Consider the following 650,985-nt stretch of genomic DNA (forward strand, 5'->3'; position numbering starts at 1 on the left):
CGATACCTCCAGCACAACCTACATATAATTCACCTTCGGTTTCAGAATCGAGGTTCAGCAGAATATCGCCTTTTACCCAGTTTGCACGAATGCCGTTGGCTCCGTCCATTCCGGTTTCCTCGGTAGCGGTGATCAATACTTCGATTGGTCCGTGAGGAATGTCTTTAGACAAGAGGATACCCATTCCGGCAGCAACACCGATACCGTTATCTGCGCCCAGGGTAGTCCCGTCCGCGGTTACCCATTCCCCGTCAATATACGCTTCGATCGGATCTTTGGTGAAATCGTGTTGTTTGTCCTCGTTTTTCTGGGGTACCATATCCAAGTGACCTTGAAGGATTACCCCTTTGCGGTTTTCCATGCCTGGAGTAGCGGGTTTGCTTAATAATATGTTGTGCGCTTCGTCCATTTCAGCGTGAATGCCGTTCTCTTTTGCCCAATTCATCACGGCTTCTCTCGCTTTTTCCTCGTGGTTAGAAGGACGCGGAACTTGAGTCAGTTTATAAAAGTTTTCCCAGATGGCCTTGGGCTCTAACGTACAGATACATTTACTCATAACGTTTTGTTTTTTAGTTTTATGGTTTAAGATTTCAACTCCCCTCTCGTGAAGACCGGAAGTTGGAAATCCGAATTATTTCTATCGAGGGCAAGTTATAAAAAAAATATATAAGTTGCGATTTTAAATGCAACTTATATATTTTTTTGTTTCGAGGTAACTTGAATCGATGCTTGAAATTACTTATTTCAAGTGTTGATTCAAATAATCCACGAACTTCGTGTACAGGTGCAGTCGGGTTGCGCCACCGTAAATGCTGTGATTTCGGTTCGTGTAGATCTGCATATCGAATTGTTTGTTCGCCTGCACGAGGGCTTCCGCCAGCTCGTAAGTGTTCTGCACGTGCACGTTGTCGTCGGCAGTCCCGTGGCATAACAACAAGTTGCCTTTCAAATTTTTTACCCAGTTGATGGGGGAGTTGTCGTTATAACCGGACGGGTTGTCCTGCGGGCGGCGCATGAAGCGTTCCGTGTAGATTGAATCATAGAAACCCCAGTGTGTCACGGGAGCCACCGCGATGGCGGTTGAGAACACGTCGTTTCCTTTCATCAGGCATAGGGACGACATGAATCCACCGAAACTCCAGCCCCAGATACCGACTTTTTGGGAGTCGATGTATGATTGGTCGGCAAGCCATTTGGCGGCCGCGATCATGTCGTCGCTCTCGATTTTCCCGAGTTGCATATACGTGCACTTGCGGAATTCCTCTCCGCGGGCGGCAGTCCCCCGGGGATCGATACAAGCCACGATATATCCTTCCTGCGCCAGGTATTGAGCCCAATCCATGCTCCATGAATTTTGTACTTGTTGTGAATTAGGACCGCTATATTGGGTAATTAATAAAGGATAGGCTTTCGTGGCGTCAAAATTGACCGGCTTCATGATCCACGCGTTCAACATGGTCTTGCCGTCGGCTGCTGGAATTTGAATATATTCTCTTTTTGCCACGGCATACTTTCCGAGCATTTCTTTCAAGGCTGCATTATCTTCCAGCGTGCGAACGGCTTTCCCGGTTGCGTTGTACAGGGTATACAGGGGAGGCATATCCGCGTTGGAAACTGTGTTCACGAAATATTTGAACGATTTGCTGAATTCAGCTTCGTTCCATCCTTTGGTGGGGGTTAATTTCTTTTTCTTGCCTTTCAAGTCGATGGAATAAACGTACTTTTCAAGAGGAGATTCCTCGTGAGAGGAGTAATAATATAATTTCTTAACTGGGTCATAACCGTAGAAATCGGCTACATCATAGTTGCCGGAAGTGATCGGTTGTACCTCTTTGCCGCCCATCGTGTAAAGATAAAGGTGTGAATAACCGTTTTTCTCGCTACTCATGATAAAATATTTCCCGTCTTCCGTGAAAACCAAGTTGTCCAGGTTTTCTTCGGCTATATAATATTTATTCTCTTCCCGGTAAAGGACGGTAGTACTCCCCACGCGGGCGTTGGCAAGCAGAATTTCCAAACGGTTTTGGAAACGATTCAGTTTCATGATTGCCAATCTCTTGGGATCCTGTGTCCATTTGATTCTGGGAATATAAATATCGGTTTCTTCCCCGATATTCATGGGTGTGGTAACCCGGTCTTTGATGTCATACACGTGAACGCTCACGACTGAATTCTTTTCCCCGGCTTTCGGATACTTGTAGGAATAGTTGGAGGGGTAAGTGGCGTTTTCTTTTAACGCGGGATATTGCCCTTGGAACATATTCATATGGTATATTTTCACGTCCGATTCGTTGAATTTAATGAATGCCAAAGCCGAACCATCGGGAGCCCACTCGAAGGCTTTGTTGAAGCCGAATTCCTCTTCGTACACCCAGTCGGGAGCCCCGTTGATGATCTCGTTGAACTTCCCGTCGAACGTGATTTGAATCTCGGAACCGAAACGCAAGTCGGAAATGAAAATATTATTATCCCGCACGAACGCTATTTTTGTCCCCACGGGCGAGAAGGTTGCCAAGCGCTGGCTGCCTCCCTCCGAAAGCGGCTTCAATTCTTTGTTCTTGAAATCGAAAACGTAATAATCTGCCGTGAAAGAACGACGATAAATCGGGCGGATATTCGTGTAAATCAAAATATGGCTTTCATCCGGGCTGAACTCGTAATTTTGAATCATCTTCACGTTACTGTACTTCGGGTCGTTCAAGTCCAGTATGGTACTGACGGCTTTTCCCGTTTTATAACTGTACATGACAAGTTTTTTTCCCCGCTCTTCCAACACGGTATAATGTTCCCCGTCATTCAGCGAGCGGAGTCCCATGATGCCATTTGTCCTGAAAGTATAGTTCAGGCAAAAATCATTTAGAGTAAACTTTTTGCCCTGGTTTTGTGCACTTCCGGGGAGGGCGAACCCCACGATAAACATACATACGATAAGTTTGAAAAACATCCTCATGGCGATTATTTTTAATTTTAACCCCACAAAGATATAAAAAATGGGGAAGATAGAGAACGTATCTTCCCCTGAAAATACGGCAGTCTTTATTTTTCAGGCGGTTTGATTCGGGTCGACCTACCTTCAATTCGGGGTAATCCCAAGGTAATCCTGCCTCTACTTACATGCGAGTAAGTTTTAACGTACTTGCAGCATCGCTGGTCAATGGTGTTGCAAGTGCCTTGTAACTGTTTTGTAACTGTTGAGAGGTAGTTTCTCCTTGGGATTACCATGGGATAACTGTCGTTTTGTGCTCTATGGACAAAGCGGGATCATGGTCAAAAGCACGCGCCCGTTTTGGGAGATTGCATGAGATGATACGTTTGAACCGGAAAAGTTAGTGTTGCAACTCTCGTTTAGTTGTGCTATCTTTGCAGGCTCAAAATCATGATTAGATGAAATATACCCTTTTAGCAACAGACAAGAATAGCGATGCACGGTGCGGTGTGTTGACCACGGATCATGGGAATATCGAAACTCCGATTTTTATGCCCGTGGGCACGGTGGGAACCGTGAAAGCGGTGCACGCGAGGGAATTGAAGGAAGATATTAAAGCCCAGATCATCTTGGGAAACACCTATCACTTGTATTTGCGTCCCGGCACGGGTATCTTGGAAGCCGCGGGAGGGTTACATAAGTTCAATTCGTGGGATCGTCCTATTCTTACGGATAGCGGTGGATTCCAGGTTTTTTCGTTAGGAGATTGTCGCAAGATCACGGAAGAGGGGGTAGTGTTTCGTTCTCACATAGACGGATCAAAACATCTGTTTACCCCAGAAAATGTGATGGATATACAACGGAAAATCGGGGCGGACATCGTGATGGCATTTGATGAGTGTCCCCCGGGACAAAGCGATTACGGGTACGCGAAGAAATCGCTGGAACTTACTCAACGTTGGTTGGAAAGATGCGTGAAGCAATTTGACGCCACGGAACCGCTATACGGTTATCATCAATCGCTTTTTCCCATCGTGCAGGGATGCGTGTATAAAGATTTGCGGGAACGGGCGGCAGAGCACGCCGTGGCCTTGAATCGTGAAGGGTACGCTATCGGGGGACTGGCTGTCGGCGAGGAAGCGGAAACAATGTACGAGATGATTCAAGTGGTCAATCGGATTTTACCACAAGATAAGCCTCGTTACCTGATGGGGGTCGGAACCCCGGAGAATATACTGGAAGCGATTTCCTTGGGCGTCGATATGTTCGATTGCGTGATGCCGACCCGCAACGGGAGAAACGGGATGTTGTTCACGACAGAGGGCGTAATCAATATAAAGAATAAGAAATGGGAGAGTGATTTTAGCACTATCGATCCCGCTGGATTGAGCTTCGCGGATACCGATTACTCGAAAGCTTATTTACGACATTTAATAAAAGCGGATGAAATTTTAGGCTTGCAAATTTGCTCGATCCATAATTTGTCGTTTTATTTGTGGTTAGTGCGGGAAGCACGCCAACATATATTGGCAGGGGATTTTGCGGAGTGGAAAACAAGGACAATTAAAAAAGTTACAAGAAGATTATAGTGCCGCGAGGTACCTGGTAAAAATGAAAAAAATAGACCTCTATATTATCCGGAAATTCTTGGGTACCTTCTTTTTTTCGATGGTACTGATTCTGAGTATTGTGATCGTTTTCGACCTTTCGGAACGCTTGGAGAAATTCCTCGAGAAGCAAGCCCCGGTGCAGGCGATTATTTTCGATTATTACGTGAATTTCGTGCCGTATTTCGCTAATATGTTTTCTGCCTTGTTCACGTTTATCTCCGTGATTTTCTTTACTTCCAAGATGGCTTATAATAGCGAAATTATTGCAATCTTGAGTACCGGAATCAGTTTCCGGCGTATGGTGCGCCCGTACATGATTGCTGCTGGGGTCATTGCTTGTTTGTCTCTTTTGTTGAGCGCGTTTATTATTCCGAACGCGAATAAGAAGCGAATAGATTTTTCTGAAAAATATATATGGAAAGCGTATAATTTCAAGGAGAATAATGTTCACCAACAGGTGGCTCCCGGCGAATATATCTACATGAGTGGTTTTAATATTTACCGCAAGCGGGGGGATAATTTTACCTATGAGGTGTTCAAGGATGACACGCTTGTCAGTAAATTGTCAGCCGAGTCGATCACGTGGAACGAGGAAAAAAAGAAATGGACGCTGGATAAGTGGGTCGCTCGTGAATTTGACGGGATAAACGAAACTTATACTGTCGGGAAAGAGAGTATAGATACCGTCTTGAATTTTAAGGTAGAAGAGTTTACCGAAGACCCGAAAAAGATCAAAGAACGTTTGACGTTACCGGAACTGGACGAATATATCGCCCGGCAAAAATTGCGGGGGAGTAGTAACGTGGTGGAATACCAGATCGAGAAGTACAAGATGTTCTCGGGGGCTTTTTCCACTTTTATTCTGACATTAATTGGCGTGAGCATTGCCTCCCGGAAAATACGCGGGGGGATGGGATTCCACTTGGGATTGGGTTTGTTAATCAGTTTTTCATACATTTTATTCATGCAATTTTCGACGGTTTTTGCAACCAATGGAAACATGAATCCGTTATTAGCGGTATGGATACCGAATATCCTGTTCTCTGTGGTGGCGTTTTTTGTTTACAGGGCGGCACCGAAGTAATTGAAAGTTGAAAATGAAAAATTGCAAATGAGCATCGGCTCGTGTGATGGATATAAAATCAAAAATTAAAATTGGTAATTAGAACATGAGTAGGGAAACTAAAAGACCTAGGATTACTAGACCGATCGAGAATCGTGATGAGAATCGTCGGAGCAACACACAAAATTTCGGAAACCGTGAGGGTGGAGAAAGAGAATTCAAAAGACCTAACCGTTTCAATACGGATCGCTCTGATCGGGAGCAAGGATATGGATTTATCCGTGATTTGAACCAAGAAAGGGAGAGAGAACAATCCGGGGATTCGGACAACGGGAATCGTTATCGTCGGGAGACGGATGGAAACCGGGAAAGAGGAACACGTGAAGGCAATCGTTTTGAAAACCGGGATAATAATAGCCGGGGACCGAGAAGATCGTTTGACAGAGATAACCGGGATAACCGGGACAATCGAGATAGTCGATACAACCGGGATAGCCGGGATAATCGATACAATCGGGATCGGAATAGCCAGGATAACCGGGACAATGGTAATCGGGATCATCGCAACTATCGCGATCGTGATAATCGTGACAACCGGGATAACAGGGAATATCGCAATAACCGGGATTCAGACCGGGGAGAACGTCGGGAAAGACGTCCCCAGGAGGGTAACCGGGATAACCGTTTTCAAGACAGGAATCGTAACGAGTACCGGAGAGATGATCGCCGGGAAAGGGAGAATCGGGAAGATCGTGGCGATCGCCGGGAAAGATTTATCGAACGCCCGAGAAGATCATTTGATGGTGACGGGGGGGCGAAAAGCGTGTACAGTAAGAAAAAGCAAATAGAATTCCGAAAGAAAAATGAAGGTCAGGAGACGGAATTACGTTTGAATCGTTTTATTGCCAAGGGGGGAATTTGTTCCAGGCGTGATGCCGACGTGTTGATTACTTCCGGGCGAGTAAAAGTGAATGGTGAAGTTGTGCAGCAAGTGGGAGTAAAAGTAAAACGAACGGATAAAGTCGAGGTGGACGAACAGATGATCGTGCCGGAACGTAAAGTATATATCGTGCTGAATAAACCGAAAGATTACGTGACCACGGTGGAAGATCCGCTGGAGCGAAAAACCGTGATGTCCTTGATCGAAGGGGCTTGCAAAGAGCGGGTTTATCCGGTCGGGCGTTTGGATCGTCAGACCACGGGCGTATTGCTTTTCACGAATGATGGCGATTTAGCCAAAAAATTGACGCACCCGAAGTATAACCAAAAAAAGATTTATCATGTATTCTTGGATAAGGTGGTAAAATCCGGTGATTTGGAGGCGATACGGAAAGGTATCGATCTGGAAGACGGGTTCGTGCAGGCTGACGATGTTCAAGTTGCAGCCGATGACCGGACTCAAGTCGGAATCGAGATCCATTCGGGGAGAAACCGCATCGTTCGTAGGATATTCGAGCACTTGGGATACCAGATTCTTCGATTGGATCGGGTATTCTTTGCCGGGATAACAAAGAAAAATTTGCCGAGAGGACGTTGGCGATTTTTAACCCAGGACGAGATAAATGTATTAAAAGCGTACTGAAAAAATTTTTATTTTTAATATATAACTATTACCTTTGCGGGTGTCCACCTTTAAGGAGTGGTTATCCGCGAAGGTTTTTTATTTATATTAATAATGATATGGTTGCATTTATCGCTAACGGTCTGTACCGAATGAGGACATTACATTCATTTTCATACACGCCTAGATGGATTGTATTCTTGATAGACGTGGCGCTTTGCATAATGGCTGTAAGTGTCGCTTACCTGATTTGGGTCAACTTCCAAATTGACCGGATGAGGTTCGGTTTCGTTTTAAACGGGGCTCTCGTTATCGTGGGGGTTCGTATGATTAGTTTCGTGTTGGGGCGTACTTATTCCGGCATAGTGCGTTTCACGGGAACGGAAGATGCTTTACGCATCTATTACGTCTTGACGGCAGGGGAGGTCGCTCTTTTCCTGGGAGACGGTATTTATTTTCTGTTGTTCGGGGAAGCTTATATTCCCTTGTCTGTACTTCTTACCGAGTACGTGGGTCTAACGAGCGTGATGATCATGAGTCGCATGATCGTGAAAAAAGTTTTCTCCCAGTACATAGGAGCTGAACGCACGAAAAAGAACGTTATTATTTGTGGCAGCGACGAGTACGGGATCATGGCAAAACATGCCATGGATAACGTGGAAGACGCCACGTATAATATATTGGCTTTTATCGACGTGAACAACCGTAAAGCGGGGAAAGTTCTTGAAGGGGTCAAGATTTATAAAATGTCGGCGTTGCCGGGATTGTTGAAGCGTTACCGGGTAGATAAAGTGGTGATCGCTAAAAAACAGATCTCAGTTGATAAAAAGCGTGAGATCGTTGAAATCTGCTTGGCAGCTAATGTCGTTGTGCTCGAAGTTCCTCGTTTCGAGAGTTGGATTAACGGGGAATTAAGTATGCGTCACATTAAAAATATAAAGATCGAGGATTTGCTCGAGCGTGACGTGATCCATATGGACGAGATGAATTTGCGCAAACAGTTGTTGAATAAAGTCGTGTTGGTGACGGGGGCTGCCGGTTCTATCGGTAGCGAGATCGTGCGTCAGTTGACACACTTTAATCCCTCGATGATCGTGTTGTTCGATCAAGCAGAGTCTGCGCTTTATGATATAGAGTTGGAACTGAAGGAGGAATGCGGTTTCACGGATTACAAGATCGAGATTGGCGATGTACGCGATCAGGGACGGGTAGAAGGAATATTCCGGACGTACAAGCCTAATATTGTTTACCACGCGGCGGCTTACAAGCACGTGCCGATGATGGAAAAGCATCCGATAGAAGGTGTGAAAACCAATATCCTGGGTACGAAGAACGTCGCTGATTGTGCTGTCAAGTACGATTGCCAACGTTTCGTGATGATCTCTACCGACAAGGCGGTAAACCCGACCAATGTCATGGGGGCAAGCAAACGTATTGCCGAGATTTATACACAGTCATTGAATCGAATCGCGAATACTCGTTTTATCACGACACGTTTCGGAAACGTTTTAGGTTCCAATGGTTCTGTTATTCCCCGTTTCAAGAAGCAAATCGAGGCGGGAGGTCCGGTTACGGTAACACATCCCGAGATCACCCGATTCTTTATGACAATCCCGGAGGCTTGCCAACTGGTATTGCAAGCCGGGGCTTTGGGTAGCGGGGGAGAGATATTCGTGTTCGACATGGGTAAGAGTGTCAAGATCGTTGATCTGGCACGTAAGATGATAAAGCTTTCCGGTTACGAGATCGGAAAAGATATTCATATCGTGTTTACCGGCTTGCGTCCGGGAGAAAAGTTGTACGAGGAAGTTCTCAACGTGAAAGAAACAACTTTACCCACTGTGCACGAGCGAATTAAGATAGCTAAAGTGCGTGAATATAATTATAGTGAAGTGGTCGATTCAATCAAAGCTCTTGATGTAGCTTTGCAAACAAGAGATAACTTTGCCGTGGTAAAACAGATGAAATGTATCGTTCCTGAATTCAAATCCAAAAACTCCACTTACGAGTCCATTGATTTCCAAATGGAGGAAGAGGGGGTAGAGCATCATATGCAAGAGGTGCTGGATAAGATTCAGGTAACTGAAAATTTAGAAGTGAGAGAATAATGGAGCAGACGAATTGGTATGCCATATATACCGCCTTTCGGGCGGAAAAACGTGTAAAGGAGCGACTTGACCAAGCTGGAATAATGAATTATATCCCCTTGCGTGTCGTGAAGCTGGTACTCGGAGGGCAGGAAAAGCAAGTGGAAGTTCCTCTTTTTAGCGGTTGTGTATTCGTTCGGGTTACACGTTCCGAATTTTCAAAAGTTCTGTGTATAGCGGGTGTAATATCTTTTTTGTGGGAGGGTGAAATCCCTGTGGTATATTCCGACCAGCAAGTGGAATCTTTACGTCTTTTGAATGATCGAGCCGTTGATATTGATATGGTTGAAGACAATATTCGGGGCTATTCTCCCGTGCGTGTTGTTCGAGGTGAGCTTTCTGGGCTTGAAGGTGAGTTGATTGATGACCAAGAGGTATGTCGAATTTTGGTATGGGTGCCTCGGATGGGGAACGTGATTGCTGTTATATCTAAGGATAGTGTGGTTTCTTTGTAAATATTCTTTTCCCGCAGAAGAACTACTGAAGAACTACCGAAGAACTACTGTAATAATCTCTCTCTGTCGTTTGTGCTTCGTTTGTGCTCTTGTGTGTCTATATTAAAGATTATAGCAACATAGGAGCAACACGGTTCCGACACTGTCAGTAGAGTATGTTTTCTTTGGGACTTCGGTGGGATTACAGTGGGTCTTCAGTAGGAATAGGGGGGGTAATCGTGAGATTTGAAATAATCACTGTGTATAATAATTTCGGATATTTCTTGCACTTTCATTTGTAGACTAAAGAAATATAATATCTTTTCTCTTTTGTTTCGAAAGTTAATAAGAAAGAGATACAGAAAACATTATTTTAGAGAGTGCCTTAATTGTATGTTCTGAGAAAAATAAGAATAATTATTATTTACTTTAGTTTGGCTAGGAATATAGGGGAATATCAATGATTTTATGCTTTTCTGTGCAATTTGTGGTATTATGTGTTTTGTTATTTAAAGTATGTGGGGAACTTTTTACTGTTCTTGCGTATGATGTTTTGGTGGAAATGTTTGTTTTAACTGTTAATTTTTATATCTTTGAAAATTTATTTTGTGTCTCATTCACAATTGTACTTATTTGATAATTTGCTGATTGGGGCATTTTGTTTTAATAGATGCTAATTATTGGGAGAAATTAATTATTATATGTGATGGAAAATGAAGATAAATTGAAAGGCCTTGATCCTTTAACTATGTTTGAAAGAGTGTGGAATGGTAAAAAAAAGCTTTTGCTTATTTTGTGTATAGGGTTGATTGTCGGATTGCTTATTTCTTGGAGTATTCCTACGGCTTATTCGACTATAGTAAAGATAGTACCAGATAAATCAACTATTGAAAACAGTAATTTTATTTCAGATGTGATCAAAAGTAAACCTTTTTTGCTAAAATTCTGGGATTTGAAGGTTGCTAAATTAGATAGTGATTCTATAATATTGTTACGTGATTATATGTTGAAGGAGCAGAAATTTCCTTGGTGGAAAGGAATTATGGATATACCTTCAAAAATACAAAAATGGAGGCATGGTGAGCCTGTTTATATTGATACCATAAATTTATTTCGTCTTGCTCCGGAGCAAATGGCTTTTGTTTCAAGAATGAGTAAAAATATTAAAGTACAGATGGATAAACGTAACGGAGTCATGAATCTGTTTGTTGTAATGCAAGATCCGATGATTTCAGCTGTAGTGGCAGATGAAATATTTAAAGATATGCAAGAATTAGTACGTGAAAAAAAGACATATAAAGCAAATATGGATGTCCAATTTTACGAAAAATTACTTTTAAAAGCTCGTTCAAATTATGAAGTTAAACAACGGGAGTTAGAGGAATATATATCTTCTCAAGGAAAAAAGAATTCGGTGATTTCGTCTTTGGAGCAAGCTTTTTTAAAGCAAGAGTTTGAATCTATGTACAAGCCGTATGTTACAATGATGGAGGAAGTGGATAAGGCGAAAATGAAAGTGCAGGAAGAATCTCCAACATTTGCTGTTATTGAGCCAGCTTCGGTTCCTTCTTATCCTAGTGAACCTCGAACTTTATTGATTGTTTTGGGGTGTATATTTTTCTTTGGTTTCTGTGGTGTAATCGGTTTGTTGATCAAAGGGATGTTTAAATGAAAAACGTTATCTCTTTTAATGGATTATACAATATATTTTTCGTCTTAGGTTTTTATGTTTTTACCTATGCTACAAATATATATATAGTGTTTTCATGTGCTGTCCTATTTTGTGTTTTTTTAGCTTCCGCAGAAAAATACAGGAAAATGTTATATATGTATTTATTTATGACAATTTTATTGGTTGTTTTTTATCTTATTATTCATGATGGTGGGGCTGCTTATCGTATATTTAAGACATTAACGTTAGTATGGATTACACTTTTTATTCCAATGATTGATAATTTGAAAATTAATAAGGTTCTTCACTATTTTCTTCTCGGAAACGCAGGATTGGTATATCTAGATGTGTTCTTATATAATGTGTTGGGATTTTCTTTGACAACAGGTGTGGAAACATACGGATTTATGCGCTTTTCTGGAGTTATTGAAGATTCTAATTTCTTTTCTTATATGTTGTTTTGCTATATTTATTATTTAAAAATGACAACAGGAAAGTATAATTTCTTTTTAATTGGAGCGGTATTGCTTTCTTTTTCGCTTTCTTTGATTGTGGTCATGTTTTGTATATTTATTCTTTTTCAAATAAAAAGTCTGTGGGCTTTGTCTGAAGTCAATACAAAAATATTAGGTGGCATTTGCGTTCTTGCTATTTTTTTGATATATTATGGGCTATTATTTGTATTAACAACAGTTCGAAATATTGATACTTCAAATGATTATATGGCAGAAAAGCTTGTGTCTTTGTCCTTGCGTTTTGAAAGTCAATTAGAGGCTTTTGATGCATTGGCTTTTGATCATGATTACTGGTGGGGTATTGGAGCTGGCAAGACGCGTGAGATTACAGCAAAAGGGATGAATCTTCATAATTCTTTTCTACAAGTATTGTTGGAGATGGGGATATGTTGTTTGTTGATCGTTTTTGCTTTTAGTGTCTTTTGTTATCATTATCTAGATAAATGTTTTGTGTTGTTGTTTATAGCTCTATTTTTATTGGGGAATGTTTTAGAAGTATTTTATTTCCCCTTATTGTCTTTTATTCTATTTTTGTCAGCGGTTTATAAAAATGAAAGTAAAGATAAGTGTTTATCGGAGACATAAAGAATACTGTAAATTTGTATAGATGAATATTAGTTTAATACTTTGTACCAGAAATCGTAGAGATATATTAATTCATAACTTGAGAATCTTTGCAGATCAGTTATATGAAGATGATGAAGTTATTGTTGTTGATAGTAGTGATGAACTTAAAAAGATAGAGAGAGAAGATATTCCTGAACTTAAGTCAATAATTCGTTATTTTCATACTCGACCCGGATTACCTTTACAGAGGAATTATGGGATTGAAAGGGCTACATGTGATTTGGTTATGTTTTTGGATGACGATATTTATCTTTACTCTGGTGCTTTGGAACAAGTAAGAATTTTTTTTGGACAGTACAGGAATATTGAGGCTGTAACTGGAGCATTATCTGAGAAAATATTGCCTTCCAAGGTTGCAAGAACGTTTCAATATGTGTTTGGAAAATTATTTTTTACATCCTATTTTGGGAAGACTTCATTGACTCCTGGAGGACTGCCTGTTTTGGCATTGGATACGTTTAAGACGCATCCAGCAAGATTTTTAAGAGGAGGTTTTTCTGTATATAGAAGAACTGTTTTTGATTGTATACGTTATGATGAGTATTTTAAGGATTATGCTTATTTAGAAGATACAGAATTTTCTATACAATTTAACAAGCATTTTAAAGCCTACTTTTTGGATCAGTTTAAAGGATTTCATGCACATGAGTCAACAAGGAGTAAAGACCAGAGTAATTATCGTAAACAATATGTGATGAATTATGTGTATATTTACCAGAAACATCAATTAGGTTCGATTTTTAAACTGAAATGGGTTTTGTTTGGGTTACTTATCGTTAATGGTGTAAAGAGCTTGCTAGAAAAAAATTCTTCTTTTTTTAAAGGTACTTTACTTGGAATAAAACAAATACGTCTAAAGTAGTTTGAAGTATGGATAGAATATCTATAATTATTCCTGTTTACAATTTAGCGTCTTACATACGACGTTGTTTGGATTCGGTAATTAATCAAACTTATAAAGAGTTAGAGATTATTGTTGTAAACGATGGCAGTAAAGATAATTCATTAGAAATATTGCAGGAATATGCTTCAAGAGATGCAAGGATAAAAGTTATAGATAAAGAGAATGGGGGGGTAACTTCTTGCCGAAGAGTTGGGGTTGAATTTGCTCAGGCTGAGTATATTTTTTTTCTGGATGGAGATGATTGGTTGGAAAATGAAACATTGGAATATTTATACACATGTGCTGAGAATAAGAAGGCTGATATTGTTTTAGGTAATTTTTTTTATAGTAGTGATGTGAAAAATATGCCTATTCAATCTGATAGTTTCGATACAATTTCATCTCCAGAGTTTATTTATCAGTTAGCATATGGTAAACAATTTTGGGGACTGTGCATGAGGCTAATAAAGACTTCTATTTGTAAAAAGATGATTATTCCGGAAAGGTTAAGTATGGCAGAAGATATGGTTGGAATGTTGCAATTAGCCTTCTATGCTCGAACTGTTACTAAAAGTGATTACTATGGCTATCATTATTATCAACGACACGGAGCGGCGACGAAATCTCCAACATTAAAGCATGCTGAAGATGCTTTATTGGCTGCAAAATATATTACTGATTTTTTTAAGGAACGTGGTTGTTTTGAAAAATACTTTACTGAAATAGCTTGGATTAATTTACGTTGTTTATTAACTTCATGCAATCAAGGAGGGATTTCACGAAATGATCCTTTGGTTGTGCAAGTGTATAAGCAATATTATCGGAAAAAGTATTTGGCTATTTTTACAAAGCCGCATCGTTTGATTTTATTTGGATTTAAAAATGGAATTAATTTATATAAATTGTTGTTTTTATTTAGAACGTGGAAATATACTATTATGAGGCGGTAAAAGACGGTGAAAATGATATTTCGTTACTTGTCTGAGTATAAAAATTACAACGATCGTGATTATTTCTAATGGAAAGAAGATTTGAAGTATTGATAAATCGAATTAATTGCTATGAAATTTTCAATAATAGTTCCTGTATATAATGTAAAGGAATGTATAGAAAACTGCTTGAACTCAGTGGTAGCTCAATTGTATGATAATATAGAATGTATTATAGTTGATGATTGTTCTCCAGATGATTCAATGGTTGTTGTAGCCTCATTTCTCTCTAAGTATAAAGGAAATATTACTTTCAAAATTGTAACTCACGAGAAAAATAAAGGTCTTTCTGCTGCCCGAAACTCGGGAGTGAAGGTTGCAACAGGGGATTATTTATTTTTTTTAGATAGTGATGATGAATTGTCTTTAAATGCAATGGAGTTGTTCGCTAGCAATTTAAAAAAATATGGGGATGCTGATTTTTTGATTGGTAATTTTGAGATTTTGGGCGCATTGAATTATAGCCCTTTACGGACAGAGGCTCTTTTAGATTCTAATGATAAAATATTAGAAGCATATATTCTTGGTAAGTGGTATGTGATGGCGTGGGGTAAACTAATTAATCGTAATTTTTTCTTTCAGAAAAATTTGTGGTTTAAAGATAATTTGTTACATGAGGATGAGTTATTTTCTTTTCGTCTTGCCATGTTTGCTTCTAGGATGGTCTCTATAAAGGAGAATGTATATAGATATGTTATTCGAAATAATTCTATCACAACAAATAGAAAGGAGAAGAATTATTGGGATTATCTGTGGATTATTTCTGAGAATATAAGTTTAGTGTATGAGCAAATACCTGTTTCTTTTTATAAATCTTTTTATTCTTATTTTGTTTCTGTGTTATATACTCATTCTTTTTTTATATTGAACGAAAATAAGTTGAGTGTTGATAATAAAAAGGATATGATGCGAGAAGTAAGGAGATTACTTGTTATTATACATAGAATGAGGAAAGGGTGTTCGATAAAAGTTCGATTGAAATGCCATATGTTACATGTCCCTTATAAGATTATATTAATGGAAATGAAAATACATTATTGGATGCGGAAATTATGTAAGTATTGATTGTACATGAGGGATTCTATATATTTTGATAGATGATAAGTATATTATATGATGATTTTATTTAAGTTTTAAGGATGATGATAATATGATACTAGTAAGCGTATTGATGCCCACGTATAATCATGAAGTTTTTATAGCAGAGGCAATAGATAGTTTTCTTGCGCAACAAGTTTGTTTTGATATTGAGTTATTAATTGGAGATGATTGTTCGTCTGATACAACTTCTTTAATTGCTAGAACCTATGCGGAAAATTATCCTGATAAAATTCATTTTTTTCAGTATGCGGAGAATAAAGGATTAATGTTGAATTATAAATACTTATTAGGACAGGCTAAAGGGAAATATATCGCTATACTAGAAAGTGATGATGTGTGGATAGATCATTCTAAACTTCAAAAGCAAGTGGATAAAATAGAACACTCGAATAATTGTGGTCTAGTATTTTCAAATTGGGTTACTATTGATTATAGTTCTAATGAGATTGCATATTCAAAAACACCGGGGAAGAGTGTAAATTATTCGAATTTATTGAGAGAAAATATGGTCGCGGCGGTTACTGCATTGTTTTCGAGGAAAATGTTTGATTTGTATTGCAATATAGATGAATATATTTCATTGGGTTTTAAAACTTTTGATTATCCTGTTTGGTTATCAATAAGTGCTCATGCTAATGTGGTTTATTTGGATGATTATACAGCAGGTTATCGACACTTGACGACTTCGATCAGTAACAATAGTAACTATCAACGAGCTTTAGGATTTAATCAGAGTATTGATTCTATTGTTCAATATATTGTTAATAAGTATGGTCGGGGTGGATTGTCGCAACGAGAACTTCAGAATTCCAAGGTATTTCGTTATGTGATACTTGCTTTACAGTTTGGGAAGTTTTTTCAAGCAATAAAAATGATTGGGAGATTGCATATTGTTGACTTGAGGACTTTTGTTATAAAATTTTTCCCATGGATTTGGATTTGTAAAAATAAGAAAATCGTTGGGACAAGACGATAATTTTTTAGTTATGAATCTTTATTTTACCTTTGTGTTTCATGATAAAAACTATGTTAGTTACAGCTTCAATTGTTACATATAGAAATAAGAAAGAGGTATTAGATGCAGCCGTTAACAGTTTTCTTAATACGGATATGGATATTCGATTGTATATTGTAGATAACTCTCCTAATGATACAATTCGTACATGGTATACTGATCCTCGGATAATATATATATATAATAAGAAGAATATAGGATTTGGTGCTGCTCATAATATAATTATGCGTGATGTTTCTAAACTTGGTAAATATCACCTAGTATTAAATCCAGATATTCGCTTTAAGAAAGAAACAATTGAGGCTATATATCAATTTATGGAGAAAAATCCTAATATTGGGAATTGTATGCCTCGGATTATATATCCTAATGGTGATTTGCAGTATTTGTGTAAGTTGTTACCAACACCTGTCGACTGGATTATTCGAATGTTTATTCCTTCTAAAAAGTTAAGGGCTAAAATCGATTATTGGTTTGAGATGCGTTTTACGGGGTATGATAAAATCATGGATGTACCATATTTATCTGGTTGTTTCATGTTTTTAAGAACAGAGGTAATAAAGGAGATTGGCGTGTTTGATGAAGGTATTTTTATGTATGGAGAAGATACGGATTTAAATCGTCGTATTTTTCAAAAATATCGAACAGTTTATTTTCCGGAACGGACTATTATCCATGATTTTGAAAAGGGATCTCATAAAAATTTGCGTTTATTCTGGATTCATGTGAAGGCTGCTGTCTATTATTTGAATAAGTGGGGGTGGTTTTGGGATTCAGAAAGAAAAAGAATAAATCGTCAAATAAAAGAACAATATAAAAGTTGAGATGGATATGACGGAAAAGGATTGGTTTAGATAATTTGAATTGAAAAGATATGGTTCAAAATCTAAGGAAAGTTTCAGTATATTTATTTGGACTACGTTTATTGCGTACAGCAATGTCCGTGGTAACCGTAGCATTATCTGCCAAGTATTTTGGTGTTGGAATAGAGAGGGATGTTTGGTTGTTAGTGGTAGCGTTTATAACGACAATCAATTTAGCAGTGTGGGGACCCATTAATGAAACTTTTAGGACTAGATTTATATTTCTTCGAGAACAAGAAGGTGAAAATGAGGCTTTACGTAAAACGTCATCTTTACTTTCTTTTATGGTATTGGTAACAATATTAGTTTCTGGTTTAATTATGCTTTTTCCTAATTTCTTGATGCATATTATTGCTCCTTCTGTGTCAGACGAGAATAGCCATCTGTTTGTTAAAATGTTATATTTGTTGGTTCCGACTTTTCTTATTAATCAGTTGGTCGTTATTGGAACAAGTATTTTAAATGCATACGAGTCTTTCTATGTACCAGAGATTGTAAATTTTTTTTCAGGAATTCTTCATATCCTTTGTTTGTTATTACTCGCTCCTATAATTGGAATTGATTCGTTGGTTATTTCCATGTATTTGAGTCTCTCGTTGCTTTTATTGGTGCTCATTTTGTATATTCATAAGAAGAATATAAAGATGGGGTATTTGCCTTTGTTTTTTTCGTGGAAAGCTGTGAAACCATTTATTATTTTTTCGATCCCTTTTTTCATCCCTTATTTTGTTTCGCAGTGTAATGCTGTGGTAGAAAAAAGTATATCTAATTTAATGGGAATTGGGATTGTTTCGACAATTGACTATGCTCGTCGTTTTACAGAAGTATTGTTAGGTGTCTTTCTTGGGGTATTGAGTTCTGTGTTAGTTCCTACTTTATCAAAGCATTATTCTGACCACGATGAAGTTGGTTTTCTAGGTGTATTTAAACAATATGTACAGGTTGTTTTTTTGTTCCTTTCAATAACTCTTCCTTTATTAATAGGAGCTGCTTTGCCAATTGATACATTTTTTTATTTTCGAGGCGAAATAACAATGGATACAGTACTAGATATGGCACTATTAACACAATTGTATGGTGTCTCTTTTATAAGTGTTGCTCTTTATCTTTTTTTCGGTCTTTCTTTATTGTCTCAAAATCAAGGAAAGAAGTATGCGATATATGGAGCTTTGGCACAGGTGATCATGATCGTATTTGATGTTTTGTTTTATAAAGAGTTAGGAATTTATACTTTTGTTATAGCACTTTTTATTTCTCACACAATAGTAGCTATTATTATGTATTATTGTTTACGATTGACGAATAAAAAACATATGACAAAGTATATATTTCGTTATTTGTTTTTGTTGTTGTTGCTTATTGTTGTACAAATCGTGATCAATTACTATGTGGGCGGCATACATATACTTTTACAAATATTGCTTCAAGGAATTTGTTTGTTGATAACATTGCCTTTATTGGGATGGTTGTTCGGATTTAATCTAAAGCATTATATTACCATGATTAAAATGAAAATAGGATGAAAAGTATCGTCTTTTTGCTTCCATGTTCAGCTACTGTGCCGGTTGGTGGATTTAAAGTCGTTTATGAGTATGCTAATCGTTTGGCTGAGGATGGTTTGCTAGTTCATATAGTTTATGCAGCGCAGTTATTTCCAGAAGAATTTCCATTTGTGTATAGGTGTCGTCGTTGGCATTATTATTGGCATCTAAAACGGACGAAAGAGTATTTACCCAAAGAGTGGTTTGTGTTGGATGAACGAATTCAACAGAAATGGGTGTATTCTCTTGAGCAAAAGAATATACCAATAGTAGATTATTATATTGCAACTTCATGGGAAACTGCAGAGTATCTGATGAATTATCAGGGAATTGCTGACGATCATAGATTCTATTTTATCCAACATTATGAAGAATGGAGTTGTCGTGATGAAAGACGCTTGATCGCAACATGGAAGGCTCCTCTACATAAAATAGTAATTGCTCCTTGGTTGGAGAGGATTGCTCATAAAATGGGGGAGTTTGCTGATGTTGTTGAAAATGGATTTGATTTTAAAAGTTTTCAAATAAGTAAAGAAATTCAGAATCGTCAATATGATCGAATTATAATGTTATATCATGAATTAACATGGAAAGGTACGCAAGATGCTTTTAAGGCATTAGATATTGTGAAGCAGAAATATCCTTGTTTGACAGTAAATTTGTTTGGAGTTTTTCCTAAACCTGCAAATCTTCCAAACTGGTATATATATTATCAGATGCCTGATAAGGAAACTCTCAATCGAATTTATAATGAGGCAGCAATATATGTCGGAGCAAGCCATTCTGAAGGGTGGGGATTAACCGTAGGTGAAGCCATGCAATGCGGGTGCGCTGTTGTTTGTACTGATAATGGCGGATATGCGGTATTAGCACATCATGAAGAAACAGCGTTAGTTAGCCCTGTGAAAGATGTAGATTCTTTGGCGGTGAATGTGATTAGATTAATTGAAGATCAAGAATTACGTTTTAGACTAGCTGTATCAGGAAATCATTACGTGCAAAAATTCACATGGGAAAGTGCATATGATAAATTTAAAAATGTATTGATGCTACATTAAAGGGATAGAAGATATATTAGTAGTTGTGGGTGTTTATTTTTAATTGAATCTGAGTAAATGTTATAGTATTGTTAAAAATGAAAAAACTCATGTTGTTGACGCAACCTTTATCATATCTTCGCATCTTGAAAGTAAAAAGCAACACACACAACACACTATTATTAATTATATGAATACAAATCAAACATTTAAGGTCTACACGACGTAAACAAGCTTTGGAAAACGAGGAGGCGTTTTTCGAGTAAAATGAATGACGCATGAAGGAGATTGTTTAGGGTCCACAAAATGGACAAAGTAAGATTTTATGCCGTTTAAATAGATCGAAGAATGAAAAGAATATTGATAATTGGAGGAAGTAGTTTTATTGCAGGGCAGTTTATCCGGAATTACCAGTCGGAAGATTCTATAACTTGTTATAGCCGACGTCCTACAGGATACGATAAGGAAATCGTGGTAAAGGCGTTTTGGGATATGCCTGTGGAATCGTTCGTGGGGTTTGATGCGGTAATTAATTTCGCCGCTATCGTACACCGTCCGGAAGAGAAAAACCAAGAACTCTATGATGAGGTAAATTATCGAATGGCTTGTGTGTTAGCTCAGAAGGCTCGCCAAGCAGGTGTTCGTCAATTTATTCAAATGAGTACGATAGCCGTGTTCGGTACCGCTAGTCGTATTTCGTCAACGACGCCGGAGATGCCGAAGACTTATTACGGTAGTTCCAAGTTGAAAGCTGATAAGGAGTTGTTGGCAATGAGCAGTCACGAGTTCAAGACGGTGATCATTCGCCCCCCGATGGCTTATGGTGGGGGTATGGCTCCCGGAAATATGATGCGGTTGATCCGTTTGGTGAATCGTCATATACCGCTCCCGTTCGGATCAGCACGGAATAGCCGTGATTTTATTAACGTGAAGAATTTGATCGAGTTTATTCATTTGACCGTAGAGAAAGAAGTTGAAGGTGTTTTTTACCCGACGGATAAAGAACCTTATTCCACACGTAATGTTATTGAGGTGATCTCGAAACAATTGGGAGTACATACGATTAATCTGCCTTCGCCTTCACTGTTCTTGAAAATGGTTGAGAAGGTGCGTCCAGAGCTTTACCAGAAGTTGTGGGGGGATGTGGTGATAGATCGTCAATTAGCTTTAAATTCTATCGGTTATGAACCCCGGTACACGTTGGAAGAGGGGATTCGTGAGATGGTTGAATCGTTCAGGCAGAGAAAATGATAGATTGGATTTTCGGGTTTGTTCTCCTTCTACTTTTTGTGATGGAGAACATTTATTTTAAGATAGCGGAGAAATATAAGATAATAGATGTTCCTAACGAGAGGAGTTCACATCATACAATTACCCTGCGAGGAGGCGGGGTGATTTTTTATTTTGGTGTGCTTGTCTATGGTTTGATATTCGGTTTTTTCGCCCCGTGGTTCTTGTGTGGTTTGACGTTGGTGGCGGTGGTAAGTTTCTTGGATGATATGCATCCGCTTTCGGCTAAGTTGCGTTTGCTGGTGCAGGCTTTGGCGTTGTTGTTTCTGATGGTGCAATTGGGAATACATGAAGTTTCGTGGGGATATGTGATTGTTGCTTTGTTTGTCTGTTTGGCGATCCTGAATATATATAATTTCATGGATGGTATTAACGGGATTACCGGGGGATATAGCCTGGTCGTGTTGCTTGCCTTGTGGGCGATAAATACATGGGTAGTGCAGATTGCTCCCGCGGGATTTATTCCAGTGATTATATTATCTTTATTGGTATTTAATTTTTATAATTTCAGAATTCATGCCCGGTGTTTTTCAGGGGACGTGGGTGCTGTTTCGATTGCTTTTATACTTCTTTTTTTGTTGGGAACTTTTATCGTGCGCACAGGGGAGATTTCTGCTTTAATTCTGTTCGGCGTGTACGGGATTGATGGGGTGTTGACGATTATTCACCGCTTGATGTTGAAAGAGAATATAGGGCAACCGCATCGCAAGCACTTGTACCAGCTATTGGCTAACGAGGGAAAGGTGCCCCATCTTTCGGTTTCGCTTATTTACATGGCGGTGCAAGCATTGGTAAGTGCCGGGTATCTGCTAGTGGCGGTTTATCTTCCGTCGTACACTCTTTTATATGCTATAGCGAGTGTCATTTTACTCGTGACGATCTATCTTCCGTTGCGTCGTAAGTATTATGCACTATGGACAGGAAAGTAGGATTATAAAAATATATTTGTATCTTTGTGCCGGATCCGGCTAGTAGGTTTGCGATTTGCCCCGTGAGGAGGGCGGTTTGGTTGTGAACTGAAAGGATGGTTGCGTAAAAACATTCAAAAAAAGTAATATGAGATTTTTAATATTGATCGTACTAATACTTGGTGTGTCGGGAGCGACTTTTGCACAAATGACAGATGCCCAAGTGATAGAGGCTGTAAAGGAGGCGCAAGCCCAAGGAAAAAGTCAAGACGAGATTGTGGTCATGTTGGCTGAAAAAGGTGTGACCAAAGAACAGGTTTTGCGAATTAAAGAGAATTACGAGAAGGGTTCAACTGCCCAAACTGGTTTGTCGCAAGGAAGTAGGGAGCGGCTAGAAACCATTTCAGTTGGTAACCGGGATGTCGTACTGGTCACGGAAGGTGACAAGACAGGGGTATTCGGTAGGAATTTGTTTAGCAACAAAAACCTTACGTTCGAGCCGAATTTGAATATTCCGACACCGGATAATTACAAGCTAGGTCCCGGAGATGAGGTAATTATTGATATTTGGGGAAACTCGGAAACTACGATTCGCCAAGTAATTTCCCCGGAAGGGAATATTAATGTGTCGGGGATAGGACCGGTTTATTTGAACGGCAGACAAATCCGGGAAGCGTCATCTTATTTGAAAAATGTATTCGGTCGGATTTATTCGGATTTGATTTCCGATGAGCCGAAGACGTTTTTGAAGCTCTCTTTAGGGCAGATCCGGAGTATCAGCGTGAATATCATGGGTGAAGTGGTGATGCCGGGAACTTACACGTTGCCTTCTTTGGCGACTGTATTTCACGCTTTGTATTCTGCTGGCGGGGTGAGTAATGTAGGAACATTACGGGACGTGATATTATACCGGAATGGAAAAGCGTTAAAACATATTGACGTGTACGAGTATGTAATGAAAGGGGACGACAGCATTGATATTACTTTGCAAGACGGTGATTTAATCAATATCGGGACATTCCAAAAAATAGTGACTATCTCGGGAAATGTGAAACGTCCGATGCGTTATGAGTTGAAGAATGACGAGAGTTTGGAGCAGTTGTTGGAGTATGCGGGTGGTTTTTCAAGTAACGCGTATAAAAAAAATTTGAATATCAGTCGTAAGGGAGATACAGAATATAGGATGTTTACGGTTTTTAGTGACGAGTATCCTTCTTTTATCATGGAAAATGGAGATGCCGTGCGGGTGGATGCGATATTGGATAAATATGAAAATAAGGTTACAATTAGCGGTGCTGTATTCCGTCCTGGAGATTATGCGATTAACCCCATGATAAAAACTTTGGGAGATTTGCTCGCGATAGCCGAGGGACCGAGGGAGGATGCTTTCTTAAACCGAGCCATATTGTACCGGGAAAAGGAGGATTTGACACGGGAGGCTTTGGCGATAGATTTAGGTAAATTTGTAAGCGGAGGAGCAGAAGATATTCCTTTGCGGAAAAATGACGTGTTGTATGTCCCCTCGAAGACTGCATTGCGGGAAGGATACGTGATTGAGATTCGGGGAGAGGTGAAGAATCCGAAACAGTATGATTTTGTAGAAAACATGACATTAGAGGATGCTGTCATTCAAGCTGGTGGGTTGCTGGAATCGGCTTCCGAGGTGAGGGTGGATGTGTCCAGGAGAATAAAATCACCAAAGAGTACAACCGAGGCGCCCGAGGAAGCCGAGTTGTTTACTTTTGCGTTGAAAGACGGGTTAGTCGTGGATGGAATCAAGAACTTCGTGCTGGAGCCTTTTGACGAGATTTACGTGCGTCGGTCTCCGGGATATCGGGAACAGCAGAATGTGCGGGTAGAGGGGGAAATCCTTTACCCGGGGACTTATGCCAAAATGTCTATAAATGACCGGCTTTCAGATTTAGTGAAGCGTGCCGGGGGGATAACATCCAAAGCTTATATGAAAGGAGCCCGTTTGGAACGGCAGATGAATCAAGATGAATTAATGAGAGTGGCGTCAGCCGAGAAATTGACAAAATTTACGGAGGGTGATTCCATATCAATGGAAAGTTTGGATTTAGCACGAACTTATTTTGTTGGTATTGATTTAGAGAAAGCTCTTGCTAATCCAGGCGGGGAAGATGACTTGGTTCTTCGAGAAGGAGACGTGTTGCATGTGTCTAATTTTGTTAATACCGTGAAAATCAGTGGGGCTGTGATGTACCCTAATGCGGTTACTTACAAGAATAAAATGAAGTTGAGGGATTATATAGATAATGCCGGGGGGTATAGCATGAATGCAAAGAAGCGCAGGGCTTACGTGATTTATCCCAATGGAACATTGGCTGTGCGTCGGGGAGGACGAAATCCAAAGATTGAACCGGGATGTGAGATTATTGTGCCCATGAAGTTGGAGAGAAAGAACCGGTTGGGATTGCCGGAAATATTGAGTCTGACTTCTTCTACGACATCCATTGCCGCAATGGTTACATCAATTCTTAATAGCACGAAGTAGTTATGGGACAGGAAATGAAAGAACAGATGAATCAGATGCCGCAAGAGGAGGAAATTGATTTGGTTGAAGTGATCCGGAAATTATGGAAAAACCGGAAATTGATTATTCGGGTCACGGTTGTTTTTATGGTGATCGGCGTGTTGGTTGCTCTCTTCAGTCCGAAGGAATATTCAGCCGGATGTACGATGGTGCCTCAAACAGGTGATAAGAAAGCTAGCGGGGGATTGAGCGGATTGGCTTCCATGGTAGGTATTAATTTAGGATCTATGGGAGGTGGAGAGGTTTTAGCCCCGGCAATTTATCCCAAGATATTGTCCAGTATCCCGTTCAAGAAAGAATTGATGGCAACGTCGTTGAAGTTTGAGGAATACGAGCAACCGATCACATTGTTTGATTATTACACGAAAGACGAGTATAAAAAATTCAGCCTTTTCGGTACGATAGCCAAATACACGATTGGTTTGCCGGGAGTGATTATCGGAGCGATTCGGGGGAAAGACACGACTACCGTGGTGCTGGACCAAGAGTCAGCAATACAGTCGCTTTCTCAGGATGAAAAAGAGGTTTCCGAGAAGTTGAACCAGATTATCTCGTTGAACGTGAACGATAAGGACGGGTACGTGCAATTGACGGCTTCTTTACCGGAACCGTTAGCTGTAGCTCAGTTGGCACAACAAGCACAGAAGTTATTGCAACAGTATATTACGCGTTTTAAAATCGAGAAAGTTCAGTCAAATCTGGATTTCGTGCAAAAACAATATGATAAAGCGAAGGAGCGTTATGAGATAAAACAGGAGGAGTTGGCTAAGTTCCGGGATTCCAATAAGGGGTTTGTTTCTGCAGTGGCTAAAACTCGGGAGGAGATGTTAACGAACGAGTATAATCTAGCCTATAATGTTTACTCTGAATTAGCCAAACAATTGGAACAAGCTGAAATTGCCGTGAACGAGACGACCCCGATATTGACGGTTGTCGAGCCCGTGGTGGTACCCGTGGAGCGTTCCAAGCCCAAGAGAGGGTTGATATGTGTACTCTTTACGTTTTTAGGTGGTTTCGCTGGGATTGGTATCGTATTGGGATTGCCATTTTTGGCTAACACGTTTGGAAATGATAAATTGAAGAAGTGGATTAAAGAATAGACAAGTCCTAATAAAGATAGAATAGGGTGAGTAAGAGTTCTAAAGTGCTTTTACTCACCTTTTATTTTGTTTACTAATAGTTCGTTTCGGGTGGTGGCATTTATTTTTTGATTTTTTTCTTGCAAGAGTTTAATCCTTTTCCGGTCCGGTGGTGTAATTAAGACGTGTATTAAAAGTAAAATGTAAAATTAAAATTTAGAAACATGAAGAATTTAATCTACATCGGTCTGGCGCTGTTGTGTCTGGCGTGTGCTACTGACCCCCAGAAGGAAATGGAAAAGAAACTCCTTGGTGAATGGTGCAATCCTTACACGTATCAGTCCACGGGTGAATTGAAGGGTTTTCGCTTTAAGAAGGGGGGCGTTTGCGAGAGTATAAACATTCCGACTTTGGATTTGAAAACTTGGGAGATTCAAGAGGGGTATTTGATCATTAAAGGCGAGAGTATCGAGGAAGATGGAACGAGAGAAGAATATCTGACTAAAGAGAAGATCGATCAATTGAATGCGGACAGTTTGTCTTTGCTAGTGACTGCCGGTCCTCCCCGTATTGCATTCTTGTACTTGAATACTAAAGTAATTAAAGACCGAGTAACCCCTGAAAAGTAAGAATTATGTGCCGTTTATCATATATCGTTATTCTAAGTTTTATTCATGTGTTTTTAGTTTCTTTTTCCTGTTATTCCCAGAGGAAGGAGTTAGATGAGGAAGCTTATCAGAAGTGGCGGCGGGTGGATAGTTATAAATTGTCTCCCGACGGAAAGTGGGTTTTGTACAGGTATATGTATTTCGATAATGATGCGGCAAACGAGGTTACTCGGAATATTTATTATTTCTATGAAGTGAAAACCGGGAGAACGAGTACTTTGGAGTGTTCGGATACTCCCGAGTTTTTTGCTGGCGGGGAGTGGATTGCTTACGATAAGCCGACGGGTGACGATGTGATTCGTGTGGCTCGTTGTTTGCGGAATAGTAAAGAGATTCCATTACGGGAAGGTATGGAACTTAATCCGGAAATTCCTCTTGTTGCTTACCAAACGAACGATACGTTGGTCGTGAAAGGTCTTGAAGCGAAGGATAGTTTGATGCTGACGGGTGTGGGGACTTATTATTTGTATGATAAGGATTGGAAAATTGTTTATTTAAAACGAGAAGCCGATAGTCATGTGATTTATTTCGGCTCTCGGAATAAGGCGGGTAAGTACGAGTGTATTTATCGGGATAATACGAAACGGTTGGATCATTTTTACTTTAACGAGTGGGGACTAGATGGGGGATTTTCTTTTGATGGGAAAGAAGGAGAGAAGGGATATTACACGTTTTCGTTGAAGACGAAGCTTGTTGAAGAATTGCTCAATAACGATAAGATCGGAGAGATGAATATCGATACGCGGTCAGTGCGTCAATTGGGAACTTCGAAACGTGTTATGTTCGAGAAGCGAAAGAAAGCGCAAGCTGCAAAGCCCAAGGGCAAGAAAGATGAGAGTTTTACTCTTGAACTTTGGAGTTGGAATGATCCCGTAATTCCTTCGCAACAAGCGATCAGTGGGTACCGTCCCCAAAAGTTGACTCCCGAGAAATTTATGTCAGACGCAACGAATGGCAAATGTTTCCAACTTTGTGAAGCGGGACACCCGGAGTTATATATGGCAGAAACGGATCAACCTACTTATGCTTACGAGAAGGATGAAACGCCTTATTTGGATAAGCGGGACTGGTTGCATGACGCTCGTTTTGATCTTTACCTTATAAATTTGGCCACCGCAGAACATCGTTTGGTGGCGGAGGCTTTGACTCGGCGGGTGTATTGGAGTCCGAACGGGGATTATTTACTTTACTATGATAATAACAAACGTTCGTGGGTGATATTGGAACCGGGAACTTTTACCCGTAGGGTACTTGCGGATGAGATTCCATATCCTTTGTATGATGAATTATACGATCGTCCGAATCCAGCACCTTCTTACGGTATTGCGGGATGGAGTACGGATGGTAAACAATTGATCGTTTATGATCGTTTTGATATTTGGGTGGTGGATTTGTCGGGTGCCACGGATACGTATTGCTGGACAAAGGAAGAAGGGCGTAAGCGTAATACGATATTTCGGCTGTTCAATATCGATTGGGATATTGTACGTGTTGATATGAAGGGGGAGTGTCGTGTTATGTCGACGGACTGGACAACAAAAAATACAGGTGTTTGGACGTTATCTCCGTCCGGAAAATTGACCCCGCAGATTGAGGGGGCTTTTATGCTGACGATCTCTCAACAATCCACGGATGGGAAAACATTATTATGCACGAGGCAGAATTACCAAGAGGATCGAGATTTATGGATTGCTGATGCCTCGTTCCGGAAGATGCGGAAGATCACAAACGTGAATCCGCAACGTGCAGATTACAAGTGGGGGACCATGCAGCAGGTAGAATGGACGAATTATGCCGGGAAAACCAATCAAGGGTTGCTTTATTTGCCGGATGATTACGATAAAAATAAGAGTTACCCGACTATCGTAACTTTTTATGAAACCCATACACCAGAGATGCACATTCATCCCGTGCCCGGCTTGAGTCACGCGATGATTGATATCCCAACATATGTCAGCAAGGGGTATATCGTGTTTCAGCCGGATGTTTATTTTGAAATCGGTAACCCGGGTAAGAGTTCTTATGATGCCGTGGTGAGCGGGACGAAAGCTCTGATTGATAGAGGAATTATCGATCCGAAACGAGTTGGGTTGCAGGGGCATAGTTGGTCGGGATTCCAGGCTGCGTACCTAGTGACGAGAACAAATATGTTTACTTGCGTGAATATCGGGGCTGCTTTGATTAATTTGACATCTGTTTATACTGGAATTCGAGAGGAGAGCGGTATCCCCTGTATGTTGATGTATGAGGATTGGCAGTGTCGCATGGGGACGACTCTTTGGGAGAATTTGGATGGATATATTGAAAATTCTCCATTGTTGTTTGCCGACCGGATACATACCCCAGCATTAATTTTTCATTGCGATAAGGACGGAGCGGTGTCTTATTATGATGGCAGGAATCTTTTTCTTGCCTTGCGGCGTTTGCAACGTCCGGCATGGATGTTGAATTATGTCGGGGAAGGGCATTTTTTGGGTGCTCGTCCGGCACAGAAGGATTGGACGATACGGTTGGAACAATTCTTTAACCATTATCTCAAGGAAGAACCAATGCCCCGGTGGATGAAAGAAGGAATTAATATTCACGAACGGGGGTACGATCAAAAATATGATTTTTAATGAATACATTTATGACAATATCGTTGGTGTCCATGCCATAAGGCATGGATTTTTTTGTGATTATGATCCGGGATTCTTGTGATTGGAGAGGTCTTTGGGTAAAAAGAGATTATTTTATTTCAAATTCTTTGGTTTAGTTTGAAGAAACTTATTAAAGTTATAACTTTGAAAGTCCTAATTTAATATGAGGCGGATAGCATAAATATAAAAGTAGATTATGAAGAATTTTGCAATATTCGGAGTTGCCGGGTATATCGCTCCCAGGCATCTGCGTGCGATTAAAGATACCGAAAATCGTTTGGTAGCGGCGTATGATAAGTTTGATAGTGTGGGAATCATGGATAGTTATTTCCCGGATTGCTCGTTTTTCACGGAGATGGAGTTGTTCGACCGCCATTGTTCCAAGTTGAAAAAGACGACGAGCCGGGTAGACATGGTGGCTATTTGCACTCCGAATTATTTGCATGATGCGCATATTCGTTACGGTTTGCGATTAGGAGCAGACGTGATTTGCGAGAAGCCTCTGGTGTTGAACCCGTGGAATATTGATGCATTGGAAGAGGTGGAACGGGAGACTGGGCATAAGGGATACACGATTTTGCAGTTGCGTTTGCATGATTCGATCAAGGCGCTGAAAAAAAAGATTGACGAGGGACCTAAAGATAAAGTGTACGACGTGGACTTGACGTATATTACGTCCCGGGGAAATTGGTATTACACGAGTTGGAAAGGTGACGAGCGTAAGAGTGGAGGGGTGGCTACGAATATCGGGGTGCATTTCTACGATATGTTGTCATGGATATTCGGTCCGGTGAAGGAAAATATCGTGCATGTGATGAGTCATGATCGAGTAGCGGGTTTTCTCGGGTTGGAAAAAGCCCGTGTGCGGTATTTTCTGAGTATAAATGCCGATAATTTACCGGAGAATGCCGTGGAGGGCGAGAAACGGACGTTCCGTTCAATTCAGATAGAGGGTGAAGAATTCGAGTTTAGCCAAGGATTCACGGAATTGCACACGGAGAGCTATCGCCACATTTTGGCGGGTGAGGGTTTTCGTATAGAGGAAGCCCGGAATTGTATTGGTATCGTGCATGACATCCGGCACGCTACGCCAATAGGGTTGAAGGGGGATTATCATCCGTTGGCGAAATTGCCTTTGGCAAAACATCCGTTCGGGTGGAACCGTTGATAATTTAGTGATTTAGAGATTGACGATTTAGTGATTAAAAATGACGATGAAAGTAATAGATAATGAATTATTGGATGAAGTGTCCCGGCAGGCGAGGGAGAGTGAGCGTTTACGCATGAATTACAATTTTCATGATTCACTGGATGCGAAGGCGCAACGCTTGCTTAATGCTTTGGAGCCGGGAACTGAATTGCCCGTGCATAGGCATTGTATGACAGCCGAAACCTATATCGTGTTGAGGGGTAGAATCCGAGTGTTTTTCTATGATGACGACAAGCGGGTAACAGAGGAGGTAGAACTCGACCCGTCGGAAGGAAATTACGGTATTCATATTCCAGCCGGGCAATGGCACACGTTGGAAGTTGTGGAGAAAGATACCGTGATTTTTGAAGTGAAAGACGGACCTTATATGCCAATCGAGCCAAAAGACCGGTTAGATTGACGGATTTTGAATTGATGATTTTAGATGCGTATTTATGTACAATAAATTGATAAACAAAGAGGCGAAGTTGGCACTGATCGGTTTGGGATACGTGGGGTTGCCGATTGCTTTGGAATTTGCGAAAAAAATTTCCGTGATAGGTTTTGATATAAGTGAGGAGCGTTTGGCGAAGATGCGGAATCATATAGACCCTAGCGGAGAATTGGAAGCGGAAGCTTTTGAAGGTAGCGATATCGAGTTCACGGCTTCGGTGGATGTGTTGAGGGAGGCTTCGTTTTTTATCGTGGCGGTTCCGACACCGATAGATCGTTTTAATCAACCGGATCTGACTCCTTTATTGGCGGCTTCCCGTACCGTGGGAAAAGCTTTGAAAAAAGGAGATTACGTGGTATATGAATCTACCGTGTATCCCGGATGTACGGAGGAGGATTGTGTACCCGTGTTGGAAGAGGTTTCCGGGTTGCGGGCGGGTGTGGATTTCAAGATAGGATATTCTCCGGAGCGAATTAATCCCGGGGATAAGGTACACACGTTGGCAAACACGGTGAAGATTGTTTCTGGCTGTGATGCCGAAACATTGGAAACGGTGGCAAAGGTATACGAGTTGGTGGTGAAGCCGGGTGTACATCGTGCCCCCAACATCAAAGTGGCAGAGGCGGGAAAGATTATCGAGAATACGCAACGGGACGTGAATATAGCTTTAATGAACGAATTGTCCATTATTTGCAGCCGTATTGGTATCAACACGTATGATGTGTTGGAAGCTGCGGGAACAAAATGGAATTTTTTGAAGTTCTATCCCGGTTTGGTTGGGGGGCATTGTATCGGTGTCGATCCGTATTATTTGGTACATAAAGCGAAAGAATTGAAGTATCATCCGCAGATGATTAATGCCGGGCGGTTCGTGAACGATTCTATGGGCGGGTATATCGCCAAGAAAATTGTGAAACGAATGATTGCCATGGGTAAGAATATTTTGGGCGCAAGGGTGCTGGTAATGGGAATCACGTTTAAGGAAAATGTGTCGGATATCCGGAATTCGAAGGTGGTAGATATTGTGAACGAGTTGAAAGATTTCGGGGTAGACGTGGATGTTACTGACCCGCATGCGGATCCGGAAGAGGTGATTCGGGAATATGGATTCCCGTTAATCGAGCAACCGAGAGCTAATTATGATGCGGTTATTGTAGCCGTTTCCCACATGGAGTATCTCGACTTGGACGAGATGTATTTTCAGGGACTGACATACGAGCATGCGGTGCTTGGAGATGTAAAAGGTATTTATAGGGGAAAAATTCATCAATTGAAATACTGGAGCCTATAAATAAAATGATAACTTCGCGTCATAAATAGAAGATATGAAAGGAATTGTATTAGCCGGTGGATCCGGGACCAGGTTATATCCAATTACCAAAGGCGTATCGAAGCAATTATTGCCGATATATGACAAGCCAATGGTGTATTATCCTATTTCAGTGTTAATGCTGGCAGGAATCAGGGATATTTTAATTATTTCTACACCCCAGGATTTATCGGGATTTAAGCGTTTATTAGGTGATGGCTCCGATTATGGGGTGCATTTTACTTATGCCGAACAACCCAGCCCGGATGGGTTGGCACAAGCATTTATCATCGGCGAGGAATTCGTCGGGAATGATTCGGTGTGTTTGGTGTTAGGGGATAATATTTTTTACGGGCAACATTTCACGGGAATGTTGTTGGATGCCGTGAAACACGCGGAAGTTGAAAATAAAGCTACCGTATTCGGTTACTGGGTGAATGACCCGGAGCGGTACGGGGTTGCCGAGTTTGATAAAGACGGGAATGTGTTGAGTATCGTGGAAAAGCCGAAAGAGCCGAAGTCCAATTACGCAGTGGTGGGGTTGTATTTTTACCCGAATGAGGTGATACAAGTGGCAAAGAATATTAAACCGTCTGCCCGCGGAGAGTTGGAAATTACTTCCGTGAACCAGTTTTTTTTGGAAAAAGGGGATTTGAAAGTACAGTTATTGGGGCGTGGCTTTGCGTGGTTGGATACAGGTACTCACGATTCATTGGCTGAGGCATCTACTTTTGTCGAGGTAATCGAGAAACGCCAAGGATTGAAAATTGCCTGCCTGGAAGAAATTGCTTATCGCAAAGGATGGATTGAAGTAGAGCAGTTAAAGGAGTTAGCCCAACCTATGATCAAAAATCAATACGGACAATATTTGTTGAAACTACTCCAGTAGTTTCAACAAGTTTTTGGTTGCGTGTGTCGTATTATTAAAAATAAATTGTTATAGCTAATGAAGAATATTTTAATAACCGGCGGTGCCGGGTTTATTGGTTCGCATCTGGTCAGACTAATGGTGAATAAATATCCGGAATACCGTATCGTGAATTTGGATAAGTTGACTTACGCGGGAAATCTTGCGAATTTGAAAGATGTGGAAAACAAGCCGAACTATGTATTTGTAAAAGCAGATATTTGTGATTTCGAGCGGATACGTGAGATTTTTTCAGAGTACCAGATTGACGGAGTAATACATTTGGCGGCAGAGAGCCATGTGGATCGTTCGATCCGAGATCCATTTTCTTTTGCACAGACGAATGTGATGGGGACTTTGAGTTTGCTGCAAGCGGCTAGATTAGCATGGGACGGGAACTTTGACGACAAATTATTTTATCATGTATCGACAGATGAGGTATACGGTTCATTGCAATCGGATGGCGGTTTCTTCTTGGAGACGACGAAATATGATCCCCATTCCCCGTACTCGGCATCGAAAGCATCTTCCGACCATTTCGTGCGGGCTTTTCATGACACATACGGGATGCCCGTGAAGATTTCCAATTGTTCGAACAATTACGGGACTTATCAATTCCCGGAGAAATTGATACCTTTATTTATTAATAATATACGTCATAATAAACCACTTCCGGTGTACGGGAAAGGTGAGAACGTGCGGGATTGGTTGTTCGTGGAAGATCATGCTCGTGCTATTGATTTGATATTCCACAAGGGGAAAGTCGGAGATACGTATAATATTGGAGGTTTCAACGAGTGGAAGAATATTGATTTGATCAAGGTAATGATTAAAGTAACGGATCGTCTTTTGGGACGTCCGGAAGGCTCTTCCGAGAAACTGATTACTTACGTGACTGATCGTGCCGGACATGATTTGCGTTATGCCATAGACTCCACAAAACTGCATAAAGAATTGGGATGGGAACCCTCTTTGCAGTTCGAGGAAGGTATTGAAAAAACTGTGAAATGGTATCTGGATAACCAAGATTGGCTGGATAACGTAACTAGTGGTGAGTATATGAATTATTACAAGGAAATGTATAACCAGTAGAGGAAAATTATAATGAGGGTAGTAAAAACGGAAATAGAGGGGGCGGTTATTATTGAACCGCAAGTGTTTGGAGATGAACGCGGGTATTTTTTCGAGAGTTATTCCGCAAAATGGTTTGACGAGAACGTGAGTGAAGTTCATTTCGTGCAGGATAATGAATCGAAATCCAAATACGGGGTATTGAGAGGATTGCATTATCAATTGCCTCCTTACACGCAGGCAAAGTTGGTAAGGGTCGTGAAAGGTAAAGTCTTGGATGTGGCTGTGGATATGCGAAAAGATTCTCCCACCCTTGGAAAACACGTGGCAGTGGAATTGAGCGAAGAGAACAAGCGGATGTATTTCATTCCGAAAGGATTTGCACACGGTTTCGTGGTGCTGAGTGATGAAGTGATATTTCAATATAAATGTGACGAGTTTTACGCCCCTGGGCATGAAGCGGCTGTACGCTATGATGATCCGGTATTAGGTATTGATTGGAAAATTCCAACAGAGGATATTATTTTATCCGAAAAGGATAAGAAGCATCCGGGATTTAAGGATGCAGTATTGTTGTAAAAGAGGATAGAATGAAGAATTTTTTATTTGGACCGAAGGGATTAGCGACAAAGATCGTTCATATGCGTTATCTTAGTCGTTGGATTGTCATGGGAGGCGATGTCATGTTGTCAACTGGAGTGACGGTTTTTGCCTATTGGTTCGTACGTTTCGTGAGAGAAGAACCTATAATCTGGTCTGTTGTTGGCTGGCTGGCTGTTTTTTCTGCAATAATCAGTGCATTGTCGTTTGCCGTATTGCATTCGCACCGTATGGTAATGCGTTTTACGACCTTGCGGGAGACGTGGCGTCTGGGAGTAGCCATGTTGTTGAAGGTTATTGTATTGTATCCTTTGGTACATGAGATATACCCTGAGATTTCCGGTTGGCGTTTGATTTTTGGTGGAATACTGGATATGATGACCACAACAGTGGCATTAGTTTCTGTCCGCGTGTTACTGGTAACCGTGTACGATTATTTGAAAGTACGAGTAAACGGGGGACAAAAGAGGGTGTTGATTTATGGAATGGATGATTGTAGTGCCTCTTTGAGTAATGCCGTATCCAATAGTTTTTTGCCTTCTTATAAGGTAACCGGGTATCTGACTATTGGGAAACGATACAAGCATTACCGGTTGTCGGGAGAATACGTTTATTTCGTGATGGGAGAGGATTCTTTTACTCGTTTGGTGAAGCGTTTGAGAATAGATGGGATTGTGTTTCCTAATTATCAAAAAGCGCAGGAAGAACAAAAACGATTAGTTAGTTATTGCCAAAAGTTGGGGTTGGAAATGTTGGTTTTGCCGTCAGTGGAAGAAGTAAATGACGGTCAATTACCTCGTCCTCAAATGAAAGAGATTCGTTTGGAGGAATTATTGGGTCGTGACGAGATTAAAATCAGCATGAAGGAGATCGGTGAAGGATTAGACGGTAAGGTTGTGATGGTAACAGGTGCTGCCGGGTCAATCGGAAGTGAGTTATGTCGTCAATTGACACGTTTCAATATAAAGCAGTTGGTCTTTTTTGATTCGGCAGAAACACCGATGCATAATATCCAATTGGAATTCACGGATAAATTTCCTAAGGTGCATTTTGTGCCTGTGATCGGTGACGTGAGGTCACGGGAGCGGGTGGATTTCGTGTTCCGGAATTATCATCCTCAGGTTGTATTTCATGCGGCGGCATATAAACACGTGCCTTTGATGGAATTGAATCCTTGTGAGGCGGTGCGGGTCAACGTGTACGGAACGATGAACGTGGCAGACCATGCCGTTCGTTATGGTGTGGAGCAGTTTGTTATGGTTTCAACGGACAAAGCCGTGAATCCCACGAACGTGATGGGGGCTTCCAAGCGTTTGGCTGAGATTTACGTGCAAAGCCTGAGCGTCGCTATTCGTGATGGAGTGCACGAAGGGGTTACTCGTTTTATCACGACAAGATTTGGCAATGTGTTGGGGTCTAACGGATCGGTTATCCCGAGATTTCGTGAGCAGATTCGTAACGGGGGACCTGTAACCGTGACTCATCCGGATATTATTCGTTATTTCATGACAATTCCCGAGGCTTGCCGATTGGTGATGGAAGCGGGAATCATGGGGAAAGGTGGAGAAATATATATATTCGAGATGGGGCGTCCAGTCAAGATTGCCGATATGGCGAGAAAAATGATTGAGTTGTCAGGCTTTGATCCGGATAAGGATATTTCTATTATCTACACGGGGTTAAGACCGGGGGAGAAATTGTACGAGGAATTACTAAGTAACAAGGAAAATACTTTACCAACAGCACATAACAAAATTCGAGTAGCTAAAGTACGGGAGTATAATTATTCGGAAGTTGTCAAGGAACTTAATAAACTGAATGAATTGGCTGCTTTGGTGAATATTCCGGAAATGGTGAAGATGATGAAGAATATTGTACCGGAGTTCATTAGTAAAAATTCGGAATTCGAGATGTTTGATAAAAAATAAAATCTAAAATAGGAAGGGGTATGGCTAATATATTAGTAACAGGAGCGAACGGGCAACTGGGAACTGAATTAAGGAATAGAAGTTTTTCGTTGTTGGATGACGTGTTTTACACGGACGTGGAGGAGTTGGATATCACGAGTGAGAAAGCGGTGTCCTCATTTATTGAAACACATGAAATAGACACGATCATTAACTGTGCGGCATATACTGCGGTAGATCAGGCTGAAGAAGATGAAGCACGTGCTGCCAAAGTGAACCGGGATGCCGTGGCTAATTTGGCAAATGCCGCGATGAAGTATGATTGCTTGTTTCTGCATATTTCAACAGATTACGTGTTTGACGGGACGGCAGAACAACCCTATATAGAGAAGAGTGCAACTAATCCGCAAACTGTGTACGGGCGGACGAAATTGGAGGGAGAAGAGGCGATAAAAAAATCGGGATGTATGTATATTATTATTCGTACGGCATGGTTATATTCCGCTTATGGTCACAATTTCGTGAAAACAATAGCCCGTTTGGCAAATGAACGGGATGAGATAAACGTGGTGAATGACCAGTGGGGTACACCGACATATGCAGGTGATCTGGCGGAGGCGATTATCAAGATTATGGAGAATGAAGACTTGCCCGAATGGGAAGGAATCTACCATTTCACGAATGAAGGGGTATGTACTTGGTATGATTTTGCAAAAGAGATTGTTGCTATTACCGGGGCAGATTGTAAAGTAAATCCGGTAACTACTGATGAATATCCGGTTAAAGCAAAACGACCTGCGTACTCTGTTCTTGATAAAACAAAGATTAAAAATACTTTTGAATTGGAAATCCGGGATTGGAGAGATGCATTAAAAAGTTGCATGGCAACTTTTTAACGCGTACCTTTGCGGGCGTTTTTAGAAAAAGATAAATAATGATTACAGTTTCGGATTTAGAGATTCAATTTGGGAAAAGGACATTGTTCCGGGATGTGAATTTGAAGTTTACTCCAGGGAATTGTTATGGGGTGATAGGTGCTAACGGTGCCGGGAAATCTACTTTTTTGAGGATTTTAAGCGGGGATTTAGACCCGACTCGGGGTTCCGTGATGTTCGGACCCGGAGAACGATTGTCTGTGTTGAAACAAGATCACTTCGCTTATGACGAGAGTACGGTATTGGATACCGTGTTGCAAGGGCATTCCGCCTTGTGGAAAGTGATGCAAGAGAAGAATGCTATTTACATGAAAGAAGATTTCTCCGATGCGGATGGCATTCGGGCGGCAGAGTTGGAAGAACAATTTGCGGCGATGGATGGTTGGAATGCGGAGAGCGATGCTGCCAATTTGTTGAGTGGGTTGGGGATCAAAGAGAATTTGCATTATTCGTTAATGAAAGATATAAGCGGTAAGCAAAAAGTGCGGGTGTTGTTGGCACAAGCATTGTTTGGTAAGCCGGATAATTTGTTATTAGACGAGCCCACGAACGACTTGGACTTGGAGACGGTGATGTGGTTGGAGAATTATTTGGCAAATTACGAGAATACCGTGTTGGTCGTATCGCATGACCGCCACTTCCTGGATGCTGTTTGTACTCATTCCGTGGATATCGATTTTGGTAAAATTCAGATGTTTGCGGGAAACTATAGTTTCTGGTATGAGTCGAGTCAGTTAGCATTGCGTCAGGCTCAGGCTAAGAACAAGAAAGCTGAAGAGAAAAGGAAAGAGTTGCAGGAATTTATATCCCGTTTCAGTGCTAATGTGGCTAAATCAAAGCAGACAACTAGCCGTAAGAAAATGTTGGAGAAACTGAATGTAGAGGAAATATTACCTTCAACACGTAAATACCCGGGAATTATTTTTACCCCGGAACGGGAAGTGGGTGACCGAATTTTGGATGTGCGGAATTTAAGTAAGACCGTGGAGGGACAGGTTTTGTTCAAGGATGTCGAATTTACCGTGGAGAAGGGAGATAAGATTGCCTTCTTGTCTAGAGATCCTAGAGCTATGACCGCCTTGCTAGAGATCATAACAGGTAATGATAAGCCGGATTCGGGCAGTTTCACGTGGGGAGTGACAATCACGAATGCTTATTTACCATTGGATAATTCCGCATATTTCCAGACGGATATGACACTAGTGGAATGGCTGGGACAATATTCCGCGGACACGAGCGAAACTTTCTTGAGAGGTTTTCTCGGGAAGATGCTTTTCTCGGGTGAAGATATATACAAAAGAGTCAAGGTTTTATCCGGAGGAGAGAAAATGCGTTGTATGATAGCTAAAATGATGTTGACAAACGCTAATGTTCTAGTTCTGGACTCTCCCGCGAATCATTTGGATTTGGAATCTATACAGGCATTTAACAATACTTTGGTGGCGTTCAAAGGGGTTGTTTTGATGAACTCTCATGACCACGAGATCATACAAACGGTGTGTAACCGAATCATAGAATTGACACCCACGGGTATGATAGATAAGCGAATGGAGTTTGATGATTATATCACCAACGAAAAGATCAAGGAACAACTGAATCAAATGTATTGATTTTATAAATCAATTTTTTATAAATACCCGAAAGTGATATAGTGTAGTATTGCTTTCGGGTATTTTATTTGCATTTTGTGATATAGCACTTTGTTATTTCAATAGATTCCGTACTCTGGTTTTTAATTCTCGTGGATTAAAAGGCTTTAGTAAAAAGTCAGAAGCTCCAGCTTCCAGTAATTCGATTCGGTTAGTGCTACTCTCCAAACAGGATAGAATAATCACGGGAATAAAGTTGAACCTCGAACTAGCTTTCAGATGTTTCAAAAATGTTTTGCCATCCATTTCCGGCATATTAATATCCGATATAATCAAGTCCGGAACATTCCCGGCATACATCCATGCCAAAGCCTCAATTGGGTTGCCTTCCGAATGTACTTCGTAATCTTTAGATAACTGTATCATGACAACCTTTGTGATCTCGGGTTTATTATCGACAATCAAAATACTTTTATTCATAACGGACGCTCTCCTTCTCTTTATGCTTGCAAATATATAATATTGCTACGATGTAGCGTTTTTTTTTGTGAATTATAGTTTGTACATTTGTAGCTGTAATTACGTGCGTTATTAAATAATACGATGTGTATGAAGATAAATCCAGCTGAATATAAAATACTTGTAGTGGATGATGTTCAGTCAAATGTTTTGTTGTTAAAAGCATTGCTTGGACGTGAGGGGTTTAATATCATTTACGCCATGAATGGGACAGAAGCGTTGGAAAAGGTGAAAGACGAGTCCCCGGATTTGATCCTGTTGGATGTCATGATGCCTGATATGGACGGTTTTGAAGTGGCTGGACGTTTGAAAGTGGAGCCGCCACAAGCGGAGATTCCTATTATATTTTTAACAGCTTTGAATGATTCTGCCAGTGTTGTGAAGGGATTTCAACTCGGGGCGAATGATTTTATTTCTAAACCCTTTCGCCGGGAAGAATTATTGATACGTGTGGAACATCAACTCTCTTTGGTAGATGCTCGTCGTATTATTTTGCGCCAGACGGAAGAACTGCGAAAGACTATTGCCGGGCGGGATAAACTTTATTCGGTTATCGCTCATGATTTGCGTTCGCCTATGGCATCGATCAAGATGTTGTGTAATACTATTATGATGAGCATTGAGCCGGGATCAGTTCCCGCGGATGTTTTTGAGATGTTGGAAATGGCGAATAAGACTTCGGAGGAAGTATTCTCGTTGCTGGATAACCTGTTGAAATGGACCAAGAGCCAGTTGGGCAAATTGTCGAATGTGCCTCAACCGGTGGATCTCGTGGGGCTTGTCGAGGGGGTGATTGAGGTGTTTAATCCAATAGCGGAGAGTAAGTCAATCAATTTGGCATTGGAGCATAGCGTGAATAATGTTGAGGTTGTGGTGGATATAGAGATGATTAAGTCTGTCGTGCGTAATTTGATTTCTAATGCGATAAAATTCAGTAATAAAGATACGATAATCACGACTCATGTTGAGGTCAGGGTAGGGGAGGGCAACGTGGACAAAGAAGTGGTAGTGACAGTTTCCGATAAGGGATGCGGTATAAAAGAGGAGGATCAGCCTAAGTTGTTGAATGAGGCGACTCATTTCACGACTTTCGGAACGAATAGTGAAGAGGGTTCTGGTTTGGGATTACTGTTGTGTAAAGACTTCGTGGGGAAGAATCACGGTCGACTTTGGTTTACTTCCCAGTATGGAGTCGGTTCTAATTTCAGTTTTTCTCTTCCCATAAAGTGATTTTACCATAGGTAAAATCAGTTGCAGGTTGTTGTGTAACGACAAATTGTTTGAATTATACTTTAAAAATAAAACGGGCGATCAATCGATCGCCCGTTTCTATTTTAGTTAAATTCTTTTAGAATCTTCTCTACTTCTCCGGGTGTTACCCGTCCGTATACTTTTTCTCCGATTAGTACAACTGGAGCGAGCCCGCAAGCACCCACGCAACGTAAACTGGTAAGAGAGAATTTCCCGTCAGGGGTAGTTTCTCCAACGTTGATTTTCAAAACTCGTTTGAATTCATCCAGCACTTTCTCTGCGCCGCGTACATAACAAGCGGTACCCATGCACACGGAAATCGGGTGTTCCCCTTTCGGGGTCATGGTGAAGAAAGAATAGAAGGTTACAACCCCGTACACTTTTGAAACGGGTATATTTAGTTGACGAGCAATTACTTCCTGTACTTCTCTCGGAAGGTAGCCAACTAATTCTTGTGCTTTGTGCAGGACGTTGATTAACTCTCCCTCTTGGTTCCCGAACTCTTCACACAGTTTTACCAGCTGGTCAACTTTGCACTTTGCTAATGATATTTGTGTCATAATGATATTCCGAATAATTATTGTTCAATAATCTCTTTTCCTCTGTTGAAATAGCACGTGTGCAATAAATGATGTGCTCTCTCGCTCATGGGTTTACCCAAGAATTCCTCGTACAACGAAACGATGTAAGGATTCTCGTGCGATTTCCTGAAACTTTTCTCCGCGTCTTCCGTGTAAAGAGCTTTCGCGCGGGCTTTTATGCGAGCGGAATCTCCGTGATGGAACGGTTGACCGCCGCCACCGATACATCCGCCGGGACAAGCCATAACCTCGATAGCGTGGTATTTGCAGGTTCCTGCACGAAGTTCATTCATGAGTTTGCGGGCGGTTCCCAAGCTATGGGCAACGGCTACTTTCAACTCGAAACCGTCCACGTCGATAGTCGCTTCTTTCAAATTCTCGATACCTCGAACTCCCTCGAAGTCTACGTTTTCCAGCGTTTTTCCTGTCTGAATCTCGTAAGCGGTACGCAAAGCTGCTTCCATCACACCTCCCGATGCTCCGAAGATTACTGCGGCGCCCGTAGATTCTCCTAATGGTGCGTCGAAGTCCTCATCGGGCAATTGCATGAAGTTGATGTTCGTTTCTTTAATCAAGGCAGCTAATTCGCGGGTGGAAATAGAGTAATTTACATCCGGGTCGCCGTTTGTTTTGAATTCGTCACGTTCGCTTTCAAATTTCTTAGCTAAACAAGGCATCACGGATACCACGATCAAATCTTCACGTTTGATACCCATTTTTTCTGCCCAGTAAGTTTTGGCAATCGCCCCGAACATTTGTTGCGGTGAACGTGCGCTTGACGGTCTGTCCAGTAAATCGGGGAATTGTTTCTCGAAGAAGTTCACCCAACCCGGGCAGCATGACGTGATAATAGGTAATTTCACCTCCTTGTCGCCATTCAGGAATGCATTCAGACGTCCCAGTAATTCGGTACCTTCCTCCATGATGGTTAAGTCGGCAGCGAAATCGGTATCGAATACTTTAGCGAAGCCTAATTGACGTAAAGCGGCAACCATTTTCCCGGTTACAGATGTCCCTGCCGGTAAACCGAACTCTTCGCCTAAAGCGGCACGCACGGCTGGTGCTGTCTGAACGATCACGGTCTTGCTTGGGTTTGCCAAATCGTTAATCAATCGATTCGTGTGTGATAATTCTGTCAATGCGCCCACTGGGCATACGGCAACGCACTGTCCGCAGAATGTACATTCGGAGTCAATCAACGCTTCGTCGAAAGCGGGCATTACTACGGATGAGAATCCGCGATTTACGGCACCCAGTGCACCGACAGTTTGTACGTCGTTACACATCATCTCGCAACGGCGGCAGTAAATACATTTGGAGGCATCCCTGCGGATAGAGGGGGATAAATCTACTTTGAATTCTGATTTCTCTCCGGCGAAAGGAATTTCCCGGATACCTAGTTTGATTGCGGTGTCTTGTAATTCGCAATTTCCGGATTTGGCACATACCAAACAATCTGATGGGTGGTCGGATAACATCAATTCCAACACGACCCGACGTGCGTTCAACACGCGCATAGTATTGGTACGTACCACCATATTATTCTCGCACCGGGTGGCGCAAGAGGGAGCCAGGTTCTTTCTGCCTTCCACCTCAACCACGCAGATACGGCAGGATGCCGGGGCGTTTTTGATGCATAAATCTTTCAGGTTCATGTAGCAAAGGGTGGGTATGTCGATACCCAGTTCCCGGGCTGCTTCAAGAATCGTGGTTCCCTTGGGAACGCTGATTTCTCGGTTATCTATTTTTAGTGTTATATTATTTTCCATCTTTAAAATCTCCTTGGCTTAGCAGGTTGCCTAAGCAATTTTCAATTTTCAATTCTCAATTATCTCGTGCTAACCGCTTTGAACTTACATTTCTCCATACAAGCGCCACACTTGATACATTTTGCGGTATTGATGAAATGTGGTTCTTTTCGTTCTCCCACGATAGCGTCCACCGGACAGTTGCGTGCGCACAAGCCACAGCCGATACACAGTTCCGGATCGATGTGGTACATCAATAATGCCTTACATTTCCCTGCCGGGCATTTTTTGTCCTTAATGTGAGCTAGATATTCGTCATAGAAGTTATCAATAGTCGACAGTACCGGGTTCGGGGAAGTTTGTCCCAATCCGCAAAGCGCTGTATCCTTGATTACGCGGCTGAGGTTTCGCAGCGTGTCGAGGTCTTCCATGGTTCCTTTTCCTTGAGTGATTTTGTCCAGAATCTCGTGCAAGCGTTTGTTTCCAACACGGCAAGGCGTACATTTACCGCAAGATTCTTCCACGGTAAATTCCAGGTAGAATTTAGCCACGGATACCATACAGTCGTCCTCGTCCATAACGATCATACCACCTGATCCCATCATAGAACCGGATGCCAACAAGTTATCGAAGTCGATAGGCACATCGAGGTGTTTCTCTGTCAAGCAACCGCCTGAAGGACCTCCTGTTTGTACTGCTTTGAATTTTTTGTCATTCTTGATACCGCCACCGATCTCGTAAATAACTTCCCGTAAAGTCGTTCCCATGGGTACTTCGATAAGTCCCACGTTGTTGATCTTTCCGGCGAGAGCGAATACTTTTGTTCCCTTGGAGCGTTCCGTTCCGATTTTGTTGAACCAGTTGGCTCCCTTCATGATGATAGCCGGGATATTTGCCAATGTTTCCACGTTGTTCACGTTGGTCGGGCGATTCAGGTAACCTGATTCTGCCGGGAAAGGCGGTTTCATGGTCGGTTCCCCGCGGTGTCCTTCCATGGAATGGATCAATGCGGTTTCCTCTCCACACACGAAAGCTCCCGCCCCGTAGCGTAGTTCGATGTCAAAAGTGAAATCGGTACCGAAAATATTTTGTCCTAACAAGCCATATTCTTTTGCTTGTTGGATCGCGATTTTCAAACGTTGGATAGCAAGCGGGTATTCTGCACGGATATACACCAAACCTTTGGTAGCCCCGATACTGTAACCGCAGATTGCCATTGCTTCTATCACGGAATGAGGGTCACCCTCCATGATAGAACGGTCCATGAATGCCCCTGGGTCGCCCTCGTCGGCATTACAAACCACGTATTTTTGGTCAGCTTGGTATTTGCTGGCAAATTCCCATTTCAATCCGGTAGGGAAACCGCCGCCTCCACGACCGCGTAAACCGGATAATTTGATTTCCTGGATCACCTCTTCCGGTTTCAGTTCGGTGATACATTTTGCCAGGGCGGAATACCCGTCACGAGCGATATATTCCTCGATATTCTCGGGATTGATAAATCCGCAATTGCGTAAGGCGATACGAAGTTGTTTCTTGTAGAATCCCATGTGCTTGGAATCGCTCACGGCTTCTTTTTTCTCCGGGTCTTTGTATAATAATCTCTCTACTTTTCTTCCTTTGATAACGTGTTCATTCACGATCTCTTCGGCATCCTCGGGCTTTACCTGCACGTAGAAGGTGTTGTCTGGCATGATTTTCACGATCGGTCCTTTCTCGCAAAAACCGAAACAACCGGTCGCGATGACTTGAACTTCGTCCTCCAGGTTTTTCTCTCTTAAACTTTCTTCCAGCCGGGTAATGATCTGTTGGCTGGCAGATGCTCTACATCCCGTTCCACCACAAACGAGGACATGCATTTTATAACTCATAGATATTCGGGTTTTGATTAGTTGTTCTATCTGTCTTTGATTGTATCAAAATTTACCGGAATGATGTCAGCCACCAGTTCGTCATTCTTTAAATATTTTTGAATGATTTCTTCCGCTCTTTCGGTGGTAACGTGCCCGAAAACGATGGGGTCTTTTCCCGGTTTGGTAATTTCAACTGTTGGTTCCGCATAGCAATACCCCATACATCCCGTTTGGGTAACGACAGCAACGATACCGTTTTTCTCCAGGTTCTCGATAAAATAATTCATGGTTTCTTTACTTCCCGCGGCGATACCGCAAGTTGCCATGGCTACTTTAATTTGAACCAAGCTCTCCACTTGTTCGCTTTTTTCACGAAGATCGATCTTCGTCTGTACGTTTTCCTTAATGCGTTTAAGGTCTGCAAGTGATTTGATTTTTTCCATTTTAAATGATTAAGGTTATTTTGTCTTATGTTGTTTGTGTTATTTCTTTTATATTTTCCCGTATCATTTGGCGCAATGCCATAACGATTTCGGGATCGTTAACGGGTACTCCCTCCATGATTTCTTTTACTTCTTCCGTGTCAAACGTGTAACATCCTTTCTCCGTGATATGCCGGTAAATAAATTCAATATCGGGGTTTGCCGAAACAAGAATCACGATAGAACCTGCCACGTCGCCCAGTGGCGGACGATCCCAATGTGTGAGGGAAAACTTGGCTTCCAGTGTCGTACCTACTCCTTGCTTTGATTCTATTTGTAATGTTCCTCCCGTTGCTTCAGCATTCTGTTTCAACAGGGGGATTCCGAGTCCCACTTTCCGTACAGTTCTGCTCGTGAAAAACGGGTCGGTTACTTTTGCCAGCGTGGCTTCATCCATCCCGCACCCGTTGTCACGGATGGTGAAGGTGAGGGAATCCGTGCTCGGATCCTCTTGCAAGTCGATTTCAACACGAGAGGCTTTGGCTCGTATAGAGTTTTGGGCTATATCTAAGATATGGTCCGATAACGTTTGCATTCCACGCTTGTTAAGTTTGACTTCGTTTTTTTCTCTTTCATGAGGTATTAAAGAAAAATATCTCGATTCAAATGTAATGAAATTCTTGAAATGAACAAGTGTTTGAGGGGGAAATTGCCTATAATATAGATTGTTTCTAATGAAAGATTTGTTTACCCAATCTTCCGGACCGCTCAACCCTTGAGTTACCGATACTCTACCTCAAGAACCAGCCATGAACCAATCATAAACGAATCATAAACGTAGATTGGCGTCTATGCTACGTTTATGGTTGGTTCATGGTTGGTTTATGTGGTAGCCTAGGGGGCAGGGAGTGGTGGAGCTATGGTTTTTATTTACAAATTTATTCCTCAAATTCTATTTTCCCCGTGAGTGGTGAAAATAGTGGAATTTTAGGTTTGTTTTTTAATAAGTCCTTCACGTCGTCCAACGATAATTTGGGTACAGGTTCCGGTCCGGCAACTCGTCCGATGCGTCCTTGCAGGCAATATTGTTTGTAGGAGTTGGGAAGTTTGTTCAAGAGAAAGTCATCCAGTGTTTTTTGAGTTTCGATACTGGATTGTAAAGACCGTTTTTGTATTCTAAAGAGCATGTCATGCGACACGAACGTGCGGAAGACCGTGAGGGTTTTATCGAAAATTCCGAGAGCGATACCGTCTTTCAGGCAACAGGTAAAGCTATTGTCTTCTTTCTTTTTTTCTGATAGGGAAAAAGATATGTTATCTTTAATGAAGTAATCGATAACATCCATGCCCGGTGTGCATAGATTGTTGGGAATCAAATAGCGGTTGCGGTAGCGGCTGAAAAAATGCCCGGTAAACCGGCTGAAAGCCCATTCTTCGGTATCCAGATCGTAGAAAGGGAAAATGATCCCTGTACCTCTGGATGTCGCATAAGGAGAGTAAAAGTAGGTTTCGGGTGTTTCTCGAGTTTTTTTGCTGTGGCACGTGATCGTGACACGCCATTTGTTGTGTGTGGCAGGCGACCTCCATTCATGTTGGAAGGTCACGGGGTATTTTTTAGCAAAGAGGAAGTCTCGTCGGTGGATTTGGCATATTTTTTCTTTGTAATTTTCAAGAGCTGCCAAGTCCCGCCGAGTTTCTTTGATGATCTCTTCTGCTGTCATGTTTTCGATGAACATAATTTCCGATCTTTAAGGTTTTAAGTTTAAGATGGCATTCCGAATGGAATCAAATGATAAATTGGGTAGTGAAAGTATGGTATATATTTTCCCGATGTCTTCCACGTAATGCGCATCGGAAGAACGAATAAACGGGTTGCCGGACAAATAAGCATTTTGTTGGAGAAATTCTTCCGGTGTGATACGGAAGCTGAGTTCCAGAGCCTCGAATCGCAGATCCTTGGGTACGAATCCCAGTTGGGAGAGGATGCTGAACCTGGATTTGTCTATGTGAGCCGGGATGAAGATGCCTTCCATGGAATGTACTACCCGCTCTATGGTAGTGAGATCGACATCTAAAGCGGAGATCAACAGACGTTCCTCCTCGTAAGTGATTTGTTCCTCGGCATTGACTACTACCTGGTAGCCGAATTTGTCGGGGGTGTTTTTTATATTCGGTAGGTGATGGTCTAAATAAGTTTGAAATTCGGCAAGCCTTTCCAACGTGGGGAAGTAGGCAAGGGCGTGTACTTCTTCGATGGAATTGATTTCCGTACCGCAAAGTACCCGGAGTCCTTGTCGTTCTCCCAGTTCTTGAATGACCGGGGCTTGCCGGGTAGAATTGTGGTCGGATATTCCGATGAGGGAAATGCCTTTCCGTAAAGCCATACCAATGATGTTCGCGGGGCTCATTTCCAGATCCCCGCAAGGCGAGAGTACGGTGTGAATATGCAGATCGGCACGTATTTCCATCCCGGTCGCGATTAGGGGTGTAACAATTTGTAAAGTTGTCCCGTGATCTCAAACGCTTGCAACGGCGTGGAAAGAATCGGGATTTGCTCGTTGTTGCTTTCCTCTAGGGTGTCTTCCTCGGGAAGATGTCCTTTCACGAGGATGATGGCGGCAACCTCTTTCAACGAAGCGATAGCCATTACGTTTTTATGTGTCTGAAGGGTAATCCACACGTCGCCTTCTTGGGCATGTCCCATCACGTCGCTCAATAGGTCGGACGTGTAACCTCCTTTGATTTCTCTTTGCAATCCTTCTTTGCCCGAGCAAACGGTAAGATTTAAGCTTGAAATAATGTCTTGTACTGTCATGGTATTTTGTTTGTTTGGGTTCGTGATTTATTGTTTTTTACTCTTTGAATCGTTTGAGTCCCCACGTCTTTTCCGACAATTCGAGGGATTCGTCGGGTGTCATGAGGTCTTCCCTGCAAAGTATTTTTTGCATAAAGACGCATCGGTTCAGTTTTGCCTTGCCTTGCACGACATCACGGGCAAGGGTATGGCATGAGGGCGCCCCGCAAGCCCCGCAGTCTATTTGTGGAAGTACTCCCATGATGCGGTTTAGTTTTTGCATCTTTTCCATGGCAATGAGCATATTTTCGTCCAGTTGCTCGATGGAACGAGGGGGAATTTCTCCTGTTAGTTGTCCTTCCTTGAAAAGGTAGGATTCGTATTGTTGAATGTCATCCTGAGTGGTACAGTTTATTTTTTCGCTGGTTTCCATGCGTTTGCGCAGGCGTTCGATCGTTAAGAAACGATTGTTGACAGCTAAAGCACCTCCCGCGCAAGAGTGGTCACAGGCACGTAATTCCAGAAAGTCGATGTCCGTTAATTCGTCATTTTCCAATTTTTCCAGGATGTCGATCACGTTGTGGATCTCGTCAATGGCAAGGCAACGCCCTTCAAATTTGGATGCTTCTCCTTCCGTCAGAGCCCAGGCAATGGATTCCGGGGAAAGGTAGGTTTGTTCGGAAACGGGAGTGACGGGTTGATCCCGGTGTTGCGTGAGTCCCATCTGTATCTTGTTGTATATGAAATCGAGGTTGATTACCCCGTCGAGATTGGATTTATCGTCACCCACGGGACTTTTTACGGCGGCAATTTTTGCAGCACATGGGGTCACGTAGAAGATACCTACCTCTTCGGGATCTATGCCTTGGTCAAGGTATTTCCTTCTGGCAAATATGGCAGCCAAATCCATAGCTTGTTTGAGTGGAATAATGTGGTCGATAAGCGACGGGAAACGCACTTGTATCAAGCGTACTACCGCGGGACAGAATGCTGATATAAACGGTCTGTCGTGCGAGTTTTTCTGCATATAATTTCGCATGGCTTTTGTCAGAATGCCTGATGCTTGAGCGACCTCGATAACTTGCGTGAATCCCATCGAGTGAAGTTCCGCGAATATTTGCTGTTCCGTGATCTCTTCGGAAAATTGTCCGAACAACACGGTAGGGAGGAGAATAATCCGATGCTTGAAATTGAATATTTGGTTGAAATCGTCTTGCTCCACGTAAATCGCATGCCTGGGGCAGGACTTGAGGCACATGCCGCAGTCGACACAAGCATTCTTGTTTATTGTCGCCAGGCCGTCTTGAATGCGTATCGCTTGCGTTGGGCACAAGCTCATGCAATGCGTGCATCCAATACAGGCGGTTGGTGCTACTTTTAAGGCGTGGTAAAACGGTTCCATGTATTAATTTTAGATTTAATGATTTAAGATTTATGATTTCCACCACGATCTAACGTTTTTCTAATCGTAAATCGTAATTCATAAATCGTAAGTAAATTTGTTTTCAATTGAAATAAGTGGTCATAGTTACTTTCGTTCCCTCGTTTATTTTTGATTCAATGCTTAATTCGTCACAATTCTTTTGAATGTTTGGGAGTCCCATTCCCGCACCGAATCCCATTTCCCGGACTTCCGGGGAAGCCGTGGAATAACCTTCTTGCATGGCTAATTCGATGTCCGGGATACCGGGTCCCCGGTCGTTGATAACGACGGTGATCACGCTCGGATCGATGTTTACCTGCATGGTCCCCTCGTACGCGTGGGCGACGACGTTGACTTCTGCCTCGTAGAGTGCTACCACGATACGTTTTAATACTGATGGGTTAACATTCAGTTGTTTGAGTATTTTTTTTACTTCGCTTGAAGCGGAGCCGGCTCGGGAAAAGTTTCCTCCTTCAATGTTGTAGCTGAATTCCATGTTAGTTATTTTAATAAATGGGTTCTAGCCCAGCCTTGTACAGTTCTCCGCATACTTTGAACATGCTTTGTTTGCACTGTAGAATGGCGATGTTACACTCTTTGGCTAATTCTATCATGTCGGGGGAGGCTTGTTTTCCTCGAACGAATAGAACAAAACAAATGTCAGACATTTCTGCCGTCCGGATGACTTGCAGATTGGCGAGTCCCGTGATAAGTAGCATCTCGCTGGTATCTAGTCGGAGTACATCACTCATCAAATCGGCAGCAAACGCGTGACGGATAACTTTATCGAGGTGACCGTCTTCGTGAATTATCCGGGCATTAAGTAGCACAGCAACTTCTTTTAGAGTCATAGATTTGTAGTTTTTTGGTTGCTCCTAAATTAATTAAAATAATTCGGATTCTCAAACAAGAGCATCCGAATTATTAGAATATTGCGGAATATGCGGTTTAGATCGTGAAACTCACGGAGAATATCATGTCCGCGAACACGGATTGTTTTTTCGTTTCGTACCCGAACCGGAAACCTAGGTTCATCGGGAACGGGAGGCGGAAGAAATGAGTATCGACGGTTGCTTCTATACCATACGAGTAAAAAGTTTTGTTGTAATATTGGTTTTTCTCTTTTCCGACATCAAAGAATGCTGCTGCCACGATACGTTTCATGTACAGGATGGGACCGACGTGGGCATCTGGGTAACAAATCGGCATCCGGTATGTCGTGTGTAAAGTCGAGAGGTCATACCCGTGTAAGGATATTCCGCGGGGAGATTGAATTTGGTTCCCGTAATAATTTTTGTCTTTTCTCGATTTATCCTGATGCCCAGCATAGAGCGAGAAGGAGTGGTGGGGGGCGAATCCCGGAAAATAAAGACGTCCTTCAATCCAGGTTGAATTCCCGTAATCGAGATTTTCAAAAGGCGTGTGTTCGTAGCCGATTTCCAGCCGTTGTCCCCAGCGGGGATTGATATCCCGGTCGCTCATTCGGGTTTGATTGTTGAGAATGAGTCCGTAGCGCATGACTTGAAGCAGGACATTGTCCGGTTTGTCGATCAAACCGAGATACGAATGATTGGAGGGAATGGCTTGCCAACGGCGATTAACTAATAAATAGGCATCTTTAAGATTGAAATTATGAATAGATTGTAATTCGTATCTTACGTAAGGCGCGATACTGCGATTATAATTTTTTCTGGAAAGATTGAATGGAAATTGTAGGGTAGCGGTTCCTTTGGTATATTGTGATTTGTAAACCACGTGTAGCGTGTCTTTCTGTTGTGCTTGTTGATCGATGCGGAGAAAGGTTTGGGAGATGTCGTCGTTACGTCCGCTTTTGAATTCCAAATCCAGTATAGGCCAAAAAACTTTGTAGGAGGCTTTCACTTGCCAATTGCCGTGTTTGTAACCTTTGCCCCGTACGTATCCGGCTGTCAGGAAAAGGGTGCTGAGTTTATTTTGGGAGCTAACGGCTAGCCCGAAATCAATGTCCGTGTCGTCAACGTCCGGGAATATGGGTCCCCAGCTGTGGAAATTGAAAAGATGTAAGGTCTTGTTATATTTCCGACTGGCGTAAGTCGTGTCCGTGTTTAGGGCAAAGTGCCAGTCCTCTTGCTTTGTTACGCTATCGGCAATGGTAAATTGCTTCTCGTCGATAGGATTGTTTTCAAGTTGGTTGACAGCGATTTTAGCCGGTTTGTACCCGTCGGCAGTGTAGAATGAAAAGAAAAGTGAATCTTTGCCCGGGGATAATTGGGGATAGCGTAATCCGAATTTCGCATTCAATGTATTGTGTCCGAAATGATTGGGGCGGTCTTGGCGATAGAATGAATTGTTTGCGTCAAAAGCTCCCCGGTAGATCATTTGATTGCCTGTGGCAACGGGGTTATCTATTTCATAGGATGTGCTTGCGGTCAGGGGAGTACGCTTCCCGGTTTGGATATTAACAGATTCGATGTGTTTTCCGATGGTATTGACAACTACCGTGATGATGTTGCCTTTCCCGTCGTAAGAGGGATGCACGAATAATTCGGTACCTGTTCCCTTCAACCGGAAAAGTTCTTTTTCAAAACGGGAATCCATAATCACGAGGGAGGCTTGATTTTCTTTATCGACTTCGACGAATCCCCAGTTGTTTTCTACCGTGAAAGGTGCATATCGATTCTGGTGGGCGGGATAACGACGATATTTTTTATGGAGCAGATCGTAAGTTGCGATCACCATTTTTCCGCCTTGTTGCCAACGAGGGTGTGATTTGTATTCCGACCATGCCAGAGTATGGCTATTAAATGCAAATTTGTAATCGTACATGATGCCCGTGCGGGTGATGATTTCATCCCCGTTCGGTTTGAGAAATACAAATGCGCCTTCTTGTGCCAGCCCTTCTTTATAGGCGATGATTTCGCCTGCCGAAGTGGGCGTGGGGTAATGGTAATTCGAGTATAGGGCATTGCGTGTGGGAATCGTATCGAATAAATGATTTACTTGATCGGCTTCCTGTTTCCAGATTTGTTGCAATTCGCTAAAGTTATCCCGGTAAAGGGTGCGTTTGGCGTCGCAATAGGTATTTGCTTTTTTCACGCTATCCGGGTTGATAAACAAGGATTGGAAATGTTGGGTATTCCATAAGGAGTCCCGTTTTTCGTTTAGCGTGAGTTTCAAGCTACGGGCAAAAGGGGTGATCCCGTAAGGACGTTTACCTACACGAGTCAAGGCATTTTGCCAGATTGCGGTACCGTAATGCATTCGGCTGTTGCCGACCATGTAGTACCCGAGCGGGTAGCGGTTCGGCACGAAATCTTTGTACGATCCCAATACGGCTTTATAGTAGGTATAGATACCTTTCTCCGTGATTTGGGCTTTCATCTCGTTGAGGAATTCAGGCGAACGTCCCCGTTGACCTTGCCCGACAGAGGTTTCGAAAACCGTGGCATCTCCTTCCAGAAACCACATAGGGATGTAAACCCCGATGACAGCCATCGTGATCTGTTCCCCAAAGATGTAATATAATACTTTCGTGAATCCTTGATTGACTTTGTCATATTGCACGATGTGGCGAAATTCATGAATGCAGAGGTGTTCCAACCAACTGCCATCGACGTCTTGTGGCGGAGCCGTGTATAATTCGCTTTTCTTGGGTGCCCACCCGGCGTTCCCGTTAGAAATGCCCCCGTTTGCCCGAACGATCATGGACATTTTTTTCGCTTTAATCCCCAGTGTATTGGCATGGGCATAAAGTTTAGCGTAAATATTGGCAAGATATTGAGCGTTTTGTTCAAAGAAATCGGGGTAGATGATTTGAAAATTGTCTGTTTTTATTTGCCTCCAACGAGTGCTGCAAGGGTCTTGTCCCAAGTCTACGAATTGGGCTTTTGCCGGGAGGATAAATAGAAATATAGTTATGGTGCTGATAAGGGAAATTCGGATACTTTTAAGGGTGTTGTGGTATTTCATAAGTATGTGCTTGTAGTTATTTGCATCTAAAATTCTCTGCTAAAATATATTTTTTTTTGATATGATACTCCACGAAGAACAATTATCTTTGCTGTTGAATTATACTACCGGTTACAGACCATCCGATCAGTATAGGTGGAATGTGTTGATAACTTGAAATTTGAATGGTGATGGAAAAAGAGAGAATACTGGAATTAAGAAGAGAATTGGAGCGTTATAACTACTTGTATTATGTGAAGAATGCACCCGTGATATCGGATTTCGAGTTTGACAAGTTGATGCATGAGTTGGAAGACTTGGAGGCGAAACATCCTGAGATGGCTGATCCTAATTCACCGACCAAACGGGTAGGGAATGACACGAACAATGAATTCGTGCAGGTAGCACACAAGTACGGGATGATGTCGTTGGCAAACACGTACAGCGAGCAAGAGATACGGGATTTTGACGAGCGTGTGCGCAAAGGAATCGGGGGGGATGACGTGGAGTACGTTTGCGAATTGAAATACGACGGGACATCCATTAGTTTGCGCTACGAGGAAGGTGACTTGCAGGTTGCTGTTACCCGCGGGGACGGGGTGAAGGGAGATGACGTGACGGCAAACGTGCGGACGATCCGGACGGTGCCTCTGAAGATGCAGGGGGACGATTATCCGTCGGAATTCGAGATGCGGGGAGAAATATTGATGCCTTTTGCCGTGTTCAATCGCCTGAACGAAGAACGTTTGGAAGCGGGTGAGGCTTTGTTCGCCAATCCCCGGAATGCGGCAGCCGGAACGTTGAAATTGCAAAATTCGTCTATCGTGGCAAAAAGACAGCTCGATTGTTACTTGTATTACGTTCCGGGTGAGATCACCTTGACTCCCACGCATTACGGGAATCTTATGAAAGCCCGGGAATGGGGATTCAACGTGCCTCCTTATATGGAATTGTGCCGGAATCTGGACGAGATTCTTGATTTTATACATAAATGGGATATTGAGCGCAAGAATCTGCCGGTGCCGATAGACGGCATCGTGATAAAGGTGAACAGTATCAAACAGCAAATGCAATTGGGCTACACGGCGAAATCGCCTCGTTGGGCGGTGGCTTACAAGTTTAAGGCGGAACGGGTGGAAACCCGTCTGTTGAGCGTGGATTACCAGGTGGGGCGTACTGGGTCTATTACCCCGGTGGCAAACCTGGAACCGGTGCATATTGCTGGAACTACGGTAAAGAGGGCTTCGTTGCATAATGAAGATATTATCCGGGAATTGGATTTGCACGCGCATGATATGGTGTACGTGGAGAAGGGGGGAGAGATTATTCCTAAGATTGTCGGGGTGGATGTGGAAAAAAGATTACCGGATGCGCCCGTGATAGAATTTATCACCCGTTGCCCGGAATGTGGTACGGAATTGATTCGAAACGAAGGGGAGGCAAATCATTATTGCCCGAACGAGGATCATTGCCCGCCACAGATAGCCGGGAAATTGGAGCATTTCGTGAGCCGGAAAGCCATGGATATCGAGGGGATGGGAAGCGAGACGATAGACCTGTTGTTGACAAAAGGTTTTATTAGGGATATCGCGGATATTTATACTTTACCTGCCAAACGGTCAGAATTGATCGGGTTGGAAAAGATTCTGTATCCGGAAAGTTACGTGATGACGAGTATCCCGCTGGCGAAGGTGATTTACGCTTTCGAGATCGGGATGAAAAATATATCGGTAAAGAACGCTGAGGTGTTGGCAGAACATTTCGGGGGGCTTCTGCGATTGGCTTCCGCGACAAAGGAGGAATTGCTGGCGTTGGTCGAGTTGCAATTTTCGGGCGACAGGGAAAAGAGTATCAACAAGATGTTGGAATATTTCCGAATACCTTTCAATGAGCCGTTGGATCGCTTGAAGCAAGCGGGGGATACGGATATGATCCCGTTGGAGATCGTGATTTATGCACTGGATATTCCTGGGATAGATTTCCATAAGTCTGAATTGCTGTCCATTAAGTTTGATTATATATACCGGCTTTACACGGCAACCGTGGATGAGGTTGCGGAAACTGACGAATTGTCACGTGAGGATGCTGAACGTGTTTATCGTTTTTTGCGGGATAAAGATAAATTTATCCGTAAAATCAACACGTTGAGCGTGTATCGCTTGCAGGAAAAATCGGTGGATAATTTGATTGCCGGAATTGAAAAATCAAAACAGCAGAATCTACCGGAATTTGTTAATGCTCTTGGAATTAGGTATATCGGGGAAACGGCTTCCCGCAATTTAGCCCGCCATTTTAAAGATATACGGGTGTTGATGGATGCCACTTTCGAGCAGCTCACGGAAGTGGAGGATATCGGTGATCAAATGGCGGGTAGCGTGATTCGTTATTTCGAGAAAAGCGAGAACCGTGAAATGATGGAACGCTTTTTGCAATACGGTATAAGCGGGACGATACAAGAAGAGGAGGGAGAATCAGATCAATTGGCGGGCATGACGTTCGTGATTACCGGAACTCTCTCTCTGCCGCGGGAACATTACAAGGCAATTATTTTGAAGGCGGGCGGAAAAGTCAGCGATTCCGTTTCAAGCAAGACCACGTATCTGCTTGCCGGAGAGAATGCCGGGAGCAAAATGCAAAAAGCACAGAAGTTAAATGTAACTATTTTGAACGAAAAAGAGTTTAACACATTGATGGGTTCATAAGAATGAAGCTATCTTGGAAGATTGGATGATAAATAGTATCTTTACGATACGGAAAAATGTAAATAGTGAGGACCGTGAAAGGCGGTATAAGAATATGGGAAAAGAAGATACAAGACGACTAAAACAGATCATGACTTCGGCTGGCGAAGAAGCGAAGCGGCTGGGTAATTCCAAGATTTACCCGGAGCATTTGTTTCTGGGCATCCTGAAGTTGAGAAGTGGAAGGGCGATTGATATATTGATGTCTTTAGGGTTGGATTTCTACGAGGTAAAGGATAAAATAGAGCAACGCCTGGATGGTAAACGTTATAAGGCAGACAAGGTGAACGAGTTGGATTTCACGTTGGCAGCCAATAGCGTATTGAAGCGTGTTTCCGAGGAAGCGTGGGATTTGGGAGATGACGAGTTGGATTCGGAGCACGTGATGCTGGCTATTTTAAGAAATCAAGCCGGGTTTGTGACGAAGTTATTTAAAACAATGAATATAGACTACGATATTTTTAAAGAGGCAGTCTTGAAAGAAAAAATGCGGATGCAATCCGAGTTTAATGACGAGGGGGATGACCCGGAAGACGGGGATGATGACAGTTCCATGTACAATCCTTATCGTCAAGGTAGTCCAGTGTCGTCGAAATCCGATACCCCGGTGTTGGATAATTTCGGTATCGACATCACGAAAGCTGCAGAAGAAGGAACGCTCGATCCTATCGTGGGACGTGACCGGGAGATCGAACGGTTGGCTCAGATATTGAGCCGCCGGAAGAAGAACAATCCGGTGTTGATCGGTGATCCGGGTGTCGGTAAATCGGCTATTGCCGAGGGATTGGCATTGCGGATCGTGCAGAAGAAAGTTTCCCGCGTGTTGTTTGACAAACGTGTCATTTCTTTGGATATTGCTTCTATCGTGGCAGGTACGAAATACCGTGGACAATTCGAGGAGAGAATGAAGGCGATTCTCGCCGAGTTGGCGAAGAACCGGAATATCATTTTGTTCATCGACGAGATCCACACGATCGTGGGTGCCGGAGGTTCCGGAGGTAGCCTGGATGCTGCCAATATGTTGAAACCGGCGTTGGCTCGCGGAGAGATTCAGTGTATCGGTGCGACAACTTTGGACGAGTATCGCCAGAATATTGAAAAAGACGGAGCTTTGGAGCGTCGTTTCCAGAAAGTGCTGGTGGAACCGACTTCTGTCGAGGAAACCGTGGAAATCTTGAATAATATCAAATCCCGTTACGAGGATCATCATAACGTGCGGTATACGGATGAGGCTATTAAGGCTTGCGTGAAATTGACCTTACGTTATATTTCCGACCGGGCTTTGCCTGATAAGGCGATCGACGCGTTGGATGAGGCGGGTTCTAGAGTACATATTTCTAATATAAACGTACCTCCGATCATCGAGAGATTGGAAAAGGACGTAGAAGAGATAAAAGAGAAAAAGAAAGACGCCGTGAAGCAACAAAACTTCGAGGTTGCGGCTGCTTTTCGGGATAAAGAACGTCAGCTGTTGAAGCAGCTCGAGGAGGAGAAAGTGAATTGGGAACGTGATCTGGAAGAGAACCGGGTTACCGTGACCGAAGAACATATCGCCGAGGTGGTTGCCATGATGACGGGAGTCCCGGTACAGCGTATTGCCAAAACAGAAGGAATGAAGTTGTTGCAGATGCACGACGAATTGAGCGAGAGCGTTGTCGGGCAGAAAGAGGCAATCGAGAAAATCGTGAAAGCCATACACCGGAATCGTGCCGGGTTGAAAGACCCGAATCGTCCGATTGGTTCCTTTATATTCCTGGGACCCACGGGTGTGGGTAAAACCCAGCTGGCAAAAGTGTTGGCTCGTTATTTGTTTGACACCGAGGATGCGTTGATCCGGATAGACATGAGCGAGTACATGGAGAAATTTGCCGTGTCCCGGTTAGTTGGGGCGCCTCCGGGATACGTGGGATACGAGGAAGGCGGTCAGTTGACGGAAAAAGTACGGCGGAAACCGTATTCCGTGGTATTGTTGGACGAGATCGAGAAGGCTCACCCGGATGTATTCAATATTTTGTTGCAGATGTTGGATGACGGTCAATTGACGGATAGTTTGGGAAGGAAGATTGATTTCAAGAACACGATTGTTATCATGACCTCCAATATCGGAAGCCGGCAATTGAAAGATTTCGGGCGTGGAATAGGCTTCGGTTCGCAGGATATGACAGATAATAACGATTACGCGAAGGGTATCGTGCAGAAAGCTTTGAAAAATGCTTTCTCTCCGGAATTCTTGAATCGTATCGATGATATTATCATGTTCAATTCTTTGTCAAAAGAGGATATCTACAAGATTATCGATATCGAGTTGAAGGGATTGTTTAGGCGAGTGAATGATTTGGGGTTGGTGATTTCTATCTCGAAAGAGGCGAAAGACTTTATCATCGAGAAAGGGTATGATCCGCAATACGGGGCTCGTCCGTTGAAACGCGCTATTCAGAAATACCTGGAAGACGAATTGGCGGAGGTTATTATCAAAGGAGTGGCGGAAGGCACGGAGCTTGATGTTGACTACAATAAAACCGATGATAAGATTGTAATAAAAGAAAAGAAATAGATTTGCAAGGAATATGACAAAATAGACAAAAGGGATTGTATTTACAGTCCCTTTTTTTTGATTTATTTTAATATAGATGGTTAAATCTAAAAAAAGATTATATGATGGATAAATAAATGAGGAGTTTTGTTATTTTAGCCCTCCAAATAAGCTTAATCATAAAATGAAAAATAGTGAGGAGATCATATTATTATTTATGAAGAATGAACGGCAAGGTTTCCGTTTGTTGTATGCTTCATTTTATGATCCGTTAATTTTGTTTGGCACCCAACTATTGGGAGATGCCGAGGAAGCTGCGGATATTGTCCAAGAGTGTTTTGTTGATTTTTGGGCTAATAGGCGTTTTAATGGTTTGCGCGGAAGTTTGGAGCATTACCTTTATTCTGCTGTTAAGCACGGATGTTTGAATTATTTGCGGAACACGAGGCGGAGGGAAGATAAACATGATTGGATTCGGGAGAAGTTGTATGATGAGGAGCAGGCGATTGATCCGGAATTAGTGGAAAAGTTGTATCGTACGATAGAGGCTTTGCCAGAGGAGCGTAGGCGTATATTACATATGGTGTGTATGGAAGGTATGAAATATCAAGATGTGGCAAATCAATTGAATATTAGTATTAATACTGTAAAGACTCAAATGGGAAGGGCTTTACAATTTCTGCGCAAAGAGTTGAAAGATGATGAATATCTGACTTTGTTATTTTTTCTTGAAAAAAAATAGAATCGGTTGTCACCCGAAATTGATAGTTAGGTTCCTTTTGTAAAAAGGAATTAATATGAATGATAAAATCAGTGAAATAATAGCAGCTTATTTATCTGGTGAAATTTTGCCGGAGGGTAAACGGCAAGAGGTGGAAGCTTGGTTGCGAGATCACGAGGGAGAGAAGGAGATTGACGCACTCCGGGGATTGTTCCAAAGTGCACGGTTGGTGAAACAGACTCCCGGAATTCGTGGAGAGGCAGTCATGCAAAAGATAGAGGCAAATGTGAAATCCAGACGTGTTGGGAAGAAATTGTCAATTCGGTGGAAGTATTCGATTGCGGCAACAGTAGCCATTTTGTTGTGTTGTGTGTTACTATACAAATGGCTGGGGTCGAATCAAGAAAATCAAGTTATTCCCCGGGATTTGCAACAAGGCGTGAATGGGTATAGGGCTCATTTGAGATTAAGCACGGGTGAAGTGCTGGAACTTAATAAGTATGACGGAAAGTTTATTCGAGAGGATAGCGTGCAAATAGAGAACGTGAATTCAACTTTGATGTATAAGTCAATGGATTCTGTTGCACCCGTGAGGATGGAGTACAATACATTGGTAATCCCCCGGGGGACGGAATATAATGTTGTATTGGCTGATGGAACGAAGGTTTTTCTGAATGCTGGTTCGGAAATTAGTTATCCGGTGGTTTTCGCTGGAGATAAGCGAGAAGTCAAGCTACAAGGAGAGGCTTATTTTGAAGTTCGGAAAGATGAACGGCGTCCTTTTGTTGTACAAGCCGGTGATGTACGGATTCAAGTTTTGGGAACCTCTTTTAACGTGACTGCCTATCCGGAACGAGAAAGAATAGAAACGACTTTGGAAGAGGGAAAAATTCAATTGACGAATGGAAAAGCATTGGTGGAGGTTACCCCGGGAAAACAGGCAATTTATAATAAAGATGAAGGCGTGTTTGAGATTAAATCTGTTGATACAAAGTTGTATACCGCATGGAAGGATGGATATTATAAGTTTGACCAGATGTCGTTGGAAGAAATTATGGAAACGTTATCCTTGTGGTATGACCTGGTTGTTTTTTACCAGAACCAGCATGTTAAATCCTTGGAGTTTACAGGGCGTTTGAGGCGGTATGATAAGGTGGAGAATTTGTTCGAGAAGATTGAACAGACTGGTCTGGTGGAGTTTGAAGTAAATGGAAAGAATGTAATTATAAAGGAAAAATGAAAGTTGGGGATTCCCCAATCCCCAACTTTAGATAAAGTACAACAAATGTGTGTTAAGTAGTTGTTGTACATGTATAATCTTAAAAAACAAAAGTATGCAAAAAAGTCGAATTCGAATAAGGGCTTTGTACAAGATTCCTGTTCGGAAAATGTTAATCTTTATGAAATTGTTTTGTCTTTTTCAGTTTGTTTTTTTCATCTCGGTGCAGGCTAATGTTTATTCGCAGCAAGCGATGATTAATTTGGAGATGGAGAATGTTTCTTTGAAGACTATTTTTACTGAACTCGGTCAACAATCCGGTTGTGATTTTCTGTATAATAATCAGATGATACAACAAAAAGGTAAGGTGAGTTTGAAGGTTGAAAACAAATCTTTGGATGAAGTGTTGAAGGAGTGGTTGCCTTCATTAGGCTTGACTTTTTCTTATGATGACAATGTGGTAATTATCCGGGCGGCAGTGGAAGATGAGAGGAGAAAAACGTACATCATCAAGGGGCAGGTTGTTGACGAGAAGAATGTGCCTATGCCCGGGGTTACCGTGATGTTGGATAGTACTCAGGTGGGAACGGCAACGGATACAGCAGGGTATTTTGTATTGCCGTTACCCAAAGAAAAAGGTTATCTCGTGTTTTCTTTTATTGGCTTTAAGACTCAAAAAGTAGCTTATTCGGCTGATAAATTGTTGGTTGTGAAGATGCAGGAGGATGTATCCGGATTGGATGAGGTGCAGGTGGTTGCTTACGGTTCCCAAAAGAAACGTACGGTGATTAGTGCTATATCTTCCGTGAAGGGGGATGATTTGAAGGAATTGCCGACGCATAGTTTGGAGAATTTGTTGCAAGGTCACATGGCGGGAGTCGAGGTAAGTAATATTTCCGGTTCTCCTGGTGGTGGCGGTTCGATCGTTGCTATTCGCGGTTACAATTCGTTGTTCGTGGATGGAGAGGGATCAGACCGGGGATACGGTACTCCTTTGTATGTGGTTGACGGTATACCGATGCAATCTTTTACTTCGGCAGTTACGGGGGCGAATACTTTGTCTGATTTGGACCCTTCTATGATTGAGTCTATTGAAGTGTTGAAGGATGCGGCTTCCGCTGCGATTTACGGTTCTCGTGCCGGTAACGGAGTGATTTTGATTACCACGAAGAAGGGACGTGCCGGGAAAGCCCAGTTTAATGCGAATGTATCGTATTCCGCCTCTTGGTTGCCTAAAGCACCGGTGCAGTACGGGGGGAGTTACGAGAGAACGTATCATTTGAATGCTTTGCGCAATACGGTGTTGCCTTATAAGGCATCCGATGGAAAGTGGAAGATGCCGACTTCTTATGAAGAGGTTGTGAATCTTCGCAAACCGAATGGTCCGATGTACGATTGGTTTTGGGGGACTGCATATACTCGTCAGGATGCCATTGTTTTGCAAGATAGTTTGAATGCTTTTTATAATAATTCAACTCATTGGTATCGGTTGAATTATCAAACGGCAAACGTGATTAATGCTAATGTCCAGGCTTCCGGTGGTAACGATAATGTACGTTATATCGTGGGTGCCGGTTATTATGATGAGGAAGGTATTGTTATAAATACAGGATTCACGCGTTTTAACGTGATTTCTAATTTGACGGCATTCCCGACAAAGCGCTTGCGTATGGATACTCAATTGGGACTTACTTACAGTGACCGTAGCCGGGGAAGTAATGCCGGGCACGGAGCCACGAAGATTGAATCCGTGAGTGCTGATCCGAAAAAGACGTCGACTTTATTGCCTGGAGGAGGTGCTTTCGGGGAAAGTATGGCTGAGAAGTTGAATGAGGTTTCAGAGAAAAACCAAAGTTATTCTTTGCGTTATAATATGGTTTTTGATTACGAATTGATTCGTAATTTGCATTTGAAGGTATCTGCTGGGGTCGACTATAATCAACAGAATCAGAATACCTTTAAGCCATCTGTTTTGGATCAATACACGAATTTTTCGACTTCACAAGGGACAATTTCGAGGGATTTGTCTTTATTGAATGAGAATTTGCTGACTTATTCCTTTAGTTATTTGAATAAGCATAATTTTAATGTTATGCTTGGGTTATCGTTCCAAAAAGATCAGTCTTTCAATAATAAGGGAACCGGGAAAAACGGTCCGAATGATAAAGTACATTACGTGGGAACCGGATGGGGAGGCAATTATGGGTTGAATAATACGGGTACAGAGGAGAATCCTTTCTACGAGTCCGCATTTGAGTATGAATCTTCTTTTTCGGAGGAGCGAATGAATAGTTATTTCGGGCGTTTGACATATAATTTCAAGGAGAAATATATGTTCGAGGCGACGATTCGCCGGGATGGGTCTTCCGTGTTCGGGGAGGATGTACGTTGGGCGACTTTTCCGGCTTTTGCAATCGGTTGGGTATTTTCGGATGAGGCTTTTATGCAACCGTTTTATTGGTTGAGTTTTGGAAAGATTCGGGGTAGCTGGGGTACTTCCGGGCAAAAGTTCGGGCAACGTTATTTGTCACAAGGTCTGTTGATGGCAAATGGAACGTTCCATGGTTCTGCCGGTATAGTTCCTGATATTCGAGGAGGTGTTATTAACAAGAGATTGAGCTGGGAAGAAACGGATCAATATGATTTAGGTTTGGATTTGAGTTTCTTTGATTATCGTTTACGTTTGGTGGTTGATTATTATTATCGTTATACGACAGGTCAATTGAACCAGATCGAGTTGCCGGGTAATATTTATTACCATGGTTTTCAGTGGCAAAATGGGATGGCTGTTTCGAATCAAGGTATAGAGTTGGAATTGGAAGCGGATATTTTGAGAAACACGGCAGTAAAATGGAGAATGAAGTATAATCTTTCCCGTAATTGGAATCGTTTTGAAAAGAGTGCGGATGGCTTTGATTTTCAACAACAAGTGATAGGTAAGCCTTTGCACCAGTTGAAAGTGTATAAAACGGATGGTTTTTATAATTCGTTTGATGAAGTGCCTGTTTATTATAACGCGCAAAGAGAGGCTCAACCGTTATACGGGAATGCCATGCATGCTGTGTTTACGCCGGGTAGCCGACGGATTCTCGATTTGAATGGAGATGGAAGGATCGAGCAGGATGTAGATATGTATTATGCAGCTAGTCCTCTACCTATGGCTCATGGCGGTTGGATAAACGAGTTACGCTGGAAAAACTTCGATTTGAATATATTTTTCAATTATTCCTTGGGGCGTCACGTGTTGAAACTTTATGACGATGTGGCGTTAAATCCTTCCTCGTCGGGAAGACCCTTGTTTGTTGATATGAATGACGTGAATATTTGGAATGGGACGGATTCTAAAAAAGCGGATTTTCCTAAAGCTCAATACTATTACGAGCCGAATCAATATAACGGATTGTATGATTGTGATATAGAGAATATAAGTTTTATACGTTTGAAGCAATTGACATTAGGTTATAATCTGCACCAGAATATTGCGAAGAAAATCGGTATATCCGGGGCGCGTGTTTTTGTCACGGGAGAGAATTTGTTCACTTTGACCAATTATTCGGGGCTGGATCCGGAACTGATAGATCCCACGAGTGGGAAAGATAATTTGAATTCTTACCCGTTACCCCGGAAATTCACGGTTGGATTGACAGTTAATTTTTAAAATGTAGCCCAATGAAAAAATTATTAATATTATTATTGTTTGTTCCATTACTTTCATGTAATGACTGGTTGACGGTTGAGCCGGAGGATTCGGTGACTTTCGTTAATTATTTCAAGAACGAGAGTGAAGTCGAAGCGATGTATAATGGAATCTTGAGTTCCATGAAGTCGATTTGTATGGGAACTCAGCCCTATTTTTATATCTCGATTGATGCGGATAATCTCGGGGGGTATTACGAGGGATACCGCGAGTTGGATCCGTTCACTTATTTGGATGACGAGAGTATGACGTTGGATATAGAGTGGGGGGGATTTTATAACGTGATCTACCTGGCGAACGTGATGCTTGAAAATGAATACCGTTTTGAGAATATTTCAAAAGAGCGTAAGGAGTTTTGGTTGGGGCAGGCTCATTTTGCCAAAGCTCTTACTTATTTTCGGATAGCTCAAATTTGGGGAGATGCTCCTATTACCCAAAGTTCGGAATCCATTGAACCAGAGGGTAAGAAACCGGTGTTAGAGGTTTTGAACGAGGCGTTGAGAGAGGCGAAATTGGCATTGACGCTTCCTACTCATGATAAGTTGATTGATGCTAAAGGTAGTAAGATTACTTCCAAGCAATACGCGAGCCTTGGAACGGTAAACACGTTATTGGCGAATATTTATGCTTGGTTAGGAGGTTTGACTCATGAAAGAGAGTATTGGGAAGAAGCGGAACAGCATGCGTCGGAAGTGATCGACGGTAAATGCGGCGTGTACGAGTTGGAGAGCATGGATGGTTTGATTTCAAACGTATTCGGTATGAATCGGAATAGCGTGGAGACGATTTTTTGTATTGATAACGATCCTTTGGATATTGATCGCAAATGGTGGAACGAATTAAAAGCTGAGTTGCCGGGACAGATGTTGATGAGTTATCCTTACACGACGCTTGACGAAGCGGAAATTGCTAATATCGTGAATGATAGCTGGGATGAATACGTTAAGATTACCGTGGAGACGGTGAAAAGCATTTATCCGGAAGAAGAGGATGCCCGTCGGAGAGAATTCTGGTACCAGTTGGGTGAATTGACTTATCCCGTGTTTGAGTACGACGAGGAGACTTGGGATATGATCGAGGTGGGACGTGAGGTTACCCCTTATGCGCATTTAGCCAAGTGGAGAGACGTGATAATCCAGACGAGTGAAGAGGTGACGTCGTGGGCTGGTGAAGTCGTTATTGCGACGGATGGCGATTGGGTCATTTGGCGATTGGCTGATTTGATCTTGTTGAGAGCAGAGTGTCGCGTGAATTTGGAGATGGCAACGGCTGTAAATGATTTAAATATGGTTCGATATCGTGCGGAATTGGGAGATTACTCGGGTCCGAAGGATAAAGAGTCTTTGCGGCGTGAAATTTTTGATGAACGAAGACGCGAGCTTTTCGGTGAAGGACAATATTATTTCGATATTGTTCGTAACGGTTATTGGCAAGAGTTGTTGTATGGTAATTTCAAGACTCTTACAGATCAAGATGTGAAAAATGGAGCGTTGTATGCGCCGGTTGGCGTGGGTGCGTTTACTAAAAATACGTTGATGACTCAAAATACTTATTGGCAATGGCAAAAATAATATATTTATTAAAAGGGATTGCATTGATCGCGTTGTTGGGATCATGCACGAAGTGGAATTATCATGAAGGAGAATTGGCGAATGGTGTTCATGATTGTTCTATGTGGGAATATTTGCACACGCAATCATATGATTGGGATTCTACCATTATCATGATTGAACATGCCGGCTTGAGGGATTTGTTTGAAGGAAAAGGAGAGTACAAACAGATCACGTTCTTAGGAGTGACGAATCACAGTATTCGTTTGTATATGATAGAAAAAGGGTATGAAAGAGTGACGGATATGCCGGTCGATTTTTGCCAAACGATATTGAAAAAGTTAATTATACCTCAACGTGTTATGCTTGCAGATGTGCCCCGGGGAAAAAGGAATGAGAGCACGGGAGAAGAAACCGGTGGTATGGAGTATCGAACGCTGGGGGGACGCTTGTTCATGTGGACTTATCAACAACCTTTCGAGGGAGTACCGGATATGGGCGAGATTTCTTTACACTTTTTCGCTCGCGGGGGAACGGCGGTTAATAGGATTTATTCGACAGATATACAAACGAATAATGGCGTCGTTCAGGCTTTGGGGTATAGTTTCCAGTTTAAGTACATTTAAAATGAATAGAAATGATAAGAGGACTATTATATTTTGTCATGTTGTTTATGACATTGATATTCGCTAGATGTAGTGATGTTGCTGTTGGTTTTTTGTTCACGGATGATGCATCTTATGCGCAGGATACGTTGTATATTACTCGTTTCTCTAATCTTGGTGAGGCGGATGTAGATGTGAGTGCTCCATGGACGACGTCCCAGATTGAACAGCTTTTAGGTACGGAACCATTGAGTTATTCACTTGTGGGCGTAAAAAGTCCTAACGGGCAGGAAGCAGCGGAGGATTTTGCTAAATACCTGACGGTTATTGGTGGTGGACGGATGTATGTGGATGCAAGGGTCGATTCGCCAGAGGGATGTTATACGGTTTCTTTGAAAGTTGAAAATGAGGGGCATTCGGCAATTCTGACAGATATATTTACGTTTGTGTTGGAATAGTTAAAAAAATAGGAGAAAGCAAGGTGTTCTTCTTTCTCCTATTAAAAATTTAATTGCAATGAGATATATAAAATTTAGTTTGGTGATCCTGTTTTTGGGATTGCTTGGGAAGGTTTCTGCTCAAATTACTTTTTTCGAGGGAACATTTGAGGAGGCGGTAGAGAAAGCGAAAAAGGAAAAGAAAGAGCTTTTTGTCGATTTTTATGCAGATTGGTGTCAGCCGTGTAAATTGATGGCTAGTCAGGTTTTTACTTTGCCGGAAGTGGGGGAGTATTTTAATAAGAACTTTTTAAGTTTGAAGATAAATGTGGAGGCTTTAGAAAATAAGACTATCGTGCAGAAGTATAAAGTAAATGTGCTTCCCACGCTGTTGTTTATAAATGGGAAAGGTGAAGTTGTCCGCGCGATTAATGGGACCATAAATTCGGAGGCTTTGTTGCACGAGGCAAAAGTGGTATGCGGTGAGGCTTTGAGTTTTGAAAAGTTGTACGAGAAAATAAGGAAAGAGAAAAAGAATCTGGACCTGTGCCAAGAGTTGCTTTTGCAGGCTCCTGCATTTATTGGCACCCAAGAAGGATATAACCGGGAGAAATGGATTGTGCGTATAGAGTCTCTTTTTGATGACTACGTGAAGAACAAAAAGTTGGAGAACATGGCAAACGAGGAAGATTTTTCTTTGTTGGTGATGTTTCATCCGAAGAAAGCGAAAAATGATTTTATTTTTGACGGTTTGGTAACGAATTACGAGAAATATATAGAAAAGATAGGTAAGAGTGGGGTAGATAATTATATTATAGCGTTGTTTAATAATTATATTATTTCTCTTTGCCGGGATGGAAGGTCGGAGTATAAGCAAGAGTTAGAACGGTTAAATGGAGATTTGAATGCTGTTTACGGGGATATCCCGTTTGGGAAATTATCAGCGTTTGAGGCGATTAATTTATTATCAGACGGGTATTATAATTTATACCGGAAAAATATGGATGTCTTTTTCGAGAAAATGAATCGATATTTTGAAGGGGCGGGCACTGCTTTAACTGTAAATAATTACACGATGCCTGTCGAAGATTTGTTTACACTTTATCAAGGGCGCTTACCTGAAAGTGCTTATCCGCAAGTAATTCCATGGTTGGAAAGGGCGTTAACCTTTTCTTCGATAACCCCGCAGTTGAAAACCCGGGTATTGTGTATTTTGGGTGATTGTTATAAAGAAATTAAAAGTCAGTCAAAAGCAAAGCAATGTTTTAATCAAGCGTTTATCGTGAGTGCCGAAATTGATAATGAACAGATGAGATTACAATTGCAGAAGATGATTCAAAGTAGATTAAATTCATTATGAAGATTGTATTTTGGTGGTGCATAGTGTGTTGATTTCGTTTTTCTGTAGAAGAAGCGAGAGTAGAGGTTGCCCGGTTTCGGAGTCTTTCGATTCGGGCGACATTCTTTTATTCGTTTTTTAAATATTTGCGTAAATATTTAATCCCGCGGCTTTTTTGTACTTTTACCGTGTTAACACTGATTCCGAGTGTATTGGCGATCTCTTTTCCTGATAGTCCGGTTATGCTTAATTCAATAATTTTTCTTTGCATGGGGGGAAGTTGGGTAATACGAGTGTACAATAAAGTGTATACATCGGAGCATATTACTTTTTGAAGAAAATCATTTAAATTTTTTTCTTCGTCTCTTATCTGGCGTAATATTTTCTCTCGATATTTCTTATTTCTAATGAAAATCAGTGAATTTCTTCGTGTCGATTTATACAAGTAACCTAATAATTCCAGGGAAGTTGGAAAGCGTGTTTCCGCGTACCATATGTTTATGAATAGTTCTTGGATAATATCTCTTGCATCTTCTTGATTATTAATGATATTTTCTGCATAAACACATAGGTTTTTGTAACAGATGGCATAAAGTTGCTTCCAACTTTTCTCTTCCCTGTTATTTATCCCTTCCAAAATTGAATCGAGTTGTTCCATCACAAGTTTGCGTCTAAATGTATTGCACCCGAAAATGGAAATACCATTCTTGTGCATAATAAATTTAGAAATAATGTTTTGGGGAAGAGTGGCTTATTTAGAGTATTTGCGAGTTCAGGATAGGTGTAGTTTGCAACTTTTGGGGGAGTCGTTCTGTCAAACGGAACATTCTTTGTTTTTTTGATTTGAATTTGAGGAATGTTTATTTTTATTGTTTTGCAGGGGGTATTCGGGTATAAAATCACGGTCGGGAAATATTTCCCGACCGTGATGGAATAAATTATTTAGATCTTATTTCTTGATTGCTTTTTGTAAAGCGTGTACTAACGGTTCCACGCTTAGTGGACTACCTGTGGCTTGAATCATCCATTCGTTCGGGGTCAAACGCCCTAAGCGATAGATACGGTCTACTTCTTGAGCAAAGTTTTTGCCGTTAAGATAGTCTTCCAGTTGGAACTCGATAATTTGTCCGAAGGCGTAGGCAGACAGGTACAGCGGGTAGCTGATCATGTGTGAATAGACCGCTAATACGGTTTCATCTTGCTTGCCAAACACGGGGGCATAATACTTGTTCCAGATTTCTTTTGAAAGGGCTATTGTGGCTTCCTTGAGCTGTTCTGCCGTGGCGTCGGGATGGGTGTACATCCATTCCCAAACGGAGATATCGAGCATGGAAACTCCCATGATTTCGTACAGGCTCCAAAATTTGTCGAGAATATCCATTTTCTCCTTCTCGGGGTCATTGTTCTCGATGCCAAGTAATTGTAAATCACGTTTTTGGAATACGAAAGCGAGGGCTTCCGTGAAAGCTGTGTTGGGGACTCCTGCCATCATGAAATTATCCACGTTATACATGGAGATCGTTTGCTCCACGTTGTGTCCGAATTCGTGTACGGCGATATTGTAGCCCTTGTAGTTCATGCCTTCGGCGGGGATACGTGTGCGGAGATGAGATTGTTGTCCTTTCATGGAGGCTCCCCACGCGTGACCGGAGCCACGGGCGGCATCTACCGCTATTTTGTCACAGATCTCGTTTGCCCGTTCCGGGGTGAAGCCCAAGTGTATTAATAGAGAGGGGAGTCCTGTCTTGAATGCTTCGGCGTTAGGATAAAGTTTTTGGAGTTGGGCATCCAATTGGGCTTCATCCAGATTGCTACGGGGTTTAAAACCGTCGTACCATATATCGTAGGCTTCCAATTTCCGCCCCAAGCGCTTGGAGATGATTTTACCGACTTCCTTTAGTTCCGGGGAAGAGAGAAATTGCGTGAACAGTTTTTTCACGTCTTCCACGGATACCTCCATTTCGCCGGAGAATTTTCGTTCGATAAAATTCTTTCCGGTATAGGGATCGATAGCCTTCATGGCATGGAAGTTATTCAGCATTCGTTGGTATCGTTCCGTGGCTTCTGGGGTGCCCGTGACTGTCATCCCGTTTTGAGTAAGGGTATTCGAGTAAGGATTCCAGTCATAATCGCCGGAATTAATGACTTGCGTCGGGATTTCCTGGGAAATGATGCGTTTCATGACTTCGTAAACCGTGCGCTGTCTGTCAAGTCCTTCTTTGCCTTTATTGTAATTTGCTTTGATTTCATCCCGTAAGTTCCAGTGAGTAAGTAGTATTTTGTCTTCCGGGAATAGTTTTTGCCCTTTGGCATTGAGGACGTGCCCCATGTATATATTATAACTGGAAATATACACGTCGGCATCGCTTTCCGCTTTTGTGCCAGCTTGAAGTAATTCTGGTGGCACCCGTTGCGTGAACACGTCGCCTAGGCGGGCGTACGCCCAAGCGGAGCGGTCTGCACCTAGTTTTTCTTTATCTTGTAATGAAACTTCCGGGAAGTTAAGGGCAATGATAAAACCGATTTTGTTATTGTAGAAATCATTGATTAGGTGTGCTCCCGGACTGTATGCGCCGAACATAGGGTCAATATCATGGAGCGCTCCGTTGTCTTCGTGCAGGTTCAATTGCAATTGAAGGGAAATCTCGTTGAAATGTCCCCAGAGTGCTTCAAAGTAATGGCTTACTTTTTGGAACACTTGTTCTTTTTCAGCTGGGGTGGTGATAAAGTTGTTTATACAAAATTCCTGAAATTCGGCATCCGTGCCGTCTTGTGTCTGCCAGAGATGTGCTACTTGCCGTACCCCGGCTTCTATCATTGTTTTATTTGTTCCGCCTTTGGCTTGAATCGTGTTAATCGTGGTTTGTATAGTTTTCTCCGGTATTTCGGCTTTCGCGATAAGTCCGGTAAATAAGCATACCAATAATAAAGAGTGTTTCATGATCTTGAGTTTATGAACTTTATAAACTACAAGAGGCTGTCGTGAACAGCCTCTTGCCTGGTTTATTGATTTAGTAGTTGGAAATATACAATATCTTCCCATCCGTTCCCCCGGCGTAGCCAATTCTTACGATACCCGGTTTGCACGAAACCCAGTTTCTCGAATAGCTTTCGGCTTCCGATGTTGCCGCTCGGCACACTACTGTATATCTGGTTCAATCCTAAGGTTTCAAAACAGTAGTCAATCATCAGGCGGATGGCGGAAGTGGCGTATCCCTGTTTCTGGTTTTCACTGTCGTGGATCATGATACCGATACCGGCACGCTGGTGGTAGGGATCAAAATCATAAAGATCGACCAGCCCCACGCGGGTCTGCGGTTCGATGCGTTCAATCATCAGGCGCAATTGTTTCGTGGTATAAATATCCAGATGGCACGTCTCAATATATTTTTTTAAAGTAAATATGGAGAATGGGGTAAGCGTGTCGCTGACTTCCCACAAGTCCATATCGTTTTCCCATTTGTACAAGTATTCCAAGTCCTCCGGTTCGAGAGCTCTCAAGCGAATTGTGTCATCCTTTACCATAGTCGTTGTGTTATAATTTATCGTGTATAGTTTATTTTGTCGCTTCCAAATATAGCAATTTCCCGCATTGGTTGTTGTTAAATCAAGGAATAAATTAAAAAATATTACCTTTGTCAGGTTAAGAAATAAGAATTGTAATAGTTCGTAGTTCATGTATAATTTATTAACTATCGTGGGAGCGACCGCAACAGGAAAAACAGCCTTGGCTGTTCGGTTAGCGGCGGAATTGGGTGGAGAAGTTATATCGGCGGATTCGCGGCAGATATACCGGGGAATGGATATCGGGACAGGAAAGGATTTGGGTGAGTATGTTTACGAGGGGCATCCGGTACCTTATCATTTGATTGATATCGTGGATGCGGGGTTCCGTTTTAATCTTTTCATGTACCAGCAGGAGTTCCTGAAGGTGTGGAATGATTGCAAGGGGCGAGGCGTGTTTCCCGTGTTGTGCGGGGGAAGCGGATTGTACGTGGAGTCGATATTGAAAGCGTACCGCATGACTCCCGTTCCCGAGAATCCGGAATTGCGAGCCCGTTTGTCCGGGAAATCTTTATCGGAGTTGTCGGAAATACTGGCAACCTATCGCAGTTTGCACAATACGACGGATACCGACACGGCCAAGCGGGCGATTCGTGCCATCGAGATCGCGGAGTATTACCGGGAGCATGAACCCGTGAAGGGCGAGTTTCCGGAAATACGGTCGCTTATTGTCGGGGTGCTATTTGATCGGGAGAGTCGCCGCCAGCGCATCACGGAGCGATTGCACGCCCGTTTGCAATCCGGCATGCTGGAGGAGGTGAAAGGATTGTTGGACAGCGGTATCCCGCCAGAGAATTTAATATATTATGGATTGGAATACAAGTATCTGACCCTTTGTCTCACGGGGAAACTGAGTTATAACGATATGGTGGGGCAATTGAATATTGCTATCCATCAATTCGCGAAACGTCAAATGACGTGGTTCCGCAAAATGGAACGTGACGGGTTTGATATAAAGTGGCTTGACGGTAATATGCCGCTCGACGAGAAGGTCGGGCAAGTAAAGTTGTGGTTGGAACAAGAAGGATAGAAAAAAGCAAAGCTTTCCGGCTTTGCTTTTTTTTATCCTTCATGATGATGTCCGCCGCATCCGCAATGGTGGTCGTGGTGGTAGTCATCTTCTTCTTCGTAGTCGTCCTCTTCCTCGGGACGGAGTAATACTTTAAGGTGCAGGATGGTATCTTCCAGCAGAAAACTTTTGTCTTCGTCTTTGTTCGTTTCCAAACGTTTAATAGCAGTAAGGAGTTTTTCCTCTGGAATTTTGCCGCCCAGGTTTTCAATGACGGTAGAGGCTTCAAGTGCGGTGATGAAATCTTCGTTTATTAACATATCCACGAATACGTCGAGGTATTCGGAAAAGTCGATAGCCGATTCCCAACAGATACGCAGAAGGTTAGCTTTTCCTGTGTCGCTTGTCGCATTGATAAGTTTATCCATCAAAATGGTTTTGAAGTTGGAATCTTTCACGTCCGAAAGTAACGCCGTGAGGTTTGTGATGACCGCCGTGTCCTGGCTTTGTTGTAAAATATCCAATAATTCCGCCGCGATAGAGATATCGCCTTCTTGTTTGATTTGCTCAATGGCACTTTTCACGACTTCCATGTCGTTACTTGCCAATTGTTTGAGTATATCTTGTTTGTTTTCCATATCGTCCTTATATAAAAAGTGTATCCGATACTTCCGAGTATCGGATACAAATATAAGGATCATTTACGGGATTTCTTCGCTCTGGGATGGAAATTTGTGATCGTATCCCGGGTGAAGTTGTTGTCCAGATGTGTGTAGATTTCTGTCGTTAATATGGATTCATGTCCCAGCATATCTTGTACCGTGCGAATGTCTGCCCCTCCGTTCACTAGGTGGGAAGCAAACGAGTGACGGAATGTGTGGGGAGAAACTACTTTTTGCAATCCGGCACGGCGAGCCGTTTCCTTGATGATATTGAAGATCATCACGCGGGAAAGGGCTTTCCCCATTTTATTCAAGAACAGGATGTCCTCGTGCCCTCTGGCTTTTTTCATTTTGTCCCGGTCTTTTTTCAGGTAGCAACGAATCTCGTCTTTCGCTCTTGCTCCCAGCGGAACAATCCGTTCCTTGTTGCCTTTTCCCTCGATTTTGATATATCCAGTGCGGAAATTAATCTGTGATAGTTTCAGGTTCACGAGTTCCGATACGCGCAGACCACAGGAATAAAGTGTTTCCAGGATCGCTTTGTTGCGTTGTCCCTCTTGTTTATTCATATCAACGGAGTCGATCATCGTTTCGATTTCCTCAACGCTTAATACACTTGGAAGTGAACGTCCGATTTTAGGGGCATCCAGAGAAGAAGCGGGATTTTGCCCGACGGCTCCGTCGTATAGTAGGTATTTGAAGAAAGATTTGATACTCGAAATACCCCGTGCTTGCGTGCGGGGAGTTACTCCGGTGTTCTTCAATTCCATGAGATACTCGTTTAACACATTATATGACACCTCTTTCGGGTCTAATGGAGGAGTCAATTTTTCACAATAAGCAGCCAGCTTCCTAATGTCGTTTAGATAGGCCTCTACCGAATTTGGAGATAGCGATTTTTCTAAGACTAAGTAAGTCCGAAAACTATCTATCGTTTCGTTCCAAGTCATGTTTAACCGTGTTACAATATAAATAATACAAATTCTAATTCACCACTTTCACCTATATAAAGAGAGCTATATAAGTTTTCGCCAGCTAAAGATAGGAGTTTTTTTTGTGACTTGTAACACTTTTCTCAAGTTTAACGTAAAAAAAATCCGTGAAGGCTTTTGTAATAAAAATTTAATTGCCAAAATACGGCTTCCGTAATCCCGGTTCGTCGTTTTTTTTGTTAATTTTGCAAAAGAATAAAAACAAACGTTATGAAGGTATTGATTTTAAATGGACCGAATCTTAATTTGCTGGGAATTAGAGAAAAAACTATATACGGAGAAACTTCTTTTGAAGACTATCTCGCGGGGTTAAGAGAGTTTTATAAAATGGTTGAAATCGATTATTACCAGTCTAATGTGGAGGGTGAGTTGATTAATAAGATTCACGAGGTCGGGCTCACGTATGATGGGATTATCTTGAACGCAGGGGCTTATACCCACACGTCTATTGCCATTGCGGATGCGATTGCCGCAGTTTCCAGCCCCGTGATAGAGGTACATATCTCGAATACTGCAAAACGGGAGCCCTTTCGTCACGTGTCTTACCTGACGGCTGTATGCCAGGGAGTCATTGCCGGATTCGGGTTGAAATCTTACGAGTTGGCGTTGCAAGCTTTAATAAACGAATGATTTTATAGGTATGAAGAAGACAAAGATTGTGGCTACCATATCGGACAAAAGATGTGATGTAGAGTTTTTGGAGAGTTTATATCGTGCGGGCATGAATGTCGTGCGATTGAACACTGCCCATCAGGACATGGAGCAGGCATTGAAGGTGGTGGAAAATGTTCGGAAAGTTTCGGATAAAATAGCCATTCTGATCGATACAAAGGGTCCGGAAGTGAGAACCATGATGATGGACGAGCCCATGCATGTAGATAAGGGCGAAACGGTCTACCTGACGGGTGATCCCGAGTTGAAGATGGAGGGTAAGTTGATTCATGTGTCTTATCCGTATTTTGCGGAAGACATTAAGGTGGGGGATAAGGTGTTGGTGGATGACGGCGACGTGGAATTGATCGTTGTCGAGAAGTGCGACCACTACCTGGAAATGATGGTGACGAACGAGGCGGTCATAAAGAATCGCAAGAGCGTGAACGTGCCGGGAGCTTCGTTGAAGTTGAAATCTTTGAGTGACAAAGACCGGGCGTTTATTGATTTTGCCGTGGACAATCATTTGGATTTCATCGCGCATTCTTTCGTGCGTAACAAAGAGGACGTGATGGCAATACAGGCTATATTGGACGCTAAGGGTAGTAAAATCAAGGTGATAGCCAAGATCGAGAATCAGGAGGGTGTGGATAATATAGATGAGATATTGGATTATGCCTACGGGGTCATGGTTGCCCGCGGGGATTTGGGTATCGAGATCGAGGCGGAGAAGATACCGAAGATTCAGCGTTACATTGTGAAAAAATGTATCGAGAGCAAGAAGCCCGTGATTATTGCCACGCAAATGTTGCATACGATGATCGAACACCCAAGACCCACCCGGGCGGAGATTAGTGATATAGCCAATGCCATTTACATGGGTACGGACGCTATCATGTTGAGTGGCGAAACGGCTTACGGGGCTTATCCCGAGGAAGCGGTGACAGTGATGCGGGAAGTGGCGGAAGAGAACGAGGGAACCGTGCCGCCGGATGCGGGAAAAAACCTGGTGCGTATTAATAATGAAATAACTGCCGCTTTGGCTCGTTCTGCCGTGAAGACGGCTTTGATGCTGCCGATCAAGGCGATCGTGGTTGACACTTTATCCGGTCGTACGGCACGTTACCTGTCAGCTTTCAGGAGTAACTTGCCCGTCTATGCCCGTTGCTATAACGAGCGGGTGATGCGGGAGTTGGCTTTATCATTCGGTATATACCCATATTACACGGAGAAGCCAATGTCGCGAGACGAGTTCATGAATGATCTTCCGGAAATGTTAATGAAGAATGGTATCAAAGCTGATGATTATGTTGTGGTTGTCGGCGGTAGCTTCGGACATGGGAAAGGGGCTTCATTTATCGAGGTTTGCAAGATCGGAGAGATAAAATAAAAAAGAAAAGCCGGCGTTTAAGCCGGCTTTTCTTTTTTATTTCTTCTCTTTCAATATATCTCTGATTTCAGTTAATAGGACTTCTTCCTTTGAGGGGGCAGGTGGTGCCGCTGGGGCTTCTTCTTTCTTGGTTCTCAGTTTATTCATAAACTTGATGGCGATAAAGATGGAGAAAGCGATAATTAAAAAGTCGATCGTGGTCTGCAAAAAATTCCCATAGTTAATGGTAACAGCCTCGATCATTTTTCCAGTAGCTTCATCTGCGTGAGCTTGTTTCAATACAACGTGCAGGTTTGAAAAATTCATACCGCCGATCAACATCCCGATAGGAGGCATGATAATATCGCTAACAAGGGAAGATACAATTTTCCCGAATGCACCACCGATAATGATACCGACAGCCATATCCACCACGTTCCCTTTTAGGGCAAATGCTTTAAATTCGTCTAAGAGTTTCATGTTGCGAAATTTTATTTGTTATGTAATTTAGTGTTTGAACGGTTAAACGTTTAAAATGTTGTAAAACTACATGAATTATTTTTATCCCGTGAAAAATAAAGGGGTAAATTTATATTATTATTGTAATTTTGTGAGGGCAAAAATGGATATAATGGAAGAGAAAAATAGGGAAAGGCAAATATACAAGGTCACTATCGTCGGTTCGATAGCGAATTTCGGGTTGTTGGTTTTCAAGTTCGTGGCGGGGATACTCGGGAAAAGTAGTGCCATGATTGCTGATGCCGTGCATTCGCTTTCCGATTTTATCACGGATATTATCGTGCTAGTATTTGTCCGGGTGTCCGCCAAACCGAAGGATGCCGGGCATGATTACGGGCACGGGAAGTACGAGACACTTGCCACCGCGATCATCGGTCTGGTGTTGTTGATGGTAGGCACCGGGATTTTTTGGAACGGGTTGAATAAGATTATTGCCGTTTCGAGAGGCGAGGCGATCGGGAGTCCTGATATGATCGCATTGGTAGCGGCGGTCGTTTCGATCGTGGTAAAAGAGGTTCTTTATCGTTACACCACGCTCGTGGGACGCCGGGTGCAGAGTCAAGCCGTGGTTGCTAACGCCTGGCATCACCGCTCGGATGCTTTTTCATCGATCGGTACGGCTTTAGGTATTGCCGGGGCGATTTTTCTGGGGAAAGACTGGCATATTCTCGACCCGATAGCGGCGGTCATCGTGAGTATTTTCATCGTGAAAGTATCCATCCAACTGTTGATCCCTTGTATGAACGACCTGTTGGAACGTTCCCTGCCGGAGGAAATAGAGAAAGAGATTATTGCAATTATAAATGAAGATCCGCAAGTGAAAGACCCTCATAACCTGCGTACTCGCCGTATCGGCAACGATTTTGCGATTGAGGTGCATATCCGCGTGCAACCGGATATGACGGTACGGGAAGCGCACGTGGTGGCGACGGATATCGAGGATCGCTTGAGGAAAAAATACGGGTCACGTACTCACGTGGCTGTGCATGTGGAACCTGTGAAAAATTGAGAGATAAGAATGAGAAGAATCGTGTGGTGGTGTGCCGCGGTGTGTTGCGTGGCGGTATTGTTCGGGGCCTGTAAGGAAGAGGTTAAAAATAATCGCCCTTTCGTGTATTTCAAGAATTACCAGCGGACGTTTAATGATCTGAATGATCGGCATCTGTCCTCTGCCAAGCGTTTGGGAATAACACCCTTGACCTCGTCGGAGGAGTTGAAGAAAGCCGACCGGACGTTGAAAGAGATTAAAACTTGCAGCCTTTTCAAGGTGGATAAGCTTACCCATTCCGAACCTTATTTAGTCCCGGAGGCTTGTGATCTGCTGGGAACGATAGCCCGTAATTTCAAGGATTCGTTGTATCAAAAGGGGCTGCCCTCCCATAGTATTATTGTTACCAGCGTGTTGCGTACTGGGTCGAGCGTGAAGAACTTGCGGAAAAAGAATATCAACGCGAGTGCCAATTCCGCCCATGTCTATGGAACCACTTTTGACGTGGCATACGCCCGCTTCGAGAAAGACGGGCGAAAGGATGCTCCCGTGGAGAAACTGAAAAGCGTTTTGGCTGACGTGTTGCAGGACTTGCGTTTGCAGAAGAAATGTTACGTCCGCTACGAGTACAAGCAAGGGTGCTTCCATATTACGGTACGGTAGAGCGGGATATTTCTAATCCGTTTCATGCTGTATTCGCTCGAAAATTGTTTATCTTTGCAAACCCGAATTTTGGGGAGTAAGAACGTGTTATATAATAGATTGATAATAAAAATACAAATATAGACTATGGGTTTACAGTGTGGAATAGTCGGTTTGCCAAATGTGGGGAAGTCGACACTATTTAATTGTTTGAGTAATGCCAAGGCTCAATCAGCCAATTTCCCTTTCTGTACGATCGAGCCGAACGTGGGAGTCATCACGGTGCCGGACGAGCGATTGAATAAATTGGTGGAGCTGGTGCAACCTCAGAATGTGGTACCCGCCGTGGTGGAGATCGTGGACATCGCCGGGTTGGTGAAGGGTGCCAGCAAGGGCGAGGGATTGGGTAACAAGTTCTTGTCCAACATCCGGGAAACGGACGCGATTATTCACGTGTTGCGTTGTTTTGACGATGACAACATCGTGCACGTGGATGGTAAAGTAGACCCGATCCGGGATAAAGAAACGATTGATACCGAATTACAGTTGAAAGACTTGGAAACCGTGGAAAATCGCTTGGCTAAAGAGGAAAAGAAAGCTCAAACCGGGGGGGACGCTAAAGCCAAACGCCTGGTGGAAGTTTTGCATCTTTATAAAGATGCCCTGGTACAGGGAAAATCCGCCCGTTCCGTGCAGTTGAACGATTTGCAACAGGAAGTCGCGAAAGAGTTGATGCTGTTGACCAACAAGCCGATTCTTTACGTGTGCAACGTGGACGAGGCTTCCGTGGTGAAGGGTAATAAATACGTGGATATGGTTCGCGAGGCGGTAAAAGACGAGGGTGCGGAGGTGCTGGTGATCGGTGCCGCTATCGAGGCGGATATTGCCGAGCTGGAAACTTACGAGGAAAAACAGCTTTTCCTGGAGGACTTGGGGTTGGAGGAAGCCGGGGTGAATAAATTAATTCGTACTGCATACAAATTGTTGAACCTAAGGACTTATTTTACGGCAGGTCCGAAAGAAGTGCGGGCGTGGACGTTCAAGAACGGCATGAAAGCACCCCAGACAGCCGGAATTATCCATACCGATTTCGAGAAAGGCTTTATCCGTGCCGAGGTAATTAAATACGACGATTTCGTTGCTCTCGGTTCCGAGGCTAAATGCAAGGAAGCCGGGAAAATGTCCGTAGAGGGAAAAGATTACGTGGTGCAGGACGGCGACATGATGAACTTCCGGTTCAACGTTTGATACATCGGTTTTATTAAATATATGGAAGGGGGAGAACGAACTTCCCCTTTTATTTTTTCCGGTTATATTCGTCGGAACATGGCAATACTCGGCGAATAAATAAGGGAGATCCCGATGAGATAAGGAAGAGAACGGGGGGAGATAAGGGATCAACTTCGGTGCAAAGTCGTTTCAACTTCGGTGCAAAGACCTTCGCGAGCGATGTTGTATTGACTTTGTACCGGGAGTGATTCAAAGTTGTTCCCTTTCTTCGGCTTGTTCTCTCCCTTATTTCAGCTTGATTTCTCCCTGTCGGGGATATTTCGGAATACGGATCATATTAAGCCTCTTCCATTTCCCTGTTCGCGACGTAGCCTCGCCACTTCTCGATCAACTGTTGCATATCTTGCGGGACTTCCGAGTCGAAGTCCATCCATTCGCCCGTGGCGGGATGCTCGAAGCCTAGGGTTTTGGCGTGCAGGGCTTGACGGGGACAGATGGCGAAACAGTTTTGCACGAACTGTTTGTATTTCGTGAATGTCGTTCCCTTCAATATCTCGTTGCCGCCGTACTCGGGGTCGTTGAACAAAGGGTGCTTGATTGACTTGAAATGTGCCCGTATCTGGTGGGTGCGTCCGGTTTCCAGCACGCATTCCACGACGTTGACGTAACCGAGGCGTTCCAATACGCGGTAGTGGGTGACGGCGTGTTTGCCGTAGTCGCTGCCTTCGGGGAATACTCCCATGATCTTGCGGTTGGAGATGCTTCTGCCGATATTGCCGATAACGGTTCCGGTTTCTTCTTCCAGGTTACCCCAACAGACGGCGACGTACTTCCGGCTCGATGTCTTGTGGAAGAATTGCGATGCCAATTTGGTTTTCGCTTCTTCCGTTTTAGCGATGACGAGCAAACCGGAGGTATCCTTGTCTATCCGGTGTACCAGTCCCGGTCGGGGATCATTCTCTTTGAACAGCGGGTTGCCTTTCAAGTGCCACGCGAGGGCGTTCACCAGCGTGCCCGTGTAATGCCCGTAGGAGGGGTGCACCACCATGCCCGGTTCCTTGTTGATTACCATGAGGCAGTCGTCCTCGTACACGATGCGGAGAGGTATGTCCTCCGGGATTACCCGTATTTCCCGTTTCGGGTGGGGCAACATCAAGGTCACGAGGTCTTTGGGCTTCACCCGGTAGTTCGATTTCACGGGCTTGCCGTTCACTTGTATGCATTGGGCTTCTGCCGCCTCTTGTATCTTGGTGCGCGACACGTTCGGCAGGCGGTCTACCAGAAAGCGGTCTATACGCAACAAGTTCTGTCCGGGGTCGACTTCCAGGCGGAAATGCTCGTAGCTTTCCTGCTCCTGTTCCGTTTCGTCCTCGTTTAATTCTTCTAGCTCTTCTAATTCTTCTTCTATCATGGTAATTGCTCCTCGATGGACAGGGAATCCAGTGCCGTTATTTTTTGTGCGTCTTTCGTGAGGTGGAGTATAATATCGCTTCCCATCTTCATGGTCATGTTTTCCTCCGCCTCGGGTGTTTGTCGGTATATGACTGCCGTCATGCGGTCGGCTTCTGTTCGTACCGTGTTGTCGGGGATGATTTCGCCTATATTCAGGAAAGCGTACAGTGTGATGTTCCGGGCTTCCGCGAGCGTCTTGCCGAGCAGGTTGGGGATAGCTACCTGATCGTTGGACGTGTTGCCGTTACCCAGCACGATATCCACGGTTTCCCCTTTCTGGAGGACGGTATCGGGTTGCAGTACGTTGCCTTTATATTTGAAGTCCAATACGAGATTCTTGTAATTTGACGGGGCGTATTCTATCCTCCCGATGTTCAGCCCGAGACTGCGCAACCGTTGCAACGATTGTCGGAAAGCCGTGTTACGCAGGTTGGGGAATATCACTTTTTCCGGGGTGTTGGCGTTGATCGTCAATTGTATCGCCCGGTTGTTCTTCACGCGGGCGTTGGGGGCGGGGAATTGTTCCACGACGGTACCCGGCTTCGCGTTGTTGTCGTAAATGGAATCGACGACGACGATTTGTAATTTCTTTTCTTTGGCAAAAGGGGCAGCCTCTGCCGGGGTAAGTCCCCGTAATTCCGGCACGGCGATATAATAGCCGTGGTTCGTGTATTTATCCAGTTGCCTTAATACGATATACCCGATTACGAATAGCAGGATGACTGCCACGACCAGGTTGACGAGTAACACGATGATATGTCCTTTTTTAAAGAAACCCATGTAGTTTATAAAGTTTTTAAATTGTCTTCATCTTGCAAAAATAAGAGAGATTTTTCAATTATCACTACTATTTTACTATTTTTGCTCTGAAAATAAGTAATCAGATGATGGTAAGAGTTGCATTTTTACTCCTGTTGTTTTGCGTGTCAGGACATATCAACGCGCAAGAAGTCAAGATAGAGAAGTCGAAAGAATTGGTCGTGATCGGTGGAAAATCCTTTTATCTCCACACGGTGCAACTCAAGCAGACGCTTTTTTCTATTTGTAAGGCATATGGGGTGTCGGTCGATGAGGTGAAGGCTTTGAATGGGAAGCAGGACAATGCGCTCTCCGTGGGCGAGGTGTTGCAAATTCCTCACGTCGAGCCTTTCAAGCGGGTGGACGACAAATATTACTATCACCGGATGCGTCCGAAAGAAACACTCTATTCGCTTTCCCGAAAGTTTGATATCAAGCTGAAACGGATATTGAAGGAGAACCCGGAGTACGACGTGAGCCGTCCGATTGCCGAGGGGGCGGTGGTACGCTTGCCGTTGCGCCAGATAGACCGGGGTGTATTGGAGGCTGAATTGCGCTGGCTTGACCGCCAAGAGCAAGAAGCAGCACGCCGGGAAAAGGAGGAGGCAACCCACGTGGCTTTTTACCCGCCTGTCCGGGATTCCCTCGACGGGATGATCCAGCAGGTGGTAGGGGATACCACGTTCGTGATTCCCGAGGTGGCGTTCGAACGGCATCACGTGAAAGTGGCTCTTTTGTTGCCCCTGTCCGTGAAAGATAATAAATTACCATTTTCCGCCGAGGAGATTCCGGTGGATACGCTGGGCGTAAATATTCGTGACGAGAGATGGCGTTTGAGCGAGAAGTCCGCGCCGTTCCTCCAATTTTACGGGGGGGTGCTGATGGCGGCAGACAGCTTGAAACGGCTGGGTTACACGATCGACCTTCACGTGTATGACACGGAACGTGATGTGGCGGCAACACAAGCCGTGATCGGGGAGTTGAATCAATTGTCGCCCGATCTGATTATTGGTCCCGTTTATGCGAATACCTATAAACTGGTAGCCGAGCAATTGCAGAATAGGGTGATTCCCATGATTTACCCGCTTTCGTCGAGAGCGGGAGAGTTGGCTCGTTTCCCGAATTTCGTGCAAATGAATATATGTAACTCTTCATTGGTTGAGGAAATGGCAGGTTGGGTGTCGGCTAATAGAGGGGAAGCCCACTTGATAAATATTATCCCGGACGGCAACGCTCGTTCCGGGGAAGAAAGCCGTTTGCCGGCATTGATTCGTGCCCGCTTGCAAGGGGGGATTGCCGAGCCGATGGTGGATTACCGGTGGCGTTCCCAGATGCGCGTCGATTCGGTACGCAAGGTGTTACGCCCCGGGGTGGAGAATATTATCATTTTCCCGACGCTTGACGAGGCGGCGGCAAGTCGTACGTTGCCCGTGCTTTCGGCATTGGCAGATCATTTTAAGATCACGGTGATCGGTTTCCCGGAGTGGCTGAAGTTTACTTCCATTGACGAGGAAATGTTCTACAAGCTAAACGTGAAGATCATGGCGAACAGCTACGTGGATTACCAGGGGGAAACGGCAACGTCTTTTTCGGCAAAACACAGGGAATACTTCTATTCGGAACCGAACAATATTGCTAACCGTGCTTTCGATATGGCATTGTATTTTATCCCGCTCGTGGAGAAAGAACGGACAAACACGTTGAACTCCTTGCGCAACTCTGATGCCGAGGGTATGTTTACCCGCTTCCGCTTCCGTCCGATGGGAAACTTCGGCGGCTTGGAAAACCGGGGATTGTACCTGATTCATTATGATTCCAAATACAACATTATCGAAACACCGCTAAAAAGATAGACTTGTTGATCTTATCGATTCGTGATACGATCGATTTTAGATTTATGATTTTTTGATTGAAGATTGAAGGATTCAGAGATTCTGTTTATTTCAATTTTTATAGCGGCATTCTTTTTGATAAGAATAAAGAAGTTTGAAATTGCTAAATTGACCCTGTTATGTCAGAATCTATTACCTACACGAATATACAGAAAAAATACAGAGCGTTATTAAAATCATGTAAGAATCTGGTGTCCGCCGAGGATGTGCGGTTGGTGCGCAAGGCTTTCGACACGGCGATGAATGGTGGCGGAGATGCAAAGCCCGTGACGGAAGAGGAGCTTATCCGTTTGATGGACATCGGGATGATTATCACCTCCGAGATCGGGTTGGGGCGTACCTCGATCATCTGCCTCGTTTTGCGGCGGGTGGTGGAATCCGGCACGTTGAAAATCGAGCGGGTGAAGGCGGTGTTTGGTGACAAGGTGGCACAAATCTTGTCCGGTTTGCATGACATCAGCCGTATTAATGCTACCCATCGGGTTGTCGATTCTGATAATTTCCGAAAATTATTATTAAGTTTTGCCGAGGACGTGCGTGTGCAGTTGATCTTCCTCGCGGAGAAGTTGTACGACCTGCGCCATGCCGACAACCTGCGTCCCGAGCAACAGCGGGAGCTGGCGCGGGAAACGAGTTTTATCTACATCCCGTTCGCCCATCGCTTGGGGTTGTACAATATCAAGTCGGAGATGGAAGACCGGGCATTGCGTTATAGTGAGCCGGAGGTATACCGGGAAATATCCATGAAACTGGAAGGTAGCCGGGAAGCCCGTGAGAAATATATCAACGAGTTTATCGCCCCGATCGTGGAGGAATTCAACAACCGGGGAATCAAGTTCAAGGTGAAATGGCGGACGAAGACCATCGCTTCCATCCTCAACAAGATGCGAAAGAAGCAAGTGGAGTTCGAGGAAATATACGATATTTTTGCCGTGCGCTTTATACTGGAGAGTTCGGGAGCGGAGGAAAAGGCGGATTGTTGGAGGGCGTACTCCATCGTGGCGGACAAATACACGCCGAACCCGCAGCGGTTGCGCGACTGGATTTCCGTGCCGAAGTCCAACGGGTACGAGTCGCTCCAGACCACCGTGCTGGGACTGAACAATCGTTGGGTGGAAGTGCAGATTCGCACGGAGCGCATGGATGAGGTGGCGGAGAAAGGCTTTGCTGCCCACTGGAAATATAAGGGTGGAACTGCCGACAAGGCGATCGAGGAATGGCTGACCGAGTTGCGCGAGATACTGGAGAGTTCCGATGTCGGTGCAGTCGATATGCTCGACGACATCAAGATCAATTTGCAGGACAAAGAGGTACACGTGTTTACCCCGGCGGGGGATTTGAAGACGTTGCCCGCGGGGGCAACCTTGCTTGATTTCGCTTACGCTATCCACACGGCAGTAGGTTCCCGTTGCGTGGGGGGGAAGGTCAACCAGCGCAACGAAACGTTGCGCTACGTGCTGAAGAACGGCGACCAAGTGGCTATTCTCACCTCCAACAACCAACAGCCGAGTGCCGATTGGCTCAATATCGCCATCACTTCCAAGGCACGCAACAAGATCCGGCAGTTTCTCACCGAGCATTCCCGCGCGCAGGCGACGCTGGGAAAAGAGATGCTGGCACGCCGTTTCAAGAATTGGAAACTGGAGTTGACAGACGAGGTGATCCATCGTTTGCAGCAACACTATAAATACAAGTTTGCCATCGACCTCTATCAAGCAATAGCCGAGGAAAAGCTTGATATGGCGGAGATTAAGGAGTTTATCACCCGCCCGAAGGAGGAAGAACGGACCGTCACTCCCCCTCGGGAGGAAGTGCAGGTGATGTCTTCCCGCCCGATCAGCGAGGACGTGTTGTTGATTGACCGGAACGTGGATAATGTGGTCTACAAGTTTGCCCGTTGCTGCAATCCCGTTTTCGGTGACGATATTATCGGTTTCGTTTCCATCGGCGAAGGCATCAAAATTCACCGGACACAGTGTAAGAACGTGATCGACCTGCAACGCCGCTATCCTTACCGTATCGTGCAGGCGGCATGGACGAATGCCGGGGCTACGTCCTACCAGACCGTGTTGAGTATCGTCGGTCGGGAGGACGCGGGGATGGTGACGAAGATCACTGAGGTCATCTCGAAAGACCCGAAGATCACACTCCGCGGCTTGTCCATCAATTCCAGCGAGGGATTGTTTGACGGTCAGATTACTGTGCTGGTCAGTGACACGGAACACCTCTCGCAATTGATCTCTCGTTTGAAAAGGATACAGGGCGTCATCCGGGTGTATCGTCAGGATTCAGTGAAAGAGTGAACAACCATAGGTCTATCGATTCTCTACCTCAAGTACAAATCATGAATGAATCATAAACGTAGCATAGACGTAAATTTGTGTTTATGCTACGTTTATGATTCGTTCATACAGGGTTTTTGCGGTTAGGTAACGATGATGCAATGATTGTTCTGTCGTTTTACTTTTTCATCCCTATTTTCTCCAACCATTTCAATACCCCGTCTTTTGAATTTGCTACGTGGTCTCGGGCAATGGCGTAGCCGTCGAGCACGTTAGCGCCTTTTTCCAGTTCCCGGATAGTTTTAATCGCATCAGAGAAACGGCTACCGCCGTGCGTGCAGAACGGGATGATGGTTTTGCCTCTGAAATCGTACTCGTCGAAGAACGAATAGAGCGGCATCGGCATGTCGTACCACCAGTTGGGGAACCCGACGAACACCACATCGTAATCCTTCAGATTCTCGATATGCGTAGCCAGCTTCGGACGGGCGTTATTGTCGATTTCCATTTTTGAAGTATCAATCAGAGCTTTATGCGAACCGGGATAGGTGTGGACGGTCTTTATTTCGAAAAGGTCGCTTCCCGTGGCTTCACTGATAATGGTAGCAACATATTGAGTGTTTCCCATTATCTTTCCGTTGGAAAGGATGCGGCTTGCGCCCGACGAAGCATCCACACCGTCTGTTTCGGGAACGGAAAAGTAAACGACCAGTGACTTCCCTTTGGTTCTGTTCGCGATTGTTTGGATAGGTTGATCCGATACGCCCTGCACCGTATTTGTTCCTTTCGATATGTTTTCACGTCCTGCCGCCCAACAATAGATTGTTATCGTACAAGCGATGATTGCCAGTATTCCTGCTGTTATAATTTCTTTTTTCATGTTCGATCATTTTTATTGGTTATCGTATTCTTCATCCGTTACGGGTTCTAGCCACACGGCACCGCCTTTCGACTGCTGCGAGCCTATGGCGATGTGTGTAAACTCGCTATCGGGGGCGGCTCCATGCCAATGTATCACGTTCGGGGCGATCTTCACGACATCGCCGGGACGCAGCACTTGTACAGGCTTGCCTTTTTCCTGATAGCGTCCTTCACCGGATGTGCAGAGCAGAATCTGCCCACCCGGATGTGAATGCCAACTGTTGCGTACACCCGGTGCGAAGGTCACGTTGCCTACTGTACAATCCATTGAGTCGGCTTTCGTGACGAACATTTCAAGCCACGCCTCGCCCGTGAAATTCGGGGTGTCAGGGAGTTTGTTCCCTTTCGGGAAAATATCTTTGACAGCACAATTAGCTATGCCGGTTGTTGCGATGGCAAGTACCTGGTCGAGTTGCTCTTCCGTCATGCCGAGGTTTTGGCAGATGGCTATGTGTCCACGCAACATCGGTTCAACGCTTTCGCCCAATGCGGCGATGACCGATACCGTGGCTAATTCCCGTTCGGAATAGGTCAGCACGTCGCGCTCGAAGAGGTCGGCGAAAAGATGTTCTTTGAGAAAACGCTCGATGGCAGGGGCGAACTTGGCATACCCGGCTTTGGGCGCATCGGCCGGAATGCCGGAGATTTTTGCCAGTATGTCGCGGCCTCGTTCGTAACGGGTGCGGTTGTCTTCGACGGGAGAGGCGTCCCTGCCCACGGTGTCTTCAATGCCCTGTGCTTTTCGTTCGTCCAGAACAGCGATGAAGGTTTGCAAGGCACGGAGACTGCGAGGGAAACCGCAATAGGCGTACGCGTGTATCAGGAGTTCGCGGATTTCGTTCACGGTTAACCCGTGGTCCAATCCTGCGGCAAGGGCGGGTTTCAGGTTCTCCAAGTCGCCTTTGCCCGTGCAGGAGGTGATTTTCACGATGTGTTGCTGACGCATGGTCAGTCCGTTATCCGACGAGGCGGGTTGTGCCATTGTATTCATTGCTGTCATAAGGCAGATGCAAATAATTACATATATTTTTCTCATATCTAGCGTCATTATAGTTTCTTATCGAAAAATTCCGTCAGCTTTTTAACCGCCATATCTACGTACTCCGGCACGTAGTAGGTCTTGATATGCGTGGCGCCAGGAATAAGGAACAGTTCTTTGTCCTGTGTGCCCGTGGCACGGCTGTAACACAGTTCCGTCATGTAGAACGTGTCCGCAATGCTGCCGGCTATCATCAATAATGGCTGGTTGATGAGATACATGTCCGCTGCGGCATCGAAGGCGAAGAGGTCCACGAGGCTGCTCTTGGTGTAGCGGAACGTTGAATTGGGATGGGCGTGGCTTTGCAGATAATACTCGTAGCCATCTCGATAGAGGTCGAACGGTAATGCAGCCGCTTGTTCGGGTGTCACGCCGCTCATGTCGCCCACGTATTCGATCTCTCCGCCTTCGGCTTCCTTCTGGCGGGCGGCACAAGCATCGGCAAGCCGCTCCTGCACCGTGTTGATCTGCGAGTCAAGGAACCCGTTACGGCGCACCAGTCCCGTGTTGAACATGCTCAAGGTCGCAACCGCCTTGAACCGTTTGTCGGTCTGTGCGGCTTTCAGCGTGTAGCCGCCGCCACCGCAGATACCGAGTATGCCCACCCGTCGCGAATCGACGCCCGGATATTGCAGCAGGATGTCGGCGGCACGGCGGATATCCTCGATTCGATTGGCCGGTTTGTCCGTGTTGCGCGGCTCTCCCTCGCTGGCACCCTGGTAGGCAGCGTCGAATGCCAGACAAATATAGCCCTGTTCTGCCATGCGCTGGCTGTAAAGTCCGGCCACTTGTTCTTTCACGCCGCCATTGGGATGCGCTACCACGAGGGCGGGATAGCTTTTCGACGGATCGTATCCCGCGGGCGTATAGACGTTGGCAGCGATCTTCAACCCGTTCAATGTGTAAGTGATGGGATGGATATTTACTTTGCCTGCCACATTTTCCATGAGTGCGTCGGCATAGACCAATCCCCACGGGTTGTTGTTATGGCTCTTTACAGCAGGTGCTTCTACAAATGCCAGACTTTGCGCATAAGTTGTTCCACGAAGTGTGGCAGACATGCAAATTGCGATAATAAGTGCTTTCTTCATTGTCTTATCTGTTTAATGGTTTACATACATTCTTTTAATAACTCAAAAATTTCATTTTTAGTTCATTGTTTTATAATTATGCCGTAGGGCGGATTTATGCCCGACTTGCAGCTTGTTTTGTACTGCTGCAAAACCGTGTGCAGTAATTCAACAGTAATTCGATGTGTGAAACAATAATGGTGCTGCTGTGTCGGTCGATGGAATGGTGCAATTCCTTGTCGATCTCCTTCAGGCAGTCGGAGATGGTCTGTTGCTCACGTTCAGTTAAAGCTCCATGACAACAGCAACGGGTGGGATAATCATTGATATGTTGTTCCAGAGGCGTGTCGCAAAGCAGGTCGGGATGGAAAATTACACCCGTATAGCCTTTTGCATTGCGATGGAATGCGGCGGGTATCTCGAATATCTCTCCCGGGTTGACTAATCGCAGGGAAGTTTGTACTCCACTTCCATCCGGTCGGCAAATCAGCGCGTAAAAATTGCATGGCATACGCAAGTCCTCGCTTAGTTTGTTGCCGGACAGATTGGCAAGACTGACCAACGGGTGCAGAGTTTCTTGTCCCGTGAGTTTGTTGAACAGGTCTACCGTAATGACATTATTCGTATTTATCTTGTTCCGATTCATATTCTTTTGATTGATGATGCAAAATTATTCCGGTTCTACAAGGAAACAGCTATCCAAATTACTGATTGGAGTATAACTTTTACTGATTACGAAAGATTGTCGGGGAAATATGTTATTTTTGTATTCAACAAAAGATAAATAGTTATGGATAAGATCGTAAATATAAAAACTGTTGGAGAGTACAATGAACATTGGGGAGTTGAAAACCGACATCCTTTGGTCAATGTATTCGAAGGTTCGCAAATTACGCGTCCCATACCGAATTGCCGGAAAAACTTTGACCTGTATGTGATCTTTTTGAAAGATGTAAAGTGTGCAGACTATCTAAAATACGGGCGCAAAGAATACGATTATCAAGAAAACACGCTCGTGTTCGTATCACCGGGGCAGGTATTCGGTTATCCAGCGGATGGGTCCACTTATCAGGCGAAAGGTTGGTGCCTCTATTTCAGTCCAGAATTGTTACGTGGAACACAGCTCGGCCGGCATATCAAGGACTACACGTTCTTTTCGTACGATGTCTGTGAGGCTCTTCACCTCTCGCTGCAAGAACGCGAAACTATTATTGACTGTTTGAAGAAAATAGACGACGAGATAAATAATGGTATGGATAAACATAGTAATATGATCATCGCGTCTGCCATAGAATTGTTTCTGAACTATTGTACCCGTTTCTATGATCGCCAGTTCATCACCCGCAAGAAAGCTAACAAGGATATATTGGCTCGTTTTGAAGAGTTGCTTGATGGATATTTCGCATCAGATAAGCCACAATCGTACGGAACGCCATCCGTGGCCTATTGTGCAGAACAACTGCATCTGTCTGCCAATTATTTTGGTGACTTGATAAAAAAAGAAACGGGCAAGTCGGCACAGGAGTATGTGCAACAGAAAATCATGGATACAGCGAAAGATATGCTGGCTAATTTGGAAAAGAGCGTCAGCGAAATCGCATACGCCTTGGGGTATCAATATCCTCAGTATTTCAGCCGGGCATTCAAGAAAGTGGTGGGATGTACACCGAATGAATACCGTATGGCTGAATAGATAAAGGAAAAAGCACGATGCGGTTTCGGAAAGTATTTTATTATATTTGTAAATTCTAATGATGTACAGGGCACGATAAATTTATGTCAGAACGGGAAGAAATAGAATGGTTGCGGGAGTTGAAAGCTGGGAATGACGGTGCGTATAAGGTGCTGTTCGGGAAGTTCTATGCCCCGCTTTGCGCTTTTGCGTCGGGATTTGTGAATGACACGGCGGTGGCAGAGGATATTGTGCAGGAGATTTTCTTTAAGCTGTACACGGACAAGCCGACGTTCGAGGCGGTGGTTGCCTTGAAATCTTACCTTTACCTGGTGACGAAAAACCATTGTCTGAATTATCTGAAACACGTTCGTATCGAGCAAGAATACATATCCTCGATGGACGAGAAGGAACAGACAACTTTCTTTTTCAATCAGATCGTGGAACAGGAGTTACTGATGTTGTTGACGGAGGCGATAGAAGATTTACCGGAACAGACGGGAAAAGTGTTTCAACTGGTGATGGAGGGATTTGATAATGCGGAGATCGCGGAAAAATTGAATCTTTCGATTGACTCGGTAAAATCTCATAAAAAACGTGGTAAACAATTTCTAAAGAATAGGTTAGGTGATATTACGGCTATCCTTTTGATACTATCCAATTGTTAAAATAACAAGAAAATGACATTCCGGTGACACTTTTTTGTCCCTCGGTTGTTTTTTGATCGTAAACAAATAAGAAATGAAAGAGGCATTTGAAATAGCACGGTTGATCCAACAAAGTCTGCGAGGCGAGTTGTCCGAACGGGAGGAAAAGGTACTTTCCGACTGGCGGCAGGCGTCGGTTGATAATGAAACAGCTTTTCGAAAAATGACCTCCGGTAATTTCTACGCCGAGGGAATGGAACGGCTGGAAGCGTTTGATTCCCATGTCGCTTACGGGCGCTTTCTGCAACGGAAGTACCAGCAACGTCGCATGAGGAGATTGTTATTTCGCGTGGCTCGTGTGGCGGCGGTTGTTCTGCCACTCACGATAGCGATGATACTCTATTTCGGTTCGGGTACGGGAAGCATTGAATCGCCGGGTTACGCCGACGCCACGGCTATCCTGCCGGGAACGAGCAAGGCGGTATTGACGACGGGTGACGGGAACACGATTCTGTTGTGGCACGAGATCACTGACAGCACGATCATCGCGGACGGGACTCAGATCACCACTTCTGCCTCGGGGCTGACTTATGCCGGGATTTCCGGCAACAGAGCCCTCGTGTACAACAAGCTCGAGATACCGCGGGGCGGGGAGTTCTGCCTGACGTTGTCGGACGGGACGAAGGTGTGGCTGAACTCGGCTACTTCCATCCAGTACCCTGTGGCTTTCGGGACGAAAGAGCGGCGGGTGTTTGTGCAGGGTGAAGCCTATTTCGAGGTAGCGAAGGATGTGAAGAAACCTTTTGTAGTGCAGTTCATGAGCTCAGCGGTCACGGTGCTGGGAACGTCATTTAACGTGAGGGCTTACCCCGACGAGGGACACTCGTTAACGACCCTTGCCGAGGGTTCAGTGTGCATCACAAGGGGCGACAACACGATCAGCATGAAGCCGGGAGAGCAGGTGGAAACGGACGCTTTGTCGGGCAACATGGTGAAGCGGGTAGTGGAAGTCCGGGATTTCACCAGTTGGAAGGACGGGCGGTTCGTGTTCGTCCGGCGACCGCTGGAGGAAATTATGCGGACGTTGGAACGATGGTACGATATCCGGGTGATATTCAAGGACGAGGGGGCGAAACGGATTTCTCTATCGGGTGACTTGCGACGATACGATAACTTCTCCCGGGTGGTGGAAATGTTGCAGATGACGGGGGACGTGCACTTTGAAGTGAAAGGAAATGATATCTATATAACTACTGAGTAGTTTCCTCGATGGCGCCACGGGGAAACGGGAGTGTGAACCATTAAAAATTAATAATTTACATTATGAAGAAGAACCAAAATAAGTCTCTTCCGGGAGGTTTATGGTTATTAAAAAACCAACTGACGATGAAATTGACGGTTGTCATCCTCTTCTTGTCATCGTTCGCTGTTACGGCACAGAACGTGACAATCAAGATGAAGAACAGCACGTTCACGGAGATAGCCAAAGAGATACAGAAACAAACGAGCCTGACTTTCCTGTACAATGACACGAAAGTGAGCGGCATCGTGAATTTGAACCCTGACTTCACGAACACGGACGTGAAGACGGTACTGGAATATTGCTTGAAGGGCAGCGGGCTGACCTTCTCGATCGTGGATAACACCGTGGTCATTTCCCCCGTGCGGGAAACACCGCGAACGGAAAGAAACAACCTGAGGGTTTCCGGCAGGGTGACTGACGAAAAAGGGATTCCCCTTCCCGGCGTGAATATATTGATTAAAGGTACTACGGTCGGTTTCGTGTCCGATGTGGATGGGAAGTTTTTGGCATTGTGCAGCAAAGGAGATACTCTGCTCTTCACGATGATCGGTTTCGAGTCCCAAATGAAAGCGGTAAGCGACGATACCCCGATCACGCTGCAAATGAAAGAATCGACCGAAACGTTGGACGAAGTAGTCGTAGTATCGACGGGATACTCCCGCCTGCCGAAAGAGCGTGCCACGGGATCGTTCGGCGTGGTGACCGCCAAGGAACTTGAAAAACGTCCCAGCCCGAATATCCTAAACCGTCTCGAAGGCGTAGTCCCCGGCGTGTACGTGGATATCAAGAATTCGGATATGACGTTCTTGTATGGGTCGAATCGTACAGACGGACAACTGGAAGAACAGAGTAATATTTCGATGAATATCCGGGGGAAAAGTAGCTTCACGGATGCTATGGCTCGCCCCTTGCTTGTGATTGACGGGTTCCCGACAGATATGGAAATGAAAAGCCTGAACCCGAATGACGTGGAGTCTATCACTTTCTTGAAAGATGCGGCAGCCGCTTCAATCTGGGGAGCCCGTGCGGCGAACGGGGTGATCGTGATCGAAACGAAGAAAGGAAAGAAGAACGGCAGACCGGGTACCGCCGTGAGCTTCGGGATGAATATCATGACTTCCGGCTCTCCTCGTTTCAGCTCGTTGCCCGTGATGAACTCGGCAGAGATGATCGACTACGAGCGGGAGATGGTGGACAAGGGCTATATCACCCGTCCTGTAAGTTCGGCATGGAGTGCGGGATACGCTATTTCGGATGCGGCGAAGATCCTGCTGGACGCTAAAGAAGGGGTGATTAGCCAAGCGGATGCGGATGCGAAACTGGATAAGCTGGCAAGCCGCGAGTCATATCGTGACGTGAAGAAGTATTTGTTGCAACCGGCTTTCTCGCAACAATATAACTTGTCTTTCAGCGGGGCTTCCGAGCAGATGTCTTATTTCTTGTCGGCTTCTTACGCGAATGAACAATCGAACACGAAAGGTGAGCAGGGTGATCGTTTCACGTTGACCTCCAACTTGAATTTCAAGATCATGAACTGGGCGACATTGACCACGGGTTTAAGGGCTTCGTTGATCAATATCAAGAACAACGGGCTGGGGCTTTCGGCGATGCAGGCTTCGTTGGGGATATTGCCTTTGATGCCGTATAACCAACTCGTGGATGATGATGGCAACCGGGTGGATTATTACCGCTATGAAGAGAATTTCGTGAACGAGAAAGAGGGGCAGGGATACAAGAATTGGAAATATAATTATCTGGACGAACTCGACAACATGGACAATACACGGAAGGAGCAAGCTATTTCACTGACGATGGGATTGAATATCCCGGTTCCGGGCGTAAAGGGGCTGGCGTTAGACGGATCGTTCATGTACGAGAAAACGAACGGGAAAACCAGAAACCTGGAGAACGAGGATACTTACGCTTCACGGGACAGGTATAACTACGCTACGCGATATAACGAGAGCACGGGCGAGTTGACTCACGGTCTTCCCGACGGGGGATTGCTGAACCTAGCCCACACGGATGCACGGAATTATAGTTTGCGCGGACAATTAAATTACAATAACACGATTGCCGAGATTCATCAGGTATCCGCGTTGGCGGGAATGGAGTTCCGCGAAACAAGGGTGTGGCAGAGCAGTGCGTGGTATTACGGTTACAACGAACAGACTTTGCTGTCGGCTTCGCAGATACCCAATCCCTACACGAATATATGGGGATGGACTTCCTACCTGAACGAGGGCTCCCCGGAACAAGATTTGCAACGCCGTTTCCTGTCGTATTACGGGAACGTGTCGTACACGCTGATGAACAAATACGTACTGACGGGTAGTGTGCGGTACGACGACTACAATAACTTCGGTGTCGACCGGAAGTACCGGGCTACCCCCATGTGGTCGACCGGATTGGCATGGCATATCGGCAGGGAGAATTTTATCCTTGACAACGCAGGCTGGTTGAACAAGTTGACTTTCCGTGCCACTTACGGGTATAACGGGAATATCGACCAGAACCAGTATCCTTTTACCCAAATTTCACTGACGACGGGTAATGACGGGTACACGCAGTTGCCTTCTTCCAGCATCAACTTCGCCGCCAACCCTTCCGTGCGCTGGGAAAAGACGGGTGTATTGAACTTTGGGTTGGACTTTGCCGTGCTGAACAACAGGCTTTCCGGTTCTGTCGAATTGTATCGTAAGTACTCCCGCGATCTGTTCGCGGATTACGTGATTAACCCGATATTCGGGGCGAATGCCTCGTCTTCATACACGCTTTCCCGCAATGCGGCGAAGGTGAATGGTAAAGGTCTGGACGTGGCATTGAACGGAACTATCGTGCAGAAAGGTGATTTCAGGTACGAGGCAAGCCTCACTTACTCGTATAACACGAACGAGGTAAAATCCTCTCCATACGAGATGACGCCCTCTTTCTATGCGAGCGGTGGCGGTAGCGGTCGTATGCTGGAAGGGTATAACATGAGTAACTTCTGGGCTTACCGTTGGGCGGGTCTGGACGAGAACGGGGATTCGCAAGTGTACAACGCGGACGGCGAGATTGTTAAGTCGACAGAGAACGTGACGAACGACGACCTCGTGTACGTGGGAACCTTGACCCCAAAGTATTTCGGAGGCTTCTTCAATACATTCTCGTACAAAGGATTGTCGCTTTATGTTGGTATAACCTATAAACTAGGGTATATCTTCCAGAAACCGACGATCGCCCAGCAGGCGGGAGGAAGAAACACGTATTACGAGATCAACGAGGATATGGCAAAACGGTGGCGTGAAGCGGGCGACGAGGCAACGACAGACGTGCCCCGTATCGGGACGAACACGAACAGTTTCGTGCGCTACCGCGGTGCAGATATACATATCGAGAAAGGCGATCATATTCGGTTGAGGGAGGTTTCGTTGACTTATAGCATCCCGTCCAAGTGGTTGAATAAACTTATGATTAACAGCGGGTCTATCGGTTTCAGTGCGAACAACCTCGGGTTGATCTGGAAAAAGAACAATGCGGGCATTGATCCTGACTTTATCCCGAACAGCCGCAACCTGACGATGTCGCCCACGCCTTCTTATAATTTCTCGTTAAACCTTAACTTCTAAAGAACGATCGATATGAACAAAAATATATTATTGAGTATGGTTGCCGGGATTTCCTGTTCGCTTGCCGCCTGTTCGGATTGGGTGGATATCAAGACGAAAGGGAAACTGATCCCGGAGGAAACGGTGAACTACCGTTACCTGATGAACAACACGGAGAATTTTAAATACACGCTCGCATACCAGGATATGGCTTCCGACGATATTTACATGTACGACGAGTCACAACAGAATGCCGTCTATGAAACGGATAAGTTTATCCCTATATACACGTGGGCTGACGAGATCTACACCCAATCGGAAAACGATTCAGAGATGAATGCCGTTTATCAGGTGATCTATAACTGCAACGTGGTGATCGACGAGGTAATGGGTAGTAAAAACGGGACACAGGCGGAAAAGTTATCCATCCGTGCCGAGGCACTCGTGCATCGTGCCGATGCTTACCTGTCGCTGGTGAACGTGTACGGCAAGCCCTACCGTGCCGCTACCGCCACCACCGATCAAGGTGTGCCTTTATTGACGACTCCCTGCGTGGAGGGTTCCCTGCCCCGTGCTTCCGTGGAAAGAGTGTACGAGCAGATTATCCAAGATCTGAACGATGCGTTCGAGTATCTGCCGGATGTACCGCAATATAATTTCTATCCGAGTAAATGTGCTGTTTACGCTTTGAAAGCGAGGGCTTATCTCTTGATGGGGAATTACACGGATGCGAAGACGAATGCCGAGGAAGCGTTGAAATTGCAGAGCGGACTCGAAGACCTGAATCTTTACGCGGGTGATGCGGTGGCATACCCGGAAAACCTGAAGGACAAGGAAGTAATTCTTGCTAAGATGCCGAGGACGACTTTCTCGCTGAGTTCTTATAGTGCCGTAGACCTCGTGTTGAGCGATGATTTGTTGAACCTGTTCGATCAAGATCACGACCTGCGCTACCTGTATTTTACCCGACCGATGACCGAGTTGGGCGTGACGTACACGGGACGGGTGTATCATAAGAATCACCTGTATTCCAATACCTACCCGAAATACGAATCCCGCAGCATGGGACCCTCCGTGCCGGAGATGATGCTCATCGAGGCGGAGTGTTGGGCTCGCGAGGGAGAAACGACCGAGGCAATGAATATCCTCAACACGTTGCGGGAAAACCGTTTCTTGGCAGGGGAAGATTACACGCTGAGTGCTTCCACGGCTAAAGAAGCATTGGGACACGTGCTGGCTGAACGCCGGCGGGAGCTCATGTGCCACGGGATACGCTGGATGGATCAACGACGCCTGACGAACGATGCGGACTTCCCGACACAAACCGTCACCCGTGTGTTTAAAGGTACCACCTATACTTTACAACCCGGGGCCATGCGCTACACTTTCCCGATGGGCGAGTTATACCTGGAAGAAAACCCGGAGATCGGGCAGATAGAATAAAAAGAGTCCATAAAGTCTATAAAGTCCATAAAGTCCGTAAGGTCACGGGAATCTTTCGGGCAAAGTTCAAATGGCAGCTTCGGCTGCCGTGGACAAAGCGCCCGCTAGGGTCAAAGACTTTATAGACCTTATAGACTTTACGGACTTTATAGACTAAATTATAAATCGTATTTGTATGAAAAAAATCACATTGTTAGGAAGCATCATCGTGCTTCTGTTCATCTCGTGCACCCTCGGGGCGCAAAACCGCCGACCGTTCCACGTTATCCCGCTGGTTCCGGTCGTGGGGCAGGAAGTAAAATTCACGTATGACAACTCGCTTACCTCGCTTGCCGGCGAGGAAACGATTCACGGAACGGTATATTATTGGCAGGACTTGCATTGGGAGGCGGAGGACTTGCCCCTAGTGAAGAACGACACGGCGTGGGAAGCCTCCGTCACGGTGCCCGACCGCTGCGCACTGGTGGTATGCAAGTTTTACGCCGGCGACAAGCGGGACTCGGGCGGACGGGCGACGTATGCCACGATGACTTTCGACCGGGACGGGCGGAACCTGCCCACGTCTTACATGGCATGGGGAATGTTGCGCAACAAGACACTGGAATCCCTGCCGGGTTATTGCGAGGAAGAAGCCTATATCGACGACGAGGTGATGCGTTTCTGGCTCAACCAGCAACTGATGAAAGACCCCGGTGCCCGGCAATACGTGTTCTACTACGCCGCCAAGTTGCTGGACAAGATGGTGCCGGGAGAGAAACACGAGCAAATGCTAGCGGACGTGGACTTTGTGCTCAGCCTGCCGGACGCGGACGAGGAAACGTTGCTCAAAGCCCGGGATGTCGCCCGGAATATCGTGAAAGACACGGCGAAAACTTCCGAGGTGGAACGCCATATCTTGAATAAATACCCGGACGGGATTCTTGCCCGTGACCAGGAGATCTGGCGGGTGTTCCGTGTTAGCGATCCGGATGCCAAGGGCGTGGAACTCGAAGCCTTCCTGAAGCGCTTCCCCGTGGAGAAATTCCGTGACGTGGAGACGGAAACGAGCGGAATGTATCTCGGCAAGATATTCCAGTCGGCAGTCTACCAGCCGATCATATCGAAGAACGATTACAGCCTCCTGTACAAGTATATCCATGACGTCCCCCACGGCTTGCTGCTCACCTTCTACTGGCACATGGTGCAAGTACCCTTGAGCACGAATCAACGGAGGCCGGAGCAGGTATTGCCTTTTGCCACGTTGATCTACAACGAGATCATGACCCGTCCCCGTGCCGGTTCCGACCGCGTGTACTCCGACCGGGAATGGAAGCAACAATTGCTCGCGAGGGGAAAAGACATGATCCTCGCCCACGCTTCCGTGCTGGCGGCAACCGGGGCGCCGGAGGAGGCTCTGAACTTGATGGAGGAGATCAAGGACATCTACGCCTACAAATCCGCCGTGTACAACGATCTTTACACGCGCCTGTTGGAAACGAACGGCTACGAGTCACTGGTCATCCCGACCATCATCGCCGGGGTACGAGAGGATGCCGTGACCCCCGAGATGCTCGATCGCCTGCGCTGGGATTACTTGAAAACACACGGGAACGACAAGGGATTCGATGCCTATATCAATTCCTTGAAGTCGGCGGAGAAACAGCAGGAAATGCAGGCTCACTTGAAAGAGTCGATGATCAAGGAAAAGATCACCCTCTACGCGATGGAAGACCTCGACGGCAAGAAAGTGGATTTGTCAAAGATGAAAGGCAAAATCATCGTGCTCGACTTCTGGGCGACGTGGTGTGCCCCCTGCAAAGCATCACTCCCGGGAATGCAGATGGCGGTCAACAAATACCGGAACGACCCCGACGTGGCTTTCTACTTCATCGCCACGATGGAAACGAAACCCGATTTCCGGCAAAAGATACGGGAATTCCTTGTCGAGAAAAATTACTCGCTCGACGTCCTTGTCGATAACGTCAACCCCGAAACAGGCAGTCAGTCCGCCGTCTACGATGCGTATTGCAAGGCGTTCAAGTTCTCCGGTATCCCGCACAAGATGATCATCGACGGCAACGGCAACCTGCGCTGGAGCGTGGGCGGCTACATGGGCAGCCCCTCGGCTCTCGCGGAGGAAGTAAGCTACGTCATCGAGATGTTAAAGGCGGAAACAAACATCTCGAGGAAATAATTTTATGTTCTCCCGGGATCATCCCACGGGTATCCCGTGGTTCTCCCGGGAGTAAATTTCCCCGGACGCACACTTGGTTTTGTGGTAGTCCCTTTTACAATTCACGCAACCACGCTCCCAGGATCTCCAGTGCTTCTGCCGAGAATACATCCTCTAGGTCAGGGATTTCTTCCCGAGTCCCGGTGACGCAGCGTTGGAACATATGGTTCAAGCCGGGCAATTCCACGATCTTGTACCGTCGGTTGCCGCCACGGTCAAGGAGTTGCCGGATCGACGACAGATTCTCGGCGGAGGGTACCATAATATCCCGGTCACCATTGAGTGCGAGTACGGGGCAGGTAATCCTCGGGATATAGTCGGCGGGATTGTATCGTATCATTTCGCGATACCATTGACCTCGGGCTTGATAGAGATAACGGCTAAAGAATGACTCATCCCTGCCGTGGGTGAAATTTAGCGCCTCGAGAGTCGCCGAATCCTGTCGGGAAAGCCACTCGTCAAAGACGGCACGTACGGGCTCATCGAGGGATTGGTCGAGAGGCACGGCGTGCACGGCACGGAAAAGCGTGACGAATAAATCCATGAAAGCATTAACCTTTTCCGGCGTGATTCCCGGTGTTGTTTCGAGTATTGCCCTGTTTTGTAATTCCAGTATTTGCAGACTATCCACGCCGACTCCCGCGAGGGACACCACGAATGCCAAGCCGGGGTATTCCGCTCCCAGCATAAACGCCACCTGTCCGCCCTCGCTGTGCCCGATCACGCCGACACGGGAAGGGGCTGTCACGGGAAGGGTCTTTAAATAATCGATACCCGCTCTTGCATCACGGGCGAAATCCCTCGTGGTAGCCATTTCGTACGTGCCATTCGTGGCGCCGGTGCCCCGGTCGTCAGTCCGCAGGACAATATAACCCAGCCTCGTCAGCTTGTCGGCGATACGGGCGAAAGGCTTGTGCCCGGCGAACGTGCCATCCCGGTCTTGTTTCCCCGTGCCGGACACGATGATTGCCGCCGGGAAAGGACCTTTACCCGGCGGGATGGTGACCGTGCCCGCTACCCGGATGGAATCACAAGAGGTGTAGACCACTTCTTCTGACCTGTAAGGGTAAGGCAGACGGGGATTTTGCGGGTAATAGTGCGGTTGCAGGCTATCGACCCTTCCCATTCGCAGGCGCGACGTTTGGTTATATCGCGTAAGGGTTGCCGTGACGGAGTCCCCGTCCGACGTGAATGTTCCCTCGAAACGGATGTTTTCACCGGTACAGCTCGCTGATATGCCTCCCGGGGTGAGGACGAGCGAATCGGCTTCAACCCGGTTGATCCAAGCCTCCGGGAGCGAGAAGAATAAATGTGGTTGCCCTTCCGGCGTGGTGGTCAATTCAATGAGCACCCGTTTGCTGCCTTGTTGTCCCTGCCAGAGTTGTTTCTCTTGTGCTTGGGCGAACAAGGGAAATAAAATAATGAATGTAGTAATTTTAAGATAAAACATATTAATGTGGTTTTAGTTTTATCTCAAAACATCCAAGCGGCGAAAAAGTGTCACGGAAATTTAGAATTTAGTTACCTGTTCAAAATTAGTAAGTTTTCTTTAGCGTGATTACCGTCACCTCCGGCCATGCCCCGAAGCGGAGGGGCATAAGCCCGATATAGCCCAGTCCCACGTTGACGTACAGTCCTTGCTTGCCCTCCGTGTACAGCCCGCTCCATTCGGGGTAGAGGAGGGCGGACGGGGAGAGGCGACCGAGGGCGAATTGCATGGCGTGGGTGTGACCGGAGAGGGTGAGGTCAACATCCGTGGCGAGCACTTCCCGATGCCAATGCGTGGGCGTGTGGCTCAGCAACAGCTTGAAGGTGGTCTTTGCCGTGCCGAGCATTGCCAACTTGAGATCGCTGTAACGGGGAAGCATCCTTCCCCCGTCGTCGCCGACGCCGAGCAAGGCTATGCTATCCGTGCTGCGGTGCAGTTTCACGTGCCTGTTGTCCAGCAGGTGCCAGCCCATGGCTGCTTGCCGTTTCTTCAGTTCTTTCAGATTTTCCCAGCGGTTTTTTTCATTTTCCCAATGATGGTAAGGACTGTAATCATGGTTCCCGAGGACGGAGTAAACACCGTCGGGAGCCTTGAAGCCCGCGAGGATGTCCTGCACGGAGTCGAGTTCTGTCGCCATATTATTCACGAGGTCGCCGGTGAACACGATGAGGTCGGCTTGTTGGGCGTTTACAAGATCGACCGCCTTTTGCAGCGACTTCCTGTCCCCGTGCCAGCTCCCGGCGTGGATGTCCGAGATTTGTGCCACCCGGTAGCCGTCGAAAGCCGCCGGAAGATTCGGGGATGCGAACACGACCTGTTTCACCTCGAACTGTTTCCGCCCGAAGAACGTGCCGTAAAGAATTGCCAGCATCGTGGCGGCTCCCGCTACCACGCCCAACCATGCGAAGGGATGGGAATGCAGCTTCAGCAGCCGCCTCACGGGCAGGTCTGCCAGCGAGCAAAGGGAAAATACCAACTTGGGTAGCACCACCGCCAGATAGGCAATGACGAATATCCCGATAAACGCTTGCCCGCCATGCCCTCCCCGCGAGAAGAGCGGTATCCACAACAGTCCGAGCAACAGTACCGCTGAGGGCACGAACCAGAGTTCCCGGCTGCGCCCGCTTGCCACGTGTTTCTTGATGTATAACTTGTAAATATAAATGTCCGGCAGTACCAGCAAAAGAATAAAATAAACCGATAGTTTTTCAATCATACTCGTTCATGAGATTTATAAGTGACCTCCCAAAGTTATCATTTCTTTTCACTACGTTTCCCGGTGTAAGTTTTTTTACTTTTCTTTTAGTTATCTTATCGCCATAAGGTTCATTCTTGGAAAAAAAGTTATAAATTTGCAGAAAGGAATGGTTTTTTGTTGTATAAGGGTATAGGTGCTCACGTGAATAAAGAGAAAGTAAAATTGATGGAGCAAAGGCAATTTTTAGAAGGGGTAAGCCGGAAGGACGATAAAGCGTGGGAAGAACTGTATCGTTATTTCTATGCGCCATTGTGCAGCTACTCGGCGAAGATCATCGGGGATGTCGATGCGGCAGAGGATATCGTGCAGGGATGCCTCGTGCGGCTGTGGCGTTCCAGCTTCATTTTTACCGATATCAAGGCGATCACTACTTATTTGTACCGGGCGGTGTATAACGGTTCCCTTAATTTCATACGAAATAAACAGGCTTCAGAGCATATCCACAAGACGTGGTTCGATAACTTGCAGGTGCAAGAAGAGGATGCCATACATGCTGCGCTAGAGGAAGAAGCTATTACACGCTTCTACGCGGTTATAGCGGAGTTGCCCGATCAACAACGGGAGATATTGTTGGGCAGCCTGCGCGGTGATAAAGTGAAGGAGATCGCCGAGCGGCTGGAGGTGTCGGAGAACACCGTGAAGACTCAAAAGAAGCGGGCTTACCAGTTCGTGCGGGAACAATTGGGCGAGGGATTGGCGGTTGTCGTGTCCTTGTTGTTCGTGTGAAAATAATTAATTGTAATATTCTTGTAATTTTTTTTTGATTCTTGTCACCCGTTTTCGAGGTCGGCGTGTTTGTTTGTGTATTTTAAATAATGATGCATGAAATGGGATGATATACACGACAGGTCGAAAGCAATTGTCCGGCAAGCTATCGGGCAGGTACTTGACGGGGATGACACGGAACGTGAGGACGGTACGGGGGATATCGTGGAGCATTTGCGGGATTCCGATTATTTGGCGGGGGAGTTGAAAAGACGGGAACGTTATGATTACCGGCGGGCTTTCCGGGATCTGAAACGGGGTGAACGACGGCGGAGAGGCATCCGGGTGTTGTTGGCGGCGTGCGGTGCGGCATGTATCCTTGTTGCCACTTGTCTGCTGGTGTTCATGCAGGGTGGCGGCAATCACGGGCTGGCGAAGTTGACGACGGATAACACAATTCAGGCAAGAGGGATGAAAGCGGTACTCGTGAAAGCGAATGGGGACGAATTGGTGTTAGATAAACGCAGGCTACGGTTGAACGAGGACAATGGGGCGGTACTGGCGGCAGATTCCTCGGGTTTGCAATATGACGTGGTCGATAGCCTGATAGAGGATTCTCTGGTATACAACACGTTGACCGTACCCCGGGGGGGAGTGTATCAATTAACGTTGGCGGACGGCACAAGAGTGTGGATGAACTCTGGTTCAAAATTAGTTTACCCTGTGGTTTTTACTGGAAACACTCGGGAAGTGATGTTGACCGGGGAGGCTTACTTTGACGTGCGGGAGGATGTGAAGAAGCCTTTCACTGTGGTGACGGGATTGGGAAAGATAAAGGTACTTGGTACCCGGTTTAACGTTAAGTTTTATCCGGAGGAGGCTTCCGTCGTGACGACACTCGTGCACGGGAGCGTGAGTTTTAGCAATAATGTGGTGCCGGAAACAAGATTGTCACCGGGTTACCAATTGAAGTATGACAAGGGATGCGATACCGTCAGGCTACAGAAAGTAAATGTCAATTATTACGTGGGTTGGCGGGACAACCAGTTGGCATTCCAAAGCGAAACGTTGGAAAATATTATGCGGATACTTGCCCGTTGGTATGACGTGGAGGTGGTGTTCGAGGACGGGGAGCTGAAGCAACTTGAGTTCTCGGGGAATTTAGACCGGTACGAGGATATCGGCAAGTTTTTCAAGTTATTTGAATTAGGCGCAGACGTGGAGTTCGCGATAGATGATAAAGTGATACACGTGCGAAAGAAAAAGTGAGGTAAAATGTTCTTTGCAGGATAGAAGAAAAATAGAGGAAACGAACCTAGCTACCAACTTGAATCGCATCCTCTACTAATTACATAGTTATTAATCAAATAAAAATGTAACATGTGCTACAAATTTATGGAAAAAAAGCGATTGGATTGCCATGAGCATCCAAGTAAATGGAAAAAAACTTTATTAATTATGAAATTGACCAGTGTTTTAACCTTGTTGCTGACGATCACTGCTTCGGCATCGGTGTTTTCACAACAAGAAATGGTGACGTTAAACGTGAAGTCTGCCACGTTAAGCAACGTGTTAATGTTGATCAAAGACCAGACGGGGGTGAAGATTCTTTACAACGAGAGTGCGTTGAAAAACGTGTCGTGTAAGGATGTCGCCCTGGAAAACGTGGCGGTGGAGGAAGCGTTGAAACGGGTGTTGCAGCATACCGGGTTCGGGTATTCCGTGGTAGACGGGGTTTTTGTGATCAAGGAGATGGCGGAAGAGGAAGAGAAGGAGAAACGGTTCCAGATTTCCGGTATGGTGATGGACGAGTACAAGACCCCGCTCCCGGGAGTGACCGTCCTCGTGAAGGAAGGGAAGATCGTGTTGGGGACGGCGACCTCATCGGACGGGAAGTACAAGTTGACGATTCCCGGTGCGCTGAAAAAGTTCTCCGTGTCTTTTTCCTTCGTGGGGATGGAAACGAAGGTGGTGGAATATAGCGGGAAGGACACGATCAATGTGGTACTGAAGGAAGATGCGAAGAGCATGGACGAGGTGGTGGTGACGGGTTACCAGACATTGCAAAAACGTTCGCAAGCGGGGTCGATCAGCACGGTGAAGGCGAAAGACCTGTTGCTGAACGGCACGCAGACGCTGGAACAGGCGTTACAGGGAAAGGTGCCGGGAATGATGGTGATGAACCGGAGCGGGTTGACGGGAACCCGGCAGCGCGTGAGGGTACGGGGTACTTCTACCTTGCTGGGAAATGCCGAGCCGGTATGGGTGGTGGATGGCATTATCCAAGAGGATCCCCTGCCGTTTTCGTCGAATGATTTTAATAACTTGAACCAGGATAACATGGATATGATCCGCAATTTCGTGGGAGGGGCTATATCGTGGCTGAACCCGAATGATATTGAAACGATCACCGTGTTGAAGGACGCCGTGTCGACAGCTATTTATGGGGTAAAGGCTGCCAACGGCGTGATCGTGATTACCACGAAGAAAGGACAGGCGGGACGCATGGCGGTGAGTTACACGGGTAATATGTCGGTTACGCCGCGCATGACGTACAAGAAGCTGGAGTTGATGAATTCACAGCAGCGGGTGGAGGTGTCGCGGGAGGCTTACGAGAAAGGGTTGGTGCTTGCCGATGCCGGGAATTACGAGATCGGTTATACCGCTTTGGCTTTGGCTTACAAGAAGCAATTGATTTCACTGGATGAATTTACAAGGGAGGCAAAGCAACTGGAAAAGAATAACACGGATTATTTCGATATCCTGTTTCGGAACGCTTTCAGCCACAATCACACGGTGAGCATCTCGGGCGGCACGGAGAAGGGGACTTACCGCGCTTCCGTTGGTATAAATAACACGAACAACACGGCGAAGGGGAATGATCAGCAGCAATACATGGCTAGTATTTCTGCCGGGACGATGATGTGGGATTGCCTGTCGGTGAATTTTTCGCTGGGAGCCAGTTACGCGGAAACCAACGCTTTCGTGGGGGCGAACCCGTATACTTATGCCAGCGAAACAAACCGGGCTATCAGGTGTTATAACGAGGATGGGAGTTTTTCCTTCTACAAGCACGAGGGGGACGGGTATTTGTTTAACATTGTGAATGAGCTCGAGCAAAGTGGAAACGAGAATACATTATCCTCTTTTAATTCCGGCTTGAGTTTGCGGTGGACGATCGTGGACGGTTTGAATTATAATTTTTCCATGGGATATAGTGTTTCCAATTCCACGGGAAATTCGTGGTACACGGAGCAATCCTATTATATAGCCAAGTTGCGGGGTTATAATTTTGAGGAGTACGCCGAGGGAACGGATAAGTATAAAGAATCATGGTTGCCCCACGGCGGGGAGTTGAATACCTCGCAGACGAAGAACGTGAGCTGGACGATAAGAAACCAGATCGATTTCACGAGGGTGTTCAACCAGGTTCACTCGGTGAGTGCTTCCGTCGGACAGGAGGCGAGAAGCGTACAACAAACGGGTTTCGAGAAAAAGGAGTACGGGTATTTGCACGATCGCGGGAAATTGTTCGTGAATATTCCTGTTACCATAAATGGAAATTCTAGTAGTTTGATTAGAAATGCACCTAGAGTGACGGATTCGGAAGAGAATTATATGTCATTCTACGGTACATTGAGTTATATGTATGATAACCGTTACGCGGTGAATGCCAGCGTGAGAATGGATGCATCGAATCGGTTCGGGCAGAACAAGAGTACGCGTTACCTGCCGGTTTGGTCGGTCGGAGGCAGATGGAACCTGGGTAGCGAGCATTTCCTTGCGGGACAGAGTCTGTTGAGTGATATGGTGTTCCGCCTGTCTTACGGTTGGCAGGGGAACGTGGTGACGGGGGTAAGCCCGGATTTAATTGCCAAGATCGACGTGTCGGATTCGGATGGCTATATATTGAAGATAGAGAATCTGCCGGCTCCTGATTTGAAATGGGAGAAGGTGCAGAACTTGACTTTCGGTGTTGATTTTAGCCTGTTTAACCACAAGATTCACGGGAATTTCGACTATTACTGGAAGAAGACGAAGGATATGATTATCAACCGGGCGGTGCCTTACGTGAATGGAGTGGATTCGCGTCCTATTAACGGGGGCGAGATGACCAACAAAGGATGGGATTTGGGTGTTAGCTTTATCCCGGTGAGGACGAAGGATTTGGTGGTATCGTTAGGTCTGACTACCGGAAAGGTGTATAACGAGGTGAAATCCACGATCGATCCCACGGGAGATTGGAAGGATGCTGCGGGTGGGAATTTGAGCCAGAAGGGATACCCGGTTTCCAGTTTTTGGGCATTCCGTTTCGAGGGGTTGGACGCCACGCACGGGGGACCGTTGTTTGATTTGGAAGGGGCGGAACTAGAAGATGCTTCAAAGGATGCCACGCTGTACATGGATTACGCCGGTAAGATGGAACCGGATTTCACGGCAGGGTTGTCATTGGGTATTACTTACAAGACGTTTACTTTGTCCACGAGCCTATACTTGAGTTTGGGCAATAAACAGTTTTTAGCCCCCATCATGAGTTCCACGTATGACGGTATCCCGAGTGAATACGAGAATATGTCGAAAGAGTGGTTGAAGCGGTGGCGCAAACCGGGGGACGAGAAGAAAACGAACGTGCCCTCGTTGCCGGACAAAGTGGAGAGTGCCAAGGTAATCACGATAGGGAGCAAGAAGTATTATCCTTACGAGATGTATGGTTATTCAACAGCACGGGTGGTGGATGCCTGGTTCTTGAAATGTAACAATATAGCTCTTTCTTACACGGTCCCAGGCAATAAGTTACCGGGTATATTACAGAATTTGAGTGTCAATTGCTCTGTTTCGAACCCTTTCGAGATCGTGAGCAAGGATTTCATGGGACGCGATCCGGAGGTAGCTTTGGGAAATCAGCCCTTGTCAACGATAGTTTCTTTGGGTGTTAGTGTAAGTTTCTAAATAAAAAATGATAGGTATGAAAATAAATATACTATTGATGCTAGGATTGGTGACGCTTGCCCTATTTGGGTGCGAGAGCTTTTTGGAAGAGAAGAGCCAGGATGAAGTACGTCCTTCCACGGTGACGGATATGGAAAAGATATTGCTGGGAGAGGCTTATTTCTCGAAGGCGGAAGGATTTATGTTTAATTACGGCACGGATATTTTTTCCGATAATATGACCAGTAATGCCGTTATAGATAATAAAGATCTCAAAAAGAGGCAGATTGCCCCTCGCTTCCGTTGGGAAAGGGATATGTTCGACGAGTCTTGCGGTTACGAGGATTTGAGTTTCTGGAAGGTTCCTTACGCTCGTATAAAAGGGTGTAACCTGGTGATTGAGTACGCTCCTAAAATGAAGGGGGACGAGAAGAAACGAAATCATTTGATCGGGGAAGCTCACGTGTTGAGAGGGTATTACTATATGTTTCTTGTAAATTGTTTCGGGTGGTCTTACAATTACGGCGATCCGACGGCGAATCTGGGTGTTCCCTTGAAGCTGGTTTCCGGGGTGACGGATGAGTTCTTTACCCGCAATACGGTGGCGGAAGTGTACGGGCAGATCGAGAAAGATTTGTTGCTCGGGGCACAGTTGATGGAGGAGAATGCGATGGAGCTTTATCTCAATCGTTTGAATGCGACAGCAGCCAATGCTCTGTTGATGCGGATGTACCTGTACATGGAGGATTGGGATAACGTGGTGAAGTATGCCAATAAGGTGTTGGCAGTAAGACCGGGTTTGCTGAACTTGTCGGAACAGCCCGTGAGCCAGTATTCTTCATACTCGGTTTACACGGATGTCCGTTCGGACGAGATCCTGTGGGGAATGCCTTGGGATGCCGAGAATAGTTACATAACATGGGGAAATATAGACCCGTATTCCCCGTCTGACGAGTTGATAGCCATGTTTCAGCAGGATTTAAACGGGGCGGTAGACGTTCGCGGGGATTGGAAGAATAATATGACGGCTTATTTGAAGGGCGGAGATGTGAACATCAAGACGGGAGGATATCGCTCCATGTGCACGTGGGTGGACAAGGGACGTGTGAGTACTCCCTTTAATGGTGGTATCCGGACGGGAGAGGTGTATGTTAGCCGTGCCGAGGCATATTGCCGGAAATACTTGGCATCTGGGAACGTGTCTGACGCAGAGAAGGCATTGGAGGATTTGAACGAGTTGCGATACAATCGTTTTTACGAGGGGTATGTTGATAAAGAGTTGTCCGAATTCGCTACAGCCGGTGAGCTGCTGGATTTCTGCCAGCGGGAACGCCGCAGGGAGTTGTGCGGGGAGGGAAATCATCGCTGGTTCGACCTGAAGCGCATGGGAATGCCGGAAATCAAGCATATTTTCGTGGACAATGCGACAGGTGAAGGACAGGTGTACACGTTGAGTAAGGAAGATAAGCGTTATTTGCTGCCGATACCTCGCAAGGAGATCGACAGGTGTCCTACCTTGAAACAGAATCAATATTAATTAATAAAGGCATATTATGAAACTGAAGTATATATTTTTAGGGTTAGTATGGTTGTTTTTTATGGGGTGCTACGACGAGGATGATATTACGGTGGATGACGGGCAGGAGTATACCTATACGCTGGCGTCCGGGCATGATTACGATGAGATTTTGCACGAGTGGCACGCGAAGTACGGGTTCTATCCGTTGTATATTTTCACGGAGCGGGATATTTATTGGAATAATACGATGTGGGATAATCCCAACCTGGATGTTTGGAAGGGGTTTTGTCTAGGACGACCGGGAAATGCGGATTACGTGGGCGAGCAAGTCGATCTGATCGATAAGGCGTTCATGGCGATCTACCCGGATAAGTTGCTGGAACTTTTCCCGTTGAAAATGTTGTTGTGTACGGATTTGTATAAAACGAAGTATGCGGTAACTTATGACCCGGTGGCGGGGAAGTGGCTTCCCGGTTACGATTCGACTGCGGTATGGGCATACCGAGGATATGACTTTATCGCAATCAACGGGGCAAATGAATCGATCGTGGAGATGACGGGGGATGATAAACGCTCCATGCAAGTGGCGGTGAACGAGATCTTCTTGGAATATCTCGGGCTGCAAGGCGTGTTTACCGTGCCGGAGGAATTTTTTGAGGTGTCGGATTACGTGTATAGCTGGATCCGGGGGGATGATTTGTTCAAAGCGGGCTATCTCTCGGCTGAAGCGTTGAAAAGTGGAGATGAGGCGGCATCCAAGAAAAATGACCTTGCCACGTATATAAAATTGGCGGCACATAATATGGCTAGCTTGAAAAGCGTTCCGGACAGAAGTCAGGATTCTGATGTCCAGCCTTCTTGGATAGGAGCTTTGAACCGGGAAGAGCGAGATGTGAACGGGTTGTGCGAGAAGAAGTACGAGATCGTGATACGTTATTTGAAAAGTTTAGGAATCGACACGGGTAAATTGCAGTATCCGGTTTTGGATTAAATAAATGATTTTTGTTTGAATATAGTGTTATCCTGGAAGACAACGTTCTGACAGGATAACATTTAGAGAGTGTTGTATGTAAATTTTCAGGTATGTTGGAAGATACTATCATAAAAGTAGAACATTTATCGCATCGTTATGATGTCCAGTGGGCGGTGCGTGATGTGAATTTCGAGATTGTTCAAAAAGGTATATACGGCTTGCTGGGAGCCAATGGAGCCGGGAAGTCTACCATCATGAATATTATATGCGGGGTGATAAAACCCACGGAAGGTGTCGTGTTGGTGAAGGGAACGGACATAACGGGAGATCCCATGGGAGTAAAGTGCCATATTGGTTTTTTACCACAGAAACCACCCTTGTATGATGAATTAACGGTGGAGGAGTATTTGACGCATGCCGCCGAATTGAGATGCGTGCCCGATAAAGAGGTGAAAGGGGCGGTATCCGATGTCATGGAATTATGCGCGATATCCCATTTCCGGAAACGGTTGATCAAGAATCTTTCGGGGGGATATCAACAGCGTGTGGGGATAGCACAGGCGATTATCCACAAGCCGGATATTGTTATTTTCGATGAACCCACGAATGGTTTAGACCCGAACCAGATATTGGATATACGTCGGTTGATCAAGGGGATCGCCGAGGAGCATACGGTGATTCTTTCCACCCATATATTGTCGGAAGTGCAGGCTGTTTGCGACTATATTTTCATGATTGATGCGGGGCAGGTCGTGTTCTCCGGCAGCGTGAACGATTTTGATAATTATATTATGCCCAGCACGATATACGTGGATTTTGCGGGAGAGGTTCCCGGGGAAGAATTGAAGAATATACCGGGGATACTGCAGGTAGAGCACGTGGAAAAGAATGGCTACCGGCTGGGCTTTTCCGACGCCAACGAGGTGATGGAACACTTGGTGGAAGAAGCTGCCGCCAAGGGTTGGCATATGTGTGAGATGAGGTTGGAGAAGATTTCTTTGGATCATGTTTTTGCCGAGTTGTCTAAAAAGAAACGTTAGTCAAAATAAAAGAAGAAAATTATGGGTATTATATATAAAATAGCGCGGGCGGAATTGCGGATGCTTTTCTTTTCACCGATAGCGTGGCTTCTGTTGTTGTGTTTTACCGTGCAGGCGGGGATGCAGTATATTTATATGTTCGATTATCTCATGTATTCCATGAAGGAGTACGGGGGGATATGGGATGCCACGAAATCCCTTTTCTTGCAGCAGAATGGTATATGGTGTTACGTGCAGGGTTTCCTGTATTTTTATATTCCTTTGTTGACGATGGGAATCGTGAGTAAAGAGTTTAACAGTGGTGCCATACGGCTGTTGTATTCATCTCCTATCAGCAGCACGCAGATTATACTGGGGAAGTATCTCGCCTTGGTGTTTTACGGGATGGTTATGATGGGGGTGTTGATGCTGTATGCTTTTATCGGCTGGGGGGCTATTGAAAACTTCGAGAGCGGTTTGGTGTGGGGCGGTCTGCTGGGGTTGTTCCTGTTGACGTGTACTTACCTCGCTGTCGGTTTATTCGTGTCGAGCTTGACTTCTTACCAGATTATCGCGGCTGTCGGCACGTTTATGGTACTGATGTTATTGAGTATGATCGGCAAATTCGGGCAACAATATGATTTTATCCGGGAGATCACGTATTGGTTGTCGATTAACGGGCGTGCCGATACGTTTTTGAGCGGGATGTTGTGCAGCGAGGATTTACTTTATTTCCCGGTCGTGAGTGCTACTTTTCTGGCTTTGGCTGTCATCCGGTTGAATGCTATCCGGCAGAAACAACGTTTTGCGGTTACTTTGGGTAAGAATGCGATCGTGTTGGGAATTGTTGCGGTCGTGGCATATGGGTCATCACAACCGGCATTGACGGTGTATCACGATACAACGAGTACAAAAGAAAATACATTAACACCGGCGAGCCAAGAGATTGTGAAAGAAGTGAAAGGGGGAATGACGATTACTGCTTACGTGAATGTTTTGGATCAGGATTATTGGCAATACCGGTATCCCGGTTTTATTATGGAGAATATACGTTATTTCCGTAATTATACCCGCTTTAAGCCGGATGTAAAGTTGAAAACGGTTTATTATTACGCGGAGCCGGATGAGGATAAAAGGAGGGAGGACAAGGATGGTGCGATTACCCGGGCGAAAGCGATCCGGATTTGCGAGCAGTATGACCTGGATAGCAACCGCCTGAAGACGAAAGAGGATATAGATCAAATGGTTGACCTGTCAGAGGAAGGATACACGTTTATCCGTCAGATTGTTCGGGACAACGGGCAAAAAGACTGGTTGCGAGTTTATAATGAAGGTGTTTCCCGGCAACCGACAGAGGCAGAGATCACGGTGGCTTTCAAGCGAATGATTATGTCGTTACCTAAGATCGGATTTGTGACAGGGCATTTGGAACGAGGGATGTATGACAAGACCCCGTATGGTTACCAGATTGTAGCCAGTAACAAGAAAGTACAGTTGTCCGTTTGGAACCAAGGGTTTGACGTGGAGGAGATTTCTTTGGACGGGGAAGTGCCGAAAGATATTGATCTGATGATTATTGCCGACCCGAGGGATGCGTTTTCCGAAGCAGAGGAATCCGTGTTACAGGCTTATTTGGAGCGGGGAGGAAATTTGTTCTTTCTAGGTGAACCGCGACGAAGGGAAACCTTGAACCCGATGTTACGGAAGTTCTTCGGTGTGGAATTGACACCTATGTTGGCGCAGAATGATATTCGCAATAAAGCTTTGCCGGCTAATGTACTTTTTTGCCTGCCGACAAGGGAGGCTAAAAAGGAAATGTACCATTTGAGTCGTTCGAATCTGTTGATGCCTACCGTTGCCGGTGTGGAGCAAGTAGAGGACAAGGGGTATGATCTGTTCCCGATAGCACAGACCGACACGATCACTCCTTGCTGGACAGAATTGGAAACCACCGATTTCGTGGACGATACGATTCGCTTTAATCCATCCGTCGGGGAGGTTTCAAAAGTGTTTGCAACAGTTGTCGGGTTGACAAGAACGATTGCTGGAAAAGAACAGAGAATAATTATATCGGGAGATACGGATGTGTTTACCAATAACGAGTTTGCTGCCAGAAGAGGGGTGTCTGCTAACAACGCGTACCTGCTATTGGGAGGTTGTTACTGGATGTCTTATAACAAAGCCCCGATAGACGTTCGCCGCCCGAGAGCAACGGATAAAAGAGTATGTTTATCTGCCGGGGGATACTCGGTGATTCGCTGGAGTATCCGTTGGGGTATTCCCGTGCTCGTGGTGTTGGGGGGTATTTTCGTGTGGGTGAGAAGAAAAAGCAGGTAAATTAGTTTAATTTTAAGGTGTTATGGAAGATTGTATTGTAAAAGTCGAACATGTATCTCATCGTTATTCCGTGCAATGGGCTGTTAATGATGTTAGTTTCGAGATATCTCGTAATGGGATATATGGAATGTTAGGTTCCAATGGAGCCGGTAAGTCTACTTTGATGAATATATTATGCGGGGTGTTGCGTCAGACGAAAGGAGAAGTGTTTATTAATGGGGTGAACACGCGCGAACATCCGATAGAGGCTAAAAAGCATATCGGGTTTATGCCCCAGCAACCGCCCTTGTATAATGATATGACGGTAGAGGAGTATTTGTCTTATACGGCTGATTTGCGGCATATCCCGCAAAGAGAAGTGAAGGAAGCCGTGGAGCGGGTATTGACCTTGTGTGATATTACCCGTTTCCGGAATCGGTTGATTAAGAACCTTTCCGGGGGATACCAGCAACGCGTGAGTATTGCCCAAGCCCTTGTTCATAAGCCGGCTTTAGTCATCTTTGATGAGCCGACGAATGGATTGGACCCCAATCAAATACTCGAGATTAGAAATTTAATCAAGAATATCGCCAAAGATTGCACGGTGATTCTTTCTACCCATATATTGAAGGAGATACAAGCTGTTTGCGATCATATCTTGATGATAGGACAGGGAAAGTTGGTTTTCGCGGGGACTATCGAAGAATTTGATAATTATATTGAACCTGATACACTTTTGGTTACCTTAAGGAATACTCCTTCCGTGAGCGAATTGTTGGAAATCGAGGGAGTAAAAGAGGTGGAAGAGATAGGAAATGCCTCTTTCAGGGTTTATTTTACTCATGCCCAAGAGGTGATGGATAGGTTGATCGCACGAAGTGCTGCTCAACATTGGGCGATGACCGAGATCCGGTTGGAGAAGAGTTCTCTGGAAAGAATCTTTGTCGAATTATCCCAAAGTGTTCAATAAATAAAGATGTCAATTATGAAAATGATATGGAAAATAGCGAAGAAAGAATTGCAGTTGTTATTCTATTCGCCTGTCGCGTGGTTCTTGTTGGTTGTATTCACGATCCAAGCGGGGATGGTATTCGTGGGGAATTACCACAATTATATGAAAACTAACGAGTTCGGTAACGGAGTCCAGTTTATGGTTTCTTTTTCTCTGTTCGTGAGAGCGTTGTGGGGACAAGTTTCTGCCTACCTGTACTTTTATATTCCCTTGTTGACGATGGGATTGGTCAGCAAGGAATTGAGTAGCGGGTCAATCAAATTACTGTATTCTTCTCCCGTGTCCAACACGCAGATCATCTTGGGGAAATTCTTCTCGATGGTGGGGTTTGCGTTCGTGATGTGTTTGATGTTAAGTGCTTACGTGTTCGTGGCGTGGGGTACGGTGCAGGATTTCGAGTGGGCGGTGGTTTTGACCGGCTTGTTCGGGCTTTTTTTGTTGACTTGTACTTATGCAGCCGTGGGGATCTTTGTTTCCAGTTTGACTTCTTATCAGTTTGTGGCGGCTGTCGGAACGTTTATCGTGTTGATGTTTTTAAGTTTGATCGGTGGATGGTGGCAGGAATATGATTTCGTTCGTGATGTCACGTATTGGTTGAGCATCAACGGGCGGGTCAACACGTTTATCATGGGAATGGTATGTAGCGAAGACGTATTGTATTTTCCTTTGGTGACGGCTTTATTCCTTGCCTTGACAATCATTCGTTTGAATGCCGTGCGGCAAAAGATCAAGTTCTCGGTAACTCTGGGGAGGAATATTGTTGTCATTCTGATAGCTTGTTTGTTGGGATATTTTTCTTCCCGTCCGAAATTGATGGCTTATTATGATACTTCTTCTACCAAATGGAATACGTTGACGGAAGAGAGCCAGCGTATCGTGGAGGAATTGGACGGCGATCTGTCTATCACGGCTTACGTCAACGTGTTGGATCCGAATTATTATTCCTATGCCTTCCCTCGTTTTATTCAACGGAATCGGCGGGTTTTTGAACGTTACGAACGTTTTAAGCCGGAAACCAAATTGAAAGTCATTTATTATTACGATACCATCACGGAAGTTGACGGGGGCGGTTTTTTGTTCAAGGAGAACGAGGGGAAAAGTCTATGGGAAATGGCAAAAAAAGTATGTGAAGATAGTGATATGGATAGTACCCGTTTGAAAACTCCCGGGGAGATTCGGAAAATGATAGATTTGACCGGGGAACGAACTTTTGTTTGGCAGATAGAACGGGAGAACGGGCGAAAGACTTGGTTACGCACGTTTGATGACCCCATGGATATATTTCCTCACGAGTCGGAAGTCAGTGCTGCCTTAAAACGGGTTGCATCCTCGTTGCCCAAGATCGGGTTCGTGAGCGGGTATGGAATGCGTTCCATTTATGATTCTTCCCCCCGGGGGTATAATCGGCACTTTAGTGTAAAATACGCTCGCTTGGGAGTGATCAATCAAGGGTTTGACGTGGAGGAAGTAGATTTACACCGGGAAGTTCCCGCGGATATTCATATTTTGACCCTGGCTGATGTCCGGGAACCTTTCTCGGAAGAAGAATTGTGTTCATTGAGAAATTACGTGGAGCGAGGGGGGAATTTATTTATTTTGGCGGAACCCCGGCGCCGCGAGGTGATGAATCCGTTTTTGAAGGATTTGTTTGGTGTTGAATTGACGGAAGGCGTGTTGGTTCAATACAGGGAACCGGAACAACGTCCGGAAGAATTATATTGTTTGATGACCGAGGAAGCGGCAACGTTGAGTTACCGTTACGGTACATTGTCTTATGCCCGACTGCCGACAACGACCGGAATCGAGATGGTTGAGCAAAAGGGATTCACGATGATTCCGATATTGAAGACAGACACCTTGGCAAGGGAGTTGGAGAAAAGAGAAAATCGGTCATATCGCGTGTGGAACGAGTTGGAGTCATTAAACTATGAAGACGAGCCGTTAAAGTACAATCCGGCAGCGGGAGAGGTCGCTAAAGAGTATTATCCGGCTGTCGCCTTATCCCGTAAGTCGGGTGAGCGGGAACAACGGGTGATTATTATGGGAGATGCCGATTGTATCAGTAATGGGGATGTAGATCGCACGGGAGGTGTTGTATTGTTACTTGGCGCGTATCATTACCTTTCCGATAATGAAATGCCCGTGGATACGAGAAGGTCAATGACAACAGATACGGTTGTCTATATTAATAAAACGAGTTTTAAAGTATTGAAAACAGGTTTGATGTTTATTTATCCCTTGTTCTTCCTGGGAATGGGACTCTTTTTCTGGATTAGACGGAGAGGAAGATAAGGGTTTGTGAATTAATGAAATAAAAAATGAATGTTATGAGATTGATGTTTTTATTTATCATATGTTTTGTGTCATCAGTTAGTTTCGGGCAGGAAGAATTTAAAATTTCCGGAGCACTGAAAGGTTGTGCGGATGGGAATGTGTTTCTTCTGAAACCCACGGGAAACGAGTGGGATACTTTGGCGGTTTCGGAAATGAAAAATGGGATTTTTGAGTTGCGAGGAAAGCAAGAGGGTATCAGCATGGTTAGTTTGGTCATCACGGGGGAAGGAGAGAAAAGGTTTATGCTTGAAAAAGGGCAGTTTGCGGTTCATGGAGAGAAAGGAAACATAAATGTCGAAGGAGGGGACGCTCAGAAGTTGTATAATCGTTTTGAGGAAATCTCTTCGGTAATGACTCAAAAGGAAGAGGCATTGACGAAAAAATATTATGTAGCCAAAGAAGATAAAAATGAAAAGATGATGGAGCAACTTCTCGATGAGCTTGACCAGTTGCTCTCGGTATGGCATATGGAAGAGAATGAACTGATCGAGGATCACCCGGATTCTTACGTGTCGGCTTTTGTGGTTTATTCGGCGATGCGTATGATGAATTTTGAGAATTTTATGCTTGTGTCGTTGAAAAAGCATTTGAATTACGAGTTATTGCGGGAGAAATTCATGCTGCTGGGTGAACAAGGGAAAAAAACAGAATACGGAAAGATCGTTGCTGATTACGTGGCGGAACAGGAACGGGTGGCGATAGGTGCATCAGCCCCGGATTTCGAGATAACGACGCCGGAGGGCGAGCGGGTATCTCTTTATAGTTTGAAGGGGAAAGTTAAATTGATTGATTTTTGGGCTTCCTGGTGTGGTCCTTGTCGGCGGGAAAATCCTAATGTGGTGAAAATTTATAATAGATTTCAGGGTAAAGGATTAGAAATCTTGGGAATATCCCTGGATTCCGACAAGGATGAATGGGTGGAAGCGATTCGGAAGGATGGATTGATCTGGAAGCACGGTTCAGACTTGAAAGGTTGGGAATCGCCTGTCGCACAATTGTATAAAGTGAGAAGTGTGCCTAGTACGATATTGTTGGATAGTAATCATCGTATTGTTGCCAAGAATTTGCGAGGGGAAGAATTGGAAAAGAAAATAGAAGAGTTGTTAGATAATAATGATTAATAACGGGCAGGTGGTGAATGTTATTTGCCTTAGAAATATGTGAATGGACTTATGGAAAATATACCTTTTTTAGGAACGGCTATCGTTAGTATTACGCTGGCACTTGTCTTTTACTCGATCGGGACATGGGCTGAACGGGTGGAGCGGGAATTGAAATTATGGCATATTATTTTGTTTTTATTGGGCTTGACGGCGGATACCTTTGGAACAGCCGTGATGTCTGAAATCGCGGGTGAGATCGGTAACGATAATTTATTGCACGCTATAACGGGGTTGCTGGCAATAATACTGATGGCGGTTCACGCGGGATGGGCGATCTTTACCTATTGGAAGGGAAGTCAGCAGGCAAAACAGAATTTCAGTAAGTTTAGTGTTTTTGTTTGGGCTTTTTGGCTAATACCTTATGTTTTGGGGATCGTGTTGGGAATGTCCCATTAATCAATTATCGCAGTAATCCCGAGGTAATCCCAAAGTAATACTACCTCTTGATAGTTATAGTTCACGTGTAACGCTCTTACTTCACTGCAAATAATCGGTGAAATAAGGGTGTTATAACTGGCTTGCAACTGTTGAGAGGTGGTATTACTTTGGAATAACCTTAGGATAACATTGGAATGAAGGTGCGATTTTTATAAAAAATCCTTATATTTGTGGCATTAACATAGTAGATTTTTATTTTCTTTGTATCTATAAAATCTGTTGTGTCGTGAATGAAAAAGTTGGATATGGGGAACAGGATGAAAAGTTGCTGGAATTGTTTCGTACGGTTCCGGAGAGGGCTTTTCGTCAGTTGTTCGATACCTATTATATGCCGCTTTGCGTATATACGGTGCAGTTGACGGATTCTTTTGATATGGCGGAGGACGTGGTTCAAGAGGTGTTAGCGTATTTTTGGGAGAAGAAATATTATAACCGGGTGAACGGGAGTTTGCGGGGGTACTTGTTTTACGCTGTTCGCAACGCCGCTTTGTTGGCGTTGAAAAAAAATAAAATGGTTTCCATGGAGGAATTGTCCGGGATGAAAATCGATATTCCCGATGAGTTTCCGGATCGGGAGGAGTTGTATGAACGGGAAAGACAATTGATGGCTGATCTTGAAAAATTGCCTCAACAGGAGGTGTTGGCTGTAAAAGCTGTAATCCTTGAAAGTAAAAAATACAAGGAGGCGGCCGATGAACTTCAAATATCTGTAAATACTTTAAAGACACATCTTTCCAGAGCTTTAAGTAAATTGAGGAAGAACCATAATCTGATGATTTTTTTCTATTAGGTGATTTTTTTAATCTTTTTGTCACCCATTTTTGATTTTCCGCACTCTTCAGTATAAAAGAGAATATAATGGCTAAAAATAATAAAGAGATTCGGGAAACTTATTTTGAATACTATCGGACGAAACGTTCGAGGGAATTCATGGACCAGTACGATAGCTGGAAGTCGTGGCAGGGAGTGAAAGAGAAGGCTAAACGGTATCGGGTTCGTAAGATGAGGAGAATCGCTGCCGTGGCGGCAGCGGTAGCGGTCTTCGTTTGTTTTACCGTGTATTTCCATATTGCTTATGTTTTCAAGGAGGTTGAGCCGGTCGTGGTTGCCTCTTCTTATTCGTTCCCGGAGATGAAGAGCAAGAAAGCGATTCTCGTGTTTGATGACGGGGTGCAGGTTGATTTGTCGAAACAAACCGGAAGGTTGGATGACGAGGGGAATATGACCGAAATTAATAATGTCGATCGTCAGTTAGTGTATAAACCAGCAGAAACAGCCCCGGCAGAAATAAAATACAATACCTTGTCCGTACCCCGTGGAGGAGAATATCAACTGGTGTTGTCGGATGGGACGAAAGTGTGGGTGAATGCCGAGAGTTCTTTGCGTTACCCGGAAACGTTCGGTGACACGAGAGAGTTGATGTTGACCGGAGAGGCTTATTTTGAGGTGGCTAAAGATCCTGCCCGTCCTTTTATCGTGCACGTGGGGGATAATTCTGTCGAGGTGCTGGGGACTCATTTTAATGTTTCTTCTTACGAGAAGGATAAAGTGTACACCACGTTGGCAGAGGGGAAAGTAAAAGTGAGCCATGATGGGCAAAGCGTTGTCTTGAACCCTAACGAACAGGCAATTATAGAACCGGGCGTGTCCGGAATAGAAATCCGGGAAGTGGATGCTTTCTTGTACACGTCTTGGATAAACGGACGCTATGAATTCCGGGATACGGAACTCGAGAGCATTATTGCCCAATTATCCCGTTGGTATGATGTTGATATTCGTTTCGCGGCTGAGGAGTTGAAACACAGGCGTTTTGCCGGAGTGGTTTATCGAGATGAGGAGTTGGGATTTGCAATCAAGGTGATCGAGCGTGTGGCTAATGTGCGTTTCAAACGTGATGGAGATGTGATTTATATAAATTACCCCAAATGATAAAAAAAACATAGCAGAAAGGGTGGAGCCTTCTTGCTATGCTGATAATTAAAAAACCTAATAAATAGGTATTATTTAACATTTTAATCAATTACAAAGTTATGAGAAAAAAACGACTAAACGAAATTTTTCGTTGGCGAAGTTTCGTGACGAGGTATTTTATTGCCTGTGTGTTGATAGGTTGGGTCGGTGCCGGCACAAATGCGAGTGCCCAGACGGACAAGAAAATTAGCATAAGCGTAAAAGATGTGCTGGTTCGAGAGGCTTTAGCAACATTGCAAAAGAGTGCCGAGATTAATTTTGTCTACAATGAAGAGTTGATTAGCAAGACTCAGAAAGTGACGCTTGAGTATAAAGAGGTTGCGCTTACGGAGGTCTTGGATGGGTTGTGCAAGCAATTAAAATTGCGTTACGAGATTCAGAAGAATTTGATTTTATTGTTGCCTTTAAATAAAGAAGGGCAAGAGGAGCAAACGAAATTCGAAATTGTTGGAACGGTAACGGATGAGGCTAACTTGCCACTTCCTGGGGTAACGGTTTTAGTGAAAAGCGGGGGTGTGACCTTGGGTTCCGTGACTTCTACTGATGGAAAATATAAAATAACTGTTCCGGGAAGTTTAAAGAAGTTCTCGTTGTCTTTTTCTTTCGTGGGGATGGAAACCGTTTCCGTGCCGTATAGCGGGAAAAACACGATAGACGTGGTGATGAAAGAGGATTTGAAAGAGATGGAAGAAGTTGTGGTGACCGGTTATCAGGTGATTAAGGAGAAAATGAATACTGGGGCTGTTTCTGCTGTGGATATGAGTTCTTTGGTATTGGACGGAACCCGTACCTTGGAAGCCGAGTTGCAGGGGAAAGTGCCGGGAATGATGGTTATCAATCGTAGCGGTTTGACGGGAACCCGTCAGAGAGTGCGTGTACGGGGAACTTCAACTTTGTTGGGAAATGCCGAGCCCGTGTGGGTGGTGGATGGTATTATCCAAGAGGATCCGCTACCGTTCAGTACGAATGATTTTAACAATCTGGATCCGAGCAACACGGATATGATCAATGATTTCGTGGGAGGTGCCATTTCTTGGTTGAACCCGAAAGATATCGAATCGATCACGGTGTTAAAGGATGCTATGTCAACGGCAATTTACGGTACGAAGGCGGCTAACGGTGTGATCGTAATCACGACGAAGAAAGGTAAGGTGGGACGTATGTCGGTAGGTTATTCCGGCGGTGTATCGTATTCTCCGAGAATGACGTATAAAAAAATGGAATTGATGAATTCGCAACAACGTGTGGATGTTTCCCGCGAGGCTTACGAAACGAATATTCCTCTTTCCGGGAACCAAGATATCGGTTACACGGGATTGGCGAAAGCTTACCGGAACCGCCAGATTTCTTTGGAGGAGTTCACCGCTCAGGCGAAACAATTGGAAATGAATAACACGGATTGGTTTAAGGTATTTTTTCGGAATGCTTTCAGTCATAATCATTCGGTGAATATTTCAGGTGGTAACGAACAGGCTACTTATTACGCGTCTTTTGGGATGAGTGATAACAACAATACCGCTAAAGGAAACGGACAAGTGCAGTACACGGGTAATTTGAGTATTTCCGCCCGTTTGTGGGAGAAAATCACCTTGAGTACTTCGTTTTCCGGTAGTGTGGCAGAAACGAAAGCTTTCGTGGGAACCGTGAACCCGTATAGTTATGCTACTACAACCAACCGCGCAATTGCAAGGTACACTCCAGAAGGAGAGCCATTTTATTATACGCACAAGGATAACGGGTATTTGTTTAATTTGGAGAATGAGTTGAAAAATAGTGGAAACGAGAATACCACTTCTTCTTTGAATGGGACTTTGAGTTTGCGTTGGCAGATATTGGAAGCGTTGTCCTTCACTACGACGGGGGCATACAGCTCCTCGAATGTGAACGGGGAAACGTGGTATTCGGAACAGACGAATTATATCGCCAATTTGAGAGGATATAATTTCGAAGAGTATTACGCGGGGGATGATAAGTACGCTACGTCGAATTTGCCTCATGGCGGAGAATGGAGTTTTTCCAACAACCACGCAATTAGCTGGACCTGGCGTAATCAGTTGGATTTCGTGAAAGTATTCAATGGCGTGCATTCGTTTACCGCCGCTTTGGGACACGAGATGCGCAGTTCTAGGGGAAAAGGTACTTCTCAAACGGTTTACGGGTATATGCCGGATAGAGGTAAGGTGATCGTGAATCTTCCTCCTTTCCGTGAAGGTAAGGCTGATCTCGGTGTAAATCCTTATTATCGGAGTACTCCGCATATTAGTGATACCAAATCGAATGTGTTGTCATGGTATTTGACTTTGGGGTATATGTTCAATGATCGTTATGCCTTCAACATGAGTGTGCGGGGGGACGGTTCCAACCGTTTCGGACAGGATAAGAGCGCCCGTTTCCAACCCGTTTGGGCGTTGGGATTCCGTTGGAACATGGAGATGGAGCCTTGGATGCAAAACCAGAATATCGTGCGCGGATTGAATTTCCAGTTTTCTTACGGTTATCAGGGGAACGTGGTGGAAAACGTGAGCCCTTATCTGATCGCGTCGATCGGGGTGGATCCCTGGACATACGATTACTCGTTGACTGTAGAGGACCTTCCGGCACCGGAACTGAAATGGGAAAAGACACAAAATATCAACTACGCGATCAGCGGTAGTTTGTTCGACAACAAAATTTCGTTCTCTTTCAACGGGTATTACAAGAAGACTACCGATATGGTGGTGGATTGGCTGGTGCCGTACGAGAACGGGGTACTTACCCGACCGATTAATGGCGGGAAGATGTCGAATTCCGGTTATGATGTCAGCTTCGGGTTTACTCCGGTGAAAGGAAAGGATTTTATTGTGTCCATGGGTTTGAATATGGGCAAAGTGTTTAATAAAGTGGAATCGACGATCGAACCTACCGGTAGTTGGCAGGAGGCTTCCAGCGGTAATTTGCCTAAAGAGGGGTATCCCGTATCCAGTTTCTGGGCATTCCGTTTCACGGGATTGAATCCCGAACACGGGGGACCGATGTTCGATTTGACAGGTTCGGAATCGGCAGAGGCCAAGTCGGATGCCACGCTTTACATGGAACATGCCGGGAAGATGGAACCGGATCTTACTTGCGGATTGTCTTTCTCCATTCGTTACAAAACGTTGTCGTTGTCCAGCGGTTTGTATTTGAGCGTGGGTAACCAGACTTATTTAGCCCCGTTAGGAAAGATGACTCAAAGTATCCCGAGCGAGTACGAGAATATGTCGAACGAGTGGGTGAAACGTTGGCGCAAGCCGGGTGACGAGAAAATCACCAATGTGCCTGCCTTGCCAAACATGATTACCAATGCCCGGACGATTGATTTGTTAGGAACGGCAACGAATCCTTACGATATGTATGCCAAATCAACGGTGCGCGTGGTGGATGCCTGGTATTTGCGTTGCAATAATATTTCGCTCTCGTATACTTTGCCGGAGAGATTGTTGCCGGGTACGCTGCAAAATATCGGATTTTCGTTCTCGATCGGGAATCCTTTCCAGATCCGGAGCAAGGATTTCAAAGGGCGCGACCCGGAGGTGGCTTTGGGTAGCCAGCCTTTGTCAAGGAATATGTCGTTGGGAGTTAGTGTAAGTTTTTAATCATAAAAGGACAAGAATATGAAATCAAGATTGTTGATATTGTTTGTAGCGCTGGGCTTTATCCAATGTAGCGATTTTTTGGAGGAACAAAGCCAGAGTGAGATTCGTCCTTCTACCGTGTCGGATATGGAGAAGATACTGGAATCGACGGCTTATCCGACAGCCGAAATGGGTACTTTGCTTGGCCGTAAGACGGAGATTTTCACGGATAACGTGAAGAGCAATATAGTTACGGATGGTGCTTATAAGAGTATGAAAGACAAGGAACTTTGGCGTTTCCGTTGGGATCCCATGATGTTCAATACGGGCGGCGGGGGACTGGACGTTTCGTTTTGGCAGTTGCCTTATGAAGGGATCAAAGGATGCCACTTGATCATGGAGTATATTGACGGTATGGTCGGGAACGAGGTGAGAAAGGCTCACATGAAGGGAGAGGTGTATGCCTTGCGGGCATACTACTATTACATGTTGGTGAATTTCTTCGGTTTGCCATACAATTACGGGGATCCGTCGAAGAATCCCGGGGTGCCCTTGAAGTTGACGTTGGGCGTTACGGACGAGCAATTCAAGCGGAATTCGGTAAAAGAGTGTTATGACCAAATTGTCAAGGATTTGAAAACGGGAACCGAATTGATGAAAGCCAATCAGGAGCAAAGTTCGAAATTGATAGCGCGTTTGAACTATGTTGCCGGATATGCTTTATTGTCGCGTGTTTATCTTCAAATGAATGATTGGGACCGGACGATCGCTTATGCCGATTCGGTATTGGAAGTACGCCCCGAATTGCTGGATTTCTATAATACGTCGACTTCCATGACGGGAGTATATCACGAGAATACGCCCGTTGAAGCCTTATGGGCAATACATGAGAAATCCATTGATGATTTTGATATTGTGAAAGCGCATGGGCCATCGACAGAACTGACAGATCTCTATGTCCTTTATGATCTTGATCCTAATGCAACTGATTATAGATATTCTCATAATACATTAGGTTTTTTCAGACGGAGTTGGATGAATCCTGAGTTTGGATACTTGGAAGTCATAAAAGGGCAGTTGTCACAATATACCAACAATGGAGGGATTCGGACTGCCGAGGTGTATTTAAACCGCGCAGAGGCCTATATCCGGAAATATATGGAATCCGGGAACCGGGAAGAGGCGCAAACCGCATTGGATAATTTGAACACGTTGCGTCGTAATCGGTTCAATCGTAGTATTGTGGACAAGACGTTGGATGCTTTTGCAAATGCGGATGAGTTGCTCGATTTCTGTTTGCGGGAGAGACGCCGTGAATTGTGCTACGAAGCGAACACCCGTTGGTTCGATCTGCGCCGGTTGGGTATGCCCCGGATTGTACATCGTTTTTTGGATAATGACAACGGGTACGTGACGGAATACGTGTTGGAGAAAGAGGATTCCCGTTACGTGTTGCCTATACCGGAAGCGGTGAGCGAGCGCAACCCGAATTTGAAAGGAAATGAGTTGTAATATGAACTTTATAAATGTAGTATATATGAAATTCAGATATTTGTTTTCTATCGTGTTGGCGGCGGCATTATTCGCCGGATGCTACGATGAGGATGAGATCGTGCCCACGGAAGGGGAGGAACAGATGTACGTGTTGCCTCAAGGGAACCACGATTATGACAAGGATATTGTGAAGTGGTATGAGGATTACGGATTTTATACCATTTACGATTACAATATCGGAGATTTGTATTGGGCGAATACCGGTTGGGACGAATTGGTGGCTCCTAATATCGGGGGACGTTACGTGGCAAAACAGGCAGATCCGGCATACGTGGGTCCCGTGTTGAAATTATTCAAGGAGTTCTTTTTGGATTATTACTCGGATGAGCGGTTGAAAAAGTATATGCCCTTGAAAGTATTCTTGTGTTCCGAGTTATGGGAATGGAAAACCGGTTGGGCTGCCAGAGAGGATTCTACCCGGCTATGGATGCATAGCGGGTATGACAACATCGCCATCAATGGCGCCAGCGTGGAGATCGACACGATCGGCGAGGCAATGAAGACTGAGTTTATGCGAGATATGAACTGGTATTTTATAAATAAGTTGATCAATGCGGGGGAGGTGGTTGCTCCGGAAAGTTTCAAAAAAGTCAGTTCTTATGTTGCGAGTACTTATAATAATCAATGGTTTCCTCCTGTGAATGATTTTACAGCTGGGCAAGTTTTTGGAGCTACACAAAGTCTTTTTAGAGATGGGTATTTGAATATACAAACCGTGAAATCAGACTTAAGTAAAGAGCAGTGCCAATTGAATGATTTTTATTACTATGTGGAAATGGTGATGTCTTATTCCTTGGCAGAACTGGAACAAGAGGAGGCGTATTGGGATCAGAAAGGGCGAGGTTATAACGGGACCGATATCGATTTCCGGGGAATCTTGTACGAGAAACGCGCTTTCACGAAAGTGCGTCAGAAATATGATATTCTCGTGAACTATATCCAGGATGAGTTGGGAATTAATTTGGACCGGATCCGTTTTCCCGAGCGTTTCGTGACCGGGGAGGAAGAGGAATAAATTTGAGGTTAGTTTAAATTTTTAGTGATTGTTTTTGTGATGCATCGCCTGTCTTTTGACGGGACGGGCGATGCTTTTAGGCGGTATTGTATGTAAAAATTAATGAATCAGTATGGAAGATATTATAGTACGAGTGGAACATTTGTCGCATCGGTATAGCATCCAGTGGGCGGTAAGAGATGTCAGCTTTGAGATTCCCCTGCACGGTATTTACGGGTTGTTGGGGGCTAACGGAGCGGGAAAGTCGACGGTGATGAATATTATGTGCGGGGTGTTGAAACAGACCGACGGGGATGTGATCATAGCGGGGGTGAACACGAAGCGGGATACGATTGCCGCGAAAAAACATATCGGCTTTTTGCCGCAGAAGCCACCTTTGTATCAAGATTTGACGGTTGAGGAGTATTTGACTCACGCTGCGGATTTGCGTTGGGTGGCTCCCCGGGAGATAAAAAAAGCGGTAGAGGAGGTGATGGAACGTTGTGCTATCACTCATTTCCGTAAACGGTTGTTAAAGAATTTGTCCGGTGGATACCAACAACGTGTGGGCATTGCGCAAGCTATCGTGCATAAACCGGATTTAGTGGTATTCGACGAGCCGACCAACGGTTTGGACCCGAACCAGATCGTGGAAATTCGTCATTTGATCAAAAGTATTGCAGAAGAACGCACGGTGATTCTCTCCACGCACATTTTGCCCGAGGTGCAGGCAACCTGTGACCATATTTTGATGATGGACCACGGGAAGATGGTCTTTTCAGGAACTGTGGATGAGTTTGATAATTACATTGTGCCGAACACGATATATGTTCATTTCGCAAATGCTCCTTCAGCAGAGGTGTTGGGACGGGTGGAAGGAGTAACCGGAGTGGAGGATTTAGGCGGACAGCAATTCCGCGTACGATTCACGGATGCCCCGGAGGTGATCGGGCGTCTGGTGGATTTGAGCACCGAGCATCATTGGAGGATGCAGGAAATCCGTCAGGAGAAGAACTCCTTGGATACGATATTTGCTAAATTGACGGAGGAAGGGAAGAGAAATTAATGCATAAAAATTAAAGAGATTTGTTATGAGAGCCATATATAAAATAGCGAAGACGGAATTGCAGATGCTTTTTTATTCGCCTATCGCTTGGTTGTTATTGTTGTGTTTTGTTTTCCAGACGGTGTTTTTCTACACGGGAATGCTTGAAAGGTTCGTGCTTGATATGGAAAATACCGGCAGGACGTACTGGTGTTCCAAGCTCCTGTTCATTGTGGGGCATGGCGGCGGAACGGGGTTATGGCCGAGCGTGGTGAATATCCTGTATTTGTATATCCCGTTGTTGACGATGGGGGTTATTAGTAAAGAGTTGAGCAGCGGTTCCATCAAGTTGTTGTACTCGTCGCCGATCAGTAATGTCCATATCGTGCTGGGAAAATTCCTGGCGATGGTGGCGTACGCGTTTTTGTTGACGTTAGTTTTGTTCGTGTACGTGGTGTTCGCTTGGTGTGCGATCGATAATTTCGAGTGGGCTTGGGTGTTGACCGGCTTGCTGGGGATCTTCCTGTTGGCTTGCACTTACATGGCGGTAGGTATTTTCGTTTCCAGTTTGACTTCTTACCAGGTGATTTCAGCCGTGGGTACGTTTATCGTGCTGATGTTGTTGGGCATGGTGAGCGGCTGGGGACAGCAATATGATTTCGTGCGGGAAATCACCTACTGGTTAGGGATGAACGGCCGTGTTTCCACCTTCATCGACGGTATGCTTTGCAGCGAGGATTTGATTTATTTCCCGACGGTGATTGCCTTGTTCCTGATGTTGACGATTATCCGTCTGCACGCTATCCGCCAGAAACAGAAATTCACGATCACGCTTTACAAGAATCTCCTGGTGATTGCCGCCGTTTGCGCAATCGCATACGTGTCTTCCCGTCCGGCATTCCTGGCCTACGCGGATACGACTTCCACGAAACAGAATACGTTGACTCCCGTGTCGCAGGAGATTGTCGATAAATTGGAGGGCGGCCTGACGATTACTTCTTACGTGAATATCCTCGACCAGCGGTATGGCAATTATGCTTATCCGAACTTTATCATGCATAACCGGGAAGCTTCCAAGCAATTTACCCGCTTTAAACCGGAAACGAAATTGAAGGTAGTGTATTATTACGCGGACCCGAACGAGGGAATGCCGGGGCGTCCTTCCGCTTGGCAGCAGGCACGGCGGTTGTGCGAAGTGTACGAGATAGACAGTACGATGTTGTTGTCGAGAGCGGAGGTGGATAAGATGGCGGACTTGGCATCGCAAGGCTACCGGTTCATACGCGAGGCTGTGCGGGAGAACGGGCAGAGAGAGTGGTTGTACGATTTCACGGGCAGAGGCTTGTTAGCGGAAGGAGCGACTTCCGTGGCTTTGAGGCGTATGGTGACGAAGGTCCCCAAGATCGGTTTTGTGAAAGGCCACCGGGAGAGAAAGATGTACGGGGATGTCCCGTATGATATGGGTTATTTGTTTGGCAGCAGATGGAACGAGGGCTCCATGATCAATCAAGGATTCGATGTAGAGGAGGTGACGTTGGACCGAGCTATTTCGGATGATATCGTTTTGTTGTGGATCGCGGATATGCGTACTGAGTTGACCCCGGAAGAGGAGTCTGTGTTGGAAAAATATATCGAGCGGGGAGGAAACTTAGTGTTTATGGGAGAACCCAGCCACCGGGAGGCTCAAAATAAGGTGTTGAATAAATTCTTCGGGTTGGAGTTGACTCCTCTGGTAGTGAGTCCTGACGTGCGCTTTAAAGGGACTTTGACCGCTAATGTTTTGGCTGCTGTTCCGACGCAACGGGCTAAAGAACTGCTACCTTTCATCAAGAATTCTTACCGGATCGCTCACGAGAATAGTGCGGGAGTCGAAGAAGTGGAAAATAAAGGGTTCAAGGTGGAAGCATTCGTGACGACCGACACGACCGGTCCGGCATGGACGGAATTGGAAACCACGGATTTCGTGGACGACACGGTGAAGTTCAATCCGGCGGCGGGGGAGATATCCAAAGTGTTCAATACCGTGGTGGGATTGACTCGCCAAGTGGGAAACCGGGAACAGCGAATCATGGTGACGGGGGATGCCGATTGTTTGTCAAACAATGAATTCGTGATTACCCGGGGAGTTTCGGCAGCCAATGTTAATCTGTTAACGGGCTGCGTGCATTGGATGTCATACGGCGAGTTGCCGTTGAATATGCAACGTCCGGGAACGTCGGATAATTCGGTGTCAATCTCTATGGCTTGGTACAGGGTATTCAAAGCCGGATTTAAATTCGGCATACCGATTTTGTTGTTGGGAATCGCCGTATTTATTTGGTTCCGCCGGAGAGGAAGATAAGCGAGTGTTGGAAAATTTGTATGGTAAAAAAGAAATAGAAGATATTTTATGGAAGAAGCTATCGTAAAAGTAGAACATTTGTCACATCGTTACAGTGTGCAATGGGCTGTCAAGGATATAAGTTTCACGATTCCCAAAAAAGGCATATACGGTTTGTTAGGCTCCAACGGGGCGGGAAAATCAACCGTGATGAATATCATGTGCGGGGTGTTGAAACAGACGGAAGGGGATGTTTTTATTCACGGGTCGGACACGCGCAAGGATCCCTTGGAGGCGAAGAAGCATATCGGGTTCCTGCCCCAGCAGGCTCCGCTTTACACGGATATGAACGTGAAGGAGTATCTGACCCATTCGGCTTATTTGCGCCGGATGCCTGATAACGAGATTAAAACGGCGGTGGACGAGGTAATGGAGCGTTGTTCGCTCACGCATTTCCGTGACCGTTTGATCAAGAATCTTTCCGGGGGATACCAGCAACGGGTGGGGATCGCCCAGGCTATCGTGCACAAGCCCGATCTGGTGGTGTTCGACGAGCCGACGAACGGGTTGGACCCGACGCAGATCTTGGATATTCGCCACCTGATACAGGATATCGCGAAGGAACGGACGGTGATTCTCTCCACGCATATATTGACGGAGGTGCACGCCATGTGCGATTACCTGTTGATGATCGAGCAGGGGAAACTCGTGTTCTCCGGAACGGTAGACCAGTTCGATAATTATATCGTGCCGAGTACTATTTTCCTGCAATTGTCGGATGCCCCGGCTCCCGAGGTGTTGATGCAGGTGGAAGGCGTAACGGGTGTCGAGGAACTGGGAGGACAACGTTTCCGCATTTCGTTCGAGGATGCGGAAGGCGTGTTGGAACGTTTGGTGGAAGCCAGTTCCCGCAATCATTGGCGGTTGATGGAAATTCGTCCGGAGAAGAGTTCGCTGGATGATATTTTTGCGGTGTTGTCGAAACAAGCACACTGATGTGTAATTAAGATATGTGACCATAAAAATTGAGATTATGAAATTGATATATAGAATAGCGAAGGCTGAATTGCGGATGCTTTTTTGTTCACCGGTGGCGTGGTTCCTGTTGGTAATATTTACATTGCAGACAGCCTTGTTCTTCACGGGAAGATACGAGTGGTTCATGAAAGGTAATGAATACGGGAGCGGAAGAACGATGATGACTTCCATGGCATTATTCGCGAACGGGATCTGGGGCATCGTGCAGAATTACTTGTATTATTATATCCCGTTGTTGACGATGGGGTTGGTTAGCCGGGAATTGAGTAGCGGGTCCATCAAATTGTTGTACTCGTCGCCGATCCGTAATTCGCAAATTATTCTGGGTAAGTTCCTCTCGATGGTAATGTACGCCGCTATCATGTGTGGCATATTGTTGCTTTACGTGGTGTATGCCGCTTTCACGGTGGAGAATTTCGAGTTGCCGGTCGTGTTGGTCGGTTTGTTGGGCTTGTTCCTGTTGACTTGTACATACGTGGCGGTTGGGCTTTTCGTGTCCAGTTTGACTTCTTACCAGTTCGTGGCGGCAATTGGGACGTTTATTATCCTGATGTTGTTAAGCATGGTAGGCGGCTGGTGGCAAGAATATGACATTATCCGCGACGTGACTTACTGGTTGAGTATCAACGGGCGTGCCTCCACGTTTATCATGGGTATGCTTTGCTCGGAGGACGTGTTGTATTTCCCGATCGTGACGGCATTGTTCTTGTTCCTGACGGTGATCCGTTTGAATGCGGTACGCCAGAAAGTGCGTTGGCAGATTTCGTTCGGCAGATATGTGGCTGTCATATTGATTGCCTGTACGTTGGGATATTTCTCTTCCCGTCCGAAATTGATGGGGTATTATGATGCCTCTTCCACGAAATGGAACACGTTGACCCCGCATAGCCAGGAGATTGTGTCCAAGCTGGACGGCGGTTTGACGATCACGGCTTACGTGAATATATTGGGACCGAATTATGCTATGTTCTCGTTCCCTGATTTTATTCAACGGAATAGGGAACAGTTTAAATTGTACGAGCGGTTTAAACCGGAGATGAAATTGAAGGTGGTGTATTATTATGACACGATCACGCTGGCAGACGGTGCCGCCGGGGAGAATTTTGCCGCCCGTTTGGCAAGCAGGAATGAAACCGTGCATAAAGCGGCTAAAAAGATGTGCGAATTGTTTCAGTTGGATACCGTTCATCGGGTGTTAAGTCCGGAAAAAGTTCGGAAATTGACGGATTTGGAAGGAGAGAGAACGTTTGTTTGGGAGTTGGTACGTGAAAACGGTGAAAGAACCTGGTTGCGCACGTATGACGACCCGATGAATCCTTTCCCCGGCGAGGCGGAAATGTCGGCAGCCATGAAACGGATGACCTTGGATGTGCCGAAAGTGGGTTTTGTAGAGGGATATGGCATGCGTTCCCTTTATGATACAAGACCTCGCGGTTATCACTTCTTCGCGTACAAGAAAGATTTCCGTCAATCCTTGATAAACCAAGGGTTCGAGACGACGGAAGTTAATTTGGAAAAGGGCATTCCGGAAGACGTGAATATTTTGACAATAGCAGATATGCGCGAACCTTTTACCGAAAAAGAGGAACAGGTTTTGGCAGACTATATTGCCCGCGGAGGTAACTTGTATATATTGGGAGAGCCGAGAAGGCGTGAAGTGATGAACCCGCTTTTGAATAAATATTTCGGGGTGGAATTGTTGGAAGGAACTTTGGTACAGTACCGTTTGGAGTGGTTACAACCGGATATTTTGAATTGTATGATTACTCCCATGGCAAGAGAGTTGAGTTACTATTTCGGGTTGGCTAGCGGTGTGATGTTGCCGACTGCAGCCGGTTTGGAGCAAGTGGCAGACCGCGGGTTCAAGGTGATCCCTGTGCTGGTGAGCGATACACTGAATATCCAGAAAAGTGAACAACGTTCATATGCCGTGTGGAACGAGATGGGTTCATTGGATTACGTGGAAGAGCGGTTGACCATTGATCCCTCGAAGGGTGAGGTTGCCAAAGATTATTGCACCGGTATGGCGTTGATTCGTATGGTGAATGGTAAGGAACAGCGTATCACGATTTTGGGAGATGCCGACTGTATCTCTAACGGGGAGATCACGGAAGGACGTTCCCAGACGAATTTCATCATGGACTTGGGTACTTTCCATTGGTTGAGTAATAACGAATTGCCCGTGGATGTGAGAAGACCGGGTACAAAGGATAATCGGGTAGATATTGGAAGAGCCGGATACTACGTGATGAACTGGGGATTCAAATGGATTATCCCGTTGTTGCTTGCCGGTGCCGGAATCGTGTTGTGGATTCGGAGAAGATCCAAGTAAATGAAGTGATTTATGATTGTCTATTAGGGCTATGAGTTTTAAGATAGATAAACAGACTTTGACGGACTTGGCGGTGTTTGGGATGGGGAAAAGTCAGTCCGTGTACGAAATATTTAACCGGACACATACGCGGGGAGGAGCTCGTTTACTGGAAGAGATGTTCCAGTATCCGCTTTCCGATCTGGAGGCCATCGAGAGCCGGAGTAAGTCTATCGCTTATTATTTGAATAGCGGGATGGCGTTTCCTTTTCGCGGGGCGATATTCGATGCCATGGAGTTTTACCTGAACAATACGGATACTCGTACGCAGTTGATGGCACAGGATAATACACTGGGACGTAAGGTAAAAAACATGATGGGTTCCGACACGGACTACACGTGGATTCATAACGGGATCATGGGGTGTCTGGAGATGTTGAACACGTTGGCGGATTTCTTTCAGTCCGGCACGGAGGCTACCGACCCGAGCGTGAAGAAGGCGAACGAGGAGTTGAAGAAATTGCTTGATAACGAGAAATGGAACTGGTATCGCCAAGAGAAGGGGAAAAAGAAGGTGAGTTACGAGCAGGCGGTGAAGTATGACCGGGTTTTCCGGTTTGAAGAACGGGATAAATTGTTCAAAATGATGTATAATATCTTCCTGATGGACGTGTACATCACGGTTGGGGAGGTTTCTAAAGAGCGGGGATTCGTGTTTGCCAAGGCTTTGCCGCCGGAAGAGAACGTGTTGAAACTGACGGGGGTATTCCACCCCTTCCTGAAAAAGCCGATTGGTAACACGATTCATGTTGACGGTCGGAGTAACGTGATTTTTCTCACGGGTGCTAACATGGCAGGGAAATCCACGTTCATGAAATCATTCACGATTGCCCTGTTCCTGGCACACGTGGGATTCCCCGTACCGGCGGAAGCGATGGAGTTTTCCGTGCGCAACGGGATGTTTACGACCATCAACTTGCCGGACAACCTGAGCATGGGATACAGCCACTTCTATGCCGAGGTGTTGCGGGTGAAGAAAGTGGCTCAACAGTTGTGCCAGACGAAGAACTTGGTGATCGTGTTCGACGAGTTGTTCCGGGGTACGAACGTGAAAGATGCTTATGATGCGACCCTCGCTGTGGCGGAGGCTTTTGCGGAAATTCCGGATTGTCTTTTCATGATCTCGACCCATATTATAGAGGTGGGGCAGGTCTTGAAAGAGCGCAGTAAGAATATCCGTTTCGTGTACCTGCCGACACGCATGGAGGGAAGCACGCCCGTGTATACTTACCGGTTGACAGAGGGAATCACGAATGACCGCCATGGTATGATTATCATTAATAACGAGAAAATTATAGAGATTATTAACGGGGAAGGAGGAGCGCAATGAGTTTTGAAACCGACAAGCAGACATTAGAGGATTTGAATATATTGGGTAAATATAAAAATAACTCGATATACAGTATTTTTTCACACACGGTTACGCGGGGAGGCGAGCGTTTGCTGGAAAAGATGTTTCTTAACCCGTTGACGGATGCCGGGGAAATCAATCGCCGCACGTCGGTTTTCAAGTATTGGAAAGACCATGATATAGCGTTCCCGGGCGAAACGAAGGAATGTGATGTCGTGGAACAATACCTCTCGGGAGCCAGTGGCAAACATTGGATGTTCAATTTATTTGTCCTGGGAAAGGCGAAAGTACTGGAATTCATCGGGAATAAAAGCGTATTGGAGCAATGGCACGAGCAAGTGCTCACGACGATCTTCTTTCTGCAAAAGACACGGAAATATTTATCGGAAATCGTGAAAACCATCGGGAATAACCCGATGGAGGAGTGCGTAAAGCGGGGAATCGCTTTGTTGGAAGAGAAAGCTTTTCGCCAGATATTGGATTTCCAAGGTGAAAAATTGACTTTGGGCGAGATGTTCAAGTTTGATAAAATTCTGCGATGTGATTTAAACAAGAAATTGTTGGAGCATATCGGTCTTTTTCACGAGATAGATGTGAATACGGTCGTGGGACGTGTTGCCCGGGAACGGGATTTCTGTTTCCCCGTGGCATCCGGGGATAGCCCCGTGTCGATGGGGATCCGGGGATTGTTCCATCCGGCTCTTCCGGGAGCTGTGTCCAATGATTTGGAGATTACGCGGGACAAGAATATTTTCTTCCTCACGGGAGCTAATATGGCGGGTAAATCCACGTTGATGAAGTCGTTCGGGATTGCCGTGTACATGGCTCACATGGGTTTCCCGGTGGCAGCGAAAAGCATGGAGTTCTCCATCCAGGACGGTTTGTACACGTCGATTAACGTGCCGGATAATATCAATATGGGATATAGCCATTTTTACGCCGAGGTGCTTCGGGTGAAAAAGGTTGCCGTGGAAGTAAGCCTGTCCAAACGGCTGGTCGTGATCTTCGACGAGTTGTTCAAGGGAACGAACGTGAAGGATGCTTTCGACGCCACGTTGGCAGTAACAACGGCTTTATCTAAAAGACGGGCTTGCTCGTTCATGATCTCGACCCATATCATAGAGGTAGGGCAGGAACTCGGCAAGGCGTGCGACAACGTGACATTCGCTTATTTGCCCACGGTGATGAAAGATAAGGTGCCGACTTACACGTACAAGTTGGAGAAGGGCATCACGAGTGATAAACATGGTATGATTATTATTAATAACGAACGTATTGTAGAAATTATTCGCTCCCGGGCGATATAAATAATATTGATTATGAGTTTTTTATGTGATGTTTATTCACGTTTGAAAAACGTGAAGCGGGGGATGTTCGTGTTTTTCGGGAGCGCGAGTGTATTGTTCGCCATGCCGGGCGGGAGTTATGCCCAGTCGGGAAAAACATGGTCCTTGCGGGCATGTATCGAACATGCGCGGGAACACAATATCCAAGTGGCGTATTCCCGGGTAGCGTTGGAAAATACCCGTGTGGAATTGACCCGAGGCAGGGCACAACGCTTGCCTTCGTTGGATTTTTCAAGTACTCAAGGTTGGAGCCACCAGAAAAAAGCCGGTACAAACGGGGATTTGAAATCGTCGGGCGCTTACACGGGTAATTATTCTTTGAACGGGAACATGGTGCTTTACCAGGGAGGAAAACTCTCTCGTTCCGTGCAACAGCAGGAGTTGGAGGAGAAAGCCATGATGCAAGAGATGATGGTCGCTCAAAACGATATAGAGATAGCCGTGACGAAGGCTTATTTGCAGGTATTGTACGCAAATGAAATGTTAAAGACCGATCGCCAAACGTTGGAAAGTTCGGAAGCGCAACTTGCCCGCACGAGAGAATTTCAGAAAGCCGGATCGGTGAGCATGAGCGATTTGGCTCAGATGGAAGCCCAATACAGCAGTGACCGTTACCGGATGGTGCAAGCGGAAAATGATTTGGCTCTTTCCAAGTTGCAATTAAAACAGTTGCTGGAGTTGGAACCGGAGGAAAATTTCGAAGTGTTCTTTCCTGAATTGGATGAAAAAGATGTATTGGTGGTGGTGCCCCGATTGGAAGATGTTTACCGGGAAGCGTTGCAATTGATGCCGGAGATGAAAAGCAGCCAGATGAGCGTGGAGTCGTCGGTATTGGGAGAGAAAATTGCGAAAGGGGATTATTTGCCCAGCGTTTCGCTTTCGGCTTCCGTTTCTACCGGGCATGATTCCAAGGGAAGCGGTTCTTATTTCTCGCAAATGGACGACCGATTGGCAGAGAACGTGGGGGTGAATATCAGTATCCCGATATCGAACCGGAAGCAGGCCCGTTTGAATGTTTCACGGGCTAAACTTCAGACGGAACAAGCACGTTTGGATGAGCGGAATACCCGGAAAGAGCTTTTGCAGACGGTGGAATCGTTGCATCAGGATGTGGTGGCAGCGCAAAGTCGATACTCCGCGGCGGTGCAACAGGTGAAATTTGCTGCCGAGAGTTATCGCCAGGTACAAGCGGAGTTTGAGGCGGGTATGAAAAGTGCGGTGGATTTGCTGGTGGAAAAGAACAATTACCTTTCCGCCCTGCAGGAACAGATTCAAGCGAAATACCAGGCTGTGCTTGCTTTTAAATTGTTGAATTTTTATAGGAATGAACCGATTAATATCTAAGTTGATTTAATGTCATTGAAGATGAAAAAAGTAATTGTAGCAATAATCATAGTGGTGGGAGTGTTCCTGGCCTTTTTCGCTTTCCGCCCGAAAGAAAAAGAAGTCGTGAAATATGATTCTTTTGAGGTGAAGAAAGGGGATATCCGCAACACGATCACGGCAACGGGAACGATAGAACCGATCACGCAAGTGGAGGTGGGAACCCAGGTATCCGGGACGATTGCCCATATTTACGTGGATTATAACACGGAAGTGAAGAAAGGACAATTGATTGCCGAGTTGGACAAGACAGTATTGGAATCGGAATACGAGTCGCAATTATCGGCTTTTTATTCTAATCAGAACGAGTACGATTACCAGAAAAAGAATCACGAGCGGGTGGCAGGATTGCACGCCAAGAATCTGGTGAGCGACTCGGATTTCGAAACCTCCGAGTACCAGTACGAGAAAGCTCGTCGGGCGTTGGACCGCTCCCGTTCGGATTTGTTGAAAGCGAAAACGAACTTGAATTATTGCATGATTTATTCTCCGATTGACGGGGTGGTTATTTCCCGTGCGGTGGATGAGGGACAGACTGTGGCGGCAACGTTTAATACTCCTAAATTATTTGTTATCGCGAATGATTTGCGGAAGATGCGCGTGATTGCCGATGTGGACGAGGCAGACATCGGTCAGGTGAAGGAAGGACAGAAGGTGATATTCAGGGTGGATGCTTTCCCGGACGAATATTTCGAGGGGGCAGTGACCCAAGTGCGGTTGGAGCCTATCGTGACGTCGAACGTGGTTACTTACGAGGTGGTGATCGATGCCCCTAATCCTGATTTGAAATTGAAACCGGGGTTGACTGCCAGCATCACGGTGTTGATACACGAGAAAACGGATGTTTTGATGATTCCCTTGCGTGCTTTACGTTTCCAACCCGAGGACGAGCATGGACAACCGCTAAAACCCGAGAGTGGAAAGACGGCTCCCGGAATGAAATCGGTTTGGGTACAGACTGCCGGGAACTTAATGAATAAAAACGTGCGGTTAGGCATATCAGACGGTATCTACACGGAGGTCACGGAAGGTTTACAGGCGGGAGAACGAGTAATCACGGGAATACAAGTACCTATGTCTGCATCCGGCATGAAACAAATGAAACCCGGTGGCAATCCCTTGATGCCCAACATGACCGGAATGCGTCCTCACTAGTATCATTTATAGATCAAGATTATGAGTGGACAAGTGAAAGATATAATCAGGATAGAGAATCTTTGCCGGGATTTCGTGGTTGGCTCGGAAACCGTGCACGCGTTGCGAGGGGTTTCTTTCTCGATTCAACCGGGAGAGTTCGTGACGATCATGGGGACGAGTGGTTCCGGTAAGTCGACTTTGTTGAACGTGTTGGGATGTTTGGATATTCCCACGTCGGGGGAGTATTACTTGGACGGAATGCCTGTTCGGGAGATGGGGAAAAATGACAGGGCCTCCTACCGGAATTTGAAAATAGGTTTTATTTTCCAATCCTATAACTTGTTGCCCAAAACAACAGCGTTGGAAAACGTGGAATTGCCCTTGTTGTACAACCCGTCGGTTTCCAAGCGGGCAAGAAAGGAAAAAGCGTTGAACGCTTTGAAAGCGGTAGGGTTGGAGAACCGGGTCAATCATCGTTCCAACCAGATGTCCGGGGGACAACAACAGCGTGTGGCAATTGCCCGTGCCATGGTGAATGACCCCGTTATCTTGTTGGCCGATGAGGCGACGGGGAACTTGGATACACGTACCTCTTACGAGATATTGGCATTGTTCCAACGGTTGCACGCCGAGGGACGGACCATTATATTTGTGACACATAACCCGGAAATAGCGGAGTTCAGTAGTCGTAACATATTACTCCGTGACGGGCGGGTAGTTGAAGATAAGATAAATTCGCGAATCGGTTCCGCCCGGCAAGTGCTGGAATCTTTACCGAAAGAAAGTAATTAATTTACGATTTATGAAATCCGAAATCATAAATCTAAAATCATAAATGGATAGATGAATTACGGGAATTTGATAGTAATAGCCCTTCGGGCTTTGAGTAATAATAAATTGCGAGGGTTCCTGACAATGTTGGGTATCATTATCGGGGTGAGTTCGGTCATCTCTATGCTTGCCATTGGCGAGGGATCGAAGTACACGATAGAGAAACAGATCGAGGAACTGGGGGCAAACATGGTGGTAGTTAATCCCACGAATGCTATGGTGGGGGGAATCCGTCAAAACGGGGTACTTGTCCAGACGTTAAAGTTGGAGGATTACCAGGCGATCGTGTCGGAAGTTCCTTACATGGAGAGTTGTTCGCCTTACGTGTCGAAATCGGGACAAGCTATTTACGGTCCGAATAACTCGCCGACCACGGTGTATGGGATTAACGAGGATTACATGGATATCCGTCGCTTGACAGTGAACAGGGGTGAGATGTTCAGTGATCAGGACATGAAAAATGCCGCTAAAGTATGTGTGGTGGGGCAGACGATCGTGGATAATCTTTTTAAGAACGGGGAAGATCCTCTCGGGCAGGTGATTCGTTTTGACAAGGTGCCTTTCCGTATCGTGGGAGTGTTGGCTCCCAAGGGGTATAACTCCATGGGACGTGACCAGGATGATATCATTCTGGCTCCTTTCACGACAATCCAGAAAAGATTGTTGGCAATCCCTTACATGCACGGCATTTATGTTTCCGTGGTGGACGAGAAGTACACGGGCAAGATGATGCAGGAGATCACGGGGGTGTTGCGGCAGACGCATCGTATCCCGGCGGGAGGGGAGGATGATTTCACGGTTCGTTCCCTTGAGGAGATGAGTAAGGTGTTGACGATGGCAACCAAGGTGTTGACTATTCTTTTGGCTTGTATCGGCGGAATCTCCTTGCTTGTCGGTGGCATCGGAATCATGAATATCATGTACGTTTCGGTCACCGAGCGCACGAGGGAAATTGGTTTACGAATGTCTATCGGTGCCAAGGGACGGCATATCCTGTTCCAGTTCCTGATAGAATCAATTATTATTAGTGTATCCGGGGGTGTTATCGGTGTGGGGCTAGGGATAGGTGTTTCATTGATGCTTAGCTCTTTGCTGGGGTGGCCGGTATCCGTGTTGCTGTACTCGGTAATAATTTCGTTCCTCGTTTGTACTTTCACGGGTGTTTTCTTCGGGTGGTATCCCGCTCGTAAAGCTTCTCGGTTGAACCCGATAGACGCTATTCGTTACGAGTGATGATTAACAACAACACTAAGATGAGAGAGGCTGTTTCGTAAGAAGCAGCCTTTTTTGTTTTGAGCAACTAACTGATAATTAGTGATAAATATGTATTAGAGAGGCGTACGTGGAATACATAAACAAAACCCAGTGTAAACCGTTGGAAATAAGGGAGAAAACAGGGATTAACTTTGGTGCATTTTCGCTACAACTTCGGTACAAAGACCTTCGGGAGCGTCCGAGAAAGATTTATGATTCAAATATAATTTGAGTATGTGGCATATTTACCCCCTTTTTTCACTGGGAATTCACGGGGATTAGGGCAGTACTTCTGATTTGTAAGTCGGTACTTTTTTGTCGTTGAAGTGTTATAAAAAAACAAGGCTCGTGAAATAGATGCCGGATCAAAGTTATGAATTAAAATCGTATGTATGGAAAATCCAATTGTAAAAGTTGAACATTTGTATCATCGTTACACGACACAGTGGGCGATCGAGGACATCAGTTTAGAGATCAACGGCTCCGGAGTCGTGGGTTTGCTGGGCTCGAACGGGGCGGGGAAATCGACGACGATGAACATCATTTGCGGGGTGTTGAAACAGACCCAGGGAAAAGTATTTATTAACGGGATCGATACGCTGAAGCATCCGGTGGCAGCCCGGAAATATATCGGTTTTTTACCACAGAAACCACCTCTCTACCCGGATTTGACGGTGGATGAGTACCTTCGTTTTTGCGCGGAGATCCACTGGATGGATCGCAAAAAGATCAAGACGGCTATCGGGGATGCGGAAGAACGTTGCGGGATTACACACATGAAAGACCGTTTGTTACGTAATCTTTCGGGTGGTTACCAGCAGCGTGTGGGTATCGCGCAGGCTATCCTGCACGATCCGAAATTTGTGGTGTTGGACGAGCCGACGAATGGGTTAGACCCGAATCAGATACTGGAGGTGCGCCAGTTGATCCGGGATATAGCCGAGGAGCGTACCGTGATGCTCTCGACGCATATTTTGTCGGAGGTGCAGGCTACTTGTTCCACGATCAAGATGATTGAACACGGGCGGGTGGTTTTCTCCGGCAGCGTGGAGGAATTTGACAATTATATCGAACCGAACACGCTTTACGCCATGTTCGATTTGCCCCCGTTGCCGGATGAATTGATGACGATTCCCGGCATCAGGAGGGCGGAGAGCGAGGGTAGCCACGGTGTCCGTTTGATGTATGACGGCGACCGGGATACGATTAAGCTGGTCATCCGTGAAAGCGTGGCTCGGGGATGGGAGATGACGGAGATCAGAGTCGAGAAAAGCTCTATGGAAGCCGTGTTCGCGAAATTGTCTGGAAAATAATCATTTAAAATGGAGGAAAAATTATGAGAGCAATATACAGGATAGCCCGTTTGGAGTTGTCAAATCTTTTTTACTCGCCGGTAGCGTGGCTTCTACTCGTTCTTTCCGTGTTCATGACAGGCATGGGATTTGCCGATATGATGGAGATGCTGGCAAGGCGGCAAGAGCTAGGAAGCCGGGGATTGGCCGCGATATCCAGGGTGATATTTTATTCTCCTTTCGGGGGATTGTGGTCTAAAGTGAGCCAGTTTCTATATTTGTTGATGCCTTTGTTGACCATGGGATTGATTAGCCAGGAATTTAACCGGGGATCGATTAAGTTGCTTTTCTCCGCCCCGATCACGGGCAGGCATATCGTGCTTGGGAAATACCTGGGAATCATGTTGTACGGCTTGTTAATGATGGCGTTCATGTTGGTTTACGTGCTGATAGCCGGGTGCCTCGTGGAGTCGTTCGATTGGTCGGCAGTGTTGACGGGATTGCTGGGGCTGTATTTTCTGTTCGGGCTTTACGCTGCCATCGGGCTTTTCATGTCGACGTTGACGACTTATCCGATCGTGGCGGCAATAGGAATGTTTGCTTTGTTGACCTTGTTGAATCTGGTTTCCGGTATTTGGCAGGAATTCGCTTTCGTGCGGGAAATCACGTATTGGTTGTCGCTTGGCGGTAGGGCGAATGCATTTATAAGAGGGTTGATTTGTAGTGAGGATATTTTGTATTTCGTGCTCATGAGCGTGATGTTTTTGTGTTTCGCGATATTGAAATTGCAATTGTGTCGGGAAAGTTGTTCTTTTACCGGGAAAGCCGCCCGTTATCTCGGGGTATTTCTCGTGGCAGTGTTCTTGGGGTATCTGACTTCCCGCCCGACCATGAAATGGTATCATGATTCCACGCGCACGAAGAGCAATACTTTGACACGAGCCAGTCAGGATATAGTGGCACAATTGGATGGAGGGTTGAAAATTACAACTTACGTGAATCTCTTCGGGAGTATTCATAGCATCACGACGAAAGGGATCAATAATGATATCGCCCGTTACGAGCGGTACATCCGTTTCAAACCGGATACGAAACTCGATTATGTCTTTTATTATTACGCGGACACGACGACGGAGGGTTTTAAAAAACGGTACCCGGAGAAAACCCTGTACGAGGCAGCCAAAGACGCGGCTAAATTACAAGGTACCCGGTTGGGAAAATATCTTTCTCCCGAAGAACTGGCACGGGAAGAAGTGGCTAAAAATATTGATTTGAGTGATGAGGGTTACCGTTTCGTGGCTTTGATTGAACGGGATAACGGGCAGAAGACTTTTCTGCGGGTGTATGCTGATATGAACCGTCTTCCGAGTGAAACGGAGATTTCCGCGGCATTAAAACGAATCGCGATGAAGTTGCCCCAAGTGGGATTCTTGTCGGATCATGGTGCCCGCTCGATCATCGGGGATAAGAATCGGGATTATTCTTACATGGTTGCCGAGAAAATGTACCGGAAGTCGTTGTTGAATCAGGGATTTGACGTGACCGACGTGAACTTAAAACGTAACCCGGGGGTATTGGACAGCTTGGATGTACTTGTCGTGGCTGAGCCGTTGGAACCTTTCACGCGTGAGGAGTTGGAAATACTATATCGTTACGTGGAAAGCGGAAAAAATCTGGTGATTGCCGGGAAACCGAAGACTTATTCCCACTTGATGCCTTTGATGGAATATTTAGGGTTGAGTTTTGAACCGGGCATCTTGGTTCAAAGGCAAATTGACGAGTATCCCGCCCATTTGTTCCTTTGTCGGGCGACGAAAGAGGCTCAGGATATATCCCGTCTATGGAGAAGTTTGTACGTGAACACGAACACGGGGCGTCGTCCCGCATCTTTGGTTATGCCGGGTGCTTTGGCTATCGGGCAGAAAGCTGAGAAAGGTTTTCGTGTAATACCTTTGTTTCAAGGACGGGATTCAGCCAGTTGGAATGAACTGGAAACGATCGATTTCGTGAACGACACGGCACGCCTGAACCCGAAAGCGGGAGAACGTGCAGGAGTGAAAACCACGATGGTCGGGTTGGAACGGGAACAAGCCGGAAAACAGCAACGGATTATCGTGCTCGGGGATGCCGATTGTTTCAGCATGGGTGAGTTGTCCACAACCCGCCGGGGAATATCGTCGGCGAACGGGGATTTGATTATGTCGATGTTCGACTGGTTGTCTTACGAGGAATTGCCGGTAGACACCACCCGTCTCGATCCGATAGACAATAAATTGAACCTAAGTATGGATGCCGGGGGTACCTTGCAAATCGTGCTGAAATGGATATTGCCGGCATTGCTTCTTTTGCTGGGGATACTGGTGCTGATCCGAAGGAAAGGGAAATAGATTAAAATACAGTTCATTAATCTGTACAGTCCGTAAGGTTTATAAAGTTGGAATATTTATAAACTTTACGGATTGTAATTTTATCCGTTTTGCTTTCCAAAATATTTTTTATAGGTTTGTCTTGTTAAATTTAGTTGTATGAGTGAGAGTCCGGTTGGTGTGATAAACGGAATAAACGGGAAAAGAGATGAGGCATTCAAGTATTTGTACGATACTTATTATGCGTCGTTGTGTCGTTATGCCAAGCGTTTCGTGGGTGAGTTTATGGATGAAGAGGATGTCGTGCAGGAAATATTCGTGAAACTGTGGGAGCGGGAGGGGAGTTTCGAGAATATGAGGGCGCTTTCGGCTTATCTTTACCGTTCGGTGCATAATGCTTGCCTCGTGTTTATCCGGGATCAGAAGGAAATCCGGGAAGAGGAATTGATCAGGAAGTTGGGTGAGATTATGGAGTTTGATTCTCCGGATAACGAACAATTATTGATAGAGGAAGAATATTACCGACAGATATTTGTTGTGTTAAATTCTTTGCCGGAAGAGCGCCGGGTTATCGTGGAGATGACTATGGAGGGAATGAAAAATGAAGATATAGCTCGACAAATCCATGTTTCTGTCAACACTGTAAAAACATTGAAAAAGAAGGCTTACGTTTATTTGCGGGAGCAATTATCTCGGGATGCATGGAGTTTCCTGTTTACTTTTCTGTAATTTTTTTATTCAAAAGTATCACCCTGTTTTGTAAAATCGTGTTTCAATAGTAGAAACCATTATTTAATATGAAAGATTTTTACAAAATAGCGGTCTTGTTTCGTAAGTTTAGAACCCATTCGATTTCAGAGGAAGAGGTGGAGGAATTGCGTGTCTGGTTACAAGACAGGAAGAATCGGAAGTTATTCAACCGGTTGATGAAAGGTGACCGGGAGGTGCAGGTGATGCGTGAATTAAGAAAATATAATACAAGTAAGGCTTTCTGTCGGTTTGTAGGACAAGTACACCCGAAAAAACGAAATATCGGGTATTACGGGCAAATTGCGGCAGCAATTGTCTTGCCTCTGATCGCGGGTGTGTTGATTTTGTGGTGGGCGAATAGGAACGTGAGAGAAGAAGTACTTCCTTTGACACAGTCCATGCCGACGATACCTGCTCCGGGGGTAAAGAAAGCTGTGTTGACTTTGGAGAACGGGATGAAAATGGCGTTGGGAAATGGTATGGAAGAAGAGATCGTGTCGGAAGAGGGGGCTCGTTTGAAGATCGATTCCACTGGATTGGTTTATAAGATGGGTGCCGGCAAAGATACTTCGAAGATAAATAAGCTGTTTGTTCCCCGCAGGGGAGAATATAACCTGACATTGTCCGACGGAACCCGGGTATTCTTAAATTCGGATTCACGGCTGATTTATCCTGTTGCTTTCGGAAAAGATAAGCGGGAAGTGATTTTGCAAGGGGAAGGATATTTTGATGTGGCGAAGGATTCTTCTCGTCCTTTTCTCGTGAAGACAGATGATTTGTCCGTGCGGGTACTGGGTACGGCTTTTAACTTGAAATGTTACCCGGGAGATTCCCGGGTCGAGGCGACTTTGGTGCGGGGAAGTGTAAAAGTGCTTGAAGGAAATATCGAAATGTTGTTAAGCCCGGGAGAGCAAGCCCGTTTTGACCGAGAATCCGGGGAAATGGATAAGTTGCAAGTGAATACGGCATTATATACTTCGTGGAAAGATGGTTTATTTATTTTTGAACGGGAACGACTGGAAGATATTTTGACCGTTTTGTCCCGATGGTATGATGTGGCTGTATTTTATCAACGTACGGACGTGAAAGATGAGTTGTTTACAGGGGATTTAAAGAAATATGGTGGTATTGAAGAGCATTTGAAGATGTTGGAGATGACCACGAATGTAAAATTTGAAATTCATGAAAATACAATTATAGTAAAATAAAAGAAGATTGGCGTTCCCGCACCAATCCTCTTAATCATTCGAAAATGTAATATTAACATTTAAGCAAAACAAATGTATGAAAAAAAAATGGAATGAACGAATTCCCTGGCGAGGAATTCAGTTTAAAAAAATTGTACAGATTATGAAATGGAGTTTTGTACTGTTATTAATGAGTTGTATGCACCTTTCTGCCGCGGTTTATGCTCAACAGGAGAGAATGGATATATCCGTGAAAGACATATCCGTGGAACAGTTGATCAAAACTATTAAAGCGAAGGTGAATGTGGATTTCCTGTATAATATAAAGGAAATCGAACGTAATGGAACGGTGAGTGTCGAAATGAAAAATGCTACGGTAGAGGAAGTTTTACAAATGGCTTTCAAGGGAAAATCTCTGGCGTATGATTTGGTTAACGGGGTGTTTGTCATTCGCCCGTTACAAGTTATCGCTCAAGATTCCGTGAAAAAAATGTACGACGTGAAGGGGAAGGTTTTGGATAATAAAAAGCAGCCTTTGCCCGGTGTCACAATTCGCTTGGATGGAACGACAGTGGGGACGGCGGCTGATAACGAGGGTAAATTTGTGTTACGGATTCCCCAAACATCCGGACATTTAATATTTACTTTCGTGGGATTTAAACAAAAGAAGGTGGCTTTTAAAGTGGGTGAACCGTTAACGGTGATATTGGAGGAAGATGTGACAGACTTGGATGAGGTGGTCGTGCGTGCTTATGGAACACAAAATAAACGAGAGATGGTGAGTGCTATTTCTCGAGTGACTGCCGAAGAGATGAAAGAGTTGCCTTCGGCTAGTGTTATAAGTATGTTGCAAGGACGGTTGGCCGGAGTGAATATTGTTAATCAATCCGGGGCTCCGGGCAGTGCGGCAGTGGTGGCTATTCGGGGATATAACTCACTATTTGTGGATTCGAAAGGATATGATGCGGCAGGGAATAGTGGCCAACCACTTTACGTGGTGGACGGAATCCCTATGCACTCGTTTATTTCACCGGTGACAGGAACCAATACATTGGCTGATTTGGATCCTTCGACCATCGAATCGGTGGAGGTATTGAAAGATGCTGCAGCGGCATCAATTTATGGTTCGAGGGCGAGTAATGGGGTGATTTTGATTACCACGAAGAAAGGACGCTCCGGGACCTCGTCATTTTCAGCCAATGCTTCTTATACGCTCTCGCAGTTAATGGAGTACCCGTTGCAAACGGGTGGACGTATGGAACGTTGGAATCAGTTGATGTGGAGAAGAAATTTTCAACAACCGAATTATTATACATCCGAACAATTTTATCCTAATTCTTACAAGGAGGCATTTGGAACAGGAGGAGTTTACGATTATTTTTGGCAAAATGGAAGCCGCTATCAGGCATATATGATTGTTTCTTTACAGGATAGTTTGAATCCGTTTTATAACAATTCCACGAATTGGTGGAAATATACGTTTCGTACAGCGAAAGTGACTAACGTAAACATTCAATCCACGGGAGGAACAGAAAAATTTCAATACATGGTGGGTGCCGGTTATTATGATGAAACAGGTATCATGATTAACAGTAAATATTCACGCGTGAACCTGATATCCAACATGACTTCGCGTCCTACCAAACAATTCCAGATAGATACTCGGGTTTACTTGGCTTACATGGACAGGAGTGTGAACACGGGTGGAATGAGCAACGGCCGTTACGAGGGCGCAACGGTTGATCCTACCGGTCAGAGTACCTTGGATGCCGCCACGGGGATTGTTGGTGACGAGTGGTTGAAATTGATAAATGGGACTGTAGTACGGAGTGATGATTACCGAGCCATGGCAAACGTGGTCTTGACGTACTATATTCTTAACGGATTACAACTTTCCGCTTCCGGGAATGTGGATTACTCGCAGGCAAATTTAAATAAATTTGAACCGAGTTATTTGAATCCTAACGTGAACGAGAATAAGTCTTCCGGAGAAATTAGTCGGAATGTTTCCTTGAATACGGAAGAGTTGTTGACTTATAAAAGGTCGTTTAAGGATGTTCATAATGTGGATATTCTTTTGGGATTTTCAGCAAATAAGACGCAGGTGTTTGGAATCGGAGGATTTGGTAAACGGGGGGCTAGTGACGATATTTACTATTATGATCCCTCGAGAAATCCCTCGATTTATGATTATGGCACTGCGTCTTATCCGAACATTCAATCCACTACTTCTTATGCTTCTTCGTTTACAGAGAAAACGTTAATCAGTTTATTTACTCGATTCGGGTATAATTACAAGCAACGCTACTTGATGGAGTTTGCATTCCGTCGGGATGGTTCTTCTACGTTTGGGGAGAATAACCGTTGGGCAAACTTTCCCTCCATCGCGTTGGGATGGGCCTTCTCGGAGGAAAAATTAATTAAGGATTATTTGGGACATTGGTTAAATTGGGGAAAAATCCGGGGGAGTTATGGAACTTCCGGTCAGATATTCGGTTACGAATACCTCGCTTATGGTTTGTTAAGCGGTTATAATCATACATTCCTCGGAAATTCCGGTATGACGGTTTCTACTCCGGTTAGTCCTAATTTGACGTGGGAAAAATCCGAACAATATGATCTCGGGTTGGATTTGGATATGTTTGATTATCGTTTGAACTTAAAACTGGATTATTATTATAAGTTATCGAAATCATTGATCTATAATGTCCCCATGCCGGGTGATATGTACGTGTATCAATATCATATCGAAAATGCCATGGAAATTTCTAATGAGGGATTGGAGTTGGAATTGAGTTATGACGTGTTGCGGGAGAGTGCCGTGAAATGGCGGACAAAATTCAATGTTTCCAAGAATTGGAACCGTTTCGAAAAGTCATATGACGGACAAGATAAAGCTGGATTGGTGATCGGTCGTCCATTGTATCAGATTTACGTGTATGATGATAGTGGATTTTATAATTCGGAAGACGAGGTGCCTACTTATTACAAAACCGATGGAAGTGAATGCTATCTTGAAGGTACTTCTACAGCCCAAAATTATAGTGGACTTATTGGAATGCAAAAGATTCGGGATTTAAACAATGACGGCTATATTTCTTCTGATAAAGATATGTATCCCGCGGCTTCCCCGCTTCCGCAAGCATACGGGGGGTGGGTAAATGAGGTGACTTGGAAGAATTTTAGTTTGAATGTTTTGTTCAACTATTCTATAGGTCGTCACATGATTAACATGAAAAAAGGATCAGTGAAGGCATCCGGTCCCATTTTTGCAGACTTGAAGGATTACAAATTTTGGAACGGTTCCACGGAGAATGCCAATTACGTGCGTGTAGGTACTGAATACCGTGCGCAAGTACGTTCTAACTTGGAAAAAGTTCATTCTGTGAGTTTGAAACAATTGACGTTAGGGTATGATTTGCCGCAAAATATCTTGAAAAAAACTTTCTTCAAAGAGATACGTTTCTTTGCCACGGGCGAGAATTTGTTTTACCTGAGTAATTACTCCGGTGAGAATCCCGAAACGGTAAACGTTTACACCGGATTAGACGAAGGAAAATCCTATCCGCTGCCTCGTAAATGGACCTTAGGTTTAACGCTTAAATTTTAATGCAATATGAGAAAAATCATACATGGAATTATCGTTTTTTTAGTACTTTCGATAAGCGGATGCTCGGACATGATCGATTTGACTCCGGAGAGCGACGTGACGTTTCAAAGTTATTTTAATTCGGTAAAAGATGCTGAATCGCTATTGAACACGCTGGAAGATCGGCTCCGGTCAAGTTCAACGGGCTCCAGTACGTACCAAAAATATATAGGGTGGATTGCCGATAATGTGTCGAGCACGTATTCCCCTTACGTGAATCTTTCCCCGTTGTTAGGGGGACTTAATTGGTCGCTTTCTTACGAGACGCTTAGCTCGGCTGATGATATTATTGATAATGCCCATCGTTTTCCGGCAACTGTGGACATGAAGCCTTTTTTATTGCAAGCTTATTTTGCAAAAGGGTATACTTATTTTAATTTAGCGAGGATGTGGGGAGAGGTGCCTATTCGGAGGGATAACAATGATTACAGCGCATTGGGTAAAAATTCCGTGCCGGATGTGTTAGAAGAGGCAACGAAATATGCTTTAAAAGCACTTGATTTGCCGAATTATGAGGATTTAAAGGACGGTAACGGTAATGCTCGTACTTCTAAGCAATATGCCGGAAAGGGAGCTGCAGCTGCTTTATTGGCACATATCTACGCTTGGCGGGCAGAAATCGAGCAGAAACCGGAATACTGGGCTGAAGCCGAGAAGTATTGTACGATGATCATCGACGGTAAGGCGGGAATGTATACTATGGCGAAAGATCCGGAAACGCTTTGCCAGAATGAAATGTATCGAGATGGGGCAGAGACCATTTGGGAACTTTATCGAAATACTACGGAATATTATAGCGTAACGTATGCTTATTGTGATCAGTTATACGTGGGATTTCCCGTGTTGACAGATGCGTATTACAAGCCTGGTAATTCATATTCTTACTATAACGTGGAGATTTATAAAGAAACCGTGAAAGAGATGTTTCGTCCGGAAGATCGTCGTCGGGATGCTTATTTCTGGGGGGTGGATGCCGATTCGTTGTTTATTGTCCGTAATCGAGGAACACAAGAGTCTTTTGCCGTTGCAGCCAAGTATAGTGAGAATGGGAACGAGTACACGAAATATAACAATTTGACTCAACGTCCGGAGACGTTAGAACAATTGTTGGCGTTAGGCGATACTATCGAGGGACGTTTTGGTAATAATACGCAACAGTCGGCTTATGTGATAAAGCATCGTTATCCGTTCTATGTAAAATCCGAGTATAGCTCAACGGCTTATTTGAGGTGTTTTGATAATAATAAGGTTATCTGGCGCTTGGCGGATATATACTTGTTACGTGCCGAATGTCGTGTCCGTCAAGATGCACATTCATCTGGGGCAATTGCTGATTTGAATGAGATTCGAGAACGTGCTTACGGGTGTAAAGATTTCAATTATCCTTGTGCGGACGACGTGGCGAAAGGGTTGGATGTCGATTTGCGATTAGCCATTTTCCGAGAACGGGAAAAAGAATTGATGTTTGAGGATCATCGTTATTACGATGTGGTACGTAACGGATGGGGGCGTAATGGAGAGCGGGATTACGTGCGTATGGAATTATCCGAGGCTGTGAGTCGCTTGACCGACCAAGATATTCTTGACGGCGCTCTTTACTTGAAGGTCGGAACGCGTGCATTTGAAAACAATGATTTAATGAGACAAAACGTTTACTGGAACAGACAAAACCAATAATTATGAAATTAAGAATATTGAAACCTGTTTTACCGATCAGCTTCGTTCTTTTATTATTGAGCGTCGGTTGTACGAAAAACAATTATATCGATACGGGCGTAAGCAATGGACGTCATGATTGCAGCTTGCTGGAGTATATGGAAAAACATTCCTACGATTGGGACTCAACGGTTTTGATGGTGCGTTACGCCGGGTTGGAATCCTTGTTTCAAGATAACAATCTGGATGGGAAACACTATGAGAATATTACATTCTTCGGAATTACCAATCACTCCATCCGCCGTTACCTGTACGAGCAAGGCTTGGAGCGGGTTGCGGATCTCAAAGCCGCAATGTGTCGGGAAATTCTTTTGCGATGCATGATAGAGGGGAAATATTACCGGGAGGATTTTGTTGCCGGAAAAGAGTCTTCCGATATGGCTCTTGTCGGTGAAGGCGGTGCCACGTATGTTACTCTTGGTGAAAGTAAAATTTGGATATACAAGTACGCCGATCATTATATGGGTATTCCCGAGATGGGAGCTGTGAAAATTGGGGGAACAATACTTGATTCCGGGAAAACTTTTACGGTAGCTTCGGCTGATATAGAACCGAACAATTGTGTGGTTCATGCTTTAGAGTATGGGATAACGATTGACGATCTGTTGAAGTCGGGAGAAAGTTTAAGATGATAACACTAAAATGTTTACGTTATGCGATTGAAATATATTATTTTATTGGTGACTTTATTGGGATGTTCTTTCTGCGGGTGTCGAGATATTAAAGAAGGCTTTCTGCAAGTTGACAAAGCTAGTTATACTCCGGACACGTTAGTTGTCCGTAAAACGTTGGATCCGGTTTTGGATGCTGTCCGTATTCAAAATGGTGCACCATGGGTGTCAATTAAAATGGAAGGCTATTTGGGAACGGAACCGATAGACTTTTCTATTGAGTCTGTGACGTCTGTCGGAAACGAAGCGGGAGCCGCCGAATTTATGAAAAAGTTGACGATTCGGGGTGCTGGAGCTTTAGTTTACCCGCAGGGAACGGATGTGCCTGCGGGGCGTTACGTGGTGTCGGTGCGGTTGACGAATTCCGGGTATAGTCGGGTTGTTGAAAATGCATACACTTTTATTGTCAAAGATTAAGTAACGAACTTGAGATAGCGGCAAATAAGACCGGGGATAAAACTCCCTGCGACACGAAAAGTTTTATCCCCGGTCTTTTTGATTGGAAATGTAATAAAGGATGAAAAAATGAACGTAGTGTGCTTATCATTATCGGGATTATTTGTTTTGGCGGCTCTTGTCGTGCAGGCTCAGGGTGTAGAGTTTCACACCGAGAACGTGAAAGAAGTGATAGCAAATGCCCCCAAAGAGGGAAAACCCGTGTTGATTTATTTCAAAGCGGCAGGTTACGACACGTGTGAGAAAATTGATCGAGAGGTGTTTGCTGATAAGCGGGCGGGAGATTGTTTTAATGATAAGGTAGTTTGTTGTACGGTAGACGTGAAGGCGGATCCTTCATTGACTCCGCTTTACGAGGTACGGGTAGTCCCGACAGTGGTAATGTTGGACGATAAAGGGAAAATGGTTTACCGTATGGACGGGCAGGTGAGTCCGGCTTACCTTGTACATTTGGGAAATGCCTTGACGGGGCGTGTACCTTCGCTAAAGATGTTGTATGAGGATCTCCAGCGAGATAAATCAAATTTGGAAACTATTCGAAGATTATTGCTTAACGCATTGAACTTTTTAGGTTATTTACCGGTTGATTCCCGTACCGTTTGGGAGAAACGATTGATGAAAGTGTATGACAATTACCGGAAGGTAAAATCTTTGGATGAGATGGTAAATAAAGAAGATTACACGTTGTTGACTGCTTACGAACGTCCGCAAAAAGATAGCGAAGCATTTGACTTTATCGTGAAACATTACGATAGATTCAAGGCTGTGGTGGATGAGAACGGTTTGATATCTTATCTTGTTAACACGAACAATGGGTTAATCATGAATCTTGCCCGGGCTGGCGATGGCGGTTACACGAAATGTTTGGAACGGATCAATGGGGATATGGCTGGGGTGTACAAATTTTTGAAGGGACCGGGAGATCCTTACCGTTTGATGAGATTAGAGGCGAGTGCCTTGTACGCTTTGTATGGGAAAAAGGACCAGAATGCTTATGTTTCTTTGGAAAACGAGTATTTTACGGCTCTTGGCGAGACTTTGGATGCGAATACTTTGTTACGTGGTATTCAAGAATTGTATGTTGCAAGTAAGGGTAAGATGACACCTGAAGCGGCTGCAATCTGTTATGCTTGGGTGGACGTGGCAGAACAGGCTGGTGTGCCTGCTAATACCCGTTTACAATTGACATTGGTGCGGGCGGATTGTTGCGAGAGTAACGGGGATAAGGTGAAAGCTAAGTTTTTTTTGAATGAAGCGTATTTGCAAGCTATGCAAGTTGGGGACCAACAAATGCAACAGTACGTGCAGAAAAAGATTGAGGGATTGGAGAGGTGATTTTCTAAAAGGCTGGAATGAATTTCTTGTGCGTGGAGAAATTAGTTCCAGTCTTTTAGTTTTTATTTTTGTTGCTATTGAAAAAGTGTTGCTATTGAAAAAGTAGACACGGGAAGGTGGAAAAAGTGTAGAATTGAAAGGGTTGTTTCTATGGAAAAGTGTATATTTGTAGTGCTAAATATTTTAGAAAAGTGTAGAAACAATGCTGTACAGAAAGATCCGATCATATATATATGACCACCTCAGGTCTAATGAGGACAAGATTCTCCTTATTGAAGGAGCGCGGCAGATAGGCAAGTCTTACATTATAAGAGATGTAGGGACAGAACTCTATGGCAACTATGTGGAGATTAACTTCGTGGAAGACGATGCGGGCGACAAGATATTCAAGAATGTTCGCACAACGGAAGAGTTTTACCTGAACTTAAGTATGGTCGCGGGATCCAAGCTGGACAGATATGAAAACACATTGGTCTTTATTGATGAAATTCAGCATTATCCACAATTTTTGACGATGCTCAAGTTCTTGAGGCAAGAACACCGGTATCAGTTTATCTGCAGCGGAAGCCTGTTGGGAATTGCATTGAAAAAGACTGTTTCGGTTCCTGTCGGAAGTATTATTCCCAGAAAAATGTACCAGCTTGACTTTGAAGAATTCCTGATTGCAAATGATTTTGGCGAGGATGCGATTAAGCATCTAAGGAAATCCTTTGAGCAGAAACTGTCTTTGGCCCCGGAGGTTCACGATAAAGTGCTAAGTCTTTTCAAAAGATACCTTCTCGTGGGAGGTATGCCGGATGCGGTCAATGAATATTTAAACAGTCATAATATTGTCAAAGTGAGGGAAGTTCAGGAGGCTATCAGAGAATTGTATGGTGTCGATGCTTCCCGTTACGAAGAGGACGCTGCCAAGAAACTGTATATCCGCCGTATTTATGATATGATTCCTTCTCAGATGGAGAACAAGAAGAAGCGGATTGTGGCAAAAGATATATTGGACAGGAAAGGCGATAGATTCAGCAATTACGTGGAGGAGTTTGAGTACCTGATCAATTCAGGTATTACGATACCATCTCATGCAATCAGTAATCCGAAATATCCCTTGGCAGAATCCCAGCAGAAAAATTTGTTGAAGCTGTACATGAACGATGTAGGTATGCTTACTTCCCAGTTGTATCATTACAATATCCAGCCAATACTTAACGACATTGCCAGCATTAACCTTGGCTCTGTCTATGAAAGCGCTGTTGCCCAGGAACTGAAAGCACATTACGAGAAATTGTTCTACTACGACAATAAGCAGAAAGGGAAGGTAGACTTTCTTGTTGATGATAGCAGCATCATGAGCGTCCTGCCTATTGAGGTTAAATCCGGAAAGGATTATACCGTTCATAGTGCATTGGACAACCTGATGGCAATTCAGGACTACCATATTGTTTCATCTATTGTTCTCTCAAACGAAAGGGGAATAAAGACAAAAGGAAATATCCTTTATCTCCCGATTTACTATGTTATGTTCCTGGAGAACAAGATGCCAGAAAAAGAAAACCTGTACTTTTAAGTTTAAAAATTCGACACCGTCCAAAATTTTGTGTAACTGAAAACACACCCTCGGGTCCATAAAGTCGTAAGGTCGGAATATTACAAATATTGCAGATTATTATATTGATAATTAGTAATTTATGTAATAATTGACCTTAAGGACTTTTAGAACCGAAGGTTCGACTTTATGGACATTATGGACCAGGAGGTGTTGATTATTCGTTGTTTTTTTCACGCTTTTTTCGGGGAGATTTAGATGAGAATAGGCTGAGGACGGGCTACACCTCCAGTACAACATTTATACAATAACAGAGTGACACTTGAGGAAATGATTGTTGTTCAAATGTCGGTGCAAAGATGCTTGATTCGCGTGGCTCGTCCTTTTCCTTTCCCGGGCCTTTTCCGGGGAAATTATTTTTATTGTATAAATAAAATTTTATCTTTGTGTTGTTCTACTAGCGGTAAATAGGGTGAAAATTGGATGACAGAGTCAGAGAAAAGAAAGCGATTTGAGTCCGTGTATCTTGATTATTTTCAAGCTATACATGATTTTTGTAACTCTTTTTTGAAGGATGGAGAGTTGGCTCGGGATGTTGCTCAGGATGTGTTCTTTGCTCTTTGGAATAATTTTGATCCTGCTTATTCGGAAAAGGAGATTTTGTCTTTTCTTTACACGACGGGGCGGAATAAATGCTTTGACCAGTTGCGTCTTCAAAAGGTGGTGGAAAGTAAAATCAAGGATTTGAAAGATACGATCTATTCTGACACCTTCTTTTTAGATGAAGTTACCCGGAGAGAGACTTATCGGATCGTGCGGGAGTCGATCAATAAATTGCCGGAACGTTCGCACCAGATAGCCTTGCTTGCCCTTCAAGGATATTCGACTCAGGAGATAGCCGATGAACTGGAAGTTTCGATCAATACCGTGAAAACGTTGAAAAAAAATGCGTACTCGAAGTTAAGGGAAATTATTAATAATCAGTATGTAATTTTGATCTTGCTAAAATATTTCATTTGATTTCCGTTGTGCCGTTCACCCGTTTTTTTGACTTCTTCGTATGATAGATGATTTAAACGAAAAGATCACGATGAAGCAAAAAATTTACGAACGATTGGATTTAGGCAAACAATTTGCCAAGCGTCTGACAGAACGGGATGCGGTGCACGATGGACTTGATCAGCAATTGGAGGAAGATCCGGATTTGAAGGAGCTTTACCATGATATTGCGGCAAATCTTCATACTGTAGATTGGAAGCCGACAGGCAGGCAGGAATGGTTGGATTTCCAAAAGAAGTATCTTTTCCGAAGACAACGCCGTCGTAATTTGATTCTTCGATATGCTGCGGTCGCCTGTGTCCTCGTGTCGGCAGTGGTCGTCTGGTCCTTGTATTTCTCCCGTCAGGAGGAGCCTGCCGTGGTAATGTCTGCCGCGGGTAATCTTCCGACGCTTTCCGTGAACGATCAGGTTTTTGCATTGGATTCGGGGGGAATCAAACGACTCTTGCAACAAAAACACGTTGTTATGCAACAAACTGATAAAGAATTGGCTTATTTGACAGATTGTGGCTCTTCCGTTGTTTCGGAATGGCATACGATACGGGTTCCCCGACAAGCCGAATTTACCCTCGTGCTTATGGATGGCAGCCGTGTGCGTTTGAATACCGGGACGACTCTTCATTACCCGGTTCCCTTTACGGGAGATACCCGGGAAGTTCGGGTGGAGGGAGAAGCCTTTTTCGAAGTTGCTCCGGATAAAGATAAACCTTTTATCGTTCATTTCGAGGATAATAGTGTTACTGTTTTGGGAACGGAGTTTAATATCTCTTGTTACAAGGAACAACCAAGCCATACCACGTTGGTAAAAGGTTCCGTGCGCTTGAGTAATTCTCTTGATGCTGTGGTTCTTCTTCCCGGACAGGAAGGGATTATTTCGTCTTCCCGGGAAAATATTACCGTTCGGGAAGCGGATATAAATGTCGTGACGGCATGGCTTAACAATCGTTTCTATTTTAAAGAACTTCCTTTATCCGAGATCATGAAGGCTTTGGGGGAATGGTATGATGTCGGTGTGTTGTTTGATAACAAGAGTACCGGGGATATGCTCTTTTCTATCGAAACGAAACGTTATGAAGATATTGATAGTGTGTTGACGATTCTCGAGAGTACGAAAAAAGTAAAATTCACGAGGAAAGATAATATGATACAGGTAAAAAGTAATTTATAAAAAACGGAAAGTCCGTTAAACTTTCCGTTCGCAATCCTTCTCGCCGTACGAGAAAAATTTGTTTTTAAATTTATTACAATTCAAAATTATGAAAAAAAATCGATTTATTCAGTTCTTGCATTTACTTTTTTGCTTGCTCGTTCTGCCCGGCATAACGACAATAGCACAAATGCAAGAACAACGATTCGACTTGAGAATGCAAAACGCGGGATTGAGTCAGGTCATTGAAAAGTTGAGGGAAATAAGTAATCAGACATTTGCTTATCAGCTCGATGATGTAAAGCCTTATACCGGAATTAGTTTCGACTTGAAGCAAAAAACCGTTCCGGAGATATTGGACGAATGTTTAAAGAAAACGGATTTGTCTTGGCAGCGTGTGGATCAAACTATTATTATTTTCAAGCGTTCCTCTTCTCCGGAAGTACGTTCTATTGTTATCAAAGGTTTTATCCGGGATAAGAAGGAAGAAACGATGCCGGGGGTGACGGTTAAGTTGGTCGGAGCTTCCGTGGGAACGGCTTCGGATGTCAACGGTTGGTTTCTCATTAAATTACCCGTTTTGAAAGGAAAGTTGGAATTTTCTTTCGTGGGGTATAAGACACGGACTTTGGATTTCACGGAAGAAACTGCGAAAGATACTTTGCTGGTCGTGCTGGAAGAAGAGGTTTCGGCGTTGGATGAGGTCGTGGTGACCGGAGTATTCACGAAAGCCAAAGAAAGTTACACTGGGGCTGCTACGACGATCACGGCAGCTGACTTGAAACGGGTGGGAAACCGGAATATATTGAGTTCTATCCGGAATTTTGACCCGAGTTTCAATATCGTGGATAACCCGACAATGGGTTCCGACCCGAATAGCCTGCCGGATATCACGATCCGCGGTAATTCGAGTATGACGTCTAATGTCAAAGATTTACAGTCGGAGTCACAAAACACACAATCGGCGAATATGCCGTTGTTCATCATGGACGGGTTCGAGATCACGCTGGAACGGATGATGGATCTTGATGATAATCAAGTGGAGAGTATCACGTTGCTGAAGGATGCGAGTGCGACTGCCATGTACGGGACCCGGGGGGCTAACGGGGTCGTGGTAATCACGACAAAGCAACCGGAAGCCGGTAGATTACAGTTGACGTATAAAGGCGGTCTGGCAATAGAGGCACCGGATTTGACTTCGTATAATTTGTTGAGTGCCAAAGAAAAGTTGATATACGAGAAAGCGGCGGGACTTTACCTGTATAATTCGGGTCCCGGGGTTAACCAGCATAACTTGGAAGCACTTTATAATTCCCGAATGCTTGCTGCCGAGCGGGGGGTGAACACCTATTGGTTGAAATACCCAGTACGCACGGGCGTGGGACATAACCACAGTTTGCGTCTGGAAGGGGGACGTGAGGAAATTCGTTATGCCGTGGGATTGTCGTACAAGAATATTGCCGGGGCGATGAAGGGTTCGGAGAGAAATACTTTGAACGGCAATGTTTTTCTTTCCTATAAATTGAAAAATCTGACCTTCCAGAACGATTTGCAGGTAGCGTCGAATAAATCTCAAAACTCTCCCTACGGAACGTTTTCGCAGTATGCTAAGCTCAATTCCTACTGGAAGCCTTATGATGATGAGGGTAATCTATTGATGATCTTGGATGAGCGAATTTATTCCAACGAGGCGTACGGGGATTCTTACAGCAATACGGTGTACAATCCCTTGTACAATGCTTATCTACCAAGTATTGACGAGAGTAAATACACGCAGATTACCAACAATTTTGCCGTAGAATGGAGTGTTTTGCCGGAACTGGTGCTACGGGGTAAGTTCAGCGTGACATCTAAAAATTCACGTTCGGACAAATACAAGCCGGCGAGCCACACGGATTTCTTGAAATACACAGGCGACGACTATGGGCGGCGCGGTTCTTATGAAATGGGTCTTGGCGAGAGTTTTAAATATGAAGCGGATTTCACGCTGAATTACAACAAGACTTTTCAAGGTGTACACCAGGTATACGTGGGTTTAGGCTATAATTTTGCGGAGGAAAAGTCAGAAAATTATTCATTTTTTGGCGAAGGGATTCCGGATGATTATTCAGACTTTATCGGGCTTGCCGCTTCTTATAAAAAAGACGGCTCACCCTATGGTGACGAGGGTATTTCCCGGCGAGCGGGTGGTATAGCGAACGTTAATTATACTTATGATCGTCGTTATTTTATTGATATATCCGGCAAACTAGAGGGGTCTTCTAAATTCGGTGCGGACAATCGTTACGCTCCTTTCTGGTCGGTCGGTGCTGGTTGGAATATTCATCAGGAGCATTTTCTGAAAGACAATATGCTGTTGAACACGGCACGTCTGCGCGTGTCTTACGGTACGTCGGGTGCGCAAAATTTCTCTCCCTATCAGGCGATGCGGACTTTTAAATATTTTAGCGAGCAGAACTACAACGGTAACGCGGGGGCATATCTGTTAGGTATCGGTAACCCGGATTTGGGATGGCAGAAGACGGGACAGTTGAATATCGGTATGGAATTGGGCGTGTTTGACAATCGTTTGAAAGTGAACGTGGACTGGTATAATAAATTGACGGACGATATGTTGGCAGACATCACGTTGCCGTTGGCGGGCGGTTTCGGCAGCTACAAGGCGAATATTGGTAAAGTGCAGAATCGGGGTGTGGAAGTATCGTTGAATGCTTACCTGATTCGCGATAGCGAAAGTAACCTTTTCTGGTCTGTCGGGGGAACGATTCTTTACAACAAGAACAAAATCAAAAAGATTTCCAATTCCTTGGAGTTCCTGAATGAAGAATTGTTGGCAAGCGACGGTGCTAATCCCAGCTTCCTGTTCAAGGAAGGGCAATCCATGAATACAATTTTTGCCGTACGTTCTTTAGGCATCGACCCGGCGAACGGTAAGGAAATTTACTTGAAAGCGGATGGACATACCCAGACTTATGAATGGGATGTGAAAGATAAAGTAGCTTGCGGTGTGACAGACCCGAAAGTATGGGGTAATTTCAACACCATGTTCCGGTTCCGGGGATGGACGCTGAATGCCGTTTTCAGTTATCGTTGCGGAGGGCAGATGTATAACTCGACTTTGGCAAACAAGGTGGAAAATATCCACCCGATTAACAATGCCGACAAACGTGTGCTTTATAGCCGATGGAAAAATCCAGGAGATCATGCTAAATTCAAAAGTGTGACCGATCTTTCAAGTACGCAGGCAACAAGCCGTTTCGTGGCAGACGAGAATACACTGGAATGCGGTAGTATTTCTTTGGGATACGAATGGAGTTCCGAGTGGCTGAAGAGAAACCTTTCCATATCCTACCTGTCATTGACCGGATATGGCGAAGATATTTTCCGAGTATCGAGTATCAAACAGGAACGTGGTACCAGTTACCCTTTCGCACGGAAATTTTCATTCTCTCTATCAGTCAGATTTTAACCGTTAAAATGAATATAATATGAAAGTAACGAGAACAAGATATTTTGACTGGCTGTTAGTTGCCATGCTCGCGTTGGCTTGCAGTTGCAGCGATTGGCTGGATGTGAATCCCCGCACGGAGATGAAAGAAGAGGATATGTACCAGAGTGAGAAGGGATTCAAAAATGTGATGAATGGTATTTATATACAATTGGCTGCCAAAGAATTGTACGGGAAGAATACAAGTTATTATTTCCCGGATTTACTGGCGGGTTATTGGTACAAGACTTCCAATACGACGGAAACTTATATCGCTTCCTTTAATTATAGTGAAAGTAATGTGGAAAGCGTGATTCAGACGATTTGGAGTAAATATTATACCGTAGTGGCGCATATCAACGATTTGTTGGAGAATCTGGAGAAGACCGACGTGCAATTCTCTTACGGAAACAAGGAGTTGTTGCTGGGTGAGGCTTACGGTCTGCGTGCCTTTATCCACTTGGAGTTACTTCGTCTGTTTGGTCCGGTACCGGCAGGGGCGACGGATGACATGGTGGCTATTCCTTACGTGACGGAGATCACTCGTGAACCGTCGAAATTGGTATCCGTGAGTTACGGGAAGGTAAAGGAGAATATTCTGAAGGATCTGGAACAGGCAGAGAAATACCTGCAAGAGGATCCGTTCGCTCTCGGGAATATGTTCGATTTCAATAATCCGGGTAGCAACGGCATAAAGTATACCCCGGACGACGATTGGCATTACTATCGTCAGACACATTTTAACCGGTATGCAGTAGATGCGCTGCGAGCCCGTTTTTATCATTGGATTGGCGATGGTGGGCAGGCTGCAATTTACGCTAAAAAAGTGGTAGAGGTTGAAAATACGGACGGAACGAACAAGTTTGAACTGGCGACGGAAGCTAACAGTTACACGATAAGCACGGGAAAGAATCTGGTGATGCAGTGTGAGCATATTTTCGCATTGAATTGTTCAAGTCTGCAAAAAATCATCAACGGGGTAATGATGTCTTCTTCCACTGCAAAACCGAAATTGTATTTGACCAACTCGTGGGTGGCAAACGTGTACGAGAAATCGGAAACGGATATTCGTTGCCGGAGCGGTCGCTATTTCGAAGTGGACGGGACGAATGCCTATTATCTGAAATATTACAAGAGCGGGGTTATCGAGCCTATTAATATGGTTCCGTTGGTACGTCTTGCCGAGATGTATTTGATTTTAGTGGAAGATTTGCCTTTGGATGAAGCTAAGGGGTATTTCGAAACTTACCGGCAAGCGCGCGGGATGGATGTCAGCATAAATATTAATAGTGAAACCACAAGAAAAAGCCAGGTGGAGAAGGAGTACCGGAAGGAATTCTGGGGAGAGGGACAGATGTTTTATTATTATAAGTTGCATAATATTACCAGTTGGAGTATTCCGCAGAGCGTGACAATCCCGATGAACGGGTTCGTGGTACCGAAGCCGCAGGGACAAACGGCATTTGAATAATTGAAAATTGATTTTGGATATGAAGAAGATATTAAAATATATAGTTCCGGTAGTAGTTTTGCTGGCAACAGCTTGTTCGCGGCATGACGCTTTGATGTACGAGAGCGATCCCCGAGTGTGTTTTTATAGAGGGGATGACGGATACGGGCAACAAGACAGTATCCTGCATAGTTTCTTTTTAGTATCGGACACGCAGGACAGAGATACAGTGTGGGTGGAACTTGCGTTGATGGGTTTCCCCGCGGATGAGCCTCGTGCGGTGAATATCGTGCAGACAAATAAGGATGCGGCGGATGCAGCTGTAGCCGGTACACATTATGTGGCATTGGATGATCCGGAAGTGGTGAACCAGATTGTTATTGGAGCCGGGCAAGCTGTTACTAAAATTCCAATTATTCTGTTGCGTGATATATCCCTGAAAACAGAGAAGAAACGGTTGGAATTGACTATAGAGGAGAATGCGTATTTTAAACCGGGAATCGATGCCGACCTGAATTTTATGATACAGACTACAGAATTGGCGGAAAAACCGGGTAACTGGGATGATAAAGCCAGTTGGAAAAGCTATTTTGGAGAGTGGAGTTCCCAGAAAATGTGGTTTATCGTGAATTACTTGGGATTAACAGAGTTTGAGGAAACATATGACACCGGGTACAAGACTTACCTGAAGTTGAAGGCTCATTCGAAATTGAACGAGTACAACGCTTCGCATGACGAACCGCTTTGTAATAACCCGAACAAACATCACGAGGAAGGAGAGGTTTGTAAAGATTGTGTAGTATTCCCTTAATTAAAAACGATTGATGATGAAAAAGAATATATGGATAGGGTGCATGCTGGCATGGATTATTATTGCCGGGTGTATTGACGACAGAGGTAATTATGACTATCGGTCGACAGATGAAATTTGGCCAGTAAAGATTTCCGGGTTGAAAGCAATGGACTGCCAGGTGGGAGATCAATTAAATTTGACTCCGACAATAACCGGAACGGAAAATATGGAGAACTTGAAATACACGTGGTTCCTTTATTCCTCCGGGGTTGCCATGAGCAAAGAGGATACGCTGGGACACGGGAAGGAACTGAATTGGAAAATTTCCCGAGAAGCCGGGAGTTATAGTTTGATGTTCGAGGTAAGGGATACCGTGAGGGATCTGTTTACCAAAAAGTCGGTATCTTTGAAAGTCAGTACATTTCTTTCTACCGGTTGGTTTGTGATGGAAACTGACGGGACGGGAACCGATGTGGATATGATTACGCCGGAAGGCACGACAACCGAGAATTTATTGTCAACATATAATAGCAGTGGACGGATGGAAGGTGCACCCCGAAAAATGCTTTATAAACAAGATCATAGGCATGAAGTGGAAAATTTCGACGGTACGGTAGAGGTGGTGAAAAAAGATGCTTTTATCCTGACCTCTGAAAAGGATATTCGGGTTTATGATGCCCAGAATATGGCATTGCTGAAAAGGCGGGAGGACTGTTTCTACGAGATGCCGACTCCGGTGAATCCTTTGAATCGTTTCGTGAACAGCATAACGGACGATCATTTGAATAATAATGGACAGTATTATATGTTGCCTGCCGGAAACGTGGGCAAGTTCGGTTATCCGTTAGTAGGACCCGACGGAACGAATAATTATAATGTACATGCGGATGGCGTCAGTGTCTCGCAGCGTGCTTTTCTTTGGGATAAGACGAGTCGTTCTTTCCTGTATGCCACGACGGGGTCTCAGATGGTATTTTTGAATGAGGCGGGTAGTAACGTGACTAATTTCGGTCCTGTTTCTAAAACAGACAAGGAGTTAGTCCACATGATGTTCCGGGCAAGCGAGATGGTAAATTATGTTAGCAAGCAAAAGGCTTATGCCTTGTGGAAGGACGGAAGTGGAAAATATACTATCGTGGATTTGTATTTTGACAAAGCTACATATCCTATTGTGGGAGAATATTCCCTGCCGCAAGGAAATCTTCTTTCTACTGCCGATATTATGGTCACACACCAGAATGCGCCTAAGCTTTTCTTTGCTGCAAACGGTAACGAGTTGTGGGAACATAATATCAGTTCGAACACCGATCTTTCTATACGGGAAAGGAAAGTGTATACCTTCCCGGGAGGGGAAAGGATCGCTTGTATCCGGCATCTTTATATTACGAATAAGTATGTGGATGAACAGATGGATCGGTTGGTGGTGTTGACGAATAGTGCCGATGGGTGGAAGTTGTATGGATTCGAGTTTATCGGTGGCGGTAGTGAATTCGATATGACTGTTACTCCGGAGGAGGCAATGATCGGGAAAGGTGTAGGTGAAGCCGGGTACGTGATGAGAATGGATAATGATCGTGCATTTTGATCGAAAGGCGGACATGAAAAAGATTTCAATAATTATTTTTTTGCTTGCGACGGTTAGTTACTGTTGGGGGCAGAAACTCCCTTCCGTGGCCGGATGGAAAGACGGGAGCCATTATCTGGAACAGGTAAGGGAGGGAAAGAATAGTGTTTTGTATGCCGTGGATGTGAAGACAGGGGCGAGAACTCCTTTCACGTCGGCAAAAAAGAAAGCATTGGCTGCGGTAAAGGTATCGGATGGGGAGGTGGTTTACACCGCCCCGGACGGTAGCCAAAAACAATTGACCCGTACTCCGGCAGAGGAAAAGAATCCCATGCTTTCGCCAGACGGGAAATGGGTTGCTTTTACCCGTGATAATGATTTGTACGCTATAGATATCGCTTCCGGGCGTGAAGTCCGTTACACGGAAGACGGTTCGGAAGTCATTAAGAATGGGTACGCTTCTTGGGTTTACTACGAGGAAATTTTAGGACGATCAAGCGAGTACCGTAGTTTTTGGTGGTCGCCGGACAGCCGTTACCTTGCCTTCTTTCGTGCTGATGATTCCCGGGTCCCGGTTTATCCGTTGTATAACGTGAAAGGGCAGCATGGGGAACTGGAGATCAATCGCTACCCGCGGGCGGGAGATCCTAATCCGGAAGTGAGGGTCGGAATCGTATCTGTCGAGGGCGGAGAAGTTGTATGGGCTGATTTCAATTCGGAAACAGACCAGTATTTCGGGACTCCTTTTTGGCGTTCGGATGGGAGCGGGTTGTTGGTGCAGTGGATGCCCCGGGAACAGAATAACCTGAAGTTGTATAACGTGAACCCGGTAACCGGAGACAAGAGTGAGATTTATAATGAAGAGCAGCCGACATGGGTGAATTGGATAACAAGTTTGCACTGGGTCAAGGATGGGTTCATGATGATCCGGGACTTTGACGGGTGGGAACAGATTTACCTGCACAATTCGGATGGTTCATTAAGGCAAAAATTGACATCAGGTCGAAAATGGAACACGAAAATTGTTCGTATTGATGAGAAGAATCGGCAAGTGTATTTTACCTCGAAGGGAGAGATTTCGACACGGAATGATTTCTACTGTGTTGGGTTTGACGGAAAAAGACAGCGGAGATTGACATTTGGGGAATACAATCATAGAAATATTCGTTTGTCACCGGACAACCGTTATTTCCTGACGCAGTATGATAATTCGTCCACGCCGACATGCTTGGGGGTGGTGAACGTGAAAAACGGGAAGGTAAAGGTATTGGGAGATTTGAAGGATGCGGATTTTGATTCGACGAAAATGGAAAAGAAGGAAATGCTGTGGTTGACGACGGCGGAAGGATTTAAAATTCCGGCTATCGTGCGTTGGCCTCGTAACATGGAAAAAGGGAAGCGTTATCCTGTGGATATTCACGTTTATGGTGGTCCTAACCATGGTTCCGTGAGTGATTATTGGTCTTTGTCTGATTCCGGGTGGGATGAGGATTGTATCCGGGTGGTTATGGATCATCGAGGTTCCGGGCATTGCGGGAAGGCTGGTATGAATTATATGCACAGGAATTTGGGCAAGTGGGAAATGGAGGACTATATCGCCTGGGTAAAATTATTGCGAACTTATCCGAACGTGGATAGCACCCGTGTTATGATTAGCGGGGGAAGTTATGGCGGTTACATGACGGCATTGGCATTAACTTACGGGGCTGAATATTTTCAATATGGCTATGCCAAATTCGGTGTGATGGATTGGATGCTTTACGATTCGCATTACACGGAACGTTATATGGATTTACCCAAAGATAACCCGGAAGGTTACAAGGCGGCTTCCGTTTTTACCTATCTCGATCGTTACCAGTCGTGTGGACCGGCTATGCTACGCATCGTGCATGGCATGATGGACGACAACGTGCATATGCAGAATAGTATGCAATTGGTGGATGCTCTACAACAGATGAATCGGAAGTTCGAGTTGATGCTTTTCCCCGGAGAACGTCACGGGTGGATGAAGAAAATGAAATTTACATTGGAAGATTTGAAAGATTTTAAAAACAGATATTTGAAAAGGAAATGAAAAGACTGATTTTATTCACGTTATTGGTGGCTGCCGTGTTGACGAATGCGGTGGCTCAAAACCGGAGTATAAATTTTGAGGAAACGAAAGAGTGGAAGAAAATTGTCAAGAAGGCAAAAAAAGAGAAAAAGTTGATCTTCGTGGATTGCTACACGTCCTGGTGCGGTCCCTGCAAGATGTTGGCGAAAAGTGTGTTCACGAATGATGAGGTGGCAGACTTTTTCAACAAGAATTTCGTGAATGCCAAATATGATATGGAAAAAGATGCGGAGGGAGTGGTACTTAGAAAACAGTTCGGGGTACAAGCTTTCCCGACCTTAGTGTTTGTTGATCCTTCTTCGGGTGAAGCTATTCACCGTATGGTTGGTGCGGGTTCGCCGAATTGGTTGATTACCGGTGCTAGGCTTGCCCTGGAACCGGATAATAATCTCAGCAGTATGGTGAAACGATATGCTGCCGGGGAAAGGGATATTGAGCTTTTAAAAAATTATATGTCAGCCTTGTATTCTGCTTATATGCGGGATGAAGCCGCTCGTATCGCTTGTGAATATCTGGATTCTTTGTCTGTGGATAGTTTGTCTACGCCGGAAAATTGGTATTTGATTAATCGCTACGTGAGCGATCCATTATGCCCTTTGTTAAAACGGGTTATGTCTGAACGGGAAAAATTTTATACCGTTATCGGAAGAAAAGACGTGGATAATAAATTGGAGAAAGCGATTTATTCTGCTGTCAAAGAACTGACAGATTGGAAACCGGGAAAGAAAAATCTGTTTGATGAGAAACGTAACCGGGAGTTGACAGACTATTTAATGAGTATTGATTTCATGGTAGCTCCTACCGGTTTGGCTGCTTTGTACATGGCTGCTTATGTGCGGGAGAAAGATTTTCGCGGAATGCTCGACAAAATGGATGAGGCGTTAAGCTATAATTTATTTCGTAACAATGCCGGGCAAGAATATTTCCGGGATAATATCAGAAAATTGATTTATAGTGGTGACAAAGCTTTGATGGAGGAAGGTATTCAGCGCATCGATCGTTTTTGGTTTCAAGCCACGAAGGCTATGGACAAAGCGAATCTGATGAGAACAAAAGCTCTGTTGCAAACCAAAATAGGAGATATTTCCGGTGCGGAGATGTCTAATAAGGAAGCGGAGAAATATATAGCAGAAGCACGGAATAAATAATCACGTGTTAGAAAGAAAAATCACATACCTTCTCGCTACATGGCGAGAAGGTATATTTTGTTTAACCTATTTACATATAAGTGAATAAAGAGGTATTCTCATATTCTTGTTATCGTCGAATACCGTAAAAAGGATGGTAGTGGAAAGTTCAGTACGGAGAATAGAGTATAAATTATTTTATTTTTATGTGGTTTTTAATGAAGAAATCTTTACCTTTGCTTTGTCAATTCGAGAAAAATAAAAAAGTGTATAGCACAGAAGAAGGAATTAGCCTCCGGAAGTGTTTATACACTTTTTTTATTAAATCCGAGTTGACGTTCTAGTTTAATAACCGGAGGCTTTTTTGGAAAAACGTTTTTTTTATGAGATAGTTACATGTAAATGTAATGTTTTTTGAATTCTAATTTGTCTATGAAGGTGAGAGTACCGTGACGGGAAATCACCTTTTTTTAGGTTTCTTCGCTATTTAACGAAAATTTAAATCAGTTGCACTTTGTTTCACTAGGGAATAGCGTTATATTTGTTAACGAAAATAGTGCGTGTTTTCAGCCACTTTATTTTTTTATTCACATGATTAAAACTATTACACAGATGAGAAAAACAGTATTGATTATTTTTAGTTGCTTTCTCACCTTGTTGTTTGTTCCAAAAATCTACGGACAAACGCAGGATAAGTTGTTGGGATTGCTCAAAGAGGAATTGGCACAACAGATGAAGGAACTTAAAGGGGAAGAATTTCCCCCGTATCACATGAATTACCGGGTGATTGACGTGACCACGTCGGTCGTGTCCGCTTCTTTTGGGGCATTAATGAATAGCCAACAGTATCGCACCCGGACTTTGGTTCCGCAAATACGTTTGGGGGATAAACAACTGGATAATTTCAAGTTCAACCAAATGGGAGCGGCAACGCCGTCGGTAGCCAGATTACCTCTGGATGAGGATAATAACGAGGATGCTATTCGTCAGGCGATCTGGAACGAAACGAACAACCGTTACAAGTTTGCCGTGGATATGTATCAGAAGACAAAAGCGCAAACTACCGTGAACGTGGAAGAAGAGGATAAGGCTCCTTATTTCTCGGATGTTCCCGTGGAAAAATATTATGAGGCTCCGCTTCCGGTGGAGCAGACGAAGATAGATTTGGACAAGTGGGCTGCACGGATGAAAGAAATTTCTGCCGTGTTCAAGAATCAACCCGGAATTATGCAAGGAGATGCCATGGTTATTTACACTGTGGAAAGACGTTATTTCGTGGATAACGAGGGTACAGAGGTTGTTCAGAATCTGCCGTACGCCCGAATTATGGTGTTCGGGGAAACCAAGGCTGACGATGGTATGGAATTGCCGTTGAATCTTTCCTATTTTGCATACAACCCGGAAGATTTGCCTTCTAACGACAAGATCATTGCCGATGCGAAAGAGATGGTAAAAACATTGGAGGCTTTACGTGTAGCACCCATGGTAGACCCGTACACGGGTCCGGCTTTGTTGTCCGGTCCTGCCAGCGGCGTATTCTTTCACGAGATTTTTGGTCACCGCGTGGAAGGACAACGTATGAAAAGCGAGAGTGACGGTCAGACTTTCAAGAAGATGGTGGGCGAGTTCGTGTTGCCGGCTGATATGCACGTGTATGACGATCCGACGATTCGCGAGTATGCCGGGGAGGATTTGAACGGTTTCTATAAATACGACGATCAAGGCGTGAAGGCTGAACGCGTGGATGTGGTTGTGAATGGTAAGTTGAACGAGTTCCTGATGACCCGTACGCCGATTGACGGACAGCCTCGCTCTAACGGTCACGCGCGTGCTACCGGAGGATTTGATCCCGTATCCCGGCAGTCCAATTTGGTGATCGAAACCTCTAACCCGAAGACTCCTCAGGAATTACGGCAGTTGTTGATCGAGGAAGTGAAAAAACAAGGTAAGGAATACGGTTATTTCTTCAAAGAAGTGACGAGCGGATTCACGTTTACCGGAAAAGGTGGAACAAATTCATTCAACGTTACCCCGTTGGAAGTATATAAAGTGTTTGCTGACGGACGTCCCGACCAATTGGTACGCGGGGTGGATTTGATCGGAACTCCTCTTTCCATGTTCTCGAATATTATCTTTGCCGGTAATGATGCCCGCGTGTTCACGGGTATGTGTGGTGCCGAATCCGGTTCTATTCCGGTGACTGCCATCTCTCCGACAATTCTGGTGAATAAGGTGGAAACACAACGGAAGGCTAAATCTCAGGATATATTGCCGATTCTCTCGGCTCCGGGATTGGACGGGAAGAAAAATTAAAAGATAAAAGTTTAGAGTGAATGAAACTCCTCCGTCAGCTGCGCTGCCACCTCTTCTATAAACAGAGGAGGAGTTGGAAATGTTTCTCGAAGACGAGAGGGTAACTTGACTCTCCCTCTGTTTATAGAGGGAGTACCCGAAGGGGGAGGGAGTTTTTTTAAGATAAAATCATTAAATCTAATATCAATAAGATGAAATATATATTATCGTTACTATTGTTTTTCCTGCTACTCGGTCCGGTTGTTGCGCAAAGCGAACAGGATCAAGTAATTTTTAAGGCTATGCAGGATGAGTTACAGAGGAACAAGGAGAACTTGGCGTTGCCGGGGATGGATAAACCGTTTTATTTATCCTTTTCTTTGGGAAGGTATCGTCAATTCGAGGTATCCGGAGTTTTGGGTGCTATCACGAGTTCGCTGGAATTGCCCTGGCGGGGTATCGCTTCTTCTCAGTTATTGTTGGGAGATTACGATCACACGAGCGATTCCCGTTATGTTGGTCAATTTTTGAAAGTGGGAATGCCTGCCGAGGCGGATTACGATATGATTCGCCAGAATTTCTGGTTGGTGACAGATGCAGCCTATAAGTGGGCATTGCAGGAGTCTGCTGCTAAGGAAGCCGCGTTGAAGGCTAATCCGCAGACCCCGGAAGAGGCTGCTTTGCCGGATCTGGTGAAGGCTGAACCGATCACGAAGATTGTGGAGGGGAAACCTTATACTATTAATATGGAAGAGTGGGAGCGCGTGATTCGTGAGGTTTCTGCGATCTTCAAAAATTACAAGGATATTTACAATTCATCGGTGGGAATCAGTGGGTTGGATATGGAAGTGTACAAGCAGACCAGCGAGGGCGTGACCATGAAACAACCGGTTTCTTACGTTAATTTTTACGCCCAGGGATACGTGAATACAGCCGAGGGCGTGAAGATCGGGGATGTTTATTCCGTGTTGGTGGCTCGCCCGCAGGATATGCCTTCCCTGGAAGATTTGAAGAAGGGGGTCACGGCTTTTGCCGAGAATCTGATGAAGTTGAAGGATGCTCCCGAGGTGGAAGAGTTCTATTCCGGTCCGGTGCTTTTTGAAGATGGAGCCAGTTCCAGTATTTTCGTGAACAACTTGTTGAATCAAGGCGGTTTGTTTGCTTACCGGAAGGCTGATAACGGCAGAGGTGCGGGAGCCAGAACCTTGGACGGACGTATCGGGAGAAAGATTATGGACAATCGTTTGACGGTAAAGAATTACAGTACTTTGGATAAATATAACGGAGTACCTTTGTTGGGGGCTTACGAGATCGATGCCGAGGGTGTAGTTCCCGCGAAAGAAATGACCCTGGTAGACAAGGGTATTCTGCGTCAAATGCTAAATGGACGGGTGCCTTCATTGAAAACTCCTCACTCCACCGGAAGTTCCCGCTTCGTGATGACCGGAAGTGACATCGTTTACGCTACGGCTCCGGGAACGATTCATATTGAAGTGGATAAGGGTACGAAACAGGATAAAATGAAGAAAGCCTTGATTAAGGCTGCCAAAGACGAGGGGTTGGATTACGCCTATATCGTGCGTAGTATTGCCGGAACGGCTTCCAAGATATACAAAGTGGACGTGAAGGACGGTAGCGAAACACAAGTACGTTTCGGGGATGTGTCTGCGATTAATCTGGCGAAAATCAAGCGTGTATTGGATATTTCCAGCAAAGAGAATGTTTCTAATTATATTCTGAACCGTCAGGTGTTGTCTTCGTTGATTTATCCGGCTTCCATCTTAATCGAGGACGTGGAAATCAACAAGTCAGAACCGAAGAAAGAGAAAGAACCGGTACTGAAGTTCCCGTTGCAGAGGTAAGAACGCCTTTGGCGGGTTGCAAGTTGCAGGTTTACTTGTAAGTAAGCTTGGATTCTGAAAGCTAAAAACTAGAAGTTATAATATATACTTAACTTTTAGTTTTTAGCTTTTTTCATGAGAAGAAGAAAATTACTTTCAGTATCTTCCGCGATAAGGATGGTGTGGTGTTTATCGTTCTCCGAAAGTGGATTTACAAACTTATTGTGTATTTTTGTTCGGGTAAAACGAGGGATTATGAAAGAGAAAATAAACAAAACCAATGCGGTAAGATTGTTGGATAAGACTAAAATTACCTATGAACTGATTCCTTACGAGGTGGATGAACACGACTTGGCTGCGGCACACGTGGCTGCGCAGTTAGGGGAGAATATCGAGCAAGTATTTAAGACTCTTGTCTTACACGGTGACCGGAATGGTTATTTCGTGTGCGTGATTCCTGGGAATCATGAAGTCGATTTGAAGTTGGCGGCAAAGGCGTCGGGAAACAAGAAAGCTGATCTGATCCCGATGAAAGAATTGCTTCCTGTCACGGGATATATCCGGGGCGGTTGTTCGCCTGTCGGGATGAAAAAAGTCTTTCCGACGTTTATTCACGATTCGTGCCTGCAATTTGAATATATATTTATCAGTGCGGGAGTGAGGGGCTTGCAGATTCGCTTGAATCCGGGAGATCTGATAAAATATGTCGGGGCAACAGTTTGTCCGTTGAGTAACGAGAATTTATAAGGGGGATGTGTGAACATCCCCCTTTACTCGCGTATAGCGTTCTTCCTTTCAGCGGACGACTCGCGTGCGCTATCTTAAAATATCATGAATTTTATTCACCCTAGTTATGAAAAAGCAATACACATCACATGGAAAAGAACTGCCTGCACGAGCTTCTAAGCAAAGATAGAATTTTTTTTGACATTTGTATCTTTTGAAGGAGTGTTTTTTTGAAAATTCTTTTTATTCCCGTTTTGTTTTATTTGGTCTGCTTTTTGCATTATTCGGGGAAAAACGTGTTAGATATGAGAAAAAAGGTTGCATTATTTTGGATGATTGCATTTCTTGCTAGTTGTGATTTGATAGAGTATCACCCTTATGACGTGCGTTTGTCGGGAGAATTACACATTAACGAGAAAAACATCCCGTTGATCGAAGAAAAATGTGAGGATAAGGATACCATCCGGTTTGTACTCATGGGAGATAGCCAACGATGGTACGATGAAACGGAAGCTTTCGTGAAGCATATGAACAAGAGAAATGATGTGGATTTCGTGATTCACGGGGGAGATGTTTCGGATTTCGGACTAACCAAAGAATTCCTGTGGGTACGGGATATTATGGGTAAATTGCGTATACCTTACGTGACGTTGTTGGGTAACCACGATATATTAGGAAATGGGATGGATGTATTCTTGGACGTGTTCGGGGATGAGAATTTCTCGTTCCGTGCAGGTAAGAATCTTTTCCTTTGCGTGAACACAAACGCTCTGGAGTTTGATTACTCCCACCCGGTGCCCGATTTTTCATTCGTTTATTCGGAATTGCAGGACACCGTCGGGCTTACCCGAACGATTCCGGTGATGCACGTGCCACCCGGTGATGTCGAGTTTAATAATAACGTGGGAAGGGTATTTCACACGATGTTATGTTCATTTCCCGGCATGGAGTTCTGCTTGCACGCGCATAGCCACTGTTTGCGCCACGAGGAGCATTTCGACGATGGAATTCCTTATATAGGTTGTAGTTGTATGAAAGATAAAAACTATCTGTTATTCACCTTAACACCGGAGGGTTACGAGTATGAAGTGGTCTATTATTAAAACGGGATTTGTGGCTCTGTTGCTTTTTGTAGGCACGGGAGTTATGGGTGACGAGAGAGAGGATCAGCAGGAGCTTCGTGCTGAACGGCATAAAAGAAAATTGGAACGTTACCAGTCAAATTGGAATAAATTGATACCGAAATATCAAAATCTGCAATTTGCCGGATCGATAGGTCTGCTTTCGGCGGGAATCGGTTGGGATTACGGTAAACAACGGCAATGGGAATCGGAGATCATGTTCGGGTTTGTCCCGGAGTTCTCGTCCAATAAAACGAAAGTGACGTTTACGGTGAAACAGAATTACGTGCCGTGGGAGGTTTCGCTCGGGAAGAATTGGGTACTGGAACCGCTTGAAACCGGATTGTTCATGAATACCGTGTTGGCAGATGATTTTTGGGTGAAGGAACCGGAAAAATACCCGAGTAGTTATTATAAATTTTCCACCCGCATCCGTTTCCACGTTTTTCTGGGACAACGTATCGCTTTCGATGCAGGAAAACATTTCCCGTTTCGCCGGATCACGGCGTATTACGAGTTGAGCACGTGCGATTTGTATTTACTCTCCAAGTTCACGAATAAATACGTGAAAATGGGGGATATTTTAAGCCTGTCGTTTGGGCTGAAATTTCATATTTTTTAACGTATAAATTTCTAGCTATTTATTATCGCCGGTAAGCGGAGAAGAAGTGAACAATTGTTATATTTGTGAAGTAACTAATTTAAATACAAATGAAGAGAATATTTGTTTTGCTTCTTTTCTCTTGGATTGCCACGAATGTCTCGGCGCAAGAAATTGCGGGACAGTGGACGGGGACTTTAAAACTCCCGGCAACGGATTTGAAATTGGTTTTTAACGTGATACATTCCGGGGGAAAGTGCCGGGCGACGTTTGACAGTCCGAATCAAGGGGCAAAGAATATTCCAATTGAAACGACTTGTTATGAAAATGGGGAATTGATATTTCATATGCCTCAGATCAGAGCAGAATATTTAGGTCGACTGAATGAACAAGGTGGCGTCGAGGGAATCTTCCGGCAAAGCGGACAAGAGTTCCCGATGGCATTGAAACGGGTCGTGTATATTCCTGTTCCGGGTGAATATGATTTCGATGGGCAATGGATGGGGACGGTGGAAATACAGGGAGTAAAATTGCGGGTGGTATTCCATGTTTCCAGGATAGGGAACGAGTACGCGTCGGCAATGGATAGCCCGGATCAGGGGGCAAAAGGGACTCCGGTACGAGTGACTCGTGTGAATGGTCATGAGATCGTGATGGAAATTCCTGCAATTTCTTTTATTTACCGGGGTGAAGCAGATCGTGAAGGAAGGATTACGGGAAAATTGGCTCAGTTCGGAGTGGAATACACGCTGAATCTGGAACGTCAGAATGAAATCGTGAAATTAGATCGTCCGCAGGAACCGAAAGCTCCTTTCCCGTATAGAATTGAGGAAGTCGTGTTTGAAAATGAAGCCGATTCAGTGATGTTAGCAGGTACCTTGACTTTACCGGAAGGGAAAGATAATTTCCCGGTGGCAGTGATGATCACGGGAAGCGGTCCGCAGAACAGGGATGAGGAGATGATGGGGCATAAGCCGTTTTGGATTATTGCTGATTATTTGGCACGTCGGGGAATAGGTGTTTTGCGTTTTGATGATCGGGGTGTGGGAAAATCGACAGGTGTATTTGATAAAGCCACTTCCTTGGATTTCGCCCGAGATGCGGCATCTGCCGTGCGTTACTTGAAGGAAAAACGGAAATTCCGCGAAATCGGATTGATTGGACATAGTGAAGGGGGAATGATAGCCCCTTTGGTAGCGAGTGAATCGAAAGACGTGAAATTCATTGTCTTGTTGGCGGGAACGGGTATCCGAGGGGATCAAGTTTTGTTGACACAGCAAACGGCTATTAATCGGGAAACGGGGATTGCGGATACCGTGGTTCAAGAGATAGAACGTTGGCATCGAGGTATATACGATATAATACTTGCTTCCTCGTCCGTGGATGAGGTGAGAGATTCCGTGTCGACTTATTTTCGGAATTTACTGGAAGCGGCACCCCCGGGAGCCATAGGGGGAATAAAGTCAGAAGATATTATCCGTGCAAGGGTTGACCAATTACTAAACCCGTGGATGTATTTTTTTATGCGTTACGATCCGGTACTGGCATTGAAGAAGGTAAAATGTCCCGTGTTGGCATTGAATGGTGATAAGGATTTACAGGTTTTGCCAGAAATAAATTTGAATGGAATCAGGCGGGGATTGGTAGCCGCGAAGAACCGGAACGTGACAATCAAAGTGTTGCCGGGATTGAATCACTTGTTTCAGGAATGTGAATCCGGAAATCCTGCCTTGTATGGAAGTATATCCCAGACGTTTTCTCCCGTTGTGTTGAAAGAAATCGGGGATTGGATTGAAAATCTGAAGATAAAGAAATGAAAGGATACCGTTACTCCATAATCTTCTTGTGCTTTCTCGCGTTGGCGATCGACACGTCGGCTCAACGCAAGAAGGTTGGATTGGTATTGAGTGGCGGAGGAGCGAAAGGAGTGGCGCATATTGGGGTGTTGCAGGTGTTGGAAAAAGCGGGAATCCCCGTGGACGTGATCGTGGGAACTAGTATGGGCTCTATCGTCGGGGGACTGTATGCCATCGGTTATACTGCCGACCAACTGGATAGCCTCGTGCGGGCGCAGGACTGGATGTTTCTTTTGAGCGATAAGGTAAACCGTTATGACCTGCCCTTCGGGGAGAAGGAGTTTGACGCAAAATACGTGTTATCTTTCCCGTTCGAGCGGGGAAGGCGCCGTCCCACGGGATTTATCCGGGGGCAGAACGTGTACAATCTTTTCACGGATCTTACCATCGGGTATCACGATTCGTTGGATTTTCTGAAATTGCCTATCCCCTTTGCCTGCGTGGCGGCAGACGTGCTCAACCGGCAGGAGGTTGTGATGAAGGAGGGGAACCTGGTACGGGCAATGCGGGCGAGTATGGCAATACCGGGTGCGTTTACCCCGGTGATTGCGGGCGATCGGGTGCTGGTAGACGGGGGCGTGCTGAATAATTTTCCGACAGACGTGGCACGTGCCCTGGGTGCGGAGATCGTGATCGGGGTGGATGTGCAGGCGGATTTGATGGCGGAAGATAAGCTGGAATCCGTTTCCGGCGTGATACCACAGATTATCAATTTGCTCTGTATGAACAAGCACGAGGAGAACGTAAAACTTGCCGATCTGGTGATACGCCCGAACGTGAAAGGATATTCGGCGGCTAGTTTTAGTGCCCGGTCGATAGATTCTTTATTGGCAAGGGGAAAGGTGGCAGCTTTGCGGGATTGGGGGGAGATCATGCGTGTGAAAGCCTTGATCGGCGGTCAGCAGGAGCAGGTTGCCGTACCGTCGTCTGTGGACTTACCGGGGGAGTTCGCGATCCGGGAGATACACATCGAGGGACTTACCGCTAAGGAAGAAGGATGGGTTCGCCGGAAGATGCGGATGCGGGAGAATAGCGTGGTAACGCTCGACGATATTCATCGGGAGATAGCCATGTTGTACGGGACAAAGGCTTTTGCAGCCGTGAGCTACCGCCTGTTGGGCGAATCTCCCTACGAGTTGGAACTGGAATTGCGGGCACAACCAATGAGCGCGGTAAATATCGGATTTCGCTTTGACTCGGAAGAGATGGCGGCAATCCTTCTGAATACGACTTTGAACAATCGGGCGTTGAGGGGGTCACGGCTTGACCTGACGGGGCGATTGAGCAAAAATCCTTACGCTAAGGTGGAGTATTCGCTGGAAAATACTTTCCTGCGGCGTTTCAACCTGGCGTACATGTTTCGCTATAATGATGTGAATTATTATTACCAGGGAAAGAAGGCGAACAACGTGACGTATCGTTACCACATGGGAGAACTCGGGTTGTCGAGCCTTTATTTCCGTAATTTTAAGTTTCAGGTAGGTCTGCGTTACGAGTATTTCGATTACAATTCCCTGCTTTTCTCGAACGCGGAGGAGATCATCGACGTGCGTCCGGAAGGTTTTTTCAGTTATTACGGGCAGGCTCAACTGGATACCTACGATCGTCGTTTTTACCCGAATCGGGGTGTTGCTTTCCAGGCTTCCTGTTCGATTTATACGGATGACTTGGGAACCTACAAAGGGGGAGCTCCTTTCTCGGCGTTGGCGGTGAACTTTGCCCCGGTAGTTTCTATTTCCGATCGCTTGAAGTTATTGCCCGCGGTGTACGGTCGCGTGCTGATCGGGAACAATGCGGCATATTCTTATCTGAACTGTATGGGCGGAGCGGTTTTCGGGCGTTATGCGACACAGCAATTGCCGTTTCTAGGAATCAATCACGTGGAGGTCTTCGATAATTCCCTGCTTGTCGGGCGGGTTGAGTTCCGTCAGCGAGCGGGAAGAAAGCATTATCTTTCTTTTGTCGGGAATTACGCTTTACAAGATGGCAATTTCTTTGATCTTTTTGGACGGAAAGGCATCTGGGGCGGAGGCGTCGGTTATTCCCGAGATTTTATTTTTGGACCAATTGATTTGATGTTCAGCCTTTCAGATTGGAGCAAAAAACTTGAATGTTATTTTAACCTGGGATTTTATTTCTAGGGCAATTTGATTAGGGTAAACCTGTCTTCAATTCGGGGTAATCCCAAAGTAATACTACCTGTACTTGCTTGCAAATAAGTTTTAACGTGCTTACAGCGCCGCTGGCTAATTGTGCTGTAAATGCGGTGTAAGTGCTTTGTAGCGGTCATGAGGTAGTTTTACTTTGGGATTACTATGGGATTGCCGTGAATTTCGAGAAATAAAAATTAATGCTCATAAAATTTGCGATAAACAAAAATGATGTATATTTGCAGCGCAATAAACGATTGTTTTTTTCGAAAATTATCGTTTATCGAAACAGTTTTCGTGCATTATTATGTCACTGTTTAAGTGAAGTGCGTGGAACACATGGCAATAAATCGGGACCGGTAATAGGGTTAGTGCGCGAAGCGTATTCGGACGGGTCATGATGGTGTATTGCCTAAGTGGCGGTAGAATCGTTAATAAACAGGGAGAATCGGCAATTACATGATTGAGGAGAAGAAATTAAACTGGTATGTCGCTTACACGCGGGTGAATCAGGAATTATTGATCCAAAAAAAACTGGATGAATTGGGGATCGAAAATTTTCTGCCGCAGGAAGAGCAAGTACGGGAAACACCTCTTGGTCGCAAAACGATTCGAGTACTTTTGATTCATGGGATGATTTTTATCCGTACGGATAAGGCAACGAGTTTTTCTTTGATTAACGACTATTCATTGAATATTATTTATTTGAAAGATATAGAAGGACGCCATTCTTTAGTTGTTCCCGATAAACAAATGCAGGATTTCATGTTTTTGCTGGATTTCTCGCCTAATGGCATAGAGGTATTGAATAAAAACCTTAAACGAGGCGATCGGGTACGGGTTATGAAGGGACCCCTGCAAGGCTTGGAAGGAGAGTTGGTGCGTCTGAAGGGGCACAAACGAGTGGTGATTCGTTTAGACGGCGTGGCATCGATAGCCACTTCCTATATTCCGGGCTCTTTCCTGGAAAGAATAGTGTAAAACAAAATAATGGATAAAGGTTTATTTCACGAATTGTACAAGCAATTGTACAATCTCGACATCCGGTCGTATCCCCCGGAAATGTTGTCTGGTTTATTGCACGGTTATTTGACCGTGTATTCCATGGTACGGGTGTACCCGTGGTTGGAGAGTGATTTCGGTAACCCGTATGATGTCCACGAGCGGGCGAAGGAAATTGCCCGGCTATATTCGGAGCAATTGGCGAACGAGGATTTACCCGTCGATTCCCGGGCGGGTTACGCGGCGGACATGATGGATGTTTACCAGTTATATTCAGACTTGAGTTACTTGAACAATGGGTTGGATGCGGCGTACCGTATTCTTACAGCCAGGGGGAGTGACAAAATCGTGTTGCCTTGTCGGACACCGAATGTTTGTCGGTTGCTATGCAATTGCTACTATTTCGCGAATGACAAGATGTGCGGGGAATTGGCGGGGAGGTTGGTCACGGAGGCTTTGGGATATATCCGTGGGGGCGACCAAGAGGTTTTATTATCGTGGTGGGATGCTTTCTGCCTGTATGGTGATGTTGTCGGAGCGATGATGTTACCCGGGGAAGATAATAAATGGCAGGAGAAAGAACGGGCTTGTTTGCGGGTTAGCGTGGGATGGGAGGAGGATAAGAGAATTGAACGTTTCCGGCAGATGGGGCTGGATACGGATTTCTGTTTGGTTGCAGAAGTTTTTAAAGTTTTGGCAAAGAGGGTATTTGATGAATTGAATAGATTATACAGATAAAAATATATTTCATATTTTTATCTGTATAATCTCGATGTCTTTAAAAACAAATGTCAAAATTAGCTATTGTGGATATTTGAAAATATTAGTATTTAAATAGTCATACGTTTATTATATGAAATTTCTTTTTGATATGGATGGCACAGTTACTTCTTGTGAAACTTTGCCCGTGATCTCGTCCCATTTTAAAATGGAAAATGAGATTGATAAATTAACACAAGAAACAGTGCAGGGAAATATTCCGTTTATTGAAAGTTTTATTAAAAGAGTCAATATATTGGGAGAGTTGCCTGTAGATGAAGTGTTAGATTTACTTGAAAAAGTACCACTTTATCCCTTGATAAGTAAATTTATATTTGATCATAAAAAGGATTGTGTCATAGTTACAGGGAACTTAAAGTGCTGGTGTAGTTCTTTAGCTTCAAAAATTGGGTGTACTGCTTACTACTCGGAGGCAGAGGTTGAAGATAATAAAGTAGTAAAACTTAAATCGATATTAAGGAAAGAGCAAATTGTAGATCAATATAAAGCTTTAGGGGAAACGGTTGTATTTATAGGAGATGGGAATAATGACTTGGAAGCGATGAGGCATGCAAATATTTCTATTGCGACAGGGCTTACTCACAACCCAGCAAAAAGTCTCTATGCTATCGCTGATTATATAATTTTTAATGAGAAAGCTTTATGTCGGCAATTAAATCAGTTGTTATAAGTTGTGCTGGAATTGGATCTCGACTTGGTCTTGGTTTAACGAAAGCTTTAGTCAAAATTAATGGAAGATCATTGATTTCATGGCAATTAGAGTTATTCAAGGATGTAGAAGATGTACGTATCGTCGTTGGTTTTCAAGCGAATGAGATTATTGAAGAAGTTTTAAAGTATCGTAAGGATGTGATATTCATTTTTAATCATCACTATTTCGAGACGAAAACGGGTGCTAGTTTTTATTTAGGAGCTCGGCATGCAAATGAATATATCCTTGAATGGGATGGGGATCTTTTAGTCCATCCTGATGATGTGAAAAAAATTCTTAATACAGAAGGAGAATTTGTGTGCTACGCTGATATTACATCTGAAGATGCAGTATTTGTTAAGACTGATGAAGATGGTAATGTACTCCAATTTTCAAGAGACGAAGGTGATTACGAATGGACAGGTCCTGCGTGCATAAAAAAGGAAAACCTTTTTTACTGCACGCAAAATGTGTATAACTTGTTCGAACCTTATCTTCCTATGAAAGGGATGAACGTTCGAGCTTATGATATAGACACGTACAATGATTATTTGCGTGTATCTGAAATCGTAAAAGATTGGAAAATATGATAGGTATTATAGGCGGGAATGGGGTAGCGGCAACTAATAGGCTGCAGGTGTTGATAGAGAATATGATTGTAGAGAAAGGGGCTTTTAGAGATGCTCATCATCCTGAGATGTTGATATATCAAGCTACTCAAGCTCCTTCTAGAAGTATGTACCTTGAGGATAGGGGACCGAGTTTTCTTGAATATTATATTAAAGCTGGGTTGAAAATGAAAGATTTCGGATGTACGGAATTATGTATGTGCTGTAATACTGCTCACTTTTTTATTGAAGAACTGCAGCAAGAAATAGGTTTACCTTTTGTTAATATAATAGAATTAGTAGCCAAAGAAGTAAAAAAGCAAGGGTTAAAAAAAGTTGGAATTATGTGTAGTGATGGATGTAGGCGGCATAAACTATATAATAAATATTTTGCGCTATATACGGCAAAAACAGAAATACTTTATCCTCCTTTGTTACAATATTTAGTCACTCGTGGAATTTGTAATGCTAAAAATAGTTATCGTCGTATTTCTTCGCCTATTGATGAACAACCTATGAATTGCTTTGATAAAGTTATTGAAGAATTAAAGGGGGAAGGGTGTGATGGAGTTATTGCTGGTTGTACGGATATTAATAATGTTTATCATTATATAAGGCAAGATATCGCTTATATTGATAGTCTGCAAGTTTTAGCATCTTATATCGTTGAGAAAAATGAATTTTGGTCAGGAAATATTGTTGAATGATATCAAAGTTCTTCAAATGGATATATTAGAAGCAATACATGAATTCTGTATTGCCAACAATATAAAATATTCTCTTGCTTGCGGCACAATGCTTGGTGCGATGCGTCATAAGGGATATATTCCATGGGATGATGATATAGACATTTGTATTTTAAGGGAAGATTATAACAAACTGATAAATTTATTCCCTCAGGTTTATAAAGGAAGATATAAGATCGCATCACTTGAGAGAGAAAAAAAATGGACTTTTCCTTTTGCAAAAGCATATGATGATAAAACGGTATTGATAGAGAATAGCGATATTAAATTTAACCTTGGGATTAATATTGATATTTTTCCAATAGATGATGTACCGGATAACGGGAAAAAATGGATAAAATATGATAAAGTGCGACGAATTCTTCAGTTATTGAATTCTTTGAAATATGTACATTTTTCGGAGAAAAGATCATTCGTGAAAAATCTAACTTTGGGTATTTCTAAATTACTTTTGTTGCCTATCTCTAAAAGATGTTTTTGCATGTTTCTTTCAAATTATGCTCAAAAATTTAATGGGAAGCAATATAAATTTGTCTTTGAAAATGTTCAGGGAATCTTTCAAAAAAAAAGATTCAAAAAATCGATTTTTGAACAAGTAATTAATATCCCCTTTGAGGACAGAGAGTTTATGGGATTCTCTAATTATGAAGAGTATCTTTCGAATGCTTATGGGGATTGGCGTAAACTTCCACCCGTAGAGAAACGCATTACACACCATGATTTTAAAGCTTATTGGAAGTAAATGTCATCTAATATAATTAGAAATTTCTCGTGGGTATTTGGAGCGCAGATACTAGTACTTTTCATAAGTGTAACACGTGCAATAATCTTGCCAAAAATTCTGTCTGTTGATGGTTTCGGGTACTGGGAAATATATTGGTTTTATTCGTGTTATGCTGCATTGTTCTGTTTCGGCTACAATGACGGGATATACTTGAAATATGGAGGATACGAATATGCTCAACTTCCTATAATACAAATACGCTCTGCCAATAGATTTTTATTGAATATTCTTGGTATCATATCTCTTGTCGGGGGTATTTGTTGCTGGTTTTTGGGATCTAAAAGTGATGAAACGTTTTCTTTTATTTTTGTAATACTCAATATACCGATTGTTTGCTTTACCGGTATCCTTATTTATATATTTCAGATAACCAACCAATTTAAGAAATACAGTTTTTTTTCGACAATTGACAAGATATTGGTTATACTTGTTATAATGACCATAATAATTGTTGGTAAAGTTAATTATAAATACATTGTTTTGGCTGATTTTATTGGCAGAGTGTTGGTCATTTTATTAATGGTCAGCAGAGCAAAAGAGTTGATATGGGGCGAAACTTTAAATCATAGACAATCTTTTCGTTTTCTTGTAGAGACTGTAAGTGTAGGCATAAAGCTTATGATAGCAAATCTTATGGGGATGCTTTTAGTCGGAGCGGGTAAAATCATTGTTCAACTTTTTGGTGACATTCGAAAATTTGCAGTTTATTCATTCGGAGTCTCCATAACAGGATTGATATTGACAGCTGTGACTGCAATCAGTCTTGTTTTGTATCCTTCGCTCAAACGAATTTCAAAAGAACGGTATCCGACTTTATTTAGTCAAATCAATTCATTTACGCAATTGTTCGGTGTGACAGCATTACTCGTTTATTTCCCGTGTGTTCTTTTCATCGAGTGGTTTTATCCGAAGTATATAGATATAATACCTTTTTTGAATATATTTTTCCTGATAGTGTATACGAATATTAAAATATCGGTTCTGACAAATATATTCTTTAATGTACTTAGGCGTGAAAAAGACATGCTTCGTGCGAATTTCATGTGTATTGGGATATTCATCATCATAAGTGTAGTTACGTTTAATATTAATAAGGAAATTTGGGTCATTGCCTTATGTACTTTTGTTGCACTCTTGTTTCGTGCATATTATTCAGAAATGTTCCTTTCTGCAAAATTGGGTGTAATAGGACGAAAAAACTTCGTATTGGAGATAACGTATTTGATCGTATTCTTGTTGTCAACTTCATTTATGTCATTCAATATGGCTTTATGTACCATGATAGCGGTATTTGTAATTTGGAATATAATGAATTTTAATGTAAATCACCAATTGCTAGTTAAATTGAAAAGCCTTGTAAAATGAAGATAGTCGTGATTTGTGGGTCTTACATGCCTGATTATTCGGCAGTGGGGATATGCGCTAAAAATATTGTAGATGAATTTGTAAAACAGGGGTATGATGTTACTGTCATTGCAGAGCGGACTGCTTCCCCTATTATGGAAACGCATGCAGAAGAGATCAGGCATATTACGACACCTTTGTTAGAACTGTATTTTAGCAAACATAGATTTGTTCGTTTGTTGTATCGTATGATCAGATATTTGCAAGCAATATTTTCTTTTGAAAACATAAAAAAAGATATCGTTGTATCCTATATTAAAGAACTTAAAGATACGAATAATGTAAAAAAAATTGATTTGATTGTTCCCTTGTGTTTTCCATTTGAAGCACTTCTTGCAGCAAATAGATTTGCGGTAGGTGCTAAAACGAGGGTCACGCCGGTAATATTTGATAATTTCATAAATAATGATAGGCTTCATAGGTTAAAATGGAATAGAGTTGTAAAAACTAAAATACATTTAAAATCATTAAAAAAGATTCTTGCAGAATCAGCTAAAGTATTTGTTATTCATTCCCAGTTACAATTTTTTAAACATGAGTTTAAAGAAGAAACACATAAACTCATGTTTATAGAACATCCGCTTCTTTTACCTCCGGACAGAGAACAGAAAACTTCAACAACAGTTTTTTATGCAGGTTCTTTTTTAAAGAGATATGTTCCTTCCGGGGGAATGGCAAAAATACTTGAAAGTGTGATTCCTCAAATACAGAATCATTTTGAATTTTGTGTTATGGGAAATGACTTGACGCCTATAAGAATGTTGGAATCAAAATTTCCGGATAAAATTTTTAATAATGGAAGAGTGCCTTTTAAAGAAGTAATGGAAAAGATGGCAAATGCCGGATTCTTGATTTCTGTTGCAGAATTAGAAGGTATTCAAATTTCGAGTAAAATTTTCACTTATATTTCTACGGGAAAGCCGATTATCCATTTTTATTATGTAAATAATGATATCAATTTGCATATTTTAGAAAAATATCCACTCTTGTGTGCTATTAATTTGAAAGAAGAGGATAAAAATAAATTGAAGGATAAATTGGTGGCCTTTTTAAAGGCTAAGCATGAAATTATGGATTTTGATAAAATCCAAACTTTATTTTCAGAGGCAAGTCCTAAGTTTGTAGTTGATAATATCATTTCTTGTTTGTGATGGTTATTGAAGCAGCAAAAACAAAATTATTTTGGCAAAGTATCTTTGCTGCTGTAATTTTTGTTTTAGCCTATTGGGGGATTAATTACATGAGTGATTGGGAGGGATACGAGCATTTTTTTTATTATCCTGAAAAATCCAGAGATGTATTGTATGCTTTCCTTTCTGAAATATTTAAGGATAAGGGATATTCATTTACAGACTTATATAAATTCCACATATTGCTTATTTCGTTTTCTTATATATGTCTTTTCAAGTCGCTTAAAATTAATCCAATACTTATAGTTCTTGTATCTCTTGCATTTAATTATGTTGCCATCGGTAATCAGATAAGATATTATTTGGCTTTTCCTTTGACATTATATGCTTTTTTAAGGTGGGTAAAAAAAGAATATATATTTGCTATTATTTTGCTTATTATTTCAGTGCTGGAACACAAATCTGCCATTATTTTGTTCTCGGTGTTGGCAATATTTAGAAAGTATTTGTATAAATGTTCATTTCAAAAGCAATTCTTATTAATATTATTGGCTAACGTTATTATATTTTTTTTGTTCGATTATAGTAGTTCCTTTGATGAGAAGTATGATGATTATAAAAAAATCAGTCAGATATCCTCTTTGACAGGTGGTGTTTTTAATGTAATGCCTTATTTACTATCAATATATTCTTGTGTAAAAATCAATAATATGTTTCGAAAAGGTGATTTAGAATTAACAAGAAGCCCTAATTATATATTTTTATATACATGCTCGATAGCTCCAACTGTTTTCTTGTTTTCAGGATTATATATTCAAATTTTGGCAAATAGGTTTATAATTGCAATGTTTCCCATTTGGATTGCTTTTTTTATTTATTCTTTTCGTAACTCTACTCTAAAGAAAACAAGAAAAACGATTTCCATGATGGCTTGGATTTCCATGATCGTATTGATGTTTTGGAAATTCTGTCTGAATCCATTACTAGGAATAGTTGATTATTTTGTTGAAATGTATTTAATGTTATCATCTTATCAGATATGAAGTTGATATTTAAGTGTTAAATAGTTATAAATGATATATTTTTCGAGGGTCTCAATTAAATACCAGAGAAGAAAATAGTAATGGATAAGTTTATCATTGTTAATGCTACGGCTTTAGATCAGAGCGGAGCTCTCAGCATCGTGAAGCAGTTCGTTGAAAATATACCTGAAAATGCTATTAATTGGCTTATTTTTGTTTCAGATAGGATTTTATTGGAGGGTGACAGATTGAATGTCAGAATTGAACCAATAGCCAAAGTCAAACCAATGCATAAAAGATTTTGGTGGGATGTAGTGGGGTTAAATAAATGGTTAAAACAAAAAGGGATAGAACCGATCGCTTGCGTTTCTTTACAGAACACAGGATTTCATGTTTACAAGAAACATATTCCTCATTTCATTTATTATCACCAATCAATTCCTTTTTTCCCTTATTCGTGGAATCCGTTAAAAGCGGAACAGCGTAGTTTGTGGTTTTATAAACATATATATCCTATTTTCGTGAAACTTTTCCTCAAAAAGGATACGAAAATATTTGTGCAGCTTGATTTTATAAAAGAAGGGTTTGCAAAGAAATTTCATCATCCTATAAATAATATTGAAATTTTCTTTCCTTCCGTCGTAAAGCCTAAGACTGATTTAAGTATTGCTTTATCTGATAACTGTTTGAATCTGTTTTATCCTGCGACATCCTTTTTCTATAAAAATCATAAAGTGGTCAGGGAAGCGGCAAGTAAGTTAGAAATGAACGTAAAGTTTTATTTTACATTGCCTAAAGACGGAAGTTTTGGGTGCATAGAATGTATCGGAACAATTCCTTATGAGCAAGTCTGTTCCATGTACAGGGCGTGCGATGCTCTTGTTTTTCCGAGTTATATAGAAACATTTGGCTTGCCGTTGATTGAAGCGGCTATGACGGGACTTCCAATACTTGTTTCTGACTTACCTTATGCCAGAGAGGTGTTGGATGGCTATGAAGGTGCTGTATTTGTGAAATATAATAATTCCGATGCATGGACTAAAGCTATAGGGAATTTAAAAAAAGGGAAGAGATTCAGACCTCTTGATGTGTCCCAAAGACCTAGTTGGAGGGAGTTATTTGAATCGATCTTATCAACAATATAAATTATAATTTTTTATGTCAGTATTTAAGGATAAGGTCCTACTGATTACAGGTGGGACCGGGTCGTTTGGTAATGCCGTGCTCAGGCGTTTCCTTGATTCAGATATTAAAGAAATTCGCATTTTTTCGCGCGATGAGAAAAAGCAAGACGATATGCGTCACAAGCTACAAAGTACGAAAGTAAAATATTTTATAGGGGATGTTCGTGATAAGCAGTCGGTTGACATTGCGATGCACGGGGTTGACTATGTGTTTTCTGCTGCCGCTCTAAAGCAAGTGCCTTCGTGTGAGTTTTTCCCAATGGAAGCGACACGTACTAACGTGGAAGGTACTAATAATGTGCTTATCAGTGCTATTGAGCATTGTGTTAAGAATGTTGTGGTGCTCTCTACCGATAAGGCTGCTTATCCTATTAATGCGATGGGAATTTCTAAAGCATTAATGGAGAAAGTTGCTATTGCAAAAGGGCGAGAACTTGGTGAAAATGCCGCTACAACAATATGCTGTACGCGATACGGTAATGTAATGGCAAGTCGAGGTTCTGTGATACCTTTATGGGTAGATCAAATGATGAGTGGTGAGCCTATTACTATTACCGATCCGGAAATGACTCGTTTCATGATGACACTTGACGATGCGGTAGATTTAGTAATCTATGCTTTTACACATGGGCACAATGGCGATCTCTTTGTGCAGAAAGCTCCAGCTGCAACCCTTGCAATCCTTGCTCAAGCCCTCAAAGAACTTTATATAAAGGTTGATCCTAAATGTGGCGAAACGGAAATCAAGGTTATTGGAACTCGTCATGGAGAAAAGTTATACGAAACGCTCGTTACCCGAGAGGAAATGGCCAAAGCGATTGATATGGGTAACTATTATCGTATTCCTTGTGATACTCGCGATCTTAACTATGATAAATATTTTACTCAAGGAGAGGGATCTCTGACTTCGGTTGAAGAATATCATAGTCACAACACGATACGTCTTGATGTGGAAGGAATGAAAGAACAACTGATGCGCCTGCGTTTCATTCAGGCGGATCTTGGCATGATAGAGTCTGAAAAATCAAAAGAAATCCGTAGCGAATAATTATGAAATTTCTCGTACTTGGGTGTAACGGTATGGCCGGGCACCAAATATCATTATATCTTCAAGAACAAGGTCATGATGTTACGGGCTTTGCACTTGAGAAGTCAAAATTACTCAATAAAAGTATTGCTGGTGATGCAACTGATTTTCCTTTGTTAAAGAAATTCATACAGGAAGGTAAATATGACACAGTCATTAATTGCATAGGAATTCTTAATCAGTTTGCAGAGCGGAATCATGCTTTGGCAACTTTACTTAATAGCTATCTCCCGCATTTTGTTGCGATGGTTGCTAATGAAGTTGGGACACATGTAATTCACATGAGTACGGATTGTGTGTTTTCTGGAGTTAGAGGACAATACACAGAAGAGGATTTCCCTGATGGCGTCACGTTCTATGATAGAAGCAAAGCGCTAGGAGAACTTGTTGATGACCAAAATATTACATTACGCAACTCTATTGTTGGTCCCGATATTAATCAACTAGGAATTGGTCTTTTGAATTGGTTTATGCTACAGAATGGCGAAATTAATGGTTATACCGGTGCTTTGTGGACGGGGCAAACTACTCTCCAATTGGCGAAGACGATGGAAGTTGCGGCAAAGGAACGAGCAACAGGCTTATATAATACGGTACCAGATTGCCTTATATCTAAATATGACCTTCTTGGTCTGTTCAATAAATATTTTCGAGGGAATAGATTGACAATTCATCCTGTAACGGGGGTGAATGCAGACAAGTCCCTCAAACGTACACGTTTTGGTTTTAGTTATCGAATTCCAGATTACGAAAAAATGGTAGCAGAGGCTGCCGAGTGGATTTTTGCACATAAATATCTCTATCCCCATTATAATTTATAACATGAAGAAAATAAAGTTAATGACGATTTTGGGTACTCGTCCTGAAATCATCAAAATGTCGGAAATCATTAAGAAGTCTGACCAATATTTTGACCATGTTTTAGTCCATACGGGGCAAAACTATGATTATACTCTTAATGAAGTTTTCTTCAAAGAGTTGGGACTTCGCCAACCGGATTATTATCTTGGTGTGGTTGGTGAAAATTTAGGGCAAACAATGGGTAATGTTATAGCTAAGGCTTATGAGTTGATGGCAGAGGTAAAGCCAGATGCAGTGATAGTTCTTGGTGATACAAACTCTTGTCTTAGTGTAATTGCTGCTAAGCGCCTTAAAATTCCAGTTTTTCACATGGAAGCAGGGAATCGTTGTAAAGATGAAAATTTGCCAGAGGAAGTTATACGCCGTATCGTGGATGTTACAAGCGATGTCAACCTTTGCTACTCGGAGCAAGCTCGTCGGTATATTCTTGATAGTGGTGTAAAATCGGAATATACCTATGTGGTTGGTTCTCCGATGGCAGAAGTATTCAAGATTCATCAAAATTCTGTTGTAGGAAGTAACATCTTGAATGAACTTGGACTTGGAAAAAGAAAGTACATTCTTCTATCTGCTCACCGCGAGGAAAATATTGATATTGAATCAAATTTTAATTCCTTGATGGAGGCAGTGAATAGTATGGCTCTTTGTTATGATATGCCTGTGTTATATTCATGTCATCCTCGTTCTGAAAAGTATATAGCAACTCGTGGCTTTGAGTTTGATAAACGTATCATCAAGCATAAACCTCTTGGGTTCTTTGATTATAATAAATTACAACAAAACGCTTTCTGCGTGGTAAGTGATAGCGGAACACTTCCAGAAGAGGCTGCTTATCTGCATTTTCCGGCAGTTTCGATACGGACTTCAACTGAACGTCCGGAGGCTATGGACAGTGGGGTATTTGTAATTGGTTCAATCTCCTCAGAGGTTGTTATACAAGCTGTACAGATGGCTGTAGATATGCATGAAAATGGCTACCTTCCATCGCCGGTAAAAGCATATACCGATGATAATGTTTCTGATAAGGTTGTTCGCCTTATATTGTCTTATACGAGTATAATTAATAAAATGATTTGGCGAAAATCATGAAACTGTTAATCGTAACACCTCATTTCTACCCTGAGAATTTCAAGGTTAACGATATGGCTTTTGAACTTCAACGAAGAGGGCACGATGTTAGTGTCATGACTGCAATTCCTGATTATCCCGAAGGAAGATTTTACAAAGGCTATGGTATATTTAAAAGGGGTAGGGAAATTTTGCATGGAGTAAAAGTACATCGTTCTTTGATAATCTCGCGTCATTCTGGTACTTCTATTTGGCTGGCTTTGAATTATATTTCATATACTTTTTTTGCTTCTTTTAAAAGTTTGTGGTTTGGCTTGACTCGAAAATATGATGCTATTATTGTTCATGAACCTTCACCTGTATTAGTTGGAGTTCCCGCTGTAATCGTGAAGAAGCTCCAAAGAATTCCTATTCATTTTTGGGTTCTTGATTTGTGGCCGGAAAGTCTTTCAGCTGCTGCTGGTATTAAAAATAAATATATTCTTGTTCTATTTGAAAAACTGACCAAGTGGATTTACAATAATAGTACAACCCTTTTGATAGGCTCCAAAGGATATGAGAGTTCTATACGTGAGAAGGGGGATTTTAAAGATAAGATTGAATTTTTTCCCAATTGGGTTGAAGGTTCTTTAGGATCCCCTAAGGTTGTGGAGGTACCTCGATTGCCTAAGGGGTTTAATATCGTAATTGCGGGTAATATGGGGGATGCACAGGATTTACCTCATCTAATGACTGCAGTTTGTTTGCTAAAAGGTTCTAATATTAATTTTAATTTTATAGGTGACGGGAGAAGACGGGAGTTTGTTGAACAGAATATTAAAGATAATGGATTGGAACAAAATGTATTTTGTTATGGTCGTTATCCGCTCGAAGCTATGCCAAGTTTCTTTAATCAGGCTGATTTATTATTTTTTGCATTGAAAGACTCGCCTGTTTTTACCTTGACAGTACCATCAAGACTTCAGGCATATATGTCTTCGGGGAAGCCTATTGTTGCGATGATAAATGGCGAGGGTGCTGATGTCATCAAGGATGCAGATTGTGGTTGGAGTGTTCCTGCGGGACAATCCGAACAGTTGGCTGAGCTTTTAAAGATATTGTCTGGCATGGATAAAAATGAACTTGAAAAGAAGGGGGAGAACGGTAAGAGTTACAGTCAAAAATATTATGATTTTAAGTGCTGTATAGATCATCTAGAACAAATCTTAGGCGTGAAATAATGAAATCGATAATAATTACAGGTATCCATGGTTTTGTTGGCTCTAATCTTGTTAGAGCGCTGAAAGATTCGTATATTATATATGGTCTTGATATTGTAAGTCCAGATAAGGAAGGTGTTGTAAGGACTTTTTCATGGTATGAATTGGATAATTGCAATATACCAAAAGTTGATGTTATCATTCATCTTGCCGGAAAGGCTCATGATACGAAGAATGAAACTATGACTCAAGTTTATTTCGATATAAACACGGGGTTGACGCAGAGGGTATTCGATTATTTTTTGTGCTCGTCGGCACGAAAATTTGTGTTCTTTAGTTCTGTGAAAGCGGTGGCGGATTTTGTACTCGGGGATAAGTTGACGGAGGAGGTGATTCCAACCCCGATAGGTCCTTACGGCGAGAGTAAAATAGCGGCAGAGAATTATATACAAGAAGCGTTTGACGGTTACCGCTCGAGTGCCGTGGACGTCAATAAGCGAGTTTACATTTTACGCCCTTGCATGATTCATGGACCGGGGAATAAGGGGAACTTGAATTTGTTGTATAGTGTAGTGAAGAAAGGGTTGCCGTGGCCATTGGGGGATTTCGAAAACAGGAGGTCGTTCACGTCGGTGGACAATCTTTGTTACGTGGTGAACGGGCTGATCGAGAAGGATGTTCCGTCGGGGATATATCACATGGCGGATGACGAGCCCCTCTCAACCAACGAATTGGTCAGAGAGATGTGCGAGGTGATGGGGAAGAAACCGCATATTTGGCGAATGAACAAGGAATTGATGAAGGAGTGTGCGGGCTTGGGAACGCTCTTGCGTTTACCGTTGAACCTAGAACGATTGAGGAAATTGACAGAGAATTACGTGGTGTCTAACGAGAAGATCAAGCGGGCGTTGGGAATTGAACGAATGCCGGTGACAGCGGTGGAAGGACTTAGGAAAACGATAAAATCATTTACTAATTTAATGATTTAAAGATTTACGATTAGGAGAGATTCATGGATTATGTTTTAAACTTTTAGTTTTCATGTTGTATTATTTGTTCGTGTTTGTGGTGTTGTTTGCCTTGGAATTAGTTTATTTCCGGGTGGCGGATCGGTTTAATATTATTGATCGACCTAACGAGAGAAGTTCGCATATGAGGATTACTTTGCGGGGAGGGGGAATTGTATTTTACACGGGGGCATTGGTTTATTTTGTGGCGAGTGGTTTCGTGTACCCGTGGTTTATGTTGGGATTGACTTTGATTGCGGGGGTGAGTTTCATGGATGACGTACGTTCGGTATCTTCTAAATTAAGGCTGGGAATCCATTTTTTTGCGATGTTGTTGATGTTTTACCAATGGGGAATGTTGGAATTGTCCTGGTGGTATTTGCTTGTTGTTTTGGTGGTTTGCACGGGAATTATAAATGCTTATAATTTTATGGATGGCATAAATGGAATCACGGGAGGGTATAGCTTGGTAGTACTTTGCGGGTTGGCTTACGTGAATTCATGGATTGCGCCGTTTGTTGAAAGTGGTATGATCTACACGATGATTGTAAGTGTGGTTGTGTTTGATTTTTTTAATTTCCGACGGAAGGCAAAATGTTTTGCTGGAGATGTTGGGTCTGTCGGAATTGCCTTTGTTATCTTGTTTCTGCTTGGAAAATTAATATTGACGACAGGAGATTTTAGCTATATCATATTTTTGGCGGTGTATGGGGTGGATAGTGTGTTGACGATAGTGCATCGGTTGATGTTGCACGAGAATATTGGGTTACCTCACCGAAAGCATATGTATCAATTAATGGCGAACGAGCTAAAGTTGCCACATTTGGTGGTTTCTATGTTGTATATGTTGGTTCAGGGAGTAATTATAGTGATATATTTGGCTCTGCCGGAATTGCATTACATTAGTTTTATGGGAAGTTTGGTGGTGCTTGGTGGGGGATATGTGTGGTTTATAAAAAAGTATTTTTATTTGCATTTAAGAATTGGAAACTAGAGGGTATTTATAGTTTTAAATTGGCTGTTTCGTAATCAGATGGGGTGAAAATTGATGATATGCCTCGGGCGGAGTGTGCCCGGGGCCTTTTTATTTTAATAATTTCTAATATTTATGCTATGAAAAATTTGTTGGAAACAAGGTTTTTTGCTTTGTTGGCTGAAGGTTCAAGTGAGAGTTTTGAAGACGAGAGTTTTGAAGTTGCCATTCGGGAGTTCGCGGGGGAGTTGCGAGAGGTGAGCGAGGCGGAAGATGAGCTCATGGTCAGGGAAAGAATGCTGACGGGAGCTCGGGTGGGGTTGGAATTCTGGTTGGAGCGTGTTGAGAGGGACGGCGCTTTTGGAAAAAAATGGGGAGGGGGCTTGTTGTTATATCCGGGTGGCGTTGAAGCTGGTGGAGGCGGAGTGCCGTTGGTCACGTGAGCGGGGGGATTGCCGGAGAACGGATGACAGTAAGAAAGCGGTCCGGGTGATGATCCGGTGGAAGTCGACGAAGTACAAGATGATGATCATGGAGTTGATCGAGGGACTGGTACTGGTGGATGAGTTGTATTCGCCTGCCGGGGATGCGTTGGGGGAGAAGGAGCTGGTGGCGATGGTGAAAGAGGTGTTCGGGGAGGATATATCGAATTATCAGCAATTGCGGGAGCAGTTTTTTGATCGCAAGCGGGAGTTGACGCCTTTTTTGAAGCGGATGATTGCCGCTATCTTGAAGGAGGCGGATGACAGGTGCGGGTGGAGGAGGAAGAATTAGGGATTCTGTGATTTGGTGATTGCCGATTGGGTGATTCCGTTAAGGGATGACTCAATCGGTAATTTTTATTTTTGGAAGTAGGTTGATAAAGTTTCTGCAATATTTTCGGATATATCCGAAAATTGTTACATTTGTGCAAAATCTTTGGATATGAACGAAAAATTCAACCTACTTCGGAAGTATAATTTTGGGGGGATAAACCTTAGGAATAACGAGTAAAAAAGAGGATAGAGCAAGTTATTTGGAATTAAAGCGGGCTGGATTCGATGTTTATGTCGGAGCCTTGCGTAATAAGGAGGTGGATTTTGTTACCAAAAAAGCGGATAGAATCATCTATTGGCAATGTACCTATATGCTGACGGATGAAGCTACTATAGAAAGGGAGTATTCCGCTTTTAAAGGAATTGACGATAATTTTGAAAAGATAGTGGTTTCTTTAGATGATATTGTAATGCCTTTACGAGATGGCATTAAACATGTTCAAGCATGGAATCTATATGCTTTACTTCGAAAAGAAGAATAGTAGAAGGTTTGAAATGAAAAATAGGTATATGTAGATAGGTCGGGGCTCTATGATTTGGTGATTGCCGATTGGGTGATTCTGTTAGGGGGATGACTCAATTGGCAATTTTTATTTTTGGAATGGGGTTGATGGATAGATGTTTGCAAGGAAATGTTATGAATTAATAATTACGTGTAGTAGGCAGGTTGTGGGGATGCGCTAATATTGCATTCGCAAGTCGAGGTGATTTGTGATAATCATTTAAAAGAAAAAATTATGGCAAGAGTAAGTAGTGTTTTTAGGCTTAAAGGACGAGTCGGGAATATCGTCTTTTGCGAACGGGGCGGGAAGCTTTACATGAGGGCTTTGCCCTCGGTGGTACGTAACCCGAAAACGGCAAAACAGGAAGCGGTGCGCTCGAAATTCAGGGTGGCAGTGGAGTTTTACCAAAGGGTGAAGGAATCGCCTATCGGGAGAATCTGGAACGAGTCGGCGAAGGGAATCGCGGTTAACGGGTATGCTTTGCATATGAAGTTGAACGTGAAGGCTTTCAAAGAGGACGGGAAAATCAGGGATTTTTCGCAGATTCATTTTACGGCAGGGAAGAGGCAGTGCGTGTATGATTTGGTGGGGAAAATGGATGAGGAGGGGCAGGTGGTGTTGTGCTGGGATGGAGATTCGGATGAGGAAGAACCCGAGATGGATGACCGGTTGGGGGTGATTGTGATTTACGGGAATCGGGAGTTTATGCCGATGGTCGTGGAGGGAGTGGAAGCCCGGAGGTGTGATGGAGGTGCAAGTTTTCGTGTTGACCGGGAGGCGGGCGTAAAAGTGCATTTATATTGTTTTTTCGTGTCGGATAAGGGTATGGAGTATTCAAATTCTCAATATATCTGTTTATGAGTGGGGTGAGTCCGATAAAGAACGTGGCGGATGCCGTGAGCGGGGTGGTGGAGCGATTGACTTTGCCTGCCCGGGAAAAGAAGCAACTGGAGGCGGATTTGTTACGATTGTTGCTGGAAAGAGAGCAGGAGTTGATACAGGCACAGGTTGCGTTGTTGCAGGAGGAGGGGAAAGGGAATTGGTTGCAACGGTCGTGGCGACCTTTGGTGATGCTGACGTTTGCCGCGGTGATTTTGATGGGTACGTTCACGAATATATCGATTCTCTCGGATACTTCCCGTTTTTGGGATTTACTGGAGATCGGGCTGGGTGGATACGTGGTCGGGAGAAGCGGGGAGAAAATCTTGACAACCCTCGCGAAGAGCCGACGCTGACACGATTCGGTGATGATTTACGATTTTAAATTACGATTTATGATTTTAGATTATGGCGTTTTTAATTCTCAGTTTTCAATTGTCAACCATCGGTTGGAGGGAGATGGGGTGGTTCATGTGGATTGCGGGAAGAATACACAAGTGATTGCCGGACCGGATATGATTATTCTGCATTACACTGCCGGTTCGAGTGTTATGTCATCGGTTCGTTATCTGGCAAGACCGGATGTGGCGGCTTCGGCTCATCTCGTGATCGGGAGGGCGGGAGAAGTGGTTCAGTTGGTACCGTTTAATATTGTGGCTTGGCATGCTGGGAAAAGCCGATACGCGGGACGGAGCGGTTTGAACCATTGTTCGCTGGGGATAGAGTTGGATAATTTAGGACAACTTCGGCAGGAAGGAGGAAAGTTTGTCGCGGAGTGCGGGGTTGTGGTGCCTTTCGATGAGGTGTATGTTGATGAGGCGGGATCGGGAAAAACGTATTGGCATAGGTACACTGAAGTACAGGAAAGAGTGCTTGCCGAGGTGTGCGGGGTATTGACTGATAGTTATTCAATTCAGGAGATCGTGGGGCATTCGGATGTGACAGAGAGAAAGGTAGATCCCGGACCTGCATTGCAGTTGCCGGACTGGGTGAGATATTATTGATTTTGTGATTGCCGATTGGGTGATTTACAAATAGAAAACGAGTGTTTATTTTTATATTTATTCATTTTTAAATTTTATTGTTATGGCAAAATTTAATTCTTATTTATTAGGTAGGGTAACGAAGTCTGTTGGTAACGTGACGATGTGTTACATGAACAAGCAGAATGTCGCCAGGGCGAAGATTTTCGCGAGAAAGGATAATCCGAGTCCGGAGGTGTTGGTGCAACGGGCGAAGATGAAGGCGTTGATTGAACTATCACGCTGGCTGTTGCCCGTGGTTCAGAAAGGATTCCGGGGAATAGGGAACGGTACGACTTCTAACGCGTTTGTTTCATTGAACATGGGATGCGTGAGCGTTGGGGAGGATTATGCGGTGACGGTGGATTATACCCGTCTGCTTGTGGCTACCGGAATCAGGAATACGCCGAAGGTTTCCGTAACCTACGATTCGGACACGAATAAGTATTTTTTTGAGCAAGAGTCCGAGAAAGCGGAAGAGGGGTATGCTGCCAGCGATGACTTGGTGTATGCCGTGTTGTATGAAACGGAAGCACAAAGGTCTAGATTAGTAGCTTTACGTGTCCGAGGTGAAAGTGGGAGTACGAGTTATCCGTTGCCCGAGAATTGGTCGGAGGAGAACGTGAAAGCCTATTGTTTCGCGATGAAGAAAAACGGGAAGGTCTGTTCGAATAGCGTGAGTCTGACAGTAGGGTAACAAGGGGAGAGGCTGTGTTCAACACAGCCTCGAGTCCATAAGGTCTAAATGTCCGTAAAGTCGTAAGGTCGCATATGTTATAAAATTGTAGAACTGAATTTTGTTTAAGTGATTGTATTTTAAATTGTTGTAATTTTAACAATAAAAAAGTGGGGGAAAGTGGTTTAAAGTGGGAAATTATTTAATAACTTTACATCACTAAATTGGATAAAGAATATGTTGTCGTTTATAGGAGATTATACATGCAAGTTGGATAGCAAGGGACGCTTGGTGGTACCGGCTGTTTTTCGTAAGGAAATGCAGGCTGTACAGGAGGGTTCTTTCGTGTTGCAGCGAAATATTTTCGAGGCATGTATAGATGTTTATCCTAAGGGCGAATGGTTGAGGCTGGCGGAAGAGTTGCGGGCTAAATTGAGCCCGTTTAACCAGGAACATATGCGTTTCCGAAGAGGTTTTTTCCATGGCGCTTTGGAGGTGGAGCTGGATGCTAACGGGCGTATTCTGATTCCCCGTAAAATGCTTGAGCAAGTGGCGATTGAGGGCGATGAGATCGTTTTGGTCGGGTTGGATTCGAAGATCGAGATTTGGGATAAAATAAAGTATGAAGAGGGTGCGTTGAGTACGGAGGAATTTGTACTTTTGACGGATAAATTGAATTTTGGAAATTTAGGATTGTGATGAATATGGAATCTTTGTATCATGTGCCGGTATTGTTGAAAGAATCTGTTTCCGGGTTGAATATTGACCCGGAGGGGGTGTATCTCGATTTGACTTTCGGGGGCGGAGGTCATTCGCGGGAGATTCTGAAACGTTTGGAGGGCGGTTGCCTGATAGGGTTTGATCAAGATTCGGATGCGTTAGCGAACGTGCCGGATGATAGCCGTTTTATTTTCGTGAACCATAATTTCCGTTACTTGCGGAATTTTTTGCGGTATTGCGGGTATGATAAGGCGGATGGTATTCTTGCAGATTTGGGCGTGTCGTCACACGAGTTTGATGAGGCTGACCGGGGATTTTCGTTTCGGTTTGACGCGGAACTGGATATGCGGATGAACAGGAAAGGACGGTTGAAGGCAACTGACGTGTTGAATACATATAGCGAGGAGGAGTTGATCCGGGTGTTTCGGGAGTATGGCGAGGTGGAGAATGCCCGCGGTTTGGTGGGGTTGATTCTGAAGGCTCGGGCGGAGAAGCCGATTGAACGTTCGGAGGAGTTTTTGCAAGTGATAGCGCCCCGGGTGCCGAAGCAGAAGGAGAAAAAATATTTGGCACAGGTGTATCAAGCGTTGCGTATCGAGGTGAACGGGGAATTGGATGTATTGAAAGAAATGTTGCAACAGGCGGAACTGGCATTGCGTCCCGGGGGACGTTTGGTGGTGATTACCTATCACTCGCTGGAAGACCGGATCGTGAAAAATTTCCTGAAGAGCGGGAATTTCGAGGGAAAAGTGGAAAAAGATTTTTACGGACACGTGAAACGGAATTTTGAGTTGGTGAACCGGAAGGTGATTGTTCCGTCGGAGGAGGAGGTAGAACGTAACCCGAGAGCTAGAAGTGCCAAATTGAGAATAGCGGAAAGGATGTGATATGAAGTGGTTCAAGAAAAAGAAAGTGAAGGATTTTGTATCTCCCTCCCAGGAGCAGAAGGAGGTATTGGCAGAGTCCATGAAGGAGGTGTTGGACGGGCGTCTGCTCGCCGATACGGTGTTGCGCCGGAATATGGGGTTTATTCTTTTCTTGACGTTATTGGGAATCTTGTATATCGCGAATGGATATAACACGGAGAAGTTGTACATGAAGAAGGTGGCGTTGGAGAAGGAGTTGGGCAATTTGCGTTTCGAGTCGGTAACGACGGCTTCTGAATTAATGCGGATCAGCGTGCCTTCGGAGGTGGAGAGACGCGTGAAGGAAGCGGGTTTGGATTTGGTACAGAGTAAAGAACCTCCGGTAAAGATAGAGAAATAGGTATGGCATCTTCAATGAAACATGAGTTGGCGGGACGTCTGGGGCTTGTTTACCTGGTGGTGATCGGGATTGCGGTGTTGATCGTGATACAGGCTTTGTATGTTCAGGTGTGGAAGGGGGATGAATTGAGAAGACAAGCTCAGAATGTTTCCAAAAAAGATTTTGTGATAGCTCCCGTTCGGGGAAATATATATGCCGATGACGGGCGTATTCTTGCCAGTTCCGTGCCGTATTATTCGCTCCGGTTTGATTGTGTGGCGGTGGCGGATACGCTGTTTAGGCGAAAGGTGGATAGCCTGGCAATTTGCCTGTCAAAGTTTTTCGGGGATGCTTCGGCAGCGGTGTACAGGCAGAAGTTATGGAAAGGAAAATTCGGGGCGAAACCTAATCGTTACCTGTTGATTAACAAGAAGAAAATTTCTTATACCGAACTTATGGCGGTTAAGAAATTTCCTATTTTTCGGGAGAGGGGTACCCGAAGCGGTTTGATTCTTGAGCAAGAGAACGTGAGATTGCAGCCGCATCGTGATCTGGCATTCCGGACGATAGGGTATTTGAATGAAGCGGCGGATGGCAGTTTCGAAGGACGTGTGGGAATAGAAGGTGCTTTCGAGAAACAATTGCGGGGTGTGCCGGGAAGGAGTTTTCGGCAGATGATGTCCGGTAGATGGATTTCTATGACGGAGGAAGAGCCAGTGGATGGAAATGACGTGGTGACAACGATTAATGTAGATTGTCAAGATATTGTGCAGGGAGCGTTGACTCGCCAGTTGGAATATTACAGGGCGGATGCCGGTACTGCTATTTTGATGGAAGTGAAGACGGGAGATATTAAGGCGATAGCGAACGTGTCGAAAACGTCGTCGGGTTATCGTGAGGTGTTGAATAACGCGATTATGGATGCGGCGGAACCGGGATCGGTGATTAAGGCTGCCACGATGGTGGCTCTGCTTGAAGACGGGTACGTGCATCCGGCGGATACGATCGATTTAGGGGATGGCATATATACGCATGATGGGGTGACTTTGCGGGAGTCCAAGAGACCGGTAGGGAAAGTGACGGTGCAATCTATTTTCGAGCGTTCGCTGAATGGTATTACGGAATTGGTGTACGAACATTATCGCAAACAGCCGGAAAAATTTGTAAACCGATTGTATGCCATGGGGTTGAATCGGAAAGTGGGGATTGATATCGTGGGAGAGGCGGAACCGTACATCAAGTATCCCACGGATAAGTCGTGGAGCGGAACTTCCTTACGATGGATGAGTTTCGGGTATGAGTTAAAGGTGACTCCGTTGCAAGTGTTGGCATTTTATAACGCCTTGGCAAATGATGGAAAGCGGATGAAGCCCCGTATTGTAAAAGAGATTCGTGACGGGAGCCAGGTGATAGAACGTTTGGAACCGGAGGTGGTAACTAATAATATATGCAGCAAGCAGACTTTGGAGTACATGAAGCAAATGATGGAAGGGGTTGTGGAGAATGGTACGGCGAAGAATTTGAGAAATGCGGCTTGCAAGATCGCGGGAAAGACGGGTACCGCGAAAATAGCGGCAGGTAAGAAAGGATATAAGGTAGAACCTAAATATAGAGCCAGTTTCGTGGGGTATTTTCCCGCGGATAAGCCTTTGTACACGTGTATTGTGGTGGTGGATAACCCGTCGACTTCGGTAGGGTATTACGGGAATGTCGTGTCGGGAAATGTATTTCGGGAGATAGCCGATAAGATTTATTCGATGGCATCGTTGATGCGGCATGATGATGCTGAGGTGAAATTTGATAAGATATTGCCAATCAGTCAGAACGGGATGAAACAAGATTTTCTGACCATATATGATAATTTGGGCATAGATGTGACTGACGAGGCGGGGAATGCCGAATGGGTGATAACTTCCCGGGATAAGGAAGGGAAAGAGTTTGAACTGAAAGCACGAAACGTGGATTTCTCCGTGATACCGAACGTGAAAGGAATGGGGTTGAGGGATGCGCTGTATTTGTTGGAAAATAGCGGGTTGAAGGTTGGTGTAAGCGGGAGCGGGACGGTGAGTAAGCAGTCGTTGGAACCGGGGCAGAGGGTGAGAAAGGGAAGTTATATAGGGATAGTACTGGATTGAAGATTATTTGATATATAGAGTAATGAAATTAAAAGATTTGTTAGAGGGAGTAGCTTGCGAGATCGTGCAAGGAGAGCCGGAAGCAGAAGTTTCGGCGATTCACTTTGATTCCCGGAAAGTGGGCAAGGGGGACGTTTTTGTTGCCCAAAGAGGGGTGAGTGTTGACGGACACGCTTTTATCGGTAAGGCAATTGCCGGGGGTGCGATAGCCGTGGTTTGTGAGGAGGTGCCGGAAAATTTGCCGGAGGGAATTGTCGTGGTGAAAACGGCGAATTCCTCGGAAGCGTTAGGATGGATGGCATCAGCCTATTACGGGCATCCGTCACGGAAGATGAAATTGGTGGGAGTAACGGGAACAAACGGGAAAACGACAACAGCGACGTTGTTGTACGAGGCAGCGCGTTTGTTGGGTAAGCGAGCCGGATTATTGTCAACGGTTTGTAACTACGTGGGGGATGAAAAAGTGCACGCGACACATACGACTCCGGATGCTTTGGAAATCAATTCTCTGATGAAACGGATGGTGGATGAAGGGTGCGAGTATTGTTTTATGGAGGTGAGTTCGCACGCCGCAGACCAACGCCGTATCAGCGGATTGGATTTTGACGGGGCGATCTTTTCAAATATTACGCACGACCATCTGGATTATCACAAGACATTTCGGGCATATATAGAGGCGAAGAAAGGTTTTTTCGACCGTTTGTCGCCGAAGGCTTTTGCTCTGACGAATACGGACGATAAGAATGGTATGGTGATGTTGCAGAACACGAAAGCGCGTAAATATACCTATTCGTGCAAGCGGATGGCGGATTTTAATTGCAAAACGCTGGAACGTCACCTGGACAGTATGCTGTTATTGCTAGACGGGAGCGAGGTGTGGACGAAGTTCACGGGCGATTTTAATGCTTATAATTTATTGGCAGTGTATTCGGCTGCACGGTTGTTAGGTTTCGATAAAGAGGAATTGTTGCCCGTGATGAGTATGTTGGTTCCGGTGTCGGGACGTTTTGAAACTATCTTGTCCCGTGAAGGGGTGATGGCAGTTGTGGATTATGCTCACACGCCGGATGCCTTGGAAAATGTGTTGTCGACGATAGGAGGTTTGAAGAAGGATGGGACTGTTATTACGGTGGTTGGAGCCGGGGGTGACCGTGACCGGACGAAACGTCCGGAGATGGCGGAGGTGGCTTGTCGGTTGAGCGACCGGGTGGTATTGACATCGGATAACCCGCGAAGCGAGGAACCTGCGGCAATTATAGAGGATATGCGTGCGGGCGTACCGGAAGATGCCCGGGACCGGGTGTTGGCGATAGCCGACCGGAAGGAAGCGATTCGCACGGCATTGATGCTGGCAAAACCGGGTGACATTGTTTTGGTTGCCGGGAAAGGGCACGAGGATTATCAGGAAATAAAAGGTGTGAAACATCATTTTGATGACAAAGAGGTTATAAAGGAAATATTTAAGTTGTAATACTATGTTTTACCACATATTTGATTATTTAGAGCAGTTTGATTTCCCGGGAGCCGGGATGTTCCAGTATATCACGTTCCGGTCGGCTTGTGCCGTCATTTTATCTTTGTTGATTGCTACCGTGGTCGGGAAGCGAATTATCCGAATCCTGCAAAAGCAACAGGTGGGAGAAGAGATTCGTGATCTTGGTTTGGAAGGACAAATGCAGAAAAAGGGAACTCCGACGATGGGGGGAATTATTATTCTGTTGGCAATATTGATTCCAGTGATCTTGTTTGCCCGGTTGGATAACGTGTATATTCAATTGATGCTTGTGGCAACGGTGTGGTTGGGATTGATCGGTTTTCTGGATGATTATATCAAGGTATTCCGGAAACATAAAGAGGGGTTGAAAGGACGTTTCAAAGTGATCGGACAGGTCGGTTTAGGACTGATCGTGGGGGTGACTTTGTACGTGAGTGACGATGTGGTGATTCGTGAGAAAGCGATGTTGTCTGAAGTGGGCGTGGTGACGAACACCGTGGACGAAGGCTTTTCGACGGAAAATAGCAAAACGGTATTGACAAAAGATGTTAAGTCGACCAGAACAACGATTCCTTTTTTCAAGAATAATGAATTTGATTATGCCTGGTTTGGCGCGTTTTTCGGGAAATATGCAGAACCTATCGGATGGTTGGTATTTATTTTGATTACGATATTTATCGTGACCGCGGTATCGAACGGGGCTAACTTGACAGACGGGCTTGACGGCTTGGCGACAGGGACTTCGGCGATTGTCGGTGCAACGCTGGGTATTCTGGCGTACGTTTCGGGTAATATGGTGTATGCCGATTATCTGAATATCATGTATATCCCGCATTCCGGGGAGTTGGTGGTGTTTATCGCTGCCTTTATCGGTGCCACGATTGGTTTCTTGTGGTACAATTCTTTTCCTGCCCAGGTATTTATGGGGGACACGGGAAGTTTGTCTTTGGGAGGTATTATTGCGGTGTTTGCCATCATGATTCATAAAGAATTGTTGATTCCTATCCTTTGCGGGATATTCCTCGTGGAGAATTTGTCGGTAGCGATGCAGGTAAGTTATTTCAAGTACACGAAGAAAAGATATGGCGAGGGACGAAGAATATTTTTGATGTCGCCTTTGCACCATCATTTCCAAAAGAAAGGGATTCCGGAACCGAAAATCGTGACACGTTTTTGGATCGTGGGAATTGCTTTGGCTGTGATAACAATCGTTACGTTGAAAATTCGGTGATTTAGAGATTTACGATTAAGTGATTATAATATGAAGAAGTTGGTTATTTTAGGAGGAGGAGAAAGTGGAGCGGGGGCAGCCCGATTGGGAAAGAAATTGGGATATGAAGTTTTCTTGTCAGACAAAGGAAAATTGGCTGATAAGTACAAGAAAGTATTGGAAGAATTAGGTGTGGAGTACGAGGAAGGACAACACACGGAAACGAAGATATTTGCAGCTGATGTTGTGGTAAAGAGTCCGGGAATTCCGGATAAATTGCCGATGATTGTCGGGTTGCGTGAAAAGGGAATCGAGGTGATTTCGGAAATCGAGTTTGCCGGGCGGCACTCGGATGCGAAGATGTACTGCATCACGGGAAGCAATGGGAAGACGACTACCACTTTGCTGTTATATCACATATTGAAAGAAGCCGGGTATGACGTGGGGCTGGCAGGAAATGTCGGGAACAGTCTGGCGGCACAAGTGGCGGATAACTTGCATCGCGTTTACGTGGTGGAATTGTCTAGTTTCCAACTGGACGGAATGTTCCGTTTCCGGTGCGACACGGCGATATTGACCAATATTACTCCTGACCACTTGGATCGTTATGACTATAAGTTCGAGAATTATGCTAATTCTAAGTTCCGTATTTTGAATAATATGAGAGCGGAGGATTTGTTTATCTATGGCAATGATTGTGATGTGGTACGGGAACGGGTGGAACGAGGTGATATCGTTCCGGAGATGGCTGATTTTACGTATTCGGGGAATGATGGTTTGAGTGCGTATACGGATGGAGATACGGTGGTAGCCTCTTGGAGGGAAAGGACATTCCGCATTGATAAGAAAGATATCACGATACAGGGACGGCATAACGTGTATAACGCGATGGCTGCAATATTGGCGGCATTAAAGGCGGGAGTGAGTGATGATGAATTAAGAAAGGGATTAACAACCTTTCCGCAGGTAGAACATCGTCTGGAAACCGTGGAAGTTGTCAATGGAGTGACTTATATCAACGATTCGAAGGCTACAAATGTGGATTCGGCATGGTACGCGCTGGATAGTATGCACGCTCCCGTGGTATGGATAGCCGGAGGAACGGATAAAGGGAATGATTACAGCGTTTTGTTTGACCTTGTGCGGGAGAAGGTGAAGTTATTGATATGTATGGGTGTGGATAATAAGAAATTGATTGATTCTTTTTCCCCGATTTGTGAAGTGATAGATACGCATAGCCTTGATGCCACGATGGAAGAGGCGTATCGTCGTGCCGTGGAGGGAGATGTCGTTTTGCTTTCCCCGTGTTGTGCAAGTTTTGATTTGTTCAAAAATTACGAGAATAGGGGTGAGTTATTTAAGGAAAAAGTAAGAGAGATAAAAAGACAGTGTGACTTGACAAGGAAGTAATAAAATCGTGAATGGCTATGAAAATAAGTTTGCGTTTAAAAGGGGATAGGATTCTGGGAGCTGTGGTGATCGCGTTGATGCTGATCTCCCTGTTGGTGGTGTATTCCTCCACGGGAAGCCTTGCCTTTCGTGTGCGGGGGGGGGATACCAGTTTTTACCTGATTAAGCAACTCTTTTTATTGGTGGGTTGTTATGGTGTGATCCTGTTGACGCAATCTTGCCATTATAAGTATTTACTTTCTTTTGCTTCGCTTCTTTTGTTGGCTTCCTTTGGTTTTCTGATATTGGCGAAAGTGATGGGAGCCACGTTGAATGATACAGACCGTTGGATAAAGATTTTCGGTATTTCTTTCCAGCCTTCGGAATTTGCCAAATTGGCTGTCGTTATATTTTGTGCCCGGGCAATAGCGTTCGAGCAGACGGAGAAAGGGTGTGACGATCATGTGTTGTTGCGGATGCTGTGGGTGCTTCCTGTTCTTGGTATGATTTTTATGGAGAACTTCTCGACGTCGGCATTGCTGGGGGGAGTCTGTCTGTTTATGTTGTTCGTGGGACGGTTGAATATGAGGACTTTCGGTAAGATTATCGGGAGTGGCGTGGTATTGATCGGCTTGTTGGTGGCGATACTCTTTATTGTGCCGGACAAGCAGTTGGCAAAGGTGGGACGTCTGTTGACTGTAAAAAGTCGTTTGGAAGCGTTTTTTGTTCCATCAAAGGCGAATAAAGATGATTCTTACCAATCAGACCAAGCGAAGATCGCTGTGGCTCGGGGCGGATTGTTCAAAATAGCGCCGGGGACAAGCGTGCAGCGTAATTTTTTGCCGCATCCTTATTCTGACTTTATATTCGCGATTATCGTGGAGGAGTACGGTTTGGGGGGAGCCGGGGTGGTTATGTTGTTGTATTTGATTATACTTTATCGCGTGGGAGTGATTGTCCGGCGCTGTACGAGAATGTTTCCGGCAATGCTGGTGACCGGGTTGGGATTGTGTATTGTATTACAGGCATTGATAAATATGGGGGTTTGCGTGGGATTGTTCCCCGTGACCGGGCAACCTTTGCCGTTAGTGAGTATGGGAGGAACTTCCCTGTTGTTCACGAGTGCGGCATTCGGGATGATATTAAGTGTCAGCCATACTTTCTCGGAAGAGGGAGAAGTGGAAGCGAAAGAGAAATTGAAGATGGCTACGATACAAGAAGAGAATGAAGAGATAAAATAAGATATATATGAAAAAGGTGATTATCAGTGGAGGAGGAACAGGAGGGCATATATTTCCGGCACTCTCGATCGCGAACGCTTTGAAGCGGTTGGATCCGGATATTGATATTTTGTTCGTGGGAGCAGAGGGTAAGATGGAAATGGAGAAAGTGCCGGAGGCGGGGTACCGGATCGTGGGATTGCCTGTTCGGGGGCTGCAACGGAAATTGACGTTGAGTAATCTGAAGGTTGCATGGAATTTGTGGCGAAGTCTGCGGAAAGCGAAACGCCTCGTGAAAGAATTTAAGCCAGATGTGGTAGTCGGGGTCGGGGGGTATGCCAGTGGTCCTATCGGGCGAGTGGCAGCTAAAGCGGGTATCCCGTTAGTCTTGCAGGAACAAAACTCTTATGCTGGGGTAACTAATAAATTATTGGCGAAGAAAGCGGAGAAAATTTGTGTGGCTTACGAGGGAATGGAGCGTTTTTTCCCGAAAGAGAAAATCATACTCACGGGTAATCCCGTGCGCAAGGATTTGCTGAACGCGTTGGGCGAACGGGAGGAAGGTTTTGCTTTTTACGGTTTAGACCCGAAGAAAAAAACGGTTCTTGTGACCGGGGGAAGCCTTGGTGCAGGTTCGATGAATAAAGCGATGGTGCGATGGTTGGAGCGTGTTGCCGGTTGGAAGGATGTGCAAGTGATTTGGCAGTGCGGTAGTTATTACCATAAACAGCTGGAAGCGGAGTTGAAAGATCGCTTACCGGAGAATATAAAATTCATGCCTTTTCTGAAACGGATGGATTTGGCTTATGCCTGTGCCGATCTTGTGGTGGCAAGAGCGGGTGCCGGAACAATCTCTGAATTGTGCCTGCTGGGGAAGGCTGTTGTGTTGGTTCCTTCACCGAATGTGGCTGAGGATCATCAAACGAAAAATGCGATGGCATTGGTAAACAAACAGGCTGCCGTTATGGTGAAAGATAGTGACGTGGTCGAACAGTTGGGCGATGTTATGGAGCGTTTGCTGACAAATGACAACGAGCGAGAAGCTCTCTCCGAACATATCTTGACGTTAGCCATGAAGGATTCGGACGAGGTGATCGCAAAGCAAATCTTAGAGATTGTTGGAATCTAAAATTTGAAATTATGGAAATTGGTAATGTAAAAGCGATATATTTCGTGGGTATCGGGGGAATTGGGATGAGTGCTTTGGCGCGTTATTTCAAGGTTATGGGATATGACGTGGCAGGGTATGATAAGACCGAGTCGCCTTTGACACGAAAAATGAGTGAGGAGGAGGGGTTTGATATTACTTACGAGGATGTCGAGGCAAAGATCGGGGAAGTCTTTCGGGATAAGGAACATACTTTGGTTGTTTATACTCCGGCTGTACCGGGGGAGAATCGGATATTGAGTTTCTTCCGGGAGAATGGTTACGCTTTACACAAGCGGGCGGAAGTGCTGGGTTTCCTGTCCCGTAGCAAGAAAGCGCTTTGTATCGCCGGAACGCACGGGAAAACGACAACCACGACGATGTTGGCGTTTTTGTTGAAAAATTCACACGTGGGATGCAGTGCTTTCTTGGGGGGAATATCCTCTAATTTCGGGACGAATCTGTTGATTGATAAAAATTCGGATTACGTGGTGATTGAAGCGGATGAATACGATCGTTCGTTTTTACATCTTCACCCGGAGATAGCTGTTATTACAGCCATGGATGCCGATCATCTGGATATATACGGGACGCACGAGGAGCTTTTGAAGGCTTTTGAAGAGTTCGCTTTACAAACGAGGGGAGAGCTTTTCTTGAGAAAAGGATTGGAGTTAAAAAGACGGGCGATTACCGGGCACTATGCCGCCGGGGAGAAAACGGATTATTATGCCGATAACTTACGGGTGGATAACGGTAGTTTCTTGTTCGATTATATCGGGAAAGATGTTGAAATCAAAGATTTGCGCTTGTGTTTTCCGGGAAGGGTAAACGTGGAGAATGCCACGGCTGCCATTACGGTAGCCTTGTACGCGGGAATGACTGCCGGGGAGATACGGGAAGCGTTGCCTTTGTTCAAGGGGGTAGCAAGGAGGTTTGACGTGCACGCCAAAAATGACCGAATCATTTATATCGATGATTATGCCCATCACCCGCGAGAGATCGAGGCATCATTGTCGTCGATACGGGAGATGTGGTCGGAGAAAAAATTGACGGTGGCTTTTCAACCGCATTTATATTCCCGGACAAATGATTTCTATCCCGATTTCGCGAAGAGTCTGAATCTGGCGGATGAGGTGATCTTATTGGATATATACCCGGCACGGGAAAAACCGATACCGGGAGTGACGTCAGCGTTGATTGCCGACCGTTTGACAGTGCCTTATGTCCGGGTGACGAAAGAAGATTTTCCGGCATACGTGCAGGAACACGTGACAGAAGGTGTTTTTATGACGGTGGGAGCCGGGGATATAGACCGCTTTATTCCGGTGTTTACCGAGATGTTTAACAAAGCAAATCGTTGATTTGACAAATGAAACGCATACTACCATACATATTATCTTGCATTTTGCTTGTTTACCTGATAATTGTGCTTACCTTTGTGGCGACAAAATTGGGGGAGGTAACATGTAGAGGGGTGCGGGTTGCTGTCAAAAATACGGATGTCAACGTGTTTGTGGACGAGGAAGATATTATGAAAGCGATAAAGAAGGGATACGGAGGCATAACAGACAAAAGTATTATGGCAGTAAATAAAGATAGTTTGGAAAGGGTACTTGTCAAAAATCCGATGATAAAGTCGGCTCAGGTTTACTACAGTTTAGACGGTTATATCCATGTAAATATCAAGCAACGTGAACCTGTTTTGAGAGTAATGACGGGTGAGGGTTACTACGTTGATAGTGACGGGAAAGTGATGCCGTTGTCTTCTAAGTTTACTTCCAGGGTTGTTGTTGCAACCGGTGATATTAGTACAAAATACGCGTGCGAGAAGTTAGGTCCGTTCGTAATGTCCTTGAGGGACGATGCGTTTTGGGATGCCTACATCGAGCAACTGGTAGTGAGATCAAACGAGGATGTCGTGATGATCCCCAAAGTGGGTGATTTCAGAATCGTACTCGGAAAGGTCGAGAATAGCCAGGAACGCTTGGACAAGCTGATGCTGTTTTTGAAGGAAGGTATTGCCAAGAAAGGTTGGAACCAGTACAAGGAAGTCAATTTGAAATTTGATAACCAAGTAGTTTGTGTTAGAAAATAAAAAATAGATATTATGGGATTTGTAGCTTCTTTAGATATGGGGTCTGAAAAAATGGTGATGGCTCTCGGTGAGGTTTCCGGGGGTGAGTGCCGTTTGGTTGGAATAGAGAGTGTTGCTTCTCAGGGTATCCACCGGGGGATGGTGGTCGATCGGCTTCGGGTGAAGTCTTGCGTGCAGCGTTTGTTGGAGAAATTCAAGCAAGAACACGAGATGCATATCGATGCATTAAACATTGCATTGGCAGGGGAGTGGGTGCAGCAAGTGGAAGACCGGGAAATATCAAAGTTTTCCCGTGTAAAACGAGTGGAAGAAGCCGATTTGCAGGAGTTGGAGAAAAAGTGCCGCAATAACGTGAATCTGGAGATGGAAGAGATTGTGGATGTCGTGCCTTTTGCTTATACGCTGGACGGAGAACCGGAGAGTGATCCGGTAGGCTGTGAAACCCGGCGTTTGGAAGTCGATTTCCATGTTTACGTGGCTAGAAAACGTATGTTGGAAGGCTTGCGCCAAGCTTTGAACGAATCCGGGGTTGAAAAGATTAATTTTTATTCGGCAGTAAGTGCCGCCCAGAAAGCTCTTGTGGCACGGGGACGAAAAGGAGTGAGGGATTTCGCACTGATCGATTTGGGTGCGGACAGTATAAAAGTGCACGTCTTCCAAGATGGAATGATCGTGTACGACGAGGTTTTGCCTCTGGGATGTAATACAATTGAGAAAGATATAAATACGGCTTTTTCCATCGAGAACATGGCGAGTGCGAAAAAGTTGAAACACGAATACGGAATGGCATTGCAAGCCGAGTGTAAAAGCCGGAAAATAATGATTCCGGACACGAAATACTGTATTGATATACAGGATATGGTACACGTGGAGCAATGCCGTTTGGAGGAGTTGTTGGAAGGAGCTATCTGGCAGATATTGAAAAGCGGTTATTACAAGCAATTGGAGGATGGTATATTGTTGACCGGTGGAGGTAGCCGGGTGCAGGGAATAGATGTCTTGTTGAATCGTTTGTCAAAGCATCCGATAAGTATGGCAAGCGTGTCAACTGTAAAATTCGCCAAGGAAACACCCTTGAAAACACCGGAGAACTTCACGGCTTTGGGGTTATTGCGTTGTGAACGCAAGGAACCGAAGAAAAGAGGTTGGTTTGATAGTTTTTTTTAAGAATAATGATATAACACTTTTCAGCTATGTTGAATGAAGATGCGTTATTGGATTTGAGGATTCCGGAACAGGATGAGTCGATTATTAAAGTGATCGGCGTCGGGGGAGGCGGTAGTAATGCCGTCAATCACATGTGCCGTCAAGGTATCCGGGGGGTGGAGTTTGTTGTATGTAATACCGATATACAAGCTTTGCGGATTAGTCCCGTGAAGAATAGGATACAGATTGGAAAGGAGCTTACCGAAGGACGCGGTGCCGGTAGTTTGCCGGAACGCGGGAAACAGTCGGCGATAGAAAGTCTGGATTACATCAAAACAATCCTCGAGCGGAACACGAAGATGGTGTTTATCACGGCAGGAATGGGGGGCGGAACCGGAACGGGTGCGGCGCCAGTGATTGCGAAACAAGCTCGGGAGTTGGGGATATTGACGATTGGCATCGTGACTATTCCTTTTAGTTTCGAGGGGCGCAGGCGCGTGGAGCAAGCCATGGAGGGTGTCGATGAATTGTCGGAATACGTGGATGCTTTGCTGATTATCTGCAACGAGAAATTGCGGGATATGTACGGCAACTTGAAATTGTCGAAGGCATTCGAGATGGCGGATAACGTGTTGACGATAGCGGCAAAGAGTATTGCGGAAATTATCACCTTAAAAGGATTCGTGAACGTCGACTTCGCGGATGTGGAGGTTGTGATGCGGAATAGCGGGGTGGCACTGATGGGAGCCGGGGAATCGGCGGGAGAGAATCGTGCAATGGAAGCCGTGCAGATGGCTTTGGAATCCCCGTTGCTGAATAGTAACGATATACGGGGCGCTTCCAATATATTGCTGAATATGTTGTACGGCTCGAAAGAGATTACGATGGATGAAATCACGCTGATTACCGATTACGTGAAAGAATTGGTCGGTCGGGATGTCGATGTGATTTGGGGAGCCGGAAAAGACGAGTCGCTAAATGAAGAATTGCACGTGGCGGTGATTGCCACCGGATTCAATAATTCTCCGGTAGACACGAAACGGAAAGCCCCCACGTTCAAAGTGGAGCGTGTGGACGATCTGGAAATGAAGTTGGAAAGCGCGAAAGAGGTAGAGGAAGAACAACGTCGTCGGAAACAACTGGCGGAAGAGAACCGTCGGTTGCGTCGGGAACAGGAAGACCAACAACGCCGGGTTGCCCGGGTGAGAGAAGAACGGGTGAGAAAGCCGTGGAATGACGATGAAGAGATGCGGGAGTTCGAGGATTCGGAGGACGAACCTCTGTTCAAACGGAAACGAAATATACGGGAACACAACGAAGAATATGACCGGGACTTCGAGCGGGAGAAAGGACGCAAGAGAGGATTGAACGAGGTGCCCGACGTGGATAGTTGGTTCAAGCGTAAGTTAGGAAATATGTTCAATGAAGATATGGGTAGGGATTCTGAAATGTAAAATGTATTGTCATGGTAGATGGATTGATCAATTTTAATCAGTACGAAGTGACGACACCTATTATCAAAGTGATCGGTGTCGGCGGAGGTGGCGGTAATGCTGTCGAATACATGTACCGGCAAGGAATTTGCGATGTGGACTTCGTGCTTTGCAACACGGATTCGCAGGCATTGAACCAGAGCCCGATAAAAACTCGTATTCAATTGGGAACCGGACTGGGTGCCGGCAATCGTGCCGAGGTCGGTGAGGCGGCAGCTCTCGAGAGCGTGGATGAAATCCGGGAGTTGTTGAGTAAGAATACGAGAATGGTATTTATCACTGCTGCCATGGGTGGCGGAACCGGAACCGGCGCAGCCCCGGTGATAGCCAAACTCTCTAAGGAAATGGGAATCCTGACCGTGGGGATCGTGACGATTCCTGCTCGTTTCGAGGGACCGAAGCGATTGGAGCAAGCCCGTGTCGGAGTAAGTAAGATGAAGGATTACGTGGATTCTCTTATCATCATTGATAACGAGAAAATACAAAGGATATACGGGCCGCAACCGCTTTCCTGTGCTTTTGGAAAGGCGAATGATGTGTTGAATATCGCGGCGAAAGGTATTGCTGAAATTATTACTTTGCCGGGATATATCAATGTGGATTTCGCAGATGTACGTACCGTTATGACTGATAGCGGCATTGCTATCATGGGTGCGGCTCAGGCTGGCGGGGAAGAACGGGCGCACCGGGTGATAGCGGATGCGTTGAATAGCCCTTTGTTAAACAAAAACGATTTGGCTGGAGCAAAGGATATTTTATTGAATATCACCTCGGGAACGGACGAGATTACGATGGACGAGATGAACGAGATTACCTCGTATGTTATTCGGGAAGTCGGGGATAATGCCGCGATTATATGGGGTGTGGGAACGGATGAATCGTTGGGGGATGCTATTTCCGTGACGATTATTGCCACGGGATTCCCGATGGACGACGTGGATACGATACCGATACCCGGTCCTAAAAATACGGTACAAGCAGAAGAAGTGACGGAACCCGGTAGAAAAAAGGAATTGGAAAAAGGAGCTATCAATTACGTGGAAGAACTGTTGAAGGAAGCCGACGTACTGCTTCAAGCCGATTTGTCACAGGAACAAATAAAAGAATTAGAGGAAACTCCGGCCTATACGCGGAGGCATATTAAAATAGACAGAACCTAGCGATTTTGGATTTTATGATTTTAGATTTTAGATTGGAAATCACAAGATGGTTTCAGTAAAAATTGAAGAAGCTTTGGAAAAGTTGTTTGCGACTTTTAATTGTAATCTAAATCGAAAATCGAGAGGGTAATTTAAAACAGTTTAATGGAAAAGTTTAGAGAATTAGGAGTAAGCGAGGAAATGCTTAAAGGAATCGCGGATTTAGGGTTTGAAACACCGAGTCCGGTACAGGAGAAAGCAATCCCCGTTATTTTAGGAGAAGAAAATGATTTAGTAGTATTAGCTCAGACCGGGACGGGAAAGACAGCCGCATTCGGATTGCCGCTGTTACAAAAAATTGAGCCGGAGTGGAATAATGTTCAAGTATTGATTTTAAGCCCCACACGCGAATTGTGCGTGCAGATTGGGAATGACTTGAGAAACTACTCCAAGTACCGTAAAGATATTCGTGTGACCTGTGTGTATGGAGGTACGGATATAAGAAGGCAGATCAAAGATTTGCAGAGAGGTGTGCACGTGGTTGTGGCTACACCGGGACGCTTGGTCGATTTGTTGAACCGGAAGGCAATCAACATTGAGAGTGTGTTTGCTGTCGTGTTGGACGAGGCAGACGAGATGTTGAATATGGGATTCCAGGAGGATTTGGATTTCATCCTGAGCAATACCCCCAAGGAGAAAAATACCTATCTTTTCTCGGCAACCATGCCTAAGGAGGTAGAACGGATTGCCCGGAATTATTTGGTAAATCAAAAAGAAATTTCTGTCGGTAAAAAGAATCAGGGAGCGGATACCGTATCTCACCAGTATTACATGGTGAGAGCCAAGGATTGCTACGAAACGTTGCGACGCATCGTGGACTGTGCGCCGAGTATGTACGCGATCATATTTACACGGACGAAAAATGATGCGCAGGATATAGCCAAGCATCTGCAACGGGACGGGATTGATTGCGATGCCTTGCACGGCGATTTGAGCCAGGCACAACGGGATAACGTGATGAACGCTTTCCGCGCAAAACGTTTGAAGGTGCTGGTGGCAACAGACGTGGCAGCCCGCGGACTGGACGTGGATAACCTGACTCACGTGATTAATTATAATTTGCCGGAGGACGTGGAGAGCTACACGCATCGTAGCGGTAGAACCGGACGTGCCGGAAAAGAGGGTATCTCGATAGCGATTATCCACTCGAAGGAGAAAGGAAAATTACGCCGTATCGAGAATATGCTCAAGAAACAATTCGAGTACAAGTCTGTACCGGGAGGAGAAGAAATCTGCCGGGCGCAGTTGGCGTTCTACGGTGATAAGATTCTTGCCTCGGAAGAATACGAGGATATGGACTTGTACGCGCAGGAAGTGTACGACAAATTTGCAGGACTCACGAAAGAAGAAGTGCTTCGTCATTTGGTTTCTTACGAGTTCGGTAGGTTGTTGAAGAAATACAAGAATACGGACGACTTGAATATCGAGGATGATGACCGGGGCGGACGTTCGGAAAGAGGCGACCGGGGAGGTCGTGACCGTGACCGCAGAGGACGGGGCGGAGATACCGTGTATAGCACCTTCACGTTGAATGTCGGACGGGAAGACGGGTTGACGCCGAAGGATCTGATGTCCTTGATTAACAAATATTCCCGTCGTCGGGGCATTGGTGTCGGAGGCATTCGTATTTTCGATACAGACACGAAGTTTGAGATCGATGAGGACAGTGCTTCAGACTTTGCTGTTGATTTCAGCAAAGTGCTCTTTAATGGGATTCCGTTAGAAATCAAAGCTATTCCTACGCGGGATCGTGGACGTCGCCGGGATGACCGGGGCAAAGGGGATTTCTCCGGTAGGAGAGAGCGTCGCTCAAGCGATCGCAATGATTCCAGAGATCGGGGTGGACGCCGGGATGACCGTAATGGTAATAGTGGCGGTAAACGTAGGGGCAGACCGGGAAGTGACCCGAAAAAGCCTAGAAATTTCAACAGATCCTCTTCCCGGAGCTAAAATAATTTGTAAATTTGAAGATGTGGAAAGCAAAGGCTAACTGCATCTTCAATTTTTTTCATTTTTAAATTGAGACGTTATGGAAGTTTACAGTGCTAAATTTGTGATAAGTAATTCGGACGTGAAGAAATGTCCGGAGCCAGACAAGCATGAGTATGCGTTTATCGGGAGATCAAACGTGGGAAAATCCTCGTTGATTAATATGCTGACGAACCACGGTAAACTTGCTAAAACATCCAGAGTCCCAGGGAAAACCCAGTTAATAAATCATTTCTTGATTAATGACGAGTGGTACTTGGTGGATTTACCGGGATACGGGTATGCCCGTTCTTCAAAATCGCAGCGGGCGCAGTTTAGCGGAATAATCCGCAATTATATCTTGAAACGGGAAAATATGGTCTGTCTGTTCGTGTTGATAGACAGTCGTCATGCCCCGTTGAAAATTGACTTGGAATTCATGGAATGGTTGGGTGAAAATGGCGTGCCCTTCGTGATGGTATTCACGAAAGCAGATAAGTTGACGACCACGGAACGCATGAATTGTATCGCCAAATACCAGGAAGGCATGAAAGAAACGTGGGAAACCATGCCGATGGCTTTTATGACTTCAGCCGAAACCAAAATGGGACGGGTGGAATTGTTATCTTATATTGAGGAACTGAATAAGTTAGAGATAGATTAAATGGATCCTATCGGATTATACCAATTGAATACTCTGGTGAAACAAGAATTGAAAAATCGTTTCCCGGATACTTTTTTGGTGGTTGCCGAGATAGCGGACGTGAAGGAAAACCGTTCGGGGCATTGTTATCTTGAACTCGTGGAGAAGCGGGAGGATGATGATGCCGTTATTGCCACGGCTAGAGCGACGATATGGGCGTTCACCTATCGGATGCTGAAACCTTATTTTGAAACCACGACGGGGAAATCCCTGCAACGGGGAATAAAGGTGTTGGTCAGCGTGGAGATCGTTTTTCACGAGCTATACGGTTATTCACTGAATATTAAGAATATTGACCCGACTTTCACGGTGGGTGACTTGGAACGTAAGCGGAAAGAGATTATAGACCGCTTGACACGCGAGGGAGTCATTGATATGAACCGGGAACTGGAACTGCCTCTGCTTCCGAAAACGATAGCCGTAATATCCTCCCCGACGGCGGCAGGATACGGAGATTTCGTGGATCAATTGCATCGGAATGTGTACGGGTATGCCTTTCACACGAAGTTGTTTCCTGCTGTTATGCAAGGGGAAAAAACAACGGAATCGGTCATTGCCGCACTGGAAAGAATATACGAGTACGAGGCGCTTTTCGACGTGGTTGTTATCATCCGTGGGGGTGGTTCGCAGACAGATTTGGGAAGTTTTGATTCGTATGATCTGGCGGCGAACGTGGCACAATTCCCTATACCCGTGCTTGCCGGTATCGGGCATGAGCGGGATGAAACCATTGTCGACCGGGTGGCGTACCGTAGCGTGAAGACACCTACGGCTGCCGCGGCGTTCCTGATCGAGCGATTTAACGAGGCGGAAGGACGTCTGGAAGTAGCCAAAGAGAGTCTGATGCGGGAAGCCAAACGGATATTGCAAGACGAGAAAACTCGTCAAGTGGTGAAGATCACGGAATTGAAACAATTTACCCGGCTGTTTTTGGAGAGTCAGGAAAATCGTTTGATGCTCGCGTCACAGCGAGCCGATCATGCTTCACAATTGTTTATCGGCAACCGGATGAACTATTTGGAGCAGCTAAAAGCGAAGGTCGAGGGAAAGGTCACGGAAATATTGACTGCAAATCGTTATTTTTTGGAATTGGCCGAAACCAAAATGAAATATGCCGATCCGAAAAACATTTTAAAAAAGGGATTTTCGATCACCCGGGTAAACGGAAAAGCCGTACGGGATAGCGTTCTCGTGCGGGAGGGGGATGCTTTGGAAACGGAATTGTTTAAGGGTATAATACGGAGTGAAGTAAAAGATACAAGTAAATAAAGAATAGTTATGGAAGAGAGTTTGACTTATAAATCAGCCATGGAAGAGATCGAGAACCTGGTAAAACTATTGGAAGAGAATAAGCTGGATGTCGATGAATTGAGGGAGAAAGTAAAGCGGATTGCCGTGCTTGTCGAGTTTTGCAAAGAAAAATTGCATAGCACAGAGGAAGAGGTGAATAAAGTATTGAAATCCATTGCCGAGTGATGAGATTTTGGGGAATTTTCATTTTCGTTCTGTTGATTTTTAACCGGGGAATTGCACAATCTCAGGAGGTATTGAATACCTTTTGGCAACAGAAGGAAATGAAACATGCGGCTATTGGCGTGAGCGTGAAGAATGTGGCTGACGGTAAAGTCGTGTACGAGTATAATGCCGGAATGTCCTTGCGTCCGGCTTCCGTGTTGAAACTATTGTCCACGTCTTTGGCTTTGAAGTTAAAGGGGGATTCTCTGACTTTTCACACAAAAGTATCCTACTCGGGGAAGATAAGGGATGGGCTACTTCAAGGAAATATAGTGATAGAGGCGGGGGGGGATCCTTGTCTTGATTCAAAGTATTTCAATGGGAATTTCTTGAGCCGTTTGGTAGATTCGATTGTCCGTCTGGGAATAAAACAGATAGAGGGAAATATAATCATAGAGAACGAAGGGCAACAACCTCTCATTCCGGGCTCATGGCTTTGGGAGGATGTCGCCAATTATTATGCGGCTTTGTATCATCCGTTTAATTACAGGGATAACACCTACACGATCAATTTGGCATCCGGGAAACCGGGTACCCGTCCGCATATCGTTTCTGTCATTCCGTCAGTACCGGGAGTGAAACTACGCAACGAGGTCGTGTCTTCCGTGAAACAACAGGATGACGCATGGATATATGGTGGACCGGAAGCATCTACTTTATCAATACGGGGAACCATCCCTGCCAATCGTTCGTCTTTTGCAGTGAAAGGGGCAATGCACCACCCGGCTTCCGTTTTCCTTGCGGAATTGGAAAAAGAATTGAAAAACAAAGGAGTAGTCCTGAAAAAGAAAAAAGACATTCTTACCGACCGACAAGAATTCTTCACGGTTGAATCTCCTTTATTAAAAGAAATCGTTTTTTACACGAACAAGAATAGCGTGAATCTATTTGCCGAGGCTCTCGGTGCTTTGGTGAGTCCTTCGGAATTTGAAACTGCGGTAAAAGAAGAATTAAACCGCATGGGAATAGATTCTTCGGGAATCACGATAAAAGATGCCTGCGGGCTTTCTACTTCAAACGCTTTACCCGCGGGAACAGTTACAGACCTGCTGGTGTGGGCGAACAAGCAGTTGGGTGATTCTTTTCTCGCTTCCTTGCCACAAGGAGGTGTCGACAGGGGCTTGCGGGTATATTCCGCCGATCCTGTATTAGGAGGTAATTTAAAGGCTAAAACAGGCTCTATGTTTGGAGTTCGTGCTCTATCCGGATATTTGCATACCCGAAGGGGAGAAGTATTGGCATTCACGATACTCGTGAATAGCTACACGGGTGACCCCGTGAAAGTGCAAAAGACGATACGGGATTTCTTGCGGGAATTGGCAATACAATAAAAAAGCCGGCTTGTAAGCCGGCTTTTTTTTATGTAGCAAAATAACATTATTCATTTTTGAACGTAGCGTCACCGAAAGCCAACATCGGTAACGTAACGAAACCGAAGAATATGGTAGCGATCGTGAAACCAACGCCTTTACCGAATTTGGCAAGGAATTCGTGCAACATGATAATGGAGAACACGAGGTTTGCAATCGGCACGAAAATAATGATTAAAAGCCACCACCACGGTCTGTTGATAATTTGAAGCATCACGTAAACGTTGTAAATAGGAATAATACCTTCCCAACCCTGTCTACCTGCTTTCTCGAAGATTTTCCACATGGAAACCAACATTAAAACGACGATAAGTAGATAAATCAATCCTAGCATAATTTTAAATTTTTAATTAAACATTTATAGTTTGAATCAATTCTTAATTCCACATTTCTAGTACCACATACTGAATACGGGGGCAAATGTATAAAAATTGATCTTTTCGGGAAAGTTTTTTGTGATATAATTATAAAGTTTTTACACTAGGCGGAAATAATATTTTAATTTCTTTTCTCGGTGTAAATTTCTTTTACTGTGTTTTTTTAATATATTTGTCTTGTTAAATGTGTGGCTATAATGAGTGTTTTTGAATCAATTGATAAGTTAGCAATTGTTGATTATGCGATAGAACATATTGATCGAGAGGTGTATGCTTTTCGACCGGATGGCGATTTAGTGTACGCTAATCGCTTAGCTAAGGCACGTTTCCATTTGCCGGATGACTTCTCGGACGTTTTTATTTGGGAAATCAACGAGGACGTTACTCCCGATTCATGGCCAGAGAAAGTCCGGATGCTGAGGGAAACGGAAGGGGTGGTTGAGGATATTCTTTATTTGCATCAGCCTGATGGTTCATGCCATATCTTGAAATTGATGGTACACATAGCGATACATTCTTCCGGTGACGAGTTAATTTGGATTTTTGGACAAGACATCACGCGGGACGTGGAGAATGAAAGCAAAATCAAAGAGTTGCATTCGATCATGAATACGGTGCTGGATAATATTCCCGTCTGTCTTTTCGTGAAGGATATTCATGATGATTTCCGTTACATCTATTGGAACAAGGCTTTTGAGCGATATTCCCATATCTCCCGGGAGCGAGCCATTGGTAAGACTGATTTCGAGGTTTTTCCCAACCGGAAGGATGCCGAACGTTTCCGGAAAGATGATAAGCGCCTGTTGGCTATCGGTAAGGATTGCGAATTTTTCGAGACTTACGAGGCAAATAACGGGGAATTGCGTACAGTGAAAACGTTGAAAACATTGGTATGCGGGGATAATGGGAGGCCTTGTTTCTTAGTCGGTATTTCGTGGGATATGACCGATATGAAGAACACGGAACAGGAATTAATCAAAGCTCGGGTGAAAGCGGAGCAATCCGATAAACTGAAATCTGCTTTTCTTGCCAACATGAGCCATGAGATCCGTACTCCGTTGAACGCGATTATTGGGTTTACCCGCTTGATTGCCGAGTCTGAGGATATGGACGAGCGGGAGTATTACATGAATATCGTTGAGGATAATTCGGAATTATTGACCCAATTGATTAATGATATTCTCGATCTTTCCAAGATTGAGGCGGGAAGTTTGGAATTTGTTTATAAACCCATGAACATCCGTGAGTTGTGTTTGAAAATACTGGAAGTGCACGGATCACGGATGAAAGAGGGTGTGAAACTAATATTTGACGAGCGGAGCGAGAACTTGTTCTTGTCGGCTGATGGGAATAGATTGTTTCAGGTTGTTTCTAATTTGATTATCAATGCTTCCAAGTTCACCACGAAAGGGTACATCCGTTTCGGGTACACGCTTGTCGGCGAATATGTCGAGTTCTATGTAGAGGATACTGGGTGCGGAATACCCGAAGATAAAGTGTCTACAATATTTGATCGTTTCACAAAATTGAATACCTTTGTCCAAGGTTCGGGATTAGGATTGGCAATATGTAAGATGCTAGTTGAAAAAATGGGTGGAGATATATCAGTCCAATCTGAAGAAAATGAAGGTTCTATTTTTAAATTTACAATTCCTTATCAAGAAATTGCAATGGAAACAGGGACGAACGATATGGAAAACAAAGAGACAAAAGAAAGTGTAAATGCTGGTAGAACAATTCTGGTTGCAGAAGATGTTGAAAGCAATTATCTTTTATTGAAAGCCATTATTGGAAAGATTTATACCTTAGTTCATGCGTGGGATGGACAACAGGCAATAGATATGTTCAACGAAACAAAACCAGACCTTATCTTGATGGATATTAAAATGCCAGTAATGGACGGTTTGGCGGCAACTCGTGCTATCCGGGCGGAAGCTAAAGATATTCCAATCATTGCGTTAACCGCTTTTGCTTTTGACGATGATCGCGTGAAAGCGTTGGAAGCCGGGTGTAATGATTATTTGACCAAGCCTTTGTCGGCAATCCTGTTAAAGGAAACTATCGCGAAATATCTGAAATAGTAGATAATAAAATAAAGTCCATAAAATCTATAAAACCAAGAGGTTCATGTGAATATAGATTTTATGGACTTTTGATATAATGAATAAAAAAAGGGCTGGAAAACAGCCCTTTTTTGTTATTTCACCTCCTCGAAATCAACATCGGTTACCTCTTGGTCTTTTCCTCCGTTGTTCGGTTGTTGTTCCGTGTTCGGTGCACCTTGTTGTTGTCCGCCGGCTTGTTGTTGGGCGTTATACATCTCTTGTGATGCAGCTTGGAATACGTTATTCAGTTCATCGATAGCCGAATTAATTGCAGCGATATCTTGAGCCTTGTGAGCGTCTTTCAGTTTTTGCAAAGCAGCTTCGATCGGTTGTTTCTTGTCTGCAGGCAATTTGTCTCCAAATTCTTTCAATTGCTTTTCAGTTTGGAAGATCATACTGTCAGCCTTGTTGATCGTGTCTATACGTTCTTTTTCTACACGGTCTGCTTCTGCGTTAGCGGCAGCCTCGTCTTTCATCTTCTTGATCTCGGCGTCAGAAAGACCGGATGAAGCTTCGATACGGATAGATTGTTCTTTTCCGGTTGCTTTATCCTTGGCTGATACTTTCAAGATACCGTTGGCATCAATATCAAAGCTAACCTCGATCTGTGGTACTCCACGCGGGGCTGGTGGTAGACCATCCAAGTGGAAACGTCCTATTGTCTTGTTGTCTTTTGCCATAGGACGTTCTCCTTGCAACACGTGGATTTCTACTGACGGTTGGTTATCGGCAGCCGTTGAGAATACCTCTGACTTCTTGGTAGGGATGGTCGTGTTCGATTCGATCAATTTGGTCATCACGCCACCTAACGTTTCGATACCCAAAGAAAGCGGGGTAACGTCAAGCAACAGCACGTCTTTTACCTCTCCGGTTAATACACCACCTTGGATAGCGGCACCTACTGCAACTACTTCATCCGGGTTTACACCCTTTGACGGGGCTTTGCCGAAGAATTCTTCAACTTTCTTCTGAACAGCCGGGATACGGGTAGAACCACCCACGAGGATCACTTCGCTGATGTCCGAAGCGCTGATGTTAGCGTTTTTCAAGGCTCGGCGACACGGTTCGATTGTGGCTTGTACCAAGTGGTCGGTCAATTGCTCGAATTGAGCTCTGGTCAACGTTCTAACCAAGTGCTTTGGAATTCCGTCTACCGGGAATATGTACGGCAGGTTGATTTCCGTGGAAGTAGAGCTTGACAACTCGATTTTTGCTTTTTCGGCAGCTTCTTTCAAGCGTTGGTGAGCCATCGGGTCTTTCCGGATGTCCACGCCTTCGTCTTTCTTGAATTCGTCAGCAAGCCAGTTGATAATCACGTCGTCGAAGTCGTCTCCACCCAAGTGAGTATCACCGTCGGTTGATTTCACCTCGAATACCCCGTCACCCAATTCCAGTACGGAAATATCAAAGGTACCACCTCCCAAGTCGAATACCGCGATTTTCATATCCTTGTCCTGCTTGTCCAGCCCGTAAGCCAAAGCAGCAGCTGTCGGCTCGTTGATGATACGTTTCACGGTCAATCCGGCAATCTCTCCGGCTTCTTTTGTTGCCTGACGTTGAGAGTCGTTGAAGTACGCGGGCACGGTGATTACCGCTTCCGTAACTTCCTGTCCCAAGTAGTCCTCGGCAGTCTTTTTCATCTTTTGAAGGATCATCGCGGAAATCTCTTGCGGAGAATATTTCCGGTCACCGATCTCTACGCGGGGCGTGTTATTTTCGCCGCGTATTACTTTGTACGGTACACGGTTGATTTCTTTTGACACTTGGTCATAGGTTTCACCCATAAACCGTTTGATAGAATATATTGTTCTCGTCGGGTTCGTGATTGCCTGACGTTTTGCAGGATCACCCACTTTCCTTTCGCCGTTATCAACGAAAGCGACGATAGACGGTGTCGTTCTTCTTCCCTCACTGTTAGGGATTACCACGGGTTCGTTACCTTCCATTACGGCAACGCAAGAGTTTGTGGTTCCCAAGTCTATACCAATTATCTTTCCCATATGATTAAATATTATAATGTTATTATTTTCAATACTTGTTTTTTCGTTCTTTCTCCTCGAATAGTTTCAAGAACATTTATCTTTTATCAAACGGTGTGCCAGCCGTGGAACAAGACTTTTTTTCATAAAAATATATCCTGTTTGGAATATTTAATGACATATTTACTGACAGAACGTCACGATTTGTCAGAAACACGACTGAAATATTCTCCCGAGTCTAGTGATGTCCTGTCGGGATTGTCATGTTACCCGCGTGTCGGGGATGGTCCTGGTGAAATTTTGCCGTGATTCCCAGGAATCTTTTTCATCCTCGCCTTGTTTACTCCGTGATCTAGGGCGGATGTGTTGAGTAAATACTTTTTAAGAATGATGAATGAGAAAAAGTTTTTTATTATATTTATCCCCTTGGAAAAAAATCGATAGGGTTAGAGAAGTATATAAATTGTTGCGTAAAAGGAATTATTGTGGAAGAGAACGAGAATAAAGCGATTCAGGTGATTGGTGTTACCGGGAATGTGGATTTTCAGATGTCCCGTTGGGATGCGGGTAGCGGCTTGCAAAATAATATTGTATTGTTAAAAGCGGGATATAGTCACGAGGAGTTTTTGAAGGTGCTTCGGGAGATATATTCCGATGAAATCATGTTGGTCGATCTCGACCGGGTGGCGCTTAATTCCCTGGCACCCTTGGGGCAGGTTTACCGGAAATCATGCCGGAAGGAGCACGTGTATTACGTGTCGGTTCAGAAACGGAAATTGTGGTTCGGTTTCATGGATATGGCGTTGTGGCGGGGCGACCGGGTGATCACGGATTCTCCGGTGTTGATCGGGCAGAAGTCGTTGTTCATGAAAGCATACGCCGGGGAGGACTTGGATAGCAATTTGTTAAGGGCGGTGAGTTACAGTTTGCAGAAAGCATACATGAAATTCGATCGCTTGGAAACCAATATTACTTGGAAGGCTTCCGTGTCAAACTCTAACCCGGCTGTCAATTACTTGTGGCGGGTTCCGTTCCGATTCTTGTTTTCCGGGCGTTTCTTTACAACCCTGTTCGATGCCGGCAATCGAGCCCGCCGGGATATGGTCTACCGTATGCTGATGTTGCTTTTCGGGGTATTCGTGTTTTTCTATATGCCTTACGTGAGTAAGGATTACGGGATTAGCGGCGACGAGTATGTCGACCACCGCCATTCCGGTTACGTGCTGGATTATTTCACGAAAGGGGATAAAGCTGCGTTGAGCCAGCCGAAGACGGCATTGCATCTTTATGGCAATTCGATGCAGGTCGTGGCGGCGGTCGTGGCTAATGCGATCGGTGCGGACGACGTGTATGCGGTGCGCCACGTGGTGTGTGCCCTTGTCGGGGCGTTGGGGGTGATCGTGATCGGACTGATGGGGTTGCGTTTCGGGGGCGGATTGTGTGGTCTGCTGTCCATGTTGCTGCTCTTCTTTTCGCCCCGGTTCTTTGGGCATAGCATGAATAATCTGAAGGATATTCCTTTTGCGGTGGGCTATCTGGTGGCGATATTCTATTTCGTCCGCTTGTTCGACCGTTACCCGGTGATAAAACTCCGCCACGTGATCGGTACCGTGCTAGGTATCGCCTTGGCGTTGGGCACACGTTCCGGTGGATTGCTGTTGTTCCCTTATCTCGTGATGTACGGGGGCTTGTTCTATATCTTGTGGGTGGGTTTCAAGGAATTCTACAATTTCTTGAAATACCGGAAAGAGGTGGAGAATATTTTGTTTCTGATTGTGATCGTGTTGTTCGTGGGGTACTTTTTGTCTATCGTCACGTGGCCTTTTGCACTGGCTCGTCCTTTCACGAACGTGGTGCTTTCCTTGAAGGAGTTCACGAATTATAATATCGGGTTGCGTACCATATTCGAGGGACAACAGATGATGTCCAATATGTTGCCCGTGCATTATGCCCCGAAATACTTGCTGATCGCTTCACCGCTAGTAGTTGTGGTTGGTTTCTTCGGGTACTTTATTTTTATGATTTCCCGGAAGAAGGAATTTTCGTTGCTTTCTTTCTTTATCTTGTTTTCGCTTGTGTTCCCCGTGTTCTGGGTGATTTACAAGAAATCGAACTTGTATGGCGGCATCCGGCACTTGTTGTTTGTCATGCCGTTTATGGTGTTGCTGGCAGCCCGTTTCTGGACGTTGCTGTTGACAGTGGCACCCAAGTATCTGAAACTCGTGGCGGCGAGCGTGTTGATCGGATTGTTGTTCCTTCCGGCACGGCATATGGCGGTCAACCACCCGAACGACTACGTTTATTTCAACGAGTCGGTGGGAGGGTTAAAGGGTGCCTATGGTGATTACGAGACGGATTATTATTATAATTCCCTGAAGAAAGGGGTGGATTGGTTCAAAGCGAACGTGGACTATAAAGGACGCCCCGTGACAATTGTGACCAACCACAGTGCCAACCTGCAACATTATTTCCGGAAAGACACGAACGTGAAGGTTATTTATAGCCGCTATTACGATAAATACAGCAAAGACTGGGATTATATGATATTCGGTAACGTGTACATCAACAGTTACCAGCTGAAGAACGGGCTTTTCCCCGTCAAGGAGGGTTTTCTCCATTCGGTGGATGCCGACGGTTTACCCATGTGCGTGATTGGTAAGCGTACTTCCAAAGAGGATTACGAGGCTATCGTGCTGGAACAAGAAAAGAAATACCCCGAGGCTATAGCCAAGCTGGAGGAATATTTGAAAACGCACCCGTGGAACGAGGAGATGTGGATGCGGTTGTCCAAGATGTATTACGCGGAACACAAGAACGAGGATGCCTTGCGCTGTGCCGAGGAGTCCTTGAAGTGGCAACCCCAGCTGATGGATGCGCTGAATATAAAGGCTCTCGCCGCGCTGGATTTGGAGCGTTATGCCACGGCACATCAAGCGGTGGATGCCATGTTGGCGCAGAATGATGTGGCTTCTTCTTCCTATTACTTGAAGGGATTGATTTACTACACGGAAGGTCGGGACAAAGAGGCTCTCGATTTGGTGAACAAGGCTTTGCGATATAACGGGCGCAACGATTTGGCACTGGCGTTAGGTGGGGATATTTTGAAACGCAACCGGAATTATGCGAAGGCGATCGAACCTTACGAGAAGGTGGTGCAGGCAAAGAGAGCCGACGAGAAAGTGCTGCTTTCGTTGGCGGAGTGTTATTGCCGGGTGAAGAATTACGGGATGCTGGGACAGGTGACGAAGTTGCTGAACGAACAAGGACGGGATAAGGTGACCTTACGCAAGATAGAAATCCGGGCTTTCCTGCAACAGAAGAAATTGGCTGAAGCACATGATCTGCTGGTACAGATGAAGGACGTGGAGGAAGACAGCGAGTTGATGTTATTGTGGGCGTTGTACGAGTTGTCGGAAGGACGCCGGGGAACAGCGTTGGAGTACGTGAAGAAAGCTGCGGAACTCGATCCTCATGATTGGGAAGCTGCCGAGTTGCAAAAGATGTTGTCCCAAGGGGGAGATATTCGATTATAAAAAAGGGCAATATGGAAAAAATATGTATTATCATACCTTGTTATAATGAGGCTCAACGATTGGATGTGCCCAAGTTTCGAGAATTCGTGCGTGAGGACGAGCGGTTTGACTTTTGCTTCGTGAACGACGGAAGCCGGGATAACACTTCTGGGGTTTTACGGCAGGTGGTGGCGTCCGAGCCGGAGCGTTTCCTGTTGGTGGATAACGCGGACAATCGGGGCAAGGCGGAAGCCGTGAGGAGTGGTATGCTATATGTCGCTTCGTTGGGGCGATACGAGGCGATAGGTTTCTTGGATGCCGATCTGGCTACCCCGTTGGAGGATCTTCATCTGCTGTCGGAGGAGATGGATTATAAACCGGGGGTGCAAGTGGTGATGGGTGTCCGGCTGAAACGCCTGGGGGCGAACGTGCAACGTAAGGCGTATCGCCATTACCTGGGACGGGGATTTGCCACGTTGGTTTCGATGTTATTCCGCCTTCCCGTGTATGATACCCAATGTGGGGCAAAGTTATTCCGGAGCGAGTTAGTTCCCGGGATATTCAAGGATAGTTTTAATTCCAAATGGCTTTTCGACGTGGAGTTGATCCTGCGGGTACGGAAAGATTATCCCGATTATGACAAGATCATTCACGAGGTACCTCTTGACACGTGGATCGAGAAAGGGGACAGTCGTATAAAATTCACGCATTTGTTGAAGATGCCTAAAGAGTTGTTTAATATATATTGCCGGTATATGTGATTATCCTCGAACACGGGATGAAATGCCCATGCGGTAAAAATCACAGGTATTCCGGGTGTCTTTTCAGCCAAACGACGGCATAGGAGCACGTTGCTTTCGGTTTCAGGTCATTGGCTTTCGCGTATTCGTAAGCAGCTTCGGTAAGTGCCCCGGCGATGCCTTGTCCCTCTAACGGTTTCGGAACAAAAGTGTGGATAATATCCAGACTGTCATCGTGTAAATCGTATTCGGCGTAAGCCTTCATGCCCCCGAGTTCGATCTCGAACCGCTGTTCTTGGGGATAATGTGTGATCTTGTAGTTCATAACTTCTTTTTTCTCTTGTAACGAAAGTAATGAAAAGAATGTTATGATTCACTTTTTTGTTCTATATTTGAGAACGAACAATAAAAATAGAATGATATGATAGAAGCACCGGAAGCTATTTGTCTGGCGAAACAATTGAATGAAACGATTAAAGGGAAGCGAGTAACCTATGTTTTGGTCGGTCACACGCCACATAAATTCACGTTTTCTTGCGGAAAGCCGGAAGAATATCCCACGTTGTTGCAGGATAAAATCGTGGGGGATTCGTGTGCCCACGGGGGAATGGTGCAGGTAAACGTGGGGGACGCTAAACTTGTGTTTACCGATGGGGCAAATCTGCGTTATTACGCTCCGGGTGCGAAATTGCCTAATAAACACCAGCTGCTCGTGGGGTTCGATGACGAGAGTTGCATCATCGTTTCGGTGCGGATGTACGGGGGAATATTGTGTTTCACGGGCGATTCGTTCGAGGGAGGGTTGAACTCTTATTACGCGTGTGCCAAGATGAAGCCGCAAGTCATGTCGGATGCTTTTACCCAAGAATATTTTTTAAGTTTAATTAATGCGGAGGATGTGCAGAACAAGAGCGTGAAGGCTTTCCTTGCCACCGATCAGATGATTCCCGGTCTGGGAAACGGGGTGTTGCAGGATATTTTGTATAATGCCTGTCTTCACCCGAAGGTTAAGGTCAGCACCTTGTCCGGGCAACAACGGCAAGATTTGTACCACCACGTGAAGAACACGATGCACGAAATGCTTGAAAAAGGAGGGCGTGATTCGGAGAAAGATTTATTCGACCAAAAGGGGGGATACATTCCTTATTTGTCCAAAGACACGGTAGGGACTCACTGCCTGCGTTGCGGGGATATGATCTTGAAGGAAAGCTACATGGGAGGGAGTATCTATTATTGTAATACGTGTCAGAAGTATTTTTGAGTAAAGATCCGTATTCTCTGTGAATGTCATTTCTTTGTATGATGAGTTTTCCAGAAGTCTGATCATGCGACGCTTCGGTATCCTTGTCCTTAAAGCCTTTCTCTTTCTTTTCTTGTAATAGGAAAGAGGGTTTTCCGTAATATCTGTGTATTTGTTACGAGGACGCCTTATGCCGAGCTCCCTGCAATGCATGCAGATATGCCGGTAGAGCTATTCGATGTTTTCCCAAAGGAGCTTCATATCCGTAGGAAAACGCATATGACTTTCATAGCATGTGGCGTCAGTCATATATGCGTGAAGGTTCTCAAGATAAGGTTTCCAGTATGAGGCAAGGATGTTCTGAAGGGAATCAATGTCAAGACGGGATGATCCGGTGTAAACCTTCAATACCATAAGGGCTATCTTTGCTGAAGAACTGAAACAGTTCCATCGAATTCTGTAAATCTCCATTCGCCCCACATTGTGCCTCTTTGAATCCAAAGTAACTTTGCAAACGAAATGGATGGCAACAAAAGGCTAAATACCAAAATGTTCCACACCGTTGCAACAGGATGCGGAGAACAATTTATATATATAATTTATGGCAACAGTAAAAACCAAATTTCGTGCATCCTCTGCCGAAACGAAAGAGGGCACATTATTCTATCAAGTGATTCACAACCGGGTAGCCAGGCAGATCCGCACCGGTTATAAACTGCACCTGCGAGAATGGGATGCGGAAAATGAGGAAATTGTTTTTCCTCCTGACATCGGGGAGGTACGCCAAAACTATCTGGTTTCATTAAAAAATGCCGTACAGGAAGATACGAAACGACTGAAAAGTATCATCTCGCATCTTGAACGTGCGGACGGTGACTATATGGCAGAGAATGTGGTGTCAAAATACTTTTCACCGGCAGACAATCGTTGCTTTATATCCTTTGCCCGGGATCTTGTCGATCAGTTGAAACAAATCGGGAAACAATGTACTGCAGAAACCTACACGACCGCTGTCAATAGTTTTGCAAGGTTCAGGAAAGGATGCGACATCTTTTTGGACAACGTGGATTCCGACCTGATGACGGCATACGAGACATACCTCAAATCAACCGGAGTCTGTCCCAACAGCATTTCATTCTACATGCGCAATCTCCGGGCAATATACAACCGTGCAGTGGATAAAGAATTGATTGTGCAGCGTTATCCGTTCAAACACGTCTATACCGGAATCGACAAGACTGTCAAACGTGCAGTGCCTTTGCACGTCATCCGTCAGATACGGGATCTGGATTTGAGATTCTATCCGGTGATGGACTACGCGAGAGATGTTTTCATGTTCTCGTTCTATACACGTGGAATGTCATTCGTCGACATGGCGTTCCTGAAGAAAAAAAATTTGCAGAACGGTATTCTATCCTACCGCCGGCACAAGACCAACCAGCAACTGTTTATCAAATGGGAGAAACCCATGCAGGAATTGATCGACAAGTACGACACGACCGGCTCGCCTTATCTGTTACCTATCATCAAAAGCAATGGTAAAGATGAAAGACAGCAATACAAGAGCGAGGCGCACCGGATAAACAACAACCTGAAGAAAATCGGCGAACGGTTGGGGCTGGCCATTCCGCTGACAACCTATGTTGCCCGCCACGGCTGGGCAAGTATCGCCAAAAGCAAGAATATCCCCATTGCCACAATCAGCGAAGCGATGGGACACGACTCGGAAACTACCACACGCATCTATCTTGCCTCTTTGGACACTTTGGTAGTGGACAAGGCAAACAGTCTTATCTTAAAATCCCTGTAAAAACGGGAATCCAACGCCGTAAATTTTCTGCAAAGACATGCTTTACGGCGATTTTCTTTTCTTTCTAAAAACGGAATAAGTGTTGAGTAGAAAATCAATTCTCTCCGTAAGAGATGTATATCTGCCACAAAATTATAGAATATGCAGGAAATAAGGCGTAAAAAGACGCTTGTTTTTCTGTTATTTATAGTTTTTTTAAGATTTGCAAGACAAATGTTAAGCAAATCCCATCTGCTAATAATCCGTTTTCTGCTATTCTTTCAGGTAGTTACGGTTCGCATTTTCCCTGATACATCTCTTACGGAGAGAAGTAACAAAAAGAGAGAAAATTACAGGAATAAGAAGAAAGAACAATGAAACGAATCATTTTACTTCTGGCAATCGTCGTTGTCGGTGCGTCGCAAGCTGTCCGGGGGCAAAACGTGGCGGTAAAAACCAACCTGCTCTCCGATGCGGTCTTTAGCCCGAATCTGGGCATTGAAGTGGGACTGGCCCAAAAGTGGACGTTGAATGTATCCGGGCAACTCAATGCCTGGAACCTGTCGCACGACAGAAGATGGAAACACTGGGTTGCACAACCCGAAATCCGCTATTGGCTGTGTGACCGTTTTGGTGCGCACTTTTTTGGAGCGCACGTGCATGGCGGACAATACAACATCGGCGGGATAGACGGGAAAGTCAAATTTTTGGGCACCGACATGCGGAAGTTGAAAGACGCCCGTTATCAAGGCTGGTTCGTGGGAGCTGGCATCGCATACGGTTATGCGTGGATACTGGGGCGCCACTGGAACCTCGAGGCGGAAATTGGTTTCGGCTACTCCTACACCCGCTACAGCAAATACCGGTGTTCCGGTTGCGGTAAAAAGGTGGAGACCAACCGGCCGCATCATTACGTGGGGCCCACCAAGGCGGCCATCAACTTAGTTTACCTGTTTTAAAGCACAACGAACATGAAAAGGATTATATTTATACTGGCGGCCTTGTTAGGCATGGCGAACATGTTGGAATCCGTGGCTCAAAACACGAAAGAGATCATACCCGGTGTCTCCATCGAGAATTTCCACATGAACCGTGAAGGGAAATACCTTGCCGTGAAGATGGATTTGGATCTGAACAAACTTGCCGTGGATGTTAACCGTGCCGTGCTGCTCACGCCACGTCTGGTCAACGGGACGGATTCGCTCGACCTGCCTTCGGTAGGAATTTACGGGCGTAGGCGATATTACTATTATGTACGAAACGGCATAGGCAGCATCTCGGGTGAAAATGAAACGGTTTATCGCGCGTCGGACAAACCGGACAACGTGGCATACGACAACCTCACCGAGTACGAAGACTGGATGGACGGGGCAACGCTCAAGTTCCACCGCGGCGATTGGGGATGCTGCCACGAGATGGTGGAGGAATACGAAGGTATAGTAGGCCGTCATCACGAGGCTTTCTTCCCGGAATTGATATTCGTGCAACCCCAGGCGGAAATCATGAAAAGCCGTTCGTTATCCGGTTCGGCATACATCGACTTCCCCGTGGATCAAACGGTGATTTATCCCGATTACCGTCGCAACACGGTCGAACTGGGCAAGATACAGGCGACCATCGACTCCGTGCGCGATGACAAGGATGTCACCATCACTTCCGTGTGGCTGAAAGGATTCGCTTCGCCGGAAAGTCCCTACAAGCACAACACGGAACTGGCCATCGGGCGTACCGCTGCGCTCAAAAAGCACATAGGACAGTTATACCACTTTGCGGATAGCATTATCCAAACCGAGCACGAGCCGGAGGATTGGGCAGGGTTGCGTCGGTTCGTGGAACAATCGAACATCAATCACCGTGAAGAGATTCTGGCTTTGATAGACAGCGACATGGAGCCGGATGCCAAGGAAGCGAAAATCAAACGCGCTTACCCCGGCGAGTACCGTTTCATGCTACAACATTTCTATCCGGCCTTGCGTCACACGGATTACCGCATAGACTACAACATCCGCACGTTCAGCGAGGTGGAGGAGATAAAGCGCATCATGGCAGAACGGCCGCAGAAGCTAAGCCAGAACGAGTTCTACCTGGTGGCACGGGAGTACGAGCCGGGATCAGCAGAATTTACCGACGTGTTCGAGACCGCCGTGCGGCTCTATCCGGGCGACGAAGTGGCCAACCTGAATGCCGCCAACGCCGCTATCCGTCGTGATGATTTCAGTACGGCACGCAAGTATCTCGACAAGGCGGGCAATTCGCCGGAGGCTGTCTATGCGCGTGGAGCGCTTGCCGTGCGGGAGGGTGATTACGAGACGGCACGCCGGTACTTGAATGAGGCGAAAGAGATGGGATTGGAAAAGGCCGGTAGAACATTGGACGAACTGAATGAAAGACAGAAACAACATTAATCAATAATTATTTTAAATCTATTAACATGAAAAAGAATTCCTTATTTATGTCCGTACTGGCATTCCTGTTCATGGTAGGATGCTCCCAAGAGGAGATCGCCCCGAACGACGGGGACGGCGATAACGGTGAAGCCAATACCAGCTACATGTCCGTAAACCTGGTATCCTCTGATGCGACAGGATCCCGTGCGACGGGAAATGGCTACGAGGACGGAAGCACTGTCGAAAACAAAGTCAGCAAAGTGCGTTTCTATTTCTTCAACGGGGTTGGTGGCACAGCCAACGTCAAGACTACTGCCAACGGTGCTGTAAACTACTATGACTGGACAAACCCTACTACGGCTCCTGGTAACCCAAATGATGTAGAGAAGATACTCTCCGCCACCATTGTCATCAACACCAAGGAGGGCGACGGTCTTCCCGTGAGAATCGCTGCTGTGCTGAATCCTACACAAGATTTATTGGATGCAGGTTCAATGAGTCTTTCAACTCTAAAAGAGAAAAGCGCTGATTTCGCTATTGGCGGTCTGACTTCTGAGGGCAATTTCGTGATGTTCAATTCCGTATATCTTGAAGGTGGTAAAGATTACAGTACCACAGACATAAAGGATAAGAATATATGCAAGACTGAGAAAGACGCAGAAGCTAATCCTGTTACTATCTATGTGGAGCGTAGCGTGGCAAAAGTCAGCGTTGCTTTGGGACCCAATGTTGCCGCAGCCGCTACTGCGGATGGCAAAATCGCACTGAAAGATAAAGTTGCCAATGGTGAAAATCTCACGATCGGAGGTAAGCAGGTCTACCTGAAGCTCGGCGGTTGGGAGCTTGCGGCTGAAACGAGTAAAGGCAGATTAGTCAAGAAAATCAATCCCGCATGGGAAGGTACATGGTGGTGGGAAGGAGCGAATTCACCGCGTACGTTCTGGGCTATCAATGAAATGACAGCCACAAACGTATATGATAAGAATTACGATCAGATCAGTACTGCTTTCGGCGAAACAAACTATCTCTACACTAATGAAAATGCCCAGAAAAATGACATCAACAATACCTCGGGTGGTGCGCGGAATAATACCAAGGTCATTGTGAAAGGTTCACTTGTAGATGCAGACAATAAACCGTTTACTATTGTGCGACACATGGGTTCTCACTTCGCTGACGACCCTGAAAATTTCAACAACTTAAAAGAGAGCATCCTCAAAATGTTGGAAAACAAAGAATACTTTTACTATCACAAAGAAGGAGACAAGTATCAGCAGATAACAGTCGAAGATCTTGATGTTATAGTTCCGACAACGATTACGGCTGAAGACAGCAAGAATTGTTATGTCTACACTCAGTTGAATTCAACGGCTGCCGCAAGAACAACATGGTATAAATCTACCGTCAAAGATCCTATAGAAATCTCTGCGTACAAAAAAATCGATGCCAGTGAAATCAACAACACACTTAAGGACAAGAAGTCTGGAGATCCCGGAGAAAAGGAATATATCATTGACCGTCCGTTGGTGTGGAAGTCGGGTATGACCTATTATTACTACGAAATCAAGCATCTGCAGGAAAGTAATGAAACAGGCGTGGTCCGCAACCATATTTATAAAACCACAATCACTAACATTGCCGGTCTCGGTACTCCTGTTTACAATCCCGGTGATGTAATTTATCCCGAGAAGCCATCGGAAAACGACCATTACATCGCGGCTGAAATCAAGATTCTCTCTTGGCGTGTTGTCAATAACAACTATGATTTGGAATGGTAATATAATCCCGAACGCCGAAAGGCATTCATGATATAATTACCGTGTGGGAGACGGTTCCGCCTCCCACACGGTATACAATTAAACAGCTAACAAAACAGTACCCGCCCACCGGTACACGAGGGAGGTGTGGCATCGGAGGCCTGAACGTGATACGGGCGTCCCTCTTGACGAGAAAATTCGGATGCGGATATTCTGCGCACCATATATACAAGTATAAACGATATAATCAAGAAAGAGTAAACGATATGAATATACGGGCATTGATAAGGAATGTGGCAGCCCAGGTCTGCGTGGCATCAGTCTGCCTGTTGGCAATGTCGTCCTGCGACAGTTGGCTCTACGAGGAAGAAGGCGATTGTTCTGTGTATTACCGCCTCAAATTCCGTTACGACATGAATCTGAAGTGGGCGGATGCTTTCGCCAACGAGGTCTCATCGGTTCACCTGTATGCCTTCGACCCCTCGGGCGTGCTGGTATGGCAGCAGGACGAACAGATCGATTCGACCACGGCGGAGAACTACTCGATGTCGCTCGACCTGCCCGCCGGCGACTACCGGCTGCTTGCCTGGTGTGGCCTCCGGAACGACGGCGAGCGTGAAGAGTCCTTCTCCGTGCCCGAAGCCCGTGTCGGCGAGACCCGGATGGAGCAGTTGCAATGCGCGTTGAACCGCAAGCGTGACGGGTCCGGTGCGTACAGCGAGAACCATTTGTACCGGCTCTTCCACGGCACGCTGGACGTGTCGCTGCCGGTGAACGAGGATGGCGGCAATTACGAGTACACCATGCCCCTGACGAAGAACACCAACCACGTCCGTGTCATCCTGCAACACCTCTCGGGAGAGGATGTAAACGAGGCTGACTTCATCTTTCGTATCGATGACGAGAACGGTCTGATGGCACACGACAACGAGCTGATGGCCGACGAGAATATCAACTATCGCCCCTGGGATATACAGAATGTAGAGGCTGGTATCGACAAGGACGATGCCCGTGCCGTCAGCAACGTGAAAGGACTCGTTGCCGACTTCACCGTGGGCCGTCTGATAGAGACACACTGCGAGAAAATGGTGCTCACGATCACCACCACGGAGGGCAAGACGGTGGCCCGGATCCCGGTGATAGACTATGCGTTGATGGGAAAAGAGTACTACGAGAAAGAATACCGCTACCCGATGGACGAGCGGGAGTTCCTCGACCGTCTGGACGAGTGCGTGATGACCCTCTTTCTCGACGAGGATCACAATTGGGTAAGCAGCGTTATTCAAATTCTATCATGGCGTGTCGTGTTGAGTAACGTGGATATTGATTGAATAGAAAGAAGGATTTAACTGATGAAACCGAACATTATACATAGCATTGTAGTCTGCCTGGCGGCATTCGCACTGCCTTTTATGGTGGCGTGCTGCAGTCAGGAAGAATCCTTGCCGGACAATGTTGCGGAAGCTGCCCTGTATTTGAACATCGAGCCGATCGTGCAATCGAGGGCGGGAGGGGCAACATTGCCCGACAACGAGAAAATGCATAGCGTGCGCATTGTCGTCCTGCATGCCGATGGAACGGTGGAGCATAACCGCCACTTTTCGCTGGAGGGTGCGCGAGAACAAAAATACATCTTGCTAAAGGTGACGCCCGACGAAAAGAAGAAGATATTCCTCTTCGCTAATGAAGAGAGCGTATCCAAGGTAGAAGGCGTGACGGGTGACCCCCAATCGCTGACCGATTTCTTTAAAGGATATACAGATGGTACGTCCGGTTTTGAAGCCGCGGTGAACGGTCTCTACTTTGCTCCGGGCTACACGGACAAGAAACCCATCCCGATGTCCTCCATGTACGAGATAGAGTTCCCCGCGAAAGGGAATTTCGATGGGACGTTCTATGTGGTGCGCGTCGCCACAAAGTTCACGGTGAACTTTATGAACTGGCGTGGCGAGGAAGTAACCATGAAGAATTTTACCATTGCGAGCTATGCCGACAAGAACTTCCTGATGGCGCATGTCAAGGATAGCGAGCAGAACCGGCAACTTTTCAAGGGGAAAACTTGGATAGACTGGCTGAAGGAGGTTTCTGAAGCCTCGTCCGAGGATGACGATTACGCCACCACGGAAGCTGCCGGCTGGCTGAAGGACTACGAGCTGCCGGCGCAGGCGAATAAGGCAAATACCTATACCCATGCGGCGATTACCGTGGGCGAGCCGACAGTTGACATTGACTACCCCGATAATTCAAAACCGGGTGTAGCAGAGAAGGCTCCCGTTTTCTACCTGCCCGAGAGCATGAACCCTAAGGCGGGAGCAGCAGATGGCGAGCAGGAGTACACCTTGACCATTAATATAGACGGAAGGACGGAACCTTTCGTCTGCAAACTGCCCAACTTGAAGGCGCTTTTCCGCAACACCCATGTCGTGGTGAACATAACCATGTATAATAGTAATGAAATCGTGGTGGATGTGATACCATACAGCTCGGTATCCCTTGATCCGATATTCGGATTGGATGTTAAAGAACAATAGACAAAAAATATATGAAAAAGAGGTTTGTACAATATATGATTGTTTCTTTGATGACCTTTGCAGCTATCGGTTGTCAAGATGATTTTATAAAGGACGAAACCATAGGCAAAGGCAATGCAAGCATATTTGCCACGCTGGACTTCAAACCTATGTCCTCGGCACTGACCCTGACCCGGTCTGCTGGGAATGCTTTAAAGGATATAAACAGCCTATATGTGTTGTTGTATAATTCCGACAAAGAGCTAATAGAAAAATGGGAGATAAAAGAATACACAGTGTCCGATGAAAATCGTACGAAAGAGGACGCTGAAAACGGTTCCTTGGCGGAAACAACCACCAAATGCGCCACTTTCAAGCTACCGCAGGAAATCGCCTTCGGCAAGTATTACATGTATGCTGTGGCAAACATTCCTGACTTGCTTGCAAATGAAGCCTATTCCGAAGCCATACAAACGGTAGACGGACTCAAAAATATTTCTTTGCTATGGGACACCGAAAACGTGACTAACAATGGCCAGATGATAGGCTTTTTTACCAAAAAATCCGCTCCTGCTCTATCCGCAGACGACGAGTCTCTTGTGGTGAATGAAAAAAGCGTAAGACTCCACGCGTGGCTACGCCGTGCGGCTTCCAAAGTGACGGTGGCATTCGACGCCACCAAATTGAATGATGGTATCCGGATACATCTTAAATCGGTAAAGATAAAGCATATACCTAAGAGATGCTACCTGGGTTGCGAAAATACGCCCGGCTATACATCGGCAACATTCGAGGAAACGAATGGCAAGAGTCGTGCGGAAGAACTTCATGAAGACGGAGAAATCTATTACTATAACGGCAGGTCCGACGATCCCGATAACGAGGCTTTTGAATCGTGGCCGTTCGTTTCGCGAGGCAAGCCCATATACGGTCTTATGCCGTCCGGCCAGTCTGATCCCGAGGCGCCCAAGATAGCCGATTATCATACGGAAAACACTCCTGCCCTTTATTTCTATGAGAACTTGCAGGGTAACGAAGATTCGAAACCCGAAATTAAGGACAAACAACAGGACAGCGACCACGATGGAACACTCGATGCACCCGGTTTGCCCGGTGATAAAACTTATTGTTCAAAGGATGGTGTCGAGTTCGGAACTTACATAGAGGTGGAGGCATATTACGATGCGCGCTTGAGCGACCGTCCCGGTGAGGGTAAGATTATCTACCGTTTCATGCTTGGGCAGGACGTTTATAAAGACTACAATGCCACACGCAACATCCACTACAAGCTAACTCTAAAGTTCAACGGCTATGCCAACGATGTCGACTGGCACATAGAATATAAAGAGGATAAGAAATTGATAGTACCCGACCCTTACTACATCTCCTACCTCTACAATCAGTCTGCCGCCATTCCCATCAAACTCAAAGGCAGCGATTTAGAGGATGTAAAGCTGGTAGTGCGTATCATCGAGAATCACTGGTGGCCCATGGAAGCAGGCAATACCGAGTATGCCGACACATCAAAAGTCTATCCCCTAGGGCAGCAACGTAATGCAGTTTGGCACGGTTTCCTGTCACTTGCGTATGATAGCCGAAAGATTATCGGAGATGATAAGCATTATAAAAATGATGATGGTAAGGATTGGAATAAAACAGAATGGAAAAGAGTTCCTGGAAACGAAACACGAACGTTTGAGAATCTGACAGTCGGTGATCATGGCAGCTATTCCGTTGAACAGGCGGAAGGCGGCGGTGTAAACCTGAAAATGCCCTTCTATACGCGCCCCAAACAGATGATTCCAACAAGTGGCTATACAGGGAACAATGTCTATGTGTCATATCCTCGCGAAGCGAAACTACAGTTAAAATTAGTAGATAAAACCACGGGGCAAGTGTTTAAAGATAGTGATGGTAAGGATTTGATAGATACAATTTCAATTATTCAGGTACGTCGGTGCGTAAACCCCAAAGGTGTGTGGCGAAGCTGGGACAAGCAAGAAAGTTTCCATGTCGTGATGAAAATTCTTCCTAATGAAAGTGCGTCTAAATTTGAGACGTATAATTCTAAAGGTCCTTGGCGTGCAAAGGTTGAAATCGATAACGATAACATGATCCGTCTCAGGGAGGCCAGTGGCGATGGATACGTGCATGGGACTATCGACTCTCCGATGGACTTTCATATCGATTTCAACGGGACGTGTGCAGATAGTGAAACGGTACGCTGTGCGATTGTCTTGGTTGAATACAACAATTACACGTGCCATCACCGTATATTTGTCCGTCAGGGTTATGCACCATTATCGCTGAATGACCAAAATATAAAATGGCATTCGTTCAACTTGTACAGTTCCTCAGCAGAAACCCTTTCACCATTGGAGGAGGGATCGCTTTTCAAATACGGGAACTTGGAGGATGCCATTCTTGCCGAAAACAATAAAACTTACGGCTTTCAGAAACCGGTAGGCTCGAATACACTTCTTTTGGCCGGCGGTGAGGCTAAATCATGGAGCAATATTACTGCAAACACCGCTGATAACGCTCCAGGTTTTTCAGATAAGAATATAGTAGTGGCAACAGGAAACAATCCGACCGGATCTAAAGTCAAGGTTCGTGTGGCAACTGTAGCTGATTATAAAAATTTGCGTGATGGTGCAAACAGGGAATTTGGCTACGGGGTGCTCTATGGCGATGGTGCAACAGAAACATTGGAAAATGTTGATGAGGTGTACGGCTATTATAGAGATGGAGATAAAAGATGCGGAATGCGCGGATGCTTCGTGTACAATAAAGTCAATGGAAATAATCTGTTCTTTCCGATAGGTGCCTCCGGTTATGGCAGACGTAGAACAGAAAAGTCGTGGTATGGCTCAGGAATTAGTCTTCCGGGTGCGCTGCAATACGCGTGGCGAAGCAAGAGGTATTCAACGTATAATGATGCATGGTCGACACTCGCGTACAGGCCGATGTTCGAGAGCGTGTATATGAGGCCGGGTGCGGTTTACTGGTGTGAAAAGTTAACTGACGGGCTATGCTATCTTGATGTTAACTATTTTACCCTCGATTTTAGTCCGGGAGAAAAAGAACCGTTGCAAGGTACTAACGGTTCCGCCTGCTTTATCCGGTGCGTAGAAGATGTAAAGCCATGAACAAATGCAACCGGCAAAGAGGCTGCAAGCCGGAGACGGAAGCCAAATACCGCCCGGCTTTTGAGCTATATACCGCCACAGACCTCTCCATCGCTGAGATTTGCCGTCAGCGCGGAATTTCCGTCAGCGGTTTTTCCCGCTATATCGGCACCTACCACCGCCACCTGATGCTGGAACGCAACGGCATCACGTGCGGCCGGGAGGAAGCCGCCGCTATCAAGATGAACCAGAGGCGGGGGCAGCGGCCCGAAACCCATGCCAAATACAAGGAGGCTATCGTGGCATGTGGCAGTATGGACTATATAGAGTACAACATATCGCAAATTGCCCGTGAGTTTGGGTTGGACAGTACGAACCTCTCCAGGCAGTTGCGTACGCATTATCCCGAAATACTGGAATTCCGGGAGCGGGCACGGCAGCGGTTGGGGTTGGACGACGGCCTTCCTCGCGGCACGCGCCCGTGGTGCAAGGAACAGTATGCCGAGGCGGTGGAACTCTTGCGTGCCGACCGTTATATCACGGCTCAGGAGGCCGCCGGGCGTTGCGGTGTCTCCTATTCCGGCTTGAAACAACACCTGATATTCTACCACAAGGAATTGGTTGAAAATCGCATCAAAATACGCGAACAGGCGGTAAAACAGCGATGCAAAGGCGAGATAACGGGGCGCGGGACGCTTCATGCTCCAACCCCGGGAATCATCGGGAAATACGCGGAAGCCCTGCATCTATACCGCACCACGCCACTGTCCGCCCGAAAAATAGCCAAACAGACCGGGGTATCGGTAAAAGGCTTCTACGAATACTTGCAAACCTGGCACAAGGACTTGGTCTGCGAGCGGAAAGGCATCCCTTACGAGGAGGGCAAGCCCGTGGACTGGTCATCCGTGCGGAGATATAACCCTGCCACCGCAGCCAAATACGCTGATGCCATTGCCCGGTTGAAAGAGGGTGGACTCACCACGGCAAAAGTCGCCACCGAATTCGGCTTGAATCCCGAATGCTTCAGACAATACTTGAAAGAACATGAACCGGAACTGCACGCCCGTTTGGGAATGAAAACAACGGAAAACGGCAAAATGGTATCGCCCAAAAGCATGGAAAAATACAAGGAAGCCATACACCTGTATGAAACAACCTCGGAATCCTTGAAATCCATTGCCCGCCGTTTCGGGCTGAACGACTGCTCGCTGGGACAATTTATCAAACGCCATTTGCCCGAACTCATAGAACGTCGTAAACTGCGGGAATAAAGAGTCCGTAAAGTCCGTAAAACCATAAGGTCGAAATATTACAAATTTATAGATAATTGTATTGATAATCAATAATTTGTTCTATACTTGACTTTATAAACTTTCAGAACCGAAGGTTCGACTTTATGGACTTTATGGACCAGGAGGTGTGTCAAAACACACCTCTCATTCTTATCTATTGTGATCTTTCAAGATAACGTCATGAGCGCCACCTTCCACGATACTGGTGGATGAAACCAGCGTGATCTTGGCGTTTTTCTGTAACTCCGGGATAGTGGTTGCCCCGCAACTGCACATGGTTGATCTGATTTTGCCGATCGTTACGTCCAAGTTGTCTTTCAATTTCCCGGCATAAGGTACATAGCTGTCCACGCCTTCTTCGAATTTCAGGGATTCGCTGCCACCCATGTCATAACGTTGCCAGTTGTGAGCGCGGTTGGAGCCTTCTCCCCAGTATTCTTTCACGTAATTATTGCCTACCATCAATTTCTTGGTGGGCGATTCGTCGAAGCGTGCAAAGTAACGTCCCATCATCAGGAAGTCGGCACCCATGGCGAGAGCTAATACCATATGATAGTCGTGTACCAAACCACCGTCACTACAAATGGGCACGTAAATGCCGGTGTCCTCGAAATATTTATCACGGGCTTTTGCCACATCGATAACGGCAGTTGCCTGTCCGCGTCCGATACCTTTCTGTTCACGGGTGATACAGATGGAACCTCCGCCTATACCTACTTTAATGAAGTCTGCTCCAGCTTCCACCAGATAACGGAATCCGGCTTGATCTACCACGTTTCCGGCTCCCACGAGAACCTTCCCGTTATATTCTTCTTTGATCCATTGTAAGGTTTCTTTTTGCCATTCAGAGAAACCGTCGGATGAGTCGATACACAAAACATCGACGCCTGCTTCCACGAGGGCGGGAACCCGCTCTTTGTAATCCCGGGAATTGATACCTGCACCGACAAGCAATTTCTTGTCCGTCATGTTCAACAACTCGTTCGGGTTGTCCTTGTGGCTGTCGTAGTCCTTGCGGAACACGAAATAAACAAGATTTTGATCTTTATCTATAATAGGCAATGTATTTAGCTTGTGATCCCAAATGATCTGGTTCGCCTCGCTAAGTGTCATCCCGACTTCTCCCACGGTCAGTTTGGAGAACGGGGTCATGAATTCTTTCACCTTCCGGTCTTTCGGGTCTTTCTCCCCGCGGTAATCACGGCTGGTTACCAAACCTAATAATTTGCCGTTCGGGGTCCCGTCATGGGTTACTCCCATCGTGGTGTGTCCCGTTCTTTTCACGAGTGCCAATACATCTGCCAGCGTGGCTTCCGGGGTGATGTTCGAGTCGCTGGTAACAAATCCGGCTTTGAATTTCTTCACCTTGCGAACCATCTCGGCTTGTGACTCGATAGGTTGTGAACCGAAAATGAATGACAATCCACCGTTGCGGGCAAGAGCGATTGCTAATCCCGAGTCGGAAACCGACTGCATAATGGCGGAAACAAAGGGTATGTTCAGTTCGATAGCTGACTTTTCGCCTTTTTTATACTTCACCAAGGGTGTCTTCAATGAAACGTTGTTTGGAATACATTGTTTCGTGGTTAAACCGGGAATAAGCAGATATTCGCCGAAAGTTCTTGATACGTCGTCCAAATAGATTGCCATAGAATTTATTTTTATACGAATTGATTAAAAATTGGGCAAAGATAGTCAAATTCCCGGAATAATCAGAAGGTATGGGAAGTTTTTTATCGGGGAGTTCTTTGTCTTTCGGTTTAATGAATTAGTGGATTAATGCTATCTTTGGCTCGGATTAAATTTTGAACGATGATGTTTATCCGTTGGAATGTCGAGCCGATAGCTTTCACGGTATTGGGGATACCGATCATGTATTACAGCCTGCTGTTTATCGCGGGGACAGTGTTGTCCGTGTGGATATTGAAGCGGATATACGAGCGGAACGGGATGCCATGGGAACATCTGCAGGTGTTGGTGATGTTGAGTTTAGTGGGGTTGTTTATCGGGGCACGCCTGGGACATTGCTTGATATACGATTACGCTTACTATGGGGAACACCCGTTGGAGATTTTTTTGCCTATTCGGGAGCTGCCCGGGGGCGGATACGGGTTTTCGGGTTACCAGGGGATGGCGAGTCATGGTGGGGAGGTCGGGTGGATCGTGGCGTTGGTGATTTATTCCCGGATCACGGGAGAGAAGGTTATCCGGACGCTTGATGCCGTGGCGCTGGTACTGCCTCTGGCGGCTTGTTTTATCCGGCTGGGGAATCTCGTCAACTCGGAGATCGTGGGTGTCGGGGCAAATGTGCCGTGGGCTTTCGTCTTCGAAAGGGTGGACGCCTTGCCCCGGCATCCGGCACAGCTGTACGAGGCGATAGCGTATCTGGCTATTTTCGGGGTGAATATGTTACTTTATCGCCGGATAGGACTGCAACGTTACCCGGGTGTATTGTGGGGCTGGATGCTGGTGACTGTATTTAGTGCCCGTTTTTTGTTGGAATTTTTGAAAGAACGGCAAGTCCCTTTCGAGGAACGAATGTTACTAGATTTTGGACAGATGTTGAGCATTCCTTTTATTTTGACGGGGATATTATTTTTGTTATTCGCTTGGCGGGTAAGTTATAGAAACAGCTAATTATTCTTTTCCTGCTCTTTGGGCTATAGATACGCTACCTCATAAAGGTATTATGAACGTATCATGAACGCATCATAAACGTAGATTTGCGATGGTGTTACGTTCATGATACGTTTGTGATACCTTCTTGAGGTAGGGAACGGGTAGAGAAGAGATAGGGGACGGGTAGGGATTAATATGCCAGTCGCACGTTGTCTACCCAGAATTTATTGCCGACGGTGCCGATGTAAGCCTCGCCGTAGCTGGAAGAAACGCGGAACACGAGGTGGGTCGGTTTATCGTCAGCATTTCCCCAGCCTACTTCCTCGATGGGTACGGACTTTCCTTTGCTGTTGATGCAGTAGAGGGATTGGTCTTTGGGAATCAGTTGCATGAAGGGTTTGTAGCCCGGTTGTCCGGAGGCATCGCCGTACAGGATATTCAACCTGTGGTTGTTCACCCAGTCGGGATTGGTTTCCGATATGCGTTCTACCACGGTACCGACACGTTTGGCAAAGACATTGCCGTTCTCGTCTTCCCAGCGTTTTTGCAGGATAACGTATATCTCGGCGGAGTCCCGTCCCGGGACGTCTACTATTTTACTGAATCCCGTGGCTTTGATCCGGTGGTCGGTTGCCGGAGTAAACATTTTATAGTCGAGAACGACGGCTTTCGGGGTTTCCGTGAAAGGGATTCCGGCGTTCAGTTTGCTTTGCGGGTTTTTCGTGTCTTTGATTGGTTCCAGCATCTCGCCGAGGTAGATAGTGCCCGGCACGAGCACGGTGATATTGACGATTCCCAGTACTTTGCATTTTTCCATGAGTGTTTCCAACCGGACACATTGTCCGTCGTCCCTTTTCTCGGGGAACACGGAGATGCTGCATTTCGTGACACCGCTGACTTTTGCCATCACGTTGGAGGTACGCCAGGGCGACATGGGCGAACTGTTGTAAGGGACGTCTCCCCGGATGGTATCTACCGGGGCTACCTCATAGAGGACTTTCGTGTTTCCCCCGATGACAAAAGATTCATCGATGATTCGCACCATCCAACTGTTGAAATCCCCGTAAGGGATCAGTTTTTCCGTGGTCGGAGGGGTTGTTTGGGCTATGCTGTTAATACTTGTTCCCAAGATAATCCCCAGACATAAAGTCTTTATCATTTTGCTAGGTACCAATTTTTTCATTTTATGTTATTTTCTACTGTTCAAATATCTTCTACGATAGATCGGTTTTTCGGGTTACTATGCAAGAAGTGTGCCGATGTGATAAATTGATATAATATTTAAAGATTTTGGATGTACCCTGTTTTTGCTGTTTGTTCGTTATGTTTTCAGATGGGGGATAGTGAAGTATGGATAATTAGTATAACGAATAAAAAAGTGTTTGTATGAAGAATTGGTATGTAATGTTGATTTGTTGCACGTGTTTGTGTGGAATGGTGCAAGGACAGGAAAAGGTTTGGACGAAGAAAAATTTGCCTCGTGATTGGCATTTAAGGTCTTTCGAAAAAGATAGGGTGTACGGGGCAGCCGTGTATGATGCTTACGAGTATTTGAAAGGGCGTGAGCCGAAACGACGTGTTGTGGTGGCCGTGATAGATGGGGGGATGGATATCACGCACGAGGATTTGCGGGAAAGTTTGTGGGTGAACGAGGGGGAGATCCCGGGTAACGGGATTGATGATGACGGGAACGGGTACGTGGATGACGTGCATGGATGGAATTTTTTGGGGACCCCTGATGGTGGTTCGGTGAAGACGATATCGGCGGAAGCAGACCGGTATTATATGTACCTGAGGGAGCGTTTCGACGGGGTGGACACGAGTCGCTTGTCAAAGCGGGAGAAGAGTCTTTATCATTATTACGTGAATGAATTGCCCAAGGTGTCTGAATTGGCTGATGCGTATAATATTTATATGAACGTGAAGACTTATTCAGAGCTAATGGATGGGTTCGATCGGCGGTTGAAGGAGATGTTTCCCGGGGTGGAGTTGGAGAAGGAGCATTTTGTCGCCTTGGGCGAGAAGTTGGAAAGCGGGTTGGAGAAGAGGGCGTTTGAATATTATCTTGACCGATGGAAATATACCTCGCGGAATAATTGGGAACAGATGTTGAATTTGCGGCATACGCTGTTGAAAACTTTCGAGGGACGTTATAGTGCGAAACTCCGGGCTTATGAGGCTGATGGTCGGAAAAACGTGGGGGATGACTTGAATGATGTCAAGGACCGCTTTTACGGTAACGCCACGATGACCCCTCACGATCACGGTTCTCACGTGGCGGGGATTATTGGTGCCACGCGGGACAATGGCGTGGGCGTGGACGGGGTGGCTGATGTGCGGTTGATGAGTTTGCGCGTGTGCGCGGATGGAGGCGATGAGTACGACAAGGATGTCGCTTCGGCTATCAGGTACGCGGTGGAGAACGGGGCTAATATTATTAATATCAGTTTGGGACGTTCTGTTTCGATGCACAGGGAATGGTTGGATGCGGCTCTTCGGTTCGCGGAGAAGAGGGGGGTGTTGGTTGTTCATGCTGCCGGGAATAACGGTCGCTGCACGGATCATGCTTATGATTACCCGACCCGCTATTCGAGTAAGGGAAAGGCCGTGAAGAATTTGATTAACGTGGGTAATTCTTACGCGGATGGGATGCCCGTGATGAGTTCTAATTTCGGGAAAGATGAGGTCGACTTGTTTGCCCAAGGAGGTATTATCTATTCGACGATAACGGGCAACGGGTATAAGGATTTTACCGGAACGAGCATGGCAGCTCCCGTGGTTGCCGGGGTCGCGGCGTTGATCTGGAATTATTTCCCGGGGTTGACCGTGAAGGAGTTGAAAGGGGTTTTGCTGGATGGCGTGACTTCTAGGCGAGGGGTGGAGGTTTCCCGCCCGGCAGGAATTCGCGTGTTGGGCAAGGAGAAGGTGTATTTCGAGGATTTATGTGCGTCGGGAGGAATCTTGAATGCTTTGGAGTCCGTGAAATTGGCTGAAAAGTTGTGTGAAAACAAAAAGTAAGATGATGAAGAAGAAAATAATCATTTTCGTGGGAGTGTTGGCTTTTGTGGCTTTGATTGCTGTTATTTTCTATCCCGGGAAGAAAGGAGAGGTCGTCAGTGATACGATCGCCTTGCTTGGGGTCTACGAGGGCGAAGCGACGCTGGATATTCCCGAGAAAATCAAGTCTATGGCGAAAGATGCCGAGGGTAATTCCCTTGTACCGGACGGGCCTATGCCTTGTACCGTGGCGATTAAGGCTGGCGAGGCGGGCAAAGTGTCTATCGAACTCGTGGGGTTTCAAATGCCCGTCAAGGGAATTGAGTTAAAACCCGTGTCGTGTGGCGTGACGCAGCTCGACGGGATGTATAACTTGTCGGGCGACGGGGAAATAGATTACGGTGGACAGAAGTTTTCTTATTCCCATTCTGGAAAAATGAAAGACATGGAACTGGAATTAAACGCTACTCTAGTCATTATTCCCTTCGTGATTGAGCCGAAGGTGATGTTTAAAGGAAAGAAAAAGGATAATTGAATCAAAATTAATACGCTTTCCACCAGATACAATAGACAGCGAAGCAAGCGATCGTGAGCACTCCCGTGTAGATGATGACCGACGTGTATTTTATGCCGAGCGGGCGTTTCACGAGAGCCCTGTCTTTCCGGTAGTCCAAGGCGGAGGCTATGCCGTTCACCCGGAGGCAGAGGCGGTAAATGCCGTAAGTGGCGAATCCTGCCGCGAACCCTACCACCGTACCGAATAGCAGGTCGCCGGGGTAATGTACTCCCACGTAGATGCGGGTGTAGCAGGTGACGATAGCCCAAAGCATGAAGAATGTCGTGATGGCCCTGTTCTTGAACAACAGCATCATGAAGCAAGCCAACGCGAAAGTGTTGGCGGCGTGGCAAGAGGGGAAGCCGAATTTGCCTCCCCGGCGGTCGTTCACGAGATGCACGATGTCCGCGATCTCCGGGTTGCGGGAGGGGCGGGGGCGTTCGAATATCGGGCGCAGTATCGAGCTGCACGTCTGGTCGGCAATCACGATAAGCAGACCGAATATCACCGCGGTAAAAATCGCCATCCGCGGGTTGAAATTACGCCACAGCACGTACAGGATCGAGGCGTACAAGGGTATCCATACCAGTTTGCCGGTAAATATATACATGAACGAATCGAGGTAAGGCGTGTGTAGGGCGTTTAACGCGAGGAAAATAGTCTGGTCTAGTGATTGTAATGATTCTAACATGGCACGGAATTTTTATAATAGCTTATTTTGGCAAATGTACTGAAAAATGCTACATTTGCCGAAGTGAGTTTGTAGTTTTTTATTTTTAACTTTTAATTTTCCCATGGTACTGTTCCCTAACGCCAAAATCAATATAGGGCTTTTCGTCACGGAAAAGCGACCGGACGGTTTTCACAACCTGGAAACTGTGTTTTACCCGATAGATTTGCACGACATTCTTGAGATTCATGCCGTTGGCGGTAGCCGGGGGCATTGTTCTTTCGCCGCGACGGGGATAGCCATCGATTGTGCCCCGGAGAAGAATCTGGTTATGCGGGCGTACCACTTGCTGGCGGAGGAGCATGACTTGCCTGCCGTGGACGTGCACTTGCACAAGGTGATTCCTTACGGTGCTGGATTGGGGGGAGGCTCTGCTGATGCTGCTTTTATGCTGGTGGGATTAAATCGATTGTTTTCGCTCGGGTTGAGCGAGGGGCAACTGATGGCGTATGCCGCACAACTGGGTAGCGATTGCGCTTTTTTCGTACAGAACCGACCTGTTTTCGCTTTTGGGAAAGGGGAACTGATGGAACCCGTCGATTTGTCATTATCGGCATACTCGATGGTACTCGTCAAGCCTGACCGGGGAGTTTCCACGCCGGAAGCCTACCGGGGTATCGAGCCCCGTCCCGCCGCATTCGACTTGCGGGAGATCGGCAAATTGCCCGTGTCCGCGTGGGAAGGCGTGGTTGCGAATGACTTTGAAGCATCCGTCATTCCTCGTGTGCCGGAAATCGGGGAGGTCAAAGATAAACTCCGCTCCCTCGGGGCTCTCTATGTTGCCATGACTGGCAGTGGCTCTGCCGTTTACGCTCTGTTCAAGAATCCTGTCGACGTTGGCGAGTACTTCCCCGGTTGCTTTGTCTGGAACAATTGATTGATTTAAAATCTTGCTAATCTAAAATTAATAAGTTCTTTTTACAGTCTATATTCCTCGATCTTTCGATACAGCGTGGTTAGCCCGATTTTCAAGAGGCGCGATGCTTCTGTTTTGTTACTGCGGGTGTGTTGGAGTACACGTGCGATGTGGCGTTTTTCAACAGCGGCAAGCTCGAACCCGGGGGAGTCACCTGGCAGTCTTGAGGGAATCGAGGAACTCGGGCGTCATGCCTTCCACGGTTTTTCCTAGTTGGCAGGAGAAATGTTGCACGAATACCCGTGCTAGAATCTCGATGTCGTCTTTGCGCTCCCGTAGCGGCGGCAGTACAAGTCTTCCCGGAAATGTCCCGCTTCCACTTCTTTCTTTAAAACCCGGTTGGTGGCGGAGATGATGTGCGTGTTCACTTTCGTGGGACGCGTGTCGCCAATCTTGATATATTCCCCAGTTTCGAGTACGCGTAGCAGTTTCGCCTGCAACTCGTAAGCCATTTCCCCGATCTCGTCTAAGAAGATTGTCCCGTTGTAGGCTACCTCGAACAATCCCTTTTTGTCCTTCACGGCTCCCGTGAACGAACCCGCCTTGTGCCCGAATACATATCGAAACGGCATTATCTCGCCCTGTATTTATTGTCTCGGAGGATGGCTAGAATCTTTTCTTTCAGTTCGCCTTGCATGATGATTTCCCCGTCCTTGACCGACCCGCCCACGCCGCATTTGTTTTTCAGCAACTTGGAAAGTTCCTTCAGGTCGTCTTCCGTTCCCACGAAACCTTGCACAAGGGTCACCGTTTTTCCCTTGCGCTGCTTGGTGTCGAGCGTCACTCGCAGGTTCTGTTTCTCCGGGGTGAGGGTTTCCACTTCATCCTCCCCGTCATACTCATACCGGAAATCCGGGTTCGTGGAGTACACCACGTTCACTCGTCCTTTCTTGTCGTTTTTATTGCTCATGGTCGTGTAAATTGTTTCGTGAAGACAAAAATAGAAAATTATCGGGAAGTTTAGAGTAACTTTAAATTTTAAACTCTAAACTTTAAACTTCAATAGAAATGTGTAAATTTGCAAAAGTGCAATTGATTTTGTTATGGCAATAGTATCGCATAAAGAGTTTAAGGCTTTCTTCGAGAGTTTCTTTCTTCCCGTGTACACCTTGTTGCGGCGGTACACCGGGGAGAGTGAGCTGGCTCGTGATTTTGCGCAGGAGGCTTTCACGCGGGTATTCGAGCACCGGGAAGAATTCGAGACGGTGGAGAACGCGAAGGCTTTCGTGTACACGGTTGCCCGCAATATTTACCTCGACCATTGCAAGCACCAGCGGATCAGGGAACGGTACAAGGCTCATTTGGATGAAGAAGATGCGGAGGATGGTGATTTCCTGAAAGAAGTCACCCGGCAGGAAACGTTCCGCATCCTGTACGAGGCAATTGACAAGTTGCCCGCACAATCCCGCTCTATCATCCTCTTGAACCTGAAAGGGAATAATAACTCGGAAGTTGCCGAGGCGTTGCATATTTCCGTCAACACGGTGAAGTCATTGAAAAAGAGTGCTTACGTGGCATTACGGAAGTTGCTTTCCAAAGATATTTTGATGATTCTTCTCGTTTTGATGGAAAAATAATTATCTCCCACTCACCCACTTTTTTCTCTCGATCGTCTTCTATATAAAACCATAAACCGGAAGGAATGACTGATTTGTTGAAAAAACGTTTTGACGTGGCCCGCTGGATAGCCGGGGAAATCGCCGGGACTCTCGACGAGGGGGAACGTGCTTTGCTGGAACGGTGGCGGCAGGAGTCGCCCCGGTACGAGGAGGAGTATCGCGAGGCGAGGGCGTATATCCTGTCACGGGAAGAGCGTGCTGGGAAGGAGATGGTGAAAGGCGAGTGGCAGCGGTTTGAGCGGAAGCATTACGGGCGGCGTTTGGTATGGCGCACCGTGGCGAGGTACGCGGCGATGCTGGTGTTGCCCTTGTGTGTGGCGGGATGGCTGTGGTTCTCCGGGGACGGGGAGGGCAGGTTGTCCCGGACGGAGGACACGGAGATCGTTCCCGGCGGGGGAAAAGCCTTGCTGATACTGGCTAACGGGCAATCGGTGGAGTTGTGGGACGAGAAGGGGCTTCAAGTGGACACGGGGGGAAGCGTGGTGTCGGCAGCCGGGGAGAAGGTGGTGTACCGGCAGCAGGCGGATTCCTCGACAGCGGAAAAATATAACACGTTGGTGGTGCCCCGCGGGGGGGAATTCTTCCTGGAATTGCCGGACGGTACGCGGGTGTGGTTAAACTCGGAATCCAAGTTGCATTTCCCCTTGCGCTTCAAGGGAAACCGGCGCGAGGTAAAGCTGGAGGGAGAAGGGTATTTTGAGGTGATGAAGGATGCGACAGCCCCTTTCCACGTGCTCGCGAACGGCGCCGATCTGAGGGTGCTGGGTACGAGTTTCAACGTGACGACTTACCGTGGACGGATGGTGGCTACGCTGGTGGAGGGACGGGTATGTCTGACGTACAGGGATGAATCCGTGCTGATGCTTCCTAACGTGCAGGCGGAAGTACTCCCTGAAAATGGGAAGATCGTGACGAGGATGGTGGACGTGAAGCATTACACCCTGTGGAAAGACGGGATATTCTATTTCGAGGGAGCAGACTTGGCGACAATTATGGAGCGATTGTCCCAATGGTATGACGTGAACGTGACCTTTGGTAATGAGGAGTTGAAGAAATCGCGATTTTCGGTCGAGATGAAACGTTACGAGCATATCCGGGATCTATTAATGAAGATAGAGAAAACCCACAAAGTCAGGTTCTTGATACAGGGAAGAGAAGTGCGGGTGGAGGAATACCGGGAACCGGGTAACTAAAAGAAGCGATTCGTGGGGAATAATATCCCTAGAAATAATGACAAAAAAGAACCCAGAGAGATGTTATTTTTGTTGAAAATTTGAAAGTAAAAATAGAATACAAGTAAGTCGAGTGAATTTGTAAAAATGTAAGCAGGCAATGTTCGCACCATTGCCCGCCTGCTAAGTTCATCATTGGATTAAATGTGAAACCTAAAAACAAAAGTATGAAAAAAAATGACACGCTAGGCTATTTCAAGAGAGAAAAGCTGTGGAGGAGGTTGTTGTCGGTCAAGTTCTTGTGCCTTTGTATGCTGATACAGAACCTTGCGTTCTCCGCCGGCTACTCGCAAGACGTGAAATTGACCCTGAAAGCGGACAACAAGAGTTTGACGGACATTTTTGCGGAGATCCGCGGGAAAAGCCAATACACTTTCGTCTACAATTTAGATGATTTGCAAAACATCCGCGTGAAATCGCTGGACGTGAAGGACGCCTCAATCAAGGAAGTATTGGACAAATGCCTGAAAGGCACCGGCTTCTCCTACGAGATCGAAGACCACGTGGTCATCGTCCGTGCCGATCGCCCCGCCCAAGACGAGGTGAAGAAAGTAACCCTGAAAGGAATCGTGATGACCACTGATTCGGTACCTATCGCAGGAGTTACCGTGCTGTTGCGGGGCACGTACATGGGTGTCATCACCAACATCAAGGGTGAATTCGAGATGACCATCCCGGAACAAAAGGAAATCGTGTTATTGGTTTCTTTCGTGGGTATGGAAACCCAGGAGGTGAAAATCTCCGATGTGAAAAAGACCATCAAAGTCATCATGAAAGATAAGATCGACCAGCTGGACGAAGTCGTGGTCACTGGTTACGGGCAGACGACGAAACGAAGAGCCACGGGATCAGTCGGAGTTCTTACACAAGAGGCATTTGCCAATAAGCCGGTGCCAAACGTGGATATGTTGTTGCAGGGGCAACTTGCAGGGGTTAGCGTGCAGGCTGTTTCCGGACGTCCGGGAGAATCTGCCAAGATCAGAATCCGGGGTACGAACACGATCAGTGGAGATGCAGAACCTTTGTGGGTGATTGATGGGGTACCTATCCAGCAGGATGTGCCGGAGATTTCGACGGGATTGATTAAGTCCGGTAGTTTGAATGATATATTCGTGCGGGGAATAGCGGGAATTAACCCGAATGATATCGAGAACGTGACCATCTTGAAGGACGCTTCTGCGGCAGCAATCTATGGTTCGAGAGCAGCGGGGGGGGTTATCGTGGTTACCACCAAAAAGGGAAGACCGGGGAAAATGACCGTGAATTATTCTGCTAATTTCACGATGGGGCTGAAGCCACAACGGGATCCGGATTTGATGAACGCCCGAGAAAAGCTGGCATGGGAACAAGAATTGTGGGATGAGTTTTCGGCAGAATCTTACGAGTATAATCAAACAGCTAGTCGCAAGAAACACAGTCCGATAATCGGGATTGTAGGAATGTTGCGGGCGGATAAGCTCGGGAAGAATAACACGCTCTGGACGGAAGATAATTTTGACGAGATGAAGATGAATTCTGCTGAACAAGATGCTTATATCGCTGAGTTGGGTAAAACAACGACGGATTGGTTTGACGTGATTTTTCGCAATTCATTTTCAATGAGTCATAATTTATCCTTCTCGGGAGGTTCCAACCAAGTAACATATTATTTCTCGATGGGATATAACCAGGATAACGGGTTGGTGAAGGAGACTGATTATGAACGTTATAATATTAATGCTAAGATTAATACCCGACCAACGGAACGGATTAATTTGGGTTTCGGGATAGATTTGGCGAAATTGCAGTCTCGCGGTTCATCCATGGACGTGGATCCTTTTGAATACGCTTATTTCGCAAATCCTTACGAGAAGCCGTATAACGAGGATGGAAGTTATCGTGCGGATATGACTTACTTTAATATGGCGGCATTGAGTGACGGGCAAGGTGCGGTGACACCCTTGCTTCCGGCTGAAGGGTTTAATATTTTGCGGGAAATGAAGGAAACGAAAGGGAATGCCGATCAAACGAATGCGGCTGTTCGGCTGGATCTTGAATATCGATTCTCGAATAAAGTGAAGTTTAGTGGTCTGGCATCTTATACTTACACGGATAACAAGATGAAAGATGTTAAGAAAAAGGATACCTATGCGGCTTTTAATGAGCGGCTTTATTTTGATGAGAATAATAAAGATATGGTTCCTTACGGTTCTATCACACGTTCTTCTTCTGCGGGTGATAGTTACAGTGCCCGGGGACAGTTCTCGTACGAGGACTTGTATTTTGACTCTCATCGGGTGACATTGCTGGCGGGTGCGGAGTTACGCGGGGATAAGACAGAACAGAGTTATAGCAAACGTTACGGGTATGACGATGTCACGGGTAACTCGGCTATGCCGCTTCCCCCGAATGCCACGGTGAATGACGTGAAGAAGTACGCAGAGTTAATTGATAAACTGGCGGGAGAGGCTACCCGGCAGAATCGGTTCGCATCGTTCTATGCGGCTCTGGATTATAATTTCAGGGAGCGTTATTTGTTGAGTGTTACTTTCCGGACGGATGGATCGAACAATTTCGGTAGTGACGAACAATTCAATCCCACGTGGTCCCTGGGGGCAATGTGGAATATAGACCAGGAGTCTTTCATGGAGCCGTTGCGACCGGTGCTGAGCCGCTTGACGTTACGAACAGCAATGGGCTACACGGGAAACATCGTGAAGTCGGTAAAGAAAGATTTGGTACTTAGTTACTCGACGTCTTACTGGAACGGGGAACGTACCGGTAGTGTTCTCTCTGCGCCGAACCCAAAGATTCGTTGGGAGAAAACTAGAGATATGAAGGTGGCTCTCGATTTCGGGTTGTTTGATGATCGGGTTTCTGGCTTAGTGGAAGCGTATTACCGAAAAAGCACGGATCTGGTGTCTAGTGTCGATGTGTTGTCCACGACCGGTTTCTCCAATCAGGCTTTTAACACCTCGACCGTCGTGAATAAGGGTATAGAGGGAACATTGCAAGTAGAAGTATTAGATGGCAGGGATTTCAAGCTGAAGTTAGGGGCTAATATAGCATTGAACCGGAATAAGTTGACAAGATTTAAAAAAGAGAACGAAACTGTCATGAGAGACGGGTATTTGGAAAGTTACCCGTTGGAAGCCGTTTTTGGTGGAATTTACACGGGTATAGACCCGCGGGACGGCGTGTATACTTACGTCTTGCGTCCGGATGCGCAAATATATAAGGGAAGCGATCTTCAAGTGGCAGATAATTACCGTTATTATCTCGGGACGTCCACAGCACCGGTAACGGGCGGGTTTAACGTGAAGTTTTTTTACCGGAATCTGGGTTTAAACGTGGGGGCTTATTTTTCTTCGGGAGCGAAAATCGTGGATAAGATAAATTCGCCTGTCAGCTATAGTGCAGCCACATCTTTGATTACAGGGGAAAAGCCGCAAACGGCTTATAGCGATTTGTACCGCAACCACTTGAATGTTAGAAAAGATATGGTGAATCGTTGGACGAAGGAGCGGACAACAGGTGTAAAATACCCGAGAATCGTTGACTATTTGGGTGAACGTTTGTTGCTTGACGAGTATAATGTGCACACGACGACTATTACAGACGGGACTTATCTCGAGAATGTGTCTTTCTTGAGAATTCGGGATATCACGCTTACCTATTCATTGCCTGGGCATTGGAATCGGTTCTTGGGGCTTTCTTCAGTGAATTTGTCCCTTTCCTTGAATAACTTCTTCACGTTTACCAATTATTCGGGTATTGACCCGGAAACGCCGGGGACAACTTATCCTTTGACGCGTTCCGTGACGTGGGGAATAAGTGTTGGATTTTAATCAAACAGCTATAACTTAGAGAAAGTATATATGAAAAAGGTATTTTTATACATTGGGGTATTACTGCTGTTCGGTCTTACATCTTGTGATGAGTATTTGGATGTGAAAGACAAGGGAGAGGTGCTCCCGGAAACAGCAGAAGAATTTGCGGCATTAATACATAAGTATTTGTTGCAAATAGATGATGGAAGTGACTATACTATTCTGGGGGATTACACGAAAACGGTGAGTTACGAGGGGTATTCCGATAATCTAGATGGGGATCTTAATTCAACTACTCGGGTGCCTATTTACGTCGGAACAGATATCAATAGCCTCACGTTCAGGTACAAGACTTTGTATGAGATCATAAAGGATTGCAATATTATATTAAATGATCTGGAAGATAAGAGTTCTGAACTCGGGAAAAAAGTAATTGCGACAGCTTACGCGTTGAGAGGTATTTGCTATTATAATTTAATGCGGTGTTTCTGCGAGCCTTACGATAAGACGAAGGCGACAGATATGAACGGGGTGCCCCTCGTGGAAGTGTTTGATATGGAGGGAAGTCCTGACCGTTCGACACTGAAAGAAACGGCTGATTTTATCGTCGATGATCTTAAAACGGCTATCGGGATGAACCAGACGGATAAGAATTACCGTATTTATTCCGACGTGATGAAGTTTTATCTGGCACGGGTGTATTTCTGGATTCAAGAATGGGATTTAGCCACTTCAACAGCGAAAGAAGTGTTGGATCTCTATCCCTTGATTCAAGGGGAAGAGTATAAGGCAATGATGAAGAGCGAGGTAGACCAGAAAGGAAATGAACTTTTGCGTTCCGGAATTAATAAGTTTCAAAGTTACACGGACTTGCAATTCGGGTATTTGCAGGGTCGTCTGGTTGCTCAAAATCTGATAGATCTGTACACGGAAAAAGAGAATGATGTGCGCTATGAACTTTATTTCACGGATAAACTATTAAATAATAAAGTTTTGAGGTCTGTTATACGAAGTGCCGAAATGTGTCTGATTATGGCAGAGAGTTACGTCCATGCGGGGAATACGACAGAGGCGCTCCGTTATTTGAATCATTTACGTTCACACCGGATCTCCCCGTATACAGACTACACGGAGCAAACCTTGCCCGAGGTGGATCCGGAGGCTTTGATAAAAGTAGACGCAACGGGAAAAGCATTGACACCCTTGATGTCAGCCATTCTAAACGAGAGGAGAAAAGAATTTTACATGGAAAACGGAGACCGTTGGTTTGAACTGAAAAGGAACGGGTGTCCTGAATTTTGGTGGGGATACAGTGGGGTGAAATATGTAACCCAGAAGTTCTTGTACACATTCCCGTTGCCCAAGGCAGATATAAAGCTGAACTCTGGTTTGGTACAGAACCCCGGTTATGATAATTATTAATGAAAAATTGGATGGTTATGAAAACATTGAAATATGTAATAGTTCTTCTTGCAATGGGATTATTAGCCCTTGCTTGTAGCGAAGACGTGAAGGATACTCCGCCTCGATTGACGGATATTAATGACAATTTTATCTTACCTATACCTCCCCGTTTGACGAATGCGGAACAGGATATGGTTCAAGCGAAAAGAGATGCTTACGATGAAGCCTATGGTGATTAATAATAAAAATTACGAGTTATGTGGAAGAGTTTATTTTTATATATACTGATATTATTGGCATCTTTCCTAGCTGCTTGCTCGGATGATGATAATAATATGGCGACATTGAGTTTCGGCAGACCGATATATATCTTGAAGGCTGCAACGCCGGTAGCAGTGGAAGTGATCGCATCGGAACCAGCCACGAAGGAAATAACCATTCCTTTTGATATTTCGGGTTCGGCTGTTCTGGATGAGGATTACACGATAGAGGCAGAAGCCTTTACACTTCAGCCGGGTCAAACAATCGATACGATTTGGATTACCCCGAAAGACAACGTGGTTGCACAAAGGGAAATCCGTTTGGCATTGAAAGAGGTGGATGGTTTTCAGTTGTGGAATAATCGGGTTGCCATGATTCCCGTGGAGACGAAAGATATGTTTACTTGTTCTTTTGCCGAATCGAAATATGATTTGAAGAGCGAGATAACAGTCAAAATGAATTTATCGGTAGGAGGTACGGACTATATGTATAAGCGGGGAGAAGTCCGAGTTCCTTTTGTGATAGATCCGGCTTCGACAGCGGTGGAGGGAGTACATTACGAGATTGTCGGTGGTACGAAAGAGTTGGTGATGGGCAACATGAAAGCAACGGCGGATGTTGTTCTTCATTTCTTGAAAAAAGAAGAGGGGAAAGATCAGATTATCATGCGATTGAGCGAAGGGGGACTTTATGAAGGGGGAACGACTTCTGCCACTAGAATTACTGTTTCCGGTCCGACTCTCTTCAAGGCTTTGGTTGGTAAATGGGTATATAGTAAATTCACGAGTGAATCGCTTATACGGCGGATGGCAGGCTATATTGATCCGAGTGATTGTGATAATCTTCCCATGGATTACAGACCAACGGATATAATACAAATTGCAGAAGGACCGAATATATTGGATGTTAGTCAGGTACAGGGAGATTTGGCAAAGTATTTCCGGAATTGTGAAATATCTCTCGAGGAAGAAGGACCTTGGACTCTATACGATCAAAATAATTCGCCGGTGCGTGATATCATGACTGTGAAGTTGAGCAAAGCGAATGTGAATTATTCGGCAACAAATATTGATGAAAGGGAAGTCATCGTGGGAATGAGATTGTTGAGTAACGGGAAGATGCTAGAATTAAGGATTATAGATTATATACCAACGGATTTTTTGACAGCTTCCTATTATGAGGAAACACATCCATGGCATGGAGGTGATCCGGACGAGTATCCGATGAAGGATCTTTACCCGTTTGTGTTTTTGTTTGATAAAGTGGAATAAGGATAAAGATTTAAGGTTTAGAATTTAAAGATGAAAAGATGAGAATCTGCCTCTCTTCTTTATGCAGGGGAGAGAGGTAGTTCTACTCTTACAATTAATTTCAATGTCTTACTATAAAAATGAAAAGTATGAAAAAATGGATGTTAGTATTGTTGGCAGTGTTCGTGTTTTTTCCTTTTACACGGGAAGCTGGGGCTGCTGATCGTAAGAAGAAGGGTAAACAGACGGAGATCAAAGCGCCCGTGAAGAAAAGTGCTTATGACAAATTGTTCCAGAAGAAGTCGTGTGAAACCGTGAAGAGTAATTTTATCACGCTTCACAAGGTGGACGGGAAGTTGTATTTCGAGATCCCGGTGAAGTACTTGGGACGGGAGATGTTGTTGGCTTCCACGTTGACGTCGACTTCGAGCAATGATTTTTGTGACGTGGGTTACAAACAGAATGACCCGCTGCATATCCGGTTCACGAAGATAGACAGTACGATATATCTCAACGAGGTGAATGCTTACGTGACCTCAAACCCGAATGAGTCTTCTTTACAGAAGGCTATTGATAAGAATTTCATGGATGCAGTCCTTTATTCTTACAAGATTGCGGCTTATAATCCGGACAGTACGGCTGTCGTGATTGACGTAACTCCGATATTCACGACCGACATGAAAGAGTTTGCTTTCTTGCCGACTTCTATCATGGGGTTGATACAGGTGGTGTCCACTTTCAACAAGGAGGGTGCTGCTTTGGGGGCAATCAAGGCATTTGACGATAACCTGACCGTGAAATCCATGTTGTCATACAAGGTATCACTGCGATTCATGTCGTTCTCGTTTTTGGATAACATGCCGTTGACGGCTACGGTGACCCGTTCACTGTTGTTGCTGCCGGAGGAGAAGATGCGTCCCCGTATCTCGGATTCCCGCGTGGGTATATTCGTGACGAGCAAGCAGCATATTTCCACGGAGAAAGATGGTGTGCAGAATTACACGCTAGCGAATCGCTGGCGTATGGAACCGAAAGATGTTGCCGCTTACAAGCGAGGCGAACTGGTGGAGCCTGTGAAACCGATCGTGTTCTATATCGATGACGCTTTCCCGGAATTGTGGAAACAACCGATCAAGGAGGGTACTTTACGTTGGAATGCCGCTTTTGAGAAGATCGGCTTCAAGAATGCCGTGCAGGTACGTGATTTCCCGACGGATGACCCGGAATTTGACCCGGATAACCTGAAGTATTCTTGTATCCGTTATCTGCCGTCGTCCACGGCAAACGCCATGGGTCCGTCTTGGGTTGACCCGACGACCGGCGAGATTATCAACGCTTCCGTGTTGGTTTACAACGACGTGATCCGCTTGATTAATAACTGGCGTTTCGTGCAGACGGCACAAATCGATCCCTCGGTGCGGGCAAAGAAGATGCCGGACGACATCGTGAAGGAATCCATCGCTTACGTGGTGGCTCACGAGATCGGGCACTGCCTCGGCTTTATGCATAATATGTCGGCCTCGGCTTCTTATTCGGTGGATTCCTTGCGTTCCGCTTCTTTCACGAATACTTACGGGACTACTCCTTGTATCATGGATTATGCGCGTTTCAATTACGTGGCACAACCGGGTGACAAAGGGGTACGGCTGACGCCTCCCGACTTGGGGATTTACGATCATTTCCTCGTGAAATGGAGCTACCAACCTTTGTTGGACGCGAAAAACGAATGGGACGAGCAGGCAACTTTGGAGAGTTGGGTGGACGAGAAAGCGGGTGATCCCCGTTATCGTTACGGCAGGCAACAAATCTATTCCCGCTATGACCCGAGTGCCATAGAGGAAGACTTGGGCGACGACCCGATGAAGGCAGGTGCCTATGGTATCAAGAATTTGAAGTATATTCTTGCGAACCTGAATGATTGGGTTGCCGATGATACGGATTTCACGCATCGGGAACAGTTGTACAAGCAAATCGCTAATCAGTATTATCGTTACATTATGAATGTGATGTATAATATCGGTGGTATTTACCTGACGGAAGTGAAGGATGGTACACAGGGACAACGCCATGTGTCTGTCCCGAAGGACGTGCAAAAGGCATCGCTGGCATGGATTCTGAAAGAGTTTAAGTCTTCCGATTGGTTGAATGATAAAGAGTTGACGACGAATTTCAGCTTGGCTGTCGATATGGCTCCCGTGTTGCAAAAACGGGTGTTGGATCAATTGGAGCGCCTGACGGGGAATATCCTTTTGTCTTCTCACCTGGCTGCTAATCCTTACACGGTGAAGGAGTATTTGACAGATTTGTACAACGGTGCTTTCGATAGCACGATCAAGGGACGGAAATTGACGGACACGGACAAGATGCTTCAACAATTTATCGTGGATGTTTCCAGTAGTTCCTTGAAAGAAGCCGGCGGTGGCGCTTTGCGGATGTTGACGGATGTGGCTTACATGCCTTCCGTGGATGAGATTGCGGCTTACGGGTTGGATGAAACTGGTTTTATCCATAAATACCTGGATAAATTCCGTCAGCTGGAAGAAGAGAAGGGCATCGGTTACGTGGCACAGCAAATGGCATTGAACGAGTTCGGGTATGGTTACGGTTTCGTGCGGCGTGTCAACACGGGCGAGATCGACAATTCGAAGGTTTATTTGCAAGACATGGCACTGAAAGCACAACGTTTGCTGTCATCTCAAGTTGCCGGGGCAACGGGTGACACGAAGGTTCATTATCAATCTTTGTTGATGAAGTTGAACAAAGCGTTGAAAGATAGTAAATAACCCTAATGGTTCTATTAAAAAAACGTACAAGCAACGTTATGCTTGTACGTTTTTTGTGTTATTTCAGATTCTCGTAGAAGAAATGCCACAACGGATCTTTCAGCGGTGGGGGAGCGGTGACCGTAATAGTTTCTTCTCTCACCGGGTGCTTGAACGTGATGGAACGGGCGTGAAGGCTGATGCCGCCACCCTCGTTGGAACGGGGGGAACCGTATTTCAAGTCGCCTTTAATGGGGCATCCGATCTTTGCCAATTGACAACGGATCTGGTGATGGCGTCCCGTGCAGAGTTTTACTTCCAACAGGTAATAACGTTGTCCGGCTCCCAATAAGGTATATTCGAGGATGGCTTCTTTAGCCCCGCCCTTGGGTTTGTTGTAAGCGTAGGATTTGTTTTTCTCGGGGTCACGCGTGAGATAGTGCGTCAACCGGGCATGGTCTTGTTCCGGGAGGTTCCCCACGATTGCCCAATAGATTTTGGTGATCTCCTGGTCGTGTTCCTGGAACATTTTGTTCAGACGAACCAATGCCTTACTGGTTTTGGCGAATAACACGACACCACTTACCGGGCGATCCACGCGGTGGGGTATACCCAGGTACACGTCGCCGCGTTTGTTGTATTTCTCCTTGATATACGCTTTCACCCTTTCACTCAAAGGTTCATCTCCCGTCTTGTCTTCCTGCACAATGTCCGAAACCTTCTTGTTCACGGCTATAATGTGATTGTCCTCGTATAAAATCTCCAAATCCCTCATATTTATTTAATGATTTAATATTGTTCTCTCTCGTTCGGGAAGTTGCGGCTCTTCACGTCGTTGATGTAATTGCTGACAGCTCCCGTCATTTCGGCATAGAGGTTGTGATAACGGCGAAGGAAGCGGGGAGAAAACTCTTGGTTGATTCCCAGCATATCGTGAATCACGAGTACCTGACCGTCCACGCCGCCCCCGGCACCGATACCGATGATCGGGATACTTACTTCTTGGGCAACCTGGGCTGCTAGTTTTGCCGGAATCTTTTCCAGCACTATACCGAAACAGCCTGTTTCTTCCAATAAGTGGGCGTCTTCTATCAATTTTTTAGCTTCTTCTTCTTCTTGTGCCCGCACGACGTAAGTCCCGAATTTATGGATACTTTGCGGGGTAAGCCCGAGGTGTCCCATGACCGGAATACCGGCGGAGAGGATACGTGAAATGGATTCGAGGATTTCTTTTCCTCCCTCTAGTTTTACGGCATCGGCGCTTGTTTCTTTCATGATGCGGATAGCTGAGCAAAGAGCTTCTTTACTGTTTCCCTGGTAACTACCAAAGGGGAGATCCACGACTACCAGTGCGCGTTCGACACCGCGAACCACGGATGCCCCGTGATATATCATTTGGTCGAGAGTGATCGGCAGGGTGGTTTCGTGCCCCGCCATCACGTTGGAGGCAGAGTCACCCACGAGTATAACATCTATCCCGGCATTATCGATGATTTTCGCCATGGAATAGTCATAAGCTGTAAGCATACTTATTTTTTCTCCCTTGAGTTTCATTTCTGACAACACGTGGGTAGTTACTCTTTTTACTTTCTTTTGAACAGACATAGTAATGATTATTTACGAGCCGGTGAATGCATCACTTGGACTCGGGTTCTTGAAATGTTCCGATAAGAGTTTGTGAACCAGTGACCTTTTGTCCCAATTTCACGTCTATTTTAGTCCCTAGCGGCAAGTAGAGGTCAACCCGGGAGCCGAATTTAATGAATCCGGCGTGTTCGTTTTGACGTGCTTCCCCGCCCACGGGAGCGTATGATACGATGCGTTTTGCCATAGCCCCGGCAATTTGGCGCATGACAATGTCACGTCCGTCACGGGCTTCTATGGCGATTGTGGTTCTTTCATTTTCCGTAGAAGATTTAGGCAGATAGGCAGCCATGTATCTTCCCTGGTGGTATTTGAAGTATTTGATGATCCCGTTGATCGGGAACCAGTTGATATGCACGTTGAAGATATTCATGAAAATGGATACCTGTATACATTGTTTTTTCAAGTATTCCGGTTCGAATGTTTCCTCGATAACCACGATTTTCCCGTCGGCAGGAGCGAGGATGGTATCGTCTTTCACTATAATATGCCTGTTCGGGAACCGGAAAAAGTTTACCATGAGAAGGTAACATACACCGCTGACGATAAGTACTGCCCTGAAAATGATGGCGCTGGGCGAGAAAACGTAGACTAGCACGTTGATGAAGGCAATGAGTACAAATGCTTTAAATAACAGTATATGACCTGCTTTATGTATTTTCATATTCTTTTCGTTACGTTATTAGAACAGCGGGCAAAGTTAATACATGAATTCCATATAAACAAAAATTGCGGGAATTGTAAAAATAACTGCATCAAATCTATCGAGTATTCCCCCGTGTCCGGGGAGGAGATTACCCGAATCCTTGACCTCGATACTACGCTTGAACAGGGATTCCAGCAAATCGCCGTAGATGGCAAAAACGACTACTATGCCGGAGATGATAGCCGTGTCGACGATGCGGTAGCCCTCGATATACGGTGCCACGCACAACCCGACAATGACGGTCATCAGCCCGCCGCCGATAGCTCCTTCCCATGATTTCTTCGGAGAGATCCGGGGGAAAAGCTTGTGTTTGCCCAACAGGGAACCTGATAGATAGGCGAATGTGTCATTCACCCACACGAGCAGGAACGGGAAAAAAATAATTTCCGGCATCCATTTGCCCGAGGTCATGTAAGGCAAGTAAATCAGTAGCGTGAAAGGCAAGCTGATATATAATAAGGCGTAATAGGAAAAGGCAATGTTTTGAAAGCCGTTTCCTTTTTTGCGATAGAGTTCGCAGATCGCCATGATAAATGTCAGTATAAAGAAATAGAGGTAACCATCCTTGTAGTTAATGTAGTTGTGCAGGAATCCTACGGTGAATAACACGCTCCCGCACACGATACAGAAAAAGAGGTTGATATGGATATTCATGTGCCGTGCCATACGACCGAATTCAAGAATACCAAGAATGTTGATGATAAAGAACAGTACGTAAAAACAAATGGGGTGTATGAAAATACACCCTGTTAGTACTACGACAAACAACAGTCCGCTGATTGCCCTTTTAAGAAAATTACTCACGATCATTGTATGCTTTTATAACTTGCTCGGCTTTTTCCTTGTCTTCCTTGTTAACCATGACGTTGATATCGCCAAAAGTCATGTAAGAAGAATCTCTCTGGTTCAGAATTACAGCGGGAATCCCCGAGTCGATCAGCACTTCCTTGATTCGTTCTGCAACGAATACTTCGGTTGTCGAGAAAACAGATACCCAATTGTCCATAACTTTCGTTTTTTAGTTTATACTGTTCTATCCTATCGGGAAAGTCCCTTTGCCTTTATAATTCTTCGGGTTGAATGGTATCCCCGTCTTCTGTCCAAGGACGTTTCCCGAGTATTCTCTCCAGGTCGTCGCTGAAGATCACTTCTCTCTCTATCAAGAGTTCGGCAACCTGGCGATGCTGGTCTTTGTGTTCACTCAATAATTGTTTAGCCCGTTCGTATGCGGCTGAAACCATGTCTTTCACTTCCTGGTCGATGACTTCCGCCGTTTTTTCCGAGTAAGGTTTCGTGAAGCTATAATCGCTTTGCCCACTGGAATCGTAATAGCTTAACATTCCTATTTTATCACTCATGCCGTAGATGGAAACCATGGCATAGGCTTGCTTCGTGGCGCGTTCCAAGTCGTTCTGGGCACCCGTGGATATTTCCCCGAACACGATCTCTTCTGCGGCACGTCCGCCCAACACGGAGCACATCTGATCCAGCAACTGGTCTTTCGTGGTAATCTGGCGTTCTTGTGGTAAGTACCAGGCAGCCCCGAGGGCTTTTCCTCTCGGTACGATGGTTACTTTCAGCAGCGGGTGTGCGTGTTGCAACAGCCAAGACACGGTGGCGTGCCCTGCCTCGTGGTAGGCGATGGCTTTCTTCTCGCTCGGTTTGATTACTTTACTCCGGTTCTCGAGTCCTCCCACGATGCGGTCGATCGCATCAAGGAAGTCTTGTTTCTCTACTGCAGATTTGTTCTTTCGTGCGGCAATCAAGGCAGCCTCGTTGGCCACGTTGGCAATGTCCGCACCCGAGAATCCGGGGGTTTGTTTTGCCAAGAAGCCGTAATCAATGTCGCTGGCAAGTTTCAACGGTTTCAAGTGTACCTTGAAGATTTCTTCCCGGTCTTTCAGTTCGGGGAGGTCTACATATATCTGTCGGTCGAAACGTCCGGCTCGAAGCAAGGCACTGTCCAGGATGTCCGCCCGGTTGGTGGCTGCCAATATAATCACTCCCGAGTTGGTTTCAAACCCGTCCATCTCGGTAAGTAGTTGATTCAACGTGTTCTCGCGTTCGTCGTTGGCGCCCATATTCGGGTTTCTACCCCGGGCACGACCGATGGCATCGATCTCGTCTATAAATATGATACAAGGTGCTTTTTCTTTCGCTTGTTTGAAGAGGTCGCGTACGCGGGAAGCTCCCACGCCGACGAACATCTCGACGAAGTCCGAACCCGACATGGAGAAGAACGGAACATTAGCTTCTCCAGCCATTGCTTTTGCCATCAGGGTTTTACCTGTTCCCGGAGGTCCCACCAGCAAAGCTCCTTTCGGGATTTTACCTCCTAGTTTGGTGTATTTATCGGGTGACTTCAAGAACGATACGATTTCTTCTACCTCTTGTTTCGCCTCGGCTAATCCTGCCACGTCTTTAAACGTGATCTTGATGTTTGATTCTTTATCAAACAATTTGGCTTTGGATTTCCCCACGTTGAAGATACCCCCTCCGGCACCCCCTCCGGCGTTTTTACTCATCCGTCGCATGAAGAATACCCAGATCCCGATGAATAGGGCTAGAGGTAAAAGTATGGAAATGACGTCTGCCCACCAGTTGTATTCATCCCCGTAGTCGATGTGTATGTCTGCCGCTTCCGGGTATTCTTTTTGGGCGTCTTCCAAGTTTTTCTCGAATTGTTCAAGGGTGCCGAACGGTACATAATACTGCGGACCCGTACTTTTTTTGTTAAACCCTTTGGCTACTAACTTGTCATGAGTTTCAATCTTTTCCGGTTTCAGGAAAATGTTTGCTTTCCCACCGTTTCGGATGATGACAATATCTTTCACTTCTCCCTTGGCTAGAATTTCGTTTTTGAATTCTTGCCACGAGATACGCTCGGGGTTTGTCGGCATACTAAAGAATTGGTAGCCTATAAGGATGGCGGCAATAATAATATAAGTCCAGTAGCCGCCAAATTTCTGCATTTTATTGTTTTTCCTCCCCACCGGAGGAAAATCGAAGTTATCGTGTTTGTTATTTTCTGCCATATCCGTGTATTAATTTTCTTCTATTCTGGTTATTTTTGCGTCGACCCAAAAATCTTCGAGTTGATAATAATCTCTTTGTTCTTTCTGGAATATATGTACGACCACGTTACCATAGTCGAGTACCACCCATTGTGCTTGTTGTTCTCCCTCCATGTGCAATGGCTTTTCTCCCGTGTTCTCGTTCACTTCATCATAAACGTAGTCAGCCAAACTTGCCACGTGTGTGTTGGAAGTACCGTGACATATTACGAAAAAACTACAGAAACAGTTCTCTATTCTCCTCAAATCAATCTTTACGATGTCGACACCTTTATTATTGTTTAATGTTTCTACTACTTGTTCAACTAATTTTTCTGCTCCACTCATTCTCTAATACTAATTTCTAATTTAAAGTACAAATATACATTTTAATATTTAATCCAAACGAGTTTTGTTCGTACTCTTCTGTGTTTTTTAGCAAAAAATGTACCTATTTTCTCGCTGTTTGTTATTATGACGAATTGTCATCGAAATAGGTTTGGATTTTTCGGGGTAAATTTTGTAAATTCGGCGATTGTTAATTTTTTTATTCACGGGTAGTGTTTTTAACAATTCTTATTTGTAGTTTTGCGAACTAGTGCTTTGGTTTTGTCGTTTACCGAACCATGAAAAAAGAGTACAAAAACATGATAAACTTGTAATTAAGAATGGAAAAGTATCTAATACCGTTAGTTCCGGGACCTGTTGCTGTCCCGCAGGAGATTTTGAAAGTTGCAGCCCAGAACTTTGGGTCTGCGGATTTTGAGCCGGAATACGCGGCTTTGTATCGGGAAACGGAAGCTTTGTTACAAAAGATGATGAAAACCCGCAACCGGGTTGTGATTCAAACGGGCGAGGGGATGCTGGTTCTATGGACAGCCTTGAAAAGCACGTTGAAACCGGGCGATCGGGTGCTGGTGCTTTCCACGGGATTATTCGGCGAAGGGTTCGGAGATATGGCAAAAGCGATCGGGTGTGAGGCTCTGACCCTGGACTTCGGGTATGACCAAACTTTTCATGATTTCGAGGCTATCGAGAAAGCCATCGTGGACTTTAAGCCGAAAATGATTACGATGGTACAGAATGAAACTCCCAGTGGGACAATGAACCCGGTGCAGGAGATCGGTGATTTGAAAGAGAAACACGGGGTTCCCCTGTTATGCGTGGACATCGTGTCCGGTTTGGGTGGTACTCCTATTAATATAGATGCTTGCCACGTGGATTTGGCATTGGGTGGCTCGCAGAAATGCTTGTCCGCTCCGGCGAATATGTCATTCCTGTCGGTGAGCGATAGGGCATGGGAGATCGTGAAAGACGTGAACTATGCCGGGTACGAGGCTTTGTTGCCTTTCCTGACTGCCCCGGAAACGGGATGTTTCCCTTACACTCCTTACTGGCAAGGAACTGCGCAATTGCGTAAGGCTTGCGAGTTGATCTTCGAGGAAGGGTTGGATAGTTGTGTTGCCCGCCATGAAAAAGTTGCCGCCTATTGCCGGGAGCGAATCAAGGAAATGGGCTTGAAGCTGTATCCCGCTGAAGATGCGGTATGTTCTCCCACCGTGACAGCTGTTTACGTGCCGGAGCATATGACTTGGGAACGTTTGGATTCCGAGTTGAGGGTGCAAGGTATGGTCGTTGGCGGAAACTATGGCAAATTGGCAGGAAAGGTATTCCGTATCGGTCACATGGGATCGCAGGCGAATATCAACCTGATCAAGGAGGCTATGGATATTCTGGAAACCGTCGTGCACGATATTTAATGTATTGGTCTTCCGGAGTATGGAGTTGACTGTTGTCGATTGGCTGGAAGCACATCAGTTGCCTTGCTTGGTGAAGAATGCTTTGGGTATCGAATGCCCGGGATGCGGGTTTCAGACTGCTATTTTTATGTTGTTTAGAGGTGAGATCACTGATTCCGTGAAAACCTATCCGGCATTGATACCCTTGATCGTGTTTATAGCCCTTGCAGCGGGGCATTTTACCGGGATAAAAAAAATATCCCCGGTGGTATTAAAAATTACGGGTTTTGTTTGCTTGATAATAATTTTAATTTCATATTTGCTTAAATTAATAACCCATTAAAACGACAACGATGGAGATAATTGAAACAGGAAAAAAAGACCTCCCGAACGCCACAGCGGTGTTGGTATTGGGTATATTGTCACTGGTATTTTGCTGGTGTTACGGTTTCGTCGGATTGGTGTTGGGGATTATTGCGGTTGCCATGGCTTCGGCACCTCGTAAGGCTTACTTGGAGAATCCGGATAAATACACGGAGATTTCTTACAAGAATCTAAGTGCCGGACGTGTTTGCGGGATTATCGGGATTTGTGTTGCTTTGGCGGTGGTCGCTTTCGTTATTCTCGTGCTATTGGGTGTTACGGCGTTAGGCGTCGGCTCTGCATTGATGCTTGGTTAAAATTAAATAACATATGGATTACAGATTTGAAATCAGTTTACCGACTAGTTCGGATTTTAGGTGTGAAATTGCAGTTGGTGGGGAACAGACATTCCAAAAATTTCACGATAAAATTGTAGAGACGTTAAATTACGATAGTTCTCAAATGGCTTCTTTCTTCACGTTAGACCGAATGGGGAACCGGGTGAAAGAGATCGCTTTGATGGATATGACCGTGGATGACGAGGAGAGTGAGAATCTTGTTATGGATAACACGAAGATCAGTGATATTATTAAACCAGGATGTCTCGAGTTGGAATACGTGTATGATTTCTTTTCCAATAAGTATTTCAAGGTGGAGTATGCCGGGGAATATATTCGTGATTCTTCTGACGTGATGCCGGTATGTATTGCTTGTGAGGGAGATATCCCGGAACAATTCTCGTATGACGAAAATAACACCGATTGGGAATTCGACAAGCCCGAGGAAGAATATGACAGCGATTACGACGATAGCTTTATGGAAGAATTCGGGAATGGCGATTATGATGATGACGATCGTCAGGATCGTGGTGGCGACGACGAGTATTTTCGAGACGACCGTTACGAGAGCTTGGATGATTATATTGATAGACTCTAAAAGATTTAGTGATTTGCGATTTAGCGATTAGGTGATTCTAATTTCTTTAATCGGCAGTCACAGAATCATGAAATCACAGAATGGATGAAGACATTGCTGGTATTGCTGGGACCAACGGGGGTAGGAAAGACCGACTTGAGTATAGAGTTGGCGAAGCATTATCGGACGTCTATTATCTCGTGCGATTCCCGTCAGATTTATAAAGAAATGTATATAGGAACTGCCGTGCCAGAGCGAGAGCAATTGGAGGCAGTTCCTCATTTTTTTATACAAACGGTGTCGGTGCGGGACTATTTCAATTGTTGGGAATTCGAGCAGCAGGCTTTAGCGAAGATTCGTGAACTTTTCGAGGAAACGGATGTCGTTATTATGGCTGGTGGTTCAATGATGTATATTGATGCCGTGTGTAAAGGCATTGACGAGATGCCCACGATTGACGATGACGTAAGGGCATCGGTAAAGGAAATGTTCGAGCGGGACGGGATAGAGGTTTTGCGTTTGTTGCTAAAGAAATTAGACCCCGAGTGGTATACTCAAGTTGATTTGAAAAATGCCAAGCGTATCATGCACGCCTTGGAGGTTTGCTTGATGACGGGGAAGCCTTATTCATCTTTTTTAACTCGTTCCGTGAAGGAACGGGAGTTCTCTATCGTGAAAATCGGGTTGAACCGGGAGCGGGAGGAATTATTCGATCGAATCAATCGTCGGGTTGACCTTATGGTGGAGGCGGGCATGGAGGAAGAAGCCCGTTTGCTCTACCCGTTACGACATTTGAATGCATTGAATACTGTCGGGTATAAAGAATGGTTCGATTATTTCGATGGGAAGTTCGACCGGGAAGAAGCTATCCGCTTGATAAAACGTAATACCCGCCGATATGCTAAAAAACAACTCACCTGGTATCGCAATGACCCGGACATCCGTTGGTACCATCCCTCTCAGGAAACAGAAATCTTATCAATTTTAGATTGAATAAATTCTGTGATTTCGTGATTGCCGATTTTGTGATTCCTTAATCACTAAATCATTAAATCGAAAATCTCTGAATCTATCCTTTTCAAGTGTTTAGTCCGTCATGTACTGCTTCGGTTCGAGTTGTCTTGTGCGCCGGGGTGGCATGAGCAAGATGAGAAAAGAACCTAAAATAATGACACACCCGAGGATATAATCTCTTGTATCCAGCTCCGGTTTTAAATTGATTGCGTAGATGGCGACCAGAGATTCCAGTCCGTAAGTCAGCATGGGCTGGAATGCCCGAAAGGTCATGAACGTTTCCGCCGTGGCAGTTTTGAGGGTAGCGTAATACAGGTAAGTGGATAGAGCCGTCAGCGTGAATCCGGTAATACAGGCAGACACGATCGTGGTCGGGTGGAGAATGTCTTCTATTCGAGGCAGGTAAAACCATTCGGGATGGTTGGTTATATACCCGGGTGCGAATATATGTTCCCCGATGGCAATAACGGTAAGTACGGACATGACAATAATTCCTCCCCAAAACATGGTGAATCCTGAGATTCCGCATTTCTGGCGGGTGGTCGTGTTTGGACTGGCAATGGTCGTTTTTTCAACCACGATGGCACGCGTACAACTGGCTATTACCGCCAAGGATATAAGTATGCTTACCCGTAACTGAATGTTTTCTGGAAGCGATTGAATGAATAGTATAATGCCGACTAGGATAACGAGCATCCCGAAAATGTTGCTTGGGTGAGGACGACGTTTAAAGAAAATGTATGCGAGTATCGTGGTCACAATGATCTCCCCGTTTATCAACAAACTGGTTTCCGTACTCGTGATCGATAGGTATATGGCAGCAAGGAAGAAATTGCGGCATATTTGGAGTATCGTGTAAAGCCATGAGTATTTTACCCCAGAACGCCAGCCGTCACGGGTAACCGGTTTCCGGATAAGTAACAGGGCTACCCCTGCCGAGAATATCTGTAAGGTGGCGAAAACTAAAATATTAGTTTCCAGGTAGATGATGCAAAATCGGGTGATAACACTGATTATTGCCCAAGTGATAATAGATAGTAATGCATATAAAGCACCTATTTTCATGTTTGGTTGTTTTAATTTAGTTTGGATATAACGATATGCCCGGGGGAAAAGTTTTTATTGAAATAAAATATATCTTTGTTTTCTAAAATGTAACAAAATAAAATATGGATGAATTGGATACTTCCTCCGTGTACACGGAATCTTTACGGCAATTTTACAGGAAAGGGATAACTCGTGATGTATCCTGGCGATTGGCAAAACTGAAAGAACTGAAGAAATCGATCCTCTCTCGAGTGGGGGATATCAACCGGGCTTTGTGGGAAGATTTGAGAAAATCCGAGGGGGAAGCGTACTTGACGGAGATTGGCGTGGTGGTTGGAGAAATTGATTATCACGTGAAGCATTTGAAGCGTTGGGCTAGGGGACGACGGGTGGCGACACCGTTGCCTTTTCTGCCGTCCCGTAGCCGGTTGATGTACGAGCCTTATGGGGTAGTGCTTGTCATATCCCCGTGGAATTACCCGTTCCAGTTGCTCCTGGAACCTTTAGTCGGGGCGCTTTCCGCCGGGAATTGTGTTGTGTTGAAGCCTTCACCCCATGCGCCGGCAACGGCGAAAGTGGTCGGGGAGATCGTTTCTGCGGTTTTTGATTCAGATCACGTGTGTGTGTGCGAGGGGGATGGGGAGATGGTCACCCGCTTGTTAAGCGAGCGTTTTGATTATATCTTTTTCACGGGAGGGGCTCGCTTCGGTCGGGAAGTTATGGAGGCAGCCTCGCGGCATCTGACTCCCGTGACGTTGGAGTTAGGGGGTAAAAGCCCTTGTATTATCGACCGAAGTGCGAATATCGAGATTGCTGCCCGCCGAATCGCGTGGGGAAAGTTCCTGAATGCCGGACAGACTTGTGTGGCACCCGACTATGTTCTTGTGCCTGCGGAACTGGAAACAGCTTTCGTGAATGCGGTTAAACGTGCCATTCAGCATTTCTACGGGGAGAATCCCGCCGATAGCCCGGATTACACGAGAATTATACACCGGGCGGCGGCGGAACGGTTGGCACATCTGATGCATTCTTCCGGACAGGTCGTCGTGGGGGGAGAGGTCGATATAGAGGGAAAATATATAGCCCCGACCGTGATGACGGGAGTAGATCCGGACAGTCCTTTGATGCAGGAGGAGATATTCGGACCCGTATTACCCGTCCTTGTTTACTGGGAATTCGACGAGGCTATCGCTTTCGTGAATGCGCGTGAGAAACCTTTGGCGTTGTATTACTTCGGGACATCTAAAATGGCAAAGAAAGTGTTGAAAACCACTACTTCTGGGGGGGCTTGCGTGAACGACACTATTGTTCATGTGGCGAATCCCCGTTTACCTTTCGGGGGAGTCGGGATGAGCGGTATCGGCAAATATCATGGCAAGGCGAGCTTTGAACTTTTCAGTAATTTGAAATCTGTTGTTATTTCTTCCACTTTTATAGATAACCATTTTCGCTACGTCCCGTATAAGCACTTGAATTTGATTAAAAAATTTATGTGATGTCTGATAAGAATTATTATATTTGTTGAAATTTAAAAACAATAGCACTATGAAAAAGTACATTTGCACAGTTTGCAGTTATATTTATGATCCGGCAGTAGGTGATCCTGACGGGGGTATTGCACCCGGAACCGCTTTTGAAGATATTCCGGAAGATTGGGTTTGCCCGCTTTGCGGAGTCGGTAAAGAAGACTTCGAACCGGTAGAGGAATAAAGCTGAAAGTAAAAAGCTAAAAATAACGCCAGAGGGATCCCTCTGGCGTTATTTTTATATAAACTCTTTGCCATTAATGTGCCCATTCTGCGAAGAAGTCATTTCCCTTGTCATCCACGATGATGAAGGCGGGGAAGTTTTCTACCCGTATCTTGCGGATGGCTTCCATGCCCAGTTCCTCGAAAGCGACGATTTCAACTGACTTGATGCTTTCCTTGGCAAGAATTGCTGCGGGTCCCCCGATGGAACCGAGGTAGAAGCCCCCGTGTTTCTTGCAGGCGTCGGTGACAGCTTGTGAACGGTTACCTTTGGCAACCATAATCATTGAGCCGCCATGATCTTGGAACAGGTCGACATATGGGTCCATACGTCCGGCTGTCGTGGGTCCGAAGCTACCGGATGCCATGCCTTTCGGGGTCTTGGCGGGACCGGCGTAATAGATCGGGTGGTTCTTGAAATACTCGGGCATCGGTTTTCCCTCGTCAAGCATGGCTTTGATGCGTGCGTGGGCGATGTCGCGAGCCACGATGAGGGTTCCAGACAGGTTCAGACGGGTTTTCACGGGGTATTGGCTCAATATCTTCAATACTTCTTCCATGGGTTGGTCGAGGTCGATATTCACGGCGGGGGCTAGAGCCGGGTTTTCGGCGGGCAAGAAGCGAGCCGGGTTTTTCTCTAGTTGCTCGAGGAATATACCGTCCTCGGTGATCTTGCCCTTGATGTTACGGTCGGCACTGCAACTTACGCCGATACCCACGGGGCAGGATGCCGCATGGCGCGGCATGCGGATTACCCGCACATCGTGTACCCAGTATTTACCGCCAAATTGTGCCCCAATTCCCATATCCTGGCAGATCTTTTGGATTTTTGCTTCCCATTCCAGGTCACGGAAGGCTTGACCGCCCTCGTTACCCTCGGTAGGAAGGTTGTCATAGTATCCTGCGGAGGCTTTCTTCACGGTTGTCAGGCAGGCTTCCGCAGAGGTTCCGCCGATCACCACGGCAAGGTGGTAGGGAGGACAAGCGGAGGTTCCCAAGTCTTTCACTTTATCTTTGATAAATTTGGTCAAAGACTCTTCGGTCAATAAGGCTTTTGTCTGTTGATACAGGAAAGTCTTGTTGGCAGATCCTCCTCCCTTGGTGATAAACAAAAATTCATATTTATTGCCTTGCGTGGCGTACAGGTCAATTTGTGCCGGAAGGTTGGTGCCACTGTTTTTTTCGTCGAACATGGTATAAGGCACTACTTGGGAGTAACGCAGGTTGCGGTCACGATAGGTTTCAAATACACCTTTGCTGATGGCTTCCGCGTCATTAAACCCGGTCCACACGTTCTCGCCTTTTTTACCAATGGCGATAGCGGTACCTGTATCCTGACAGGTGGGTAGTTCTCCCTTGGCTGACACGACTTGGTTTAACAACATGGTGTGGGCGACAAATTTGTCATTGTCACTAGCCTCCGGGTCTTTCAGGATATTGGCTAATTTCTGTAAATGAGAAGCGCGGAGATAGAAAGATACATCGGCGTATGCTTCCCGGGCAAGTAGTTCCAGCCCTTCTTTTTCAATTTTTAATATTTTACGTCCCTCGATATCGATGGTTTTCACGTAATCTTTTGTCAATAAACGATATTCCGTGTTGTCTTTTTGAATCGGAAATGGTTCTTGATACTTGAATTCTGCCATAATCTTTATTGTTTTTGTGGTTATATTATTCTTATTCCATAACGGAAAAATTTCTTTAATTTACCGCAACGAAATTAGAATTAATAAATGAAAAACGCAATTGATTCGATAATCTTATTCATTTTAAATCTTTTTCGGGTATCTCCCGGTGATTACACCTAGCTTTCTCCTATTTTGCTCTAATTGTAATCTGGTAATAGTACTATTTAAATCCTATTGTTATTCTATTTAAATAGGATGACAATAGAATAACAATAGAACAACGATAGAATAGTAGTTAGGGTAAACGCCTGTCAACCTAGGAAATAGATAGGGCAAACCCGGGAGAGAGCATCTTTGGGCTTCACCCGGGCTTGTCCGATACATTTAGCGTGGTAAGTTGATTGTTGAGGTGTTTTTTCAATTACCTTTCAGCGCCTCAATAACTTGTGGCATCATGCTGCAGATGGTGTTTTCGGTTTGAGCGGTGTAGAAATTACCGTCGATCTCAGATTTCTCGTCGGTAGCGATTCCTTTTTGGATAGCGGCTTTCGCGAGCGGGTGGACTGCCACTTTTTTGCCGGTGATGATACCCGTGGCGTCGAACATCATGGCGGCAGCGCAGTGCCCGATGATGATTTTACCCTTGTCGCCGAAGGTTTTGATCACGGCAAGCATATCCTGGTTGTAGGGTTTTCCGGCGTTCTCACCGAACTTGGGCATGGCGTCGCCACAGCCGAACACGAGTGCGTCGTACTCGTCCTCGTGTCCCTTCAGGTTAGCGATCACGTCATCGGCAAACAGGGTGATGCCGGAGTTCGTCTTAATTTCTTTCGTGTCGGCAACGGCGAATACCTTGTAAGGGATACCATTCTCGAAAAATGCTTCCAAATATTGGAATAATCCGAATCCATTTACCGGGTTGACTGCTAAAACTGCTACTTTCTTTGCCATAATCGTATTTTTTAATGTGAAACAATAGTTCTTTTGAGTAAGTTTATTACTTTTGTTTAGCAAATGTAGGTTATCTATTTCATAAAAACAAGAACGTACCTCGGGATAAGATAGTTACACGGATGTTAGTAATGTTGATATTAAACGGGATATGGAAGTAAAAAAAATGATAAAATTTCATGCGACAGGTAATTGCCCCATTCGCGACGTGTTGAGTCGACTGGGGGACAAATGGTCAATGCTGGTACTGGTAACACTGGAAGCGAACGGAACGATGCGTTTCCGGGATATTCACGCTGCCATTGCTGATATTTCACAACGGATGCTGACGGTGACTTTGCGGACGTTGGAGGCGGACGGGTTGGTGTCGAGAAAAGTGTATGCCGAGGTGCCCCCGCGAGTGGAGTATCAACTGACGGCGACAGGCGAGAGCCTGATGCCTCATATCCAGACATTGGTAGAGTGGGCGATACAACATATGCCGGAGATCGTCGAGAGCAGGGAAGGACACTGACGCGCAAGCGTTTTCAATCGGATACAGAGTGTCAACTCGGGGAACACGCGTGCGAACGGTCCTAATAATAAGGTGTCGGGAGTGCGTGTGTTCTATTTTTGCAATTTAGTTGCATCCTTTTCCAAGTATCTTTACCGAAAATAAAACGAATAGCTATGAAAAAATACATGAAAGAGATTGTGTCATTCATCCTGCTGGTCGGTGGGATCGGTTTGGCATGGGGAGATGCAGCGTGGTTCGGGAATGGATACGTGCGGTTGGTATGGTACTTGGCGGCTTTTCTTTCTGTAGGCGTGCCCGTGTTGCGGGAAGCGGTGGAGTGCTTATTGCAACGGGAGTATTTTAACGAGTTTATGTTGATGAGTGTGGCGGCTCTCGGGGCTTTTTATATCGGGGAATACCCGGAAGGGGTGGCAGTGATGTTGTTTTATTCTGTTGGCGAGAAGTTCCAGGATGCGGCGGTGGAACGTGCTCGTTCCCGCGTGAAGGCATTGTTGGACGTGCGTCCCGAGATTGCCACGGTTATACGGGAAGGGTGTGCGATGACAGAAATCCCGGCGAATGTGCGGGTTGGTGAAACGATCGAGGTGAAGGCAGGCGAGCGGGTGCCGTTGGATGGGGTGATGTTGGAGGGTATGGCAGCGTTTAACACGTCGGCATTGACGGGCGAGAGTTTGCTTCGGGATATCCGGGAGGGGGAAACGGTGCTGGCGGGAACGATTGTCGTCGACCGGGGGGTTCGGGTTCGGGGGATACGCCCTTACAACCGGAGCGAGCTGGCGCGCGTGTTGGAAATGGTGCAGGATGCCACGGAACGGAAGGCTCCGACAGAATTGTTTATTCGCCGTTTTGCCCGGGTGTACACGCCCGTGGTGACGGGGCTGGCGGTATTGATCGTGCTGTTGCCTTTTGTTTATTCGTTACTTCAACCGGAATTTGGTTTTGTCTTCAACGATTGGTTGTATCGTGCCCTTGTGTTTCTCGTGATTTCATGTCCTTGCGCCCTGGTGGTAAGTATCCCGTTGGGGTATTTCGGGGGGATCGGGGTGGCATCTCGTCATGGGATTCTGTTCAAGGGTGGGAATTATCTTGACGCGATTACACGGGTGAATACCGTGGTGTTTGACAAGACGGGTACTCTTACGCGGGGTGAGTTCGAGGTGCGGGAGGCGCACGCCAACAAAGGATTCGAACGTGACGAAGTGTTGGGTATCATGGCGGCAGTGGAGGAGAATAGTACGCATCCCGTGGCGAAGGCGGTTGTCCGCTATGTCCGTGCCGCGGGGATTGAGCCCCGTTCTTTGTCCGGTGTGACAGAGTTGCCGGGTCACGGGTTGAAAGCCGACGTGGGCGGTAAGGAAGTGCTGGTGGGGAATACCCGTTTGCTGGACACGAACGGGGTGGTTTATCCCGTGGGGTTGGCGAATGTGCCGGAGACGGTGGTTGCCTGTGCCGTGGGTGGGATATACGCGGGATACCTGCTGTTGGCGGATGCCCCGAAAGAGGATGCGGCGAACGCTGTCGCCGCATTGAAAAGTTTAAATATTGATAATATTGAGATACTATCGGGAGATAAACAAGCAATTGTTACTAAATTAGCGGAAAGTTTGGGTATTGACAAAGCGTATGGCGATCTGCTCCCGGCGGATAAGGTGGCGAGGCTGGAAGAGTTGAAGACGGGACCGGGCAGGAAGGTGGCGTTCGTGGGAGACGGAATTAACGATGCCCCCGTGCTTGCCTTGGCGGACGTGGGAATAGCCATGGGTGGACTAGGGAGCGATGCCGCGGTAGAGATTGCTGATGTAGTGATACAGACTGACCAGCCGAGCAAGATCGCAACGGCGATAGGGATAGGACGGGCTACCCGCCGGGTGGTATGGCAGAATATCGTGTTGGCATTCGGGGTAAAACTGATTGTATTGCTACTCGGGGCATTGGGTGTTGCCACCATGTGGGAAGCCGTTTTTGCTGATGTTGGAGTAGCTTTATTGGCGATACTCAACGCGATAAGGATACAGGTAAAATAAAGGATATGGAAGAAACGGATTATTTAGAGAAATTGGAAAGGCGAGGTATCAAGCCGACCGCGATGCGCTTGCTGATCTTGAAAGGTATGCTTCAATTCTCTCGGGCATTTAGTTTGCTTGACCTTGAGGACGAGTTGGATACGGTAGATAAGTCTACGATCTTCCGGACAATCAATCTCTTTTTGGATCATCATTTGATCCATTGTATTGACGATGGTTCCGGTTCGCTGAAATATTCCGTGTGTAGTAACGAGTGTACCTGTTCAATTGATGACCTGCACGCTCATTTTTATTGCCGCAATTGCCACAAAACGTTTTGCCTCCGGAAAATACACGTGCCTACCGTGGAATTACCCATACATTTCACATTGGAGAGTATTAATTACGTGTTGAAAGGATTGTGTGAGGATTGTGCGGAGAGGGGAGATGAAAGATAAAAGTTGATGGAATATATGAGTGCAAATCGTGTTGAAGAATTGGCGTTTCGCAACCAGAATAGGGCGTGGGAGATTATAACAGACACGGGAGTCGAGGATATTTGGCGGTCGGCAGGGGTGGAGCCTCGTTTGGTCGGTTCGTTGAAAACGGGGTTGTTGGTGAAACATCGGGACATTGATTTTCACGTGTATTCCAACCCGGTGGTGCTCGCCGATGATTTTGCCGCTATGGCAAGGTTGGCAGAGCATCCGGCAATAAAGCGGATCGAGTTTGCAGACTTGTTGGACACGGATGAGTGTTGTGTCGAGTGGCACGCTTATTATCTTGACCGTGACGGAGAATTGTGGCAAATCGATATGATACACATTTTGGGCGGTTCCTGCTATGACGGTTATTTCGAGCGGATGGCGGAACGAATCTCGGAGGTCTTGACCCCGGAAACTCGGGAGACAATCTTGTCATTGAAATACGCCACTCCCGATGGCGAGAATATCATGGGCGTGGAGTATTACCAGGCAGTCCTCCGGGATGGTGTACGTACATACCCGGATTTCATGGCATGGCGAAAAGAACACCCGGTGACGGGGGTTGTGGAGTGGATTCCCTAAATCGACGTTAGTCGAGCCAGTTGAGCCCTGATCCGGCTAAGGGATTGGGCGGTGATCCCCAGGTAGGATGCAATGTGCTTCAATGGGATGGTTTGAATGATTTCCGGTTGTTTTTGCAGGAGTATGACGTAACGTTCGAATGCTGTACGGTTATAGGAATCCAACCAGGATACTTCGACTTCCAACATAAAGTTTTCAAGTATCTTGCGACCCAAATTTGCTAATTGCAGGGATGAATTGTATAATTCTTCCAGTTTACTTTTTGTCAGGCAATAGGCTTCGCTGTCCGTCACGACTTCAAGGTTCAGGCGGGAAGGAATATTTGCGGCGTACCCCCACGTGGAGAAAGCTATTTCACCTTCGGACGCGAACCATAGGGTGACCTCCGAACCGTCCTTGAACGTGAAGGCACGCCATACACCTTGAGTGATGATATAGAGGTTGCTGTTCGTTTCTCCCTCGTGTACAATGATGTCCTTGTGGGTGAACGATTGCTTCTCCGCGTTTTCCAGCAGTGTTTGGATCTCTTGCTCGGAAGCGGACAAACGGCTCATTATTTTCTGAAAAGTGATGTCCTTCATCCTTTAAAGTGTTGTCGTAAATAGTAAGATACTATACATACAAAGGTAATCAATTCCGCGAAAGGTACGGCAAGCCATATCCCTTTTGTGCCCAAAACGAACGGGAGGCACACGAAACACACGGATATGAGGACGATTCCCCGGAGTACCGTGAAGAAGGTCGCTTGTTTGAATTTCTCGAGGCTCTGGTAGTACCCGATGCAGACGATATTGAGTGCGAAAAACAAGAAACCGAGGGCGAAGTAGGGGATGCCCTGTATGGCGATTTCCCGTGCGTTTCCCGTGCTCCCGAGAAACAGGGATACCACAGCCGGGCACAGCACGATAGTCACAAGACAAGCCAGAGCACCACACGTGATGGCAAATTTCAGGGATAGGCGGAAGGCTTGTTTCACCCGTAGCCACTGTCCCGCACCATAGTTGTAGCTGATGATGGGTTGCGTGGATTGTGCGATGGCGTTGTTGACCATAAACACGATAGGGAACCAGTAACACGCCACGCTATAAGCAGCCACGCCGTCCTCGCCGAGGTAATGGATGAACACGTAGTTGCCGACGAGCATCATGCAGGCAATGGCTGCCTCATTGAGGAATGCCGAGAAACCCAATTTTATCATGTACCCGATATTCCTTGTGGTTAGCCGAATGCTTTTCAAGGAGAATTTCGGGCGGTATAGGTATAGGACTTTATTGTACTTGAGCAGGTAAACCAATATCATGATGCTCCCGGCAACAACCGAGATCACGGAGGCCATGGCGGCTCCGGCCAATCCCCAGCCCAACGGAAAGACAAAGATGTAGTCCAGCACGAGGTTTATTGCGGCAGGTATGGCACTACACAACATGGCGAATGTCGGCGAGCCGTCGAGGCGAATGATGAATAGTCCCACGCCGAGGAGCATATTGCAGGCAAGGAAAGGTACAATCCAGTTCATGTATTCCAGCACGAGAGGAAGCAACATATCAGAACTCCCGAGCAGGTAAGCCACGTTTGTTCTGAAGGTCATGACCAGGGCGCACAGCAAGACGGTAAGACTCAACGACACGGTGAATGCTTGCGTGACGTTTATGCTTGCAACTTTTATTTTGTTGTGAGCGAGGTGAATGGAAGCCACGATAGAAGCTCCCACGCCAAACATCAGACCGATCCCCGTCGATAGCATGAAGAACGGTGCCACGATATTTACCGCCGCCAGTGCGTCGCTCCCGACACCCCGCCCGACGAATATCCCGTCGATGATTGTGATGGTAGCCGAAAGTACCATGCCTAACAAAGTAGGAATAAACATTTTACGAAATAACTTGGGTATGTTCATCGTCCCGAAATCAATACTATCCTGCATCATAATCTATTCGTTTTTTTATTTTCGGCTGCAAAGGTAGGTCTACTATCTTTGAGAAAAGTTATCACTATGGTAAAAAAGTCAGGAAAATGCACTCTTTCAAGCCCGGGATTACCCCGGGTTTTCCCTTGATGTTGCCGAAATAAATAATTCCCCTCGTTCAGGTTTTTAGTTGTACGAGGGGAATTAAGTGTATATTCGTCGGGAAACGTTAGCTGAAGGCTAGGAAATCAGCCTTGAGTTTCGCTATGACTTCTTTCACGCTACTGATCTTGTTCGCCAGATAAGCATTCTGACCGGCAAAGGCGTAACCTTCCTTGAGGTTTCCGATGGCGGCGTTGTAAAGCGCTTTGATAATACAATAAGGGCTTTTGGTATAATCGCAGGTCTTGATGCAATGGAATGGACAGGATTGCGGCTTCTTTTTACCCTCGGCAACCGATTGGATAAATTCCCCGTCAAAAGCACGACCGGGCATTCCTACCGGGCTTTGGATGATGCGAACGTCTTTTTCTCCCGAGTGGATGTACACTTCCTTGAACTCGGTAGAAGCATCACATTCTTCCGTCGGCACGAAGATGGAACCCATTTGTGCAGCCGAGGCACCGAGTTTCAGGAAACGGGCGATGTCTTTACCCGTGGAAATACCTCCCGCGGCAATTACCGGGATGTTTTTTTGTTCGGCGTAGCTTTTCGCTACTTCTACTACTTCCGGGATTAAATGTTCGAGAGAGTAGTTCTCGTCCTCGATCTGTTCCTTCTTGAACCCTAGGTGTCCGCCCGCTTTTGGACCTTCCACTACGAGCGCGTCGGGGAGATAGTTGTAGTTTGTCAACCATTTCTCGCAGATCAGCTTCGCCGCACGTGACGAGGATACGATAGGTACCAGCATCGTCTTGCTATCTTTCGTGAGGAAAGAGGGCAGGTTCAGCGGAAGTCCGGCGCCCGCAAAGATCACGTCAGCTTTCTCGGCAATAGCCGTTTTCACCATATCCGAGAAATTCGATAACGCGACCATGATATTCACGCCGATAACACCATATGTTTTTTCCCGGGCTTTCCGGAGTTCTTCCCGGAGTCCGAAGATGCATTTTTCTAAATAATTCCCTTTGAATTGAGGGTAAAGGAGTCCTAATCCCGCTGCCGAGATAACACCGACTCCGCCTTCATTAGCCACGGCGGAAGCCAGTCCGTTCAATGATACACCGACACCCATACCACCTTGTATAATAGGTAATTTGATCTCGTACTTACCGATAAAAAATGATTTCATTTCACACATCGTTGATATTTAACATGTGTCCTTTTTAGTTTGTCAACCAAACTTCCGGGACTATTATTTACTAAAACAAAAGAAAGCTATACTGGTCTGTTTCAACGATGAACACCAATCGGACGTCGTGTGTCCGAACAAAATACATTTCGATAAAGATCAGAATAAGCTCACGCTGTTCATGGTGTAAAGGTAATAATAAATTTGTAGTTTATACTAAGTTAGGGCTAAATAAGTTGACGATTGATTCTTATAATGATTATTTTATTGGGCGATATATTTTCTGTCTAATAAATTATTGTGTATCTTTGCCGTATGTTAAAAACAACACTTAAATCGGATTTGGTGTAGTAAACCATTTGTATTTCTTGTATGGATGGTACCTTTGCTCGCTCTCGGATGATTCTTACCGGGAGTAATTTTTATATTGTTATAATTTTTAGTTTTTAATCCGCATACAGCGATGAAAGCAAGTGTTATACTTTCACGTGTATGTCCTATATGTATAGATCATGAGTGATAAAAATAAAACAATTCATGAATTCGATTTTAATTTAATATGCGAGTTTTTTTCCAACATGGAACGTCAGGGACCTGGTAGTCCCGAAGTGACAATCCGGGCATTGAGTTTTATAGATAACCTTATCGACAAATCCCTTATCGCTGACATCGGTTGCGGGACAGGCGGGCAAACAATGGTATTGGCTCAGCACGCTCCGGGAAGTATTACGGGCATTGACTTGTTCCCCAGCTTTGTCGATATTTTCAACCGTAATGCAGGACGGCTAGGCTTGCAGGACAGGATGAAAGGTATTGTCGGTTCGATGGATAATCTTCCTTTTCAGGATGAGGAATTAGACCTGATCTGGTCGGAAGGGGCTATTTATAATATCGGTTTTGAACGGGGACTGAACGAGTGGCGCAAGTATTTGAAAACAGGCGGGTATATTGCCATTTCTGAAAGTTCGTGGTTTACGGACGAACGCCCCGCGGAAATCAACGATTACTGGATGGACGCGTATCCCGAAATAGATACAATCCCCAATCAAGTCGCCCGGATACAGAAAGCGGGATATATTCCCGTTGCTACTTTTATTCTACCGGAAAATTGCTGGACAGAGCATTATTTCGCTCGAAAAGAAGCAGCCCGGGAGATATTCCTTGATAAATATGCAGGGAATAAAGCTGCCGAAGAATTCATGGCACTTCAACCTCGTGAAGAAGAATTGTACCGCAAGTATAAAGAATTCTACGGCTATGTATTTTTTATCGCGAAAAAGGTAGAGCTATGATTGATTTGAATATTTATGGTTGGAATGACAATTTAAACCAACTGAAACAGGCATCCGCGTACAGCACTCTCGCCCGTGGTCGTGTATCCATCGTACACCGGACGTGTTACGAGGTTATTTCCGAGAACGGGCTGTTGCAGTGTGAACTAACGGGAAATATGATGTATGGGAAATCGGATTTCGAATTACCCTGTACAGGAGATTGGGTCATTTTTCAATCATTCGACGAGAATAAAGGAATTATCGTCGATATGTTACCCCGAGAACGGGCGCTGTATCGCAAGAAGAGCGGGACGGTTGCCGATAAGCAAGCCATCGCTTCCTATGTTGATAAGGCATTTATCGTGCAAAGTCTGGATGATAACTTCAATGTCCGTCGGGCAGAACGTTTTATGGTTCAGGTATTGGAAGAAAGTATCCATCCCGTGTTAGTGCTTAATAAAGCCGATTTAAGTTTTGACAGGCTCAAAATTGAGGAACAGATGAAACACATTGCCTGTCAGGTGCCCGTGTTTTTCACGAGTATTCATCAGCCGCAGACAATTTTTCAGTTGCGAGAATTCATATCGGAAGGTGAAACGGTTGTGTTTGTTGGTTCTTCGGGTGTTGGGAAAAGTTCTTTGGTCAATGCGCTTTGCGAGAAATCGGTATTGCTCACGTCCGACACGAGCCTTTCCACGGGAAAAGGTCGGCACACGTCGACCCGCCGGGAAATGGTGTTGATGGACGGGGCGGGTGTTTTGATAGACACCCCGGGTGTCCGGGAGTTTGGCTTGGCTATTGATGAGCCCGGTTCACTTGCAGAAGTACTGGATGTTTCCGATTATGCAGGCTCGTGTCGTTTCAGGGACTGCGAGCATATTAACGAGCCGGGTTGTGCCGTTCTAGAAGCGGTGAACAGCGGGGTGCTGGATCGTAAAGTTTACGAGAGTTACTTGAAACTTCGCCGGGAAGCGTGGCACTTCTCTACTTCGGAACATGAAAAACGTAAAAGAGATAAATCTTTTTCAAAACTCGTGGACGAGGTGAAGAAACGTAAAGCGAATTTCTAGCTTTCAAACAGTGTCGGTATTCTTTGTACGGGAATACCGCACTGTTATCTCTTTCAGTTTTGTGTTGTGGTCTGAACGAGATTCTTTAAAGAATTGATTTAAATTCATTACATTTGTGCTTGAATAGAATAATGCGATTACAATCGGTTGAATATCTAAGTTTGGAGGGAGAGTGCACATGAATACTGATTTTGTAAACTTAACAACAGAAAACCTTGCCACCGAGCATTTATGCTGTATTATCCGCAGTAAAAAGGCTCATCAAGGTATCGAGGCAAAACGGCAATGGCTTTCAGATCGGCTGAATGAAGGTCATGTTTTCAGAAAGTTAAACGCAAAAGCCACGGTTTTTATTGAATATGCTCCTCTTGAAACAGCTTGGGTTCCTGTGATCGGTGATAATTATTATTATCTGTATTGCTTGTGGGTTGCCGGGAGTGACAAAGGAAAAGGGTATGGGAAATCACTGATGGAGTATTGTTTGGCTGATGCTAAAGAAAAAGGTAAATCCGGCGTTTGTATGCTCGGAGCGAAAAAGCAAAAATCTTGGCTTTCCGACCAGACATTCGCGAAGAAGTTTGGCTTCGAGGTCGTCGATACTACCGATAACGGGTATGAATTGCTTGCGCTTTCTTTTGATGGGACAACACCAAAGTTCGCTCCTAATGCCAAGAAACAGAAGATAGAGAGCAAAGAACTAACTATCTATTATGATATGCAATGCCCATATATCTATCAAAAAATGGAGATAATAAAGCAATACTGTGAAATGTATTGCATTCCGGCATCTTTAATTCAAGTGGATTCACTACAAAAAGCGAAGGAATTACCTTGTGTTTTCAATAATTGGGGAGTGTTCTATAAAGGCTATTTTGAAACGGTGAATTTGCTGGACATTACTTACTTGGAGAGGATACTCAAAAAATAACTCGGCTTTTCCCCGTCGATTACGAGAACGTGTTTTAAAACAGTAAACCGAATGTAAAAACAAAACTCCCGCTAATCAAGATTAACAGGAGTTTTGCGGTCTGGACGGGACTCGAACCCGCGACCCCATGCGTGACAGGCATGTATTCTAACCAGCTGAACTACCAGACCAAAATGTTTCCCCAAAAAGGCGGTTCGGACGGGACTCGAACCCGCGACCCCATGCGTGACAGGCATGTATTCTAACCAGCTGAACTACCGAACCTTTTTTTGCATCAAACAACCGCTGTTGTTCTCAATTGCGGTGCAAAGATAGGTAGTTTTTCTTATTGTGCAATATTTTGCTACCGAAAAATAGAAAAAAAATGCGTTTTAATTAAAGTTGATGGGTTCCCGGAACGCTTGCAGGCAAAGGGATACGGGAGATTCTTGTTGAAAATGAAAGAATTAATAACAAAAACGATAAATCATCTCTAAAATTTGAGTTTCTGTTATTGGAGTTTAAATTTTTGCTTATATTTGTGGCTTACAATAATTGTCAAATTTAAATTAACTTATAAGATAATGAACGTACCTGCAGAATTAAAGTACACTAAAGAACACGAATGGATTCGTGTTGAGGGTGAAGAAGCATATGTTGGAATTACTGACTATGCACAAAGTCAATTAGGCGATATTGTATTTGTTGAAGTTGAAACAGAAGGTGATGAACTGGAAGCTGGTGATACTTTCGGAAGTATCGAGGCTGTAAAGACTGTTTCTGACTTGTATATGCCTGTTGCCGGAGAGGTTTTGGAGTTTAACTCTGAATTGGAAGACCAACCCGACTTGGTAAACAAAGATCCTTACGGAAAAGGTTGGATTATCAAAGTAAAAGTTGGTGATGAGTCACAATTAGACGGTTTGTTGAGCGCTGACGCTTATAAGGCATCTATCTAATTTTATTTGATAAGACGGGAACTGTATGCGTTATCTCTTTGGGGTAATGGATACAGTTCTTTTTTATTTCCTGATTTAATGATTTAACGATTGAAAGTCGGATTGGATATGCATTGCGCATTTTCAATTTTCAATTTTCAATTTTCAATTGCTTTACGATGACTTTAATAAAATCTATATCCGGTATCAGAGGAACGGTTGGTGGTCGCCCGGGAGATAACCTCACGCCTCTGGATATTGTGAAATTTGTATCTGCTTATGCTACGTGGCTGAAAATCGGAGCCGGGAAGGAAAGGGCGAAGATCGTGTTAGGACGTGATGCTCGAATTTCGGGAGATATGTACGCGAAGCTGGTAGAAGCTACTTTGTCCGGTTTGGGACATGACGTGGTGAATATCGGTTTGGCAACCACGCCGACAACAGAGATTGCCGTTACAGCAGAAGGTGCTGACGGGGGAATTATTTTGACCGCTAGTCATAACCCGAAGCAATGGAATGCTTTGAAGTTACTGAATAACTGCGGTGAGTTCTTGTCCGCCGAAGATGGGGCACAAGTGCTTCAAATGGCAGAACAGGAATCTTTCAAGTATGCCGAAGTGGATGATTTGGGTACGATTACTCGCAAAGATTACACGGATTACCATATCCAACATGTGTTGGATTTGAAGTTGGTAAACCGGGAAGCTATTGCCAAAGCTAACTTGAAAGTCGTGGTTGATGCGGTAAATTCCGTGGGAGGAACTGTCATTCCTGCTTTGTTGAAAGCATTGGGAGTGAAAGAGATCGTTGAATTGAATTGCGAACCGACGGGATGCTTTGCGCATAACCCGGAACCAATACCGGAGAACTTGACCCAGATTTCTGAAAAGATTAAGGAGTGTGGCGCAGACCTTGGTATCGTGGTTGACCCGGACGTGGATCGTCTTGCTTTGGTTTGCGAGAACGGGGAGATGTTTGTAGAGGAATACACCTTAGTTGCTGTTGCCGATTACGTGTTGAAACACACGCCGGGAAACACGGTATCCAATCTTTCTTCGTCTCGTGCATTGCGTGACGTGACGTTGGCTCACGGTCAGAAATATTGTGCTGCTGCCGTGGGTGAGGTAAACGTGGTAACCAAGATGAAAGAAACAAATACCGTGATTGGGGGGGAAGGTAACGGAGGCGTGATCTACCCGGAAAGCCATTACGGTCGTGATGCTTTGGTGGGTGTCGGTTTGTTCCTTTCTCATTTCGTGGCGGAAGGGAAGAGCATGACTGCATTGAAAGCCACTTACCCGCAATATTTTATCTCGAAGAATAAGCTGACGCTTTCTCCTGAAATGAATGTTGACAAGATTCTGGAAGGATTGAAGCAAAAATACGCCTCGGAAGAGATCACGGATATCGACGGTGTGAAGATTGATTTTAAAGACGGGTGGGTACACCTGCGGAAATCAAACACAGAGCCGATCATCCGCATTTATTCCGAATCGAAAGACGAAGCTGCCGCCAATCAATTGGCAGAAGAGGTGATAAAGGTAGCAAAGAGTTTATATTAAAATAGAAAGGGAGCTTAAAATAGCTCCCTATTTTTTATTCCACGTACAATACTAATCCCTTTAAATACTCCCCTTCGGGGTGATAGATGCTGATCGGGTGATCGGCAGGTTGAGTCAATTGGTGCAGTATCTTGACCTTGCGTCCAGTGTTTGCTGCTGCCGTGAATACGGTTTGACGGAACAGGTCTTTGGTCATCACTTGTGAACAAGAGAAGGTGAAGATAATACCGCCCGGTTTCACGACTTCAATACCTTTACGGTTGAGTTTCTTGTATCCTTGGATGGCGTTGTCCAATACTTTCTGGTGTTTGGCGAATGCCGGGGGATCAAGGATGATGAGATCGTATTTATTGTACGATTGTTCAAGGAATTTAAAGGCATCTTCCACGAAAGCCTCGTGCCGAGTGTCGTTCGGAAAGTTCAATTCCACGTTTTGGTTGGTTAACTCGATGGCTCGTGCCGAGGCGTCTACCGAGTGAACGAGTTTTGCTCCGCCGCGCATGGCGTAGAAGGAGAATCCTCCCGTGTAACAGAACATATTGAGGACATTTTTTTCCCGGGCGTATTGTTCCAAGAGGCTACGGTTTTCCCGTTGGTCGATGAAGAATCCGGTCTTTTGTCCTTCCAGCCAGTCCACGTTGAATTTCAGACCATTTTCAATAGCAGTGAAGTTGTCGGTATGTCCGTACAAGTAACCGTTCTCGGGATTCAGACCCGCCTTATAGGGGAGGGTACCTTCCGATTTGTCATATATGGCGATGATCTTGTCGCCCATAACTTCAAGGATGGCTTTGGCGATTTCCTCTCTCACTCTGTACATTCCCACGGTGTGGAATTGTACCACGGCAACCCCGGCGTAATAATCCACGATCAACCCGGAAAGGTCATCCCCCTCGCCGTGTATCAAACGGTAGACATTGTTGTTCGGGGAGGTTGCCAACCCGATGGCAACTCGCGTATGGTAAGCTTGGCGGATACGTTCTACCCAAAAAGGGTAATCGATAGGTTCTTCCTTGAAACTGAGTACACGCACGGCAATACTCCCGATTTGGTAATGCCCAATGGCAATGAACTCGTTGTCGTGGTTATATACTTTCACAATATCTCCTTCTTGGATGTCATTGTCTTTTTTGGCGATGGCGCCCGAGAATACCCACGGGTGAAGTCTATACAAAGACCTCTCTTTACCGGCTTTTAGAACTATTTTGCTCATATTATTTTGTGTCGCTGTGCGACGTTACAAGTTACAGGTTGGCAGGTTACAGGTTAATCCCATGATTTGCCGTTGCAAAAGTAGATAAAAAAGCGGTAAAAAAATACCGGGAACGTTTTTTCGACTATTCCCGGTACTAAATTTTTTTTGTTACACGTTCAGGAGCTCTTTCGCCTTATCTAGAATGGCTGTGTCATCCAAGACTACCAACCCTCCGTCCGGTCCTTGCTCCACGTGAATTCCGGCACTAGAACCTCCGTTGTCATAATTATCGGCTCCGAAGTAGTTACGCACTGTGTCAGTACTGATACCCAAGTCCTCTGCAATAGTTTGCATACTTCCGTGGGGTAACATGTCTTTGATCTTCCTTAACTCGTTAAAAGTAATAGTATAAGTCATAGCGTAGTAATTTTAGAGGTTTTACCTGCAATAAATTTAGAACATTATTTTGATAAAACCAAATCAGAAATCGTTTTCGTTGCTTTTTGTTTCAAAAGTGTTTCTTTATATCCTGCTGATTGTGAGAGAAATATTTGTGATATTTAGATACAATTTATTTTATAAATAAATTTGTTTCTGTCAAGTGACGACTTTTTTGTACCTTTGCGGTACATAGACTTAAACAAGATACGTATGGGATTTCAAGACTTGAATATAAGTAAGCAGATATTAATGGCGTTGGAAGAGGCTGGGTTCGAGAATCCGACACCTATCCAAGAAGAAGTATTCTCGGTCAGCCGGTCCGGGAAAGACTTAATTGGTATAGCGCAGACGGGTACGGGGAAGACGCTGGCTTACCTGATCCCGATGTTGATGAAATTGCATTACGCGCAAGGGTTAGTGCCGAGAGCGCTGGTTGTTGTACCCACGCGGGAGTTGGTGGTGCAAGTGTGCGAGAGTGTTGAGTTGTTGACGGAATATATGGATATTCGTTGCGTGGGCGTGTATGGTGGTACGAACATACGGACACAACAGGATAAGGTGTTTGAGGGTGTCGATTTATTAGTTGCCACGCCGGGACGTTTCATGGATATATATTATAATGGTATCATCCGGACAAAAATGATTAAAACAGTTGTGGTGGATGAAGCAGACCGTTTGATGGATTTGGGTTTTCTTCCACAATTGAAAAGTATATTCGAGGTATTGCCCGAGAAACTTCAGACGATGTTGTTTTCTGCTACATTTTCCGAGGCTGTAGGGTGTTTGGCAAGTGATTTCTTGAAGGATCCGGTACGTGTAGAGGTTGCCCGTCAGGCTACGCCGGTTGAACACGTGGAGCAATTCCGCTATGATGTGCCGAATATCTCAACAAAGATCAATTTGTTGAAACTTTTACTTGCGGATAAGGATACTTACAAGAAAGTCATGGTATTCACCGAAACGAAGAAGAATGCCGACCGCATCGTGGAACGTCTGGCGGATCACTGGAAAGGAGAGTTGAGCGTAATACACTCGAACAAGGCGCAGAATACCCGATTGAACGCATTGCGTGCTTTCAAGGAAGAAGAAACCCGTATTCTGGTGGCTTCGGACGTGGCGGCTCGCGGTATCGACGTGCAGGACGTGTCGCACGTGATTAATTTCGATATCCCTTCTTTGGCGGAGGAGTACGTGCACCGTATTGGTCGTACTGCTCGTGCGGGAAAAGAGGGTGTGGCTATCAGTTTCGTGTCGGAGATCGAGGAAGACCGGTTTACTGATATCGAGCGGTTGATTAACCAGAACGTGGAGATTTTGGATTTGCCGGAGAAGCTGGAAATCTCTCAATTGCTGTTGGATGAGGAGCAAGTGCAGACGAACAATATCGTGTACCAGCAGGGACGACCGCAAGGAGGGGGAGCTTTCCACGTGAAGAAAGCTAAAAATAGTTACACGGCGGAAGACAATCGCCGGAACGTGATGCGGAAGCGGAACGCGAAGAAAAAGAAGAAATAATAAAAAAAGATCAAGATTTTCTTGGTCTTTTTTTTTATTTTTCCCAATTTTGCTTCGATGAAAGACAAGAGCGTCATATTAGTAAGTAAACTTTTCTTAAACATCAAGAAGCGCGACACCTTCGTTCGGTAAAGGTGGCGGTCTTTTGTACCTCCTTATTTTTTACTTCACTCGATAACATCGGGGGTATTTTATTTGAGATCATATTATAATTTATTTATATCATTAACTATTTAAAGTTTAAAGATTATGGAATTACCTTTCGCGGAATCTTGGAAAATCAAAATGGTAGAACCCATTCGTAAAAGTACTCGTGAAGAGAGAGAACAATGGATCAAAGAGGCACACTATAACGTGTTTCAGTTGCGTGCCGATCAAGTGTATATCGATTTATTAACTGACTCGGGAACCGGTTCCATGAGCGATCGCCAATGGGCTGGCATCATGTTGGGTGATGAAAGTTATGCAGGGGCATCTTCTTTCTTCAATCTGAAAAATATGATTACCCGTTTGACAGGTTTTGATTACATCATTCCCACTCATCAGGGACGTGCGGCAGAAAACGTGCTTTTCTCTTATTTGGTAAAAGAAGGCGATATCGTACCGGGTAACTCTCACTTCGATACCACGAAAGGGCATATCGAGGGACGTAAGGCTATCGCTTGGGACGTGACAATCGATGAGGCAAAAGACACCCAGTTGGAAGTGCCGTTCAAAGGAAATCTTGATCCGAAGAAATTGGAGAAGGTGTTGGCTGAACACGCTGACAAAATCCCGTTCATTATCGTGACGGTTACGAATAATACGGCAGGAGGACAACCTGTTTCCATGAAGAATATCAAGGAAGTACGTGCTATCGCTGATAAATATGGCAAACGTGTATTGTTCGACTCTGCCCGTTTTGCTGAGAATGCTTATTTCATCAAAACTCGCGAGGAAGGTTATCAAGACAAGACGATCAAAGAAATTGTGAAAGAGATGTTTGATAACGCCGACGGTATGACGATGAGTGCCAAGAAAGACGCTATCGTGAATATGGGAGGTTTCATTGCTACTCGTCACCAGGATTGGTTCGAGGGAGCTAAAGGTTTCTGCGTACAGTTCGAGGGTTACTTGACTTATGGCGGTATGAATGGTCGCGATATGAACGCTTTGGCTATCGGTTTGGATGAAAATACCGAGTTCGATAACCTTGAAACTCGTATCAAACAAGTAGAGTATCTGGCAAAACGTTTGGATGAATTCGGAATTCCTTATCAACGTCCTGCCGGTGGTCATGCCTTGTTTATTGATGCTCCGAAAGTGTTGACTCATGTTCCGAAAGAAGAATTTCCGGCACAGACTTTGACCGTGGAATTGTACTTGGAAGCTGGTATTCGTGGTTGCGAGATCGGTTATATCTTGGCTGACCGTGATCCGGTGACTCGCGAAAACCGTTTCGGGGGCTTGGATCTTCTCCGTCTGGCTATCCCGAGAAGAGTGTACACGAATAATCATATGGATGTGATTGCCGTTGCTTTGAAAAATGTATTTGATCGTCGTGAGCAGATTACTCGTGGTTTCCAGATTACATGGGAAGCACCGTTAATGCGTCACTTTACCGTTCAACTAGAGCGTGCTAAATAACAAGAAAGGGAAGCATTTAGCTTCCCTTCTTTTTACTTCAAACTTGCCAATGCGGCGTCGTAATTCGGTTCGTGAGTGATCTCCGGAACAAGTTCCTCGTAAATGATCTTTCCGTTTTCGTCGATAACAACTACCGAACGAGCTAATAATCCGGCTAACGGTCCGTCTACCATTTCAACACCGTATTTTTCCCCGAAGGCGTGATCTCTGAATGCAGATAGCGGAATTACCTTGTCGATGCCTTCCGTCGTGCAGAAACGGGCGTGGGCGAACGGCAGGTCTTTGGAAATAGCGAGTACCACCGTGTTTTTCATCTCGGCGGCTAATTTATTGAAAGTACGCACGGAAGTTGCACATACACTGGTGTCAAGACTCGGGAAAATATTTAGAACAACACGTTTGCCCTTTTCGCTGGCTAATGTCAATTCAGACAAATCCGTCTTCACCAATTTGAAATCAGGAGCCACGGAACCAACTGAAGGTAAGTTACCTTTCGTGTTTATGCTGTTGCCAGCAAGTGTTACTTTTGCCATAGTGTTTTAAATTTAAATGTTTGACTTAATATTTATCTTCAAATGTATAATTTTAATTCTTGTTTCGCAAAGAGAAATTTTACATTTTCTTCTACGGGCATTCGTTAAAAAAGTTTGTAATAATTGTTCAAGAATGAAATAATATTTCTCTTGTATCCCGGAGTTTAGAAGATGTTGATAGAAGGTCTCGATTATCAGGCAATATGATCTACAGTTAACCGTGACGAACGGAAAACGTATCTTTTTAGCGTATGATGAATCTTTGGGCTCTCGATTATATTCTCGAGGGGTGTAGCTTTTTGTAGTGTTCTACACGAGTATCTATTTCTTCTTGGGTTAGATCAGCCGGTAACTCGATGGTTGTCCGTGCACTAATGGCAACATAAATGACCTTGCCTACTTTTTTCTTGTACTCTTTCAGTACGTTCTCTGACGATTGATTAGATGAACTCATCTCGGAACCGATAAAATTACTCTTTTTCATGTTTTGAATTTATTCATCGTGTTATAATTATCCTCCTCGAAAGGAGGATATATTCTTGGATATTACATACATTAGCTTGCCGATTTGTTTTCAAGGCAAATATTGACTGCGTTCATGCCTCTTTTACCACGTGCGAGGTCGAATGTAACAATGTCGTTTTCAGAAATAGCCGTGGACGTATCGTTCACATGGAAAAAATATTTGTCTGTTCCCGCGAGATCTTTGATAAAACCATAGCCTTTTGACGTGTTGAAATGTTCTATGCGCCCCCTGAGAACGGGTGTTTCCTCTTTTTCTTGTTTAGGAGTCGATATCATGATTTCCTCCTGATTTATTTCCGTTTCCTGTTCTCTTTCTTCCGGGGGTGTCATTGTGATTCTGCCGTTTTCATCAACGTAAGCAATCATATCCTCAAAGCCGTTCGCTTTACCGGATTGTTTTCTTTCTTCTTTTCTCTTTTGTTTTTCAAGTCGTCGGGCTTGTTTTTTCTTTTCGTTTTCTCGTTTACCAAATGTTGCGGGTTTTGCCATTTAATCTGATTTTAATTTGTACTAATTGTTTATGAATTATTTTTAATATTGGGGAAACGCTGTACTATCGGGGCGTTTCCCTTTTTCAGGCTGAATATTCAGCTTTACAGAGTTTTTTGCCTGTTAGGTTTTGAATACTATTTACCAGTTTGCGTTCTTCTTCCGAGCAAAAGGTTAGGGCGGTGCCGGCACGTCCAGCTCTTCCGGTACGCCCGATGCGATGCACGTAGGTTTCCGGTACGTCGGGTAGGTCATAGTTAATCACGAGTGGTAATTCGTCGATGTCAATTCCCCTGGAAGCGATGTCCGTGGCAACCATAACTCGTGTTTTTCCCGATTTGAAATTGCCTAATGCCTGTTGTCTTGCATTTTGACTTTTATTACCGTGGATTGCCTGGCTTCCAATGCCGGCTTTGCTTAATACCCGGACAATTTTATCGGCGTTATGCTTCGTGCGTGAAAAAATGAGTACCGATTGATTCTTGTTTTTCCGCAAAAGTGAAATCAACAATTGTCCCTTTTCTTTCTTCTCCACGAAATAGATAAATTGCTCGATAGCTTCCACCGTGGGAGACTCGGGTGTGATATTTATTTTAACCGGGTTCCTTAGTAACGAGTTCGTGAGCGAAACGATCGAGGGCGGCATGGTTGCCGAGAAGAACAGCGTTTGTTTGTCTTTCGGTAGTTTGGGTAGTATCCGTTTGATGTCGTGGATGAATCCCATGTCCAGCATACGGTCAGCCTCGTCGAGTACAAAATATTGGATACAGTCTAAATGGATGTATCCCTGGCTCATCAAATCGAGCAGACGTCCCGGGGTTGCGACAAGTATGTCGATGCCTCTTTGCAGGGTGCTTACTTGCGGACCTTGTTTTACTCCACCGAATATGACTCCATGACGTACTCGGGTATATTTCGCGTAATCATCGATGCACTCGCTGATTTGTAGGGCGAGTTCACGCGTGGGAGTTAAAATCAAAGCCTTGATTTCTTTCCGGTTGCTTCTCTCTTTTTCTAAATGTTGGATAATGGGTATGGCAAACGAGGCGGTTTTTCCTGTTCCTGTTTGTGCACAACCTAAAATGTCCCTTTTTGCTAATGCGGCAGGAATAGCTGCTTCCTGAATAGGCGTCGGTGTAATATATCCTTTTTCTTCTATTGCTTTTAAAATAGGCTCGGTTATATTTAATTCTTTAAATGTCATATCTGTTATTTGTGCCATGTTTAAGTGGCGGTTTAATAATCAAAGACCCGGCTGTCTCGAAAAGAGAAAGTCTGAATCTTTATAATTCTTTGTCTTAAGTGAAACGATATAAATTTCCTGAATTGTTCGTTTCTTAGAGTGAGGAAGATAATTAATTATAGGAAAGACTTGCTTATAATATATATAAAGAAGAACTATAACAATAATGATTCATTACTCAAACTGAGTACAAAGGTAACAAAATAAATCGAGAAAGCAATTATAAAGGCTTGATTTTAAATTATCCTGGAAAATAACATTCTTTATTTATTCAACAGGCGTGAATATCGAAGGTTTTTATGTAAGTTTGCACCGTAATCCTAAATATTCATATTTTGAGAGGAATCTTTAAATTTATACTGGCTTAATATTAGCCTCATAAACCACAGGTTAATAATTCTTTCGTTTGAGTAGTTCTACTTGAGGTGGTTTCTTATTTTATATTTTTCATTTACGACATGACCTTTTCGAGAGGATAAGGTAGTTTATGGCAACTCCTGTGTCTGCTATAAACTACAATGCCGTGAACGATCATAAAATCTTTCAAAGAATTATTAAGTGCGGTATAGATAATGAGAACTGAGTATATATGGGAGGTAAAGGTCAAAAACACTCCTGTTTTAAAAAGAAAATGTAATCGTTGTAATTGTAATTGGTTTTATTGTAGCAACAAATTTAGAATGAATGCCCAAAAAAGAACATTGATGTATGGTTAATTTATAGATGCGTGGAATGTGACAACACGTATAACCTGACTATTTTGTCACGTACAAAAACCGAGCTGATAAAAAAGATTTGTTCTTGAAGTTTTCAGAAAATGATGAAGATCTTTCTTGGGAATGTGCTTTTTCTTCCGAAATAGGACAGAAAAATAGCGTAGAATTTGATTATAGTAGTGTCGAATACGAGATTCTGCATGATGATATTTCGATAAATGACATCTTGAATGTAGAAAATGAAATTGTGGCATTCAAAATTCAAACCCGTTTTGAGTTTGGACTGAAATTGTCTGCAGTCATTCGAAATTGTTTGGGGGTATCTGCAACTTTGTTAAATCACATGATTGAAACTGAAGCGTTTTTTACACCAGAAGGTTATCCACTAAATGCAAAACATATATACCAATCGAACGATACTATAAATTTATGCAGAGTTGGAAATTAATGAGATAGATATTCCGAAATATGTTCCTAATACAAATAGAACTCGCTGGATTCCAACGAGTTCTATTTGTATTAGTGATCCGGAAGGGATTCGAACCCTTGACCTACGGCTTAGAAGGCCGTTGCTCTATCCAGCTGAGCTACCGAACCGAGTGTCGTTATTTTTTTGACGGTGCAAATATAGCGGTTTCTGCTATAAATACAAACTTTGGGGGTACTTTTTTGTTTTATTATTTTCAGTATCCTTTAAGTCTTGTTATTTTAGTATCATAATTGGAGTTTTTTGTCTTTAGAATTGGAGGCTTTGTCTCATATTCAGAATCGAATAGGAATGAATTGTAATTTTGTTCTATAACTAAATAATGAAAATATGAACAAGACAGAATTGGTAGAGAAAATATCCCGGATGTCGGGATTGGAAGTTGCTGAAGGTGGTATCGTGCTGGATTCTTTGGAAAAAGTGTTTGAAACGGAGTTAAAAGAATCAAAACGTCAAAGATATATGTTCGATACGCTTTATGGTTTAATGACCCTTTTGAAAAAACTCCGTTACAAATGAAAAGAATATATGGAGAACTAAAAGTTATTCTGCGTCCAGCATAATTAACTCGTATTGTTGGCTACCCATGCCTAGTTTCTCGGCATGAACTAGCGTGTGGATGCCGTGGCGGGATTCCATGCGTTCGATCAGATGGATACGCCCGTGATCCGGGGAAGAATACACTTGGTCGACACATGCTTTGTCCAGAGCCACGGGGTCGAGGGAGGCGAGGATGCCGATGTCGCCCATCTTCGGATCTTCGGGGGCGGCGGCGCAGTCGCAATCTACCGACAGGTTGTTGGCTATGCTGATGTAAAGAATCTTCTCGCCGCAATGATCCGCAATAGCTTTGGCGGCTTCTGCCATGGATTCAAGGAAATCGTCTTGCTCGGGCAGGTTGCTCCACGGGTCGCCTTTTGTTTTTCCGGCACTATGTATCCACGCTTTTCCAGCTGAGGAAGCGATACCAATCGACATATTTTTGATCGCACCACCAAAACCGCCCATGGCGTGTCCCTTGAAGTGCGATAGAATAATCGTGAAGTCATAATTCAGGAAATGCGAGCCCACGAAGTCTTCCTTCAAGTGCTTGCCCCCCTTGACAGAAAGTGCGGTTTCTCCCTCCGCATCCATAATGTCGACCTCTGCGATGGCTGTGAAACCGTGGTCTTTGGCGGCTTGTAGGTGGGCGGTCGTGTTTGCTCGTCCGCCGCCGTAAGCGGTGTTGCATTCGACGATTGTACCTTTTACTTTTTTCACGAGATCGCCGATAAGGGCAGGTTTCAAGTAGTTGTTTCCGCCCGGTTCCCCGGTAGAAATTTTGACGGCTACTTTTCCCGTGGCTTCCCGCCCGAGAGCCTCGTATATGCGGAGAAGGCTTTTCGGGCTGATTTCTTTAATCATGTAGACTTTGGGAAGAATGTTCTTGTCACTCTCTTCGGGGGAAGGGTTACTACAAAATGTAGAGAGTGGGGACACAAGTGTCATAATTAAAACAGGTAATAGATTTGCTTTCATATTAATTCTTTTTTATTCGTGCGTTTAACAATTAAAATACTGGCTTCGTATAGCAGGCACATGGGAAACGACACCAGTAGCAGGGTGAATACATCTGATGTCGGGGTGATGATTGCCGCAATGGCAAGGATACTGACGATGGCGTGGCGGCGATACCGGCGCATGAAAGTAGCGGAGATCAAGTTGAATTTGGCGAGCAACCAACACAGGATGGGAATTTCAAAGACAATGCCCATCATCAAGTTCATCATCATAAGCGTGTCCATGTATGATTGCAGGGAAATCATGTTCTCCACGTCGTCACTCACTTGGTAAGTCCCCAAAAAACGGAAGGTCAGGGGAAATATCAGGAAATAACTTAACGCTACGCCCAACATGAACATCATGTAGCCACTTCCGACGACCCGTGAGGCGTATTTTTTCTCCTGGGAATATAAAGCCGGGGAAACAAATCGAAATAAGGCGTATAGGATGTAGGGGGAAGCGATGAGGATTCCCACGTATATGGCTGTCCGCATATGTATGATGAACTGTTCCGCCAGCCCGGTGTTTATCAACTTGACAGAGAAAGCTTCCGGCGTCATGTCCGATAGGGACAGCCAATCACTTACGAGGGCGAATCCCTTGTAAGTGATAAAGCTATCCTTCTGGGGAGCTAGGATAATCGTGAACAGGATGTCCTTGAACAAAAATGCAACGACCCCGAATACCACGATGACTGCGCCAATTCGTATCAAGCAGCTGCGCAGTTCATCGAGGTGCTCCCAGAACGTCTGTGTCTCTATGTTGTCTGTTGTGTTCATTTTTCTTCGGTAGTGTCTTTCTCTGCGGAAGGGTCAATGCCGTTCATACCGTCCTTGAAACTGCGGACGCCTTTCCCGATGCCTTTCATCAATTCGGGGATTTTTTTCCCGCCAAAAAGTAACAATACCACGAGGGCGATAAATAGTATTTCCGGTGTTCCGATGAGTAACATAATCATAGATGTCATAAGTTGATGTTTTATTTGTTAATTAAATACTTGATAAACAGGTGCCCCCCGAAGATTTGCAATGCCATTCCCGGCAATCCGATACGGAAGTCCTGCACGGCACGGGTGAAATCACCGATGATTGCCCATTCTCCGAGGGTGCCCGCTATTTGGTAGAAGAGGACAACACACGCGAGAATGAGTATAGAGATTCGTTTGAAACGTTGGGCGGCATACCCTGCGGCGGTAGCCAGTAGTACGGATTTCAGAAGTATTGCTGGTAAGGATGCCACGAGCGGCATCCCGAAAAACAGGGAGTTCAGGATAGGTGAGGATACCGCTGTCAGCAGACCGACTTTCCAGCCGTATTTATAAGCTCCGATCAAGGTGAAGAAGTATATCGGCAACCAAGTCGTTCCGCCTTGCGATGCGATGTGGAACAATTGGGGTAGTACCATGTTGCCGGCAATGAAAAGCGATGCTGTCAAGTACGTTTTGACTTCTTTGTAGTCTAACGAGTAAAGTTGGATGGTTGTTGTTTTCATATCTGATTGTTTTAAAAGTTTAGATTGATTCCTCCCGTGAAAGTTGCTTTCGGCATGGGAAAACCGTCATTGATCTCGTAGCGTTGTGCCAGAAGGTTTTCTCCTTTCACGAAGATATGGGCGAAGGGGCACAGGCGATAGCTGGCTCTGGCGTTCCACGGTACGAAATTCTCTTTCTTTTCCGTGGTGGTGTAAAGCCCTGCCACGTACTGCACGCCGGAGGATGCTGTCCAGCGTCCCCGCGAGAAGTCAGCCCCGATGTATAGTTTGTGTTCCGGTGCGGCAACCAGCGGGTGTATCATACGCAACCAGCTGTAATTGGTAGAGATGTTCCATGCTGTGTTTATACGGTAATTCATGTCGGCTTCCGCTCCCCAGTTCTCAACTTTCCCGGTATTGACATTCATTCGTCGACCGTCCACGGTTTCTTGGGTGATGATATTGTCCCCGTCGATGTAAAAGAGGTTTATCCCGTAGTGTAACCTGTTTTTCATCAAGTGTTGGGAGTAGGAGATTTCGTAATTCCACATCCGTTCCGGCAATAAGTCGGCGTTTGCGACACGGAACATATACAATTCTCGGATGGTCGGGTTGCGGAATCCTTTGCTCACCATCGCTTTCACGCTGCTGTTGTTAGGTAGGTATGCCGATAGACCGACCTGTGGAATCCATTCCGTGCCGGTCACCGAATGGTGGTCTACTCGTACGCCTGCATCTAGCGTGAGCCACGAGAAAAATGTCTGGCGGAAGTCTGCGTATCCGGCAACCTCGTTTTCTGATTTATCGGAAATGCCTTCCTCATGCCCGTCCGTGACGAAATGGTTCCACGCTTCTCCGCCGAAATGCTGGAAATCCACGCCCACCGTGATGCGGTTACCTTCAAACAGGGTGGCACTTTGATACAGGGAACCCCCCAGCATGAGGTCTTTCGAGTTGAAACGGTAGGTTAACGGTTCCTTCCCCTCGGAATAGCCGTCGTTGATCTCGTGGCGTCCCCAGTTGTAGAAGAAACTCAAAGCTCCGGAGGTTTTCTCGTAACGATTGGCGAGGGCGAAGGAGGTCATGCCTCGGGTGATGCGTGAGTCGTTGTCGATAAGGGGGGCGTTGGTCTTTCCGGGGTTGGAAGCGTTGAAGTGCGTGACGTTCACGTCGCAGGAAAGGTTCCATGCGTCGCTCAGTTCATATCCCACTTTGGCGTACCCGCCGTATTGCTCGAATTCCATGTCCGGGCGGTGCCCGTCGGTGCGGTTGTACGAACCGGTCACGATACTCGTGAAGCGTCCCCGTTTCATGCTATTGCTTGCTTCGGTGATTAATGTGTTGTATGACCCGTAACTTACTCGGGCATTTGTTTTCACTGCGTCTTCCCGCTGTTTCCGGGTGATGATGTTGATTACCCCACCCATGGCGTTCGATCCGTAGAGCACCGATGCCGGACCCCGCACAACCTCCACGCGTTCTGCCAGCATGGTCTGGTAGGCATCGGCTATCGGGTGTCCCATTAATCCCATGTATTGCGGGTGACCGTCTATCAGCACGAGTAGTTCGGTATTGGAGCTTCCCCCGATACCGCGCAGGCTCATGCCGCCGGCAGACCCCGTCGACACGCCGTATCCCATGACGCCCCGGCTGGTGATGAACAGTCCCGGTATCCGTTCCGTCAGGATCGGGAGTAATGAAGGTTCGAAACGTTTTTCTATCGCCTCCCGGTTCACGACGGAAACGGTCATGGGCAGGTGGCGCACGTCGGTTTCATTGCGGGTGCCGGTTACGACGACTTCTTTGATGGTGTCAGTCCGGGCTATGTCGGTCGTGCCTTCTCGCAATTGTGCCTGTAAGTTAGTGCTTAAAAGGAAGCCGGAGAATAGGGCGCAGGCTACTTTTTTGTTTATCCTTATTTTCGAGATAAAGTTCCGGATCACGGGGTAAATGTCTTTCACCGATTTTATTTCAAAGCAGGCGGATTCCAGCGGGCACCAGCCAGTCTTGTCCCGGTTCACGATGTGCGGTACCTTTTTTATGTAGCGGACGTCTATTCTCGCATCTTGCAGTAACGCCAGCGCTGGTTCGCTGATGGTGTCGGTGTATACGTTTTCTACACAGCCAAGTACCATCAAGGCAGCAGCTGCTTTGCCGATCACTTTGTCTGCCACGTGTGCCCCTTTCATGAATGAGGGGTCTTCTTCCAGCAGGTCGTACAGGTCTGCCACGCCTCGCTGGTGAAAGGTGCGGACTTCTGTCCCTTTTGCGATCACGCAGGAGTAGCCGCCGATGTGTAATAGTTCTATGATGTTTTCTGTCATAAGGCAATTCTTTTTAGTTCATCTGGGACAAAACTATCGCGTTTCTCTGGTGCGGTTGTTATATAAATTACGGGTATTAATCGGAAATCTCTGAATTTATTCATTTTCAATTCTCCATTTTCAATTGTTCCACGAATCTGTCGATGCGGTGCAGTTCCCTGGGGATATTGATGTTTTGCGGGCAGTGGTGCACGCATTGATTACATCCGATGCAGTGGTTCGCTTGGCGCAAGCGGGGCACGCTACGGTCGTAGCCCACGAGGAACACCCAGCGTGCCTTGCGGTAATTCTCGTCCTGCGTGTTTGCGGGGATATTCCCCTCGTTCACGCATTTGTTATAATGTATCAGGATAGACGGGATGTCTATTCCATACGGGCAAGGCATACAATATTTGCAATCGTTGCAGGGTATCGTGGGGTATTTCAGTAATAGTTGTGCCGTTTCTTCCAGGAAATCCTTGTCGTTATCGGTCAAGGGGGCTAGCGGGGAATAGGTATGTAGGTTTTCTTGCAGGTGTTCCATGTAGGTCATGCCGCTCAACACGGTCAGCACTCCTTCCGGTGAGCCCGCGAAGCGGAATGCCCACGAGGCGACACTATCCGACGGGCGGCGTTGTTTCAATCGGCTGACGATGTAGTTTGGCACGTTTGCCAGACGTCCACCAAGCAGTGGTTCCATAATGACGGCAGGGATACCGCGTTTGACGAGTTCGCCGTACAGGTATTCGGCATCCGTGTTGCGGGTATTCATTTCCTTGGCGTGCTTCCAGTCCACGTAGTTGAGTTGAATTTGCACGAAGTCCCATTTTATCTCGTCGTGGCGGGCGAGCAGGTAGTCGAATACCTCGATGTCCCCGTGGTACGAGAAGCCAAGGTTACGGATACGTCCCGCTTTCCGTTCCTCGATGAGGAAGTCGAGGATGCCGTTATCCAAATAACGACCTTTCATCGCTTCCATGCCTCCCATGCCGATGCCGTGAAGCAGCATATAATCGAGGTAATCCACCTGCAATTCTTTCAGCGAATTGCGGTACATGGCGATGGACGCTTCCCGGCTCCACGTGTCCGGTGAGAAGTTCGACAGCTTCGTGGCGATAAAGTATTTGTCCCTCGGGTGGCGGCTGAGGGCTATCCCCATGGCGTGTTCCGAGCGCCCTTTGCAGTATGCGGGCGACGTGTCGAAGTAGTTCACCCCGTGGGCGATGGCGTAATCCACTTGGCGGTTCACCATGTCTTGGTCTATTTCGTCCTGACTGTCTCTCGCACTAGAATTACTGGTAGTCGGTAGGCGCATACAACCGTAGCCCAGCAGGGATACTTTGTCGCCCGTGGTGGGGGTGATGCGATAGGTCATTTCTCCGGTTTGTGCGTTGTCCGAACCGCCATTCACGACGGAGTTATTCCGGGGACGGCAACCGTACAGGGCTGCTGCGGTGGTTGCCGTTCCTGCACCGAATATTTTCAGGAAAGTACGGCGGTCTATTTCTTTTTTATTCTTGTTTTTCATGTTTCTTATCTGTTAAATGGTTTTGTGCATCTCGTGTCCCTCCACGTAAATTGCGCTGAACGGGCGAGCAGGGCACAGGTGCTCGCAAGCGCCGCAACCGATACAACGTTCGGTGTTCACCACGGGAATCTTGGGCGAGTCCGTCATGTCCGGGTCGGACGCCACCATTTGGATGGCTCCCGTGGGACAGTGGCGGGCGCAGTTGCCGCAATCTACCCCGTCGGTCAGGGGCACGCAGTTTTCTTTTATCCACACGGCATGACCGATCTGGATGGCGGATTTTGCCGCTGCCGTTATCGGCAGGATGGCTCCCGCCGGGCATACCTCTGAGCATTTGTTGCATTCGGGGCGGCAATATCCTCGCTCGTAGGACATTTCCGGCTGCATGAGGGTGCTTAGGTCGCCGGAGGGGCGCAGTACGTGATTGGGGCATACCGTTACGCATAGCTGGCAGGCGGTGCAACGTTGGTTCATGTTGCGTGTGCCCAGTGATCCAGGAGGCGTGATGGGTGTGTCACGATGAGGGATTTTCTTGTCTTCGATAACGGCAAGCCCACCATCCACTTTTTTCTCCTGCGCTTTCAGCACGGAAGTGCTCGCGAGTACGGTTGCGACGGTGAGGAAATTGCGGCGGGACTTGTTCACGTCTGCGGCTTCCCGCATGGGCTCTTGTGCCGGTCGTTTGTAGTGCGGTTTATAGCTGATAGCTCCTTGCTTGCAGGTTTGGAGGCAGTTCATGCACGCCACGCAGCGGCTATAATCCACCTCGTGTTTTTTGTGGTTGATGCACGCTGCCTTGCATTTGTGCGAGCAAAGACTGCACCCGTTGCATTTCTCTGCATCGATCGTCACTCGGAATAGGGAGTTGCGGGAGAGAAATCCCAACACGGTACCTACGGGGCAGATTGTGTTGCAATACGTTCGTCCGTTACGCCATGCAAGGGTAATAAGTATCACGAAGGTTGCCGCGGCGATAAGGAAGGTCGGCAGGCTTTTTATCCAGACGTCCACCTCGTAGAAGGCGTAACTGTCTGCCCGTTCAGCCGCGTGGGCGAGCAGGTTGTTACTCCATTGCCATAGCGGGGCGAACAGGTTGTTGGCGATGCGCCCGTAAGCGCTGTACGGTGCCAGCAAGGCTACAATGGAGCCAGCCCCGGTAATGAGGGCGATAATAAAAATCCCGAGGATGCCGTATCGCACCCACGAGAGGGCGGGGGAATAGCTGTAAGGTAGTTTCTTGCGTCGTTTCCCGAACCACGCTATCACGTCTTGAAATACGCCGAGCGGGCAGATCACCGAACAATATATGCGTCCGAAGATCAAGGTGAGAGTGATAAGAAGCACGACAACTCCTGCGTTCAGTGCCAGAACAGCAGGGAGAAATTGTATTTTTGCTAACCAGCCGAACCACGCATGCAGCGTTCCCGTGAAATCGAGAAACAGCAGGGTGATAAGGGTAAAGCAAATAATGGCAAGTGTCAGTCTGATTTTTCGTAACATCACGTCTTTGTTTTTGAGTTATGTAGCAAAGATATTCGGGTAATGCCTTGAATCATACAGTCGTTGCGTTAAAGCGAAAAATTGTAAACTGATGACGAAAACTTACTGGGAAACGGGACTTTTTGGACAACCTCTTTTTATTTGACGATCCACGACTTGAACTCGGAGGCTTTGTTTTTGCTGATATACATGCGTTCGGGAACTTCCGTGTCGAGGGTGACGAGCAGGCGGTTGTCGAACCAAATGGTGATGTTGGTGACGCTGTCTTTCGCCACGATAAATTGTTTGTTCGCCCGGATGAAGTGTGCTGGGTCGAGGGTGGCGATGATCTGCTCGAGGGTTTTGGAATAGGGATATTTCTCCCCGTTTTTCAGGTAAACGAAAGTATTTTTGTCCGTGGTGTAGAAGCAGGATACGTCCCGTAGGTTGACCGGGATTAACTTGTCCTTGATCGGAATCAGCAGGCGGTCTTGGTATTTTGGGGGAGCCGCAAGTTGGGTGAGTTGCGACAGGTATTGCACGAGATCCTGACGGGTGAGTTTGCTGTATTTATCGAGGGCGTGGCGTATGTCGCCTACTTTTACCGGTTTCAGCAGGTAGTCGATGCTGTTCACGCGGAATGCTTCGATGGCATACTGGTCGTAGGCGGTGGTGAAGACAATGGGGGTTTCCACTGCGATCTTGTCGAAGATGGCGAATGCCGAGCCGTCCGACAGGTGAATGTCCATGAAGATCAAGTCTGGTAGCGGGTTCGACTGCAACCACTGCACGGTGCCGGTAACGCTCTCCGTGTTACCAGCTATCCGGATGTGTGGGTCAACTTCCGTGATAATATCCACGAGATTCTCGTAAGCGGCGGTTTCGTCTTCTACAATCAATATGTTCATAGCGGTGTTATTTTAATGGGAGGTAGACACGGAAAGCGTTTGCATCATGTTCTACCCGGATTTGTTTGTTCATCAATAATTCAAAGCGCTTGTTGAGATTATCGAGTCCCGTCCCGTTCGTGTCGGGCGGGGTCAGTTTCGGGTGCATGGGGTTCGCCACGACCAGTTCGCCACGGTCGTCGAGCCGGATGGTGATGGTCATTTTGCACTCGCTGTCGATGCGGTTGTGGACGATGATGTTGTCTACCAGCGGGAGCAGGGAGAGTACTGGCAGTACTAGCGTGTCCTTCTCCCGTTCATCAGCCTCTATGGAGAAGTCCAGCTTGTTGGCGAAACGTACTTCCATAACGTAGCGGAACGATTCGATAAATTCGAGTTCCTCACGTAGCGGCACGAGTCCCTTGTGGTCGCTTTGGAGTATATAGCGAAAGATGTCCGACAGCTGGTTGACGTAGGTCAGCGTTTTCTTGTCATCCTTCTTGCGGATCAAGGAAGATATGCCGTTCAGTGAGTTGAAAAAGAAATGAGGGTTAATCTGGTTTGCGAGGGCGTCACAACGGCTTTTCAGGTTCTCGAAGCGCAGGCGTTCGATCTCATTCTCTTTTTCTCGCTGCCGGGTGTAGAGCATGGAGATATACCCGATCACGGTACACAAGACGCACGACACGGCAAACTGCGAGATCAGAGTGCTGCCTCGGAAGTCGGTGCGGATGCCGTAGCGCGATACCGTGTAGGAGATGCCGAGGAAGACGAGGTAGGTTGCCAGCGTCATCAGGAAGTTACGTCCGAGTCGCTGGCGAAACGGTGCCGTGGGGAGTTTTTTTAGGTTGTAGCGTATCAACCAAGCGATAAATCCCCAGAAAAATAATAGGCGGTAGATGAAATAGGTAAAATATAGCGGGTAGCTTTCTTCCGGTATCATGTTTATCTCCCATGGGAGGCAGGAGAGGTTGGGGTATATGATGAAAATGGCACTTGTCAGGCTGATGAGTGGCAGTTTACGGGATATGTACAAGTCAAATGAATCCATAATTGTCTTTTTTATCACTACAAAGAAAAGTAAAATAATTATTATTCGCTCTCGGAAAGGAGGTAAAACGAAAAAAAGGAGCGGGAAAGCGAAAACTTTACAGAAGTAACCCCGGACGGGGTGTCCGGGGCGGCAAGGGATGGTTGTTTGGAGGGAGTTCCCCGTGTCCGTCGGGGAATAGAGGGTGTTGTAAAAAAGGATGGTTGAAGGGTTGCCCTCCGGTAACCGAGTCCCTCGATCGGCGTTTGTGTTGTATCTGGTAACAAAGAAAAATATAATGAGGTTATCTTATTATCGTTTGCCGAACAAAGCGAAAAAATGGGGATAAAGGCGAATGAAATTTACTAATTTTAAATTTCAACTGTACAAAACGATCCTCGTGCAGTGATTTAGTGATTTGATTTTCTCACGCTGTGGGTGTTGTCCGTGTTGTTAATCTTGCGGTATATCTGGGGGTAGCAACTTTCAATTTTTTCTGAAGTATTCTATCATTTCGCTGGTGAGGCTGATGTCCGATTCGCTGGCGGGGATATCCTGACGGGGGAACCACTTGGCAACAGCGAGTTCCTCCCGATCTAACGTGATGCGGTCGTTCCCTTCGACTTCGGCGAAGAATCCCATGAGAAGGGTGTCCGAGAATGCCCACGGCTGGCTCTTGTAGTATTTTAGATTTTTGACGTGCAAGCCGACTTCTTCCATGACTTCCCGGCGGACGGTTTCTTCCACGGATTCGCCGATCTCGGTGAACCCAGCAAGGAGGGCATACCTCGTGTATTCCCGGTTGGCGTATTTGGAGAGCAGTATCTTGTCGCCGTTGGTGACGGCAACGATCACGGCGGGCATGATCTTGGGGTATTCCGAGTTTCCGCATTTCTCGCAGTACATCATCCGTTCCTTGTCATGGGGAACGAGTTTTTCCCCGCAATGACTGCAAAAACGATGATTGTCGTACCATTTATATAGGCTGTAAGCGGTAATCCCGGCAAATGCGGAATGACGGGGAAAGGCTTTCCTGAACACGGAGATGTTCTCCAGGCGGAAATCACCTTGTTCCTTTGCTGGTTGGTTTATCCAGTAAAAGCGGTTGTCGTCAATGGCGAATAGGTAAGTGGCGGTTTGTAAAAGTGTATTCGTATCGCCAGTCAACTCGTTAAAGCGGGGAAAACGGATCGCACCGTTCTGTTCGTGTAAGAGAACGGTGCGATCGTTAAAACAAAGGGCAAAGTCTGTTGCCTCCGGTCGGCGGTTTGAATAAGCGTTCGAGAACTTGTGTGGTGCAATGTCTTGAATCATGATAGCTTAAAATTAACTTCTCGGGCGACTAGAGTCAAATGGGGAATTTTATTTCTTTTGCAGGTTGTCTGCTTTTGCTTTCAATCGGGCAGCTCTCTCTGCACTTCCGGGATGGGAAGAGAACATCTTTTGGATGCGTGTTGCCTTTTCGCCCCCGGCATTGGACAATTCTACCAGTTTGTTTAGTGCCTTGGACATGGCATACGGGTCGACATTCTGACGGAGGCAGAAATCAAAAGCGTAATCGTCTGCGGCATTCTCTTGTTTCTGAGAGAATTGAGCTCCCATAAAAGCTTCTGCCAGGTCGCCCAGCTGGGAATCGGTGAGCTTGGCAACCTTTTCGTTCATAGCTCCTGCGGCATTTTTGGCGGCAGAACGGAGATAAGCGTTTTTCATGGCATTCTTGGAATCGTGGTGAACGACGTGCCCGATCTCGTGCCCGATCACAGCGAGTACTTCGTCGTCGGTCATGATCTCCATTAACCCGGCACATACCCGGATACTCCCGTCACCACAAGCGAAAGCGTTCACGTCAACCACTTCATATACCCCGAAGTTTAATTTCAAGCCCTCGACTTCGGGAAAATTCGCCGTGATTTTGGCTAATCGTTTGCCTAATTCACTGTCCGGGGCAGCCAATTTGTTGTGGGTATCCATCCATTGCATATATTCTTTGCTCATGGCGGCAATGTCTTCATCGGAAAGGGTGATTGCCCCTGCCGCATCTTTCCCCGCTTGGATAGCTTTTTTCGTGTCGATTTTCATTTTGCCGATTTTGATTTGAGCTTGTGATGCGGTAATCCCCGCGAAAAAAAGAGCAAATATCAGTAATGTTTTCATTTCTAGTATTTTTAGTTATTACAAGTGTTTTATTTTATTTCTGAGGTCGTTTTTGTTTGACGCGCAAAATTATATATTTATTGCTGATGGGGCAATAGTTACGGATTATTTGAAAAATATTTTTGCCCGAATGGTACTTGTAAAGGAAATTATATTACCTTTGCATCGCTCAAGCAAACGGACTCGTAGCTTAATGGATAGAGCACTTGGTTACGGCCCAAGAGGTTGTGGGTTCGACTCCCGCCGAGTTCACGAAACCGCCCGAAGATTGATTCTCGGGCGGTTTTTTTGTATCTTTGAGAACTATATCCAAAGCATGACGAGTATGGCTAAAATTTCTTATACGGAAGATATTTTGAAAGACGGGTTCGAGCGAAGGGAGATCCCGTTGCGGGATGATTACGAGGGAAGGGCGATGAGTATGCTTGTGCGCCGTTTGGCTGTCCCGGGAAACGGGCAAGCCGTGTTGTATATCCACGGTTTTAATGATTATTTTTTCCAGAAAGAAATGGCTTTTCGCTTTAATGAACGGGGGATTCATTTTTACGCTTTGGATTTGAGAAAATACGGTCGTTCGTGGTTGCCTCACCAGGAGTTCAATGATATCCGGAATTTGAGGGCGTATTACGAGGAGATCGGGGAAGCGTTGAGAATCATCCGGGAGGAGGGAAGCCGTTATACCGTGCTCATGGGACATTCCACGGGAGGATTGATTGTCACGCTTTTTGCCAAAGAAAGAGCCGATAGAACTCTTTTCGATGCTATCGTGCTAAATAGCCCCTTCTTCGAATTCAACAAGAGCCGGATGGTACGGATGTTGTTGCCGTTGGTGGCTTTCATCGGAAAATATGTGCCCGAAGTGAAGATTGCGGGTGGATTTACCGAGGAATACGGGAAATATCTTCATCGCTCGTACCGGGGGGAATGGGAATATGACCTGACCTGGAAACCGCACGTGGCTCCCTGCATCAATCTAGGATGGATGCGGGCAATCTATAAGGCTCAACGGGAATTGAAGAAGCCGTTCCGAGTCGCTCATCCTTTCCTCGTGCTACACTCGGAAAAGTCTGTTACCAACGAGAAGGACAAGGAACAAATACAAACCCGGGATTCTATCCTTAACGTGGAGGATATTAAACGGATTGCCCGCAATATTCGGGGGAAGGTCGATATGGTCGCTATTCCCGGCGGACTGCACGATCTGCTACTTTCCCGGAAAGAGGTTCGGGAGAAGGTGTACCGGGAGATATTTGTTTTTTTTAAATATTGCAACAAACCATAACTTAGTGACGTATGACTTGAAAATTACAGGTTGCAGGTTGAGTTGGTAGCTGTTAAGGTGTGATGAAGAAGATTGATGTCAACTTGTAGCCTGTAACTTGTAACTTTTAATTCGTGATGTCATGTTGTTGGGTATGTGGTTCTTGATGGGGGACGGATGAAGAAAAAAGGGACTCGCGCCTGGTTAATGGAGTATTTGGGTCATCATCGAAAGGATGCGCGAGTCCCGAGAGGCTCTTGATAGTTTCATCCCGTTAGTCCGCATTGGGGATGATTCGTCCTCTTTCTATGGTTGTAGTTAGTTTCGTTTAAAATAGTAGGGTTAGGGAATATGCTTCCCTAACCCCGTTTTCCTGACTAATAGCAAGGATGACTAATCCCTGCGTTAAACAATTTGTGAAAAAAAGAATGAACTGTGTAAACGGTGTCCAATAAGTACACCTGATTTGACTTTTGATCATTGCTACCCGGCAACGGGGCGTCGCACGACTTTTCCCCGCCGTTTCTACGATAACAAGATATTGTTGGGGGAGCGTTGATGGTTACTATATTTTTCGGGTAAACTTCCATTATAATATGTTTTTATTAATATTTATCTTTCTTAATCTGATGTAAAGTTAAAAAAGAATATCCTGTTTTTGTAGGCGTAAATCAAGTGTCCGGGTTAACTTTTTTGCGGGAATTGTAGAACTCCGTTTTTTCATCCGGTCGAATGGCGGAAGGGAAGGAGATGCTCTGTAAACTTCCATTTTTTACAAGCGGGGAAATAAGTCTAATGTTGGATATTTATTTATGGAGGAAAATAGGATGTCTGGTGTCGAAAATAGTCATAATATACTGATTTTGTTGCGAAGGTTTCGGTTCGAAATCCCCTACTTTTGTAGTGGGTTGTTAAAAACTATTGCGTATGAATATGAAAGAAGTAACATTGTATGACGGTTTTCTTGCCGAATTGAGAAAGAGATTTCCGCGGGGAGCCGAGTTGACAAATGCGTTGGTGGATATGCTCTATATTGAGCGTGAGGCGGTCTACCGCAGGTTACGGGGTGAGGTTCCTTTTACTTTTATCGAGGTGATGACCATCTCGAAAGAGCTGGGAATCTCCCTCGATAATCTGACGTTGGCAGAAAAGGGAAAGAGCCGTCCTTTCCAATTAAAATTGGTAGAGTACGCTAATCCGGCAGATGCCGATTATAAGATGATGAGGGACTTTATCAATATGCTCGCAACGGTGAAAGACAGGGAAGATCTGGAGGCGGGACACTCGACGAATATCATTCCCCGGGCATTTTGTTATTATTATTCCAACATTACGCGTTTCTATCATTTCAAGTGGCTGTACCAGTATAGCCATGTTGATTCTTTGAAATCTTTTCGGGAGGTGGTAATATCGCCCAAGTTAGCCGAGATGCAGCAGGAATACTTACGGACTACACGGCAATTGAAATCGAATTATTTTATTTTTGATCATCTCGTTTTTCACTATCTTGTGACGGATATTAAGTTCTTTGCCAGCATCAATTTGATTGCACCCGACGAGGTACAGGCTTTAAAAGAGGAATTGATGCAATTGCTGGATGATATGGAACATTTTGCCGCAAAAGGACGTTTTAGCGATACGGGAAACGAGATGTTTATTTACTTGTCGAACATTAACCTCGACACGAATTATTGTTACCTGAGTACGGGCGATTTCCACTTGAGCATGCTGAAGGCGTTTACCTTGAATATGCTTATCTCGCGGGATGCTTATACCTTCGAGCGGCTACGGAGTTGGCTGCAATCTTTGAAGCGTTCCTCCACGTTGATAACGGTCAGCGGGGAAAAACAAAGGGTGATGTTCTTCGAGGAACAAAAACGGTTGATAGAAACTTTGTAGAGAGGTGAAAATTAAAAGTTAAAGGTTGATAGCAACATCAACCTTTAACTTTTAGTTTTTAATCCTGTTTATTTAAACAGCTTGTCCAATCCTTTCAGAATGTTGTTTTTAAGTTCTTTCCCGGCTTCTTTTTCTATTGATTTCAGCGCCTTGCTCAAGTCCGGGGTAACCGTGGGTTTCGACAAAGTACCGCCGATCTTCACGTCCACGTCGAGGGATTTGATGTTGTTGGCTCCGGGAATCGCTTTCAACACGTTGTCAATGTCTTTCCCGAAATATTTACGGGCGATGTTCATTGACATCACGTAGTCCATTTCGCCGTTCACCGTTTGTGTCCCCTGGAAAGTAGTCGGGTTACCGGCAATGTTTGTTGTAAAAGGCTCTACCGTGATATTTCCGTTGTTGATCTTGAAATCTATTTTTAGATTTGCGATACTAAGACGGCTTAATTCGTCGTTTTTCAGCAAGCTGGCGAGTTGTAGCATGGCTGGATTATCCTTGATTAGGAATCCGGTTGTGGACAGACTGCCGCCTCCGTTTGCCGTGGTCATGATGGGACTCATTTCTTTGTCTAGTTCAGAACTGAATTTCATGGCGGCGGAGATTTTACCACTGCAATTCATGGCAATAGGGATGCTTTCTTTGATGAAAGAGAAAGCGTGGTAAGTGGAAGTTATATCGATGTCCGAAGCCCGTAAGTTCAAGTCTACGGACGGTTTTGCCGGGTTGGCGGTATTGTACGATCCGTTCATCACGAGGTTGCCGTCGAGCATATCCATGCTCAAGTTTTTCAGTGTGGCGACACCCTCGTTTGTTTCAATGCTTCCCTTGATATTCTTGATAACTAGGCTGTCAAATAGAATCTGCTTGATGTTCGTGTTGAATGCCACTTGGATATTCTTGGGGATGGCTATTCCTTCTTCGGCTTCAGGGGAAGCTGGTTGAGTGGCAGTCGTGTTCTCGTTTTCGGCGGGAGCGGTTTCCGAACTGGAATTCGTGCTTGTCATAAATTCGTTCAGATTGATTGTGTTGGAAGTCAGCGTGAAGTTGCCCTTTAGTGTCTGGTCTTTAAACACGTAAGGCAGATAGTTTAACACATATCCTTGCAGGCTGAAGTCCGAAGACTTGATCTTCACCAGCAAATCCTTCAAGTTCAGACGTGCCGGGGTAATGGTTATTTCCCCTGACGGTACGGAAATGCCTTCCGGGAAATCCGCGCTTTTGAATAACACGTTTTTCAAGGCAATCTTCCCGTTTGCCGTGAATTTCTCGTATTGTTCCTTTTCGATGTACTGGTATTTGCCGTCAAAGGAGAGGTCTGTTGTCAACATCCCGTTGAGGGTAATATCTTTGAGGGGAAGTGCTTTTTTCAAGCTCTCGAAGTTGATAACGCCTTTCATGCCTCCCTTGAATGTCGGATCGTCCAAGTTGGAAACAAGCACGTTCATGCTGAATGGGTTGTTGGCAATCGTGAACGTGAGCGTACTTAGATTTGCCACGGTTTGCGCCACCGTTCCGCCAGGATTGGTGACGTTCAACTTGAGGTTGATTTTTTTTACCGATTCCGGCAACTCCGGGTATTTTAAGCTGGCATTCAGTATGTTGAAATTTAAATTGATCGCCGGAAGGTTATTTTCGTAATACTCGCCTTTGGCTTCCATGCTTAGCTGGAATTCCCCGGAAGTTTTCACTCCCTCTATTTCTTTCTGGAAATCCTTGGGTATCAAAGCGAGCAAGCTCTCGAATTTCGTGTCCGGGGCATTCAGTTTCAAATCCATTGTGTACTTGTCTTCTTTGATGCCGAGGCAGCCGATTAAATCGAGTTTCAAGTCATTGAGCGCCATATCATTTTTCTGGATGTCGAATTGCATATCTTTCAGATTGGCGGCGATGTCGGCTTGCCAGTTGAAGTCCGTGTTGTTGACCCACACGCTGTTTCCTTGGCATAGAGAGATATTTTTCAAGGAAAGCAGCACGTTCAGAATCGTGTTGGTTTCCGAGAAGTTTCCTTTTAGGTTCAAGTTCACCGCATCCACGTGGGCGAAGGTCGAAGCTTGATAATCTTTGTAATCCAATACTAGATTCCGGACTTCGATGTTGTTGAAAGCGACGGCTGTTTTCGAGTCGGGGTCAGCCGTTTCCTCCGGTACTGTTTCTTGGGTTGCCACTCCTGTCGTGTCAGAAGGCACCATGATGTCCCAGTTGGCTTTTCCTTCGGCATTTACTTTCGGGCTAAAAAGACAATCTTTCAATAATATGTTATTAATGATGATTTCATCCCCGGAAATAAGGGATTTCAAGTTCACGGAAGCCTCGAAATGCGGAATATTGACGAGGGTGTCACGTGTGTTATTCTCTTCCTTGGAGATCATTACGTTCTCGAGAGTGACACTGAGGTTTGGAAAGTTTTTGAACATACTGAGGTTGACGTCACCGATAGCCAGTTCTGCCTGAATGTATTTAGAGGATTTTTCCTCGATTAGTCGAAGAATATCGCTCTTGAAAAAGACAGGGATAACCATGAGTGCGACGATAATCAGCACGATGATAATTGCTAGTGTGATAAATACTTTTTTCATGTCTTATATGTATTACGTGTGTGTTATTTTCAACTGCCAATGCTTGGCTATTGTTACAAAGTTATACAAATTATTTGAAGTAAGGTTTTATTTTTTGTAGTTTATATAACGGTAAAATCTTTTCTGAGTTCAGAATAGAGAAGTTTATTTTACCGAACTTCCGCTTGGCGTTGAAAATGAGTTGTACGTCTTCGTAAGCTAAATAGGGGTGTTTAAGTACCGCTTTGAATGTCATCGTGTCGAGGTCTTTTTGCCGGATAAGACTGGGATTCACGGTGAAACGGGCGAGGAGGGTATCTATATTGAGATACTGGAATTTGATTTCTTTTAATTGTTTGGGTGTGTGAAATCCCCCGAGACGTTCTCGGTAGCGGATGATTTTAGACGCGTAGTATGATCCTATTCCTCTTATCTTTACTAACGTGGAACTGTCAGCCGTGTTCAGTTCAATCGGGGAGGGAAGCGGTTTTGTCAGAGAAATTCCCGTCGTGTCGGATGTTGCCGGGGGGGTAAGCAGGAATAGAGGACATTCCCGTTCCCGGCTTGCCAAGGGTAACACGAAAAGAGCGAGAATCATGACGCTTAGAAAAATAATGCCCCTTTTTTCCGATCTCCTTAAAAACATGGTATCTATTTTAAACTATGAGTTGATAAATTAAGTGAATATTAACGAGAATTCCAAGTAATAGGGGCTAATTAAAAATATTATTACTTAAATAAGTTAGAATGAATATTTTATCCCGGTTTAGCGAAAAACCTATGAAAAAAGTTGAGAATAAATTTGTGAGAAAACTAAAAAGGTATACCTTTGCAACCGCAATTGAGAAACACAATTGAAGGATTCAGTAGCTCAGCCGGTAGAGCACAACACTTTTAATGTTGGGGTCCTGGGTTCGAGTCCCAGCTGGATCACGAAAATAGAAATTAAACACCTGATAGTCAATAAATATCAGGTGTTTTTTTTATTGGTACCACGATGGTATCACAAGATTAACGATTGATGCGATAAATAATTATCGATAGGATCTGTGAATTTGGTTGCTAAATCTGTAATTTATCTACCATAATATACAAATTGGCTGTCTACCTTTGTATCATAACAGTGAAAGGATAAAGTGATGAAAAAAATTATTTCAATATTAACATTCGTATCTTTCGCTATGACTTCATTTGTACAAAACGACGCTACTTGCATTTCCCACCAAAATGTATCGGTGGCAAAGTAAAATTTCGTTATGTTATTGATATGAAAACGTTAAGATGAATTATGAAAAAAGAAGTTGTTATTTGGATCGGGGCAGGAGAAATAGGTCTTGCTATTATTCGCCGTATCGGGACAGGTAAATATATCCTTGTTGCAGATAAGAATTTGGAAAAGGCACAAAGCATTGCTGCACTCTTGGAAAGAGTCGGATTTGATGCCATAGCACTAAGAACAGACCTTTCATCAAGAAATTCTATTCTTTCTGTGATAGATGAAGCACTAAAATACGGGGAAATCAAGTATTTAGTAAACTCCGCGGGAGTATCACCCAGCCAAGCATCAATAGAAACTATTTTGAAAGTGGACCTTTATGGGACTGCCGTGTTATTGGAAGAAGTAGGTAAGGTTATAGCCCCGGGAGGAAGTGGTGTAACTATTTCCAGCCAATCAGGACATCGGATGCCGGCACTATCGCCCGAAATAGATGAATTATTGGCAACAACACCTTCTGAAGATTTACTAAACCTTGAAGTTCTTCAAAAAGGAAACATTAAAGATACATTACATGCTTATCAAATGGCTAAAAGATGTAATGTAAAACGGGTTATGGCTGAAGCTGTCAAATGGGGAGAACGGGGGGCAAGGATTAATTCTATTTCTCCCGGTATTATAATCACCCCACTCGCCATGGACGAATTAAACGGCACACGTGGTGAGTTTTATAAAAATATGTTTGCCAGATGTCCCGCAGGCCGTCCGGGAACGGCAGATGAAATTGCACATGTTGCGGAACTTGTATTAAGTGAAAAAGGTGCTTTTATTACTGGGTCTGACTTTTTGGTTGACGGTGGAGCAACTGCATCGTATTTTTATGGACAACTTAAACCTAATAGCAATGAATGAATTTAGAATAGATTGTGCTCATCAAAGCTCAGATGAACTGGCTTTGGCAAAAGTACATGCCCAACTTGTGTTCCGGCTGAACCACACCATGCCAATGACTAAAGAATATGACTGTTTGCTTCATCAAATTTTCCCCACTATGGGGATGAATAGCAGAATAAATACTCCGCTAACGGTTATCCGCCCTCATAATGTAAAAATAGGAAATAACGTCATCATAATGAATGGCTGCTTGATGATGTCGGCTGGTGGTATTACTATTGACGACGATGTTCAGATAGCAGCCAATGTACAGCTTATATCGAATAACCACGATCTTGAAAACCGCATGGTTATCACTTGCAAGCCTGTACACATTTGCACAAGAGCATGGATTGGCGCGGGAGCAACCATTCTTCCGGGTGTGACAGTCGGGGAAAACAGCGTAGTCGGGGCAGGCAGTGTCGTTACGCGTGATGTAGAAGCAAATACCATAGTCGTGGGAAATCCGGCACGTGTAATTAGAAGAATATAAACAGGTAGTGAATCTGAAACAGAAAATATTTTCTATAGCATTCTTGACCGCACGGGCCTTATAGACTTTATGAACCTTATGAACCAGAGGATGTGTTTTGACACATCCTCAACCTTGGAATGTTTATTTTTAATTGTTTATATAATTCAAGAATAATGCTTGTATTCTTCTCTCTTCGGAGAGTCTTCGTTTCCTTGCCATATTAACCCTATTCTCGTGTATTTGTGCTATGGTGTGGCAGTGCATGGGCTTTGGTTAATTAAGGATTATATCTTTGGATGTACGATTGATTGGTTAAAGTTTGGTTTGAAAAACAATATTTATTGTACCTTTGTCTTTGTAAAAAAGATATATTACAATGAGTTCCGGGACTATATTTATCGTTATTATTGTTTTTCTCTGTCTGGATTTTGTCTTTGAGCGGGTGTTGGAGTATTTGAATGCCAAGCATATGTCGCCCATGTTGCCTGAAAGTCTGAAAGGAATATATGATGAACAGGAATATAGGCGTTTCCAGTCTTACAAGCGGGAGAACGGGCGGCTGGACAGTTGGAGTTCGGGATTCGGGTTTGTCGTGATGATGCTTTTCCTGTTGGCGGGCGGTTTCGGGTGGTACAACGGTTGGGTGGTCGCCCAGACCGATAGTGCCGTGTGGCAGACGATTCTTTTCGTGGTAGGGCTTTCGCTGGCTTCTTCCGTTTTGGATATTCCTTTTGATTATTACGGTACGTTCCGGATCGAGGAAAAATACGGGTTCAACAAAACTACGAGGAAAACGTTTTGGCTGGACACGGTGAAAGAATTGTTGCTTTCGCTCGTGATGGGAGGCGTCCTACTGGCGCTTGTCGTGTGGTTCTACACGTGGGCGGGCACTTCTTTTTGGTTGTACGCGTGGGGTGCCGTGACGGTGTTTTCCCTTTTCATGGGAATGTTTTATTCCCAGTTGATCGTGCCTTTGTTTAACAAGCAGACCCCGTTACAAGAGGGGAGTTTGCGGGATAAAATTCAGGCATTTGCCGGGAAAGTAGGGTTCAAGTTGGATAATATATACGTGATTGACGGTTCGAAGCGCTCGACAAAGGCAAACGCTTATTTCACGGGATTAGGGCCAAAGAAACGAGTGGTTTTGTACGACACTTTGATCGACAATCTTACAGAAGAGGAGATCGTTGCCGTGCTGGCTCACGAGATCGGGCACTACAAGAAACGGCATACGCTGCGTTCGATGGGATTCTCTATCGTGCAGACGGGTGTCATTCTTTGGTTGTTTTCCCTCTGCGTGAATAATGCCGCGCTGTCGGGGGCTCTGGGAGGCGATCAGGCTTATTTTCAGTTGGGGTTGATGGCTTTCGCGATTCTTTATTCGCCGGTCAATTTGATTTTGGGTATCGGGATGAACGTGTGGTCTCGAAAGAACGAATATGAAGCCGATGCCTTTGCCGCGCTGCATCACGAGGGGGATTACCTCGTGTCGGGGTTGAAGAAAATATCGGTAAAGGCTTTGAGCAATTTGACCCCTCACCCGTTGTACGAGTATATTTATTATTCTCATCCTTCTTTATTGAAACGGGTAAAAGCGATAAAACGTATTCACGAATAAAAAGATAAATCCATGAAAGCGATTATTATTACCATCGGTGACGAGATCCTGTTAGGACAAATACTGGACACGAATTCACAATATATTTCGAAGCAATTAACCCGTTTGGGTGCAGAAGTGATGGATATCTTATCTATTGCCGACCAGCGGGAAGAGATATGCCATTGGGTGGATTACGCCATGAACCAAGCGGAGCTGGTGATCGTGACCGGGGGACTGGGACCAACGAAAGACGATGTTACCAAGAAGGTTTTGGCAGACTATTTCAATACTCGTCTGGTGATGAACGAGGAGGTGTTGAAATGGATCGAGAAATTGCTGGAAAACGGCGGCATGAATATGAATGAGGCTAACCGTAGCCAAGCTCTCCAACCGGAAACGGCAAAGATACTGTTCAACCGTAAGGGCACGGCTTCCGGGATGTGGTTCGAGCGTGACGGTAAAGTGCTCGTTTCTTTGCCGGGTGTGCCTTTCGAGATGGAAGACCTGATGATGCAGAGCGTGATTCCCGAGTTGCAACGTTTGTTCCCGCGCTTGCAATTGGATTTTCGGATGCTGAAAGTGTACGATATCCCGGAATCGGAACTGGCTATTCTTTTGAGCCGATGGGAAGAGGTGCTGCCTGACGGTTTCGGTTTGGCTTATTTGCCTTCACCGGGATTTGTCATGTTGCGCCTGACGGCGAAGGGGGCACAAGTGTACAACCTGGAAGCCCGTTTCGATAGTTTGAAAGAGGCGCTGGAAGGATTGCATTATACCGAGGGTGAGAGCGGGGGTACGGAACGGGAGTTAGGGGAGTTATTATTAATGAAAGGGAGGACGTTGTCCACAGCCGAGAGTTGCACGGGTGGAAATATCGCTGCCCAGTTGACTTCTATTGCCGGGGCTTCTGCTTATTTCAGGGGAAGCGTGGTCGCTTATGCTAATGACGTGAAAGAACGGGTGTTGGGAGTACATCCGGGGGATTTGGAACAATTCGGGGCGGTCAGTGAACCCGTGGTGCGCCAGATGGCAGAGGGAGTACGTCGTTTGATTGGTACCGATTATGCTGTTTCCACGTCCGGGATTGCAGGTCCCACGGGTGGTACGCCGGGGAAGCCGGTCGGTACTGTCTGGATTGGGGTTGCCGGTCCCGAGAGGACGATAGCCCGGAAATTCACTTTCTCGTTTACCCGTGAAAGAAATATTGGCAAAGCTACCGTGAAGGCTATCGAGATGGTCATCGAGGAGATACGGAATGGAAATCGGTAACCAAATGAAGAATAAGATTTGTTGGAAATCTTAAATAATCAATCTAAACTCTAAATTTTTAGTTTAGAGTTTAGGTAGTTGCGTGTCCGTGACGTGCTTTTCTTTGTGAGGAAAGGCTTTGTCAAATTCTTCGGTTTCTTCTTCTGTCACGAAGAACACGGGGTCTTCGTGGAATTTTCCGGAGATACCGGTGAGGCTTCCGGTGGTTAATTCCAGAATCATGAAGGGGTCGAAATTCACCCCCTCGCGAGTGGTGATGTGGAATTGTGCTGCGTTCACGAAGCCGAAGCGATGATAGTATGCGGGGTTGCCAAGAAGGGCGATCGCCTTGAAGCCCATTTGCCGGGCAACGTTTTTCGTGTGTTCCATCAATTGTGAGCCAATGCCTTGTCCTTGCACTTCGGGCGATGCGCAGATGGGACCCAGGCAAAGGATTTCGTGAGCTTCGCCTTGCTCGTCAACGACATTGGCACGGGTACTTATGACGTGCCCCACGATCTTTCCCTCGTGTTCGGCAACGCAGTCCAGTTCGGGAATAAAGCAATCCGCTTTCCGGAGTTTGTGGAGCACGAAATGTTCCGATGCTCCCGGTTGGTACACGTCCCAGAACGCTTCGCGTGTCATGTTTTCGACATACGCGTAGTCTTTCTCTTGTTCTTGTCTGATTGTTATTTTCATGTTTTTTTCTTTTTCGTGTATTAGTTTTTAATTCCGGTGTAGAACATGTAACCATAATATGATTTGTATTCTTGGTAAATGTTGGCTTCGTCCAATTCTCGTGTGGCAAAGTCACGGGCAGCTTGGCTATACTCGTGTCTTTGGAGAAATGCTTCGGCGTGTTTCCGCATGGGACGGAAAAAGTTCTCCGTCCAGCAGTTTTCCGGTAGCACGAAATGTGCCACGGGGGTATATCCTGCCTGTTCCATTTGTTTCACCTTGTTGGAAACGAGGTCTATTTCACTGTAATTGAACGTCCAGAAATGGTCGATTTTTTCCGGGCGAGTAGGTGTCAGCCAAGATACTTCCGAAACGGCAATCATGCCTTCCGGTTTCAAGAATTTTTTCCATTCATTCAACCCTTTCCGGAATCCTATATTATAAATAGATCCTTCAGCCCAGAGCAAGTCCATCTCGTTTTCTTTGAAGGGTAATTCTGCCATAGAACCAGTGATTCCCGTTACCCGGTCGTTGAAACCCTGTTGTTTCATCCGTTCGTTCACCTGTGCGATCATTCGGGGAAGCAGGTCGATGGCGACGATGTTTCCCTGTGTATTTGCTGCTAGAGTCAAGGTCTGTCCTCCGGTACCACAGCCGATGTCGGCAATTTTGGATTCCGGGGAGAGGTTGTTGATAAAGCTTAATGCCAGTTTGGTAACCTCTTCGCTACCGGGACCTTGACGGTCTAAGAGTAGAAAAAAATCCTCGATCATTGCCATGTCGAAGTCTGCTACTAATTTTAATTCTTCTTCCATGATGTAATTGTGTTTAAATATAACGATTGTTTTTGAATCTCACGCTTTTTGGGCATAAAGATTCGGTCTATAATTGTTGAAGCACCCGTGGATGCGCTCAAAATAGAAATAAGTCAATAGAAATTATCCCCGAATGAGATTCTCGGGTTTGAGTAGTCCAGCCTGAAAGATTACAGGCTGTTAATTATGCATTTATCTTCTTAGAATTTGTTGTTTTCAAAAAGCGATTATTTTATTTTCAAATGCAAAGATAGTGTTTTTGCTTACAAAATGCGTGAGTTTACTGGTTTATTTGTTATCGATTATTCATCAAATAGATGGCACCCCCGAGTAACAGAAGTCCTAAAATGACTGTGAATACGATCTTTAAGGTGCTGTACGGGCGGTCGCCGGTAACATCTCCGTTTCTTCCGTTCACGAAAAAATGATACACTTTCTTGCCATACGTGTAGGATGACATATACACGGGGAGTAATATCAGTTTGAATTTGACGTCATTGAACCGGGTGTTTCTGGATAAAATCCTTTGCCTATCACCACCGATGTCACGCCGGATGGCGGACTCTATTTCGGTTGCCATTTTGCCTTGGGCGATTTCAAATCCTTGGGTAAGGTTTAATATATATTTTTCGGTGACGAAACCGCTCAAGAAACGGTTGTTCATCTCCATGAGGTTTTCCGTGTCCCAATCCTCGATCTTTGCCACGACTTGCGAGGCGATTAGCTTGGATGCAGGCACCATTACGTCGTCGAAAAAGAGGGAAATATGCCCGCTTCGGAAAGTCCATCTGGTACGGGTTTCCGTGCGCCTGTTCTTGCCTGTACCTACCGTGACGGTGTAAGTGACACCCCGTTGTCCGGTGTATCCCGTTTCCGTTTGGGCATCATACGTCCAGCAGGGAATATATACTCCTTGTAGTTTCTCCGAGCACCGGGCTCTTTCCTTTAGTTTGCCGGGGGCAAACCATAATTTGCGTAACCATTTGTAGAGGTAATCGTCTATTTCTTTGCCAGATACCTGAAATGGTAGCAGATATGACGGTTTAATCAACCGTTCATAATGTACGTCGGCTTCGATCAAGGGTGTGCTGCAGTATGGGCACTCCATGGATTTCATGTTCTCGTCGAACGTTGATTCCGCTCCGCATTTACGGCATTTGACTACATTCGTGTTTTGCGTGTTGATCTCTTCGTAATGCTCGATGTACTGCGTGTAGTCCAACTCGTTTATGTCGACGACTAATTTTGTTTCTATCGGGGTGTCCGACCCGCAATAGTCACAATGCAGGAATGCTGTTCCCGGTTCATATTTCAAGGCTGCCCCACAACATTCGCACACGAATGTTTCACCCGTCAGCGGGTTGTTTTCAGTTTCGTCCATCATGTCTTATTCCTGTTTTGGAAGCGGGGGAGGGGTCATTGTCCATAGACTTTGTAAATCTGCCTGTTCGCTCGCGAGAACCCATGCGGACAGTCCCTTTTTCCAAACCAGTGTATCGCGATTCAGAACTTGTTTTTCAACCAGTTCTTCCAGTTGGCTTAAGTTGAAGGGACCTGCTTGTTGACCGTCGATCGCCACGTAATACAAGGTTTCTCCAGGTAACGGTGGGGGTGTGGCTTGTTCGTTTTGCTTGCTCGACGAGTTCATCATACTTTGGGTCATTTGTTGTGCCATAGCGAAACCTGCGCCTAAGCCTACGCCAGTCCCCGCTGCTCCGGAAGGATTCTCGGCGGCTACTTCCATGGCTTTAGCGGCTTTCAGTGCGGTCAGTTTATTCAAGTCAATTTTATCTAGGCGGCTGAGTTCGAATATTTCTTTCTTCACGTCGTCCGGCATTGAGATATTCTCGATCAGAAATTTGGTTACTTCCATCCCGTAAGCAGCGAAGTCACCCTGCATATAGCTGAAAATAGCGTCAGACAGTTCGTTCAAGTTAGATGCGTAATTCTCTATCGGTAAGTTCGATTCGCCCGTGGCATCGGAGAAACGGGTGACGATGATGCTTTTCAATTGTTCGCAAATATGCTGGGTCGTGAACGATTGGTTGGTTCCCACGATTTCCCGGATGAAGACGGGGGCATCGGTAATTTTGAACGTGTAGATGCCGAAAGCCCGGATTTCAACCATACCGAAACGGTTGTCATTCACTATAATGGCGTTTTTCGTTCCCCATTTTTGATCGATGAAGTTTTTCGTGCTCACGAAGTATACTTCTGCCTTGAACGGACTGTTGAACCCGTATTTCCAGCCCTTTAGCGTGCTTAATATCGGTAGGTTCTCCGTGTTGAGAGTATATGTCCCCGGGGTGAATATATCCGCTACTTGCCCCTCATTAATAAAAACTGCCGTCTGTCCTTCCCTGACGATAAGTTTGGCGTTGTTTTTTATCTCGTTGCCGTATCGCTCGAAACGGTAAACGATGGTATCCTGGGTATTGTCCAGAAATTCGATGATGTCTATGAACTCACCTCTAAGTTTATCGAAAAGACCCATATATTTTACTTTTAGTGTTATTGTAATTTCACCCCAAATATAGTTTTTTTCATGGTATGTTTTCGATTCGTTTGCTGTAACCTTATCTTTTTTCACTGAAATCCTTGGGTAATCCCAAGGTTATACTACCTTAACGTACTTTCAACCCGGATTCTGTACAGTTATTTCGCCGTCCGGCAGTGGTGTTGTAAGTGTGTTGAAAGAGTCCAGTAACCGGGGTGAGGTAGTATTACTTTGGGAATACGGGGGAAGAACTTACTTTTTTCGTTTAACTAATATGGGGTATTGATATTAAAAATTTAATTCTATCTTTGTTTTTTTAATAGGATGTCGGATATGTTAGATGAACAGAGTACGGTACAAAAATTAATAGCTGGTGATGTGGCGGCTTTTGAGGAAATATTCCGGGAGTATTCCCGGGAATTGTATTTTGTTGCGCTGGGGTTGAGTCATGATCCGGCGGTCGCAGAGGACGCCGTGCAGGAAAGTTTCGTGTATTTGTGGAGTCATCGAAAGCAGATAAATGTAAAACATTCGTTTGTAAGTTATTTGCGAAAGATGGTCAGAAATTATGTCCTGAATCAATTACGTCACCAGAAGGTTCGAGCCGAGAAAGAAGAAGATATTATCCGGGAGCAGATTTTCCTGAATGAAGAAGAAGAGGATATTACGCCGAAGATCGAGGCTATCCGGGCGGTGGTTGATTCTTTGCCGGAAGGATGTCGTAAAATATTTGTAATGGCTGTGATTGAAGGGACGAGTTATGCCGATACTGCCGCGTCGTTAGGTGTGGCTGTCAACACGGTGAAGTCCCAAGTAAGAATTGCTTATAAAAAGATAAAAGATTCAGTACAGAATAATCCTGATAATACGGCATTTACATTATTATTTCTACTTTTATTGAAAAAAATGTTGTAATCTTTTCACCCTTTCGAGAGGTTCGAGTGCATTAGTAATGTAACAATAATAAGGATGCATTCATGAAAACAAAAAATGAATTATTCGAGAAGTTATGGGAGGTATTGTATCCTGGGGATCCTCCCCGGGAGAAAAAGATAGATCCCGAGGTGCGGGAGGTAATAGAACATTTGTATGATCTGTCGGCGATGCCGGAACCTGATTATGACGGGATCTGGAATCGGGTGATAAAAGACAAAGCTTTCAAGCGGCGGTATGTCTTGCGTAAAATGTTGAAGTATGCGGCTGTGATAGCCCTGCCTTTATTACTAGTATTGGGTGGGATATTCTTGTTGAATCAAGAGAGTACGGAAGTGGTACCCATGTCATACGAACGCCCTAAAAATGCGATCCTTCTGACCATGTCCGACGGTTCGGAATTGGACTTGCGGAAAGTACAACAGGAATACCTGACGAAAGAGAAAGTGGTGGAAATTCGACAAGATAGCACGAAAGGGTTGGTTTATGAAACGACGACGGATGACGACACTGTGCAACGGTATCACGTGCTTGAAATTCCGGTAGCCGCCGATTTTCGTTTACGGCTTTCCGACGGTTCCGTGGTATATCTGAATTCCGGCAGTAAGTTGAAATATCCGATTGCGTTCAAGGGAAGCGAGCGAAAAGTATTTCTGGAAGGAGAAGGGTATTTCGAGGTAGTGAAAGATGAAGCTCATCCCTTTAAAGTGGAAGTCCGAAACGTGGAAGTAGAGGTATTGGGTACGAGTTTCAATGTCAATGCTTACCCGGAAAAGCAGGGCGTGCAAACAACATTGGCGAATGGAAAAGTGAGGGTGACGAGTGGGGCGAAGCAGGTTGTGCTTTTGCCGGGAGAACAAGCATCTTGTCTGGATGGCAGTATCGACGTGAAGAAAGTGGATGTGCGGGAGTTTACGAGTTGGAAGGATGGGTTATTTATTTTTAACCGAATGTCGCTGAAAGAGATCATGCAACAGATGGAACGCTGGTACGGCTTGCGGATCGTGTTCTTTGACAGCGAGATCGAGAAATATACTTTTACCGGGATGATCGACAAGAATCTGCCGGCGGAGGAAACTTTTAAGGTGATAGAAAAGGTGGTAGATGTCCATTTTTCGTTGAAAGGAGGGAATGTCATTGTTACGAAATTAAAATAAAAAACTACCGATAGCTGTTGGTAGCGGCTATCGGCAGATTCATCAGAATCCGGTGTCTTGTTGGTAGCAAGTCCGGATATTGTCTAACTTCAAAGTTCAAATTTATGAAAAAAAAGCAATTACACGTTGCTCGATCAGGATTTTTATGGCAAAAAATGCTTCGTGTTATGAAATTAACGTTTTTTATTTTGTGCGTGTGCTTTATACACGTGAGTGCGACAACGTATTCTCAGCAGCAGAAAGTGTCGCTGAAGTGCGAGAATGAGATTCTTTCAAAAGTGTTGAAAGAATTGGAGAAACAGACGAACCTGTACTTCTTTTTCAATGACAAGGTGCTGGACGTGGAGCGTAAAGTTTCACTTTCGGTGAAGGATAAGGAGTTGGATGAAGTATTGGGAAAGTTATTGGGAAAAGATTACCGGTGGGAGATTATGAATAACTTGATCGTGGTGACTTTCAACCCGGCAAAGGACGAGAAGAAGGAGATAAGGATCGTGGGAAAGGTGACGGACGAGAAGAAATTGCCGTTGGCTGGCGTGACGATTTTGGTGAAAGGATTAACTATCGGTACTGCCACGGATGTGAATGGGAAGTATGCCTTGACGTTGCCACAGATGGATGATTTTTCTTTGCTTTTTTCATTTCTTGGTATGGAAACTCAAGAAGTGAAATACAAGGGGAAGGATACGATCAACGTGGTATTGCGGGAGGATGTCAAGAGTGTGGAAGAAGTGGTTGTGACGGGATACGCCAATATCAAAAAATCCAGTTTTACCGGTTCTGCCACGCAAGTGAGCCGGGAGGAGATTTTGAAAGTGTCTTCTTTCAACTTGATAAGTGCCTTGGCTGTATTTGATCCCTCGTTACGGCTGGTCAAAAATAACGAAATGGGTTCCGACCCAAATACCTTGCCGGAGTTTTACGTACGGGGACGTTCGGGAATAGCTAGCGTGAAGGAATTGGACGAGATGGGAAGTTCTTCTAGTGTTACTAAATTTGCGTTGACAAACAATCCGAATATTCCTATTTTTATTTTGGATGGTTTCGAGGTGAGTGTTGAAAAAGTGTATGATTTTGATATTAACAGGATTGCTAATATTACGATTCTGAAAGATGCGGCGGCGACTGCCATGTATGGTTCCCGGGCTTCCAATGGGGTAATCGTGATAGAATCGGTAGCTCCGACCCCGGGAGAGTTAAGGGTTAGTTATAGCGGGAATTTGAGTATTACCGCCCCGGATTTGTCCTCTTATAATTTGATGAATGCCAAGGAAGCTTTGGAAGCAGAGGTTGCTGCCGGATTGTTTGATTATGATCCGGGCATAACTTATCAAGATGCGATATCGCAGATACGGATTAATAATGGATATTATTTGCAAAAATTAAACAAGGTTGCTAAGGGGGTGGATAATTATTGGTTATCGCAGCCTTTGCGGACGGAGGTTAACGCTAACCATAGCGTTTATGTGGAGGGGGGAAGCGAGAGCGTGCGTTTTGGTGTAGATTTGCGTTATAATAATCAAAACGGAGTTATGAAGGATTCTTACCGGAATCGGTTAGGAGCCGGGGTCGCTTTGGATTACCGGTATAAAGGATTGCAGGTAAGGAATCAAACTACCTTTGATATCACGCGTACGAAGGATTCGCCTTACGGTACTTTTGCCGATTATACTCGGCGCCACCCGTATGACGAATGGGTGGATAAAGATGGTAATTATGTAACGACGTTACCTAGCTACGGTCTCACTGGAACAATTGAGAAAAATCCCTTGTACGAGGCTACATTGGAAAATTATTCTAAATCGGGATACAAGGATTTGACTAATAATTTGACGGTAAATTGGTATATCAATAATTTCTGGCAAATTAAAGGGCAGTTGGCTCTGAATTATAACATTTCGGATACGGACAAGTTCACGGACCCGGCTTCTTCTACTTACAGTGCGACGGCTTCCGCTTTCACCAAGGGTGAGCGCAATCTGACTGAAACGAAGAGTTTTGGATGGAACGTGAATCTATTCACGTCGTATAACCGGAGTTTGGGAAAGCATAATATCAATCTGTCGGTGGGTATCAACCTGAAGGAGGATCAGAGATCGTTCGAGGAGTCCGCGTACAAAGGTTTTCCCAATGCCAAACGTCATGCGATATCTTATGCTTACGAGATCGTGAAGAAGCCCACGGTGACGGATAATAAAACCCGTTTGTTAGGTTTCTTTACCACGTTGAATTATAGTTATAATGACATTTATTTGTTTGATTTTTCTTTCCGGGGTGACGGTTCGTCAGAATTCGGGAATGACAAGAAATGGGGACCTTTCTGGTCTTCCGGTGCCGGGGTGAATATTCATAAATATGCGTTTGCTGAAGAATGGAAGTTTTTGGATCAATTGAAGGTGAAAGCTACTTACGGGCAGACGGGTAAGTTGAATTTCCCGCCTTATGCTGCCCGTCATTCTTTTGAAACGAAACTGGACCAATGGTATCCTACCGGGATTGGGGCAACTTTGATTGCCATGGGAAACGATAAACTGACATGGGAGAAAACGCTTTCTTGGGATTTGGGAATGGAAGTCGGTGTTTTTCATGGAATTTTGTACGGTCGATTTAACTGGTACAACCGGAAGACGATAGACGGCATCACGGATGTTTCTTTACCGGCTTCCGCTGGGTTCTCCAGTTACAAGAGCAATGCCGGAGAGATTCAGAACAGGGGTATGGAGTTTTACTTGAACGTGAAACCTTATACTTCCAAGAAATTGGATATCGTGGTGTACGGTTCTCTGTCACATAATGAAAATAAGATTTTAAAGTTGTCCAAGGCGTTGGAAGAGTATAATGACCGGGTGGACGAGCATTTTAAGGATTATAAAGAAGCTAATTCCAATTCACCGTTGACCTCTATTTTGTGGACATCGGATGATAACCGGAAGTTTTCAAAACCGGTGATGAAATACGAGGTGGGTAATTCGACGACAGCAATTTACGGTATGAAGTCGAAAGGGATAAATCCGGCTGACGGACAGGAAATTTATCTCAATCGCGACGGGTCAATTAGTTACGAGTGGTCGACTTACGAGCAACAAAAGATCGGGGACACGGAGCCCTGGGGAAACGGTTCGTTGGGTATTAATGTGCGTTTTATGAACTTTACTTTCTATACGACATTTATGTTTGAATTCGGCGGTGATAAGTATAACCAAACGTTGGTAGATAACGTGGAGAATGTCAACTTGTGGCGGAATAACGCCGATCGCCGGGTACTTTCCCAACGTTGGCAAAAGCCGGGTGACGTGACTTCTTTGAAATCCTTGAAAGATCGTTATTATGTTACCCGACCGACTTCCCGGTTCGTGCAAAAGGATCGGACTTTGACGTTCAATTCATTGAACGTGGGATATGATTTCAGTCGGAGTTTGATTCAACGTATCGGTTTGGATATGCTAAGGCTTCAGTTTAGCATGAATGATATTGCCACGATTTCTTCTATCAAGCGGGAAATGGGGTTAAGTTATCCTTTTGCCAGAACCTTTACTTTTACTTTAAATGCAAGTTTCTAATCTAAAAATAGAGTGAAATGAAAATGAAAAGATTAATACAGTGGTTGTTGGCGGCGATGGTGATGACCTCGTGCAATGATTGGCTGGATATAAAGTCCGATAACGTGTTATTGGAAGAGGAGATTTTCGGTGATTATACCGGGGTGCAGATGGCAGTGAACGGCGTGTACCGGGAAATTAGTGTTACGGATTTGTACGGGAAGAACTTGAGCTGGGGATTCGCAAGCGCTTTGGCTTTGAATTACATTAATTCTGGGTTATCCTCGGATTTGGCGGAAGCTTCTAATCGGAATTGGAAAAATTCCAGTGTACTGGATGTGACGGAAAAGACTTGGGCTAAAGCTTATAACGTGATAGCCAGTTGCAATAATATTATACAGCAAGTGGAGAAAAAAGACAGTTCTTTTTTTTATAACAAGGATGTGGAGAAGCAGTTGATACTTGCCGAGATGCGTGGGGTGCGGGCGTTGCTGCATTTTGATATGTTGCGTTTGTTTTGTCCGGTTCCTTCCTCCAAAAACCAAGGTGATCCGGCAATCCCTTACGTGACGAAATACCCGGATCACCAACCCATGCGTATGACCATGGAACAAGTACTCGAAAATATTGTTTCGGATATGGAGTTTGCGCAAGAGAAGTTAGGACCTTTGGATACCTTGAAATTCGAGAAATGGACGAAAGGGAGGCAGCATCGTTTCATGTCGGGAGCCCATGAAACCCCGTTAGGAGGGGATGATTTTTTGAATTACCGGGGAACGCGCATGAATTATTGGGGGGCTACCGCTTTGTTGGCACGGATATATATGTGGATGGGCAACGAGGAGATGGCTTACAAAAATGCCGCAATAATTAAACGATTTGTGGACGTAAAGGGGTGGTTTAAGTGGACAGGAGCCAGTCAGCATGGGGATGTTAGCGCATATCCAGAATATTCGGATCCTAAACGATGGGAAGAGCTTCTGTTGGGATTCTATAATAAGGATAATCTGGACAATTTTGAGAAGGCAATCTTGTCTCCTGAGTCTTTCAAGATGAATGAAATGGAAAAACTTTTCGGGTTGGAAACGGATGATTATCGTTATAAATTTTATAACCGGTATGATAATGATCGCCGTTATCTGGTATGGGAACGTCCGGTAGCATCTTCAAGTAATACGAGTGGTACTGTAACCACACAAATTACTTACCAGTGTCCGCTTATCCCCATAGTCCGTTTCCCGGAGATGTATCATATCATGATCGAGTGTCTGATTAACAAGAAAAAGATCGTGGAAGCAAAGGAATTGTTTTCCACTTTGAGAAACCAGCGAGGTGTGAAAGAATATGTTTTGCCGGATGATCCGGATGATTTGAAAGAAAAGTTGGTGAATGATATGATTCGCGAAGGATTGACGGAAGGACAAACGTTTTTTATGTATAAGCGATTGAATCATGGCATTTTTAACGGGGATAAGGATATTCCAATGACGGCGGATAAGTTTATAGCAGAATATCCTAATAATGAAACGTCGTATTAATTTAATAAAAGAATTTATGAAACGAATATTATTAATATTAGGAGTGTTGTATCTTTTTTCCGGTTGTGAACGAGAGCATATCATGACTTATGGCAATGATGCTTATATTCAGTTCACGGGCAAGATGACAGATTCTTTGGAGTTTTCTTTTACTTTTTACCCGAACAAGGATACGATAGAGTATCCTTTGGGTGTGAAATTGGTCGGGAAGCCGGAAGATCGGGAGAGAGAGTATAAGATCGTTGTCGTGGATGATTACACGACGGCTACCTCGAAGAATTATATATTGCCAGAACGTTGTGTGCTGGAAAAAAATGAGGAACGAAGCGAGTTGATGATAAAGTTAATAAAAACTCCGGATTTGCAAACGGCACCTGTAAGATTGACCGTTCGTCTGGAACCGACTCGGGATTTTATGCTTGGGGAGACATCTCATACCGCTCGAATCATTTGGATAAATGACAAGATTTCTCGACCGGATTGGTGGAATAGTACGATCGTGAATAGTTATTTGGGGAGTTATTCTGATGAAAAGTACCGGTTGTTCATTGAGGTTACCGGTCTCGGATATTTGGATTCGGACGATACTGCGGCTTGTCGTTATAATGCGTTGCTCTTGAAAAAGTATTTGAATGAAAAAAAGGCAAACGATGAAACCGTGTACGAGAAAGACGGACACACGGAAATGACCGTGACTGTAATTGGAGGTTGACTAAATGGAATATATGATGAAAAAAGCGATTATATTTTTGGGAATAGTGTTTTCGTGGTTATTTAGCGGATGCTACGAGGACAAGGGAAACTATGATTATATTGAAGTAAACGAGGTGACGGTTACCGTGAAACCGGAGGGTACGTACACGATTTACGGTTATCTTGGGGAAGAACTTACAGTTGCCCCGAGGTTGACATTTCAAAATCCGTCGGATACATTGGAGTTTGATTACACGTGGAAACTTGACACAACGGTTATTTCACATGAACGCGTGTTGAAATACACGCATGAAGGGGTATGTAAGATTTATGCTCTTGATCTATTCGTGACGGATCGGAAGTCCGGGCAGGTATATACCGGTTCGGTGTCTCTGCAGATCGATTCTCCGTATAAGTATGGGTTTGCCCTTTTGACTGAAAAGAGTAATGGAGCGACAGAACTTCATTTTTTGCGATTGGAAAAGCCTGAGAACAGCCCGTATTATTATACTCCTTTTTATAATCTTTATAGTTCCTTGTATCCGGATGATCCTTTAGGGCGGAAACCGTTTTATATTGCGGAGAATTTCACTACTCCGAATAAGGGTGGAGATGAGTTGACGATACTTCAGAAAGAGGGGGGATGTGTTTCTTTGAACGGGGCGTTGTTAAATAAAGAAGTTGCCTTGGAAGATGAGTTTTATGGTGGTTATCCGGAGGGCGTGTATCCGAAGTTGTTGGCGTTTTGTAGTTCTATCGATGTGATGATAGGGGATGACGGGAAAGCTTATTCCCGGTATATTTATCCTAAAGCCACTCAACCGGACGGTTTTCATTTGGCTCGTTTTATGAGTATACCCTTTGATTTTGACAAGGCAAATACTTATATTGACAGGATCATTCCCGCTCATTTTTGGGCTGGTTTATTGTTGATGCATGATAAAGCGAATAACCGGTTTGTGGCTATTTCTACCAATGGTGATCCGACATCAGGGAAACAGTGTGAAATTCAGGATAATTCGGCAAATTCCGATGAGTTTGTAAACTTGACAAATTTTGGCGAATATTCTTTGGTTTGGGTGACCACTTACGAGGACGGTGCTTACGGTAGTGGGAATTATCGGTGTGTATTCAAAAAGGGGGATGAATTTTATGTTCAAAATTTCACGTTGGCCAAGCAATATAGTTCTACGAATATTAACTTGTCGAATAAAGGTAAGTGGCGGTTTGAAGGTTCTGATAAAGTATCTGATCGCACGGTGTATGCTCTGCAGAGAAATGGAAAGTATATGTACTTTGCTGAAGGGAAGTCGTTATACTGTTGTGAGTTTCGTAATGAAACCGGAGGGATGAGGCAGATCGTGTATCCGATACATGATTTTGACAGGAATGTTACACATTTAACTCGGGATTATAATGGCGAACGGTTGTTGATTGCGTTGGAAGGAGGAAAATTCTTTATATTCCACTCGATAGATCAGGTGTTGGGTTCACCCGATCCATGGGCTGCGGGAAATATGTATGAATCACCCGATGATGTTGATCTGGGAGAGATCAAACAGGTGATATTTAAGTACGGGAATTTTTCGAATAGTAGTGGATCAAGTGCCCCGTGGTAATATATTTTGAGTAGGGGTTTTTACCCCTACTCTTGAAAAACAATTTTTTAGGTTTACAAGATATAAAGCCAAAATATTCTTTTGGCAGGGAATGTTGTGTTGTTTATGTATTAAATTTATGCAAGAATCTATTTTAAAAATTGAACATTTGTCCCACCGTTATAATATTCAATGGGCGGTAAGGGATATTAGTTTTGAAATTCCTAAGCGAGGGATTTACGGGTTGCTCGGCTCCAACGGGGCGGGTAAGTCGACCACGATGAATATTATCTGTGGGGTTATCAAGCAAACCGAGGGGAAGGTTTATATTCAGGGCATAGATGCCCGAAAGTCATCGATTGACGCGAAACGTCATATCGGTTTTTTGCCTCAAAAGCCGCCTTTGTACGGGGATTTGACCGTGGAGGAGTTTTTACGTTATTCAGCCCGTTTGCGCTGGGTGCCGAGTAGGAAACAGAAGTCTGCCGTGGAAGAAGTTCTATCCCGTTGTGGTATCACTCATTTCCGACAACGTTTGATAAAAAATCTTTCCGGGGGATACCAACAGCGCGTGGGAATAGCGCAAGCCATAATCCATAAACCAGACATCGTGATATTTGATGAGCCGACGAACGGATTGGATCCTAATCAAATAATGGAGGTGCGTCATTTGATAAAGGATATAGCGCAAGAGCGCACGGTAATTCTCTCAACTCATATTTTGCCGGAGGTGCAAGCAACTTGCGATCATATCATGATGATTGAGCAGGGAAAGCTTGTTTTCATGGGTAGCGTGGATGAATTTGATAATTATATAGTTCCTAATACGCTCTATCTTTCTATCGTGGATCCTCCTGCCGTGGAAGTATTGAATAGTTTAGAAAACGTGTTGGGCGTGGAAGAATTAGGAGAGAGGAAATTCCGTGTCCGTTTTAATGATGCTCAAGGAGCTATTGATGATATTGTAAAGCAATGCGCGATTCATGATTGGCATTTATCTGAAATTAGAGTGGAGAAAAGTTCTTTGGATAAAATATTCGCGGAATTATCTAAAAAAGTACAATAAAAGAGTAGGGTTATGTTTAAAATGATATTTAATATAGCGAAAACGGAGTTACAGATGTTGTTTTATTCTCCTGTCGCGTGGTTTATATTGGTTGCTTTCGGCATACAAGCCGGATTGCAGTTTGCCGGTCAACTTCAGAATACCGTGTCTTCCCAAGAAATGGGATATATTCCTTATGGATGCACGCAACGCCTTTTCTCGGTTTACTGGGGTGGTGTTTTCGTGATTATGCAGAAGTATTTGTATTATTACATACCTCTTTTGACCATGGGGTTGGTTAGTAAGGATTTGAGTAGTGGGGCTATTCGTTTATTGTATTCTTCCCCGATCACTAATTTTCAGATTATCGTGGGTAAGTTTTTCTCTATGATGATTTACGCCTTCGTTATGATTGGCGTACTTTTTTTACTTGTTTTATGTAGCTGGGGCTTTGTCAAGGATTTTGATTTTCCCTTGGTGTTGACCGGATTGTTGGGGTTATATTTATTAATTTGTGCTTATGCGGCAATCGGTATTTTTATGTCTTCGTTAACATCATATCAAATTGTCGCGGCAATTGGCACATTGGCGGTGTTGATGATCTTGAACATGATCGGCGGATGGTGGCAAGAATATGATTTTGTACGGGATGTAACTTATTGGCTGGCGATATCCGGACGATGTGGTAAATTCGTGAACGGGTTAATTTGTAGCGAGGATTTGCTTTATTTTATCATCGTTATATGCTTGTTCCTGGCATTGACGATTATTCGTTTGAATGCCGTAAGACAAAAAATCCGTTTTTCTATTACCGTGGGGAAGAATCTTGGGGTGATTTTTTTATGTTGTTTTTTAGGTTATCTTTCTTCGCTTCCTCCAATGAAGGTGTATTGTGACGTGACGGAAACCAAACAGAACACGTTGACACCCAATAGCCAGGAAATTGTGGCTAAATTGGATGGAGGGGTGACGATTACTACTTATATTAATGTCCTGGAGCCTGGTGGATCATGGTTTGCGGCATACAACTTTTTGAAGCCGGATATGGAGCGTTTTGATCAATATTTGCGTTTCAAGCCGGATATGAAATTGAAATACGTGTATTATTATGATGAAACCCCGAATCCAGATTTGGATAGACGTTTCCCGGGTAAAACGTTGCGAGAAAAGATGTGTGAAGTATGTAAGGTGTATGGATTGGATTCAAATAGATTCATGAGCCCGGAAGAAATTCGTGCAAAAATTGATTTATCGGGAGAAAAAAATACTTTTGTCCGTCAAATTGTACGGGAGAATGGTGAGAAAGCGTGGTTAAGGATATATAATGATATGCAGCGTTTCCCGACGGAACGGGAGATTTCAGCTGCCTTTAAACGGATGGTGATGAAACTTCCGGTCGTGGGGATGGTCGAGGGACATGGGGAACGGAGTTGTGAAGGTGGAAAAGATCGGGATTATAGTTTGTTCGCAAGCGAAAAAAACTTCCGTAACGCTTTGATGAACCAGGGATTTGAAGTGGAACGTGTTTCTTTGGGCAGGGGAATACCGGAAAATATCAATATCATTGTGATTTCTGATATGCGTGAATGGTTGACTCCGGAAGAAGAGCTTAATTTGCAGCAATATATTGAACGTGGCGGAAATTTATTTATCTTGGGAGAACCCAAGCGTCGAGAGGTCATGAATCCACTCTTCGCCAAGTTCGGTTTCGAGATGACAGATGGCGTGTTGGTTAAGCGGGATTCAAACCTCCAGGCGGATGTGATTCTTTCTTATCCGACGAAAGAAGCCGTTGATAGTATTTCTTATGAATTCGAGCGTATGTATACGCGTAAATTCGTGTTGTCGACACCGAGTGTCGCGGGGTTGGAACAAGTTGCTGATAAGGGATATAAAGTGATTCCCATGTTCAAGACGGATACAACCGATGTTTGGAATGAATTGGAAACGACTGATTTTGTTGATGGCGTAGTCCGTTTGAATCCTTCGATAGGGGAGGTAGAAAAGCATTATTCCACGGTCGTGGCATTGTCTAAAAGTGTTGGGGATAAAGTACAGAAAATTGTTTTAACGGGTGATGCGGATTGTATCAGTAATGGCGAATTTGGACGAAGGCTTGCCGGGAAGCAGGCATCGAATTATACGTTGATCACGGGAGTTTTTTGTTGGTTATCAAATGGGGAGGTGCCGATTGATATAAGACGTCCCGATTTGCCGGATGATAAAGTGTATGTGAATAGAACGGGATATGAGGTGGTTAAATGGTCGTTTGTAGCTATTTTGCCCATGCTCTTGGCTTTCGGGGGGATTTTTATTTGGATTCGTAGAAAAGGCAGATAGGTTGAGTGGTGAATTGGGGGATTCGTAAATAGCAGATAAGATAGATAATTAATTTAGTGATTATTGTGAGATGAAGAGATGGCTTATAGTTTTATTTCTGGGAATGATTTCCATACAGTTGGTGTATGCCCAAGGTAAATCGCTCCACCAGTTACAACAGGAGTTCGTGGACTTGCGTTTCGGTATGTTTATTCATTTTAATATGCCGACTTATTTTAATGAAGATTGGCCTGATCCGGATGCTTCGCCTGCACTTTTCAATCCGACCAAATTGGATTGTAAGCAATGGGCGAAAGCGGCGAAGTCGGCAAATATGACTTATGGGTGTTTGACCACGAAGCATCATAGCGGATTCTGTATTTGGGATACCAAAACTACTGATTATAGTGTCATGAGTAGCCCGTTTAAGCGTGATGTGGTGAAAGAATATGCCGATGCTTTCCGGGCTGAGGGATTGAAAGTGATGCTTTACTATTCTATACTGGATATGCATGCCCGGTTGCGCCCACATTGTATCACCCCGAAACACGTGGAGATGATCAAAGAGCAGATTCGTGAATTGCTCACGAATTACGGGGAAATTAGTGCTTTGATTATTGATGGGTGGGATGCTCCATGGTCTCGTATCTCGTATGATGAGATTCCTTTTGAAGATATTTATCGTTTGGTTAAATCGCTCCAACCCGATTGTCTGGTGATGGATTTGAATGCCGCTAAGTATCCGGCGGAAGCGTTGTTCTACACGGATATAAAATCTTACGAGCAGGGGGCGGGACAACATATTTCCAAAGAATCCAATCGTTTACCGGCATTATCTTGTTTGCCGTTGCAAGCCAATTGGTTTTGGAAAGAAAGTTTTCCTTCCACGGCAGTGAAGAATCCGGAAAGCATGGTGAACGAGAATATTATTCCGATGGGGAAGGTATATTGTAATTTTATTTTGAATGTAGCACCCAATAGGGAAGGGCTTATGGATGCTAATGCGTTGAAAGCACTGAAAGAAATCGGTAAACTCTGGAAGAATGATGGTCAAGTAGCTATACTCCCCGAAACAGAGGCTCCGATTATTTCTTCCAATATAGCCAAATTCAAACCTGCCGAAGGAGGATGGAGTAGTGATTATGCTATAATGGATTTTGCTAATGACGATAATTTCGGTACATGTTGGAATTCTAATCCAGAGGTAAAAACTCCATGGTTGACCGTAGTTCTTGGTCGGGAACAACCTTTCAATATGGTGGTTATCACGGAACGAAACAACGATTGTATGCAGGAGTATCGTATAGAGTATCGCGTAAATGGCGTGTGGAAAACAATTTACGAGGGAAAGGTTCTCGCGAGCTCTCGGGTGAAAATTCATCGTTTTGACACCGTGTGGGGAGATGCCGTGCGAATAACAGCGTTGAAGTTTAACGGGACGCTTTCGATAGCAGAGTTTGGCGTTTATTGTGAACGTTGCAGATTTTAGTTGTTAATTGAAAGTAGCTGGTTTCCATATTTCAGTACCACACACGTTTTATCCATGGACACTCCTCGCCAGCTACTTTCTTTTTTTATTTTATGCCGTAGTTTGTCCATTGTGTTCCTTTATTGTGTATTTTTGGAAAAAATAGGCTTGCTATGGAATATTGTCTTAATATCCGGATGAACGGTAACGTCGTGATGACTTGTTGTTCCGTACACCTAAGACGCTGTCCAACCTGTTCTCGGAATACGGCTTCCCGAGTCCCTTGCAGGTAATCCACGGGCGGGTGGAGGCAGAAACCAAACGCTTGTTGCTCTACACGAGTAAAAGTGCGAAAGAGATCGGCTCGATTCTGGGATTTGAGGATATTGCCGCCTTTAGCCGTTTTTTCAAGAAAATGACGGGGGAAAGCATTTCCGAGTACCGGAAAAAGGAAAAACAGGAATAATCGCCAACTTATACAGAAAAATTGCCATTCTCTCGTTGATTGTAATCGATTGGTAGCCAAACATTGATTAAGGGACAAAAAAACACTGTATTTCAAGTGAAATACAGTGTTTTTGCGGTTCGGACGGGACTCGAACCCGCGACCCCATGCGTGACAGGCATGTATTCTAACCAGCTGAACTACCGAACCAATCTTTGAATACAGGGTGGAATAACCGCTGTTATTCCTGTTTGCGGTTGCAAATATAGTACTTGTTTTTGATTCTACAATAGGGAAGGGGAAAATTTTAGTGATTGTAACATTCATGAGATGTTCCTGTGGCAGGAAATGGATTCGATGGTTTGTTATATGATTAGTAAATAGTTATATGGCTATTTATTTCATTTGGCTTTAATAGGTAATATGTGTGAATTTGTTAAATTATATTTTTACACAATTTTTGTTTGTATTTTCTGTAACGTTTTTACAAGCGTTACCGTATTTTCAGGTACTATAAAGAAGCTATATATTAGCAAATAATCGACAAAATTATAAATAATGTAGAGAGTATGAAAAAGACATTTTTTATGCTGCTGGTAGTGGTATTGCCTTTACTCACTTCAGCACAACAGGCAAAAGAGACCGTAATAGTGGAAGAAGAAGCCGGTTCATGGCGGGGATTCGTAACTAATCGCTTCTGGGACAATTGGTTCATTTCGGCTGGAGCTGGTGGACAGGTCTATTTCGGGGAACAAGATCAGCATAGCCGCTTCGGGCGGCGTATAAGCCCGTCGTTTGATATTGCTGTGGGTAAGTGGTTTCTGCCGACTTTCGGAGTGAGAGTGCAAGCCGGGGGATTTAACTTGAAGGGAAGGACGAACGATCCTAATAATATTTATGCCGAAGGGGCAGCCGATGCCCGCGGGCTGTATAAACAGGACTGGGACGAGTTTAATGTACATGTTGACGGTTTGGTGAATCTTGCCAACTGGATTGGCGGGTATCGCACGGATCGTTTTTATGAAACGGTGTTCCTTGCCGGATTCGGTATGATACATGCTTACACGGGCGGCGGTAGTACTAAATTTATGTTCGTGAGTGGTATTAACAATAAGTTCCGTATCTCGGATGCTTTTGATTTTAACGTGGAGATCAGGGGACATTTGGTGCCGCAGGAATTTGACGGACAGACGGATCGCCACAGAGGTGAAGGGTTAGTGAGCTTAACAGCCGGGTTTACTTACAAATTTAAAGACCGTTTTTTCAAGAAAGCAAAGAATGAAAAGGTGATCGTTAACACGGGTGTTTCTCCTGAGATGTTGACGGCGGCAGAAGCCCGCTTGGCAGATGCTATTCGTCGTGCTGACAAGTTGCAGAGCGAATTGGATCAGGCTCGCCAGAAACAACCGGTAGCAAAACAAGAGGTGAAGACTCCTGCTTTGTACGTGTTCTTCGCGATAAACAAGGCAAATCTTGATAAGCGCCAACTGGAAAACCTGAAATCTTATGCCGAGGTGATTAAAAATTCACCGAGTAAGAAATATAAAGTGTACGGTTATGCCGATAAAGCCACAGGTTCAGTTGCGTTCAACCAAGCGTTGAGTGAGAAACGGGCTCGTAGTGTTGCCGATGCTCTGGTTAAGAAATTCGGGGTGAATGCCAGCCAACTTGAAGTTGTCGGTAAAGGTGGAGTCAGTGACTTCTCTGACAAAGTTATGAACCGGGTGGTTATCGTTGAATAACTAGAGAGGGTTTACTATATATCAAGATTAGGGAATCTCATTAAAACAGGGCGGATGCGTTTTAACGTGTCCGTTCTGTTTTACCTGTTTTTTAACTTTTCGCTTTCAGCTTTTAATTGTAACTTTGCGTCTTGAATAATTAAAAAACAAAGAGATGATAACAAAGAATAAGCATGTAACCGTGAGCTACGAGCTGAGAACGGCAGCGGATGCAGAACCCATCGAGATTGCGGATGCCAGTACGCCGCTGGAATTTATTTGCGGGCAAGGGCAGACGCTTGAATATTTCGAGATGAATCTGTTGAACTTGAATACCGGAAATTCTTTCGATTTCCATATTCCGGCAGCAAACGGTTACGGTGAGGTGAACGAGGACATGATTGTAGATTTGCCTAAAGATATATTTGCCGAGGTCGAGGAAGGTGAGTTGCAACCCGGGAACGTGTTGCCCATGCAGGATAGCCTGGGACGCCATTTGAACGGTACGATTGTCGAGGTTGGGGAAGATACTGTGAAGATGGATTTCAATCACCCGATGGCTGGCAAGGATTTGTATTTTAAAGGCAAGGTGTTGGCCGTGAGAGATGCTACCGACGAGGAATTGGAAGCATTGCATTCACACAAGTGTGGCGGATGTCACGGTTGTGGTTCTGACAACGGTGGATGCGGTTCCGGTTGTAGTGACGGTTGCTGCCACTGATCTAATTGAAAATGCAAAATTGAAAATGGAAAATTAGGGTTCTCGTGATCTTGGTTTTCCATTTTTGCTATATTTGAAGTTCTAATAAACCGTTGGAAATTGCACGATTGATTATGATTCCTTCATTTTCAATTTTCAATTTTCAATTTTCAATTGAACCAAATGAATACGATCGGGAAGTTATACACGTTGACATCATTCGGGGAATCGCACGGGGAGGCGATGGGAGGAGTTATTGACGGTTGTCCGGCGGGATTTGTTTTATCGACGGATGAGGTGCAATGGGAACTCGACCGGCGCAGACCGGGACAGTCGGATTTGACAACCGAGAGGAAGGAGGAGGATAAGGTGGAATTGCTTTCCGGTATCCTCGAGGGGGTGACGACGGGGATGCCGATCGGTTTTATCGTGCGCAACCGTGACCAGCGGAGCCGGGATTATGAAGAGATGAAAGACGTGTTCCGTCCGTCGCACGCGGATTTTACACTGGAAAAGAAATACGGAATCCGGGATTACAGGGGCGGGGGACGTTCGTCGGCACGCGAACACGTGGCACGTGTGGTGGCGGGAGCGATAGCCAAGCAAATACTCCGTACCCGGGGAGTTTCCGTGCAGGGGTACACGTCACAGATCGGTCACGTGGAGTTGGATAAACCGTACACGGGGTTGGATTTAAGCCGGGTTGATGCGAATGCGGTTCGTTGCCCGGACGAGAAGCTGGCAGGGGAAATGGAGGATTTGATACGGAAGGTGAAAGCGGAAGGGGATAGTATCGGAGGGGTGGTGAGTTGCGTGATACGGGGTATTCCGGTAGGCGTGGGTGAACCTGTTTTCGACCGTTTCCAAGCTCGTTTGGGGCATTATATGATGGGTATAAATGCTGCCAAAGGATTCGAGTACGGGGAAGGTTTTCGGGCTGCTGCCATGCGGGGAAGCGAGCATAATGATGTTTTCACGATAGCGGACGGGCTGGTGAAGCCGTTGACCAATCATGCCGGAGGCATATTGGGTGGCATTACAAGCGGGGAGGATGTTTATTTCCGGGTGGCTTTCAAGCCCGTGGCGACGATAGGACGGGAACAACGGACGGTAGACCGTTCGGGTAAGGCGGTCCTTTTCTCGGCACACGGGCGGCATGACCCGTGCGTTGTGCCTCGTGCCGTTCCGGTAGTGGAAGCTATGGCTGCCATGTTGGTGCTGGACATGATGCTGGAAGCGGGACGGGGGAATTTTTAGTCGCCCGATTGTTTGATTTGGACGTAATCTTTATTACTTTTGTAGAAATTAAATATCAATTGTTATGGCAAGTATAAGAAGATTGAAGAAAGATGTTGATTACTTGACTTTCGCGGTAATCGCTGATTGTATGAATTATAATTCCACCACGGAGAAGAATGACCCGGAGGTTGTCAATATCGTGAAGGATATGGTTGAATATAGGAATGAAGTAAGAAGCAAAATTTCTAATCGTAAGGCATTTAACGACAAGAAGGAAGCGAAAGCATATTATAAAGGAATTTCAATTGAGTTGTTGAAGACGGTAGATGGTGAGTTTACTCGTTTGAGCGAGGTTATTAAAAAAAATGCTTAGTTCACGATAGCCAGAGCTGCCGTGGAAAAGTAAGAGCTAAAAACTAAAAGTTTAAAGCTAAAAGGTTCAGGGCTATCCGAAAGTAAACAATCGGTAGCCCTTTTTTAATTATGCAGGACGAGATCATATTACCGGGAATCGGGAAAGTGAAGGTAAGACGGGGGATGAATATCCGTTTTCTCTCGGTGCGTATCGCCCCGGGCAGAGGGGTGTGGGTAAACGTTCCTTACGGGGTGAGCGGGCGACAGGTGGAAGAGTTTGTCGTTTCGCAACAGGAATGGATCAGAACAAATCTCGCGAAGATACAAACTTACGAAAAAGACACGGGGGTGGGATTAGGCATGGATTCCGAGGTGAAAACGAAGTTCCACGTGTTGAAAGTGCTCGCTTGCGATGATGCCCGTCCCCATTATAAGATAGAGGGTAAGGAGATTCGCTTGTATATTCCCCGGAACACGGATTACAAGAAGATAGCCCCTTACGTGGAGAATTTTTTGATAGAGATATACCGTATGGAGAGTAAACGCTATTTGCCGGGCAGGGTGAAAGAGCTTGCCGAGTGTTTCGGTTTCCGGTACCGGGAATTGTCTTTCCGCAATAATATATCGAATTGGGGGAGTTGTTCGTCGGAAGATAATATCAGTTTGAACGTGAAACTCATGAAGTTGCCGGACGAGATCATTGATTACGTTATCCTGCACGAGCTTTGCCACACGGTGGAAAAGAACCATTCTGCCGATTTTTGGGCGTTGATGAAGAAAGTTTGTCCCGATTGTATGAAACTTCGAGAGCGGTTGCGACAGTATAATACACGGGTATAAAAGATAAATTATGGAAGAGAAATATTGTTACCGGTATCCTCGCCCGTCAGTGACTACCGATTGTGTGATTTTCGGTTTTGACGGACAGAAACTGCAAGTGTTGCTTATCGAGCGGGGCGGAGAGCCTTTCAAGGGAAGCTGGGCGTTTCCCGGGGGCTTCCTGAATATGGACGAAACCGTGGAGGAATGTGCCGCACGGGAGTTGGAGGAGGAAACCGGACTGAAGGATGTTTTCGTGGAGCAATTTCATGCCTTTTCCGCGGTGGACAGGGATCCCCGGGGAAGAACGATCACGGTGGCTTTTTATGCTTTGGTGAATCCCTGCGGGATGAAAGTTTCGGGACAGGATGATGCGGCGGATGCTCGTTGGTTTGATGTCCGCGAATTGCCTCCCCTGGCTTTCGACCACGAGGATATGTTCCGTCGGGCATTGCAGCAGTTGAGGTTGAAAGTATACCTGCAAGTGAGCGGTTTCGAGCAACCAGATAAGCGTTTCGAGGCGTTTGATTTGAAGAAAGTGGAAATGTTAATACTTGATAAAATGAGTTCCTATGGAAAGATTGAAAATTATTGAGGCGGATATTACTACGCTGGACGTGGATGCCATCGTGAATGCAGCCAATTCTTCCTTGTTAGGAGGTGGTGGTGTCGACGGGGCAATTCATCGTGCCGCGGGAAAGGAGTTGCTGGCGGAATGCCGCACTTTGGGCGGATGCAAGACCGGCGAGGCGAAGATCACGAAAGGGTATAGCTTGAAAGCCCGGCACGTGATTCATACAGTGGGTCCGGTTTATTCCGACGGGCGCCACGGGGAACCGGAGCTTTTAGCCGCGTGTTATCGCAATAGCCTTGCCGTGGCAGCTGAAAATGGATTGAAGACCGTGGCATTTCCCCTGGTTAGCACGGGTGTTTACGGTTACCCGATGGAAGATGCCGCCCGGATCGCGCTCCGGGAGATCATGACATTCCTGATAAAGCATCCGGAGTTTGAGCAGGTTATCGTGGCTTGTTTCAATCGCCGGGCTCGTGAAATCGTGGAGGATGCAAAATTGAATATGGAAATTTAAAATCCTTGTTGCGTGAGGTTTATTATTTGTATCTTCGCGAGAGAGATTTACAAAAACATACTAGATATATTATGCAAGAACTTGTAAAAGAGGTACGTGACGTGTTGGCGGAGGTGAAATACCCCGGGACATCGAAAAGTATCGTGGCACTGGATATGGTGCAGAATATTAAGGTAGAAGACGGGAACGTGAGCTTCCGTTTGGTTTTCCAGAAAGCGAATGACCCGTTCATTGGTGCCGTGAGCAAGAAATGCGAGGCTTTACTGAAAGAAAAGTTGAATTATTCGGGGGTGAAGATTGAAACGGTTTTCGTGCATGACTTGGAAAAACCGTTAGCTTTAGAGAAAGTGAAACATATTATTGCCGTTTCTTCCGGGAAAGGGGGCGTCGGTAAATCTACCGTTGCTTCCAATTTGGCTGTTGCCTTGGCTAAATTGGGGTATAAAGTGGGGTTGGTGGATGCGGATATCTTTGGTCCTTCCATCCCGAAAATGTTCGCTTGTGAAGATGCCAATCCTTACATGGTTGAGGTTGGCGGGAAAGAATTGATAAATCCCGTGGAAAAATACGGGGTGAAATTGCTTTCTATCGGTTTCTTCGTTGATCCCAACTCCGCTACCGTGTGGAGAGGCCCGATGGCTTCCAATGCCTTGAAACAGATGGTGGAAGAAGGCTTTTGGGATGAGTTGGATTTCATGTTGATAGACCTTCCCCCGGGAACGAGTGATATTCACTTGACGCTGGTGCAGACGGTAGCCTTGAGCGGGGCGATCGTGGTAAGTACCCCGCAGCAAGTGGCGTTGGCAGATGCCATAAAAGGTATCAACATGTTTGAATCCCCGGGCATACAAGTTCCCGTGTTGGGATTGGTGGAGAATATGTCTTGGTTTACTCCTGCCGAATTGCCGGATAATAAATACTACATTTTCGGTAAAGAAGGTGCCAAGAAACTGGCTGACGAGAGGGGTATGCGTCTGTTGGGACAAATTCCTATCGTGCAGAGTATCATGGAGGGAGGAGAGGCAGGTACTCCCGTGGCTCTGGACGAGAATACCATTACCGGACAGGCATTCCGTGATTTAGCCCGCCATGTTGTCGAGGCGGTCGAGGAAACCGGGGAAACGACTCACCGGGTGAGAGTAACGAAATAATGTGAAGAATGAAGGTTTATAAAGTTGCCAATATCTGCATTTTGATGCTTGGCAACTTTATAAACCTTCAAAAAAAGTATGACCTTTTACTACTGAAGTCCCGTAGTAATTCTACCGAAGTCCCAAGGAAGATATAACATGCGCACGTTCTATGAACCAATTTGCTATAATGTTTCTATATGTGAGATTATAGCATCTCTACGGCATCAACGGAGCGAGAACGTGAGAGGGATATGATTATCTTGGTTCTTCAGTGTGTTTTCTGTGGGATTTGGGTATTACTGCTTCTCTTGATGATCTCATCTTTTTATCCATTTTACGGCATCGGCAACGATTAATTGATAAACTTTTTTTCCATGTTCCTCGAAAGCAACTCCTCGGTCGTCCAGTACGACCCGTGATTCTCCAGCCGACAGAGTGAAGGTGCCGAGGGATACCCAATCAGGATCATCTTTGTCAACTTCCAGGACGATTTCTTTTTTTCCTTCTGTCGTGTAGATCGCGTAGTAATTTTTCATCCCGGGATAATTGTTGTCTTTGAACTTAGGTCGAAAGATAAATATCTCGTATTTACCTGCTTCCTGCAGATTTGCCACCCATTCCGCCTTGAATTTTCCGGTGCCGGCTTTTTTGGTAAAAGCGCTACGGATACTTTCTCCGTAATACATCGGATGCAAGTTAGGAGGTCCCCATGTATTCGCTTTTTCGTTAAAGTATAGGTTCGTGTATTCTATCTCTTCCTTTTTTGAGAATAGATCTGCCAATCGCAAGCGATGGTTTGCTGAATCAATCAGGTGGAAGTTTTCGTCTTCATTGTCAACAATAATCTCTCCCGGGGGATAGAATTTGTTTTTCGCGAGTAAAGTAACTTTTTCATCGGGTAGCGGACCTAATAATTGTGATGGTTTTTCGAGGTAGCGTGGATCTAGTGCCGGTAAATTGTTCGAGAAGTTTGTGTTTAACCGGTTTGTGCCTTTTGCACTTCCATGAACAATGATGTGTTTATATTCCCCGGGTTTAATCTGGTAGCTTCTCCAGTTTTTTATTTCATCTTTTTCAAGTCCACCTCTGTCATATGTAGTGATTACGGAAACAATTCCGTCTGTTTCGCCGGAATTGCCTACCTTGAAATCCAAAATTATCGTTTCTTCTGCTTTTTTATACGTCAGGTCTTTTATTGCCAATTGGGGAATCTCGTGACTCGTGTACCATTCATCCATGTAAGCCTGGATGTTCTGCCCGAAAAGTTGTTCGAATTCATCAATAAACGAATCGAAGTCAATCTCCTGAAAACGGGCACGAGTGTTAAATTCCGCTATAAACTGGTTCAGGGAATCCCAGGTCGTAATTGTCGTGAGGTATGCCAGCAAATGTGATACTTTCAAGTAAATGGCAATATTTTGTTCCAGGCTATATTCTTCCATGATGCATCCTTGCAATCCTTTCTCCGCGATACGAGCGAGGTTTTTCGGGGTTATAGAAAGTCCCGACGATTTTAATGGTTTTTGCATTTGGCTGTATATAAAATCTATTCCCAAGTACCTGTCGGATGTTATATTGTTAGTGTGCCCCGAGAAGAGATGGTCGATATTCATATCTCTTAAACACCAGGGAATACCTTGAGTCAACAGGTATTCGTGCGTACTTTTGTTTTTGGAGATACCCAAGGGAAGGGTTCCTGGAGTTTCGTCGGTGATCGTGGCGAGCCGTTCTTCGAAAAACAAGATTTCCGGTTGGGCGTTATCGTTCGTCATGGTTCTCCTGGACATGGTTCTTTGGAAAAAGGATGAAGGGGTTTCAATCAATTTGAAGTATTTGAAGGGGTACGGATCGGGGTGTCTCTCCTCGATTCGTTGTTTGCATTTTTCAGATACTTCTTTTAGTTTTTTGGGTTGTTTCAAGGCTTTCCATTCATCAAGAGATTTCATGTAGAAGTCATTCCCCGGATAGGTGTATAGTTCAACCGTGACGGAATCGACGGTGATTGCCCGTCTGTGATAATTTCCCATGCAGAGGCTTAGCCCGGTGAGGTTTTGCTCGTTATGGAACGTGACGCTGTTTCCTTCCCTCGTGGGGACGCCTTGGGATAGAACGGTTTGCTCTCCCGGGTTCTCGACATGAAGCGTGTAGTGGGTGAAATTGACCTCTTTGGATGCCTGCAAGGCAACGGGAGCAACCGCCATCGGATACCATATTACCTCCGGAATGAGCAAGGTGAAGCCACTCGAGAGAAATGCGCTACGTTTCCCGTAATTTTCAGTGAACGAGGTAAATCTGATTGGTGCGAAGTGCTCCTCGTCGGGGATGTTTGTTTGATAAATATCCTCGTCGATTTTTCCCTCGTATTCTATTTTAAGTTCAATGTTTTCACTTGGGGAGAGGGGATGTTCAACGAGTATTACTTGGCGGTCCCTGTGGAAGGGAACGTTTTGCCCATCGGCTTCTATTTTGTTGACCGCGAGTCCCGGGTTTAAAAAGAGCGGGAATTGATTCATTTTTGTTTTTCGCCGGTTTGCCACTTTCATGTGGCTTGTTGCGGAGAATTTATTCCCGTTGGGGCGATATATGATCTCGTGGGCGAGTACGCGTGCCGTGGGGTACTTGTTGTATTCCTGGAAGGCTTTCCGGTAGGCGATTCTGTTTTCCAGGCGGGTTTGAAACTTTTTAACGTAAATGTACCCTAGGCTAAAGGAAAGCATTAGTAATAAAAAAGCGGGAAGGATAAAATAAGGGGTACGACCGGGGGTGCCGGGGAGCCTTTTCGTGAGGGGGGCGGCAAAATAAAGGAAACTAACTCCTAACAGCAAGAATGCGCTTCGCTGGAGCAGGTAGTCTTCTATGTACATGAACCCGGCGATGGAGGAGAAAGAGTCTGGTAACCAATATCCTCGAAAATCCAGTATCCCGTGAAGAGGAACGGGCAAATAACTATACGAGAAATAGAGGAAACCGACCAAGATAAACCAACTGATCAAAGGGAGTTTGACCAATCTGTTTACCAGCAAGGAGAGCCCGGTGATGAAGACCAGCGAGGGCAAGACGCGGGTGAGGAGATAAAAAAGGTTAACCCAAGGATTGACAAGGGAATCAGGTATGAATATGTTGATAAATATGCAGGCGGTCATGAAAAAAACATCTACTGCCAAAAACGGGATAAGAATGCCTAAAAATCCCCCGAGGAAGGATTCACCGTTGCCTATAGGTCGTGGGGAAAGTACTTCTCGGGTTTCGGCTTTTTTTTGTTTTCTTTGGATGTCACAAACAAGAAAAGTGATGGTTAGTGATTGAAACAGGTTCAAAAAATGGATTCCGCGCAAGGGAATGGACGATGCTAATGCGAAATCTTTCCATTTAAAAGAAAAGCTGTCCCATGGGATCAAAATTCCTACCGTGTATCCCAACACTCCAAGAATGAAAAGGTAAAATAACCAATTTCTTTTCACTAGCTTGCTCTCGTAAGAGATTGCCGTTTTTAAAGTTGTTGTCATGATTGTAAGGTTTATTTTTAGTACGAAACAAATTTATAAATAGAAATAGTGTTGTGCAATAGATAATACTATTTTTAATGTACAAAAAAACACCCGAATAATCGTGTTATAGATTATTCGGGTGATTATATTTTATAACAATTAGAGTTCTCTAACTGTTATGGGATTACAAGGCTCTGATGCCGGACCTCGTCCTGCAACATTTAAAGCGTAAACACGAAATTGTATATCCTCTCCTTCTCTTAAATTATCAACGGTATATTCAAGTTCGGTAATTAGATTTTTTACGTTTACTACAGTCCAGTGAGCCTCTGTTACATATTTTTTCTCGACAACATATCCTACTATTGGTGCTCCTCCATCTCTGTAAGGTGCTCTGTATTTTATTGTACATTTGTCTTTATGCATATCAATAACAAGGGGTATGCCTGGAGCATCAGGAGGGGAAATAGATTCTTTTGCACTAGTAAATACAATCACCATGATTATACCTAAACTGGCGAATAATAATGTTTTTAGCATGTTTCTTTTCATTGTTTTCTAATTTTAATGGTTAATAATAAAGTGATTTGTTAATAAAATACCTAGTTTGTAGTGATTAAAACCCGCTTCTAAAAGTTATGAAATTGGAATAGTCCGATGGGTTACTTATTCCGGCGGAATTGGATGCGTTGATACGGAATTGTGATTGAGTATTTTCTTTCATACCTTTGAATTGATATTCAGTAGTTTTAGATGTTCCTCTGAATTTCCACGATAATTCCCAATTGCTCCGGTATTCAATATAATAGTTTGTCACAGGTTCACCTCCATTGTTTTTGGGAGCACGGTAATTTAGTATACATCCTGTTTCCCAAATATCGATAGCTAATGGCCAACCCGGTTTATCGGGAACGGTAATAACCGTACTTACTCCTGCAAATACGAGTGTCGTAATACTCAAGCCTAAACAAGCAAATAACAATGACTTCAATTTTTTTTTCATAACTGTTACTATTTGAAAATGTCATAATTCAACCATATTATTTGCAAAGTTAAAAATATTGCATATATTCGCAAATTATTATCAATGTTTTTTTCAAAAACCGCAATTATGGAGAAAGAAATTTTATTTTTATTACTTTTAGTTAGTATTGTTTTCGGGAGTTGTAATGATACTGCCAAGAAATCGACAGTTTTAGATACGGATTTTCCAGTAACAAAGAAATTGGAATTTAAACCTTCCGGAGAATTGGCTGTTGGCGTTTTTGATCAATATTCCGTTGCGGGAAGTGGTATTTGTGTGATTGACGGTTCTGTGTTGTGGTATGTCGAGGACGGTAAGGAGGATTGCGGTGCTTGCTATGATCTGAGATCGGGGAAAAAGTTAGCCGTGATAGCACGGAAGGGAAGTGCCGAGAATGAAATAAACGAATTGACGGGATTCAAGGTAACGGGGGATGCCGTGATGCTTTACGAGGGACGAAACACGATAAAAACTTTCGCTAAAAAGGATATACTGGATAATATTCCCGTGGAGGAGAGAAAAGTTACGGTGGTGACGACCCCGGGTAGTCTTCTGGTTTCCCGTATGGCGCAGTTTCCTGATGGCTCTGTAATCGCAACAATACGTCCGCCTTTTGAATTCGAGAAAGGAAAAATGGATGAAATCAATAACAAGTCGGTTGCTGTATTTGATAACGACGGGGTAAAAGCTTACGAAACAATTAAGTATGATAATTTTGATGTTAAAAAGGCAACGGATAAACAAATTGATGCCCATGATTTGATAAAATGGACTTACGCTCAGGGATTAATCGAAACGAAGGGTAATGATATGGCTGTTTTTGCGGTGAGCGATCAGTTTATATTGTACACTCTTGATCTTAATAGCGGGGAGGTAAACGAGAAGGTGTATTCTTTTATCCGGCGCACGGAGGAGGAGATGTCATTTGCCACTACAAATGATATGATTTTGAGCGTGCAGGCAATGAAAGCGAATGATAAATATATCGTGTGCAAGGTGGAAGGGTATTTAAGTGAAGAAGATAAAGAAATTGAATCACGAAAAGAGGCGATATTCGTGTTTGACTGGAATTTGAAGCCGATTAAGAAATTTGAGTTGCCGGAACCGGAGGAGAAATTAGGTTATTATACGATATCGAATGATTGTAGTTCGGTTTATTTTTGCGAGTATCACGAGGAGGGTATCACGTTATATAAGGCAGATCTGAGTATCTAATAAGGAATTAACTGAAAGCAACGAGGGGCTGGTAAATAAGTTACCAGCCCCTCGTTATTTTTTAAGGGAATATTAGTGTCTTGCCCGAGCCTTGATGATTTCAAAGAAGTCGGCAGCTTTCAGGGAAGCCCCCCCAATCAATCCTCCGTCCACGTCGGGATTGGAGAAGATGGCATCGGCGTTGCCGGCGTTGCAGCTTCCCCCGTAAAGGATGGAAGTATCGTCCGCAACAGTTTTGCCGTATTTCTCGGCGATCACGGAGCGGATGAATGCATGCATTTCCTGAGCTTGGTCGGGAGTGGCGGTTTTACCGGTTCCGATAGCCCAAACGGGTTCGTAAGCGATCACGACGTGAGCGAATTGTTCCGGGGGCAGGTTGAAAAGACCTTCAACGAGTTGTTGTTTCACCACTTCAAAATGTTTACCCGCTTCTCTCTCTTCCAGAACTTCACCCACGCAGAAGATGATTTCCAGTTTGCTGTCTAGTGCTTGCGCTACTTTCTTCACGAGAATAGGACTTGTTTCCCCGTAATAGTTTCTTCTTTCCGAGTGTCCGAGGATCACGCATTTTGCTCCTGTTGAAGCGATCATTTCGGCTGATACTTCACCCGTGTAGGCTCCGGATTTCTCGGTTGCACAGTTCTGCGCTGAAACCATGATGGAAGGTTCCGTGATATTGTGAGCCACCTTTGCCAGATGGATGAATGGGGTTCCCAGAACGACCTGTACGCCTTCCGCGCCTTCCTTGTATCTCACGTAATCGTTCACTTCTCTTGCCAATTCAACACCTTCGGCGAAAGTCTTGTTCATTTTCCAGTTACCTGCTACAATCTTTTTTCTCATGTCTATAGATTTAATTCGTTGTGTTTTAACTTAGTTTCTTCTTTTCTTTATACGTGGAAAAAGTAAATATGCTGCAAAGAAAAGAAGGATAAAGGAGTAAACCAAATAATTCTGCCGCATTTCTTGTTGACTTTGCAGGCAATAAGCTGCCAAATCCGTGTCTTTTAAATCTTTGATGTCCGGAATATCTTTTCCCGCCCGTTTGTCGAGAATCGTGCCTTGGCGTAAGATGATCACGCCGGGGTTGGAACGGATCATGGTTTTAAGCTGTATCTCGTCTGCCGTGCAGAATTCGTACGGCACGTGGTGGCGGTTCTTGTACGTCTGGATATCCCGTTGAGAGGATGAGGTCAGCCCGTAGAACCGGTATCCTTTTTCCCGGGCAAAGTTCGCCAAGCGGTTGAGGGCGGGTTGGGCATCCGGGGTACTTTTGTTGATATTATAAGCTACTGCAAGTATCGTGTAATTGTCATCCTCGAGTATTTCTTCCGTGATATTTCCCAAGTCCGGGTGTTCGATCACGAGGTCGTGAATGGGGGTGATGTATCCTCGCTTCACTAATCTTTCCGTGCTGCTCTCGTATTCCCAGTTCACGGTGTCTTGCCACGGGTAATTCTCTTCCGTGAATGATTGAATCTCGCCCGTCTGCTTATTTCGGTATTTTAACGTGACCTCGTATCGGTCCGGTTCTGCGCCTTCCGGGAGGCGCATTCCTTCGGCTATGTTGGTGCCGATGGCGTAAGGACGAAAGTCAATCACGGGCAAGTGGCGGTAACAGTACACGGACAGGCATAACATGCCCGCTGCCGCCAGCACGAGCATGGAGAATTGACCTAGCGAGGTCAACCGGGGAGTGTAATCTTTGCGGTAGACGAAAATGACAATGGCAAAAAGTAACAAGACTATGTTTTTCCCAAAGGTTTGCCAGTTCGTTAGCACCAAGGCGTCCCCGAAGCACCCGCAGTCACTTACCGGGTTGGTCAATGCCAGCACGAGGGTCAATGGGGTGAAAAATGCCATGAATAGCAAAGCGCCCCATGCAAGGCGGGATACCCAAAGGTTGAATAATAGCGCAATCCCGATCAGAAATTCAGCCAGCGAGAGGGCGAACGAGAAAAATAGCGTGGAGGCGTTCATCCAACCCATGCCGAAAGCGTTGAAGTAATCGGTGAACTTGTAGTCCGATCCCAACGGGTCAATTCCTTTCACGAAGCCGGAATAGATAAAGATGATGCCGACCACGATTCTGCAAAGATTTTGAATGACTTTCCTCATTTCTTTTATTTTTACACCATTGAATCTCTATTTCTCCATGACCAGGCGGATTAGCCCGAATACGGCGTAATTCACCATGTCGAAGTAGTTTGCGTCAATGCCTTCCGATATAATGGTAGCACCCTGGTGGTCTTCAATTTGCTTTGTCCGGTTGATTTTCATCAAGATTAAATCCGTGTACGAGCTGACACGCATCTCCCGCCATGCCTCGTCGTAATCGTGGTTTTTGGCGAGCATGAGTTCTTTTGCCTGTTGGAAATAGCCTTGATAGAGTTTCAGAATATCTTCTTCCGGGGTGTCGTTGCCGGGTCCGAGTTGCAATTGGATCAATCCCATGATGGAGTAGTTGATGATACCGATAAACTCGGGGATGACGCCTTCTCCCACTTTCGTTACGCCTTTTTCCTCGATGCTGCGGATGCGGTTAGCCTTGATGTATATCTGATCCGTGATAGAGGTCGGGCGGAGTATTCTCCACGCCGTGCCATAGTCCTGCATTTTTTTCACGAAAATATCTTGGCATATATCTATCACTTTATCATATTCTTGCGCTGTGTTTGGCATAATTCTATCGTTTTTTGATAACGGAATTTGAAAAATAAGTTGTTTCTTTGAAGTGTAAAATTAGTCAAATAATTCAAAACTGGAAATTGAAAATCGAAAATTATGATGGATATCGTACTGGGAGATAAAAAAATTAGTTTGGAGAAACCTGTCGTGATGGGTATTCTGAACGTGACTCCCGACTCTTTTTACGACGGGGGAAAGTATTTGAGTGAAATCGAGGTGATAAATCGTGTGGACGAGATCGTGGAACAGGGGGCAGGAATCGTCGACGTGGGAGCTTATTCCACTCGTCCCGGGGCTGCTTTCGTGAGCGAGGAAGAGGAACTTTCTCGGTTAAGTTTTGCTGTCGAATTAGTGCGTAAATACCATCCGGAGATTTCGGTTTCGATCGATACGTTCCGGGCGGGTGTGGCAAAGGAGATCAATCATTGTCTGGGGCCGGTTATCGTGAATGATATTTCCGGCGGCACGATGGATGAACGGATGTTTGAAACGGTTGCCGAGATGGGTGTGCCTTACATCTTGATGCATATTCAAGGTACACCCCAGGATATGCAGGTAAACCCGCACTATGACGACGTGGTACGTGAAGTCCGGGAGTTCTTCACGGAACGTATCGCCCGCTTGAACGCTCTGGGATTTAATAATATCATTTTGGATCAAGGTTTCGGCTTCGGGAAAACCGAGGCTCATAATTATCAATTGATGGATAAGATGGAGTCGTTCCTCGATCTGGGGTATCCGCTGTTGGTCGGTATTTCCCGGAAAACCATGATTTGGCGTCTGCTGGGTATCACCCCGAAAGAAGCCTTGAACGGGACGACCGTGCTCAACACGATTTCTTTGTTGAAAGGCGCCCACATCCTTCGGGTTCACGATGTGCGTGAAGCCGTGGAAGCCGTGAAGATCGTGGAGGCGATGAAAGGGTGAAGCACTTGCCACAACACGATTCCGGCTGTGACGGAGATGTTGAAGGAGTGTTTCGTGCCGAATTGGGGTATCTCGATGCAATTGTCCGAGAGGTCGATGACTTCTTGTTGCACGCCTTTGACTTCGTTTCCAAACACAAAGGCGTATTTTTGTTCCGGATTGATGGTGAAGGTTTCTAAAGAGATACTGTTTTCCACCTGTTCCACGGCAAGGATGGCAAACCCCTCGTTTTTCAATTCTTGCACGGCATCTGTCGTTTCCTCGAAATAAACCCAATCCACGCTTTCCTCGGCGCCGAGTGCTGTTTTGTGTATTTCCCTGTGGGGTGGGGTAGCCGTGATGCCGCAAAGGTATATTTTCGACAACCGGAAGGCGTCCGAGGTGCGGAATACCGAACCGATGTTGTTCAGGCTACGCACGTTGTCGAGCACGACCACGATCGGGAGTTTTGCCGCCTCTTTGTATTCTTCCGTGGAGAGGCGGTTCAGTTCTTCGTTGAGGAGTTTACGATGGGACATGGGAATTGAAAATTGTTGGGGTTATTCATGATTGCTTTTAGTTTATTGCTTCGCCGATTAACGTGGCGGCCGTGCATTCGGTCACGCGAACTTGGACGAGGTCGCCTGCTTTGGCCCCGTTGTCCGGGAAGACTATGACTTTGTTCTGGCTGGTGCGCCCGAAAAGTTCGTCGGATTTCTTTTTGGAAACACCTTCCACCATGACCTCGAAAACTTTGCCCACGTCTTTCCGGTTGTTTTCGTGGGAAATTTCCACTTGCATGTCAATAAGTTCCTGTAAACGTCTGCCTTTGACTTCCTCGTCCACGTTATCCGGTAAGTTTCGGGATGCCATGGTGCCGGGGCGTTCGGAATACTTGAACATGAAGGCGGAGTCGAACATGACTTCTTTCATTAAGTCAAGAGTTTGTCGGTAGTCTTCCTCGCTTTCGTTGTGGAAGCCCACGAACACGTCGGTGGAGATTCCGCAATCCGGGATAATTTCACGGATTGCACGGATGCGATCCAGATACCATTCCCGGGTGTATTTCCGGTTCATATCTTTCAGCACGGAATTGCTCCCGGATTGGAAGGGGAGATGAATGTGCTTGCAAATATTGGGATACGCGGCGATAGTCCGAAGTATATCATCACTCATGTCTTTCGGGTGTGATGTGGCGAAACGGATACGCGTATCGGGTACTGTTTTTGCCACTAGGGCGAGTAGAGCCGGGAAATTCACTTCCGTGTTTTCGCCTCTCCAAAGATAGGAGTTCACGTTTTGCCCGAGCAGGGTGACTTCCTTGTATCCTTTGGAATGAAGATCGAGTACTTCGTTGATGATGCTTTTCGGGCTTCGGCTACGCTCGCGTCCCCGGGTGTAGGGTACGATGCAGTAGGTGCAGAAATTGTTGCATCCCCGCATGATGGATACAAAACCGGAGATTGCCGTCTCGTCTATGCGGGAGGGGCAGATGTCCTTGTACGTTTCAGTGGTCGACAGGTCGATGTTTATGGCTTTTTCGCCTTTAGCCGCTTGCTCGATCAACTGGGGAAGATCCATATAAGCATCCGGTCCAACCACGATGTTTACGTTTTTCTCCTGCTCGAAAAGAGCCGCCCCCAACCGTTCTGCCATGCATCCCATGATGGCGACTAGCACGTGCGGATTCTTCTTTTTCACTTCCGTGAAGCCTTGTACCCGTCCACGAACCCGCTGTTCGGCATTTTCCCGCACGGAGCAAGTGTTTACTAAAATTACGTCCGCCTCGTTTTTATCCTCGGTTCGGGAGTATCCTTTGTCTTCCAGTATGGCTGCAACTACCTCGCTGTCTGCCACGTTCATCTGGCAGCCGTATGTTTCTATATAAAATTTGCGTGTATCCATTTTCAAGTTTTATTTCCAAGGTGCAAATGTAGTGAAATTCGGGCAAAATCCTAAAAACGGTTTACTTGGTTTGTATAAACCTTTTGTATAGGGATACTTGATGCTTGGTCTACCGATTCGCTACCTCGTGAACCAAGCATGAACCAATCATGAACGTAGCATAAACGTAAATTTGCGTTCATGATTCGTCCGTGATTGGTTTATGCTTGGTTTTTGTGATAGGGCAGGGGGAGCGTTGTGGTCTATCTAGTCGGACAATTCCAGGATAGAGGACTTCTCGAAAATAACGGACTCGTCATAACGCGTAATACACAAAAAGACACGTATCTTTGTGTACGTCAAGGCATGATATAATCCTGTTCCTGTCCATTGCAAGAGGCATTTATTGTTTAAACCCTCAATTTACGAATAATTGTGTATTAAGCACGGTATCTATGGCAGATAATTTGTGGCAGCCTTGGCCTTTTTATACTATCGGTGTAGAAATCTCGCGGTTTATATGTAAATTTGCAAAAACATATATTGTCCGCAAAGCATTGACATACCGGCACAAATGCAACGGATAGACCATTTTGTGGAACAGCTAAAACAAGAAATACCGTAAAATTAGCATGACAGCCCGAATTTTAGATAAGAATGTTTTGATAACCGGGATTTATCTTTGCCGACATCAATATCATAGAGGTAGAATAATAAATAATAAAAGAATATGAAAGCAGCGATTCTTACCGCATGGATATGCTTCTCAACCATAGCCGGCAGTATGGCACAGACCGTAGAAACTTTTCGCCAACCTTATCCGGTAGGTCAGAAAATATCACCTTCGCCTAATTTCAGTGGAGAGGTATGGCTCGCACCGCTCAGCGGGCAGAAGGAACTGAACGTACCTATGTTCAACGTGACTTTCGCTCCGGCTTGTCGCAATAGTTGGCACTTGCATACAGGCGGACAAATACTGATCGCCACTGCCGGTATCGGCTACTATCAGGAAGAAGGGAAACCGGCACGCCGCCTTTTTCCCGGCGATATGGTAGAAATACCCGTCGGGGTGGCGCATTGGCACGGGGCTGCACCTGATAGTTGGTTTGCTCATATCGCCATCGAATGTAATCCAGAGACCAACAAGGCAACTTGGATTCGCCTTGTAAGCGATGCGGAATATGCTGAAGTAACCGCCCAATCCGTAGAACGGTATGCCGAAGCCAACCGCACGCTGAATGACCGCGAACAGGCCATCGTAGCCATCGCTTCCTATACCGGACGTGGCGACTTGGAACATCTGCCGCTTGCCCTCACCGGAGGATTGAAGGCCGGCATGACTGTCAACGAGATTAACGAAGTGCTTATTCATGCCTATGCCTATTGCGGTTTCCCGCGCAGCCTGCGTGCCATACAGACTTTCGAAGCTCTAATAAAAACACGTCGTGAACAAGGCATTGAAGACACGGCAGGACGTGAAGCATCGCCTGTCGCAAACAATGCAAGTCGTTATGAACGCGGTCGCGACATCCTAGTGGAAATCTCCGGCATATCTGCCGATACGCCCAAGACGGGCTATGCCGCTTTCGCTCCCACCATCGAACGTTTTCTGAAGGAGCATCTGTTCGCTGACCTCTTCGAGCGAGACCTGCTGACCTATCGCGAGCGTGAGCTTGCCACCGTCTCCATCCTCGCCGGCGTGGGCGGCGTGGAGCCGATGGCAACCGGACATATGGGTATCTGCCTGCACTTAGGTATCACGCCCGAACAGCTTACGGCACTGTTGAATATCGTGGAAACAAACCTCGGTCCCGCAAGCGCGACACCGTTGCGCGAAGTATTAAAGAATTTGACAACAAAAAAATAACAATCTAAAAAAGAAAAAGATATGAATTACGTGAAACTGAACAACGGCATTGAAATGCCGCAAATGGGATACGGGGTCTATCAAGTATCGCCCCAGGAGTGTGAACGCTGTGTGTCGGATGCCCTGCGTGTGGGCTACCGCATGATAGATACTGCGCAGGCCTATCACAACGAGGAGGGCGTGGGCAACGCCGTGAAGAAGAGCGGCATCGGCCGCAAAGACATCTTCCTCGTCAGCAAGGTGTGGATTTCCAACTACGGCTACGAGAAGGCGAAGGCTTCCATCAACGAGAGCCTGCGTAAGTTGCAGACCGACTACATCGACCTGATGCTGCTCCACCAGCCTTTCTGCGACCGTTACGGAGCCTACCGCGCTTTGCAGGATGCCTACAAGGAAGGCAAACTGCGTGCCATTGGCGTATCGAATTTCTATCCCGACCACTTCATAGACATGGCAAGCAACATGGAGGTAGTTCCCGCCGTGAATCAGGTGGAGACACACGTCTTCAATCAGCAGGTGGAGCCGCAGAAGATTATGGAAGAGTTCGGCACGCGCATCATGTCATGGGGTCCGCTGGCCGAGGGCCGCAATGGCTTCTTTACCAACGAAACACTGGCCCGCATCGGTGCCCGGTATGGCAAGAGTGTGGCACAAGTGGCTCTCCGCTGGCTCATTCAGCGCGGCGTCATCATCATTCCCAAATCCACCCACGTGGAGCGTATGCAACAGAACCTCGACATCTTCGACTTCGAGCTGGCCGATGAGGAAATGTGTCAGATAGCCCAACTCGATACCGGAAAGAGCCTCTTCTTCGACCATCACGACGCGGAGACGGCAAGGATGTTCATGAACTGGAAATAAAGGAGGCACCAAGATGAAGAAGAATTTTGGAAACAAGACCATCGTCGCTCCGCTGCCCGTGCTCATCGTTGCCACTTACGATGCAGCAGGTAAACCGGATGCCATGAATGCCGCCTGGGGCGGTCAATGTGCCTATCATCACGTGGCACTGAACCTTGCCAAAGGGCATAAGACTACCGAAAACTTACGTTTGCGGAATGCTTTCACATTGAGCATTGCCAATCGTGCCAATCTGGTGCTGTCCGATTATTTCGGATTGGTTTCGGGTTATAAGGAAGACAAAATCGCGCGGTCCGGCGTACACGTAACGAAAAGCGAGTTCGTGGACGCTCCCGTCATCGAGGAATATCCGTTGACGTTGGAGTGCCGGGTAGTCAGCATGGAGGATGCTTTGGGCGAAGTCCGTATCGTAGGCGAGGTCATCAACATGCAGGCGGACGAAAGCATTTTGAACGAACAGGGCGAGGTGGATTTGGACAAGCTGCAACCGCTGTCGTATGATTCATCCGCACGCACCTATCGGGTACTCGGTGAAACAGTCGGAACGGCTTTCAAGGATGGTAACGCATTAAAATAGTCGTATAATGAAAACACACATCATTGCCGCCTCACTCCTCTTAACGGGGTTGTGGGGCGGCATGAGTTTCGGACAGGTTCCACAAAGCCAGCAACCGGTAGTATGATGTTTGACTTTATGGACATTATAGACTAGGAGGTGTGACACACCTTCTTTTTATATCTTCCGAAATAAGGGTAAATCCAACCGAATTTATTGTATGCCCCTTTCCCTTGTCTTCCCCTACCTTTGTATCATCGAAAACATCTAATTATAAATAAAGTATGAAGACAATCAGGAATTTATTGCTGTCGGTAGCCGTAGCGTTGTGCGGCAGCATACTCCCGGCAGGGGCACAGACAGACGCAGGAAAGACAACGGCAGACGTGCCGATGGTAAAACTCAATAACGGCGTGTTGATGCCGCGTTTCGGACTGGGCACTTTCCTGCAAGGCTCGGATGAAGTGTGCCGCCAGTCATGCCTCACGGCGTTGAAGGCAGGCTACCGCCACATCGACACCGCACATGCCTACGACGACGAGCGTGGTGTGGGACAAGCCGTGAAAGAGAGCGGCGTTCCGCGCAGTGACGTGTGGATTACCAGCAAAATCTGGCCGTCGGAATACGGTGAAGGCAAGACGGCGGAAGCCATCGACAAGATGCTGAAACGATTAGACACGGATTACATTGACCTGCTCTACGTGCATCAGCCTGTGGGCGACTTTGTGGGTGCCTGGCGGGATATGGAGCGTGCCGTGGAAGCCGGTAAGGTGCGTGCCCTCGGCATCAGCAACTTCGACGCAAACGATTCGGTCTTCAATCTCATCATGAGCGAAGCCCGCATCAAGCCCGCCGTGCTCCAGATAGAGTGCCATCCGTATGCGCAGCGGCTCGACATACGCGAGAAGGCAAAAGCCAACGGCATACAGGTGGAATGCTGGTTTCCGTTAGGAGGCGCGATGAGCAACGGGGTCTTGCTGAAAGACCCCACGATCATGAAGATAGCCGAGGCGCACGGCAAGTCGGCGGCACAGGTCATCCTGCGCTGGCACATACAGGAGGGGTTCTCCGTCATTCCCGGAGCCACCAATCCCGACTATATCAAGGAGAACATACAGATATTCGACTTCGAACTGACCGACGAGGAGATGCAGTCCATGCGCTCGCTCAACAAGGAACAGCGGTTCTTCAACGTCACGTATGAGCAGGTGCAGCAGTTCGGGATGTCGCCGATGAAGGATTAAGTAAACTGCTAAAATACAAAGACGATGAAAAAAGTTCTGATGCTATTGGTCAGTTTCCTGACCATCGTGAGCGGTTCGGCGTGTTCCAACGATAACGTAATGCCGGAGCCGGACAATGACAACGAAGTAAGTGAAGGTACAGGCAGTGCCTACTTCGGCGGAAAGAAAGTGCTGGTAGCTTACTTCTCGTGGGGCGGAACAACCCAGCGGATGGCACGGCAGATTCAGGATATCACCGGAGCGGATGTGTTCCGCATCGAACCTGTAAAGCCTTATCCTACGGAGTATACGCCTTGCACAGAGGTGGCATGTGGGGAGAAGGACAACAACGCCCGTCCCGCTATCAAAGGTACGGTAGAGAATTGGGACGACTACGACGTGGTGTTCATCGGCTGCCCCGTGTGGTGGTGGACCACGCCGATGATTATCCACACGTTCTGCGAGAGCTATGACTTCAAAGGAAAGACCGTAGTACCGTTCTGCACCTACGCCTCTACCTACCGCGACGAGACGCTTGCCGAAATTGTCAACAGCACGCCCGATGCCGGACACCTGACGGGCGAGGGACTGACAAGCGGCAGGATAATGCCATCGACCATTCAGACTTGGATAGACCTGATCAATGAGGAATGGAATAATCAGAACTCATCGGGTAGCGACACGCCTATGACAGGCACCGTGAATCTGTGGAAACGGGGCAACATCCCTACCGTCACGCACAACGTGAACAACTCGGACGGTCCCGACTTCATCCCCAACATGGAAGTTTTCACCGTGGCAGATGATGTGACTCCAAAAGGTGCCGTCATCATCTGTCCGGGCGGTGCGTTCCAGTTCCGCAGTATGCAGAACGAGGGGTACAACGTGGCGGACATGCTTGTGCCGATGGGCTACCAGTGCTTCATCGTGAACTACCGCATCGCGCCTTACACCATGCGTGAGAGTGCCACCGACCTGCAACGCGCCATCCGCTATGTGCGTGCCCATGCCGAAGACTACCGCATCAATCCGGAGAACATCGCCCTCGTGGGCTTCTCCGCCGGAGGCATCCTCAACGGCGAAGTGCTGCTCAACTGGTGCGACCTGACGAACGGCACGGCACTCGACAACTCCTACCGTCCCGATGCGCTTGATGAAGTTCCCGTATCGGCTTGTGCCGTGGGCATGATTTATTCCTTCTACGGTCGCCTGAGCGTGTCGATGAACAATGTGGAGACACTGCGTGCTGCCAACCTGCCGCCCGCCTTCTATTGCTGGGGCACACGCGACGGTTTCGCCGGACAGTTCACACAAAACTCCAACGCCGTGCGCGAGGCAGGCTGTGAGGTGGAGACGCTTGTCCTCGACGGCTATCCCCACGGCTACGGGGCAGCAAGCAATCCAGCCGTATGGGGCAACCGTTTCGATGCTTTTCTGACGCGCATCATGTCGGGCAGTTCCACAGCAATCAACCAAGTAACTACGGAAGTATTATCTGATTAAGGTGTAATCAAATACAGGAACACCGCCATCGGCAGCGATTAAACTGTCCAGTTGGCGGTGTCTTATTTATAGTAACATTTTGGGGATTATTACAGTTTGTTTCCGAAGAACTCCGTCAGTTTACCGACAGCCATATTAACATATTCAGGCACATAGTATGTCTTGATGTGCGTAGCACCGGGGATGAGGAAGAGTTCTTTGTTTTGCGTACCTGTGGCTTTACTGTAACACTGTTCTGTCATGTAGAAAGTGTCGGCAAGACTGCCTGCTATCATCAGCAGAGGCTGGTTGATGAGATACATACCGGTAGAAGCATCAAAAGCAAAAAGGTCCATAAGACTGCTTTTGGTGTAGCGGAACGTGGAATTGGGATGAGCGTGGCTTTGCAGGTAATATTCATAGCCGTCACGGTAGAGGTCGAAAGGCAGTTTGGCAGCCTGTTCGGGTGTTACGCCGCTCATATCGCCCACGTATTCCGGCTCACCGCCTTCGGCCTCTTTTTGGCGGGCAGCGCAAGCATCGGCCAGACGCTCCTGCACTTCGTTTATTTGCGAATCGAGAAAACCGTTGCGCCGTACAAGCCCCGTGTTGAACATACTGAGCGTGGCGACAGCCTTGAACCGTTTGTCGGTCTGCGCGGCCGCCAGCGTATAGCCGCCGCCACCGCAGATGCCGAGGATACCCATACGTTGCGGGTCCACTCCCGGATATTGCAGCAGGATGTCGGCAGCACGATGGATGTCCTCGATGCGGTTGGCAGGCTTGTCCGTATTGCGCGGCTCGCCTTCGCTAGCTCCCTGATAGGTAGCATCGAAGGCAAGGCAAATATAGCCCTGTTCAGCCATGCGCTGGCTGTAAAGACCTGCTACCTGCTCTTTTACACCGCCGTTTGGGTGTGCTACGACGAGGGCAGGATATTTCTTCGCGGCGTCATATCCGGCAGGGGTATAGACATTGGCGGCAATTTTCAGACCGTTCAAGTTGTAAGTTATGGGATGGATGTTTACCTTGCCCGTTTCGTTCTTTGTAATGGCTTCCCGGTAAACCAATCCCCAGGGGTTGTCGTTATGGCTTTTCACGGCTGCTGTTTCCGTAAATGCCTGACTTTGTGCATTCGCTGTTCCACAAAGGGCAGCTACCATGCAATATGCGATTATAAATGTTTTCTTCATTGCTTTATCTGTTTAATTGTTTACATACACTCTTTCAATACTTCAAATATTTCATCTCTTGAAAATTGCTTGCAACAGCCCGGCGTGAGGAAGCAGGTGTCGGCGGCGGCACGCAGCACGGTTTCATCCGTGATGCCCATTTCGCTCCAGTGGGTGGGCAGTCCGATTTCTTTTATAAATGATTCGATTGCGTCGATACCCTGTGCGGCAGTCTCTTCGGCAGTTTCGCCCTTTATGCCCCATACGGTTTCTGCCATACGTGCCAGCTTCTCCTTGCCCTCATTCAACAGATGGCGGTAGAGCGTAGGATGGATGACCGCCAGTCCCTGTCCGTGGTTGCAGTCGGTGTAGGCACCCACGGCGTGCTCTATCATATGGCACTGGAAGTCGGTCTGCTTGTCGAGTTTTAGCAGTCCGTTCTCCGCCATTGCCGAAGCCCACATCAGTTCGCCACGGGCGAAGTCGTCATCAGGGGCGGCGATGAGGACCCGCAGGTTCTTCACGACATTGCGCATCACCGCCTCGTTGATTTCATCGCTGAGGTTCGTGCTTTGCGGCTTGCCCATATAGGTTTCCATGCAGTGCGACAACGTATCGAAGGCTCCGCTGATGACCTGTTTCATAGGCAGGGTCTTCGTCAGATCGCTGTCCAATATGGCAAACGAATGGAATGCCCCGAACAGCGGTTGTTTCAGTTTCTTCTCTTCGTGGGTAATCACCGCACCGTTGTTCTGCTCTGCGCCTGTACCCGATGCGGTGACTACGGCTCCCATCGGAATAAATTCAGTAGGCAGACGGTGATGCACATACCACGCATCCCACACATCCTCGTCCATTCGTGCCTGTGCCGACACAATCTTGCAGCAGTCGATGACCGATCCGCCGCCCACGGCAAGGATGAAGTCGATATTATTCTCACGTACCAAACGTGCGCCCTCCTGCACTTTGGCGTATGTGGGGTTGGGCATGATGCCGCCGAAGTCCGTCACTTGCTTGCCGCACTCTGTGAGCCATGTGTGTATTTTGTCATACAATCCTGTGCGTTTGAGTGAACCGCCACCGTAGGCAAGCAGCACCCGCTGTCCCACACTCTTCATTTCTTCTTTTATCGCGGTCTCCGCACATCCCTTGCCAAAATGCTGGCGGACGGGATATTCATACTTGAAATTGTTCATGATGTATTCTTATTTTAAATTTATAATTATTCAATTTATTTTTTCGGGAAAAAGAACGGCAGCGCATTGTAGAGGTATTCCGCCAATGGCCGGAACTCATGTTGCGCACCGTCTTTCTCATGGAAAGTGAGATTGGAAAGTTTATAATGGGGTTGGGGAATCTTCTTCGTAATCGACTGGCACAGCGAATGTCTTGCTGATAAGTTTATTATAACCATCCGGCGTTTCTTGTATTTCATCGTCATCGCCTTCTCCCTGTGTCTTAGGTGTCTCTGTTTCCGGTGGAAGACTTTCTCCCTCATCGTTGGAGCCGCAAGCTACTAAAGGAAGGGCAAGGAGGAATATCCATAAATAGCCTATTCTATATTAGTCAGTCCAATCCCTTCTCCTTCAGCCAACCGGACAGCATGTCGGCAAGCTGCACGTTGTTCTTCTCTGCGAAGAGAAAATGTGAATTGCCCTTGATACCCTGTTCCGGCAAATGTACTACCGTGGCATCACCCCCGTGGCGGTTGATGCACTCGGCAAACAACTGTGCCATCTTCAATCGTACGCGCCAACTGTCCATCGCCCAGTTGTCACTCGGTTCTGTGGCTATATAGTCGCCGTAATAGATAATAATAGGTATGCGCGTGAGTTTCATGAAATCATCCATCGGGATGGACGTGGCAGAAAGTGCACCGAATGGACTGATGGTCTCAAGGGGGTTGGGCGTCTCGCCTTCGGGAAAGACAAAACCGCTGCCCGGTTCGTAAGACACGATAGCCTTGATATTACGACTGCGGATGGCCGTGTGCCAGCCGGGACCGCCGCCCTGCGAATGGGTAATGAGGATGCTGCCGCCTAATGTGTCGCACAGGGCTGCAAGCGAAGCGGCAATCACCTGTTCGTCATACGTGCCGGTGTTGGGTGTGATTTGCCGGAAGAACTGCTCCAATGCAGCCTCTCCTCTTGGGAACTGGCTGCCCTCGTATAGGTCGGGCCATACGCCCATGCGGAAGTTTTCGAACCAGAACTGGTCATCAGCCACGGCATTCACCTGTTCGGAAACCGTGCTGCGTCCGGCACGTCCGCGACGGGGCTGGTCTATCAGATAAGTGCTGAAATGCCGGCGCAGGAAGAGCGTGGAGAACCCTTCCCGTCCGTCGGGTGTCGATTCCCATGTCTTGGCCGATTGTCTGGCTCCGTGCAGGAACACCATCGGAATACGGCGTGCGCTGTCCGGAATCTGATAGGATACATAGGCATGGTCGCCGTGCAAAGTTTGTCCGTCCGGCTTTAAGGGCTGTCGGGTGTTATATGTTCCGGATTGTGCGAGTACCGTGCCACCGATGGCGAAACTGCCTTGAGAGCGTAATACGATTGCATTTTCATCAGATTCCGCCGAGGCGTTCGTTCCTGCCTGCTTTCCCCCGCACGATGCGCAAAGAAGCAGGATGGCAGAGAGAATGATGCTGTTTATCTGTTTCATTATAGCTATGTTTTTATATTATAATGCAAAGGTATAGAGGTTGTCCATGACCATGCTTACACAGACTGCGGATTGATTTGTTGTTTTTACGGGGATGATTCCATGTTGGATATGCCAATCGGCAAGAAACCGCAAAAAGGTAAAATGTCACGGAGATATTTGTAACAAGAGGCAGCCGATTAGTTGCGATCTTTGCCAATAGAATTAAAATAAATATAATATAGCAATGAAAGATTTTACATTCCGAAATGACACGAAACTTCTCTTTTGCAACGACATCAGAGAAACGGTTGCCGGCATTGCCAAAGGCAAAAAAGTGATGGTGGTTTATGGCGGCGGTTCTGCAAAACGGAACGGATGTTATGAGGACATCACCGGAGCTTTGGCAGAAGCGGACATCCCCTTTGTGGATTATGGCGGTTCGTCAAGGGAGTTCGAGAAGATAGAGAAAGGCATCCGCACGGCAAAGGCGAACGGCGTGACGATGATTATCGGCGCAGGCGGTGCAAGCGTGATGGACAGTGCCAAACTGATTGCCTTTGGCTACTATCATGAAGCCGACCTGTGGGAGTACTTGAAAGGAAAACCGTCCTACGGATTGGAGCGGATGCCGCTTGCGCTGATTCCCACCTACCCGTCGAGCGGCTCGGAGAACGGGTTGGGTGCCGTATCGGTCGATTCACGCAACGGCGACTTCGGTACGGCATACGGCATTCCTGCCGACTATGCGATTCTTTGTCCCAAATACTCCCTGAGCCTCGACAAGGAGATGACCGCCTACACGGGATTGGTCACGCTGGTGCAACTGTCGGCGTGTATCCTTGGCGACCGCAACAAGATGTCCTACGATGCGGGTATTTCCTATATAAAGAATGTACTCGAAGCCACCCGTACCTTGCAGGAGCATCCCGATGACCTTGACGCACGAGGAACCATCTTGCTGGGCGCATCGCTTTCCACATCGTCCCGCCTCGGCATCGGAAAAGTGGAGCAGTTTGCATACGACATCTATGAGTTGGAGTTCTTGCCCGAAGTGCTCTTCGGCAGCACCTACCGCCGCAGCCTGACAAGCGTATTCCCACTTTTTCTCCGCGTCATGGGTAGGCATCACGCCGAAGATGTCCGCCGCTATTTCCTTGATGCGTTCGGTTTCGGCTCGTCCATCGAAGCATCTTCGCACAAGTTGACGGAGTTGTTCGCCTCCTTCGGTGTGCCGATGTACTACGAGGGAGAAGTCAGCCACGAACAAGTGGATGCCGTTCCGTGCCTGACCGAACTCGGCAAGGAGGAGGTGTTTGAGATAATAAACGACTTGATGTGCAGATAACATACAAACCAAAACTCCTACAAGGTTGGTTCCAAGATATGAAAACATTAATAGTTTATTATTCATTCAAATAGTTAATCTCAACTATATGGCACAAAAGAAGGTGATGCACGATGCACCGGCTTCTGCCTACTCCCTGTACTCCGTCGGGTTCATTCCTAAATTGCGCTGTACATAACGGCTGAAATAGGCGGGCGAAGAGAATCCGAACATATCGGAGATACGGACGAAAGTCAGGGATTTGTCTTTCAGAAGACGGGCAATGTCAAGGGTTGTGTAACGGTTTATCCAATAATTGGCCGCATAGCCGCTCACCTTCTTCGACACTTCGGAAAGGTATTTGGACGTAACGCAGAGGCGGTCTGCATAATACGACACCTCACGGTGCTGGCGATACGTACCGTCCTCCAGCATGGAGAGGAAGCGGTTCATGATTGCGGCACTTTGGGTGGAAACACCGGTCTCGCCGTAGAGGTGCGAGTGAAAATCGAAGAAGTCTAGGATGAGCATCTGCACGGTGGCGATGAGCATGCCGCGGCGGAAGTGATGTCCTGTGTCGGCAAGGCGTTGCTCCACCAAACGGAAGTCGCCCCGGCACACCTCCTGCTGCTCCGGCGTGAGGTGCATCACGGGGTTGAGAAAGAGGGCGAGCTGCCCTTTCATTCCGTAGTTGCTCTGCGGAGTACAAAGGTTTATGAAATCAGAATTGATATAGATTATCTTCACCTTGAAGTCGTCCGAAGGGTGCATCCATTCTATCAGCTTGCCCTTGCGCACAATCATGAGGTCGCCCTCGCGCAATTCAAATTCCCGCCCGTTGAACGCAAACTGGCAGGAACCGCCCATGCAGAGGGCATGGACCAGATTTTCATTGCAACAGTCAGCATCACAAAAGAAACTGTAGCTATTACCTCTTAAATACCGCAACGAGTCGGCGACAACTATATTTTTCTGTTCTTTCATAATCTGCTTCGTTTGATTCCGATTACAAAAGTATATATTTCCAATTATATAGAGATAATGAAAGGCATAGATTAACTTACCTTTTTTACGGTTTCCGATTTTATAGAGACAATCGGAACCTGCAAGAACCGAAATAAATGTATTTTCATCCGTAATCCGTGTAATGCCGCTTCCGGGTAATACGCCTACTTTTGCATCATAATAATTTTGTAGAAACATGGATATGAATTACAGGACATTAGGAATTAGCGGACTACGCGTGTCCGCCGTTGGATTGGGGTGCATGGGCATGAGCCATGCTTACGGTGCGCCTGCCGACAAACGCGAAATGAAGTTCCTGCTGGAAGATGCCGTGGATATGGGTTACACATTCTTCGATACCGCCGAATCGTATGGAACTCCGCAAAATCCGCATGATAATGAGGAACTGCTTGGCGAATCCTTGAAGACGCTACGCGACCATGTGGTGATTGCCACCAAATTTGGTATCTCCTTCGACAAACCGGACGAACCTGGTACTCATGCTGTCATTCCGTGTTCACGCCCTGACGTGATACGCCGTTCGGTGGAAGGTTCGTTATGCCGTTTACAGACCGACCACATAGACCTTTATTACCAGCACCGTATAGATCCGAATGTGCAGCCGGAAGAGGTGGCTGAGGTAATGGCAGACCTGATACGGGAAGGAAAAATCCTGCATTGGGGCATCTCTGAAACAACGGAGGAATACTTGCGCCGTGCCCATGCCGTATGTCCCGTGACCGCCATACAGAACCGTTATTCAATGATGGCACGGCACCACGAACAGCTTTTTCCTGTGCTTGAAGAATTAGGCGTGGGCTTCGTTGCCTTTTCACCCCTTGCCAACGGCGTGCTGACTACCTATTATACCGCTGACAGCCATTTTGATGCCGCAACGGATTATCGTGCATCCATGCCGCAATTCCGCAAAGAGAGTTTCGGGCAGAACCGTGGCTTATTCGCTTTGCTTGACCGTCTTGCCGAAGAGCATCATGCCACACCTTCGCAAATCGCCCTCGCCTGGATGCTTTGCAAGCGTCCGTGGATTGTGCCTATCCCTGGTACACGGCACCTCTGTCGCCTGAAGGAAAATATCGGAGCTGTCGACATCATCCTGACGGTGGAGGAAGTACGGAAGATTGACGAGGAACTTGACAATATGAAAATGAGCGAAGTGTTCGGCGGGTCGCCTGTGATAAAAATAGAATAAAGGAGGATTGAGTATGTGTGGCAGAATATTGTCAATTCGTTGCAGTTATGGCAGAAACAGAAGAAAGAGAAAAGAACAATGTAACGATCAATAAAAATAAATTTATGAGAATGAACATATTGTTATGGTTGGCCATTGTACTCACCACTTCATGTAGCACGGACAATGGTTTGTTAAAAGAGGAGGAACCTAATATGCCGGTTACATATGTACCAGACACTTCGACATCAGAAGATGATACCACAACAAACGGCTATTTTACAGCCCGAAGTACCGTGGGCGAAGTAATAAACAATACTGCTTTCGGCGATTTCGGGCGATTGCTTTTCCCAGTGGACCGCAACGTACCCGAAACAATGACGCTTGCTCAAGCCAGTACTTCCTCCGTCTATATCTTCTATACGAATATAAAAGTGGAAAAGACGGTCGAGATACTCAACTACCTGCGTGATGAATCGCTTGCCGGTCGTCAGATATTCTATCGTTTCTATTCCGACAGAGAGATTGCCGCTGACCCGACGAGAGCCAATACCGGCCTATTCTTCTTCAGGGGAGAGACTGGCGCACCCTTTGCCGTGACCAATGCCGGGGGAGCATTTGCCTACGTGGGAGCCATGCACGACAGTTTTCCGCACTCGCTCGAAATAGCCCGCAACGGCTGTAACGCTTTTGCGCTCATTTACCGTCCCGATGAACCCTACGAAGACCTCGCCTGCGCTATCGCCTACATCCATGACCATGCCGCGACACTTGGTGTAAATCCAGATGGCTATTCATTGTGGGGTGGTTCTGCCGGAGCACGCATGGCGGCGACACTTGGCAACAACGGCTATCTGCGCCAGTTGACCGGCCGCACGGATATACTCCAGGCAGCGGCGGTCATCATGCAATACACCGGCTATAGTGCCATTTCCGGACAGGATGCGCCAACATACGCTTGTGTGGGCACCCATGACGGAATCGCCTCGTGGCGCACCATGCAAAACCGTCTGCAACGTCTTTCTGCTCTTGGTATCCCTACAGAATTCCATGCCTACGAAGGGCTTTCACACGGTTTCGGTATTGGTACCGGAACCATGGCCGAAGGATGGGTAAAGGATGCACTCGACTTCTGGAAACAGAACAGGACGGATGATGTAAATGCCGGGATAGAAAATGAAATAATGTAGAACACCTAAAATTGAAAAGAAGATGAAAAAGACAATTCTATTTGTAGCCATAGTCGTTTGTGCCATAGCAGGTGCATGGGCATATACAAATTGCGATTCAAAGGAAACGACGGGGCAAACTCCGATTTCTCAGGAAGTAGGAACACATTCCATAGCCCTAAATAAAGACGCCAAAGTTTTGGTCGCTTATTTTACGGTGCCGGAAACGGACGGAGTGGATGCCTCTTCAGGTGCCAGCCGGATTATCGACAATGGGCAGCTTTACGGCAATACGGAATATGTTGCCCGAATTATCAGTGAAATTACCAAAGGTGACTTGTTCGCCATCAAAACGGTACAGACTTATCCCGGCGGACATAAGGAACTGGTGGATGCAGCCAAAAAGGAAGCGGAAGCTAAAGCCCGTCCTAAACTGGTTTCGCACATTAAGAACTTGAAAGACTACGACGTGGTATTCGTCGGTTATCCGAACTGGTGGTACGATATGCCCATGCCGCTATATACATTCTTTGAAGAATATGATTTCAGCGGCAAGACCGTCATCCCATTCTGCACGCATGGTGGCAGCCGTTTCTCGCAGTCTGTCAAGACCATTACGGAACTTGAGAAGAATGCAACAGTTATACAAGGGCCTTCCGTCTCGCGTGACAATATGAGTACAGCGAAAGACAATGTGTTGAAATGGCTGCAAAAACAAGGATTTGGAAAATAGTAACAATAAAAATATGAGACATTATGAAACAAAGAATTTGCTTGTATCTATGCTTGTTCATTTCAGCCTTAACAATGGCGGCCTGTTCCGAAGATGATGGTTCTGATTCACCTTTATATTCTTCTGATTCGATAGAATATGATTCTTCCAGAAAGATTTTAGTAGCCTATTTCAGTTGGGGAGGGAACACACAGTTCCTGGCGACATCGCCTCATTCAACTGCAGATAGAACAGTTTGAATCGTCCATGACCTTATAGGTTCATCCGATATACCCCCGGTTGCAAAATAACTATATTTGACCTGTTCAATAAAATAACGACTTGCTAATTATGGCGATCACGGTATTCCGATGGTGTCATTCCGATATGACGGCGGAAATATCGGCCAAGATATGAAGAGGATTCAAAGTTATATAAATCTGCTATTTCTTTTATTGAAAGCTCGGTAGTCGTCAATAATGACTTGATTTCCATTATAATCTGACGGTCAATAAGTTCTTTCGGAGAGACAGTAAAGATGCGATGGGTTATTCGGGACAGATAATATGGTGTGATACAAAGTTTGTCAGCATAAAACTTTACTTCATGGTATTTGCGGCAATTCTCACTTAACAGCTTGCAAAAGCCGTTAAACAGTTTACGGCTTGCACTTATTGTCTTTGTATTGCGTTCTGTCAGTCTGCTTTTCAACACAGACTCTACACCAAGAAAAAAATTATGCCATTGATTACGTAGCATCATATTCCGATATTTGCCTGTAGTGTTGGCGTCAATCCAATCCATCATTGAGAGCCACAGTTCAACATCCTGTTTCCTTTCATCTGGAATACTAAATACAGGATGTTCATATAGCCAGTCAAAAAATGCTCCTGCTGATGTAAATGTGGATTCATCTGTCAGTGCTACGGACAATTCAAAATATCTTGTCTTAAAATCAGGGCTGATTTTTTTCATTGAGAAAAGCGTATCCGAAAATATGATTACCATATTTCCTTTGCGAAACGGCATGTCTGTAAAATTACATTCCACTACCGCACGTCCTTCCATACAGTAAAGCAAGATGCAACCTGTAGTGCGCATAGGACATCCGATATAAGTGGAAAGAGAGGTTATTGAGGAAATTTGATATGATTGCTTTTCCATCAGTTTGTTATTTGATTGCAAAAATAATGGTTTTTATTAGATTTATCGAGGATAGTTTCTAAAAATCCCCTTATAGTTTGTTTTTGTATTCCGGGTATGCCGCTAAATCGTCCTAATTTTGCGGCCGAAAAATAAAAAGCGAAAAGAATGGGTAAATTACAAAATCTCGATAGAGATAAAATGGATTTTGAAAAGGGAAAAATCGGACCTCTGTTCAGAGCCTTGTTTTTCCCGACATTGACAGCGATGATTTTCAATTCGGTTCTTGCTGTCATAGATGGAATTTTTGTAGGTCATGGAGTCGGGCCGATTGGACTGGCGGCAGTCAATATAATAGCACCGATGTTTATGATATGCACTGGCATAGGATTGATGTTCGGTATCGGTGCATCTGTCATCGCGAGCATACGATTATCGGAAAATAATGACAAGGCAGCCAAGATAATTATGACACAATCATTTATTGTCGGTACTTTAGTTATACTTCTGATTGCCATTACATCATTGCTGTTTCCACGTATGGTCGCCGGATTTTTCGGAGCTACCGATGAACTTATGCCCGGAGCCACGGCATATTTGAGAAATATGATACCTAGTGCACCGTTTCTGTTGTTCCAGTGTATCGGCATGATGCTGATACGTCTTGACGGTTCTCCGAAATTTGCAATGTGGTGTGAGGTAGTGCCGGCATTGATAAATATTGTGCTGGATTACATAATGGTTTTCCCGCTCGGAATGGGTGTCGCCGGAGCAGCTCTTGCAACAACAATCAGTTGTGTAATCGGTGGTGTCATGGTCATTGTTTATTTTATATGGCTTTCTGGCCGATTGAAGTTTTACCGCCTTAAGACTTCGCTCACAAGCGTCGTCTTGACTCTCAGGAATATATGGTACATGATTAAGATAGGCTTTGCGACTTTCTTGTCTGAATGTGCCATGAGTGTGATGATGATTACGGGAAACTTCGTGTTTCTGGAACGTATGGGCGAAAATGGAGTAGCAGCATTTTCCATTGCCTGCTATCTTTTCCCTATCGTATTCTCTATCAGCAACGCAGTGGCACAGTCGGCGCAACCTATTATCAGCTATAATTATGGTGCACACCATGACGAAAGAATCACAAGGGCATTGAAAGTCGCCCTTATAACCGCTATATCCTGCGGGCTGATTGTAACTGCCGTATTGTGCTTCGGAGACGAATTTATTGTAGGAGCTTTCATCTCGTCTAAAGAACCGGCATTCGCTCTTGCATGCCACGGTCTCCCATTGTTTGCCATTTGTGCGGTGTTTTTTGCTGTAAATATTACTTTCATAGGCTATTATCAAAGCATAGAAGCAGCCGGAAAATCGACATTGTACACTTTGTTGAGAGGAATCGTTTTCCTTGTGCCGTCATTCTTGATACTTCCCACTTTGTTGGGTGACGATGGAGCATGGCTTGCAATCCCGGTGGCAGAGATACTTACGTTCATGGTGATTATGTCGGTATTTCTTCATAAGCATTATAACAAAAAAGATCTATAAAAAAGATTTATGCTTTTTTTTCTTGTGAAATATTTGAAAGTAATCACTGCCAAATCGGCAGAGAGTGTTTTTTGGCATAACAATTGCCATTTAATTGTCGTAAAAATTTGAAGTACAATTAAATTAAAATATAGTGTTATGTCAACAGGAAAGATAGGAGTTTCAACAGGGAATTTGTTCCCGATTATCAAGAAGTTTTTGTATTCGGATCATGATATTTTCTTGAGAGAAATTGTTTCGAATGCGGTGGATGCCTCGCAGAAGATGAAAGTATTGGCTTCGAACGGGGAGTTCAAGGGTGAGCTTGGTGAGTTGAAGGTAAGGGTGAAGGCTGACAAAGCGGCAGGCACGTTGACGGTGTCGGATAACGGTATCGGGATGACGCAGGAAGAGGTGGAGAAGTATATTAACCAGATCGCTTTTTCCGGTGCGGAGGAGTTCATGAATAAATACAAGGATAACGCGGCTGCTATTATCGGGCATTTCGGGTTAGGTTTCTATTCTTCGTTCATGGTGAGTGACAAGGTGGAGATCGTGACGAAATCTTATAAAGAGGGGGCGAAAGCGGTGAAATGGTCGTGCGAGGGAAACCCGGAATACTCTTTGGAAGAAACGGAGAAAGCCGAGCGGGGTACGGATATTATCATGTATATCAACGAGGAGGAGAAGGATTTTCTGGAAGATTCGAAGGTGAACGAGTTGTTGACGAAATATTGCAAATTCTTGCCTATCGAGATTATTTCCGGGAAGAAGAAGGAGTGGAAAGATGGTGAATACAAGGATACGGATGAGGATAACGTGATTAACGACACGAATCCGGCATGGACACGTAAACCGGCGGATTTGAAGGAGGAGGATTACGAGAAGTTTTACCGCGAGTTGTACCCGATGGCCCAGGCTCCTTTGTTCCATATTCATTTGAACGTGGATTACCCGTTTAATTTAACCGGTATTTTGTATTTCCCGAAGATTGATAACAAGTTCGAGATACAGAAGAATAAAATACAACTGTATAGCAATCAAGTGTACGTGACGGATTCCGTAGAGGGGATTGTGCCGGAATACTTGACGTTATTGCACGGGGTAATCGATTCTCCGGACATTCCGTTGAATGTATCGCGTTCTTACCTGCAAAGTGACCGTAACGTGAAGAAGATTTCCAGTCATATCACGAAGAAAGTTGCCGATAGTTTGAATGATATTTTCACGAACAAGCGTGAGGATTACGAGAAGAAGTGGGATGATTTGAAGATCTTCATCCAATACGGCATGTTGACGGACGAGAAGTTTGATGAACGGGCAAAGAGTATTTTCTTGTTCAAGAATACCGAGGGAAAATATTTCACTTACGAGGAGTACGAGAATTTGATTAAGGCTAACCAGACGGATAAAGATAAAAAAGTGGTATTCTTGTACGCGACGGACGTGAAGGAGCAATACACGTATATCGAGACGGCAAAGGGAAAAGGGTATGACGTGTTGCTGATGGACGGCCAGCTGGATACGCATTTTATCAATCATCTGGAACAAAAGAATCCGGAGCATCGGTTCGTGCGGGTGGATTCGGATGTGATTGATAAGTTGATCCCGAAGGAGGACGTGAAAGAAGTGGCATTGAGCCATGAGGAGCAAGAAGAATTGCGTGCCGTGTTCTCTTCTCAATTGCCGCAAGACGGGGGGATGTTTATGGTGAATTTCGAGGCGATGGGTGAGAATGGCGATCCGGTGATTGTGACGCGTTCCGAGTTTATGCGTCGTATGAAGGATATGGCGGCAATGAATCCGGGAATGGGATTCTATGGAGCAATGGGCGATCAGTACACGTTGGTCGTGAACACGGATCACAATCTGGTGAACGCTATTCTCGAGGAAGAAAAGAACGAGATGCAGGCTAAGCTAGAGCCGATTTATTTCGAGATTAAGGAAACCGAGAAGAAACAAGCGGAGTTGGATGAATTGAATAAGGGTAAGAAAGAGGAGGAAATTCCGCAAGTGGATAAGGACCGGAAGGCTGAATACAGTAAAGCTATTTCTGATTTGCAGACACGGAAAAAAAGTTTGCTGGAAGAATACGGTAAGGGTAATAAGGTTGTAGGTCAGTTAATTGACTTGGCATTGTTGGCGAATGGACTGTTGAAAGGAGAGGCTTTGAACAAGTTTGTCAAGCGAAGCGTGGAATTAATAAAATAAAAAAGTTAAGCCGGGCGCCTGTCCGGCTTAATTATTTCAGAAAAAATCATTACTTTCGTTGGATGAATTTGATTGAAATTACTTAAAATAATAATTATGCAGATTATATTTTCTTCCGGGTCTTATAAAAGAACGATGGTGAGGTCGATCGTGGCGATCGTGACGGGTATTGTACTCGTGCTGTGGCCGACAGAAGTTTTGAATTACACGGTTAAGATTATCGGTGCCGTATTTTGTGTTGCCGGGATCGTTTCTTTTTTGGTTTCCTTGAGAGATCAAGGGGACGGCTCCCCAAGAGGGTTGATTTCTTTTAACGGGATCGGAAGTATTATTCTGGGTATCCTGTTGTGGGTGATGGCGGATACTTTCACGAATATATTAATGTATCTGTTAGGATTTATTTTGGTTGTAGCGGGTATCGGTCAGTTGGTTGTGCTTACTTCTGCCAGGAGATTCGGGCAAATTAGCGGAATGAGTTATTTGTTCCCGGTGATCGTGCTTTTGGCAGGAGTGGTTATCTTCGCGAACCCGTTTTCCGCGAAAGAGGGAATTATCACGTTTTTCGGGGCTATATCTATTTTCTATGGGATTACCGATTTAATTAACCAACGCCGGATTAATCAAATGCGAAAAGAGGCTCACGAGTCCGAGCAACAGCAGAAAATGGGAGGCGGGGAGATCGAGGACGCGGAGTACGAGGAAATAGAAAATTGAGGGAATTCGTGTGTTTACGATAGTTTTATTAAAGAAAATATATAATGGTGTATATTATTAACAAGGAGGATTCGGTTTACAATCGTTTTTTGGCAGAGCTTAGGGATCGGGAGATACAGAAAGATCCTTTACGTTTCAGACGGAATTTGGAGAGGGTGGGGGAGATTATGGCTTACGAGATTAGTAAGACTTTTCGGTATTCATCGCATCAGGTGCAGACGCCGATCAACGTGGCTGACGTGAGGCTGGCAGATGAAGATGTGGTGGTGGCTTCCGTGTTGCGTGCGGGACTTCCTTTTCATCAAGGTTTTTTGAATTATTTTGATCGTGCTGGGAATGCTTTTATTTCTGCAAGAAGAAAATACAAGGAGAATCATATTGATTTTGAAATACGTTTCGATTCTATTTATACACCAAGTTTGGAGGGAAAGCAGTTGTTGTTGGTAGACCCGATGTTGGCAACGGGGGCTTCAATAGTGGTGGCTTATCATGAATTGTTGAAGCAAGGCGGGAAACCCGCCCACACGCATATAGCTGCAATTGTATCCAGTCGCCAGGGATTAGCAAAGATCACGGAGGCTTTGAAAGATGAGCCGGTTACGATATGGACGGGGGCCATGGACGAGGGTTTGACGGAGAGTTGTTATATCGACCCGGGTATTGGGGATGCGGGAGATCTTGCTTTCGGAGAAAAATTGTGAGAAGTAAAAGATAAAAACTGAAAGCTAAAAGTTGAAGGTTTAGATTAAAGCATTATCTTTGACGTCATGGAAATGAACAAATATTTAATAGCTGCTTTATATGTATTTGCCGGGTGTGTGGCAACTCTCCCGATAGGAGTGCGTGCCGGAAATGTCCCCGTGGCGAATGACAGCTATCGTTTGTTGATTTCTTCTCCTACCGAGAAAATTATAACGGTCTGCACGGATAAAAGGACTGTTGATGATTGGGATTATGGTATTTCTAGTCATCCGAATTATACAGCTTCGATAGATCGTGTAAAAATTTATTATTCTTATTCACCACTTGTTCTTCCGGGATGGAAAGTTCCGGAAGTTGCAGCTAATCCCATACGAGCGCCGGGGAAATGCTGAAATTTTAAATTTATGATTCTAGATTTACGATTGAAGGGATAAACTGTGTTTTATCATTTTCAATTTTCAATTTTCAATTTTCAATTATAAAAAAGTATGGGATTTAACGATATATTAAAGAAGTTGTTCGGTAACAAGGCTGACCGTGATATGAAAGAGTTGTTACCGGTTGTGAAAAAAGTAAATACGGAGTGGGAGAAGATCAAAGGCTTGAGCAATGATGACCTGAGAAAGGTGTCTGCCGATTTGAAGGCGAAGATACACGCTCACGTGAAATCGGAAGAGGATGAGATTGCCGCATTGAAAGCAAAGGTCGAAAATGATAAACCTTCTATTGAAGAAAGAGAGGAAATATATAATCGGATTGATAAGCTGGAAGAACAGATCGACAAAAAGCTGGAAGATGTCTTGAATGAAATTCTGCCAGTGGCTTTTGCCGTGATGAAGGATACTGCAAGACGGTTTACCGAGAACAAGGAAATCGTGGTGAAGGCTACGGATTTTGACCGGAATTTGGCGGTAAGCAAGGATTTCGTGGAGATTGACGGTGACGATGCCGTTTATTTCAATTCATGGCTTGCCGGAGGAACCGAGATAACTTGGGATATGGTGCACTATGACGTGCAGCTGATCGGAGGTTCCGTGTTGCACCAGGGTAAGATTGCCGAGATGGCGACCGGTGAAGGTAAGACGTTGGTGGCTACTTTGCCTGTTTTCCTGAATGCTTTAACCGGACGAGGCGTACACGTGGTAACGGTCAATGACTATTTGGCTAAACGTGACTCCGAGTGGATGGGACCGTTATATATGTTTCATGGATTGTCTGTAGATTGTATTGATAAGACGGAACCTAATTCCCCTGAAAGAAGACAGGCTTATCAGGCGGATATTACTTTCGGTACGAATAATGAATTTGGTTTCGATTATTTGAGAGATAATATGGCGATACACCCGGAAGACCTTGTGCAACGGAAGCATAATTACGCTATCGTGGATGAGGTGGATTCCGTGTTGATTGATGATGCCCGTACCCCGTTGATTATTTCCGGTCCTGTACCGAAGGGGGATATCCAGATGTTTGACGAGTATAAACCTCGTGTGGAGAAGTTGGTTCGTATGCAACGTGAATTGGTATCACGAATTTTTAACGAGGCGAAGACATTGTTGGCTAGTGGAGATCGGAAACAAGAGGAACAGGGGGCTATATTGTTGTTGAGAGCTTTCAAGGGATTACCGAAATATAAGCCATTAATCAAGTTCTTGAGTGAACAGGGAAATAAGGCGACTTTGGTAAAAACCGAGAATATATATATGCAGGAGAATAACCGCCGTATGCCCGAGATCACGGATGAGCTTTATTTCGTGATCGACGAGAAATTGAATTCTATCGATTTAACGGATAAGGGACACGATACGATTACGGCAGCGGGAGAAGACCCGACATTCTTTATATTGCCGGATATCGGTTCAGAGTTGGCAGAGATTGACAAGTCTAACTTGACGGATGAAGAGAAGGTCGAGAAGAAAGACCAGTTGGTTCAAAGTTATGCTGCTAAATCGGAACGGGTGCACACGGTGAACCAGTTGTTGAAGGCGTACACCTTGTTCGAGTTGGACGTGGAGTACGTGGTGATCGATAATAAGGTGAAGATCGTGGACGAGCAGACTGGACGTATCATGGAAGGTCGTCGTTATTCAGACGGTTTGCACCAGGCTATCGAGGCGAAAGAAAATGTGAAAGTGGAAGCTGCCACGCAAACATTTGCCACGATTACATTGCAGAATTATTTCCGTATGTATCATAAGCTGGCTGGTATGACCGGTACGGCAGAGACTGAAGCGGGTGAGTTATGGGACATCTATAAATTGGATGTTGTGGTTATCCCGACGAATAAACCGATTATCCGGAAAGATGCGAATGATTACGTGTACAAGACGAAACGGGAGAAATATAATGCAGTTATCGAGGAAATTACCAAATTGGTAGAAGTCGGGCGTCCCGTGTTGGTGGGAACGACTTCTGTCGAGGTGTCTGAGTTATTGAGCCGTATGTTGAAAATGCGCGGAATCAAGCATAACGTGTTGAACGCGAAGTTACATCAACGGGAGGCTGATATCGTTGCTGAAGCCGGTAAATCGCAAGTGGTTACGATTGCAACCAATATGGCGGGTCGTGGTACGGATATCAAGTTGAGCCCGGAGGTACGTGCTGCCGGAGGTTTGGCTATTATCGGTACGGAACGTCATGAATCTCGTCGTGTAGACCGTCAGTTAAGAGGTCGTGCCGGACGTCAGGGAGACCCGGGTTCATCCCAGTTCTTCGTGTCGTTGGAAGATGATTTGATGCGTCTTTTCAGTTCCGAGAGAATTATTCGTGTGATGGACCGCTTGGGACACGAGGAAGGTGATGTTATCCAACACTCGATGATTACGAAGTCCATTGAACGTGCGCAACGGAAGGTGGAGGAGAATAACTTCGGTATCCGTAAGCGTTTGCTGGAGTATGACGACGTGATGAACTCTCAACGTGAGGTGATATACAAGAAGAGAAGGCATGCGTTGCTCGGGGAGAGAATCGGTGTCGATATCGCGAATAATATGTATGATGTTTGCGAGGCTTTGGTTGAAGAACACAAGGAAAATAATGAGGTGGAAGCTTTCCGATTGGATGTGTTGAAATATCTATCCGTGAATTTTGATATAAAAGAAGAGGAATTCCAGAAGATGTCGGCATCCGATTTGACCGAAAAGTTATATAAAGAAACGAGAGATACGTTCTCCCGCAAGGTGGAAGGTATCGCGAAACAGGCGTATCCGGTTATCAAGAACGTGTTTGAGCAAAGGGGTGAGATGTTCAAAAATATCGTGGTGCCTTTCACGGATGGCAAGAAGATGTATAACGTGGTTACGAACCTTGAAAAGGCATATCGCACGGAAGGCGAAGAGTTGGTTCGTGCATACGAGAAATCAATTATGCTTGCCCATATTGACGATGCGTGGAAAGAGCACTTGCGTGAGATGGATGATTTGAAACAATCGGTTCAGAATGCTACTTACGAGCAAAAAGACCCGTTATTGATCTATAAGTTCGAGTCGTTCAACCTGTTCAAGACAATGGTAGATAAGATCAACAAGAGTGTGGTTTCTACATTGATGAAGGGACAGATACCGTTCGAGGCTCCCGAGGAAGTGAAACAAGCAGAAGAAAAGCGTACGGATTTGAGCAAGATGCGTACGGGACGTTCTGATTCCCCTGCCGCACAGACCAACCAAGGACCTCGTAAGGTTGAACCGGTGAAAGTGGGTCCTAAGGTGGGACGTAATGATCCTTGTCCTTGCGGAAGTGGTAAAAAGTACAAGAATTGCCACGGTAGAGAAGAATAAATAGATTTTGTGATTGAGAGATTTAATGATTGCCGATTACGCTTTTATTGAATCTCTTAATCATAAATCATAAAATCACAGAATCGTTATGGTTTCATTATTTATCAATTGGGACGTTAGTCCCGAGATTTTTAATTTAGGAGGCTTCTCTATTCGTTATTACGGCTTGTTGTTTGCTTTGGCGTTTGTTTGCGGCTACAAGGTAGAAGAGAAGATGTTCAAATCGGAAGGGTTGAGTCAGCAATGGTTGGATAAGTTGTGGATATATGTTGCCGTGGCGACCGTAATCGGAGCCCGTTTGGGACATTGTTTCTTTTATGGATGGGAGTATTATCAGAACCATTTGTTAGAGATTATTTTGCCTTTCCAGTTGAGTCCGTTTAAGTTCACCGGGTATCAGGGATTAGCGAGCCATGGTGCGGCGATCGGGATTATCGCGGGATTGTGGTATTATTCCAAGAAGGTGAGTAAAAAGTCTATTTTTTGGATCTTAGACCGTGCTGTAATTCCTATTGCTCTGGCAGGTTTCTTTATTCGGATGGGAAATCTGATGAACTCGGAGATTGTGGGACTTCCGACTAATTTGCCGTGGGGATTTATCTTTATTCACGGGCACGGTATCGAGCATCCCGAATTACCTCGTCACCCCGCACAATTGTACGAGGCAATTTGTTATTTGATTAGTTTTGCTGTGCTGATGCATCTGTATTGGAGAACGAACGTGAAAGATAAACAAGGTTTTCTTTTCGGAATGTTTCTGGTATTGATTTTCACGGCTCGTTTCTTTATTGAATTCGTGAAAGAAAATCAAGAGGCTTTCGAGGCTTCGATGACCTTGAACATGGGACAATGGTTGAGTGTACCTTTTGTACTTGTCGGGATTTACATGATTTGGAGAAACAGGAAACCGTTGACTGTTGAAAGTGCAAAAGTAAAAATGAAAAAATAGGGTAAATTTAAAATCTAAAATAGTTCATGGCTTATAATAGTGAATTTATGAAGGAGGCAATTCGTGTTGCCGTGGAGAACGTGAAGAATGGGACGGGAGGTCCTTTTGGGGCTGTTGTCGTGAAGGATGGGGAGATTATCGCCTCTTCCGGAAACACGGTGGTCCCGGATAATGACCCGACCGCACACGCCGAGGTGAATGCTATTCGTAAGGCGTGCCAGGGGTTGAATTCTTTTCAATTGACGGGATGCGAGATTTATTCCAGTTGTGAGCCATGCCCGATGTGTTTGGGAGCTATTTATTGGGCTCGCCCGAAAGCCGTGTATTATGCTTGCACGAAAGAGGATGCGGCTGAGGGTGGATTTGATGATTCTTTTATCTATAAAGAGATTGTGTTGGATGGGACTCAACGTTTTATCCCTTTCACGAATCAGCGGGAAGAGGGTGCCGGAGAAGAGTTTAAACTTTGGCAGGCGAAGAATGATAAAGTGGCATATTGAGCTTTATAAAAAATAGAAAGAGCCCCAAAAGTCGGATGTGATTTTTGGGGTTTATTTTGTAAATACGTTTTTTAACTATCCTGTTTCTTGCCTTCTTCTTCTTTTTTATTAAATTTGTAAACCTCAGGTATTTACTTTCTGTATAAATACATGCCAACCCGTGGCTTTCGAGGGCGTCCGATGACGCTATGGTATTTTATGCCGTGTTTTTGTTTAACCAATAGAAAAAGGAGGAACGTGAAGGTGAGAAATGTACTGAAATATTCGTATACCGAATTAATTGATTTGTTTGAAAGGGATTTCCCGGGTATAGCACAAGCAGCCAAAGAATGCGGCGATTGGAGAGATTTCGAGGGATTCCTGAAAGAATATATTCGGGCAACTTTAATCAGACGTCCTTCCCCTCTTTCTATACGACGATTTTTTAGAATGTTCGTGAATCGTTCCCGGTATATACATGATTTTTCGACAGGAGAGAAAATCCGTTACGAGCCGATAAAATGGCTGTGGGAGGCGTTACGGGGAGAAGCCATGGATATACACCGGGATTTTTTGATTGATCGGTATTTTTTGTTCAAGCAGTATCAAGATAGTTTTGATGTTTTGCCTTCCAGTGAGCAAAGCAAATCTTGGAGAAAGCGTTGGAAGGTGGGTATAGATGAAGATGTTAGTTATGAACGCCGGGAAAATAGAGTGCGAATTTGTCAGTTGTTGATCGGGAAGATCGAACGGAGAAATAAGATGAATTCCCGTTACCGTTTCACGCCGGAAATGGAAGATGGAGAGAAACGAGGGTTGATTGACGAATGGTGGAAAGATTATAAATTTCATTTGTCGATGGCTATACGGGATCCGGATGAATTGAATCTGTTTTTAGATAATACATTATCAGATAAGACTATGGATATTTTGCATGATGCGAAATTGAAGGGTATCCCGTTTTTCGTGACACCTTATTATTTGTCTTTATTAAGTATTAAGGAACGAGGATATGATGATTCCACGATTCGGAGTTACGTGATTTATTCCCGTGAACTAGTGGAGCATTTTGGACATATTCAAGCTTGGGAGAAAGAGGATGTCGTGGAAGCCGGCAAGCCTAATGCCGCGGGATGGTTGTTGCCGAACTCGACAAATATTCATCGGCGTTATCCGGAAGTCGCTATTTTTATTCCGGATTCCATGGGACGAGCTTGTGGAGGATTGTGCGCTCTTTGCCAGCGGATGTATGATTTCCAGAAAGGACATTTGAATTTTAATCTGGAACGATTGAAGCCGGTTGAAGGATGGGAACGCAAGATGGAACGCCTGATGACTTATTACGAGTATGATTCTCAATTACGAGATATTTTAATCACAGGAGGGGATGCTTTGATGAGTCAGAATTCGACGTTAGAAAAGATATTGGATGCTGTTTATCAGATGGCTGTTCGTAAAATAGAGACGAATAAGTATCGTGTGAAAGGAAAGAAGTATGCTGAAATTCAACGGGTAAGATTGGGGTCTCGCCTGTTGGCATATTTACCGAGCCGGATTGATGACGGATTGATTGATGTGTTGAAACGGTTCCGGGAAAAAGCGGTACACGCGGGAATACAACAATTTTTTATACAAACGCATTTCGAGTCCCCTTTGGAAATCACGGAAGAGGTGGTGCAAGCGGTACGTCGGTTACTGGATGCCGGATGGATTATCACGAATCAGCTTGTGTTTACCGTGGCTGCTTCCCGACGAGGACATACGGCAAGATTGCGGGAAGAGTTGAATAAGATTGGCGTTTTGACTTATTATACTTTTTCAGTAAAGGGATTTGGTGAGAATTATGCCTTGTTTGCCCCGAATAGTCGATCAGAGCAAGAGGTGAAAGAAGAAAAAGTGTACGGGCAATTGTCACAAGAATTGGAAAATGAAGTATTGAAGATATTGGAGCAGCCGGAACTTTTAAATCCCGGTCTTGCCCGCTTGCTGGATAAGTATGACCAACCTTTTTTAGCTACCGACCGGAACGTGATGAATTTGCCGGGAATAGGGAAGAGTATGACTTTCGTGACCGTGGGATTGACGAAAGAGGGGAAACGTATTTTGCGTTTTTCGTTGGACGTGAATCGTAGGCATAGTCCTGGTGTGGATAATATTGGAGATATTTATATTGTAGAGAATAAATCTATCGCGGCATATTTACGTCAATTGGAAGAATTGGGAGAAGATGTCGAGGATTATTTTTCTATATGGCATTATTCGGAAGGACAGACGGAGGCTCGTTTTGCTTTGTTCGAGTATTCCCGGCAATACACGGGTATCACGGGAGATTTTACAAATTTGATCGTAGAGTCTTAAAAAGAATTGCGTATTTATAAATTTTAGCCTATCTTGGCTGTTGTGTTAAAAAATACGTTTATGAAAAAGATCAATTTAGTTTCAATTGTAGTATTGTGTATTGTTATGCTTGCCGGATGTGCTGGAGGACCGAATCAAGAGGTGAATATTGTTCCTCAGCCTCAAAGTGTAACTGTTGCAGGCGGAGGATTCATTCTGTCGCCGAAAACTGTGATTAACGTGGTGAAAGGAGCGGATGATTTAACTCCTGCCTGTACTTTCCTTAGTACATTAACGGAGAAATCTTTCGGCGAACCTTTGAAGGTGGAGTATGGAGAGAACAAGAGTAATGCAGTGAATATCAATGTCGATCCTTCTATGAAATTAGATGCTTACGTTTTGGACGTGAGCAAGAAAGTTATCGATATTCGTGGAGGAAGCTCGAAAGCTGTATTTTACGCCATGCAGAGTTTGCGACAGATGATGCCAGTAGGGATAGAGAAAGGGGAGAAAATGAACCGGATTAGAATCCAAAATGTACGGATTCAAGATGAACCTCGTTTAAAGTACCGGGGAACCATGTTGGATGTTTGCCGTCATTTCTTTACAGTAGATGAGGTAAAGACTTTTATCGATATGTTGGCGATGCATAAATTAAGCGTGTTTCACTGGCACTTGACGGATGACCAGGGATGGCGCATCGAAATCAAGAAATATCCGAATCTCACGAAAGTTGGAAGCCAGCGTAAACAAACCGTGATTGGTAAAAATACAGGAAAATATGACGGGACTCCTTACGGACCCTATTTTTTCACGCAAGAAGAAATCAAAGATGTCATTCAATATGCAGCCGATCACTACATCACGGTTATTCCGGAAATAGAACTCCCGGGACATGCTCTCGCTGCATTGGCTTCCTATCCCGAATTGGGGTGTGTGGGAGGATCCTACGAGGTTTGTCAAATGTGGGGTGTATTCCCGGAAGTATTCTGCCCGGGAAACGAGAAGACTTTCGAGTTTTGGGAAGGTGTGTTGGAGGAGGTTGCCGAGTTGTTCCCGTCTGATATTATTCATATCGGAGGGGATGAATGCCCGAGAGATGCATGGAAAAAATGTAAGAAGTGTCAAGCCCGGATGAAAAAAGAAAACTTGAAGCAAGAAGGTGATTTACAGAATTACGTGGTGCATCGGATTGAGGAATTCCTGAAAACGAAAGGCAAGAGGATTATCGGTTGGGATGAGATATTGGAAGGGAATGTGTCTAAAACGGCAATCGTTATGTCGTGGAGAGGTAAGAGTGGCGGGATTGCTGGAGCGAAAAGGGGTAACGACGTGATCATGGTCCCGAATGATTATGCTTATTTTGATTATTATCAAGCGAAACCGGTGGAAAATGAACCTTTCAGTATCGGAGGGTACGTGCCCGTGGAAAAAGTGTATAGCTTGGATCCCACGGAAGGATTGACCCCGGAGGAAGCAACAAAAATCATGGGTGTACAGGCTAATTTATGGGCTGAATATATAACTACCTTCAGTCATGCACAATATATGTTATTACCTCGTATGGCGGCTTTGGCAGAGGTGGCTTGGACACCACAGGCGCAGAGAGAGTATCCGAATTTCTTGAATCGGGCTAAATTGTTGACCCAGAGGTATGATGCTTTAGGTTATAATTTTGCTAAACATATTTTGCAAGAGCCAAAAGTAAATGAATAAGATATTATGGTTCGCCTTTTTCTGTTGTAGCATTGGGGGGATACTCGGGTGCTCTCCAGAAAAGGAGATAAGAACGGAAATCGCTTCCGGATGGCAATTCCGCCAAAAGGATAGTGGAGAATGGCTTCCGGCGACAGTTCCGGGTACGGTTCACACAGATTTAATGGCAAACGGGAAGATCGAAGATCCTTTCTATCGCATGAACGAACTCGGGTTACAGTGGATTGACAAAAAAGACTGGGAATACAAGACCGTGTTTTTTGTTGATGGAAATTTGATTGAAAAGAAAAATCAGAGGCTTATTTTTAAAGGATTGGATACGTATGCCGATGTTTATTTGAATGGAGAACAACTTGGTTCTGCGGATAATATGTTTCGGACATGGGTGTTTGATATTGCCGGGAAATTGAAAGCCGGGAACAATGAATTGCGTGTCGTTTTTGCTTCTCCCACGAGAAGGGGATTGGAGGAGATGAAGCGTTATGGATTGAGATTGCCTGCCGATAATGACCAGAGCGAGAGAGGGGAAATGGGAAAAGATAGGGTGAGCGTGTATACCCGTAAAGCTCCTTATCATTACGGTTGGGACTGGGGACCTCGTTTGGTGACTTCCGGGATATGGCGTCCGGTGCAGCTTGAAGCATGGGATGGAATGAAGGTGGAGGATGTGTATATTAAACAAGCGGAGGTTTCCGGAAAGTTGGCTGCATTGAGCGCGAATGTACGGGTAAAGGCAGATGACGTGCAAAATGTTGAAGTTGAGATATTGAATGATGGGAAAATATTGGTTGCGGCTAAGGAGAAATTGAAAAAAGGGGAGAATGATATTTCTGTGCCTTTCGATATTGTGAATCCCCGGTTGTGGTGGAGTAATGGTTTGGGAAAACAAAATCTGTACACGTTTACTATTCGGGTAAAGGGCGATCGGGGTATTATTGCAGAAAAGGAAGTCACGACGGGATTGCGGTCATTGAAATTAGTGCGGAAAAAAGACCAATGGGGCGAATCATTCGGTTTCGAGTTAAATGGAATACCTGTATTTGCTAAAGGTGCGAATGTCATCCCGAATGATATATTTCTGCCCCGGGTGACGCCTGAATTGTACGAGAAAATGATTGCCGATGCCGCGAATGCTAACATGAATATGCTTCGGATATGGGGTGGTGGAATATACGAAGATGATGTATTCTTCGAATTATGTGACCGGTACGGGATTATGGTTTGGCATGATTTTATGTTTGCCTGTGCTATGTATCCGGGAAATGAGGAGTTTTTGAATAATGTTCGACAAGAAGCAATCGATAACGTGGTACGGTTGCGTAATCATCCTTGTATCGCTTTGTGGTGTGGTAATAACGAAAATGCTTTAGCATGGCGTCATGGTTCGCCCGGGGGCTGGGGATGGAAACAACAATTCACGAAAGAGCAGCAGGACACCGTGTTCAAAGCCTATTATGACGTGTTTCATGATTTGTTACCACGGGTAGTGGATGAATATATGCCCGGGTGTGATTATTGGCCGTCTTCCCCGATGGCGGGACCGGAACCCACGCAACATGGATTGGATGGGACTACTTCCGGCGACCAGCATTATTGGGGTGTTTGGCATGGATTCCGCCCGTTGGAAAGTTATGATGAAGTGACAACCCGTTTTTGCAGCGAGTATGGATTCCAGTCTTTCCCGGAAATGAGTACTATACAGAAGTATGCTTTGCCGGAAGATTATGATATTGATTCGGATGTGATGAAATCACACCAAAGAAGTTATATCGGTAACGGACGTATTTTGGATTACATGAAAATGTATTATCGTGTGCCGGAGGATTTCGAACAATTTATTTATATGACGCACGTGTTGCAAGGACTTTCTACAAAAATGGCGATAGAGGCACATCGCCGGAATATGCCTTATTGTATGGGATCGTTGGTTTGGCAGTTGAATGATTGTTGGTCTGTGGCGAGTTGGTCTACCACGGATTATTATCACAAGTGGAAAACGGCACATTACATGATACGGGATTGTTTTAAAGAGGTTATCGTGGCTCCCAAATGGCAGAATGACAGTTTACTCGTATATGCCGTGAGTGATTGTTTGCGACCAATGAATGCGGAGTTGAGTATCGAGGTGATGGATTTTTCAGGGAAAATCATTTGCATGGAAAAGTCTGATGTTGAAATTCCGGCTAATACGTCGACGGTCTTGGCGGGAACGAAATGTTCTTCTTTACTTTGCGGACTTACGGGTGCGGATGTACTTGCCGTGATTCGTTTGACTTCAGAAGGACAGGTCGTGGATGAAAAAAATATGTATTTTGAATATCATAAAGATCTGAATTTGCCGAAAGATCCGGGATTATCTATTCGGGTCCAGGAAGAGGGAAAAGATAAGTATATTTTGGTGACCGCTAATGAATTGGCGTGTAACGTGATGTTCGCTTTACCGGGGGGAATGGCTTTCTTTTCGGATAACTATATCGATATATTGCCGGGACGGACGTATAAGATAAAGGTGAAGACGGAACTTTCCCTTGCGGAGATTGAGCGACAAATAAAATATCGTTATTTGCGTTAGATAAAAATCCAATGAAGCAATAAATTTCTATTTTTGTGGTGTAACTAACAATAATTGCATTATGGGTAAAAATATATTGATTCTTGAAGGAAGTCCCCGTTCGAACGGAAATAGTGATTTGTTGGCGGAAGCTTATGCCGCGGGAGCGAGATCGAAAGGACACGAGGTAAGCGTGTTGAAGGTGCCGGGGTACAAGATAAACGGTTGTTTCGCTTGTAATATGTGTTGGTCTATGGGAAGTCCTTGCGTGCAGTCGGATGACATGGGAAAATTGTACGCTGAAATAGAACAGGCGGATTTGATCGTGTTTGCGTCGCCTCTTTATTTTTTCGGTTTGTCTGCACAGATAAAATGCGTGATAGACCGCTTGTATCCTTATTACGTGGAAAATAGTGTGCGGCAGGTGAAGGGTAAAGAATGTGCTCTGCTCGTGTCTTGTGCCACGGATGAACCCGAGGAATTGAAAGGATTGCTTTCCACGTATGATATTATGACGAAATATATGCAATGGCAAGATACCGGACACGTGATCGCTTTTGAAGTTGACAAGAAAGGAGAGGTGAGGGATACGAAATATATAGAACAAGCCCGTAATTTAGGGGCACAATAAATAACAGAGCAGTGTTTTTTATAGCACTGCTCTTGTTTATTTTTTAGAATTCTCCAAAATACCCCGGAGGTGAGTTTTCTCCTGATCTTTTCCGGTCTGCTTTTTTGCTTCCCATCGTGTTGAAACGATAAGATACGGTCAACATATAATAATTTTGAGTGTTTGTGCTGTACCGGGTTTGTGTATAAAGATCTTGAATACTGTAATTCAATAAATTCCTTTGGCGCAATAGATCCATCGCTTTGAATCTTACTTGAAGTTGTTTTCTCTTTAGGAATTTTTTCCCGATCTCCAAGTTTAACATGCTATTGGATTGGTTGATATTTCCACCTTTTTTACTCAAGGTATAGCTATAAGAATAATCACCGGCTAAGATGAATTCTTTCCAGAATACCCAATTGGCGTTAGCACTTACAGATTGGCTGAATGATGTAGACCCTTCTGTCGTTGTACTTGTCGATGACGTGTAGGAGGTAGTGGATCGAATGTTATAATCAAGATTTTCCGATATATTGCTATTTATTCCCAAGCCGAAAGAGGCACGATGTGAGTTCGTGAAATTCTTGATATTGTCGTAGATTGAAGGTGTACGAGAATAGCTGTAAGATAAAGACGGACTCAATCTTAATTTGAGTGAGTTAATTCCGAAGGAATAACTGGATCTCATGGATATACTCCATTGACCGTTCAAGTTCACGGGCATAGAAAGCCGGGCTCCCTTTAGCACTTCGTACCCATTAATGACGGTGTCATTTTCAATGAACTGGGTTGCTGACGCTATATTGTTGAAGGAATTGTTGAAACTAAGCCCTACATTTAGGAAATTAAATTTCTCTTCCGAAACAATTGAACTACTAAAATTGATTGAAGCGGATTGCGAGAATGTTTTTTTCAGGTTGGGATTACCTTTTGATACACTCAATTGGTCACTCACATCTAATACATCTTGTAGTTGGCTTGCGCTCGGAGAACTTGTGTTCCCGCTATAACTAAGGTTTAAATTACTTCTTTTGGTTAAATCATACCTGAAGTCAAGTCGGGGAGAAAGATTCAGATAATTGTTTCTCACGAGTGAATCCGGAGCATTTAAATACTCGTATTTGTTTTCTTCCCTGGATATATTAATAGAACCTCCTCCATTAAAGGTAAACTTTTCCTTGTAATAGTTATAATTGATGCCTATGCTATTGTTTATTCTTGTATTACTGATTTTGTTCGTTAGGGAAGAATCTACGCCGATAACTTCCGTGAAGAGGGCATCTTTGTACGATATACTTTCTTTGTCCGATTCGTCTTGGTTGTAACTTAACGAGTAATTGAAAGATAAACGAGCGTGCTCTGTCAATGGTTCGGAATAAGATACGGAACTGGTTAATGAATTTGAAAAACTTTTGGTACTGTTTATTAAATTGCGTAAGGTATCTTTTTTATTGATGATACTACTATCTTGTTGTATCCCGTTACTTTTGGAATTATTGACATTTATATTCCCGTTTAAGGTCAGTGTTCTCCCTTGTTTTGCGAATCCGTGCATCCATGAAAAATTCCCGCCAAAAGAATAGCTTTCATTGTGGTTTTGGTTTTTGGCATTCGTGATATTTAGTGTATCATTATCTTGAATACTACTACCTAACCTAATAGATCTGCTGTCCGATTTCCGGAAAGAGAAGGAGGGGGAGAAGTTGATCCTGTTTTTTTCGTTGATCTCGTAATTGAAACGGGTAGTGACGCTATGGTTGGAACTTTCAGACCACGAGTGACTCTCGTTATTGAAAATTTTACTTTGATAACTCTCGGACGGGAAGTAGTCTTCACGGGTTAAACTGGCGGAATATGATTCGTTATCACTGCCACTATAACCTCCGGTAAGATCTATGCCTTTTTTGAAGGAGTTATAAAAGTCGGCTCCAAAATTTTTGCCCCTGTTATGTCCTCCTTTGCCCTGATAGGAAGCGTTCGGCAGGTCTGAGCCTTGATTTGTGTTGCGTAAACTTCCTCGGATGGAGAATCGGCGTTTTCGATTGAAAGCATTCGCGGAGGCATCTAGGTTGTAATTGTTATTTTTGAAAGAATCCTCGACATCATCCGATATACCATAGCCTAATTCAGCTTTACCAAATATTTTTAGTTGATCCGGATTCTTTGTTTCGATATTTAAAGATCGGAATTTTTTTCCGTCATTGTAACCAGAGAAATTCGCTTCTTCACTTTTCCCGTCAAACATTTTGATTTTAGAAACGATATTTGCCGGTAGAGTTTGCAGTGCAGCCATCGGATTATCAAGAAAATATTCTGTACCGTCAATATATATACGTTTTACTTCCTCCCCGTTTGCCATGAGTTTGCCGTCCACGAGTTCAAAACCGGGCAATTTCTTTAATAAGTCTTCCAGTTCTGCATCTTCCGGAACTTTCATGGCTGCCGCGTTAAATTCCGTGGTATCGCCTTTTTGAATGATAAGGGGAGGTTTTGCGGTGATAACAACCTCGTCTAATTCTTCTGGTAAAAGTTTAATCATGCCTACATTTGTATCCGCTTTTACTAGATATTTTTTTGTAGTGGGTCTGAATCCGACATAGGAAGCGGTAACGATGACTTCTCCGGGAGCCAAGTCTTTTAACGTGAATTCTCCCATGGCATTTGTTACTGTTACAGGTTTCTTTTCACTTCCCAAGTATATATGGGCTCCCGGTAAAGAATCGTCATCCGAATCCCCGATGACAATTCCTTTGAGCGTGTATTTTACTGTTTTCTTTTCTTCTTGTTTAACCGTGTCTTTTCTAACCGAATCTCTTGCTTGTATTTGGGCTAATAGCGTCATCGGGCTGATGAGCATGAGTAGGAGAATGACTATTTTGAACGTATAATGCAGCATGATTTTTCTTTTCTATTTTAAACAAAAATAGATATAATATTATGGATGAACCACAATAAAAAGAGGGTTTATGATTTCTTTAAATACTGTTTTAACAAATTATTTAGAAATTTATTAGAAAGTGATACAGGCATGTATTCCTATTCGTTTCCCGATGATCGTGGGCGTGAGCGAAATGTGGCTTTTCCCGTATGGTTTGGTGAAAATGTAACTGCTTCCGACGCCGATCGCAGCACCGTACAAAATGTCCCACCAGTCGTGTTTGTCACAGTGCGTTCTGGTCCACGCCACGTATCCCGATAGAAGATAAGCAGGGATCCCGAATTTCCACCCGTAACGGCGTTGCAGGAACGATGCTCCTTGAAAGGTAACGGTGGCGTGTCCCGAGGGGAAAGCATGGTGATCGCTTCCGTCAGGACGTTTTTTGCGTATCGTGTGTTTTAGGATATAGCTTGCTCCGACGGCTGTTACTGCGGAAAAGACAAGTTGCTTTGTTCCTTGGTAATCTTTTTTTAGTAATGTCGTTGCGAGGCTGATGACGGGTGTGGCATAGTAGATGATATCCCCAGAGGTTTCTATCGCTTTTTTCTGAGCCGATAGATTAGAAATAAATGATAGGCTTAGGATAATAAATAAACTACAAAATATAGCGAGTGAATTTTTTTTCGAGAGGGCTTGTCGTTTCATCTTCTTGATTATTAAAAGGTCGCCGCAAATGTATAAAAAATGTGTGATAAGAAGCCGAAAAAAAATTGGTTTATCGTTTTCAAATTTCAAAAATAGTCGTACATTTGCAGCCGTTATCGCCAATTTAGCTCAGCTGGTAGAGCAACGCATTCGTAATGCGTAGGTCTGGGGTTCGAGTCCCCAAATTGGCTCTACTGAAAATCTATCAGTTAGGCATGAAAATAGGCTAAATCAAAAAGGTTTAGCCTATTTTTTATACAAAACGGTTCACGTGAAAAAGTCGGGAACAGGATCACATACCCTCGGTAAGGCAGTGGATATAAGGTATACACGCCAAGAAATCGGTTCTTGGTGGTAAATGCTTTATTGAAGGCTGAGTTTTGAAGAATCGGGATTGATAAGAGTTTTATTCATGCTGACGACTCCGAATCTCACGACCAAGAAGTTTTGTGGCTATAATAATAAAAAGCACGGGAGAATAAAGAAGGTGTGTATGTGTAGAATTCTCCCGTGCGAGGATCGGCGTTTGTTGAACCAAATAACTTGGTTTATTTGAGTTGCAAATTTACGAAATTGATAGAAAAGTTGAAATAAAAAAAATCTTAATTATATGTCGTGTTGCCTGTCTGATGATCGGATCATTTTTTCCACTTGAACTGAATTGTGTTTATTTTTGAGTTGAATCTGCGATTGTGAAACGACGGGCAAATGGCAAAATTTATTAAATTTGTACCGATAAATGATATGATTTTTAGGTCTGAATGTACTAATTTATATGTATTTACTTGTATTTATGAAAAAAGGAAGATTTTTTTTAAGCCTATTGGCTTGTAGTGTTTTGTTGGGCGTGAATGATGCAAATGCACAGTCGTGGAAGGATATTTTAAACTCTTCGACGGTAAAGAATGTTGTGAACACGCTCACGGGGAATGTGATTAAATTTTCTGATTTGCAGGGAACTTGGAATTACGTGGAACCCGCGTGCAAGATGACGAGCGAGGATGTGTTGAAGGAGGCAGGAGGAGCATTGATGTCTTCGGCGTTGGAGAAGAAGATCACGGCGGTTTACACGAAAGTGGGTATTGTCCCCGGTAAGTTTTCGTACACTTTCAATAGTGACAGTACTTTCACGAATGTTATCGGGAAGAAGACGCTGAAAGGAACTTATTCTTTGGACGAGAAGAATAAAGTATTGGTGTTGAACTACACGCTGGGGAACGCCTTTACCGTGAAGAGAACCGAGGTACAATTGGCAAAGTCGGGCGATCAAGTTTCATTGCTTTTTAATGTCGACGGGTTGATGAAATTTGTGAAAGTGTTGTCGGCGATGGTGAAAAAATCGGATACATCTTCTACTTTGACTTCTCTCATGGAAGGTTATGACGGGATGCTTCTCGGGTTCGAGATGAAGAAATAATGACTTGTATTTTGTGGTAAAAGTGAAAGGGGATGCGTGAAAAATGCATCCCCTTTTTATTAAACCTTTACAGGTGTTTGTTATTTATTCAATTTGTATTGAACATCACAGAAATAGGTGTCGCAAATATAACCTTCTGCGAACCATCTTTCATCCGTGTGTTGATAATCGTAATGGAATGCCTGTGGCATAATGGAGTGGATTGTGATAGAAGCCGGTGAGGCAGAAAGTTTACCTATCTCGGTTCCGTCGAAATAGTAGGTTACGTTCGTGCCGTCAGATACCATCTTCACGGTATGCCATCCGGCAGTTACCTCTACGTTTTCAATCGCGCTCCAACCCTTGTCACCCCAGATACGTACAACGGCTTTCTCTCTCGTGCTTTGGTAAATGCCGCCTTCATCTTCTACCACGTTGGCAATGCCGAGCATCGGGTAGGCATCTTCGCCGGTGGTTGTGTTTTTGGCAGCGGTCCACAATTCGGAACGGAAAGGTTTCTGGTTGGTGATGTACTCTGCGTTGACATAAATACTACCGCTTACTTCCCATTTCGTGAGTTCGGCGGGGTTGAACACGTTGAAGTGGCGTCCTTGGGTGTTGTAGAAGTGCCCGCTATAAGTCGTGCCACGATTTGCTTGATTGGTACGACTGTCTAACGTGTAGTGTAATACATTCTTCTTACTGTCAAATTCAATGAAGTCGACAGCGGAAGGTTGGTAACGATCAGGTTGAGTGAAAGCGTTTTCGGCGTTTTTCAAGAGACCTTTATTGAAATCGTTAAAAGAAAAATAGGGCTCGCCGTCAATGTTGTAATCCCAACTTGCGTCTTGGCTAGTAATGCGCATGTAAGGAGTATTGGTGAATGTGTTTTCAGCCATGATAGCGTACACGCTTTCTTTCAATTCTTTTGGCCAACTCTCTTGGTATTTCGTGGTTCCTTCCATTCCTTTCGTACCTTGTTCCACGGTGAGGTGGATAGCTTTACTCATGAAACCATTTCCTGTGAAAGTATTATTTTTCACGTTCAACGTCGGGAACCATTGGTCCATGCTGAACGGATTCATGCTTTCGAACGTGCATCCCTCGATCGTTAAGTTTTCGGCACCGTTTCCCACGTACATTCCTTTCCAGTAGCCGGTAAAATGGCAATTTTTGACGGTCACGTTTTTAACGTTTTCATAGAAAGTTACGCCTTCTTGTCTGTTATTACTTCCTTCGTAAACCATATTGAGATTATCCAAGGTTACATTTGAAGCTGTAATCGCGAGACAACGGTGAGTAGCAGAGTTTACCGTGAAGTTACGGAGCGTTGCACCTTCTGCCGCGGCAAGGATGCCCGTGAAGGTTGTGGTATTGTTTCCGTCAAGTGTAACGCCGGTAGGAACAGTGAGCGTTTCAGGGCAAGTGGTACCGCTCACGATTATCGTTTCTCCGCTTTTGGCGGCAGTGAGGGCTGCTTGCACGCTTTCATAAGCTGTACCCGTTTCTTTGTTATAGATAGCGGGAGCTATATCGTTTACCCAGAAAGTTTGACTACCGCTACCGAATACCTTTACTTTTTGTTCCTCGTTATCAAAAACATTACCGTTACTGATAATGCTGTTGATAAATGCTTTTTCGGCAGCGTTCAGGCCGTTTGCGTCAGATGCTCCTGATAGAGCCGTTGCTGCCACACCCTTCATGAATTGGTTTTCTTGGATTAGGTATGTTCCTGCAGTTTGCGTGGTTGCAATCAACGGATCGATCGTGACGATTTGTTCGAACACGGAATTGGTGATCTCGAGAGTTCCTTCACTGCCCAATGCGTTAAAATATGCGTTGCTGCTACCTGCTTTTACCACGCAGTTATTGAGTGTCAATTTACCGGTCATCCCGTAAGCCGTTTCTATCGGGCGCATATCTTCTTCCGTCACATTTTCTTGTGCGAATAGACAGTTCTTGAATGTCACTTCTTTCACGTTGTTGACCAATACGCTGGTTTTGGAGTTGGTAATGTCCTTGGCTCCAAAGAATTGGATGTTCTCGAAAGTAGCGGTTGTGCCGGCTGCCACGTTCAACGTGCGAATTTTTGCGTACACGGCATTTTCTTCCGCAGAGGCAGTCATGATACCGTCGGAGCCCCCCTTGATCGTAACCTTTTTGTTGACCACGATGTCTTCGTCGATTACACCCCATACGCGAATTTCGTCCCCGTCAGATGCTTCGTTGATGGCTGTTTGCAACGAGGAGTACTCCTTGTTGGTAGAGAGGTTGAGGGCACCGTTGACAACCACGGGGTATTCTCCTTCGAATATCGGGTCGATGGTAACTTCTATCGTACCTTGTTTCGTCAGCAGATTACCGGACACGTTGGTGCGATAGTTGCGGCGGATAGGGATATTTTTAAAGTTGTCATTGCTCGTGATTTCGGTCATGTCGTTATAGAACGTCATCGTGAAATCCGCCAGCGTGGATTCATCGCTGGGAGCCCAAAGGTAATCCATGGTGAGGTAACCTTCCCCGTTCACGACCTCTTTCTCGTATTGCACTGCGATCATATCTTCACTTACTTTGCCAGTCAAGACGTTGAATGATGCGGGAACAGCGGTAAAGGCTACTTTGACTTTCGTGGGTTTCAACTCGTCATCGGGAATGGCATCCAGGTCAAGTGTCTTCACGTTCAATTGACCGAAAGGACGGGTGAGGGTTACGTTCTCCGCGAAACTTTCTTTTACCGTGAAAGTTTTTGTGGCGGTGAAGGCATCGAATCCCTCGTCGTTTCCTGTGTAGTTCACCGCTTTGATTTCGGTTAAGACCTGCGTGTCATAGTATTTGTCTTGTCCGTTGTCCGCACAATCAGCCCAGAATACGAAGTCATAGGTTTGCGACGTCACCAGGCGCAGGTCGAAAGTGGCTTTGTTCCCGGTTACGGTGGTTACCTGCCGTTCCCCGTACAATTGACCGTCCCGGTAGATTTCTAGGATGCAACGATTGATTTGAGCTCCGTCGCCGTCACCAACGGCACGGCTCATTGTGTTGATTTGTGGGATAGTTACACTGATCGTCTGCGAGTTCGTTCCGAACCCCTCGATCTCATCTTTTTGGCAAGCGATAAGCATCATCGCAAAGCTTGCTGCTGTTAAAAGGAATCTTTTCATGTTTTGTTATTTTAAGGGAGTTGCCATTCGCAACCCCGAAGTTAATTTGTACCCGGGGGTGCGGTCAAGCTCCGTCCGGGTGGTCTGGTTGCATATAATTATTCTATAATTAATTCTCCTGTTCCGTCTGTGCTGTATTTGCGACCGGTAATTCGGTTACTGTCGGCAATTTCTTCCGATTTGTCCTCGCCTTTTAGTGTTGATGAGAGAGTTCCGTTAAATCGGCAATTGCGGAAAATAACTTTTGTTCCGTTTGTGTTATTCCATACCCCGGCGATACCACCAATTTCCTGTTCGTCACCGGGGTCATTTGCGTTTTGTAAAGTCACGTTGCCCGTGCAGATGCAGTTTTCAAACGTGTTATTGTAATGGGCTATACCGGTGATACCTCCAACATCGCAAGTGGAGCCTGTCACGTTGATATTTGATGTGATGTTGGATACGAGAATATTTCCTTCGCCCATGAAGCCGACTAAACCACCCACGTAGCTACGAAATGTTTCACTTTGGGCGTGAACTAGGCTTCCTTCTTCTACATCGATTGTCAGGTTATTCAGGTTTGCATAGGCATTTTTGCCCAACATGCCACCCACGTAAGCATAACCGTTAATTTGTACCTTCCCGGTCAGTCGTATGTCAGAATATGTTGAAGTATAGGGAGTTCCTGCTATTGCACCTACATTTAAATAACCGGAAACAGTTGCATTATGAAGCGTGAAGTTTTTGATTTTCCCGTTGGTCGTGAAACCGAATAGTCCCACGTTCTGGTTCGAGGGTTGATTGATTTTTAAGTTACTGATAGTGTAGCCGCAACCGTCAAAAGTTCCTTGGAATGCTTTGTCTTGTAAACCGATAGGTTTCCACTCTTTGTTCTCCAGATTGATATTGTTTGTTAATTTAAGTGTTTTTCCTTTAAAGTTTGTGCCTTTATTTACCATAGAAGCCAATTGGGCTAATTGTGCTTGTGATGAAATGTAGATATTCTCATCGCAATTTGTGATGGTGATTTTGCCTTTGCCATAGCGATTACCGCCGAGTAAGTCACCGTAGAGAGAAACAAATGATTGGGCAGTGGAGTTCATTCCGTTGAGCGTTACGTCCTTCACGCTGCAATTATCAATAGTTAGTCCATCAGTGTCTTCACTACCTTGGAAAGTACCGTTGAATTTACTGATATGACGTAAGGAGGGGAGGAACAGGTATGCATTGATTTCAGAATTTTCTACTGAGCAGTTCGTGAATAAACAAGTCGATTTGTAACAATTACCGATGTAACCTGCAAATCCGCCGATTTGACCGGATTCTAAATTTACATTCTCGTTAGAAATTGTGCTATTAACGACCTTGCAATTGGTAGCTTCGACATGATTTTCAGCCACGAAACCGATCATGCCGCCGACTTTATTCACTCCTTCCACGGTTGAACCCTCTACGATGCAATTGTCGAGAATGATGGTTCCATAAGAACGACCGATTATTACGCCGGCATAAGCATTGCCATTGCCATCATTTACCGCTTTCACGGTGGCACCTTTGACTGTCAGGTCGGTAACAGTTACCGAAATGGCATCACAGAAAAGACCGGCAGTCTGAGTGTTTTCCACTTTGAAGTTGGACAACGTGTGTCCTTGACCGTCAAACGTGATTTTATTAGCTGTTTTGATCGAGAAGGCGGTACCCTTGAAGTCAATGTCGGCGTTAAGTACTACTTTGTTGTATATATTGGTTGTATTGTTTAAGTTCTCTGCAAATTCCGAGAGTTTCCCGGCAGTTGAGGCATGGAGTATAACTTGCGTGTTAGAAGCTTTTTTGACGATTTTTTTCACAGTCCCGTAAACATCCACGTTACCTTGTAGCACGATAAGATTTTCAATAATTGTTTCTTCCCCCACGATTAAGGTGTTTTCGGCAGTTTTAGCCGTTACATTTTGGTACATTGCACCAAGAAGGGTAACGGTTGTATTGGGTGTTTCAATTTCGATTTCATCAGCTTCTGTTGTCAAATAGAACATAGCAGGTTTTTGTTCATCGCTAGCTTCATTGGCGTACAGAACTGTCAATTTGTACGTTAACTTAGGTAGGGTGGCAGATACGGTAGCCCTCGTTTTAGGTAGGATGAGGGTTGCTGCTTCAGTCGGGATTTCGGTCACAATCACGTTTGTTGCGCCATTAGCGAAAGCTTCGTTAGCCTCGGCGATGTTTTGTACTTTATAGACATTTTGGTCGATGTTATCCTCGAAATTCGGGTCGATGGTCACGTTGATGTTCCCTGCCTTCGTCAGTAGGTTACCGGATACGTTGGTCTTGTAGTTGCGACGGATGGGGATGTTGGTGAATGCGTCGTTGGTAGTGATCTCGTTACCGTTGTTGGTGAATGTCATCGAGAAGTCTGCCAGGGCGTCTTCTTCCGGGGTAGCCCAAATGTAGTCGATGGTCAACAAACCGGTTGCAGCATCGGAAACTTCGGCGGTGTACTCTAGGGGAGTTTCCTCGCTCGCTTCTCCGGTTAATGCGTTGAACGTGGAGGGGACGGCTTTGAAGTTCACTTTTACATGGGTTGGTTTCAAGTTTTCGTCCTTGATTGCGCCCAAGTCAAGCGTTTTCACGTTCAACTGCCCGAAAGGACGGGTAAGTGTAATTTCTTTCGTGAATGCCCCGGTTACCTCGAATGTTTCTTTGGCGAAGAATGCATCGAATTCCTCGTTGTTTCCGGTGTACCCTGTCGCCTTGATAGTTGTAAGACCATTGGTCGTGGTGTAGTGTTTATCCGCTTCACCTTCAGCGCAATCAGCCCAGAACACGAAGTCGTAGGTTTGCGAGGTCACCAGGCGTAAGTCCGTGAAAGAGGCTTTGTTACCGGATACGGTTGCGATCTTTCGTTCCCCGTACAATTCCCCGTTCCGGTAAATTTCCATGATACAGCGGTTTATTTGTGTACCGTCACCGGCAGCACGGCTCACGGAACCCGTTTGCGGGATAATCACGCTGATGGTTTGCGAGTTTGCGGTATCAAATCCTTCGATCTCGTCTTTTTGGCAAGCTACAAGCGTCAGGGCAAGGCTTGCGATTATTAAAAACAATTTTCTCATAATATATTGGATTTTAGTGATTCTTGTGTATTTATTCTCCAAATTTTGCCGTAACCTTGGTGATGTAATTGGTGTGCAAGGGTAATACGTCAAGTCGTTTCTCCACTCCGTCCACGGTCGTTTCCAACCCGATAGCCGTTCCTTGCCCAGAAATGGGGAAAAGAAAATCCATGCCTGCAGACGTTGTTCCGGCATTCACTTTCGGGAAGGATACTTCTATTTCTTGCGGTTCGGATGTTTTACCTGTGAGTACGTCGTATCGTGTCGGGGTATTTCGGTAGACCGCTTTTATCGTTTCGTGGTCTGTGGCGAATGGCGTGTTATTCTGTAGTTGCAGCTTGGCAAGCGGGCGTAACAGCGTGATGCCGGTACCCGATCCGCCTTTCCACGTTATGCCCGTTAGCACACCAGCAAAGGCATCGCGGCTATCGTCGGCGGGGGACGTGTAAGATGTCGTAGCAATCTTTACTTGACGCAGGTTTTCGGTGTCATAATATTCTCGACCGTAGTCTGCCCAGAATAAGAAATCGTAATTGCCGGGTACCAGTGCAATCTCTATAGCCGCCCCGGCAAGTGTTCCGGTTGCTGTGGCATGCAGGACGCAACGAGGGACTGCATCGTGGCTCCACGCCTCGAACGTGTAGGTTATTGGGGTGTTATCGGCATTCGCACGGCTTATGGCATCAGGTTCGTTTTCCCAGGTAGCTTGGGTATTGAGAGAGAGCGTCCCCTTCACGGGGCTCTGGGTGGAAAACTCTTCGTTGTTTTTGTCGCAACTGGCGAAGGTCACGAGAGTAAGAAATATAGCAAGCATTTTTTTCATCAACGTATCTTTTTAGTCGGGTATAACAATATTTATTTCTCCGTCGAAGTCGGGATCTATACCAATACCGGGGGAGTAACTGCGTGTCAGGAACTCGTCGCGTATAGTTGTCAGTTTCCCCCGCACGATGGGTACGTTAATACCTTCTACCCTATTGAGCACAGAGCCTTCGTGATCTCGGATAATCAGGTTTACTGTTACCGCGGACTCAGTGCCGTTCACGAAAATATAGTCACTGGCGAGGTGTCCTTCTTTTTCCGAGAGTCGGATTATATTGCTGTTGAATGCCATCCCCAGGCGGGCGTCGTTCGGTTTGTTGGTATAGGCGTTAAAACCGCACGGGAAGTAACAGGCGTATTCCACCTCTACCCGAATTGTGGAAAGATCAGGTGTTCGGGAGAGCGAGTTGTCTGCGGCGGCGCCGGTTTTCGATCGTCGTTCGGAAAGTTTGTCAAGGAATTTGTCAAGGTCGGTGGTGATGAACTCGATCTTTGCCATCGGTCGTCGGAGCGTGACAGTCTGTTTTACTGTTGCGTTCCACTGGTTGCGGTATCCAGTCAAGTCTAGTTCCTGGCGAGCGACGTACGTGTCCTTGTGGTCGTTGTTCCCGATGTACGTTTTGGTGTCGGGGATGCTGATCGATGCGAGTGAATTCACGATATAGTATTTGTCTTTTAACGATCCGTCCTGCACGTAGTCCATCCAGGTTACGATATGATATTTGGCGGCGTGCAACGGTAGCGAGGTGCTGATGGTATGTTTGCCGTCAACAGCCGGGTCGCAACAGAGCACGTGACGTGCGGCGGGGGAACCGTCGATCTCGTCACGAAACACCTCGATGATCCAGCGTGTGTCGTGTCCGCCGGGGATTGTGGTTTCGGAACGCGACGATGTGTAGGGTTCTATGCTTGGGTCGATTTCAAATGTCAGGTCTACGTTCACCAGAGTGGGGTTGACACTCTCGTCTTTCGGGAATTCCAAAACAGTTTTGTCGCATCCCGTCATGGCGAGAACAAGTAGGCAAATGATATAGATGGTTCGTTTTTTCATGTCCATACCTCCTTTATTTACCGAATTTATAAACCATGTTGATACCGGCTTTCGTTAATCCCCAGTAGTTATATGGTGTATTTTTTTTATAGCGAGAGCCATTCGGAATATTGTAATATGTATCATATTTCGTGTGGATGTAACCCGCTCCAATTGTGAACTCCACTGCCCATCGCTGGGCGAAGGGGAGCGTGTAGCCGTAGCTGACTCCCGCACCGTAAAAACCATCGGGAGATTGGTAACGGTTCTCTTTGTCCACGGAAATGTTAAACGCCCCGATATTGAGATGGATACCGAAGAAGTGTCCTCTCATGGGTGAGTCCGGCCAGTAACGGAACTCCGGTTGAATGACGAGAAAACGCAAACGGTAATTTCGAGCCACGGTGTACGGGCTGTAAATGAAAGAGAAGTCCACTGAGTAATGTTCGTCGAGGACTCTCTCTGCACCGATGTTGGCGACCGTGGCTGCCAAATAGGCAATATTTGTCTTTATTGCCCACCGGTAGAGTGATTCCTCCTCGTGCGAAACCGTGAGCATGGATTCTGGAGTCTGGTGTTTTGTCGTGTCGGCTTTTGAATATACTTGTGAGGTTGATTCGGGGGCAATCGTGTCGGCAATTATTTTCGTGATGAGCGTGGTGTCCTCCGGGAGGGGAGGTAGCGGTACAATCTCGTTCTGTTTCTCCCGGAATAGATAGCTGATGACCACTAAATCCGACATATTGTTCCACGAGTAGACTGAGTTCGTGGTTTGGAAGTTATCTTCTTTCAATTTTTCGTGGGTGATAAAATAACTTTTCACTTGATTGCTCCGGTTCTTGGCGCTTTGTAGGTTGATTCTTGACGAACCGAATGAACCACAAAAACCACGTACCCGCACTTTGATTTCTCCTGTTTTAATTCCTTGACGATGTTCTTGAATGGATTGACGGAGAAGAAAGATTGCCGTTTTATTTTTTTTATAATCTTCGCGGAATAGTTTTTCACCTGGGGCAAAACGGAAAATGACAGTGTCTTGTACAATTTGTTCTATCACGCTGTCCCTCTCGCGTGGCTTCTGGGCGAAAGAAGGAAGTTGAACCCATAATAATGCAAAAAATGCAAGTGAAGAATAAGCTATCGGAAAAACACGTTTTCGGTATTGGCGTGCCGTCATTCCGCCATAATCTGCGATGAATTCAAAATATTGACGAATCTTATTTTTTTTAACGTTTATCATGTCTGTGTACAGTTATTAAACGATCGTTTAATAACTGTAAGAATTCGTCATAGCGTGTCTAAAATCACAACAAACATAAATGTTTGTGTGTCAAAAAGTAATAAATATATATTTATGTTTTCGTTTTTCGAAAATAATTCATACTTTTGTATCGCAATAAACGATCGTTTATTGATACATATCCCTTTTTTAAATACGTGTTTCGGAGGTGGGGACATTCGGAAAATAATATAGAAAAAACCAACTGATTCATAACGAATTAGTTGGTTTTTTTGTGGTATTTACTGAATGTCCCTATTTACTATACCTTTCTCCCCATCGGGTATAAATGAGAAAAATAATAGTGCCAATAGGAATCCCGATTTCCCCGATGGTGTATAAACTCGGAAGATTGAAAATTTCGGCGGCAAGGAAGAGTAACTAAAACAACCATCTCCTGTGCGTTAGAATTCCGAGGTGAAATGGAAGATTAACTTCTTGTAGTTGCTTTGTGCCATCTGGAGCATGTATTGCGATTCGGCAAGGAACACGTCGCGTCCCCATTTGTCTTTGGCCAGATACTGCGCCTTGTGAAGTTTGAAGTCTTCCAGTTCCTTGTTATCCTGCGCCTCGATCCAGCAAGCCTTGTAGAGGTTGATCGGTTCCCACCGGCAGGCGGCGCTATACTCGTGAAGCAAGCGGTATTCGATGACTTCAAACTGGAGGGCACCCACCGTCCCGATAATCTTCCGGTTGTTAAATTGATTGGTAAAGAGCTGGGCGACACCTTCATCCATGAGCTGGTCGATGCCTTTCGCCAATTGTTTCGATTTCATGGGATCGGCATTCTCGATATACTTGAACAATTCCGGCGAGAAGCTGGGAATGCCCTTGAAGTGCAGTTTTTCGCCTTCCGTGAGGGTATCGCCGATTTTGAAGTTACCCGTGTCATGCAGCCCGACGATGTCACCGGGGTACGCTTCGTCGATAATGGATTTCTTAGAAGCCATGAATGCCGTCGGGGTTGAGAATTTGAGATTCTTCCCGAGTCCCACGTGAAAGTAGTTCGTGTTGCGCTTGAACGTGCCGGAGCATACCTTCACGAAGGCGATACGGTCGCGATGGTTGGGGTCCATGTTCGCGTGGATTTTAAAGACAAATCCGGTAAACTTCTCTTCAGCGGGTTGTACGATCCGTTCTTCTGTTTCACGAGGAAGGGGAGTGGGGGCGATCTCGATAAAACAATCCAGCATTTCCCGGATACCGAAATTGTTTAAGGCAGACCCGAAGAATACGGGAGCCAATTTCCCTTGTAAGTATTCTTCTCTGTCCGCGGCGGGATATACTTCACGCACGAGTTCCAGATCTTCCCGTAGTTTAGCGGCGGATCTCTCGCCGATATGGTTATCCAGTTCGCCAGAGTCGATATCGTTGATTTCGATGCCGTCTTGAATGGTTTGCACGCTGGCGGAATAAAGGCATAGGTTTTCCTTGTGGATATTATATATTCCCTTGAACACGTCGCCGTTGCCGATAGGCCAGCTCAAGGGGGTCACTTGTATCTGTAATTCTTTTTCTATTTCATCCAGCAGGTCGAACGGGTCTTGTCCGGGACGGTCGAGTTTGTTGATAAATACAATCACGGGAGTTTTGCGCATCCGGCACACTTGCATGAGTTTGCGTGTTTGGCTCTCGACGCCTTTTGCCGAGTCGATCACGATAATCACGCTGTCGCAAGCCGTCAGCACGCGGAAGGTGTCTTCGGCGAAGTCCTGGTGGCCGGGAGTGTCAAGAATATTGATTTTTACGTCTTTGTATTCAAATCCCATGACGGAGGTGGCAACGGAGATTCCTCTCTGGCGTTCTATTTCCATGAAGTCCGAGGTCGCCGTCTTCTTGATTTTATTTGATTTCACGGCTCCCGCTATATGGATAGCTCCCCCGAATAACAATAATTTTTCCGTCAATGTTGTTTTACCCGCGTCCGGGTGGCTGACAATACCAAACGTTCGTCTTTTTAAAATCTCTTCCTTGAAACCCATTTGTCTTGATGATTTTAGATTCTATTTTAGCGGGTGCAAAGATAGAAATAAATTTTAAATTTGTATTTAGGGAATATAGGGAGATCAAGTAAGTTTCTGGCGTGTTCAGTACTCTTCTTGTAACTATTAGTATTGATACAAGTTATTTTATAGTTATTAAATTTTATACAAATACAATTTAAATTCTATTTATTTGCCTTTGGAATAGGAGATGAATAGGAGTTGAATGGGAATTGAATAGGAGATGGTATGAATGAACTACAAGTGATATTTATATTTGATACATTTCATGTAACTTATTTTAACTAAAATGCCGGGGGAAAGAGGTTTTTGTTTGGCTTGCGAGGGGAGGGAATTGCTTGAAAAATGAACTTTTTGCCGTGGGATTTACCTTTTGTCTTTTTAAATCGTAAATTTGTAAAAATAAAAAAGGAAATATGGGAAAGTATATAGGAGCGCACGTGAGTGCATCGGGAGGAGTTGAAAATGCGCCGGTTAACGCGCACGAGATAGGTGCAACGGCTTTTGCCTTGTTCACGAAAAACCAGCGGCAATGGAAGGCAGCCCCCTTGTCGGCGGATAGTATAAAGCTGTTTAAAGAGCGATGTGAACAGTACGGTTACGCGCCGGGGCAGATATTGCCGCATGATAGTTATTTGATTAATCTCGGGCATCCGGAAGCTGCCGGGCTGGAGAAATCCCGGGAAGCATTTTTTGATGAAATGAAGCGATGCGAGGAGTTGGGGTTGGACAGATTGAATTTTCACCCGGGCAGTACTTTGAAAGAGATCAGTGACGAGGCTTGCTTGTCTTTGATTGCGGAGTCGATCAATATGGCTTTGGACCGGACACGAGGGGTGACGGCTGTGATCGAGAACACGGCGGGACAGGGTTCTAATTTAGGATACAAGTTCGAGCAGATAGCCTATATTATCGACCGGGTGGAGGATAAGACCCGTGTCGGGGTTTGTCTGGATACTTGCCACTCGTTCGCGGCGGGGTATGACTTGGCAACTGCTTCCGGTTTTACCGAAACTTTCGAGCATTTCGATAACGTGGTAGGTTTTAAATATTTGCGGGGAATGCACTTGAACGATGCTAAAAAGGAGTTGGGGTCACGTGTTGACCGGCACGATAGTTTGGGGAAAGGTACGTTAGGTATCGAACCGTTCAAGTGGATTATGCAGGATGAGCGGTTTGACGGGATTCCATTGATTCTCGAAACCCCGGACGAGTCGTTGTGGGCGGAGGAGATCAAAATGTTGAAAGGATTCGTGAAATGAGGATATTGCATACTTCGGACTGGCACTTGGGGAAGCGATTGAACGATCGGGAGAGGATACGGGAGCAGGTGGAGGTGATGGATGAGATCGTGCGGGTTGCGGAAGAGAGGGCTGTGGATGCTGTCGTGGTCGCGGGAGATTTATTTGACACGTTTAATCCTTCGGTGGAGGCGATCGAGTTGTTGTACGGTACGTTATATCGTTTGGCGAACGGGGGGAAACGGTTGGTCGTGGCGATAGCCGGGAATCATGATTCTCCCGATCGGGTGGATTCTCCTGACGTGTTGGCTCGGCTGCATGGTATTTTTTTCGTGGGTAATCCGCTGGTGAATTTCACGTCCGCGGTAACGGACGGGGGGATAAGATTAATTCGTTCGGAAGAAGGATTCTCCGAGTTTCGGTTGCCGGGGTACGATTACCCGTTGCGGGTAGTGCATACTCCTTACGCGAACAGCGTGCGGATGTGTCGTTTTCTTGGTGTGGAAGAACAGGATGTCGAGTTGCGTGCCGTGCTCCGGGAGCACTGGGGGGCGTTAGCCGCGAAATATTGTGACGGGGCGGGGGTGAATCTGTTGGTGACTCACCTTTACGTGACGCAGGAAGGCGGGTATATGCCGGAGGAACCCGAGGATGAGCGCCCGATTAATATTGGCGGGGCGGATGCGGTTTATTCATCTATGATACCCGAGGGTATACAATATGCGGCCTTGGGGCATTTGCACCGTTGGCAGGTTGTCGATACGGAGCCTTGTCCGGCGGTGTATTGCGGGAGTCCTTTGAGTTATAGTTTCAGTGAGGCGGAACAGGATAAATATGTCACGATCGTGGAAGCGGAGCCGGGAGGGGTTGCCCGGTACGAGAGATGCCTTTTGACGAGCGGGTATCCCTTGGCGCGTAAGCGTTTTGAAGGAGTGGATGAAGCCGTCGCGTGGCTGACCGGGCATCCCGGTGTCTGGGTGGAGGTGACTGTCGCTACCGATACTTACTTGACGGCTGCCGAGAATAAGGCGATACTTGAATCACATGACGGAATTGTGTGTTTGATTCCCGAGGTGAAGGGGGCGTCCGGTGCGGATGAGCGGGTGGCGTCTATTCATGATTTGCGTTCGGACGTGAATGCTCTTTTTGCCGAGTATTTCCGTCAGCGCAAAGGGCAAGAGCCCAACGAGGAGATTATGGCTTTGTTTAAAGAAACACTATCGATTGAAAATTGAAAAGAAGTTCATTTTCAATTTTCAATTCTCAATTTTCAATTATATTATGGTTCCGGTTAGGTTAACGTTGGAGGGTATATATTCATACAGGGAACGTCAGACGATAGATTTCAATCGATTGACGGAAGCCCGTTTGTTCGGGATTTTCGGTCCGGTGGGGAGTGGGAAATCGACGATTTTGGAGGCGATGATTTACGTGATATACGGGGTGATCGATCGCCTGAATAGTGAGGTGAAATATAACTTGATGAACCTTCAGTCCGATCGTTTGTTCGTGGATTTTGAGTTTAAGGCGGGCGAGTCGGCTAGAGAGTATAGGGCCACGGTGGAATGTAAGCGAAACAAGAAAAAGTTTACTGATATATCGGTGCCGAAGTTCCTTTATCATGCACGGGAGGACGGGGAATGGGAGCCATGTAGCCGGGAGGATGTGATCGCGGCGATCGGGCTTAACGTGCAGAATTTCAAGCGGGTCGTGATTATTCCTCAAGGGAAGTTCCAGGATTTTCTCATGCTTCGGGACAAGGAGCGCACGGAGATGATGATGGAGCTTTTCGGGGAGTTGCGGCGGTATGATTTGGGTGGCAAAGTGGCTTACCTGGAAGGAGAAACCAACAAGAAAGTTATTGATTTGAAGGGGCAGTTAACGGGATTGGGCGAGGTGAACGAGGATATGCTGGCGGAGGGTAGAAAGCGGTTGGTGGAGTTGCAAGAGGAAGCGGAATGTTTGAAGAAGGCGATACAGGAGGCCGGGGAACGGGAAGCGAAGTTGAAGAAAGTGAAGCTGTTGGCGGACGAACAAAGGGTGCGGGGGGAGGAAGAGAAGCGACTGTTGGAACAAAAGGATGAGATTGCCGCCTTGTTGGTGCAAGTGGAAGAGTATGAGTTTTGTTTGCAATATTTTCAACAGCCCCTCCATTATTGGGAAGATGTTTCTCGTCGTTTGTCCGAGTCGGAGAACGTGTTGTCGGGTTATCGGGAGCGATTGGGCGTGATGCGGCGGGAACTCGTGCGTTTTAAGGAGCAATATGATGTATTGAAGCGGGAGTACGAGGGGCGGGATCGATTGAAAGAGCGTGCCGGGCAGTTGGAAAGGCTCGCTCGTTTGCGAATGTTGGCGGAAGAACAGAAGGATTTGCAGGGACGATATGCCAAAGGGGAGGCTATGGTGGTTTCCACTAAAAAGGAAGTGGAGGTGTTGGGGCAACAGTTGGTCGAGCGAAAAGAGAATCTCGAGAAGCTGGTGCAGTCTATACCGGATATGAAGTTATTGTCCGATATTCGGGAATGGTACGGGGTGTATCACCATTTACAGGAAGAGGAAAAACAAGCGCGGGAGGAGGGTGCGCAAGTGGAAAATGCTTTGGCAAGAGATCGGGAGGAGCTTGTCGCGTGGAAAAGGGCGCATCCTTTGTTTGCAGACGTGGAGGAGGATGCGTATGATTCGTTGTCAGAGGCTTGCCGGAAGAGGCAACAACAGATAGGCGTGGAGTTGAAGAGGTGTCGGGAGGAATGGGTACATTTGAATACCCGTCAGCGTTTGGCTGATTTTGCCAAGGAGTTGAACGAGGGGAAACCCTGCCCGTTGTGTGGCGCGTTATCGCACCCCAAGCCTTCGCGCGTGGAAGAAGTGGAGGGTGTGTTGCGGTCGAGTGCGGAGAGAATTGCGGCACTGGAAGGGGAACAGGGGGAGTTGAATCAATGGAATTCCCGGTTGGCTATCGCGGGAGAGCGCTATCGTTTGAATTTGGATAAACAGAAGCAAGTCAAGATAAAGCAAGTGAATGTCCTGCAAAAATCGCGGGAGCATTTATCCCGTTTCGTTTGGGAAGGTTTTTTCCCGGATGATGTGAAACATCTTCAGGAAGAGATAAATAGAGCCGCTTTGTTGGGCGATGAGCGAAAAAGGCAGGAGGGGGAAGTGAAAAAGACGGAAGGGGAGATCGATTTGAAGCGAGGGAACCTGGAAAAGTATTCTAGACGCTTGGAAGTGATCAACCGGGAGGTGGTGCAACGGGAAACTCAGATGGAGTTGTTGCGGGAGCAGTTGAAAGATTTCGATACAGCCGCGTACGCGGAGGTAAGTTTGGCTGGTCTGAAGGAGGAGATGGAGAAATGTCTGGCTGTTTTTGAGAAATTGGGGCGGGATTATCAGGCGGGGAGCGACAAGTTGAACGAGATGGAGAATGAATACCGGAAGTGGGAAGGCGGTGTCGAGGAAAAGGAGAAGGAGATATTGTTGCTTAACGGGGAGAAAAAAACGAGCGAGAATAAGTTGGGCGAATTGTTGAAAGAGAGTGTCTATAAGGATATTTCAGCGGTGAGGGACGTGTTGGGTAAGAAATTGGATTTGCCGGCGTGCCGGAAGCGGATTAATCAATTTAACCAGCAACTTCACGTGGTGCAGGTTCGGAAATTGGAATTGGAAAAGCAGCTTGCCGGGGTTGAATATAACGTTGAAGAGCGCGAGGAGTTACTCCGGCAGCTGGAGGAGACCCGTCGGCGGGAGAGGGAGTTGTTGGCAGAACATGGCGCTTTGGCGAATCGGGTCAAGGATATGGAGATGCGGTTGGCTGCCCGCGTGGAAATCGGGAAGGAGCTGGAGGTTTTGGATGCCCGTCTTCGGAATTTGCAGGTGTTGAAAGGGTTGTTCCGCGGGAATGATTTCGTGAAATTCGTGTCGTCGATTTATTTGCAGAATTTGTGCAATGCGGCGAACGAGCGTTTCTACCGGATGACTCGCCAGCGTTTGAAGTTGGAGTTGGACGAGGATAATGATTTCGTGATACGGGATTTCATGAACGAGGGGCGCACCCGGAGTGCCCGTACGCTTTCCGGGGGACAGGTTTTCCAGGCTTCCCTCTCGTTAGCTTTGGCGTTGACGGATAATATCCGGCATCTGACGGGGAGTAACCAGAACTTCTTTTTCTTGGACGAGGGGTTCGGCTCGCTGGACAAGGAGTCTTTGCGTGTCGTTTTTGAGACCCTTAAATCGTTGCGGGAGGAGAACCGGGTGGTCGGCTTGATTTCCCACGTGGAAGAGATGCAACAGGAATTGCCCGCGTGCCTGTTCGTGGAGAACACGACGGAACGGGGAAGCGTGATAACAATTGAAAATTGAAAGTTGAAAATGAAGAGAGGCTTGAATGGAAATTAATTTTTTTATGTCATGATAAAATGTAGTTTTTTAGTTTGTGTTGCCGTTTGGTTTTCGGGGGGATTGTTGTCGGAATCGGCGAAAAAGGAGGACGGTTCTGTGTTGTACACGGGTATGCTTACCGATACGATTTCTAAAATTGTATCGGGTTATCCGGGAGAGATCGGGGTGGCGGTAATCATTAATAATATGGATACCGTTACCGTCAATAACAAGAGTATTTATCCCATGATGAGCGTGTTCAAGCTTCATCAAGCAATAGCCGTTTGTAACGATTTTGACCGTAAAGGGCTTTCTCTTGATTCTTTGATGTGTATAAAAAGGGACGAGCTTGACCCGCAGACGTGGAGTCCCATGATGAAGGAACATCCGGAGCCCGTGATTTCTTTGACGGTTAAAGATTTATTGCGCTATACGCTTATTCAAAGCGATAATAACGCCAGCAATATCATGTTCAAGGAATTGGTCAGCGTTGCCCGTACCGATAGTTTTATTGCCACTCTCATTCCCCGTACGAGTTTCCGGATCGCTTACACGGAAGGGGAGATGTCTGTAGATCATGACAAGGCGTATTCCAATTACACGTCGCCTCTCGGTGCGGCGATGCTGATGAACCGTTTGTTTACCGACAGTCTGGTCAGTCGCGAGAAGCAATGTTTCATGATGAATACACTGGAAGAATGTATTACCGGGAAAGATAGGATCGTGGCACCGTTGCTTGGAAAAGAAGGGATTACCATTGCACATAAAACGGGTTCCGGTTACATCAACGAGAACGGGGAACTCGCTGCCCACAATGATGTTGCCTATATCCGGCTGCCCAATAATGTCTGTTACTCTTTAGCCGTGTTTGTTAAGGATTTCAAGGGCAATGAAGCGCAAGCCTCGAAAGCTGTGGCTCGCGTATCGGCTATCGTGTACGCGTTATTGGCACAACTCTAAATTATTAAACGTTGAAAATCTGAAGTATGAAAATTGGTTTGTTATCGGATACTCACGGGTGGTTGGACCCGAAGATCGCGGAGTTTTTCAAGGAGTGTGATGAAGTGTGGCATTGTGGGGATATCGGGGATGTGGCGGTGACGGATGCTTTGTCGAAACGTTTTCAATTGCGGGCGGTGTATGGGAATATAGACGGGGATTTGTTACGTAGAATATTTCCCCGGACGGAGGTGTTTCAATGCGAGGGGGTAAAGGTGATGATGACTCATATCGGGGGGTATCCCGGTCATTATGACCGGAAGGCGGTAGAGGTTTTGCGGCGGGAACGTCCTAAATTGTTTGTTTGCGGACATTCGCATATCGCGAAAGTGAAATATGACCAGGTGTTGGATTGTTTGCATATTAACCCGGGTGCGGCGGGAAAATTCGGTTTTCATACGGTGAGAACGGCTGTCCGCTTTGAGATCAACGGTGATCGGATTGAGAATTTAGAATTAATAGAATTGGAAAAATAATTAATTTAAGACTCTGTTAATAGATTTAATACCTTCCGATTGTTACATTTGCAATTATTACTCGTAAAAGAGAAAGAATACTAAATATATTATTATATGAAAAGAGTTTTACTATCGGCGGTTGCTCTGTTAATCGCTTGTTTGAGTTGGCAAAGTGTTTCGGCACAGCGGGATATGCAAGCCGTGCGGGAACAATCTATCAAGTATCAACAATTAATGCAATTGATAGCCGGGTATTACGTGGATTCGGTTAATTTGAAAAAGGTCACGGAGGATGCTATCGTGAAAGTTCTGGCTGATCTAGACCCGCATTCCGTGTATATACCCCGGGAGGAGTTGGAAGAGGCGAATGAACCTTTGGAAGGTGGATTTTTCGGTATAGGAATACAATTTAATGTACTTCGGGATACGTTGACCGTGGTGGACGTGGTAGCGGGAGGACCTTCCGAGAAGGTGGGATTGCTTGCCGGAGATCGGATATTGGAAGTTGACGGGGAGAATATTGCCGGGATCGGTATCAGTAACACGGACGTGAGGAAACGTTTGAAAGGGGAGAAGGGAACCGTGGTGAAAGTTAAGGTGAAGAGGGGAAATGAGTTGATCGATTTTAATATCGTGCGGGATATGATACCGATTTACAGTGTCGATGCCGCATATATGATAGACAAGAATATCGGGTATATCAAGATAGCCCGTTTTGCCGCCACGACGGTGGAGGAGTTCGAGAAAGCCGTGAAGCAGTTGCAGGCGGAGGGAATGAAGGATTTGATTATTGACTTGCAGGGGAATGGCGGCGGTTACATGGGGGCTGCCATCGGGATTGCCGACCACTTGCTGGATGGTCAGAAATTGATCGTGTACACGGATAGCCCTGCTTACGGGAGAGCTGAAGAGTATTCTACACCCGCGGGTTTATTTCAAGATGGTCGTGTGGTCGTGTTGATTGACGGAAATTCAGCTTCGGCTAGTGAGATTTTGTCCGGAGCGGTGCAGGATTGGGATCGCGGGCTGATCGTTGGGCGGCGTTCTTTTGGCAAGGGGTTGGTACAACGCCAGTATCCGCTTGCAGACCGGTCGGCTATTCGCCTTACGATATCTCATTATTTTACTCCTTCCGGTCGTTGTATTCAAAAGCCTTACAAGGGTAAGGATTACCAGACTGAAATTTTTGAACGCTACACGAACGGGGAATTGTTGAATGCGGATAGTATTGCCTTGACAGATTCCACGAAGTATTACACGAAGAAAGACCATCGTTTGGTTTACGGCGGGGGCGGGATTATCCCGGACGTGTTTGTTCCGATTGACACGAACTTGAATTACAGTTATTTCAACCGTCTGTTGGCAAAAGGTGTTATTAATGAATTTACCTTGAATTACGTGGATAAAAATCGGGATGTTCTAAAGAAGAAATACCCGAAATTCGAAATGTTCAAGAAGGATTTCCAGGTGACGGATGCCATGGTGAACGAGATCGTGCAAAAAGGCGAGAAACAGGGGGTAAAGAAAGACGAGAAATTATTGACGCCTATTATTCCCGAAATTAAGTTATTCGTGAAATCGTTGATCGCTCGCGATTTGTGGAATATGACCGAGTTGTATAAGATTTCCAATGAAGAGAACAAAATATTGAACGCGGCAATCAAGAGCTTGCAAGACGGGACGTATGATAAAATTATAAAATAGCCGTTTTTTTGGTCTGTTTTTTGTTGGAGTTGTTACGTAATGTTAGTACATCGTGAACGATTTAATTGAAAAACCTAAAATTTAGAAGAAATGAAAAAGTTTTTATTAGTGGTGATCGCTATGGTCATGTTAGGGAGTGTTCATGCTCAGACTGCGTTCAAGAGCAAAGTCGAAGGTATTACCGGTACGGAATTTTATTTTGGTCCGAAATTCGGTTTCAACGTGGCTGGTATTAGCGATGGTCCCAATAAAAGTAAATTGAGTTTCTTGATGGGAGCTTTCGCCGAATTTAAGTTTAATGATTTATTCGGTTTACAAACTGAATTGATCTATTCCCGGCAAGGTGATAAAGGGAAAGAAAATGGTGTAAAATATTGGATGCGAGTAAATTACCTGAATATTCCTGTTTTAGCTAAGTTTTACGTGTGGGAAGGTTTGAGTGTTGATCTTGGTCCGCAATTGGGCTTCGCGTTAAATGGTAAGCATAAAGTGAAATCCGGGGGAACGGAAACGAAATCGGATATAAAGCATTTGAATACAGTTGATTTGAGTTTCGGGATGGGATTGTCTTATGACCTTCCGATGGGATTGGTCGTGTCTGCCCGCTATAATTTAGGGTTGACGAACGTGATTGAAAAAGACCATTTTGGCGGGAATAATCAAAACCGGGTGTTCCAGTTGTCTGCCGGGTGGAAATTCTGATAATTGAAACAAAGAGAAATAATAAAAGAAAGCCTCGGGAATTCCCGAGGCTTTCTTTTATTAGAATCTTAAGCCTAGTGTCAAGCGGAATTCGTTGTTATTGAATTTCGTTTTGAATTCCGGAGATTCGATCGTACCGTTGGGGGATTCATAGTAATAGAATAACCCTTTGAGATCTGATTGTTTGTGCATGAAAGAGGCGTCGGCGTAAAATGAACCGAGATTTACTCCCATACCACCGGAATAGATTTGAATATCATTCTTTTCGTTCATTTCCCCTTTGGTATACGGGGAAGCGGAAAGGGCGTATCCTCCTCGGATACAGAAAACGCTACTGAAACGGTATTCGGCACCAGCTCTGAAATTATGAGTGGCTTTGTAAATGTTCTTGATTACATTATTCGTTTCTAGGTATTCGTTTTTGGCGTCATCATCAGAGAATTTAGCCGCCGTGTAATCCACGTACTCATAATCACCACTGATGATAGCCCGTTGACCGAGTACAACTGCTACACCAGCCATCACTCGCCATGGGGTTTTTAGTTTGTACGAGTATTCTGTCCATGCAGAGTTGCCATACTGGAAACCGGGTTCCACCTTTGCATCTTCAACGGGTTTCTCCGTGAATAAAGCAGATACGTTGTTTTCGGCAAAAGCGTCGATATTATAATACGTCGGGGTATGGATGGCTGCACCGATGCGGATTGCCGGGATAGGACGGAATATGAATCCCGCTTTGAAGTTTAATCCCGTACCGCTACTCGTGAAGTCTTGGTACATACTGAATTTTTCTAACTTATTCGTGATGTTGTCACCAATAATTTCTTCCGTGTAGACGGAGAATGATTTGTAGTGGAGTGACTGAATCCCGAGGGTTGCCCCGAAATAGAATTTGTCACTGAGATTACCTCCAAGCGATATGGCGTATTCACCCTGGTATCCGCGTTCCCTCGTGTATTTGTAATGTTGTAACTGGTCGGTTTCCCGGATGGGGTTCTCGTAATCGTAATTCCCGTTTTCGATGTCTTCTTTGCTTAGATAAAGCATATAGGCATCATAAGCCAGTCCTGTGGTGAAATCGTTTAGCTGTTTCGGGGATTTCCCGTCGGCTTCTTCTTTCCACACGTTGGCTAACGAGGAGTTGCCGTTCGTTTCGTAATAGCCTTGAAATGTGTTCCGGTTAAAATTATTCAGTGTTGAATAGTTAAAACCGATATTGAAGTTCTTCAATGTTTTGCTATTTGGGCTGAATGATAACACCAGACCTGCATTACTTAGAATGAACATATTCTTTTCGTTGTCGATTCCCTTGGTTTTGGAATGGGCGAAGTCCATCATGGGAGTAAAACTGAATTCCGATTTACGAAAGACCCCGATTCCCGCGGGGTTCATTGACAAAGTGGTTAAATCTCCGCCTAGAGCCGTGAACGCTCCTCCCATAGCGGTTACCCTAGCGGAACCGAATGGGAGTATTCTGGAGAATTTGAGAGCATCTTCTTCACTTTGTGCCGAAGCCGACAAGGTGAAGAGAAATAGAACCGGCAGTATATATAATATTTTCATATCCTAAAGTATTAATTTAGACATTATCTTCTGCTACCCGTGTTAGTACGCTCAACTGATCCGCTTCTGCCACTGCTTGAACGGGAAGAAGAACTACTGCCATATGAGCCACCGCTACTGTTCCCTCTGGAATAACTTCCGGAGTTGTATGACGGGTTGTGAGTAGAACCTGAATTGCCACGATCGAAACTACTGTTTCTGCTGGTACTGGAACTTCTTGAAGTTCGGGAGTAGGTGCTGTACGACCGGGCGTTGCGATTGCTCGTGTATTGCTTTTTAGGAGCGTAGCGAGTAGTCGAGGCTGTCGGTCTTTCTATCGAACCACCCCAACCCGGACGATGATATCCCCAATTTGGTCCGTGGTGTCCCCATCCGGGGCGATGTCCCCAGTGCGGATAACCCCATCCCGGATAGTAACCGTAATTCGGCCCCCATGAATTCCATCCCCAGGGGTCATAAAACCCGTAGTATCCGTAATTGTTCCAGAAGGGGTCGTATCCCCAGCCGCTACCCCAGCCGAAGGAACCTCTCCATCCCCAACGGTCCCAACCGAAGGAAACACGATTACTCCACGCGAAACTATCGAAACGAGGATCGTTCCATATCATAGTCCAAGCGTATTTCGGGTAGTTTCCAAAAATCAGTTCGTTGTATAATGAAATATTCGAGTTTGTCGGGAACCACCAGTAACGACCGTTTAACGTGAACACGTTCCAGTCCGGACTGAACGAAAGGTTTTGAGCGATCTCGTATCCGTTACCGAAATAAGCGAAGCCTTCCGGGTAACGATTCATGATGCGAACGCATTCTTCCAGATCATTATCGGAACCTTTGAATCCCCCGAGCCAGTACCCGTCACCTTCCGGTATTGCGATTCTGGAAACGGTTTGTCCTGTCCGTTCTTCTTCTTTCTGTACTTGCTTTTCCGTGGCATAACGAGCCATACCTATGGCGTGAGATTTGGGATTCACGCTGTTGTCGTTTTCCTTCGGGTATGTTTTATCGTTTGCCGTGTTCTCTCGAGAAGATGAAGTTCTGTCCGCTACGATGTCCACGCCAGTTTTCTTTTTGACTTCCTGTACAAAAAGAGAACGCTTGCCGGGGACATAGTAAATATCGTCTTCCTGCGCCCTTGTAAAGTTTTGCGAGGAAGAGCAGGCACTGAATATGACTGCTAATGCTGAGATGAATAACGCTATCTTCATGGCTGTAAATTTATTTCCTTTCTTATCCTATGACAAATTCTGAGTGTTTTGGTTTATTTGTAATATAACAAAATGTGTACCACGTTCTTTGTATTTCTACTACTTTCATGCTAATAAGTCCTAAACCTGTACGTCAGTGGCTTGTAACTTATTTTGATGGCAGGTATTTTATCTTTATCTTCATAAAAATAGAAAATAAAAATCGGAAATCCTAGTTTTTGTTGTAAATTTGCACTTGTTTTATCAAAAAATAATGAGATGGCTAAGTTTTTAACTTCAAGAGAAGAGAATTATTCACAATGGTACAATGATCTGGTGGTAAAAGCCGGATTAGCAGAGAATTCTGCGGTAAGAGGATGTATGGTGATTAAGCCTTACGGTTACGCCATATGGGAAAAGATGCAACGTCAGTTGGATCAGATGTTTAAGGATACCGGACATAGCAATGCTTATTTCCCCTTGTTGATTCCCAAGTCATTCTTTTCAAAGGAAGCTGACCATGTGGAAGGATTCGCTAAGGAATGTGCGGTCGTAACTCATTATCGTTTAAAGAATGACCCCAATGGAGGCGGCGTGATAGTAGATCCGGCTGCCAAGTTGGAAGAAGAATATATTATTCGTCCGACTTCCGAGACGATTATCTGGAATACTTACAAGAATTGGATTCAGTCTTATCGTGACCTCCCGATCTTGTGTAATCAGTGGGCTAACGTGATGCGTTGGGAGATGCGTACCCGTATGTTCCTGCGTACGGCTGAGTTTTTGTGGCAAGAAGGTCATACGGCTCATGCTACAAAAGAGGAGGCAGTCGAGGAAACTCACAAGATGATCCGGGTATATGCCGAGTTTGCCGAGAAGTGGATGGCAATGCCTGTTATCATGGGACACAAGAGTGAAACCGAGCGTTTTGCCGGAGCATTGGATACTTTGACCATCGAGGCGATGATGCAAGACGGAAAGGCTTTGCAATCGGGTACTTCTCACTTCTTGGGGCAGAATTTCGCCAAAGCATTTGACGTGCAGTTTACAACTAAGGAAGGGAAGCAGGAGTACGTGTGGGCTACGTCATGGGGAGTTTCTACCCGTTTGATGGGAGCGTTGATCATGTCGCATTCCGATGATAACGGTTTGGTGTTGCCCCCGAAATTGGCTCCGCTTCAAGTGGCGATTGTTCCGATTTACAAGAGTATGGAGGGATTGGAAAAAATCCGTCAAACCGTTGGCGGTTTGATCGAGAAATTGCGTAAAGCCGGAATTACCGTGCAATTCGATGATCGGGATACTCAAAAACCGGGTTGGAAGTTTGCCGATTACGAGTTAAAAGGTGTTCCCGTGCGCCTTGCCATGGGAGAACGTGATCTGGAGAATGGAACCATTGAAGTGGCTCGTCGCGATACTCTAACGAAGGAAACTTTGCCGTTGGAAGGAATTGAATTGCATATCGAGCAATTGTTGGATGAGATTCAAGAAAATATATACAAATTGGCTTTGGAGCGTCGTTCCAAGAGGATAACGAAAGTGGATTCTTACGAGGAATTCAAGACGTTGCTTGACACGAAGGGCGGTTTCTTCTTGTGTCACTGGGATGGAACCCCGGAAACGGAAGAACTCATCAAGAGTGAAACGAAAGCTACCATTCGTTGTATTCCGTTCGATGCGCCCGAGGAGGAAGGCAAATGTATGGTGACCGGGAAACCGTCCCACAGGAGGGTGTTGATAGCGAGAGCTTATTAATAATCACAGAATTAATATATGTTGCCAGTAGTTGAGCGTTTTCTTAGGTATGCGAAGATACACACGGAGTCGGATCGGGAAACCGGGTTGGTTCCGAGTACGCCGGGACAATTGGAGTTTGCTTATCTTCTTTGTGAAGAGATGCAGGCGATAGGTATGCAGGACGTGTCGGTGGATGATTGCGGGTACGTGATGGGTTTCGTCCCCGGGAATACGGATAAGGAGTGTTCTTCCATCGGTTTTATCGCCCACATGGATACCAGTCCGGATATGACGGGCAAACACGTGAAGCCGCAAATTATAGAGAGTTATAAGGGAGTAGATGTTCTTCTGAATAAAGAGAAAGGATTCACGTTATCCCCGGATGATTTTCCCGAATTGTTGAATTACGTGGGGACAGACTTGATCGTGACCGACGGAAACACGCTTCTCGGGGCAGATGATAAAGCCGGTATTGCCGAGATTTTGACGGCAATGGAATACCTGATACAGCATCCGGAAATCAAACACGGGAGAATCGCTGTTTGCTTTACTCCGGACGAGGAAATCGGGGAGGGGGTAGACCATTTTGACTTGAAGAAATTCGGGGCTAAATTTGCCTATACGCTGGATGGAGGAGAGATCGGAGAACTAGAGTGCGAGAATTTTAATGCCGCTTTAGCCCGTTTGACATTCAAAGGGAGGAATTTCCATCCCGGTTATGCCAAGAATAAGATGGTGAATTCTATCAAGGTCGCTAATGAGTTTATGGCGGGTCTTCCGAAGAAGGATGCTCCCGAGTATACTTCCGGTTACGAGGGATTTTTTCATATCTATTCGATAAAAGGTACGGTAGAAGAAACGGTTCTTGAAATATTGATTCGCGATTTTGACAAGGAAACTTTCGAGTGGCGGAAAGGTGTTATCGAAAATGGGGTTCGGGAATTTACCCGGAAATATGACCTGCCGGTATTGTTGGATATGAAAGACCAGTATGCCAATATGAAAGAACGGCTAGAACCGGTGAGATATATCGTGGAAATCGCCAAACAAGCGATGGCGGAATTAGGTATTAAACCTTTGATCGTGCCAATCCGGGGTGGAACCAACGGGGCGAAACTGTCTTTTATGGGACTACCGACGCCTAACCTGTCCAATGGAGCGCATAATTCTCATGGGCGTTACGAGTATATACCCGTTTCATCCATGGAGAAAGCGGTTAAATTGATCGTGAAAATATCCGAGTTTTCCGCTAAAATATAATTGGTTAGAACGCTATCCTGAGTTTGAAAGTCGGAGTTGATAAAGAAATAATGTCTCAAGTTAAACTTTGGGACATTTTTTTATAACCTATCGGTATTGTTTCACGTTTAATCGGAAAAGATTACTTTTGTGAAATTAAATGTAAATTGGATAAATTAATGATGTATATGATGAGAGGATTTTTATGTATTGCCTTGTTCCTGTTGGGATTGGGGCAATTGGAGGCACAGCCGGTGAGAGATACGGCATGGAATAAAGCGGGATATTTCGGGTTGAAATTAACGCAAGTGAGTTTAAGTAGTTGGTCTGCCGGAGGTGAGTCTGCTCTGGCTTTTGACAGTCAGATAACGTACAGTGCCGATTTTAAACGAGATCGTCAACTATGGCAAAATCGTTTGGAGTTAGGATACGGTTTGACAAAGAACGACGGGAAAAGCGCCCGGAAGACAAACGATAAGATTTATTTTGCTTCTACATACGGTTATCAAATGTATAAATCGTTATATTGGAGTGCCTTGTTGAACTTTAACACGCAGTTTGCCAAGGGATATGATTATAACATTGAGGATTCTGATTTTATTTCTAAATTCATGGCACCCGGATATTTAGTTATTGGTGTTGGTGCCACGTGGAATCCAAATAAAATATTTACTGTAACTTTTACACCTGCTTCATGGCGAGGAACTATTGTGGCGAACAAACGTTTGTCGGATGAAGGTGCTTTCGGCGTGGACAAGGGAAAACATTTACTGTCAGAGTTCGGTGCTAACTTGAAAGCTGAAGTAAATTACGAGTTTTTGCAAAATATGACGATTTATTCTCGTTTGGAATTGTACTCCAACTACCTTGAAGATCCGCAGAATATTGATGTCCGCTGGGACGTGCAATTGAATATGGCTATTAATAAATGGTTCTCAACAACGCTATCTACAAATTTATTGTACGATAATGACGTGAAGATTGCTCAAAAGGATGGGTCTGCGGGACCGAGAGTGCAATTTAAAGAAGTGTTGGGTGTAGGGTTGCAGATTCATTTTTAGTTGCAAGATAGAAGCTTATAAACCGTATTTTTTAATAGGATAGGTTGTCGGTCTATGAATGGTCGACAACCTATTTTTATGTCCGGTCGGGTAGTCTTTGCCGGGTTGTTACTAGAAAAATGCGCTCGTGAATGCGATATGGGTTTATGTTTCCAAAAAAAAGAGTTCGGGGACCCCGAACTCTTTTTTATATGATTGAAGTTGTTGCTTATTTTGTAACTCTTTCAAGCCATTTTACCATACCAAGCATAACGCCCATGGATACAAGGCATACGATCAAGAATACCATCCAGCACTGCCAGATCGGCCATGCGTTGTACATAAGAGGACCAATCCAAAGTAGAAGGTTACCGAGGGCGGTCGCTGCTAACCATAGACCTTGACATAAACCAAGCATACTCTTGGGAGCAACTTTTGATACAAATGATAATCCAAGAGGCGAGATGAACAACTCTGCGACTGTCAGGAAGAAGTAGGTAACAATAAGAACCCACCAGTGTGCCTTACTTGCCATTTGCTCTGCAATGGGGAGTAATTTGAATGAGTCAGCAGAAGGATAACCTTTCATCATTGAGAAAATAGCAAGGAACAAGAATGCCATTCCCGCAATGAACATACCAATTGCGATCTTTCTCGGAGTTGAAATCTCTTTACCGCGTCTTGCAAGGAATCCAAAGATTGCCATGATTATGGGGGTAAGTACAATCACGAAGAATGGGTTGATTGCTTGCCATACTTCAGGTGCAACAGCTGAAGAATCTACGAAATCACGTGCAAAGAATGAAAGGGACATACCGTTCTGATGGAATGAGAACCAGAAGAATATAACGATACCTAAAACAGCAAATAATGCGTACATTCTCTGTTTAATTTCTTTCGCCATAGCAGCTTTCTCCTCAGGGGTGTAGTCTATGCTTTGTGTTACAGCTTTCTTCGCTGGATTAGGGAAAGTTTTTTGAGAAACAAAGAAGATTACAAGAGAGATAAGCATGGCTGCAACAGATGCAATGAATGAATAGTGAATACCTTCATTGAAAATTTGCAAGTATTGATGGCAAGAGGTTGCCAAATCGGTGATGGCTCCTCCGGCGGCAGTCATAAGTTGTTGCAAGTTTGCAAGAGCTTCGGGTGCCATAGCGGCAGCATTGTTAATATACTCGTGGCAAAGTGCCGGGAGTTGTGCATTGTAAGAGAATCCGTTTGCACCCAACCACCATTGGCGTAAAACCGGTGCTATGAACGGGGCAATCAGACCACCCACGTTGATGAATACATAAAATATCTGGAAACCTGAATCTCTTTTGCTTTTTGCAATTTTGAGAGCTTCCGGACCTTCTTTGGCAGCTTCAGTCTCAAAATTATCATACATTTGACCCACGATTGCCTGTAAGTTACCTTTGAACAAACCGTTACCGAATGCAATAAGGAACAAGGCAAAACAAGTAAGGGTCAACAACCAAGTCGTGTTTGCCGATGTAGCGAGGATAGGAATAGAAAGAATAATGTATCCTGCTGCCATAACTACAAGACCGGTCTTGATGGTTCCTTTGTAGTTTTGTGTGCGGTCTGCGATAAGACCACCGATAAGGCTTAAAATGTATATACCAGCGTAAAAGAAAGAGTAAATAGTACCACTGGCAGCTTCACTCAGACCAAATTTAGAACACAGGAACAACACTAAGACGGCATTCATGATGTAGTAGCCGAAACGTTCCCCCATGTTACTTAGGGCGGCTGTAAGCAACCCTTTAGGATGATTTTTAAACATAAACTTTTGTTTTTGATTTGTATTGATTAATTTAAAATTATTTCGTTCGCACTAACAGCACGCAAATATAATTTATTTTTTTATCTTTAGTCGCTGAAAACGTTTGAACTATGCTATGAAGAATGAATACATGAAAATTTTCAAGGCATCCGAAGTGTCGGAGCTTGATAAGTACACGATTGATTATGAGTCGATAACATCACTGGATTTGATGGAACGGGCGGCTTGTGCGTTGACTGAAAAATTATTGATTTTTTTTTCACGTGACCATATTTTTAACATTCTGGCGGGATGTGGGAACAATGCCGGCGACGGGTATGCCGTGGCGAGGTTGTTGAATGAAATGGAGATGACGGTCAAGGTGTTTGATTTGTGTCCCGAGAAACAGTTATCGCCCGATTGTGCCGTGAACAGGGAGCTTTTTATCCAGGACGGGGGCACGTGTATCGAGGTGGAAAAAGTGGAAGATTTCGTACCGGATGAAGGTTGTGTTATCATTGATGCGATTTTCGGGGCGGGATTGAATCGTCCGGTAACCGGATTTTTGGGTGATATTATCCGGAAAGTAAATGCGTTACCCCATCGGGTGGTGGCGATAGATATCCCGTCCGGCTTGTTCGGTGAAGATAACGGCAAGAATGACGGGGCGATCGTGAAGGCTGATTACACTTTTACGTTCCAGTTTCCGAAGCTGGCGTTTATGTTCCCGGAGAATGGCAAGTACGTCGGTCGGGTGGAGGTGTTGGATATTCGCTTGCACCCGGGTATTTTGCGGGAACGGGAATCCCCGTGGTATTACCTAACGGGGGAAGCTGTGGCGTCCCGGTTGCTGGTGCCCGATAAATTCTCGCACAAGGGCACGCTGGGGAATACCTTGTTAATAGCGGGCTCTCCCGAGATGCCGGGGGCGGCTGTGTTGGCGGCGAGGGGGGCTATTCGCTCGGGCACGGGATTGTTGACGGTGCATGTGCCTAGCTCGTTGAAGCAAATGATTCATGTTGCCGTGCCCGAGGCGTTGGTGGAGGTGGACCGGAGTGACTATTCTTTCTCGGGGGTGGACGATCTTCGCGGGGTGCAGGCGGTTGGAGTGGGACCGGGATTAGGTATGGCTCCCGCGGCGAGGGAGGGGGTGCGTCAGCTTTTGAAGGAGTGGAAGGGAAAGATGGTACTGGATGCCGATGCCTTGAACTTGATTGCCGCCGATGCCGATTTGTTGGATTTGGTTCCCCGGGGTGCTATACTGACGCCTCACCCGAGAGAATTTGAAAGATTGGCAGGAAAAAGTGAAAATGATTTTGATAGATTAAATAAATTGAGCACCTTTGCAAGTCTGCATCAAGTGTACGTCGTGCTGAAAGGGGCGTGTACGGTGATCGCTTCTCCCGAGGGAAATTGTTATTTTAACACGACGGGCAACCCGGGAATGGCGAAGGGGGGGGCTGGTGACGTGTTGACCGGAATTATTGCAGCCTTGCTGGCGAGCGGGCACGAGCCGTTGGATGCTGCCGTGATCGGTGTTTATGTGCATGGCAAGGCGGGTGACCTGGCGGCAGAGGAACAGGGAATGAGGGGAGTCCGGGCGGGCGACATTGCGGATAAGCTGGGATTGGTGTGGAAAATGATGGAAACATGTAATATTGCAAAGTAGTGATAAACGAGATGAAACGACTTTTATTGATTATCGGGTTGATGGGATTGGCATCCCTTGCGGTTTTAGGACAGAAGAAGAGAGAATTAACTACTCCTGTGTCTGTGGATTATGCTTTGCCGAAGGTCGGTTATGATGTTGTAGTCACGATGGAATGCGTGGAGTCCGTGCCGGGACCTTTCCGCAAATATGCCCAAGAACAATTGGGGGTACAACCGGAAATAATGCTCCCCGACGAGGCGTGGACAATCAAAAATATTCGTTTTGTGCCGAAGGCTTTGCCGGACACGAAAGCCATGTACACGCTGAACGCCACGGGTGAGTACAATTCGATATTGATAAACGTGACCCCGGAAGGTTTCCTCGCTGGGCTGGGAAGCGGAGCTACCAACGAGAGCCGGGAGCGAGAGCTTACGTACACGAGCGAGGTGGAAGACACAAATGCCGATATTGATTATATTCGTTTTGGGCTGCGTTCCACGAAAAAAGAGGTGCTGGATTCCAATTTTACGGAAATGGAAGTAGAAGGGGAGATTCGCAAAGTGTGGGATCCGATCGAGCGTCATGTACTGAAAGAAGAGAAAGATTACGCGAGTGAGATCACGGAAGATATATTTGCCATCCGGAAAAAGCGCCTGGAACTTTTGACGAAAGGGATGGCTACTGTCGAGGCGTTGAAAGCGTTGGACGAATTGGAACAGAATTACTTGAGTCTATTTATGGGAAAAAAGATAAGGCGTGAGGTTACCCGTACTTTCACGTACGTGCCCGAGAAAGCGGATGAATCCGTTGTTTTATTCCGTTTCTCCGGGGAGGAAGGTGTGACTGCTAAGAATAATGTTTCCGCCCAACCTTATATCGTTGAGTTACGAAATATTCTGATACGGAAACAGGAAACACCGCAAAAGGAATCCGCCCGTCCGATACCTTCTATATTTTACCGGGAGCCGGCGACTGCTGATCTTTGCCTGATGAAGGGGAAAGAAACTTTGATGACCGTCCGGGCTATCATTCCGCAATTGGGTGTGATCAAGCAATTCCCTTTGGATGTGATTAATAACGAAGGCATAGCTGTCGAATTTTACCCGCAATACGGTTCGTTGAAAGGTGTGGTGAAGAAATAGCTTTAAGCGTTTACAATTCAATTTATGGCGGAAATTAACGAAAAGGGATTACTGGGGAAGTTTTTGGTGTGGCGTGTGCGCAACATCAAAGAGAAGCAATTTATAGTGATCTTGAGTATCCTGGTGGGGGTTGTGACTGGGTTGGCGGGAGTGACGTTGAAGAATATGGTGCATTTTACTCATATGTTCTTTACGGAACGGATGCAGGTGGATAGCGGTAGCTTGTTTTTCTTCGTGTACCCGGTTATCGGTATTTTGCTCACGACTTTGTTCGTGAAGTTTTTCGTGAAGGACGGAATCAGTCACGGGGTAACTAAAGTCCTGTACGCTATCTCTCGTCGGAATAGTATAATCAAACCGCATAACAATTATTCGTCCATGATTGCCAGTACCTTGACTATTGGGTTCGGAGGTTCGGTCGGGACGGAGGCAACCATCGTGTTGACTGGAGCTTCGATCGGGTCAAATCTTGCCCGGTTGTTCCGGATGAATTATAAGGTAATGACATTAATGATCGGGTGTGGTGCGGCAGGTGCCATTGCCGGGATATTCAAGGCGCCTATTGCCGGGATCGTTTTCACGTTGGAGGTATTGATGCTAGATTTGACGATGGCTTCGCTGGTTCCTCTCATGTTTACGGCTATTACTTCATACGTGGTGACTTTTTTTCTGATGGGGGATGGGTTCGTGTTTTCCTATCAGATTACCGATAAGTTCGTGATGGCTAATTTCCCGTATTACGTGATACTGGGTGTTTTTTCCGGAGTGTTGTCCGTGTATTTCGTGCGAATGAATATCCGGGTGGAACAATTGATCGAACGGGTAAAAAATATTTGGAAACGAGTGGCTATCGGCGGGGCTCTACTGGGAATCGTGATTTTTATTTTCCCTCCGCTATACGGAGAAGGTTATACCGCATTGGACGATTTGATGGCTGGACATTCCGATAAATTGTTGAATAACACGTATTTCTTCGGGTTTCGGGATAGTACTTGGATGCTGATTCTTTTCGTGGTCGGATTAATCTTCGTGAAGGTAATTGCAACAGCATTGACGAACGGTAGTGGTGGTGTCGGTGGTGTGTTTGCCCCGAGTTTGTTTACCGGGGGCGTTGCTGGTTTTTTGGTAGCCATGTTGATTAACTTGAGTGGAATACGTCACGTGGAACCGAGTCATTTCGTGCTGGCGGGTATGGCGGGCACAATGTCAGGGGTGATGAAGGCTCCTTTGACGGCAATGTTCCTGATAGCGGAGATCTCGGGGGGATATGCTTTGTTCCTACCTTTGATGTTGACTTCCGTCATTTCTTATTTGACGAGCCAAGGGATGGAACCTTATTCCATTTATGCCCGTCGGTTGGCTATACAGGGCGATTTGCTGACGCATAACAAGGATAAGGCGGTATTGACTTTAATGAAATTGAACAAAGTGGTGGAAACGGATTTCAAGACGATTGGGGTAGATGCCACGCTGGGCGATCTGGTGAAGGTGGTTTCTAAATCTAGCCGTAATTTGTTTCCGGTGTTAAACGAGCGGCAACAATTGTTGGGGATCGTGTTATTAGATGATATTCGTAAGGTGATGTTCAATCAGGATATGTATTCCAAGACCTACGTGAGGGATTTCATGACGACTCCTTCCGTGGTTATCGATATAAATGATTCGATGGAGGTGGTGATGAAAAAGTTCGAGGATTCCGGGGCATGGAATTTACCCGTCCTGCAAGATCACCAGTACTTGGGATTCGTTTCTAAAGCAAAGATATTCAATACTTATCGTAAGGTGCTTATCCATTTCTCGGATGATGAATAAGGGGCGAATGTAACTATTTAGCCACATTCCCGTTATTAGGATGGAGGATATGTTACTTGTAATGTTTCTAAATAATTCCTTCTATATTATAAAGAGGTTGTATTATTAGAAATAAAGTATATATTCGCGGCAAAATAGAAAAAACTATATAAACGATATAACTATGTATTGGACACTGGAACTTGCCTCAAAATTGGAAGATGCACCTTGGCCTGCATCAAAAGATGAGTTGATAGACTACGCCATTCGTTCAGGGGCACCTATGGAAGTTATTGAGAATCTTCAGGATATTGAGGATGATGAAGAGATTTTCGAGAGTATTGAAGATATTTGGCCAGACTATCCAAGTAAAGATGACTTCTTCTTTAACGAGGATGAGTACTGATTGATTTTTGACGGTTGTAAGAAAAACGAACCACCTCGTGAGGGGTGGTTCGTTTTTTTATTCATCATAGATAGGGAATTTTATATTTTATTTCATAATATATGGGGATTGTAGTTTTCATGGATAATATTGACATTTGCAGACAATTAAATATTGAAATTGAATTTTGTAAAAATGAATATTTGTAGGAGATTGTGAATGTATCTATGGAAGTTGAGATAAGGAAAAATGTGATTGGAATGTGAATAAAAAGAATGACAGATAGCTAGCTACAATTATCTGCCATTCCGATAATGTTTAACAAATTAAACGCTACAAATCTATGAAAAAGAAGTTGAAATGTAGGGTAATGGGACTCTCTTTGTTGATTTTTTTGTTGATAACCCTGAGTTTAGATGGGTTTTCGGAAGAAAAATCGAGAGAGTCTTTTGATTATCAGACACAACAGGAGAAGGTGAAACAGGTGCGCTTACAAGGTACGGTAAAAGATGTTCAAGGAGAACCTCTGCCGGGCGTTACCGTGTTGATTAAGGGAACAAAGCTGGGAGGCGTAACCGATATTAAAGGACATTTTGTCATAGACCTCCCAGAACAAAAGGAAGTCATTTTGATCTTTTCTTTTATAGGCATGGAGAAGCAGGAGATCGTGGTAAAGGATTTCAAGAAAGAGCTTCACGTGGTTATGGAAGAGAAAATCGGCGAGTTGGACGAGGTGGTTATCACGGGGTACGGAACAACCACCAAACGCAGGGCAGCAGGGTCGATAGCCGTGATAAAAAGCGATGCTTTAGAGAACAGGATTCCGGTATCGGTGGATAATCTGTTACAGGGCTTGGTTGCTGGTGTTGTGGTTACCAATATGGGACGTCCCGGAGAATCTTCAAAGATTCGGATTCGGGGTACGAACACGATAACCGGGAGTGCCGAACCCCTGTGGATAGTGGACGGTGTGCCCTTGCAGGATGAACTGCCTAAATTTGATCTGTCTCAGATAAAATCCGAGAATTTCAATGAAATATTTGTCAATGGTGTGGCAGGGATTAATCCGAATGACATCGAGAGTATCACGGTTTTAAAGGATGCTGCCGCAACGGCAATCTATGGTTCCCGTGCTGCCGGAGGGGTTATCGTGATTAATTCCAAGCAGGGACAGCCCGGTAAGATGCGTACGAGTTACTCTGCACATTTTGGTATCGGACTGAAACCTCAGCGTGATGCCGGGTTGATGAATGCTTCCGAAAAATTGGCGTGGGAACAGGAATTGTGGGATGAGTTTGCGGCAGAAAAGTATGCAAACAATGAAACACAATACCCGGTAGTCGGTATCGTGGGAATGTTACGGGCGAACAAACTCGGGCGTAACGGGGCTCTGTGGACGGATGATGGTTTTGAGGCGATGACGAAGAGTGAGCAAGATGCGTATATCCAAGATTTAGCTTCCCATTCGACGGATTGGTTTGACGTTATATTCAGAAATTCTTTTAATATGACGCAAAATCTTTCTTTCTCGGGTGGAAATCCGACATCTACCTATTACGCTTCCCTGGGGTATGCGAGCCAGGAGGGATTGTTGAAGGAGAGCGGTTATGATCGTTACTCGATGAATCTTCGGGTTTCAACGAATCCGTCCAAGCGGATGAAATTAGGGATAGGTGTAAGGATATCCAATTTGATCTCTAAAAGTCCGAGTATGAATGTAGACCCGTTCAAGTACGCTTATTTTGCCAATCCCTACGAGCGACCTTATAACGAGGACGGAAGTTTTCGTCCGGACATGACCTATTTCAACCTGACGGCAATAAATGAAGGTACGGTTTCTCTGGAAAATTTACCCACGGCAGGGTTTAATATTTTGCGGGAAATGGAGAAAACTTCCAGCGAGGGGAAAAAGTTTTCGGCATCGGGGCAATTTAGTTTGGATTTTCAAATTATGAAACAGTTGTCATTTTCCGGGTTAGTTTCTTACGGTTACACGAATAATAAAGAAGAAAATATTCTGGGACGTGAGTCTTATGCCGCTTTCGTGGATCGGCTTGCTTTTGATTATAATAAGAAAACGCAGAATTTATACGGTTCTATAACTCAATCGTCAGCTGACGGGGAGCAATATAATGCCAGGGGACAGTTCTCGTACTCGGATTCTTACTCGGATCGCCATTACCTGAACGTGTTGCTAGGGGCGGAACTTCGCGGTTCCAAGAGCAAACGTGTAGCTGTCAAGCGTTATGGATATGACGAGAAAACGGGGAACACGAGTATGCCCGAGAATCCTTACCCGGAGGATTTCGGTGGTACTTGGTACACGACATTGATTGATAACTTATCGGGGATGAGTCGTTCGGAAAGTACGTATGCTTCTTTTTATGCGTCGGCGGAATATACTTATCTGGAACGTTATATACTGAACACCTCATTTCGTATGGATGGATCGAATAATTTCGGTAGTGACGAACAATTCAATCCTACTTGGTCTTTAGGGGCAGCTTGGCACGCCGACAGTGAACCTTTTATGCAGTCGCTGAAAACCGTGTTGAATCGTTTGACCCTTCGGGTGGCTACCGGTTACACGGGAAATGTCGTTCCGGGCATTTTGAAATATCTTGTGATAAAGGATGGTGCGAAGTACTGGCACAATCATGCTACCGGGTCTATTCAAACGGCTCCCAATCCTAAGTTGCGTTGGGAGAAAACCAGAGATATGAAAGTGGCATTGGAATTTGGTTTATTCGATGAGCGTATCACGGGATTGGTCGAAGGGTATTGGCGGAGAAGTTCCGATGTTATCTCTCGGGTTCGGGTGGTTTCCTCTACCGGGTTTAACACTCAAAGCTATAATTCATCCGAAATAGAGAATAAAGGGGTGGAGGCAACTCTTGGCGTGAAGATTATCAATACCCGTGATTTTAAGTGGCATTTTTCCGGTAATATAGCATGGAATCGAAATGTGCTATCGAAATATTCTTCTCCTAACGGAACGATTAGCGAGGGGAAATATGTCGGGTATCCGCTGGAAGCTATTTTCGGGGGTAAAGAAATGGGTATCGACCCGTACGACGGGGTTTATACTTATTATATGCGTCCTGATGCCAAGATAGAGAAGGCTTCTGATTTAAAAACTCTAGTTAATTACCGTTATTATTTAGGCACTTCTATTGCACCTATTGCAGGAGGGTTTAATTTTCGGTTCTCTTACCGGACTTTGTCGCTTACGGTCGGGGGATCGTATTCTTTCGGGGCAAAAGTAGATAACCGAATAACTTCTCCAGCGAGTTATGAAAAGGTTTCTTATTCGTCTGAAGCGAAGGAAAAACCACAGACAGTATATAGTGATCTATATCGTAATCATTTGAATGTAAGACGGGAAATGACCAATCGTTGGACAAAGACCCATACGGATGCAAAATATCCGAGAATTGTCGATGCGTTCGGGGAGAAGCTGTATTTGGATCAATACAATCCTGTCTTGTCATCGATTACTATCGGAAGTTTCCTGGAGGATGTTTCTTTCCTCCGCATACGGGATATTACTTTAAATTATAGCTTGCCCCGGAAGTGGTTGGACCAGTTGGGAGTATCTTCTTTGAACTTCTCGTTGATGATGAGCAACTTCTTCACGTTTACTAATTACTCGGGGATCGATCCGGAGACTCCGGGTACGACTTATCCTATCACTCGTTCCGTGGCGTTTGGAATTAATCTTGGATTTTGATAAAAATGGAGGACTATGAAAAGGTATATATATTACATTTTATTGTTTGTTTCCGGGTATTGTACCTCTTGTGACGATTACTTGGAAGTAAAAACATACGGGCAGGTGTTGCCGGAAACCACGGAGGACTATGCCACGCTGATCTACACGCATCTGAATAATATCGAGACGGCGACCTCGGATAAAATACTTGGGAATTTCAATGACGTACTGCGTTTTGAATGTTTTTCAGATAACCTGAATGCTAGTCTGATGAAAACGACGAGTTCCTATACACCGACCTACGTGGGTTCATATATTGCTTCGGCGATATACCGGTTTAATAATCTATTCCAAGTGGTGAAGGATGTGAATATCGTGCTGGACAATATGGAGGATAAGGAGTCGGAACTAGGCAAGAAAATCACAGCTGTGGCTTATACCTTGCGGGGAATCTTGTATTATAATATGATGCGGGAGTTATGCGAACCGTACGATAAACAACGGGCAAACGAAATCATGGGAATTCCCATCGTGGATCATTTTGATATGGAAGCGAAGCCCGGAAGGGGAAATATTCAGGTTACAGCGGATTTCATTATTGACAATTTGGAGAAGGCGATAGCGTTGAACCTTACAGATGACGAGTATATCTTGACCATTGATGTGGCGAAAGCCTATCTGGCGAGGACTTATTTCTGGATTCAGAATTGGGAAAAAACGATAGCCGTTGCCAAAGAGTTGTTGGAAAAGTACCCGTTAATAGAGGGTGAGGCATACGAAGCCATGATACAGTCTAAACCTCCCTTTGAAACGAAACCGGGTAATATGATCGTTGTTTCTTACGGGCAAGGTATGATTAGTACGGCATTCAATATCCGATATGCCACGGATACCCGCAGGCGTCCGGTGAGCCTTGAATTTGCCGGCTTATTCAAAGAAAAGGAGCGGGATATACGTTACGCGATTTCTTTCGACAAGACATTTTTGAACAAAAAACGTCTGAATATGTGTATTCGCGGGGCGGAGATGTGTTTGATGTTGGCAGAGGGATATGCCCATTTGTCCGACGAGGAAAATGCTTTATTATATTTGAATAAATTGCGGGAGAAAAGGATTAAAGATTACGTTCCGTTGGCAATGAATACGTTGCCTCCTGTTGATCCGTCGGCTATGATCAAGGTCGATGCGGAGGGAAAAAACTTGACCCCGTTGATGGCGTCTATATTGAACGAACGCCGGAAGGAACTTTACATGGAATACGATCGTTGGTTTGAATTGAAGCGTAACGGGCGTCCCGAGTTTTGGGTTGGGTATAAAGGTATTAAGTATGAAACAAAGAAATACTTGTATACCTTCCCCTTGTGGAAGCAGGATTTACGGGTCAACCCGAATTTAGTACAGAATGAAGGTTATGAATAGTCTAAAAATAAGAATTATGAAATACATTTTATGGTGTTGTTTTTTGTTACTAGGCTTATCGAGTTGTGACAATAGCAAGGAGTTAACTCCTCGTATCGAGGAAATTATAGATAGTGAAATTGTGATTCCTACTCCCAGGTTGACTTACGAGGAACAAGATATTCTTGATGCCGAACAGAAAGCTTTTGACGAGGCTCTCGCTGAAAGAGCTTCTGAATAATAGTAATTTATAAATAAAAGAAAGAGTCATGCGAAAAATATTAGTTATTTGGATGCTCATTGTGTCTTTTGTCGGATTTATTGGTTGTTCGGATGACGATGCGAAAGTACCGGATATTTCTTTCAGAAGAGCTTATTACGTGTTGCCTGCCATGGAGGCATTGAACGTTGAAGTCCGTTTGTCCGAACCGGCAACGGAAGATCTTACCGTGACTTTTGATGTAACCGGGACGGGTGAAGAAGGTGAGGATTATGCCATTTCCGCCCATGAGTTTATTGTAAAGGCAGGGTTGGATACTGCGGTAGTCGTGATAACTCCGCTCAACAATATGGTCGAAGGACGAGAAATTTGTTTAGTCTTGAATAGAGTAGAAGGCTACGAGTTCGGAGTATACAAGCAAACCGTGATTCCGATAGAAAAGAAGAGTGCTTTTACAACTTCTTTTTTTCCCACGGAATACAATTTGTATCGGGAGATGGAAGTTGCCGCCCGATTGGACATCGGGAGTAAAGAGTACACCACTCCTCCCTATGATATTACGATTCCTTTTGAGATCGATCCGGCTTCGACAGCCGTGTTGGGTACTCATTTTGAAATTGAGGGAGGAATACAACAGTTCTTGTACCAGAAGGATGATTATATGGCACGGGTGAAACTGAAATTCCTGAAAAAAGAAGAAGGGAAGGATAAAATTGTCCTGCGGTTAGTGGAAACGGATAATTTTATGATTTCGACCACGAACAACCGGGCGTATGTTACTATAAACGGTCCTATCGGATTTGAAGATCTGGTCGGTTCCTGGAAGTTTGAAGAGTTTTCCAGTATGGAATACGTGAAAAGCACGGCGACAATAGCAGGGGATACGGAAGGGGTTAAACATCTGCCGGAGAACTCGTCTTCCGATATTCTGGTATTTGAAACTTCCGGAGGAAAGAACTTTATCCGGACGGGACAGTTGACTGGGGATCTGAAAAACTATCTTTGTGATGGAGCGGAAATTACTGTCGGAGAGATCGTGAATGAACAGATTTATTTGCCGGATGAGATGAGAGAATGGAAATTACTTCGTTCCGTGTTGCGTACGAATTTCAGTAAAGTGAATTTAAGTTTTTCCCCAACAAATCAGAATTATTCCCCGGCGGAGGTCGATTTTCGAATACTCGGGGATGGGGATATTCTTGAACTGAGGATTGTACAGTATATTCCTACCGATTTCCTGCAAGAAACTTATGCCTATTATAGCGATCCTTTTTATTCGGGAGACGTGAACTTTGACAAGAATTATCCGATGAAGGGCAAATTTACGCTCTCTTTCAAATTCACGAAGGTAGATTAGCACAATTTTCCTTTGTAGATCGAGGATAATGTTTGTAGCAGAACATTATCCTCGATTTTGAATAAGACTATTTCTTCAATAGTCGTTGATACTCATGCAAAAAGTTGGGTGTAAAAATGGAAGCATTGGCAGGGTCTTCAATCTCTTTGCGACTCCAAAAGCGTCCCTCGTCGACTTCCTCGTTGTGGATGTCAATGGCGTCGTGTGCCGTGCAAAGGAAGGAGAACACGAGTTCCCGTTCCCGTGAACTTTCCCACACGTAAGAACCGAGAAAACGGGCTTTAAATTTGGTGATACCCAATTCTTCCTGTGTTTCCCTTTTTAAAGCGTCCTCTATTTTCTCGCCGAAACCGACGTGTCCCCCGACAGCCGTATCCCACTTCCCCGGCAGGAGGTCTTTTTTCATGCTTCGTTTTTGCAGGTAAATATCTCCTTGCTTATTCATGATATGGAGATGGACTACCGGGTGGAGCAACATGGAGCCGGAGTGTACGCTACGGCGGGTAGCTTTTCCTACCACTTCCCCTTTCTCGTTGACCACGGGTACCCATTCATCGTCACGTGCCGCTTTGGCAAGTAACCGGTTTTTGACAAAGAAGGTGAGGAAGAACAAGGCAATCAAAATGTATAATAACGGTCCTTCAATAAAAGCGTGTACTTCATCGTTACACAGGAAGGCAGACGCGAAAGCAACAGCCGTGTGGATCACGAGCAGATAGAATAACAACTTCAGCATTCTACGCATGGCTTGTTGGTGTTCTGCTGTGATTTGCATGGTCTTCCGGTAGGCTTCGGGCAGCGTCTTCGTCATGTCGGCTTTCGTGAAGGCGAAAATACCTAACAGCACACACATGGCGGCTTCCACGATGGTTTGTTGTATCCTTTCAAAAGATGTCCCTTCCAACAACACGGTAATCACCCCAAGTGCGATGAAGAACAGGGTATTAGCGAGAGTCATTTTATTCACTCTTTTTTCTTTTATCCACGAGTAGGTGAATTCTCCGATACCCAGCACGATAACGGCAATCAAACCAATCTTTGCGCCGAAAAACTCTTCGGCAATAAAATACAGGATAATCAGGATGAAAGAGGGGAGAAGGGAACGCATAACAATTGAAAATTGAGAATTGAAAATGATAGGGAGTTGCTGGTTACAAGTTAGAGGCATTGACCTGTAACTTGTAACCAGCTAACTTGTAACTATCTGATTTCTGCATTGAAAAGGTGTTTATAGGCGCCCATCAATTTGTTCATGATCTTGTCGATCTGTTTGTCGGTGAGCGTCTTTTCCTCGTCAAGCAGGGTGAAACTTACGGCGTAGGATTTTTTATCCGCACCTAGTTTTTCTCCCTCGTAAACGTCAAATAGAGTGACGGATTTCAGCAAGGATTTCTCCGTGCGGAAAGCTGTTTCTTTGATTTCCTTGAACGTTACTTTCTTATCCAACAGGAGGGCAAGGTCACGTTTCACGGAAGGGAATTTGGATAGCGGAACGAAGGTGACGGATTGATTTTTAATCGCCTTCAATATATTCTCCCACGAGAATTCAGCGTAGTAAACTTCTTGGTTTACATCGGTTCTCTTCAAGGGAGCTTTGCTCACGATACCCATGGAAACGATGTGTTTATCTCCCATCTTGTAAGTTAGTCCTTCCCGGAATATGTCTTTATCGCTTGCTTCTATTTTCAGGTTGTCGGGTTGAAGTCCGAGCCTGTTCAGAATCATTTCGCAATATGCTTTCAGATAGAAGAAATCCGTCTTCACTTCTTTTGCATTCCAGATAGTAACATTTTTGCTTCCCGTGATGAAAAGAGAGAGCATATTTTCTTCTTTGTATTGTTTTTGTGGGTCGTCGGTACCTTCTTTTTTGTGGAAGGTGTACGCTTTCCCGAACTCGAACAATTTCAGGTTATGATTTTTCCGGTTGATATTGTAAGCGATGTTTTCCAGACCGCTGAACAGCAGGGATTGGCGCATAGCACCTAAGTCCGCGCTAAGCGGGTTGAACAACATGACTGTCTTGGTCGGGTCGAACGAGTTGAGTTCCTCGAAATAACTGGCTTTCGTCAGCGAGTTATTCATCACTTCGCTGAATCCGTTGGCGGCAAGCAAATCGGAGATGATGTTTTTCAATTGATAATCATCCGGTTTTTCGCTATAACTTAACGTGGACTTCACGCTGTTGGGTACTTCCACGTTATTGAACCCGTAAATGCGAAGGATGTCTTCGATCACGTCCGCTTCCCGTTTCACGTCCACGCGGTAGGGGGGAACGTGTAATAACATACCCTCTTCGTCTTCTTTCACGATTTTCATTTCGAGAGAACGAAGGATATTCTTGATGGCGGTGTGATCAATCTTTTTGCCGATAAGCCGGTCGATATGGTCGAATTTCACGGCAACCTCGAAATCCTGCACGGGTTCCGGGTAAATATCGATCGTGTCGGAGGTGATCTTTCCCCCTGCCACTTCTTTAATCATCATTGCTGCCAATTTTAAGGCATAAATCACGATATTCGGGTCTGTTCCCCGTTCGTAACGGAAAGACGCATCGGTGCTCAATCCGTGGCGGCGGGCTGTTTTACGAACAAATACCGGGTCGAAGCAAGCACTTTCCAGGAATACGTTCGTTGTGGTTTCCGAAATGCCGCTTTCCAATCCGCCGAATACTCCGGCAATACACATGGGAGCCTCGCTATTGCAGATCATCAGGTCGTCCTCGTGCAATTCTCTTTCCACGCCGTCCAGCGTGGTGAATTTCGTTCCTTTGGCAACACTCTTGACGATAACTTCGTTTCCTTTCACCTTGTCTTTGTCAAAAGCGTGTAAAGGTTGTCCCAACCCGAATAGAATATAGTTTGTCACGTCCACGATATTGCTGATCGGGTGCAGTCCGATAGCTTTCATGCGGTTTTGCAGCCATTCCGGGGAGGGTTTTACTTGAACGCCTTCAATGCAAATGCCTGCATATCGGCGGCAGGCTTCCGGTCTTTCCAAGCGTACGGATATTTTGGCATCCGTGCTGTCCGGTTTGAATCCTTCCACGGAAGGAAGCGTGTAATGTATATCTTGTGTCTGTTGCAGGTAAGCTGCCAAATCTCTAGCCACACCAAGATGAGAAGCCCCGTCGATCCGGTTCGGGGTAATATCTACCTCGATAATGGTATCCCGGTAAACTTTGAAATAATCGGCGGCAGGCATTCCGACGACAGTATCTTCCGGCAATACCATGATTCCGTCATGTGACTCGCCGATACCGATCTCATCCTCTGCGCAGATCATCCCGTTGGAGGCTACTCCTCTGATTTTTGATTTCTTTATCACGAACTCCTCATCACCTTTGTAGAGGGTTGTACCGACAGTAGCTACCACTACTTTTTGTCCGGCAGCAACATTCGGTGCGCCGCACACGATCTGCTCCGGCTCTCCCGTTCCCAAGTCTACGGTCGTCACGTGCAAGTGGTCTGAGTCGGGATGTGCTTCACAGGTCAAAACCTTACCTATAACCAATCCTTTCAATCCTCCTTTCACTGCCTCAAACTCCTCGTAACCGCCAACTTCAAGTCCGATACTTGTCAGTATTTTGCAAATCTCTTCAGTGCTTTGGTCTATTTTCAGATAGTCTTTCAACCAGTTCAGTGATACGTTCATATTTTGATTTTAGATTTAATGATTTTTGATTTTAGATTTCCACTCACGAGTCCTCGCTTTTTCTTTTTCAATTCTTCATTTTCAATTGATCTCGAGCATTCTTTGAATCGGTAACCATGCCTTTTGTCTTAAATCCTCGGGAAGGAGAACTTCGTATTGCTCTTTCTCAAGGGCGTCGAGGACTTTTTCAAGAGTTACTTTTTTCATCTGCCCGCAGATCGTGGTGGGATGGATGGGGATAAACTCTTTCGTGGGGTTATCCGCTTGCAACTTATGGATGGTTTCCAGTTCGGTAGCAATGATAAATTGTTGTTTCGGTGATTCCTTGGCGTGTTTGATGATTCCCGCCGTGGAATACATGAATGCTCTCGGGTGGTTCAGAATACGGTCATCGTGCGAGCAACTGGATTCCGGGTGTATCAAAACATCGGCATCCGGGTATTGTTCCAGTTTATCCAGTACCATTTGAGCGTCAATCCGTTCATGCACACAGCAGTTGCCGTTCCAGATTTCCATTTCTCGTCCGGTCACTTTTTGTATATACGCCCCGAGATTCTTGTCCGGAACGAAAAGGATTTTTTTATCTTTCGGCAGGCTTTGTACTACTTTCAAGGCATTGGACGAGGTACAACAATAATCCGTATATGCTTTCACCTCGGCAGTCGTGTTCACGTAGCTGACGATAAGACCGTCCGGATTCGCTTTCTTCCATTCCCGCAAATCGTATCCGCTGACGCCTTCCGCCAGGGAACAACCGGCTCCCTCTGCCGGGATCAGCACCTTTTTGTTCGGGGAAATGATTGAGGCGGTTTCCGCCATAAAATGCACCCCGCAAAAGACGATAATGTCAGCGTCCGTTTCTCCCGCCATACGGGATAATCCCAAAGAATCACCCAAGTAATCGGCAACGTCCTGCACCTCCGGGCGAGTATAATAATGCGCCAGAATAATAGCGTTCTTTTCTTTCTTTAGTTGTTGTATCCTATCAACAATTTCCGTCTGTGTCATAACCTTGTATTTTCAAAACCCCAAAGATAATGTATTAATTTTAGATTTAAAGATTTTATCTTTTAGTTCATTTTGATATTCATACTGATATCCATCGCGGTCACCGAGTGTGTCAAGGCTCCCACGCTGATATAGTCCACTCCGGTGGCGGCAACGCCTTTCAGGCGGGGAATGCTCATGTTGCCCGATGCTTCGGTTTTGGCTCTGCCCGCGATAAGTTTCACGGCTTCTGCCATAGTTTCGTTACTCATGTTGTCGAGCATGATAATATCGGCTCCGGCATCCAGAGCTTGTTGTACTTCCTCCAGCGTGGTCGTTTCCACTTCCAGTTTGATGCTGAGCGGAAGATTGGCTCGTACTTCTTTCACGGCATTCGGTATTCCCCCGGCAATCTTGATATGGTTGTCTTTCAACATAATCATGTCGTACAACCCCATCCGGTGGTTGGAACCGCCCCCGTGATGTACAGCCATTTTATCCAGAACTCTTAATCCCGGTGCAGTTTTGCGAGTATCCAGAAGACGAGTACGTGTTCCTGCCAATTCTTTCATGTAACGGGCGGTTTCCGTGGCAATACCCGACATCCGTTGCAGGATATTCAAGGATAACCGTTCGCCCAATAACAATGTACGATAGCTTGCCTCTACGCGTAGGATAATATCGCCTTTTTTCACGGCGGTACCGTCTGCAACCAAGGGAGTCCACACGATGTCTTTTTCAAATTTCTCGAATACTCGTTTAGCGATTTCCAATCCGGAAATAACACCGTCTGCTTTTGCCTTCATTTCGGCAACTGCTTTTGCCTGTACCGGGATGATCGCGTTGGTAGTAATATCTCCCGTTGCAATATCCTCTTCAATGGCGAGGTCGATTAGTCTTTCAATTAGCGAGTCGTACATGTATTTTAGATTTATTGATTTTAGATTTTAGATTAATCGTAAATTAATTCATTTTCAATTGTCCACCGGTATTGTCCTGATCTCCTTTTCCTTTTGCTGGATGATGTGGCATACAAAAACATCTTCCGTGTTCGGGTAGTCGGAACGGAAGTGTCCGCCTCGGCTCTCCTTGCGGAATAGGGCAGAGCGAATAATCAGTTCTGCCACGGTGAGCAGGTTTTTGCTGACCAGCGAGTAATATTCGTTTTCTTCAAAATTCTCTTTTGCTTTCAGTTTCTCCAAACGATTCAGACCTTCTTGCAAACCTTGCTCTGTACGGATAATCCCGGCTTCCATGGTCATGATGTCGGCGACTTCTGTTTTGAGATTCAGGTAAGCATCAAGTTTACGGGCATCTAACCGGAATTGGGGCGTGATCTCCGGAATTGAAGCTTCCCGCCTGTTTCGGATGGAATCTTCCACCGCCCGTTTGCCGAACACGAGGCATTCGATGAGGGAGTTGGATGCCAGTCTATTAGCGCCCATAATCCCGGAAGAGGCGAGTTCCCCGCACACGTAAAGGTGAGGGATGTTCGTCCGTCCGTTCAGGTCGGTCTTGACACCTCCCACGGTGTAGTGGGCGGCAGGAGCGACGGGTATGCGGTCAGTCATGTCGATACCCAATTCTGCACATTTCTCGAATATATTCGGGAAACGTTTCTTTATTTTTGCCGGATCGAGGTGTTTCAAGGATAGATACACGTAATCCTGGTTATTTTCTTTCATCTGGCGGAAGATGGACTGAGCCACGATATCTCGCGGAGCCAGTTCTGCTAATTCATGTTTCCCCAGCATAAAGCGTTCGCCCTGTTGGTTCAACAGGTGGGCGCCTTCACCTCGTACCGCTTCGCTCACCAGGTAAGCCTCTCCCGTGGGGGTGTAGATCGCGGAGGGATGGAATTGGATAAATTCCATATCCACGATTTCGCATCCAGCCTCGAACGTGAGTGCCAGTCCGTCGCCGATCGTCGTGTGGGGATTTGTCGTGCGCTTGTATATAGCGGAAGTTCCCCCGGAGGTAAGGAACACGTTGTGTCCCGTGAATATCTCTTCCCGGTTCTCGTTGAAATCCCAGCATCTGACGCCGTAACACCCGTACTCGTCTTGCAACAGGGTAATGACGGCATGATTGTCGAAAACTTCTACTGAGGGGCAATGTTCCACTTTGTCGATCACGAAATTAGTAATCATCCTTCCGGTGGCATCCCCTCCGGCGTGTAATATCCGCTTTTGGTGGTGTCCTCCTTCCAGACCGAGGGCTAGTTCCCCGTTCTCCGTGTCGAAGTGCATACCGTCGTTAATCAACTCTTGTATGCGTACGGGACCTTCGTTAACTAAAACATGAACGGCAGGATAGTCGCACAAACCTCTTCCTGCCGTGATTGTATCTTGAAAGTGAAACGATGGCGCATCATCTTCCCCGGTAACCGCGGCTATTCCACCCTGGGCGAAATAAGAGTTACTCTCCCTGATATTGGATTTAGTCAGTAAGGCTACTTTTCCGTAGGCTGACGCACGATAGGCGGTGTAAAGACCCGCTAAACCACTTCCGACAATAATATAATCGTAACTACGCATTTTTTTGTCATGTAAATTGGTGCGAAAGTAGTAATATTTTTTGTCTAAACCAATAAAAAGCCGCAAGCTAAATGCTTGAAAAATGACTTTTCTTATCGTGATCCCAAGGTAATCCCAAAGTAATACTACCTTTTGACAGTTTTAAGCCGGAAACAGGACACTTACATCGCTCTCTGCCAACGGTGATATAAGTGCCTTGTAACGGTTTTGAAAGTGCCGTGAGGTAGTATTACTTTGGGATTACTCCGGGAATAGGTATAAAGTTCCTTAGCGGATGTCGGTAAACGATTTGGAAAATTTTTCCCCGTAAGCGTTGAAATATTCTTTCGTGAACTTCTCGTAGCTTTTTTTGGCGAGGGAGTGTTTCCCGAGAGCGCCGTATGCGTTTACCCGTAGTTGGAGGGCGTACTCGTTGAGTTGGTCGCAAAGGGAAATGGAGTCGGCAATCTGTAATGCCAGATCGGGTTCTGTCTGGATGTTCACGGAGGTTTCCGTGTAGCTTGCCAGAGTATCGATAATGTAATCCGATACGGTCGATTTGTAACGGTCTAACCACTCGTAATCCGTGTCATACAGGAAGCTGCCTTGTTTGGATAGCTGCAATAATTTCAGAATGTCTTCCCGGGTAGTTAGCTTGCCTTTTGCTGCCAGCGAGAGATAATCGTAATAATCCACGTAGATTTGTTCCAGGTTAAGGTTGAGAATCCAGCTTCCGGTCTTGTTGCTGACCTCGTTTTCGCCGAGGGTATCCAGCAGGCTACGTAATTTGCCGATATTCACCGCCCGGTTGTTCTTGGCACTTTGTTCGGTCTTGTCGAACCATAACAATTCTTTCAACCGTTCGGAAGTAATGCCTTTTTCCGGGGTATGTACCAATAATAACAGGAAAAGTTCTTTCAGTAAAGGCGTGAATTTCTTCGTGATATTATTCCCCACGGTGTCGTAGATGTGAAAGCCTCCGAACAGGTAAATGGCATTTACGGTCTGTGGCACATAAACCGAAGATTCGTTATTGGTGATCGTGATCTCGCTTTCCAGTTGTGAAGCGGAGGCTGATTGTTTGCGGCGCAGGAGTTTTTTACGCAATTGTACACCGCCGAACACGAGTAAATCCACGATAAGGATAAAAATAAACCAATACCAGAACGTCTTGGAAAGTTGCGTGTTCGTGGTTTCTATAAAGTGGATATTACTGATCTGTAATGCCGGTTTGCCATCTGGGGCGAGCACTTTCTCTTTATCGGCAACGAAGGCGAATTTGTATCCCGCCTTGGGATCAAACCCGAGGTTGCTGATCGTGTATAGTGTATCACCGATTTGAATCGTAAATTCTTTTTGCTGTTGGAACAAGGTGAGTTTTACTTTTAATCCCGCTTGTCCCGGATTTAAGGCAGAAGGGGGGATCGTCAACTTTCTTAAATTTTGTCGGGAATATACTATCAATTGTTGCAATTCCCCTTTCCGGTAATCCAGAAACAGGTTGTAATACTCGTTCTCGTTTGAATTGATTTGCAACAGTGGTCCGAAATAAGTTTGTTGCTGCGGTTGCAAGGTAATGTCGAAATCAAGTTGTAACCGTTTCTTCAAATAAATATACCGGTTCTTGTCGGGAGGTATCGTATCGTTTTTTTCAGTGTTGCTATTGTCCGTTTGTGCGGATAGCCTGCCCGCCGGGGAAACGTCCAATAGGAGTATAAACATGAAAACCACGGGTATGGAATACCGTGAGTATAGGTGAGATATGGTATGTTGCCCGGTGTTTTTCATTCACTGCAAATATAGCATTTGCTTGTGAATTATAAAATAGCAATAAGTTTATAAAATTTGTAAGGTTCGTGAAGTTAATAAAGTAACGGTTGTTTTTTGGGGTGTTTCACTGTGCTATAAGAACTTGTGAACCTTACAAATTTATAAATTTTACAGACTCAAATAGTCTGCTGTTTCCACCATCATTGCCTCGAAATCGTGTGCCACACCTTTCACGATTACTTTTTTCCAGTTGAAAATCATCGAATTGGTTTGACTGGTTTGTTGGCTTTGGATGTAATAATATTCACCTCGGGCATAACGATATAATCCTTGTGCGTCAGCTTCCGGGGTGTGACGCAGGGAACTGTCGTTCGGGTCGGTATCCTTATCCCCTAGAGCCACGATCAGGTTGGAACTGAACAAATGTGTCAGGGTTGGCTTGTCCGAAAAACCGGAATTCTTCAACCCGTAGGGGTATTCAATTTGCGTGTCGGGCACGGTGTACCAGCCGGAATTTGCCGCGATGGCTTTGTCCAGACGCATGTTTTGTTTGAAGGTGACAAAGCGATGCACGAATTGTGCCCCGGCAGAGTGACCGAACATACTGTACAGCGTGGACTGGTTGTCGGTTTCTTCTTTCACGTAGTCGAAAATAGCCTCGATCACGGAGTAAGACCATTGTTCTTCCGGAAGGGCTTTGTTATTCTTGAACATATTTCCCTCGATATATTCACTTGTGGAATAGTAAGCGGAAGGAAATTCCAACGCCAGTGCAATCACTTTCCGGTCGTCAAAATGTTTCATCCAGGCTGCCAGATAGTCATTGGCATTTCGGGTTGTGCCCGGCAGGATAAACACGATGGGCATTTTCTTGATGTCCCCTTCCGGGATATAGAAGTGAATGTCTATCGGCTTGTCCTTTAACGGGGTGTACCCCGTGTAAGTCACTATCCCGTGTCCCGTACCCAATTGATTCAGTACGGGATCGTCCTCATCGCTTTTCCACTCGCAACTGGCGAGGGTGAAACCGAAAAGTAGAAGTAATATGGATATTTTTAAATTCATGGCACGTCTTGTTTCAGATTAAAATATGATTTGTAATGACAGCTCCGCGCTCAATTTCTCGTTTGCCTTCTTCAGGTTCGGGTTTTTCAGGTAAGTGAAAGAACCTTGGCACATCAGGCGGTTGTCAATGAAATATTTGGCAACGCTCACGGCGTATTCGTCGGTTTCAAGGAACACGGATTTTGCGGTTTCCTTGAATTCCGGTTTTACTTTGCTATAACGCACATCGAAAGCCCAACCGTTTTTCAGAATGTAACCCACTTGCACGTTGTACCCGTTGCCGATGCTTAGGTAATTGGCTATCTCTTCCGGTTGGAGAGGAAGATCACCTGTCGATTTGGTATAAATGCCTTTCAGGTCGGTTCCCGAAGTATTCACGTATTCAGCCATCACGCTCAAACCTTGCCATTTGAATAACAAATCGGCAGCGATCTTGCGGAGTGCCGGGAGTTGCGTGTTCCCGTCCTTGTCGTAGAGGATAAAATCCCCGTGTCCTTCTCCTACACTGTTGCTTGCCCCGTCATTGTAGCTCATGGCTCCCCCGATCAACAGTTTCGGGGTTGCTTCCCGTGCGAAGTCTGCACCCACGGCGTCGTTGCCCGATTTGAATTCACCCAAGGGGAGTACATCTAAACGTCCCCCGTATTTTAAACCGCCCATGTCCACGTCGATAGAGCTGGAACCGAACGAGTTTCTGCCGTCGCCCGTGGTGATCGCGATAGAAGGTTTCAGACCTACTTTCCCGATATGGAACCTGCTCTCGAAGAAAAGCCCGAGTTCACGTCCCGTGCCTGAAAAATATTGGCTCACGATGCTTCGTTCTGCCATGCTCAATCCCTTCTCGTGCATCATCATCTCCCGGTTGTTCGTGAAGGTTTGTTTCTGTCCGGCGCTGATCGTCAGATAGTCCTTCAAATTGTAAGCCGCCCAGGCATCCATCAGCGGGTTGGAATCCGCGAAATTCAATTCCAACATAAAGGTAAACTTGTTGTACAAAGCACCTCCCTTGAACCCGAAGAAGGCATTCTTCACGCCGAAGACCGATTCGTCCTCGCCGTCTTTTTCATTGCGGTAAGCCCCGTAGACCTGAATAAACCCGTTCAGGTTAAAATTGTACTCGCCGTTATTCAAATTGATGTCCAATCCTTTGCCCAATTCAAATTTGGCTGTGTTCTTATTATCCTGTGCAACTGCTGCGGTCACTGATAATAACGTTATGATAGTTATAAATAATGTTTTCATATTGCTGTTATTCCCTTATTTTTCACTGTTCATTTTCCGGTAGACCGGTAATTCCTCTCCTTGCTTTGTTTCGTAAACCCGATAGTTGATAAAACCGTTCGGGGCTTCCGGTTCGAGAACCGAGGCTGCCACGTTGCCGTTCTTCTGGTTCATGGGAACCACGAACGAGCCGACAGGGAAGGTTACTTGTTTGGCGGTAACGCTTGTTTTCACCTTCACGGGGTAAAATTTCTCGAATAGCGTGTATTCTGCCTTGTGCGAGTCTACCGTGTAGGCTTCCACTTCGACGGTAACGGGGGCGGTCAACGTTTCTACCGTTACTCCCAGTTGTTTGAGTTTATTGGCAATCTCCGGGTGTGAAGACGAAATATAATAAGCTGCCGGACGTTTCCGGGTGAGGGTAGGAGTGGATTCCAACGACAAGCTGGCATTTACTTCCAGTTCCACGATTTTGTTCGTGTTCATGCTGATAAACGGAAGTACATAGTCGTCCACGGTCTTGGCTTTGCTGGTAACCACGATGTCATTTTTCGTGCGGGCTGCCTGTGCCGTGGTGCTCATCACCTCGTCGAAGTTGTCGTATGCCGTTTTCAAGTAAGACTCTGCCAGCGTGAAGGCGGTGTACACTCTGCGTTTCAAGGACGTCTTACCGATTTTGACTCCTCGCAATTCCATTAATATGGCAACAGAATTGCCTAGGGAGAAGGCGTTTGCTGTTGAACGGGGATTGATACCGCCCACGTTGAAGATCACTTCGCCGAATTTCTTCGAGGTGGTGAAATAATCGTGGTGGCGCAGTCCGTTGTGGTCAAGTGCCTCGCGGGCATTTCCTACAAATTTCTTGGCGGTAAGGTCACGCAATTCTTGCGGTACATTCAGGTTACCCGTGTACAGGAACATGGCGTCGAACGAATTGGTGATGTTATCCGTGCTGATTAGCGTGTAGTCGGCACGCAGGGGCTGGAACTCGTGGAAATCGATCACGACTTGCGGACTGTAATTGTTGTAGAATGTCCGTAGAACCACGGCTTCCGGTGTTTCGAGTTTGCTTTGATCCCGGTTCAGGTCTAACGTGTTGGCGGTAGCCCGTTCCAGACGATTGCCTCCGTCTATGTTGACCATCGGGATGATCGTGATTTCCAGGCGTTGCAAGAGGTAAGCCAAGTTCGGGTCGTTCAACAGGCGTTCCATCGTGTAGAGCATACTCTCGGTACTACCCGGTTCGTCGCCGTGTACCCGCCCGAGAAACAATACTCTCATTTTCGTGTTTTTGGTCTTCCCGGCTATCGTTACGGCGGGAATCTCTTTTCCCTCTTGTGTCTTGCCGATAAAATTCAAAGTTGCTTTGTCGGGGTGTTGGCTCACGAGCTGGCGGATGTATGCCATCATCTCGTTGTAAGTCGTGAACTTTCTTCCTTTCTGGAACCACGGCGTCTGAATATCCATCTCGGGGTCCGGGAAATACTTTTTGGCAACCTTGGCAGGCTGTTGTGCCCAAAGCGAGCCGACTTGCACGAGAATCAATAATGTCAATAAATATCTTATCATCGTATTCATCTTTTGCGGTTATTAGAATGAGAATTGAATCATGGCTTGGAAAAGGGTTTCATTCCCCTCGGTCACCACGCTGTTCACGTTTTTACTGCCCGGTTCGGCATCCACGAATACGACGGAGGCTTGTACCTTCACGGCGTATGATTTCGTCAGGTATTTGCCGACACCGATTTCATAAAAGTTATTCCGGTTGAAATAAAGTTCGTTATGCAGGAACGAATCTTCTGCCGGGTCGAAATGCGTGTAACGGGCGTCGATGGAGAGGCGGTTGGGGAACATATACCCGGCTTGGATATTGTACCCGGAACCCAGCATCATACGAGCCTTCACGTATTTTTTCATGTCACCGCTGAAGTCTGTCGAGGTCGTACCGTCGTTTCTGACCCGCTGCGTGATTTCACCCGGCACGTGTGCCCATGTTTTCACGTATTCCCCCAACACGGAGAAACCCATGTATTTGAAGTGGAAGTCTGCCACGAATTTGATGTAATCCGGCAATGCTTCCTTGTTCTCGTCGTTCAGGTAGAGGATGGAACCGCTTTCCCGTCCCCTCCGGTCACTGATCCCGACATTGTAACTGAAAGCCGTACCGATAGAGAGTTTCGGGGTGACTTCCCTTGCCATATCTCCGCCCCGGCTTTCCCCGTAAGCACGGAATAACCCGAAGGGCAGATAGTTGACACGGGCACCGTATTTGAATCCCCCGTGGCGGCGGGTAAAGGTGGCACTGCCGTCCCCGTCTGTGATTGCGATCGAGGGGCGTATGTATCCCGAGTGTCCTACACGGAAGGAACCGTCCACGAAAATACCCACTTCCCGGATAGAACCGAAATAGGAAGATAGTTTACTGCGATCTACTAACTGTAACGTGTTTGAGGTCATTCCCAGCTCCCGGTTGTCGGTCGGGGTTGATTTCTGACCGAAAGTGAAGGTCAATCCTTTCACGGGTTTATAGGAAATAAAAGCATCCAGCAACATTCCGCTCAATTCGCCGTCGCCGCCGTTGGCTTGCGCGAAGTCGGTCTGTAAACGATAGCCTATTTTACCTCCCCAGGCATCCCCGGACAGGCGAAGGCGTAACCGCCTCATGCGGAAACGGGAATAGAATTGATCGTCCCCCTCGTATTTCCGGGTTTCAAACGTGGTCTGGATAAATCCCCGCAGGTTGATATTATACCCGCCGTCCGGTGCGGAAAAAGTGATCCCGTCACCCAGGCGGTATTTATTCACGATGATTTTGGCTGCATCGGAATCTGCTGTTACGGTTTCCGAGTCATCGTCATCCGCCTCAACCTCTTGGGAGAGAGCCGGAAAACACAACCCCAGCATGAACAGCATAAATATGAACTTATATTTTTTCATCTTTTCGTTTCAAGTTAAAGCGTTTCAAAATTTCCCACCTTTACTAACTGTCCCTGGCGCATCCATTCCACACCACCCACGATCACGCCTTGCAGGTTCAGTTCGTCGTCGAATAAGCAGAAATCGGCATCGCAGTCCGGGGCGATACGTCCTTTCGTGCGCAGGGTCATGTTCCTAGCCGGATTCGTCGTCACGGGACGCAAGGCGTCTTCCAACGGTAGCCCGCCCTCCTTTACCAGTTTTTGTACTTGTTGCAGGTTCAGGTGTAACGGGGCTTTGTAGAACACGAGTTCTCCCGTCTCCGGGTCTTTCTTGCTCATGCCGGCATTACCGTCGCTGCTGAATGTCATCCGGTCGATAGGTACTCCTTTTTCCAACCCGTATAACAAAATCTTGTAAGGTTCGTCGTATTTCGTTCCTCCCGTCGTGATGTCTATCATGCCTCCTAAGGTGGCAAACTTGATGGCTTCCTCGAATAAGGCTGCCGTTCTGCCCACGTGGGTAGGGGAGATATGTTTGATGAGGGTAGGATATTCCCGTGCGATTTCCAACAAAAGTTGCATCCGGGAAGGCAACGCTCCGAGGTGGATGTGTAAGACTCCGCCTTTACCGGAAGTCAGACCGCCCAAGTGTACCTGGTTGATGAGATGCAACAGGTCTTCCTTGCCCGGGAAGGAGCAACGTTCGTCACTGATGGCAACCTTGCAACCGATGATCTTGTCGATAAATAACATATCCTCGGTCACGCTCTTCATGATCGTTTTCGGGGGTACGGCGAAATAACTCGTGAGCATATATGCCCCGATACCGTATTGTTCCAGCGATTTGCATTTGGCGTACAGCGTGGTCAATTCTTTCGTGATCCCGTCGGTTCCCAACAACCCGACCACCGTGGTCGTGCCACAGCGGATCAGTTCGCTCGGTTGTACTTCCGGGGTAATGGAAAAATAACCGCTTTTGCCGCCTGCGCCGATAATGTGCATATGTTGATCGATGAAACCGGGGGTCACGATCATGCCCCCGGCATCGATCTCCGAGTGCTTTACACTCGTCAACTCGATCTTCTCATCCACTATGAGTATTTTCCCGTTACACACGAGAAGATCTTTCATCCCCAGTTTTTCCGGGGCATATATATTCGCGTTTCTTATTATTGTAATATTCATACTTTAACCGATAAAGAAGTGATATGCCAGCATGGCTATCATCGTGACCGATAACGGAATCAGGTTCCGGCGGGCAAGGTCGAAGGACGATACCCCGGCGATTTCCGATATGGCAATGATAACCCCGGCGATAGGTGATGCCGCCCGTCCCATGCTGGAAGCAAGTTGCATCGGTAATATCATGTTTACCCCGTCCAATCCCACTTTGGTAGCGATGGAGGGTACCAGCGGTCCGAACGAAAAGAACGATGCGTTCCCGCTTCCCATCAGCATGGACGCCGCGAAGATAAGCAATGTCATCAGGATGGCTATCCCTGCACCCGAGAAGCCGATGTGTTGCGAGAGCATCACCAGCGAATCGATAAAGCCGAGGCTGATTAGTCCTCTGGAGAAGACTTCGGCAGCCACGATCAACGTGATCACGCTGGCAAATACTTTGCCCATCCCGTCCCAGAAGGTTTTGATGGAAGCAAATACATTCTTGAGATTTCTCTGGCGTATCAATTCGAAAATGATCGCGATGAAGAATGACATGAACATCGCTGTCGTCGTGTCAAGTTCTACCGAGAAATTGAACAATTGGATGTATTTCGAGAATACGATCAGGAGGATTAACGGCAATACCGGAAGAATGGCGTAAATCAAGGGTACGTCCACTTTGAAATCTTCCTGCTTGGGTTCTTCCTGTTGCTTGTGCAAAGCGTCTTTCTTGTCGTAATAGCGGTTGCTGAAATAATATACCACCATAAGCAGTATTGTCATGGGGATCGTCAGCGGCATCTGGTGCTCGATAAAGTACATCACGTTATTCATCCCCACGAGTTCCGAAGCCCGGGCGGTATTTGCCGAGGCAGGTCCCATGTCGAATACGGTGCACGCCGAGATGACCGATACGGCAGACAGTTTGCTGACACCCAGGCTCACGAGAACCGGGTAAATGGAAGCTACCAGCAGTAGTCCCAATCCTGTTGCCGAGGGGGTACAGATAAACAGCAATTGCCCGATCGGTATCACCAGTGATGCGGCGAGATAGGGGTACTTCCGGAAGATGGACAGCGGTTGCATGGAAACATATACCAGGGCATCGCTTGCCTTGATATGCTTCATGTACGCCACGAATCCTCCGATGGTCATAATCATCAATCCCACGCCCGCACCCTTCTCGCTGAAAATCTCCTGTATCACTTTGAACAAGTCAAATTCTTTCAGTCCGGTGGCATTCTTCAGTTCGGGAATATCGAACCCCAGCAATAAAGCCAAAGTCAACATCGCCAAACCGCTGAAAAGCAACACCGCCTGCGCGTGATACTTCTTGAACAGCCAGTAGGCAGTCAGGGCAATGAATTGAATGGATATAAGTGCTCCTATGTATATCATGATAAAATTATTTAGTAACGCCTTTTAAATCTCCTCCGGCAGTTTCGATTTGGTCGTATAAATCAGCAGGAATAGTTATCGTATTTTTGTTTTTCAAGAAATTAATGCTAGTTAATTTTGTATTTGCCGTCAGGTCTATTGTTGTGAATAGATTGTTTTCAAAATTAATAGCTGTCAATTCTGTGTTTTTACTTAAATCGATGGATGTTAGTTTTTGTGCGTCTGTTGCTTTGGAGCTTGCTTTGCAATTCAGTTCTGTTAATTTCGTATTTTTAGTAACATCCAATGAACTGATTTTATTGTTATTCAAGTCTAATACAGTTAGATTGATGAGTGCCGATACATCGATTTCCGTAATTTCGTTTGTTATCAATTTCAAAGATGTAATTCCGGTAAAGAATTGAATGCCATCCAAATTCGTTAATTTTTCTTTGGCGGTACCTAATCCTGCTTCTTGTAATTCTGTCGGAATATCTCCATTTTTTGAAAGATTTAATGCTCCCGTGTAACTTGCTGCTTTGGTTTTATCTATTTTGTAAATACTCCCATCCGCGACAATAATATCTGTTCCGCTTAACCTGTAATTTAAATATTCTCCAAGGGCTTTATCGGGGATGACGAACATATCATCTCCCGGATCTACGGGACTTCCTACTTGCAGTCCGGTCGTGGTATTCAAGCGGTCGTAAACTTCCTGCGGAACATACAGCGTGTTGCTGTTGCCTTTGAAGTTTACTCCTTTCAATTTCGTGTTCTGCGATAGGTCGATGCTTTCCAACTCGTGATTTGTCATAGAGATCGTGTCCAAATCAAGGTTGTGAGTAAGATCAATGTTTACGAGTTTGCTATTTTCCGGTGCTGATGCGCTACCACTGGCGTTATACAGAAGTGTTTTCAGTTTCGTGTTTTGTGATAAGTCCAACGAACCGATCCAGTTGTTATTCAGGTTCAACGAGGTCAAATTTACTAATTGGCGTAAATCAATAGATGTCAGTTCGTTTGAAGTCAGAATTAATGAGGTGGTTCCCGGGAAATATTGAATGCCGTCCAAGTTGGCAATCTTCTCTTTGGCGGTTACCAATCCGGCAGTTTCCAGTTTGGACGTGAAAGTACCGCTTTTGTTCAGGTTTATTTCTCCCGTGTAATTTTGAGATTCTACCGTGTCAATCACGTAAGAGATGACAGCATTTCCGTTCTCGTTGGATACTTGAGAATAAACCCCGTTAATTTTGAGGTATTTCAAGTATTCCCCGAATGCGTCGTCCTTGATGGAATAGAGATTGCTCCCGTCCACGGGTCCCGTTTCTACCAATGACACGTCGTCCGTCGTGCACGCTTGGAAGGCGAACAGCGTCGAAATTAGTGCAACGAATAAATTCTTTGTTTTCATAGTGGATTAAAATTTATAATTAAAGATTTTGCTTCATTTTACTGCAACAAATTTATCTTGGAAGGATAAACAGAACGGTAAAAAATCCACTAACGAAACCATTAATTATCACTTTTCTTCAATTAATTATGTTGTTTTCGAGGCAAAAATACATTTTCTCCGTAAAATATTTGGGATGCCGAACAAAATTAAAATTTTAATAGTAGCTTTGAATTTCGGAAACGAATTATGATATATCATGAAGAATTTTTGTTGGATTTATATATTGTCTTTTGGGGTTTGTGCTTGCTCCGGGAATAAAGTTCCGGAAGGATTTATCTATCCCGCGGGCGATCTGTTGTTCAATAAAGAGAATATCACGTGGACGACTACTTATATCGGACGGGAATACACGGATACGGTCATGGTATATAATCCCAAGGATAAAGCTATCCGGTTGGAAGGATTGGGCTATTATCCCGAATTGACTTGTCGGAAAATAGGAGGGACTGTTCAGGAATGGCGCTTGGGCGGGTATAGCATCGCTCCCGGCAAAATCGATACCTTGATTGTAACCTTTCAGCCGGAGAACGAGTTGCTTCTAGGAGAATATTATAATGCGTTCCGTTTTATGGTTGACGGGAATGCCGATTACTCTTACGGTCTTGTTGTTGAGTCGGAAGTGAAAGAAAATTTCAACGAATGGAGCGAAAAGGAGAAGGCAAAAACCCCTCGGGTAGAAGTCGATTCTTTGGAATACGATTTCGGTATCATCAAAGAAGGGGAAGAAGTACCTATCGTTATCCCTATCAGAAACACGGGCGGCACAAACCTCCTCATCCGCAAAATTGAAACCACCTGCGGTTGTACTGCCGTCGTCCCCGGACAACGAGTGATCCTTCCCGGAAAAGCTACCCAGCTTGATGTCGTTTTCCACTCCGCTGGAAGAGTTGGCAAGCAACGCAAACAAATCACTCTTTATTGTAATGATCCCCGCCAGTCTGTCATTCAATTCATCATCAAAGGCGAAGTGCGGGAGTAGGTAGGATTCGATTATTTTGTGCGATTAAAGTTCTTCTTCATGAACCACCTAGTGCGACAATACTATTTTCAATTCAACTACTTTTGTTCTATAACCGACTCGGGGGCACTTCATTAACGGCGTTTTCGGGTTTCAATTCAACCACCTTTGTTCTATTACATAACGACAGGTATAGACTACGAACTGGGCAATGAAGTTTCAATTCAACCACCTTTGTTCTATTACAGGTCATCACAGGAGCACACGGCTCATTCATCGCTTTATTTCAATTCAACCACCTTTGTTCTATTACAAAGGTGTACGAAACAACGTATGCCTTCACGCTACAATTTCAATTCAACCACCTTTGTTCTATTACAGGTATTCACGGTTTAAAATAGCCGTGATCATGGTATTTCAATTCAACCACCTTTGTTCTATTACCGTTAAAATGAAAAATATAGTAGCCTATAAATCACTATATTACCATCTAAATTTTTTCAAAATCCTACCATGATTTGCGTCGACCCCCAATAATACGATTTTCCCGGTACTTCGACGACTTATTGAATGTATCTAAATATCAAATTGTAAGCATCTCAAAACTTACCCGAAACAATAAAAATATCCAACAAATCCCCTTCCGAAAAATAAGGTCGACTCCATATATTCATTTTCCAACATTTCAAAGAACACCTCCTCTAACAACAGACTACATTCTGCTTGTTACCTCAATCTTCCTTTCCACGATACAGCAAATATAGTTTATTTTAGAAACAAATAAAAGAAAGGGCTAACCTAAAAGCCCTTCCCGAGGATAAACTCACTCCCTTTCCCACCTTCTTCTTAACCAAGCCACTGCCATGGCGCTTAATACTCCTCCCAACAAACTAATCAAATTTGTGAAAAGCGTGTCGGAAAGCTGGCTAAGAAGTGAGTTGAGGCTCATCGTGGATAACGTGCCGATAAAGAAATACATGGTATTCATTTTTCAATGTTGTTTAAAGTGATGGATTTAACGGTAAATACAGCGTGTTCGAGGCGATGCTGCCATTCTTGTTGGTGGCAAAGCAGTAGATATGGACTTTTTCTGCGTCCCAATCTCCCGGTAAGGTAAAAGAGGTCGAGCCGCTTTCTCCACGGTCACGCAAAGAAACTATTTCCACGGTTCTGCATAATGGTTCGTAGACCACGGCAAAAACGGTGTCCGTGGGAAGACAGAAAGCACCTTGTGTCTGTTCCTGTTGTTCGAAAATGATCTTTCCACTTTCGGTATTCAACGTGGCTTGCACCTTGGGGGTAACCAAAATCCCGGCAGAACACTTCAATTGCTCGTGATGAATGGTTACCTGGTACGCTTCGTCCACTTCCAGGGCTGCCATGTTCTCGCTCGTAAAGGCATTGAAGCGGTTTTTCAACCGATGCTTCACGAAACCTTTTTGCAGGGCAGGGGCGAAGATTTGGGAGAGTTTTCCGGCTTCCCTCATGCGGGCACGCTGGGCGAGCACGGCGGGAGTTCCGGGGTCGTGGCGTTGTGTGATTTTGGTTTTCATCACGTTGACGTCGTTGTACTTGCACAGGGTGATGTTCCCTAGTGATTTACGCAGGTTTTTGAAAATGAAAGGGTCAAAAATAGCCATAGGTTTAAAATATTAAAGGTTAGACATGAAAATTTGTTTCCGAACAGCCTCGAAAGGAAAAGCCAGCCCCGGATCTATTTTGCGAGAAGTTATATCTGAATGGCGCAGGAAATATTGTACGGGATAACGGGCAACCAGCAGGCGGCATATTTTGACGAGAGTGTTCAGTTGTGGCTCCGTGTAAGTATGCCAGAACGAGAGCTTGGATTCCCGGTAGTCCGTGTAGACCTCCGAGGGCATGATCTCTTTCCCGAATTCCGTGAAGAATTGGAATCCTCTCCGGTGAAGTTTTCCGGCATTATCCAATTCAATCCCGATAGAATAACGGTTCAGGTTGGTGCGACCTTTATGCGTGCTTTTCCCGGCGTGCCAGGCGATCACGTTAAACGGTACGAGTTGGTATATCTCTCCGCGCCTGCCGATCACGAGGTGTGCCGACACGGGAGTGGCTTTGTTTGCCAGGTAGCGGGCGGACGATTCTGCGCTGCTGCCCCCGGTGGCGTGAATGACGATCGTGTCCGGATGGATGAGGGGTTGCGTGTTTTTGCTGCAAGCCAGGCGGGTGATTTCCTTTCCTTGCAATGTATGTTCAAAGAGAGTCATGATTAATTCTTTTTAGGGTGAAATATATGTCCGGCGATCTTCTCGCCGCTACGACCGATCAAGTATCCGCCTAACCCGATTTCCAACAAATCCCAAAAACGGGAAGTGTCAGCCAATAACGGGAGGTCGGTAAATATCCCGATCAGGATGATAAAGGCAAATGTCAGCATGACCAGGGGACGCCACGAACGTTGCAACCAGTTGCCCCGGGCTTCTTCTCGCAGGACTACGGCTTGCTCGGAAGCGATGCGTTCCTCGAGCGTGTAGATCATTTGGCTTAACTCCGATTCGAGTTGCTTTTTCTGTCGGGAGGGCAAGGTTAGTTTATCAACCACCTCCCCGATGGAATGGACGAAATCGACTACTGGCTTCATAGGTTCTGTGATTTTAGTTTTTCCTCGATTTCCGACCGGCGGAACAGGAGTTTGCCTCCTAGCCTGTATCCCGTGAGCAGCAATTTGTCGCAATAATTGCTCAAGGTACGGGAACTGATTTTCAAGAAACGGCATACCTCCCCGGAATCCAGCCATTCGGTGGAAGGGGTGGAAGTGTAATGTTCCAGTTTTTCCAGCAACAGGTTGACCTTGTCGATCAACGTTCGGTTGTTTTTCAACAACAGCCTCATGTTCTCCTCTGTCATACTTTTTTCTTCCATATCTTCTTGTTTTTTAATTTGTACATACAATATTACTGCTTAAACAAAAAAAGTTAATAGAGTATTTCGTGTGAAATCTCCGGTAAAGTTGTCGTTTATTTATATCTTTGTTTTTGCTTAAATAAAGGAACGATATGGAGTTACGGACTGCAAATGTTACGAGGTACATCATGCCCTTGCGTGAAGGCGGCTCATTGCCGGCACTGGCGGAAGCGGACGATGAATTCAAATACGTGGTGAAATTCCGGGGTTCGGGACACGGGGCGAAAACCTTGATCGCGGAACTGGTCGGGGGTGAGGTGGCTCGTGCGTTGGGATTGAGGGTGCCCGAGATCGTGTTCCTCCAACTGGACGAGGCGTTCGGGCAGGCGGAAGGTGACGAGGAGATTCAGGATTTGCTGAAAGCGAGCCGGGGGCTGAACCTGGGGCTGCATTTCTTGTCCGGGGCGTTGGGATTCGATCCCACGGTGAATATAATTGATCCCGAATTGGCGTCGAAAATCGTTTGGTTGGATGCCTTGCTCACGAATATTGACCGTACCATACGGAATACCAATTTGCTGATGTGGCACAAGGAACTTTGGTTGATAGACCACGGTTCATCGCTTTATTTTCATTACTCTTGGGTAAATTGGGAAAAACACGCCTTGAGTCCTTTCGAGCAGGTAAAAGATCATGTCCTGCTGCCCCGGGCGAGCCGCTTGGCGGAAGTGGATGCCGGGTTGAAAGCCTTGCTCTCGCCGGAAAAAATACGTGAAATCGTTCATTTGATTCCCGACGAATGGTTGAATTGGGAAGATTTCGGCGTATTGTCGTCGGAGATCAGGGATACTTACGTGCGTTTCCTGACGGAACGGGTAGCACATTCGGAAATATTTATAAAAGAAGCTCAACATGCCAGAGAAATACTTGTATGAATATGCGGTTATCCGGGTAGTGCCCCGGGTGGAACGGGAAGAATTTGTGAACGTGGGTATTATTTTGTTTTCCAAACGGAAAAAATACCTCAAGGCGAAATACGTCCTGCACGGGGATAAGTTGAAAACGCTTTTCCCTGAGGTGGAGGTTGAGGTGATAGAAAATAATCTGCGTATTTTCGATCGTATCTGTTCCGGCGTGAAAGAGGGCGGTCCTATTGCCGAATTTGAAATTCCCGAGCGTTTTCGCTGGCTTACCGCCGTCCGAAGTACTTCTATCCAGACCTCACGTCCTCATCCCGGTTTCTCTGCCGACCTTGACATGACGTTCGAGAAACTGTTTCGGGAATTAGTGTTGTGATTTTTGTTATAAAAATGCAAACAAATTTGTTTGCATTTTCGTATCTTTGTAAAAAGAATTATGGCACATAAAATTGACATATTAAAAGGAATTCATCCGGGAAAGATCATTAGCCGAGATTTAAAAAAGAAAAATCTTAGCCAGCGTTCTTTTGCTGCTTCTATTGGTGTTCATAGTCAGACTCTTAATGCCATAATTAACGGACGGCGGCAACTGACAATTGAATTATCTCTTAAGATAGAACAAGCATTGGGATACGAAGAAGGATTCTTGTATGCCCTTCAGGCGTATTATTTGGTGATAGAATTTAAGAATAAGGAATTAAGTCAATCCGTATCTGGAATTCCCAATATCCGGAAATCTTTGTTTTGGGACATCGATTTTGATTCGATAGACTGGGGTAGATACAAAAAAACTGTAATACAAAGGGTTTTAGAACGAGGAAATGAAGCAGAGAAGAAAGAAATAGCACGTTTCTATAATATAGACGTTACGGAACTTGAAAGTTATAAATCGAGTAATTATTATAGGATTACTAAAACGAAACATTCTAATGACAGCATTACATTATGAAACGGTAAAACCATATTTGAAGGAAATTCTTGATATGTTGATGGCGGAAGAATTGTTTAACCCGTTCCGTTTAGTCGGTGGAACTAATCTCAGTTTGCGATTTGGTCATCGTATTTCAGAAGATATACAATATACGCATGGCTAGTGTAAGTGATATTGTTGCGATGAAAATGAATGTTGTGTCCCGTGGTGGGCGGAAAAAGGATTTTTGGGATTTACATTTTTTGCTTGATAGATTGGCATTATCAGAAATGTTTGCTTTTCATGAGAAAAGGTATCCGTGGGAACATGAGCCAAAAGAGTTGTTGCGATTGTTCACTGATTTTAGTGTTGCGGATGAATTTCCTGATCCTATATGTTTGCTTGGTAAAAATTGGGATGATATAAAACTTGACCTTATTGAGATTGCTGATGGATATGTGGAAAAATAAGGTTTTCGTGTGAGTGTGTGTCAAAACACACCCATGGGTCCATAAGGTCGAAAAGTCCGTAAAGTCACTAAATATTATAATACAATGATTTAATTGACAATGCCCTTTTTTTTATCATGCTCACCCCTACGGACCTTATAGACCTTATGGACCAGTTTTAGCACGTATCCTCGTTAAAATTTCTTCGCCTCTAATGTTGCTTCAATGTCCGTTCTGCTGAAAAATATTTTGCCTCCTAAACGCCGGAAGGGGAGGATATTTTTGTTACAATAAACTTGTAACGTTCGGGGGCATATTTTCAGGATGCGGCAGACATCGTTGCCGTCCAACCATTCGGCAGCCGGGGCTATCGTTTGTTGTTCCACCCGGTTGAGCAGTACTTCCACTTGGTTCAATAACGTGTGGTTACACTCCAGTAATACATGGAGTTGGTACTCGATGTTAATCTGTTTTTCCATAATGTTGTAGTTTTGTGGTTAGTGAAAAGGGGTGTCGTTATTTCTTTCTTTGTTCTCGTTCCTCCGCGTAATCGAGGTACTGTTCCCGCAGTTTATCCACGTATTTAAGCGGGTTGTAACGCCCGAGGGATTGGTGTATCCTGTCCTCGAAATTATTGGCGCACTTCCGGTTCATCATAGCCGAGAAGTATATGGCGAATGCTTTCTTCGTGACTCCGGGGGTGATGCCTTTCACCGCACCAGAATGCCAGAGGAAATTGATTAACTCGTTCAAGTCGATCTCGGTGCCTTCAAGCGTGAAATCGGAAGGACAGAAAGAAGTAGTTCCGAGCAGGCTTGCCTTAGTTCGTTCAAAAGACTCTCGTTGCAAGGTGAGAAACCGGTTGATGTATTCCCGGTGGTCGTTTGACAAATCCTGCAAGGATACGACTTCGTTTCCTTTTGTTATCGACAAGTGACGGTGAATGCCGCAAGCTCCTTTTCCCCGGAATAAATTTTCCAGGAGCAAGGAATAGTTGTACACCAGCTTGCGCCAGTGGACGGTGTGTTTTCGGTTGAGGACGATCTCCACGGCAAGGGGCAACAGTTCTATTTCCAGCCCAAGAAGATATAGCTGGTAATCCGGGAAACTGTCAGCACGATTGAACGTAACGGGATGAAGCGGATCGTCGGAGAGCTTCACCCGGGCTTTGCTTAGTTCTGTGACATACCTTTTAATGATTTGGGTGTTCATCATAGTTGAAAATATTTGTCGTTTGAAAATTGGTGAAAGTCCTTGTTGCTGAAAAAGCAATACAGGTGGGAGGGAAGCGATACCCCGTCGGGAAGCCGGAAGGTGAAGGAGTCGTCAGCCCTGCAAGCGGGTGTTTCAATAACATGGGGGAAAAATGTGGCGTCTTCTTCTACCAGGATAAGGATTAATCGGTCGGTGTGTGAGGAAGAGGCGGTTTCCGGGTTGCACGTCCAACACAAGGTGAAATTGTTGTCGGGTGTGCTTTTCAGTTTCAGATTCTCCGCTTGTTGTAATGTTCCCTCGCTAAAATGCAATTGCGAATAGTCACTCACGAAACCATCTCCCCGGAATGCGTGAATGTTTCGTTTCACGAACAGGTTGTAACCCGAACGAGGTAAACCGATCGCGGCGGTTCGCCAGACCAGAGGGAGGGGTGAGTCCTTCACTCGTTGGTAGAGGGCGATGACGGCTTGCAATTTTCCCCGTTGATGCAACTGTTCCTCGCTTTGTGCATCATGGTAAATGGCGGGAAGTAGCCGGGCGAATTTTTTGCCGTACCGTTCCACGATGGAAACCCCTCCGACCTTGCCGGATAAGGCTCTCACGAAATCAGAATCGATGTCTGCCATAATTTTAGAGATTAAATTAAACAATACTCTTTTTGACTGAACGGGAAAGTTTGCACCAACCTTATTCAGTCTATAAAGATGAAATCCATTCAATAAACAAATCTTATAAACTTGTTCTCGTTTGAATGTTAAGCGATTCTATATTGAGTTTATATTGAATTTATAGGCTTAACATTCCTTGTCAAACGCCGGGAAAACAAGGTTTATTTTTGCAGAATCGGTGTAGGGGATAGGCACTCCTACAAGTGCCTATCTGAGCCACATACACACTACAATGATTTATTTCACGATGATGGTGAAACAATCGTTTACGTCTTTTGAGTACCCCTCGTTCGAAAAGTTTAACGAGATCAGGTAGCGTCCGACAGGAATATCATGTTCAATGGGAACCTCAAATATTCCATTACCTCTAACCGTTAGGCAAGCCGCTAATTTATCGGCATCTCCATCCACCGTTTTGATTTCTTTCACTGTGGCATAAATCTGCTGAGTTCCTTGAATTCCCTCGATAGGTACACTTACCCACGGTTGTTTCCACTTTAATCGATAATAATCCTCTCCTTCTCCTCCCATACCTTCATAAGTAGGTTCAATACCCCATTCGAGAATTTCCTCAGGCGGAATACCCATATCGATCAAATCATAATATTCCGGATTCGCCCAAACACCCCAACTCGGGGGCGTAATATCCAACTCCTTTTTTACAATCATAGAATCGGTTTCATAACTGGCATCTTCGGTCAATAAATAGCCAACAGTTACATCTTGACACCCGGCTCCAAGCCAAGTAATCATGATTATAGCTATCAATATAATTATATTTTTCATAGTTTCAATTTTTAAACTTTTCCATTATATTCTTCCTAAACCGTAATTGTAATTCAATGCATGAACCACACCGTTAAGAGGTTGAATGTCCGGGGTTGCAAGAGGAACCATACTTGCTTTTGTGAAAGAATAGATGTACATGGTTTCGGGACCTAAATCCGGGACACCGCCATAAGCCGATTTATCCCGATAAATTCGTAAATGGCTGCCGCCTAAGGTTTCAACATCCGTTCCCCCGTCTTGCAATTCGTCATCAATCATATAGTCCACGTTGCGGTATGCAAAGTCGGCTTTCAAGTATTTCTTGTCCAGCACGTGGCGAAGCACGATTGCTTTACAATCCTCGACACTCATTTCATCCACTGATTCCATGTCGTTATCCCACAAATGTCGTAATATGGAATAACTCGGGGGAGCAAAGAAAGTAATCTCTTTGTAATTCGGGTCTTTTCCCTCGAACATATCGGTCAAGCCTGCCCGTTCTATCAATTTCACGGTTAATTCCCAGTTATACGTGTCTTTTCGTAAATACTCCATGATCGAACAATCGTGATAAGGGCTGGAAACACCGCTGTCATACCAATCTTGTGCAGTACAAGAAGACAAGCATATCGCGGCACTAATACAAACAAGTATATTATATATTTTTTTCATAAACTTCAATTTAATACATTTACGTTGTTCCATTTACATTCTTCGTTGCCAGTATACATTTTGTCGTAACAAGGGGTTATCCCAAAAATAAGAACTGGTTATTGCACCAAAGAATACACCGTCAACAATATCTTGGACACTTACAGAACGAAAGCCACCATACAATTCCGTTTTGTAATATTCATTACGTAACACGTCAAACCAACGTCCTCCCTCTATTAGGAATTCTTTTTCCCGTTCTTTGAATATCGCATAACGCAGGTTACCCCCATACTCGGACGCATCATACAATTTTGCTTTCGCGCGAATTCGGATCGTGTTCAGGTCGTCTATCGCACCTTGCAGGTAACTGCCGCCCAATCTCGCCCGACACTCTGCCCTCAACAGAATAATATCGGCTAACCGCCACCAGATTTTATTCGCATCAAAATTGATAAAATATCCGCCACCCGCACCCCCGTCTGTGGACACATAGGCTTTACGATATTTGTAAGGATAAGCATATCCGCCTGTTATCTCTGAATCCACGGAATCTCGCATATATTCATACCGGTAAAACCAGGCATCTCGCCTTAAATCGTCTTCGGGGAACATTCTTTCTACAGTTTCATTCGTGATTCGATTTCTCATGTATTGAATCTCACCCATCGTTGAACCAGTAACCACGGGATATCCTTGATAAAATCTCGCCATACTGGTATAAGCCATACTTTGATCCCATTTCGTCTGAGCCAATTCATCCCAATAATTTCGGAAAATACTCTCGAAGATACTCTCCATTGAACCACCCACGAGTGTTGATTCGCACATATCTTCCGGGGTATCCGCCAGTTTATAAATATCTTCCCGCTTGATAATATCCGTACAAGCCTGTTCCGCTATTTTCCATAGTTCTTGTTCATCATAATTCCGGTCTTCCGGTTTTGCCATGTATTTGCAACCGGCTTTCCAGGCACATAGATGAGCTAACAAGGCATTTGCAGCCCCTTTGCATGGACGAGCTCGATGTGTTACCGCATTACCGTTAGCATCCGTCAATTTGTCCCATTCGGGAAGAAGTCGTACCGCCTCTTTGGCTAGACCGATAGCGTAATCTATTACCTTTATCCAAGAAGTTTGTCCTTGAGGTGTGGTTTCCACCTCGTCACGTATCAATACACAGTCCCCGCAAAGACGAACAATATGCAAGTAAGCAAATGCTTTAAAGAAATAGATTTGCCCCTTGTAGAAATCACGTCTTTCCTGGGGCATATCAATTTTATCAATATAAGGTAATGGCGCATTGGCATACGAGATTGTACGATAAAACCAGCCCCAATCTATAATATAGGCAAACGGCTGATGTTCTTGTAATAATGCAAAAGCACCTTCTTCAAAATAATCCGAGTATTCACCATTCGGTGCCAAATCCTGACCTGCCATTTCGTTACGAACAGAAGCTTCCGCACCCATCACGCCAATCTCCAATTCCCGTTCTGTTTCAAAAACATTCATGAATGTAACCGAGTTTTCAGGAGTCATGTCCAAGGCATCCACGCAAGCGACACAATTCAACAAAAAAGCAAAGAAAAATAAATAATATATGTGTTTCATGGTTTAGAATTTTATCGTTAAACCTAAAGTAAACTTGCGAGCCAATGGATAAGGCAATGCCCCCTGGTTCCCATCTATTCCGGACCGGATATCCACGGTTTCCGGTTCTATACCGGAATAGTTCGTCCACGTGAGTAGGTTTTCTCCGCTTGCGAAAAAACGCAATTCTGAAAGCCCGCAACGTTCAATCCAATTTTTAGGAAGTGAATAACCTAAAGTTACAGTCTTTAGCTTTAACCAGTTTACTTTTTCTACATCATCCTGAACACTACCCCAGTTAGCCTCAGCATTGCCTTGCCACATTGGGTAATCGGATTTATCCCCGGGTTTCTCCCAAAAAGTTACTTTATTTAAATTCATTACAATAGCGGGATATTCTCCTGGCATACCTAAACATCTTTTGGATACATAATTTATCATATGTCGTCCTAGTTGATAGGAAATCAACATGTTCAAATCAAAATTTTTCCAACGTACTTCATTTACAATTCCTCCGCTTATTTCGGGTAAAGCGCTGCCACAATATACTTGGTCTTCAAAACCGATCTGTCCGTCACCGTTCACATCAATGAATTTATAATCCCCGGGTTTAAAATAGGAGCTGCTACCCTCGTCACCTGTTAAATAATGACTCACACCGACAGAATTATAAAACACGGGCATCTCATCTTGTGAATTTATATAACCTTCTGTTTTAGGCAAATAAATTCCATTTAGGGCTTTACCTATGATCCGTCCGGCTCCATCATCTTTCCCGTTCGTGGATTTTTTGAAGCGGTTCCAATTTTTCGCCGCATTAACAGAGATTTTCCAATACAACTCGGGACGCCGGAATATCTCGTAACGAACCATTAGTTCCACGCCTTCATTTGAAATTGTTTTGGCATTTTGCCATTGGGAATCATATCGTTGGTAATCTCCCGTGGGCAGACTGATTCGATCAAGTAATTTATCTGTAAGCCGGTAATAATAATCAACCGTAAATCCCAAACGATAGTCGAAAAAGTCCAAGTCTGCTCCAAGATCATATTGGTCGGTTTCTTCCCAACTCAATTTATCATTATACAGTCCTCCAAACCACTGGGGACGAATCATTCCGTTTCCCATGTAAGGAATATCCGTGACAAAGACTCCCAAGGCTAAATAGTTTTGCGCGAAGTGCATACCTGAACGTCCCCAACTTGCACGTATTTTACCAAAAGAGAACCAAGGCAAATGTTCTTTTACCCAGTTTTCTTCAGAAAAATTCCATCCTGCCGCGATAGAAGGGAAAGTTCCCCAACGGTTGTTTTTTCCAAAAGTGGAACTACCGTCCCTGCGAATACTGAAAGAAAACAAGTATTTATCTCGAAAACCATACTCTAAACGGGCAAAATAAGAGAGCAAGCATTTTTCTTGCATATCGGATTGATAATTTTTGAAAGCAATCGGACGAGATTCGCCTCCGCCCCAATCTTCATACCCGATATCCGGCATTCCGTTCGGGGCGTAATATATTTTATCACTTGGAGAATTTTGAGCGTATCCCCCGTTATACTCTTCCTGGTCGTACTGGTAAGAAAAACCGGCTACAAAATCAACATGATGGTCTTCGTGAATTGCTTTTTTGTATGTCAATAAATTTTCATTTAATGCTATGAGATTTATTCCTGTTTCCCCGATACTTTTAGAATAACCGGTATAGCTTAAATTCGCCGGCTGAAAATAATTTCTACGGTCTATGATATAATCTGTAGCCAGCGAGGAAGAAATATTTAAACCTTCTATAATCTCGTAACCCAATTTCATATTCGCCCTTAAACGTACTGAACGATTGGTTTCTTTTGTTCCCTTGTACGCGTTCAAGGTTTGTTCCCACACGATAGAACCTTCCCCAGGCAACAAGGATGACAATTTGTAAGGTTCCCCCGGGACTGTTTCTACCGGAACGGCATTTCCCGAGTAAGCTAAATTTTCAGAAGCATTTGAACTCGCTCTCTTTTTCCGTGTAACAGAAGCGTTAAAGCGTAAATCCACGGTCAATTTCTTAACCGGATTTACATTTAAATTGGCATTCAAATCAATTCTCCGGAATCCTGTGCCTTTGTAAATACCAGTTTCATCGTATAAGCCTAATCCAATGGCATAAGTTGTTCTTGTTGTACCGCCATACGTTTGAATATTCGCATTCGTAATTTTACCTGTTTCAAAATACATTTTGAAATAATTCGTGGAATTGTTGTAAAAAGGATTCAAACTATCTTGAAACATGGAGCCATTTCCTGTTCCAGCATACTCCATACTTGGGATCCAGTTTCTATCCAACATGGCACCTTGTGAATTATAGTCATATTGTTCTCTCAAGGAGGTAGGGTATTTCCAACGATTGGTTTCCTTGTCTAGGTACGCCCGATAATATTTTCTATTGGCAGCCAATCGAAAAGCCCGTTCAGCCCGTCCTGACGTTAAATCGGGATACCGGGGCAGAATGCTCCATGTTTGGGAAAAATTAACGGAAAACGTGGCATCTTGGTCTTTCAACCCCTTTTTGGTCGTGACAATAATTACCCCATTTGCTGCACGGGAACCATAGATTGCCGCCGAGGAAGCATCTTTTAATACTTGTATCGATTCAATCATATCCGGGTTCAAGTCAGCCAACAAGTTTGCACCCGTGATCGGAGAAGTAAAAGAGTTTAATGGCATCCCGTCTACCACCCATAAGGGATTGGAAAAACGACGTTTTTGTTCGACGTCTAATGAATTATAACCGCGGATTGTCACGGCGATATCACCTCCTCCTGGTGCTCCGGAAATATTGGTTATATCCATCCCGGCTACTCGTCCTTGCAATAGGTTAGCGATACTTGATGTCGGGATCCCTTTTATTTCATCAGCCTTTATGGTTGACACGGCACCTGTCATTTTTCTTTTCGTGGTATTTCCGTAGGCAACAACAACCGTTTCGTCCAGCATTTGTATGTCTTCCTCTAAGGTGATGTGAAGGGTATCTGTTTTTTCGGTGAAATTAACAATTTGCGTTTTGAAACCCACGAAAGAAAATTCCAAAGAGCCTTTTGTTGTAGGAAGTTGTAAGGAAAACCAACCTTTATTATTTGTTGCTGTTCCAACGCTAGTGTTGGTTAATTTTATAGTTACTCCCGGCATCGGTTCTTTTTTCTTATCGTAAACCCAACCTTTTAAAGTGATGGATTTTTTCTCGTCTTGCGTGTTTGCCTTGAGTTTGATAACAATAGCATTGTTTAAAACGACGTATTCAAGATTCGTGTTTTTCAAACATTTTCGCAGAATCGCTTCTACATCGACTTGGTTTTCATTCAGCGTGATGCCTTTTATCGACGCGATATCCACGTCGTTGTACATAAAGGAGAAACTTGTCTGTTGCTTGAGTTCCCAAATGACCTCTTCCAACGTGGCGTTTTGTTTCTTGATCGTTACTGTTTGTGCGTTCGCCCCGGCAAAGGTTTGTAGCACGAAACACGTGAGTAATAGCAATGTCAGTTTCATACATCTAATCATTTTTCGCGTATTTCCCCCGGAGGGAAAAATGCTTTTCCATCTTTTTTTCATAACTTTGTTACGTTAATTAATGACTAATTAATATTTAGGACCGGGAATTGTTGGCGCAGGACCCGATCCTTTTTCTATTATCTGGTCTGAATGGTAATCGTGTTTGCCTTCCGGACAGCAAGCACTTTCCCGCTCTCGTTGATAATTTCTAACAGGTCGTCGATATTCTCATATTTATTCAAATTAGCGGATATCCGTATTTCTTTTGCCTCGGGATTGGTGTAAAAGACGGTTACTTTGTACCAGCGAACCAAGTCGTTCATCACGTCCTCCATGCGTTGGTTGCGGAAGACAAACATCCCGTTAATCCATCCCGTGTACAAATCCGTGTCCACTTTCAGAACAGAAGTTTCTCCGGTTGTCCTATCCAGGCGGAATTGCTCCGAAGGTTTCAACAGCACTTTCGTGTTATCGGCGTAAGCCCAGACGGAACCTTTTACCAGCGTGGTGTGCACGATGTCTTCGGTAGGGTAGGATTTTACATTAAAGCGTGTTCCCGTCACCTGTACTTTCATCCCTTTAGTGTGTACCACGAAAGCCCATCCTTCGGCATGCTCAACTTGGAAAAATCCTTCTCCTTCAAGATGTACCTCCCTAGGTTTCCCTTCCTCGAATTGCTCGGGAAAGCGTAATGTCGACTCGCAATTCAACCATATCCGTGTCCCATCCGTCAGTGTCACGCAGTAGTCTGCTCCTGCCGGGGTTTGTACCGTGTTGTAGGCAGGTTTTATGATCGGTTGGCTTTGTGCTTGTTGGTTTTTGGGACTTGCCGTATTATTTATTTGATAAGCAAGCATATTCAGAGAGTCGTTCACGACTTGGGTTCCTTGGGGTGTTTGTAAGTGAATCTGCGTTTGAGTCAGGTCGTAAACTTTTCCCGATGCGGTTGTCAATATGGCCCCCCGTCTTCCCTTGTACACATCCTCAACCGCCTGTACCGTTTCCTGTTTCGCGAAATGTTGCCTTAGCATTAATCCTCCCGCCACGCTCAACAGCACGCCCGCGCAAGCCGCCACGGACATCCATGCTCTCCTCCTGATCCGATGTTGCTGTTTTCGCCAAAACTTCTCCCATTCCTTGCTCGCCACGATCTGCCAGCCATGTTCTTTCCGTAAAAACGCTTCCCGATTCAGTATCACTTCCTCGAACAATTGTTTATTCTTCTCCTCAAGCAGCCAATCCACGAACTCCTCGTCCATCAACCTCTCCGGCTCCCTTAAATGGGAAAGGATAAACTCGATCTTGTCGTGTTTTTCATCCATATTCATCTTTTTTCATCTGTAACATTATAAACACAAGTTCACCCCGGAAATGGGTGAGGTAAAAATGAACTTTTTTTGAAAATTTTTTATCGAATCCAACCTCGGGAAACCAAATTGTAGCATAATATCCTTATTTTCATTACATTTATCGCAATAAAAAAAGAGGGCGTATTTCCCGTTAGTTTTCCCGTTCGCCCTCTTAACAAATTCGAATTGTCGCACAAATGTAATAAATTATTTCAATATTGGAATAGTGTAAGGTGATGCTTATTCAAAATTAATCATATCGGACAATTGTAAGAAATAATCATTTGACCAAATCTCAAGTGTTTTTGGCTTCTCGATGAATGGTTCTACATCCTGTTTTACCATTTTAATGTCGGTTGAAGCCAGGCGTTCTTTTAATAATCTGATGAACTCGGTTTTATTCATTACTATGCCATTAAATTCTTTTATTCGCTCTTGTAGATGTATGAAGTCTAGTTTTATATTATTTTTTATATACCATTCAAAATCATACCAATCGCGCCCTTTTACTCTGTTTTTCCAGTTCCTAAAAACTAATGCGTGCATCTTGCCTGCATATAAATCCGGTAAAGTGAAACAACGTGTCATGAATGAATATGGATGTAATAGTAATTTTTGTTCTGTTTGGAACTTTAAAGGAGGTTGGGTATCTACCTCTATTTTTATTTTTAAATTTTTTTCTGTTTGAAATGCTACATCGTACACATTCGTATCATCTTTTAGAAAAGCTGATTCAACTTTCCCAAAGTTTCGTTTATCTTTTTTCGTGATAATGACATCTCGTCCTAAAGTCTTGAATTCTTCTATGATTGAAGGGAAATAACTCTCTAATTTGAACGAGGCGTCAGGTTCTAGTAGCGAAAAATCTATATCTTCAGAGAATCGTTCTAATTTATGAAATATTCTCAAACAAGTTCCACCATAAAAAGCTGCTTTGTTGAAAAAACCTCCTCGATAAAGTCCGGCTAATGTTATTTGTTGCATGATTTCGTAAATGGCGTTTCGGCGATCCTTATCGGTAATGATCTTATATTGAGAAAGCATTTGTTCAAACATATCGTTCATCGCTTTAAAATTTTAATGATTGTTGTGATGGTTGTCTTCTTCTTTCCATGTAAGGCGCATTGTTCAAAAATGTTCGTGTTCATTTTATAGAATGCGTTCATATCAAAGCGAAGATTTTCTTCCAAGTAAGTAATGATTTCTTTCTGAAAACGTAAATTTAATTTTGGCGTGTCGATAATCAGGTCGCATAAAGCTTTTTCGGGTGTGGCAATGAGAAAAGCTATGTCTGTTCTGACTTCCTGTCTGATACCTATGGCAAAGTATTCTTGAGAACATTGCGTATATTCGAATTTACCAAGAGTATTGTAAAAGTGTCGAGTATGTTTGGTTGTCATCGATTGAATCGTGTAAACGCTTTCTGGAATGAGTCCATAATAACGTAACGCTGATTCTTTGGAAACATAAGATGGTCCATACATATGATTGGCAATCAACTCTAATGATAATAGTTTACTGCTTACTTCGGGAGAAACGACATATAATCCTTTCTTAAGTCGGATGATTTTACCGAATTTTTCTAATTCGCTGATTTTGTTATGTACTGATACGAGATCCGGGTACATGGACTTTAAAATTGCAAAATCAACAGGTATATTTCCTATTTCAGAAAGTATATTCATTTGTTCGATGTTTCCTAATTTTGAAAACAAAGATAGTAAAAATTGGAACAGATAATACTATTTTTTTCAATTATCTGTTCCGAAAATTACGGTTTTCGATTTTTGTATATAGATAAAGTGCTGGTGAAGTATTATATTTCATTGTTGAAAAAGGATAATTTATCTGATAAAAATACTTGTAATAGTTTGTTTTTGTAAAATTAATTTTACATATTTGATTCGCTATGTAAATCTGTTTGTTATGATACAAGAAATAAGTAATTTTATGGATACTCTTCCTCCATCATTAAAGGAGAAAGGAATTAAGCCTAAGGAAGGAATCCATGCGTTGTTGCGATTGTTAAAAAGTGATGATGGTGATATCTACATGGATTCAAGTTCTGTTGAAAAGGTTTGTTACACGAAGAGAGCGACAGAATTTGATCATCCTTTTTTGCAGCGTTGTGCTTATTATGCACAATATGCCTGGTGTGTGAATACAAATAAATGTTTTGATCTGCCAGCTAAAGGAATTCATTCTTGTTCTCCTTATTGTATCGGTTTTAAGAAAGAGTCGTTGGAAGGGGGTGGGAAGTATGCGAGTGACAAGGAAAAGATATATGATCGAATTAATTCTTATTTTGAGAATGCTTACTTATTTGTAGATGAACAAGAGAAAGAACGGTTAAAAGTCTTTCAAAACTTTATCAATTCCAAAGAAAAGTTGAATGCTTTGATTTCGTTGTTTGCAGAAGAATTTGCATTGTTGGGAGAGAAGGAATATATCGTTTTATATTTGGACGAGGATATTGAGAAGTATAGATCGATGAATGAAAAGTATTTGACGGATAAATTATTTAATACTAATGATTATAATAAAAAGTATGGTGAACAAATTTTTGGAACCAGTGACTTCTTGAATGGATTCCCGAGTAAGAAACCATTTTTGGTTCACCAATCTGCGACATTCGATATCGCGGGGAGAATCTCCGGCAAAGTTGCTCGTAATTTGTATGAATTCCAAGATATATTGAAACGGAATATTTTACCTCGTCCATTACCGATATTTGTTTATCAGGAAGAATTAGAAAGGGAGTTTGCTGTTGTAAGTGAGAATGTCGATGCCGGGAAAAAGATTGGATACAAGGAGGTTATTGAGAAAATGAATGAAAAATACCAAGAGGATATTGGAAATTATTATTTGTTATTTTTTCAGGGTGGAGAGGTAAAAGACTTTGATTTTGTATCTAAGTTTTCCTATCGCTTGCGGGGAGAGCAAAACGATTATTGGGAGATTAAAGATTATTTCGGCTTGAAACGGGAGCAAAGAATTTATAATGTTTTCGAGTTGGAATTGAAGGTGCTGAAACCAATATTCAATAACTCTTTGATCGTTCAGACAAAAAATGGAGATGTTTTGTATAAATATTTTGACGAGATAGATTCGAAATATTGTAAACCAAATATTTATATCCTTTTAATGAAGTATCGTAAAGCTTTTTATAATTATATCTATAAATCGAATAGAGCTGCTGTTACCAAGAGAATGTTTGATGATATTCTTTTGACAAGTGTGTTAGAAGGCATTCGATCGGATGAAATGGAGAATGGACGGCATACGGAAGGATTCAATATTCTAGAGAAAATGAATATATGGTTTAGTCTATCTGATCAATTTGATATTAATCGTAAAAATAATATAGAAACTATGGGAAATAGAATTCAACGACACAAAGCCTTTATAGCAAACTTAATAGAAGAAAAAGTATCTATTGAACTGGATGACGAATTTGCTTTTGCATTGGGACAGGTTATTTATTATCTGTTTTCAAAGAGTGAAACAAATGACAGAGGTTATCGACGCTTGGAACCTTTTATGCAACAGAATAATGTATTAGCTTTACAACAAGCTACGGCAAAACTTTTTGATAAGCATAAACATGAAGTCTACTCTAAAGGGTTCAAGTGTGTATTTTCTGAAGTTATGGATTATGAATCCACGGTAGATATGAGGCAATATATACCGGTGATGTTATCAGGTTTTTTTGCCAATAATATGTTGTTTGGAGAAAAGAAATCGGAAGAGAAAACAGAAGAGTAATAAAGTCTAATTTAACTCATAAGATATTATGGATAATTCATTTAAAAACAGAGTTTTTGGTTGTGCAGTTATTAAATCAGTTAATTCAAATTATAATGCGGATTTTATGCATCAACCTCGTACCTTACCTGACGGAACGGTGTACGCGACTGACAAAGTATTGAAATATTCGATTCGGAATTATTTCAAGAAACAATATCCTTACGAAAAGGTGTTTTATTTTAAAAGTTTGAATGAAGATATGCAACCTCGGGATTTAGACCAGACGTATGTTGATAATTTCGGGGAATATCCTAAAGTGGGTAAGAAAGAAGAAGTGAAAGCACGAAAGATCATTTTGGAAAATCTTTTGGGATGTATTGATGTAAGGTTGTTTGGTGGGACTTTTGCAAGTAAAATTGCTAATCTTTCATTGCATGGTTGTGTACAATTTTCGCATGGAGTAAATCGTTTTGCCGAAAATATTATTTACTCGGAACAAATATCTTCTCCTTTTAGGAATTCAAACGAGGATAAAGAAAATTCGATGCAAACTACTTTAGGTACTCAGTTTAAATTGAAAGAAGGGCATTACGTGCATCATATATCAGTTAATCCGGGGAATCTTGAAGGACTTGCAACTTTGGTAGGAAATGAAGGAGTAACACTAGAAGATATTGAAAAATTGAAAGAAGGATTGAGGAATGGTGTGACTTTTTATGATTCGGCTGCAAAAATAGGAACGGAGAACGAGTTGTTGTTGTGGGTCGAGTTGAAAGAAGGGTCGAAACTCGTTTTGCCTTCTTTTGTCGAGTTAGTAGAAGTAAATGAGGCTCGGGAAATTGATTTGAAGGGTATTTGTGCTTTGTTGGGTAAAGAGAACGTGAAAAAGGAGATTAGTAAGATCGAGGTTTATTATAACCAAGGTATCACGAAAGTTATAAATATGCCGGAGGGTGCTGTTGAAAAAGAATTGAATTGAGCATGAGTGAGAAATGTTTGGTATCTTTTGATTTGAGGGCTGATTTCGGTTTTTTCAAGAAACCGGATTATAATGATGGGTTATTGTTGTCGTACAATATGCTACATAAACCAGCATTATTGGGTATTCTTGGTGCGATAATCGGTTTGCAGGGGTATGACTCGAAAGGCGTGTTGCCGGAATACTATCAGCGATTGAATTCGTTGCCGGTAGGAATTGCACCTTTGAAAGGGTATCACAACAGGGGAAATTTCGAGAAAACGGTCGTGAAGTATACTAATACTGTCGGGTATGCAAATAAGGATGGAAATTTGTTGATAGAAGAGAGTATGTTGATACGTCCGGCTTACCGTTGTTACCTGTTGTTAGACCCGGGAATAGAAGATCACGTGAGGTTGTACGAATATTTGAAAAACGGACAAGCTGAATATATTCCTTACCTGGGAAAGAATGAGTATCCGGTTTGGTTTGGGGATACTTTTCAAGAGTATGATTATGAAAGTTTCGTGGCAACCCGGAATTTTAAGATTGATTCCTTGTTTATAAAAGAGAGAATTATAAAAAACGAAAAAGTAGAGGAGAGTTATTCCTGGGATATAGAGGCTATGTTGAATGCAAGTTCTTTTACTTATTTTGAAAGGTTACCCGTGGGATTTGATATAGAGTTAATGCAATATGAAATGGCAGAATTTGCTTATTCGGATTGGATATTGAAGGCGGGGGCTAGTATATCGAATTTGTATTTGTTGAAAAATGGAGAGGAAGAATTAGTCGTACAATTGTTCTAACGATGGAAAGTTATAGGGATATATCTGACGAGTTATGGAAAAAAATAGTATTGCTGGAGAATGACCAGCAATACTTTGGACATATTCATGATAAGTTTTCCCCGGAACGATTGCTGGAACACATGGAAAAAGTGTGTCGGACGGCTTGTATCTTGATCGAGCAACACTCGTTGGATAGTGTTATAGATAGGTTATTGTCGGATGTGTTTAAAAAAGTTGAACAGTCGGAAATAAAAGGACGATTGGTTGATTTCGGGAAAAGATTGTTCGTGGCTTCTTGTTTGTGTCATGACTTTGGAAAAGTAAACGAGAATTTTCAAGTTGACCGAATGTTGAACACGAAATGGTTCGAGCATAAAAAAAATTCGCTAGAGCCTCCCTTTGGGCATTCGTTTCTGGGAACTTATCTGTTTGTTAGTTTATTTGTGAACGAAATAGCTAAAGAGGGTAAGTCTTTGCCGGATCGGGTGAAAAATTGGATGGTAGCCTTGACTTTTTTCTTTGGTTATGTGATTTATAGGCACCACGCTGCCGATTGGAAAAAATTGACAAGTGAAAAATATCTGAATGAGTTTTTGGGGAAGTATGATGAGTTGCGAGAATATCTGAAGTCCTGGCAAATTGATGTAAATCCCAAAATACTGGAATCAATTTTCAAGTATATCGTTAATATATCGGAGCAGTTTGAGCGGGAGTGTTCGATAGGTTTTCCCTTGTATGCTTTGCTGAAATTGAATTCTTCTCTATTAACGGCATCGGATTATCTGGCCACACACGAGTATATGACCGGGGATCCCGTGCATGATATGGGGGTGTTTAATGATAGGGCGAGAGTGGAGGAGATTATTAAATATTTTCGTGATTTTGAGCATAATAAAACTGTTTATTCTCAACTGGGAAATTTTGAGCCAACTTGTCCTCAACAAAAATCTAAAGAGAACTTGAACCATTTGCGTAAGGAAATGGCGATAGAGATTATTCGTACGATGAGGGCAAATATTGATAGAAGATTATTTTACATAGAAGCTCCAACAGGAGGTGGCAAAACGAATATGTCTATGATCGCCGTGACGGAATTGCTCGCGAGGTATGGAGATATTAACAAAGTCTTTTACGTGTTTCCTTTTACAACATTAATCACGCAAACGTATAGTTCTTTAAAGAAGTCGATGGGATTGACTGCCATGGAATTAGCAGAATTGCACTCGAAAGCTGCTTTGCATGATAAGATGGAGGGGAAGGAGGATGGGTTGTATGGTGATAAGAAAAAAGACTATATAGATCATTTGTTTGCACTTTATCCCGTGACGGTTTTATCCCACGTGAAGTTTTTCGATATTTTGAAAACGAACCAAAAGGAAAGTAATTATCTTCTACACCGTTTGTCCAATTCTATCGTGGTGATTGACGAGTTGCAGTCGTATAATCCCAAGATTTGGGATAAGATGTTATATTTTATATCACAATACGCCTATTATTTTAATATCCGTTTCGTGATTATGTCTGCGACATTACCCAAGATTGGATTATTGTCGAGTGTGCCTCTGCCTGAGAAAGTTGAATTCGTGGATTTGTTACCTCATGCACGAGATTACTTGACAAACCCGAATTTTGCTCAACGAGTTAATTTTAGGTTTGATTATTTTGAACAGGAGGTGGAAATTCCTTTCCTCATGGATAAGGTGATCGAAAAATCTGTTGAATACGCTCGAATAAAGTCAAAAACGAAGTCTGTACATACTATCATAGAATTTATATTTAAAAAATCAGCTTCTGATTTTTACCGTCTGTTGAGTCGGATGGAACATCCGTTTGACGAAGTTTTCGTGTTGTCGGGGACGATTTTGGAATCCAGAAGAAAAGAAATTATCAATATATTGAAGAGCAAGGAGAGTCGAGAGAAGAATATATTGTTGATAACTACTCAAGTGGTGGAAGCGGGAGTGGATATTGATATGGATTTGGGTTTCAAGAACATTTCATTGATTGATAGCGATGAACAATTGGCTGGACGGGTTGACCGAAATGCCAGCAAAGAGGGGTGTGAGGTGTATTTATTCCGGTTGGATGAGGCGAAAGTGTTGTATGCCGGGGATAAGCGATACGAGGTGACAAGGAATTCAATTTCGATGGATGATTATAAGGCAATATTAAGGGAGAAGGATTTTGGGAAATTGTATTCGCTTGTTCTGCACAATATTGATGAATGGAATTCTACAAGTTTTGTCGAAAATTTCCAGACAACTTTTCTTCGGGATGGTATATCCTGTCTGGATTATGAAGAGGTGGATAAACGGTTTAAGATTATAAACCAGCAGAATGTATCTATTTATGTTCCCATGAGAATACCTGTAAAGATTGTTTCGACAGAAGCAGGAAAGGAAGAAAATATCTTTTCTATAAATGAATTAGAATTTTTGACACTCTTTGATGTACATGTGGTTGATGGAATGATTAATGGAGCTGACGTGTGGAGAATTTATGAACAGTTGGTATTGTCAAGGAGTGAGAATTTTGATTTGGAGAAATTGGTACATTTCAAAATGTTGCAAAGTATTATGTCCAAGTTCTCTTTTTCTCTTTTATATATGTCGAAGGATTACAAGCAGCTTTTATGTGGGGTTGGTGAAGAAAAGTACGGGTATTTTTATTTTTCCCATTGGGATAATAAAGGAATGAATGGTGTGTTGTATGGATACGAGTTCGGTTTAAATAGTGATGCATTTGAAGATATAGGAATTATTTAAGATGATGGTTACCGGGACATTGATAAATTTGTATCACGTGTGCAAGCGGGAATTGTGGTTGCATGCGAATGGCGTTAGGATGGAACATACTTCGGATGTTGTTACGGAAGGGAAGTTGGTCCATGAGGTGTCGTATCCCCAGCGAACGGCTAAGTACGAGGAAGTGAGAATTGGTGGCTCCGTTATTGATTATTACGATTCTAAGGCTAAGGTTATTCATGAGATTAAGAAATCGGCGTCAAAGGAAGAGGCTTATGTCTGGCAAGTGAAGTTTTATATTTACTTGTTTGAAAGGGAAGGTATTGAGGGTGTTGTAGGAATATTGGAATATCCTCTTTTGAGGGAAACTCAGCAAGTTGTATTGGAGGATGCTGATCGGAAAATTTTGGATCGTATGATAATGGAGATTGAAGCTATTGTTGAGGATGAAGCTTGTCCGGAAGGGTTGTCTAAAAGGAAATGCGGACAATGTTCGTATTTTGAATTTTGTTATTCAGGGGAGAGTGAAGAAGAGTAAAGGTGAAATTGGATAAGTGTTCTTTGACATGTTGATTAATGATTGATTTTCAATGATATGATTTATCAGGAAAAAGATAATCTTTTTCCTGATAAATTGGATTACGTGGGGTTGAGTGTATATAAGGATACAAATTTTAAAATGATTATATTATGAAAAGAACATATTATTTATTTAATCCTGGTCGAATGAGCCGATCGGATAATACCTTGAAATTTACTCCCGTGGATGAAAACGGAGAGGAAGGTCAGCCACGATATATTCCGATAGAAACCGTGGATAATTTTTTTATATATGGAAGTTTGGATGCCAATAGTGCTCTGTATAATTTTTTAGGAAAGAATCGGGTGGCAGTACATTTTTTTGATTATTATGAGCATTACACGGGTTCTTTTATGCCTAGAGATTATTTGTTATCAGGACGGATGCAGATAGCCCAAATGAAACATTATATTCGGAAAGAAAAACGGATGGAGATTGCTAGAAGTTTTATTCAGGGGGCTGCATTTAATATGTTGAAAAATTTGAAATACTATAATAACAGGGGAAAAGATACTACAATTCAGATTGAGCGTGTTGAGTCATATATTCCTCTGATTGCCACTGCGGATGAAATTCCGGTGCTTATGGGTATCGAGGGAAATATTCGCCAGGTGTATTATGAAGCGTTTGATGTTATTATTGATGGTTTTACAATGGGTAATCGAACGAAGATGCCGCCTTCAAATGAAGTGAATGCCATGATTTCATTCGCAAACGCCATGTGTTATTCAGTTTGTTTAGATGCAATATATCACACGCAATTAAATCCGACTATTAGTTTTTTGCATGAACCGGGAGAGAGGAGGTACTCGTTAGCTTTAGATGTAGCGGAGATATTTAAACCGATTTTAGCTGATCGATTGATATTTTCGATGTTTAATCGGAAACAGGTGCAAGCTTCTGATTTTGACCAAAAATTGAATGGATGTTTATTGAAACCTAATGCAATGAAAAAAGTTGTTCAAGAATGGGAAGGACGAACAAAAGAAACAATCAAACATCGGGTTCTAGGAAGGAACGTGAGTTATAGGCATTTGATTAAATTGGAATGTTATAAGTTGACAAAGCATTTGTTAGGGATTGAAGAATATAAACCTTTAAAAATGTGGTGGTAATGTATGTGATTTTAGTGTATGATGTGGATCAGAAAAGAACATCCAAGATGTTGAAATTATGTAGGCGTTATTTGTCCTGGATACAAAATAGTGTATTTGAAGGGGAAGTTTCGGAAGTACAATTGAAACAATTAACTTTAGAAGCAAAAGAAATTATGGAGGACAAGGATAGTTTGATCGTTTTTAAAAGTCGTGATGAAAGATGGTTGCAGAAGGAAATTATTGGGGATGAACGTTCAAGTGTATCTAATTTTTTGTAAAAGATAGATGGGGGAAGGATTGTTGCGTGTATTTATTTATATTTGTAGTGTTTATTTGAGTTCTTTTGTTTGATGATAATTAAGAATGATGACGTCGACCTCATTTATGAATTGTAGTTTGCGATGATTTATATTTGTAATTAAGGAGAGTATTATCTGGTATTTGTTGAATATTAGATGTTTATATAAAGTCGTCAACATCCCGGGAAAATCTTATTATTAGGGGTCGACGCAAATTTTACTTGAAAAATAGAGATTGATAAGATGTTAATTTGTTGATTCTTTGTTGGTAACGTTGTTTTTTATAACGGATATTAATTGTACCAAGGTGGTATTGAAACTTAAACATGCAGGACAGACTCCACATGGGATATAAAATATTAATTGTACCAAGGTGGTATTGAAACGTATCTTTCTGTTTGGTTGAATAATGCGTTGGAGAATATTAATTGTACCAAGGTGGTATTTAATTGTACCAAGGTGGTATTGAAACGTATCTTTCTGTTTGGTTGAATAATGCGTTGGAGAATATTAATTGTACCAAGGTGGTATTGAAACGAAGGAGTCTGAAGATATCGAGATTTTACAGTCCGATATTAATTGTACCAAGGTGGTATTGAAACTAGCTTTTGTCTTTAATTGTTAATAACTCATTTTCTATATTAATTGTACCAAGGTGGTATTGAAACAGTTTGTTTCGCTCGCTTCGCTCGATATTAATTGTACCAAGGTGGTATTGAAACACTTCTTTACACCATTTATCGACCAAAGCTTTAAAATATTAATTGTACCAAGGTGGTATTGAAACAATGCAATCCTGTCCCCTCCCGATGGTAGATTGCTTATATTAATTGTACCAAGGTGGTATTGAAACTGTCTTTGAAGGAGATGTGTAGACATCTCCTTTTTCATATTAATTGTACCAAGGTGGTATTGAAACAAAAGTGAGCCAGGAGAAGTAGGTAAAACAGAAGAAATATTAATTGTACCAAGGTGGTATTGAAACTTTTCCACTCCATTAGACCTGATTCGTCTTATTAAATATTAATTGTACCAAGGTGGTATTGAAACTCAATATCGGGAATGTTATAAGGGATAAGATTCAGTATATTAATTGTACCAAGGTGGTATTGAAACGAGAGAGAACCCGTTAGAGTATCAAGAATTGCCCGAATATTAATTGTACCAAGGTGGTATTGAAACAACGGGAGTGCTGAAAAATCCTTTGCATTCGTGCCAATATTAATTGTACCAAGGTGGTATTGAAACATACTTGGTCCGTGTGGATGGCATGGGGTTCCATTATATTAATTGTACCAAGGTGGTATTGAAACTTACCTACGCGATTGTGTAACGGGTAAGTTGTTGGAATATTAATTGTACCAAGGTGGTATTGAAACACATTAACACCAAAAACACGATTTAAAAGAGCCGGAATATTAATTGTACCAAGGTGGTATTGAAACTTTTCGAGGTCATGTACTGTGTCGCTTGTAACTTAATATTAATTGTACCAAGGTGGTATTGAAACCAACTCGACCGCCATCGGTAGCTAACCACAATTCCATATTAATTGTACCAAGGTGGTATTGAAACATAGTAACAATTAAAAAATTAAAGCCATGATGAACGATATTAATTGTACCAAGGTGGTATTGAAACTTATGGTCTTGAAGCTGATCTTTCTCAAGCTACTTCATATTAATTGTACCAAGGTGGTATTGAAACTTTGGTAGGCTTATGGTTGCAATTCCGGAATAAAATATTAATTGTACCAAGGTGGTATTGAAACAAGTTCTTGAGTGCGATTATATTCTTGAAAAATAACAATATTAATTGTACCAAGGTGGTATTGAAACGCTTCACCTTGTTCTTCTTGATGGCCTTGCTGATGATATTAATTGTACCAAGGTGGTATTGAAACTTAAATCAGCTTGCTGCTGAGAATCAAGGTATCTAATATTAATTGTACCAAGGTGGTATTGAAACATTAATAACCGAATTACGCCGGGAATATCTGATGAAATATTAATTGTACCAAGGTGGTATTGAAACAATTCTGCGTCTCCCGTGTCAAGCCACCATTCCCAATATTAATTGTACCAAGGTGGTATTGAAACAGTTTGTTTCGCTCGCTTCGCTCGATATTAATTGTACCAAGGTGGTATTGAAACACGTTTTCCTAATCCCGTTGTCAGACATGTTATCTCCTATTAATTGTACCAAGGTGGTATTGAAATAAAGGAATCTCTATTTCTCCCTCGGGGGATATAGGGCTATTAATTGAACCAAGAAGGTATTGAAACTTTAGTAGTTCAGCCCGTATGAATACAGCTTCTTTCTATTAATTGAACCAAGGTGGAATGAAAGCTTAAATGTTTAAATCTTATTCTTTAGAGGTAATCAAGGATTCCTTGTTAAACTTAGGTATGTCATCATTTTTTATGGAAAATTATGGTGTTTATCAATTTTATAGATATATTTGTAAAATAGTGATGATGTATTAAGGTATGTTTTTTTATTTCTAAAATTAGTATGAACAAAGAGGATTATTTGTCTCAGATGAAGACTCTTGAGGATATTATTATAGACGCTCGGGAGCAACAAAGTGTTTTGAGACGGCAGTATATTGATGCCAACAAAAGATTTGACGTGAATGAAAGAATCCGGATTATTACGCCTGGATTCAGGAGGGTTACCCCGGATGAGCATGGAAGAACTCGGATTCCCGAGGAGGTGAGGTATGCTTACGTGGAAGGATACACGATCGATGCGCAGGGGAAGATCACGTATTTATTGTCAAAGGAAACGACGTCTCATCGGAAAGCCGTGGCAAAGACTTTTTACACGGAATTTGACATTCTTGAAAAGATAGACCCGGAAGATCTTCCGATATTGTAAAAAGGTCGGGTGTTCAAGGATGTTATAAAAAGAGCGATAAGTACTGGACTTATCGCTTGGGGTATTATGTGCGGTTAGTGACCACGGCGTTGACGTTTCTTTTCCATCGAGATACTGATGATGAACGGTATGGAGAAGAATACCACGGTTCCGACGACGACTAACCCGGTGTACATTGCCGGACTGCCGACGGGGAGTTGGGACGGCGGGAAGAAGGTGACAGCGAAGGAGAATAGCACGGCAAGGAATCCTATGCCCGCTATCAGCCACATACCCATGTTGCCTCCCGGTACCCGATAGCTTCGGGGAAGATCGGGTTGGGTGTACCTCAGTTTAATTCCGGAGGCGTACATCATCATGTACATGAGTAAGTACAAGCCTATCGTGAGGGCGCTTAACAGGAAGAATGCCACGCTGACGTCGTCCATGACCATGTAGAGGGACGATAATACCGTGACGATGCAACCTTGTATGATGAGGATGTTGATCTGAATACCGTTTTTATTTGTTTTCTTCAGAAAGTCGGGGAGTTGCCCGTCGTTTGCCGTCCAAAGCAGACCACGACTGGGACCGGAAATCCATGACATGACTCCAGCCAGCGCCCCGAAAGCGACGAGAAGTCCCATTATGTTGGTAACCCAACCGATGTGATAGTGGTCGAATAGTTGTTGGAAAGTAACAAATAACCCCGATTGTAAGTTTATTTGGTCGTAAGGTGTGACGATAGACACAGCTAGAGCCCCGAGGGTAAATATCCCGAAGGATATAAGTGCGGCGAGGAACATTGCCTTGGGGAATTGTTTTTGGGGGTTCTGTAATTCTTGGGCGTGTACGGCATGTACTTCAACCCCGGCAAAAAGGAGTAATATCCCAGCTAGAAAGGCGATGTCACTCATTCCCGTGATATGGGGAAACAGGCGGGGGTGCACGTGTTGTGCTGCGTCGATTTTGACAACTTCCGAAACGGATGCGGGCACGTGTTCCAGGGCGATCGGATTGTCACCAACGATCCAGATGATTGCCATGATAATAATGACAATACCGGGTAACACGGTTCCGAGAAGGAATCCCTGGCTGGTGATCTTCGACACGGTGGAAGTTCCCTTGAGGGTTACCCACGTGGCGAACCAGTACATGACGATAGAAAATAACCCGACGAACATTCCGTTTTGTGCCAAATCCGGTTTGCCTATCATGTAAGCGATGGAGGCGGCAGCGAAACCGAGTACGGTGGGATACCAGACGACGTTCTGTATCCATTGCAGGAAGATGGCGGCGAAGCCCATGCGTTGGTTGAATGCTTCCTTCACCCACGTGTAGACTCCTCCTCCTTTTGCCGCAAAGGCACTACCTAGTTCCGCACCGACAAGGGCGGCGGGAATGAGAAACAGGAATGTCGCGAAGAAGATATAAAAGAACATGGTGAGTTCCTCTTGTGCCATCATGGGGAGTCCCCGCAAGCTAATGACAGCGGCTGCCGTCATCAATGCGAGTTGAGTTGTCGTGATGTGTTTAGTTGGTTTAGTCATAACGAAATAATTTTAAATAAGATGTAGTAATTTCCTCTTTTTTGTTTGTAACAAATCGTATCGATCTGTTATAACGTAAAAAGGGGAATATTTGTTAGGTAAATTTCTAATATTTTGGTTACCAGTACTAAATGCTCGGATGTAGTTCCTCGGGTAAAGTATTGCCACCCATGATGAGGAGGAGAAACAGGGAAGGGGGAAATTCTTCACGTAGTATTTTCAATCCGGTGGTGACGTGTGTCTTGACGGTATTGACGGAAATGTTGAGTTCATCCGCTATTTCTTTATACTTTTTACATTCAATGAAACATAGTTTCATGACTTGCGAGCAACGTTCGGGAAGCTGGTCTATCCGCTCCATGATAAGGCGAAGCAATTCTTCCCGGTTGTCAGGAGAAGGTAAAGTGTACGTGGGTTCTTCGACGAGTTCCTGTTGCACGTGGGTATCTTCTACTTTCCGGTGTGCCAAGTAGTTGATAGCCCGGTTGCGGGTGAGGCTGAAAAGATAGGGTAGAATGGGACGGGAGAAGTCTATTCTTTCCCGGTTGTTCCATATGCTGAGGAATACATCGTGAGCGATGTCCTTGGAAGTATCCAGATCGTTCACGAAAGTCATGGCATGGGTACAGAGTGCAGTGAAGTGCTGTTTGAAGATGCTTTCAAACTCGTTGCACGTTAATTCTTTGTTTTTCCCGTGTTCCATAATCCAACTTTGATTGTTGCAAAGGTAGGAAATTTTATTAATTTTGGCACTCAAAGTTCGATATATGGAATGGTTAAATAGTTTATTTGTAGAACACTCTGTCATTCAGGCGGTCATTGTGGTATCGCTGGTTTCGGCAGTAGGGTTGGCTTTGGGGAAAATCAGTATATGGGGAGTGTCGTTGGGAGTGACCTTCGTGTTCTTTGCCGGTATAATGGCAGGTCATTTCGGTCTTACTATTGACCCCCAGATGTTGAATTATGCCGAGAGTTTTGGGTTGATTATTTTCGTGTACGCCCTCGGGTTGCAGGTGGGACCCGGTTTCTTTTCCTCGTTAGGGAAGGGCGGGTTGAAGTTGAATATACTGGCGATGGTCGTGGTGTTTCTCGGGGTGGTGATGACCTTGGGATTTCATTGGACTACGGGGGTGTCGTTGCCCGATATGATGGGTATTCTTAGTGGAGCAGTGACGAACACCCCGGCGTTGGGTGCGGCGCAGCAGACGTTGAAGCAAATGGGCGATCCGACAATTTCTGCTGCCGATCTGGCATTGGGATGTGCCGTGGCTTACCCGTTAGGAGTGGTCGGGGTGATTTTGGCGGTGATTTTCGTGCGTAAGCTTTTTGCCTCGAGGATATTCTTCAAGAAGACAGGTGAGGATAAGCGCAAGAAGACAATCGTGGTGGGAATAAACGTGAGCAATCCCGGCGTGACGGGTAAGACCATCAAGGAGATTGCCCGCTTGTCGTCGAAGAAGTTTGTGATTTCTCGTTTGTGGCGGGATGGAAAGGTGGTTATTCCCGCTTCAGACACGGTGGTACAGGTGGACGACCGTTTGTTGGTAATTACCACGGAAGGGGATGTCGATGCGTTGTCGATGATGATCGGGGAGAGGGATAGTACGGATTGGAACCAAGAAGATATTGACTGGAATAAGGTGGATAATCAGCTCGTGTCACACCGTATTGTGATTACCCGCCCCGATATTAACGGGAAGCGTTTGGGGGCGTTGCGTTTGAGAAACGAGTTCGGCATTAACGTGACCCGTATCTATCGTGCGGGTATCGTGCTTTTGCCGACGCCGGATCTGGTGTTGCAGTTGGGCGACCGTCTGAACGTGGTTGGAGAGGAAGCCGCTATAGCCCGAGTAGGAGAAGCGGTCGGCGATGCAGTGAAAGACCTTGACGAGCCGAATCTCGTGGCGGTATTTATCGGTATGGTGTTGGGCTTATTGTTGGGTTCGATACCTTTGGTTATTCCCGGGATTAGTTTCCCGGTGAAGCTTGGATTGGCGGGTGGTCCTATTGTAATGGGTATTCTTGTTGGAGCCTTTGGTCCCCGGATACATATGATTACTTATACCACGATCAGCGCTAACTTGATGTTGCGGGCTCTCGGGCTCTCGATGTACTTGGCGTGCCTTGGTTTGGATGCTGGGACGCATTTTTTCGAGACGGTTTTTCGTCCGGAGGGTGCGTTGTGGGTGGCGCTCGGTTTCGCGATCACGGTGGTACCCGTGGTAATCGTGGCTGCAGTTGCTATCAAGTGGATGAAAATAGATTTCGGCTCGGTAGCGGGTATGTTGTGCGGGAGTATGTCCAATCCCATGGCTTTGAATTATGTCAACACTACCGTGGATAACGATTCGCCTTCCGTGGCGTATGCAACGGTCTACCCGTTGACGATGTTCGTCCGGGTAATTTTGGCGCAGGTGATTTTGATGTTGTTTCTATAAATTTGTCTGATCGTAAAAATCACTTTTTCCCCATTCGATGGAACATCCCGTGATTGGTTGGGAGCCTTTGCCCGTGATGTCCAGTAGGTCATCTTTTATCTTGTAGTAGGTGAAGCCTGCCCCGATAAGCAATGTCTTGTAGACGTCATTCATGTCGGTATCTTGCGGCACGAGTTTTCCTTGTTTTATGCGTATTGGTGTCAGTTTTTGTCCTTTCACCCCGATTTTGACATTTGAACCTATAAACAAGATGTGCCAGCCGTCCACGACGGGCAGGTCTTTTGCCGGGTAGAACACGTGCTGACCGTTCTCGCTGGAAAAGGTGATCTTTGTCGGGTGGATTTCCCGGTTCTTCCCGAATATTTTGCTGGCGAGTGTCCCTTGTTTCGACATTTCGTCTATGGTGTATTTGAATTCATCGATAAGGTCGGGCATAAGCAGGTATAATTCCTTTTGCGGGTCTTCTTCCCATTCGTCGAGCTTCATTTCCAGTATTAAAGCGAGAGCCATGAGTGCCTCCGGAGCGACGTGCAGTGTTATATCTTTTCTTTCCATCATTGTGTGTTTTATATTTAACCTTCTTGAACAATTGAGTTCACAGCCGGGAAGTAAGTTACGCGAATATTTTATAAAAACCAACGAATTGTATTGTTTTGTTGCATGGAAATTTTAGAAACACGATTTTGTCCTCGTTAGTGGTTGGCGGACACGGGAAACGGAAAAGTTTTTATTGTAATCCCGTGATAATGTCAAAAAAAAAGTTATCATTGGTATAGTATTTGGTGGTATAACAAGTTATGAACTTGTTGTTTGAAACATTGACGTGTATTTATTCGTAAACATATAAATTTGAAGAAGTAGGAATGTCAAATAGAAGTGACCGTATAATGAAGACCTTTAAAACAAGTAGACATGGAAAAGAAATTTCGATTTAGGACAAATTTGAAATGCAATGGTTGCGTATCAAAAGTCACCCCGTTTTTGAACAGCACGAGGGATGTTAAGGATTGGTCTGTTGATTTACAACATCCCGACAAGGTGTTGACCGTGACGTTACAGACGGGCGATACGCGTTCCGTGCGTAAGGCGTTCGAGGGAGCGGGGTTTAAAATTGAAGAAATACATTAGAGAGCATGTTAATTATTTTATCACCGGCAAAAACCATGGATATGTCCATGGTGGAGAAAGAAATACCGGGTACTACGCCCGAGTACGCCACGGAGGCGGAATACCTCGCGGAGCGGATGCGTCGTTTCTCGGCGTCTGATTTAGAGAAAATGTTGAAGATAAGCGATAAGCTGGCACGTGAGAATTACGAACGTTACCAGCGGTTCGGCAGCTTGTCCAACCCGCGTAAACAAGCGTTGCTGGCGTATAACGGGAGCGTCTTCAAGGCTATTGATCCCGCTTCGTTTTCTGTCGATGATTTTAAATATGCCCAGGAGCACCTTCGTGTAATATCGACCCTTTATGGGTTGGTACGACCGTTAGACCTCATACAAGCGTATCGTATTGCTTTTGCCGTGAAATTGAACGGGGTAGACGGGGGTGACCTTTATGATTATTGGGTTCCTAAGTTGACAGCTCCATTATTGGATTCCGTCCACTCTGCCGGGGGTATTTTGGTAAATCTTGCCAGCCTCGATATACAAGGAGCCTTGCAAATGAAGGTTATTCGGGAAAAAGTACGGGTTATCACGCCGGAATTTCAAGAATGGCGTGACGGCAAGTACGAAACGATCCGTACCTATGCCAAGGTGGCACGGGGGATTATGACCCGTTATATCCTGCTTAACCGGGTGGAGGATCCCGAGGAGTTGAAGTCTTTCCGGTGGGATGGTTTCACGTTCAATCCGGAGCTTTCCGACGAGGAGCATTATTTCTTTACACGGGTGAAGAAATAACGTTTTTTTCTTTCTCTTTTCTGAAACAAAACCGTTCTTTTTGTGGTATATCTTACATGTTATAAATCTAATAAACCATGAAAGAACGTAAAATAGAACCGGGAACTCCCGTGAATGATAATAAGTATTCTATCGTGGTAGACCGGAAAGGACCTTATCTTGTCTATGGTCGTCCACCGATGAAACAACAGTTTATCGTGCAAAACGAGGAAGGAGCCTCGTGGTCGTATCGTGATGGTATTGAGTTTGAAATAGAGGAGGATCCCGTGGCTCTCTGTCGTTGCGGCGCTTCGGCAAACGCCCCGTTCTGCGATGGCAGTCACTTGAAGACGAACTGGAATCCCTCGTTGACAGCTGACAATATACCATTGCTTGACAATGCCGATGTGTTTGACGGTCCCGAGCTGGAATTGACTGATAACGAGAAATATTGTGCTTTCGCCCGTTTCTGTGACGCTTATGGTAAGGTGTGGAATCTTGTCGAGGAGTCCGACGACCAGGAAGCACGGGAACTTACCGTACGGGAAGCGAATTATTGCCCTGCCGGGAGATTGAAGGCATGGGACAAGGAGAAGGGCGAGTTTATCGAGAACAAGTTGACTCCCTCGCTCGTTCTGCTGGAAGACCCGCAGGAACGTTGCAGCGGACCTTTGTTCGTTCGGGGAGCTATTCCTATTGATGATACGGAGGGCGTGAAATACGAGCTTCGCAACCGGGTCTCTCTTTGCCGTTGTGGTGCTTCTTCCAATAAACCTTTCTGCGACGGTACTCATGCCAGTATCCGCTTCCGGGACGGTCTGCCGGGACCACACGGGGAGATCAAGCGGTAAGAGGGGCATTGACCGGGACAGGTGTATTATATCGGATAACGCGGTGTTTTTGTCCGCGTAGAAGGGGTATTGCCTTTATTGGAGTATTGTTCCAAGAGTGGGAAATGTTTTTCAGAGAAATTAAAGAGAGTGTGAATTATTGAAGTTTTCCGTTCTAAATTCTAAATTCTTTTATTAGTTTTGTCAGAAATTAATAAAGAAGTTATGGAAGGATTTCATATTTTCCTGATCGTGATGACTGCGATCGCGGTTGTGGTGTTTGTGGCTCTTTATCACGTGAAAGCAGGGTACGGTATGTTCTTTGACGCGAAGTGGGGGCGCCCACTTGATAATCGGCTGGGATGGGTGCTCATGGAGAGTCCGGTTTTTATTGCGATGTTGCTTTACTGGTATTTTTCGGACCGCCGTTTCGATGCTGTGCCGTTGGTGTTTTTTCTTTTTTTTCAGATACATTATTTCCAGCGTTCGTTTGTTTTTCCTTTCCTGTTGAAGGGCAAGGGGAGGATGCCGCTGGGAATCGTGCTCATGGGTATCACATTTAACGTGTTGAATGCTTGTATGCAGGGTGGATGGATATTTTATTTCTCTCCCGCGGATTTGTACACCCCGGAATGGTTTGCCACACCGCAATTCATTGTCGGTACTGTCGTCTTCTTTGGGGGGATGTTGATTAATTTGCAATCCGATCATATTATCCGCCATTTGCGGCGTCCCGGGGATACTGCCCATTACCTGCCGCGCGGGGGCATGTTTCGTTACGTGACTTCGGCAAATTATTTTGGCGAGATCGTGGAATGGACGGGATTTGCTATACTTACTTGGTCGCTTTCCGGCACGGTATTTGCCGTTTGGACATTTGCCAACCTCGTGCCGCGGGCGAATACGATCTATCATCGTTATCTCGATGAGTTTGGTGATGAGGTACGTGTGTTGCGTTTGAAACGGGTGATACCGTTTATTTATTAGTTTTAAATTTTGACTTAAAGATTGAATATGAGTAGTTTGTTTACACCTTATAATATTGGTCCCTTGACTTTACGCAACCGGACAATCCGGGCGGCAGCGTTCGAGGGAATGTGCCCGGGAAATGCACCGTCGGATATGTTACACGATTATCACGTGTCGGTTGCCCGCGGGGGAATCGGGATGACCACTTTGGCGTATGCGGCAGTGACGAGAAGCGGGTTATCGTTTCCCCACCAGTTGTGGTTACGCCGGGAGATTGTACCCGGATTGCGCCGTATCACCGACGATATTCATGCCGAGGGAGCCGCTGCCTCTATTCAGATAGGGCATTGTGGCAATATGTCCCATCGTTCTATATGTGGTTGTACACCTATTTCTGCTTCCAGCGGGTTCAATATTTATTCGCCTACTTTGGTTAGGGGAATGAAGCGAGATGAGATTGTCGAGGTAGCACGGGAGTACGGGAATGCCGTGCGTCTTGCCCGGGAGGCGGGATTCGATGCCGTGGAGGTACATGCCGGACACGGGTATCTAATCAGCCAGTTCCTTTCGCCCTACACGAATCATCGTCATGACGAGTACGGTGGTTCGTTACAGAACCGGATGCGGTTCGCGCGTATCGTGATGGATGAGGTGATGACTGCCGCGGGTGACGATATGGCGGTGCTCGTGAAGGTGAATACTCGTGACGGTTTTCGGGGCGGAATGGAGGTGCCGGAATGTATAGAGGTTGCAAAGGCATTGGAAAAAGCGGGAGCCCATGCGCTTATTCTTAGTGGCGGGTTTGTTAGCCGGGCTCCGATGTACGTGATGAGGGGAGCGATGCCTATTCGTTCGATGACACATTACATGAATCAGGCGTGGCTACGTTGGGGGGTACGTTTGGCGGGACGTTTTATGATTCAGACGGTTCCTTTCAAGGAAGCTTATTTTTACGATGATGCGGTGAAGTTCCGGGAAGCGTTGCGTTTGCCGCTTGTCTTTGTCGGCGGTTTGATTGCCCGGGAAACGATAGACCGGGTGTTGGATGCCGGATTCGAGTTTGTTTCCATGGCGCGCGCCTTGTTGAACGAACCGGATTTTGTGAATCGGATGGCACGTGAGGAGAATGCCCGCAATGCTTGCGAGCACGTTAATTATTGTATCGCTAGGATGTATTCCCGCGAGATGGCGTGTCATCGGCACGTGAAGGATTTGCCGAAGGCGGTGGCGAGGGAAATAGAGAAGGCTAAAAGATAAAAACTAAAAGTTTAAAGAGTCATATGAAAGAAAACGTTTGTAACCGGCAACCAGTAACTTGCCAAAAGCAAACCCTCACGGCTGTCGTGACCGGGGCTAGTTCCGGGATAGGGAGGGAGTACGCCCGGCAATTGTGCGAGCGGGGGTACGACGTGGTGATGGTGAGTAACGAGGAGGTACCGCTCCGGCAGGCGGCGGAAGAGTTCGCGGTGGCGTATGGCGTGCAGACTTATCCGGTTTGCATGGATCTTGCCGTGCCGGATGCGGCGAAGCGTTTGCACGAGTTTTGTCGTGAGCGGGGAATGGTGGTAGACGTGCTGGTGAATAATGCGGGAGTGTTCCGCTTTGATCAGGTGGTGGATGTCCCTGCCGACCGTGTAGAATTGATGTTGACGCTTCACGTGACAACGCCGACATTGCTCTGTCGCTATTTCGGAGAGGATATGAAGTACAAGGGGAGGGGGTATATTCTTAATATGTCTTCCATTTCTGCTTGGTTCCCGTATCCTTTTATTTCTCTGTATGCTTCCACGAAGGCCTTTCTTAAAAGTTTCTCGCGGGCATTCCGTTTGGAGATGCTCGATCACGGGGTGAGTGTTACGGCGGTGTGTCCCGGTGCGGTGGCAACAGATTTGTACGATCTCCCGAAACACTTGCAACGGTTAGCTTTGAATCTTGGGGTAATGATGACTCCCCGTGCTTTGGCTCGTCGCGGGCTGCGGGCAATGTTCCACCGGAGGGCGAGGGTGATTCCCGGTGTATTTAATTATTTTATGCTGGGAATATTGGTACTTTTGCCTTTCGGTGTGATTCGGTGGATGATGCATAAAGTTATAAGAATGATTAAAGGAGCATGAAAAAAGGTTGGGTAGTAGTCACTGGAGCCAACGGTGGAATGGGACGGGCGATCGCATTAGCGGTGGCTCGTGCGGGAATGCCCGTGGTGATGGCTTGTCGCGATACCGTGAAATCACTTCCCGTGCGGGACGAGATTGCCCGCGTGAGTGGTAACAGGCGGGTGGAATTGCTTCGCTTGGACTTGGCGTCGTTTGCTTCGATTCAGGCGTTCGCTGGGGAGATGGCGAGGAAGAATATAGCCGTATTGGTGAATAACGCCGGGGTTATGCCGGGCGAGTTTTCCTTGACGGAGGATGGTTTGGAGTCTGCTGTCGGGGTGAATTACGTGGGAACATGGTTGCTTACCAATTCGTTGCTTCCTTTCATGGGTTATGATACAGAGTCGCGTATTATCAATACTACTTCTATCACCACTTTCATGGGGCACGTGGGGACTCATTTCTTAGTTCCGGATCCGGAGCGTTTTCATCGTTTTCGGGTGTATCCTGATTCTAAACTTGCCGTTCTTATGTTTACAACTGAGTTGGCTAGGCGTTTGCATGGGCGCACGATCACTGTAAATGCCGTTGATCCTGGCGTGGTGAACACGGGAATGCTTACCATGGGACGCTGGTTCGACCCGTTGACCGATTTATTGTTTCGTCCGTTTGTGAAGTCGCCTGCCCGCGGAGCCTCTTCCGCTATCATGCTCGCCACGACTGATCGTTACGCTCACGTGACGGGTGGTCTTTTCCGGCGAGGACATCCCGTGAAGCTACCTGCTGAAACCCGAGATGTTGCCGCTTGTCGGGCATTGTGGGAGGAAACACTCCATTTTGTGCAGGAAAAGTTGTGTCGCCCGTGGGGAGAAACGGATTGATTTTAGTTTTGCATGTTGTAAAAATAACTTGTAACTTGCGGACTTGAAACTAGGAACAATTGAAGTATGAAATTAAAAGAAAGGTATGACGGAGTGTTGGCGTGGTTTCGGGAAAAGATGCCTGTTGCCGATACGGAGTTACATTATAGTGACCCTTTTCAATTACTGGTGGCTGTAATTCTTTCAGCCCAGTGTACGGATAAACGGGTGAATATGGTTACCCCGGCTTTGTTCGAGCGTTTCCCGACTGCTGAAGCTATGGCGGAGGCGACGGTGGAGGAGATTTTTGAGTTGATACGTTCGATTTCCTACCCGAATAATAAATCAAAACATTTATCGGCGATGGCTAAAAAACTGATGAACGAGTTCGGGGGAGAGGTTCCGTCGGATTTCGAGTTATTGCAGACCTTGCCGGGTGTGGGAAGAAAGACCGCGAACGTGATGGAGGCGGTGGCTTTCGGACGTCCGGCGATGCCCGTGGATACGCACGTGTTCCGGGTAGCAGACCGTATTGGTTTGGTGACAGGGGCAAAAACTCCTTTGGAAACAGAGAAACAGCTTGTGGCAAATATTCCCTCGGAATGGTTATCGAGGGCACATCATTGGTTGATATTGCACGGTCGGTACGTGTGCGTGGCTCGCAAACCGAAATGCGAGGAATGTGGAATTGCGGCATGGTGCAGGTACAACGATAAACTAATTAAAAAGGGCTGTTCGTGAGAACAGCCCTTTTCCACTATTTACTACTAACCCTAAAATTGGAACTACTTCGTGAGTCCACTTTCTTTATAACCCATTTTTATTACTTAGTCACATCCAATAGATGCAGGAAAAGTCAAAAGGTTGCGTAAGGAGGAGAAAAAAAACGGTATATTTGCGTTTTAATTAAAAAAAAGCAGTATGGCTTGTTGTAATAATAGACGAAAACCGGAATGGTTGAAGATTAAGCTACCCATGGGACAGTTGTCCACGGAGGTAGCGAATATAGTGCGGGGATATAACTTGCACACGATATGTACCAGTGGTATGTGTCCGAATCAGGGAGAATGCTGGGGAGCCGGCACGGCAACGTTCATGATCGCGGGTAACGTGTGTACCCGGGCGTGTAAATTTTGTAATGTGACGACGGGACGTCCCGCCCCGTTAGACCCGTTGGAACCGGAACACATAGCAAATTCGGTAAAGTTGCTAGGGTTGAAGCATGCGGTAATCACCTCGGTAGATCGTGACGATCTGGACGATCTGGGCGCCGCCCATTGGGTACGGGTGATCGAGGCTGTGAAGCGGGAGAACCCGAGTACGACGATGGAGGTATTGATACCTGATTTTCAAGGACGGCGTGAGCTGGTGCAACAGGTGATCGATGCACGTCCGGAAGTCATATCACATAACCTGGAAACGGTGCGGCGGTTATCCGATAGCGTGCGGAGCCGGGCAAAGTATGATATTTCGCTGGAAGTAATCCGGCAGGTGAGCGAATCGGAGGTTATTTCAAAGTCGGGCATCATGCTCGGGTTGGGAGAAACTCGGGAAGATATATTGCAGACCATGGATGATTTGCGTGCCGTAGGATGTAAGGTGATGACCATCGGGCAATACTTGCAACCGACATCCGAGAATCTCGAGGTGAAAGAGTACGTGACCCCGGAAACCTTCGAGGAATACGGGCGTATCGGGTTAGAGAAGGGGTTCCGCCACGTGGAGAGCGGTCCGCTTGTGCGGTCGAGTTATCATGCGGAGAAACACGTGAGGTAGGTTCGCCGTGCGGTGAAGTTGCAAGTTCGCAGGTTACAAGTTGTTGATATTATGAAAAAAACGAAGTTTTTTGATTTGGGTACGGCGAGTTATATGCCCGTGTGGAAGCGACAGGAAGAGTTGCACGAGCGAGTGATTGCCGAGAAATTGAAAGGAGAGGAAACCGAGAATTATTTGTTGTTCGTGGAACATAATCACGTGTACACGCTGGGGAAAAGTGGTAATGAAGCGAATATGCTGATTAACGCTATACAATTGCAGGCTGCACACGCCGAGTTCGTGAAAGTGAACCGGGGTGGGGACATCACCTATCACGGACCGGGACAGTTAGTCGTGTACCCAATCGTGGACATGGCGAACTTTGGCGTGGGGGTGAAAGACTACGTGGAGTGTTTGGAAGAAATTGTGATTCGTACCATAGGGGAGTACGGTATCCGGGGAGAACGGTTGGCGGGAGCCACGGGAGTATGGATAGACACGGGTACGCCTCGGGCACGGAAAATATGTGCTATTGGTATCAAGTGCTCGCGCTACGTGACCATGCACGGTTTTGCGTTGAACGTGAACACGGATTTGAATTACTTTAATTATATCAATCCGTGTGGTTTCGTGGACAAAGGAGTGACGTCTATCGCTAAAGAATTGGGACATGAGGTGCTGATGGAGGAAGTGAAAGAAGTGGTGAAGCGGTATTTTGCGGAGGTGCTCGGGATGGAGCTGGAAAAATGAATGCGTAAGTGGCTCGTTTGTAGTTCGTAACTTATCGAAGATGAATTTTTATTTGTAGTTTGTCGATTATTTCTTTATATTCGTATTACGAAATAGTTTTTGCACTAGAAGATTGTACTGGAATGGAAAAAAATATAGAAGTTGAAGTTTGCACGTTTTCACTGGAGTCATGCTTGAATGCCCAAGCGGCAGGGGCAAACCGGGTGGAGTTGTGTGCGGCGATGTATGACGGGGGAACCACGCCGTCTGCCGGGTTGATTCGTATGGTTCGGGAGTTGGTGTCGATAGAGCTTTACGTGATGATCCGACCGAGAGGGGGGGACTTTCTATATTCCGATCAAGAGTTTGAACTGATGAAAGAGGAAATCCGGCACGTGAAAGAGAGTGGAGCGAACGGGATCGTGTTGGGAATCTTGAATGCAGATGGTACTGTAGACGTGAAACGTACTCGGGAATTGGTGGAGTTGGCTGCACCATTGAAGGTGACTTTTCACCGGGCGATAGATATGACCCGGGATCTGGGCGAAGCTTTGGAGGATGTGATTCGGGCAGGATGCTTCCGGATACTGACTTCGGGCGGACGCAACACGGTGTCGGAAGGTTTGGAGGAGATCAAGACTCTGGTTGAGCGAGCCGCCGGGAGGATTCGGATAATGGCAGGAAGCGGAGTAAGTGCGGCGAATACACCTATGTTATTGGATGCCGGGGTAGATGCTGTACATTTGAGTGGAAAGAGTAGCCGGGATAGCCGGATGGAATATCGTAACCCGGACGTGTTCATGGGTGGAGTTCCGGGATTGCCGGAATACGAACAGTATTATAGCGACGTGGAAAAGATTGAGGCAGTGGTGAAGAAAATCAAAAATATATAAGGTTGATGGAACGTACATTTGTTGAGAAAATATTAAATGCGAAAAAAGGGAGTATCGTGGTTCGGGAACCGGATTACGTGATGAGTCATGACAATTCGGCAAGGGTGAGATTCCTTTTTGAGCGTATCTGCGGGACGAGGGTGCATAAACCGTCACAAGTCGTTATCGTGTTGGATGGAAAAGTTTCCGGATTGGTACACGAGTTGTCATTCGAGTATAATTCGATTCGGGATTTCGTGGAGGAACAGGGGATAGAGCATTTTTACGATTGTGACAGCGGGATAAGCCACCAAATATTGTCGGAATTGGTGCGACCGGGGATGCTCGTTGTCGGGAGTGATTCCCATACGGCGACTGCCGGGGCTTTTAACACCTTTGCCTTAGGGATCAACAAGACGGAAACAGCCGTACTATGGAAAACAGGACAGATGTGGTTCCGTGTGCCGGGAACTATCAAGGTCGTTCTGAAAAACCGTTTGCCGGAAGGTGTGTTGGCTAAAGATTTGGCATTATGGATAAAAGGTGTGCTTGGGGAGCTGGATGTGAATGGTCTAGCAATAGAATATCATGGAGAAGGAGTGGAGTCATTGACGATAGATGACCGTATGACCATTGCCAATATGTCTACCGAAATGGGGGTAGTGAGTGCCGCTTTCCCACCGGATGACAGGCTTGCCGATTATTTTAACGAGCCGGCTGTGAGAGGTGTCTGGGCGGATGGGGATGCCGTGTATGAACGTTTTATCGAGATTGATTTGGCGAGAGTATTCCCGTTGGTGTTCGATACCCGCAAAGGAGAAATCCGGAGCGTGGACGAGATGGAGGGTTTGAAAATACAGCAAGGACTGGTCGGGGCTTGTGCTTCCGGACGTTTGGAGGATTTGAGGTTAGTGTCGATGATTCTTGACGGAAAACGAATTGCCGACGGCTTTCAATTGTTCGTGGTTCCTGCTTCCAGGAATATTTACTTGAAGGCTGTGGAGGAAGGTATTATAGACAAGATAGTGCGGTCGGGAGCCATGGTGCTCGGGTCTAGCTGTGGTCCGTGCCTTGGGGTGGGACACGTGGCATCGGCGGGAAATAGTCGCTTGATTTCAACGGCGAATAGCCGATATATCGGGGAAAGTTCCCACGCGGGGGTAGAGAAATACATTGCTTCTCCGGCGACGATCGCCATGACCGCCTTACGGGGGGAATTGACCACGGTGATACATTTTGACGGAGCTCACTATAAATATGAGGTGAAACCGGTTGAGCCGGTAATTCTTGAGGAGTATGATTACCGTAAGGTAAACGAGGTTTGGAATTACTCGGATATAGACAATATTTCAAGTAACCAGATCTTTGCCGAGAAACTGATGTACCGTTTGACCCTCGAACAGGTGGAGGAGATCAAACCGTATTTGTTTGCCGGGTTGGACAAGAACTTTGCCACTGACGTGAAACCGGGGGATATTATTATTGCCGGGGAGAATTTTGGTTGCGGGCAACTTGTGAAGCATGCGGCGACGGGATTGGTTGCGGTCGGGGTGAAGTTGATTATAGCTAAATCGGTGAATCACGATTTCTATCGAATGGCGATCAATCATGGTTTGCAAATACTGGTAGATTGGGCAATTGCGGACGCTTATACTTCCGGGGAACAATTGACGTTTGACTGGAAGAGCGGGGTGGTTTATTTGAACGATAGGGAGTATCCGCTTCCCCCTGTAGATAAAGAATTTACCGAGATGATCGAGAAGGGCGGATTGGTGAAGACCTTCTCATGATTTAAAGATATGCGAAAATTGACGATTTTCATGTGTGTGTTGTTTTTTGCTGTTTCCGGGTACGCCGGAACAGAAAGAAGAGGGCAATCCTATTTAAGGGTTGCCCTTATTCAAGCACATTTGCAGTGGGGTGATGTGGATGGGAATTTGAAGGCGTTCGGCGATAGAGTGGAGAAATGCGAGGCGGCGGACTTGATCGTGTTCCCGGAATTATTTGCCTCGGGGTGCGAGATGAAAAAAGGAAGCGGGGATAAGAAGGCGGAGATTGCTGCCCGTTACGAGGATATACGTGTAAAGTTGAAAGAATGGGCTGCCAGCAAGAATGCGGTGGTTATGGGTTCTACAATATACGAGAAGGACGGGCTGTATTTCAACCGTCTGATTGTGGCATACCCGGACGGGAAATGCTTATATTACGATAAACACAATTGTTTCAAGAAAGGGGCTTTTTCACCGGGAGAAGGGCAACTTGTTTTTGACTGCAAGGGATTCAAGGTTGCTACTTATATTTGTTATGATTTGCGGTTCCCGGAATGGAGCCGCAACAAGGCGGGATACGACGTGGCTGTGTACGTGGCGAACTGGCCTGCTTCCCGCCGGGAAGATTGGCAGAAATTACTACGGGAAAGGGCGACAGAAAATAAGGCGCACGTGGTGGGTGTGAATTGTGCCGGGTATGACCCGAACGGGTTGTATTATGCCGGGGATTCAGGTGTAGTTGCCCCTACCGGGGAATGGCTTGCCTGTTGTGAAGAAGGGAAGGATGAAATCCGGGTGGTTTTGTTTCAGAAATCGGAGTCGTAAGTTGATATTTCATGATTTGTTGTGCGATTAATACAATCTGAGTATTTGGGACTAATTTTAAACGATTTGTTTGTTTCTATATATTCATTTAGTCACAAATAATTGATTGTTAGTATATATATTTGCATCCTTAGGATGTGAATTATACATGGATACCTTATCGTTGTCGAACGCTTTCGCCCTGTCCGTGAAACGGTAGGTGTGTTAACCAGCAACTTATTGAAGGCTAATATAACCTGTAACTTGAAACTTTTGCTGAGGATAAAACTAAAAGATAAAAACTACAAGTTGAAGAATAGTCCACGGGACTTTTCTTCAACTTGTAGTTTTTATCTTTTAGTTGTTAGTTGATTTATTGCAATGTTCCTGCTTCAGCCTGTTTAATCATGTTGGCATTCGCCGTGATGTATATTTCTACACGACGGTTCTGAGCACGCCCTTCAGCGGTACTATTGTCTGCCACGGGTTGATCGAAAGCGAGTCCCTCTGTCGTGATACGTGCACGGGCGATGCCATTACCCACGAGGAAGTTTGCCACGGCATCCGCACGTTGTTTAGATACTCTCTCGTTTACTTCACGGGTTCCGGTGTTATCCGTGTGTCCGTAGATAGTGACGTCCGTGTCGGGGGAGTTCTTTAATGAATTGGCGAACTTTGTCAAGGCATCCCGGGAAGCATTGCTTAATTGGCTGGAATTGGTGGCGAAAAGGATACCATTGTCGAAGGTTACCTTGATTGCCTGCAAATCGTTTGCGTCGGTCACCGTTTCTACTTTTGCGCCTTCGATGGCTTCCAGTTCTTTCTTTTGTTTATCCATTTTTTTGCCGATAAGAGCTCCGGTACCCGCACCCACGGCTCCGCCGATGGCAGCACCGATAGCTGCACCTTTACCTTTGCCGACTAAGGCTCCGATCCCTGCTCCTAAAGCTGCACCGCCTCCTGCACCGATAGCTGCACCTTTTCCAGTGTTACTCATGGAAGCGCATCCGGAGAGGATAATACTTCCGCTTAATACTAAAATAGTGAGTAGATTAGTTCTTTTCATATTGTTTTTAATTTGAAACGTTGGTTTATCTCGTGTAATTCTTCCGCAAAAATAATACCATTTTAACGATTTCAAAATGAATTAGACAAACCGACATAAAAAAAGTCGGACATAATTTACATGTCCGACTTTTGTATTTTGTCGGTTCAAGAATTAGAACATCGGCAATTGATAGATAAATCCGACTTCTACTCTTTGAGTGCTGTGGTTGTTTTGACCGAGTACTTTTGCACGATCGGTAAAGTTGTAACTACGTCCCACGAAAGTACAGAAGAAATGTAAGTTAGAATCTTCCATCGGGTAGAATTCTACTCCTGCCAAGTAACCGTATGAGGTACGGTATTTACCTTTTTCTACGTTATCTGTGGCTTTGAAGATAGATGCCGTTTCGTACATACCTTTCATGAATACATTCCATCTCGGCATGAAACGATAGTTTACTTTAGCAACCAAAGACATGTATTTTGCGTTGAATACATTATGGTCATCTTGCTGTTTCACGATACCGGTCATGATACCTTTCCGGTCAATATCTTCGTCAGAATACATGAAGTCCACGAATGCATTTACTTTTTTAGAGAAGGTAAAATCATTACCTAATGCGTAGTAATACATTTGTTTGTCTTTTGCTTCAGCCATAACGGATGCAGACCAACGGGTTTTGTAGAAACCGTCGAACAGGCTACCGTTCCAGTTAAGCGTGTAAAGTAACGGGGCTCTGCCGTTTTCAATGTTTTTTCCGTAAGTTTCTTCCAGAGAACCGTTACGGCTATCCAAGATTTGGAATTGTAACTGGTGGTTATTGTCAATTTGGTAAGCAATGTTCAAACCGGTCATGAAATTACTCATGTTCTCAATCATATCGCTATACTCGTATATTTCGATCGGGTTCAAGTCAAATTCGATACCCCCGTAAGCGGCACATTGTTTTCCTGCAAAGAAAGAGAAATGGTCGTCTAATTTGACTCCAATACCGGCGATGTCGATAGAGGTCGGCATATTGTCAATGTTGTTACCGCCGTTGTTGCCACGGTTCAAACGTTGTCTCCAACGATAAGATAACCAAGGGGTGATGTTTCCTTTTGCCTCGATACGGAATTGACGCATCTTGAAAGCTGCTTCGCTTAGCCCGTGTACACCGTCATAGTTGAAGCTGGCGTCGAAGGATCCCTGCATATTCAGGTAGAAATTGAACCAGTCGATCTTTTTCTCGACATTAGCTACTCGCTCGAAAAGTGTTTTTTCTTTGGGCGAACTTTGGGCGAATGTGCTCACCCCGAATCCCATAACTACTATTAATAATGCTAACTTTTTCATCATACTTTGTTTTGTTAGAAAATATAATTCCCTGAATCTAGCCTTTTGTGGTTAGAAAATATGGATATTATTATTTCTAATTAATATTCGTTGAAGTATTGTTGGATTTGTTTCCAGTCGCTGGTTTTTGTCAACGCTAACATTAACAATATTCTGGATTTTTGAGGATTCAATTCCTGCGAGGCGATGAATTTGTATTGGTTATCGTCTACCTCTGCGTCAAGTGTGGTAGGACCTGTCGGAACACGGGTTGAACGAACGATAAGAATACCTTTGTTACGTGCGCTGATTAATTCCGGGAATACGTTTTTATGGATATTACCGTTACCCAAACCGGCGTGGATGATTCCTTTGTAACCGCTGTTTGCCATCATTTTTACAACGTCACCTTCCATGTTAGAATAGCTGTATACGATTCCAACTTTCGGGAGAGAGTTCAAATTTGTTACGTCAAATACGGATTGGCTGGTGTGTTTCTTCAACGGGGTTTGGTTGTAGAATACTTTACCGTTGTAGATGTAACCGAGTGCTCCGGAGTTCGGTGCCTGGAAAGTTTGAACGTCAATGGTGTTCATTTTCAACACACTGTGAGCGCCAAGGATGGTACCGTTCATGGCAACCAACACGCCTTTACCCATGGATTCCTTTGCTCCGGCAACAACAACAGCGTTGTATAGGTTCAACGGACCGTCTGCACTAAGAGCGGTAGAGGGGCGCATGGCACCAACCAGTACAACCGGTTTGTTACTTTTCACCACCAGATTCAAGAAATAAGCGGTTTCTTCCATCGTGTCGGTTCCGTGAGTGATTACGATGCCGTCAATGTCTTTTCTTTCCAATAATTTGTTGATTGTCTTGGCAAGAGTCAACCACACGTCGTCGGTCATGTCCTGGGAACCGATCTTCACGATTTGTTCCCCGGTCACATTAGCTATTTTCTGTATTTCCGGAACTGCAGAAAGCAATGTCCCGATAGCCACCTGTCCGGCGGTGTAGTTGGTTTGAGTGGATGATGTTCCGGTTCCGGCGATTGTACCTCCCGTTGCTAAAATGTGAATGTTAGGCAACTTCTGTGCAAATGTTGTTGCAACAGAGAATAGCACCAAGGCTACCAGCAAACTTAAATTTCTAAACATTTTCATAACTTGTAATTTTAATTTACTATAAATAGACTTATTAGAAAATCTGAATAAAAAGCAATCCAAGCCCGACGGAGACAATCGTGGCGATGAGTCCGGGCATCATGAACGAGTGGTTCAGCACGTATTTCCCGATACGCGTGGTTCCCGTTCGGTCAAAGTTGATAGCGGCTACCACGGTTGGGTAGTTCGGGATGAAGAAATACCCGTTTACTGCGGGAAACATGGCTATCAACATATAGGGTGATATGCCTAACGCTATTCCCAAAGGCATGAGGGCACGAACCGTTGCCGCTTGGCTATACAATAATATAGACATGACGAACAAAGCGATTCCGAATAACCAAGGCATTTGTGTAACGACTTGTTCGATCGAAGCTTTCAGTTCTCCCATGTTGCCTTGCAGGAAGGTGTCACCCATCCAGGCAATACCGAAGATTGCCACGACGGCTTGCATACCAGCGCCAAAGACTGAGCCTTGAGCGGCTTTCAACCCGTCCGTGCGGGTTACCAGTAATATAAGTGCGGCGGCGGATAACATCAGAATCTCGATAATTGTCGGCATATCCAGTAAAACTTGGTTTCCGTCGATCAAGAAGGAAGGACGCATACTGTCGAATGAACCGAAAAGTACAATGAATACGGTAGCGATAATGAACACGAAGACGGAAAGGCTTGCCTTTTTCTTGTTGGTAACGTCTTTTAATTCGTATTTCTTGTCGTTGAATACGCCTTCTTTCAAACGTTTTTGGTATTCCGGGTCGTCCACCAGTTCTTTGCCGACTTTCATGGAAAAGAAGGCACCCACGAGCACACCGATGAGTGTGGCGGGGATGGTGATTTTCAGAATATCGAATAAGGTGATGTCAAAACCAGCGAGCAACCCGAGTAAAGCTACCGTTGCAGCCGATATGGGACTTGCCGTGATGGCTTGCTGTGAAGCGATAACGGCGATTCCTAGCGGACGTTCCGGTCTGATCTTCGTTTCTGTGGCAACCTCGGCAATCACAGGGAGCACGGAGTAAGCCACGTGTCCGGTTCCGGCGATGAAAGTAAACACGTAAGTTACCAGCGGGCTTAAAATAGTCACGTGTGCCGGGTTCTTCCGGAGCAAGCGTTCGGCAACCTTGACCATCAAATCAAGTCCTCCTGCTGCCTGCATGGCGGCAGCGGCTGATATTACCGCCACGATCATGAGCATTACATCAATGGGAGGGGCTGTTGGTTGTAGCCCGAACACGAATGTCAAAATCCCCAGCCCGATTCCGCCCATAACTCCCAATCCGACACCTCCTAGACGCGCTCCGATGATGATTGCTGTTAAAACGAAAGCTAATTGTAAAATCATCTCTTTTCTTTATTTTAATGTTTAATAATGCAATTATTTTAATTTCAACACGCTTTTTCTTACGTTTTCCTTAACAAGAAGGTTTCGTTTTCCTGCTAACAAAATTATTATGATGGGATCAATCGTTGTTAACTTATAACCAAGAAAGGCAGCTTTCATGGCTAAAAGTTACAATTAACAGAATGACAATTTGTGTGCCAAATTTTGAATATTTGTTGAAAAAGGATTATTTCTTTCTCGTTTTTGCCAATAGTTTGTCGGCTTTTGGGGACGAAGGTTTGAGAGATTCGGTGAAAGTGTTATTTTTGTTGTAAATTTTGAGATGTATGCAAGATTTGTACCTGTTTAATCCGGATAATGAGATTTCTGTCGCTAACGGCACGAATGGTTATACCCCAAAGGCAAATATCACGTTGATGGCGGATAATCTTGCTTTTCTAATGGCATACTTGGCGGGGGAAGGGGATTACGTTCTGGTACCCCGGTTGCCGAAAGCCGATTTTCTGGAAGAGAGGCGGGAGGTCTTTGGGGTGACGAGTAAGCCGATACTTTGGGAGAAAGCGTGTTTGCAGTCTTTTCGTGCGATAAAGCCGTGGGGATGGAGTCCTCGGATGCATAATCTGTTTGGGGAATTGAAAAGTCGTTGCGGGGAGTTGTTTCGCCAAAGTGTCATGGCAGAGTGGAGTAACGAGAGGCGAGAGTTGTACAGCAGGCTGAGGGCTGCTGAATGTCTGGAATTTATCTGTCGGCAATTACCGGGGATAGAAGCCGAAATCGTGCCCCGGGTATGTCGTTCTTTATCGGCAATTAGGGAGATTGCTGACGGGGAGGATGTCGTGGTTAAAGCCCCGTGGTCGTCTTCCGGGAAGGGAATTTTATTCGTGCCCCGGGGTGTGTTGATGAAGAAGGAGGAGGAGATATTATTGGGAATATTGCATAAACAGGAATACGTGATGGTGGAGAAACGCTTGGACCGGGTGATTGATTTCGCCATGGAATTCGAGATGGATGCCGATTTCCGGTTGCGTTACCTGGGGCTTTCCGTGTTCAAGACAAGCAAGAGGGGAGAGTACGAGGGTAATATCGTTACGTCCGAAGATGCTTTGCGGGAGAAAATCACGGCTTACGTGGGCGGGGAGATGCTGGATCGGGTACGGGATGTTTTGATGGAAGCCTTGCTCGACCGGTACAGGGGAAAATACACGGGTTTTCTGGGGGTGGATATGATGATTTACCGAGATGGCGTGGGGCAATATAAGATACAACCTTGCGTGGAAATTAATTTGCGATATAATATGGGTATTGTCGCCTTGCAATTGCAGCGTCATTTGGCAGAAAGTGCCGAGGGGCATTTCCGGGTTCGATTTTCTGCCAAACCGGGTGATATTTCGAGTTCGGTGGAAGAACAGCGTCAAATGTTTCCGCTAGAGAGGCACGACGGGGCGATAGTTTCTGGGTATATTCATTTGACTCCGGTGGACGAGAATAGTCGTTTCGTGGCGGAGTTGCAAGTAGAGAAAAAATAAACTTTGTAAACTTTATGAACTTTTATGTGGTAAAATAAAGAAAATTTTATTCTCTTTGTACTTGATAATGAATTACGGATCTGGCAATAAATAGGGGGTTGCGTATGCACATGAAAATAAAGATCGAAGGTATCAAGGAAATTTTTATAGAAGATATCCTTCCTACCATGGAAAAGCACGGTTACCGTTTCTTGAGGTCAAAGAACTCGTTTGTTCACGAGGACTGGGAATGGAAGAACGAGTGCAATCTGCGTTTCACGGATTGGGGTGACGATCATGTATCATTGCGGACGGAGTATTTTGTCACGAGCAAGAGAGTGAGCCATTTATTTCACAAGGCGACGATGGAAACGGAATGTATGCCGACTTGCGGAGTCCTCGACGTGGGTTGGGCGTATAAATACCTGGGTATCCCGTTGGAGGATAAACCGTGGTTCGAGATGAAAATAGCGAAGATTGATTCCATCGTGCAGAAATGGATCGTGGAGTTCGAGAGTGTGGGGCTGTCTTTTTTCAAGGAAATGAATGATTACGAGAAGTTGGAAAAGGTGTTGGATATACACAACGTGTCCGGCTGCCCAGCGTTGTCCGTGTGGACGGGGGAACGTATCCTGCACGGGATTTGCCTCCATTATATCAAGACGAAGGATAAGCGTAAAACGCTGGAACTCTTTTCTATGTACAGGAAAAAAGTGGAAGGTATGGATTTCTCGATGATAAAAGACCAGTTCGTGCGTTTGGAACAGTATTTTAAGAATTTACCGGATAATATAAGTCGGCAGGGATAAAAACCAAGTGAATCCCGGACTATAACGTATCGACCGCCCTAGTACTACCCTGTTCCTTGCTTCACCTGTGCGCTGTCGTTACTCTATGACACGAACCATGCATTCTCGAGTCACGAACGAATCATGAACACTCTCCGGCGTCCATGATTCGTTCGTGTTGCGTTCATGATTCGTTCATGTGGTAGGGAAACCATGGGGAGGTGGTTGTCTGGCAGGGAGGTGACACGAGTGAAGTTGCCGATTTTCTCAAGAAAAATATCTGTCTGAAAGTTCGATATTCCGGCATATTTTACTTATATTTGTATGTTTTGTGAAAATACACAATAAAGCTTGATGGAGAGGGATTTAGAGATATTTGAAAATATAGAAAAGGATTAAATATGAGTGAAGAATTAGAGCAGAATATGAATGAAGAATTAGAGCCGACGAATAACGAGTACTCGGCAGACAGTATTCAGGTGTTGGAGGGGTTGGAAGCTGTGCGTATGCGTCCGTCCATGTATATTGGTGATGTGAACACGAAAGGATTGCACCATTTGGTGTACGAGGTTGTTGACAACTCGATAGACGAGGCGTTAGCCGGTTATTGTCATAATATAGACGTAACGATTAACGAGGATAATTCTGTTTCCGTGAGTGACGATGGTCGTGGTATTCCGACAGGAATGAACCAGAAAGAGAATCGTTCGGCACTCGAGGTGGTTATGACTATTTTGCACGCGGGAGGTAAATTTGATAAGGGTTCTTACAAAGTTTCCGGGGGATTGCATGGAGTGGGTGTATCCTGCGTGAATGCGCTTTCCATTAAATTGACTGCCACCATTTACCGGGAAGGGAAGATTTGGTTCCAGGAGTATAGCAAAGGTGCTCCCTTGGCAGATGTCCGGATTATCGGGGAAACAGACCGTACCGGTACAACGATCGAGTTCAAACCGGATGATTCGATTTTTTACGTGACGGAATATAAATATGATATATTGGCAGCCCGTTTGCGGGAGCTGGCTTATCTGAACCGGGGTATCCGTTTGTCCTTGACGGACAGGCGAACGATCGACCCGGATACGAACGAGTTTAAATCCGAGGTTTTCTATTCCGAGAGAGGGTTGAGCGAGTTCGTGGAATACTTGGATGCCAACCGGGAGAAGTTGATAGACGAAACGATTCATATCACGACCGAGAAAAACGGTATCCCGATCGAAGTGGCGATGCATTACAATACGGAGTTCAAGGAAAACGTGTTCTCTTACGTGAATAATATCAACACGATGGAGGGAGGTACGCACCTCGCCGGATTCCGCCGGGGAATAATGCAGACATTGAAGACGTATGCTGATAATTCCGGTGCGTTGAGCAAGTTGAAATTTGATATTAACGGGGATGACTTCCGTGAAGGTTTGACGGCTATCATTTCCGTGAAGGTGGCTGAACCGCAATTCGAGGGTCAGACGAAGACGAAGTTGGGTAACACGGAAGTGGGTACTGCCGTGGCGCAAGCCGTGGGTACCGCTTTAGCCAATTACTTGGAAGAGCACCCGAAAGATGCCCGTGCGATTGTCGACAAGGTGATTCTGGCGGCTCAGGCTCGTCATGCAGCTCGCAAAGCCCGTGAATTAGTACAGAGAAAGACTGTACTTTCCGGTTCGGGGCTTCCCGGTAAACTGGCGGACTGTTCAGATAATAACCCAGAGAATTGCGAGATATTTCTCGTGGAGGGAGATTCGGCAGGGGGTACTGCAAAACAAGGACGTGACCGTAAATTTCAGGCTATTCTGCCTTTACGCGGTAAAATCCTGAACGTGGAGAAAGCGCTGGCTCACCGCGTATGGGAAAGTGACGAGATCAAGATCATATTCCAGGCGTTGGGTATCACGATCGGTACGGCAGAGGATAGTAAAGCCGTGAACCTCGAAAAATTGCGTTACCACAAGATCGTGATTATGGCGGATGCCGACGTCGACGGGGCGCATATCGCCACGTTGATTATGACGTTGTTCTTCCGTTACATGAAACCTGTTATCGAAAACGGTTACCTGTACATTGCCACTCCGCCTCTTTTCTCCGTGAAGAAAGGAAAAGAACAGCGTTATTGCTGGACGGACGAACAACGCTTGCAGTTGATACAGGAGATGGGTGCCGGAAAAGAAAGCAGTTTGCATATTCAGCGATACAAAGGTTTGGGTGAAATGACAGCGGAACAATTGTGGGATACCACCATGTCGCCTGACGGACGTATCTTGCGTCAGGTAACGATCGAGAATGCCGCGGAAGCAGATCGTATCTTCTCTATGCTTATGGGAGATGATGTGCCGCCTCGTAGACAATTTATCGAGCAGAATGCCACGTACGCGAATATAGACGCCTAAGGCATCTATATTACAGGTTGCAGGTTGACAGGTTACGGGGTCGTGACAGTCCTTGCAACCTGTAATTTTATTATCTGATTTCAATATGTAGTTTTATGAAAATCTGTGTTTTTTGTGCTTCTTCCGAGAAAATGGAGAACGTGTATTTCGAGGCTGCTGCCGAGTTGGGAGAAGAGATCGTGAAGAACGGTTGGGAATTGTTGTATGGAGGTACCAATTGCGGGTTGATGCGGGAAGTTTCGGATGCCGTGAAGAAAGACGGGGGAAAGGTGACGGGGATTATCCCGCAGTGTATCGTCGACCGGGGCGTGTCGGCTCAGGGAATAACAGAATTGATCGTGACTCCCGACATGAAGGAGCGGAAAAATTTGATGCGGGAAAAGGCGGATGCGTTTGTCGCTTTGCCCGGCGGATGGGGCACTCTGGAAGAAATCACGGAGGTGATCACTCTCAAACAACTAGGGATTCACAACAAACCTATTGTTTTTGTCAACACGAATGATTTCTACGAGTACTTTTTCCTTTTTATAAATAATATCCGAAAAGAAGGCTTTGTATCAAATGCTTACGATGGATTGTATACAGTCGTGAATGATGTTGGAGAAGCTGTGAGTTATATTAAAAAATACAGGGCGAAAGAATTTTCAAGCAAATATTAGGAAAAAGTTGTTTTTTTAATAATTATGGACTATATTTACAGAGCTAATATAGCGTATGAGTTGACTATTGTAGTGATACAAAAGTTTGGTTAGTTTAGTTTAGAATGTAAAGGGTGACGAAAGCCACCCTTTATTTATTCCATTAATCCTCTACCAATCTTTTTGATTTCGTTCTTTTCCTGGAGCATAGGTACTACCTTATCAAGAACGCCATTGATGAAGCTACTACTTTTGGGGGAACAATAGGTTTTAGATATTTCAATGTATTCATCCAGAGTTACTTTGATCGGGATGGAAGGAAAATATCTTAGTTCGCTGATAGCGGCATCCATGATCAATTTATCCATTTCGGAGATGCGATCCAGTTCCCAGTTCATGGTGAATTGGTCGATGATTTCCAGGTTTTCCTTCATGTCAAGAATAGATTTCCGGAATAGTGTTTTGGCAAATTCCAAGTCTTCATCTTCGTTATATAGGGTAATGAAGAAAACTGTATTTTCCGAATAACTTTCTTTCATGTATTTAACCGTCTTGTAGACGATGCTTAGTACCAGCTCGAAATCGTCGTTCCAGAAAATGTTCTTTTCTTCCATCGCTTGGTCGAAATCTTCATCCACGGAGATCAATTCCGAGATCATGTCTAACACGAGTTGCTTATGGTCTTCATAAGTAACGGTCGGTTTGTTCATGTACTGGTTGAAGAAATCGGTTTCTACCAGTTTGTTATGCAGGGAAGTAACCACATCTTGACACTCGTTTAATGAAACGAGGTTAGTGGAAACGTATGTTTTGAATTTCCGGTTCTCGGCGATCTGGTTGATAACCGGGTTGTCAATAAACCGGGTGTTCGGGTTTAAATCCTGGTGTGAAGCAAGCTTCCGATTGCGGGCGGCATCTATTTTCAGAAACGCGTAGCGTTGAATCTCTGTTATCAGAAGGAACACGTGGTAATACAAGTCGGTGCTCTTTGTAATACTCTTGAACAAATCCCGTTCTACCTCTGTGATGGTCACTCCCTCTTTCTTCGTGTAAGAATATAAAAGCTGTAAAACTTTAATTCTAATTAATCTTCTGCTTGTCATTTTATAAAGAACTATTATTATATCTGGGCACAAAAGTACGAATTTAATTGAAAATTGAAAATTGAAAATTGAAAATTATTCCTTACTTTCGCACGAATTATGCAGTAAAGGGACGAAATATGATACAACATATACATATAGTGAATTACGCTCTGATTGATAAGACTGATCTGGAGTTAGAGAAAGGGTTTACGATTATTACCGGAGAAACCGGGGCGGGAAAATCCATTTTGCTGGGAGCTATCGGGTTGACTTTGGGACAGCGGGGAGATACTTCTGCTATTATGGATCGGGAGCGGAAATGTGTGGTGGAGATCACGTATAATGTAGTGGGGTATCATTTGCAGCAGTGGTTCGCGGATAATGATCTCGATTATGACGATGAGGTCGTCGTGCGTCGGGAGTTGGCGGCAGACGGCAAATCCCGTTCGTTCATCAATGATACACCCGTGAGTAATAAAATATTGAAGGAGTTCGGGAGTTTTTTGATTGACGTGCATTCACAACACCAGTCCTTGTTGATCGGGCAGCCAGAATACCAGTTGGAGATTTTGGATGCGTTTTGTGGCAACCGGTCTTTGCTGAAAGAATACAGGGTGAAGTATTCTGCCCGCCAGGCTTTACTGGCGGAATTGGGACAGGTGCGGCAGCAGGCACGGGAAGCCGAGCAGGAGGAGGATTACTTGAAATACCAGTTTAACCAGTTGGACGAGGCGAATTTAAGGGCGGGGGAGCAACAGGAATTGGAAGACGAGTTGTCCGTGTTGAATAACGCCGAGGCGATAAAAGGTGCTTTCTCGGAGGTGGGTTACGTGTTGACGGAGGCGGATGCTCCTGTCATTCAATTGCTGAAAGGGGTGAGGAATAAAATAGCCGCGTTGGAGGATGTTGTGAAGGAGGCTACTGATTACGACCAGCGATTACATTCCGTGATTATCGAGTTGGAGGATATCGCAGATGAGGCAGAACGGATAGCCGAGCGAGTGGAGTACAATCCGTCCCGGGTGGATGCTATCAACGACAGGCTGGGTGTGATGTATGATCTTCTACACAAGCACAAAATGGAACGGACAGAAGATTTAATAGCCTTGAAAGATGCCTTGCGGGAGAAGTTGAAGGGGATACAATCCTTCTCGGCACGTATTGAAGAGTTGGAGAAACGGATTGCCGCACTGGAAGTGGAAATGGAGGCGTCAGCTCAAAAGATTCATGCCGCCCGGGTGGATTCGGAAGGGAAATTGAGGGAAGAGATGAGAGGGTTGTTGGTCGGGTTAGGTATAAAACACGCTTTGTTCAAAGTGGAGATCGTTCCTTTAGACCACTTTACCTCGACGGGTAAGGACGAGGTGACTTTCCTGTTTTCGGCGAATAAAAACCAGGAACCGGGAGAGTTGTCGAAAGTGGCTTCCGGCGGAGAGATTTCTCGTTTGATGTTATCGTTGAAGTACATTCTGTCCCGCACGAAGCAATTGCCCGTCATTATCTTTGATGAGATAGACACGGGGGTGTCCGGAGAGATCGCTCACCGGATGGCGGCGATGATGAAGGAGATGGCTACCCGTATGCAGGTCATCAGTATCTCGCACTTGCCACAGATTGCGGCAGCCGGGGATAGCCATTTTAAGGTATATAAAGAGGACGACCACGCGGGAACTATTTCGCGTATTCGCCGTTTAACAGAGGAGGAACGAGTGGTTGAGATCGCTGGGATGATTAGTGGCAGCGTCGTGAGCGAAGCGGCTTTAGAGAATGCCCGGTTACTGCGAGATCAATTCTAAGGGGTCTTTGATTTGAAGATTTACATCGAGTGATCGGAAGAAGATCACGTAATTTTAATTTAATATTCTATGAGTTACAATTTATTGAAAGGGAAAAGAGGAATTATTTTCGGGGCGTTGAACGAGATGTCTATTGCTTGGAAAGTAGCGGAGAAATGTTTGGAAGAGGGGGCGCAAATTGTTTTGACGAACACGGAATTGTCTATTCGTATGGGAAACGTGAAGGAGTTTGCAGAAAAGAATAATGTTCCTTTGATTCCGGCAGATGCTACAAGTGAAGAGGATTTGGAACAATTGTTCCAAAAGTCGATGGATTTGTTGGGAGGAAAGATTGATTTTATTCTGCACTCCGTGGCAATGTCTTTGAACGTGAGAAAAAAACGTCCTTATGATAATTTAGATTACGACTTTTTGCAGAAGACGTTGGATATTTCAGCTGTGTCGTTCCACAAGGTATTGCAGACGGCGAAGAAGCTAGATGCCATGAACGAGTGGGGGTCCGTGGTAGCGCTTTCTTACGTGGCGGCGCAGCGGACGATGTTCGAGTATAATGATATGGCGGATGCCAAAGCGATGTTGGAGTCTATTGCCCGTAGTTTCGGGTATATTTACGGGCGGGAGAAACGGGTGCGCGTGAACACAATCTCGCAATCGCCCACGATGACCACGGCGGGAAGCGGTATCAAGGGTTTTGATTCCCTGATCGATTTCGCCGAACGTATGTCCCCGTTGGGAAATGCCGATGCCGACGAGTGTGCAAACTATTGTATCACCTTGTTTTCCGACCTTACCCGTAAGGTTACCATGCAGAATCTTTTCCACGACGGGGGATTTTCCAGTATGGGTATGAGTTACCGGGCGATGCACCAGTACAACAAGAGTTTTGAGAACGATAACTCGAAATAATTTTCAGATTTGCGATCTATGAACCAGAATCGCAAATCATAAATTTTAAATCATAGATCGAAAAGATGTTTTTATTTTTTGACACGGAGACGACGGGACTTCCACAACGGTGGAATGCTCCCATTACCGACTTGGATAATTGGCCTCGTATGGTGCAGTTGGCGTGGATTATGTGTGATGAGAAAGGGAATATTATTGAAGAACGGAGTGATATTGTGAAGCCGGAAGGTTTTTTGATTCCGGCGGAAGCGTCCCGGGTACACGGGATTACGACTGCAAAGGCACAAGCCGAGGGCAAGGATTTGTTGTCTGTTCTGGAAGTTTTTTCAGACAAAATAGATGAGGCATTTGCTTTGATCGGGCACAACATCAGTTTTGACGAGTGTATAGTGGGGGCTGAGTTCGAGCGTAAGCGTATCATGAGTTCCATGTTCTTGAAACCGAAATATTGCACGATGAAATCGTCCACGAACTATTGTAAATTACCGGGGAAGCAGGGTTTCAAGTCCCCGAAGTTGTCCGAGTTGCACGAGGTGTTGTTCGGGGAGGGATTCGAAAACGCCCATGATGCTTTGGCTGACGTGAGGGCTACCGCACGATGTTTCTGGAAGTTGAAAGAACTCAAGGTGATGTGAGAAAAATAAAAAAAGACATATGGCTAAAAAACCGGAATATAATTATCAATCATTACAATCGGATTATGGGAAAATGCCGCCGCAAGCGGTTGATTTAGAGGAAGCGATACTGGGGTCACTGATGCTGGAAAAGGATGCTTTTATTACCGTGAGCGACTTCCTGAAGCCCGAATGTTTCTACAAAGAGGCGCACCAGAAGATATACCGGGGTATTCAGAATTTGTCGTTGAACAACGAACCGGTGGATATTCTGACCGTGAGCGAGGAGATGAAGCGATTGGGCGAGCTGGAATCGATTGGCGGGTATTATTACCTGGCGCAGCTGACTTCCAAAGTGGCTTCTGCAGCCCATATCGAATTTCATGCCCGCATCATCGTGCAGAAATATATCCAGCGGGAGCTGATCCGGGTATGTACGGATATTCAGAATAAAGCCTATGATGACGCCACGGACGTTGCTGACCTCGTGGATATGGCACAGAAGCAGGTATTCGAGATCGCGGAAGGGAATATCAAAAAGGAAACGACTGCCATCAACGCCTTGATCGATGAAGCGATCAAAGGAATCGAGATTGCCGGAAAACGGGCGGACGGATTGAGCGGTGTGCCTTCTGGCTTCACGGCGTTGGATGAAGTAACTTCCGGTTGGCAGCCTTCTGACCTGGTGATTATAGCCGCCCGTCCTTCCATGGGTAAGACGGCTTTCGTGTTGTCCATGACCCGGAATATGGCGGTGAACCATAACCAGCCTATTGCTTTGTTCTCTTTGGAGATGTCTTCTGTGCAGTTGGTCAATCGTTTGATTGCCAGTGAAACCGAGTTGGGATCAGAGAAAATTCGTAACGGTAAGTTGTCCGAGGACGAATGGCAACAGTTGCATTCGAAGATCAAGGCTTTGATTAAAGCTCCGATATACGTGGATGATACCCCGGCACTCTCGATTTTCGAGTTGCGGGCAAAATGTCGTCGCCTGCAACAGAGGTACGGGATCAAGGTGTTGATTATAGACTACTTGCAGTTGATGACCGCGGGTGCCGATATGAGGGGAAACCGGGAACAGGAGGTAAGTATGATTTCCCGGCAGTTGAAAATTATCGCCAAAGAATTGAATATTCCCGTGATAGCTTTGTCGCAGTTGAACCGCGGAGTGGAACAACGTACCGGTGATGCCAAGAAGCCGATGCTTTCCGACTTGCGTGAGTCGGGAGCCATCGAGCAGGACGCCGATATGGTACTTTTTATCCATCGTCCCGAGCGTTACGGGATCATGGAGGACAGTATGGGAAACAGCTTGAAAGGGATCGCCGATATTATTATCGCCAAGCATCGTAATGGTGCCGTGGGAGAGATTCAATTGCGCTTCCGCAACGAGTTGGCTCAGTTCTGTGATCTGGAAGATGTTTCTCCTTTCGGGAGTCCGACAGTGAAGACCGTTACTTTTGGTTCCCGGATGAACGAGGACGCATCTGCGCAGGTTCCTGCCCTTGATTCGGGTTTCCAAGACGGGGGAAAGAGTTTCGAGAGTGGAAGCAATAGCAATACTGCGCCGTTCTGATTTAGCGATTGTCTTTTTATTTTCAATTTTCAATTATTATGGGCAGGTTGTTATTTTTATTGAAGTATTACGTGTTTTGGCTTGTGTTCTCGATTGTGGCAAAGGTGATCTTTTTGATTTACCAGTACAAGGATACGGCGACTCTCACCGGGTATGATTACGTGATGTTGTTCTCGAAGGGGATACGCATGGATCTTTCGTTCGGTGGCTACGTGATGATACTGGCTTGCGTGATCATGGCGATAGGGGTATTCTTACCGTTCAAATGGTTGAAACGTGTATATTCATGGTTGACATGGATACTTTTGGCGGTATCCAGTTTGATCATGGTGGGTGATTTGGAATTGTTCAAGAATTGGGGATACCATATGGATGCCACTCCGCTGTTCTATTTGAAGACACCGGGAGAAGCGATGGCATCGACACCCACGGGACTAATTCTTTTGTTGGTATTGCTTTGTGCGGTAATGGTTGCGGTATTTTATAGCTTTTACCGTCGTTGGGTGGCGAAATCCTTAAAGCCCGTGCAAGAGGCAGCCTGGCGGAGCGTGATTTACATTCTTCTGGGCGGGTTGATGATTATTCCCGTCAGGGGAGGTTTCAACGTGGCTCCGATGAACGTGAGTTTCGTGTTCTTCAATAACAAAAATATGTATGCCAACCAGGCAGCAGTCAATCCGGTTTGGAATTTCCTGTACGAGGTGACTCATGTCAATAAGATAAAAAGTGACTTCGTTTTTATGCCGAAGGAGCAGGCGAAACAATTGGTCGACAGCGTGTACACGGAAACGGGTACATTCCCCATGGTTTTGAAAACGAACAAGCCCAACGTGGTGGTGCTTTTATTGGAAACCTTTACGTTGAATGCTTGGGATGCCATGCCTAATTTGCAGTCTATCGCGAAGGAAGGTATTTTCTTCTCGAATATATATGCCACGGGAAATCGTTCCGACCGGGGAATATTGGGTGTTATCAGTGGTTTCCCGGCTCACCCGCAAGTGTCTATGCTGAAGTACCCGAATAAAACTTATCTGCATCCCCGTTTTCCCTTGGATTTCGAGGCTAACGGTTATACAACCCGATTCTATTATGCCGGGGATTTGAACTTCGGGGGATTCCGTTCCTACGTGACGATGAGTTTTCAGAGCAACGTGACCGAGGATGATTTTTCTGGTGAGGCAATTGAAAATCGTTTCAAATGGGGTGTGCATGATGGCTATATGCTGGATCGCCTGTATGAAGATTTGCGTGTGGCGAGTACTCCTTTTATGTATATGGCGTTCACGATGAGCAGCCACGAGCCTTTCGAGGTTCCCATGGAAACAAAGATCCCGGGAGATGATAACGGTTCGAAGTTGAAAAACGCTATAGCCTATACCGACCAATGCCTGGGAGAGTTTTTCGAGAAATGCAAAAAGTCCGGGATTTGGGATAACACGTTGTTCGTGTTGATTGCCGATCACGGGACACGCCACGTGGGGAACCTGCAACCTCATTTGCCGGAGGCTTACCGCATTCCGATGATCTTTACCGGGGGAGCGATGAGCGTGCGGGATTCCGTGGTCAATACTTTAGGCTCCCAAACCGATATGGTAGCTACGATGTTGGCACAATTGGGAATGGACGCCTCGGCTTACCATTACAGCAAAAACCTGCTCGACCCGACTGCCGTGCCTTTCGCCTTCTATGCTTTTTCTAATGCCGCCGCCGTGGTGACAAGCAACGGCGCCTATATTTTTGACTTGAAAACCAAAAAGAGTATAGGAACGAACACGACCCCCCGGGATGGAGAATTGTTGAAGGCTTATTTGCAAACCATCGACCAGGATTTCAAGGAACGGTAATAAAACAGAATTGTAATTGTTTGTTATTCGGCTTGTTGTATTGAAGTTGAATGCAAGAATTACCTCCATTTTGGAGGTACATGGAAATCATTGCTAAATTCAAGCGAACTGCTATGTCCATGAAGAAGACTGTGTGTCAAAGTCCAAATGGGCTTTAAGCAAGAGTGTCAGTACTTTTCTCCCACTCTTCCCGTGTGTTTCCCTATCCTAAAAGTAGGAGATATTATATAATAAAACAATTCTTGAACAGTTTATTTCGTTTATCAATCGAATAATAATCGAATAGTAATCGTTTAGAAGATAGGGAAAGGGGCTGGAAGAATGGGAGAAAGTAGCGTGATGTTAGCAAAACCGTTCGTTGGTCGATGCGTCTGGCGAACCCGAGATAGCCGCTCCGAGGGCTACGTGTAATTGCCGTCCGTTTGTTTCGTACAAGCCGTTGTATTATTTATGAGTTTGACAAAATACAAAATTAATATGCTGAGGATTGCAAATTGAATCAATGTAAATAGAGTTTTTGTCATATGTCGAAATATTTTTATTGTAAAGTTTGCGAACTTTGCAATATTTTTTTATTTTCGTAACATACAAATATTAACTATTAAATCGTTAAGCTATGAAGAAAATTAATCGAAACTTTTTTAAGTCCTTCATGTTTATTTGCGTGGGCTTGATGGCAGTAATGCTTATGAGTGCTGTAAATCTTTGTGATCCTCCGGGACCTCCAGGACAACCCAAAGTCATAGACTATGGGATAGATTGGTGTACAATTCAATTTACTCCACCAACTCATGACGGAGGTTCTCCTATATGCGGTTATCTTGTTGATTACAGGTATAGAGGAGAAGTTTGGAAGCCGTTTACAAAAAAAGAAACGCCTATACTTGCCTACAAGATAAAGATCCCTGATTTAAAAGCAGGCAAAGAAATTGAATTTCGTGTCAGTGCTGTAAGTACAGAAGGAGGGGAAGGTCCTTATTCTGCGTCAAGTGAACCACACATAATCAGAGAAAAGTAATACTATAAAAATATCACAATAAAGCCAACTAATTTAGTCGGCTTTATTGTGATATTTTATTAAACTAATCTATTTTACTTTCACCCATTTCACGGCATCTGCCACCACTAACTGAGCATACTTGTCTTTACCCCATTCCTTTATTTCCTCAAACGGAGGAATACCCCGATCATCCAAAACGACACGGGATTCTCCTGCCGGTAAATTAAATCTCCCCAATGAAATCCACTCATCAGTATCGTCCCCAGTCCTCTCTACCACGACTTTTTGACTTCCTTTCGGGGTATAGACCGTATAGTAATTCTTCATTCCCGGATAATTTGATTCATAACTATATCCCCAAGCTCCACCACTAATACGAGATTGGTAAAAAAGAATCTCGTATACCCCCGCTCCCGGTAGATTCGCTATCCACTCCGCCTTACAACTTCCATTCCCGGCAATCTTGATAAAAGCACTTTTTATCTCCTCTCCGTAAACTCCAGTTTGCTTGATAAACGGTCTTCCCCACATACTTTTCTTGAAATCCGGACCCATCCTATATTTCTTCTCGTCCTCTTCCGCCAACTGATCTGCCAACCGTTTCAACCTGTTACCCGATGAATCGATCAAATGAAAACCCTCATCCTCGTTGTCGACGATAATCTCTCCGGGAGGATAAAACTGGTTCCTGTCAAGAGGTTCGACACATTCCGCCGGAAGATCCCCTTTCCACAATGGAGTGCCATGATCGCCAAGTATAACTCGTTCCGGTACGCTCCTCGCAAAATTGGTGGACACGAAAACAATTAGTTTATCAGCCTCGTTGGCAACGATCCGCTTGTATTCTCCCGGTTTGATCAAGTAACTCCGCCAATTGTCAATAACCCATTTCCCGTAATCATCAGAATAAGCCCTGATGACCGAAACCAAGCCATCCACCTTACCGATATTGCCTACCTTGAAATCAACCGACTGCATATCCTCTGTCTGCCGGAATTCCAAATCTTTTATCACCAATCGCGGTACCTCGTGCGTCGTGTACCAATCATCCACGAATGGCTTGATGTCCTGCCCGAAACGCTTGCGGAATCCCTCCATGAACACGTCAAAATCCACTTCCCGAAAACGGGCACGCTCGTAGAACTCCCGCGTGTAAGCGCACACCGAATTCCAATTGGTAATTGTCGTCAAGTAGGCGAGTAACTGCGAAACTTTCATGCTAATCAACTTATTGTATCCCCACGAATACTCTCCCCGGATTACCCCTTCCAATCCCCCTACCGCGATACTATCCAGCATCGACGGGAACAAAATAAGCTTGTCAAGCGTCGGATTTGCCATTTTACCGAACAACATATCAATCCCTGCGTACCTATCGGAAGCAACACTCCAATGGAAATCCGAGAAAATACGTTCCACACCTATTTCAGCAAGAAAGCGAGGGAACTTTTGGAATAATATTTTTTCCTGCACGTTTGTTTCCCTCAGTTCATCAGGGGAAAAGTCCCCCGGTTTATCATCTTTCTCCCACATCCGTTCCCCGAAAAACACCATTTCCGGCTGAAGATTATTATGGAAAGAATAATCATAAAGGAAAGAAGAAGGCACCTCCACTAACTTTAGCAACTTGAAGGGGTACGGGTTAGGCATACTTTTCTCTATACGGTCACGGCACTTGTTCACCACCTCATCCCAATACTCCTTTGTGTTCGGGTACCCCGCTATTTCATCCATCCAACCGTCAAACGACTTCAAGTAAAAATCATTTCCCAGGTACGTGTAGAACTCCAGCGTGATGGAGTCCGCCACCACCGACCGCTTCACGTAATCGCCCATGCAAAGTGACAAACCGGTTAATGCCTGTAAGTTGCGGAACGTCACCTCGTTCTGTCCCTCCTCCGGTACGCCTTGTGATAACACCACTTTTCCGTCGGGATTCTTCACGCGCAACGTGTAATCCGTGAAGTTCGTTTCTTTCGACGGCTGCAAGGCTACTGGTGCCACCGCCGCCGGGTACCATAGTACCTCCGGGATGAGTAGCGTGTAATCCTTTGACACGAACGCAGAACGTTTTCCTTGTTGCTCCATCTGTATCAATCGCCGTACGGGAGCGAAATACCTATCATCATCGATATTTACCTGGAAAATATCCTCGTCGATACATCCGCCGTACTCCATTTCCAACATCACGCTATCCCCGGGAGCCAACGACCGCTCAACGACCACCACTTGTCGGTCTCGCTGAAAAGGTACCTCCCGTCCCCCTGACTCCAGTCGGCTGATTTCCAGCCCGGGATTCAGGAACAGAATTAACCGCTCCATCCTTTCCAATTTTCGGTTCACCACAGTCATCCGGCTCACCGCCGAGAAATCCTCGCCCCTCGGCGTATACGTGATCTCATGCGCCATGATTCGTGCCTTGGGATACGCCTCGTACTGTAAGAAAGCCTCACGATACCCCTCCCGGTTCTCTCGGCGGGTCTGGAACTTATCGATATAAACATATCCCATCCCCACGGCTAATACCACGAACAGACCACCCGCCGCCTGATAAAACACTCTCCGTCCCGGCACATTGGGCAATCGCCTCGTGAAAGGAACTGCCAGGCACAGGAATCCCAGCCCCAGCAACAAGAACGTCCCCCGTTGCAACAGGCACACGCCGGAATGCATAAACCCCACTATCGAGGAAAAAGATTCTGGCAACAGGCTTCCCCGGAAATCCAGTATTCCGTGAAGTGGCTTCGCCAGGTAAATATACGACACGCAAAGGAACCCGGTCAACACGAGCCAACTCACGAAAGGATGTCGCAATGTCCTGTTCACCAGTAACGACATCCCCGCCACGAACACGAACGTCGGCAACACGTCTCTCAAAAAGAAGGACAGGTACACCCACGGGTTCACGGGTGAATCCGGAATTACCAAATTGATAAACAGGCAAAGCGTCATGAAAACGACATCTGCGACCAAAAAAGGGAGAGCCATCCCCGCTAATTCTGCCCCGAAAATCTGACTGTTGCTTAGCGACCGAATAGAGTGCACCTCCCGGCTATCCGCTTTATTCCGAGCCCTCGACCTGTCGCAAACCAAGAACACCACGACTAGAGACTGTAACAAATTCAAAAAATAGACCCCTCTTGTGGGGAGAGAGGACGCTAACGCTATGCTCCGCCACGCCTCCTGATGAATGTCCCACGGGGTTAGAAACGCCAAAGTGTAACCTAATACACCTAGGATAAAAAGACGGAACAACCAGTTTCTTTTTACTAACTTACTCTCGTAAGTAACAATAATTTGCCATCCTGCCATACACAACATTTTTTATTAGTACACATTTTAAAAACACGAAAATATTCTTATCTCATAAAACTCATCTTATTTACAATCGTTCGTTAACTCTATCAGTGTGATTTCCGGTCGTTGACCGATACGTCCGGCGAACCCGAGGTAGCCACTCCCGCGGGAAACGTATAATTGCCGTCCGTTCGTTTCGTACAAGCCGTTGTATTCCGGGTAGACGTATATTGACGGACTCCATCGGAAGTTGCCTATTTGTATCCCGATTTGCATGGCGTGGGTATGTCCTGCAAGCATGAGAGCCACGGGGAAACGGATGACCTCGTCCCGCCAGTGTGACGGGTCGTGGGAGAGGAGAATCACCGGGTGTCCTTCCGTGCCTTGCAGGGCTTGCGGAAGGTTACCGAAACAGGGGAAAGGTGGGCGTCCGCAATTCTCGACACCGGCGAGGTAGATCGTGTCCGTGCCGATCACGAGGGGTACGTTGGTATTATTCAACATTTGGAAACCTGCCGTTTCCATGTTGATAAAGAATTGTTTCAGGTTGTTCTTTTGTTCTTCCGGGGTTGCCCATCTCACGTATGTACCGTAATCATGGTTTCCCGTGGAGGAATACACGCCGTGTTTCGCTTTTAGTTTTTTCAACTGTTCGATCCAGGGATCCATTTCCGAGGCAAAGCTGTTTACCATGTCTCCGGTAAACACGATCAGATCGGGGTTCAAGGCGTTGACTTCGTTCACGAGTTTTTTGACCCCGGGATAATGCTCGCCATAACTACCTAGGTGTAGGTCGGTGAGTTGCACGATGCGGAAACCGTTGAAATTGTCAGGGAGTTCCTTGATACATACTTGTTGGTGTTCTACTTTGAAATTATATCGTCCCCAGGTGATGCCATAGAAAATCAGTAGGAAAGAGAATGCGGCAAGCCCGAGGGCTGTCCGGTGTATGATGCGGGATGCCGGGATACATTTCAGTTTCCGCAATAGGATGGCGAAGATGTTAATAATGATGTATAGAGTCTTTGGGGTATAGAAAAGTAGAATCACGGAAACACCTTTGCCTACCCAGAAATAGGCTTCCGGTCCTTTTAGCGTAGGGATAAAGAAATGATAGACAACGATACAAGCCATGAAAAACAGGGAGTGTAGCCAGAACAAACAATTGTAAATTCGTTTTTTCAAGTAACGTTTGATTTGCCAATAGAGTAGCGAGTCGTTCAGCAACACGCAGAGTAGTCCGGCTATAAGTATGAGTAATCCTGTTTTCATGTTTATTTATTTGAATATAAGGGTCCCGAAGTGTTCCGGTTGGTGAAAATCCGGTTTTGGGGTTTTCACGGGATGCCAGGTCACGAAATGGGGGTGGGGTAGTTTATTCCCGCATTTATGGAAATTACCTCTAACCGTGGTTCCCGGCTTGGGTTGAAATTTGTGTCTGAAAAAGACGGTATAAGGGATTTTTACCGTGAGCGACCATTGGTAGAAGGCTTCGTCCGGATCTTCGTTGTTGAATTTTATCGTGGAGTCCCGGAGAATAGTACTGTCCAACCTGCGGGGAACGGGTCTGCGGTTCTCCCGGCTAGTGCCGAATGCGCCTAATACCGTGCCGATAGCGTTGATTTCTATATTGTAATATCCCACGCATTTCTCGGGTTGAATAAAAAACTCGACACATGAATCTTCCCACACGGGTGCGCAAGGTGTGATTTCCGTGGCTCGGAATTCATATTCCTGCACGTCGAATTTCAGGAAAAGATGGTGTTCATTGTAGGCAATCCGAAAGTAGACTTTGGGTTTGTTGGGATAATCGTCAGTCCAATTGATTTCTTGCAGGTTTATTCGGGTACATTCCCGATCTAGATAATAACTCAAAGCCTGTAAGGTTTCGCTGCTTGCTACTTCCGGGAATTTTTTTATTTCAATGATATCCATGGCGAGAGAAAAAATGGGACGTGTCAGGTGAAATTTGCCTGACACGTCAATATAATTTATTTTAAAATAGTCCGGTGATTTTACCGTCGTTGTCGATGTCTATCTTTTCAGCTGCCGGAATATCCGGTAAACCGGGCATTCGCATGATACTTCCCGTGATCGGGATGATGAATCCCGCACCTGCCGCTATTTCAATCTGGCGTACCGTTACCACAAAATCTTTCGGGCGTCCCAGCAGTTTCGGGTTGTCCGAGAGTGATTTCTGAGTCTTGGCGATACATACCGGAAGTTTATCCAGACCTAGATCCATCACTTTCTTCAAGTCGGATTTGGCTTCCGAGGTATAGTCGATAGCAGCCGCACCGTATAGTTCCTTGGCGATCGTCTCGATTTTCTTCTCCACGGTCCAGTTCCAGTCGTAGAGAGGTTTCATGCTGCAAGTGCATTGCTCTGCCACTTTGGACACGAGGCGTGCCAAGTTTTCGGCTCCTTCACCACCTTTTGCCCAAACTTCGGCAACCTCCATGGGTACATCCAGCGCTTTGCAGGTTTCGGCAAGGAAGGCGATTTCCTCGTCGGTGTCTGTCACGAACTTGTTGATAGCGACTACGGGGCAGATATTGAATTTCTTCATATTCTCCACCTGTTTCTCGAGGTTGGCAACGCCTTTCTTCAACGCTTCCAGGTTCGGTTCTTTTAATTGGTCGAGTTTTACCCCGCCATGATATTTCAACGCTCTCACGGTGGCTACCATAACCACGGCACTAGGCTTCAGACCGGCTTTCACGCACTTGATGTCGAAGAATTTCTCTGCACCGAGGTCGAAACCGAATCCGGCTTCCGTCACCACGTAATCGGAAAGTGTCAATCCCATGCGGGTAGCGATAATGGAGTTCGTTCCTTGTGCTATGTTAGCGAATGGTCCGCCGTGAATGATAGCCGGGTTGCCTTCCAGCGTCTGCACGAGGTTGGGTTTGATGGCGTCTTTCAAGAGAGCCGCCATTGCCCCGTGCGCGTTCAAGTCTCGGGCGTAGATGGGTTGCTTGTCAAACGTGTAACCGATGAAGATGTTGCCTAACCTGTTTTTCAGGTCTTCAAAATCATCCGACAGACAGAGGATTGCCATTACCTCAGAAGCAGCCGTGATGTCGAATCCGGTTTCACGTGGGATACCGGCTGAGGTTCCGCCCAGTCCCACGATGATGTGGCGCAGGGAACGGTCGTTCATATCCATTACCCGCTTCCAGGTTACCGTGCGGGGGTCGATGTTCAACGAGTGGGTTTTACTTTGGATGTTATTGTCTATCAAGGCGGACAGCAAGTTGTGTGCTTTCTCGATAGCCCCGAAATCTCCCGTGAAATGCAGGTTGATGTCCTCCATGGGAACTACTTGCGAGTATCCTCCCCCGGTGGCACCTCCCTTGATACCGAACACTGGACCCAACGAGGGCTCGCGCAATACCACGGTGGCTTGTTTACCGATGCGGTTCAATCCTTCCGTCAGACCGATAGAGATGGTTGTTTTTCCTTCTCCGGCTGGGGTGGGGGATATGGCTGAAACCAGTACTAATTTCTTCCCGTCGATTTTCGATTTATCAATCAGGCTTAACGGTAATTTTGCTTTATATTTCCCGTAAGGTTCCAGTAATTCCCTGTTGATTCCCAGTTTGTCGGCAATCTCGTAGATCGGTTTTATCTGTATGGAATTGGCTATTTCAATATCTGTTTTCATATCTATTATAGTTGATGTTATTTTAAAATGAATTTCGTCGTCCCGATTTGTTGGTTATCTGAGAACAGGTCGGCGATGTATTCTCCTTTTTCCAGGCTACCGTCGTTAGGCCAGAATATGGCGATTTCCAGTTTTTCTCCCTCGTACTCGATCTCTCGTCTGGCGGAATAAGTCAGTGTGGCATTCTGGTATTTGAAATAAGATTTGCTGGAAGCTGCCAGAACTTGTCCGTCCGGGCGGGTGATACGCAAGTAGATCATCCGGGGACCCCGCTTGGCGGCGACGTTCCGGGTGAGCGAAAAGTCGGCTTTCAGCTGGAAACATCTTCTGAGGTTGGTTTCTTTGTCGTTTTTGTTCACGCAATATACCCGGAAATCTTCTACCGAGAGGGTGGTCGCTTTTTCAAGGGTTTCCGCCATTTTTTCGGTTTTTTGTTCCAGTGTTTTATTGCGTTCGCGCACCCAATTCATTTGTTTCTTGACTTCCGTGTTCTCGGCTACTAGTTTTTGGTTCAGCTGGTTCAGCGAGTCGATTTGCACCACGTAGCTTCTCAGTACCGTTTTCAATGTGCCAATTTCTTTCTTGTAGCGATTGATTTCGGCAAAGGAATTGTTCCGGAATTCTTTCATTTTCTCCATGAGCGAGGCGATTTTCTCTTGCTCGTGTGCCAATTTCACGTTCAATGTATCGTTGTCTGTTTTGAGATTATCGTAGTGATGGCTTAGATCAGTTAATTCTTGTTGGAGTTCTTCCTTTTCAGCCGTGATGGCTACCATATTTTCCCGGTTCTCTTTTTTCTCGATCAGGAAAAAGACAAAAAGAACGATCAGTATGGCGGACAGAACGCCGATAACAATTAGTAACGTCTTATCTTTCTTGTTTTTAGTAAGTTGGTTTTCTTCCATATGCATATTAGGTTTTATGTTATAACAAAAGCTTGGTTATTCATTTCAACAAATATAGATATAAAACGTTATAGAACGGAGAAAGGATTAGATTTTATAAAAATTTAGCACTTGCTTTTTTGATTTAATTTTCCTAATATTGTGACAGGCGTTTTAAAAATGAAATATAGAACCCTTGATGAAATCATAATCTAAAACAGGGAGGTAATATGACGGAAGAATTCTTGCAATACGTGTGGGCAAATTCTCTTTTCACGAGTGTGCGATGCTTTTCTACTAAAGGAAAAGAGGTGGAAATACTGAATGTCGGTTTTCAGAACCGGGACGCGGGACCCGACTTTTTTAGCGCGAAAGTGCGGATAGACCATACCGTTCTCGTGGGGAACGTGGAGATTCACCAGAAGGCGAGCGATTGGTTCCGGCACGGGCACGAGAAGGATGCGGCGTATGATAACGTGATTCTTTCCGTCGTGGAGGATGCCGACATGGAAGTTTATAATTCTCGGGATCGGGAAATCGATGCGATTATCCTGCGATACGATCCCCGGTTATGGGATGAGTATGTTTTCATGCAAGGTGTTCCCGTGGAACCCCGTTGCTATCGTAATCTGCGACGCATTGATTCGTTGCGTATGGATATGCTTCTAGCGGGGTATGGCATCGAGCGTCTGGAGAGGAAATGTGGGGATATTAAAATGATGTTGGAGGAAACGATGTATGATTGGGAGGCTTGTTTCTACCGGATGCTGGTGCGTTACTGGTCGGGAAACGTGAATGCCGATGCTTTTGCTCAATTGGCGCAAAATCTTTCATACAAGAAGGTGATCCGTTGCAGCGATAGTTTGTTCCGGGTGGAAGCCTTGTTGCTGGGATATTCCGGGTTGTTGTCCGATTTGGAGGAAGAGGACGATTACACGATCGCTTTACGGGAAGAATACGAGTTTCAGGCGGCGAAATTCCATTTGACGGCGATGCAGCGGTCACAATGGAAGTATATGCGGATTCGCCCGACGTCTTTTCCGACAGTGCGGTTAGCTCTCTTGGCTGCTTTGATGATGCGGTTTAATTTCATTCTTTCCACGGTTTTGGAAACGGAACGTTTGGAGGATATTTATAAGTTGCTGGATGTGCAGGCTTCCAAGTATTGGAGTACACACTACAAACCGGGAGTACTTGCCACGCAACAAGTGAAGCGATTGGGAAATAGTATGAAGACCGTGATAGTGATTAACGCGATCGTTCCTTTTCTTTTCGTGTATGGCAAGGAGAGGAAAGAAGAGCGCTATTGTGATAAGGCTGTACAATGGTTGGAAGAGTTGGAGGCGGAACGCAATCACGTGACAGAGACTTGGACGAAACAAGGGGTGAAACTGAAATCCGCCTTGCAGTCCCAGGCTTTGCTTCAAATTAAACGGGAATATTGCGACGCTCACCAATGCCTGCATTGCAGGATGGGAAGCGAGGTGTTCCGGAGTGTGGCTAAGGAATCGGATGTGTAGAGGGGGATTATAAAAAAGAATGGATGTATTGACGGAGATATAAAAAGGGAATGACCAGTTTATCGTGAGGTCATTCCCTTTATACTTTGTATAGAAAGGTGTATTTATTTTAGTCCTTTTCTTTTCAGCAAAGGATCGATCGAGGGTTCTTGTCCCCGGAATTGCTTGTATAAAGTCATGGCATCTTGTGACCCGCCTTTTGACAAGACGTATTCCCGGAATGCTTTTGCTTTCTCGGGATTGAAGATGTCCCCGGTTTCCTTGAAAGCCTCGAAAGCGTCGGCATCCAATACTTCAGCCCACGTGTAGGCGTAATACCCGGAGGAATAGCCTCCCGCAAATATATGCTGGAAGTAGGGGCTGCGGTAACGCACCGTGATTTCGGGAATCAAGCCGATTTTGTCCAACGTGGCTTTCTCGAATTCGTTCGGGTTCACGAGGTCGGTCGTGGTACGGGTGTGGTAAGCCATGTCCAAGAGGGCGGCTGCCATAAATTCGGTGGTGACGAACCCTTGGTTGAAATGTCCGCTCTTTTCCAGTTTGTCGATCAAGGATTGTGGAATGACTTCTCCCGTTTGGTAATGGCGGGCGTATACTTTCATCACTTCGGGATCGGCAGCCCAGTTTTCCATGATCTGCGAGGGAAGTTCCACGAAATCGCGGGGAACGGATGTGCCGGATACCTTATTATAGGTACATTGGGATAACAACCCGTGGAGGGCGTGCCCGAACTCGTGGAAAAGGGTTTGTACCTCGTCGAAGCTGAGTAGGGCGGGAACTCCTTCCCCGGCAGGTTTGGTGAAGTTGCACACGTTCGTGATCACGGGGGAGATTTTTTTGTCTAAAGCCGATTGTTTCCGGTAGGAATTCATCCATGCCCCGGAACGTTTGCTTTCTCTCGGGTGGAAGTCCATGTACAGGATGCCGATATGGTCGCCGTTGGCTTCTTTTACCTCGAAAGCCGTGGCGTCGGGATGGGGTACGGGAATGTCTGCACGCTGCGTGAAGGTTATACCGTATAGTTTATTGGCGGTGTAGAACGCGCCATCTCTCACGCTTTCCAGCGGGAAGTACTGGCGGAGTTCGTTCTCGTCCAACCCGTATTTGTTTTTCTTTATTTTCTCCGCGTAATAGCGCCAGTCCCACGGTTGGAGTTGGAAGTTTTTGCCTTCTTTCCGGATCATTGCCTGAAGCTCGGCTGCTTCTTTTTTGGCTATCGGCAGGGCTGCTTTCCAGATCTGATGGCATAAATTGTACACGTTTTCGGGCGTTTTTGCCATGTTATTGTCCAGAATGAAGGACGCATGGTTGTCATACCCCAGCAATTGGGCCTTCTGTACCCGCAAGGAGGTCATTCTGGAGAGTATTTCTTTGTTGTCGTACTCATTGTCGTTGTTGCAACGGTTGATGTATGCCTTGTATATTTTTTCTCTTAAATCCCGGTTGTCGGCGTATTGCAGGAAGGGAATCATGCTCGGGTTGTGGAGCGTAAATACCCATTTGCCTTCCAATCCGGCGTTTTTCGCGGCGGAGGCGGCAGTGGCAATAACGTTAGCGGGCAGACCGGAAAGGTCTTTCTCGTTATCGATGACTAATTTGAAGGCGTTAGTTTCGTTCAACAGGTTCTCTCCGAATTGCAGGCTTAACACGGATAATTCACTGTTCAGGCGCTTGAAGGTTTCTTTATCTTCCGGGGAAAGGTTGGCTCCGCCTCGGACAAAGTCCTTGTAATATTTATCCAGCACGGTTAATTGCTCCAGGGTGAGGTTTTCTTTTTCCCGGTTCTCGTGCACGGTCTTGATACGGGCGAATAGTTTCTCGTTCAAGTTAATGGCATCCCTGTGTGCGGTTAGCTTCGGGGTGATTTCTTTGGCGATCGCCTTGATCGAATCGTTGGTATTGGCTCCTTGTTGGTTGCCGAACACGGAAGCTACTTTGTTGAGCAATTCCCCGGAGGTCTCCAGCGCGTCGATGGTGTTCTTGAAGGTGGGTGCTTCCGGATTGTTGATGATCGCGTTGATTTCAGCTTGTTGCTGTTTCATCCCTTCCTCGTAAGCCGGAATATAATGCTTGTTCTTGATTAAATGGAAGGGCGGAACCTCGTGAGGGGTTTCGTACGCGTTGAAAAATGGATTTTCATTCTTCACTTGCCCTGATTGGCAGGATTGCATAGCCAGTCCTACGAAACAAACTAAGTAAGTGATTTTCTTCATTCGTGAAATTTTAAATGGTTTCATAATTAAGTTTGCAAATTATCACTTGCAAGGTCACACGTTTACGTGTGACAAATATAATTAAGTCCGATTGAATATACAAGTAAATGATTTTCTCCTTATTTTTGCGTATTTAATGGAAATTGTGTTATGAGTGTAAAAGAGAATGTGGCAACGTTTGTCACGAAGCTGCCAAAAATCATTTTATTGTGCGTGATCGTTTACTTGATTTCGTTGAATTTCAAGACGGTTGAAGAGGATAAGGGAGGAACGGTGGAAACGGAACAATCGGATATTGTTCCCCTGGACGAGGTGAAGAAGTATTTTCCCACTTGCACGAGTGTCGAGAAAGTCAGTGACGTTCGTTATGACGTGAAGGGCGACGGGAAAGTGATCGGCAAGCTGATCGTCACCACGCCTGTTGCCGATGACCTGATCGGTTACGCGGGGAATGTGCCTTTGTTCCTGGCGGTGTCCGGGGAGGATGTGATTCTGGGGCTTACTTTATTGGCTCATAGTGAATCTCCGGCTTTTGTCCGGAGAGTAGAGAAAAGCGACTTTTTCACGTCCTGGAACGGAAAGACGCTGGAAGAAGCGGCAGAGTTGAACGTGGAGGCGGTTAGCGGGGCAACCATGACTTCCGATGCCGTTCGGGGAAGCGTGAAGAAAGCGTTGAATTTTTACCTGGAGCGGGACGGTGGAGGACAGCATACCGATTGGTTGAAGACGATTCGGCATGCCTTGGGAGGTCTGGTGGTGCTATTGGCTCTCGCTAGTGTGTTCTGGGGTAGCCGGATGAAAAGATGGCGTTTGCCTTTGCAGGTGGCTTCTATCTTAATTCTCGGGTTCTGGAGCGGGTATTTTGTTTCGTTCGAGTTGTTGTTCAACTGGTTGTTGAACGGGATACCGTGGGGAGCCCGTGTTTTGCTGCCTGTGGTAGCTTTGTTGGCGATTGCCTGTCCCTTGTTCCTGAACAAGGCGTATTATTGCGCTTACCTGTGTCCGTTCGGGGCAGCCCAGGAACTCATGGGGAAAATTCGCAAGAAAAAGATTGTCCCAAAGGGAATATGGTGGAATATTTTCAAATATACCCGTGTTACCTATTTTATGATGATTCTTGCCTTGTTGTTGTGGGGAATCCCCTTGGAACTGGCTTCTTTGGAACCTTTTCCCGCATTTTTGTTGGCTGCGGCATCGGGTTGGGTGATCGCACTTGCCGTGATATTTTTAGTGTTGTCAATATTTTTTTCTCGCCCCTGGTGTAATTATTTTTGCCCCACGGGAGAGCTGCTGGATATTTTGAGAAAAGGCGATGGGAAGGCAAGCCCGGAGAGATGGAAGAAGGTAGTCGGGGAGGGCGTGGCGCTGGTGATATTCCTGGGAGTACTGTATTTTATTCTGCAATAAAAAAATATTGAAACTTTTTTATCAAAACACTTGATTGTTTGAATTAAAAGTGCGTAATTTGCATCCTGTTTGGAAAGCGTTTATAAAATATTGAGAGAGATGTCAAGAATTTGTCAAATAACTGGAAAAAAAGCAATGGTTGGTAACCATGTTTCCCACTCTAAGAGAAGAGTAAAGAGAACATTCGAGATCAACTTGTTTAAGAGAAATTTTTATTGGCCGGAAGAAGATAGATGGGTACGTTTGAACGTATCTGCAGCCGGATTGCGCCTTATCAATAAGAAAGGTATTAATGCTTGCTTGAAAGAAGCTACTGCCAATGGTTTAATTAAGAACGTATAAAGTAAGAAGAGATGGCAAAGAAGAGCAAAGGAAACAGAGTACAGGTGATTTTGGAGTGCACGGAGCATAAGGAATCCGGTATGCCGGGGACGTCTCGTTATATCACTACCAAAAACAGAAAGAACACCCCCGAGAGAATGGAGTTGCGTAAATACAACCCGATTCTGAGAAGAGTAACTTTACACAGAGAAATTAAATAATTAAGCTATGGCAAAGAAAGTTGTTGCGACATTAAAAACAGCAGATGGTAGAGGATTTGCAAAAATCATCAAGATGGTTAAATCCCCGAAAACCGGTGCCTACACTTTTAAGGAACAAATGGTTCCTAACGAACAGGTGAAAGATGCCTTGAAGAAGTAAGGTTTTAAATCTTTATATAAAAAAAGGAGCGTTTCACAACGCTCCTTTTTTATTTGCAATTTTTTTTCAGAAAAAGTGTAACCTATCAGAAAACTTTCCGTAAAAGAACACAGATTAGCGATCAAGACACGAGAAATGATTGCTAAAACAGAAAGAGTTAGTTTGAAAGATTGAAAAAAATAAATTTCCTTGATTTTTTTCGGGAAATAATGAAACCTTTCTTTTTCGGTGACGTTAAAGAGAGTATATTAGATGATGAACTTATGATTTATTTTTAGCTGTTATTAGATTGAATCATCTAGCATAAAAGAGAGGGGATAGCTTTGACCATGGTTTAAGCTGATTTTCTGAGAGAGTTCTTAATGGTACTGGAATATGTTCTACGGGACACCACGCACACACACACCACACACACAGACGCACGCACACACACACATACAACATCTTTTCGTCAGTCCCAATATATTCCATTTAAGACTTGCAGAGAATCCCTCCTTTTTTATTTATATCATTTAGTAATTTTCGAGTGTACATAACCCTATTTATTTTGATTTGATTCCTAGAATTTTTAACCTTTTCCCGCTTGTGTTTCATTTCCATATTGTCTTTTTTTCTGTAACTTCGCAAGTTAGTTTTTAAGGTCAAGAAAGATACATGGATTACAGAGAAGAAGATAATAATATAGCCATATATGGTGCCCGAGAGCACAATTTGAAAAATATAGATTTAACCATTCCCCGCGATAAGCTGACGGTCATTACCGGGTTGAGCGGTAGTGGTAAATCGTCGTTGGCGTTTGACACGATCTATGCCGAGGGACAACGACGGTATCTGGAAACTTTTTCGGCTTATGCCCGCCGTTTCCTGGGAGGGATGGAACGCCCGGACGTGGATAAGATCACGGGATTAAGTCCGGTGATTTCTATCGAGCAGAAGACGACAAACAAAAATCCCCGTTCCACAGTAGGGACGACCACGGAGATTTATGACTTTTTGCGTTTGCTGTATGCCCGCGCGGGGGTGGCTTATTCCTACGAAACGGGAAGCCGGATGGTGAAATATACCGACGAGCAGATACTGGAATTGTTGCAGAAGGATTTTGCCGGAAAACGTATTCTTCTGCTGGCGCCCGTGGTGAAGGGACGTAAGGGACATTACCGGGAATTGTTCGAGAACCTGCGGAAGAATGGTTTTATTTCTGCTCGGGTAGACGGGGAGATCCGGGAGATCACGATCGGGATGAGCGTCGACCGCTACAAGATGCACGACATCGAGATCGTGGTAGATAAGATCGTGATGGACCAGGTCGATTTGAAGCGTTTAAAAAACTCAGTGGCGACGGCAATGAAGCACGGTAAGGGCGTGATGACGATAAAAGATTACGAGAGCGACGAAGTAAAATATTATAGCCGCCATTTGATGTGCCCGGACACGGGTATTTCCTATAAAGACCCGGCACCCCATACTTTTTCTTTTAATTCTCCTCACGGGGCTTGCAAAAAGTGCAAAGGGCTGGGGTTTGTCAATCAAGTGGCAATGGATAAAATCATTCCGGATGATTCGCTGTCTATTTATGCCGGGGGAATCTTACCCCTGGGAAAATATAAAGGTTCGCTTATTTTTTACCAGATTGAAACGATATTGCGGAAGCATGGCACGGATATAAAACAGCCGATACGGGATTTGCCGGAAGAGGCGTTGTCGGATATCTTGTACGGCTACCCGGGACAGTTCCGGTTGGAGAACGCGGAGATTGGGGTATCTTCCAATTTCCTGACGACGTACGAGGGTATTCTGAAGTACGTGACCATGCAGGAGGAGAACTCAACCTCCAAGAAAGCCAACAAGTGGGCGGAGCAGTTTATTTCCGTGGCTACTTGCGATGTTTGTAACGGGCAACGCCTGAACCAGGAAGCCTTGCATTTCCGTATTAACGGGAAGAATATTGCGGAGTTGGCAAACATGGAATTGTCTGACTTGTACGAGTGGATTTGCGACGTGGAATCTCACCTGGAAGAGAAGCAGAAACAGATCGCGGGAGAGATATTGAAAGAGATTCGTACCCGTTTGAAGTTCATGCTGGACGTGGGATTGGAATATTTATCCCTAAACCGGCAGTCGGTGACGCTTTCGGGGGGAGAATCGCAACGTATCCGTTTGGCGACGCAGATCGGTTCGCAGTTGGTGAACGTGCTGTACATACTGGATGAACCGAGTATCGGGTTGCACCAGAAGGATAACCGGAAGTTGATTCATTCTTTGCAGGAATTGCGGGATAACGGTAATTCCGTGATTGTCGTGGAACACGATAAGGAAATGATGGAGAATGCCGATTACATTGTGGATTTGGGCCCCAAAGCTGGACGAAAAGGCGGGGAAATCACGGCTATCGGGACGTATGCGGATGTGTTGAAGAGCGATAGCCTGACGGCGCAGTACCTGAACGGGAAAAAAGAGATAGCCGTACCCGCGCAACGCCGTGAGGGGAACGGGAAAATGATCACGTTGAAAGGTTGTACTGGAAATAACCTGAAAAACGTGAGTGTCGATTTTCCGTTAGGGAAGTTTATTTGCATCACGGGAGTGAGTGGTAGTGGTAAATCGTCGTTGGTGAATGGTACGTTGCACCCGATATTGAGCGCGTATTTCTATCATTCGTTGACGACACCTTTGCCTTACGAGTCGATCGAGGGTATTGACAATATTGATAAAGTGGTGGTCGTTGACCAGAGCCCGCTAGGGAAAAGTCCCCGCTCGAACCCTGCTACTTACACGGGGTTATTTACCGATATTCGTAAAATATTCGAGAAGTTACCGGAATCGCAAATACGTGGATATTCTGCCGGTCGTTTTTCGTTTAACGTGAGCGGTGGTCGATGCGAAGAATGCAAGGGAGCGGGAGTGAAGACTATCGAGATGAATTTCCTGCCGGACGTGTACGTGCATTGTGAAGCCTGCGACGGTAAACGTTACAATAAAGAAACTCTGGAAGTGCGCTACAAGGGAAAGTCTATTGGTGATGTGCTGAACCTAACGATTAACCAGGCGGTGGAGTTTTTTGAAAATCTTCCTCATTTGCAGTCTAAATTGAAAATATTGCAGGATGTCGGCTTAGGTTATATTAAGATAGGACAACCTTGTACCACTTTGAGCGGGGGTGAATCACAACGTATAAAACTGGCTACCGAGTTGTCCAAAAAGGACACGGGGAGTACCTTGTATATATTGGATGAACCGACAACGGGGTTGCATTTCGAGGATATCGATATCCTTTTAGGTGTTTTGCAAAAGCTGGTTGATAAAGGAAATTCCGTTATCGTGATAGAGCATAATCTGGACGTGATAAAAGTGGCGGATTATATCATCGATATGGGACCCGGCGGAGGTAAGGCGGGAGGAGTCGTTGTTTGTACTGGGACTCCCGAAGAAATAGCCAAGAATCAAAAGTCGGAAACGGCTCCATTCTTGCGAGAAGAGCTTAGCCGCCATGCAAAATCATAAGCCTTCGGATTCTGTGATTTAGGGATTGTCGATTAAATGATTTTTTTGAAAAAACGTCGCCACACGTAATTTTTCGTGTACGGGTCTTTCGAGGTGAGTACGAGGGAGGCTTTCCCCACGATAAAGTCCTCGGGGATAGGACCGAGGTAACGGGAATCCCGGGAGTCGAATACTTTGTCTCCGCAAATGAAATACCAGTTTTTACGGAAAGTATATTGTCGGATGAGGGAATCGCCAAGATAGATTTTTCCCCTGCTGATGCGGATAGGTGTTTGAGTTTCGTGCGAGATGATCGTGTGGTACAAAGGGTAGTTGGACGAGTCTATCGTGATCGTATTCCCGGCGGCAGGAATATACAGGGGACCGAAATCCCGGATATTCCAACCGTGCCGGGTGTCGAAAGGGAAGGCATGGAAGATTCCTTGTGCATAGTCACCCCGGTATTGGTGCAGGCGTTGTTGGTCTTGCAGGTTGCCATAGCCGCTTTTGCCGTTCACTATGTTGATACCGCCCACGATGGAAAGCGTGTCCCCGGGAAGGGCGACGCATCGTTTCACGTAGAATGTCTGCGGGTCTAATTCCCATATCCCGTCCTGGTTGTACTTGGGGAAATTGAAAACGATCACGTCGTTTCGTTTCAGCGAGCTGTATCCCGGCACCCGCACGGTTTCCGGTCTAGCTCCTTCGAGGAAATCGAGGTTCTTGTAGAAACGTGCCCCCATGTATAGTTTGTTCACGACGATAAAGTCACCCGGTTCGATGGTCGGGTACATCGAGTCGGAAGGAATACTGTAAAAATCCACGATAAAAAACCTCAGCAAAGCGGCTATCACTATGGCTAACAGGAGGGCTCCCGCATATTGTAATATGTTCTTGATGATTTTTTTCATTTCTTTCGGGCAGCTAGTAGTTACGGAGAAGTAGGCGCATATCTCTTTTCATTTCCTCGACAGCGGAGGAGAATACTTTGGGTTCTTTTTCAAGTACGATTTTGGCGGTGGTGATGGCTTTTTCGGTTTGACCGCTTTCAGCGTACATTTTGGCTAATAAATAGAGCGGGTAGATGCGGTTGGGGACGGTGCGGGATGCCTTGAGGAAAGAGGCTTCCGCTAGGTCGTATTGTTGCATCGCCTGATAGTTTTTGCCGATGATGTTGTGGATCATCGGGTCGGAGGAGATTTCGGCGGCTTCACGGAGTACCCGGTTGCTTAAGCCGGGACTATTCGTGCGGGAAAGGCATTGCCCGTATTCAAACAGGAAGGTGGGGTTGTCTTTCATGATGGGATATAATGCCCTGTAATTATCTACCGTGCGCTTGAATACCTGCATATTGAAATAGATTTGCTCGTTTTTCCAGCGTTTGAAAGCTTCTTTGCGTTCTGTTTTATGAGAAGTGTAACGAAAAGCCGGGGCGAGCAGGAGCAAGCAAAAGATGCCCGTGACCCATCGGGAGGAGGAAGGGGTGTCAGTTGCGGTACATTGTGCCACAAGTAGCGCGAAAAGGAGGGTTAACGGTAACACGCTGAACGGGTAGGAGAAGGAGGCAAAGATCAGAAAGGCTGACAATGCTCCCACGTGTCCCGCTTGCTTGTATATTTGAGCCCGGTAGGCGTATCGGATAGCCGAGATAACGATACCGAGGAAGAGTAATAGCCCGATTAGCCCGTTTTCCACGGTAATCTGGATCAACTCGTTGAAGGCAAATTCGGGGGCATCGGCAACGAGTTCTTCCCGCGGCGTGTAGTCCCCTTTAGTAAAATAGGCTTCTTGGGCTTTCCCGTAAGGTCCGGCGAAGTTGCCGAAGCCGATTCCCGTTACCGGGTGGGAGGCTATCATGGTGGAGGATACTTTCCAGATCAGAAGCCGTCCGTCGGCGGAGGCTTTTTTCATCATGTAGGTGCCGATCATTAAAGTACCGATGATTAAGAGAATAGAAACAACCGCTACGGGAGTGACGATCGGGTGTGCCCGGTAAAACGCAATACATTGCCGGCGCAGGTGGTAATGGTGTTCGACCACGATGGCGCAACCGACGATAGCCGCTACCCATGCACTTCGGCTCATGGTGGCGGGCAGCACGAGAAGGAGTGCCACGAGTACGATGATCGAGAGGATTTGAGGCAACTTTTGTGTCGTGAGGGCGTAATGCAAGGTCAACGGGAAGATGGCAACCAGGAAGCTGGAATAGGGTCCGGGGTTAAAGAATGAACCTGTCAGGTCGAACTGCTCGTGAAGGGAAGGCGTGAAACCATACAATTGTCCCACTCCCCACGCTGCCTCGATAAATCCCGTAAACAAAAGTGCAGCATTAACGAAGTTCCCCGAGGAGAAGGTTGTAAGTACCCTGAATAGAAAATAGGTAACACCAACCAGCACGAGAATGCCAGCACGGGCGGATATTTCCATGCCGGAGTAAGGTAAATTCAAGAGGCTATATACAATGTAGAGAACCACGAACAGGTCCGTGAGCGTGAAGCGGAAAGGACGAATCCATGCCAGCGGGGTACAAGCAATAGCCACACCCGGAAGTATAGAATAAAACCAAAAGACTTTTGCTGCCCGGTTCCCAAGATCATCCCCGACAATGAATGTTGACGAGAGTAATAACAGGGATAAGATGAAAACAATTGTTCCTAGCGTGTACGTCTTTATATTTTCCTTGGATGGCATTTTTATTGTTTTTTGCAAAAATAGGAAAATATACAACAATATGTACAATGGGAAGTTGATAATATTCTGATAATTTTCAACATTACTGTTTAGAATAAATCCGTGTGAGAGCCGATTTAAGAATTTAGTGATTTGAGATTTCCGATGTTTCTTCTTCCTCTTTTTCTTCTTTAGGTGGCAGGGGAGTATTGAAAATGTCGTACCTGTCTTTGGGTTGGAGGTATTGCAGCCAGCGGAAATCTTTCAGGCGTTCTTCTTCCGGGTTGACGAGAAGGAGGGGTGTCAGGTCGCCATCCGGTTTGTTCATGAAGATGATGTCCGTGACTCGGCGTTTATCGATCATGATGCGGATATTGGAGCTAGTGGCACGGTTGACTCCGATGATGGCACCCTGGTCGTCGGGGTAGTAAATGGTTTCCCCGCTACCATCCACGTACACCATGTACAGTTCGTTATCCCTGAAGTATCCGGTCATGTTTCTTCCTTTAATCTGATCGAACATTTGGGTGTCCCATCGTCGTCCGACCATAAAGGCTTTGGTTGTCATGAAAAATTGTTTGACTTGCCCGTTACCCGTGAGCAAGGATATTTTCTCGGCAGTCATTTGGTAGCCACTTGCCCATGTGATCGGTTCCTTGTAGAGGGAGATAGTAGAATCGGCACTCAAGTAAACCATCGAGTCGCACACGCCTTGCAGATCCCGGCTGTAAAACCTAACCTTGTGGTATGCCCGCAGTATTTGATTTTTGGCGGAATCCTGATCCATATACAGCGTGTCGCCGTGCAGGAATAAAGAGTCTTGTTTGCCCACCATGATAAGCAATGCACTGTCCGTGACGAAAGCCTGGTTGGTGGTCTGATTCATTTGGGCGTAGTGTCCTTTCACGATCACGTCGTTGACCGAGTCTATCAATGTAATGTTTTGATACAGGTTAGCTATTCCGCTGATACTGTCGATAATCATAGTATCCCCGAATCCCGTGTAAGTAAGATGGGTGATTCGGTTGTTTTTGTACAATTCGGCGTGTCCCAAGTTGGTGTCGTACCATCCGTCTTCGGAATATAGCGTGTTGTTGTCCTCTCCTTTGCCGTAGATATTAGAGGGACCTAGAATGTACACCAGTTTGCTTTCAGTGTTATACTTTAAGGTATCGGAGTAAATGTCATATTCGGGGGAAACAACCTTTACGCTGTCTTTGAAGAAGGCTAGTTTACTTTGTGTGAAGTAAGTGCCTTGTTTACTATCTAGCGTGTTGACTTCGTCTTTCAAGTTACCCCAGTTGAAATAGTATCCGATATCGAAAATTCCGTCGTAATCCAGGTAATTGGTTGTTAGGGTAATTTGCGGGTCTTTCAAGGTTACATTTCGGCGAACCTGTATTTGTCTTTTGTTCGCGTCATAAAACATATAGTCACCCGTCATGTGGATACTATCGTTTTTGACTACCCGCACGTGCCCGAAAGCTTCCAAGTAATTGGTATCTGTCCGTTCTACCTGGTAAAGGCTGTCGCACCACAGAAGCACGTCGTCGTGTTTCATGTGGACGTTCCCGATGAATTTATTCAGATTGTGCTGGGTTTCCATGCTGAAATTATCGGCATTCAGGATTTTGACTTTTGATTTTTTTTCCTGTGCTGTCCCATTTATGGGGAATAATCCCCATATTATGCATAACATTCCAACCCAAATACCTGCTTTTGTCATGAAAAGTAGTCGATCTTAAATCATCAATTATTTAATCCATCCGTCGTAGTGGAACTTGATGTTTTTATATTCATCATCGATATGGATATAAGTATTTTCTTGTCTTTCCTTGATCCATTTCTCGAATATTTCCTGCTCTTTTTTTCTTTTCAGTCCATTCTCGAAGCTGAGCCAGTCGTCGTCCAAGTTTGCCGTGTGAGCCGGGTAGTACGCTTTTATTTTGATGATTTTGTACTCGTCGCCCGTTTCGGTTCTGTCAAGGAAGGGTTCGGATATTTCACCTACTTGCAGGCTGCTTACTTGCCTAGCCATATCGCCCTTGATCAGTTCTTTCGGCAATTTGGAGTCTGCATCATACGGGTTGAAAATCAGACCGCCGTTGTTCCTCGTTTTTTTATCCGAGGAAGCCAAATATGCGGCTTGTTCAAAGGTTAATTCTCCATTTTTGATAAAATTAACCACGCTATCCAATCGCTGTAGGGCTGCTTCCCGGTCACTTTCTTCAATTCTCGGGCGCAACAAGATGTGGCGAACGTTCACTTTATCTCCTTGACGGTCGATGTATTGGATAATATGGAACCCGTATTCCGACTCCACGATTTTGGATATTCTTCCGGGCTTCAAGCTGAACGCTGCCTCTGCAAATTCCGGGGTCAATTGACTTTTGGACATATATCCCAGTTCGCCACCTTTGGCTGCAGTTCCGGGATCTTCCGAGTAAAGTACGGCAAGCGTATTGAACGATTGTTTTCCTTCAAGGATGTCATCGCGGAATTGTCTCAGGCGATTCCGGATACGTTCTTTTTCCGTGTCGGAGATTCTCGGTTTTATCACGATTTGTTGAATCTCGTATTTATCCCCAACTTCAGGTAAGCTGTCTTTATTGAATTTCCGATAGAAGTAACGTACTTCGGAGGGAGTAACCCGGACATTTTCCACTATTTTTTGTTGCATACGTCCCGTAATCATTTGTTCCCGGAGCGGGGTACGCATCTCGTTTTTGATTTCCTCGTATGATTTACCGAAGTAACCTTCTAGTTTTTCACGGGAACCGATATTTTGTATGTATAGTTCTAGTTGTGAATTCAGTTGCGCTTCCACTTCCGAGTCGGAGACCGTGATACTGTCTATTTTGGCTTGTGCCATCAATAGCTTTGAAACCAGCCTGTTCTCGAATATTTGAGCCTTAGCGTCAGCCGTGTTGGCGATAGCGCTTTGGGTTTGCGCGTGCAAAAGATCGTTCTCGATGTCCGATTTTAACACGATTTCTTCTCCGACTACGGCAATAATCTTGTCAATCACGTTCTTTTGTGCTGAAGCATAACTAGCTAAAAATAAAAGTATAAGCAGTGATAAATATCTCATAATCCATTAATAAATTTGTACTCAATAAAAACGCTCTAAACTAATACTTTTTCTTTAAATCTAAGAATAATCCGATCGTTTTCGCTTTTTTATTTTCAATTTTCAAATTCCGTTAATATATTTTGACGTAATCTTTCCGTACTCCCTCGGAGTTTATATCCTTCTCCAAGCTTTCTTCAAAAGCTATTTTACGTTTGTTCAACAGTAGTATTTCGATTTCCTTTTTCACGTAACCGAGTGGAGCGGTTTCATGCTCCTGACGAGTTTCATATATTTTCAGGAAATAGTAATTCTCCTCGTCTTCCGTTTCGATCAGCTCTTTATTTTTATATTTGGATGTCCAATCTGCGCTTGTGATCGGCAACAAGTTTAGGATATCACGCAAGGGAATCCATTGGTCGTTGAAATCATCGTATTTTTTTGCCGAAGTGATACAATATTCTTCTAAAGCCGATAGGTCTTTGGCATCTTTCGAGCGAAACCATTTTCGCACGTTGTCTATATTGATAGCCGATTTCGGCAACACGATAAATAATGCCCGCACGACAGGGGTGTTGAGGATGAAGTTGAATTTATTGTTGTCGTAATACCGGGCGATTTCGTCTTCGCTTACTTTACGATCCAATTTTTGCGACACGAGTTTTTCCTTGTATTTATGGATCAGGATAGAAGAGGAATAATCTTCCACTTGTTTACGGATGTTCTTTTCCTCGTCGCTTAAGTTCTGGTTTGCCTTATGGAGCAAAAGTTCTTTGGTGATCCAGTTTCTCACGTAGCTTTGTGCTAGTATGGCGCTGTCTGCCGAGGGAGTCCCGGCGGGAATAATGCTTTTAACTTCCGAGTGCAACAAGTATTTGTCAAGTACTTTTGCCACGGGGCTTTCCTGCTCGTCGAAATTCTCGTTGCATGCGGTCAGGAATGGGATAATCAGTCCTATATATCGTAGTTTCATCATTTCGTTGGAATTATATTGGGCGAAAATAATAAAAAGCGATTTAATTCTATCGGTTCATGGCAGTTTTTTCGTGTATTTTGTATTTTTGTAGGATAATTCGAGTTATGACCCGTGATATAAATAATATATTGAAGACTTACTGGGGGTACAATGAGTTTCGCCCTTTGCAGGAGGATATTATCCGTTCGGTAATGGACGGAAAAGATACACTTGCGCTTATGCCGACGGGCGGGGGAAAGTCTCTCACGTACCAAGTGTCCGGGTTAGCCATGGAAGGAATCTGTTTGGTGGTAACTCCTTTGATCGCGTTGATGAAGGATCAAGTGGAGGATTTGAAGGAGCGGGGTATTTCGGCAGAGGCGATCTACACGGGGATGAGGTCAGAGCGGGTGGCATCCATTATGAATAAGTGTATTTACGATACGGTGAAGTTCCTTTACGTTTCTCCCGAGCGTTTATACTCGGAACGTTTTCGGGAAAAATTGAGGATGATGGATGTGTGCATGATCACGGTGGACGAGGCTCACTGTATCTCGCAATGGGGATATGATTTCCGTCCCGCGTACCTGCGAATAGCCGAAGTTCGCGAATATTTCCCCAGGGTGGTCATTTTAGCCTTAACCGCGACAGCAACCCCGGCAGTGGTGAAAGACATTCAACAACAATTGCGTTTTGAGGTTCCTCATGTCTTGTCAAAAAGTTTCCGGCGGGATAATATTTCCTACGTGATCCGGGAAACGGAGGCGAAACCTTTGGCAGTATATAATATACTATCCAAGGTACGGGGAAGTGCCATCGTTTACGTGCGTTCCCGCTTGAAAGCCTCGTCAGTTGCTGCATTTTTAAATAAAGAGGGTATCGTGTCCGATTTCTATCACGCGGGTTTATCTTCTTTGCAGCGTTCTTGGCGCCAGGAAGCGTGGAAAACCGGGAAGGTACCCGTCATCGTGGCGACGAATGCTTTCGGGATGGGGATAGATAAACCGGATGTGCGGGTTGTTATACATTATGATATTCCGGATAGTCCCGAGGCTTATTTTCAAGAGGCAGGACGTGCCGGACGGGATGGAAAGCGGGCGTATGCCGTGTTGTTGTCTTCTCCCGTTGCTGTGGGTGCCTTGAAAAGGCGGGTTGATGAAACATTCCCGTCGAAGGAGTATATCAAACGGGTGTACGAGGCATTGTGCAATTATTACCAATTGGGTGAAGGCGAGGGGGAGGGACGTGTATTCGAGTTCAACGCGGATGAGTTTGTGGCAAATTTTAAATTGAATCAAGCGAAAGCCATGTCTTCCATTGAGATTCTTGATGTTGCAGGGTATTGGACTTACACGACCGACGTGAATATGCGTTCCCGGGTGATGTTTACCGTTACGCGCGACCGTCTGTACGACTTCGACACGGGCAACCCGCTCCTGGAGAAATTAATGGTGTTGTTGATGAGAAATTACGCGGGGATTTTCGTGCAGGATGCTTATATCGACGAGGAGTTTCTTGCCGACCAGTTGGGAGTAAAACGCAGAGAGTTGTATGATGCCTTTATTGCCTTGGCAAAGCGCAAGATCATCCGTTACGTGCCAGGGGACACGAAACCTTATATTATTTTCCGCCAGCCTCGCCTGCCTTTGTCGTATATATCCATCGGGCGGGAGGCTTACGAGGATCGCAAGTTGTCGTTCGCGAGTAAAGTGAAGGCAATGGTACGTTACTGTGAGGATAACGAGACGTGTCGGCAATTATTGCTGATGGAATATTTCGGACAGAAGGAAAGTAAGGTTTGCGGCATTTGTGACGTGTGCCTCGGGAAAAAGAAACAGTCAAAGGAAACAGGGCAGAACGAGGTAAAAGAAAAAATTATGTGCTTGCTTTCCGAACGGGATATCCCGGTAAATGAATTGATTGACAAAATTGATGTGCCGCGAGAGCCTGCTATAACACAGATACAAATATTACTAGACGAAGAAGTGATTCAATACGTGAAGCCTTTGGTGCTTGGATTAAAAAAATAATCAAAATCATCGGTACCTTTTTTCTCGTGAAGTGTTATAAGGGAAATGACGATGAGATGAGAAAAGAGAATGATGATATTATCCGTTTGATTGTAAAGAGTCTTCGGGGGGAGTTGACCCCCGGGGAAGAAACGCTTTTTTTATCATGGAAATCCCGTTCTAAGGCGAATGAAGAGATGTACGGGCGTTTGGAGCGGGAGTACAAGGAACATTCCGAGTATCCGCTGTTTCAGCAATTTGATGCTCGTCGGGAGTGGAGTGTCGTGGCGAAGGGAATCCGCGGGAGGCGTTCCACGCGTCGTTTCTATCGGGTAGCGGTGGCGGCTTCCCTCTTGATTCTGGGAGTTGCTTCTTATTTATTATTTCCCTCGGGACAGAAAGTGCCTCCGCGGCTTGCCGCGGTAACGCCTGCCGAGTATTCTTTCAGTAAGAAGGCTTCTTTGATTTTGCCCGGTGGCGATACTTTGCAGATCACTCCCGTGACGATGGATACGATCATGAAACAATTGCCTTTCGTGAGTAATAACGGGGAAGCCTTGGTATATCACGATATCCCGACCACGGATACGTTGGTATATAACACGCTGGAAATCCCTCGTGGCGGGGCTTATTCACTACAATTGGCAGACGGGACGAAGGTGATGTTGAACTCGGAATCCCGGTTGAGATTTCCCCAAGCGTTTACCGGGGATACTCGGGAAGTGTTTCTGGACGGGGAAGGATACTTCCAGGTGGCAAAAAACACGGCAAAGCCTTTTATCGTGCATTGCTCGGATTACAAGGTGAGAGTGTTGGGTACGACGTTTAATATTTCCGCTTACCCGGGCGACAACGTGTCGATGACGACGCTGGTCGAGGGACGCGTGAACGTGGAACGGGGGGACACGAGGGTGTTGCTGACGCCCGGCGTGATGGCTTCTGTAACCCGTTCGGGAATTTCTACACGGGAGGTCGAGGTCGATTCGTATATCTCGTGGACAAAAGACCAGTTCAGTTTCAGCGAGGAGCGGCTGGTGGATTTGTTGAAGAAGATTTCCCGCTGGTACGACGTGGACTTCGTGTTTGACGACCCGGGGGTCGAGGACTATAAATTCTCGGGCTTTATTCCCCGGTACGAGAATATAACAGCCGTTTTGCAGATCATGGAACAAGCTGCCAATGTAACGTTTAAAACAGTTGATAACAAGAAGATTAAGGTTTACGATAGCCATGAAAAGGCTCACTAACAGGATTAGATGATATAACAAGTTTTATTTAAGTTTTTAACATGAAAAAATGGATTACCTTAAGTATGGTAATACTCTTTGTATTGCCATGCCCGGAGCTAACTTACGCTTCCGCTAGAAAGAAAAAAACAACTGTCACGGAGACTAAAAAGGAACCGGTGAAGCGACAGAGTAAATATGATAAGCTGATTAAGAATAAGTTATGCGAAACATCACGGGGTAATTTCGTCACCCTGCATAAGGTGGACGGGAAACTCTATTTTGAAATGCCGGTGAAATATTTGAACCGGGAAATGTTGTTGGCATCCACGATCTCGGAGGCGAGTGACAATAACCTCTGTGCCATCGGGTACAAGCCGAAACCGCCTATGCACATCAAGTTTACGAAGACGGACAGCACGATATTCATGCGGGAGGTGAACGTGTCTGCCACGTACAACGAGAACGAAAGTCACATGAAGACCGTGATCGAGCGGAGCTTTATGGATCCGATCATCAATTCGTTCAAGATTTATTGTTACACGAATGATAGTTTGGCTTTCCTGATTGACGTGACCTCTATGTTCACGGGGAACGTGGAGAAGTTGGCACCCGTGTCCAATTCGGGAGGTACGGTGGAGATCACTGCGACGTTTAATAGTTCCGGGTCGATCCTCGATGATATTAAGGCGTTTGACGATAACGTGACCGTGAAGTCTTATCTTTCTTATTCCGTGACGGCGAAGATGCTGGGGATTCTTTTGTTGAAGAGGAACGAGCCGTTGACCGTTAAGGCTACCCGCACGTTGTTGCTGTTGCCGGAGGAGAAGATGCATCCCCGTATCAGCGATTCCCGCTTGGGAGTATTCTTGACTAACGCGAAACAGCATATCTCGACCGATCAGGACAAGATACAATCCTACACGCTGGCTACCCGCTGGAAATTGGAACCGAAGGATATGGAAGCCTACAAGCGGGGCGAACTGGTGGAACCGGTGAAGCCGATCGTGTATTACCTGGATGATGCTTTCCCGGAAGCGTGGAAAGAGCCGATGCGCCGGGGAACTTTAAGATGGAACAAGGCTTTCGAGAAAATCGGGTTCAAGAACGCGGTGCAAGTGTTGGATTTCCCGAAGGACGACCCGAATTTCGATCCCGATAATTTGAAATATTCCTGTATTCGCTACGTACCCGCGGCGATAAGCAATGCCATGGGACCCTCGTGGACAGACCCGAGAACGGGGGAGATTATTAATGCTTCCGTGATTATTTTCAACGACGTGGCAAAGCTCGTGAACCAATGGCGTTTCCTGCAAACGTCACAAGTGGATGAATCCGTGAGGGGAAAGAAATTGCCTGACGATGTGATGGCAGAGTCTTTGGAATATATTATCGCTCATGAAATCGGGCATACACTGGGATTGATGCATAATATGGCGGCATCGAATGCTTTTCCCGTGGACTCGTTGCGTTCTGCTTCTTTCACTCAAAAATACGGGACTACGCCTTCCATCATGGATTATGCCCGTTTCAATTACGTGGCACAACCCGGTGACAAAGGGGTGAAGCTGACCCCGCCGGATCTGGGAATGTATGACGAGTACGTGATTAAATGGTTGTACACGCCGCTACCCGGACTTAGCCCGAAAGAAGAAGTCGCCGTGTTGGAAAGTTGGATTGACGAGAAGGCGGGCGATCCGTTGTATCGTTACGGGAAACAACAGGTGATCGAGCGTTATGATCCGAGTGCTATCGAGGAAGATTTGGGAAATGACCCGATAAAAGCCGGGGAATACGGTATCAAGAATTTGCAGTATATCTTGTCACACTTGAACGAATGGATTAAGGATGACGTGGACGGTGCTTACAAGGAACAGATGTACAACGAGTTGGGAAACCAATATTATCGTTACTTGCGGAATGTGATGTATAATGTCGGTGGTATTTACCTGTCGGAGGTAAAGGCGGGGACGCCGGGCAAGACGTTCCAGTCCGTGCCGAAGGATATTCAACGGAAATCGTTCTTGTGGGTATTGAAACAATTGAAGAATAGTGATTGGCTGCATAATGAATCGTTGGTCGACCAGTTTGGCTTACGGGTAGCGTTGCCTCCTATCGTGCGTTATTACACCGGAACCGAGTTGTTGGGATGCTACACGAAGGTGATGCTTTCGGCTCACGTGTCCAAAGACCCGTACACGATGAAAGATTATTTCGACGATATGTACGCCCAAATCTGGGAGAGCGCTATCAAGAATCGCAAACCTACTGAGGGGGAGAAAGTGTTGCAACGTTTGTCTATTGACCAGTCTGCCGATATGATTACTAAAAAGTCGAAGTTAGTGAAAGTGTTGACTGACGGGGATGTGCCTTCCGTGGGAAATGAGGCATACCTGCCTTCCGTGGACGAGATTGTCACTTACGGCTTGGACGAATTGGGTTTGGTGAGTGCATTCCGGGATGAATTGCGGGAAATCGAGAGAGCGAAGGGACACGGCTACGTGGCAAAACACATGGCGTTGACTTCTTTCAAATACGGTTACGGGTGGCAATACCGTGTGAACACCCGCACGATTGATGATTCCAAAACCCGTTTCCACGCTTACGCTATTCGGGTGAAGAATTTGTTGAACAGTAAATTGTCTTCGTCAGATGCGGAGACGAGAGCACACTATCAGGCTATGCTTTATACTTTGGACGAAGCGTTGAAAGCCTTGAATGATAAATAGATTTTTCGCCGGCATTGCCGGCGAAAAATAAACAACCTAAACAAGTTGAATATGAAAATGAATCTGTCTTTGAAATCTAGTAACGGGCTTCGGCGAATGCCTAAGATTTGCTTGTCGCTCTGTTGCATTCTTCTATTCAGTTTATCCGGTTTCTCTGATTCGCTAGCACAGAGATACGATGAGAAGACACCTTTGAACCTGAAATTCGAGAAAGCCACGATGTTGCAGGTGCTGAATACGTTGAAGAAGGAAACCTCGTTGGATTTTGTCTATAACCACGAGGAAATTAAGGATATTCCTTTAATCACGAGAGAGTTCAAGAACGCTACCGTTCGAGATATCCTTGATTATTGCTTGAAGGATACTCCTTACACATACTCGTTTGTCAATGACGTGGTGGTGATCAAGAAACGCCAGGAAACCAAGGCGGTGGAAAAGATCACGATCACGGGTGTGGTGACGGACGAGGAAGGGACTCCGCTGGCAGGAGCCACTGTTTTGTTGAAGGGGACAAGCGTGGGTGTGGCTACCGATATGGACGGTAAATTCAAGTTGGAGATTCCCGTGCAGAAAGATATGGTGTTGATCGTGAATTTTATCGGTATGTTGAGCCAGAATTTCACGATTACCAAGTCGCAGGAGTTGAAAGTGGTGATGAAGGAGGATACCAAAGTGCTGGAAGACGTGATCGTCACGGGGTATTACACGCAGTCGAAGAACGCGTACACCGGTGAAATCACGACGGTGAAAGGCGAGGATTTGTTGAAAGTGTCCTCGACGAACGTGATTCAGGCTTTGGCGGCATTGACGCCGGGGTTGAGAATCGTGGAGAATAACGAGCAAGGGTCGAACCCGAATGCCATTCCCGAGATTCTGATCCGGGGAGCCAATTCTATCATGACGGAAAATCAGGCGGACGTGAATACCCCTTTGATTATGCTCGACGGGGTGGAGATCACGATAGAGGAATTGTATGACTTGGATATTCACGATATCGAGCGGATCGACGTGTTGAAAGACGCTTCTGCGGCTGTACTGTACGGGGAGAAAGCCTCCAACGGCGTGATTCTCGTGGAGCGTACCCGGGTGACCGGAACGAAACCCCGGTTCAGTTACAATTTCACGCCTAATTTCAGTTATCCCGACTTGACTTCCTTGCGGCTGTGTAATGCGGAACAAAAGTTGGAACTGGAACGCCTTGCCGGTTTGTACGATAAGGTGGATGGCAGCCTCGATCCGGCTTATTATAGTAAATTGGACAACGTGCGCAAAGGCGTTTTCACGGATTGGCCTTCTAAACCGCTGCGTTGGGCTTTTTCCCACAACCATTCGGTGAACTTGTCCGGAAGGGGTAACGGGATCGAGTACAAGGCGAACGGGAGTTTCGGTGATTCTTACGGTGTGATGAAAGGGGATAACCGTAGACGGTATGGTTTGAATTTTTCCTTCGCTTACCATTTGAGCGATAAGCTGACTTTCACGTATCGTTTTGCTTTCTCGATGACGGATAGCAAAGCGAGTCCTTACGGGGATTTCTCGACCTACACGAAGTTAAATCCTTACAACCCGATATATGACGAGGACGGGGAATATATTAAAGTGTATTATTTTGATCCCCTGTCCGGTGGTTCATCGGATTCCAAAAATCAGGGAAACCCCCTGTACAACGCAACTTTGTCCAGTTTTAACAAGGGACGGAGCAAATCGTTTTCCAATTACCTGAGTATGCGCTGGGACATCATGAAGTCTTTTTTCATCACGGGCGATATGAACGTGAAGATGTCGGAATCCTGGAGTAAGGCGTACGTGTCACCGGATCATTCTTCGTTCGAGAGTTCCACCCTGAACAAGAAGGGAAGCTATTCTTTCACGAATAACGAGGGTACGACATGGAATGGAAAGTTCGTGTTGAACTACCGTTTGCCCTTGAATAAAGACAAAAACACGGTGCTCTCCCTGAACGCCGGAGCAGACATCGGTATCAATAATTCCTCCTCAATCACGACGAAAGCGGAAGGATTCCTGAAAGACGGAATGACGGATATTAAGTTTGCTTCCCAGTATGCTACGACCCGCCCGTCGGGGGGGGATAAGAAGTCCACGGAAGTCGGTTTCTTCGTGAATGGTAGTTTCGAGCTGTTGGGACGTTATTTTCTGAATGGTTCTTACAAATCGGCAGGTTCCTCCAAATTCGGTAGCGACCATCGTTTCGCCCCGGTATGGTCTACTGGTATCGGTTGGAACGTGGATAAGGAGGATTTTATGAGTAATATCAGTTGGTTGAATATGCTACGTTTACGTTTCAGCGTGGGCTCCACGGCGAACGTGACTTTCTCGCCCTATCAGGCAATGACGACTTACGAGTATAAGACTGATTTGATTCATTATGCGGGTATCGGTGCCGTGCCTATCACGATGGGAAACCCGAAATTGAATTGGCAGATCACGATGAAATATAACTGGGGGTTGAGTGCCACTTTATTTAACGAGCGGGTAAATGTTGACGCCAGTTACTACAAGAATAAGACGAAAGATGCCTTGATGCCGATCTCTTTGCCTTGGTCGGTGGGGGTGTCGCAAGTACAGGTGAACATGGGTAAACTGGAAAATTCGGGGTACGAATTTTCCGTGTCGGGACAGATTATCAGGCAAAAGGATTTGTACTGGATGGTTACCGTGAACGGTTCCCACACGATGGATAAATTGACGAACGTGTCGACGGCTCTGAAGGCTTACGAGGTGACCCAGTCGCTGGGAGCCCGCCCGTCGTTACGATTCGTGGAGGGCGGATCGCAGTTTGGTATTTACGCCATGCGTACCGCCGGTATCGACCCGGCTTCGGGAAAGGAAGTTTTTATAAAGAAGGACGGTCAGTACACGTTGGACTACGACACGGACGAGCGGGTGGAAGTGGGAAACTCGAATCCTATTCTTGAAGGTAGTCTTTTCTCTAGTTTGACTTACAAGGGGTTCACTCTGAATATCTCGACGTCGTACAAGTTCGGGGGAGATGCTTACAATAGCACGCTTGCCGACAAGGTGGAAAATATCAACCCGTGGGAGAACGTGGATCGGCGGGCTTTTACCGATCGTTGGAAAGAACCGGGCGATTTGAAACGTTTCCTGGGAATCCCGGAAAGCAGGAGTGATGCGCAACGTTACTCGGAGCGTTTCGTGGAACGTGACAATGTGTTCGAGATTAAGAATATTTCAATCACTTACGAGTTTAAGCCGGAATGGTTGAAGAAGCTTGGTGTCAAGCGTTTGAATGTAGGTTTTGGGATGAGCGACATCGCTCGTTTCTCTTCCATGAAACTGGAACGGGGAACTTCCTATCCTTTCGAGAGGAGTTTCAATATCACGTTCAGACCGACTTTTTAGTAAACTGTAAATTGAAAAGAGTATGAAAAAGATAATAATTCTACTGTGTATATCGTTTTCCTTCTTCAGCTGCGACAGTTTCCTGGATGTGAACCCGGATTCGGAAGTGGTGAATGACGATATGTTCAACTCGGCTGACGGGGTTGAAGATGCTCTCTATGGCGTGTACATGACCATGGTAACGAAGGATATGTACGGGCGGTTGATGTCGAACATGATACCGGAGATTCTGGGACAGAATTTCGTTTCCACTTACTCGTATTTGCCTTATCTCGGGCGTCTGGAATATGACCGGAGCGAAACCCGCAATATGTACAAGAATATGTGGAAGACCGGGTATCTGGCGATCAGTTACTTGAATAATATCATCGAGAATCTGGAAGGAAAAAGCGAGAAGGATTTCCGCAATTACAACCTGTATATGGGCGAGGCACTCGGGTTGAGGGCTGCCATCCATTTCGACCTTTTACGCTTCTTTGCCGTGCATATCACCTCTACCAACGAGGCGGCGAAAGCAAAGGCTATTCCCTACGTGACCGAATATGATTTCAAAGTGACCCCCTGGTCTTCCGTGGCGGATGCTTACACGAAGATTATTGCCGAACTGGAAAGGGCTGAAACCTATTTGGCAGAAGACGATACCTATATGCCGGCTCACCGGGTGGGGAACGAGAAAGGATTTACCGGGGCTCGGGTATTGCATTTTAACCTCTACGCCGCGCAGGCAATGTTGGCACGAGTGTACTGGATGAAAGGCGATTTGGCAAAAGCCAAAACGTATGCTGACAAGGTGATCCGTTCCAACAAATTCCGGTTTACTAACCTCACGACGATAGGTTCTTTTATGCAGAAAACCATTTCTTTGGACGAAACGATATGGGGATTGTATAATGCGGAAGTGTATTCCGATTGGTACACGCAGCATATCAATCGGTCGGGATTAGGAGATATACGTGGTGATTTTGCGGATATTTACAAAGATGCGGGTCCTGCTCCGGGAAGCGATTATCGTAGAACGGGTTGGTTCGGGACTCATGAAAAGAATGGTGTTTCCCGGGATATATGCGTGAAGATGATGGGACGCATGAGCGACACGACTTCCCTGACAACAAGTTATAGCGGCGGTGCTTACTTGGGAACCAGTATGATAAGAATCCCTGAAATGTACTATATCATGGCAGAGGCTTTGTTGGATGAGGGAGATGCTTCCGGAGCAAGGTGGTATTTGGATACCGTGGTGAGTGCCCGGGGAATGGTAAAATTCGCCGATCGGATACCAGCCGTGGAAATCACGTTGGACGATATTATGGCGGAAAGAAGGAAAGAATTGTTCGGGGAAGGGCAATGGTGGTTCTGCCTGAAGCGGTTGAATAGCTCAGTAAAAATAGCGAACTCTTCGGCGTCGATACCCGGCAGCGATAAGATATACGCGTTGCCTTTACCCACGGAGGAAGAGGATTATCGACCCAATGAATAACCATAAAAGTGAATCGTTATGAAAAACAAATATTTAATATATATCGGAATATTCTTAGTCACGGGAATGTGGGCGTGTAGTAACGATGCCGTGTACTATGATACGGGACAGAAAAGGTCTATTTACTTCACATGGGATAAGTTGAATGCGGTTGAAAAAACGGCGAGTGACACGGTATTTTTCAGTTTTGCCCTGTATAATGAAACGGAAATCGAGTACAAAATCCCAGTGAAAGTGATTGGGATGCCCATGGGGGTAGATTGTACTTATGAAGTGGAAGCGGTTGCCGATTCATCAACAGCTGTATTGGACAAGCACTTTAAATTCGGAAAATTGGTAATACCCAAGAACGAGGTAGAGGGAGAATTGTCCCTTGTGCTGGAACGTACCGATGATATCATGGATAATCCCGTGTATCTTTATCTGAAGTTTAAAGAGAACGATGATTTTAAACCGATTGCCAATAATTATTTCCGTATGTCTATCGTGGATGGGGCTTTGCCGGCACCACAATGGTGGGCTACCAATTACCTGGGTGTCTATGCTCAGAATAATGACAGGTTGTACCGGAAGATGTTGGAATATTTCTGGCAATTGGAGGAACTGAAGCCTATTTTTTATGCGGATGCAGTTGAAGAATACGGGCTATATCTGGAGAATGCACCTGCTGGTTTCTATCAAAGAGCGGGAAATATTATATGGATCAATTACGTGTTCAAACCTGCTTACGATTTCTATAGCGATCCCGCGAATACTTACGAGGGATTTGCCATGGTGAATCCGGATAGGTTTATTCGGTAATAAAGAAATTAATAATGAATAAGTTATGAAAACAAAATCATATATCATCTTATTATTCTGCTTCATTACGGGAATATATTCCTGTTATGACGATGATACTACTGCGGGGAGAAAGGATGTATCTCAGATTTTTATCTCGGCGGCCCATGATACACTTACCACTTCTTTCGGGGATGAGTTGGTTGTGAATCATTTGAAAGTGGAACAGTCGGGAGAGGAATTACCATTGACTTACGAATGGGCTTACGGGGAATTGGATATATCAGGAGGTGCTTTAAAGCCTTACCCGATCAAGGATACGCTTCACGTGGTGTCTACTGATCCCGAGTTGAAATATGCTTTCCGGAAACTGGGTACTTTCGGGTTGAGGTTGAAAGTCGATAACGGTGAAACAACTCAATTCAAATATTTCGTGTTACAAATCGATACCGAGTTCTCGGAAGGAATAACCATATTGAGTAAAGATAATAATGGGCAAGGACGTTTGTCTTTCATGAAGACGCTGACGAGAGAGGAAATCAGTGCCGGGAAAGAACCGTTCTTCCAAACCAATATCATGGAAGTTTGTAATCCGGATATGGAGTTGAAGGATGTGACCGACATGATACAGCATGACGGGCGTTTGATGGTGACTTCCGGTAGTGATGCGAGGATTTATAACATGGATTCCCGGAGTTTCAGCATTGAGATGGCAAGTTCGTTTGCTTCAAGATTCCCGAATGCCAGCCTGCAACAATTCATCGCTATATCAAGCCAGGATAACATGCAACTGTATTCTGCCGATGGAAGGGCTTACGTTTATGAAACGATTCTGGATGAATTGTTGATTCTGGATGCTTTTGCAGATTTGCATGTGGATGCGGGAGTTCCTTATAATAAACCCGTGTTCGTGAATTATGACAAATCAGAGTTTTATATATCCAGTACTTCGAAATACATCGTTTCGAGCGGAAGTAATTACACGGATCTGAACGTTATTCAATCTTGTTTTATCGGTACGTATCTGTATATCTTTGCAACACAAAAAGATGACCCGACGAAAGTGTATATCGGTCGCACGACTTCAAGTAGTTTTGCAAAGCCGACTGCAGCAAACAAGAAAGAATATACGGCAACGGGAACGATATGTATGGATAGAAATTCCATGTTGGTCGGGGTGAAAACGCATGATTGTATTTATTATACTTACAATAATGCTATTTACAGGTACAAACCTTATGACGAGTTACCGACAACTCCCGTGATCACTTTCCCGGCAGGAGTCAAGATTACATCAATCTCTTTGGATCCGACGCACGCTAATCTTTACGTGGGTGTGTACGAGCAAGGTAGCCCGAAAGAGTTGAAAGGGAGTCTTTATATTTATGATACGCAAAATAGCCGATTGGTTGAGTCGCATGAATACGTGGCAGATGAACCGGTACAGGTGATTTATAAAGAACGTGTGTAAAGTAGTTTTGAATTGATTATTTTGGATTCCAGCCGCACGAGGCTGACGTGAATATAAGATTTTTCCCTTTATTTAAGGGAGAAGACGAGAGGGATAGGCGGCTGGAATCTAAATCAATAAACCTTCGTTAAAAGCGTGCATTAAAAAGAAAATAATGAAAGCCAATAAAAAACGTTAAAATATTGATAGTAAACTATTAAATATCTCTCGCTGTATTTGAAAAAGAGCGAGAATTTTATTATATTTGAATATCAATATACGAACGTTTATTGATATAAAAAGCAATACTACGATAGAGAAATAATTCGTGCCTTAGAGAATTTTAACGTGTTGTAAATATGGTGATTGATGGAACAGAAAGAGTTGTATGATGGTTTTGTGAAAGGTGACGAGAGGGCATTGGAGATCTTGTACGATCAATATTTTGCTACATTAGGAGTTTATGCAAGCCGTTTCTTGCATGAAGAGGACTCCTGCGTGGATGTCGTACACGAGAGTTTTATTAAGACGTGGGAGAAGCGGAAGCAATTTACTTCCTTGCAGACGATTGTCGGGTTCTTGTACACTTGCGTCCGGAATGCTTGTCTGAACGAGTTACGGCACTTGAATATAAAGAATAAAGCGTTGTTGCAACAAACGTCGATTTGCAACATCGAGAATGAAATCATTGAAAACGAGGTCAAGCGGATCATTTGGGCGGAGATTGCCAAGTTATCCGGGGACTATCGTAATATCATGGCTATGAGCCTGGAAGGATACTCTACCAAGGAGATCTCCGAGGAACTGGAACTTTCCGAGCAAACGATCAAAAATAAGAAAGGCGAGGCTTTGAAACAGCTTCGCAAGAACATGGGACCTTATCAGTGGTGCCTGCGATGTTTCTTTTAGTATTTTGTCACGTCAGGATGACAAATTACGATAAATGTCTATTCTCCTGATTTTTCCCCTGATAAAGTATTTTTACCTGCCTGTTGTTTGAAAAATTGCAACTTCCAGCTTCCTCATTTCCTGATCTAGCAAGTGACCAAAATATTTTCAGTAGAGAATTGATGGTTTTTAATTATTCTATTACTTTTGTTTTCCTTGTTTTAAAATATATTTGCTGGATAGAAATATTAAGCAAAAAAGACATTTAATCTAAAATTGGATTAAATGGAGTAAAACAGGAATATCAAAGAGTGATGGTATTATTTAGTTACATGATAGCGTGTGTCTTTTGATGTTGATAGATTGGAAGATATGGTGATTGTCATTATTATTTGTACGCATGTAAGATGATTTTATAGGTATGTGTCATGCCTTAAATGTCGTGTCGGAAGATATGGATGATAGTGAAATCATGGTATCGCAGGTAAGAATTAATAAAATAACAAATGATAGTAAACTTTGTGATAAAGTTTGAGAAGTTATTTCGGACTTTTTATCCGGTACTTTTAATCACTTGTTGCGTGTGCCTTTTCCACTTGCCGGGCTTCGGGAGTACACGCCCGGATAAGATTATAGTTTTGGGTGAGGTGAAGGGAGAGGATGGCGAACCGTTGCCGGGTGTGTCGGTAGTCGTGAAAGGGACTTCTTGGGGATGCGTCACCGATAAGGAGGGAAAATTCAAATTGGAAATACCGGATAAAGAAGCTGTCGTGCTCGTGTTCAAGCACGTGGGAATGAAAACACGGGAACTGCGGGTTCCTGCGAACCGGTTGCTTACGGTCGTGATGACCGAAGATACAAAGGAATTGGATGATGTGATCGTGACCGCATATTACACTCTGCCGAAGAATGCTTTTACCGGAGAGATCACCACTTTGCGAGGGGAGGACTTGCTGAAGGTGTCCCCCAATAATATCATACAAGCCTTGGCGACCCTGGTTCCGGGCTTGCGGATTGTCGAGAATAACGAGCAGGGGTCCAACCCGAACGCCGTACCCGAGATTCTGATACGGGGTGCCAGTTCGTTGATGCTAAACGACCAGTCGGGAGTGAACGCTCCTTTGGTCATGCTGGATGGTGTGAAAATCACGATAGAGGAATTGTACGATTTGGATATTCACGACGTGGAACGGGTGGATGTGCTGAAAGATGCCTCCGCTGCCGTGCTTTACGGGGAGAAGGCTGCAAACGGGGTGATCCTGATCGAGCGTACCCGGGTGAAGGGAAGCAAGACGAGATTCAATTACAGTTTTACCCCGATCTTTAATTTTCCCGATTTGAACTCCTTGCACCTCTGCAATGCGGAGCAGAAATTGGAGCTGGAACGTCTGGCGGGACTGTATGACAAGGCAGATGGAAGTCTTTATCCCTCTTATGCTTACAAGTTGGAAAATGTTCGGAGGGGAGTAGATACGGATTGGGCGTCCAAGCCGTTGCGTAACGCTTTCACTCATGGGCATGCCGTTTCGCTGACCGGGCGGGGCGGCAACATCGAGTACTGGGCTTCTGGTCGTTTCACGGATGTCTACGGGGTGATGAAAGGCGACTACCGGAAGAATTACGGGATCAGCTTCTCGTTAGGCTATCGCTTGCAACAGAAGTTGTTGATCACCTATCGTTTTACCTATTCGCTGACCGACAGCAAGAATAGCCCTTACGGGAGTTTTGTGCAATATGCTTTGATGAATCCCTACAACCCGGTGTATGACGAGAACGGCAAATACATCCGAAACTACGAGTTTTACGCTGTCGGGGGCAAGGGAAATAAACAACAGAACCCGTTGTATAATGCTTCGCTTTCCAGTTTCTCGAAAAAACGGGGCAAGAATATCACGAATTATTTGTCCGTGCGGTGGGATGTTTTCAAATCTTTGTTCGTTTCGGGCGATCTTAGCGTGAGCCAACGGGATAGCCGGAATAAAGTGTACGTTTCGCCGGAGAATTCTCGTTTTGAGGATGAAGTACTTGATAACAAGAAAGGTACTTACACGGAAACGAACGGCGAGAGCACGGATTGGAGTGCCAAGCTGGCGTTGAATTACCGTGTGGTTTTGAGCGAGGCGGGGACGACGGTATTCTCCCTGAGTGCGGGAACGGATATCGGGAAGGATAAATCGTCCACTTCGCAATTGAAGGCGGAAGGATTTATGAAGGATAAGATGAGCGATCTGAAGTTCGCCGCGCAGTACGCCACGACCCGTCCGTTGGGTGGAGAGAAGGAATCGGCGGAGGTGGGATTCTTCGTGAACGGTAGTTTCGACCTGCTGGGACGCTATTTTGTAAACGGTTCGTACAAATCGTCCGGTTCTTCCAAGTTCGGGAGCAAGCATCGCTTTGCCCCGGTATGGTCGGCGGGTATCGGATGGAATCTGCACGAGGAAAGTTTTATGAATTTTGATTGGTTGAACGTGCTACGTTTGCGGTTTAGTGTGGGTTCCACGGCAAACGTGACCTTTTCGCCTTATCAAGCTATGACGACATACCTGTACGATAACGATTTGCTCCATTACGGCGGTATCGGGGCTGTGCCGATCACGATGGGTAACCCGGACATGAAGTGGCAGATTACCAACAAGTATAACTGGGGATTGACGGCGGTGTTATGGAATGAGCGGGTGAATGTGTCGGCAAGTTATTACGTCGAGAAGACGGAGGATGCTTTGATGCCGCTTTCGTTGCCCTCGTCCGTGGGCGTGTCCGACGTGCAGGTGAATATGGGAAGATTGCAAAATTCCGGTTACGAGTTTTCGGTGTTGGTCGAGGTGTTGAAAAAGAATAATTTGTTGTGGATGGTTATGGTGAACGGTTCGCACGTGATTGATAAGTTGACAAAAATCTCGGATGCCTTGCGGGCACAGAATCTGGCTGCTTATTATGGAGTGAAACCTCAGCCGATGTTCGTGGAGGGCGGTTCTCAGTTCGGGATATATGCTATGCGTTCGGCGGGAATCGATCCTGCTACCGGGCAAGAGGTGTATATCAAGAAAAACGGGCATTACACCTTTGATTACAATGCGGACGAACGGGTGGAGGTCGGGAATACGAATCCAAAATTGGAGGGGAGTATTTTTACAAGTTTGGAATACAAGGGATTCTCTCTGAACGTGTCGGCGGCATACCGTTTTGGCGGGGATATTTACAACACGACGTTGGCGAATAAGGTGGAGTATATCGATCCTCACAATAACGTGGATCGCCGGGCTTTCACGGAACGGTGGAAGGAACCGGGCGATTTGGTACGTTTCCTCGGAATTCCGGAAGAAGTGACGGATGATAACCGGTATTCCGAACGTTTCGTGGAACGAGATAATTTGTTGGAAATCACGAGTATCATGTTGAGTTACGAGTGGCGGGCAAAGTGGTTGAAGAAGTTGGGATTGCAAAGATTGAACGTTGGATTCGGGATGTCGGACATAGCCCGGATTTCATCGGTAAAGCTGGAACGCGGAACGGAATACCCGTTCCAACGCGGATTTAATTTGACTTTGAAAACAACCTTTTAAATGAGGTGGATATGAGAAAAATATTGTTACTATTGTGCGTGTCAATTCTGTTCTCCGGTTGCGAGAACTTTCTGGATATAAATCCCGATTCGGAGGTAGTGAATGATGATATGTTCAACACGGCAGAAGGAGTGGAAGATGCTTTGTACGGCGTGTATATGTCTATGGTGAAAGAGGATATGTATGGAGGGAAGATGTCGGTGCTGATACCGGAGATTCTGGCGCAGAATTTTACTACGATTGAATATTATTTGAGTTATTTATCAAGACTTGATCTCAGTGGAACATTTGCTCGAAGTTCCGTAAAACCTCTTTGGCAATCAAGTTATTCGGTAATTAGTTATTTGAATAATATTATTGATAACTTGGAACACAAAAGTGAAAAAGATTTTCCCTATTATAAATTGTACAGGGGAGAGGCATTAGGATTAAGGGCTGCGGTTCATTTTGATATTCTTCGTTTGTTTGCGGTGCATATAGGTTCGACAGACGAGAATGCGAAGAAAAAGGCAATTCCTTATGTGACGAAATATACTTTTAAAGTTACTCCTTTTTTTTCTGTTGAAGAAGTTTATGATAAGATTATTGCAGATTTAAAAGAAGCGGAAGCTTGTTTAATTGAAGATGAATCTTTAATGCCTGCCGTTAGGAAAGGAAATGAGAAAGGTTTTACGGGTGCGAGGGAATTGCATTTTAATTACTATGCAGCCCAAGCTATGTTGGCTCGGGTATATTGGATGAAAGGTGATTTGAAAAATGCTAAGTTATATGCTGATAAAGTGATTCGTTCCGGTAAGTTTACCTTTGTTGATAAGAATGCATTAGGAACTTTTATGAAAAGACGGGTTTCTTTGTCGGAAACAATATGGGGACTTTACACAACGAAAATTAGTTCATACTTGTATGACGCTCAATTGGTGTTAAATCGATTAGGACTTCCTGCAAAATGGGATGATATATACCTGAAAGAGGATATTCGTAAAAAAGAATGGTTTACAACGAAAGAATATAATGGACAGCCTAAGGATGTGTGTATAAAGATTATGGATGAGAATAATGATGTTTCTTCTTACACGGGAGGTGGTTATTTGGGATTTAGTATGATTCGGATTCCGGAGATGTACTACATTATGGCGGAGTCTTTGTTGGAAGAGGGAAATGCTGATGAAGCGAGAGTTTATCTTGATTCCGTGGTAACATCCCGAGGATTAGAGAAATTTGCCAATGGAGAGTTTGAACGGGAAATAACAATAGACGATATAATGAATGAATGGCGTAAAGAATTTTACGGAGAAGGGATATGGTGGTATTGTTTGAAACGAAAGAACAAGGATATTTTTGTACACGAGAGAAATACCATAGTTACGGGAAGCGATAAGATATATACCTTACCGATTCCAGCTGATGAGTTTGAATCTCGTGATGATTAATTAAAGTGAACGATGATGAAAAACAAATATATCATTTGGTTGAATCTGTTGATTTTGTTTTGGGTGTGGGCTTGTAGCAATGATGCGATCGTTTACAAGCCGGAGCAGAAGAGAAGTATCTATTTCTTTAAGGATGTGAACAAATACAATTCAGGTATAGTTCCGGATACAATAGAGTTTAGCTTTGCCGCATTGGAGGAAGCGGAGTACCAATACGATATTCCGATAAGGTTTATCGGAATGCCAGCTGAGGAGGATTTGGAATGTGAAATTGAGGTTGTTTCTGATTCGACCACGGCGGTACTGGGGAAGCATTTTGAAATAGAAAAACTTGTATTTCCGAAGGGAAAAGTGGAAGGAACCTTAGTTCTTCATTTGAAACGAATAGAGGACATCATGAGCTGTCCTGTGATGATTTATTTGAGATTCAAAGAAAATGATCGTTTTACAGCGATGGAGAATGAACATTATCGTTTGTCGGTGGTTGATGGAATTTTGGTAGCCCCAGCATGGTGGCCTGCAAATTATTTTGGAGTGTATGCCAATAATAATCATAAACTATACCGGAAAATTTTGGAATATTATTGGGAATTGGAAGAATTGAAACCCGTGTTTTATGCTGAAACCGTGAAGGAATACGGGAAATATCTTGAGAAAGCACCTGCTGGATTCTTCCAACAACCGGGTAATATCATATGGATAAAATACGTGTTGAAGCCTGCGTACGAATTCTATAGCGATCCGGCAAACACGTATGAGGGTTTTTCCATGGTTGATCCTGATCGTTTTATTCGTTAGGGAATGGATTTTATGAATAGATAAATGAGTATGAAAACGGGAAGTTATATAGGAATTTTGCTTTTATTATTATTCGGGTTGAATGCTTGTTTGGACGACCATACTTCTGTCGGCGATAAAGAGTTGTCGGAAATCACGATCACGGCAGCGCATGACACGTTGACGGCTTATTTCGGGGAAGAGTTCGTGATCGATCATTTGCAGGTGGAGCAGTCTGGCGAAGAGCTACCCTTGACTTACAAGTGGGGGTATGGTAGCCTGAATATGAACGGAGATGAAATTGCTGGTTATCCGATAAGGGATTCCTTGCGTGTTATTTCTCATGACCCTCAACTCCGGTACACGTTTCGGGAATTAGGGAAATACGGTTTAAGTTTGAAAGTGGAGAACGGGGAGTCGATACGTTTCAAGTATTTCGTCCTGCAAATCGATACTGAGTTTTCCGAGGGGATTACGATTTTGAGCCGTGATGAAGCAGGGAAAGGAAGGCTGTCTTTTATGAAGACACTCACGAAAGAGGACCTGAGTGCTGGAGTGGAACCTTCGTTTCGCACTGATATAATGGGGGTGATTAATCCCGGGATAGAAATGGAGGATGTGACCGATATGGTACAAGTGGAAAGCAGATTGTTGGTCGCTTCCGGTAGCACGGGCAGGATATACAACATGGATGCCCGCACGTTTGACGTGGAGGGAATGACTTCTTTTCAAGGAACTTACCCGACTTCTTCTTTTCGAAAGTTTGCCGGAATATCCGCCCATAACAATATGTATATACTGTCAGATGACAAAAGGGCTTATGTGTATGATTGCGTGCAGGACGAATTGGTGTTGACCAGTTATTTTGAAGATGTAGAGGTGAATGCTTCTTGTTGCGGGAATAAACCTGTCTTCGTGAATTATAGGAATTCTGTCCTGTATTCTCCCGCAAGCGGCGGGCTTTATGAGTCGGCAGGGAAATTTGCTCCTTTTGATATTCATGCCGTTTGTTTTATCGGTACTAATTTGTATGTCGTGAGTACCATGAAGAACTCGCCTTTACAGGTGTATTTAGCATCGACGCCAGTTACATTCCCCAACCCGACTGTTTTGCAGTTTTATACATCAACAGAAGCGATTCGAATAGACCGGGAATCGATTTGCGTGGGATGTAGTGAGTCTAAGTGTATATACTATACTTATGGCAATGCTATATATTGCTGGAAAGTGGATCAAAAATTGCCGACAGAACCTTATATTGTTGTGCCGGAAGGAATGGAAATCACCACCTTGTCAATGAATCCGGAAGAAAAGTTATTGTATGTTGGTTTGCACGAGAAGAATTCAGCAAATACCTTGAAAGGAAGTCTTTATGTCTATGATGCCCAAAATCGGAATTTGGTTTCCACTTATCGTCACGTGGCAGATAAACCAATACGTGTAATTTATAAAAAGAGAGTATAAAGAAAATATTTTGGTGATAAAGGTTGAAAATTAAATACAATTCTTAACTTTGCTACGCATGTGTAAATGCAGTTTACTTAATTATGAATTAAAATCAAGGGTGCATGAAAAGAATTTTATTACTTGTTCAGATATTGCTTCTGACTATTATTGTTTCTACCGGAACAAACGAGATCGACACCAACAGAAAAGAAGTGCCCTCACTTCCAGCCCAGGCTAAGGATTTGCCTTATTATACTCAACTTGCTCAAAGTGGCAATCGTTACACGAAAGACCACCATTGGTTAAAAAATGGAAGTGGGTTTATACAGGTTGGTATTTCTTATAGTGCAGTGGCTGCGTTAGGTAATGGTATCACTTTTATTTCTCCGGTAAAAGCCGTGGGAGAAACTTTTATGAAGGGAGAGTTATTGGCTGAAATTGAAGGATTGGATGGCGTTTCAGAATTGCATGCTCCCTGTCAGGGTAAAGTGGTTGGTATTAATCCTATGATCGAGAATCCTTCGCAAATGACCCCGAAACAAGTTTGGGTGTATAAATGTGAGTTGAAAAGAGATCAGATAGGTACATTGATGGATGACCAGGAATACGCCCGTTTTATAGAGTAAAATATTTTTCCGACATAACCACACCTTTGAAAAAGCAGCATACAACAGCTTTTTCAGGGGTGTGGTGTATAGTTTCATCGGGTGTTCTCGGGGATATCACAGGGTAAATTCAGTGTAATACAACTTTAACCTACTTATAAAGCAGATATAACACACTTACACCACCAGTAGCGAACGGGGGTGTAAGTGTGTTATATCTGCTTTGTAAGTGCCGAGAGGTTGTATTAGGATGGGATTACTTTGGGTTAGCGTATACTCAATGGGAACTTGTTCATACTCCTTGTTTATTTCCGAAAAGGGCGATGTGCAGACGATCGCAGTAGCGCCAACCGTTCTGAATGCAATGTTCCAAGGTTTTCGGGATGGTGAGTTGTAATTCTTTTGGAGTGGCTCCCATGGGCATAAGTAGAATGTCTTCCTGTTTCCAATCCTGTAAACGGGAGAGTAGTTGTTTGATTTCCGTGATGTCGGACTCGCCGGAGTAAACGAATTTGAGTTGAAAATCCTTCCCGTGTTCCCGTGCATGGGTGATAAACGATTGAATGGCTTCCCGGTTCAGGCGGATGCGGTCGTGTTGTTCGGCGTGGGGAGGGGGAGGAACGGAACCCGACAGCTTGGGCGACATACTGAAAAAATCGAGTTCCCGGGCGCACGCCTCGTCGTAAATCGTGGCGTTGGTTTCCACGGTGATGTGGAACGGTGCCACGGATTTTAGCCGACGGCATAATTCTGCCACGATTTCCGCTTGCAGGAAAGGCTCGCCTCCCGTAACCACGATATGATTGATATTTCCCCGGTTATGGCGGATAATTTGCACGATTTCTTCCGTGTCGAGCGTGAATCCGTCTTTTACGTGATAGGCTGCATAAGCCGTGTCACATTCGCATATGCCTCCGGATAACGTCCTCCACGTGCAATGGAGATTGCAGCCAGCCAACCGGACAAATAGGGACGGGATGCCGTTTAATTTTCCCTCGCCTTGAATGGTGCCGGGGACGTGTAAACCCGAGGCTGGCAATTCTTTCAACAGTTTGCCCTCCTTATCTTTCGTGATGGGGAAAATGCCGTCTTTAGCCAGATGTAGTTTCATCTTGTCAACTGTTTCCACCATTCGTCGCTTTTCCATTCTTCTTGGATTGCCTTGGAAAAACGGATATCGTGAGTGTCGAAATCAACCAGTCGTAAATCTTCCCGGAATGCCTCGGCGTACCCGGTAGCTGTTTCGTGTACCCGCACGGAAGCGAGTTGCACGTTGCCTTCCCCGTTCTTGTGTTCCGTGTCGTGGAGAATCTTGTCGATCAGGTAGAGCAGGAGCAGGGCGTATCCCTCGGCAGAAGGGGAAACGGGAATCTCAGCCACCCGGCGGTTGTATTTGTACACGAAGGATTTCAGTTCTTCCGGTTCTTCCCGCCACAGCGAGTAAGTGTGGTCGAAACTGTCCACGAGTTCTTTCACTTTATCGAGCAGCACAAAGTCCATTACCATATAGCCCTTGTCTAACTTATCGGAGGTGATAAATACTTCCACGATATACGAATGCCCGTGTATATTCTCCCGGCAACGGTGTGATGAGCAGTTACGTACGATATGCGCCCCCTCGAATTTGAATAACTTCCTGATAAGCATGTGTTAATTTTAGATTTTTTAATTTTGCATTTTCAATTTTCAATTTTCAATTGTAAGCGGGTCTTGTAGTCCGGCTTCCTCGAATGCTTTGGCTCGGAGAAGGCAGCTGTCACATTTGCCGCACGGTTTTTCGCCTCCCCGGTAACAAGTCCACGTGAGACTGTAATCAACCCCGAGGCGAGTGCCCCAGCGAACTTCGTCGGCTTTGGTCATATGCATGAATGGGGCGTGGAGGGTGATCTTTTGTTTTTTCTCGGCACCGAGGACGGTTCCCAGGTTGATGGTCTGTTCCATGGAACGAATAAATTCTTCCCGGCAATCGACGTACCCGGAGTAATCCACTTCGCTGACCCCAATAAAAATATCCGCTATATCCAGGGCGTCGGCGTAGGATGCTGCCACGGAGAGAAATACCATGTTGCGTGCCGGGACGTAGGTCGCCGGGATGGTGGTGCGGTTGATGTCCCCGTCGTCAATATCCATATTCTCGTCGGTGAGGGAACAGCCGTCCCATTGGTTTAACATCAGTTGCACAAATTTGTGTTCCTTAACCCCGGCTGCTTTTGCCACAGCTTTAGATGCCTCTATCTCCTTATCGTGTTTTTGCCCGTACTCGAAAGTAATGGCGTACAATTCATCAAATCCCTGCTCTTTGGCAACGTACAACGCTGTCGATGAGTCCAATCCCCCGGATAGTAAAACAAGTGCTTTTTTCATGGTTTTCTCCTGTCAATTTATACGGCAAAGGTAAATATATTTCAGACATTGAACAATTCAGATGGGGCGGAAGAGAGAAATTCTTCAAAAGAAATTCTATCTGTCCCTTGTTTAGCAAGGCACCTTCTTGTTTCGCTCCATGAGTTTCTGATCCACATGCGATCGGCTGCTGGTAAATATGTTGGGATTGTATGTATGCGATTAAGAATCGGGAAGTTGTGTTTTTTTTTTATTTGAATTGTTGACAAAAAAGTCTAATTTTGTGAAGGATATTATGAAAGGAAGTAGTGTAAGTGTATGATTGTAAATATTTATATGCATGCAAGATAAAAAAGATAGATTTTTGCAACAACTGAATGCTAAGGAGGTGGAGGCTTTCAAGGAATTGTTCCGAGAGTTTTATGGAGTATTGGTACAATTTTCTGTGAATTACGTGGGGCAGCAAGATGTGGCGGAAGATATCGTGGAGGATGTATTTGTTTCCCTGTGGGAAAAAAGTATGCGTTTTCTGACTTATAACGCTTTTCGAAGTTTCCTTTATAACTCGGTGCGGAATGCAAGTTTGAATTACTTGAAACATAAGAATGTGGAGGAGATATATCTTGCATCTTTAGGAAATGAAAAGGAAACAGAAGATGATGTAGATTTGAAAATCATGGAAGAGGAATTGTATCGTTTATTATTCGATACGATAGATAAGTTGCCGGAGAAGTGTCGGAATATATTTTTGTTGCATTTGGAGGGTAAAGGGAACGAAGAGATTGCTACTCTTTTGAAATTATCGATATTGACCGTTAAAACCCAGAAGAAGCGGGCAATGCAGTTTATACGGAAACATTTGGGTGACGTGTATTTTTTGTTGCTTTCCATGGGAATAATTTGAATTTATTATTTTCCCCTGTAAAAAATAAAATATTTTGTACCTCTTTTTTCATATCTTGTTGTTTTAAGTATAAAATGATAAGATATGGATGATCGTAAGTTTAAAATTGTTCGTTTGATGTATCTTTATTTGTCGGGAATGATAACCGAGGAGGAGAGATTGGAGTTGCGGGAATGGATTGATGTATCATCGAGACATAAAGCTTTATTTGATAAAGTGAATGAACGACAGAACCTTGGTAATAAGTACAAGGCTTGTAAGAGTGTAAATAGTGATGTTGCCTTCAAACGTTTTGGGAAGCGTGTTGGAATAAGATCCCGTGGATGGTACGTGTGGTTGAAATATGCGGCGATGTTTGTGTTGCCTTTGGGTATTGCTTTGGCTATATTCATGAACAAGCAATATGAGAAAGAGATTGTTTCGGTGGAGGCAAATGTTGTTCCCGGGAAAACAAAGGCGACATTGATTTTGTCAGATGGAAAGTCTGTTTTCTTGCAAAAAGATTCTGTTTTAGATATTGTGGTAGATCAGGGTATGAATGTCAAAACGACGCCCAAAGGAATAGATTATTCAAAAATAGATGACGGAAGGGAAACGATGCGGTATAATACTTTAAAGACTCCTCGCGGGGGAGAGTTTAATGTTACTTTGTCGGATGGCTCGGTTGTACATTTGAATTCTGCCACGACTTTGAAGTATCCGGTACGTTTTGATAAGGAAAAACGAGAGGTGTATGTGTCGGGTGAGGCGTATTTTGAAGTGAAAAAGGAGATTGCCCGTCCTTTTTACGTGATCGTGGACGACGTGAGAATTCGAGTGTACGGGACATCTTTTAACGTGAACACGCAACACGTCGGAGAGGTGCAGGCTGTATTGGTGGAAGGAAGTGTGGGGATTACAATTAACGATGGCGGAAAGGAATACAAGATGTCTCCTTCGCAGATAGCGATATATAATAAAGAGAGCGCGAAAGTGGAATTGAAGAATGTGGACACGACTCCTTACGTGGCGTGGAAAGACGGGTATTTTGTTTTCGAAGAACAAAGTCTAGAGGAAATTATGAATACATTATCGTTGTGGTATGATGTGGAGGTGTTCTATGTGAATGCCGAATTGAAAAAGTTGCATTTTACCGGGCATATGAGAAGATATGAACAGGTTGATAACATTTTAAAAGCGATAGGAGGTGCTGTTGGTGTAACGTTCTCCATAAAAGAACGAAGCATTTGGATTTCAAAATAATTAAAGAAAAACCGGAAGGTATTCGAGCAACTTCCGGTTTCACATAAATGAATCGATAAAAGATTTTCGAGCGTCTTTTATCGTAATATAAATTTCAAATACAAAGTTATGCAAAAAAAATGGTTATTTACTTGTCGTTTACGACATGGTTGGCAAAAAAAATGGTTAATTATGAAACTATGTGTGCTATTGATGTTCGCTTTTTCTTTTACTATGGTAGCCAACACGCACGCCCAACAAGAGAGAGTGAATTTGGATTTAAAAAATGTATCAATTAAAAATTTATTTGGGGAGATTCGGAAACAGACAGCTTTGTCTTTCGTTTTTAACACGGAGTTGGTAAGAAATATGGGGCGTGTTTCCATAAAAGCGGAGAACGAAACCGTGGAATGTGTGTTACAACGAGTACTTGTAAATTCTGGATTGACGTATCGTTTTGAGGGGGATATAATCGTGATTTGCGAGCAGACAGCAGTCTTGGTCAAAGATGAAAAGAAAGAGGTCACAATCGTGGGAAAAGTCGTGGATACGAAAAAAGAACCGATGCCGGGGGTGACTGTGCTTTTGAAGGGTACTTCTTTGGGTACAGCTACAAACGTGGATGGTAATTACAAGTTAACGATTCCCGACATGAAAGATATTGTTCTGGTATTTTCGTTTATCGGGATGGAAACTCAAGAGGTGAAGTACACGGGACGAGATACGATTAATGTGACTTTGCAGGAGCAGGCAGAAACTTTGCAGGATGTGGTGGTCACGGGTATTTTCAAGAAAAATAAGGAGAGTTACACGGGTGCCGTACGGGTGGTGACAGCTCAAGAGTTGAAAAACTTCAAAGGACGTAACCTAATCGCATCACTGGCCAACATCGATCCGGCATTTAATTTGATTGCCAATAACGAATTCGGTTCCGACCCGAACCGCTTGCCGGAAGTACAAATCCGTGGTGCGGCCAGTTTGCCGAATATCAGTGAATTGCAGGACAATACTAGCGTGGATTTGAACACTCCGTTAATCATATTGGATGGATTTGAAACCACGTTGCAACGCATGATGGACTTGGACGACAATGAAGTGGCCTCCATCACGATTTTGAAAGATGGTTCAGCAACAGCTCTTTATGGTTCACGGGGGGCCAACGGGGTCATCGTGATCACGACCAAAGAACCCGAGGCTGGGAAATTGAAATTCTACTACAAAGGGGAAATGAATATCGAGACCCCCGATTTAAGTGACTATCATGTATTGAATTCCCGGGATAAACTACGTATAGAAGAGCTGTCTGGTTATTATCATACCACGACGTTGGGACCGGATTATGAGATTCAGTTTCAAGAATACCGTAATGCCGTGTACAAGCAAGTGGCCAAAGGAGTAGATACCGATTGGTTGTCCATTCCCTTGCGCACCGGTGTGGGACAGCGCCATAATTTAAGAATAGAAGGTGGAGACATGAGTTTCCGGTATTCGCTCTCTTTACAATACAATTTGACCGAAGGGGTTATGAAAGATTCCAAGCGGGAGAATTTTAACGGAGAGGTTAATCTGTCCTACAAACATCAAAACTTGATATTCAGCAACCGCCTGTCCATCGGTTTGAATAAAGCCGCAAGTTCACCTTATGGTGATTTCTCCACTTACGTGAAATTGAACCCGTACTGGGAACCTTATGACGAGCAAGGCCATGTGCGTCGCTATTTCACGCCGTATAACTGGGGATATTGGGCAAACTCATCCGGCGTAGACGGCGAAAAAGGAGTAGCCAACCCGCTGTATGATGCGACATTGAAGACATACAATAAAAGTAATTACACGAACATCACGAATAACTTCTCTATCGAATGGACACCCGTTCCGTCTTTAACCTTTCGGGGACGTGTCGGTATTTCCGGACAGATGAACGAATCGGATAATTTTAAACCGTCCACGCACTCTAGTTTCGTTTCTTACACGGGAAAAGACATCGCCCGGAAAGGAAGTTACCAATATGGCACAAGCAAGGACTATCGGTACGAGGCGAGCTTCACGGCGAATTACAGGGAATTGTTCGGGGGAAAACACTTGGTATACGCGGGTCTTAATGCGGAGATGAGCGAAACCATCGGACGCTCGTACACGTTCAAGGTAGAAGGTTTTGCGGACGAATCTATAGACTTCATCTCCATGGGACTTCAATACGAAAAAGACGGCAAACCTTCCGGCTCCGAATCCAAATCCAGACGGGTAGGTTTAGTCGGGAACGTGAACTACTCGTATGACAACCGTTATTTCATGGACTTCAATATCCGCACGGACGGTTCCTCGCAATTCGGTTCATCCAAACGTTTCGCACCGTTCTATTCCATCGGATTGGGATGGAACATCCACAACGAACCTTTCTTCAATAACAATCAATACATCAATCGATTGAAATTGAGAGCTTCATACGGAGTGTCCGGTAGCCAGCAATTCAGTTCTTACCAGGCCATGGAAACGTACTCTTACTACGTGGGCGACCGCTACAACATTTGGATGGGAGCTTACCAGATGGCATTAGGAAACAAAAATTTGAAATGGCAAACCGTGGACAAGTATAATGCCGGGTTTGAAGGTGAATTCCTCAACAGCCGTGTAAGCTTGGATTTGGACGTTTACTTGGAAAAAACGGCGAGTTTGTTGTCTTCCTTGGAGTTGCCCTATTCCAACGGTTTCGACAGCTACACCGAGAACATCGGGTCGGTCGAGAACTCCGGTTTTGAGATGAAAGCCAGCGTATGGTTGTTGCGGGACACGGAGCGGAAATTGATGTGGTCCGTCACAGGTAATATCGCTCACAATAAAAACAAAATCACGAAATTGTCCGAGGCGATGAAGGCTGCCAACGAGAAATTGGCTAAAGTAAGCGGCTCCAATCCCAACCGAATATTGCGAGAAGGGGATTCTCAAGACGCCATTTACGCTGTTCCCTCTTTGGGTATAGACCCCAGTTCGGGAGAAGAAATTTACTTGAAAAAGAATGGAGAGGTCACGAAACTATGGAATCCGGACGACCGAGTGAAATGTGGTATTTCCCAACCCAAATACAGGGGAAACTTGAGCACCATGGTGCGTTACAAAGACCTTTCGCTGAACATGTCATTCGGTTACCGGTGGGGCGGTCAACTCTACAACCAGACCTTGATCGATCGCGTGGAGAATGCCGATAAACGCTACAACGTGGACGACCGCGTGTTCAAGGACCGTTGGCAAAAGCCAGGAGACAAAACCTTCTTCAAAGGGGTGAACGTGACAACGACATCGAACTATTCCTCCCGTTTCGTGCAAGACGAAACTTCATTCTGGTGCCAGAACATGAATTTAACGTACGAATTCAGGGATTGGGCTTGGATGCGTCAATGCGGTATATCTGTCATCAACGTGACGGTAGGAACCGGCGAATTGTTCTATTTATCGACAATCAAACAGGAAAGAGGACTCGCTTATCCATTTTCCCGGCAGTATAGCATGTCATTGTCTGTTATGTTTTAAAAAAGAAGATTATGAAAAAGATATTTTTAATAGCAGTAATATTATCGGGAATTCTTTTTCCCAGTTGCAATGATTGGTTGGACGTGAATCCCCGTACGCAGATCAGAAAAGATGTCTTGCTGGAAACGCAGAAAGGATTCCGGGATGTGCTCTCCGGGGCTTATATCCGCTTAAAGAGTGACGGTTTGTATGGTGGCGAAATGACATGGGGCGCCATCGAATACTTGGGTAAACACTGGGAACCTACTGCCGGGCAGACGGATCAGTATATACAGCAATATAATTATACGAACAGTTCGGTCAAAGACAGATTCGCAAATATTTTCAAAACCTACTACCAGGCAATCGCCGACGTGAACAGTATCTTGGAAGTGATCGACGACAAAAAAGACATTTTCACGACAGGAAACTACGAGCTCATCAAAGGTGAAGCTTTAGCGATTCGTGCGTTTTGCCACTTGGACGTGTTGCGTCTTTTCGGTCCCATGCCGACAGGTGAAATTAAGGAAGACAAAATATTGCCTTACGTGAAGACCGTCACTAATGAAATCCATGATCACTCCACTTACGAGCAATTCGTACAACTCTTGTTTGAGGATTTGAATGAGGCAGAGGAGCTATTAGGCAAGGTGGATCCGATATTGAGCTATTCGATCGATGAATTGAAGGATGAGACGACGTGTGACGTGGAGGATGATTATTGGACTAGCCGACAAGTACGCATGAATTATTACGCGGTATTGGCATTGAAAGCGAGATTGTACCTGTGGACACAAGACAAAGCCAACGCGGCTCTCTACGCGAAGAAGGTGATTGATGCGAAAGATGCCGACGGTCAAAAGATGTGGACCTTGGCTGATGGAAGTACGATGGAAACGGGCGACTTGGCTTGTGCCTCGGAGAGCATCTTCGGTTTGAGCGTGTATAACTTGGACACGAAAGCGACCGGCACTTTTGATTTGACCGGGAACGGGAAATACGCGGGATGGAATTTCATTTACTATGTGTTCCCGACCAACGAGAGCGTGGCAGACGTTCGGCGCAGCAAGCAATGGGTAGACTTAAAGAAAAACGGTCAAGATATTTATGTTTGCAAGAAATTCTACCAAACAGAAAGAGATGCAAAAAACGAGATTCCATTGATTCGTTTGACGGAGATGTATTTCATCGTGATGGAAGCCACCACCTCCGCGACAGAAGCAAATCAATTATACGGGGAGTATGCCTCCACAAGGGGAGTGAGCAGCAATGTTGACCTGACCTCCAACCGGGAGAACGTGTTGAAGAAAGAGTTTAACAAAGAGTTTTACGCCGAGGGGCAAATGTTTTTCTTCTACAAAAGAACAGGGGCAACTTCTGCGCTCGATTACAGTCCGTTGAAACCTGAATCGTACGTGGTGCCTTTGCCCGAGAGAGAAATAATCTATAACAACAAATAATTTTGACGAATATGAAAAGTATATATATATTATTCGTGGTGTTGATGCTGGTCATGCAGGGTTGCAGCGAAGCAGATTTGAAACTTTATAGCGACGAGCCCAGGGTCTACCTGGGAGGCTACACGAGAGAAGCCTCAACCACATTCTATTATGACGAGGCCGATGTGGTTCGTGATACGCTTTACATTCCCGTGGAAACCATGGGAGGCCCGAGGGATTACGACCGGGCGGTCGCCATCCGGCAAGTGACCGTGTACGACGTGGAGTACACCATTGAAAATGGTGTAAAAGTGGATTCCACGGTCACGAAAAATCCTTATAACGCCATTGCCGGCAAGCATTTCGTCTCTTTTGACAGCGAAGAGGCAAAACAGCTGATGGTCATCCCGGCAAACGAAGTGAAAGCCTTCATTCCCGTCATTTTCCTGCGGGATCCTTCTCTGAAAGAAAACGTTTATACCCTGAAGATTCAATTGGGCGATAACGACGAGTTTAAAATCGGAGGGGTAAAGAACGACGTGGAGTACACGCTGATTTGCGCTGATAAATTGGTCAAACCCAACTTCTGGGGGAATTATCCATACTCAGGTGGTTACGGGGCATTTGGAGAATACAGCACAAGAAAACACGAGTTCATGATTGAGGTGACAGGCGAAAAGATTAATGATGAATGGTGGAACACGAAAGTGTATGGGATTAGCGGAGCGCAAAATCACTACCAGGTAAAATTCAAAACCGCATTGGACCGATATAATAATGATCCTGCGAATATAGCAAGTGGAGCGGCGCCCATGAGAGAAGTAGAGGGAGATCTCTCCAGCAAATTAATCACCTTTAAATAAAGAACGACATGATGAAAAATATACATAATATAATCCGGTGGTCATTCTTCATGAGCCTGTTTTTCGTGGCGTGTTTCGAGGATGACAACAAGTATGATTACGCCGAGTTGAACAGCGTCACCATCGAGGGCATCGAGGAGAAATACTCGAAGATTTCGCACCAAGATATATTGTCCATCTCCCCGACCGTGACAACCGAATCCGAGGTGGAATACGTTTGGGAGCTTTGGACCTCTGTCCGCAAAGACGGGATTATCTACACCCCGGACACGATCGGGCGGGCAAAGGATTTGAACTATGAAGTCAATGAAAATCCGGGAACTTATTATCTGGTATTTAACGTGACAGACAAGGCGACAAAAGTAACCACCACGTACCGCAGCACCTTGGAAGTGAGCACCATCAATTCCAAGGGATGGTACTTGCTGAAAGATGAAGGTACCTCCGAGAAATACACCGACTACGACTTCATTTATGATGGCGGTCGTATTGACAACTGGATTGCATTCTACAACGACGGGAAGAAATTGAAAGGCGAAGCCGTGAAAAGCATCTTCTCGGCCAAATATTCAGATGCGACTACAGGCGGAGGCTACAGTAATATCGACGTGTTGATACCGGTCGCTAAAGAAGAACTTGCTGTCATGAACTTGAATAGTGGAAAAATCCAACTACCTATTGAATCATTATTCTTTGAATCTCTGGAGGTCAAGAATTTTCAAGATATTTATATCGCAAATGATGAAGTTACCGTAGACATGGTGAATGACTACACGGCCTATCGTTTCATTACAACCAATGCGACATCATTTTATCCATTATACGGAAATTATCGCCTTTCCAAAGCATTTAGAGCTTTACCAGGAACGACCTATTTCGATGACCTAAGCAAATCATTCGTGTATATCAACTATGGAAATTTCGCCCGCTTCGTGGAAAGTTCTAATGCTCCAATAAGTTGCAACAATATGGACGCCGATCTAATATGGTCAAGTTCTGTAAATCATAAAATACAAAACTTAAGTTGGCCGTCTTATGCTTTAATGAAAAAGAATTCTGAACCGGACAGTTACATGGTGGTAAAACTTAATTTAAATGGCTTTGGTAATGACAATCGCATAAGAAACGTGAATATACTTCCGGCAACATCAGGGCTACCCACGGCAGAAGCAAGAGCTGTGAATGCGAATTTCGGAGTAATTTATTTCGTGAAAGACCAAAAGTTGTATAAATATGTTATAGACAACCAGCACGAGGAAGCCATTCTGGATTTACCTGCCGGGGAAAAGGTTACTTGTATGCAACATATTATGTACCCCAATCCGATGAGTGAAACTTATGGTTCTGAGATAGACTGCTTCGCCATTGCCACTTACGCGAACGGGAAGTACAAAGTATGGCTGCACGAATTTGATGCTGACAACTTGAAACCGTTAAGTGAACCTACCTTCGAGGGGAACGGGCGTGTGGCTTGCATCAACTACGTGGAAAGTAGTTCTTCGAATTTCTTGTTTTAATGTTGTATTTTAATTGTTTTAATTGAAAATGAAAGGTACTTGGAGAGATCCGGGTATCTTTTATTTTGGCTTGTAAATTATATAGATATGAAACGTATATTTTTAATTATAGCATTTCTTTTTTCGTGCTTTTCGGTATTTTGTCAAGGAGGCGTGAATTTCGAGCACCTCACCTTTGAAGAAGCTTTAGCTAAAGCCAAGGCTGAAAATAAACTTGTATTCATGGATTGCTACACGAGTTGGTGTGGTCCCTGCAAATACATGACCGATAATGTTTTCCCCCGGAAAGAAGCCGGCGATTTCTTTAACCCGAGGTTTATTTCCGTGAAGTTTGACATGGAAAAGGGAGAGGGGAAAGAATTGGCGAAACGATTTCCCTTGAAAGCTTTCCCGACCTTCTTTATCATTCGTCCCGATGGCACCGTGCAACACAAAATCGTGGGTGGCGGGGATGTCGACAAAATTATCGCAAGAGTAGAACGAGGATTGAACACGAAGACTTCTCTTGATTATTTGGAAAAGATACATCAACAAGGGAAAATGAATAAAAAGCAATTGATGGCATACCAGATCGCGCTGAACGAGGCATTTGAAAAGGAAAAGAGTGCAGAGGTGGGAGAGAAATTGAATGCCCTATTGATGCGGAAAGATAAAATGAAAAAAGAGTATTGGCCAATTCTAGAGAAGAGTGTATATGGAACTGCAGATTATCAGCTTGTTTTAGATCACGTTTTGACTTTTTATAAGAATATAGGTAAAGAAAAAGTGGAACAATATCTGGTTAATACATTCACGAATCAATTGCGTTTTTCAGCGGATTCCGTGGAATTACTAAGAAAAATGCGAGGAGAACTAGCCAAACTTGATCTGTCGAATAAAACACTTTTAACCCGTGATTTGGAATTGAGGCTGGCTAGTGCAGAACGTGATGTTGAAAAAGTGATTGTTTTGGCCGGAGAGGTCGAGACAAACGAAAACGGAGAATTGTGGGCTACTATGAATGCGATTAATGCTATTCGGGAGAAAGCAACGAAAGAGGATTTGAATCGGCTTATTCGCTTGGAGGATAAATACATGAATATCGCTGGAAATAGTACCGATTATGTAGCGAATTACTTCGAGTCGCTTAAAATAGCGGCAAGCGTGGGCGTTTATTTTCAGAATCTGAGTTACGAGGAAGCTTTGGTGAAAGCGAAGCGTCAAGGTCGTAAACTATTCATTTGTTTTATGAATAACGAAGTTGCAATACTTGAACAAGAGAATGTCTGTGACTTGTTGAACAGAAACTTCCTTTGTTTGGAATACGATGTGAAAAAAGAAAAGGGACTTGAATTGGTTAAACAGTTCGGTGTAAATACATTTCCGACTTTTATTGTCGTGCTTCCAGATGGTTCTGTTCGTCAAAAAGTGGAGGATATTCATGATGTGGAAGAATTGAAATCGATATTTGTCGAATGAAAAAGAGGTGATTGGGGATATATTGCGTCCATCAACATGAATTTCGTTGATGGACGTTTTGATATCTCATATTTACCCTTAAATTTGCCGACATTGAATATTGAAAATGTGGATACATGCGATTATCAGAAGAGCAGATTATTAAGTTAGCTCCCGACGCGGCATCCGTGAAAGCCGGGAAGGGCTTGGCCTCGGCGGCGAAATGGGTATTGCGGGGGGCTAGTGAACGGGCATTGTGGGGACATTGCCAGGGAAGCGGGGCGAATCCTTACCAGACACAGGTGGATTTGCAGAATATAGCTTTCAAATGTTCTTGCCCGAGTCGTAAATTTCCTTGTAAACATAGTTTGGGATTACTATTTCTATACGCATCACAACCGGACCTGTTTTCTACCGGGGAAGAACCCGCGTGGGTTGTCGAGTGGTTGGATAAACGGGTGAATAAAGCGGCGGAAAAGAAAGAGAAAAGCGACAAGCCGGTAGATGCCGAGGCTCAGGCGAAACGCCTGGAAGCACGACATCGAAAGGTGCTGGGAGGAGCCGAGGACTTACAAGGCTGGCTCAGGGATCTGGTGCGTAACGGTTTGTTGAACGTGCCGGAACGGGCGCGGGAGCTGTTCGAGGGAATCGCGAAACGTATGGTGGACGCGCAGGCTCCTGGATTGGCGGGCATGATGCGTCAGTTACAGGAAATCAACTATTTCGGGGAAGACTGGAAATACCAGTTGACCGCCTTGTTAAGCAAAGCCTATCTCGTGGCGGAAAGTTATAAACACCTGGACCAACTGCCCGGGGAATGGCAGGATGAGATTCGTACCCTCGTGGGATACCCCCAATCGAAGGAGGAAGTACTCGCGAAAGGTCAGACGGTGACCGATGACTGGTACGTGGTAGGCACGGAGTCTTTACAACAAGACCGCCTGACCGTCGAGTACAATTGGTTGTACGGGCGACAAAGTAAGAAATACGCCCTATTCTTGCAGTTTATCATGGCGGGGGCATTGCCGGAGATCGCCTTTATGCCCGGCAACGTCGTCCGGGCAGACTTAACCTTTTACCGGGGGATCGACCCGACCCGGGTCTTGGTGCGCGAGCAGCGGGGACCGGGGGAAATATTCCCGGTGGCGGACGGGAGTGCGGGATACGCGGGCTTGTCGGAAGCGATGCGGTATTTTCGGGAGAAACTCACGGTAAACCCTTTTCTCCACGAAGTGCCGGTCATCGTGAGCGGGGTGCGTTTCGCGGTACACGAGGGGCAGTTTTGGTTGCGGGACAGGGACGGGCGTTTCGTGGCGTTGGGTGCGGGAGAATCCGCCCGTCTGAAAGGGCTCGCCGTGACCGGCGGTCGGGAATTCACGGGCTTCTTCATGGCGGGAGAACGCGTGTGGAGAGCCTTGTCATTATGGATAGATGATAAATATTACACGTTGAACAATGAGCATAACGGATAACGTAATCAATACAGCCCTGCTGGGGACGGCTAACCGGGAACTATCCGCCGGGGACCTGCCGGAAGACTTGGGCGATACCTTGTCGAAAATAAAGGAAACCGCGGCGGACGGGGAGGACCTCTTTTACAAGATAGCGGCAGCCTTCTTCGCTTATTACCGTTCCGGGTTAGAACCTTTGAACTTGAAAGACCCCATTCCGGTCACGGCCGCGGAGCCGGAAACGATGCCTTACCCCGGGAAAAAAGCGGCGGCATTATTGGGAATGCTATTAGGCGAAAAGTACGCGCATATGCTACTCTTGTGGTACAAGACGGCCGCGGAACGGGGCTATTTGATCCCCGCGGAATACCTGCCGGACGTGTTGGAAAGGGCATTCTTGCCGGGTAGCCAGACGGCAAAGCGCGAGAAACGCCTGTTGGCTTCCCTGATCGGCAACCGGGGACGGTGGTTGCTCCCCTTGATGAACTATCCGCCCATGCAGGAAGAAGGAAACGAGGATTGGGAAACGGCAACACACGCCGACCGGAAACGCATCCTGTCCCGGGTAAGGGAAAGCGATCCTCCCCGGGGGATCGAACTCTTGCGCGCGGAATGGAAGAACGAGCCGGCACAACATCGGGCGGAATTGCTGGAGTGTTTGAAGACCGGCTTGTCCAAATCGGACGAAGAATTCTTGGAAAGCGTGCGTGTCGGCGATCGTAGCAGCACGGTAAGGGATACCGCCCTCGGCCTGTTGCGGAGGATACCCGATTCCGCTATCGTCGGATTATACGCCCGGACATTAAAGCGGCACTTGCACTATCGCCGCCTGTTCGGTTGGTCCGTCGACCCGGTCGCTTACTCGGATGAGTTCAAAAAAGCGGGTATCAACGAGGTCAGTAGCAATAAAGGAGAGAGCGACAGCGACTACATCTTAAGGCAAATGGCAGAGCGCGTACCCTTGTCCTTCTGGAGTGAAATCTTGGAATGCGACCTTGAAACGGCGGCACAGTGCGCGCGTAAATCCCCGCCTTTTTCCAAGTATATTCATCTGGAAAACGCCATTTTCAACTTCAACGACCGCCAATGGGCGTACTACTGGCTGAAAGGCGAGCGGGTATTGCAACACCCGGAATTGCTCCCCCTTGTGCCCTTGCTATCCGTCGGGCAGCGGGAGGAATTGAACCTGGAAGGGAAAGCGCAACCCAACTTCTACGTGATGCAATGGTTGGATGAAAATGACGAGGAATGGGGCGAGAAGTTTTCCCGCGGCGTTCTGAAAATGATTTACAGCATGGCCTATTGTTATTACGACCGCCCCACCTGCGAGCAACTGGCATTACGCCTGCCGGTATCGCTGCTTGGCTATATCGGGGAATTGGGGGCGGCAAAAGAGAATAGCGGAAGCCATTGGGAATTCACCGTGCGTATGCAGCAATTAATACAAATAAAAAAGGATATACAAGAAGGATTTACAGCGGAAATGTAGATACCGGCTTTAAATTTTAAACAACTTACAATATGGGTTTATTACTAAGACAACACGCCGAACAACAGTTCGAGGAAGAACTGCACGAGTTAAAGAAAAACGAGACCAACAAGGTTCCGGAAAACTGGCAACTATCCCCGCAATCGGTCGTGACCTATCTGATGGGTGGGACATTAAAGAATGGTTTTCAAATTAGTCCAAAATATATCGGGAACCGTCGGTTGATCGAGATCGCCGTGGCAACCTTGGTCACCGACCGGGCTTTATTGTTATACGGTCTGCCGGGGACGGCAAAGAGCTGGGTAAGCGAACATCTGGCGGCTGCCATATCCGGTGATTCCACGCTGATCGTGCAGGGAACAGCCGGAACGGGCGAGGAAGCCATCCGCTACGGTTGGAACTATGCCAAGTTGTTGGCGGAAGGACCCAGCGAGGGTGCTTTAGTGCAAACTCCCGTGATGCGGGCGATGCGGGACGGCAAGCTGGCTCGTATCGAGGAATTAACCCGCGTGGGTTCGGACGTGCAGGACACGTTAATCACCATCCTCTCCGAGAAAACCCTCCCCGTTCCCGAACTGGACCTGGAGATACAGGCTATCCGGGGCTTCAACGTGATCGCTACCGCCAACAACAGGGATAAAGGAGTCAACGAACTCTCGAGCGCCTTGAAGCGTCGTTTCAACACCGTGATCCTGCCTTTGCCCGACACCATCGAGGAAGAAATCGACATCGTGCGCCGCCGCGTGGAAGGATTCTCCACCGTGATGGACATCCCTGCCGAGAAACCGGCACTGGAAGAGATTCGCCGCGTGGTAACCATCTTCCGCGAATTGCGGGGTGGGGCAACCGAGGACGGGAAAACGAAACTGAAAACCCCTTCCGGCACCTTGAGCACCGCCGAAGCCATATCCGTCGTGAATAACGGGCTTGCCATGTCCGGGTATTTCGGCGACGGGCGCCTGAATGCCGTCGACCTCGTGTCCGGTATCATCGGGGCTGTCGTCAAAGACCCCGTGCAAGATCGTGTAATCTGGCAAGAGTACCTCGAAACAGTAGTGAAAGGGCGCGACGGGTGGAAGGACATTTATCGCGCGTCCCGCGAAATGCTGTAATAGATTAATTCATACTATGGCAGACGGAATACATTTTTTAGGTATACGACATCACGGTCCCGGTTCGGCTAAAAACGTGAAAGCCTACTTGGAAGAACTGGAACCGGATATGATATTATTGGAGGGACCGCCCGAGGCAGAACCCTTGCTGCCGGGCGTACTTCACGAGCAAATGAAGCCCCCCGTGGCTTTGCTCGCTTACCAGCCCGACGAACCCAAGCGGGCGGTTTTCTATCCTTTCGCCGGGTTCTCCCCGGAGTGGCAGGCGATGTGTTATGCCGTGAAGCGGGGGATACCGCTCCGTTTCTTCGACTTGCCGCTGGTACATCATTTGGCGTTATGGAAAGAGCGGGAAGAACAAACGGAGCTGCAAAAAGCTAGCGAAGAGGCGCACGACACGGAAGACGAGGGGATGCCATCCGCCCCGGCGGACCAACCGGAGGCGGAAGCCTCACCCGTGCCGCCGGAACCGATGCACGTCGATCCTTTCGCCGCTCTCGCGAAAGCGGCAGGGTACGACGACCCGGAACTTTGGTGGGAAGTGAACTTCGAGAATCGCCGGAACAACGAAGAAATATTCCTTGCCGTGCGCGAAGCCGTCACCGCCTTGCGGGAGGCATACCCCGCGATCGACCGGGAAACCTCCCTGCGCGAAGCCTGGATGCGGAAGATGATCCGGGCGGCACAAAAAGAAGGCTGCCAACGTATCGCCGTCATCTGCGGGGCTTGGCACGTGCCCGGGTTGGAGAAAATGCCCGCGCGAAAAGAAGATAACGAACTATTGAAAGGCTTGCCCAAAGTAAAGGTCGAATGCACGTGGATACCGTGGACTTACGACCGTTTGTCCTACCGCAGCGGCTACGGGGCGGGAATCATCTCCCCGGGATGGTACGACCACGTGTGGGATTACCCCGATGACGACGGTACCCGCTGGATGAGTAAAGTGGCGGCATTATTCCGTTCCCGGGGAATGGACATATCCGTGGCACACGTGATCGAAACGGTACGCTTGGCACAAGTGACGGCGGCCCTGCGGGGATTATCCCGCCCCTCGCTCGAGGAATACAACGATGCCGTCACCACGGTGATGGGCTTCGGCGACCCCGTCGTCCTGCAAATCATCCGGGAGGCACTGGTCATCAGCGACCGCATGGGAGCCGTCCCCGGCGATGTCCCCAAAGTGCCCTTGCTCGTGGACGTGGAGAAACTGTTGAAGCGTTTACGTTTGCCCTTAACCACCGGGATAAAGGAATACGACTTGGACCTGCGCAAGCCCAACGACTTGGAACGGAGTATCGTTTTCCACCGTTTGAACCTGCTCGGGATACGCCTGGCACGCCCCTTGGGAAGCGACGGGAAGGGAACTTTCAAAGAGTCCTGGTCCGTGTACTACGAGCCGGAACAGACGCTCTCTATCATCGAGAAAGCCGTTTGGGGAAATACCTTGGCGGAAGCGGTCGTTGCCTACAACGTGCGTCAGGCCGAAGATATACCCTCCATCTCCGCGCTCGTCGATTTATTGCAACAGGTAATTCCTGCCGACTTGCCCGGCTTGGTGGAGCAAATGACGCGGCGTCTGGATGCCCTCGCCGCCTCCACGACCGACGTGCTGGAAATGATGAAAGCCATCCCCGGCCTGGTAACGGTCGTGCGTTACGGCAGCGTGCGGAACCTCGACTACGCGAAAGTCAACGATATGCTTTACGCCATGATGGCGCGTGTACTGGCGGGGGGAGTGTTGGCGTGTGCCAATATCGACGAGGATGCGGCTGCCGACCTGATGGAGAAGTTTGTCGCGGTCGATTACGCCGTGGCAACGGCAAACCAGCCGGAACTAATCTCCATGTGGACGGAACTCGTGCGGAAAGTGCGTGAGTCTCGCGGCACCCATCCCCTGTTATCGGGCTATGCCACTCGTTTGCTACGGGACAAGAATATACTCGGGCACGAGGAAACGGCTCAAACCCTGCAATATTACACTTCCCGCGGCAACGCGGCCTCCGAAACGGCTTTCTGGTTCGAGGGATTCCTGAAATCATCGGGAACCATCCTTCTCCTGGACGAACAATTGTGGGAACTCGTGAACGGTTGGCTGGCTTCTCTCGACGACGGCACCTTCCTGGAACTCCTGCCCATATTAAGGCGCACCTTCAGCGAGTACAGCGTGCCGGAACGGCGGAAACTGGGCGAGAAAGCCAAGGGGACCTCCGGCGTGAAACGCCTGCACGCCGGGAGCGAGGCTTTCAACGCGGAAGATGCCCGGAAAGTCATTCCTTTAATTTGGCAACTCGTGGGAATAAAATAACGATATATTCAATGATTAAAACAGACATTTATGGATGAAGCTCTTTTAAAGAGATGGCGGTTGATACTCGGGGGCGATGAGGCGGACGGCACGGGGATAACGTTAACTCCCGAGGAATCCCGTGTCGACGACGCTTTGCGTGCCTTGTACGACAGTGACCGGCGGGGCGGGCTGGGAGGTTCGGCTCCCAAAGTAAGCCGTTGGCTGGGTGATATTCGGGAATTCTTCCCGCAATCGGTGGTACAGGTGATCCAGAAAGATGCCATAAAACGCTTGAACCTCACCTCTTTACTCACCGAGAAAGAGATGCTCCAGTCGATCGTCCCCGACGTGCACCTGGTGGCGACGTTGATGTCCTTGAGCCGGGTTATCCCGGAAAAGAACAAGGCGATCGCCCGCGAAGTCGTGCGCAAAGTGGTGGACGAACTGATGAAGAAACTCTCGGCGCCCATGCAACAGGCGGTAGCCGGGGCGTTGAATCGTTCCAGCAGGCGGCGTAACCCCCGCTACAACGAGATCGACTGGAAAACCACCATCGAGAAGAACCTGCGCAACTACCAGCCGGAATACAAGACCATTATCCCGGAAGTGCGCGTCGGCTACGGGCGCAAACGGCGGGCGCTGAAGGACATTGTCCTTTGCCTCGACCAGAGCGGTTCCATGGGCTCGTCGGTCGTCTACTCGGGCATATTCGGTTCCGTGCTGGCTTCCATTCCCTCCGTGCAAACCCGCATGGTAGTCTTCGACACTTCGGTTGTCGACCTGACCGACGACCTGCAAGACCCCGTGGATTTATTGTTTGGTGTACAGTTGGGCGGGGGCACGGACATCGACCGGGCTTTAGGCTATTGCCAAACCGTCATAACCCGTCCCGCCGACACGGTGTTGGTGCTCGTCACCGACCTTTACGAGGGCGGCAACGAGAAAGGAATGCGCGAGAAGATGGTCGCCCTCGTGCAGAGCGGCGTACAACTTATCGTGCTGCTGGCGTTGAACGACTACGGTGCGCCTTTCTACGACAAAGAGAACGCCCAATTCCTAGCCGAACTGGGTGTCCCGGCTTTTGCCTGCACGCCGGATAAATTCCCGGACTTGATGGCAACCGCCCTCGCGAAACAAGATATTAGCGTATGGTTATCAAAAAACAAATGATGAAACAAACGAAGAAAAGTGCCGCACTCGTCGAGCGTTGCGTTGAGATATGGGAAGCCTCCGTGCGGGCTACCCACCACTTCCTCGCGGAAGGGGCTATCGACTTCTACCGTCCTTTCGTGCGGGAGAATTGCCGTGCGCTGCCTCTCCTCCTGCATTACGAGGGCGACGAAGTCGTGGCGTTCCTGGGGTTGGACGACACCTCCATCGAGATGCTATTCGTGCATCCCGATTACCGGGGCATGGGCATCGGGCGGGACTTGGTAGAATGGGCGGTCGACGAGTATCACGCTGAAACCGTCACCGTCAACGAGCAAAACGAACAGGCGGTAGGCTTCTACCTCCGCCTGGGGTTCGAGGTCGCGAGCCGGAGCGCCGTCGACGGTTTCGGCGATCCTTACCCGCTCCTGCACCTGCGTTTGAAGAATCCCCGCCTGCGGCTGGTAAAAGTCACGGGCGACAAGAAGCGTTACCTGCCACTCTTGCTGGATGCCGACCCTTCCGAGGAAATGATCGACCGTTACCTCTCGGCGAGCGAGATGTTCGTGCTCGAGCGGGACGGCGAAGTCATCGGCGAGGCGGTCGTCGACGCCCGGGGTGAAATCAAGAACCTTGCCGTGGCTCCCGCCTACCAGGGGCAGGGGTACGGGACATACATACTCTCTTCGCTGGCAAATCTCTACCGCGGACGTTTCGACTGCCTGTGGGTGGGAACCGCCGATCAAGGGGTGGCGTATTACGAGCGTTGTGGCTTCGAACGGGATCACGTGGTCAAGAACTTCTTCACCGACAATTACCCCGAGCCCGTCATCGACAACGGTCAGCCCTGCGTCGACATGATCTACTTGAAACGACAAATCTAACGGTAACATATTTGCAAACTAACAGGTGCGGCATATGGAAATAATGGCAGAATTCCCGGCGGGAATCAAATTCAAGTACGAGTGGAGGAAATATCAGTCCAGAGTATTAAAGGAATTGGACAATTACCTGTCCAACGGTTCGCTCCACGTCGTGGCGCCCCCCGGTTCGGGGAAAACCGTGCTGGGATTGGAAGTCATGCTCCGCTTGAACCGCCCGACCTTGATACTGGCGCCGTCGCTGGCTATCCGGGATCAATGGATCGACCGTTTCCGGGAGTTGTTCCTACAGGTCAACCGCATCCCCGCGTGGATATCGTGCGATGTCAGGAAGCCCGCCTTCATGACCGTGTGCACGTACCAGGGACTGCACGCGGCTTGCAATAACTTGGATGACGAGGAAGACACCTCACCCCGGAAAAGCCCGGCAACCTCCCCCCGGGAAATAGCCCGCGAGCTCAAGCGGCTGGGGGTAAAGACGGTTATTCTCGACGAGGCGCACCACCTGAAAAACGAGTGGTGCGTCACCCTCGATAGGTTAAAACGGCAACTATCACCCACCATCGTGGGATTGACAGCCACGCCGCCCTACGACGTGACGCTTACCGAGTGGCAACGCTACATCGACTTGAACGGCACGGTCGACACGGAAATCACCGTCCCCGAGCTAATCCTCGAGGGCGACCTTTGCCCGCACCAGGATTACGTTTACCTGTCGCTGCCGTCGCCCGAGGAGTATGACCGGATCAATGCCTTCCGCGCCGACATCGACCATCTCTTCCAGGAGATCCGCAAGGATGCCGTTTTCACGGAAGCCATCTCCACCAATCCCGTTTGGACCGACCCCTTGAAACACCTCGAGTGGATATACGGGAATATGCCATTCTACACCTCCATGCTCGTGTTCCTGCACGACGCGGGGAAGGAGATACCCCCGCTACACTTCAAGGTAATCGGGGGCAAGAAGATCAAGATACCCCCGTTAGATTACGCGTGGATGGAAATATTGCTCGACTTCTACCTTCACTCCACCTTTTTTCCCGGCTACTCCGAGCATCGTGAGGCGTTGCAAAACAAACTGATCCGGCGGGGAGCCACGGAGAACAAGCAGGTACACCTCCGCTACAACAGCCGGCTGATGAAGACCTTGACGGCAAGCGTGAGCAAGCTGAACAGCATCGCCGAGATCATCCGTTTCGAGTCGGGACACCTGCAAGACCGCCTGCGTGCGGTAATCCTGACGGATTATATCCGGAAAGAGTACATGACGAGTACCCCGGTGAACGATTTGCCTCTCGACCGCCTGGGAGCGGTTCCCGTGTTCGAGAAATTGCGTCGGGAATGCGTCGGGACAGGACAGGTGGGAGTGCTGACGGGTTCCCTCGTCGTCGTCCCCGTGGCGGCATTGCCCGCGGTGGAGCGGGTGGCGCGGGAGATAGGGGTATCGCGCGTGGTGTCGTGCGTGTTGCCTTACGACGATACTTACGCGGAGATCGCTTTATCGGGGACGCTAAAGGACGAGATCGTCCGCGTCATCACCCGCGTGTTCGAGGAAGGGGCGATCCGCGTTCTCGTGGGCACGAAAGCGTTGCTCGGCGAGGGATGGGACGCCCCGTGCCTCAATACCCTGGTACTTGCCAGCTGCGTGGGCTCCTTCGTGTCGTCCAACCAGATGCGCGGGCGGGCGATCCGCGTAGAGAAAGGGAACGACGGGAAGACGGGAAATATCTGGCACTTGGTCTGCGTCGACCCGACTTCCCCCGCGGGAGGCGACGACCTGGAGTTGCTGGAACGCCGTTTCCGGGGATTTATCGGTATCTCGAACCTTGTCGACGGGACTATCCAGAACGGCGTGGGGCGCCTGGACATCCCGTCGTCGCTGCACGACCGGGAAACCATAGAGCGGAAGAACAACCAAACGTTTGAAGAAGCGGCAGCCCGCGACACGCTCCGCCGGCGCTGGGAGGACGGTTTGCGGCAAGGCGTGAACCTGGTGGAGGAAATCAAGCTCCCCTTCGGCGAGGAACGGGCGTACCAGTCTTCGCGGAAACTTTACCTGCGCCGCACGCTTGCCTGCCTGTTTGCCGAGGTCGCTTGTGTGGCATCCATCTTCGGCAACGGTTTTCTGCAAGCACTGGGACGCGGTCAATTCCGCAATCTCCGCACGGCAAGTGATTGGTTATACTTTTTACTGGCGCTTTCCGTGCTTGCTTTCTTCGCTTTCGGGTACAAGGGATTGAAAGCCCTTCGCCTTTACCTGAAATACCGGGATATATCGAAGGATATGCAACAGATCGGGACAGCCCTGCTCGACGCGTTGCGGGAGGAAGGCATCATTACCACGAGGGAAGCTGTCGCGGAGGCTTCCAGCGACAGTGACGGGGCGGTATATTGCCACTTGCGGGGCGGATCGACCTACGAGAAGTCCGTGTTCGTGAACGCCTTGCAGGAAATCGTCGCCCCCGTCGACAATCCCCGTTACGTGATCGTGCGCCAAAGCCTGCTACGGGGACGGATCCTCCAGGAGGACTTCCACGCCGTGCCGGAAATACTGGGAAAGAAGAAATCAAGCGCCGAGAACTTCCGCCGGAAATGGGAACACCGGGTAGGGCATTGCCGCCTCGTCTTCACCCGCACGCTGGACGGGCGCGAGTTCCTGCTACACTGCCGTATGAATTCCCTCGCGGCTCGCCTGTCCGATAAGGTCACGCGCGTGAATATTTGGAGATAATCCAATTAATTTAGTACTTTTGACGTGTAATTAAATAAAAACGTGATTATGGGATTTTTATCAAAAATATTCGGTGGTGGCAGTAATGACAGCGAGAAGAAAGAAACTTCGGCGGACAAGATGCTGAAAGTCATTCGCGAGCGAACAACGACAGACTACGCGCGGGTCATCCCCGTGGAAGAAAAGACGATGCCTTGGAACAGCAAGATAGGGGGACTCCCTTACATGCCGCGGGGCTTCGAGTATCCTTATGACGAAACCCAGCCGGCGGCAACGCCGGAATCCGCCGCCGCGGGATGTGCTGCTCGCGGGTTCCGGACAACCGTCGGTGGAAAACCCGGAAGTGGCTACCGGCAGCGGCTCCCGGCCCGATGCCCCGGCTCCCGGGGAGGCTCCCGAAGTGCGGGAGAAGAAACCGTTGCGCTTCCTCGCCCAGTTGAATTTTGCCGAGATGCCCGCCCTCGAGGGTTTTCCCCGCGAAGGCATATTGCAATTCTACGTCAGTGGCGATGATACCTACGGTTTGAACTTCGAGAACCGTGCTGACCAGAAAGGATTCCGGGTCATTTACCACGAGCGCGTGACGGAGGACCCGTCCGCCCTGCTCCCCGACGTGCCCGAAACCGTCCCGGGCGACAGTTTCCCCGTGTCCGAGGAAAGAAAGCTGACCTTCGAGAAGGATTCCATGCCAATGACCCTTTGGGATTTCCGTTTCGAGAAGTTACTGTTGGACATCTACAACCAGACCCACCCGGACGCCACGGTTCCCAACCTCGACCGGGTGGACGAGTCGGTACTCGACGGCGTGTATGCCCACGCCGAGGTGGAAGGCCACCGCGTGGGAGGCTACCCCTCCTTCACGCAACTCGACCCCCGCGAGTACGACCAGAACTTCCAGGAGCATACCGTCCTGCTATTCCAGCTAGACTCCGACGACGAGAACGGCATCATGTGGGGCGACCGTGGCGTGTGCAACTTCTTCATCCGCCCCGGCGATCTCGCGAAACGCGACTTTAGCGGGGTGTTGTATAATTGGGATTGCTATTAACCTACTTCCCTTCCATCCACTCCATATTCGTCGGGTACTGGAACACCTTTAGTTTAAAAAGCGGGAGGATGGCGAACAGGTGGTCGAAGATGTCGGATTGTATCCGCTCGTAACTCACCCATTGTTTATTTGCCGAGAAACAGTATATTTCCAGCGGGATGCCCGTTGGGGTGGGTTGCAGCTGGCGCACCATATGCGTCATCTCGAGATTGATATTCGGGTTGGCGGCAAGCCACGCTTCCATGTATTCGCGGAACGTGCCGAGGTTCGTCAGCCGGCGTTTATCGAGCGGGTTCTCCACGTTGGCGTTGTATTCCCGTATCTCTTGCTGCTTGTTCTCGATATAAGCTTTCAGGAGGGACGATTGTTTCAGGTTCTCCACGTCCTCGTCCGTGAGGTAATGCACGGAATAGATGTCGATATTCACGGAGCGTTTGATGCGCCGTCCGCCGGATTCCTGCATTCCCCGCCAGTTGGTGAACGACTCGGACACCAGCTTGTACGTGGGGATCGTGGAGATCGTCTTGTCCCAGTTCTGCACCTTCACCGTGGTGAGGTTGATCTCGATCACGTCGCCGTCGGCATTGCTGCTGGGCATCACGATCCAGTCGCCGATATTCACCATCCGGTTGGACATCAGCTGTATCCCGGCGACAAACCCGAGGATGGAGTCCTTGAACACTAGCATCAGCACCGCCGACACGGCTCCCAGCCCGGCGAGCAGCGCCAGCGGGTCTTTGTCGATCAGGATACTGATCACGATGATAATAACGGCACAGTAGAAGAATATCTTGATGACTTGTATAAACACCTTGATCGGGCGGTTCTTCGACACGGGGTAGCTCTCGTATATCCGGTTGATACCGTCCAGCACGCTCGACACGATGAGCAGCGCGGAAATCACGATCCAGACGTTGAGCATTTTCATGAGGAAAGCAAATTCCGTCCACTCGCATTCCTTGAATATAACCTGTATGGCGATGGGGGAGATCAGCATCCCGAGGCAGTTGAAGAAATGCTGGTCGAACATCAGGTCATCCCAGTTCGTGGCCGTGCGTCGCGTCAGTTTCAGCACGACACGTGCCAGCCAGCGGCGTGTCAGCAGGTGGATGATCCACGTGATAATGCCGATAATGGCAACCAGTGCTAGGAAATAGATCAGGTCAGCCAATCCTTCCGATAGGATACCGAAATGTTGCAACCCGGCGTCGATGTAGTTTTTAATTGTCATGGTGAATTGTTTTTAGTTGGTTTCGCGCACGCCGACAAAGATACGGAAATAATTGGAAAAGTCCGAACCGAAGGTTCGGACTTTACGAACTTTCGACCAGAACCGAAGGTCCGGTTTTTAACTCCCGATCGCGAGGAAGGTGGAGTTGGAGGTGGTTTTCCCGTCGGCGGTCTTCGCGAAAGAGTAGATTTTCAGTTCTTCCGCGGGGATGATTCCGGGGATTACCGTGGTCGTGCTGCCCGACTCGCCCCTGTTCCTCAATTTGACGAGCAGGTTGAAATGCGTTTCCGGGTGGTAGACGATGGCGAATACCTTGTCGTTCGAGTAGGCGTACGCGCCCTCGAAGATGTTCGATTCTTGGCTAAATACCAGCTTGTACGTCTCGCCTTCCGTCGTCAAGCGCTCTACCGCCACGGTGGGCGTCCAGAGCGGTCCTTCCGCCATGATGAGCTTCTCCCACGCGATGACGCTGGTGAATTCCTCGGGGGCGTGTTTCCGCGGGTCGACCTCCACGTCGGGATCGTTCTTCGTGGTGGTGACCACTTCCTTGCTTTTCTTGTTCAGGCTCGTGAAGCGGTTGCTCCACTTGGTGCCCTTGCTGTCCGGCGGGAAGCTCTCGCGGAACACCCGCTTGAGGTCGCGCGTGAGCGGCACGAGTTCCGTGAAGCCCGAGACGTTCGCTTTTTGCTCGGCGTTCAGCACCGGTTTTTTCTGGCTTTTGGCTTTAGAGATGATCTCCCCGCTGGAGATCGTGGCGAAAGTCTCGTTTGCCGAGCTCCCGCTTTTCTTGATCATTCCCGTGTATCTCAGTTTCGGCATAATGATAGGTTTTAGTTAGTAAATCCGAAGACCTCCCGTCACTCTCCGTGGGAGGCTTCAACAAAGGTATGACCTTTATTCATGAAAACAAAATAAAACTAAGATTATTTTTAAGATTATTTTAATAACTTTAACTACGCTCTCCCGCTACCACTTCCCGAACGGGGCGTTTCCCTTTGTTCACGCGGGGTAGCGGCGGTGTAGCCGGGGGGTGGATCCGGTAACTTCTCGACAACTTCTCGAGAAGTTCTCGACAAGTCTTCGACTCAACATGGGAATTTCTTTTGGAAATATGTAAAGTATTTTTTAAATTTATACGGGATCTGAAGTTAAGGTGGGGCGGAGGTGGCACGGGAGAGGTACGGGATCCCGCACGTGTAATTTAAAAGAAGGTGTCATGGGAAATTTGGAATCCGGTAAAAAACGAAGAAACAAGTACTCGATCGACGGGGAGACCCGTTACGAGAAGAACGGCGTGGAGTGCCGTTGCGCGAGCAAACGCCCGAGGTCGGCACAAGAGAAAGCCGAGGCGAAGGAACGTGCCTCGGAAGGACGCAAGGAACGGATGGCTGTGTTCGGGGTCGTGTCGTCCGTGTTGAAGGCGTTGTTCCGGCAACTGGGAGAGTGGGAGACGTGGAGCGTTTTCACCCGTAAATTGACTGTCACGGGCAGGGATCTTTGCAATAAGCTTAATAACTCGTGCTGCGACGTGAACGGGGTGAGGAACTTCCGGGCGTTCGTGTTCAGCTTGGGATGGCTGGCGAACCCGTTGTACACGCGCTTGTCGCGGCAGGGGTGGACGGTGACGCTGGAGTGGGAGGACAGGTGTCACCGGCGGGCGAACCCCGGGGCCCGTCTCTTTTACACATCTAGATGGGTATAAAAGNCTTTGCAATAAGCTTAATAACTCGTGCTGCGACGTGAACGGGGTGAGGAACTTCCGGGCGTTCGTGTTCAGCTTGGGATGGCTGGCGAACCCGTTGTACACGCGCTTGTCGCGGCAGGGGTGGACGGTGACGCTGGAGTGGGAGGACAGGTGTCACCGGCGGGCGAACCGCGGGACAGACCGGTTGATGATCGGGTATTTTTACCACTCGTACGCCAACGCGCCGCAGGTGATCGTGGACACGGGCGCCACGCGCGCCGACGGACGGGTGGAGTTCACGCTCCCCGGCAAGGGGTTTGACGGGGAGGCGTTGCCCGGGGACGAGGTGGTGCATATTTACCCGTTTTTCACGCGCCCCGATAGGTCGGATTCTTCACGCTCCCTTTATTTCCGCGCCCGCGAGGGGATGGACGAGGAGGTGTGACGCATCCGCATCACACCTCCTCGGGTCGAAAGTCCATAAGGTCCGAACCTTCGGTTCTAGTCGAAGGTCTGTAAGGTCCGTAAAGTCGAAAGGTCCGAACCTTCGGTTCTAGTCGAAAGTCCATAAAGTCCATAAAGTCGAAAGTCCCGAGTGTCCTTCGGACAGAGTTTACCGGCAGCATTGCTGCCGTGAACACGGCGCCCGCAGGGTCCATAGACCTTACGACTTTATAGACTTTATAGACCTTCGACCCGGGGTGAGCCGGGGCTCACCCCGCTATTTCAGCCACTTGTCTAACCACGCGGCAAAGGTGCGTTGCCAGAGGATGCCGTTCTGGCAACCGAGTACCCAGTGGCATTCCTCCGGGAAGTAGAGGTATTGGGCGGGTATGCCGCGCATGCGGGCGGCGTTGAAGGCGCCCATGCCTTGCGAGGCGTCGATGCGGAAGTCCTTCTGCCCGTGGATAACCAAGATAGGGGTATCCCACTCGCCGACGAATTTGTGCGGGGAGTTGTCGAAGGTGCGTTGCGCTGTTTTGTTCGCCTTGTCCCACGGTGCGCCGCCCATGTCCCACTGGGCGAACCACATCTCTTCGGTGTTGAAGTATTGCATTTCCATGTTGAAGATGCCGCAGTGGGCGATGAATGCCTTGAAGCGTTTGTCGTGATGCCCGGCGAGGTAGAAGACGGAGTAGCCGCCGTAGGAGGCCCCGACGCACCCGAGGCGGTCGGCGTCGATGTAGGGTTCTTTTTTCATCTCGTCGATGGCGGAGAGGTAGTCGCGGATGTTCTGGCCGGAATAGTCACCGCTGATCTGCTCGTTCCATTCCTGGCCGAATCCCGGGAGGCCGCGGCGGTTGGGGGCAACGATGATGTAGCCGTTTGCCGCCATCATCTGGAAGTTCCAGCGGTAGCTCCAGAATTGGCTGACGGTGCTCTGAGGTCCGCCCTCGCAGTAGAGGATGGCGGGATATTTTTTGGCAGGGTCGAAGTGGGGCGGGTAGATGATCCACGTCAGCATTTGTTTGCCGTCGGTGGTCTTGATCCAGCGGGATTCCACTTTGCCCATGGTGAGCTGGTCGAGTATCGGTTTGTTGACGAACGAGAGTTCCGTGTCTTTGCCCGTGGCGGGGTCTACCTTGTAGATTTCGGCGGGTTTGCTCATGGATACTTTCGTGGCGATGAGGTAGCCGTCGACGGGGAGGACGGAGGTGTAGTTGTGCACGCCGGAGGTGAGCTTGGTGATGGCGCCGTCGTCGAGGGTGAGGCGGTAGATCTCGTCCGTGGCGTGGTGGTCTGAGATGAAGTAGAGCGTGTTGTTGTCCGCCCAGGCGAGCGAGCCGACGTTCTGGTCGAAGTCGCGGGTGTATTCCTTTTTCTCCCCGGTTTTGAGGTTCATGACGAAGAGGCGGATTTTGTCAGCCTCGTACCCGTCACGTTCCATGCTTTCCCATGCCATGAGTTCGCCGTTGGGTGAAATCACTTGGTTTTGGTCGTATCCCATCATGCCTTCGGTGAGGTTGGCGGTTTTGCCCGTGTTCACGTCATAGCGGTATAAATCCGTGTTGGTGGAGAAGGCGTACGCTATGCCTTCTTTCTTGCGTGCCATGTAGATGACGCTCCGGCTGTCCGGCGTCCATGCCAGTTGCTCGATGCCTCCCCACGGGCGGACGGGGGATTCCCAGTGCTCGCCTTCCATGATGTCCTTGCCGGTAGTGACCATTTGCCCCGCGATGTAGTCGGCAACGAACGGGTGGGTGTACGCCTCAACCCAGTCGTTCCAGTGGCGGTAGAACTGGTCGTTGATGAGGCGGGCGTTTGCCTTCGGGAGGTCGGGGTGCAGGTCATGCACGTCTTTCTCGAGTTTCACGTCCTTCAAGTAGAGGAGTTTGGATTTGTCCGGGGAAAAGAGGAACCCGCCAATGCCGCCTTCCACGTTGGTGAGCTGCCGGAGGTCGCTGCCGTCCGGGTTCATTTCCCATAGCTGGACGGAGCCGGATTTCCCGCACATGAAGGCAATTTTGTTGTCTGATGTCCAGGTGGAGCCGAATTCTTTGTAATCCGTGTTTGTCAATTGTTTGGTGGTGCCGTCGGCAAGGTTCATGATGTAGAGGTCGGTGTACGAGCGGTCTTCTTCTTTGTTGAAGTAGGTGACCTCGTAGACGAGCGATTTCCGGTCGGGAGATACGCTCATCCCGCCGATTCTACCGAATGACCATAATACCTCGGGTGTCATCACGTCGGATGTCAGTTTCATATCCGGTGTTTTATAACTTGGTTTTACCGCTTCTTTCGGGCTATCACACGACACGACGGATAGCAGGATGAGGGCGGAGAATAAACTGTTTTTCATTGTCTTTTTAGCTGTTTAATAAGGGTTTATAAGGTCGGACCTTCGGTTCTGGTCGAAGGTCCGTAAGGTCTATAAGGTCCGTAAGTCCAAAGGTCGAACCTTCGGTTCTGGTCGAAGGTCTCCGTAAGGTCGAAAGTCACGGGTGTCTTTCAGGCGGTGTTTACCGGCAGCTCCAGCTGCCGTGGACAAAGCGCCCGCAGGGTCTACGGACTTTCGGACCTTATGGACTTTATGGACCTTTGGACTCATGGACTTTATGAACTTATTTCGTGGCCGGTTGCACGCCGCTTTTCATGGCTTCGACGATTTTGGCGGTGAGTTCCTCGGCAAGTTCCGGGTTGTCCATGACAAGTTGTTTCACGGTTTCCCGTCCTTGTCCCAGTTTGCTTTCCCCGTAAGAGAACCAGCTGCCGCTTTTCTTGATGACGTTGTATTCCACGCCAAGGTCAACGATCTCGCCGGAACGGGAGATGCCCTCGCCGTACATGATGTCGAACTCTGCCTTTTTGAATGGAGGGGCTACTTTGTTCTTGATGACCTTGACGCGGGTGTGGTTACCGAATATTTCCTCGCCGTCTTTGATCTGACCGATGCGGCGGATGTCAAGGCGCACGGAAGCGTAGAATTTCAAGGCGTTACCCCCGGTGGTCGTCTCGGGGTTGCCGAACATGACGCCGATTTTGTCGCGCAGCTGGTTGATGAAGATGCAGCAGGTGTTGGTCTTGCTGATGGTTCCCGTCAGTTTGCGCAGGGCTTGTGACATGAGGCGAGCCTGCAATCCCATCACGCTGTCGCCCATGTCGCCCTCGATCTCGGCTTTCGGCGTGAGCGCGGCGACGGAGTCGATGACGATGATGTCGATGGCGGAGGAGCGGATGAGTTGCTCGGCGATCTCGAGGGCTTGTTCCCCGTTGTCGGGTTGCGAGATGAACAGGTTGTTCACGTCGACACCCAGTTTCTCGGCGTAGGTGCGGTCGAAAGCGTGTTCGGCGTCGATGATGGCGGCGATACCACCCGCTTTCTGCGCCTCGGCGATAGCGTGGATGGCGAGGGTGGTTTTACCGGAGGATTCGGGGCCGAATATCTCGATGACACGCCCCCGCGGGTACCCGCCGACACCCAGCGCCCTGTCCAGCCCGATGGAGCCGGAGGGGATAGCCGCCACGTCTTCTACTACGTTATCTCCAAGTTTCATGACACTTCCCTTACCGAAGTTTTTCTCGATCTTGTCGAGGGTGAGTTGAAGTGCTTTTAACTTGTCTTGGTTGGTTTCTGCATTTGCCATAAACTTGTTTATTTTAGATATGATTGATTCTGTGATTTAGTGATTCAAGATGTCAAGGATTTGTCGCGCGTGATCCTTGGTGTTCACTTTCGTGATGATTTTCCGGATGGTTCCGTCCCCGTCGATGATGAAGGTGGTGCGCAACACGCCCATGTAAGTCCTGCCGTACATCTTTTTCTCTGCCCATACGCCGTAGGTTTCCAGTATCTTTTTGTCGGTGTCGGCGATCAGGTTGAACGAGAGGTTGTATTTCGCAATGAATTTCGCGTGGGAGCTTGCCGAGTCGGGGCTGACTCCCACGACCTCGAACCCTTTGCCCGCGAGGGAGGAATACCCGTCGTTCAGGCTGCAAGCTTCTGCCGTGCATCCCGATGTGTTGTCTTTCGGGTAGAAGTACAGTATTAGTTTTTTCCCTTTGAAATCGTCGGACGTGATCTTTTTCCCGTCTTGGTTTATTCCCTCGAAATAAGGGGCTTTTTCTCTTTCTTTCAATGTTGTCATAATCGTTTAAAGTTAATTCCCGTTGTCCCTCACAAAAGTAGGAATATTTTGGAGAATTAAGGTAGTGTTCGTGAATATTTGTACATTCGCGGGAGTCTAAAAAATGTTTATGGAATTTGTTGATACATACAATTTGACCGGGTTGATTATCGGGATTTGTACATTCCTGATTATCGGGATATTTCACCCCGTGGTGGTGAAAGCGGAATATTACTGGGGCACGGGGTGCTGGTGGATTTTCCTCGTGTTGGGTATCGCGGGGACGGTGGCGGCGTTGTGGGTGACCGACGTGTTGTGGTCGTCGTTGCTCGGGGTATTTGCCTTCTCTTCTTTCTGGACGATCAAGGAGATTTTCGAGCAGGAGGAACGCGTGCGGAAAGGATGGTTTCCCGCCAATCCGAAGAAGAAAAAACAATTGAAAGTTGAGAATTGAAAATTGAAAATGAATGGATAGTTTAGCAGTTTTGGAACAGATGAACCGGGAATGCCGGGGTACGTTGATGGAAGCATTAGGTATCGAGTTTACCGGGGTTGGCGAGAATTGGTTGGAGGCACGGATGCCGATTGATGAACGGACGATGCGTCCCGGAAGATTGTTGCACGGTGGAGCGATCATGGCTCTCGTGGAAACGGTGGGAAGCGGACTGACGTATATCGGGGTATCGCGGGAAGAAAACCACGTGTTCGGGATCGAGATTAACGGCAATCATATCCGCAAGGCGCAAGGAAGTTACGTGGTGGGGCGGGCAGAGTTTATCCACAAGGGGCAACGTACCCATGTCGTGTCGGTTAACGTGACGGACGAGTTCGGTAATCTGGCTTCCGTGTGTAGGATCACTAACGTGGTTTTGCCGAAGGGGGTGTAAGGTCGAACCTTCGGTTCTAGTCGAAAGTCCATAAAGTCCATAAAGTCGAAGGTCCATAAGGTCCGTAAGGTCTGTAAAGTTTAAAGTGATGGGTGTCTTTCGGACGGGGGGATACTGGCAGCTCTAGCTGCCGTGAACAAAGCGCCCGCAGGGTCTATGGACCTTATGGACTTTTGGACTTTACGGACCTTATAAACCTTATAAACCTTATGAACTTTATAAACCCTTTATCGCGGCTTCGAGCTTGAACATTTCGTCACGCAGGCGGGCGGCTTCGAGGAAGTCCATTTCTTTGGCGGCTTTCTGCATGGCGGCTTTGGTTTTTTGCAACATCTTTTCTAGTTCGGGTTTGCTCATGTAGGCGGAGACGGGGTCGGCTGCCATATTGATATGCTCTTCTTCGACGTAAGCCCGTGAGGTTTCTTTTAGTACGGATTCCGTTGATTTGCGGATTTGGGTGGGAGTGATGTTGTGGCGGCGGTTGTACTCCATTTGTTTTTCCCGGCGGTAGTTGGTTTCGTCGATGGTTTCCTGCATGGAGCGGGTGATGGTGTCGGCGTACATGATCACCTTCCCGTTCAGGTTGCGGGCGGCACGACCGGATGTCTGTATCAGGGAACGTGCCGAGCGCAGGAATCCTTCTTTGTCGGCGTCGAGGATAGCCACGAGGGAAACTTCCGGCATATCGAGCCCTTCGCGCAAGAGGTTGACCCCGACGATGACGTCGATGACGCCTTTCCGCAGGTTCTCGATGATCTGCACCCGTTCGAGCGTGTCGACGTCGGAGTGGATGTACTGGCATTTGATGCGAATACGGTCTAAATATTTGCTTAACTCCTCCGCCATACGCTTCGTGAGGGTGGTAACGAGTACGCGTTCCCCGATCTCGATGCGTTGCTGTATCTCGTTGACAAGGTGGTCGATCTGGTTTTTGCTGGGAACAATCTCTATCTCCGGGTCAAGGATTCCGGTCGGTCGGATGATCTGTTCCACGACGACGCCCTCGCATTTTGCCAGTTCGTAATCGGCAGGGGTGGCACTGACGTATATGGTTTGCCCCGTGTTTGCCTCGAATTCCTCGAAGGTGAGGGGGCGGTTGTCAAAAGCGGCGGGAAGGCGGAAGCCGTATTCCACGAGCGTTTGTTTCCGGGAACGGTCGCCGCCGTACATGGCTCTGACTTGCGGCAGGGTCACGTGCGATTCGTCGACGACGAGGAGGAAGTCCCGCGGGAAGTAGTCCAGCAGGCAGAAGGGACGTACACCCGCGGCACGCCCGTCCAAGTAACGGGAGTAGTTTTCGATGCCGGAACAGTATCCCAGTTCCCGAATCATTTCGAGATCGTAGTTCACCCGTTCTTCCAATCGCTTTGCTTCCAGGTGTTTCCCAACAGAGTTGAGAAACTCTACTTGCACGGTGAGGTCATGACCGATGTCACGGATAGCCTTTTCCAAGGTGGTTTTGTCCGTGACGAATAGGTTCGCCGGGTAAATGTTCAGGTTTTCCATCTCGTCCACGGTTTTCCCGGTTTGGGGGCTGAACGAGGTGATGCGGTCGATTTCGTCGTCCCAGAATTCTATCCGGTAGGCGATGCCCTCGAAGGTTTCGATGGAGGGGAAGATGTCGATCGTTTCCCCTTTTGCCCGGAAACTTCCCCGCTTGAACTCCAGTTCGTTGTTCACGTAAAGGGCATCCACCAGTCGGCGCAGCAGTTGGTTGCGACCAATCTTCTGTCCCCGGCGCAGGAGGATGATATTCGACCCGAAAGCGGTCGGGTCTGCCATGCCGTAGAGGCAGGACACGGACGAAACCACGATCACGTCCCGCCGCCCGGAAAGGAGGGAGGCTGTAGCCCGTAGCCGTAGCTTGTCGATCTCGTCGTTTATGGCGAGGTCTTTCTCTATATATGTATTCGTGGTCGGAAGGTAGGCTTCCGGCTGGTAATAGTCATAGTAAGAAACAAAGTATTCCACCGCGTTTTCCGGGAAGAACGACTTGAACTCGGAGTACAACTGGGCGGCTAGTGTCTTGTTGTGGCTTAATATGAGGGTAGGGCGTTGTACTTGGTTGATGACGTTAGCAATCGTGAATGTCTTCCCCGAACCCGTGACACCCAGCAATACCTGTCCCGGGGTATCTTCTTCAAGTCCCCGTGTTAATTGTTTTATCGCTTCCGGCTGGTCCCCGGTGGGTTGGAATTCTGAGGTGAGTTTGAACATGCAATTATTGAAGTTTGTTCATGAATTTCTCCGGGTTGATCACGAAGCGGTCGTGGACGGCAGAGCCGATGGGGGCGGTTTCGTCCCATGCTTCTATTTCGAAGCGGATACGGCGACCGTCTACCCCGGTGATCGTGGCTTTGCAGCCTACTTTCTTGCCGACGGCGGTGGCTTTGACGTGTTTCGTGTTGATCTCGATGCCCACGGTGTCGCTGTCGGCATCGAGCATTCCTTCCAGACATTTGATAGCCGTGTTTTCCATCAAACCGACCATTGCCGGGGTGGCGAATACTTCCAGTTTTCCCGAGCCGTAAACGGCGGCGGTGTCCTTATGTTGTACTGTTATTTCTTGCGTGTACGAGTGTCCTATTTTTATTTCCATGGTGATATGTATTTGAATCGCAAAGTTACCAAAATATACTATAAGTATTGCTGGTTTAAGAAGATTTTGAGATTTACGATTTATGATTGGGGGGAGTTAGCTGAAATAGAGGCGGGCGGCGACGACGACGAGGATCACGAGCAGGATGTAACGAATATATTTCGCTCCCCATTTCACGCTGAAACGCACGCCAAGCCATGCCCCGAGCATATTGCCGCAGGCGAGGACGAGTCCTACCTTGAAGTCGACCAGATCGTTGTAGATGAAGATTGCCAGCGCGATGACCGTGTAGAAAAGGACGATGAGTAGTTTCACGGCGTTGGCTTTCAGCAAGTCATAGCCACAGCCCAAAACTAATCCGGCGAGCAGGAAGAAACCGATGCCGATTTGAATGAATCCGCCGTAAATGCCGATAAAGAAGAAGATCAGGTTCCGTAGCCACGGTTGTTTCATTTTCGCCTTGTCCGCGTTGGCTTTTACCCACGCGTCGGGGTTGAGAAGCAACATGAAAAACATGACAAGCAAGAGCCCGGCGATGACCTTTTTGAAGACCGCCTCGTCGATGTCAACGGCGATGAGAGCGCCCACGATGCTCCCGAGGGCGACGGGGAGCAGCAGTTTGTAGTCGGTTTTGAAATCGAGTATCTTCTTTTGCTTGAAGCTACTGACAGAAACCACGTTTTGCAGCAGGATGGCAACGCGGTTCGTGGCATTGGCTACATTTGCCGGAAGACCGATAAAGATCAGGAAGGGTACTACTAGCATGGAACCTCCTCCGCCGACCGTGTTGATAAACCCGGCCGCCGTGCCGAGCAATATGGTAACGAGTGCTTCTGTTATTGTCATGGCACAAAATTATATTAAAACGGGTTAATTTCTAGTTTTAGTCTTTTAATTTTCCATTGTTAGGAGTATTTTCTCGGGTAGCGGAAGAATATAGCCAAAAGGGCGGCTATTCCCATCAGGTACGGGTAGTAGAGGTATTGCATGATGGCGAGGGGGGTGATGTTTGCCAGTCCGGCAGCCATGAGAAGCTGTGCCCCGTAAGGGATAATCCCTTGCACGAAGCAGGAGAAGGTGTCTAACAGGCTGGCTGACTTGCGCGGGTCGACCCCGAACCGGGTGGCGATGTCTTTCGCTATGGGACCCGCCATGATGAGGGCTATCGTGTTGTTTGCCGTGCAGAGGTTGGCAAAACTCACGAGGGCGGCGATACTTAATTCCGCTCTTTTCTTCGAGTTGACACGGGTTGTCAGTTTTTGGATGATATAAGCGATTCCCCCGTTATGGCGGATCATTTCCAGCATTCCCCCGGCGAGCAGGGTGATGATGATGAGTTCGCCCATGCCGGATATGCCTGTTCCCATGGCGGAAATCCATTCCCAGAACGGGGTGCTTCCGGCAATAATACCTATCACGCCGCAGCACAGGATTCCCAGTAACAGTACCAGCATGACGTTGACCCCGGCTAGAGCGGTGGCAAGTACCAGAACGTAAGGGATGACTTTCAACCACTCGATTTCACGGGTGACGGGATGCGTGGATATTTCCGTTCCCTGAAACAGGTAGACGAGCGCGACAATCACGGCAACCGGGATGACAATGAGGCTGTTGACCCGAAATTTGTCTTTCATGTTGCATCCTTGCGTGCGGGTTGCCACGATGGTCGTGTCCGAGATAAAGGAGAGGTTGTCCCCGAACATGGCGCCTCCGACCACGATAGCCACCATGTAGGGGAGTTCTACGCTTGTTTGCGTGGCAATACCCACGGCAACAGGGGTGAGGGCCACGATCGTCCCCACGGAGGTTCCCATGGATAGCGATATGAAACAAGCCGCGATGAACATCCCCGCCAGCAATAGGCTGTCCGGGAGAACGGCTAGAGCGAGGTTCACCGTGGCATCGACTGCCCCTACTGCCTTCGCGGTTTGGGCGAATGCCCCGGCAAGGATGAATATCAATACCATGAGCATGATATTGCTGTTCGCTGCCCCCTTGCAAAAGAGGTCTACCCGTTTGTGCAATTTACCGCCCGGGGAGATTGCCACGGCAACAACGGACGACACGAGGAATGCCACGGTGATGGGCATCTTGTAGAAGTCACCCATGATGATCGAGGCGACGAGGTAAATAAGCAAAAAGACGACCAGCGGTATTAACGCTAAAAAACGGGGTTGGGGTTCTTGGTTCATTTTCAAAATACTTGTTTCACGATTTCCTGTATATTTTCCGATTTTCCCATGGTATAGTAGTGAACGGCGGGTACGCCATGCGCGATTAGGTCTTTGCTTTGTGCCACGCACCATTCGATGCCTACTTGGTTGATTTCCTTGTTGTTTTTGCACGAGCGGATGGCTTTCACCAGTTCCTGGGGGATGTCGATGCTGAACGTACGGGGTAGCATCTCCAAATGTTTGAGGGTAGAGATGGGTTTCAATCCCGGAACGATCGGAACCGTGATTCCCTGTTCCCGGCATTTCTCGACGAAGCGGAAGAAGCGGGCGTTGTCGAAGAACATTTGCGTGACGATGTAGTTTGCCCCGGCGTCCACTTTGCGTTTCAAGTTCTCGATGTCGCAGGCTTGGTTGGGTGCCTCGTAGTGTTTCTCCGGGTAACCTGCCACGCCGATGCAGAAGTTGGTTGGCACGGTGTCCGTCAGCGTGTCGTCGAGGTATTGCCCGCGGTTCATGCGGGATATTTGTTCGACTAATTCGCGACTATATTTATGACCGTCTTCGTCGGGGGTGAAGAAACGCTGTCCCGGGATGGGGTCGCCCCGGAGTGCCATCACGTTTTCGATATCGAGAAAGTTCAAGTCGATGAGTTCGTTCTCGATTTTGTGGCGGGGGGGGCCCCCCCCCCCCACGGGGGATTTTGTGGCGGGTGGCTCCCCCGCACACGATGTGCGGCACCATGTCCACGTTGTACCTTCTCATGATGGCAGCCGCCAGGGCAACCGTTCCCGGGCGTTTGGTGACGGTAACCTTTTTGATCGTTCCGTCGGGTAATTCCCGGTATTCTACTTCATCCCGGTGGAACGTGATATTAATGAACGGGGGGGCGAGGGCGATCAGTGGTTCTATCGCCTCGTAGATTTTATTAATATCTCCCCCTCTCAATGGTGGCACCAGCTCGAATGAGAAAACCGCTTTGTCTGATTTATTTAGTATGTCGATGACTTTCATGATTTCCGATTTGTGATTTATGATTCCTGTTGCATGAGGTTGGCTTTTACACGCTGAAGTATTTGGCTTTGGGGTGCGAGATGAGCATGCCGCAGAGGCTCGTGGAGGGATAGATGGAGTATCCTTCCGTGAGTCGGACCCCGATTCGCGCGGGAGCGTCTAGTGCCTCGAAAGCCGTCTTTTTTAACGCGTGGTCGGGGCAGGAGGGATAGCCGAACGCGGGACGAATGACGTGTGTCCCCTCGTTTATCCGTTCTTGCATCCATTCCGCGCAGGCTTCCGTCAGGCGGGCACAGAGGCTTTCCCGTAGTAGATGCTCGAAGTCGCGGCAGTCGTTGCACTTGTGGTTGTCGGATACTTTCAGGCAGAATAGTCCGACGCTCCCGAGTCCTTTGTCACGGGGGATCACGAAGTCCGCCAGCGAGAGGCATTCCGGCAGGTCGGCCTGTTGCCGGGGCATCGGGAAGCGGTATTTCCCGTCCAGCACGATCTCGTCGTTTTCCGAGTAAGCGTCAAAGAAGCGCACCACGATGGAGGCGTCGAATTCGTTGCCGGCAATCACTTTCCCCAGCATGTCGAGTGCCGCCTGGTACGTGCGGTCCGCCTCGTCGTTCGTGTAGATGATCTCCGGGTATTTCCCCTTGAAGCCCCAGAAGTGGAAAAAGGGAGTCCAGTCGATCTTTTCCACGAGGTCTTCGATGTTGAGGTGTTTCACCAGCAGGTTGTGTTCCCCGAACGTGGTCGGTTGAACGTTATCCCAATCGTAACGTGGCGTCCTCCGGCGGGCTTCGTCGAGGGATATTTGTTTTTGTTGCCGGTGATAGTAGTGCGTGCGGATTTCCTCCTGTTCTTGTTTGATTTCCCGGGTGTAGTTCTCGCGGTCGTTCAGCAGGCGCTTGATGATTCCCACGGTGCGGGACGCGTCGCCTCCCGGCACGACGCAATAGTCGTATTGGGGAGCCAGTTTGACGGCGGTGTGGACGGAGGAGGTAGTGGCACCTCCCACGATGAGCGGCACGTGCAGTTGCTCTTTTTGCAGTAGTTCGCACAGGTTTTCCATTTCGCCCAGCGAGGGGGTGATTAACCCACTGACCCCGACAATGTCTGCCTCGTGTTGCTTGATCGCCTCGATAATCCTTTGGTTGTCTACCATGACACCAAGGTCTATCACGTCCAGGTTGTTGCAGGTAAGCACGATGTTCACGATGTTTTTACCGATGTCGTGCACGTCGCCTTTTACCGTGGCGAGAATTATTCTCGGGCGGCGTTTCACGTCCTGTCCCCCGGCATTGTGGCGTTCGATCTCGGGTTGCAGGAGGTGCACGGCTTCCTTCATTACTTTTGCGGATTTTACCACTTGGGGGAGAAACATTTTGCCTTCCCCGAAGAGTTCGCCTACCCGTTCCATGCCCTTCATGAGCGGTCCCTCGATGATCTCTACCGGGTTGGGGTATTGGCGGAGGGCTTCCCCGATGTCTGCCGGGAGATAGTCCGTGATGCCTTTCACGAGCGCGTGTCCCAATCGTCCTTCCAGCGGGAGGGTGCGCCATTCTTCGCCTTGCGCGTTTTTGTTTTCCCCTTTTGTTTCCTTGTACTTTTCAGCCAGGGCAACCAGGGTTTCCGTCGCCTCGGGGGTGCGGTTCAGTACCACGTTTTCCACGGCTTTCAGGAGTTCGGGGGCTATCTCGTCGTATATCTGTAACATGGCGGGGTTGACGATAGCCATGTCCAGCCCGGCACGGATGGCGTGGTAGAGGAAAACGGAGTGCATGGCTTCCCGCACGGTGTTGTTGCCCCGGAAGGAGAACGACAGGTTGGATACCCCGCCCGACGTGCGGCAACCTTTCAGGTTTTGCTTGATCCACCGCACGGCTTCGATGAAGTCCACGGCATAGTTGTTGTGTTCCTCGATACCTGTTCCGATAGCCAGGATATTCACGTCGAAGACAATGTTTTCCGGGGTGAATCCGGCACTGGTGGTCAGCAGGCGGTAAGCCCGTTGGCAGATGTCTATTTTCCGCCGGAAGGTGGTTGCTTGTCCTTCCTCGTCGAAAGCCATCACCACGACTGCCGCCCCGAGGCGTTGTATCTCTTTTGCCCGGCGCAGGAATTCTTCTTCTCCTTCCTTGAGGCTGATGGAGTTCACGATACATTTGCCCGGCGAGTTTTTCAACCCTGCCAGGATGGTTTCCCATTTCGACGAATCGATCATGAGGGCGGCTTTGGCGATGTCCGGTTCGTTGCTGATGATGCGGACAAAGCGTTCCATTTCCGCCGTGCCGTCCAGCATGGCGTCGTCCATGTTGATGTCGATGATCGAGGCGCCCGCTTCGATTTGTTTGCGGGCGATGATTGCCGCTTCCGCGTAATTCTTTTCCCGTATCAGCCGGGCGAATTTGGCGGAGCCTGCCACGTTGGTACGCTCCCCGATGTTGATGAAGTTACTTTGTTCTTTATCAACGGTCACGGTGTCCAGTCCGCTTACTTTCAGGCAGTGTTCCGGGGTGGGAATTTGACGGGGTGGGATGTTTTTCAGGACGTTGGCGATAGCTTGTATATGAGCGGGTGTCGTGCCGCAACATCCTCCGGCGATGTTGATTAGTCCTTCTCGTGCCATGTCTTGCAGGCATTGTGCCGTGAATTCGGGCGACTCGTCGTATTCACCCATTTCGTTCGGCAACCCGGCGTTCGGGTAGATACTTATCCCGCAAGGCACGTGCGGTGCCAGTTCACGGATGAAGCGGTGCAGTTCTTTTGCCCCGAAGGAACAATTCAACCCGAAACTTAAGATAGGGTAGTGGGACAGGCTCGTGAACAAGGCGTCCAGCGATTGTCCCGTCAGCGTGCGCCCGCTTTTGTCGTTGACCGTGGCGGAGAGCATCACGGGGAGCCGCGTGCCGTGTTCTTCCTGTACCTTGGATATGGCGTACAGGGCGGCTTTGGCGTTTAGCCCGTCATAGATCGTTTCCACGAGCAGGAGATCGACGCCTCCCTCCACGAGAGCCGTTACTTGGGGGGTGTAAGCCGCAACCATCGCGTCGAAGTCCACGTTCCGGTAGGCGGGTTGTTCCGGGTCGGGGGCAAGGGTCAGGGATTTGTCCGTGGGACCGATGCTTCCCGCCACGTGTACCACCCGCTCTTTGCAGGCGGAAGCCGCTTCTTTGGCTATTCGTGCGCCTTCCCGGTTTATACGGTCAATCCATCCCGTGCACCCGTATTCGGACTGGGAAATGGCGTTGGCATTGAACGTGTTGGTTTCGATGATGTCGGCACCCGCTTCAATGTAGTTTTGGTGTACCTGGCGGATGATGTCGGGGCGGGTGATGTTCAGCACGTCGTTGTTCCCTTTCAGGGGAACGGGGTGTCCGGCAAATTCTTCGCCCCGGAAGTCCGCTTCCGTTAACCCGAATTGTTGCAGGGCTGTTCCCGTGGCTCCGTCCAGGATGAGTATGCGGTCGGCGAGGGCGAGTTGCAGGTCATGGTCGCCTTTGGCGAGTTGCAGGTTGCAGGTTGTATTTTTGTTTGTTTTCATCTCTAGTTCTTTATTTCCAAATCTTTAAATCAAATATCCCGTGGATTCCGATTTTATCGTCTTTGATACAAATGGCACCCAGTATTTCTTCCACATTCCCGATCTTCTCGATGCAGGGGGCAATATCCTCCGCGGTCTGGATCTCGTTGGCGAAAGCCGTGGCGTACGTGTCGGCGAGGGCGCAATCCCTGCAGATAATCATCACGGCATCCGCCCGTCCGAAACTGAGGGAGGGACCCACTGTTCCCGACGAGGTGCATATTCCCAGCGGGGCGTGCCCGGCGTCGATCGTGAAACCGACTTTTTCGGATAACGGCGATTGTCCGGCAAACACGGCGATGTCTATGTTCTCCTGGATATCGGCGTATATGTCCCCGCCATTCTCCACGATGATTTCCCGTGTCCCGAACTTTTCCTTGATTTCCTCGCCGATCTCGCAGGCTACAGCCCCGGCGACGGCACTCATGGGACCGATGCCCGAACGTGCAGCCACTTCCGCCATCTCCCGGAAGATAGCCGGTGCTGTCGGTAGAGCCTCGCGCGGGGTTAATGCTTTGAGGTATCCCGGGTCTTGGGCTACATAGGCATCCATACTCTCCCGCAACGAACGGACACGGGATTCGACGAAAGCCGGGATCCCCGCTTGGAACGAGGCTTTGTCAACCCCTATCCACAAATCCGTTTCCTTGAACGCGACCGTGAAAGAATGCCAGCGTTCTCCCTGTAGATGTTCCCTGTATGTGCGATCTTTGTATTCCATTTGAGTTCTTAAAGTTTATAAACTAATTCAGAGAATCACTGAATTCGATCTTGAAGAGTTTCAACGGGCAGGCTTTGAGGCAGAGCTTGCAGGCGATACATTTTTCAGGATTGAATCGCAATTTCCAGTCCGGGGCTTCGATGGTCAGTGCGTGGGAAAAACAAGCGGAGGCGCAGTTTCCGCAATTGATACAACGGGTTTCGTCGTAGGAAATCTTGCTGGAAACGGGACTCACGGTCACGCCATTGTCATTTAGGAAAGCGATGGCTTGCTCGATACGTAGTTCGTCGGCATCCATCTCGATGAGCAAAGAACCGGTTCTTCCGGGTTGTATCTCTCCTTTTAGGATGTTTATTTTTATATCGTAAATACGAATCAGTTCGTACGTTAAAGGTCTGTCTGTCGCGTCAACCGGGAAGGTTAATATTACTTTTTTGTTCATAACCGGAATAATTTTAAGTTGATAAATTCTGTGATTGAATGATTTAATCGACAATCTCTAAATTTTTGAGTTTGGTTCCCGTGGGCATCGGGCGAACGGGTTCCGTGAGCAGGAAATCGCCTTTCTGTATCCATGATTTCAGTATATCGGCTATCTGCCGTGCTTTCGCTAGACTTGCCACGGGAGTCGTTCTGATCTTGTGACCGTTGACCTCGATCTCCCCGGATTGCAGGGCGGCATAGTTCGTTTTTCCCAGGATCTTGTTCCCGTCCCCGTAGTCCACGACGGTAGTTTCAATTTGTTCGTTGCGGATGGATACCCTGCGGGCTAAATCCTCATCCAGAATCGGGATGGGGATACCGATGCCGACGAACAGGCTTACCCCGTATTTCTCGTAGTACACGCCCCGCAGGAAGTCGGTGCTCATGTTTTTCAAGTCGCCGATTACCGCTATCGTGCGGGCGTTGCTGGTGGGGATGCCGTACTCGTTGACCTCTTTGGTCGAGTGGAATTGCGTCCCGTTCCATGTTACATAACCCTCCGTGCCGCAGAGGAAAATACGGGTTCCCAATCCTATCGTGCGGCATTCCGGATCATTCAGCAGGGGAGAGAGTTCACCCGCCGTGCTGTACGAGGCGTTGCGCAGTTTGGGAAGCAGCGTTCCCATGTAGGTGTATTTGATTTTGTCCGTGGAGTTGGTTGCCACGTTGTAGTTTTGGTACGCATTTCTCGGGTTGTAGAGGATTGCCTCGTTGATGGTGTCTTTCGTGATACGTGTTTTGATGTGTTTGCGGGGATAACAATCCGTTCCTTTTCCCCAGGCTTCCAGGGTGATTTCTTTGCCCGCGACGAGGTCTTCGATGATGTGCGCTCCCCCGTATGCCGGGTTTTCCGGATTGCAGTCCGTGGCTCCCACGTACGTGTCGACGGCGGCGAGTCCCCCGCTGACACGTATCCCGTTCAATTCGATCTTTTCCATGCGAATCGGGGGATTGGCGTGCCCGAAATTCAGGAAAGCTCCCGAGGAGCACATAGCCCCGAAGGTGGCTGTCGTCACTACATCTACTTTTTCGGCGATCTCTTTGGGCGATAGCGTCTTTGCCAGTTCAGAAACTTCTTCGGCGGTTAACACTACTGCCGTTCCTTTTTTTATTTTGTCGTTTATTTCTGCGTATGTCTTTGCCATAATCTTTTCTAATTTCTTGATACACGAATGGTTTAAGTGATGATTTTTTACATGGCGGCTGCCTTGCAACTACCTGATTGCTAGTGTTCCGTTGAAAAGAGAGTTCACGAGTTTCATGTACGGTTCACGATATAACCGTTTCAATAAATTCTGAAAATCATGATACAATTATCCAATCAGAAATTTACAATAAAAAAAATCTAAAATAAATAAGTTCCGGGGTAAAAAATATTCTAGCGCATGCAGCGCATACACATGGACATGGAAATAGAGAGGATGAAAAGATTGCTACAATTGGCGGTGCAATAAATGCTAGTCTGTTTTTCGTTTTCTTTTTTCATTTTTCTTCAGCTTAAATTATAACTCCTGGTTCTCAGGTCAGGTTTTGGCACCTTGCAAACTTTTGCAGGTTGTCGGAGCTTCTATGAGCCTGTTCTCTCGACTCCTCTTTATAATTCAAACAATCCTCGCAGATTGAATTGATCGGGGCAAAGGAAGAAAGAATAAATGAATAATGCAAATGTTTTTCTCATTTTTTGCATTCATGGATTTTATTTTTCAATATGGCTCTTCATTATACTAGGGTAATCTATAGTCTACCCTTGGTCGCCCCCAAAAAGCTAGTAATCTCGTAACATAGACGTATCATGAACGCTCGTTTACGTTTATGCTACGTTCATGATTGGTTCATGGTTGGTTCATGGGGTAGAGTAACGGTAGATCGGGGGTGAAGAAGAGAATTAGTATTGTTGTTATAATCCATTCACCAGTTTGTAGCCCGTGGCAAATTCGTTTTGTATGGCTAGTGTTTTGTCGGCTTTTAGTTTTTTGTTCAACAGGCAGACGTAGCGGGTGAGTGCTTTTTCTTTGTCCGTGGAGTAGAGGTTCCACAGGTTTTCGCACATTTCTACCGTGGAGATGACTTCGTTGATCCGCAGGCAGAATAACCATAGTATTTTGGCTTCCATGCCTTTCAGTTCTTCTTTTTTGCCGGAAATGACGAGTAGGCGGTTGTTTTTGTTGAAGGTGGTGGAGGGGGAAAGATGGAAAAGTCCTTGTTCTTTTTCCTTGTTCAGGCGGTGGGTACGGGCGATGGCTTTATCCAAGCGTGCTTTCACGTCGTCCACGCTGCAACCTTTCACGAGGTAGTCGTCGGCACCCTCGTATAGGGCGTGATTGTGGTTGACGGAACTAAGAATGACGATCGGCAGTTGGTCGCCTTTTTCCCGAACGAGGCGAATGAGTTCGTGCCCGTCTTTCCCGGGAAGATCCATGTCGAGCAGCAATAGATCCCATGTTCCCGCCTCGTATTTCTGCCATGCTTCGTTGCCGTCTTTGGCTATGGTCAGGTCGAAACCGGCTTCTTCCAGTATTTCAGTGTATATCATGGCTGCCGTGGCGTTGTCTTCAGCATAGAGTATTTTTATTTTTTCTTCCATATTATTATCCTCAAACAAGGCAAAATTAAATATTTAGGTTGATTTTTAATTATAAGGTAGCTTTATTTTTTCCATTTTCGAATATATATCGTGAATGTACAACCTTCTTCCGGACTGCTGTTTATTGTAATTTTCCCCTTGTGGGCTTTGATAACGTTATAGACGTAGTTTAACCCAAGACCGTATCCGGTTTTCTTTCCCGGTAAGTTTTTGTCATTCACCTGATAGTATTTGTCAAAAATATGTTTTTGTTTTTCCTGGGGGATTCCCGGACCATCATCCTTGATTGCAATGACTAATTCCGTGTTTTCCTGATAACACTCTATAGATATTTGAGGGTGTGTGTGCCCGTACTTTATAGCATTATCCAATAGATTTCGGATTGCACATATCAAATGAAAACGGGAGGCATAAATTGTGGTATCCGGTAATAAATAATGCAAGGTAATAGATAATCCGTTGTTGTTTGCGTTAGCTACTTTTTCTTCTTCAATCAGAGTAAGTAATTCTTTTTGTAAATCGAATGTGTCACGTCCTATTTTAAGTAATATAATGCCATTTAAGGTTCTTAATAGTAGTTGTGTGCTGGTTTGCAGGTGATTGATTTCTTTTTTTATTAATATTATTTTTTCTGTTCCTTTTTCATCGGATAGTGGAATGGATTGCTGTTGTAATAATTCGACCGTCATCTTGACACAATTTAAAGGTGTTCTCCAATTGTGAACGATTTGTCGCATTGTTTCTTCCTGGTAATGGGAAACTCTACGCGTAAATCGATATAAGTAAATTGAATAAATCACGAGAAGAATAAATAACAATGTTAGAATAATAAATGTCAGGATACTATTCCACGCTTTTTTTAAGAATACAGGGAGTGGAAAATTATAGTAAATTTTAAAAGATTCTTGAGCGATTAATCCCGGAATATAGTTTTTTGAAGAAAGCATTTCGAAAATGTCCGTGTCGTTGCTTTCCGGATACCTGTTTATTTCACGTTGAGTACTATCGAGTTTTAAGGTTATAAATTGTATTGTTGGGCTCAGAGAGAACGTGGTAGCTTTGAGCAAACTGTCTAATCGGGAAAACGGGGGTAATGTGTCATTAAAGAGCTCATATGTTTGCCGTAATAAAAGTTCATGTTGAGAAATGTCTGGCGCTACATAGATATCGTATTGCTTTCCTTTTTTTAATAATTGCATAATGCGAGTTTCCCGGTTGAAGCCTATGATTTTATCAGATTGGGAATTTGATGATGTATCCGACCTGAATGAACTTACCGGTCTAATGTAGAGGTCTACACAATGTTCTATGACAGAATCCATCCGAATTTGCCATTGCCCTTGCTCGGAAAGGTACAAGGTTCTAATGGCAAAGAACTGGTTACCCCATAGAAGTAAAAATATAATGATTGCAATGATACTGATTAACTTGGTGCCATTTTTCATGTTCCGAATTTTTAATGGTGATACCTGTAGAATGGAATTTTTATAATTTCTTCCATTTTCGTAAATATATCGTGAAGGTTGAACCTTTTCCGGGAATGTTTTTTACCGAGATTTTTCCTTTATGGGATTTTACCACGTTGTAGACGTAGTTTAACCCCAAGTCGTATCTTTTTTCGGGAGGTGTTTTTTCTTTCCTCTGATAGTATTTATTAAAACTGTATTTCTGTGTTTCATTAGGAATCTCTAATCCGTTGTTTTGAATGGTAATGACCAATGCCTTGTTCTCCTGGTAGCAGGATATAGATATTTGGAGAATGCCGTGACTGTATTTTATAGCATCATCCAGCAGATTACGGATGGCGCATATCAAATGGAATCTTGAAGCGTAGATGATAGTCGTGGGTAATAAGTATTGCAATTCTATGGTTATGGCTTGTCGGTTGGCTACTTTTTCTTCTTCGATGAGCGCAACTAGTTCTTGTTTTAAGTCAAATTCCGATTTGTCAATTTGAAGGTGAACGGTGTCAACTAGGGTTTTTAGAATTTGTTGGGAACCTGTTTGTAGGTGTTTTATTTCTTCAAGAATAAATTGGGCCTTTTGATTACCCTGTGTATCCGTGGGAGAAATGGATTTTTTTTGTAATAATTCGGTTAGTGTCCTGATACTGCTTAAAGGCGTTTTCCAATTATGTACGATTTGATTCATCGTGTCTTCTTGGTATCGAGATAATTTGCGCATAAACTTGATTAATCGGACGACACAGAGTATAGAAAAGATAAGAAGTAGAGTTAGGATTCCCAATGTCATCAAGTTATTCCACGTGTTTTTTAGAAAGATAGAAAAAGGAAAATTGTAATAGACTTCAAGTGATTCTCTTTTGATAAATCCTAAAATATAGTTTTTTGAGACGATCATATCTGATAAATCTAGTTGTTTTTTGGGAGGGAATCGATCTATTTCGAGCCTGGAGCTATCGAGTCTGAGGGATATAAATTTTGTTTGTGGGGCAAAAGAAGCAACAACTGCATGAAGAATGCTATCCAATCGAGAAAGGGAATCCAGTTTGCTTGTACGAATTTCGTACAAGGCTCGAAGCATCAGGCTTTCTTGAGTTTCTGTAGAATCTACAGGAAAATCGTATCTGACTCCATCACGTATAATGATAATAATGTTATTATCTGCATCAAAACTGGCACCGTAATTATCTCCATTATTAGTAAATGCCATTTCATAAGGTTTGACATAGGAGTCTATCCCATGTGATATCGTGGAATCCATCATCCGTCGCCATTGATGTTTTTCAGTTAGGTATAATGCTTTTATGACAAAAAACTGATTTATCCATAAAATGACAAAAATACCAATAGCGATGAAGCTGATTATTTTAATACTATTTTTCATATATGCCGATCCCGTAAATTACAACACTTTTACAATAAAGAAAACCGCCTTATATAAATGAAGTTGCTCAATTTTGCACACGGTAATTTTTTGTTTCACAAAGATAGCAGTTGAATTTATGAAAAGGAAATTTGTAGGAATATTTTTAATTCTAGTTTTGTGTGTGTTGACTTTTTTGCACACTGCATTTAAGGAGCCTTCTAGCGAATCCGATCTTCAATTGAAAGATGTTGAGATGTTATCCTCTCGGGAAGGAGGTTCTTCCGGGGGATGTAGCTCAGGGAACGGTTGGTGTTTTATGCCAAGTGGTACACAAAAAGGGATACATATGTTATGAAGAAATTTATGAGAAATAGAATTAGTTGTTTCGTGGGAATTGCCATGATGATGGCATGTACAGATAATGTTGTACCTGAAAAAATGAGTGTAGCTGCACAATTGATACCAGATGAAACTATTGCGGTAAATTCTGTATTTGCATTGAAAAGGTATGGCATTACAGATCCGGAAGATTTTATTAAACAAGGGAATTTGTTTGTTGTGGGGCGCTCGTATGAGGATTATCAGATCCGGGTGATTGATACGCGTAGAAATGAAAGTTCAGGAATGTTGAAATTCGGGGAAGGGGTGGAAGAATCAATCGGGATTACCGGTTTGACGTTGAGTAGCGACGGTAATGTGACTGCATTGGATTACAGGAAAGGAAAATTGCACGAGTTACCGGTTTCACCGTTAAGTAGAGGGGGTGCGGCAAGCGAGTTACAGCTAACGCCGGAGAGAGTACATCTTGCTGCAATAAAAGGAGAGTCATTCGTGATTACGACAGGACTTTATGACGAGGGACGCTATCGTTATTACTCGGAAGAGAGTGGCGAAGAACATTACTATCTACCTTACCCGGGACATCCGGATTACCCGGAGTTGTCGGAGAAGGCAAAAAGTATGTTGTACGCGAGTACTGTCCTGCGTTTGCGTCCGGACGAGGGTGCTTTTGTTTGCACGGAAATGCGTAGTGGAATTATGGATATTTGCCGGATAGCAGATGGCAAAATAGAGTGTATTTGCAGGCGTTGCTTTCATTATCCCAAGGTGAGGGTCATCGATAAGGAGGACGAGGTTGATGTGGCGTATTATCAGGATAACGTGTTCGGATTTCAGGATGTTGCGGTGTCAAATGATCGTATTTACGTGTTGTATTCAGGAAAAACTTACCGGGAAGCCCAGCAAAATGTTTCCCAATGTCAGACTTTGCTGGTTTTTGATTGGGAGGGGAACTTGCTTTCTTCGGTTCGTCTTGATATTCCTGTTTATAAAATATCCTTTGATACTGTTGAGAATATGTTGTATGGTTTAAAGGGTACTTATGGGGATATTGAACTAATGCGACTGAATGTATGGGGGGCTGAAGGCGTGTAATTACAATACTTTTACAATAATATATTCATGAAGATTAAAGCGACTTTGCCCACTTTTGCCTATGGAAAATAACAAATGCTATGATTAAAATTTTATTTGTATTGATGATTGTTTTTTTGCTTTACAATTGTACAAGCTATCCGCCGGAACTCTCGGAATCTTTAATGTTAGCCGGAGAGAATCGGAAGGAATTATTGCATATGCTGGAGCATTACAAACAAGATAAAGATACATTGAAATATAAAGCAGCTTGTTTTTTGATAAAGAATATGCAATGGCATTATGCCGAACAAACTGTTGAAAAGATCGATCCCCGTCTTGATTTGTTTTGGCAGGGGTGTGATAGTTTGTATTCTCGGGCTGTGGACAGAATAAGTGATACGCGATTAGATGAAAAGAATACATTATTATGGGATTATTCTGATGCGATTCAGGTAGTATCTGCTTTTATGCCGATTGATACGAATGTGCAGGTCGTGAAGCATCCGGTAAAAGATGTGGAAGTTATTAAAGCGGATTTTTTAATTCCCCATATAGATAATGCTTTTCGGGTGTGGAAAGAGTCGCCCTTTGCTCGTCATCTTTCTTTTGAAGAGTTTTGCGAGTATATTCTTCCTTATCGTTCCGTGAATGGAGTTGTGTGTTCGGAGAATGGGCAATTTCTTCGGGAACGATTCGGGAAACATTTGTTTCGGTCGACGGGGAAAACTTTACGCAGTTATTTGACCCGGTATAACCGTTATATCAATCACGTTTGGTTGTGTAGCCGTCATATTCGTTTACCTGAATCTACTGGTATATTTGATGTGTTCTTCACGAATTTTATTGATTGTGTAACTCTTTCGAATAATGAATGTAATGTACTTCGAGCCTGTGGGTTTCCGGTGGTCATCGACAATATGATCGCTTATCGGGAATATCGAAGTCGCCATTTTTATTGTGTGTTTTTAGATAGCTTGAATCAACGGCATTTATTTAATGCTCAATCCACGTATGTGGATACGGTGAGTCCTATTGCCCGACCTTCTGTAAACTTTTATCGGAATACTTTTGCCGCACAAAAGGATTCTCCGGTATTCTTAAAAGCCAAGAAAGAGAAAATACCATTGGAATTAGCAAATCCTTGCATCAAGGATGTCACGAGCGAGGTGTACGAAACGGTCTCTATCACCTTACCTTTTGAAGAAGAAACAGAGAATAATCTGGGATATTTATGCACCTTTTGTGGAAGTGCTTCCGGTGGGGTTATTCCGGTCACATGGGGTGTTATCAATAAAGAAAATAAAGAAATTACGTTTCAAAATGCATTATTTAATGTGCTTTATTTCCCGATGTATATGCAAGGGGGCAAACTCCACGAATGGGGTAGACCTTTTTATCTCGAGAAAGATTCTTTGCGGGGCGATTGGCAGTTGCGTTATCTTGACGGGAATGAAGAACAGGCGAAAGGAACATTGTTACTGAATCGTAAATTTCCACTGAAAAAAGACTTGCTGGATTTAGCCCCTAGTTTCATAGGAGGACGGATAGAAGGTGCTAATAAAAAAGATTTTTCAGATGCAAGGTTGTTGTATGTTTTTAAGGAGGTTCCAAAACCTTATTGGGCTGAATATGTTTTTGAGAATACAGAAGCTTATCAGTATTATCGTTTCATGGCTCCTCCCGGGGGAAGTCATATTGCAGAAATGCAATTTTTGACTCACCGGGTGCCGGAAATGCAATACACGGCGGAAGCGACTCCTCTTCCTGTATTTAGCGAAGAACAAATTACGAATAGCCGGGATCCATTCGTAAAAGTTATAGAATTAGATACGTTTTCTATGAAGAGTTCTGCTTTTGCTGATGGAAATGCTTTAAGTTATTCCTTGTATTCAGAAGCTTCGCTTCATTTAGAAGAACCAGTTGTTGTTGATCGAATTAGGTTGTTACCTCGTACTGCTGATAATATGGTAAAGCCAGGCGATGAGTATGTTTTGTTTTATTGGAATAATGGATGGTGTGAAGTCGGTAAGCAAAAGGCTAAGTATAATTTTTTAAAATTTGAAAATGTTCCGATGGGGAAGATTTATTGGTTGGTAGATATAACCCAGGGACAAGAGGACTTACCATTCATTTATAAAGATGGAAAACAGTTGTTTATTTATGATTCTGTAATAACAGATAGAGAAATATAGTGTGTGAAAATTAAATATTAGAATATGGAAAATTATAGATTATCGTCTTATACAATTTTTACAAAATTGGAAGATACTGAAGACAAGTATATGTTGGTACATGGATATACAGGTGCAATAGATATTGTAACGGAAAATGTTGTATTTGATTTAAAATCTAACGCAAATTTTTTAAAATCTGACGAATGTTCTTTTTCTACGAGTACATTTAATACACTTGTAAAAAGAGGATATATAACAGAAAAAACAATTGAAGAAGAGTTTAAACATATCGGAAAGATGGCAGATTTATTACATCAAAGTGTAAAAAAATTGTATAAATATTTTTTGTTTGCTGTTACATATAATTGTAATTTCCGATGTCCTTATTGTTATGAGAACGAGATTTCAAATAACGGTAATAATTGGGGACAAAAAACATTTACAAAGGAGATGGTAGACCAAGCTTATGCTGCAATGCTTAAGATTGAACCACAAAGGAAACTTCATGCTAATGTGATAACTTTATATGGTGGGGAACCGTTGTTAGCTAAAAATAAAGAAATAGTTGATTATATTGTTCAAAAAGGGCATCGTTTAGGATATAAATTTTCGGCAATAACTAATGGTTATGATTTGGATCATTTTAAAAACCTACTTTCTCCTGATCTAATTAATAATTTACAAATTACAATTGATGGGGATGAGGAGCAGCATAATAAGCGACGTATTCATTATCAAGCTAAAGATACATTTCGTAAGGTTTTGAGTAATGTAAGAATAGCTTTAGATTGTGGGATAAGTGTATCTATTCGTGTTAATACAGATATGAAAAATTTTGAAACATTATATGAATTACAACGAATATTTGATGAATTGGGGTATTCTAAAAATGAAAGATTTTCTTTTCATTCAGCTTTGTTACAAAATTTCGAACCATTAGATTTTAATGCTGATTCAAACATTGATTATCCTGGACAAAAACAATTTAATCATCGTCATAAGCAAGAAGAATTTAAATTTTCATGCCAAGATTATGGAATATTTAGAAATATATATAATACAATTAAAAATAAAAAATTACTTGATTTTAAAGCAACTCTTTGTGCCTCTCAATATGGAGAATATATCTTTGATCCTTATGGTGATATTTATCCTTGTTGGGATGTTATCGGTAAAAAGCAGCACAGCCTAGGGACTTATACTCATAATCAGGTTATTTGGACAGATGCTTTAAAACAATGGCATGGTCGGAATATTCAAAAAATTCGTAGTTGTATACGATGCAAATATGCTTTATTGTGCAATGGCGGATGTGCTGGATTAGTTTATTTTAAAAAAATAAAATTTTATCTAATTATTGTAATGATTTTTCTGATACGTTTGAAGTTGCGATTAATAGAGTTTATAAAAAATATATTAGCTAGGTTAGCTAGTATAGATTGTCAAATTTAAAATTTGTAAAAATGAAAAACAAAGAAAGAAAAGATGAAATTGAATCTTTGAACGATCAATTGTATGATGAGTTTTACGTACAAGAATTGGAGGAAAGATTGGAAACTGATCCGCTACTTGTTGGAGGGCTTTTAGATTTTTTCTCAGATGTGGAAAGTGATGGGAGTGATTTGTTGAGAGGATGTCAGGAACAATGCAATAATTTGTGCATAGGACAATGTATTGGACAGAAAAATAATTAATTAAAAAGGATTGCTTATATTAAGCAATCCTCTTAAATTGTAAACCATTTATGATGGAACAATACAAAGATAAAATTCAACAAATAGAAATTTGTTCATTTGAAATTTCATGTAAAGATACTAGATATTTAATTAGCTCAGGAAAATGTTATTTTGAGGTTAATACTGCTATCGTTAATTTAATTGCTGTTTTGCAACAAGCAAATACTCTCCAAGAAGTTGTGATATTATTTGGGAAAAAGCAAAATAAAATTTATACAGAAGGAGAGGTGGAGTTATTGATTAAACAATATATAGACCCTATTATTAATAGAGTTGGGAAATCACATTCTTCTTTTTTGATAAAAAAAGAAATACTTTCAGAGAATTCTATAAATATTTTTTCTGATTTTCTAAAAATTCTGCTAAAAAAAGAGATTATACTTCTATTTTTGGGAATAGTGTGTTGTTTAGAATTTCTTTTTTTTTCTAATCATTTATCACTAGTTACATCACATCGTTTTAATTTATATACTCTTGTCGAATTATTATTGTTATTTGTTATATCTTCCTTTATTCATGAATTGGGACATGCTTCTGCTTGTCGTTATTTTAAAGTTAGGCATGGTGGAATAGGTTTTGGACTGTATCTTAATTTTCCTGTCTTTTACACAGATGTTTCTAATATCTGGAAGCTTTCTAGGAAAAGAAGATTAGTTGTGAATTTTTCGGGAGTATATTTTCAGTTAATATTACTAATACCGATATTGTTACTTTATTTTTATACAAATAGTATTTTGTTGAAATATTTTATTTATGTAGTGAATCTAAATTTTCTAATCACATTAAATCCTTTTTTTAAATTTGATGGTTATTGGATTATATCAGATTTATTGGGTGTACCTAATTTAAGACAACGGACTATGGAAGTATTCTCATATTATTTAAAGAAAATAAAGAATAAAAGAATAAAAAAGAAACCGTTCTTGTTTGGAATGAAAAAAAGAGAGAAATTCTTTATGTCGATTTATTCTTTAGTCGTTAATTTCTTTTTTGCTTATTATTTTTTGTATCTACTTCCTTTATTTTTGTATGATTTTATTAAGACATTTCCAATTCATATACAAAAAATAGTATTAGAATTAGTTGCAGGAAAAATACCAGATTATCAACTAACACAAATCGTAGTCGTGAAATTATTATTTTTTATATTTACAATTTATTTATTGTTTAAGATGATTTTAGGTGTCGTTTATAAGTTTAAAAGGATTAGATATTAGTTATGAGTCAATTATGTCTTTTTTTTAAACCAATTTGGTGTAATATTATTTGTCATAAAGCCTATGCTTTATTTTGTGTACTTGGAACAATGTTGACATTTATATTTATTACAATTATCATGCAAATATCCCATGTATTATTGGATAAAACACCTCCAGTTTTAAACGCTGAACGGATTGTATTTATTCCAGATTATTTAGAAAATGATACAGGAAAATTTATTAAAGGGATAAACAAAAGCGATGTTAAAACATTAGTAAGCAATTTGAAGGAGAAAATATGTTATACGTCTTCTCATTTTGAAGCAGCTAGTATTTTAGTAAATGGACAATATAATGATTATGGAATTCATTTTATAGATGAAAATTATTGGAACGTCTTTCAATTTGAATTTGTTCAAGGACATGCATTTACGAAAAGTGAGATGGAAATACCTTGTGCGATTGTGAATGAAAATTTTGTGAAAACTTTTTTCCCAGATAAAGATGTGCTTAATAAAGAGATTTACTTTCAGCAAGGTACATATAAGATTACAGGAGTTGTTGCTGATGTATCATTTTTTTCACAAGAGGGGCATGCATCACTTTGGGTTCCAGAAAAATTTAATAAACAAATACCTACGGGTAACGATTGGGTTAAAACATATATCCTTTTTCCTGAAAATATGAACCAAGAGGCTATAATGAGAAGTATAACAAGCGCTTTTAAACTTTTTACAAAAATGTATAATGTAAAAGGAAGTTCTACATTAAAACAGATTAAAACAGTGGATGAGGTTACGGTGGAAAGATATGGTGGAGATTTATTAATGATGGGAGTTTGTGGTATTATATTTATTTTATTGATTATACCTATATTGAATATTGTATTATTAAGTATGGCTAATACGAACATACAAGTTAATGAGATTGGCTTGAAACGAGCTTTAGGAGCAGATAAAAAGACGGCTTTTTTGTCTATTTTGATGGAAAATTTTTTATTGGTAGTGTTGGGTACTATTTTAGGTATTATTTTAACGTTACCAGTATGTGAAGGTATTGATTGTTTATTATTTTCAGAGACTATTGATGGGAAGATGACAATTTTAGCTAGTTTAAATTGGGGTATGATATTTGCGATAATATTGCCATTATCTCTATTTTTTTCTCTTTTTTCTGGGGGGATACCAGCTTATTGGATGGTGAAACGACCTATTATTGATATGTTGAAAGGAGGTTCGAAATGTTGAGGCATATTTTTGTGTTATTTTGGAATCAGAAAAGAGCATATGGAGGAATGTTTGTGGAACAAATAATCGTATTTGTAGTGTTGTTATTTTGTTTTACAGTAATAGGAGAAAAAAGTTATTTATATTTTACAGATGGAATGCTAAATACAAGAAATACGTATTGTTGTTATATTTTTCTTGCTCCAAATGCAAAGTTCCCTTTATTTAGTGAGGTAAATCAAAAAATGACTCAAGTGGTAGAAAAAATTAATAAAGAGCCGTATGTAGTCGCTTTTGGAAAAAGCATAGCGTTTGTTCCTTATATGAGACCGGAGAATATGAATCCGTATGACTCAATATTGATTGATAATAAGAAAATTAAAGTTCTCCTGAAATTTGCAGATGAACATATATTAGAAGTTTTTAAACCACAGTTAGAGGAAGGGAAGTGGTTAACTAATATACAACAAAAAGATGGTTCTTTTCCTGCTGTGATTACGAGGCAATTAAAAAATGAAATGGGGTGGAATCAAGGAGTTGGAAAAAAAATATATTTTAATGGAGCGGCATTCTCTGTAGTAGGTGTTATAGCAGGAGTTAAGCAGGAACCATTAAAGCCCTCTTATCCAACATTGATTATCCCGAGCTTTATAGATCACGGTAATAGATGGATGGAATTTACCGCAAGAGTAGAAGAAGGAAAAGCTAATGATTTCCGGAGTTTGATGAATAAAGAATTTTATAAAATGATGGGAAAAGATGATTTTGAATTGTCGATTGCGGATGTGGAAAAATGGAAGCGAGCTCAGATGCAAAATGATTTTATTACCTTGTTAGGAGTATTGATTCCAACTGTTTTTTTATTTATTTTCGCTTTTATTGGTACGTTTGGTTTGTTTTGGCTTTATTCTTCTAAGCGAAAAAAAGAATTTGCCTTGCGGATTGTTGTGGGGTCAACTCCTTTTGGATTGAAAAATTTTGTTATCACGGAAGCTTTGGTGTTGACTGTTTTAGCATGGATTCCCGGTATGATTTTGTTTTTTTGGGTATATCAGTTCAATGTAGTTAATTTATTGGCACTGGGTACGGCTTGTTTCGTGATGATATTATTTTCAGTATTTAGTGCCTGGTATCCTGCTTATCAGGTTTCCCGAATAAATCCGGTAGAGGCAATGCGGGAGGAATAAAATTGAATTATAAATTTAAATATATTGCTATGATTACTTTGGAAAATATTAATAAGACATTTTACACGGACGAGATAGAAACTCATGCGTTGGAAGATATCAATTTGACTATTAAAGCCGGAGAATTTGCGGCAATTATGGGTCCTTCCGGGTGCGGGAAAAGTACAATGTTGAATATTATGGGCTTGTTGGATACGCCAACGAGCGGAAGCGTGATAATTGATGGCGTACGTGCCGATCGAATGTCGGATAAAGATATGGCAAGGATGCGGAACCAGAAGTTGGGATTTATTTTCCAAAGTTTTCATTTGATACCTTCGTTGAACGTGTTAGACAACGTGCTGTTGCCCATGCTGTATCGTCGGGGAAGTTCTTCTTCGGAGAATAAGAAGCGGGCACTGGAGATTATAGAACGAGTGGGATTGACTCATCGGTTGAAACATTTTCCGGCACAGTTATCCGGGGGGCAATGCCAGAGGGTGGCAATAGCCCGGGCGTTGATAGGAGAACCGAAAGTGATCTTGGCGGATGAGCCTACCGGAAACCTGGATAGTAAGATGGGAGTGGAGATCATGGATATTCTCACGGGGTTAAACCGGGAGGGGGCAACAATCGTGATGGTAACACATGACGAGGGATTAGCAAAAGAAACGGGGCGGATTATTCGATTGTTTGACGGTAAACTGGCATGACAAGTAAAGACAGATGGGGGTTTGGGCTGTTGCTTTTCTTCGTGATCGTGACAGTATGCGCGATGAATGATCCATACCTCTTGGGCGGATGGATCGTTCTAGCGCTTTTATGGTTTGGAGGGCGTAAAAAAGCAATGTGTTTGTCTTGGATAGACATTGGAGTTGTTGTTCTGTGGGTATATGACCTAACCTCGTTGTTTACAACTATAAACGGAGAAGTGACACGTCTGTCAATCATTCCGGTAACATTAGCTGTATTTTATTATTTCGTTTTACGTGTCGAGTTCCGGAATAGACAGAAATTTAAAAAGTTGCTGTATTTATTAAGTTTGTTTCTTGGAATATTGGGGTGGTTCGGGCTTATTGCTTTCGGGATATTTGCTTCTGCCATACGAGAGGTAGGATGGCAGAATGTGTATGATTTCCGTTTTTTGCATCGTCCTTTGGGTAATATTGCTAACGTGTGGGCATCATTATTGATCGTGTTTTTCATGATCGTATATATCACGTTGATGTTGTACCGTAAGGAACGAAAAAGTGTTGTCATTTTATGGGGATGTTTATTCCCGATTATTTTCGGTTTGGTTACATCGTTCTCCCGGGGTGTATATGTTGCTTTTTTCATGTTGTTGTTATTATGCATCGGGATATGTTTAACGGCTAGAGGAAGAATGGGAAGAAAAATCGGAGGTGTAGCGGGGCTTTGTTGCTGTTCGTTGTTAGTTATGGCATTTTATCCGCGGGAAGTGGGCAGAACATTGAGAATGACAGAAACCATTTCACAGCAACGAAGTATAGAAGGGCGAGTGGAGAGGAGTATAGCTGTTGCGGGTATGTTGAAAGAAGTACCGCTAACGGGGGCGGGAATGGGAAATTACACGTTGATTGCTAACGCAGGACGTTACGAAGATGATCTGATCTCGTACACGAGTTTTGCACCGAATATGTTCGTGCAATTGCTGGCTGAAAAAGGGATATTGGGTTTTGCCTTGTGGGGAATGTTTGCTATTTACCTGTTTTGCTTTTTTTTCAGACATCGGCGTAACAAGTGGATGGTTTTCTTGGGAGGGTGTTTCTTGATTCTGTTGGTACGGGAAGCGACGTTTCCCGTTTTCTTGGAAACCCCGGGACTCATGATTTTGGGATTAACGCTTCTGGCTTTTGGACAGAGTGTTGTACGTCAAAAAGGAGAAACACGGGAATTATCCCCGGGTATATCCCGCTATGTGCGGCTAGGATGTGTGTTGTTGTTTGTCGGGATGTACGTGAATTTGATGCTATATTACAGGAATGAAAGGTATAATCTCGAGTTTTTGGAAGCCGTGAAGAATAAAGAGTATGATAAAGCTCGGAAAGTGATCGAGAAAACAAGCGAGAGAACACCATACCTGATCAATCGATCGTTGATGTATTCATTGCTTGAGGATTGGGGGAAAGCAGAATATTACACACGTTTGGCACTAGAGAAAAATCCTTGGGATGTCCAGTTGCAATACAATTTGGCTCGAATATATACGCGAAGTGGCAAGACGGGTTTGTCCCAAAGGATTTTAGAGAATCTGGTAAAGGTGTATCCCAATAATTTTTTATACCAGTGGGGAATGTTTGACTTATGTTACAGTGAAGGGAAGAAGGATGCGGCTATTCTTTGTTTGGTACGAGTGACTGAATTGAACCCACGGATTATGGATTCTCCTTTTTGGGAGAGATTACGGGAACAGGATCAAGAAATGACTCTTGCCGTTCAGATGCAATTAAAAGATAGGGTGAAAGAGATGCCTGATGAGCCGATTATGCTTGCAAATTATGCGAAGATCGCTCTTTCTTTGCGAGATACGGTTCGGGCGGAAGAATTGTATAGAGAGGTTATTCAGGTATTGCCGAATTTGATTTACCCGTGGTATTATTTGGGAGTAATAGAATGTGACCGTGGTAATACTGACGCTGGAATGAAGTATTTGAAATGCTTTATGCGGTTGGCATATGGTTCTTTTTTTGCGTTAGAGAAAATGGAAGAGAATATCACGTCGGGAAAGCTTTTCGAGAGAGTGGAAAAGCGTCCGTTTTTTTCTACGAAGTATTTGAACAAGTTTGCCGTCTGGTACAGAAGTAACACGCTGGAATTACCTGTGTCAGGAGGTGAAGCATGTTTTTAACGAAATCTAATGAAAGATACTATGATGAAAGTCTGTATAGTTTTAATTGCATGTTGTATAGCGGGATGTTTTGATTTATTGAAGTATGAAGCGAAACAGGATGTGGATTTTTTGAATACCGAAAATGTTGTTTTCACGGAAGTGTTGAATGAATTACCGAAGAATCGTGTTGCGCTGAGAGAAGATGAAAGGACACGGGATGCAAATAAGGAATTGCCACCATGTTTGCAAGAACGAAGCCTGACGAGTGTAAGAGGAGATTCATATATTATTTCTGTCGGGCTTCACGAGCAAGGACGTTATTGTTTGTATTCATTGCCGGAAAGAGATGAAAAGTATTATCTCTCGTACCCGGGACGCCCGGATTATCCCGGAATGACAGAAAAGACAAAACGAATTTTATACGCAGCTTCGATATTGCGGTTAAGACCGGATAATAAAGCTTTTGTTTGTATGGATCGCCATAGCGGAATGATAGAAATATGTAACGTAGAGAATCAGAGGATTGATAGCGTATGGAGGCATTGTTTTTATTACCCGCAGCTGGTAGTTCGGGAGAAGAATGATATTAGCGTGGTGCTTTACAAGGAGGAAAGATTCTGTTGTCGAGATATAAGTGTATCCGAGAAAAGGATTTACGCCTTGTGTTTTTACCAGCCACATTTAAAGGGTAACGATGGGGTATATCAAAGAATGTTGCTGGTGATTGATTGGCTAGGGAATATATTATCAGCTTTTCGAGTTGACAGACCTGTAACGGGTATCTATTTCGATGGTTCGGACGAGAGATTGTACGGGTATATTGACGGGAAGGAGAGCAGGACTTTGGTTCGATTTAATATGAATTAGTATGAAACGAGTTGTTTTTTTGTTTGTTTTCACGTGTGCCGTTTGTGGGTGTACCCGTTATTCCGAGGAAGTAATGGAATCGTTGACTTTGGCGGGAGAAAATCGGGGAGAATTAGTAAAGGTATTGAAACATTATCAACGGGGACAGGACACTTTAAAATACAAGGCGGCTTCTTTTCTGATTTCGAATATGAAGTGGCATCATAACCAGATGCAATTCGAGAAACAAGATACCTCGTTGTTAAATTTGTGGCGCAAGATTGATTACCTGTACACGAGTTTGGTGCGGAACAGAACGGATGCTTTATTGCAGACTCCTTCTTTGGAACAGAAATTTTTTGATTACGGGTTGGTTACTGCTAAATTGATGAAAATGACGTCTATTCCTTTGCCTGTTTTTCTGCGTCATTCGGTTTCAGACCTTGAAAATTTGAGCGCCGAGTTTTTAATAGAACATATAGATAATGCTTTTCAAGTATGGGAAACTTCATATTTGGCTAAGGAGTTAACATTTAGTCAATTTTGCGAATACATTCTGCCGTATCGCAGTATGACGGAATGTCCCTATATTTATTCCGGAAAACAGTTGAACAATATGTTCTCGAAGCAACTGAACCGTTTTAAAGAAAAGGATATGAATCATTATATTTTCCGTTATAATCATTATGCGTTGAAAATGCAATCCATGTTCGGGCATAATGATACCATTGCCGGTTTGGGTTTGTATGATATATTCTTGTCTGCTAAGATAACTTGCCAAGAAATGGCAAATTATGCTTGTAATATTTTAAGAGCTTGTGGCTATCCCGTCGTTGTCGATTATAATATGGCTTACAAGGAAAAAGTCTCCCGCCATTATTATTGTTCCTATATGGATAGCCTGGGTTGTTGGCATGCTTTTAATCCTCAAACAGAATCGGGGGTATTATTATTATCTCCTTCTTTGAATATATATAGAGATATGTTCGGGGCGCAAGAAGATACTCCCTATATGTTGAGAAGAGAAGGTGAAAGCATACCCCGGGAGTTTGATAGCCCATGTATAAAAGATGTTACCGAGACTCGTTACCGGGTGACTGAATTGGAATTACCTTTCCCGATAACGACTTCAAATCGTTTAGCTTATCTTTATACCTTCCGGAATTCAGAGAAAGGAATGGTTCCCGTGACTTGGGGAACTGTAGATGTACAGAAACAGAGCGTGTTGTTCAAGAAAGTTCTTTACGATTTGCTTTATTTTCCGGTGTATTTGAGAGAAGGTGAGGTCGAATTTTTTGGAGATCCTTTTTATCTTACACTTTTGGATTCAGTTACAGGTGAATTTGCCGTGAAAAAATTGATAGAAAAAGTAAGTGAAGATAGTATTGGCAGTATATTATTGACTCGTAAATATCCGGAGAAGACGAATATGATAAAGGGGGCGGAGTCTATGGTAAACGGGCGTTTTGAAGGGGCTAATAAAGAGGATTTTTCGGATGCATCTCTTTTATACCGGATAGAAAAGCGTCCCCGGTTGCAGTTGCAGGAATACGAATTAAGTGGGAATAATAAGGCTTATCGATATTATCGGTATGTTGCCCCGAATGTGACGGATTTTGGTTCTAATATTTCTATTTTGGCTTTTCTTGCTGATAAGAAATCCGGTTATAAATATGTCATGCCTATATGGCATTTGCCCGTGGAAAATGAACGGCAAATCGGACTTGAGAAGTTTGATGGAAATTACGTACAGCTTGCAGAGAAAGATTTAGATAAAATGCAGGATCGAGCAGCTTTTGACGGGAATATGCAAACAACCTCTTCTATGATGATTGATTTTTTGAGATTGGAAGAGCCTGTTGTTGTGCGGAAAATTCGTATGGCACCTTTGAATGCGGAGAATCATATCGTTAAGGGTGAGAGGTATCAGCTTATGTACTGGGAGAATGGATGGAAAAGTGCTGGAATAAAAAGGGCATCTTTTAGTTTTTTGAAATTTAAAAAGGTTCCTTTAAATAAGATATATTGGTTGCGAAACTTGGATCATGGTAAGGAAGAACTTCCATTCGTGTATGAAGATGGGCAACAACGATTCATTTATCATTCTGTCATTTCAAGTCAATAGAATTTGGATGCCCGAGCGGATGTGTATTTTACAATGATTTTACAATATTTGTTGAATTGTTTTGTGGAATAAATTAATTTACTTTGAAGCTACGAATATAGCTTTACGGCTGAAATATGATTTGTTATGCAAATAAGAGGAAATAGGTGGTTCATTGGTCTTTTATTATTATTGTTTTTACATCATCCGGGAGCTTTCGGGCAGCAGGAGCAGAAGGTGGTTTCGCTGGGGGAGGCGATACGGTTGGCGCAGGAGCAGTCGTTGGATGCGATGGTGGCGAAGAGCCAGTTGCGGGCGGCGTATTGGCAGTACAGGAATTACAAGGCGGATTTGTTGCCGAACGTGAAGTTGATGGGGACGTTGCCGAGTTTCAACCGGACGCTGTCGAGTTACTTGAAGGAGGACGGGACGTACAAGTATGTTTCGAGTAACTCGATTTCGGAGCAATTGTCATTGTCGGTAACGCAGAATATCCCGTTGACGGGAGGGCAGTTGTCGTTGCAGTCGCAATTGGAACGGGTAGATCAGCTGGATGGGGAGCGGGCGACGGAGTACATGAGCGTGCCGTTTAACGTGGTGCTCTCGCAACCGTTGATCACGGCGAATCCCTTGAAGTGGAGCATGAAGATCGAGCCGGAGAAGTACAAGGAGGCTCAGCAACAGTTTGCCGTGAGCATGGAGAACGTGGCGATACAGGCTATATCGTACTATTTCGATTTGTTGCTGGCGATGATTAACGTGAATATTGATAAGCAAAATCTGGCGAGTTCGGAGAAACTGATGCAGATAGCCCAAGGGAAGCGGGAACGGGGATTGATTTCCGATAATGATTTGTTGCAGTTGAAACTGAATTACCTGAATGCTTCTTCTTCCTTGATACAGACGGAGCAGGCGTACGATCAGAAGATGTTTGCCTTGAGGAATTACCTCGGGTATAACGACCAGGTGGTGATTGTGCCGGATATACCAGGGGAATGCCCGGAGATAGAGGTGACGTTTAAGCACGTGATGGAGTTGGCAAGCAGGAACAATCCTTTCCGGTATGATGTGGTGTGCCGTATGTTGCAAGCGCAGCAGCAGGTGGCGCAGGCGAAAGCGAACCGGGGGTTTCAAGCGGATGTCTACGCTTCCATCGGTTACACGGGAAGCGACCGGGATTTCAAGCACACGTACCGTAATCTGCGTAACCGGGAATCGGTGAGCCTGGGGATCAGTATCCCGATATTGAATTGGGGGAAAGGAAGGGGACAGGTGGAACTTGCCCGTTCGCAGGAGGAGATCACAAGGGTGCAAATGGAGAAGGAAACATTGAATTTCGAGCAGGAGGTGTTGACGGCGGTGAAACAGTACCAGGAACAGAATCGGCTGAACGAGATCGTCCGGCTGGCTGACACGGTGGCACAGAAACGGTACAAGACGGCTTATGAAACTTTCGTGCTGGGACAGATCAGCGTGCTTGATTTGAACACGGCACAGACCGAGCAGGACAATGCCCGGCGGACGTATATCAGCCAGTTATACTCGTCGTGGGTGTATTTTTACACTTTGCGCAAGTTGACTTTGTATGATTTCGAGAAGAAAGAGGATATTATTTACGAACAAGAAAAATATTAAGTTATGGATCAGGCTATTTCTCCGGAGATGAAAAAACGGCGTAAAAGGAAATTGATAATAAAGGTCGTTGTTACCGTGGTGGTGTGCACGGGGGTGTTTTGGTTTTTGGTAGGCGTGTTTCAACCTAAAATCCGAGGGGCGGAGGTGAACTTCGGGATGGTGGACGAGGGAGCCGTGGAAGTATCCGTGTACGCTACGGGAAAGATAGTGCCTTTCGCCGAGGAGATCATTGCTTCCCCGGTGTCGTCGAAGGTGTTGGAGGTGTACAAGAAATCGGGCGACCGGGTGGAGAAGGGGGAGCCGCTGTTGCAGCTTGATCTGGAAACGATACGGACGGACTATGAAACCAAGAAAGAATCGTTGGAAATGCAGTTGAGCAAGCTGGATTTGCAGCGGAAGACGATAGCGAGCGACTTGGCGGAGATGAAAATGCAGATCGATATTGACGAGATGACGCTGAAACGCACGCTGGTGTCGTTGAATAACGAGCGTTACCTGGATAGCATCGGGGCGAGCACGAAAGAGAAGGTGAGGGAGGCGGAGTTGAATTACACGGTGAAGCAAATGCAGTTTGAACAATTGAAACGCAAGTTCGAGAACAAGCAGAGTGCTTCCGAGTCGGAAATCCGGTCGTTGGAATTGGATTACAAGATAGCGAAGAGGAATATCGATTTGTTGTACAAGACGTTGGGGGAGGCTCAGATCATGGCTCCCCGTTCTGCCACGCTGACTTGGATTAACGATCAGGTAGGGGCTTCCGTGTCGCAGGGGAGCAATCTGGCGATACTGTCCGATTTGTCGAGTTTCAAGGTGGAGGGTGAGATTGCCGATAGTTACGCGGATAAGATCACCACTGGCAATCGGGTGAACGTGGTGATCGGGAGCGAAAAGCTTTCCGGCTCGGTGGGGAATGTTACGCCCTCGGTAAATAACGGGATTATCAAGTTCGTCGTGTTCCTGGAAGATCAGTCCAATACCCGCTTGCGTTCGGGGTTGAAGGTGGATGTACACGTTACCCACGCCATGAAAGACGCCGTGCTGCGGATTCCCACGGGGGCTTACTACATGGGGAAAGGCGATTATGATATGTGGGTAGTAAACGGCGATCGAGCCGAGAAACGGAAAGTCGTGTTGGGCGAGAGTGGTTTCGAACACGTGGAGGTCGTGCAGGGATTGGCTACCGGCGAAAAAGTGATTCTCTCGGATATGGGGAGATACCGGGATAAGGAGGTTTTACATATAAAATGAAGGTGTGTCAAAACACACCTTCTTTTAGCTTTTAGCCTATTAGATAATCTTGAAACCGAGTGTCAAGTTCCATGATTTCGGGGCTTTGATGCTGTCACCGAATTTCTTTAGACCGAATTCGTAGTCAATGTCGAAAGTGAGTTTCCAAACGTCTACACCGGCACCGACTTTACCGTTCCACATCATCTTGTCGGACTTGAAGTCTTTTTTCAAGTTCTTGGTCACGAAAGAGGCCACGGGACCGACGAATCCGCGGAGTTTAAAGATAGGGAGTTCCAGAATATGATAACCCACCATTACCGGGATGTCGATAGAACTATATTTGAATTTTCCGATGTTTCCGGCGGTAATTTTACTTTCCTTGTGAGCGAAGTTGAAAGCCGGTTCAAGGTAAAGACTTCCAAAGTTAATTCTGGCGAAAGCACCGATCATGTAACCGCCATGAGATTCTACTTTTTGTTTCTTCGCGTTGATCTTCGTGTCGTTCCATCCCCCGTGGATACCCAAGTTTATCGGGAGAGATTGTGCCATCGTGGTTAAGCCGATAAGGCTGAAGAACGCTAAAATTACAATCTTTTTCATACTGTTCTTTTTTGTGTGATTAAATAAAATTGTTGCTATTTATTATACTCTATTCTCTTGAATTCCGAGAGGATGATGCCCGTGGCAACGCCCACGTTCAGGGATTCCGTCGAATAGGGGCTGTGTGCAAAGCTCGGGATGGTTATTTTTCGGGTAACAAACCTTTCGATTTCGGGGCTGATACCGTTTCCCTCGTTTCCCATCACGATGAATCCTTTTGTCCGAAGATCTGTACGGTAGATGTTTTCACCTTCCAGGAACGCCCCGTAGCAGGGGAAATCCTGATCCACGAACCGCGGGATAAATTCAACAAGATCCAAGTAGAACACGTTCACCCTGAAAATTGCACCCATACTGGCTTGAACGGATTTCGGGTTAAAAATGTTCGCGCAATCGTGGTCACAAAATATATCGCGAATGCCGAACCAGTCGCTTAGGCGGAGGATCGTGCCGATATTGCCGGGATCTTGTACGCCGTTGAGCACGACACTCAGTTCATTTTTTATTTCTTCCGGGGAGTGTTCTTTCACCGGGATTTGTGCCAGGGCGATGACTTCGGGCAGGGATTTGAAGTTGGAAATCCGTCCCATTTCAATCTCGTTTACCTCTATCGTGTTATATTGCCGGATGTTTTTTATGTTGCGTTCAATCCACGAGGGACGGGCGAGCAACGTGTCTATCGTCATGTCGGAGAGGAGTAATTCCTGCACGAGTTTTTCTCCTTCTATTTTAAACAAATTATATTTTTCCCTGAATTTCTTTTTTTCAAGGTTTTGGATTACATTTGTTAGGTGTTTGCTAAGCATTCTTTTCGGGTTTGCTGATTAAAATAAAACACAAACATAGTATTTTTTTGAGATTTTTGAGCATGCGTGGAGCGTACAAGGTAAGTTTTATTCTGTTTGTATTCTGTTTTCTGTATTCGTGTTCCCCGACGAAATACGTCGGGAAGGATGAATATTTGTTGGATCACGTGAAGGTGAAGGTAGATGATTATAAGCTGAATAGAAGTGATTTGAAACGGAATATACGGCAGAAACCGAACACCCGGATATTGGGTACGGTGCGCTTCCACCTCGGGTTATATAATTTGAGTGGGCGGAATGAAAAAAAGAATTTCAACCAGTGGTTGCGCCGTATCGGGGAGGCTCCCGTGGTTTACGATCCATTCCTGACGAAGCGGAGTGTCGAACAAATAGAGTTGTACCTCCACAATAAAGGTTTTTATCAGGCACAAGTACGGGATACGGTTTATTACAAGAAAAAGAGGGCAAACGTCGAGTATGCGGTGAAGGTCGGTCCCGTCACTACGATCGAGAGCGTGAAGTTTGACGAACCGGAGGGACGCCCGGGTAACCGGATAGCGGAGGAAAGTGGTCTGATGGCGAATTACCGGAGGGATACGGTGAACACCCTGTTGGAGAAGAATACACCCCTCGATTTGGACGTGTTGGACGACGAGCGGGAGAGAATCACGAAGATGCTCCGGGAGAAGGGGTATTTCAATTTCTCGAAGAATTTTATCCGTTTTATGGCGGATACTTCTTCCGTGAAGAAAGAGAACATGGCAAAGGTCTTCGTGCATATTGTCGAGAATGCCGTGGACAGCAACGCCTACAAGCGTTATTTCGTGCGGAATATCAGCGTGAACTTCGATTATGACCCGCTGGTCAGCCCGGAGCAAGTGAATGCCACATATAGTTCGTTGCTTTACAACGGGTACACGATACTATATAAGGATAAGTTGAAGATCAAACCGAAAATGATTATCGAAACGATCCAGTTGCAACAAATGGAGTTGTACAATGCGCAGCGTGTGATTGATACTTACGTGCGGTTGCAAGCTTTGAATCTTTTCAAGCTGGTGAATATCGATTTCAAGGAGGTGGCATCCGACGGGGATGTGAAAGCGCTAGACTGCGTGATACAATTGTCGCCCGTGAAGAGGCAATCGTATAACGTGTTTCTGGAAGGAACCCACAATTCGGGTAACTTGGGAGTCGGGGGTAATTTCACGTATAACCATCGCAACGTGTTCCGGGCAGGGGAGAATATCTCTGCCAGCGTGTGGGGAAGCCTGCGTAAGGAACAGGTGAACGGCGAGGGGAAGATATTCAATACCTCGGAGATCGGGGCGGAATTGAAACTCGTGACGCCGCAGTTTTGGATGCCTTTCTTGCAGATGAAGGACTTCCGGCGGAATTATGCCCCGAAGACGTCTATCTCCTTCTCTTACAGTTACGAGTATACGCCTTACTATACCCGCTCGATCGCCAACGCCCGGTTCGGTTACTTGTGGCGAAAGGCGGACAAGAAATGGCGGTACAATTTTGATCTAATCGACCTGAACTACGTGTTGATGAAGGATGTGGACAAGAATTTCATCGACGGGTTGAAGAACGAGTATATCAAGAATGCGTACACGGATCACATGATCCTCTCGGCAGTGTTCTCGGCAACGTTCACCGATCAACTCGTGAACGTGAAAACAATGAATTACAATTACTTTCGGGTGAACGTGGAAACTTCCGGCAACGTGTTGAACGTGATAGACCACCTTGCCGGGAGCAAGAAAAAGGGGGAAACGCTGGACGAGAAATATTATAAGCTCTTGGGGGTACGTTACGCACAGTTTGTCAAGTCGGATGCCGAGTACCGTTACAATTGGTATATCAATCGGGCGAACTCTTTGGTAGGACGTTTCTTTGTCGGTTGCGGTTATCCCTACGGAAACATGAAAGTGTTGCCTTTCGAGGAGGCTTTCTACGCGGGAGGGGCTAATGATATGCGAGCCTGGCAGGCAAGAACGTTAGGACCGGGTGCGTATCTGGCTGTAGAGAAATACCCGAATAGCGTGGGGGACTTTAAGTTGGCGGCGAATATCGAGTATCGCTTTAAGTTGCTTTGGTTGTTGGAGGGCGCTTTATTCGTGGATGCGGGTAACGTGTGGAATATCAACCCAAAAGAAGACCGGAATGGGGCAATATTGAATTACAATTTCTTTAATCAAATAGCGGTAGGCACGGGAGCCGGCTTGCGTTTGAATGCCAATTTCTTCCTCTTGCGTTTCGATTTGGGTATAAAACTGAAAGACCCTTCACTTCCGGCAGGACAGCGTTTTGTCCTCTTTAATTCCAACGGGGGATTCCGCCGCTCGGTATTTAACGTGGCAATCGGGTATCCGTTCTAGGGGTTTGGTAAATTTGTAAATTATACCGATATTTGGGTGATAACTTTTATCTTTTAATTTTTAACTTTTAACTTACATATCTCTTGGTGACACAGATCGTTGTATATTTATCGTTGTTGTTGCAGATCGTGGCGATGGGGTTTGCAATCAGCCTGTTCAAGCGGACAAAGTTCAATGCGGCGTGGATATTGATTTCCACGGGCTTCTTTCTCATGGCGATTTATCGGGCGATAGAGTTGGTGCCGTCGATGCACCGGGGGGAATCGGAAGAATTGTACCAGACGAAGGTGTGGTTGTCATTCGTGATTTCCCTGGCGTTTGCTATCGGGGCGTTTTATATACGGAAAGTGTTTCAATTCCTGCGTCGTTTGGACGGGATTCGGAGTGAAACAGAGAAAAGGGTACTGTCGGCGGTAATCCGCACGGAGGAACAGGAGCGGCAACGTTTTGCCAAGGAATTACACGATGGCTTGGGACCCTTGTTGAGTGTCATCAAGATGCTGCTTTCCGGCTTTAATCAGGGCAACACCCCGGAGGTGAACGAGAAGATCAAGGGGAACCTCAAGCAAGCGGTCGACGAAGCTATCGTGGGTGTGCGGGAAATATCGGCAAATATCAGTCCCCATATATTGAATAATTTCGGCTTGAAGGATGCCGTGGAGTCATTTATCAAGAAATTGCGTCCTGCCGAGGGAATTGATATTGTTTTTAAAACAAATCTCGAGAATAATCGTTTCGCTTACAATGTCGAGGTTATCATGTACCGGGTGGTTTGCGAGTTGCTCAATAACACGTTGCGCCATGCCGAAGCGAGCAAGATCAGTATCGATTTGCAGTTGCAGGGCGGTATTTTATATCTCGAGTACGAGGACAACGGCATGGGATTTGACGTGAAGCTGGCGGAGAGCGACGGGGGGATGGGATTGAGCAATATGCAGTATCGCCTGAACTCCGGTAACGGGGATATTAAGATATTGAGTGAACGAGGCAAGGGTATGATTGCCCGGGCTTTTATAAAATGTAAGTAATATGGATAAACTGAGAATATATCTGGTCGATGACCACAAGTTATTTCGCGAGGGCTTGAAATTGTTGCTTTCGACACAGGATTTCGTGCGTCATATCTACGAGGCTTCCAGTGGGCGGGAGTTTATCGAGAACCTGTCGTTCGTGGATTGTGACGTGGTACTCATGGACATCGAGATGCCCGGGATGAACGGTATCGATGCGACGATAGAGGCGATGAAGATGAAGCCCGGTCTGAAGATCATCGTGCTTTCCATGTACGGTGACGAGCAATACTATTACAAGATGATCGACGCGGGAGCGAAAGGATTCTTGCTAAAGAACTCCGGCATCGATAAAGTGGTCACCGCGATACAGAAAGTGGCGGAAGGGGAGAGCTTCTTCTCGGAAGAATTGCTGGTGAATATTCTGAACAATATGCGGGATAACAAGAACGAGGCACCTGAAATTGCGGATAATGATATTTCGGAACGGGAACTGGAAATACTGTACCACGTTTGCCGGGGACTTTCCAACCAAGAGATTGCCGACGAATTGTTTATCAGCAAGCGCACGGTCGACAAGCACCGCGCCAACCTGCTCAGCAAGACAGGATGCCGCAACACGGCCGCGCTGGTGATGTACGCGATAAAGAATAACATAATAGAGATTTAATTAGTTGATGAATGGAATGATTTTCGCCGCCGGGCTGGGGACACGGTTAAGACCGTTGACGAACGACAGACCTAAGGCTTTGGTGGAATTGAACGGGAAAACGTTGCTGGAGCTGGTGATCGGTAGGATGAAGGAGGTTGGGGTGGAGCGTTTGGTGATAAACATTCACCATTTTGCCGATCAAGTGAAAACCTTCTTGCGGGAACACGATAATTTCGGGATGGATATTGTTCTCTCCGAAGAGAGGGGTGAATTGCTCGACACGGGGGGAGGGGTACTGAAAGCCCGTGACCTGTTTATTCCCGGTCAGCCGGTACTGATCCATAACGTGGATATATTGACCGATTTGGATTTGAATGCTTTGATCCGGCAACACGAGGAACGCCGCGCGTATGCTACTTTGGTCGTTAAACCCTGTCTGGCAGATCGGGTGTTGAAGTTCAATCACGGCATACTGAAAGGCTGGGAGAACAAGCGGACGGGTGAACAGAAGATCGTGGACGAAGGTTTTTACAAGGCGACAGAATATAATTATTGCGGCATACAAGTACTAAGCCCCGATTATCTGGAAAATATCGTGCTTAAAGGAGTTTTTTCAATCATAGACGAGCATCTGACCCAAGCGAAAGACCATCCCGTCGAGCTTTTTCAACACGACGGCTTTGTCCTTGATCTCGGTACACCGGAAGCGATCAGGAAAGCAAGCCAATTTAAATAATTCTTCTGCTTCCCGGGATGAGTTTGATCCTGTTCGTGTCCTCGAAGAACTTGAAATACATGTACAGCTTGTAGTTAAAATCGAATCCATAGTTTTTATTCATGCTGTAATCGATATAACTATTTATTCTCGGGTCGCCCATGGCATAGCGCCTGTTCCATTCGATAGAATATTGCAGGTTCATGCTTTGGTAATATTCATTGCTGTGTTGGTTTGCCACGGATTGGTGAGTTGCCAGCCAGTAGTCGAATCCGGGATCGAAAACGATCAATTCATATTGCGCTGAATCTTTGATCGCGCAACGTCCCTTCTTATTCTGTGCGACATCTTTCTGTGAGGCGCAAGAGAAAAAGAGCGCGAATACAAGGAGTAATCCGAATAATCTCATAATCACTGTTTTTATTTGTTTATAAGTGAGTCTAAGATACGAAAAAAAGAGGAGAAAAACAAGGCGGTCTAATAATATTTATCAATACCGCCATACCCGGCAATTATTTTATCCTCTCTTGTTTTGTTCATGAAATTGGATAATCTTTTCTCGAATTCATCGGGACGGTTTCTTGCCGCTTCAATGTATCCCACGCGGATTCTTTTGTACGATTCCGACAATTTTTGATAATTTCTCCACACGGTTTCATCTTGTTTCAATCTGTCAATAATGTCTTGCGGGAAATGAAATCTTTCCTGTAAAATCTTTTCCACGTCTTTTTTTACTTTAGGGTGGATCAAATTATGTTCCAAGAGCCATTTCAACCGTTCTTTATTCGGCTGAGAGTAGTATGTTTTATTCTTTCGAGGCAAAAAGCGTTGGATTTTATGTTCGTCGTCAAGTTTTTTTACCGTGCTATCAATCCATCCGAAACACAGGGCTTCTTCCACTGCATCATTATACGATATACAAGGTTTGTCTGTTGATCTAAGCGGAAAAATAAACCAGATTTCTTGCTCTGACTCAAAGTTATTTTCGAGCCATTTTCTCCAATCTTTTCTATTTGTAAAATACTGTGTTTTTAAATTCTCTACCTCTCTCATTTACTTTACCGTGTTTCTTGTGGAGTTTGCTTCTAGTAAAAAGCCGGGGATGTTTTCCCCGGCTTTTTACTTTTATCTTTTCCAGACTTATTTCACGGCGATGGTTTCGATTTCAACCATGGCGCCCATGGGGAGTGCTTTCACGGCGAAAGCGGCACGTGCCGGGCAGTCGCTCTTGTAATATTTAGCGTACACTTCGTTCATATCGCCGAAATAAGACATATCACCGAGCAGGCAGGTTGATTTTACCACGTTGTCGAAGGTATATCCGGCTTCTTCCAGGATATAACCGATGTTCTTCAAGCATTGTTCGGTTTGTTCCTTCACGCCGCCTTCCACGAATTTGCCGGTGTTCACGTCGATAGGGAGTTGACCGCTGATGTAAAGCGTTCCGTTCGCTTCAATGGCTTGGCTGTAAGGACCGATGGCTTTCGGTGCTTTCGGTGAGTTGATAACTTTTTTCATAATCACTTTATTTTATTAATTAATATATGATTCGCGTTTCGCGGGGCAAAGATAGGAAAACTAAAAGATAAAAGCTAAAAACTAAAAGCCGAGAAATGATCCTCGGCTTTCGTTTTTTACTTTAATCCCTGCTAGTAGTTGTTTTTCTTTTCCTCGAAGTATGCTTGCGGGTGAGCGCATGCCGGGCAAGCTTTCGGCGCTGTTTTACCCTTGTGCACGTAACCGCAGTTGCGGCATTGCCACAGGATTTCTTCATCTCTCTCGAATACTTTGCCTTCTTCCACTCTGGCGAGGAGGGTTCTGTAACGAGCCTCGTGTTCAGCCTCTACTTTCGCGATATTGCGGAACACTGCCGCGATGGCGGTAAATCCTTCTTCCTCGGCTACTTTCGCGAATTCCGGGTAGAGGTCAGCCCACTCCTCGTTTTCGCCTTCAGCGGCAGCTTTCAAGTTCTCGGCAGTAGTCCCGATAATACCAGCGGGGTAGGATGCCGTGATTTCAACCATTCCGCCTTCCAGGAACTTGAAGAATCTTTTGGCGTGTTCTTTTTCTTGTTCCGCGGTTTCCATGAATACTCCGGCGATCTGCTCGAAGCCTTCTTTTTTAGCCACGCTTGCAAAGAAAGTGTAGCGACTTCTGGCTTGTGATTCGCCAGCAAATGATTTCAATAAGTTCTGTTCTGTTTTTGTTCCTTTGATACTCATAGTAAATGTATATTAGCTGTTGTTTTCATTTTTCGTGTTACAATATTACAACAAATCGTGGAGGTAAACAAATATTTATTTTTTATATAGTTATAGAAATTTGTTATGGGTCTATAAGGTCCGTAAAGTTCATAAGGTCCGTAAAGTCCATAAAGTCACGGGTGTCCTTCGGACAGAGTTTATCGGCAGCTGGGCTGCCGTGGACAAAGCGCCCGCAGGGTCAAATGACCTTATAGACCTTATGGACTTTACGGACTAGAGAGAGCCGTTCCGGCTCTCTACTCGTTCTTGTGAATCGAGTAATTCGTGATACCCAGGCTCTCGTATGTCTTTTTGAGGGCTTCGTCGTCGTCGGTGATAACGAGGAGTTTGTCGCCCGTGTGTAGTTTGGTTTTGCCTTTTGGGACGCAGTAGGAGTCGTTCTTTTTGATGAGCGCGACCAGCGTGTTGTCCGGTAGTACCAGATCCATGAGGCGGTCGCCTTTGGCGAGCATGGAGGGGATGACCTCGATCTCGGACATGGCGGTCTTGATTTCCTCGGGGAGTTCCACGTTGAAGACGTTTTGTCGTGTTTCCGGAGTGGAAAGGCCGAGTAGTTTTGCCATGTAGCTTACGGTTGTACCCTGCACGACGAGGGATAGAATCGTGATGAAGAACACGACGTTAAATATCAACGAGGCGTGCTGTATGTTGGCGATGAGGGGGTATGTGGCAAAAATGATAGGGACTGCGCCGCGCAAACCGACCCACGACACGTACGCGCGCGCTTTGGTGGTCATCTTCCGGAAAGGAAGCAGGCAGAGGAATACGCTGACGGGGCGGGCGAGTATAATCATGAAGACTCCTACAAAAATCCCGAGCGAGGCGATCGGTAGCAGTTCTGACGGGTTGACAAGCAAGCCCAGCGTGAGGAACATGACGATCTGGAACAGCCACGTGATTCCGTCGAAGAAGGTGGCGAGGCTCTTTTTGTGTACCACTTTCCGGTTGCCGACCACGAGTCCGGCGATATAGACGGCGAGGTAGCCGTTACCTTTCACCAGGTCGGTGAAGGAGAATATGAAGAACACGAAGGCGAGCAAGAGGACGGGGTAGAGGGATTGGTTGATGTTCAGTTTGTTGATACAGTACACTGCCAGCCGCCCGAGCAGGAATCCCGCCACGGCGCCGATGCTCATTTGCATGATGAATTGGAGGGCGGTGTTCGCGAGGCTGCTTTCGCCGGATTGGATGATCTGGATGAGCAGGATGGTCAGCATGTATGCCATGGGGTCATTACTACCACTTTCCAGTTCCAGCATGGGGCGCAGGTTTTCTTTCAATCCCTGCCGTTTCGAGCGGAGTATGGAGAACACGGAAGCCGAGTCCGTGGACGACATCACCGAGGCGAGCAGGAGCGATTCGATAAAGGTGAGCTGGACGAAGCTGTTTTCGAGGTTGGTGATGTAATAGATAAAATATCCCGTGAGCAGGGCGGTGAACATGACCCCGACGGTGGCAAGCACGATCCCTTGCCCGAGAACGGGTTTGATTTCCGAGGCGCTGGTGTCCATACCGCCGGAGAATAGGATGATACTTAGCGCGATAACGCCGATGAATTGTGCCGTTTGGGGGTTGTTGAACTCGATCCCGAGCCCGTCTGTCCCGAAGAGCATTCCGACTCCAAGGAAGAGCAATAACGCCGGTACCCCGAACCGGAAACCGGCTTTTCCCACGACAATACTGACAAATAATAGAATAGATCCAATAAGTAAGATGTTTCCGGCGTCTAGGGTCATAAGCGTTTCTTTTTGTTAATTTCTTTTCTTTTTCCCGAAGGAGCGGTTACCGGGGCGGCGTCCCCCTCTTGGCGAGCCGTGGTCGAATGCCTTGGGGTTGTACGCCGGTGCGGTCCCGAGAGAGGCGGGGATAGGAATCTTGTAGACTTCTTCTCCTATGAATTGCTCTATCCGGTAGAATTTTCCTTGTTCCGCCTCGGAAACGAAGGTGATGGCAACTCCCTCGGCATCAGCCCGCGCGGTACGCCCGATCCGGTGGATGTAATCTTCCGGGTCATGCGGCACGTCAAAGTTGATAACCAATCCTATATTATCAATATCTATGCCACGCGACACGATGTCGGTGGCAACGAGGATATCTATTTTGTTATTTTTAAAGTTCATCATGACTTCCTCCCGTTCCGATTGTTCGAGATCGGAGTGCATTGCCGCCACGTTGTATTTTTTACGTTTCAGGGTGAAGGCGAGGTCTTTTACTTTTTGCTTGGAGGAAGCGAAGATGAGCGTCTTGTGGACGGTCGGTTTGTTGAACAGTTCCTCGATGATTCCCATTTTCTGTTTCTCGTGACAGATGTAGGCGGCTTGCATGATTGCCTCGTTGGGTTTCGACACGGCGACGTTGATTTCCACGGGGTCACGCAGCACGTTCTGTGCCAGTTGCCTGATCTTCGGGGGCATGGTGGCGGAGAAGAGGATGGTTTGCCTGTCCTTGGGCAGCTTGGCGACGATCTGCATGATGTCGTCGAAGAATCCCATGTCGAGCATCCGGTCTGCCTCGTCGAGGACGAAGTACTTGACCTGTGACAGGTCTACATCGCTGTGTTGCAGGTGGGCGATCAACCGTCCCGGTGTGGCGATAGCCACGTCCGCCCCGAGGCGCAGCGCTCGTTTCTGTTGATCCCACAACGCCCCGTCGCCCCCGCCGTAGACGACTACCGTGGATACGGGCAGGAAGTACGAGAATCCCTCGAATTGCACGTCTATTTGCTGTGCCAGTTCCCGCGTGGGCGCCATGATGACGGCTTTCACGCTGTCCGTTTTTTCATCTTCCTTGACCAGCCGGTTGAGGATGGGGAGGGTGTAAGCGGCAGTTTTTCCCGTGCCTGTCTGCGCGCAGGCGATGAGGTCTTTTCCCTCGAGTATGACGGGTATCGTTAATTCTTGTATAGGGGTTGTTTCTTGAAAGTTCATTGCATCCAATCCTTGCAATACTTCTTGCTCTAGTTCCAGCTCGTCAAATCTCATCTTTATAAGTCTTTCTATGTTTTTAAGCCCGCTCCCGTGTCCCCCGGGAGTCCGCGTGTGGCGGGATTTCATGTTTAAGGTTCCCGTCTTGTTGATGCAAAGTTAAGAAAAAAATTGTTTTTATTCCCATTCACTTGTCGAATCTTTCAGTTCGGGTATAGAGGATGCCTTGAAAATGATGTTTTTCTTGCTCGTTCGCCTTTGCCGCTGGTAATCCTGCAAGACTTTCAAGGCGATTTTGCCGAGCAGCACGATAGCCACGAGGTTGATGACGGTCATGACTGCCATGGCGAGGTCGGCGAGGTTCCACACGAGGTCGAGCGCCGCGACGGAGCCGAACATGACCATTGCGCCCACGGCGACGCGGTACACCTGCAAGTAGGTTTTGCTCTTCGAGATGAAGAGCAGGTTCGTTTCGCAGTACGAGTAGTTGCCGACGATGGAGCTGAAGGCGAAGAGCAGTATGGCGACGGCGATGAATTGCCCGCCCGCGCTGCCGATCTCGCGGGTGAGCGCCATCTGCGTGAGCTGGATGCCTTTCACCGAACCGTCCAGAGGCACGCCGGAGAGCAGGATGATGAAGGCGGTGCAGCTGCAAATGATGAGCGTGTCGGTGAACACGCTTAACGCTTGTATCAATCCCTGTTTCGCCGGGTGGCTGACGTCCGCGGTGGCGGCGGCGTTCGGGGCGGAACCCATGCCCGCCTCGTTGGAGAACAGCCCGCGGCGTATGCCCTGCATGACGATGACCCCCAGCCCGCCGCCGGCGAATTGCTCGAACCCGAGGGCGTTGGAGAATATGCTGCCCATCACGCCCGGCAGCATCCCGGCACGGGTGCCGAGGATGTACACGGCGAGCAGGATGTAGGCGATAGCCATCAAGGGTACGAGTATCCCCGAGATGACGGCGATGCGGTGGATGCCCCCGAATATGACGAGGAAGGTGAACGCCGTGAGGATTGCCCCGAACCATACCCGGCTCGTGCCGAATACCTCGTTGAAGGCGAACGTCACAGTGTTCGCCTGCACGGAGTTGAATACCAGCCCGAACGTGATGGTGATGATGACGGCGAAGAGGATGCCCATCCATCGCCGCCGCAATCCCCGTTCCATGTAGAAGGCGGGACCGCCGATGAAGGTGCGCTCGCCTTTCGTCTTGTATACCTGTGCCAGCGTCGATTCGACGAAGGCGGACGCCGAGCCGACCAGCGCGATGAGCCACATCCAGAAGATGGCGCCGGGCCCGCCAAGGGCGAGTGCCGTCGCCACGCCCGCGAGGTTGCCCGTTCCCACGCGGGAAGCCGTCGCGATGCAGAAAGCCTGAAAGGAGGTGACCGAGTTCTTGTGGCTCTTGCCGCCGGCGATGCCGTCGCCGAGCAGGCGGAACATCTCGCGGATGTCGCGGAATTGCACGAATTTGCTCTTGAACGTGAAATATAGCCCGATGACGATCAACGCGGCGATCAGTATGTAGGTGTAGATAAAGTCGTTGACAGATATAATCCAGTTGTTCAGTGTTTCCATCGTGGAGAAGTTCTTTTATTTTCCATTTTCAATTGTTTGGTTTTTACGTTAAACTTTCTGAACGTGTTTCACGGGAGGGGGAAAAAGTTAAAGAGGGGGGAAAAAGTTAAAATAGCCATTCAAGGGCGTAACGGGCGAGGATTAGCAGGGCGAGCACGATGCCTAGGAACGAGCAGGCGGCGTGCACCTTGCTGAAGCGGTCGTCGAAGTCGGTGGGCGAGAAGCCGAAAAGCAGGCGCACGCTGAATAGCACGAGCGAGGCGACGGGGAGCAGGAAGGCGGTGAGGAAGTACGTGTCGAAATCGAGCCGGGCGAAGAAGAGGGCGTAGAATAGCGTGATCCACCACCCGAATGTTCCGGCGGCGTGCGTGGCGAAAATCCTGTTGGCTCGCCGTTCTCTTTCCTCGTCGAAGTTCATCAGTTCGGGCAAATGGGGTAAGCGAGAAGGACGTCTATCGGCTCGATGGGTACCTCGTCCAGGTACCACACGTCCAGTTTTTCCACTACCGGCGGGAACTCGACGAGGATTTGCCTCGTGCCATTTCCCATGTTTGTGTTTGTTTCCATGTTCATATCCTTGTAATAAGTTAGCATCGTTAAAGGAAAGGGGGTGTAGTCCATTCCCCCCTTTCCGGGAGCGGGGATAGCATATGGTCGCGTGTAAGAGTTATAGAAACCCCACTCCCTCGTGATTCTAATTTGTCACGGAAAATAACCAGAAATAAATACTCCCGGGCTGATAAGTCACCCCGGGAGTTATAATATAACGGCGGGGACGGCTCAATCATGGAAGTCACGTTCTATCCGCATGAAAAAGCAATCCCACGCCGTTACGAGTATAATTCTAAAAAGAATATACGAGTAAACGGCGCGAGTGTTGCAATCCCATTTTCTCGGATATTTCTATCTTGAACGTGACTTCAAAAAATGGACAACATCACGAGAGGACTTTTACTAGCGGCTTTCCGCATGATCCTCGATGCAAAGATATAAAAATTTTTAATAATTTGAAGTTAAAGATGAAAATATCGCGTGAAATTATCCCTCGTTCCGGATCAGCCCGACGTAGCGGCTCTCCGAGAAGCTCTGGTAGTCGGCACGGCGAAAAAGGAGGAACACGTGCACGTCTTCCACGACGGGAAACCGCTTGGAAGGGAGGATGACTTGGGCTTTGCGTTCCTGCCTCGTGAACCCGGTGGAGGCAACCAGTTGCGGGGAATCCGGGCGGGACTCGTAGAAGTAGCCCACCAGCAGTTCGTCATCCGGGGCGGCACGCCCGGTGGGGCAGGCGGGGATTTCCCACTCGATGAACAGCTTCCACCCGATGCGGCTGACCCGCGCCTCGCGCCCCGTCCCTTATACCCATCT

The 650,985-nt window shown here is 45.4% G+C and carries 526 protein-coding genes, 7 tRNA genes, 5 pseudogenes, 2 CRISPR repeat arrays and 1 riboswitch (1 of these 541 cut by a window edge); of the genes and pseudogenes, 354 read left to right on the plus strand and 184 right to left on the minus strand.

Annotated features, from left to right (window positions below; translation table 11 throughout):
* Positions 1–556 carry the 5' portion of an aminoacyl-histidine dipeptidase gene (locus BN8899_RS13440; protein WP_065219815.1) on the minus strand. It extends 908 nt beyond the left edge of the window, so only the first 556 of its 1,464 coding nucleotides appear in the window; the start codon lies at positions 554–556; its stop codon lies off the left edge, out of view.
* 183 nt (positions 557–739) lie between these two features.
* Entirely contained in the window at positions 740–2,950 is a 2,211-nt protein-coding gene (locus BN8899_RS13445; protein WP_148375433.1) for a S9 family peptidase, read from the minus strand.
* A gap of 434 nt (positions 2,951–3,384) precedes the next feature.
* Between BN8899_RS13445 and tgt the strand changes: the two genes are divergently transcribed.
* The 29 genes from tgt to BN8899_RS13590 all read left to right on the plus strand — a co-directional run bounded on the left by tgt (position 3,385) and on the right by BN8899_RS13590 (position 39,104).
* Positions 3,385–4,515, plus strand: a complete 1,131-nt coding sequence (tgt, locus tag BN8899_RS13450; protein WP_065219816.1) for a tRNA guanosine(34) transglycosylase Tgt — start codon at positions 3,385–3,387, stop codon at positions 4,513–4,515.
* A 22-nt stretch (positions 4,516–4,537) separates the two neighbouring features.
* Positions 4,538–5,620 carry an LptF/LptG family permease gene (locus BN8899_RS13455; protein WP_018337028.1) on the plus strand — a complete coding sequence of 361 codons (1,083 nt, stop codon included), beginning with the start codon at positions 4,538–4,540 and terminating at the stop codon, positions 5,618–5,620.
* 85 nt (positions 5,621–5,705) lie between these two features.
* Positions 5,706–7,181: a pseudouridine synthase gene (locus BN8899_RS13460; protein WP_065219817.1), complete on the plus strand. Its 1,476-nt coding sequence runs from the start codon at positions 5,706–5,708 to the stop codon at positions 7,179–7,181.
* A gap of 98 nt (positions 7,182–7,279) precedes the next feature.
* Complete coding sequence (locus BN8899_RS13465) at positions 7,280–9,268, plus strand: polysaccharide biosynthesis protein (protein ID WP_231932352.1); 1,989 nt, start codon at positions 7,280–7,282, stop codon at positions 9,266–9,268.
* Complete coding sequence (locus BN8899_RS13470) at positions 9,268–9,762, plus strand: UpxY family transcription antiterminator (RefSeq protein ID WP_065219819.1); 495 nt, start codon at positions 9,268–9,270, stop codon at positions 9,760–9,762. Before BN8899_RS13465 ends, BN8899_RS13470 begins: the two co-directional genes overlap by 1 nt.
* A gap of 685 nt (positions 9,763–10,447) precedes the next feature.
* Positions 10,448–11,413: a hypothetical protein gene (locus BN8899_RS13475; RefSeq protein ID WP_065219820.1), complete on the plus strand. Its 966-nt coding sequence runs from the start codon at positions 10,448–10,450 to the stop codon at positions 11,411–11,413.
* Positions 11,410–12,513, plus strand: coding sequence for an O-antigen ligase family protein (locus BN8899_RS13480; protein WP_065219821.1), 1,104 nt, complete (start codon positions 11,410–11,412; stop codon positions 12,511–12,513). The genes BN8899_RS13475 and BN8899_RS13480 overlap by 4 nt, the downstream gene beginning before the upstream one ends.
* 22 nt (positions 12,514–12,535) lie before the next feature.
* On the plus strand, positions 12,536–13,417 hold the full coding sequence (locus tag BN8899_RS13485; RefSeq protein ID WP_065219822.1) for a glycosyltransferase family 2 protein: 882 nt from the start codon (positions 12,536–12,538) through the stop codon (positions 13,415–13,417).
* Positions 13,418–13,425: 8 nt separating this feature from the next.
* Positions 13,426–14,388, plus strand: coding sequence for a glycosyltransferase family 2 protein (locus tag BN8899_RS13490; protein ID WP_065219823.1), 963 nt, complete (start codon positions 13,426–13,428; stop codon positions 14,386–14,388).
* 111 nt (positions 14,389–14,499) lie between these two features.
* On the plus strand, positions 14,500–15,492 hold the full coding sequence (locus tag BN8899_RS13495) for a glycosyltransferase family 2 protein (RefSeq protein ID WP_065219824.1): 993 nt from the start codon (positions 14,500–14,502) through the stop codon (positions 15,490–15,492).
* Positions 15,493–15,577: 85 nt separating this feature from the next.
* The gene (locus BN8899_RS13500; RefSeq protein WP_065219825.1) at positions 15,578–16,504 is read left to right on the plus strand and encodes a glycosyltransferase; all 927 of its coding nucleotides are present in this window, start codon (positions 15,578–15,580) and stop codon (positions 16,502–16,504) included.
* Positions 16,505–16,554: 50 nt separating this feature from the next.
* Positions 16,555–17,367, plus strand: a complete 813-nt coding sequence (locus BN8899_RS13505; protein WP_065219826.1) for a glycosyltransferase family 2 protein — start codon at positions 16,555–16,557, stop codon at positions 17,365–17,367.
* Positions 17,368–17,417: 50 nt separating this feature from the next.
* Positions 17,418–18,929, plus strand: a complete 1,512-nt coding sequence (locus BN8899_RS13510; protein WP_065219827.1) for a lipid II flippase MurJ — start codon at positions 17,418–17,420, stop codon at positions 18,927–18,929.
* Complete coding sequence (locus BN8899_RS13515; RefSeq protein ID WP_065219828.1) at positions 18,926–20,005, plus strand: glycosyltransferase family 4 protein; 1,080 nt, start codon at positions 18,926–18,928, stop codon at positions 20,003–20,005. Before BN8899_RS13510 ends, BN8899_RS13515 begins: the two co-directional genes overlap by 4 nt.
* A 327-nt stretch (positions 20,006–20,332) precedes the next feature.
* The gene (locus tag BN8899_RS13520; RefSeq protein WP_065219829.1) at positions 20,333–21,235 is read left to right on the plus strand and encodes an NAD-dependent epimerase/dehydratase family protein; all 903 of its coding nucleotides are present in this window, start codon (positions 20,333–20,335) and stop codon (positions 21,233–21,235) included.
* Positions 21,232–22,203 (plus strand): MraY family glycosyltransferase, encoded by a 972-nt coding sequence (locus BN8899_RS13525; protein WP_065219830.1) that lies wholly within the window; start codon positions 21,232–21,234, stop codon positions 22,201–22,203. Before BN8899_RS13520 ends, BN8899_RS13525 begins: the two co-directional genes overlap by 4 nt.
* Positions 22,204–22,330: 127 nt before the next feature.
* The gene (locus BN8899_RS13530; protein ID WP_065219831.1) at positions 22,331–24,697 is read left to right on the plus strand and encodes an SLBB domain-containing protein; all 2,367 of its coding nucleotides are present in this window, start codon (positions 22,331–22,333) and stop codon (positions 24,695–24,697) included.
* A 2-nt stretch (positions 24,698–24,699) separates the two neighbouring features.
* Positions 24,700–25,836, plus strand: coding sequence for a Wzz/FepE/Etk N-terminal domain-containing protein (locus BN8899_RS13535; RefSeq protein WP_065219832.1), 1,137 nt, complete (start codon positions 24,700–24,702; stop codon positions 25,834–25,836).
* Positions 25,837–26,039: 203 nt separating this feature from the next.
* Positions 26,040–26,444: a lipocalin family protein gene (locus BN8899_RS13540; protein ID WP_018337010.1), complete on the plus strand. Its 405-nt coding sequence runs from the start codon at positions 26,040–26,042 to the stop codon at positions 26,442–26,444.
* Positions 26,445–26,449: 5 nt separating this feature from the next.
* Positions 26,450–29,101, plus strand: a complete 2,652-nt coding sequence (locus BN8899_RS13545; RefSeq protein WP_065219833.1) for a S9 family peptidase — start codon at positions 26,450–26,452, stop codon at positions 29,099–29,101.
* Positions 29,102–29,318: 217 nt separating this feature from the next.
* Entirely contained in the window at positions 29,319–30,290 is a 972-nt protein-coding gene (locus tag BN8899_RS13550; RefSeq protein WP_018337008.1) for a Gfo/Idh/MocA family oxidoreductase, read from the plus strand.
* A 46-nt stretch (positions 30,291–30,336) separates the two neighbouring features.
* Entirely contained in the window at positions 30,337–30,732 is a 396-nt protein-coding gene (locus BN8899_RS13555; protein WP_026207363.1) for a WbuC family cupin fold metalloprotein, read from the plus strand.
* Positions 30,733–30,766: 34 nt separating this feature from the next.
* Entirely contained in the window at positions 30,767–32,056 is a 1,290-nt protein-coding gene (locus BN8899_RS13560) for a nucleotide sugar dehydrogenase (RefSeq protein ID WP_065219834.1), read from the plus strand.
* 34 nt (positions 32,057–32,090) lie between these two features.
* Positions 32,091–32,963 (plus strand): glucose-1-phosphate thymidylyltransferase RfbA, encoded by an 873-nt coding sequence (gene rfbA / locus BN8899_RS13565; protein WP_065219835.1) that lies wholly within the window; start codon positions 32,091–32,093, stop codon positions 32,961–32,963.
* A gap of 57 nt (positions 32,964–33,020) precedes the next feature.
* On the plus strand, positions 33,021–34,073 hold the full coding sequence (gene rfbB / locus BN8899_RS13570) for a dTDP-glucose 4,6-dehydratase (protein WP_065219836.1): 1,053 nt from the start codon (positions 33,021–33,023) through the stop codon (positions 34,071–34,073).
* Positions 34,074–34,085: 12 nt separating this feature from the next.
* Complete coding sequence (gene rfbC / locus BN8899_RS13575; protein ID WP_065219837.1) at positions 34,086–34,631, plus strand: dTDP-4-dehydrorhamnose 3,5-epimerase; 546 nt, start codon at positions 34,086–34,088, stop codon at positions 34,629–34,631.
* A gap of 11 nt (positions 34,632–34,642) precedes the next feature.
* Positions 34,643–36,580, plus strand: coding sequence for a polysaccharide biosynthesis protein (locus BN8899_RS13580; RefSeq protein ID WP_018337002.1), 1,938 nt, complete (start codon positions 34,643–34,645; stop codon positions 36,578–36,580).
* A gap of 20 nt (positions 36,581–36,600) precedes the next feature.
* Positions 36,601–37,455: a dTDP-4-dehydrorhamnose reductase gene (gene rfbD / locus BN8899_RS13585; protein ID WP_018337001.1), complete on the plus strand. Its 855-nt coding sequence runs from the start codon at positions 36,601–36,603 to the stop codon at positions 37,453–37,455.
* Between the two features lie 38 nt (positions 37,456–37,493).
* Positions 37,494–39,104, plus strand: coding sequence for an ABC-F family ATP-binding cassette domain-containing protein (locus tag BN8899_RS13590; RefSeq protein ID WP_018337000.1), 1,611 nt, complete (start codon positions 37,494–37,496; stop codon positions 39,102–39,104).
* 93 nt (positions 39,105–39,197) lie between these two features.
* Here the strand turns inward: BN8899_RS13590 and BN8899_RS13595 are convergent, their stop codons facing one another.
* Entirely contained in the window at positions 39,198–39,563 is a 366-nt protein-coding gene (locus BN8899_RS13595; RefSeq protein ID WP_026207362.1) for a response regulator, read from the minus strand.
* 123 nt (positions 39,564–39,686) lie between these two features.
* Here BN8899_RS13595 and BN8899_RS13600 point away from each other — a divergent pair, with 123 nt between their 5' ends.
* Positions 39,687–40,832, plus strand: coding sequence for a hybrid sensor histidine kinase/response regulator (locus BN8899_RS13600; RefSeq protein ID WP_065219838.1), 1,146 nt, complete (start codon positions 39,687–39,689; stop codon positions 40,830–40,832).
* 104 nt (positions 40,833–40,936) lie between these two features.
* Here BN8899_RS13600 and nuoE read toward each other — a convergent pair whose 3' ends face one another.
* The 12 genes from nuoE to BN8899_RS13660 form a co-directional block, all read right to left on the minus strand.
* The gene (nuoE, locus tag BN8899_RS13605) at positions 40,937–41,413 is read right to left on the minus strand and encodes an NADH-quinone oxidoreductase subunit NuoE (protein WP_018336997.1); all 477 of its coding nucleotides are present in this window, start codon (positions 41,411–41,413) and stop codon (positions 40,937–40,939) included.
* 17 nt (positions 41,414–41,430) lie between these two features.
* Positions 41,431–43,203, minus strand: coding sequence for an NADH-dependent [FeFe] hydrogenase, group A6 (locus tag BN8899_RS13610; protein ID WP_018336996.1), 1,773 nt, complete (start codon positions 43,201–43,203; stop codon positions 41,431–41,433).
* A gap of 59 nt (positions 43,204–43,262) precedes the next feature.
* On the minus strand, positions 43,263–45,053 hold the full coding sequence (locus BN8899_RS13615) for an NADH-quinone oxidoreductase subunit NuoF (RefSeq protein WP_018336995.1): 1,791 nt from the start codon (positions 45,051–45,053) through the stop codon (positions 43,263–43,265).
* A 26-nt stretch (positions 45,054–45,079) separates the two neighbouring features.
* Positions 45,080–45,478, minus strand: a complete 399-nt coding sequence (locus BN8899_RS13620) for a (2Fe-2S) ferredoxin domain-containing protein (RefSeq protein ID WP_018336994.1) — start codon at positions 45,476–45,478, stop codon at positions 45,080–45,082.
* 25 nt (positions 45,479–45,503) lie between these two features.
* Positions 45,504–46,052 (minus strand): ATP-binding protein, encoded by a 549-nt coding sequence (locus BN8899_RS13625; protein WP_065219839.1) that lies wholly within the window; start codon positions 46,050–46,052, stop codon positions 45,504–45,506.
* A gap of 343 nt (positions 46,053–46,395) precedes the next feature.
* The gene (locus BN8899_RS13630) at positions 46,396–47,193 is read right to left on the minus strand and encodes a hypothetical protein (RefSeq protein ID WP_018336992.1); all 798 of its coding nucleotides are present in this window, start codon (positions 47,191–47,193) and stop codon (positions 46,396–46,398) included.
* A gap of 12 nt (positions 47,194–47,205) precedes the next feature.
* Positions 47,206–47,925 carry a PHP domain-containing protein gene (locus BN8899_RS13635; protein WP_018336991.1) on the minus strand — a complete coding sequence of 240 codons (720 nt, stop codon included), beginning with the start codon at positions 47,923–47,925 and terminating at the stop codon, positions 47,206–47,208.
* Between the two features lie 11 nt (positions 47,926–47,936).
* The gene (locus BN8899_RS13640; protein WP_018336990.1) at positions 47,937–48,272 is read right to left on the minus strand and encodes a DRTGG domain-containing protein; all 336 of its coding nucleotides are present in this window, start codon (positions 48,270–48,272) and stop codon (positions 47,937–47,939) included.
* Positions 48,273–48,309: 37 nt separating this feature from the next.
* The gene (locus BN8899_RS13645) at positions 48,310–49,653 is read right to left on the minus strand and encodes a [Fe-Fe] hydrogenase large subunit C-terminal domain-containing protein (RefSeq protein WP_040371279.1); all 1,344 of its coding nucleotides are present in this window, start codon (positions 49,651–49,653) and stop codon (positions 48,310–48,312) included.
* Positions 49,654–49,756: 103 nt separating this feature from the next.
* Entirely contained in the window at positions 49,757–50,170 is a 414-nt protein-coding gene (locus BN8899_RS13650) for an ATP-binding protein (RefSeq protein WP_018336988.1), read from the minus strand.
* Between the two features lie 10 nt (positions 50,171–50,180).
* Positions 50,181–50,525, minus strand: coding sequence for a DRTGG domain-containing protein (locus tag BN8899_RS13655; protein ID WP_018336987.1), 345 nt, complete (start codon positions 50,523–50,525; stop codon positions 50,181–50,183).
* A gap of 97 nt (positions 50,526–50,622) precedes the next feature.
* Positions 50,623–53,622 (minus strand): hypothetical protein, encoded by a 3,000-nt coding sequence (locus BN8899_RS13660; protein WP_065219840.1) that lies wholly within the window; start codon positions 53,620–53,622, stop codon positions 50,623–50,625.
* A gap of 164 nt (positions 53,623–53,786) precedes the next feature.
* On the opposite strand from BN8899_RS13660, the gene ligA reads away from it, so the two are divergent.
* From ligA to BN8899_RS13705, 9 genes are all read left to right on the plus strand, one after another.
* On the plus strand, positions 53,787–56,303 hold the full coding sequence (gene ligA, locus BN8899_RS21360; RefSeq protein ID WP_065219841.1) for an NAD-dependent DNA ligase LigA: 2,517 nt from the start codon (positions 53,787–53,789) through the stop codon (positions 56,301–56,303).
* Positions 56,304–56,397: 94 nt separating this feature from the next.
* Positions 56,398–58,896 carry an ATP-dependent Clp protease ATP-binding subunit gene (locus tag BN8899_RS13670; protein WP_065220728.1) on the plus strand — a complete coding sequence of 833 codons (2,499 nt, stop codon included), beginning with the start codon at positions 56,398–56,400 and terminating at the stop codon, positions 58,894–58,896.
* Between the two features lie 163 nt (positions 58,897–59,059).
* A complete protein-coding gene (locus BN8899_RS13675; RefSeq protein WP_026207359.1) occupies positions 59,060–59,617 on the plus strand; it encodes an RNA polymerase sigma-70 factor in 558 nt (185 codons plus the stop codon).
* Positions 59,618–59,672: 55 nt separating this feature from the next.
* The gene (locus BN8899_RS13680) at positions 59,673–60,836 is read left to right on the plus strand and encodes a FecR family protein (protein WP_065219842.1); all 1,164 of its coding nucleotides are present in this window, start codon (positions 59,673–59,675) and stop codon (positions 60,834–60,836) included.
* Between the two features lie 160 nt (positions 60,837–60,996).
* The gene (locus tag BN8899_RS13685) at positions 60,997–64,473 is read left to right on the plus strand and encodes a SusC/RagA family TonB-linked outer membrane protein (RefSeq protein ID WP_231932353.1); all 3,477 of its coding nucleotides are present in this window, start codon (positions 60,997–60,999) and stop codon (positions 64,471–64,473) included.
* Between the two features lie 11 nt (positions 64,474–64,484).
* A complete protein-coding gene (locus BN8899_RS13690) occupies positions 64,485–66,083 on the plus strand; it encodes a RagB/SusD family nutrient uptake outer membrane protein (RefSeq protein ID WP_065219844.1) in 1,599 nt (532 codons plus the stop codon).
* Positions 66,071–66,688 (plus strand): hypothetical protein, encoded by a 618-nt coding sequence (locus BN8899_RS13695; protein WP_065219845.1) that lies wholly within the window; start codon positions 66,071–66,073, stop codon positions 66,686–66,688. The genes BN8899_RS13690 and BN8899_RS13695 overlap by 13 nt, the downstream gene beginning before the upstream one ends.
* An 11-nt stretch (positions 66,689–66,699) precedes the next feature.
* Entirely contained in the window at positions 66,700–67,125 is a 426-nt protein-coding gene (locus BN8899_RS13700) for a hypothetical protein (protein WP_065219846.1), read from the plus strand.
* Between the two features lie 58 nt (positions 67,126–67,183).
* Complete coding sequence (locus BN8899_RS13705) at positions 67,184–68,464, plus strand: thioredoxin domain-containing protein (protein ID WP_065219847.1); 1,281 nt, start codon at positions 67,184–67,186, stop codon at positions 68,462–68,464.
* A gap of 106 nt (positions 68,465–68,570) precedes the next feature.
* On the opposite strand, the gene BN8899_RS13710 is transcribed toward BN8899_RS13705, so the two are convergent.
* The 3 genes from BN8899_RS13710 to BN8899_RS13720 all read right to left on the minus strand — a co-directional run bounded on the left by BN8899_RS13710 (position 68,571) and on the right by BN8899_RS13720 (position 71,968).
* Complete coding sequence (locus tag BN8899_RS13710; protein ID WP_065220729.1) at positions 68,571–69,101, minus strand: sigma-70 family RNA polymerase sigma factor; 531 nt, start codon at positions 69,099–69,101, stop codon at positions 68,571–68,573.
* A 291-nt stretch (positions 69,102–69,392) separates the two neighbouring features.
* Positions 69,393–71,384 (minus strand): gluzincin family metallopeptidase, encoded by a 1,992-nt coding sequence (locus BN8899_RS13715; protein WP_065219848.1) that lies wholly within the window; start codon positions 71,382–71,384, stop codon positions 69,393–69,395.
* A gap of 62 nt (positions 71,385–71,446) precedes the next feature.
* Complete coding sequence (locus BN8899_RS13720; protein ID WP_026207358.1) at positions 71,447–71,968, minus strand: GNAT family N-acetyltransferase; 522 nt, start codon at positions 71,966–71,968, stop codon at positions 71,447–71,449.
* Between the two features lie 151 nt (positions 71,969–72,119).
* Here BN8899_RS13720 and miaA (BN8899_RS13725) point away from each other — a divergent pair, with 151 nt between their 5' ends.
* Entirely contained in the window at positions 72,120–73,037 is a 918-nt protein-coding gene (miaA, locus tag BN8899_RS13725; protein WP_065219849.1) for a tRNA (adenosine(37)-N6)-dimethylallyltransferase MiaA, read from the plus strand.
* A 32-nt stretch (positions 73,038–73,069) separates the two neighbouring features.
* Here miaA (BN8899_RS13725) and BN8899_RS13730 read toward each other — a convergent pair whose 3' ends face one another.
* Positions 73,070–73,654, minus strand: coding sequence for a hypothetical protein (locus BN8899_RS13730; protein WP_148375435.1), 585 nt, complete (start codon positions 73,652–73,654; stop codon positions 73,070–73,072).
* A 59-nt stretch (positions 73,655–73,713) separates the two neighbouring features.
* Complete coding sequence (gene xerD, locus BN8899_RS13735) at positions 73,714–74,628, minus strand: site-specific tyrosine recombinase XerD (protein ID WP_018336967.1); 915 nt, start codon at positions 74,626–74,628, stop codon at positions 73,714–73,716.
* 252 nt (positions 74,629–74,880) lie between these two features.
* Here xerD and aroQ point away from each other — a divergent pair, with 252 nt between their 5' ends.
* The gene (gene aroQ, locus BN8899_RS13740; protein ID WP_065219851.1) at positions 74,881–75,300 is read left to right on the plus strand and encodes a type II 3-dehydroquinate dehydratase; all 420 of its coding nucleotides are present in this window, start codon (positions 74,881–74,883) and stop codon (positions 75,298–75,300) included.
* A gap of 10 nt (positions 75,301–75,310) precedes the next feature.
* Complete coding sequence (gene pyk, locus BN8899_RS13745) at positions 75,311–76,711, plus strand: pyruvate kinase (protein WP_065219852.1); 1,401 nt, start codon at positions 75,311–75,313, stop codon at positions 76,709–76,711.
* Positions 76,712–76,747: 36 nt separating this feature from the next.
* On the opposite strand, the gene mscL is transcribed toward pyk, so the two are convergent.
* Positions 76,748–77,170: a large-conductance mechanosensitive channel protein MscL gene (gene mscL / locus BN8899_RS13750; RefSeq protein WP_018336964.1), complete on the minus strand. Its 423-nt coding sequence runs from the start codon at positions 77,168–77,170 to the stop codon at positions 76,748–76,750.
* A 151-nt stretch (positions 77,171–77,321) separates the two neighbouring features.
* Between mscL and BN8899_RS13755 the strand changes: the two genes are divergently transcribed.
* The 3 genes from BN8899_RS13755 to ychF all read left to right on the plus strand — a co-directional run bounded on the left by BN8899_RS13755 (position 77,322) and on the right by ychF (position 80,087).
* A complete protein-coding gene (locus BN8899_RS13755) occupies positions 77,322–78,218 on the plus strand; it encodes a cation diffusion facilitator family transporter (protein ID WP_065220730.1) in 897 nt (298 codons plus the stop codon).
* 9 nt (positions 78,219–78,227) lie between these two features.
* The gene (locus BN8899_RS13760) at positions 78,228–78,860 is read left to right on the plus strand and encodes a DUF5715 family protein (protein ID WP_065219853.1); all 633 of its coding nucleotides are present in this window, start codon (positions 78,228–78,230) and stop codon (positions 78,858–78,860) included.
* 126 nt (positions 78,861–78,986) lie between these two features.
* Positions 78,987–80,087, plus strand: a complete 1,101-nt coding sequence (gene ychF / locus BN8899_RS13765; RefSeq protein WP_018336961.1) for a redox-regulated ATPase YchF — start codon at positions 78,987–78,989, stop codon at positions 80,085–80,087.
* Between the two features lie 319 nt (positions 80,088–80,406).
* Here the strand turns inward: ychF and BN8899_RS13770 are convergent, their stop codons facing one another.
* Together BN8899_RS13770 and BN8899_RS13775 are read right to left on the minus strand one after the other, a co-directional pair.
* Positions 80,407–81,480, minus strand: coding sequence for an RluA family pseudouridine synthase (locus tag BN8899_RS13770; protein ID WP_018336959.1), 1,074 nt, complete (start codon positions 81,478–81,480; stop codon positions 80,407–80,409).
* Entirely contained in the window at positions 81,477–82,301 is an 825-nt protein-coding gene (locus BN8899_RS13775; RefSeq protein ID WP_065219854.1) for a PASTA domain-containing protein, read from the minus strand. Before BN8899_RS13775 ends, BN8899_RS13770 begins: the two co-directional genes overlap by 4 nt.
* 104 nt (positions 82,302–82,405) lie before the next feature.
* Here BN8899_RS13775 and BN8899_RS13780 point away from each other — a divergent pair, with 104 nt between their 5' ends.
* Entirely contained in the window at positions 82,406–84,172 is a 1,767-nt protein-coding gene (locus BN8899_RS13780; RefSeq protein ID WP_065219855.1) for an amino acid ABC transporter substrate-binding protein, read from the plus strand.
* Between the two features lie 158 nt (positions 84,173–84,330).
* Positions 84,331–86,514, plus strand: coding sequence for a RelA/SpoT family protein (locus BN8899_RS13785; protein ID WP_065219856.1), 2,184 nt, complete (start codon positions 84,331–84,333; stop codon positions 86,512–86,514).
* Positions 86,515–86,671: 157 nt separating this feature from the next.
* Here the strand turns inward: BN8899_RS13785 and BN8899_RS13790 are convergent, their stop codons facing one another.
* From BN8899_RS13790 to BN8899_RS13805, 4 genes are all read right to left on the minus strand, one after another.
* Positions 86,672–87,373, minus strand: coding sequence for a flavodoxin (locus tag BN8899_RS13790; RefSeq protein ID WP_065219857.1), 702 nt, complete (start codon positions 87,371–87,373; stop codon positions 86,672–86,674).
* A 12-nt stretch (positions 87,374–87,385) separates the two neighbouring features.
* Positions 87,386–88,450 (minus strand): carboxymuconolactone decarboxylase family protein, encoded by a 1,065-nt coding sequence (locus BN8899_RS13795; protein WP_065220731.1) that lies wholly within the window; start codon positions 88,448–88,450, stop codon positions 87,386–87,388.
* Positions 88,451–88,461: 11 nt separating this feature from the next.
* Positions 88,462–89,544, minus strand: a complete 1,083-nt coding sequence (locus tag BN8899_RS13800) for an alpha/beta hydrolase (RefSeq protein WP_197496243.1) — start codon at positions 89,542–89,544, stop codon at positions 88,462–88,464.
* A gap of 94 nt (positions 89,545–89,638) precedes the next feature.
* Positions 89,639–90,169 (minus strand): transcriptional regulator, encoded by a 531-nt coding sequence (locus BN8899_RS13805; RefSeq protein ID WP_065219858.1) that lies wholly within the window; start codon positions 90,167–90,169, stop codon positions 89,639–89,641.
* Between the two features lie 144 nt (positions 90,170–90,313).
* Here BN8899_RS13805 and BN8899_RS13810 point away from each other — a divergent pair, with 144 nt between their 5' ends.
* The 6 genes from BN8899_RS13810 to BN8899_RS13835 all read left to right on the plus strand — a co-directional run bounded on the left by BN8899_RS13810 (position 90,314) and on the right by BN8899_RS13835 (position 100,351).
* A complete protein-coding gene (locus tag BN8899_RS13810) occupies positions 90,314–91,216 on the plus strand; it encodes a helix-turn-helix domain-containing protein (RefSeq protein ID WP_065219859.1) in 903 nt (300 codons plus the stop codon).
* Between the two features lie 83 nt (positions 91,217–91,299).
* Positions 91,300–91,863, plus strand: a complete 564-nt coding sequence (locus BN8899_RS13815; RefSeq protein ID WP_065219860.1) for an RNA polymerase sigma-70 factor — start codon at positions 91,300–91,302, stop codon at positions 91,861–91,863.
* A 73-nt stretch (positions 91,864–91,936) separates the two neighbouring features.
* Positions 91,937–93,103 (plus strand): FecR family protein, encoded by a 1,167-nt coding sequence (locus BN8899_RS13820; RefSeq protein ID WP_065219861.1) that lies wholly within the window; start codon positions 91,937–91,939, stop codon positions 93,101–93,103.
* Positions 93,104–93,165: 62 nt separating this feature from the next.
* The gene (locus BN8899_RS13825; protein ID WP_065219862.1) at positions 93,166–96,756 is read left to right on the plus strand and encodes a SusC/RagA family TonB-linked outer membrane protein; all 3,591 of its coding nucleotides are present in this window, start codon (positions 93,166–93,168) and stop codon (positions 96,754–96,756) included.
* 12 nt (positions 96,757–96,768) lie between these two features.
* Positions 96,769–98,178 (plus strand): RagB/SusD family nutrient uptake outer membrane protein, encoded by a 1,410-nt coding sequence (locus tag BN8899_RS13830; protein WP_065219863.1) that lies wholly within the window; start codon positions 96,769–96,771, stop codon positions 98,176–98,178.
* 175 nt (positions 98,179–98,353) lie between these two features.
* A complete protein-coding gene (locus BN8899_RS13835; RefSeq protein ID WP_065219864.1) occupies positions 98,354–100,351 on the plus strand; it encodes a TlpA family protein disulfide reductase in 1,998 nt (665 codons plus the stop codon).
* Between the two features lie 94 nt (positions 100,352–100,445).
* Here the strand turns inward: BN8899_RS13835 and BN8899_RS13840 are convergent, their stop codons facing one another.
* The gene (locus tag BN8899_RS13840) at positions 100,446–101,840 is read right to left on the minus strand and encodes an alpha/beta hydrolase family protein (protein ID WP_065219865.1); all 1,395 of its coding nucleotides are present in this window, start codon (positions 101,838–101,840) and stop codon (positions 100,446–100,448) included.
* 85 nt (positions 101,841–101,925) lie between these two features.
* On the minus strand, positions 101,926–103,095 hold the full coding sequence (locus BN8899_RS13845) for a metallophosphoesterase (RefSeq protein ID WP_065219866.1): 1,170 nt from the start codon (positions 103,093–103,095) through the stop codon (positions 101,926–101,928).
* A 156-nt stretch (positions 103,096–103,251) separates the two neighbouring features.
* Here BN8899_RS13845 and BN8899_RS13850 point away from each other — a divergent pair, with 156 nt between their 5' ends.
* The 93 genes from BN8899_RS13850 (at position 103,252) to dacB (ending at position 221,474) form a co-directional block, all read left to right on the plus strand.
* Entirely contained in the window at positions 103,252–103,863 is a 612-nt protein-coding gene (locus BN8899_RS13850; protein WP_082987060.1) for an RNA polymerase sigma factor, read from the plus strand.
* A gap of 96 nt (positions 103,864–103,959) precedes the next feature.
* Positions 103,960–105,111, plus strand: coding sequence for a FecR family protein (locus BN8899_RS13855; protein WP_065219867.1), 1,152 nt, complete (start codon positions 103,960–103,962; stop codon positions 105,109–105,111).
* A 189-nt stretch (positions 105,112–105,300) separates the two neighbouring features.
* Complete coding sequence (locus BN8899_RS13860) at positions 105,301–108,792, plus strand: SusC/RagA family TonB-linked outer membrane protein (protein ID WP_231932354.1); 3,492 nt, start codon at positions 105,301–105,303, stop codon at positions 108,790–108,792.
* Positions 108,793–108,808: 16 nt separating this feature from the next.
* Positions 108,809–110,308, plus strand: a complete 1,500-nt coding sequence (locus BN8899_RS13865; protein ID WP_065219868.1) for a RagB/SusD family nutrient uptake outer membrane protein — start codon at positions 108,809–108,811, stop codon at positions 110,306–110,308.
* 16 nt (positions 110,309–110,324) lie between these two features.
* Positions 110,325–111,281, plus strand: a complete 957-nt coding sequence (locus BN8899_RS13870; protein WP_065219869.1) for a hypothetical protein — start codon at positions 110,325–110,327, stop codon at positions 111,279–111,281.
* A 95-nt stretch (positions 111,282–111,376) separates the two neighbouring features.
* On the plus strand, positions 111,377–112,303 hold the full coding sequence (locus tag BN8899_RS13875) for an ABC transporter ATP-binding protein (RefSeq protein ID WP_065220735.1): 927 nt from the start codon (positions 111,377–111,379) through the stop codon (positions 112,301–112,303).
* Between the two features lie 21 nt (positions 112,304–112,324).
* Positions 112,325–114,619 carry a Gldg family protein gene (locus BN8899_RS13880; protein ID WP_065219870.1) on the plus strand — a complete coding sequence of 765 codons (2,295 nt, stop codon included), beginning with the start codon at positions 112,325–112,327 and terminating at the stop codon, positions 114,617–114,619.
* 22 nt (positions 114,620–114,641) lie between these two features.
* Entirely contained in the window at positions 114,642–115,568 is a 927-nt protein-coding gene (locus BN8899_RS13885; RefSeq protein ID WP_065219871.1) for an ABC transporter ATP-binding protein, read from the plus strand.
* A 15-nt stretch (positions 115,569–115,583) separates the two neighbouring features.
* Positions 115,584–117,902: a Gldg family protein gene (locus tag BN8899_RS13890; RefSeq protein ID WP_065219872.1), complete on the plus strand. Its 2,319-nt coding sequence runs from the start codon at positions 115,584–115,586 to the stop codon at positions 117,900–117,902.
* Between the two features lie 35 nt (positions 117,903–117,937).
* Complete coding sequence (locus tag BN8899_RS13895) at positions 117,938–119,065, plus strand: TlpA disulfide reductase family protein (RefSeq protein WP_065219873.1); 1,128 nt, start codon at positions 117,938–117,940, stop codon at positions 119,063–119,065.
* A gap of 51 nt (positions 119,066–119,116) precedes the next feature.
* On the plus strand, positions 119,117–119,503 hold the full coding sequence (locus BN8899_RS13900; protein WP_065219874.1) for an HsmA family protein: 387 nt from the start codon (positions 119,117–119,119) through the stop codon (positions 119,501–119,503).
* Between the two features lie 268 nt (positions 119,504–119,771).
* Positions 119,772–120,335: a sigma-70 family RNA polymerase sigma factor gene (locus BN8899_RS13905; RefSeq protein WP_231932355.1), complete on the plus strand. Its 564-nt coding sequence runs from the start codon at positions 119,772–119,774 to the stop codon at positions 120,333–120,335.
* Between the two features lie 68 nt (positions 120,336–120,403).
* Positions 120,404–121,474 carry a FecR family protein gene (locus tag BN8899_RS13910; protein ID WP_065219876.1) on the plus strand — a complete coding sequence of 357 codons (1,071 nt, stop codon included), beginning with the start codon at positions 120,404–120,406 and terminating at the stop codon, positions 121,472–121,474.
* 101 nt (positions 121,475–121,575) lie between these two features.
* Positions 121,576–125,130, plus strand: coding sequence for a SusC/RagA family TonB-linked outer membrane protein (locus BN8899_RS13915; RefSeq protein WP_065219877.1), 3,555 nt, complete (start codon positions 121,576–121,578; stop codon positions 125,128–125,130).
* A gap of 18 nt (positions 125,131–125,148) precedes the next feature.
* Positions 125,149–126,621, plus strand: a complete 1,473-nt coding sequence (locus BN8899_RS13920; protein WP_065219878.1) for a RagB/SusD family nutrient uptake outer membrane protein — start codon at positions 125,149–125,151, stop codon at positions 126,619–126,621.
* Between the two features lie 25 nt (positions 126,622–126,646).
* Positions 126,647–127,678, plus strand: coding sequence for a hypothetical protein (locus BN8899_RS13925; RefSeq protein ID WP_148375441.1), 1,032 nt, complete (start codon positions 126,647–126,649; stop codon positions 127,676–127,678).
* Positions 127,679–127,790: 112 nt separating this feature from the next.
* Positions 127,791–128,723, plus strand: coding sequence for an ABC transporter ATP-binding protein (locus BN8899_RS13930; RefSeq protein WP_065219880.1), 933 nt, complete (start codon positions 127,791–127,793; stop codon positions 128,721–128,723).
* A 25-nt stretch (positions 128,724–128,748) separates the two neighbouring features.
* Positions 128,749–131,043 carry a Gldg family protein gene (locus BN8899_RS13935; protein WP_065219881.1) on the plus strand — a complete coding sequence of 765 codons (2,295 nt, stop codon included), beginning with the start codon at positions 128,749–128,751 and terminating at the stop codon, positions 131,041–131,043.
* Positions 131,044–131,091: 48 nt separating this feature from the next.
* Entirely contained in the window at positions 131,092–132,018 is a 927-nt protein-coding gene (locus BN8899_RS13940) for an ABC transporter ATP-binding protein (RefSeq protein ID WP_065219882.1), read from the plus strand.
* A 37-nt stretch (positions 132,019–132,055) separates the two neighbouring features.
* Positions 132,056–134,392: a Gldg family protein gene (locus tag BN8899_RS13945; RefSeq protein WP_065219883.1), complete on the plus strand. Its 2,337-nt coding sequence runs from the start codon at positions 132,056–132,058 to the stop codon at positions 134,390–134,392.
* Positions 134,393–134,423: 31 nt separating this feature from the next.
* Positions 134,424–135,761, plus strand: a complete 1,338-nt coding sequence (locus BN8899_RS13950; RefSeq protein WP_065219884.1) for a MutS-related protein — start codon at positions 134,424–134,426, stop codon at positions 135,759–135,761.
* A complete protein-coding gene (locus BN8899_RS13955; RefSeq protein ID WP_065219885.1) occupies positions 135,758–137,089 on the plus strand; it encodes a MutS-related protein in 1,332 nt (443 codons plus the stop codon). Before BN8899_RS13950 ends, BN8899_RS13955 begins: the two co-directional genes overlap by 4 nt.
* A gap of 12 nt (positions 137,090–137,101) precedes the next feature.
* Entirely contained in the window at positions 137,102–138,472 is a 1,371-nt protein-coding gene (locus tag BN8899_RS13960) for a TolC family protein (protein ID WP_082987063.1), read from the plus strand.
* Between the two features lie 15 nt (positions 138,473–138,487).
* Positions 138,488–139,666, plus strand: a complete 1,179-nt coding sequence (locus tag BN8899_RS13965) for an efflux RND transporter periplasmic adaptor subunit (RefSeq protein ID WP_369800429.1) — start codon at positions 138,488–138,490, stop codon at positions 139,664–139,666.
* 33 nt (positions 139,667–139,699) lie between these two features.
* On the plus strand, positions 139,700–140,440 hold the full coding sequence (locus BN8899_RS13970) for an ABC transporter ATP-binding protein (RefSeq protein WP_065220738.1): 741 nt from the start codon (positions 139,700–139,702) through the stop codon (positions 140,438–140,440).
* Positions 140,441–140,491: 51 nt separating this feature from the next.
* Entirely contained in the window at positions 140,492–141,712 is a 1,221-nt protein-coding gene (locus BN8899_RS13975; protein ID WP_065219886.1) for an ABC transporter permease, read from the plus strand.
* Between the two features lie 413 nt (positions 141,713–142,125).
* The gene (locus BN8899_RS13980; protein ID WP_065219887.1) at positions 142,126–143,046 is read left to right on the plus strand and encodes an ABC transporter ATP-binding protein; all 921 of its coding nucleotides are present in this window, start codon (positions 142,126–142,128) and stop codon (positions 143,044–143,046) included.
* A 23-nt stretch (positions 143,047–143,069) separates the two neighbouring features.
* A complete protein-coding gene (locus BN8899_RS13985) occupies positions 143,070–145,412 on the plus strand; it encodes a Gldg family protein (protein WP_065219888.1) in 2,343 nt (780 codons plus the stop codon).
* A gap of 138 nt (positions 145,413–145,550) precedes the next feature.
* On the plus strand, positions 145,551–146,120 hold the full coding sequence (locus tag BN8899_RS13990) for an RNA polymerase sigma-70 factor (RefSeq protein ID WP_065219889.1): 570 nt from the start codon (positions 145,551–145,553) through the stop codon (positions 146,118–146,120).
* A gap of 68 nt (positions 146,121–146,188) precedes the next feature.
* Positions 146,189–147,349, plus strand: a complete 1,161-nt coding sequence (locus BN8899_RS13995) for a FecR family protein (RefSeq protein WP_065219890.1) — start codon at positions 146,189–146,191, stop codon at positions 147,347–147,349.
* 142 nt (positions 147,350–147,491) lie between these two features.
* A complete protein-coding gene (locus tag BN8899_RS14000) occupies positions 147,492–150,938 on the plus strand; it encodes a SusC/RagA family TonB-linked outer membrane protein (RefSeq protein ID WP_231932356.1) in 3,447 nt (1,148 codons plus the stop codon).
* Positions 150,939–150,944: 6 nt separating this feature from the next.
* Complete coding sequence (locus BN8899_RS14005; RefSeq protein ID WP_065219892.1) at positions 150,945–152,654, plus strand: RagB/SusD family nutrient uptake outer membrane protein; 1,710 nt, start codon at positions 150,945–150,947, stop codon at positions 152,652–152,654.
* A gap of 2 nt (positions 152,655–152,656) precedes the next feature.
* The gene (locus BN8899_RS14010) at positions 152,657–153,325 is read left to right on the plus strand and encodes a transcriptional regulator (protein WP_082987064.1); all 669 of its coding nucleotides are present in this window, start codon (positions 152,657–152,659) and stop codon (positions 153,323–153,325) included.
* Positions 153,326–153,346: 21 nt separating this feature from the next.
* Positions 153,347–153,781, plus strand: a complete 435-nt coding sequence (locus BN8899_RS14015) for a hypothetical protein (RefSeq protein WP_065219893.1) — start codon at positions 153,347–153,349, stop codon at positions 153,779–153,781.
* A 108-nt stretch (positions 153,782–153,889) separates the two neighbouring features.
* On the plus strand, positions 153,890–155,155 hold the full coding sequence (locus tag BN8899_RS14020; RefSeq protein ID WP_065219894.1) for a thioredoxin family protein: 1,266 nt from the start codon (positions 153,890–153,892) through the stop codon (positions 155,153–155,155).
* 202 nt (positions 155,156–155,357) lie between these two features.
* Positions 155,358–156,716, plus strand: a complete 1,359-nt coding sequence (locus tag BN8899_RS14025; RefSeq protein WP_065219895.1) for an ATP-binding protein — start codon at positions 155,358–155,360, stop codon at positions 156,714–156,716.
* A gap of 462 nt (positions 156,717–157,178) precedes the next feature.
* Positions 157,179–157,715 (plus strand): sigma-70 family RNA polymerase sigma factor, encoded by a 537-nt coding sequence (locus tag BN8899_RS14030; protein WP_065219896.1) that lies wholly within the window; start codon positions 157,179–157,181, stop codon positions 157,713–157,715.
* Between the two features lie 40 nt (positions 157,716–157,755).
* A complete protein-coding gene (locus BN8899_RS14035; protein WP_082987065.1) occupies positions 157,756–158,922 on the plus strand; it encodes a FecR family protein in 1,167 nt (388 codons plus the stop codon).
* Positions 158,923–159,010: 88 nt separating this feature from the next.
* Positions 159,011–162,370, plus strand: coding sequence for a SusC/RagA family TonB-linked outer membrane protein (locus BN8899_RS14040; protein WP_082987066.1), 3,360 nt, complete (start codon positions 159,011–159,013; stop codon positions 162,368–162,370).
* Between the two features lie 19 nt (positions 162,371–162,389).
* On the plus strand, positions 162,390–163,859 hold the full coding sequence (locus BN8899_RS14045) for a RagB/SusD family nutrient uptake outer membrane protein (protein ID WP_065219898.1): 1,470 nt from the start codon (positions 162,390–162,392) through the stop codon (positions 163,857–163,859).
* Positions 163,860–163,878: 19 nt separating this feature from the next.
* Entirely contained in the window at positions 163,879–164,649 is a 771-nt protein-coding gene (locus tag BN8899_RS14050; protein WP_065219899.1) for a DUF4843 domain-containing protein, read from the plus strand.
* A gap of 16 nt (positions 164,650–164,665) precedes the next feature.
* On the plus strand, positions 164,666–166,216 hold the full coding sequence (locus BN8899_RS14055; protein ID WP_065219900.1) for a PKD-like family lipoprotein: 1,551 nt from the start codon (positions 164,666–164,668) through the stop codon (positions 166,214–166,216).
* 13 nt (positions 166,217–166,229) lie between these two features.
* A complete protein-coding gene (locus BN8899_RS14060) occupies positions 166,230–168,269 on the plus strand; it encodes a S9 family peptidase (RefSeq protein ID WP_231932357.1) in 2,040 nt (679 codons plus the stop codon).
* Complete coding sequence (locus BN8899_RS14065) at positions 168,266–169,456, plus strand: thioredoxin family protein (RefSeq protein ID WP_082987068.1); 1,191 nt, start codon at positions 168,266–168,268, stop codon at positions 169,454–169,456. Before BN8899_RS14060 ends, BN8899_RS14065 begins: the two co-directional genes overlap by 4 nt.
* A gap of 591 nt (positions 169,457–170,047) precedes the next feature.
* Positions 170,048–171,748: a TldD/PmbA family protein gene (locus tag BN8899_RS14070; RefSeq protein WP_018336925.1), complete on the plus strand. Its 1,701-nt coding sequence runs from the start codon at positions 170,048–170,050 to the stop codon at positions 171,746–171,748.
* A 191-nt stretch (positions 171,749–171,939) separates the two neighbouring features.
* A complete protein-coding gene (locus BN8899_RS14075; RefSeq protein WP_026207343.1) occupies positions 171,940–173,589 on the plus strand; it encodes a metallopeptidase TldD-related protein in 1,650 nt (549 codons plus the stop codon).
* 234 nt (positions 173,590–173,823) lie between these two features.
* Positions 173,824–174,315, plus strand: coding sequence for a Cys-tRNA(Pro) deacylase (ybaK, locus tag BN8899_RS14080; RefSeq protein ID WP_065219902.1), 492 nt, complete (start codon positions 173,824–173,826; stop codon positions 174,313–174,315).
* Positions 174,316–174,599: 284 nt separating this feature from the next.
* Positions 174,600–175,397 carry a metallophosphoesterase family protein gene (locus BN8899_RS14085; protein WP_065220742.1) on the plus strand — a complete coding sequence of 266 codons (798 nt, stop codon included), beginning with the start codon at positions 174,600–174,602 and terminating at the stop codon, positions 175,395–175,397.
* A gap of 10 nt (positions 175,398–175,407) precedes the next feature.
* Complete coding sequence (locus tag BN8899_RS14090) at positions 175,408–176,037, plus strand: hypothetical protein (protein ID WP_231932358.1); 630 nt, start codon at positions 175,408–175,410, stop codon at positions 176,035–176,037.
* A gap of 89 nt (positions 176,038–176,126) precedes the next feature.
* A complete protein-coding gene (locus BN8899_RS14095) occupies positions 176,127–177,833 on the plus strand; it encodes an alpha/beta hydrolase family protein (protein ID WP_082987069.1) in 1,707 nt (568 codons plus the stop codon).
* Entirely contained in the window at positions 177,830–180,013 is a 2,184-nt protein-coding gene (locus BN8899_RS14100) for a patatin-like phospholipase family protein (protein WP_065219904.1), read from the plus strand. The genes BN8899_RS14095 and BN8899_RS14100 overlap by 4 nt, the downstream gene beginning before the upstream one ends.
* 468 nt (positions 180,014–180,481) lie before the next feature.
* Positions 180,482–181,003 (plus strand): UpxY family transcription antiterminator, encoded by a 522-nt coding sequence (locus BN8899_RS14105; protein ID WP_018336918.1) that lies wholly within the window; start codon positions 180,482–180,484, stop codon positions 181,001–181,003.
* 9 nt (positions 181,004–181,012) lie between these two features.
* Positions 181,013–181,762 carry a hypothetical protein gene (locus BN8899_RS14110; protein ID WP_065219905.1) on the plus strand — a complete coding sequence of 250 codons (750 nt, stop codon included), beginning with the start codon at positions 181,013–181,015 and terminating at the stop codon, positions 181,760–181,762.
* A 133-nt stretch (positions 181,763–181,895) separates the two neighbouring features.
* Positions 181,896–182,474, plus strand: coding sequence for an HAD-IB family phosphatase (locus BN8899_RS14115; protein WP_231932366.1), 579 nt, complete (start codon positions 181,896–181,898; stop codon positions 182,472–182,474).
* A complete protein-coding gene (locus tag BN8899_RS14120; protein WP_065219907.1) occupies positions 182,447–183,085 on the plus strand; it encodes a phosphocholine cytidylyltransferase family protein in 639 nt (212 codons plus the stop codon). Before BN8899_RS14115 ends, BN8899_RS14120 begins: the two co-directional genes overlap by 28 nt.
* Positions 183,082–183,810, plus strand: coding sequence for an aspartate/glutamate racemase family protein (locus BN8899_RS14125; protein ID WP_065219908.1), 729 nt, complete (start codon positions 183,082–183,084; stop codon positions 183,808–183,810). Before BN8899_RS14120 ends, BN8899_RS14125 begins: the two co-directional genes overlap by 4 nt.
* Positions 183,811–183,826: 16 nt before the next feature.
* Positions 183,827–184,591, plus strand: coding sequence for a LicD family protein (locus tag BN8899_RS14130; RefSeq protein ID WP_187376909.1), 765 nt, complete (start codon positions 183,827–183,829; stop codon positions 184,589–184,591).
* A 477-nt stretch (positions 184,592–185,068) separates the two neighbouring features.
* Positions 185,069–185,998 (plus strand): polysaccharide biosynthesis protein, encoded by a 930-nt coding sequence (locus BN8899_RS14135; RefSeq protein ID WP_148375442.1) that lies wholly within the window; start codon positions 185,069–185,071, stop codon positions 185,996–185,998.
* Positions 185,995–187,188, plus strand: coding sequence for a glycosyltransferase family protein (locus tag BN8899_RS14140; protein WP_065219911.1), 1,194 nt, complete (start codon positions 185,995–185,997; stop codon positions 187,186–187,188). The genes BN8899_RS14135 and BN8899_RS14140 overlap by 4 nt, the downstream gene beginning before the upstream one ends.
* Positions 187,188–188,210, plus strand: coding sequence for an EpsG family protein (locus tag BN8899_RS14145; RefSeq protein WP_065219912.1), 1,023 nt, complete (start codon positions 187,188–187,190; stop codon positions 188,208–188,210). Before BN8899_RS14140 ends, BN8899_RS14145 begins: the two co-directional genes overlap by 1 nt.
* Positions 188,211–188,290: 80 nt before the next feature.
* Positions 188,291–189,334 (plus strand): glycosyltransferase, encoded by a 1,044-nt coding sequence (locus BN8899_RS14150; protein ID WP_065219913.1) that lies wholly within the window; start codon positions 188,291–188,293, stop codon positions 189,332–189,334.
* Between the two features lie 13 nt (positions 189,335–189,347).
* The gene (locus BN8899_RS14155; RefSeq protein WP_065219914.1) at positions 189,348–190,421 is read left to right on the plus strand and encodes a polysaccharide biosynthesis protein; all 1,074 of its coding nucleotides are present in this window, start codon (positions 189,348–189,350) and stop codon (positions 190,419–190,421) included.
* A 2-nt stretch (positions 190,422–190,423) separates the two neighbouring features.
* Positions 190,424–191,281, plus strand: a complete 858-nt coding sequence (locus tag BN8899_RS14160) for an SDR family oxidoreductase (RefSeq protein WP_065219915.1) — start codon at positions 190,424–190,426, stop codon at positions 191,279–191,281.
* Position 191,282: 1 nt separating this feature from the next.
* Positions 191,283–192,410 (plus strand): non-hydrolyzing UDP-N-acetylglucosamine 2-epimerase, encoded by a 1,128-nt coding sequence (wecB, locus tag BN8899_RS14165; protein ID WP_065219916.1) that lies wholly within the window; start codon positions 191,283–191,285, stop codon positions 192,408–192,410.
* A complete protein-coding gene (locus tag BN8899_RS14170) occupies positions 192,407–193,609 on the plus strand; it encodes a glycosyltransferase family 4 protein (protein ID WP_065219917.1) in 1,203 nt (400 codons plus the stop codon). The genes wecB and BN8899_RS14170 overlap by 4 nt, the downstream gene beginning before the upstream one ends.
* Positions 193,609–194,577, plus strand: coding sequence for an NAD-dependent epimerase/dehydratase family protein (locus BN8899_RS14175; protein ID WP_065219918.1), 969 nt, complete (start codon positions 193,609–193,611; stop codon positions 194,575–194,577). Before BN8899_RS14170 ends, BN8899_RS14175 begins: the two co-directional genes overlap by 1 nt.
* A gap of 55 nt (positions 194,578–194,632) precedes the next feature.
* Positions 194,633–195,589 carry an MraY family glycosyltransferase gene (locus BN8899_RS14180; RefSeq protein ID WP_065220744.1) on the plus strand — a complete coding sequence of 319 codons (957 nt, stop codon included), beginning with the start codon at positions 194,633–194,635 and terminating at the stop codon, positions 195,587–195,589.
* A 119-nt stretch (positions 195,590–195,708) separates the two neighbouring features.
* Complete coding sequence (locus tag BN8899_RS14185; RefSeq protein WP_148375446.1) at positions 195,709–196,011, plus strand: hypothetical protein; 303 nt, start codon at positions 195,709–195,711, stop codon at positions 196,009–196,011.
* Positions 195,929–196,342 (plus strand): hypothetical protein, encoded by a 414-nt coding sequence (locus BN8899_RS14190; protein ID WP_148375448.1) that lies wholly within the window; start codon positions 195,929–195,931, stop codon positions 196,340–196,342. Before BN8899_RS14185 ends, BN8899_RS14190 begins: the two co-directional genes overlap by 83 nt.
* Positions 196,343–196,583: 241 nt before the next feature.
* Positions 196,584–196,865: an ATP-binding protein gene (locus BN8899_RS14195; RefSeq protein ID WP_065219921.1), complete on the plus strand. Its 282-nt coding sequence runs from the start codon at positions 196,584–196,586 to the stop codon at positions 196,863–196,865.
* Between the two features lie 255 nt (positions 196,866–197,120).
* Positions 197,121–197,747 (plus strand): DUF6266 family protein, encoded by a 627-nt coding sequence (locus BN8899_RS14200; protein ID WP_065219922.1) that lies wholly within the window; start codon positions 197,121–197,123, stop codon positions 197,745–197,747.
* Positions 197,744–198,121, plus strand: coding sequence for a 3TM-type holin (locus tag BN8899_RS14205; RefSeq protein WP_065219923.1), 378 nt, complete (start codon positions 197,744–197,746; stop codon positions 198,119–198,121). Before BN8899_RS14200 ends, BN8899_RS14205 begins: the two co-directional genes overlap by 4 nt.
* A gap of 39 nt (positions 198,122–198,160) precedes the next feature.
* Positions 198,161–198,769: an N-acetylmuramoyl-L-alanine amidase gene (locus BN8899_RS14210; RefSeq protein WP_018336898.1), complete on the plus strand. Its 609-nt coding sequence runs from the start codon at positions 198,161–198,163 to the stop codon at positions 198,767–198,769.
* Positions 198,770–198,851: 82 nt separating this feature from the next.
* Positions 198,852–199,484, plus strand: a complete 633-nt coding sequence (locus tag BN8899_RS14215; protein WP_065219924.1) for a DUF6266 family protein — start codon at positions 198,852–198,854, stop codon at positions 199,482–199,484.
* 216 nt (positions 199,485–199,700) lie between these two features.
* Complete coding sequence (gene mraZ, locus BN8899_RS14220; protein ID WP_018336896.1) at positions 199,701–200,162, plus strand: division/cell wall cluster transcriptional repressor MraZ; 462 nt, start codon at positions 199,701–199,703, stop codon at positions 200,160–200,162.
* Positions 200,162–201,070, plus strand: a complete 909-nt coding sequence (rsmH, locus tag BN8899_RS14225; protein WP_065219925.1) for a 16S rRNA (cytosine(1402)-N(4))-methyltransferase RsmH — start codon at positions 200,162–200,164, stop codon at positions 201,068–201,070. Before mraZ ends, rsmH begins: the two co-directional genes overlap by 1 nt.
* A gap of 1 nt (position 201,071) precedes the next feature.
* Complete coding sequence (locus BN8899_RS14230; protein WP_018336894.1) at positions 201,072–201,449, plus strand: FtsL-like putative cell division protein; 378 nt, start codon at positions 201,072–201,074, stop codon at positions 201,447–201,449.
* A gap of 2 nt (positions 201,450–201,451) precedes the next feature.
* Complete coding sequence (locus BN8899_RS14235) at positions 201,452–203,563, plus strand: penicillin-binding protein (protein WP_231932367.1); 2,112 nt, start codon at positions 201,452–201,454, stop codon at positions 203,561–203,563.
* Positions 203,564–203,585: 22 nt separating this feature from the next.
* Complete coding sequence (locus BN8899_RS14240) at positions 203,586–205,034, plus strand: UDP-N-acetylmuramoyl-L-alanyl-D-glutamate--2,6-diaminopimelate ligase (RefSeq protein WP_065219926.1); 1,449 nt, start codon at positions 203,586–203,588, stop codon at positions 205,032–205,034.
* 4 nt (positions 205,035–205,038) lie between these two features.
* Entirely contained in the window at positions 205,039–206,289 is a 1,251-nt protein-coding gene (gene mraY, locus BN8899_RS14245) for a phospho-N-acetylmuramoyl-pentapeptide-transferase (RefSeq protein ID WP_018336891.1), read from the plus strand.
* 30 nt (positions 206,290–206,319) lie between these two features.
* Positions 206,320–207,678 (plus strand): UDP-N-acetylmuramoyl-L-alanine--D-glutamate ligase, encoded by a 1,359-nt coding sequence (murD, locus tag BN8899_RS14250; RefSeq protein ID WP_065219927.1) that lies wholly within the window; start codon positions 206,320–206,322, stop codon positions 207,676–207,678.
* Between the two features lie 17 nt (positions 207,679–207,695).
* Complete coding sequence (locus tag BN8899_RS14255; protein ID WP_231932369.1) at positions 207,696–208,898, plus strand: FtsW/RodA/SpoVE family cell cycle protein; 1,203 nt, start codon at positions 207,696–207,698, stop codon at positions 208,896–208,898.
* A 7-nt stretch (positions 208,899–208,905) separates the two neighbouring features.
* A complete protein-coding gene (gene murG, locus BN8899_RS14260) occupies positions 208,906–210,006 on the plus strand; it encodes an undecaprenyldiphospho-muramoylpentapeptide beta-N-acetylglucosaminyltransferase (RefSeq protein WP_065219928.1) in 1,101 nt (366 codons plus the stop codon).
* 11 nt (positions 210,007–210,017) lie between these two features.
* Positions 210,018–211,385: a UDP-N-acetylmuramate--L-alanine ligase gene (gene murC, locus BN8899_RS14265; RefSeq protein ID WP_018336887.1), complete on the plus strand. Its 1,368-nt coding sequence runs from the start codon at positions 210,018–210,020 to the stop codon at positions 211,383–211,385.
* A gap of 77 nt (positions 211,386–211,462) precedes the next feature.
* On the plus strand, positions 211,463–212,119 hold the full coding sequence (locus tag BN8899_RS14270; protein ID WP_231932375.1) for a cell division protein FtsQ/DivIB: 657 nt from the start codon (positions 211,463–211,465) through the stop codon (positions 212,117–212,119).
* Positions 212,120–212,131: 12 nt separating this feature from the next.
* Positions 212,132–213,286: a cell division protein FtsA gene (gene ftsA / locus BN8899_RS14275; protein WP_018336885.1), complete on the plus strand. Its 1,155-nt coding sequence runs from the start codon at positions 212,132–212,134 to the stop codon at positions 213,284–213,286.
* Between the two features lie 26 nt (positions 213,287–213,312).
* On the plus strand, positions 213,313–214,719 hold the full coding sequence (gene ftsZ / locus BN8899_RS14280; RefSeq protein ID WP_018336884.1) for a cell division protein FtsZ: 1,407 nt from the start codon (positions 213,313–213,315) through the stop codon (positions 214,717–214,719).
* Between the two features lie 11 nt (positions 214,720–214,730).
* Positions 214,731–215,918 carry a cell division protein FtsZ gene (gene ftsZ / locus BN8899_RS14285; protein ID WP_018336883.1) on the plus strand — a complete coding sequence of 396 codons (1,188 nt, stop codon included), beginning with the start codon at positions 214,731–214,733 and terminating at the stop codon, positions 215,916–215,918.
* 144 nt (positions 215,919–216,062) lie between these two features.
* Complete coding sequence (locus tag BN8899_RS14290; RefSeq protein ID WP_018336882.1) at positions 216,063–217,907, plus strand: DEAD/DEAH box helicase; 1,845 nt, start codon at positions 216,063–216,065, stop codon at positions 217,905–217,907.
* A gap of 79 nt (positions 217,908–217,986) precedes the next feature.
* Positions 217,987–218,589, plus strand: coding sequence for a ribosome biogenesis GTP-binding protein YihA/YsxC (gene yihA, locus BN8899_RS14295; protein ID WP_065219929.1), 603 nt, complete (start codon positions 217,987–217,989; stop codon positions 218,587–218,589).
* On the plus strand, positions 218,590–219,897 hold the full coding sequence (gene xseA / locus BN8899_RS14300; protein ID WP_065219930.1) for an exodeoxyribonuclease VII large subunit: 1,308 nt from the start codon (positions 218,590–218,592) through the stop codon (positions 219,895–219,897).
* Between the two features lie 9 nt (positions 219,898–219,906).
* Positions 219,907–220,104 carry an exodeoxyribonuclease VII small subunit gene (gene xseB, locus BN8899_RS14305; RefSeq protein ID WP_018336879.1) on the plus strand — a complete coding sequence of 66 codons (198 nt, stop codon included), beginning with the start codon at positions 219,907–219,909 and terminating at the stop codon, positions 220,102–220,104.
* On the plus strand, positions 220,104–221,474 hold the full coding sequence (gene dacB, locus BN8899_RS14310) for a D-alanyl-D-alanine carboxypeptidase/D-alanyl-D-alanine endopeptidase (RefSeq protein WP_065219931.1): 1,371 nt from the start codon (positions 220,104–220,106) through the stop codon (positions 221,472–221,474). Before xseB ends, dacB begins: the two co-directional genes overlap by 1 nt.
* A 46-nt stretch (positions 221,475–221,520) precedes the next feature.
* Here the strand turns inward: dacB and BN8899_RS14315 are convergent, their stop codons facing one another.
* The gene (locus tag BN8899_RS14315) at positions 221,521–221,847 is read right to left on the minus strand and encodes a DUF5684 domain-containing protein (protein ID WP_018336877.1); all 327 of its coding nucleotides are present in this window, start codon (positions 221,845–221,847) and stop codon (positions 221,521–221,523) included.
* Positions 221,848–222,087: 240 nt separating this feature from the next.
* Here BN8899_RS14315 and BN8899_RS14320 point away from each other — a divergent pair, with 240 nt between their 5' ends.
* Positions 222,088–223,971 carry an ATP-binding protein gene (locus BN8899_RS14320; RefSeq protein ID WP_018336876.1) on the plus strand — a complete coding sequence of 628 codons (1,884 nt, stop codon included), beginning with the start codon at positions 222,088–222,090 and terminating at the stop codon, positions 223,969–223,971.
* 116 nt (positions 223,972–224,087) lie between these two features.
* Here the strand turns inward: BN8899_RS14320 and dnaK are convergent, their stop codons facing one another.
* Positions 224,088–225,995, minus strand: coding sequence for a molecular chaperone DnaK (dnaK, locus tag BN8899_RS14325; RefSeq protein ID WP_065219932.1), 1,908 nt, complete (start codon positions 225,993–225,995; stop codon positions 224,088–224,090).
* A gap of 141 nt (positions 225,996–226,136) precedes the next feature.
* On the opposite strand from dnaK, the gene BN8899_RS20795 reads away from it, so the two are divergent.
* From BN8899_RS20795 to BN8899_RS14335, 3 genes are all read left to right on the plus strand, one after another.
* Complete coding sequence (locus tag BN8899_RS20795; protein WP_157237431.1) at positions 226,137–226,283, plus strand: hypothetical protein; 147 nt, start codon at positions 226,137–226,139, stop codon at positions 226,281–226,283.
* Positions 226,284–226,459: 176 nt separating this feature from the next.
* Positions 226,460–229,507 carry a tetratricopeptide repeat protein gene (locus BN8899_RS14330; protein ID WP_065219933.1) on the plus strand — a complete coding sequence of 1,016 codons (3,048 nt, stop codon included), beginning with the start codon at positions 226,460–226,462 and terminating at the stop codon, positions 229,505–229,507.
* 11 nt (positions 229,508–229,518) lie between these two features.
* A complete protein-coding gene (locus tag BN8899_RS14335) occupies positions 229,519–230,247 on the plus strand; it encodes a glycosyltransferase (protein ID WP_065219934.1) in 729 nt (242 codons plus the stop codon).
* A gap of 40 nt (positions 230,248–230,287) precedes the next feature.
* Here BN8899_RS14335 and BN8899_RS14340 read toward each other — a convergent pair whose 3' ends face one another.
* Positions 230,288–230,551, minus strand: a complete 264-nt coding sequence (locus BN8899_RS14340) for a GNAT family N-acetyltransferase (protein ID WP_065219935.1) — start codon at positions 230,549–230,551, stop codon at positions 230,288–230,290.
* A gap of 96 nt (positions 230,552–230,647) precedes the next feature.
* Here BN8899_RS14340 and BN8899_RS14345 point away from each other — a divergent pair, with 96 nt between their 5' ends.
* The gene (locus tag BN8899_RS14345; protein WP_065219936.1) at positions 230,648–231,487 is read left to right on the plus strand and encodes a formamidopyrimidine-DNA glycosylase; all 840 of its coding nucleotides are present in this window, start codon (positions 230,648–230,650) and stop codon (positions 231,485–231,487) included.
* On the opposite strand, the pseudogene BN8899_RS21175 reads toward BN8899_RS14345, so the two are convergent.
* Positions 231,444–231,919, minus strand: a pseudogene (locus BN8899_RS21175) (DDE transposase); the annotation flags it as partial. The gene BN8899_RS14345 and the pseudogene BN8899_RS21175 sit on opposite strands and share 44 nt — an antisense overlap.
* Before the next feature lie 148 nt (positions 231,920–232,067).
* On the opposite strand from BN8899_RS21175, the gene BN8899_RS14355 reads away from it, so the two are divergent.
* The 8 genes from BN8899_RS14355 to BN8899_RS21180 all read left to right on the plus strand — a co-directional run bounded on the left by BN8899_RS14355 (position 232,068) and on the right by BN8899_RS21180 (position 244,308).
* The gene (locus BN8899_RS14355; RefSeq protein ID WP_065219937.1) at positions 232,068–233,276 is read left to right on the plus strand and encodes a site-specific integrase; all 1,209 of its coding nucleotides are present in this window, start codon (positions 232,068–232,070) and stop codon (positions 233,274–233,276) included.
* 353 nt (positions 233,277–233,629) lie between these two features.
* Complete coding sequence (locus BN8899_RS14365) at positions 233,630–234,214, plus strand: DUF3575 domain-containing protein (RefSeq protein ID WP_065219939.1); 585 nt, start codon at positions 233,630–233,632, stop codon at positions 234,212–234,214.
* Between the two features lie 12 nt (positions 234,215–234,226).
* Entirely contained in the window at positions 234,227–235,660 is a 1,434-nt protein-coding gene (locus BN8899_RS14370) for a DUF3868 domain-containing protein (protein ID WP_082987070.1), read from the plus strand.
* 26 nt (positions 235,661–235,686) lie between these two features.
* Positions 235,687–237,420, plus strand: a complete 1,734-nt coding sequence (locus BN8899_RS14375; protein WP_065219940.1) for an Mfa1 family fimbria major subunit — start codon at positions 235,687–235,689, stop codon at positions 237,418–237,420.
* Between the two features lie 314 nt (positions 237,421–237,734).
* Positions 237,735–238,730: a FimB/Mfa2 family fimbrial subunit gene (locus BN8899_RS14380; RefSeq protein WP_255366270.1), complete on the plus strand. Its 996-nt coding sequence runs from the start codon at positions 237,735–237,737 to the stop codon at positions 238,728–238,730.
* 21 nt (positions 238,731–238,751) lie between these two features.
* Positions 238,752–239,930: a hypothetical protein gene (locus tag BN8899_RS14385; RefSeq protein ID WP_018336865.1), complete on the plus strand. Its 1,179-nt coding sequence runs from the start codon at positions 238,752–238,754 to the stop codon at positions 239,928–239,930.
* Positions 239,931–239,941: 11 nt separating this feature from the next.
* A complete protein-coding gene (locus BN8899_RS14390) occupies positions 239,942–243,058 on the plus strand; it encodes a DUF4906 domain-containing protein (RefSeq protein ID WP_065219942.1) in 3,117 nt (1,038 codons plus the stop codon).
* The gene (locus BN8899_RS21180; RefSeq protein ID WP_018336863.1) at positions 243,055–244,308 is read left to right on the plus strand and encodes a hypothetical protein; all 1,254 of its coding nucleotides are present in this window, start codon (positions 243,055–243,057) and stop codon (positions 244,306–244,308) included. Before BN8899_RS14390 ends, BN8899_RS21180 begins: the two co-directional genes overlap by 4 nt.
* A 171-nt stretch (positions 244,309–244,479) precedes the next feature.
* Here BN8899_RS21180 and BN8899_RS14400 read toward each other — a convergent pair whose 3' ends face one another.
* A complete protein-coding gene (locus BN8899_RS14400; RefSeq protein ID WP_018336862.1) occupies positions 244,480–245,979 on the minus strand; it encodes an IMP dehydrogenase in 1,500 nt (499 codons plus the stop codon).
* A 162-nt stretch (positions 245,980–246,141) separates the two neighbouring features.
* On the opposite strand from BN8899_RS14400, the gene lgt (BN8899_RS14405) reads away from it, so the two are divergent.
* Positions 246,142–246,966, plus strand: a complete 825-nt coding sequence (gene lgt, locus BN8899_RS14405; protein WP_065219943.1) for a prolipoprotein diacylglyceryl transferase — start codon at positions 246,142–246,144, stop codon at positions 246,964–246,966.
* Positions 246,967–247,138: 172 nt separating this feature from the next.
* Here the strand turns inward: lgt (BN8899_RS14405) and BN8899_RS14410 are convergent, their stop codons facing one another.
* The gene (locus BN8899_RS14410; RefSeq protein WP_316244990.1) at positions 247,139–248,131 is read right to left on the minus strand and encodes a PCMD domain-containing protein; all 993 of its coding nucleotides are present in this window, start codon (positions 248,129–248,131) and stop codon (positions 247,139–247,141) included.
* Positions 248,132–248,334: 203 nt separating this feature from the next.
* Between BN8899_RS14410 and BN8899_RS14415 the strand changes: the two genes are divergently transcribed.
* Together BN8899_RS14415 and BN8899_RS14420 are read left to right on the plus strand one after the other, a co-directional pair.
* Positions 248,335–249,966 (plus strand): S8 family serine peptidase, encoded by a 1,632-nt coding sequence (locus tag BN8899_RS14415; RefSeq protein WP_065219944.1) that lies wholly within the window; start codon positions 248,335–248,337, stop codon positions 249,964–249,966.
* Between the two features lies 1 nt (position 249,967).
* Positions 249,968–250,480, plus strand: a complete 513-nt coding sequence (locus BN8899_RS14420; RefSeq protein ID WP_065219945.1) for a hypothetical protein — start codon at positions 249,968–249,970, stop codon at positions 250,478–250,480.
* 7 nt (positions 250,481–250,487) lie between these two features.
* Here BN8899_RS14420 and BN8899_RS14425 read toward each other — a convergent pair whose 3' ends face one another.
* Complete coding sequence (locus BN8899_RS14425) at positions 250,488–251,192, minus strand: phosphatase PAP2 family protein (RefSeq protein ID WP_065219946.1); 705 nt, start codon at positions 251,190–251,192, stop codon at positions 250,488–250,490.
* Between the two features lie 103 nt (positions 251,193–251,295).
* Here BN8899_RS14425 and ispE point away from each other — a divergent pair, with 103 nt between their 5' ends.
* Positions 251,296–252,108, plus strand: a complete 813-nt coding sequence (gene ispE, locus BN8899_RS14430; RefSeq protein ID WP_065219947.1) for a 4-(cytidine 5'-diphospho)-2-C-methyl-D-erythritol kinase — start codon at positions 251,296–251,298, stop codon at positions 252,106–252,108.
* Between the two features lie 41 nt (positions 252,109–252,149).
* On the opposite strand, the pseudogene BN8899_RS20805 reads toward ispE, so the two are convergent.
* Both BN8899_RS20805 and BN8899_RS14440 read right to left on the minus strand, forming a co-directional pair.
* Positions 252,150–252,704 (minus strand): annotated as a pseudogene (locus tag BN8899_RS20805) (sigma 54-interacting transcriptional regulator); the annotation flags it as partial.
* A 14-nt stretch (positions 252,705–252,718) separates the two neighbouring features.
* Positions 252,719–253,057: a translation initiation factor gene (locus BN8899_RS14440; protein ID WP_018336855.1), complete on the minus strand. Its 339-nt coding sequence runs from the start codon at positions 253,055–253,057 to the stop codon at positions 252,719–252,721.
* Positions 253,058–253,190: 133 nt separating this feature from the next.
* Here BN8899_RS14440 and BN8899_RS14445 point away from each other — a divergent pair, with 133 nt between their 5' ends.
* From BN8899_RS14445 to BN8899_RS14475, 7 genes are all read left to right on the plus strand, one after another.
* Positions 253,191–253,724, plus strand: coding sequence for an RNA polymerase sigma factor (locus BN8899_RS14445; protein ID WP_018336854.1), 534 nt, complete (start codon positions 253,191–253,193; stop codon positions 253,722–253,724).
* A 65-nt stretch (positions 253,725–253,789) separates the two neighbouring features.
* Positions 253,790–254,959 (plus strand): FecR domain-containing protein, encoded by a 1,170-nt coding sequence (locus BN8899_RS14450; protein WP_018336853.1) that lies wholly within the window; start codon positions 253,790–253,792, stop codon positions 254,957–254,959.
* Between the two features lie 206 nt (positions 254,960–255,165).
* Entirely contained in the window at positions 255,166–258,825 is a 3,660-nt protein-coding gene (locus BN8899_RS14455; protein ID WP_065219950.1) for a SusC/RagA family TonB-linked outer membrane protein, read from the plus strand.
* A 30-nt stretch (positions 258,826–258,855) separates the two neighbouring features.
* Positions 258,856–260,229, plus strand: coding sequence for a RagB/SusD family nutrient uptake outer membrane protein (locus BN8899_RS14460; RefSeq protein ID WP_065219951.1), 1,374 nt, complete (start codon positions 258,856–258,858; stop codon positions 260,227–260,229).
* Between the two features lie 17 nt (positions 260,230–260,246).
* Positions 260,247–260,450: a hypothetical protein gene (locus BN8899_RS14465; RefSeq protein ID WP_065219952.1), complete on the plus strand. Its 204-nt coding sequence runs from the start codon at positions 260,247–260,249 to the stop codon at positions 260,448–260,450.
* Positions 260,451–260,468: 18 nt separating this feature from the next.
* The gene (locus BN8899_RS14470) at positions 260,469–261,743 is read left to right on the plus strand and encodes a hypothetical protein (protein WP_065219953.1); all 1,275 of its coding nucleotides are present in this window, start codon (positions 260,469–260,471) and stop codon (positions 261,741–261,743) included.
* 128 nt (positions 261,744–261,871) lie between these two features.
* The gene (locus BN8899_RS14475) at positions 261,872–264,505 is read left to right on the plus strand and encodes a zinc-dependent metalloprotease (RefSeq protein WP_065219954.1); all 2,634 of its coding nucleotides are present in this window, start codon (positions 261,872–261,874) and stop codon (positions 264,503–264,505) included.
* Positions 264,506–264,563: 58 nt separating this feature from the next.
* On the opposite strand, the gene BN8899_RS14480 is transcribed toward BN8899_RS14475, so the two are convergent.
* The 7 genes from BN8899_RS14480 to rsfS are packed head-to-tail and all read right to left on the minus strand — an operon-like array spanning position 264,564 to position 270,235.
* Positions 264,564–265,250, minus strand: a complete 687-nt coding sequence (locus BN8899_RS14480) for an RluA family pseudouridine synthase (RefSeq protein WP_065220749.1) — start codon at positions 265,248–265,250, stop codon at positions 264,564–264,566.
* A gap of 23 nt (positions 265,251–265,273) precedes the next feature.
* Entirely contained in the window at positions 265,274–266,089 is an 816-nt protein-coding gene (panB, locus tag BN8899_RS14485; RefSeq protein WP_026207329.1) for a 3-methyl-2-oxobutanoate hydroxymethyltransferase, read from the minus strand.
* A gap of 31 nt (positions 266,090–266,120) precedes the next feature.
* Positions 266,121–266,792: a phosphatidylserine decarboxylase family protein gene (locus tag BN8899_RS14490; protein WP_018336845.1), complete on the minus strand. Its 672-nt coding sequence runs from the start codon at positions 266,790–266,792 to the stop codon at positions 266,121–266,123.
* A 36-nt stretch (positions 266,793–266,828) separates the two neighbouring features.
* Positions 266,829–267,644 (minus strand): phosphatidate cytidylyltransferase, encoded by an 816-nt coding sequence (locus BN8899_RS14495; protein WP_082987072.1) that lies wholly within the window; start codon positions 267,642–267,644, stop codon positions 266,829–266,831.
* The gene (locus BN8899_RS14500) at positions 267,631–267,840 is read right to left on the minus strand and encodes a putative signal transducing protein (RefSeq protein WP_065219955.1); all 210 of its coding nucleotides are present in this window, start codon (positions 267,838–267,840) and stop codon (positions 267,631–267,633) included. Before BN8899_RS14500 ends, BN8899_RS14495 begins: the two co-directional genes overlap by 14 nt.
* Positions 267,841–267,895: 55 nt before the next feature.
* On the minus strand, positions 267,896–269,869 hold the full coding sequence (ftsH, locus tag BN8899_RS14505; protein ID WP_065219956.1) for an ATP-dependent zinc metalloprotease FtsH: 1,974 nt from the start codon (positions 269,867–269,869) through the stop codon (positions 267,896–267,898).
* A 9-nt stretch (positions 269,870–269,878) separates the two neighbouring features.
* Complete coding sequence (gene rsfS / locus BN8899_RS14510; protein WP_018336841.1) at positions 269,879–270,235, minus strand: ribosome silencing factor; 357 nt, start codon at positions 270,233–270,235, stop codon at positions 269,879–269,881.
* Between the two features lie 320 nt (positions 270,236–270,555).
* Here rsfS and BN8899_RS14515 point away from each other — a divergent pair, with 320 nt between their 5' ends.
* The 5 genes from BN8899_RS14515 to miaA (BN8899_RS14535) all read left to right on the plus strand — a co-directional run bounded on the left by BN8899_RS14515 (position 270,556) and on the right by miaA (BN8899_RS14535) (position 273,897).
* Positions 270,556–271,647 carry a pyridoxal-phosphate-dependent aminotransferase family protein gene (locus BN8899_RS14515; protein WP_018336840.1) on the plus strand — a complete coding sequence of 364 codons (1,092 nt, stop codon included), beginning with the start codon at positions 270,556–270,558 and terminating at the stop codon, positions 271,645–271,647.
* Positions 271,648–271,666: 19 nt separating this feature from the next.
* Positions 271,667–271,969 (plus strand): DUF2752 domain-containing protein, encoded by a 303-nt coding sequence (locus tag BN8899_RS14520; RefSeq protein WP_040371467.1) that lies wholly within the window; start codon positions 271,667–271,669, stop codon positions 271,967–271,969.
* Between the two features lie 10 nt (positions 271,970–271,979).
* The gene (locus BN8899_RS14525; protein ID WP_018336838.1) at positions 271,980–272,306 is read left to right on the plus strand and encodes a CCC motif membrane protein; all 327 of its coding nucleotides are present in this window, start codon (positions 271,980–271,982) and stop codon (positions 272,304–272,306) included.
* Between the two features lie 13 nt (positions 272,307–272,319).
* A complete protein-coding gene (locus tag BN8899_RS14530) occupies positions 272,320–272,925 on the plus strand; it encodes an IS1096 element passenger TnpR family protein (RefSeq protein WP_018336837.1) in 606 nt (201 codons plus the stop codon).
* 84 nt (positions 272,926–273,009) lie between these two features.
* The gene (miaA, locus tag BN8899_RS14535; RefSeq protein WP_065219957.1) at positions 273,010–273,897 is read left to right on the plus strand and encodes a tRNA (adenosine(37)-N6)-dimethylallyltransferase MiaA; all 888 of its coding nucleotides are present in this window, start codon (positions 273,010–273,012) and stop codon (positions 273,895–273,897) included.
* A gap of 93 nt (positions 273,898–273,990) precedes the next feature.
* Here miaA (BN8899_RS14535) and BN8899_RS14540 read toward each other — a convergent pair whose 3' ends face one another.
* Positions 273,991–274,983 (minus strand): DMT family transporter, encoded by a 993-nt coding sequence (locus BN8899_RS14540; protein ID WP_065219958.1) that lies wholly within the window; start codon positions 274,981–274,983, stop codon positions 273,991–273,993.
* Between the two features lie 104 nt (positions 274,984–275,087).
* On the opposite strand from BN8899_RS14540, the gene BN8899_RS14545 reads away from it, so the two are divergent.
* Together BN8899_RS14545 and rd are read left to right on the plus strand one after the other, a co-directional pair.
* Entirely contained in the window at positions 275,088–276,461 is a 1,374-nt protein-coding gene (locus BN8899_RS14545) for an aldehyde dehydrogenase (RefSeq protein WP_065219959.1), read from the plus strand.
* Between the two features lie 49 nt (positions 276,462–276,510).
* On the plus strand, positions 276,511–276,675 hold the full coding sequence (gene rd / locus BN8899_RS14550; RefSeq protein WP_065219960.1) for a rubredoxin: 165 nt from the start codon (positions 276,511–276,513) through the stop codon (positions 276,673–276,675).
* A gap of 73 nt (positions 276,676–276,748) precedes the next feature.
* On the opposite strand, the gene BN8899_RS14555 is transcribed toward rd, so the two are convergent.
* A complete protein-coding gene (locus tag BN8899_RS14555; protein ID WP_018336833.1) occupies positions 276,749–278,359 on the minus strand; it encodes a fumarate hydratase in 1,611 nt (536 codons plus the stop codon).
* Positions 278,360–278,758: 399 nt separating this feature from the next.
* Positions 278,759–279,292: a DJ-1/PfpI family protein gene (locus BN8899_RS14560; RefSeq protein WP_065219961.1), complete on the minus strand. Its 534-nt coding sequence runs from the start codon at positions 279,290–279,292 to the stop codon at positions 278,759–278,761.
* A 166-nt stretch (positions 279,293–279,458) separates the two neighbouring features.
* On the opposite strand from BN8899_RS14560, the gene BN8899_RS14565 reads away from it, so the two are divergent.
* From BN8899_RS14565 to BN8899_RS14580, 4 genes are all read left to right on the plus strand, one after another.
* Positions 279,459–279,806 carry a winged helix-turn-helix transcriptional regulator gene (locus BN8899_RS14565; RefSeq protein ID WP_026207327.1) on the plus strand — a complete coding sequence of 116 codons (348 nt, stop codon included), beginning with the start codon at positions 279,459–279,461 and terminating at the stop codon, positions 279,804–279,806.
* A 155-nt stretch (positions 279,807–279,961) separates the two neighbouring features.
* Complete coding sequence (locus BN8899_RS14570) at positions 279,962–281,833, plus strand: heavy metal translocating P-type ATPase (RefSeq protein ID WP_148375454.1); 1,872 nt, start codon at positions 279,962–279,964, stop codon at positions 281,831–281,833.
* Between the two features lie 5 nt (positions 281,834–281,838).
* Complete coding sequence (locus BN8899_RS14575) at positions 281,839–282,270, plus strand: Fur family transcriptional regulator (protein ID WP_065219963.1); 432 nt, start codon at positions 281,839–281,841, stop codon at positions 282,268–282,270.
* A gap of 6 nt (positions 282,271–282,276) precedes the next feature.
* The gene (locus BN8899_RS14580; RefSeq protein WP_082987073.1) at positions 282,277–282,879 is read left to right on the plus strand and encodes a hypothetical protein; all 603 of its coding nucleotides are present in this window, start codon (positions 282,277–282,279) and stop codon (positions 282,877–282,879) included.
* On the opposite strand, the gene BN8899_RS14585 is transcribed toward BN8899_RS14580, so the two are convergent.
* From BN8899_RS14585 to BN8899_RS14595, 3 genes are all read right to left on the minus strand, one after another.
* Positions 282,876–283,460: a Crp/Fnr family transcriptional regulator gene (locus BN8899_RS14585; protein WP_018336827.1), complete on the minus strand. Its 585-nt coding sequence runs from the start codon at positions 283,458–283,460 to the stop codon at positions 282,876–282,878. The two genes, BN8899_RS14580 and BN8899_RS14585, sit on opposite strands and share 4 nt — an antisense overlap.
* Positions 283,457–284,806 (minus strand): MATE family efflux transporter, encoded by a 1,350-nt coding sequence (locus tag BN8899_RS14590; protein WP_065219964.1) that lies wholly within the window; start codon positions 284,804–284,806, stop codon positions 283,457–283,459. The genes BN8899_RS14585 and BN8899_RS14590 overlap by 4 nt, the downstream gene beginning before the upstream one ends.
* 208 nt (positions 284,807–285,014) lie before the next feature.
* Positions 285,015–286,076, minus strand: coding sequence for an NAD(P)H-dependent flavin oxidoreductase (locus BN8899_RS14595; RefSeq protein WP_018336825.1), 1,062 nt, complete (start codon positions 286,074–286,076; stop codon positions 285,015–285,017).
* Between the two features lie 512 nt (positions 286,077–286,588).
* On the opposite strand from BN8899_RS14595, the gene BN8899_RS14600 reads away from it, so the two are divergent.
* The 3 genes from BN8899_RS14600 to BN8899_RS14610 all read left to right on the plus strand — a co-directional run bounded on the left by BN8899_RS14600 (position 286,589) and on the right by BN8899_RS14610 (position 289,348).
* Positions 286,589–287,368 carry a class I SAM-dependent methyltransferase gene (locus BN8899_RS14600; protein ID WP_018336824.1) on the plus strand — a complete coding sequence of 260 codons (780 nt, stop codon included), beginning with the start codon at positions 286,589–286,591 and terminating at the stop codon, positions 287,366–287,368.
* Complete coding sequence (gene rsgA, locus BN8899_RS14605; RefSeq protein ID WP_065219965.1) at positions 287,365–288,420, plus strand: ribosome small subunit-dependent GTPase A; 1,056 nt, start codon at positions 287,365–287,367, stop codon at positions 288,418–288,420. Before BN8899_RS14600 ends, rsgA begins: the two co-directional genes overlap by 4 nt.
* 178 nt (positions 288,421–288,598) lie before the next feature.
* On the plus strand, positions 288,599–289,348 hold the full coding sequence (locus tag BN8899_RS14610) for an N-acetyltransferase (protein ID WP_065219966.1): 750 nt from the start codon (positions 288,599–288,601) through the stop codon (positions 289,346–289,348).
* Positions 289,349–289,444: 96 nt separating this feature from the next.
* Here the strand turns inward: BN8899_RS14610 and BN8899_RS14615 are convergent.
* Both BN8899_RS14615 and BN8899_RS14620 read right to left on the minus strand, forming a co-directional pair.
* A tRNA-Asp gene (locus BN8899_RS14615) sits at positions 289,445–289,518 on the minus strand.
* A gap of 20 nt (positions 289,519–289,538) precedes the next feature.
* Positions 289,539–289,612 (minus strand) — tRNA-Asp (locus BN8899_RS14620).
* 299 nt (positions 289,613–289,911) lie between these two features.
* Between BN8899_RS14620 and gcvH the strand changes: the two genes are divergently transcribed.
* Together gcvH and glmM are read left to right on the plus strand one after the other, a co-directional pair.
* Positions 289,912–290,286, plus strand: a complete 375-nt coding sequence (gene gcvH, locus BN8899_RS14625) for a glycine cleavage system protein GcvH (RefSeq protein ID WP_018336821.1) — start codon at positions 289,912–289,914, stop codon at positions 290,284–290,286.
* A gap of 158 nt (positions 290,287–290,444) precedes the next feature.
* Positions 290,445–291,827 carry a phosphoglucosamine mutase gene (gene glmM, locus BN8899_RS14630; protein WP_065219967.1) on the plus strand — a complete coding sequence of 461 codons (1,383 nt, stop codon included), beginning with the start codon at positions 290,445–290,447 and terminating at the stop codon, positions 291,825–291,827.
* A gap of 34 nt (positions 291,828–291,861) precedes the next feature.
* On the opposite strand, the gene BN8899_RS14635 is transcribed toward glmM, so the two are convergent.
* Positions 291,862–293,040, minus strand: coding sequence for a class I SAM-dependent rRNA methyltransferase (locus BN8899_RS14635; protein ID WP_018336819.1), 1,179 nt, complete (start codon positions 293,038–293,040; stop codon positions 291,862–291,864).
* A gap of 150 nt (positions 293,041–293,190) precedes the next feature.
* Positions 293,191–293,439, minus strand: a complete 249-nt coding sequence (locus tag BN8899_RS14640) for a hypothetical protein (protein WP_018336818.1) — start codon at positions 293,437–293,439, stop codon at positions 293,191–293,193.
* A gap of 234 nt (positions 293,440–293,673) precedes the next feature.
* Here BN8899_RS14640 and BN8899_RS14645 point away from each other — a divergent pair, with 234 nt between their 5' ends.
* Together BN8899_RS14645 and BN8899_RS14650 are read left to right on the plus strand one after the other, a co-directional pair.
* Positions 293,674–294,978, plus strand: coding sequence for a DEAD/DEAH box helicase (locus BN8899_RS14645; RefSeq protein WP_018336817.1), 1,305 nt, complete (start codon positions 293,674–293,676; stop codon positions 294,976–294,978).
* Between the two features lie 249 nt (positions 294,979–295,227).
* Positions 295,228–296,604, plus strand: coding sequence for a tryptophanase (locus BN8899_RS14650; protein WP_018336816.1), 1,377 nt, complete (start codon positions 295,228–295,230; stop codon positions 296,602–296,604).
* Positions 296,605–296,636: 32 nt separating this feature from the next.
* Here BN8899_RS14650 and tpx read toward each other — a convergent pair whose 3' ends face one another.
* The 4 genes from tpx to BN8899_RS14670 form a co-directional block, all read right to left on the minus strand.
* Positions 296,637–297,137 (minus strand): thiol peroxidase, encoded by a 501-nt coding sequence (gene tpx / locus BN8899_RS14655; RefSeq protein ID WP_018336815.1) that lies wholly within the window; start codon positions 297,135–297,137, stop codon positions 296,637–296,639.
* A 274-nt stretch (positions 297,138–297,411) separates the two neighbouring features.
* Positions 297,412–297,621 (minus strand): hypothetical protein, encoded by a 210-nt coding sequence (locus BN8899_RS14660; protein WP_018336814.1) that lies wholly within the window; start codon positions 297,619–297,621, stop codon positions 297,412–297,414.
* 71 nt (positions 297,622–297,692) lie between these two features.
* The gene (locus tag BN8899_RS14665) at positions 297,693–298,151 is read right to left on the minus strand and encodes a cold-shock protein (RefSeq protein WP_065219968.1); all 459 of its coding nucleotides are present in this window, start codon (positions 298,149–298,151) and stop codon (positions 297,693–297,695) included.
* An 85-nt stretch (positions 298,152–298,236) separates the two neighbouring features.
* Positions 298,237–299,355: a DEAD/DEAH box helicase gene (locus BN8899_RS14670; RefSeq protein ID WP_026207323.1), complete on the minus strand. Its 1,119-nt coding sequence runs from the start codon at positions 299,353–299,355 to the stop codon at positions 298,237–298,239.
* Between the two features lie 766 nt (positions 299,356–300,121).
* On the opposite strand from BN8899_RS14670, the pseudogene BN8899_RS20455 reads away from it, so the two are divergent.
* A pseudogene (locus BN8899_RS20455) lies at positions 300,122–300,558 on the plus strand (DUF1062 domain-containing protein).
* Positions 300,559–300,633: 75 nt separating this feature from the next.
* Here BN8899_RS20455 and BN8899_RS14680 read toward each other — a convergent pair.
* Positions 300,634–300,707 (minus strand) — tRNA-Arg (locus BN8899_RS14680).
* A gap of 220 nt (positions 300,708–300,927) precedes the next feature.
* Between BN8899_RS14680 and BN8899_RS14685 the strand changes: the two genes are divergently transcribed.
* Complete coding sequence (locus tag BN8899_RS14685; protein WP_065219969.1) at positions 300,928–301,116, plus strand: HU family DNA-binding protein; 189 nt, start codon at positions 300,928–300,930, stop codon at positions 301,114–301,116.
* A gap of 24 nt (positions 301,117–301,140) precedes the next feature.
* Here BN8899_RS14685 and BN8899_RS14690 read toward each other — a convergent pair whose 3' ends face one another.
* The 11 genes from BN8899_RS14690 to BN8899_RS14740 form a co-directional block, all read right to left on the minus strand.
* Positions 301,141–302,115 (minus strand): DUF362 domain-containing protein, encoded by a 975-nt coding sequence (locus BN8899_RS14690; protein ID WP_148375456.1) that lies wholly within the window; start codon positions 302,113–302,115, stop codon positions 301,141–301,143.
* A complete protein-coding gene (tatC, locus tag BN8899_RS14695) occupies positions 302,112–302,918 on the minus strand; it encodes a twin-arginine translocase subunit TatC (RefSeq protein ID WP_018336808.1) in 807 nt (268 codons plus the stop codon). Before tatC ends, BN8899_RS14690 begins: the two co-directional genes overlap by 4 nt.
* Complete coding sequence (locus BN8899_RS14700) at positions 302,915–303,097, minus strand: Sec-independent protein translocase subunit TatA/TatB (RefSeq protein WP_187376985.1); 183 nt, start codon at positions 303,095–303,097, stop codon at positions 302,915–302,917. The genes tatC and BN8899_RS14700 overlap by 4 nt, the downstream gene beginning before the upstream one ends.
* 20 nt (positions 303,098–303,117) lie before the next feature.
* Positions 303,118–303,630 (minus strand): ECF transporter S component, encoded by a 513-nt coding sequence (locus BN8899_RS14705; protein WP_065219970.1) that lies wholly within the window; start codon positions 303,628–303,630, stop codon positions 303,118–303,120.
* An 11-nt stretch (positions 303,631–303,641) separates the two neighbouring features.
* The gene (locus BN8899_RS14710) at positions 303,642–305,933 is read right to left on the minus strand and encodes a TonB-dependent receptor domain-containing protein (RefSeq protein ID WP_065219971.1); all 2,292 of its coding nucleotides are present in this window, start codon (positions 305,931–305,933) and stop codon (positions 303,642–303,644) included.
* A 106-nt stretch (positions 305,934–306,039) separates the two neighbouring features.
* Positions 306,040–307,440 (minus strand): aldo/keto reductase, encoded by a 1,401-nt coding sequence (locus BN8899_RS14715; protein ID WP_065219972.1) that lies wholly within the window; start codon positions 307,438–307,440, stop codon positions 306,040–306,042.
* 12 nt (positions 307,441–307,452) lie between these two features.
* Entirely contained in the window at positions 307,453–308,940 is a 1,488-nt protein-coding gene (locus BN8899_RS14720; RefSeq protein WP_065219973.1) for a 4Fe-4S binding protein, read from the minus strand.
* A gap of 137 nt (positions 308,941–309,077) precedes the next feature.
* On the minus strand, positions 309,078–309,827 hold the full coding sequence (locus tag BN8899_RS14725; RefSeq protein WP_018336802.1) for a LytR/AlgR family response regulator transcription factor: 750 nt from the start codon (positions 309,825–309,827) through the stop codon (positions 309,078–309,080).
* A gap of 7 nt (positions 309,828–309,834) precedes the next feature.
* Positions 309,835–310,857: a sensor histidine kinase gene (locus BN8899_RS14730; protein ID WP_065219974.1), complete on the minus strand. Its 1,023-nt coding sequence runs from the start codon at positions 310,855–310,857 to the stop codon at positions 309,835–309,837.
* Positions 310,858–311,322: 465 nt separating this feature from the next.
* Positions 311,323–312,150 (minus strand): NAD(+) diphosphatase, encoded by an 828-nt coding sequence (nudC, locus tag BN8899_RS14735; protein ID WP_065219975.1) that lies wholly within the window; start codon positions 312,148–312,150, stop codon positions 311,323–311,325.
* A 48-nt stretch (positions 312,151–312,198) separates the two neighbouring features.
* Entirely contained in the window at positions 312,199–312,990 is a 792-nt protein-coding gene (locus tag BN8899_RS14740) for a M48 family metallopeptidase (protein ID WP_065219976.1), read from the minus strand.
* 179 nt (positions 312,991–313,169) lie between these two features.
* Here BN8899_RS14740 and BN8899_RS14745 point away from each other — a divergent pair.
* From BN8899_RS14745 to BN8899_RS14755, 3 genes are all read left to right on the plus strand, one after another.
* Positions 313,170–313,242, plus strand: a tRNA-Arg gene (locus BN8899_RS14745).
* 73 nt (positions 313,243–313,315) lie between these two features.
* Positions 313,316–314,272, plus strand: a complete 957-nt coding sequence (locus BN8899_RS14750; protein ID WP_187376915.1) for an alpha/beta hydrolase — start codon at positions 313,316–313,318, stop codon at positions 314,270–314,272.
* A gap of 906 nt (positions 314,273–315,178) precedes the next feature.
* Positions 315,179–316,150, plus strand: a complete 972-nt coding sequence (locus BN8899_RS14755; protein WP_082987075.1) for a hypothetical protein — start codon at positions 315,179–315,181, stop codon at positions 316,148–316,150.
* A 68-nt stretch (positions 316,151–316,218) separates the two neighbouring features.
* Here BN8899_RS14755 and BN8899_RS14760 read toward each other — a convergent pair whose 3' ends face one another.
* Both BN8899_RS14760 and BN8899_RS14765 read right to left on the minus strand, forming a co-directional pair.
* Complete coding sequence (locus tag BN8899_RS14760) at positions 316,219–318,729, minus strand: AsmA family protein (protein ID WP_065219978.1); 2,511 nt, start codon at positions 318,727–318,729, stop codon at positions 316,219–316,221.
* A 70-nt stretch (positions 318,730–318,799) separates the two neighbouring features.
* The gene (locus tag BN8899_RS14765; RefSeq protein ID WP_065219979.1) at positions 318,800–319,354 is read right to left on the minus strand and encodes a ComEA family DNA-binding protein; all 555 of its coding nucleotides are present in this window, start codon (positions 319,352–319,354) and stop codon (positions 318,800–318,802) included.
* Between the two features lie 214 nt (positions 319,355–319,568).
* On the opposite strand from BN8899_RS14765, the gene BN8899_RS14770 reads away from it, so the two are divergent.
* From BN8899_RS14770 to BN8899_RS14790, 5 genes are all read left to right on the plus strand, one after another.
* Positions 319,569–319,641: transfer RNA gene (locus BN8899_RS14770), tRNA-Lys, on the plus strand.
* A gap of 355 nt (positions 319,642–319,996) precedes the next feature.
* Positions 319,997–320,836: an SDR family oxidoreductase gene (locus BN8899_RS14775; RefSeq protein WP_065219980.1), complete on the plus strand. Its 840-nt coding sequence runs from the start codon at positions 319,997–319,999 to the stop codon at positions 320,834–320,836.
* Positions 320,829–321,350: a DapH/DapD/GlmU-related protein gene (locus BN8899_RS14780; protein ID WP_018336790.1), complete on the plus strand. Its 522-nt coding sequence runs from the start codon at positions 320,829–320,831 to the stop codon at positions 321,348–321,350. Before BN8899_RS14775 ends, BN8899_RS14780 begins: the two co-directional genes overlap by 8 nt.
* 358 nt (positions 321,351–321,708) lie before the next feature.
* Positions 321,709–322,950: a M48 family metallopeptidase gene (locus tag BN8899_RS14785; RefSeq protein WP_018336789.1), complete on the plus strand. Its 1,242-nt coding sequence runs from the start codon at positions 321,709–321,711 to the stop codon at positions 322,948–322,950.
* A gap of 12 nt (positions 322,951–322,962) precedes the next feature.
* Entirely contained in the window at positions 322,963–324,201 is a 1,239-nt protein-coding gene (locus BN8899_RS14790) for a competence/damage-inducible protein A (protein WP_018336788.1), read from the plus strand.
* Between the two features lie 63 nt (positions 324,202–324,264).
* Here the strand turns inward: BN8899_RS14790 and BN8899_RS14795 are convergent, their stop codons facing one another.
* The 4 genes from BN8899_RS14795 to BN8899_RS14810 all read right to left on the minus strand — a co-directional run bounded on the left by BN8899_RS14795 (position 324,265) and on the right by BN8899_RS14810 (position 328,167).
* Positions 324,265–324,879, minus strand: coding sequence for a GNAT family N-acetyltransferase (locus tag BN8899_RS14795; protein WP_065219981.1), 615 nt, complete (start codon positions 324,877–324,879; stop codon positions 324,265–324,267).
* Positions 324,880–324,899: 20 nt separating this feature from the next.
* Positions 324,900–325,673, minus strand: coding sequence for a class I SAM-dependent methyltransferase (locus BN8899_RS14800; RefSeq protein WP_065219982.1), 774 nt, complete (start codon positions 325,671–325,673; stop codon positions 324,900–324,902).
* Between the two features lie 295 nt (positions 325,674–325,968).
* Entirely contained in the window at positions 325,969–327,057 is a 1,089-nt protein-coding gene (locus BN8899_RS14805; protein WP_065219983.1) for a TFIIB-type zinc ribbon-containing protein, read from the minus strand.
* A gap of 3 nt (positions 327,058–327,060) precedes the next feature.
* A complete protein-coding gene (locus tag BN8899_RS14810; RefSeq protein ID WP_065219984.1) occupies positions 327,061–328,167 on the minus strand; it encodes an SPFH domain-containing protein in 1,107 nt (368 codons plus the stop codon).
* Between the two features lie 336 nt (positions 328,168–328,503).
* Between BN8899_RS14810 and BN8899_RS14815 the strand changes: the two genes are divergently transcribed.
* From BN8899_RS14815 to BN8899_RS14860, 10 genes and pseudogenes are all read left to right on the plus strand, one after another.
* Positions 328,504–329,085, plus strand: a complete 582-nt coding sequence (locus BN8899_RS14815) for an RNA polymerase sigma factor (protein ID WP_026207316.1) — start codon at positions 328,504–328,506, stop codon at positions 329,083–329,085.
* A 62-nt stretch (positions 329,086–329,147) separates the two neighbouring features.
* Positions 329,148–330,260, plus strand: a complete 1,113-nt coding sequence (locus tag BN8899_RS14820) for a FecR family protein (RefSeq protein WP_065219985.1) — start codon at positions 329,148–329,150, stop codon at positions 330,258–330,260.
* A 167-nt stretch (positions 330,261–330,427) separates the two neighbouring features.
* Positions 330,428–333,820: a SusC/RagA family TonB-linked outer membrane protein gene (locus BN8899_RS14825; protein ID WP_065220755.1), complete on the plus strand. Its 3,393-nt coding sequence runs from the start codon at positions 330,428–330,430 to the stop codon at positions 333,818–333,820.
* Between the two features lie 17 nt (positions 333,821–333,837).
* Entirely contained in the window at positions 333,838–335,337 is a 1,500-nt protein-coding gene (locus BN8899_RS14830) for a RagB/SusD family nutrient uptake outer membrane protein (protein ID WP_065219986.1), read from the plus strand.
* A 16-nt stretch (positions 335,338–335,353) separates the two neighbouring features.
* Entirely contained in the window at positions 335,354–336,049 is a 696-nt protein-coding gene (locus BN8899_RS14835) for a DUF4843 domain-containing protein (RefSeq protein ID WP_065219987.1), read from the plus strand.
* A 13-nt stretch (positions 336,050–336,062) separates the two neighbouring features.
* Complete coding sequence (locus BN8899_RS14840; protein ID WP_222860558.1) at positions 336,063–337,649, plus strand: PKD-like family lipoprotein; 1,587 nt, start codon at positions 336,063–336,065, stop codon at positions 337,647–337,649.
* Between the two features lie 118 nt (positions 337,650–337,767).
* Entirely contained in the window at positions 337,768–338,694 is a 927-nt protein-coding gene (locus tag BN8899_RS14845; protein WP_018336776.1) for an ABC transporter ATP-binding protein, read from the plus strand.
* Positions 338,695–338,706: 12 nt separating this feature from the next.
* On the plus strand, positions 338,707–341,013 hold the full coding sequence (locus BN8899_RS14850) for a Gldg family protein (RefSeq protein WP_065219989.1): 2,307 nt from the start codon (positions 338,707–338,709) through the stop codon (positions 341,011–341,013).
* A gap of 70 nt (positions 341,014–341,083) precedes the next feature.
* A complete protein-coding gene (locus BN8899_RS14855; protein ID WP_026207314.1) occupies positions 341,084–342,481 on the plus strand; it encodes an alpha-L-fucosidase in 1,398 nt (465 codons plus the stop codon).
* Between the two features lie 196 nt (positions 342,482–342,677).
* Positions 342,678–342,926: pseudogene (locus BN8899_RS14860) on the plus strand (helix-turn-helix domain-containing protein); the annotation flags it as partial.
* A gap of 115 nt (positions 342,927–343,041) precedes the next feature.
* On the opposite strand, the gene BN8899_RS14865 reads toward BN8899_RS14860, so the two are convergent.
* Positions 343,042–343,115 (minus strand) — tRNA-Asp (locus BN8899_RS14865).
* A 359-nt stretch (positions 343,116–343,474) separates the two neighbouring features.
* Here BN8899_RS14865 and BN8899_RS14870 point away from each other — a divergent pair.
* From BN8899_RS14870 to BN8899_RS14905, 8 genes are all read left to right on the plus strand, one after another.
* A complete protein-coding gene (locus BN8899_RS14870) occupies positions 343,475–344,647 on the plus strand; it encodes an OmpA family protein (RefSeq protein ID WP_065219991.1) in 1,173 nt (390 codons plus the stop codon).
* A 154-nt stretch (positions 344,648–344,801) separates the two neighbouring features.
* Positions 344,802–345,347 (plus strand): FKBP-type peptidyl-prolyl cis-trans isomerase, encoded by a 546-nt coding sequence (locus tag BN8899_RS14875; protein ID WP_018336771.1) that lies wholly within the window; start codon positions 344,802–344,804, stop codon positions 345,345–345,347.
* 162 nt (positions 345,348–345,509) lie between these two features.
* On the plus strand, positions 345,510–346,583 hold the full coding sequence (aroC, locus tag BN8899_RS14880) for a chorismate synthase (RefSeq protein ID WP_065219992.1): 1,074 nt from the start codon (positions 345,510–345,512) through the stop codon (positions 346,581–346,583).
* Positions 346,584–346,647: 64 nt separating this feature from the next.
* The gene (locus BN8899_RS14885; RefSeq protein WP_018336769.1) at positions 346,648–346,938 is read left to right on the plus strand and encodes a hypothetical protein; all 291 of its coding nucleotides are present in this window, start codon (positions 346,648–346,650) and stop codon (positions 346,936–346,938) included.
* A 110-nt stretch (positions 346,939–347,048) separates the two neighbouring features.
* Positions 347,049–347,759: a M48 family metallopeptidase gene (locus BN8899_RS14890; protein WP_065219993.1), complete on the plus strand. Its 711-nt coding sequence runs from the start codon at positions 347,049–347,051 to the stop codon at positions 347,757–347,759.
* A gap of 10 nt (positions 347,760–347,769) precedes the next feature.
* Entirely contained in the window at positions 347,770–348,333 is a 564-nt protein-coding gene (locus tag BN8899_RS14895) for an NUDIX domain-containing protein (RefSeq protein WP_065219994.1), read from the plus strand.
* Positions 348,311–348,826 (plus strand): O-acetyl-ADP-ribose deacetylase, encoded by a 516-nt coding sequence (locus BN8899_RS14900; RefSeq protein WP_065219995.1) that lies wholly within the window; start codon positions 348,311–348,313, stop codon positions 348,824–348,826. The genes BN8899_RS14895 and BN8899_RS14900 overlap by 23 nt, the downstream gene beginning before the upstream one ends.
* A 71-nt stretch (positions 348,827–348,897) precedes the next feature.
* Positions 348,898–349,977, plus strand: a complete 1,080-nt coding sequence (locus BN8899_RS14905; RefSeq protein WP_018336765.1) for an Mrp/NBP35 family ATP-binding protein — start codon at positions 348,898–348,900, stop codon at positions 349,975–349,977.
* 299 nt (positions 349,978–350,276) lie between these two features.
* Here the strand turns inward: BN8899_RS14905 and BN8899_RS14910 are convergent, their stop codons facing one another.
* The 3 genes from BN8899_RS14910 to BN8899_RS14920 form a co-directional block, all read right to left on the minus strand.
* Complete coding sequence (locus BN8899_RS14910; protein ID WP_065219996.1) at positions 350,277–353,465, minus strand: golvesin C-terminal-like domain-containing protein; 3,189 nt, start codon at positions 353,463–353,465, stop codon at positions 350,277–350,279.
* Between the two features lie 141 nt (positions 353,466–353,606).
* Entirely contained in the window at positions 353,607–353,999 is a 393-nt protein-coding gene (locus tag BN8899_RS14915; RefSeq protein ID WP_065219997.1) for a fibronectin type III domain-containing protein, read from the minus strand.
* Between the two features lie 64 nt (positions 354,000–354,063).
* Positions 354,064–354,450, minus strand: a complete 387-nt coding sequence (locus BN8899_RS14920) for a fibronectin type III domain-containing protein (protein WP_065219998.1) — start codon at positions 354,448–354,450, stop codon at positions 354,064–354,066.
* Positions 354,451–354,558: 108 nt separating this feature from the next.
* On the opposite strand from BN8899_RS14920, the gene BN8899_RS14925 reads away from it, so the two are divergent.
* On the plus strand, positions 354,559–355,686 hold the full coding sequence (locus BN8899_RS14925) for a hypothetical protein (RefSeq protein ID WP_231932379.1): 1,128 nt from the start codon (positions 354,559–354,561) through the stop codon (positions 355,684–355,686).
* Positions 355,687–355,758: 72 nt separating this feature from the next.
* Here BN8899_RS14925 and tpiA read toward each other — a convergent pair whose 3' ends face one another.
* From tpiA to BN8899_RS14940, 3 genes are read right to left on the minus strand one after another with little or no spacing between them, the layout of a single operon-like run.
* Positions 355,759–356,529: a triose-phosphate isomerase gene (gene tpiA / locus BN8899_RS21185; protein WP_065219999.1), complete on the minus strand. Its 771-nt coding sequence runs from the start codon at positions 356,527–356,529 to the stop codon at positions 355,759–355,761.
* Positions 356,530–356,559: 30 nt separating this feature from the next.
* A complete protein-coding gene (locus BN8899_RS21190) occupies positions 356,560–357,804 on the minus strand; it encodes a BT_3928 family protein (protein WP_065220000.1) in 1,245 nt (414 codons plus the stop codon).
* Positions 357,805–357,831: 27 nt separating this feature from the next.
* Positions 357,832–358,368 (minus strand): DUF1599 domain-containing protein, encoded by a 537-nt coding sequence (locus tag BN8899_RS14940; protein ID WP_065220001.1) that lies wholly within the window; start codon positions 358,366–358,368, stop codon positions 357,832–357,834.
* Positions 358,369–358,470: 102 nt separating this feature from the next.
* On the opposite strand from BN8899_RS14940, the gene folP reads away from it, so the two are divergent.
* Positions 358,471–359,301, plus strand: coding sequence for a dihydropteroate synthase (gene folP, locus BN8899_RS14945; RefSeq protein WP_065220002.1), 831 nt, complete (start codon positions 358,471–358,473; stop codon positions 359,299–359,301).
* Here the strand turns inward: folP and BN8899_RS14950 are convergent.
* The gene (locus tag BN8899_RS14950) at positions 359,244–359,819 is read right to left on the minus strand and encodes an RNA methyltransferase (protein WP_065220003.1); all 576 of its coding nucleotides are present in this window, start codon (positions 359,817–359,819) and stop codon (positions 359,244–359,246) included. The two genes, folP and BN8899_RS14950, sit on opposite strands and share 58 nt — an antisense overlap.
* Before the next feature lie 37 nt (positions 359,820–359,856).
* A complete protein-coding gene (gene miaB / locus BN8899_RS14955; RefSeq protein WP_065220004.1) occupies positions 359,857–361,185 on the minus strand; it encodes a tRNA (N6-isopentenyl adenosine(37)-C2)-methylthiotransferase MiaB in 1,329 nt (442 codons plus the stop codon).
* A gap of 709 nt (positions 361,186–361,894) precedes the next feature.
* On the opposite strand from miaB, the gene BN8899_RS14960 reads away from it, so the two are divergent.
* The 5 genes from BN8899_RS14960 (at position 361,895) to BN8899_RS20465 (ending at position 367,174) form a co-directional block, all read left to right on the plus strand.
* Positions 361,895–363,031 carry a cupin domain-containing carboxymuconolactone decarboxylase family protein gene (locus BN8899_RS14960; protein ID WP_065220005.1) on the plus strand — a complete coding sequence of 379 codons (1,137 nt, stop codon included), beginning with the start codon at positions 361,895–361,897 and terminating at the stop codon, positions 363,029–363,031.
* 21 nt (positions 363,032–363,052) lie between these two features.
* Positions 363,053–363,892, plus strand: coding sequence for an aldo/keto reductase (locus BN8899_RS14965; RefSeq protein WP_065220006.1), 840 nt, complete (start codon positions 363,053–363,055; stop codon positions 363,890–363,892).
* A gap of 13 nt (positions 363,893–363,905) precedes the next feature.
* Positions 363,906–364,469, plus strand: a complete 564-nt coding sequence (locus tag BN8899_RS14970; RefSeq protein WP_065220007.1) for a flavin reductase family protein — start codon at positions 363,906–363,908, stop codon at positions 364,467–364,469.
* 263 nt (positions 364,470–364,732) lie between these two features.
* Entirely contained in the window at positions 364,733–365,692 is a 960-nt protein-coding gene (locus tag BN8899_RS14975) for an aldo/keto reductase (protein ID WP_082987080.1), read from the plus strand.
* Positions 365,693–365,716: 24 nt separating this feature from the next.
* Positions 365,717–367,174: a flavodoxin gene (locus BN8899_RS20465; RefSeq protein WP_082987081.1), complete on the plus strand. Its 1,458-nt coding sequence runs from the start codon at positions 365,717–365,719 to the stop codon at positions 367,172–367,174.
* A gap of 89 nt (positions 367,175–367,263) precedes the next feature.
* On the opposite strand, the gene BN8899_RS14985 is transcribed toward BN8899_RS20465, so the two are convergent.
* From BN8899_RS14985 to BN8899_RS15000, 4 genes are all read right to left on the minus strand, one after another.
* Positions 367,264–368,346 (minus strand): alpha/beta hydrolase, encoded by a 1,083-nt coding sequence (locus BN8899_RS14985; RefSeq protein ID WP_065220008.1) that lies wholly within the window; start codon positions 368,344–368,346, stop codon positions 367,264–367,266.
* Between the two features lie 20 nt (positions 368,347–368,366).
* Positions 368,367–369,521: an iron-containing alcohol dehydrogenase gene (locus tag BN8899_RS14990; protein ID WP_065220009.1), complete on the minus strand. Its 1,155-nt coding sequence runs from the start codon at positions 369,519–369,521 to the stop codon at positions 368,367–368,369.
* Positions 369,522–369,556: 35 nt separating this feature from the next.
* On the minus strand, positions 369,557–369,760 hold the full coding sequence (locus tag BN8899_RS21195; RefSeq protein WP_148375458.1) for a hypothetical protein: 204 nt from the start codon (positions 369,758–369,760) through the stop codon (positions 369,557–369,559).
* 131 nt (positions 369,761–369,891) lie between these two features.
* Positions 369,892–370,992, minus strand: a complete 1,101-nt coding sequence (locus tag BN8899_RS15000; RefSeq protein ID WP_065220011.1) for an alpha/beta hydrolase — start codon at positions 370,990–370,992, stop codon at positions 369,892–369,894.
* A 226-nt stretch (positions 370,993–371,218) separates the two neighbouring features.
* On the opposite strand from BN8899_RS15000, the gene BN8899_RS15005 reads away from it, so the two are divergent.
* Positions 371,219–372,319 carry an iron-containing alcohol dehydrogenase gene (locus BN8899_RS15005; protein ID WP_065220012.1) on the plus strand — a complete coding sequence of 367 codons (1,101 nt, stop codon included), beginning with the start codon at positions 371,219–371,221 and terminating at the stop codon, positions 372,317–372,319.
* Positions 372,320–372,448: 129 nt separating this feature from the next.
* On the opposite strand, the gene BN8899_RS15010 is transcribed toward BN8899_RS15005, so the two are convergent.
* On the minus strand, positions 372,449–373,282 hold the full coding sequence (locus BN8899_RS15010; protein ID WP_065220758.1) for an AraC family transcriptional regulator: 834 nt from the start codon (positions 373,280–373,282) through the stop codon (positions 372,449–372,451).
* Between the two features lie 223 nt (positions 373,283–373,505).
* Here BN8899_RS15010 and BN8899_RS15015 point away from each other — a divergent pair, with 223 nt between their 5' ends.
* From BN8899_RS15015 to BN8899_RS15025, 3 genes are read left to right on the plus strand one after another with little or no spacing between them, the layout of a single operon-like run.
* Complete coding sequence (locus tag BN8899_RS15015; RefSeq protein ID WP_065220759.1) at positions 373,506–374,513, plus strand: aldo/keto reductase; 1,008 nt, start codon at positions 373,506–373,508, stop codon at positions 374,511–374,513.
* 47 nt (positions 374,514–374,560) lie between these two features.
* Complete coding sequence (locus BN8899_RS15020; RefSeq protein ID WP_065220760.1) at positions 374,561–375,682, plus strand: alpha/beta hydrolase; 1,122 nt, start codon at positions 374,561–374,563, stop codon at positions 375,680–375,682.
* 22 nt (positions 375,683–375,704) lie between these two features.
* Positions 375,705–376,394 carry a flavodoxin gene (locus BN8899_RS15025; protein WP_065220013.1) on the plus strand — a complete coding sequence of 230 codons (690 nt, stop codon included), beginning with the start codon at positions 375,705–375,707 and terminating at the stop codon, positions 376,392–376,394.
* 324 nt (positions 376,395–376,718) lie between these two features.
* Here the strand turns inward: BN8899_RS15025 and BN8899_RS15030 are convergent, their stop codons facing one another.
* The gene (locus BN8899_RS15030) at positions 376,719–377,537 is read right to left on the minus strand and encodes a helix-turn-helix domain-containing protein (RefSeq protein WP_065220014.1); all 819 of its coding nucleotides are present in this window, start codon (positions 377,535–377,537) and stop codon (positions 376,719–376,721) included.
* A 147-nt stretch (positions 377,538–377,684) separates the two neighbouring features.
* Between BN8899_RS15030 and BN8899_RS15035 the strand changes: the two genes are divergently transcribed.
* The 12 genes from BN8899_RS15035 (at position 377,685) to BN8899_RS15090 (ending at position 395,106) form a co-directional block, all read left to right on the plus strand.
* Positions 377,685–379,061, plus strand: coding sequence for an MATE family efflux transporter (locus BN8899_RS15035; protein ID WP_065220015.1), 1,377 nt, complete (start codon positions 377,685–377,687; stop codon positions 379,059–379,061).
* A gap of 138 nt (positions 379,062–379,199) precedes the next feature.
* Entirely contained in the window at positions 379,200–381,251 is a 2,052-nt protein-coding gene (htpG, locus tag BN8899_RS15040; protein ID WP_065220016.1) for a molecular chaperone HtpG, read from the plus strand.
* A 96-nt stretch (positions 381,252–381,347) separates the two neighbouring features.
* Positions 381,348–381,965 carry an HdeD family acid-resistance protein gene (locus BN8899_RS15045; RefSeq protein WP_065220017.1) on the plus strand — a complete coding sequence of 206 codons (618 nt, stop codon included), beginning with the start codon at positions 381,348–381,350 and terminating at the stop codon, positions 381,963–381,965.
* Between the two features lie 44 nt (positions 381,966–382,009).
* Positions 382,010–382,666, plus strand: a complete 657-nt coding sequence (gene upp / locus BN8899_RS15050) for a uracil phosphoribosyltransferase (protein WP_187376919.1) — start codon at positions 382,010–382,012, stop codon at positions 382,664–382,666.
* Between the two features lie 72 nt (positions 382,667–382,738).
* Entirely contained in the window at positions 382,739–383,059 is a 321-nt protein-coding gene (locus tag BN8899_RS15055) for a hypothetical protein (RefSeq protein ID WP_148375460.1), read from the plus strand.
* Positions 383,060–383,155: 96 nt separating this feature from the next.
* Positions 383,156–386,443 carry a preprotein translocase subunit SecA gene (gene secA, locus BN8899_RS15060; protein ID WP_065220019.1) on the plus strand — a complete coding sequence of 1,096 codons (3,288 nt, stop codon included), beginning with the start codon at positions 383,156–383,158 and terminating at the stop codon, positions 386,441–386,443.
* An 88-nt stretch (positions 386,444–386,531) separates the two neighbouring features.
* Complete coding sequence (gene lgt, locus BN8899_RS15065; protein ID WP_065220020.1) at positions 386,532–387,392, plus strand: prolipoprotein diacylglyceryl transferase; 861 nt, start codon at positions 386,532–386,534, stop codon at positions 387,390–387,392.
* Positions 387,393–387,418: 26 nt separating this feature from the next.
* Positions 387,419–387,892, plus strand: coding sequence for a nucleoside deaminase (locus tag BN8899_RS15070; RefSeq protein ID WP_065220021.1), 474 nt, complete (start codon positions 387,419–387,421; stop codon positions 387,890–387,892).
* 237 nt (positions 387,893–388,129) lie between these two features.
* Positions 388,130–390,229: a KamA family radical SAM protein gene (locus tag BN8899_RS15075; protein WP_065220022.1), complete on the plus strand. Its 2,100-nt coding sequence runs from the start codon at positions 388,130–388,132 to the stop codon at positions 390,227–390,229.
* A gap of 60 nt (positions 390,230–390,289) precedes the next feature.
* On the plus strand, positions 390,290–391,924 hold the full coding sequence (locus BN8899_RS15080; protein WP_065220023.1) for a beta-N-acetylhexosaminidase: 1,635 nt from the start codon (positions 390,290–390,292) through the stop codon (positions 391,922–391,924).
* On the plus strand, positions 391,917–394,496 hold the full coding sequence (locus BN8899_RS15085; protein ID WP_065220024.1) for a beta-mannosidase: 2,580 nt from the start codon (positions 391,917–391,919) through the stop codon (positions 394,494–394,496). Before BN8899_RS15080 ends, BN8899_RS15085 begins: the two co-directional genes overlap by 8 nt.
* Positions 394,497–394,557: 61 nt before the next feature.
* Complete coding sequence (locus BN8899_RS15090; protein ID WP_065220025.1) at positions 394,558–395,106, plus strand: flavodoxin family protein; 549 nt, start codon at positions 394,558–394,560, stop codon at positions 395,104–395,106.
* Positions 395,107–395,149: 43 nt separating this feature from the next.
* Here BN8899_RS15090 and BN8899_RS15095 read toward each other — a convergent pair whose 3' ends face one another.
* Both BN8899_RS15095 and BN8899_RS15100 read right to left on the minus strand, forming a co-directional pair.
* Positions 395,150–397,981: an outer membrane beta-barrel protein gene (locus tag BN8899_RS15095; RefSeq protein ID WP_026207309.1), complete on the minus strand. Its 2,832-nt coding sequence runs from the start codon at positions 397,979–397,981 to the stop codon at positions 395,150–395,152.
* 114 nt (positions 397,982–398,095) lie between these two features.
* Entirely contained in the window at positions 398,096–398,668 is a 573-nt protein-coding gene (locus BN8899_RS15100) for a phosphatase PAP2 family protein (RefSeq protein ID WP_065220761.1), read from the minus strand.
* 118 nt (positions 398,669–398,786) lie between these two features.
* Between BN8899_RS15100 and BN8899_RS15105 the strand changes: the two genes are divergently transcribed.
* Positions 398,787–398,859, plus strand: a tRNA-Thr gene (locus BN8899_RS15105).
* Between the two features lie 602 nt (positions 398,860–399,461).
* A complete protein-coding gene (locus BN8899_RS15110) occupies positions 399,462–400,085 on the plus strand; it encodes a DUF4923 family protein (RefSeq protein ID WP_065220762.1) in 624 nt (207 codons plus the stop codon).
* A gap of 80 nt (positions 400,086–400,165) precedes the next feature.
* On the opposite strand, the gene BN8899_RS15115 is transcribed toward BN8899_RS15110, so the two are convergent.
* The 6 genes from BN8899_RS15115 to BN8899_RS15140 form a co-directional block, all read right to left on the minus strand.
* Positions 400,166–403,222 carry a right-handed parallel beta-helix repeat-containing protein gene (locus tag BN8899_RS15115; RefSeq protein ID WP_065220026.1) on the minus strand — a complete coding sequence of 1,019 codons (3,057 nt, stop codon included), beginning with the start codon at positions 403,220–403,222 and terminating at the stop codon, positions 400,166–400,168.
* A gap of 98 nt (positions 403,223–403,320) precedes the next feature.
* A complete protein-coding gene (locus BN8899_RS15120) occupies positions 403,321–406,311 on the minus strand; it encodes a DUF6562 domain-containing protein (RefSeq protein ID WP_065220027.1) in 2,991 nt (996 codons plus the stop codon).
* A 31-nt stretch (positions 406,312–406,342) separates the two neighbouring features.
* Complete coding sequence (locus BN8899_RS15125; protein ID WP_065220028.1) at positions 406,343–407,134, minus strand: DUF6562 domain-containing protein; 792 nt, start codon at positions 407,132–407,134, stop codon at positions 406,343–406,345.
* A gap of 12 nt (positions 407,135–407,146) precedes the next feature.
* A complete protein-coding gene (locus tag BN8899_RS15130; RefSeq protein ID WP_082987084.1) occupies positions 407,147–408,190 on the minus strand; it encodes a DUF6562 domain-containing protein in 1,044 nt (347 codons plus the stop codon).
* 7 nt (positions 408,191–408,197) lie between these two features.
* Positions 408,198–409,403 carry a DUF3575 domain-containing protein gene (locus BN8899_RS15135; protein WP_231932382.1) on the minus strand — a complete coding sequence of 402 codons (1,206 nt, stop codon included), beginning with the start codon at positions 409,401–409,403 and terminating at the stop codon, positions 408,198–408,200.
* Positions 409,404–409,846: 443 nt separating this feature from the next.
* Complete coding sequence (locus tag BN8899_RS15140) at positions 409,847–411,424, minus strand: peptide chain release factor 3 (protein WP_018336730.1); 1,578 nt, start codon at positions 411,422–411,424, stop codon at positions 409,847–409,849.
* Between the two features lie 437 nt (positions 411,425–411,861).
* Between BN8899_RS15140 and nfo the strand changes: the two genes are divergently transcribed.
* From nfo to BN8899_RS15175, 7 genes are all read left to right on the plus strand, one after another.
* Positions 411,862–412,707: a deoxyribonuclease IV gene (nfo, locus tag BN8899_RS15145; protein ID WP_018336729.1), complete on the plus strand. Its 846-nt coding sequence runs from the start codon at positions 411,862–411,864 to the stop codon at positions 412,705–412,707.
* Positions 412,704–413,921 carry a metallophosphoesterase family protein gene (locus BN8899_RS15150; RefSeq protein WP_065220029.1) on the plus strand — a complete coding sequence of 406 codons (1,218 nt, stop codon included), beginning with the start codon at positions 412,704–412,706 and terminating at the stop codon, positions 413,919–413,921. Before nfo ends, BN8899_RS15150 begins: the two co-directional genes overlap by 4 nt.
* A 46-nt stretch (positions 413,922–413,967) precedes the next feature.
* Complete coding sequence (locus BN8899_RS15155) at positions 413,968–417,042, plus strand: AAA family ATPase (RefSeq protein ID WP_187376921.1); 3,075 nt, start codon at positions 413,968–413,970, stop codon at positions 417,040–417,042.
* Positions 417,043–417,090: 48 nt separating this feature from the next.
* A complete protein-coding gene (gene bla / locus BN8899_RS15160; RefSeq protein ID WP_065220031.1) occupies positions 417,091–418,020 on the plus strand; it encodes a class A beta-lactamase, subclass A2 in 930 nt (309 codons plus the stop codon).
* 26 nt (positions 418,021–418,046) lie between these two features.
* Positions 418,047–418,535, plus strand: a complete 489-nt coding sequence (locus tag BN8899_RS15165) for a metallophosphoesterase family protein (RefSeq protein ID WP_018336724.1) — start codon at positions 418,047–418,049, stop codon at positions 418,533–418,535.
* 96 nt (positions 418,536–418,631) lie between these two features.
* On the plus strand, positions 418,632–420,221 hold the full coding sequence (locus tag BN8899_RS15170) for a S41 family peptidase (protein ID WP_018336723.1): 1,590 nt from the start codon (positions 418,632–418,634) through the stop codon (positions 420,219–420,221).
* Between the two features lie 90 nt (positions 420,222–420,311).
* On the plus strand, positions 420,312–420,923 hold the full coding sequence (locus BN8899_RS15175) for a porin family protein (protein ID WP_065220032.1): 612 nt from the start codon (positions 420,312–420,314) through the stop codon (positions 420,921–420,923).
* Positions 420,924–420,983: 60 nt separating this feature from the next.
* Here BN8899_RS15175 and BN8899_RS15180 read toward each other — a convergent pair whose 3' ends face one another.
* Both BN8899_RS15180 and BN8899_RS15185 read right to left on the minus strand, forming a co-directional pair.
* A complete protein-coding gene (locus tag BN8899_RS15180) occupies positions 420,984–422,486 on the minus strand; it encodes an OmpP1/FadL family transporter (protein ID WP_065220033.1) in 1,503 nt (500 codons plus the stop codon).
* 23 nt (positions 422,487–422,509) lie between these two features.
* A complete protein-coding gene (locus tag BN8899_RS15185) occupies positions 422,510–423,691 on the minus strand; it encodes a hypothetical protein (RefSeq protein ID WP_065220034.1) in 1,182 nt (393 codons plus the stop codon).
* 258 nt (positions 423,692–423,949) lie between these two features.
* On the opposite strand from BN8899_RS15185, the gene proS reads away from it, so the two are divergent.
* The 3 genes from proS to BN8899_RS15200 all read left to right on the plus strand — a co-directional run bounded on the left by proS (position 423,950) and on the right by BN8899_RS15200 (position 427,707).
* The gene (gene proS, locus BN8899_RS15190) at positions 423,950–425,425 is read left to right on the plus strand and encodes a proline--tRNA ligase (protein WP_065220035.1); all 1,476 of its coding nucleotides are present in this window, start codon (positions 423,950–423,952) and stop codon (positions 425,423–425,425) included.
* An 18-nt stretch (positions 425,426–425,443) separates the two neighbouring features.
* A complete protein-coding gene (pepT, locus tag BN8899_RS15195) occupies positions 425,444–426,667 on the plus strand; it encodes a peptidase T (protein ID WP_065220036.1) in 1,224 nt (407 codons plus the stop codon).
* Positions 426,668–426,828: 161 nt separating this feature from the next.
* Entirely contained in the window at positions 426,829–427,707 is an 879-nt protein-coding gene (locus BN8899_RS15200) for a DUF3078 domain-containing protein (protein ID WP_065220765.1), read from the plus strand.
* Between the two features lie 208 nt (positions 427,708–427,915).
* Here the strand turns inward: BN8899_RS15200 and BN8899_RS15205 are convergent, their stop codons facing one another.
* Complete coding sequence (locus BN8899_RS15205) at positions 427,916–429,475, minus strand: peptide MFS transporter (protein WP_065220037.1); 1,560 nt, start codon at positions 429,473–429,475, stop codon at positions 427,916–427,918.
* Between the two features lie 115 nt (positions 429,476–429,590).
* Here BN8899_RS15205 and BN8899_RS15210 point away from each other — a divergent pair, with 115 nt between their 5' ends.
* From BN8899_RS15210 to BN8899_RS15245, 8 genes are all read left to right on the plus strand, one after another.
* On the plus strand, positions 429,591–431,123 hold the full coding sequence (locus BN8899_RS15210) for an NAD(P)H-hydrate dehydratase (protein WP_082987086.1): 1,533 nt from the start codon (positions 429,591–429,593) through the stop codon (positions 431,121–431,123).
* Positions 431,124–431,134: 11 nt separating this feature from the next.
* Positions 431,135–432,247, plus strand: coding sequence for a DUF4831 family protein (locus BN8899_RS15215; RefSeq protein ID WP_065220038.1), 1,113 nt, complete (start codon positions 431,135–431,137; stop codon positions 432,245–432,247).
* Positions 432,248–432,271: 24 nt separating this feature from the next.
* Positions 432,272–434,059, plus strand: coding sequence for a chloride channel protein (locus tag BN8899_RS15220; RefSeq protein ID WP_065220039.1), 1,788 nt, complete (start codon positions 432,272–432,274; stop codon positions 434,057–434,059).
* A 163-nt stretch (positions 434,060–434,222) separates the two neighbouring features.
* Complete coding sequence (locus tag BN8899_RS15225; RefSeq protein WP_009135471.1) at positions 434,223–434,444, plus strand: DUF2795 domain-containing protein; 222 nt, start codon at positions 434,223–434,225, stop codon at positions 434,442–434,444.
* Positions 434,445–434,766: 322 nt separating this feature from the next.
* Positions 434,767–438,153, plus strand: a complete 3,387-nt coding sequence (locus BN8899_RS15230; protein ID WP_231932383.1) for a SusC/RagA family TonB-linked outer membrane protein — start codon at positions 434,767–434,769, stop codon at positions 438,151–438,153.
* 15 nt (positions 438,154–438,168) lie between these two features.
* Positions 438,169–439,554, plus strand: a complete 1,386-nt coding sequence (locus BN8899_RS15235) for a RagB/SusD family nutrient uptake outer membrane protein (RefSeq protein ID WP_065220041.1) — start codon at positions 438,169–438,171, stop codon at positions 439,552–439,554.
* 16 nt (positions 439,555–439,570) lie between these two features.
* Positions 439,571–439,774 (plus strand): hypothetical protein, encoded by a 204-nt coding sequence (locus BN8899_RS15240; RefSeq protein WP_040371260.1) that lies wholly within the window; start codon positions 439,571–439,573, stop codon positions 439,772–439,774.
* A gap of 28 nt (positions 439,775–439,802) precedes the next feature.
* Positions 439,803–441,110 (plus strand): DUF4843 domain-containing protein, encoded by a 1,308-nt coding sequence (locus tag BN8899_RS15245; protein WP_148375462.1) that lies wholly within the window; start codon positions 439,803–439,805, stop codon positions 441,108–441,110.
* Positions 441,111–441,177: 67 nt separating this feature from the next.
* Here BN8899_RS15245 and BN8899_RS21200 read toward each other — a convergent pair whose 3' ends face one another.
* The 14 genes and pseudogenes from BN8899_RS21200 to BN8899_RS15310 form a co-directional block, all read right to left on the minus strand.
* Positions 441,178–441,723: an NUDIX hydrolase gene (locus tag BN8899_RS21200; protein ID WP_065220767.1), complete on the minus strand. Its 546-nt coding sequence runs from the start codon at positions 441,721–441,723 to the stop codon at positions 441,178–441,180.
* Positions 441,715–442,278 (minus strand): annotated as a pseudogene (locus BN8899_RS21205) (septation protein IspZ); the annotation flags it as partial. The gene BN8899_RS21200 and the pseudogene BN8899_RS21205, both read right to left, overlap by 9 nt.
* Positions 442,279–442,310: 32 nt before the next feature.
* Positions 442,311–444,761, minus strand: a complete 2,451-nt coding sequence (gene pheT, locus BN8899_RS15255; RefSeq protein ID WP_065220043.1) for a phenylalanine--tRNA ligase subunit beta — start codon at positions 444,759–444,761, stop codon at positions 442,311–442,313.
* Between the two features lie 81 nt (positions 444,762–444,842).
* Positions 444,843–445,769, minus strand: a complete 927-nt coding sequence (nadA, locus tag BN8899_RS15260) for a quinolinate synthase NadA (protein WP_065220044.1) — start codon at positions 445,767–445,769, stop codon at positions 444,843–444,845.
* 62 nt (positions 445,770–445,831) lie between these two features.
* Positions 445,832–446,668, minus strand: a complete 837-nt coding sequence (nadC, locus tag BN8899_RS15265; RefSeq protein ID WP_018336697.1) for a carboxylating nicotinate-nucleotide diphosphorylase — start codon at positions 446,666–446,668, stop codon at positions 445,832–445,834.
* Between the two features lie 54 nt (positions 446,669–446,722).
* Positions 446,723–448,285, minus strand: a complete 1,563-nt coding sequence (gene nadB / locus BN8899_RS15270) for an L-aspartate oxidase (protein WP_065220768.1) — start codon at positions 448,283–448,285, stop codon at positions 446,723–446,725.
* A gap of 267 nt (positions 448,286–448,552) precedes the next feature.
* Positions 448,553–449,986 carry a hypothetical protein gene (locus BN8899_RS15275; protein WP_148375464.1) on the minus strand — a complete coding sequence of 478 codons (1,434 nt, stop codon included), beginning with the start codon at positions 449,984–449,986 and terminating at the stop codon, positions 448,553–448,555.
* 216 nt (positions 449,987–450,202) lie between these two features.
* Positions 450,203–451,099: a hypothetical protein gene (locus tag BN8899_RS15280; protein ID WP_065220046.1), complete on the minus strand. Its 897-nt coding sequence runs from the start codon at positions 451,097–451,099 to the stop codon at positions 450,203–450,205.
* A gap of 18 nt (positions 451,100–451,117) precedes the next feature.
* Positions 451,118–452,341 (minus strand): hypothetical protein, encoded by a 1,224-nt coding sequence (locus BN8899_RS15285; RefSeq protein ID WP_065220047.1) that lies wholly within the window; start codon positions 452,339–452,341, stop codon positions 451,118–451,120.
* A 15-nt stretch (positions 452,342–452,356) separates the two neighbouring features.
* Positions 452,357–453,889, minus strand: coding sequence for a M14 family metallopeptidase (locus tag BN8899_RS15290; RefSeq protein ID WP_065220769.1), 1,533 nt, complete (start codon positions 453,887–453,889; stop codon positions 452,357–452,359).
* 21 nt (positions 453,890–453,910) lie between these two features.
* Positions 453,911–455,257 (minus strand): porin, encoded by a 1,347-nt coding sequence (locus BN8899_RS15295; protein WP_065220048.1) that lies wholly within the window; start codon positions 455,255–455,257, stop codon positions 453,911–453,913.
* 14 nt (positions 455,258–455,271) lie between these two features.
* Entirely contained in the window at positions 455,272–456,423 is a 1,152-nt protein-coding gene (gene iadA, locus BN8899_RS15300; RefSeq protein WP_065220049.1) for a beta-aspartyl-peptidase, read from the minus strand.
* 3 nt (positions 456,424–456,426) lie between these two features.
* Positions 456,427–457,800: a C4-dicarboxylate transporter DcuC gene (gene dcuC / locus BN8899_RS15305; RefSeq protein ID WP_065220050.1), complete on the minus strand. Its 1,374-nt coding sequence runs from the start codon at positions 457,798–457,800 to the stop codon at positions 456,427–456,429.
* Positions 457,801–457,807: 7 nt separating this feature from the next.
* A complete protein-coding gene (locus BN8899_RS15310; RefSeq protein WP_065220051.1) occupies positions 457,808–459,190 on the minus strand; it encodes a leucine-rich repeat domain-containing protein in 1,383 nt (460 codons plus the stop codon).
* Between the two features lie 238 nt (positions 459,191–459,428).
* Between BN8899_RS15310 and BN8899_RS15320 the strand changes: the two genes are divergently transcribed.
* Entirely contained in the window at positions 459,429–460,211 is a 783-nt protein-coding gene (locus BN8899_RS15320) for a DUF1573 domain-containing protein (protein ID WP_065220052.1), read from the plus strand.
* 66 nt (positions 460,212–460,277) lie between these two features.
* Positions 460,278–460,634: direct repeats of the CRISPR family, unit length 29 nt; unit sequence TTTCAATTCAACCACCTTTGTTCTATTAC.
* 379 nt (positions 460,635–461,013) lie between these two features.
* Here BN8899_RS15320 and BN8899_RS20810 read toward each other — a convergent pair.
* Genes BN8899_RS20810 through BN8899_RS15340 form a run of 5 tightly spaced genes read right to left on the minus strand, consistent with a single transcriptional unit; the run spans position 461,014 to position 463,088 of the window.
* Positions 461,014–461,178, minus strand: a complete 165-nt coding sequence (locus BN8899_RS20810; RefSeq protein ID WP_155828177.1) for a hypothetical protein — start codon at positions 461,176–461,178, stop codon at positions 461,014–461,016.
* 13 nt (positions 461,179–461,191) lie between these two features.
* A complete protein-coding gene (locus BN8899_RS15325; protein ID WP_065220053.1) occupies positions 461,192–461,830 on the minus strand; it encodes a DUF6266 family protein in 639 nt (212 codons plus the stop codon).
* A 12-nt stretch (positions 461,831–461,842) separates the two neighbouring features.
* Positions 461,843–462,433 (minus strand): N-acetylmuramoyl-L-alanine amidase, encoded by a 591-nt coding sequence (locus BN8899_RS15330; protein ID WP_065220054.1) that lies wholly within the window; start codon positions 462,431–462,433, stop codon positions 461,843–461,845.
* A gap of 2 nt (positions 462,434–462,435) precedes the next feature.
* Positions 462,436–462,807 carry a 3TM-type holin gene (locus BN8899_RS15335; RefSeq protein ID WP_065220055.1) on the minus strand — a complete coding sequence of 124 codons (372 nt, stop codon included), beginning with the start codon at positions 462,805–462,807 and terminating at the stop codon, positions 462,436–462,438.
* The gene (locus tag BN8899_RS15340; protein WP_065220056.1) at positions 462,804–463,088 is read right to left on the minus strand and encodes a helix-turn-helix domain-containing protein; all 285 of its coding nucleotides are present in this window, start codon (positions 463,086–463,088) and stop codon (positions 462,804–462,806) included. Before BN8899_RS15340 ends, BN8899_RS15335 begins: the two co-directional genes overlap by 4 nt.
* 134 nt (positions 463,089–463,222) lie before the next feature.
* Between BN8899_RS15340 and BN8899_RS15345 the strand changes: the two genes are divergently transcribed.
* From BN8899_RS15345 to BN8899_RS15360, 5 genes are read left to right on the plus strand one after another with little or no spacing between them, the layout of a single operon-like run.
* Positions 463,223–464,005: a HipA family kinase gene (locus BN8899_RS15345; protein WP_065220057.1), complete on the plus strand. Its 783-nt coding sequence runs from the start codon at positions 463,223–463,225 to the stop codon at positions 464,003–464,005.
* On the plus strand, positions 463,983–464,366 hold the full coding sequence (locus tag BN8899_RS15350; RefSeq protein ID WP_018336678.1) for a DUF3037 domain-containing protein: 384 nt from the start codon (positions 463,983–463,985) through the stop codon (positions 464,364–464,366). Before BN8899_RS15345 ends, BN8899_RS15350 begins: the two co-directional genes overlap by 23 nt.
* Before the next feature lie 60 nt (positions 464,367–464,426).
* Positions 464,427–464,939: a HigA family addiction module antitoxin gene (locus tag BN8899_RS15355; protein ID WP_018336677.1), complete on the plus strand. Its 513-nt coding sequence runs from the start codon at positions 464,427–464,429 to the stop codon at positions 464,937–464,939.
* On the plus strand, positions 464,920–465,084 hold the full coding sequence (locus BN8899_RS21210; RefSeq protein WP_231932385.1) for a nucleotidyl transferase AbiEii/AbiGii toxin family protein: 165 nt from the start codon (positions 464,920–464,922) through the stop codon (positions 465,082–465,084). Before BN8899_RS15355 ends, BN8899_RS21210 begins: the two co-directional genes overlap by 20 nt.
* The gene (locus BN8899_RS15360) at positions 465,077–465,370 is read left to right on the plus strand and encodes a hypothetical protein (RefSeq protein ID WP_026207293.1); all 294 of its coding nucleotides are present in this window, start codon (positions 465,077–465,079) and stop codon (positions 465,368–465,370) included. The genes BN8899_RS21210 and BN8899_RS15360 overlap by 8 nt, the downstream gene beginning before the upstream one ends.
* Positions 465,371–465,543: 173 nt before the next feature.
* Here BN8899_RS15360 and BN8899_RS15365 read toward each other — a convergent pair whose 3' ends face one another.
* The 10 genes from BN8899_RS15365 to BN8899_RS15415 all read right to left on the minus strand — a co-directional run bounded on the left by BN8899_RS15365 (position 465,544) and on the right by BN8899_RS15415 (position 476,809).
* Complete coding sequence (locus BN8899_RS15365; protein ID WP_018336676.1) at positions 465,544–465,828, minus strand: helix-turn-helix domain-containing protein; 285 nt, start codon at positions 465,826–465,828, stop codon at positions 465,544–465,546.
* A 37-nt stretch (positions 465,829–465,865) separates the two neighbouring features.
* A complete protein-coding gene (locus BN8899_RS15370) occupies positions 465,866–466,564 on the minus strand; it encodes a hypothetical protein (RefSeq protein ID WP_065220058.1) in 699 nt (232 codons plus the stop codon).
* On the minus strand, positions 466,561–467,190 hold the full coding sequence (locus BN8899_RS15375; RefSeq protein WP_065220059.1) for a DUF6266 family protein: 630 nt from the start codon (positions 467,188–467,190) through the stop codon (positions 466,561–466,563). Before BN8899_RS15375 ends, BN8899_RS15370 begins: the two co-directional genes overlap by 4 nt.
* Positions 467,191–467,469: 279 nt before the next feature.
* Positions 467,470–468,018, minus strand: coding sequence for a hypothetical protein (locus BN8899_RS15380; protein WP_065220060.1), 549 nt, complete (start codon positions 468,016–468,018; stop codon positions 467,470–467,472).
* Positions 468,019–468,042: 24 nt separating this feature from the next.
* Entirely contained in the window at positions 468,043–468,672 is a 630-nt protein-coding gene (locus BN8899_RS15385; protein ID WP_082987161.1) for a fasciclin domain-containing protein, read from the minus strand.
* 33 nt (positions 468,673–468,705) lie between these two features.
* Positions 468,706–470,265 carry a RagB/SusD family nutrient uptake outer membrane protein gene (locus tag BN8899_RS15390; protein ID WP_065220061.1) on the minus strand — a complete coding sequence of 520 codons (1,560 nt, stop codon included), beginning with the start codon at positions 470,263–470,265 and terminating at the stop codon, positions 468,706–468,708.
* A gap of 3 nt (positions 470,266–470,268) precedes the next feature.
* Entirely contained in the window at positions 470,269–473,772 is a 3,504-nt protein-coding gene (locus tag BN8899_RS15395) for a SusC/RagA family TonB-linked outer membrane protein (protein ID WP_082987089.1), read from the minus strand.
* Between the two features lie 140 nt (positions 473,773–473,912).
* The gene (locus BN8899_RS15400; protein ID WP_187376925.1) at positions 473,913–475,097 is read right to left on the minus strand and encodes a FecR family protein; all 1,185 of its coding nucleotides are present in this window, start codon (positions 475,095–475,097) and stop codon (positions 473,913–473,915) included.
* A 267-nt stretch (positions 475,098–475,364) separates the two neighbouring features.
* A complete protein-coding gene (locus BN8899_RS15410; RefSeq protein ID WP_065220065.1) occupies positions 475,365–476,189 on the minus strand; it encodes a nucleotidyl transferase AbiEii/AbiGii toxin family protein in 825 nt (274 codons plus the stop codon).
* Complete coding sequence (locus tag BN8899_RS15415) at positions 476,186–476,809, minus strand: type IV toxin-antitoxin system AbiEi family antitoxin domain-containing protein (RefSeq protein WP_065220066.1); 624 nt, start codon at positions 476,807–476,809, stop codon at positions 476,186–476,188. Before BN8899_RS15415 ends, BN8899_RS15410 begins: the two co-directional genes overlap by 4 nt.
* A 241-nt stretch (positions 476,810–477,050) precedes the next feature.
* Between BN8899_RS15415 and BN8899_RS15420 the strand changes: the two genes are divergently transcribed.
* The 8 genes from BN8899_RS15420 to BN8899_RS15455 all read left to right on the plus strand — a co-directional run bounded on the left by BN8899_RS15420 (position 477,051) and on the right by BN8899_RS15455 (position 488,220).
* The gene (locus tag BN8899_RS15420; protein ID WP_065220067.1) at positions 477,051–478,889 is read left to right on the plus strand and encodes a hypothetical protein; all 1,839 of its coding nucleotides are present in this window, start codon (positions 477,051–477,053) and stop codon (positions 478,887–478,889) included.
* A 28-nt stretch (positions 478,890–478,917) separates the two neighbouring features.
* Positions 478,918–479,850 carry a type I CRISPR-associated protein Cas7 gene (locus BN8899_RS15425; RefSeq protein WP_065220068.1) on the plus strand — a complete coding sequence of 311 codons (933 nt, stop codon included), beginning with the start codon at positions 478,918–478,920 and terminating at the stop codon, positions 479,848–479,850.
* A gap of 2 nt (positions 479,851–479,852) precedes the next feature.
* Positions 479,853–480,638 (plus strand): type I-B CRISPR-associated protein Cas5b, encoded by a 786-nt coding sequence (cas5b, locus tag BN8899_RS15430; RefSeq protein ID WP_065220069.1) that lies wholly within the window; start codon positions 479,853–479,855, stop codon positions 480,636–480,638.
* A 2-nt stretch (positions 480,639–480,640) separates the two neighbouring features.
* Positions 480,641–483,385, plus strand: coding sequence for a CRISPR-associated helicase/endonuclease Cas3 (locus BN8899_RS15435; RefSeq protein WP_065220070.1), 2,745 nt, complete (start codon positions 480,641–480,643; stop codon positions 483,383–483,385).
* 1 nt (position 483,386) lies between these two features.
* Positions 483,387–483,902, plus strand: coding sequence for a CRISPR-associated protein Cas4 (gene cas4, locus BN8899_RS15440; RefSeq protein ID WP_065220071.1), 516 nt, complete (start codon positions 483,387–483,389; stop codon positions 483,900–483,902).
* Positions 483,903–484,054: 152 nt separating this feature from the next.
* Entirely contained in the window at positions 484,055–485,059 is a 1,005-nt protein-coding gene (cas1b, locus tag BN8899_RS15445) for a type I-B CRISPR-associated endonuclease Cas1b (protein ID WP_065220072.1), read from the plus strand.
* Positions 485,059–485,319: a CRISPR-associated endonuclease Cas2 gene (gene cas2, locus BN8899_RS15450; RefSeq protein ID WP_065220073.1), complete on the plus strand. Its 261-nt coding sequence runs from the start codon at positions 485,059–485,061 to the stop codon at positions 485,317–485,319. Before cas1b ends, cas2 begins: the two co-directional genes overlap by 1 nt.
* 311 nt (positions 485,320–485,630) lie before the next feature.
* Positions 485,631–487,690: direct repeats of the CRISPR family, unit length 30 nt; unit sequence ATATTAATTGTACCAAGGTGGTATTGAAAC.
* A gap of 164 nt (positions 487,691–487,854) precedes the next feature.
* Complete coding sequence (locus BN8899_RS15455; protein ID WP_018336663.1) at positions 487,855–488,220, plus strand: hypothetical protein; 366 nt, start codon at positions 487,855–487,857, stop codon at positions 488,218–488,220.
* Positions 488,221–488,294: 74 nt separating this feature from the next.
* Here BN8899_RS15455 and BN8899_RS15460 read toward each other — a convergent pair whose 3' ends face one another.
* Both BN8899_RS15460 and BN8899_RS15465 read right to left on the minus strand, forming a co-directional pair.
* Complete coding sequence (locus tag BN8899_RS15460; RefSeq protein ID WP_065220074.1) at positions 488,295–489,749, minus strand: amino acid permease; 1,455 nt, start codon at positions 489,747–489,749, stop codon at positions 488,295–488,297.
* A 127-nt stretch (positions 489,750–489,876) separates the two neighbouring features.
* Positions 489,877–490,452, minus strand: coding sequence for an RNA polymerase sigma-70 factor (locus BN8899_RS15465; RefSeq protein ID WP_065220075.1), 576 nt, complete (start codon positions 490,450–490,452; stop codon positions 489,877–489,879).
* Positions 490,453–490,516: 64 nt separating this feature from the next.
* On the opposite strand from BN8899_RS15465, the gene BN8899_RS15470 reads away from it, so the two are divergent.
* The gene (locus BN8899_RS15470) at positions 490,517–492,187 is read left to right on the plus strand and encodes a putative transporter (protein WP_065220076.1); all 1,671 of its coding nucleotides are present in this window, start codon (positions 490,517–490,519) and stop codon (positions 492,185–492,187) included.
* Here BN8899_RS15470 and BN8899_RS15475 read toward each other — a convergent pair.
* Positions 492,182–492,745, minus strand: a complete 564-nt coding sequence (locus BN8899_RS15475; RefSeq protein WP_222860559.1) for a hypothetical protein — start codon at positions 492,743–492,745, stop codon at positions 492,182–492,184. The two genes, BN8899_RS15470 and BN8899_RS15475, sit on opposite strands and share 6 nt — an antisense overlap.
* Before the next feature lie 354 nt (positions 492,746–493,099).
* On the opposite strand from BN8899_RS15475, the gene BN8899_RS15480 reads away from it, so the two are divergent.
* The 13 genes from BN8899_RS15480 (at position 493,100) to BN8899_RS15540 (ending at position 504,772) form a co-directional block, all read left to right on the plus strand.
* Positions 493,100–493,315, plus strand: a complete 216-nt coding sequence (locus BN8899_RS15480; RefSeq protein WP_065220077.1) for a heavy-metal-associated domain-containing protein — start codon at positions 493,100–493,102, stop codon at positions 493,313–493,315.
* Between the two features lie 5 nt (positions 493,316–493,320).
* Positions 493,321–494,091 carry a YaaA family protein gene (locus tag BN8899_RS15485; protein WP_065220078.1) on the plus strand — a complete coding sequence of 257 codons (771 nt, stop codon included), beginning with the start codon at positions 493,321–493,323 and terminating at the stop codon, positions 494,089–494,091.
* Positions 494,092–494,168: 77 nt separating this feature from the next.
* Positions 494,169–494,921 carry a CDGSH iron-sulfur domain-containing protein gene (locus BN8899_RS15490; protein WP_065220079.1) on the plus strand — a complete coding sequence of 251 codons (753 nt, stop codon included), beginning with the start codon at positions 494,169–494,171 and terminating at the stop codon, positions 494,919–494,921.
* 204 nt (positions 494,922–495,125) lie between these two features.
* Positions 495,126–495,887: a DUF1295 domain-containing protein gene (locus BN8899_RS15495; protein WP_018336655.1), complete on the plus strand. Its 762-nt coding sequence runs from the start codon at positions 495,126–495,128 to the stop codon at positions 495,885–495,887.
* A 27-nt stretch (positions 495,888–495,914) separates the two neighbouring features.
* Positions 495,915–497,126, plus strand: a complete 1,212-nt coding sequence (locus tag BN8899_RS15500; RefSeq protein WP_065220080.1) for an NADH:flavin oxidoreductase — start codon at positions 495,915–495,917, stop codon at positions 497,124–497,126.
* A gap of 23 nt (positions 497,127–497,149) precedes the next feature.
* Positions 497,150–497,983, plus strand: a complete 834-nt coding sequence (locus tag BN8899_RS15505; RefSeq protein WP_065220081.1) for an SDR family NAD(P)-dependent oxidoreductase — start codon at positions 497,150–497,152, stop codon at positions 497,981–497,983.
* Positions 497,980–498,843 (plus strand): SDR family oxidoreductase, encoded by an 864-nt coding sequence (locus tag BN8899_RS15510; protein WP_065220082.1) that lies wholly within the window; start codon positions 497,980–497,982, stop codon positions 498,841–498,843. Before BN8899_RS15505 ends, BN8899_RS15510 begins: the two co-directional genes overlap by 4 nt.
* 66 nt (positions 498,844–498,909) lie before the next feature.
* On the plus strand, positions 498,910–499,563 hold the full coding sequence (gene nth, locus BN8899_RS15515) for an endonuclease III (RefSeq protein WP_018336651.1): 654 nt from the start codon (positions 498,910–498,912) through the stop codon (positions 499,561–499,563).
* Positions 499,564–499,743: 180 nt separating this feature from the next.
* Positions 499,744–500,598 (plus strand): lipoyl synthase, encoded by an 855-nt coding sequence (gene lipA, locus BN8899_RS15520; protein ID WP_026207287.1) that lies wholly within the window; start codon positions 499,744–499,746, stop codon positions 500,596–500,598.
* Between the two features lie 51 nt (positions 500,599–500,649).
* A complete protein-coding gene (lipB, locus tag BN8899_RS15525) occupies positions 500,650–501,327 on the plus strand; it encodes a lipoyl(octanoyl) transferase LipB (protein WP_065220083.1) in 678 nt (225 codons plus the stop codon).
* Between the two features lie 122 nt (positions 501,328–501,449).
* Entirely contained in the window at positions 501,450–502,199 is a 750-nt protein-coding gene (locus BN8899_RS15530; RefSeq protein ID WP_065220084.1) for a copper homeostasis protein CutC, read from the plus strand.
* 5 nt (positions 502,200–502,204) lie between these two features.
* Positions 502,205–503,968 carry an aconitase family protein gene (locus BN8899_RS15535; RefSeq protein WP_065220085.1) on the plus strand — a complete coding sequence of 588 codons (1,764 nt, stop codon included), beginning with the start codon at positions 502,205–502,207 and terminating at the stop codon, positions 503,966–503,968.
* A 9-nt stretch (positions 503,969–503,977) separates the two neighbouring features.
* The gene (locus tag BN8899_RS15540) at positions 503,978–504,772 is read left to right on the plus strand and encodes a nitrilase-related carbon-nitrogen hydrolase (protein ID WP_065220086.1); all 795 of its coding nucleotides are present in this window, start codon (positions 503,978–503,980) and stop codon (positions 504,770–504,772) included.
* Positions 504,773–505,124: 352 nt separating this feature from the next.
* On the opposite strand, the gene BN8899_RS15545 is transcribed toward BN8899_RS15540, so the two are convergent.
* The 4 genes from BN8899_RS15545 to BN8899_RS15560 form a co-directional block, all read right to left on the minus strand.
* Entirely contained in the window at positions 505,125–505,817 is a 693-nt protein-coding gene (locus BN8899_RS15545) for a YiaD family glycine zipper/OmpA-like lipoprotein (protein ID WP_065220087.1), read from the minus strand.
* Positions 505,818–505,970: 153 nt separating this feature from the next.
* Positions 505,971–507,134 (minus strand): porin, encoded by a 1,164-nt coding sequence (locus BN8899_RS15550; RefSeq protein ID WP_065220088.1) that lies wholly within the window; start codon positions 507,132–507,134, stop codon positions 505,971–505,973.
* 80 nt (positions 507,135–507,214) lie between these two features.
* Positions 507,215–508,276: an L-asparaginase 2 gene (gene ansB, locus BN8899_RS15555; RefSeq protein ID WP_018336643.1), complete on the minus strand. Its 1,062-nt coding sequence runs from the start codon at positions 508,274–508,276 to the stop codon at positions 507,215–507,217.
* Positions 508,277–508,310: 34 nt separating this feature from the next.
* A complete protein-coding gene (locus BN8899_RS15560; protein ID WP_065220089.1) occupies positions 508,311–509,621 on the minus strand; it encodes an anaerobic C4-dicarboxylate transporter family protein in 1,311 nt (436 codons plus the stop codon).
* Between the two features lie 326 nt (positions 509,622–509,947).
* Between BN8899_RS15560 and BN8899_RS15565 the strand changes: the two genes are divergently transcribed.
* The 4 genes from BN8899_RS15565 (at position 509,948) to BN8899_RS15580 (ending at position 514,957) form a co-directional block, all read left to right on the plus strand.
* The gene (locus tag BN8899_RS15565) at positions 509,948–511,147 is read left to right on the plus strand and encodes an ATP-grasp domain-containing protein (protein ID WP_065220090.1); all 1,200 of its coding nucleotides are present in this window, start codon (positions 509,948–509,950) and stop codon (positions 511,145–511,147) included.
* 104 nt (positions 511,148–511,251) lie between these two features.
* The gene (locus BN8899_RS15570; RefSeq protein ID WP_018336639.1) at positions 511,252–511,935 is read left to right on the plus strand and encodes an SPRY domain-containing protein; all 684 of its coding nucleotides are present in this window, start codon (positions 511,252–511,254) and stop codon (positions 511,933–511,935) included.
* Between the two features lie 404 nt (positions 511,936–512,339).
* Entirely contained in the window at positions 512,340–514,298 is a 1,959-nt protein-coding gene (gene gyrB / locus BN8899_RS15575; RefSeq protein WP_187376987.1) for a DNA topoisomerase (ATP-hydrolyzing) subunit B, read from the plus strand.
* A gap of 95 nt (positions 514,299–514,393) precedes the next feature.
* On the plus strand, positions 514,394–514,957 hold the full coding sequence (locus tag BN8899_RS15580; RefSeq protein WP_065220092.1) for an LOG family protein: 564 nt from the start codon (positions 514,394–514,396) through the stop codon (positions 514,955–514,957).
* Between the two features lie 134 nt (positions 514,958–515,091).
* Here BN8899_RS15580 and BN8899_RS15585 read toward each other — a convergent pair whose 3' ends face one another.
* Positions 515,092–516,039, minus strand: a complete 948-nt coding sequence (locus tag BN8899_RS15585; RefSeq protein WP_065220093.1) for a transcription antitermination protein NusB — start codon at positions 516,037–516,039, stop codon at positions 515,092–515,094.
* 119 nt (positions 516,040–516,158) lie between these two features.
* On the opposite strand from BN8899_RS15585, the gene recN reads away from it, so the two are divergent.
* From recN to BN8899_RS15615, 6 genes are all read left to right on the plus strand, one after another.
* Positions 516,159–517,817 (plus strand): DNA repair protein RecN, encoded by a 1,659-nt coding sequence (recN, locus tag BN8899_RS15590; protein ID WP_065220771.1) that lies wholly within the window; start codon positions 516,159–516,161, stop codon positions 517,815–517,817.
* Positions 517,818–517,886: 69 nt separating this feature from the next.
* Positions 517,887–518,723: an enoyl-ACP reductase FabI gene (locus BN8899_RS15595; protein ID WP_018336634.1), complete on the plus strand. Its 837-nt coding sequence runs from the start codon at positions 517,887–517,889 to the stop codon at positions 518,721–518,723.
* A gap of 65 nt (positions 518,724–518,788) precedes the next feature.
* Entirely contained in the window at positions 518,789–519,358 is a 570-nt protein-coding gene (locus tag BN8899_RS15600) for a 3'-5' exonuclease (RefSeq protein WP_018336633.1), read from the plus strand.
* Positions 519,359–519,377: 19 nt separating this feature from the next.
* A complete protein-coding gene (gene dnaB / locus BN8899_RS15605) occupies positions 519,378–520,913 on the plus strand; it encodes a replicative DNA helicase (RefSeq protein WP_018336632.1) in 1,536 nt (511 codons plus the stop codon).
* A gap of 38 nt (positions 520,914–520,951) precedes the next feature.
* Positions 520,952–522,757 (plus strand): LTA synthase family protein, encoded by a 1,806-nt coding sequence (locus BN8899_RS15610; RefSeq protein ID WP_231932393.1) that lies wholly within the window; start codon positions 520,952–520,954, stop codon positions 522,755–522,757.
* A 616-nt stretch (positions 522,758–523,373) separates the two neighbouring features.
* Positions 523,374–523,775 carry a fibronectin type III domain-containing protein gene (locus BN8899_RS15615; RefSeq protein ID WP_065220095.1) on the plus strand — a complete coding sequence of 134 codons (402 nt, stop codon included), beginning with the start codon at positions 523,374–523,376 and terminating at the stop codon, positions 523,773–523,775.
* A gap of 69 nt (positions 523,776–523,844) precedes the next feature.
* Here the strand turns inward: BN8899_RS15615 and BN8899_RS15620 are convergent, their stop codons facing one another.
* The 5 genes from BN8899_RS15620 to BN8899_RS15640 all read right to left on the minus strand — a co-directional run bounded on the left by BN8899_RS15620 (position 523,845) and on the right by BN8899_RS15640 (position 531,626).
* Complete coding sequence (locus tag BN8899_RS15620) at positions 523,845–527,069, minus strand: carbohydrate-binding protein (RefSeq protein WP_065220096.1); 3,225 nt, start codon at positions 527,067–527,069, stop codon at positions 523,845–523,847.
* A 66-nt stretch (positions 527,070–527,135) separates the two neighbouring features.
* Positions 527,136–528,326, minus strand: coding sequence for a metallophosphoesterase (locus BN8899_RS15625; RefSeq protein ID WP_065220097.1), 1,191 nt, complete (start codon positions 528,324–528,326; stop codon positions 527,136–527,138).
* Between the two features lie 6 nt (positions 528,327–528,332).
* Positions 528,333–529,034, minus strand: coding sequence for a carbohydrate-binding family 9-like protein (locus BN8899_RS15630; RefSeq protein WP_148375465.1), 702 nt, complete (start codon positions 529,032–529,034; stop codon positions 528,333–528,335).
* Positions 529,035–529,050: 16 nt separating this feature from the next.
* Positions 529,051–530,721, minus strand: a complete 1,671-nt coding sequence (locus BN8899_RS15635) for a formate--tetrahydrofolate ligase (RefSeq protein WP_065220098.1) — start codon at positions 530,719–530,721, stop codon at positions 529,051–529,053.
* Between the two features lie 17 nt (positions 530,722–530,738).
* Positions 530,739–531,626, minus strand: a complete 888-nt coding sequence (locus BN8899_RS15640) for a coiled-coil domain-containing protein (protein WP_065220099.1) — start codon at positions 531,624–531,626, stop codon at positions 530,739–530,741.
* Positions 531,627–531,835: 209 nt separating this feature from the next.
* Between BN8899_RS15640 and BN8899_RS15645 the strand changes: the two genes are divergently transcribed.
* Positions 531,836–533,125, plus strand: coding sequence for a DUF2851 family protein (locus BN8899_RS15645; RefSeq protein WP_065220100.1), 1,290 nt, complete (start codon positions 531,836–531,838; stop codon positions 533,123–533,125).
* 104 nt (positions 533,126–533,229) lie between these two features.
* Here the strand turns inward: BN8899_RS15645 and BN8899_RS15650 are convergent, their stop codons facing one another.
* Complete coding sequence (locus BN8899_RS15650; protein WP_065220101.1) at positions 533,230–535,338, minus strand: M3 family metallopeptidase; 2,109 nt, start codon at positions 535,336–535,338, stop codon at positions 533,230–533,232.
* Between the two features lie 150 nt (positions 535,339–535,488).
* On the opposite strand from BN8899_RS15650, the gene BN8899_RS15655 reads away from it, so the two are divergent.
* The 5 genes from BN8899_RS15655 (at position 535,489) to uvrA (ending at position 540,948) form a co-directional block, all read left to right on the plus strand.
* Positions 535,489–536,745 carry an FMN-binding protein gene (locus tag BN8899_RS15655; RefSeq protein WP_065220102.1) on the plus strand — a complete coding sequence of 419 codons (1,257 nt, stop codon included), beginning with the start codon at positions 535,489–535,491 and terminating at the stop codon, positions 536,743–536,745.
* Positions 536,746–536,844: 99 nt separating this feature from the next.
* Positions 536,845–537,087 carry a 50S ribosomal protein L28 gene (rpmB, locus tag BN8899_RS15660; RefSeq protein WP_018336621.1) on the plus strand — a complete coding sequence of 81 codons (243 nt, stop codon included), beginning with the start codon at positions 536,845–536,847 and terminating at the stop codon, positions 537,085–537,087.
* Between the two features lie 11 nt (positions 537,088–537,098).
* Positions 537,099–537,287, plus strand: coding sequence for a 50S ribosomal protein L33 (gene rpmG / locus BN8899_RS15665; RefSeq protein WP_018336620.1), 189 nt, complete (start codon positions 537,099–537,101; stop codon positions 537,285–537,287).
* 7 nt (positions 537,288–537,294) lie between these two features.
* Positions 537,295–537,447, plus strand: coding sequence for a DUF4295 domain-containing protein (locus tag BN8899_RS20475; RefSeq protein WP_018336619.1), 153 nt, complete (start codon positions 537,295–537,297; stop codon positions 537,445–537,447).
* Between the two features lie 654 nt (positions 537,448–538,101).
* On the plus strand, positions 538,102–540,948 hold the full coding sequence (uvrA, locus tag BN8899_RS15670) for an excinuclease ABC subunit UvrA (RefSeq protein ID WP_065220103.1): 2,847 nt from the start codon (positions 538,102–538,104) through the stop codon (positions 540,946–540,948).
* Between the two features lie 32 nt (positions 540,949–540,980).
* Here uvrA and lepB read toward each other — a convergent pair whose 3' ends face one another.
* The 5 genes from lepB to BN8899_RS15695 all read right to left on the minus strand — a co-directional run bounded on the left by lepB (position 540,981) and on the right by BN8899_RS15695 (position 547,643).
* A complete protein-coding gene (gene lepB, locus BN8899_RS15675; protein ID WP_065220104.1) occupies positions 540,981–541,838 on the minus strand; it encodes a signal peptidase I in 858 nt (285 codons plus the stop codon).
* 13 nt (positions 541,839–541,851) lie between these two features.
* A complete protein-coding gene (locus BN8899_RS15680; protein WP_148375467.1) occupies positions 541,852–543,618 on the minus strand; it encodes an O-antigen ligase family protein in 1,767 nt (588 codons plus the stop codon).
* A 124-nt stretch (positions 543,619–543,742) separates the two neighbouring features.
* The gene (locus BN8899_RS15685; protein WP_065220105.1) at positions 543,743–545,323 is read right to left on the minus strand and encodes an OstA-like protein; all 1,581 of its coding nucleotides are present in this window, start codon (positions 545,321–545,323) and stop codon (positions 543,743–543,745) included.
* Positions 545,324–545,350: 27 nt separating this feature from the next.
* A complete protein-coding gene (locus BN8899_RS15690) occupies positions 545,351–546,688 on the minus strand; it encodes a peptidylprolyl isomerase (protein ID WP_018336612.1) in 1,338 nt (445 codons plus the stop codon).
* 112 nt (positions 546,689–546,800) lie between these two features.
* Positions 546,801–547,643: a peptidylprolyl isomerase gene (locus tag BN8899_RS15695; RefSeq protein ID WP_231932395.1), complete on the minus strand. Its 843-nt coding sequence runs from the start codon at positions 547,641–547,643 to the stop codon at positions 546,801–546,803.
* Between the two features lie 104 nt (positions 547,644–547,747).
* Here BN8899_RS15695 and BN8899_RS15700 point away from each other — a divergent pair, with 104 nt between their 5' ends.
* The 13 genes from BN8899_RS15700 to BN8899_RS15760 all read left to right on the plus strand — a co-directional run bounded on the left by BN8899_RS15700 (position 547,748) and on the right by BN8899_RS15760 (position 569,404).
* Entirely contained in the window at positions 547,748–549,652 is a 1,905-nt protein-coding gene (locus BN8899_RS15700; RefSeq protein ID WP_065220773.1) for a RecQ family ATP-dependent DNA helicase, read from the plus strand.
* A gap of 56 nt (positions 549,653–549,708) precedes the next feature.
* Positions 549,709–550,878 carry a FecR family protein gene (locus tag BN8899_RS15705; protein ID WP_148375469.1) on the plus strand — a complete coding sequence of 390 codons (1,170 nt, stop codon included), beginning with the start codon at positions 549,709–549,711 and terminating at the stop codon, positions 550,876–550,878.
* A gap of 41 nt (positions 550,879–550,919) precedes the next feature.
* Positions 550,920–553,586 (plus strand): zinc-dependent metalloprotease, encoded by a 2,667-nt coding sequence (locus tag BN8899_RS15710; RefSeq protein ID WP_065220107.1) that lies wholly within the window; start codon positions 550,920–550,922, stop codon positions 553,584–553,586.
* 51 nt (positions 553,587–553,637) lie between these two features.
* The gene (locus tag BN8899_RS15715; RefSeq protein WP_148375470.1) at positions 553,638–556,967 is read left to right on the plus strand and encodes a SusC/RagA family TonB-linked outer membrane protein; all 3,330 of its coding nucleotides are present in this window, start codon (positions 553,638–553,640) and stop codon (positions 556,965–556,967) included.
* 22 nt (positions 556,968–556,989) lie between these two features.
* On the plus strand, positions 556,990–558,444 hold the full coding sequence (locus tag BN8899_RS15720) for a RagB/SusD family nutrient uptake outer membrane protein (RefSeq protein ID WP_065220108.1): 1,455 nt from the start codon (positions 556,990–556,992) through the stop codon (positions 558,442–558,444).
* 18 nt (positions 558,445–558,462) lie between these two features.
* Positions 558,463–559,245 carry a DUF4843 domain-containing protein gene (locus BN8899_RS15725; protein ID WP_065220109.1) on the plus strand — a complete coding sequence of 261 codons (783 nt, stop codon included), beginning with the start codon at positions 558,463–558,465 and terminating at the stop codon, positions 559,243–559,245.
* Positions 559,246–559,270: 25 nt separating this feature from the next.
* Positions 559,271–560,695, plus strand: a complete 1,425-nt coding sequence (locus tag BN8899_RS15730; RefSeq protein ID WP_065220110.1) for a hypothetical protein — start codon at positions 559,271–559,273, stop codon at positions 560,693–560,695.
* A 348-nt stretch (positions 560,696–561,043) separates the two neighbouring features.
* Entirely contained in the window at positions 561,044–561,583 is a 540-nt protein-coding gene (locus tag BN8899_RS15735; protein ID WP_018336603.1) for an RNA polymerase sigma factor, read from the plus strand.
* A 485-nt stretch (positions 561,584–562,068) separates the two neighbouring features.
* Positions 562,069–565,125 carry a SusC/RagA family TonB-linked outer membrane protein gene (locus tag BN8899_RS15740; protein WP_065220111.1) on the plus strand — a complete coding sequence of 1,019 codons (3,057 nt, stop codon included), beginning with the start codon at positions 562,069–562,071 and terminating at the stop codon, positions 565,123–565,125.
* A gap of 11 nt (positions 565,126–565,136) precedes the next feature.
* Positions 565,137–566,555 carry a RagB/SusD family nutrient uptake outer membrane protein gene (locus BN8899_RS15745; RefSeq protein ID WP_065220112.1) on the plus strand — a complete coding sequence of 473 codons (1,419 nt, stop codon included), beginning with the start codon at positions 565,137–565,139 and terminating at the stop codon, positions 566,553–566,555.
* 12 nt (positions 566,556–566,567) lie between these two features.
* Complete coding sequence (locus tag BN8899_RS15750; RefSeq protein ID WP_082987094.1) at positions 566,568–567,353, plus strand: DUF4843 domain-containing protein; 786 nt, start codon at positions 566,568–566,570, stop codon at positions 567,351–567,353.
* Between the two features lie 30 nt (positions 567,354–567,383).
* Complete coding sequence (locus BN8899_RS15755) at positions 567,384–568,796, plus strand: hypothetical protein (RefSeq protein WP_065220114.1); 1,413 nt, start codon at positions 567,384–567,386, stop codon at positions 568,794–568,796.
* Between the two features lie 104 nt (positions 568,797–568,900).
* The gene (locus BN8899_RS15760) at positions 568,901–569,404 is read left to right on the plus strand and encodes a glycine cleavage system protein H (RefSeq protein ID WP_065220115.1); all 504 of its coding nucleotides are present in this window, start codon (positions 568,901–568,903) and stop codon (positions 569,402–569,404) included.
* A gap of 271 nt (positions 569,405–569,675) precedes the next feature.
* Here BN8899_RS15760 and BN8899_RS15765 read toward each other — a convergent pair whose 3' ends face one another.
* From BN8899_RS15765 to queC, 3 genes are read right to left on the minus strand one after another with little or no spacing between them, the layout of a single operon-like run.
* Entirely contained in the window at positions 569,676–570,530 is an 855-nt protein-coding gene (locus tag BN8899_RS15765) for a 7-carboxy-7-deazaguanine synthase QueE (RefSeq protein ID WP_231932396.1), read from the minus strand.
* A complete protein-coding gene (locus BN8899_RS15770; protein WP_065220116.1) occupies positions 570,491–571,030 on the minus strand; it encodes a 6-pyruvoyl trahydropterin synthase family protein in 540 nt (179 codons plus the stop codon). Before BN8899_RS15770 ends, BN8899_RS15765 begins: the two co-directional genes overlap by 40 nt.
* A gap of 39 nt (positions 571,031–571,069) precedes the next feature.
* Positions 571,070–571,747: a 7-cyano-7-deazaguanine synthase QueC gene (gene queC / locus BN8899_RS15775; RefSeq protein ID WP_018336595.1), complete on the minus strand. Its 678-nt coding sequence runs from the start codon at positions 571,745–571,747 to the stop codon at positions 571,070–571,072.
* A gap of 319 nt (positions 571,748–572,066) precedes the next feature.
* Between queC and BN8899_RS15780 the strand changes: the two genes are divergently transcribed.
* From BN8899_RS15780 to BN8899_RS15850, 16 genes are all read left to right on the plus strand, one after another.
* Positions 572,067–572,630 (plus strand): RNA polymerase sigma-70 factor, encoded by a 564-nt coding sequence (locus BN8899_RS15780; protein WP_065220117.1) that lies wholly within the window; start codon positions 572,067–572,069, stop codon positions 572,628–572,630.
* 84 nt (positions 572,631–572,714) lie between these two features.
* Positions 572,715–573,872, plus strand: a complete 1,158-nt coding sequence (locus BN8899_RS15785) for a FecR family protein (RefSeq protein WP_065220118.1) — start codon at positions 572,715–572,717, stop codon at positions 573,870–573,872.
* A gap of 171 nt (positions 573,873–574,043) precedes the next feature.
* Positions 574,044–577,379 (plus strand): SusC/RagA family TonB-linked outer membrane protein, encoded by a 3,336-nt coding sequence (locus tag BN8899_RS15790; RefSeq protein WP_231932397.1) that lies wholly within the window; start codon positions 574,044–574,046, stop codon positions 577,377–577,379.
* 11 nt (positions 577,380–577,390) lie between these two features.
* Entirely contained in the window at positions 577,391–578,818 is a 1,428-nt protein-coding gene (locus tag BN8899_RS15795) for a RagB/SusD family nutrient uptake outer membrane protein (RefSeq protein WP_065220120.1), read from the plus strand.
* Positions 578,819–578,829: 11 nt separating this feature from the next.
* On the plus strand, positions 578,830–579,660 hold the full coding sequence (locus BN8899_RS15800; protein ID WP_065220121.1) for a DUF4843 domain-containing protein: 831 nt from the start codon (positions 578,830–578,832) through the stop codon (positions 579,658–579,660).
* A gap of 8 nt (positions 579,661–579,668) precedes the next feature.
* Complete coding sequence (locus tag BN8899_RS15805) at positions 579,669–581,177, plus strand: PKD-like family lipoprotein (protein WP_082987095.1); 1,509 nt, start codon at positions 579,669–579,671, stop codon at positions 581,175–581,177.
* 87 nt (positions 581,178–581,264) lie between these two features.
* Positions 581,265–582,635: a thioredoxin family protein gene (locus BN8899_RS15810; RefSeq protein WP_148375472.1), complete on the plus strand. Its 1,371-nt coding sequence runs from the start codon at positions 581,265–581,267 to the stop codon at positions 582,633–582,635.
* 116 nt (positions 582,636–582,751) lie between these two features.
* Positions 582,752–584,086: an SWIM zinc finger family protein gene (locus BN8899_RS15815; protein WP_065220124.1), complete on the plus strand. Its 1,335-nt coding sequence runs from the start codon at positions 582,752–582,754 to the stop codon at positions 584,084–584,086.
* Entirely contained in the window at positions 584,070–585,554 is a 1,485-nt protein-coding gene (locus BN8899_RS15820; RefSeq protein ID WP_065220125.1) for a DUF5691 domain-containing protein, read from the plus strand. Before BN8899_RS15815 ends, BN8899_RS15820 begins: the two co-directional genes overlap by 17 nt.
* 32 nt (positions 585,555–585,586) lie before the next feature.
* The gene (locus tag BN8899_RS15825) at positions 585,587–586,666 is read left to right on the plus strand and encodes an ATP-binding protein (protein ID WP_065220126.1); all 1,080 of its coding nucleotides are present in this window, start codon (positions 585,587–585,589) and stop codon (positions 586,664–586,666) included.
* 16 nt (positions 586,667–586,682) lie between these two features.
* Positions 586,683–588,971, plus strand: a complete 2,289-nt coding sequence (locus BN8899_RS15830) for a DUF5682 family protein (protein ID WP_065220127.1) — start codon at positions 586,683–586,685, stop codon at positions 588,969–588,971.
* 30 nt (positions 588,972–589,001) lie between these two features.
* Complete coding sequence (locus BN8899_RS15835) at positions 589,002–590,123, plus strand: VWA domain-containing protein (protein WP_065220128.1); 1,122 nt, start codon at positions 589,002–589,004, stop codon at positions 590,121–590,123.
* The gene (locus tag BN8899_RS21215) at positions 590,102–590,986 is read left to right on the plus strand and encodes a GNAT family N-acetyltransferase (RefSeq protein ID WP_231932398.1); all 885 of its coding nucleotides are present in this window, start codon (positions 590,102–590,104) and stop codon (positions 590,984–590,986) included. The genes BN8899_RS15835 and BN8899_RS21215 overlap by 22 nt, the downstream gene beginning before the upstream one ends.
* 34 nt (positions 590,987–591,020) lie before the next feature.
* Positions 591,021–593,714: a DEAD/DEAH box helicase family protein gene (locus tag BN8899_RS15845; protein WP_231932399.1), complete on the plus strand. Its 2,694-nt coding sequence runs from the start codon at positions 591,021–591,023 to the stop codon at positions 593,712–593,714.
* 48 nt (positions 593,715–593,762) lie between these two features.
* Positions 593,763–594,227: a hypothetical protein gene (locus BN8899_RS20965; protein ID WP_187376927.1), complete on the plus strand. Its 465-nt coding sequence runs from the start codon at positions 593,763–593,765 to the stop codon at positions 594,225–594,227.
* The gene (locus BN8899_RS15850; RefSeq protein ID WP_187376929.1) at positions 594,115–594,762 is read left to right on the plus strand and encodes a YwqG family protein; all 648 of its coding nucleotides are present in this window, start codon (positions 594,115–594,117) and stop codon (positions 594,760–594,762) included. The genes BN8899_RS20965 and BN8899_RS15850 overlap by 113 nt, the downstream gene beginning before the upstream one ends.
* Position 594,763: 1 nt before the next feature.
* Here BN8899_RS15850 and BN8899_RS15855 read toward each other — a convergent pair whose 3' ends face one another.
* Both BN8899_RS15855 and BN8899_RS20815 read right to left on the minus strand, forming a co-directional pair.
* Entirely contained in the window at positions 594,764–595,993 is a 1,230-nt protein-coding gene (locus BN8899_RS15855) for a mechanosensitive ion channel family protein (protein WP_065220130.1), read from the minus strand.
* Between the two features lie 117 nt (positions 595,994–596,110).
* Positions 596,111–596,407 carry a hypothetical protein gene (locus tag BN8899_RS20815; RefSeq protein WP_148375474.1) on the minus strand — a complete coding sequence of 99 codons (297 nt, stop codon included), beginning with the start codon at positions 596,405–596,407 and terminating at the stop codon, positions 596,111–596,113.
* A gap of 28 nt (positions 596,408–596,435) precedes the next feature.
* Here BN8899_RS20815 and BN8899_RS20820 point away from each other — a divergent pair, with 28 nt between their 5' ends.
* The 3 genes from BN8899_RS20820 to BN8899_RS15870 all read left to right on the plus strand — a co-directional run bounded on the left by BN8899_RS20820 (position 596,436) and on the right by BN8899_RS15870 (position 597,998).
* Entirely contained in the window at positions 596,436–596,831 is a 396-nt protein-coding gene (locus BN8899_RS20820) for a hypothetical protein (protein WP_187376931.1), read from the plus strand.
* Between the two features lie 378 nt (positions 596,832–597,209).
* Positions 597,210–597,695: a hypothetical protein gene (locus tag BN8899_RS15865; RefSeq protein WP_065220132.1), complete on the plus strand. Its 486-nt coding sequence runs from the start codon at positions 597,210–597,212 to the stop codon at positions 597,693–597,695.
* Positions 597,696–597,722: 27 nt separating this feature from the next.
* Entirely contained in the window at positions 597,723–597,998 is a 276-nt protein-coding gene (locus BN8899_RS15870) for a hypothetical protein (RefSeq protein WP_148375478.1), read from the plus strand.
* 400 nt (positions 597,999–598,398) lie between these two features.
* On the opposite strand, the gene BN8899_RS15880 is transcribed toward BN8899_RS15870, so the two are convergent.
* The 3 genes from BN8899_RS15880 to bcp all read right to left on the minus strand — a co-directional run bounded on the left by BN8899_RS15880 (position 598,399) and on the right by bcp (position 602,260).
* Positions 598,399–600,474, minus strand: coding sequence for a dipeptidyl-peptidase Dpp5 (locus BN8899_RS15880; protein ID WP_065220135.1), 2,076 nt, complete (start codon positions 600,472–600,474; stop codon positions 598,399–598,401).
* A gap of 262 nt (positions 600,475–600,736) precedes the next feature.
* Entirely contained in the window at positions 600,737–601,759 is a 1,023-nt protein-coding gene (gene recA / locus BN8899_RS15885) for a recombinase RecA (RefSeq protein ID WP_018336567.1), read from the minus strand.
* 36 nt (positions 601,760–601,795) lie between these two features.
* Positions 601,796–602,260 (minus strand): thioredoxin-dependent thiol peroxidase, encoded by a 465-nt coding sequence (gene bcp, locus BN8899_RS15890; protein WP_065220136.1) that lies wholly within the window; start codon positions 602,258–602,260, stop codon positions 601,796–601,798.
* Positions 602,261–602,369: 109 nt separating this feature from the next.
* Here bcp and BN8899_RS15895 point away from each other — a divergent pair, with 109 nt between their 5' ends.
* Both BN8899_RS15895 and BN8899_RS15900 read left to right on the plus strand, forming a co-directional pair.
* On the plus strand, positions 602,370–602,693 hold the full coding sequence (locus BN8899_RS15895; protein ID WP_065220777.1) for a DUF4491 family protein: 324 nt from the start codon (positions 602,370–602,372) through the stop codon (positions 602,691–602,693).
* A 13-nt stretch (positions 602,694–602,706) separates the two neighbouring features.
* A complete protein-coding gene (locus tag BN8899_RS15900) occupies positions 602,707–603,126 on the plus strand; it encodes a PaaI family thioesterase (RefSeq protein ID WP_065220137.1) in 420 nt (139 codons plus the stop codon).
* A 216-nt stretch (positions 603,127–603,342) separates the two neighbouring features.
* Here BN8899_RS15900 and uvrB read toward each other — a convergent pair whose 3' ends face one another.
* The 13 genes from uvrB to BN8899_RS15960 all read right to left on the minus strand — a co-directional run bounded on the left by uvrB (position 603,343) and on the right by BN8899_RS15960 (position 619,116).
* On the minus strand, positions 603,343–605,343 hold the full coding sequence (gene uvrB / locus BN8899_RS15905) for an excinuclease ABC subunit UvrB (protein ID WP_065220138.1): 2,001 nt from the start codon (positions 605,341–605,343) through the stop codon (positions 603,343–603,345).
* A 4-nt stretch (positions 605,344–605,347) separates the two neighbouring features.
* Positions 605,348–605,725: a thioesterase family protein gene (locus tag BN8899_RS15910; RefSeq protein ID WP_065220139.1), complete on the minus strand. Its 378-nt coding sequence runs from the start codon at positions 605,723–605,725 to the stop codon at positions 605,348–605,350.
* 96 nt (positions 605,726–605,821) lie between these two features.
* Positions 605,822–606,571, minus strand: a complete 750-nt coding sequence (locus BN8899_RS15915; protein WP_065220140.1) for a sulfite exporter TauE/SafE family protein — start codon at positions 606,569–606,571, stop codon at positions 605,822–605,824.
* 59 nt (positions 606,572–606,630) lie between these two features.
* Positions 606,631–607,917 (minus strand): Na+/H+ antiporter NhaC family protein, encoded by a 1,287-nt coding sequence (locus BN8899_RS15920; protein ID WP_065220141.1) that lies wholly within the window; start codon positions 607,915–607,917, stop codon positions 606,631–606,633.
* Positions 607,918–607,919: 2 nt separating this feature from the next.
* On the minus strand, positions 607,920–608,540 hold the full coding sequence (locus BN8899_RS21365; RefSeq protein ID WP_316244991.1) for a methylenetetrahydrofolate reductase: 621 nt from the start codon (positions 608,538–608,540) through the stop codon (positions 607,920–607,922).
* Entirely contained in the window at positions 608,449–608,910 is a 462-nt protein-coding gene (locus tag BN8899_RS21370) for a methylenetetrahydrofolate reductase (protein ID WP_316244992.1), read from the minus strand. Before BN8899_RS21370 ends, BN8899_RS21365 begins: the two co-directional genes overlap by 92 nt.
* A gap of 46 nt (positions 608,911–608,956) precedes the next feature.
* Entirely contained in the window at positions 608,957–612,442 is a 3,486-nt protein-coding gene (metH, locus tag BN8899_RS15930) for a methionine synthase (protein ID WP_231932400.1), read from the minus strand.
* Positions 612,443–612,452: 10 nt separating this feature from the next.
* Entirely contained in the window at positions 612,453–613,202 is a 750-nt protein-coding gene (locus BN8899_RS15935; RefSeq protein ID WP_065220142.1) for a UPF0280 family protein, read from the minus strand.
* 22 nt (positions 613,203–613,224) lie between these two features.
* Positions 613,225–613,644, minus strand: coding sequence for an NIL domain-containing protein (locus BN8899_RS15940; RefSeq protein ID WP_018336554.1), 420 nt, complete (start codon positions 613,642–613,644; stop codon positions 613,225–613,227).
* A gap of 43 nt (positions 613,645–613,687) precedes the next feature.
* Positions 613,688–614,830, minus strand: a complete 1,143-nt coding sequence (locus tag BN8899_RS15945) for a homocysteine biosynthesis protein (protein WP_018336553.1) — start codon at positions 614,828–614,830, stop codon at positions 613,688–613,690.
* A 354-nt stretch (positions 614,831–615,184) separates the two neighbouring features.
* Positions 615,185–615,288: riboswitch (SAM riboswitch) on the minus strand.
* Between the two features lie 294 nt (positions 615,289–615,582).
* The gene (locus BN8899_RS15950) at positions 615,583–616,269 is read right to left on the minus strand and encodes a response regulator transcription factor (protein WP_148375480.1); all 687 of its coding nucleotides are present in this window, start codon (positions 616,267–616,269) and stop codon (positions 615,583–615,585) included.
* A gap of 62 nt (positions 616,270–616,331) precedes the next feature.
* Positions 616,332–617,714 carry a sensor histidine kinase gene (locus BN8899_RS15955; RefSeq protein ID WP_065220144.1) on the minus strand — a complete coding sequence of 461 codons (1,383 nt, stop codon included), beginning with the start codon at positions 617,712–617,714 and terminating at the stop codon, positions 616,332–616,334.
* A gap of 40 nt (positions 617,715–617,754) precedes the next feature.
* Positions 617,755–619,116, minus strand: a complete 1,362-nt coding sequence (locus tag BN8899_RS15960; RefSeq protein ID WP_065220145.1) for a sensor histidine kinase — start codon at positions 619,114–619,116, stop codon at positions 617,755–617,757.
* A gap of 345 nt (positions 619,117–619,461) precedes the next feature.
* Here BN8899_RS15960 and BN8899_RS15965 point away from each other — a divergent pair, with 345 nt between their 5' ends.
* From BN8899_RS15965 to BN8899_RS16025, 13 genes are all read left to right on the plus strand, one after another.
* Positions 619,462–620,532 carry a BF3164 family lipoprotein gene (locus BN8899_RS15965; RefSeq protein WP_187376933.1) on the plus strand — a complete coding sequence of 357 codons (1,071 nt, stop codon included), beginning with the start codon at positions 619,462–619,464 and terminating at the stop codon, positions 620,530–620,532.
* 80 nt (positions 620,533–620,612) lie between these two features.
* Positions 620,613–622,706 (plus strand): hypothetical protein, encoded by a 2,094-nt coding sequence (locus tag BN8899_RS15970; RefSeq protein WP_065220147.1) that lies wholly within the window; start codon positions 620,613–620,615, stop codon positions 622,704–622,706.
* Between the two features lie 24 nt (positions 622,707–622,730).
* The gene (locus BN8899_RS15975; protein WP_082987097.1) at positions 622,731–624,140 is read left to right on the plus strand and encodes a radical SAM/SPASM domain-containing protein; all 1,410 of its coding nucleotides are present in this window, start codon (positions 622,731–622,733) and stop codon (positions 624,138–624,140) included.
* An 11-nt stretch (positions 624,141–624,151) separates the two neighbouring features.
* Positions 624,152–624,382, plus strand: a complete 231-nt coding sequence (locus BN8899_RS15980; protein WP_065220148.1) for a hypothetical protein — start codon at positions 624,152–624,154, stop codon at positions 624,380–624,382.
* 50 nt (positions 624,383–624,432) lie between these two features.
* Complete coding sequence (locus tag BN8899_RS15985; RefSeq protein ID WP_148375482.1) at positions 624,433–625,641, plus strand: zinc metalloprotease; 1,209 nt, start codon at positions 624,433–624,435, stop codon at positions 625,639–625,641.
* A 2-nt stretch (positions 625,642–625,643) separates the two neighbouring features.
* Positions 625,644–626,870 (plus strand): ABC transporter permease, encoded by a 1,227-nt coding sequence (locus tag BN8899_RS15990; RefSeq protein ID WP_065220150.1) that lies wholly within the window; start codon positions 625,644–625,646, stop codon positions 626,868–626,870.
* Positions 626,864–628,036: an ABC transporter permease gene (locus BN8899_RS15995; RefSeq protein WP_065220151.1), complete on the plus strand. Its 1,173-nt coding sequence runs from the start codon at positions 626,864–626,866 to the stop codon at positions 628,034–628,036. The genes BN8899_RS15990 and BN8899_RS15995 overlap by 7 nt, the downstream gene beginning before the upstream one ends.
* Positions 628,037–628,065: 29 nt before the next feature.
* A complete protein-coding gene (locus BN8899_RS16000) occupies positions 628,066–628,728 on the plus strand; it encodes an ABC transporter ATP-binding protein (protein ID WP_065220779.1) in 663 nt (220 codons plus the stop codon).
* Entirely contained in the window at positions 628,725–630,884 is a 2,160-nt protein-coding gene (locus tag BN8899_RS16005; RefSeq protein ID WP_065220152.1) for an O-antigen ligase family protein, read from the plus strand. The genes BN8899_RS16000 and BN8899_RS16005 overlap by 4 nt, the downstream gene beginning before the upstream one ends.
* 21 nt (positions 630,885–630,905) lie before the next feature.
* On the plus strand, positions 630,906–631,733 hold the full coding sequence (locus BN8899_RS16010; RefSeq protein WP_222860560.1) for a hypothetical protein: 828 nt from the start codon (positions 630,906–630,908) through the stop codon (positions 631,731–631,733).
* A gap of 1 nt (position 631,734) precedes the next feature.
* The gene (locus BN8899_RS16015) at positions 631,735–633,837 is read left to right on the plus strand and encodes a hypothetical protein (RefSeq protein WP_065220154.1); all 2,103 of its coding nucleotides are present in this window, start codon (positions 631,735–631,737) and stop codon (positions 633,835–633,837) included.
* Between the two features lie 126 nt (positions 633,838–633,963).
* Complete coding sequence (locus tag BN8899_RS16020) at positions 633,964–635,451, plus strand: TolC family protein (protein ID WP_065220155.1); 1,488 nt, start codon at positions 633,964–633,966, stop codon at positions 635,449–635,451.
* Between the two features lie 3 nt (positions 635,452–635,454).
* Positions 635,455–636,699 (plus strand): efflux RND transporter periplasmic adaptor subunit, encoded by a 1,245-nt coding sequence (locus BN8899_RS16025; RefSeq protein WP_065220156.1) that lies wholly within the window; start codon positions 635,455–635,457, stop codon positions 636,697–636,699.
* Between the two features lie 39 nt (positions 636,700–636,738).
* Here the strand turns inward: BN8899_RS16025 and BN8899_RS16030 are convergent, their stop codons facing one another.
* A complete protein-coding gene (locus BN8899_RS16030; RefSeq protein ID WP_018336541.1) occupies positions 636,739–637,281 on the minus strand; it encodes a porin family protein in 543 nt (180 codons plus the stop codon).
* Positions 637,282–637,316: 35 nt separating this feature from the next.
* Positions 637,317–638,018: an RNA methyltransferase gene (locus tag BN8899_RS16035; RefSeq protein ID WP_231932401.1), complete on the minus strand. Its 702-nt coding sequence runs from the start codon at positions 638,016–638,018 to the stop codon at positions 637,317–637,319.
* Between the two features lie 131 nt (positions 638,019–638,149).
* On the opposite strand from BN8899_RS16035, the gene BN8899_RS16040 reads away from it, so the two are divergent.
* The 4 genes from BN8899_RS16040 to BN8899_RS16055 all read left to right on the plus strand — a co-directional run bounded on the left by BN8899_RS16040 (position 638,150) and on the right by BN8899_RS16055 (position 642,869).
* Positions 638,150–640,471, plus strand: a complete 2,322-nt coding sequence (locus BN8899_RS16040) for a translocation and assembly module lipoprotein TamL (RefSeq protein ID WP_065220158.1) — start codon at positions 638,150–638,152, stop codon at positions 640,469–640,471.
* A gap of 86 nt (positions 640,472–640,557) precedes the next feature.
* A complete protein-coding gene (locus BN8899_RS16045) occupies positions 640,558–641,499 on the plus strand; it encodes a sensor histidine kinase (protein WP_231932402.1) in 942 nt (313 codons plus the stop codon).
* Between the two features lies 1 nt (position 641,500).
* Entirely contained in the window at positions 641,501–642,151 is a 651-nt protein-coding gene (locus BN8899_RS16050; protein WP_018336537.1) for a response regulator transcription factor, read from the plus strand.
* A 7-nt stretch (positions 642,152–642,158) separates the two neighbouring features.
* Positions 642,159–642,869, plus strand: coding sequence for a nucleotidyltransferase family protein (locus tag BN8899_RS16055; protein WP_065220159.1), 711 nt, complete (start codon positions 642,159–642,161; stop codon positions 642,867–642,869).
* Here the strand turns inward: BN8899_RS16055 and BN8899_RS16060 are convergent.
* From BN8899_RS16060 to BN8899_RS20825, 10 genes are all read right to left on the minus strand, one after another.
* Entirely contained in the window at positions 642,862–643,257 is a 396-nt protein-coding gene (locus tag BN8899_RS16060; protein WP_018336535.1) for a DUF6146 family protein, read from the minus strand. The two genes, BN8899_RS16055 and BN8899_RS16060, sit on opposite strands and share 8 nt — an antisense overlap.
* 68 nt (positions 643,258–643,325) lie before the next feature.
* Positions 643,326–643,901 (minus strand): YdeI/OmpD-associated family protein, encoded by a 576-nt coding sequence (locus BN8899_RS16065; protein WP_018336534.1) that lies wholly within the window; start codon positions 643,899–643,901, stop codon positions 643,326–643,328.
* A gap of 87 nt (positions 643,902–643,988) precedes the next feature.
* On the minus strand, positions 643,989–644,366 hold the full coding sequence (locus BN8899_RS16070; protein WP_018336533.1) for a RidA family protein: 378 nt from the start codon (positions 644,364–644,366) through the stop codon (positions 643,989–643,991).
* A 131-nt stretch (positions 644,367–644,497) separates the two neighbouring features.
* Positions 644,498–645,070 (minus strand): rubrerythrin, encoded by a 573-nt coding sequence (rbr, locus tag BN8899_RS16075; protein WP_018336532.1) that lies wholly within the window; start codon positions 645,068–645,070, stop codon positions 644,498–644,500.
* A gap of 278 nt (positions 645,071–645,348) precedes the next feature.
* Entirely contained in the window at positions 645,349–646,848 is a 1,500-nt protein-coding gene (locus BN8899_RS16080; protein ID WP_065220160.1) for a potassium/proton antiporter, read from the minus strand.
* Between the two features lie 15 nt (positions 646,849–646,863).
* A complete protein-coding gene (locus BN8899_RS16085; protein ID WP_065220161.1) occupies positions 646,864–648,093 on the minus strand; it encodes a DEAD/DEAH box helicase in 1,230 nt (409 codons plus the stop codon).
* 120 nt (positions 648,094–648,213) lie between these two features.
* Positions 648,214–649,617: an alanine/glycine:cation symporter family protein gene (locus BN8899_RS16090; protein ID WP_065220162.1), complete on the minus strand. Its 1,404-nt coding sequence runs from the start codon at positions 649,615–649,617 to the stop codon at positions 648,214–648,216.
* A gap of 106 nt (positions 649,618–649,723) precedes the next feature.
* Positions 649,724–650,035 carry a hypothetical protein gene (locus tag BN8899_RS16095; protein WP_065220163.1) on the minus strand — a complete coding sequence of 104 codons (312 nt, stop codon included), beginning with the start codon at positions 650,033–650,035 and terminating at the stop codon, positions 649,724–649,726.
* Complete coding sequence (locus BN8899_RS16100; RefSeq protein WP_157237432.1) at positions 650,035–650,184, minus strand: hypothetical protein; 150 nt, start codon at positions 650,182–650,184, stop codon at positions 650,035–650,037. The genes BN8899_RS16095 and BN8899_RS16100 overlap by 1 nt, the downstream gene beginning before the upstream one ends.
* A 471-nt stretch (positions 650,185–650,655) precedes the next feature.
* Entirely contained in the window at positions 650,656–650,865 is a 210-nt protein-coding gene (locus BN8899_RS20825) for a hypothetical protein (protein WP_148375486.1), read from the minus strand.
* Between the last annotated feature and the right edge of the window lie 120 nt (positions 650,866–650,985).

Origin of the sequence: Butyricimonas sp. Marseille-P2440, assembly GCF_900091675.1 — a bacterium.
Taxonomy (GTDB): domain Bacteria; phylum Bacteroidota; class Bacteroidia; order Bacteroidales; family Marinifilaceae; genus Butyricimonas; species Butyricimonas synergistica.

What these genes read in the sequence shown, in the direction of transcription:
- BN8899_RS13445 (WP_148375433.1), bottom strand. Translation starts at nt 2,950, where the DNA reads ATGAGGATGTTTTTCAAACTTATCGTATGTATGTTTATCGTGGGGTTC.
- tgt (WP_065219816.1), top strand. Translation starts at nt 3,385, where the DNA reads ATGAAATATACCCTTTTAGCAACAGACAAGAATAGCGATGCACGGTGC.
- BN8899_RS13455 (WP_018337028.1), top strand. Translation starts at nt 4,538, where the DNA reads ATGAAAAAAATAGACCTCTATATTATCCGGAAATTCTTGGGTACCTTC.
- BN8899_RS13460 (WP_065219817.1), top strand. Translation starts at nt 5,706, where the DNA reads ATGAGTAGGGAAACTAAAAGACCTAGGATTACTAGACCGATCGAGAAT.
- BN8899_RS13465 (WP_231932352.1), top strand. Translation starts at nt 7,280, where the DNA reads ATGGTTGCATTTATCGCTAACGGTCTGTACCGAATGAGGACATTACAT.
- BN8899_RS13470 (WP_065219819.1), top strand. Translation starts at nt 9,268, where the DNA reads ATGGAGCAGACGAATTGGTATGCCATATATACCGCCTTTCGGGCGGAA.
- BN8899_RS13475 (WP_065219820.1), top strand. Translation starts at nt 10,448, where the DNA reads ATGGAAAATGAAGATAAATTGAAAGGCCTTGATCCTTTAACTATGTTT.
- BN8899_RS13480 (WP_065219821.1), top strand. Translation starts at nt 11,410, where the DNA reads ATGAAAAACGTTATCTCTTTTAATGGATTATACAATATATTTTTCGTC.
- BN8899_RS13485 (WP_065219822.1), top strand. Translation starts at nt 12,536, where the DNA reads ATGAATATTAGTTTAATACTTTGTACCAGAAATCGTAGAGATATATTA.
- BN8899_RS13490 (WP_065219823.1), top strand. Translation starts at nt 13,426, where the DNA reads ATGGATAGAATATCTATAATTATTCCTGTTTACAATTTAGCGTCTTAC.
- BN8899_RS13495 (WP_065219824.1), top strand. Translation starts at nt 14,500, where the DNA reads ATGAAATTTTCAATAATAGTTCCTGTATATAATGTAAAGGAATGTATA.
- BN8899_RS13500 (WP_065219825.1), top strand. Translation starts at nt 15,578, where the DNA reads ATGATACTAGTAAGCGTATTGATGCCCACGTATAATCATGAAGTTTTT.
- BN8899_RS13505 (WP_065219826.1), top strand. Translation starts at nt 16,555, where the DNA reads ATGTTAGTTACAGCTTCAATTGTTACATATAGAAATAAGAAAGAGGTA.
- BN8899_RS13510 (WP_065219827.1), top strand. Translation starts at nt 17,418, where the DNA reads ATGGTTCAAAATCTAAGGAAAGTTTCAGTATATTTATTTGGACTACGT.
- BN8899_RS13515 (WP_065219828.1), top strand. Translation starts at nt 18,926, where the DNA reads ATGAAAAGTATCGTCTTTTTGCTTCCATGTTCAGCTACTGTGCCGGTT.
- BN8899_RS13520 (WP_065219829.1), top strand. Translation starts at nt 20,333, where the DNA reads ATGAAAAGAATATTGATAATTGGAGGAAGTAGTTTTATTGCAGGGCAG.
- BN8899_RS13525 (WP_065219830.1), top strand. Translation starts at nt 21,232, where the DNA reads ATGATAGATTGGATTTTCGGGTTTGTTCTCCTTCTACTTTTTGTGATG.
- BN8899_RS13530 (WP_065219831.1), top strand. Translation starts at nt 22,331, where the DNA reads ATGAGATTTTTAATATTGATCGTACTAATACTTGGTGTGTCGGGAGCG.
- BN8899_RS13535 (WP_065219832.1), top strand. Translation starts at nt 24,700, where the DNA reads ATGGGACAGGAAATGAAAGAACAGATGAATCAGATGCCGCAAGAGGAG.
- BN8899_RS13540 (WP_018337010.1), top strand. Translation starts at nt 26,040, where the DNA reads ATGAAGAATTTAATCTACATCGGTCTGGCGCTGTTGTGTCTGGCGTGT.
- BN8899_RS13545 (WP_065219833.1), top strand. Translation starts at nt 26,450, where the DNA reads ATGTGCCGTTTATCATATATCGTTATTCTAAGTTTTATTCATGTGTTT.
- BN8899_RS13550 (WP_018337008.1), top strand. Translation starts at nt 29,319, where the DNA reads ATGAAGAATTTTGCAATATTCGGAGTTGCCGGGTATATCGCTCCCAGG.
- BN8899_RS13555 (WP_026207363.1), top strand. Translation starts at nt 30,337, where the DNA reads ATGAAAGTAATAGATAATGAATTATTGGATGAAGTGTCCCGGCAGGCG.
- BN8899_RS13560 (WP_065219834.1), top strand. Translation starts at nt 30,767, where the DNA reads ATGTACAATAAATTGATAAACAAAGAGGCGAAGTTGGCACTGATCGGT.
- rfbA (WP_065219835.1), top strand. Translation starts at nt 32,091, where the DNA reads ATGAAAGGAATTGTATTAGCCGGTGGATCCGGGACCAGGTTATATCCA.
- rfbB (WP_065219836.1), top strand. Translation starts at nt 33,021, where the DNA reads ATGAAGAATATTTTAATAACCGGCGGTGCCGGGTTTATTGGTTCGCAT.
- rfbC (WP_065219837.1), top strand. Translation starts at nt 34,086, where the DNA reads ATGAGGGTAGTAAAAACGGAAATAGAGGGGGCGGTTATTATTGAACCG.
- BN8899_RS13580 (WP_018337002.1), top strand. Translation starts at nt 34,643, where the DNA reads ATGAAGAATTTTTTATTTGGACCGAAGGGATTAGCGACAAAGATCGTT.
- rfbD (WP_018337001.1), top strand. Translation starts at nt 36,601, where the DNA reads ATGGCTAATATATTAGTAACAGGAGCGAACGGGCAACTGGGAACTGAA.
- BN8899_RS13590 (WP_018337000.1), top strand. Translation starts at nt 37,494, where the DNA reads ATGATTACAGTTTCGGATTTAGAGATTCAATTTGGGAAAAGGACATTG.
- BN8899_RS13595 (WP_026207362.1), bottom strand. Translation starts at nt 39,563, where the DNA reads ATGAATAAAAGTATTTTGATTGTCGATAATAAACCCGAGATCACAAAG.
- BN8899_RS13600 (WP_065219838.1), top strand. Translation starts at nt 39,687, where the DNA reads ATGTGTATGAAGATAAATCCAGCTGAATATAAAATACTTGTAGTGGAT.
- nuoE (WP_018336997.1), bottom strand. Translation starts at nt 41,413, where the DNA reads ATGACACAAATATCATTAGCAAAGTGCAAAGTTGACCAGCTGGTAAAA.
- BN8899_RS13610 (WP_018336996.1), bottom strand. Translation starts at nt 43,203, where the DNA reads ATGGAAAATAATATAACACTAAAAATAGATAACCGAGAAATCAGCGTT.
- BN8899_RS13615 (WP_018336995.1), bottom strand. Translation starts at nt 45,053, where the DNA reads ATGAGTTATAAAATGCATGTCCTCGTTTGTGGTGGAACGGGATGTAGA.
- BN8899_RS13620 (WP_018336994.1), bottom strand. Translation starts at nt 45,478, where the DNA reads ATGGAAAAAATCAAATCACTTGCAGACCTTAAACGCATTAAGGAAAAC.
- BN8899_RS13625 (WP_065219839.1), bottom strand. Translation starts at nt 46,052, where the DNA reads ATGCAAACGTTATCGGACCATATCTTAGATATAGCCCAAAACTCTATA.
- BN8899_RS13630 (WP_018336992.1), bottom strand. Translation starts at nt 47,193, where the DNA reads ATGTTCATCGAAAACATGACAGCAGAAGAGATCATCAAAGAAACTCGG.
- BN8899_RS13635 (WP_018336991.1), bottom strand. Translation starts at nt 47,925, where the DNA reads ATGGAAATACGTGCCGATCTGCATATTCACACCGTACTCTCGCCTTGC.
- BN8899_RS13640 (WP_018336990.1), bottom strand. Translation starts at nt 48,272, where the DNA reads ATGACAGTACAAGACATTATTTCAAGCTTAAATCTTACCGTTTGCTCG.
- BN8899_RS13645 (WP_040371279.1), bottom strand. Translation starts at nt 49,653, where the DNA reads ATGGAACCGTTTTACCACGCCTTAAAAGTAGCACCAACCGCCTGTATT.
- BN8899_RS13650 (WP_018336988.1), bottom strand. Translation starts at nt 50,170, where the DNA reads ATGGAATTCAGCTACAACATTGAAGGAGGAAACTTTTCCCGAGCCGGC.
- BN8899_RS13655 (WP_018336987.1), bottom strand. Translation starts at nt 50,525, where the DNA reads ATGACTCTAAAAGAAGTTGCTGTGCTACTTAATGCCCGGATAATTCAC.
- BN8899_RS13660 (WP_065219840.1), bottom strand. Translation starts at nt 53,622, where the DNA reads ATGAAATACCACAACACCCTTAAAAGTATCCGAATTTCCCTTATCAGC.
- ligA (WP_065219841.1), top strand. Translation starts at nt 53,787, where the DNA reads ATGGTGATGGAAAAAGAGAGAATACTGGAATTAAGAAGAGAATTGGAG.
- BN8899_RS13670 (WP_065220728.1), top strand. Translation starts at nt 56,398, where the DNA reads ATGGGAAAAGAAGATACAAGACGACTAAAACAGATCATGACTTCGGCT.
- BN8899_RS13675 (WP_026207359.1), top strand. Translation starts at nt 59,060, where the DNA reads ATGAAAAATAGTGAGGAGATCATATTATTATTTATGAAGAATGAACGG.
- BN8899_RS13680 (WP_065219842.1), top strand. Translation starts at nt 59,673, where the DNA reads ATGAATGATAAAATCAGTGAAATAATAGCAGCTTATTTATCTGGTGAA.
- BN8899_RS13685 (WP_231932353.1), top strand. Translation starts at nt 60,997, where the DNA reads ATGAAATTGTTTTGTCTTTTTCAGTTTGTTTTTTTCATCTCGGTGCAG.
- BN8899_RS13690 (WP_065219844.1), top strand. Translation starts at nt 64,485, where the DNA reads ATGAAAAAATTATTAATATTATTATTGTTTGTTCCATTACTTTCATGT.
- BN8899_RS13695 (WP_065219845.1), top strand. Translation starts at nt 66,071, where the DNA reads ATGGCAAAAATAATATATTTATTAAAAGGGATTGCATTGATCGCGTTG.
- BN8899_RS13700 (WP_065219846.1), top strand. Translation starts at nt 66,700, where the DNA reads ATGATAAGAGGACTATTATATTTTGTCATGTTGTTTATGACATTGATA.
- BN8899_RS13705 (WP_065219847.1), top strand. Translation starts at nt 67,184, where the DNA reads ATGAGATATATAAAATTTAGTTTGGTGATCCTGTTTTTGGGATTGCTT.
- BN8899_RS13710 (WP_065220729.1), bottom strand. Translation starts at nt 69,101, where the DNA reads ATGGAACAACTCGATTCAATTTTGGAAGGGATAAATAACAGGGAAGAG.
- BN8899_RS13715 (WP_065219848.1), bottom strand. Translation starts at nt 71,384, where the DNA reads ATGAAACACTCTTTATTATTGGTATGCTTATTTACCGGACTTATCGCG.
- BN8899_RS13720 (WP_026207358.1), bottom strand. Translation starts at nt 71,968, where the DNA reads ATGGTAAAGGATGACACAATTCGCTTGAGAGCTCTCGAACCGGAGGAC.
- miaA (WP_065219849.1), top strand. Translation starts at nt 72,120, where the DNA reads ATGTATAATTTATTAACTATCGTGGGAGCGACCGCAACAGGAAAAACA.
- BN8899_RS13730 (WP_148375435.1), bottom strand. Translation starts at nt 73,654, where the DNA reads ATGGAAAACAAACAAGATATACTCAAACAATTGGCAAGTAACGACATG.
- xerD (WP_018336967.1), bottom strand. Translation starts at nt 74,628, where the DNA reads ATGACTTGGAACGAAACGATAGATAGTTTTCGGACTTACTTAGTCTTA.
- aroQ (WP_065219851.1), top strand. Translation starts at nt 74,881, where the DNA reads ATGAAGGTATTGATTTTAAATGGACCGAATCTTAATTTGCTGGGAATT.
- pyk (WP_065219852.1), top strand. Translation starts at nt 75,311, where the DNA reads ATGAAGAAGACAAAGATTGTGGCTACCATATCGGACAAAAGATGTGAT.
- mscL (WP_018336964.1), bottom strand. Translation starts at nt 77,170, where the DNA reads ATGAAACTCTTAGACGAATTTAAAGCATTTGCCCTAAAAGGGAACGTG.
- BN8899_RS13755 (WP_065220730.1), top strand. Translation starts at nt 77,322, where the DNA reads ATGGAAGAGAAAAATAGGGAAAGGCAAATATACAAGGTCACTATCGTC.
- BN8899_RS13760 (WP_065219853.1), top strand. Translation starts at nt 78,228, where the DNA reads ATGAGAAGAATCGTGTGGTGGTGTGCCGCGGTGTGTTGCGTGGCGGTA.
- ychF (WP_018336961.1), top strand. Translation starts at nt 78,987, where the DNA reads ATGGGTTTACAGTGTGGAATAGTCGGTTTGCCAAATGTGGGGAAGTCG.
- BN8899_RS13770 (WP_018336959.1), bottom strand. Translation starts at nt 81,480, where the DNA reads ATGATAGAAGAAGAATTAGAAGAGCTAGAAGAATTAAACGAGGACGAA.
- BN8899_RS13775 (WP_065219854.1), bottom strand. Translation starts at nt 82,301, where the DNA reads ATGGGTTTCTTTAAAAAAGGACATATCATCGTGTTACTCGTCAACCTG.
- BN8899_RS13780 (WP_065219855.1), top strand. Translation starts at nt 82,406, where the DNA reads ATGATGGTAAGAGTTGCATTTTTACTCCTGTTGTTTTGCGTGTCAGGA.
- BN8899_RS13785 (WP_065219856.1), top strand. Translation starts at nt 84,331, where the DNA reads ATGTCAGAATCTATTACCTACACGAATATACAGAAAAAATACAGAGCG.
- BN8899_RS13790 (WP_065219857.1), bottom strand. Translation starts at nt 87,373, where the DNA reads ATGAAAAAAGAAATTATAACAGCAGGAATACTGGCAATCATCGCTTGT.
- BN8899_RS13795 (WP_065220731.1), bottom strand. Translation starts at nt 88,450, where the DNA reads ATGAGAAAAATATATGTAATTATTTGCATCTGCCTTATGACAGCAATG.
- BN8899_RS13800 (WP_197496243.1), bottom strand. Translation starts at nt 89,544, where the DNA reads ATGAAGAAAGCACTTATTATCGCAATTTGCATGTCTGCCACACTTCGT.
- BN8899_RS13805 (WP_065219858.1), bottom strand. Translation starts at nt 90,169, where the DNA reads ATGAATCGGAACAAGATAAATACGAATAATGTCATTACGGTAGACCTG.
- BN8899_RS13810 (WP_065219859.1), top strand. Translation starts at nt 90,314, where the DNA reads ATGGATAAGATCGTAAATATAAAAACTGTTGGAGAGTACAATGAACAT.
- BN8899_RS13815 (WP_065219860.1), top strand. Translation starts at nt 91,300, where the DNA reads ATGTCAGAACGGGAAGAAATAGAATGGTTGCGGGAGTTGAAAGCTGGG.
- BN8899_RS13820 (WP_065219861.1), top strand. Translation starts at nt 91,937, where the DNA reads ATGAAAGAGGCATTTGAAATAGCACGGTTGATCCAACAAAGTCTGCGA.
- BN8899_RS13825 (WP_065219862.1), top strand. Translation starts at nt 93,166, where the DNA reads ATGAAGAAGAACCAAAATAAGTCTCTTCCGGGAGGTTTATGGTTATTA.
- BN8899_RS13830 (WP_065219863.1), top strand. Translation starts at nt 96,769, where the DNA reads ATGAACAAAAATATATTATTGAGTATGGTTGCCGGGATTTCCTGTTCG.
- BN8899_RS13835 (WP_065219864.1), top strand. Translation starts at nt 98,354, where the DNA reads ATGAAAAAAATCACATTGTTAGGAAGCATCATCGTGCTTCTGTTCATC.
- BN8899_RS13840 (WP_065219865.1), bottom strand. Translation starts at nt 101,840, where the DNA reads ATGTTTTATCTTAAAATTACTACATTCATTATTTTATTTCCCTTGTTC.
- BN8899_RS13845 (WP_065219866.1), bottom strand. Translation starts at nt 103,095, where the DNA reads ATGATTGAAAAACTATCGGTTTATTTTATTCTTTTGCTGGTACTGCCG.
- BN8899_RS13855 (WP_065219867.1), top strand. Translation starts at nt 103,960, where the DNA reads ATGAAATGGGATGATATACACGACAGGTCGAAAGCAATTGTCCGGCAA.
- BN8899_RS13860 (WP_231932354.1), top strand. Translation starts at nt 105,301, where the DNA reads ATGAAATTGACCAGTGTTTTAACCTTGTTGCTGACGATCACTGCTTCG.
- BN8899_RS13865 (WP_065219868.1), top strand. Translation starts at nt 108,809, where the DNA reads ATGAAAATAAATATACTATTGATGCTAGGATTGGTGACGCTTGCCCTA.
- BN8899_RS13870 (WP_065219869.1), top strand. Translation starts at nt 110,325, where the DNA reads ATGAAACTGAAGTATATATTTTTAGGGTTAGTATGGTTGTTTTTTATG.
- BN8899_RS13880 (WP_065219870.1), top strand. Translation starts at nt 112,325, where the DNA reads ATGGGTATTATATATAAAATAGCGCGGGCGGAATTGCGGATGCTTTTC.
- BN8899_RS13885 (WP_065219871.1), top strand. Translation starts at nt 114,642, where the DNA reads ATGGAAGATTGTATTGTAAAAGTCGAACATGTATCTCATCGTTATTCC.
- BN8899_RS13890 (WP_065219872.1), top strand. Translation starts at nt 115,584, where the DNA reads ATGAAAATGATATGGAAAATAGCGAAGAAAGAATTGCAGTTGTTATTC.
- BN8899_RS13895 (WP_065219873.1), top strand. Translation starts at nt 117,938, where the DNA reads ATGAGATTGATGTTTTTATTTATCATATGTTTTGTGTCATCAGTTAGT.
- BN8899_RS13900 (WP_065219874.1), top strand. Translation starts at nt 119,117, where the DNA reads ATGGAAAATATACCTTTTTTAGGAACGGCTATCGTTAGTATTACGCTG.
- BN8899_RS13910 (WP_065219876.1), top strand. Translation starts at nt 120,404, where the DNA reads ATGGCTAAAAATAATAAAGAGATTCGGGAAACTTATTTTGAATACTAT.
- BN8899_RS13915 (WP_065219877.1), top strand. Translation starts at nt 121,576, where the DNA reads ATGAGAAAAAAACGACTAAACGAAATTTTTCGTTGGCGAAGTTTCGTG.
- BN8899_RS13920 (WP_065219878.1), top strand. Translation starts at nt 125,149, where the DNA reads ATGAAATCAAGATTGTTGATATTGTTTGTAGCGCTGGGCTTTATCCAA.
- BN8899_RS13925 (WP_148375441.1), top strand. Translation starts at nt 126,647, where the DNA reads ATGAAATTCAGATATTTGTTTTCTATCGTGTTGGCGGCGGCATTATTC.
- BN8899_RS13930 (WP_065219880.1), top strand. Translation starts at nt 127,791, where the DNA reads ATGGAAGATATTATAGTACGAGTGGAACATTTGTCGCATCGGTATAGC.
- BN8899_RS13935 (WP_065219881.1), top strand. Translation starts at nt 128,749, where the DNA reads ATGAGAGCCATATATAAAATAGCGAAGACGGAATTGCAGATGCTTTTT.
- BN8899_RS13940 (WP_065219882.1), top strand. Translation starts at nt 131,092, where the DNA reads ATGGAAGAAGCTATCGTAAAAGTAGAACATTTGTCACATCGTTACAGT.
- BN8899_RS13945 (WP_065219883.1), top strand. Translation starts at nt 132,056, where the DNA reads ATGAAATTGATATATAGAATAGCGAAGGCTGAATTGCGGATGCTTTTT.
- BN8899_RS13950 (WP_065219884.1), top strand. Translation starts at nt 134,424, where the DNA reads ATGAGTTTTAAGATAGATAAACAGACTTTGACGGACTTGGCGGTGTTT.
- BN8899_RS13955 (WP_065219885.1), top strand. Translation starts at nt 135,758, where the DNA reads ATGAGTTTTGAAACCGACAAGCAGACATTAGAGGATTTGAATATATTG.
- BN8899_RS13960 (WP_082987063.1), top strand. Translation starts at nt 137,102, where the DNA reads ATGAGTTTTTTATGTGATGTTTATTCACGTTTGAAAAACGTGAAGCGG.
- BN8899_RS13975 (WP_065219886.1), top strand. Translation starts at nt 140,492, where the DNA reads ATGAATTACGGGAATTTGATAGTAATAGCCCTTCGGGCTTTGAGTAAT.
- BN8899_RS13980 (WP_065219887.1), top strand. Translation starts at nt 142,126, where the DNA reads ATGGAAAATCCAATTGTAAAAGTTGAACATTTGTATCATCGTTACACG.
- BN8899_RS13985 (WP_065219888.1), top strand. Translation starts at nt 143,070, where the DNA reads ATGAGAGCAATATACAGGATAGCCCGTTTGGAGTTGTCAAATCTTTTT.
- BN8899_RS13990 (WP_065219889.1), top strand. Translation starts at nt 145,551, where the DNA reads ATGAGTGAGAGTCCGGTTGGTGTGATAAACGGAATAAACGGGAAAAGA.
- BN8899_RS13995 (WP_065219890.1), top strand. Translation starts at nt 146,189, where the DNA reads ATGAAAGATTTTTACAAAATAGCGGTCTTGTTTCGTAAGTTTAGAACC.
- BN8899_RS14000 (WP_231932356.1), top strand. Translation starts at nt 147,492, where the DNA reads ATGAAATGGAGTTTTGTACTGTTATTAATGAGTTGTATGCACCTTTCT.
- BN8899_RS14005 (WP_065219892.1), top strand. Translation starts at nt 150,945, where the DNA reads ATGAGAAAAATCATACATGGAATTATCGTTTTTTTAGTACTTTCGATA.
- BN8899_RS14010 (WP_082987064.1), top strand. Translation starts at nt 152,657, where the DNA reads ATGAAATTAAGAATATTGAAACCTGTTTTACCGATCAGCTTCGTTCTT.
- BN8899_RS14015 (WP_065219893.1), top strand. Translation starts at nt 153,347, where the DNA reads ATGCGATTGAAATATATTATTTTATTGGTGACTTTATTGGGATGTTCT.
- BN8899_RS14020 (WP_065219894.1), top strand. Translation starts at nt 153,890, where the DNA reads ATGAACGTAGTGTGCTTATCATTATCGGGATTATTTGTTTTGGCGGCT.
- BN8899_RS14025 (WP_065219895.1), top strand. Translation starts at nt 155,358, where the DNA reads ATGCTGTACAGAAAGATCCGATCATATATATATGACCACCTCAGGTCT.
- BN8899_RS14030 (WP_065219896.1), top strand. Translation starts at nt 157,179, where the DNA reads ATGACAGAGTCAGAGAAAAGAAAGCGATTTGAGTCCGTGTATCTTGAT.
- BN8899_RS14035 (WP_082987065.1), top strand. Translation starts at nt 157,756, where the DNA reads ATGATAGATGATTTAAACGAAAAGATCACGATGAAGCAAAAAATTTAC.
- BN8899_RS14040 (WP_082987066.1), top strand. Translation starts at nt 159,011, where the DNA reads ATGAAAAAAAATCGATTTATTCAGTTCTTGCATTTACTTTTTTGCTTG.
- BN8899_RS14045 (WP_065219898.1), top strand. Translation starts at nt 162,390, where the DNA reads ATGAAAGTAACGAGAACAAGATATTTTGACTGGCTGTTAGTTGCCATG.
- BN8899_RS14050 (WP_065219899.1), top strand. Translation starts at nt 163,879, where the DNA reads ATGAAGAAGATATTAAAATATATAGTTCCGGTAGTAGTTTTGCTGGCA.
- BN8899_RS14055 (WP_065219900.1), top strand. Translation starts at nt 164,666, where the DNA reads ATGAAAAAGAATATATGGATAGGGTGCATGCTGGCATGGATTATTATT.
- BN8899_RS14060 (WP_231932357.1), top strand. Translation starts at nt 166,230, where the DNA reads ATGAAAAAGATTTCAATAATTATTTTTTTGCTTGCGACGGTTAGTTAC.
- BN8899_RS14065 (WP_082987068.1), top strand. Translation starts at nt 168,266, where the DNA reads ATGAAAAGACTGATTTTATTCACGTTATTGGTGGCTGCCGTGTTGACG.
- BN8899_RS14070 (WP_018336925.1), top strand. Translation starts at nt 170,048, where the DNA reads ATGAGAAAAACAGTATTGATTATTTTTAGTTGCTTTCTCACCTTGTTG.
- BN8899_RS14075 (WP_026207343.1), top strand. Translation starts at nt 171,940, where the DNA reads ATGAAATATATATTATCGTTACTATTGTTTTTCCTGCTACTCGGTCCG.
- ybaK (WP_065219902.1), top strand. Translation starts at nt 173,824, where the DNA reads ATGAAAGAGAAAATAAACAAAACCAATGCGGTAAGATTGTTGGATAAG.
- BN8899_RS14085 (WP_065220742.1), top strand. Translation starts at nt 174,600, where the DNA reads ATGAGAAAAAAGGTTGCATTATTTTGGATGATTGCATTTCTTGCTAGT.
- BN8899_RS14095 (WP_082987069.1), top strand. Translation starts at nt 176,127, where the DNA reads ATGAAGAGAATATTTGTTTTGCTTCTTTTCTCTTGGATTGCCACGAAT.
- BN8899_RS14100 (WP_065219904.1), top strand. Translation starts at nt 177,830, where the DNA reads ATGAAAGGATACCGTTACTCCATAATCTTCTTGTGCTTTCTCGCGTTG.
- BN8899_RS14105 (WP_018336918.1), top strand. Translation starts at nt 180,482, where the DNA reads ATGATTGAGGAGAAGAAATTAAACTGGTATGTCGCTTACACGCGGGTG.
- BN8899_RS14110 (WP_065219905.1), top strand. Translation starts at nt 181,013, where the DNA reads ATGGATAAAGGTTTATTTCACGAATTGTACAAGCAATTGTACAATCTC.
- BN8899_RS14115 (WP_231932366.1), top strand. Translation starts at nt 181,896, where the DNA reads ATGGATGGCACAGTTACTTCTTGTGAAACTTTGCCCGTGATCTCGTCC.
- BN8899_RS14120 (WP_065219907.1), top strand. Translation starts at nt 182,447, where the DNA reads ATGTCGGCAATTAAATCAGTTGTTATAAGTTGTGCTGGAATTGGATCT.
- BN8899_RS14125 (WP_065219908.1), top strand. Translation starts at nt 183,082, where the DNA reads ATGATAGGTATTATAGGCGGGAATGGGGTAGCGGCAACTAATAGGCTG.
- BN8899_RS14130 (WP_187376909.1), top strand. Translation starts at nt 183,827, where the DNA reads ATGGATATATTAGAAGCAATACATGAATTCTGTATTGCCAACAATATA.
- BN8899_RS14135 (WP_148375442.1), top strand. Translation starts at nt 185,069, where the DNA reads ATGACCATAATAATTGTTGGTAAAGTTAATTATAAATACATTGTTTTG.
- BN8899_RS14140 (WP_065219911.1), top strand. Translation starts at nt 185,995, where the DNA reads ATGAAGATAGTCGTGATTTGTGGGTCTTACATGCCTGATTATTCGGCA.
- BN8899_RS14145 (WP_065219912.1), top strand. Translation starts at nt 187,188, where the DNA reads ATGGTTATTGAAGCAGCAAAAACAAAATTATTTTGGCAAAGTATCTTT.
- BN8899_RS14150 (WP_065219913.1), top strand. Translation starts at nt 188,291, where the DNA reads ATGGATAAGTTTATCATTGTTAATGCTACGGCTTTAGATCAGAGCGGA.
- BN8899_RS14155 (WP_065219914.1), top strand. Translation starts at nt 189,348, where the DNA reads ATGTCAGTATTTAAGGATAAGGTCCTACTGATTACAGGTGGGACCGGG.
- BN8899_RS14160 (WP_065219915.1), top strand. Translation starts at nt 190,424, where the DNA reads ATGAAATTTCTCGTACTTGGGTGTAACGGTATGGCCGGGCACCAAATA.
- wecB (WP_065219916.1), top strand. Translation starts at nt 191,283, where the DNA reads ATGAAGAAAATAAAGTTAATGACGATTTTGGGTACTCGTCCTGAAATC.
- BN8899_RS14170 (WP_065219917.1), top strand. Translation starts at nt 192,407, where the DNA reads ATGAAACTGTTAATCGTAACACCTCATTTCTACCCTGAGAATTTCAAG.
- BN8899_RS14175 (WP_065219918.1), top strand. Translation starts at nt 193,609, where the DNA reads ATGAAATCGATAATAATTACAGGTATCCATGGTTTTGTTGGCTCTAAT.
- BN8899_RS14185 (WP_148375446.1), top strand. Translation starts at nt 195,709, where the DNA reads ATGAAAAATTTGTTGGAAACAAGGTTTTTTGCTTTGTTGGCTGAAGGT.
- BN8899_RS14200 (WP_065219922.1), top strand. Translation starts at nt 197,121, where the DNA reads ATGGCAAGAGTAAGTAGTGTTTTTAGGCTTAAAGGACGAGTCGGGAAT.
- BN8899_RS14205 (WP_065219923.1), top strand. Translation starts at nt 197,744, where the DNA reads ATGAGTGGGGTGAGTCCGATAAAGAACGTGGCGGATGCCGTGAGCGGG.
- BN8899_RS14210 (WP_018336898.1), top strand. Translation starts at nt 198,161, where the DNA reads ATGATTTTAGATTATGGCGTTTTTAATTCTCAGTTTTCAATTGTCAAC.
- BN8899_RS14215 (WP_065219924.1), top strand. Translation starts at nt 198,852, where the DNA reads ATGGCAAAATTTAATTCTTATTTATTAGGTAGGGTAACGAAGTCTGTT.
- mraZ (WP_018336896.1), top strand. Translation starts at nt 199,701, where the DNA reads ATGTTGTCGTTTATAGGAGATTATACATGCAAGTTGGATAGCAAGGGA.
- rsmH (WP_065219925.1), top strand. Translation starts at nt 200,162, where the DNA reads ATGAATATGGAATCTTTGTATCATGTGCCGGTATTGTTGAAAGAATCT.
- BN8899_RS14230 (WP_018336894.1), top strand. Translation starts at nt 201,072, where the DNA reads ATGAAGTGGTTCAAGAAAAAGAAAGTGAAGGATTTTGTATCTCCCTCC.
- BN8899_RS14235 (WP_231932367.1), top strand. Translation starts at nt 201,452, where the DNA reads ATGGCATCTTCAATGAAACATGAGTTGGCGGGACGTCTGGGGCTTGTT.
- BN8899_RS14240 (WP_065219926.1), top strand. Translation starts at nt 203,586, where the DNA reads ATGAAATTAAAAGATTTGTTAGAGGGAGTAGCTTGCGAGATCGTGCAA.
- mraY (WP_018336891.1), top strand. Translation starts at nt 205,039, where the DNA reads ATGTTTTACCACATATTTGATTATTTAGAGCAGTTTGATTTCCCGGGA.
- murD (WP_065219927.1), top strand. Translation starts at nt 206,320, where the DNA reads ATGAAGAAGTTGGTTATTTTAGGAGGAGGAGAAAGTGGAGCGGGGGCA.
- BN8899_RS14255 (WP_231932369.1), top strand. Translation starts at nt 207,696, where the DNA reads ATGAAAATAAGTTTGCGTTTAAAAGGGGATAGGATTCTGGGAGCTGTG.
- murG (WP_065219928.1), top strand. Translation starts at nt 208,906, where the DNA reads ATGAAAAAGGTGATTATCAGTGGAGGAGGAACAGGAGGGCATATATTT.
- murC (WP_018336887.1), top strand. Translation starts at nt 210,018, where the DNA reads ATGGAAATTGGTAATGTAAAAGCGATATATTTCGTGGGTATCGGGGGA.
- ftsA (WP_018336885.1), top strand. Translation starts at nt 212,132, where the DNA reads ATGGGATTTGTAGCTTCTTTAGATATGGGGTCTGAAAAAATGGTGATG.
- ftsZ (WP_018336884.1), top strand. Translation starts at nt 213,313, where the DNA reads ATGTTGAATGAAGATGCGTTATTGGATTTGAGGATTCCGGAACAGGAT.
- ftsZ (WP_018336883.1), top strand. Translation starts at nt 214,731, where the DNA reads ATGGTAGATGGATTGATCAATTTTAATCAGTACGAAGTGACGACACCT.
- BN8899_RS14290 (WP_018336882.1), top strand. Translation starts at nt 216,063, where the DNA reads ATGGAAAAGTTTAGAGAATTAGGAGTAAGCGAGGAAATGCTTAAAGGA.
- yihA (WP_065219929.1), top strand. Translation starts at nt 217,987, where the DNA reads ATGGAAGTTTACAGTGCTAAATTTGTGATAAGTAATTCGGACGTGAAG.
- xseA (WP_065219930.1), top strand. Translation starts at nt 218,590, where the DNA reads ATGGATCCTATCGGATTATACCAATTGAATACTCTGGTGAAACAAGAA.
- xseB (WP_018336879.1), top strand. Translation starts at nt 219,907, where the DNA reads ATGGAAGAGAGTTTGACTTATAAATCAGCCATGGAAGAGATCGAGAAC.
- dacB (WP_065219931.1), top strand. Translation starts at nt 220,104, where the DNA reads ATGAGATTTTGGGGAATTTTCATTTTCGTTCTGTTGATTTTTAACCGG.
- BN8899_RS14315 (WP_018336877.1), bottom strand. Translation starts at nt 221,847, where the DNA reads ATGCTAGGATTGATTTATCTACTTATCGTCGTTTTAATGTTGGTTTCC.
- BN8899_RS14320 (WP_018336876.1), top strand. Translation starts at nt 222,088, where the DNA reads ATGAGTGTTTTTGAATCAATTGATAAGTTAGCAATTGTTGATTATGCG.
- dnaK (WP_065219932.1), bottom strand. Translation starts at nt 225,995, where the DNA reads ATGGGAAAGATAATTGGTATAGACTTGGGAACCACAAACTCTTGCGTT.
- BN8899_RS14335 (WP_065219934.1), top strand. Translation starts at nt 229,519, where the DNA reads ATGGAAAAAATATGTATTATCATACCTTGTTATAATGAGGCTCAACGA.
- BN8899_RS14340 (WP_065219935.1), bottom strand. Translation starts at nt 230,551, where the DNA reads ATGAACTACAAGATCACACATTATCCCCAAGAACAGCGGTTCGAGATC.
- BN8899_RS14345 (WP_065219936.1), top strand. Translation starts at nt 230,648, where the DNA reads ATGATAGAAGCACCGGAAGCTATTTGTCTGGCGAAACAATTGAATGAA.
- BN8899_RS14355 (WP_065219937.1), top strand. Translation starts at nt 232,068, where the DNA reads ATGGCAACAGTAAAAACCAAATTTCGTGCATCCTCTGCCGAAACGAAA.
- BN8899_RS14365 (WP_065219939.1), top strand. Translation starts at nt 233,630, where the DNA reads ATGAAACGAATCATTTTACTTCTGGCAATCGTCGTTGTCGGTGCGTCG.
- BN8899_RS14370 (WP_082987070.1), top strand. Translation starts at nt 234,227, where the DNA reads ATGAAAAGGATTATATTTATACTGGCGGCCTTGTTAGGCATGGCGAAC.
- BN8899_RS14375 (WP_065219940.1), top strand. Translation starts at nt 235,687, where the DNA reads ATGAAAAAGAATTCCTTATTTATGTCCGTACTGGCATTCCTGTTCATG.
- BN8899_RS14380 (WP_255366270.1), top strand. Translation starts at nt 237,735, where the DNA reads ATGTCGTCCTGCGACAGTTGGCTCTACGAGGAAGAAGGCGATTGTTCT.
- BN8899_RS14385 (WP_018336865.1), top strand. Translation starts at nt 238,752, where the DNA reads ATGAAACCGAACATTATACATAGCATTGTAGTCTGCCTGGCGGCATTC.
- BN8899_RS14390 (WP_065219942.1), top strand. Translation starts at nt 239,942, where the DNA reads ATGAAAAAGAGGTTTGTACAATATATGATTGTTTCTTTGATGACCTTT.
- BN8899_RS21180 (WP_018336863.1), top strand. Translation starts at nt 243,055, where the DNA reads ATGAACAAATGCAACCGGCAAAGAGGCTGCAAGCCGGAGACGGAAGCC.
- BN8899_RS14400 (WP_018336862.1), bottom strand. Translation starts at nt 245,979, where the DNA reads ATGGCAATCTATTTGGACGACGTATCAAGAACTTTCGGCGAATATCTG.
- lgt (WP_065219943.1), top strand. Translation starts at nt 246,142, where the DNA reads ATGATGTTTATCCGTTGGAATGTCGAGCCGATAGCTTTCACGGTATTG.
- BN8899_RS14410 (WP_316244990.1), bottom strand. Translation starts at nt 248,131, where the DNA reads ATGAAAAAATTGGTACCTAGCAAAATGATAAAGACTTTATGTCTGGGG.
- BN8899_RS14415 (WP_065219944.1), top strand. Translation starts at nt 248,335, where the DNA reads ATGAAGAATTGGTATGTAATGTTGATTTGTTGCACGTGTTTGTGTGGA.
- BN8899_RS14420 (WP_065219945.1), top strand. Translation starts at nt 249,968, where the DNA reads ATGATGAAGAAGAAAATAATCATTTTCGTGGGAGTGTTGGCTTTTGTG.
- BN8899_RS14425 (WP_065219946.1), bottom strand. Translation starts at nt 251,192, where the DNA reads ATGTTAGAATCATTACAATCACTAGACCAGACTATTTTCCTCGCGTTA.
- ispE (WP_065219947.1), top strand. Translation starts at nt 251,296, where the DNA reads ATGGTACTGTTCCCTAACGCCAAAATCAATATAGGGCTTTTCGTCACG.
- BN8899_RS14440 (WP_018336855.1), bottom strand. Translation starts at nt 253,057, where the DNA reads ATGAGCAATAAAAACGACAAGAAAGGACGAGTGAACGTGGTGTACTCC.
- BN8899_RS14445 (WP_018336854.1), top strand. Translation starts at nt 253,191, where the DNA reads ATGGCAATAGTATCGCATAAAGAGTTTAAGGCTTTCTTCGAGAGTTTC.
- BN8899_RS14450 (WP_018336853.1), top strand. Translation starts at nt 253,790, where the DNA reads ATGACTGATTTGTTGAAAAAACGTTTTGACGTGGCCCGCTGGATAGCC.
- BN8899_RS14455 (WP_065219950.1), top strand. Translation starts at nt 255,166, where the DNA reads ATGAAAAAAAATGACACGCTAGGCTATTTCAAGAGAGAAAAGCTGTGG.
- BN8899_RS14460 (WP_065219951.1), top strand. Translation starts at nt 258,856, where the DNA reads ATGAAAAAGGTATTTTTATACATTGGGGTATTACTGCTGTTCGGTCTT.
- BN8899_RS14465 (WP_065219952.1), top strand. Translation starts at nt 260,247, where the DNA reads ATGAAAACATTGAAATATGTAATAGTTCTTCTTGCAATGGGATTATTA.
- BN8899_RS14470 (WP_065219953.1), top strand. Translation starts at nt 260,469, where the DNA reads ATGTGGAAGAGTTTATTTTTATATATACTGATATTATTGGCATCTTTC.
- BN8899_RS14475 (WP_065219954.1), top strand. Translation starts at nt 261,872, where the DNA reads ATGAAAAAATGGATGTTAGTATTGTTGGCAGTGTTCGTGTTTTTTCCT.
- panB (WP_026207329.1), bottom strand. Translation starts at nt 266,089, where the DNA reads ATGTCTGTTCAAAAGAAAGTAAAAAGAGTAACTACCCACGTGTTGTCA.
- BN8899_RS14490 (WP_018336845.1), bottom strand. Translation starts at nt 266,792, where the DNA reads ATGAAAATACATAAAGCAGGTCATATACTGTTATTTAAAGCATTTGTA.
- BN8899_RS14495 (WP_082987072.1), bottom strand. Translation starts at nt 267,644, where the DNA reads ATGATCGTGAGTAATTTTCTTAAAAGGGCAATCAGCGGACTGTTGTTT.
- BN8899_RS14500 (WP_065219955.1), bottom strand. Translation starts at nt 267,840, where the DNA reads ATGGACAATTGGGTATCTGTTTTCTCGACAACCGAAGTATTCGTTGCA.
- ftsH (WP_065219956.1), bottom strand. Translation starts at nt 269,869, where the DNA reads ATGGCAGAAAATAACAAACACGATAACTTCGATTTTCCTCCGGTGGGG.
- rsfS (WP_018336841.1), bottom strand. Translation starts at nt 270,235, where the DNA reads ATGAGTGGAGCAGAAAAATTAGTTGAACAAGTAGTAGAAACATTAAAC.
- BN8899_RS14515 (WP_018336840.1), top strand. Translation starts at nt 270,556, where the DNA reads ATGGAAAAGTATCTAATACCGTTAGTTCCGGGACCTGTTGCTGTCCCG.
- BN8899_RS14520 (WP_040371467.1), top strand. Translation starts at nt 271,667, where the DNA reads ATGGAGTTGACTGTTGTCGATTGGCTGGAAGCACATCAGTTGCCTTGC.
- BN8899_RS14525 (WP_018336838.1), top strand. Translation starts at nt 271,980, where the DNA reads ATGGAGATAATTGAAACAGGAAAAAAAGACCTCCCGAACGCCACAGCG.
- BN8899_RS14530 (WP_018336837.1), top strand. Translation starts at nt 272,320, where the DNA reads ATGGATTACAGATTTGAAATCAGTTTACCGACTAGTTCGGATTTTAGG.
- miaA (WP_065219957.1), top strand. Translation starts at nt 273,010, where the DNA reads ATGAAGACATTGCTGGTATTGCTGGGACCAACGGGGGTAGGAAAGACC.
- BN8899_RS14540 (WP_065219958.1), bottom strand. Translation starts at nt 274,983, where the DNA reads ATGAAAATAGGTGCTTTATATGCATTACTATCTATTATCACTTGGGCA.
- BN8899_RS14545 (WP_065219959.1), top strand. Translation starts at nt 275,088, where the DNA reads ATGGATGAATTGGATACTTCCTCCGTGTACACGGAATCTTTACGGCAA.
- rd (WP_065219960.1), top strand. Translation starts at nt 276,511, where the DNA reads ATGAAAAAGTACATTTGCACAGTTTGCAGTTATATTTATGATCCGGCA.
- BN8899_RS14555 (WP_018336833.1), bottom strand. Translation starts at nt 278,359, where the DNA reads ATGGCAGAATTCAAGTATCAAGAACCATTTCCGATTCAAAAAGACAAC.
- BN8899_RS14560 (WP_065219961.1), bottom strand. Translation starts at nt 279,292, where the DNA reads ATGGCAAAGAAAGTAGCAGTTTTAGCAGTCAACCCGGTAAATGGATTC.
- BN8899_RS14565 (WP_026207327.1), top strand. Translation starts at nt 279,459, where the DNA reads ATGATAAAATTTCATGCGACAGGTAATTGCCCCATTCGCGACGTGTTG.
- BN8899_RS14570 (WP_148375454.1), top strand. Translation starts at nt 279,962, where the DNA reads ATGAAAAAATACATGAAAGAGATTGTGTCATTCATCCTGCTGGTCGGT.
- BN8899_RS14575 (WP_065219963.1), top strand. Translation starts at nt 281,839, where the DNA reads ATGGAAGAAACGGATTATTTAGAGAAATTGGAAAGGCGAGGTATCAAG.
- BN8899_RS14580 (WP_082987073.1), top strand. Translation starts at nt 282,277, where the DNA reads ATGGAATATATGAGTGCAAATCGTGTTGAAGAATTGGCGTTTCGCAAC.
- BN8899_RS14585 (WP_018336827.1), bottom strand. Translation starts at nt 283,460, where the DNA reads ATGAAGGACATCACTTTTCAGAAAATAATGAGCCGTTTGTCCGCTTCC.
- BN8899_RS14590 (WP_065219964.1), bottom strand. Translation starts at nt 284,806, where the DNA reads ATGATGCAGGATAGTATTGATTTCGGGACGATGAACATACCCAAGTTA.
- BN8899_RS14595 (WP_018336825.1), bottom strand. Translation starts at nt 286,076, where the DNA reads ATGAAATCATTTTTTATCGGTAAGTACGAGATCAAATTACCTATTATA.
- BN8899_RS14600 (WP_018336824.1), top strand. Translation starts at nt 286,589, where the DNA reads ATGAGTGATAAAAATAAAACAATTCATGAATTCGATTTTAATTTAATA.
- rsgA (WP_065219965.1), top strand. Translation starts at nt 287,365, where the DNA reads ATGATTGATTTGAATATTTATGGTTGGAATGACAATTTAAACCAACTG.
- BN8899_RS14610 (WP_065219966.1), top strand. Translation starts at nt 288,599, where the DNA reads ATGAATACTGATTTTGTAAACTTAACAACAGAAAACCTTGCCACCGAG.
- gcvH (WP_018336821.1), top strand. Translation starts at nt 289,912, where the DNA reads ATGAACGTACCTGCAGAATTAAAGTACACTAAAGAACACGAATGGATT.
- glmM (WP_065219967.1), top strand. Translation starts at nt 290,445, where the DNA reads ATGACTTTAATAAAATCTATATCCGGTATCAGAGGAACGGTTGGTGGT.
- BN8899_RS14635 (WP_018336819.1), bottom strand. Translation starts at nt 293,040, where the DNA reads ATGAGCAAAATAGTTCTAAAAGCCGGTAAAGAGAGGTCTTTGTATAGA.
- BN8899_RS14640 (WP_018336818.1), bottom strand. Translation starts at nt 293,439, where the DNA reads ATGACTTATACTATTACTTTTAACGAGTTAAGGAAGATCAAAGACATG.
- BN8899_RS14645 (WP_018336817.1), top strand. Translation starts at nt 293,674, where the DNA reads ATGGGATTTCAAGACTTGAATATAAGTAAGCAGATATTAATGGCGTTG.
- BN8899_RS14650 (WP_018336816.1), top strand. Translation starts at nt 295,228, where the DNA reads ATGGAATTACCTTTCGCGGAATCTTGGAAAATCAAAATGGTAGAACCC.
- tpx (WP_018336815.1), bottom strand. Translation starts at nt 297,137, where the DNA reads ATGGCAAAAGTAACACTTGCTGGCAACAGCATAAACACGAAAGGTAAC.
- BN8899_RS14660 (WP_018336814.1), bottom strand. Translation starts at nt 297,621, where the DNA reads ATGAAAAAGAGTAATTTTATCGGTTCCGAGATGAGTTCATCTAATCAA.
- BN8899_RS14665 (WP_065219968.1), bottom strand. Translation starts at nt 298,151, where the DNA reads ATGGCAAAACCCGCAACATTTGGTAAACGAGAAAACGAAAAGAAAAAA.
- BN8899_RS14670 (WP_026207323.1), bottom strand. Translation starts at nt 299,355, where the DNA reads ATGACATTTAAAGAATTAAATATAACCGAGCCTATTTTAAAAGCAATA.
- BN8899_RS14685 (WP_065219969.1), top strand. Translation starts at nt 300,928, where the DNA reads ATGAACAAGACAGAATTGGTAGAGAAAATATCCCGGATGTCGGGATTG.
- BN8899_RS14690 (WP_148375456.1), bottom strand. Translation starts at nt 302,115, where the DNA reads ATGAAAGCAAATCTATTACCTGTTTTAATTATGACACTTGTGTCCCCA.
- tatC (WP_018336808.1), bottom strand. Translation starts at nt 302,918, where the DNA reads ATGAACACAACAGACAACATAGAGACACAGACGTTCTGGGAGCACCTC.
- BN8899_RS14700 (WP_187376985.1), bottom strand. Translation starts at nt 303,097, where the DNA reads ATGATTATGTTACTCATCGGAACACCGGAAATACTATTTATCGCCCTC.
- BN8899_RS14705 (WP_065219970.1), bottom strand. Translation starts at nt 303,630, where the DNA reads ATGAAAACAACAACCATCCAACTTTACTCGTTAGACTACAAAGAAGTC.
- BN8899_RS14710 (WP_065219971.1), bottom strand. Translation starts at nt 305,933, where the DNA reads ATGACAGAAAACATCATAGAACTATTACACATCGGCGGCTACTCCTGC.
- BN8899_RS14715 (WP_065219972.1), bottom strand. Translation starts at nt 307,440, where the DNA reads ATGAAAAACAAGAATAAAAAAGAAATAGACCGCCGTACTTTCCTGAAA.
- BN8899_RS14720 (WP_065219973.1), bottom strand. Translation starts at nt 308,940, where the DNA reads ATGTTACGAAAAATCAGACTGACACTTGCCATTATTTGCTTTACCCTT.
- BN8899_RS14725 (WP_018336802.1), bottom strand. Translation starts at nt 309,827, where the DNA reads ATGAACATATTGATTGTAGAAGACGAAACCGCCGCTTACGAGAATCTC.
- BN8899_RS14730 (WP_065219974.1), bottom strand. Translation starts at nt 310,857, where the DNA reads ATGGATTCATTTGACTTGTACATATCCCGTAAACTGCCACTCATCAGC.
- nudC (WP_065219975.1), bottom strand. Translation starts at nt 312,150, where the DNA reads ATGATTCAAGACATTGCACCACACAAGTTCTCGAACGCTTATTCAAAC.
- BN8899_RS14740 (WP_065219976.1), bottom strand. Translation starts at nt 312,990, where the DNA reads ATGAAAACATTACTGATATTTGCTCTTTTTTTCGCGGGGATTACCGCA.
- BN8899_RS14750 (WP_187376915.1), top strand. Translation starts at nt 313,316, where the DNA reads ATGGCTAAAATTTCTTATACGGAAGATATTTTGAAAGACGGGTTCGAG.
- BN8899_RS14755 (WP_082987075.1), top strand. Translation starts at nt 315,179, where the DNA reads ATGAATATGAAAGAAGTAACATTGTATGACGGTTTTCTTGCCGAATTG.
- BN8899_RS14760 (WP_065219978.1), bottom strand. Translation starts at nt 318,729, where the DNA reads ATGAAAAAAGTATTTATCACACTAGCAATTATCATCGTGCTGATTATC.
- BN8899_RS14765 (WP_065219979.1), bottom strand. Translation starts at nt 319,354, where the DNA reads ATGTTTTTAAGGAGATCGGAAAAAAGGGGCATTATTTTTCTAAGCGTC.
- BN8899_RS14775 (WP_065219980.1), top strand. Translation starts at nt 319,997, where the DNA reads ATGAAAAAAGAAGTTGTTATTTGGATCGGGGCAGGAGAAATAGGTCTT.
- BN8899_RS14780 (WP_018336790.1), top strand. Translation starts at nt 320,829, where the DNA reads ATGAATGAATTTAGAATAGATTGTGCTCATCAAAGCTCAGATGAACTG.
- BN8899_RS14785 (WP_018336789.1), top strand. Translation starts at nt 321,709, where the DNA reads ATGAGTTCCGGGACTATATTTATCGTTATTATTGTTTTTCTCTGTCTG.
- BN8899_RS14790 (WP_018336788.1), top strand. Translation starts at nt 322,963, where the DNA reads ATGAAAGCGATTATTATTACCATCGGTGACGAGATCCTGTTAGGACAA.
- BN8899_RS14795 (WP_065219981.1), bottom strand. Translation starts at nt 324,879, where the DNA reads ATGAAAATAACAATCAGACAAGAACAAGAGAAAGACTACGCGTATGTC.
- BN8899_RS14800 (WP_065219982.1), bottom strand. Translation starts at nt 325,673, where the DNA reads ATGGAAGAAGAATTAAAATTAGTAGCAGACTTCGACATGGCAATGATC.
- BN8899_RS14805 (WP_065219983.1), bottom strand. Translation starts at nt 327,057, where the DNA reads ATGATGGACGAAACTGAAAACAACCCGCTGACGGGTGAAACATTCGTG.
- BN8899_RS14810 (WP_065219984.1), bottom strand. Translation starts at nt 328,167, where the DNA reads ATGGGTCTTTTCGATAAACTTAGAGGTGAGTTCATAGACATCATCGAA.
- BN8899_RS14815 (WP_026207316.1), top strand. Translation starts at nt 328,504, where the DNA reads ATGTTAGATGAACAGAGTACGGTACAAAAATTAATAGCTGGTGATGTG.
- BN8899_RS14820 (WP_065219985.1), top strand. Translation starts at nt 329,148, where the DNA reads ATGAAAACAAAAAATGAATTATTCGAGAAGTTATGGGAGGTATTGTAT.
- BN8899_RS14825 (WP_065220755.1), top strand. Translation starts at nt 330,428, where the DNA reads ATGAAATTAACGTTTTTTATTTTGTGCGTGTGCTTTATACACGTGAGT.
- BN8899_RS14830 (WP_065219986.1), top strand. Translation starts at nt 333,838, where the DNA reads ATGAAAATGAAAAGATTAATACAGTGGTTGTTGGCGGCGATGGTGATG.
- BN8899_RS14835 (WP_065219987.1), top strand. Translation starts at nt 335,354, where the DNA reads ATGAAACGAATATTATTAATATTAGGAGTGTTGTATCTTTTTTCCGGT.
- BN8899_RS14840 (WP_222860558.1), top strand. Translation starts at nt 336,063, where the DNA reads ATGATGAAAAAAGCGATTATATTTTTGGGAATAGTGTTTTCGTGGTTA.
- BN8899_RS14845 (WP_018336776.1), top strand. Translation starts at nt 337,768, where the DNA reads ATGCAAGAATCTATTTTAAAAATTGAACATTTGTCCCACCGTTATAAT.
- BN8899_RS14850 (WP_065219989.1), top strand. Translation starts at nt 338,707, where the DNA reads ATGTTTAAAATGATATTTAATATAGCGAAAACGGAGTTACAGATGTTG.
- BN8899_RS14855 (WP_026207314.1), top strand. Translation starts at nt 341,084, where the DNA reads ATGAAGAGATGGCTTATAGTTTTATTTCTGGGAATGATTTCCATACAG.
- BN8899_RS14870 (WP_065219991.1), top strand. Translation starts at nt 343,475, where the DNA reads ATGAAAAAGACATTTTTTATGCTGCTGGTAGTGGTATTGCCTTTACTC.
- BN8899_RS14875 (WP_018336771.1), top strand. Translation starts at nt 344,802, where the DNA reads ATGATAACAAAGAATAAGCATGTAACCGTGAGCTACGAGCTGAGAACG.
- aroC (WP_065219992.1), top strand. Translation starts at nt 345,510, where the DNA reads ATGAATACGATCGGGAAGTTATACACGTTGACATCATTCGGGGAATCG.
- BN8899_RS14885 (WP_018336769.1), top strand. Translation starts at nt 346,648, where the DNA reads ATGGCAAGTATAAGAAGATTGAAGAAAGATGTTGATTACTTGACTTTC.
- BN8899_RS14890 (WP_065219993.1), top strand. Translation starts at nt 347,049, where the DNA reads ATGCAGGACGAGATCATATTACCGGGAATCGGGAAAGTGAAGGTAAGA.
- BN8899_RS14895 (WP_065219994.1), top strand. Translation starts at nt 347,770, where the DNA reads ATGGAAGAGAAATATTGTTACCGGTATCCTCGCCCGTCAGTGACTACC.
- BN8899_RS14900 (WP_065219995.1), top strand. Translation starts at nt 348,311, where the DNA reads ATGGAAAGATTGAAAATTATTGAGGCGGATATTACTACGCTGGACGTG.
- BN8899_RS14905 (WP_018336765.1), top strand. Translation starts at nt 348,898, where the DNA reads ATGCAAGAACTTGTAAAAGAGGTACGTGACGTGTTGGCGGAGGTGAAA.
- BN8899_RS14910 (WP_065219996.1), bottom strand. Translation starts at nt 353,465, where the DNA reads ATGACAACAACTTTAAAAACGGCAATCTCTTACGAGAGCAAGCTAGTG.
- BN8899_RS14915 (WP_065219997.1), bottom strand. Translation starts at nt 353,999, where the DNA reads ATGAAAAGAAACATGCTAAAAACATTATTATTCGCCAGTTTAGGTATA.
- BN8899_RS14920 (WP_065219998.1), bottom strand. Translation starts at nt 354,450, where the DNA reads ATGAAAAAAAAATTGAAGTCATTGTTATTTGCTTGTTTAGGCTTGAGT.
- BN8899_RS14925 (WP_231932379.1), top strand. Translation starts at nt 354,559, where the DNA reads ATGGAGAAAGAAATTTTATTTTTATTACTTTTAGTTAGTATTGTTTTC.
- tpiA (WP_065219999.1), bottom strand. Translation starts at nt 356,529, where the DNA reads ATGAGAAAAAAGATTGTAGCAGGTAACTGGAAAATGAACAAGACTTTC.
- BN8899_RS21190 (WP_065220000.1), bottom strand. Translation starts at nt 357,804, where the DNA reads ATGAGGAAAGTCATTCAAAATCTTTGCAGAATCGTGGTCGGCATCATC.
- BN8899_RS14940 (WP_065220001.1), bottom strand. Translation starts at nt 358,368, where the DNA reads ATGCCAAACACAGCGCAAGAATATGATAAAGTGATAGATATATGCCAA.
- folP (WP_065220002.1), top strand. Translation starts at nt 358,471, where the DNA reads ATGATGGATATCGTACTGGGAGATAAAAAAATTAGTTTGGAGAAACCT.
- BN8899_RS14950 (WP_065220003.1), bottom strand. Translation starts at nt 359,819, where the DNA reads ATGTCCCATCGTAAACTCCTCAACGAAGAACTGAACCGCCTCTCCACG.
- miaB (WP_065220004.1), bottom strand. Translation starts at nt 361,185, where the DNA reads ATGGATACACGCAAATTTTATATAGAAACATACGGCTGCCAGATGAAC.
- BN8899_RS14960 (WP_065220005.1), top strand. Translation starts at nt 361,895, where the DNA reads ATGAAAGCAGCGATTCTTACCGCATGGATATGCTTCTCAACCATAGCC.
- BN8899_RS14965 (WP_065220006.1), top strand. Translation starts at nt 363,053, where the DNA reads ATGAATTACGTGAAACTGAACAACGGCATTGAAATGCCGCAAATGGGA.
- BN8899_RS14970 (WP_065220007.1), top strand. Translation starts at nt 363,906, where the DNA reads ATGAAGAAGAATTTTGGAAACAAGACCATCGTCGCTCCGCTGCCCGTG.
- BN8899_RS14975 (WP_082987080.1), top strand. Translation starts at nt 364,733, where the DNA reads ATGAAGACAATCAGGAATTTATTGCTGTCGGTAGCCGTAGCGTTGTGC.
- BN8899_RS20465 (WP_082987081.1), top strand. Translation starts at nt 365,717, where the DNA reads ATGAAAAAAGTTCTGATGCTATTGGTCAGTTTCCTGACCATCGTGAGC.
- BN8899_RS14985 (WP_065220008.1), bottom strand. Translation starts at nt 368,346, where the DNA reads ATGAAGAAAACATTTATAATCGCATATTGCATGGTAGCTGCCCTTTGT.
- BN8899_RS14990 (WP_065220009.1), bottom strand. Translation starts at nt 369,521, where the DNA reads ATGAACAATTTCAAGTATGAATATCCCGTCCGCCAGCATTTTGGCAAG.
- BN8899_RS21195 (WP_148375458.1), bottom strand. Translation starts at nt 369,760, where the DNA reads ATGAAATACAAGAAACGCCGGATGGTTATAATAAACTTATCAGCAAGA.
- BN8899_RS15000 (WP_065220011.1), bottom strand. Translation starts at nt 370,992, where the DNA reads ATGAAACAGATAAACAGCATCATTCTCTCTGCCATCCTGCTTCTTTGC.
- BN8899_RS15005 (WP_065220012.1), top strand. Translation starts at nt 371,219, where the DNA reads ATGAAAGATTTTACATTCCGAAATGACACGAAACTTCTCTTTTGCAAC.
- BN8899_RS15010 (WP_065220758.1), bottom strand. Translation starts at nt 373,282, where the DNA reads ATGAAAGAACAGAAAAATATAGTTGTCGCCGACTCGTTGCGGTATTTA.
- BN8899_RS15015 (WP_065220759.1), top strand. Translation starts at nt 373,506, where the DNA reads ATGAATTACAGGACATTAGGAATTAGCGGACTACGCGTGTCCGCCGTT.
- BN8899_RS15020 (WP_065220760.1), top strand. Translation starts at nt 374,561, where the DNA reads ATGGCAGAAACAGAAGAAAGAGAAAAGAACAATGTAACGATCAATAAA.
- BN8899_RS15025 (WP_065220013.1), top strand. Translation starts at nt 375,705, where the DNA reads ATGAAAAAGACAATTCTATTTGTAGCCATAGTCGTTTGTGCCATAGCA.
- BN8899_RS15030 (WP_065220014.1), bottom strand. Translation starts at nt 377,537, where the DNA reads ATGGAAAAGCAATCATATCAAATTTCCTCAATAACCTCTCTTTCCACT.
- BN8899_RS15035 (WP_065220015.1), top strand. Translation starts at nt 377,685, where the DNA reads ATGGGTAAATTACAAAATCTCGATAGAGATAAAATGGATTTTGAAAAG.
- htpG (WP_065220016.1), top strand. Translation starts at nt 379,200, where the DNA reads ATGTCAACAGGAAAGATAGGAGTTTCAACAGGGAATTTGTTCCCGATT.
- BN8899_RS15045 (WP_065220017.1), top strand. Translation starts at nt 381,348, where the DNA reads ATGCAGATTATATTTTCTTCCGGGTCTTATAAAAGAACGATGGTGAGG.
- upp (WP_187376919.1), top strand. Translation starts at nt 382,010, where the DNA reads ATGGTGTATATTATTAACAAGGAGGATTCGGTTTACAATCGTTTTTTG.
- BN8899_RS15055 (WP_148375460.1), top strand. Translation starts at nt 382,739, where the DNA reads ATGAACAAATATTTAATAGCTGCTTTATATGTATTTGCCGGGTGTGTG.
- secA (WP_065220019.1), top strand. Translation starts at nt 383,156, where the DNA reads ATGGGATTTAACGATATATTAAAGAAGTTGTTCGGTAACAAGGCTGAC.
- lgt (WP_065220020.1), top strand. Translation starts at nt 386,532, where the DNA reads ATGGTTTCATTATTTATCAATTGGGACGTTAGTCCCGAGATTTTTAAT.
- BN8899_RS15070 (WP_065220021.1), top strand. Translation starts at nt 387,419, where the DNA reads ATGGCTTATAATAGTGAATTTATGAAGGAGGCAATTCGTGTTGCCGTG.
- BN8899_RS15080 (WP_065220023.1), top strand. Translation starts at nt 390,290, where the DNA reads ATGAAAAAGATCAATTTAGTTTCAATTGTAGTATTGTGTATTGTTATG.
- BN8899_RS15085 (WP_065220024.1), top strand. Translation starts at nt 391,917, where the DNA reads ATGAATAAGATATTATGGTTCGCCTTTTTCTGTTGTAGCATTGGGGGG.
- BN8899_RS15090 (WP_065220025.1), top strand. Translation starts at nt 394,558, where the DNA reads ATGGGTAAAAATATATTGATTCTTGAAGGAAGTCCCCGTTCGAACGGA.
- BN8899_RS15095 (WP_026207309.1), bottom strand. Translation starts at nt 397,981, where the DNA reads ATGCTGCATTATACGTTCAAAATAGTCATTCTCCTACTCATGCTCATC.
- BN8899_RS15100 (WP_065220761.1), bottom strand. Translation starts at nt 398,668, where the DNA reads ATGAAACGACAAGCCCTCTCGAAAAAAAATTCACTCGCTATATTTTGT.
- BN8899_RS15110 (WP_065220762.1), top strand. Translation starts at nt 399,462, where the DNA reads ATGAAAAAAGGAAGATTTTTTTTAAGCCTATTGGCTTGTAGTGTTTTG.
- BN8899_RS15115 (WP_065220026.1), bottom strand. Translation starts at nt 403,222, where the DNA reads ATGAAAAGATTCCTTTTAACAGCAGCAAGCTTTGCGATGATGCTTATC.
- BN8899_RS15120 (WP_065220027.1), bottom strand. Translation starts at nt 406,311, where the DNA reads ATGAGAAAATTGTTTTTAATAATCGCAAGCCTTGCCCTGACGCTTGTA.
- BN8899_RS15125 (WP_065220028.1), bottom strand. Translation starts at nt 407,134, where the DNA reads ATGAAAAAAATGCTTGCTATATTTCTTACTCTCGTGACCTTCGCCAGT.
- BN8899_RS15130 (WP_082987084.1), bottom strand. Translation starts at nt 408,190, where the DNA reads ATGGACATGAAAAAACGAACCATCTATATCATTTGCCTACTTGTTCTC.
- BN8899_RS15135 (WP_231932382.1), bottom strand. Translation starts at nt 409,403, where the DNA reads ATGATAAACGTTAAAAAAAATAAGATTCGTCAATATTTTGAATTCATC.
- BN8899_RS15140 (WP_018336730.1), bottom strand. Translation starts at nt 411,424, where the DNA reads ATGGGTTTCAAGGAAGAGATTTTAAAAAGACGAACGTTTGGTATTGTC.
- nfo (WP_018336729.1), top strand. Translation starts at nt 411,862, where the DNA reads ATGGGAAAGTATATAGGAGCGCACGTGAGTGCATCGGGAGGAGTTGAA.
- BN8899_RS15150 (WP_065220029.1), top strand. Translation starts at nt 412,704, where the DNA reads ATGAGGATATTGCATACTTCGGACTGGCACTTGGGGAAGCGATTGAAC.
- BN8899_RS15155 (WP_187376921.1), top strand. Translation starts at nt 413,968, where the DNA reads ATGGTTCCGGTTAGGTTAACGTTGGAGGGTATATATTCATACAGGGAA.
- bla (WP_065220031.1), top strand. Translation starts at nt 417,091, where the DNA reads ATGATAAAATGTAGTTTTTTAGTTTGTGTTGCCGTTTGGTTTTCGGGG.
- BN8899_RS15165 (WP_018336724.1), top strand. Translation starts at nt 418,047, where the DNA reads ATGAAAATTGGTTTGTTATCGGATACTCACGGGTGGTTGGACCCGAAG.
- BN8899_RS15170 (WP_018336723.1), top strand. Translation starts at nt 418,632, where the DNA reads ATGAAAAGAGTTTTACTATCGGCGGTTGCTCTGTTAATCGCTTGTTTG.
- BN8899_RS15175 (WP_065220032.1), top strand. Translation starts at nt 420,312, where the DNA reads ATGAAAAAGTTTTTATTAGTGGTGATCGCTATGGTCATGTTAGGGAGT.
- BN8899_RS15180 (WP_065220033.1), bottom strand. Translation starts at nt 422,486, where the DNA reads ATGAAAATATTATATATACTGCCGGTTCTATTTCTCTTCACCTTGTCG.
- BN8899_RS15185 (WP_065220034.1), bottom strand. Translation starts at nt 423,691, where the DNA reads ATGAAGATAGCGTTATTCATCTCAGCATTAGCAGTCATATTCAGTGCC.
- proS (WP_065220035.1), top strand. Translation starts at nt 423,950, where the DNA reads ATGGCTAAGTTTTTAACTTCAAGAGAAGAGAATTATTCACAATGGTAC.
- pepT (WP_065220036.1), top strand. Translation starts at nt 425,444, where the DNA reads ATGTTGCCAGTAGTTGAGCGTTTTCTTAGGTATGCGAAGATACACACG.
- BN8899_RS15200 (WP_065220765.1), top strand. Translation starts at nt 426,829, where the DNA reads ATGTATATGATGAGAGGATTTTTATGTATTGCCTTGTTCCTGTTGGGA.
- BN8899_RS15205 (WP_065220037.1), bottom strand. Translation starts at nt 429,475, where the DNA reads ATGTTTAAAAATCATCCTAAAGGGTTGCTTACAGCCGCCCTAAGTAAC.
- BN8899_RS15210 (WP_082987086.1), top strand. Translation starts at nt 429,591, where the DNA reads ATGAAGAATGAATACATGAAAATTTTCAAGGCATCCGAAGTGTCGGAG.
- BN8899_RS15215 (WP_065220038.1), top strand. Translation starts at nt 431,135, where the DNA reads ATGAAACGACTTTTATTGATTATCGGGTTGATGGGATTGGCATCCCTT.
- BN8899_RS15220 (WP_065220039.1), top strand. Translation starts at nt 432,272, where the DNA reads ATGGCGGAAATTAACGAAAAGGGATTACTGGGGAAGTTTTTGGTGTGG.
- BN8899_RS15225 (WP_009135471.1), top strand. Translation starts at nt 434,223, where the DNA reads ATGTATTGGACACTGGAACTTGCCTCAAAATTGGAAGATGCACCTTGG.
- BN8899_RS15230 (WP_231932383.1), top strand. Translation starts at nt 434,767, where the DNA reads ATGAAAAAGAAGTTGAAATGTAGGGTAATGGGACTCTCTTTGTTGATT.
- BN8899_RS15235 (WP_065220041.1), top strand. Translation starts at nt 438,169, where the DNA reads ATGAAAAGGTATATATATTACATTTTATTGTTTGTTTCCGGGTATTGT.
- BN8899_RS15240 (WP_040371260.1), top strand. Translation starts at nt 439,571, where the DNA reads ATGAAATACATTTTATGGTGTTGTTTTTTGTTACTAGGCTTATCGAGT.
- BN8899_RS15245 (WP_148375462.1), top strand. Translation starts at nt 439,803, where the DNA reads ATGCGAAAAATATTAGTTATTTGGATGCTCATTGTGTCTTTTGTCGGA.
- pheT (WP_065220043.1), bottom strand. Translation starts at nt 444,761, where the DNA reads ATGAACGTATCACTGAACTGGTTGAAAGACTATCTGAAAATAGACCAA.
- nadA (WP_065220044.1), bottom strand. Translation starts at nt 445,769, where the DNA reads ATGACACAGACGGAAATTGTTGATAGGATACAACAACTAAAGAAAGAA.
- nadC (WP_018336697.1), bottom strand. Translation starts at nt 446,668, where the DNA reads ATGTACGACTCGCTAATTGAAAGACTAATCGACCTCGCCATTGAAGAG.
- nadB (WP_065220768.1), bottom strand. Translation starts at nt 448,285, where the DNA reads ATGCGTAGTTACGATTATATTATTGTCGGAAGTGGTTTAGCGGGTCTT.
- BN8899_RS15275 (WP_148375464.1), bottom strand. Translation starts at nt 449,986, where the DNA reads ATGTTTATACTCCTATTGGACGTTTCCCCGGCGGGCAGGCTATCCGCA.
- BN8899_RS15280 (WP_065220046.1), bottom strand. Translation starts at nt 451,099, where the DNA reads ATGAATTTAAAAATATCCATATTACTTCTACTTTTCGGTTTCACCCTC.
- BN8899_RS15285 (WP_065220047.1), bottom strand. Translation starts at nt 452,341, where the DNA reads ATGAAAACATTATTTATAACTATCATAACGTTATTATCAGTGACCGCA.
- BN8899_RS15290 (WP_065220769.1), bottom strand. Translation starts at nt 453,889, where the DNA reads ATGATAAGATATTTATTGACATTATTGATTCTCGTGCAAGTCGGCTCG.
- BN8899_RS15295 (WP_065220048.1), bottom strand. Translation starts at nt 455,257, where the DNA reads ATGAAAAAATATAAGTTCATATTTATGCTGTTCATGCTGGGGTTGTGT.
- iadA (WP_065220049.1), bottom strand. Translation starts at nt 456,423, where the DNA reads ATGAATATTACAATAATAAGAAACGCGAATATATATGCCCCGGAAAAA.
- dcuC (WP_065220050.1), bottom strand. Translation starts at nt 457,800, where the DNA reads ATGATATACATAGGAGCACTTATATCCATTCAATTCATTGCCCTGACT.
- BN8899_RS15310 (WP_065220051.1), bottom strand. Translation starts at nt 459,190, where the DNA reads ATGAAAACAAAGAATTTATTCGTTGCACTAATTTCGACGCTGTTCGCC.
- BN8899_RS15320 (WP_065220052.1), top strand. Translation starts at nt 459,429, where the DNA reads ATGAAGAATTTTTGTTGGATTTATATATTGTCTTTTGGGGTTTGTGCT.
- BN8899_RS20810 (WP_155828177.1), bottom strand. Translation starts at nt 461,178, where the DNA reads ATGAATACCATGTATTTCTTTATCGGCACGTTATCCACGATGAGCCTC.
- BN8899_RS15325 (WP_065220053.1), bottom strand. Translation starts at nt 461,830, where the DNA reads ATGGCTATTTTTGACCCTTTCATTTTCAAAAACCTGCGTAAATCACTA.
- BN8899_RS15330 (WP_065220054.1), bottom strand. Translation starts at nt 462,433, where the DNA reads ATGACTCTCTTTGAACATACATTGCAAGGAAAGGAAATCACCCGCCTG.
- BN8899_RS15335 (WP_065220055.1), bottom strand. Translation starts at nt 462,807, where the DNA reads ATGAAGCCAGTAGTCGATTTCGTCCATTCCATCGGGGAGGTGGTTGAT.
- BN8899_RS15340 (WP_065220056.1), bottom strand. Translation starts at nt 463,088, where the DNA reads ATGGAAGAAAAAAGTATGACAGAGGAGAACATGAGGCTGTTGTTGAAA.
- BN8899_RS15345 (WP_065220057.1), top strand. Translation starts at nt 463,223, where the DNA reads ATGGAGTTACGGACTGCAAATGTTACGAGGTACATCATGCCCTTGCGT.
- BN8899_RS15350 (WP_018336678.1), top strand. Translation starts at nt 463,983, where the DNA reads ATGCCAGAGAAATACTTGTATGAATATGCGGTTATCCGGGTAGTGCCC.
- BN8899_RS15355 (WP_018336677.1), top strand. Translation starts at nt 464,427, where the DNA reads ATGGCACATAAAATTGACATATTAAAAGGAATTCATCCGGGAAAGATC.
- BN8899_RS21210 (WP_231932385.1), top strand. Translation starts at nt 464,920, where the DNA reads ATGACAGCATTACATTATGAAACGGTAAAACCATATTTGAAGGAAATT.
- BN8899_RS15360 (WP_026207293.1), top strand. Translation starts at nt 465,077, where the DNA reads ATGGCTAGTGTAAGTGATATTGTTGCGATGAAAATGAATGTTGTGTCC.
- BN8899_RS15365 (WP_018336676.1), bottom strand. Translation starts at nt 465,828, where the DNA reads ATGGAAAAACAGATTAACATCGAGTACCAACTCCATGTATTACTGGAG.
- BN8899_RS15370 (WP_065220058.1), bottom strand. Translation starts at nt 466,564, where the DNA reads ATGATGAACACCCAAATCATTAAAAGGTATGTCACAGAACTAAGCAAA.
- BN8899_RS15375 (WP_065220059.1), bottom strand. Translation starts at nt 467,190, where the DNA reads ATGGCAGACATCGATTCTGATTTCGTGAGAGCCTTATCCGGCAAGGTC.
- BN8899_RS15380 (WP_065220060.1), bottom strand. Translation starts at nt 468,018, where the DNA reads ATGAAAAATATAATTATATTGATAGCTATAATCATGATTACTTGGCTT.
- BN8899_RS15385 (WP_082987161.1), bottom strand. Translation starts at nt 468,672, where the DNA reads ATGAAAAAAATATATAATATACTTGTTTGTATTAGTGCCGCGATATGC.
- BN8899_RS15390 (WP_065220061.1), bottom strand. Translation starts at nt 470,265, where the DNA reads ATGAAACACATATATTATTTATTTTTCTTTGCTTTTTTGTTGAATTGT.
- BN8899_RS15395 (WP_082987089.1), bottom strand. Translation starts at nt 473,772, where the DNA reads ATGAAACTGACATTGCTATTACTCACGTGTTTCGTGCTACAAACCTTT.
- BN8899_RS15400 (WP_187376925.1), bottom strand. Translation starts at nt 475,097, where the DNA reads ATGGATGAAAAACACGACAAGATCGAGTTTATCCTTTCCCATTTAAGG.
- BN8899_RS15410 (WP_065220065.1), bottom strand. Translation starts at nt 476,189, where the DNA reads ATGAACGATATGTTTGAACAAATGCTTTCTCAATATAAGATCATTACC.
- BN8899_RS15415 (WP_065220066.1), bottom strand. Translation starts at nt 476,809, where the DNA reads ATGAATATACTTTCTGAAATAGGAAATATACCTGTTGATTTTGCAATT.
- BN8899_RS15420 (WP_065220067.1), top strand. Translation starts at nt 477,051, where the DNA reads ATGATACAAGAAATAAGTAATTTTATGGATACTCTTCCTCCATCATTA.
- BN8899_RS15425 (WP_065220068.1), top strand. Translation starts at nt 478,918, where the DNA reads ATGGATAATTCATTTAAAAACAGAGTTTTTGGTTGTGCAGTTATTAAA.
- cas5b (WP_065220069.1), top strand. Translation starts at nt 479,853, where the DNA reads ATGAGTGAGAAATGTTTGGTATCTTTTGATTTGAGGGCTGATTTCGGT.
- BN8899_RS15435 (WP_065220070.1), top strand. Translation starts at nt 480,641, where the DNA reads ATGGAAAGTTATAGGGATATATCTGACGAGTTATGGAAAAAAATAGTA.
- cas4 (WP_065220071.1), top strand. Translation starts at nt 483,387, where the DNA reads ATGATGGTTACCGGGACATTGATAAATTTGTATCACGTGTGCAAGCGG.
- cas1b (WP_065220072.1), top strand. Translation starts at nt 484,055, where the DNA reads ATGAAAAGAACATATTATTTATTTAATCCTGGTCGAATGAGCCGATCG.
- cas2 (WP_065220073.1), top strand. Translation starts at nt 485,059, where the DNA reads ATGTATGTGATTTTAGTGTATGATGTGGATCAGAAAAGAACATCCAAG.
- BN8899_RS15455 (WP_018336663.1), top strand. Translation starts at nt 487,855, where the DNA reads ATGAACAAAGAGGATTATTTGTCTCAGATGAAGACTCTTGAGGATATT.
- BN8899_RS15460 (WP_065220074.1), bottom strand. Translation starts at nt 489,749, where the DNA reads ATGACTAAACCAACTAAACACATCACGACAACTCAACTCGCATTGATG.
- BN8899_RS15465 (WP_065220075.1), bottom strand. Translation starts at nt 490,452, where the DNA reads ATGGAACACGGGAAAAACAAAGAATTAACGTGCAACGAGTTTGAAAGC.
- BN8899_RS15470 (WP_065220076.1), top strand. Translation starts at nt 490,517, where the DNA reads ATGGAATGGTTAAATAGTTTATTTGTAGAACACTCTGTCATTCAGGCG.
- BN8899_RS15475 (WP_222860559.1), bottom strand. Translation starts at nt 492,745, where the DNA reads ATGATGGAAAGAAAAGATATAACACTGCACGTCGCTCCGGAGGCACTC.
- BN8899_RS15480 (WP_065220077.1), top strand. Translation starts at nt 493,100, where the DNA reads ATGGAAAAGAAATTTCGATTTAGGACAAATTTGAAATGCAATGGTTGC.
- BN8899_RS15485 (WP_065220078.1), top strand. Translation starts at nt 493,321, where the DNA reads ATGTTAATTATTTTATCACCGGCAAAAACCATGGATATGTCCATGGTG.
- BN8899_RS15490 (WP_065220079.1), top strand. Translation starts at nt 494,169, where the DNA reads ATGAAAGAACGTAAAATAGAACCGGGAACTCCCGTGAATGATAATAAG.
- BN8899_RS15495 (WP_018336655.1), top strand. Translation starts at nt 495,126, where the DNA reads ATGGAAGGATTTCATATTTTCCTGATCGTGATGACTGCGATCGCGGTT.
- BN8899_RS15500 (WP_065220080.1), top strand. Translation starts at nt 495,915, where the DNA reads ATGAGTAGTTTGTTTACACCTTATAATATTGGTCCCTTGACTTTACGC.
- BN8899_RS15505 (WP_065220081.1), top strand. Translation starts at nt 497,150, where the DNA reads ATGAAAGAAAACGTTTGTAACCGGCAACCAGTAACTTGCCAAAAGCAA.
- BN8899_RS15510 (WP_065220082.1), top strand. Translation starts at nt 497,980, where the DNA reads ATGAAAAAAGGTTGGGTAGTAGTCACTGGAGCCAACGGTGGAATGGGA.
- nth (WP_018336651.1), top strand. Translation starts at nt 498,910, where the DNA reads ATGAAATTAAAAGAAAGGTATGACGGAGTGTTGGCGTGGTTTCGGGAA.
- lipA (WP_026207287.1), top strand. Translation starts at nt 499,744, where the DNA reads ATGGCTTGTTGTAATAATAGACGAAAACCGGAATGGTTGAAGATTAAG.
- lipB (WP_065220083.1), top strand. Translation starts at nt 500,650, where the DNA reads ATGAAAAAAACGAAGTTTTTTGATTTGGGTACGGCGAGTTATATGCCC.
- BN8899_RS15530 (WP_065220084.1), top strand. Translation starts at nt 501,450, where the DNA reads ATGGAAAAAAATATAGAAGTTGAAGTTTGCACGTTTTCACTGGAGTCA.
- BN8899_RS15535 (WP_065220085.1), top strand. Translation starts at nt 502,205, where the DNA reads ATGGAACGTACATTTGTTGAGAAAATATTAAATGCGAAAAAAGGGAGT.
- BN8899_RS15540 (WP_065220086.1), top strand. Translation starts at nt 503,978, where the DNA reads ATGCGAAAATTGACGATTTTCATGTGTGTGTTGTTTTTTGCTGTTTCC.
- BN8899_RS15545 (WP_065220087.1), bottom strand. Translation starts at nt 505,817, where the DNA reads ATGAAAAGAACTAATCTACTCACTATTTTAGTATTAAGCGGAAGTATT.
- BN8899_RS15550 (WP_065220088.1), bottom strand. Translation starts at nt 507,134, where the DNA reads ATGAAAAAGTTAGCATTATTAATAGTAGTTATGGGATTCGGGGTGAGC.
- ansB (WP_018336643.1), bottom strand. Translation starts at nt 508,276, where the DNA reads ATGAAAATGTTTAGAAATTTAAGTTTGCTGGTAGCCTTGGTGCTATTC.
- BN8899_RS15560 (WP_065220089.1), bottom strand. Translation starts at nt 509,621, where the DNA reads ATGATTTTACAATTAGCTTTCGTTTTAACAGCAATCATCATCGGAGCG.
- BN8899_RS15565 (WP_065220090.1), top strand. Translation starts at nt 509,948, where the DNA reads ATGCAAGATTTGTACCTGTTTAATCCGGATAATGAGATTTCTGTCGCT.
- BN8899_RS15570 (WP_018336639.1), top strand. Translation starts at nt 511,252, where the DNA reads ATGCACATGAAAATAAAGATCGAAGGTATCAAGGAAATTTTTATAGAA.
- gyrB (WP_187376987.1), top strand. Translation starts at nt 512,340, where the DNA reads ATGAATGAAGAATTAGAGCCGACGAATAACGAGTACTCGGCAGACAGT.
- BN8899_RS15580 (WP_065220092.1), top strand. Translation starts at nt 514,394, where the DNA reads ATGAAAATCTGTGTTTTTTGTGCTTCTTCCGAGAAAATGGAGAACGTG.
- BN8899_RS15585 (WP_065220093.1), bottom strand. Translation starts at nt 516,039, where the DNA reads ATGACAAGCAGAAGATTAATTAGAATTAAAGTTTTACAGCTTTTATAT.
- recN (WP_065220771.1), top strand. Translation starts at nt 516,159, where the DNA reads ATGATACAACATATACATATAGTGAATTACGCTCTGATTGATAAGACT.
- BN8899_RS15595 (WP_018336634.1), top strand. Translation starts at nt 517,887, where the DNA reads ATGAGTTACAATTTATTGAAAGGGAAAAGAGGAATTATTTTCGGGGCG.
- BN8899_RS15600 (WP_018336633.1), top strand. Translation starts at nt 518,789, where the DNA reads ATGTTTTTATTTTTTGACACGGAGACGACGGGACTTCCACAACGGTGG.
- dnaB (WP_018336632.1), top strand. Translation starts at nt 519,378, where the DNA reads ATGGCTAAAAAACCGGAATATAATTATCAATCATTACAATCGGATTAT.
- BN8899_RS15610 (WP_231932393.1), top strand. Translation starts at nt 520,952, where the DNA reads ATGGGCAGGTTGTTATTTTTATTGAAGTATTACGTGTTTTGGCTTGTG.
- BN8899_RS15615 (WP_065220095.1), top strand. Translation starts at nt 523,374, where the DNA reads ATGAAGAAAATTAATCGAAACTTTTTTAAGTCCTTCATGTTTATTTGC.
- BN8899_RS15620 (WP_065220096.1), bottom strand. Translation starts at nt 527,069, where the DNA reads ATGGCAGGATGGCAAATTATTGTTACTTACGAGAGTAAGTTAGTAAAA.
- BN8899_RS15625 (WP_065220097.1), bottom strand. Translation starts at nt 528,326, where the DNA reads ATGAAAACAGGATTACTCATACTTATAGCCGGACTACTCTGCGTGTTG.
- BN8899_RS15635 (WP_065220098.1), bottom strand. Translation starts at nt 530,721, where the DNA reads ATGAAAACAGATATTGAAATAGCCAATTCCATACAGATAAAACCGATC.
- BN8899_RS15640 (WP_065220099.1), bottom strand. Translation starts at nt 531,626, where the DNA reads ATGGAAGAAAACCAACTTACTAAAAACAAGAAAGATAAGACGTTACTA.
- BN8899_RS15645 (WP_065220100.1), top strand. Translation starts at nt 531,836, where the DNA reads ATGACGGAAGAATTCTTGCAATACGTGTGGGCAAATTCTCTTTTCACG.
- BN8899_RS15650 (WP_065220101.1), bottom strand. Translation starts at nt 535,338, where the DNA reads ATGAAGAAAATCACTTACTTAGTTTGTTTCGTAGGACTGGCTATGCAA.
- BN8899_RS15655 (WP_065220102.1), top strand. Translation starts at nt 535,489, where the DNA reads ATGAGTGTAAAAGAGAATGTGGCAACGTTTGTCACGAAGCTGCCAAAA.
- rpmB (WP_018336621.1), top strand. Translation starts at nt 536,845, where the DNA reads ATGTCAAGAATTTGTCAAATAACTGGAAAAAAAGCAATGGTTGGTAAC.
- rpmG (WP_018336620.1), top strand. Translation starts at nt 537,099, where the DNA reads ATGGCAAAGAAGAGCAAAGGAAACAGAGTACAGGTGATTTTGGAGTGC.
- BN8899_RS20475 (WP_018336619.1), top strand. Translation starts at nt 537,295, where the DNA reads ATGGCAAAGAAAGTTGTTGCGACATTAAAAACAGCAGATGGTAGAGGA.
- uvrA (WP_065220103.1), top strand. Translation starts at nt 538,102, where the DNA reads ATGGATTACAGAGAAGAAGATAATAATATAGCCATATATGGTGCCCGA.
- lepB (WP_065220104.1), bottom strand. Translation starts at nt 541,838, where the DNA reads ATGAAAAAAATCATCAAGAACATATTACAATATGCGGGAGCCCTCCTG.
- BN8899_RS15680 (WP_148375467.1), bottom strand. Translation starts at nt 543,618, where the DNA reads ATGCCATCCAAGGAAAATATAAAGACGTACACGCTAGGAACAATTGTT.
- BN8899_RS15685 (WP_065220105.1), bottom strand. Translation starts at nt 545,323, where the DNA reads ATGACAAAAGCAGGTATTTGGGTTGGAATGTTATGCATAATATGGGGA.
- BN8899_RS15690 (WP_018336612.1), bottom strand. Translation starts at nt 546,688, where the DNA reads ATGAGATATTTATCACTGCTTATACTTTTATTTTTAGCTAGTTATGCT.
- BN8899_RS15695 (WP_231932395.1), bottom strand. Translation starts at nt 547,643, where the DNA reads ATGATGAAACTACGATATATAGGACTGATTATCCCATTCCTGACCGCA.
- BN8899_RS15700 (WP_065220773.1), top strand. Translation starts at nt 547,748, where the DNA reads ATGACCCGTGATATAAATAATATATTGAAGACTTACTGGGGGTACAAT.
- BN8899_RS15705 (WP_148375469.1), top strand. Translation starts at nt 549,709, where the DNA reads ATGAGAAAAGAGAATGATGATATTATCCGTTTGATTGTAAAGAGTCTT.
- BN8899_RS15710 (WP_065220107.1), top strand. Translation starts at nt 550,920, where the DNA reads ATGAAAAAATGGATTACCTTAAGTATGGTAATACTCTTTGTATTGCCA.
- BN8899_RS15715 (WP_148375470.1), top strand. Translation starts at nt 553,638, where the DNA reads ATGAAAATGAATCTGTCTTTGAAATCTAGTAACGGGCTTCGGCGAATG.
- BN8899_RS15720 (WP_065220108.1), top strand. Translation starts at nt 556,990, where the DNA reads ATGAAAAAGATAATAATTCTACTGTGTATATCGTTTTCCTTCTTCAGC.
- BN8899_RS15725 (WP_065220109.1), top strand. Translation starts at nt 558,463, where the DNA reads ATGAAAAACAAATATTTAATATATATCGGAATATTCTTAGTCACGGGA.
- BN8899_RS15730 (WP_065220110.1), top strand. Translation starts at nt 559,271, where the DNA reads ATGAAAACAAAATCATATATCATCTTATTATTCTGCTTCATTACGGGA.
- BN8899_RS15735 (WP_018336603.1), top strand. Translation starts at nt 561,044, where the DNA reads ATGGAACAGAAAGAGTTGTATGATGGTTTTGTGAAAGGTGACGAGAGG.
- BN8899_RS15740 (WP_065220111.1), top strand. Translation starts at nt 562,069, where the DNA reads ATGATAGTAAACTTTGTGATAAAGTTTGAGAAGTTATTTCGGACTTTT.
- BN8899_RS15745 (WP_065220112.1), top strand. Translation starts at nt 565,137, where the DNA reads ATGAGAAAAATATTGTTACTATTGTGCGTGTCAATTCTGTTCTCCGGT.
- BN8899_RS15750 (WP_082987094.1), top strand. Translation starts at nt 566,568, where the DNA reads ATGATGAAAAACAAATATATCATTTGGTTGAATCTGTTGATTTTGTTT.
- BN8899_RS15755 (WP_065220114.1), top strand. Translation starts at nt 567,384, where the DNA reads ATGAAAACGGGAAGTTATATAGGAATTTTGCTTTTATTATTATTCGGG.
- BN8899_RS15760 (WP_065220115.1), top strand. Translation starts at nt 568,901, where the DNA reads ATGAAAAGAATTTTATTACTTGTTCAGATATTGCTTCTGACTATTATT.
- BN8899_RS15765 (WP_231932396.1), bottom strand. Translation starts at nt 570,530, where the DNA reads ATGGAAAAGCGACGAATGGTGGAAACAGTTGACAAGATGAAACTACAT.
- BN8899_RS15770 (WP_065220116.1), bottom strand. Translation starts at nt 571,030, where the DNA reads ATGCTTATCAGGAAGTTATTCAAATTCGAGGGGGCGCATATCGTACGT.
- queC (WP_018336595.1), bottom strand. Translation starts at nt 571,747, where the DNA reads ATGAAAAAAGCACTTGTTTTACTATCCGGGGGATTGGACTCATCGACA.
- BN8899_RS15780 (WP_065220117.1), top strand. Translation starts at nt 572,067, where the DNA reads ATGCAAGATAAAAAAGATAGATTTTTGCAACAACTGAATGCTAAGGAG.
- BN8899_RS15785 (WP_065220118.1), top strand. Translation starts at nt 572,715, where the DNA reads ATGGATGATCGTAAGTTTAAAATTGTTCGTTTGATGTATCTTTATTTG.
- BN8899_RS15790 (WP_231932397.1), top strand. Translation starts at nt 574,044, where the DNA reads ATGAAACTATGTGTGCTATTGATGTTCGCTTTTTCTTTTACTATGGTA.
- BN8899_RS15795 (WP_065220120.1), top strand. Translation starts at nt 577,391, where the DNA reads ATGAAAAAGATATTTTTAATAGCAGTAATATTATCGGGAATTCTTTTT.
- BN8899_RS15800 (WP_065220121.1), top strand. Translation starts at nt 578,830, where the DNA reads ATGAAAAGTATATATATATTATTCGTGGTGTTGATGCTGGTCATGCAG.
- BN8899_RS15805 (WP_082987095.1), top strand. Translation starts at nt 579,669, where the DNA reads ATGATGAAAAATATACATAATATAATCCGGTGGTCATTCTTCATGAGC.
- BN8899_RS15810 (WP_148375472.1), top strand. Translation starts at nt 581,265, where the DNA reads ATGAAACGTATATTTTTAATTATAGCATTTCTTTTTTCGTGCTTTTCG.
- BN8899_RS15815 (WP_065220124.1), top strand. Translation starts at nt 582,752, where the DNA reads ATGCGATTATCAGAAGAGCAGATTATTAAGTTAGCTCCCGACGCGGCA.
- BN8899_RS15820 (WP_065220125.1), top strand. Translation starts at nt 584,070, where the DNA reads ATGAGCATAACGGATAACGTAATCAATACAGCCCTGCTGGGGACGGCT.
- BN8899_RS15825 (WP_065220126.1), top strand. Translation starts at nt 585,587, where the DNA reads ATGGGTTTATTACTAAGACAACACGCCGAACAACAGTTCGAGGAAGAA.
- BN8899_RS15830 (WP_065220127.1), top strand. Translation starts at nt 586,683, where the DNA reads ATGGCAGACGGAATACATTTTTTAGGTATACGACATCACGGTCCCGGT.
- BN8899_RS15835 (WP_065220128.1), top strand. Translation starts at nt 589,002, where the DNA reads ATGGATGAAGCTCTTTTAAAGAGATGGCGGTTGATACTCGGGGGCGAT.
- BN8899_RS21215 (WP_231932398.1), top strand. Translation starts at nt 590,102, where the DNA reads ATGGTTATCAAAAAACAAATGATGAAACAAACGAAGAAAAGTGCCGCA.
- BN8899_RS15845 (WP_231932399.1), top strand. Translation starts at nt 591,021, where the DNA reads ATGGAAATAATGGCAGAATTCCCGGCGGGAATCAAATTCAAGTACGAG.
- BN8899_RS20965 (WP_187376927.1), top strand. Translation starts at nt 593,763, where the DNA reads ATGGGATTTTTATCAAAAATATTCGGTGGTGGCAGTAATGACAGCGAG.
- BN8899_RS15855 (WP_065220130.1), bottom strand. Translation starts at nt 595,993, where the DNA reads ATGACAATTAAAAACTACATCGACGCCGGGTTGCAACATTTCGGTATC.
- BN8899_RS20820 (WP_187376931.1), top strand. Translation starts at nt 596,436, where the DNA reads ATGATGAGCTTCTCCCACGCGATGACGCTGGTGAATTCCTCGGGGGCG.
- BN8899_RS15865 (WP_065220132.1), top strand. Translation starts at nt 597,210, where the DNA reads ATGGGAAATTTGGAATCCGGTAAAAAACGAAGAAACAAGTACTCGATC.
- BN8899_RS15880 (WP_065220135.1), bottom strand. Translation starts at nt 600,474, where the DNA reads ATGAAAAACAGTTTATTCTCCGCCCTCATCCTGCTATCCGTCGTGTCG.
- recA (WP_018336567.1), bottom strand. Translation starts at nt 601,759, where the DNA reads ATGGCAAATGCAGAAACCAACCAAGACAAGTTAAAAGCACTTCAACTC.
- bcp (WP_065220136.1), bottom strand. Translation starts at nt 602,260, where the DNA reads ATGACAACATTGAAAGAAAGAGAAAAAGCCCCTTATTTCGAGGGAATA.
- BN8899_RS15895 (WP_065220777.1), top strand. Translation starts at nt 602,370, where the DNA reads ATGGAATTTGTTGATACATACAATTTGACCGGGTTGATTATCGGGATT.
- BN8899_RS15900 (WP_065220137.1), top strand. Translation starts at nt 602,707, where the DNA reads ATGGATAGTTTAGCAGTTTTGGAACAGATGAACCGGGAATGCCGGGGT.
- uvrB (WP_065220138.1), bottom strand. Translation starts at nt 605,343, where the DNA reads ATGTTCAAACTCACCTCAGAATTCCAACCCACCGGGGACCAGCCGGAA.
- BN8899_RS15910 (WP_065220139.1), bottom strand. Translation starts at nt 605,725, where the DNA reads ATGGAAATAAAAATAGGACACTCGTACACGCAAGAAATAACAGTACAA.
- BN8899_RS15915 (WP_065220140.1), bottom strand. Translation starts at nt 606,571, where the DNA reads ATGACAATAACAGAAGCACTCGTTACCATATTGCTCGGCACGGCGGCC.
- BN8899_RS15920 (WP_065220141.1), bottom strand. Translation starts at nt 607,917, where the DNA reads ATGAACCAAGAACCCCAACCCCGTTTTTTAGCGTTAATACCGCTGGTC.
- BN8899_RS21370 (WP_316244992.1), bottom strand. Translation starts at nt 608,910, where the DNA reads ATGAAAGTCATCGACATACTAAATAAATCAGACAAAGCGGTTTTCTCA.
- metH (WP_231932400.1), bottom strand. Translation starts at nt 612,442, where the DNA reads ATGAAAACAAACAAAAATACAACCTGCAACCTGCAACTCGCCAAAGGC.
- BN8899_RS15935 (WP_065220142.1), bottom strand. Translation starts at nt 613,202, where the DNA reads ATGGAATACAAAGATCGCACATACAGGGAACATCTACAGGGAGAACGC.
- BN8899_RS15940 (WP_018336554.1), bottom strand. Translation starts at nt 613,644, where the DNA reads ATGAACAAAAAAGTAATATTAACCTTCCCGGTTGACGCGACAGACAGA.
- BN8899_RS15945 (WP_018336553.1), bottom strand. Translation starts at nt 614,830, where the DNA reads ATGGCAAAGACATACGCAGAAATAAACGACAAAATAAAAAAAGGAACG.
- BN8899_RS15950 (WP_148375480.1), bottom strand. Translation starts at nt 616,269, where the DNA reads ATGGAAGAAAAAATAAAAATACTCTATGCTGAAGACAACGCCACGGCA.
- BN8899_RS15955 (WP_065220144.1), bottom strand. Translation starts at nt 617,714, where the DNA reads ATGAAAAATGGCACCAAGTTAATCAGTATCATTGCAATCATTATATTT.
- BN8899_RS15960 (WP_065220145.1), bottom strand. Translation starts at nt 619,116, where the DNA reads ATGAAAAATAGTATTAAAATAATCAGCTTCATCGCTATTGGTATTTTT.
- BN8899_RS15965 (WP_187376933.1), top strand. Translation starts at nt 619,462, where the DNA reads ATGAGAAATAGAATTAGTTGTTTCGTGGGAATTGCCATGATGATGGCA.
- BN8899_RS15970 (WP_065220147.1), top strand. Translation starts at nt 620,613, where the DNA reads ATGATTAAAATTTTATTTGTATTGATGATTGTTTTTTTGCTTTACAAT.
- BN8899_RS15975 (WP_082987097.1), top strand. Translation starts at nt 622,731, where the DNA reads ATGGAAAATTATAGATTATCGTCTTATACAATTTTTACAAAATTGGAA.
- BN8899_RS15980 (WP_065220148.1), top strand. Translation starts at nt 624,152, where the DNA reads ATGAAAAACAAAGAAAGAAAAGATGAAATTGAATCTTTGAACGATCAA.
- BN8899_RS15985 (WP_148375482.1), top strand. Translation starts at nt 624,433, where the DNA reads ATGATGGAACAATACAAAGATAAAATTCAACAAATAGAAATTTGTTCA.
- BN8899_RS15990 (WP_065220150.1), top strand. Translation starts at nt 625,644, where the DNA reads ATGAGTCAATTATGTCTTTTTTTTAAACCAATTTGGTGTAATATTATT.
- BN8899_RS15995 (WP_065220151.1), top strand. Translation starts at nt 626,864, where the DNA reads ATGTTGAGGCATATTTTTGTGTTATTTTGGAATCAGAAAAGAGCATAT.
- BN8899_RS16000 (WP_065220779.1), top strand. Translation starts at nt 628,066, where the DNA reads ATGATTACTTTGGAAAATATTAATAAGACATTTTACACGGACGAGATA.
- BN8899_RS16005 (WP_065220152.1), top strand. Translation starts at nt 628,725, where the DNA reads ATGACAAGTAAAGACAGATGGGGGTTTGGGCTGTTGCTTTTCTTCGTG.
- BN8899_RS16010 (WP_222860560.1), top strand. Translation starts at nt 630,906, where the DNA reads ATGATGAAAGTCTGTATAGTTTTAATTGCATGTTGTATAGCGGGATGT.
- BN8899_RS16015 (WP_065220154.1), top strand. Translation starts at nt 631,735, where the DNA reads ATGAAACGAGTTGTTTTTTTGTTTGTTTTCACGTGTGCCGTTTGTGGG.
- BN8899_RS16020 (WP_065220155.1), top strand. Translation starts at nt 633,964, where the DNA reads ATGCAAATAAGAGGAAATAGGTGGTTCATTGGTCTTTTATTATTATTG.
- BN8899_RS16025 (WP_065220156.1), top strand. Translation starts at nt 635,455, where the DNA reads ATGGATCAGGCTATTTCTCCGGAGATGAAAAAACGGCGTAAAAGGAAA.
- BN8899_RS16030 (WP_018336541.1), bottom strand. Translation starts at nt 637,281, where the DNA reads ATGAAAAAGATTGTAATTTTAGCGTTCTTCAGCCTTATCGGCTTAACC.
- BN8899_RS16040 (WP_065220158.1), top strand. Translation starts at nt 638,150, where the DNA reads ATGCGTGGAGCGTACAAGGTAAGTTTTATTCTGTTTGTATTCTGTTTT.
- BN8899_RS16050 (WP_018336537.1), top strand. Translation starts at nt 641,501, where the DNA reads ATGGATAAACTGAGAATATATCTGGTCGATGACCACAAGTTATTTCGC.
- BN8899_RS16055 (WP_065220159.1), top strand. Translation starts at nt 642,159, where the DNA reads ATGAATGGAATGATTTTCGCCGCCGGGCTGGGGACACGGTTAAGACCG.
- BN8899_RS16060 (WP_018336535.1), bottom strand. Translation starts at nt 643,257, where the DNA reads ATGAGATTATTCGGATTACTCCTTGTATTCGCGCTCTTTTTCTCTTGC.
- BN8899_RS16065 (WP_018336534.1), bottom strand. Translation starts at nt 643,901, where the DNA reads ATGAGAGAGGTAGAGAATTTAAAAACACAGTATTTTACAAATAGAAAA.
- BN8899_RS16070 (WP_018336533.1), bottom strand. Translation starts at nt 644,366, where the DNA reads ATGAAAAAAGTTATCAACTCACCGAAAGCACCGAAAGCCATCGGTCCT.
- rbr (WP_018336532.1), bottom strand. Translation starts at nt 645,070, where the DNA reads ATGAGTATCAAAGGAACAAAAACAGAACAGAACTTATTGAAATCATTT.
- BN8899_RS16080 (WP_065220160.1), bottom strand. Translation starts at nt 646,848, where the DNA reads ATGACCCTAGACGCCGGAAACATCTTACTTATTGGATCTATTCTATTA.
- BN8899_RS16085 (WP_065220161.1), bottom strand. Translation starts at nt 648,093, where the DNA reads ATGAGATTTGACGAGCTGGAACTAGAGCAAGAAGTATTGCAAGGATTG.
- BN8899_RS16090 (WP_065220162.1), bottom strand. Translation starts at nt 649,617, where the DNA reads ATGGAAACACTGAACAACTGGATTATATCTGTCAACGACTTTATCTAC.
- BN8899_RS16095 (WP_065220163.1), bottom strand. Translation starts at nt 650,035, where the DNA reads ATGAACTTCGACGAGGAAAGAGAACGGCGAGCCAACAGGATTTTCGCC.
- BN8899_RS16100 (WP_157237432.1), bottom strand. Translation starts at nt 650,184, where the DNA reads ATGGAAACAAACACAAACATGGGAAATGGCACGAGGCAAATCCTCGTC.